Annotated in this window: 782 protein-coding genes, 26 tRNA genes, 3 rRNA genes, 2 other RNA genes, 6 pseudogenes and 4 riboswitches (2 of these 823 running past the window's edge); of the genes and pseudogenes, 501 read left to right on the top strand and 318 right to left on the bottom strand. The window is 38.1% G+C overall.

What is annotated here, in order from left to right:
- On the bottom strand, window positions 1-406 hold the 5' portion of the coding sequence (locus tag GTH25_RS14340; protein WP_088494659.1) for a LysE family translocator. 209 nt of this gene lie to the left of the window's left edge; 406 of the gene's 615 nt are visible here — the first part of the coding sequence; the start codon lies at window positions 404-406; the stop codon falls past the left edge of the window.
- Window positions 407-580: 174 nt separating this feature from the next.
- Here GTH25_RS14340 and folA point away from each other — a divergent pair, with 174 nt between their 5' ends.
- Window positions 581-1,066, top strand: a complete 486-nt coding sequence (folA, locus tag GTH25_RS14335) for a type 3 dihydrofolate reductase (protein ID WP_088494660.1) — start codon at window positions 581-583, stop codon at window positions 1,064-1,066.
- Window positions 1,067-1,506: 440 nt separating this feature from the next.
- Here folA and apaH read toward each other — a convergent pair whose 3' ends face one another.
- The 6 genes from apaH to lptD form a co-directional block, all read right to left on the bottom strand.
- Entirely contained in the window at window positions 1,507-2,328 is an 822-nt protein-coding gene (apaH, locus tag GTH25_RS14330) for a bis(5'-nucleosyl)-tetraphosphatase (symmetrical) ApaH (RefSeq protein ID WP_099660204.1), read from the bottom strand.
- 2 nt (window positions 2,329-2,330) lie between these two features.
- The gene (apaG, locus tag GTH25_RS14325) at window positions 2,331-2,708 is read right to left on the bottom strand and encodes a Co2+/Mg2+ efflux protein ApaG (protein ID WP_099660203.1); all 378 of its coding nucleotides are present in this window, start codon (window positions 2,706-2,708) and stop codon (window positions 2,331-2,333) included.
- 25 nt (window positions 2,709-2,733) lie between these two features.
- Window positions 2,734-3,552, bottom strand: a complete 819-nt coding sequence (rsmA, locus tag GTH25_RS14320; RefSeq protein ID WP_156734007.1) for a 16S rRNA (adenine(1518)-N(6)/adenine(1519)-N(6))-dimethyltransferase RsmA — start codon at window positions 3,550-3,552, stop codon at window positions 2,734-2,736.
- On the bottom strand, window positions 3,545-4,543 hold the full coding sequence (gene pdxA, locus GTH25_RS14315; protein ID WP_075671778.1) for a 4-hydroxythreonine-4-phosphate dehydrogenase PdxA: 999 nt from the start codon (window positions 4,541-4,543) through the stop codon (window positions 3,545-3,547). The genes rsmA and pdxA overlap by 8 nt, the downstream gene beginning before the upstream one ends.
- Window positions 4,533-5,843: a peptidylprolyl isomerase SurA gene (gene surA / locus GTH25_RS14310; protein WP_229578497.1), complete on the bottom strand. Its 1,311-nt coding sequence runs from the start codon at window positions 5,841-5,843 to the stop codon at window positions 4,533-4,535. The genes pdxA and surA overlap by 11 nt, the downstream gene beginning before the upstream one ends.
- Before the next feature lie 77 nt (window positions 5,844-5,920).
- Entirely contained in the window at window positions 5,921-8,287 is a 2,367-nt protein-coding gene (gene lptD, locus GTH25_RS14305) for an LPS assembly protein LptD (RefSeq protein WP_075671774.1), read from the bottom strand.
- Between the two features lie 430 nt (window positions 8,288-8,717).
- Here lptD and djlA point away from each other — a divergent pair, with 430 nt between their 5' ends.
- Complete coding sequence (gene djlA, locus GTH25_RS14300) at window positions 8,718-9,518, top strand: co-chaperone DjlA (RefSeq protein WP_075671772.1); 801 nt, start codon at window positions 8,718-8,720, stop codon at window positions 9,516-9,518.
- A 243-nt stretch (window positions 9,519-9,761) separates the two neighbouring features.
- Here the strand turns inward: djlA and rluA are convergent, their stop codons facing one another.
- The 6 genes from rluA to thiB form a co-directional block, all read right to left on the bottom strand.
- Window positions 9,762-10,415, bottom strand: coding sequence for a bifunctional tRNA pseudouridine(32) synthase/23S rRNA pseudouridine(746) synthase RluA (gene rluA, locus GTH25_RS14295; protein ID WP_072064290.1), 654 nt, complete (start codon window positions 10,413-10,415; stop codon window positions 9,762-9,764).
- Between the two features lie 55 nt (window positions 10,416-10,470).
- Window positions 10,471-13,374 carry an RNA polymerase-associated protein RapA gene (rapA, locus tag GTH25_RS14290; protein ID WP_075671770.1) on the bottom strand — a complete coding sequence of 968 codons (2,904 nt, stop codon included), beginning with the start codon at window positions 13,372-13,374 and terminating at the stop codon, window positions 10,471-10,473.
- Between the two features lie 185 nt (window positions 13,375-13,559).
- A complete protein-coding gene (locus GTH25_RS14285; protein ID WP_075671768.1) occupies window positions 13,560-15,914 on the bottom strand; it encodes a DNA polymerase II in 2,355 nt (784 codons plus the stop codon).
- A gap of 88 nt (window positions 15,915-16,002) precedes the next feature.
- On the bottom strand, window positions 16,003-16,704 hold the full coding sequence (gene thiQ, locus GTH25_RS14280; RefSeq protein ID WP_075671766.1) for a thiamine ABC transporter ATP-binding protein ThiQ: 702 nt from the start codon (window positions 16,702-16,704) through the stop codon (window positions 16,003-16,005).
- On the bottom strand, window positions 16,697-18,277 hold the full coding sequence (thiP, locus tag GTH25_RS14275; protein WP_164530685.1) for a thiamine/thiamine pyrophosphate ABC transporter permease ThiP: 1,581 nt from the start codon (window positions 18,275-18,277) through the stop codon (window positions 16,697-16,699). Before thiP ends, thiQ begins: the two co-directional genes overlap by 8 nt.
- Window positions 18,277-19,239, bottom strand: a complete 963-nt coding sequence (gene thiB / locus GTH25_RS14270) for a thiamine ABC transporter substrate binding subunit (RefSeq protein WP_075671792.1) — start codon at window positions 19,237-19,239, stop codon at window positions 18,277-18,279. The genes thiP and thiB overlap by 1 nt, the downstream gene beginning before the upstream one ends.
- A gap of 115 nt (window positions 19,240-19,354) precedes the next feature.
- Window positions 19,355-19,452: riboswitch (TPP riboswitch) on the bottom strand.
- Between the two features lie 112 nt (window positions 19,453-19,564).
- Between thiB and rppH the strand changes: the two genes are divergently transcribed.
- The 12 genes from rppH (at window position 19,565) to recD (ending at window position 38,212) form a co-directional block, all read left to right on the top strand.
- On the top strand, window positions 19,565-20,095 hold the full coding sequence (gene rppH, locus GTH25_RS14265) for an RNA pyrophosphohydrolase (RefSeq protein ID WP_036934096.1): 531 nt from the start codon (window positions 19,565-19,567) through the stop codon (window positions 20,093-20,095).
- Window positions 20,096-20,103: 8 nt separating this feature from the next.
- Complete coding sequence (ptsP, locus tag GTH25_RS14260; protein ID WP_075671762.1) at window positions 20,104-22,350, top strand: phosphoenolpyruvate--protein phosphotransferase; 2,247 nt, start codon at window positions 20,104-20,106, stop codon at window positions 22,348-22,350.
- A 79-nt stretch (window positions 22,351-22,429) separates the two neighbouring features.
- Window positions 22,430-23,320, top strand: coding sequence for a prolipoprotein diacylglyceryl transferase (gene lgt, locus GTH25_RS14255; protein ID WP_075671760.1), 891 nt, complete (start codon window positions 22,430-22,432; stop codon window positions 23,318-23,320).
- A gap of 45 nt (window positions 23,321-23,365) precedes the next feature.
- A complete protein-coding gene (locus tag GTH25_RS14250) occupies window positions 23,366-24,217 on the top strand; it encodes a thymidylate synthase (protein ID WP_075671758.1) in 852 nt (283 codons plus the stop codon).
- 236 nt (window positions 24,218-24,453) lie between these two features.
- Window positions 24,454-24,963 carry a potassium:proton antiporter gene (locus GTH25_RS14245; RefSeq protein WP_223672689.1) on the top strand — a complete coding sequence of 170 codons (510 nt, stop codon included), beginning with the start codon at window positions 24,454-24,456 and terminating at the stop codon, window positions 24,961-24,963.
- On the top strand, window positions 24,957-25,601 hold the full coding sequence (locus GTH25_RS14240) for a prepilin peptidase-dependent protein (RefSeq protein ID WP_075671756.1): 645 nt from the start codon (window positions 24,957-24,959) through the stop codon (window positions 25,599-25,601). Before GTH25_RS14245 ends, GTH25_RS14240 begins: the two co-directional genes overlap by 7 nt.
- The gene (locus GTH25_RS14235) at window positions 25,598-26,059 is read left to right on the top strand and encodes a DUF2509 family protein (RefSeq protein WP_075671754.1); all 462 of its coding nucleotides are present in this window, start codon (window positions 25,598-25,600) and stop codon (window positions 26,057-26,059) included. Before GTH25_RS14240 ends, GTH25_RS14235 begins: the two co-directional genes overlap by 4 nt.
- Window positions 26,060-26,106: 47 nt before the next feature.
- Window positions 26,107-26,388 carry a hypothetical protein gene (locus GTH25_RS14230; RefSeq protein WP_223672691.1) on the top strand — a complete coding sequence of 94 codons (282 nt, stop codon included), beginning with the start codon at window positions 26,107-26,109 and terminating at the stop codon, window positions 26,386-26,388.
- Between the two features lie 15 nt (window positions 26,389-26,403).
- Entirely contained in the window at window positions 26,404-29,787 is a 3,384-nt protein-coding gene (gene recC / locus GTH25_RS14225; RefSeq protein ID WP_075671752.1) for an exodeoxyribonuclease V subunit gamma, read from the top strand.
- Window positions 29,788-29,802: 15 nt separating this feature from the next.
- A complete protein-coding gene (ptrA, locus tag GTH25_RS14220; RefSeq protein WP_075671750.1) occupies window positions 29,803-32,691 on the top strand; it encodes a pitrilysin in 2,889 nt (962 codons plus the stop codon).
- Window positions 32,688-36,299 (top strand): exodeoxyribonuclease V subunit beta, encoded by a 3,612-nt coding sequence (recB, locus tag GTH25_RS14215; protein ID WP_075671748.1) that lies wholly within the window; start codon window positions 32,688-32,690, stop codon window positions 36,297-36,299. Before ptrA ends, recB begins: the two co-directional genes overlap by 4 nt.
- 2 nt (window positions 36,300-36,301) lie before the next feature.
- Complete coding sequence (recD, locus tag GTH25_RS14210) at window positions 36,302-38,212, top strand: exodeoxyribonuclease V subunit alpha (RefSeq protein WP_164530684.1); 1,911 nt, start codon at window positions 36,302-36,304, stop codon at window positions 38,210-38,212.
- A 72-nt stretch (window positions 38,213-38,284) separates the two neighbouring features.
- On the opposite strand, the gene argA is transcribed toward recD, so the two are convergent.
- Window positions 38,285-39,619: an amino-acid N-acetyltransferase gene (gene argA, locus GTH25_RS14205; RefSeq protein ID WP_075671744.1), complete on the bottom strand. Its 1,335-nt coding sequence runs from the start codon at window positions 39,617-39,619 to the stop codon at window positions 38,285-38,287.
- Window positions 39,620-39,859: 240 nt separating this feature from the next.
- On the opposite strand from argA, the gene amiC reads away from it, so the two are divergent.
- Window positions 39,860-41,122, top strand: coding sequence for an N-acetylmuramoyl-L-alanine amidase AmiC (amiC, locus tag GTH25_RS14200; protein WP_109420104.1), 1,263 nt, complete (start codon window positions 39,860-39,862; stop codon window positions 41,120-41,122).
- Window positions 41,123-41,336: 214 nt separating this feature from the next.
- Here amiC and GTH25_RS14195 read toward each other — a convergent pair.
- From GTH25_RS14195 to GTH25_RS14185, 3 genes are all read right to left on the bottom strand, one after another.
- A tRNA-Met gene (locus tag GTH25_RS14195) sits at window positions 41,337-41,413 on the bottom strand.
- A 22-nt stretch (window positions 41,414-41,435) separates the two neighbouring features.
- Window positions 41,436-41,512, bottom strand: a tRNA-Met gene (locus tag GTH25_RS14190).
- Between the two features lie 30 nt (window positions 41,513-41,542).
- Window positions 41,543-41,619, bottom strand: a tRNA-Met gene (locus GTH25_RS14185).
- Between the two features lie 294 nt (window positions 41,620-41,913).
- On the opposite strand from GTH25_RS14185, the gene mltA reads away from it, so the two are divergent.
- Both mltA and tcdA read left to right on the top strand, forming a co-directional pair.
- Entirely contained in the window at window positions 41,914-43,008 is a 1,095-nt protein-coding gene (mltA, locus tag GTH25_RS14180; protein ID WP_075671740.1) for a murein transglycosylase A, read from the top strand.
- A 110-nt stretch (window positions 43,009-43,118) separates the two neighbouring features.
- Complete coding sequence (gene tcdA, locus GTH25_RS14175) at window positions 43,119-43,955, top strand: tRNA cyclic N6-threonylcarbamoyladenosine(37) synthase TcdA (protein WP_099660241.1); 837 nt, start codon at window positions 43,119-43,121, stop codon at window positions 43,953-43,955.
- Between the two features lie 113 nt (window positions 43,956-44,068).
- Here the strand turns inward: tcdA and csdE are convergent, their stop codons facing one another.
- Both csdE and csdA read right to left on the bottom strand, forming a co-directional pair.
- Window positions 44,069-44,521 (bottom strand): cysteine desulfurase sulfur acceptor subunit CsdE, encoded by a 453-nt coding sequence (gene csdE / locus GTH25_RS14170; RefSeq protein ID WP_164530683.1) that lies wholly within the window; start codon window positions 44,519-44,521, stop codon window positions 44,069-44,071.
- Between the two features lie 5 nt (window positions 44,522-44,526).
- The gene (csdA, locus tag GTH25_RS14165; RefSeq protein ID WP_099660194.1) at window positions 44,527-45,738 is read right to left on the bottom strand and encodes a cysteine desulfurase CsdA; all 1,212 of its coding nucleotides are present in this window, start codon (window positions 45,736-45,738) and stop codon (window positions 44,527-44,529) included.
- A gap of 661 nt (window positions 45,739-46,399) precedes the next feature.
- Here csdA and GTH25_RS14160 point away from each other — a divergent pair.
- The 3 genes from GTH25_RS14160 to rlmM are packed head-to-tail and all read left to right on the top strand — an operon-like array spanning window position 46,400 to window position 48,849.
- Window positions 46,400-47,320, top strand: a complete 921-nt coding sequence (locus GTH25_RS14160) for a transcriptional regulator GcvA (protein ID WP_075671734.1) — start codon at window positions 46,400-46,402, stop codon at window positions 47,318-47,320.
- Between the two features lie 43 nt (window positions 47,321-47,363).
- Entirely contained in the window at window positions 47,364-47,759 is a 396-nt protein-coding gene (locus tag GTH25_RS14155) for a DUF423 domain-containing protein (protein ID WP_075671732.1), read from the top strand.
- Window positions 47,752-48,849 (top strand): 23S rRNA (cytidine(2498)-2'-O)-methyltransferase RlmM, encoded by a 1,098-nt coding sequence (gene rlmM, locus GTH25_RS14150; protein ID WP_075671730.1) that lies wholly within the window; start codon window positions 47,752-47,754, stop codon window positions 48,847-48,849. Before GTH25_RS14155 ends, rlmM begins: the two co-directional genes overlap by 8 nt.
- Window positions 48,850-48,983: 134 nt before the next feature.
- On the opposite strand, the gene xni is transcribed toward rlmM, so the two are convergent.
- From xni to queF, 3 genes are all read right to left on the bottom strand, one after another.
- Window positions 48,984-49,733: a flap endonuclease Xni gene (gene xni, locus GTH25_RS14145; RefSeq protein WP_075671728.1), complete on the bottom strand. Its 750-nt coding sequence runs from the start codon at window positions 49,731-49,733 to the stop codon at window positions 48,984-48,986.
- A 6-nt stretch (window positions 49,734-49,739) separates the two neighbouring features.
- Entirely contained in the window at window positions 49,740-51,107 is a 1,368-nt protein-coding gene (ppnN, locus tag GTH25_RS14140; protein ID WP_036913815.1) for a nucleotide 5'-monophosphate nucleosidase PpnN, read from the bottom strand.
- Window positions 51,108-51,198: 91 nt separating this feature from the next.
- On the bottom strand, window positions 51,199-52,044 hold the full coding sequence (gene queF, locus GTH25_RS14135; protein ID WP_099660192.1) for an NADPH-dependent 7-cyano-7-deazaguanine reductase QueF: 846 nt from the start codon (window positions 52,042-52,044) through the stop codon (window positions 51,199-51,201).
- A gap of 156 nt (window positions 52,045-52,200) precedes the next feature.
- Between queF and syd the strand changes: the two genes are divergently transcribed.
- From syd to GTH25_RS14105, 7 genes are all read left to right on the top strand, one after another.
- Window positions 52,201-52,752, top strand: coding sequence for a SecY-interacting protein (gene syd, locus GTH25_RS14130; protein ID WP_109420102.1), 552 nt, complete (start codon window positions 52,201-52,203; stop codon window positions 52,750-52,752).
- A 466-nt stretch (window positions 52,753-53,218) separates the two neighbouring features.
- Window positions 53,219-53,542 (top strand): YqcC family protein, encoded by a 324-nt coding sequence (locus tag GTH25_RS14125; protein WP_075671722.1) that lies wholly within the window; start codon window positions 53,219-53,221, stop codon window positions 53,540-53,542.
- A gap of 8 nt (window positions 53,543-53,550) precedes the next feature.
- Complete coding sequence (gene truC, locus GTH25_RS14120) at window positions 53,551-54,315, top strand: tRNA pseudouridine(65) synthase TruC (protein ID WP_075671720.1); 765 nt, start codon at window positions 53,551-53,553, stop codon at window positions 54,313-54,315.
- A gap of 302 nt (window positions 54,316-54,617) precedes the next feature.
- Complete coding sequence (gene ptsG / locus GTH25_RS14115; RefSeq protein WP_075671718.1) at window positions 54,618-56,063, top strand: PTS glucose transporter subunit IIBC; 1,446 nt, start codon at window positions 54,618-54,620, stop codon at window positions 56,061-56,063.
- Between the two features lie 129 nt (window positions 56,064-56,192).
- Complete coding sequence (locus GTH25_RS14110) at window positions 56,193-57,473, top strand: hypothetical protein (RefSeq protein WP_164530682.1); 1,281 nt, start codon at window positions 56,193-56,195, stop codon at window positions 57,471-57,473.
- A gap of 33 nt (window positions 57,474-57,506) precedes the next feature.
- On the top strand, window positions 57,507-57,698 hold the full coding sequence (locus GTH25_RS19230; protein WP_238795284.1) for a hypothetical protein: 192 nt from the start codon (window positions 57,507-57,509) through the stop codon (window positions 57,696-57,698).
- Window positions 57,699-57,880: 182 nt separating this feature from the next.
- Entirely contained in the window at window positions 57,881-58,324 is a 444-nt protein-coding gene (locus GTH25_RS14105; RefSeq protein ID WP_156733991.1) for a flavodoxin, read from the top strand.
- Window positions 58,325-58,470: 146 nt separating this feature from the next.
- Here the strand turns inward: GTH25_RS14105 and GTH25_RS14100 are convergent, their stop codons facing one another.
- The 4 genes from GTH25_RS14100 to map all read right to left on the bottom strand — a co-directional run bounded on the left by GTH25_RS14100 (window position 58,471) and on the right by map (window position 63,383).
- Entirely contained in the window at window positions 58,471-58,857 is a 387-nt protein-coding gene (locus GTH25_RS14100) for a DUF3461 family protein (RefSeq protein WP_006535910.1), read from the bottom strand.
- Window positions 58,858-58,927: 70 nt separating this feature from the next.
- Window positions 58,928-59,752, bottom strand: a complete 825-nt coding sequence (gene dapD / locus GTH25_RS14095) for a 2,3,4,5-tetrahydropyridine-2,6-dicarboxylate N-succinyltransferase (RefSeq protein ID WP_164530681.1) — start codon at window positions 59,750-59,752, stop codon at window positions 58,928-58,930.
- A 34-nt stretch (window positions 59,753-59,786) separates the two neighbouring features.
- Window positions 59,787-62,432: a bifunctional uridylyltransferase/uridylyl-removing protein GlnD gene (gene glnD, locus GTH25_RS14090; protein WP_075671710.1), complete on the bottom strand. Its 2,646-nt coding sequence runs from the start codon at window positions 62,430-62,432 to the stop codon at window positions 59,787-59,789.
- A gap of 153 nt (window positions 62,433-62,585) precedes the next feature.
- A complete protein-coding gene (gene map, locus GTH25_RS14085; protein WP_075671708.1) occupies window positions 62,586-63,383 on the bottom strand; it encodes a type I methionyl aminopeptidase in 798 nt (265 codons plus the stop codon).
- Window positions 63,384-63,980: 597 nt separating this feature from the next.
- Here map and rpsB point away from each other — a divergent pair.
- The 20 genes from rpsB (at window position 63,981) to tilS (ending at window position 86,901) form a co-directional block, all read left to right on the top strand.
- Window positions 63,981-64,706 carry a 30S ribosomal protein S2 gene (gene rpsB, locus GTH25_RS14080; RefSeq protein WP_023582712.1) on the top strand — a complete coding sequence of 242 codons (726 nt, stop codon included), beginning with the start codon at window positions 63,981-63,983 and terminating at the stop codon, window positions 64,704-64,706.
- A gap of 135 nt (window positions 64,707-64,841) precedes the next feature.
- Window positions 64,842-65,693, top strand: a complete 852-nt coding sequence (gene tsf, locus GTH25_RS14075) for a translation elongation factor Ts (protein WP_075671706.1) — start codon at window positions 64,842-64,844, stop codon at window positions 65,691-65,693.
- A 136-nt stretch (window positions 65,694-65,829) separates the two neighbouring features.
- Window positions 65,830-66,558, top strand: coding sequence for a UMP kinase (gene pyrH / locus GTH25_RS14070; protein ID WP_023582710.1), 729 nt, complete (start codon window positions 65,830-65,832; stop codon window positions 66,556-66,558).
- 113 nt (window positions 66,559-66,671) lie between these two features.
- On the top strand, window positions 66,672-67,229 hold the full coding sequence (frr, locus tag GTH25_RS14065) for a ribosome recycling factor (protein ID WP_075671704.1): 558 nt from the start codon (window positions 66,672-66,674) through the stop codon (window positions 67,227-67,229).
- Between the two features lie 191 nt (window positions 67,230-67,420).
- Window positions 67,421-68,614, top strand: coding sequence for a 1-deoxy-D-xylulose-5-phosphate reductoisomerase (ispC, locus tag GTH25_RS14060; protein WP_098942010.1), 1,194 nt, complete (start codon window positions 67,421-67,423; stop codon window positions 68,612-68,614).
- Window positions 68,615-68,897: 283 nt separating this feature from the next.
- Window positions 68,898-69,599, top strand: a complete 702-nt coding sequence (gene uppS / locus GTH25_RS14055) for a polyprenyl diphosphate synthase (RefSeq protein ID WP_228766789.1) — start codon at window positions 68,898-68,900, stop codon at window positions 69,597-69,599.
- Window position 69,600: 1 nt separating this feature from the next.
- Window positions 69,601-70,464, top strand: coding sequence for a phosphatidate cytidylyltransferase (cdsA, locus tag GTH25_RS14050; RefSeq protein WP_075671698.1), 864 nt, complete (start codon window positions 69,601-69,603; stop codon window positions 70,462-70,464).
- A 9-nt stretch (window positions 70,465-70,473) separates the two neighbouring features.
- Window positions 70,474-71,826 carry a sigma E protease regulator RseP gene (gene rseP / locus GTH25_RS14045; protein WP_164530680.1) on the top strand — a complete coding sequence of 451 codons (1,353 nt, stop codon included), beginning with the start codon at window positions 70,474-70,476 and terminating at the stop codon, window positions 71,824-71,826.
- Window positions 71,827-71,865: 39 nt separating this feature from the next.
- Window positions 71,866-74,259: an outer membrane protein assembly factor BamA gene (gene bamA, locus GTH25_RS14040; protein ID WP_075671694.1), complete on the top strand. Its 2,394-nt coding sequence runs from the start codon at window positions 71,866-71,868 to the stop codon at window positions 74,257-74,259.
- Window positions 74,260-74,351: 92 nt separating this feature from the next.
- The gene (locus GTH25_RS14035) at window positions 74,352-74,849 is read left to right on the top strand and encodes an OmpH family outer membrane protein (RefSeq protein WP_036934019.1); all 498 of its coding nucleotides are present in this window, start codon (window positions 74,352-74,354) and stop codon (window positions 74,847-74,849) included.
- Window positions 74,850-74,852: 3 nt separating this feature from the next.
- On the top strand, window positions 74,853-75,881 hold the full coding sequence (gene lpxD / locus GTH25_RS14030; protein WP_075671692.1) for a UDP-3-O-(3-hydroxymyristoyl)glucosamine N-acyltransferase: 1,029 nt from the start codon (window positions 74,853-74,855) through the stop codon (window positions 75,879-75,881).
- A 123-nt stretch (window positions 75,882-76,004) separates the two neighbouring features.
- Window positions 76,005-76,457, top strand: coding sequence for a 3-hydroxyacyl-ACP dehydratase FabZ (gene fabZ / locus GTH25_RS14025; RefSeq protein ID WP_006535887.1), 453 nt, complete (start codon window positions 76,005-76,007; stop codon window positions 76,455-76,457).
- 3 nt (window positions 76,458-76,460) lie between these two features.
- Window positions 76,461-77,264 (top strand): acyl-ACP--UDP-N-acetylglucosamine O-acyltransferase, encoded by an 804-nt coding sequence (lpxA, locus tag GTH25_RS14020; protein WP_075671690.1) that lies wholly within the window; start codon window positions 76,461-76,463, stop codon window positions 77,262-77,264.
- A 7-nt stretch (window positions 77,265-77,271) separates the two neighbouring features.
- Window positions 77,272-78,444 carry a lipid-A-disaccharide synthase gene (lpxB, locus tag GTH25_RS14015; protein WP_075671688.1) on the top strand — a complete coding sequence of 391 codons (1,173 nt, stop codon included), beginning with the start codon at window positions 77,272-77,274 and terminating at the stop codon, window positions 78,442-78,444.
- Complete coding sequence (rnhB, locus tag GTH25_RS14010) at window positions 78,444-79,034, top strand: ribonuclease HII (RefSeq protein ID WP_075671686.1); 591 nt, start codon at window positions 78,444-78,446, stop codon at window positions 79,032-79,034. The genes lpxB and rnhB overlap by 1 nt, the downstream gene beginning before the upstream one ends.
- Window positions 79,035-79,055: 21 nt before the next feature.
- Window positions 79,056-82,538 carry a DNA polymerase III subunit alpha gene (gene dnaE / locus GTH25_RS14005; RefSeq protein WP_075671684.1) on the top strand — a complete coding sequence of 1,161 codons (3,483 nt, stop codon included), beginning with the start codon at window positions 79,056-79,058 and terminating at the stop codon, window positions 82,536-82,538.
- A 12-nt stretch (window positions 82,539-82,550) separates the two neighbouring features.
- Window positions 82,551-83,510 (top strand): acetyl-CoA carboxylase carboxyl transferase subunit alpha, encoded by a 960-nt coding sequence (accA, locus tag GTH25_RS14000; RefSeq protein ID WP_075671682.1) that lies wholly within the window; start codon window positions 82,551-82,553, stop codon window positions 83,508-83,510.
- Between the two features lie 239 nt (window positions 83,511-83,749).
- Window positions 83,750-84,493, top strand: coding sequence for an SDR family NAD(P)-dependent oxidoreductase (locus GTH25_RS13995; RefSeq protein WP_075671680.1), 744 nt, complete (start codon window positions 83,750-83,752; stop codon window positions 84,491-84,493).
- A gap of 146 nt (window positions 84,494-84,639) precedes the next feature.
- Window positions 84,640-85,533, top strand: coding sequence for a DMT family transporter (locus GTH25_RS13990; protein ID WP_075671678.1), 894 nt, complete (start codon window positions 84,640-84,642; stop codon window positions 85,531-85,533).
- 36 nt (window positions 85,534-85,569) lie between these two features.
- Window positions 85,570-86,901, top strand: coding sequence for a tRNA lysidine(34) synthetase TilS (gene tilS, locus GTH25_RS13985; protein WP_159241775.1), 1,332 nt, complete (start codon window positions 85,570-85,572; stop codon window positions 86,899-86,901).
- 33 nt (window positions 86,902-86,934) lie between these two features.
- Here tilS and rof read toward each other — a convergent pair whose 3' ends face one another.
- On the bottom strand, window positions 86,935-87,195 hold the full coding sequence (gene rof / locus GTH25_RS13980; RefSeq protein ID WP_075671674.1) for a Rho-binding antiterminator: 261 nt from the start codon (window positions 87,193-87,195) through the stop codon (window positions 86,935-86,937).
- Between the two features lie 262 nt (window positions 87,196-87,457).
- On the opposite strand from rof, the gene nlpE reads away from it, so the two are divergent.
- Window positions 87,458-88,138, top strand: coding sequence for an envelope stress response activation lipoprotein NlpE (gene nlpE, locus GTH25_RS13975; protein WP_164530679.1), 681 nt, complete (start codon window positions 87,458-87,460; stop codon window positions 88,136-88,138).
- Between the two features lie 92 nt (window positions 88,139-88,230).
- On the opposite strand, the gene proS is transcribed toward nlpE, so the two are convergent.
- From proS to metN, 6 genes are all read right to left on the bottom strand, one after another.
- Complete coding sequence (proS, locus tag GTH25_RS13970; RefSeq protein WP_075671670.1) at window positions 88,231-89,946, bottom strand: proline--tRNA ligase; 1,716 nt, start codon at window positions 89,944-89,946, stop codon at window positions 88,231-88,233.
- Window positions 89,947-90,153: 207 nt separating this feature from the next.
- Window positions 90,154-90,861, bottom strand: coding sequence for a tRNA (N6-threonylcarbamoyladenosine(37)-N6)-methyltransferase TrmO (tsaA, locus tag GTH25_RS13965; protein ID WP_075671668.1), 708 nt, complete (start codon window positions 90,859-90,861; stop codon window positions 90,154-90,156).
- A complete protein-coding gene (rcsF, locus tag GTH25_RS13960) occupies window positions 90,858-91,268 on the bottom strand; it encodes an Rcs stress response system protein RcsF (protein ID WP_083629073.1) in 411 nt (136 codons plus the stop codon). Before rcsF ends, tsaA begins: the two co-directional genes overlap by 4 nt.
- Before the next feature lie 130 nt (window positions 91,269-91,398).
- Window positions 91,399-92,214 (bottom strand): MetQ/NlpA family lipoprotein, encoded by an 816-nt coding sequence (locus GTH25_RS13955; RefSeq protein WP_075671666.1) that lies wholly within the window; start codon window positions 92,212-92,214, stop codon window positions 91,399-91,401.
- 66 nt (window positions 92,215-92,280) lie between these two features.
- Window positions 92,281-92,934, bottom strand: coding sequence for a methionine ABC transporter permease MetI (locus tag GTH25_RS13950; RefSeq protein WP_023582692.1), 654 nt, complete (start codon window positions 92,932-92,934; stop codon window positions 92,281-92,283).
- Window positions 92,927-93,958 (bottom strand): methionine ABC transporter ATP-binding protein MetN, encoded by a 1,032-nt coding sequence (gene metN, locus GTH25_RS13945; protein WP_075671664.1) that lies wholly within the window; start codon window positions 93,956-93,958, stop codon window positions 92,927-92,929. Before metN ends, GTH25_RS13950 begins: the two co-directional genes overlap by 8 nt.
- Window positions 93,959-94,150: 192 nt before the next feature.
- Here metN and gmhB point away from each other — a divergent pair, with 192 nt between their 5' ends.
- From gmhB to GTH25_RS13895, 10 genes are all read left to right on the top strand, one after another.
- Window positions 94,151-94,717, top strand: coding sequence for a D-glycero-beta-D-manno-heptose 1,7-bisphosphate 7-phosphatase (gene gmhB, locus GTH25_RS13940; RefSeq protein ID WP_075671662.1), 567 nt, complete (start codon window positions 94,151-94,153; stop codon window positions 94,715-94,717).
- Window positions 94,718-95,114: 397 nt separating this feature from the next.
- Window positions 95,115-96,657, top strand: a 16S ribosomal RNA gene (locus GTH25_RS13935).
- A gap of 84 nt (window positions 96,658-96,741) precedes the next feature.
- Window positions 96,742-96,817, top strand: a tRNA-Glu gene (locus tag GTH25_RS13930).
- Between the two features lie 344 nt (window positions 96,818-97,161).
- A 23S ribosomal RNA gene (locus tag GTH25_RS13925) occupies window positions 97,162-100,238 on the top strand.
- 116 nt (window positions 100,239-100,354) lie between these two features.
- Window positions 100,355-100,470, top strand: a 5S ribosomal RNA gene (gene rrf / locus GTH25_RS13920).
- Together the 16S, 23S and 5S rRNA genes with 2 tRNA genes alongside form the textbook arrangement of a ribosomal RNA operon.
- 51 nt (window positions 100,471-100,521) lie before the next feature.
- Window positions 100,522-100,598, top strand: a tRNA-Asp gene (locus GTH25_RS13915).
- Window positions 100,599-100,813: 215 nt separating this feature from the next.
- Window positions 100,814-101,599: an endonuclease/exonuclease/phosphatase family protein gene (locus tag GTH25_RS13910; protein WP_075673807.1), complete on the top strand. Its 786-nt coding sequence runs from the start codon at window positions 100,814-100,816 to the stop codon at window positions 101,597-101,599.
- Between the two features lie 184 nt (window positions 101,600-101,783).
- A complete protein-coding gene (locus GTH25_RS13905) occupies window positions 101,784-102,977 on the top strand; it encodes an NAD(P)/FAD-dependent oxidoreductase (protein ID WP_109401386.1) in 1,194 nt (397 codons plus the stop codon).
- Between the two features lie 11 nt (window positions 102,978-102,988).
- Window positions 102,989-103,387, top strand: a complete 399-nt coding sequence (locus tag GTH25_RS13900; RefSeq protein ID WP_075673805.1) for a hypothetical protein — start codon at window positions 102,989-102,991, stop codon at window positions 103,385-103,387.
- A 19-nt stretch (window positions 103,388-103,406) separates the two neighbouring features.
- Window positions 103,407-104,588, top strand: a complete 1,182-nt coding sequence (locus GTH25_RS13895; protein ID WP_099660054.1) for a methionine gamma-lyase — start codon at window positions 103,407-103,409, stop codon at window positions 104,586-104,588.
- Window positions 104,589-104,674: 86 nt separating this feature from the next.
- Here GTH25_RS13895 and GTH25_RS13890 read toward each other — a convergent pair whose 3' ends face one another.
- Window positions 104,675-106,042 (bottom strand): amino acid permease, encoded by a 1,368-nt coding sequence (locus GTH25_RS13890; protein ID WP_099660055.1) that lies wholly within the window; start codon window positions 106,040-106,042, stop codon window positions 104,675-104,677.
- 166 nt (window positions 106,043-106,208) lie between these two features.
- Between GTH25_RS13890 and queE the strand changes: the two genes are divergently transcribed.
- On the top strand, window positions 106,209-106,880 hold the full coding sequence (gene queE / locus GTH25_RS13885; protein WP_075673802.1) for a 7-carboxy-7-deazaguanine synthase QueE: 672 nt from the start codon (window positions 106,209-106,211) through the stop codon (window positions 106,878-106,880).
- Between the two features lie 78 nt (window positions 106,881-106,958).
- Here the strand turns inward: queE and queD are convergent, their stop codons facing one another.
- Entirely contained in the window at window positions 106,959-107,324 is a 366-nt protein-coding gene (queD, locus tag GTH25_RS13880) for a 6-carboxytetrahydropterin synthase QueD (RefSeq protein ID WP_164530180.1), read from the bottom strand.
- A gap of 297 nt (window positions 107,325-107,621) precedes the next feature.
- Here queD and cysJ point away from each other — a divergent pair, with 297 nt between their 5' ends.
- The 17 genes from cysJ (at window position 107,622) to GTH25_RS13795 (ending at window position 126,351) form a co-directional block, all read left to right on the top strand.
- Entirely contained in the window at window positions 107,622-109,433 is a 1,812-nt protein-coding gene (gene cysJ, locus GTH25_RS13875; RefSeq protein WP_075673800.1) for an NADPH-dependent assimilatory sulfite reductase flavoprotein subunit, read from the top strand.
- Window positions 109,434-111,164 carry an assimilatory sulfite reductase (NADPH) hemoprotein subunit gene (cysI, locus tag GTH25_RS13870; protein WP_075673799.1) on the top strand — a complete coding sequence of 577 codons (1,731 nt, stop codon included), beginning with the start codon at window positions 109,434-109,436 and terminating at the stop codon, window positions 111,162-111,164.
- A complete protein-coding gene (locus tag GTH25_RS13865) occupies window positions 111,161-111,892 on the top strand; it encodes a phosphoadenylyl-sulfate reductase (protein ID WP_075673798.1) in 732 nt (243 codons plus the stop codon). The genes cysI and GTH25_RS13865 overlap by 4 nt, the downstream gene beginning before the upstream one ends.
- A 205-nt stretch (window positions 111,893-112,097) precedes the next feature.
- Window positions 112,098-113,522 carry a siroheme synthase CysG gene (cysG, locus tag GTH25_RS13860; RefSeq protein WP_156733983.1) on the top strand — a complete coding sequence of 475 codons (1,425 nt, stop codon included), beginning with the start codon at window positions 112,098-112,100 and terminating at the stop codon, window positions 113,520-113,522.
- A gap of 11 nt (window positions 113,523-113,533) precedes the next feature.
- The gene (gene cysD / locus GTH25_RS13855; protein ID WP_099660057.1) at window positions 113,534-114,442 is read left to right on the top strand and encodes a sulfate adenylyltransferase subunit CysD; all 909 of its coding nucleotides are present in this window, start codon (window positions 113,534-113,536) and stop codon (window positions 114,440-114,442) included.
- Between the two features lie 11 nt (window positions 114,443-114,453).
- Window positions 114,454-115,905: a sulfate adenylyltransferase subunit CysN gene (cysN, locus tag GTH25_RS13850; RefSeq protein ID WP_156733981.1), complete on the top strand. Its 1,452-nt coding sequence runs from the start codon at window positions 114,454-114,456 to the stop codon at window positions 115,903-115,905.
- Entirely contained in the window at window positions 115,905-116,519 is a 615-nt protein-coding gene (gene cysC, locus GTH25_RS13845; RefSeq protein ID WP_083629118.1) for an adenylyl-sulfate kinase, read from the top strand. Before cysN ends, cysC begins: the two co-directional genes overlap by 1 nt.
- A 331-nt stretch (window positions 116,520-116,850) precedes the next feature.
- Window positions 116,851-117,141 carry a cell division protein FtsB gene (ftsB, locus tag GTH25_RS13840; protein WP_036913758.1) on the top strand — a complete coding sequence of 97 codons (291 nt, stop codon included), beginning with the start codon at window positions 116,851-116,853 and terminating at the stop codon, window positions 117,139-117,141.
- A 39-nt stretch (window positions 117,142-117,180) separates the two neighbouring features.
- Window positions 117,181-117,927 (top strand): 2-C-methyl-D-erythritol 4-phosphate cytidylyltransferase, encoded by a 747-nt coding sequence (gene ispD / locus GTH25_RS13835; protein WP_075673793.1) that lies wholly within the window; start codon window positions 117,181-117,183, stop codon window positions 117,925-117,927.
- A gap of 3 nt (window positions 117,928-117,930) precedes the next feature.
- Window positions 117,931-118,416 (top strand): 2-C-methyl-D-erythritol 2,4-cyclodiphosphate synthase, encoded by a 486-nt coding sequence (gene ispF, locus GTH25_RS13830; protein ID WP_075673792.1) that lies wholly within the window; start codon window positions 117,931-117,933, stop codon window positions 118,414-118,416.
- Window positions 118,413-119,465, top strand: coding sequence for a tRNA pseudouridine(13) synthase TruD (gene truD / locus GTH25_RS13825; protein ID WP_075673791.1), 1,053 nt, complete (start codon window positions 118,413-118,415; stop codon window positions 119,463-119,465). The genes ispF and truD overlap by 4 nt, the downstream gene beginning before the upstream one ends.
- Window positions 119,443-120,207, top strand: coding sequence for a 5'/3'-nucleotidase SurE (gene surE / locus GTH25_RS13820; protein WP_164530678.1), 765 nt, complete (start codon window positions 119,443-119,445; stop codon window positions 120,205-120,207). The genes truD and surE overlap by 23 nt, the downstream gene beginning before the upstream one ends.
- Window positions 120,201-120,827, top strand: coding sequence for a protein-L-isoaspartate(D-aspartate) O-methyltransferase (locus GTH25_RS13815; protein ID WP_075673789.1), 627 nt, complete (start codon window positions 120,201-120,203; stop codon window positions 120,825-120,827). The genes surE and GTH25_RS13815 overlap by 7 nt, the downstream gene beginning before the upstream one ends.
- Window positions 120,828-120,980: 153 nt before the next feature.
- The gene (gene nlpD / locus GTH25_RS13810; RefSeq protein WP_164530677.1) at window positions 120,981-122,099 is read left to right on the top strand and encodes a murein hydrolase activator NlpD; all 1,119 of its coding nucleotides are present in this window, start codon (window positions 120,981-120,983) and stop codon (window positions 122,097-122,099) included.
- Between the two features lie 687 nt (window positions 122,100-122,786).
- Entirely contained in the window at window positions 122,787-123,770 is a 984-nt protein-coding gene (gene rpoS, locus GTH25_RS13805; protein WP_075673787.1) for an RNA polymerase sigma factor RpoS, read from the top strand.
- 170 nt (window positions 123,771-123,940) lie between these two features.
- The gene (locus GTH25_RS13800; RefSeq protein WP_156733978.1) at window positions 123,941-125,200 is read left to right on the top strand and encodes a hypothetical protein; all 1,260 of its coding nucleotides are present in this window, start codon (window positions 123,941-123,943) and stop codon (window positions 125,198-125,200) included.
- Window positions 125,197-126,351, top strand: coding sequence for a hypothetical protein (locus tag GTH25_RS13795; protein ID WP_099660062.1), 1,155 nt, complete (start codon window positions 125,197-125,199; stop codon window positions 126,349-126,351). The genes GTH25_RS13800 and GTH25_RS13795 overlap by 4 nt, the downstream gene beginning before the upstream one ends.
- A gap of 115 nt (window positions 126,352-126,466) precedes the next feature.
- Here the strand turns inward: GTH25_RS13795 and mutS are convergent, their stop codons facing one another.
- A complete protein-coding gene (mutS, locus tag GTH25_RS13790; RefSeq protein WP_099660063.1) occupies window positions 126,467-129,031 on the bottom strand; it encodes a DNA mismatch repair protein MutS in 2,565 nt (854 codons plus the stop codon).
- A 230-nt stretch (window positions 129,032-129,261) separates the two neighbouring features.
- On the opposite strand from mutS, the pseudogene GTH25_RS13785 reads away from it, so the two are divergent.
- The 3 genes and pseudogenes from GTH25_RS13785 (at window position 129,262) to GTH25_RS13775 (ending at window position 132,146) form a co-directional block, all read left to right on the top strand.
- Window positions 129,262-130,542: pseudogene (locus tag GTH25_RS13785) on the top strand (tyrosine-type recombinase/integrase).
- Window positions 130,543-130,956: 414 nt separating this feature from the next.
- Complete coding sequence (locus GTH25_RS13780; protein ID WP_164530676.1) at window positions 130,957-131,616, top strand: trypsin-like serine protease; 660 nt, start codon at window positions 130,957-130,959, stop codon at window positions 131,614-131,616.
- A gap of 365 nt (window positions 131,617-131,981) precedes the next feature.
- Window positions 131,982-132,146, top strand: a complete 165-nt coding sequence (locus GTH25_RS13775; protein WP_006536548.1) for a hypothetical protein — start codon at window positions 131,982-131,984, stop codon at window positions 132,144-132,146.
- Here the strand turns inward: GTH25_RS13775 and GTH25_RS13770 are convergent.
- A complete protein-coding gene (locus GTH25_RS13770) occupies window positions 132,143-132,760 on the bottom strand; it encodes a Fic/DOC family protein (RefSeq protein WP_156733973.1) in 618 nt (205 codons plus the stop codon). The genes GTH25_RS13775 and GTH25_RS13770 overlap by 4 nt on opposite strands.
- A gap of 863 nt (window positions 132,761-133,623) precedes the next feature.
- Between GTH25_RS13770 and GTH25_RS13765 the strand changes: the two genes are divergently transcribed.
- From GTH25_RS13765 to GTH25_RS13755, 3 genes are all read left to right on the top strand, one after another.
- Window positions 133,624-134,760, top strand: coding sequence for a YiiG family protein (locus GTH25_RS13765; protein ID WP_164530675.1), 1,137 nt, complete (start codon window positions 133,624-133,626; stop codon window positions 134,758-134,760).
- Between the two features lie 299 nt (window positions 134,761-135,059).
- The gene (locus tag GTH25_RS13760; protein WP_075674359.1) at window positions 135,060-135,362 is read left to right on the top strand and encodes a hypothetical protein; all 303 of its coding nucleotides are present in this window, start codon (window positions 135,060-135,062) and stop codon (window positions 135,360-135,362) included.
- 171 nt (window positions 135,363-135,533) lie between these two features.
- A complete protein-coding gene (locus GTH25_RS13755; RefSeq protein WP_075674358.1) occupies window positions 135,534-135,881 on the top strand; it encodes a hypothetical protein in 348 nt (115 codons plus the stop codon).
- A 72-nt stretch (window positions 135,882-135,953) separates the two neighbouring features.
- On the opposite strand, the gene GTH25_RS13750 is transcribed toward GTH25_RS13755, so the two are convergent.
- The 4 genes from GTH25_RS13750 to GTH25_RS13735 form a co-directional block, all read right to left on the bottom strand.
- Complete coding sequence (locus tag GTH25_RS13750; RefSeq protein WP_164530674.1) at window positions 135,954-136,883, bottom strand: Dyp-type peroxidase; 930 nt, start codon at window positions 136,881-136,883, stop codon at window positions 135,954-135,956.
- Between the two features lie 192 nt (window positions 136,884-137,075).
- Window positions 137,076-137,654 carry a YebB family permuted papain-like enzyme gene (locus GTH25_RS13745; RefSeq protein ID WP_202983537.1) on the bottom strand — a complete coding sequence of 193 codons (579 nt, stop codon included), beginning with the start codon at window positions 137,652-137,654 and terminating at the stop codon, window positions 137,076-137,078.
- 226 nt (window positions 137,655-137,880) lie between these two features.
- The gene (locus GTH25_RS13740; protein ID WP_164530673.1) at window positions 137,881-138,705 is read right to left on the bottom strand and encodes a VanW family protein; all 825 of its coding nucleotides are present in this window, start codon (window positions 138,703-138,705) and stop codon (window positions 137,881-137,883) included.
- A 120-nt stretch (window positions 138,706-138,825) separates the two neighbouring features.
- Entirely contained in the window at window positions 138,826-139,740 is a 915-nt protein-coding gene (locus GTH25_RS13735; protein ID WP_164530672.1) for a LysR family transcriptional regulator, read from the bottom strand.
- A 109-nt stretch (window positions 139,741-139,849) separates the two neighbouring features.
- Between GTH25_RS13735 and GTH25_RS13730 the strand changes: the two genes are divergently transcribed.
- The 10 genes from GTH25_RS13730 to GTH25_RS13685 all read left to right on the top strand — a co-directional run bounded on the left by GTH25_RS13730 (window position 139,850) and on the right by GTH25_RS13685 (window position 149,113).
- Window positions 139,850-141,343 carry an SLC13 family permease gene (locus GTH25_RS13730; RefSeq protein WP_098942054.1) on the top strand — a complete coding sequence of 498 codons (1,494 nt, stop codon included), beginning with the start codon at window positions 139,850-139,852 and terminating at the stop codon, window positions 141,341-141,343.
- Window positions 141,344-141,365: 22 nt separating this feature from the next.
- The gene (locus GTH25_RS13725; RefSeq protein WP_075674356.1) at window positions 141,366-141,971 is read left to right on the top strand and encodes a histidine phosphatase family protein; all 606 of its coding nucleotides are present in this window, start codon (window positions 141,366-141,368) and stop codon (window positions 141,969-141,971) included.
- A gap of 600 nt (window positions 141,972-142,571) precedes the next feature.
- Entirely contained in the window at window positions 142,572-143,096 is a 525-nt protein-coding gene (locus GTH25_RS13720; protein ID WP_075673279.1) for a fimbrial protein, read from the top strand.
- Between the two features lie 68 nt (window positions 143,097-143,164).
- A complete protein-coding gene (locus GTH25_RS13715; protein WP_164530671.1) occupies window positions 143,165-143,833 on the top strand; it encodes a fimbrial biogenesis chaperone in 669 nt (222 codons plus the stop codon).
- 24 nt (window positions 143,834-143,857) lie between these two features.
- Window positions 143,858-146,365 carry a fimbria/pilus outer membrane usher protein gene (locus tag GTH25_RS13710; protein WP_164530670.1) on the top strand — a complete coding sequence of 836 codons (2,508 nt, stop codon included), beginning with the start codon at window positions 143,858-143,860 and terminating at the stop codon, window positions 146,363-146,365.
- Window positions 146,366-146,451: 86 nt separating this feature from the next.
- The gene (locus tag GTH25_RS13705; RefSeq protein WP_075673282.1) at window positions 146,452-146,973 is read left to right on the top strand and encodes a fimbrial protein; all 522 of its coding nucleotides are present in this window, start codon (window positions 146,452-146,454) and stop codon (window positions 146,971-146,973) included.
- 12 nt (window positions 146,974-146,985) lie between these two features.
- The gene (locus tag GTH25_RS13700; protein WP_164530669.1) at window positions 146,986-147,483 is read left to right on the top strand and encodes a fimbrial protein; all 498 of its coding nucleotides are present in this window, start codon (window positions 146,986-146,988) and stop codon (window positions 147,481-147,483) included.
- A 21-nt stretch (window positions 147,484-147,504) separates the two neighbouring features.
- Window positions 147,505-147,798, top strand: coding sequence for a helix-turn-helix domain-containing protein (locus GTH25_RS13695; RefSeq protein WP_164530668.1), 294 nt, complete (start codon window positions 147,505-147,507; stop codon window positions 147,796-147,798).
- Entirely contained in the window at window positions 147,779-148,762 is a 984-nt protein-coding gene (locus GTH25_RS13690; protein WP_164530667.1) for a fimbrial protein, read from the top strand. Before GTH25_RS13695 ends, GTH25_RS13690 begins: the two co-directional genes overlap by 20 nt.
- 48 nt (window positions 148,763-148,810) lie before the next feature.
- The gene (locus GTH25_RS13685) at window positions 148,811-149,113 is read left to right on the top strand and encodes a helix-turn-helix domain-containing protein (RefSeq protein ID WP_075673286.1); all 303 of its coding nucleotides are present in this window, start codon (window positions 148,811-148,813) and stop codon (window positions 149,111-149,113) included.
- Between the two features lie 70 nt (window positions 149,114-149,183).
- Here GTH25_RS13685 and GTH25_RS13680 read toward each other — a convergent pair whose 3' ends face one another.
- On the bottom strand, window positions 149,184-150,656 hold the full coding sequence (locus GTH25_RS13680; protein WP_109395419.1) for an anion permease: 1,473 nt from the start codon (window positions 150,654-150,656) through the stop codon (window positions 149,184-149,186).
- A gap of 521 nt (window positions 150,657-151,177) precedes the next feature.
- Here GTH25_RS13680 and GTH25_RS13675 point away from each other — a divergent pair.
- The gene (locus GTH25_RS13675) at window positions 151,178-152,083 is read left to right on the top strand and encodes a LysR substrate-binding domain-containing protein (protein ID WP_075673288.1); all 906 of its coding nucleotides are present in this window, start codon (window positions 151,178-151,180) and stop codon (window positions 152,081-152,083) included.
- Window positions 152,084-152,158: 75 nt separating this feature from the next.
- Here the strand turns inward: GTH25_RS13675 and GTH25_RS13670 are convergent, their stop codons facing one another.
- Window positions 152,159-153,031, bottom strand: a complete 873-nt coding sequence (locus GTH25_RS13670) for a pirin family protein (RefSeq protein ID WP_075673289.1) — start codon at window positions 153,029-153,031, stop codon at window positions 152,159-152,161.
- 267 nt (window positions 153,032-153,298) lie between these two features.
- Between GTH25_RS13670 and GTH25_RS13665 the strand changes: the two genes are divergently transcribed.
- The 7 genes from GTH25_RS13665 (at window position 153,299) to GTH25_RS13635 (ending at window position 161,233) form a co-directional block, all read left to right on the top strand.
- Window positions 153,299-153,976: a hydrolase gene (locus GTH25_RS13665; protein WP_164530666.1), complete on the top strand. Its 678-nt coding sequence runs from the start codon at window positions 153,299-153,301 to the stop codon at window positions 153,974-153,976.
- Window positions 153,977-154,081: 105 nt separating this feature from the next.
- Window positions 154,082-154,648 (top strand): YceI family protein, encoded by a 567-nt coding sequence (locus GTH25_RS13660; RefSeq protein WP_159242305.1) that lies wholly within the window; start codon window positions 154,082-154,084, stop codon window positions 154,646-154,648.
- Between the two features lie 546 nt (window positions 154,649-155,194).
- A complete protein-coding gene (locus GTH25_RS13655) occupies window positions 155,195-156,862 on the top strand; it encodes an acyl-CoA synthetase FdrA (RefSeq protein WP_099660080.1) in 1,668 nt (555 codons plus the stop codon).
- A 12-nt stretch (window positions 156,863-156,874) separates the two neighbouring features.
- A complete protein-coding gene (locus GTH25_RS13650) occupies window positions 156,875-158,140 on the top strand; it encodes a YlbE family protein (protein WP_075673293.1) in 1,266 nt (421 codons plus the stop codon).
- Window positions 158,141-158,182: 42 nt separating this feature from the next.
- The gene (locus tag GTH25_RS13645; RefSeq protein ID WP_156733962.1) at window positions 158,183-159,010 is read left to right on the top strand and encodes an oxamate carbamoyltransferase subunit AllH family protein; all 828 of its coding nucleotides are present in this window, start codon (window positions 158,183-158,185) and stop codon (window positions 159,008-159,010) included.
- A 47-nt stretch (window positions 159,011-159,057) separates the two neighbouring features.
- Window positions 159,058-159,963 carry a carbamate kinase gene (locus GTH25_RS13640; RefSeq protein ID WP_075673295.1) on the top strand — a complete coding sequence of 302 codons (906 nt, stop codon included), beginning with the start codon at window positions 159,058-159,060 and terminating at the stop codon, window positions 159,961-159,963.
- Window positions 159,964-159,988: 25 nt separating this feature from the next.
- Window positions 159,989-161,233 carry an MFS transporter gene (locus GTH25_RS13635; protein ID WP_075673296.1) on the top strand — a complete coding sequence of 415 codons (1,245 nt, stop codon included), beginning with the start codon at window positions 159,989-159,991 and terminating at the stop codon, window positions 161,231-161,233.
- A gap of 58 nt (window positions 161,234-161,291) precedes the next feature.
- Here the strand turns inward: GTH25_RS13635 and allS are convergent, their stop codons facing one another.
- The 6 genes from allS to GTH25_RS13605 all read right to left on the bottom strand — a co-directional run bounded on the left by allS (window position 161,292) and on the right by GTH25_RS13605 (window position 167,618).
- Window positions 161,292-162,206 carry an HTH-type transcriptional activator AllS gene (gene allS, locus GTH25_RS13630; RefSeq protein WP_036934748.1) on the bottom strand — a complete coding sequence of 305 codons (915 nt, stop codon included), beginning with the start codon at window positions 162,204-162,206 and terminating at the stop codon, window positions 161,292-161,294.
- A gap of 379 nt (window positions 162,207-162,585) precedes the next feature.
- Window positions 162,586-163,407 (bottom strand): CPBP family intramembrane glutamic endopeptidase, encoded by an 822-nt coding sequence (locus tag GTH25_RS13625; RefSeq protein ID WP_075673297.1) that lies wholly within the window; start codon window positions 163,405-163,407, stop codon window positions 162,586-162,588.
- 319 nt (window positions 163,408-163,726) lie between these two features.
- Window positions 163,727-164,662, bottom strand: coding sequence for a phosphatidate cytidylyltransferase (locus tag GTH25_RS13620; protein ID WP_023582641.1), 936 nt, complete (start codon window positions 164,660-164,662; stop codon window positions 163,727-163,729).
- Complete coding sequence (locus GTH25_RS13615) at window positions 164,649-165,371, bottom strand: lysophospholipid acyltransferase family protein (RefSeq protein ID WP_109419437.1); 723 nt, start codon at window positions 165,369-165,371, stop codon at window positions 164,649-164,651. Before GTH25_RS13615 ends, GTH25_RS13620 begins: the two co-directional genes overlap by 14 nt.
- Before the next feature lie 3 nt (window positions 165,372-165,374).
- Window positions 165,375-166,037 (bottom strand): CDP-alcohol phosphatidyltransferase family protein, encoded by a 663-nt coding sequence (locus tag GTH25_RS13610; RefSeq protein ID WP_156733960.1) that lies wholly within the window; start codon window positions 166,035-166,037, stop codon window positions 165,375-165,377.
- Between the two features lie 945 nt (window positions 166,038-166,982).
- Window positions 166,983-167,618 (bottom strand): response regulator transcription factor, encoded by a 636-nt coding sequence (locus GTH25_RS13605; RefSeq protein ID WP_075673301.1) that lies wholly within the window; start codon window positions 167,616-167,618, stop codon window positions 166,983-166,985.
- Between the two features lie 468 nt (window positions 167,619-168,086).
- On the opposite strand from GTH25_RS13605, the gene GTH25_RS13600 reads away from it, so the two are divergent.
- Window positions 168,087-169,082, top strand: coding sequence for a LacI family DNA-binding transcriptional regulator (locus tag GTH25_RS13600; RefSeq protein WP_075673302.1), 996 nt, complete (start codon window positions 168,087-168,089; stop codon window positions 169,080-169,082).
- A 29-nt stretch (window positions 169,083-169,111) separates the two neighbouring features.
- Here the strand turns inward: GTH25_RS13600 and GTH25_RS13595 are convergent, their stop codons facing one another.
- A complete protein-coding gene (locus GTH25_RS13595; RefSeq protein WP_099660083.1) occupies window positions 169,112-170,578 on the bottom strand; it encodes a glycoside hydrolase family 32 protein in 1,467 nt (488 codons plus the stop codon).
- Window positions 170,579-170,851: 273 nt separating this feature from the next.
- Here GTH25_RS13595 and GTH25_RS13590 point away from each other — a divergent pair, with 273 nt between their 5' ends.
- The 8 genes from GTH25_RS13590 to GTH25_RS13555 all read left to right on the top strand — a co-directional run bounded on the left by GTH25_RS13590 (window position 170,852) and on the right by GTH25_RS13555 (window position 181,039).
- Entirely contained in the window at window positions 170,852-171,799 is a 948-nt protein-coding gene (locus GTH25_RS13590; protein ID WP_075673304.1) for a PfkB family carbohydrate kinase, read from the top strand.
- Between the two features lie 232 nt (window positions 171,800-172,031).
- On the top strand, window positions 172,032-172,943 hold the full coding sequence (rarD, locus tag GTH25_RS13585; protein WP_075673305.1) for an EamA family transporter RarD: 912 nt from the start codon (window positions 172,032-172,034) through the stop codon (window positions 172,941-172,943).
- Between the two features lie 124 nt (window positions 172,944-173,067).
- Window positions 173,068-174,255: a formate-dependent phosphoribosylglycinamide formyltransferase gene (gene purT, locus GTH25_RS13580; protein ID WP_164530665.1), complete on the top strand. Its 1,188-nt coding sequence runs from the start codon at window positions 173,068-173,070 to the stop codon at window positions 174,253-174,255.
- A 234-nt stretch (window positions 174,256-174,489) separates the two neighbouring features.
- Window positions 174,490-176,373: a molecular chaperone HtpG gene (htpG, locus tag GTH25_RS13575; RefSeq protein WP_075673307.1), complete on the top strand. Its 1,884-nt coding sequence runs from the start codon at window positions 174,490-174,492 to the stop codon at window positions 176,371-176,373.
- Between the two features lie 181 nt (window positions 176,374-176,554).
- Window positions 176,555-177,199, top strand: coding sequence for an adenylate kinase (gene adk / locus GTH25_RS13570; protein ID WP_075673308.1), 645 nt, complete (start codon window positions 176,555-176,557; stop codon window positions 177,197-177,199).
- Between the two features lie 163 nt (window positions 177,200-177,362).
- Entirely contained in the window at window positions 177,363-178,343 is a 981-nt protein-coding gene (gene hemH / locus GTH25_RS13565; RefSeq protein WP_164530664.1) for a ferrochelatase, read from the top strand.
- A 163-nt stretch (window positions 178,344-178,506) separates the two neighbouring features.
- The gene (gene wzz(fepE) / locus GTH25_RS13560) at window positions 178,507-179,625 is read left to right on the top strand and encodes an LPS O-antigen length regulator Wzz(fepE) (RefSeq protein WP_075673310.1); all 1,119 of its coding nucleotides are present in this window, start codon (window positions 178,507-178,509) and stop codon (window positions 179,623-179,625) included.
- A gap of 103 nt (window positions 179,626-179,728) precedes the next feature.
- Window positions 179,729-181,039, top strand: a complete 1,311-nt coding sequence (locus tag GTH25_RS13555) for an inosine/guanosine kinase (RefSeq protein WP_075673311.1) — start codon at window positions 179,729-179,731, stop codon at window positions 181,037-181,039.
- 117 nt (window positions 181,040-181,156) lie between these two features.
- Here the strand turns inward: GTH25_RS13555 and ybaL are convergent, their stop codons facing one another.
- Window positions 181,157-182,917 (bottom strand): YbaL family putative K(+) efflux transporter, encoded by a 1,761-nt coding sequence (gene ybaL / locus GTH25_RS13550; protein WP_075673312.1) that lies wholly within the window; start codon window positions 182,915-182,917, stop codon window positions 181,157-181,159.
- A 238-nt stretch (window positions 182,918-183,155) separates the two neighbouring features.
- Window positions 183,156-184,394: an MFS transporter gene (locus GTH25_RS13545; RefSeq protein WP_164530663.1), complete on the bottom strand. Its 1,239-nt coding sequence runs from the start codon at window positions 184,392-184,394 to the stop codon at window positions 183,156-183,158.
- A 261-nt stretch (window positions 184,395-184,655) separates the two neighbouring features.
- Here GTH25_RS13545 and ushA point away from each other — a divergent pair, with 261 nt between their 5' ends.
- Entirely contained in the window at window positions 184,656-186,320 is a 1,665-nt protein-coding gene (gene ushA / locus GTH25_RS13540; RefSeq protein WP_075673314.1) for a bifunctional UDP-sugar hydrolase/5'-nucleotidase UshA, read from the top strand.
- A gap of 119 nt (window positions 186,321-186,439) precedes the next feature.
- On the opposite strand, the gene ybaK is transcribed toward ushA, so the two are convergent.
- The 4 genes from ybaK to copA form a co-directional block, all read right to left on the bottom strand.
- Window positions 186,440-186,919, bottom strand: coding sequence for a Cys-tRNA(Pro)/Cys-tRNA(Cys) deacylase YbaK (ybaK, locus tag GTH25_RS13535; RefSeq protein WP_164530662.1), 480 nt, complete (start codon window positions 186,917-186,919; stop codon window positions 186,440-186,442).
- Between the two features lie 34 nt (window positions 186,920-186,953).
- On the bottom strand, window positions 186,954-187,763 hold the full coding sequence (locus GTH25_RS13530; protein WP_164530661.1) for a TraB/GumN family protein: 810 nt from the start codon (window positions 187,761-187,763) through the stop codon (window positions 186,954-186,956).
- 109 nt (window positions 187,764-187,872) lie between these two features.
- Entirely contained in the window at window positions 187,873-189,342 is a 1,470-nt protein-coding gene (locus GTH25_RS13525; protein ID WP_164530660.1) for a YadA C-terminal domain-containing protein, read from the bottom strand.
- Between the two features lie 374 nt (window positions 189,343-189,716).
- Window positions 189,717-192,659 carry a copper-exporting P-type ATPase CopA gene (gene copA, locus GTH25_RS13520; RefSeq protein WP_075673929.1) on the bottom strand — a complete coding sequence of 981 codons (2,943 nt, stop codon included), beginning with the start codon at window positions 192,657-192,659 and terminating at the stop codon, window positions 189,717-189,719.
- Between the two features lie 132 nt (window positions 192,660-192,791).
- Here copA and cueR (GTH25_RS13515) point away from each other — a divergent pair, with 132 nt between their 5' ends.
- On the top strand, window positions 192,792-193,205 hold the full coding sequence (gene cueR / locus GTH25_RS13515; RefSeq protein WP_075673930.1) for a Cu(I)-responsive transcriptional regulator: 414 nt from the start codon (window positions 192,792-192,794) through the stop codon (window positions 193,203-193,205).
- Here the strand turns inward: cueR (GTH25_RS13515) and GTH25_RS13510 are convergent.
- The 5 genes from GTH25_RS13510 to tesA form a co-directional block, all read right to left on the bottom strand.
- Complete coding sequence (locus GTH25_RS13510; RefSeq protein WP_075673931.1) at window positions 193,159-193,647, bottom strand: NfeD family protein; 489 nt, start codon at window positions 193,645-193,647, stop codon at window positions 193,159-193,161. The genes cueR (GTH25_RS13515) and GTH25_RS13510 overlap by 47 nt on opposite strands.
- Window positions 193,648-193,649: 2 nt before the next feature.
- Window positions 193,650-194,573: an SPFH domain-containing protein gene (locus GTH25_RS13505; protein WP_075673932.1), complete on the bottom strand. Its 924-nt coding sequence runs from the start codon at window positions 194,571-194,573 to the stop codon at window positions 193,650-193,652.
- Between the two features lie 37 nt (window positions 194,574-194,610).
- Window positions 194,611-195,468 (bottom strand): co-chaperone YbbN, encoded by an 858-nt coding sequence (locus GTH25_RS13500; protein ID WP_075673933.1) that lies wholly within the window; start codon window positions 195,466-195,468, stop codon window positions 194,611-194,613.
- 84 nt (window positions 195,469-195,552) lie between these two features.
- Window positions 195,553-196,338, bottom strand: coding sequence for an SDR family oxidoreductase (locus tag GTH25_RS13495; protein ID WP_164530659.1), 786 nt, complete (start codon window positions 196,336-196,338; stop codon window positions 195,553-195,555).
- Window positions 196,339-196,388: 50 nt separating this feature from the next.
- Window positions 196,389-197,018 (bottom strand): multifunctional acyl-CoA thioesterase I/protease I/lysophospholipase L1, encoded by a 630-nt coding sequence (tesA, locus tag GTH25_RS13490; RefSeq protein ID WP_075673935.1) that lies wholly within the window; start codon window positions 197,016-197,018, stop codon window positions 196,389-196,391.
- Here tesA and ybbA point away from each other — a divergent pair.
- Both ybbA and ybbP read left to right on the top strand, forming a co-directional pair.
- Entirely contained in the window at window positions 196,989-197,675 is a 687-nt protein-coding gene (ybbA, locus tag GTH25_RS13485; protein ID WP_075673936.1) for a putative ABC transporter ATP-binding protein YbbA, read from the top strand. The genes tesA and ybbA overlap by 30 nt on opposite strands.
- Window positions 197,672-200,113, top strand: a complete 2,442-nt coding sequence (gene ybbP / locus GTH25_RS13480; RefSeq protein ID WP_156733951.1) for a putative ABC transporter permease subunit YbbP — start codon at window positions 197,672-197,674, stop codon at window positions 200,111-200,113. Before ybbA ends, ybbP begins: the two co-directional genes overlap by 4 nt.
- An 88-nt stretch (window positions 200,114-200,201) precedes the next feature.
- Here ybbP and GTH25_RS13475 read toward each other — a convergent pair whose 3' ends face one another.
- From GTH25_RS13475 to ppiB, 7 genes are all read right to left on the bottom strand, one after another.
- A complete protein-coding gene (locus GTH25_RS13475; protein WP_099660128.1) occupies window positions 200,202-202,364 on the bottom strand; it encodes an ornithine decarboxylase in 2,163 nt (720 codons plus the stop codon).
- Window positions 202,365-202,540: 176 nt separating this feature from the next.
- Complete coding sequence (locus GTH25_RS13470) at window positions 202,541-203,566, bottom strand: mechanosensitive ion channel family protein (protein WP_075673939.1); 1,026 nt, start codon at window positions 203,564-203,566, stop codon at window positions 202,541-202,543.
- Between the two features lie 67 nt (window positions 203,567-203,633).
- Complete coding sequence (locus GTH25_RS13465) at window positions 203,634-204,893, bottom strand: MFS transporter (protein WP_156733950.1); 1,260 nt, start codon at window positions 204,891-204,893, stop codon at window positions 203,634-203,636.
- A gap of 123 nt (window positions 204,894-205,016) precedes the next feature.
- Complete coding sequence (purK, locus tag GTH25_RS13460) at window positions 205,017-206,084, bottom strand: 5-(carboxyamino)imidazole ribonucleotide synthase (protein ID WP_156733948.1); 1,068 nt, start codon at window positions 206,082-206,084, stop codon at window positions 205,017-205,019.
- Complete coding sequence (gene purE / locus GTH25_RS13455) at window positions 206,081-206,602, bottom strand: 5-(carboxyamino)imidazole ribonucleotide mutase (protein WP_075673942.1); 522 nt, start codon at window positions 206,600-206,602, stop codon at window positions 206,081-206,083. Before purE ends, purK begins: the two co-directional genes overlap by 4 nt.
- Before the next feature lie 134 nt (window positions 206,603-206,736).
- On the bottom strand, window positions 206,737-207,459 hold the full coding sequence (locus GTH25_RS13450) for a UDP-2,3-diacylglucosamine diphosphatase (protein ID WP_075673943.1): 723 nt from the start codon (window positions 207,457-207,459) through the stop codon (window positions 206,737-206,739).
- A gap of 12 nt (window positions 207,460-207,471) precedes the next feature.
- Window positions 207,472-207,966 (bottom strand): peptidylprolyl isomerase B, encoded by a 495-nt coding sequence (ppiB, locus tag GTH25_RS13445; RefSeq protein ID WP_036934689.1) that lies wholly within the window; start codon window positions 207,964-207,966, stop codon window positions 207,472-207,474.
- 375 nt (window positions 207,967-208,341) lie between these two features.
- On the opposite strand from ppiB, the gene cysS reads away from it, so the two are divergent.
- Entirely contained in the window at window positions 208,342-209,733 is a 1,392-nt protein-coding gene (gene cysS / locus GTH25_RS13440; protein WP_075673944.1) for a cysteine--tRNA ligase, read from the top strand.
- Between the two features lie 89 nt (window positions 209,734-209,822).
- On the opposite strand, the gene GTH25_RS13435 is transcribed toward cysS, so the two are convergent.
- The 4 genes from GTH25_RS13435 to folD form a co-directional block, all read right to left on the bottom strand.
- Window positions 209,823-210,266 (bottom strand): hypothetical protein, encoded by a 444-nt coding sequence (locus tag GTH25_RS13435; protein ID WP_075673945.1) that lies wholly within the window; start codon window positions 210,264-210,266, stop codon window positions 209,823-209,825.
- Window positions 210,267-210,500: 234 nt separating this feature from the next.
- Window positions 210,501-211,442, bottom strand: a complete 942-nt coding sequence (gene fruK, locus GTH25_RS13430) for a 1-phosphofructokinase (protein WP_075673946.1) — start codon at window positions 211,440-211,442, stop codon at window positions 210,501-210,503.
- A gap of 652 nt (window positions 211,443-212,094) precedes the next feature.
- Window positions 212,095-212,307 carry a ribosome-associated protein YbcJ gene (gene ybcJ / locus GTH25_RS13425; protein ID WP_075673947.1) on the bottom strand — a complete coding sequence of 71 codons (213 nt, stop codon included), beginning with the start codon at window positions 212,305-212,307 and terminating at the stop codon, window positions 212,095-212,097.
- 3 nt (window positions 212,308-212,310) lie between these two features.
- Complete coding sequence (gene folD, locus GTH25_RS13420) at window positions 212,311-213,183, bottom strand: bifunctional methylenetetrahydrofolate dehydrogenase/methenyltetrahydrofolate cyclohydrolase FolD (protein ID WP_075673948.1); 873 nt, start codon at window positions 213,181-213,183, stop codon at window positions 212,311-212,313.
- 190 nt (window positions 213,184-213,373) lie between these two features.
- Here folD and GTH25_RS13415 point away from each other — a divergent pair.
- From GTH25_RS13415 to GTH25_RS19225, 4 genes are all read left to right on the top strand, one after another.
- A tRNA-Arg gene (locus GTH25_RS13415) sits at window positions 213,374-213,450 on the top strand.
- 174 nt (window positions 213,451-213,624) lie between these two features.
- Window positions 213,625-214,830, top strand: coding sequence for a tyrosine-type recombinase/integrase (locus GTH25_RS13410; RefSeq protein WP_164530658.1), 1,206 nt, complete (start codon window positions 213,625-213,627; stop codon window positions 214,828-214,830).
- A 229-nt stretch (window positions 214,831-215,059) separates the two neighbouring features.
- Complete coding sequence (locus GTH25_RS13405; RefSeq protein WP_164530657.1) at window positions 215,060-216,310, top strand: tyrosine-type recombinase/integrase; 1,251 nt, start codon at window positions 215,060-215,062, stop codon at window positions 216,308-216,310.
- Window positions 216,311-216,391: 81 nt separating this feature from the next.
- Window positions 216,392-219,064, top strand: coding sequence for an ATP-binding domain-containing protein (locus tag GTH25_RS19225; RefSeq protein WP_164530656.1), 2,673 nt, complete (start codon window positions 216,392-216,394; stop codon window positions 219,062-219,064).
- Between the two features lie 317 nt (window positions 219,065-219,381).
- On the opposite strand, the gene GTH25_RS13395 is transcribed toward GTH25_RS19225, so the two are convergent.
- From GTH25_RS13395 to GTH25_RS13335, 13 genes and pseudogenes are all read right to left on the bottom strand, one after another.
- Complete coding sequence (locus tag GTH25_RS13395) at window positions 219,382-220,851, bottom strand: serine/threonine-protein kinase (protein ID WP_164530655.1); 1,470 nt, start codon at window positions 220,849-220,851, stop codon at window positions 219,382-219,384.
- Complete coding sequence (locus tag GTH25_RS13390) at window positions 220,848-221,405, bottom strand: hypothetical protein (RefSeq protein ID WP_238795283.1); 558 nt, start codon at window positions 221,403-221,405, stop codon at window positions 220,848-220,850. The genes GTH25_RS13395 and GTH25_RS13390 overlap by 4 nt, the downstream gene beginning before the upstream one ends.
- A complete protein-coding gene (locus tag GTH25_RS13385; protein ID WP_164530654.1) occupies window positions 221,398-223,083 on the bottom strand; it encodes a helicase HerA domain-containing protein in 1,686 nt (561 codons plus the stop codon). Before GTH25_RS13385 ends, GTH25_RS13390 begins: the two co-directional genes overlap by 8 nt.
- Window positions 223,073-224,230 carry a hypothetical protein gene (locus tag GTH25_RS13380; protein WP_024223197.1) on the bottom strand — a complete coding sequence of 386 codons (1,158 nt, stop codon included), beginning with the start codon at window positions 224,228-224,230 and terminating at the stop codon, window positions 223,073-223,075. Before GTH25_RS13380 ends, GTH25_RS13385 begins: the two co-directional genes overlap by 11 nt.
- A gap of 2 nt (window positions 224,231-224,232) precedes the next feature.
- On the bottom strand, window positions 224,233-225,081 hold the full coding sequence (locus tag GTH25_RS13375; protein ID WP_164530653.1) for a hypothetical protein: 849 nt from the start codon (window positions 225,079-225,081) through the stop codon (window positions 224,233-224,235).
- Between the two features lie 10 nt (window positions 225,082-225,091).
- Window positions 225,092-229,378 (bottom strand): hypothetical protein, encoded by a 4,287-nt coding sequence (locus tag GTH25_RS13370; RefSeq protein WP_164530652.1) that lies wholly within the window; start codon window positions 229,376-229,378, stop codon window positions 225,092-225,094.
- On the bottom strand, window positions 229,375-230,661 hold the full coding sequence (locus GTH25_RS13365; protein ID WP_164530651.1) for a hypothetical protein: 1,287 nt from the start codon (window positions 230,659-230,661) through the stop codon (window positions 229,375-229,377). Before GTH25_RS13365 ends, GTH25_RS13370 begins: the two co-directional genes overlap by 4 nt.
- Window positions 230,662-230,678: 17 nt before the next feature.
- Window positions 230,679-232,247 carry a restriction endonuclease subunit S gene (locus GTH25_RS13360; protein ID WP_164530650.1) on the bottom strand — a complete coding sequence of 523 codons (1,569 nt, stop codon included), beginning with the start codon at window positions 232,245-232,247 and terminating at the stop codon, window positions 230,679-230,681.
- Between the two features lie 3 nt (window positions 232,248-232,250).
- On the bottom strand, window positions 232,251-234,407 hold the full coding sequence (locus tag GTH25_RS13355; RefSeq protein ID WP_164530649.1) for an HsdM family class I SAM-dependent methyltransferase: 2,157 nt from the start codon (window positions 234,405-234,407) through the stop codon (window positions 232,251-232,253).
- Between the two features lie 62 nt (window positions 234,408-234,469).
- A complete protein-coding gene (locus tag GTH25_RS13350; protein ID WP_164530648.1) occupies window positions 234,470-234,823 on the bottom strand; it encodes a hypothetical protein in 354 nt (117 codons plus the stop codon).
- 244 nt (window positions 234,824-235,067) lie between these two features.
- A pseudogene (locus GTH25_RS13345) lies at window positions 235,068-235,978 on the bottom strand (restriction endonuclease).
- A gap of 267 nt (window positions 235,979-236,245) precedes the next feature.
- A complete protein-coding gene (locus GTH25_RS13340; protein ID WP_164530647.1) occupies window positions 236,246-236,455 on the bottom strand; it encodes a helix-turn-helix transcriptional regulator in 210 nt (69 codons plus the stop codon).
- Between the two features lie 97 nt (window positions 236,456-236,552).
- A complete protein-coding gene (locus tag GTH25_RS13335; RefSeq protein ID WP_164530646.1) occupies window positions 236,553-237,140 on the bottom strand; it encodes an inovirus Gp2 family protein in 588 nt (195 codons plus the stop codon).
- A gap of 431 nt (window positions 237,141-237,571) precedes the next feature.
- On the opposite strand from GTH25_RS13335, the gene GTH25_RS13330 reads away from it, so the two are divergent.
- The 8 genes from GTH25_RS13330 to GTH25_RS13300 all read left to right on the top strand — a co-directional run bounded on the left by GTH25_RS13330 (window position 237,572) and on the right by GTH25_RS13300 (window position 242,919).
- Window positions 237,572-238,513 (top strand): hypothetical protein, encoded by a 942-nt coding sequence (locus tag GTH25_RS13330; RefSeq protein ID WP_164530645.1) that lies wholly within the window; start codon window positions 237,572-237,574, stop codon window positions 238,511-238,513.
- Between the two features lie 61 nt (window positions 238,514-238,574).
- Window positions 238,575-239,438 (top strand): GTPase family protein, encoded by an 864-nt coding sequence (locus GTH25_RS13325; protein WP_164530644.1) that lies wholly within the window; start codon window positions 238,575-238,577, stop codon window positions 239,436-239,438.
- A gap of 91 nt (window positions 239,439-239,529) precedes the next feature.
- Window positions 239,530-239,955, top strand: a complete 426-nt coding sequence (locus GTH25_RS13320) for an antirestriction protein (RefSeq protein WP_164530643.1) — start codon at window positions 239,530-239,532, stop codon at window positions 239,953-239,955.
- Window positions 239,956-239,968: 13 nt separating this feature from the next.
- The gene (locus GTH25_RS13315) at window positions 239,969-240,805 is read left to right on the top strand and encodes a DUF932 domain-containing protein (protein WP_164530642.1); all 837 of its coding nucleotides are present in this window, start codon (window positions 239,969-239,971) and stop codon (window positions 240,803-240,805) included.
- 213 nt (window positions 240,806-241,018) lie between these two features.
- The gene (locus tag GTH25_RS13310) at window positions 241,019-241,720 is read left to right on the top strand and encodes a transcriptional regulator (RefSeq protein ID WP_164530641.1); all 702 of its coding nucleotides are present in this window, start codon (window positions 241,019-241,021) and stop codon (window positions 241,718-241,720) included.
- 2 nt (window positions 241,721-241,722) lie between these two features.
- Window positions 241,723-241,848 (top strand): transposase, encoded by a 126-nt coding sequence (locus GTH25_RS19220; RefSeq protein WP_219986650.1) that lies wholly within the window; start codon window positions 241,723-241,725, stop codon window positions 241,846-241,848.
- 86 nt (window positions 241,849-241,934) lie between these two features.
- Window positions 241,935-242,420 carry a hypothetical protein gene (locus GTH25_RS13305; protein ID WP_164530640.1) on the top strand — a complete coding sequence of 162 codons (486 nt, stop codon included), beginning with the start codon at window positions 241,935-241,937 and terminating at the stop codon, window positions 242,418-242,420.
- A 49-nt stretch (window positions 242,421-242,469) separates the two neighbouring features.
- Window positions 242,470-242,919 carry an IrmA family protein gene (locus tag GTH25_RS13300; RefSeq protein ID WP_238795282.1) on the top strand — a complete coding sequence of 150 codons (450 nt, stop codon included), beginning with the start codon at window positions 242,470-242,472 and terminating at the stop codon, window positions 242,917-242,919.
- A 250-nt stretch (window positions 242,920-243,169) separates the two neighbouring features.
- Here the strand turns inward: GTH25_RS13300 and GTH25_RS13295 are convergent, their stop codons facing one another.
- From GTH25_RS13295 to GTH25_RS19215, 3 genes and pseudogenes are all read right to left on the bottom strand, one after another.
- The gene (locus tag GTH25_RS13295) at window positions 243,170-244,201 is read right to left on the bottom strand and encodes a hypothetical protein (protein WP_164530639.1); all 1,032 of its coding nucleotides are present in this window, start codon (window positions 244,199-244,201) and stop codon (window positions 243,170-243,172) included.
- Window positions 244,202-245,080: 879 nt separating this feature from the next.
- Window positions 245,081-245,866 (bottom strand): Shedu immune nuclease family protein, encoded by a 786-nt coding sequence (locus GTH25_RS13290; RefSeq protein ID WP_164530638.1) that lies wholly within the window; start codon window positions 245,864-245,866, stop codon window positions 245,081-245,083.
- A gap of 840 nt (window positions 245,867-246,706) precedes the next feature.
- Window positions 246,707-246,838 (bottom strand): annotated as a pseudogene (locus GTH25_RS19215) (integrase); the annotation flags it as partial.
- Window positions 246,839-247,171: 333 nt separating this feature from the next.
- On the opposite strand from GTH25_RS19215, the gene GTH25_RS13285 reads away from it, so the two are divergent.
- Complete coding sequence (locus tag GTH25_RS13285; protein ID WP_075674158.1) at window positions 247,172-247,711, top strand: hypothetical protein; 540 nt, start codon at window positions 247,172-247,174, stop codon at window positions 247,709-247,711.
- Window positions 247,712-247,856: 145 nt separating this feature from the next.
- Here GTH25_RS13285 and GTH25_RS13280 read toward each other — a convergent pair whose 3' ends face one another.
- Together GTH25_RS13280 and GTH25_RS13275 are read right to left on the bottom strand one after the other, a co-directional pair.
- On the bottom strand, window positions 247,857-248,165 hold the full coding sequence (locus GTH25_RS13280) for a helix-turn-helix domain-containing protein (RefSeq protein ID WP_075674159.1): 309 nt from the start codon (window positions 248,163-248,165) through the stop codon (window positions 247,857-247,859).
- Between the two features lie 381 nt (window positions 248,166-248,546).
- Window positions 248,547-249,041, bottom strand: coding sequence for a 2-thiouracil desulfurase family protein (locus GTH25_RS13275; RefSeq protein WP_164530637.1), 495 nt, complete (start codon window positions 249,039-249,041; stop codon window positions 248,547-248,549).
- Between the two features lie 199 nt (window positions 249,042-249,240).
- Here GTH25_RS13275 and GTH25_RS13270 point away from each other — a divergent pair, with 199 nt between their 5' ends.
- The 4 genes from GTH25_RS13270 (at window position 249,241) to GTH25_RS13255 (ending at window position 253,176) form a co-directional block, all read left to right on the top strand.
- A complete protein-coding gene (locus tag GTH25_RS13270; RefSeq protein ID WP_164530636.1) occupies window positions 249,241-249,660 on the top strand; it encodes a hypothetical protein in 420 nt (139 codons plus the stop codon).
- 491 nt (window positions 249,661-250,151) lie between these two features.
- Window positions 250,152-251,567, top strand: a complete 1,416-nt coding sequence (locus GTH25_RS13265) for an NAD(P)/FAD-dependent oxidoreductase (RefSeq protein WP_075674162.1) — start codon at window positions 250,152-250,154, stop codon at window positions 251,565-251,567.
- Between the two features lie 268 nt (window positions 251,568-251,835).
- Window positions 251,836-252,363 carry a hypothetical protein gene (locus GTH25_RS13260; RefSeq protein WP_075674163.1) on the top strand — a complete coding sequence of 176 codons (528 nt, stop codon included), beginning with the start codon at window positions 251,836-251,838 and terminating at the stop codon, window positions 252,361-252,363.
- A gap of 519 nt (window positions 252,364-252,882) precedes the next feature.
- Window positions 252,883-253,176, top strand: a complete 294-nt coding sequence (locus GTH25_RS13255) for a helix-turn-helix domain-containing protein (protein ID WP_075674116.1) — start codon at window positions 252,883-252,885, stop codon at window positions 253,174-253,176.
- 143 nt (window positions 253,177-253,319) lie between these two features.
- Here GTH25_RS13255 and GTH25_RS13250 read toward each other — a convergent pair whose 3' ends face one another.
- The 16 genes and pseudogenes from GTH25_RS13250 to GTH25_RS13175 all read right to left on the bottom strand — a co-directional run bounded on the left by GTH25_RS13250 (window position 253,320) and on the right by GTH25_RS13175 (window position 270,580).
- Window positions 253,320-254,057: an ankyrin repeat domain-containing protein gene (locus GTH25_RS13250; protein WP_180272991.1), complete on the bottom strand. Its 738-nt coding sequence runs from the start codon at window positions 254,055-254,057 to the stop codon at window positions 253,320-253,322.
- A 409-nt stretch (window positions 254,058-254,466) separates the two neighbouring features.
- On the bottom strand, window positions 254,467-255,087 hold the full coding sequence (locus GTH25_RS13245) for a hypothetical protein (protein ID WP_164530635.1): 621 nt from the start codon (window positions 255,085-255,087) through the stop codon (window positions 254,467-254,469).
- A gap of 10 nt (window positions 255,088-255,097) precedes the next feature.
- Entirely contained in the window at window positions 255,098-256,480 is a 1,383-nt protein-coding gene (locus GTH25_RS13240) for a VasL domain-containing protein (protein WP_075674114.1), read from the bottom strand.
- Between the two features lie 79 nt (window positions 256,481-256,559).
- On the bottom strand, window positions 256,560-256,994 hold the full coding sequence (tssE, locus tag GTH25_RS13235; protein ID WP_075674113.1) for a type VI secretion system baseplate subunit TssE: 435 nt from the start codon (window positions 256,992-256,994) through the stop codon (window positions 256,560-256,562).
- Between the two features lie 2 nt (window positions 256,995-256,996).
- Window positions 256,997-257,554: a type VI secretion system lipoprotein TssJ gene (tssJ, locus tag GTH25_RS13230; protein ID WP_371317008.1), complete on the bottom strand. Its 558-nt coding sequence runs from the start codon at window positions 257,552-257,554 to the stop codon at window positions 256,997-256,999.
- Window positions 257,535-258,632 carry a type VI secretion system baseplate subunit TssG gene (gene tssG / locus GTH25_RS13225; RefSeq protein WP_164530634.1) on the bottom strand — a complete coding sequence of 366 codons (1,098 nt, stop codon included), beginning with the start codon at window positions 258,630-258,632 and terminating at the stop codon, window positions 257,535-257,537. The genes tssJ and tssG overlap by 20 nt, the downstream gene beginning before the upstream one ends.
- Window positions 258,596-260,359, bottom strand: coding sequence for a type VI secretion system baseplate subunit TssF (tssF, locus tag GTH25_RS13220; protein ID WP_164530633.1), 1,764 nt, complete (start codon window positions 260,357-260,359; stop codon window positions 258,596-258,598). Before tssF ends, tssG begins: the two co-directional genes overlap by 37 nt.
- A 32-nt stretch (window positions 260,360-260,391) precedes the next feature.
- A complete protein-coding gene (tssA, locus tag GTH25_RS13215; RefSeq protein WP_164530632.1) occupies window positions 260,392-262,014 on the bottom strand; it encodes a type VI secretion system protein TssA in 1,623 nt (540 codons plus the stop codon).
- A gap of 45 nt (window positions 262,015-262,059) precedes the next feature.
- Window positions 262,060-262,542: pseudogene (locus GTH25_RS13210) on the bottom strand (type VI secretion IcmF C-terminal domain-containing protein); the annotation flags it as partial.
- Between the two features lie 477 nt (window positions 262,543-263,019).
- Complete coding sequence (locus GTH25_RS13205; RefSeq protein WP_075673679.1) at window positions 263,020-263,601, bottom strand: DJ-1/PfpI family protein; 582 nt, start codon at window positions 263,599-263,601, stop codon at window positions 263,020-263,022.
- 5 nt (window positions 263,602-263,606) lie between these two features.
- On the bottom strand, window positions 263,607-264,248 hold the full coding sequence (locus GTH25_RS13200; protein ID WP_156733863.1) for a bifunctional 4-hydroxy-2-oxoglutarate aldolase/2-dehydro-3-deoxy-phosphogluconate aldolase: 642 nt from the start codon (window positions 264,246-264,248) through the stop codon (window positions 263,607-263,609).
- A complete protein-coding gene (locus GTH25_RS13195; protein ID WP_075673681.1) occupies window positions 264,229-265,200 on the bottom strand; it encodes a sugar kinase in 972 nt (323 codons plus the stop codon). The genes GTH25_RS13200 and GTH25_RS13195 overlap by 20 nt, the downstream gene beginning before the upstream one ends.
- Window positions 265,197-266,051, bottom strand: a complete 855-nt coding sequence (locus GTH25_RS13190) for a tagatose bisphosphate family class II aldolase (protein WP_075673682.1) — start codon at window positions 266,049-266,051, stop codon at window positions 265,197-265,199. The genes GTH25_RS13195 and GTH25_RS13190 overlap by 4 nt, the downstream gene beginning before the upstream one ends.
- Window positions 266,052-266,165: 114 nt before the next feature.
- Complete coding sequence (locus tag GTH25_RS13185; protein ID WP_075673683.1) at window positions 266,166-267,641, bottom strand: DUF2264 domain-containing protein; 1,476 nt, start codon at window positions 267,639-267,641, stop codon at window positions 266,166-266,168.
- A 54-nt stretch (window positions 267,642-267,695) separates the two neighbouring features.
- A complete protein-coding gene (locus tag GTH25_RS13180) occupies window positions 267,696-269,306 on the bottom strand; it encodes a sulfatase family protein (protein WP_075673684.1) in 1,611 nt (536 codons plus the stop codon).
- A gap of 38 nt (window positions 269,307-269,344) precedes the next feature.
- The gene (locus tag GTH25_RS13175) at window positions 269,345-270,580 is read right to left on the bottom strand and encodes an anaerobic sulfatase maturase (RefSeq protein WP_075673685.1); all 1,236 of its coding nucleotides are present in this window, start codon (window positions 270,578-270,580) and stop codon (window positions 269,345-269,347) included.
- A gap of 534 nt (window positions 270,581-271,114) precedes the next feature.
- Here GTH25_RS13175 and agaR point away from each other — a divergent pair.
- The 11 genes from agaR to GTH25_RS13120 all read left to right on the top strand — a co-directional run bounded on the left by agaR (window position 271,115) and on the right by GTH25_RS13120 (window position 281,130).
- The gene (gene agaR, locus GTH25_RS13170; protein WP_075673686.1) at window positions 271,115-271,894 is read left to right on the top strand and encodes a transcriptional repressor AgaR; all 780 of its coding nucleotides are present in this window, start codon (window positions 271,115-271,117) and stop codon (window positions 271,892-271,894) included.
- A gap of 53 nt (window positions 271,895-271,947) precedes the next feature.
- Complete coding sequence (gene kbaZ, locus GTH25_RS13165) at window positions 271,948-273,228, top strand: tagatose-bisphosphate aldolase subunit KbaZ (RefSeq protein WP_075673687.1); 1,281 nt, start codon at window positions 271,948-271,950, stop codon at window positions 273,226-273,228.
- An 11-nt stretch (window positions 273,229-273,239) separates the two neighbouring features.
- Window positions 273,240-274,430, top strand: a complete 1,191-nt coding sequence (locus GTH25_RS13160; protein ID WP_075673688.1) for an SIS domain-containing protein — start codon at window positions 273,240-273,242, stop codon at window positions 274,428-274,430.
- Between the two features lie 24 nt (window positions 274,431-274,454).
- The gene (gene agaV, locus GTH25_RS13155; protein WP_023581440.1) at window positions 274,455-274,949 is read left to right on the top strand and encodes a PTS N-acetylgalactosamine transporter subunit IIB; all 495 of its coding nucleotides are present in this window, start codon (window positions 274,455-274,457) and stop codon (window positions 274,947-274,949) included.
- Window positions 274,950-274,996: 47 nt separating this feature from the next.
- Window positions 274,997-275,764, top strand: a complete 768-nt coding sequence (gene agaW / locus GTH25_RS13150; protein WP_075673689.1) for a PTS N-acetylgalactosamine transporter subunit IIC — start codon at window positions 274,997-274,999, stop codon at window positions 275,762-275,764.
- Window positions 275,754-276,644, top strand: coding sequence for a PTS system mannose/fructose/sorbose family transporter subunit IID (locus GTH25_RS13145; RefSeq protein WP_072063421.1), 891 nt, complete (start codon window positions 275,754-275,756; stop codon window positions 276,642-276,644). The genes agaW and GTH25_RS13145 overlap by 11 nt, the downstream gene beginning before the upstream one ends.
- A 99-nt stretch (window positions 276,645-276,743) precedes the next feature.
- Window positions 276,744-277,178 carry a PTS galactosamine/N-acetylgalactosamine transporter subunit IIA gene (gene agaF, locus GTH25_RS13140; RefSeq protein WP_164530631.1) on the top strand — a complete coding sequence of 145 codons (435 nt, stop codon included), beginning with the start codon at window positions 276,744-276,746 and terminating at the stop codon, window positions 277,176-277,178.
- Window positions 277,175-278,344 (top strand): N-acetylglucosamine-6-phosphate deacetylase, encoded by a 1,170-nt coding sequence (nagA, locus tag GTH25_RS13135; RefSeq protein WP_075673691.1) that lies wholly within the window; start codon window positions 277,175-277,177, stop codon window positions 278,342-278,344. Before agaF ends, nagA begins: the two co-directional genes overlap by 4 nt.
- Window positions 278,345-278,386: 42 nt before the next feature.
- Window positions 278,387-279,217 carry a 5-dehydro-4-deoxy-D-glucuronate isomerase gene (gene kduI / locus GTH25_RS13130; protein ID WP_075673692.1) on the top strand — a complete coding sequence of 277 codons (831 nt, stop codon included), beginning with the start codon at window positions 278,387-278,389 and terminating at the stop codon, window positions 279,215-279,217.
- A 78-nt stretch (window positions 279,218-279,295) separates the two neighbouring features.
- Window positions 279,296-280,051, top strand: a complete 756-nt coding sequence (kduD, locus tag GTH25_RS13125; protein WP_075673693.1) for a 2-dehydro-3-deoxy-D-gluconate 5-dehydrogenase KduD — start codon at window positions 279,296-279,298, stop codon at window positions 280,049-280,051.
- A 17-nt stretch (window positions 280,052-280,068) separates the two neighbouring features.
- Window positions 280,069-281,130: a glycoside hydrolase family 88/105 protein gene (locus GTH25_RS13120; RefSeq protein ID WP_164530630.1), complete on the top strand. Its 1,062-nt coding sequence runs from the start codon at window positions 280,069-280,071 to the stop codon at window positions 281,128-281,130.
- 1,197 nt (window positions 281,131-282,327) lie between these two features.
- Here the strand turns inward: GTH25_RS13120 and GTH25_RS13115 are convergent.
- From GTH25_RS13115 to GTH25_RS13080, 8 genes are all read right to left on the bottom strand, one after another.
- On the bottom strand, window positions 282,328-285,369 hold the full coding sequence (locus GTH25_RS13115; protein WP_164530629.1) for a chondroitinase family polysaccharide lyase: 3,042 nt from the start codon (window positions 285,367-285,369) through the stop codon (window positions 282,328-282,330).
- Window positions 285,370-285,423: 54 nt separating this feature from the next.
- The gene (locus tag GTH25_RS13110; protein WP_156734464.1) at window positions 285,424-288,489 is read right to left on the bottom strand and encodes a chondroitinase family polysaccharide lyase; all 3,066 of its coding nucleotides are present in this window, start codon (window positions 288,487-288,489) and stop codon (window positions 285,424-285,426) included.
- Between the two features lie 10 nt (window positions 288,490-288,499).
- Window positions 288,500-290,665: an autotransporter family protein gene (locus GTH25_RS13105; RefSeq protein WP_099659288.1), complete on the bottom strand. Its 2,166-nt coding sequence runs from the start codon at window positions 290,663-290,665 to the stop codon at window positions 288,500-288,502.
- 36 nt (window positions 290,666-290,701) lie between these two features.
- The gene (locus GTH25_RS13100; protein WP_075673698.1) at window positions 290,702-291,586 is read right to left on the bottom strand and encodes an OmpG porin family protein; all 885 of its coding nucleotides are present in this window, start codon (window positions 291,584-291,586) and stop codon (window positions 290,702-290,704) included.
- Between the two features lie 146 nt (window positions 291,587-291,732).
- Window positions 291,733-293,292, bottom strand: a complete 1,560-nt coding sequence (locus GTH25_RS13095) for a sulfatase-like hydrolase/transferase (RefSeq protein ID WP_075673699.1) — start codon at window positions 293,290-293,292, stop codon at window positions 291,733-291,735.
- Window positions 293,293-293,618: 326 nt separating this feature from the next.
- Window positions 293,619-294,110 carry an N-acetyltransferase gene (locus GTH25_RS13090; protein WP_075673700.1) on the bottom strand — a complete coding sequence of 164 codons (492 nt, stop codon included), beginning with the start codon at window positions 294,108-294,110 and terminating at the stop codon, window positions 293,619-293,621.
- A 234-nt stretch (window positions 294,111-294,344) separates the two neighbouring features.
- Window positions 294,345-295,091, bottom strand: coding sequence for a YadA-like family protein (locus GTH25_RS13085; protein WP_164530628.1), 747 nt, complete (start codon window positions 295,089-295,091; stop codon window positions 294,345-294,347).
- A gap of 236 nt (window positions 295,092-295,327) precedes the next feature.
- Entirely contained in the window at window positions 295,328-296,155 is an 828-nt protein-coding gene (locus tag GTH25_RS13080) for a MurR/RpiR family transcriptional regulator (protein WP_075670703.1), read from the bottom strand.
- A gap of 1,016 nt (window positions 296,156-297,171) precedes the next feature.
- On the opposite strand from GTH25_RS13080, the gene GTH25_RS13075 reads away from it, so the two are divergent.
- The 5 genes from GTH25_RS13075 to tehB all read left to right on the top strand — a co-directional run bounded on the left by GTH25_RS13075 (window position 297,172) and on the right by tehB (window position 301,783).
- Window positions 297,172-297,726 carry a cytochrome b gene (locus GTH25_RS13075; protein WP_075670707.1) on the top strand — a complete coding sequence of 185 codons (555 nt, stop codon included), beginning with the start codon at window positions 297,172-297,174 and terminating at the stop codon, window positions 297,724-297,726.
- Between the two features lie 33 nt (window positions 297,727-297,759).
- Window positions 297,760-298,338 carry a YceI family protein gene (locus GTH25_RS13070; protein WP_164530627.1) on the top strand — a complete coding sequence of 193 codons (579 nt, stop codon included), beginning with the start codon at window positions 297,760-297,762 and terminating at the stop codon, window positions 298,336-298,338.
- 231 nt (window positions 298,339-298,569) lie between these two features.
- On the top strand, window positions 298,570-299,655 hold the full coding sequence (locus tag GTH25_RS13065; RefSeq protein WP_156733850.1) for a linear amide C-N hydrolase: 1,086 nt from the start codon (window positions 298,570-298,572) through the stop codon (window positions 299,653-299,655).
- A 22-nt stretch (window positions 299,656-299,677) separates the two neighbouring features.
- Entirely contained in the window at window positions 299,678-300,850 is a 1,173-nt protein-coding gene (locus GTH25_RS13060) for an NAD-binding protein (RefSeq protein WP_075670713.1), read from the top strand.
- 78 nt (window positions 300,851-300,928) lie between these two features.
- Window positions 300,929-301,783: an SAM-dependent methyltransferase TehB gene (gene tehB / locus GTH25_RS13055; protein ID WP_099659292.1), complete on the top strand. Its 855-nt coding sequence runs from the start codon at window positions 300,929-300,931 to the stop codon at window positions 301,781-301,783.
- Window positions 301,784-301,852: 69 nt separating this feature from the next.
- Here tehB and clcA read toward each other — a convergent pair whose 3' ends face one another.
- Window positions 301,853-303,274 carry a H(+)/Cl(-) exchange transporter ClcA gene (gene clcA, locus GTH25_RS13050; RefSeq protein WP_075670717.1) on the bottom strand — a complete coding sequence of 474 codons (1,422 nt, stop codon included), beginning with the start codon at window positions 303,272-303,274 and terminating at the stop codon, window positions 301,853-301,855.
- A 195-nt stretch (window positions 303,275-303,469) separates the two neighbouring features.
- On the opposite strand from clcA, the gene GTH25_RS13045 reads away from it, so the two are divergent.
- The gene (locus GTH25_RS13045; RefSeq protein ID WP_075670719.1) at window positions 303,470-304,870 is read left to right on the top strand and encodes an alanine/glycine:cation symporter family protein; all 1,401 of its coding nucleotides are present in this window, start codon (window positions 303,470-303,472) and stop codon (window positions 304,868-304,870) included.
- 176 nt (window positions 304,871-305,046) lie between these two features.
- On the opposite strand, the gene GTH25_RS13040 is transcribed toward GTH25_RS13045, so the two are convergent.
- Window positions 305,047-306,528, bottom strand: coding sequence for an aldehyde dehydrogenase family protein (locus tag GTH25_RS13040; protein WP_156733848.1), 1,482 nt, complete (start codon window positions 306,526-306,528; stop codon window positions 305,047-305,049).
- Between the two features lie 493 nt (window positions 306,529-307,021).
- On the opposite strand from GTH25_RS13040, the gene hcp reads away from it, so the two are divergent.
- The 4 genes from hcp to mgtE (GTH25_RS13020) all read left to right on the top strand — a co-directional run bounded on the left by hcp (window position 307,022) and on the right by mgtE (GTH25_RS13020) (window position 311,880).
- Complete coding sequence (hcp, locus tag GTH25_RS13035; RefSeq protein WP_075670723.1) at window positions 307,022-308,674, top strand: hydroxylamine reductase; 1,653 nt, start codon at window positions 307,022-307,024, stop codon at window positions 308,672-308,674.
- 58 nt (window positions 308,675-308,732) lie between these two features.
- Window positions 308,733-309,737, top strand: coding sequence for an NADH oxidoreductase (hcr, locus tag GTH25_RS13030; protein ID WP_075670725.1), 1,005 nt, complete (start codon window positions 308,733-308,735; stop codon window positions 309,735-309,737).
- 270 nt (window positions 309,738-310,007) lie between these two features.
- Window positions 310,008-310,343: a DUF6694 family lipoprotein gene (locus tag GTH25_RS13025; RefSeq protein ID WP_075670727.1), complete on the top strand. Its 336-nt coding sequence runs from the start codon at window positions 310,008-310,010 to the stop codon at window positions 310,341-310,343.
- Between the two features lie 215 nt (window positions 310,344-310,558).
- Window positions 310,559-310,730: riboswitch (M-box (ykoK) riboswitch) on the top strand.
- 76 nt (window positions 310,731-310,806) lie between these two features.
- Window positions 310,807-311,880 carry a magnesium transporter gene (mgtE, locus tag GTH25_RS13020; RefSeq protein WP_075670729.1) on the top strand — a complete coding sequence of 358 codons (1,074 nt, stop codon included), beginning with the start codon at window positions 310,807-310,809 and terminating at the stop codon, window positions 311,878-311,880.
- 70 nt (window positions 311,881-311,950) lie between these two features.
- Here the strand turns inward: mgtE (GTH25_RS13020) and GTH25_RS13015 are convergent, their stop codons facing one another.
- Entirely contained in the window at window positions 311,951-312,466 is a 516-nt protein-coding gene (locus GTH25_RS13015) for a SprT family zinc-dependent metalloprotease (RefSeq protein WP_143484134.1), read from the bottom strand.
- 105 nt (window positions 312,467-312,571) lie between these two features.
- Between GTH25_RS13015 and GTH25_RS13010 the strand changes: the two genes are divergently transcribed.
- The 3 genes from GTH25_RS13010 to GTH25_RS13000 are packed head-to-tail and all read left to right on the top strand — an operon-like array spanning window position 312,572 to window position 313,751.
- Complete coding sequence (locus tag GTH25_RS13010; RefSeq protein WP_036912417.1) at window positions 312,572-312,895, top strand: ArsR/SmtB family transcription factor; 324 nt, start codon at window positions 312,572-312,574, stop codon at window positions 312,893-312,895.
- Window positions 312,896-312,898: 3 nt separating this feature from the next.
- Entirely contained in the window at window positions 312,899-313,333 is a 435-nt protein-coding gene (locus GTH25_RS13005; protein WP_075670733.1) for a YeeE/YedE family protein, read from the top strand.
- Between the two features lie 4 nt (window positions 313,334-313,337).
- The gene (locus GTH25_RS13000; protein ID WP_075670735.1) at window positions 313,338-313,751 is read left to right on the top strand and encodes a YeeE/YedE family protein; all 414 of its coding nucleotides are present in this window, start codon (window positions 313,338-313,340) and stop codon (window positions 313,749-313,751) included.
- 83 nt (window positions 313,752-313,834) lie between these two features.
- Here GTH25_RS13000 and bcsC read toward each other — a convergent pair whose 3' ends face one another.
- The 5 genes from bcsC to bcsR are packed head-to-tail and all read right to left on the bottom strand — an operon-like array spanning window position 313,835 to window position 323,050.
- Window positions 313,835-317,143 carry a cellulose synthase complex outer membrane protein BcsC gene (gene bcsC / locus GTH25_RS12995; protein ID WP_164530626.1) on the bottom strand — a complete coding sequence of 1,103 codons (3,309 nt, stop codon included), beginning with the start codon at window positions 317,141-317,143 and terminating at the stop codon, window positions 313,835-313,837.
- Between the two features lie 3 nt (window positions 317,144-317,146).
- Entirely contained in the window at window positions 317,147-319,468 is a 2,322-nt protein-coding gene (bcsB, locus tag GTH25_RS12990; protein ID WP_164530625.1) for a cellulose biosynthesis cyclic di-GMP-binding regulatory protein BcsB, read from the bottom strand.
- Between the two features lie 59 nt (window positions 319,469-319,527).
- Window positions 319,528-322,071, bottom strand: coding sequence for a UDP-forming cellulose synthase catalytic subunit (gene bcsA / locus GTH25_RS12985; RefSeq protein WP_075670938.1), 2,544 nt, complete (start codon window positions 322,069-322,071; stop codon window positions 319,528-319,530).
- 41 nt (window positions 322,072-322,112) lie between these two features.
- Window positions 322,113-322,850, bottom strand: a complete 738-nt coding sequence (locus GTH25_RS12980) for a cellulose synthase operon protein YhjQ/BcsQ (RefSeq protein ID WP_099659299.1) — start codon at window positions 322,848-322,850, stop codon at window positions 322,113-322,115.
- 8 nt (window positions 322,851-322,858) lie between these two features.
- A complete protein-coding gene (gene bcsR, locus GTH25_RS12975) occupies window positions 322,859-323,050 on the bottom strand; it encodes a cellulose biosynthesis protein BcsR (RefSeq protein ID WP_075670743.1) in 192 nt (63 codons plus the stop codon).
- 856 nt (window positions 323,051-323,906) lie between these two features.
- Here bcsR and bcsG point away from each other — a divergent pair.
- Window positions 323,907-325,640, top strand: a complete 1,734-nt coding sequence (gene bcsG, locus GTH25_RS12970; RefSeq protein WP_099659300.1) for a cellulose biosynthesis protein BcsG — start codon at window positions 323,907-323,909, stop codon at window positions 325,638-325,640.
- A gap of 176 nt (window positions 325,641-325,816) precedes the next feature.
- Here the strand turns inward: bcsG and metK are convergent, their stop codons facing one another.
- On the bottom strand, window positions 325,817-326,971 hold the full coding sequence (gene metK / locus GTH25_RS12965; protein ID WP_075670747.1) for a methionine adenosyltransferase: 1,155 nt from the start codon (window positions 326,969-326,971) through the stop codon (window positions 325,817-325,819).
- 689 nt (window positions 326,972-327,660) lie between these two features.
- Between metK and speA the strand changes: the two genes are divergently transcribed.
- Both speA and speB read left to right on the top strand, forming a co-directional pair.
- Complete coding sequence (speA, locus tag GTH25_RS12960; RefSeq protein WP_075670749.1) at window positions 327,661-329,568, top strand: biosynthetic arginine decarboxylase; 1,908 nt, start codon at window positions 327,661-327,663, stop codon at window positions 329,566-329,568.
- 103 nt (window positions 329,569-329,671) lie between these two features.
- Window positions 329,672-330,592, top strand: a complete 921-nt coding sequence (gene speB / locus GTH25_RS12955; RefSeq protein WP_036912424.1) for an agmatinase — start codon at window positions 329,672-329,674, stop codon at window positions 330,590-330,592.
- Between the two features lie 102 nt (window positions 330,593-330,694).
- Here the strand turns inward: speB and mutH are convergent, their stop codons facing one another.
- From mutH to leuA, 6 genes are all read right to left on the bottom strand, one after another.
- A complete protein-coding gene (mutH, locus tag GTH25_RS12950) occupies window positions 330,695-331,372 on the bottom strand; it encodes a DNA mismatch repair endonuclease MutH (RefSeq protein ID WP_164530624.1) in 678 nt (225 codons plus the stop codon).
- Window positions 331,373-331,995: 623 nt separating this feature from the next.
- Window positions 331,996-333,669 (bottom strand): HTH-type transcriptional regulator SgrR, encoded by a 1,674-nt coding sequence (gene sgrR / locus GTH25_RS12945; RefSeq protein WP_075670753.1) that lies wholly within the window; start codon window positions 333,667-333,669, stop codon window positions 331,996-331,998.
- Window positions 333,670-333,958: 289 nt separating this feature from the next.
- Window positions 333,959-334,564 carry a 3-isopropylmalate dehydratase small subunit gene (leuD, locus tag GTH25_RS12940; protein WP_099659304.1) on the bottom strand — a complete coding sequence of 202 codons (606 nt, stop codon included), beginning with the start codon at window positions 334,562-334,564 and terminating at the stop codon, window positions 333,959-333,961.
- Between the two features lie 8 nt (window positions 334,565-334,572).
- Window positions 334,573-335,982, bottom strand: coding sequence for a 3-isopropylmalate dehydratase large subunit (gene leuC / locus GTH25_RS12935; protein WP_075670757.1), 1,410 nt, complete (start codon window positions 335,980-335,982; stop codon window positions 334,573-334,575).
- Between the two features lies 1 nt (window position 335,983).
- The gene (leuB, locus tag GTH25_RS12930) at window positions 335,984-337,075 is read right to left on the bottom strand and encodes a 3-isopropylmalate dehydrogenase (protein WP_164530623.1); all 1,092 of its coding nucleotides are present in this window, start codon (window positions 337,073-337,075) and stop codon (window positions 335,984-335,986) included.
- A gap of 2 nt (window positions 337,076-337,077) precedes the next feature.
- On the bottom strand, window positions 337,078-338,637 hold the full coding sequence (leuA, locus tag GTH25_RS12925) for a 2-isopropylmalate synthase (protein WP_023581485.1): 1,560 nt from the start codon (window positions 338,635-338,637) through the stop codon (window positions 337,078-337,080).
- An 869-nt stretch (window positions 338,638-339,506) separates the two neighbouring features.
- Between leuA and leuO the strand changes: the two genes are divergently transcribed.
- From leuO to lpxC, 19 genes are all read left to right on the top strand, one after another.
- On the top strand, window positions 339,507-340,451 hold the full coding sequence (gene leuO, locus GTH25_RS12920; RefSeq protein ID WP_075670763.1) for a transcriptional regulator LeuO: 945 nt from the start codon (window positions 339,507-339,509) through the stop codon (window positions 340,449-340,451).
- Window positions 340,452-340,970: 519 nt separating this feature from the next.
- The gene (locus tag GTH25_RS12915; protein WP_075670765.1) at window positions 340,971-342,776 is read left to right on the top strand and encodes an AMP-dependent synthetase/ligase; all 1,806 of its coding nucleotides are present in this window, start codon (window positions 340,971-340,973) and stop codon (window positions 342,774-342,776) included.
- A gap of 222 nt (window positions 342,777-342,998) precedes the next feature.
- Window positions 342,999-344,006 (top strand): catabolite repressor/activator, encoded by a 1,008-nt coding sequence (gene cra / locus GTH25_RS12910; RefSeq protein ID WP_075670767.1) that lies wholly within the window; start codon window positions 342,999-343,001, stop codon window positions 344,004-344,006.
- A 685-nt stretch (window positions 344,007-344,691) separates the two neighbouring features.
- The gene (gene mraZ / locus GTH25_RS12905) at window positions 344,692-345,150 is read left to right on the top strand and encodes a division/cell wall cluster transcriptional repressor MraZ (protein ID WP_075670769.1); all 459 of its coding nucleotides are present in this window, start codon (window positions 344,692-344,694) and stop codon (window positions 345,148-345,150) included.
- 3 nt (window positions 345,151-345,153) lie between these two features.
- Entirely contained in the window at window positions 345,154-346,101 is a 948-nt protein-coding gene (gene rsmH, locus GTH25_RS12900) for a 16S rRNA (cytosine(1402)-N(4))-methyltransferase RsmH (RefSeq protein WP_075670771.1), read from the top strand.
- The gene (gene ftsL / locus GTH25_RS12895) at window positions 346,102-346,419 is read left to right on the top strand and encodes a cell division protein FtsL (RefSeq protein ID WP_075670773.1); all 318 of its coding nucleotides are present in this window, start codon (window positions 346,102-346,104) and stop codon (window positions 346,417-346,419) included.
- An 11-nt stretch (window positions 346,420-346,430) separates the two neighbouring features.
- Window positions 346,431-348,227: a peptidoglycan glycosyltransferase FtsI gene (ftsI, locus tag GTH25_RS12890; protein WP_164530622.1), complete on the top strand. Its 1,797-nt coding sequence runs from the start codon at window positions 346,431-346,433 to the stop codon at window positions 348,225-348,227.
- Complete coding sequence (murE, locus tag GTH25_RS12885; RefSeq protein WP_164530621.1) at window positions 348,214-349,701, top strand: UDP-N-acetylmuramoyl-L-alanyl-D-glutamate--2,6-diaminopimelate ligase; 1,488 nt, start codon at window positions 348,214-348,216, stop codon at window positions 349,699-349,701. The genes ftsI and murE overlap by 14 nt, the downstream gene beginning before the upstream one ends.
- Window positions 349,698-351,080, top strand: a complete 1,383-nt coding sequence (murF, locus tag GTH25_RS12880; protein ID WP_159363486.1) for a UDP-N-acetylmuramoyl-tripeptide--D-alanyl-D-alanine ligase — start codon at window positions 349,698-349,700, stop codon at window positions 351,078-351,080. Before murE ends, murF begins: the two co-directional genes overlap by 4 nt.
- The gene (gene mraY / locus GTH25_RS12875) at window positions 351,074-352,156 is read left to right on the top strand and encodes a phospho-N-acetylmuramoyl-pentapeptide-transferase (protein ID WP_023581493.1); all 1,083 of its coding nucleotides are present in this window, start codon (window positions 351,074-351,076) and stop codon (window positions 352,154-352,156) included. Before murF ends, mraY begins: the two co-directional genes overlap by 7 nt.
- Before the next feature lies 1 nt (window position 352,157).
- Window positions 352,158-353,468 carry a UDP-N-acetylmuramoyl-L-alanine--D-glutamate ligase gene (murD, locus tag GTH25_RS12870; protein WP_075670781.1) on the top strand — a complete coding sequence of 437 codons (1,311 nt, stop codon included), beginning with the start codon at window positions 352,158-352,160 and terminating at the stop codon, window positions 353,466-353,468.
- A complete protein-coding gene (gene ftsW, locus GTH25_RS12865) occupies window positions 353,468-354,661 on the top strand; it encodes a cell division protein FtsW (protein ID WP_075670783.1) in 1,194 nt (397 codons plus the stop codon). The genes murD and ftsW overlap by 1 nt, the downstream gene beginning before the upstream one ends.
- A complete protein-coding gene (gene murG / locus GTH25_RS12860) occupies window positions 354,658-355,740 on the top strand; it encodes an undecaprenyldiphospho-muramoylpentapeptide beta-N-acetylglucosaminyltransferase (RefSeq protein ID WP_075670785.1) in 1,083 nt (360 codons plus the stop codon). Before ftsW ends, murG begins: the two co-directional genes overlap by 4 nt.
- 41 nt (window positions 355,741-355,781) lie before the next feature.
- Window positions 355,782-357,245, top strand: coding sequence for a UDP-N-acetylmuramate--L-alanine ligase (gene murC / locus GTH25_RS12855; RefSeq protein WP_075670787.1), 1,464 nt, complete (start codon window positions 355,782-355,784; stop codon window positions 357,243-357,245).
- A gap of 5 nt (window positions 357,246-357,250) precedes the next feature.
- Window positions 357,251-357,607: a hypothetical protein gene (locus GTH25_RS12850; protein ID WP_075670789.1), complete on the top strand. Its 357-nt coding sequence runs from the start codon at window positions 357,251-357,253 to the stop codon at window positions 357,605-357,607.
- Between the two features lies 1 nt (window position 357,608).
- Window positions 357,609-358,394, top strand: coding sequence for a cell division protein FtsQ (gene ftsQ / locus GTH25_RS12845; RefSeq protein ID WP_075670791.1), 786 nt, complete (start codon window positions 357,609-357,611; stop codon window positions 358,392-358,394).
- Between the two features lie 45 nt (window positions 358,395-358,439).
- Window positions 358,440-359,696 (top strand): cell division protein FtsA, encoded by a 1,257-nt coding sequence (gene ftsA / locus GTH25_RS12840; RefSeq protein WP_006533748.1) that lies wholly within the window; start codon window positions 358,440-358,442, stop codon window positions 359,694-359,696.
- A gap of 70 nt (window positions 359,697-359,766) precedes the next feature.
- A complete protein-coding gene (gene ftsZ / locus GTH25_RS12835) occupies window positions 359,767-360,933 on the top strand; it encodes a cell division protein FtsZ (protein ID WP_023581499.1) in 1,167 nt (388 codons plus the stop codon).
- 98 nt (window positions 360,934-361,031) lie between these two features.
- A complete protein-coding gene (lpxC, locus tag GTH25_RS12830) occupies window positions 361,032-361,949 on the top strand; it encodes a UDP-3-O-acyl-N-acetylglucosamine deacetylase (RefSeq protein ID WP_036913397.1) in 918 nt (305 codons plus the stop codon).
- A 34-nt stretch (window positions 361,950-361,983) separates the two neighbouring features.
- Here the strand turns inward: lpxC and GTH25_RS12825 are convergent, their stop codons facing one another.
- The gene (locus GTH25_RS12825; protein WP_075670793.1) at window positions 361,984-362,499 is read right to left on the bottom strand and encodes a DUF721 domain-containing protein; all 516 of its coding nucleotides are present in this window, start codon (window positions 362,497-362,499) and stop codon (window positions 361,984-361,986) included.
- Between the two features lie 45 nt (window positions 362,500-362,544).
- On the opposite strand from GTH25_RS12825, the gene secM reads away from it, so the two are divergent.
- On the top strand, window positions 362,545-363,072 hold the full coding sequence (gene secM, locus GTH25_RS12820; RefSeq protein ID WP_156733825.1) for a secA translation cis-regulator SecM: 528 nt from the start codon (window positions 362,545-362,547) through the stop codon (window positions 363,070-363,072).
- 98 nt (window positions 363,073-363,170) lie between these two features.
- On the top strand, window positions 363,171-365,879 hold the full coding sequence (gene secA / locus GTH25_RS12815) for a preprotein translocase subunit SecA (protein WP_099659313.1): 2,709 nt from the start codon (window positions 363,171-363,173) through the stop codon (window positions 365,877-365,879).
- 94 nt (window positions 365,880-365,973) lie between these two features.
- Here secA and cueR (GTH25_RS12810) read toward each other — a convergent pair whose 3' ends face one another.
- From cueR (GTH25_RS12810) to GTH25_RS12795, 4 genes are all read right to left on the bottom strand, one after another.
- Window positions 365,974-366,423 (bottom strand): Cu(I)-responsive transcriptional regulator, encoded by a 450-nt coding sequence (gene cueR / locus GTH25_RS12810; protein ID WP_156733823.1) that lies wholly within the window; start codon window positions 366,421-366,423, stop codon window positions 365,974-365,976.
- A gap of 108 nt (window positions 366,424-366,531) precedes the next feature.
- Window positions 366,532-369,021, bottom strand: a complete 2,490-nt coding sequence (locus GTH25_RS12805; RefSeq protein WP_164530620.1) for a heavy metal translocating P-type ATPase — start codon at window positions 369,019-369,021, stop codon at window positions 366,532-366,534.
- Between the two features lie 291 nt (window positions 369,022-369,312).
- Window positions 369,313-374,046: a calcium-independent hemolysin HpmA gene (gene hpmA, locus GTH25_RS12800; protein ID WP_164530619.1), complete on the bottom strand. Its 4,734-nt coding sequence runs from the start codon at window positions 374,044-374,046 to the stop codon at window positions 369,313-369,315.
- 33 nt (window positions 374,047-374,079) lie between these two features.
- Window positions 374,080-375,765, bottom strand: coding sequence for a ShlB/FhaC/HecB family hemolysin secretion/activation protein (locus GTH25_RS12795; RefSeq protein ID WP_164530618.1), 1,686 nt, complete (start codon window positions 375,763-375,765; stop codon window positions 374,080-374,082).
- A gap of 829 nt (window positions 375,766-376,594) precedes the next feature.
- Between GTH25_RS12795 and tnaC the strand changes: the two genes are divergently transcribed.
- From tnaC to mutT, 4 genes are all read left to right on the top strand, one after another.
- Window positions 376,595-376,699: a tryptophanase leader peptide gene (gene tnaC, locus GTH25_RS19380; RefSeq protein WP_075670806.1), complete on the top strand. Its 105-nt coding sequence runs from the start codon at window positions 376,595-376,597 to the stop codon at window positions 376,697-376,699.
- Window positions 376,700-376,811: 112 nt separating this feature from the next.
- Window positions 376,812-378,215 (top strand): tryptophanase, encoded by a 1,404-nt coding sequence (locus tag GTH25_RS12785; RefSeq protein ID WP_164530617.1) that lies wholly within the window; start codon window positions 376,812-376,814, stop codon window positions 378,213-378,215.
- Window positions 378,216-378,287: 72 nt separating this feature from the next.
- Complete coding sequence (locus tag GTH25_RS12780) at window positions 378,288-379,538, top strand: aromatic amino acid transporter (RefSeq protein ID WP_099659318.1); 1,251 nt, start codon at window positions 378,288-378,290, stop codon at window positions 379,536-379,538.
- A gap of 106 nt (window positions 379,539-379,644) precedes the next feature.
- Window positions 379,645-380,037, top strand: a complete 393-nt coding sequence (mutT, locus tag GTH25_RS12775) for an 8-oxo-dGTP diphosphatase MutT (protein ID WP_075670812.1) — start codon at window positions 379,645-379,647, stop codon at window positions 380,035-380,037.
- A gap of 86 nt (window positions 380,038-380,123) precedes the next feature.
- On the opposite strand, the gene yacG is transcribed toward mutT, so the two are convergent.
- From yacG to ppdD, 6 genes are all read right to left on the bottom strand, one after another.
- Window positions 380,124-380,336, bottom strand: coding sequence for a DNA gyrase inhibitor YacG (gene yacG, locus GTH25_RS12770; protein WP_075670814.1), 213 nt, complete (start codon window positions 380,334-380,336; stop codon window positions 380,124-380,126).
- A 54-nt stretch (window positions 380,337-380,390) separates the two neighbouring features.
- Window positions 380,391-381,143, bottom strand: a complete 753-nt coding sequence (gene zapD, locus GTH25_RS12765) for a cell division protein ZapD (protein ID WP_075670816.1) — start codon at window positions 381,141-381,143, stop codon at window positions 380,391-380,393.
- A complete protein-coding gene (coaE, locus tag GTH25_RS12760) occupies window positions 381,136-381,759 on the bottom strand; it encodes a dephospho-CoA kinase (RefSeq protein WP_075670818.1) in 624 nt (207 codons plus the stop codon). The genes zapD and coaE overlap by 8 nt, the downstream gene beginning before the upstream one ends.
- Before the next feature lie 234 nt (window positions 381,760-381,993).
- A complete protein-coding gene (locus GTH25_RS12755) occupies window positions 381,994-383,193 on the bottom strand; it encodes a type II secretion system F family protein (protein ID WP_156733816.1) in 1,200 nt (399 codons plus the stop codon).
- Entirely contained in the window at window positions 383,190-384,290 is a 1,101-nt protein-coding gene (locus tag GTH25_RS12750; protein ID WP_164530616.1) for an ATPase, T2SS/T4P/T4SS family, read from the bottom strand. The genes GTH25_RS12755 and GTH25_RS12750 overlap by 4 nt, the downstream gene beginning before the upstream one ends.
- A 101-nt stretch (window positions 384,291-384,391) precedes the next feature.
- The gene (ppdD, locus tag GTH25_RS12745; protein WP_075670824.1) at window positions 384,392-384,835 is read right to left on the bottom strand and encodes a prepilin peptidase-dependent pilin; all 444 of its coding nucleotides are present in this window, start codon (window positions 384,833-384,835) and stop codon (window positions 384,392-384,394) included.
- Window positions 384,836-385,045: 210 nt separating this feature from the next.
- On the opposite strand from ppdD, the gene ampD reads away from it, so the two are divergent.
- The 11 genes from ampD to GTH25_RS12690 all read left to right on the top strand — a co-directional run bounded on the left by ampD (window position 385,046) and on the right by GTH25_RS12690 (window position 400,179).
- Entirely contained in the window at window positions 385,046-385,588 is a 543-nt protein-coding gene (gene ampD, locus GTH25_RS12740) for a 1,6-anhydro-N-acetylmuramyl-L-alanine amidase AmpD (protein ID WP_075670826.1), read from the top strand.
- A gap of 325 nt (window positions 385,589-385,913) precedes the next feature.
- Window positions 385,914-386,684: a pyruvate dehydrogenase complex transcriptional repressor PdhR gene (pdhR, locus tag GTH25_RS12735; protein ID WP_164530615.1), complete on the top strand. Its 771-nt coding sequence runs from the start codon at window positions 385,914-385,916 to the stop codon at window positions 386,682-386,684.
- Window positions 386,685-386,847: 163 nt separating this feature from the next.
- On the top strand, window positions 386,848-389,514 hold the full coding sequence (gene aceE / locus GTH25_RS12730) for a pyruvate dehydrogenase (acetyl-transferring), homodimeric type (protein ID WP_075670828.1): 2,667 nt from the start codon (window positions 386,848-386,850) through the stop codon (window positions 389,512-389,514).
- Between the two features lie 12 nt (window positions 389,515-389,526).
- Window positions 389,527-391,392, top strand: coding sequence for a pyruvate dehydrogenase complex dihydrolipoyllysine-residue acetyltransferase (gene aceF, locus GTH25_RS12725; RefSeq protein WP_164530614.1), 1,866 nt, complete (start codon window positions 389,527-389,529; stop codon window positions 391,390-391,392).
- A gap of 200 nt (window positions 391,393-391,592) precedes the next feature.
- Window positions 391,593-393,020 carry a dihydrolipoyl dehydrogenase gene (gene lpdA, locus GTH25_RS12720; RefSeq protein ID WP_075670832.1) on the top strand — a complete coding sequence of 476 codons (1,428 nt, stop codon included), beginning with the start codon at window positions 391,593-391,595 and terminating at the stop codon, window positions 393,018-393,020.
- A gap of 235 nt (window positions 393,021-393,255) precedes the next feature.
- Window positions 393,256-393,726 (top strand): anti-virulence regulator CigR family protein, encoded by a 471-nt coding sequence (locus tag GTH25_RS12715; RefSeq protein ID WP_164530613.1) that lies wholly within the window; start codon window positions 393,256-393,258, stop codon window positions 393,724-393,726.
- Window positions 393,727-394,201: 475 nt separating this feature from the next.
- Window positions 394,202-396,799 (top strand): bifunctional aconitate hydratase 2/2-methylisocitrate dehydratase, encoded by a 2,598-nt coding sequence (gene acnB / locus GTH25_RS12710; RefSeq protein ID WP_075670836.1) that lies wholly within the window; start codon window positions 394,202-394,204, stop codon window positions 396,797-396,799.
- 136 nt (window positions 396,800-396,935) lie between these two features.
- Window positions 396,936-397,307, top strand: coding sequence for a YacL family protein (locus GTH25_RS12705; RefSeq protein ID WP_023581519.1), 372 nt, complete (start codon window positions 396,936-396,938; stop codon window positions 397,305-397,307).
- A gap of 92 nt (window positions 397,308-397,399) precedes the next feature.
- Window positions 397,400-398,260 carry a small-conductance mechanosensitive channel MscS gene (mscS, locus tag GTH25_RS12700; protein ID WP_075670838.1) on the top strand — a complete coding sequence of 287 codons (861 nt, stop codon included), beginning with the start codon at window positions 397,400-397,402 and terminating at the stop codon, window positions 398,258-398,260.
- Window positions 398,261-398,736: 476 nt separating this feature from the next.
- Window positions 398,737-399,360 carry an arginine exporter ArgO gene (gene argO, locus GTH25_RS12695; RefSeq protein ID WP_109419753.1) on the top strand — a complete coding sequence of 208 codons (624 nt, stop codon included), beginning with the start codon at window positions 398,737-398,739 and terminating at the stop codon, window positions 399,358-399,360.
- A gap of 84 nt (window positions 399,361-399,444) precedes the next feature.
- Entirely contained in the window at window positions 399,445-400,179 is a 735-nt protein-coding gene (locus tag GTH25_RS12690) for an oxidative stress defense protein (RefSeq protein WP_164530612.1), read from the top strand.
- 72 nt (window positions 400,180-400,251) lie between these two features.
- Here GTH25_RS12690 and GTH25_RS12685 read toward each other — a convergent pair whose 3' ends face one another.
- Entirely contained in the window at window positions 400,252-401,151 is a 900-nt protein-coding gene (locus GTH25_RS12685; protein WP_069367724.1) for a LysR family transcriptional regulator ArgP, read from the bottom strand.
- Window positions 401,152-401,312: 161 nt separating this feature from the next.
- On the opposite strand from GTH25_RS12685, the gene rpiA reads away from it, so the two are divergent.
- Together rpiA and serA are read left to right on the top strand one after the other, a co-directional pair.
- Complete coding sequence (gene rpiA, locus GTH25_RS12680) at window positions 401,313-401,969, top strand: ribose-5-phosphate isomerase RpiA (protein WP_072069239.1); 657 nt, start codon at window positions 401,313-401,315, stop codon at window positions 401,967-401,969.
- A gap of 271 nt (window positions 401,970-402,240) precedes the next feature.
- Window positions 402,241-403,491, top strand: coding sequence for a phosphoglycerate dehydrogenase (gene serA, locus GTH25_RS12675; protein ID WP_075670842.1), 1,251 nt, complete (start codon window positions 402,241-402,243; stop codon window positions 403,489-403,491).
- A gap of 72 nt (window positions 403,492-403,563) precedes the next feature.
- Here the strand turns inward: serA and GTH25_RS12670 are convergent, their stop codons facing one another.
- From GTH25_RS12670 to zapA, 6 genes are all read right to left on the bottom strand, one after another.
- Complete coding sequence (locus GTH25_RS12670) at window positions 403,564-405,681, bottom strand: type I secretion system permease/ATPase (protein WP_238795281.1); 2,118 nt, start codon at window positions 405,679-405,681, stop codon at window positions 403,564-403,566.
- 13 nt (window positions 405,682-405,694) lie between these two features.
- Entirely contained in the window at window positions 405,695-407,056 is a 1,362-nt protein-coding gene (locus GTH25_RS12665; protein WP_075670844.1) for an HlyD family type I secretion periplasmic adaptor subunit, read from the bottom strand.
- 2 nt (window positions 407,057-407,058) lie between these two features.
- Window positions 407,059-409,110 (bottom strand): peptidase domain-containing ABC transporter, encoded by a 2,052-nt coding sequence (locus GTH25_RS12660; RefSeq protein WP_075670846.1) that lies wholly within the window; start codon window positions 409,108-409,110, stop codon window positions 407,059-407,061.
- A 110-nt stretch (window positions 409,111-409,220) separates the two neighbouring features.
- A complete protein-coding gene (locus GTH25_RS12655; protein WP_075670848.1) occupies window positions 409,221-409,814 on the bottom strand; it encodes a 5-formyltetrahydrofolate cyclo-ligase in 594 nt (197 codons plus the stop codon).
- A 171-nt stretch (window positions 409,815-409,985) separates the two neighbouring features.
- Window positions 409,986-410,169: non-coding RNA, 6S RNA (gene ssrS, locus GTH25_RS12650), on the bottom strand.
- A gap of 109 nt (window positions 410,170-410,278) precedes the next feature.
- Complete coding sequence (gene zapA / locus GTH25_RS12645; protein ID WP_023581530.1) at window positions 410,279-410,608, bottom strand: cell division protein ZapA; 330 nt, start codon at window positions 410,606-410,608, stop codon at window positions 410,279-410,281.
- A gap of 176 nt (window positions 410,609-410,784) precedes the next feature.
- On the opposite strand from zapA, the gene GTH25_RS12640 reads away from it, so the two are divergent.
- The 7 genes from GTH25_RS12640 to gcvP all read left to right on the top strand — a co-directional run bounded on the left by GTH25_RS12640 (window position 410,785) and on the right by gcvP (window position 420,147).
- Complete coding sequence (locus tag GTH25_RS12640) at window positions 410,785-411,363, top strand: YecA/YgfB family protein (RefSeq protein ID WP_075670850.1); 579 nt, start codon at window positions 410,785-410,787, stop codon at window positions 411,361-411,363.
- 51 nt (window positions 411,364-411,414) lie between these two features.
- Window positions 411,415-412,725 carry a Xaa-Pro aminopeptidase gene (gene pepP, locus GTH25_RS12635; protein WP_075670852.1) on the top strand — a complete coding sequence of 437 codons (1,311 nt, stop codon included), beginning with the start codon at window positions 411,415-411,417 and terminating at the stop codon, window positions 412,723-412,725.
- 13 nt (window positions 412,726-412,738) lie between these two features.
- Window positions 412,739-413,911 carry a 2-octaprenyl-6-methoxyphenyl hydroxylase gene (gene ubiH / locus GTH25_RS12630; protein WP_075670854.1) on the top strand — a complete coding sequence of 391 codons (1,173 nt, stop codon included), beginning with the start codon at window positions 412,739-412,741 and terminating at the stop codon, window positions 413,909-413,911.
- 55 nt (window positions 413,912-413,966) lie between these two features.
- Window positions 413,967-415,202, top strand: a complete 1,236-nt coding sequence (gene ubiI / locus GTH25_RS12625) for an FAD-dependent 2-octaprenylphenol hydroxylase (protein WP_156733803.1) — start codon at window positions 413,967-413,969, stop codon at window positions 415,200-415,202.
- Window positions 415,203-415,615: 413 nt separating this feature from the next.
- Window positions 415,616-416,710, top strand: a complete 1,095-nt coding sequence (gcvT, locus tag GTH25_RS12620; RefSeq protein ID WP_075670858.1) for a glycine cleavage system aminomethyltransferase GcvT — start codon at window positions 415,616-415,618, stop codon at window positions 416,708-416,710.
- A 34-nt stretch (window positions 416,711-416,744) separates the two neighbouring features.
- Complete coding sequence (gcvH, locus tag GTH25_RS12615) at window positions 416,745-417,137, top strand: glycine cleavage system protein GcvH (protein ID WP_006533681.1); 393 nt, start codon at window positions 416,745-416,747, stop codon at window positions 417,135-417,137.
- A 133-nt stretch (window positions 417,138-417,270) separates the two neighbouring features.
- Window positions 417,271-420,147, top strand: coding sequence for an aminomethyl-transferring glycine dehydrogenase (gene gcvP, locus GTH25_RS12610; protein WP_164530611.1), 2,877 nt, complete (start codon window positions 417,271-417,273; stop codon window positions 420,145-420,147).
- 89 nt (window positions 420,148-420,236) lie between these two features.
- On the opposite strand, the gene GTH25_RS12605 is transcribed toward gcvP, so the two are convergent.
- A complete protein-coding gene (locus GTH25_RS12605) occupies window positions 420,237-420,839 on the bottom strand; it encodes an HD domain-containing protein (protein ID WP_164530610.1) in 603 nt (200 codons plus the stop codon).
- A 30-nt stretch (window positions 420,840-420,869) separates the two neighbouring features.
- Window positions 420,870-421,856: a tRNA-modifying protein YgfZ gene (gene ygfZ / locus GTH25_RS12600; RefSeq protein WP_099659328.1), complete on the bottom strand. Its 987-nt coding sequence runs from the start codon at window positions 421,854-421,856 to the stop codon at window positions 420,870-420,872.
- 264 nt (window positions 421,857-422,120) lie between these two features.
- Here ygfZ and sdhE point away from each other — a divergent pair, with 264 nt between their 5' ends.
- Together sdhE and GTH25_RS12590 are read left to right on the top strand one after the other, a co-directional pair.
- Window positions 422,121-422,396, top strand: a complete 276-nt coding sequence (gene sdhE, locus GTH25_RS12595) for an FAD assembly factor SdhE (RefSeq protein WP_075670946.1) — start codon at window positions 422,121-422,123, stop codon at window positions 422,394-422,396.
- A gap of 479 nt (window positions 422,397-422,875) precedes the next feature.
- A complete protein-coding gene (locus GTH25_RS12590) occupies window positions 422,876-423,283 on the top strand; it encodes a protein YgfX (RefSeq protein WP_159242097.1) in 408 nt (135 codons plus the stop codon).
- A gap of 16 nt (window positions 423,284-423,299) precedes the next feature.
- On the opposite strand, the gene fldB is transcribed toward GTH25_RS12590, so the two are convergent.
- Window positions 423,300-423,818 carry a flavodoxin FldB gene (gene fldB / locus GTH25_RS12585; protein WP_075670948.1) on the bottom strand — a complete coding sequence of 173 codons (519 nt, stop codon included), beginning with the start codon at window positions 423,816-423,818 and terminating at the stop codon, window positions 423,300-423,302.
- A 108-nt stretch (window positions 423,819-423,926) separates the two neighbouring features.
- Between fldB and xerD the strand changes: the two genes are divergently transcribed.
- From xerD to GTH25_RS12550, 7 genes are all read left to right on the top strand, one after another.
- Window positions 423,927-424,865, top strand: coding sequence for a site-specific tyrosine recombinase XerD (xerD, locus tag GTH25_RS12580; RefSeq protein ID WP_075670868.1), 939 nt, complete (start codon window positions 423,927-423,929; stop codon window positions 424,863-424,865).
- A 33-nt stretch (window positions 424,866-424,898) separates the two neighbouring features.
- Window positions 424,899-425,606 carry a bifunctional protein-disulfide isomerase/oxidoreductase DsbC gene (gene dsbC, locus GTH25_RS12575; RefSeq protein ID WP_075670870.1) on the top strand — a complete coding sequence of 236 codons (708 nt, stop codon included), beginning with the start codon at window positions 424,899-424,901 and terminating at the stop codon, window positions 425,604-425,606.
- 9 nt (window positions 425,607-425,615) lie between these two features.
- Entirely contained in the window at window positions 425,616-427,349 is a 1,734-nt protein-coding gene (gene recJ / locus GTH25_RS12570) for a single-stranded-DNA-specific exonuclease RecJ (protein WP_164530609.1), read from the top strand.
- A 171-nt stretch (window positions 427,350-427,520) separates the two neighbouring features.
- Window positions 427,521-428,619, top strand: a protein-coding gene (gene prfB / locus GTH25_RS12565; protein WP_099659329.1) for a peptide chain release factor 2 whose coding sequence is annotated in 2 segments (ribosomal slippage) — window positions 427,521-427,595 and window positions 427,597-428,619 — 1,098 coding nt in all. Because the reading frame shifts where the segments join, the coding sequence is not laid out codon by codon here.
- Between the two features lie 8 nt (window positions 428,620-428,627).
- Window positions 428,628-430,142, top strand: coding sequence for a lysine--tRNA ligase (lysS, locus tag GTH25_RS12560; RefSeq protein ID WP_099659330.1), 1,515 nt, complete (start codon window positions 428,628-428,630; stop codon window positions 430,140-430,142).
- 191 nt (window positions 430,143-430,333) lie between these two features.
- A tRNA-Gly gene (locus GTH25_RS12555) sits at window positions 430,334-430,407 on the top strand.
- Window positions 430,408-431,036: 629 nt separating this feature from the next.
- Window positions 431,037-432,587 (top strand): methyl-accepting chemotaxis protein, encoded by a 1,551-nt coding sequence (locus GTH25_RS12550; protein ID WP_099659334.1) that lies wholly within the window; start codon window positions 431,037-431,039, stop codon window positions 432,585-432,587.
- A 397-nt stretch (window positions 432,588-432,984) separates the two neighbouring features.
- Here the strand turns inward: GTH25_RS12550 and GTH25_RS12545 are convergent, their stop codons facing one another.
- The 3 genes from GTH25_RS12545 to GTH25_RS12535 all read right to left on the bottom strand — a co-directional run bounded on the left by GTH25_RS12545 (window position 432,985) and on the right by GTH25_RS12535 (window position 434,710).
- Window positions 432,985-433,188 (bottom strand): hypothetical protein, encoded by a 204-nt coding sequence (locus GTH25_RS12545; RefSeq protein WP_075670878.1) that lies wholly within the window; start codon window positions 433,186-433,188, stop codon window positions 432,985-432,987.
- Between the two features lie 308 nt (window positions 433,189-433,496).
- Complete coding sequence (locus tag GTH25_RS12540) at window positions 433,497-433,706, bottom strand: sigma-S stabilization anti-adapter protein IraP (RefSeq protein ID WP_075670880.1); 210 nt, start codon at window positions 433,704-433,706, stop codon at window positions 433,497-433,499.
- Between the two features lie 455 nt (window positions 433,707-434,161).
- On the bottom strand, window positions 434,162-434,710 hold the full coding sequence (locus GTH25_RS12535; protein ID WP_075670882.1) for an NADPH-dependent FMN reductase: 549 nt from the start codon (window positions 434,708-434,710) through the stop codon (window positions 434,162-434,164).
- 437 nt (window positions 434,711-435,147) lie between these two features.
- Here GTH25_RS12535 and GTH25_RS12530 point away from each other — a divergent pair, with 437 nt between their 5' ends.
- Both GTH25_RS12530 and GTH25_RS12525 read left to right on the top strand, forming a co-directional pair.
- Window positions 435,148-435,639: a YuaE family lipoprotein gene (locus GTH25_RS12530; RefSeq protein ID WP_223672376.1), complete on the top strand. Its 492-nt coding sequence runs from the start codon at window positions 435,148-435,150 to the stop codon at window positions 435,637-435,639.
- A 5-nt stretch (window positions 435,640-435,644) separates the two neighbouring features.
- Window positions 435,645-438,344 carry a sugar transporter gene (locus tag GTH25_RS12525; RefSeq protein ID WP_164530608.1) on the top strand — a complete coding sequence of 900 codons (2,700 nt, stop codon included), beginning with the start codon at window positions 435,645-435,647 and terminating at the stop codon, window positions 438,342-438,344.
- 59 nt (window positions 438,345-438,403) lie between these two features.
- Here GTH25_RS12525 and GTH25_RS12520 read toward each other — a convergent pair whose 3' ends face one another.
- Complete coding sequence (locus tag GTH25_RS12520; RefSeq protein WP_223673490.1) at window positions 438,404-439,279, bottom strand: T3SS regulon anti-activator ExsD domain-containing protein; 876 nt, start codon at window positions 439,277-439,279, stop codon at window positions 438,404-438,406.
- An 84-nt stretch (window positions 439,280-439,363) separates the two neighbouring features.
- A complete protein-coding gene (locus GTH25_RS12515) occupies window positions 439,364-440,200 on the bottom strand; it encodes a helix-turn-helix transcriptional regulator (RefSeq protein WP_075670890.1) in 837 nt (278 codons plus the stop codon).
- A 1,191-nt stretch (window positions 440,201-441,391) separates the two neighbouring features.
- On the opposite strand from GTH25_RS12515, the gene GTH25_RS12510 reads away from it, so the two are divergent.
- A complete protein-coding gene (locus tag GTH25_RS12510) occupies window positions 441,392-441,907 on the top strand; it encodes a bactofilin family protein (protein ID WP_159363476.1) in 516 nt (171 codons plus the stop codon).
- Window positions 441,908-441,988: 81 nt separating this feature from the next.
- Window positions 441,989-442,546: a GNAT family N-acetyltransferase gene (locus GTH25_RS12505; protein WP_075670894.1), complete on the top strand. Its 558-nt coding sequence runs from the start codon at window positions 441,989-441,991 to the stop codon at window positions 442,544-442,546.
- Here GTH25_RS12505 and GTH25_RS12500 read toward each other — a convergent pair.
- Complete coding sequence (locus GTH25_RS12500; RefSeq protein ID WP_075670896.1) at window positions 442,524-442,874, bottom strand: nitrous oxide-stimulated promoter family protein; 351 nt, start codon at window positions 442,872-442,874, stop codon at window positions 442,524-442,526. The genes GTH25_RS12505 and GTH25_RS12500 overlap by 23 nt on opposite strands.
- 179 nt (window positions 442,875-443,053) lie before the next feature.
- Here GTH25_RS12500 and GTH25_RS12495 point away from each other — a divergent pair, with 179 nt between their 5' ends.
- On the top strand, window positions 443,054-443,299 hold the full coding sequence (locus GTH25_RS12495; protein ID WP_036934877.1) for a DinI-like family protein: 246 nt from the start codon (window positions 443,054-443,056) through the stop codon (window positions 443,297-443,299).
- Between the two features lie 132 nt (window positions 443,300-443,431).
- Here the strand turns inward: GTH25_RS12495 and GTH25_RS12490 are convergent, their stop codons facing one another.
- Both GTH25_RS12490 and GTH25_RS12485 read right to left on the bottom strand, forming a co-directional pair.
- Window positions 443,432-443,671, bottom strand: coding sequence for a YecH family metal-binding protein (locus GTH25_RS12490; protein ID WP_023581559.1), 240 nt, complete (start codon window positions 443,669-443,671; stop codon window positions 443,432-443,434).
- Window positions 443,672-443,782: 111 nt separating this feature from the next.
- The gene (locus GTH25_RS12485) at window positions 443,783-443,998 is read right to left on the bottom strand and encodes a DUF465 domain-containing protein (protein ID WP_006533649.1); all 216 of its coding nucleotides are present in this window, start codon (window positions 443,996-443,998) and stop codon (window positions 443,783-443,785) included.
- A 264-nt stretch (window positions 443,999-444,262) separates the two neighbouring features.
- Here GTH25_RS12485 and eco point away from each other — a divergent pair, with 264 nt between their 5' ends.
- Window positions 444,263-444,742: a serine protease inhibitor ecotin gene (gene eco, locus GTH25_RS12480; protein ID WP_164530607.1), complete on the top strand. Its 480-nt coding sequence runs from the start codon at window positions 444,263-444,265 to the stop codon at window positions 444,740-444,742.
- Window positions 444,743-444,830: 88 nt separating this feature from the next.
- Here eco and GTH25_RS12475 read toward each other — a convergent pair whose 3' ends face one another.
- Complete coding sequence (locus GTH25_RS12475; protein WP_036934874.1) at window positions 444,831-445,268, bottom strand: universal stress protein; 438 nt, start codon at window positions 445,266-445,268, stop codon at window positions 444,831-444,833.
- Window positions 445,269-445,804: 536 nt separating this feature from the next.
- Between GTH25_RS12475 and GTH25_RS12470 the strand changes: the two genes are divergently transcribed.
- Window positions 445,805-446,719 (top strand): cation diffusion facilitator family transporter, encoded by a 915-nt coding sequence (locus tag GTH25_RS12470; RefSeq protein ID WP_075670950.1) that lies wholly within the window; start codon window positions 445,805-445,807, stop codon window positions 446,717-446,719.
- A gap of 82 nt (window positions 446,720-446,801) precedes the next feature.
- On the opposite strand, the gene ghrB is transcribed toward GTH25_RS12470, so the two are convergent.
- Window positions 446,802-447,761, bottom strand: coding sequence for a glyoxylate/hydroxypyruvate reductase GhrB (gene ghrB, locus GTH25_RS12465; RefSeq protein WP_099659338.1), 960 nt, complete (start codon window positions 447,759-447,761; stop codon window positions 446,802-446,804).
- Between the two features lie 581 nt (window positions 447,762-448,342).
- On the opposite strand from ghrB, the gene galE reads away from it, so the two are divergent.
- From galE to GTH25_RS12415, 10 genes are all read left to right on the top strand, one after another.
- Window positions 448,343-449,359: a UDP-glucose 4-epimerase GalE gene (gene galE / locus GTH25_RS12460; RefSeq protein ID WP_075670902.1), complete on the top strand. Its 1,017-nt coding sequence runs from the start codon at window positions 448,343-448,345 to the stop codon at window positions 449,357-449,359.
- A gap of 45 nt (window positions 449,360-449,404) precedes the next feature.
- Complete coding sequence (locus tag GTH25_RS12455) at window positions 449,405-450,460, top strand: UDP-glucose--hexose-1-phosphate uridylyltransferase (RefSeq protein ID WP_159363473.1); 1,056 nt, start codon at window positions 449,405-449,407, stop codon at window positions 450,458-450,460.
- Between the two features lie 132 nt (window positions 450,461-450,592).
- The gene (galK, locus tag GTH25_RS12450; RefSeq protein ID WP_156733787.1) at window positions 450,593-451,753 is read left to right on the top strand and encodes a galactokinase; all 1,161 of its coding nucleotides are present in this window, start codon (window positions 450,593-450,595) and stop codon (window positions 451,751-451,753) included.
- The gene (gene galM / locus GTH25_RS12445; protein WP_164530606.1) at window positions 451,753-452,823 is read left to right on the top strand and encodes a galactose-1-epimerase; all 1,071 of its coding nucleotides are present in this window, start codon (window positions 451,753-451,755) and stop codon (window positions 452,821-452,823) included. The genes galK and galM overlap by 1 nt, the downstream gene beginning before the upstream one ends.
- 181 nt (window positions 452,824-453,004) lie before the next feature.
- A complete protein-coding gene (locus GTH25_RS12440; protein ID WP_075670910.1) occupies window positions 453,005-454,015 on the top strand; it encodes a substrate-binding domain-containing protein in 1,011 nt (336 codons plus the stop codon).
- A 330-nt stretch (window positions 454,016-454,345) separates the two neighbouring features.
- Complete coding sequence (locus tag GTH25_RS12435) at window positions 454,346-455,980, top strand: sodium/sugar symporter (protein ID WP_075670912.1); 1,635 nt, start codon at window positions 454,346-454,348, stop codon at window positions 455,978-455,980.
- 257 nt (window positions 455,981-456,237) lie between these two features.
- Entirely contained in the window at window positions 456,238-458,277 is a 2,040-nt protein-coding gene (locus GTH25_RS12430) for an IreA family TonB-dependent siderophore receptor (protein WP_075670914.1), read from the top strand.
- A gap of 114 nt (window positions 458,278-458,391) precedes the next feature.
- Complete coding sequence (locus GTH25_RS12425) at window positions 458,392-459,249, top strand: alpha/beta hydrolase (RefSeq protein ID WP_075670916.1); 858 nt, start codon at window positions 458,392-458,394, stop codon at window positions 459,247-459,249.
- 399 nt (window positions 459,250-459,648) lie between these two features.
- Window positions 459,649-460,815: an MFS transporter gene (locus GTH25_RS12420; protein ID WP_075670918.1), complete on the top strand. Its 1,167-nt coding sequence runs from the start codon at window positions 459,649-459,651 to the stop codon at window positions 460,813-460,815.
- 214 nt (window positions 460,816-461,029) lie between these two features.
- The gene (locus tag GTH25_RS12415) at window positions 461,030-461,608 is read left to right on the top strand and encodes a DUF1287 domain-containing protein (RefSeq protein WP_075670922.1); all 579 of its coding nucleotides are present in this window, start codon (window positions 461,030-461,032) and stop codon (window positions 461,606-461,608) included.
- A 474-nt stretch (window positions 461,609-462,082) separates the two neighbouring features.
- On the opposite strand, the gene GTH25_RS12410 is transcribed toward GTH25_RS12415, so the two are convergent.
- The gene (locus GTH25_RS12410) at window positions 462,083-462,466 is read right to left on the bottom strand and encodes a YkgJ family cysteine cluster protein (RefSeq protein WP_099659342.1); all 384 of its coding nucleotides are present in this window, start codon (window positions 462,464-462,466) and stop codon (window positions 462,083-462,085) included.
- A 408-nt stretch (window positions 462,467-462,874) separates the two neighbouring features.
- The gene (locus tag GTH25_RS12405; protein ID WP_075670926.1) at window positions 462,875-463,219 is read right to left on the bottom strand and encodes a DMT family protein; all 345 of its coding nucleotides are present in this window, start codon (window positions 463,217-463,219) and stop codon (window positions 462,875-462,877) included.
- A gap of 455 nt (window positions 463,220-463,674) precedes the next feature.
- Between GTH25_RS12405 and umoC the strand changes: the two genes are divergently transcribed.
- The gene (gene umoC, locus GTH25_RS12400; RefSeq protein ID WP_075670928.1) at window positions 463,675-464,079 is read left to right on the top strand and encodes a lysozyme inhibitor LprI family protein; all 405 of its coding nucleotides are present in this window, start codon (window positions 463,675-463,677) and stop codon (window positions 464,077-464,079) included.
- A 123-nt stretch (window positions 464,080-464,202) separates the two neighbouring features.
- On the opposite strand, the gene GTH25_RS12395 is transcribed toward umoC, so the two are convergent.
- The 5 genes from GTH25_RS12395 to GTH25_RS12375 all read right to left on the bottom strand — a co-directional run bounded on the left by GTH25_RS12395 (window position 464,203) and on the right by GTH25_RS12375 (window position 472,186).
- Window positions 464,203-464,907: a LutC/YkgG family protein gene (locus GTH25_RS12395; protein ID WP_075670930.1), complete on the bottom strand. Its 705-nt coding sequence runs from the start codon at window positions 464,905-464,907 to the stop codon at window positions 464,203-464,205.
- Between the two features lies 1 nt (window position 464,908).
- Window positions 464,909-466,330 (bottom strand): LutB/LldF family L-lactate oxidation iron-sulfur protein, encoded by a 1,422-nt coding sequence (locus GTH25_RS12390; protein WP_075670932.1) that lies wholly within the window; start codon window positions 466,328-466,330, stop codon window positions 464,909-464,911.
- Between the two features lie 12 nt (window positions 466,331-466,342).
- Window positions 466,343-467,062, bottom strand: a complete 720-nt coding sequence (locus GTH25_RS12385) for a (Fe-S)-binding protein (RefSeq protein ID WP_099659343.1) — start codon at window positions 467,060-467,062, stop codon at window positions 466,343-466,345.
- A 119-nt stretch (window positions 467,063-467,181) separates the two neighbouring features.
- A complete protein-coding gene (locus GTH25_RS12380; protein ID WP_164530605.1) occupies window positions 467,182-468,708 on the bottom strand; it encodes an L-lactate permease in 1,527 nt (508 codons plus the stop codon).
- 1,927 nt (window positions 468,709-470,635) lie between these two features.
- A complete protein-coding gene (locus GTH25_RS12375; protein ID WP_156733783.1) occupies window positions 470,636-472,186 on the bottom strand; it encodes a methyl-accepting chemotaxis protein in 1,551 nt (516 codons plus the stop codon).
- 507 nt (window positions 472,187-472,693) lie between these two features.
- Here GTH25_RS12375 and GTH25_RS12370 point away from each other — a divergent pair.
- On the top strand, window positions 472,694-473,272 hold the full coding sequence (locus GTH25_RS12370) for a phosphoglycerate mutase family protein (protein ID WP_156733781.1): 579 nt from the start codon (window positions 472,694-472,696) through the stop codon (window positions 473,270-473,272).
- A gap of 90 nt (window positions 473,273-473,362) precedes the next feature.
- Window positions 473,363-474,250: a PhzF family phenazine biosynthesis protein gene (locus GTH25_RS12365; RefSeq protein ID WP_099659346.1), complete on the top strand. Its 888-nt coding sequence runs from the start codon at window positions 473,363-473,365 to the stop codon at window positions 474,248-474,250.
- Window positions 474,251-475,121: 871 nt separating this feature from the next.
- Here the strand turns inward: GTH25_RS12365 and GTH25_RS12360 are convergent.
- The 3 genes from GTH25_RS12360 to smpB all read right to left on the bottom strand — a co-directional run bounded on the left by GTH25_RS12360 (window position 475,122) and on the right by smpB (window position 476,561).
- Complete coding sequence (locus GTH25_RS12360; RefSeq protein ID WP_164530604.1) at window positions 475,122-475,475, bottom strand: hypothetical protein; 354 nt, start codon at window positions 475,473-475,475, stop codon at window positions 475,122-475,124.
- A 177-nt stretch (window positions 475,476-475,652) separates the two neighbouring features.
- Window positions 475,653-476,019, bottom strand: a transfer-messenger RNA (tmRNA) gene (gene ssrA, locus GTH25_RS12355).
- A 59-nt stretch (window positions 476,020-476,078) separates the two neighbouring features.
- Complete coding sequence (gene smpB, locus GTH25_RS12350; RefSeq protein ID WP_075673655.1) at window positions 476,079-476,561, bottom strand: SsrA-binding protein SmpB; 483 nt, start codon at window positions 476,559-476,561, stop codon at window positions 476,079-476,081.
- 156 nt (window positions 476,562-476,717) lie between these two features.
- On the opposite strand from smpB, the gene GTH25_RS12345 reads away from it, so the two are divergent.
- Window positions 476,718-477,152 carry an SRPBCC family protein gene (locus tag GTH25_RS12345; RefSeq protein ID WP_006533588.1) on the top strand — a complete coding sequence of 145 codons (435 nt, stop codon included), beginning with the start codon at window positions 476,718-476,720 and terminating at the stop codon, window positions 477,150-477,152.
- A complete protein-coding gene (locus GTH25_RS12340) occupies window positions 477,145-477,438 on the top strand; it encodes an RnfH family protein (protein ID WP_075673656.1) in 294 nt (97 codons plus the stop codon). The genes GTH25_RS12345 and GTH25_RS12340 overlap by 8 nt, the downstream gene beginning before the upstream one ends.
- Window positions 477,439-477,644: 206 nt before the next feature.
- Here GTH25_RS12340 and bamE read toward each other — a convergent pair whose 3' ends face one another.
- From bamE to nadK, 3 genes are all read right to left on the bottom strand, one after another.
- Window positions 477,645-478,007 (bottom strand): outer membrane protein assembly factor BamE, encoded by a 363-nt coding sequence (gene bamE, locus GTH25_RS12335; RefSeq protein WP_075673657.1) that lies wholly within the window; start codon window positions 478,005-478,007, stop codon window positions 477,645-477,647.
- 113 nt (window positions 478,008-478,120) lie between these two features.
- Entirely contained in the window at window positions 478,121-479,782 is a 1,662-nt protein-coding gene (recN, locus tag GTH25_RS12330; RefSeq protein ID WP_083629113.1) for a DNA repair protein RecN, read from the bottom strand.
- Window positions 479,783-479,869: 87 nt separating this feature from the next.
- Window positions 479,870-480,769, bottom strand: coding sequence for an NAD(+) kinase (gene nadK / locus GTH25_RS12325; protein ID WP_083629114.1), 900 nt, complete (start codon window positions 480,767-480,769; stop codon window positions 479,870-479,872).
- A 100-nt stretch (window positions 480,770-480,869) separates the two neighbouring features.
- Here nadK and grpE point away from each other — a divergent pair, with 100 nt between their 5' ends.
- Window positions 480,870-481,481: a nucleotide exchange factor GrpE gene (gene grpE, locus GTH25_RS12320; protein ID WP_075673658.1), complete on the top strand. Its 612-nt coding sequence runs from the start codon at window positions 480,870-480,872 to the stop codon at window positions 481,479-481,481.
- A gap of 117 nt (window positions 481,482-481,598) precedes the next feature.
- On the opposite strand, the gene ung is transcribed toward grpE, so the two are convergent.
- A complete protein-coding gene (ung, locus tag GTH25_RS12315; RefSeq protein WP_164530603.1) occupies window positions 481,599-482,279 on the bottom strand; it encodes a uracil-DNA glycosylase in 681 nt (226 codons plus the stop codon).
- A 334-nt stretch (window positions 482,280-482,613) separates the two neighbouring features.
- Between ung and grcA the strand changes: the two genes are divergently transcribed.
- Window positions 482,614-482,997, top strand: a complete 384-nt coding sequence (grcA, locus tag GTH25_RS12310) for an autonomous glycyl radical cofactor GrcA (RefSeq protein WP_023581591.1) — start codon at window positions 482,614-482,616, stop codon at window positions 482,995-482,997.
- A gap of 171 nt (window positions 482,998-483,168) precedes the next feature.
- On the opposite strand, the gene srmB is transcribed toward grcA, so the two are convergent.
- A complete protein-coding gene (srmB, locus tag GTH25_RS12305) occupies window positions 483,169-484,533 on the bottom strand; it encodes an ATP-dependent RNA helicase SrmB (protein ID WP_075673661.1) in 1,365 nt (454 codons plus the stop codon).
- Between the two features lie 262 nt (window positions 484,534-484,795).
- On the opposite strand from srmB, the gene trmN reads away from it, so the two are divergent.
- The 12 genes from trmN (at window position 484,796) to acpS (ending at window position 495,379) form a co-directional block, all read left to right on the top strand.
- On the top strand, window positions 484,796-485,551 hold the full coding sequence (trmN, locus tag GTH25_RS12300) for a tRNA(1)(Val) (adenine(37)-N(6))-methyltransferase TrmN (RefSeq protein WP_164530602.1): 756 nt from the start codon (window positions 484,796-484,798) through the stop codon (window positions 485,549-485,551).
- 295 nt (window positions 485,552-485,846) lie between these two features.
- A complete protein-coding gene (gene rpoE, locus GTH25_RS12295; RefSeq protein ID WP_006533574.1) occupies window positions 485,847-486,425 on the top strand; it encodes an RNA polymerase sigma factor RpoE in 579 nt (192 codons plus the stop codon).
- Window positions 486,426-486,463: 38 nt separating this feature from the next.
- Window positions 486,464-487,090: an anti-sigma-E factor RseA gene (gene rseA, locus GTH25_RS12290; protein ID WP_229578322.1), complete on the top strand. Its 627-nt coding sequence runs from the start codon at window positions 486,464-486,466 to the stop codon at window positions 487,088-487,090.
- Between the two features lie 47 nt (window positions 487,091-487,137).
- On the top strand, window positions 487,138-488,106 hold the full coding sequence (gene rseB, locus GTH25_RS12285; protein ID WP_075673664.1) for a sigma-E factor regulatory protein RseB: 969 nt from the start codon (window positions 487,138-487,140) through the stop codon (window positions 488,104-488,106).
- A 12-nt stretch (window positions 488,107-488,118) separates the two neighbouring features.
- Window positions 488,119-488,583 (top strand): SoxR-reducing system protein RseC, encoded by a 465-nt coding sequence (gene rseC, locus GTH25_RS12280; RefSeq protein WP_099659371.1) that lies wholly within the window; start codon window positions 488,119-488,121, stop codon window positions 488,581-488,583.
- Window positions 488,584-488,884: 301 nt separating this feature from the next.
- Complete coding sequence (gene lepA, locus GTH25_RS12275) at window positions 488,885-490,681, top strand: translation elongation factor 4 (RefSeq protein WP_075673666.1); 1,797 nt, start codon at window positions 488,885-488,887, stop codon at window positions 490,679-490,681.
- Window positions 490,682-490,695: 14 nt separating this feature from the next.
- Complete coding sequence (lepB, locus tag GTH25_RS12270; RefSeq protein WP_075673667.1) at window positions 490,696-491,667, top strand: signal peptidase I; 972 nt, start codon at window positions 490,696-490,698, stop codon at window positions 491,665-491,667.
- Window positions 491,668-491,862: 195 nt separating this feature from the next.
- Window positions 491,863-492,543, top strand: a complete 681-nt coding sequence (gene rnc, locus GTH25_RS12265; protein ID WP_075673668.1) for a ribonuclease III — start codon at window positions 491,863-491,865, stop codon at window positions 492,541-492,543.
- Window positions 492,540-493,448, top strand: coding sequence for a GTPase Era (gene era, locus GTH25_RS12260; protein WP_023581601.1), 909 nt, complete (start codon window positions 492,540-492,542; stop codon window positions 493,446-493,448). The genes rnc and era overlap by 4 nt, the downstream gene beginning before the upstream one ends.
- 9 nt (window positions 493,449-493,457) lie before the next feature.
- Window positions 493,458-494,198, top strand: coding sequence for a DNA repair protein RecO (recO, locus tag GTH25_RS12255; protein ID WP_075673669.1), 741 nt, complete (start codon window positions 493,458-493,460; stop codon window positions 494,196-494,198).
- Between the two features lie 69 nt (window positions 494,199-494,267).
- On the top strand, window positions 494,268-494,999 hold the full coding sequence (gene pdxJ, locus GTH25_RS12250; protein WP_075673670.1) for a pyridoxine 5'-phosphate synthase: 732 nt from the start codon (window positions 494,268-494,270) through the stop codon (window positions 494,997-494,999).
- Complete coding sequence (acpS, locus tag GTH25_RS12245; RefSeq protein ID WP_099659373.1) at window positions 494,999-495,379, top strand: holo-ACP synthase; 381 nt, start codon at window positions 494,999-495,001, stop codon at window positions 495,377-495,379. The genes pdxJ and acpS overlap by 1 nt, the downstream gene beginning before the upstream one ends.
- Window positions 495,380-495,420: 41 nt before the next feature.
- Here acpS and GTH25_RS12240 read toward each other — a convergent pair whose 3' ends face one another.
- Window positions 495,421-495,681: a YfhL family 4Fe-4S dicluster ferredoxin gene (locus GTH25_RS12240; RefSeq protein WP_075673672.1), complete on the bottom strand. Its 261-nt coding sequence runs from the start codon at window positions 495,679-495,681 to the stop codon at window positions 495,421-495,423.
- Between the two features lie 477 nt (window positions 495,682-496,158).
- On the opposite strand from GTH25_RS12240, the gene GTH25_RS12235 reads away from it, so the two are divergent.
- Both GTH25_RS12235 and tadA read left to right on the top strand, forming a co-directional pair.
- The gene (locus tag GTH25_RS12235; protein WP_075673673.1) at window positions 496,159-496,794 is read left to right on the top strand and encodes a LysE family translocator; all 636 of its coding nucleotides are present in this window, start codon (window positions 496,159-496,161) and stop codon (window positions 496,792-496,794) included.
- Window positions 496,795-496,901: 107 nt separating this feature from the next.
- The gene (gene tadA, locus GTH25_RS12230; protein ID WP_075673674.1) at window positions 496,902-497,432 is read left to right on the top strand and encodes a tRNA adenosine(34) deaminase TadA; all 531 of its coding nucleotides are present in this window, start codon (window positions 496,902-496,904) and stop codon (window positions 497,430-497,432) included.
- Window positions 497,433-497,435: 3 nt separating this feature from the next.
- Here the strand turns inward: tadA and GTH25_RS12225 are convergent, their stop codons facing one another.
- From GTH25_RS12225 to mltF, 6 genes are all read right to left on the bottom strand, one after another.
- A complete protein-coding gene (locus GTH25_RS12225) occupies window positions 497,436-497,984 on the bottom strand; it encodes a fimbrial protein (RefSeq protein ID WP_075673675.1) in 549 nt (182 codons plus the stop codon).
- Window positions 497,984-499,054 (bottom strand): fimbrial protein, encoded by a 1,071-nt coding sequence (locus GTH25_RS12220; RefSeq protein ID WP_075673676.1) that lies wholly within the window; start codon window positions 499,052-499,054, stop codon window positions 497,984-497,986. Before GTH25_RS12220 ends, GTH25_RS12225 begins: the two co-directional genes overlap by 1 nt.
- 25 nt (window positions 499,055-499,079) lie before the next feature.
- Window positions 499,080-499,844: a fimbrial biogenesis chaperone gene (locus GTH25_RS12215; RefSeq protein ID WP_075673677.1), complete on the bottom strand. Its 765-nt coding sequence runs from the start codon at window positions 499,842-499,844 to the stop codon at window positions 499,080-499,082.
- A gap of 30 nt (window positions 499,845-499,874) precedes the next feature.
- A complete protein-coding gene (locus GTH25_RS12210; RefSeq protein WP_164530601.1) occupies window positions 499,875-502,361 on the bottom strand; it encodes a fimbria/pilus outer membrane usher protein in 2,487 nt (828 codons plus the stop codon).
- A gap of 178 nt (window positions 502,362-502,539) precedes the next feature.
- On the bottom strand, window positions 502,540-503,088 hold the full coding sequence (locus GTH25_RS12205; protein WP_075670446.1) for a fimbrial protein: 549 nt from the start codon (window positions 503,086-503,088) through the stop codon (window positions 502,540-502,542).
- A gap of 811 nt (window positions 503,089-503,899) precedes the next feature.
- The gene (gene mltF, locus GTH25_RS12200) at window positions 503,900-505,372 is read right to left on the bottom strand and encodes a membrane-bound lytic murein transglycosylase MltF (protein ID WP_075670448.1); all 1,473 of its coding nucleotides are present in this window, start codon (window positions 505,370-505,372) and stop codon (window positions 503,900-503,902) included.
- A 264-nt stretch (window positions 505,373-505,636) separates the two neighbouring features.
- Here mltF and purL point away from each other — a divergent pair, with 264 nt between their 5' ends.
- The 7 genes from purL (at window position 505,637) to GTH25_RS12165 (ending at window position 517,019) form a co-directional block, all read left to right on the top strand.
- Window positions 505,637-509,527 carry a phosphoribosylformylglycinamidine synthase gene (purL, locus tag GTH25_RS12195; protein WP_164530600.1) on the top strand — a complete coding sequence of 1,297 codons (3,891 nt, stop codon included), beginning with the start codon at window positions 505,637-505,639 and terminating at the stop codon, window positions 509,525-509,527.
- Between the two features lie 669 nt (window positions 509,528-510,196).
- Window positions 510,197-511,645, top strand: coding sequence for a sensor histidine kinase (locus tag GTH25_RS12190; RefSeq protein WP_075670452.1), 1,449 nt, complete (start codon window positions 510,197-510,199; stop codon window positions 511,643-511,645).
- Window positions 511,645-512,700 carry a two-component system QseEF-associated lipoprotein QseG gene (gene qseG / locus GTH25_RS12185; RefSeq protein ID WP_075670454.1) on the top strand — a complete coding sequence of 352 codons (1,056 nt, stop codon included), beginning with the start codon at window positions 511,645-511,647 and terminating at the stop codon, window positions 512,698-512,700. The genes GTH25_RS12190 and qseG overlap by 1 nt, the downstream gene beginning before the upstream one ends.
- Window positions 512,701-512,711: 11 nt before the next feature.
- On the top strand, window positions 512,712-514,049 hold the full coding sequence (gene glrR / locus GTH25_RS12180; protein WP_075670456.1) for a two-component system response regulator GlrR: 1,338 nt from the start codon (window positions 512,712-512,714) through the stop codon (window positions 514,047-514,049).
- Window positions 514,050-514,122: 73 nt separating this feature from the next.
- A complete protein-coding gene (locus GTH25_RS12175) occupies window positions 514,123-515,739 on the top strand; it encodes an NAD+ synthase (protein ID WP_075670458.1) in 1,617 nt (538 codons plus the stop codon).
- Between the two features lie 15 nt (window positions 515,740-515,754).
- On the top strand, window positions 515,755-516,093 hold the full coding sequence (gene glnB / locus GTH25_RS12170) for a nitrogen regulatory protein P-II (protein WP_075670460.1): 339 nt from the start codon (window positions 515,755-515,757) through the stop codon (window positions 516,091-516,093).
- A gap of 278 nt (window positions 516,094-516,371) precedes the next feature.
- Window positions 516,372-517,019, top strand: coding sequence for a hypothetical protein (locus GTH25_RS12165; protein ID WP_075670462.1), 648 nt, complete (start codon window positions 516,372-516,374; stop codon window positions 517,017-517,019).
- Between the two features lie 89 nt (window positions 517,020-517,108).
- On the opposite strand, the gene hmpA is transcribed toward GTH25_RS12165, so the two are convergent.
- Window positions 517,109-518,308 (bottom strand): NO-inducible flavohemoprotein, encoded by a 1,200-nt coding sequence (gene hmpA, locus GTH25_RS12160; RefSeq protein WP_099659375.1) that lies wholly within the window; start codon window positions 518,306-518,308, stop codon window positions 517,109-517,111.
- A 366-nt stretch (window positions 518,309-518,674) separates the two neighbouring features.
- Between hmpA and glyA the strand changes: the two genes are divergently transcribed.
- The 4 genes from glyA (at window position 518,675) to GTH25_RS12140 (ending at window position 523,321) form a co-directional block, all read left to right on the top strand.
- Window positions 518,675-519,928, top strand: coding sequence for a serine hydroxymethyltransferase (gene glyA / locus GTH25_RS12155; protein WP_075670466.1), 1,254 nt, complete (start codon window positions 518,675-518,677; stop codon window positions 519,926-519,928).
- A gap of 92 nt (window positions 519,929-520,020) precedes the next feature.
- Window positions 520,021-521,175 (top strand): 3-phenylpropionate MFS transporter, encoded by a 1,155-nt coding sequence (locus tag GTH25_RS12150; RefSeq protein ID WP_164530599.1) that lies wholly within the window; start codon window positions 520,021-520,023, stop codon window positions 521,173-521,175.
- 168 nt (window positions 521,176-521,343) lie between these two features.
- The gene (locus tag GTH25_RS12145; RefSeq protein ID WP_099659377.1) at window positions 521,344-522,612 is read left to right on the top strand and encodes a M24 family metallopeptidase; all 1,269 of its coding nucleotides are present in this window, start codon (window positions 521,344-521,346) and stop codon (window positions 522,610-522,612) included.
- A 37-nt stretch (window positions 522,613-522,649) separates the two neighbouring features.
- Entirely contained in the window at window positions 522,650-523,321 is a 672-nt protein-coding gene (locus GTH25_RS12140; protein WP_075670472.1) for a CerR family C-terminal domain-containing protein, read from the top strand.
- A gap of 64 nt (window positions 523,322-523,385) precedes the next feature.
- Here GTH25_RS12140 and suhB read toward each other — a convergent pair whose 3' ends face one another.
- Window positions 523,386-524,189: an inositol-1-monophosphatase gene (gene suhB / locus GTH25_RS12135; RefSeq protein WP_023581619.1), complete on the bottom strand. Its 804-nt coding sequence runs from the start codon at window positions 524,187-524,189 to the stop codon at window positions 523,386-523,388.
- A gap of 124 nt (window positions 524,190-524,313) precedes the next feature.
- Here suhB and trmJ point away from each other — a divergent pair, with 124 nt between their 5' ends.
- The 23 genes from trmJ to GTH25_RS12020 all read left to right on the top strand — a co-directional run bounded on the left by trmJ (window position 524,314) and on the right by GTH25_RS12020 (window position 550,741).
- A complete protein-coding gene (gene trmJ, locus GTH25_RS12130) occupies window positions 524,314-525,042 on the top strand; it encodes a tRNA (cytosine(32)/uridine(32)-2'-O)-methyltransferase TrmJ (RefSeq protein WP_075670474.1) in 729 nt (242 codons plus the stop codon).
- Window positions 525,043-525,173: 131 nt separating this feature from the next.
- Window positions 525,174-525,668 carry a Fe-S cluster assembly transcriptional regulator IscR gene (gene iscR, locus GTH25_RS12125; protein ID WP_006533450.1) on the top strand — a complete coding sequence of 165 codons (495 nt, stop codon included), beginning with the start codon at window positions 525,174-525,176 and terminating at the stop codon, window positions 525,666-525,668.
- 68 nt (window positions 525,669-525,736) lie between these two features.
- A complete protein-coding gene (locus GTH25_RS12120) occupies window positions 525,737-526,951 on the top strand; it encodes an IscS subfamily cysteine desulfurase (protein WP_072063243.1) in 1,215 nt (404 codons plus the stop codon).
- 24 nt (window positions 526,952-526,975) lie between these two features.
- On the top strand, window positions 526,976-527,362 hold the full coding sequence (gene iscU, locus GTH25_RS12115; RefSeq protein ID WP_023581622.1) for a Fe-S cluster assembly scaffold IscU: 387 nt from the start codon (window positions 526,976-526,978) through the stop codon (window positions 527,360-527,362).
- A gap of 89 nt (window positions 527,363-527,451) precedes the next feature.
- Window positions 527,452-527,775: an iron-sulfur cluster assembly protein IscA gene (iscA, locus tag GTH25_RS12110; RefSeq protein WP_006533446.1), complete on the top strand. Its 324-nt coding sequence runs from the start codon at window positions 527,452-527,454 to the stop codon at window positions 527,773-527,775.
- 49 nt (window positions 527,776-527,824) lie between these two features.
- A complete protein-coding gene (hscB, locus tag GTH25_RS12105) occupies window positions 527,825-528,346 on the top strand; it encodes a co-chaperone HscB (protein ID WP_075670476.1) in 522 nt (173 codons plus the stop codon).
- Between the two features lie 11 nt (window positions 528,347-528,357).
- Entirely contained in the window at window positions 528,358-530,208 is a 1,851-nt protein-coding gene (gene hscA / locus GTH25_RS12100) for a Fe-S protein assembly chaperone HscA (RefSeq protein WP_075670478.1), read from the top strand.
- A gap of 2 nt (window positions 530,209-530,210) precedes the next feature.
- Window positions 530,211-530,546 (top strand): ISC system 2Fe-2S type ferredoxin, encoded by a 336-nt coding sequence (gene fdx / locus GTH25_RS12095; protein WP_006533442.1) that lies wholly within the window; start codon window positions 530,211-530,213, stop codon window positions 530,544-530,546.
- Between the two features lie 15 nt (window positions 530,547-530,561).
- A complete protein-coding gene (iscX, locus tag GTH25_RS12090) occupies window positions 530,562-530,756 on the top strand; it encodes a Fe-S cluster assembly protein IscX (protein ID WP_006533441.1) in 195 nt (64 codons plus the stop codon).
- A gap of 280 nt (window positions 530,757-531,036) precedes the next feature.
- On the top strand, window positions 531,037-532,332 hold the full coding sequence (gene pepB / locus GTH25_RS12085; RefSeq protein ID WP_075670480.1) for an aminopeptidase PepB: 1,296 nt from the start codon (window positions 531,037-531,039) through the stop codon (window positions 532,330-532,332).
- Window positions 532,333-532,359: 27 nt separating this feature from the next.
- Window positions 532,360-532,785 (top strand): enhanced serine sensitivity protein SseB C-terminal domain-containing protein, encoded by a 426-nt coding sequence (locus tag GTH25_RS12080; protein WP_075670482.1) that lies wholly within the window; start codon window positions 532,360-532,362, stop codon window positions 532,783-532,785.
- Between the two features lie 294 nt (window positions 532,786-533,079).
- Window positions 533,080-538,167 carry an alpha-2-macroglobulin family protein gene (locus tag GTH25_RS12075; protein WP_446430613.1) on the top strand — a complete coding sequence of 1,696 codons (5,088 nt, stop codon included), beginning with the start codon at window positions 533,080-533,082 and terminating at the stop codon, window positions 538,165-538,167.
- Between the two features lie 48 nt (window positions 538,168-538,215).
- A complete protein-coding gene (gene pbpC, locus GTH25_RS12070; protein ID WP_164530597.1) occupies window positions 538,216-540,537 on the top strand; it encodes a peptidoglycan glycosyltransferase PbpC in 2,322 nt (773 codons plus the stop codon).
- Between the two features lie 338 nt (window positions 540,538-540,875).
- Window positions 540,876-541,301 carry a nucleoside-diphosphate kinase gene (ndk, locus tag GTH25_RS12065; protein WP_023581630.1) on the top strand — a complete coding sequence of 142 codons (426 nt, stop codon included), beginning with the start codon at window positions 540,876-540,878 and terminating at the stop codon, window positions 541,299-541,301.
- 157 nt (window positions 541,302-541,458) lie between these two features.
- Entirely contained in the window at window positions 541,459-542,640 is a 1,182-nt protein-coding gene (locus GTH25_RS12060; RefSeq protein WP_023581631.1) for a dual-specificity RNA methyltransferase RlmN, read from the top strand.
- An 88-nt stretch (window positions 542,641-542,728) separates the two neighbouring features.
- Window positions 542,729-543,163 (top strand): hypothetical protein, encoded by a 435-nt coding sequence (locus GTH25_RS12055; RefSeq protein ID WP_075670488.1) that lies wholly within the window; start codon window positions 542,729-542,731, stop codon window positions 543,161-543,163.
- A gap of 74 nt (window positions 543,164-543,237) precedes the next feature.
- On the top strand, window positions 543,238-544,209 hold the full coding sequence (gene rodZ / locus GTH25_RS12050; RefSeq protein ID WP_075670490.1) for a cytoskeleton protein RodZ: 972 nt from the start codon (window positions 543,238-543,240) through the stop codon (window positions 544,207-544,209).
- A 46-nt stretch (window positions 544,210-544,255) separates the two neighbouring features.
- A complete protein-coding gene (gene ispG, locus GTH25_RS12045; RefSeq protein WP_164530596.1) occupies window positions 544,256-545,377 on the top strand; it encodes a flavodoxin-dependent (E)-4-hydroxy-3-methylbut-2-enyl-diphosphate synthase in 1,122 nt (373 codons plus the stop codon).
- 122 nt (window positions 545,378-545,499) lie between these two features.
- Window positions 545,500-546,783 carry a histidine--tRNA ligase gene (hisS, locus tag GTH25_RS12040; RefSeq protein ID WP_164530595.1) on the top strand — a complete coding sequence of 428 codons (1,284 nt, stop codon included), beginning with the start codon at window positions 545,500-545,502 and terminating at the stop codon, window positions 546,781-546,783.
- A 10-nt stretch (window positions 546,784-546,793) separates the two neighbouring features.
- The gene (locus GTH25_RS12035) at window positions 546,794-547,414 is read left to right on the top strand and encodes a YfgM family protein (protein WP_164530594.1); all 621 of its coding nucleotides are present in this window, start codon (window positions 546,794-546,796) and stop codon (window positions 547,412-547,414) included.
- 14 nt (window positions 547,415-547,428) lie between these two features.
- On the top strand, window positions 547,429-548,601 hold the full coding sequence (gene bamB / locus GTH25_RS12030; protein WP_075670498.1) for an outer membrane protein assembly factor BamB: 1,173 nt from the start codon (window positions 547,429-547,431) through the stop codon (window positions 548,599-548,601).
- 119 nt (window positions 548,602-548,720) lie between these two features.
- Complete coding sequence (gene der / locus GTH25_RS12025; RefSeq protein ID WP_075670500.1) at window positions 548,721-550,211, top strand: ribosome biogenesis GTPase Der; 1,491 nt, start codon at window positions 548,721-548,723, stop codon at window positions 550,209-550,211.
- 182 nt (window positions 550,212-550,393) lie between these two features.
- Window positions 550,394-550,741, top strand: a complete 348-nt coding sequence (locus GTH25_RS12020; protein ID WP_223672346.1) for a hypothetical protein — start codon at window positions 550,394-550,396, stop codon at window positions 550,739-550,741.
- An 89-nt stretch (window positions 550,742-550,830) separates the two neighbouring features.
- Here the strand turns inward: GTH25_RS12020 and hemF are convergent, their stop codons facing one another.
- Window positions 550,831-551,739, bottom strand: a complete 909-nt coding sequence (gene hemF / locus GTH25_RS12015) for an oxygen-dependent coproporphyrinogen oxidase (protein ID WP_075670502.1) — start codon at window positions 551,737-551,739, stop codon at window positions 550,831-550,833.
- 133 nt (window positions 551,740-551,872) lie between these two features.
- Between hemF and GTH25_RS12010 the strand changes: the two genes are divergently transcribed.
- From GTH25_RS12010 to cysM, 8 genes are all read left to right on the top strand, one after another.
- Window positions 551,873-552,310, top strand: a complete 438-nt coding sequence (locus GTH25_RS12010) for a GNAT family acetyltransferase (protein ID WP_075670504.1) — start codon at window positions 551,873-551,875, stop codon at window positions 552,308-552,310.
- 335 nt (window positions 552,311-552,645) lie between these two features.
- Window positions 552,646-553,263, top strand: coding sequence for an RpoE-regulated lipoprotein (locus GTH25_RS12005; RefSeq protein WP_223673503.1), 618 nt, complete (start codon window positions 552,646-552,648; stop codon window positions 553,261-553,263).
- Between the two features lie 120 nt (window positions 553,264-553,383).
- Complete coding sequence (locus GTH25_RS12000; protein WP_075670506.1) at window positions 553,384-554,280, top strand: Dyp-type peroxidase; 897 nt, start codon at window positions 553,384-553,386, stop codon at window positions 554,278-554,280.
- 237 nt (window positions 554,281-554,517) lie between these two features.
- Window positions 554,518-555,537 carry a thiosulfate ABC transporter substrate-binding protein CysP gene (cysP, locus tag GTH25_RS11995; protein WP_099659380.1) on the top strand — a complete coding sequence of 340 codons (1,020 nt, stop codon included), beginning with the start codon at window positions 554,518-554,520 and terminating at the stop codon, window positions 555,535-555,537.
- Entirely contained in the window at window positions 555,537-556,370 is an 834-nt protein-coding gene (gene cysT, locus GTH25_RS11990) for a sulfate/thiosulfate ABC transporter permease CysT (protein WP_075670510.1), read from the top strand. Before cysP ends, cysT begins: the two co-directional genes overlap by 1 nt.
- A complete protein-coding gene (gene cysW / locus GTH25_RS11985) occupies window positions 556,370-557,212 on the top strand; it encodes a sulfate/thiosulfate ABC transporter permease CysW (RefSeq protein WP_164530593.1) in 843 nt (280 codons plus the stop codon). Before cysT ends, cysW begins: the two co-directional genes overlap by 1 nt.
- Window positions 557,213-557,242: 30 nt before the next feature.
- A complete protein-coding gene (gene cysA, locus GTH25_RS11980; protein ID WP_075670512.1) occupies window positions 557,243-558,331 on the top strand; it encodes a sulfate/thiosulfate ABC transporter ATP-binding protein CysA in 1,089 nt (362 codons plus the stop codon).
- A 178-nt stretch (window positions 558,332-558,509) separates the two neighbouring features.
- The gene (cysM, locus tag GTH25_RS11975; protein ID WP_075670514.1) at window positions 558,510-559,394 is read left to right on the top strand and encodes a cysteine synthase CysM; all 885 of its coding nucleotides are present in this window, start codon (window positions 558,510-558,512) and stop codon (window positions 559,392-559,394) included.
- A 161-nt stretch (window positions 559,395-559,555) separates the two neighbouring features.
- On the opposite strand, the gene crr is transcribed toward cysM, so the two are convergent.
- From crr to cysK, 4 genes are all read right to left on the bottom strand, one after another.
- On the bottom strand, window positions 559,556-560,065 hold the full coding sequence (gene crr, locus GTH25_RS11970; protein WP_036935451.1) for a PTS glucose transporter subunit IIA: 510 nt from the start codon (window positions 560,063-560,065) through the stop codon (window positions 559,556-559,558).
- A gap of 49 nt (window positions 560,066-560,114) precedes the next feature.
- A complete protein-coding gene (gene ptsI / locus GTH25_RS11965) occupies window positions 560,115-561,842 on the bottom strand; it encodes a phosphoenolpyruvate-protein phosphotransferase PtsI (RefSeq protein WP_075670516.1) in 1,728 nt (575 codons plus the stop codon).
- Window positions 561,843-561,982: 140 nt separating this feature from the next.
- The gene (ptsH, locus tag GTH25_RS11960) at window positions 561,983-562,240 is read right to left on the bottom strand and encodes a phosphocarrier protein Hpr (RefSeq protein WP_006533407.1); all 258 of its coding nucleotides are present in this window, start codon (window positions 562,238-562,240) and stop codon (window positions 561,983-561,985) included.
- Window positions 562,241-562,571: 331 nt separating this feature from the next.
- Window positions 562,572-563,525 carry a cysteine synthase A gene (cysK, locus tag GTH25_RS11955; RefSeq protein ID WP_075670518.1) on the bottom strand — a complete coding sequence of 318 codons (954 nt, stop codon included), beginning with the start codon at window positions 563,523-563,525 and terminating at the stop codon, window positions 562,572-562,574.
- Window positions 563,526-563,760: 235 nt separating this feature from the next.
- On the opposite strand from cysK, the gene GTH25_RS11950 reads away from it, so the two are divergent.
- Window positions 563,761-564,291, top strand: coding sequence for a hypothetical protein (locus GTH25_RS11950; RefSeq protein WP_075670520.1), 531 nt, complete (start codon window positions 563,761-563,763; stop codon window positions 564,289-564,291).
- A 113-nt stretch (window positions 564,292-564,404) separates the two neighbouring features.
- Here the strand turns inward: GTH25_RS11950 and cysZ are convergent, their stop codons facing one another.
- Window positions 564,405-565,175 carry a sulfate transporter CysZ gene (gene cysZ / locus GTH25_RS11945; RefSeq protein ID WP_075670522.1) on the bottom strand — a complete coding sequence of 257 codons (771 nt, stop codon included), beginning with the start codon at window positions 565,173-565,175 and terminating at the stop codon, window positions 564,405-564,407.
- Window positions 565,176-565,398: 223 nt separating this feature from the next.
- Between cysZ and zipA the strand changes: the two genes are divergently transcribed.
- From zipA to GTH25_RS11925, 4 genes are all read left to right on the top strand, one after another.
- Complete coding sequence (zipA, locus tag GTH25_RS11940; protein WP_156733746.1) at window positions 565,399-566,427, top strand: cell division protein ZipA; 1,029 nt, start codon at window positions 565,399-565,401, stop codon at window positions 566,425-566,427.
- A gap of 55 nt (window positions 566,428-566,482) precedes the next feature.
- Window positions 566,483-568,510 carry an NAD-dependent DNA ligase LigA gene (gene ligA / locus GTH25_RS11935; RefSeq protein ID WP_164530592.1) on the top strand — a complete coding sequence of 676 codons (2,028 nt, stop codon included), beginning with the start codon at window positions 566,483-566,485 and terminating at the stop codon, window positions 568,508-568,510.
- A gap of 228 nt (window positions 568,511-568,738) precedes the next feature.
- The gene (locus tag GTH25_RS11930) at window positions 568,739-569,923 is read left to right on the top strand and encodes a NupC/NupG family nucleoside CNT transporter (protein WP_075670528.1); all 1,185 of its coding nucleotides are present in this window, start codon (window positions 568,739-568,741) and stop codon (window positions 569,921-569,923) included.
- Between the two features lie 166 nt (window positions 569,924-570,089).
- Complete coding sequence (locus tag GTH25_RS11925) at window positions 570,090-570,305, top strand: DUF3820 family protein (RefSeq protein WP_023581656.1); 216 nt, start codon at window positions 570,090-570,092, stop codon at window positions 570,303-570,305.
- 2 nt (window positions 570,306-570,307) lie between these two features.
- Here the strand turns inward: GTH25_RS11925 and GTH25_RS11920 are convergent, their stop codons facing one another.
- The gene (locus GTH25_RS11920; RefSeq protein WP_075670530.1) at window positions 570,308-570,748 is read right to left on the bottom strand and encodes a MarR family winged helix-turn-helix transcriptional regulator; all 441 of its coding nucleotides are present in this window, start codon (window positions 570,746-570,748) and stop codon (window positions 570,308-570,310) included.
- Between the two features lie 183 nt (window positions 570,749-570,931).
- On the opposite strand from GTH25_RS11920, the gene GTH25_RS11915 reads away from it, so the two are divergent.
- A complete protein-coding gene (locus GTH25_RS11915) occupies window positions 570,932-571,684 on the top strand; it encodes an SDR family NAD(P)-dependent oxidoreductase (RefSeq protein WP_075670694.1) in 753 nt (250 codons plus the stop codon).
- Window positions 571,685-571,751: 67 nt separating this feature from the next.
- On the opposite strand, the gene GTH25_RS11910 is transcribed toward GTH25_RS11915, so the two are convergent.
- The 3 genes from GTH25_RS11910 to gltX form a co-directional block, all read right to left on the bottom strand.
- A tRNA-Ala gene (locus GTH25_RS11910) sits at window positions 571,752-571,827 on the bottom strand.
- 27 nt (window positions 571,828-571,854) lie between these two features.
- Window positions 571,855-571,930: transfer RNA gene (locus tag GTH25_RS11905), tRNA-Ala, on the bottom strand.
- 157 nt (window positions 571,931-572,087) lie between these two features.
- Window positions 572,088-573,506 carry a glutamate--tRNA ligase gene (gltX, locus tag GTH25_RS11900; RefSeq protein ID WP_164530591.1) on the bottom strand — a complete coding sequence of 473 codons (1,419 nt, stop codon included), beginning with the start codon at window positions 573,504-573,506 and terminating at the stop codon, window positions 572,088-572,090.
- A 321-nt stretch (window positions 573,507-573,827) separates the two neighbouring features.
- Between gltX and GTH25_RS11895 the strand changes: the two genes are divergently transcribed.
- From GTH25_RS11895 to GTH25_RS11860, 8 genes are all read left to right on the top strand, one after another.
- Window positions 573,828-573,903, top strand: a tRNA-Val gene (locus GTH25_RS11895).
- A 41-nt stretch (window positions 573,904-573,944) separates the two neighbouring features.
- A tRNA-Val gene (locus GTH25_RS11890) sits at window positions 573,945-574,020 on the top strand.
- A gap of 43 nt (window positions 574,021-574,063) precedes the next feature.
- Window positions 574,064-574,139: transfer RNA gene (locus GTH25_RS11885), tRNA-Val, on the top strand.
- Between the two features lie 41 nt (window positions 574,140-574,180).
- Window positions 574,181-574,256: transfer RNA gene (locus tag GTH25_RS11880), tRNA-Lys, on the top strand.
- A 38-nt stretch (window positions 574,257-574,294) separates the two neighbouring features.
- A tRNA-Lys gene (locus tag GTH25_RS11875) sits at window positions 574,295-574,370 on the top strand.
- Window positions 574,371-574,410: 40 nt separating this feature from the next.
- Window positions 574,411-574,486, top strand: a tRNA-Lys gene (locus GTH25_RS11870).
- 14 nt (window positions 574,487-574,500) lie between these two features.
- Window positions 574,501-574,576 (top strand) — tRNA-Val (locus tag GTH25_RS11865).
- 2,189 nt (window positions 574,577-576,765) lie between these two features.
- Window positions 576,766-577,068, top strand: a complete 303-nt coding sequence (locus GTH25_RS11860) for a helix-turn-helix domain-containing protein (protein ID WP_075670534.1) — start codon at window positions 576,766-576,768, stop codon at window positions 577,066-577,068.
- A 596-nt stretch (window positions 577,069-577,664) separates the two neighbouring features.
- Here GTH25_RS11860 and GTH25_RS11855 read toward each other — a convergent pair.
- From GTH25_RS11855 to GTH25_RS11830, 6 genes are all read right to left on the bottom strand, one after another.
- Entirely contained in the window at window positions 577,665-578,711 is a 1,047-nt protein-coding gene (locus tag GTH25_RS11855; RefSeq protein ID WP_164530590.1) for an ABC transporter substrate-binding protein, read from the bottom strand.
- 12 nt (window positions 578,712-578,723) lie between these two features.
- Window positions 578,724-580,865: a TonB-dependent receptor gene (locus tag GTH25_RS11850; protein WP_235410192.1), complete on the bottom strand. Its 2,142-nt coding sequence runs from the start codon at window positions 580,863-580,865 to the stop codon at window positions 578,724-578,726.
- 270 nt (window positions 580,866-581,135) lie between these two features.
- Window positions 581,136-581,915: a thiosulfate reductase cytochrome B subunit gene (gene phsC, locus GTH25_RS11845; RefSeq protein WP_075670540.1), complete on the bottom strand. Its 780-nt coding sequence runs from the start codon at window positions 581,913-581,915 to the stop codon at window positions 581,136-581,138.
- On the bottom strand, window positions 581,912-582,490 hold the full coding sequence (locus tag GTH25_RS11840) for a 4Fe-4S dicluster domain-containing protein (protein ID WP_164530589.1): 579 nt from the start codon (window positions 582,488-582,490) through the stop codon (window positions 581,912-581,914). Before GTH25_RS11840 ends, phsC begins: the two co-directional genes overlap by 4 nt.
- A gap of 14 nt (window positions 582,491-582,504) precedes the next feature.
- Window positions 582,505-584,784, bottom strand: a complete 2,280-nt coding sequence (gene phsA, locus GTH25_RS11835) for a thiosulfate reductase PhsA (RefSeq protein ID WP_159241928.1) — start codon at window positions 584,782-584,784, stop codon at window positions 582,505-582,507.
- Window positions 584,785-585,657: 873 nt separating this feature from the next.
- Window positions 585,658-586,461, bottom strand: a complete 804-nt coding sequence (locus GTH25_RS11830) for a sulfite exporter TauE/SafE family protein (protein ID WP_109849716.1) — start codon at window positions 586,459-586,461, stop codon at window positions 585,658-585,660.
- 104 nt (window positions 586,462-586,565) lie between these two features.
- Between GTH25_RS11830 and GTH25_RS11825 the strand changes: the two genes are divergently transcribed.
- From GTH25_RS11825 to GTH25_RS11805, 5 genes are all read left to right on the top strand, one after another.
- Window positions 586,566-587,342, top strand: coding sequence for an AraC family transcriptional regulator (locus GTH25_RS11825; RefSeq protein WP_075670546.1), 777 nt, complete (start codon window positions 586,566-586,568; stop codon window positions 587,340-587,342).
- A 195-nt stretch (window positions 587,343-587,537) separates the two neighbouring features.
- Window positions 587,538-587,609, top strand: a tRNA-Arg gene (locus GTH25_RS11820).
- A 398-nt stretch (window positions 587,610-588,007) separates the two neighbouring features.
- Complete coding sequence (locus GTH25_RS19375; RefSeq protein WP_109419083.1) at window positions 588,008-588,211, top strand: hypothetical protein; 204 nt, start codon at window positions 588,008-588,010, stop codon at window positions 588,209-588,211.
- Window positions 588,212-588,229: 18 nt separating this feature from the next.
- Complete coding sequence (locus GTH25_RS11810; RefSeq protein ID WP_083629058.1) at window positions 588,230-590,104, top strand: colicin-like bacteriocin tRNase domain-containing protein; 1,875 nt, start codon at window positions 588,230-588,232, stop codon at window positions 590,102-590,104.
- The gene (locus GTH25_RS11805) at window positions 590,104-590,367 is read left to right on the top strand and encodes an immunity protein (protein WP_075670550.1); all 264 of its coding nucleotides are present in this window, start codon (window positions 590,104-590,106) and stop codon (window positions 590,365-590,367) included. Before GTH25_RS11810 ends, GTH25_RS11805 begins: the two co-directional genes overlap by 1 nt.
- Window positions 590,368-590,369: 2 nt before the next feature.
- Here GTH25_RS11805 and GTH25_RS11800 read toward each other — a convergent pair.
- Window positions 590,370-590,553, bottom strand: a pseudogene (locus tag GTH25_RS11800) (DNA polymerase III subunit theta).
- Window positions 590,554-590,875: 322 nt separating this feature from the next.
- Between GTH25_RS11800 and GTH25_RS11795 the strand changes: the two are divergent.
- The 5 genes from GTH25_RS11795 (at window position 590,876) to mlaA (ending at window position 593,865) form a co-directional block, all read left to right on the top strand.
- The gene (locus GTH25_RS11795; protein ID WP_156733737.1) at window positions 590,876-591,451 is read left to right on the top strand and encodes a fused DSP-PTPase phosphatase/NAD kinase-like protein; all 576 of its coding nucleotides are present in this window, start codon (window positions 590,876-590,878) and stop codon (window positions 591,449-591,451) included.
- A 91-nt stretch (window positions 591,452-591,542) separates the two neighbouring features.
- Window positions 591,543-591,725 (top strand): GDCCVxC domain-containing (seleno)protein, encoded by a 183-nt coding sequence (locus GTH25_RS11790; RefSeq protein WP_075670554.1) that lies wholly within the window; start codon window positions 591,543-591,545, stop codon window positions 591,723-591,725.
- A 296-nt stretch (window positions 591,726-592,021) separates the two neighbouring features.
- A complete protein-coding gene (locus GTH25_RS11785) occupies window positions 592,022-592,207 on the top strand; it encodes a hypothetical protein (protein WP_164530222.1) in 186 nt (61 codons plus the stop codon).
- Entirely contained in the window at window positions 592,204-592,917 is a 714-nt protein-coding gene (locus GTH25_RS11780; RefSeq protein ID WP_238795280.1) for a P-loop nucleotide/nucleoside kinase family protein, read from the top strand. Before GTH25_RS11785 ends, GTH25_RS11780 begins: the two co-directional genes overlap by 4 nt.
- A gap of 207 nt (window positions 592,918-593,124) precedes the next feature.
- Window positions 593,125-593,865, top strand: coding sequence for a phospholipid-binding lipoprotein MlaA (gene mlaA / locus GTH25_RS11775; protein WP_075670556.1), 741 nt, complete (start codon window positions 593,125-593,127; stop codon window positions 593,863-593,865).
- Between the two features lie 83 nt (window positions 593,866-593,948).
- Here mlaA and fadL read toward each other — a convergent pair whose 3' ends face one another.
- Window positions 593,949-595,310 (bottom strand): long-chain fatty acid transporter FadL, encoded by a 1,362-nt coding sequence (gene fadL / locus GTH25_RS11770; RefSeq protein WP_075670558.1) that lies wholly within the window; start codon window positions 595,308-595,310, stop codon window positions 593,949-593,951.
- A gap of 345 nt (window positions 595,311-595,655) precedes the next feature.
- On the opposite strand from fadL, the gene GTH25_RS11765 reads away from it, so the two are divergent.
- The 4 genes from GTH25_RS11765 (at window position 595,656) to sixA (ending at window position 600,509) form a co-directional block, all read left to right on the top strand.
- A complete protein-coding gene (locus GTH25_RS11765; protein ID WP_075670560.1) occupies window positions 595,656-595,952 on the top strand; it encodes a YfcZ/YiiS family protein in 297 nt (98 codons plus the stop codon).
- Window positions 595,953-596,186: 234 nt separating this feature from the next.
- A complete protein-coding gene (gene fadI, locus GTH25_RS11760; protein ID WP_164530588.1) occupies window positions 596,187-597,491 on the top strand; it encodes an acetyl-CoA C-acyltransferase FadI in 1,305 nt (434 codons plus the stop codon).
- Entirely contained in the window at window positions 597,491-599,647 is a 2,157-nt protein-coding gene (fadJ, locus tag GTH25_RS11755) for a fatty acid oxidation complex subunit alpha FadJ (protein ID WP_075670564.1), read from the top strand. Before fadI ends, fadJ begins: the two co-directional genes overlap by 1 nt.
- Before the next feature lie 388 nt (window positions 599,648-600,035).
- On the top strand, window positions 600,036-600,509 hold the full coding sequence (gene sixA, locus GTH25_RS11750; RefSeq protein WP_075670568.1) for a phosphohistidine phosphatase SixA: 474 nt from the start codon (window positions 600,036-600,038) through the stop codon (window positions 600,507-600,509).
- A gap of 89 nt (window positions 600,510-600,598) precedes the next feature.
- Here sixA and smrB read toward each other — a convergent pair whose 3' ends face one another.
- Window positions 600,599-601,141, bottom strand: a complete 543-nt coding sequence (smrB, locus tag GTH25_RS11745; protein ID WP_075670570.1) for an endonuclease SmrB — start codon at window positions 601,139-601,141, stop codon at window positions 600,599-600,601.
- A gap of 590 nt (window positions 601,142-601,731) precedes the next feature.
- Here smrB and prmB point away from each other — a divergent pair.
- The 7 genes from prmB (at window position 601,732) to GTH25_RS11710 (ending at window position 607,681) form a co-directional block, all read left to right on the top strand.
- On the top strand, window positions 601,732-602,664 hold the full coding sequence (gene prmB / locus GTH25_RS11740) for a 50S ribosomal protein L3 N(5)-glutamine methyltransferase (protein ID WP_159241934.1): 933 nt from the start codon (window positions 601,732-601,734) through the stop codon (window positions 602,662-602,664).
- An 84-nt stretch (window positions 602,665-602,748) separates the two neighbouring features.
- A complete protein-coding gene (gene aroC / locus GTH25_RS11735; RefSeq protein WP_075670574.1) occupies window positions 602,749-603,834 on the top strand; it encodes a chorismate synthase in 1,086 nt (361 codons plus the stop codon).
- Between the two features lie 167 nt (window positions 603,835-604,001).
- Entirely contained in the window at window positions 604,002-604,802 is an 801-nt protein-coding gene (locus GTH25_RS11730) for a sulfite exporter TauE/SafE family protein (protein ID WP_099659393.1), read from the top strand.
- 17 nt (window positions 604,803-604,819) lie between these two features.
- Window positions 604,820-605,374 carry an elongation factor P hydroxylase gene (locus GTH25_RS11725; protein WP_088495095.1) on the top strand — a complete coding sequence of 185 codons (555 nt, stop codon included), beginning with the start codon at window positions 604,820-604,822 and terminating at the stop codon, window positions 605,372-605,374.
- A 152-nt stretch (window positions 605,375-605,526) separates the two neighbouring features.
- Entirely contained in the window at window positions 605,527-605,799 is a 273-nt protein-coding gene (locus GTH25_RS11720) for a YfcL family protein (RefSeq protein ID WP_164530587.1), read from the top strand.
- Window positions 605,800-606,126: 327 nt separating this feature from the next.
- Window positions 606,127-607,023, top strand: a complete 897-nt coding sequence (locus tag GTH25_RS11715; RefSeq protein ID WP_164530586.1) for a cupin domain-containing protein — start codon at window positions 606,127-606,129, stop codon at window positions 607,021-607,023.
- 109 nt (window positions 607,024-607,132) lie between these two features.
- Window positions 607,133-607,681 carry a GNAT family N-acetyltransferase gene (locus GTH25_RS11710; RefSeq protein ID WP_159241935.1) on the top strand — a complete coding sequence of 183 codons (549 nt, stop codon included), beginning with the start codon at window positions 607,133-607,135 and terminating at the stop codon, window positions 607,679-607,681.
- Between the two features lie 88 nt (window positions 607,682-607,769).
- Here GTH25_RS11710 and mnmC read toward each other — a convergent pair whose 3' ends face one another.
- Complete coding sequence (mnmC, locus tag GTH25_RS11705; RefSeq protein ID WP_099659395.1) at window positions 607,770-609,818, bottom strand: bifunctional tRNA (5-methylaminomethyl-2-thiouridine)(34)-methyltransferase MnmC2/FAD-dependent 5-carboxymethylaminomethyl-2-thiouridine(34) oxidoreductase MnmC1; 2,049 nt, start codon at window positions 609,816-609,818, stop codon at window positions 607,770-607,772.
- 205 nt (window positions 609,819-610,023) lie between these two features.
- On the opposite strand from mnmC, the gene fabB reads away from it, so the two are divergent.
- Complete coding sequence (fabB, locus tag GTH25_RS11700; protein WP_075670586.1) at window positions 610,024-611,235, top strand: beta-ketoacyl-ACP synthase I; 1,212 nt, start codon at window positions 610,024-610,026, stop codon at window positions 611,233-611,235.
- Window positions 611,236-611,797: 562 nt separating this feature from the next.
- Here fabB and GTH25_RS11695 read toward each other — a convergent pair.
- Window positions 611,798-612,718: a DMT family transporter gene (locus GTH25_RS11695; RefSeq protein WP_075670588.1), complete on the bottom strand. Its 921-nt coding sequence runs from the start codon at window positions 612,716-612,718 to the stop codon at window positions 611,798-611,800.
- A 121-nt stretch (window positions 612,719-612,839) separates the two neighbouring features.
- Here GTH25_RS11695 and GTH25_RS11690 point away from each other — a divergent pair, with 121 nt between their 5' ends.
- The 11 genes from GTH25_RS11690 to GTH25_RS11640 all read left to right on the top strand — a co-directional run bounded on the left by GTH25_RS11690 (window position 612,840) and on the right by GTH25_RS11640 (window position 623,563).
- Window positions 612,840-613,622 carry an AraC family transcriptional regulator gene (locus GTH25_RS11690; RefSeq protein WP_164530585.1) on the top strand — a complete coding sequence of 261 codons (783 nt, stop codon included), beginning with the start codon at window positions 612,840-612,842 and terminating at the stop codon, window positions 613,620-613,622.
- A gap of 149 nt (window positions 613,623-613,771) precedes the next feature.
- Window positions 613,772-614,899 (top strand): 4-phosphoerythronate dehydrogenase PdxB, encoded by a 1,128-nt coding sequence (pdxB, locus tag GTH25_RS11685; protein WP_075670592.1) that lies wholly within the window; start codon window positions 613,772-613,774, stop codon window positions 614,897-614,899.
- Between the two features lie 45 nt (window positions 614,900-614,944).
- Entirely contained in the window at window positions 614,945-615,955 is a 1,011-nt protein-coding gene (locus tag GTH25_RS11680; protein WP_075670594.1) for an aspartate-semialdehyde dehydrogenase, read from the top strand.
- Window positions 615,955-616,839 carry a tRNA pseudouridine(38-40) synthase TruA gene (gene truA / locus GTH25_RS11675; protein ID WP_075670596.1) on the top strand — a complete coding sequence of 295 codons (885 nt, stop codon included), beginning with the start codon at window positions 615,955-615,957 and terminating at the stop codon, window positions 616,837-616,839. Before GTH25_RS11680 ends, truA begins: the two co-directional genes overlap by 1 nt.
- A 24-nt stretch (window positions 616,840-616,863) precedes the next feature.
- Window positions 616,864-617,565, top strand: coding sequence for a DedA family protein (locus tag GTH25_RS11670; protein ID WP_075670598.1), 702 nt, complete (start codon window positions 616,864-616,866; stop codon window positions 617,563-617,565).
- Between the two features lie 169 nt (window positions 617,566-617,734).
- A complete protein-coding gene (gene accD, locus GTH25_RS11665; RefSeq protein ID WP_099659399.1) occupies window positions 617,735-618,703 on the top strand; it encodes an acetyl-CoA carboxylase, carboxyltransferase subunit beta in 969 nt (322 codons plus the stop codon).
- Window positions 618,696-619,994, top strand: coding sequence for a bifunctional tetrahydrofolate synthase/dihydrofolate synthase (gene folC / locus GTH25_RS11660; RefSeq protein ID WP_156733724.1), 1,299 nt, complete (start codon window positions 618,696-618,698; stop codon window positions 619,992-619,994). The genes accD and folC overlap by 8 nt, the downstream gene beginning before the upstream one ends.
- Window positions 619,984-620,637, top strand: coding sequence for a cell division protein DedD (dedD, locus tag GTH25_RS11655; RefSeq protein WP_075670604.1), 654 nt, complete (start codon window positions 619,984-619,986; stop codon window positions 620,635-620,637). The genes folC and dedD overlap by 11 nt, the downstream gene beginning before the upstream one ends.
- A gap of 185 nt (window positions 620,638-620,822) precedes the next feature.
- On the top strand, window positions 620,823-621,314 hold the full coding sequence (gene cvpA, locus GTH25_RS11650; protein ID WP_023581692.1) for a colicin V production protein: 492 nt from the start codon (window positions 620,823-620,825) through the stop codon (window positions 621,312-621,314).
- Window positions 621,315-621,344: 30 nt separating this feature from the next.
- Window positions 621,345-622,862 (top strand): amidophosphoribosyltransferase, encoded by a 1,518-nt coding sequence (gene purF, locus GTH25_RS11645; protein ID WP_075670606.1) that lies wholly within the window; start codon window positions 621,345-621,347, stop codon window positions 622,860-622,862.
- Window positions 622,863-622,981: 119 nt separating this feature from the next.
- A complete protein-coding gene (locus tag GTH25_RS11640) occupies window positions 622,982-623,563 on the top strand; it encodes a UbiX family flavin prenyltransferase (RefSeq protein WP_006533335.1) in 582 nt (193 codons plus the stop codon).
- Between the two features lie 147 nt (window positions 623,564-623,710).
- Here the strand turns inward: GTH25_RS11640 and GTH25_RS11635 are convergent, their stop codons facing one another.
- Window positions 623,711-624,616, bottom strand: a complete 906-nt coding sequence (locus GTH25_RS11635) for a TIGR01777 family oxidoreductase (protein WP_164530584.1) — start codon at window positions 624,614-624,616, stop codon at window positions 623,711-623,713.
- A 63-nt stretch (window positions 624,617-624,679) separates the two neighbouring features.
- Window positions 624,680-625,297, bottom strand: a complete 618-nt coding sequence (locus GTH25_RS11630; protein ID WP_075670610.1) for a glutathione binding-like protein — start codon at window positions 625,295-625,297, stop codon at window positions 624,680-624,682.
- Window positions 625,298-625,494: 197 nt separating this feature from the next.
- Here GTH25_RS11630 and yfcD point away from each other — a divergent pair, with 197 nt between their 5' ends.
- Window positions 625,495-626,037: an NUDIX hydrolase YfcD gene (yfcD, locus tag GTH25_RS11625; RefSeq protein ID WP_072063189.1), complete on the top strand. Its 543-nt coding sequence runs from the start codon at window positions 625,495-625,497 to the stop codon at window positions 626,035-626,037.
- Here the strand turns inward: yfcD and GTH25_RS11620 are convergent.
- Window positions 626,034-627,080, bottom strand: a complete 1,047-nt coding sequence (locus tag GTH25_RS11620) for a LacI family DNA-binding transcriptional regulator (protein WP_088495111.1) — start codon at window positions 627,078-627,080, stop codon at window positions 626,034-626,036. The genes yfcD and GTH25_RS11620 overlap by 4 nt on opposite strands.
- 227 nt (window positions 627,081-627,307) lie before the next feature.
- Between GTH25_RS11620 and GTH25_RS11615 the strand changes: the two genes are divergently transcribed.
- The 4 genes from GTH25_RS11615 to alr all read left to right on the top strand — a co-directional run bounded on the left by GTH25_RS11615 (window position 627,308) and on the right by alr (window position 630,912).
- Window positions 627,308-627,751 carry a PTS sugar transporter subunit IIA gene (locus GTH25_RS11615; RefSeq protein WP_075670614.1) on the top strand — a complete coding sequence of 148 codons (444 nt, stop codon included), beginning with the start codon at window positions 627,308-627,310 and terminating at the stop codon, window positions 627,749-627,751.
- Window positions 627,752-627,780: 29 nt separating this feature from the next.
- Window positions 627,781-628,068, top strand: coding sequence for a PTS sugar transporter subunit IIB (locus GTH25_RS11610; RefSeq protein WP_075670616.1), 288 nt, complete (start codon window positions 627,781-627,783; stop codon window positions 628,066-628,068).
- A 10-nt stretch (window positions 628,069-628,078) separates the two neighbouring features.
- Window positions 628,079-629,335, top strand: coding sequence for a PTS ascorbate transporter subunit IIC (locus GTH25_RS11605; RefSeq protein ID WP_164530583.1), 1,257 nt, complete (start codon window positions 628,079-628,081; stop codon window positions 629,333-629,335).
- A gap of 353 nt (window positions 629,336-629,688) precedes the next feature.
- Window positions 629,689-630,912, top strand: coding sequence for an alanine racemase (gene alr / locus GTH25_RS11600; protein ID WP_164530582.1), 1,224 nt, complete (start codon window positions 629,689-629,691; stop codon window positions 630,910-630,912).
- A gap of 71 nt (window positions 630,913-630,983) precedes the next feature.
- On the opposite strand, the gene GTH25_RS11595 is transcribed toward alr, so the two are convergent.
- The 3 genes from GTH25_RS11595 to ackA form a co-directional block, all read right to left on the bottom strand.
- Window positions 630,984-631,127: a Hok/Gef family protein gene (locus GTH25_RS11595; RefSeq protein ID WP_072063187.1), complete on the bottom strand. Its 144-nt coding sequence runs from the start codon at window positions 631,125-631,127 to the stop codon at window positions 630,984-630,986.
- Window positions 631,128-631,536: 409 nt separating this feature from the next.
- Window positions 631,537-633,681: a phosphate acetyltransferase gene (pta, locus tag GTH25_RS11590; RefSeq protein WP_156733721.1), complete on the bottom strand. Its 2,145-nt coding sequence runs from the start codon at window positions 633,679-633,681 to the stop codon at window positions 631,537-631,539.
- Between the two features lie 77 nt (window positions 633,682-633,758).
- Window positions 633,759-634,961, bottom strand: coding sequence for an acetate kinase (gene ackA / locus GTH25_RS11585; protein WP_006533321.1), 1,203 nt, complete (start codon window positions 634,959-634,961; stop codon window positions 633,759-633,761).
- Window positions 634,962-635,353: 392 nt separating this feature from the next.
- On the opposite strand from ackA, the gene yfbV reads away from it, so the two are divergent.
- The 5 genes from yfbV to GTH25_RS11560 all read left to right on the top strand — a co-directional run bounded on the left by yfbV (window position 635,354) and on the right by GTH25_RS11560 (window position 639,701).
- A complete protein-coding gene (gene yfbV / locus GTH25_RS11580; RefSeq protein ID WP_069367978.1) occupies window positions 635,354-635,809 on the top strand; it encodes a terminus macrodomain insulation protein YfbV in 456 nt (151 codons plus the stop codon).
- 138 nt (window positions 635,810-635,947) lie between these two features.
- Window positions 635,948-636,442 carry a YfbU family protein gene (locus GTH25_RS11575; protein ID WP_075670700.1) on the top strand — a complete coding sequence of 165 codons (495 nt, stop codon included), beginning with the start codon at window positions 635,948-635,950 and terminating at the stop codon, window positions 636,440-636,442.
- A 40-nt stretch (window positions 636,443-636,482) separates the two neighbouring features.
- Window positions 636,483-637,145, top strand: coding sequence for a sugar phosphatase (locus GTH25_RS11570; RefSeq protein ID WP_075670624.1), 663 nt, complete (start codon window positions 636,483-636,485; stop codon window positions 637,143-637,145).
- Between the two features lie 109 nt (window positions 637,146-637,254).
- The gene (locus GTH25_RS11565; protein WP_075670626.1) at window positions 637,255-639,084 is read left to right on the top strand and encodes an SLC13 family permease; all 1,830 of its coding nucleotides are present in this window, start codon (window positions 637,255-637,257) and stop codon (window positions 639,082-639,084) included.
- 185 nt (window positions 639,085-639,269) lie between these two features.
- Window positions 639,270-639,701, top strand: a complete 432-nt coding sequence (locus GTH25_RS11560; RefSeq protein ID WP_164530581.1) for a hypothetical protein — start codon at window positions 639,270-639,272, stop codon at window positions 639,699-639,701.
- A gap of 42 nt (window positions 639,702-639,743) precedes the next feature.
- Here GTH25_RS11560 and yfbR read toward each other — a convergent pair whose 3' ends face one another.
- Together yfbR and GTH25_RS11550 are read right to left on the bottom strand one after the other, a co-directional pair.
- A complete protein-coding gene (gene yfbR / locus GTH25_RS11555) occupies window positions 639,744-640,325 on the bottom strand; it encodes a 5'-deoxynucleotidase (RefSeq protein WP_075670630.1) in 582 nt (193 codons plus the stop codon).
- 136 nt (window positions 640,326-640,461) lie between these two features.
- A complete protein-coding gene (locus GTH25_RS11550; RefSeq protein ID WP_075670632.1) occupies window positions 640,462-641,676 on the bottom strand; it encodes a pyridoxal phosphate-dependent aminotransferase in 1,215 nt (404 codons plus the stop codon).
- A gap of 861 nt (window positions 641,677-642,537) precedes the next feature.
- Here GTH25_RS11550 and hexA point away from each other — a divergent pair.
- From hexA to nuoN, 14 genes are all read left to right on the top strand, one after another.
- The gene (gene hexA, locus GTH25_RS11545; protein ID WP_075670634.1) at window positions 642,538-643,455 is read left to right on the top strand and encodes a transcriptional regulator HexA; all 918 of its coding nucleotides are present in this window, start codon (window positions 642,538-642,540) and stop codon (window positions 643,453-643,455) included.
- A gap of 799 nt (window positions 643,456-644,254) precedes the next feature.
- A complete protein-coding gene (locus GTH25_RS11540; protein ID WP_036912633.1) occupies window positions 644,255-644,707 on the top strand; it encodes an NADH-quinone oxidoreductase subunit A in 453 nt (150 codons plus the stop codon).
- 17 nt (window positions 644,708-644,724) lie between these two features.
- Window positions 644,725-645,399 (top strand): NuoB/complex I 20 kDa subunit family protein, encoded by a 675-nt coding sequence (locus GTH25_RS11535; protein ID WP_004243697.1) that lies wholly within the window; start codon window positions 644,725-644,727, stop codon window positions 645,397-645,399.
- Between the two features lie 76 nt (window positions 645,400-645,475).
- A complete protein-coding gene (nuoC, locus tag GTH25_RS11530) occupies window positions 645,476-647,272 on the top strand; it encodes an NADH-quinone oxidoreductase subunit C/D (protein ID WP_075670636.1) in 1,797 nt (598 codons plus the stop codon).
- A 2-nt stretch (window positions 647,273-647,274) separates the two neighbouring features.
- Complete coding sequence (nuoE, locus tag GTH25_RS11525) at window positions 647,275-647,820, top strand: NADH-quinone oxidoreductase subunit NuoE (protein ID WP_006533305.1); 546 nt, start codon at window positions 647,275-647,277, stop codon at window positions 647,818-647,820.
- On the top strand, window positions 647,817-649,181 hold the full coding sequence (gene nuoF / locus GTH25_RS11520; protein WP_164530580.1) for an NADH-quinone oxidoreductase subunit NuoF: 1,365 nt from the start codon (window positions 647,817-647,819) through the stop codon (window positions 649,179-649,181). The genes nuoE and nuoF overlap by 4 nt, the downstream gene beginning before the upstream one ends.
- 53 nt (window positions 649,182-649,234) lie before the next feature.
- Complete coding sequence (nuoG, locus tag GTH25_RS11515) at window positions 649,235-651,967, top strand: NADH-quinone oxidoreductase subunit NuoG (protein WP_075670640.1); 2,733 nt, start codon at window positions 649,235-649,237, stop codon at window positions 651,965-651,967.
- Complete coding sequence (gene nuoH, locus GTH25_RS11510) at window positions 651,967-652,944, top strand: NADH-quinone oxidoreductase subunit NuoH (RefSeq protein WP_075670642.1); 978 nt, start codon at window positions 651,967-651,969, stop codon at window positions 652,942-652,944. The genes nuoG and nuoH overlap by 1 nt, the downstream gene beginning before the upstream one ends.
- 14 nt (window positions 652,945-652,958) lie before the next feature.
- Complete coding sequence (nuoI, locus tag GTH25_RS11505; protein WP_006533299.1) at window positions 652,959-653,501, top strand: NADH-quinone oxidoreductase subunit NuoI; 543 nt, start codon at window positions 652,959-652,961, stop codon at window positions 653,499-653,501.
- 12 nt (window positions 653,502-653,513) lie between these two features.
- A complete protein-coding gene (gene nuoJ, locus GTH25_RS11500) occupies window positions 653,514-654,047 on the top strand; it encodes an NADH-quinone oxidoreductase subunit J (protein ID WP_075670644.1) in 534 nt (177 codons plus the stop codon).
- The gene (gene nuoK / locus GTH25_RS11495) at window positions 654,044-654,346 is read left to right on the top strand and encodes an NADH-quinone oxidoreductase subunit NuoK (RefSeq protein WP_023581731.1); all 303 of its coding nucleotides are present in this window, start codon (window positions 654,044-654,046) and stop codon (window positions 654,344-654,346) included. The genes nuoJ and nuoK overlap by 4 nt, the downstream gene beginning before the upstream one ends.
- Entirely contained in the window at window positions 654,343-656,178 is a 1,836-nt protein-coding gene (gene nuoL, locus GTH25_RS11490; protein ID WP_164530579.1) for an NADH-quinone oxidoreductase subunit L, read from the top strand. Before nuoK ends, nuoL begins: the two co-directional genes overlap by 4 nt.
- A gap of 19 nt (window positions 656,179-656,197) precedes the next feature.
- On the top strand, window positions 656,198-657,727 hold the full coding sequence (gene nuoM, locus GTH25_RS11485) for an NADH-quinone oxidoreductase subunit M (protein ID WP_164530578.1): 1,530 nt from the start codon (window positions 656,198-656,200) through the stop codon (window positions 657,725-657,727).
- 6 nt (window positions 657,728-657,733) lie between these two features.
- Complete coding sequence (nuoN, locus tag GTH25_RS11480) at window positions 657,734-659,203, top strand: NADH-quinone oxidoreductase subunit NuoN (RefSeq protein WP_075670650.1); 1,470 nt, start codon at window positions 657,734-657,736, stop codon at window positions 659,201-659,203.
- 61 nt (window positions 659,204-659,264) lie between these two features.
- On the opposite strand, the gene GTH25_RS11475 is transcribed toward nuoN, so the two are convergent.
- Together GTH25_RS11475 and GTH25_RS11470 are read right to left on the bottom strand one after the other, a co-directional pair.
- Window positions 659,265-660,311, bottom strand: coding sequence for an alpha-xenorhabdolysin family binary toxin subunit B (locus GTH25_RS11475; protein ID WP_075670652.1), 1,047 nt, complete (start codon window positions 660,309-660,311; stop codon window positions 659,265-659,267).
- Window positions 660,312-660,326: 15 nt separating this feature from the next.
- Window positions 660,327-661,541, bottom strand: a complete 1,215-nt coding sequence (locus GTH25_RS11470; RefSeq protein ID WP_164530577.1) for an alpha-xenorhabdolysin family binary toxin subunit A — start codon at window positions 661,539-661,541, stop codon at window positions 660,327-660,329.
- Window positions 661,542-661,753: 212 nt separating this feature from the next.
- Here GTH25_RS11470 and menF point away from each other — a divergent pair, with 212 nt between their 5' ends.
- The 6 genes from menF to menE all read left to right on the top strand — a co-directional run bounded on the left by menF (window position 661,754) and on the right by menE (window position 669,132).
- Entirely contained in the window at window positions 661,754-663,085 is a 1,332-nt protein-coding gene (gene menF / locus GTH25_RS11465; protein ID WP_109419056.1) for an isochorismate synthase MenF, read from the top strand.
- 351 nt (window positions 663,086-663,436) lie between these two features.
- The gene (gene menD, locus GTH25_RS11460) at window positions 663,437-665,131 is read left to right on the top strand and encodes a 2-succinyl-5-enolpyruvyl-6-hydroxy-3-cyclohexene-1-carboxylic-acid synthase (protein WP_075670658.1); all 1,695 of its coding nucleotides are present in this window, start codon (window positions 663,437-663,439) and stop codon (window positions 665,129-665,131) included.
- Window positions 665,106-665,873 carry a 2-succinyl-6-hydroxy-2,4-cyclohexadiene-1-carboxylate synthase gene (gene menH, locus GTH25_RS11455; RefSeq protein ID WP_075670660.1) on the top strand — a complete coding sequence of 256 codons (768 nt, stop codon included), beginning with the start codon at window positions 665,106-665,108 and terminating at the stop codon, window positions 665,871-665,873. Before menD ends, menH begins: the two co-directional genes overlap by 26 nt.
- A 12-nt stretch (window positions 665,874-665,885) precedes the next feature.
- Complete coding sequence (gene menB / locus GTH25_RS11450) at window positions 665,886-666,743, top strand: 1,4-dihydroxy-2-naphthoyl-CoA synthase (RefSeq protein WP_075670662.1); 858 nt, start codon at window positions 665,886-665,888, stop codon at window positions 666,741-666,743.
- Window positions 666,743-667,714 carry an o-succinylbenzoate synthase gene (menC, locus tag GTH25_RS11445; RefSeq protein WP_075670664.1) on the top strand — a complete coding sequence of 324 codons (972 nt, stop codon included), beginning with the start codon at window positions 666,743-666,745 and terminating at the stop codon, window positions 667,712-667,714. Before menB ends, menC begins: the two co-directional genes overlap by 1 nt.
- Entirely contained in the window at window positions 667,702-669,132 is a 1,431-nt protein-coding gene (menE, locus tag GTH25_RS11440) for an o-succinylbenzoate--CoA ligase (RefSeq protein ID WP_164530576.1), read from the top strand. Before menC ends, menE begins: the two co-directional genes overlap by 13 nt.
- A 70-nt stretch (window positions 669,133-669,202) precedes the next feature.
- Here menE and GTH25_RS11435 read toward each other — a convergent pair whose 3' ends face one another.
- Window positions 669,203-670,657, bottom strand: a complete 1,455-nt coding sequence (locus GTH25_RS11435) for a catalase (RefSeq protein WP_099659414.1) — start codon at window positions 670,655-670,657, stop codon at window positions 669,203-669,205.
- A gap of 284 nt (window positions 670,658-670,941) precedes the next feature.
- Here GTH25_RS11435 and GTH25_RS11430 point away from each other — a divergent pair, with 284 nt between their 5' ends.
- Complete coding sequence (locus tag GTH25_RS11430) at window positions 670,942-671,484, top strand: YfaZ family outer membrane protein (RefSeq protein WP_164530575.1); 543 nt, start codon at window positions 670,942-670,944, stop codon at window positions 671,482-671,484.
- A gap of 92 nt (window positions 671,485-671,576) precedes the next feature.
- Here GTH25_RS11430 and tyrP read toward each other — a convergent pair whose 3' ends face one another.
- The 6 genes from tyrP to ubiG form a co-directional block, all read right to left on the bottom strand.
- A complete protein-coding gene (gene tyrP, locus GTH25_RS11425) occupies window positions 671,577-672,788 on the bottom strand; it encodes a tyrosine transporter TyrP (RefSeq protein WP_075670672.1) in 1,212 nt (403 codons plus the stop codon).
- Between the two features lie 181 nt (window positions 672,789-672,969).
- On the bottom strand, window positions 672,970-673,203 hold the full coding sequence (locus GTH25_RS11420; protein ID WP_036935606.1) for a YgdI/YgdR family lipoprotein: 234 nt from the start codon (window positions 673,201-673,203) through the stop codon (window positions 672,970-672,972).
- Between the two features lie 90 nt (window positions 673,204-673,293).
- Window positions 673,294-673,572 (bottom strand): class I ribonucleotide reductase maintenance protein YfaE, encoded by a 279-nt coding sequence (yfaE, locus tag GTH25_RS11415; protein ID WP_075670674.1) that lies wholly within the window; start codon window positions 673,570-673,572, stop codon window positions 673,294-673,296.
- A gap of 25 nt (window positions 673,573-673,597) precedes the next feature.
- Window positions 673,598-674,728, bottom strand: coding sequence for a class Ia ribonucleoside-diphosphate reductase subunit beta (gene nrdB, locus GTH25_RS11410; RefSeq protein ID WP_075670676.1), 1,131 nt, complete (start codon window positions 674,726-674,728; stop codon window positions 673,598-673,600).
- Window positions 674,729-674,739: 11 nt separating this feature from the next.
- Entirely contained in the window at window positions 674,740-677,031 is a 2,292-nt protein-coding gene (gene nrdA / locus GTH25_RS11405; RefSeq protein WP_075670678.1) for a class 1a ribonucleoside-diphosphate reductase subunit alpha, read from the bottom strand.
- Window positions 677,032-677,379: 348 nt separating this feature from the next.
- Window positions 677,380-678,117, bottom strand: a complete 738-nt coding sequence (ubiG, locus tag GTH25_RS11400; protein WP_075670682.1) for a bifunctional 2-polyprenyl-6-hydroxyphenol methylase/3-demethylubiquinol 3-O-methyltransferase UbiG — start codon at window positions 678,115-678,117, stop codon at window positions 677,380-677,382.
- A 172-nt stretch (window positions 678,118-678,289) separates the two neighbouring features.
- On the opposite strand from ubiG, the gene gyrA reads away from it, so the two are divergent.
- Together gyrA and rcsC are read left to right on the top strand one after the other, a co-directional pair.
- Complete coding sequence (gene gyrA / locus GTH25_RS11395; RefSeq protein WP_075670684.1) at window positions 678,290-680,917, top strand: DNA topoisomerase (ATP-hydrolyzing) subunit A; 2,628 nt, start codon at window positions 678,290-678,292, stop codon at window positions 680,915-680,917.
- A 192-nt stretch (window positions 680,918-681,109) separates the two neighbouring features.
- Window positions 681,110-683,944 (top strand): two-component system sensor histidine kinase RcsC, encoded by a 2,835-nt coding sequence (rcsC, locus tag GTH25_RS11390; RefSeq protein WP_075670686.1) that lies wholly within the window; start codon window positions 681,110-681,112, stop codon window positions 683,942-683,944.
- Window positions 683,945-684,340: 396 nt separating this feature from the next.
- Here the strand turns inward: rcsC and rcsB are convergent, their stop codons facing one another.
- Both rcsB and rcsD read right to left on the bottom strand, forming a co-directional pair.
- Complete coding sequence (gene rcsB, locus GTH25_RS11385; protein WP_006533269.1) at window positions 684,341-684,997, bottom strand: response regulator transcription factor RcsB; 657 nt, start codon at window positions 684,995-684,997, stop codon at window positions 684,341-684,343.
- Between the two features lie 2 nt (window positions 684,998-684,999).
- Window positions 685,000-687,708 (bottom strand): phosphotransferase RcsD, encoded by a 2,709-nt coding sequence (rcsD, locus tag GTH25_RS11380; RefSeq protein ID WP_075670688.1) that lies wholly within the window; start codon window positions 687,706-687,708, stop codon window positions 685,000-685,002.
- Between the two features lie 202 nt (window positions 687,709-687,910).
- Here rcsD and GTH25_RS11375 point away from each other — a divergent pair.
- The 4 genes from GTH25_RS11375 (at window position 687,911) to GTH25_RS11360 (ending at window position 688,540) form a co-directional block, all read left to right on the top strand.
- Window positions 687,911-687,998: transfer RNA gene (locus GTH25_RS11375), tRNA-Ser, on the top strand.
- A 6-nt stretch (window positions 687,999-688,004) separates the two neighbouring features.
- Window positions 688,005-688,080 (top strand) — tRNA-Thr (locus GTH25_RS11370).
- A gap of 290 nt (window positions 688,081-688,370) precedes the next feature.
- Window positions 688,371-688,458 (top strand) — tRNA-Ser (locus GTH25_RS11365).
- Between the two features lie 6 nt (window positions 688,459-688,464).
- A tRNA-Thr gene (locus GTH25_RS11360) sits at window positions 688,465-688,540 on the top strand.
- Between the two features lie 72 nt (window positions 688,541-688,612).
- On the opposite strand, the gene GTH25_RS11355 is transcribed toward GTH25_RS11360, so the two are convergent.
- Both GTH25_RS11355 and GTH25_RS11350 read right to left on the bottom strand, forming a co-directional pair.
- Window positions 688,613-689,053 (bottom strand): hypothetical protein, encoded by a 441-nt coding sequence (locus GTH25_RS11355; RefSeq protein ID WP_075674219.1) that lies wholly within the window; start codon window positions 689,051-689,053, stop codon window positions 688,613-688,615.
- Window positions 689,054-689,240: 187 nt separating this feature from the next.
- Window positions 689,241-689,978 (bottom strand): LexA family transcriptional regulator, encoded by a 738-nt coding sequence (locus GTH25_RS11350; RefSeq protein ID WP_075674218.1) that lies wholly within the window; start codon window positions 689,976-689,978, stop codon window positions 689,241-689,243.
- Between the two features lie 238 nt (window positions 689,979-690,216).
- Between GTH25_RS11350 and GTH25_RS11345 the strand changes: the two genes are divergently transcribed.
- The 17 genes and pseudogenes from GTH25_RS11345 to GTH25_RS19370 form a co-directional block, all read left to right on the top strand.
- Complete coding sequence (locus tag GTH25_RS11345) at window positions 690,217-691,032, top strand: antitermination protein Q (protein WP_099660645.1); 816 nt, start codon at window positions 690,217-690,219, stop codon at window positions 691,030-691,032.
- Window positions 691,033-691,395: 363 nt separating this feature from the next.
- Window positions 691,396-691,704 (top strand): phage holin, lambda family, encoded by a 309-nt coding sequence (locus GTH25_RS11340; protein ID WP_075674216.1) that lies wholly within the window; start codon window positions 691,396-691,398, stop codon window positions 691,702-691,704.
- A complete protein-coding gene (locus GTH25_RS11335; RefSeq protein WP_075674215.1) occupies window positions 691,697-692,101 on the top strand; it encodes a structural protein in 405 nt (134 codons plus the stop codon). The genes GTH25_RS11340 and GTH25_RS11335 overlap by 8 nt, the downstream gene beginning before the upstream one ends.
- The gene (locus tag GTH25_RS11330; RefSeq protein WP_099660644.1) at window positions 692,098-692,547 is read left to right on the top strand and encodes a lysis system i-spanin subunit Rz; all 450 of its coding nucleotides are present in this window, start codon (window positions 692,098-692,100) and stop codon (window positions 692,545-692,547) included. Before GTH25_RS11335 ends, GTH25_RS11330 begins: the two co-directional genes overlap by 4 nt.
- Before the next feature lie 95 nt (window positions 692,548-692,642).
- Window positions 692,643-693,155 (top strand): phage gateway protein, encoded by a 513-nt coding sequence (locus GTH25_RS11325; RefSeq protein WP_164530574.1) that lies wholly within the window; start codon window positions 692,643-692,645, stop codon window positions 693,153-693,155.
- An 8-nt stretch (window positions 693,156-693,163) separates the two neighbouring features.
- Entirely contained in the window at window positions 693,164-694,651 is a 1,488-nt protein-coding gene (locus GTH25_RS11320) for a DUF3383 domain-containing protein (protein ID WP_164530573.1), read from the top strand.
- Window positions 694,652-694,661: 10 nt separating this feature from the next.
- On the top strand, window positions 694,662-695,114 hold the full coding sequence (locus GTH25_RS11315) for a phage tail fiber protein (RefSeq protein WP_075674211.1): 453 nt from the start codon (window positions 694,662-694,664) through the stop codon (window positions 695,112-695,114).
- A gap of 62 nt (window positions 695,115-695,176) precedes the next feature.
- Entirely contained in the window at window positions 695,177-695,635 is a 459-nt protein-coding gene (locus GTH25_RS11310) for a hypothetical protein (RefSeq protein WP_075674210.1), read from the top strand.
- Between the two features lie 82 nt (window positions 695,636-695,717).
- On the top strand, window positions 695,718-698,021 hold the full coding sequence (locus tag GTH25_RS11305; protein ID WP_075674209.1) for a phage tail family protein: 2,304 nt from the start codon (window positions 695,718-695,720) through the stop codon (window positions 698,019-698,021).
- Between the two features lie 2 nt (window positions 698,022-698,023).
- Window positions 698,024-698,506 carry a phage baseplate protein gene (locus GTH25_RS11300; protein ID WP_164530572.1) on the top strand — a complete coding sequence of 161 codons (483 nt, stop codon included), beginning with the start codon at window positions 698,024-698,026 and terminating at the stop codon, window positions 698,504-698,506.
- Between the two features lie 18 nt (window positions 698,507-698,524).
- The gene (locus GTH25_RS11295; RefSeq protein ID WP_164530571.1) at window positions 698,525-698,845 is read left to right on the top strand and encodes a phage baseplate plug family protein; all 321 of its coding nucleotides are present in this window, start codon (window positions 698,525-698,527) and stop codon (window positions 698,843-698,845) included.
- Window positions 698,814-699,626 (top strand): baseplate hub protein, encoded by an 813-nt coding sequence (locus tag GTH25_RS11290; RefSeq protein WP_164530570.1) that lies wholly within the window; start codon window positions 698,814-698,816, stop codon window positions 699,624-699,626. The genes GTH25_RS11295 and GTH25_RS11290 overlap by 32 nt, the downstream gene beginning before the upstream one ends.
- A gap of 2 nt (window positions 699,627-699,628) precedes the next feature.
- A complete protein-coding gene (locus GTH25_RS11285) occupies window positions 699,629-700,321 on the top strand; it encodes a Gp138 family membrane-puncturing spike protein (protein ID WP_075674205.1) in 693 nt (230 codons plus the stop codon).
- Window positions 700,318-700,662, top strand: coding sequence for a contractile injection system sheath initiator (locus tag GTH25_RS11280; protein ID WP_075674204.1), 345 nt, complete (start codon window positions 700,318-700,320; stop codon window positions 700,660-700,662). The genes GTH25_RS11285 and GTH25_RS11280 overlap by 4 nt, the downstream gene beginning before the upstream one ends.
- Entirely contained in the window at window positions 700,655-701,842 is a 1,188-nt protein-coding gene (locus tag GTH25_RS11275; RefSeq protein WP_164530569.1) for a baseplate J/gp47 family protein, read from the top strand. Before GTH25_RS11280 ends, GTH25_RS11275 begins: the two co-directional genes overlap by 8 nt.
- Window positions 701,839-702,495 carry a DUF2612 domain-containing protein gene (locus tag GTH25_RS11270; protein ID WP_164530568.1) on the top strand — a complete coding sequence of 219 codons (657 nt, stop codon included), beginning with the start codon at window positions 701,839-701,841 and terminating at the stop codon, window positions 702,493-702,495. The genes GTH25_RS11275 and GTH25_RS11270 overlap by 4 nt, the downstream gene beginning before the upstream one ends.
- 5 nt (window positions 702,496-702,500) lie before the next feature.
- A pseudogene (locus tag GTH25_RS19370) lies at window positions 702,501-702,881 on the top strand (hypothetical protein); the annotation flags it as partial.
- Between the two features lie 1,191 nt (window positions 702,882-704,072).
- Here the strand turns inward: GTH25_RS19370 and GTH25_RS11260 are convergent.
- Both GTH25_RS11260 and GTH25_RS11255 read right to left on the bottom strand, forming a co-directional pair.
- Window positions 704,073-704,975: a helix-turn-helix domain-containing protein gene (locus GTH25_RS11260; protein ID WP_075674190.1), complete on the bottom strand. Its 903-nt coding sequence runs from the start codon at window positions 704,973-704,975 to the stop codon at window positions 704,073-704,075.
- Window positions 704,976-705,351: 376 nt separating this feature from the next.
- Window positions 705,352-705,531, bottom strand: a complete 180-nt coding sequence (locus tag GTH25_RS11255; protein WP_036912664.1) for a GhoT/OrtT family toxin — start codon at window positions 705,529-705,531, stop codon at window positions 705,352-705,354.
- Window positions 705,532-706,229: 698 nt separating this feature from the next.
- Between GTH25_RS11255 and GTH25_RS11250 the strand changes: the two genes are divergently transcribed.
- Window positions 706,230-706,772 (top strand): DUF924 family protein, encoded by a 543-nt coding sequence (locus GTH25_RS11250; protein WP_075674189.1) that lies wholly within the window; start codon window positions 706,230-706,232, stop codon window positions 706,770-706,772.
- 74 nt (window positions 706,773-706,846) lie between these two features.
- On the opposite strand, the gene GTH25_RS11245 is transcribed toward GTH25_RS11250, so the two are convergent.
- The 4 genes from GTH25_RS11245 to GTH25_RS11230 all read right to left on the bottom strand — a co-directional run bounded on the left by GTH25_RS11245 (window position 706,847) and on the right by GTH25_RS11230 (window position 712,303).
- Window positions 706,847-707,623, bottom strand: a complete 777-nt coding sequence (locus tag GTH25_RS11245) for a dimethyl sulfoxide reductase anchor subunit family protein (protein ID WP_164530566.1) — start codon at window positions 707,621-707,623, stop codon at window positions 706,847-706,849.
- Between the two features lie 3 nt (window positions 707,624-707,626).
- Window positions 707,627-708,244: a DMSO/selenate family reductase complex B subunit gene (locus GTH25_RS11240; RefSeq protein ID WP_023581764.1), complete on the bottom strand. Its 618-nt coding sequence runs from the start codon at window positions 708,242-708,244 to the stop codon at window positions 707,627-707,629.
- Between the two features lie 11 nt (window positions 708,245-708,255).
- The gene (locus tag GTH25_RS11235) at window positions 708,256-710,688 is read right to left on the bottom strand and encodes a DMSO/selenate family reductase complex A subunit (RefSeq protein WP_075674187.1); all 2,433 of its coding nucleotides are present in this window, start codon (window positions 710,686-710,688) and stop codon (window positions 708,256-708,258) included.
- Window positions 710,689-711,046: 358 nt separating this feature from the next.
- Window positions 711,047-712,303 (bottom strand): mechanosensitive ion channel family protein, encoded by a 1,257-nt coding sequence (locus GTH25_RS11230; RefSeq protein ID WP_164530565.1) that lies wholly within the window; start codon window positions 712,301-712,303, stop codon window positions 711,047-711,049.
- A gap of 600 nt (window positions 712,304-712,903) precedes the next feature.
- Between GTH25_RS11230 and GTH25_RS11225 the strand changes: the two genes are divergently transcribed.
- Entirely contained in the window at window positions 712,904-714,526 is a 1,623-nt protein-coding gene (locus GTH25_RS11225; RefSeq protein ID WP_075674185.1) for a hypothetical protein, read from the top strand.
- 91 nt (window positions 714,527-714,617) lie between these two features.
- Here GTH25_RS11225 and GTH25_RS11220 read toward each other — a convergent pair whose 3' ends face one another.
- Window positions 714,618-715,196, bottom strand: a complete 579-nt coding sequence (locus GTH25_RS11220; RefSeq protein ID WP_075674184.1) for an HdeD family acid-resistance protein — start codon at window positions 715,194-715,196, stop codon at window positions 714,618-714,620.
- Between the two features lie 193 nt (window positions 715,197-715,389).
- Between GTH25_RS11220 and GTH25_RS11215 the strand changes: the two genes are divergently transcribed.
- On the top strand, window positions 715,390-716,244 hold the full coding sequence (locus GTH25_RS11215; RefSeq protein ID WP_075674183.1) for a D-amino-acid transaminase: 855 nt from the start codon (window positions 715,390-715,392) through the stop codon (window positions 716,242-716,244).
- Between the two features lie 94 nt (window positions 716,245-716,338).
- Here GTH25_RS11215 and GTH25_RS11210 read toward each other — a convergent pair whose 3' ends face one another.
- Complete coding sequence (locus tag GTH25_RS11210; protein ID WP_075674182.1) at window positions 716,339-716,899, bottom strand: helix-turn-helix domain-containing protein; 561 nt, start codon at window positions 716,897-716,899, stop codon at window positions 716,339-716,341.
- 85 nt (window positions 716,900-716,984) lie between these two features.
- Here GTH25_RS11210 and GTH25_RS11205 point away from each other — a divergent pair, with 85 nt between their 5' ends.
- Both GTH25_RS11205 and GTH25_RS11200 read left to right on the top strand, forming a co-directional pair.
- Window positions 716,985-717,647 (top strand): AzlC family ABC transporter permease, encoded by a 663-nt coding sequence (locus GTH25_RS11205; RefSeq protein WP_075674181.1) that lies wholly within the window; start codon window positions 716,985-716,987, stop codon window positions 717,645-717,647.
- Entirely contained in the window at window positions 717,644-717,973 is a 330-nt protein-coding gene (locus tag GTH25_RS11200; RefSeq protein WP_083629136.1) for an AzlD domain-containing protein, read from the top strand. The genes GTH25_RS11205 and GTH25_RS11200 overlap by 4 nt, the downstream gene beginning before the upstream one ends.
- 82 nt (window positions 717,974-718,055) lie before the next feature.
- Here the strand turns inward: GTH25_RS11200 and GTH25_RS11195 are convergent, their stop codons facing one another.
- The 3 genes from GTH25_RS11195 to GTH25_RS11185 form a co-directional block, all read right to left on the bottom strand.
- Window positions 718,056-719,459 carry an ATP-binding protein gene (locus GTH25_RS11195; RefSeq protein WP_159241957.1) on the bottom strand — a complete coding sequence of 468 codons (1,404 nt, stop codon included), beginning with the start codon at window positions 719,457-719,459 and terminating at the stop codon, window positions 718,056-718,058.
- On the bottom strand, window positions 719,460-720,125 hold the full coding sequence (locus tag GTH25_RS11190; RefSeq protein WP_075674178.1) for a response regulator: 666 nt from the start codon (window positions 720,123-720,125) through the stop codon (window positions 719,460-719,462).
- 682 nt (window positions 720,126-720,807) lie between these two features.
- Window positions 720,808-721,449: a hypothetical protein gene (locus GTH25_RS11185; RefSeq protein WP_159241958.1), complete on the bottom strand. Its 642-nt coding sequence runs from the start codon at window positions 721,447-721,449 to the stop codon at window positions 720,808-720,810.
- 252 nt (window positions 721,450-721,701) lie between these two features.
- On the opposite strand from GTH25_RS11185, the gene GTH25_RS11180 reads away from it, so the two are divergent.
- The 6 genes from GTH25_RS11180 to GTH25_RS11155 all read left to right on the top strand — a co-directional run bounded on the left by GTH25_RS11180 (window position 721,702) and on the right by GTH25_RS11155 (window position 727,309).
- Window positions 721,702-722,040 carry a DUF5713 family protein gene (locus tag GTH25_RS11180; RefSeq protein ID WP_109420335.1) on the top strand — a complete coding sequence of 113 codons (339 nt, stop codon included), beginning with the start codon at window positions 721,702-721,704 and terminating at the stop codon, window positions 722,038-722,040.
- Window positions 722,041-722,282: 242 nt separating this feature from the next.
- A complete protein-coding gene (locus GTH25_RS11175) occupies window positions 722,283-722,561 on the top strand; it encodes a DUF2798 domain-containing protein (RefSeq protein ID WP_075674363.1) in 279 nt (92 codons plus the stop codon).
- Window positions 722,562-722,733: 172 nt separating this feature from the next.
- A complete protein-coding gene (locus tag GTH25_RS11170; protein ID WP_075674362.1) occupies window positions 722,734-723,825 on the top strand; it encodes an NADH:flavin oxidoreductase/NADH oxidase in 1,092 nt (363 codons plus the stop codon).
- 256 nt (window positions 723,826-724,081) lie between these two features.
- On the top strand, window positions 724,082-724,711 hold the full coding sequence (locus GTH25_RS11165; RefSeq protein ID WP_099660631.1) for a CatB-related O-acetyltransferase: 630 nt from the start codon (window positions 724,082-724,084) through the stop codon (window positions 724,709-724,711).
- Between the two features lie 405 nt (window positions 724,712-725,116).
- Window positions 725,117-726,859 (top strand): YadA-like family protein, encoded by a 1,743-nt coding sequence (locus GTH25_RS11160; RefSeq protein WP_159241959.1) that lies wholly within the window; start codon window positions 725,117-725,119, stop codon window positions 726,857-726,859.
- A gap of 132 nt (window positions 726,860-726,991) precedes the next feature.
- Complete coding sequence (locus GTH25_RS11155; protein ID WP_164530564.1) at window positions 726,992-727,309, top strand: hypothetical protein; 318 nt, start codon at window positions 726,992-726,994, stop codon at window positions 727,307-727,309.
- 228 nt (window positions 727,310-727,537) lie between these two features.
- On the opposite strand, the gene GTH25_RS11150 is transcribed toward GTH25_RS11155, so the two are convergent.
- The 7 genes from GTH25_RS11150 to ttrS form a co-directional block, all read right to left on the bottom strand.
- Window positions 727,538-727,948 carry an acyl-CoA thioesterase gene (locus GTH25_RS11150; protein WP_023581781.1) on the bottom strand — a complete coding sequence of 137 codons (411 nt, stop codon included), beginning with the start codon at window positions 727,946-727,948 and terminating at the stop codon, window positions 727,538-727,540.
- A gap of 106 nt (window positions 727,949-728,054) precedes the next feature.
- Window positions 728,055-728,834 (bottom strand): PhzF family phenazine biosynthesis protein, encoded by a 780-nt coding sequence (locus GTH25_RS11145; RefSeq protein WP_164530563.1) that lies wholly within the window; start codon window positions 728,832-728,834, stop codon window positions 728,055-728,057.
- Between the two features lie 162 nt (window positions 728,835-728,996).
- The gene (locus GTH25_RS11140) at window positions 728,997-730,532 is read right to left on the bottom strand and encodes a peptide MFS transporter (RefSeq protein ID WP_075673839.1); all 1,536 of its coding nucleotides are present in this window, start codon (window positions 730,530-730,532) and stop codon (window positions 728,997-728,999) included.
- Window positions 730,533-730,952: 420 nt separating this feature from the next.
- The gene (gene mdtG, locus GTH25_RS11135; RefSeq protein ID WP_099660629.1) at window positions 730,953-732,161 is read right to left on the bottom strand and encodes a multidrug efflux MFS transporter MdtG; all 1,209 of its coding nucleotides are present in this window, start codon (window positions 732,159-732,161) and stop codon (window positions 730,953-730,955) included.
- Window positions 732,162-732,433: 272 nt separating this feature from the next.
- A complete protein-coding gene (locus GTH25_RS11130) occupies window positions 732,434-733,375 on the bottom strand; it encodes a Kdo(2)-lipid IV(A) acyltransferase (RefSeq protein ID WP_099660628.1) in 942 nt (313 codons plus the stop codon).
- Window positions 733,376-733,449: 74 nt separating this feature from the next.
- Window positions 733,450-734,052: a tetrathionate respiration response regulator TtrR gene (ttrR, locus tag GTH25_RS11125; RefSeq protein ID WP_075673842.1), complete on the bottom strand. Its 603-nt coding sequence runs from the start codon at window positions 734,050-734,052 to the stop codon at window positions 733,450-733,452.
- 10 nt (window positions 734,053-734,062) lie between these two features.
- Window positions 734,063-735,826 (bottom strand): tetrathionate respiration histidine kinase TtrS, encoded by a 1,764-nt coding sequence (ttrS, locus tag GTH25_RS11120; protein ID WP_159364133.1) that lies wholly within the window; start codon window positions 735,824-735,826, stop codon window positions 734,063-734,065.
- Window positions 735,827-736,003: 177 nt separating this feature from the next.
- On the opposite strand from ttrS, the gene ttrB reads away from it, so the two are divergent.
- Genes ttrB through ttrA form a run of 3 tightly spaced genes read left to right on the top strand, consistent with a single transcriptional unit; the run spans window position 736,004 to window position 740,845 of the window.
- The gene (gene ttrB, locus GTH25_RS11115) at window positions 736,004-736,747 is read left to right on the top strand and encodes a tetrathionate reductase subunit TtrB (protein WP_164530562.1); all 744 of its coding nucleotides are present in this window, start codon (window positions 736,004-736,006) and stop codon (window positions 736,745-736,747) included.
- Window positions 736,744-737,772 (top strand): tetrathionate reductase subunit TtrC, encoded by a 1,029-nt coding sequence (gene ttrC / locus GTH25_RS11110; protein WP_075673844.1) that lies wholly within the window; start codon window positions 736,744-736,746, stop codon window positions 737,770-737,772. The genes ttrB and ttrC overlap by 4 nt, the downstream gene beginning before the upstream one ends.
- Window positions 737,765-740,845 carry a tetrathionate reductase subunit TtrA gene (gene ttrA, locus GTH25_RS11105; protein ID WP_075673845.1) on the top strand — a complete coding sequence of 1,027 codons (3,081 nt, stop codon included), beginning with the start codon at window positions 737,765-737,767 and terminating at the stop codon, window positions 740,843-740,845. Before ttrC ends, ttrA begins: the two co-directional genes overlap by 8 nt.
- A 264-nt stretch (window positions 740,846-741,109) precedes the next feature.
- Here ttrA and GTH25_RS11100 read toward each other — a convergent pair whose 3' ends face one another.
- From GTH25_RS11100 to GTH25_RS11075, 6 genes are all read right to left on the bottom strand, one after another.
- Window positions 741,110-741,712: a response regulator transcription factor gene (locus tag GTH25_RS11100; RefSeq protein ID WP_075673846.1), complete on the bottom strand. Its 603-nt coding sequence runs from the start codon at window positions 741,710-741,712 to the stop codon at window positions 741,110-741,112.
- Window positions 741,713-742,006: 294 nt separating this feature from the next.
- Entirely contained in the window at window positions 742,007-742,261 is a 255-nt protein-coding gene (gene bssS, locus GTH25_RS11095; RefSeq protein WP_075673847.1) for a biofilm formation regulator BssS, read from the bottom strand.
- A 211-nt stretch (window positions 742,262-742,472) separates the two neighbouring features.
- Window positions 742,473-743,525 carry a dihydroorotase gene (gene pyrC / locus GTH25_RS11090; RefSeq protein ID WP_075673848.1) on the bottom strand — a complete coding sequence of 351 codons (1,053 nt, stop codon included), beginning with the start codon at window positions 743,523-743,525 and terminating at the stop codon, window positions 742,473-742,475.
- Window positions 743,526-743,723: 198 nt separating this feature from the next.
- A tRNA-Asn gene (locus GTH25_RS11085) sits at window positions 743,724-743,799 on the bottom strand.
- Between the two features lie 321 nt (window positions 743,800-744,120).
- Window positions 744,121-744,196: transfer RNA gene (locus tag GTH25_RS11080), tRNA-Asn, on the bottom strand.
- 353 nt (window positions 744,197-744,549) lie between these two features.
- A tRNA-Asn gene (locus GTH25_RS11075) sits at window positions 744,550-744,625 on the bottom strand.
- 297 nt (window positions 744,626-744,922) lie between these two features.
- On the opposite strand from GTH25_RS11075, the gene GTH25_RS11070 reads away from it, so the two are divergent.
- Window positions 744,923-745,864: an AraC family transcriptional regulator gene (locus GTH25_RS11070; RefSeq protein WP_099660627.1), complete on the top strand. Its 942-nt coding sequence runs from the start codon at window positions 744,923-744,925 to the stop codon at window positions 745,862-745,864.
- 90 nt (window positions 745,865-745,954) lie between these two features.
- The gene (locus GTH25_RS11065; RefSeq protein ID WP_075673850.1) at window positions 745,955-746,548 is read left to right on the top strand and encodes an NAD(P)H-dependent oxidoreductase; all 594 of its coding nucleotides are present in this window, start codon (window positions 745,955-745,957) and stop codon (window positions 746,546-746,548) included.
- Between the two features lie 142 nt (window positions 746,549-746,690).
- Here GTH25_RS11065 and GTH25_RS11060 read toward each other — a convergent pair.
- Together GTH25_RS11060 and GTH25_RS11055 are read right to left on the bottom strand one after the other, a co-directional pair.
- A tRNA-Asn gene (locus tag GTH25_RS11060) sits at window positions 746,691-746,766 on the bottom strand.
- Window positions 746,767-746,921: 155 nt separating this feature from the next.
- Window positions 746,922-747,428, bottom strand: coding sequence for a YlaC family protein (locus GTH25_RS11055; protein WP_075673851.1), 507 nt, complete (start codon window positions 747,426-747,428; stop codon window positions 746,922-746,924).
- 455 nt (window positions 747,429-747,883) lie between these two features.
- On the opposite strand from GTH25_RS11055, the gene cspE reads away from it, so the two are divergent.
- The 17 genes from cspE (at window position 747,884) to flhA (ending at window position 769,485) form a co-directional block, all read left to right on the top strand.
- Complete coding sequence (gene cspE / locus GTH25_RS11050; protein WP_004243573.1) at window positions 747,884-748,096, top strand: transcription antiterminator/RNA stability regulator CspE; 213 nt, start codon at window positions 747,884-747,886, stop codon at window positions 748,094-748,096.
- A gap of 110 nt (window positions 748,097-748,206) precedes the next feature.
- The gene (dsrB, locus tag GTH25_RS11045; RefSeq protein WP_075673852.1) at window positions 748,207-748,401 is read left to right on the top strand and encodes a protein DsrB; all 195 of its coding nucleotides are present in this window, start codon (window positions 748,207-748,209) and stop codon (window positions 748,399-748,401) included.
- A gap of 404 nt (window positions 748,402-748,805) precedes the next feature.
- Window positions 748,806-749,504 (top strand): MgtC family protein, encoded by a 699-nt coding sequence (locus GTH25_RS11040; RefSeq protein WP_088495205.1) that lies wholly within the window; start codon window positions 748,806-748,808, stop codon window positions 749,502-749,504.
- A 3,721-nt stretch (window positions 749,505-753,225) separates the two neighbouring features.
- Entirely contained in the window at window positions 753,226-753,576 is a 351-nt protein-coding gene (gene flhD / locus GTH25_RS11035) for a flagellar transcriptional regulator FlhD (protein ID WP_072063484.1), read from the top strand.
- A 2-nt stretch (window positions 753,577-753,578) separates the two neighbouring features.
- Window positions 753,579-754,160 (top strand): flagellar transcriptional regulator FlhC, encoded by a 582-nt coding sequence (flhC, locus tag GTH25_RS11030; RefSeq protein ID WP_006533207.1) that lies wholly within the window; start codon window positions 753,579-753,581, stop codon window positions 754,158-754,160.
- Window positions 754,161-754,294: 134 nt separating this feature from the next.
- Window positions 754,295-755,188 carry a flagellar motor stator protein MotA gene (gene motA, locus GTH25_RS11025; RefSeq protein WP_036935706.1) on the top strand — a complete coding sequence of 298 codons (894 nt, stop codon included), beginning with the start codon at window positions 754,295-754,297 and terminating at the stop codon, window positions 755,186-755,188.
- A 2-nt stretch (window positions 755,189-755,190) separates the two neighbouring features.
- Entirely contained in the window at window positions 755,191-756,237 is a 1,047-nt protein-coding gene (motB, locus tag GTH25_RS11020; RefSeq protein ID WP_075673046.1) for a flagellar motor protein MotB, read from the top strand.
- A gap of 35 nt (window positions 756,238-756,272) precedes the next feature.
- Window positions 756,273-758,456, top strand: coding sequence for a chemotaxis protein CheA (gene cheA / locus GTH25_RS11015; RefSeq protein WP_075673045.1), 2,184 nt, complete (start codon window positions 756,273-756,275; stop codon window positions 758,454-758,456).
- Between the two features lie 21 nt (window positions 758,457-758,477).
- Window positions 758,478-758,978: a chemotaxis protein CheW gene (gene cheW, locus GTH25_RS11010; protein ID WP_023581802.1), complete on the top strand. Its 501-nt coding sequence runs from the start codon at window positions 758,478-758,480 to the stop codon at window positions 758,976-758,978.
- Window positions 758,979-759,361: 383 nt separating this feature from the next.
- Window positions 759,362-761,068 (top strand): methyl-accepting chemotaxis protein, encoded by a 1,707-nt coding sequence (locus GTH25_RS11005; RefSeq protein WP_075673044.1) that lies wholly within the window; start codon window positions 759,362-759,364, stop codon window positions 761,066-761,068.
- Window positions 761,069-761,127: 59 nt separating this feature from the next.
- On the top strand, window positions 761,128-762,774 hold the full coding sequence (locus tag GTH25_RS11000) for a methyl-accepting chemotaxis protein (protein WP_075673043.1): 1,647 nt from the start codon (window positions 761,128-761,130) through the stop codon (window positions 762,772-762,774).
- Between the two features lie 78 nt (window positions 762,775-762,852).
- Window positions 762,853-763,671 (top strand): protein-glutamate O-methyltransferase CheR, encoded by an 819-nt coding sequence (gene cheR / locus GTH25_RS10995; protein WP_229578405.1) that lies wholly within the window; start codon window positions 762,853-762,855, stop codon window positions 763,669-763,671.
- On the top strand, window positions 763,664-764,716 hold the full coding sequence (locus GTH25_RS10990; RefSeq protein ID WP_075673041.1) for a protein-glutamate methylesterase/protein-glutamine glutaminase: 1,053 nt from the start codon (window positions 763,664-763,666) through the stop codon (window positions 764,714-764,716). Before cheR ends, GTH25_RS10990 begins: the two co-directional genes overlap by 8 nt.
- Window positions 764,717-764,774: 58 nt before the next feature.
- Entirely contained in the window at window positions 764,775-765,164 is a 390-nt protein-coding gene (cheY, locus tag GTH25_RS10985; RefSeq protein ID WP_023581807.1) for a chemotaxis response regulator CheY, read from the top strand.
- A 9-nt stretch (window positions 765,165-765,173) separates the two neighbouring features.
- Entirely contained in the window at window positions 765,174-765,830 is a 657-nt protein-coding gene (gene cheZ / locus GTH25_RS10980) for a protein phosphatase CheZ (RefSeq protein ID WP_075673040.1), read from the top strand.
- 423 nt (window positions 765,831-766,253) lie between these two features.
- Window positions 766,254-767,402, top strand: a complete 1,149-nt coding sequence (gene flhB, locus GTH25_RS10975) for a flagellar biosynthesis protein FlhB (RefSeq protein WP_075673039.1) — start codon at window positions 766,254-766,256, stop codon at window positions 767,400-767,402.
- Complete coding sequence (gene flhA, locus GTH25_RS10970) at window positions 767,395-769,485, top strand: flagellar biosynthesis protein FlhA (RefSeq protein WP_075673038.1); 2,091 nt, start codon at window positions 767,395-767,397, stop codon at window positions 769,483-769,485. The genes flhB and flhA overlap by 8 nt, the downstream gene beginning before the upstream one ends.
- A 332-nt stretch (window positions 769,486-769,817) precedes the next feature.
- Here flhA and GTH25_RS10965 read toward each other — a convergent pair whose 3' ends face one another.
- The 3 genes from GTH25_RS10965 to flgA all read right to left on the bottom strand — a co-directional run bounded on the left by GTH25_RS10965 (window position 769,818) and on the right by flgA (window position 771,693).
- On the bottom strand, window positions 769,818-770,258 hold the full coding sequence (locus GTH25_RS10965) for a flagella synthesis protein FlgN (RefSeq protein WP_083629099.1): 441 nt from the start codon (window positions 770,256-770,258) through the stop codon (window positions 769,818-769,820).
- 13 nt (window positions 770,259-770,271) lie between these two features.
- Window positions 770,272-770,571, bottom strand: coding sequence for a flagellar biosynthesis anti-sigma factor FlgM (gene flgM, locus GTH25_RS10960; RefSeq protein ID WP_075673036.1), 300 nt, complete (start codon window positions 770,569-770,571; stop codon window positions 770,272-770,274).
- A gap of 465 nt (window positions 770,572-771,036) precedes the next feature.
- On the bottom strand, window positions 771,037-771,693 hold the full coding sequence (flgA, locus tag GTH25_RS10955; protein ID WP_164530561.1) for a flagellar basal body P-ring formation chaperone FlgA: 657 nt from the start codon (window positions 771,691-771,693) through the stop codon (window positions 771,037-771,039).
- 209 nt (window positions 771,694-771,902) lie between these two features.
- Here flgA and flgB point away from each other — a divergent pair, with 209 nt between their 5' ends.
- The 11 genes from flgB to flgL all read left to right on the top strand — a co-directional run bounded on the left by flgB (window position 771,903) and on the right by flgL (window position 782,049).
- Window positions 771,903-772,313: a flagellar basal body rod protein FlgB gene (gene flgB, locus GTH25_RS10950; protein ID WP_075673034.1), complete on the top strand. Its 411-nt coding sequence runs from the start codon at window positions 771,903-771,905 to the stop codon at window positions 772,311-772,313.
- Between the two features lie 10 nt (window positions 772,314-772,323).
- Entirely contained in the window at window positions 772,324-772,728 is a 405-nt protein-coding gene (gene flgC, locus GTH25_RS10945; protein ID WP_023581815.1) for a flagellar basal body rod protein FlgC, read from the top strand.
- A gap of 12 nt (window positions 772,729-772,740) precedes the next feature.
- Window positions 772,741-773,571 carry a flagellar hook assembly protein FlgD gene (locus GTH25_RS10940; RefSeq protein ID WP_099660623.1) on the top strand — a complete coding sequence of 277 codons (831 nt, stop codon included), beginning with the start codon at window positions 772,741-772,743 and terminating at the stop codon, window positions 773,569-773,571.
- A 27-nt stretch (window positions 773,572-773,598) separates the two neighbouring features.
- Complete coding sequence (flgE, locus tag GTH25_RS10935; protein ID WP_099660622.1) at window positions 773,599-774,825, top strand: flagellar hook protein FlgE; 1,227 nt, start codon at window positions 773,599-773,601, stop codon at window positions 774,823-774,825.
- A 21-nt stretch (window positions 774,826-774,846) separates the two neighbouring features.
- Entirely contained in the window at window positions 774,847-775,602 is a 756-nt protein-coding gene (locus GTH25_RS10930; protein WP_075673031.1) for a flagellar basal body rod protein FlgF, read from the top strand.
- A 19-nt stretch (window positions 775,603-775,621) separates the two neighbouring features.
- Complete coding sequence (gene flgG, locus GTH25_RS10925; RefSeq protein WP_036935743.1) at window positions 775,622-776,404, top strand: flagellar basal-body rod protein FlgG; 783 nt, start codon at window positions 775,622-775,624, stop codon at window positions 776,402-776,404.
- 63 nt (window positions 776,405-776,467) lie between these two features.
- Complete coding sequence (locus tag GTH25_RS10920; RefSeq protein ID WP_075673030.1) at window positions 776,468-777,211, top strand: flagellar basal body L-ring protein FlgH; 744 nt, start codon at window positions 776,468-776,470, stop codon at window positions 777,209-777,211.
- 14 nt (window positions 777,212-777,225) lie between these two features.
- The gene (locus GTH25_RS10915) at window positions 777,226-778,332 is read left to right on the top strand and encodes a flagellar basal body P-ring protein FlgI (protein ID WP_075673029.1); all 1,107 of its coding nucleotides are present in this window, start codon (window positions 777,226-777,228) and stop codon (window positions 778,330-778,332) included.
- Window positions 778,332-779,318 carry a flagellar assembly peptidoglycan hydrolase FlgJ gene (gene flgJ / locus GTH25_RS10910; protein WP_099660621.1) on the top strand — a complete coding sequence of 329 codons (987 nt, stop codon included), beginning with the start codon at window positions 778,332-778,334 and terminating at the stop codon, window positions 779,316-779,318. Before GTH25_RS10915 ends, flgJ begins: the two co-directional genes overlap by 1 nt.
- A gap of 118 nt (window positions 779,319-779,436) precedes the next feature.
- Window positions 779,437-781,080, top strand: a complete 1,644-nt coding sequence (gene flgK / locus GTH25_RS10905; protein ID WP_164530560.1) for a flagellar hook-associated protein FlgK — start codon at window positions 779,437-779,439, stop codon at window positions 781,078-781,080.
- A 24-nt stretch (window positions 781,081-781,104) separates the two neighbouring features.
- On the top strand, window positions 781,105-782,049 hold the full coding sequence (gene flgL / locus GTH25_RS10900; protein ID WP_087802138.1) for a flagellar hook-associated protein FlgL: 945 nt from the start codon (window positions 781,105-781,107) through the stop codon (window positions 782,047-782,049).
- An 85-nt stretch (window positions 782,050-782,134) separates the two neighbouring features.
- On the opposite strand, the gene GTH25_RS10895 is transcribed toward flgL, so the two are convergent.
- The 15 genes from GTH25_RS10895 to fliF form a co-directional block, all read right to left on the bottom strand.
- Complete coding sequence (locus tag GTH25_RS10895) at window positions 782,135-782,626, bottom strand: GNAT family N-acetyltransferase (RefSeq protein ID WP_075673025.1); 492 nt, start codon at window positions 782,624-782,626, stop codon at window positions 782,135-782,137.
- Window positions 782,614-782,880, bottom strand: coding sequence for a type II toxin-antitoxin system TacA family antitoxin (locus GTH25_RS10890; RefSeq protein ID WP_075673024.1), 267 nt, complete (start codon window positions 782,878-782,880; stop codon window positions 782,614-782,616). The genes GTH25_RS10895 and GTH25_RS10890 overlap by 13 nt, the downstream gene beginning before the upstream one ends.
- 123 nt (window positions 782,881-783,003) lie before the next feature.
- Entirely contained in the window at window positions 783,004-783,786 is a 783-nt protein-coding gene (gene fliR / locus GTH25_RS10885) for a flagellar biosynthetic protein FliR (protein ID WP_075673023.1), read from the bottom strand.
- A 5-nt stretch (window positions 783,787-783,791) separates the two neighbouring features.
- The gene (fliQ, locus tag GTH25_RS10880) at window positions 783,792-784,061 is read right to left on the bottom strand and encodes a flagellar biosynthesis protein FliQ (RefSeq protein ID WP_069367481.1); all 270 of its coding nucleotides are present in this window, start codon (window positions 784,059-784,061) and stop codon (window positions 783,792-783,794) included.
- 15 nt (window positions 784,062-784,076) lie between these two features.
- Entirely contained in the window at window positions 784,077-784,847 is a 771-nt protein-coding gene (gene fliP / locus GTH25_RS10875; protein ID WP_023581828.1) for a flagellar type III secretion system pore protein FliP, read from the bottom strand.
- Window positions 784,847-785,293 carry a flagellar biosynthetic protein FliO gene (gene fliO / locus GTH25_RS10870; protein ID WP_075673022.1) on the bottom strand — a complete coding sequence of 149 codons (447 nt, stop codon included), beginning with the start codon at window positions 785,291-785,293 and terminating at the stop codon, window positions 784,847-784,849. Before fliO ends, fliP begins: the two co-directional genes overlap by 1 nt.
- 3 nt (window positions 785,294-785,296) lie before the next feature.
- Window positions 785,297-785,707 (bottom strand): flagellar motor switch protein FliN, encoded by a 411-nt coding sequence (gene fliN, locus GTH25_RS10865; RefSeq protein ID WP_006533153.1) that lies wholly within the window; start codon window positions 785,705-785,707, stop codon window positions 785,297-785,299.
- Window positions 785,700-786,731 (bottom strand): flagellar motor switch protein FliM, encoded by a 1,032-nt coding sequence (fliM, locus tag GTH25_RS10860; RefSeq protein WP_023581831.1) that lies wholly within the window; start codon window positions 786,729-786,731, stop codon window positions 785,700-785,702. The genes fliN and fliM overlap by 8 nt, the downstream gene beginning before the upstream one ends.
- 5 nt (window positions 786,732-786,736) lie before the next feature.
- The gene (gene fliL / locus GTH25_RS10855; protein ID WP_006533151.1) at window positions 786,737-787,219 is read right to left on the bottom strand and encodes a flagellar basal body-associated protein FliL; all 483 of its coding nucleotides are present in this window, start codon (window positions 787,217-787,219) and stop codon (window positions 786,737-786,739) included.
- A gap of 177 nt (window positions 787,220-787,396) precedes the next feature.
- Window positions 787,397-788,800, bottom strand: a complete 1,404-nt coding sequence (locus tag GTH25_RS10850) for a flagellar hook-length control protein FliK (RefSeq protein WP_159364128.1) — start codon at window positions 788,798-788,800, stop codon at window positions 787,397-787,399.
- Entirely contained in the window at window positions 788,800-789,246 is a 447-nt protein-coding gene (fliJ, locus tag GTH25_RS10845) for a flagellar export protein FliJ (protein WP_006533149.1), read from the bottom strand. Before fliJ ends, GTH25_RS10850 begins: the two co-directional genes overlap by 1 nt.
- A gap of 36 nt (window positions 789,247-789,282) precedes the next feature.
- Window positions 789,283-790,650: a flagellar protein export ATPase FliI gene (gene fliI, locus GTH25_RS10840; protein ID WP_075673020.1), complete on the bottom strand. Its 1,368-nt coding sequence runs from the start codon at window positions 790,648-790,650 to the stop codon at window positions 789,283-789,285.
- Complete coding sequence (gene fliH, locus GTH25_RS10835) at window positions 790,650-791,369, bottom strand: flagellar assembly protein FliH (protein ID WP_159241972.1); 720 nt, start codon at window positions 791,367-791,369, stop codon at window positions 790,650-790,652. Before fliH ends, fliI begins: the two co-directional genes overlap by 1 nt.
- Window positions 791,362-792,360: a flagellar motor switch protein FliG gene (gene fliG / locus GTH25_RS10830; RefSeq protein WP_023581835.1), complete on the bottom strand. Its 999-nt coding sequence runs from the start codon at window positions 792,358-792,360 to the stop codon at window positions 791,362-791,364. The genes fliH and fliG overlap by 8 nt, the downstream gene beginning before the upstream one ends.
- Window positions 792,357-794,090, bottom strand: coding sequence for a flagellar basal-body MS-ring/collar protein FliF (gene fliF, locus GTH25_RS10825; RefSeq protein ID WP_075673019.1), 1,734 nt, complete (start codon window positions 794,088-794,090; stop codon window positions 792,357-792,359). The genes fliG and fliF overlap by 4 nt, the downstream gene beginning before the upstream one ends.
- Before the next feature lie 276 nt (window positions 794,091-794,366).
- Here fliF and fliE point away from each other — a divergent pair, with 276 nt between their 5' ends.
- The 9 genes from fliE to GTH25_RS10785 all read left to right on the top strand — a co-directional run bounded on the left by fliE (window position 794,367) and on the right by GTH25_RS10785 (window position 799,176).
- Window positions 794,367-794,678, top strand: a complete 312-nt coding sequence (gene fliE, locus GTH25_RS10820; RefSeq protein WP_072068509.1) for a flagellar hook-basal body complex protein FliE — start codon at window positions 794,367-794,369, stop codon at window positions 794,676-794,678.
- A 432-nt stretch (window positions 794,679-795,110) separates the two neighbouring features.
- Entirely contained in the window at window positions 795,111-795,281 is a 171-nt protein-coding gene (locus tag GTH25_RS10815; protein WP_083629098.1) for a DUF2933 domain-containing protein, read from the top strand.
- Window positions 795,282-795,542: 261 nt separating this feature from the next.
- Window positions 795,543-795,881, top strand: coding sequence for a GlpM family protein (locus GTH25_RS10810; protein ID WP_171455316.1), 339 nt, complete (start codon window positions 795,543-795,545; stop codon window positions 795,879-795,881).
- 54 nt (window positions 795,882-795,935) lie between these two features.
- Window positions 795,936-796,166: a DUF6500 family protein gene (locus tag GTH25_RS10805; protein ID WP_075673047.1), complete on the top strand. Its 231-nt coding sequence runs from the start codon at window positions 795,936-795,938 to the stop codon at window positions 796,164-796,166.
- A 104-nt stretch (window positions 796,167-796,270) separates the two neighbouring features.
- Window positions 796,271-796,486 (top strand): hypothetical protein, encoded by a 216-nt coding sequence (locus GTH25_RS10800; RefSeq protein WP_023581839.1) that lies wholly within the window; start codon window positions 796,271-796,273, stop codon window positions 796,484-796,486.
- Window positions 796,487-796,845: 359 nt separating this feature from the next.
- Window positions 796,846-797,232, top strand: a complete 387-nt coding sequence (locus GTH25_RS19210) for a hypothetical protein (protein ID WP_238795279.1) — start codon at window positions 796,846-796,848, stop codon at window positions 797,230-797,232.
- A 100-nt stretch (window positions 797,233-797,332) separates the two neighbouring features.
- A complete protein-coding gene (locus tag GTH25_RS19205) occupies window positions 797,333-797,980 on the top strand; it encodes a hypothetical protein (protein ID WP_238795278.1) in 648 nt (215 codons plus the stop codon).
- A 185-nt stretch (window positions 797,981-798,165) separates the two neighbouring features.
- Entirely contained in the window at window positions 798,166-798,447 is a 282-nt protein-coding gene (locus GTH25_RS10790; RefSeq protein ID WP_075673016.1) for a hypothetical protein, read from the top strand.
- 264 nt (window positions 798,448-798,711) lie between these two features.
- Window positions 798,712-799,176 (top strand): GNAT family N-acetyltransferase, encoded by a 465-nt coding sequence (locus GTH25_RS10785; protein WP_159364126.1) that lies wholly within the window; start codon window positions 798,712-798,714, stop codon window positions 799,174-799,176.
- Window positions 799,177-799,312: 136 nt separating this feature from the next.
- Here GTH25_RS10785 and fliT read toward each other — a convergent pair whose 3' ends face one another.
- From fliT to fliD, 3 genes are read right to left on the bottom strand one after another with little or no spacing between them, the layout of a single operon-like run.
- Complete coding sequence (gene fliT / locus GTH25_RS10780; RefSeq protein WP_159241975.1) at window positions 799,313-799,666, bottom strand: flagellar protein FliT; 354 nt, start codon at window positions 799,664-799,666, stop codon at window positions 799,313-799,315.
- Window positions 799,667-799,684: 18 nt separating this feature from the next.
- Window positions 799,685-800,083 carry a flagellar export chaperone FliS gene (gene fliS / locus GTH25_RS10775; RefSeq protein WP_023581844.1) on the bottom strand — a complete coding sequence of 133 codons (399 nt, stop codon included), beginning with the start codon at window positions 800,081-800,083 and terminating at the stop codon, window positions 799,685-799,687.
- Between the two features lie 20 nt (window positions 800,084-800,103).
- Window positions 800,104-801,522 (bottom strand): flagellar filament capping protein FliD, encoded by a 1,419-nt coding sequence (gene fliD, locus GTH25_RS10770; RefSeq protein ID WP_075673013.1) that lies wholly within the window; start codon window positions 801,520-801,522, stop codon window positions 800,104-800,106.
- Between the two features lie 387 nt (window positions 801,523-801,909).
- On the opposite strand from fliD, the gene GTH25_RS10765 reads away from it, so the two are divergent.
- The 4 genes from GTH25_RS10765 (at window position 801,910) to fliZ (ending at window position 806,209) form a co-directional block, all read left to right on the top strand.
- The gene (locus GTH25_RS10765) at window positions 801,910-803,022 is read left to right on the top strand and encodes a FliC/FljB family flagellin (RefSeq protein WP_164530559.1); all 1,113 of its coding nucleotides are present in this window, start codon (window positions 801,910-801,912) and stop codon (window positions 803,020-803,022) included.
- Window positions 803,023-803,335: 313 nt separating this feature from the next.
- Window positions 803,336-804,454 (top strand): FliC/FljB family flagellin, encoded by a 1,119-nt coding sequence (locus GTH25_RS10760; RefSeq protein WP_164530558.1) that lies wholly within the window; start codon window positions 803,336-803,338, stop codon window positions 804,452-804,454.
- A gap of 443 nt (window positions 804,455-804,897) precedes the next feature.
- The gene (locus GTH25_RS10755; protein ID WP_036912728.1) at window positions 804,898-805,620 is read left to right on the top strand and encodes an RNA polymerase sigma factor FliA; all 723 of its coding nucleotides are present in this window, start codon (window positions 804,898-804,900) and stop codon (window positions 805,618-805,620) included.
- Window positions 805,621-805,678: 58 nt separating this feature from the next.
- Window positions 805,679-806,209: a flagella biosynthesis regulatory protein FliZ gene (gene fliZ, locus GTH25_RS10750; protein ID WP_075673009.1), complete on the top strand. Its 531-nt coding sequence runs from the start codon at window positions 805,679-805,681 to the stop codon at window positions 806,207-806,209.
- A gap of 443 nt (window positions 806,210-806,652) precedes the next feature.
- Here fliZ and putA read toward each other — a convergent pair whose 3' ends face one another.
- Complete coding sequence (putA, locus tag GTH25_RS10745) at window positions 806,653-810,621, bottom strand: trifunctional transcriptional regulator/proline dehydrogenase/L-glutamate gamma-semialdehyde dehydrogenase (RefSeq protein ID WP_164530557.1); 3,969 nt, start codon at window positions 810,619-810,621, stop codon at window positions 806,653-806,655.
- Between the two features lie 470 nt (window positions 810,622-811,091).
- Here putA and putP point away from each other — a divergent pair, with 470 nt between their 5' ends.
- Window positions 811,092-812,576 carry a sodium/proline symporter PutP gene (gene putP / locus GTH25_RS10740; protein WP_075674146.1) on the top strand — a complete coding sequence of 495 codons (1,485 nt, stop codon included), beginning with the start codon at window positions 811,092-811,094 and terminating at the stop codon, window positions 812,574-812,576.
- A 97-nt stretch (window positions 812,577-812,673) separates the two neighbouring features.
- Here the strand turns inward: putP and GTH25_RS10735 are convergent, their stop codons facing one another.
- Window positions 812,674-813,504 (bottom strand): hypothetical protein, encoded by an 831-nt coding sequence (locus GTH25_RS10735; protein WP_075674145.1) that lies wholly within the window; start codon window positions 813,502-813,504, stop codon window positions 812,674-812,676.
- Between the two features lie 228 nt (window positions 813,505-813,732).
- The gene (locus GTH25_RS10730; RefSeq protein WP_164530556.1) at window positions 813,733-814,569 is read right to left on the bottom strand and encodes a hypothetical protein; all 837 of its coding nucleotides are present in this window, start codon (window positions 814,567-814,569) and stop codon (window positions 813,733-813,735) included.
- Between the two features lie 289 nt (window positions 814,570-814,858).
- Here GTH25_RS10730 and GTH25_RS10725 point away from each other — a divergent pair, with 289 nt between their 5' ends.
- The 6 genes from GTH25_RS10725 to GTH25_RS10700 all read left to right on the top strand — a co-directional run bounded on the left by GTH25_RS10725 (window position 814,859) and on the right by GTH25_RS10700 (window position 821,879).
- Window positions 814,859-815,305 (top strand): DUF6386 family protein, encoded by a 447-nt coding sequence (locus tag GTH25_RS10725; protein ID WP_164530555.1) that lies wholly within the window; start codon window positions 814,859-814,861, stop codon window positions 815,303-815,305.
- A 642-nt stretch (window positions 815,306-815,947) separates the two neighbouring features.
- Window positions 815,948-816,478, top strand: a complete 531-nt coding sequence (locus GTH25_RS10720; RefSeq protein ID WP_075674142.1) for a fimbrial protein — start codon at window positions 815,948-815,950, stop codon at window positions 816,476-816,478.
- A gap of 62 nt (window positions 816,479-816,540) precedes the next feature.
- Window positions 816,541-817,266: a fimbrial biogenesis chaperone gene (locus GTH25_RS10715; protein WP_083629133.1), complete on the top strand. Its 726-nt coding sequence runs from the start codon at window positions 816,541-816,543 to the stop codon at window positions 817,264-817,266.
- A 16-nt stretch (window positions 817,267-817,282) separates the two neighbouring features.
- Window positions 817,283-819,811: a fimbria/pilus outer membrane usher protein gene (locus GTH25_RS10710; RefSeq protein WP_083629132.1), complete on the top strand. Its 2,529-nt coding sequence runs from the start codon at window positions 817,283-817,285 to the stop codon at window positions 819,809-819,811.
- Entirely contained in the window at window positions 819,808-821,187 is a 1,380-nt protein-coding gene (locus tag GTH25_RS10705) for a fimbrial protein (protein WP_238795277.1), read from the top strand. Before GTH25_RS10710 ends, GTH25_RS10705 begins: the two co-directional genes overlap by 4 nt.
- 2 nt (window positions 821,188-821,189) lie before the next feature.
- On the top strand, window positions 821,190-821,879 hold the full coding sequence (locus GTH25_RS10700) for a fimbrial biogenesis chaperone (RefSeq protein WP_075674140.1): 690 nt from the start codon (window positions 821,190-821,192) through the stop codon (window positions 821,877-821,879).
- Between the two features lie 237 nt (window positions 821,880-822,116).
- On the opposite strand, the gene GTH25_RS10695 is transcribed toward GTH25_RS10700, so the two are convergent.
- Window positions 822,117-822,192: transfer RNA gene (locus GTH25_RS10695), tRNA-Lys, on the bottom strand.
- A gap of 260 nt (window positions 822,193-822,452) precedes the next feature.
- Here GTH25_RS10695 and cycA point away from each other — a divergent pair.
- The 3 genes from cycA to GTH25_RS10680 all read left to right on the top strand — a co-directional run bounded on the left by cycA (window position 822,453) and on the right by GTH25_RS10680 (window position 825,623).
- On the top strand, window positions 822,453-823,865 hold the full coding sequence (gene cycA, locus GTH25_RS10690) for a D-serine/D-alanine/glycine transporter (protein WP_075674139.1): 1,413 nt from the start codon (window positions 822,453-822,455) through the stop codon (window positions 823,863-823,865).
- A 293-nt stretch (window positions 823,866-824,158) separates the two neighbouring features.
- A complete protein-coding gene (locus GTH25_RS10685; RefSeq protein ID WP_164530554.1) occupies window positions 824,159-824,596 on the top strand; it encodes a universal stress protein in 438 nt (145 codons plus the stop codon).
- 208 nt (window positions 824,597-824,804) lie between these two features.
- On the top strand, window positions 824,805-825,623 hold the full coding sequence (locus GTH25_RS10680; RefSeq protein WP_109418892.1) for an MBL fold metallo-hydrolase: 819 nt from the start codon (window positions 824,805-824,807) through the stop codon (window positions 825,621-825,623).
- Between the two features lie 73 nt (window positions 825,624-825,696).
- Here the strand turns inward: GTH25_RS10680 and GTH25_RS10675 are convergent, their stop codons facing one another.
- Both GTH25_RS10675 and GTH25_RS10670 read right to left on the bottom strand, forming a co-directional pair.
- Window positions 825,697-826,281, bottom strand: a complete 585-nt coding sequence (locus tag GTH25_RS10675; RefSeq protein WP_075674136.1) for a GrpB family protein — start codon at window positions 826,279-826,281, stop codon at window positions 825,697-825,699.
- A gap of 255 nt (window positions 826,282-826,536) precedes the next feature.
- A complete protein-coding gene (locus GTH25_RS10670; RefSeq protein ID WP_075674135.1) occupies window positions 826,537-826,983 on the bottom strand; it encodes a universal stress protein in 447 nt (148 codons plus the stop codon).
- A 235-nt stretch (window positions 826,984-827,218) separates the two neighbouring features.
- Here GTH25_RS10670 and psiE point away from each other — a divergent pair, with 235 nt between their 5' ends.
- Window positions 827,219-827,632: a phosphate-starvation-inducible protein PsiE gene (gene psiE / locus GTH25_RS10665; RefSeq protein WP_023581865.1), complete on the top strand. Its 414-nt coding sequence runs from the start codon at window positions 827,219-827,221 to the stop codon at window positions 827,630-827,632.
- A gap of 147 nt (window positions 827,633-827,779) precedes the next feature.
- On the top strand, window positions 827,780-828,595 hold the full coding sequence (rlmA, locus tag GTH25_RS10660) for a 23S rRNA (guanine(745)-N(1))-methyltransferase (RefSeq protein WP_099660602.1): 816 nt from the start codon (window positions 827,780-827,782) through the stop codon (window positions 828,593-828,595).
- Window positions 828,596-828,677: 82 nt separating this feature from the next.
- Here the strand turns inward: rlmA and mntP are convergent, their stop codons facing one another.
- From mntP to pabB, 4 genes are all read right to left on the bottom strand, one after another.
- The gene (gene mntP, locus GTH25_RS10655) at window positions 828,678-829,265 is read right to left on the bottom strand and encodes a manganese efflux pump MntP (protein WP_006533102.1); all 588 of its coding nucleotides are present in this window, start codon (window positions 829,263-829,265) and stop codon (window positions 828,678-828,680) included.
- An 84-nt stretch (window positions 829,266-829,349) separates the two neighbouring features.
- Window positions 829,350-829,463, bottom strand: a riboswitch (yybP-ykoY riboswitch).
- A gap of 494 nt (window positions 829,464-829,957) precedes the next feature.
- Window positions 829,958-831,319, bottom strand: coding sequence for an L-serine ammonia-lyase (locus tag GTH25_RS10650; RefSeq protein WP_075674068.1), 1,362 nt, complete (start codon window positions 831,317-831,319; stop codon window positions 829,958-829,960).
- Window positions 831,320-831,503: 184 nt separating this feature from the next.
- Entirely contained in the window at window positions 831,504-832,067 is a 564-nt protein-coding gene (locus GTH25_RS10645) for a CoA pyrophosphatase (protein WP_075674067.1), read from the bottom strand.
- Window positions 832,054-833,439, bottom strand: coding sequence for an aminodeoxychorismate synthase component 1 (pabB, locus tag GTH25_RS10640; RefSeq protein WP_075674066.1), 1,386 nt, complete (start codon window positions 833,437-833,439; stop codon window positions 832,054-832,056). The genes GTH25_RS10645 and pabB overlap by 14 nt, the downstream gene beginning before the upstream one ends.
- A 112-nt stretch (window positions 833,440-833,551) precedes the next feature.
- On the opposite strand from pabB, the gene GTH25_RS10635 reads away from it, so the two are divergent.
- Together GTH25_RS10635 and yebF are read left to right on the top strand one after the other, a co-directional pair.
- Window positions 833,552-833,734: a YoaH family protein gene (locus tag GTH25_RS10635; protein WP_069367593.1), complete on the top strand. Its 183-nt coding sequence runs from the start codon at window positions 833,552-833,554 to the stop codon at window positions 833,732-833,734.
- 96 nt (window positions 833,735-833,830) lie between these two features.
- Window positions 833,831-834,220, top strand: coding sequence for a protein YebF (yebF, locus tag GTH25_RS10630; protein WP_075674065.1), 390 nt, complete (start codon window positions 833,831-833,833; stop codon window positions 834,218-834,220).
- Window positions 834,221-834,322: 102 nt separating this feature from the next.
- Here the strand turns inward: yebF and GTH25_RS10625 are convergent, their stop codons facing one another.
- The gene (locus tag GTH25_RS10625) at window positions 834,323-834,556 is read right to left on the bottom strand and encodes a DNA polymerase III subunit theta (protein ID WP_075674064.1); all 234 of its coding nucleotides are present in this window, start codon (window positions 834,554-834,556) and stop codon (window positions 834,323-834,325) included.
- A 1,339-nt stretch (window positions 834,557-835,895) separates the two neighbouring features.
- Between GTH25_RS10625 and GTH25_RS10620 the strand changes: the two genes are divergently transcribed.
- Window positions 835,896-837,368, top strand: coding sequence for an alanine/glycine:cation symporter family protein (locus GTH25_RS10620; protein WP_075674063.1), 1,473 nt, complete (start codon window positions 835,896-835,898; stop codon window positions 837,366-837,368).
- A gap of 99 nt (window positions 837,369-837,467) precedes the next feature.
- Entirely contained in the window at window positions 837,468-838,307 is an 840-nt protein-coding gene (locus GTH25_RS10615) for an N-acetylmuramoyl-L-alanine amidase (RefSeq protein WP_075674062.1), read from the top strand.
- A gap of 110 nt (window positions 838,308-838,417) precedes the next feature.
- Here GTH25_RS10615 and brnQ read toward each other — a convergent pair whose 3' ends face one another.
- The 3 genes from brnQ to GTH25_RS10600 all read right to left on the bottom strand — a co-directional run bounded on the left by brnQ (window position 838,418) and on the right by GTH25_RS10600 (window position 841,387).
- Window positions 838,418-839,764, bottom strand: coding sequence for a branched-chain amino acid transport system II carrier protein (gene brnQ, locus GTH25_RS10610; protein ID WP_159241983.1), 1,347 nt, complete (start codon window positions 839,762-839,764; stop codon window positions 838,418-838,420).
- A 302-nt stretch (window positions 839,765-840,066) separates the two neighbouring features.
- Entirely contained in the window at window positions 840,067-840,873 is an 807-nt protein-coding gene (gene yidA / locus GTH25_RS10605; RefSeq protein WP_075674060.1) for a sugar-phosphatase, read from the bottom strand.
- A 127-nt stretch (window positions 840,874-841,000) separates the two neighbouring features.
- Window positions 841,001-841,387: a helix-turn-helix domain-containing protein gene (locus GTH25_RS10600; protein WP_006533085.1), complete on the bottom strand. Its 387-nt coding sequence runs from the start codon at window positions 841,385-841,387 to the stop codon at window positions 841,001-841,003.
- Window positions 841,388-841,747: 360 nt separating this feature from the next.
- On the opposite strand from GTH25_RS10600, the gene mgrB reads away from it, so the two are divergent.
- Complete coding sequence (gene mgrB / locus GTH25_RS19200; protein ID WP_223672311.1) at window positions 841,748-841,903, top strand: PhoP/PhoQ regulatory lipoprotein MgrB; 156 nt, start codon at window positions 841,748-841,750, stop codon at window positions 841,901-841,903.
- Between the two features lie 149 nt (window positions 841,904-842,052).
- Window positions 842,053-843,435 carry an amino acid permease gene (locus GTH25_RS10590; protein WP_159241984.1) on the top strand — a complete coding sequence of 461 codons (1,383 nt, stop codon included), beginning with the start codon at window positions 842,053-842,055 and terminating at the stop codon, window positions 843,433-843,435.
- Between the two features lie 113 nt (window positions 843,436-843,548).
- Here the strand turns inward: GTH25_RS10590 and pagP are convergent, their stop codons facing one another.
- Window positions 843,549-844,184: a lipid IV(A) palmitoyltransferase PagP gene (pagP, locus tag GTH25_RS10585; protein ID WP_099660599.1), complete on the bottom strand. Its 636-nt coding sequence runs from the start codon at window positions 844,182-844,184 to the stop codon at window positions 843,549-843,551.
- Between the two features lie 692 nt (window positions 844,185-844,876).
- A riboswitch (TPP riboswitch) is annotated at window positions 844,877-844,965 on the top strand.
- 51 nt (window positions 844,966-845,016) lie between these two features.
- Between pagP and thiD the strand changes: the two genes are divergently transcribed.
- The gene (gene thiD / locus GTH25_RS10580) at window positions 845,017-845,814 is read left to right on the top strand and encodes a bifunctional hydroxymethylpyrimidine kinase/phosphomethylpyrimidine kinase (protein WP_075674057.1); all 798 of its coding nucleotides are present in this window, start codon (window positions 845,017-845,019) and stop codon (window positions 845,812-845,814) included.
- Window positions 845,815-845,877: 63 nt separating this feature from the next.
- Here thiD and fbaB read toward each other — a convergent pair whose 3' ends face one another.
- The 8 genes from fbaB to GTH25_RS10540 form a co-directional block, all read right to left on the bottom strand.
- The gene (gene fbaB / locus GTH25_RS10575; RefSeq protein WP_006533078.1) at window positions 845,878-846,927 is read right to left on the bottom strand and encodes a class I fructose-bisphosphate aldolase; all 1,050 of its coding nucleotides are present in this window, start codon (window positions 846,925-846,927) and stop codon (window positions 845,878-845,880) included.
- Between the two features lie 49 nt (window positions 846,928-846,976).
- Window positions 846,977-847,870, bottom strand: a complete 894-nt coding sequence (gene yegS / locus GTH25_RS10570) for a lipid kinase YegS (RefSeq protein WP_164530553.1) — start codon at window positions 847,868-847,870, stop codon at window positions 846,977-846,979.
- A 296-nt stretch (window positions 847,871-848,166) separates the two neighbouring features.
- Window positions 848,167-849,546, bottom strand: a complete 1,380-nt coding sequence (gene trhP, locus GTH25_RS10565) for a prephenate-dependent tRNA uridine(34) hydroxylase TrhP (protein ID WP_075674055.1) — start codon at window positions 849,544-849,546, stop codon at window positions 848,167-848,169.
- 121 nt (window positions 849,547-849,667) lie between these two features.
- Window positions 849,668-850,375, bottom strand: a complete 708-nt coding sequence (baeR, locus tag GTH25_RS10560; protein ID WP_075674054.1) for an envelope stress response regulator BaeR — start codon at window positions 850,373-850,375, stop codon at window positions 849,668-849,670.
- 23 nt (window positions 850,376-850,398) lie between these two features.
- A complete protein-coding gene (baeS, locus tag GTH25_RS10555) occupies window positions 850,399-851,775 on the bottom strand; it encodes an envelope stress sensor histidine kinase BaeS (protein WP_099660597.1) in 1,377 nt (458 codons plus the stop codon).
- Window positions 851,772-854,855 carry a multidrug efflux RND transporter permease subunit MdtC gene (mdtC, locus tag GTH25_RS10550; protein WP_075671924.1) on the bottom strand — a complete coding sequence of 1,028 codons (3,084 nt, stop codon included), beginning with the start codon at window positions 854,853-854,855 and terminating at the stop codon, window positions 851,772-851,774. Before mdtC ends, baeS begins: the two co-directional genes overlap by 4 nt.
- Complete coding sequence (locus GTH25_RS10545) at window positions 854,852-857,983, bottom strand: MdtB/MuxB family multidrug efflux RND transporter permease subunit (protein WP_164530552.1); 3,132 nt, start codon at window positions 857,981-857,983, stop codon at window positions 854,852-854,854. Before GTH25_RS10545 ends, mdtC begins: the two co-directional genes overlap by 4 nt.
- The gene (locus GTH25_RS10540; RefSeq protein ID WP_164530551.1) at window positions 857,983-859,218 is read right to left on the bottom strand and encodes an MdtA/MuxA family multidrug efflux RND transporter periplasmic adaptor subunit; all 1,236 of its coding nucleotides are present in this window, start codon (window positions 859,216-859,218) and stop codon (window positions 857,983-857,985) included. The genes GTH25_RS10545 and GTH25_RS10540 overlap by 1 nt, the downstream gene beginning before the upstream one ends.
- A 561-nt stretch (window positions 859,219-859,779) precedes the next feature.
- On the opposite strand from GTH25_RS10540, the gene dtpA reads away from it, so the two are divergent.
- Window positions 859,780-861,246 (top strand): dipeptide/tripeptide permease DtpA, encoded by a 1,467-nt coding sequence (dtpA, locus tag GTH25_RS10535; RefSeq protein WP_075671918.1) that lies wholly within the window; start codon window positions 859,780-859,782, stop codon window positions 861,244-861,246.
- A 151-nt stretch (window positions 861,247-861,397) separates the two neighbouring features.
- Here the strand turns inward: dtpA and GTH25_RS10530 are convergent, their stop codons facing one another.
- Window positions 861,398-862,771, bottom strand: coding sequence for an MFS transporter (locus tag GTH25_RS10530; protein WP_075671916.1), 1,374 nt, complete (start codon window positions 862,769-862,771; stop codon window positions 861,398-861,400).
- 771 nt (window positions 862,772-863,542) lie between these two features.
- Here GTH25_RS10530 and GTH25_RS10525 point away from each other — a divergent pair.
- Window positions 863,543-863,764: a hypothetical protein gene (locus tag GTH25_RS10525; protein ID WP_075671914.1), complete on the top strand. Its 222-nt coding sequence runs from the start codon at window positions 863,543-863,545 to the stop codon at window positions 863,762-863,764.
- A 68-nt stretch (window positions 863,765-863,832) separates the two neighbouring features.
- Here GTH25_RS10525 and mgtE (GTH25_RS10520) read toward each other — a convergent pair whose 3' ends face one another.
- From mgtE (GTH25_RS10520) to purM, 6 genes are all read right to left on the bottom strand, one after another.
- Entirely contained in the window at window positions 863,833-865,296 is a 1,464-nt protein-coding gene (gene mgtE, locus GTH25_RS10520) for a magnesium transporter (protein WP_075671912.1), read from the bottom strand.
- Between the two features lie 232 nt (window positions 865,297-865,528).
- On the bottom strand, window positions 865,529-867,061 hold the full coding sequence (gene ppx, locus GTH25_RS10515; protein WP_075671910.1) for an exopolyphosphatase: 1,533 nt from the start codon (window positions 867,059-867,061) through the stop codon (window positions 865,529-865,531).
- Window positions 867,062-867,065: 4 nt separating this feature from the next.
- Window positions 867,066-869,147, bottom strand: a complete 2,082-nt coding sequence (gene ppk1 / locus GTH25_RS10510; RefSeq protein WP_075671908.1) for a polyphosphate kinase 1 — start codon at window positions 869,145-869,147, stop codon at window positions 867,066-867,068.
- A gap of 46 nt (window positions 869,148-869,193) precedes the next feature.
- Window positions 869,194-869,784: a spermidine N1-acetyltransferase gene (gene speG / locus GTH25_RS10505; protein WP_075671906.1), complete on the bottom strand. Its 591-nt coding sequence runs from the start codon at window positions 869,782-869,784 to the stop codon at window positions 869,194-869,196.
- A gap of 106 nt (window positions 869,785-869,890) precedes the next feature.
- Window positions 869,891-870,520, bottom strand: a complete 630-nt coding sequence (gene purN / locus GTH25_RS10500; RefSeq protein WP_075671904.1) for a phosphoribosylglycinamide formyltransferase — start codon at window positions 870,518-870,520, stop codon at window positions 869,891-869,893.
- Between the two features lie 13 nt (window positions 870,521-870,533).
- Window positions 870,534-871,574 carry a phosphoribosylformylglycinamidine cyclo-ligase gene (gene purM / locus GTH25_RS10495; RefSeq protein ID WP_075671902.1) on the bottom strand — a complete coding sequence of 347 codons (1,041 nt, stop codon included), beginning with the start codon at window positions 871,572-871,574 and terminating at the stop codon, window positions 870,534-870,536.
- A 231-nt stretch (window positions 871,575-871,805) separates the two neighbouring features.
- On the opposite strand from purM, the gene upp reads away from it, so the two are divergent.
- The 4 genes from upp to hda all read left to right on the top strand — a co-directional run bounded on the left by upp (window position 871,806) and on the right by hda (window position 876,348).
- Window positions 871,806-872,432, top strand: coding sequence for a uracil phosphoribosyltransferase (gene upp / locus GTH25_RS10490; protein WP_075671900.1), 627 nt, complete (start codon window positions 871,806-871,808; stop codon window positions 872,430-872,432).
- Window positions 872,433-872,623: 191 nt separating this feature from the next.
- Window positions 872,624-873,925, top strand: coding sequence for a uracil permease (gene uraA, locus GTH25_RS10485; protein ID WP_075671898.1), 1,302 nt, complete (start codon window positions 872,624-872,626; stop codon window positions 873,923-873,925).
- A gap of 287 nt (window positions 873,926-874,212) precedes the next feature.
- On the top strand, window positions 874,213-875,418 hold the full coding sequence (locus tag GTH25_RS10480) for a mechanosensitive ion channel family protein (RefSeq protein WP_099660591.1): 1,206 nt from the start codon (window positions 874,213-874,215) through the stop codon (window positions 875,416-875,418).
- Between the two features lie 222 nt (window positions 875,419-875,640).
- Complete coding sequence (hda, locus tag GTH25_RS10475; protein ID WP_006533048.1) at window positions 875,641-876,348, top strand: DnaA inactivator Hda; 708 nt, start codon at window positions 875,641-875,643, stop codon at window positions 876,346-876,348.
- A gap of 206 nt (window positions 876,349-876,554) precedes the next feature.
- On the opposite strand, the gene GTH25_RS10470 is transcribed toward hda, so the two are convergent.
- The 3 genes from GTH25_RS10470 to bepA form a co-directional block, all read right to left on the bottom strand.
- Window positions 876,555-877,817 (bottom strand): MFS transporter, encoded by a 1,263-nt coding sequence (locus GTH25_RS10470; protein WP_164530550.1) that lies wholly within the window; start codon window positions 877,815-877,817, stop codon window positions 876,555-876,557.
- 692 nt (window positions 877,818-878,509) lie between these two features.
- Window positions 878,510-878,866 (bottom strand): arsenate reductase (glutaredoxin), encoded by a 357-nt coding sequence (arsC, locus tag GTH25_RS10465; RefSeq protein ID WP_156733591.1) that lies wholly within the window; start codon window positions 878,864-878,866, stop codon window positions 878,510-878,512.
- An 8-nt stretch (window positions 878,867-878,874) separates the two neighbouring features.
- Complete coding sequence (bepA, locus tag GTH25_RS10460) at window positions 878,875-880,347, bottom strand: beta-barrel assembly-enhancing protease (protein WP_075671890.1); 1,473 nt, start codon at window positions 880,345-880,347, stop codon at window positions 878,875-878,877.
- A gap of 154 nt (window positions 880,348-880,501) precedes the next feature.
- Here bepA and GTH25_RS10455 point away from each other — a divergent pair, with 154 nt between their 5' ends.
- A complete protein-coding gene (locus GTH25_RS10455) occupies window positions 880,502-881,578 on the top strand; it encodes an AI-2E family transporter (protein ID WP_075671888.1) in 1,077 nt (358 codons plus the stop codon).
- A gap of 85 nt (window positions 881,579-881,663) precedes the next feature.
- Here GTH25_RS10455 and bcp read toward each other — a convergent pair whose 3' ends face one another.
- Window positions 881,664-882,134 (bottom strand): thioredoxin-dependent thiol peroxidase, encoded by a 471-nt coding sequence (bcp, locus tag GTH25_RS10450; RefSeq protein WP_075671886.1) that lies wholly within the window; start codon window positions 882,132-882,134, stop codon window positions 881,664-881,666.
- Window positions 882,135-882,151: 17 nt separating this feature from the next.
- Window positions 882,152-882,709 (bottom strand): glycine cleavage system transcriptional repressor, encoded by a 558-nt coding sequence (locus tag GTH25_RS10445; RefSeq protein ID WP_036912784.1) that lies wholly within the window; start codon window positions 882,707-882,709, stop codon window positions 882,152-882,154.
- A gap of 215 nt (window positions 882,710-882,924) precedes the next feature.
- On the opposite strand from GTH25_RS10445, the gene dapA reads away from it, so the two are divergent.
- The 4 genes from dapA (at window position 882,925) to purC (ending at window position 887,001) form a co-directional block, all read left to right on the top strand.
- Window positions 882,925-883,824 carry a 4-hydroxy-tetrahydrodipicolinate synthase gene (gene dapA, locus GTH25_RS10440; RefSeq protein ID WP_023581903.1) on the top strand — a complete coding sequence of 300 codons (900 nt, stop codon included), beginning with the start codon at window positions 882,925-882,927 and terminating at the stop codon, window positions 883,822-883,824.
- Between the two features lie 16 nt (window positions 883,825-883,840).
- Window positions 883,841-884,887, top strand: coding sequence for an outer membrane protein assembly factor BamC (gene bamC / locus GTH25_RS10435; protein WP_075671884.1), 1,047 nt, complete (start codon window positions 883,841-883,843; stop codon window positions 884,885-884,887).
- A 287-nt stretch (window positions 884,888-885,174) separates the two neighbouring features.
- Window positions 885,175-885,765, top strand: coding sequence for a phosphatase PAP2 family protein (locus GTH25_RS10430; protein ID WP_088495302.1), 591 nt, complete (start codon window positions 885,175-885,177; stop codon window positions 885,763-885,765).
- Between the two features lie 522 nt (window positions 885,766-886,287).
- Window positions 886,288-887,001, top strand: a complete 714-nt coding sequence (purC, locus tag GTH25_RS10425) for a phosphoribosylaminoimidazolesuccinocarboxamide synthase (protein WP_075671880.1) — start codon at window positions 886,288-886,290, stop codon at window positions 886,999-887,001.
- 156 nt (window positions 887,002-887,157) lie between these two features.
- On the opposite strand, the gene GTH25_RS10420 is transcribed toward purC, so the two are convergent.
- Together GTH25_RS10420 and GTH25_RS10415 are read right to left on the bottom strand one after the other, a co-directional pair.
- A complete protein-coding gene (locus tag GTH25_RS10420; protein ID WP_075671878.1) occupies window positions 887,158-887,769 on the bottom strand; it encodes a glutathione S-transferase family protein in 612 nt (203 codons plus the stop codon).
- Between the two features lie 92 nt (window positions 887,770-887,861).
- Window positions 887,862-888,560: a helix-turn-helix transcriptional regulator gene (locus GTH25_RS10415; RefSeq protein WP_075671876.1), complete on the bottom strand. Its 699-nt coding sequence runs from the start codon at window positions 888,558-888,560 to the stop codon at window positions 887,862-887,864.
- Window positions 888,561-888,784: 224 nt separating this feature from the next.
- On the opposite strand from GTH25_RS10415, the gene ypfJ reads away from it, so the two are divergent.
- The 3 genes from ypfJ (at window position 888,785) to GTH25_RS10400 (ending at window position 892,234) form a co-directional block, all read left to right on the top strand.
- On the top strand, window positions 888,785-889,669 hold the full coding sequence (ypfJ, locus tag GTH25_RS10410) for a KPN_02809 family neutral zinc metallopeptidase (RefSeq protein WP_075671874.1): 885 nt from the start codon (window positions 888,785-888,787) through the stop codon (window positions 889,667-889,669).
- Between the two features lie 61 nt (window positions 889,670-889,730).
- The gene (locus GTH25_RS10405; protein ID WP_006533030.1) at window positions 889,731-890,183 is read left to right on the top strand and encodes a DUF441 domain-containing protein; all 453 of its coding nucleotides are present in this window, start codon (window positions 889,731-889,733) and stop codon (window positions 890,181-890,183) included.
- A 2-nt stretch (window positions 890,184-890,185) separates the two neighbouring features.
- Complete coding sequence (locus tag GTH25_RS10400; RefSeq protein ID WP_164530549.1) at window positions 890,186-892,234, top strand: tRNA(Met) cytidine acetyltransferase TmcA; 2,049 nt, start codon at window positions 890,186-890,188, stop codon at window positions 892,232-892,234.
- On the opposite strand, the gene GTH25_RS10395 is transcribed toward GTH25_RS10400, so the two are convergent.
- Entirely contained in the window at window positions 892,197-892,406 is a 210-nt protein-coding gene (locus GTH25_RS10395) for a YpfN family protein (RefSeq protein WP_075671870.1), read from the bottom strand. The two genes, GTH25_RS10400 and GTH25_RS10395, sit on opposite strands and share 38 nt — an antisense overlap.
- Before the next feature lie 98 nt (window positions 892,407-892,504).
- Here GTH25_RS10395 and GTH25_RS10390 point away from each other — a divergent pair, with 98 nt between their 5' ends.
- Window positions 892,505-892,888 (top strand): DUF454 family protein, encoded by a 384-nt coding sequence (locus GTH25_RS10390; RefSeq protein WP_098942505.1) that lies wholly within the window; start codon window positions 892,505-892,507, stop codon window positions 892,886-892,888.
- A 2-nt stretch (window positions 892,889-892,890) separates the two neighbouring features.
- Here GTH25_RS10390 and GTH25_RS10385 read toward each other — a convergent pair whose 3' ends face one another.
- Genes GTH25_RS10385 through GTH25_RS10375 form a run of 3 tightly spaced genes read right to left on the bottom strand, consistent with a single transcriptional unit; the run spans window position 892,891 to window position 895,063 of the window.
- Window positions 892,891-893,559, bottom strand: coding sequence for a M15 family metallopeptidase (locus GTH25_RS10385; protein WP_075671866.1), 669 nt, complete (start codon window positions 893,557-893,559; stop codon window positions 892,891-892,893).
- Complete coding sequence (gene dapE / locus GTH25_RS10380) at window positions 893,556-894,686, bottom strand: succinyl-diaminopimelate desuccinylase (RefSeq protein WP_109418869.1); 1,131 nt, start codon at window positions 894,684-894,686, stop codon at window positions 893,556-893,558. The genes GTH25_RS10385 and dapE overlap by 4 nt, the downstream gene beginning before the upstream one ends.
- Before the next feature lie 5 nt (window positions 894,687-894,691).
- Window positions 894,692-895,063, bottom strand: coding sequence for an ArsC family reductase (locus GTH25_RS10375; protein WP_075671864.1), 372 nt, complete (start codon window positions 895,061-895,063; stop codon window positions 894,692-894,694).
- Between the two features lie 206 nt (window positions 895,064-895,269).
- Here GTH25_RS10375 and GTH25_RS10370 point away from each other — a divergent pair, with 206 nt between their 5' ends.
- Complete coding sequence (locus tag GTH25_RS10370) at window positions 895,270-895,830, top strand: hypothetical protein (RefSeq protein ID WP_075671863.1); 561 nt, start codon at window positions 895,270-895,272, stop codon at window positions 895,828-895,830.
- A gap of 79 nt (window positions 895,831-895,909) precedes the next feature.
- Here the strand turns inward: GTH25_RS10370 and GTH25_RS10365 are convergent, their stop codons facing one another.
- The gene (locus GTH25_RS10365) at window positions 895,910-896,533 is read right to left on the bottom strand and encodes a response regulator (RefSeq protein WP_075671862.1); all 624 of its coding nucleotides are present in this window, start codon (window positions 896,531-896,533) and stop codon (window positions 895,910-895,912) included.
- Window positions 896,534-897,089: 556 nt separating this feature from the next.
- Between GTH25_RS10365 and maeB the strand changes: the two genes are divergently transcribed.
- The 5 genes from maeB to GTH25_RS10340 all read left to right on the top strand — a co-directional run bounded on the left by maeB (window position 897,090) and on the right by GTH25_RS10340 (window position 905,856).
- Window positions 897,090-899,372 (top strand): NADP-dependent oxaloacetate-decarboxylating malate dehydrogenase, encoded by a 2,283-nt coding sequence (maeB, locus tag GTH25_RS10360; RefSeq protein ID WP_075671861.1) that lies wholly within the window; start codon window positions 897,090-897,092, stop codon window positions 899,370-899,372.
- A gap of 182 nt (window positions 899,373-899,554) precedes the next feature.
- The gene (locus GTH25_RS10355; protein WP_075671859.1) at window positions 899,555-900,424 is read left to right on the top strand and encodes a ChaN family lipoprotein; all 870 of its coding nucleotides are present in this window, start codon (window positions 899,555-899,557) and stop codon (window positions 900,422-900,424) included.
- An 84-nt stretch (window positions 900,425-900,508) separates the two neighbouring features.
- A complete protein-coding gene (locus GTH25_RS10350; RefSeq protein WP_238795196.1) occupies window positions 900,509-901,252 on the top strand; it encodes an energy transducer TonB family protein in 744 nt (247 codons plus the stop codon).
- Window positions 901,253-901,280: 28 nt separating this feature from the next.
- On the top strand, window positions 901,281-903,449 hold the full coding sequence (locus GTH25_RS10345; RefSeq protein ID WP_164530548.1) for a S9 family peptidase: 2,169 nt from the start codon (window positions 901,281-901,283) through the stop codon (window positions 903,447-903,449).
- Window positions 903,450-903,612: 163 nt separating this feature from the next.
- Complete coding sequence (locus GTH25_RS10340) at window positions 903,613-905,856, top strand: TonB-dependent receptor (RefSeq protein WP_156733582.1); 2,244 nt, start codon at window positions 903,613-903,615, stop codon at window positions 905,854-905,856.
- Between the two features lie 107 nt (window positions 905,857-905,963).
- Here the strand turns inward: GTH25_RS10340 and xseA are convergent, their stop codons facing one another.
- On the bottom strand, window positions 905,964-907,346 hold the full coding sequence (gene xseA, locus GTH25_RS10335; RefSeq protein ID WP_098942515.1) for an exodeoxyribonuclease VII large subunit: 1,383 nt from the start codon (window positions 907,344-907,346) through the stop codon (window positions 905,964-905,966).
- A 169-nt stretch (window positions 907,347-907,515) separates the two neighbouring features.
- Between xseA and guaB the strand changes: the two genes are divergently transcribed.
- The 3 genes from guaB (at window position 907,516) to GTH25_RS10320 (ending at window position 912,156) form a co-directional block, all read left to right on the top strand.
- Window positions 907,516-908,982 (top strand): IMP dehydrogenase, encoded by a 1,467-nt coding sequence (gene guaB, locus GTH25_RS10330; RefSeq protein ID WP_075671849.1) that lies wholly within the window; start codon window positions 907,516-907,518, stop codon window positions 908,980-908,982.
- Between the two features lie 101 nt (window positions 908,983-909,083).
- The gene (gene guaA / locus GTH25_RS10325; protein WP_098942517.1) at window positions 909,084-910,661 is read left to right on the top strand and encodes a glutamine-hydrolyzing GMP synthase; all 1,578 of its coding nucleotides are present in this window, start codon (window positions 909,084-909,086) and stop codon (window positions 910,659-910,661) included.
- A gap of 307 nt (window positions 910,662-910,968) precedes the next feature.
- Complete coding sequence (locus GTH25_RS10320; RefSeq protein ID WP_164530547.1) at window positions 910,969-912,156, top strand: tyrosine-type recombinase/integrase; 1,188 nt, start codon at window positions 910,969-910,971, stop codon at window positions 912,154-912,156.
- 223 nt (window positions 912,157-912,379) lie between these two features.
- Here GTH25_RS10320 and GTH25_RS10315 read toward each other — a convergent pair whose 3' ends face one another.
- Window positions 912,380-913,825, bottom strand: a complete 1,446-nt coding sequence (locus GTH25_RS10315; RefSeq protein ID WP_164530546.1) for a hypothetical protein — start codon at window positions 913,823-913,825, stop codon at window positions 912,380-912,382.
- A 542-nt stretch (window positions 913,826-914,367) separates the two neighbouring features.
- Window positions 914,368-915,510: a hypothetical protein gene (locus GTH25_RS10310; protein WP_164530545.1), complete on the bottom strand. Its 1,143-nt coding sequence runs from the start codon at window positions 915,508-915,510 to the stop codon at window positions 914,368-914,370.
- A gap of 163 nt (window positions 915,511-915,673) precedes the next feature.
- On the opposite strand from GTH25_RS10310, the gene GTH25_RS10305 reads away from it, so the two are divergent.
- The 8 genes from GTH25_RS10305 to GTH25_RS10270 form a co-directional block, all read left to right on the top strand.
- On the top strand, window positions 915,674-915,934 hold the full coding sequence (locus GTH25_RS10305) for a helix-turn-helix transcriptional regulator (RefSeq protein ID WP_427911257.1): 261 nt from the start codon (window positions 915,674-915,676) through the stop codon (window positions 915,932-915,934).
- A gap of 12 nt (window positions 915,935-915,946) precedes the next feature.
- On the top strand, window positions 915,947-916,954 hold the full coding sequence (locus GTH25_RS10300; protein ID WP_004729342.1) for a replication protein RepA: 1,008 nt from the start codon (window positions 915,947-915,949) through the stop codon (window positions 916,952-916,954).
- Window positions 916,955-917,921: 967 nt separating this feature from the next.
- Window positions 917,922-918,296: a conjugal transfer transcriptional regulator TraJ gene (gene traJ, locus GTH25_RS10295; protein WP_164530544.1), complete on the top strand. Its 375-nt coding sequence runs from the start codon at window positions 917,922-917,924 to the stop codon at window positions 918,294-918,296.
- Window positions 918,293-920,053, top strand: coding sequence for a TraI/MobA(P) family conjugative relaxase (gene traI, locus GTH25_RS10290; RefSeq protein ID WP_164530543.1), 1,761 nt, complete (start codon window positions 918,293-918,295; stop codon window positions 920,051-920,053). Before traJ ends, traI begins: the two co-directional genes overlap by 4 nt.
- A 237-nt stretch (window positions 920,054-920,290) precedes the next feature.
- On the top strand, window positions 920,291-921,064 hold the full coding sequence (gene trbJ / locus GTH25_RS10285; RefSeq protein ID WP_164530542.1) for a P-type conjugative transfer protein TrbJ: 774 nt from the start codon (window positions 920,291-920,293) through the stop codon (window positions 921,062-921,064).
- Between the two features lie 2 nt (window positions 921,065-921,066).
- Entirely contained in the window at window positions 921,067-921,264 is a 198-nt protein-coding gene (locus GTH25_RS10280) for a hypothetical protein (protein ID WP_030000427.1), read from the top strand.
- 2 nt (window positions 921,265-921,266) lie between these two features.
- Window positions 921,267-922,565 carry a P-type conjugative transfer protein TrbL gene (gene trbL, locus GTH25_RS10275; RefSeq protein ID WP_164530541.1) on the top strand — a complete coding sequence of 433 codons (1,299 nt, stop codon included), beginning with the start codon at window positions 921,267-921,269 and terminating at the stop codon, window positions 922,563-922,565.
- Window positions 922,566-922,598: 33 nt separating this feature from the next.
- Window positions 922,599-922,746, top strand: partial view of a conjugal transfer protein TrbL gene (locus GTH25_RS10270; protein WP_164530540.1) — the 5' portion only. The gene runs 50 nt beyond the window's last position; only the first 148 of its 198 coding nucleotides appear in the window; the start codon lies at window positions 922,599-922,601; the stop codon falls past the right edge of the window.

Raw genomic sequence — 922,746 nt, 5'->3', positions numbered from 1 at the left:
TGAAAACGGCAAGAAAGAACAAGGTGGCTTTAGGATTGAGTAAATTACAGAGGAAACCTTGCATAAAGGCTTTCTTAAAGCTGATTTGCGAATGTTTATCTGAGTTTTCATCAATCGAATGATTAGATTTTGAGAGCAAACTCTGAAAACCAATCCAGAGTAAATACGCGGCTCCGGCATATTTTAAAATGGAAAAAAGCCAAGGCGTTGTTGTGATAAGAACGGCAATACCTGCAACACAATATGACATATGCACAAGTAATGCTGCCACAATTCCCATCGCAGTCATCATTGCCGCAGATCGTTGATAACGTGCCGCATTTTTTACAACGAGAAAAAAGTCAGGGCCTGGTGAGATCATACCGAGTAAAGCAATTGTAAAAACAACTAAAGAAGTTTCAAGCATAATAGCGCCTTGTATATAACAATATTATAATGATTGAATCTTATATGATTAAGTTAACACTTCGAGTATAAAGCAATTATTTATTATCAAGGAAGCATAATTTGTATCGACTCAGGTTTTAGCTTTACGTATAGTGTGAACAGTTTTTTCCCATCTTTACCCGTAGGTGTGTAAATGAATATTAGTTTAATCGCAGCATTAGCGATGGATCGCATTATTGGTATGGAAAAGGCAATGCCTTGGACATTACCGGGTGACCTCGCATGGTTTAAAAAGAATACGCTAAATAAACCCGTTATTATGGGCCGGGTGACTTATGAGTCTATTGGACGTCCTTTACCGAATCGTCTGAATATTGTTTTAAGTAGCCAACCGGGAACAGATAGCGATGTTGTTTGGGTTAAATCTGTAGAGGAAGCTTTACAAGCTGCTGAAAATCATGAAGAAATCATGGTGATAGGTGGCGGTAAAGTGTATGAGCAATTTCTTCCTATGGCAAATACACTTTACCTAACTCACATTGACGCTGAAGTTATCGGTGATACAACATTCCCAGATTATGAGCCTGATGAGTGGGATTCAACCTTTATGGAATACCATGAAGCAGATGAAAATAACTCACATAACTACTGCTTCGAAATATTAAAAAGAAGAAAATAACAAGAATTAAATAAAAAGGGAGATTAAATATCTCCCTTTTTATTATTCCTATTTTATTAATATAAAAATAATAAGAATTAAGATTTATTATTCTAATTAAATATTTCTTTTTATAAAAAGAGCATTATTTTAAACCAACCATTATTTATATTTTAATAAACTCATTTTATAAGAATAATATATGAGATATTAATCAATATAGAGATTTTTTATTCTCAATATCGTGTTTTTTTATACTTATTTCACCGTGAAAAAAAATAACACATTGATAATTAATGATTAAATTCATGATTGTTTTTAGGTGTTCGTTTTTGTGTATAAAACGTTCTCTTTAGAAGAAAAAAGAGTAATTTAGGTAATATATGAGGATAAAATCAACATAGCGCAAAAGGCAATGTAGCCATTTTTGCGCTTGAAGTAGGAAGGGGATAATAAGTGAGTTATTTGGGAGCAGAAAGACTAGATTGAGTGAAGTACTGTTTGTCTTCCCAACGTAAGCAAGTGAGATTTCCTCCCCAACAACATCCCGTATCTAACGCATAAACATTATCAGGAGTGCCTTTCCCTTCAAGAGAAGCCCAATGCCCAAAAATAATGCTATAGCCTTCAGGTAATTGGCTAGGTAAATCGAACCAAGGTTTTAATGGTGTGGGAGCATCTTGTGGTTTATCTTTGCAAATCATATCAAGTTGGCCATTAGGAAAGCAGTAACGCATACGTGTGAGTGCATTAGTACTAAAGCGTAATCGCGCTAGACCTGAAAGCTCTGGTGACCAGTTGTTCGGTAGATCGCCATACATTGAGTTAATAAATAAAGGGTAGCTATCACTACTTAGAATAGCTTCGACTTCACGAGCACACATTTTGGCTGTTTCTAAATCCCATTGGGGGGTGATCCCAGCATGAGCCATAATAATTTTCTTGTCTTCATCAACTTGCAGTACAGGTTGGCGTCTTAACCAATTAATTAATTCATCTGCATCTGGCGCATTGAGCAAGTTATTCAGCTTATCTCTTGGTTTATTGCGACTAATTTTTGCAAATACACCTAAAAGATGAAGATCATGATTACCCAAGACGAGTTTAAGTGAAGTACCTAAGTTTTTTACAAAGCGTAGTACTTCGAGAGAGTCTGGGCCTCGTGCAACAAGATCACCCGTTAACCATAATGTGTCTTGTGTAGGATCGAAACTGACTTTATCAAGAAGGTGGCGCAGTTCATGGTAACAGCCATGAATATCACCAATTAAATAAGTTGCCATAGTTAGTTTATCAATGTTGGAAGTGCAAGGCGGAAAACGGGGATATCTATTTGAAATAATCGACCATCAGTGTCAATCATTTCATAATGGCCTTCCATTGTTCCCATCGGTGTTTCAAGAACGGCACCACTGGTATAGCGGTACTGTGTGCCAGGCTCAATAAGTGGCTGTTCGCCGACAACACCTTCACCTCGAACTTCAGTGGTATTACCTTGTGCATTTGTGATCAACCAATAGCGGCGCAGGAGGCGAATTGCACATTTATTCAAATTATGAATTGATATGGTATAAGCAAAAACATATCGCTCATCTTCAGGGGAAGATTGGCTTTCAATGTAAACGCTTTGGACTTGTATCGCCACTTTTGATGAGGTGAACATAGTGCCTCCTGTCTCTGGCTTTATCTTATGCTTGTGAGTCTTGCTTTTGCGATAACCAGTTTGCCACTTTGCAGTATTGCTCAACAGAAATATTTTCTGCTCTTGCAGTTGGATCGATATCAAGTGCTATCATATCTTCTGCTGTGAGTAATCCGCCTAAGCTGTTACGTAGTGTTTTACGGCGTTGATTGAATGCTTGAGCGGTAATACGGCTAAGCATTGTAATATCCGTTACTGGGTATGGTTTTTCTTTGTAAGGGATCAAGCGAACAACCGCAGAATCAACTTTAGGAGCTGGTTTAAATGAAGTAGGTGGAACTTCAAGTACAGGGATGATTTGGCAATAATATTGCGCCATCACACTTAAGCGACCATAAGTTTTGCTACCGTGACCAGCAACAAGGCGGTTAACCACTTCTTTTTGCAACATAAATGTCATATCAGAAATTGCGTCAGCAAAACTGAATAAGTGGAACATTAGTGGTGTAGAAATGTTATAAGGCAAGTTACCAAAAACACGCAGAGGCTGCTGACGCTCTTTTGCTAATTGTGCAAAATCGATCGTCATTGCATCTTGCTGAATAATGGTCAGCTTGTCTTTTAATGTAGGATGAACTTCTAAACGAGCGGCTAAATCACGGTCAATTTCTACAACCGTCATTTTATCCATTCTTGCGCCTACTGGCTCTGTAATTGCACCTAAACCAGGACCAATTTCAACAATGGCTTCACCGGGTTGAGGATAAATGGATTCAACAATACTTTCAATAATATAGCTGTCTGTTAAAAAGTTCTGCCCGAAGCGTTTGCGGGCAAAGTGCCCCTGATGGACTCTATTATTCATTACAATTTTGTATCATATTAATGGCTAAATTTAATGCGGTGCAAAAACTGCCAGCATCTGCGCTTTTCGTACCTGCAAGCTCAAGGGCGGTGCCATGATCAACAGAAGTACGGATAAAAGGAAGGCCAAGAGTTATATTCACGGCGCGACCGAAACCTTCATATTTTAGCACAGGTAATCCCTGATCGTGATACATCGCAAGCACCGCATCAGCATGTGTTAAATATTTAGGTTGGAATAAGGTATCAGCAGGATAAGGTCCATGAAGATGAACTCCTTGCTGACGTAATTGTGTTAATGCAGGCTCAATAATATCAATTTCTTCACGTCCCATATGACCACTTTCCCCTGCATGAGGATTAAGGCCACAAACGTAAATTTGAGGTTCTGCTATACCAAATTTGGTTTTTAAATCGTGGTTTAAAATGGTGATAATTTCATGTAGAAGCTCACCTGTAATTGCATCCGCCACATCTCGTAGTGGTAAATGTGTGGTTGCCAATGCGACTCTTAATGTATCTGTCGCCAGCATCATAACAACACGTTCACAATGGCTACGATCAGCAAAAAACTCGGTGTGCCCTGTAAAATGCACACCTGCATCATTGATAATACCTTTATGAACCGGCCCAGTCACAAGTGCTGAAAATTCACCATTTAGGCAGCCATCACAAGCACGAGCTAATGTTTCTACAACGTATAACCCATTGCGCGTATCTAATGTACTTGGAATGACATCAGTATGAAGTGAAATAGGGAGTACACAAATTTGACTTGGTGTGTGTGCTTGAGGTGGCGTGGCAGGATCGTATTCAACTAATGAAAGAGGCAGGTTTAACAATTCTGCTCTTGTTTTAAGTAATTGAGGATCAGCACAAACAACCCAAGGTAAATCCCAACTCATTTGTGCTAATGAGATAATAAGGTCAGGACCAACCCCGGCTGGTTCGCCGGGGGTGATAACAAGTGGTTTTATTTGCTTAGTTTGCATTATTCTCGTTCATTATTTTCACATAAGCCCCAACTCGTAGCTCTTGCATCCAGTTTTGTACTTCTTCGTTAAATTTACGATTGAAGAGTAAACGGTATGCTTGTTCTTTATTCGCGGCATCTGTTTTATCAACACTACGAGTGTCTTCTAATTCAATTAAATGCCAGCCAAAGTTTGAGCGAACAGGTTGGCTTAATTCGTTTTTATTTAAGCGCATTAACGCATCACGGAATGCCGGATCGTAAACATCAGGCATTGACCATCCTAACTCACCGCCACGTAATGCTGAACCTGGATCTTCAGAGTATTCTTTTGCTGCATCAGCAAAGGTTATTTTACCACTGCGAATATCGGCAGAGATCTGCTGTAACTTGGCATAGGCTTGCTCATCATTCATGATTGGTGAGCTTTTTAGCAGAATATGACGGCTTTTAACTTCTGTAACAGAAAGGGTATTAGTTCCACCACGAACATCGTTTACTTTGATAATGTGTAAGCCAACGCCAGAGTGAAGAGGCCCTACGATTTGGCCTTTTTGCGCATTTGCTAACTCTTTAGCAAACAGAGTGGGTAATTCATCAATAGATGCCCAACCCATGTTACCGCCATTTAAAGCTTGTGGATCAGCAGAATAAGTTGCAGCCAATTTACCGAAATCTGCACCATTTTTAAGTTGGTTCATAATACGAGTAATGACTTGTTTTGCTTTTTCCATTTCTGCTGGCGCAGGATTTTCTGATAATGGAATTAAGATATGGCTCAGATTTAGATCAATACTTTGGCTTGCTTGGCCTTCAATTTGCTTAGCAAGAGAATCAACTTCTTGAGGTAAAATAGTAATACGGCGACGCACTTCATTGTTACGAACTTCTGCCAACATCATCTCTTTACGAATATCTTGGCGATAATCATTGTAAGAAATACCATCAGCTGCAAGGCGTTTTTTCAGTTGTTCAAGTGAAATTTTATTTTCAGCAGCAATGCCCTGAATTGTAGATTCTACTGCGGCATCAGGAATATCAATTTGCATTTGCTGTGCCATTTGCAAAATGATGTTATCCATGACCAAACGCTCTAGAATTTGTTGGCGAAGAACTTGCTCATCTGGCATCTCTTGACCCGCATTTTTTGCGTTCATTTTGACCGTCTGTAGCATTCTATTGACGTCACTTTCTAGAACGACACCGTTATTGACGATAGCCGATACACGGTTTAATTCTTGTGCAGCAAATGTTGTTGAGCTGGTAGCTGCACCGACCGTGATCATTAAGCCGATAAACAGCGTTTTCCAATTTTTCATAAGTTTCCCATTATGTATTTTCCGCATCTAATTGCGGGGTGACATATTTATTCAGCCAATTCCGTAGTCTGATTAAATCAGAATGCTCTTTGATAAGGTAAGATACCGCGTTCAAGCATTTTCTGGCTACCCAAACTATGATTGTTACTTAGGCCTCTGAGTTCCACATTGACAGACCATTTATTATCAATATCGCTGTGGTCAACTTTCCAGCCAACAATTTTTCGTTCATAACCCACATTCACAGCCCAGCAACAGGTGTTGTATTGCAGACCAACCATTTGGCTAACAGGCTCTGATTCTTTGGTATCAAAGTAATAAGCACCTACAAGTCCCCAACGCTCTGCTAATGGCCAACTTCCTACGACACCAACTTGTGAAATACCTTTTTGGTATTCAGGAAGTTTATTAATACTGCCATCGTAAGGGCGAACACGTGTTGCTTGGATATAGTCACGATCAACATAACGATAGCTTAACTGTAGAAGATGATCGCTATCTGCGCGATATTCCATAACAGCATCGCCCATTGAGACGCTACCTAAACGACGGTCATATTGTAAACCACCACGCATACCTACGGTATCAGTGATCCTCCAATAAGCGTCACCTGCCCATACCATTGAACCTGTTTCATCTTTGCTATTGATGATTTCGTTTGATGAACCTGTTTTCGGACGTTCAAAGAAGTAGATTTGACCCACAGAAACGTTAAAACGTTCAACTAATTCGCTATCATAAAAACGCGAAGTGATACCAGTTGTTAATTGGTTTGCAGATGCAATGCGGTCTAAACCACCATACATTCTATCGCGGAAAAGTCCGCCATAGTTTGATTGTAATAAAGCGGAGTCAAAATTATTGATATTAGACTGATCTTTATAAGGGACATAAAGATATTGCACTCGAGGCTCAAGGGTTTGCGTAATATCGTTTGTTTGGTATTGACGCTCAAAAACCACTTTCATATCAGATTTAAACTGCGGTAATACACGATTAACGCTGTCATCTAATTTTTGATTATTGGGTTTGGTTTTATAACCGTCAGGAATGTCTTGATCATAATGAGTTGCCATGATTTTCAGCTCATTATTGAAGCTTGCCCATCCCGTAGATGCTGGGAGTGAAATCGTTGGCTCAATATGGAAACGATTTGCTTCTGGTGTATTCTCCCCCACACTGGTAAAGCGAGCAAATTGAGCGTAAGTACGGAAATCAAATGGACCTACATCATTCTTGTAATAATTGAGATCAAGCTGTGGCTCTGCACGATAAGCTCTTGCATCTTTATTATCAGAGAAGACTTGGAACTGTTTAGTGGTTAATGTGGCATTCCAGTTCTGTTGTGCATAACCCGTACTAAATTTTTGAGTTGCATAACCATCTGTGGTGTTACCATACTGAGAGGTAAAATCAGTGAAGTATTTGTTATCACTTACTTTTGTGTAGTCGATATTAAATCGCCACACATTATTCATTACACCACTATGGCCCCAGTAGAATAACCAGCGAGTTGCTGTATCACGAGGAAGATAGCCCGCTTTATTTTCATCTTTATCTTTATTGTATTGGCTATCGTGATTAATCCAATCTACAGCGATGGTACCGCGTCCTGGTGTGGTTAAATAACGGAATTCATTATCTAATTTTAAACCACGACGACTGATATAGTTGGTGGTGATGGTCGCATCATAATTAGGAGCGATATTCCAATAGTAAGGGAGTTGGAAATCAAATCCTGAACTACGAGAGTAGCTTCCGTTAGGAATCAAGAAACCAGAACGGCGTTTATCACCAATCGGTAATTGAAGATAAGGGCTATAAAAAATAGGCACATTAGCTACACGAAAACGTGCATTCCAGATTTCAGCGACTTGTTCTTCGCGATCTAAAATAACCTCTGAGCCGACAACGCTCCAGCTATCATCTCCTGGTAGACAAGACGTGAACATACCCTTGTCCATAATGGTATAGCGGTTTTCGCCACGCATTTGCATTTTATTAGCGTAGCCACGGCCTTGACGGCCAACCATTTGGTAATCACCTTGCTCGATGTCCGTATCTTTATTATTAAGGTTAGACCAAGCACGAGGGCCTTTTAAGATGATTTGAGGATCATCATAAGATACATTTCCCGTTGCTGTGACCATTCTTAATGGTGTTTCTCCCTCAGTCTGTGTCAGTTCAACACTGTCGGCACTTAAGGTTTGGTTTCCCTGTTTAATATCAACATCACCTTTATATTTGACCATGCGAGGATACTCACCTTGCATATCATTTGCAGTGATAGTGACAGGCAAGCTGTTAGGATCGCCTTGTACTAATGGTTTGTTATAAACAGGAACTCCCAGTAAACATTGGGAGGCAAGATCAGCATAAGCAGGCTGAGCGTATATTGTGGCCCAAACTAGGGTGGCCAGCAGTGTGGGATAACTTTTTTTCATAAGTATTTATGTGCTTCCGTCATCAGTGGCTTCGTGCTGATAAACAGCGAGAAACTAACGCAGGGAGTTATGCGACACCAGCCCAACGTTCTGAACATTGTTCTAACGGTAACCGAAAAATAGGCGTAAGCCTCATTTTTTCGATGTTTCTGTGTTGAAATAGGGTTATAGCCTTATTAGAAACAAAAAAACACCGCGCTGATGCGGTATTTCGTGCTGTATAACAACGCTAAAGTTATTCGTTTGGTCACTCATTTTACTTTAACACAATTTAAACGAAAACAGCATTACCTCTGTCCAAAGAGAAACAGTAAATCTCTTCATTTTAAGAAAAAGTCTATTTAGAGGTTGCTTGGTGTTAGGTGTGCAAGCAAATGAATAGTATGATAATGCAAAATTGCAGTCAGAGCATTGAAGATTTGAGGAGTCTATGCGCTATTGGGGAAAATTATTAGGCCTTACCATTGGTAGTTTTGCTGGAATAGGCTTTTGGGGCATTGTTATTGGTGTTTTTCTTGGGCACCTCTATGACATGCAACGAAGTAAATTAGGAAATGGTGGGCGTTATACGCGTGATAGACAAGCTTTTTTCTTTGCTGCAACCTTTCAAGTTTTAGGTCACCTGACAAAATCAAAAGGGCGAGTGACTCAAACCGATATCTCACTTGCCAGCGAATTAATGGATCGCATGAATCTGCATGGTGTTGGTCGTCAAGCTGCGCAGCAAGCTTTTAGAGAAGGTAAATCACCTGATTTTCCCTTAAGAGCCACATTGCAACGTGTTCGGCAAATTTGTGTAGGGCGTCGCGATTTACTTCAGATGTTTCTGGAAATTCAATTGCAAGCTGCTTTTGCGGATGGTCAACTGCATCCAAATGAAAGAAAAATGTTGTTTATCATTATTGATGAGTTGGGTTTTTCGCGTGCGCATTTTGAACATATATTAGCAATGATGCAGGCTGGTCAGAATTTTCATTATCAAAGTGGGCAGGGTTATCAGCCTCAACCCCAAGGCCCAACGCTATCTGATGCGTGTAAGGTCCTTGGTGTAGATGAGAATGATGATGTTAAAACTATAAAGAGAGCTTATCGAAAATTAATGGGAGAACACCATCCAGATAAACTTGTCGCGAAAGGTTTACCGCCAGAAATGATGGAAATTGCAAAGCAAAAAGCACAGTCTATACAAGTTGCTTACGATTTGATTAAAAAAGAAAAAGGATTTCGTTAATATCTTGTAAAAGAAGATGAGAAAAGAGAGAATTATTCCGTGATAGAGATAACTTAGGTTGAGTTGAGTTTATTATTTATCACGGTAAAATATAAGTGAAATTTGATTATTTCATTCTCTCTTCTCTTAAAAAAGGAACTATATCCATGTCAAACGTCCGTGTTCTTGTTGGGGTTATGGGATTAGCGCTTTGCCTGCTCCTTGCTTCATTGAGTTCAGTGACTGTTTTAGTGTCATAAGACACTAAAAATCGGCAAGGCATTCAAAGTGTATCGGGGATCGGAAAGCAGGATGCGTAATAAATAATTCCTGAGCATGTAACTGCAGGCGAGGTGCCATCGCTCTTGCCTGCGGATGTGCATAAAAGCGATCCCCTAAAATAGGATGCCCCAACGCTAACATATGTACCCGCAATTGATGTGAACGCCCTGTAATTGGCGATAATTTCACTCTTGTCGCATTCTCTTCATATTCCAACACTTCATAAAAAGTTTGCGCCGCTTTCCCTGTTTCATGACAGACTTTCTGTTTTGGTCGATTAGGCCAATCACAAATCAAAGGTAAATCAACTAACCCTTCTTCTTTTTCGATATGTCCCCAAACGCGAGCAATATAGGTTTTTTTTGGCTCACGTTCACGAAATTGGCGCTTTAGTTCGCGCTCTGCTTCTTTATTAAGTGCAACAACGATAACGCCACTAGTTGCCATATCAAGGCGATGCACACACTCAGCATTCGGAAACTCTGCTTTAATGCGCGACATAATACTGTCGTTATGCTCTGGCGCTTTGCCCGGTACTGATAGTAGTCCGCTGGGTTTATTGACGGCAATAATATGCTCATCTTGATATAAAACATGTAACCAAGGATCAGTCGGCGGGTTATACACTTCCATCATGGTGGATATCTCATCAAAACAACGGGGAGTAAAATACTCCCCGCTTTAACGGTGATTATTGGTGGGTAACGACAATTAAGCGAATTGAGTCTAAACGCCACGTTGCTTCATCTAAATGATTAAGAATATGAGCACGTTCATTTTCAATTGCTTCGACTTCATCATCACGAATATTTGGGTTTACTGCACGTAAAGCTTCTAAGCGTGATAATTCATGAGTTAGCACGCGATCTGCTTCTTCTTTCGCTTTTTGGATAAGTCCTTTCGCTTCGACTTCCATTAAAGGTTCAGACGTTTTCAGTACATGGTGGACTTCACTTTGTACTGCATTGACTAATTTGCTAGAAGTATGACGATTAACAGCATTTAATTGACGGTTAAAGCTTTCAAACTCAACTTGAGATGCAAGATTATTACCTTTTAGATCAAGTAATAAGCGCACCGGTGTTGCAGGTAAGAAACGACTTAAATGAAGATGCTTAGGCGCTTGCGCTTCTACGACATAAATCAATTCAACTAACAATGTTCCCACTGGCAATGCTTTATTTTTTAATAAAGAAACGGCACAACTTCCTGTATCGCCAGATAAAATCAAATCTAAGCCATTACGGATAATAGGGTGTTCCCAACTGATAAATTGGGTATCTTCACGAGATAGCGCTTGCTCTCTATCAAATGTGATAGTGCAACCATCTTGTGGTAATCCAGGGAAATCGGGCACTAACATATGATCAGATGGCGTTAAAATAATCAAGCTATCACTACGATCTTCTTGATTAATACCAACGATATCAAATAAGTTCAGTGCAAAGTTCACTAATTCAGGATCGTTATCTTGTGCTGCAATTTCACCCGCTAACTCAACACCGACTTCACCACCGTTAGAGTGCATTTCTAATAGGCGGTCACGGCCTTGCTCAAGTTTGAGCTTCATTTCATCATGCTGTTTACGACAAGCGACAATAAAGTCATCAAAATCAGCTAACTCATTAGGCTGTGCAAGGTAATTAACGAGAGCATCATATTTGCTGTCGTAAATAGTACGGCCAGTCGGACAAGTATGCTCAAAGGCATCTAAGCCTTCATGATACCAGCGTAATAATACAGATTGAGCCGTACCTTCAAGATAAGGAATGCTAATATCAATATCGCGGTTTTGACCAATACGATCGAGACGACCAATACGTTGTTCGAGTAAATCAGGGTTAAATGGCAGATCAAACATAACCAGTTGATTAGCAAACTGGAAGTTACGTCCTTCAGAGCCGATTTCTGAACATAGCAGAACTTGTGCGCCTTCTTCTTCAGAAGCAAAATAAGCTGCAGCGCGATCGCGTTCAAGTAATGACATACCTTCGTGGAAGACTGCTGCACGAATACCTTCACGCTCACGTAAAACTTGCTCTAATTGCAGCGCTGTTGCAGCTTGAGCACAAATTACTAGTACTTTTTCATTACGATTTGCAGTTAAGAAACCTAGTAACCATTCAACACGCGGGTCGAAGTTCCACCATGTTGCGTTTTCACCTTCAAATTCTTGGTAAATACGTTCAGGATAGAGCATCTCTTTTGCACGAACTTCGAGACTCTTTTTAGCTGCCATAATCTCAGCTACTTTAATTGCAGTTTGATATTGCGTCGGCAGTGGCATTTTGATCGCATGAAGTAAGCGATTAGGGAAACCTTTAACACCAGAACGTGTGTTACGGAATAACAAACGACCCGTTCCATGTCTGTCCATTAACATATGGATAAGTTCTTGGCGAGATTTAGTACGTTCTTCACCTTGCGTATTTGCCGCTTTCAGTAATGGCTCAACATCTTGCTCGCTGATCATTTCGCTGATGATATTTTGTTGTTCGGTATTTAAATCATCTTCTGATAGCAAAATAGTGACAGCATCGGCAACAGGGCGATATTTTTGTTGCTCATTAATAAATTCGTTGTAGTCATGGAAACGACTTGGGTCAAGCAGACGTAAACGTGCGAAGTGGCTTTCTTGACCTAACTGCTCTGGGGTTGCAGTTAATAGCAATACAGAGGGAATAGATTCCGCTAACTCTTCAATTACTTGATATTCACGGCTTGGCGCATCTTCACTCCAAACAAGGTGATGAGCTTCATCGACAACTAACATATCCCATGTTGCTTCGACTAAGTGTTCAAAACGTTGCTTGTTTTTACGCACAAAATCTAAAGAACAGATGATCATCTGTTCTGTTTCAAATGGATTATCGCTATCTAATAAAGATTCGCTATAACGGCTATCATCAAACAGTGAGAAACGTAGATTGAAACGGCGTAACATTTCAACTAACCACTGATGTTGTAAGCTTTCAGGCACAATAATCAACACACGCTCAGCACGACCATCCATTAATTGCTGGTGGATAATCATACCGGCTTCAATTGTTTTACCTAAACCAACTTCATCAGCTAATAATACGCGAGGGTTATGACGTTTACCCACTTCATTGGCGATATAAAGCTGATGAGGGATAAGGCTTGCGCGGATCCCACGTAAACCACTTTGTGCTTGCTTAAACTGCTCGCTCATAAACTTACGTGCGCGGTAGCGTAATGCAAAGCGATCCATACGGTCGATTTGACCTGCAAAGAGGCGATCTTGCGGTTTATTAAAAGTGAGTTTGTTATCTAAGAACACTTCACGTAATTGTGCTGGCTCTTCAGTGTCTAAACGTACACCATGGTAGATAAGTAGGCCGTTATCTTCTACAACGTTATCGATAGCGAGCTTCCAGCCTTCATGACTGGTGACAGTATCTCCTGCATTGAACATCACCCGCGTTATTGGTGCATCATGACGGGAATAAAGGCGGTTTTCGCCACAGGCAGGAAAAAGTAAGGTGACCATGCGGGCATCAACTGCCACAACAGTACCCAGTCCAAGCTCGCTTTCAGTATCGCTAATCCAACGTTGACCAAGAGTAAAAGGCATATATATAAACTCAGCTCTCAAATATATAATTTAGGAATTATTAATGAATGCAGTATTGCGGTGTTGTCATTAAAATCTGCGGGATAAAAAGGGCTTATTCTTTAAACAAAGAAAAGCTAATTATCACCAAAGGGGCGTTATGTTAATAGATGCAAAGCAAACCGTCACCTGCAAAATAACACAACTTAAAATGAGAGTGTCATTTGCCCATTTAACAAGGTTGAAAAATCATCTTGTATAAAAGGGAGGATTGCATCTGCAATAGGCATTAACTGCTTATTTATATAGTGCTCATAATCAGGTGCAGCGGTAATATGCTCTAATGGCTCAGGCCCCAAGAGGGTAATTATATAACTAATCCAACCGCCTTGCTGATATTGTTGAGGTCTATTTTTGGATAAATTATATTCATCCGCTTTACGTGCTGCTTTGACATGAGGGGGGACGTGGTGCTGATATTCTGATAATTTTCGACGTAACCGTTTACGATACACCAATCTATCATCATATTTCCCTGAAAGCGTATCTGCGACATAATCACGAATAAACTGCTGATAAGGTTGCTGGTGAAAAATACGAGTATAAAGCTCTTGTTGAAATTTCTGAGCGAGTGGCGTCCAATCTGTTCTGACGGTTTCTAATCCTTTAAACACCATTTTATCATTGCTGAGCCCGGCGTAGCGTTTCTTGCTACCTGTCTCCATACCTCGGATCGTGGGCATTAAAAAGCGACGATAATGGGTTTCGTATTCTAGTTCTAATTTGCAATCGAGTTGGTAGTTTTCAAAAAGATGTGTTTTCCACCACTGATTGACATCTTGTACTAGCTGATACCCAATCTGTTGTGCTTGTTGCTCTGTGTGAGGTGATTTTAGCCAAACAAAGGTTGAATCAGTATCGCCATAAATAACTTGATAACCTTTGGCTTCAATTAATTCTCGCGTTTTTTTCATGATTTCATGGCCTCGTAGCGTGATGGAAGACGCTAAGCGAGGATCAAAAAAGCGACAACCGACAGAGCCTAAAACACCATAAAAAGCGTTCATAATAATTTTGAGTGCTTGAGAGAGTGGAGCATTTTTATGTAATTTCGCGTTGTCTCTTTCATGCCAAATTTGCGACACAATAGCGGGTAAGCAGTGTAGTTCTCGCGAAAATCGTGCTTGACGAAATCCAGAAATAGAAAACTTTTCATCAGGTTGGTGCATTCCTTCAATCATCCCTACGGGATCGATTAAAAAAGTACGAATAATAGAGGGATAAAGGCTTTTGTAATCAAGCACAACAACAGAATCATATAAGCCGGGAGCTGAGTCCATGACAAAACCACCGGGGCTATGTTCTTCGGGTTTTTCGCCTTGGTTAGGTGCAACATATCCAATGCGGTGCATCGAAGGGAGATAGAGATGTGTAAACGCAGCCACAGATCCTCCGCTTCTATCAACGGAAAGCCCCGTAACACAAGCTCTCTCCAATAAGAATGCCATAAGAGATGTCGCATCAAAGATACGGTTTACTAAGACACAGTCTTGCCAATTATAATAAGCCAGTGCGGGTTTATCTTCTTTAAAGCGTCGATTAATTTCATCCATTCTGGCGTAAGGTGTATCGATGGCTTTACCTTCACCTAATAGTGTTTGAGCAACAGATTCGAGGCTAAAAGAGGGAAAATTCCATGTCGCCATTTTTAATGCATCGATACCATCGATAATTAAACGACCTTGAGCCGAAGCAAAAAAATGACCTTTTTTAAATCCATGCTCTCGCCATTCTAATGGACTGTTTTGGCGACCTAATAATAAACTGGCGCCGTAACGTTGGGCATGTGTGTACAAAATACGCAGATCGAATTGGATCAGATTCCAACCGATAATTGCATCAGGATCGTAATGTTGCATCCACTCATTTAACTTTTCAATTAAACGCAATCGGCTACTGACATAACATAAGCGATAACCTTCTGGTTGCTGACTTTCGCTCTCTATGGGTAACTCATCAGTAAGCATAAACACTACATTATCATCACAGCCTGCAAGCCCAATAGAGTAAAGCTCACCAAATTCACTAGTTTCGATATCTAAAGAGACAGCTCGAAGTGCTGGGCGATAATCTGGTGCTGGTTTTAATGTAGTAATATTATTTTGTTGATAACGAAACCAAACTGGCGCGGTGATAAATCGCTCCATCATATAACGTTCATGAGGGCGGATATCCGCTTCATAAAGGCGAATATGGTGCTCTTTAAGTTGTTGCTCAAGTTGGACAAGTTGGCGGTATTGTTTGCAATAAATACCAAAGACGGGTTGCCTTTCGAAATCTTTTAAATCGAGAGGGCTAATTTCAATATCAGGATTTTTATTAATGAGAGAACGCAAAACAGTTTCATGTTGGCGGGCAACAAAGCCAATTGCGCGTTGCATAGGAACCGTAATTTTACGTGGGCCATTATCCGTAGCCAGCCAATAAGAGACGACAATACCTTTCGGTGTGTCGCTCCAGTGACGAGTAAGAATAAAGCCTTGTTCCGTATGACCAATCATGAGCACCTAATAAACACTAATAATTCATTAAAGATGTGTTTATTATAGTCAATGTAGTGGTTATTTATACAGTTAATTTTAGCTAAGATTAATTAAACGGAATACCTAAAATAAGTGATTGATCCACTTCACCATTTATTAGTGATTGTGTATTTCCATCATACACAATCATACCGTTATCTATCACAATCGCTCTTGAGGCGATTTTTGCTGCATCTTCTAAGCTATGAGAAACCATCAATAAGGTTAACGCTTTTTCACGACAAAGTTGCTCGAGTAATGCCAACATCTCAATACGTAAAGCAGGATCGAGTGCAGAAAAAGGCTCATCAAGCAACAAAATAGGTTGTTCGCGAACAAGGCAACGTGCAATAGCAACACGTTGACGCTGGCCACCTGATAATTGAGAAGGTAAACGTTCAAGATATTCACTAAGCGCTACTTGTTCTGCTCGACTCTCTAATAACGCTTTTTGATCTTCAGTCAGCTTTAATCCCGGATTTAATCCCAAGCCAATATTTTGCCTTACAGTCAAATGAGGGAATAAATTATTATCTTGAAATAACATAGAAATAGGGCGTTTTGCCGGTACTGTTTTTGTATGATCTTGCCCATTAAGAAACAGGCTTCCCTTTTCTGATGGTAAAAAACCAGCAATTAAACTGAGTAATGTGCTTTTACCTGCACCACTTGGGCCTAATACAGCAATGCGTTCTCCTGCATTAACCGTTAGATTAAACAAGAGATGTTGGTGTTCATAGGTGTAAGCAAGGTGCTCTAATTTAATCATGAGATTTTCCAGCTAATCGTTCTATTAGGCTAAAAAGAGAGAAGCAAAGTAGCAATAAGATCATGGCTGTTACTGCACCATCTTGTGTGTGGTAAGCGCCAATTTGCTGATAAAGATAGAAAGGCAATGTTCTAAATGTTTCATTACCAAATAGGGCAACAATACCAAAGTCACCAATAGAAATAACACAAGCAAAGGCAAGTGCTTGTGAGATTGGTTTCTTTAATGCACGTAGTTCTATCCAACGAAGTCGGTTTATTCCTTGCAAATTCAGCGACTGACATAAAAGGCCATAACGCGAAGCGATATCATTCATCGGGTTTTCCAACACTTTTAAAGCATAAGGAATGGCAATCAATGCGTTGGTCAAAATCACTAAAATATAAGGTGATTCAGGTAATCCGATCGTATTGTTTAATAACAGAAAAAAGCCTGTTGCCAATACAATGCCCGGCATCGCCAGAATAATCAAACCACTCATTTCCATGGCTTGTCCGGCTTTTTTAAAATGGCGTAAGCGCAGTTCTCGGCTACTCCATAGCAACATCATCGTTAATACAACACAGACAATACCCGCACCAATAGCAATAATCAGTGAAGTTGTAAAAGCTTGCCAAAGTATAGGCTGTTGTATAACACGTATAAATTGGCTATTAAGGCCATCGGTGATCACGGCCAAAATGGGCGGCACTAAAAAGAGGATCGCAAGAGTGATAATCAAACCATCAGTTATTTTGCTAAAGAGTGGATCATAGGGATCACGCCAAGGTAGCTTTTGATTGTTTCCCACAAAAAGAGAGCCTTTTAGCTTTTGGCTGATAAGCACTAAGCCTAAACAACAAAAAAGCTGGATCAGGGCTAAAAGCGCAGCACGATGTAAATCGTAGTCATAACTTAATGCTTGATAAATAGCGAGTTCAACCGTTGTTGCTGCGGGGCCTCCGCCTAAAGCCAACACAGTAGCAAAGCTTGCAAAGCAGAGCATAAAGATCAGTGATGCTGTGGGGAGCATTTGTCGCCATAAATAAGGGAATTCCAGAAAGCGAAAACATTGCCAGCCATTCATGCCTAACTGTGAGGCTAATTGGCGTTGCTCTGATGAGATGCTTTCAAGTGCTTGTAATAGCATTCTGGTTGTTAATGGCATATTGAAAAAGATGTGAGCTAATAAAATGCCTTGCAAACCATAAGGCGTAAATTGGTAGTCGATCCCTAGCCATTCACAAATTTGAGCAATCCATCCTGCTCTGCCATAAACCGTTAAAATGCCAAAAAGGGCGACTAAAACCGGTAATACAAGGCTCATGGCACATAGGCGTAAAAACAGTGTTCGCCCTTTAAATTGGCGTCGATAGAGTGCTTTGGCGAGCCAAATAGCAGGTAATATTGAAAATAGGGCGGATAAAAAGGCTTGCCAGAAAGTAAAACGAATGACATGCCATAAATATTCATCAGCAAAAATCGAGGACAGTTCACCACTTGGTGCATTAAACCACAATGCGCCAAATGACAATAACGCCACGATAAGCAGTAAACCCGAGGCACATAGCCCCGGGATAAGCCATCTTCCCATTAGCGACTAACCGCTGATTGCCAATTACGTGTCCATGTCTGGCGCTCTTTTGCGACAACTTCTGCATCAAATTGCAATGATTTCCCAGGTTTAGGCATTAAAGAATAGACCTCAGGCAATGGCATATCTATAACAGGATACATCCAATTGGTAGTCGGTATAGTTTCTTGGAATGCAGGTGTTAACATAAACTGCATAAATTGCTGTGCTAGCTCAGGTTGTTTGCTCGATTTAAGTTTTGCAGCAACTTCGACTTGCAAGTAGTGTCCTTCATCAAAAATCGCTGCTGCATAGTTATCTTTTTTGTCTGCTAGGATGTGATAACCCGGAGATGATGTGTAACTCAGCACAAAATCACCTTCACCTTTTAAGAATAAGCCATAAGACTCACTCCAACCTTTAGTGACGGTCAGCGTTTTTTCTGACAATTTTTTCCATTCAGTCGCGGTGTTTTCAGGATAAAGTGACTGCATCCATAGCATTAAACCTAAACCTGGAGTACTGGTGCGAGGATCTTGATAGAGGATCTTCCATTTTTCTTTGCTGTTTAGCAGTTCGGCCATGCTTTTAGGCGGATTTTGGATACGGTTTTTATCATAAATAAAAGCAAAGTAGCCGTAGTCATAAGGTACAAAAGTGTCGTCAGTCCATTTTTCAGGTAAGGTGAGTTTAGATGTATCGATATTACTTGGTGCGAAAAGCCCAGTTTCTTTTGCTGCATGGATCAAATTGTTATCTAATCCTAAAATAATATCCGCCTTACTTTTATCACCTTCCATACGTAAGCGATTAAGTAAAGACACACCATCAGACAGAGCAACCAGTTTTAGTTCACAATCACATTGCTGTTCAAACGCTTTTTTTATTGCAGGCCCTGGACCCCAATCTGCGGTAAATGAATCATAAGTGTAAACAGTGAGTGTGGGTTTTTGTGCTAAAGCTTGAGTCGAAAAAGTGCTCATAATACCCAGTGCGCTGAGCAAGAAAGTAAAGCGAAGTGATTTAGTTAACACGTTTAGTTCCTCAGTAAAAGTCAGGTAGGATCTGAGGAGTGAGGATGGCAAACCAATAAATATTGCAACATCCTGACTCAAATCCCTACGCCAGTATTAGCTGGATCAGGTTCCACGAGTTTTTCTCAGCCTAGAAATAGAAAGGCACCCCGTTGAGATTTTCCCATTGTAGATAAATACGCGCGTTGTGCAAAGTCTGTTGATAGAGGTTTACCGTTTGTGGGTAGTATGAAACAATGAGTTATCTTTCAAATTTGGTTATTGAGGTAGTCTAGTGATCGATGATGATGGCTACCGCCCGAATGTAGGGATTGTAATTTGTAATCGGCAAGGGCAAGTGCTTTGGGCTCGTCGCTATGGGCAACATTCATGGCAGTTTCCTCAAGGAGGAATTAACCCTGGAGAATCGCCAGAGCAGGCAATGTACCGAGAGTTGTTCGAAGAAGTTGGGTTAAGTCGCAAGGATGTCAAAATTCTTGCCTCCACACGTAACTGGTTACGTTACAAGTTACCTAAGCGTTTGGTGCGTTGGGACACGAAACCTGTTTGTATTGGACAAAAACAGCGTTGGTTCCTTTTGCAGTTAACAAGTAATGATAAAGACATTAATGTTCAACAAAGCAAAACGCCAGAATTTGATGGCTGGCGTTGGGTGAGTTATTGGTATCCTGTTCGACAAGTCGTCTCTTTTAAACGCGATGTTTATCGACGTGTCATGAAAGAGTTCGCACCAGTAGTCATGCCATTGCAAGAACAAGTGTCTTTACCGCGTCCATCGTATGGATATCGGCGTAAAAGGTATTAGATAACACTATGCTGACACGTTTGCGAGAAATTGTAGAAAAAGTGGCTATGGCAGCAGGGCTTCCAGAAGCGCTTGAACTCTTAGTCAAGGAAACGTGTCAGGCAATGCACACGGATGTGTGTTCTATTTATCTTGCCGATAAACAACGTAGTTGTTTTTATCTTATGGCGACCAAAGGGTTAAAAAAACCTAGAGGGCGAGCTGTTAGCCTTTCATTTGATGAAGGCGTTGTTGGTGAAGTGGGGCGTCTTTCAGAGCTTATCAACCTCGCTGATATTCGTGAACATCCTAGCTTTAAATACCTTCCTCAAGTTAAAGAAGATGATCTTCGCGCTTTTCTTGGCGTTCCTATCGTTTATCGTCGCCAACTCCTTGGTGTATTAGTCGTTCAGCAAAAAGAGCGTCGCTTATTTAATGAGAGCGAAGAATCTTTTATGGTGACGCTGGCGACACAGCTTGGTGCCACATTATCACAAGTACAAACTAAAGGGCTTTTTGGACAATATCGTCAAAGTCGTATTAAAGCACTTTCAGTTTCTACTGGCGTGGTCATGGCTTATGGCTGGCAAGAAGTCTCTCAACCTGTCCTTGAAAATGTTTTTAAAGCCAGTGCTCTTGATATAAAAGCAGAATTAAATCGACTTATGGTGGCTTTAGAAGATGCTACCGCAGAATGTCGCCGCTTTAGTAAGCGCTTTATGGCGAATGCACAAAAAGAGAGTGCCGCCATTTTTGATCTCTACTCGCATTTACTTAACGATCCTCAGCTCAAACATAAAATGACCGCAATCATTACACAAGGATATGTTGCGGAATGGGCTGTCAAAGTGGTGGTTGAGAAAGTTGCAGCCCAGTTCTCTAGCCTGAAAGATGGTTATATGCGAGAGCGAGCTTCTGATCTTAAAGCATTAGGGCGCCGGTTATTATTCCATTTAGATGATGATCTAAGCTCAACCAATATTTGGCCAGAACGTTTTATTTTGGTGGCTGATGAATTAAGTGCAAGCTTATTAGCAGAGCTGCCAGAGCAACAGCTAGCTGGTGTAATTGTTCGAGATGGCGCAACTCACTCGCATTCTGCCATTCTTGTTAGAGCAATGGGTATACCTGCAATTATGGGTGCGGATATTCAGCCTGAGCTTTTACATAATCGAATGCTTATTCTTGATGGTTATCGTGGTGAGATTTTTATCGAGCCCGAGCCTTTTATTACTCAGGAATATAAACAAATTATTGATGAAGAGAGCGTATTAAGCCAAATTGCAGAAGAGCAACTTGAACAGCAAGCGGTTTTAAAAAATGGTGAGGCAGTTAGCGTCCAACTGAATGCGGGATTAAATATAAAGTATGAACAACGCATTAGTGTGGGAATTGATGGCGTTGGTTTATATCGAACAGAAATCCCTTTTATGCTACAAAGTGGTTTTCCTTCAGAAGATGAACAGAAAAATCGCTACCGTGAAATCCTCTCTTTTTTTCCTGATAAACCCGTTGTCTTGCGTGCTTTAGATATTGGGGCTGATAAGCAACTTCCTTATATGCCAATTAATGAGGAAAATCCCTGCTTAGGTTGGAGAGGAATAAGAATATTGCTCGATCAACCTGAAATTTTCCTTATTCAGCTACGTGCAATGCTAAAAGCAAACCTCGAATTTAAAAATTTGAAAATATTGTTGCCGATGGTGACAAGTATTGATGAAATTGACGAAGCAAGAACATTGCTACTACGAGCATGTGATGAAGTGAGTCGAGAACTAAAATGTGAATGTGTTCCACCTCCGTTAGGTATTATGCTTGAAGTACCTTCATTGGTGTTTATGTTGTCACAATTAGCTAATAGGGTTGATTTTATCTCTGTTGGAACAAACGATTTGACTCAATACTTACTTGCAGTCGATCGTAATAATACCCATGTAGCATTACTCTATGATAATTTGCATCCTGCGTTATTGCGTTCACTGAATTTGATTGCAACACAATGCCAATATTATCAGTTGCCAGTGAGTGTTTGTGGTGAAATGGCGGGTACGCCTATCGGGGCATTGCTGTTAATAGGGCTCGGTTTTAGGCAGTTAAGCATGAGTGGTCGTAGTTTACCTAGGGTAAAATACTTATTGCGCCATCTTGATCCTGTGATGTTACAGCCTTTTATGCAACAGGTGTTGCAAGCTGAAACGGCAAGAGAAATCAAAAAATTGTCTTCTGAATTTATGGAACGGCAAGGATTAGGTGGATTAATTCGCGGAGGTATCTAGTAAGCCTTCGTATAAGCCTTTTCTATGTTGGTAATAAATGACCAGCACAGAAATTATTGATTAAGTGAAGTAGGGAATAATGAGTATAAGCTACCTTAAATTTCCAGAGATTGATCCCGTTATGTTCTCTATCGGGCCAGTGTCATTACATTGGTACGGTATGATGTATTTAGTTGGGTTTGTTTTTGCCTTATGGCTTGCAAACCGTCGAGCGGCAAAACCGAATAGTGGTTGGACTAAAAGTGAAGTTGAAACATTGCTTTATGTCGGTTTTGTGGGTGTGTTTATCGGTGGTCGTTTAGGTTATGTTTTATTCTATAACCTACCTGTCTTTTTAAATGATCCTCTTTACCTCTTTAAAGTGTGGGATGGCGGTATGTCGTTCCATGGTGGTTTAATTGGGGTAATTTGTGCCATGATTTGGTTTGCTAAACGCACTAAACGTAAATTCTTCCAAGTGGCAGACTTTGTTGCACCATTAATTCCATTTGGCTTAGGGTTAGGCCGCATTGGTAACTTCATTAATGGTGAATTATGGGGACGCGTTACATTTGATACGCCTTGGGCTTTCTTATTCCCAACCTCACGTTCAGCAGATCTCCAACTTGTTGCCCAAGATCCAACAACACTACTCCCGATTATTCAAGAATATGGAGTTTTACCTCGCCACCCATCACAGCTTTATGAAATGTTATTAGAAGGTGTGGTGTTATTTATTATTCTGAATATCTTTGTACGCAAAAGCCGCCCAGTTGGTAGTGTGTCAGGCTTATTCCTTATTGGTTATGGTGCATTCCGTATTATTGTTGAATTCTTCCGCCAACCAGATGCACAACTAGGATTATTTGGTGGTGTGAGTATGGGACAAATACTTTCAATTCCAATGATTTTATTGGGTATTATTTTTATGGTATGGGCTTATCGTCAAGATAAAAAGACACCACAAAATCCAACACCTGCTCACAAATAGTGTGAGATAAATTTTTTACTATTAGCTAATTACAAGAGAGACAACATGAAGCAGTATCTGGCATTGTGTCAACGCATTATCGATGAAGGGCAATGGATTGATAATAAACGGACAGGAACCCGTTGTTTAACGGTGATTAATGCCGATCTGGAATATGATGTTGCAAATAACCAATTTCCACTGATAACGACACGTAAAAGCTTCTATAAAGCCGCAATTGCAGAGTTGTTAGGGTATTTACGCGGTTATGACAGCGCAGCGCAATTTCGTGAAATTGGTTGCAATACATGGAATGCAAACGCTAATGAAAATGGGGCATGGTTAAATAACCCTCATCGTAAAGGTGAAGACGATATGGGGCGTGTTTATGGTGTTCAAGGACGCCAATGGCAACGTCCAGATGGTTCCCATTTTGACCAATTGCGTAAAGTGGTAGACGACCTCTCTAAGGGTATAGATGATCGTGGCGAAATCGTAACGTTCTATAATCCAGGTGAAACTGAGCTAGGTTGTTTACGTCCTTGTATGCATACACACACGTTTTCATTAGTGGGTGATATGCTTTATTTAACCTCTTATCAACGTAGTTGTGATGTGCCGTTAGGTTTAAATTTCAACCAAATACAGTGCTTTGTATTATTAGCGCTGGTGGCTCAAATTACAGGTCATAAGCCGGGTAAAGCATTTCATAAGATAATCAATGCACATATCTATGAAAATCAATTACCACTGATGCGAGATGTGCAACTAAAAAGAGAACCATTGCCGTTACCAACATTACATATCAATCCAAAAATCAAAACGTTGGAAGATATCGAAACATGGGTAACAACAGATGATTTTATCGTTGAAGGTTATCAATGCCATGAAGCGATAAAATATCCATTTACGGTTTAATTTTTCTTTTGTATTTAAAGCCTCTGTTTAGTGATAAACAGGGGCTTTTTTATTTCTATCATTAACTTTAAATTCAATAAATTAATGCTAGCCATCAATTATCATTGATGACTATTTTTTTGTGCTTGTTCTGAAAATATTGTTACTGCGTCATTGTTCGAAAAAAAGGCTCTCTTTTATTTACCTTACAAAGGTTTAGCTGCATCCTCATCGCACAGGCTCTAAAGGAGAACAAAATGAACAGTGACATGGAAATAAGCCTAAATAGAAAACTTGAACAAGAGAGTGAATTTGGGATAAGCCTGCTTGAAATGCTTATTGTCATGGTGATCGCTTCGATTTTAAGTTATTTATCAATTACGACCTATCAGCAATTTACCCACCAACGTCAATTGATACATAGTGTGCGAGAAACCATAGCCTTTCTTTCTTATCAGCGACAACAAGCGCTATTGTTTAATATAAAGATTAAAATATCACTTCATTTATCGCCCAGTAACCAAGTTGTTGCTATTCCTTTTCCTTTGCGACATTTGCCTGAAAAACAAACGATTTTTCAATTAGCGTCAGGTATTCAACTTAAACAATCAACAGTCTCAAATTTTACGTTTGGGGGTATTCGTCAAACTTTAAAACCAATGAGTTTTGTACTTCAAGGTTCAGAAGGTGAAGTGAAAGTTGTTATTTCATCTTTAGGTAGAATAAGAGCATGTAGCCAGACAATTAAGGTATTTTCGCCATGTTAAAGCGATCAATATTTTTATTTTCATCTGGCATGATGCTGATGGAATGTCTTTTTGCCATTGCAATTAGTGGGGTTCTATTTCTTTGTATTAGTCGAGCTTACCCCCAAATAATGAACACTCTGATCCATTGTTACCAACAATACCAGTTAGATATTTTTTTAAGAGAACGGTTATTGGTACTAGAAACACAACTAAGGCGCACTGGGTATTGCTACGGTGATTGTACCCATGCATTGCAGTCAAGGAAGTTTCACACTTCACCATTAAAAATAAGTCAGTATTCTTATCAAGAAAAAAACTCCTGCATTATTTTCGCTTATGACGTAAACGGTAATGGTCGATGGGATGCACCTTCTTCAAAAGAGAGTGACTATTTTGGTTATCGGCTTAAAAATGGGCAATTGGAGCAATTAAGAGGAGTACAAGATTGCACTTCATCAGGGTGGCAACGATTTTTTGAAAGTCATGAGATTGAAGTGACGGAGTTTATTTTACGCCCTTATTCAAGGAAACATCTTATTAAAGATAAACGACTTTTTTATCTTTCAGTCTCTTTAAAATTTCATTTAAAACAATCTCCTGCTGTGAAGTCACATTATAAGAATGAGATTCGGTTAAGGAATGTGGCTGCGTTATGAGTCTTTATTTAATCCACAATAAAAGTGAGCAAGGATTTGCAAGTTTACTTGTCGTAATGGGGTTTATTGTTATGAGCTTATCGGCACTTGGAAGTTTTGCTTATTATTACAGGCAGTCTCAACAAATAGTGATGCAAGAATTACAAGCACGACAAGCTTTTTTATTTGCTGAATCCGCCTTGGCGTGGGGAATAAAGCTGAATTGGGAAATTTCGTCGTCACAGTTAAATAAATGGCAATGCCGCCATTTTCATGCAAATCCTAAAATAAAAAGCTGTTTATTTTTGCTCTCTTTGGAAAAGGGCTTATTGCAAGGACAAGCAGAAAGCTTAAAGGGTTATAAAATATATCATTATCAATGGGTTGATTTTTCGAAGGACAAAAATAAATCTATTATTGCACATCCAAAAGGATGGCTAGATTATTGCCCATTAGTGCATAAGGAGTGTGTGTTATAGATAACATCCAAAATAAATCAGAAAGAGGCTCTATTTTACTTAATACAATGTTTATACTACTGTTTTTTAATATTAGTTTTGTCGCTATTATAGGGTATAGTCAATCATTAAAAGCTGACTTTCAGCGGTTAATTCAAATTCAGCAGGCAGGGCAGGAGCTTTTTGTTTTATTTGAACAAATGTCTGAAATATCACCTGACTATTTTGCTTCTAATCGAAAAATAATGACACGCTCTCTTTTACAGTCTGAAGGTTGTCAGCAAATAGAAGGTTATGTTGCCAATCATGCATTACCCACACTAAAGCTGTATTACTGGTCATGCTATTAATAAAATGAGGATCTGATGTTTCATATATATCACTCAAATCAATTGTCATTACTAAAGTCACTTATGGTGCACTTTATGCAGACCAGACCACTATCCTCTCCTTTTGAACAAGAAGTGATCCTTGTACAAAGCCCCGGAATGTCTCAGTGGTTACAAATCCAGCTTGCCGAAAGCTTGGGTATTGCTGCTAATATCCGTTACCCATTACCAGCAACCTTTATTTGGGAAATGTTTACTCGGGTATTATCAGGTATACCTAAAGAAAGTGCTTTTTCTAAAGATGCCATGACATGGAAATTAATGGCCTTACTTCCTGAATTTTTATCTTATGAAGAATTTAAACCCTTACTGCATTACCTTGATGATGATGAAGATAAACGTAAACTTCATCAGTTAGCTGGGCGTGTGGCTGACTTATTTGACCAATATTTGGTTTATCGTTCGGATTGGCTAATGTCATGGGAAAATGATGAATTAATAGAAGGATTGAGCGAAAACCAACGTTGGCAAAAAATATTGTGGGTAGCATTACAGCAATACACAAAAGATCTTAATCAGCCTCAATGGCATCGTTCTAATCTTTATCAACAATTTATCTCTACATTAAATAATGCAGATGAAGGAGAGCTTCAGCACTGTTTTCCGCCTCGTATTTTTATTTGTGGAATTTCAGCATTGCCTCAAGTTTATTTACAGGCATTACAAGCGATAGGACGTCATACCGAGATCTATTTACTTTTTACCAACCCTTGTCGCTACTATTGGGGAGATATCCAAGATCCTAAATTTCTTGCTCGCCTTAATAGTAGAAAACCACGTCATTATCAGCAATTACATGAATTGCCTTGGTTTAAAGATGAAAAAAATGCCTCTTCGTTATTTAATGATGAAGGCGAGCAAAATATCGGTAATCCTCTATTAGCATCATGGGGAAAATTAGGTAAAGATAATCTTTATTTTCTTTCTGAACTTGAATATACCGATGTATTGGATGCGTTTGTTGAGATCCCAAGGGATAATTTACTTCATCACTTGCAAGCGGATATCCTTGATTTAGAAGATTTTTCGCAATTGGGTACAACACTTGCAACTTATGAATGTAGTGACGATAAACGTGTGATTTCGCCAGATGATTATTCACTGACTTTTCATGCTAGCCATAGTCCACAGCGCGAAGTGGAAGTGTTACAAGATCAATTACTGCATTTGTTAGAGCAAGATCCTGAATTACGACCGCGTGATATTATTGTAATGGTCGCGGATATTGATAGTTATACACCTTATATTCAAGCTGTATTTGGTAATGCGCCTTCAGAACGTTATCTTCCTTTTGCTATTTCAGATAGAAAAGCACGTCAAGCACACCCTGTATTACAAGCCTTTATTACGCTATTAGAACTTCCTCAAAGTCGTTTTACAGCAGAGCAAGTGTTAGCCTTACTTGAAGTACCTGCGTTAGCTGGGCATTTTTCTATTTTTGAAAGTGAATTAAAACTGCTACGCCGATGGGTGGATGAGTCAGGTATACGCTGGGGATTAGATGATGAGAATGTGGCTTCATTTTTATTACCCATTACGGGTAAAAATACGTGGGAGTTTGGCTTACTGCGCATGTTGCTTGGCTACGCGATGGAAAGTGAAAATGGTCCTTGGAAAGGCGTTCTTCCTTATGATGAATCCAGTGGGTTAGTCGCCGAACTTGCAGGGCATCTCGCCGATTTTCTTTATACATTAAGTGATTGGCGTACACGTTTGAATGAAACTCGTTCATTAGAAGCATGGCTAGAAGTTGGGCAACAATTAGTTGATGCCTTTTTTGAGTCTGATGAAGAAACGGAATTAGTGTTAGCGCTTATTATCCAACAATGGCAAAAAGTGATTGAAAACGGATTGAAAGCGCAATATCAAAATGAAATTCCGCTAGTGCTTATTCGTGATGAATTAACAGTACGGTTTGATGATGAAAAAATCAGTCAACGCTTTTTAGCAGGTAGTATTAACTTCTGTACATTAATGCCTATGCGCTCCATTCCCTTTAAAGCGGTGTGTTTATTAGGCATGAACGATGGTATTTATCCTCGTAATATTCAGCCGTTAGGGTTTGATTTAATGGCGGAAAAACGCCGTCGCGGTGATAGAAAACGTCGTGATGATGACCGTTATTTATTCCTTGAAGCGCTTAGCTCAGCTGAAAAATACCTTTATATCAGTTATATCGGAAAATCGATTCGTGACGATCGAGAATGTAATCCATCAGTCTTAATCAAAGAATTACAAGATTATATTGGGCAAAATTTCCGTTTACCAGAGGATGGTGAACTCAATGTTGATGACAGTGCGATTCGTGTGAACCAGCATTTATTAACACAACATAGCCGCGTTCCTTTTGCTCAAGAAAATTTCAGTATAGGCGCTTCCTTTCGTTCTTATGCCTCTGAATGGCTACCTGCTGCGAGTGGACAAGGGGAGGTTCATCAAAGTTTTATCGAACCACTTAATGATGATGACACAATAGATAAAGTCTCTGTTGATGCACTGGCACGTTTTTATCGTCATCCTATTCGTGCTTTTTTCCAACAAAGATTAAAAACAAATTTCGTTATTGAAGAAACAGAATTACCTGAAGAAGAGCCATTTGTGATCAATGCGCTTCAACGTTATCTATTGAATCAATGGTTATTAAAAGCATTGATTGATCAAACCTCAACAGAAGCACTGTTTGAGCGTATTAAAGCAGCAGGACAACTTCCTGCGAGCGCATTTGGTCAAATCTATTGGGAGCAACAAATAGAAGAATTACTTCCTTTAGCTGAAAAGATAAGAAGTGAACGATTAGCCACACATTCTGTCACATTAGAGCAAAGCTTTAGTGCAATACCATTGATTGGTCGTTTAAATGAGGTACAAGCTGATGGTTTATTACGTTGGCGGCCTGCCAGCTTAACAGCTAATGACTTATTGCAACTTTGGATTGAGCACCTAGTTTATTGCTTGAAAGAGGGTACTGGCGAAAGTCGGTTTTACGGTAGAAAAGATACTCAATGGTGTTTATTACCGGTTGAACCAGAGTTTGCCTATGCAACATTAGACAAGTTAATCAGTGACTATAAACAAGGGTTAAACAGCCCATTAGCGTTATTTGCGAAAAGTGGCTGGGCTTGGTTACAAGCTTGCTATGATAAAAAATCACAAGAGTTTTTACTTGATGATGAAGAGACACTTGAAAAAGCAGAATTAGTGCTGATGCAACATTTAACGGATAGCTATAATCGAGATGGTGAAATGAGTGACATGTATGTTCAGCGTGCTTTTTCTCAATTAGACGAACTTTTTTTACAAACGGTCAAACAGACGGCATTAACAATATTTAAACCAATAATTCCATTTCTGAAAAAATAAGGGAGTTCATATCAGATGAGAAAATACTTCTCGCAACTATGGATCATGTTGCTATTGATGCTAGTGAGTATCAACAGCTTTGCTGCTGATCCTCTCTGGCAAGTATTGCCTGATAGCATTGAAAAAAGTGAGAGCGATCCACGGCAATATCAAGCGATTAAACTACCTAATGAAATGACTGTATTACTGGTTTCTGATGAAAAAGCAGTTAAATCATTAACGGCTGTTGCATTACCTGTCGGAGCATTAGAAGATCCAGATAGTCAGCAAGGTCTTGCGCACTATTTAGAGCATATGGTGCTAATGGGATCGGTGAAATATCCTCAATCAGGCGGTATGTCTGAATTCTTACAAAAGAATGGAGGTTCTCATAATGCGAGCACAACAACTTACCGTACTGCATTCTATTTAGAAGTAGAAAATAGTGCCATTAATGAGGCGGTTGATCGCCTTGCTGATGCTTTAGCTGAACCTTTACTTGATCCTAAAAATGCAGATCGTGAACGTAATGCAGTTAATGCTGAATTAACAATGGCGCGGGCACGCGATGGCATGCGTTTTTGGCAAGTCAGAGCAGAAACTTTAAACCCAGCGCATCCAAGTTCTCGTTTTATGGGGGGGAATCTAGAGACATTAAGTGATAAACCAAATAGTAAGCTTCAAGATGAATTGATTAAATTCTATCAAACACACTATTCTGGCAATTTAATGAATGGTGTTATTTATAGTAATAAATCGCTTGATGAATTATCTAAATTAGCCGCAGAGACTTTTGCTCGGATCCCGAATAAAAAGGCTGACGTACCTGTCACGACAGTACCTGCAATGACGGATAAAGAAAAAGGGTTAATGATCCATCTTGTACCTGCTTTACCGCAAAAAACCTTACAGATTGAATTTGGTATTGATAATAATGTCGCCGATTTTCGTAGTAAATCTGATGAATATATTGGCTATTTAATCGGTAATCGTAGCGCGGGAACATTGGCAACGTGGTTACAAGATCAAGGTTTAGCTGAAAGTATAAGTGCCTTTTCAGAGCCTTATATCGATCGTAACCAAGGCTCATTTACGATTTATGTCGCATTGACAGATAAAGGATTAGCGCAAAAAGACAAAGTGATTTCCGCTATCTTTTCGTATATTCGTTTAATTCAAACAGAAGGTATCAGTCGACGTTACTTTGATGAAATTGCAAATGTATTAAATCTCTCATTCCGTTATGGCTCTATTGTAAGAGATATGAATTACATAGAAGGTATTTCGGATATGATGCTGCGCTATCCAATCAAAAATATCTTAGATGCAGACTATATTGCTGATAATTATAAACCTTCAGCGATCCTTTCTCGTCTTGACTCTCTTACACCAGAGAAGGCTCGTATTTGGGTGATAAGTCCTAATGAACCTTCTAACAAACAAGCCTATTTTGTTAATGCACCTTATCAGGTGGATAAAATCACGGATAAGCAATTAAAAACATGGCAAACATTATCGGATGACATTTCATTATCACTGCCAGCACTTAACCCTTACATCCCTGATAACCTTTCACTGATTGATGCAGACAGCAAAATCATCAAACCACAATTGTTGTGGCAAGATAAAAGCGCTCGTTTATTTTATATGCCATCACACTATTTTTCTGATGAGCCTAAAGCCAGTGTGACATTGAGTTTAGTGAATAAGAAATCAGACATTACCGTTAAGCAGCAAGTGATACAAACCTTAACTGACTATCTTGCTGGTCTAGCATTAAGTGAATTATCTTATCAAGCTTCTGTTGCCGGAATGAATATCTCATCCTCATCAGGACAAGGTATTGATTTTTCAATAAATGGATATACACAACATTTACCCGAATTAGTTAATGCAACACTAAAAAGCTATATGAGCTTTGAATCAACTCAAGAAGAGCTAGATCAGGCTAAATCTTGGTATCGTGAACAACTTGAAGTGACTCATAACTTAAAAGCATTTGAAGCAGCTATGCTGCCGGCTCGCCGATTAAATACGATCCCGTACTATGAAGAAGCTGATAAAATCAAAGCATTAGAGTCAATTACACTACAAGATATTATTGATAATCGCCATGAAGTCATTAAAAATGCAGCACTTCAAGCACTGATTATTGGTAACTTAACGCCAGAGCAAAGCCGTGATATTGCTAAATCTGCACACGAATTATTAGGTAATCAGGGCACAGAATATTGGATTGGTGAAACATTAGTATTCAATAAATTAAATGCGGTTGAATTCCAAAATAAATCGAAGAGCACCGATAACGCGTTAGGTGAGCTTTATATTCCAACAGGTTATAGTCGCCTTGAAGGTCAGGCCATTTCTTCAGTACTAGCCTCAGTTATCAAACCTTGGTTCTATGATCAATTAAGAACAGAAGAGCAACTAGGTTACGCTGTATTTGCTTACCAAGGCACTATGGGCGAGCAATCAGGTATCGGCTTTTTACTACAAAGTAATGCAAAACCACCTGTCTACTTGAATGAGCGCTATAACGCATTTTATCAGCAAGCTTACGAACGTTTGAAAAAAATGAACGAAGCTGATTTTAATCAGTATAAACAAGCTATTATTACCGAAGTTAAACAGCCACCTCAAACATTCTATGAAGAAGTTTCTCTTTATCGAAATGACTTCCATCGTAATAACTTAAAATATGATGGCCGTGAAAAATTCTTAGCTGAACTTAATAAGGTTACATTAAAACAAGCTATTGAGTTTTATGAGAAAGCAATTATAAAACCTAATGGATTTATTTTTGTTTCTCAAGTTATTGGTAAAGATGGCACAGATGCTGATTATGCAGAAAATAAGCAATGGAAACGTTACACCACAGTAAGTGAATTACAAAAAACTTTACCTGTTGAGGAAATTAAAGAGTGAGTGAAGTGATACAGGCACAGCCATTAAACCCGTATACGCTTCCTCTGTACCAAAGACGCCTCATTGAGGCGTCTGCAGGAACAGGAAAAACTTATACAATAGGGTTGTTGTATTTACGGTTGCTTCTTGGATTAGGCGGAGAGTCAGCATTCTACCGTCCTCTCAGTGTTGAAGAGATTTTAGTTGTGACATTTACGGATGCGGCGACAGATGAATTACGAGCACGTATTCGTAAAAATATCCATGAACTAAGACTTGCCTGTATCCGTCATGATGTTGAAAGTAGTGAAAATACGTACCTAGAGTTACTCAAACAAATCCCTAATAAAGAGCTTGCTGCACAGTGGTTGCTAGAAGCCGAACGCCAAATGGATGAAGCGGCTATTTACACTATTCATGGCTTTTGTCAGCGTATGTTGGCGAACAATGCATTTGAATCAGGAGTCTTGTTTGAACAAGTCTTGATCCAAGATGAATATGAGCTCAAAAAACGGGTATGTGCTGACTTCTGGCGTCGTCATTGTTATCCACTTTCTTATGATGTTGCTAATGCAGTAAGCCAGATTTGGTCTGGCCCGGAACAACTGCTTTATGAAATACAGCCTTATTTACAAGGTGAAATGCCAGAAATCGAAGGTGTGGCATTAGATAGCGAAAATGAATCAGTAAAAGAGCGTCATCAAGCGGTTATCGAAGCAATTAATAACGTTAAAACTCGTTGGAATGAACATCATCATGAAGTTGAAGCATGGATAACCGCTTCAGGTGTTGATAAACGTAGTTACAGTAGTCGTTTCTTACCTAAATGGATTGAAGAAATCACTTTGTGGGCGTCAACACTAGAAACGAAAAGCTATCAATTACCTGATTGTTTAGTTCGTTTTTCTCAAGAAACATTGAATGAGAAGGCCACTAAAGGCCCAGCACCAGAGCATATTCTTTTTGTTGAAATTGAACGATTAACAAAGCAGAGCCTAACTTTGCGTGATGTTATTTTGGTCAACGCGATCCCTGAAATACGCCAAGGTATTGAAAATGAGAAAATGCGTCGTGGCGAAATGGGGTTCGATGATTTATTAACACGTTTAGATAGAGCATTGAAACGTGAAGGTGGTGAAGCTTTAGCGCAAGCCATTCGTGAACGCTATCCAGTTGCAATGATTGATGAATTCCAAGATACAGATCCACAACAATATCGTATTTTTGATGCTATTTATGGTGAGCATGAAAACAGCGGTTTGTTGTTTATCGGTGATCCCAAACAGGCAATTTATGCTTTTCGTGGTGCGGATATTTTTACTTATATTCAAGCTAGAAAGCAGACATCTCATCACTACACATTAAACACTAACTGGCGCTCTGCACCGGGTATGGTGAATGCTGTTAACAAGCTTTTTATACGTTCCAATGCCCCATTTTTATTTGAGCATATTCCCTTTATAGAAGTAAATTCAGCTGAAAAAAATCAAGATATGGCGTTTATTTACCATGATAAACCGATCCCTCCTTTTAATTTTTGGCTTGCTGAAGGTGAAAGTGTTTCTACGGGAAATTACGAGCAAATCATGGCGGCACAATGTGCTGCACAAATTCGTGATTGGTTATCAGCAGGGGATCAGCAACAAGCTTGGCTGATTGAACAAGGTACAAAAAAATCGGTTACATCTGCTGATATTATGGTGTTAGTGCGTAGTCGTCGAGAAGCAGTACTTATTCGTGACGCACTGAATTTGCTTTCAATACAATCGGTGTTTTTATCCAATCGTGAAAGTGTATTTGAAACCAATGAAGCTAAAGATCTACTTTGGTTATTACAAGCAGTTGTAACACCAGAGAAAGAACGTGTATTAAGGGCATCTTTAGCCAGCCGATTGTTTGGTTTTAGCGCAAAGCAAATTGATGATCTGAATTGCAGTGAGGCGCGCTGGAATAGCTACGTAGAGAAATTTGCTGATTATTATGTACTATGGCAAAAGCGTGGCGTTTTACCCATGTTGCGTAAGATCATGATGGATAATCAAATTGCAGAAAATTTACTTGTAAGTATTGATGGTGAGCGTCGGCTTACAGATATCATGCATATTGGTGAATTATTACAAGAAACATCATTACAACTTGATAGTGAACACGCCCTTATTCGTTGGTTAGCACAACAAATTTCTCATCCCGATGCGCAGTCTGAAAGCCAACAAATGCGTTTGGAAAGTGACCGAAATCTTGTGCGAATTTGTACTATCCATAAATCTAAAGGCCTTGAATATCCTATCGTTTGCTTACCTTTTGCATGTAATTATCAAGAGCAGAAAGGGGCGCTTTATCATGATAGAGAGAAATTTTACGCAAAATTAGATATTTTTAGCCGACCTGAAAGTTTGCGCTTAGCGGATGAAGAGCGCTTAGCTGAAGATTTACGCTTACTTTATGTAGCATTAACACGATCAAAATTCTGCTGTTATGTTGGTGTTGCTCCTCTTGTTAAGGGGACAAAACGTAAGTCAGGGCTTACCGATCTGCATAAAAATGCTTTAGGGTATTTATTACAGCAAGGCGAAGAAGGTAATAGTGAATTATTGCATCAATCAATCCATGCTTTATTAGATGATAATATCAGTGTAACAACGCTTGATAATATGTCTGCACATCGTTATCAGCCCCAATTAATGGCTGAAACAAAACTTGAGGCCGCAATATTTAAACGCCAGATCCATGATAACTGGCGTATAACGAGTTATTCAGGATTAACCTATCAACATTCAAATCGTAGTTATCATTTTGACTTAGGTGATATTGAGGCCTTGGTACAATCTATCGCACCGGGGCTTGATACGGATGCTAAAGGTGAGAAGCAACAAGGAGAGGTTGATGAAAATTCGATTCATCATTTCCCTCGTGGTGCAGTAGCAGGAACGTTCTTACACAGTTTGCTGGAAGTATTAGATTTTTCACAGCCTATTGATGAACTGTGGATGCAAGGACAATTGACTGCCCAAGGTTTTGATGAAAAGTGGGCTCCTCTTTTAGTTTCATGGATGGAAACTCTGTTTCATACACCTCTTAATACCCAAGGATTGTGTCTCGCTGATATCCCAAAATCACAACAACTTGATGAATTACAATTCTATTTACCTATTGAGAAAGAGGTATCATCAGCCCAATTGACTCAATTAATTAGCCAGTTTGATCCTCTATCAAAACGTTGCCCAGCTTTGCAATTTCAACAAGTAGAAGGAATGCTTAAAGGCTTTATTGACTTAGTCTTTTCTTGGGAGGGTAAATATTATGTTGTGGATTATAAATCGAACTGGCTAGGTGAATCGAGTGAGGATTACACACAAGAAGCGATGATGAATGCAATGATGGATCATCGCTACGACTTGCAATATCAACTCTATACCTTAGCGTTACATCGTTTTTTACAACAGCGCATCCCTGATTATGATTACCAAAGCCACTTTGGTGGGATTTATTACCTCTTCTTACGTGGTATAGACAAAGCACATCCCGGAAATGGAGTTTATGCCTATTTACCCGATGAAGCTTTTGTTTTGGCACTAGATTCACTATTTGCAGGTAAAAGTAGCAAACTCGATGTAGTCAGTGAGAAATAAAAATGATCAAACTATTAGAACAAGCGATTACACAAAACTTATTACGGCCTTTAGATCTTCGATTTGCACAAATGCTGGTGGAAGATGAAAACCCTATTTTACTGTTTGTATTTGCTTATTTGAGTGCTCAAACTGGAGCGGGTCATGTTTGTTTACCATTGAGTATTATTCAAAAAGATCAACTGTTTGATGGTAGGCAAAAGGAGTTTGCACAAGAAGTTTGGCAAAAAATGGGTAAGCCTTCTGCTAAAAAAATAGTAGAAGAATTGACTCATTGTCATTGTGTTCATCAAAGTAGCGATGATTCTCCTTCCCCCATTATTTTAGATAATGAACTTCTTTATTTACAAAGAATGTGGAGCTATGAAGAGAAAGTTGCTCAGTTTTTTAGGCAAGAGCATGCCATTGTTGATATTGATGAGAATGAATTAATTAAAGTACTCACCCAACTTTTTCCAACAACGAAAAAAAGCCAAGAAACAAATTGGCAAAAAGTGGCCGCGAGTGTTGCTATCACAAGCCCTATCTCTATTATTTCTGGAGGTCCAGGAACGGGGAAAACCACAACAGTAGCTAAAATTTTAGCAGCTTTTGTGATGCTCACATCGAATGAAAAGCCGATTATTCAATTAGCGGCTCCTACAGGTAAAGCCGCCGCGAGATTAACTGAATCTTTAGGTAACGCGCTGGCACAACTTAATTTAAGCGAAGAAGAAAATAAATGGATGCCAAAGCAGGCACAAACTATTCATCGTTTATTAGGCGCTCAACCTGAAAGCCAGCAAGTGCGTTATCATAAAGATAATCCATTGCAGCTTGATATTTTAGTGGTTGATGAAGCATCAATGGTTGATTTACCTATGATGGCGCGATTGATTGATGCACTTCCACCAAAATGTCACGTTATTTTCTTAGGTGATAAAGACCAACTTGCTTCTGTTGAAGCGGGCGCTGTATTAGGTGATATTTGCCGTTTTTCTGAAGATGGTTTTAGTCAAAAGAGATTTGATCAGATTAACCACTTAACCCAAGGTGAGTTGGCTAAATCTACCGATATCATTCCTGTCTCTCAAACACCAGTTTCTGTCGTTAGTGATTCTCTGTGTCTGCTACGAAAAAGCTACCGCTTTGGTGAGGATTCAGGGATAGGACAACTTGCTTTTGCGGTTAATAAAGGACAGACCAAAACAGCCATTGCGTTGTTGAAAAAAGCAGAGGTTAGCCCACAACAGCTTGAAATGGCATTAGAGCCTCAAGATGTGAGCTTTATTGCTTTAGAATCCAAAGAAAGCTATTTACTAATGATACAAGATGCCGTTAACGCTTATCGAGAGTATCTCACTTTAGTTTCTAAAAAAGCGTCACCTGATATTATTCTTAATGCATTTAACCAATACCGTTTATTGTGCGCGCGAAGGGATGGCCCTTTTGGTGTGAGTGGTTTAAATGACAGAATTGAAATGCTATTGCACCGCCAGCGATTGATCCGCCGTCCTACAAATAGTTATCAAAGTGATTATATTGGACGCCCGATTATGATCCAACGAAATGACAGTACGCTAGGTCTGTTTAATGGTGATATTGGCATTATGCTCAATAATGATGAAGGTGAAATGAAAGCTTTTTTCCAACTACCTGATGGAAAATTGAAAGCAATCCAACCTAGTCGGTTACCACAACATGAAACTGCGTATGTAATGACAGTGCATAAATCACAAGGTTCTGAATTTACTCATACAGCGCTAGTATTGCCCGATAAATTTTCACCTGTTGTTAGTCGTGAATTGTTATATACCGCATTAACACGGGCTAAACAGAAGCTTTCTCTTTATGCCTCGGAGTCGATGGTGAGAATGGCAATACAAACGCGTATTCAGCGTCGAAGTGGATTAATTGATAAATTACGTTATTAGCCATTAGTTAATAATGAAAAATAATAAAAGACAGGCATTGAGAGGGATACCTGTCTTTTTTATATTTGGTAATTACTCTTTATGTAAATCTAAAATCAAAATTTTAGAACGGCGTTGGTAATTATAAAGTGCTTGTTTTTCAATCGGTAGCTTATCTATTTCAGCTGGTTCAAATCCTTTTTCTTGAAACCAGTGTATGCTGCGAGTTGTTAAAACAAACAGCTTTTCTAACCCTAATTGCTTAGCATGAGCTGAAATACGTTGTAGTAAAACTTCACCACGACAAGAGCTGCGATAATCGGGGTGTACTGCGACACAAGCCATTTCACCAATTTTTTCTGATGGATAAGGATAGAGTGCTGCGCATGCAATAGTCATATTATCGCGTTCAATAATGGTGAATTGGTCAATTTCAACTTCCAATTGCTCTCTTGAACGTCTGACTAAAATACCTTGTTGTTCTAATGGGCGAATAAGTTCGAGTATGCCACCAATATCATTAATATTCGCTCTACGAACTTTCTCTGCACTCTCCATGACGATTTGAGTACCAATACCATCACGAGAGAATAATTCTTGAATAAGAGCACCATCAGATTGATAACTTAGTAAGTGGCTGCGCTCTACACCACGACGGCAGGCTTTAACTGCTCCCCGTAAGAATCTTACTGTACCTGAGTGGTAATCACCTTCCGTTTGTAGCTCTCGAATTTTATCTTCGGCTTGGTTAGGTAATAGTTCAGAAACAATGTGTCCTTCTTCATCGACAACACCTTGGAATGAACAAAAACCAATTATTTTTTGTGCTTTAAGCTTTATCGCAAGCTGTGTTGCTACTTCTTCTGAAGTGAGATTAAAGCTTTCACCTGTCACAGATACCGCAACTGGGCCAATTAATACAATGGCATTACTGTCTAATTGGCGATGGATAGCTTCTTCATCGATACGACGGATTTTTCCGCTATGACAATAATCAATACCATCATCAACCCCTAATGGTTGTGCGATAACAAAGTTACCACTAACAACATTAATATGTGCACCTTGTAATGGCGTGTTGCTTAAACTCATTGATAGGCGAGCCGTAATATCGAGTTGCAATGTGCCCGCAGCTTGTTTAACAATTTCCAGGGTTTTGCTATCTGTGATGCGCGTATATTTATGATAAATCGGAGATACCTTTTGCACTTCAAGAGCCGTATCTATTTGTGGACGAGCACCATAAACAACTACTAAACGAATACCTAGGCTGTGTAACAACCCAATATCATTAATGATAGATGGGAAGTTTTCGTGAGCAATGGCTTCGCCACCCAACATAATGACAAACGTCTTGCCTCTATGTGCATTAATATACGGAACCGAGTGGCGGAATCCATCGACCAATTCGGTGCTACGCTCTTTCATAAAACCCTCTCAAGTGAATTTTTATTCGCATTTAATGTATTTTTATTCTTTTTGGGGAGGAATGGCAAGTAAAATCCTATCTTATTGTTTTCCCTGAAGGCAGAATATTCGTGTAAAAGTGAGTAATTGTGCTGTTTTTAAGTGACAGTGAAGAGTGGATTGGGTAAAGTTTTTTGTTCTTAACTTTTTTTATCTCTTTTTAGAGTTTATTGACGTTAATCGTTTTTTTGGAATATTTTCATGAGTCATTCTGAGCACAATCAAACTCGTCGTCGTCTTGTTAAAGGAATTGGCGCGTTATTATTGTTAAGTGTTAGTCCTGTTGGCCTTGCTGCCACAGCATCTATTGTTGCTGTGAGGGTTTGGCCTGCCTCGACTTATACTCGCGTGACTATAGAATCCAGTACGCCGTTGAAATATCGTCAGTTTGCACTATCAAACCCAGAACGTATTGTAGTGGATTTAGAAGGTATCCAACTTAATAGCGTGCTGAAAGGTATCGCTAATCAGGTTCAGACTAGCGATCCGTATTTAAAGCTTATTCGCGTTGGTCAAAATACACCTAAAACAGTACGACTGGTATTTGAAATAAAAACACCTGTACAACCACAAATGTTTACACTTAAACCTGTGGCTGAATTTAAAAACCGTTTGGTGTTAGATTTCTACCCAAGCCACGGCGCTGACACGGAAGAAGATCCTCTTTTAGCGCTATTGCGTGAATATAATGACGGTGATTTACAACAAGCTGTACCGGCACAAACCGACACACGCAAACCAGGCAGAGCAGGGCGAGATAGACCTATTATTATCATGATCGATCCGGGACATGGTGGTGAGGATCCGGGCGCAATTGGTAAATATAAAACACGTGAAAAAGATGTGGTTTTACAAATTGCTCGTCGCTTAAGAACGCTCATTGATAAAGACGCCAAAATGAAGGCGTATATGACACGTAATGAAGATGTGTTTATTCCATTGACAGTACGTGTTGCTAAAGCGAGAAAAATGCAGGCAGATTTATTTGTCTCTATTCATGCTGATGCATTTACAAACCGCTCTGCAAGAGGTTCTTCTGTTTTTGCATTATCAAAAACGGGCGCAACCAGTAACACGGCACGCTATCTCGCTCAAACACAAAATGAGGCTGACTTAATTGGTGGGGTGAGTAAAAGTGGCGATCGCTATGTAGACCATGCAATGCTCGATCTCGTACAAACTGCGACTATTAATGATAGCCTAAAATTTGGTAGTGAAGTGCTGAAGCTATTGGGTGGGATTAATAAACTGCATAAAAATAAAGTCGATCAGGCAGGTTTTGCGGTATTAAAAGCTCCTGAGATCCCTTCTATCTTAGTAGAAACGGCTTTTATCAGTAATATTGAAGAAGAGAAAAAGCTAAAAACTGCTAAATTCCAGCAACAGATCGCAGAGTCTATTTTCAAAGGGATCAAAGCTTATTTTGCTAATGGCGGTGAATTAACGCTAGCTGATCGTAGCTAATTTCTTCCTATACCTTTTTCTTATATTCCAATAGAAAGCCAAGATCATTCGCTTTCTATTGGAGTCTCTTATTGCATTTTCAGCACAATAAATCTATCTAATACAATGCGTTATTGAGATAACAGAAATTTAATGTAATAAATCTATGATTGATACGATTAGGTTTGTGAATTAAGAGAGAAAGTAAAAATAAGAGGAAATCTTGAAGAGAAATTGGTTGCGGGAGCTGGATTTGAACCAACGACCTTCGGGTTATGAGCCCGACGAGCTACCATGCTGCTCCATCCCGCGACTGAATTGTTGTTTATAGAATTGGTTGCGGGAGCTGGATTTGAACCAACGACCTTCGGGTTATGAGCCCGACGAGCTACCATGCTGCTCCATCCCGCGACTGATACTATAACTTACTGCTTTGTGAATTGGTTGCGGGGGCCAGATTTGAACTGACGACCTTCGGGTTATGAGCCCGACGAGCTACCAAGCTGCTCCACCCCGCGTCTCCACAGAGGGGCACTATACTCAGGATCTGCCGAGTTGCAAGTTTTTTATGAAATTTTTACAGTTTTCTTTTAAAAACGGTCAGAAATAACACATCAAGGTGTAAATTTAGGCAGTTATACACGTCCTACTTCAAGGTATTTAGAATATATACTTGATGTTTAAAAGTCATATTGATTGGGTGATAATAGAAAACCTTTAGCAATCGGTATATTCATATCTTTATTGATTTTGCTTTGGTATCTTTCTAAGTCAAAATCAATACTCAAATTTAGTCATTAAGTGGGTCAAAAATGGTTACTTGGCGAAAATCGTTAATTTTAGGTATGTTAGCGCTTGCCTTGACTGGATGTCATCGTCCAACAGAGCAAGGGCAACAGTATAAAGATGGAAAGCTTAAGCAAGATCTTATTGAGGTAAGTTCGCCAAATACACAAGGTACACCTATTAATGGCCCTGATTACTTACAACAAGTAAGTCAGATAAACCAAACATCATCTCGTTTGTATAATAGCAATAAAGAGACTTATCAGGCGGTCGAAAATTGGATACGCTCTGGTGCAGATACACGCCAATTACGTCGATTCAATATTTCTGCATTTCAAATGGAAGGGGTTGATAAGTACGGAAATGTTCAATTTACGGGATATTACACTCCTGTTCTTGAAGCTCGTTTAACGCCACAAGGTGAGTTTCAATATCCTCTTTATAAAATGCCAGCAAACAGTCGTTCAAAATTGCCTTCCCGTGCTGCTATTTATAATGGTGCATTAAGCCAATCTTTAATTGCAGCTTACAGTAACTCGATTATGGATAATTTTATGATGGAAGTTCAGGGAAGCGGCTATGTTGATTTTGGTGATGGTAAACCTTTAACTTTCTTTGGTTATGCAGGGAAAAACGGGCATCCTTACCGTAGTATTGGAAAAGTGCTTATTGATAATGGTGAAGTAGAAAGAAAAGATATGTCTATGCTCGCTATTAGAGATTGGGCTGATAAGCACAATGATGCTGAAGTAAGGAAATTATTAGAAGAAAACCCGTCATTTGTTTTTTTCAAACCAGAGCCTTTTACACCCGTTAGAGGTGCTAGTGCTATCCCACTTGTTGCACTTGCCTCTGTGGCTTCAGATAGAAGTATTATTCCAGCAGGAACGGTGTTACTGGCTGAAATTCCTGTACTTGATAATGCAGGTAATTTTACAGGTGAATATCAAATGCGTTTAATGGTGGCATTAGATGTAGGTGGTGCAATTAAAGGGCACCATTTCGATATTTATCATGGAATTGGTAAAGATGCCGGTCATATGGCAGGTTTTTATAATCATTATGGACGTGTTTGGGTATTAAAAAAATCACAGCTTAACTCATTAAACCCTTCGTTATAAAAACGATTTACTCTTTATCTGTTCGTTATTAACGGTAAAATTATGCAAACGACATGGCTATTGATATTAATAGCCATGATTATTTCTGTTATTTAGGTTGTTATCGCATTATGCAAAATTCATTATCAGATTCATATTTACAACGCTTTTCTGGAATAGGGCGACTCTATGGGCAAAAAGCGTTGTCTTGTTTTGCTCAGGCTCATATCTGTGTCGTGGGTATAGGTGGTGTCGGCAGTTGGGCTGCTGAAGCACTAGCTCGCAGTGGTATTGGTGCTATCACCTTAATTGATATGGATGATGTGTGTGTGACTAACACTAATCGGCAAATACATGCGCTGAAAGAGAGTGTAGGTCAACCAAAATGTGAAGTGATGAAACAGCGTATTTTAGAAATTAACCCAGAATGCAAAGTGACTAGTGTTGATGATTTTGTCACGGTGGATAATGTCGCTGAAATGATGAATAACAACTTTGACTATGTCATCGATGCAATTGATAGTGTAAGACCAAAAGCTGCGTTATTAGCTTATTGTCGTCGTTATAAAATTCCAGTGATCACAACAGGTGGTGCTGGAGGGCAAATCGATCCAACACAAATTCAAGTGGTTGATTTAGCTAAAACAATTCAAGATCCTTTAGCTGCTAAACTAAGAGAGCGTTTGAAATCTGATTTTAATGTCGTAAAAAATAGTAAAGGAAAATTAGGAATAGATTGTGTTTTTTCAACAGAACAACTGGTTTACCCACAAGGTGATGGTACGGTTTGCGCGGCAAAAAGTACGGCAGATGGTGTAAAACGCATGGATTGCTCTGCGGGATTTGGTGCAGTAACGATGGTAACGGCGTCGTTTGGTTTTATTGCGGTATCTCATGCGTTGAAGAAGATGCTAGCGAAAGCTCAACGTACTCATGATACTTCAAGCCACAGCGTTCATTCGCACTAGTCACATACTTATGTATGCTCCTAGCGATTCATTCACTTGTCACCTAGCTGTGACTTGAATTATTTAGAGTATATATTTTTAGTATATATTGAGATTTTGAGTCTCAGCTAAGGTTATGATTGAGAGGTGAGTGATTTTAGCCGTGCGATAATCGCATTCACTCCGTCAGTGCGAGATTGGCTAATGTGATTAGCCAATCCTAATTGACCAAAAATCGCTAACATATCGATATCTGCTATTTCTTGCGCCGTTTTATTTTCAACAGTAGCTAAAATAATAGTCAGTAAGCCTTTTACAATGCGACCATCACTATCACCATAAACATGGTATTTGCCGTTATTATTTAATTCGACACCAAGCCACACTCTATTTTCACAACCTTTGATCTCTTTTTCTGTTATTTTTAATTCATCAGGTAATGCAGGTAATTTACGCGAGAGTTGAATTAATTGACGGTATTTATCTTCCCATGCTTTTGATTTTTGAAAATCTTCAAGCAAGATTGCCAAGGTAATTTCATGACCAAATGGGTGCTGAGTTGCAAGCAGAGGTGTGTTGTTATTCATTTCAATTATTCATCTTTTAAGAGTGATAGAGCAAATTTAACGGCATTAATAAAAGCATCGATATCAGCGTGTTGATTATAAGGCATAAAAGAAATGCGTAAACAACCTGAAATATTTAATGAATCAATAAGAGGTTGAGCGCAGTGTTGCCCTGTGCGTAATGCAATATCTTTCTCTGCGATTAGTGTGGCTAAATCACTATGATGAACACCTTCGAAATTGAAAGAAACAACCGATGAGTTAGCTGCTCGGTAACTGATAAACCCATTTAGCTCACTGAGGCGCTTCTCTGCTTCATCTGCAAGCTCAAGGGTATATTGGTTAGCATGATGCATATCTTGTTTTTCTAACCATGCTAATGTCGCTGAAAATGCAATAACACCTGCGATATTAGGAGTCCCAGCTTCAAAACGCTGAGGGATAGGAGCTGGAGTAAAGCCATCAAATGTTGCGTTAGTTAGCATTTTTCCACCACCATGCCAAGGTGCCATCGTTTCTAAAAGTTCACGTTTACCATAACAAATACCTAATCCATTAGGGCCATAAAGTTTATGAGCAGAAAAAACATAGAAGTCGATATTGAGTGCCGTGACATCTGTCGGGTGATGAACAATACCTTGTGCACCATCGACAACCAGTAAGCAATTATCATATTGATGAACACAATGAGACACTTTATCTAATGCGATTTGAGCGCCTGTTACATTCGACATTTGGCTAACAGCGACAATTCGTGTCCGTTTATTGATTAAAGCATTTAAGCTATCAATTGAAGGTAAAAAATTATCCTCTATTGCCCAGCGGATCACCCGTGCGCCTGTCTGTTCTGCCAGTATCAACCAAGGTATAAGGTTTGCATGATGCTCTTGCTCACTAACAATTATTTCATCGCCTGCTTGCAAGCGTGGACGAAAATAGCCTTGAGCAATAAAGTTGAGTGATTCTGTGGTGCTTTTTGTCCAAATAATCGTATCACTATCAGTACTATTGATTAACTCAGCAACTTGTTGACGCGTCGCCTCATATTGTTGTGTTGTTTTTTTAGCATGTTGATATTGGCTACGGTGAACTGTCGCAAAATTATAGCGATAAAATGCATCTGAGGCTTCTATCATAGCAAGAGGCTTTAATGCAGTCGCTGCACTATCAAGATAAATAGTCTTTTCTTTAAGAGCAGGAAATTGTTGTCGAAATAAATCAGGTGAAAATACGTTCATAGTTAGGCTGTATTGGTAGACGAATAAATTTTCGCGATTTGTCGTTAAAATAGGGTGTATAGATTATACGGTTAATTATATTTATTTATAACGGAAACCTAGGAGCATCCGTTTGTTCTGGCTCATTGTGTCTATAATAACACGATTAAGATGGTGAAAGTTCACTCAATAAAAATCACTGAGATCAGATTAATATTCTATTTTTTCTTGTTTAAATATATTTAGGATAATTTATGGTGAGTTTTTTTAGAATAATGTTGATAATTTTATTATAAAAAATGGATGAAAACATTAAAACAGTATGTGTGAGTAATTAAAAAGTAGAGAAAAATAGGGAATAAAAAAAGCACCGCCTTGGCGGTGCACTATAAAATCACTATGGACAGACAGGGTAAATGTACAGGAAGTGAAAAAAAACAGTAGCATCAGCTACTAAGTCTGGAATTTCCAGACAACTTGCAAACACAACATCACAACCACAAAGCCAAAAGTTTTGCAGTATTACTACTACACAACTTTTCGTTCCGGCTTAGGAAGTGCGCTTACTATAGGTATTTACTGGCTAATCATCAAGGGACAATTTATAATGCTTCGCATAAAAAAAACTAATGATGAAAGTTAGGGTCTACTAATAGCCAAAATAGGGGTTTAAGAACCGAATATGTCTAAACGTTTACCGCCATTAAATGCGCTTAGGGTTTTTGATTCAGCGGCACGTCATTTAAGTTTTACTAAAGCCGCTGAAGAATTATTTGTGACACAAGCAGCAGTGAGCCACCAAATTAAAACATTAGAAGAATTTCTTGGGCTAAAATTATTTAGAAGGCGCAATCGCTCTCTCTTATTAACAGAAGAGGGGCAAAGTTATTACCTCGACATTAAAGAAATCTTTTCATCAATTAATGAGGCAACTCGTAAATTATTAGCTCGAAGCGCGAAAGGCGCTCTTACCGTTAGCCTTTCTCCAAGTTTTGCTATTCAATGGTTAGTACCGCGGTTATCCGGATTTAACCAAGCTTATCCGGGGATTGATGTGCGAATTCAGGCTGTTGATAGAGAAGAAGATAAGCTGGCTGATGATGTTGATGTGGCTATTTTTTATGGTCGAGGAAATTGGACTGGGTTACGTACAGACCGTCTTTATGCAGAATATTTAATCCCTGTTTGTGCGCCATCTTTACTTACAGGTGAAAAACCACTAAAAACCCCATCCGATCTGATTTATCATACACTGCTACATGATACATCTCGTCGAGATTGGCAAGCTTATGTACGTCAATTAGAGATACAAAATCAGATAAATGTGCAACAAGGACCTATTTTTAGCCATAGTTCAATGGTGATACAGGCTGCTGTACATGGACAAGGTGTTGCATTAGTTAATAATGTAATGGCTCGTAGTGAAATAGAATCAGGCCGATTAGTAAGACCTTTTTCAGATGTCCTTGTTAGTAAAAATGCATTTTATTTAGTTTGCCAAGATAGTCAGGCTGAATTGGGTAAAATTGCGGCTTTTCGTCAATGGATTTTATCTCAAGCAGCGAATGAGCAAGAAAAGCTGGGTTTATTGACATCATCTTAATATTGCAATTAGCAAATATCTCCTAGATAGGAAGGAATAAACAGTGAATAGTCGTACATTGCTTATGTTTTCCGCGATTAGTGGCTTCTTTTATGTTGCTTTTGGTGCATTTGCAACCCATAAGCTAGCACCTCATTTATCGCCACAACATTGGGATTACATTCAGTTAGCGATGCGCTACCAAATCGTCCATACCTTATTACTTGTCGGGATCGCGGCAATGTTAATGCGTAAAACCATTTTATGGTTTTATTGGGCAGGTATTTTCTTTGGTGTTGGTATTCTACTTTTTAGTGGTAGCCTTTATTGTATGGCGCTAACACAAGTTAGATTATTATCTTATTTTACGCCAATTGGTGGATTTAGTTTTCTTATTGGTTGGGCTTTAATTTTTATTGGCGCTTTGCGTCTAAGGGCACCGGCGTCTCGCCATGAATAAAGTTGCATTATATTGTCGCCAAGGTTTTGAAAAAGAGTGCGCGGCTGAGATTACGGATAAAGCAGGTCAAATTGGCGTTTACGGCTTCCCTCGTGTTAAAGAGGGAAGTGGTTATGTGATTTTTGAATGCTACCAAGAAGGTGACGCGGACAAGATCGCGCGTGAAGTGAATTTCCGTGAATTAATTTTTGCTCGTCAGATGTTTGTGACTGGTGAATTACTTAAAGATTTACCGCCAGAAGATAGAATTACACCGATCGTTGGAATGCTAAAAGGTGTTGTTGAAAAAGCGGGTGAATTGCGAGTTGAAGTTGCAGACACTAACGAAAGTAAGGAATTATTAAAATTCTGCCGTAAATTTACGGTGCCATTACGTAATCATTTACGTAATGAGAAAATTTTGCTGAAAGTTGAGAATTTTAGCCGTCCTATTATCCATGTGTTTTTTATTGCACCGGGATGTTGTTATGTTGGCTATTCTTATAGTTTCAATAATTCTGCATTTTACATGGGTATTCCTCGATTAAAATTCCCATCTGATGCACCAAGTCGTTCGACACTAAAACTTGAAGAAGCATTTCATATTTTCATTCCTTATGAGGAGTGGGATGAGCGTTTAGCAAGCGGAATGAAAGCGGTCGATTTAGGTGCATGCCCCGGCGGTTGGACATATCAACTAGTGAAACGCAGCATGATGGTACATGCTGTTGATAATGGTCCAATGGCACAATCTTTAATGGATACAGGGCAAGTTCGTCATCACCAAGTTGATGGCTTTAAATTTGAACCTACATCTAAAAATATCACATGGCTTGTTTGTGATATGGTTGAAAAACCAGCTAAAGTTGCTGCATTAATGACGACTTGGATTGCTAATGAATGGTGTCGTGAAGCTATCTTTAACCTAAAACTGCCAATGAAAAAACGTTATGAGGAAGTTTCTCATATCCTTGAAAAAATAAAGTCAGAGTTAGCGGAAAAAGGGATCAACGCTAAGATCCAAGCTAAGCACCTTTATCATGATAGAGAAGAGATCACGGTTCATATTCAAAATATTTGGGCTGCTTATCGACCAGATCGTGAATTCTAAAACGACCCAAGTACATTGATTTATTGATGACAATAAAAGGCGAAGCTTCTATCTATAAGCTTCGCCTTTTTTAATGGGCTTGTTATTTAAAAATATCAGTGAGTTGAGTCTTAATTTGATGATTGGGAACTTAGCTATTTTAAACGTAACTGTTGTAGATTACCGTTTAATTGAATATCAGTACGTAATGTGGTGATTTTTCGGCTGATAAAAGCAGACTCTTTATGGGTGATAAGTTTGTTTTGCCATTTAGTAGGGACATCATCAATATGCTGATAAAGCGATTCTAGATCTGGGTGAATATGTAAAAGCTCAGTGGCACTTTTGGGGCCAATACCGGGAACACCAGCCACTTTACTGCTGCTTACACCCGTTAATCCCCAATAGTCGGTAAGTTGAGATGGTTCAACACCAAATTCAGCTCTAATAAACTCTAAATCTAACCAGCGTCGCTGAAAATAATCGCGTATACGGATAGAGGGCGAAAGTAGTTGGCAATAACCTTTGTCCGTTGAAATAATCGTAACTCGAAAACCCGCTTCTGCAACTTTGGTTGCCAATGTTGCAGCAACGTCATCTGCTTCATCTCCACCTGAGTGCCAGCTCTGTATTCCTAAATTAAGCAACATGGCTTTAATTTCAGGTAATTGTTGTCGCAAGTCATCAGGCATTGGCGTGCGACCAGCTTTATAATCAGGTAAGAGCTGATGTCGCCAACTACCGTCTCTGTCATCCTCATCGAAGACTGCTACGGCATGGGTAGGTTGTGTGTGACCAAGCAGTTGGTTGACGCTCTGTTCACACACTGTCTGGCAGGAAGAACCTGATGCCGCATGAATGCGGCGGATCAGGTTTAAAGCATCAATAATCAGCAAATGTATCATAATAAATTAGCTGATAATCTCGTAACATGGTTGGTAAGCTGTACCGCCCGGAAGTTTCATACGATGTTGCTCAACAAAGCCCGCCAATAAAATATCCATGCGACGCATAATTTCACGATCACCATGAATTTTATAAGGGCCGTAAGCTTCAATCGCCTTCATACCCACTTCTTTTACATTACCTGCAACAATACCCGAGAATGCACGACGTAAGTCAGCCGCTAATTTTTCAGGTGATTGATCGGTACTTAAGTTAAGTGATGCCATATTTTCATGAGTTGGTTCAAAAGGAAGCTGTAAATCAGCATTGATCTTCATTGACCAGTTAAAGCTATAAGCATCACCAGTACTACGACGATTATCTTTTACCAAAGGCATATATTTTTTCATGATACGAGCAACTTCAGGTGCATCATCAATAATAATTTGGTAATGGCGTCGAGCTTCGTCACCCAATGTATTTGCGATAAAATCATCTAATACATTAAAGTAGTCCGCACTCTCTTTAGGGCCAGTTAAAATCAGTGGTAATACTTGATCTTGGTTTTCTGGTGACATAAGAATACCAAGCAGATACAGCAATTCTTCTGCTGTCCCTACACCACCAGGGAAAATAATAATCCCGTGTCCAATTCGAACAAACGATTCCAGACGTTTTTCTATATCTGGCATAATAATCAGTTCGTTAACTAATGGATTTGGTGGCTCAGCTGCAATGATTGAAGGCTCAGTCATACCAATAAAACGGCTATTTTTATAACGTTGTTGAGCATGACCAACGGCCGCCCCTTTCATTGGTGCTTCCATCGCACCGGGTCCACAACCTGTGCAGATATTGAGTTCACGTAACCCTAATTCGTTACCAACTTTTCTGCCGTAAAGGTACTCAGTTTCATTAATTGAGTGCCCACCCCAGCAAACGATCATGTTAGGATCTTCATCAATATGAAGGGCTCGTGCATTGCGCAAAATCGAGAAAATAGTATTAGTGATATGAGTGCTATTTTCTAAGTTCAGGTGAAGATCACGCTTTGCTGTTGTGATCTGTCCATGAACAAACAATATGTCACGAAGCACTGCAAATAAGTTAGCTTGTAGTGAGCGAATAATTTTTCCATCAACAAAGGCGTCTTCAGGAGGATTGACTAACTCTAGTTTTACGCCACGTTCACGGCGCAGTACGTTAATATCAAAATCTTGGTATTTAGATAACAGTTCTTTACTACTATCAGTAAGGCTACCAGAGTTGAGAACAGCGAGAGAACAATTGCGAAACAGCTGGTAAAGATCACTGCTTGCGGTTCTCTTTAGCATATCAACTTCTAGCTGTGAAAGCAGATCCATGGAACCTAATGGGCTGACATGAGTTATCACGTAGGACTCCTTTTTCTCCTGAAATAACAAACTGAAGTGCAACTGATCTTGGTATAACACAGATCATATTAACATACAGGCATTATTCCCGTTATTGTCTGGCTAATCGACTAATTTCTGGAACAAACTCACAATTACTACGCCAAGGATTGATGTCTAATCCACCGCGTCGCGTATATCTTGCATAAACAGTTAATGTTTCTGGTGCACATAATTGCATGATATCGTGGAAAATTCGCTCAACACACTGTTCATGAAATTCATTGTGTTGTCTAAATGAAACTAAATAGCGCAGTAGTTTTTCACGATCAATCTTTTTACCCTTATATTGAATAGCGACTGATCCCCAATCTGGCTGATTGGTAATCAGACAATTTGATTTTAACAGATGGCTGACAAGGGTTTCTTCAACTAATGTATCGGTTGTCGATTCGTTTAACCATTGCACATCAAACTGATAATTATTAATTTCAATATCTTGTTCATCAATACACTCTCCAGCAAAATCAACAATAGGTTGTGATGTAAAATGCGAAAGTGGATAAATGGTCAGATTAACTTTGCCTTTAGCACAAGTCGTTAAATCTTTAAGTAAGGTTTTTTCGACGACATCCCAACTTTCAAAGCGAGTTTGATTAAAACTGTTGAGATATAATTTAAAACTTTTAGATTCAATAAGATTTTCAGTGGTTGCATCTAATTCAACATGACCAATAGCGACTTGTGGTAGGCCTTTGCTATTAAGCCATGAGAGCTCATACATAGTCCAAATATCACCACCATGAAAGGGTAAATTTTCAGGAGTTAAAGAGAGTGAATCTCGATTTAGGCTACGTGGTACACCTTGCAATAATCCGGCATCATATTGATCATGATATTGAGTCTCTTTGCCCAGAGATAATGCTTCAAGAGATTTATCACCTTGATATAAAGACATAACTTACATCCTAACTTTAACTGAAAATAAAAGAAGGTTAATTATACTATTGAAACATCAATAGTATATGAATGCTTTATTTTTGATGCTCTGAATTAATGGGATAATCAGGTAACATAAAGGAAATTCTTATTTAAATAGATAAAACAGATAATCATGACTGAAAACATCTCCTTTGAATTAAAAGCCTTTACGCAAAAATATGTTGATTTATGGCAAGAAAAATCAGGTTTACCTCCTGCAAGTGAAGATCTTTATGGTGTTCCTTCTATTTGTATATCAAGAACAGGAGATGAAGTTGTTTACTGGTTACCACAGCCTTTTGTAGGAACAGATAAACTAGAAAAAGTTGAAAAAGCGATGGGGATTATTATTCGCCCTGAATTGCACGATTACTTTACCACTCAGTATGCTGGTGATATGCAAGTTCGTTTTAGAGAGGTAGATTTCAGCTTGATCCAAGTGTGGAGTGAAGAAGATTTTATTCGCTTACAAGAAAATATTATTGGTCATTTAGTGACACAAAAACGTTTAAAACTTACACCTACATTGTTTATTGGCACTACAGATTCAGAGAATGAAATAATTTCCGTGTGTAATGTTTCCGGTGAAGTCATTCTTGAAACTTTCGGCCAAAAGAAAAGAAAAGTTTTAGCTGAAAATTTATCTCTTTTTCTATCAGAATTAGTCGCTGTATATAATGACTGATGTACTCCATAAACCTTTTTTCTTGTGAGATATATCTTACAAAAAAGTGTGTGTTTTTTTATCAAAAAGATGTCACTGATAAAAATAAAATTGATTTATTTAAACAGAGCAATAAGTTATTAACTTATTGTTTTTATTTATAGTTATAACTCTTTAATTGTTTCTGTTTTGTGGGTTGTTTAACTAATCAATTATTGGCATTCTACGTCCACCAACTAAGGGACTGCTTGGTGACCGATAAAATGTAGAGTAATCAAGGACACAGGAAATAGGATATTTCCATTAATGTGGATACGGACTTAATCACAGGGATAGATAAAAACGGTCTTGCTTGGATGCACGTGTTGTACAGACAACTATTTTTCTTGTCTAAAAGGAGTTTCGGCTCCTTTTATTTTTTTATTTGTTTTCTGCTATTCCATCCCAATGTTATCCTTATTCGTAAGTTTTATATAAGGGATAAATGATGACACCAGAACAACGCATTTTAGCGAAATTGCTCTTGATTGAAGAAGAGATGAAGAACATTGAGCTATGGCAATTAGAATCTCCTACTGAACAAGCATTTGAAAGTGTTGAGCCTTTCTGTATTGATACAATGAGTGCTCATGAATGGCTGCAGTGGGTATTAATTCCGCGATTGTCATCGATGATTAAAAGCGAAATGCCATTACCTAATACATTTGCAATCGCACCTTATTACGAAGAAGCATTTAAAGAAGATAAAAGCCGAGATGTTACTGATTTACTCAATCATTTGCGTGAACTTGACGCAATGTTTAAATCATAAGGCCGATAATGCTAGATATTATTTATCAAGATGAACATCTTGTTGCGGTGAATAAACCTGCGGGTTGGCTTGTTCACCGCAGTTGGTTAGATAGACATGAAACCGTGTTTGTCATGCAGACATTAAGAGATCAAATCGGGCAACATGTTTTCCCTGTGCATCGTCTAGATAGGCCTACTTCAGGTGTTCTATTAATGGCACTTTCTTCTGATGTTGCTAGAGTACTTTCTCAATCTTTTGAACAACATAAAACAGAAAAAATTTATCATGCTGTTGTTCGAGGATACGTTGAAGAGGCATCTGTTATAGATAGCCCTTTAGTGGAAGAACTCGATAAAATTGCAGATAAATTTGCAACTAAACCACCACAAATTCAAGATTGTGTAACTCACTGCCAACCATTAGGAACGGTTGAAAAAGAGGTTGCAATTGGACGCTACCCAACATCTCGATTTAGTCTATTAGAACTACGTCCTGAAACGGGTCGCAAGCATCAATTACGTCGCCATATGTCTCATATTCGACACCCAATTATTGGTGATACCGCTCATGGTGATTTGCGTCAAAATCGTGGTGTTGTAAATCATTTTCAATCTCATCGCTTGATGTTACATGCAAGCCATCTAAACTTAATTCATCCAATTACATTGCAACCACTTAACTTAACAGCTAAATGGGATCTGCCTTGGCAACATCTTATTAATCAATTTGGTTGGCGTGGATTAAGACCTGAATTAGAGCAGTATGGTGAAGATTTAGCTCATCATTTTTAGTTCCTTTCTTATTTTAATTATTGATTTCATTTTGTGACTATCAAGGCTTTTTTACTTAAGTCTTGATAGTTTGCGCAAATTTGTAGTTTATTTTAACTATTTGTAAAATATATAATTCTATTAATTGATCTGATCACATGTTTTGAAACGTGACAGCTATCATGTATTCATCAAGCGATTTATTTTATGATGTAAAATAAATAAGCCTTATCATTAGATAAGTTTATGAAATAAAACCCACACTACTTTAAACAAATAAAAACTTACAACATATAAAAACCCACATTCCGGGAGTCTGCTCGATGTTTAAAAACCTATTTGTTGTTTTACAAAAAATCGGAAAGTCCTTGATGTTACCGGTATCCGTACTGCCTATTGCCGGTATTTTATTAGGGGTTGGTTCTGCTGATCTTTCATGGATCCCATCTTCTGTTTCCCAAGTTATGGCAGAGGCTGGTGGTTCGGTTTTCTCTAATATGCCACTTATTTTTGCTATTGGTGTTGCGTTAGGTTTTACCAATAATGACGGGGTATCAGCGCTGGCCTCTGTAGTTGCTTACGGTATCATGTCTAAAACCATGATTGTAGTTGCTCCTTGGGTTTTAGGTTTAACTCCAGCAGAAATTGAGGCTCAACATCTTACTGATACAGGGGTATTAGGGGGGATCATTGCGGGTATTATTGCCGCTTCGATGTTTAACCGTTTTTATCGAATTAAATTGCCTGAGTATTTGGGCTTTTTTGCAGGAAAACGTTTTGTTCCTATTATTTCTGGCTTAATCGCTATTTTTGTTGGGATTATTTTAGCCTTTATTTGGCCTCCTATTGGTACAGCAATTCAACGTTTTTCTGAGTGGGCTGCATATCAAAATCCTGCTGTTGCTTTTGGTATTTATGGTGTTGTAGAGCGAGCGTTAGTGCCATTTGGTTTACACCATATTTGGAACGTGCCGTTCCAAATGCAAGTGGGTGAATATGTAAATAGTGCAGGACAAGTCTTCCACGGCGATATTCCTCGCTATATGGCTGGTGACCCAACTGCAGGTATGTTATCAGGTGGTTTTCTATTTAAGATGTTTGGTTTACCTGCTGCAGCTATTGCGATTTGGCATTCAGCACGCCCTGAGAATCGTGTAAAAGTGGGTGGTATTATGATTTCTGCGGCATTAACTGCCTTTTTAACAGGGATCACTGAACCTATCGAATTCTCATTTATGTTCGTTGCTCCTATTCTTTATGTTATTCACGCTATTTTAGCTGGCTTAGCATTTGTTATTTGTATTTTGTTAGGTATGCGTGATGGTACAAGTTTCTCTCATGGCTTAATTGACTTTATCGTATTAAGTGGCAACAGCAGTAAACTGTATCTGTTCCCAATTATTGGCATACTTTATGCGATAACATATTACTCTATTTTCCGTTTCTTAATCGTGAAACTAAACCTGAAAACACCAGGTAGAGAAGTGGAAGATAAAAACGCGAAACAAGCAGATAAAAGTGCTATGGGGCAATCTTTAGTCGTTGCATTTGGTGGTAAAGACAATATCAGTAGTTTGGATGCTTGTATTACTCGTTTACGTATTGGTGTTAAAGAAATTGAAAAAGTCGATCGTGATGAGTTGAAAAGATTAGGTGCTGCTGGTGTAGTGGTCGTTGGATCGGGTATTCAAGCCATTTTTGGCCCTAAGTCAGATAATCTAAAAACTGAAATGGATGAATATATAAGGTCTTTGGATAGTGCTGAATAAATAACTTATTGATTGTAATATTAAATCATAAAGCACTCCCATATTAAAATAGGGAGTGCTTTTTTATTGCAATAATATTGATGCTGGCTATGACATTCTGTTAAGTATTAAACAGAGTGGAGAGATATCATGCCTACCTTCATAAATAGTCACAGAGGTTTTTTATTATCCATAACAGATATAAATGATAAAACAAATAAAGAGAGTATTGAGTTCGATAAAAATAGTGTTTCACTTTTTTTTAACAAAGGAAATGATAATATTTTTATTGCTAATAAAGATAAAAAGTTCTTATTAAGTAATATAAAAAAAGAATTAGACAATTCAATTGATAAATATACTAATCATGGTGAAAATAAAGAACATCTAAAAAAACTAAATGATAGGATTATTTCTGGGAGGGTTGAGGCTTTTTTTGATAATAAAGATAAAATAATTAGTGTGAAAAAAATTAATGATGTTTGTGATATAAAAAAGATATTTAATGGATTACTTTCTTATAAAAAAAAGGAAAGTTTTTTTACTAAAATGAAAAAAGGTATTTATAATACGAGTTCTTTTAATGATGTGGTTTTTAATGATAAAAATCCAATTATAAATAGTTTTATAAATAATAATGGTGAGTTTTACAAATTAGATGATATTAATGATAATTTAGACAATAAGAGTAATAAAGGGAATAAGTTTTTTAATTTATTTTCATTTGAAAATAATAATGTTGGTTTTTATGGATTTAATATATCTATTATGAAAATAGAAGAGGAAATAAAAGGCAATCAGGAGGATAATAGTGAGGTTGATATTCCACTTTCGACCCCACTTTCGAATTTTAATATATTTGAAAACAAAATTAAAAAAACTGAAAAAATTCAATGTGAAATTGAAAATATTCAAGGTGAAATTAAATTAATTGAAAGTGAGTTATCTTCTAAAATAATAATTAATAAGAAAAAAACAATTGATACAACCTTAGCAGAAAATAAACTTGTTGATCTATTAGAATATAATGATCTATCTAAAATAAATCTTGATATATTAAGTGAAAAGGAAACGGAATTTAATAATGAGATAATTATTATTAGTAGATTAAATTCGACTAAAGAAATAAATGGGATTGATAAATTAAAAGAATTAAAATCTAGTTTGGAAAAAATAAAGTGTATAAAAAATGAATATTTTATTTTTTTTGAATCGGTTAATGGTAGACAAATTTCACTGTTAAAAAGTTTAGATAATAAATTGAAAAAATACCCTGCTGGGATTAATAATGAAATACCAAAAGAAAATATTTTATTGGATATTAATAAAATAGCTTTAGTACTTTGTGCTAATAATAATGTTCGAGAGAGTTATAATGGTTTTTTTTCTAAAGCATATAAATTTCTTTTTCCTAAATCATATCAAAAATGACTAGATATCAATAATAAAGCGCATGATAATATAATGCTAATGCACGAGAATTTAAATGTCATATTGAATAGCGATGATTTTAAAAATAGAAAACTACCCGAGTGGGCTAATAAACTAATAACAAAAACTTTAAAAGAATCAAAACCTAAAGATGATATTCTTTGGTTTTTTTCAAAAGAAAGAAAAGAATGGAATAAAATTTTTAATATGCTGATTGTTAAATAAGGGCATAAAGGAGTTATTGATAACTAAGATGTTATTAATAATAAATATTTTATTAATTCTAATGGGTTTGATGATGAGATTAAGTAATTAAAGATACTGAAGCTTGAGATAAAGATTAAATTTCTATATGTTAGGAAAACTAAGTTTATTGAATTTTAAACCGCATAAAATAGGTAATCATTATGGCTAAAATCGGTATTTTTGTAGGTACAGTTTACGGAAATTCATTAGCGGTTGCTGAAGAGGCTCAACGTATTTTACTTGAGCATAATCATCAAGCTAATGTTTATGAAGAAGGTACTCTTACGGATTGGGAAAAATATTCGATAGTACTTGTAATAACCTCAAGTACTGGGCAAGGTGATCTACCTGATACTATTGCTCCTCTATTTCATAAACTGCGTGATAATCTGGGGCATCAGCCACACTTAAGTTACGGCTTAATTGCTTTAGGTGACAGTAGTTATGACCATTTTTGTGGTGCGGGGATGAAATTTGATGAATTGTTACAAGAGCACCAAGCAAAACGTATCGGTGAAATATTGAAAATAGATGGTATGGATGTTGCAGAGCCTGAAGTATTTGCGATAGATTGGCTTGAAAATTGGGTTAACCTATTAGATTAAATAGAAAATAATCCAATAATTAGTTGGTTAACAGAATAATGAATAATATTTTTGATTTTAAAAACACCGCTTGTTTCTGCTTTATACAGTAAGTAAGCGGTGTGTTTTATAGCACTAACATGCATATTAGCTAAAATTACATGTTATTAACGGCGAGTCAGCTTTTCTAAGTCAGCTTCAATTTCAGCAATTTTATTTGCTACAACATGCTCAAGGTGGCGTAAGTCATCTAGGATTTTATGCTTTAAATCGACTTCTACTTGGTCTTGTTGGCAAATTTGATCTAATTCTTCAATAACATAACGTAAGTTAGTATTGATTTCATTTACTTCTTTAAAACCTTGTCCTGATTGACCATCAGAAATCGTTTTACGTTGGCGTGGGTATTTAAATTTTACGCTTTTTGCAAAGAATTCACCTTTATCTTTGCGAAAATAGATTTTTAAAATATCGTTGTTAGCTTCTTGGCGCAGGGTATAGCGGTCAATATCTTCAGGATGCGGGATCCCTAAATTTTTTAAATTATCGTACATATATTGGCACCTGATAGAAAGATGAGTGAAAGAATAGCGAACAGAATGAATTCTATCCGCTGTTCTTATATTAGTCGATAGTTCTTAACAATTCATTAATACCTACTTTTCCACGTGTTTTAGCATCAACTTTTTTCACGATAACGGCACAGTAAAGGCTATAGCTTCCATCTTTCGAAGGTAAATTACCTGATACAACAACAGAGCCGGCAGGAACTCGGCCATAATGCACTTCGCCTGTTTCTCTGTCATAAATTTTGGTACTTTGACCAATATAAACACCCATTGAAATAACAGCGCCTTCTTCGACAATCACACCCTCAACAATTTCAGAGCGAGCACCAATAAAGCAGTTATCTTCAATAATGGTTGGATTTGCTTGTAGCGGTTCTAAAACGCCACCAATACCAACACCGCCAGAGAGATGGACATTTTTACCGATTTGAGCACATGAACCTACCGTTGCCCATGTATCAACCATACTACCTTCATCGACGTAAGCACCAATGTTGACATAAGATGGCATTAATACAGTATTGTGGGCGATGTAAGCCCCTTGTCTAACCGCTGCAGGGGGAACAACACGAAAACCTTCTTTTTCAAAACGAGCTTGGTCATAATCAGCGAACTTCATAGGCACTTTGTCAAAATAGCGACTTTCACTGCCATCTATCACTTGATTGTGATTAATACGAAAAGAGAGTAGAACCGCTTTTTTTAACCATTGATGAGTCACCCACTGACCGTCAATTTTTTCTGCGACACGCAGTTTTCCGCTGTCTAGCAGTGCAATAACGTTATTAATGGCATCTCGAATATGAGGCTCAACATTGTTTGGAGTGATATCTGCACGATGTTCGAAGGCGTTATCAATAATAGATTGTAATGCTTGCATCAATAGTATTTCCTATATGTATTGTCGTGGGTTCCTATATTTTATCCTTTGAAACTAGGGCTTTTGTCAACCTTTCTACGACTTCATCCTTCATTTTTTGGTTTAATGCCTTATTTTCGCTATCGGTTAATACAAAGAAATCCTCAACACGTTCACCTATTGTGGTTATTCGAGCACCATGCAATGAAAGTGAAAGATCAGCAAAAACTTTACCAATAATTGCTAATAATCCTGGGCGATCTCGTGCAAATAGTTCCATATAGGTGCGTTTATTATGATTAGAGGCTATAAAATTAATTTTTGTTGGAACGTCAAAATGGCGCAATTTGGCAGGTAATGAGCGAGTTTTGGCATTGGCGTTATAAGGGGCGGATACTACTTGGATCAATGCGTTACGAATAGCATTATATCTATCAATCGCCAGCGGTTTACCATTAGGCTCTAACACAATAAAAGTATCCATAGCCATATTATCGCGGTTAGTAAAAATTTGAGCGTTATGGATACTTAAATTGCGTCTATCTAATTCTCCTGCAACAGATGCAAAAAGGGAAGGTCTATCTGCACACCAAATAAAGATTTCAGTACCACCATGTTCAGTTTGTTGACTGATTAGCACCATTGGTTCGGCGCTATTATGCTCAATTAATGCAAGTGCATGCCATGCAATTTGTTCTGGGGTATGCCGTAAAAAATAGTCGGCATGGCAACGCCCCCAAATTGTTTGCAATTTCTCTTCATCGACTTGTTCCATTCGTAAAATAGTTAGTGCTTGCAAACGATGATGTCGAATACGTTCACGTAGGTCGGGAATAGAATGCATACCTTGGCGTAACTGGTTTTCTGTTGATAGAAAAAGTTCACGTAATAAGCTCTGTTTCCAGCTATTCCATAGGCTACTGTTGGTCGCACAGATATCAGCAACAGTTAAGCACAAAAGATAACGTAATCGGCTTTCATTTTTTACTTCTGATGCAAACTGAAAAATAATGTCAGGATCTTGAATATCGCGTCGTTGCGCGGTGACAGACATAAGTAAGTGATGACTAACAAGCCACTCAACTAAGGTTGATTCTCTCTGATTTAAACCATGCTGCTGAGCAAAGTGAGCAACGTCTTGAGCGCCTAATATAGAATGGTCACCATGGCGACCTTTGGCAATATCATGAAAAAGTGCAGCTAAACGTAGTAATTCAAGTTGAGGAAGTTTGGGATAAATATCAACACAAAGCGGATGTTTTTCATGGTTTTCATAAGAAGCAAAGCTTTCAAGTTTTTGTAAAACACGAATAGTATGTTCATCAACGGTGTAGGCATGAAATAAATCAAACTGCATTTGGCCTACAATATTATTCCATTGCGGGAAATAAGCCGCAAGTACACTGTGTTTATGCATTGGGACAAATGCACCAGAAACCGCACGAGGGTGGCGTAATATCTGCATAAAAACTTGACGTGCGAGTGGGTACTCACATAAAGGCTGTACTAAATGTCGGCGAGCATAACGTAAATGGCGGAGTGTTGTTGAATAAATTCCAGTAATTTCTTTATGCTCAGCCATACGCAAAAAGAGACGCATAATAGCGATAGGATCATCAAGGAAGCAACTGTCATCAACAACATCAATTAATGAACCTCGTAGCTGAAATTCACTGTCTAATGGACGCGGTTTTACATTAGGTTGCAGAGCAAGTATAGCTTCGTCAAATAGCTGAAGTAACATATCATTTAACTCACTAACACGACGAGTTACGCGATAATAATCCTTCATCATTTTTTCAACCGGCTGATTGCCTTCACCTTTATAATTTAAAAGTTGGGCAACGTTGAGTTGTCTATCAAACAAAAGTCGATTGTCATAGCGAGAAAGTACAAGATGGAGAGCAAAACGAATTTTCCATAGTGTGTATTGACACTCTAATAACTCTTGCCCTTCTGCTGGTGTCAAAAAGCCAAAATTAACCATTTCAGAAACTGATGTTGCACCAAAATGGCGATGTGCTACCCAAATTAAAGTGTGGATATCACGCAGTCCACCGGGGCTACTTTTGATATCAGGTTCTAAATTGTAACTAGTACTATGATATCGTTGATGTCTTTGCTTTTGTTCTTCAACTTTTGCAGCGAAAAAATCTGGTGATGGCCAAAAACCTTGGCTAAAAATATGATTAATTAATTGCTGGTAAAGCGGGTTATTCCCACAAATAAGGCGAGCTTCTAGTAAGTTTGTTGCAACCGTTAAATCTGAAAGGCCTTCTAAAAGACATTCTTCCATTGTTCTAACACTGGCACCAATTTCAAGACGTACATCCCACAGTAGTGCAATGAGTTTGCTGACTTTTTCTTCAGCCTCTGGTGATAAAGGTGTTTCACTTAAAAAGAGAAGGTCAATATCAGAAAGCGGATGTAATTCTTGTCTACCGTAACCACCAACAGCAATAATACTAAGATCAGAATAATCAGATAGCTGTGTATAGTGCCATAATTGCGTTAAGAGTTGATCAATGAAATGGCTACGAGCCTGAAGTAATAAAGCCACATCAACATCATGATGAAAAGCATCTGTTAACCAAGCTTGAAATTGTTCAATTGATTGCTTAAGTTCAGCACAATTTTGTGTATTTTCTGTCAGCAAAAAAGGGGAAGGGGGCGGTGTTTGAAATGCGTTTTTATTAGTCATTATGCGTCTTCTTTCTCAATGTTTGCTTATGACATTAAGACTAATGTTAAAACGATAAGCTGACTAGTTATTCTGCCATTTCGCAGCAAATAAAATAAAAAAAGCGACACATCTCGAAAAAATATGTCGCTTTTACATTTTAGCTAAAGAAGCTTATTCGTTGACTAATACTGCAGAAATAAATGGCTCTTCTTCTTTGCGTAATGTCATGATTTCGCAGCCATTATCGGTAACAACTAATGTATGCTCGTACTGTGCTGACCAACCTCTGTCTTTAGTTTTAACAGTCCAGCCATCTTTCATTGTACGAATACGGTAATCACCTGTGTTTACCATTGGCTCGATGGTAAATGCCATGCCTTTTTGTAACACAACACCGCTATCATCTGCATCATAGTGTAGAACTTGAGGTTCTTCATGGAATCCTTCACCAATGCCATGGCCGCAATATTCGCGAACAACAGAATAATCATGACCTTCAACAAATTTTTGAATTGCTTTGCCAAGTTCACGTAAGCGAATGCCCGGTTTAACCATTTTAATAGCAAGGTAGAGGCTTTCTTGAGTGATACGACATAAGCGTTCACCTTGGATTGTTGGTTTACCTACAATAAACATTTTTGAGGTATCGCCATGAAAACCATCTTTAATGACAGTGACGTCAATATTAACGATATCACCATCTTTAAGGATTTTTTCTTCACTAGGAATACCGTGGCAAATAACATCGTTAACCGAAATACAGACTGATTTAGGGAAACCATGATAGTTAAGACAAGCAGGAATAGCCTGTTGTGCGTTAACAATATGCTCGTGACAAATACGGTCTAATTCAGCGGTGTTTACGCCTGGTTTTACGAACGGTGCGATAATTTCAAGAACTTCTGCCGCAAGACGACCTGCGACGCGCATTTTTTGAATATCTTCTTCTGTCTTGATTACAATAGCCATTTGAGTTCTTCGTCTAGATTAAAAGCCACAATACGAATTAGATAACACGCTTTGTTGTATTCATATTTTGTATTGCAGGTTGAATGAATGATGATGAGAAATAATTCTGATTACCATTTATGATATCAGCAGAATGTAGGTGTGCCAATAAAGAGGATGTATGCAATCTGTCTGATATCGAGAATAATGACGAACATTACGCCTTCTTAATCTGATTGTCTTTACATATTGCGCTTTTCTATTTGGTGTTTTCCTAGCAAATTGATATTAGAGCAATATTTATTATCACTGCACTAATCTCGTTTTTTTCTTTGCCTAAATGATGTGTTTTTATGTCAGATAAGGTCGTAGCAATCGTAAGTAATAGTGGTTTCTTAAGGTTATTTATGGTATAAAGCGCGCCGGAGTTCTGTTATTGCATCACGCCGTGAGTAATGGCAGTAAATCTGAAACATTCAATTGTGTTAATTACACACACAAATCGACACATAACGCCGGGGTGCTCTTATGTAAAGGCTAAACCTTTACAGCTGATGAGTCGGTCGTATGGGATTTGTGGACGAAATAACCCCAAATTTAAATTTATAGAGGTCTAAAATGGCAACTGTTTCAATGCGCGATATGCTGCAAGCCGGTGTTCACTTCGGTCACCAAACTCGTTACTGGAATCCAAAAATGAAACCATTCATCTTTGGTGCGCGTAACAAAGTTCATATCATTAACTTGGAAAAAACTGTTCCAATGTTCAATGAAGCTCTGGTTGAACTGAACAAAATTGCTTCTCGTAAAGGCAAAATCCTGTTTGTTGGTACTAAGCGCTCTGCCGTTGAAGCTGTTAAAGAAGCAGCAGAAAGCTGTGACCAGTTTTATGTAAACCACCGCTGGTTAGGCGGTATGCTGACTAACTGGAAAACTGTTCGTCAGTCAATCAAACGCCTGAAAGATTTAGAATCACAATCTCAGGACGGTACATTTGACAAACTGACCAAGAAAGAAGCGTTAATGCGTTCTCGTGAACTTGGTAAGTTAGAAAACAGCCTGGGTGGTATCAAAGACATGGGCGGTTTACCTGACGCTCTGTTTGTTATCGATGCTGAACACGAACACATTGCTATCAAAGAAGCAAACAACCTGGGTATCCCAGTATTTGCTATCGTTGATACTAACTCTGATCCAGATGGTATCGACTTCATTATCCCTGGTAATGACGATGCAATCCGTGCGGTTAAATTATATCTGACCGCTGCAGCTACAGCTGTTCGTGAAGGTCGTTCTCAAGATCTGGCTGTTCAGGCTGAAGAAGGCTTAGTCGAAGCTGAATAATAAGGCATGCTCGTAAGAGCCCTTATTTAACCAGGTATTGCTATATATTGGTTAGGGGGCCTCAATCGGCCCCCTTTACACATCTGCTATGAGAACATCTATGGCTAGCCCATAGAAAAGTCGAGGAAGAAACAAATGTCTGGAATTACCGCTGCATTGGTAAAAGAACTGCGTGAACGTACTGGCGCAGGCATGATGGAATGTAAAAAAGCGCTGGTTGAAGCTAATGGTGATATCGAATTAGCAATCGACAACATGCGTAAATCAGGTCAAGCTAAAGCTGCTAAAAAAGCAGGCCGTGTTGCTGCTGAAGGTATCATCCTTGCAGAAGTTGCTGCTGATGGTAAATTCGGTGCGCTGGTTGAGCTGAACTGTGAAACAGACTTCGTTGCTAAAGATGCAGGTTTCATCGCTTTCGGTAAAGAAGTTATGGCTGCTGTATTAGCAGACAAAACTGATGATATCGATGCTCTGAAAGCTAAATTCGAAGAAGCTCGTACTGCATTAGTTGCTAAAATCGGTGAAAACATCAACATTCGTCGTGTTGCTGTATTAGAAGCTGAAGAATTAGGTACTTACCTACACGGTGCTCGCATCGGTGTTTTAGTTTCAGCTAAAGGCGCTAACGAAGAACTGATCAAACACATTGCTATGCACGTTGCTGCAAGCAAACCAGAATATGTTCGTCCTGAAGATGTTCCTGCTGATGTTGTTGAACATGAGCACCAAATTCAGATGGATATCGCAATGCAATCAGGTAAACCACGCGAAATCGCAGAAAAAATGGTTATCGGTCGCATGAACAAATTCACCGGTGAGATTTCTCTGACTGGCCAGCATTTCGTAATGGATCCAAGCAAAACTGTTGGCGAATTGCTGAAAGAAAACAATGCTGATGTTATCAACTTCGTTCGTTTCGAAGTTGGTGAAGGTATTGAGAAAGTTGAAGCTGATTTCGCAGCTGAAGTTGCTGCAATGAGCAAATAATAACGCTTAGCGTTAACAGAACCGCCTAATGGCGGTTCTGTTTTGTTGTAATCTCCACTGGCTGTTTGCTTTTTTTTGTTAAAAAGAGAAGCTATCTAAAACCTCCAATTAACTAATCTGCTTAGGACAGAACACCATGGCTACCAATGCAAAACCTGTATATCAGCGAATTTTATTAAAGCTGAGTGGCGAAGCCCTGCAAGGCGCAGAAGGTTTCGGTATCGATGCGAGCGTACTTGATCGCATGGCTCAGGAAATCAAAGAACTCGTTGAATTAGGTATACAAGTCGGTGTCGTAATTGGCGGTGGTAACTTGTTCCGTGGCGCGGGTCTTGCTGCGGCAGGTATGAACCGTGTTGTGGGTGACCACATGGGAATGCTCGCGACAGTAATGAATGGTTTAGCAATGCGTGATTCATTGCACCGTGCTTATGTAAACGCGCGCCTTATGTCTGCGTTTCCATTGAATGGTGTCTGCGATAACTACAGTTGGGCAGAGGCAATTAGCTTATTACGCCACGGTCGAGTCGTTATTTTCTCGGCTGGTACAGGTAACCCATTCTTTACTACCGATTCTGCTGCGTGTTTACGCGGTATTGAAATTGAAGCTGACGTTGTACTAAAAGCAACGAAAGTGGACGGCGTTTATTCTGCCGATCCAACCAAAGATCCTGATGCAGTACTTTATGAAACACTGACTTATCAGGATGTATTAGAACGTGAATTGAAAGTCATGGATCTTGCTGCATTCACATTAGCCCGAGATCATAATTTACCTATCCGCGTATTCAATATGAATAAACCGGGTGCATTACGTCGGGTTGTAATGGGTGAAAGTGAAGGAACTTTGATTTCTCACGCTTAATACACAGAGACAACGGTATAATTTGGCGTTAACATCTAGAGTACGCCAATTCATTTATGTCGGTATGTTTTTCATATCGACTGGAAGATAACCAGTTCCCAAGGGTTTATAACGTGATTAATGAAATCAAAAAAGATGCTCAAGAACGCATGGATAAAAGCGTTGAAGCACTAAAAAGCCAGATTAATAAAGTTCGTACTGGTCGTGCGTCTCCTGCCCTTTTAGATGGCATTGTAGTTGAATACTACGGAGCGCCAACTCCATTAAACCAAGTTGCTAACGTTGTCGCAGAAGATGGCCGTACACTGGCAATCACTGTATTCGACCGTACTTTAGCTCCTGCCGTTGAAAAAGCAATTATGGCATCAGATTTAGGTTTAAATCCTTCATCTGCTGGTACCATTATCCGTGTTCCACTGCCTCCATTAACTGAAGAACGCCGTAAAGATCTAATCAAAGTTGTTCGTGGTGATGCAGAACAAGGTCGCGTTTCTATTCGTAATATCCGTCGTGATGCTAACGATAAAGTAAAAGCATTACTGAAAGATAAAGAAATCAGCGAAGATGATGAGCGCCGCTCACAAGATGACATTCAGAAATTAACTGATATGTTCATTAAAAAAATTGATGATGCATTAGCGCTGAAAGAAGCAGAGTTAATGGAATTCTAATTTTTATATCTTTTTTCGATAATGCCGCTTTTAGCGGCATTATTTTTAACTATTTATTTGAAAATTCGTGCTTAATGCCTTCTTTTGTCACATTATTTATTAAAGTTTTCATCTTTAATCCTCATTTACCTCGTCATACTGATATAATTCTCTTTAATTAAAACGTTGTAGACATACTGATTGATTAATAAATGAAACAAATAACTATATTAGGCTCAACAGGATCTATCGGAACTAGCACTCTTTCCGTAATTGAAAATAATCCTGATGAGTATCAGGTTCTTGCTTTAGCAGCAGGAAAAAATGCCGACAAAATGGCGCAACAGTGCCTTGCTTTCCAGCCTAAATACGCTGTGATGTCTGATGAAAAAAGTGCAAATCAGCTTAAACAGCTACTCGCTAATACATCTTGTAAAACAGAAATTCTATCTGGGTCTCATGCGATCAATGAAATTGCAGCTCTTGATGAAGCTGATCAAGTTATGTCTGCTATAACAGGTGTTGCAGGATTAAAACCGACACTTGCGGCCATTGAAAAAGGCAAAAGAATTCTATTAGCGAATAAAGAATCACTGATAACTAGTGGGCGTCTTTTCTTTGATGCTGTTGCTAAATATGGCGCAACAATTTTACCCATTGATAGCGAACATAATGCAATTTATCAAAGCTTACCTAAAGCAATTCAAGAAAACTTAGGTCATGCGTCTTTAGCTGATGAAGGTGTGACCAGTATTCTGCTAACAGGTTCTGGCGGGCCATTTCGCTATACACCATTAGAAGAGCTGGAAGCAATGACTCCAGATCAAGCGTGTGCGCATCCAAATTGGTCTATGGGACGTAAGATTTCAGTTGATTCTGCAACAATGATGAATAAAGGGCTTGAGTATATTGAAGCTCGTTATTTCTTCAATGCTTCTGAAGAAGAAATGGAAGTAATCATTCATCCACAATCTGTTATTCATTCAATGGTTCGTTATCGTGATGGCAGTATTATTGCTCAAATTGGTGAACCTGATATGAGAACACCGATTGCGTACTCAATGGCTTATCCTCATCGTACTCAATCCGGTGCAAAAGCATTAGATTTCTTTGAGATTCAATCTCTAGAGTTTATTCGCCCTGACTATCAACGTTACCCTTGTTTGGCACTTGCTATTGAAGCGTCAAAACGTGGGCAAGCGGCAACAACAGTGTTAAATGCGGCTAATGAAGTTGTTGTTGATGCATTTTTACACGAAAAAGTGAAGTTTACTGATATTGCTAAAATTAATCGGAAAGTTGTTGAACATTTTGACCTATCAGAGCCTCAAAGTATTAATGATGTTCTAGAAATTGATAAATTAGCGAGATTAGAAACTCATCAGATAATCACTCAATTTGTATAATGGTGATTATATTTAATATAGGGTGTTTGTTCGTCTTTCTGGCTAATGGTATAGTTGCCGAATCACTAAAGACAATAATGAAAATTAACAGTTCATTACTAAAGCTATTGCTTTAGCAACTTTGAGGCTTTGCCAAAGGCCGTGGGTGACACGGTTTTTTTTTGTGCATAGGTTATCCGAAGAGGACTGTCTGTATCAGTATCAGATTAGCAAAGGGTTAAATTGAGTGAACTTATCCAGTGACGATTCATCCGCATCAAAACCAAAGCATGTTGCTATCATTATGGATGGCAATGGGCGTTGGGCTAAAAAACAAGGGAAACTCCGAGTAACGGGGCATCGCGCGGGAATTAAAGCAGTTCGGGATGCGGTTAGCTTTTCCGTAAAACACAAAATTGAATCATTAACGTTATATGCATTTAGTAGCGAAAACTGGAATAGGCCAGAGCAGGAAGTGAGTTCCCTCATGGAATTATTTGTTTTTGCTTTAGATAACGAAGTGAAGAGCTTACATAAACATAATGTTAAATTGACTGTCATTGGTGATATCAGCCGTTTTAGTCGTCGCTTACAAGATCGAATTAAAAGTTCTGTGGCACTTACTGCGAATAATACTGGGCTTAATTTAAATATTGCAGCTAATTATGGCGGTCGATGGGATATTACTCAAAGCGTAAAACAATTAGCGACATCCCTCGCAAAAGGGGAAATTAATCTCGAAGATATCAATGAAAATGCAATATCTTCACACCTTTGCTTGCATAATCAGCCTGGCGTTGATCTTGTTATTCGTACAGGTGGTGAGCATCGTATAAGTAATTTTCTTATTTGGCAGATTGCTTATGCTGAGCTTTATTTTACACAGGTTTTATGGCCTGATTTTGATGAACAAGTTTTTCAGAATGCATTAGATGCTTTTGCTAAACGGGAAAGACGTTTCGGTGGTACTACATCAGAAACAGATACTATAAATCTGGGAGGATAACTTGCTTAAGTATCGTGTCATCACTGCATTAATTTTAATCCCTATTGTTATTGCTGCACTATTTCTACTTCCTCCTGCAGGTTTCGGATTAGTCATTATCGCAATATCAGGCTTAGCGGGTTGGGAATGGGCACAATTTATTGGCTGGCATTCTCAAGGTAAACGTATTGCGACAGGGATCGGCTTTGCTGCATTGTTACTCGTTATGCAGTTTTCTTTGCCTAATTTTGACCACCTACTCGATACTCCAATGATAAAAAATGGTTTGTGGGCGGGTTTAATTTGGTGGGTAGCAGCAATTTTATTAGTTGTAAGTTATCCGAATTCAGCCAATATGTGGAAAAATTCAGTTTTTATTAAGTTATTGTTCGGTATATTGACGATTGTTCCCTTTTATTGTGGCATGATGGCGTTGCGTATGTTGGGTTATAACACCGACACTTATACAGGCGCATGGTGGTTATTGTATGTCATGTTATTAGTTTGGGCTGCTGACTCTGGTGCTTACGCTTTCGGACGCCTAATGGGTAAACATAAAATGGCGCCTAAAGTATCACCGGGTAAAACCCTTGAAGGGTTAGTTGGTGGGTTGATTACGGCAGGTGTTGCATCATGGTTATTTACTTATTTTGCACCTGTGACTGAAGTGCCTAGCAACTTGTTATTAATATCTGGCGTTGTTGTCATTGTATCGGTATTTGGTGATCTAGCAGAAAGCATGTTTAAACGTGTTTCAGGCATTAAAGACAGTAGCCAATTGATACCGGGGCATGGTGGTGTGCTTGATAGAATTGATAGTTTGACTGCGGCTATCCCAGTCTTTGCAGGATTGGTCTTTCTGATTTCTTCTGGCTTTAAACTATAAAGGTAAGTAATGGGTATCCTGTGGAATCTTGCCGCGTTTATTATCGTTTTAGGTATTTTAATTACGGTACATGAGTTCGGGCATTTTTGGGTAGCTAGGCGCTGTGGTATCTATGTTGAGCGTTTTTCTATTGGTTTTGGAAAAGCAATTTGGCGCAAAACAGATAAACATGGCACTAAATTTGTTATCGCATGGATACCTTTGGGTGGCTATGTAAAAATGTTAGATGAGAGGGTCGCTGAGGTTGCACCTGAGCGCCGTCATCTAGCATTTAATAATAAAACAGTTGGTCAACGTGCTGCTGTTGTTGCTGCCGGGCCTATTGCCAACTTTTTGTTAGCTATAGTCGCCTATTGGATAGTTTTTATGATAGGTGTTCCTGCATTAAAACCTATAATTGCAGACATTCGTCCGAATTCTATCGCAGAACAAGCAAAATTAACGCCTGGAATGGAACTAAAATCCGTTGCAGGTATCGAAACGCCTGATCAGAATGCAGTTCGTTTAGCATTAGTCAGTAAAATTGGTGCTAAAGAGGTTTCATTCGTTGTTTTAGATCCAAATTCTCTCTCTGAGAGTGAGAATATACTGAATTTACAACAGTGGGGTTTTGATCCTGAAAAACAAGATCCTATCTTGTCCCTAGGGATAATGCCTGTTGGCGCCCGATTAGACTCAAAAATTATTGAGGTTACCGAAGGCTCTGCTGCTGAAAAAGCGGGTTTACAGGCAGGGGATCGTATCGTTAAAGTTGATGGTCAGCCAATTGATACATGGCATCCATTTACTTATTTTGTTCGACAAAGCCCAAATAAGGCCTTGGAGCTTCTTGTTGAACGTAACGGCTCGTCGTTGATATTGAATGTTACTCCGACAGCTGTTGCACTGAAAGATGGCACTGAAGTAGGGCAAGTTGGTGCGCAATTACAAATATTACCTCCTGATGAGCAATATTTGATAATGCAGCAATACAACCCATTTTCGGCGCTCTATGAAGCATCTGATAAAACATGGCAGTTGATGGGTTTAACTGTCAAAATGATTGGCAAGTTAGTCGTAGGTGACGTCAAATTAACTAACCTTAGTGGGCCTGTTTCTATCGCGAAAGGCGCTGGAATGTCCGCTGATTCTGGTTTTATTTATTATTTGATGTTTATGGCGCTTATCAGTGTCAATTTGGGGATCATTAACTTGTTTCCCCTGCCTGTCTTAGATGGCGGGCACCTGCTTTTCCTGGTTATCGAGAAGATAAAGGGAGGGCCGGTATCTGAGCGTGTACAAGATTTCTGTTATCGTATTGGTATTATGGCACTGATGCTTTTAATGGGACTTGCACTTTTCAATGATTTCTCTCGCTTATAATTGGTAAGCAGAGACCGGTTAGGAAAACACAAAACAACGATGGCGATGAAAAAGTTGCTTATAGCGTCGCTGCTGCTGGGCAGCGCCACTGCATACGGTTCAGACGGATTCGTAGTTCAGGACATTCAATTTGAAGGTCTTCAACGCGTCGCCGTTGGTGCAGCATTACTGAACATGCCTGTCCGGGTTGGAGACTCGGTCGGTAATGATGATATCAGTCGAACTATCCGTTCATTATTTGCGACAGGAAACTTTGATGATGTTCGTGTCCTGCGTGACGGAAATACTCTGATTGTTCAAGTAAAAGAGCGTCCAACTATTGCCAGCATTACTTTCTCTGGTAACAAAGCAATCAAGGAAGAGATGCTAAAACAGAACCTTGATGCTTCTAACATTCGTATCGGTGAAACACTTGACCGTACAATGCTAGCGAATATCGAGAAAGGGCTTGAAGATTTCTATTATAGTGTTGGTAAATATAATGCAACTGTAAAAGTAGTTGTTACACCTCTTCCTCGTAACCGTGTCGACTTAAAACTCGTGTTTGCAGAGGGTGTTTCAGCAACTATTCAGCAAATCAACATTGTTGGTAATAAAGCGTTTTCTACTGCTGAGCTCGTTAACCGCTTCCAGTTACGTGACGATGTTCCTTGGTGGAACTTAGCGGCTGATGAAAAATATCAGAAGCAAAAACTGGCTGGTGACTTAGAAACATTAAGAAGCTTCTATCTTGATCGTGGTTATGCGCGTTTTGATATTGAATCGACGAATGTCAGTTTAACGCCAGACAAAAAAGGAATTTACATTACCATTAACCTGAAAGAAGGTGACAAATACACAGTAGAAAATACTGAAATCAATGGTAATACGGCTGGCTACACTAAACAAATTGAAGAGCTTATCGAAATTGCACCGGGCTCTCTTTATAATGGTGCACAAGTAACAAAAACAGAAAATGACATTAAAAATCTGTTAGGTCGTTATGGATATGCTTATCCTCGCGTTATGACAAACCCTGAAATTAATGATGAAAATAAAACCGTAAAACTGCATGTAAACGTAGATGCAGGAAACCGTTTCTATGTTCGTCAAGTACGTTTTGCGGGAAATGACATCACTAAAGACTCTGTTTTACGTCGTGAAATGCGTCAAATGGAAGGTGCGTGGTTAGGTAGCGATTTAGTTGAACAAGGTAAAGAGCGTTTAAATCGTTTAGGTTATTTCGAAACGGTTGAAACAGAAACTCAGCGTATTCCAGGTTCTCCTGATCAAGTTGATATTGTTTATCGTGTAAAAGAGCGTAACACAGGTTCTCTTAACTTTGGTGTCGGTTTCGGTACTGAAAGTGGTGTGAGCTTCCAAGTGGGTGTTACTCAAGATAACTGGTTAGGTACAGGTAACGCAGTCGCTATTAATGCGAGTAAAAATGATTACTCAACTTACGCAGAATTATCTGTTACTGACCCATACTTTACCGTTAATGGTGTGAGTTTAGGTGGTCGTATTTTCTATAATGACTTCCGCGCTAATGATGCTGATTTATCAGGTTATACCAATAAATCTTACGGTGTAGATGGTACGTTAGGCTTCCCAATTAATGAATATAACTCAGCACGTCTTGGCTTAGGCTATACTCACAATGGTCTGTCACGTATGGAACCTCAGGTTGCAATGTGGCGTTACCTAGAAAGTATGGGTGAAAACCCAGGCTTTGATAAACGTGAATCATTTAATGCTGATGATTATACTGTCAGCCTTGGTTGGACATTCAATAACTTAAACAAAGGTTTCTTCCCAACATCTGGTGTGAGAAGTAACTTAAGTGGACGTGTGACTGTACCTGGCTCTGATAACAAGTACTATAAAGTGACTTGGGACGGTATGGCGTACTATCCAATTGATGAAAAAGAGTCTTGGGTAACCCTGTTTAAAGGTCGTTTAGGCTACGGTGATGGTTTAGGTGGTAAAGAATTACCATTCTATGAAAACTTCTATGCAGGTGGTTCCGGTACCGTTCGTGGTTTCCGTTCAAATAATATCGGGCCTAAAGCCATTTATCTTGGTGAAAATGGTAAGCCAAAACCAGGTGAACCATCGAGTGACGCAATTGGTGGTAATGCTATGGCTGTGGCAAGTTTCGAGCTGATTACACCAACCCCATTTGTGGATGATAAATATTCCTCTTCAGTCAGAACGTCGGTGTTTGTTGATGCGGGTACAGTATGGGATACCAATTGGAGTAGTACAAACTCTGCTTGGACTGCAGGTATGCCAGATTATAGTCGTGCAAGTGATATACGTGTTTCAACGGGTGTTGCGTTACAATGGTTATCCCCTTTAGGTCCGTTAGTATTCTCTTATGCTAAGCCAATAAAAGATTACGAAGGCGATAAATCAGAGCAATTCCAGTTTAATATTGGTAGAACGTGGTAGCGATGTAAGTAAAGTTGATGCCTGATTCATAATGCTGAAAAAGGCATCCGATTTCTGACAAAAAATTATTTTTGGTTTTAAGGAGTTTAATCGTGAAAAAATTGTTATGTGCCGCTGCCCTTGGAATGGCATTGACCATGTCAGCAGGTGTTCAAGCCGCAGATAAAGTAGGTGTTGTGAACATCGGTCAAGTTCTCCAACAAATTCCTAACCGTGATGCGGTAGAGAAACAATTGGAAAATGAATTCAAATCACGTGATACTGAATTGCAGAACTTAGGTAAAGCACTACAGACCGCTGTTGAGAAATATCAAAAAGATGCACCAACTATGAATGCAACACAACGTGCGAATACAGAGAAAGATCTGGTTGCTAAACGTGAAGCATATGCACAAAAAGCACAAGCTTTTGAGCAAGACTTTAGCCGTCGTCAAGCTGAAGAACGTAACAAAATCATGAAACGTGTATTAGACGCTGTTGATGCAGTAGCGAAGAAAGAAGGCTATGATGTGATCCTTGATGCTAACACTGTACCTTATTTCGCAGATGGTAAAGATATTACTGCTCAGGTTCAAAAACAGGTTAAATAATAGATGTTTTCAATTCGATTAGCTGATCTTGCTCAGCAGTTGAATGCACAGTTACACGGCGATGGTGATATCACTATCGCCGGTCTTGCTTCAATGAGCCTAGCAAATAGCGAACAAATTACATTTCTTTCCGATAGCCGCTATCGTGAAAAATTAAGCGAATGTCAGGCTGCTGCCGTTGTATTAACAGAGGCTGATCTTCCATTTTGTCCCGTTGCTGCACTGGTGGTGAAAAACCCGTATCTTGCCTATGCTCAAATGGCGCAGATTATGGATACAACACCATCGCCAGCACAGGATATTCACTCAAGTGCTGTCATTTCTCCTGATGCTAAGTTAGGAAAAAATGTATCAGTGGGTGCAAATGCCGTTATCGAGTCAGATGTTATCCTTGGTGATAATGTTGTGATTGGTGCTGGTTGTTTTGTGGGTAAAAAAGCACATATTGGCGATAATAGCCGTTTATGGGCAAATGTATCTGTTTATCATGAGGTTATCATTGGTAAAGATTGTCTGGTTCAATCAGGTACTGTGATTGGTTCAGATGGTTTTGGTTATGCTAATGAACGTGGTAATTGGATTAAAATTCCACAGTTAGGTTCAGTGGTAATTGGTGATCGCGTTGAAATCGGTGCATGTACTACAATTGACCGAGGCGCATTAGATAACACAGTTATCGGTAATGGTGTTATCATTGATAACCAGTGCCAAATCGCACATAACGTCATTATTGGTGATAATACCGCTGTTGCTGGTGGTGTCATCATGGCGGGCAGCCTGAAAATAGGTCGCTATTGTATGATTGGTGGAGCAAGTGTTATCAATGGTCATATGGAAATCTGTGATAAAGTCACGGTAACAGGTATGGGAATGGTAATGCGTCCTATCACTGAGCCGGGTGTTTATTCTTCAGGAATTCCTCTGCAATCGAATAAAGCATGGCGTAAAACTGCAGCACTTGTGTTGCGAATTGATGAAATGCAAAAAAGGCTCAAGTCGCTTGAACGTCAAGTAGAAAGTAGCGACAAGTAACAATATACGTCATTGACGAATGTTACCCATTTTGCGACCTGCGGGTTAACTCACTTTTTGAGTCACAGCAGGTCGTGTCATTATTAATTAGACTCAGTTTTATTAGACAGGAAGAGTATTGCAATGAGTGAGAATCATACTCTGCAAATCGAAGAAATTTTAGATTTACTTCCACACCGTTACCCATTCTTATTGGTTGATCGTGTCCTTGATTTTGAAGAAAAGAAATTTCTAAGAGCAGTAAAAAATGTATCTTTTAATGAGCCTTTCTTTCAAGGTCACTTTCCAGGAAAACCAATTTTCCCTGGCGTACTGATCCTCGAAGCCATGGCGCAGGCAACGGGTATTTTAGCATTCAAAAGCGTAGGAAAGCTGGAACCTGGTGAACTCTACTATTTTGCTGCTATTGACGGTGCTCGCTTTAAACGTCCTGTCTTACCTGGGGATCAAATGATCCTAGAAGTAGAATTCATTAAAGAACGTCGTGGTGTTGCTCGCTTTAAAGGCGTCGCTAAAGTTGATGGGGAAATTGCTTGCGAAGCTGAAATGATGTGTGCTCGCCGCCGTGAGGTCTAGCCTATGATAGATAAATCCGCAGTAATTCACCCTTCCTCAATTATTGAAGAGGGTGCGGTAATTGGTGCTAATGTTCACATTGGCCCTTTTTGTGTTATTGGTGCAAATGTTGAGATTGGTGAAGGTACTGACATCAAATCTCATGTTGTTATCAATGGGCACACACGCATTGGCCGAGATAATCAGATTTATCAATTCGCTTCTATCGGAGAAGTGAATCAAGATCTGAAATATCGTGGTGAACCAACGCAAGTCATTATTGGTGATCGAAACCTTATTCGTGAAAGTGTGACTATCCACCGTGGAACAACCCAAGGTGGCAACATCACGAAAATTGGTAATGATAACTTACTGATGATTAATACCCACGTCGCACATGATTGTATCATTGGTGATCGTTGTATTATTGCAAATAACGGCACACTGGGCGGTCATGTCACTTTAGGTGATTTTGTGATTATCGGTGGTATGAGTGCAGTTCATCAGTTTTGTCAAATTGGCTCGCATGTGATGGTCGGTGGATGTTCAGGTGTGGCGCAAGATGTTCCTCCTTTTGTTATTGCACAAGGAAACCACGCAACCCCTTATGGGCTGAATATTGAAGGGTTAAAGCGCAGAGGCTTTGCTAAAGAAGATCTTCATGCAATCCGTAATGCTTATAAAGTGCTCTATCGTAATGGTAAAACACTGGAAGAAGCGCGTGAAGAAATTGGACAATTGGTTGCTGATAATAATAATCCGCATGTCAAATTGTTCAGTGATTTTCTGGAAAACTCAGCAAAATCTAACCGCGGTATCATTCGCTAATTAGGATATGACCTTGTCAGGCCAATTATCTACTACTCAGCGTCCGTTAGTTATCGGCTTAGTTGCTGGTGAAACGTCCGGTGATATCTTGGGCGCGGGATTAATCCGCGCTCTAAAACAAATGCATCCCAATGTTCGCTTTGTCGGTGTTGCTGGGCCTCTTATGCAAGCTGAAGGTTGTGAAGCTTGGTATGAGATGGAAGAGCTTGCCGTCATGGGGATCGTTGAAGTTCTTGAACGATTACCTCGCTTATTAAAGATCAGAAAAGACCTCACTCAACGATTCTCAGAATTAAAGCCTGATGTTTTCGTGGGGATCGACGCACCTGATTTTAATATCACCCTTGAAGGTCGTTTAAAGCAAAAAGGGATCAAGACTATTCATTATGTCAGTCCATCTGTATGGGCTTGGCGTCAAAAACGTGTTTTCAAAATTGGTAAAGCGACAAATCTCGTCTTAGCTTTTTTGCCTTTTGAAAAAGCGTTTTATGATAAGTATCAGGTTCCTTGTCGTTTTATTGGTCACACAATGGCTGATGCCATTGCCTTAAATCCAGACAAAAAGGCTGCTCGTGAACACCTAGGGATATCTGAAGAAATCCCTTGTTTAGCACTTCTTCCCGGTAGCCGTCATGCTGAAGTTGAGATGCTAAGTGCTGATTTTATAAAAACAGCACAGTTACTAAAACAGCAAATTCCCTCTCTTCATATTGTTGTGCCATTAGTTAATGCTAAGCGACGAGCCCAATTTGAACAGATACATCAAAATGTGGCGCCAGAACTTGAGATACAACTTCTTGATGGACAAGCAAGGGAAGCAATGACTGCGAGTGATGCAACTTTGTTAGCATCAGGTACAGCCGCATTAGAATGTATGCTAACAAAATGCCCAATGGTTGTTGGTTATCGTATGAAACCATTTACTTTCTGGTTAGCAAAACGATTAGTTAAAACGCCTTATGTTTCGTTACCTAACTTGTTAGCTGGTCGAGAAGTTATCAAAGAATTATTGCAAGAAGAGTGCGAACCTTCGGCATTAGCACAACAGCTTTTACCCCTTTTAACCGATGAAGAAAAAGTACGTCAATTAAAAGAGATATTTTTACAGCTACATAGCGCCATTCGTTGCAATGCGGATGAGCAAGCAGCAAATGCAGTATTAGAATTGGTAGAGAAATAATGGAATTTGTATATCCAAAAGCAAATCTTATTGCTGGAGTTGATGAAGTTGGTCGAGGCCCATTAGTGGGTGCAGTGGTTACCGCTGCCGTTATTCTTGATCCAGCAAATCCAATTAAAGGGTTAACAGACTCCAAAAAGCTAACAGAAAAAAAGCGTAATGCTCTTTATGACGAAATAAAAGAAAAAGCATTATGCTGGGCGATAGGCCGTGCAGAGCCTGAAGAAATTGATGAATTAAATATTCTTTGGGCAACCATGAAAGCAATGGAACGAGCTGTTGCAGGATTATCAATAACACCTGATATGGTCTTAATTGATGGTAACCGTTGCCCTAAATTACCGATGGCCTCTCAAGCGGTTATAAAAGGTGATAGTTTAGTTCAAGAAATTAGTGCAGCTTCTATACTTGCTAAAGTGACTCGTGATAGAGAAATGGAAGAGTTAGATAAGCTTTATCCTGATTATGGTTTTGCTAAACATAAAGGGTATCCAACTGTTTTCCATATGGAAAAACTAGCCTTATTAGGGGCAACACCCTATCATCGAAAAAGTTTTGCGCCTGTAAAACGTGCTTTAAATTTAAAGTAATCCACAGAGTAATTAAACACTATGGCAGATCCTCGTTTTATCCATCTTAGGGTACACAGCGATTATTCAATGATCGATGGATTGGCAAAAACAGGGCCTCTTGTGAAGAAAGTGGCTTCGCTAGGAATGCCTGCTTTTGCGATTACTGATTTCACTAACTTGTGTGGGCTAGTGAAATTCTATGGTGCTGCACATGGTGCAGGCATTAAGCCTATCATTGGTGCTGATGTTTACCTTGAAACAGAATTATTAGGTGATGAATATGCTCATCTCACTATTCTTGCACGCAATAATATAGGGTATCAAAACCTAACTTTATTGATTTCTGAAGCTTACAAACACGGTTACGGCGCTGTTGGACCGACGATTAAACAAGAGTGGTTAACAACCTATAAAGAAGGGCTCTTGTTACTTTCAGGCGGTAGAATGGGGGATGTGGGTAAGTTCCTACTTCGTGGTAATCGAGCTTTAGTCGATCAATGCCTTGAGTATTATCAAACTCATTTTCCTGATAGTTATTATCTAGAACTGATCCGTACAGGTCGTACTGATGAGGAAACTTATCTTCATGAAGCCGTTGCACTGGCTTCTGAAAAAGGTTTGCCTGTTGTTGCAACCAATGATGTCTGTTTTCTTGATAGTGATGACTTTGATGCACACGAAATTCGTGTCGCTATTCATGATGGATTTACGTTATCTGATCCTAAGCGCCCTAAGAATTATAGTCCTCAGCAATATATGCGCACAGAAGAAGAAATGTGTGAATTATTTGCTGATATACCTGAAGCATTAGAAAACAGTGTTGAAATCGCTAAACGCTGTAATGTCACGATCCGCTTAGGGGAATACTTCCTTCCACAATTCCCAACAGGGGATATGAGTACAGAAGATTTCCTCGTCAAAAAATCACAAGAAGGTTTGGAAGAGCGTTTAGCTTTTTTATTTCCAGATCCCGAAGAGCGACAAAAAAGACGTCCTGAATATGATGAACGCCTTGATATCGAGCTGAAAGTGATTAACCAGATGGGATTCCCAGGTTACTTCCTTATCGTGATGGAGTTTATTCAGTGGTCTAAAGATAATGGTGTTCCTGTTGGTCCTGGACGAGGTTCAGGTGCCGGTTCACTAGTGGCGTACTCACTGAAAATCACGGATCTCGATCCTCTTGAGTTTGACTTGCTTTTCGAACGATTCCTTAACCCTGAACGTGTTTCAATGCCTGACTTTGACGTCGATTTCTGTATGGAAAAACGCGATAGAGTTATCGATCACGTTGCTGAAATGTACGGTCGAGATGCAGTATCTCAGATCATTACATTTGGTACGATGGCGGCGAAAGCTGTTATTCGTGATGTTGGTCGCGTTTTAGGGCACCCTTACGGTTTTGTTGATAGAATTTCAAAACTTGTTCCTCCTGATCCGGGTATGACGCTGGAGAAAGCATTTGCTGCCGAGCCTCAATTACCTGAAATTTATGAAGCCGATGAAGAGGTTAAATCTCTTATTGATATGGCTCGTAAATTAGAAGGGGTAACACGTAATGCAGGTAAACATGCTGGTGGTGTTGTTATTTCACCAACAAAAATTACTGATTTTGCACCACTTTATTGTGATGCAGAGGGAAATAACCCCGTTACACAATTTGATAAGAACGACGTTGAATATGCCGGTCTTGTTAAATTTGACTTCTTAGGTTTAAGAACACTAACCATTATTAACTGGGCATTAGAGATGATTAATGCCCGACGTGCTAAAAAGTCACTCGAACCTGTTGATATTTCAGCGATCCCATTAACGGATCAGCGCAGCTTTGATATGTTGCAGCGTTCAGAAACAACTGCGGTATTCCAGCTGGAATCTCGTGGTATGAAAGATCTTATCAAACGTCTACGTCCTGACTGCTTTGAAGATATGATTGCACTTGTTGCTCTATTTCGTCCAGGGCCATTGCAGTCAGGCATGGTAGATAACTTTATCGACCGTAAACATGGTGTTGAAGAGATTTCATACCCTGATGTTAAGTGGCAACATGAAAGCTTACAGCCCGTTCTAGAACCAACCTATGGTGTTATCCTATACCAAGAACAAGTTATGCAAATTGCACAGGTTCTTGCGGGATATACGCTAGGTGGCGCGGATATGTTACGACGCGCAATGGGTAAGAAAAAACCTGAAGAGATGGCAAAGCAACGCTCTGTTTTTGAAGAAGGTGCTATCAAAAACGGCGTCGATGGTGAGCTTGCTATGAAGATCTTTGACTTGGTGGAGAAATTCGCCGGTTATGGATTTAATAAATCACACTCAGCAGCATATGCATTAGTTTCTTATCAAACATTATGGCTAAAAGCCCACTATCCAGCTGAATTTATGGCTGCTGTAATGACGGCAGATATGGATAATACTGAAAAAGTGGTGGGATTGGTTGATGAATGTTGGAGAATGGGCTTAAAGGTTCTTCCTCCTGATATTAATAGTGGCCTTTATCATTTCCACGTAAATGATGAAGGCGAAATCGTTTATGGTATTGGTGCCATTAAAGGTGTGGGTGAAGGCCCAATTGAAGCAATTGTAGAAGCGCGCCAGCAAGGTGGTCACTTTAAAGATATTTTTGATCTCTGTGCTAGAACAGAAACGAAAAAATTGAATCGCCGAGTGATGGAAAAACTGATAATGTCAGGCGCATTCGATAAGCTGGGGCCCCATCGTGCTGCTTTGATGTCTTCATTAGAAGATGCATTAAAAGCCGCAGACCAACACGCCAAAGCTGAAGCAATAGGGCAATCGGACATGTTCGGTGTGTTAGCTGAAGCTCCTGAACAAGTTGAACGTTCTTATGCCAATATACCTAAATGGCCAGACCAAGTCGTTTTAGAAGGTGAGCGTGAGACTTTAGGTTTATATTTAACGGGTCATCCGATCACACGTTATTTAAAAGAAATTGAACGATATGCAGCAGGAACGCGTCTAAAGGATTTAGTACCAACACCACGCGGTCAAATGGTGAAGGTAGCAGGCTTAGTGCTCGCTTCTAAAGTGTTTACAACGAAACGTGGAAATCGGATCGGTGTCTGTACCTTAGATGATCGTTCAGGTCGCTTAGAAATTATGTTATTTTCTGATGCATTGGATAAATACCAACATTTATTAGAACAAGACAAGATTTTAATTGCCACTGGGCAGGTCAGCTTTGATGATTTCAATGGTGGGCTTAAAATGACGGTCCGCGAACTTATGGATATCAACGAAGCCCGTGAAAAATACGCACGAGGACTTGCTATCTCATTATCGGACAGGCAAATTAATGAGCAATTATTAAATCGTCTTCGCGGCGTTTTAGAACCTCATCGTTCAGGCACGATACCGGTTCACCTTTATTTTGAAAAGCATGATGCCTGCGCACGTTTACGATTTGGTGCGACTTGGCGTGTAACGCCAACAGATATGCTTTTAACGGATCTGCGAACTCTGCTGGGTAATGAGCAGGTAGAATTAGAATTTGACTAAAATAGGAATGTTATGAGTCTTAATTTTCTGGATTTTGAACAGCCAATTGCCGAGTTAGAAGCGAAAATTGATTCGCTAACCGCAGTTAGCCAACATGATGAAAAAATTGATATTAATATCGATGAAGAAGTTTCACGCTTAAGAGAAAAAAGCCTAGAGCTAACGCGTAAGATTTTTTCTGATCTTGGTGCATGGCAAGTTGCACAACTTGCACGTCATCCATTAAGACCTTACACACTGGATTATATTCATCGTATCTTTACTGACTTCCAAGAATTAGCAGGCGATCGTGCTTATGCTGATGATAAAGCTATTGTTGGTGGTATCGCGCGTTTAGACGGTCGCCCTGTTATGGTTATTGGGCACCAGAAAGGACGTGAAACAAAAGAGAAAATCCGCCGTAACTTTGGTATGCCAGCGCCGGAAGGTTATCGTAAAGCACTTCGTTTAATGGAAATGGCGCAACGTTTTAATCTTCCTATTATCACCTTTATTGATACTCCGGGTGCTTATCCGGGAGTGGGTGCAGAAGAGCGTGGCCAATCAGAAGCAATCGCACGTAACTTACGTGAAATGTCACGCTTTGGTGTGCCAATCATCTGTACTGTTATTGGTGAAGGTGGTTCTGGTGGTGCGTTAGCCATTGGTGTTGGCGACAAAGTGAATATGCTGCAATACAGCACTTATTCTGTTATTTCACCAGAAGGTTGTGCATCTATCCTTTGGAAAAGTGCAGATAAAGCTCCTCTAGCTGCAGAAGCAATGGGTATTACTGCAAACCGTTTAAAAGAGCTTAAGCTAATTGATACGGTTATTCCTGAGCCTTTAGGTGGCGCACATCGTCATCATGATGAAATTGCAGCGTCTTTAAAAGCACAAATTAAATCTGATTTAGAAGAGTTAGATACATTTGACTCAGAAGAGCTAACAAACCGTCGTTACCAACGTTTAATGGAATACGGTTACTGCTGATAGCATGGTGCTATTCAAAAATAAAAGAGAGCCTCATGTTGACGACATGAGGTTTTTTTTATCCATATAACTATCTCTTTCCAAGACAATAAATCCAAGTGATATTAACTATAATATATTATATATCAATATGTTAAGTTGATCTCAAAAACAATATTAATTCACTTTTTTACTAAAAGAATAATTAGTCATATCTATTATTTTATAGAGTCATTTACTTCTTTTATGAGGAAAAAGCGATGATATCGTTTAATGGTCAAGTTGGAATTATTACAGGCGGTAATAGTGGTATTGGTTTGGCTTCTGCGGAAAAGTTTTTATCCTTAGGGGCATCAGTTGTTATCACTGGCAGTAATTTAGAACGAGGCAAAAAAGCAGAAAAATATCTAAAAAAGAAAGGATTTTTAGGTGAATTTATACAAATGGATGTGAAAAGTGAAAAAGAAAACGAACAACTTATTGATTATGTCGTAAACAAATATGGGCGATTGGATTTTATCTTTGCTAATGCCGGAGTTTTAACCGATAACATCGCAGATAAATTAGAGTATGAAAAATGGAAAGGGGTATTAGATGTTAATCTTAATGGACTCTTTCTGATTAATCGTGCAGCAATTCAATATTGGCTGAAAAACCAACTATCAGGTGCGATTGTTAATTGCAGTTCGATTTGTTCCTTTGTTGGTCAACATGAATTTCCTGCCTATTGCGCATCAAAAGGCGGTGTTAAATTACTGACACAAACACTTGCTATTGATTATGCAAGCAAAGGTATTCGTGTTAATGCAGTTTGTCCGGGATATATTGATACACCTTTATTAGATGGTCGTGAACTTGATAAGCAAAAGTTAGCGAGACTGCATCCTATTGGTCGCCTCGGTACACCAGAAGAGGTAGCTAATGTTGTGGTATTTTTAGCTAGTGATGCAGCCTCCTTTGTTACTGGCGCCTCTTATTTAGTAGATGGCGGTTTTACTGCTTAATGGTGTTTTTTAATATAAAGCAGAATAATCATTATTCTGCTGATTTTTATTTATCTCTTACTTCTATTCTTTACTGTCTTTTTTGTTTAAACGCTTTATTATCAAAAATACGATTTTAACAATAAATTAACTATTTTGGTTTTTATATGGCATTCTCAATTACCACAAGATCCTTTATCTATGCATTATTATGTGTATTGATTTGGAGTTTTATTCCCGTTATTTCTCGTATAGGGCAAGCTTCTTTAGATAGTTTTCAATTTTTATTTTGGTCCAATATTTTCTCAATGATTGCAGTTATTCTCACTGCACTTTTTATGAAGAAAACGCCAACACAATTATTTAATTTATCTAAATCGATCTATTGGAAAGTGTTTATTCTTGGGGGGTTAGATTGTCTATTCTATTTATTGCTCTATTACGGTTACATATTAGAGAATGGCATTGCGGTATTAGTAATACAGTATAGTTGGCCATTATTAATTATTGGATTATCGGTTATTTTACTGAAAGATAGGCTGACTTTAGGACAAATCATTGGGGTTATTTTAGGTTTTATTGCCGTTATTATCACCTTCACTAAAGGAAACATCACAGCAATTGCTGTCGATAATCCTCAAGCCTTATTACTCGTCTTTGCTGGAGCCTTTTGTTTTGCATTAATGTCTGTGCTTTCCAAACAATTCTCACTTGATGCTTATATGAGCACGGTATGGTTATTTATTTTTTCAACATTGGTTTCATTGATTCTAATGTTGATGCTTAGTGAGTTTAAATTACCAGATAGTTCATCTTGGCTTCCTGTTGTTTTAAATGGTGTATTAATCAACGGTGTCTCTTATATTTTATGGTTTAAAGCCATGAACAGTGGTGAGTCGACCAAAATAGCTTCCGTTGTTTTTCTTTCGCCTGTGCTTTCAATGATTTGGTTAGTCGTTATATTTCACGATCCTTTTGTTATTGCTTATGCAGTAGGACTAGGTTTGGTATTAATTGCAGGGATACTTTGTATTCGTGCAAAATCAGGTAGAAAAGCTTAACATAATCATCTGAATTAACTGATAAATGACGATACGATGAAACAGGAATACGGCTTACTCCTTAGAGAAATCAAACAACAAATTGATCCTTACACTAAAATATTGGTGGGTTTTAGTGGTGGAGTAGATTCCACAGTTTTATTACAAGGGCTTGTACGTTTACGTGATGAATTCCAATTACCTTTAGAATTAACGGCTATCTATATTCATCATGGATTAAACATCAAAGCGGATAACTGGCTTGCTCATTGTGAACAATGTTGTCAGCAATGGCATGTCGATTTTATCAGTGAAAAAGTAAATGTAGATCCTAAAGAAGGTGGTCTTGAAAATGGTGCAAGAGAGGCGCGTTACCAAGCTTTTCGTCGATATTTGCAGCCACAACAAGTGTTAGTGACAGCTCAACATCAAGATGATCAAGCAGAGACCTTTTTACTGGCTTTAAAGCGAGGTAGCGGTCCTGCTGGGCTTTCTTCAATGCCAGTAAAAATGGTATTTGAAAATAGCTATTTACTTCGACCATTACTCAATATTACACGTGAGCAAATTGAATCTTATGCTACTGAACAAGGGTTAGATTGGATAGAAGACGATAGTAATCAAGATGACCGTTATGATCGCAATTTTTTACGGTTGCGTGTTATGCCTTTATTGACTCAACGATGGCCTCACTTTTCACAAGCGGTTACTCGAAGTGCGGCATTGTGTGGAGAACAAGAAGCACTACTAGATGAACTATTAGATTCTGAGCTTAATGCTTTAATGGACAGTGAGCACAGTTTAGATATCAATCAACTGACTCATTGTAGTGTTATCAAGCGAAATGCTTTATTGAGGCGCTGGTTTGCTAAACACAATAAGACCATGCCATCAAGACAACAAATCTTACGATTATGGCAAGAGGTTGCTTTAGCAAAAGAAGATGCCGAGCCTAGATTACAATTTTATCAAGATGAAGTTAGACGCTATAAACAGCGCCTTTATCTCGTTCCAATTATCCAAGACCCGATTCATCATGTTATTGAGTGGTCGCTCACTGAGCCTTTGTGTTTACCTAATGGATTAGGAGCATTATCACTCATAGCTGAAACAGGAAAAAACACCGTTAGAGCGCCTTTTAGTGATGAAAAAGTCACAGTGCGTTTTGGTTTAACACAAACATCTTTGCGTATTGTAGGGCGAGAGCACGCTCGACATAGTAAAAAGATTTGGCAAGAGCTTGAAGTTGCGCCTTGGCGTAGAACTAGAATTCCTTTGATTTATTATAATGATACGTTAATTGCAGCTATTAATACTTTTGTTACTTCTGAGGGAAAAGCAACATCAGAACACGCTATTACTATTGAGTGGCAAGAGGCTCATGAATGAACAACCGCCAGTTGGCGGTTGTTCTTTATTCGGTTATTCCGATTTTATAACAATAGTCCCAAGTTCGGGATTTGAAAAGCTGGCAATGATATCCAGCCTTAAGTCTTTAGAACCTTCAGATGTTTTGACTTTTAAGTATTCAACCTTCTTGCTTAAGAAAAGGTCATCCGCAATGCCTTCAATAAGCTCACCATCATGTAGTTCAATATGGAGCGCTAAACCACGCTGGCATGCTAACTCCAGATACTCATAATCATCACAGTTAATTGGTTGATATTCTGTATTTGTTGACATATTCCCTCACCACTCGTTCGTGGCGGTGTTGCCGCCAGTGAATAATTCAGAATAAAATCATTATGCTGTTATTCGATGTGAGCACAATAGTTATTATAATAATTTTCTGAAATAGTTCTTTATTCGAAGTGATTTGAGAAATAATTAACAATTATGGGTGCATTTATCTTAAAGCTTGTTTTATTACCCCCTTTTATTTTAAAAAATGTTAGAATCATATTGAGAATGATTTATTAAAAAGTACCCAGAATGTAGGGAGTCGATGATGGGGAAAAAACTTTTATTTGCAGCTGTTGCTGCTGGGTTATTTGTACTGTCAGGTTGCCAAAATAATATTGGCTTATCACTTGATGGAAAAATTGTAGACCAAACTTATAACAGTATTCTGCCGTGTGCCGATTGCTCTGGTATCGACACAACAATTCTTGTTAATCAAGATGGCTCTTATGTTATGGAGCAAAGCTATCAAGGTTCACCTGATGATAAACGTAGTTTCTTTGAATCAGGAACATGGGTATTAGGTAAAGATAAGCTGACGTTGACTAATAGCTATGGTGAGAAAAGCTATTACTTACCTCGTGAAGATAAATTAGTCATGCTTGATATTGATGGCAACGTGATTAATTCAGAGCTGAATTATACCTTGGCTAAGGTTCAGCCTAAACAGCTTGCCGGTGAGTTTACTTATTTCGCCGATGCGGGAACATTTAAAGACTGCCAATCAGGGCGTGTTTACGCAGCCAGTGGCATTGAATTGGAAAAAGGCTATTTCTCAATGGGGGTTGATGGTGGAACACCGGTTTACCTCGAAGTTAATGGTTATTACAGTATTCGTCCCTCAATGGAAGATGGTAAATATGACAGAGCGTTAGTGGTTACTGATGAAAAACCTCGTTTTAATCGCCATGGCTCTTGCGGAAACCATCGTGGTGGCAGAAGCTAAGTTTTAGTCTCTATTTCTTCCTAATAAAAAACCCGCTGATGCGGGTTTTTTGTTTTATCAATCAAGCCCCTTAAAGATTAGGGGACTAATAATTAAGCGAGTTGCTCTTTAATAAAGGCAACAACATCGTCAACATTGACTAGTGATTTATCATCACTACGACGCGCTTTATATTCGATTTGATTGTTGTCTAGATTACGATCACCAATCACGATAGTGTGTGGAATACCGATAAGTTCCATATCAGCAAACATTACACCCGGACGCTCTTTACGGTCATCAAACAGAACATCAATACCTTGAGCACGCAATTCGTCATAAAGTCTGTCAGCAACTTCTTTAACACGATAAGAACGATGCATATTCATTGGCAAAATAGCTACTTGGAATGGTGCAATCGCATCTGGCCAAATAATACCGCGAGCATCATGATTTTGTTCAATAGCAGCAGCAACAATACGAGTTACACCGATACCATAACAACCCATAGTAACAATTTGGTTATGACCTTCTTCGTTTTGTACCGTTGCTTTTAATGCTTCTGAGTATTTTGTGCCAAGTTGGAAAATATGACCAACTTCAATACCACGTTTGATCAGTAATGTTCCTTTACCGTCTGGGCTTGGATCGCCTTCAACAACATTACGGATATCAGCAATTTCAGCAACAGGCAGGTCACGCTCCCAGTTGATACCAAAATAGTGTTTACCATCAACGTTTGCACCAGCACCAAAATCACTCATTACAGAGACAGAACGATCCATAATAACAGGTAGTGGCAGATTAACTGGGCCTAATGAACCTGGACCTGCATTTACAGCTTGGCGAATTTCAGCTTCAGTAGCGAAAGTTAGAGGAGCCGCAACGATAGTGCATTTTTCTGCTTTAACTTCATTAAGCTCGTGGTCGCCACGAACTAATAATGCAACTAATGGGTGACCACTTTCTTTCGTACCATGAACAATCAGTGTCTTAACTGTTTTTTCAATTGGTAGATTGAACTGTTCAACTAATTCAGCAATTGTTTTAGCGTTTGGTGTATCTACTAAACGTAATTCTTCAGTTGCAGCTGCACGTGGCGTTGCAGGCATTACTGCTTCGGCTAATTCGATATTGGCAGCATAGTCAGAGCCGGTAGAGAAGACGATATCATCTTCACCGCTGTCAGCTAAAACTTGGAATTCATGAGAGGCGTTACCACCAATAGAGCCTGTATCTGCAAGTACTGGACGGAAATCTAAACCAATACGTGAGAAAATTTTGCTGTAGGCTTCATACATTCTGTCATAAGTCTCTTGTAAAGACTCTTGAGAGATATGGAAAGAGTAAGCATCTTTCATGATAAATTCGCGAGAGCGCATAACACCAAAACGAGGGCGTACTTCGTCGCGGAATTTAGTTTGAATTTGATATAAATTCAGTGGAAGTTGTTTGTAAGAGGTAATTTCATTACGAACAATATCAGTAACAACTTCTTCGTGGGTTGGGCCTAAAACAAATGGGCGCTCGCCTCTGTCTGAAAAACGCAGTAATTCAGGGCCATACTGTTCCCAACGACCACTTTCTAGCCATAAGTCAGCGGGTTGAACAACGGGCATTGAAATCTCAAGAGATCCTGCGTTGTCCATCTCTTCACGAACAATTTTTTCAATTTTTCTTAGAACACGAACCCCTGTCGGCATCCAATCATAAAGACCAGAAGCGAGTTTGCGGATCATGCCTGCGCGAAGCATAAGTTGATGGCTGACAATTTCTGCATCAGCAGGTGTCTCTTTTAAAGTAGAGAGCAAATAGTGGCTAGTACGCATTATTAGGTTCCATTAGAACAAAAATACTTAGGCTGACTGTCACGCCAGTCTACATCAATATAATTAGAGAAAGACTTTAGTCTACCAGTGACTTAGGTCTGCCAAAAGGGGCAAAGCATTTTTTTCAATCTGATTTGTCTAAAGACATGAGAATGACTCTCAGATTAGACTATTCATAATAGCAATATCAATGAAGATAGTAGCAAGTTACCGCGGTTCTATACTAAGAACAAGTGTCTGTTGTCCATCGACTTGCCAGCGAACATTAAATTCGAGTAAGTGTACCGCATAAATTCTATCACTTTGTTCGCCCTTTTTATAAGCAGGACGAGGATCTTGCTGTAATACTTGGGTAATAAAACGTGAAAGGTGAGGGTACTCATTGGCATAGTGTTGCAGTTGTTCTGATGCAACTTGTGAAAAGAAAACGGGCATTTCGTTACTAGGTGCTTCTTGTGCAAACCCTGCAATCGCATTTGGGCGCGATTCTGCAAACGGTAAATAAGGTTTGATATCAAGAATAGGAGTGCCATCCACTAAATCAAGGCTACCCAATTCTAAAATAACAGACTGGTTGTCCGTGTTTACTTTTTTCAATTCAACTAATGACATGCCAATTGGGTTGGGGCGAAAGGTTGAGCGAGTTGCAAATACACCAATTTTGGCGTTTCCACCTAATCTAGGGGGACGAACGAGAGGATGCCAACCTTGTTGTGCTGTTTGATGAAAAACAAAGATCAACCAAAGATGACTAAATTGCTCTAAGCCTCGAACTACATCAGGGTGATTATAAGGTGTATGTAGAATAAGTTGACCGCCGCCATCCTGGATCAATCCAGGTTGGCGTGGAACGGCAAATTTTTCTTTATAAGGGCTTGAGATATGCCCTATAGGATTCATTTGGTAGGTGTTCATTTGGTAATGAGTAATGCTGTGCCTTCACAAATAGCGGATTGATAGCAACCTAAGCCTGTGACAATTTGGCATTCATGCAATAAAACGGCATTCGCATTTTTGTAAGCCGCTTTTGCTGCCATACTTTTTTTAGCAATAGGTAAACTTGCTGGTGGATCTTGCAATGTTTGACGACAAGATTCACCAGCGACGATACCGAGATCTTTAAAAGGAGCACCTAAAAGGTCTTCTGTTTTTTCAACAATACGCACCGAAGGTAAAGTCTGTGATCTTGGTTTTGGTGGCTGTCCGGGTTTATTTAAACGCATATCCGTAAATTTAGACTGATCAACATCAGATGATTTTTGCATTGAACAGCCTGTCATAAACAGCGCCATGATGCCAATAAGTAGCAAGCGCATGTGCATGGGTAATATCCTCTTTATTATTGTCTATACAAAAATTAAACGGCACTAATTTAATGCAAATTAGCCAAGTAAAAAAGAGAAAGGCGAACAAATGTCCGCCTTTTTTATAATTAAGCTAAATTTTAACGTATTACCAGCCTTTTACAGCACCGCCGTTAAAGATTTTATTTGCAGCACTATCTACTTCATCAGTTTGGTAGGCTTGGATAAACTTCTTCACATTTTCACTGTCTTTATTATCTTCGCGAGCAACAATGATATTTACATATGGAGAGTCTTTATCTTCAACAAAAATACCGTCTTTTGCTGGTGTTAAGTTTACTTGGCTAGCATAAGTTGTATTGATTACAGCTAAATAGATTTTTTGATCATCTAATGAACGTGGTAATTGAGGCGCTTCTAATTCTACTAATTTTAGATTTTTAGGATTTTCAATAATATCTAAAGAAGTTGGTAATAAACCCACACCATCTTTTAATTTAATTAATCCTACTTTTTCTAATAACAGCAGTGAACGGCCTAAATTAGTTGGATCGTTAGGGATAGCGACTTGAGCACCATCAGGTAAATCGGCTAAATCAGTAATTTTTTTAGAATAACCTGCAATAGGATAAATAAATGTATTTCCTACAGCTGTAATTTTGAAATTACGATCTTTAATTTGCTGATCTAAATAAGGTTTGTGCTGGAATGCATTAAGATCGATATCACCGCGACTCAATGATTCATTCGGCATTACGAAGTCATTGAAAGTAACGAGTTCTACATCAAGACCGTATTTATCTTTAGCAACTTGTTTTGCTACTTCGGCAACTTGTTGCTCAGAACCAGAAATAACACCAACACGAATATGGTTTGGATCTTTTTCTTTTTCACCACAACCAGCTAATGCTAATGCGCCAACTAAAGCACTTACGACTGCGAGCGATTTAAATTTTAATGACATACATTTACCCTTATTTGATCCGTTAACTAAAAGGTTTCGATTTAATAATTGAAACCTTTAATTTAATTATTTATGTGTTGTCAGCTTCACTAAGCGATCGCCGAAAAACTGAATGATAAAAACAAGAATAACGAGTAGAACAATCACAATATTCATTACAGTTGCATTATAGCCAACGTAACCATATTGATAGCCTATTTGACCTAAACCACCTGCACCAACGGCACCACCCATTGCTGAGTAACCTACTAATGTAATCAGTGTAATAGTTGCAGCGTTAATCAAGCCTGGTAAAGATTCTGGTAATAAAATTTTCTTAATAATTTGCATTGGTGTTGCACCCATAGAACGAGATGCTTCAATTAATCCTTGTGGGATTTCCAATAGCGTATTTTCGACCATACGAGCAATAAAAGGTGCTGCTGCAACAGTTAATGGCACGATAGCTGCTTGTAAGCCAATAGATGTTCCTACAACCAAACGAGTAAAAGGGATCATCCATACAAGTAAGATAATAAAAGGGATAGCCCTAAAAATATTCACAAGTGCTGAGATAACACGATAGGCAGGTGGGTTTGCCATAATTTGTTCAGGACGTGTGACATAAAGTAAAACACCAAGTGGTAGCCCGATAACAAAACCAAAGAAGCCTGAAACGAAGGTCATGACTAAGGTTTCCCAGATCCCACTAATTAATAAATAAACCATTCCTTCAGACATAACCGAGAACCTCTACTTTCACATGATGCTCTTCTAAAAATGCAATCGACTTTTCAGTATTACCATTCTTACCGTGTAATTCAGCTAACATCACGCCAAACTTCACTCCACCGGCATAGTCCATTTGTGAACTTAAGATATTAATATCTGCGTCAAAACGACGTGCAACGATGGACATTAATGGTGCATCAACTGATTGACCATTAAATTCAAGTTTCAATAATGGGAATAAACCTTCTTCCCACTCTGGTTTCATTCGTTCTTTGTAATCTTCAGGAATATCTAATTGTAGTGTTGATTGGATAAACGCCTGAGAAACTGGTGTTTTTGGATGAGAGAAAACTTCACTCACGGCATCACTTTCAACTAATTCACCACCACTTATTACTGCAACTTGATCACAAATGCGTTTTACAACATCCATTTCATGAGTAATTAATAAAATGGTGAGGCCTAAACGACGGTTAATGTCTTTTAATAATGCTAAAATAGAGCGTGTTGTAGCTGGATCAAGCGCGCTAGTTGCTTCATCACACAATAAAACATTTGGTGAATTTGCTAGTGCGCGTGCAATTGCAACACGTTGCTTTTGTCCGCCAGATAAATTTGCTGGGTAATACTCTTTTTTATCTGACAAACCGACTAATTCAAGTAATTCATTAACACGCTTATTAATTTCAGCACGAGGCGTATTATCAAGTTCTAAGGGTAGCGCTACATTATCAAACACTGTACGAGAAGACAGTAAGTTGAAATGTTGGAAAATCATGCCAATACCACGACGTGCTTTTGTTAACTCTTTATCAGATAACTTTGTTAGATCACGACCATCAACAAGCACTTCACCTGAAGTTGGTTTTTCTAACATATTCACACAACGTATAAGTGTACTTTTACCCGCTCCTGACGATCCGATAACACCAAAAATCTGCCCTTGAGGCACATGCAGGTTAATGTTTGATAGCGCTTGTATAGAACGCTCTCCCTGCTTAAACACTTTGTTTATATTCGTCAGTTTAATCATGTTTTTCTTTATATAAGTAGATATGGGACATAAAGACTATTCTGCCCGAGTTAAAATAGATGTTAAGGCGTCTAGATGGCTAAGTCAATAAAAAAGAGTTGAAGAGTAATAAAGAAAGAAAGCCGTGGATATCATTCTCTATATAAGAAAAAACATGCGATACTAATAAAAATTTCTAAATGGAGTAATGTTGTGAGCAAGGGGATTTCTGCGATTTTCTTAGATCGCGATGGAACTATAAATATAGACCATGGTTATGTGTCTGAAAGTGATAACTTTGAGTTTATCGATGGCGTCATTGAGGCAATGGCTGAATTAAAAGCTATGGGATATGCCTTGGTACTAGTGACTAATCAATCGGGTATTGGTCGTGGCTACTATAGTGAAGATCAATTTTTACACCTAACAGAGTGGATGGATTGGTCTTTGGCTGATAGAGGTGTTGATTTAGATGGTATCTATTATTGTCCTCATCATCCTGATGCCACTATAGAAGAATATAAGAAAGCGTGTGATTGTCGCAAACCAGCCTCAGGTATGTTTATGGATGCAAAAGCACAATTAAACATCGATATGGCTTCTTCTTATATGGTAGGTGATAAAAAAGAAGATATGTTGGCAGCAAAAGCTGCGGGAGTGGGTCATAAAATTCTTGTTCGCACAGGAAAAGAGATAACTGAAGAGGCACAACAGTGCGCAGATTTTGTTCTCGATAGCCTTGCAGACTTGCCAAAATGGCTAAAAAGCTACAAAAAATAGGCACTTCGTTTAATTTACCAACAAACGAATATTTTTTTTAAAAAAACTATTGCCAGCCTCAGAAAACTCCCTATAATGCGTCCTCGTTGTCACGGCACAGGGCGCTAAGCGAACTGACTGAGAGAACGAAGAAAAAAAAGTGGAAAGCCTTGAAAATAAACGCTTGACACTGAATGAGGAAGATGTAGAATGCACCTCCTCGCAATAACGCAGAAGACCGGAAACGGCAGCGAATGTTGCACTGCTCTTTAACAAATTATCAGACAATCTGTGTGGGCACTCGCAGAGACGATATCTTCTAAAATATTAGATGTATCAAGTCTTGAAGAGTGAACAACAAAAGTAAATTCATTTATGAATAGCTAAGTTTTCGATTTCTTTGAGCATCAAACACTTTTAATTGAAGAGTTTGATCATGGCTCAGATTGAACGCTGGCGGCAGGCCTAACACATGCAAGTCGAGCGGTAACAGGAGAAAGCTTGCTTTCTTGCTGACGAGCGGCGGACGGGTGAGTAATGTATGGGGATCTGCCCGATAGAGGGGGATAACTACTGGAAACGGTGGCTAATACCGCATGACGTCTACGGACCAAAGCAGGGGCTCTTCGGACCTTGCGCTATCGGATGAACCCATATGGGATTAGCTAGTAGGTGGGGTAAAGGCTCACCTAGGCGACGATCTCTAGCTGGTCTGAGAGGATGATCAGCCACACTGGGACTGAGACACGGCCCAGACTCCTACGGGAGGCAGCAGTGGGGAATATTGCACAATGGGCGCAAGCCTGATGCAGCCATGCCGCGTGTATGAAGAAGGCCTTAGGGTTGTAAAGTACTTTCAGCGGGGAGGAAGGTGTTAAGATTAATACTCTTAGCAATTGACGTTACCCGCAGAAGAAGCACCGGCTAACTCCGTGCCAGCAGCCGCGGTAATACGGAGGGTGCAAGCGTTAATCGGAATTACTGGGCGTAAAGCGCACGCAGGCGGTCAATTAAGTCAGATGTGAAAGCCCCGAGCTTAACTTGGGAATTGCATCTGAAACTGGTTGGCTAGAGTCTTGTAGAGGGGGGTAGAATTCCACGTGTAGCGGTGAAATGCGTAGAGATGTGGAGGAATACCGGTGGCGAAGGCGGCCCCCTGGACAAAGACTGACGCTCAGGTGCGAAAGCGTGGGGAGCAAACAGGATTAGATACCCTGGTAGTCCACGCTGTAAACGATGTCGATTTAGAGGTTGTGGTCTTGAACCGTGGCTTCTGGAGCTAACGCGTTAAATCGACCGCCTGGGGAGTACGGCCGCAAGGTTAAAACTCAAATGAATTGACGGGGGCCCGCACAAGCGGTGGAGCATGTGGTTTAATTCGATGCAACGCGAAGAACCTTACCTACTCTTGACATCCAGCGAATCCTTTAGAGATAGAGGAGTGCCTTCGGGAACGCTGAGACAGGTGCTGCATGGCTGTCGTCAGCTCGTGTTGTGAAATGTTGGGTTAAGTCCCGCAACGAGCGCAACCCTTATCCTTTGTTGCCAGCGCGTGATGGCGGGAACTCAAAGGAGACTGCCGGTGATAAACCGGAGGAAGGTGGGGATGACGTCAAGTCATCATGGCCCTTACGAGTAGGGCTACACACGTGCTACAATGGCAGATACAAAGAGAAGCGACCTCGCGAGAGCAAGCGGAACTCATAAAGTCTGTCGTAGTCCGGATTGGAGTCTGCAACTCGACTCCATGAAGTCGGAATCGCTAGTAATCGTAGATCAGAATGCTACGGTGAATACGTTCCCGGGCCTTGTACACACCGCCCGTCACACCATGGGAGTGGGTTGCAAAAGAAGTAGGTAGCTTAACCTTCGGGAGGGCGCTTACCACTTTGTGATTCATGACTGGGGTGAAGTCGTAACAAGGTAACCGTAGGGGAACCTGCGGTTGGATCACCTCCTTACCTAAGAGATACGTGTTATGTGCAGTGCTCACACAGATTGTCTGATGAAGAACGAGCAAAAGCGCGTCTGCGAAGCTGACTGAAGTCCCCTTCGTCTAGAGGCCTAGGACACCGCCCTTTCACGGCGGTAACAGGGGTTCGAATCCCCTAGGGGACGCCAATTGCGCGGTATGAGTGAAAGGCGTACCACACTATAGTCTGATGCAAGTCAGAGAATAGTTAAGATAATTCGATGAGTTATTTTACCTATTATGCTCTTTAACAATCTGGAACAAGCTGAAAAATTGAAAACAAATCAATATATCACCGAGGTATATTGATGAGTCTCTCAAAATCTCAAATCTGAAAATACTCTTCAGAAAGGATATGCGAGCAAAATGATTTCAAGGCGGACAGCGCACAGCAAGCGGAGCATACTTAAAGTATGTGAGCATTGCGAGCACTGCCCAACGTCGAAATCATGAAGCGTAGCAATCCGTTTTAGAAGACATCTTCGGGTTGTGAGGTTAAGCGAATAAGCGTACACGGTGGATGCCTAGGCAATCAGAGGCGATGAAGGACGTGCTAATCTGCGATAAGCGTCGGTAAGGTGATATGAACCGTTATACCCGACGATTTCCGAATGGGGAAACCCAATATCCAATGGATATTATCATTAACTGAATACATAGGTTAATGAAGCGAACCGGGAGAACTGAAACATCTCAGTACCCCGAGGAAAAGAAATCAACCGAGATTCCCCTAGTAGCGGCGAGCGAACGGGGAACAGCCCAGAGTCTTAATCAATAGCAGCATCAGGAGAACGGTCTGGAAAGTCCGGCAGTAAAGGGTGATAGCCCCGTATCCGAAGATGCTGTTATTGTGAACTCGACGAGTAGGGCGGGACACGTGTTATCCTGTCTGAATATGGGGGGACCATCCTCCAAGGCTAAATACTCCTGATTGACCGATAGTGAACCAGTACCGTGAGGGAAAGGCGAAAAGAACCCCGGCGAGGGGAGTGAAAAAGAACCTGAAACCGTGTACGTACAAGCAGTAGGAGCCCCATCACTCAAGTGCCTCGCACTGAGTGATTGGACAAACCACTCGAAAACAGCGCAGCGTTTACCTACAAAGTGGATTGATTTTTTCAAGCCGTCGCGCAGTGTACATAGAAGTACACGAGCAACGGAAGTTAAAAAATCGAGCCAGTTTGACAGTAAAAGCAAGCGGGACATTTGAGGATGGGGTGACTGCGTACCTTTTGTATAATGGGTCAGCGACTTATATTCTGTAGCAAGGTTAACCGTATAGGGGAGCCGTAGGGAAACCGAGTCTTAACTGGGCGAATGAGTTGCAGGGTATAGACCCGAAACCCGGTGATCTATCCATGGGCAGGTTGAAGGTTGGGTAACACTAACTGGAGGACCGAACCGACTAATGTTGAAAAATTAGCGGATGACTTGTGGATGGGGGTGAAAGGCCAATCAAACCGGGAGATAGCTGGTTCTCCCCGAAAGCTATTTAGGTAGCGCCTCGTGAATTCATCTTCGGGGGTAGAGCACTGTTTCGACTAGGGGGTCATCCCGACTTACCAACTCGATGCAAACTGCGAATACCGAAGAATGTTATCACGGGAGACACACGGCGGGTGCTAACGTCCGTCGTGAAGAGGGAAACAACCCAGACCGCCAGCTAAGGTCCCAAAGTCATGGTTAAGTGGGAAACGAAGTGGGAAGGCTCAGACAGCCAGGATGTTGGCTTAGAAGCAGCCATCATTTAAAGAAAGCGTAATAGCTCACTGGTCGAGTCGGCCCGCGCGGAAGATGTAACGGGGCTAAACCATGCACCGAAGCTGCGGCAGCAACACTAAGTGTTGTTGGGTAGGGGAGCGTTCTGTAAGCCTGCGAAGGTGTACTGTGAGGTATGCTGGAGGTATCAGAAGTGCGAATGCTGACATAAGTAACGATAATGCGGGTGAAAAACCCGCACGCCGGAAGACCAAGGGTTCCTGTCCAACGTTAATCGGGGCAGGGTGAGTCGACCCCTAAGGCGAGGCTGAAAAGCGTAGTCGATGGGAAACGGGTTAATATTCCCGTACTGGTGGTAACTGCGATGGGGGAACGGAGAAGGCTAGGTTGTCCGGGCGACGGTCGTCCCGGTTCAAGCATGTAGGCAGAGTGATTAGGCAAATCCGGTCACTTAATGCTGAGGTGTGATGACGAACCACTAAGGTGGTGAAGCAATTGATGCCCTGCTTCCAGGAAAAGCCTCTAAGCTTCAGGTTACCAACAATCGTACCCCAAACCGACACAGGTGGTCAGGTAGAGAATACTCAGGCGCTTGAGAGAACTCGGGTGAAGGAACTAGGCAAAATGGTGCCGTAACTTCGGGAGAAGGCACGCTGGCGGTAAGTGAAGTCCCTTGCGGACGGAGCCGAAGCCAGTCGAAGATACCAGCTGGCTGCAACTGTTTATTAAAAACACAGCACTGTGCAAACACGAAAGTGGACGTATACGGTGTGACGCCTGCCCGGTGCTGGAAGGTTAATTGATGGGGTTATCCTTAGGGAGAAGCTCTTGATCGAAGCCCCAGTAAACGGCGGCCGTAACTATAACGGTCCTAAGGTAGCGAAATTCCTTGTCGGGTAAGTTCCGACCTGCACGAATGGCGTAATGATGGCCAGGCTGTCTCCACCCGAGACTCAGTGAAATTGAACTCGCTGTGAAGATGCAGTGTACCCGCGGCAAGACGGAAAGACCCCGTGAACCTTTACTATAGCTTGACACTGAACATTGAGCCTTGATGTGTAGGATAGGTGGGAGACTATGAAGTGTGGACGCCAGTCTGCATGGAGTCAACCTTGAAATACCACCCTTTAACGTTTGATGTTCTAACCTAGGTCCATAATCTGGATCGGGGACCGTGTCTGGTGGGTAGTTTGACTGGGGCGGTCTCCTCCTAAAGAGTAACGGAGGAGCACGAAGGTTGGCTAAGCATGGTCGGACATCATGCGGTTAGTGCAAAGGCATAAGCCAGCTTGACTGTGAGAGTGACGGCTCGAGCAGGTACGAAAGTAGGTCTTAGTGATCCGGTGGTTCTGAATGGAAGGGCCATCGCTCAACGGATAAAAGGTACTCCGGGGATAACAGGCTGATACCGCCCAAGAGTTCATATCGACGGCGGTGTTTGGCACCTCGATGTCGGCTCATCACATCCTGGGGCTGAAGTAGGTCCCAAGGGTATGGCTGTTCGCCATTTAAAGTGGTACGCGAGCTGGGTTTAGAACGTCGTGAGACAGTTCGGTCCCTATCTGCCGTGGGCGTTGGAAGATTGAGAGGGGTTGCTCCTAGTACGAGAGGACCGGAGTGAACGCACCACTGGTGTTCGGGTTGTCATGCCAATGGCATTGCCCGGTAGCTAAGTGCGGAAGAGATAACCGCTGAAAGCATCTAAGCGGGAAACTTGCCTCGAGATGAGTCTTCCCTGTCACCTAGAGTGACCTAAAGGAACGTTTAAGACTAAGACGTTGATAGGCTGGGTGTGTAAGCGTAGCGATACGTTGAGCTAACCAGTACTAATGAACCGTGAGGCTTAACCTGACAACACCGAAGGTGTTTTGTCTGAGAGACGACAGTAGATGAAGTAGGCTTGTTTAAGATTGAACATTGCTGGTTACGAAGAGAAATCGAAGTAACGGGTGATTAAACAGAATTTGCTTGGCGGCCATAGCGCAGCGGACCCACCTGAATCCATGCCGAACTCAGAAGTGAAACGTTGTAGCGCCGATGGTAGTGTGGGGCCTCCCCATGTGAGAGTAGGGAACTGCCAGGCATCAATTAAAGCGTTAGTGTTTAAATAACATTAATCGTGCAAAGAATACGCGGAGCGGTAGTTCAGTTGGTTAGAATACCTGCCTGTCACGCAGGGGGTCGCGGGTTCGAGTCCCGTCCGTTCCGCCAATATTAAGAAACCTAAGTCTAACGACTTAGGTTTTTTTTGCTTAAAAATTAGAATAAACCAAAAATTAATCAGAAATTTTTAAGTAAATATAACTATTATGTATAAAAATAATTACTTTGTTGATTATTGTGTCCTTTAAAAGGGTGAGAGCGAAGCTTGCCTTTGGTATACTTCAGTTATAGCAAGAAATCTTGCTGTTTGTCTGAGGCTACTAATGGCGAAAAAACCGACTTATTCAGTGCGTTTTGTGGCAGGTCAACCTGTTGAAAGGATTGAGCCTAGCCTGCCTCTAAGTGAAAGAGAGGATACTCTGCCTATTGGAATGCCTCTTTATACAGAAGGCTCTCTAAAAATTGCGGTTTGGAATATTTATAAACAGCAGCGACCCAATTGGCGTAATATGTTAGAAACGCTTTCAACAGATACACATTTGCTTTTGTTACAAGAAGCGCAAACCACACCAGAGCTTGTCCGCTTTGCTGGCACTCATCATTTAATTGCAGATCAAGTTCCTGCCTTGGCTTTTCAACAACACCCTGCAGGTGTGATGACATTATCAAGTTCTCATCCTATCTATTGTTGTCCTCTCAGGGAGAAAGAGCCCTTTTTAAGACTACCGAAATCAGCATTAATTACGGTATATCCGCTAATTACGGGTGATCATTTAATGGTCATTAATGTTCATGCGATTAATTTTAGTTTTGGTGTTGATGTTTATCAGCGTCAGTTAAGTAATTTATTTGTTCACATCATGCATCATAAAGGGCCTGTTATTTTAGCAGGTGATTTTAATGCGTGGAGTCGCCCAAGAGTCAATGTATTAAAACGTTTTGCGAGAACATTAAAACTTAAAGAAGTTATTTTTGATAACGATTGGCGTACAAAAGCCTTTGGTAAACCCTTGGATTATATTTTTTATCGCGGATTATCATTGAATAAAGCTGAAGTATTAATCACAGATGCATCTGATCATCATCCTTTAATTGCGACATTTTATTAGTGAGTGATTATAATATTAGTTAATATTAAAGTTTTAATATTTGAATTTAATGTGATTATATTATCTATTGATTAGATATGTTATTTCATGAGTGCTTTATCTATCTATTTAATATATTTGTTATGTTAATAACTTTTACTATAATTTTCCTGTCTATCTAATGTCACTGAGTATAGGAAATAAAATGCCAACAAAAAATATAGTTATTATTGGCGGCGGTACAGGCGGAACTATTCTTGCTAATATCCTAGCTAAAAAATTAAATGACGAAATATTTTCAAATAAAATCAAAATAACGCTTATTTCAGATAATCCTAACCATTATTACAAACCTGCATTTATGTATATTGCATTTAATCTTTTTTTAAAAGAAGAACTAATGCGATCAGAAAGAAGTTTATTAAGACCTGAAATTGAATTTGTTATCGATAAAGCAGAACGTTTTGACTTTAATAATAAAGTTATTTATTGCGAGTCTAATAAAAAATATAACTATGATTTTTTAGTATTAGCAACAGGTTGTGTTCCTAGTCCTCATAGAATTGAAGGCTTAAAAGAAGCAGGAAATCATTTCTACCAATATGAAGCAGCTAGAACACTCGCTGATAAATTAGCTAAAATTGAAAAAGGTAGAGTGTTTATTACTGTTAGTTTCCCTGAAACACCTAATGTGCCTCATCAATGTGGTATTGCTCCTATGGAGACTACATTGATGCTGGATGAACTTCTTCGCCAACGTCGGGTGAGGAATAATATTGAGATTGTTTATACCTATCCTACAGTTGCTCAACTACTAAGAAACTGTCTGTTTATGCAACAAGAAGTTTGTGAAGTTCTTCCAGCAGTATTCTCTGAGCGAGATATTAAAGCTAAACGAGGCTTTACGTTAAGCCATGTTGATCCTGATAAGAAAATCGCTTATTCAAAAGAGGGTGAGGCAGAGCCGTTTGATATCCTTATGAGCACACCGCCAATTACTGCGGTTGAGGCGATCCGTAACACAGGCTTAAGTGAACATAATAATGGTGAAGGCTGGTTACCTACTGATCCTGAAACATTGCAAGTTTATGGGTTAAATCAAGTGTATGTTCTTGGTGATACGGTTGATTTACCGATTAGTAAAGCCGGTGGTAGTTGCCATAACCAAGCTGGTGTGATTGCAAATAATATCTGTGGTGAGCTTCGCTATGGTTATCCTGCTGCAATTTATGATGGTCGAGTGCAAGCTGTCGCACAAATGGGATTATCTGCAGGTATGCCATTACAGTATGACTATAAACATGACGTAATTCCTACACCACCAACAAAGTTGGGGGGGTTATTGCGTAATAGTTATAACCGAGGCTTATATTGGGCAACCGTTAGAGGATTATTATAGGGGATACAATAATGAGTGAAAATAATTTAAGCCCAGCAGATATTCAACTTTTATCTGATGAAGATAAATTACATCTTCAACATTTATTAGAAAAAGCAAGACCATTATTGGCATTAAAACGGTTTGATAATATCGTCGATTTATTATCTTTAATATCAGATTCAATAGATATTATGGATAATGCAACAGTTGAAAAACTTTCGGTTGCATTTGAAGAAACATTAATTCCAGTTTGGGAATTAAGTGCTGCTTATAATATGGCAAAGAAAGAATCTATTTATCAAGATAAAAAATATACATTAGGTTCAACTTTTGCATTATTAAGAAACCCTGATACCCTTAAAGGAATTTCAATTATTCTAAGAACAGTTCAGATTATCGGGGAAAATAACAAACGAATAGAAAATTAATTAATATTTGGGAGATATAATGACGCAAAGTAATAAACATTTTAATACTCAAGCAATACATTATGGTTATTCTCCATTAGATTCTCAGGGTGCATTAGTGCCTCCTGTTTTTCAAACATCTACTTTTGTTTTTCCAACTGCACAATATGGTGCTGATTGTTTTTCAGGAAAACAAAAAGGGCATTTTTATTCTCGGATCTCAAACCCTACATTAGAGTTATTAGAAAAGCGTTTAGCTCAATTAGAAAATGGTGAAGGTGCTGTTGTATTTTCATCTGGTATAGGAGCAATTACTTCTAGTTGTTGGTCATTGCTTAAACCTGGTGATGAACTTATTGCTGATATGACAGTTTATGGCTGTACTTTTACGTTTTTCAATCATGGGCTCGCTAAATTCGGCGTTAAAATAAAGCATGTTGATTTAACTAACCTCGAAAAATTAAAAGAGGCGATCACGGAGAAAACAAAACTTATTTTCTTTGAGACTCCGGCTAATCCTAATATGCGAGTGAGTGATATCGCAAAAATATCAGAAATTGCGCATCAGCATAATATATTAGTCATGGTAGATAGCACTTATTGCTCGCCTTATTTACAGCAACCTTTAGGGCTTGGCGCTGATATTGTAGTGCATTCTATGACTAAATATTTATCAGGTCATGGTGATGTAACAGCAGGTGCAATTATTACTACACATGCCCTAGCAGATAAAATACGAGTTGAAGGTTTAAAGGATATGACTGGTGCTTGTCTGTCCCCTCATGATGCTTCATTAATTTTACGAGGCATAAAAACGTTAGGCATAAGAATGGAACAGATCTGCCAAAATGCACAGCGTATTGCACAATATCTTGAAGATAATCCTAAAGTCGAAACTATTTATTATCCTGGGCTAGTTTCATTTCCTCAATACGAACTTGCTAAGCGTCAAATGCGTTTAGCTGGAGGTATGATCGCCATTGAGTTAAAGGGAGGAATAAAAGCAGGCCGAGAGTTTTTGAATCGCTTAAATCTCTTTAGTCGAGCGGTAAGTTTAGGAGACTGTGAGTCTTTAGCTCAACATCCCGCCACAATGACCCATGCTACTTATAGTGCAGAAGAACGACAAAGGCATGGTATTAGTGATGGTTTAATTCGATTATCAATTGGTCTTGAAGATGTGAATGATTTAATTGCTGATTTAAAACAAGCACTGGCTTAGTGAAGATCGCATAATAAAGAAAAAGGCTGTGAATTAATCCACAGCCTTTATTGTTTAACTCAGAATTGTTGACTCAGAAATATGATTTATTTCTGGTTCATTCTTGGTTTGATACCTACATAGTAACCAATAGTTAAAATAGCTACCCATACCATACCGACAATCAATGCCATTCTGGTTGACTCAAAATAGCCTAAGATTGCGATAACAAACGCCATAAAGACGATAGTCAGTGCTGGAGCAACAGGCCATAGTGGTACTGGGAATTTCAGTGTTTTCACTTCATCTGCGCTCATCTTACGACGCATCGCGACTTGAGAAAGTAAAATCATTAACCATACCCAAACTGTTGCAAATGTCGCAATAGAGGCGATTAAAACGAAGATTTGCTCTGGGATTAGGTAGTTAAGTACTACGCCCAGTAACAAGACAACAGACATCACTAGCACAGTCATCCAAGGCACACCATTACGAGTGAGCTTCATAAAGGATTTTGGTGCTTGTCCTTCTTGAGCCATTCCGTACATCATTCGACCAGCACCAAAGATATCACTGTTAATCGCAGAGATTGCGGCCGTGATAACCACAAGGTTTAAGATATTTGCTGCTGAATTGATCCCTAGATTTGAGAAAATCTGTACAAATGGGCTACCGTTATGGCCGATTTGTTGCCAAGGGAAAATACACATTAGAATGAAAATTGTCAGTACATAGAATAATAAGATACGAAACGGTACGGCATTAATAGCTTTAGGAATGGTTTTTTCAGGATCTTTAGCTTCACTGGCAGTAATACCAATCACTTCAATTCCACCAAACGCAAACATGACAATGGCAAGTGAGGCGATAACCCCTTCAATACCATTTGGCATAAAGCCACCAAACTCCCATAAGTTAGAAATACCAATAGGGTGTTCAGTTTGTTGCCCAAAGCCATACATCATAATGACAACACCACCAATTATCATGGCGATAATTGCAGTTACTTTAACAATAGAAAGCCAAAATTCCATTTCACCAAATATCTTCACATGGCAAAGGTTTAATGCGCCAATAAAACAAACTATCCCTAATACCCATATCCATTGATCAACATCTGGGAACCAGAGTTTCATATAGAAACCAAATGCCGTGACGTCAGCTAAACAGACAATCAGCATTTCAAAAACGTAGTTCCAGCCCGTTAAGAAGCCAGCTAAAGGCCCCATATAATGGCTTGCATATTGTGAAAAAGAGCCCGCAACAGGATGATGAACTGCCATTTCCCCTAATGCACGCATAACCATAAATACTGCTGCACCACCAATAAGGTAAGCAAGCAATACAGCTGGACCCGCTTTCTCAATGGCAGCCGCAGAGCCATAAAATAAACCTGTACCGATTGCAGAGCCTAGCGCCATGAAACGAATGTGCCGCCCTGATAATCCTCGTGAAAGTTGATTCTCTTTTTGCATCTAAAGTATTCCCATCTCTGTCCAATGGAGGATCTCTATCCTCTTTTTCAGTGTCTTCTCGCACGTTAGCTATTCAAAACAAACCATGTACCTTATCATAAAGCCTCTTACGGTGAGATAGTTATCTGTAATAATCATCAGCATTCATTGGATATCAGAGTTTCTTATGCAATACCCCATTAATGAAGTGTTTCAAACCTTACAGGGTGAAGGTGTTTTTACTGGCGTTCCTGCACTTTTTGTTCGATTACAGGGTTGTCCTGTAGGTTGTAGTTGGTGTGATACCAAACATACTTGGGAAAAAGAAGACCAAAAAAAAGTTCCTCTTGGTGATATTCCTATTAAAACGCAAGAAAGCGATGCTTGGGGAGAAGCCAGCGTTACTCAGATTTTATCACTTTTCCAACAACAAAGTTATAGTGCAAAACACGTGGTTATTACAGGAGGCGAGCCTTGCTTATATGATTTACGCCCTTTAACAGAAGGGCTTGAGCAAGCAGGTTTTTCCTGTCAGATAGAAACCAGTGGTACTCACGATATTTTATGTAGTGAGAAGACATGGGTGACACTTTCCCCAAAAGTGGGCATGAAAGGGGGCTTTAAGGTATTAACTAGCGCAATCAATCGTGCTAATGAGATAAAACATCCTGTTGGACGTGAAAAAGATATTGAAGCGTTGGATGCCTTACTGACATTACGCACAGAGCACCCTGTACCTGTTGTTGCTTTACAACCTATTAGTTGTAAAGAGAGTGCGACGGCACTATGTATTAAAACCTGCATAGAGCGTAATTGGCGTTTCTCAATGCAAACACATAAATATTTAAATATTGCGTGATCGCGTTTTTAATATAAGAAATCAGCCAATAAAGGCTGATTTTCTTTTAGGTGATAACGGTTTAATGTTAAACCCGATTTACTCACCGCGGTAAATACATCCTGCTGTACACGTCTCTTTCACCATCACCGCAGATAATAATGGCAATGACGGTTTTACTTGTTGCCAAATCCATTTTGCCAGCACTTCGCTGGTCGGATTTTCTAGGCCTTCAATTTCATTAAGATAGTAGTGATCTAGACGCTCAAGAGTAGGTTTAAATGCGGCTTTCACATCAGCAAAATCAATAAGCCAACCTGAATGTGCATCAACTTCACCTGTTAGCTCTAATCTAACAAGAAATGAGTGCCCATGAAGACGTCCACATTTGTGGCCTTTAGGAACATGTGGCAAATGATGGGCTGCTTCAAATTGAAAATCTTTAAAGATGGTGGTTGTCATCAAAACTCTCTTGACTTAATTAGTAAAAAAAAGACACAAATAGTACGAAGTCTACCAGTGTAGCCGATTTAGCGTATCACGCCTAATCTCCCTTAATCTTAATGACTTGTTATGTTCCTTTTTGCTTATTAATTATATTGGTAAAGGAAACCGATAAATAAATTTAGCATTTAAGGTTATTAGATAGAGCCAACAGGTCTTTAATTCATCTTCTAGTCGTGGGATACCCTCTCAATATTAGAAATATTATCAAAGAACAATAAAGCACAAATAAGTGCTTCGCTTTTTAAGGCTAGATAAATGAGCAATCAACCTCCATTATTATCAATGCTTCCATTAACACAGGAACAATTGAATAAATTACAGGATGCAACAAAAGATCTCTCAACAGCGCAGATTGCATGGTTATCTGGCTATTTGTGGGGGCAGCTTGATCCTTCTGTTGTATCGGCATCGACAGTGGTTACCTCAGTACACGTACCTGAGCAGGAAACCATTACATTGATCTCTGCTTCTCAAACGGGTAATGCGCGTCATCTTGCCGAACAGTTACGAGATAATCTGATTGCTCACAAATTAAATGTAGAACTATATTCCGCAGGTGAATACAAGTTTAAGCAGATCCATAAAACAACAACCTTGATCATCATTGCATCTACGCAAGGTGAAGGTGACCCTCCTGAAGAAGCAATCGCTTTTTATAAATATCTGAATTCTAAAAAAGCGACTGAAATGAAAGAAACGTCTTATGCTGTATTTAGCTTAGGTGATACATCGTATGAGCATTTTTGTAAGGCAGGAAAAGACTTTGATGAGCGAATTGCACAACTAGGTGCAACACGCTTATTACCAAGAGTTGATGCTGATGTTGAATATCAAGCCATTGCGGCTGAATGGATAGAACAGCTTACAGAGATCTTAAAGGCAAAAGTTCCGACACAAACTACGCAAGTCTTACAACAAACACAGTCAGGTACGACAGATACGATTGAGTCATCTATTTATCATCGAGATGCCCCTTTTACTGCCACATTACTGACTAATCAAAAAATTACAGGCAGAAATTCAGATAGAGATATTCGCCATATTGAAATCAGCCTTGAAGGTTCTAATTTGCAATATCAACCAGGCGATGCACTGGGCGTTTGGTTTAATAACTCACCTGAAAAAGTTGATGAACTTATTACTTTGTTGTGGCTAAAGGGGGATGAACCTGTCACGTTAAAATCTCAAACATTCACCTTAAAAGAAGCGTTACTGCACCATTGTGAGCTAACCCAAAATAGTGCACCTATCGTAAAAGCCTACGCCCAATTGACGCGTCATGAAGATCTATTGTCATTAGTGGCTGATAAAACCAAACTTCAGCAATATGCAGACAAACATCCTATTAATGAGATGGTACGCCAATATTGTGCTCAACCTACAGCACAAGATTTTGTTGATATTTTACGTCCACTGACTCCTCGTCTTTACTCTATTGCATCGTCACAACAAGAAGTCGAAGACGAAGTACACCTTACTTTAGGGGTTGTGCGTTACGACGTTAACTCTCGCGCTTATACCGGTGGGGCTTCTGGCTTTTTAGCGGATAGCTTGAAAGAAGGCGATAGTATCAATGTTTTTATCGAAAAAAATGCGCATTTTCGCCTACCTGAAGATAACACCGCCCCCATCATTATGATTGGCCCAGGCACAGGTATTGCACCTTTTCGAGGTTTTATGCAACAGCGCGAAAATGACGTAGCAACAGGTAAAAACTGGTTATTTTTTGGTAATCCTCATTTTGTAGAAGATTTTCTCTATCAAGTAGAATGGCAACGTTATGTCAAAAGCGGTCTGCTAACTCATATCGATTTAGCATGGTCACGAGATCAAGCGCATAAAATTTATGTACAAGATAAATTACGTGAACGTGGTAGTGAGATTTGGCAATGGTTACAACAAGGCGCTTATCTTTATGTCTGTGGCGATGCGTCACGAATGGCAAAAGATGTTGAACAGACGTTGTTAGATATTGTGATGGAGTATGGCAATAAAAATATTGAAGAAGCAGATGAATACTTAAGTGAGCTACGCCTAGAACGGCGTTATCAGAGGGATGTCTATTAAATGAAATCACACACTCAAGCGCCCTTAGTGGTTGAAGGAAAACTGGCTGATAGTGAACGCATGAAAAAAGAGAGTCACTTTTTACGCGGCACTATTACAGAAGACTTACAAAATGGTTTAACGGGGGGTTTTGAAGGCGATAACTTTCTATTGATCCGCTTTCATGGCATGTATCAACAAGATGACAGAGATATTCGTGCTGAACGTGCGGAACAAATGTTAGAGCCTCGTCATGCAATGATGTTACGTTGCCGTTTGCCCGGAGGCATTATTTCGCCTAAACAGTGGCTTAGCATTGATAAATTTGCGACTGAAAATACGCTTTATGGCAGTATTCGTATTACCAATCGTCAAACATTTCAATTTCATGGCATTTTAAAAGGCAATGTAAAACCGGCACATCAAATGCTGGTAGCAACAGGTCTGGATGCTTTAGCGACCGCGAACGATGTTAACCGTAACGTGTTATGTACTTCAAACCCAGTGCAATCTTCATTACACCAAGAAGCGTATGAGTGGGCGAAAAAAATATCAGAACATCTGTTACCTCGCACCCATGCTTATGCGGAAATTTGGTTAGACAAAGAGAAAGTTGCCACAACTGATGAAGAGCCTATTTTAGGAGAAACCTATTTACCGCGGAAATTTAAAACCTCGGTGGTGATCCCGCCTCATAATGATGTTGATCTCCATGCTAATGATATGAATTTTATCGCGATTGCTGAGAATGGGCATTTAGTTGGTTTTAACGTGCTTGTAGGTGGCGGTCTTGCAATGACACATGGCGATAAAAATACCTTTCCTCGTTTAGCCAGCGAGTTTGGTTATATCCCTATTGAGAATACATTGGCAATTGCAGAAGCTATTGTGACGACTCAACGTGATTGGGGAAATCGAACTGAACGTAAAAATGCAAAAACAAAATACACACTGGAACGTGTTGGCGTAGAGACATTTAAACAAGAGGTTGAACGTCGTTCTGGAGTAACTTTTGAGGCTATTCGACCTTATAAATTTACCCATCGAGGCGATCAAATCGGCTGGTTAAAAGGTGTTGATGATAAATGGCACCTTACTTTATTTATTGAAAGTGGTCGATTGATTGATACACCTGATGTTCCATTAAAAACGGGAGTGGCAGAAATTGCCAAAATTCATCAGGGTGATTTCCGACTGACTGCTAATCAAAACCTAATTGTGGCAGGTGTACCAGAGAGTGAAAAAGCCAATATTGAAGCGATCGCTCGTCGATATGGTTTGATGAATAGCCAAATTACACCACTGCGTGAACATGCAATGGCGTGTGTTTCTTTCCCAACTTGCCCATTGGCAATGGCGGAAGCTGAGCGCTTTTTACCTTCATTCACCGATACCCTTGATAACTTGATGACAAAACATGGTGTGAGTGATGAGCATATTGTTGTGCGTGTAACGGGATGCCCGAATGGCTGTGGTCGTGCTATGTTGGCAGAAGTTGGGCTGGTGGGTAAAGCTCCTGATCGCTACAACTTGCATTTAGGGGGAAATCGCATTGGGACACGTATTCCTAGAATGTATCGTGAAAATATTACCTCGCAAGAAATCATTGCAATACTGGATCCACTGATTGGTGAATGGGCAATTTCTCGTCATAACAATGAAGGTTTCGGTGATTTTCTTATCCGTACTGATGTTGTTAAACCTGTATTGAATTCAGCGATTGATTTTTATGAAGTGCAGGAGGCAGTATGAGCCTATTTCAGCTTGCTTCGCTAAAACAGTTACCTGTTAAAGAGCAAACACATGCTTTGAGCGAGATTAATCAACAGTTAGAGCAATTAAGTGCCATTGAACGGGTTACTTGGGCTTTAGAACATTTGCCTAAAGCCTATGTATTAAGCTCTAGTTTTGGTATTCAAGCTGCGGTATGTCTGCATTTAATCACTCGGCAATATCCTGAAATTCCGGTGATTTTGACTGATACAGGTTACCTATTTCCTGAAACCTATCAATTTATTGATACGTTGACTCTGCAGTTACAACTTAACTTGAAGGTATATCGAGCTGAAATATCTTCATCTTGGCAAGAAGCGCGCTATGGCAAACTTTGGTTAGAAGGCATTGATGGTATTGAACGTTATAACCAGATAAATAAAGTAGAGCCGATGGAAAGAGCGTTAAAAACATTACAGGCTCAAACATGGTTTGCAGGTCTTCGCCGACAACAAGCTAAAAGTCGTGAACATTTACCCGTGCTGTCAATCGCAAAAGGGATATTTAAGTTTTTACCTATCGTTGATTGGGATAATAAGCAGATCTATCAATATCTTAAAGATAACGACTTACCTTATCATCCTTTATGGGAACAAGGCTATCTCTCTGTGGGAGATACTCACACAACCCGAAAATGGGAAGACGGTATGAGTGAAGAAGAAACACGATTTTTCGGCTTAAAACGTGAGTGTGGATTACACGAATAACGCCATTATCTGCCAATAAATAATTTGGGGAATAGAGCTTATCTATTGCCCTTTTTGTCATTTATAAAATTATAACTATTTGAAAACACTTTGTTTTTCCTTATTCCTTTCTGTTCCATCACATAGCTTTTTGTCATTTCATAACCTCTAAAGCACCTTTTATAGTCGTTAGTTATAAAGTGAACAACGAAGGTGAAATACGCGTATGGATTACCTACCCTTATTTGTGGAATTAAAAGAACGCCCAGTGTTATTGGTTGGTGGTGGTCATGTTGCTGCGCGTAAAGCTTTGCTGTTGTTAAGAGCTGGCGCTCGCTTAAGAGTGATTGCACCTCAGTTGTGTGATGAATTACACCTTGCTTACCAGCAAGATAAAATTGAATGGGTATCAGCAAAGTATCAATCTGAACATCTATTAGGAATGATGCTTGTGATTGTAGCCACTGATGACAGTGTGCTTAATCAGCAAGTTTATCTTGATGCACAAGCACGGCATATTTTTGTCAATGTAGTGGATTCACAACCTCAATGCTCATTTATTTTTCCTGCCATTATCGATAGAAATCCTATTTTGATTGCCATTTCATCGGCGGGAAAAGCGCCTGTTTTAGTGCGAATGATCCGTGAAAAGTTAGAAGCCTTATTGCCAAGTTCATTAGGCGCAATGGCGACAATAGCCGGAAAATGGCGCAACAAAGTGAAACAGCACTTAGAGACTTTTCAAGCTCGTTGCCGTTTTTGGGAGCAAGCTTTCAGCGGTAAATTTGCTTCTTTAGTGGCAAGCGATCAATTAGCACAAGCAGAGGCCCTGCTTGAACAACAATTGAAACAAAAAGAGTGCCAACAAGGCGAACTTGCATTGGTTGGAGCTGGCCCCGGTGATGCAGGGCTATTAACACTGCGTGGTTTGCAGGTTATTCAACAAGCTGAAGTTGTGCTCTACGACAGTTTAGTGAGCCCAGAGGTTTTAGAACTTGTTCGCCGTGATGCTGACACTATTTGTGTAGGTAAAAGAGCGGGACATCATAGTGTTTCTCAAGAAGAAACCAATGCACTTATCGTGAAATATGCGCAACTTGGTAAACGCGTTGTTCGATTAAAAGGTGGTGACCCCTTTATTTTTGGACGTGGTGGTGAAGAAATTGAAGTTGCTATCGCGCATGGGATCTCTTTTCAAGTTATACCGGGGATCACTGCAGCGAGCGGAGCGAGTGCCTATGCGGGGATCCCATTAACCCACCGACAATATGCTCAAAGTGTCACCTTTATGACAGGGCATTGTAAAGCCGATGGGATCGAGCCGGATTGGGCATCGTTAGCGCAAGCTAATCACACACTCGCTATTTATATGGGAACAGCAAAAGCAGAGCTTATTAGCCAGCGTTTAATCAAACTAGGACGTTCTCCATTAACGCCTATCGCGGTGATTAGTTGTGGCACTCGTCGTGATCAGCAAGTCTTCACGGGGGATCTAACACAATTAGCGCAGTTAGCTGAAAAAGCACCGACTCCCGCTTTATTAATTGTGGGAGAAGTTGTTGCACTACATCACCAACTTGCGTGGTTTGGTGATAGGTACGCTTATCAATCCTTACCGTCACTCCATTCACCTTTGGTTCATTTTGCCTAAATGAGGTTGTTATGAATGAAACACAGCTAACCCATCTTCAGCAATTAGAAGCAGAAAGTATTTATATTCTGCGTGAGGTTGTCGCTGAATTTGAAAATCCCGTCATGCTTTATTCAATAGGTAAAGATTCCTCGGTGATGTTGCATTTAGCTCGCAAGGCGTTTTATCCCGCGAAATTACCTTTTCCTTTGTTGCATGTTGATACTGGCTGGAAGTTTCGAGAAATGTATGAATTTCGAGATAAAACGGCTAAAGAATATGACTTTGATCTTAAAGTTTATCGAAATCCACAAGGGGTAGAGCTTGGGATCAATCCGTTTATTCATGGTAGTGCAAAACACACAGATATCATGAAAACCGAAGGGTTAAAGCAAGCTTTAGACAAATATGGGTTTGATGCGGCATTTGGTGGTGCGCGCCGTGACGAAGAAAAATCACGTGCTAAAGAACGTATCTATTCGTTTAGAGATAGAAAGCACCGCTGGGATCCGAAAAATCAACGCCCTGAATTATGGAAAAACTATAACGGACAGATTAATAAAGGTGAAAGTATTCGTGTATTTCCGTTATCTAATTGGACAGAGCTCGATATTTGGCAATATATCTATTTAGAAAATATCGACATTGTTCCGCTCTATTTTGCAAAAAATAGACCAGTTATTGAACGTGATGGCACTCTAATTATGGTAGATGACGACAGGATCGATCTAAAACCTGGTGAAGTGATCTCACAGCAAAAAGTAAGATTTAGAACGTTGGGATGCTGGCCATTAACGGGGGCGATCCCTTCTCAAGCAGAAACACTCCCCGCCATTATTGAAGAAATGCTGATTTCCACCAGCAGTGAACGACAAGGGCGTTTAATTGATAGTGATCAGTCCGCTTCAATGGAACTGAAAAAACGCCAAGGTTATTTTTAATCGGAGGAAATATGGGACTTTTAGCCGTAAAAACGAATCAGCTTGTCGCAGGTGAAATCGCACAACAGGGAGGTGTAGAGCGCTATCTCAAAACTCAACAGAATAAAGGATTACTCCGATTTCTAACCTGTGGCAATGTCGATGATGGAAAAAGCACATTAATAGGGCGTTTACTTCATGACACAAGGCAGATCTATGAAGATCAGCTTTCCACATTACAAAATGAAAGTAAAAAGATCGGTACTCAAGGTGAAAAACTCGATCTTGCTTTGCTGGTGGATGGATTGGCGGCAGAAAGAGAACAAGGGATCACTATTGATGTAGCGTACCGCTATTTTTCAACTTCAAAGCGTAAATTTATTATTGCTGATACACCAGGGCATGCTCAATATACCCGCAATATGGCGACAGGTGCATCAACAAGTTCACTTTCTATTCTGTTGATCGATGCTCGAAAAGGCGTACAAGAACAAACACGGCGACACAGTTTTATCAGTACACTCCTTGGGATCCGTCACTTAATCGTTGCAATCAATAAAATGGATCTAGTGGATTATCAGCAAGCAATTTTTAACTCGATCCAACAAGATTATCTTCATTTTGCTGATCAGCTCCCAACGGATCTAACCATTGAGTTTGTTCCTATTTCTGCCCTTGATGGTGATAATGTGGTTTCTCCCTCATTGAATATGCCTTGGTATCAAGGAAAAACGTTGCTTTCATTATTGGAAGATGCGCCGGTTAAATTAGGTTCAGACGCGCAACCTCTGCGTTTCCCTGTGCAATATGTGAATCGTCCAGATTTAGATTTTAGAGGATACAGCGGTACGGTATCTTCGGGCGTGCTTTATCAAGGGCAACAAATCAAAGTACTACCTTCAGGAAAACAGACAACGATTAAACGTATTGTCACTTTTGACGGTGATTTAACACAAGCCAAAGTAGGGCAAGCCATTACACTGGTTTTGGCGGATGAAATTGATATTAGTCGTGGGGATATTATCGTTGATGATAACGATACAACCACCAATATTAGTACTCATGCATTAATCGACGTGGTGTGGATGTCAGAGCAACCTTTAGTACAAGGGCATACTCTAGACATTAAGATTGCAGGCAAAAAAAGCCGCGCCAAAATAGAGAATATTCATTATCAAGTGGATGTGAATAAGCTTACTCAACAAGTAACAGATAACTTAAGTTTAAATGCAATAGGTAGTGTTGAAGTCTCATTTGAAGAGCCATTAGTGTTGGATAACTATCAAATCAATAGCGATATGGGCGGGCTTATTTTTATTGATCGACTAAGCAATGTCACTGTTGGTGCTGGACTTATTCGAGAAACAAGAGATAACGCGATACAAACTACGACACAATATGATGCTTTTGAAGTCGAGTTAAACCAGCTTATCCGTCGCCATTTTCCCCATTGGGGAGCAAGAGATCTTCTTGGAGGAAAATAGTGGTGATAAGCAACGATATTGTTTGGCATCCTCATAAAATTGGATTAAATGAACGCGAATCACAACAAACACACAAAGGATGTGTGCTTTGGTTTACAGGTTTATCTGGTTCTGGTAAATCCACGCTTGCTGATGCGCTAGAGCAAGCGCTTTATCATTACTCACAAAAGTATTCACTCATCCATACCTATCTATTAGATGGAGATAACTTACGTTATGGATTATGTCGTGATCTTGGATTTAGTGCAGAAGATAGGCACGAAAATATCCGCCGTGTGGGTGAAGTGGCTAAATTGATGGTAGATGCGGGACTGATCGTCTTAACGGCTTTTATCTCGCCTTACCAAAAAGACAGACAACAAGTTAGAGAGCGTTTTGAGCAAGGAAGATTTATTGAGATCTTCGTTGATACGCCACTTTCTATTTGTGAAGCTCGTGATCCGAAAGGACTTTATCAAAAAGCAAGACGAGGTGAGATAAAGGAATTTTCAGGTATCGATTCGCCTTATGAACGGCCCATTGATCCCGAATTACATTTAGACGGCACACTTCCTATAAATACCCTTATCCAACAAATCATCACATACTTACGGCAAAAAAAAATTTACTGTTAATTTTATGATGGTATTAAATTATCTCTACACACCCCACACACAAAAAGGGTGGATGTGTAGAGATAATGTATGTATTTAAAGTAAAATATGCATATTACGCCATACTATTTCAAATGCGACTTACGCATTAATTAAGAGCCCATTTATTTATAAATAACCCCCATAGCACTTCATCTGAATAAGAAAAAATTAAACCTTAATCTGAATTTTATAGAAGTTATCCACGTTTCTAGTGAGGATAATGGGAATAATAATGTAATATATTCCAGCACTTTTGTGGCGTCTGTGGTTGAGTTGTGGGATGATTAGCCCATTAATCTTGGGGGTGGTAATGGGGAAATTAACAGTCTTACTTCTGATTTTACTTGGCTGGCTACAATATTCATTGTGGTTAGGTAAAAATGGTATCCATGATTACAACAAAGTAACTCAAGAAGTTGAATCTGCATTGGCGCAAAATACGCAGTTAAAAGAGCGTAATGATCGTCTATTTGCAGAGATTGATGACCTCAATGGCGGGCAAGAAGCGTTAGAAGAGCGTGCTCGTAGTGAATTAGGAATGATAAAGCCTAATGAGACATTTTTCCGTATTGTGAGCGATAAATCTCAACCACGTCGTTAATTTATTGAATTAATAGTGTGTCCTGATACAAATATCATAATGAATATAACAAACTCTACTCTTCCTATTGTTGCCGTTATTCCGGCAGCCGGCATCGGAAGTCGAATGCAATCAGTCTGCCCAAAACAATATTTGAAGATTGGTGGATTGACTATTCTTGAACATACCATTAATGCCTTATTGAAACACCCACGTATAACGCAAATTATCGTGGCAATCAGCCCTAATGACAGCTACTTTCACACTTTATCTTTAGCACAAGATAAAAGAATAATTACGGTTGATGGTGGTGGTGAACGCGCTGACTCCGTATTGTCAGGTTTAGAATATGTCACTCAACATTTTCCTGAAAACACATGGGCATTAGTTCACGATGCAGCAAGACCTTGCCTACATTTTGGCGATCTTGACCATCTAATTAAACTCATTGATGAAAACGTGATGGAACCCCACTTTTGTGGTGGCATTCTTGCGACACCGGTTCGCGATACAATGAAACGTAGTTATCACCAAGATAACCATATTGAACAAACAGTAGAAAGAACAACGCTATGGCATGCTTTAACGCCACAATTCTTTCCTGCATTGTTATTAAAACAAAATATAGAAAATGCACTCTCTCAAAAAGCAACGATCACTGATGAAGCCTCAGCGATGGAGTTTGCTGGATATGAACCTTTATTAGTTAAAGGTCGTGCAGATAATATCAAAGTTACTCAGCCAGAAGATTTAGCGCTTGCAGAGTTTTTCCTCTCACGCCAAATCACCAGTATAAGGAACACATAATAAATGAGAATTGGACACGGTTACGACGTACATAAATTTGGCGGTGAAGGCCCTATTATTATTGGCGGTGTCAGAGTTCCTTATGAACAAGGGCTATTAGCTCACTCTGATGGTGATGTTGTTTTACATGCAGTTACCGATGCTATTTTAGGTGCAATGGCAATGGGTGATATTGGCACATTGTTTCCTGATACCGACCCTGCATACAAAGGTGCAGATAGTCGCGTACTCCTTCGTGAAGCCTTCTCACGCGTAAGAGCAAAAGGTTACCGAATTGGTAATTTAGATGTCACAATCATTGCTCAGGCACCAAAAATGCTACCTCATACACCACAAATGCGCGTCAATATCGCAGAAGATCTTCATTGTCACGTTGATGACATCAATGTGAAAGCGACCACAACAGAAAAGCTTGGATTTGTCGGTAGAAAAGAAGGCATTGCCTGTGAAGCCGTTGTTTTACTAATGAAAGAGTTATTACCTGAATGAGTGATTTACCCGAACTCCATTGGTTACATGGAAAACCACAAGCAACAGGTTTATTAAAGTCAATTCCTGAAGATTTTATTGTCTGTGAAGATCTTGGCTTCACCCTGGATGGTGAAGGCGAGCATGTCATGGTGAAAATCAGAAAAACAGGTTGTAATACAGCTTTTGTTGCTGAAAAATTAGCAAAATTTGTTGGGATCCATCCTCGTGATGCCAGTTACGCCGGTCTAAAAGACAGAAATGCAGTGACTGAACAATGGTTTTGTCTGCGTATGCCGGGTAAAGAGATGCCTGATTTCAGCCAGCTCGCTTTAGAAGGTTGTGAAATTCTAGAAACGACTCGCCAGCAACGTAAATTACGTATAGGAACACTAAAAGGTAATCACTTTACATTAGTGCTACGAGATATTTCTGATCGCAATTTTGTTGATGCTCGTTTGGCGCAAATAAAAGCAAAAGGTATCCCTAACTATTTTGGTGCTCAACGATTTGGTCGTAATGGTGATAATTTACGACAAGCCATGCGTTGGGCAACAGACGAAATCCGCGTAAAAGAACGAGGAAAGCGTAGCTTTTATCTCTCCGCGGCCCGTAGTGCGATGTTTAATCATATTGTCAGCAAAAGATTAGAATGTGATTTATATTCAAAAGTGGTACTCGGTGATGCAATGCAACTTCATGGGCGAGGTAGCTGGTTTGTTGTTGATGAAGCTGAACTGGCTCAAACACAAACTCGTTATGAAGAGCATGATGTTCATATTACTGCACCTTTACCAGGTAAAGGTGATTTAGGTACACAATCACAAGCATTAGATTTTGAAACGAAAAATCTGGCAGAATATGAAGCCTTCTGGTCGTTGGCTCGACAAGAACGCGTTGATAATACAAGACGTGCTATCAATGTATTACCAGAAAATATGTCATGGAATTGGGTAGACGACACCACTGTTTCTCTGTCATTCTTTTTACCTGCAGGAAGCTTTGCAACTAGCGTTGTACGTGAATTAATTTTATTAGGGAATGATGATGCTGAAAATATTGGTGAGTAATGACGATGGTGTGATGGCGAAGGGGATACAGACCCTCGCTAAAGCATTGCGCCAGCGTTATGATGTACAAATTGTTGCACCCGATCGCAATCGTAGTGCTGCATCTAACTCTTTAACAATCGACAGACCTCTACGCAAACAAGAGCTTGAGAACGGGGATATTGCGATTGTTGAGGGTACACCAACAGATTGTGTTTATCTTGGTGTAAATCATTTAGTGCGTCCTCGTCCTGATATTGTGGTTTCTGGTATTAATCATGGCCCTAATTTGGGTGATGATGTTATTTATTCAGGTACGGTTGCTGCAGCAACAGAAGGGCGTTTTTTAGGTTTACCAGCCATTGCTGTTTCACTTGATGGTGAAACGCACTTTGAGACAGCTGCTCAAGTAACTTGTGAAGTCTTGGCAATGTTACAACAAGTACCTTTAAGAGCCGGAAATATTCTCAATATTAACGTACCTGATATTCCTATTGATGAAGTAAAAGGTTTCCGTATTACACGCTGTGGTAGTCGTCATGCATCACAACATGTTTATACGCATACCGTTCCTAGAGGAAATAGTCTTTATTGGATTGGGCCTCCAGGTGAAAAAAATGATGTAGGTCCTGATACAGATTTTGCTGCTGTTGATGAAGGTTATGTTTCGATAACTCCATTGCATGTTGATTTAACAGCGTATAAAGCACTTGATTTACTACAAAATTGGTTAAATAAAGCAGAGGTCAAAAAAACATGTTAAGTCGGTCAATGAAAGACTTACTGACAATGTTAAAACAGCATGGCATCAAGGATGAGAGCCTGTTGGAAGCAATGAGTAAAGTACCTAGAGAGCTTTTTATTGATGAAGCGCTTTCTCATAAGGCTTACGAAAATACAGCTTTGCCTATTGGCAATGGGCAAACTATTTCACAGCCTTATATTGTTGCCAAAATGACAACACTACTAGAATTACAAAGTACCGATTCTGTATTAGAAATTGGTACAGGCTCGGGATATCAAACTGCAGTATTAGCAAATTTAGTCCATCATGTTAGTTCTGTTGAGCGTATAAAGATATTGCAATGGCAAGCTAAACGACGTTTTAAACATCTTGATTTACATAACATCTCGACACGCCACGGTGATGGATGGGAGGGGTGGTCATCAAAAGCGCCGTTTAATGCCATAATAGTGACAGCATGTGCAACAGAAGTACCACAACAGTTATTGATGCAGTTAGCCGATGGTGGCAGGATGATAATACCTGTCGGTGAACAACAACAAATACTGAAGTTTATCCGACGTTTAGGTAATGATTTTCACTACCAATCTATAGAAACAGTTAGATTTGTACCTTTAATTGCAGGCGAGTTAGCATAACTTCCAGATAAATCTGACCGTTTTTTATTACTGCTTTTTAATAGCTTGTCGTAATCTGCACTAATAAATGAAACATTTTCAAAAAATTGCAGTCTTTTTGTTTAACTCGACAAATTGCTAGATGCTAATGCCTTTTTAAAGGGAGAAGGAAGTATGAATTCAGAAAGCCCAATTAAGCATGTCCGCTGGGCAATCATGTGTTCGGTAATTGGATTTGCATTAACAGGCTGTGCAGATACACCTTATCGTCCTGCACCCATTACCTCTGTAAATGATAGCTCTTCAAATAATACGGTATCAACCGCACCTGTAGTGACTAACAGTAATGCGACGCCTATTGAAAGAACTACCCCCTTACAATCGTCACCTCCTCCTTCAATTAAGGTGAACTCCGCTTCGTCTAATGGAGGCATGGTTCAGTCTCAAAACCAATCTCGTCCTCAAACATCTGTTGCAGCGCAAAATGTAAGTACTGATGGCTCTGGACGGATTGTGTACAACCGCAATTATGACAGTATTCCTAAAGGAAATTACAGCGGTAATACCTATACAGTAAAACGTGGTGATACCATGTTCTATATCGCGTGGATAACAGATAGCGATGTAAAAGAGCTGGCATCAATGAATAATATTCCAGAGCCTTATAGTTTGAATGTGGGGCAGGTGCTGAATATTGGTAACCGTCAAGTTAATACGGGAACCAATACAAATGTGAACACATCTGTTATCAATCAACCAAGTAGTGCAGGTGTTCAAACGGCTCAAACGAAACCGACAAATAACACATCAATGGGGCCATTGATCACTAAGCCGGCAACAACACCGCCGAAAACAACGACTCCGCCACCACCAACCAACACGAATACCACAACGACAGCGAAATCAGCACCAACAACGGTTTCTGGTAAGTGGATTTGGCCTGCGCAAGGTAATATCATCGAAAGCTATTCGAGTGCGCCAGGTGGTAATAAAGGTATCGATATCGGTGGTACAAAAGGTTCACCAATTGTTGCAACCGCAGCGGGTAAAGTGGTTTATGCCGGTAGCGCATTACGTGGTTATGGTAACCTCGTTATCATTAAGCATAATGACGAATACCTCAGCGCATACGCACATAACGACACCATTTTAGTGCGCGAACAACAAAATGTGAATGCAGGCCAGCAAATTGCCACAATGGGTAGCTCTGGAACTAGTTCTGTCCGACTACACTTTGAGATCCGTTATAAAGAAAAATCACTTAACCCAATGAGCTATTTGCCTAAGAAATAGGTAAGTGATTTTTTACACGTATAGTGAATAATCCTAAAGTTAAGCCCTTTCCTTTACAAAAAGAAGAGGGCTTTTTCTTATCTGTAATTAATTAAAATATTGAAACAAAATAAATTTTACCTAAGTATAAGTGCTTATTTAAAGGTTATTAAAAATGAGAGGTCAATATAAAATTATAGATAACGTTAAATTAGACGGTTGATTCTCAACCAATGAATGCGTATGCTAAAAATTGTTATATAAAAAATGAATAAAGATTCGTTGTTATGAAAAGATGAACTATAAAACAACCTATTGTTTAGGTAGGTATTTTCTTTATTAGATTATCTTTTTAATAATAGTACGTAATATAAATTATTGGATATTATTTTAGTATTATGGATTTTTATTTGTTTTTTTAGATGTAAATAGTCACAAATAGTACATCAAATAGAGTAATTTTACGCATAGATAGATATACGTAAAATATAATAAAAAAACTGTTAATAACCTGCACTCAATAGTTAAGTTATATATTGAATAAAGAAAGAATAAAATTAACAGTAAAATAGATTATGTTATCTTTTATTTTGTAATTCGTTACAAGGGAAAATCAGTAAACCCGTTGTGTCGTGACACAGCGATAAACTGGTAAATAGACTTTAATTAGGAGTCGTTTACCTAAATTATCAAGGGTAGGAGCAGCTGATGAGCCAAAGTACGCTAAGAGTAGACGAGTTATATACAGATGAAATTGAAGAGAACATGGAAGAGTTCGATGAAGTTGCTGCAAAAGAGGCAGAAAATGAGTCTGATGCTCAAGATGAAATTGAACTTATTGAAGGAGTCAACCAGCGTGCGCTCGATGCAACTCAGCTTTATTTAGGAGAAATTGGTTATTCTCCGTTGCTGACCGCTGAAGAGGAAGTTTTTTTTGCCCGTAGAGCGTTGCGAGGCGATATTCCTTCAAGACAACGAATGATAGAAAGTAACCTACGTTTAGTTGTTAAGATCTCTCGTCGTTATACAAACCGAGGTCTTGCCCTGCTTGATTTGATTGAAGAAGGGAACTTAGGACTTATTCGTGCTGTTGAAAAATTTGATCCTGAAAAAGGTTTCCGTTTTTCAACTTATGCGACATGGTGGATACGTCAAACTATTGAACGTGCCATTATGAACCAGACTCGTACTATCCGCCTTCCTATTCATATCGTTAAAGAGCTGAATGTTTATTTAAGAACAGCAAGAGAATTAGCACATAAACTCGATCATGAGCCTAGTGTTGAAGAAATTGCACAAACACTTGATAAACCAGTTGAAGATGTGAGTAAGATGCTACGTTTAAACGAACGTATTACTTCTGTTGATACCCCAATTGGTGGTGATTCAGATAAAGCATTACTCGATATTATCTCTGACGAAAATGAAGAAGGGCCGGAAGTAACAATTCAAAATAATAACCTCAAGGAAAATATCATAAAGTGGTTATTTGAATTGAATCCTAAGCAACGTGAAGTATTAGCACGTCGTTTTGGGTTATTAGGCTATGAAGCAGAAACTTTAGAAGATGTTGGTAGAGAAATTGGTCTAACAAGAGAAAGAGTTCGTCAAATTCAAGTTGAAGGACTGCGTCGCTTAAAAGACATTCTACAAAGTCAGGGATTATGTATTGAAGCACTTTTCAAAGCATAGTTAGCCATCCTTGTTCTATTTATAGCTTTAATTGACAAATTGTTATTACCAAAGCCGATTAGTGGATTTACTAATCGGCTTTTCTTTATCTTGTATTATGCGACTTAAAACGATAAAACAAGAATGCAGTCTTGCACCTTATTAGCCTGATGAAAGTAATAAAGGAAGATATGAAAGATTATTTTTTAAACGTTAAATTAGAACGTTGCGATTTTAACCAAAGTAAAATCTCCCCGAATGGAATGGTGAGATTAATAGCATCAGGTAAAAACTTCTATCTTAATGAAGAGGATTTTTCTAATTCTCAAGATTTTCTTAAACGATTAAAACAAGGTGATGAACTTAAAATCTGTGCTGAATTATTGAAAAATGGCAGTTTTTGGGTGCAATGGATTTATCATGATACAAAAGGAAGGCTTGAGCCTGAAAGAAAATTCACGCTAACAGCAAAACAACAAAAATGGTTATTGCTTGCATTTATTCTGACGCTTGTTGGCGGTTATTGGAGCTATTTTTCGATCCTCTATCTTGAAGTGAATTTCTTTATCGTTGTTTCTATGGTTATTGCATGTGGTGCAGTGATGGCGGGGATCAGTTATATCGGAGAAAAAGCTTATCGCTATTTTCAGCGCACCAGACCCAAACATAGAAAGAGAATAAAGGCGTTAGATAAAGTTATCGCCAAGCAAGTGTTGATAGCGCCAGATGGCGAGCGCCTCATTATTACTGGAATAAAATCAGCACCATTACCTTCATTGACTGTGATTAAAAAATCGTTTCCTCAAATAAAGCAAAGTAAAGTACAACGAGTTCGAGGAATAATACAAATTCATAGTAGTAATAGAATTAAAATGCATCACCGCAACGGCGAGACGGTGATAATGCAAGTATCCTGCCTGATTGATAATCATCCTTTCGTATTAAGTTATAGAGAGCGCTTATTTTATTCTGATCATAATCTGTTTCTTGCTGATGGTGATGATGTTGAACTGTTCTTTTGGCAAGCTGAAGATAAGAACTCAGGGCCTGTTATTTTGGGGGTTTATAATCATACAGATAATGGTGCTTATACAATATCAGGACAAATGTATATTGGTCACCAGCGTACATATCGTTTATCACTGTTAATAGTCGCATTAATTAGTGTTTTTATTTTCTCAATGGTTGCAAGTTTCTCTATTTCTGATGTTTATGATAATGGCAATTATTGGGATAAATGGGATTGGTATTCTATTGGTGATAGTTTTTTAGGAATGGGAATTATCTATGGCTTAATTATGAGTGGCATTGCTTTTTTAACTGCCTTGTTTTCAAATCTTTATATTTTGTTATCAGAAAAAGGCAATAGCAGTTATCAAACCCATTTTTTACTTCAGCAGCAATGTATTGAAAGCAAACAACCCCTGTATATTACGGAGTTGCGCCAATGAATCCTTTTTTCCGTAAGCCTTTTATCATTATCACAAGTTTATTTATTTTAAGCTTACTGCTTTTTTATGGCGTACTTTTTCATGGATTCGCCTCTAAGTGGCAATGGAAAAATGAAAACTCTTCCGAATTATCTTCATATCCATATTCTCACTATGATTGGCGTAATACTTTTTATGCTTCTAGCGGAATGTTAATTAAAACTGAATCTGATAGTGGCCGATATGATGTAGATATTTATGGCAGACTTCATCGCCAAGATAATCAGAGAAAATATACACTGTACTTTTCTGATAAAGAAGGCATGCGCTTTGTATCGCAAGGTCAAGGTAGCTTTTATAACGCTTATTGTGTTGCCGATAAATGTGTTTTATTTACAGAGCAGGGACGACAAACTATAGATTTAACAGAGTTTACAGTAGCAGATTTAATTCCTTGGCAAGAGACTAACAATGGTTATTATCGTTTTCCTTTAGCGCTAATTGGTGGAAAATTACTCTTTTCACAAACAACATCGCAACTAGTACTAGTTGATAATAAGACAATATTAACAAGTTTAGATGAAGGCGAAAGCTGGGAATATTCAGTTAATACAGAAGATTTGGTGAAGCAATATTACGCTGAAGATTTTGGTGAGTTTACTCAATTTCATTACGCTCTATCAGGTGATTCCCTCATTATTTTTTATAACCACCATTACACAACAAATACGTTAGAAATCACGTTAAATTTAGTGAATAAAGAAGTGACAAAAACACGCTGGCTTCCTTTGCGTGTTAAAGAAGTTGCCCAAAATGCTAAAGGTGATATCTATTTTATTGCTCAACATGCTTATCGTGATCTCTATTCTGTTGTTCAACGTCAAGCTGATGGAAATTTAGTGATTTTCTATGAAAGTGGTTATAAATATATAAATCAGTTAATGGCAAGTAATGATAATTTGATTTTAAATAAAGGCCGTAATGATGATGAAATTACGTTAGTCTTTTCATTGAAAACAAAAGATTATACATTTTATGAGAAAACTACTGACGATATGATGTTTAATCCTGCTTTATCATCATTTGTTCGCTTATTTGACAACTATGGTGATAAAGACACTTTATTGTTATTGGGTGAGCGGCTGAAATATAGCCATGCTTCAATTAATTAATGTTGTATTTATCTTTGATTATCTTCATTTGAAAAATTAGAAAGTAAGCCATAAAAAAGGCTCTGAAAAATCAAACAGAGCCTTTTTGCTATCAATATTTAGTATTTGTTATGACTTATTTTGCCATCTCTTTTAAACGATAGAGTTGTTCTAATGCTTGTCGAGGTGTTAATGCATCAGGATCGATTTTATCTAACGCTAATTCAATGACAGAAGGCTCAGCTTCTGTTAATAACATCAGTTGTGACGTTTCAACATGACCAGAGCCAGTATGACCTGATAGCATTTCAAGCTCTTTTAGCTTCTGCTTAGCGCGACGGATCACCTCTTTGGGCACGCCTGCTAATGATGCTACGGCTAAACCATAACTTTTACTTGCAGCGCCTTCTTGGACGCTGTGCATAAAGGCAATAGTATCGCCATGTTCAACGGCATCTAAATGAATGTTTGCAGTGCCTTCAAGTTTTTCAGGCAGTGTAGTTAATTCAAAATAGTGAGTTGCAAAGAGAGTCATCGCTTTAATGCGGTTTGCTAAATTTTCAGCACAAGCCCAAGCCAGAGATAACCCGTCATAAGTGGATGTACCCCGACCAATTTCATCCATTAAAACTAAGCTATTTTCAGTCGCATTGTGCAAAATATTAGCGGTTTCTGTCATTTCAACCATAAAAGTGGAACGTCCAGAAGCAAGATCATCAGAAGCACCGACACGCGTAAAGATGCGATCGACTGGGCCAATTAAGGCTTTTTCAGCAGGTACAAAGCTACCAATATAAGCAAGTAAAGTAATTAATGCGGCTTGGCGCATATAAGTACTTTTACCCCCCATATTAGGGCCTGTAATGATCAATAAGCGACGTTGAGGTGCTAATTGTAATGGATTTGAAATAAACGGTTCACTAAGGACTTGTTCAACAACTGGGTGACGTCCTCCAGTGATTTGAATGCCTGTTTTTTCACTCAATTCTGGGCGAGTATAATTTAATGACTCAGCGCGCTCTGCAAGGTTAGAAAGAACATCTGTTTCAGCTAAAGCCTCAGCACTAATCTGTAATGCTGTCAGGTGAGGTAATAGCTTTTCAAAAATCTCTTCATAAAGCATTTTTTCGATAGCTAATGCTTTACCTTTAGAAGTTAATACCTTGTCTTCATACTCTTTTAATTCAGGAATAATATAACGTTCAGCATTTTTCAATGTTTGACGACGAACATAGTGCATAGGCACTAAATTGCTTTGCCCGCGACTGACTTGGATGTAATAGCCATGTACACCATTAAAGCCAACTTTTAGAGTATCAATACCCCATTTTTCACGTTCACGGATTTCAAGTTTATCAAGGTAATCACTTGCGCCATCGGCTAATGCACGCCATTCATCTAATTCGGCATTATACCCAGAGGCAATAACACCACCGTCACGTACTAATACTGGCGGTGTTTCAACAATAGCATGTTCGAGTAATTCACATAATTCATCGAACTGACTAATACGCTTTTGTAATTCTTTGATGTAAGGCATATCAGCTTGTTCAAGTACTTGATGAATATCGTGATATTGCTGGAAAGCATGGCGCATACGAGAAAGATCGCGAGGACGTGCGGAGCGTAGAGCTAAACGCGCTAAGACTCGCTCTAGATCACCTATTTGTCGTAAAAAAGGTTGCAGTTCAAAATAGAGGGGCTGTAATGCACTAATTGCATCTTGACGTTTAACGAGTTGTTCACGTTGGCGTAATGGGGTGTGTATCCAACGTTTTAGCATGCGGCTTCCCATAGGGGTAACACAGAGATCAAGTACGGATGCGAGTGTGTTATCGGTACCACCTGCAAGATTCTGTGTTAATTCAAGATTACGACGAGTCGCCGCATCTAAAATAATTGAATCTTGAGGGCGTTCCATAGTGATGTTACGAATATGGGGCAATGCTGTGCGTTGTGTATCTTTCACATATTGTAATAAGCATCCAGCAGCACAGAGTGCCAAATGTGCATTTTCAACACCGAAGCCTGTTAAATCACGAGTACCAAATTGCAGGTTCAGTTGTTGTTTTGCTGTTTCTGGTTCAAATTCCCAAATAGGACGACGGCGCAAGCCTTGCTGGCGCTCAATTAGTGCCATCGACTCAAAAGTTTCTGGATAGAGTAATTCAGCGGGATGAGTCCGTTGTAATTCGGCAATCATGCTTTCACTATCTGGCATTTCAGTAACACGAAAGCGCCCTGATGTGATATCTAATGTTGCATAACCAAATGCGCCATTTTTATCTTGCCAAATAGCCGCTAAAAGGTTGTCTTGGCGCTCTTCAAGTAAGGCTTCATCAGTAACAGTACCCGGCGTTACAATACGAATAACTTTGCGCTCAACAGGGCCTTTACTTGTTGCAGGATCACCAATTTGTTCACAAATAGCGACAGATTCCCCTAGTTGAACTAATTTAGCGAGATAGTTTTCAACAGCATGATGCGGAACACCTGCCATAGGAATAGGTTGGCCTGCGGACTGACCCCGTTTTGTTAATGAAATATCTAATAAGCGAGAGGCTTTTTTAGCATCATCAAAAAACAGTTCATAAAAGTCACCCATACGATAGAACAGTAAGATTTCAGGATGCTCTGCTTTAATCTTAAGATACTGCTGCATCATTGGTGTGTGGGATTCGAAATTTTGGCTGTCAGTCATGGGGTTATCTATATTAACTTATTGAATTAACTTGATTCTGTGTTTTTTTATTGTCTCATAAGATCTCATTATATCTTATAAAATATCACAGAATCCCATATATAAGTGTAGGTTAAAGTGTAGGTTGTTGATGGTGATATGGTATAATGGGCATAACAAAACTGACAACCTACACTTTTCACTAAAAATCTTTAATTATCTTATAGTCAGCGCTAAACAAGGTAACACTGATGAGCCAAAAGCAGCCAGCAAAACCCTTATCAACGAAAGCCATTGAGGCAATGAAACCTGCCAGTAAAGATAGGTCTGATACAGGTGAAAATACAGGTTTACGTGTATTTTGTGGCGCAACAGGCATTAAGACATTTTTCTACCGTTATAGTAGCCCAGTTACACATAAACTTGTACAGCTAAAGATCGGTAATTTCCCTCAAACTTCATTAAGTGAAGCGAGAGTTAAGTTATAAGAGTTGAAACAGTTACGTCAATTAGGCCGATGCCCCGCGACTGAGATGAAAGAAGAAAAGCAATACAAAAAACAGGAACAACTCCAGCCGCAAAAAACACAGTTAACAGTAAAAGAACTTGTTGAGCTTCATTTAGTTGATCGTATCGAAGATCGTATAGGCAAAGACGGTAGAATTATTTCTGGCTCAAGAAAGAAGAAAGGGCAAATAGAAGTTCGTCGTATGCTTGAAGCCGATGTTGTTCGTGTTTTAGGTGAGCTTATGGCTCATGAAGTAACCTGAAAAAATGTGATAGAGCTTGTGCGTGAAATTGATGGACGAGGCGCTAAGGTTCAAGCCGGTAATGTATTGCGTGAACTGTCGGCAGCCTATGAGTTTGCAATCGGTCTAGAGTATTTCGAAGATAATTTCGCTAATCCAGCTTTATTGGCAAAATCGAGCTTGTAGCAAGCTAAGTTTAAACTAACGAGTAATAAAGGCACTCGTTACCTTGATGATAATGAACTTCAGAAATTTTTAGCGTGGTTACCAAGTTCTGCTTATACCAATGTCGTGAAAAATGTTTTCCGTTTAACACTTTGGACAGGTTGCCGAACAGGAGAAGTGTGCGCAATGGCTTGGGATGATGTGGACCTAGAAAAAGGTACTATTCATTTGAAAGAAACTAAAACAGGCATTGAACGCTACGTGCAATTACCTGAGCAAGCAGTCACCTACTTGAAATCAATGCGCATGAACTCCGATAAATACCTTTTTCCATCTCAAGTAACCAAGTTACCCATTCAGCAAAAGTATCTAACAGAATGTGCATGGCGTTTACGTAAAGAAGGCAAGATGTTGGATATCCCCGATTGGTCACCTCATGATTTACGCCGTACCATGCGTACTGGTTTGGCTAAACTAGGTTGCCCTAATGAAGTGGCTGAGGCGATACTTGGTCATATACGTGGCGGCATTGAAGGAACGTATAATTTATACAAGTATGATAGTGAATGTAAGGTGTGGTTGCAGAAATGGGCGGATCATATAGGCAACTTAGTTTAACACATCAATCCGTGATTTTTTAGATATCTCATTGAATTTAATTTGATTTTTTGTAAAATTGCATGTTGTAATCATAGGTATGCTCATTTAATCTATTTAATAAAGTGGGATGTTGCCGTATAGCCAGAATAACCTCTATTTAAGGGTTTCGAGCCAACGGATTTATATCTGTTGCCCAGACATTAATATAATAATCAGAAAGAGAGGTTAGAAAAATTAGCTCAGATTTGACCTGATATATCTATTGTACAGAGCCAAACTTAATCCGACAGGCAGCTCTGTGCCAGAAGCGGAAGTAGCTTATATCGACAACATGAGTCAATATTAAACTGTTGAATAGTGGTGAGGGGGATACTTTCTGCTTAAATTGCTTAGAAGCTTGCACCTTGCTAAGTATGTAAATAAGGAAATGAAATGTTTGATAACTATGTATGTAAAATTTATGTAAGTGACAACCTTAATTTTAATAATTCACTCGAAGCCACAGCATTTGGTTTTGATGATGGTGCATCGAATAGGATACTTACCGCAGGTCACGTTGTTACTAATGCTCTAGGCGGGAAATACCCAGCTAGCAATACTAAAAAATTATACGTCAAATTTGAAAACCATAATGGGTTAGTAAACTCAACGCCTATCTTAGTTGATTTTATTCTCAACAATTGCAATGATGCAAATAACTATATCAATAATATCCCTTTTGTTGATAGTGCAGAATTAGTATTAAATCAATCTACTATCCAGCCTATATCCAGTTTTTTTAAAAAAAGATCCGTTATAAAAGGAAATACAATCTTCGGTTTGGGTTTCCCTTTGGGTCAATCTCAACTTGTTCAAATTCAAGGTACAGTTGGGCAATATTTCAATATGATTTGTGCTAAACATTCAGGTGGGGGGTGTAATACATCTCGTCTAATGGTAAACCATAATAGCAGTCCAGGATGTTCTGGTGGTCCCTACATTATAATTGATGATGAAACCCCTTTTGTAATTGGCAGCTTAATTGGAATCGTCAAAAACAGTATTCCATCAGTCAATCCACTTAATGCTATTCAATCAGCAAATGATTTTTAAGGAAGTAAATAGCTACTGGCCCAGTATAGCTTAAACAAGGCTTATTTTAATAAGGTCCCAATTCAATTACGAAGTCTTTGGGATAAATTGATAGTCAGTCTCAATAAACATAGAGAATGTACCTTGTTGTTAGTATTAACGAAATCAATTATAGAGGAAAGTACGTTCTTATCGACTTGGTATACTTTTCATAGAAGGTCGATTAGTATTTGGGCTGATGATATTGAAACGTCCGCTCCTCGCTCAAAGAAGACGGAAATGAAACAACATTGTGCTGCAAAATTTTTAACTAGAAAGGTGTTCTATGTTGTCATATAAATTAACGGTGATAAAATGCACTATCGTCAGTTTGAAGTGAGACTACCATGAAAAAAAATGAATTAATTCAAGCAACAAGACCAACTCGTACTCAACTTATTCGTTCGGTAGCAACCTCCACGGCGATTGAAACAGGGCAGGAGTCTCGTCGTCTTGAAGAAGAGATGAAGGCTAAGCGTGAGAAGTTTGGACACTTGAAACTGGCGATTTAGCTTTCTTTTAAGGCTTCGTTAACCCAATATTTCATGGGTTCATAGTTAAGGTTTAACCCTGCGTGGATTGCTGCAATATACTGCTCGGGGTGTTGAGTCCAACTTTCATAGTCTAACGGCTGGAAACCAGCTTGTACTGCCATCACATCTGCGAGTAAACGCGATAAGCGCCCATTTCCTTCCCTAAATGGATGTATCAGAATTAATTCCACATGTACTGTTGCTATAGCTTCTATGACTTGTTCTCGGCTCATATTGGTGCAAGGTGTGTACTTCGCTAGAAACTCTTTCTCGAATTGAGCAAGTAACTTTGCAACACGTCCCGCAGGGGCAAACATAAAGCCACCCTTGCTAATATTCACCGTACGTAACTGACCAGCCCATTCGTAAACATTCCCTAACCATTGGCGGTGCCAACGCTGAATAAGTGATACGGTAATTTGCTCAGTGGGAAATTGTTCTTCAAAAATGACTTGATACAGTTTTTCTAACAGGACAAGCTCAGCATCATTGATATCATCAACGTTTGAAAGCCCTAGCTTATTAGCTAGCACTTCTTCATCAGAGCCATCAGCAAATTTTCCTTCGCTGTTAGATACATCATATCTATTCATTTTATACTCGTCATACTTCAAGTTGGCAGCGTTGTTGACTACGTCAATTCGCACTAGTCACATACTTATGTATGCTCCTAGCGACTCATTTACTTGTCGCCTAGCTGCACCTCGAATTATTTAGAGTATAAGCGCTGGCTAGGTTAAATAAAATAATAACTACCTATAAATCAAAGAATTAATTAAGTGTAGGTTAAATTGTAGGTTTTGTTGGAAAATTAATAAATATCGTTATATTTCAACGCTAACACACCCATGCATCATTGGTGTGTGGGATTCTAAGTGTTGAATGTCAGTCATGTTGTTGTCTATCTTAACGTATTGAATTTTAAGTTATTTGTGAAAATCTATTGTTACACCACATATCGTTCTATTTCACAAGCATTGTGTGATCATATCACAAGGTTTCAGTTCATTGTTTTAATGATCCAAATATCTTTTTAGACTAAAAGCCAAATAATTTTAAGTCTATGATATCGTTGATTCACCATTAATGACAATCTACACTTACCTGGAAACTCTTTGTTTTTAATTTATTACGTATTGATTTAAATGATATTTTATTACATTGATAAATAAAGTGATAGTACCTGCTTTATTGATTTTATATTAAAGCTTATTGCTCAGGCATTAAAGGAAGGAATTGAAAATAGCTAATATAGGATATCTATAAATTCTTTAAAAAATACTTATAAATATATAATATTATATTTAAGTAAATATACGTTATTAATCAAAGCTCGATACTCTCATCAAGAGTATTATTAAGATGCTTAAAATTAATGTAATAAAAAATAGTCATTAATTATTAAACTCATTATAGTTTATAGCGGGTTAATTACTTAATAATATAATGAGGGATTATGAAAAAGAGCATATTGGCATCGATAATAAGTCTTTTATTAATATCAGCAGTAGGTTGTGATAATTCAAATGAAAATTCGAATACAGGAACACCTTTGCAAGATAAAAATAAGACAGAGCAAACAACACAATCTAAGCCTGATTCAAAAAATACGCAATCTGATGAAGTTCAATTTAGTCAGAAAATTGAAAAAGGTAACTTATGGTTAGCAACGTTTAACGAAGATTTTGGCACCATCATTCAGAAAAAAACCGGCAGACTTTCGGGCACAATTAACGTTAATCTTTTAGATAATACGAAAAAAGTTTTAACAAGTTTAAGTTCTGATAATGGCAAAACTCTTGATCTAACACCTTTCAAAATACTCGAAAATGAAGCAGAGACCGATCAAATAAAAAGAATGAAAGCGAACAGTGCGCTAATGCCTGTTAGAAGTGCTTTCTCTATGTATTTGAGTGGATCAGGTGCTGAACGCGCTCAAGAATCTTTTGAATTTATGAAAACATTTTCGCCTACACTCCCAGAGCTAGATGCTGTGGGGAATGCTTATGGTGAAAGCTATGTTGATCTATATAAGAAACTGCTGAAATTAGGCGATTATCTTGTTGTAAAAGAGACTTATCGCTTAGATGATTTTGCACAAGCAAGTACTTTGTATGAAGATGTGAAAAATGCTTATGCCAAACTAATCGATGAGAAAGAAAAAGCCGCTGAGGCATATGAAAACTATTACCAAGCAATGCATATTGAAGAGCTTGAATTAGTGAAAAAAGAAGGCTTAGTTGTTCGTTATCAAATTATGCAATCATTGGATACAGTAACTAATACTCTTGATTCAATGAACCCAGATAAAATTGATGTGACTGCACTCTCTGCTGCGATTACAAAAATTGAGGAACAATCAATTGAGTTAGGAAAAGTATTTGGTGATGAAGCATTGCTAAATAAAGAAAATATGAAAGGTACTGATTATTCAGTTAAAAAATATTTAGAATTATACCAACAACTTGTTATTGAGTTAAAAGTGTTAGAAAAAAAACTCAATGAGAATAAAGATATATCAGGTAGCATAAATACGATTTCAAATGAATATAAATATTTAATAGAGAATTATAATTCTCTAATAGCGAAGTAATATTTACGCCATAAAAATGTAAATCGCACTTTAATAGTGCGATTTCTTTCGCAAAATTCACCTTTTTTACTGTGTTTTATTAAACATTAAATGATTGTTAGAAAAAGATGATCCAAACTAATGCTCAGAAGAGTCTTGAAATAGAGTGGAATGCTAGGAAAAAAATATTAAGAATGTAATCTGTTTTTATATAATAAAATTTTAAATTAATGATAAGTATTCATTCTTATTTTACATTCTTACTTTATTATAGTTGCGCTATTTATTTTGCTCTTTGGCTTAATTTTACTGATAAGAAAATGCGTTTTTATCGGTGCAATATAGGACTATCTATAACCACTTATACTTTAAGACGTGCTTCATCACCAAATACGTCAATTGTATTTAATGCAACAACGGATAATGACAGCAATATTATTTATTGGTTTATAGATGATGCTTATCTAGGGAATAGTACAAATCAGCGTTCAATAGAGTGGTATCCCAAAGAGAGTGGTCGCTATCGTATTCGTGCAGTAGACGATAAAGGAAGAGCGGATACGCGAAATATTCGTGTTGATATTATTGGTGTGATTAACAAACAAGAAATTGAAGCACATTAATATTGAAGTTAAAGTCGGTAGGTTTTACTTAATGTTTTTCTTAACGCCAAAATATTAATCTCTATCGTTATCTTACTCTAACTGTTATTACCCTATATTGTTGCGAGATAATTATTAGGTAAAATATTGAAAAATTTATTTTATCTCGTGAGTAAGGAAGAAATAACCAGTATGAAAACTAGTATTCTAAAATTAGCTTTATTAGGTGCATTAGCGTTACCGTTAGTGGGATGTGGTGATGCAACACCTAATTGTGATAGCACTGAAGCAAAAAACTTAGTGGTTGATATAACAAAAGATGAATTACGTGATCAAAAAATGGCGGCTGTGATCGATCAAATTAAGATCAAAGTAGAAAGCGTACGTACTCGTGAACATGATGAGAAGAGAGATACTTACTCATGTGCTGCGGAACTTTCTTTTGAAGGTAAAGGTGGCAAAAACTCTATTCCAATTACTTATACCATTGAAAGTACAGATGACGGCAAAGAGTTTTACGTTAATGTATTTGGTTTGTAGTTGATCCAGAAAAAACCAGAATAGAAAGTAGATATATAAGTAGCAAGCCTATATATCTACTTGTAATAGAAATTATGCTAGATCATCCAGAAATTCTGGTGATGGAACAAAGAATAATGTACCCGTTATAGGGGTACTGAATTTAAGCAATTTATCCGTATGGCCCTCAGGTGTACCTGTAAACATATTTTCTAACATACGGTTAGTTGTTGAAAAATAACGTGCATAACCAATAAAGTAAGTACCATATTCATTTTGGGATGGATTGGAAAAAGGCATATTGGCTCTGACAATTTTTAAATCTTCGCCGTTCTCATCTTGAATATTGGTGACAACATTGTGTGAACCAGGCTCTTTTTCTTCATCGGTTAATTCCACATCATTAAATTTATGTCTACCAATGACTTTTTCTTGTTCGATAAGAGGCTGTTTTTCCCATGCTTCCATATCGTGAATATATTTTTGTACAAAAGCGTAACTGCCACCTGCAAACTCAGGATCTTCATCACCAATAACGGCATAAGAAGCTCGTTCATCTTCATATTCTGGGTTTTCAGTTCCATTGACAAAACCAATAATAGAGCGCCCATCAAAATATCTAAACCCATGTACTTCATCAACAGGCGTAACAATATTCTTTAGCTTTTGGCTGATGATAGATGCTAATTCGTAACAGGCTGAAACTTTGAGAGCTCGAATATGGAAAAAAAGATCGCCTGGAGTTGAAACCGCGGTATAAGTATCACCTTTAATTTCTTTAAAGGTATTTAGCTCTTTGGGTTTAGGCTGATTGGGAAATAATGTAGCCCATGCATTTGCCCCGAATCCCATTACACAACTTGTTTCCAATTCAGGAAAACGTGTTCTCATACTACGTATCAGGCCAGAAAAATTATTACAAAAATCGATCAGTGTATCGCGGTTTTCAGGTGAATGGGTGAGGTTAAAAACTAAAAAATAAGCATTCTCACAGGGTGATTTCGTAACATCTTGGTATTTCATGGTGATCCCTAAATGACGAATATATAGATGAATAGTAATTAAGTTATATTTACAAAACATTGTTTTTTTAGTTTTACACCAAAAAACTCCCTATTACAAAGAGAGGGTTTGAGTTTTATTCAGATTTTTATCAATAAACATTATCAGAAATGCTATTGTTTTCTCTATTTTTTATAATGCTAATACACTGTATTAATTAATATTCTCATGACTTTGATAAACTAAAGATAGGTGCGGATGTTCCCATAAACTAGCTGGAGTGACAGTAGTTCTTTCCCACGGTATTTGCCCAATAAACCATAATTTCCAAAATTGTAATTTGGCATTAGGATTTTTGCTTAATAACTCTTGGAATGTTTCTATTTCACCTACACGAATAGAGAGTGCTGATTTATAAATATCAAAAACAAATTTAGAGCAAAACTGGCGGGAAGAGTCGTATTTAAAACCTGTGTGGTAAAGCTTATTTAATCTTTCAGGTACTTGTGCAACAAGTGCATTTTTTTGTTCGTCAGAGAGTTGTGTTGATAGCCGGCGTATTGCATAACGTTTGCCCGCAGAGCGGTTAATAAAGCGGGTTAATGTGGTTGTGGTTGAGAGCGGAACTCGGCTTTCGGCAACTAAATAATCCTCACCATTATGACCAATAATAATGCCAACATGATTACTCCAGCATAAAGAAGCTGAGGAAATTTGACGAAATAAAGAGGTACCAATACACGTAAATACGATATCACCAACTTCTAATTTTTGTGGATAACCAATTTTTATCATCATTATATGACCTATTAAATAGAAATATAATCACCATTCTTTGACCATAATAAGTAGATAAGGTTTCTATTTGATAACTCAATGATCTTAAGATAAAAAGAACGCTCGGATTTAAGATGTTCTTAATTTTAAGAGGAAAATCATTATTTATTCAGAATAAGAAGATAAAATTAGAATATTAAATTAATATTTTAATTGAGTAATAAATATATATTTAAGTAAATTAACTTAGTCTCTCATTTGAAATATCATATTTTACGACCACGCTATTTTCATAAAGTAACTCTGATGTAATTAATTGAGGAAAAGCACCTACATTGTTCTTAGTGTAAATATCTCGCCAAATTTCATTACAGCGATATACATGCTCTCCCTTTTTGAAAAAAGAAGAAGACTTCTCATAAATATGATAACGATATTCCCTTGCTTCACTACAAAGGAGCTCACCTTCTAACTGATGTTCAGCAACATGTAATCTAATTTGGTAATCATAAGGTGTTGGATTATATAAGACTAAATCTACATAGTTATAAAAAATTGCGGCTCCAGAGCCAAAAGGAAGTACTCGTCCTTCATCAGGAAAAGGATCAAAACTATGATTTGCCTTTTCAATCACTTTTAATTCAGAGTGTAATGCTAACCAATGTATTAAATTACTCGCCTGACAAATTCCACCGCCTACACCTTTTCGTGCTTCGCCATAGGAGAGTTGCATACCATCAATAAAACCTCTTTTATAGCTAGGTTTACCGACTAAATAACAAAAAGAGAAATACTCACCCGGTTTGATCACTACGCCATCTAACGCTTTTTCGACTAATTTAAGATTCGTTATTTTATTGTATTGTAATTGAATATCACTTTCGCCACGGCGACTAATCAATTTAGATGTATGTTTTAAATAACGGTAAGAAAGTCGTTGTTCTGGTTGAACGTCTCTGCTGTATTTTCGACCTGAAAAATACCAACTAAGAGAACGGAAGAAACGACGTTGCGCCACTCTCAAAGTATAAAGAATAGGGTGATAAGACGAGAGTGTTCTACGCATAAAATCCTTTTAAACAATAACAAATAGAAAGGAATAAACGGGAGTATGATAACGATTTAATGAGGATATTGATACGCTGATATCCTTAAAATAAGAGGACTAAGAATTTAGCTGCTAAATTTATTTATTGATATCTTTCGTTAAAATTTGAGCTTGAGATTGTAAGATAGATAAAAAATTCTTAGTGGCTGGGGAGATATATTTTTCTTTATGATAAAAGTAACGAATGCCTCGGCTAAATTGAATATCATCAAATGCAATTTCACATAAAAGACCAGATTCTAATTCTTGCATGATAGATAAACGGGATAAAATTGAGATCCCTAAACCGTGAATAACCCCCTGTTTTATTCCTTCTAAACTATTTATTTCCATTACATTTTTGAGTTCTTTATTATTTTCTTGGATCCTATCTAATAAAAAGTCACGGGTAGCAGAGTGCTCGGGTTTGATCAGAAAAACTTCTGATACAATATCAGAAAATCTGCAATGTTTCTTTTTTGCCAACCAATGTTCAGGTGAACAAATAAGCACTAAGGGATCGATAAGAAAAGTATCAAGATGATATTCCGTCGGATCTAAATAGATATGATCTGACATGATCAAAAATTCTAATTCTTGGGTATCAAGCTTACGGATAAGTTGGGTTGAACTTGAAATATCCATGCTTAATTTCACATCAGGATATTGCTCTCTAAACTGCGCCATAATTTGAGGCAATAGGTAAACGCCAACAAAATGGCTAGCGCCAAACTTAATTTCACCTTTAGAGGGATCATCAAATTGTCGCATATGCTCAGAAGAGGATTTTACTAAATTAATAATCTGAGTTGCGTACTGCTGATAAACCTTACCTTGGGGAGTTAAATAAAGCCGATTATTGATCCTTTCAAACAATGTTGTTTGCAACTCTTCTTCTAGCTTTCTGATTTTAATACTCACACTGGGTTGAGTGCAAAATAGGCGTTCTGCAGTTTCAGTGACATTAAAACCGTTGGCAAGTAGTAAAAAAGCATCAAGTTGGCTTAAATTCATATCAACACCATAAATTATTTTTATAGTTATAATATATTAATACAATTATCTTTATACCTCAATATTTCTATACTGGACTTCCTACCCTACACATTAAGAGGAATCGGTTATGGAAAAGACTGCGAAGCGAGATGACATCGCTAAACCAGCGCCATCATCACCAAAACAAAACGGTAAGAAAATAACCTTAAAAACAATAGGAATACCTTTAGCTTTATTGGTATTGCTTGTTTTATTTTTTATGCCAACACCAGATGGATTAAGTATTGAAGGGCAAAAAGCCATTGCTATTTTTTGTGCTGCGTTAATTTTATGGGTGTGTGGTTCTTTACCCATTTATTTAACTTCAATGCTCGTTATTGTTTTGCTTCCAATAACGGGAACTGTCGCAAAAGAGAAAGTGGTTTTCGGTACATTAGGTTATGACGTTATTTGGCTGATGGTTTCAGCATTTGTTTTAACGTCCGCCATGATCAAATCGAATATTGCCAGACGCTTTGCTTTATGGATGATCACCAAATTTGGGCAAACCCCCAAAAAAGCGTTATTTGTTCTTATTTTAATTAACTTTAGTTTAGTTTTCTTTGTTCCTTCAACGACTGCACGCGCAACATTAATGGTGCCTATTTGTATGATCTTATTAGAGATACATAAGGCAATTCCCGGAAAAAGCAATTACGGGAAATTAATGATGTTGCAAGGTGTACAAGCTGATGCCTTGGCAACATCCGGCGTAATGACGGGTACTGCCGCTAATATTATTGCAGTTGGATTTATCAATTCACAAGCTGGCGGTTCTATTGGTTATATGGATTGGCTAATTGCCTCTTTCCCATTAGCTATTGTTGGCATGACTATCTCCTTTTTTATTGGATTAAAATTATTCTCTTTTAAAGGGGAAGTGGATTTTGAAGGCTCGCTAGAGAAATTGAAAAAAGAACGTTCTCAACTTGGTGCATTAACTAAGAATGAGAAAAAAGCCATGTATATCTTTTTAATGGCAGTGTTCTTATGGGCAACCGAAAGCTATCACCAAGATATGTTTGGCTTCAAGATTAGTGTTTATATGACTGCTGTTATTGCTGCCATTCTTTGCCTGATGCCTCGTATTGGCTTATTAACGTGGAATGAAGCCAATATCAAATGGGATCTAATGATATTTGCAGCAGGTGCTTATGCGGCTGGTAACACCTTAGAATCTACAGAAGGAGCACAATGGTTAATTGGTAAAATGGTTTATGGGCTCGGGCTAGAAAATATGAGCACTACAATGGTTTATATTGTAGTTGTCTTTATCTGCATGTATAGCCATTTAATTTTTACCAGTAAAACAGTAAAAACAACCATCTTAATTCCGGCCATTATTGCACTTGCTAAAACATTGGGCATGGATCCGGTTACATTGGCATTAGCTGCGTCATTTACACTGACTTATACCATTACCTTACCACCACATTCGAAAGTAAATACTATCTATTTCTCAAGTGGCTACTTTAGTGTATTAGAGCAAATGAAATATGGATTAATTACTTGTTTTGTTGGGGCATCGGTAATTTCTATTGCGATATTTACTTGGTTCCAAATTCTTGGATATGGTCTTTAAACCATTAAATTAAGGAATAATAATGAGACTAATTTTATTAAGACACGGTGAAACCTTATGGAATATGGAATCGCGCTTACAAGGACATGCTAATTCATGTTTATCACCAAAAGGTATTAATCAAGCAATGGCGATAAAAGAGAGTATTAAATTATTATCACCTGCTAGGATTATTACGTCAGATTTAGGCAGAACAGTACAAACCGCAGAAATTGTTGGTCATCCTGAAGCAGTTAAAGAGCCATTATTGCGTGAGTTAAATATGGGAGAGTGGACGGGACAACGAAAACCAGAACTTATAAGACACCATGCAGATAAATACAAAAATTGGCGAGCAGGAACATATACGCCACCTAAAGGCGAAAATTGGTTTGATTTTTGTGATCGCATTGGTGCGGCATTACAAGGATGGGTGCATAAAGAAGACAGCGATTTATTAGCGGTTGTGCATAGTGGAGTTATTCGTGCCGCCTGCAAAGTATTTTTAAATTTATCTCCTGAGTTTTTATTACCAGCAACACCAGGCACAATAACGATATTTAATTTTGATCTTAATTCTGACAAAGCACCAAAATTAGAAGCCTATAATATTGGCTCTTATATGCCAGATAAGAATGTCGCTGATTAAGATTAATAAGTAGTGGTTTTCAAATTAATCGTAGTAATTTAATTTATATAACTATTTAAAAAGCACTCCGATATTAAATCAGAGCAAGGGAAACCTTGCTCTTTTTTTTGTCTATGAAAATAAAAGAATACATTTTGTAAATAATGTTTTTTATTCTTTTTTATACAATTTGTAACTAATAGATTAAGTCGAATTTCATTCAAAAGTAACATGTGGTGGGTTTAATTTAATCAAATAGAGTAAAAAGTAGCTTTTATTATTAAGAGAAAATAATACTTTTTTTTACTCACACCATATGCGTTATAAAATGAAATAAAAATTTATTTATTAATAAAAAATAGTATTTAACTTTTATTTTGATTTAACAATGTTGTATCAATATATGAAAATTTAAAATAATTAAAAATAAACTTTATTAGTTAACTAATAAAGAGTTCACTTGGTTTTAAATCCTGATTAAAATCAAAAATAATGAATATTATACCGCTATAACCAAAACTTGTTTATTGTAAAAAACAATTAGATAATACTCACATACTGAGTTAATTAAGTATTTTTTAATTAATTTTGTTTTATTAATAAAAATTAATCGGAGAAAAAATGAGAAAAAATTTACTTGCAACATTAATTGCTGCGGCGACTATCTTTGTCACTAATAATGCATTAGCAGCAGATGGTACTATTGATTTTACAGGTGAAATTATAGACAACGCATGTGAATTAGCAGCGGGTTCTGATGCTTTAAAAGTTAATTTAGGTACTGTCTCTAAAAAAGCATTACCAAGTACAGGAAGTACTGCTGCAGCGACAAAATTCACAATTAAATTAATTAATTGCCCTAAAACAGTGACCACTGCATCTGTTAAATTTGACGCAGATTCATATGTAGGTGATGACAGTGTTATTGCCCTGAAAAAAGAGTCGGGTGTAGCAACTGGAGTGGGTATTCAAATTACGGATGATGCAAATGTTGTAGTACCTTTATTTACAGCATCTAAAGCCTATCCATTAAAAGAAAATATTGAAAATAATTTAGATTTTAGAGCTCGTTATATTGCTAAAACAGATTCTGTTACTGCGGGTTTAGCAAATGGTAATGCAACGTTTACTATTAACTATAACTAAATAAGATTAAATATAAATTAAGGTTTAAAAGGACTTGAACCTTATTATAAAAACATAGTGGTGATAATATGAAGTCTATTATTGTCTTTTTAATTTCTATTCTTTTTTTTATTAATCAATCTTCTGCTGGTGTTATTATTGGCGGAACTAGAGTTATTTATACAGAAGGGAATAAGAACGTTAGTATTAATGTTGAAAATCCAGATAAAATTCCCTATTTAATCCAGTCTTGGATAGATGATGTTAATGAAAATAAACAGTCAAAATTTACCATTACTCCACCTTTATTTAGACTAAACCCAGATAAGGCGAATACGCTGAGGATATTTTTAACTGAAGGGGATTTACCTAGTGATAAAGAGTCTCTATTTTGGCTAAATATAAAAACAATACCTGCAACAGAAAAAACAGAAAATTCATTGCAGATTGCTTTTAAGACTCAAATGAAATTAATTTACCGACCTGAAAATTTAAAAAAGGTAAATTTTGAGGAAGAGCAGAAAAAATTAATATGGTCAAAAGTTGGAAAAAAAATTAGTGTGAATAATCCAACACCCTATTATTTTAATTTTCAGATAATTAATTTTAATGGGAAATCAGTCAATGATGTCTCTTATGTTGAACCTTTTTCAACAAAATCATTTGATATAAATGATGGTAATGAACATGGCACGATAAATTGGGAAGTTATTAATGACTATGGTGCTAGCGTGAATTTATCAGAAGTGAAAATATAATAAATTATAAATTTAGGTTTTAATATGAAAATTAGAAAAATATGTATTAGCCTAATTTTATATTTGGGCTATACGGCTTTATCATATGCGGAAAATGACAAATCAGATAATATCTACTTTGATCCTGATTTTTTAGAATTACCCAATAAAAGCTCAATTGATTTATCTCAGTTTGAAAATAATGAGCAGTTACCAGGTAAATATTATGTTGATATTTATGTTAATACTAATTTAATTGGTACTAAAAATATTAAATTTGAGAAGATAGATAATGGCAAGTTAATCCCCTGCTTATCAATATCTGATCTCACTAAATTTGGTGTTAAAACAAGCGAATACAAGGAATTAGAAACAAAAGGAAATAACTGTATTAATTTGTCAGCGATCCCTAATGCAAAAAGTGAATTTCAATTTAATTCTCAACGCTTATATTTAAGTATTCCTCAAATAGCGATGAATAATGATCCTAGAGGATTTGTTGATTTAAATAATATAGATAATGGTATTACTGCACTGTTATTAAATTACAGTTATAGCGGTTCGAAAAATTATGATCGTAAGAGTGATGGCTCAAATACAACATCAAACTATATTAATTTAAGACCTGGAGTAAATATAGGTCCTTGGCGTTTGAGAAATTATACAACTTGGTCTAATAGTGATGATAAATCTAGTAAGTGGGATACTGTTTATACGTATTTATCGCGTAGTATTAATCAACTGAAAAGCCAATTAATTTTAGGGGATGGTGTATCACTTTCTTCTGTTTTTGATAGCGTACCTTTTAGAGGTATACAACTTGGTACTGATGATGATATGTATCCTGAAAGTGTACGCGGATATGCGCCTGTAGTACGTGGTATTGCGCGCAGTAATGCCCAAATTACTATTAAGCAAAATGGATATATTATTTATCAGACAGAAGTCGCCGCAGGGCCTTTTGAGATTAATGATTTATATCCCACTGGGAGTAGTGGGGATTTATACGTCACAATAAAAGAATCTAATGGGAGTGAACAACATCAAATCGTACCATTTGCTTCTTTACCTGTTTTACAGCGTGAAGGCTATTTATCTTATAGTGTGACGGGAGGCGAATATCGCTCTTATGATAAGAATGTGGATAAAACTAAGTTTGGGCAATTTACATTAATTTATGGCCTACCTTATGGAGTGACAACTTATGGTGGTAGCCAGTTAAGCCAAGATTATCAATCTTATTCATTGGGAGCAGGAAAAAACTTAGGTGTTTTTGGTGCAATTTCTGTTGATATCACACATGCAAACTCAACCTTTAATGATGGTACTAAGCAGCAAGGTCAATCCTATCGTTTTAGATATAATAAAAATCTGAATAATATAGGAACGAATATAGCATTAGCAGGTTATCGTTATTCTACAAACGGCTTTTATAGTTTATCAGAAGTATTCGATAGTTTTCGACGTACAAACTATAGCCCAGAAGTTGAACGTCGCCGTAATCGTGCTGAAATTACGATTAACCAAAATCTAGGTGAAGGGAATGGTTCTTTAGCAATTGGTTATATAAAAGAAGATTATTGGAATAGTAATAAAAAGACACAGTCTGCTACGTTAGGTTATAACAATAGTTGGCAAGGGATCAGCTATGGAATGAATTATACTTATAATAAGAATACAAATCGTTACTCTTATATTTCAGGAGAGAAAACACAAAGTGAAAACGAACACTTATTTGCATTTTCGGTGAGTGTGCCCTTTAGTGTTTTTGATGATACTTTTTATTATAACTTTAATACCAATAGTAGTAATCATAATACCAGCACAGGCAGTGTGGGAATTTCTGCATCTCAACTCAATAATAGATTAAATTGGAGTGCACAACAGGGATTTACCAATCAAGATCAAGGATCTTCTGGAAATATCAATGCATCCTATAAAGGTCAACTAGGTGATATTACTGGGGGGTATAGCTATAGCAAAGACAACCATAATCTTTACTATGGGGTCAATGGTAGCGTAGTTGCTCACTCTGGAGGAATAGTCCTTGGACAACAACTGGGTGAAACTTCTGCAATTGTTGATATTCCAAATGCTAAAGATATTGCGATACTAAATCAAGCGGGGGTCAAAACCAATAGTCGTGGTTATGCATTAGTGCCTTATGTTACGCCGTATCGAAAGAATACTTTAGAAGTTGATACATTAATGTTACCTGAAAATACAGAAATGGAATTGACGAGCCAAACGATTTCGCCTAGTCGAGGGGCTTTAGTTAAAGCTGATTTTTCTGCTAACGTAGGTCATCGCGTATTAATGACGGTTAATCTTGCAAATAAAAAACCAGTTCCATTTGGTGCTCAAGTTATTTTTAAAGATAACAGCCAATTGAATAGTATTGTTGGTAATGATGGAGAGGTTTATTTATCGGGGTTAGAACAACGCGGAAACTTAACTATTAAATACAACAATGAAACATGTCATGTAAATTATGATTTATCAGGTGTTCTTGATTATTTAGGACTCTATAAAGTCGCTGTGACTTGTCAGTAGTAAATTTAAATAGCATTAAAGCTAATATATTAAACCCAGTTATTTCTTTTATAGCTGTCGATATTTGCTACGCGTAGGAAAGTGAAATGACTATATTAATAAGATTTTTTATTTTAATAACCAGTGTAATAATAAGTTTTCCTTTACTCGCTGGGAATACGGTTACTGTTAATTTTTCTGGAAATATTAGAGCTGCAACTTGTAATATTTCTGGAGGAAGTAATATTAATATTGATTTAAAGGAAATGCCTGCAAATTTATTTAAGACAACAAATTCGAGTTCGGTGTGGAATAATTTTACGATTAAATTAATTGATTGTTCACCCACAATAAATCAAGTAAAGCTAACATTTACTGGTACACCAGATAATGCTGATGTCAATAATTTATATAAAAATGAAGGAACTGCAAAGAATATTGCCGTGCAATTGCAGAATGAAAATAGTAATGGATTAATACCATTAGGTAATCAAAAATCACTGTATATCGCGGTTAATGGCCAGTCATCAGTGAATATTCCTTTAAGAACACGGGCATTTAGTAAACTTGGAAATGCCACTCCAGGTACGGTATCTGCAAAAATTACAGCAACCATAATCTATAGGTAGAGGCAGAATATTATGTATAAAATCATACCATTATCCCTATTGTTTTTATGTTCTCCTTTTGCAGTAGCAAGTGTTGTTAATATTAATGTTTATGGCTCTGTGATTGCATCACCTTGTGAATTAGAAACAAAAAATTACTTGATTGATCTTAATAAAATAAATATTAGAAATATTAAAAACAATCAAAATTCAGATTGGGTTAATTTTTCTATAAAGTTAAAAAATTGCCCAATAACAACGAATAAAGTCACAATGACCTTAAAAGGGATTGTTGATCCTAATTATCCAGAGTATTTTATTAATAGTGGCACAGCAAAAAATACGGCATTAAATATCGCAGCACAATTAAATAAAAGTATTATAAAAAATAATGAAAAATTAATAGTGAACGTTAATCAGCAGACACACAATGCTGAATTTCCTTTATCGGCAAGAATTATAGGTTATGGAAGTAATATCACAGTGGGTTCATTTAAAAGTCATCTTGAATTCACGCTTCTTTATAATTAATGAGTAATAAAGGAAATAAAAATGAGTCATATTTACCCGGAATCAAAAATGATTGGAAAAAAAATAGCTTATTATAGAGCTATGAATGGGTACACTTTAAGTGAACTGGCGGAAATAATTGGTATCAGTCAACAACAGCAATCAAGATATGAACGAGGTATTAATAGAGTTAGTTTAGATAGACTTTATCAATATGCTCGTGCTTTTGATATTTGTTTAAGCCAATTTTTTATTTTAGATGAAGAAGAGCAAAAAGAGATGAAAACTAAAATAATAGATAAGTTAGGAGATAAAAATGCGCCATATAAGCACTAAATCTATTTTTTTATTAAGTGGGGCTTTATTTTATTCCACGTATACTTTTTCTGCTTGTATTCAAAATCCAAATCTCAGAAATATTAGGGCTGATATACCGAATAGAGTCTATTCAATTCAATATGATGATATGGGAACTCGTGTATTAGAAGAAATTCAGATCAATTATAAAAATGGACCTATAAATACCTACTCAGGTACTGATGGGCAATGTGGTAATGCATCAATTTCTGCGAAATATACTAATGGATGGGTGCCTAATGCGAATAAAATTGTACAGACAAATATTCCTGGAATTGGAGTGAAAGTTTATTTTAATAATATAGGTGCTATTAATTTTGACTGGGTTAGTAAGTCTACTGAAGTTGGTAAAACATATCATATGCCCAATCCTTATTGGAGAGTGCAGATAATAAAAACAGGCCAAGTAACACAGTCAGGAAGCTTAAAATTGGGAGAGGTTGCTAAAGCTGTGCAGAATAATACTGCACCTCGCAATACTACTTGGAATTTAACATCGTTATTTCTACCGTTAAATGCAATAAGAATAAACTCTTTAAAATGTTCAACCAAATCATCTAGTTACAATGTTAATATGGGCACTTGGTATGATACCCAATTTAAAAATATTGGTGATGTAAGTAAAAATGTTGATATTCCCATTACGCTAAGTTGTGCTGCAGGTACCAATATTAAAGCCACTGTGACGAGTAGTGCTGGATATATTGATGTAAATACAGGCAAATTAAAGTTATCAGGTACAAATTCAGCAACAGGAATTGGAATTCAGTTATTAGATAAAAATAATAATCCTATTAAATTAAATACTAAAAATAGTTTACAAAATCAGGTTGCATCAGGCGATTATATTTTTGGTTGGAAAGCACGTTATATAAAAACAGGAAGTACTATAACACCAGGAAGTGCTAACTCAATTGCTACGGTAAATATTTTGTACGAATAATTAATGAGTGTATTTTTGATATTATCAATTTTATTTTTCGGAGATGTTATGAATAAAGAAATATCAAGATTAGTTGGCGCTAAAATTAGAGAGTTAAGAATAACACACAGTATGAGTGGCAGTGAGTTTGGTGCTTTATTGGGAATAAGCCAGCAACATCAATCTCGTTTTGAAAATGGTGAGTCAAACATCCATGCAGAAAGTATTTATATTTTATCCTATCTTTTTGATGTCGATTTAAATTACTTTTTTGATGATGTTCAACATGTTGTTGATAAAGATAAAATAGAGAATAAAAAAAGTCATTATCAATCAGAGTCAATTATCGCAAGTAACGATATTTGGCGTTAATTTTATAAGATGCCTAATAATAAACTAGGCATCTTATATTTGTTTTATTTAAGGCGATATTTTTAAAACCTTACCAATATCCCAGTACCTTCCACCATACACTACCCAAGGTTATCCAAACGATAAGGTTAACTACGCTCATCACAAATCCGGTTTTCCACCATTCGCCCAATGTGGCGTAGCCAGAACCGAAAATAATGGGTGCAGTACCAGTACCGTAATGGGTTAATGACATCATTAATGAAGATGAGAATGCCAAGATAAGTCCTAATAACATTGGTGGGGCGCCAAGGGCTAAACCTGCGGCATAGAAAGCAGCAAACATAGCGGTAATATGGGCGGTAGTACTGGCAAAGAAATAGTGAGAATAAACATAAATTAATACCAGTAATATCATGCCACTGACCCAACTTATTCCCATGCTATCAATACTTGCCCCAACACTGAGTGACAACCATTTAATTAGTCCTAATTTTCCTAAGAAGGATGCCATCATTACTAATGCAGAGAACCAAACTACGGTATCCCATGCACCTTTGTTTTTTAAAATATCATCCCAATTCAAAACACCTGTACATAATAAAATAGATAAGCCAATAAATGCCGCTGTTGTCGCATTAACGCTAAATCCATCACCAAATAACAGTGCAGGGACGCCTGCCCACATAATTAATAATAATGCGAAGACGGCAAGGGTTATTTTTTCAGGCAATGAAATAGGCCCTAATTGTGCTAAACGCTCTTTAGCAAAATGTGGTGCATTCGGGGTGCTGGTTATTTCAGGTTTATAAAGTAGATAAATAACAATAGGCATTAAAATTAATGAAACGATAGCGGGTACAAAAGCCGCAATTGCCCACATAGACCAACTAAGCTCATGTGTAGGATCGGTTTCACTGATAATTAAACTCACAATGAGTGGGTTAGGAGCTGTTGCCGTAATAAACATGGCAGAAGTAATTGGGTTTATATTGTAGTTCACTAAAGAGAGATAACGGCCTATTTTACCACTTGTACCATCTTCTGCTTTAGAGTTAAAACTATCTGATATTGAACGCATAATTGGGTGAATAATCCCACCACCACGCGCGGTATTACTTGGTGTTACAGGGGCTAATATTGTTTCAGCAATAGCCAATGAATAGGCTATCCCAATGGTTTTTTTGCCAAATAGGGAAATAAAATAATAACCAATTCTAGCGCCGAGCCCGGTTTTATTCAGACTCATTGACACCATAATGGAAATACCAATTAACCAGATAAGATCATTGGAAAATCCACTTAATGCATCACCGATAGCGGCTTTGGTTGAATTAGGGTTAGTGACCCCTGTAACAGCGACTAATGCGATAGCAATAATAGAAACAGCGCCGATAGGAAGAGCTTTACCAATAATGGCAGCGATAGTCCCGACAAAGAGTGCTAATAAATGCCAAGCATTGGGATCAACTCCCTGTGGTACGGGAATAAGAAACCAGATAATAAGGGTAATAGAAACGGCGATTAATGTAGGTATGGGGCGTAATGGAGTTAATTTATTCATCAGGTTATTCCATTAGGTTGCAGGTTAAATAAATAATCGGAAGTAAAAAAATAAAGCGAATAAGTGTTTTTATTGAGAACGATCTTATTAACATATTATTAAAGATTCATTGATTGGTGTCATAAAAATAAAATTATTTATTAACTTAATTTTAAAAAAATACATTTTATATAACTTAATGATATTGAAATATAGAGTGGTTTTTATCTTTATGTTTTTATTGGTTTTTTGTATTTTAACTGATTTATTAATAATAAAAGTCAATTTCAATAATAGGTGGAAATAAAATATATTTATGATATGTGAATTCATCTTATATCACATTTATAATATTAATTTAATAAAGTTAGAATAAATTGTGTTATTGTTTTTGATCGTCTTTATCTTATTAACCTATGTGATTATAATATTATTAACAATAGTTGAATAATGGAAAAATATTTACAATTATTTTTTGCTATAATATTGGCGCCTGAAACAATTCAGCTAAATATTGAAAATAACCTAATAGGTGATACACAATGAAGTACGATTTAAATGATCTCTACTATTTTGTGAAAGTCGTTGAGTTTGGCGGTTTTTCTCAAGCAGCAGAAACATTAGGTATACCTAAATCTAAACTAAGTCGTCGTATCGCTGATTTAGAACAGAAGCTCAATGTCTCTTTGATTTATCGTTCTACACGTCAATTTCATGTCACTAAAATCGGGCAGACATTTTATCAGCAGTGTAAAAATGTAGTCTCAGAAGCTGAAATTGCAGAAGAAGTTATTTGTTCAGCGCAAGGGCACCCACATGGCACAATTAAACTCTCGTGTCCTGTCGCATTATTGCAAATTTATATTCAAGATATTTTGGTCGATTTTATGGAGAAATACCCGGATATTAATATCCAGATATTAGCTATTAATCGTCCTGTTGATGTAATTAGTGAAGGTCTTGATTTAGCCTTGCGAGTAAGAGCATTACCATTAGATGACTCAGGTCTAACAATGAAAATCCTAGGTTATTCTCGACGTGTTCTAGTCGCCAGCCCTTTGTTATTTAAAGGACAAGAGATCCCTGATTCACCAGAACAACTTGCAGACTATCCTATTTTGGCAAATAGCGAACATTCACAACAATACACACTAACCTTGACTCATGAAAATGGTACGGTTTCCACACAACATGTGACTCCGAAACTAGCGACAACCGATGTTATTACACTTTATAAAGCAACATTAAAAGGATTAGGAATAACTCGATTACCACTGAGTGTGGTTGAAAATGAACTACAAGACGGCTCGTTAATTGAAGTGTTGCCAAATTGGCGTTTTCCTAAAGATGTTATTCATGCAGTTTACCCGTCAAGAAAAGGCTTATTACCTGCGATTCAAGTATTGCTGGAATACCTTGCTGATAATATGTCGCCATTGAAAGAGTAAGTGCAATATAAAAACGGCTCCGAATATTAAAGGGAGCCGTTTGGTTTCTATTGTTTGTTGTATGAAATAAAAGTGTTACTCGTTAGGAATACGACCGAATTTACCTTGGTTAAAATCATCAATAGCTTGTTTGATTTGAGCTTCGCTATTCATGACAAAAGGGCCATAACCAACAACAGGCTCATTAATAGGCTCTCCACTGAGATACAAGATTATTGCATCTTCAATAGCTTCAAGATTAACAGAACCACCTTCATTATCTAAAATCACCAAATCACCTGTTTGTAGTTGAGTTTGATTATCAAGATAAACACTACCGTGCAATATCACTAACCCTACATAACGATCTTTCTTGGTCGGCAACGTCACTGATTTTGTGCTTTTTAATTGAAGATCCCACACATCTACAGGTGAAAAAGTTTTTGCAGCGCCATGTGTGTCGTGATAATCACCGGCAATAATGCGCATTTTTCCGGCATTATCTGCTAAAGGAAGTACAGGGATCGCGCTTTCTTTTAGCAATTGATAGCCAGCAGGTGCCGATTTAGCCTCAGATGGAAGATTAACCCACAATTGCACCATATCTAACACACCACCTTCTTTGGTAAATTCATCAGAATGATATTCTTGATGTAAAATACCTGACGCAGCGGTCATCCATTGCACGTCACCCGGGCCGATTACACCCCCTTCTCCTGTGGAATCATGGTGTGCAACTTCACCTTTATAAACGATAGTGACTGTTTCAAATCCACGATGTGGGTGTTCCCCGACACCACGATTATGTCCTTGAGATGCAGGAAAATCGGTAGGCCCGGCTCTATCTAAAAGTAAAAATGGGTTTAAATATTTACCATGATTACCATAACTAAAGAGTGAGCGAACATGAAAACCATCGCCAACCCAATGTTGACGAGGTGCTTTATAAATACCTATGATTTTTTTCATAAAATGTTCCTATAAGATTTCTATAGGGCCTATTTTAGAGCGACTAATATATTTAAGTAGTGCCAAAAATAGATTTCATCATCCTAAAAATAGAACAATAATAAAATGTTTCAGTGTTCTATTTTTAGAATAGTGTTTATCAGAATTGCTACTACCGAGATTTTAATTAATTGATTATTGTTTATTACAACGAAAGAGAAACGATATAAAAATATTTTTCTTAAATCATGTTAATGATCAACTTTATTAATTAAAAGGAATAAATAAATGAGCACTCCAGCAAATTTTAATGGTCAGCGCCCTGTAATTAATCCAGAAGATGCGGTTATGTTATTAATTGATCATCAAAGTGGTTTATTCCAAACCGTGGATGATATGCCAATGACTGAATTACGAGCTCGTGCTTCAGTATTAGCAAAAATAGCAACATTAGCTAACATGCCTGTTATTACAACGGCTTCTGTACCACAAGGTCCTAATGGCCCATTAATTCCTGAAATTCATCAAAATGCTCCTCACGCAAAATATGTTGCACGTAAAGGTGAAATTAATGCTTGGGATAATCCTGAGTTTGTTGAAGCCGTTAAAGCCACAGGTAAAAAGCAATTAATTATTGCGGGTACTATTACGAGTGTTTGTATGGCATTCCCTGCAATTAGTGCCATTGCTGAGGGTTATCAAGTCTTTGCAGTGATTGATGCATCAGGTACTTACAGTAAAATGGCGGAAGAAATTACCTTAGCTCGTATTGTTCAAGCTGGCGTAGTACCGATGGATACCGCAGCAGTTGCTTCTGAAATTCAAAAAACATGGAACCGTGCTGACGCAGCAGAATGGGCGCAAGCGTATACCCAGATTTTCCCTGCTTATCAGCTATTAATTGAAAGTTATAGCAAAGCTCAAGATGTATTAAAAAATAACGAAGCTTTAGATTCTCAGCGTTAATTAATTTTTAACTCTCTTTGCAATTTGTATTTTCTGTGTTTAAAAATGCCTATAAAACTTTTTCTTTATGGGCATTCTGTTACAAAAATATATTAGGAAACAATAATGAAATTTATTTTATCTACCATATTATCATCATTATTACTTGTGCCAGCAGTACAAGCAAATGAATATAAACTTGAACCAACACACACTAAGGCCATGTTTTATATTGATCACTTTGGTACTTCTACTAATAGTGGTGGTTTTTATGAAATTGAAGGGGATTTAACTTATTCTCCAAAGAAGAATATAGGGAAAATAAACGTTACTATTCCGGTTAAAACATTAAATACGGGATTAACAGCATTTGATAATCATATAAAAAGTGCCGATATATTAGATGCAGATAAATATCCAACAATTCAATTTTCTTCAACACAATGGCATTTCTCTAATAATAAGCCCACATCTATTGAAGGGTTATTAACCATGAAAGGAAAAACATTGCCAATTAAATTAACAGCAACTAAATTTAATTGTTATGAAAGCCCTGTATTTAATGCACCTGTTTGTGGTGGTGATTTTGAAACAACCATTAAACGTTCAGATTGGGGTGTGGACTTTTTAGTTAAAGAAGGGATGACTGATAATATGACATTAAAAATCCAAGTAGAAGCAATTAAGCAGTAACTTAAGTCATATATTAAATATTCTTTCTATTTTAAAAGCCTTATTAAATACAAGGCTTTTTTGCTATTTTATAAAATAAAATACAATTAAAAATAAAGGCTGATTTGAAAATCCAACAAATAAAAATAGATTTTTTTATTTGTTGATAATAATTATTTATTGTTGTATGTTATGAAATTGTAACCTGTAAATCATTTGTCTTTGTTTTATTTGATATTTATAGGTTGGTAATTGTTTATCATTCGTTAAATCTTCCTATAAAGTTTTTGGTTTTATTCAAAAATCAATAAACTTTTCTCATCATAATTTATTTAATAAATATCGTTCGATTAAATAAAAATTTTTTACAATAAATAAGTGTGACTTCTATCACTCTACATTTTGATATTTCTTCAGTATGTTTATACGCAGAGATTAGAAATTAATAAATCAGACATTTATTTATATTGCTTAATAACTTAAGCAAATAGGCTTCTTATTATCAAAAAAACGAAATGCAAATAGATATGTGCTGTTACATATATTAAATGCGTTAAGGATATCATAATGATCCATGCTTTTATTAAAAAAGGGAGCTTTCAGGATTCAGTAAGCCTGATGATTATTTCCCGAAAATTAAGTGAAGCCCCAGAGGTGGAAGAAATTTCCGTCATGATGGGTACACCAGCGAATAAATCTCTTCTCGATGTCACCGGTTTCTGGCATGACATGTTTAACGAAGCAACACCGAATGACATTTGTGTTTCGATTAAAGCGGAATCAGATGATCCTGCCATTGTCGACATGATTTCTACTGCGTTAGAAGAAGCATTAGCAGAAATTGCAAGTGGTCAAAAAGGCGGTAACAAATTAACGACAGTCCGTAGCTGGCGTACCGCTAAACAAAAAAGCACTAATGCCAATATGTTGCTTATCTCTATTGCCGGTGAATATGCTGCTGAGCTAGCGGATACGGGGTTAGATGATGGCTGTAACGTTATGCTGTTCTCTGACAACGTATCTATCGCAGATGAAAAAGCACTAAAAGAAAAAGCAGCCGCCAAAGGTCTGATTGTTATGGGGCCAGACTGCGGTACGGCAAATATTGCTGGTGCGCCTCTTGCTTTCGCTAACATTGCACCGAAAGGCTCGATTGGTATTGTTGGGGCATCAGGTACAGGTATTCAAGAAATTACCTCTCAAATCGTTTTACAACGCCAAGGTATTTCTCACTCAATTGGTTTAGGTGGTCGTGATTTAACAGAGCAAATTGGTGGTATCAGTGCGATCACTGCTATCAATATGCTAGCTGCTGATCCTAATACTCGTGTTATTGCCTTTGTTTCTAAGCCACCAGCACCAGCTGTTCGTCAAAAAATCATTGCAGAAATGAAGCGTCATAATAAACCGATTGTGGCTCAATTCTTAGGAACAACACCTGAGAAATTCCAAGACGACAATATCTACTTCACTCGTACTTTAGATGAAACTGCACGTATTGCGGCTGAATTAGCGCGTGTTGAAGATATCGCAGCAGAGTTACCAAAAGTTGCAGGTAAGAAAATCATTGGTCTTTATGCTGGCGGTACGTTAGCGGCTGAGTGCGCCATGTTGTTATCTGAAAAACTCAATGTTGAAGTCGATAACGAACATAAACAAGGCACGATGCTAGATGCAGACGGCCACAAAATTATCGATATGGGTGATGATTTCTATACACAGGGTAAACCACACCCAATGATTGACCCATCTACACGTAACAAATTTATCAGTGAGCTAAGCAATAAAACAGAAACGGGCGTGTTACTGGTTGATTTTGTTATTGGTTATGGTGCAACTCAAGATCCAGCCGGCGCGTTAATTCAAGAAATCAAAAAACTGAATGAGAAACGTGGCGAAGCTAATCCACTGATCACTATCGCAACAATCACTGGTACTGAAGACGATCCACAAAACCGTAGCGAACAGCAAAAACAGCTGAAAGAAGCGGGCATTATTGTGATGGACACGTTGCCAGAAGCCGTTTTATTAGCAAAAGAATTAATCCAGCCACATCCAGCAGAAGTACATGCTGAAGTATCACCACTGCTTAACGGGATCTCTGTGATCAACGCAGGATTACGTAGCTTTGCAGACGATCTGCAATCAAGTGGCACCCCTGTTGTTCATTATCAGTGGGCACCTGTCGCAGGTGGTAATAAGAAACTGGCTGAAATATTAAAGAAATTGAAATAAGGAATTGCAGATATGTACTCAACTATCGAACAAGCGAATGAAGCAGTTATCGAACGTATCCGTGAAGCCCGTCCTCACTGGTGTGATGTTAGCTTAGCAAAAGAAGTTGTTCCTACTTTAGAGACAGGTAAAAAATTACTTCACGCAGGTCCTCCAGTAACTTGGGGAGAAATGAGCGGTCCTGTTCGCGGTGCATGTATCGGTGCTTCTTTATTTGAAGGCTGGGCAGAAACTGAAGAGCAAGCATTAGCCATGTTAGAAGCAGGCGAAATTGAGTTTATTCCTTGCCATAACGTAAATGCAGTAGGCCCAATGGGCGGTATTACTTCTGCTCATATGCCAATGCTGGTTATCAAAAACCACATTCATGGTAACTATGCTTACTGCAACATGAACGAAGGTATCGGTAAAGTGATGCGCTTTGGTGCTTACGGCCCAGATGTGCAAGAGCGTTTACATTGGATGAAAAATAGCTTAGCACCAGTATTAAAAGCTGCGATTGCAACGTTTGAAAACGGTATCGATCTAACTGCAATTATGGGGCAAGCAATTACGATGGGTGATGAATTCCACCAACGTAACATCGCTGCATCTGCTCTGCTACTGCGCCAACTGGCACCAGTATTAGGCACTTTAGATTTCGAAGAAGCTGAAATCACAAAAGTGACTAAATTCCTGAGCATTACAGACCAATTCTTCCTGAACTTAGCAATGGCTTACTGTAAAGCGGCGATGGATGCAGGTGCTCAAATCAAGCAAGGTACTATCGTCACTGTGATGACGCGTAATGGTAGCAACTTTGGTATCAAAATCAGCGGAATGGGTGATCAATGGTTTACCGCTCCAGTCAATACGCCGCAAGGTCTATTCTTCTCTGGCTTTAGCCAAGCAGATGCAAACCCAGATATTGGTGACAGTGCAATCACTGAAACTTTCGGTATTGGTGGCGCAGCAATGGTTGCAGCTCCTGGTGTAACACGTTTTGTTGGCGCATCTGGCGGTATGGATGCAGCGCGTGAAGTGACTGAAGAAATGGCTGAGATCTATCTTGCTCGTAACATGATGTTGCAAATTCCAACTTGGGATTTCCAAGGTGCATGTTTAGGCTTAGATGCACGTCGCGTTGTTGAAACAGGGATCACTCCACTGATTAACACTGGTATTGCACATAAAGAGCCGGGTGTTGGTCAGATTGGTGCGGGTACTGTGCGCGCACCTTTAGGTTGCTTTGAAAAAGCGATTGTTGCACTCGCTGAAGAGCTAGGTATCGACGCTTAATCTCGTTTTCTAACGACAAAGTACAGCAATAAAGGGGGCATTATGCAAATTCAAGCACTTCAAACCAGCCAGCATATCACTGACTTTGAAGGTGAGATTAAATGTGTGGGCATTTATGATCATGCTTTGAATTTCATTTGCCCTCAGCAACGCTTAATGACTTTTCATCGTGAAGGAAGAGGATTAAGCCCGATGGGGTGGTTACTGAAGCAAGATGATTTTGATTATTTTGCAAAACAGTGCAATCCCTCGATTGTGATGAACCTTAAAAATCATCAAGCAACACTCGCAAATAAGCTCACATTGAATGCAGGTCAAAGTGAGAATTTGCGTTTACAAGAAAAAGCGGATTTAGATTTACGTTGGTTAGAAAGTTTTTTTTCTCTGTTATCACCCGCGATTGCAACGGGGTTATATGGATCATTGAAAAATTACCGTCAAATCGCGCAACTTAGTGAAATTAAGTTATTAACTAAGCTGTTTCATAACCAGCTATTAGGCAATGCTGTTAACTGGGCTATTTTTACAGGGAAAGGCCCCGGATTAACGCCAAGTTCAGATGATATGCTGGTGGGAATGTTATTTGCGCATTATCTAGCAGAGCCTGAAAAGAAACTTAATCATTTTTTTAATAACACACCACCTTTATCTGAGTTGACCACTATTGTCAGTAAGCATTATTTGGAATATGCCACACAGGGAATATTTTCTACCTATCTCATTCAACTAGGTAAAAAAATAAAGAATAAAGAGATTATTTTTAAGGATATGTTGGAAATACTCTCTATTGGTCATCATTCCGGAGCAGATACATTACTGGGATTATGGATTGGTTACCAAACTAAAAAACAACAACAGCATATTGATTAAATTTCTTTAATAAAAGAATTTATATAAACATTCGGATACGGATAATTATGAAAACAATTGTTATTGCTTTAGGCGGAAATGCATTATTGCAACGCGGAGAAGTTTTGTCTGCTGAAAATCAATATAAAAATATTGAATTAATGTCAGAGACAATTAATAAATTAGCCAAAGAGTATCGTGTTGTATTAGTACACGGTAATGGGCCTCAAGTTGGATTGCTTGCACTGCAAAACCTTGCATATCAAGATGTTCCTGCATACCCGTTAGATATCTTGGTGGCAGAAAGCCAAGGTATGATTGGTTATATGATGATGCAGAAAATTAATCAAAATCATCCTGAACAAGCTATTACAACGGTAATGACTCGAGTTTCAGTTGATATTAATGATGAAGCATTTAACGATCCAAGTAAGTTTATTGGCCCTATTTATGATGAAGCTGATAAAGAAGAATTAATTGCGAAGTATCAATGGACATTTAAACAAGATGGTAAACATTATCGCCGTGTTGTTCCATCACCAACACCGAAAAAGATTATTGATATCGAGGCAGTAAGACTTTTATTAGATAAAGGCCATATTGTTATTTGTGGTGGCGGTGGTGGTATTCCAGTTAACAATACAAATAATGAATTTATTGGTAGTGAAGCGGTTATTGATAAAGATTTAACGGCAGCTTTAATTTCTCGTGAATTAAATGCAGAGCACTTTGTTATTTTAACAGAGGCAGATGCTATTTATAAAAATTGGGGTACACCAGAACAAGCTGCAATTCGTGAAGCAACACCAGAAGAACTTGCACCAATGGCTGTCGCTGATGGCGCAATGGGACCAAAAATTATGGCAGTGAGTGATTTTGTTAATGCAACAGGGCAACAAGCTCATATTGGTGCATTACAAAATATTCAACAAGTTATTGAAGGTCAGTCTGGCACTTTAATTTATAAGTCTTAATAAAAATTCTTTCAGGAGCGTCATTATGAACGATGCACAAGTGAATGAGAAAGGCAAAGTCCCTTATTGGGTCAAACTGACCATTATCTTCTTCTTTGGCTGGATTGCGCTGTATGGTAGCCGTGCCATTGTTGGTCCTTTAATGGTAAATATTGGTGCTGAATTTGATCTTACTAAAGCTCAACTCGGTTCTATCATGAGTATTTTCTTTATCGGATATACTGCACTTAATATTCCATCAGGAATGATAGGTGACTATTTAGGGAAGAAAAAAGTATTAGTAACAGGGGTTGTTCTCTTTGGTGGATTTACCATTATTGCGGGGATGATGCCAACTTACGTGACCTTTATGTTTGCATGGGTCATGGTGGGGATATTCCAAGGCTTCTATTATGGCCCTCAGTATGGCTTATCTTCAGAAGCAATACCGAAGCATCGTATTACATTAGGTAGTGCGATTATCAATAGTGGTATGGCATTTGGTCTGTCTATTGGTTACTACATTTCAAGTATTTCTGTCGGTGAGATGGGAATGAGCTGGCGTGCTCCGTTCTATATCATTGGTGTACCAATTATTATCATTGGTTTGGTGATGTTATGGATCATCAAAGATAAGCCAAAAGCACAACCGGCGGCAGAAAATGGCGCTCCAAAACAGAAAGTTAAACTGACATTTAAAGATTTATTTGGTAATCGCAATATCAACCTTGCATATGTCACTATCTTCTGTTCAATCTATGGCTTCTTTGTATTAGTCACTTGGTTACCGTACTACTTAGAAACTGAACGTGGAATTACAGGAACTCAAATTTCAACTATCGCATCATTAATGCCTTGGTTTGCTATTCCTGGTTCGCTTATTTTTAGCTGGGTTTCAGATAAAATTGGTCGTCGTAAACCTGTATTATTAATCATGTTACCGCTGTCATTAATCGCTATTCTTGCCGTACCAATGTCAGAATCAATGCCGGTGTTAATTGGTGCTCTGATCCTTTACGGTATTGTAGGTAAAATCAGTACAAACCCAGTTCTTGTTGCTGTAGTTGCTGATAACTCACCGCGACATGCACTAGGTACATCGTTTGGTGTTTACAACTGTATCGGTATGTTAGGTTCTGTTTTTGCTCCAACATTAACGGGTTTCTTATCAGACAAAACAGGTAGCATGGACTCAGGTTTCTACTTTGCAGCTATTCTGATTTGTATCGGTATTGTGGCGAGCCTCTTTATTAAAGAAAGCAACAACAATAATGAAGAAGCAAAAGCGTAGTACATTATTCAGGTAGTCATTGAATAAACAGTTAAAGGGCAAACTTCGGTTTGCCTTTTTAATTTAAAGGATCGTAAAACGATTGTACGCTAGGATGATTTTGCTTAAACAACTCCACTAAATAACTCACTACAGCACCTTTTTTATCTTCACACCATGCTAGTGAAAGAGGGGAGTTATGACGACGGTTTTTCACTTCTTTCGCAATTAACTGTCCGCTATCAATAAGTGGTTTGCATAAACTTAATGGCAAAAATCCTATTCCTACGCCTTTTAAATGGCAGGCTAATTTGGTGTGTAAATCAGGCACACGGATCTCATGCTGACCCGATAAACGCCATGCTGTACGTTTAGAAAGATGGCGAGAGGTATCTTCGACGTTTACAGCAGAATACATACGCATTTGATCATCGCTTAATACACCACTGATATTGGCTAAAGGATGATTAGGCGCGACAACAAATTGCCATTGAATTTCTCCCATCGCACAAATGTTGATATTATTCTTAAGGGATTCATTACCGGTAACGCCAATAGCAAAATGATAATCTTCGTTAATAAGCGCATCCCAAACTCCCATATAGACTTGACGAGTAATATGAAACTGGGTAGAAGGAAAGCGCTGATGAAGACAAGCCAACATACTGGCAACCGCGGTACGATCATAGAGCAGATTATTGATCACAATGTTGACCTGATGTTCGACACCCGCGTTCATCTGCTGAAGTTCTACAGGCATTGACTCTAACCATACAATCCATTGACGACATTTTTCTAATAGATATTCGCCCGCCGGTGTCAGTGTGACGGTTCTTGTGGTGCGATTAAAAAGTTGGGTACCGATATTTTCTTCTAATGTTTTAATACGGTAACTAATTGCTGCCGATGTTTTATGAAGCACATCGGCTGCTTTGGTAAAGCTTTGGCAATCGGCGACCTGTATAAAAGTACGGATCATTTCTTGGTCTAACATATTTTTTGTCCTGGTAATAAGAGAGGCAAAATATCAGCAGATAATGCTGAACTAAAAAAAGCAAACAGAGCAAAGCTTACCTATTTTTTCTGAGGTCTATACCGCAAAGTAAGACAACTTCTTATCGTGTTAATGGATGTTATTATTTTTGGCTTATTGTTGTTCGCCGTATGAAGTTTTGATTATTTATAGATAAGCAATAAAGCATACTAACAAAAATTTCATTAGATGATGGGCGCAAATAAGAATATCTGTATTCTATTTGTGTGATTACTTTCACGTTTCACTCATCCTTTTACTGACGAAGTTAAGATATCAGTAAAAGGCAGTGAAGATCAGAATAAAAATTAGGCCAGTATTAAATGGTGATAAATAGAGATCACGCGATTTTAAATGGGTAAGTAAAGAAGAGAAGGTGAGTCAGATTAAGTGCAAAGTGAAATAGCGTTGAAACCCAAAGTCGACCACTCCACATCCACGCTAATCCATAAATAATACCCGCCAGTGAAGCAAATATGATCAACAGTAATCCACCTGCAGAATGTGCTAAACCAAAGATAATGGCTGCTATTAATAGCGCAACATAAGGGGGTAGGTAACGTGATAATGTTTGTTGAATCACACCTCTAAATAACGCTTCTTCAGCAAGTGATACAAAAAAGAGATTCGCGAGAATAAATGCAGGTAGCCACGATGGTAAATGCAATTCAATTGCCAATCCCCCTAGCTTTACAGCGATCAATAATAATGCAGGAATGGCAATAATTAGCATTGCCCAATGTAATTTATTTGCTTTTTTTAATGGATCGCAGACAAAAAGTGTGGGAATAAAAATCAGAAAAATAAAAGGTAATAATGCTTTATCTGCATTGAAATAAAAAGAAAAAGGGGCGCTTTTCATGCCTATAATGGCGTGTGAAAGGTAGCGTAAATTGTTAAAACCAGGAATAAGGTGAAAAGTTAATCCACTGGCAATAATGACAAGTGCGAGAATAATAATAGCTCTAAGTAAAGGCTGTTTTTGATAGCGAGAATAGGCGAATGCAAGTAAGAGAATACTAAAAATAACTGGCAAGGTTTGCCATGTAATAACACCCGTTATAAATGCGCTAAGTGCTGTAAATATCAATGTAATAAACGCAAGCGTACGATTGAAACCCAGAAATAACAAAGAAAAAGCAAGAAGTAGCCAAGTGATCATAATTGTAAAGGATCTAAAATAAAAAGGAGCGCTAGGGTAAAAGATAGTGGCCTTCTAGGCTATCATTATAAATAAAAATGTAGAGAAATCAGACCTCTTTATTCGTCATGTCTTTATTTAATTATCTGATTTATATATAAAACAGTTATTTTTGATTTTTAATCTAAAATTAAAACAAATGTTTAATTTATATAATGATAGTCAATTCATGATATTAAATTAGCATGAGCGAAATCAGGCGTATAAAAATGCCGATGGTTTTAATATCGGCATTTGAGTCTACATCGAGCTAGTTTACATTTGATTAAACAAAGTAAAACTAAACGTAAAAATAGCGAATAACATGGAAGAAAATTGGCGCTGCAAAACAGAGAGAATCCATTCTATCCATCATGCCACCATGACCTTCTATCATCGTACCAAAATCTTTTACACCACTGTCTCTTTTGATTGCAGACATGCATAAACCACCAGCAAAACCTGCCAATGTAATTACTAAAGAGAGTAAAAATGCCGCCCACCATGAGAAAGGTGTTGCCCACCACAACATCATGCCAATCAGACTGGCGGAGATAATTCCACCAAAAAAACCTTCCACTGTTTTATTTGGGCTTAATTTAGGTACGATAGGATGTTTGCCAAATAATTTACCAAACACATATTGAAGTACGTCAGAAACTTGCACCACTATCATTAAAAAGAGCAGTAAATTGATATTACGACCTTCAAAACCTTCTATTGGTAACATTAAAAGTGCTGGTGCATAGCTTAGGCAATAAATTGCTATCATCACGCTCCACTGTACTTTTGCCATACGTTCTAAGAAGTGGCGAGTATCACCTGAAAGTGCCATACGTGTTGGTATTAATAAGAAGGCGTAAACTGGGATAAATACTGCCATTAAGTTATACCATTGCACGCCAACAAGAATGTATTGAATAGGCAATATAACGAAGAAGCACCAGAAGAGCGCTTCATGATCGCCACGATGTGTGGGTGTTAAGGTGATCAGTTCACGTAATGCAAGCCATGAGATAATGGTAAATAGGACGACAGATCCAATAGCCCCAATTCCTATGGCAACACCCGCGATAATACACATTACCCACCACGCGTTGATCCTTGAATTAAGATTCGTGATAGTGGAGGTAGGGCCTTTTATGGCGGCTAAAATAGCACCAATAATGCTGGCAATAATTAAGAAAGAGAAGAGCCCGATAAAGATCCAGAGGACTTCATTATTAATACGTTCCATTGTGTAGCTCCTCTAACGCACTTTTTGCTCTTACCAAAAATTCTTGTTTGCTTTCATTTTCATGGGTGGAACTAATCGGAGCACCAAAAATCGCACTGCAAATAACGGGAACAACTAAGCGAGAACCTTTAGGAAGGACTCTATTTAAGTTTTCCAGATAAATAGGGACTAATTGCACATTCGGATTTTTACGAGAAAGATGCCAAAGACCTGCTTTAAAATCTTGAATAGATTCGCCATTACCTCGAGTACCCTCAGGAAAAATAATTAAAGAATCACCTTGGTCTAAAATTTCTTGCATCAGAGCAAGTGCGTTGACTTTATTTGGTGTCGATGATGCCGAGTTATTAGTGTGTTGTTCTACGATCTCTTCGCAAGAATTTTCTTCTTGTGGAAAATTCATTTTGGCAGCATGACGAGGGATAAGAATAGCTCTAAAGATACGACGAGATAAATAACGGCGTAAGCGGTTTTTATTCCAATAATCTTCAGCGGCAACCGGATGAACATAAGGGCGAATATTGGGGGAAAGACAAGACCAAATAACTAAGCCATCAAGATGACTAGAATGGTTAGCGTAATAAATACAAGGCGTATCTTTCGCAATAGGAGAGGTTTGTTTAGCGCGAATACCTGTTAAGAATCGACAAATAGAGACTAAGACGGATGATACCACTTTTGCATCTAAAGCAAGTTTTCCATTTTTCATTAATCAGACACCTTGTGCTAAATCCCGTAAAATTCGACGGGTTCTGAAAATTGTGGTCAGTATTGAGCCTAAAATAATAATCCATAATGAAATAAAAAAGAGCCATATTCCCCAAAGACTAGGAAGAAATGTAGCAATAACGGCAACAGAGGTTAATAATGCCATTCGGTGTTGTTTTGCCATTGGGCCTGTAAATTGTTGATCTAATCCACAAGCACCGCCTAAGACACGAACATAAGCGGTCATTACCGCAAAAAAAGCGCCCACCCAACTTAATGTAATGGCGATAGAAAAGTCAGAAGAGAGTCCATAACCGACACCCAAAATAATTAGAGTATCGGCAATTCTGTCAGGTAATTCATTATAGACAGCACCTACAGGGCTTTTCATGCCACCTTCGACGGCAACCATACCATCTAATAAATTACAAATTAGGCGACCTTGGATCATGATAGCTCCAAGGATCAATAAAATTGAGCGTAATAATCCAGATGTGTAAAAGAGAGCACAAAAGAGTGATAAGCCTGCAAGTAATGCAAATACGACGCTAAACACAGAAATAGCATTAGGGGTTGCCCCTTTTTGTTGTAAATAGCGACTGCACTTTGTGGCCCAGTTTGTTTGTCTTGCTTTTATAGGACGACGGTTTTTATCTTGAGAGTTCATTTTTCTTTGTAAAAGGCTAGTTAGAAGGGGATAGCATAAGGGCATTTGTACAAAGTGAGAATAAGAATAAACGTATAAATTTATCTTATATTTTTTTTATAACGATTGATGCCTTTTTGTTATGCTCATATTAAGACTATAAATCAAATATTAATAATTATTTATTTTTCTAGGTGTTAATACCTATTTATGGCTAGTGTATTATACTTACATGTTTATATCATTTAATGATGATCTTTATTTGAGTGGTATTGAGTAGAGATGATAAATGATGTATTACATTAATTAAACTATGAAGAGAGTAAATTTCTTAAGTAAAAGGGAGTGTAAAGGGAAATACTTATTGTTATTTCTTATTTTACTGTTTAAATAATCGCAATTAAAACACTTCGATTAGAATATTCTTATAAGGAATTTTTTGTTTAAATCAAAAATCAAAACGCATAAACAGTCTTTAAATGGGCATAAAAAAAAGAGACAAGAATTTCTTTTGTATTATTTTTTAATCATTAATAATTTTCTTCGTGAAATAAGAATAAAGGAAATGGGGAATTAAAAATGAGAATATTCATATTTATAATAAGTAAAAAATGATTTATATCAAATGAAGAGCTTCATCTATTCTTATATTGCTATTATTAATAAAAAACAATCATAATAGTTATTAATAATAGCGATTATGAAAATAATATATACAAGTGTCTTAAATTGAAATTAGACGAACACTAATGAAAGGGAGGCATCAAAATAAGTTGCCGCCCTTCCTATAGTAGAATGGTGTTTAACGTATTAATTATTCCCATATTAGGTGTAATTCATCCAAAATAGAATATTTTTAGAAGTATAGTTTTCTCTCACTAATAAAATATAATGAAAATTAAACAGGTCATATTGTTATATCGCTAGATAATACAACCCATTGATAAATAGAAATCACGTTGTGAATTAATTTGCTCTTAAATCATATTTCTTAAAGAAATCATATTCTTGAACTAATTGTGGTAGTGATCTTATTTTCAATTTTGTATACATATTTGAACGATGTACTTCTACAGTACGAGGCGATAGAGAAAGTTTTTCTGCCGCTTCTTTGCTCGTATTTCCCTCAAGGATCATCTCCATAACCTCTTTTTCTCTATTAGATAACTTACCAAATTTATCTTTTAGAGATATATATGTTCGGAATTGCTCAACTTCACTTTCATAATGTAGGAAAGATTCCGAGACAATATTAAGAAGTTCATTCACATTTAGAGGGCGAGTTAAATATTCAAAAGCCCCTGATTTAAATGCACTACGACAACTCTCAATGGAACTATCCCCTGAAATAATAATAACAGGGATGATGTTTCTCAATTTATTGAGTTCTTTAATCAGTGCAATTGATGGCGCCGCACTGTTTTTTGTATTAATTATGATGCACTCTTTATGAGCCCCTTTTGTTGATGAAAAATAGTATTTCAAGAAAGCCTGTTCATTTGAATAGGTTTTCACGTTAGCCGCTAAAGAAGAAAGAACGGCTTTAAGCTGAACTTTTGTACTGTCATCTTCAAAAGTGATTAAGTGGATTATTGATTCCATATGTTGCTCCTGGTTTTACTCTGCTCTTTCACTAAAAGTGAATGAGTAACGAAATTTGACTAATTTATAAGTTTTTTTGTGTAGGGTGACATTCACGTAACGGAGCCATATTCAGAATATATCAAATTAAAAATGATTAATACTTCTGTATTATATTATAGATAAAATATCAGAACTTTGTTTTGTTTCAATATTTGTATTTTATAGATAAGAATAATTTATTTCTATATTGAAGGAAGGAGATAACTATTATTAATTGTAACTAAGTTTTTTCTCGTAAGTGATTTTAACTATATTAAACCCATTTAATAAGTAAAAAAATAATATATTTAGGCCTCTATCTATGAGGCAATTAATAGTTGCATTTAGTTACAATACAATTCCCTTTGTGGCTTTTTGACTTTACTTCTTGTAAAATAGCACTTTATTTCTATCGTTCCTTTTTAATAAACCAATCGAGCCAATGCTATGGCGTCACTGAAAGATGTAGCTCGACTTGCATCCGTTTCTTTGATGACAGTCTCAAGAGCGATTAATAACCCTGAGTTATTAAAACCAGAAACACTGAAACAAGTCCAAAATGCGATTGATCAACTTAACTATGTTCCAGATTATTCTGCACGAAAAATTCGTGGTCAAGGAACAAAAGTATCATCAATTGGTGTTCTGGCAATTGATACCGCAACGACACCATTTTCTGTGGAAATGATTTTATCCATAGAACAAACTGCAAGAGAATTTGGCTGGAGTTCATTTGTTGTCAATTTGACTGCACAAGATTGTTATGAAAATGCCATTTGGCAACTTTTGGCTCAACGTCCAGATGGTATTATTTATACCACGATGGGGTTGCGTGAAATCACCGTGCATGAAAAGTTGCTTGATAAGAATTTAGTGTTAGCAAACTGTTTGGATAAAACGCACACTTTTCCAACTTATATTCCCGATGATTATCATGGGCAGTATTTTGCGATGAAAAAAGTCATCGAAAAGGGGTATCGTCGCCCTTTGTGCTTCTATATACCTGAAGAGTCTGTAGCAGGCCCTATTCGTCGTAAAGCTGTTGAGGATGCTTGGCAAGAGGCGGGGTTACCATTGTCGGATCTACAACAATATACGATGATGTTTGGAGATGAACATTACCGTGATGTGATTGAAATATTGAAAAAGCATTGTATTCAGCAAAAAGCAGATTTTGATATTCTCATTTGTGGTAATGACCGTATTGCATTTCTAGCGTATCAAGTTTTACTTTCTATGGGGTTACGCATTCCAGAGCAAGTGGCTGTTTTGGGATACGACAATATGATTGGTACAGGAGAGTTGTTTTATCCACCATTAACAACGGTACAATTGCCTCATTATGAATTAGGTAAAGAAGCAACGTTGCATATCATTCAAGAACGGAACCATAGAGATACGGTATACGTACCTTGCCAATTAGTTGAACGTGAGTCTATTTAAAGACTCACGTCTTACTTATCTTATCAATATCAGTAAATACTATTTAACTGCCAATATTCACCATTAATTAATGTTGCATCACCATTAATGGCGAAAAGACGTAAAGTTTGAATATCTTGTTGATCATAATATCGGCTGCTAAAGGTGAATTCGCCTTTGTTTACAAAGATTTCAATTGATGAGCGATCAATAAAAATACGTAAATTCAATTCACAACCTTCAGGTAATGGAATACTTCGAGCGCCACTTATATTGTGCTGAGGATAATGACGATTAAGAACTAAACGGTGTGATTGATTATCAACAAAGAGCTCAAGCCCTTCGCCTAGCCATAGGCCAAATTTTTCAGCGAGGCTGTCTAAAGATAACGTTAAGTTGAGTTCGATAGCTGAAGTATTATTGATTAGTTCTATGGATTGATTACTGAGTGTTAATGGTTGGATAGTCTGTTTTTCTTGGCGTAATGATTCGACTTCTTTAACGGGGATCATGCGTAAGCGATTTTTGGATTTATCAAAAGTGATTTCACGAGGGAGTGTAAAACAGCCAGACCAAAATTCGGATTTTGAAGGCATGGGCGAATTCCACATATCCATCCATCCCATAGAAACGCGACGACCATCCGGTGTTGTAAATGATTGTGGCGCATAATAGTCATGGCCATTATCAAGTTCAATAAAGTGTCCTTGTAGTTTAAAGGGCTGATTTGGTGCCCATTTACCGATTAATGCACCTGATTGAAAGAGATTGCGATATTGATATCCTTCGGCTCGTTTTCCTTGTGGTGAGAAGACGATTGCAAATTCGTTTTCTTGGCTAATAGGGAAGAAATCAGGGCACTCCCACATATAGACATTTTTATCATCCGTTTTCCCTAAAACAGTGTAATCGTTGTTCCACTGCTGGCCTTCCACAAATAAGGTGTCGCTAGAGAAGAGCAGAACTTGTCCTTGATCTTTTTCATCACGAGCACCAACAACCATCCACCATTTGCCTTCTTGATACCAAACTTTAGGATCACGAAAATGCATATAACCTTTAGGGGGTTCTAAGACGATCCCTTTTTTCTCAAAATGAATGCCATCTTCACTGATAGCAACACATTGCGCTTCATAGATTTGGCTATCATCACCTTCGTCTGCTAACCAGTTGTGTCCTGTATAGAAAAGATAGAGCTTGCCTTCATGACTAATTGCTGATCCTGAGAAACAACCACTTTTGTCGTAGTCATCCCCTGGTGCTAACGCAATAGGTTGATGTTGCCAGTGGATCATATCTGTACTTGTGGCATGTCCCCAATGCATTGGCCCCCAATCTTGAGAATAAGGGTGATGCTGATAAAAGGCATGATATAAACCATCATGATAAATAAGACCATTAGGATCATTTAACCAACCCGCAGGTGCGGCCAAATGAAACTGGGGATAAAATTTATTGCCTCGTTTTTCAATCAAAGTACTTAAGGCTTTTGTTGATTGTTCTAAGCGGTGTTTCATATCATTATCCTTATTATATATCAGAGTTATTAGTGTGTTTTTAAGAGCATAGAAAGGGTAAAGAACAGATGTAATCACACTATTACTCTTATTGTTAACGATAACATGTTGAGTAAAAAAAATACGATGTATGAGATTGACTTTATCATATTATCTCATTATGTTAACGTTATCAGTGTGGATTTACGAGCAATATCTTGATTTATTCGTTATGAATAGCCATAAAAACAGAATATAGTTAAGAAAAATAATTGCTTATCTTCAGGAGAGATTATGAAAGTCTGGTCTTTAGGTGACGCTGTTGTTGACTTGATCCCATTGCAAAACATGCAATATGAAGCATGTGCTGGTGGTGCGCCAGTCAATGTTGCTGCAGGCGTTGCCAAGCTTGGTCAACAAAGTGGTTTTATTGGACGTGTAGGTGAAGATGCGTTCGGCCATTTTATGCAAAAAACACTGTTTGATCTGGGTGTCGATACTCGTGCAATGGAATTTGATGAGTTTCACCGTACCAGTACTGTACTTGTCTCTTTACAAGAAAATGGTGAGCGTGATTTTACTTTCTTAGTTGCAGAGTCTGCTGATCAATTTTTAACAGAAAAATCTTTACCTGCATTCGAAAAAGATATTTTGCATTTTTGCTCCTTAGCATTGGTGAATCCTATTTGTCGCTCGACCTTAGATTGTGCAATCAAAAGCATTAAAGAAAGTGATTCACTATTGAGTTTTGATATTAATTTACGACCTCAAATGTGGCGTGATCATGAAGAAATGCGTGAAATTATCGATAATTATGCGCATAAAGCAGACATATTAAAATTATCAGAAGATGAGCTCACGTGGATGACACAAGAAGTGACATTGAATAATGCACTTAAAAAATTAGAAAGTTATCCCGCTCGTTTAAAAGTGATCACTCAAGGCTCTAAAGGCTGTTTGGTTTTAACACCAAATACTCAAGTTGCATTTAGTGCCTTTACTGTTGAATGCATTGATACAACAGGTGCCGGTGATGCCTTTATGTCCGGTTTGTTAGCCGCGCTTGCTGAATATGGTTTTGCTGAAGATGAGCAATATCTATCAAAAATAGTAACACAAGCAGCTGCTTGTGGTGCTTTAGCCACCACTCAAAAAGGGGCGATAGCTGCGGCACCAAGTCGTAAAAAATTACATGATTTTGTTCAGCAACAGCCACCTTTACATGTTAGGGAGATTTTCTAACAATTTACCCATTTTTTTCTGGTTGTGGTTTTTACCACGGTTTTCCCTTAATGGTATTTTCCTATTCTCCATTTATAACTACTTTTCTCGGAGTGGTTATTTATGGAGATTTTTTTATCCCGTCTATTTGGTTGTATTGATGTTTGATCAATCAGCGATGCTGATCATATTGTTCTGTCTGTTTTAAGCGTATGATATTAAATCTTATTGACTTTTATTGATGGAACATTAAATGTGGGCTCAATCGGGCGCGGTATTAGCCATTTTTTCTTATATTCTTTGGGGAATAACCCCTCTGTTTTATCGGCTGTTACCCGGAGCACAACCATTAGAGATGTTGGCTCAGCGTTTGATCTGGTCTATCCCTCTTTTATTACTCGTACGACTCTTTATTAAAAATAGAACACGATGGCGCGCGGTTTTACAAGATAAGCGCTCTGTTTTTATGTGTCTATTTAGCTCAATGGCTATGGCTGTTTCTTGGTGTACGTTTACTTATGCGTTAACACATCAACAAGTATTAGAAGCTAGCTTGGGGTATTTTATTAATCCGCTTTTCTCTATTTTATTAGGTGTGATATTTCTTAAAGAAAAGCTTAATTCAGCAGAAAAATGGGCTGTTACCTTAATTTGTGCGGGTGTAGGCTATCAATTGTGGATGTACGGTGAATTACCTGTATTGGCTATCATGATGGGGGGCGCATTTGCTGTATATGGCTTAATCCGTAAGTTTATTCGTTTTGATGTGATCACCTCTTTATTTATGGAAACACTTTGGTTAATGCCATTAGCAATAGGCGCTACTATTTGGTTGTTTATAACAGATAAAAGCGCACTACCTTCTGCAGATAATCTGACTCGTTTTTATTATATTCTAACCGCACCAGTCACTATACTTCCGTTATTGTTCTTTACCGCTGCAGTCAAACGAACCACATTAACTGTAATTGGATTAGCTCAATATATTGAGCCTACTATTCAATTTTTACTGGCTGTTTTCTTATTCCATGAAGCTTTTGATGAAGTAAAAGGCGTGAGTTTCTCTCTAATTTGGTTAGGGCTTTTATGTTGTATCTTAGCACTTATCCGAAAACGCCTGAATTATCTAAAAATCCAAAAAGGAAAACGTAGCCAAACGGTGTAATTGTATTATTTCCCTGTTTGATTATTTTTTTGTCTGGCTATTTTTCTATCAAGTTAAATCCGCTATGCTATACGAAAAGCAATCGTTTGCGTAATTGTGTTTTTATTAATGGTGAGGATAAAAAATGACAGTGCTGGGTACGGCTCTTACAGCAAATGCAACAAAAGTGATGTTATTGGGTGCTGGTGAATTAGGCAAAGAAGTCGCGATTGAATGCCAACGCTTAGGCATTGAAGTGATTGCTGTTGATCGCTATCTGAATGCTCCTGCTATGCATGTTGCTCATCGCCATCATGTTGTAAATATGCTTGATAGTGATGCATTAAAGCAAGTTATTGAACAAGAGCGACCTGATTTTATCGTTCCAGAAATTGAAGCTATTGCAACAACGTTACTGGTTGAATTAGAACAGGCGGGGCAAAAAGTTGTTCCTTGCGCTCGTGCGGTAAAGCTGACGATGGATAGAGAAGGCATTCGTCGATTAGCCTCAGAAACATTACATTTACCTACATCAAACTATCAATTTGTTGATGATGAAGTGAGTTTTAAAAAAGCCGCTTTAGAAATAGGCTTCCCTTGTATTGTAAAACCCGTCATGAGTTCATCCGGAAAAGGGCAAAGTGTTATTCGTAATGAAAACGATTTGGATCAGGCTTGGACTTACTCGCAAGAGGGTGGGAGAGCAGGAAAAGGACGCGTTATTGTTGAAAAAATGATCCCGTTTGATTTTGAGATCACTTTACTGACTATTCATGCTGTTGACGGTATCCATTTTTGTGCCCCTATTGGTCATCGACAAGAAAAAGGGGATTATCGAAGTTCGTGGCAACCTCAAAAGATGAGTGATATCGCACTTGCTAAAGCAGAACATATTGCGAGTAAAGTGGTTGAGAACTTAGGGGGCTATGGCTTATTTGGTGTCGAGTTATTTGTTCAAGGTGATGAGGTATTCTTTAATGAAGTTTCCCCTCGTCCTCATGATACAGGGCTCGTGACATTAATCTCTCAAGACTTATCAGAGTTCGCGCTTCATGTTCGTGCTTTTTTAGGTTATCCCATTGGTGGTATTCGCCAATTAGGCCCTTGTGCATCAGCTGTTATTTTACCGGAGCTTTATAGTACAAATATCGTTTATTCTGGTATTGAAAAAGCGTTGAAGGCGGATCGCCAAATTCGCCTTTTTGCTAAACCTGAAATTGCCGGCACTCGCCGTTTAGGTGTTGTACTCGCTCATGCAGATACAATAAAACATGCATTAGATGAAGCAAACGCAGGTGCTAACGCTATCATTGTAAATGATGCCCAAAAATAGCGATTACCGTTAAGGTTCCTTCTTTAATAAAGCTTTCAGAATGATAAGCCCAAACAATACTATTATGTAATAAAACACACAAGGATGTTGTTTGGGCTCAAAATTTAATCATATAAGGTGCTTAATCACTTTTATTCGCTTAATTTTTTACTCGACCCTTGAAACTAGCTTAACTATCCCCACTTTTTACTCATATTGATTTTTTTCGCCAAATTAGGATTAATTGAGGTAAAAATGAGTATGAAAGGTCAGGAAACAAGAGGATTTCAGTCAGAAGTTAAACAACTTCTTCAATTAATGATCCATTCTCTTTACTCCAATAAAGAAATTTTCCTTCGCGAATTGATTTCGAACGCATCAGATGCGGCTGATAAATTGCGTTTCCGTGCATTATCAGATGCAGCGCTTTATGAGAATAATGGTGAGTTGCATGTGCGCATTTCCACTGATAAAGAAGCTCGTACTCTGACTATCAGTGATAATGGTATTGGTATGACTCGCGATGAAGTCATTGATAACCTCGGTACTATTGCAAAATCAGGTACCAAATCATTCTTAGAATCTATCGGGCAAGATCAAGCTAAAGATAGCCAACTAATTGGTCAGTTTGGTGTCGGATTCTATTCTGCGTTTATCGTTGCAGATAAAGTGACAGTACGCACTCGTGCAGCTGGCGAAAGTGCAGATAAAGGTGTTTTTTGGGAGTCTGAAGGCGAAGGTGATTACACCGTTGCTGATATTGAAAAAGCAGATCGCGGTACTGAGATTACGCTTCATTTACGTGAAGGTGAAGATGAGTATTTAGATGATTGGCGTCTACGTAGCATTATTAGTAAATATTCCGACCATATTTCTTTGCCTGTTGAAATTGAAACAAAAAATGAAGAGGACGGCACTGTAACATGGGAAAAAATTAATAAAGCGCAAGCCCTTTGGACTCGTAACAAAGCTGAAGTGAGTGATGAAGAGTATAAAGAGTTTTATAAACATATCTCTCATGACTTTGCCGATCCATTAAGCTGGGTACATAACCGTGTAGAAGGTAAGCAAGAGTATACAAGCTTATTATATGTGCCTTCAAAAGCGCCTTGGGATTTATGGAATCGTGAACAACGTCATGGTTTAAAACTGTATGTACAGCGTGTCTTTATTATGGATGAAGCTGAGCAGTTTATGCCTAATTACCTGCGTTTTATCCGTGGGTTAGTGGATTCTAATGATTTACCGCTAAACGTTTCTCGTGAAATTTTACAAGACAGCTCAGTGACACGTAACTTACGTAGTGCATTAACTAAACGCGCATTACAGATGTTACAAAAACTGGCGGAAAACAAGCCGGAAGAGTATCAAGCATTCTGGAAAGAGTTTGGCTTAGTATTAAAAGAAGGCCCAGCAGAAGACTCATCTAATATTGAAACAATTGCTAAATTACTACGTTTTGCATCAACGCATAACGATAGTGATGCTCAAACAGTTTCTCTGGAAGATTATGTTGGTCGTATGGTCGATGGTCAGGAAAAAATCTACTACATCACCGCAGATAGCTATGCCGCAGCAAAAAACAGTCCTCATTTAGAGCTGTTCCGCAAAAAAGGTATCGAGGTACTGCTGTTATCTGATCGTATAGATGAGTGGATGATGAATTACCTGACTGAGTTTGATGGCAAATCATTCCAGTCTGTCAGTAAAGCGGATGAATCTCTTGATAAACTTGCTGATGAAGAGAAACAGGCTGAGCAAGAAGAAACAGATAAACAATTAGCACCGTTCGTCGAACGTATTAAAACCTTGCTAGGAGATAAAGTTAAAGATGTGAAATTAACGCATCGTTTAACAGATACTCCAGCAATCGTGACAACCAGTGCTGATGAAATGACAACACAAATGGCTAAATTGTTTGCTGCTGCAGGACAAGAAGTGCCAGAAGTGAAATATAACTTTGAGCTGAATCCAAATCACCCATTAGTAAAGCAAACAGCCGAGCTAACGGATGAAGCATTATTTGCAGATTGGGTAAATTTATTACTCGATCAGGCATTATTTGCTGAAAGAGGCTCTTTAGAGGATCCAAACCAGTTTATTCGCTTAGTGAATCAACTTTTAGTTCAAAAAGCGTAACTGTTTTCGTTTTCAAACATTTAAACCACGTTTATCTGAAAAGATAGCGTGGTTTTTTCTTTTTCGATAAAAATAAAATGCAATCGCTACCGTGATTTCTTGAGCGATGACCTCACAAAATGGTATGGTAATGCGTTTTCGAGTTTAAATATAAAAAATTAAATGCAAGGGGATTTACGCGATGCGTATCATTCTGCTAGGCGCTCCAGGCGCTGGTAAAGGCACTCAGGCTCAATTCATTAAAGAAAACTATGGTATCCCACAGATTTCAACTGGTGATATGTTACGTGCAGCAGTAAGTGCAGGTACAGAACTAGGACTGAAAGCAAAAGCACTGATGGACAATGGTCAGTTAGTTACTGATGAATTAGTTATTGCGTTAGTTAAAGAGCGCATCAAACAAGACGATTGCCGTAATGGTTTCTTGTTGGATGGGTTCCCAAGAACAATTCCACAAGCTGATGCAATGAAAGAAGCGGGTATCAACGTGGATTTCGTACTGGAATTCGCTGTACCTGATGAAATCATTGTTGAACGTATTATTGGCCGTCGTGTTCACGCACCATCAGGTCGTGTTTATCATGTGAAATTTAATCCACCTAAAGTGGAAAATCGTGATGACGTGACAGGTGAAGAGTTAACAACACGTAAAGATGACCAAGAAGAAACTGTTCGTAAACGTTTAGTTGAGTACCATACTCAAACTGCACCATTAGTTTCTTATTACCAAAATGAAGCTAAAGCAGGCAATGCGAAATACTTCAAAGTTGATGGTACACAAAAAGTAAGCGAAATTAACGCTGAATTAAAAAGTATCCTTGGCTAATTTCGTCATTGTGATGACTAATCCCGGTTGAGCCGGGATTTTTTTTATCTAAACAAAATAGGGGAAAAGAACAATCCAATAAATTGACAAGCACAATCTATTATTTTCCTTTATTCTTCTACTCTTTGGTTATCCTAATAAAATAACTCTAAGGAGTCATAGTATGAATGATGCTAAGTATGGTGTTCTTTTGGTTAATCTTGGCACACCTGATGCGCCGACAACAGGTGCTGTTCGACGTTATTTAGCTCAATTTCTTAGCGATCCTCGTGTTGTTGATGTTTCTCCTTTGATTTGGAAACCAATATTACAGGGGGCGATATTGCCGTTTCGCTCACCTAAAGTGGCTAAGTTATACCAACAGATTTGGATGGATGAGGGGTCACCTCTGTTAGTTTATAGCAGAGCGCAACAACGTGCTGTCGCTGAGCGATTACCTAATATCCCCATAGAGTTAGGGATGTGTTATGGCAATCCATCGTTAAATGAAGGGGTTGAAAAGTTATTACAACAAGGTGTTGAAAAGATTATTTTGTTACCGCTGTATCCTCAATACTCTTGTTCCACTTCTGCTGCGGTATTTGATGGTGTTAGTCGCATTTTTAAAGGTATGCGTACAATACCCTCTCTTCATTTTATTCGCAGTTATCCTACTCATCCGCTTTATATCAAAGCGCTTGTCACCTCTATTGAGAAAAGTTTTCAGCAATATGGCAAACCCGATCGTTTAATTCTCTCTTTTCATGGTATTCCTGAGCGCTTTATCAAAACAGGCGATATTTATTATGATGAGTGTTGCCTCACAACAGAAAAACTAAAACAGCAATTAGAAGAACAGTTAGGTTATCCTAAAGAGCAAGTCATGCTGACATTCCAGTCACGCTTTGGTCGTGAACCTTGGTTATCGCCTTATACGGATAAAACGATGGAAAAGCTGGGAAGTGAGGGGGTTGAACATGTGCAGGTTGTATGTCCGGGATTTTCATCTGATTGCTTGGAAACATTAGAAGAAATTAATGAACAGAACCAAGAGTTCTTTATTCATGGTGGTGGCAAACAGTACGAATATATTCCAGCATTAAATGATGAACCAGAGCATATTGACTTGCTAGAAGCGATGATCCGTGAGGTATGCGAAAAATAATTACTGAATTCTATAAATAAAATTATCGGATTTGATGATATATTAATTTGAACATATTTCAGTTATATATAAACTTATCTTTTCTCATTTTTTAAGTCTTTTAGTGGAAATCACTAAAAGTGCTGATAAACGGACACTGCATTACATAAATTTAGGCAGGAAAATGAATAGTAAGCTTTCAAAACCACAATCTTCAGAAATTGATAAAGGACATTTTGACGATTTCTATCTAAAACAGAATGATGAAATCGATCTTTTTGAATTATTTTCTGTTATTTATAAATCAAAATTTGTCATTATTGGTATCACTTTATTATTTGCTATCGTTGGCTTTACTGTTGCAAGCTTTTTGCCACAGAAATGGACAAGCCAAGCTGCAATTACTAAGCCAATGTTAGAGGAAATGAAACAGTTAAGAGCAACTCTAACTGAGCTTAGCTTAGTGGATGTTGATACAGGTGTGAATGGTTCATCTGTTTATCAAAAATTTATCAATAACTATAACTCTCGTGTTTTACGTGAAGAGTATTTGGTCAGTACGGATTATTACAAAAGTTTGCTGGCTAAAATGGAAGATCCAACGCCACTGGATAAACGTAAATTAATTGAAGAAATCGTAACGAAAGATATTAATTTAAAAGCTTCAGATGATAAAAAGAGTGAAGACGAGTTTAGTGGTGAAATTAATTTAAGCTTTACAGCGCCAACCCCTGAAGAAGCTTACGATTTACTTTCTGGTTATATTCGCTTTATCTCTACCAAAGTACGTGTAGAAGTAAAAGACGAAATTGATGATCAAATTGAGCGTAAATTAAGTTTCGCGCAAAAAGCCTATGACATGGATTTAGAGCGTATCGCTAATGCGCGTAACGTTAATGTGCAACGCTTAAAGTATGCATTAGAAATCGCAAATGCAGCTGGGGTTAAAAAACCAATTTCCAGTGAAGGCGCACAGATTAAAGATGACCCTGATTATTCTATTGCTATGGGTTCTGATGCATTAAGCAGTAAATTAGCCATTACTGAAGCTATCACTGATCCTACAACGGTGAGTGCTGATCTGAAAAACCGTTTATACAATATGAAGCAATTAGAGAAAGTCAAATTAGATGATCTTCAATTTGTACCGTTCAAATATATGTTGAAACCTTACGAACCGACTAAAAAAGATGCACCTAAACGCGCTCTGATTTTAGTTGGCGCCGCTTTTGTTGGTTTCATTCTTTCTGTAATGGGTGTTTTACTGAGCTACATGGCAAGAAGCCGTCGTAAAACTGCATAAAAATATCTTTAAATAAGTAGGTGTACGGACGTACACCTACTGTCTCTCCTATAATATTGTGTTAACATTGCGCATCTTTTTTAGCTGTGTAGCATCTTTCACAATGAAATTCCCTGGCAAACGAAAATCCAAACACTATTTTCCCGTTAGTTTACGAGATCCTCTATTACAACCCATCATCAATATGACGGAGAGCGAATCCTCTCGCGCTTATATCGTGGGTATTGACCAAACATTGGTTGATATTGAAGCGAAAGTTGATGAAGCGTTTATTAACCGTTATAACTTGAGTCAGGGACACTCTCTTGTTATTGAAGATGATGTCGCAGAGGCACTTTATCGTGAATTAACAGACAATAATCTGATAACACACGAATTTGCTGGTGGCACCATTGGCAATACGCTACATAATTACTCTGTATTGGCTGACGATCGATCTGTGTTATTAGGTACTATGTGTAATAACATTCAGATTGGTAGCTATGCTTATCGTTATTTATGTAACACATCTAGCCGTACTGATCTTAATTACCTCCAAGGTGTTGATGGTGCCATTGGGCGCTGTTTTACGTTGATCACGGAAAATGGCGAACGCACATTTGCTATTAGTCCAGGTCAAATGAATCAGCTTAAACCTGAAAGTATTCCGGAAGAGGTGATCGCAGAAGCTTCTGCATTGGTATTAACAGCTTATTTAGTTCGCTGTAAACCCGGTGAACCGATGCCGTTAGCAACCATGAAAGCAATTGAATACGCGAAAAAATATGATGTTCCAGTTGTTCTCACCCTTGGCACAAAATATGTTATTGCAGATGATCCACAATGGTGGCGTGATTTCTTAAAAGAGCACGTTTCTGTTGTCGCAATGAATGAAGATGAAGCCTTTGAATTAACGGGGCATTCTGATCCTCTTTTGGCTTCTGATGTCGCTTTAGAATGGGTTGATTTAGTGCTTTGTACCGCTGGGCCTGCAGGGCTTTATATGGGCGGTTATACAGAACATAGCTTTAAGCGCCAAACCACACATCCTTTATTACCGGGAGCGATTGCTGAATTTAATCGATATGAATTTAGTCGTGCTATGCGCCGTAAAGATTGTGATGAGCCAGAAAAAGTCTATTCTCATATTGAGCCTTATATGGGGGGCCCAGAAAAAATCATGAATACAAATGGTGCGGGTGACGCAGCATTGTCAGCATTACTACATGATATTACAGCGAATAGCTATCATCGTATTAATGTGCCAAATTCAAGTAAGCATCCTCGGACTTATTTAACTTATTCATCATTAGCGCAAGTGTGTAAATATGCTAACCGAGTAAGTTATCAAGTGCTAAGCCAGCATTCTCCACGCTTGACCCGCGGTTTACCTGAAAAAGAAGACAGCTTAGAAGAAGCTTATTGGGAACGTTGAGTTTATATTGTTTCTAAGTCTTGTTTTATCCGAGTGAAATAAAAAAACCTATCAACATTTATTGATAGGTTTTTTATTGACTTAAATTATATGGGGTTAAGTGGTTATTGTGTTTGGTTATTGCGCTGCACTAGGTGCAATGATTTGTTGACCATTTTCAGGTGTATCATCAATAGCACAACCAAACTCGACTTCTTTAATTAGCATATCTGCCATTGCAGATGCAGTTTGATCTTCATCGATAATGACGTGATTTGCTCCTTTTTCAAGGATAAAAGAAGCTTCTTCATCATAGTTAGCGCGCACGATAATATCGTCAAAATGAGCACGAACAATGATATTTAAATCAGGGTTCATACTTCTTGCTGTTTCCGCGATATCGGCTGCTTCATAACCATTAGGTATCGTCAGTAATAAAGATTTAGCACAATCAATTCGGGCTAAAGCAAGAGACTCTTTAGTTGATGCATTACCCAGTACTGTGTTTAAGCTTTTCTCTTTTAATTCAGCGAATTTATTACGGCTATTTTCGATAATAACTAATGGAATAGATTGAGCTAATAATTTCTCCGAAAGCATGCTTCCTGCACGTCCATAACCGACGATAATGGCGTGGCCACAAATATCAACAGGTACCGGCATCTCTTCTTCCAGCTCTTCTTGTTGTAGTTGCTCCACTTCTTCTTTGGTCTCTGTTTTTGCCAGATAACGGTCTAATAAAGAGAACAATACAGGGTTTAGCATAATAGAGACTAAAGCACCGGCTAAAACAAGGTTGCGCGCATCGGGTTCTAAAACGTTCAGTGCCACACCAAGACCAGCAAGAATAAAGGCAAACTCACCAATTTGAGCAAGGCTGGCTGAAATGGTTAAGGCAGTGCGTCTGGAATGTCCAAACATTCGCACAAGGACCAATGCCGCGGCTGATTTACCAATAATAATGATAGCCAGTGTCGCTAAGATACCTAGTGGATGCTCAATTAATACCATTGGATCAAATAGCATACCGACAGAAACAAAGAACAGTACAGCAAAAGCATCACGCAGCGGTAAAGTATCTTGAGCCGCTCTGTGGCTTAACTCAGATTCATTAAGCACCATACCTGCAAAGAATGCGCCTAATGCGAAGGAAGCATCAAATAAGGTTACAGCGCCATAAGCGATACCTAAAGCAAGAGCGAGTACACTCAGTGTAAATAGCTCACGAGAGCCCGTTGCCGCGGTTTTAGCTAAAATCCAAGGAATAAGTTTACGACCAACAACCATCATGATTAAGATAAAGGCAACAACTTTACCGATTGTAATACCTAAATTGATCATCAGTTCAGAAATACTGGTTTGATCGCTACTTTCCAGCATATTGGCAACAGCGGGAAGTAGTACAAGGGCTAACACCATGGCTAAGTCTTCAACAATCAACCAACCAATAGCAATTTGACCTCGTTGGCTATCAATTAAGCCTCTTTCTTCAAGTGCTCGTAAAAGCACAACGGTACTTGCTGTTGATAGACACAAGCCGAATACTATGCCACTAAATAAACCCCAGCCAAAAAATGCCGATAATCCCAGTCCTAATAATGTTGCGACTGCAATTTGAGCAATAGCACCTGGAATAGCGATGGCTTTTACCGCCATCAGATCTTTTAACGAAAAGTGTAAACCCACGCCAAACATTAGCAGAATAACGCCAATTTCAGCGAGTTCAGGAGCAAGAGAGGTATCGGCAACAAAGCCGGGAGTAAATGGACCAGCGAGTACACCCGCAGCAAGATATCCTACTAAAGGTGAGATTTTTAGCCGTTGAGCAATCATGCCTAAAATGTAAGCAAGTGCTAACCCACCAACAATGGTGGTAATGAGGGGTGTTGAATGCGGCATCAATTCTCCTTCTTTTTATAAAACTACATGTATCGGGGGGCGAGTAATATAGCAGGCTGATAGTTTAACGTATTCATGCAATAAATTCGCTAAAAATTATTGATTATTTATAAAAATAGCAAGTTGATTGAGTTTTTTGATGTAAATGCACTTTTTTATGTTATTTTAATCAGTCTTACCTTTTAAAGTAAGAAATACCCTGTTATCGGTTCATTTAGATAACAGGGAGAATTACAAGTTATTCGGTTTTATCTACCCCAATGTTAGGGAGAATAATGGTGAAAATGCCTAACAGTGGTAAATAAGCACAAATATGATAAACATATTCAATACTCTTCTGATCTGCAATATATCCTAAGACAGCGGCACCAATACCTCCCATCCCAAAAGCAAGTCCGAAGAAAAGCCCTGAAACCATGCCTGTTTTACCCGGAATTAACTCTTGAGCATAAACTAAGATAGCAGAAAATGCTGAAGCCAAAATCACACCAATGAATACAGTTAGTACGCCAGTCCAATAAAGGCTGGCATAAGGGAGTATCAGCGTAAAAGGTGCAACACCAAGAATAGATCCCCAAATTACGTATTTTCTGCCAATTTTATCGCCTACGGGGCCACCAATCATAGTGCCAGCAGCAACAGCAAAGAGGAAAACAAACAGGTGAATTTGTGCATTTTGCACTGAAACGCCAAATTTATGTATTAAATAGAAAGTATAGTAGCTACTAATGCTTGCAAGATAAAAATACTTAGAAAAAATCAGAATAAGCAAAATAGCTAAAGAACCAAAGAGGGTTTTACGTGGCAATATTGCTTTGTTGTTTAGTGCCTTAGGTTGTTTTTTATGTGCTTCTTGTTGAATTTTATACCAACGACTAACTTGTAAGAGCACCACAATGGCCAATAACGCAGCAAGAGAGAACCAACCGACATTTCCTTTGCCATAAGGCGCAATCAATAAAGCTGCCAAAAGAGGACCTAAAGAGCTGCCTAAATTACCGCCTACTTGAAAGAGTGATTGTGCAAGTCCGTGTCTTCCACCTGATGCCATTCTTGCAACGCGAGATGATTCAGGATGAAAAACGGATGAGCCAGTACCTACTAACCCCGCAGCTAGTAATAACATTGGGAATGTATCTGCAAAGGCGAGGATAATAAGCCCTGTCAGCGTAAAACCCATACCAATAGGCAATGAGTAAGGCTTAGGATATTTATCAGTATAGAGTCCAATAAAAGGTTGTAATAAAGACGCTGTAATTTGATAGGTTAAGGTGATCATCCCAATTTGCACAAAGCTTAAGGAAAACTCAGATTGCAACATTGGGTAAATAGCTAATATCAATGATTGGATCATATCATTGAGAAGATGTGAAAAACTAATAGCAGTTAAAATACTAAAAACGGTATTACGCTTATTGGCTTTTCGTTGTAAAACATCGGTTTCTTCTATGGGAAGCGTTGGATCGGCATTGCTCATTTTAGTTCCCTGTCACATTATTTTGTTAATGAATTGTTTCTATTTTTATTGGTCTAGTTTACATCTATTTAGAGTTGAGTGCTTTTGTGAGAAATAGAGTTTGATTCATGTCTCAAAAAAACTATTGGATCAATGAAATAATAAAAAAATTATATAACCTACGTCATAAAATACAGCAAAAGTATTTAACTTCTGTCTTCTTTTTCTACAGTAGAACCATGGCAGAACCTTCTCAATAAATAATATACATGGGGATATACCATGAGCTTATCTTTTAAATTATCAGCATGCGCATTAACAGTTTCTTTAGCGATGGCGCCTGCGATGTCTCAGGCATGGGAAAAGGATAAAACCTACGAAATTACTATTTTGCATACCAATGATCACCATGGACATTTCTGGCATAACGATCGTGGCGAATATGGTTTAGCGGCACAAAAAACGGTTGTTGATGATATTCGTAATGAAGTGGCTAAAAAAGGCGGTAGCGTACTGCTGTTATCTGGTGGTGATATCAATACCGGTGTCCCAGAATCTGATTTACAAGATGCAGAACCTGATTTTAAAGGTATGAATCTTGTGGGTTATGATGCAATGGCACTGGGTAACCATGAATTCGACAATCCATTAGATGTTTTACGCCAACAAGAGAAATGGGCAACATTCCCATTCTTATCTGCAAATATTTATCAAAAAAGTACGGGTGAGCGTTTATTCAAGCCTTACACCATTTTTGATAAGCAAGGTGTCAAAATTGCAGTATTAGGTTTAACAACGGATGATACCGTACGTATTGGTAACCCAGCGAACTTTCCTGATACCGAATTCCGCAAACCTTCTGATGAAGCTAAAAAAGTGGTAGAAGAGCTGCGTACAACGGAAAAGCCAGACATTATTATTGCAGCAACTCATATGGGTCACTACGATGATGGTAATCATGGCTCTAATGCACCGGGTGATGTGGAAATGGCTCGTGCATTACCAAAAGGTTACCTTGATATGATTGTGGGTGGTCACTCACAAGATCCAGTTTGTATGTCTCAAGAGAACAAAAACTACAAACAAGCTGATTATGTGCCAGGAACACCTTGTGCACCAGATAACCAAAATGGTACATGGATTGTTCAGGCTCATGAATGGGGTAAATATGTTGGTCGTGCAGACTTCGAATTCCGTAATGGTGAATTCACGTTAAAACATTACCAATTAATCCCAATCAACTTAAATCAAAAAGTGAAGAAAGACGACGGTACAACTGAGCTTGTTTACTATACAAAAGAAATTCCTCACAACCCTGAAATGATGAAACTGCTGACGCCTTACCAAGAAAAAGGTGGCGAGCAATTGAATGTTAAAGTGGGTGAGGTTGTTGGTAAATTAGAGGGTGATCGTAGTAAAGTTCGCTTTGTTCAAACTAATATGGCACGTCTATTATTATCAGCTCAAGCTGAACGTGCAAATGCAGACTTTGCCATTATGAGTGGTGGTGGTGTCCGTGATTCTATTGAATCTGGTGATATTACTTATAAAGATGTACTGAAAGTACAACCATTTGCGAACGAACTGGTTTATGTTGATTTTAAAGGTGAAGAAGTCGAGCCTTATCTGTCAGCTGTTGCATGTATGAAAGTAGACTCTGGTGCTTATGCACAATTCTACAATGTTAGCTTAACTGTAGACGCAGACTGCAAAGTTAGCGATGTTAAAATTGCTGGTAAACCATTAGATAAAACTAAGTCTTACCGCATGGCGACATTAAACTTTAACGGTATTGGTGGTGATGGTTATCCTAAGATTGATGTTCACCCTGCATATGTAAATACTGGTTTTGTTGATGCTGAAGTATTAAAAGGTTATATCGAAGCACATTCTCCATTGAAAGCTGCTGATTTCGAACCTAAAGGTGAGATCGTTTATAAAAAATAAGCTCAGTAAATCTTGCTGATATAGAAAAAGGCGGCATTAATGTCGCCTTTTATTTTAGGTTTAAATTACGTTAATTTCTTATTTTGAGGATGTGCCTTAAAATAAAAAATCATTAATCATTATGATTCTTTACGAATAAGTGCAAATTGAGCACCTAATACAGAACCTAAATCTTTTGCTGATAATTCAATATCTAAACCACGTTTGCCACCAGAAACAAAGATAGTGTTAAATTCAAGGGCTTGTTCATCAATTACTGTCGGTAGGCGTTTTTTCTGACCTAATGGGCTTATTCCGCCCACTAAATAACCCGTTACTTTTTGTGCAATCTGTGGATCTGCCATATCTGCTTTTTTTGCCTTAAAGCACTTAGCAACGAGTTTTAAGTCTAACTGACCAGAAACCGGTGTTACTGCAACAGCAAGATTCTTAGCATCACTATTTAAAGAAACTAACAGTGTTTTGAATACTTGGCGATTATCTAAACCTAATTTTTCAACAGCTTCATCACCAAAATTATGGACATTAGCATCATGCTCATAAGGATGAAGGGTAAATTTGATTTTTTGTTTTTCCAGTAAATTTACAGCGGGAGTCATAGCTATTCCTACTTATAAGGTTAGAACAATATTTTTATTCTTGGTGCGTTAATAAATCGATCAAATTCTCTTCACCAAATAAATGAAGGGCACCTACAGTCACTACATAACGACCAGCCGGTAATTTTGATAATATGCTTACCCATTTTTGGTTACGGCTTTCCATTAAAATATCAAATACAGCTTTACTAAAGGTATTTGGTAAAGGCGGTTGTTTTTCTCTACTATTATAATTTAACCACCAATTGATCATGATTTGCAATGTACGTGCGTTTTCGTGCCAATTTTTTAATGTGTCTTCGAGTAATTGCTGACCATCCTCAGGAAAACTCAATAATAATGCGACCTGACTCTCAATGCCTTCGAGTTCAATAATCTTTTTTTTGTGTTCATTAGCATGTTGGATAACTTGATAATCAACGCCGTATTGTGGTTGTAATCCAAGTTGCATCGCTTGGGTAGATTGTAAAATCAAAGCAATTTGCCAAAGAGGTTTATTCTCAAGTTGATAAAGCGAGAGGGAGAGATCTTCACAATGGCGTGTCACTTGAGAAAATAGAGGAGTATTTAAGCGTGTTTCTAGTGACTCTCTAAAAAGGGATGCTTGGTCAAAAGGTTGAACGTCAGTTGAAATATCAGCTTCAACAATAATAGCATCTGCATTTTTTATTTCGTTGATAAGCACGTTGGAGAGCGGTGACATTGTAGGAACACCCATATGGATACTACCCACAAGGTGTAAAGAGATATTATTAGGCAACGTAATATCAACAGCGGGATAAGGGTAATGGACCGTATTTTTTATTCCTACCCAATGTTTGATTTTCTGAAAAATACCCGTCATTGATATGCTCCTTTGAGTATAGAATCGCAAAGTTTTAGCATAACGGATTTGAACTGGAATGAAACAACGAAAACTAAGCTTTACTTAGCTTTCGCTGTTTTTACGTTATTTACCAGCTTATGCCAACACCACCTGCTGAGACCCAATTTGATTCATTCCATGCGGTAGAGGCTCTCACTTTAATATTTTCGTTAATACGGTATTGCATACCCCAAGCAAGCGCTGTTGCATTACGATAATTACCAATGCCAATAGCAGTACTAAATGTGGCAGAATCAGTAAAAGGTAAATTACTCATTGCGGCTACAGAAGCAATACCTTGATTGGCACGTTTCTCAACTTTATAAAAGCGGTTTTGAGTATCTGATTTAAAATGTTCAAAATTAGTTTTTAGATCTTTAAATTCATTTCTTGCTACTGATTGCTCAATATAAAGAGTAGAAAAATGATTTTTTAATGAAAGATTACTCCCATTAATATTTAGATTATCAATATATTTTTCTTTAATATTATCAATACCTTCTTTGTTGGTTTCGATATTTTCTTTATTAGCTTTGATATCGCTCGAGTTGGTGTTTATTTTGTTTCTATTGCTGGTAATATTATCTTTGTTAATGTCAATGTCAGTTTTGTTGGTAATAATGTCATTTTTATTAGTGGCAATATTGTTTTTATTGATGCTGATATTGCTTTTGTTATTGTCGATTTGGGTTTTATTGTTTTCAATATTACTTTGAATAGTATTATTTTTAGTCTCTATTCTATTTTTGTTATCATTGATTTCATTTGCATGTTGATCTAGTTTAGCTATTGTATGATGTATTTTTTCATTTAATTCATTATCAGTTTTTTGTCTTTCTCGATTGTCTTCGGTTCTTTTTTTCTCAACATTTGCAAACTTTTCTACAACACTCTCTTCTAGTTTGAAAATTATTTCTTTTGAATGAGGTGGAACTTTCATTCCTCTTTCTATATTTGCATTTAGCTCACTAAGTTTCGAGCTTGGTTGGTAATGTCTTTGGATTTCAATAGGTTTCTTAATGATGTCATCTATTTTGTTTTTATTAAAAGAAATCGTTTCTTTTAATCCGGAATATATATTTTCTTTTTGTTCTGAAAAGTTAGAAAGATAATTCAATATCGCTGTTTTAAAATCAGGCGACATACTATCTAACTTTAGTGAGTTATTACCTCTTTGGTTATCTGTGATGAGAACTTTCTCTATATTTATATTTGTATTTTCTTGAGATACGTTTTTTTTTATTTCTTCATTCATCATCTTTATTATTTCATCTGTGATTTTGATGACTTCAATATGTTTTTTTGAAGATGATTCGACATCATGATAGATATATATATCACTTACAAATTCATCAAAAATAGGTCTAGTAATGTCATTTTTCATGGGATGTGAGTTTAGATATGTAGAATTAGAATCGGTGTTGTTAGGGTGATTATTTGCAGGATGGCTGTTTTCAAGTAAAATAATGTTTTTATCGGTTGTTGTTTCTGAAACAGAAAAAGCATTTATAGAATAAATTAAAGATAAGCAAAATAGAGTGGTGTTTTTTAATTTCATGATTAATTCCTTTTGATATATATTCCTTTGTTACTTTTTAATTTTAAATTCAGAAAAACACACTGGCAATAATAATATCTTTTAAAATATTTTTATGGCTATTTTATATAAATATTTAATTTTATATATGAATAATAAAGTTAATGAAAAAATTATAATATATTGCTATTCTAGCGCTAAGAGGGCGGAGTGATGACTCTCTTGTATAATGAGAAATTCCTCTTTGACTGGCCGATAGTAATATCGGCTTTTTTTTTAACCTTTTGATAAAGTTAAAAATCATTAAATAAGAAGTCAAAAATAAGATAATAAAAAACCTCTTTAACTAATAAGTAAAAGAGGTTTCAGGGAAATGCTTAATATATTATTAAGTATTATTGCTTGGGTTTGAATCGTAACAAGCGATTCGCATTACTCACAACGGTAATTGAAGACAATGCCATTGCTGCACCTGCAACAACTGGATTTAACAGCGTGCCGGTGAAGGGATAGAGAACGCCCGCTGCAATAGGAATACCTAAGCTATTATAGACAAAGGCACCAAAAAGGTTTTGTTTCATATTACGTAGTGTACCTTTTGAAATTTCAACAGCATCAGCAACACCATGTAGACTGTGACGCATCAACGTGATTGCTGCTGTTTCAATGGCAATATCACTACCACCTCCCATTGCAATACCGACATCCGCTTTGGCTAATGCTGGGGCATCGTTAATACCATCTCCAACCATTGCAACACGACGTCCTTCAGCTTGAAGCTCAGTAATCGCTTGAGCTTTACCTTCTGGCATCACTCCCGCAATAACCTGATCAATACCCGCTTCTTTTGCAATTGCATTGGCAGTAATTGGATTATCTCCCGTTAACATCACGAGTCGATAACCTTGATTATGTAAACGCTGTAATGCACTTACGGTATCATCTCTAAGAGGATCACGAATAGAAAGTAATGCCGCAATTTTGCCATCTAGTGCTAATAAAACCGGTGTAACACCTTTAGCTGCTTGTGTATCAATCAGAGAATTAACTTCATTAATATTAACACCTGATTCGAGCATCAATTTAGGGTTACCTAAAAGTACTGTTTTACCCTTGATTTCACCACTTAATCCCATACCAGCTAATGTACGGAAATTGTTTACTTCTGGTAAATCAATACCTTCAGCGCGCGTTAAAATGGCTTTAGCTAATGGGTGATTAGAACCATTTTCCAGTGATGCCGCCAATGCAAGTGCTTGAGTGTCATCTACTTGATTGAAAGTATGAATTTCAGTGACCTGAGGCATACCTTCTGTCAGTGTTCCTGTTTTATCAAAGACTAAAGTATCTAGATTACTGGCTTGTTGTAGTGCATCTGCATCACGAACTAACACACCATATTCAGCAGCACGACCGACACCCGAAATAATGGACATAGGCGTCGCTAGACCTAAAGCACAAGGGCAAGCGATGATAAGAACAGTTGTGATAATCACAAGTGCATAGGTAATTTGTGGAGAAGGGCCAAAGAAATACCAAATAGCTCCTGCAACAAGCGCAATAGCGACAACGACAGGTACAAATACACCCGAGATTTTATCCGCTAATTGACCTATTTCAGGTTTACTACTTTGCGCTTGACGAACTAATTTAATAATACGAGCCAGTGTTGTTTTACTTCCCACTGCTGCAGCTTTAAAAAGAACAGAGCCATCTTGGACGGTTGTTCCGGCATGAATAGTGTCACCCACTGTTTTTTGCTGTGGAATTGGCTCGCCTGTTAGCATAGCCTCATCCATCCACACTTCACCTTGGATAATTTCACCATCAACGGGTACTTTATCACCTGTTGCTAAACGTAAAGTCATTCCTTGTTTAACATCAGCCAATGGCATTTCGACTTCACCGTTTTCAGTTATCACTCTTGCTGTTGGTGGAGTTAAATCTAATAGTCGTTCTAGCGCTTTAGATGAACGCTGGCGCGCTCTTTGCTCAAGCATATGTCCCAGATTGATTAACCCGATAATCATCGCACTAGCTTCATAATAGAGATGTCGAGCTTGAGCAGGGAACACTTCTGGCCATAGGTTTACGGTAATGGAATAGAGCCAGGCTGTTCCTGTTCCTAATGCAACGAGAGTATCCATTGTTGCACTGCGGTTTTTTAAACTCTGCCATGCGCTACGATAGAAATGACCACCAGCAACAACCATAACAAACAGTGTCGCAATACCAATACCTAACCAGATGCTGTGATTGGCCTCTGTTAGCATCATATTATCGCCGATCATTCCCCAAATCATGACAGGAATACCAACAGCTAAGGCCAACGCAGCTTGCCAGCGAAAACGCTTCATATTAGCAACAGCAACTTCTTGCTGACGTTCTCTGCGTTTTACATCGTCTTGAATAATTTCAGCGCCATAACCTGCTTTTTCAATGGCAGTCACAAGTGCATCATGGTCGATGTCACCCGTTACTAATGCACTACGTTCAGCTAGATTCACTCGCACATTTTCAACGCCATCAACGGATTGTAATGCTTTATGAACCTTGTTTACGCAACTCGCACAAGTCATACCATCAATTAAAAGCTGAACACTGTCGTCATCGTTAGTATCGATTTCAACGTTATTATCAATATCAGCATTCTCAACTGGAATATCACAAACAGCCGCTGACGATGCTTCCAGTTGTGCATGCGTTTGCGTCAGCGGCTCAGTTTTTGGGAAATCAGTACCAGCTAGTTGAGCTTCAAAACCCGCTTCCGTAATAGCGGTAATTAAGGTTTCAGCGGTTGCAGAACCAGTCACTTTAGCATGTGTTAATTCAACTTCAGCTGTTTCAACACCCGCAGTATTTTCTAGTGCTTTTTTAACTGAACCGACACAGTGACCACAATTTAAGCCCGATAGAGTTAAGTGAATTATGTTATCAGCAGGCGCTAAACTTGCTTGAAAACCTTCAGCCGTAATCGCTGAAATTAAAGTATCCGCATCTGCGTCACCAAAGATTTCAGCTGACTCTTTTGTTACATTAACGGCTGCAACACCTTCAACAGCTAATAATGCTTTTTCAGTTTTACCAACACACTTCATGCAGTTAAGTCCGCTTAGGCTTAATTTTACATCAGGTTGTGTTGCAACACTTGCTTCATATCCTGCATCTTCAATTGTTTTGATTAAGCTTTCAGCAGTTGCATCGCTGTCAATTTTAGCGTATTGAATAGTCACAATTGCCTGCTCTATGTCATTGCGAGCATCAAGTGCTTTTTTTACACTGTTGACACAGTGAGAGCATGAAAGTCCTTTCAATGAGAGTATTATAGTTTTTGCCATGTTAATTATCTCCGTCATAAAAGCGTTACCTCTATTATTGCGCAATATTCGGTAACTTGCTTTCTTTAAAGGTTTTTTCTTATCAGAGATAAAGGCTAAACCTTTCCGCAAGGGGAAGGTCAAGGGGGAATTTTGAATATTAGTGAAATCGCAAGTAAAACAGGATTAACGGCTAAAGCTATTCGGTTTTATGAAGAAAAAGATTTGATAACCCCACCGGGAAGAGGTGAAAACGGTTATCGTTATTATCAGGCTCAACATATTGAAGAATTAACATTATTGCGCCAAGCAAGAGAAGTTGGCTTTAGTTTAGAAGAGTGCCGAGCTTTATTAATGTTGCTAAGAAATCCTTCTCGTCATAGTTCAGACGTGAAAGAAGCCACCTTAAAAAAAGTGGCTGAAATTGAGAAAACAATTAATGAGCTTAATGCCATTCGCCAGCGATTACTTTTGTTGGCCAGCGAATGTCCCGGTGATGATGGAGCAGATTGCCCGATCATCAATCATTTGTCGGGGGGATGTCATCACCAGAAACAGCCGGTTTAAGTGCAATCACTCGTAAGGTAATACCATCAATCTCGGTTACTGTTACCTTATCGCCTGCAAGTAATGGCGTGTCTGAATAAACACGCCAACTACCATCAGCTAATTTAACGCGACTAAAACCGTTTTCCGTATCTGATAATAAAACAGCATGAACACCAATTAGTTGATGACTTTTCTGATTTAAGTTCTCGGCTTCTTTTGATTGTTTTCTGCGTTTAAGCCAAAGGTGCCAAAAAATAGCACTAATAACTGTTAATATCGCAAATAAAACACCTTGAATAGGCCAGCTAATAGGCAATATCCATGTGATCAACGATACACATAGAGCAGCCATTCCTGACCATAAAAGGTATCCTGCTGTTCCTAACATTTCTGTAATTAACAGCAAACCACCAAGACAAAGCCAGAAAAGTGCAGGTTGAGCACTAATCCATTCAATCATAATTAATTGCTCTTGTTGCCTGAGTCACTTTTTTTGGTATTGAGTAATTCAGAAATACCGCCAATAGCACCCATAAGATTACTTGCTTCTAGTGGCATCATAATAACTTTACTGTTATTAGCTGAACCAATTTGAGACAGCGCATCAGTATATTTTTGAGCAACAAAGTAGTTAATTGCTTGCATATCACCTTTTGCGATGGCCTCAGATACCATTTGTGTTGCCTTAGCTTCAGCTTCTGCTGCACGTTCACGGGCTTCTGCTTGTAAGAATGCAGATTGACGCTCACCTTCAGCCTTCAGAATTTGCCCTTGTTTCTCACCTTCAGCTTTCAAGATAGCAGCTTGACGAATACCTTCAGCTTCAAGAATGTCGGCACGTTTAGTTCGCTCAGCTTTCATCTGCGCATTCATTGCAGAAATCAATTCTTTTGGTGGGCGGACATCACGAATTTCGATACGGGTAATTTTGATACCCCAAGGGTTTGTTGCATCATCGACAATCAGTAACAGGCGACTATTGATTTGGTCACGTTGAGAAAGAATTTCATCAAGCTCCATTGAACCTAACACTGTACGAATATTAGTGAGTGTTAAATTAATAATGGCAAGCTCAAGATTATTGACTTCATAAGCAGCTTTTACAGGGTCGATCACTTGAATAAAGCAGACGGCATCGATGCTGACGTTGGCGTTATCACGAGAAATGACTTCTTGAGAAGGAATATCAAGCACTTGCTCCATCATGTTGATACGGCGCCCAATACGATCGACAAAAGGTATAAGGATTTGAAGACCAGGGGCCAGAGTACGAGTGTAACGACCAAAACGTTCGACAGTCCACTGATAACCCTGTGGAACGGTTTTAACACCACATAAAACTAAAATAATAGCGAATAAGATGATAATACCAATGCCTATTTCCATATACCTGTCCTAAATCTGCTCTAATAAGAAAATAAAATTAATAAAGTAAAGAATACACCATGCGACGATATTTAGACGCCAAATTATCATTAGTACCTAATGCTGATAAAATATCCATCAGGGTTTTCTTAACTTGCCCGTCACCTGCATTTAGATCTTTTTTGATAAAGCTAAATAGCAATTCTAACGCTTCTTCATTACGAGCAACTTCATGTAATTTTAGTGCAAGCTGAATAGCAAGATCGGTATTTTCAGGCTGTTGATTAAAATCGTTTTGTAACTGTTGAATTTCAGGCGTATCAGCAGCCTGTTTTTGTAATTCAATTTGCGCTAACAAACTGTGGTAGTAACTATCTTGATCTTGTAATGGGATAGTCGTTAACAAGGTTTGAGCTTCTTCATTTTTATTTAAAGAAATTAAAGCACCTGCTAGCGCAAGCGTAATTTCACTATTTTTAGGTGCGAGTTGATGCGCTTCTTTTAGCAGAGGTAAAGCATCTTCTGCTTTTCCTTCAGAAAGTAATTGTGCGGCTTGTGCCGCTTTCAACTCTTCTGGTTTAGGTAATACATTGGCTAAAACTTGGCGAATTGCTTCTTCAGGTTGAGGGCCTTGGAAACCATCAACTGGGCGACCTTCTTGCAATATATAAACTGTTGGAATAGCACGTAGACCAAACTGTGAGGCAATCATTTGTTCAACATCACAATCCAATTTTGCCAAAATAAATTGATCAGCAAATTCGGCTGCCAGTTTATCTAATGTTGCGCCAAGCTCTGCACAATGAGGGCTACGTTCTGAATAGAAGTACATCATGACCGGTTTCGTCATGGATTGTTCTATAATTTGTTGAATATTTGATTCATTTACATCAACAATATGTGCAGTTGCTAACATTAGCTTGTCCCTTTTTGAGAGTTTTAAATATAGATGTGATTTATAAAGCTATTTTATTAATAAGTAAGGGTGGATACTGAAAAATCAAGCCTTGCCACTCTGGCGACTGAGAATTGTATCCATTAAAATATCAGGTAGAAAGCGCTTTAGTATTCTGACAGCGTAAGTTAATAAGGTTACGGGATAACGTATCTTAGGTTTTGGGCTTTCTAAAGCATGAATGAGCTTTTTCACGACATCTTCAGGCGTTAATGTGAAACGACTCGCAATCCCCGGATTTTTTACAGGTTTATCTTTTTCAGCTTGAGCGACATTCTCAGTGAAACAAGTTCGTATTGGGCCTGGCTCTATTAAACTCACCTTAACTCCAGTATGCGCTACTTCCATTCTTAGCGCATCAGACCATGCTTCTACAGCATATTTACTGGCTGCATAAGCACCTCGACCTGGCGTTGAGATAATCCCCATTACAGAACTCGTTTGAATAATGCGTCCTTCTCCATGAGGTAACATTGCAGGTAGAAGTAATGTAGTAAGCTGATGTAAACCAAAAAAGTTAGTCGAAAACTGTTTTTCCATTTGTTGGCGAGTAATGGCATCTAATGGGCCATAAACACCAAATCCGCCATTATTAAATAATCCATATAAACGACCGTTTGTTAGGCGAATAACTTCTAGTGCTGCATTTTCAACACTTTTTGGATCATCAAGGTCAAGATGAATAGGTTCTAATCCCAGTGTTTCCATGCGTTCAAGGTCTTCACCTTTACGGCAAGCAGCAAGAACTCGATAGCCTCTTTTCTGTAGTGCTTTTGCTGCACAGAGTCCTATTCCACTGGAACTTCCTGTAATCAATACCGTTTTTTGCATAATTTTACAATTAATCTCGTTTAATCTACGTCAACTACTGTCAGAATAGTCTAACGTGTTAGGTAAGGGGATAATGTTTCATCCATCCACTGCGTAATAAAAGGCTGAGCATCTTCATTGGGGTGTATGCTGTCATTTTGCATCCACTCAGGCTTATCAGCGATTTTCTCCATATAAAAAGGAAGCAGAGGAAGCGCATTATCTTCAGCGAGTTTTGGATAGATAGCTGAAAATGATTGTGTATAACGTTTACCGTAATTAGGTGAAATCATTATTTGCATAAAAAGTGGCGTTGCACCGGCATCTTTCACTTGTGTAATGATGTTTTGTAATGCCTCTTTTGTTTGTGCAACAGGGTATCCCTGTAAACCATCATTTGCACCTAATTCAATTAAAACCCAGCGTGGTTGATGCTGTTTTAATAAATCAGGAAGCCTATTTTGTCCCTGAAAGGCTGTTTCACCACTAATGCTTGCATTAACAACATTAATATCAGGGTAGGTTGTTTTCCATTTATCAGCAAGGCGTTGTGGCCATGCGCTTTCAATTGGAAGACGGTATCCTGCACTCAAGCTGTCACCAAAGATCAAAAAGGTATCAGCAGCAATTGCCTTAAAGCTAAACATCATCATAACGATAAGGAAAAATGTATGTCGACGGAAAAGGTTCTTGAAGTTCATCAGTTAACCAAACAAGTAGGACAAGGTGATAGTCAGATCTCTATATTGCAGGGTGTTGAGTTAGTTGTCGAGCCTGCACAAACAATTGCGTTAATTGGTGAGTCAGGATCAGGTAAATCGACATTGCTAGGGATCATCGCTGGATTAGATGATGGCACCTCTGGCAGTGTGCATTTGATGGGTGAAGATCTCACAAAAATGAATGAAGAAGCGCGTGCCAAATTGCGTGCTCAACATGTTGGTTTTGTTTTTCAATCATTTATGTTGATCCCAACATTGAATGCACTCGAAAATGTGCAGTTGCCTGCATTATTAAAAGGTGAGTCAGAAAAGCACAGCCATGCGCGTGCAGTTGATTTACTTAAGCTATTAGGATTAGGTGAACGTTTATACCATATGCCAGCACAACTTTCTGGCGGTGAGCAACAGCGCGTTGCATTAGCAAGAGCATTTTGTACTCAACCTGCCATTCTTTTTGCGGATGAACCAACAGGGAACCTTGATCGTAAAACTGGTGATAAAATTGCTGACTTGTTGTTCTCTCTTAACCGAGATTATGCAACAACCTTGATTTTAGTGACTCATGACAATGAGCTAGCTGCTCGTTGTCAAAGACGATTACGATTAGTTGATGGACAACTTAAGGAGGAGTCATGATTTGGCGTTGGTTTTGGCGTGAATGGCGTTCTCCTGCATTATTAATTGTTTGGCTTTCTTTAGCGCTGGCAGTTGCTTGTGTGCTCGCTTTAGGGCGGATAGGTGATCGCATCGATAAAAGCATTTATGCTCAAAGCCGCGATTTGATCGCTGGTGATTTAGTCTTACGTGCATCTTATCCTGTTGATGAAAACTGGCTTGCTGAGGCGAAGAAGGAAGGGTTAACCCTCAGCCGTCAAATGCAATTTACTACCATGTCTTATGCGCCTGAAGGTGATACACCTCAGCTTGCGTTGGTGAAAGCCGCAGATAATTTATATCCATTGTATGGTGAGTTAGAAACAGAGCCAGCAGGCTTAAAGCCTGAAAAAGGGACGGCCCTTGTTGGTGCTAGATTACTTGAATTACTTGATATAAAAGTCGGCGATAATATTGATGTAGGCGATGCTTCATTTACTATCAGTGGTGTATTAATTCAAGAGCCAGACAGTGGGTTTAATCCTTTTCAAATCGCCCCCCGTATTTTAATTAATCTTGATGATGTGGAAGCAACTGGAGCTGTGCAACCCGGAAGCCGCCTGACTTATCGCTATATGTTTGCGGGCGATGAAGCGGTGATTGATAGTTATCAGCAACGCTTTGACCCACTATTAAAGCCAGATCAGCGTTGGAATAGTTTAAAACAAGATAGCGGGGCACTTTCACAATCAATGGAGCGTGCAAAAAACTTTCTTTTGCTATCAGCTCTATTGACATTATTGCTTGCTATATCAGCGGTTGCTGTTTCAATGGCTCATTATTGCCGGACTCGTCATACCTTAATCGCGGTATTAAAAACACTAGGTGCAGATAAACGGGCATTGAGAAAGTGGATCGTTGGGCAGTGGGGGGTGATCTTAATTGGTGCTATTGTTGTAGGCTCATTAGTCGGGCTTGTTTTTGAGGCAATATTGCTACAAATTTTAGCACCAGTGTTACCTAAAAGTTTACCTGAAGCGAGTTTCTTACCATGGGTATGGTCAGTGGGTTCCTTGTTGTTAATAGCTTTATTAACAGGATTAAGACCTTATTATCAACTAATGGCGACACAACCTTCTCGTGTATTAAGAAGTGATACCACGGCACCTATCTGGCCTCTTCGTTACTATTTACCGATTGTAGGCTTAATTATTGTTGGTGCTTTGACGCTTTTTGCGGGAACGGGCGTTTTACTCTGGTCAATTCTATTTGGTGTTGTTGTTATTGCTTTTTTATTGGGGGGGATTGGTTGGCTTGGATTGTGGGTGTTAAAGCAGTTTAAATTTCGCCAACTCAGTGCGCGCTTAGCAGTAACTCGCTTGTTGCGACAGCCTTTTCAGACCATGACTCAATTGGCTGCTTTTGCACTTTCATTTATGTTGTTAACACTATTGGTGCTGATCCAAGGTGATTTATTAGATAAATGGCAAAAACAGTTACCCGAAGATAGCCCTAATTACTTTCTGATCAATATGTCTGCACCTCAAGTTCAAGAAGTTAATACCTTGTTGGCAAAGTATAACGTTGAACCAACGGATGCATTTCCTGTGGTATTAGCGCGCTTAACGCAGATTAATGAGAATAATGCTAAAGAGTGGGCTGATAAACGTGATGCTGGTAATAACACTGTTCGTCGAGAGCTTAACTTAACGTGGCATAGCGAGTTGCCAAAAGATAACGTGATTGTTGAGGGAACATGGCCTCCAGTGGGAAATGGTGTTTCTCTTGATCAAGGTGTTGCTGAACAACTCGAAATTAAATTGGGTGATGAATTAACATTTGTTGGTGATACTCGTGAATTTAAGTCGATTGTTACTAGCATTCGCCATGTTGATTGGGAAAATATGCGTCCTAACTTCTTCTTTATCTTCTCTGAAGAAGGGTTAAGTAATCAGCCAGAAAAATGGATGAGTAGTTTTTATTACAATGGTGAAGGGACGTTAATTACGGCACTTAATCGGCAATTTCCAACTGTAAGCGTATTAGATACAGGCGCATTAATTCAGCAAGTTCAACAAATCTTACAGCAAGTCAGTCGAGCATTGGAGATTATGGTTGGATTGGTAATGATCTGTGGTGCGTTATTGTTAGTTGCCCAAATTCAGGTAGGAATGACACAGCGACGTATTGAGCTAGTGGTATATCGAACATTAGGCGCAGGTAAGTCATTATTAAGACGGACTCTTTGGGCTGAATTTGCATTATTAGGTTTAATGGCGGGATTAGCTGCAGCGATTGGTGCGGAGGTTGCATTAAGTTTATTACAAATATCGGTGTTTAATTTCCCTTGGCAACCGCAATGGGGAATGTGGATCATCGTACCTATTGTTGCTGCACTATTACTTTCATTATGTGGCAGTATCTTAGGGATCAGACTGTTGCAAGATAAAGGGCAGTATCGACGAATTCAAGGTGAATAGTTGAAATAAGTTGGACTTATCAATAGAGTTAAATAAAAATGCTGATGTTATTAAACATCAGCATTTTTTATGGGAAAAGATAAGACAATTATTCTTTTATAACATAAGCATAAATGCGCTTGCTGCCATCATCTTCATCATAAATATAAACCCCTTGAAGTTCAGTTGAAAAACCTGGTAGTTGGTTAATAGTGACTTCAAGTGCCTGAAAATAACGTAAAACAGCACCATCCCAAATTTCACCGGGCACAGCACATAAGACACCTGGTGGATAAGGTAAAGCACCTTCCGCGGCAATTCTGCCCGCTAATTTATTTAAAGGTAAAAACTCAACATTACCACGAACAAACTCAATATTAGCTTGTTGCGGACTTAGTGCTCGCTTAGGGAAATGACTTTTTCTAAACATCTGTTTTTGCAGCAACTTGATATTATATGTGACACAAATATCATGCATTTCCTGACAGAGTTGACGCAATGTATAACCTTGATAACGAGATTGATAGCGACGATAAACAGAAGGCAATATTTGTTCTAATGGCACATCTTCAACTAAGTGCTTTTCAAATTGAACAATCAAAGAGATTAAACGATCAAATTTCGCTTGATGCTCTGCAGGAGTCAGCAAAAATAAGATTGAATTAAGGTCACTTTTTTCAGGAATTACACCATGCTCACGTAGATAATTTGCCAAAATAGAGGCTGGCACACCAAAGGATTCATATTCCCCTGTATGAGGATCGATCCCCGGCGTTGTTAGCATTAATTTGCAAGGATCAACAAAGTATTGATTGGTAGCGTAACCTTCAAAGGAGTGCCAATTATCATTTGGAATAAAATTGAAAAAACGTTGATCGTGAGCGATTTCATTTGTGTCGTGATCTTGCCAAGCAAGTCCATCAACTACTTCAGGAATAAATGGCTTAATAAACTGACACTGTTTTAGTAATGATTTACGAGCTTCGATGCCTTGTTTTACACAACTCATCCACATTGCTTCACCACTTTTACCCGAATGCATTTTTGCATTGACATCAAGAGCCGCAAAAAGGGGGTAAAATGGGCTGGTGGACGCATGCATCATAAAAGCATTATTCATACGTTTATGATTAACATAACGTGATTGCCCTTTAAGGTGTGCATCTTTTTTATGTATCTGCGAGGTTTGTGAAAAGCCCGCTAATTGCTTATGAACGGATTGAGTAACCAAAATACCGGGATCGTCTTTATTAAGCGTTAGTAATAAAGGGGAACACTGTTTCATCATCGGAATGAATTGTTCATAACCAACCCATGCAGAATCAAATAAAATGTAATCACAAAGATGACCAATTTTATCGACAACTTGTCTTGCGTTGTAAATCGTACCGTCATAAGTGCCTAGTTGAATAACGGCTAAGCGGAAAGGGCGTTTATCGAATTGGCGTTCTGGCGTAATCTCTGCGATTTGTTGGCGTAAATAGCTTTCCTCAAAACAATGAGCATCTATACCCCCGATAAAGCCAAAAGGATTACGAGCCGTTTCTAAATAAATAGGTGTTGCTCCCGCTTGAATTAACGCGCCATGATGATTGGATTTATGGTTATTCCTATCAAATAGCACTAAATCATTTGGTGCCAATAAGGCATTTAAAGCAACTTTATTAGAAGAGGATGTCCCATTTAAAACAAAATAGGTTTTATCGGCATTAAACACTTGTGCTGCAAAAGTCTGGGCATCATAAGGCGCACCTTCATGAATAAGTAAATCACCCATTTCTACATCAGCATTACAGAGATCAGAGCGAAATAGATTCTCACCAAAATATTGATAAAACTGTTCGCCTGCGGGATGACGACGGAAAAACTCTCCGCCTTGATGGCCGGGACAATCAAAAGCAACGTTCTTTTCGGCAACATAATTCACTAAGCGTGAAAAAAATGGTGTTGTCAGACTCTTTTCATATTGCTGTGCAGCTTCATTAATCAACGCACTATTTTTTTGATGCGCGCTTTTATCTGTAATCACAATCCCTGAAACTTGATTAAGTAATTCAGCACTGACTGTATCATTAAGATTAACTGCAATAAATACGGGGAGTTGAAAGCCTGTTTGATGAATGCGATATAGTTCGCCAGACTCAATATCTGACAACGACAATACTACTGCTGACACTTGCGTTAAATTTGCATCAACAATATCAACAATTGGGCGTTCACAATAAAAATAGTGTGAAAGAGTAGGGTGACACGCCAACTTCATTTTTTTCATTATACTCGCATTTTTATCAATAGAAGAATTGGCGAACAATATACTTGGTTGTGAATGTGATTGAAATAAATTAAAAGATAAATTGATTTTTTTATGCATTTAAAATGCATAAATCAGTACATAGATAAGTGGGGGAATGGATAAGTTTATGAGAGAATAAACTTATCCATTTTGCATTATTGGGTAATTGGAGACGGTTTTTCGATATAGACCGTTTGAGATGGAAAGGCAAAATCAGCGCCATGTTTATGCACAATCTCAATTATCTTTAAATAGACTTCTTGCTGAGCTTCAAGCCACTGTGCCCATACCGTTGTTTTAGTAAAACAATACACCATGATATTGAGTGAAGAATCTGCAAACTGATTAAAATAGACTAACAACGTTTGTTGTGTATCGATTTTGTCATTTTGCATCAGCATGGTGCGAATATCTTCAACGATCACGCCAATTTTATCTGAATCTTCATAACGTAAACCGAGTTCAGTTTCAATACGTCGATTAGTCATTCTTCCGGGGTTTTCCACACTAATAGAGGAAAAAATTGAGTTAGGAATATAAAGTGGTCGATGATCAAACGTGATGATTTTGGTAATACGCCAGCCAATTTCAACTACTGTGCCTTCAATATTACGATCAGGAGATCGAACCCAATCACCAATATTAAAAGGACGATCGAAATAGAGCATGACACCCGAGAAAAGATTACTTAATACATCTTTACTTGCCATGCCAATGGCGATACCACCTAATCCGCCAAATGTCATTAAGCCGGATAAGCTCATACCAAAATGCTCACCGAACAATAAAATGATAATGACAAATAGAGTGATTTTAAATATACGAGAAATAATACGAGCAGAAGTAGGGTCACTACCTTTTTTAATCTGAGATTGTTCTAATCTATTAATAAGCAGAAAAAACTTACGCATTAAAACTAAGGCTATGCCGACGTAAGTAAAGAAGTTAATCATCCTAAAGGAGATAAAGTGAAGATTAAAATCGACTACAGCCATTTCACAATATTGGCTTAAGATAAGCACTAAACTACAAAGCAAGATAGCTTGACTGATATGAATAATAATATTTCTACGGCGTTTTTTCTTTTTATCATGAAAAAGAGATACGACGACAAAACCAACAAAACAGGCTAAAGCAATGCCAACACCTATTGAGTATTTTATTATTAATGCATCATTCATCAGCTTAATATCTCCTTAGAAAATGCGTTCTTATAATACGAAACTCACTATCTTGCTTATTTAATGGTTACTTTTCTTGCTCACTTGCATGCTGAAATTTAGGATAGACTGGTGGTTTCATAAACAGTGTTATCGCTAAAATCAGTAAAACAGGGATGGTTAAAATCAAGAACGCAGGTGTAAAACTACCTGAAATATCTTTGATTGCTCCAGCAAAGAAAGGTGCTAAACAAGCCAGTGTTGAAATTAAATTCATCACTGAAAACAGCTCAAGGTAAGGAGAGCGACCAAAATAGTTAGCAAGCAAAATACTTGATGCTAAAAACGTCATGCCATAACCGATACCGACACAAACCGTAAATAAGAGCAGGTAAACCCAAGAATTCGCCATACTTAGCGCGAGCAACCCAATGATAATAATACTTAAACTTGCGATAAGTAATTTTTTAGGTTCTAACCATTCACCAATAGCCCCACCTGCTAGGCGCGAGAAAGCATTAATAAATGCCATACTACTCAATAGTGTTGCGGCAATAGTTTCACCAAAACCATTTTCAATAATATGTGCAACAGCAAAACTATTGACCGTGATCCCACACCATAAAAAGGCCGTATAAGTCGCAGCAATAACATAAAATTGCCATGTTCTTAAAGCATGACGAGCCGTCCAAATCTCTTTAGTTTGATAGATACGTTTTGTGGTTTGAAGTTGGCTAATTTTTTTTGCGTGCTCTTGTTCTTTTGTGCCTTCGCGTAAAAATAAAATAGTGAGAAGAGTAACGAGAGTAAGTGTGATCGCTGAGATAAGCCAGTGCATTCGCCATGTATGCCATAAATGGGTTGCTAAAAAATAGATCCAAGGCCCAGCAACACCACCTAATCCACCAATGGTAAAATAAACACCAAAGGCAAAGGACTGTTTTTCAAATAAGCGGGAAATAACATAAGTACCAGGTACAGTAGCCAGTAGCGTAAAACCAATACCTAGCAGTGCAGTACCGAGAAAATAACGTGCAATGGTGTATGTTTCATAAAGAAAATAGAAACCGCTAACAAAAATGATTAATCCGATAAGTAGTGTAAGGCGAACACTTAATTTACGGATCAGCAATGTGGGTAAAAAACTCGCAAGACCGCAGGTTAATCCTAATAACGTAAAGCCAAGGCCTGCTTGAGTCCAGTTCCACTCTAGCTCGTTTATCATACTGGGAAGAACAACGCCTAAAGAAGTAAATGTGGTTGCGGTAGCTAAAAAATACACAAAGCCTAATAATATCAGCATACTCCACTGATAAACGGGCCCAAAAATCTCTTGCGTGGCTTGCATCCTGACTCCATCAAATGGGTGCAGTAACCTGAATAATCAGGAGAAAATAGCGAATAACAGACCTCTTTATCTAAGGTCTGTTCGTTTAAAGGCTATTATTCTCTAACTTTATGAGTCGGACTGCTAGCTTAATTTTTCTAAAGCCCATTTGATAGGGTACTGATAGGCATCATCAAGCATCAAGCTTAATGATTTGAGTGTCTCTTTCAGTGGTTGATTATCGCGATGTACAAGATTGAGATGACCCACTTTGCGGACAGGGCGAACTTCTTTTTCATACCAATGTAAATGAACTAATGGTAATGAAAGCCATTGAGGGTTGACATCAGTACCAATCAAATTAACCATTACTGCCGATTGGCAAACTTCAGGTTTTGGCATAGGTAAATCTAAAATTGCACGTAGATGTAACTCAAACTGGCTAATTGAGGCACCATTTTGTGTCCAATGACCACTGTTATGAACTCGAGGGGCTAATTCGTTAATAAGTAATTTATCACCAACGATAAAGCACTCCATCGCCATTACACCCACATAATTGAGCTTATTAAGGATGGCGGTCAGCATTTTTTCCGCTGATTGTTGTAGTTTTGATGCAGGCGTTGGTAATGCAACACTCATGCGTAAAATGCCATCTTGATGCAGGTTGTGAGTCAAAGGGTAGAAAACACAATTTCCGTTACTATCTCTCGCACCTACTAATGACACTTCACCTGAAAAAGGAATACCTTGCTCAACAATACACTCACCATAAATTTCAGCGGGTAATTGTTGTTCTTCACCGGGATGAATGCGCCATTGACCACGACCGTCATACCCACCAACACGGCGCTTCACAATAATAAAATCACCCAATTGAGCGAAGATATCAGACCATTGTGTTGGTGATGTTAATGGTTGCCAAGGTGCTGTTGCTAAACCTAGCTCATCAAGAAGTTGTTTTTGAGGCAATCTATCGGCAAGCAATGGGAAAATGTCACGGTTTACAAAGTTAGTATGACGTTCTAATTCTTTGGTGAGTGCGGTTTCAGGCCAGCGTTCAATTTCAGCTGTGATTATGCTTTTTTGATAGGGAACGGCTTCAGGCTCTGCATCTAATCCTACTGGATAAACTGCAATTCCTAAAGGCTCACCGGCTTGTCTTAGCATTCGCCCTAGTTGGCCATTTCCAAGAACACAAACTGGCTTCATAGTGCCTCCCTTGGATCAGGGTTATTTAAGACATCATCAGTTTGTGCTGTACGCCATGCTGTTAGTGCTTCAAAAATAGTAGGGGAGTGTAATGCTAAAATTTGAGCGGCTAATAAAGCCGCATTGGCGGCACCTGCTTTACCAATCGCTAAGGTTCCCACAGGAATACCTTTCGGCATTTGCACAATAGAGTAAAGGCTATCAACACCGCTTAATGCAGCACTTTGAACAGGAACACCTAATACAGGGACGAGTGTTTTTGCTGCGAGCATACCTGGTAAGTGGGCAGCACCGCCTGCTCCTGCAATAATGACATCAAAACCATTACTTTTGGCTTGTTCTGCAAAGCTAAATAACTTATCAGGGGTACGGTGTGCAGAGACAATCTCAACATGATAAGGAAGTTGTAGTGCGTCTAGTACATCAGTGGCATGAGACATTGTTGCCCAGTCACTTTTAGAACCCATTACAATAGCGATACGAGCGGAAGAGGTATTTAGACCAACTTGAGAAGACATTACTTAACTGCTCCTGTAAGCATAAACGGATATAGCCTAATAAACTGAGCATGATAGTATCACGCTAACACGCACAGGAAAACGTTTGCGTAAAGAAAAAAAAGCCTTTTTATGAAGAAAATAAGCAAAACAACTTAAAAGGGAAAATGAATAAGTTCTATTTTTTCAGCTGTCACTTTAAACATAGAACCTTCAGTATGCCAAGCACCTAATACACCACGATAATGTATTTTATCATCAATATTAACAGTATGAATTGCCGGGCGATGAGTATGACCATGGATCATCCATTCTGTATTGAAATGCTTAAAAGTATCAATCACAGCCTGCGGGTTAACATCCATGATGGCATCAGACTTATATTGATTTTCATGCTGGCTACGTGAACGCATTTTGTCAGCAATACGCAGTCGAATAAATAGAGGCAACAACAAGAATAAACGCTGAATAAATTTATTATGTACTTTTTTGCGGTAACGTTGATACGCTTCATCATCTGTACAAAGTGTATCACCATGCAAAATTAGGATGCGATGCTTCTCAATTTCGAGCACTTTTTCTTGTGGAAGTAAGGTGATACCACTCTCTTTTGCAAAACGAGAGCCAATTAAAAAATCACGGTTTCCATGAATAAAATAACAAGGTACTCCTGCATTTTTTAGCGTCATCAGAGCTTGAGCAATTTGTTGATGTAAAGGATTAGGATCATCATCACCTATCCAAAAATCAAAAAAATCACCTAAGATATAAAGTGCTTTTGCATGAATAGCTTGTTCTTTTAAAAAGCGAAGAAAACCGGCAGTGATTGCCGGTTCATGTTCACTTAAATGCAGGTCTGCAATAAAAAGCGTACACATAAAAAGTGAGGCTTATTCGCTAACCGTTACACTTTTAATGATGATATCTTCGCGAGGAACGTCTTGGTGGAAACCGCTACGGCCTGTAGAAACAGCTTTAATTTTATCAACAACGTCCATGCCTTCGACAACTTCAGCAAAGACACAATATCCCCAACCATTTGCATTTTCAGCACGGAAGTTTAAGAAATCGTTGTCTGCAACGTTGATAAAGAACTGAGCCGTAGCAGAATGTGGATCGTTCGTACGAGCCATTGCTAATGTACCGCGGTTGTTTGCTAGGCCATTGTTTGCTTCGTTTCTTACAGGTGCTTTGGTCGCTTTTTGGTTCATACCTGGTTCAAAGCCACCACCTTGGATCATAAAACCATTGATGACACGGTGGAAAATAGTGTTATCGTAGAATCCTTCTTTACAGTAGTCTAAAAAATTTTCTACGGTTGCAGGCGCTTTGTCTGCAAATGTATTAATCACGATATCGCCGTAATTGGTATGAAAAGTAACCATATTCAGATCCTAATATAATTTTAGCTTTACCCAGATTTGGGCATAAACAACAGTCCCGTTTTTATATCACAGTTGCCTAATTTAGTCAGTATGCATCTTTTTCTCGCTCTACTTTTTCTTGCCAAATAAATCAGTAATAGAAAGAAAAAACACTTTTCGCCAAAATTTAGCCAAATAATAGAAGTTTGATTGTTCACTATCAACGATTGAACAGTGAAAATAAGCGTTAAGCAGAGTAAGATAAAAGCCCTAATCTTGCGTTTGCTTTGACTGCAAGATCCAATATCCTTATTAATATCATGCTATAGTAGTTGTTATTTTCTTTTATATAAAAACGTAATAAACACGTACAGTTGAAAACGGGAACGTCCACTGATGCTAAAGATTTTTAATACTCTCACTCGCCAAAAAGAAGAATTTAAACCTATCCATGCAGGAAAAATAGGTATGTACGTGTGTGGCATCACTATTTATGACTTATGCCATATTGGTCATGGACGTACATTTGTGGCGTTTGACGCCATAACCCGTTATCTGCGTTACTTGGGATACGATGTTAACTATGTGCGCAACGTAACGGATGTAGATGATAAAATCATCAAACGTGCGATTGAAAATAATGAAACATGTGAGCAATTAACGACTCGTATGTTAGCTGAAATGCATAAAGATTTTGATGCATTAAATATTGCTCGCCCTGATTCAGAACCACGTGCAACACACCATATTGCTGAAATTATTGAATTAACAGAAGCATTAATTAAACGTGGGCATGCTTACGTTGCCGACAATGGCGATGTGATGTTTGCGATTGATACTGATCCTGATTATGGCTTACTTTCTCGCCAAGATTTAGAGCAACTACAAGCCGGTGCTCGTGTTGAAGTGGCTAACGTAAAACGCAATCCAATGGATTTCGTCTTATGGAAAATGTCTAAACCTGGTGAACCAAGCTGGGCGTCTCCATGGGGAGAAGGTCGCCCCGGTTGGCATATCGAATGTTCTGCGATGAATGGTAAAGAATTAGGACATCATTTTGATATTCATGGTGGCGGTTCAGACTTAATGTTCCCTCATCATGAAAATGAGATTGCACAGTCAACTTGTGCCCATGATGGCCCTTACGTTAATTACTGGATGCACTCGGGTATGGTGATGGTAGACAAAGAAAAAATGTCTAAATCACTTAATAACTTTTTTACTATTCGTGATGTATTGGCTTATTACGATGCTGAGACTGTGCGTTATTTCTTATTATCAGGCCATTATCGTAGTCAACTTAACTACACTGAAGAAAACTTAAAACAGGCTCGTACGGCATTAGAACGCCTCTATACTTCATTACGCGGCACTGATGCAGATGCACAACCTGTGGGTGGCGAAACGTTTGAAGCACAATTTATTGACGCAATGAACGATGATTTCAATACACCAGAAGCTTATTCAGTCTTGTTTGATTTAGCGCGTGAAGTGAATCGTCTAAAATCAGTTGATATGAATGCGGCAAATGGCTTAGCCGCAGTATTACGTAAACTGGCTAAAGTATTAGGGTTATTAGAGCAAGAACCTGAAAGTTTCTTACAAAGTAGTGCTAAAGCAGATGATGCTGGTGAAGTTGAAAAAATTGAATCGTTAATTCAACAGCGTAATGATGCTCGTAAAAATAAAGATTGGGCTGCAGCTGATGTCGCTCGTGACGCATTAACAGCGATGGGGATTGTTTTAGAAGATGGCCCTCAAGGAACAGTTTGGCGTCGTAATAATTAATACAATGATTGAGTAGTTACACTTAATACATGTTTAATATAAAAATATCGGATATTAAATATCCGATATTTTTTTGTCTGATGATTAATTTATTGACTAATAATACTCGTTTTTCTTTCGTTATCTTTTTGTTTATCTTCAAAATAAGAAATCACATTTTCAGAGAAAAAAAGCCGATGCGTTAAGATAACGATAATAGAAAAAACAACAAAGCTAATCTCTGACATATTTGTTAATGACATCGAAATACTAAGCATAAAAAAGAGCGAAATAGATAAACATACCCATGAAATTTTCAAAAAAGAGTAAGCATTTCTACTATTTCTAGCTAGTTTTATCCATGCTGTAACTTGCATTATCATTGTTATAACTAGACACAGCATGATGAAAAAACCCACTAGTATTGTTTGGCCACCACCCATTGCCATTGCTAATAAATAAATTGGCGCCCCAGCAACTAATATAAATAAACTGATACCTAAAAATAATACTGAAATAACTTGGATCCATAAAAGTACTATGGGCCTTTCCATAATTTCTCCTAAAAACAGAAATAAGTTTTTATTGGTTTTAGAATATCTTTGTTAAAATTTATTAAAGTGAAGTTTATCGGATAAATGGAAAAAATAAAGTTTGATTTAATAATAAATAAATATTAATCAATTAAAGAGATTCTATTTTAGAGTTTTTATAACATAGCGTTAATATATTGAATAAAAAAGTGGTAACTCTACTTATTATTATTCAATTTACCACTATGCTATTAGTTATAATTTTAGGGGAGTTAATTCTACTTCTGCCATCATTTTTGCTAATTGTTCACGATCGTGAATACCAACATTGGTTTGACTTACCGCAAGTGCAGAAACAGCAGTAGCAAGACGTAAGGTGTGCTCACTGGTTTGTCGCATCATTAAACCATAAATTAAACCACCCACCATTGAATCACCAGCACCTACTGTACTTACAACATCACATTTAGGTGGTTTTGCCATCCATGCGCCAGATGCGTTTACCCACATAGCACCTTGTTCACCTAATGAAATAACGACATGAGCAATACCTTGCTGACGCAATGTTTGTGCTGCTTGTACAATATCAGAAAGTTCAGGTAAAGGTCTGCCTGCCCAAATCTCTAATTCATGATGATTAGGTTTAACTAACCAAGGAGAGGCTTTTAATCCTGCGACAAAAGCATCTCTGCTACTGTCGAAGATCAAGCACATACATTCGCTACGTAAGCGTGTCATCCACGCAGTGAAATCATTGAGATCAACACTCGGGGGAACACTACCGCTGACACAAATCATATCAAATTGACCCGCCCAACTTAGTGTGTCGTTAACAAAGCGAGTCCAGTCTTGTTTTGTGATTTCAAAACCTGAAAAATTGAAGTCAGTTACTTTGCCATTAGGTTCTGTGAGTTTGACATTAATACGAGTACGGCCTTCAACCATTTGAAAACGGTTAGCGATACCGGAGTCACTGAACTCTTTTTGGAATCCATCTTGGTTTTCTTTGCCTAAAAAACCGCCAACAGTAACATCAACGCCAAGGCTTTTTAAAACCTTAGCCACATTGATGCCTTTACCAGCAGCATGGAAGCCAGCCGTTTTAACACGATTAACTTCACCAAGTTCAATGGGATTACTTAAACCAACAAGATCATATGCAGGGTTAAGTGTGATGGTTGCTACTCTGCGTTTCATGCTAGTTCCTTACCTTAAATAAAAGAACAGGCATCGATTTTTGCTGTAATTTAGCAAAGATAAAGATACCTTGAGTGGGTAAGTCGAGCATAAAATCTCCTGTTAGATAAAGGGCAAGAAAGACTTAAATATCACAAAATAACAGCTAAAATAGCATCGCTGGGCTGAATCGTTTCAAATTATAACCTGTAATTTAGTACAAACAATGTTCTTTTGCCTAATAAAAGTAGAAATAAATTAGATCTAAATCACATTTAAGGGCATTTAAACATGAATAAACGGATAAAAATATCAATAAAAAGAGTTGTTGCTGAAGTTTTACAGTATTGGTTAAAAAGTGTTATCTACATATAAAATAATAACTTATAGCACTTCTTTTTATCTATTTTTTTATAAAATGTACAATTTGCTGAACTGTGAAAGGAGATTATAACCATAGATCGGCTTAAAAATGATGATCTAGATTTAAATATATTAAATTAAATTGTATGATTTTATTTTAATTCAATGAGTTATATTGATTTTCTTTTTTAGAATATGACTAAATAAGAAAAAAGAGGGAGAAAATGCGAATTAAAGGTAAAAAAGGATTAAAAAGAAAAAAAGCGAAGCTGAGATAGCGACGCTTTTTCAATATTAATTAATTTGCTGATTATTTGCTGACGCTAACGGAAAACTCACTAAAGGTGACCACTTTCCCTGCAACAATTTTACAGCGTTTACGGGTTTCAACTTCGCCGTCAACACTCACTAAACCTTCTGCAATGACACTTTTAGCAGAAGCTCCGCTTTCAGTCCAACCTTGAAGTTTTAATAAATCACAAAGCTCGACATAGTCGTGCCCATCTAATTGAAATGTTTCCATCGATTAATTATTTCCTGTTTCAGGGTCGTGGTACTCTTCGCATGCTTGCAAAGTATTTTGAATAAGTGTGGCTACGGTCATTGGACCTACACCACCAGGGACAGGAGAAATCCAGCCCGCACGTTGAGATGCTGCCTCAAAATCAACATCCCCGACAACTTTACCACTTTCAAGACGGTTTATACCGACATCAATCACGATTGCACCTGGTTTAATCCACTCACCAGGAATAAAGTTAGGTTTACCTACCGCCACAACAACTAAATCCGCGTGCTCAACATGAAAGCGCAGATCTTTAGTAAAACGGTGAGTAACCGTTGTTGTACAACCTGCAAGTAATAGTTCTAAGCTCATCGGGCGACCAACAATATTTGATGCACCAATAATAACGGCATTTAAGCCATTCATAGGAATATTACAACGCTCTAGAAGTGTGACAATACCACGAGGTGTGCAAGGGCGTAATTTAGGTGCTCGCTGGCATAGGCGGCCGATATTGTAAGGGTGAAAGCCATCCACATCTTTATCAGGATGAATGCGTTCTAAAACCTTAACATTATCAATTCCGGCAGGTAAGGGGAGCTGAACGAGGATACCATCAATGGTGTTGTCTGCATTAAGCTGGTCGATAAGATTTAATAAATCAGCTTCACTGGTAGTATCTGGTAAATCATAAGAGCGAGAAATAAAGCCAACTTCTTCACAAGCACGGCGTTTACTTCCAACATAAATCTGTGATGCCGGGTTATCCCCCACTAAAATAACAGCTAAGCCAGGCGCTCGTTTTCCTGCATTAATACGTTGTTTTACTTTTTCTGCAACTTCGCTTCTGATGGTCTGCGCAATCGATTTCCCATCTATAATTCTTGCTGACATCTATACATCCAAATTATTCAATTACGGTATTGGTCTATTTTGTCAGATCAAGAGCAATCTGTCAGTCGAATACTTGCCATATTTTGACCATATAGTTTGATATCGGTGAAAAAGCGTTGACTCTCAGAATGTTGAACGTATAATTCACACCCGTTATCAGCAGTGATTGCTGACGTCTAAGTTCCTCTAGGCGCCCTTAGCTCAGTTGGATAGAGCAACGGCCTTCTAAGCCGTAGGTCACAGGTTCGAATCCTGTAGGGCGTACCATTTCGAAGTATCCTCAAGTCTACCGAATTCAATCAAATACTAGTATAATACTTGCTATTACTGCATTTAATCATAATTGAACTCTCTAGAAGTCAACTGAATACCTTGGAAATCAAGTTTAAGTTGGGGGCTTTTATGGGGGCTCATTAGATCCAATGAAAATAGGGGCCCCATATGCCACTAAATGCAAGACAAGTCGAAACTGCTAAATCTCGTGAAAAAGAATATAAACTTACAGATGGGGGCGGTCTTTATCTACTAGTTAAACCAAATGGTTCCAAGTATTGGCGATTAAAATATCGAGTGGATGGTAAAGAGAAAAAATTATCCATTGGTGTATATCCAGAAATTTCACTTGCGGACGCTCGGTTGAAGAGAGAAGAGGCAAGGAAAGTTATAGCTGTAGGCGGTGATCCAAGTAAAGAAAAGCAAGTAGAAAAACAAGCTAGGAAAATAACAGTGGAGAATACCTTTAAATCAATAGCATTAGAATGGCATGAATATAAAAAACCAAGTTGGTCTAAAGGTTATGCTGAAGATTTAATGGAAGGATTTGAAAAAGATATTTTCCCTGATTTAGGTAAATACCCAATTGTTGAGATAAAGCCATTAGATATGCTAAACACACTTCGAAAGTTAGAAAAACGAGGTGTGTTAGATAAATTAAGAAAAATCAGGCAAGCTTGTAATCAAGTATTTAGATATGCAATTGTAACAGGAAGAGCTGAAAATAATCCTGCATCAGAGTTAGCGTCAGCTTTATCAACTCCAAAAGCGGTTCATTTTCCTCATTTGAATGTTGATGAATTACCTGAATTTTTAGTTTCATTGGCTAATTATTCAGGAAGCCCTATAACAAGGTTAGCCACTCGAATTTTAATGTTAACAGGTGTTAGGACCATTGAGTTGAGAGCAGCTGAATGGAGTGAGTTTGATTTTAATAAAAAACTATGGGAAATACCGATAAAACGAATGAAAATGAAACGTCCGCATTTAGTTCCTTTGTCTAGTCAAGTTATTGATGCATTGGAAGAGCTAAACAGTATTTCAGGGCGTTTTAATTTAGTATTTCCAGGGCGGAGTGATATAACTAAGCCTATGAATGAAGCTAGTATCAATCAGGTATTAAAAAGAATTGGTTATCATGGTAGGGCTACGGGACATGGTTTTCGTCACACAATGAGTACCATCCTGCATGAGCAAGGTTATAATACTGCATGGATTGAAACTCAGTTGGCTCATGTTGATAAAAATACTATCCGTGGAACTTATAACCATGCGCAATATTTAGATGGCCGTAGAAAAATGTTGCAATGGTATGCTGATTACATTGACGGATTAGAGCATAAAAATCAATCTGTTATAGTGAGTTTTAGATAATTTAATCGTTAGATCCGATTTGGATCCGGCCTTCGGCACCATAAGAACATCAAGAGACGTCAACCGACGTCTTTTTTTGTATCTGAAATCCCAGTTTTACAAGGCTCTTCCCCGCTTTTCAGTCTTCCCAAGTATACTAAGGTCAACCCACATCAAGTACCTGCTGTTGGTATATGTGTTGGTATCTCTCGATTCGATAATAGTTTGTACCAACAGAAGGAGATAAATTATGGCTCTTACTGATGCTAAAGTCAGGGCTGCCAAGCCTTTGGATAAATCGTATAAATTAACAGACGGTGATGGTATGCACTTGATGGTACATACCAACGGCTCAAAGTATTGGCGTTTACAATATCGCTTTGGCGGTAAGCAAAAAATGTTAGCTCTGGGTGTTTACCCTGAAATCTCACTCGCAGAAGCTAGAGAGAAAAGAGATGCCGCCAGAAAGTTAATTGCTAATGGATTTGATCCAAGCGAAAAACGCAAAGAAGTGAAAGAAGAGCAACAAAAAGAATTTAATACATTCGAGAAGGTTGCACGTGATTGGCATGCAACCAATAAGAAGTGGTCGGAAGGGCATAGCCATCGAGTCCTCAAAAGCCTTGAGGACAATATCTTTGCCGCTATTGGTAAACGTAATATCGCTGAACTAAAAACTCGTGATCTACTCGAACCCATTAAAGCCGTAGAGATATCTGGACGTCTTGAAGTGGCGGCACGCTTACAGCAACGAGTGACTGCCATAATGCGCTATGCCGTGCAAAGCGGTTTAATCGAATATAACCCAGCGCAAGATATGGCTGGCGCAGTCGCCACAGGCAAACGAGTCCATAGAGCTGCATTAGAACTTAAACGCCTACCCGAGTTCTTACAACGCATCGATGATTATAAGGGAAGACCTTTAACTAAACTTGCAGTCAAACTTACCTTGTTAGTCTTCATACGTTCCAGTGAATTGCGCTTTGCTCGTTGGGATGAAATTGATTTTGAAAATGCCATGTGGACGATCCCTGCTGAACGCGAAGCGATAGAAGGGGTGAAACACTCACATCGTGGGTCAAAAATGCGCACGATCCATTTAGTGCCTTTAAGTCGACAAGCCATTGAGATCTTAAAACAGATCTATCAATTCAGCGGCAATCACGAACTGATCTTTATCGGCGATCATAATCCTAGAAAACCCATGAGTGAAAATACGGTAAACAACGCATTACGTGTGATGGGCTATGATACTAAGACAGAAGTATGTGGGCATGGCTTTAGAACGATGGCATGTAGCTCGTTGATTGAATCAGGGCTATGGTCGAAGGATGCTGTAGAAAGGCAAATGAGCCACCAAGAACGTAACTCTGTGAGAGCTGCTTATATTCATAAGGCAGAGCATATTGAGGAAAGGCGATTGATGGTGCAATGGTGGGCTGATTATCTAGATGCGAATAGAGAGAAGGGGATTAGTCCTTTTGATTTCGGGAAGAAATAATCAATACTCTCATTTTGATCATCTTTTTGTTTCCCAAAATGAATACTATAAAACGAACTCAATTCATAAGGCGGAGGGGTAATGAACTCAATAGAATTTGAAGAGTTAGCTGAAGAGTCGTTAGTAACATTTGCAGAAATTTCGGATGGGGCTGCACGAAAACTCGTATCCGGAGTTACTATTTCGGCTGATAGTTTTGCTAGCGGTAATACTCTTACTGGGTCAAAAGCCTATCAGAATCTTGATAAAATTACGAAAGAAAACCGTGATGCTTTGACAGCCTTAAAACTAGAGCCCTCGATAGCGCGATTGGTATTAGAAGATGAAGATGGTAAATCTCTTGTAGTTTATATTGCGCGAAAGAGCAATTTACTTTTAGCGTCGGGTAAGCAAGTTGCTAGCTATGGGTCAGCAATTGGGAAACTCGCAGAATTACCGGTTGGTGAAGAGCGTAATGTTACTCTTAATGAGAAAACTCAGGTTTTATCATTAATTGAAAAGACAAGTTTTATACCCCAAGTCGTGGATGGTGAATGGGAATCGACTAACAGTCAGTATCGTCATATAGAACGAGGGACTTTCTCTATTGAATCTCTACGTTCATTATTACGGGGACAAGGTATAGATGTAGATGATGAACTAGAACGGATGCTTGAGCTTTCCGCTACAACAGGTGGTATCCAGTCAGGGATTAGTCATCAAATACGAACAGCAATGGGGTTGAGAGACCAACCCGTTCTCGATCAATTTCAGGGTGATATATTTCGTTTGCCAATAGATAGTCAGTTGATTATTTTAGGCCCTCCAGGAACTGGTAAGACTACAACTCTTATTAAAAGATTGGGACAAAAGATCGATTTAGATAATCTTGATGAGAATGAACTTCGTATAATAAATGCTGCAAGCAAGGAGGGGCCACATGAAGTTAATTGGCTTATGTTCACGCCTTCGGACTTGCTTAAACATTATCTCAAAGAAGCTTTTAATCGAGAGCTGGTCCCAGCCTCTGATGAGCGCATAAAGACATGGAATTCTTATCGCAGCGATATGGCTCGCAATACTCTTGAAATTCTTCGTTCTGCGAATGGTGGCAGATATGTGCTCAGGCTTGAAATGAATAATTTAGCAGAAGAGATGATTCTCGACCCAAGGAGTCTATATGAGGCTTTTAGTTCATTCCATGAAAACCGCTTAAGAGTACAGTTAAAAGAAGGGATCGATGTAGCATTGAGATGCTCTGCCGCAGCTAATGTACCCTTTGTTCAACAATTACAACAAATGCTCTTCTCCTTAAATGATAGGTCGCTTATCGAGGCTTATAGAGTCCTTAGTAGCCAGGATGAAAAAATTAAGTCTGTATTAAGCGATTCGGTTGAAATTACCAATAAGTTGCTCAAAGGAGAACGCAATCGCCTCTTTAATCGTGATAAGGAAGTGTTCCACCGTTTGTCTATTTTCTTAGATAGCCAACAACAAGATGAAGACCAAGATGACGATTCAGTATTTGATGATGACGAAGATGAAGGAAATAATACTCCTACGGTCAGCGGCATTCACAAGGCTGTAAAAACTTATTTGAATACATTACGCACACTTTCTCGAAATCGATACCTCAAGCGTAGTTTACCAAAAGATTCTCGTGCTGCTCGTATCCTTAACTGGTTGGGAGACACTTTACCAAGTGAGAATGTACTGCTTGAGATTGGACAACATATTAGTTTTCAAAATGGACTACGTAGATTTGTTAATCCATTTAAACGTTACGTTACTGATGTTCCTATGACTTATAATATTTTTCGTAAAGAATTGATAAATAAAAAATATATTTATCGCATGGCACCAGTAACACCTGTCAGTTTATGTGGTACAGAGTTAGATGCTATTATTTTATTGATGCTCCGAAATAGCAGGGAACTATTATCTCAATCTTTTGTTCAGCGTGATTTGAATGCTCCACGGTTTGAGTTTTTAAGAAATATTGCAAGTCTGTTTAGAAGCCAAATTATGGTCGACGAAGCTACGGATTTTTCAGTGTTGCAGTTGGCTTGTATGGAAAGCCTTACTTCTCTGCGAAGTCGTTCATTCTTTGCATGCGGTGATTTTAATCAACGAGTTACTGAGGATGGAATACGCAATCTAAGCCAAATTTCCTGGGTTAGTTCAAATATTCAGGCAAGAAATATCTCTCTAATCTATCGACAAAGTCGATTGCTCAACACTTTTGCGGGAAGACTGTTGAAGTTGTGTGGTGGTGATCTTAGTACTCAGGGACAATTACCTGAGGAGAGTAATCATGAGGGTGTAATGCCAGCGCTACTTGAGCATGCAAATGAAGATGAGGCAGCTGATTGGATTTCTCAACGGATTACCGAAGTCGAGCGGTCTGTTAAACAGATGCCTACTGTTGCAGTACTGGTAAATACTGAAGCCGATGTTAAGTCTATGGCGGAACGTCTAACTAAATATCTCGAACCCATTAATTTAAGGGCCGTGGCCTGCGAAGAGGGAAAAGCTCTTGGTCAAGGTGCAGATGTTCGTGTTTTCGATATACAACATATCAAAGGTCTAGAATTTGAAGCTGTATTTTTTGTCGGTGTAGATCAGCTTGCAGAGCAAAAAAATGATTTATTTGATCGTTATCTTTATGTTGGAGCAACTCGTGCAGCCTCTTATCTTGGAATGGTTTGCTATGGTAAACTTCCAGATAAAATTCAAGGCTTATCTTCTTTGTTTACAGCAGAATGGAAATTATAAGTATACTGTTTAATTAATGACACATGTATAACTTTATGATTCTATAGTACTCTTCTCCGCGCTTTAAGCGCGGAGAAGAGATTTTATTTAGTGTTTTATTGTTGTCAATTAAAAATAGGTTTACCATCTTCGCGATAAAATCACTTTCTCCTAATTTAATGCTTACAAAACAATCTGAAATCAATGTGTAGACTGCTGCAAACGATTCATGTCTGTATGAACCATTCGGTATATTATTTATATTTAACTCCTGCCCTGGTCTGATTCGTCTACAGACCACTTAGGTGACAGTGTAAGCATAGTGGTAATTTTATCCATCAAATTACACCAAGCTTTGCATACAGTTCTTTTTTCTCTTTCAGGCGGTTATCCAATGGTGCTACTCGCAATACAGCTTTCAAATAAGCCGCAGCACCAGAGTAATCGCGCATTTGCTCGCAAACTAAAATGAGTTGGCTTAACACATGGAACTTCATTGGAGTTGCTTGGTTTACTTTTTCCAATAGTGCTCTTGCTTCAGGATATTTAGCTTCAAGGCCAAGGATAGAAGATTCTAAATACATGGTCGCAGCGTTTTCTGCTTCAGCTTGCTTTCGTTGCAACAACCAGCATTTTGCTTGACTGATATTGCGCAATTGTAGGTTTGCCTTAACAATCAGCTCGAACAAATCCGCTGGTTGAGTCAACTTTCCCTCAAGCAAGATCGCTTTATTGTCTTCTACAACTTTTTCAAAGTCGAACAAGCGATTGGCTCGGTACAAGGCAATAAGTTGCTGATGTAGAGCTTGTAAATCTTTACTGCGGCTATACTCCTGCGATGCTAACTGAGCGGCTTTTTGGTAAGACTGATCGGACATTGCTTGAAGTACCGCACTTGACCAGTCTTGATCAGACTTAGTATGAAAAACTGGAACAATGGCACCAACTTTTAGTTGCTTAATTGTGGCTGCATCAAATGCATGAATTAAGTCGGAAATAGTTGAAAAGCGATCCTCAGCTCGTTTTTGTAAGCAGGTAAGAACCACTTGCTCCAGGTCGGTATGAATAGAGCTATTAATCTCTGTCGGAAGCTTGAAAGGTGAGTGGCGCTGAACTTGTGCTGGCGTGTCATGGGGTAGCTTTCCTGTCAGCAGCTGGTATAGCAATACACCTAAACTATAGATGTCGCCCAACAGTAGCTCTTCTAGACTGCCTCTACGGCTATCGACATTGGAGAACTCTGGGGCCGAATACAACACAGTCCCACCATTTTCTCGGGTACGAACGTAGATCTCTTCTGGCAAAGCGGAGCTGCCAAAGTCCGTCAACTTCACCAGATCACGTTCACCAACCAAAATGTTATGCGGCTTAATATCTCCATGGGATATTGGCACTGGGAGCTCGGCCAGATAATGCACAGCACAGAGCACTTGACGATATATTTTGAACAATCGCTCATAGGTCTGGCCAAAATTACGCTGCCTGTCATCGAGCTTTTGCGCTAAGGTTTGGCTAGGAAAATACTCCATTTCAATATAGAACCATTCATTATCTATACGGCCCATATCAAAAATTTGCACAATATTCTCGTGCGGCTCGACGTCTAAAAGTTCTTTACCTTCGGCAAGCTGACGGTCTTCCCGAGTAATATCCTTAGGGATTTTTACTGCGACGATTTTTCCATCTTGCAGACGCTCCGATCGCCATACCCAACCATGACTACCATCACCAAGACATTCAAGTAACAGGTATTTGTTGCCAAGGCGTTTATTCGTCCCTGGCAAAAAATGTGCTGATTTTATATTCACATCAATACCTCATAGTGAATTCTGTCCAAAGCAATCATGCTCAGATTTTTGATAAATAAAAAGCGACTAAACACCACCTCAACATCAGGAGCGGCGCTTATTTGGGCACCAGTGGACGAAGTAAAACCCATGCGGCAAATGTCTTTCAGTTTTTGGGTATCAGGTGCACCTACCAAGCCTTGGCTCCAGGCACTGAGGGCCAGGGTTTTGGGGGAATGATTCCAGCGCTGTGCTGCTTCCAGTAAGTTTTTTAATTTTTCCTCTAGCTTTTGCTGTCCTTTCGCAGAACCATCAAAGCGTTCAAATTCGATTAAACACAGAGGCGATGCTGAAGCTTTATGAAACCAGCCCGAGTCTGAGCGAATATCAGCGCCAAATGTGCCTGGTGCTGGGCATTCCACCACCGCCATAAATGATTGCTCATGCCCAAATGTATTCCAAACACTGCAGCCTAAGCTGTGGACCAATACATCCTGGTCCAGTAGCTTACCGCTTGCTAAAAGTGGAAAATTTTCATTTACCCAAGCAACTTCAGGCATAGGCAGCTTAGCCATTGAAAGAGCCCCAAACGCGCAAGACTTCCGGTGATTCACCACCGTGAATCAATGCCTTACTACCGACTTTAACAAGCAGTGGTGCAGGGATTGAACGACCACATACCAAAGCCTCTCCAGTTGATAAACTCGGAAGCTCCTCTAGGTCAGCTTTACTCACCATGTCTGATGCTTTAGCTATAAAACGTTGATCATCTGGGTTCTTTAAGCGCATTGTAATCAGGGTGTTGCACTGAGAAGTCACATCCGAGTCTAATTTCGAAGGACGCTGGCTCACAATGCCAAATCCAACACCAAATTTACGACCTTCACCGGCAATCTTTTTAATAATGCGGTGACTGACTGCATTGCCACCGGCCGGGGCAAAATTATGGCCTTCTTCGTAAATGATAAAGCATGGGCGCAGCGGGTCCGTCTTGCTAGATGCTGCTTTTAATATTTCACTAGATAACAGTGCACAAACGACCTGCTTGGCGGTATCACTCAAACCTTGTAAGTCCACAACGACTAAACGCCCCTGTTGATTGCTCGGGCGACCCACCATTTTGTAAATATCAGTTGGCTCAGCCATCGTTGCACTGTAAAAACTTTTGGCTTCATTAAGCACGCGTGAAAGCTTCATCGAGGCGACAGCGGCACTACGGCCCGATAACGCCTTCGCCTCAGCTTCAGAAAGGTCGTCCCACTCTTTTAACTCTTCAATGCCATCACCTAATAAGAAGCGCAGGCGGTTAATATCTCGTGGCTCTGTCTTATCAGCAGAGCGCCAATAACGAATTGCAACATCGAGTACTCGTTGCTGCGGTTCCGTTAAGCCAGGTAATATTTCAGCAATATCGTCCATTTCAAAATGGTCGAACTGAAGCGCTAATGGTGTGTTCTTGCTGGCGTATTTATGTTTAAAAGACTCGTGTTGCGGTGAGTAAACCTGAATACCTGCACCGACGACTTGCAGCTTTTCAAAGTTCTGTTTAATCAGTGGCAGTGCTTCTTGATCACGCTTATCGTCAGTAGCATCTAAGAAGCTTGAGAATTGCAGATTACCGCCAGCGAGGGCTTTACCGTATTCACCATGAGGGTCAAATACTACTACCGTACCGTTATTAACCGCGACTAAACGCTCAATAATGCGGCCAACTGTATAAGACTTACCTGAACCCGTCATTGCCAGAACAGCCAAATGCTCAGTGACCAACTTGTTCACGTCAATAAAAACAGGAACTGTATTCTCGCCTTTGTCGTAGCCTACTAAGTTACCCAAGTGCAAACTGGAGTGTTCATTAAATTCGTAAAAATCACTCAAAAACTGAAAATCGACGGTTTCAACAGCGGTACCTGGGTTAAGTGGGCGACGTGGAATTTTGATTTGACGAGTAACAGGATCGCGGTAACCAACCAGCTCGACCTGAGCAAACATATTCTCACCAGTTACATTCGCACCGGGCAAAAGCTCAAGCTCGGTTACACCATCGCCAAAGCCGGCGTTATAGAGCATATTAGTACGGCTTATCTTGGTCACTCGCCCCAGTACGGCGACTTGCCCCTCATCTTTGCGTTCTTGGTGCATAATGCGTACAAACTCGCCACGGCGTACTGAAAACGAGTCTTGCACAACCATAGTTAACTGACTGGCATCACCAGTGTTACCGACTAATTTACCTAAAACTTTATAAGCCATTATTCAATCCCTCATCGAGGCCTGCCAACCACCCGGCCTCAATATCATTATTCTTTAGTGCCTGGTGTAAACCCTGGCGATAAAACGTAGCAAATTTAGGTAAAATACCAAGCTGTTGATAGCCAAGTAATTGTGGCAACGGCATTGCATTACCTTTGTTTTGCATATCCAGCACCATCAGGCGAGAGGCAACTAAATCGAGATCAGCACTTTTCCATTCTGGTTCGTCACCCGCTAATTGCACCATTTTTATCTGTCCACCTCGGGCACTACGGAAGTGAAAACCAATTAGACCTTGCTTAGCTTCAATATTGGGTTCAATGCGCTTTTCTTGTTCAGACAAACGAAATGCGATGGTGCGCGAATAGTTGCCTAAAATACCATTGATAAATCGCAAATCCCCCACGCCAACCAAACTTTCATCCAGTCCTTCCAGATTTTGCATCAACTCTTTAGAAAACCCATCAGATGCTAAAATTTGTTTGCGTCCTTGTTCGGTACGTAAATCTTGTTTGGCGATACTTACAATAGCACTAAAGCGCTCAGCCAAAATGCTCGCAAGTACTACGCCATTTTGATTCCAGGGAAAAATTCTGGAGCGATGGTTTTGCCAAAAAGTTTCTATCACTTGTCTGGTTTTTTCGTACTCTTGTTTATGACGGACATTTCGCTCCAGCGGAGCCATATCCCGTGCTAAAAACAACGGCGTATCCAGCAAAATTAAATCGCCAGGCTCATAACTTAAAAGTTTTTTCTCAACTAACTGATAAGCCTGACGAATTTCAATTAAATCAAGCCGTTTACGCTGAGCTTCAAAATCAATATCATCCAGTTCTGATACCGAGTCACTACCCACCGTGCTGACTTTATTGTCATCTATTAGCAAATCTGTGCGCACTGCTGCACTGGCATAAATAAAACCACCCAATACTTTGTCTAAGCACGATTTAGTCGCAATACCGGCTACGCGTAAATTAACGATTGTGGGCTTGGGGACCGCTTTCACTAAGCCAGCATCACGGAACAGCGGCGCCACTTGCTCAATATCGCGGACCTGTTTAAGCAAGCGTCCTGCACTTCCCGGTAAGCGAAGCTGGCTATCGATGGCGAGCGATTGCGCTAAATTCATCGTTTTGTTCTCATTCATGCTTATAGCGTTCCTGTGTGTAGCTGCTCGCTAAGTAATGGGGCATAAGCCCAATATTGCGAGGCTTGTAGGCATGTTTTACCGGTAGCTGTTATGCCCGCGTCGTCGATAAAATCGTGCTGCCGCAACATCTCACCCCGCTTGACAATATCAAGGCTATTAACATCAAACATCAGCTTAACCGCATTATGCTCAGACAACGCTTGTAAGCTCATGCCACTTCCAGCGTAGAGTAGTAGCAATACAACCAGATCGTGCTTATCTGGTGTGTAGTCAGTTGATGGCGCTTTAGGTTTGATTATTCGTTCAGCAATGCCTGCATGGTCCACAAACCAATTCAACCAGCTCACCAGGATCTTACTATGATCGAGTAAAGTCAGCGACCACAAAGGTAACGTGGTAAAGGCTAATAGCCCACTGTTGCTGTGTTTTCGTATGTAGCGGGTATGCACTACATCACCGGCCTGGTGCTGGTAGCGATCTGCGCTGCCAGTAAAGCCAGCAATAGCCTGGTCTGTTTCACTGGCTAGCAAAGCGGTTAGCCCCGGTTCCTGCACCCTCAAGCTCGCTGGTACTAACTGCCAATTCAGTTGGGAGGGCAATTGCGCTAATAAGGTAAATTGTTCAGCTTTCAGGTTTATTACCAAAGCGGCACAGCCTGCCTGCATAGCCCAGTGATACAGGTGCTGAATAGTATTAGCGTCAGTCAACTCTTCTGCTTGCACTATTAACAAACCGCTGGCAGGCGGCGAGCTAATCCAATCCTTCGTTAAAGGAGTAGCCCCCGCAACAGTTTGCAAAAAACGGCCTTTACGATTACTGGCCAGTGCCGCAGATAAATAAAGACTCATCGCGTCACCTCTATAAACCAGTGGCAAAGGTAAGGCGCATTTTTACAATGCCTTTGTCTACAAGTCCTTCCTGTTGCTCAGGTGTTAACACGGGTTCCTGATTTTGGCTCAAAGCCTGATAAATCGGTTGCCAATCCGCCAGTGTTAAGCCTGTATCTTTTAATATTTGCTCACCTTGACTCTGCCATTTGGCTTGGGTGCTTTCACACACCTGTTGAAGTTCTCTGACACTCAAATTGCTCACATCCTCCAGAGTCAACGCTGCTGGTTCCGCTTGCTTTTGAGAAGCCAATAGCGGTTTTAATAACGGCAGCCAGCTGTTTACTTGCTCAATGTAGTTACGTCTTACTTGGTTTAGACGCTCTTCAATTTTAAGTAGCTGTCCTTGAATCGGTGTAAGTTGACCGCGTGCCGGTTTTAAAAGCTCTTCTGGTAAATCCCGTAACGATGAAAACTGCCCATTGCGCAAACTGTTTTGCATACTTTGACGCTTGTTCTCGGCATCGTTGGGGAGATCGGCAGTAGCATCTTCAATGAGCTGTAATTTCATTACCAGTTTTGGTAGCTCTGCGATGTCATCGGTGAACTGATACTCAGCCGTGGCGCTACTAAGCCATTCTTGCAGTTGTTGTGCACGTAGTTTTTGCTCTGTGAGGTTATTAACCAGCTTACTAAATCGTTCTTTGCAGTTGCGGTAGCTGGACAAAATATGCCCCTGAATCTCCGCTATCGGCAACTCTTGATCATTGTGCAGATTTAAACCCACCTCTTGCGCTAAGGCTGAAAGCTTGTCATGCGCTCTACCTAAATCAAGTTTACGCAGGTAATGCAGTAAGGTATCGCTGTCTGCTTGCTGCTCTTTTCGGCCAGTGGCACTGCTGGTATCGTCTTTTAACGCTCCATCTAAAATATGACCTATGGTGCGCAGCGTGTTGGTGTACAGACGTTTCGGGAAATTCGTCAGCGGGGCACACTCTGTTTCAACATCTATGATTAAATCAGCGAGTCGGTTGTTGATACGCTCAGCGCTGCGCTCAACAAACTCGGCAAATAAACAGGCCTGTTCAATCCGTTGATAAAGCGAGGTCGTTTTGTCTTCTAAGCTGAGAATATGGGCATCTTTTAGCATAGGCCTGGAACTATTAAGCGGTTTAACCTTTGCTACCAGCTCCAGCACTTCAGCACGTTTGTGGATAAGCCCTGCCAATACTTTCGTGTCGTTGGCCTCGACCATATCAGTCAGTTGTTCTTCTTGCTGTTTAAGCACGTTAAATAGCGATTGTGCTTTTTCCAGCTGCTCTTTAGCTTCCACGGTGACGAAACCCAGCTTATTTTTACCCAGTGGCGCGAACATTTCATTAATGCGTGCATAACCATACACGCGGCTCATGACTTCCACATTGGCCGCGTAGCTGCCCATATCGTTACCGCTGAACCAGTTTTGTGCTTCTCTAATGGCATTTTCTAAGCGGGAGCGCGGGTAGTGCTCCCAAATTGCCTGTTTTTCAGTTGGATTGGTTAACGTGAGTAAGTTCAGCTCTCCACACCACCACATCCAGTCATTAAACACGCCTTTGGCGGTAACATTCGTTTCAGCCACATAGGCGAAATAAAACTGTTGCTTAAAGCCTTCGAATTGCCACTTGTGCTTTTTATTAGGGTGAGCAATACGGGCTAAAAATAATGGGATCTGCGCCTGGCTTCGCTGCACATTATTAAGTTCAGTAAATAGCCCAGCATGTTCATCGGCCGTGTAGCCTTTGGCAATATAGCTGCCCGGCACCTTAAGTTTATCCAACAAGCTGCTCAGCTCATTCACTGGCACGCCGTGTTGCTGCTGTAAATCGAGAATGCCGTTTAACTCAGGGTGAGCAATGGCCAACTGATACCAGCCTTTAAACAACAGGTCGCGGTCATTCGGTGATAACTTACCATCTACCTTTAACGGCCATGCAATTAAACCGCGCTTCTGCAAGCGCTGGCGCCACTTGTGAATGGCATCCGTGGCAAAGGTAGTCAGGGCATGCAGCTTGTTTTTGAATTTCGCGGTAAAGCTGTCGGCAGTTAAATTCACGCCGTGCAACTGGCATGCTGCCAAACTTAATCCAATACGCTCTAACTGGTCTGCTTCGCTTGGGTTGACATAATGCAGCAGTATCGCATCACGCAACTCATTTCTTTCGTCCAGTCGGCTGTATTGCTCCATGAGATGTGCAGATGCGGTTAACGCTAATACTGGCGTGCGACCATTTTGGTGGCTGTGGTTTGCCGCAAAGGTGTGAAGATTGTTCAGCTCAATTAGGTTACTGACCCAGGCAAACAAGGCTTTACCTTCTGGGTGAAGCTTAAATCCATCAAGGGTAAGTAAACCACCCTGGCGGCCACGGGGCTCGGTTAAAATAGCCAGAGGTGCATCGTCGCTGCCCGCCTTATTACTCAGCAAGTTTTCATCATAGCGCCAGTTGTTATCCAGCAAACGTACAAAGCCCGTTACACGGGTTAATGCCTTGATGAGCGGCTTCTGGCTGCTTTGTTTGCTAAGTTCACTCATCGCCTGTTCATGAGCATCGCCCATGGCGGGATCTTTAAAAATCAGCGAGTTTTGCTGGGCGCTGCGATAGCGCAAATCCAGACGCAGTAACATCGCCACACTGGGGCCAATATGCGTTGCTTCGCTGGCGTCCAGTTCGGTAGTTTCACCCACTAACTTGTGCCATAAGGCATCGGCAGCAAATTCAATCGCTGGGTGGTCATACAGTAAGCTGAGTAAGTATTTAAGCTCACCTTTTGACAGAGGCAGTAATACCGCGTCTTTATCGCCGCTTGCGGCTTGTTCTTTAATTGAAAAAGTACGCAGGTTATCCAGCAAAGTATCTAAGTTCAGCGCTTGATCTACTGCAGGGTAGTACCATTCATCTTTATCGCGGCGGAATTTGGCTTGCTCCAGGGCTTGTCGGCACTGTAGGCGGTCAATGCTCAGTTTGCGGTAATGAGCGGCTATGGGGTCCAGATCTTCGTTTTTCAGCGCCAGCAGTTCAGTGGCATAGCCCATTTCAGCTAAGCGCACGGGTAATTGGCCGTAGAGCAAACTACGACATTCGGTCAATAGTGCCTGGTCGCGAGTTTGAATGCCTTCTATCGCACCTTTATCCAGCACATGCCTGGCCACGCGGCCAGAGCCTGCCAGCACAGCTTCAAATAAATCGCCCACATCCTTGATACTGCGGCCTGCTTGTTGGTATTGGCTCAGCACTGCATCCACATTAGCCATGACCACGTTAAACCAACCGAAGTTGGCACCACTCATGGCGTATGCAGCTTCCACTAAACCAGCAGGGTAATTAAAACCCAGCTTGCCGTCTTTTAAGAGGCTTGCCACATAGTCTGATACATCGGCAAAGGCATTATGCTCAAGTTCTACTAACTCAAAGCGGCGTGCGACCGATTGAATTTCGCGCAATTGCTGGCCAAGCAGTGGTGAACACAGCGCCACATAGCGCAACCATGGAAGTTTACGGCGAGGGTCTTCCTCTTTAATTGCTTTACCAATCAGGCGAATGGCCTGGCCATCGAGACGTTTATCTTGTTCATCCTCCAGGCCAAAGGTGGCGGCTTCTGCAACGGTTTCCAGCTCATCCAGCACCACCAGCATATATTGCACGCCAAAGCTCTTTAATACTTTATAGGCGGCTTGCACCAAACTGACTACCAGCGATTGGTCAGTATAGAGGTCTTCTTCGCTGTGATTGGCGTTCAACTGTAAGGCATCTGCTAACAGTTCAGATTTAAAGCCAAATGGCATTAAGCGTTCATAGGCTTGTTTGGCAATTTCACTTTGAATCGATCCATCAAAGGTTTGGGTGGCCAGTGGCAACAGCGCCTGATATAAACCAAAAGCAAACCAGTTATCCGAGTTTTGATAATCTGATGCCACTTGCGAATAGCGAATATAGAGCGCCAGGTATTTATCTTGCGTATCGCGATTAAACAGCTGCTTATTGTGTAGTTGGCCTTGTTCGTCGCGGACAAACCAGCCCCTGGAGCAATCGTTAATTTGCGCGACCAATTCATGGCCTAAACGTGATTTACCCCGGCCCCATTCGGCTTCAACGGCAAACACATGAGCAAAGCGATCATCGTCGTGATCTACCGTATGCAAAAAGGTTTGAAAGCGTTTGAAAAATCGGCTTTGGCCCACTAACGGGTCGCGAGGTGGATAATCTGATACGCCCGTCGCCGCCCAGCGATGTTGTTTTGCCAGGCTATCAACCATCTGTTCGTTTAATTCAAAACTCATAACGACGATCCTTGAAGGTTTATTCTATTGGAGGCGCGTTTTTTATTGGCATAGCAGTTTTGCGCCAGTTGCTTAATGGTCCGTTGTAACGTTTGGCTTTTGTAGCCAAATAGCGGTGCTAACGGCAGGCTATAACAGGCATCGCTGAAGCTTGTGTGAATTCGATATTGGCCGGACTCGCCACGACCCGCCTCGGTAAATTGCCAGATTTTTTGTGTCAGCAATTCGGTGATGAATGAGCTTAGGGCGCGGTTTAGACGGTTGATGCTTTCTGTGTTCGCATTGAGTGCCGGGTAGAGGGTGATATTGAGCTCATTGAGCAGAAGCACAAGAAACTCAGCCAAACTGCCTAGGCTCACCTCATCACCTTCAATACCTTGTACTGCCACATTTATTTGACCGGGTGCAAAGGCATTTTGCCCGGCAGGTAAGGTGAGCAACAAGCCGCCACGTTGCTCGGCAGCCCAGGCATCTTGCACAAAGATAATGAGACTGAGTAAAAATAACCAGGGCTGTTGGGCGAATAGCTGGGTAAGCGGCACGTTGTCATGACTTGAGCGGGACACCAATAACCAATCGGCATTGGGTTTAAGGTCATGTTCATCAAGCAAGGTATTAGGGAGTGCTAACAACCGCCCACTACACCAGTTATTTGTCAGTTGTTTTGCGGTGACATCCACCGCTTGTATAGGTGTCGGTGGTTCATTTTGTTCGCTCACGGTAAACAAGGTATGGCTGGTGCGCAAAATACGACATAGAGCGGGAATGGCAGCATTGTCGTTTAGGCTATGACCGAGTAAATCGCGTTCGGTTTGTGCCAGAGGGCCGGCAATGATTTGCGGTATGGTAGCAGTGCCTTCCAGTTGGGCTAAAACCCATTCACTGGCATTGCCCAGTTGCTGAATGAGTTTAACCAATACCATTGTGTCACTCATCGCGCCTGCTTCCTGGCAGCGAGCGGCAGCTAAATTTATCCAATGTTGGCGAACATCTGGGTTTAAGCCTAACAACGCTAATTGCCATTCACCTGACTGGCTTAAATCGTTAAAGGCATCCAGCAATGGTGCAGTGAGGCTAAAGGCGCTAACGATATCGGTTTCAGCATCGTTCTTTTTCAGCTGTATTATTGGTTGTAGCAGTGACCTGAGGGCAGGCACAGCCGGCAGTAACAACGCTGCTTTGTTGGCGGTTAAACCGCCTTGCTGCCAAAGCTGCAGGCAGAGGTTAAGTGCCGCTTCGCTATTTACGGTGTCGTTATTTTGCTTGGTTGTAATGCTGTCCATGCCCCTGGTCTCCATTTTTACTCTTCAACCTCCGCTTGTGCCGCCTCTTTCAGCAAACTGTATAACTCATCCACATCGCTAAATAGCGATGTGGCACCTTCAATGGAATAACCCTCAGTACTTAGTTTGCTTAAAATCGCCTGATCTAAGCTGTTGTCGCCATCTTCCAGGGCTTGTTGGGCCTGGATTAGTTGTTGCTCGGTCAGTTGGCCTTCGATCAGGGCTTCGACCAGGGTTTTAGCTGTGTTTGCTAGTAATTTAGACAGATTTACAGCACTTATCTGCTCGAACAGTAGTTGCTGTATCTCGTTCTGAAAATCCTGTGATGCTTTCCAAATAGCAATTGAACTCAACTCTTCAATGTTTATATTCAACTGCACAGCACCATTTTCTAGCCTTCGAAATTGTTGTTGACCTACCCATGAATTCAAGTACCAACTCACATAGGCTGGTAAATATAACTTATTTGAGAGTGTGCATTTTATAATGAAAGAACCATACCAATATTTCGCATACTCTGAAGTCACGTGAGCTGCTACTCCGACAGTACCACTTCGGGTTATTAATATATCATCCTCTTCGATGCAGTAATTATTGACCTCATCTTCTAGCGATCTATTTAGATAAACTATGTCGTCTTTGTTAATTCTGTTAGGTGACAAAGCATTGCCTCGAATGAAAGGTAATCCATCAGTGTTTACGTAATTTGCAGCAATAGACGCTCCATATTTAAATTTCGAGCAAATACTACCAAGGCTTTCAAAGTCGTCGGTGAATTGAGCATAAAGATCGAGGTGTTTGTTAGCATAGTAACGAGCATCTAATCTATTTTCTGTTAGGTACGATAGGGTAGCCTTTGAGTGTTTGGCCTCTCTGACAACATGCTTTGAGATAGGTATTTGATTTTCGAGCAATGCTAATCTTACTTCTAGCCGCTTCGCCCAAGCGCGCAACTGCTCGGCTTGACGAACTTTATCCCCGATGTATTTTTCTGCACTAGAATCTATTCTAATGACTCTAATCTGTCGTAGCTTTTCATTGTTTATCCATTTTTGAATAACACCAGTCGCTTCTCTTAAAAATCTCATTCTTCCATGATTAGAATTTAAGAATGTTGCTAGAAAATCTGCGTCATAAGAGTTATCTAAGCGAAATCGTGTAACATTTTCACTGATTGCAGCACCATGCATATCCGCTGATACTGCGCTTGCCGCACCAACTTTACCTTTTCGACATACAATCAAATCGCCAGTTTCACATAGTGACTTTGCAACCATATCTTTACATTTAAGATCGACGTAAATACCATCCGAAAAATCTATATAACCGTCCATCAAGTTTTGAGTTCGTACATAAGGTATTCCATTTGTATTGTTAAACTGAATACCTCTCAGAAATTCAAAACTACCATTTGAGGTTAGGTCAGAAATAGCATTACGAATCTTTGTAACGCAATTCTCGAGAGTTACTTGATTGAAATGGTTAAGCTTAGTTTCATTTTCCAATAATTCTTTTGCATAGTATTCACCATCAAGTCGGTCTGCGATTTGATCTGGTCTTATACGGTTAAACAGGGAGGTAGTCATATATTATTCCCCCCTCTTATAAGCCGACACAATCTTATCCAGATCGTTAGCGACACCAGCGTTATAATCTTCGATGTTGTTTTTCACCACGTAGCCCAGAGTTTCCGCCACTGCCATAAATACATCGGTTTGTGGCTCGGGTAAAAATTGCTCTGGTTGGTTGGGGTTAGCATGGCGTTTTTGCAAATACAAAATCGAGGTTTTGGCGCCCGTGCCGGAGAGCTTAAAGCAATCGCTCGGCAATGAAATTACTGCTTTTACAATGGCTTTACCGCCAACAAACTCGCCGTTTTTTTCGTCTTTTTTCCCCATGATGTACTCACGGACATAGCGGTCACCGGAGTTACATAAAATACCGTCGGGCAGCACTATTAACAGACGGCCACCGGGTTTAAGCAGTTGCAGGCAGCGGTCGATAAACAATACTGCGGGATCAATGGTGGCACCTACCGGCTGCCAGTTGCCCTTGCTATCGGGTTTGCTGCCCAGCGCGAGCCCTGCGGTTGTAGGCTGTAGGCTGTAAAACGGCTTTTTATCAGTACCGCCCATTTTGCGTAAATCGGTACGATAACCCGCCCATTTAGGCTCGCCGTTGTCATCCAGCTCTAAATCACCGATATCTTGCCACTTCATTTTTACATGGTCGTACCAGGCGTTGTAGCTATCCATAACTTTTACGGCAGGGCGGAAGCCACCAAGGATTTGTTCCATTTCTTCTTCATATTTTAGTTTTGACTCTTGGCTATTTTTATCTTTAGCAAATTTTGGTGTACCAAAAGGTGGGTTCGTACAAATCAAATCGAAGCTGTTAGGCCTTAGAGCTGGAGTACTTAATGAGTTATATGCGTGAATAATTTTTGCCTTAGGTGCATTTTGTAGTGCCATATTCACACGTGCTAGCATGATCATATCAGTAGAGTTATCAGCACCAGTGAATGCATTATCTCTGAGGTCTTGCTTTAACTTTTCTTTTTGATTATCACTCAGACCGCCCAATTTAGAGTCAACAAGTCTATCTATTTGACTCAGGGCTACTGAACCAAATCCAAATGAGCCACACGTTGGATCACAAAACTTAAAATCTCCATTTGTTAGTTTCGCCATGACTTTATCGTCATCTGCAATATCATAAATTGCCATTTCCAGCATGGCTTGTTTTACTGGGTTAGGAGTTAGATAGACTCCAAGGCCCCCTTTAGATTCGAACTTAGCGCGTAGAAATACGTCAAACACTCGTCCTAATAAATCACCTGATACATCGGCAAGTGACCCAGAGTTTTTGACAATCTTTCCATCATTCGAAATTACTGGGCCAAGGTTTTGAATAGCTTCAAGTAAATCAACATAGTTTTCTGGAACAGACAGCTTAAGGTATTCATCCTCATCAAAAATACCATTTGGGGTTCCATCATCAGCTGTGACTATGTAGTCAGGATGTGACTTAAGTGCTTTAAACGCCGCTTTTATCTGTGAAACGGCTTTTTCTCCATTTCGTCTAACGTATTCATAGTTAAATACTTCATTAAAGACGCAAGTATTTCCCTCATGGTCAACGAAAGTTAGCTCTTTTGAGTGGTGGACTCGAAAGCTTTCTAAAAACAGAAGCTTAGCCACCTCATAAATGATAGTGTTTTTGTTCGTGACTTTATCACGACGTACCCTGTAAACACTCTCATGAAAGGCATCAAAACGCTGCATTAAGCGGGTATAGACACGCATTGACCAACGGAAGGTTGGGTCGCGCTCCATGCGATCAAAGCTACGCAATTCTTCCAGATTTGGCAGGGTATCTGCACCGTGGGTACCGTCAGATCCATCGGCACCGAACAAGGCCAAAATACGTTGGTTCATGCCATCGTCCACAACGGCAAATACTGGCCAGTCACTTTCGATATCGCTTAACAGCTGGTAGGCTAAATCATCAAACTTTGCAGTGTCAGCGGCGTATTCCCAATGGCCTTCTGCCAGCGCAATCAACATGACCGGTGGCGTTAAGTTGCCTTCAACCTGGCCTTGAATGAGACCAGCCTTGGCGAATTCATGCTCGGGTAATTCGATCAGCGGCTGAGTAAACTCGATATGCTGACTCACTAATTTTTCAAATAGTACAGAGAGCTGCTGCTGCGGATCTTGTCTTTTTGTTTTTGCTTCTTTTGCCATGTGGCCTTCTTACTTTACTTTAGTAATGCAGATGATTGATAGTGCTAGTCTATCAGCAATGATTAATTTACCAATACCAGTAGGGGACCTTTAACCTCTAATTGCATGTGATTTTGTACTAATCTGCGTATTTGTTGCTCACTGGTCGTAATACCGGCTGGAAGTTTTTTTAGTACTTGCGTTAAAGGCATTCGTCCACCAGCATTTTGTAGTAGCGACATCAAATGCTCTGTAATATCATAAGTTATCTGATCAGTTGTATTGAGTTCTTTGGATAGAGATAATGACGCCAGCCAAAGCGTTACTTGAGTATGACTGAAACCTAGTGATTGCCACAATGTAATATTATCATTGAATATAGTTGTAACATTTTTAGGTGTTAATTTGAGTTGTGAGATTAGTTGACTAATTTCCATGAGCACATTCCAAGTAAGGTCATCTATATCAAATCGTAAAGCTATTCTAAGTATTTTTTCAGAAAGGGCTCTACATCATCATCTGGTTCACGTTCATTCTTATTTTTTTAGTCCATACAGATCAGTATTTTGTTTTACTAATATTTGACGCATTTTATGTTAGTAGTCTAACATGTCAATCTATTAGGTAAATTTATGAGTTTTAGCTATTAAGCTTAGGATAGAAATAATTGAATCAATATCACTACTCAAAATAATCCATATCCAGCTTTGGTAGTTTAATAACTTGTGAACTAACGCCTATCTCATTATCCATCATTAGGTTAACTAAGCGGTTACCATCAATAAGAACTAATCCCTCAACGGATTTAGCAAAATCAATCGCATGAGCGGTATAGCCAGAGGTCGTAATAAAAATTCCACGTTTGGCTTTTTGTCCTGCAAGAGCGCCATAAAATGCTTGTAAGTCAGGGCGACCTACGGTGCCTTGCCAGCGTTTTGCTTGTACATAAATTCGTTCTAACCCAAGTTTGTCTAACGAAATGATCCCATCAATCCCACCGTCACCTGTACCGCCAACTCGTTGTAAATCATCACGATGACTGCCATAACCTAATTTATGTAGCACATCTAATACAATGAATTCGAAGCGGGTAGGAGATATTTGAAGTAAATTTGCTAGTAAATCAATGGCGATAGATTCACGAATTTCTTTCAGTGCATCGTTTAGGCGGTCATCTGGACTACTAACTTGTTGATGATTATAAGGATTTATTTGAGTGTCTTCATCTAATGGAACTATATCAGGATTCGTTTTAAGTTTTATGTTCATAAAGTCAAAAGCTAAATGAGCAACTTGTTCTTGGGGCAGTGGAAATGGGTTGTTTTTAATCCACTCGAAACCACTCTCAGTTAGGCACCACTTCAAGATAGGCTTTGTGAAAGCCCTGCTCGTTTTAACCTATCATGAGCCCAACCAGCACGGTTTTTATAGACTAATTGGCCACTTGAAATCAGTTCGGAGCGCTGGTTGTCATCTAACCCTAGAATGTCTGCAGCGCCTTCATGAACATCTTTGGCAGCAATACCTTCAGGGTGATGTTTTAAAAACCTTAGTACAGGCTCAATAAATTTATCGTAGGTTGGAACTGTCATGGAAACCCTCTATAAGAGATGTTTAACATAAATTTCTATACTATGGCATCTAACATCACGGATGTGAATATCAGCAGATGGTCTTAGCTAACGGATAACTTGGCAAAGCTGTTCAGCCAGTTTTTATAATGAGGTAACAAATTCTCACCACAAGAATGGAGTGTTTCATTGTGTTACTAATCACTGTATTTGAACTTTTGCAGGGGAGGGGGGGTATGGGCGTAAGCATTGTATTTGGTTGACTAGAATAGCCTAGTTTGAATATCTCTAGCCTCTAGATTCAGCAATACGTGCTTGCAACCAATTTTCAACTTCACTTTTTAACCAACGAGAACTACGGCCTAATTTAATTGGTTTTGGAAATTCACCATCTTGAATTAGTTTATAAAACCATTTATCGGTTAATCCAGTTAATTTCGTAATAAATTTCATATCAACGAATTGATCATCTAATAAGGGAATAGCTTGTGTGTTCATTATTGAATTCCTGTCTTTTAAATTAAAAGGCAGAAGAGATATCGAGAGTTGAAAAAGGATATCTTTCTTCCAAAAGATATTCCCTTCATGTTTTTTATTAGCGACTACATCCAAAAGAACGCTCACCATCTCCATAATGTTTGGAGTGATTTTTTGTTAAATATAAACAACGGATCTTTAATTGTAAGATTTGCCTTTTTATATCAGGTGAATTTTTATCTAACCAATAAGTAGGTTTTGTTGGGAAATGAACTAATTCTTTATAAGTTAGATAATCAACATTAATTGCACTACACCATGCTTGCTGTATTAATTTTCCAAGATTTATATCATCAGCATCATAGTTACCTAACCCTTTATAAATATCTTTATTTACCATGATTAAAATATGGTAGTGTTTTTTGTTATTTTTCATTCCGAATTCTCTAACCCAGACATAATGAAGTTCACTGAAACAATGTCTTTCCCATAATTTAGACTTACGGATTAGGTCTGCCTGTATCTTTGCTTTTAGCGATTCAAAGAATCGAGTTATCACTTTGGGAACATTTAAATGGCAAACCATATGGCTAGGAAATCTTAGGTCAATTCTTATCGCAGAAATTCGATTGTGCGATTGAAGTGATTTAGATATCACAGAACTAATTTTAGAATAGTAGCTTTCATTATTTGATTTTATAGACATGAATTATTCCTTATTGTTTATTTCATATCTAAATCTATTCCTGTAATAAAATGATTTATTTTTATAGAAAGTCATGAAAACACGATTAATGAATGATGGACTGAATTTTGAATGTGTTTTTGAGTGACAAGGTAACATTACCGAGATGCAGTGATGATCATCTGTACTTATATATATTACAACACCAACATGAGATTTGTGATGATAAGGTTTATCAATGCTTGATATTATCTAGGTTCTTCATAAATCTAAAAGCTAGCGTTTACTCTGATATTATCATCATGAATAATTGCGCTGTATCACTGATTTTTATTGGATTTAATTTATCATTATGAATATGTATTTTACTACGTAAAATACTATGTGATTGTTGTAGTATAATGCTACATAAAGGTGATGATAAAATACTATGCTGAATGAGGAGAAGTTAAATGAAGATAAATATACCAGATGATTATTTGAAATATAGATATTTTTATATTTCTTACTTTGTAAATTATAAGAATTATTTTATTTCTGGATTGTTAAATAATAGTGAGCGTTATTGTATTGAGTTGGCCAAAATAATTGGTGAAAGTGAATATAATAAAGGCAAGGTTCATTATGATATAGATAGTAACATAAGAAGAGATATGCCTGGAATTGTAAATTCAAAAAAATTCTTTCCTATTAATGGATATAATTTTATTATAGATAATAATATTAGATTTGTAAGAAATAGAAGAGCTTTAAATGTGTTGATGATTTATCTTATTAATGCATATGTTAATTTTTCAAAGAGTCAAAATATAAGTGTTAATCTTTTAATTGATAAGTCTATAATCCCTATAAATGTTAAATGCGATAAAGATAATAATATCTCATTAGATAGTGTTATTTTATTTTTGGATTTTCTATGTGTAATATTATATCATTCTAATGTGGACTTAAATGACAGTAATTCTTTTTTAAACCAAATAATAAATTATTTTGATGGAAATAAGGATCCTTTTGGAAAGTATAATAGTGAGGTTTTTATAGATTGGATTTACGCTAGAATGGAAAAAAATAATATGCTCAATGAATATGATATTAATAAGTTATTACGAAATGGAAAGGAGAAAATAGTAAAATCCAGTTTTGATTTTTGGGCATTATCTAAGTCTAAAGCAGAAATTAAATTATATCTTATAGAAATGAGAAAATCATGGAGTCAGAAAAAATTTCGTGATGGAGTCAAAGATAAGAAAGTCCTTAATACATATATTTCAAAAAAAGCTAGTGATAAATTAAAGAAAATCTCAAAAGAAGAAAATAAAAATATGAGTGACATTCTTGATTTTTTAATATTAAATTCGGATGAGATTATAAAAAAACATGATTTTTGGGGTTAAAAACGAAAAAAAATTGAGATATATATCATCATAGTGAACTTAGTTAATTAAGGTTACTATGATGAAACAATTAGAATCACATTTATCTTTTCTTCCTGAAAAAACAAAGGAAATGTTTTTTTCAGCCTTTAATAATCTTATTTGTTATTCCCCCACCATTGGTCTGATGGGTAAAACTGGAGCCGGAAAATCCAGTCTCATCAATGCTCTATTCCAATCCATCCTATCGCCCGTCAGTAATGTCTCTGGCTGCACACGGCAAGCCCAACGCTTCAGTATGACGATGAACAACCATACACTCACTTTTATTGATTTACCCGGTGTGGGGGAAAGCCTTGAGCGAGATAGAGAGTACCACCAACTCTATCGTAACTTATTGCCAGAATTGGATTTAATCATTTGGGTTCTTAAAGCGGATGATAGAGCATGGTCTTCCGATGAGCAGTGTTATCATTTTCTTACTGAGCAATGTGGTTATCATCGAAACTGTTTTCTGTTTGTATTGAACCAAGCCGATAAAATAGAGCCGTGTCGCCAGTGGGATGAACACAACCACCAGCCATCCCCCGAGCAAACGGCTAACTTAGAATTAAAGCAGCAAGCCGTGATAGCAGCATTTAAGCCGCATCATCCGGTGATGACGGTTTCTGCTGTCGAAAACTATCAACTCACTGAGTTAGCGGAGCAATTAATACAGGCGTTACCGGCGCAAGCCAGTAGCGGGGTTGCTAGGCAACTGAACAGCACTTACCGGACGCAATCCGTGGAAAACTCTGCACGTAACGATTTTGGGCAATGTGTCAGTGATATCGTCGATACGCTGATAGACATCCTTCCCCTGCCTGTCTTGATAAAAAGCACGATTGGTACAGTCAAAAACAGTATCGTATCCGTCGCTAAATCCTTGTGGAGTTTTTTCTTTTAACTTCTTAAATTAACACAACATTGATGACATCTAGCGCCACTCCTTAACGGGATTGGCGCTTTTTTATTTCTTTTTATTGGAGTATCAACTTATGAATAACACAACTGAATCCTCTATCACAATGGAATTAGTCCCCGATGAACAACGCCTTGATTTTTGGTTCAACCATTTTGGTGCAGTGAAAGGCTGGGCCACTTTTGAAGTGGTGATCTTCACCACAATGGGTCAATTCTGCGATGAGTATCATGGCGGTTACTGGGAATATGGCACGCTCAACAATGGCGGTGCCTTTATCTACCCCGATATAAACGCAGACACTTTAACCCTATTCAACATGCACAACGGCAATGAAGCCACAGTGAGCCAAGAAGCCGCAGGCATTGCAGTATGCCTTATCCTGTACAGCATCTGGTCATTCCAAACAGAAAGCGAAGTGATGTGTGACCGCTTTTATCAGTTGCGTGACTACGCGCTACAACATTCTGAATCCGCTGCCATTTTTCACTTAATTGATTAATCAGGAGTCTATCATGAGTTTATTAGCTTCGCGTTTTGGCCCTGTTAACAATATTCGTCGTGACCGTCCACTCACCATTGAAGAATTATTTCGCACGGTGCCCAGTATGTTTTCTGAAGAAAAACACAATTCGCGCAGTGAACAGTACACTTACATTCCGACCATTACTTTACTCGATAGCCTGCAAAAAGAAGGCTTCTATCCATTCTTTGCCTGCCAGACCCGGGTACGTGATGTTAGCCGTCGAGAGCACACTAAGCATATGTTACGGCTGCGTCGCCATGACCAGATCATGGGCGTACAAGTTCCTGAAATTATTTTGCTCAATAGCCACGATGGTTCAAGCAGTTATCAAATGTTGCCGGGATTATTCAGAGCTGTGTGTGCGAACGGTTTGGTGTGTGGTGATGTATTAGGGGAAGTACGTGTGCCCCATAAAGGGGATGTGGTGGGTAAAGTAATTGAAGGGGCGTATGAGGTACTCGATACCTTTGAGCAAGTGGCTGAAAAACGCGAAAGTATGCAGTCATTATTGTTATCTCCAGCCGCCCAGCAAGCCTTTGCTGAAGCGGCTTTGACTTACCGTTTTGGTGAAGAGTTCCAGCCTGTCACTCGAGAACAAATTCTACAACCTCGACGATTTGAGGATAAAAAAGAAGACTTATGGACGGTGTATCAACGTTTGCAAGAAAACCTGATTAAAGGGGGATTATCAGGCCGAACTATCAAAGGTAAGCGAGCTCGTACTCGCGCAGTGAACGGTATCGATGGTGATATCAAACTTAACAAAGCATTATGGGTAATGGCGGATACCTTATTTAATCAACTCACACCCCGCCAACCCAATTAATTTTCCCTTCCTGACAGGTTGTGTCTTCGCACTTCATTTTTGTCATTGTATAAATAAACATCATAATCTTATTTATCAATTCATTAGCATTAACACTTTATCATTAAATACCCAAATGAGATATTTTCTCAACAGACATAACCTGTCAACCCCCTAAGTTAAACTCCCTTATCCCTGTAATTTCCTAACGTCTGTTATTGAGAGCAAGATGTTATGTTTCAGACCAACCGAAAATATGACCGCATGGCGGTACGATTATCTGCCTTGATTGCTCGCTTGATGGCGGGAGAAAACCTCGTTTTATCCTCACTAACGAAGGAGTTCAATGTATCTGAACGTACTTTGCAACGCGATTTTCGTGAACGCCTTGTTTATCTTGGTGTAGAAGGTCAGCGAGTTGTATATCGTCTTCCGCTCAATACACTGAATGCTTATCGTGATAAAGACATTCTGACTTTTGTTAAACAGACAGGAATGACTCGACTCTTTCCAGGATTAGATAGTCGATTACTGAATCTATTATTATCTGAACGAAAGCAAGCGCCTTGTATTATTTGGCATCATACGCATCGCACTTCAGCTGAACATTCAGATAATTTTTATCAGCTTATTTACGCTATTAGTAGTTATCAGCAAGTGATTGTATTAACCGATAATCATCGATTCAATCCACTCTACCCTTATCAATTTATTTATCGCGAAGGATTATGGTATCTCGTCGCTGAATATAATAAGCAAGTACAAGTGCTTTTATTAGATGATATTCATCAAGTCCAAAATTTAACAATGACCTTTATTCCAAGAGACGATATTTCTCAACTTTCTCGTCAAAACAGTTTTATTGCCGCATTGCCTCATTTTCAAGTTATTAACCAATTAATAAAACCTTTAACCCCGATTAAGGAGGAAATATAGCGATGGTTATTTACGGTTATTTGTTTATCTCGCAAGACTGCCCTTATTGCCATTCATCACATGACATCATTCCATGGGGAAAAGGGTGGATGTGCCGAGAGTGTGGCTATGAATGGGATCTTGATTAGAAAGCAAAATAGATAACGTTGGATCACATTATTACTTTAATAAACACAAAACAGTTCACTTTATAATCAAATGAATGGAGCATTACATGAAAAAAATGATAGCAACAGCCATATTAGCATCGCTTTATTTTATCACTACCCCGGTACTCTCTGCGAGTAAGCCTCCCGCCAATACCATATGGGAATTTAAAGGTGATAAAGGAAAAACACTTTGGCAAGTGTGTGGGGGTGACAATAGCTCTTGTAAGATAGTGGGTTCTACACAACATTATGTTGCTGTTCTTAATCACCGTTCATCTTCAGGGTGCGCATTCGGTGATTTTTATATTGTGGCAAGAACAGACAGGAAATGGGATCAACGAGATACAGGAACATGCAGTCCGAATGCCTATGTAACAAGAGGATCGATGCATAATGGACAATACATGACTGTGGATATTGGAGTGGGTAATACAATCGTGAAACGCTTTCCTATCGAATATTGGTCAATGCAAAAAAGATTTTCTGGCTCAAATCGTCCTAAATGGAAAGAAATCGAAAGGGGGCACGGTGGAGTAGAAGTTAATCAATAATCACCTATGATAAGGTTCATCAGCTTTATAACAAAATAAGGAATGAATAGTGAAGAAAATAACGGGTTGTCTTATTTTGGGATTGTTATCAGTGAGTATGTCTGCGTTAGCCGCAGAAGATAGGTATGCCAGTATTACTCACACTAAAGAAAGTTTTGCTACTCAAGGTTATTGTAGCTATGAATTCTCATTAGATAATGGCGGCAGTCATATGTCACTCGATAATGCAGGATTTGGCCCTTTAGAAATTACATTGCAGATGAAAGATAAAAAAGGAAGTGTTATCGGTAATGAAGTGCTTGAAGTTGAGCCTTTTGGTGATATTGGAGCTAACCGTTCAATGACAGCATCTTTAGCAATACTGTGTAACGATATCGGAGAGTTTAAAGTGATTAAGGTGGTTGAAGATAAAAACGGTCGCAAAGTTCAATTGCCACTCAGTATTTTTGAGCCAATAAATCCAGAGCTCGCAAAAATGTCTGTTAGTGGATCCAAATAATACACTGTTTATTATTGTGCTGGTGGTTTGCTAGCACAATAATAATTGTGCAAAGTTAATCGTTATATGTGAGGTTAACTTTATTTTTTATAAATGATTAATTTAATACCGAATTAGTAATTATCTTAATTGTATGTTTTATTAAATTATCCGTGTCCGCTTAGTGCCAAAAGCGGAACTTCAACGCTTGGCTCTGGGGCTGTATGGATCGCAGCGCAATGCAGTCCCTAGCAGCGACTTGTTATATTCTTTATTCTTCAGTAATAACAATATTCGATAACAGCTTATCCCTGGACTCAAAGATTTCATCAATTTTGCTTATTTCGGTATCTTTACAAAATTGCGAGAGATGATTATTTGCAAAATTGTTGAGACTATTATTCTCATTGCATTTCTGATGAGCGGCTAATTGATTATAAGCCCAAAGCATTTGATTATTAATTTGTTGTTGGTTGCTAAAGAAACGAGCCACAAGATTACGATTCACCTCATTAGTCAATTCGTTAAACTCATCCAAGGTATTTGAAACCTTTGTTTTAAGAGACTTAAATCCATTATCATCTAACCTATTGGATAGTATAGTTTCAGAAACCAATGCAATCGTATAAAGTGAGATGCAGTACCTACAACTCAAATAATTGCTTGCTAAATCGTCTATCGGTATAAGCAGCTGCCAAGGAGTGATGTTTGAACGGATATTTTCCATGTATCTATATACTAACTCTCTTAGCTCAATTCTTGACCGTTGAACATTTGTCAAGGTCGCCTGAGCTTGCTCCTTATTAAATCCAGCGCCGTAGATATCCGAGTAAACTTCTTTTAAGAAAAAAGAGATTGATTTTATCTTGCTGAAGTCTTTAAGTATAAACTGTTGATAAACATTGTTTACTTCAAGATTAATTTTCTCTACATAGCTTGCATATATTTTAGCAACTGCATTGTTGAATGCAGTTCCTATATGCATAAAAAGGTCATTAGCTAATTCAATCGAATCAATAGCATCAAACCCTTGATGCCCAGCAATTCCCTTAACTCCTTTGACCATAGAAGAGAACGAACCATCCCCGTATTTCACCAGTCTGTTCACATCCATGTTTGTGGTAAAAAATGCTCTCTCTGGTGAGCCAAAAAACCTAACTAATTCAGAGTGCAGCTCCGGAGATGCAATTGATAGTTGTTGAGAATGATTGTAATTTCTTTTTTGCAATGGTTGGAATGATATTTCTGACCCAAGAACCCTCTCAAGAGTAATTAGTTTGTCTACTTTATTCTCATCAGCCATGATGATACATCCTCAAAAATATAACGTTTTAGTATTTATGTGACACGTTATTTTTGTCACATAATCGCTTGTTGAACTGAGAGGCCACCTGCACGTAGCCTGGTGTAGTTTATGCTATGGGAACTTTTTTTAAGCATGATTGGCAACGGGTTGGTTTACTAAATCCTTTGCCTTATTTGCGCTTCCCAGCATCGTTCAGTCGTAATTTTTCTGTTTCCATTACAGCCAATTCAGGGTCTGTAAGCAACCTTTTTTATAACGCGAAGCATACCTCATCCCAATCCTTTCAATTAGGTTAACTCATTGCGCGTTGGCGCTGCTAACTCAGTCGTGTATCAGCCTGTGGATGTTGATGTAACGACTCAGTTTTTGCAAGTGTTCACAGTAGCTTTTAGCGGTGCATTCTGAATACCCTAAATTGTCGACTTCGGGTCTTACTTGTTCTATCAGTGGATCCATGTTTACCACCGGATAAGTGGAATACCCAAAGATAAGTGTGGTGGAAATGGTGAGGTTGGTGATCTCCGCGTAGCGGCTTAGTTCAACAATTGAATATCGAACGATTGGTTCGATTTCCTGCCAGAGTTCGCCTCGATTTACCTATAACACTATTTGTATCATCATTCATAAATAAAAGTGATGACAATGTGTTACGTTGAAATTTTGATTTTAATATAGGATAAAAACGACCCAATCGCTCGTTTTCCTGACTATACGAGAAACTTGCAAAGTCATCGCCGAAAAATGAGCAGTTAGAGCGTCCGTTCATCGCTCAAATGAGACACCGTCCATTTAACAAGAGGTTGATTATGCGTACTACACCGTGAAACATTTAACCAAAATCAAAAAAACTACGGCTATTTAACTCACGATCATAAGTCATTTTGCAAATTTCACGTTAAATGTTAGTAAGTCACCCCTACTCCATTTTTCCATTTCATAACCGGAGTTTTTCAAAAATGTAATCTGGTCACTCGACAACGAGAGACTATCTGGACCTACATATGCGAAGATTTGTGTAGGTTCAAAACTCATATATTTGAAAGCAAATTGATGGCCTGTAAGGCGGAGCACGAGTTTTGGCGTGTTATAATAGTCAATAAGTTGGTCGTAGGTTATGATATCTATCCCTGTTTCATCGATTAATCCACGAAAATGCTGTTTTCTACCTCGTGTAAAATTCTTGTTTTCGGAACGACCAATTATCATTTGATAATCAAACTCAATTGGATTTCGTAACATAGCAAGTGGTCTTAACAATGGCTCTATATGACGAATTACCTCAGATTTATTTTCTTCAATAAAGTGTTTCCAACTTCTTACCTGACTAAGTGCTGCGTTGAATTCAGCGGATATAATTGCTTTTTTAGTATCGCTTGTAAATATGTTTTTATCTGGAGATTCAAGCTCTACGAGGGTTATACGCCACACGTCAGAACTTTTAGTTATATAGATGTAATCAGTGGTAATTTCCGTGCCGAGGGGAAATTTGGTGATTATTGATTGAAAATGTAACCGGTGATTCAAGAGATTTGGAGTGGGAATCAACATTGTATGTTGTTCCAAAAAATCCTGAACCACCTGTTCCTTTTGACGTCCCTGTGGGGCTGGGTCATCAAGCAAAGCCTTAAAGTTAGCAATCAAAGTTTCATCAATAGTTGTCATTATGAAGTAATCCTGAGAATTATAACGATTTATTATAGCGAATTTATGGGGACGTCATCCAACAAAATAAAAAATCAATGTCTGCTTTTTGCTGTGAGTTCAACGAGTCGATGCCACGTTATCCTTAATGAAGGGGACGTTACCTTGAAAAGAAGAATATGCATTTATTATACGCCAGAACAAAAGTCGAATATCTGGGACAGATATAATAAAAATGATGCATAGAGTATGAATCGCTATTTTAGACTAAAGTCCGCTCCTCGCTCAAAGTGGACCGTTAGCCTGTTTTAGAAATTATTCTCTTCGCAAGAAAAATTATATTAGCTACAGTTTCTTTTTATTTTTCTGGGTTATCTACCGATAAAGACCAGGTTAATCTTTTTTAGTATTCGAGAAGGAGAGAATATATTGATGTTACACAGACACTAATATCTGATACCTTATACAGAACCACCAGCATCACGATTACTTGTATTAGGTAACCATCAGAAAAAGTAAGAATTTCATCTGTTGGTACATGCGTTGGTATAAATAAATTCATACTTTTATATTTTAATTTAAATCATGAGGTTAAGTATTATGTGCGAGTCCGGCCTTCGAAATTTTCAATAAGCTTTGTTTTTAACTAAATGATTTTAATTGATTATTTTTTCAAGGAGTGGAGTTTCTGTTTGATCGTATTTTAATTAACTTACTATCTTAGAATTTTAAGAAAAACTTTTGGGGGCTCAATTGGGGGCTCTTTAGTTTTTCGAATTTAATAAAAATGAGTAATATCAATATTATTACTGAATATATTCGAATCCTGTAGGGGTACCATTTAAACTCAATGAGTTACCATCATTTAAAATTATCTACTTTTCTTAAGTGGGACGTATTTGGGACGCAAGTTCCGAAAATGGTGTCTATTTGCTTTGCATGTTCAGTTAAATGATTGGGTGCTAAGTGAGCATACCTTCTAGCCTGCCTCATTAATCCGTTCAGCAATAATGCGTTTGTTTTTTCTAGTCGATATTTCATTATCTGTAATAAAATTACCATTTCTATATTTTCCATCTCCTTATTCTTTGTGGTATTATTAATGGAATGTTGATTTAATTAATCTCTATTTTACTGATATGAGATGTAATTAATAGATATACTAATAACGGAATGTAATATTTAAATAGTAAAAATATTTTAGAGAAAAATAGTTGGAATAGAGGATTAAATAATAATAGGTTAAACTAAACAGTTAAAGAATAGCTAATAAAAACCATATTAAGATATACTAATTCAATAAAAAAAGTATAAATGGAATAAAATATGCCTTTACCTAACAGATTGAAACCAATAAAAAGAAGTAAAGCTAAACTTAATGAGTTGATCGATTTACTACGGAAGATAACTAATAAAATTGATAATGGTGCAACTGAAGACGATCCTGATATTAAAACCATGATGAAAAATTGGAACACACAAGTAGTAACACCTTGTGAATTTTCAGATTTTCGTGATTATAATTCTTGGACAAGCGCAAAAGAGTTTACAAAAATGGCGTTTAATCAGGTCAAATATTTAGATGACCTGACTTATGAAGAGTTAATTAATATTATTGATTTTATATGTTTAGCTGAAGGCAGTGAATCTGAACATTCCTATGCAATGAAGTTACTCAAAGCAAACTTCAAATCCTTTTCTTCAGATCTTATTTATTGGCCAGATGAGTATTTTAATATTGAAGAGGTCGATGATTTATCATCAGAAGAAATAGCGGCTTATTTGATGAAAGGATCTAATCGAAAATTATCTAATGCTCCAGAATTTCGATTAAAATATTCAATTCCGAAAGATATTAACAATTGATTATTTATTTTAACAACAAATCAAGCGATTGATTTTATAAATAGATGAAATTTTTTAAAATAAAAAAAGATAAAAAATTACGATTTTTTTAACTAAAGTAGTTTAAATATTAAGTTAGATAGCGTTAAACAATATTATTGCATTCTTATCTAAGATTACGGCGTTTCTTATTTCTTGAAACAACAATCTCATTTGATGACAAAGTTGTTTCAGCCCAAGCATTTAGCATTGGTGACATTATTTCGGGTGTAATCAACAAACTTTGTGGCGATATTCCTAATATTAAAGCAATAGCAATAAGCTGATCGACGGTTATCTTAAGATGCCCATTTTCCAAACGCGAATAGTGTTGCTGACTGATACCAAGCCTTCTTGCCATCTCGATACCTGTTATTTTTAGTTGCTTTCTTTTCTGTTTAATTCTCTGACCTACAACAATATTAATTGAACTCATATTAATCCCTCTTTTTAAAAGAGATTACCGTAAAAACACTTAAAGATCGATATGAACGATCAAAAATAGATTATTAATAGCTGTTACCTATTAATTTTTATTTATTAAAAGATTTAAACCGTTTTACCTAAATCAAATAATTAGATAAATTACATTAGTATTTAGTAGTATTTTTGTTTGTTAATGACGAAATAAGAGTGTTAATTAAGAATAATATGAGTTAATTGGAGGTTAGCGAGAATGGAAGACTCCATTTTGCAGAGCCTGTTTGAAACGATGGATGACGATCCGTATTCGATAAGAATAACTTAATGTTTTTCAAATGGTTATTTGATTAAAGCTATTAGCTATTCAGATTTTTATCATAAAATAGTGTTTTCTTTATCCCTGTTTTCCATCCATCCAACCAATTAATTCATCCAACTGATTTTCAGAAAATACCTTTATACCATGTTGACGTAATAAGGTTGTTGCAACACCTTCACCTTGCTTTGTCACACCAGAAAAATTGCCATCGTAGATATATTGGCTACCACAGGTTGGGCTTTTATCGGTTAATAGGGCAACGATACAGTTAGAATCTAAAGCTGTGAGCAAAGCAAGCCATGCTGCAAGTTGGTAATGTGCAGTAACATCATTACCCGTGTTTTCAATCACTTTTGCGTTATTTTGCATAACTTGATAACCATCAGATCCTAATATTTCAGCTGAGGCTCTGGGCGTTGGTAACCCAGCTGCAAGTTCAGGGCAGTGGATCACTAATCGTTGCTCTTGTTGCCATTGTTTAAGTACTGTATTTAATCGTGCTTTTTCTGTGCCGTTATAACGAACCTTAAATCCCATCAGGCAAGCACTAACGAGTATTTTATTTTTCATATAAATTTAGTGATCTTACATCCATTCAATGAGATATGCGTTTTGATAGAATTTATATTCTTGATCGTTATCGTTCAATGTATTTAGAGAATACAATTCTGTTTAAGCACAAAAAGCCACAGTATTTCAGTATTTATAGAGCTACTGTGATAAGGTTTTAAATAGAATATTAAGAATACCAAGACAGTAGGAAGAAAATATGAAAAAAGGATATTGGATTACATTATTTCTACTGATTTTATTTTCCATTCTTATTTTTTGGATATTAAAAGATATTAAAAATACAAAAGAAAGAGGTTACACCTACACTGAATATAACATCTTTTCTTATTATCTTAATACTTCCTCTGTGATTAAATCAGTACCTAGAATATCAAATGATTATTTTTTTACTAGTGATGGAATTATTGATAGAGGATTTAGAGATGGCAGTGTGACATTTTGTTTTATTAATGATTGGAATAAGGCATATCAACAATTAAGAGAGTATACCGATAAATTAGATTTTCCAGTTTATTATGGAAATTCAAAAGTAAGAGATAGTGAACAATATCTTGAGGTTTATAAATATGATAATTGTTTGCATATAACTTATTCTGAAAATTATTTTTTATATTAGTGGGTTGTTTAGTGTTTTAGTTAATATTAGCCATTCTTTTGCTCCTTATTTTCTTCTGAGTCACTCTCGAATAACCAGTCCCTTGTTATGTACTCAACTTATTGTTTTAGTAACATCAGTGATTTTGTGGATTATTTGTTAATCAATTTATTTTACCCAGCTTGTTTATTTGTAATTTAAATGTGTAATCAATTGATGTTTAACAAAAGGTTTGTAGGTCTTTAATAGTGAAAAATTTTATATTTTGATGAAAAAACCAAGAAAACAACTAGTTTGATATGCTTTTATTTTACTTAATACACTTAAATAATCGATAAAAAACAAAATGATAATTAATCCCCTTCTTTGTATAAGTAAATTAAATAGTACGGACTTTCAAGAAAAAAATAGATGAAAAGATTTACAAATACTTTACTAATAGTTTACAAATGAAATAAGATATCGTTATTGTTTTAATGCTAATAATTCATTGAGTAAAAGGAACGTGTAAAATGGCGATATCTAGAAGAAAATTTATCATTGGTGGAACAGTAGTGGCTGTCGCTGCTGGTGCGGGTATTTTGACACCAATGTTAACTCGCGAAGGGCGTTTTGTTCCGGGTACGCCAAGACATGGCTTTGTTGAAGGTACTGAAGGCGCTTTACCAAAACAAGCTGATGTTGTTGTTATTGGCGCTGGTATTCTTGGTATTATGACAGCGATTAATCTTGTAGAACGTGGTTTATCTGTTGTGATCGTTGAGAAAGGTAACATCGCTGGTGAGCAATCTTCAAGATTCTATGGTCAAGCGATTAGCTATAAAATGCCTGATGAAACGTTCTTATTACACCATTTGGGCAAACATCGCTGGCGTGAAATGAATGCAAAAGTAGGTGTTGATACTACTTATCGTACACAAGGTCGCGTTGAAGTTCCTCTTGATGAAGAAGATTTAGTTAACGTAAGAAAATGGATTGATGAAAGAAGTAAGAATGTTGGTTCAGATATTCCATTTAAAACCAGAATTATTGAAGGGGCTGAATTAAATCAACGTCTTCGTGGCGCGACAACAGATTGGAAAATTGCAGGCTTTGAAGAAGATTCAGGTAGCTTCGATCCAGAAGTTGCAACCTTCGTTATGGCTGAATACGCCAAAAAAATGGGCGTTAGAATTTACACTCAATGTGCGGCTCGTGGCTTAGAAACACAAGCAGGTGTGATCTCTGATGTTGTAACAGAGAAAGGGGCAATTAAAACTTCTCAAGTTGTTGTTGCTGGTGGTGTTTGGTCACGCCTATTTATGCAAAATCTCAATGTTGATGTTCCAACCCTGCCTGCATATCAGTCTCAACAGTTAATCAGTGGTTCACCAACAGCACCGGGTGGTAACGTCGCTTTACCGGGCGGTATTTTCTTCCGTGAACAAGCTGATGGTACTTATGCAACTTCTCCTCGTGTTATTGTGGCACCAGTAGTGAAAGAATCTTTCACTTACGGTTATAAATATCTGCCATTATTAGCTCTACCTGATTTCCCTGTGCATATTTCTTTAAATGAACAATTAATCAATTCATTTATGCAATCGACACATTGGAACTTAGATGAAGTTTCTCCGTTTGAACAATTTAGAAATATGACTGCATTGCCTGATTTACCTGAGTTAAATGCTTCATTAGAAAAATTAAAAGCAGAATTCCCTGCCTTTAAAGAATCGAAATTAATTGATCAATGGAGTGGTGCAATGGCTATCGCACCAGATGAGAATCCAATTATTTCAGAAGTTAAAGAGTACCCAGGTTTAGTGATTAATACTGCAACAGGCTGGGGTATGACAGAAAGCCCAGTATCAGCAGAGTTAACGGCTGATTTATTACTTGGTAAAAAACCTGTTTTAGATCCAAAACCATTTAGCCTTTACAGATTCTAATCGATCTAGTTTAGAAAAAAACCTTCAAATTTGATGGGGCTCCATAAAATTGGGGGTATTTATTAAGTAGCTTATAATGCCTGATTTCGATATTTAATCGGAATCAGGCTTTTTATTTTTTTATAAAACGATTATTTAAATAAAAAACATGTTTTTGTACTTAGGATATATCTAATTCACGATTATGATTTATTTATATTACATTAATCATAGAAAGAAATATAAATTTATATTTATAACTAAGTCATAATTTGATAAGTGGGAAATAATGAGGAAAACACATTTAGTAGGCATAATATTACTTTTTTCATCAACTGCATTTGCGGCAGAAACCCAAGAAACAAGTACAATAAAAGAGGGAGTAAAAGCTTTCACATCTAGTTTAACTATTGTAAGTAAAGATGCACTATCTGGATTAAAGGATGGAATTGACGAAGGACGTCAATCTGGTAGCAGTGTAGACGGTGCAGTCATTATTTATGATAAAGATAATCTGAAAAAATACACAACAGTTAGAGTGCTTTCTGTTGAGTCTACGGGTGGAAATAATTATTTAGTCACTCTTGCTGTTAAAAATAACTCTGACTCTCTTATCCGTTTAACAAACTTAAATGAAAAGAAAAATATTTATGCTATAGATGCTGATGATTTTGTAGCATATTTAGGTGGTATTCAGGAAGATGTAAATATTCCAAGTAAAACAGCGATAAAATTGCGATTAATTTTTAAAGATGCAGAAGGTGAACCCGTAAAATTGCGTTTTTATGATGAAGAAATTGAATTAAAGAAAAAATAAAATATCTGCGGTTTTATTTTAAACCGCAGATAGATACCAGTTTTAAATTCTATTTTTATAAAATTTAAAGAATAAAAACATTATAAATGTTAAATTTATTGTATCTAATAAATAACCAATATATATTTTCATAATATTTATTATTAATTAATAATAAGTATACCCACATAAAAAAATCATTGATTATATCTATGGTTTTCAGAGTAAATCTCTCTTCTTCTATAAAATCACAACTAAAAATCATCTAACTTATTGATATCTATTAATTACATATTCGATATTTAATACTATTGTGTTACTCCAAATCTGATGTATATTAAAATAACATATAGAAATGTAAATTATTTTAAATTTAAAATATCGGAATAACCTTATTAACAGAATTAGCAAAAGTAAGTAATGTTACGGTTATCCAACAGCTAATGATTAAGTATTTTCAGTTTATGCTTTGATGGTTTATAAACTATAATTCGGTGTTTTATCGATGTAATCATCTAATGAAAGAAGGAGAGTAAAGGGATGATTAACACCAAAGTTGGGAATAGAATAAAAATGATAAGAAGACAATTGAAAATAACAGAAAATGAGATGTCTGAAAGATTGGGAATAAGTATGCTACATTATTCTCAATTAGAAGATGGGCATTTAAAAATAACAGTAGATCAATTGATTGCTATTTCTTATATACTTGGTGTCAAACCTCAAAGTCTTATCTTAGAAGCTAAGAAAACAGATTTTATGGTTTTTGAGGATAAGCAGTCGATAACACAGCCAAGTGAGATAGTTATATTTAGAAAGAAAAAAGTAGTTTAAATATATTGTTGGAATATTGTTTATATTGAGTTCTGATAAATATATTTAATCGTTTTTTAGTTGCTTTAATTAAGATTCTATTTCTCAAAACTCAATGATTAATAGCACAAAAGCCATCTTATTATAGGATGGCTTTTGTGTATTTAATGGCAAGATGTTGTACCTGTTATATGATTTATAGCGCCGTTTCTGATCAACAGTCTCTGCATATCTTTAAGATTATTTTGGCAAGCATAACTTAACGCACTGTGGTTATAAGAAAATAAAGATTTATCTTGTGTAGTAGTAACAAGATTAATATCTGCACCTTTAGAAATAAGGTATCTTACGGTATCAAGACGATTATTTCTGGCTGCAATCATAATAAATGTTTCACCATCGCCTTCTACTCTTTGGTTATTGAGCTCGATATCGCTTCTCATTAGGTCATGAATTTTTTTTACCACATTGACATTATTTCCTAAAACTGCTGATTTAAAAACATTATAAACATCGTCTTTATCCGTAGCCCAAAGGCTTGCACCTTGAGAGATGAGGTATTCTACCATCTCTTCATCACCAATAAACGCAGCCCATCCTAGCGCTGTTTGTTCTAGGCTTCCCGTGTCTTTTGCTTCAATGTTTTGCCCATTGGCAAGCATCTTTTTGACTTCATTTAAATCACCATGTTTTACAGCATCAAACCATAGTGCATTTCTACCTGTACTTGGTGAAGTATAGAATACCCTATGTGGTAAACGTGATTTATTAGCCAACTCAATCATATCAGAATAATTTGATTTAAAAGATTGATACTCGGGTGGGTTATTTTCATTAATAATCAATGCTTGTGCGCCAAAAGAAACCAATAGCAATGAAATAACAAACATTTTTATATTCATTTAAACACCTTACAATCTAAATAATTAACAAAACTTATTACAATTAGTTTATTAAAAATTAATATTTATTAGTGTTGATAATTGAAACAGAATGTAATTAAGGTGTGTTTTAGTAATACGTATTTATAATAAAGATAAATCTTATTAATTGGTTTCTTGCTTTAGTGATTAAAGATACGTATTTTTACTTGTATTTTATTGATTATAATGATAATTATTCCTTTTTAGTCATTATGTGACAGTTTAATCATGTTATATACTGATGACTTAATATTGTGATTTTATTATTACCTACCTTTTTAATTCTTAATTTAAAAGTTATTTTGTAATAAATCGTTACTTTTATTATATTTTTACCATCTATTTAATGATGATCTTTAATTTATTAATATAAGATTGAGTTCTTTAATTATAACTCAGATTGAGTACAGATAATCTCTTTATCTTGATATTTACTATTCCCTACCTTAAATTTCATTTTTAATATTGGGATTTCAAGATCATTTTTAATTTTGCTATGGAATGTACATGAAGGGAAGTAATTTTCTTTATTAAAAAATATCTCTATATAAAAATAGCCTTTTCCACGGGAGGAAATTCTAAAATTTGCAGAGTATAACTGGTAATCTGAATAGCGTTTATCTATTTTCCCATAATCTATTAATGGTAGTCTGTTTTTTTTATTACTAATAGTTACGGGGACCTTGGATATTATTTTGTACATGGTATTATCACGATAATCAAGATTTAATGATGTGGTATATTCTTTATCATCAGGTAATATAAACTCAATCACACCAATATTTTCTTTGGAGAGTAGAAGATTTTCTTGTGTTAATGTAATTTCTGTTTTCATTATTATAGTTTTTCTATTTTGGTAATAATCATTTACTTCTTTACTCCTTTCTTGATTTATTCTAATTAAATCTATAGGACCAACAAAGATAACCCCTCCATAAGGTGACCCCATAATACAACCACTTAATAAACTAACAGTGGTAATAAGGATTAAGCTTCTTATAAAGTACATATTATTTTCCTTATTTAGAGCGCAATAACGAATATCGATTTAATAGTTGTTTAAAGTGATTATCTATTTGTTGATATTCATAATCTGAAACTGTATTTTGTGTTGGTTGCTTTTCAAGTAAGCGTAGCTCTTCTTCTAAGGGTTTGGCTTGATTGAAATGTTGACGAGCTTTAAAAATGATCGATTTTAATTCAGAGCCTGTTATGTAGTTTTTAGGATTACCATCAAAACTATCTAGCCTTTGGCTTAATCCGTCGAGTTCAGCCATGCCTTTAGACCATTGATTGAGTTGTTCATCCGTGGTGGCATTTATTTTTAGATTATTTTTCCAAAGCTGCGTAAATGATAAAAGCTCTGGATTATCTTCATACTGCGCATTCAAATAACTGATTACTTCAAGTCCATAACTCTGTGCCCATGTGGGAGAAAGTAATGCGAGTTCATCTAAACGTTGTTGTATCACATCAATCTGTTCAGAATTGAGCGTTCTTATTATGTTTCTACCATTTGCGGTTTGTTGTTCAATAAGAGAGCCTGCATGGGCGTTAATGGTTGGAATATAAGGAAATGCATCTGTTAGATTGTTATTTTTTAATTCAGATAACCAAAAATAAAATAGGATAACAAAAAATAAACTACTGGTTAGTGTGCCAATTAAAATCCCTCGCCATAACTCTTGTCGATATGTCTTTTTTATGGGAGGCTGTAATGAGATGGATGAAGATATATAGGTTTTGGGTGGTGTAATACTTTCATTAATATTTTGGGGTGTAGAAGATGTAGATAAAGTCGTATCGATAATTTCAGATGGCTTTTCTTCTTTATTGACTGTGGAGGATAATTCAGGAACGTTAAAATTACTATCTAATGTGTCTGCATTCTCTAATTGCCGCGCTTGAGCAAAAACTAAGTTCTCTAAATAATCAAATTGAACAAGATGTTTAATTTCTAATGTTTGAAGGTGATGATTGATATTCTTTAATAATTCTTCAATTTGATAAAGAATAGATAAGTCGGAATAAATAAAAGTTGTACCACGAATACCAGAGACTAACTGCTGGCTTAAGGATGAAAGAATATTGATACGAGTATGTGTTTGTATTGGCCATAATGTTTGCCAATGTTGAGTTAATATATTATGAATAAGGTAAAGCCCTTCATTTAGGCCATCAAGTCCAGCTTGGTGTTGACGGCATACGACAAACCAAGAGGCGGTTTGAAGATCAACCCCATTTTGATTAAATAAAGAGATACATAATTCATGGATATATTGCCAATTAATATCAGGGCGTGCTGGATGAAAACGTTTATCAAGCTCTTCTTTAATAGCAAGAAATTGATTAAATACACGAGGATCACCCCCAATAGGAAGTGAATCTAAATAAGAGTTCATAGAAGCCTCAAGTTAATTTAAGGTCTAAATTTTATAGAATCAAGTTAAACAAAGAAAAACAGACTAAGAATAAATAAGATTATATTTGTGATAATTTAAATTGTTTTTTCAAATGATGGAGAAATATTCGTCCATCAGGAGAAAACTCAGTACCATAACGTATAAGTCCTTTTTCGTGTAATTCAATATCTAAAGAATAACATAATTTTCCAAATTCATTTTCAGGTAATATACCTAGTGTTACTGATTTTATTCTAGGCTCATACTTGAGTAATGTTTTTGATAATATTCCCATTACTTTATGTGAGCTTCCTGGTAATCCTTGAATAAGTTTACTCATATCAGGTAAGCCATAATCAGGCAAATGTTTTAAGGTTCCTGCACGTGAGTTTAATATTCGACGAATATTATCCATAACAGACAAAATAACTTGGTCTTCTTCGGAGATAGTGTCAACAGGCAATCCTCCAGAAAAATAACCCGTTAGCATTTCATAGAGAGAGGGTTGTGGCATCGTTATTTTTTATCCAAAGTTTGTAATGTAAGTGTATTCTCAGCAAGTTCAATTTTACGTGCTTTATCAGGATCGAGTTTGTTTTTAGGAATAACAATCCGCCAATTATTTTTAGCCTCATCAGGAGTATGAAACATTACCGCAATTGCAACAAATTCTGCTTCTTTTTCCATTGGCATATCTAAAGAAATAGATTCACCTGGGCGAATGCGTAAATCTTTTTGTGCTAATAAAGAGGATTTTAAAACATCGTTATTTTGATTAAATAGTGAGAGGTAATCACTATCATTAAAAGTATCTGCTGACTTTAGTTGGAATACTCTAACAATAACGGAAAGTGAAGAGCCGTTATCGTCAGTATTAAGTGCTTCTCGTGCGGTAAAATCTAAATGCAGTACTTTTATCTGCTTATAGAAAATAGATTTAGTTAAAGAGACAGTACCATCACTGATGGTTTGAGTTAAACCACAACCTGCGATTGCAAATATTGCTATAAATAACAGTGCTAATTGGAGGGTGCGAGAAAGAAATATTTGCGATTTAAAATTGATAATTGCCATATTCATCACTTTTATAATGTTGAGTGCGAAGTGTTAGATGTTGATAAGAACCAAGGGTGATGGTGATAAAAGAGGGAGTTGGCGGCCTTTCAATAATGTTATAAGGTCGCATAACTGCAGTTCTACCCAGTTGCACTCCTTGGCTTTTAGAGGTGCTTAGTGTTGCATCAGGTAATAAATCTCTTGGTAGTGTTAAGCGTAACCGTGCATTAACGCGAGAACCTAAATAAACACGAAGCAATGCCATAAAATCTTGATAAATACTGCCATCAGGTAGCCAACCTTTTGCTTCATCTTTATTTCCAGTATGTAACTTTATTAATACTTGGCTATTTACGTCTATGGCATAACTGCCTAAAACGGGTTTGTTTTCTAATGTAATAGGGGATGAACATGACATTGCGGTGGGAGTCTCTAGTGCTATTCTTCGTGGATCATGAGGAATAATATTGACCTTTGTCGATGGTGCTAATAATTTTACTAATGCACTAATTCCTTCCGCCGTGCGTGTAGGTAGGCGTAATATTCCTAATAATGCTAGAAAGCGAGATAGGGGGGATTGCACCTGATTAGCACAGCCCGGAATACCTAAACCAATTAAACCATAAAGATATTGTGATGTTTTATCTGATCCATCTTTCCCAAACGTGGCTGGATAAGAGTATTTGCGCCAGATCCGATAAAACTGAGTCGTAAGGCGATGGTTAAAAATATCTAAAAAATCAGTTAGTGAATCTGTACCATCTCGATATTGTGCAATATCGTCAAGGTAAGATGTTGGAAGTGGTGATGTGATACCATAAAGTCCCAAAAAGGTAGTATGTAAACTTGGTATTGTGCTTTTTCGGTATTTATCTAGAGGATCAGTCCCTTTGATCTCTGTCGCAGGAAAACCCATACCACGATGTGGACGAAAGCGAATGGGATCGGTTTTCGGATCATGAGAACTTCCTAATTCAGGTGATCCGGGGCTGGTTTTTTCAAGTAATTGACAAAAGCGATAGAAATTAACATAAGGTAATTTTTCGCCTAAAGCCTTAATTAACGGGGTAGCTGTGGATTGTGGATCTCTTTCCATTGAATGCGTTTTCCTGTTGGTAAGATAATCAGTGTTAATTGATTAAAGAGATGTACATCGGCATAAAGTGCAAAAAAGCGATTAAGCATTTCACCAAATAAATGCATATCTCCTTCACCATTAAAACCATTACTGTCTAATGTCACTTCAATATCAATGCCTCGTTGTAAAAAGCCTTTCTCAAAACGCTCAATTAAATGATGTTCAACATGAATAATGGCATCAAGTTTTCGATGATTCATATCATCATCTCGCCAATCGTAGAGTGCGAGTGTGCCTCGAAGTACTTCCGCATTGTCCATCATGTTAAGAAAGCTTGAACCAAGGTGGCTGAGCACTCGCCAATGAAAGCGATCTTCTGAAGGTGGATAAAGCGGTAAAGTGGGTTTACATAAATTACGTACAGTTAATGGTATTTGTGAGGTTTGTTCTGTTCTATCAAGCAACGTGCTTTGTAGTGCTTTACGAGGTAATTGCCCATTAGTGCCAGTGAGTTGTAATGAAAGTGTTTCTGTTTCAGTAGTCAAATTAAGATCTTGTTTTTCACCCCCCAAAACAAGCCAAGTATCATGAAGTCCCGCAACACTACGTTTAACGCGGGTATGATAATAACGTTCTGGCGCATTATGGCGTAGCATGCCACCACGATGACGAAAGCTAGTAAATGGCACATAAATAGATTCATTTGTTCGTTGAGAGCCATGTACGCTATCCACACTATAAATTTCGGTATGCCCATCTTGAATACGACGTGGACGTAATAAATATTCACTTTCCAATCCATTTACTGTGAGGGGATCTGCTTCTATATTGAAAAGATTAATAACAGGAACACAATGTAAACGGATATTTTCATCACTTAGTGCGAGCGAACTATCCCATAAAGTATTTAGAACGATATCTAACTCAAATTTTGATGTTTCTTCAGGAAAATGGATATCACCTAATCCATTAAGTGACACAAACATAAACTTTTCACGGAAAGAAAAATATTCCAGTAGCAATTGATAGCCACTAAATGTGGCATCACCTTTAGGCCAAAGGGCATCCGTATCCTTAAATCCCCCCGGTGAAAAATAGAGAGGTACCGCTATTCTGTCTTTTGATTGAGGAAGTTTTAAATAAATTTTTGAAACTTGTTTAGTTAATGCTAAATGCAGTGCATTGGTTGTTGGAATATCACCAGATAAGTAAAATGAAAGTTTATGAAGATTAACTTCAGACCAGTTAATTATTTCACTGCATGTAAATTTTAGCTGAATAACTGAACGTCCATCAGGCTCAGTTGTTAAATTAACGGTATCTATTTTTATTGGATTTAGCGTTAAATCTTGCGTTGTTCGATAGTGACAAATTGTTTTTTTCGGACCAATAGGACGAGAAAGTACCTCAAATTGAGCCGATATTTTATCGGTCATTTTCATTTTCTGAATATCTGGCGTTAATTCAATGATTGATAATGAAGGAATTGTTTGTAAATAATGAGGCCACAATAAACTAACAAGTCCTTCTGTTAATTCAGGTAAATCATCATCAATTTTTTGCCTCAATTGCCCCATTGAAAAAGCAAAGCCTTCAAATAAGCGTTCAACAAAAGGATCGGGCGTACCTGCTTTATCTAAATCGAGCATTGCAGCTCTATCGAGGTGTGCTTGTGCAAATTCTTTGGCAGCTTCTCTAAGATAGCGCATTTCTGCATCAAAATAGCGAAGGGTTAAATCATCCATTAATTTGATACCTTGATTTGTCGAGTAAAAGATTAGGAATATAAAATCGCAGAGCGAACGGGATCGATAGCGGTTAGTTCACTGAGTAGCCGCGCCATTTGTTGTTCTATGTGGGGCTTATCTGAGGTGTTACGTTGGATTTTTGCTCGGCAAAGATGAAGTTGTCGTGCTTTCACTTCAAAAATATAGTCAGGCTCCCATTGTGTTAATGACATCGAAAGCGCTTTTTTATCAAGCTCTCGTAATAAATTTAATGCTAAATCATGACGAGCAAATTGTTCTGCTACTCGGGCCATAACGAGGTTTAATAACCATTTCTGCCTTGAAGTGCTGATATCAGGACGATGTTGTAGCCATTTTAATGCAATCTCTATACCTTCATTATCCGCTTGTGTGATGGCTTCAGTTTCTAATGCCAATATTGGTTCATCTTCAGATTGATGAGAGTAACTATTTGATAAACCTTGCATAGCATCAAAGTTTTCTTCCATAACATGTTGTTTTATCCAACTTAATGTTACTTCATCGGCAAAGGGAGTGCCGTCTTCCCATGACAGTTTTTCTAAATCAGGAAGACGAGTAAGAAACTGTTTTAAATCGTTTTTTATAACATCAGACCATGCATTCCAAGGAGCAGGTGATTTACTGAGTGCTTGATAGAGATACCACTGCACATCTAACCAAAAATGGTTAACACCTTCTGCAAAAAGCTTATCAGCTTGTTCTGCAAGCTCTCCCCAACTTTGTTGTAAATAAAGGCGTTTAAGTTGTGATCTTGCATCTGTTCTTGGGGGAGAAAGGCGAGTACAACCTTGTTGATCTTGTGGGGGTAGTTGATGAAGCGTATCCCATCTCACTACTTTCATTAATCTATGTCCTGCTAACCAGCCATTAGGTTGATTGCGTAAGTAGTTAGCAAGCATTTTAGATTGATCTAATAATTCACGGCCTGATTGTATTGTCTCTATTGGCGTACTTTGTGATAAAGAAGGTGGCGTTGAAGATGAGTTATAAGTGGATTCATTTCTGCTGATATTTTGAGGAACTAATGAGCTTGTGCCACCAGATTGAGCAAGGCGTTTTTCGAGAGCTTGATATAATCCTGCAAGCTGTGGTCTTTCAGCTTCATTCCATGTTTCAAGCTCCGTTTCAATGGTGGCTAATAAGGCGATAATACGAGAAAACTCCTGACGATCGACTTCAGGATAAAGTGATAAGCTATCTAAAACGCGTTGTCCTGATAACCACTCTAAAGCAGACTTCCTACTCGTGGCTCGGCTAGGTAATAGCGTGTCGTGATAGCGAATAAGCAATCCACTTAAAAGCCCTAAAGAATCGGCAAGTCCGTGTTCACCTTCTTTGTGCAAGCGTGCCCAAATATAATAAGTCACAACTCGTACATCTTTGCAGGAATTGAGCAATAAGTTTTCAGCCAATAAGCAAATCAGTTCAGTATCTGCATCAGAGAGCTTATTGACTTCTTCTTTCATTCGCTCAAAGTCATCTTCATAACTGGGATCATCACCCACAGGTTGATTAGGAGTAATTGGTAATAACCAACGATCCCATAAATCGATTTGTTGTTGAGCAAATTGTTGCACTTTGTTTGTATCATCAGCAAAATATGATGAAATTAAGGTATCCAATAAGGACATAGTGAGCGTATTTCCTTTTGAGATAATAGGGAATGTGATTTTTATTTAATCTAAAAAGATCTTTTCCGGTAAAACAAAATTACGTAGTTGTAAGAGTGCGATTGGGCCCTCGCCCATTTCTGTTCTTAAAGTGTAATTGAGTGACTGGCCATTTAAGGTTTTCCAACTGACAGAATAACTACTGGTGCTACCGGCATAAGGGGCAATTTTGGCATCTTCTAATAAACGAATAATGCCCCAGACGCCACGATAATCACCATAAATACGTGTACCTGTGTTAGTGGTGATCCAACTGAGTGATGCACCAGAGGCAACGGTATCAGCCGGCCAAATAAAGCGTTGCCATTGAGGTTGTTGGTTATCATAGATAAGAGACTGTTTATCTATCATTAGATGGGTTTGCATGATGTCTGGTGATGTACCTGGGCGTAACTTAAAGTAAAGACGCGCTTCACCATTCGCAAAAACGACATCACCTAAGTAGATTAGTTTATCTAAGGCTTTTAAGAACTCAAGGTTAAAGGAAATAGAAATGAAGAGAGTGAATTAAAATAAGCGTAATATTTTACACTTATTATTTTATAGTGATTAATACTTATTTTGTTAAGTATAAATAATCAGAATAAAAAGTTTTTACTTGTACTATATATTAAAATATATTGATCTCGAATTGTTACTGTTTTATCTGTTTTTTATAATTAATAACTATTTTTTATAAGCATAAATTAAAATTATTCATTTAATTTTTTATTTCTGATTTATAAAATTAAAAATAATTTATAAATCTCCTTATGACAGTATTTTCTTCCATTAAATGAAACAAAATAAGTGTTAATAGTCTTTTTTGATGGATTAATATACAGATTTTTTTATGTATACATAGAGAGAAATAAGCAGAGGATAATTAATGACTAGATTAGTGTTTTTAGTGTGATAGACAATGACTTTTATAGGTATAAAAAGGGGAGTTAATCCCCCTTATATCGTTAATAATAATTAATTTAGCTATTTTAGGTAGTCTAACGGCCAGTGTTTAAAGTAAATATGATTAGCTTGCCAGTCTACTTTTTCTGTATTGTCGCTTAATAAATGGCGAGCTACTGTAAAAGCAAATTCAAAACTTACGCCTAATCCTTTTGCACTGATAAATTTACCATCTACAACAACATCTTGATCAAGATAATGACCATCGTCATATTTATCTGCTAATTTATCACCTGTGCTGTAATTACGACCTTCAAGAAGATGATGTGCTGCTAATACTTTTGCTCCAGAAGAGCATAACGCACAAATATATTTATCTTCGGCAATATGACGTTTAATAAATTGAATAACGTGCTCGTTAGCGCATAAACGATCGGTGCCTTTAGGGCCTCCCGGCATCATTATTGCGTCATAACTGTGTGTCAGTTTTTCAGTTAATAGAAAATCAGCACTGATTTTAGTTTCAAAATAAGTATTTAATACCAAGGTATCCATGCAAGAAAGCACATCAACATGAATATCAAGACGGCGCATGATATCAATAAAAACAACAGCTTCACCTTCTTCAAATCCATCAGCTAATAAAACGGCAACCTGTTTCATTTTATTTATCCCTTATGTGTTTTTAGTAATGAGTGGATATTCTGAATATGATTAACAATGGTTTCTTTATCTTGTTTATCAATCGTATCAGCTGTGGCAATCCAGCTTCCTCCGCAAGCAACAACTTGTGGAATAGCAAGGTAATCACTCACGTTATTTAAACTAATTCCACCTGTTGGCATAAATTGCATTTGTGCATAAGGTGCCGCAAGTGCTTTTAGCATTTTTACACCGCCAGAGGCTTCTGCTGGAAAGAATTTAACTAAGGTTAGGCCTCTTTCAAGGGCAACTTCTATTTGGCTTGGACTGTTAATTCCCGGCACAATGTCGATGCCATTATTAAGACAATAATCAACTGTACTTGGGTTATAACCTGGCGAAATGACAAAGCTTGCTCCGGCTTCTTTTGCCATATCTGCTTGTTGTGCTGTTAATACTGTTCCTGCGCATAAAATAAGCTCAGGAAAATGCTCATGTATTAGCTTAATCGCTTTAACTGCTGCAGGTGTACGAAAGGTGATTTCAGCAACAGGTAATTGATTTTGGGTTAGAATTTCACCCAGCCAGATTGCATCTTCAGCGCGATTAATTTGGATCACGGGGATCACTTTCAGTGAGGAAAGTGTATCAACAATTGACTGTGTCATGGTTATCCTTGATTAATGTATAGAATGAATCGGTGACTTTGTGAGGAATGATGGCTCCGTGATGTTGAATAACGAGCCCGGCTAATGTATTTCCCCATAAACAGCAAGTTGGTAAGCTGTGATTTTGTAGCCAAGCAGCAATAAAACCAGCATTAAACGAATCGCCTGCTGCTGTTGTATCAACAATAGAATCAATCGGTTTCGGAGAGACATAACCAGTATCTTTTCTATTAGACCAGAAAGCGCCATGAGCACCGAGTTTGACAATCACGTTTTGATTGCCCCATTGATGAAGGCGTTGTGCAATATCTTGTTCTGTCAAAATGGGTTGTTGCCAAAGCATTTGCTCATCATCACCCGTAACTAAAGCGATATCGCTAAGTCTGTACAATTTTTCAAACCACTCTTGTGCATGAGGTATTGAATCCCATAAGCGAGGTCGATAATTTGAATCCACAATTAAAGTGATCCCACGCTGTTTAAGGTGGATTAATTGTGTGAGTAGAGACTCTTTTCCCTCCGGCGTTAAAATAGCAAGAGAAATTCCACTGAGATAAATCACACTATTATCAGGAAGAGCATTGAGATGTGCTACAAAGCGGCTATCAGTGGCAATATAACGTGCCGCTGCATCATTACGCCAATAGTGGAAGCTACGCTCACCATAAATATCGATTTCAATGGCATATAGGCCGGGAAGTTTTTCGGGAATAGTAATAACAGACTGGCAGTTAATTCCTTCTTCTTCCCATGCTTTTTGCATTAAGGCACTGTAAGTATCAGTGCCTAAACCTGTCATATAGCGAGGATATAATGTAGGGATAAGTCGCGCTAAGTACAGCGCTGTATTTAGCGTATCACCACCAAAGCGCTGTTGTTGTGGTAAAAAAGGTTGACCACTCAGCTCTATCATACATTCGCCAATAATGGCGACAGCTCTATTTTTTTTCACAGTTTCCCATCACTTTTACAGACACGAATTTTATCTGCAACCACTGCTTTCATTGCAGCTTTACCTGGTACAAGGTAATGACGAGGATCACTTGCATCAGGGTTATCCAAGAAGTACTGCTTGATTGCGTTAGAGAAAGCTATTTTCAGTTCAGTTGCGACGTTAACTTTGCAAATACCCAAGTCAATACAACGGCGCACATCTTCATCAGGAATACCGGATGCACCATGAAGAACTAAAGGGATGTCTGTTTTTTGACGAATAATTTCTAAGCGATCAAAGTCGAGATGAGGTTCATGTTTGTACATCCCATGTGCAGTACCGATTGCAACAGCTAATGAGTCAATTCCTGTTGCTTTGATAAATTGTACCGCTGAATCAGGATCGGTGAATAAGGCATCTTTTGTATCAACGATAAGATCATCTTCCTGTCCTCCAAGACGACCTAATTCAGCTTCTACAGTGCAATCCCAATGGTGGCAGAAATTGACCACTTCTTTGACGATGCGAATGTTTTCTTCAAAATGAAAATGAGAGGCATCGATCATTGCGGATCGCACACCTGAGATGACTTTATGGCAGATATCAGGAATATCTTCATGGTGATCTAAATGTAGGGCAACAGGGATACGATATTGTTCTGCAGCTTGCTGACAAATAGAGATTAAATAATCACTACCTGCATAAGCAAACGTGCTTGGTGTACCAGCTAAGATAACAGGTGATGCCATCTCAGCAGCCGTTTCCATCACAACTTGAATTGTTTCCAAGTTATGAATATTAAAAGCAGGCACAGCATAATTTTCACGCTGTGCTTTATTGAGCATATTACGAGTAGAAACCAGATACATGTTTGCCTCTCATCTTTCGTTTAATTACGAATCATAATAAACGAAAGAAATAGAAAGGTAAAAGATCTAAATCACATTTTTATTGCCTTCGCACTGAAAGCAAATGAAAGGTAACTAGAAAAAATGGGCCATTTTAGAACTATAACTGGTGATCCCTTTGCGTAATAAGTTGTTTTTCGGTCGTCTTGACTGTCCTATCACGGTTTCAGCAACTTTTTGTACTAAGGTCTGTTTTTCTAAACGGCGAGTTAACGGTGTTTGTTTCTCCGTATAATCCTCACAAAAAATGACACTTACTTCTTGTGTTGCTTTCACTCCAGTTACTAAAGCTTGGATAGATGGAATTTCAAAACGAAAGTTATCTTTTTCGATAGGCAAAGGAAGTGAAGGCGTTTGCCATAAATTGATACGATCAGCACAATAAAGCGCGATAATCACGGCGCGTAATGACCAAAAACTACTAGCAGGACCACTGTAGTTATCAACTAAACGGGGATCGTGAGTAAATAAGCCTTGAGTCGGAGCGCCATTTTTTAATGCACCTTGAGAAATAAAATAACGTAGACTACTTTCAAAAGCGCGTTTTGCCTCACCTACTTTCACTGACGGACAGTGTAAATCGACACCTGCTAACAATGGAGCAGAAACCGCAAGACGGTAGCAAGCACTTCGACCAAAAAAAGGAATACCTTTTGGTGTCATAAAATAAAGGTAGTGCTGATTAAAGGTATTAAGTGATTGAGTAATGAATGCCGTATCAAATTGAGGATCAATTTTCATTAACCAATACAGCGAATAGTAAAAACCCCACGCATTGTAGTAATCATAATTACCTTTTGCACCATCACGAAACCATCCATCACCAACATAAAATTCTTTTAATCTTTCATAGCGCCAATGGGCAATTGTGTCTTTTCCTGTAAGTGCTTTAATGACAAATTGGACAGTAAGAGGAAAGAAATGCCAGTTATTATCGACAATTTCACAGTGATTAACTTGTTCGAACCAAGTCATAATTTGTTGTTGTGAGGCGGGTGTTAATGTATCCCAAACCCATTCACGGCTTATCCAAAGAGTAAGCGCTAAATCAGATGCTTCACAAATTCGTTGATCGTAATCTTCAAGTTTTCCCCAATATCCTTTATGAAATGGATCAGTGCCATGAATAAAGCTTTGTTTGATCATTAAAGGTAAGTTGAAAGATTGCTGATTTAATCCCATCAACGTACTTTTTTTGCTACTAACAGTCCATGCAGCAAGTAGAGGAAGTACTCTGCTAACACCTTCAAGAGCATCAGTTCTTGCCGTTTGTTGCCCCGGACTTCCTGGATAATAAGCATGAGAGTAACCCCAGACTTGGTAATGATGAAAAGCCTGTGTGACATACTGTGTCAGCATTTCACATAAAGAGAAAAGTGACCGATTTTCATCATTAAAAAAGTCAGTGATCGTTTTATCATAGCGACGATAAGCCGATTTTCTGACTAATCGTCGAATGATATTTTCCTTAAATAAGCGTTGGTAAATTTCTACGTTTGGGTGCTCATAAGGGAGTTTTGGACGTGCTGAAGATGCAATTTTAATAGCCATTTTCGTATCTCAGAAAAAAGACGCATCCTTGCGAAACAAAACGGAGGTTGAATATTAAGGTTTTGCAGAATCCACTAATATTTGATAGTGATCTTGTCCCCAAAGAACAGGCTTTGGCTTATCTTTGATCCACTGGTAATACGCATTTTTTAGCTCTGTCACTTTTTGTGGATTTTGTTTGGCAAGATCAATTGATTCGGATGGATCGTTTTTATCGTTAAAAAGTTGAGGCTGATTTTTCCCATCATCATAAAAATAGAGTGCCCATTCACCGTCACGTACAGCCCAAGCACCTTTAGAGAGTTTTTCTAAATTAGGATTTGTAGGCGGTGTTTTACGTTGATAGGTTATCCATTGGTGATATCCATGCCAAAACTCTTGGTTTTCTTCGCTGTAATGTTTAGTGCCAGGGCCTGCCCAATAAAGATAGCTGTGAGGGGATTTTGTTGTTTCTCCTTTCAGTAAAGGCATGATGTTTTTCCCTTCAACATTTAGATTGCCAGGAATAGTAATACCTGCTGTTTGTAGCGCAGTCGGTAAAATATCAAGTGCGGAGATCATCTCATCACTTTTCATTCCGGCTGGAATAGTACCGGGCTGATAGGCAATAAAAGGCACTCTAACACCACCATTAAACATTTGCCCTTTAAAGCCTCTATCCATTGCATTCATTGGCATTGGTGATTCATTAACTGCACCATTATCTGATAAGAAAAAGATCAGCGTGTTTTCTAACTCACCGTTTTCTTTTAACTTTGCAATAATTTGACCAATTCCTTCATCAGCTGCATTTAAGGCTGCGAAGTATTTGTCTGCTTCAACATTACCAGTATCAAATTTCTCCATATATTTAGCGGGTGAAGCTTGTTCTAGCGGAATATGAGGAACACTGTAGGAGAGATTAATAAAGAAAGGTTTATCTTTATGTTCATCAATAAATTTTAATGTTTCATCTGTTAAAAGATGCGTGGTATAGCCCGGAGCTGGGACATTGACACCATTACGCCAAAATGCAGGCGAATTCCATAAAGCTACACCCGATGCGTAATAGCTAAAGTCATAATCAAAACCACGCTCATGAGGAGCATAACCTGCTTCTGGCGTTGAAATCATGTTGTCGTGATAATCACGAGTTTGCTTACTTTCATTAATTTTCGGTTTGCGAATAACTTTTGCATTATGCCATTTACCAATACTGGCGGTGGCATAGCCATTTTCTTGGAAAAGTGAAGGTAATAGTTTGATATCTTGGGGAATACCTAAAATGGCATCGTCATTACTGTAAGTACCAAAGCTTGCTGGAGAGCGCCCAGTAAAGATACCCGCTCGGGAAGGGCCACAAACAGGATGGGCAACAAAGGCATTGGTCATTTTAGCGCCATTTGTGGCCATTTCACTGACGTTAGGCATAGCAATGCGCGCCGCTTCTACCATTTTATTTATATCGCCTTCATAACGTGGCGGTGTGGATCTTTGCGCTAATGCATCAACATTTAAGGTATCCAGGACAAAATCAAGTTGTCCTGTACCTAAATCATCCATCACTATCAGTAAAATATTCGGCTTTTCAGGTGTACCACCTGCATTGGCTGATATTGGGATGCTTAAACATGATGTAGCAATCAGCCCAGCGAGTAAGCTTTTTTTAACAGAAGGTAAGATCACGGATTGTCTCCAGAATAAACAAGATAAAATAAAAAGAGTTACTTTAAGTAGTTTTTTTTCATCGCAGGAAGTGCATCACTAGCAAGGCCTCCGCGCGAAATAGCTTGTTGCATTAATTGCATGCCTATCGCGGTATGGTGAAATATTTTTTTATAAGAGCGACATAGGTAGTTATGGCGATGTTTTTCGCCTTCAATAGCAATAATGCGATGTTTAGGGCAACCGCCATAACATAAGCTTTGCACTTCACACTGTTTGCAAAGGCTAGTTTGTTTATCATATTTATTTTGACCAAAGCGCTGTTGCTGTTTTGATGTGGCTAAATGAGCAAGACTATTTTGATGAATATTGCCCAAATTATTGGCGGGATAGACATAGTGATCGCAAGAGTAAACATCACCATTGGCTTCAATGATTAATGCCTGACCACAGGTTTTAGATTGAATACAGGTTGATGCAGGATATCCCATCCATGTGCCTAATAAACTATCAAATAAGCGGATATATATTTTCCCAATATCGCCTTGCCGTACCCATTCATCAAATACTTCAGCCATAAATTGCCCATAGCCTTCAGCCGGAACAGAAAATGGTGCTAATTGTGCATTAGGGCCCGGCGCATAATGTCCTCCGTGAGTATGAGGAAAGCGTCTATCGACTTCGACAATGGGAATAAATTGAAAGAAAGTGGAACCTAATTCTTTTAAGGCTTGATAAGTTTCTTTTCCTTTATTCCAGTTTTGGTCATTAACGACAGTGAGTGTGTTAAATTCGACGCCATACTCATTGAGTAACTTAATTGCACGTTTTACTCGTTCAAAAGTAGGGCTTCCATTGACTGAAATACGATATTTATCGTGAACAGCTTCAATACCATCAATTGAAACGCCTAATAGAAAGTGATTATCAGCAAAGAATTGTGCCCATTGGCGATTAATAGCAATTGCATTGGTTTGTACACTATTTGTAATTGTCTTGCCGTTAGCAAATTGCTTTTGGTATTTGACTACCTTTTCAAAGAAAGCCAATCCTGCAAGCGTTGGCTCTCCACCTTGCCAAGAGAAATCAACCTGATCGCCACCGTGTGACTGTATATAGTCTTTAATATAACGACGAAGTACACCATCTGGCATCACTGTATGGCCTGTCTCTTTTTCTTCATCTTGAAAAATATTTTCTTTTTCAAGATAAAAGCAGTATTCACACTTAATATTACAGTGGTAGCTTGTAGGTTTTGCCATCATATGAAAATAAGCAGGTTGATTTAATGCCATTAGTCGTTTCCTGAGTTTCTTCTTTATCCTGTTACATTACGTAAAATTTATCAAAACAAAAGAGATTAAAATCACAAATACGAAATAACGAAAGTAAATGAAAGGTTTTTTCGAAAGATAAATATAGTTATTTTCGATAAAATACTTTTGATTCGATACTATTTCATATTCTATTGACTATTTGAGCTATTTAGTTGGATTTGTTTTTCGAAAATAAATGAATGTATTGAAGCTTTAATCTTTATTTTGTGAGATAAGGCGAAGTTAAATCCATATTATTGTGTTTTATCTAGCCGTATATGGTGTGATCATAAGTATAGTGTTGCGTTATATCATTTTATTTATTGGAAACTGATGGCCTGAAGGCTATTATTGAAATGACACGAAAATAATCGTAAGTATTCGATGATGATTCGAAACTTTGTGAAAGAGATCAAAAGTTTTGTTTTTTTGCATTGTCGGTAAAAATTGGCGTAGTAAACTACATTCGAAACCAATCGAAAGAGAGTCTTTTGGTTTCGTAAGGAGACGAAAGTGAAAGCGGCAGTTGAGAGGCGTATGGAAATCCTCGATATGGTAAACCAACAAGGTAAAGCCAGAGTCGAAGATCTCGCTGAATTATTTAAAGTCTCAAGTGTCACTATCCGCAGCGATCTAAGTTTTCTTGAGAAAAATGGTTATATCGTTCGTTCTCATGGTGCAGCAATTCCTAATACAGGATTTATTGCCGAATTGAGTATCCACGAAAAACGTGGACAAAACGCGGGCATAAAAACATTAATCGGGAAAGCTGCCGCAACGCTGATAAAGGATGGAGACACCGTCATTCTTGACTCGGGGACAACTACTCGCGAAATCGCGACACATTTAAAGTCGCGCGAAAATGTAGTGGTCATGACTAACGGTCTGGATGTCGCAATGGAGTTAGCAAATACCTCAGGCGTGGAAGTATTAATGACCGGTGGTGTATTGCGAAAAAGTGCGTTGTCTTTTTCAGGCTCACAAGCTGAAAATAGCCTTAGAAATTACCGGTTTGATAAGGTTTTTCTAGGTGTTGACGGATTCGATTTACGTGTTGGTATTACCACACACAATGAACAGGAAGCTAGTCTTAACCGTTTAATGTGTGATATCTCAGAAACGATTATTGCGGTTGCAGATTCTACGAAATTCAGTAAACGCAGCTGTCATATGATCAGAGAATTTGGTGATATTGATATTTTAGTGACCGATTCGGGTATCCCTGAAGAATATATTCAGGAACTGAAAGAGCACAAAATCGAAGTGATTATCGTCGACGATAAGGCATCGTAATTTGCTAACTCCATTAGCAACACCGCCGGTGTTGATTATGGAGTTAGTATTTAATGCATCCTTTAGAAAAGATTGTTCAGCAACACAAATCAGGCAAACAGAATGGCATTTATTCTGTTTGTTCTGCTCACCCTTTAGTAATAGAAGCAGCTCTATTACAGGCGCTGGATAATGATTCCTTTCTGCTAATTGAGGCCACCTCTAATCAGGTTGATCAGTTTGGTGGTTATACGGGAATGACTCCCGCTGACTTCTACCAATATGTCATTGAACAAGCTGAAAATGTGGGTTTTCCTATCGAGAAGCTTATTCTTGGTGGCGACCATTTAGGGCCTAATCGTTGGCAACATCTTAACGCTGAAGAAGCGATGGCAAATGCAGATGTGTTGATTGCACATTATGTTGCCGCAGGTTTTAAAAAAATCCACCTTGATTGCAGTATGTCTTGTGCTGATGATCCAATTCCTTTAACCGATGAAATTGTGGCATCTCGTGCAGCTCGTCTTGCTGTGATTGCAGAAAAGACAGCAAAAGAGACCTTTGGCTCTAGTGATATTGTTTATGTTGTTGGTACAGAAGTGCCCGTTCCGGGCGGCGCGGCTGAAGAACTTGATACTGTTGAAGTGACTTCACCTGATGCTGCACGCAAAACGTTAGAGTGCCATCGCCAAGCTTTTCAAAATGTGGGCGTTGGTGACTGTTGGGAACGCGTTATTGGTCTGGTTGTGCAACCCGGTGTTGAATTTGATCATACAGGTATCATTGATTATCAACCAGAAGAAGCACAAGCATTAAGCCAAGTGGTAAATGATTATTCTCATCTTGTTTTCGAAGCACACTCTACGGATTATCAAACTAAAGAAGCTTATAAACAGCTAGTTCATGATCACTTTGCGATTTTAAAAGTAGGGCCTGCATTAACTTTTGCAATGCGCGAAGGTTTATACGCACTTTGCTCTATTGAAGAAACATTATTCCCTCAAGAACAGTGCTCTAAATTACGTGAAAAAATGGAGCAATTGATGTGCCGTGAACCGGGCTTTTGGCAAAAATACTATCATGGTGATGAGCGCCAACAAGCCTTTGCCCGAGTGTATAGTTTTAGTGATCGCATTCGTTATTACTGGCCTGATGCTGAGATTAATGCCGCCATCGATACATTAATGGATAACTTATCCGTTAAACCTATTCCATTACCGTTACTAAGCCAATATCTGCCTTATCAATTTACCCAATTTAGAGAAGGCATGATTGACGGATCACCTGAGTCTTTTGTTATTGCGAAAATTCGTGATGTGTTATCGGTTTATGCCGATGCGTGCTATGTCCATTAATTGAGGGAACCATGGAATATTTAAGTTATCAGACCGCTCAATTAGAGCAACTGAATGCATTTTGGACTGCGAAAGAAATTGAGCAACAACCAGAATGTTGGAAGAAAACATGGCAATCAGTAAAAGAAAAACGTGCTGATATTGAAGCCTTTCTAAATGAAGCGCTGGCTGTACCTCATGCGCGCATTATTTTAACTGGAGCGGGTACGTCTGCATTTGCTGGGAAAGCATTGGCTCCTATTTTAAGTGGCCATACAAAACGTCGCGTCGATGCGATTGCAACAACTGATTTAGTGGCTGATCCACAAGAATATTTAGCAGAAGATATTCCTACATTATTGATTTCTTTTGCTCGTTCCGGAAATAGCCCTGAAAGTGTGGCTGCATTAGATGTTGCGACGGAATGCCTATCACAATGTTATCACTTGGTGCTGACATGTAATGCAAATGGCAAGCTTTATGAGTATTGCCAAAATAACAGTAGTGCATTGGCACTGTTGATGCCTGAAGAATCCAATGACCGTTCTTTAGCAATGACCTCTAGCTTTTCATCCATGATGATGGCTGCGGTAACTATCTTTTTAGGTGATAACGTTTTTAGTGATTCGATTGCTCCTTTTTTTAGCCACTATAAAGCGCAGTTTAATAAAGCAAATCAAATTATTAGGGATAAATACGCGGGTAAGTTTAAACGGGTTATTTATCTTGGAAGCGGTGGATTGCAAGGTTTAGCGCAAGAAGCTGCGTTGAAAATGTTAGAGCTAACAGCAGGTAAAGTGGTTGCGAGCTTTGATACTCCATTAGGTTTTCGACATGGGCCTAAGTCTATCGTAAATAAAGAAACTTTAGTGGTGATGTTTTTCTCTAATGATCCTTATACACGTCAATATGAGACTGACTTATTACGAGAGGTTATTCACGATAATGCATCAGGCAAGGTGATCGCGATCACCGCACGAAATGATAACGCTTTTTCGCCTGAGAGTTTTGTTTATATTCCTGCGTTAGAGAACTGTTCTGATGTGGCGCTATTGTTCCCTTACTTGATGTTGGCGCAATCATTCGCATTTCACAGTTCCATTGCACTAGGGAATACGCCTGATAACCCGTCTCCGACAGGAGAAATCAACCGCGTTGTACAAGGCGTCACAATTTATCCGTTCTCACACAAAAAAGACGACACACAGTCTGTTTTAAATTAATAAAATATAATAAGAGAGCTAATCATGAACACACCGAATATTGTCTGGACCCGCATTGATGAACGTTTACTCCATGGTCAAATCCGCATTACATGGGGTAAACATACAGAAGCAAACCTGATTTTAGTGGCTAATGATGACGCAGCCGAAGGCCCTAATGCTGCATTTATGCAAGCAGGAATGAAAGCATCAGCAGGTGGTGAATATGCTGTTCGCTTCTTCTCTATTCAAAAGACTATTGATGTTATTAGTAAAGCATCTCCTCGTCAGAAAATTTTTGTTTTGTGTAATAACCCGAAAGATGTTGCCCGTTTAGTGGAAGGTGGCGTGCCCATTACTCACTGTAATGTTGGCAATATGCATTTTCATGAAGGAAAACGCCAAATTGCGAAAACTGTATCAGTCAATGATGCTGACATTGAAGCGTTTAAAAGCCTCGTCGCAAATGGGGTCACTTGCACAATCCAAAACACTCCCGATCAGACACCTGTTGATGTGTTAGCGCTCGCATCAGCCTGATAACTTCCTGAAGAAAAAACCTGCATTAGCAGGTTTGAGGATTATTTATGATTTTTGAAGCTTCTTTAGTGGCTTTATGGGCCTTCTTTTGCGGTATAGATAAGTATGACGTTGCATTAAATATTCACAGACCACTCATTACAGGGCCTGTTGTTGGCCTGATTATGGGTGATATGCAAGTTGGATTAATTGCAGGTGCGACGTTAGAACTCGCGTGGTTAGGGCTTGTTCCTAACGCAGGCGCTCAGCCACCTGATGTGACGTTAGGTACGATTGCTGCTGTTGCTTTTGCTGTGATGACAAAACAATCACCTGAAGTTGCTATGGGGATTGGTATGCCAATCGCAGTGTTAATGCAAATGTTAGTGATTGGCTTCTTTGCAGTGACGGCTTTCACTATGGGGAAAGCCGATAGGTATGCTGAAAGAGCTGATGCTGCGGGGATTTCACGGTTACTTATTATTACCATTACGGTGCGTTCATTGCTCTATGCTTTAGTTGCTTTCGTGACGGTCTATTTTGGTGAGCATGCAGCTCAATGGATTGATGAAAATACCCCGAAAGTGTTGCTCGAAGGTTTAGGTATTGGCGCGAAGATGGTTCCGGCAATTGGTTTTGCTATGTTGTTGAAAATTATGTGGTCAAAAGAAGTTGCAGGTGTGTTCTTCATTGGTTTTGTGATGACAACCTATCTAAAGCTCCCAATTATGGCAGTCGCTATTTTGGGCGCATCAGCCGCTGCGCTCTACTTCTTCTTTAGTGGTAACAACAAAAATACAAGTCAGCAGAATGAGGATTTCGAAGATGGTATCTGATAATAGCACCGCATTAAAAACGCAGGATAAAACAGAAACGGGTTCTTTGATTGATGGCATTGATGAGTATCAAGATACCACTGTCAGAAAAGTTATCACTAAAGGTGACCTTTGGAAGTGTGCATTCCGTGGTTTATTTATGGAAGGTAACTTTAACTTCGAACGTATGCAAGGTGGTGGATTTGCCTTCTCGATTATCCCTGCATTAAAGAAAATTCATGGGAATAATAAGCGTGACTATGCAACATCACTGAAAAACCATCTGCAATTTTTTAATGCCAGTCCTAAGCTGTTTACCTTTTTATTGGGTACAGCCGTTGCAATGGAAGAAAACAAAGAAAAACCATCGACTGTTAACGTCATGAAAGTTGCGGGAATGGGGCCAACCGGGGGAATAGGTGATGCTATCGACCATATGACCTTGATGCCACTGACATTAGCATTGGGTGCATCTATTGCAATGGAAGGTTCGATTGCAGGACCTTTTGTTTTCTTCTTTTTATATCAAATTGTGCACTTTTTAGTGTATTTCGGGCTGATGTTTATGGGTTATCGCGCGGGAACCGCTGCGATGGTCAATATGAGTGATGCCACTGAAAAGCTGGCTAAAGCAGCCAATATTATGGGGATTTTTGTTATCGGTGCGCTGAGTGCAACTTTTATCAAGGTGCAAACCACCGCCTCGCTGGAGCTGGGAGGAAAGGTGGTTGAATTACAAACTGCGCTCTTTGACAAAATTATGCCGAACTTATTACCTCTGTGCTTGGTTTTCCTTATGTACAAAATGGTTAAAAGCACCGGTTTTTGGGGTAAGCCTCCGGTATTGATTTTCTCAACTCTTGCATTTGGCGTTGTCGGTCACGTATTAGGGTTCTTATAACAGAAAACCTTTATAGCCGTCGTTATTGTCAATCGAAATACATTATTAACTTGCTATAAACGGGCAGGAGAGTCTTCTGCTGCCCGCAAGGAGTCACTCATGATAGGTCTTATTGTTTCAGGACATCTTAATTTTGCCTCTGGTATGGCATCAGCCGTAAAAGCGATTGCCGGCGAGCAAGAAGATATCGCATTTATCGATTTTGTTGAGTCAATTTCTCCTGATGAACTTGAAGAAAAAATGCGTGAAGCGATCAACTCAATGTCATGTCAGGAATATCTATTCCTAACAGATTTACCTGGTGGAACACCTTGTAATCGTGCAATGGCCATTATGATGAAAAATCCTGCCGTTGAAGTATTAGCGGGTGTGAATCTACCAATGATTGTTAATGCGGCTTTCGAACGAGAAGGGTGTTCAACATCAGAGTTAGTGCAAATATTACGCGAAATAGGTCAAGACAGTATTCAAGATATTCGTGAGCAATTGGCACAAATAGATAGCAATGATGTTGAAGAAGAAGACGGTTTATGAGTCAGCAATATGCCATTTTAGCCGATCGAACTTTTACACCAGAAGGTATTCGTTATCTTTGCTATGTCCGTGTTAAAGACGATGTCATTGAATCAATCACCACGCAAGCACCAACAGATTGCCCCATTATTCGCCTAAAAGGGAAATCGTTATTACCCGGTTTTGTGGATATTCATATTCATGGCCGTGAAGGTGCTGATGTAATGGATGCGACTCAACAAGGATTACAAACCATTGCTGATGCTTTAGTGAAAACAGGTGTAGTTGCATGGGTTGGTACAACCGTTACTGCGCCTATGGATGATATTCGCCAAGCATTATCACAAGTACGTGAGTTTTTGTCGAAGCCACAAACTTCTGGCGCACAGTTACTTGGGAGTTTTTTAGAAGGGCCTTATTTTACTGAGCGCCATAGAGGCTCTCATCCTGTGAAATATCTAAAAGCACCAACGATATCAGAGCTAGAAACATTGCTTGAAAGTGCGGGAGACACATTATTGCGTGTCGCTGTTGCGCCGGAAGCACAAGGTTCGATGGAGGCGATTGATTGGTTGGTCAATCGAGGCATTAAACCTAGTGTGGCGCATACAGCGGCAACTTATGAACAAACATCAGATGCTTTTTTACATGGCGCTGATTGTGGTGTGCATTTGTATAACGGAATGACGGGACTTCATCATCGCGAACCGGGATGTTGTGGTGCCGTGTTGTATCACAATGTATTGGCGGAATTGATTGCAGATGGCATTCATGTTCATCCCGTTATGATGCAATTAGCGTATCGCATGAAAGGTTATCAACAACTCGCTTTAATTACTGATTGCATGCGAGCTGGTGGGTTACCTGATGGAGATTATAGGCTGGGTGCACAAACTGTAAGTGTTACTCAGGGGCAGGCCAAAACAGCCGATGGCTCTTTGGCTGGGAGCACATGTAGCTTAGACAGTGCATTAAGAAATATGGTGCAACTCGCACATGTTCCTGAATGGGAAGCAGTACAAATGGCGAGTGCGATCCCCGCTGAGTATCTCGGTATCGGCGACAAATTGGGTTATATCAAAGCGGGGCGACAAGCCAGCTTTGCTGTGGTGGATGAATGTTTTCATCTCACCGATACATTCATCAGAGGAAATCATATTTACTCTGTATCCGGGGAAAATGTGTAGCTTTTCAGTTATGCACCCATCAGTAAAAATGAGGTATTTATAATGGAAATTCGTCAACCAATTCATAGTGAACATGCTAAAAGGCTTGATACAGAAGGACTTCGCAAGGAGTTCCTGATAGAGAACTTATTCTGTGAAGGGGAAATGAATCTCACTTATAGCCATATAGATCGTATTATTGTTGGCGGTATTGTTCCTACAACACAGCCTTTAGCATTAATGGCGGGTAAAGCCTTAGGCGTTGATTTCTTTTTAGAAAGACGTGAGCTAGGTGCCATTAATATTGGTGGCGCTGGTAAAGTGGTTGTTGATGGTGAAGTGTTTGATATTGGTTCTCGCGAAGCCATTTATATCGGAATGGGCGCTAAAAGCGTTGAATTTATGAGTGATAGCGTGGAAACACCTGCTCGTTTTTATATGAATTGTGCACCAGCACACCACACATATCCAACCCGCAAAATTACTCAACAACAAGCCTCACCTGAAAAATTAGGTAATACAGAAAATTGCAACGTTCGTACTATTTATAAATTTTTACACCCTTCAGTACTACCAACGTGTCAATTATCCATGGGGATGACAGTTCTTGAACCGGGTAGCTTATGGAATACCATGCCTTGCCATACTCATGAACGCCGTATGGAAGTATATCTCTATTTTGATATGAAAGATGACAATGTGGTTTTCCATTATATGGGAGAGCCAACGGAAACTCGCCATTTGGTTGTTCGTAACGAGCAAGCGGTGATAAGCCCTAGTTGGTCAATTCACTCCGGTGTGGGCTCAGCATCTTATACCTTTATTTGGGGAATGGTTGGCGAAAATCAGGTCTTCCATGATATGGACCATGTAGCAATGAAAGATCTGAAATAACCATAAATAGTTATATTTTCTTCTTATCCTACATATAAAAAGGTGTGGCTATAAGGCCACACCTAAGAGGTTATTGTTATGAATTTATTCGATTTAAATGGCAAGGTTGCTATTGTTACAGGTTGTAATACTGGGTTAGGTCAAGGTATGGCTATTGGTTTAGCAAAAGCCGGTGCTGATATTGTGGGCGTTGGAATTCAAGATGCGCCTGAAACTCGCCAACAAGTAGAGGCATTGGGGCGCCGTTTTCATTACATTACGCAAAATTTAATGAAACAAGATGGATTACAAGCGCTGGTGGATGAAGCAACTTCTGTTATGGGGCGCATTGATATTTTAGTAAATAATGCTGGTATTATTCGCCGAGAAGATCTTTTGGAGTTTGGTGAAAAAGATTGGGATGATGTGATTGATATTAATCAGAAAACACTATTCTTTTTATCTCAAAAAGTGGCTCGCCAATTTGTGAAACAAGGAGAGGGGGGCAAAATAATTAATATTGCTTCTATGCTCTCTTATCAAGGGGGTATTCGTGTACCTTCTTACACCGCAAGTAAATCTGCAGTAATGGGACTAACTCGCGCATTGGCGACTGAACTTTCTCAATACAATATCAATGTAAATGCAATTGCTCCGGGCTATATGGCAACAGATAACACTGCTGCTCTGCGTGCTGATGATGCTCGTAATGCTGCTATTTTAGAGCGTATTCCTGCTGGACGTTGGGGAACTCCAGAAGATGTTGCAGGTCCTGCAATTTTCTTAGCCTCTAAAGCCAGTGACTATGTTAATGGATTCACCATTGCCGTTGATGGTGGTTGGTTAGCTCGTTAATTTCATGGAGAAATAGGATGGAACACGCTAATACAGAGGCTTTGCAAAGAGAGCTTGTATTACAAAACATGAAGCGAGTGTATCGTTATCAATCGGCTAATCAAGTTCGCAGTGTTCGTCGCCGTAGTGGTAAAACCCGTTTTATTAAAGACACAGATTGGGAACGCGGTGTTTTATGGAGTTGTGTAAGTGCAGCATGGCAAGCTACACAAGATGAAGAATATCTTAATGGCATATTGAATTACACATTACATACAGGGTTTAGAACAGGTCCTAATGCGCGTTTTGCTGATGACCATGTTTGTGCACAAGCTTATTTGGCTATCAGTCCGCTTTTTGAGCAATCTGAAGTGATTGAACCAACAATCAAAGCATTTGATATCATGCTCAATGAACCTAAGCCTGGCCGTGAAGATTGGTGGTGGTGTGATGCACTTTTTATGGCGCCTCCAGGATTTGCTGCATTAGCCGAAATCACCAATGAGCGACGTTATTTAGATTATATGCACACAGCTTATTGGGATGCGATTGACCATTTACGTGATCCTGAAACAGGGCTTATCTTCCGTGATCATCGCTATATTCCTGATAGTCAAGGCAATGAATTACGTGAAGCTAATGGTGAAAAAGTATTTTGGAGTCGTGGTATTGGTTGGGTTTTAGCTTCGATACCGCGTATCTTAAAATATATGCCTGATGATTATCATGGTCGTGAACGTTATATTGCATTATTTAAAGAATTAGCGACCTCCATCCTAGATTATCAACATGAAGATGGTTTTTGGCGGACTAGTTTACTCGATCCTGATAATTTTCCTGCACCAGAAAGTTCAGCAACAGCGCTATTTTGTTATGGGCTAGCATGGGGAATTAATCAGGGAGTATTAGAGAAAGATGTGTATTGCCCCGCATTAAATAGAGCATGGTCAGCATTACAAACCTGTATTCATGACAATGGCATGATAGGTTGGGTTCAACTTCCGGCATTTAACCCTCGTGAAGTGAAGTTCGAACATAATATGGATTATGGTGCTGGTGCTTATTTATTAGCAGGAAGTGAAGTTTTAAATCTTTTGTAAAATTGCTAGAGCTTTGATATTGACGCTTTGTTGTTTTTCTTGCGCTTTACATGCCTTCCGCGCAATATTTTCCTATCTAGGATGCCGACTAAAAATAAGGTCGGCTTTTTTATTTTTAATATAATAAGAGGTAACAGTAATCTGTTACCTCTTATTTTAAATTTGGGTGCTTAGATAAATACACAATTATTGAAAAAGGAAACTGTGGGGGAGTGCTCCCCCACAAGATTAATATAAAGTAAACGCTATATTAACCTGAATAGTTAAATATCCAGTAGTTGGTATGAATAAATAAGATATTTACTCTCTAATAATACGTGATTCGATATTATCATCGTCACGATCATCAGCCCGATTAAAGAATATTTTTTCATTTCCTCTTGCACTCCGATAAAGATAGAGGCAAAATCAAATTGTTGGTGTTTGAGTCCGCCTCGGTGAATATACAATATATTTTCCGGGGCTTTTCTCTTTCTGGTGTTTGCAAAATGCTTGAACCAGATTGATCCAAGCACCCGTGCAGAGAATAACAAAATAATCATCGGGCACAACACATTTATTTTTAATAATAAAGCTAGCGATTTGTTTTTGCTTTTTTAAATAATTAATTTGTTAATTGAGATAAATAATAAAATAAGAGGTAACAATAATCTGTTACCTCTTATTATAAATTTGGGTGCTTAGATAAATACACAACTATTGAAAAAGGAAACTGTGGGGGAGTGCTCCCCCACAAGATTAATATAAAGTAAACGTTATATTAACCTGAATAGTTAAATATTCAGTAGTTGGTATGAATAAATAAGGTATTTACTCTCTAATAATACGCGATTCGATATTATCATCGTCACGATCATCAGTCCGATTAAAGAATATTTTTTCATTTCCTCTTGCACTCCGATAAAGATAGAGGCAAAATCAAATTGTTGGGTATGATTTGGCCTCGATTAATGTTAAATAACGTAATCGGGGCTTTTCTCTTTCTGGTGTCTGCAAAATGCTTGAACCAGATTGATCCAAGCACCCGTGCAGAGAATAACAAAATAATCATCGGGCACAACACATTTATTTTTAATAATAAAGCTAGCGATTTGTTTTTGCTTTTTTAAATAATTAATTTATTCGTTAATTTATATTTAATAAAAAAGAGTCTCGATATTCTTATGTCGAGACTCTTTAGTTTAAAAGTTACGAAATTTACTTAACTAAATTAATAACAGTAGGTGTTGCCTGTATGGTTGTTGTCGTAATAAGAGTGTTGTTATTGTAGTGCTTAATAATAACACCGGGTTGAGGTGTTGTTAATTTCCATATTCCTTTTACGGTAATAGTACTATTTGTTGATTGCGATTCTGCTGTAAGCCAATGGCGAGAATAAACACTAACTTCTATTTGATCACCTTTATCATCAAATTGATCTTTTTCTCGACCTTGATATAAATTTAAATCTGGATTAACAATACTTAATGTTAATTGCTGATTTTGTATTTTAGCCATGACCATAACCGGCGCATCACTGGATAATAATGTTGCATCCGCTGACTTTAACTGAGTGGCTTCAAAAAAAGCATATCCCTCTTCTTGGGTTATTTTATCTTTTACCGCATGAAGCTGATCATTATGTTGTAATACTATGTATTCGGGAGCTTTATTATTTTGTGCTTCGATAGCTATTGCATATTCATAATTTGCATTACTTGGTGCTTTACCATGATAAATAACAGCTGTTGCAAATAATTGTTCTGTCGGTTTTGAATTTCTATCATCAAGTGAATGTTGTTTTTGATAACTAAACTCTACGGTTTGTCCTTTAGTCAACTTATATAAATTACCGGCAGGATCAATTAAAGTATCTGCATTATTTAAAGTTAACTGAGTACCTAATTGATTAATCTCTTTGCCATTAATTATCACTGATTGTAATTTAGGAACAGCGAACTGGAATAGTGTTGTTTCTGTTGAATGTTGCTTATCATCATTTTCAATACCTGAGCCTAAAGCGATCACTCTATTATCAAATAAGAAATAGGATTTATTTGCCTTCAAGCTCTGTTGTTGATATTTACTGTGGCCATGTAATTTCATAGCAAACATACTGTTGTTATTTAATGTATTGGCACCAGAATAACTCTCAGTTGAAAGCAACATTTCTTCAATACCCGCACTAGGCAATTGATTAAGTTTTGCCTCAAGTTCGTTATATGGAAGATGGATTGTGGTTGTTCCTGGGTATCGATTCCAATCCCACCCAGCATGGCTAAACCCTGATTGAGTTAAATTAGCTGGAATAATTTCTAATTGTCCATATTGTAAATAGCGTCCATAACGATTGTTATTCTCATAACTTTCATTACCAACAAGATAGCGACTAAAACCACGAGCAATTGCAAGCCAGCTTTGTTGTGGTGACTGGGCTGATGCTCTGCGTTGTATTGCCATTGACGCATAATTCATTGCCCATGCACCAACAGGTTCATTTTCAGCCTTAATACCTTCAAAATGTGCTTTGTTATCTAATTTTGCATAAGCGGCAGATAATGTGGGATCTAACTTCTGTTTACCATCAGGAGTTCCTGCTAAGGCCATCCATTTAAATGGAGCTATTCCAATTTTATGTAATCCTGTGGGATGACGGCCACTTAATACCACAGGAATTTGTGTCTCTTTAGTGTAGATCCGCATTTTTAACAGAACATCTTTTAAACGCTCATGAGCTGAAGTTGATAAGCGAAAAGGAGAGTCACTTAATGCATAAACACTCGGTGCTAAACCCCCAAATGCGTCTTTAGCGTAGGCTGGATAATGTTGTGAATGATGAAAAATAGAACCATCAGATTTAAAACCACCGGCAACGCCTTTTGAACTTAGTATGGTTTTATTGAGCCAGTTTTGCAGTTGTGCTAAAGCTTGTTGGCGTTGTTGATAATCTGGCAACATCAGTAAGCTTTTTATCATCCACTGTAATTGAGTATTGAGAATATCAACGTTCGCATCAACGATTTCATCATCTTTTTCGAAAATCCGTCCACTGGCGTTGTACCACATCATCGCTTGCTGAGTAGGGGCTAAGAGGTTGTTTTTTGCGAGAATATGACGACCAATAAACCATGCATCAAAAAGCTCTCTGGTTTGATAGCCAACATGAGTAATAATCTGATAACCACTACCTCGCGTAAAACCTTGTTCAAGAACGTAACGAGTTCCTAATAAATAGAGATCTTCTAATTTTTTTCGATCGGTTGCTGATAAGGAATTACTACGCAAGTAAATAGCAGTTTGAAGAAGTGTTTTACCCACATCTCTTAGCATATTTGCATCAAGCAATGCTTGTTTTGTCTCATCACTAAATACACCTTCGACTTTCATAAAGTTTTGCCGGTTAGGATGATCTAGTGCTTTCCCTGTTATTGAACCATCAGCGTGTTGTGTTAATTCTAATTTTTCCCAGAGTGCTAAATTTTTATTTAGCATGTCAGAGGTGATTTTTTTCTCGCTACTAATTCCCTGATAATACTCAAAACGCTGGTAAATCGATGCCATCTCAGCTTGATCGTCATGAAATTCGGTATCGAAATTTAGAGTTGGATAATGCGCTTTAAACATCTGATCGTACATCAGTAAAGCACTCCAGTTTTTACTGACCATGGTATTTACTGCATTGTTTACGTACGGTGTTTGATAGTCAGGAACTGCCCAACGATTATCTAAAGGTACACTCATAATAATTTGATCAAAAAATAGAGTTCCAGCCTGATTTGGGGCTGCTATCACTAATTGATCAAATTGACCTGTTGCTGTGCCTTGCATATCACGAAAAGGAATTGCAATACCTCTCCATCCCGTAAAATCAAGTTGAGTATCGAAACTTAATGCAATTTTATTATTTTGTTTAAATGCAAATGTTAATGGGGAAGATTGAGGTTTCTCATTATAAATCCACATCATAAAAGTGAGTGGTGTCGCTGTATTTTTATCATCTTGGTAATTAACAATATTATTTAGTGTTAATGTTGTTTGTGGTTGATATTGCCATTTGAGTGATTGTTCACCATCTTTAGCATGCTGTTTGCTCAGTGATAATTGATTATTACCTGAAGTGGTGAGGGTATTAGGTATTTCACTCTCAAAGAGATAAATATCACCGAAAGTTTCATGGGAAAGAGAAGGTAATGCCTGTGCGGGTAATGATAAACATAAACTTAATGCTATTGCATGTGCTAAAGGATTTTTTATTAGCATAATCAGATTTCCTGCAAATAAAAAAGGAACGCAAGTGCGTTCCTTTTAGTGATATCAAGAGAGAGGTGAAAGTTTGATTTCTTGTGGAATACCAAAGTAACTGGTAAACGTTAGTTCAGTGTTATCACCTGAAACGTTATATTTTACGTCACTATTTTTATCAGTAGGTTGCCATTTCCCGTTGATGATGACATTGATAGTAACGGCAGTTGCTGCTTTCTGACGTGTCATGTTTAAATCCGGTGTAACAGCACTAACAGTGAGTGTATTTCCTTGATGATGAGTCATCACAATCGCAGGTTTATCAACCTTTTTGATCCATTTATCTTCGATTGAAGCAGATTGATAAAAGGCGTATCCCGTCACGTTGCTGAGTTTATCGTAAATAATATGAACATCTTTATCTTTACGAAGAACCTGATATAACCCATTATTTTCACGGAATTTTTTAGCCATCTCTCCCATTTTTTCAGGAGTCGCATCTAAAAAGACCATATACTCATAACTGGAATCTTTAGGTTGAACACTGTGATCAATCCAGGCTGAACTGAAGTTTCCTTCTGTTGGCTGGCGATTTTTATTTTCAGCCGAAGTCTGGTGTTGACGACTGATATTCACTTTTTCAGCTTGAGTAATTAAATAACCATTACCGTTGCTATCAATTAACCAATCACCTTGTTTTAGTGTTGCTTGATAAGGAAACGCTTCAACTTTTTGCCCATTAATCCAAATGGTATTTAATGATGGCGTTATGGCATGTTGAAATAAGGTTGTTTCAACATCTTTATTCTTATTACTGCTATTTATATTGCTGCCAATAAAAATTAAGTGGTTATCAGCGGCTAATACACTCTTTTTCGCAGTAAAATTAGGATCAAAACGCTCAAGATTAGCAGGATAAATCAGATCGAATGCCATCATGCCATATTGACCTTCAAGAGCTGATGTCCCACTAAATCCACGCTCGCCACGTTGCATTAATGTATGAGGTTTAGGGCTGTCTAATTCTTTAAGAGGAAGATGAATTGTGGTTGCCCCTGGCATTCTATTCCAATCCCAACCTTCTTGCTGATAGCCTTGTGAAAGCTGCGAACCATTATTCACTATTTGAGCGACACCATGACTTTGATAACGACCATAACGGTTATCTTTGTTATAAATTTCAGATGACCAAACATTGGTATTATAAGCTTTCAGTGTCACCATTTTATCTTGCCAGCGATGAATACCAAAAGCCCCACCATTAAAGGCATAGAAACCTTGAGGTAAAGCAGCTGGTGCAATAGTTTCTCCAAAAATAGCTTTCGATTCGCTTTGTGTTTTATCACTTATTGCAAGATAAATAGACGCGAGTGTTTTATCTGGAGACGGTTTTGCAGACATGGCAAGCCAGTAGTAGCCTTGTGCGACGGATTTTAACGAAGGTGAGTTAAAAGGGTGTCGCCCAGCAAGAGGTAACCCAACTTCAGGGTTACTGTAAATCCACGCTGAAACCATTGCTTTTTTCAGGTTATTCCAACCGCTTTCACCCACTGAAAATGGTGTGCCGCGTAGTAAATAAATAAGCTGAGAGGCATTTTTAAAGGCAGGGAAAGAGTAACCTGGATAGTTACCTTCATGGCGCCACGCTGTGCCATCAGGACGTAAACCATCTTTACCGCCTGGTGGTACTTGAGTTAACGCCCCTGTGATGTAATGACTGAAAGTATTAACTAAGTTGATGCGTTTTTGATCATCAGGCTCTAGCAGTAATAAGGCTAAGTGCTGACGAGATAAGGTGTTGAAATAGTCTAAGTCTGAACTATCTGCTCCTACCTTCATATCAAAACTACTTTTAAACTCTCGTGAATACCACAGTAATGAGTCATAAACTTGAGTTTGTAGTTTTGCTTCTTTTAAGGCATCAGACATTAATAGTGTAGAAATGTACCACCAACGAGAACTGTATCCCCAGTGATGGGTTGTGACTAATGCACTCCCTTTAACAAAGCCTTGGTCTAATAAATGCTTTGTCATTAATAAGTACATCTGTTTTAACTGGGCTTTTTGTGTCGGATCTTTTTCAAGGACATAAGCACGGCTGATATTAAACATTAATGTTGTGTAGTTACCAAGAATGACATAATTATCAAAAAGTCGCTTATCTTGAGCATTAAGGTTTTCTGGCTGATAAATAATGGTTTGTTTATCCGTGATCAGATGTCGCCCTTGTATTCCACCATCCGCTAAAGTACGAATATTGAGTGCATCAAAGTCACTTTTTAATTTACTAATATTTTCTTCTAGTGCGAGATTTGTCTCTTTTTCACCACCGACAAATTCATTAATCAAGCGTTGACGAATAAGATCAATCGCCGCTAAGTTTTCAGGTGTCACGGGTAACTGAGGTTGCACGTTATGAAATTGGATCTCAGGCTCTGATAAGCGTGTTTTAACTTGATAATCAGACCATTGATAGCGAGCATCATCGATAGAAAACATAATGCGATCGATATAGATTTCACCCTGACCTACATTAGATGGGGCTTTAAATCGAATACTGTCGACATTAGCACCTAAAGAGCGACCAATGCTGTCTTGAGTACCATCAGAAGAGGTATTCATTGCATTTAAGGTCATCTCTCGATTTTCAAGATCGTTATTTAAAGAGAGCCCAACAGCACGCCAGCCAGTGAAATTTAGTTTTACTTTAAAACCCGCTTGTGCTTCGCTCGTTGAATTCAGTTTCTCTCCAAAATCGATAGTAAGATAGCCATCAATGGGTTTTTCATTATAAAGCCAAAATGATAAAACAGGTGTTGATGCACGTCCCCATGCTTTAGACGCTTCTTTATCTGTTGGGACAATAAGTTTTTTATGCAAAGTAAAACTGCTGCCACCTTTCCATTTCCACAAAAGGGATTGGCTTCCCATAACACTACGCTTATCAGATAACGTCAGTGTTGAGTTTTTATCTGATGAAAAGTCCGCTAATGGGTTACTTTGCGCAAAGTGATAGATTTCTGACTGCATCAGATTTTTAGGATCAAATGCAGGATTGCTGGTAGCTGCAAGTGCATTATAAGGGGCTGATAATAGCCCCAGTGTCATAGCAAGTGCAGTAAAGCGAAATATCGGCATTATTTTCTCCTTAGAAACGTTGGCTAACGGTGAAGCCAATGCGTCCTTCATTGAATTTGTCATAACGCTGATATCCCATTGTTGTGCCTAAATTTAACGATTGGGAAATATCGAGATTTGCCCCTAATTCAGCACTAATAATGTCGCCACCAACACGATTTCCTTTAATATCGAAGGTGTTTCCTCCAGTATTAAAATAAGTGAGGCTATGACGTTGATTAATATTATTGTCACCTGCAATATCTTTGAAATAACGCAGATTAAGGGATGGAGTTAATTTGCCATAAGCGGTTTGATAGTTATTCCATAAAGCAACTGAACCACCTAATTGATTAACAGCATAGCGTTGGCCATAAGTTCGCATAGATAATGTAGAGCCCGTTTCTTCCCATGAATCAATATTTAGCCATTGATATTGGTAAGTCAGCATTGGTTTAATATGGATGAAATCAAAATCAAAATAGGTTCCAGCGTTAATTTGATAACCTAATTGCACACCAGAATAATCACCTTTTGCTTTGGTATTTCCTTCCCATCCTGTATTACCACCGATATCTCGTTCGCTATCGACAGTGTAATAACCAATATTTAAATTACCGTTTAGGAATAATGTGTCACTATACCAACCGGTGTAAGGCATAAATTCAAAATGGTTAATTTCTTTACTTGCGTTACGTTGTTTGGCATCAGCTTTTGCGTAGTTATAAGCAAAAGAAACACCGATCAGAGCATCTTGATTAATTTCGTAATCAGTACCGATTTGAATGCCTGTGCGGTAAGTGTTGTAACCGTTAACTCCACCTTGATTGCTTTGCGTACCATAACCGTACAGCACATTAGCCCAGCTATTCCAGCCAGCTTCTCTTTCTTCAATAGGCAATTGGTTATCATAGCGTAAATATCGATGAGCAATATTATTGCGCATATCTTCAACCATGATTAATCCCGCTTGAATATCACTACCATCGGCTATAGGGGCTAAATCATTCGATAATGCAGCAATATTATTATCGTCATTTCCAGCTGCGACTAATAGACTCAGTGCTTCATCTGAAACTTGGCTACGCGTATTATTAAATTCATTTAGTACAGTTGGAATAACAAAGTTGGCTGCTGCTAATCCATTTTCACTGGCACCGCCACGCTCGGCAGCACTAATAAAGTTATTACCACCTTCGTAGCTAATACCATAACGCGCAACTAATTGGTTACCACTAACACCACCGCTAATATTAGGTGGTGTAGTCTCTAACCATGAATCTGTTTTTTCTAATAAAGGAGAAATATCGGGTGCAATAGCATTTGCATCTGTAACCGTAATCCCAGCTTCATCTTTAATAGCTGAATTGGAAGAAATTAAAACAATATCTTTATTTATGATGTTATCGACACTGGTGCCTTTAAAATCTAGCTTGGCTTGGCTACCTTTCTTAAAAGTGACATCACCGTCAACATGAAGAATAGTTTCATCGGTATTGGTATTGTCATCAAGGCGGAAAATAAGCTGGCTATTTTCCTTATTCATGAAATTACCTTCCCAGTGGATCGTTCTATCTTTTCCTTGGATAGTTAAATTACCGTGGTTTTCAATTAATGGAACACCTGTAATTTTATATCCATCAAATAGGGCATTTTGAGAACCACCTTGATAAGCGAAATTTATTTTAGTATCCGCATGGCCATTTCCTAAAATATCACCGTGGATCTCACCATTTACATCACTTCTAAAACCTGTTTTCAGTGTTCTAAAATCAATGGCTGCGGTTTTTCCACGAATAATAGCACCGTCTCTAACATAAACACCTGTACCTCGTTTAGGGAAATCGCCTTCAACCAATATGGCTGTGCCATTTTCACTGGTCACATTAGCACCATTTAAATTGATATTACTGCTAAAAGAAGCCCCTTGATTTATTTTGATGGCACTGGCTCCATCACCAGTAACAGTAATATTTTTTGTAATTGCTTGGGCTTTGTATTCTGTTGATGAGCCATTAAATACAACTCCATCACCTTGAGAAACAGTAACATCTTTATTTATTTGAGCCGTATTCCCGTCATTAATATTAACTGTTTCGCAGATATTTAAAGTAGGATCACATTCTGCCGCCCATGCTGAACCATAAATAGCTGATAAAATAGCAGCGCTCAAAAATAACAATTTTTTATTTTTCACAATATAACTCCATGAACAATTATATGGTTTTAATTATTAGAATGTTGCTCGGAATGAAACTTTGAAATAATCTTGAGTTGATTTACTACCATCGTTTTTATTTTCAACTCGTTCATTATAATATTCCGTCATGACTCGCCATTGAGGTGATATTTGATAAGCCATTTGTAAGGTATAACGTGTCATATCTTTTTCGATATAAACGCCTTTGTTTGTCCTATCTTCTATTTTTCCGAAAATAGATTTACGCATTGATGGAGAAACAATTAATCCTACTGGAGTTGTCCAGTTTACATACATACGTAATTGTTGATTATGGTTTGTTTCTTTTGTGTCATATTCTTCATGTCGTATTGCTTGTTTACCACCATCAAAATAAGCCACAGTTGTATTAATATTAGGAGTGATAAAATAACGTAGACCAGGTTCAATTTCCCAGCCTAAATAATCCGTATTTGTGATACCATTACTGCGTTTGTCTTCTTTCTTTTGTAAGCCAAATAAAACACTACCGGTTAAAACCCAATCTTTATTAATTGGAAATTGGTAATTGGTTTTTGATTCATAAAAATCAATAGTTAAGCGACTACCATTATCATAGTTAGTCAGATCTTGACGTACTTTTAAACCAGGTTGGATCCAACCATTATTTAATTTAAAACGATAACTACCCTGTAAATCATAACGCTGATAACGATTTTTATTGTCATGCTCACGTTGACGAAAACCAACATCGAAATACCAGTTAGACTTATCTGGATTAATATTAAAATCTACACGATAACCAGCATAGTTATTGGGTGTATCGTAATCTGCCGTTTCCCAAGAAAACATGGCATTGACATTAGCTGCCTGAGAATGAAAAGAAGTTAAACCTAAGCCAAGAAGAGGTAAAAAAAGAGCAATACGAAGTTTGTTCATGGTATATATCCAATTCTTTATTCGCTTTTATTTTTGTCAAATTTTAGGTGTAGGACATTTTTCCCTTTATTTTATTAAAAGGATTTTTTATATCAGCGAATTGGGTTTATATATAGCGCCATAAAGCTATGGCGCAGATATTTTTATTATTTTTCTTTACATGTCGATATTGTTTTATTTAATTTATTGGTTGTTGCCGTAATAAATTCAGTGGCGCGCCAAGAATCTCCTGTTTTTTCCAACCAAGGGGTTAATTCTTCTTTAATTAATTTCTCAATTAAAGGCATATTATCTTTGGCAATATTTTTCATTTGATATGGATCATTCACATTGTCATATAAAGTATATTTCAATGGTTGCCCATCTTGTCTATCTATAACCAAAGTATGAGTTTTAGTTCTTACACCTCGTTTACCAAATGAAGGTTCACCATAAGGAATAAAGAGATAAAGCTGAGAGTTTGCTGTGTCGCCTTTGCCTGTCACTACTCTATCTGCAAGATCAGTACCTTCTACTGAATCAGGGATCCATTCTGATAAACCAAGTAGCCCTAAGATAGTCGGATAAATATCAGGTGCTGACATGAGTGCATCGTCAGAACCTGGTTTAATTTTACCTGGTAAACGAAACATCATAGGAACACGCATGGATTCTTCATAAGGATTATTTTTTGTTGCTTGTCCATTTGCCCCTAAGCAACTGCCATGATCAGAGAAGAACACAACGAGAGTATTATCTGCAAGGCCTTGTTTTTCTAATTCATCTACGATGCGACCAAATTGCTCATCAACACCGTTGACCATTGCCATATATTCTTTGAAATATTGAGGGCCATAGCCTTCTTGATATTCAGTATCCCACTGTACATTAGGGCGTGTATTTAGCTCTTTTGACGTTTTACCTTGATAAGCATCGAGGTATTTTTTCGGTACTTGATCATAAGGTGAATGAGGTGGATTCATTGAAACCACTAATGCAAATGGTTTCGAATTGTCTCTAAATTGATTGTTTTCATTTTTGAGGAACTTGATTGCCATATCAGCTTCATGTTCAGGTCCCCACTGATCAATGTAAATTGGCTTATCACGAGGGGTATCGTTTGCCCAATACATTGGTTTTAAATGTAAATCGTAAGTGCCATAAGAATACCAAAAATCAAAACCATGGCGTCTATCTGGTGCCGCCCATTCATTCCAATAGCGACCTTCCATTGGATTGTTGTAACTTTCAATAAATGGTTCGTAAGGCGCATCAAGATGCCATTTACCAATATAACCAGTACTGTAATCGAGAGATTTTAAAACATCAGACCAACATTTGGCATAAGGCGATAAATCAATACCCACTTTGCCACCATAGTCATGTGCATTTCCTGTAATACCATTACGAACAGGGTATTGACCTGTCATAAACATGCCACGAAATGGTGAACAAAGAGGGTAGTTTGAAGCCATCTGCGTCATTACTTTGGCTTGCTTCGCAAATTTATTCAAATTAGGTGTAATTGAAGGGTCTTCCCCCATAAACTGTAATGCATGAGCACGCATTTCATCTGGGAAAACAATTAATAGGTTAGGGGCATTCTCTGGACGCGACCGCGTGTTAGAAGCCGAATTCCCTGAATTAGCAATAACAGGGGTAGAAACAGTCATTGCTGCACCGCTGGCTGCGAGTCCTTTGATAAAAGTTCTGCGGGAAACAGTCATTGCTTCCTCCTATTTTACGTTTACTTTCGAATTGGTGTCTTTTATCTTATTTATACTTTTGTATAAGATCAAAAAGTAAGTTAACGAAAGATCAATAATTGAAAGGGAGATCACAGAATGATGTCAAATTGTAAGCAATTTGGCAGCCAAAATAGGAGTTGGAATATTGTTAAGAATAGATTAACTTTTTATTGTTTTATGTATTATACTGATTTGTATGGTTATTATTTGTTTTGTGATGGCGATAGCAAAAATACTTAAAAGCCTCTATTTTTAGCTAGAAAACTGAATAACAGAAAGTGTAAGTATTTTTCTTTCGTTTGTTTTCATTGTCCTTTAATGACCCACCAAGATGTGCCTTTAAACTCAAAATTTTTAACGATCTCCATACCTAGTTTTTGATGGGCTTTTAGTGACCGAATATTTTCACTATTCACAAATGCAATAGGATGCCCGCCATGTAAAGAACAGATCTGCTGGTAGAGATCTTTTAATAGGGATTTTCCACGGTGCAATTTATCTATACAAACAGGGCCGTAAAACCAATTATTTTGTGTTATTTCTGGAAAGTGTTGATTAATAGCTTGAGCAATTGGAGGGATCGAAAAAGAGGTAACAGGAAAGCTAAAAACAACAGCTACAATATTTGCTTGGTAAAGTGCAATGATGGCGTTAGTGCTACTTTGATACATCGCCTCAACTTTATTTAGAGGGTATTCGCCATATAATCCACCTTGCTGAGATTCAGAATTTGCCTGTAATAATAGTGCGACTGCATTAATATCTTTAGCGGTCATTTTTTGAAATATATAATTCATTTTTTATTCCTTTTTTCTCTAGCTTATAATTCTAGTATATAAAAAATAGTCTATATTACAAAAAATATATTAGAGATACTAAAGTTAAACTTATCGATCTCTCTTTAAATGACGCATTTTTATTAAATTTCTAATTATGTTTTTTATAAATAAGCAGTAATATTACTTAGATATTACCGCTTTAATTATAAAGTTATTTTTTAATAATAATCTGATTATAGAAAAGAAAATCGATTACCAACCATACGCTAATCCACCGCCAATAATAATTTCCTTTTCACTATTAATGGAAGAGTTTAATCGAAATGCAATGTCGTTATTCGGTTTATATTGTACACCTCCAGCAAATGCTGTGCCTGTTCGATAATTACTAATACCGATTCCGCCGCTTAAGGTGTGATGAGAAAGATAAGGAATGCTAGTCATTGCAACAGATGAAGCAATGCCAGCAAATACTTTCTTCTCTAACGCGATAATTTCTTTATCTAAATTTGCAATTGAATCTGTGATTTCAGCTTGTCTTTTTCTATAATAATTATCAAAATTATTAACATGGGTTTTGAGATCACTGATATCTGTACTGACAGTTCTTTTTAGTTGATTGATGGCGTTAGTTGTTGTTCTATTTTTATCTACCAATTTTTTAGTTTGAATAAGATTTACTGCATCTGTATTATTTTTACCATCACTAATATTGACTAATCGAGAAGTATGATTATTCTCAATATTACCAAATGACACTGTATTTTCTTCTGTTGCTAATGAATTAGTTCCTATAGCAACTGAATGTGTATTTTTAGCTTGGCTATTTGTTCCTATTGCAATTGAACCGTTACCAGATGCTTTACTTTTTTCACCTAATGAAATACTGGGAATACTTACGATTATTGGTTTTTCTTTATTTTCTTTTATTAAATGAGTGTTTGAATAAGAAAAGGTTGGAAATAAGAAAACAATTAAAAATAATTTTTTAAATAGCATTTAATTTAATCCTTTAATGATCTTTGGTGGTATGAATTAATGCTAAATGATTGCTTTTCTCATCACAAATGAAACATTCTGTATTTACTCTTAAAAAAAGTTTTAAATAAGATACTAAGCTATTTAATATTTGGTTAATAGTTGAGGATATATTCAATTAAATATTATTTATAAAAATTATTTATTTTATGAAAAACTGCACCTTAATTAAGATGCAGTTTGAGATAAAAAAATCATTAACGTTTTTTTCTAAAAGCAAAAGCGACGGAAATTGCTTGTAGTAAACACATTGTTGATGTTTGAGAACGAAAGGTTTTTATTTGAGCTTCTTTAACTGTTAAACAAACATCGCTTAGACTCGCTAATGGGCTAATTGGACTATCAGTAACAATAATCTGTTTTGCTTCTTTGTAAGTCGCCATTTCACACATTTTTTGCATTTCATCTGAATACGGGTGGAAGTGAATGCCAAAGAGCACATCACGATGTGTAATATTTCTCAATTGCTCTTTGTACATACCACCTAAACTGTTAACAAAAACAGTCTCACAAGGGATATGCGAGAGAGCATGAAAAAAATAACTTGCAGCACTGAATGAGTGATGAAAGCCACAAATATAAATTGTTTCAGCGTGTTCCAGTAATTGTAATGTTTTATTTAACATTTCTCTGTGAGTCTGATTTGCCAATTGTTGCAATGAATGGCTATTTGCTTGCGCAAATTCTTGCAAAATATAGGCAGGCTCATTCAGATTAGGAGGCTCCTCTTTATATTTTTGTTTATAAGTTAAATTTTCATTTTCGTTTACCATTTCATTCATCAGATGGTTTTGAAATAATTGTTTCATTTCATTAAAGCCATTGAAATGAAATGCGTTGGCAAAACGAATTAATGTCGATGGAGGAACATTTGCTTTATCTGCAAGGATCGCAATTGTATCAAATGCCACACTGTTTTTATTATCAAGTAGATAATGTGCAACCTGCTGTAGCCTTTTACTTAATCCATTATAGCGGGAGCGAACTTGTTCCTGTAGTTCATTCAGATTTGTTGCAGTAGACATAGTGCCCTCAATAAAAATACTATTGTAATTGTAGTGTTTTTTGCTTGGGATTTGAATGTTTTTAGCTAATAGTAATTAAAATGAAATATAGAGTTAATTCCAAGTAAATGAATAACCTAAAGGTAATTATTTGATGTTTAAAACTCTATTTTATTTATTCTTTATTACTTTTATTATCACTTTGTGAAATTAATTTTCTTTATTTGCAATTAAATGAAATTATTATTTCGTTCAGCTAAGGTGATATTAATAATGATATTGGGTTTATTTGAATGGATTAACCGTATTTGACATTATTAATTTTATATTACTGGGAGTTTAACTTAGGTTGTTATTTTTGCTTGCCAATGTTATCTCTATTTAAAATGTGAAGTGTTTTAATATCTTTGTGCGCGATGATTGATATTTATAATACGACACTTGTTTTATTTGTTAATGATAGTAATTTATCACTATCTTAATTTAAATTTATTTTTATTGGTTGAAATTTTTATATGCAAAACGATTACTCGTGGATTAATTTATTAATGCACTATTGTCATGATCACTACTCAGAAATGATGCCTGTTATATTTTTTGTTTGTATTGTTGGTATTATTTTTGGTGTTGTACGTGAAATGCGCTGGTTATCCGTTTTTTTTACGGTTCCTCTCATTATTATCGTATTTTGTTTAATAAGTTCTAATTTAGAATAAGTAAAAAAATGCAATTGTTTTTATGGTTGGACAATTGTTATATTTTTCTTATTTCGCTTTTTATTTTTACTTCTTTATTTATTCTTTTTCTTATGTATATAAACACCTGCCAATACACCCATCTTATTTTGAAAAAAGCCTGATCCAACAATGTCATTGATTAGATAATCAACATAGTGACTAATAAGAGCTTATTACTTATTGATTATTATTGATAATGATAAGCAAATTATTTGTTGAATTATAGGCTAACAATTTATTCTCAATACACTAAACTAGATAACATTATTTTAATGAATTAGAAACTATTGGGTTTTTATTATGCAATGGCGAAATAATGTGTCTAGCTATGGGCACTTATCACTCCTTTTACACTGGGGGTCAGCGCTGGCTATCTATGGCATGTTTGCTTTAGGACTGTGGATGGTAACGTTAGGATATTATGATAGTTGGTATCATTCTGCACCTGAAATACATAAGAGCATTGGTATTCTTTTATTTATTATTCTGATAGTGCGTGTGATTTGGCGTTGGATCTCACCACCACCTAAAGCTTTATCAAGCTACAGTCAATTGACACGTATTAGTGCCCATATTGCACATATGCTTCTATATTTAATCTTATTTTCTATTCTGATTAGTGGTTATTTAATTTCAACCGCAGATGGACAAGCTATATCTGTATTTGATTGGTTTTCTGTACCTGCCATTTTTACAGGGGAAGCCGAACAAGCGGATTTAGCGGGTGATATTCATCTTTATTTAGCTTGGGCAGTGGTTTTGTTATCGCTGTTACATGCGGCAGGTGCTTTAAAACATCATTTTATTGATAAAGATGTTACGTTAAAACGCATGTTAGGAATGCGAACTAAATAATTAAACTTATAAAACGAAATTATGGAGATAACAATGTTTAAGAAAGCTTTATTAGGTTTAACCGCAGGTGCGTTGTTATTTAATGCAAGTACTGCTTTAGCAGCAGATTATACTATTGATAAACAAGGCCAACACGCATTTGTACAGTTTCGTATCCAACATTTAGGCTATAGCTGGTTATACGGCACTTTTAAAGATTTCGATGGTACATTTAGTTACGATAAAGAAGATCCATCAAAAGACAAAGTTGATGTTGTGATTAAAACAGGAAGCTTAGATACTAATCACGCAGAACGTGATAAGCACTTACGCAGCGCTGATTTCTTTAATGCAAGCAAATACCCTGAAGCTCGATTTGTTTCAACTCAAGTTACTCGTGATGGCGAAAACTATGTAGTTACAGGTGATTTAACATTAAATGGTGTGACTAAACCTGTTTCATTAAATGCAAAATTAATTGGCGAAGGTACTGATCCTTGGAAAGGTTATCGCGCTGGCTTTGAAGCAACAGGTAAAATAAATCTGAAAGAGTTTAATTTTAAATCAGATTTAGGACCAAAATCACAAGAAGCAGAATTAATTATCTCTGTTGAAGGTGTAAAAAAAGCGTAATTAAATGCTTTTTTAGAGCAATAAAGGCTCTTATTACCTAGATGATTTATAAACCGATACTTTAACGTATCGGTTTTTTTATGCACAATTATGATGAATGATCTTATACTTAAGTAATAATTCTTATTTTTGAATAGGATTAATATTTATGTTGAGGCTTTATTTATTTTAAGCCGGTGCAAAGAAAGGTCATAACAAAGAAGCCATCCATTTGTTTAACAGGAAAGAGTCATAATGAAAAAATTACGCCATACTTTTTTGGGTACTCTACTTATCTCTGGTTTTCTCACGGTAGGTATTACAGATGTTGATGCATGTACCCGGCTTGTTTATTTAGGCGACAATAATCAAATTATTACAGCTCGCTCGATGGACTGGAAATATGATATAGGAACAAATTTATGGGTGTTCCCACAAGGGATGCAGCGTTCAGGAGAAGCTGGCGATAACTCGATAAAATGGACATCTAAATATGGAAGTGTGATTGCATCCGGTTATGATATTTCTACGACAGATGGTATGAATGAAAAAGGTTTAGTGGCTAATTTATTATGGTTGGCGGAATCAGATTATCCAGCATATACCAAAGAAAAACCGGCGATTTCAATTTCTGCATGGGCGCAGTATGTGTTAGATAATTTTGCTTCAGTTGAAGAAGCCGTTAATGCATTAGACAGTGAGCCTTTTATTGTATTAACAGATAAAGTTCCTGGACAAGATAGAATGGCAACGTTACATCTCTCGCTTTCAGATGCAACGGGAGACAGCGCCATTATTGAATATATTAATGGTAAGCAAGTGATTCATCATAGCAAAGAGTATCAAGTGATGACGAACTCTCCTATTTTTTCAGAACAATTAGCGTTGAACAGTTATTGGCAACAAATTGGTGGAACCGTGATGTTACCGGGGACTAACCGAGCATCAGATCGTTTTGCTAGAGCTTCTTTTTATGTGAATGCCATTCCTAAAGCTCAATCGAGTAAAAAATCGCTTGCCAGTGTATTTGGTGTGATCAGAAATGTATCTGTGCCTTATGGACTAAGTACGGCTGAATCACCAGAAATTTCATCCACACGCTGGAGAACTGTCGCTGATCATAAAAACCAATTATATTTTTTTGAATCAGCATTATCGCCAAATACCTTTTGGGTTAATTTAAAGGAAATTGATTTTTCAAAAGAGAGTGGGAAAGTGATGACATTACCATTAGGTGAAGAGCAGTCGATAATCTATTCTGCAAATGCGACAAGTCATTTTAAACCCGCAGAACCTTTTAAATTTCAAGGATTAGATAATATTCCTTTAAATAATTAGCTGAGTATTTACGATATCTAATATGAAATTATCCGCAATACTGAATGTAATAGAGACATCTAAAGTGACAAGAAAAATGATGTCTTTATTACTTATCTTAAATGGTATTTTTATCATTTACTCTATTTTGCTGTCTCGTGGTATTTATCTGGATTGGGAAATCCATGGGTTTTCAGCATGGCTTAAATCTTTAGGTGTATTAAAACTTCTTGATATACCCAAGGTCATGTTAGCTTGTGCTTTAATCTTGCTTTCAATATTTATGTATCTGGGGGCTAGAATTGCGTGGTGCGTCTCGTTGATTTTATTAGCCACCATTATTTTTCTTGATGTTGCTGTTTATCAGCAAATGGGTTTTCAATCCTATTTTTCTTTTATTTTAGCTATTGGGTTGCTGATGAGTTGGCGTGCATTTCCGCATCATAGTTTAACTAGTGCTGGCTTTGTGGCTTTTATCTGTATCCTTTCTTTGCTGTTATTCTCAATGCTGGGAAGTCTTTATATTGGTGATGAGTTTAAGCCACATATAACAACGCTGATGGATGCATTCTATTTTTCTATTGTCTGTATGACGACACTAGGATTTGGCGATATTGTGCCAGTTAGCACGAATGCACGTATTTTTACTCTTACTGTTGTTATCTTGGGAATAACCGTTTTTACCACGTCCATTGTGTATGTCATGGGATTTCTTGCGCGTGGCACTCGCGATATTGTTAAGAAAAGGATCGCTAAAATGCATAATCATTTTATTATTATTGGTTCATCGGTATTAGCTTCTCAATTAGAAAAAGGGTTAAGAGAGCAAGGGAAACAAGTTATTGCGATTTGTACCGATAAAAACAAAGCCACTTATGACGTGCAAGCCAATATTATTGAAGGCGATCCTACTAATCTTAAAACATTACTATCTGCCAATATTGCAAAAGCAAGTTGGGTGGCGACTTTATCTGAAAGTGATGCAGAAAATACCTTTATTTTACTGACTATCCAAGAATGTTCTAATGTTAATGCCAAATTGATCACTATTATTAATCAAGATGAGAATAGAGATAAAATCAGTCGTTTACGCCCAGATATGCTGTTTTCTTTAGCATCATTGGGTAAAGAAATTATGATGAAAGTTTTGTGTGGCGAGTCTATTTCCTCATCAGATGTGACTGATTTGCTTTTAAATAAATATTTAAAATCATAATTTTGATAAAACCTTCTTTACGAAAGATAATGATTGCCATAAGATGTATTTAAAATGCATCTTAAGTGAGGTTGAATTATGGAACTTGTAAGTTATAAAACAATGCCTGAGTGGACTCGTACATCCATTCCTTTAGCGTTATTAGAACGTCACAATACAAAGGAAGGCACTTATGCCCAAATGCGGGTATTGCAAGGTAACATGACATTTGTTGTTTTTAATGATGATGGTTCACAGATTTCAGTGGAGTGTGATACTGACAATCAGCCACCTTTAATTCAACCTCAACAGTGGCATAAAATAGATAAAACGAGCGATGATGTTCGTTGCCAACTCTCTTTTTTATGTGCTCCAGAAGATAAGCTATTTAAAGAGAATGACTTATCATTACCACATTCTGAAGTACGTTATATGGCAACATTTACCCAGCCTTGTAAGGTGTTAGATTTAGGTGCTGGTCGTGGTCGAAATAGTTTCTATTTGGCATCTCAAGGTTATGATGTAACAGCGTTAGATATTAATGCCTCGCATATTGATGCTATTGAAACTGTTAAAACCAAAACAGGGTTAGCGGTAAAAAGCGGCTTATATGATATTAATGAAGCTTCACTGACAGATAAATACGATATTATTCTTTCAACTGTTGTTTTGATGTTCTGTCAACGAGAACGTATTGAAAGTATTATTAAAAATATGCAGGAATGTACCAACTCTAATGGTATTAATGTGATTGTTTGCCCTGTTGAAACGTCAAATAGTGATCCTGCTGAAATTCCATTTAAAACCTTTTTACGTCCAAATGAATTAGCTGATTATTATAAAGAATGGGAGATTATTAAATATAATGAAAACCCAGGGCATTTACATAAAACAGATGCAAATGGCAATCGTATCGCCTTAAACTTTGCTACTTTAATCGCGCGTAAAAAATAGTTAAGTACAATCATCTCTTTTTAAATACCCCAAATAATTGGGGTATTTTTTTATCTGTTCAAGCGAGTTTTATTGTTGTGGTAATTTATCGTTTTTAATGTCATTGGCTTTGTTTTTTTGTTCTTTTTCCTCAGATTTTTGCAATATTCGTTCTAGTAAAACGGTATAAATAGGGCGACCACCTAATAGTTGTGCCAACATTGTTGCACCTAAACAGGTAATGATCATAGGTAGGATAAGTTGATAATTATCAGTCATTTCTAATACGAGGACGATCCCTGTTAGAGGTGCTCTTACGGTTGCTGCAAATAAAGCTCCCATTCCTGCAATGGCAAATGTACCAATTTGAATTTGATAATCAGGGAAAAGTAAGGTTGCAGTTAATCCGAAGGCGCTACCAAATAACGTACCTAATGCCAGCGTTGGGGCGAATATACCGCCAGGAGCACCTGAAGCAAAACTGATAATGGATGTTATGGTTCGTAAAACAAAGAAAAGTAATAGAGCGATAAGAGAATATTGCCCTGTGCTTAATGCTGGAATAATACTAAATCCACCACCGGTTATTTCAGGAATAATTAATGCTAATAAGCCACAAAGCCCACCGATGATCCCACCTGTTAAAACAAAACGTGATGTTTTATCTTGATAAAAATGTTGAAACTGAGTTTGAACATAAAAAAGTAATTTACTGAAAATAACGCCAATAATGCCAAATAACATACCCAAAACTAAATACAACCAGAGTGTGTTTAATGGTGCAGATGAAAACTTACCGATATGAATAACACCACCTTCACCATTAAATAGGCGAAAAACAATGCAAGACATAATAACGCCAATAAAGACTGCTTTAATTGAAATAAGGCTGTATTTAAATTGAGGACGCATCTCTTCAATAATAAATAAAATACCCGCAAGAGGTGCATTAAAAGCAGCGGTTAATCCTGCGGCGGCTCCGGTAGCTAATAGAGTATGGCGCGACTCTTTATCTTTTACTCGAGAAATATCATTTACGAGCTGGCCGATATTGGCACCCAATTGTACTGTTGGGCCTTCTCGTCCTAATACCATGCCAGAACCTAATGTCCCAATACTGGCAATAAATTTTACAGGCAATACTCGCCACCAACGAACTGGGCGAATATCTATCATGGCTCCTTCAATTTCAGGTATTCCTGAACCTCCTGATTCGGGTGAAAATTTCTTGACTAAATAGTATCCCAGCATTGCCAGAATAGAGGAAAAAAGTAATGTACAGATCGCTAGAATATAAGGATTAGTAAAGGTTTTAATAAATTCTTCTTGTCGAAAATGAATCACCCAACTCACGCTTTTTTCAAATAAAACACCGACTAATCCAGCAAGAGAACCAACTATCGCAGACAATAGCAGGACTTTCAGTGGTGCAAGGTTGGTTTCTTGTGCTTTTCTGAATAAATTAAAACGTCGTTCATTTTGGCTCTTTTGGATTGATTTATGGTTAAGCATAACTTTGATTTATGTATTGTAACAATGAACATAATGATAGCGTAATTTTATATTGAAGTGATATTTCTCACATAACGTAATCAATTTTAGAGTTAGTCGTTTTTTTTTCTAGCATATTTCCACTTTTTCATCTTTAGTGTAATTGATAACAAAAAATACATATTTAGATAACATTTGGACGAGAAAGGGTAAATTATGGATTTCATCACGAATATTTTAAGCGCTATAAATGGCGTGGTATGGGGAGTTCCGATGCTTGTCGGCATTCTCGGTATCGGCCTTTTTATGCAGTTTCGACTTGGCTTTTTACCTATTAGGAAGTTAGGAACAGGCTTTAAGCTTTTATTTGAAAAAAATGACAAAAGAGGTGAAGGGCAAATATCGCCATTTAATGCCTTAATGACTGCGCTTTCTGCCACTATTGGAACTGGTAATATTGCCGGTGTTGCAACAGCGGTTGTCTTAGGTGGCCCCGGTGCATTGTTCTGGATGTGGATGACCGCATTAGTGGGAATGGCAACCAAATATTCAGAAGCCGTGCTTGCTGTACGTTTCCGTGAAGTTGATAAATACGGAAATTATGTCGGTGGGCCAATGTATTACATCAAAAATGGCTTAGGTAAAAATTGGGTTTGGCTAGGCACTATTTTTGCTGTTTTTGGTAGTTTTGCGGGGTTTGGTATTGGTAATACAGTACAAGCAAACTCTGTTGCGGATGTATTGGAAAGTAATTTTGGTATTTCAACCACAATTACCGCTATTGTACTAGTGGTTTTAGTTGGTGCTGTATTAATAGGGGGCATTAAGCGTATTGCTGATGTTGCTGGTAAATTAGTTCCTATTATGACCGTTGGCTATTTTGGTGCAGGTATTGTTGTCCTCGCACTGAATGCGACTGCGATCCCAGATGCCATTGTTCTTATTGTTAAATCGGCATTTACACCTGTTGCAGCTCAAGGGGGATTTGCGGGCGCGGCTGTTTGGGCGGCGATCCGCTTTGGTGTTGCGCGTGGTGTTTTCTCCAATGAAGCAGGATTGGGTAGTGCACCTATTGCCCATGCGACAGCAAAAACACAAAATCCTGTTCGCCAAGGTTTGATTGCGATGTTGGGGACTTTTATTGATACCATCATCGTCTGTTCTGTTACAGGATTAACTATTATTATTACAGGACAATGGCTAACAGGGCAAAGTGGAGCAACATTAACCGCTGCATCATTCTCTGTTGCTATTCCGGGTGGTAACTATATTGTGGCAATTGCATTAGCCATTTTTGCCTTTACCACGATTTTAGGCTGGAGTTTTTACGGTGAAAAATGTGTGCAATATCTTTTTGGGCCTAAAGCGATTATGCCATTTAGGGTTGCATGGCTAATTGCGTTACCAATTGGTGCGACACAATCGTTAGAGTTTGTGTGGTTGTTAGCCGATACACTCAATGCAATGATGGCTATTCCTAACTTAATTGCATTAGCTTTATTAAGTCCTGTTGTTTATCGCTTAACTAGAGATCATATAAAAGATGTTAACGCTGATAATATTGAATTAGATAAAGAAACTCACTCAATAAGTAAAAAAGAAGCTGAAGTAGAGTAATTCGTTCTTACTTATTAGCTAACAACACAACATAAAACCGCATGCTTTATAGCGATAAGTATGCGGTTTTTTTATGGTAATAACGTAATTACAGATAATAAAAAGCCTTCTGGGGAGAAGGCGAAGAGATGAGTATAGATATTATATTTATAAGAATTTAGAAAAGAGAGAAAATCTTATTCTTTCATACTGATGAAGATGTTTTTCACTTGGCTATAAGCATCTAACATCATTTTATGTGTTTCACGTCCTAAACCTGATTTCTTATAGCCCCCAAAAGGTGCGTGAGCAGGGAGTTCGTGATAAGTGTTAACCCACATACGACCGGTTCTTACTGCTTTTGCAACACGTAAGGCACGGTTAATATCTTGAGTCCAAACACCACCACCAAGGCCATATTCAGAGTCATTCGCCATTTCGATTACTTCATCTTCATTATCGAATGGAATAACACATAACACAGGTCCAAAAATTTCTTCTCGAGCAACACGCATTTGGTTTGTTGCGTTGATGATGATAGTTGGACGAACAAAGAAGCCGTCATCATAACCTTCACCAGTAATACGCTCACCGCCAGTTAAAACAGCTGCACCCTCTTTTTTCGCGAGTTCAACGTAGCCTAAGATGGTATCCATTTGATCTTGGCTAACTTGTGTACCCATTTGTGTATTCGGATCAAGTGGATCGCCGACACGAATACTCTCAAATTCAGTTTTTAATGCTTTCAAAAATTCATCATGAATATCTTTATGTAAGAACAAACGTGAACCTGATTCACAGGCTTGTCCTTGGTTCATCAATATTGCCAATGCTGAATATTTGACTGCTTTTTTCATGTTCGCATCAGGGAACACGATATTGGCTGATTTACCGCCTAATTCCAATGTTGCTGGAACCATTTTTTTCGCTGCTGCTTCTGCTACGGTATAACCCACATTGGTAGAGCCAGTAAACGCAAGTTTATCAATATCTTCGTGCTCTAAAATAGCTTGTCCTACAACAGATCCGCGTCCGGTAACAATATTAATTACACCCGCTGGTAATATTTCATTTAAAATACGACCTAGCTCTAATAATGAAAGGGAAGTCAGTGTTGCTGGATTAATAACCACTGTGTCACCCGCTGCAATCGCTGGTGCCAATTTCCATGCCGCCATTAATAATGGGAAGTTCCATGGAATAATTTGCCCCACAACACCAATAGGTTCACGAATAACAAGGCTAATGGTATTTTCGTCTAGGACGGCACTTTCATCGGTATGAGAGCGTATCACGCCTGCAAAATATCGAAAATGGTCAATAGAGGCAGGTAAATCTATGTTTTTCGACTCATTGAGTGGCTTACCATTATCTAATGACTCAATCCAAGCAAAACGTTCTTGTTCTTGCTCTAAGCGATCTGCGATTTTTAATAAGAGGGCTTGACGCTCAGCAGGTGACGTTTTACTCCATGTTTTGAATGCTTTACGTGCAGCTCTGACTGCGCGTTCAACATCTTCAGCACTACCCGACTGGTATTCACTTAATAATTCACCCGTAGCTGGGCTATAGGTTTTCGTTGTTTTTTGCGATGTACTAGATACCCATTCTCCTCCAATTAGCATTTTGTAGCTTTCTAGAGGACGAAATTCTGATGGAACATTATTTAATTTAATCATTTTTAATCTCCAATGTAGGGGGGAGCATCATTCAAATGTGTAGCTTCATTTCGTAATACTCGTGCTAATAACATATCTCAATTGAAAAAATTTGATTAGCTATTGATGCAATAGGTGATATTAACTATAAAAAATAATAATGAGTATTACTGATCTAACAAAAATGAATAAATTTAATCGTTTCATCTCTCAGTCTTTATACGATTAGACAAAAAACAACCATCAATAATTGTTAAATATTCCTTCTTATTTAGTCATCATCGGCACAATGCAATAACCCTTTTTTTTTGGAAAAATTATTTTTAGGCTTAATCAAAATCAAAGGATAAAAAAAGAGATATTAAAAGATTTGCTAAAAATTGCGTTAGATCAAACAACATTTAAATTGTTCAATATTGCACTTTCTCTCTTATAAAAATGGCGTATTCTTATGTTGCATCTGGAATGCAACTTATAAAAATAAAGCGTTATCTTTTATTAGAAGGAATACGATATGTATTGTGTGCAATGTGAACAAACAATGAAAACGCCTGTAGGTAATGGTTGTGCCTATGCGCAAGGTATGTGTGGTAAAACAGCAGAAACTTCAGATCTTCAAGATTTACTCGTTGCAGTATTAGAAGGACTTTCAGCGTGGGCTTTGGTTGCGCGTAGTGTCGATATTATTGATCATGATGTAGATAGCTTTGCTCCTCGTGCTTTTTTCTCTACGTTAACTAACGTCAACTTTGATTCTGATCGTATTGTCGGTTATGCGAAAGAAGCTATCTATTTCCGTGAAAGTTTGAAATCTCGTACTTTAGCGAAAAACGCAGCAATTCAAGTCACTAATCCAAGAGCTGAAATTCAATTAGCGGGTAGTGATTTAGACAGCTTACAAAAACAAGCTCAGCTTTTTGCTTTAAATGCAGATAAAGCGCAAATCGGTGATGATCTTCATGGATTACGTATGCTGTGCCTGTATGGCTTAAAAGGGGCTGCTGCTTATATGGAGCACGCGCACGTTTTAGGTCAGTATGACAATGAAATTTATGCAGAATATCACCACTATATGGCGTGGTTAGGTACTGATCCTGCTGATATGAATGAGTTGTTAGAAAATGCGATGGGCATTGGTCAAATGAACTTCCGCATTATGGCTATTCTTGATAAAGGCGAAACTCAAGCTTATGGCAACCCTACACCTGTTACTGTTAACGTGCGCCCTGTTGCAGGTAAAGCTATTTTAATTTCAGGTCATGACCTGAAAGATCTGCAAATGCTTCTTGAGCAAACTGAAGGTAAAGGGATCAACATTTATACTCATGGTGAAATGTTACCTGCTCATGGTTACCCAGAACTTAAAAAATACAAACACTTAGTGGGTAACTACGGAAGTGGTTGGCAGAATCAGCAAATTGAGTTTGCAAAATTTCCTGGCCCTGTATTAATGACTTCAAACTGTATTATTGATCCAAATGTAGGTAATTACGGTGACCGTATTTGGACACGTAGTATTGTTGGTTGGCCGGGTGTGAAACATATTACTGGTGATGACTTCTCTGAAATGATTGAACAAGCACAATCATTAGAAGGTTTCCCATACAACGAAATTGAGCATTTAATTACTGTCGGTTTCGGTCGTGAAACACTATTAAATGCCGCTGATACTGTGATTGATTTAGTCTCACAGAAAAAATTACGTCATGTTTTCTTAGTGGGGGGTTGTGATGGTAGCCGTGGTGAGCGTAGTTACTACACCGATCTTGCAAGAGAAATTCCACAAGATTGTTTAATTATGACCTTGGCGTGTGGTAAATACCGTTTCAATAAACTGGATTTCGGTACTTTAGAAGGCTTACCACGCTTACTTGATGTGGGTCAGTGTAACGATGCTTACTCAGCGATTATGCTAGCTGTTAACCTTGCTGAGAAATTAGGTTGTGGTGTAAATGACTTACCACTGTCTTTAATTCTCTCTTGGTTCGAGCAAAAAGCGATTGTTATCTTATTGACTCTGCTTTCATTAGGCGTGAAAAACATTTATACCGGTCCAACAGCTCCAGCGTTCTTAACTGACAATCTGCTGGCGGTATTAAATGAGAAATTTGGTATGCGCTCTATTACTACACCAGAACAAGATCTTAAAGATATTCTTTCTGCTTAATGTTTTAAATTCATTATCATTACCGAAGCCTAAGGGCTTCGGTGAAGGATCAATATCCATGACGATGCCTACTTCTCTTTGTCCTAATCGTATGCAAGTTCACTCTATTAATCAGGAAACACCTGAAGTGTGGACGCTAAATTTAATTAATCATGACTTTTATTCTTATAAACCGGGCCAATTTGCACTGGTGAGTATCAATAATAGTGATGAAACATTGCGCGCTTATACCATTTCATCTTCTCCGGGATTAAGCCCATTTATCACCTTAACCGTTCGTCGTTTAGAAAATGGTATAGGCTCAGGTTGGTTAACATCACAAGTAAAACCAGGTGATTATCTTTGGTTATCTGATGCTCAGGGTGAGTTTACTTGTGCGGGTAAAGAAGGTGCGCGCTATTTAATGTTGGCAGCAGGATGCGGTGTGACGCCGGTTATGTCGATGACGCGTTGGTTGCTAAATAATCAACCTAAAGCGGATATCACGGTTATTTTTAATATTCGCGAGCAAAGCCAATTTATTTTTGAGAAAGAGTGGATCGAATTAGCAAATGCATATCCATACAATCTCAATTTTATCATGATGCCAAAATTGCCTGATAATAAAGGATTATTTAGTGGGCGCATTTCTCAAGAGAAATTAGCTGCATTAGTCCCTGATATTGCGAGTCGTACTGTCATGTGCTGTGGCCCAAATAGCTATATGGAAGACACCGGACGTTTTGCAAGAAATCTTGGTGTACCTGCTGAGAATATCTTTATGGAACGTTTTGGTGATGAGCCTGTTTGTGTTGATGAAAACGAACAATTAACCATGACTATTCGCCATCCATTATCACAAATTAAAGTTCCTGTTGGTGTAACTTTATTATCAGCAATGGAAGAAAATAAAGTTCCTGTCTTTGCTGCTTGTCGTGCAGGAGTTTGCGGTAGTTGTAAAACGCGCATTGTGAGTGGTGATTACGATGTCAGTAGTACCAGTACATTAACGGCTGAAGAGATAGCTCAAGGTTATGTCTTAGCATGTAGCTGTCGTTTAAAAGGAGATGTTGAGCTTGCTTAACCTCTTTTTATTAAATTTTTCCTTCTATTTCCTTGTTTTTTTACCCTGTTAATTTATTAGCAGGGTTTTTTATGCCTATTCCTCCCATTAAAAAAACGAATAATCTGGAAAATACTTCCTTTTATTTTAAATTAAAGACGGTTTTTATTTATTCAGAATAATAAAAATATTGGAAATGATGACTCATATAAAAATATATTTTAGTTAGTGGGGAGTTTCCTTATAAACATTCTGCTATATTTAAACTATTGACTGGGTAAGGGGGGATATATGAAAAAATTGTTAGTTATTTGTTTGTTTAGTGTCATGTTATCTGGCTGTGAAAAACCTCAACAAACCCTTGATGGCTCTAATGTAGAATCGCTACGTATCTCAATTGTTGAAATGCGCAATTCACTCCCCCTTGATGAACAAACGCGTTTTGATGAGGCAATAGAATTAGCTATTCTTAATGATATTAATTTTAATGACTTAGTTATCGCAGGGCGTCATAAAAATGCGGATGTTATCACTCGTAAAATGTGCCAATCATTAGATGGTAAAACGGTAAAAGAGATATTTTTGCAAGCAGAAGAAATAAAAGTGCAAAAATTAGCATTTAAATAATCAATTAATAAACAAATTCCTTCTTACTATACGATTTTAACTTTCGTAGGAAAGCTTCATTTCTTTTTTATATATTAATTTCTAATGGAATTATATTATTTAATTGTATGATGAATATCGTGAGCTATTTTTCAATAGAACTTAAACAAAATCGTTATCGTACTTTTCATTATATTGTGAGTGGTTATAATGCGCGCCGCATTCGCAAGAAAAGTGCAGTATCTCGTTAGGCGAGGCTCCTATACAAACACAGGTTACTGATCTGACGACGTCGAGAGACGCCCAAGATTAGGACAGGATATATCGACCGAAGGTATATCCCCATGTAACTTCCAGTATTCATCGGATACGTTGTATAGTGCTAAAACCGAGACGTGTAGATAGCTTTTGCATTCTCGCTTCTGGTTTCGCCCCTATGGAGAACTGATTTGCTAAACACAAACAGTAATAGGGAACCACAAAAATGAAATTCAATACTCAAAACAAAATGGATGCTGTATTAGTTGCAGATGCATCCTTAAACACACCTAAAAACAACTCAACTCAAGACCAATACAATCGTTTAAAAGATGATGCAACTGTTAGCGCATATATGAGCCAGTCCTATATTGCTGTTTCTGTCGCTGATTCTGTTGAAAATGTGAAAGCTCAATTGGTTAATGATTTAAAAGATGAATTAATTCCAACCTATTTATATGTAGTGGATAAAGATAACTATCTAAATGGGATTTTGCCCGTTAAATCATTATTAACAGCTGCGAATGATCTGTTTGTCTCTGATGTGATGCGTCAAACTTTTTTTTCTGTTTCACCAGAACAGAATCGTCATGATGTTTATCAACTGATTAGCCATAGCGGTTTAGACAGCGTACCAGTGATGCATTTTGGAAAGTTAGTCGGTGTTTTACGTCCTCAAGATATTGCCGAATTAATTGAAGATGAAAATACACTGGATGCACAAATGCAGGGTGCAACCTCACCTTTAGAGCAGCCTTATTTAGAAACCAGTCCGGTGACATTATGGCGTAAACGTGTTGTATGGTTATTGATGCTATTTGTAGCAGAAGCGTATACCAGTACGGTATTACATGCCTTTGAAGACAGATTAGAAGCCGCAATTTCATTAGCTTTCTTTATTCCATTGCTAATTGGTACAGGCGGAAATAGTGGTACACAGATCACCTCAACATTAGTACGTGCCATGGCATTAGGGGAAGTGAGCTTACGTAATGTTTGGTCTGTATTAAGAAAAGAGATAACCACATCCATAATGGTCGCACTAACTATGGGTATTGCTGGTTTTGTGCGTGCTTGGTTCTTAGGTGTAGGTATGGAAGTGATGATTGTTGTTGGCTTAACACTCATTTCAATCACTGTTTGGAGTGCGATTGTTTCGTCTATAATTCCAATGGTATTAAAGCGTTTAGGTATCGATCCTGCGGTTGTTTCAGCACCGTTTATCGCAACCTTAATTGATGGTACAGGTCTTATTATTTACTTTGAAATCGCATCTCATGTGATGAGCGAGTTTGCTTAATACAATCCCACATATTTATTCTCAAGATAAAGCCGATGTGACTTAATCAATACATCGGCTTTATTTTTATCTACACGAGTTCGTGTTCTATAAATTGCAAAATTGACTGACAATGACGGCAACGATATTGAGTTTCACCACGTAATACCTTGTTATGACGTCGAATTGTAAGTTGATGTTTTTCTTCACATTGGCAAGCATAAGGAAAGGTCTTAGCTTTAACGGCGCTGACATCAAAATGATGAGTACGTTTAGCTGAAACTTGTAATACAGTTTCCATCATCCATTTCCACTCTTTCCCATGAGGTGCTACACGACCAAAATGGCGATTAACTAATAAATGCGCTAATTCATGGGGAATAACTTCTTGAATAAAATTCTGTTTATTTTCAATCAATAATGTAGGATTAATACGGATTTCCCAGTTTGCGTAATAGGCACTGCCTGCAATAGTTCCTCTCTGATTATAATGTAGAGTAGGTTCTGGGTAATTTGTATTAAGATAAAGATTAGCCTGCTGCAATTTTTCACGCAGTGTTCGCATAACGCTTTGCACTAAGGCAATGGGGACTCTTACCGTTTTCATGTTACAGAGCATATAGCGCCTTATACAAACACGCAATAAAAAGAAAACTTGCACAATATATAAATTAACATATTATTAAAAAGTATATTGATTATGGAGTTTACCATGACACAACGAGTTCAACCTGATTTATTAGATGCAATGAAATTGGCGGCTAATGAAGCGTCTAGCATGCTTAAGACGCTAGGAAATGGCGATCGCCTCTTATTATTGTGTCAGCTAAGTCAGGGCGAAAAAAGTGTGAGTGAGTTAGAAGAGAGTTTAGGTATTCGTCAACCGACACTTTCTCAACAACTAACCGTTTTGCGCAATGAAGGGTTAGTGAATACTCGTCGTGATGGAAAACGTATCTTTTATTCTATTGCTGATGAAAAAGTTCTTGTGCTACTCAATACGCTTTATCAGCTTTATTGTCCGATAGCAGGTTAATTTATGAATATAGATTGGGTTCACTTTACGCCTTTAAGTGCGGCAATTGGTGGGCTTATGATAGGTGCAGCAGCAGCCATTTTACTGTTATTTAATGGTCGCATTGCCGGAATAAGCGGTATTTTAGGTGGTGTGTTATCAATAAAACAGCAAGGAAATGGTTGGCGTTGGGCATTTTTACTTGGCATGCTAATCGCACCTACACTGTTTTATTTTTTTGATAAACCTTTATCACCTGTGATTGAAACGTCACCTTGGATGCTAATTATTGCCGGGGTGCTGGTGGGAGCAGGCACTCGTTTAGGTAATGGTTGCACTAGCGGTCATGGTATTTGTGGGTTAGCACGATTATCACGTCGCTCGATGGTGGCAGTTTTAGTCTTTATGGTGACGGCATTTATTACCGTTTATATTCAGCGCCACGTAATAGGAGGCTAAGAAAATGACTAAGTTTGTTGCTTTTCTTTGTGGTCTTCTATTTAGTGCAGGATTGATTGTTGGTGGAATGAGCAATCCGCAAAAAATTCTAGGCTTCCTGGATATTACAGGAAACTGGGATCCCTCTTTATTGATCATTATGGGGGCAGGATTGCTTGTCAGTGTTATTGGCTACCAATTAACACGCCGTAGACAGCAAAGTGTTTTAGCGTGTCCTCTAAATATTCCGACCAATAAAGTGATTGATAAACCACTCGTGTTGGGCAGTGTATTATTCGGCCTTGGTTGGGGATTGGCTGGAATTTGCCCGGGGCCTGGTTTGGTATTAGCAGGCGCAGGGTTTTATCAAGGTATTTTATTTGTTCTTGCCATGATTGTGGGTTGGTTGTTCGTTGGGCTTTTTCGTAAAACGCAATAATGACAACTTGCTATCATAACTTTAGCGAAAATGTTAAACGGGAAGCCAGTGCTTCCCGTTTGTGTATTTAATACATTTGAACGTTATTTAAAGTCGGCATAAGGAATAAGAGGATTTGGCGGTAAATCTAAATCACCATTCCAACCATCAAATGAATAACGTAAGTACATTAATGCATGACTTGGGGTATAGTTTTTTGCTTGTTGAATATCAATAGCCGCACCAATAAACCAATGCGGTGTAATTCGATGCTCAACTAATGCTCTTGCGGTATAACCAAAACCATTACTGGAGTCTCCTTCATCAACAGCATCACGCTCTTGATAATAAAGTCTCATCATCTCTTCTCGATCTTCAGGGCTAAGTCCATTGATATAGCGATTGAATTTATCGGGAGAAATGAGATTTTGTAAAGGATAGCGCTTTCTGTCATCTGTTTGGGAGTAAGACCAAGAAAGAGAGCCTGATAATTCCCAAGACCAATTTTCAGTGCGTTCACGATAATTAATCGGGATCCCTAAAGAGACATATTTTTGAGGGCTATAATAACCACCTTGACCTAAAGTGTATCCGCTTAAGTCTTTATCATAATGCCAAAGCATTGTGTTTAATCCGATGGAAACGCGGCGATTGTTCTCATTGATAAGTTTGTAATAATAGCCACCCATTCCTCGAACACTGCTATTATCTTCAACGTTTTTACCCGTCAGTTTATCAACAGAAACCTCTCCCCAATAACCGTCTTTTCCGCCTAAGTCATAGCTTGCGCTTAAACGAATGCCGGTTCTTCTCACGCCACCCCATGTTTGGTTAGTCCAAATATCTCGTTGACCAGCAAAAGCCAGTTGAGAGCTATTAACTGGACGGCGGTGAACATCAAGTGTCCAGCCAACATTAAAAAGATCATGACTATAGGCGATTTTACCGACCCAATCAGTTACCTCGAAACCCAGTGGTGTTGTACCAAGATCCCATTGCCATTGATCATTTTCCCAGCCAATTGCTGGGCTAACACCAAAGGATTTTTGTTCTAACGGGAAACAGCCAGTACGATAACAAGTCCCAAATTTAGAATCATAAGGTGATGTACCCAGTTTGCCACTGCTGAGATCAACTAAGTCTGCACGCCAAAAGAAACGACCATCATAAACAGGGTGATCGAGTTGTAACATCGTAGTGTGAGCGCGTAGTTTTGAATAGCCTTCGCTACCACTAGAGCCCCAATAATCATGTTCAAGAGTAAAACGCCACTCTTGCTGACGATAAAGAGAGTCAGCATCAGCTCGTAGGCTTCGAGATAACCAGTTATCTTTTTCGTCATTGCGCATTAATGTGGTGTACTCAATATTATCTTTTGGCAACCTATCTGTTATTCCATCCTTGATCATCGCTTGTTGATAATAATCGTGAGCTTGATAAGGATGTTGGCTATCACGCTGAAAACGAGCAATATCACGTAATACTAAAGGATCTGCACTGTCCGGCTCAGTTTCAATTTTTTGTGTCAAGTAAGCAAAATAGTGTTGTGCTTTTTCTGTATTACCCACCTCTTTTTCTGCATTGGCGACACGTCTAATAGAGTTGCTATTAAATTGGTTGGGTGAAAGTGTTTCTATTTTTGCAAGATAGTACTTTGCCTGTGCTTCTTGTCCTTGTTCCAAGGCTATATCTGTTGCACCTAATAATGCCGTTTCATTATTAGGATCTAGGTTTAGTGCGGTATGGTAATAACTTAAGGCTTGTTCAAGATTATTTCGCTCCTGAGCCCAGTCCGCTAATAGCAAATAAGTCTGAATTTTCTGCTCTGGCGGAATATGAGCAAAAAGATAATCAACAGCTTGTTGTTCTTGTCCTTTTGCGCGTAGAGACTCTGCATGCGCTAATATTTCACCAAAACGTAATCGACTATCTAACGCTTTCATACTCTCATTACGTTGAGACAAAGGAATTGTTTTCAGCGTATCGAGTGCTTGAGTTTCTCTTCCTGTTTTATTGAGATATAACGCGTAGGCGTAAAGGCGAGATGGATCATTAGGGAGGCGGTGATTAAGTTGATTAAAATACTTTTCAGCTTCAGAGGCTTGTTGAGTTATTAATAAATCATCAGTAAGGCGATAAATATTCCAAACATCATTAGGATAATCTGTAGCAATTGTCTTACGTTTTTCAATCGCACTAAGGTATTGCTCTTTGTGTTCATCATCAGCGGCTAAATCTTGTCTTATGCCAGAGATAATATAGCCATAATCTTCTGCCAGATTTTTATATTGCCTTGGTGTTAACCCATTAATAAATTGTTGAGCTTTATCATGTGACTGTTGGCGATAAAGCTTTGCGAGACTATGTAAAGTCGCGGGGTGATTGGGCTGATATTTTAAGGCTTGTAAATAATAGCTTTCGGCGAGGGTTAACTGTTGCTGTGCAACTGCAATATTACCTAAACCAATATAAGGTTCGCTTTTATAAGGGCTTAATTTATTGAGTTGGTTAAAATAACGTTCAGCTAATTTATAATCTTGTTTTAAGAGCGCATCCTCACCTTTTGAAAGCAGATACCAATATTGATTAGACTGCAACATGGCTTGCCATTGATCACTATTATCATGATTGGGTGATAATTTGAGCGCTTGTGAAAGATAGAAAATAGCTGCACCACGTTGATTTGCACGAGAATAACGTACACCTAAAGCACCTACAATCTCGGCATTATCAGGTTGTTGTTGTGCTTTCTGTTTTAATGTTGCAATAGGTAGTGAGGCAACATCTGTTTTAGATTTAACAGAGGATGCCGTATTGGGGAGATTTGTTGTGGATTGTTGTTGGTAAAGACTTGCTATCTTCGTATTTTGTGGATATTGACGATAGATATGATTAAGTCGTTCTATCTTATCACTGTGAGAAGATTGCATAAGCACTTGAATATATTCCAGTGCTAAAGTCTCATCCGGTGGCATTCCTCGATAAATTTCATCGTATAAATTTAGTGCATCATCATAGCGTCCAGCTGTACGGTAAAGTTGAGCTCGTTGTAATTTTTGCCGATTAACATCCGTTGTCAGTGATAAGGTTTTTATTGCACGTTGATATTGCTCTGATTGAGGAAACTGAGTACCTAATTGAGTAAATAACTGTTGTGCTTTTGCATTATTTTTTTGTTTAACGGCAAACTGAATTTGCATTAATAAGATATTAGGATCATTGGGTTTAATTAACGCTAAACGATGCAACGATTGAGCCACTAAAGCTTCATTTCCTGTGGATGTTCCTAACCTCACTTGCTCTTGTAAAAAGGCTTCCGTTGTCTCTTCGCTGGCTTGCGTGACAGGCAAAATGCCTGTCAGCAAAAAGAGAGCAATAACAGAGTGGCGATGTGTGTGACCAAATTGCCACATAGCTTAATCCTTAGCCGCTAAACGACGTTGGCTTCTTATTTTCATTGCTCGCCAAATAAGAAGAGAGACAAGAATAATGCCGATAATTGCCGCTAAACCAAGCCATATAGGGTGAGATGCAAACACATACCAAACTTCTTCCCACCAAGGTAAATAACCGACGAAATAAGTGTCACCTACACGCAAGCTATTTACACCAGATTCTCTGACTAATACCACGGAACCATGCATAGCATCACGTTTACCGCTATCACTGAGTGCCTCATTTAACAGTTTGTAACCTTGTGTACTATCAGCTAATAATGCGACAACGCTACGTTGTGAAAAGAATGGAGATTGGAAACCAATAATTGCACCCATTGAGCCTTTAGATATCAGGGAGATCCGGCTATCAGGACGTTTATCAGTGGGTTGATAACTTGTGTGGCTAAAGATACTGATCTCACGAGAAGGCAGAGTGATTTCACTACGAGCTTTATCAATCAGTACATTCATCTGTTTATCATTATTTAATGCCGGTGGAATTGTGCCGATAAGTAGCAGATCCGCATCCCTTTTTTGCACTTCCTCTAATGAATCGGTTAATGAAACGTTTAGTGCAGGATAACCTGTTTGAGCACCGATATTCCCGGTTGAAATTAATAGGGTAGACAACTGAGTTGGCGACGGTTGCTGATTAACAAAAATCAGAGTTTCGGACAGGTCTGCATAACGGCTAAATGGGAAGCCAGCATGACTGTAAACCCGCAAGTCAGGCAGTGCAATGTAATGTCGATAGTCACCAGTAAAATTAAAACTAGATAAATCATCAATCGCGACTGCATTTGGAACAGGTTGATAAGTAATACATTGATCTACTGAACCACCCGGAATAGGGTTGGTGTAATCAAAGGCAAAAGTAATTTGGTTACGTTCACCCAGTTTTACTGCAGGAATATTCAATAAATTCTTATGCTCAATCCAGCCTTGAATAAGCGGTAAATAAGCGATAACAAGATTATCTTTTTTATCTTTTTCTAGAGGATAAGCTTTTATGAAATGATCGTTTACAGAGATAGACATACGAGAGTCATCTTGAAATGCAGGTGCGGTATAGCGATAACGCAATTGCATTTGTAATCCCGTATTATTAAACATAAAGAGATCAGGCGGTAACGTCATATTCAACGTAATAGGATTCGGTTTTAATCCGCGAGATTGCAACTGGCCTTCGTAGTCTTGTAACGTATTAAAATAGATAGGTTTATTCAACTGTACCCATTTGGGCGCATCATAAGGTTCACGAGGGATCAATTTTTCTACTTTATTAATTGTAACGAGATTTCCTCTGAAAATAACTTGTCCACGGGCTATTCCGCTTACGGCAGTGATCAAATCATTATCATCACGCCCCATAATAAGAAGTAATTTAATATAAGGATTGGTTGGGTGTGTCAGCATTTCGATAGTTGGTGCTTTTACATTGGGATGCTGTTTTAAAAATGCGGGTTTTTGTTTATTCGTTGCAAAAACAATACTGTGTTGGTTTGGTAAAGCGTCATAATAAACAGGGTAATTTTGCTTACGCCAATCAACTTGAGTACCAAACCAAGAAGAGAGTATAGCAGCCGCCTTTTGTTGAACTAAATTAGGCGACTGACTGAATACCATCGGCAGTGTTAATTCACCAAAATCACGGCTGTCAAAAAATGGCTCTGGAAAGTGTGCTAATTCATTACCTAAACGGAGTGATTGAAAGGTCAAATTTAATTGACTGCTTTTACTCACATCGAGCCAGAGTGTGGTATTTGCTTGGTTTTCACAAATTTCACGATAATGGCCAATAAAAGAGAGTTTTATATGGTTAAAATCTTGAATAAATAAAGGATCAATCGGTATCGTAATTTGGTTTTTCTTACCTAAATCTTCCTGCTTTAAGGTAATAACTCCCATCAATTCATCATTCAAATAGACATTGAGATGAGATTCCACAGGAAGGAGTGATGGAGACGGTGTAAATTCTAAATCGAGAGTCGCTTTTGAAACATATTCATCACTACGTACACCAAATTCTAAATAGCCGTCAGGGCTAACGCCTGTTAAATGAATAGCGCCATAACTAGGTGCTGTCTCCGCAAATTTTAATATCTTCTGACGAGCAGAAGGTGTGACATCAGCAGAAGGCAGTTGTGTATTTCCAAGCCCTACTTGAGAAATAACTTCAGGAGTCGCTTCTGTTATTGTAACGGGGGGCGCTGAAATATTAGTTTGCGCTTCTTGCGTTTCATCTCCATGAACTGAAGAAGTGAGCATAAATAAGGCAAATATGAGAAAACGTTTTTTCATTATTGTTACCCATGATCTTATTGTTTATGAATAAATTCCCAGAAAACTGAGTTTTTCTTTCAAGACTGATGAAATATTTGTGAAACATTAACGCGTTGAGGGAGTAACGATGAAAGCCATAGCAAAAACAAACCGAGTAAGCGAAATGTGGCGTAAATAAAGTAAGGAGCACGCTTTAACAAGGTGTTATAACCTTGCATGCTGATAAAAATAATATTTTTGAGACTGCTTAAAGGCCTGTCGGCTGGAAGTTCGTTTTGCCAATCAGCCCAAGTATCGGCTCGCTCAAAAGTACAAGCGGTAAATTGGATAGCTTTTTGTGTCGTCATTTCAAGAAGTTGTAACCCAATAATTTGCCCATCAACACGTGAAATATTGGCTTTAAAGGCATATTCACGCTGATTTTCACTGAGTAACAGAGTAAGACTTTCATTTGGAGAGAGTGAAAGAGTGACATGATCAGGTAATAGAATGGCACAGCTATTATCAGAAAAATCATAGAGATAACAGCGATAGAGAGAGCCATTATTTAACAACAACATGGCAGGAACTTTAACGCGAACGCGAGGAAAACGGCGTTGTTGCTTTGTTTCAACAGAAACTGCAATTGCAACACCCAGTAAGATAAGGTTATAGCAAACCCACAATAAACACATAACAACAGCCCAAGCTTCATCAGGATCGCCTGTTGCAATGCGCCAAAAGGCAAACAAAATACCTAGTAAATTCAGGTTGAGAAAGAGTAAATAAGGGCGATTAATTCGCCAATCGACAAAGCCTTCTTCCATCACGCCACCTTTGCCTGTAACGTTGAAAGTTCCTTTATGAGGAGAGAAAAGGGTACTTAACACAGGGCGAGTGGTGTACCACGCCAAAATCGTTTCATAAACTTCACCCCAAAATGAGTGGCGATAAGCACCTTGTAACTTCGCACTTGCGAGTGAAATATGGATCAAATACGGCACAACATAGAGGGCGATGGCAACCGCAGGTGCATAAATGATATAGGCATGGAAAAAAAGAAACGTCAGTGGTGCAAGTAAGAAAACCATCCGTGGAATGCCAGAAAAAAAGTGCAACATCGCATTTAAGTAACAAAGACGTTGTGGCAGGCTCAAACCTTTACCAAAGAGTGGGTTATCAAGGCGGAATATTTGCACCATTCCTCTTGCCCACCGAATACGTTGGCCTATATGCGCGGATAATGATTCAGTCGCTAAACCTGCGGCTTGTGGGATACGAATATAAGCTGATCTCCAGCCATGACGGTGTAAGCGTAATGAGGTATGTGCATCTTCTGTAACCGTTTCAACGGCAATACCACCAATTTCATCCAATGCAGTACGACGTAAAACGGCACATGAACCACAGAAAAACGCTGCATTCCAAGTGTCATTACCATCTTGAACTAATCCGTAAAAGAGTGTGCCTTCATTCGGCGTTTCACGGAAATTACCTAAGTTACGTTCAAAAGGATCGGGTGAGAAAAAATGGTGAGGTGTTTGTACCAATGCCATTTTTTCATCTTTTAAAAACCATCCCATCGTAAATTGTAGAAATGAGCGTGTTGGAATATGGTCACAGTCAAAGATAGCGACAAATTCGCCTGTAGCGAGTGTTAAAGCATGATTGATATTACCTGCTTTAGCAAAATCGTGTTTTTCTCGTGCGATATAACGAATACCCAATTCTTGAGCAAATGCTTTAAATTCAGGACGATCACCATCATCAAGCAGATAAATAGTGAGCTTATCTTTAGGCCAATCTAAATTTAAACTGGCATAGATTGTTGGTTTAACAACTTGTAAATCTTCGTTATAGGTAGGAATGAAAATATCAACACTTTGCCATTGTGTAATGTCTTCAGGCATAGAAACGGGTTTTCGATGCAATGGCCAAATACATTGCATAAAACTGAGGAATAACACACACCAGGCATAAGTTTCAGCCAATAAAAGCAGTAAACCGCAAAATAAGCTGAAATTATCAATCCAATAAAGGGTTGATTGATAACGCCACCAAATATATCGGCATGCAATTGTCAATGCCAACATAACCATTGCGATTGAAGAGAAACGCCCCGGAATATCGCGGATAGCTAAGGCAACTAACCAAAGAACAATTACAAAAACAAACTGGAACGTAAGATCAAACGGCTGAGTGATACTGAGTAAAATAAAGAAAATGGCAAAAATAGCGATGACGGAATAGAGAGCATACTGCCAAAATGGTGTGGTTTTTTTCTTATGTTCAATGATGTCAATTGCGATAGGGGTGACATGAACAAAGAGTTTTTTGTATATTTTTCGAATATAGGAAATTAGTTGAGTGGGTTTTTTAATCAGCAAATGCGCGACATAATGACAGGCTAGCCAAATACTTTGCAACAAATAGCGTAGAGGATCGAAAACTTTGGGGCAACGCGGATCAATATGGGGATATAGCTCTCGTTGTTTTCTGGCAATTCTCCGCCAAAAAGGGGATTCCATCCGTAAAAAAAACCACATAATGCCCATAAATAGCTCGCTAATAATAGCCGCGCTACGAGATGCACCGTTATGGCGATAAAACTTGTAATAACGAATAAGAATGTGTTGTGTCATATTCTTTTCGACTTTTTTCGTAGCATCGTAAGATGATGGCATTATGGCTGTCCTTTTTTCCTCTCAAATAACGAAAAACACCATTGAGCGAGTTGCGATATTTCTTCTACTAACATGCAATTAGCTCGGTAATCATATAAAGGTAAACGTGAGGCACAGGCCTCTAGTGAGGCTTCATCTCGATGAAGAACGACAGGGCATAATGGAAATGGCGTCGTTTGCCAAAATTGATAAAAATCTTGATGAATTTGGCTGGTGGCACGAAATTGGTTAATCAGAACGTATTCATTTTCAATAAATTCGTGCTGGTTAAGGCGAATATGGCAGTTGCTTTCTGCCATTGCTACAGTGAAAAAAATATCCGCTTTTTCTATCCAAGGTGTGAAAAGAGCGTCTTCTGCATGCTGTAAATCCATTAAAATAATGGTATCAGGGTGTAGCTGAATAAATGTCGTTAAAAAATGGCTGAGATGTTGTTTTGCTGAAAATGACAATTGTAAGAGCAAATTATCCTTCATATTAACCAAACCAAAAGGTAACACTTGGTAATGTGGTCGATAGTAAAAAATATTCTCCTCTATTGGTGTTTCTGCTAATAATGCCTGACTTAATGTGGTGTTTTTTTGTTGTGCAGGAAAATAAAAAGACAAAATATTTTCAGTGCAATTATCAATAATAAGCACTTCTTTATTTTGTTGATTAAATTGTCGAGCAAGCGCAATTGCTGTGGACGTTGTACCCGTTCCACCTCTGAGTCCTTTTAATACAATAAGTGGCATAGTTAGCCTCATTTAGTCATGTAATGAAATGCATTAAGTAATGGCCAGCGATAAATAAGCACACTATTTCCTTCTTCTTTATTAATATCCTGATAGTGATAGTTATTTAATGAAAATAAATTTTTTAGTTTATCAATGTCTTTATTTAGATTATTTTTTTCTATTTTTATATTTGAGTTAATAAAACTTTCATTTTTCATTTTAATAATCTCTAAAAAAAGGAAAATAATTTTATATCAAAATTAAAATCTCGATAAAATATTAGTTAATTAATTGTGAATTCTATTTATTTAAGTCTTCTATTTTAGAGTATGCTTTAAATTTCATTATTTCAATTACGTAAAAACACATAAAATAGATATTTTTTATCTTTTTTTTATGAATGATGGTTATCGATTTTCTTTTTTTATTTATATTTCTTTGTTTTTTTAATTACGTTAATTAAATAACAACTGGAAGGGTTTAGCTACAAAATAAAGTAATAAAAAGAAATGTAAATTGGCTGTTTATAACAATATATTAAATTATTCAAATCCGATGATCGTTATTGTATATTGACCTATGTCATTTTTAATATAAAAATCATTATTTTTTAGTCTTTTAGTGATTACTTGTGTTTTTATATTGAGCTTATTGTTTATTTATTGCTATTTATGTTTATTGATTGTTACGTGTTGTTGGTGGTGTGTACTTTGTTTTGTGTTTGTTTCGAAATATAAAAATAAGATAACTCTGTGTTTCATTATTTAATGTAAATAAATCATCATTTTTAAAAATAGACGCTATTATATAAATAGAACGTTGATTGTTTTATTTTTAAATACAGCTTAAATAAGTTGGTTTTTGTCATTATCTTTATTTTATATGAGAGGTCAGTATTTCCTGATGAGATTTTTTGTTTTTTTTATTTAAGGGTTTTTACTTGGTTTTAAATGAATATTCTCTTATATGTTTATTTAGTAGTTAATTAAATATCAGAAGTAATAAAAAGACAGATATGAGTAATCATATAACTGTCGAGTTGGATTTATTTATACTAAAGAGTAGGAAATCAAAATGAACAAATCTAATACAACCCAGTTCGATTTTTTACATTACTGGCATGGGTTGGGGGCATGGAATTTCTATTTTTTACTAAAGTTTGTTTTACTTTGGTATGGTTATTTAAATTTTGATGCTTTTAGCAATTTACTTTTTCTTGCCTTTTTATTATTCCCATTACCAAAAAATATTTGGCATAAAATGCGTAATTGGGCCGCTATCCCAATAGGGATAATATTATTTTACCACGATACTTGGTTACCCAGCTTTTCAACGGTTCTTGCACAAGGTGGACAGCTTAAACAGTTTTCCTTTGATTATCTTGTTGAGTTAACTGTTAACTTTATTAATATTAAAATGATAGGTGTCGCCTTTATTTTGTTAGTGGGCTACCTTTTTATTGAACAGTGGATGAGGGTATCCGTTTTTATTATTGCGGGGGTATTGTGGCTAAATCTTGGTGGGTTTACTCATTTTTCTCAAGGTGTAGTGCCTGCTGTTTCCGCTAATTCTTTTATGCAAGAAAGTAACATTAGTACAGAAAAAAACACGGTAGTAGCCAAAGCGCCTGAAGTATTACCAGCATCAGTTGAACCGCAAGTTTCTCCTGAAGTTGTACCGACTAAAGAAGCTATTAATACTGTTTATCCACCACAAAAACTGAAGGTCAATAATAAGGTATTGGATGATTGGTTAACACAGTTTTATGCTTATGAGAAAAAACGTACAACACCATTTCCTGCGCAGTTAGCAGCCAATGCTCAGCCTTTTGATATCTTAATTATTAATATTTGTTCACTTTCTACTGCTGATGCGGCAGCTGTTGGGCTACAAGAACACCCTATTTGGGGTAACTTTGATGTGTTATTTAGTCAATTTAATACCGTATCTTCTTATAGCGGTCCTGCATCATTAAGATTATTACGCGCGAGTTGTGGCCAGACTCACCACTCTGATTTATACGATCCCGCAGATGCACAATGTTTGCTGATGAATAATCTGGCTTCGTTGGGATTTGCCAAGAAATTGGTTCTCGATCATAACGGGAAATTTGGTAATTACCTTAAAGAAGTTCAGCAACTCGGTGATCTTAATATCGCTTTACAAGATCAAGAAAATCTTTCTCATCAAATTACCGCATTTGATGGCACCAAAATTTACAACGATAAGGAAACATTACAACGTTGGTTGAAAGCGCGTGAACAGTCTAATGAGAGTCGCTCTGTAACCTTTGTGAACTTGGTGTCATTACATGATGGTAACCGTTATGTAGGCGAAAATAGCACTGCTGATTACGGCAAACGCGCTTCTACATTACTTGATAACTTAGATGGTTTTATGAATGAGCTTGATAAGAAAGGAAGAAAAGTGATGGTGGTGATCGTGCCTGAGCATGGTGCAGCGTTACAAGGTGATAAGACACAAATGTCAGGGTTAAGAGATATTCCAAGCCAAAGTATTACTACCGTTCCTGTTGGTATCCGTTTCACCGGAATAAAAGATAGAGCACAATTTTATCCTCCTGTGATTGTCGATGAACCTAGCAGCTATTTGGCTATTTCTGAACTTATTTCTCGTAATGTGAATGGTGATGTTTTTAACCAATCTGTTATTGATTGGAATAAATTAGCCAGTGAGCTTCCTCAAACTGCCAATGTCGCGGAAAACCAAGCTACGGTTGTGGTTGATTATCAAGGGCAGTCTTATATCAAGTTAAATGGAGGTGAGTGGATTAATTATCCTAACTAATTTTTTATAGGAAACAGTTTCATCATAAATTTATGTTCTCGTTTTCTCCTATTGAGACCCCCGTATGATTGCGGGGTTTTTTTATGAGGTTTATAAATAGAAGCCCATAAAAAAACCACATCTATTCCTGATGTGGTCTTATCAAAATCAATTACGTGATGTTATTGGCAAGAGACTTATTTTAAGCCTGCTGCTTCACGTAAGATTTCAGCTTTATCTGTTGCTTCCCAAGGGAATTCAGGGCGACCAAAGTGACCGTAAGCAGCCGTTTTTTGGTAGATTGGGTGCAGTAAATCTAACATTTGAATTAATCCGTAAGGACGTAAGTCAAAGAATTCACGCACTAACAAGATAAGCTGTGCTGTTGGGACTTTTTCAGTACCAAATGTTTCTACCATAATTGATGTTGGCTCTGCCACACCGATTGCGTAAGAAACTTGAATTTCACAACGATCGGCTAAACCTGCTGCCACGATATTTTTAGCAACGTAACGAGCAGCATAAGCTGCTGAACGGTCAACTTTCGATGGATCTTTACCAGAGAAAGCACCGCCACCATGACGAGCCATACCGCCATAAGTATCAACAATGATTTTACGACCGGTTAAACCACAGTCACCCATTGGTCCACCGATAACAAAACGGCCTGTTGGGTTGATGAAATATTTAGTTTGTTCATTTAACCATTCTGCTGGCAGTATAGGTTTAATGATCTCTTCCATCACTGCTTCATGCAGATCTTTTTGTGAAATTTCTTCAGAATGCTGAGTTGATAATACAACAGCATCAATACCAACAACTTTATTGTTGTCGTATTGAAAGGTAATTTGGCTTTTCGCATCAGGACGTAACCAAGGTAAAGTGCCACTTTTACGCACTTGTGCTTGGCGTTGAACTAAACGATGAGCATAAGTAATTGGAGCTGGCATTAATACGTCAGTTTCGTTGGTCGCATAACCAAACATTAAACCTTGGTCGCCAGCGCCTTGTTCTAATGGATTTGCACGGTCAACGCCTTGGTTGATATCAGGTGATTGTTTACCAATCGCACTGATAACTGCGCAGGAATTAGCATCAAAGCCCATGTCGGAACTGGTATAGCCGATTTCACGAACAGTGTTACGTGTAATTTCTTCGATATCGACCCAAGCTTTGGTGGTAATTTCTCCGCCTACCATAACCATGCCTGTCTTAACGTAAGTTTCGCAGGCAACGCGTGCTTTTGGATCTTGTTCTAAAATTGCATCCAGAACAGCATCAGAAATCTGATCTGCAATTTTATCTGGATGACCTTCTGAGACTGATTCAGAAGTAAAAAGGTGTGTAGTCATTATATCTCGTTACCTTAATACAAACGGTTTAAGGATGGATGTTTTAACATCTAGACGTCTATTTTATGACTCTTCTCTCTTTAATTCCAGCTTTTTTTAATCAAATATAGGGATAAAGCAGAATCAAACAGTTAATCTTATTCTTTATTGCCCACTATTTTTGTATCAAGAAAATAGAGATGAGAGAAAAAAAAGTTTTTTGTACTTTTTGCTTTGCATTTTTAACTAACTAAAGGTATAACCTCGCGGTTACTGTGAAATCTGAACACAGTGTAAACCGCAGGATTTCTGATCCTGTTTCTCTGTTAGGGAAATGGCTTATAGGTTTAAGCCATGTGTGGAGTGAATGGGTAATGATCCATTGTCTACAGGTTAGTCTTTTCAAAAACCAAAACAGTACTCGTCAATACTATACACGTAGTATATCTAGAGTGATTTCCTCTTTGAGCTCTTTCTCTTTAGAGCGAAGTTGTCTGTTACTTGCCAATAGGTGATTGTGTTAACTCGTTATAGGTTAACTCGAGAACTTTCTACTATTATGTCCTGCGTATAGCTGGATAATCATATAAAAATATATAGTGAGCCATTACTTCCAACTGTTATTTATCAGTCGTTTCAGATTTTTGTCGGATAATTGACTACTATGGTGACAGGCAAGGTATAAACTCATACTCCCTAAGGAGAATGTCATGAATGATAACATCGCTCGTAAGATGCAGCAGACCTATAATATTGCATATTGGGGTGGCGGTTACTATTTAGCGAATAATCGGGGAAATATTAGCGTTTGTCCTAATCCTGATGTTCCTGATGCAACTTTTGATTTAACCGAATTGGTTAAACGAGTTCAAGAAGAGCAATCGAACCTGCGTTTACCAGCGCTTTTTTGCTTCCCTCAAATACTACAACATCGTTTACGTTCGATTAATGCCGCGTTTCATCGTGCGCGTGAATCTTATGGTTATAAAGGTGACTATTTTTTAGTTTATCCAATTAAAGTTAACCAACAACGTCGTGTTATTGAGTCATTAGTAAATGCAGGAGAGCCTTTAGGCCTAGAGGCTGGCTCTAAAGCAGAATTAATGGCAGTACTTGCTCATGCTAATATGACAAGTTCTGTGATTGTTTGTAATGGTTATAAAGACCGTGAGTATATTCGTCTAGCACTCACTGGTGAAAAACTTGGGCATAAAGTTTTCTTAGTCATTGAGAAAATGTCTGAGATTAAAATGGTTCTTGAAGAAGCTGAACGTTTAGAAGTTATTCCACGCTTAGGCGTTCGCGCTCGTCTTGCTTCTCAGGGATCAGGCAAATGGCAGGCAAGTGGTGGTGAAAAATCAAAATTTGGTTTAGCCGCGACACAAGTTCTGCAATTAATTGATATGTTACGCCAAGCTGACCGCTTAGATAGCCTGCAATTACTGCATTTCCATTTGGGATCACAAATGGCGAATATCCGTGATATCGCAACTGGTGTTCGTGAATCTGCACGCTTCTATGTTGAACTGCATAAACTGGGCGTGAATATTCAGTATTTCGATGTGGGTGGTGGTTTAGGTGTGGACTATGAAGGTACACGCTCACAATCTGATTGCTCTGTTAACTATGGCCTTAATGAATATGCGAATAACGTTATTTGGGCGATAGGTGACGCGTGTGATGAAAATGATTTACCACATCCAACCGTTATTACTGAATCAGGTCGTGCATTAACCGCACACCATACTGTATTAATTTCTAATGTGATTGGTGTTGAACGTAATGAATTTACGGCAATTACACCACCTGAAGATGATGCTGCAAGACCGATTGCAAGTCTTTGGGAAACATGGGAAGAGATGCAAACAAAGGGGCATAGCCGTTCATTACGTGAATGGTTACACGATAGCCAATTAGACTTACATGATGTGCATACTCAATATGTTCACGGTATGTTAAGCCTGACAGAGCGTGCATGGGCAGAAGAGCTGTATTTGAATATCTGTCGTCGTATTCAGTACGATTTAGATCCAAGCAATCGTGCCCATCGTCCTATTATTGATGAGTTACAAGAACGTATGTCAGATAAGTTCTATGTTAACTTCTCATTGTTCCAATCTTTACCTGATGCATGGGGTATTGACCAGTTATTCCCAGTATTACCGATTGAAGGGTTAGATAAACCACTCGATCGTCGCGCTGTGTTACTCGATATCACTTGTGACTCAGATGGTATTATTGACCATTATGTTGATGGTGATGGTGTTGAAACAACAATGCCAATGCCAGCTTATGATCCTGAATATCCACCAATGATCGGCTTCTTTATGGTAGGGGCTTATCAGGAAATTTTAGGCAATATGCATAACTTATTTGGTGATACGGCAGCTGTTGACGTTTACCTTGATGAGAAAGGCAATTTAACTTACGTGCAAAGTGAAGAGGGCGACACAGTTGCTGATATGCTTCAGTACGTTAAGTTAAATCCTACCGTGCTGTTAGATCGTTTCCGCACCCAAGTAAAAAATGCACAGTTAGATGAAGCGTTACAAGAGCAATTCCTGACTGAATTTGAAAGTGGTTTATACGGTTATACGTATCTGGAAGAAGAAGAGTAATTCTTCACTTTCCAATGCAGGAGTGATGTTATTAAACATCACTCTTTATCTATCATATTGATTTGTATGTTGCTTATTTTAAATAAGTAACAGAGGTAATAGCATGAAAAATAGTACGTTAGGTAATGAGACTGATAATTCATTGATCTCTAATGCATTTGGTTTTTTACGTTTTCCACTGAATTTTCAGCCTTATAGCAGTGATGCAGATTGGGTTATTACGGGTGTGCCTTTTGATATGGCAACATCGGGTCGTGCAGGAACTCGTCATGGACCAGGTGCTATTCGTCAAATTTCAACGAATTTAGCGTGGGAAGGTAATCGCTGGCCGTGGGATTTTGATATGCGTGAACGTTTAAGCGTTGTCGATTGTGGTGACTTAGTGTTTAACTTCGGTGATGCACAAGATATGAGCGATAAATTACAAGCTCATACAGAGAAGTTATTAGCCGCAGGTAAAAAGTGCTTAACGTTTGGTGGTGACCATTTTGTCACATTACCTTTATTACGTGCCCATGCAAAACACTTCGGTAAGATGGCATTAGTTCATTTTGATGCGCATACTGATACTTATGGTAATGGCAGTAAATTTGACCACGGTACAATGTTCTTTCATGCACCAAATGAAGGATTAATCGATCCTAACCACTCTGTTCAAATAGGTATTCGTACTGATCATGACAGTGATAATGGTTTCACTGTATTGGATGCCGCACAAGTTAACGATCGTGGTGTAACTGATCTTGTTGATCAGATCAAAGGTATTGTTGGTGATCTGCCTGTTTATCTGACTTTTGATATCGACTGTCTTGATCCTGCGTTTGCACCAGGAACAGGAACACCTGTTGTAGGCGGTTTAACAACAGATAAAGCACTGAAGATCTTACGTGCATTACAACCGTTAAATATTGTCGGCATGGATTTAGTTGAAGTTTCTCCAGCTTATGATCAATCGGATATTACAGCACTTGCAGGAGCAACTATTGCTCTTGATATGTTATATCTGCAAGCAGCAAAAAAATAATTTCTGTTAACCCCAGATAATAAAGATAAAGCGATATCTATTAGGTATCGCTTTTTTTACATCTTATCTATGTACAAATTAAGTATTTTTGAGAGCTAAGAATTAAAGCTGAAAATAACGAGCAAGCAGAGGAGCGGTAAAATTCTTTTTTAAATAGAAGCCTCTGGGTAAGGTCATAATACGTTGTCCATCTTCACCAATAGCTTCTGTTAATGCTTTACTGTTTGCGGCTTTGGGACGGATTTGTAAGACTTGTCCGTGACGTGCGGTAATGCTTTCTACTTTACCTAACACAATCATATCCATTAGCTCCTCCCAATCATGACGTAATAGTTCTTCTTCAGTACTATTTGGGCTCCAAAGTAACGGAGAGGCGACGCGACGTTGTGCTAATGGTATTTCCCTTTCTCCTTCAACAGGTACCCATAACACTTTTGAGAGCTTACGTTTTACATGGCTATTTTTCCATGTAATACCACTGTTTCCGGTCAACGCTGCGACACAGACAAAAGTGGTTTCTAAAGGCATACCCAATCTATCAATTGGAATTGTTTTTAGCTCAATGCCCAATTCACTGAAATCTTGTTCAGGTTTGCTGCCTGCACTTGCGCCTAAATAATATTCCAACAACATACCTACCCAACCTTTATCTCTTTTAAGATCGTTTGGGATAGGGAGTTGTGCAAAAGTGGCAAGTTCACCAAAAGTATAACCCGCAAGCGCTTTTGCTCGTTCGAATAAAACCTGCTCATTTTCGGGGGCGACTGGTGGTGTAAACATAGTTATTATCTTCTTGTATAAATAATAGACAGAAAAAACGGATTATTGATAACGCATTTAGCTTTATTTTATTTAAATCATAATAGCATGATATATCATCATTTTTTTGAGTTAATTCGCTAATTGAAATTTATAATTCCAAGTTGTGCACGGTTATCCTGAAATCATAAACAGGCTTTTACACTAGGTTATCCACAGCTTTATGGGATAACTCACAGAAAGTGAGATCACTGTTCTGATTTACAGCCTTGACTTTTACAGATATTTGCCAAAATTATCCTATTTTGTCTAACTAATCGGCATAACCTGTGGATAAAACACCCTGCGATTATTTTTTGTACGATTTAAGCGAGGGGGTCTTTTAATTGTTTTATCCAATCGCTGAAATAGGCATTAAAATTTGGCTACTAATTTGAATTATAAGTGATATTTTAAAAATTGTATCAACAGCCTTCCTAACAATACAAAAACTATACCCTGATTATCTCACTCTTTTTCACATAGATATCCACAGAAAAAGTGAATAAATCCCCTAAGTGTTTATGTGGGTGTTTATAACTTTCAAGATTTCTGTGAATTAACACAAATAATGGTTAATTTGAACACTGAAAAGAGATGATAACCTATTTTAGTGTATCGATATCAGGCGTAAACCATGCTGATTTAAAATCAAACCAGCCAAAGGTATTCATTTTGACACCTCGTATGGTTCTCTGCCCTTGTAGCTCTAGTAAATGGTGAAATAGAGGATAAAGCCAAATATCTTGTGTTAATTGGCGACACCACTCTTCCAGTGGCAAGGATTTTTGGTGCCATAGTGTGAGCTCTTGTGAAAACGATGCTCCCAGACATTGGTGAAAGAGGGGTAATTCATAAAGTGCGGCAAAAATTGAGAACTCTAAAGGCTTATAAAAATTCACTGTCGCTAACCAAATATCACTGTCAGCTTCACCGTAATACCATTGCTCATAATCAAGCACTTGAATGGTAAGTTCGATATCATACTGAGATAAAATACTTTTTATTAAATCTGCAATAGTGCTGTATTCATGATGCTCTTTATAAAGAGTGACGGTCAGTTTTGTTAATGAAGCCGGTTTGGGATGTTGGCGGATTAATTTACTGTGATGCCAATGAAGTAATAATCCATAAGCAGGAGACCAATGGCGTTGATAGAAAGGATCACAATGTGTCAGCATATTAACAGGGGTTAATACACTGCTTAACCATTCCCTTATTTCAGTCTGTTGACACTGCTTTGAGCGACTATCATAGAGAAGGAAATAACATCCTTCCTCTTTACGGCTTTCTAGCGAATCTTTATTAGTATCATCATCTGTTAAATGAATAGTTGAACAGACCATTTTGTTATTCAGTTCTGGAACTACCCAAATATCAATTTCATCTAATAATGCCCGTAAGCCAAAATAGCGATTAAAGGCTTTGATTTGCAGCTTATGTTTATCATTAGCGATAACTTGATAGGCACCTGTACCAACAGGACGTTGTGCAAAAGAAGGGAGTGATGCCCATTCTTGCGGTAAAATAACGGCTTGTGGACTTCCTAATAACGTTGCAAATTGCTTATCAGCTTCGCTTAAGAAAATATCTAGCACATAAGGTTGAGGCGAGGAAATTTGTTCTATATGCGCATAAAGAGGATTGCAGTGTTTCATTCTCATTAAAGAAGCACTGATATCTTCAAGGGTGAGCTCACGACCATGATGGAAATAGATAGAAGGACGTAAATAAAATCGCCAATGTTGCTCTGTGATCATTTGCCAATGATGAGCTAACTCGGCTTCGACTTCCCCATTTTCCTCTTTTAGATGCACTAATGAATTAAATATCTGACTCATTAAATGCAATTCAGAACGTCTTAATGGTGTTCCCGGTAATAAATTCCTAAAAGGACGATAGTAAATAATACGCAGTAATTGTTGACCAGGATGAAAGCTTTTTTCAATCTGTGAAAGCACCATTTGGCGAACTGAATCTTTATCACCCATTAATGCGACAAGCTTTTCAATATCATTCTCTGCTATCAGTCTTTCAGCGCGATTTTGTTGGATCTCAAGTGCATTAGAATGAAAAATAAGTGTGGATTTTTTACCTCGACCGACTTCTGCTTGCCAATTTATCCAACCTATTTCTTGCATCTTATTTAATAAAGAGCGGACATGACGACGCGTGCAATGCAGAGTTTGTGCTAATTCTTGTAACGTTGTTTCGGTTGCTTTCCCCTGAAAGGCTTGCCATAAGCGAATAAATTGTAACTCTAAGCGGGGTGATGTCATAAAAGAGGAAATCCCTTGATAAAGTGATCAATTTTAATTTCCTTATATTAGACCGATAATGATTGTGTTTAAAGTTAGCTCTCATGTTAGTTATCACAAATTACGAATACTGACAGACTCCCCCATTTGAGCATTCGGTGATTACCGGCCAGTGATAATTTATCACTGGCTTTTTTATTGGCTATTTATAGGAAGGGGTTTTGGGGCAAAAAAAAGCCGTAAACGAATTTACGGCAAGAATGACAAAGTAAACATCACAGAAAGTAGAAGAAGGTGAAAATTGCTCTAATTAGCGCATAAAGGCAGGTTGTTTTGCCTCGTAAGCACTAATATCATCTTGGTGTTGCAGTGTTAATCCAATGCTGTCTAACCCTTCAATCATGCAGTGGCGGCGAAATGAATCGATTTCAAAAGAGAAATGTAATTCACCCGCTCTGACCTCTTGTGCCACTAAATCTACGGTAATGGGTGTGCCTGCATGTTCTTTTACCCAATCAAATAATTGTGAGACTTCATCATCACTTAATTTGATTGGTAATAATTGATTGTTAAATGAATTCCCGTAAAAAATATCAGCAAAACTAGGGGCGATAACAGCGTGAAAACCATAATCAGTTAATGCCCAAGGCGCGTGTTCACGAGATGATCCACAACCAAAGTTTTCTCGTGCCAATAAAATAGAAGCACCTTGGTAAATTGGCTGATTCAAAATAAACGCAGGATTAGGCTTAGTGCCTTCATCATCCAAAAAACGCCAATCATGAAATAGGTGCTTACCAAAGCCAGTACGTGTTACTTTCTGCAAAAATTGCTTAGGAATAATGGCGTCGGTATCTACATTTGCTGCATCTAAAGGAACCGCAATACCCGTGTGTTGAGTAAATTTATTCATTATGTTCTCCCTTAAGATGCCACAGAAAATGTACGAATATCTGCAAAATGACCATTAATCGCTGCCGCTGCCGCCATTGCAGGACTGACTAAGTGTGTTCGGCCTCCACGACCTTGGCGACCTTCAAAATTACGATTGCTGGTGGATGCGCAACGTTCGCCCGGATTTAATCGGTCGTTATTCATCGCTAAACACATTGAACAGCCCGGTAAACGCCATTCAAAACCTGCTTCAATAAAGATTTTATCTAAGCCTTCTGCTTCAGCTTGCGCTTTAACAGGGCCTGAACCCGGAACTACAATCGCTTGAACATGAGGCGCAACTTTATGGCCTTTTGCGATTTCAGCAGCTGCTCGTAAATCTTCAATACGTGAGTTTGTACAAGAGCCAATAAAGACTTTATCGATAGTGACATCTGTTAAGTTGACGCCTTCATTTAATCCCATATAGGCCAAGGCTTTTTCAGCAGAAGCGCGTTCAACGGGATCATTAAAGCTATTTAATAATGGGACTATTTGGTCAATAGCAATAACTTGCCCTGGATTGGTACCCCATGTGACTTGTGGCGCAATATCAGCCGCATTAATAGTGACTGTGGCATCGAAAGTTGCATCATTGTCAGATTTTAAGGTTCTCCAATAAGCGACGGCTTCATCCCAAGATTGATCTTTAGGTGCAAATTGACGCCCTTTTAAGTAGTCAAAAGTGGTGTCATCTGGCGCTACTAAGCCTGCTTTAGCCCCCATTTCAATCGCCATATTGCATAAAGTCATTCGACCTTCCATGCTTAATGCTTCAATGGCTTCACCTGCAAACTCAACGATATAGCCCGTACCACCGGCACTACCTAATTTGCCGATAATGGCTAATACGATATCTTTCGCCGTGATCCCAATAGCGGTTTTACCCTGAACTTCAATTTTTAATGTTTTAGCGCGAGACTGTTTTAAAGTTTGAGTTGCTAAAACGTGTTCAACTTCTGAAGTTCCAATACCAAAAGCTAATGAACCAAAGGCACCATGAGTTGCAGTATGTGAGTCACCACAAACAATGGTCATTCCCGGTAAGGTTAAGCCTTGCTCTGGCCCCATTACGTGAACAATCCCTTGATAAGGATGGTTTAAGTCATACAGCGTAACGCCAAATTCTTGGCAGTTTTTCATCAACTCTTGCATTTGAATTCTCGCCATATCACCACAAGCATTAATATCTTTAGTTTGAGTTGATACGTTGTGATCCATTGTTGCAAAGGTTTTATTCGGTTGACGGACAGGGCGACCTTTTGTTCTTAACCCATCAAAGGCTTGAGGTGATGTCACTTCATGCACTAAATGTCTATCGATATACAAAATGGGTGTTTCATCACTCACTTCTCTGACAACATGTGCATCATAAATTTTTTGATATAATGTTTTACCCATGTTATGCCCCTTCACGAATATACTGAGCGATACGATCACCCATTTCGGCGGTTGTGATTGCGCTGCCATTGCCGGCTAAATCTGCGGTGCGATAGCCTTCTGCTAATACTTGAGTGATTGCATCTTCAATAGCTTGAGCTGCATTATCTTCATTAAAGCTATAGCGTAATAACAGTGCGGCAGACATAATTTGTGCAATTGGGTTTGCAATGTTTTTACCTGCTATATCAGGCGCAGAGCCTCCTGCGGGTTCATATAAACCAAAGCGCTCTTCGTTAACACTGGCAGATGGTAACATCCCCATAGAGCCTGTGATCATTGCGCATTCATCCGATAAAATATCGCCAAAAATATTGGAGCACAGCAACACATCGAATTGAGAAGGATCTTTAATTAACTGCATTGTTGCGTTATCAATATACATATGCTGAATTTCAACATCTGGATATTCTTTTGCGATCCCAGTGACAACTTCACGCCATAAAATAGAGCTTTGTAATACGTTAGCTTTATCAATAGAGGTTACTTTATGACGGCGTTTACGTGCCGATTCAAATGCAAAGCGTGCAATACGTTCAATCTCATAACGATGATAAACTTCAGTATCAAAAGCACGCTCTTGTGCGCCTTCACCTTCACGACCTTTAGGCTGACCGAAGTAGATACCGCCTGTTAATTCACGTACACATAAAATATCAAAACCACGTTGGGCGATATCAGAACGTAATGGGCAGTAGGCTTCTAAGCCTTCATATAAGCGTGCTGGGCGTAAATTGCAGAACAATTTAAAATGCTTGCGTAATGGCAATAAAGCCCCACGTTCTGGCTGTTCATTTGCAGGTAAATGTTCCCATTTAGGGCCACCTACTGAACCAAATAAAATTGCATCAGCTTGTTCACAACCAGCTAAGGTATCTGCTGGTAACGGAGTGCCATGATTATCAATGGCAATGCCACCGATATCATATTCTTTTGTTGTGATATTAAGTGAGAAACGCTCACTGATCGCCTTCATCACTTTTTGTGCTTGAGCCATGACTTCAGGGCCAATACCATCTCCGGGTAATACTGCAATATGATAATTTTTTGACATAATTAAACCGCTTCTTGTGTTGTATGTTGTTTGCGTTTTTCTATTTCGACTTGCTCTGAGCGCCAAATGCTATTGATAACGTGGATCATGGCATTCGCGGATGAACCTACGATGTCAGTTTCTAAACCCATTCCATGAAATTTACGTCCTTGATATTCAACGACGATGTCAACTTGTCCTAAAGCGTCCCTACCTTCACCTTTAGCGGTTAATTGGTAAGTGACTAATTTTAATGGATAACCTGTTGCACGAGAGATAGCTTGATAAACTGCATCAACGGGACCATTACCGGTAGCTGCTTCAGTAATTTCTTTGTCACCATGGGTAATACTGACACTTGCTGTAGCAACGGTTGATGAACCCGATTGAGTATTAAAATAGTTCATTACAAACTCATCAGGCTCTTGTTGCTGTTGTCCCATAAATGCTAAAGCTTCTAAATCGTAATCAAAGACTTGGCCTTTTTTATCGGCTAAACGTAAGAAGGCAGAATATAAAGTATCCAAGTTATAATCTGTTTCGCGATAACCCATCTCTTCCATTCGGTGTTTAACTGCAGCACGGCCTGAGCGAGAAGTTAAATTCAATTGCACTTCTTTTAATCCGATAGATTCTGGTGTCATGATTTCGTAGGTTTCGCGATTTTTCAAAACGCCATCTTGGTGAATACCCGATGAATGCGCGAATGCATTGGAGCCAACAACAGATTTATTAGCATGAATTGGCGTATTACATAATTGGCTGACTAATTGACTGGTACGATAAATTTCTTTGTGATTAATCCGTGTTTGAACATTCATCATTTGTTCACGGACTTTTATCGCCATAATGACTTCTTCTAATGCACAGTTGCCCGCGCGCTCGCCTAAGCCATTAATTGTCCCTTCTACTTGTCTTGCACCTGCTTGTACTGCGGTAATTGAGTTAGCAACTGCCATGCCTAAATCATCATGACAATGAACAGAAATAATAGCTTTATCAATATTGGGAACACGCTCAAACAAGTTGGTGATAATGCCACCAAATTGATAAGGAGTTGTATAACCTACGGTATCTGGAATATTAATGGTGGTTGCGCCAGCATTAATTGCACTTTCAACAATTCGACATAAATTATCGATATGAGTACGACCTGCATCTTCGCAAGAGAATTCCACGTCATCGGTGTAGCGACGTGCGCGCTTTATCGAATTCACGCCCATCTCAATAATATCTTCGAATGATTTTTTTAATTTGTGTTCAGCATGCAATGCCGAGGTTGCCAAGAATACGTGGATACGAAAAGCTTCAGCGACTTTTAAAGACTCTGCTGCAACATCAATATCGTTATCAACACAGCGTGCTAATGCACAAATACGGCTATTTTTGATTTCGCGTGCAATGGTTTGGACGGATTCAAAATCACCAGGAGAAGAAACAGGAAAGCCCGCTTCAATGATATCCACACCTAAACGCTCTAAAGCGTAAGCAATTTGTAACTTCTCTTTTACGCTTAAGCTCGCCTGCAATGCTTGTTCGCCATCTCTCAATGTGGTATCAAAAATAATCACGTCGTTGCTCATAATCTGTTCCTTTCTCTTTTTATTGGCTGTTTGCGCTCTCCCAGGTATAAAAAAACCCGCGACTAGCGCGGGTTTTCTCTCTAAGGGCAGGTGTGTTTCACTTTTTACCCATAAGCCGACCGCGCATAAAAGTTGCGAGTAGTAGTAGGCTTGATAGTAAAATTGCGTTTAACATGAAACATCCTTAGATAAGTTCTCAATAATCTGTATTTATTGATACCTAATACCAATAAAGATGTCAAGCGTTGGAATTTATTAATTCATTTATGAGTGTTATTTATAAAATATATATAGTGATTCTGACTAATATCTAAATTTTTACTAATGATTATAACTATTAAGTATTCATTGATTGGGTTAATGTGCCATACGTTGTTTGAAAAAGAGTGAAATGAAAAATTAAACGATTGTTTGCTTTTTTTTTAACCAGCTAGTTGAGAGAGAGAAAAGAGCCAGTTAGAGAGGGGAAGATTGAGGAATGTGAGCAACGTTTTGAATGTAAGAATAAAAATCATTGTATTATTAATGATGATGGCTATCAGATACCTATTTTAGGAATGAAAGTACATTATTTTATTATGATTTTTATCATACTTTGTTTTATTATTTGCAAGGCAGAAGGTAAAACAGGTTGTAATATATATTGATATAATCATTTTCTATACATGTAATTTTAATGTCAAATTTCATCACTTATATGAAATACGTTTTTTTATTGATATGAAACTTATGTGTTTAGTTATATTCATGGATGATGAATAATAAATTTTAATAAATAGTTTAAGTAATAGTTGAAGCCTATCTATTATTAATAATATCTCAGTTAATAATATTTATTTTGCTATTATGATAACATAGTGGAGTAAGAAATGACGGATTACACATCAGCAACAGTTACCAGCAGAGAATCAACAGATATGCATTTACGTAATGTTGATCTTAATTTATTAACGGTATTTGATGCTGTTATGCAAATGCAAAATGTCACCCGTGCTGCGCAAGTATTGGGCATGTCACAACCCGCAGTAAGTAATGCAGTATCTCGCCTTAAAATTATGTTTAATGACGAATTATTTGTTCGTTATGGACGAGGAATTCAGCCTACGTTAAGAGCTAAACAACTTTTTGGTCCTGTGAGACAAGCCTTACAGTTGGTTCATAATGAGCTTCCAGGGGCTGGATTTGAACCAGAACAAAGTGAGCGTATATTTAATTTATCTATTTGTAGCCCTCTAGATATAAAATTAGCACCAAAAATAGTTGAACAAATTAAAAATGAAACACCTAATATTAACGTTAATATCAAATCTTATTTAAATAGCAATATAGAACACCAATTAAAATATCAAGAAGTTGAATTTTTTATTAGCTATAAGGAATTTGAAAAGTCTGAATTTCATTCACAACCACTATTTAATGATGAAGTTGTTTTGGTCGTTTCTAATAAACATCCTCGTATTAAAGAGAGTGTAACTAAAGAGATGTTATTAAATGAGCAACATTCCATTGTTTCTTTAGATGATATTGGTTCATTTAGTACATCTTATTATAAAAATACTCAATTAGAAGATTTAATCACTTATCAAGGAACCGATTTAAATAGTGTATTAAATATTGTTTCTAGAACTTATTTGGTTGCCATTGCACCAAAATGGTTAGTTGAGAGTTATTCTGAACAATTAGATATTAAAGCCGTGTCGTTACCTTGGGATAAAACAGAGCGTCCATGTTACTTGATTTGGCATGAGTCAACAGCGCGTGATAAAGGCCACTTGTGGATGAAAAATTTATTAAGTGAAGTTTGTCAAAACTAGAGTGTTTTCGCTCATAATTAGTATTTATTACTAATTATGCAGAAATAGTGGCAGATAACGTTAGTTAATCAGCTAATGGCCAAGATGGTGTTTATGCAGTAGATAAACTAAATTGGATTGCTGTCACTATTTTTGCCCTTTCTTTGTAATAATGACTCTTATTCGTATTATTACTATGTTAAACCTATCTTTTTACAATAATATCCCTCTCTTTCTATTGTCATTGATTAAGTTATGACAATTACCCATTGTTATTTATCAGCTTTTCTTTTTAGCTTTCCATAAAAAATAAGATCATAAAATTTAATTACCTCACTGTGATGAGATAGCCTTTTCTGACAAAACTTTTCATAACTCACAATTTTACAAATTTATGTAAAATTGCATTCCTTTATTTTGGTGGATCACTTAGACTTTTATCCGACTCAGCGAACAAGTGTAAGCTGAAATTGTAAGAGAGAGATTTTCTCCGTTTCAGTTTCATAACACGGCCGCTTTTCCATAAATAGCAGGAAAATTATGATAACTAATAATAATCTTCATGATTATCATATAATTAGAAGATTGCAGATGCAGTTTTTGCACAGCGGGAATAAAATTGCTTATCGTCAGTGGGATGCTAAGCGCAATATCGAAATGTCATGGGAGTTGGTTGAAAAGAAAACACATGCGCTCTCAAATGCATTGTTAGAAATGGGTGTAAATGTCCAAGAAAACATTGGGATCTTTTCTCAAAATACCATTGATTGGTCTTTGGCTGATATTGCTTCTTTACAACTACGTGCAGTAACCGTTCCTCTTTATGCAACAAGTAGTGTTGAACAAGCCGCTTATATTTTAAATGATGCGAATATCCGCATTCTTTTTGTTGGCGACCAAAAGCAATACGATATTGTTTCTGAATTATTAGCGTTATGTCCTCAGCTTGAACATATTATTGTGTTTAACTCCGATGTTGTGTTAAACGAAAACACACCTTCATGCTATCTGGAAGATTTAATTAACCAGACACAATTTCAGCATGACGAAGTGTTAAAACAACGTATTAATGAATGCAGTCTAGATGACCTGTTTACTTTGATTTATACGTCAGGAACAACAGGTGAACCTAAAGGCGTTATGCTTGATTATACGAGTTTGGCATCACAGCTTTATCTTCATGATGAGCGTCTCTCATTATCTGATAAAGATGTTTCGCTCTGTTTTTTACCTCTTTCTCACGTTTTTGAACGCGCGTGGAGCTTCTATGTGATGCACACTGGCGCGGTTAATGTGTATTTAACAGACACTCACGCTGTGAGAGAGGCTATGAGTGCGGTTAAACCTACGGTGATGTGTGCTGTTCCTCGCTTTTATGAAAAAGTGTATAGCGCTATTCAAGAGAAAGTGTCTCAAGCATCTGTGTTTCGTCAATTTATCTTTAAATGGGCGATAAAGCAGGGCGAAAAACAGCGTGAAGCACAACTGAATCAGCGTCAGCAAGGGTTTATTTCTCGCTTATGTTATCGCTTTGCAGATAAAAAAGTATTAAATCCATTGCGTCAAATTCTAGGTGGGCGTGTTCGCTTTTTACCAGCGGCAGGGGCTCGTTTAGATGATGCAGTGATCCGTTTCTTCTTGGCTGCCGGTATTAATATTAAATACGGCTATGGTATGACAGAAACCTGTGCCACTGTTTCATGCTGGGAAGAGAATAAATATAAGTTAGGCTCTATTGGTACACCATTGCCGGGCGTTGAAGTGCGTATTGGTGCAGAAAATGAAATTCAAGTACGTGGCAGCATTGTCATGAAAGGGTATTTCAATAAGCCTGAAGATACGGCGGCAGCCTTTACAGAAGATGGTTGGTTACGTACAGGAGACGCTGGCGCACTTGATAGTGATGGCATGTTATTTATCACGGAACGTTTGAAAGATTTAATGAAAACGTCAAATGGTAAATATATTGCACCACAAATGATCGAAGGAACATTAGGGCAAGACCGTTTTATTGAGCATATTGCGGTGATTGCTGATACGCGTAAATTTGTTTCTGCACTTATTGTACCTTGTTTTGATGCATTAGAAGAACATGCGCGCGCATTAAATTTAAAATATAAAGATCGTATAGAATTATTACGCCATACCAAAATTAAAGAGTTATTTGATGAACGTTTACGTGAAATGCAAAAAAACTTTGCAAGTTTTCATCAAGTTAAGCGCTTTACTCTTCTTGCTGAAGGCTTTTCAATGGAATCGGGTGAGTTAACACCAACATTGAAACTTCGCCGTAAAATTATTTCTGAACGTTATCGAAACGAAATCGAATTAATGTATCAAGATTAATTTTTTTGATGAAAAAGCACCTAAATGGTGCTTTTTTCTTTTGAAATTACTTATTGATAGATAACGATGATTGAAATAATTGATAAAAGACATAAACGGAAACGTTGACGCATACGGTTTTATCAGTAAATTGTGTTAAAATGCAAAATCAGATCAGCATGATGACTGAAATTCATAGCAATATGTAATAAATAATACATTTAATAATTAAAAGAGGCTAATGTGAAACTGGATGAAATCGCCCGCTTGGCTGGTGTTTCACGAACAACAGCAAGTTATGTCATTAATGGTAAAGCGAAACAGTACCGTGTAAGTGACAAGACTGTTGAAAAAGTGATGGCGGTGGTCAGAGAGCATAATTACCACCCGAACGCTGTTGCCGCGGGATTACGTGCTGGTCGTACGCGTTCTATTGGTTTGGTTATTCCTGATTTGGAAAATACCAGTTATACCAGGATCGCAAATTACCTTGAACGACAAGCGCGTCAACGTGGTTATCAATTACTGATTGCCTGTTCAGAAGACCAACCAGACAACGAAATTCGTTGTGTTGAGCACTTATTGCAACGCCAAGTTGATGCCATTATTGTTTCAACAGCATTGCCACCAGAGCATCCTTTCTATCAACGTTGGGCAAATCGCTCATTACCGATTATTGCATTAGACCGAGCATTAGAAAGTGAGCATTTTATCAGTGTTGTTGGTGATGACTTAGAAGATGCCAAAATGTTGGCAACAGAACTAAAAGCATTTCCTTCGCAATCCGTACTCTATTTAGGCGCACTACCTGAACTCTCAGTGAGTTTTTTACGTGAACAAGGCTTCCGTAATGTATGGAAAGATGATCCTAGAGAAGTTACCTACCTATATGCAAATAGCTATGAACGAGAAGCTGCTGCGGCTGCTTTTTCTGAATGGTTAAATAATAATCCAATGCCTGATGCATTATTCACGACTTCTTTTGCTTTATTACAAGGGGTTATGGATGTGACATTACAACGTAGTGGCCGTTTACCTACACAATTGGTTATTGCGACTTTCGGTGATCATGAGTTATTGGATTTTCTTGAGTGTCCTGTTTTATCTGTCGCTCAACGACATCGTGATATTGCAGAGCGTGTGTTAGAACTTGTTCTTGCAAGTCTTGAAGAAGAACAAAAACCGCAAGCGGGTATTACACGTATTCGTCGTGATTTATGCCGTCGAGGCAGTTTGGGACGTGCACGTTAATTGATGTGACTCTGTTGGTAATTATCTGCATTTATACTCATCCCTGTTTTATTAAATTAAAACGGGGATGCTTTATTTTGATTTAAGAATGTCGAATAGCTTAGAGAATATTAAATTTGAGATTAATCTTAAGCCTTTTTTTACTATTTCTCTCATTTTACTAAGTTAATAGATTAAATTTTGATATACCCATAAGTGATATTGCTTAAATTTAATAAGTAATTAATTTTATTTTGGGAAACTTAAGAAAAAAATAAATAACTATCTTCATGATATTGAATTATTTTTTATCGTCTTACTATTTTTATTTATATAAAAGCAACCCCAAATTATTATGTTGGCTAAAGGTAAATGAGCTGCAATAAATTAGTTTTTTATAATAAAAAACATGATTTACTGATTATGATTTCTTTATCTATTTTTCCTCCTTGTAATCGTTATAAATAATTACCTTTCGTGATTAAAAATAGAATTGGAAAAATAATCTCTATTAATCATAGTGTTAATTGTCTCCCTCCCCTTTTTGTCGATAATTTAAACATTTCGGTGTGCCTATCAAATTACTGTAAATATAAATAAAGCTTCCTATATCTGGCTTGACAACGTTTTCATACCATCCGTAAACTCTATTTGTGGGGATTTGTGGGATAATGTGGTGTAAATTACAAAGCTGAGGGTAATGAGGATGTTTCGTGGAGCAACACTCGTTAATCTTGACAGCAAAGGGCGAATAACAGTTCCTTCCCGTTATCGAACAACGCTGAGTGAGATTTCAGAAGGTCAAATGGTTTGTACCATTGATCTCAATCAGCCATGTTTATTGCTTTACACCCTTCCTGAATGGGAAAAGATTGAGTTAAAATTAGCGGCTTTGTCCTCCATGAATCCTGCGGAACGTCGAGTTCAACGTTTGTTATTAGGCCACGCCAGCGAATGCCAAATGGATAGCGCAGGACGTCTTTTGTTAGCTAGCACGCTAAGACAGCATGCGGGGCTAACAAAAGAGGTCATGTTAGTCGGTCAATTCAATAAATTTGAATTGTGGGATGAACAGGTCTGGTACAAACAGATCGAAAAAGACATTGTAGCCGAGCAAACCTCACAGGAACCGTTATCGACACGACTATTGGATTTATCACTTTAAATAATGACAACAAATAATTTTAGTCATACCAGTGTATTACTGGATGAAGCAGTGAATGGCCTGAATATTAAACCTTCAGGTATCTATATCGACGGAACATTTGGTCGTGGAGGTCACTCTCGTCTAATTTTGTCGCAATTGGGTGAACAAGGTCGCTTAATCGCGATAGACAGAGATCCGCAAGCTATAGCAGTTGCTAATGAGATTGATGATGCTCGGTTTTCTATTGTTCATGGGCCTTTTTCAAATATTGAACAGTATGTTAATGAGCTCGATTTAGCTGGAAAAATTGACGGCGTATTACTGGATTTAGGTGTTTCTTCTCCTCAACTTGATGATCCTGAACGTGGTTTCTCATTTATGCGTGATGGGCCTCTTGATATGCGTATGGACCCAACATCAGGGCAATCAGCTGCACAATGGCTGATGACAGCAGAAGAAGACGATATTACATGGGTATTGAAAACATTTGGTGAAGAACGCTTTGCTAAACGTATTGCTCGCGCCATTGTTGCTCGCAACAAAACAGAAGAGCCTTTGACTCGCACCAAGCAATTGGCAGATTTAATTAGCGATGCAAGCCCAGTAAAAGAGCGACATAAGCACCCTGCAACACGCAGTTTTCAGGCAATTCGCATCTATATCAATAGCGAGTTAGATGAAATTGAAAAAGCACTAAAAGGTGCTGTTTCTGTTTTAGCGCCAGAAGGGCGTTTGTCGGTAATTAGTTTCCATTCTTTGGAAGACCGATTAGTGAAGCGTTTTATTCGAGATGAGAGTAAAGGGCCTGTTGTTCCTGCTGGTATTCCTCTCACTGAAGCGCAGATAAAAGAGTTAGGAAGTGCTCGCTTATCGAGTATTCACAAGATGAAACCGACTGGCGTGGAAGTTGAAGAAAATCCACGCGCACGAAGCTCTGTATTGCGTGTAGCACAACGTATTGGAGAATAAATGTCTACTGAACGACACTCACTACCGGGAGTTATAGGGCAGGATTTACTGCGTCATGGCAAACTACCTGTATTTTTACTGATTGCTGTGATTATTTCTGCGGTGTATGTCGTGACGACAGCACATAAGACACGTTTATTGACAGCAGAGAAGGAGCGTTTAGTGCTGGAAAAAAACGTATTGGAGATCGAATGGCGCAATCTTATTCTTGAAGAAAACGCTCTGGCAGACCATAGCCGAGTAGAGCGTTTTTCAAGTGATAGTTTGGGCATGATCCATGTCGACCCAACAAAAGAGAACATCGTGGTTACTAAATAATTAAGGCAAGTATGAAATTTTTACGTTCGGCAAAAGCGAAAGCAAAGACAAAGTCAAATGCCAAACTACGCAAGCCTGAAGAAAAAACAGGATTTGTGAGTTGGCGTTTTGCGTTGCTTTGCGGTGGTATTGGTATCGCTTTAGCTGCGTTATTAATCCGTGTTGCCTATTTACAGATTATTAATCCCGACCCCCTTATTCGTGAAGGGGATATGCGTTCTCTACGTGTGCAAAAAGTACCAACGGCCAGAGGCATGATCAGCGATAGAATGGGGCGACCTCTTGCTGTCAGTGTGCCTGTTTATGCTATTTGGGCTGATCCTAAAGTTGTATTAGATGCAAATCCTGATATGACGGACTCTCGTTGGTTAGCACTTGCTGATGCACTTAAAATGCCAGTGAATCAAATTGAGCAAAAAATTGTCACAACGCCTTCTGCTCGCTTTATCTATTTGGCTCGCCAAGTGAATCCTGAAATTAGTGATTACATCAGCAAACTAAAAATCACTGGGATTAATATGCGTCAAGAATCAAAACGCTATTATCCGTCAGGTGAAGTCACAGCTCACATCATCGGCGTAACAAATATTGATGGTGATGGCATTGAAGGTGTTGAAAAAAGCTTTAATCAGTGGCTAACAGGTGCTCCCGGTGAGCGTGTTGTTCGGAAAGATGGTTTTAATCGTGTTATTGAGAACATCGCTCAAACAGATAGCCAAGCTGCTCATAACCTGATGTTAAGTATTGATGAGCGTTTACAATCTGTGGTTTATCGCGAATTAACCAATGCGGTTATTAAAAATAAAGCTGAGTCAGGAACGGCGGTTTTAGTTGATGTAAATACCGGTGAAGTGTTGGCGATGGCAAACAGCCCATCTTACAACCCAAATAATTTAACGGGTACGCCAAAAGACGCGATGCGCAATCGTGCTATCACCGATATTTTTGAACCAGGTTCTACCGTAAAACCAATGGTTGTGATGAGTGCTCTTCACAATCATATTATTAAAGAAAATAGTGTTATTAATACTGTTCCTTATCGTATTAACGGACATCAAATCAAAGATGTAGGGCGATATAGTGAACTATCGATAACAGGAATATTACAGAAATCGAGTAACGTTGGTGTTTCACGACTGGCGTTAGCGATGCCTGCATCTGAACTTGTGGATGTATATTCACGATTTGGATTCGGGAAGCCAACTAACTTGGGGCTAGTTGGCGAAAGTAGTGGCATATTTCCAATAAAAAAACAACGGTGGTCCGATCTTGAAAGGGCCACCTTCTCATTCGGATATGGGCTAATGGTAACACCGTTACAGTTAGCGCGTGTCTACGCAACGATTGGTAGTTTTGGTATTTATCGCCCTCTCTCCATTACGAAAGTTGACCCCCCTGTACCGGGAACACGAGTCTTCCCAGAACCAGTGATGAGAACTGTCGTGCACATGATGGAAAGCGTTGCATTACCTGGTGGCGGTGGTGTGAGTGCGGCAATTAAAGGTTATCGTGTTGCGATTAAAACAGGGACAGCGAAAAAAGTAGGGCCTGACGGAAAATATATCAATCAATATATCTCTTATGCGGCGGGTGTTGCACCGGCAAGTCGTCCTCGCTTTGCGTTGGTTGTGATAATCAATGAACCTAAAGCAGGTAAGTACTATGGGGGCGCAGTATCCGCACCGGTGTTTGGCACAATCATGGGCGCAGTTTTACGTACGATGAACGTAGAACCTGATGCATTGACGCCAGACGATAAAAATGAATTTGTAATTAAAAAAGAAGAGGATACAAGTGGCCGATCCTAACTTAAGTGACCTATTAGGGGCACTCGGGATACAAGCACCGTCATTGATGCTCAAAGACATGACACTCGACAGCCGAAAAGCGGCGAGCGGTGATCTTTTTATCGCCATTAAAGGTCATGAAACTGATGGTAGACGCTATATTCCTCAAGCAATTGCTCAGGGTGTTTCTGCGGTATTAGCGGAAGCCCAAGATGTTGCAACGCATGGTGAAATCCGTGAAAATCACGGTATTCCAGTTATTTATATTGATAATCTTAATGCTGAGTTATCAAAATTAGCTGGGCACTTTTATCATCAACCCGCGGAAAAATTGAAACTAGTTGGTGTTACTGGGACTAACGGAAAAACGACAACAACACAATTGTTAGCACAGTGGGCACAAGGTTTGGGTGAAACAAGTGCTGTGATGGGAACAGTAGGTAACGGGCTTTTAGGTCATGTTGTTCCTGCGATGAACACCACCGGATCTGCGGTTGATATTCAATTAGAGTTACAGCAATTATTAAATCAAGGCGCGACATTAACGGCTATGGAAGTTTCTTCTCATGGTTTAGTTCAAGGCCGTGTCAGTGCATTGCCTTTTGTGGCGAGTGTATTTACGAATTTAAGCCGAGATCATCTTGATTATCATGGTGATATGGCAAATTACGAAGAAGCAAAATGGTTACTGTTTTCCACACATCAAAGTGGTGAGAAAATTATCAATGCGGATGATGCTGTTGGTCAAAAATGGTTGTCTCGTTTATCAGATGCCGTTGCAGTGACAATGGAAAATAAATTGCCACCAAATTGGCAAGGCCGTTTTGTTAAAACAACCCATATTCATTATCACGACGCAGGCGCAACCATTCATTTTAGTTCTAGTTGGGGGGATGGTGAAATTGAAAGCCCACTTATGGGGGCTTTTAATGTCAGTAACCTCTTGTGTGCTTTGGCGACATTATTGGCATTAGGATACCCATTAAATGCTGTGATTAATGCTTCATCTGCACTTACTCCTGTTTGTGGTCGCATGGAAGTGTTTAGCGCGGATAATCGTCCTACAGTTATTGTCGATTATGCTCATACTCCAGATGCTTTAGAGAAGGCACTTCAAGCTGCTCGTTTACACTGCACAGGTAAACTGTGGTGTGTATTTGGTTGTGGCGGAGATAGAGATAAAGGTAAGCGCCCACTAATGGGGGCGGTCGCAGAAGAGCTGGCTGATAAAGTTGTCATCACTGATGACAACCCGCGTAGCGAAGAGCCTCAAGCAATTATCCAAGATATTCTTTCAGGTTTAATGGACCCGGGTCGTGCGATTGCTATTGAAGGTCGAGCTGAAGCAGTCACTAACGTGATTATGCAAGCAGATGCCAATGATATGATTTTAGTCGCTGGTAAAGGGCATGAAGATTATCAGTTGGTTGGCTCACGTCGCCTTGATTATTCAGATAGATTAACCGTTGCTCGATTATTGGGGGTGATGGCATGATCCCTCTATCTTTAGAAAATATTGCACAAGTTACCAAAGGCACATTGAGCCATATCGCTCAAGACTCAGCGGATCAACTTATCATCAAATCGATTTCAACGGATAGCCGTAAAATTGATGAAGATTGCCTGTTTATTGCATTAGCGGGTGAGCGTTTTGATGCTCATGATTTTATTGCTGATGTGAAAGAAAAGGGCGCTGTAGCAGTCCTAGTTAATCGTGAGATTGATGTTGATTGCCCACAAATCATTGTGAAAGATACTCATCTCGCAATGGGGAAAATAGCAGCACATATTCGCTCGCTAAGTCATGCTAAGATTGTTGCGCTGACAGGCTCTTCCGGAAAAACTTCCGTTAAAGAGATGACCGCTTCTATTTTGCGTCACTGTGGCGAAACCTTATATACGCATGGCAATTTAAATAACGATATTGGCGTACCTTTAACGCTTTTTCGTTTAACGCCTGAACACCGTTTTGCAGTTATCGAATTAGGTGCAAACCATATCGGTGAAATCGCCTACACAGTAAATATGGTAAAACCGGATGCTGCATTGGTAAACAACCTCTTTTCTGCACATATTGAAGGTTTCGGCTCACTGGAAGGTATTGCTCAAGCTAAAGGCGAAATCTTTTCTCACTTAAAAGAGCAAGGTACAGCCATTATTAATCTTGATAGTAATGACTTACCTCTGTGGCAACATCATTTAAATGCGCGCCAAACACAATGGTCGTTCTCTTTATCCGCACAAAGCAACGCAGATTTTTATCCGACGGATATCGTTGTTAAGCAATTCATCACCAATTTCACCTTACACACACCAGAAGGTTGTGTTGATGTCACTCTTCCATTGCCGGGGCGCCATAATATTGCGAATGCGTTAGCTGCAAGTGCACTTGCGTTATCTGCTGGGGCAACCCTTGAAGATATTCGCCTTGGTTTATCAACATTAAAAGCGGTACCGGGAAGATTGTATCCTGTAGAGTTAACTTCAGGAAAAATGGTGTTAGATGACACTTACAATGCGAACGATGGCTCGATGATTGCGGGCTTACAAGTGCTCTCTCAATTACCGGGATATAAAATTTTTGTCGCTGGGGATATGGCTGAATTAGGTAAAGATTCAGAAAAATGCCACCGCGATGTTGGTCGTTTTGCTCACAGTGCTGGTATTGATAGTGTCTTTACTGTTGGGCATCACAGTCATTTTATTAGTGATGAAAATCAAGGTGGTCAGCATTTTGCATTTAAAGCCGACTTACTTGCTCAATTAATTCCATTATTACAGCAACATGATGTTGTTTCAGTTTTAGTAAAAGGTTCACGAAGCTCCGCGATGGAAGATATTGTGAACGCATTAAAGGAGTGCTTTGAATGTTAGTTTGGCTAGCCGAATATTTGGTTAAATACCATACATTTTTTAATGTATTTTCTTATCTGACATTCAGGGCGATTGTTGGTTTATTGACGGCATTAATTATTGCTTTGTGGATGGGGCCTCATCTCATCGCATGGTTACAAAAAATGCAAATTGGACAAGTGGTTCGTAGTGAAGGACCTGAGTCGCACTTTAGTAAACGTGGTACACCAACAATGGGCGGGATTATGATCCTGTTCTCTATCTCCATCTCTACACTGTTATGGGCAAGATTAGATAACCCTTACGTTTGGTGTGTATTGCTGGTTTTAATTGGCTACGGCGTAATTGGGTTTGTTGATGATTATCGCAAAGTTGTTCGTAAAGATACCAAAGGCTTAATCGCACGTTGGAAATATTTCTGGCAATCCGTATTAGCACTTGTTGTGGCATTTAGTATGTATGCCATTGGCAAAGATACGCCAGCAACACAGTTAGTCGTTCCATTCTTTAAAGATGTCATGCCTCAATTAGGCATGCTTTATATTTTACTTGCTTATTTCGTCATTGTGGGAACAAGTAACGCCGTTAACTTAACGGATGGTTTAGATGGTTTAGCCATTATGCCAACTGTTTTTGTTGCCGCTGGTTTTGCATTAGTCGCATGGGCGACAGGTAACGTTAATTTTGCAAGCTACTTAAAAATTCCTTACTTGATGCATGCGGGTGAATTAGTGATTGTCTGTACCGCTATCGTTGGTGCGGGCCTAGGGTTCCTTTGGTTTAATACTTACCCAGCTCAAGTATTTATGGGTGATGTAGGTTCCCTTGCATTAGGTGGTGCATTAGGAACGATTGCGGTGTTATTACGCCAAGAATTTTTATTAGTCATTATGGGTGGTGTGTTTGTAGTTGAAACACTCTCCGTTATTTTACAAGTCGGCTCATTTAAGTTGCGTGGTCAACGTATTTTCCGTATGGCTCCAATTCATCACCATTATGAATTAAAAGGCTGGCCTGAACCTCGTGTTATTGTCCGTTTCTGGATCATCTCACTGATGTTAGTGCTTATTGGTCTGGCGACATTAAAGGTACGTTAATATGGCAAATTATCAGGGAAAAAAAGTGGTTGTTGTTGGGCTTGGAATAACAGGCCTTTCCTGCGTTGACTTTTTTATCCGCCAAGGTGTTACACCTAAGGTTATTGATACACGCCAAAAACCAGGAGGCTTAGATAAGCTTCCTGCTGACGTCGAATATCATACAGGTAGTTTTCATCAAGCATGGCTTAATGATGCTGATTTAATTATCTCTAGTCCGGGTATTGCACTTTCAACACCTGAGCTTGTTGAAGCAGCAAATCATGGTGTTGAAATTGTCGGTGATATCGAACTATTTTGCCGTGAAGCCAAAGCACCTATTGTTGCGATTACTGGCTCTAACGGTAAAAGCACTGTGACAACGCTAGTGGGTGAAATGGCAAGTGCGGATGGTATTCGCGTTGGGGTTGGTGGCAACATTGGTGTTCCAGCTCTGACTTTATTAACCGAGCCTTATGATTTATATGTATTAGAGCTATCAAGCTTCCAATTGGAAACGACTTATAGCTTACAAGCCGCGGCTGCAACGGTATTAAATATTAGCGAAGATCATATGAATCGCTATCCGTTGGGATTAGAGCAATACCGTGAAGCAAAACTGCGTATCTACGATAACGCTAAAACCTGCGTTTATAACGAAGATGATACATTAACGTTACCTTTAGCAGGTAAGGATAATCGTTGTGTTAGTTTTGGTGTTGGACAAGGTGATTATCAGCTTGATAACACAAATCGTATTTTAAAAGTGAAAGGTGAGAAAGTCCTTTCAATGGCTGAAATGTATCTGTCAGGACAACATAACTATACGAATGCATTAGCGGCATTAGCACTTGCTGACGCAGTGGGTATTTCTCGTAAAGCAGCAACTGAGGTACTGAAAACGTATCACGGTCTTGCTCATCGTTTTCAATTAGTTTATTCACATCAAAATGTACGTTGGATAAATGACTCGAAAGCGACCAATGTGGGAAGCACAGAAGCGGCATTACGAGGGCTTGAAGTTGAAGGTACATTACACCTTTTATTAGGTGGTGATGGGAAATCGGCTGACTTCTCTTCTTTATTGCCTTATATCAGCGGTGACAATATTCGTCTGTACTGTTTTGGACAAGATGGACAAGCATTGGCAAATCTACGACCCGATGTCTCTTTATTAACAGTGACAATGGAAGAAGCCATACGAGCCTTAGCACCGACTGTAAAGTCAGGAGATATGGTGTTGCTCTCTCCAGCATGTGCAAGCTTAGATCAGTTTAAATGTTTTGAGCAGCGTGGTGATGAATTTGCACGTTTAGCAAGGGAGCTTGGCTGATGAGCATATTCGCAATGCGAAGATTAAAACAGTGGCTAGTGGGCAGTTATCAAACTGAGAATACGGCATTTGTGCCGTATGATCGCACTTTGCTCTGGTTTACTTTCGGATTAGCGGTTGTCGGCTTTGTTATGGTGACATCGGCTTCAATGCCGGTAGGTCAACGTCTTGCAGAAGATCCTTTCTTATTTGCGAAACGTGATGGTATCTATATCGTTGTCGCATTTTGTATTGCGTTAGTCACCATGCGCATCCCAATGGCAATTTGGCAACGTTATAGCAGCTTAATGTTGTTTGGCTCGATACTCCTTTTATTGGTGGTATTAGGTGTCGGAAGTTCGGTTAATGGTGCTTCACGCTGGATTGCTGTGGGGCCATTAAATTTCCAGCCTGCTGAATTATCAAAACTTGCACTCTTTTGTTATCTATCGAGTTATTTAGTTCGAAAAGTTGAAGAAGTAAGAAACAACTTTTGGGGTTTCTGTAAGCCGATGGGTGTGATGTTAATACTGGCTATTTTATTGTTATTACAGCCAGACTTAGGAACGGTTGTAGTTTTATTCGTAACAACATTAGCGTTGTTATTTTTAGCGGGTGCTAAAATTTGGCAATTCTTAGCTATTATCGGCTCAGGAATTGCGGCTGTTGTTATGTTGATTATCGTTGAACCTTACCGTGTTCGACGTATTACTTCTTTCTTAGAGCCTTGGGAAGATCCATTTGGTAGTGGTTATCAACTTACACAATCTCTAATGGCTTTTGGCCGTGGAGATTTACTGGGACAAGGTTTAGGAAACTCAGTACAAAAATTAGAATATTTACCTGAAGCGCATACCGACTTTATTTTCTCTATTCTTGCTGAAGAACTTGGTTATATCGGTGTGGTTTTGGTGCTTTTAATGGTATTCTTCATCGCTTTTCGTGCGATGCAAATTGGGCGACGTGCGCTGATCCTCGATCAACGTTTCTCAGGTTTTTTAGCTTGCTCTATCGGGATATGGTTTACATTCCAATCATTGGTCAATGTAGGCGCAGCAGCAGGCATGTTGCCAACAAAGGGATTAACCCTTCCTCTTATTAGTTACGGTGGTTCGAGCTTGATTATTATGTCTACTGCCATCGTGATGTTATTACGAATTGATTATGAAACACGTCTAGCACAAGCTCAGGCGTTTGTAAGGAGCCCGAAATGAGCGAGCGTAGACGCCGTTTAATGGTTATGGCTGGTGGTACTGGGGGGCATGTATTCCCAGGACTGGCTGTTGCTCATTATCTACAATCCCAAGGTTGGGAAATTCGATGGTTAGGAACGGCGGACAGAATGGAAGCCGATTTAGTACCTAAACACGGTATCGAAATTGAATTTATTCGTATCTCAGGCTTACGTGGCAAAGGGATTAAAGCGTTAATCGCAGCTCCTATTCGTATTATTAAAGCGATTTTCCAAGCTCGTGCCATTATGAAGCGTTATCAGCCAGATGCTGTACTTGGTATGGGGGGCTATGTTTCAGGTCCAGGCGGTGTTGCTGCTTGGATGTGTGGGATACCTGTTATTTTGCATGAGCAAAATGGTATCGCTGGATTAACCAATCGTTGGTTATCTAAAATTGCGAAGCGTGTATTGCAGGCTTTTCCGGGGGCATTTCCTAAAGCACCTGTTGTTGGAAATCCTGTTCGTGAAGATGTATTGGCACTTGAAGCACCTTCAGTACGATTAAAAGAGAGAACAGGGCCTGTTCGTGTACTGATTATTGGTGGTAGCCAAGGCGCTAGAATTTTAAATCACACCTTACCTGTAGTTGCAGGTTTGCTAGGTGAACATGTTACAATCTGGCATCAAGCAGGAAAAGGTGGCGAAAGTGATACAAAAACACGCTATCAGAACGAATTAGCAAAAAATTCAGTTAAATCTGAATATAAAGTTACTGAATTTATTGATGATATAGCGCAAGCTTACCAATGGGCTGATGTTGTGGTGTGTCGTTCAGGTGCATTAACGGTCAGCGAAATTGCCGCAGCGGGATTACCCGCTATTTTTGTTCCTTTCCAGCACAAAGATAGACAGCAATATTGGAATGCACTACCGCTAGAAAAAGCGGGTGCCGCGCGAATTATCGAGCAAAATGATTTAACTCCAGAAGTCATTGCACAAACCCTGAAAAATTGGGATAGAGATACTTTGTTAGCGATGGCAGAGAAAGCAAAAAGTGTTGCGATTACGGATGCCACAGAGCGCGTAGCAAATGTGATAATCGAAGTGGCAAAAAAATAAATGTAATTTGTAACCATTAACTTAGAGTGAAGAAGTAAATAGTGAATACACAACAACTGGCAAAACTAAGATCGTTTGTGCCCGAAATGAGAAAAGTTAAGCATATTCACTTTATCGGCATCGGTGGTGCGGGTATGGGTGGAATTGCTGAAGTGCTGGCTAACGAAGGTTATGAAATCAGTGGTTCTGATTTAGCACCAAATGTAGTCACACAACAGCTCGTTGCCTTAGGCGCAACAATCTATTTTAATCATCGCCCTGAAAATATTCGTGGCGCAAGTGTTGTTGTGGTATCGACAGCTATCAGTGCTGAAAACCCTGAGATTATTGCAGCAAGAGAAGCGCGTATTCCTGTTATTCGTCGTGCTGAAATGCTAGCTGAATTGATGCGTTATCGTCATGGTGTTGCGATTGCCGGAACACATGGTAAAACCACGACAACAGCGATGATTTCAAATATTTATGCGCAAGCGGGTTTGGATCCTACGTTTGTTAATGGTGGGCTTGTTAAATCAGCTGGTACGCATGCTCGTTTAGGTTGCAGTCGTTATTTAATTGCTGAAGCTGATGAAAGTGATGCATCGTTTTTACATTTACAACCAATGGTTGCTGTCGTTACGAATATAGAAGCAGACCATATGGACACATATCACGGTAATTTTGACAACCTAAAAGAGACATTTATTACCTTTTTGCACAATTTACCATTCTATGGTCGCGCTGTGATGTGTCTGGATGACGATGTGATCCGTTCGATTATTCCTAAAGTGGGTCGTTACATTACAACTTATGGCTTTAGTGAAGATGCGGATGTTCGTATTACGCATTATGAACAAAAAGGTGCTCAGGGCTTTTTCACAATTTCTCGTGAAGGTATGCCAGATTTACAAGTTGTTTTAAACGCACCTGGTCGCCATAACGCATTGAATGCGACGGCAGCAGTTGCTGTAGCCACAGAAGAAGGCATTGCTGACGAACATATTTTAGCTGCATTACTTAACTTCCAAGGTACTGGACGTCGTTTCGACTTTTTAGGTAACTATGGTCTTGAGCATGTTAATGGCCAAGAAGGTGAAGTCATGCTAGTGGATGATTATGGTCATCATCCAACAGAAGTTGATGCAACGATTAAAGCAGCGAGAGCAGGATGGCCAGACAAACGTCTAGTGATGATTTTCCAACCTCATCGCTATACACGTACTCGTGATTTATATGAAGACTTTGCCACTGTTCTCAATCAAGTTGATATTTTATTATTAACAGATGTTTATTCTGCTGGGGAAGCGCCTATTGCTGGTGCCGACAGTCGCTCACTTTGTCGAACAATTCGCCAACGTGGGAAGCTAGATCCTATCTGGGTTTCTGATGTGGATAAAATTTCATCAATATTAGCGGGTGTATTAACAGATAATGATCTTGTTTTAGTTCAAGGTGCTGGAAATATTGGTAAAATAGCGCGTCGCTTAGCAGATACGAAATTACAGCCATCATTCAGCGAGGATTAAGACGGATGTTTGAGCAAGTGAACATCATTTATGGTGAAATAGTTAATAAACTAACTGTAATGATGAGGTGTTATGAAGAAAATAACACTGAATTGGCGAAAAAAATGATCGAGAATTCGCTTGCTCAAATCTGTGTTGAGAAAAAATTTCAGTTAAAAAGTAAGAAAAACGCAGAAAAATTCGCTATTTCTTCTTTTAAAGTAAATAATTCTCAACAGATTGAACAATTTAGTGATTTAATTATCAAATCTAATAGTGTTCATAAAGTATATATATGTAGGAAAAGTATTAATCGCTGGAATATCGGACAAAAGGATGGGCGATTCTCTTGTTTAAACGTTGCTCAGGAGTTAGTGGGTTAATATGTCACAAGCAGCGCTAAATATAAAAGAGCATAAAGAGAAGCAACATTCTGACAGACCGAGTAATGGTACTTATTTATCAGGATTAATCTTTTTCTTATGTGTGATTGCCACCATCGTTTGGGGTGGAATACAAGTGGTTAACTGGATGAAAGACGCAAATCGTCTGCCAATCTCAAAACTTGTATTAACAGGCGAGCGACATTACACAACGAATGATGATGTGCGTCAGGCCATTTTGTCTTTAGGAAAGCCGGGCACATTTATGACACAGGATGTGAATATTATTCAGCAACAAATTGAACGCATGCCATGGATTAGGCAAGTCACTGTTCGTAAACAGTGGCCTGATGAACTTAAAATTCATCTGGTAGAGTATGTTCCCTTTACCCGTTGGAATGATACTTACTTTCTTGATAAAGAAGGGCGTGTTTTCAGTCTGCCAACGCAGTTGGAAACCAAAGGAAGTTATCCTTTGCTATATGGCCCACAAGGAAGCGAAAAAATGGTGTTGTCAGGTTATGTCGCAATGAGAGATCAGCTTCTTGCAAGTAACCTGAATTTAAAAGCAGCGTCAATGTCTGCCCGTCAAGGATGGCAATTAGTTTTAGACAATGATGTCCGATTGGAGTTAGGTCGTAAGGATAACGAAAAACGGATCGCTCGCTTTATTGAGTTGTATCCGATACTGCAACAACAAACGGATAAACGAGTTGATTACGTGGATCTGCGTTATGACAGTGGTGGTGCAGTCGGATGGGCTCCTTTATTACTTGAGAATGAATAAACAAGACGTGGCAGATGACACGATGAAGGCGAAGGCAGAACAATAATGATCAAAGCGACGGACAGAAAATTAGTAGTTGGTCTTGAGATTGGTACGGCCAAAGTAGCTACCCTTGTCGGTGAGATCTTGCCTGATGGTGTAGTGAATATTATCGGGGTGGGAAGTTGTCCATCTCGGGGCATGGATAAAGGTGGCGTCAACGATCTCGAATCCGTCGTAAAATGCGTGCAACGGGCGGTAGATCAGGCTGAATTAATGGCTGACTGTCAAATATCTTCAGTATATTTGGCGTTATCAGGCAAGCATATCAGTTGCCAAAATGAGATTGGTATGGTGCCAATTTCAGAAGAAGAAGTAACTCAAGATGATGTTGATAGCGTGGTACATACCGCGAAATCCGTCAAAGTAAAAGATGAACACCGTGTTCTACACGTTATACCGCAAGAGTATGCCATTGATTATCAAGAAGGGATCAAAAACCCAGTTGGATTATCGGGCGTGCGTATGCAGGCTAAAGTTCATTTAATTACCTGCCATAACGATATGGCAAAGAATATTGTAAAAGCAGTTGAACGCTGTGGGTTAAAAGTGGATCAACTGATTTTTGCGGGACTCGCTTCAAGTTTCGCTGTATTAACAGAAGATGAACGTGAATTAGGTGTGTGTGTTGTTGATATTGGTGGCGGTACAATGGATATCGCTATTTATACCGGTGGAGCATTAAGACATACTCGCGTTATTCCTTATGCAGGCAATGTTGTAACCAGCGATATCGCTTACGCTTTTGGCACACCGCCAAATGATGCAGAAGCTATCAAAGTTCGCCATGGTTGTGCATTAGGTTCTTTAGTTGGTAAAGATGAAAATGTTGAGGTTCCAAGTGTCGGAGGCAGACCACCAAGAAGTCTGCAACGACAAACTCTTGCTGAGGTGATTGAGCCTCGTTATACCGAATTGCTCAATCTTGTTAATGAAGAGATTTTAAAAGTTCAAGAACAGTTACGTCAGCAAGGGATTAAGCATCATTTAGCCGCAGGTATCGTGCTAACAGGTGGTGCTGCACAGATTGATGGACTTGTTGAATGTGCTCAACGTGTTTTCCACACGCAAGTACGGATCGGTAAACCGTTAAATATTACCGGGCTAACAGATTATGCGCAGGATCCCTACTACTCAACAGCGGTTGGGCTCTTGCATTACGGTAAAGAATCTCACTTTGGTGAGGAAACTGAAACCGAGAAACGCTCTGCTGTCAGTGGTTTATTTAAGAAACTCACTGGTTGGCTAAAAAGAGAGTTTTAATAATCAGACAAATTTAAAAAGAGGTCGTTTGAGCAAGCGGCCCTGAGAAGGCACAAAACGGAGAGAAATTATGTTTGAACCTATGGAATTAACCAACGATGCGGTGATCAAAGTCATCGGCGTTGGTGGCGGCGGCGGTAATGCGGTTGAGCACATGGTTCGTGAACGTATTGAAGGCGTAGATTTCTTTGCAGTCAATACGGATGCTCAAGCGCTACGTAAAACAGCGGTCGGACAGACTATCCAAATTGGTAATGCCATTACGAAAGGCTTAGGTGCAGGTGCAAATCCTGAAGTGGGCCGTAATGCTGCTGAGGAAGATCGCGAAGGGTTACGTGCAGCACTTGAAGGTGCCGATATGGTCTTTATCGCAGCTGGTATGGGCGGTGGTACTGGTACTGGTGCTGCGCCTGTTGTTGCAGAAGTGGCTAAAGAATTAGGCATTTTGACCGTTGCTGTAGTAACTAAGCCTTTTAATTTTGAAGGCAAAAAACGTATGGCATTTGCGGAACAAGGTATTACTGAGTTGTCAAAACATGTTGACTCATTAATCACTATTCCAAATGACAAATTATTAAAAGTACTTGGTCGTGGTATTTCATTATTAGATGCGTTTGGTGCGGCTAATGATGTATTAAAAGGTGCAGTTCAAGGTATCGCTGAGCTAATTACCCGTCCAGGTTTAATGAACGTTGACTTTGCTGACGTAAGAACTGTGATGTCTGAAATGGGTTATGCCATGATGGGATCTGGTGCTGCGAAAGGCGAAGATCGTGCTGAAGAAGCAGCAGAAATGGCGATTTCAAGTCCATTATTGGAAGACATCGACTTATCTGGCGCTCGTGGTGTGTTAGTCAACATCACAGCTGGTTTTGACTTACGTCTTGATGAATTTGAAACAGTGGGTAATACCATTCGTGCATTTGCATCAGATAATGCGACTGTGGTTATCGGTACATCCCTTGACCCAGAAATGAATGATGAATTGCGTGTGACTGTGGTTGCAACAGGTATTGGTATGGACAAACGTCCAGAGATTACGTTGGTAACTAATAAACAGAATCAGCAAAGCGCAATGGAGAATCGTTACCAGCAAATGCAAAATAGCATGTCTTCTTTCTCTGCCGTAGAAGAAAGCAAGCCAGCAGCAAAAGCCGTTAACGAACAATCTACTCAGGCAAACAAAGAACCGGATTATTTAGATATCCCTGCGTTCCTGAGAAAACAGGCTGATTAATCGCCAAAAAGATTGGCATCTCCGCTTTTTGTGCTAAACTGTCCTGCCAATTATAAGTATAATGATTGGTAGGACGGATAACATTGCGAGATAAAATGATGATCAAACAACGGACATTGAAACGAATTGTACAAGCAACTGGTGTGGGACTTCACACGGGTAAAAAAGTTACGCTTACAATGCGTCCGGCGCCAGCAAATACTGGGGTCATCTACCGTCGTACTGACTTAAATCCACCGGTGGATTTTCCAGCAGACGCAAAATCAGTTCGTGACACTATGTTATGTACTTGCTTAGTTAACGAAGACGATGTGCGTATATCAACCGTTGAGCATTTAAACGCAGCACTGGCTGGTTTAGGCATTGATAATATCGTAATTGAAGTGAATGCACCTGAAATTCCAATTATGGATGGAAGTGCGGCACCTTTTGTTTTCTTGTTACTTGATGCAGGCATTGAAGAACTTCGTACTGCGAAGAAATTCATTCGCATTAAAGAAACAGTACGTGTAGAAGATGGCGATAAATGGGCAGAAATGCGTCCATACAACGGGTTTAAATTAGATTTTACTATCGATTTTAATCACCCTGCCATCGATGCAAGTACACAGCGTTATAAATTAGATTTCTCCGCTGAGTCTTTTATGAGCCAAATCAGTCGTGCTCGTACTTTTGGATTTATGCGTGATATCGAATACCTACAATCTAAAGGATTGTGTTTAGGCGGAAGCTTCGATTGTGCAATCGTAGTTGATGACTATCGTGTTCTCAACGACGATGGCCTACGTTTTGAAGATGAATTCGTTCGTCACAAAATGTTGGATGCAATCGGTGATTTATTTATGTGTGGCTATAACATTATCGGTGAATTCACCGCGTTTAAATCAGGTCACGCACTGAACAATAAATTGCTCCAAGCTGTATTAGCAAAAGAATCTGCGTGGGAATTCGTCACATTTGAAGACGAAGCGCAAATGCCAGTGGCATTCAAAGCTCCCTCAATGGTCTTTGCTTAATTCCTGCGAAGGAAAGCGCGTTAATTATCTCTAATTAACGTTCATCTTTGGCTGTACTTGTACTCTCTCCGGCAAGTGCAGCCAACCGTTCTAATCTTTCTCTTAATTTCTTCGGGCTTTTCTCTGCCAAATACTTCAATGATTGTGCGCTTTCTAAACTTAAGTGACGTCTCTTTATAGGCTCTTGCTCTTTTAATGATGATATTAAAGATCTTTTTTCCTGTTTTATTCCTAAAGACGGATTTATTTTGATGTCTATTGAGGATAAGGATGGTAAAATTTCTTGTCTCAATGCAGAAAGTAATGATGGGGTTTCATAACGTAAACGAGTTAACCAACTTGCGTTTGCAACTTCAATAATTAAAATAGCACTGCGATAATTTGCGACACGGCACTTATCTCGTAAAGGAACAGGTAAAAGAGCCATGACGGCGCGATTTAATTTTAGTAAAATCGTTGCACGCTGTTGTATAAGTTGTAATGTACTCTTATTGGAGCCTTCAAGTTCAATGAAGATTTTTTCCAATGATTGTGGGTAACTATCCCGCATAGATTTTGACTCCACAAAATAAAGATTAATGAGCAACGAAGGTTAATGAGCATTATAAGTTTTTGGCGACAGTTTGGCAGGCGATATTTTTGGTCGCATTTGCTTTTAGGGATGGTAGCAGCAGGTATTGGAATACCTTCGCTGTTGTCTGCTCATGCCGAAAATCCACAGCAAACTGATACCCCTTTATCTCAAAACCGTCAAAGTCAGGCACTTATTGCGTTTGATAACTTATTCTTACGTCAAAGTGTACAGAATCCTGCTTCATCCTTCACCTTTAATTACTGGCAACAACACGCAGTAAAAAATGTGATTAAGCAGCTCTCTTTTGCATTCACCATTAATTCGCCTGAATTGATGGTTAAAGCCAAAGATGAGCCGTTACCTGTTTCCAATGTTGCAGAGGTTATGCTTGATACTCTGTATGCCTTATTAACAGAAACTCCATCATCAGCAGTAAGCAACCTTCCTCTTTCTGGCTATGTTTTAGTACAGAATACAAATTCCTATCATACCGGATTATGGCTTGCACAAATCCGCGGTATTCGCGCAGGGCCTTATCTAACAGCTTAATGAGTCACTTAATCTAATAAGATTATGATTATCTCTGTTTATTGATAGATACAGAGGCTGTTTTCGGCGTTTCACGCCATAAATGAGAATAAAGATTTATGTTAGGTAAAATTGTAACCAAAATTTTTGGTAGTCGTAATGATCGTACAATCCGTCGTATGCGTAAAGTTGTTGGTGAAATTAATAAATTAGAACCTGAATTTGAAAAGCTGACTGATGATGAATTAAAAGCGAAAACAAATGAATTTCGTGAGCGTTTAAAAAGCGGTGAAAAAGAAGAAGATATTTTACCTGAAGCATTTGCAACCGTACGTGAAGCAAGTAAGCGTGTCTTTGGTATGCGTCACTTCGATGTGCAGTTAATCGGTGGTATGGTGCTAAATGAGCGTTGTATTGCAGAAATGCGTACAGGTGAAGGTAAAACATTAACGGCAACATTACCAGCATATTTAAATGCGTTATCAGGTAAAGGGGTTCACGTTGTTACCGTCAATGACTATCTTGCACAACGTGACGCCGAAAATAACCGTCCTCTGTTTGAATTCTTGGGGTTAAGCGTTGGTATCAACTTGCCAAATATGGCGCCACCAGTAAAACGCGAAGCCTATAATGCTGATATTACTTACGGTACGAACAACGAATTTGGTTTTGACTACCTGCGTGACAACATGGCATTTAGCCCACAAGAACGTGTTCAACGTAAATTACACTATGCATTAGTGGATGAGGTTGACTCTATCTTAATCGATGAAGCACGTACTCCATTGATTATCTCAGGCCCAGCAGAAGATAGTTCTGAGCTTTATATTCAAATGAATAAAGTGATCCCTCACTTGATTTCTCAAGAAAAAGAAGACTCAGATACTTTCCAAGGTGAAGGCGATTACTCTGTTGATGAAAAAACACGTCAAGTGAACATCACAGAACGCGGTTTGGTTAAAATCGAAGGGTTATTAGCAGATGCTGGCATGATGAAAGAAGGAGAGTCTTTATACTCACCGGCTAACATTATGTTAATGCACCATGTGACAGCAGCATTACGTGCTCACGCACTATTTACCAAAGACGTTGACTACATTGTTAAAGATGGCGAAGTTATCATTGTTGACGAACACACGGGTCGTACAATGCAAGGTCGTCGTTGGTCTGATGGTTTACACCAAGCGGTTGAAGCAAAAGAAGGTGTGAAGATCCAAAATGAGAACCAAACCTTAGCGTCAATCACATTCCAAAACTATTTCCGTTTATACGAAAAATTAGCAGGGATGACCGGTACTGCGGATACAGAAGCATTTGAATTTAACTCTATTTATCGCTTAGAAACCATTGTTATCCCAACTAACCGCCCAATGGTACGTAAAGATCTGCCTGACTTAGTTTATATGAATGAGCAAGGTAAATTTGCAGCCATTATTGAAGATATTCGCGAGCGTACTCAAAATGGTCAGCCTGTTCTTGTGGGTACCATTTCAATTGAAAAATCAGAAGAAATTTCTAAAGCGCTGACTAAAGCGAATGTTCACCATAACGTGCTGAATGCGAAATTCCACGCAATGGAAGCGGACATCATTGCTAACGCAGGTTTACCTTCAGCGGTAACTATTGCAACTAACATGGCAGGTCGTGGTACTGATATCGTGTTAGGGGGTAGTTGGCAAACTGAAGTGGCTAAACTTGAAGAGCCAACCGAAGCGCAAATCGAAGAAATCAAAGCTAAATGGAAAGAGCGCCATGATGCAGTATTAGCATCAGGTGGTTTACATATCATTGGTACTGAGCGTCACGAATCTCGTCGTATTGATAACCAGTTACGTGGTCGTGCGGGTCGTCAAGGTGATGAAGGTTCTTCTCGTTTCTATTTATCTATGGAAGACTCCTTAATGCGTATTTTTGCTTCAGACAAAGTGTCTGGCATGATGCGTAAATTAGGTATGAATGAAACCGAAGCGATTGAGCACCCTTGGGTAACCAAAGCGATTGCAAACGCACAGCGTAAAGTAGAAAACCGCAACTTTGATATTCGTAAGCAACTGCTTGAATATGATGACGTAGCAAATGACCAACGTCGTGCAATCTATACTCAGCGTAACGAATTATTGGATGTGGCAGACGTAAGCGAAACGATTGATAGTATTCGCCAAGACGTCTTCACTTCAATGATTGATAACTATATTCCACCTCAATCATTGGAAGAAATGTGGGATATCGAAGGTTTAACAGCATGTCTACAAAAAGACTTTGATTTAAATTTACCAATCAAAGAGTGGTTAGATAAAGAACCTGAATTACACGAAGAAACATTACGTGAGCGTATTTTAGAAAAATCTATCGAAGTTTATAAAGCGAAAGAAGAGATCGTTAGCGCTGAAATGATGCGTAACTTTGAAAAAGGCGTGATGTTACAAACGCTGGATTCACTGTGGAAAGAGCACTTGGCTGCAATGGATTATTTACGTCAAGGTATCCACTTACGTGGTTATGCACAAAAAGATCCAAAACAAGAGTACAAACGTGAATCGTTCGCTATGTTTGCTAATATGTTGGAATCACTGAAATACGAGGTGATCAGCACATTAAGCAAAGTACAGGTTCGTTTACCTGAAGAAGTTGAAGAGTTAGAACGCCGTCGCCGTGAAGAAGCTGAACGTTTAGCTAAACAACAACAATTAAGCCATGAAGTGACAAAAGAGTCTCAAATGTCAGCAGTAGATGGTCAAGTTGCCGCTGGTAAAAAAGTGGGACGTAACGAACCATGCCCTTGTGGATCGGGTAAGAAATTTAAGCATTGTCATGGTCAATTAGGTTAATTTATCCGTTGGTAATAATGGTTATTTAACCTTTCGTTGAACAAGAAAATCCCGCTTAGCAATAAGCGGGATTTTTTTATGGTTGATAGAAAAACTAAATTGAAGAGCGAAGGTGAGAAAGGTGACTGTTGGTCGTTTTACTTTGAGAGCCTGACTGGGGCTCAACTAATCCCGCAATAATCGGGCAATCAGGATTGTTGTCACCTTGGCAATTTTTCGCTAAATGTTCTAGCGTTTTTGTCATTTGTTGTAGCTCAGCAATTTTATGATTGAGCTCTTCGATATGGGAGAGTGCAATAGATTTCACATCAGCACTGGCGCGTTCTCTGTTATTCCATAAAACCAACAATGTTGATATTTGTTCTGTCGAAAAACCAAGCGCTCGAGAATGGCGAATAAAACGAAAGCAAGCTACGTCTGCATCCGTGTAATCGCGATAACCTGAATCAGTACGAATAGCCTTGGGAATTAAGCCAATCTGCTCATAATAACGGATCATTTTGCTTGAAATACCGGACTTCTTTGCTGCTTGACCAATATTCATTATGTCCTCCTTATCGGATAATAAAGCACTCTCTATAAGTATAAAGTAGTCGCTTTATAATATTGAGCCAGACCCTTGTGGAGTCTGGCTATAAAGAAAATCAATCTATTAATGAGCTTTCATTGGTGCTTGAAAACGTTTTAGTCGTAAGGCGTTACCCAATACAAATACACTTGAAAGCGCCATTGCGGCAGCAGCAATGATGGGTGAAAGTAACATGCCATTAATTGGATAAAGCATGCCAGCCGCGACAGGAATTAATAAAGCGTTATAGGCAAAAGCCCAAAATAAGTTTTGCTTGATATTGCGAATAGTTGCTTGACTTAAAGCTATTGCATCAACGACACCGCGCAGATCACCCGACATTAACACCACATCAGCAGCTTCAATAGCGACATCGGTTCCTGTACCAATCGCTAACCCAACATCAGCCTGTGCAAGTGCTGGAGCATCATTGATACCATCACCAACAAAAGCGACTTTGGCACCTTTATGGCTAAATTGTTTTAAGGCTTCGACTTTTCCATCAGGAAGTACTTCAGCCGCAATTTCATCAATACCTAACTGTTTAGCGATCGCTTTTGCTGTGGCTTCGTTATCACCAGTGATCATGGCAACTCTCAAACCTAAATCATGTAAAGCTTTGATTGCTTCAGGGGTTGTTTCTTTAATCGGATCTGCAACTGCAATAATGGCAGCAAGACGCCCATCAATGGCTGCATAAAGAGGGCTTTTGCCTTGCTCACCGAGTTTCTGTGCTGAAGAGATAAAGTGACTGACATCTAATTCAAGTTGTTTCATAAAGCGATCAGCACCAACAGATACCATTCTTCCATCTACTGTTGCACTAACGCCAAAACCTGGAACTGCTTCAAAATTCTCAACCGCAGCGAGTGTTAACTCTGCCTCTTTAGCTGCATTGACAATAGCTTCTGCAATAGGGTGTTCCGAATACGTTTCAATAGCTGCAACAAGGCGTAAGACTTCGTTATATTCAAAGCCTTCTGCTGGAATTAAATCCGTTAATTCAGGACGACCTTTTGTTAATGTCCCTGTTTTATCAAGTGCTACAACATTGACATCACGTAAGGCTTGTAAGGCTTCACCTTTACGGAAAAGAATGCCCAATTCTGCCGCGCGACCTGTACCCACCATAATGGATGTTGGTGTTGCTAATCCCATAGCACATGGGCAGGCAATAATTAACACGGCAACGGCATTAATGAGCGCAAAGGTTAATGCTGGCTCAGGGCCAAAAGCTAACCAAATAAAGAAAGTGATAGTTGCGCCTAACATAACCGCGGGTACAAACCACATGGTGACTTTATCAACAAGTGCTTGAATAGGAAGTTTAGATCCTTGAGCTTCCTCCACTAAGCGAATGATTTGTGCTAATACGGTATTGGAGCCAACCTTGGTGACTTTAAAACTAAAAGCACCTGTTTTATTGATGGTTCCGCCCACAACATCAGAGCCAATCTCTTTCGATACAGGTACAGGCTCTCCGGTTATCATGCTTTCATCAACGTAAGAGTGACCATCAATAATCTCTCCATCAACAGGTATTTTTTCACCAGGGCGAACAAAAACGATGTCTTCCATCACTACTTGATCCAGTGGGATTTCTAATGTCTCACCATGACGAGAAACTCGCGCTGTTTTGGCTTGTAAACCAATTAACCGTTTAATTGCTTGAGATGTATTTCCTTTCGCTTTGGCTTCAAGCGTTCTTCCTAACAAGATCAGGGTGACAATCACAACAGCAGCTTCAAAATAGATATTGGCTGTGCCGGCAGGTAAGACTTGAGGAATAAAGGTTGATACCACTGAATAGCCGTAAGCGGCTGCTGTACCAACAGACACTAATGAGTTCATATCAGGAGCACCGCGTAATAACGCTGGTATTCCTTTTTGGAAAAAGCGTAAACCAGGGCCAAACATCACAACAGTGGCGAGGATAAATTGAATATACCAGTTTAGTTGTTGCCCCAGTGTTTGAGTAACCCAACCATGTACGCCGGGAATAAAGTGTGAGCCCATTTCAATAACAAAAACGGGTAATGTGAAAATAGTGGCGATAAGTAATGCGCGACGTAATGAACGTTCCTCTTTTTCACGGCGCTCTTCACCTACATCACGTGTATTTGCTGGATCATCAGATAAACGACGGGGTTTATAGCCTGCGTGTACAACGGCGACCTCTAAATCCGTGATCGATACTACGCCTGATAAATGGCGTACCCGAGCGCGTTCAGTTGCAAGGTTTACCGTGGCTTCTAATACACCGGGTACTTGAGCTAGTGCTTTTTCTACACGACCAACGCAAGATGCGCAGGTCATTTCTTCAATTGCCAGCTCGGTTATCTCTTCGGGTACTTTATAACCTGAACTTTCAATGGCGCTCACGGCAACTATTGGGTCGGGTGTATTTGTAAATGTAATATCTGCACGTTCAGTGGCTAGATTGACAACGGCATCTTGTATTTGTGGTACGGCTTTTAAGGCTCGTTCGACACGACCAACACATGATGCACATGTCATACCTTCAACAGGTAAACTCAACCGATTGGCAGAGGACAACGTAGTATTAGTGTTCATCAAAAATCCCCTTTTAAATATGGTATGAGATAAAGCTTAGGCTTTACCATTAGGGGAAGGTCAAGAAATCGATAGTGATTTAATTTCTACGATAAAATGTATTTTTCTATTTTTAATTCAATGCATTATCTTCTATTTCTCATTTTCTGCATTTAATTTAAATCTTAAAGAAGTGTAAATTTATTGGATGATCAGCGAAATCTAAGCAGATAAATAAAAAACCCGCTTATTGTGATAACAAGCGGGTTTGGCTTACAAAAGAATAGGCATTACTCTTTTATGAGGTATCTATTATTTTTCAGAAATAGACGATTTTGTGTTTACAGTTTCATTAACTTTAACAGGTGATTTTAATGATAAGTCGCCACCTGTAAGTTGTTTCACTAAATCAACTGCAGATGATTTCAGATCAAGATCTGCACCGGCTTCATATTGATGGCCTTCAATATTGTTTAATTGAACGTTGCTACCACCTAAATCAACCTGACCTTGCTCACTTTTAATTTCAGCGCCTGCCAGCTTAGTTGTACCACTTACATTTAATGAAATATCATTTTTACTAGTTAAGGTTGTGGTTTGGGTCACTGCATCATTATCAATATGAGAAACTTTGATATCCGCATTGGCTGTATGACCTTCAGCACCAGTTACGATATTTTTGATACCGTTACCCACTGTGCCTACACCTTTATCAATTTTGGCTTTTGTTTCGCCACTGATACCCGTTTTATCTGCGATAGTTGAAGAGAGTGAATTATATTTATCAGAGATAACATCTGTTGCAGATTTAATACCTGAATCAATGGTCTCTTTGATAGTGTTTTCTAATAGTGATCCACCTGCTTTAGCTGTTTTATCAACTTGGCTAGATTTAGGATCATTGTTATGGTTATAACCGACATTTACATCAACATTAACGTGACGATCGCTGTCTTTTTGGCTAGTCACTGTAAAATCACCGCCCACATTACCCGTTACATTATCTGCAGAAACATTTGCACCAGAAAGAGCGAGGTTTTTGTCACTATTTAAAGTTAATGTGCCTGTTTCTACAGAGGCATTTTGGTGTGTAGACTTTTGTTGATCTTCAACGTTTACTAAAACTTTACCACCAATATCATGGATAGAGGTTGCTGGGTTTTCATCAGTCACTTCTTTTGGCGTCGTATTGGTTTGCTTGCCATTTAAAGAGATATCAGTACCCCAGTTATTTTTGTAATCCGTTGATTGTGCTGATGTCAGCGTGGTATCACCAGATTGAGAAGTTAATTGCGTATCTTTGCTATTAACTTTAGTACCTTGAAGATTAACAGAGCTACCATTAACGGTTAAATTACCTTGGTTAGCAATAGTTCCACCTTCACGAGAAACACTCTTCTCATCTTGCTTACCAATAGCAAATTCAGCACCGCCTAAGCCATTGACAGAAGATGATTTATCACCTGCATTTTGACCAAAGCCCGCTTGTAATCCACCCGATAAGTTCTTACCTGTTTCAGTACGTTGAGATTCTGTTGCTTGGAAATCAACTTTGTTAGTTGCAGTCAGAGCAACATCATTTTCGCTGGTTAAATGAGTGCCTTGTAAAGTCAGATTATGGCCTGAGTTTAACTCAATACCTTGAGAGGCATTCACTGAACCCGCTTTTGCTGTTGTCTGATCTTTTTGATGATTTGCACCACCTGCGTTAAAGCCACCACCGTAATCTTTACTGTCTGGTGTTGTACCGACTTTCAGGTTTGCACTGCCATTCACGTTATGTTGGCTTTCAGTGTGGGTATCTGCTGCTTGTGCAAGTGTTAAATCACCGCCAGCATTAATGACAGTTTTTCCATCTTGAGCATCAAATTTAGCGCCTTCATAATATGCGTCTTCACGTACATTAATATTGATATTACTGGCTGAATTAAACTGGCTACCTTCAGCTTTGGTTGTGGTTAGGTTTGTGTCAGTGGTTTTACCTTCACCTTTAATTGCTACGGTAATATCAGTGCCTGTTTTGGTGCTGACACCTACTTGACCGCCACCTGTTGTTTCATGGAAGGACTCTTGGTGTTTGTTTTGGGCCGTTTCACTGGTATGAGTGTTAGCGGTTAGCGCAATGTCACCTTGGGTAGATTGATAATGAGTACCTTGGTCATGTAGCGTTTTATTGCTATCAGTATTAATTTTACCCGCGGTAATTGATGTAGAAACCGCTTGACTATCACTTTGTGATTTCTGGCTACCGCCACCTTTAACACCGACTTCAACACCCACATTTGGCGCTTCTAAATTACTTAAGTTAGCAAGATTACTAATGGCATCTTTAAAGGTAACCTTCTTATCCATATCGGTATTGTTACCCGGTTTTGTGGTATCAATTCCATCTTCTACTGCTTTTTTAATCGGTTTAGTCACACCGCTATAATCAAGATTAACACCTACATCGACACCGATATTTAAGGTATCTGTTTTAGATGTTGCACTATCATTTGCAGCAAGGTGATTGATATTTTCACCTGATTCTTTATACGCACCATCAACTTTGTGTGATGCACCTTGATGCGTTACATCATTGTTTGCAGTAATGGTTAAATCACCTGCAACTTGAGTTTCGCTACCTTTATTTTTGGTGATATCAGTTGTTGTATGCTGTTTATCATATTGGAAATCAGCTTTACTACCGATCTTATCAACACCACCAGTATAGCTAAAGCCACCTGAAATGGTTCTATCTGTACTGTCAGTCTCTTTTTTATTTTCTGTTGAAACAAAAGCAATATTGTCACCAGAAACAATGGCATTACCTGCAGTTGTTTTTAAATCAGAGCCAGCAAAAGCGACATCTTTATCCGCTTGAACTTTAACACTGCCACCACTGATAGTAGATCCTACTTGTTCAGTTTCAGTGCTATTATTTTTGTTGGATGTATGAGTGATATGAAAACCTGCGCTATATTGCTTGTCTTCAACTTCTTTGGCATGACCAGTGATCTCTAATGATGTTTTTTCATCATTGATTTTCGTGATTTGCTGTGCAGATTTAACGTTGATATCACCTAAAGATCTAATGCCTAATTCATCAGCACTTTTAATTAAGCTACCAATTACATTGACATCTTTCCCACTAACTACTGTTAATTCTGCATCAGAAACTAATTCACTACCCGTTGAATGCTGTTGGTTAGTTTCATTCTTGTGGGAGTTTTTAGTAATGTTAAATGCAGTACCTGTACGTTCATCTGTTTTAGTGATGGTTTCACTAATCGCATTATCAATAACAACGTCACCTTGAGTCGTTTTAACAAAGGCACCTTGATTGCCTTTCACTTGACTACCTGTGATTTTGACACTGTTATCTGCTGCAAGTAGCAGTTGCCCGTCAGCCGTTAATTGTGTTGAATGACTGACTTCTTGTTTATTGTTATTGTTCTTATTATTACCACCGCCGATACCACCCCAAACGACATGATTATCAGTTACTGTTTTATCATTGTTGGTATTTTGAACATTAAGATTGATGTTTTCTTTAGCGTTAACAACAACATTCTCATTAGAATGTAATTTCGCACCTTGAGCAGTAACAGAGCCTTCAGCATTTAAACCTAGCGTTTTACCCGCAGTCAATTCACTGCCTTTTAAGGTTTCTGTTTGATGGCTATTGCTCCAGCTACCTGTCTCTAAACGAGAAGTATGGTTACGCTTATAGCCGTTTTCACTGCGATTTTCTTTCTCAACTAATCCGTTGATATTAATATCTTGATTAGCATTAATTGCCAGTGTGTTACCCGCATTAATTTTTGCACCTTCAAGTGTTACATCACCTTTAGTTGCTGTTAATGTCGCACTGTTTTTGGCATCAATATGGCTACCAACTTGCTGTACTAGCTCTTTTTCTTTAGTCACATCATATTGCCAAGAATAGAACCAGCGATTATCAGTATCAGTATCTTTTTGCTGTAACTGTTTACCATCAACCGTTAAATGAGCACCTTGTAATAAAATATCATCACCCATTAAATCAGAGGCTTTAATTTGGTTTTTATTATCAGCAACTAATGTGATGTTTTTACCTTTTAACTCTGTTTTTGTCAGAGTCTGGCTTGAACCACTGTTATTAACAGCAATACCACCACGGTAATTTTGATAGTTTTCACTACCATCTTTATCGTAGCTGTCATAGCGAACTTGGCTATCCGTTTGAATATTGTCCGCTCTGACACTTAATTCGTTATCAGCAACAAATTTACCTGTTAATTTAACCCCACTTCCTTCTGCGGTATTAATAATACGAATACGACCAGATTGCATACTACCAAAGAAATAACTATCTAAGGCAGAAGCGGGTTTTTGTGATGAAAGAATATCAAAGCGTTGGGAGAATGTATTTTGACCTGTTAATGCAGAAATTTCTGCAGCAGTTATTTTGCCTCTGCTATCAATACGAGGTGCAATTAAATCTAAAAGGCCGGGAGCGTGTAATCCGTTTTTACCAATAGAAAGTAAATTCGTATTGTTAAGTGTGCTATAACCTTTTAACTCACCATTTTCAAATAGTGGGTTACCGACAACCAAAGAAGAACGGCTGGTATTGATAAAACCGCATCCATCACAGGTAATACCATTTGGGTTAGAAAGTACATATTCTGCAGCGATACCAAAAACTTCTTGCTGGCCTAATAAGAACGAAGGATTTCGACTAACAACTTCATTTAAAATCAAAGAAGCAGCTTGTCCATTTAAATTGCTGTTAGCATTTAATTGTCCAGCAAGTTGTGATTGTCCCGCCTCTAAGGAGTTGTTAAAAACAGCGCCTGGTTTACCTACATTAAAATCTTGATATTGGTTATGAGAGATACCTTCATTATTTGGTGTAACGATATTAATGACTTGAGTGCCACCATTGACTGATGAAACATTCGGTCCTTGATTGCCCGCATCAGGAACAATACCTCCAGCATATGCATTTAGTGATACGAAAATAATCGCTAAAGATGCAGCAAGCCTACCCGAAGGAGAGAGCTTGAAGTTTTTTGATTTCATAGAGTTTTCTCCGTTTATTGCTATGAGTGTGAATCAAAATAAATATGAAAATCTAACTAACACTTGAGTAGGGTCTTTGGTTTTATTGGAATTCGTTTGGTTGTAAAGCAAATGCCCCTTGGCGACTTCAATATCGAATTGTGCTTTTTGATATTGGAGATTTAAGCCCGAACTTAGCCCATAGCCACTACGCCATCCTTCATAGTTACCATGTTGTTGAACTCGGCCAGCATCGAGGCCAATTCGAGGGGTGATTGAAAATGTGTTTATCCGATAAGGATAAGAAAGCGTATTACGTAAATAGCCGCCGTTATCGCCAGAAAGTGTACTTTGGTCAAAACCACGGATTGCGTTTTTATCCGTTAAACTAAGCCATTCCACACCCGGTAAGGTGTCGGGGCTATATTGACCAAAGAAGGCGCTATTGAATAAAAATGTAGAGTTCGATAAGGCAAAACGATGTTGCCAATTGGCAAAAAGCTTAACTTTTGTAAAGCGATAGTCATTACCATTGCCATTAGCAACACGAGGTGATTCATCTGCACCAAACCAACTAATGGCTTTTTCTGCACTTAAATTAACGCTGATGACACCATTTGGAACAATGTGTAAATGGTTGATACCTAACTCTACCGTTGTAAGTGCAGGGCTACTGATATCAAGGCGAATTTGGCTGAAATAGTTACGTATTCGCTTATGTGTTATCTGCATGTTTAAGGTATCAATCTGTTTTTGACTACGATAAAAAGCGTAATCTCCCCTTAAACCAACTTGTGTTGTATCACCGGATAAACGTACAGTACGTGTTTGTAATGCTTGATGAAATTCATACTCCGAATAGCTACCAAAAGTGCTGAATGTCAATGCACCATAAGGTAAAGAATAGAGTAGGGTGTAAGCACGATTAAAGCGTGTATTAGGATTATCAGTGGTAACGCTGGCATTTAAGCTGACAAAGTCAGATAGCCCTAATGGGCTGTCTAAGCTTGCATTGGTTCGAACTAACCAGCGTCCTGAGTTTTTTTGCCCATAGTTATCATTTGAAATATTAAGGTGCCATGGCGCTTGTCGCTGATTGGTAAGTTGAATAATAGAGCCACCTAATTGCGTACCAGGCAGTATATCGAGTTTAACTTTATTCGACTGTAAACGGTTTGCTTGATCAAGCCCTTGGTCCAGTTTTGAAAGCTTAAGAGGCTCTCCTTCAACCTGAGGGAAAAGTAGTGCTGTGTTAACGCCTCGATCACCGCCTTCAATTTTTTCAATAAAGCCTTCAATAACATACAGCCCAAGCTGTTGCTCTTGATTTGGGCGTAAAAATTGAACTCTAGCCGTGATATAACCATGTTGCAGATAGCGTTGGGTTAACTCTTTGACTAAACGGTTAACGTCAGCACTTTTTATACATTGCTCTGGTAATGGTGTTAAGGAATCAAGATCTTTTTCATTAAGTAAAGTAATTCCTTGAACATACACACCATTAATAGGCAAACAATGTTCTGATTCAGTAATAAGTGTGGGGGTAGGTGAAACCTCTAATGCATTTTCTTGAAGTTGTTGATAGCGATTTTGTTCAATAAGTTGATTTATTTCACGTTGGCTATCTTGTAATGCGCGCCGTGATTCTCCCATCGAGCCTAAATAGCCGGCGTCATTTGCTGTTAATCCACAGGTTGAAAATCCACTTAATAGTGTTAATAAAATAACTTTTTTTCTCATTTTACCTCAATATAAAGGTATTAATTCAAATATAAATAATGTTGCTTAAATATAGAAAGATAATAATTAATGTTTTTATATTATCGTTAATTTTAGAATAATAAATACCGGGTACTCTCAATATGAAAAGAAATTAAAAATCGATGAAATAAAGATAAATTTCTACCCGTTTCGATATTAAATAGCGACATAACTAAAATGATTGATATCTCAAATAGCATTATTTAAACAAATGATTCATTTAAATGGATTATATTGTGTTGATTTTCATGGTTATAATCTTACGCGTTATTTTTTTCTTGCTTAAACTACCATCGATTCAGCTATGTTAATTAAAACTTTTTCATTTTTTATAAAGAGAAGATAAATAATGAGAAGGAATTCGAAGATATGAAAAAGAAGCAGGTTAGTTAACTTTTCATTTGTTATTTATAAGTTTATTAATGTTGTATTCTGGAATAAATATTTCATGAATTATTATTTCATTTTAATGAATAAAACGACTAGTAGAAAAGTAAAGAGATTAGGGTTTTATTGTTAAATTATTATTCATGATAAAAAGTAGGGTTATTTAAATACAGCTTTCATTTTATGAAAATACAATATAAATACATGTATTACTACTTGATTTTATCAATAAAAATTTAAGTTATAAAAAAATATTTAATTAAAGATTAAAGTAAGTGATAGTGATCACGTTAATATATTATTTATTATAAATAGTGTGATTTTCGTCCAAAATATACTATTGTTATATTACTAATTGTGTTTAACTGTTATATAAATTAGCATGTAAATTGTACTATTTCCTGACTATAAGGGTTAAAGTATGTTCTCATCATTTAATGTTTTGATAGTATTAAGAGGTTTCTTCAGATTGAAGAAATGGTTTAATATTGATTCTGAACTCGCCTTCTACTTTCCTGAAAAATAATCCTTTTTTATATCCATCCAAAATAATTTAATACTCTTTTTCCGTTTAATTTAAATGGGAAGATTATTTTATTTATTCTAATTTTATTATTTAATATATTAAAGGTATTATCATGGCTAAAAGAATCGTAGAACCATTCCGCATTAAAATGGTAGAAAATATCCGTGTTCCTTCAAGAGAAGAACGTGAAGCCGCATTAAAAGAAGCTGGATATAACCCATTCCTATTACCAAGTCATGCTGTTTATATTGATTTATTAACAGACTCTGGTACTAACGCAATGAGTGATCACCAGTGGGCAGCAATGATAACTGGTGATGAAGCTTATGCAGGTTCAAGAAACTATTATGATTTAAAAGATAAAGCCAAAGAGTTATTTAACTACGATTATATTATCCCTGCTCACCAAGGACGTGGTGCTGAAAATATTCTTTTCCCAGTATTATTAAAATATAAACAAAAAGATGGAAAAGCGAAAAACCCTGTATTTATTTCTAACTTCCATTTCGATACCACAGCAGCACACGTTGAATTAAATGGTTGTAAAGCAATTAATATTGTTACTGAGAAAGCGTTTGATTCCGAAACCTATGATGATTGGAAGGGCAATTTTGATATTGCTAAATTAAAAGAAAATATTGCAAAACATGGTGCTGATAACGTTGTTGCCATTGTTTCAACAGTGACCTGTAATAGTGCTGGTGGTCAGCCTGTCTCAATGGACAATTTAAGAGAAGTTTACGAAATCGCAAAACAGCACGGTATTTTTGTTGTGATGGATTCAGCGCGTTATTGTGAAAATGCGTATTTCATTAAACAGCGTGATCCTAAATATAAAAATGCGACTATCAAAGAAGTTATTCTAGATATGTATAAATACGCTGATGCATTAACAATGTCAGCGAAAAAAGATCCACTGTTAAATATTGGTGGTTTAGTCTCAATTCGTGATAATGAAGAAGTATTCACATTAGCAAGACAACGCTGTGTACCAATGGAAGGCTTTGTTACCTATGGTGGTTTAGCTGGCCGTGATATGGCTGCAATGGTACAAGGTTTAGAAGAAGGTACTGAGGAAGAATATCTGCACTATCGTATTGGTCAGGTTCAATATCTAGGTGACCGTTTACGTGAAGCGGGCATTCCGATTCAATATCCTACTGGTGGACATGCTGTTTTCGTTGACTGTAAAAAACTGGTACCGCATATCCCGGGCGATCAATTCCCAGCTCAAGCTGTCATTAACGCACTTTACTTAGAGTCTGGTGTTCGTGCTGTTGAAATCGGTTCGTTCTTATTAGGTCGTGATCCTGCAACAGGTGAGCAAAAACATGCAGATATGGAATTTATGCGTTTAACCATTGCACGTCGTGTCTACACTAACGACCATATGGATTATATTGCTGACGCACTTATCGGCTTAAAAGAGAAGTTTAAAACGCTTAAAGGTCTTGAGTTCGAATATGAACCACCTGTATTAAGACACTTTACTGCTAGATTAAAACCTATCAAATAAATAATACTCCACAATAATAATGGCTCTCGTGCAATGCGAGAGCCCTATCCTTATTTCAGTAAGGACTAAAAAATGGAAAATAAGTCGGTAAATAAAGAACCCTCAATTATTGTAGGGGGATTTGTGTTGGGCGGCGCGATGATCGGTGCGGGAATGTTTAGCCTGCCAACAATAATGTCTGGTGCTTGGTTTATTAACTCACTCTTTATATTATTTATTGTCTGTTTCTTTATGTTTCATTCTGGAATTTATATTCTTGAATGTATATCTAAATATGGTGCAGGAACAAACTACTTTCATATATCGAAAGAGTTATTACCTAAATGGGCGTGTTATCTTGCGAATGCGTCTTTGATATTTGTATTATATATCTTAATTTATGCTTATATATCTGCTGCAGGTTCGGTCATTTATGAAGCTTCATCTTTATATGGTCTTAATTTAAACCTTAGAGTGATATTCTTTGTATTTACTATTTTACTAGGGGCTACAATCTGGTGGGGAGGCGCTTGCGCAAGTCGCTTAACCTCAATATTTTTATTTATTAAGATTGTTCTATTTGTGTTGGCGTTCTCGGGATTATTCTTTAAAGCGAGAGGTGATTTATTATTTACTGCAACCTTTGAAGGTAAAAGTCAATTATATCTTTATCCTTTTATTTTTATCATTATTCCTTATGCTATCACCTCTTTTGGTTATCATGGTAATGTTTGTAGCCTTTATAAGCTCTATCATGAAAATGAAAGAAAGGTTGTAAAAAGTTGTGTTATTGGTTGTGTTTTAGCACTGGTAATTTATTTACTTTGGATGATTGGCACGATGGGGAATTTACCTCGTGAGCAATTTATTACAATTATCCAAAAGGGTGGTAACTTAGATGCCTTTATTGATTCTTTATATACTGTATTAAACAGTAAATATATTGAAGGATTTTTATTGTGGTTTTCTATTAGTGCCGTATTCTGTTCATTTTTAGGGGTAGCGATTGGTCTGTTCGACTATATTTTAGCATCACTAAAATTTGAAGATAACAAAACAGGGCGCTTAAAATCTGGCGTTTTATGTTTTACACCACCGTTACTATTATGTTTACTTTTCCCTAATGGGTTTTTAATTGCGATTGCTTATGCAGGAACTGCCGCGTGTGTATGGGCAATTATTTGTCCTGCGGTTATGGCACTGAAAGCACGCGAGAAATTTCCAAACTCAGGTTTCAAAGTGTGGGGTGGCAAAGGATTAATTTATGCTGTTATCGCTTTTGGTGCAGTAGGGATTATTTGCCAAACATTAGCACAGTTCGGTTTCTTACCTATTTATCGTTAATTAATTGAGATAGTCAGGGAAAGAAAACCAGAGTAGCACCGTTGGATATACGTTATAATATCGTTAAGTTGTTATAATAACGTGACTATTCAATAGGTTGTCTATGATGGATAAAAAGAAGCTACATATTGCTGCGGGTATTATTTGTGATCAACACAATAATGTCTTTATCACCCAACGCCCTCTAAAATCGCACATGGGAGGGTTTTGGGAATTTCCGGGGGGGAAATTAGAAGATAAAGAGACTCCAGAGCAGGCGCTAGTACGTGAGTTACAAGAAGAAATTGGTATTGATGTAACGCAATGCTCACTTTTTGAAACAGTAGAGCATGATTTTCCAGATAGACACATTACCTTATCCTTTTTCTTAGTCACGCAATGGGATAATGAGCCCTATGGTAAAGAGGGTCAAGAATTCAAGTGGACATCGATTGGATCGTTAAATGCCGATGATTTTCCGCCTGCTAACCGTACTATTGTGGCGTTATTGCAAAAGTAAGCAAAAGTAGAATAGTGCTAAATAAGCACCTATAAATAAAATAGCCACTCAGTCGAGTGGCTATTTTTTATGTTCAGATTGGCATATTAAAAGTATTTAGGCTCTTGTTGTGGCGCTTCACTCCAATCATCGCTGTCATTAATATCGCTTTGGCTTGGAATGCGTTTTGATTCATCAGCCCATTCGCCTAAATCAATAAGTTGGCAACGCTTACTACAAAAAGGGCGATAAGGGCTACTTTCATTCCAAACAACTTCTGTTTGACAGGTTGGACATTTTACAATTAATTCTTCGCTCATTATCTCTCCTAGATCTCATTGGTGCTATTTATGCTCATATCAATAAACATAATGTTAGCAACAAGCGATCTCAAAAGGTAGCTCTAGAGGTACGGTTCCATTTTCACTATCAAGTGGTAAAAAGCGGATCGCATAGCGATTTTTATGCCCTGAAACTTGAGGATAGATTTGGTGATCAATGGCTATCTTAAGACGTAGCAATTCACCATCTTCAGCGCTGTCTTGGTAAAAACCACGGTGACTAAGAGCGGACTTAAATGTATCTGATTGGCGAATAAGCATGAGCAAACTATTTAATGCATTTTGTAATGGTAATAAACCTGCCAGCCAGCTTTGTAATCTTTCATCACGAGTTGCTTGAGGTAAACTTAACCATAAATGTAATGCTGGTACATCAAAATTACAGCATCCACCAGGAATACTTAGACGCTGTTTGACTAAACTAATGACTTTATCTTGTTTTAAATGCTGACCTATTCGAGGGGCTTTACTTAATACGGCTGCATTTTCAGCTAATTCATCAATAATCTGAGTGACAATCGCTTTATCAACATTAGGAAATGAAAGCCATTGCTGTAATTTTTTTTGTCTTTTTTCTAATTCTTTAAGTAATTCAGCACGGATTTCACCACGATCAAGGACTTCAATAAATTCTGATATCGCACGGAAAAACGAGAGTGCTGTGGGTAATGAATCAATTGCACGAAAACTGTTAATTTGAATCAATGAATTTTCAATTCTAAGCCATGAACGCATTTTTTCATTGAGGGGATGTTCGAAGATGATTGTTGTGATGTCATCACTCATGGCAATTGTCCTGTAACGCTTGTTGAGCTAATTCTAAGTAATGCTGATGGAGTTGCTTAACTTTTCCAATCATATTTTGGCTATTATCGTGATTTTCAATAATATCATCAGCGACGGCTAATCGTTCCTGTCTTTGAGCTTGAGCTTTTAAAATATTAAGAACTTGCTCTCGACTAACGCCATCTCGTTTTATAGTTCTTTCTATTTGCTCTTCTTGTGTAACATCGACAACAAGAACACGAGAGGCGAGATGCATTAATTTATTTTCGACTAATAATGGAACAACCCAAATAAAGTAGGGCGCTTTAATTTGTTGTATTTGTCTTTGAGTCTCTTGCTGTATCAATGGGTGAAGAAGATTGTTAACCCAAGTTTTTTCTTCATTATTTTCAAAAATAATCTGTCGCAGCTGTGCTCGGTTTAATGAACCATCAGGTAGCAAAATGCAGTCACCAAAATGCTGATGTAATGCATTTAACCCTAAAGATCGAGGCTCTACCACTAATCGAGCAATAACATCAGCATCGACAAGCGGTACACCTAATGAGGCAAAAGCATTGGCAACGGTTGTTTTACCACTGCCTATTCCGCCTGTAAGAGCAACTGTATAAGCCATTTTTGTTTATCTGTTTTTAATGAATTAAAATTTACGATTAGTCTAGGTATTCTAAAGGCTAATTTTGTTTTTATCACAAGATAATAACCGCAATATTTGGGTTTTATTCGGTTATTATGATAGATGATTTTCTGCTACCCTGACATCCTACCTCATAATGCGTAATAGAATTACCATTAATCAATAAGTTAGTGCTACACATAGTAACAGCATGTTACTCATAAAATTTGTGATTCACTGTATAGTATCACCTAACTGTAATATAGGAAGATACATAGCAATGATTAATGTGCCAATAATCAATGCAACAACTGTCATCAATATTGGCTCTAGCCAAGCACTAATGGTGTTTAATTGCTCATCGAGTTGATGATAAAACCAATCACTTAATTGCTGACAAAAATAGAGCAATTGTCCCGAGTTTTCTGCACAACTGATAAATTGATAACAAATAGGCGTAAAAAGAGGTTCATTTTTCATAAATAAGCTCAACGATTTACCTTGCATAATGTGACCGCTCATTTGAGAAAGTACTTGCTTATAAATAGGGTGTGTAAGTTGTTCTATTCCTATTTTTAAACCTTGTAATAAAGGTAATCCAGCTTGTTGTGTAATACTTATTATCTGAAAAATAAGGTGTAATTGCTGATACTTTAAAAGCTTACCTAAATAAGGAATATGAAGAAAAAAGGTTTGTTCAAAAAAATATAATAGTGAAAAAGAGTGTCGAATTAAGCGATAAGCAACTATTAATCCTATAAAGATAAACACTATCATACTAATATAATCAGTAAGCCATTGCGAAAAAGTAATTAAAGTGAGTGTTAAAATTGGAAGTTCTGTATTAAAGGCACTGTATAAAGACTGATATTCAGGTAAGACATAGAGCAACATAATACTGGTAATCAAAGTTAATACAGTGAGTAAAAAGGTTGGGTATTTAAAGGCTTTTTTGATTTTTTTAACAATCTCTCGATGTTTCTTTAATTGTATTATTTGAAGCGTAATAACTTCATCTAACTTTCCACTTTCTTCACCAATAAAAATAAAGCGACTCAATGTAATTGGGAAATAAAGCGGATAACGAGTTAATTGTTTAGAAAAAGAACCTCCTTGCATTAAGTTGAAAATGATATCTTCTAATACGCATTGCCAATGTGAGTAACGACATTCATCTTTTAATAGTGTTAATGCAGGAAGAAGTGCTAAACCTGAATGAAGTAATAGAGCTAATTGTTCGAATAATTGAATTCGATATTGCTTATCAGCATCTTGAAATAAAACAATTTTGAATAAACGTATTTTTATGGGGAGTTTTTGTTGTTGTGTTAGTTTAATAAATGCCTCGTTATTAGAGGATGCCAGTATTTTTCCTGTACACCATTCTCCTTGATAAGTTAATGCATCATAGCGATAAATTAGCTGTAATCTCATTCAATATCTCCTAGTGTTTGATAAACCTCCTCAAGTGTCGTTATTCCTTGTTTAATTAATGAAATGCCGGAATAGAGTAAGTGATAAGGGGATGAGAGAGTTTGTTTTAAGGGCTCAAAGCAGTCATAAATAGCCGTTCTTCCGTTATAGCCTGAATAGCATTGCTGGCAACCAACAGCTTGCCAGTTTGGTATTTCGATCATTTCTTTGTTTATATTTATATGCTGTTTATTGGGTAGACATATTTTGCAGAGTGGACATAAACAACGAACTAATCGTTGTGAAATAATTAAGCTAACACAGGAGTGAATAAGATCTTTTTCAATTCCTAAGTTATATAGACGCATTAATGTGGATGAAGCCGAATTAGTATGTAAGGTTGATAATACAAGATGCCCTGTTTGTGCTGCTTTTATTGCCATTTCAGCAGTCGATTGATCACGTATTTCACCTACCATAATAATGTCAGGATCTTGGCGTAGTAATGCCCGTAATATTGTTGTGAATGAGATCCCTGATTTTTCGGAAATTTGGATCTGATTAATACCCTTTAGAGGTAATTCAACCGGATCTTCAACACTATTTATATTTAGGTTTTCTTTATTTAAATAACGTAAACAACTATATAGTGTGAGCGTTTTTCCGCTTCCCGTAGGCCCTGTAACTAAAATCATTCCTTGCGGTAAATTTAAATATTTTTTTAATAGCGTTAAATGTGAGGGTTGAAAGCCCAGGTGATTTAATTCCGGTTGTTGTAAATTATTGATAAGCCGTAAAACTACTTTTTCGCCATATAATGTGGGAAGTGTCGCAATTCGTATTGAATAGTTTTTTTCATGATAAGACCAATTAAACTGCCCATCTTGAGGCAATCGCTTCTCTGCAATATTTAAGTTAGCGAGTACCTTTAAGCGAGTCACTATTTCTTCAGAGAATTCATTTGGAGGTGGCGAAAATAGATATAAATGATTATCTATTCTGGCTCGAATTCTTACACTGATTTGCTGTGGCTCTATATGTAAATCAGAGACACGCTTTAAAATACTTGTACGTAATAGATTCTCAATAAATTCTGTTGCAGAGTGTGTGATATCCATTCTTCACCTCTTTAATACTTTCTGACTTATTTGTGTTGTCTTCAATGTTTAAAGTGCGCAATAGGAACACTCGATACGAGTGCTCCCTTTATATAAGAGCATTAATATGATTTTAAAATCTCACTACACTGTTTTTGCAACGTAAGATTTGTTGTAGAACATTGTGTTTTCCATATCGGAACGAGGTCGTTAACTCCTTTCTCTGACGACATTGTGATTGTCAGACCATCAAGCTGAGTTTTTCCTGTTGCACTAATCACACCGTGCAACACATTTATATCGGATAAATATCGACTACGAAATTGTTGCGGCATAAAAGAGGAATCAGAATTACAGTGTTGAGGTTCATTTTCATAACGGCATAATTCTACCGCAGAACGATAGGGAGACAGTGTTTGTAAGACATCGGTTAATGCGGCTTTTTGGATATAACCTTGATAGGCAGGAATAGCCACTGAGCTTAAAATTGAGATGATAGCAATCACAATCATAAGTTCCATAAGGGTAAAACCATTTTCATTAGAGTGATAATTAAGTGCATTCATCTAGCGTCCTCCTTGAGTAATAGACACTAGAAGTATGAAAAAAAAAGACTTTATTAGCGAATAGATAAGATAAAGTTTGAGTAAAATATCGAAAAGAAAAGGGAGATATACATATTTAACTTTTATTATTGAGGGAAAGTTCGCATTTATTGATGAGTATGAGTTAATAGAGTTATTGATAATAGTAAAACAAAATAAAAGAGGGTTGATGTGGAAATTAAACAAGGTTGGCTAATCGATGCTAGACAGGTTCCTTCACCTAATCATGATAAGAGACCTGAAGGAGAGCTCCCTTCTTTATTAATTGTTCATAATATCAGTTTACCTCCTGGTGAATTTGGTGGGCCTTATATTGACCAACTTTTTACCAATACATTATCAGAGCAAGATCATCCTTTTTTTAGTGAGATTGTTAGCTTAAGAGTGTCGGCTCATTGCCTGATTCGGCGTGATGGAGAAATTGTGCAATATGTGCCTTTTACTGAGAGAGCGTGGCATGCTGGCGTTTCTTTATATAAAGGCAGAGAAAAATGTAATGATTTTTCAATCGGTATTGAGCTTGAAGGTACTGATGAGTGCGATTTTACCCAGCAGCAATATCAACAATTAGTGAAGGTAACTCAATCGCTTATTACTCTTTATCCAGCCATTAAAGAGAACATTACTGGACATAGTGATGTTGCTCCAAATAGAAAGACCGATCCGGGGCCTCACTTTGATTGGGCTTATTACCGCAGTTTGTTAACAAAATAACTGCTTGAGTTGGGTTTTAATGCACTTAATTAGAATTTAAATTCAAAATTGTACTGCTGTCACGCTTCAGTTTGACTGTTTATGTGTTTAAAAAACGTTAAAAAATTTATTTTTAACGTTTCTAGATAATGCGATCTAGTTATCACTTTTGATGAATTTTTAAAATAATTTGTTAAAATTTGCAGGTTTTTATGATTTCGCTCAACAACTGTATGGACAGTTAGTGAATACTTTGTTACTTTATTATCCGTTATATTAAATTGGTATTACCAATTGACAACTCAATCACTAAGGTAATAGTTATCCAATAATGGCTTCCAGCAATATGGCTTATACAAAAATCCGCCAACCTAAGCTTTCTGATGTTATTGAGCAACAGCTTGAGCATCTGATTTTAGAAGGTACTCTGCGCCCGGGAGAAAAACTCTTACCTGAGCGTGAGCTGGCGAAGCAATTTGATGTATCTCGCCCTTCATTGCGTGAAGCTATCCAAAAATTAGAAGCTAAAGGCTTTTTACTCCGTCGCCAAGGCGGTGGCACTTTTGTTCAGCACAATCTCTGGCAAAGTTTTAGTGATCCTTTAGCTCAACTGCTTAGCGGACATCCCGAATCTCAATTTGATCTTTTAGAAACTCGTCATGCACTTGAAGGTATTGCCGCATATTACGCCGCATTACGTGGTACTGATGAAGATCTTGATCGTATCAAAGCTAGCCATGATTGCATTTTGAAAGCTCATGAAAAGGGTGATTTAGCCGCTGAGTCTGAAGCTGTATTGCAATATCAATTAATTGTAACGGAAGCTGCTCATAATGTCGTTTTATTGCATCTATTACGATGCATGGTGCCAATGCTTGAGCAAAATATCCGCCAGAATTTTGAGTTTCTTTATACTCGTAAAGAGATATTAACTGCAGTAAGTGAGCATCGTAGTCAGATTTATCAGGCTATTATTAATAGAGAGCCAGAAGCTGCGCGTGAAGCATCACATCGCCATTTGGCCTTTATTGAAGATGTTTTGTTGGATATGAGTCGTGAACATACTCGCCGTGAGCGCTCTCTGCGCCGGCTACAACAACATCCTGATTTATTTTAGTAGCACAGATCCTGACCGCTAAGTCTGTACTACCTATCGCCCTGTGATTTTCAGGGGAAGCGGTAATAACAGCAGGGCCTATCTTCCCGTCATATCAGATTGGTATAACGGGAAGATAGGCTCCCATAACCATTAAAAACAGATAACAGATAAGGAATACACCATGTCAGATATGCTGAAAAATGACGTGGATCCGATCGAAACTCGCGACTGGTTACAAGCGATCGACTCGGTCATCCGTGAAGAAGGTGTTGAGCGTGCACAGTTCCTGATTGATCAGGTATTAAAACAAGCCCGTAATGGTGGTCTTAATATCGCTTTAGGCGGTTCTGTACACAGCGATTATATCAATACCATTCCTGCTGAAGATGAACCCGCTTACCCTGGCAATCTGGAATTAGAGCGTCGTATTCGTTCTGCTATTCGCTGGAACGCAGTAATGATGGTTCTGCGTGCATCCAAAAAAGATTTGGAACTCGGCGGACACATGGCGTCATTCCAATCTTCTGCAACTTTATATGAAGTGTGCTTTAACCACTTCTTCCGCGCGCAAAATGAAACTGATGGCGGTGACTTGGTTTACTTCCAAGGCCATATCTCCCCAGGTATCTACGCTCGTGCATTCTTAGAAGGTCGTTTAACTGAAGAGCAATTGAACAACTTCCGTCAAGAGATTGGTGGTAAAGGTTTATCTTCTTATCCGCACCCTAAATTAATGCCTGAATTCTGGCAGTTCCCAACAGTTTCTATGGGCCTGGGACCACTATCTGCAATTTACCAAGCTAAATTCCTGAAATATTTGAATCACCGTGGCTTAAAAGATACGACTAAACAAACTGTTTATGCGTTCTTAGGCGATGGCGAGATGGACGAGCCAGAATCTAAAGGTGCTATCACCATCGCAGTTCGCGAAAAATTAGACAACCTGTGCTTCGTGATTAACTGTAACTTGCAGCGTCTTGATGGCCCAGTTACAGGTAACGGCAAAATTGTTAACGAATTAGAAGGTATCTTCGCGGGTGCTGGCTGGAACGTTATCAAAGTAATGTGGGGCGATCGTTGGGATGAGCTTCTGCGTAAAGACACTTCAGGTAAACTCATTCAATTAATGAATGAAACTCTGGATGGTGACTACCAGACATTTAAATCTCGTGATGGCGCTTATGTTCGTGAGCACTTCTTCAATCGTTATCCAGAAACAGCTGCATTAGTTAAAGATATGACTGATGATGAAATCTGGGCATTAAACCGTGGTGGTCACGATCCGAAGAAAGTCTTTGCAGCATTCCAAAAAGCAAAAGACACTCAAAATCAACCAACTGTTATTTTAGCTCAAACCATCAAAGGTTATGGTATGGGTGAAACGGCAGAAGGTAAAAACATTGCTCACCAAGTTAAGAAAATGAACATGGATGGCGTTCACCATTTCCGTGATCGTTTCAATATTCCTGTTGCTGATGAGCAAATCAAAGACCTGCCTTATATTACTTTTGATAAAGACTCAGAAGAATACAAATATCTGCACGCACGTCGTCAGGATTTAGGTGGTTACCTACCAGCTCGTCGTCCACGTTTTGAAGAAAAACTGGATATCCCAGCACTGGAAGATTTCAGCCAATTACTGGAAGAACAATCTAAAGAGATTTCAACAACTATCGCATTCGTTCGTGCTCTGAACGTAATGTTGAAAAATAAATCTATCAAAGATCGTTTAGTTCCAATTATTGCGGACGAAGCACGTACTTTCGGTATGGAAGGTCTGTTCCGTCAAATCGGTATTTATAGCCCGAATGGCCAACAATATACGCCTCAAGACCGTGAGCAAGTTGCTTACTATAAAGAAGACGTTAAAGGTCAAATTCTGCAAGAAGGTATCAACGAACTGGGTGCTGGCGCATCTTGGTTAGCAGCTGCAACATCTTACAGCACTAACAATCTGCCAATGATCCCATTCTATATCTACTACTCAATGTTTGGTTTCCAACGTATTGGCGACTTATGCTGGGCTGCAGGCGACCAACAAGCTCGTGGTTTCTTAGTAGGTGGTACTTCAGGTCGTACAACACTTAACGGTGAAGGTTTACAGCACGAAGATGGTCATAGTCATATTCAATCGCTGACTATTCCTAACTGTATCTCTTATGATCCAGCATTCGCTTATGAAGTAGCTGTTATCATGCAAGACGGTTTAGAACGTATGTATGGTGATAAACAAGAAAACGTTTATTACTACATCACTACACTGAACGAAAACTACCATATGCCAGCAATGCCAGCCGGTGTTGAAGAAGGTATCCGTAAAGGTATCTACAAACTGGAATCACTGGAAGGCGCGAAAGGTAAAGTTCAATTACTGGGCTCTGGTTCTATTCTACGTCACGTTCGTGAAGCAGCACAAATCCTGTCTGCTGAATACGGCATTGGTTCTGATGTTTATAGCGTAACTTCATTCACTGAATTGGCTCGTGATGGTCAAGATTGTGAACGTTGGAACATGTTACATCCATCTGAAGCACCGCGTGTACCTTACATCGCTCAAATTATGAATGATGCACCAGCTGTTGCCTCTACTGACTACATGAAACTGTTCGCTGAACAAGTTCGTACTTATGTACCAGCAGATGATTACCGCGTATTAGGTACAGATGGTTTCGGTCGTTCTGATAGCCGTGAAAACCTGCGTCACCACTTCGAAGTTGATACTTCTTATGTGATTGTTGCTGCATTAGGTGAATTAGCTAAACGTGGTGAGATTGATGTGAAGGTTGTTGAAGAAGCAATCAAAAAATACAACATCAACCCTGAAAAAGTAAACCCACGTCTGGCGTAAGAGGTAAAGTGAATGTCTATTGAAATTAAAGTCCCAGATATCGGTGCTGATGAAGTTGAAGTCACCGAAGTGATGGTGAAAGTGGGCGACCGCATTGAGGAAGAACAATCCTTAATCACTGTAGAAGGCGACAAAGCTTCTATGGAAGTTCCATCACCACAAGCGGGTGTTGTTAAAGAGATTAAAATTGCCGTGGGCGACAAAGTCCAAACAGGTTCTCTTATCATGATTTTTGAAGCAGAAGGTGCCGCGCAAGCAGCACCAGCTCAAGACGCAACACCTGCACCAGTAGCTGCGCCTGCAACAGCTGCACTGAAAGAAGTTCACGTTCCAGATATCGGTGGTGACGAAGTTGAAGTCACTGAAGTGATGGTAAAAGTGGGCGATAGCGTTGCTGAAGAACAATCACTGATCACTGTTGAAGGTGATAAAGCTTCAATGGAAGTTCCAGCACCATTTGCTGGCGTAGTGAAAGAAATTAAAATTGCAACAGGTGATAAAGTGAGCACAGGCTCTCTGATCATGGTATTTGAAGTTGCGGGTAGCGCACCTGTTGCTCAAGCGACACCAGCACCAGTTGCATCTGCACCAGCAACATCTGCTGTGAAAGAAGTGAATGTTCCTGATATCGGTGATGACGAAGTTGAAGTTACTGAAGTGATGGTGAAAGTAGGTGATTCCATCTCTGAAGAACAATCACTGATCACTGTTGAAGGTGACAAAGCTTCAATGGAAGTTCCAGCACCATTTGCTGGTGTAGTTAAAGAGATCAAAATTGCAGTGGGCGATAAAGTAAAAACTGGCTCACTGATCATGATTTTCGAAGTTGCAGGTGCAGCACCAGTTGCTCAAGCGCCAGTGGCAGTAGCTCCAGCGCCAGCAAGTTCTGCTCCGGCAGCACCTGCTAAAGCACAAGCGACTACGCCAGCAGCGAAAGAAGAGTTTGTTGAAAATGACGCTTACGTTCATGCTACACCAGTGATTCGTCGCTTAGCGCGCGAATTCGGAGTGAATTTAGCGAAAGTGAAAGGTACTGGTCGTAAAGGTCGTATCTTACGTGAAGACGTTCAGTCTTACGTGAAAGAGCTAATTAAACGTGCTGAATCTGCGCCAGCGAATGCAGGTGGTGGATTACCAGGCATGTTGCCTTGGCCAAAAGTTGACTTCAGCAAGTTTGGTGAAATTGAAGAAGTTGAATTAAGCCGTATCCAGAAAATCTCTGGCGCTAACTTAAGCCGTAACTGGGTGATGATCCCTCACGTAAATCTGTTTGATGAAGCAGATATCACTGAGGTTGAAGAATTCCGTAAACAGCAAAATAAAGAAGCAGAGAAGAAAAAACTGGATGTTAAGATCACTCCGTTAGTCTTCGTAATGAAAGCAGCTGCGAAAGCACTGGCAGATATGCCACGCTTTAACAGCTCTATCTCTGAAGATGGACAAAAACTGATCCTAAAAAAATACATCAATATCGGTATTGCTGTAGATACACCGAACGGTCTTGTTGTTCCTGTTTTCAAAGATGTTAACAAAAAAGGCATTATCGAACTGTCTTATGAGTTAGCTGAAGTTTCTAAGAAAGCACGTGCAGGTAAATTGACTGCAGCAGATATGCAAGGCGGATGCTTCACTATTTCTAGCCTTGGTGGTATCGGTACTACCGGTTTTGCACCAATCGTTAACGCACCAGAAGTTGCGATTATGGGACTTTCCCGTTCTTCTATGAAACCAGTATGGAACGGCAAAGAATTCGTACCACGCTTGATTTTACCAATGTCATTATCTTTCGATCACCGTGTGATCGATGGTGCTGACGGTGCTCGATTCATCACTCTGATTAATCAGTACATGAGTGATTTACGTCGTTTGGTAATGTAATTTTAAAACCGGTGCTTAGCGCCGGTTTCTCTGATTACAGTGATGGATTTTACAGTCATACATCTTAGGTTGTGAGATCCATCATGTTAGAGCGCTTTTCAGTTTATTAACATTTCTGTAAACTGCATGCGGTATGTAAGTCTCGGTGTTAAATATGGATTATCGTCTGACTCGCCGGACAAATAAATAATGAGGTCACGATGAGTACTGAAATTAAAGCACAGGTAGTGGTTCTCGGTGCAGGCCCTGCGGGTTATTCCGCGGCGTTCCGTTGCGCTGACTTAGGTTTAGAAACAGTTTTAGTAGAACGTCACTCTACTTTAGGTGGTGTTTGTCTGAACGTGGGTTGTATCCCTTCTAAAGCGTTACTCCACGTTGCTAAAGTTATCGAAGAAGCGAAAGCATTATCTGAACACGGTGTTGTATTTGACGCACCAAAAACAGATATCGACAAAATTCGCATCTGGAAAGATAAAGTTATTTCTCAGTTAACGGGTGGCTTAGCTGGCATGGCTAAAGGCCGTAAAGTTACTGTCGTTAATGGCGAAGCTCGATTCACTGGTTCTCATACATTGTCTGTTGAAGGTGCTGAAGGTACAACTACCATCACTTTTGATAATGCAATCGTTGCTGCCGGCTCACGTCCAATCGAATTACCATTCATTCCACATGAAGACCCACGTGTATGGGACTCAACAGATGCACTGCAACTGAAAACTGTACCAGAACGTTTACTGGTTATGGGTGGCGGTATTATCGGTCTGGAAATGGGTACGGTTTATCACTCTCTGGGTTCTCAGATTGACGTAGTTGAAATGTTTGATCAGGTTATTCCTGCTGCTGATAAAGACGTGGTTAAAGTATTTACCAAACGTATCAGTAAGAAATTTAACCTAATGCTAGAAACCAAAGTAACTGCGGTTGAAGCAAAAGAAGATGGCATCTACGTAACAATGGAAGGCAAAAAAGCCCCAGCAGAACCACAACGTTACGATGCAGTATTAGTTGCTATCGGTCGTGTACCTAACGGTAAACTATTAGACGCAGGTAAAGCAGGTATCGAAGTTGATGATCGTGGCTTTATCCATGTTGATAAACAAATGCGTACTAATGTACCTCACATCTTTGCTATCGGTGACATCGTTGGTCAACCAATGCTGGCTCACAAAGGTGTTCACGAAGGTCACGTTGCAGCAGAAGTTATTTCTGGTAAGAAACATTACTTCGATCCTAAAGTTATTCCATCAATCGCTTATACTGAACCAGAAGTTGCATGGGTTGGTATGACTGAAAAAGAAGCGAAAGAGAAAGGCGTTAGCTATGAAGTGGCTTCTTTCCCTTGGGCAGCATCAGGCCGTGCAATCGCATCAGATTGTGCAGATGGTATGACTAAACTGATTTTCGACAAAGAAACTAACCGTGTTATTGGTGGTGCAATTGTTGGTTCTAACGGTGGTGAACTGCTAGGTGAAATCGGTCTAGCAATTGAAATGGGTTGTGATGCTGAAGATATCGCATTAACTATCCACGCTCACCCAACGTTATACGAATCAATCGGTATGGCTGCGGAAGTATTTGAAGGTAGTATTACTGACCTGCCAAATCCAAAAGCGAAAAAGAAAAAATAAGCAACTTGTTTACTGAAAACAGCTTTACTGAAAATAGTTTTGCTGAAAACAGTTTACTAAAGTAGTTTAAATGATAAGAGCTAAGTTCTTTATAGAACTTAGCTCTTTTTTATTTATTCAAAAGGTGTTTTTTAGCTATATATGCTTAGTCGTAATATTATCAGAATATGAGAAATTGTACTTAAGTGTTTATTACTCTATTTTTTTATTATGATCTGATTTTGGGATGGTATATATGATGAGCAAACACACTTCTTTTCGTTTTTTTCTATTGTTGTTTATGGTGAGCTTTTCTTTAGGCTCTTTAGCTAATCCTCCCCATGGGAATGGGAATGGGAATGGGAAAGCACGACATTATCAGAATAATAACCATATAAACTCTAATAAAAACGATGGGCTATCATCTGAAATAATGATTAATAGTAATGGGCTAGTGTCTGTTTCTTTAACTTATAAAGATGCAAGGATCTTAGCCATAAAAAATAATATTGTTGGTTATCAATCTCTGCCACCGGGTATAGCTAAAAATTTAGTCAGAGGGAAACCACTCCCTCCTGGGATCATGAAAAAAAACATCCCAAATAATATGTTAAATCAATTACCATATTATCAAGGGTATGAATGGAAAATAGTAGGAAATGATTTGGTTTTAGTGGCAATTGGAACATCTATAATTGCAGCTGTGATCAATCATGTATTTGATTAATTAGATATTTTATCTTTCATTGTTTGAGCTAAATAGAGCTAATATATTATTTTAAATAAAATAACAATTTTTAAGTAGGTAGCTTCTACCTGTAGAAAAGGCTCATTTTATAACAAATCAATATTATTCAAATTCTTATCAGCGCTTAGTAAGCTTTCTCTTAAATAGTATATTTCTATTCATATCTATAGATTCTTTATAGTATTTTATCTAAAAAACTGGGTAAAAATGTTTCTTATATATTTTGTTTAAGTGTTTTAATCTGAATAAGTGGATATTTGAATTTGATTAATGTTACTTTTATGTGAACGAATTAACATCGTGTTGAAGATTTGCTATGCTGATACCCTTAGCTGGGCATAATCTCACAACCACTTATGTTTTATGCGAGCAAAAGATCCTCTGACCTGGAACCCTATAGACAGGGTGCAGACAGCCGGGTTATACAAAATGACAAAGAAGCGAGGAGACAGTCGTGCTAGTAGAATACCGTAAGCACGTAGCAGAGCGTGCAGCTGAAGGTGTCGTTCCAAAACCTCTCGATGCCACACAAACAGCCGCACTTGTTGAGCTATTAAAAAATCCCCCTAAAGGTGAAGAAGAATTTCTTCTTGATTTAATTGTTAACCGCGTTCCACCCGGAGTTGATGAAGCTGCCTATGTTAAGGCGGGTTTTTTAACTGCCCTCGCGAAAGGCGAAACCACATCACCTCTTATCACTCCAGAAAAAGCAGTTGAATTATTAGGTACCATGCAAGGTGGCTATAATATTCATGCTTTAATTGGATCTCTGGACAACGATAAATTAGCGCCAATAGCAGCTAAAGCTCTTTCTCATACATTACTGATGTTTGATAACTTCTATGATGTTGAAGAAAAAGCTAAAGCAGGTAACGTTTACGCTAAGCAAATTATGCAATCTTGGGCTGATGCTCAGTGGTTTACCGAGCGCCCAGAATTAGCAGAAAAAATTACGGTTACCGTATTTAAAGTCACGGGTGAAACTAATACTGATGACTTATCTCCAGCACCTGATGCTTGGTCTCGTCCTGATATTCCATTACATGCTTTAGCAATGCTGAAAAATGCACGCGAAGGTATTGAACCAGATCAACCAGGTAGTGTTGGCCCTATCAAACAAATCGAAGCGTTAAATAAAAAAGGCTTCCCTTTGGCTTATGTTGGTGACGTTGTAGGTACTGGCTCATCACGTAAATCAGCAACTAACTCTGTGCTTTGGTTTATGGGAGACGATATTCCTTTCGTTCCTAATAAACGCGGTGGTGGTGTTGTTCTTGGTGGCAAAATCGCGCCTATCTTCTTTAATACTATGGAAGATGCAGGTGCACTCCCTATCGAAGTTGATGTTTCTAAATTAAATATGGGTGATGTTATTGATATTTACCCATACAAAGGTGAAATTCGTAACCATGAAACGAATGAGTTACTGGAAACCTTTGAACTGAAAACCGAAGTATTAATTGATGAAGTTCGTGCTGGTGGCCGTATTCCATTGATTATTGGTCGTGGATTAACGTCTAAAGCGCGTGAATCACTAGGTTTACCTGTTAGCACACTGTTCCGCCATGCTAAACCTGTTGCAGAAAGCAACCGTGGTTTCTCGCTAGCTCAGAAAATGGTAGGCCGTGCTTGTGGCCGTACAGGTGTTCGCCCTGGCGAATATTGCGAGCCAAAAATGACTTCAGTAGGTTCACAAGATACAACAGGCCCAATGACTCGTGATGAGCTAAAAGACTTGGCGTGTCTTGGTTTCTCTGCTGATTTAGTGATGCAATCATTTTGTCATACTGCAGCTTATCCAAAACCGGTAGACGTTACAACGCATCACACTTTGCCTGACTTTATTATGAACCGTGGTGGTGTTTCACTGCGTCCGGGCGATGGCATTATCCACTCATGGTTAAACCGTATGTTACTACCTGATACTGTCGGTACAGGCGGTGACTCGCATACTCGTTTCCCTATTGGTATCTCATTCCCAGCTGGTTCAGGCCTAGTAGCTTTTGCTGCGGCAACTGGGGTAATGCCATTAGATATGCCAGAATCTGTTCTGGTACGTTTTAAAGGCGAAATGCAACCGGGTGTGACACTGCGTGATTTAGTTCATGCTATTCCTTATTACGCAATTCAAGATGGTTTACTGACAGTTGAGAAAAAAGGTAAGAAGAATATTTTCTCTGGTCGTATTCTTGAGATTGAAGGCTTACCAGAACTGAAAGTAGAACAAGCATTTGAGCTTGCTGATGCATCAGCAGAACGTTCAGCGGCGGGTTGTACTATTAAACTGGATAAAGCGCCAATTATTGAGTACCTGCAATCTAATATCATTTTGCTGAAATGGATGATAGCTGAAGGTTATGGCGATCGTCGTACTATTGAACGTCGTATCACTTCAATGGAAAAGTGGTTGAAAGATCCGCAATTACTTGAAGCTGATACAGATGCAGAATATGCAGCAGTGATCGAAATTGATTTAAATGAGATCAAAGAGCCAATTCTATGTGCGCCTAACGATCCAGATGATGCTCGCTTATTATCTGAAGTTGCAAATAGCAAAATTGATGAAGTATTTATTGGCTCTTGTATGACCAATATTGGTCACTTCCGTGCTGCAGGTAAACTGCTTGATCAACACAAAGGTCAATTACCAACACGTTTATGGGTTGCTCCACCAACAAAAATGGATGCAGCGCAATTAACGGAAGAGGGCTATTATAGCGTCTTTGGTAAGAGTGGAGCACGTATCGAAGTGCCGGGTTGTTCACTATGTATGGGTAACCAAGCGCGTGTTGCTGATGGTGCAACTGTCGTTTCAACATCGACACGTAACTTCCCTAACCGCTTGGGCACAGGTGCTAATGTGTATCTTGCTTCTGCGGAACTTGCGGCAGTGGCTTCATTATTAGGTCGTTTACCAGAGCCTCAAGAGTATCTGGATTTCATGAATAAAGTGGATGAAACCGCAGAAGATACTTATCGTTATCTAAACTTTGACCAACTAGAGCAATATACCGATAAAGCAGACCAAGTTATTTTTCAAACAATGGTTTAATGGTTAATATATTGCTTTAAAGTATTTTATATGAACAAACGGGGGGCAAATGCCTCCCGTTTTTTGTTATTTTTGTCATAATAAGAATAAGATATTTTTTATTAAAAAAGCGAGTGCTTTATAAGGGGCGTACACCATGGATTATGAATTTCAGCGAGATCTCACTGGCGGTATACTAGCCCGTTTTTCGATGGATCATGAAGCAATAGGCTATTGGCTAAATGATGAAATTCAGGGCGACATTAGTCTTATCGATCAAATTCTTGAAGAAATGGAAGGTATTAAAGGTAGTGAAAGACAGTGGGAACTTATCGGTAAAGAATACAGTCTTTCTATTGATGACGAAGAAGTGATGGTTAGAGCTAATACCTTGCATTTTGAAACAGATGAAATGGAAGAAGGAATGAGCTATTACGATAACGAAAGCATCTCTTTTTGTGGTTTAGATGATTTTGCTACTATGTTACAAAAATATCGGTTATTTATTCTGGAAAATAGAAGGAATTAACAATTCCTATATATTTTTTGAATAAATCTGCCACAATATACTATTGAATTACTATTCTTTTCATTACGTTTTTAAGTTTAAAAGGTGGTCTAATGAATGAATTACCCGCTAGTTTAGATGAAGCAACAGGTTGGTTTGTGGCAAATCAGGATCTTTTTATTCAATATGCAGTGAATATTGTCGCCGCATTCTTGATCCTATTTATAGGTCTTTTTGTGGCAAAAATGATTGGTAAAGGTGTCGCAAGAGTTTTAACGCTACGTCATATCGATGCCACTGTTGTCACTTTTCTGTCAGTTCTGGTTCGTTATACCGTTGTTGCTTTTACCTTAATTGCGGTATTAGGACGATTAGGCGTTCAAACAGCTTCTGTTATTGCTGTATTAGGTGCCGCTGGTTTAGCTGTTGGTTTAGCATTACAAGGTTCGCTGTCTAACTTTGCAGCTGGTGTACTGATTGTTATTTTCCGTCCGATCCGTACTGATGAGTATGTGATGATCGGTTCTGTTGAAGGTACAGTGAAAGATGTGCAGATTTTTTCAACCACATTACGTTCAGCCGATGACAGAATTATTGTTATTCCAAACAGCAAAATTATCAGTAGTGAAGTTATCAACTTAAGTCGTGAGCCAAATCGTCGTACACAAATTATTGTTGGTGTGGCTTATGATGCTGATATTGATAAAGTGAAACAAGTGCTGGGTGACGTTGTTGCTAAAGACAAACGTATTCAACATGATCAAGGAGTGACTATCCGTTTACATGAAATGGCTCCATCTTCATTAAACTTTGTGGTACGTGTTTGGACAACCAATGGTGATGCATGGCCTGTTTATTGGGATCTAATGGAAGATTTTAAACGTGCATTAGACGCGAATAATATCGGTATTCCATTCCCACAAATGGATGTTTATATGCATCAAACACAAAGTGCGACAGCGAAAGCAGAATAGTCTCACAAGAATAAATGACATAGAGCCACGTTAATAACGTGGCTTTTTTTGTATGATAAGACAGGAGAAATAATAAGATAACACAGATGGTAAAAGGGATTGGATACTAAAGATGGAGATAATCTTAAAGAGCTTATTTTTCATTTTTCATTACGTTGATAGTTATATTGTGTTTGTTTTGTCGCTCCTATTATTGTGGTATTCCCATAAAACAGAGAAAAAACGAGTACGTATTATCTTATTTATTACTGCACTAATTGTGGTAACACCTCATGTCACAATTTGGTCTAATTTTATTTTTATGCTATTAGTGAGTATGGCTATTTCATCCTATTAATCCTACTAGCACTTTATTTTTTCCTATTTTATCGCCATTAGTTTTTCTTATTATCAATAAGAATGATTCATTTCCTCTAATATCAAAATCCCTCTATTATTCATCTGATATTAAACGAATAATTATTAAGGTATTTTGCATGTTTACAACTTTTTTTCAGGGGTTCTTATTAAGCGCAGCAATGATCCTACCGATTGGCGCCCAAAATGCCTTTGTTTTGCAGCAGGGGAGTAAAAGGCAGTTTCACTTAATGAGTGCATTTTTATGCGCTTTAAGTGATGTTGTTTTAATTACGGCGGGTGTTTTTGGTGGAAGTGCTCTTCTCAGTCAATCAGAAATACTTTTATTATTGATCACTTGGGGAGGTGTGGCGTTCTTACTATGGTATGGCTGGAATGCATTTAAAACTGCGTTTTCAAAAGATATTGAATTATCACAAAGTGAAAATCAAGTAAAAAGCCGTTGGCGCGTGATTGTGACATTAGTTGCTGTGACTTGGCTTAATCCTCATGTTTATTTAGATACTTTTGTTGTGATAGGCAGTATTGGCGGGCAATTAACATCAGAACTACGCCCTTGGTTTACATTTGGTGCGGTATTTGCTTCTATAAGCTGGTTTTTTGCGTTATCACTACTTGCTGCCTGGTTTTCTCCAATATTAAGCAAAGCGCACTCTCAACGTATTATTAATCTGTTTGTAGGATGTGTAATGTGGTTTATTGCTGTTCAATTAGCAGCACAAGGATGGAAAACTCTCTTTTAATCTTAAAGAACTTTACATCAGATATGCTAAGGTTCTTCTTAGCCATAAAAGATGGTCTTAAAATTTATTATGTCGGGGGTTTTTGTGAAATTAAAAGCAATTGTATTAGCATCCGTGTTTACGCTGGGATTACCTTCACTTGCATTAGCTGCTTCTGAGCCAGAAGGACCACATATTACAACATCGGGTAATGCGACAATTAAAGCCGCTCCTGATATGGCGACATTAAATATTCAGGTTAACGAAAGAGCAAAAAATGCCGCTCAGGCTAAGAAACAAGTAGATGAGCGTGTCGCAAAATATTTTGCCTTCTTAAAAGAAAATGGTGTTGTGAAGGAAGATATAGATGCTGCTAATATCCGTACTCAACCAAATTATGAGTATGATAAAAAAGCAGAGCGTTCTGTAATTAATGGTTATACTGCAACACGTACTGTGAATGTTAAAATTAAGAAATTAGAACAGCTGAATACGTTACTAGATGGCGCATTAGCGGCTGGTTTAAATGAAATTAATAACGTTGAATTTGGTGTAAATAATCCTGAGCAATACAAAACAAAAGCACGTGAAGTTGCGATTAAAAATGCCATTGATCAAGCAACGTCAGTAGCAAAAGGTTTTGGTGCGGATTTAGGTGCAGTTTATAGTGTCAGCTATCGTGCACCAGAGGCGACACCTTATCCAATTGCACAAGTGCGTATGGATGCGATGGCATTAAAAGCACAAGCACCTGCTGCTGTGCAAGAAACCTATGAACAGCAAAGTATCGAGTTTAAAGATTATGTTGATGTAGTTTTTGAATTAAAGCGCACTAAATAATCATTCCGTGATCAAAATAAAATAGGCTTCAATATGAAGCCTATTTTTGAGTTAATAAGATGAAAGAGCATATTACTCTTCATCCTGCTTTAAAACTTTACGACCAAAATCAATGAGTGCATCTGTCACTTTTCTCATGGTTCTACTTTCTGGTGCAAATCGGTGCCAATAAAGCATACGTCGTTGGCAAAGCCCCGGCGTCAAATCAACCAATTCTCCACTTTTTAGTTCATTAGCAATTTGCAGATGAGGGATCATACAACAGGTTGAACCTTGTTTAGCTAATTGTACAAAGGCTTCAGAGGAGTTCACGATATGGCACGGTACACTGCCCGGAGATAAACCGAAGTTTTGTTGTAAAAATGCCTGATGCATATCATCAAGATGGTCGAATGCCACTGCCGGTGCTTTTAATAATGAAGATTTTGTTACGCCGTTTGCAAAGTAGCGTTGAGCAAAATCAGGAGAAGCAACAAATAGATAATCGAGAGCACCTAATTGATCGACAAGGCAACTTGGTAGTGCTTGTGGTTGAATACTGATTGCACCAACGACTTCACCTCGTCTTAATCGTTCTTGAGTGCGAGTTTCATCTTCAACTTGAATATTGAGACGAATAGGCAGTTGCGTTAATACAGGGTGTAACGCGGGCAATAGCCATGTAGCTAAACTGTCCGCATTCACCGCCAAAGAGAGTAAAAGAGGTGTGGAACCACTGTTTTCATCACCCAACCATTGTTCTTCAAGTAATTCTACTTGATGCAATAGTGCTAATAATTTTTGCCCTTGTTCTGTAGGTTGAGGTGGAACAGTTCTGACTAATAGCGGTTGTCCAAATAAATTTTCTAACTGTTTGATACGCTGAGAAACGGCAGATTGTGTAATACATAACTTTTGCGCAGCTCGTTCAAAGCCACGTTCTCGAATGACGGCATCAAGGGCTTGTAATGCTCGATAATCAGGGCGTTTCATTAACAGACTCTCTTCGATTTTATATTCTATTGCTTACTATGCCATATTTTTCGTTGTAATGAGTTAAAATGTTGCTTCTCAGTTTTTGATGTGTCTCGTGCTAGTTTTGAATGCAATATGCTATTCTTAGTCCATTAACGTGATAAATAAGGTTTTTTTAAATGACTCAGGATGAATTGAAAAAAGCAGTGGGTTGGGCAGCGCTTGAATATGTAAAACCAGGCACGATTGTTGGTGTCGGTACTGGCTCTACGGCTTCTCACTTTATTGATGCATTAGCAACAATGAAAGGTCAAATCGAAGGCACAGTTTCAAGTTCAGAAGCATCCACAGCAAAATTAAAGAGTTACGGTATTCCTGTTTTCGACTGTAACGAAGTTGATTCTTTAGATATTTATGTTGATGGTGCTGATGAAATAAACCATCAAATGCAAATGATCAAAGGTGGTGGTGCCGCATTAACGCGTGAAAAAATCATTGCGGGTGTAGCGAAAACATTTATCTGTATTGTTGATGAATCTAAACAAGTCGATGTGCTAGGTAAATTTCCGCTACCAGTAGAAGTTATTCCAATGGCGCGCTCTTATGTTGCACGTGAACTCGTTAAACTGGGTGGTTTACCAGAATATCGTGAAAATGTGGTAACTGATAACGGTAACGTTATTTTAGACGTTCATAATTTAACAATTCTTAATCCTATTGAGCTGGAAAACAAAATTAACAGTATTCCGGGTGTTGTAACTGTAGGATTATTTGCTAACCGTGGCGCGAATGTTGTTTTAATGGGCACCTCTGAAGGTGTGAAAACCATTAAATAATTCTTTTTAAGATAGGTAGCTCTGGCTACCTATTTTTAAATTATTTTAGAAACTGCAAATTCAGTGATATATATCACACGATAGTTATATTTCTCTTTAAAATCCTGCCTTTTTTAAAGTCAAAATCATTTTACTCGGTAGAAAATCACTTTATTTACCGCTTATTCTGTCATCACTGCAATCGGTTGTATTGCGACAAAATCTATTTTTGTTATGTTGATGAGACAGGATTTTGTTTTTCATTAAATGTAATAACGATAGGGCAGGGTAAATGGTCAAAGTATCTTTGGAAAAAGAAAAGATAAAGTTTCTACTCCTCGAAGGTGTGCACCAAAGTGCAGTAGAAAATTTAAGAGCTGCGGGTTATACCAATATTGAATATCACAAAGGCGCATTATCGGACGAAGAATTAAAAGAAGCTATCCGTGATGCACGTTTTGTTGGTCTTCGTTCCCGCACTCACTTAACAGAAGAAATTTTTGCAGCCGCTGAAAAGTTAGTTGCTGTGGGATGCTTCTGTATCGGCACTAATCAGGTTGATTTAGATGCCGCTGCTCGTCGCGGTATTCCTGTATTTAACGCTCCTTTCTCAAACACTCGTTCCGTGGCAGAGATGGTACTTGGTGAATTACTGTTATTACTGCGTCGTATTCCTGAAGCAAATGCGAAAGCGCATCGTGGGATTTGGGATAAACAAGCGAAAGGTTGCTTTGAAGCGCGTGGTAAAAAGCTGGGTATTATTGGTTATGGTCACATTGGTACACAGTTAGGTATTTTGGCAGAAAGTGTGGGTTTAGATGTCTATTTTTACGATATTGAAAACAAACTACCATTAGGTAATGCAACACAAATTCGTCATCTTTCTGAACTGTTGAATATGTGTGACATTGTCAGCTTACATGTGCCAGAAACACCATCAACCAAGAATATGATTGGGCATGAAGAAATTAAGCGCATGAAACCAGGCTCAATTCTTATCAATGCTTCTCGTGGTACTGTGGTTGATATTCCTGCGTTATCACAAGCATTAGAATCTAAGCATTTATCCGGTGCCGCTGTTGACGTATTCCCATCAGAGCCGGGTGCGAATAACGATCCTAACGATCCGTTTGTTTCTGAACTTATCAAGTTTGACAATGTGATATTAACACCACATATCGGTGGTTCAACCCAAGAAGCGCAAGAAAACATCGGTTATGAAGTTGCGGGCAAGTTAGCGAAATATTCAGATAACGGTTCTACATTATCTGCTGTTAACTTCCCTGAAGTATCACTGCCAAGCCATGGTGATGATGTAAACCGTTTACTGCATATTCATGAAAACCGCCCAGGTATGATGAACAGCATCAACAACGTGTTTACTGAAGAAAACATCAACGTAGCCGCACAGTATTTACGTACATCAGGTAACGTAGGTTATGTTGTGATTGATATTACAACACAAACGAAAGCCCAAGCTGAATTAGTGTTACAAAAAATCAAAGCATTACCGGGAACAATCCGTGCTCGTATGCTTTACTAATTATTGATACATTATCGGTAATATATTGAAGGCTCGAAATATCGAGCCTTTTTTGTATTTATCAATTTTTAATTATTGAATTTGTTGCTTCCATAATTGGTAATAGAGTGCTCGATTTTCTATTAAATAAGCATGTGTTCCTTCTTCTAATACCCTACCTTTATCTATTACATAGATATAATCTGAATGCACTAATGTATTTAGACGATGTGCAATACTAATGACGGTTCTGTTTTTACAAATCTGAGGCAAATTCGCTAAAATTTGTGCTTCTGATTTGTAATCTAATGCTGATGTTGCTTCATCTAAAATAAGAATACGCGGATCAGTTAATAAAGCTCTAGCAAGCGCAATACGTTGACGTTGTCCTCCTGATAAATTTCGACCTCTTTCTCCAACTTGAGTGTTAAAACCTAAAGGAAGTTGCTCAATAAAATCTAAAGCCCCTGCAAGTAGGGAAGCTTCTATTATCTCTCTTTCACTCGCGTTGGGTTTTGATAAACGAATATTTTCAAGGATTGAGCCACTAAATAAAAAACTCTCTTGTAAAACAAGGCTAATACTTTGGCGTAAAGAGAGTGGATCGGCGATAGCGAGATCCATTCCATCAATATAAATTTGCCCTTGTTGAGGCGTATAAAGACGTTGGAGCAAACGTGTAAGAGTGCTCTTTCCTGAACCAGAACGCCCCGTAATACCGATAAATTTACCGGCAGGAATAGATAAAGAGAGTGCTTCAATGACATCTGGTGTGTTATTAGCGTAACGGAAATAAACATTTGAAAAAACAATACTTCCTGTGATTTTAGGAACGGTCGCAGTTCCATAAGGATGATATTCAGTAGGAGTGTTCAAAATATCGCCAACACGACGCAAAGAAATGGTTGCTTGCTGAAAATCTTGCCAGCATTGGGCTAAGCGTAAAATGGGTTGTGTAATATGCGCAGTAAAAAGATTAAAAGCAATAAGCTCACCCACACTTATTTGTGCATTGATAATTAAATTAACACCTTGCCATAAAATAATAGCCGTCGCGATTTTATGAATGATAGAGATAAGTTGTTGTGCAAATAACGCTTTTTTAGCACCAGAAAAGCGTTTGTTAATATGATCTGTAAGTTTGTATTGCCAGTTTTCTATAAATTTATTTTCTGTTGCTGTTATTTTTATGGTTTCGATACCGTTTATTGCTTCTGTTAGTAGACTGGTATTATCCGCATTGGCCTGATATTCCTGCTCAACCCAATAGCGAATAAAAGGGCCACAAATAAGCCAAAGTAGAAAGTAGAGTGTTAATGCACCTAAGGTTATCCAGGTTAAAAGTGACGAATACGTGAACATGACAGAGATAAATACGATGATAAAAAACAGATCTAGTATTCGCATAAAAGCAGAGCTAGTAATAAATTGCCGAATATGTGAAAGCTCTTGAATACGGGTAATAATCTGCCCTGATTGGCGTTGATTAAAAAAATGGCTAGGTAAGCAGATAAGATGCTGGAATACCTTTCCTGAAAATTCAGCGCCTAACTGACAAGAAATAAAAATGTATAACTTATCGCGCAAATAAAGATAGAGGGGTTCTGTGACAGCAATCAGTATCAATAAATAACTAAAAAGGTGTAGGTTAGATAAATTTCTTCCTGTTAGTACTTTATCAATCATAATTTCGAAAATTAAAGGACTGACTAACGCAAACAGTTGACAGAAACAAGCTAAAATAAAGATAAAAAGTAATATATTTTTTTGTCTTAACAGGGAAGGAATAAACCAGCGGAAATCAAATTTAGCTGATAATGGAGAGGGCTCTTTAGTAATAAGTAATAGTGTATTAAGTTTCTTTTTTTTATCAATAATAAACTCACTTTTAATATTATTTCTAGGTTCTAAAACAATAATTTTTTCCTTTTTTATATCTTTTAAAATATACCAATGCTTATCTATTTCAATAAGGGTGTTAATTATGTTTTTTTTCTCTTTATCATAATCAAAGGTATCAAATTGACATTTTAAATTTAATAATTGAGCGGTTTCAAAAATATTCCATTTGTTAAGGTGATTATCACAACCAAGAAAATGAATGATCTGTTCTTTTTTTATATTTCCTCTGCCTTTTTTAGAAAAATAAAGTAATCCATCAATAATAGAGTGGTGATATTGGCTTTTTTCCATGTTAGTTATATTTTCCATAATATGAAGTATCTTATTTTTCAGTAAGTGCATTATGACGATAAGCTTCTATTGGACTTAAAATATAATCAATGACACGACGTTGTTCAGTGATTATTTCGGCAGTTAAAGACATACCAGGGATAAGACGATATTCTCTTTGGTTATTTTTAATTGTTTGTCTGTTTAATTTAATAGTTATTGGATAAATTGAGCCTAATTGGTCGTGCTGAACCGCATCTTTAGCAATATTAATAATTTCGCCCTCCATGGTGCCATAGAGTGTATAAGGAAAAGCATCTATTTTTATCATTGCTTTTTGCCCTAAATGAATAAAACCAATATCTTTATTGAGCAAATTAACTTCAGCAATGTTATCTTGGTTATCAGGTACTATGACCATCATACCTTGTGATGGTTGTAATACACTGCCTAGTGTATGTGTTGAAATTTGTTGAACTGTACCTGTTATTGGAGAACGTACTTTTTTTAGTTGCTGTTTTTTTTGAAGATGGTTAAGGTTTTGATGGTAAATGATCAATTCGCTTTCATACTGCTTATATTTATCATACCATTCTAGATGTTTTTGTTTCTCTAATTGATTTAGATTTTGCTTTTTCTGTTCTTCTTGGCTTTTTAGTAGATTATATTCTGAATCTTTCGTTTTTATCAGTCTTTTTATTTCTAGCAACTCTTTTTGATTTTCTAGATACTCTATCTTACTAATAAAATTTTTTATATACAGTGTTTGTTTTAATGTGAATCGTTGTTCAATATTTTCTTTTAATTTTTTTAATGATAATAAATCATTGTAAGTCATCAATTGGTTTTTATTATTTACTTCAATCTCTGTCTCGACTACTTTTATATTACTATCAAATTCTTCCTTTTCTTTTTTATAGCTAGTTAAAATATTTCTTTTTGCTTTTTTATCTAACGTATTAAAATGGTAAAGATTTTGAGGAGATATATCTTGGCTTAATGCTTGATAGCGTATTTTAAGCTGTAAGATATTGTCTATCTTCTTTTTTATTCCTATTATTTCTTCATCAATACCTAATATATCAAGTGTTAGTAATATATCGCCTTGATTAACTTTTTGTCCTTCCTTTACATGAAGTGTTGCTAATCGGCTATGTTCAGATATTTGAACAAGTTGAGAATGCCCAATAGCAATAAGTTTACCTGTTGCAGGGGATTGTATATTTAATTTACCGAAATAAGCCCATAGAAGAAAGGCTATAACATTTAATGAAATAAGTATCGCAATATAACGACTATAAGGAGTGATGGGCTTTTCGATAAGAGCAATGTGGTTAGGGTAAAAATCGTAATTTTTTGCTTTATTTTTACGCTGAAAAAGAGTGAGCAAAATAGAGGATATATTTAGTTTCATTCTCAACATCCTTGTTGAAGTTGCCAAAGTTTTTTGTAGTAGCCACTGTTTGCAATTAATTCTTCATGGTTTCCATCTTCAATAATTTTCCCTTTATTTAACACAATAATACGAGAACAATTTCGAATAGTTGAAAGGCGATGAGCAATGATAATAACGGTTTTACCTTTAGCAATAAGAGGGAGGTTGTTTTGAATTATGGCTTGGGAGTTATCATCTAAAGCGCTGGTGGCTTCATCGAAAATTAAGATTTTGGGTGAGGGTAATAAGGCTCTGGCAATTGCAATACGTTGGCGTTGACCTCCTGATAATGATGCTCCTCCTTCTGTAATAAGTGTGTCATATCCTAAAGGAAGTTTTAAAATAAACTCATGAGCACCCACCATTTTTGCAACGTGAATAACTTCCTCTAAAGAAGCATGTTGATGAGTTAATCGAATATTATCAAATACACTTAAATGAAATAAAAAATTCTCTTGTAACACAAAACCGATTTGCTGACGTAGGTTAGTTAAATGAAATTGTGTAAGTGGAATACCGTCAATTTTTATACAGCCTGATTGTGGAATATAAAGACCTGAAATCATTCGCACTAAGGTGCTTTTACCCGATCCTGAAGTACCAACAATACCAATAACTTCATGTTTTTTAATATGTAATGAAATATTATTTAAAATAGTAGGAGTATTGCTTTGATAATAAAAACTCACTTTATTAAAGGTAATTTCACCTTTGATATTGGATTGTCGTGTTGCAGTATCCTGCTCTTTAGGAAGATTAAGAATATCTTGTAAGTTATAGATAGCTGTTTTTGTTCTGATATATTTGCCCCAAACATCGATTGCCGTCGCAAAGGGTTGTAAACAGAATCTAAGGAGCATCATAAACGCAACAAGTTGACCTATTGTCATCGAGAGAGAAATGACTTCATAGGCACCTAGCCATAATAGTAATGCTATTGTTGTTTTATTAAGAAATAACACAATAAAGCGTGAGAAATTATCAATATTTTGAAGTACTAAACTTTTTGAGGTGACCTGATGAATTTGTGTATACCACTGTTGTATAAATCGAGGTTCAAGCGAAAGGCTTTTAATTGTTTCAATCCCCCCTAAACTTTCGGTAAGAAATCCAGTATTAATTGCCGCTTTTTGATAAAGCTGTCGAACAGCAAGCTCTATTTTAGGTGCGAGAAATTTAGCTAAAATAAGATAAAAAGGGATCGTGGTAATGAAAAACAAAGTTAGCTTTAACGAAAACATTACCATTGCAAAGATAAATATAAAGATAAAAGAAAAATCGACAATTAACATTAATAACGTATTAGTAATAAATTCCCTAATAATGTCTAATTCTTTTACTCGAGTGACAATGGCACCAGTTTGCCGTGATTTAAAATAACTAATCGGTAATTTAAATAAGTGTTCAGTAAGTTTTAAGCTTAAGGTGATATCAATTTTATTTGCTGTGTGGTGATAGATGTGCTCTCTAATTCCTTTTAGTACCCCTTCATAAATAGCAATAAAAGCCAAAGTAACAACTAATACATCAAGTGTTAATTGTGCGTGATGAATAATGACTTTATCCATAATAATCTGTGTAACTAAAGGAGTTGCCAATAGTAATAATTGCAAAATTAATGAATAAAATAAGATACTATAAAAAATAGTTTTATATTTTTTAAATGCAGGGAGAAACCAAGTAATGTTGAATTCATTATTTGCTTTAAAATCAAGATAATAGGCGGATTTTATTTTAAGTGAATTATCTTTACTGATAGTTTCTGTTTTATCTTTTTGAGTGTTGTAAATAAGAATATTGTTGTTATTATTTTTTAGTAAAATAAATAAGTTGTCATTATTATCTATAATAATTAATTTGTGATTAATTTGTTTATTTAATAAAGTGTGTGCTTTTATTTTCTTTAATTTAAAACTGTGCTCTTTTTCTAATGAATTTACTGTGTGATTGTGTTCTATTTTTATTTCTTTGTTTTTAATTAGGAGGATAATAATTTTAATGCATTTAATTAAATGAATATCTTTTTCATTCATTAGGATAAATACCTTTTGAGTAGGGAAATGTAAAAGGTATTTAAGAATGTTTTTTTTATAAAAAATATAAAAAAACACAGATAATTATTAATGATAAAAAATAGAATAGTTTAAAAATGCCACCTTTTTTCAGGAGTAATAATTTCAGGTAATGGAACATCCCAATTAGCGGTAGGGAGATAATCAACTTGTTGGCAAGTATGAGCAAGACCCATTGGGTAAAATGATTTTTGTTGCCAGTTTTCTAACGTTCTATCGTAAAAACCGCCTCCCATACCTAATCGTTGGCCTTGTGCATCAAAAGCCACTAAGGGGGTAAAAATAATATCAATATCAGATATGGGAATAACCATGTTCACATTTAAAGGAGGTTCAGAAATATTGAAACGATTTTTTACTAACGTTGTAGAAGGTGTGTAACGTAAGAAAAGAAGATGGTGGCGATGAAATGGGTGTAATACAGGTAAACAAACTTGTTTATTTAATGCCCATAGCTGGGAGATCAAAGATGATGTATCAATTTCACCGTCAAAAGAAAGAAATAGTGCAATAGTTTGTGCTTGTTTGACTTTAGGATGAGCAAGAACTTGTTCACATAATTTATCAGCTGCTTGTTGTTGCTCTTCTAATGTGAGTAAACGACGTTTTTGGCGAATAGCTTTGCGGATCTCATCTCTTTGTTGAAAAAGTGAAGTGTGTGTCATTCATCAATCCATCAATAAGCGGTTGGTATTAAGTGGAAACCATCATTTAAATCAATTTATCACACTTTAGAGGTAAGAAAGCGAAGAAGTTGAAGATATGAGAATGAAAGCATAAAAAAAGTTCTAAACATTAAGTAGTTATAAAATACTTAGTGTTTAGAACTTTAGTAGGAGGTCTCCAAGATGCCGCCGCAAGCTGTAACCCTTGAACCCATGGTCCAAGGTGAACATAGTGTTGCTACCATTAGGCTGCCTGAACGAATCGGGTATGCTCACAAGCAACAGATCACCACGTTCTATGTGTTTCGAATATCGGCTCAGGGGACTGGCCCGCTGGCAAACATCTCAGAGAAATTTGGTGGGTGCGCTAAGCACCTTATCTATGAACTATTGTATTATTTTAATTGTAGAAAGCAACCTATTATCTGTGAATTTCGTGGTGTACGCATGCTTTCTGAACAAATCTACTTCGCAGTTGAAAAAGTGCGATCATGGTGCTTGCCTTGATCGTGTAAAGCTTGTTCAATGGATTGTTGTAGCATTTTTATTTTCTCTTCCATGTTGTAGGCATAGTCTCTGGTTTTTAACTTTTCTTCTGCCAACTCATGACTCATATTTAATGCCACGATAAAAATTAAGTGCTCTGTATTGGAAACACCACTGCGTTCTTTGAGATCTTGTAATCGTTGTTCCAGTTCAGCAGCAGAAGCCAGTAAAGCATCTCTTTGTTCTGGTGGGCAATTGACACGTAATGAGCGCCCAAAAATTTGAAGATCAACGGGTTGTGCGGACATGATTCCTTCCTGACATAAAATCTGTGCTACGTGTTTAGTAGTGTATACGGTTATAACGCTGTATTAAACGCTATTACTGCAAAAATTCCAATGATTAACATGGCTTAACTGGTACAGCGACTTCTATTGATGGTAGCATATCTTGAACTATTCCCCTAAATGCGACGTTTATTCTTATGTCAAAACAGAACACATTACCGAATTATCAAACTATTGATGCATTATTACAGCAACATACAGTACCTTTAACCGCGGCTGAAATGCATGGTTTGATCACGGGATTTATTTGTGGTGCAGTGCGTGATAGCAGTTGGAAAACCTTATTACACGATCTGACCAATGAAGGCTTAGCTTTTCCTAAAACGCTATCAGAGCCACTTGAAGAGCTTTATCACATCACCTTAGAACAACTCGATGACAGTGTGTTCAATTTCTCGATGTTAGTACCTGACGAATCTGAATCTGTTTTTCCAAGAGCCGATGCTCTTGCAGGTTGGGTTAATCATTTTCTTTTAGGTCTGGGAGTTGCTCAACCTAAGTTGTCTGATCATAAAGAATTGACCGAAGTGATTACTGATTTACGTAATATTGGTGCGCTAGGTTACGAAGAAGACGAAAACCAAGAAGAACTTGAAGATGCGCTTGAAGAAGTCAGTGAATATGTAAAAGTATCCGTTCAACTTTGTTATATCACTTTTGTCGCACCAAAAGACAAAGGAAATGACAAACAAAATGAGCAACGTGTATTACATTAATTTCATCATTAATTAGATAACCATAAAGATAAATGAAAGACAGGAGTGGGTATGAATAAGCAAGAATTTTTATCCCGTCGTCAGGCATTATTAGCACAAATGAAGCCTGCGAGTGCAGCTATCTTTTTTGCCGCACCACCAGCGCAACGTAATGCCGATAGTGAGTATCCTTATCGCCAACATAGTGATTTCCTTTATCTAACTGGTTTCAGCGAGCCTGAAGCTATTCTTGTGCTGATTAAAAGTGATGAAACACATAACCATAGTGTGCTTTTTAATCGCGTTAGAGATTTAACCGCTGAAATTTGGTTTGGTCGTCGCCTTGGACAAGAAGCTGCACCTGAAAAGCTGGGTGTTGATAAGGCGCTACCTTATGAAGATGTGGGTGAACAACTTTACCAATTATTAAATGGGTTAGATGTTGTTTATCATGCTCAAGGTGAATATGCGTTTGCTGATGAGATAGTCTTTAGTGCATTAGAAACTTTAAGAAAAGGATCTCGCCGTAACTTAAAAGCGCCACAAACTATTATTGATTGGCGTCCAATGGTTCATGAACAACGTCTGTTTAAATCTGATTTTGAACTTGAATTACTGCGTAAAGCCGGAAAAATTACTGCATTGGCACATACGCGTGCGATGCAAAAATGTCAGCCCGGTATGTACGAATATCAACTTCAAGGTGAGATTGAACATGAGTTTGTTTCTCATGGTGCGCGTTTCCCTTCTTATAACAGTATTGTCGGCAGTGGTGAAAATGGTTGTATTCTTCATTACACCGAAAATGAAACTAAAATGCGCGATGGAGATTTAGTTCTCATTGATGCAGGCTGTGAATATGAAGGCTATGCGGGCGATATCACCCGTACTTTTCCTGTTAATGGCAAATTTAGCCGTCAACAACGCGAAATTTATGACATCGTCTTAAAATCCATCAATGTTTCTTTGGAATTGTACAAACCTGGTACAAGTATCAAAGAAGTCACTGAGCATGTCGTGTATATCATGGTCGAAGGGCTGGTTAAACTGGGCATTATGCACGGTGAAATCGATCATCTTATTGAGACAAAAGCCTATCAGCGTTTCTTTATGCATAGCTTAAGCCACTGGTTAGGTCTTGATGTTCATGATGTTGGACATTATGGCACTGAGCGTGACCGTATTTTAGAACCGGGTATGGTACTGACCATTGAACCGGGACTTTACATTGCACCAGATGCAGATGTGCCACAAGAGTATCGTGGTATCGGTATTCGTATTGAGGATGACATTGTTATCACGGAAACAGGCAATGAGAATTTAACGGCATCTGTCGTTAAAGATCCTGATGAAATTGAAGCTCTGATGGCTGGAAAAATTTAAGGCTAAAATCAGCATGAATGTGATTATTGTGGGTGGTGGGATGGCTGGTGCGACATTAGCACTTGCACTTTCTGCATTAAATAAAGGTAAGATTTCAATTTCGCTAATTGAAGCAAGAGAGCCAGATAATGGACATCCAGGATTTGATGCAAGAGCGATTGCATTAGCACATGGAACAGCGAGACGGTTAGAGCAAATCGGGCTTTGGTCAACATTAAAACCTTTTGTTACTCCCATTAATCATGTTCATGTCTCTGATAGAGGGCATTGTGGTTTTGTTAATATTCATGCACAAGACTATGATATCTCAGCACTGGGTTATGTTATTGAATTGCATGATGCTGGACGCCAGCTTTTTGCCAAGTTGAAAAAACAATCTAATATCACGCTTCATTGCCCTGCTAAAGTTGAACAAGTTCAGCGTAATATCGATTCTGTTGAGGTAACACTTGATGATGGTACGCAATTATCGGGTAACTTACTGATTGCTGCTGATGGTACGAATTCACCTATCGGTCACCAGTGCAATATTCAATGGCAACGAGAGCCTTATAACCAAGTGGCTGTGATCGCTAATGTTAAAACGCAAATCGATCCTCAAGGTAAAGCTTTTGAGCGCTTTACAGAATTTGGTCCATTAGCCATGTTACCGATGAGTGAAGGGCGTAGCTCATTAGTGTGGTGTCATCCTATTGAAAAACTAGATGAAGTTTCACAGTGGGATGATGAAACAACTATCGCACATTTACAGCGTGATTTTGGCTGGCGTTTAGGAAAGATAGAGCATATTGGTAAGCGAAATTGTTACCCTTTAGCACTACAAAAAGCCAATCAAATTATTGGACATCGTTTAGCGTTAGTTGGAAATGCCTCGCAAACACTTCATCCTATTGCAGGACAAGGTTTTAACCTCGGTTTACGTGATGTTATGGCGCTCACTAATACGATCACTCAAGCGATTAATGCCAATACCGATATTGGCAGTTATCGAGTGCTCTCTCAATATCAACAATTGCGCCAGCAAGATAGAGAAAAAACAATCTCTATTACTGATGGGTTGGTGAAAGTGTTTGCAAATCGTTGTGTGCCACTGATTGTTTCTCGCAATTTAGGGTTAATGACGATGGAATTGCTTCCGATGATGAGAGATAAATTGGCGCATCAAACATTAGGCTGGACAGACTAGACAAACAGAAAGAATAGCGCGCTCTAAAATAATCGCTTTTTAGGATACTTTTATTATGAAATCATTTGATGTTGTTATTGCTGGTGGTGGAATGGTTGGGCTTGCATTAGCCAGCGGATTACACGGGTGTGGATTACGTATAGCGATAATAGAAAATCACCCAGTAACGAAGCTTTTTCACCCACAGGATGATTTTTCATTACGGGTATCTGCTATTAATACAGCCAGTGAAATGTTGCTGAAAAAATTAGGTGTCTGGGAAAACTTACAGGCATTACGAACCGCGCCTTATCAAGGTATGGACGTTTGGGATCAAGATAGTTTTGGTCGTATTGAATTTTCAGCACAAAAAGAAGGGTTCAGCCACTTAGGCTCTATTATTGAAAATAACCTTATTCGTGAAGTGCTTTGGCAAAAATGCGAAAGCCACAGTGATATTACCTTCTATTCATCAACGCAGATTGAGCGTGTAGTGTGGGGGGAGAATGATGCATTTATAACCCTGAATGATGGTGAGATGTTGACGGCAAGATTAGTTGTCGGAGCTGATGGCGCTAATTCATGGTTACGTAAACACGCAGATATTCCACTGACTTTTTGGGATTATGAACATCATGCCTTAGTTGCTACTATTCGTACTGAACAGCCTCATGATAATGTTGCGCGTCAAGTATTTCATGGTGAAGGTATTTTGGCATTTCTACCTCTTTCTGATCCTCATACTTGTTCTATTGTTTGGTCTTTGCCAAGTAACCTTGCTGAACGTTATAAAAATGCAGAAAAAACCTTATTTGAGCGTACATTAGGCGTGACCTTTGATATGCGTTTAGGTCAATGTGAATTGATGAGTGATCGCATGACCATACCATTAACAGGCCGTTATGCTCGCCAATTTGCCGCTCCTCGTTTAGCACTATTAGGTGATGCGGCACATACAATCCATCCTTTAGCTGGACAAGGCGTTAACCTCGGCTTTATGGATGTTGCAGAGTTAATTGGTGAGATCCGTCGCTTAAAAGCAGAAGGTAAAGATTTTGGTGAATATCTCTATTTGAGACGATTCGAGCGTCGTCGCAAACATGCAGCAGCCGTAATGCTGGCAAGTATGCAAGGATTCCGTGAACTTTTTGCTGGCAACAACCCAGTTAAAAAACTGGTTCGGGATATCGGCCTTTCGTTAGCAGATAGTTTACCGGGGGTAAAACCTAAGTTACTTGAGCAAGCAATGGGGCTTTCTGATTTACCTGAATGGTTAAGTGATAAAAATTTCACTTCAGTTGAAAAAATCTAATTCCTCGCTTATTTCACATTACTTTTATTTATATCTGACTGAAGAAATAGAACTAAAAAAATCTATTTTTTCAGTCTATTCTTTGCACTAATTCCTTTTTTTCAGTAATTCCTCGCTAAAAATGAGCGCTGATACGCATAATTGCAATCATTAGTTCTGCATACCCATATGTCTACATTATGATTAAGAGACACTATACCCTATTTTAACTTATGGTTTATTTTTTCTCACAATGCTAAGTTCAAGGGGATGGTATCGTTTGCGTTGTACGTTAATTGCTCGTATTTGTTAAATCTATGTTTAAAAATAAACTTAAGCTTAAGATTAACACTATGATTTCAAATCAAGTTTAATTTTATATTTAACAAATGCGTTCTCTGAATAATCTAAAGTAAAAGTAGAAAGAGGGAAGAATGGCAAAACAGACTCCGTTGTATGATGAGCATGTAGCCTGCGGTGCTCGTATGGTCGATTTTCATGGTTGGATGATGCCTTTGCACTATGGCTCCCAAATAGATGAACATCATATTGTACGTCGTGATGCAGGTATGTTCGATGTTTCTCATATGACCATTGTTGACTTACATGGCTCGCAAGTTAAAGATTTTCTACGTTATTTATTAGCGAATGATATCGCTAAACTCACCGAAAAAGGTAAGGCGCTTTATACTGGTATGCTAAATGCATCAGGTGGTGTAATTGATGATCTTATCGTCTATTACTTTGATGATTCTTTCTATCGTCTCGTTGTGAACTCCGCGACCCGTGAAAAAGATCTGGCATGGATTGAACAACATGCTTCAGATTATGTTGTGGATATCACTGTTCGTGATGATTTGGCATTAATCGCTGTTCAAGGTCCTCATGCACAAGAGAAAGTACAAAGCTTATTAACTGAAGCGCAACGCCAAGTTGTGTCTGCTATGAAGCCTTTCTATGGTGTAGAGCTTGGAGACCTGTTCGTTGCAACAACAGGCTATACCGGTGAAGCAGGCTATGAAATCGCAATGCCAAAAGAGCAAGCAGTCGATTTTTGGAAAAAATTATTAGCTGTGGGTGTTAAACCTGCAGGATTAGGTGCGAGAGACACATTACGTTTAGAAGCCGGAATGAACCTCTATAGCCAAGAGATGGATGAAACTATTAATCCACTTGAAGCGAATATGGGATGGACGATTGCATGGGCACCGGAAGATCGTCAATTTATTGGTCGAGAAGCATTAGAAAAATTACGCGCAACAGGCACAGATAAACTTGTGGGTCTTGTAATGCGAGAGAAAGGTGTGTTGCGTGCAGGTACTGCCGTACACTTTACTGATGATTTAGGTGAATTAAGAGAAGGTATTATTACAAGTGGTACTTTTTCGCCTACATTAGGCTTTAGTATTGCATTAGCAAGAGTTCCCGCAGGTATAAAAGATAGCGCAATTGTATTAATGCGTAATCGTGAGATGCCAGTAGAAGTAGTAAAACCTGGTTTTGTTCGTTCAGGTAAAGCATTGGTATAACACGCACAATTATTTTAAATGGAGAGTAAGGTCAATGAGTCAAATACCTAGTGAATTAAAATACGCGCAGTCTCATGAGTGGATCCGTTCAGAAGGCAATGGTGAATACACTATCGGTATTACTGAACATGCACAGGAATTATTAGGTGACATGGTGTTTGTTGATCTACCTGAAGTGGGTAGAGAAGTAGCAGCGGGTGATGATTGTGCAGTAGCGGAATCAGTAAAAGCTGCATCAGATATCTATTCACCATTATCGGGTGAAATTATCGCAGTAAATGAAGAATTAGATGGTTCTCCAGAGCTGGTAAACAGCGCACCTTACGGAGAAGGTTGGCTATTTCGCATTAAAGCAAATAATGAAAGCGAATTAGATGACTTACTTGATGCTGCGGGTTATCAAGAACTGGTAGATAGCGAAGAGTAAAACGAAGCGCCCCGTCAAATCAATGCCGGGGCGTTTTTATTTGTTAGCTTGTTGTCGTAATGCTATTTCAACGCGCTTTAAGCCGTGTGCTATTTACCTATCCATTCATAGTGAATTCAGGAAATTACTTGCAATGACACAGACTTTAAATCAGTTAGAGTATCGCGATGAATTTATTCGTCGCCATATTGGTTCATCACCAGAACAGATTAAAGAGATGCTCAGTGCTGTTGGCGTCTCCTCATTAAATGAATTAACTCAAAAAATTGTTCCAGATAATATTCAATTAGAGACACCACCGAATGTGGGTGCAGGAGCAACAGAGCAAGAAGCCTTGGCTGAACTAAAAGCGATCGCTAGCCAAAATAAACGTTTTACTTCTTACATTGGAATGGGTTACGCACCTTCTGTATTACCCCCTGTGATTTTGCGTAATTTATTAGAAAATCCGGGTTGGTATACCGCTTATACACCGTATCAGCCAGAAGTTTCTCAAGGTCGTCTAGAATCACTACTGAATTTCCAACAGGTTACAATTGATTACACAGGAATGGATCTCGCCTCTGCATCGTTGCTAGATGAAGCAACAGCAGCTGCAGAAGCAATGGCAATGGCAAAACGTGTAAGCAAATTAAAAAATGCGGATCGTTTCTTTGTTGCTGATGATGTTCACCCTCAAACTTTAGATGTTGTCAGAACTCGTGCTGATACCTTTGGTTTTGAAGTGATTGTTGATAAGGCTGAAAAAGTATTAGAGCTTGAAGGCGTCTTTGGCGTGCTATTACAACAAGTCGGCACAACGGGCGAAGTTCATGATCACAGTAAGTTATTAGCAGCACTAAAAGAACGCAAAATTATTACCAGTGTTGCCGCTGATTTAATGGCGCTGGTGGTACTCACCGCACCGGGTCATCAAGGTGCTGATATCGTATTAGGCTCAGCGCAACGTTTTGGTGTTCCAATGGGCTATGGTGGACCACATGCGGCATTCTTTGCTTGTCGTGATGAATATAAACGTGCGATGCCGGGACGTATTATTGGTGTTTCTCGTGATGCTGCGGGTAATCGTGCATTACGTATGGCGATGCAAACGCGTGAGCAACATATTCGCCGTGAAAAAGCGAACTCCAATATTTGTACATCCCAAGTCTTACTTGCCAATATTGCGGCGATGTATGCTGTTTATCATGGGCCTGAAGGATTAAAAACCATCGCTCAACGTATTCATCGTTTAACGGATATTTTAGCCGCAGGTTTACAACAAAACGGTATGGTATTACGTCATAAAACTTGGTTTGATACCTTAACGATTGATACCGCAGATAAAGCGGCTGTATTACAACGTGCTAAAGATGCTGAAATTAACTTACGTACTGATATTGTGGGAGCCGTGGGTGTAACGCTAAGCGAAATTACAACACGTGAAGATGTATTAAAGCTTGTTGAAATTATCAGTGGTAAAGTATTTGCGGGTGATATTGATGCACTTGATAAACAAGTGGCTTCTGCATCAGCGTCAATTCCTGCTTCTATGCAACGTAAAGACACTGTGCTGACGCATGAAAACTTTCATCATTACCACAGTGAAACAGAAATGATGCGTTATATGCATCGTTTAGAAAATAAAGACTTAGCATTGAATCAAGCGATGATCCCATTAGGTTCATGTACGATGAAACTTAATGCTGCCGCTGAAATGATCCCAATCACATGGCCTGAATTTACCGAGCTACATCCATTCTGCCCTGCTTATCAAGCGAAGGGCTATCAAGTGATGATTGGACAACTCTCCAGTTGGCTTGCTGCATTAACGGGTTATGATGCGATGTGTATGCAACCAAACTCGGGTGCTCAAGGTGAATATGCCGGTTTATTAGCTATTCGTCGTTATCACCAAAGTCGTGGAGAAGGTGAGAGACATATCTGTTTGATCCCAAGTTCAGCACACGGTACTAACCCAGCATCTGCCCATATGGCAGGAATGACAGTGGTTGTTGTCGGCTGTGATGATAACGGTAATATCGATATTGCGGACTTAAAAGCCAAAGCAGAAAAACATCAAGCTGAACTCTCTTGTGTAATGGTGACATACCCATCAACACATGGTGTTTATGAAGAAGGTATTCGTGAAGTTTGTGAAATCATTCATCAATATGGCGGACAAGTTTATCTTGATGGCGCCAATATGAATGCGCAAGTGGGGATCACTACACCGGGCTTTATTGGCTCTGATGTTTCTCACTTAAACTTACATAAAACCTTCTGTATTCCTCATGGCGGTGGTGGTCCAGGTATGGGGCCTATTGGTGTGAAATCACACTTAGCACCGTTTGTACCGGGACATTCTGTTGTTGAAATGGAGAATGTTACTACACAAGGTGCGGTTTCTGCAGCTCAATTTGGTAGCGCTTCAATACTACCAATTAGTTGGATGTATATTCGTATGATGGGCGCACAAGGGCTTAAACAAGCCAGCCAAGTGGCTATCTTAAATGCGAACTATATCGCACAACGTCTGAAAAATGACTATGACATTCTTTATGCTGGCGCTGATGGTTATGTAGCACATGAATGTATTATCGATATTCGTCCATTAAAAGCGAACTACGGTATCAGTGAAATGGATGTGGCTAAACGTCTAATTGACTATGGATTCCACGCTCCAACCATGTCATTTCCTGTTGCGGGTACATTAATGATTGAGCCAACAGAATCCGAAAGTAAAGTTGAAATTGATCGCTTTATTGAGGCTCTGCTTTCTATTCGTGCTGAAATTGTACTGGTAGATAAAGGCGTATGGCCAATCGACGATAACCCATTAGTTAATGCACCTCATACACAATATGAATTAGTGCAAGAGTGGTCACATAGTTATAGCCGTGAATGTGCGGTGTTCCCAAGTGAAGCAACGAAACAAAACAAATATTGGCCTGCGGTTAAACGTCTTGATGATGTGTATGGCGACCGCCATTTACATTGTTCATGCGCACCAATTAGTGATTATGAATAAGCTTTAATCTAGCAATATTCCTAAATAAAATACCGATGATTAAGTTAGCCATCGGTATTTTTTATTTAATAAATTTAACAATGAATATATTACTTCAGCCAGCCTTTCTTCTGCGCCTCTAATAATTGAGGGTAGAGATATTGCCAAAATTCCGGCCACTGTTTTTCAATAAACAGATTACGCGCTAATACTTGCTCTAAGCGGATATTATTTTCAACCCAACTTTGACCTTCATTATGCAAATTCATCAGCATCGGCATCGCGCGATCAAGAATATTGGCAAACTGAGATTCAGGTGTTTCAGCTGCATCATATTCCAACCATAAATTGAGGAAATATTCGCTTTGTGGAGAAGGTAATAAAGAGAAAATACGTTTTGCAGCTTTTTGTTCGTGCTCTTTAATTGCTTCACGAGCGGCAACGTCATAAACCATCACATCGCCAGCATCTATTTCAACGATATCGTGAACAAGAGCTAATTGAATAGCACGCCCCATATCAATATCGCCCGCATAGGGCTGAAAACTCATTGCTGCAACGGCAAAGTGCCAGCTATGTTCTGCGGTATTTTCAGAACGACTATTGTCTAATACATTATTTTTACGATAAACACGTTTTAGTTTATCTAACTCCATAATAAAGTTAATCGTATCAGAGAAGGGGCCAAATGCCCCTTTAGGTAATTGTGTCATAAAAATCCGTATTGGTATGATTAATAAAAATTACTCTTCTTCTAAAGAATAAGGCAGTGGTTTAATGACTAGACGGCTGATGTTATCGCCTTGAACTCTAAATACACTATCGAGCTCCATATCGTTATTCATAACAACTTCAGCCAAAATAGTATTATCAGCCATACGTACAGCACTTAATACTGTTCCTGTTTTACGCCATTTATCTTCGCCTAATTGCCATTCAATGCTACCGCCAATCTCAGGTAATTCAGTACCACCACCTGATAATAGGTACATTGCACGTTTATTGGCACCTCTGAATTTTGCGCGAGATACCATTTCTTGTCCGGTATAACAGCCTTTTTTAAAGCAGATGCTCAGCGGTAATGCTTGCAGATTTGTTGCTTGAGGTAAGAATTGCTCAATATTGGGAGTATCAATAATAGGATATCCAGCCTCGATATCTAAGGCTAACCATTGCTCGCTATTACTGGTTTCTGCTTTTAATGTTACCGCAAGATTTTTTGCGGTTTCTTCATCTGTTACGATTAAAAAACGTTCAGTAGGTAAAGGTAGCTGAAGAATATAAGTATTATGGTGATTAACAACTTCATTTGCTTTACGAGGGATATTTGGAAAGTAATTGGCCAATGCAAGAGCAGCACCTTGTCCGGCTAATCCTAATAAAACGCTATTTGTATTTTCAGTTAAAGTTACTTTTGAAAATACGGCATATTTTTTTAATTCAGCAAGTTGTTTTTGCGCGACATTTTTACGCAGAATATAAGCAAAACCTTCTTGCTGGTGGAATAAGCGAAGCGTACTCCACATTTTACCTTTTGCTTCACAGTGTGCAGACAATGTATGTGTCGTTGTTGGGAGGGCTGCAATATCCGTAGTTAATTGACCTTGTAGATATTTTTCACTGTCAGCACCTGTTGCTGTTATCAGTGACCATTCATCTAAAGAAACCAGTGTTAATGGCAAATTGATTGCTGCATGAGGGCGTTTAGCCTGAGTAGAATTTTGAGTCATGATGTCACCAGCTATTAAATTAATCAGATACATCAGTTATGGTAAAAGAGTGACAAGACAATGCAAGTCATTATTATTTTTAACGCACAGAAAATGAACCTGATAAATAACAAATGAAAGCGTGTTCAATAGGTTGTCTATGAGACTAAACCTGCAAACTGTGATCATTTTGATGTTAAAAATTTTGCGATAAGACTATCATCAGGGCTAGGAAGAAATAGTGGTATTTCTTGATTTGAACAATGTAAAGAGCAGAGTATGACTATCGATATAGAGAATAAAGCACGAATTAACTGGGCATGTCGTCGCGGAATGCGTGAACTGGATATTTCTATCATGCCTTTTTTCGAGAATGAGTACGATACGCTATCTGATAACGATAAAGCGCTTTTTGTTCGTTTACTAGAGTGTGCAGATCCTGATTTATTTAACTGGTTAATGAATCATGGACGGCCTGATGATGATGCGCTCTATTATATGGTGAAATTAATCCAAGAGCGTAATAAAGCGAGAATGGCGGAGATCGTTGATAAATATTAATAAAATAGATTATCAAATCAGCGATAGATTAAATAGCAATTAAGATTGATTAAAAATGACGCTTTTATTTTCTCATCAAATAAAGGCGTTTTTATTTTTATATAAAAAATTAATAATACTAATAACACTCTAAAATTTACTGAAATAACAAATGTAGTTACGTTAAGTTTGCGTGCTATCTCTAAAAATTATGGCTTAAATCGCCTTTTTTCAATATTTTTCGTTTTATACTGAATAAATCAGGTATGCTAAATTTATTAAAACAACGATTAAAAAAGAATATTAATTACGTATTTATTATTAAGTTATATTTTTTGAACACATATTAAATAGAAAGGGTAGCCATAAATATTTGAGCTAAAATGTAAGATAAATTATTTGCAAGGTTAAGAAAGAAGTTACATTATAAATAGGTTGGTCTTTATTATCTTTAACTTATTTATATCCGTATAGAATTACAGCAGGAGTTAATATAACTCGTGATTTTATGGAAATCGCACCTCACAGTATCATGGTTCACTCAACTCTTCTCAACGGTTACTTATGTTGCCTTTGTGATAGGCTTACTGTTATATCCGTGGCCTCCTGATTTTATTTATGTTTGGGTGCCACTGTTACTTTTCCTGATCGGCAGTTGGTATTTCACACAAAAGAATATTAGTCGTATCAAAGGGGATTTTGTTTTACTGAATGGTAATCGAATTCAATGGAAACAGCATGAATGGCAAATAACAAAACATCCTTGGATTAGTCGTTTTGGTACTCGAATAACGTTGACTTCTATTCTAAATAAAAAGCAAATCACGTTATGGGTCGCTTTTGATAGTATGACTGAAAATGAGTGGCGTAACTTCTCTCAGTTATTAATGCAATATCCAGATATTTAATACCTGGATATTAAATTTATAAGTTTTCTTCTATTTCACGTAGAATTTGCATACACCATTGTGATAAACGTTCATCAGTTTCTTCAAACTGGTTAACGTCATCTAATGCAAGACCAACAAAATGTTTACCATCATCCGATAAAGGTTTTGGGCTGACAAATTCATACCCATCAACAGGCCAGAATCCAATAAATTTAACACCACTTGGTAATAAATGATGGTAGAGCATACCCAGCGCATCCAGAAACCATTCGCTGTAATCAACTTGATCACCCATCCCATACATTGCAATAAGCTTATTTTTTAAATTTAATGTCGGCAATGTATCCCAAATATTGAGCCAATCTTCTTGGATCTCACCAAAATCCCAAGTTGGAATACCTAAAATAAGGATGTCATATTGTTCCATAAGCGAGATATCACACTCTTGAACATTATGAAGATCAACAAACTCTTCACCGAGAATATCACGAATTTTTTCTGCTGCCATTTCGGTGTAACAGGTGCTAGAACCGTAAAATAGACCAATTTTCATAAAGGTTTTTAGGATATTTTTGCCAATAAAGGTCACTATTGTACCAGAAAAAATTTTTTATAAGGCATAATGTAAAGGCTATGAGCTAAAGAGAGGGAGAGCAAGACCGTGTCACAAACCAAATTATCGACAAAAAAGACAACTCATATCAATGAAGATACTGATATTATCATTGAACAATTTCTCGACAACATTTGGTTAGAGCAAGGCTTATCTGCTAATACACTTAGCTCTTATCGTTTAGATTTACAAGCACTAGGACAATGGCTTGCACACCACCAATTAGATTGGTTATCAGCCACTACTTTGGATTTGCAATCTTTTCTCGCGACACGTTTAGATGAAGGCTATAAAGCCAGCAGCGCCGCTCGATTGCTTAGTACAATGCGCCGATTATTCCAATACTTATATCGTGAGAAATTACGTTTAGACGATCCTAGCGCATTACTTTCAACTCCTAAGCTTCCCAAGCGCTTACCAAAAGATTTAAGTGAGCGACAAGTTGATGATTTACTCAATGCACCTTGTATTGATGAGCCACTTGAATTGCGCGATAAAGCAATGCTTGAAGTTCTTTATGCGTGTGGGCTTCGTGTTTCTGAACTTGTGGGATTATCCCTTTCTGATATCAGCTTACGACAAGGTGTGCTACGTGTTATTGGTAAAGGTGATAAAGAACGTTTAGTTCCTTTAGGTGAAGAAGCTATTTACTGGCTAGAGCAATATTTGCAATATGGAAGACCCACTTTAATGCAAGGGAAAACGGACGATATTGTTTTTCCTAGCTTAAGAGGGCAAAAAATGACACGACAAACGTTCTGGCATCGGATAAAACATTATGCCGTGATAGCAGGGATCGATACTGAAAAACTATCACCCCATGTGTTGCGTCATGCATTTGCGACACATCTCTTAAATCATGGGGCAGACTTGCGTGTTGTACAGATGTTATTGGGGCACAGTGACCTCTCTACAACACAGATTTATACCCATGTTGCAACAGAGCGCTTGAAGGCGCTTCATCAGCAACATCACCCAAGGGGATAGCCGCTAAATAGCTGGTGTTAAATAGGAATTCAAATGAAAAAGAAATTATTCTGGTTGCCAATCTTATTAAGTATGGTGTCAATGCCAGTGCTTGCTGACAATGCTTCTATTGAAGCGCAATTAGCTAAAATGCAGATTAAAGCAGAGAGTATTCAACCAACCCCGATTGTTGGATTAAATGCAGTGTTATCAGATAAAGGCATTTTTTATATTACAGATGATGGTAAATATCTGACTGCAGGGCCTATTTATAATATTAGTAGTGGTGAGCCAGTTAGTATTGCTAATCAAGTTATTATGAAAAAAATAGATTCACTTAAGAATGAAATGATTGTTTATAAAGCGCGTAATGAGCGTCATATGATCACCATTTTTACTGATATCAGTTGCCCTTATTGCCAAAAACTTCACCAAGAAGTACCTGAACTGAATAAACAAGGTGTAACAGTGCGTTATTTGGCATTTCCTCGTAACGGTGTTGGCAATAATATTGTGAGTAAAGAAATGAATGCCGTGTGGTGTAGTGGTTTTCCTAATAAATCATTAGACAGTGCATTTAAAGGTGACAAAATTATCCCCATTGATGAATGTGCAAAAATCAATATCAATGAACACTTTAAATTAGGCACCATGATGGGTATTCAAGGCACTCCCGCTATTGTATTACCTAATGCCAGTATTTATGGTGGATATATTTCTGCTCAAAACCTTGTTGAATTATTAGATAAAAAAGAGAAGTAATTACGTTTTATGGTCACTATTGAACCGACACTGCGTCGTCGAATTGCACAGGCAACTCAATTACCGAATAACTTAGATCCCTTATTACGACAAATTTATGCTAATCGTGGAATAACATCTGAAGTTCAACTAGAACGATCGTTAAAAGGCTTACTTCATTATCAAACATTAACAGGAATAGAAACGGCAATTTCATTACTGATTGAGGCGTTACAGAAACAATCTCGTATTGTTATTGTTGGCGATTTTGATGCTGATGGCGCAACAAGTACCGCACTTGCGATTAAAGCATTACGACAAATGGGATTTAAGCAAGTTAGCTATCATATTCCTAATCGTTTTGATGATGGCTATGGTTTAAGCACTCAAGTTGTTCATGACGTTGCTAAAAAGGGGGTTGATCTCATTATCACTGTTGATAATGGAATTTCCTCTTTTGAAGGTGTGGATACAGCTCATGAATATGGTATTCGTGTCCTCGTTACTGATCACCATCTACCCGGACAAACCTTACCCGCTGCGGATGCGATTATTAATCCTAACCTGACAGATTGTTCTTTTTTATCTAAATCATTAGCTGGTGTTGGCGTTACTTTTTATTTAATGACGGCATTAAGAGCTGAGTTAGAAAAGCAAGGTTGGTTTGAGCAACAAAACTTAGCTCGCCCCAATATGGCGGATTTTCTTGATTTAGTTGCATTAGGCACAGTGGCAGACGTTGTTCCTCTTGATGAAAATAACCGTATTTTTGTTTATGAAGGATTACGCCGAATTAGGGCTGGACGTTGTTGTGTAGGAATAAAAGCGCTAACGGAAGTCTCTCGAAAAGAACTCGCTCAACTAGTCAGTAGCGATTTGGGTTTCTCTTTAGGGCCTCGCTTAAACGCAGCCGGACGTCTTGATGATATGTCTGTGGGAGTTGCTTTACTTTTAACCGACAATATTGGTTCTGCGCGTGAAATTGCTAATGAACTTGATGGATTAAATCAAACTCGGCGTGAAATTGAAGCGGGTATGCAAGAAGAAGCTTCAATCATTTTCCGTCAATTTATGGGAACACAACATGATTTACCAAATGGTTTAGCGATCTATCACCCTGAGTGGCACCAAGGCGTTGTGGGTATTTTAGCTTCTCGTATTAAAGAAAAATTGCATCGCCCTGTTATTGCTTTTGCACCTAGCGGTGATGGTCTGTTGAAAGGCTCTGGTCGTTCAATAAGTGGTGTACATCTTCGAGATGCATTAGAACGATTAAATACGTTAAATCCGGGATTGATGGTGAAATTCGGTGGGCATGCAATGGCGGCTGGGCTTTCACTTGAAGAAGATAAATTCCCACTGTTTCAGCGTCATTTTTCGTCTTTGATGGCAGAGTTGGTTTCCGATGAACAGTTACAAGGCGTAATTTTATCGGATGGCGAACTAACCGATAATCAACTTTCATTGCCTATCGCCGAAATGCTCAGAGAAGCAGGGCCTTGGGGACAGGCTTTTCCTGAACCTCTATTTGACGGTAAATTTACGTTGTTACAACAACGTATTGTAGGTAGTAAGCATTTAAAAATGATGCTTCAGCCAGTGAATAGTCATTTAATGATTGATGCGATTGCATTCAATGTTGATATCAATATGTGGCCGGATAACAGCATTAAAACGGTAGAGTTAGCCTATCGACTAGATGTCAATGAGTTTAGAGGACAACGTAATGCACAACTGCTTGTTGAGCACATTTGGCCTTGTTAACACGAATAAGTAAGTAATTTATCGTGATATAAAGGGTAACGTTGTTATGGTAATAACTATCTGGTAGACAATTGTATATAAATGCTATAAACCCGCTGATATATCCGTTACAATATGCGGTTCAAAATTTATTCCAATTGTTTTTTGAAAACAACATAAAGACGAAAAAGTATGTTTGAAATCAACCCCGTAAAACACCAAATAGAAGAAGTCTCTGAAAGAACAAATGTTCTCAGGGGGTATCTTTGACTATGATGCCAAGAAAGAGCGTTTAGAAGAAGTTAACGCTGAATTAGAACAACCTGATGTATGGAATGAGCCAGAAAGGGCACAAGCATTGGGCAAAGAGCGTTCATCTCTTGAGGCTATCGTAGAAACAATCGATCAGTTAGATCAAGGATTAGAAGATGTTTCTGGTTTACTTGATTTAGCGGTTGAAGCTGATGATGAAGAAACATTTAACGAAGCTATTGCTGAATTAGATGGTTTAAATAAAAAGCTTGAGCAATTAGAATTCCGTCGCATGTTCTCTGGTGAATATGACAGTGCGGATTGCTACCTTGATTTACAAGCAGGCTCTGGTGGTACAGAAGCGCAAGATTGGGCAAGTATGCTGATGCGTATGTACTTACGTTGGGCTGAATCAAGAGGCTTTAAAACAGAAATTATTGAAGAATCTGACGGTGATGTTGCAGGATTAAAATCAGCGACTATCAAAATTATTGGTGAGTACGCTTATGGTTGGTTACGTACAGAAACAGGTGTTCATCGCTTAGTTCGTAAAAGTCCATTTGACTCAGGTGGCCGTCGCCATACTTCATTTAGCTCTGCCTTTATTTACCCTGAAGTTGATGACAATATTGATATTGAAATCAACCCAGCTGATTTACGTATTGACGTTTATCGTGCTTCAGGTGCGGGTGGACAGCACGTTAACAAAACAGAATCTGCTGTGCGTATTACCCACGTTCCAACAGGTCTTGTCACTCAATGCCAAAACGATCGCTCTCAGCATAAGAACAAAGATCAGGCAATGAAGCAGATGAAAGCGAAATTATACGAGCTGGAAATGCAGAAGAAAAATGCAGACAAGCAAGTAATGGAAGATAACAAGTCCGATATTGGCTGGGGTAGTCAAATTCGTTCTTATGTTCTTGATGATTCACGTATTAAAGATTTACGTACTGGTGTGGAAACACGTAATACGCAAGCAGTATTAGACGGTGATCTTGATAAATTTATTGAAGCTAGCTTAAAAGCGGGCCTGTGAGGAAAAACATGTCGCAACAGCAACAAGGTGCGGAGCAGGCACCTGATTTAAATAACGAACTGCAAACACGCCGCGAAAAATTATCCGCTTTACGCGATAATGGTAACGCATTCCCAAATGATTTCCGCAGAGACGCTCTGTCTGACGAATTACATCAAAAGTATGATGCAATGAGTGCAGAAGAGTTAGAAGCAGCGAATGTGGAAGTTTCTATTGCAGGTCGTATGATGACTCGCCGTATTATGGGCAAGGCATCTTTCGCTACATTGCAAGACATGGGTGGCCGTATTCAGCTTTATGTTTCTCGTGATGATTTACCAGAAGGTATTTATAACGAGCAATTTAAAAAATGGGATCTGGGCGATATCTTAGGTGCTCGCGGTCGTGTTTTCAAAACGAAAACAGGTGAATTAAGTGTTCACTGTACAGAAGTGCGTTTATTAACTAAAGCACTGCGTCCGTTACCAGATAAATTCCACGGTTTAGCTGACCAAGAAATGCGTTATCGTCAGCGTTATCTAGATCTGATTTCTAACGAAGAATCGCGCAAAACTTTCCAAATTCGTTCACAAGTTATGGCGGGTATCCGTCAATTTATGGTGAATAAAGGCTTTATGGAAGTTGAAACGCCGATGATGCAAACTATCCCTGGTGGAGCAAGTGCGCGTCCGTTTATTACTCACCATAATGCGTTAGATATCGATATGTATCTGCGTATTGCGCCTGAGTTATATTTAAAACGTTTAGTTGTCGGTGGTTTTGATCGCGTATTCGAAATCAACCGTAACTTCCGTAACGAAGGTGTATCACCACGTCACAACCCTGAGTTCACCATGATGGAACTCTATATGGCGTATGCAGATTATCGTGACCTGATTGAATTAACTGAGGAGTTATTCCGTACATTAACTGAAAATGTACTGGGTTCTTCGTTAGTGAAATATGGTGATCAAGAGTTTGATTTTGGTAAACCATTTGCCAAATTAACCATGAAAGAAGCTATCTGCAAATATCGTCCAGAAACTGCAATGGCTGATCTTGATGATATGGATAAAGCGGTTGCTATTGCTCAGTCTATCGGTATTAAGATTGAGAAAAGCTGGGGCTTAGGTCGTGTTCAATGTGAAATTTTTGAAGAAGTTGCTGAAAGCCACTTAATTCAACCAACGTTCATCATTGAATACCCAGCTGAAGTTTCTCCACTGGCTCGTCGTAACGATGATAATCCATTTATCACTGATCGCTTTGAATTCTTTATTGGTGGTCGTGAAATTGGTAATGGCTTCTCAGAACTTAATGATGCTCAAGACCAAGCAGAGCGTTTTGAAGATCAAGTTCGCCAAAAAGAAGCGGGTGATGCAGAAGCGATGTTCTTTGACCATGACTACATTACGGCATTAGAACACGGTTTACCTCCAACAGCTGGTTTAGGTATTGGTATTGACCGTATGGTGATGTTATTTACTGACAGCCATACCATTCGTGATGTTATTTTATTCCCGGCAATGCGCCCTAATAAATAATTGTTATTTTAAATAAATCCTTAATTTAACAATAGCATTAACGAAGAACAATATAGTTATAAGGCCACCGAAAGGTGGCTTTTTTGTTTTTAAAAACAGTGAGTTGTCTTTTTTGCGATGATTAAGTAATCATTTGAATAAGAAGGGGATTGTCGTTCAATTAGGGAAGCGTATAATCAAGAAAATAAATTGCGGGCGTAGTTCAATGGTAGAACGAGAGCTTCCCAAGCTCTATACGAGGGTTCGATTCCCTTCGCCCGCTCCAACTTATCTTTCCTCAATATCATCTCAATACTCTCTGTTCAAATTCTATTTTCATTTGTTTTATCAAACCAATAAACCAAATGTTCAGATACTTATAGAAAACCAAGTTTATTTGAGAGCTCTATATCAGATCAAACATATTCTTATAACCCCCAATATCCGATTAAACCTGAAAAAGCACGATCTTTCGAAGTCGGTTATTTATATGCCAATTCCAGGATGTACTGTCAGATTTGGCATAGAAACCACTTTCTAAATATTAAATACGAACACCTCAAGTCACGTATAGCTTGAGGTGATTTTTTATTACATGATTAAATTAAGAATATTCTAAAGTTTATTTCTTTCCCAAATTATCTTTTTATTTCTTTAGCACTTCTTATTTGTTGTTTAAGTCACTAAATTTATAGTTAATTGATTTTATGGTTTTTTTTGTTTTTTATATCAAATTATAAAAAATGATATATAAGTAACATTTTTACTTCCCTTAACTAACTCTTTTTATGTATAGAAAATAAAAAAACAATTTATAAAAAAAATTAGTAAAAAATTAAAATAAATTGAAAAAGTGTCGATAAGAGTACATTACGCCCTATTGGGCTTACTTTATCTTGTTAGTTGAGAAATTCGATGCAGAAACTTCGTAACATTACTATTCGTCTGATGATGATAATCATACTGGGGACTTTATGTGTGTTATTTGGCAGTGTCAGTCTTTATAGCGCATGGTCACTATCACAAATATCTGAAGGCAATCAGGCTGATAATCAAATAATAAAGCAAATGGCCGCACTCAGTCAGGGAAATGACCAATACTTTCGTTTTACTTCGCGGCTTAATCGTTTGGTAGAACAAAAAGCAAAGGGTAAAGAAGTTGACTTTACACAAGCACAAATCGCAATGGAGAACATGGAAAAACAGATTGAATATATGAAATCTGTTTCTCCGGGGCCGATGGATGCAAAAGTGTCAAAAGAGCTAATGGATGTATGGCAAACGCTTTTTGAGCAAGGAGTAAAAAAGCAAATGGAGTTAGCGCTCAATGGCACTATTGAGCAATATGAACACCATGCAAAAAATGTAACACCTACGTTGAGCCGTGAATTGGGTAATGTGAGTGAAAACTTTAATAATGTCGCAAATATAAAAATTGATAGAACCATTGCAGAAGTAGATGAGCTTATTGAAGTAACACAAATCGTTATTATCATTAGCGCTATTTTAGGGGGAATTATTCTGATCCTCACTGATCGTTATTTAGTGTCAATGTTACAAAAACCACTTGAAAGTATTCGCCAACATTTTGTGAAAATTACAGAAGGTGATTTGAGTCAGCCACTCGAGCCTTTTGGTAATAATTGTGCTGGGCGATTAATACCATTATTGAATGGAATGCAAAATAGTTTACATGAAGCAGTGAGCACTATCCGTCAGGGAAGTGACAGTATTTATCGAGGTGCATCTGAAATTGCCAAAGGGAATAACGATTTGGCTTCTCGTACAGAAGAGCAAGCGACGGCACTAGAGCAAACAGCCGCAAGCATGGAAGAAATCACAGCTGCCGTTAATCAGAATATGGAACATGCTTATCAGGCGAGAGAATTGGCTGAAGTTGCATCAGTGACTGTTGAAAAAGGCAATGAACTAGCTGAATCTGTTGTAACAACAATGGATGAGATTTCTGATAGTTCAAATAAAATTGCAGATATCATCAACGTTATTAATAATATTGCATTTCAAACAAATATACTTGCTTTAAATGCATCAGTAGAAGCGGCAAGGGCAGGAACTCATGGTCGAGGATTTATGGTCGTCGCCAATGAAGTGCGTAATTTAGCAGGAGATAGTGCCAAAGCCGCTAAAGAGATTGAAGTGCTTATTGCTGACTCCTCTATGCGAGTAAGAAAAGGTGCAAGCTTAGTCAGTGATATGGAAAAAACGATGGAAGATATTTTGACGGGAGTTAAACAGGTAACGTCAATAATGAAAGAAATCACTATTGCATCTGAAGAGCAAAGTAAAGGTATTGGTCAAGTGAGTGTGGCTATTACTCAAATGGATGGCGTAACACAACAGAATGCCTCTTTAGTTGAACAAGTTTCAGCAGCAGCCATTTCATTAGAAAGACAAACCGAAGAATTACAGCAATCGGTACAAAAATTCAATCTAGCTCATCGTTGATATAGAAAAAATTTATAAAGTATGTGTCTAATGTGGTAAGTTTTTACTCGTTAGGCGCAAAAATATTATAAATATAAAGGCTACATTCTTATTATTCTTGCTTTTATTTAACAGTATCAATGAGCTTAACTTGCTCATTGATTGAGTATTTAAGTCGTCATGTTTTATTATTTTTATCATGTGAAACAGAAAATTATTATCAAAATTAAACGATCTATAAATAACAATATTATTTTATTATACTCAATCAATTAAAAAGTACTTTCCATTTTAATTTTCATAATCAATCAGTGATTATGTTAAAGCTTGAAGTGATTTGATTTTTTAAAGATGCAGATATAAATCCTCTTTAATATAAATAATAAAGAGAGGATGATGAAGAATAGTGTCTCAATGTTTAGAGCATTTTTTTTATATATTGTTCTGTCTTGTTTATAACATCTTGGTATTGAGGATGATCGATATAAGCATCATTGACGGTCTTATTTATATCTTGGATCACTATTTCTTTTTGTTTATCGGTCAACGTCAATAATAAGGCTTTCAAAACTACTTTTACTGCTGCAATTTCATACTCTATATTGACAACTTTTTTTTCCATAAGATCCTCAAAGGAACGACAATTTATTGCTGTGTGATAAATTATTTTTCATATTAATTAATTGTTTACTTAAATCCAAGAAAAAATTAAATTGATAAAAGAACATACGATTTTATCGTATTTTTCATTAAAACAGTAAATGTGAGGATATTTTAGATGTGGAAAATAGACATTCAGAAAATTTAACTTAGTATTGTATTAATGAAAGAAAAATAACGGTATAACTATATAAAATAATCAATAGGATGCTATTAGCACCCTATAAAATTAGGGGGTAAACTTTATAGCAATAGCAAATATTGTTTTCATTAGGCTTGAGTAAGTTTCTTCACGTATTGCTCAGTTAAGTTAATAACTTCATTGAGTTGAGGGTATTTGTTTGATGTATCCTCAAGCACTATAGATATATTGCCCAACATATCCCTTCGTTGTCTATCATTTAACGTAGAAAGTAAAGATTTGATAACAATTTTTAGAGCCGCAATTTCGCATTCAATTTCTTTTAAATTTTTATCCATGATTTACCTGCCAGTATTTAATGGATGAGTAATATAGGTAATTTTTTTGTTTATCACAATTATAGAAGCATATTATTTAGAGATGTATCGCACATTATGACTAATGTTTTAGCCTAATATAAATTATTAAAAATAATTATCAAATTGTAAATTTTATATGTGGTAGTAAGTTGAAGCCTTATTGATATTCTCTGACCTTGGGGCTAATAAGATAAATGATTAAAATTGATCTCGGATCTGGTTCTATTTAAATTCCTTTATTTTTGATTATATAATAAAAAATTCTTAATGGTGATAATAAAAAACATGTCTTTTAATGATAATCTATTTTTGTTTCATGATGTTTAATAGCGAAGTGAACAAGAATATTATAACCAAATAAATTATATTAACTTTTATGATAAAAAAGAAAAAGAGCTTATGTTTTTACATGAAGCTCTTTTTAGCTTATTTGATTATTGATTATTTTGCTTCACAAAAGCCACGTAGGCATCAATCCAGTTTTGCATAAAAGTTGCCGTTTTCTCTGAAAACTGTCCGTTTTCAACCATGCCATCATACCATTTTAGATAACATTCTGGTTGATTTAGGGTCGGCATATTCAAGAAGGCTAACGAATTACGTAAATGTTGTTGAGCTATTGCTGTACTAATATTACCCGTTGAAACCCCAATAATACCTGCTGGAATTTTATCCCAAGCATTCGTTCCATAAGGGCGAGAAGCTTGGTCAATAGCATTTTTAAGTGCCCCAGGTATTGAACGGTTATATTCAGGGGTGATAAAGATGATGCCTTGGCATGCTTTTATTTGTTGTTTGAAATCGACAACAGAAGAGGGGGTATGACTGTCATCGTCTTGGTTATAGAGAGGGAGAGCACTAATATCGATAAACTGACAGGTAAATTCTTGAGGAAATAACTTAATTAAGGCATGTGCAGTTTGTTTATTAAACGAATCTTTTCTTAAACTACCGACAACGATACCAATTTTAAAATGACTCATCTTAGTTCTCCTATTTTGAAGGATAAAATGAATACCAAAGCCTATATTAGATATTCATTTTTTGATTTTATCTTGGTATTAAAAAACAGCAACAAAATATAAGAGTGTTTTTTACACGTAAATTACGTAAATAAATGATAAAATTGGTATTATTATTTTTATTATTATCTGGTATTATTTCATCAATATAAAAAACGATCAGTTTATATGACAACATTTTACTAAATAAATCCGATATTCAAGATTTGATGCGTTTAGTGTGATGAAAGTAGTATTTTAAGAAAAAATAAATGAAATGATAGGAACACTCATTGCAACTAAGAGTGTTAGCCTATTTATTTAGTATGCAGTAGGTAATAGAAAATTATAATAAAATGGCTTAAAATGCGACAACTCATATACTCTTATTTAAGTCTGATCGGAATTAAGGAAAAATGATGTCCTTATTACAAAATAAAAAGAATGTCCTCGCTGTATTTATGGCAACCAGCGTTCTCGCCCTATCTGGGTGTGCGTGGACTGATCACTCTCGTCCAATTGAAACGCCAGCGCCAGTACAAACCACACAGCCTGTAGCAACTACTCAACCAGCGGCTGTTGCACAACCGCTTTCTATGGCACCAGCTGCAGAGCCTGCTGATAGTGGCGTAGATACAAGAAAATTGGGACTGGCACCGCAAAGTGCTTGTATCAAACAACTTGATTCTTTAAAAACTTTTTCTCCATCTGATTATCAATCCATGATGAGCTCATTTAAAGAAATTAGCGAAATCAATGCGATGTACCGTAGTGTTCAAGGTACAGCAAGTAAAGATAGTTTAGATTTATTAAAAATGAGTATTGAATCAAAAACAGAAGTTTTATGTGCAAAAGTTCGCTATTTGTCGATTATGTCAGTTAATTCGACATTAAAAAAATTAGGTGAATAATTACTATGAAATTAAAGCAGAGTGTTTGTCTCGCTTTTATGCTGTTTCCAACACTGTCGTTTGCCAATAATGAGTTTAATTCTGTTATTGAAGATTTTGACCGTTATTTTGAAACACAAAAGCCAATTAAAATTGAGCCTAAAACATCTGCTACAATTTCATCGTCAACGAGAACCGGTCAGGCTAATCGTGGAGTAAACCGCACCACAGCGACTCAACAAACAAAACCAGAGCAACGAGTTAAACCTTCTACGCCAGCTAAAACAGATAATCAGGTAGTTGAACCTGTTAAGACTCCTGATATCACGCTGGCAGAAAATTGCCCTGTGTTACCTGCTGATTATTCAAAATTAAAGAGTGACTACACTCGTTATTTAACTCCATTGCTTTCTTTTATTCCGATTAAACCGCAATTTACACCAGAGGATCTTAATCGTTATAGCTACAGAAATAATGCAACGGTTTATAACCCATTAGCTCTGTATTCAAAAGAGAGTTATGCAAGGCCTCAACGTAATGACAATTTCTTGTTAGATGTTATTCCAGGAACATTTTATTCTGTTACGGCCATTCCTTTCCACTTTGCATATCAGTTCAATCGCTCTGTACTTGATCATAAACAACCTCTTTTTAATAAAGAGCTATTAAATCGTTTAGCAGATACAAGAAGTAAATACCAAACTCTGTATCAAAAATACACAGAGCAGGCAGCTATAACAAAAGAGCATTTAGAAAAACTTCACAATGCAAATAGCCAAATTAAACAACTCGAATTAACGCTGGCTGAAACAGAAGAAAAATTAGCTACGGCGAATACCTTACTTACTGATGACACGTTAAAACAGGCTGTTGCTAAGCTACAGAGTGATTTAGAAACAATAAAAAAAGAACGTGACTTGTTAGTTAAGCAACTAGCCGAAAAAGAGAATGTATTACAGGCAACAACAGTAAAAAATACAGAGTTAGCAAAACAGCAACAAGATTTTGAGCAACAAGCGGGAATACTTAAAACCTTAGAGGCGAAATATACTCAGCTTGAGCAAGAAAAAGAGCAATTACAGTCTCAGTATCAACAGGCTCAGGCTCTATTAAAAGATGATAGTGCTAAAAAAGAGATTGATAAATTACAAAGTTCACTTGAGAGTATAAAAGTAGAGCAAGAGAAGTTAATTAGTCAATTAAATGAAAAACAGACACTACTTGCGAAAATTGAACAAGAAAAAGAAGTTATACAGGCTCAGTATATCGAATCTCAGCAGTTACTAAGTGGTAACAGTAAGCAAAAAGAGCAAGAGTTAGCTAAATTAGAAGCAATCAAAAATAAAGAGATAGCAACATTAGAAAATTCGTTATCAACAATAACGACTGAGCAAGAAAAATTAACTAAACAACTTTTAGATGTACAAAATCAATTAGCAACGATAAAGAAAGAGAAAGAAGATGTGCAGACTCAGTTTGCACAGGCTCAACTATTGCTAAAAGATGACTCTGCGAAAAAAGAGATAGATAAATTACAAAGCACATTATTGAAGATCACATCAGAACGTGAAGATTTATCTAAAGAGCTTGCATTGAAAGTCGCAGAAGCAGAAAAGCAGCAAGATGCAAATAGCAAACTTGTTGAGGAGCAACGCAAAGAAATAGCACAACTAAAAACACAAGTTGAAAAAAGTAATCAGGAACAAACTCAACTTAATAAATCGCTTTTAGCTGTTCAACAGCAAAAAGAGCAAGTAGACGAAAAACTAAAAGCGATCCCAGAATTAAAAGCACAGCTAGATAACAAGGTCACGGAACTCGCTGACTTGAAGAAGAGTTTATCTGCGGGTGAAAAAGCCGTTGAAAATTTAATTACTGATAAAAATAATCTGATAGCTAAATTGGAGAAAGCACAAAGTGAGCTATCGAATAAATATCAAACATTAGATGCACAATTTAAAGAGAATAATATTGCATTAGCTCAAGTCACCACGAGCAAAACAGAGAGTGAGAAAACTTTAGCATTGTTAGAAAAACAACTCACTGAAAAGCAAAATACAACGGATAAATTGAGTGCTCAATTAGCTGAAGCAAAAGTACAATTAGAAAAACAAAATACAGAGAATGCACAACAAATTAGTACGTTAAAGCAACAACAAACAGAATCTATTGCTAAATTAAATGAGCAAATTAAAGCCAAAGATGCTGAATTAGCGAAAGTTAACACAGACACTAACAATATTTTAAAAGAAAATAAAACGCTAAAAGAGCAGCTTGAGAAAATGGCAGGTGAAGGGCAAATGATTGCAGGGCAACTTGCTTATGCCTATTCAATTATAGGAAAAGATAACGCCCAGCGTAATAAATCTATTTTATCTGAGATCCAAAAACAGAATTACGTACAATATGACGATAATACCTACTTTAAAATATTAAAACAGGGTAAGCCTGTGGCTTCAATTGCAGGTAAAACCGTTGTATTTACAATGCATGAAGAGTTAACTGACGGTACTGTAACTCTTAATTATGATAAAGCTAAGCCACTTATTTTACCTTACCGCCAATTGCCATTACCACTGAATACCTTTATTGCAAAAGCAGGTATCAATGGTAAAGCCAAAATTTATATAAAACCAGGTGGCGGTTATGGGAAGAATGGTGTACCAGGACAAGTGCCACCAGAATCCATGTCCATCGTGACAATTGAGATCTTAGATATTAAATAAAATAATTAATAGGTAACATCAGCTCTTCTCTGAATAAAAAATGAAGAGCTGATATTTTATTATTGCCATAAAAATTCATCGTTTTTTAAACAAAGTTCTCTTTCTAGTAGCCAATTTTTTAATTTCTGGCAGTTTTCAGGATGTTCTGGAATGCTATTTAAAATCTCCCATAATGGTTTTATTAGTTCAGAACTAGGCGTTGTTTTTTGAATGTAATCAAGAGTGTTATTTATTTCAACATTAAAGATAGGTTCACTTTTCCAATTATCGAGGAGTAATTGGATATCTTTCTGTAATAAGTTATTGATAACAATTAGTCTGACTTTATCCGCATTAAGCTTAATATTGATATCATCTAAAGATAAAAAAGGATCACTTTTATTTGATAGTTGCTTTTCTTCAAATGACTTAATATTTTCACACTGTTTAATTTGAAGTTCGAGCTCTCTTTTAGTTTCATAAAGTGTAAAAAGCTGGGGAGTAATGTGTTGAGCCCACCAAATAAAAAGCGGTTTTATTACGGCTTGAATTAAGCGCATATGTTCATTGATATTGACTGTTGCTCTTAATGATTTATCCCAATCTGCTGGTGTTATTGTTGAATGTGGCTGTTCTGCATGAAATGTATGTGCAAAACCAATAACATCACGTACTTCTTCTTTAGATATAACAACAAAACAGTATTTCTTTCGTAAAAACCAAGTGGACTGTAATAAACTGTCTAAGCTTTCACGGCACAAAACACGGGATAGTATTTTTATTTGTTGCTCATTAACATCATATGCAGTAACGATATTTTCATTAGAATGAAAAGAAAACTGTAGATCAAACAAGTTATCTACAGTTTCTTCATTGTTGGGTGCCATTATTTTTTTCAGTAAGGCTAAATAGTCATAATAATGGACTTTGGTGCTATATGTATTTTCTTTTATCACGATATACAACTCACTCATAAGAACAAATTTTAAGTATTCTAACTATGAATGACTTTTAGATATTATGATATTCAGTCGGATTTTTTATAATTTTGATCTGAGATTTCTCGCTTTACTTGGTGTCATATTAAAACGACGATGATAGCTTTGTGTAAAGTAAGACTGACTTGAAAAGCCAGACTCCATTGAAATATCAACAATACTCATTTCAGTGGTCAGCAGCAGTTGGTGTGCATAGATAATGCGTCTTTCACAAATCCATGTTCTTGGTGAAGTACCATAAACATGATTAAAAAGCTCTTTAAACGTAGTTAATCCCATACCAAATTCACGAGCAAATTGTTTAAGCTTCCAGTTTTTTAAATGATTTTTTTCCATAAAAATCTTTAAGCGATCAACTTGACGATGGCTAAGTTGGCGCAATAACGCCATTAAGTCAGAACCTTGCTCAGTTGAAAGTAATAGAATTAAAAGCTCTTCAATACGTAATTGTATGAAGGCTTCAGGGCAAGATTGAACAGTGAGATATTCAAAGCCATTACTACAAAATTGAATAAGAGGTGAATTTTGAAAACAAATAAAGGCACTTGAAAACTCTTCGTCTCTTTCTATTTGGCACAAGATCTCATTGTACTTAGACATGAAATCTCTTAAAAAATCATCAGAGAGTGGGATACAAATAATATCGGTAGGCTCTGCACCTTGTGTTTTTATTGTATAGTTACCTTGTTGTAGAAAAAGAACTTGGTTATCACTCACTGTTACTGTATCAGTGCAATTTTGCAATATGAGTGCATTTTTTCTGATAAGAAAAAGCGCTTTTTGTTCATTTTCTAGTATTTGGTATTGTGGATAAAAATAAGATTTTTTCTGAATAGCACAATCATATTGATTGTTTTTTTCATATTGTATTGTATTCATGTTTCGCCCAAAATTATTATATAATTATCACTGTATTTTTATAAAAATAAATAGAAGAATATTTATAAAAATACTTCTTTATTATTGAGTGCTATTAAAAATAAAAAAGAGATTATTTTCTTCAATTTGATGTGGTTTTTTTTTAGATATTAGGCATTGCATTTTGTTTTGCTGATTTAAGATAAGTCATTTTGTTAATTTAAAGACATTCCTTATAAATTGCAAAAAGAAATTAAATACGAATAAATTCTTTTTCAAGGTGATAGCTAATAGTACATGTTAGAATGTAATCAATAATTTACATTTTATGTTTTTTATAAAAAAGAGATTGTATAACAATGAGTTATTGTTAACTATCTCTCTTTACAGTGTAAAAAAATAATAAGTACATTTTTAATGTTAATTTTATTATAAAAAGTTATTGTGTAATAAATATGAAAATTTATTGTTATAAAAAAATTAAAAAAAGAGTGTGAAATATAAATAAAAAGAAGATTAAAATTGAATGAAAAAATTGATTTCCGTGGTGATATTAACGTTTGTTACCATAACGGTATTTTTCTTTTATATGAAGTAGGCACTAAATTATAAAATAAAAAATAAAATGTAAAAAAAAAATCACTATTTACTTTTTGTTTTAATTTTATTTTTATTGGTATTGTGATGATGTTATCGTATTTTTTTATCAAGATTTAGATTAAATGATATTTTGAATGATAAATTTATTTGAATGATTTTTTATGAAAATATGGAATAGAATGTAAAGTGTTAATTTTTAATGAAAAATATTTATCTAAATAGACTGGTAATCATCACGATTTATTCACATCGAACGTAAATTATTAAAATAGTGATTTTATCATTTAATTTAATTAAATCTTATTTTGGTCAAGGAACAAATCAAAAAACTAAAAGGTAATAATAGCCTTATTGCTGGCATTATGCTTGTCATCTATTTATTAGAATGGTGAATGCATAAGTGTATTTATTGTCAGGGAGGTAAGGATATAGCTAATTATGGAGAATAAGCGAACACTGCGAAATATTATATTCAGCGGGATATGGATCATTTGGACTCTTGCCTTAATTGCCTTTTGGCGTTATCAGATGGCAGGCGAGTTTTTGATTATTCTAATCCTAATTTTTAGCATTATTATTTATTCTATGACGTTGAGGTTAAAAAAAGCCGCTATGTTTAGTCGTAAAACTGAAACACCAAAAGCAGCAGAGCCTGTTGCACCAGTAATAACAGAAGAGAAAAAACCGATGCCAGAGCAAAAACTATACACGATTATTGCAAAAGGAACGGTATTCCAAGGCGATATTAATGTTGAAGGCGATATCCAAATTTGGGGTAAAGTAGCCGGCAATATTAATGTCAAAGATGGCGTTATTCGTGTTATGCATGCCGGACAAGTTGAAGGTGAATTAACAGCACCTGATATTATTATTGATGGTTTTGTAAAAGGCATCTGTGCTGCAAATAATTTAGATATCTTAGAACACGGTGAATTACGTGGTACTAGTCGTTGTGGCAGTATGTCTATTAAGCGTGGTGGTATTTTTACTGGCCAATCAGAGCAAGTTGAACATCAAGCCAAATCAGTTGCTCAACAACGTGTTGTTTCAATAAAAGAGAGCTCTAATGCAAATAAAGATAAAGTTGCTACTCCAGTAGAAAACCAACTAAAAGAAAATAAAAAATAAAGTACCATTTTTCTTTTCATTGTTCGTTGCTTATCCTATTTTATCGCTATTGTCTTAATTTTATATAAATAGAGAATAACGATGAATTTAGATACTCCCAGACTACACCTAAGAGAATGGCGTGAGAGTGATAAAGCGCCATTTTTTTCTGAAATCAACTCTTCACCTGAAGTGATGCGCTACTTTCCTTGCACTTTATCTCAACTAGAAAGTGATAATATGGTTGAGACTATCCGCGAAAAATTTATTCAGCAAAATGGATGGGGAATGTGGGCTGTTGAATTAAAAGAAACTCAAGAATTTATTGGTTTTGTGGGGTTAAATATTCCAGCAGCGCCTTTGCCATTTAATCCCTGCGTAGAAATTGGTTGGCGGATTGCGCAAAAATTTTGGCGAAAAGGCTATACCTATGAAGCGGCTTTAGCTGTATTTAAATATGCGTTTGAAACGTTGGGATTAGAAGAGGTTGTTGCTTTTACTGCGGTTTCAAACCTTCCATCTCAAGGTGTAATGCAAAAACTAGGTATGTATCAATCTGATAGTTTTTTTCATCCAGCATTAGATAAAGCACATCCTCTTGCTGAGCATGTTCTATATCGCTTGAAGAAGTCTGATTTTATTTTTCAGTCGAACGAATAGACCGTTTTTTTTCAGGAAGAGGAGGAACGGGTTTTTTATCATCAATAAGATGACGTATTGCTAAAATTGGATGATAAATCAACATTCTTGGACCAGCCCATCGCATGATCTGTTTCATCGTTTCTCGTTTGGCTGGTTGATAGCAATGAATAGGGCATTGTTTACAGGCCGGTTTATCTTCACCATAGCGACATTTATCTAATCGGTTATAGGAATAATTGATTAATTGTTGATAATAATCTGAGTCAGCTTCAGGATGCGAATGAGCATAAAGGTGCACCATTTTTTGAATGGTTTTTTTCTCACGATTTATTCTTTTTCCTGACATATCTTCCTCTCTTAGTAATATGTTGCATTTATTATACATCTTATCATTAAGCCGATAGAGACGCTAAAATATTATTTAATGCGTAATCATAAAAAATTTTGTCAAAAAGACTTTTCTTTTTTCTTAGAATATAATACTGTATTTATATACAGTCTATTTGCCTTTAAATGGTGAAACCAATGCGTGTGGAAATTTTATTTAATAAACAATCTAAGATAACCGACTCATTATTTCCGCTCTTAGAACACGAACTGAGAAAAAAGATCATTCCAGAATATCCAGATATGCAGTTTCGTATTGCCTTTAGTAGCATGAACTCGATTCAAGTCACTGGCATAAAAGATGAAACTAAGCATGAACACATAATGGAACTTATTCAAAGCGTTTGGGAAGATGATGGTTGGTTGCAAACAGACGATGAATAAAGTGCAGTAAAAATTTAGTAAATAAAGTAATTACGATTGTCAGAATGAATTGGCTTTTTACTTGTTTATATAAAAAGCCAATGACATAGAAAAGGAAATCACTGGCAATCGGGCTTTAAAACTGTATATCTATCAATGATGACAAATCTTATTTTCACTCGTTGTAAATCCACCCTCTGCTGGAATAAATTTACCTTTCCTTTCTAAGAAATCAACTAATTCAGTCGCTGTCATATTTTCAGCTGAGCACGTATGAAAACGTGAGTCATTGCCGAATTGTTTATGGATAGCATCAATTAGCGATGTTTTAGTAAATGCAGTCTCTGAAGAAAGGATCATTTGTAAAACTTCATGACCATGTATTGATGACATATTGAGTACCCTAAAAAATAAAAGATATATTAATTATGCATCTTTATGAGAGGGTATCTTTGTTTTTAATCATAAAAAGCGATGACATTATATCATCGCTTAAAAAGAGCCTTATTTTTCACTTCGCTGAAGTATTTTTTGCATTTCATCTTTAAGATGAAGCTTTTCTTTTTTTAGTTTGGCAACTTCATCGTTATAGCCAGCTCCGTTTGGACCTTCTAGTTTAGCAATTTCTTGATCGAGTCGATGATGTTTATCGTAGAGAGCTTCAAAGCGGGGATCACTATTTCTTAATTGAGAAACAAGGGATTGTTGATCTGAGAACATATAACCTCCTATGAAAAGAAATTGGGTCTCTATTTCAGTATAATCATAGATTGGTTATCTGCATGGTAGAGCATCACAAATTTACATTTCATGAAAAAACGTGATTTTTCTTTTTAAAACATTCAGAATTATCCACTCATAGTATTATTTACTAAGATGTTAGCATTCAAACACTAAAAATATTAGTATTCGGATAACGAGTAATAAAAACATCTGAATAATTTTGTTAACGGCGAAGTGTTCGCTGTAAATATGGAGAGAGTGATGAACAAAGTAATATTATCTTTAGTAGCAGCAATGTCTTTATCTGCGTGTGCACAAGCTACTGACAGTTTAGATAAAGTTGCACCTTATCCTAAGGTTCAAGAAAATCAAGTTCGTCATGTTATCGAGTTAGAGAAAAAAGATAATGAAAGCAATTACCAAGTTGAATTAATTATTGGTAAAGAACTGAAAGTAGATTGCAATCATCAGTGGTTTGGTGCGGATTTAGATGAAAAGAATTTAGAAGGTTGGGGTTATAGCTATTATGTTGTTGGCGATTTAAATGGCCCAATGTCAACAATGATGGGATGTGCTGACAATACGAAAAAAGATGCCTTTGTACAGGCAAATATGGGATCAGATGCCTTTATCCGTTATAACAGCAAATTACCTATCGTAGTTTATGCACCTAAAGATGTTGATGTAAAATATCGTATTTGGTCTGCAGCTGAGACGACTCAAGATTCAGTTAAAAAATAATAGATAACCTTATTTAGAATAGGTCATCATTCGCTAAAAAGCCCTTTGTTATTGAGACAAAGGGCTTTGTTGTTATTTTAGTTGGATATTAGCGAATAACTAAAACTGACATTTTGGCATGTCGTACAATTGATGACGCTGTTGAGCCTAATAAATAAGAGGAAACATTAGGTCTATGTGAAGCAATCGCAATTAAATCAGCATCAATGTGACGGGCATATTCTAAAATCTCATCTTTTGCGTTACCAACGCCAACATTACATACAATTTGCTCATCAGGAATTTTTGCATCTTTAATCATTTCTTGTAGCGCAACAAAAGCAAGACGAGTACGTTCTGAAGAATCTTTGAATTTTTCAGGAATCGCAGCAAACTCGATACCAAAGAAAAGTTCAGCATTAGGAATAACGGTGAGGAAGTGGATCTCAGGTTTACCCACCTTTGCTATTTGTTCAATGTGAGCGATTAGTTCCTGAGAAAGTTCATCTTCTAAAATATCAATGGGAACTAGGATTTTCTTATACATTACAAACCTCACTTAGCGTTAGTTTAAAATATTTACCATTATCGCTTAATAGTAAAAAATAGCTGTGATCTGTGTTTTAAATAAGAGTGAGAATGATTATTTACTGCTTTACATTATTAAGCATTAAAAATTAAAAACAGACTGAAATAATATTAACAATATAATGAAAAATAAGTTATATACCTTAACTTGTTGACAGAAAAGCACATTAATAATGTCGCATTAAAAATAAACTTTTATTTTTTTCATTAAAAATAGAAAATGCATAAAAGAATGATTATCAATTATATTATTGTTTTGTATCTATAAGATTTTATTGATAAAAATAAGAGACAGAAAGATTTAAATATGGCATATTAATAGGCAATGGCATCTCAATATGATGTCTGGACAGCAATCTTAGTCCCTAAACTGGATTGTTATTCAGAGTCGTCCTTTATCCTCACCAATGAGTTATGGAACCTGAAATAACCTATGGAACTCTATTTATCTATGGCAATAGAGTAGGCTATTTAAAACCAAATAAGATTATTATTATGACACATAATCACATTGATGATATTGAGTTGGATCGGGCTGATAATAAACAGTCTGAAAAATTTAAGGCAGCTAAAAAAAGCACGTTAGTGAGTGTTTTTGTCAATATCGTTTTATCCATTTGGCAAATTACAGTGGGCTTTTTCTCACACTCTCAAGGTTTAATTGCTGATGGTATTCACTCGCTTTCTGATCTTATTGCTGACTTTGTTGTTTTAATTGCCAATAAAGGTAGTCAGAAACAACCTGATGCGGATCACCCTTATGGGCACTTTCGTTATGAAAATGCGGCATCACTTATTCTTGGGACTATTTTATTAATTGTTGGTGTCGGAATGGTATTTTCTGCCATTCATAAAATTTTAGATCCATCTACTATTCCTGAAGTTCATAGTGTTGCTTTATATGTGGCTTTACTTGCATTAGCGGCTAAAGAAGGATTATTCCGCTATATGCTTGCGGTTGCAAAAAAAGTGGACTCAACTATGTTAGTTGCAAATGCTTGGCATGCGCGTTCTGATGCTGCTTCTTCATTAGTTGTTGCAATTGGTATTATCGGAAGTTTGGCTGGATTTAAATTTTTTGACCCATTAGCAGCATTAATTGTCGGACTATTTGTCGGCCGTATGGGATGGCGTTTTACTTATCAAGCTCTGCAAGATTTAATGGACAGAGGGGCAGATGAAGAAACGCTAGAAGAGATTAAACAGATGCTGGTTTCAACACCGGGCGTGCAAGGCGTTCATGATTTAAAGACTCGTCGTTCAGGTGATTATTTACTTGTAGACGTTCACCTTGAAATCAAAGGTGAACTCACTGTCAGTGAAAGTCATGAGATTGTTGTAAATGCACGTAATAAGGTTTTGCAAAATAAACAGATCCTGAGTGTGATGGCGCACGTTGATCCCGCTTAAACTTATTTGAGTATCTAATAAAAAAGGTAATGATAGATTTTCATTACCTTTTTTTGTATCTCAAAAAGCGCTATTTACCACTTTAGAAATTGACGCAGTTTTCTTTTATATTATTACTCAGTGCCGCAATTAGATTATCTACTGCACATTCAGCCATCGCATAGCGAGTCTCTTTTGTTGCAGAGCCAATATGCGGAACAGCGACGACATTCTTCATTGTTAATAAAGGTGAAGATGAAGATAGAGGCTCTTTTTCAAAAACATCCAGCCCAGCACCAGCGATCTCTTTTTGTTCTAATGCACTGATGAGTGCTAATTCGTCCACCACTGCGCCACGTCCTGCATTAATTAAATAAGCATCAGGTTTCATCATCGAAAATTGTTTTTGACCCATTAAATGATGCGTTTCTGGTGTTAATGGTAACGTGATACAGACGAAATCAGATTGCTGTAATAAGTCTTCTAAAGAACAATGCTTTGCAGAAAATTTATCGTTCACATCTGTATATTCTGTACGTGAGTGATAAAGAATATTCATATTAAAACCAAAATGTGCACGTTGTGCCAAAGCTTTTCCTATTCGGCCCATACCAATAATACCCATGGTTTTATGATGAACATCAGTACCGTACCAATCAGAAGTGATACCTTTAACCCATAAACCTTGTTTAACATTATCAGCAAGTTCAGGAACTCGTCTTGCTACGGCAAGTACTAATCCCATCATGGTATCTGCAACGGTATCTGTTAACACGGTTGGAGTATGCATTAGTTTGATATTACGTTTGGTGAGTGCATTAACATCAACATTATCATAGCCAACAGAAACTGTTGAAACGGCTTTTAAATGAGGGGCTTGGTTAATAAAGTTTTCATCAATATTGCCACCAGCACCGAGTAGACCAGAAGCATTGGCAAGTGCGGAACGAAAATTATCAGATCCTAAAGAGAGCGTTTTAAATTGTTTGATATCAGCAAAATCAGATAGTTTTTTGTACAGTTTTTCAGGAAGATCTTGGTAGAGCAAGACAATCGGCTTCATTATGTTCTCCATTCGATACTCGTCATTCTTCGATACTCGTCATACTTCAAGCCACAGCGTTGTTGGCTACGTTCATTCGCACTAGTCACATACTAATGTATGCTCCTAGCGACTCATTCACTTGCCGCCTAGCTGTGACTTGAATTATTTAGACTATCTATGCAATAAAACACTTATTAAGTTATTCAATAAAACACTTATTAAACTGTAAGCATTTTATTGAGAGTGTTCTTACCCCGCTTAAACATATTAGCAGGGAAGTTAATAAGGTATGATAAAGCGTATTGAATGTCAGTTTTATCATGTAATTAACTAATTGATTGGGCTGTAATCGTTTACTTTAAATGGGTATTATTTTTAGTGATGAAGAGGTGGGATGTATTACGTATTTTATTAACATACTGTAATGTAATTCTAAACTAAGATTTTTATAAAGTTTAAGTGTGTGCGAAAAGCGTGTAAACGTTTACACTAAATGTCGGTTTGATCACGAAATGATTCGATTGATCTTGCTAAACTCTGTGTCAGTGAACAGAAACCGTCTTGCGCTTTTCCGTTGAATTGAATCAAAAGAGGTGAATGTGGAAATATTAGTGACAGGTGGTATGGGATATATCGGTAGTCATACTTGCGTACAAATGATTGAAGCAGGCATGACACCAATTATTTTAGATAACCTTAGCAATGCGAATGAAGAAGTCCTTAACCGTGTTGAAGCCCTAACAGGTAAACGCCCTCTGTTTTATAACGGTGATATTCGTGATGACCAGTTATTGGCATCAATCTTTGCTAAGCATTCTATTCAGTCTGTTATTCATTTTGCGGGATTGAAAGCGGTTGGTGAATCTGTTCAGAAGCCAATTGAATATTATGACAACAATGTTAATGGCACATTGGTGCTAGTGCGTTGTATGCGTGATGCGGGCGTAAAAAGCATTATCTTTAGCTCATCTGCGACAGTTTATGGTGATCCTCAAGTTGTTCCTATTACTGAAGATTCGCCAGTAGGGGGCACAACTAACCCTTATGGCACCAGTAAATATATGGTTGAGCGCATTTTATCTGACTTATTTGTTGCGGATGAAAGTTGGTCTATTAGTTTGCTACGTTACTTTAACCCAGTAGGGGCGCATCCATCAGGTACGATGGGGGAAGATCCTAAAGGTATTCCTAATAATTTAACCCCTTATATTTCTCAAGTGGCAATTGGTCGTCGTGAACAAGTGGCTGTCTTTGGTGATGATTACCCAACAAAAGACGGTACAGGTGTTCGTGATTATATCCATGTTATGGATCTGGCTGATGGTCATATAGCAGCATTAAATGCGTTAGGTAAAAAAGCGGGCTTACATATTTATAATCTGGGAACAGGTAACGGTACTAGTGTGATTGAAATGATTGAAGCATTTCGTAAAGCTAGTGGTAAACCTATCCCTTATCAATTACAAGCTCGTCGTCCTGGCGATATTGCAGAATGTTGGTCAAGCCCTGCAAAAGCAGAGAAAGATTTACACTGGAAAGCTATTCGTTCAATTGATGATATGGCTGCGGATGCTTGGCGTTGGCAGTTACAAAACCCAAATGGTTATCTGAAATAAGATTTTAAGTATTCAGATAATCTTGAATAAATAAGAGAGAAGGTTATGTCAAAACTGATTTTTGATCCTGTTGAACATCCTCATCGTCGTTATAATCCGCTAACTGGCCAGTGGATTTTAGTTTCACCACATAGAGCGAAACGACCTTGGAATGGCAAAGATGAAAAGCCTCAGATTGCGACATTTCCCTCTTATGATCCTCACTGCTATTTGTGTCCGAATAACACCCGAGTCTCTGGTGATAAAAATCCAGATTACACCGGAACGTATGTCTTTAATAATGACCACTCTGCGTTGTTACAAGATGAATATTATGTTGAGCCCTCATCAAATCCTTTATTTCAAACTCAAGCAGTAAGAGGAATTAGTCGAGTCGTCTGTTTCTCTCCTGATCATGGAAAAACTATTCCTGAATTACCCGTCAGTAGTTTACGTAAAATTGTTGATACTTGGGATAACCAAATAGAAGAACTCAGCAAAGAATACCTTTGGGTTCAAGTGTTTGAGAATAAAGGAGAAACGATGGGGTGCTCTCAACCTCATCCTCATGGACAGATTTGGGCGAGTGATTTCTTACCTAATGAATTAGCGCGAAAAGATACGCAATTAAAAGCTTATTTTGAAAAATACGGGCGCAATCTATTAATCGATTATGTTGATGCTGAATGTAAAGATACAAGTCGCACTGTCGTTGAAACAGAGCATTGGCTGGCGATAGTACCTTATTGGGCTTCTTGGCCTTATGAAACGATGTTATTACCTAAAGTACATATTCGTAGAATGAGTGAATTAAATAGTGTTCAGCGAGATGATCTTGCTATTGCCATGAAAAAATTAACAAGTCGTTATGATAATTTATTCCGCTGTTCTTTCCCTTATTCCATGGGATGGCATTTTGCGCCTTCTTTTAAAGATGATAGAAATATCGATCATTGGCAATTACATGCGCTTTATTATCCACCATTATTACGCTCAGCCACTGTACGAAAATTTATGGTGGGATATGAAATGCTGGCGGAATCGCAAAGAGATCTAACGCCAGAACAAGCTGCGAATAATTTACGTCAATTAAGTGACATTCATTATAAAGAGCAACGTTAATGACCTGCGATATAGCAAGGTATTTTAATTAATCTGCTTTTTGCGCACGAAATAAATTAAATCAAACATCTCATTATTTACATAATGTTGTGGTGGGATTTTTATTACTTAATTTTAAGCTAAGGATTTATTATGCAGGCACTTATTAATAATGTGACTCGTTCATTTTCATCTATTTTTGGTTACGCACCTACACATTTTATTCAAGCGCCTGGTAGGGTAAATCTTATTGGTGAGCACACTGATTATAATGATGGGTTTGTTTTACCTTGTGCCATTAATTATCAAATGGTCGTTGCCGCAGCAAAACGAGAAGATAACATTATTCGTGTCATTGCGGTTGATTACCAAAATGAAGTTGATGAATTTAACCTTGATAACAGTATTGAGTTTTTACCTAATAAAATGTGGGCTAACTATGTTCGTGGTGTTATTCATTTTCTACAAAAAGATAACTACTCTTTTCATGGTATGGATATCGCGATATCTGGAAATGTTCCTCAAGGTGCAGGATTAAGTTCTTCTGCTGCGTTAGAAGTTGCCATTGGCCAAACGCTTAAAACACTTTATCAGTTACCTATTAGCCAAAAAGAGATTGCATTAAATGGCCAAAAAGCAGAAAACCAATTTGTTGGTTGTAACTGTGGCATTATGGATCAGCTTATTTCGGCTTGTGGTGAAGAAAATCATGCACTATTAATCGATTGTCGTTCATTAGAAACGTCAGCCGTAACGATGCCTGAAAATATGGTTGTGATGATTATCAATACCAATAAAAAGCGTGGCTTAGTTGATAGTGAGTACAATACCCGTCGCCAACAGTGTGAAGAGGCCGCTCATATTTTAAATGTGACTGCATTAAGAGATGCCTCATTAGAGGATCTAGTAGCTAAAAAAGCATTAATGAGTGATGTGGTTTATCGTCGGGCACGCCATGTTATTACTGAAAACAGCCGTACATTAGACGCCGCAGAAGCCTTACTCCGTGGTGATTTAACCACATTGAGTCAGCTAATGATGCAATCACATCACTCAATGCGTGATGATTTTGAAATCACAGTCAAAGAGGTTGATTCATTGGTTGAAATCGTGAAATCGGTGATTGGTGATCGTGGTGGAGTAAGAATGACGGGTGGTGGATTTGGTGGTTGTGTCGTAGCATTAGTGACACCAGATTTAGTTGATAAAGTCGTTGACTCTGTTAAGGCGCAATACGAAGCTAAAACAGGATTAAAAGAAACTATTTATGTCTGCTCTGCAAGCCAAGGAGCGGGCTATTCGGAGGCAAAATAATGGCGACTAATGAGCTTCGTTTTCTTGAACCTGACCAAATGACAGCACAACCTGCATTAGATGGAAAACCTGCACAAGTCGTGGTGCTTAAAAATCGTTTTGGTATGTCTATTTCTTTAATGGATATTGGTGCAACGTGGTTAACTTGTATTGTACCGGTTAATGGATATCGTCGAGATGTGTTATTAGGCTCTGCGGATATGAATGCCCATAAACAACAAACAGCATATTTAGGCGCAACGGTTGGACGATTTGCTAATCGCATTGCAGGGGCTAAATTTGTAGTAGAAGGTCAAGAATATAAAATTAGTGCGAATGAAGGCCAAAATACCTTACATGGTGGTAAGCAAAACTTTAGCCATCTACGCTGGGGGATCACTGCGCAATCTTCTCAATCTGTTACTTTCTCACTAATTTCTAATGATGGCGATCAAGGTTTTCCCGGTACTGTGAAAGTAAGTGTAACCTATACACTGACAAATAATAATGAAGTATGCATTGATTATCAGGCGATGAGTGATAAAACTACACCATTAAGCTTAACTAACCATGCTTATTTCAATCTTGCGGGCGAACATACTGAGCGCACAGCACTTGAACATGATTTAAGAATTTGTGCGACTCATTATTTGAAAAATGGTGAAGGCAATATTCCTACGGGTGAGTTTGCAAGCGTAATAGGAACAGGGTTTGATTTTCGAAAATTAAAACGTATTGGCCTTGATTTTATGGTAGATGAGTGCCAAAAAGCCGCAAATGGCTATGATCATGCGTTTATTTTAGATAAAAAAGTGATTGAAGATAAAACCCCTGTTGCAACCGTTATTGCACCTGAGGGTGAGCTCAAAATGGATGTCTTTACAACCATGCCTTCTGTCCAATTCTATACGGGCAACTTTTTGGTAGGAACAAAAGGAAAGAGTCGCCATTACGGCAATTACTCAGGATTGGCATTAGAAACACAATATTTCCCAGATGGCCCTAATCATCCAGAATGGCATGAAAACCAAGGTGTTTTGCCTGCAAATACAGCGTGGAATAGCCAAACAATCTATAAGTTTTACTCGTAACAATAAAAGGAAAGTGTAAACGCTTTCCTTTTCACTATTTATTTGATCTTTTTACTTTTTAAATTTCACTTCTTCGCTGATAATCAGGCCACTTAAATTCTATTACTCCCTTTTTCTTTGTTTGTAGATTAACGGCTCGTTATTTATTGACTATGAATAAGGTGATCCATAAGGAGTGGATATGGCGACTATCAAAGATGTAGCAAAGGAAGCCGGTGTTTCTGTTGCGACTGTGTCTAGAGTCATTAATAACTCGCCGAAAGCAAGCCAAGCATCTATAGAAACCGTTAATGCAGCGATGCAAAAATTAGGCTATCGACCTAATGCGGCTGCAAGGGCTTTGGTTAGTCAGAGTACGCAAACATTGGGTGTTTTAGTGCATGATGTTTCCGATCCCTTTTTTGGCACACTAGTGAAAGCGGTTGATAATGTTGCAAGACAATCAGGAAAACACATCTTGGTCTGTAATGGTTATCATGATGCTCAAGATGAACGCCAATCTATCGAGTTGTTGATTAATAGTCGTTGTGATGGTCTGGTGATCCACTCAAAAGCACTCTCTGATGAAGAATTGTTAGCTTATGCTAATGAAGTTAAAAGCATGGTGTTGATTAACCGCTTTATTCCTGAAATTGCTGAGCGTTGTGTCGCTTTAGATAATTATAAAGGGGCATGGATGGCAACAGAGCATCTGATCCGTCAAGGTCATACCAAAATTGCTTATATTTCATCAACTCATCATATTGAAGATACAACTCAGCGTCTTGCAGGTTATAAAGCTGCATTAGAAGCCAATAACATCAAGTTACCTGAAAGTTATATTGAGTATGGTGAGCCGGAAGGTGAAGGGGGCGAAAAGGCAATGATGCATCTGCTAACCAAATCAATCGATTTTACGGCTGTAGTGACTTACAACGATTTTATGGCTGCAGGGGCTTTATCTGTTCTTGATGAAAATGAAATCCCTGTCCCTGAAAAAATTTCCGTTATTGGCTTTGATGACGTATTAATTGCACGCTATATCCACCCTCGTTTAACCACAGTGCGTTATCCTGTACAAATGATGGCGGAACAAGCTGCAACACTGGCTATCAGGCTTTCTAAAGGTGAAATGCTCGAACAAAAACAACGTATTTTTTCACCAACATTAGTTCAACGTAATTCTGTTTTTAATCTTAGCCACCTCTCTTAATCTTAATTACCTCATTTATTATTCAATCAAGTCGATCCTCTTAATAGGCCCTATAAAATTAAGAGGTTATTTTTACTTGATTTGTGTAATCGTTATCACTTTTTGGTTTTTTTAATAATTATTTAGATATCTGAAATTTATTAAATAAAGTTACCATCGTATTTTAGGCGTAAACTTGGCTTTACTCGTCATGGTAATCGTTTGTTTTCCTACTTTATGATCCATTTACGTAACATAAGCGATAAAATTGTGAACAGAGTAACGGAAAAAGATTGTGAAAACGTTTACATTAAAATCCTATTCTCTCTATGGGTCTGAAAGGAAAATATTATGCATACAGAAGGTGTTGGGTTAAGCACAATAGACTATGCAATTTTTGCCCTCTATGTCGTGATTATTATTAGTCTAGGATTATGGGTTTCTCGTTCCAAGGATGGTGAGAAAAAAGGAACAAAGGATTATTTTCTTGCAGGTAAAACCCTTCCTTGGTGGGCAATTGGTTCTTCGCTTATTGCAGCTAATATTTCAGCAGAACAATTCATTGGTATGTCTGGTTCTGGTTTCTCCATTGGTCTTGCTATCGCATCTTATGAATGGATGGCAGCACTGACATTAATTATTGTTGCAAAATACTTTTTACCAGTTTTTATCGAAAAAGGTATTTATACCATTCCTGAATTTGTTGAGAATCGTTTTAAAAGTCGTAACTTAAAAACCATTCTTGCGGTGTTTTGGTTAGCGTTATTTATCTTTGTTAACTTAACATCGGTACTTTATTTAGGTTCATTGGCATTAGAAACCATCCTTGGTGTACCAATGATGTATGCCATTATTGGTTTAGCATTATTTGCAGTTATCTATTCACTTTATGGCGGACTCTCTGCTGTTGCGTGGACAGACGTGGTGCAAGTGTTCTTCCTTATCCTTGGTGGCCTATTTACCACAGTATTAGCCGTCAGCTATATCGGCGGAGATGGTGGGATCATGGAAGGTTTGAGCAAAATGACACAAGCCGCGCCAGATCACTTTAAAATGATCTTAGAGAAAGATAACCCGCAATTTATGAACTTACCGGGTATCGCGGTGCTGATTGGTGGTTTATGGGTTGCTAATCTTTATTATTGGGGCTTTAACCAATACATTATCCAACGTGCTTTAGCCGCTAAATCTATCAATGAAGCACAAAAAGGGCTCGTGTTTGCAGCGTTTTTAAAACTGATTGTGCCTGTTCTGGTCGTTGTGCCTGGTATTGCTGCATTTGTTATTACCACTAACCCTGAATTAATGGCGGGGTTAGGGACAATGGCACAAGAGCATATCCCAACGTTATCACAAGCAGATAAAGCCTATCCTTGGTTAACTCAGTTCTTGCCAGTAGGTGCAAAAGGTGTTGTTTTTGCTGCACTTGCCGCTGCAATAGTTTCATCTTTGGCATCTATGCTTAACTCTATCGCGACTATTTTCACGATGGATATCTATAAAGAATATATTGGACCAAAAGCTTCTGAAACACGGTTAGTGAATGTGGGTCGTATTAGTGCAGTAGTTGCTTTAATTATTGCTTGCTTTATTGCGCCATTATTGGGTGGTATCGATCAGGCATTCCAATATATTCAGGAATATACAGGTTTAGTAAGCCCAGGAATTTTAGCGGTATTCCTCCTAGGTTTATTCTGGAAAAAAACGAATGCAAAAGGTGCAATTATTGGTGTGGTCTTATCTATACCGTTCGCATTGTTCCTAAAATTAATGCCATTGGGTATGCCATTCCTTGATCAAATGATGTACACCTTTATGTTTACAACAGTCGTAATTGCATTAGTTAGTTTAACTTCAACGAAAACAGATGATAGTGAAGGCGCTATTGCATTAACTGATAAAACGTTTAAAACACAGAGCGGTTTTAACATCGCTTCCTATGCCATTATGATCATCTTGTGTGTGCTTTACGCGGTATTCTGGTAATAACAAGATTGTGATTGGTTAATTTTCTAAATCTAAAAATACTCTACACAACGATAAAAAGCAGATGGTTATACCATCTGCTTTTTTTGTGTTCGAGATTTGCTATTTCTGTACTTAATCTGAATAGCGTCAATTTTCATTGATGCAGATTAAAAAAAAACATCAAATACGAAAAGAAAAGCATTCTCATGATTATTTGATTAAGATAATATTAATCATTCTCATTACTATAACTGTTATTGATTCAGGGAACTGCTATGAACTTTAAAATGGGTGTTTTAACAGCCTGTATTTTATCTGCCTCTTACCCGCTGTATGCACAAGAAAACAAAGAAGAAAAACTTGTTGTATCAGCATCAGGGTTTGCTCAACAAATTACAGATGCACCAGCAAGTATCACCGTGATCAGCAAAGAACAACTCGCAAAGAAACCCGTTCATGATTTAGCGGATGCAGTAAAAGGTGTTGAAGGTGTTAGCATTAATGGTAATGCCAATAAACAAGAAATCACGATGCGTGGTTTACCAGGCGAGTACACACTTATTCTTGTTGATGGCCGTCGTCAAAATAGCCGTGAGTCACGTCCGAACGGGAGTGGCGGTTATGAGGGCGGTTTTATTCCACCAGCAGATGCGATTGAACGTATAGAAGTTATTCGTGGACCAATGTCGTCTCTGTATGGTTCAGATGCAATGGGTGGTGTTATCAATATCATCACGAAACCAGTAACAAAAGAGTGGCATGGCTCTGTTGCACTTGGCGGTACACTGCAACACAACCGTGATGCAGGTGACTCTATTAATGGTGATTTTTATCTTTCAGGGCCGTTAATTGAAGATAAATTAGGCTTACAGCTTTACGGCAGTAGCTACTTACGTGCAGAAGATAAAATCACTTATGGTCAAGGCCGTAATGACAATAAAAATATTACGGCGAAATTGGCATTCACCCCGACGGATAATCAGACCATTTTATTAGAAGCGGGTCGCAATACGTTACAGCGTACAACGACACCGGGTAAATCCATGAGCGAGTTTACCAATCGTGGTGGGCGTCTTGATAAAAATAAAATGCTGGAAACTAATAACGATCGTAATCATTGGGCATTAACTTATAAAAATCAATTTGATATTCTGCATTCTGAATTAAGTGTCTACCAAGAACAGACTAAGCGTATTCAAAAAACAGAAGCGGTTGATAAGGAAACTGGGAATAGCTATAAATATTACGAAGCACGTCGCCCTGAAATTACCAATACTGTTTTTGATGCAAAATTTACTGCTTTTTTACCTTCAAATGTGATGACCTTTGGGGGGCAATATCAATATTCACGTTTAAAAGATGAATCTTCTCTTGGTGGAAAAGAAGTTAAGCAATCTACTATTACTGCAGATCAAAAAGCGCTATTCCTTGAAGATGAATATAGCGTAACAGACAACCTCGCGTTAACTGGCGGTGTGCGTCTTGATGATCACGAATATTACGGTAATCACTGGAGCCCAAGAGCCTATGCCGTTTATCATTTAACGGATGAATTCACGTTAAAAGGTGGTGTGGCGAAAGCTTTTAAAGCACCAAGTTTGCGTGAAATCAGCCCTGAATATGGCACTTCAACAGAAAAAGGTCGTGCGATTATGTATGGTAATCGTGATTTAAAACCTGAAACTTCTGTTAGCCAAGAAATTGGTATTGGTTATGATAATGGGGATGGTGTTACTGCAAGTGTGACTTTCTTTAATACCAATTTTAAAAATAAGTTAACGAACTACGATACTGGTGAAATAGATCCTATTACAGGTTTAAAACTGTACCAACACGATAATGTGGGTAAAGCAAATATTAAAGGGATTGAAACGGCGGTTGGTTTCCCAATTACGGAAAGCTGGCATGTTAATGCTAACTACACTTATATTGATTCAGAACGTAAAAGTGATGATGAAAAGTTAGCTTCTGGTGAGTCATTAAAAGGCTACCCGCTTGATATGACCCCAAAGCACAGCGCCAATGCGCGTGTGGATTGGCAGTTTGATGAAGCAACCAGTTTTTATGCCAATACCGCTTATACGGGCAAGCAAATTTGGGCTGCACAACGTAACGGTTACACTGGTGCACGTTATCGTAGTGGTTACACAACCTTTGATTTAGGAATGACCTACAACTTTAATAAAAATACTATGTTTAACTTTGCGGTATTAAATATTACAGATGAAACAGGCCCTGCTGTAAATGATAAAGGTGGTAACTGGGTTGTCGATGAAGGCCGTCGTTATTGGGCGAATATTAAATATAGCTTCTAATCGAGCCTAAATTAACATAAACCCCGTATTAAATATGGGGTTTATTTTTTTATGCCTCTCTATTATTTTCATCTAATGATTCATTTTTTAAATTACCGACAGAGTATCTGATTTATGCGAATACTAATGTTATGTGGAATGATTATGTTATCTGCGGTTGCTCAGGCTAGGCCTAACCAAGAAGTTCCTGAAATTGAGTCTCAGGCTCACTCTTATTATCAAATTACAAATAAAGAAGTGGCATATGAAGGAAAACAATATCGCCTCTTTCTTGCTATCCCTAAAAATACGACTAAAACAGCGTTAATTTATAGTGTCGATGGAAATGCGCAGTTTCCGTTGATGATAAACGAAGCCATAAAGCAGAAAAATAAACCACTGCCTGCTATTATCAGTGTGGGATATGTGGGCGATAAAGCTTACTTTATTACAGAGAGAACGCATGATTATACACCAAGTGTAAAAGGTGAAGCATTTAGCCGAGGCGGAAACGCAGAGAATTTTTATCAATTTTTCTTAACGCAAGTAAGGCCTTATGCGTTAGAGGAACTCGCCAAAGAACAAGTCTCTATTACTCAGCAATCTCTGTTTGGTCACTCTTTTGGTGGTGTATTTACCCTCTATGTTTTATTCAATCATCCTGAAACATTTCAACGTTATATCGCAGCAAGCCCGTCATTATGGTGGGGAAAAGGCGAATGGGTGAAAAAAGTGCAATGGCAGGCTATTCCTAATGATATTTCTATTACAATAACCTTGGGTGAAAAAGAAGAAAGCCCAGATTTAAGTCGATTAAGTGAAGAACAACAAAAAAATTATCAAGAGCGTAGTAGTTGGTTAACACAACGTCAGTTATGCCAATATCTATCAGACGCGGGAAAACAGTGTGAGTTTTATCTGTTTGAGGGGAAAGGGCATGGGGGTTCAATTCCTGATGCGATTAATATTGCTTTAGAAAAAAGCATAGAATAAACAAAAACATCCCTTTATTTTTAGCTATCCTATCGAGTAATGATAGGATAGTAATGAATATTTATTATTGTAGTTTTTATTTAATACGTATTTATTCGTAATTTTCTTAATAAAAAATACTTATCTTTTAATAAAAATAAATATCAGATTAGAGCTATTTCTTTTTGGTAGAAAAAGACGATAATCATGATTGATATAAATAAAATTGTTTTCTGACATTAGATTTTATAATTTTATTTATCATCATTTAAGCGCTATATTCGCGTCTCCTGAATTTAGGGACGCCATCCACTGTTTTCACCTTTGTTTCTTTTATCTTTCCTAGATAAAAGAACAGCCTCTATCAGGCATCGAGAAAACAGCGCATCATCAACCGTTTTGATTGTGGAGACGAGGGTAGTGAAACAGAACACTACTTTGGTACGCAAAGGCGACAGTACATTAGTACCTGTGGCTGGGTTAACGGTATTTGCTATCGCGTCAGGCTATTTAATGAGTTTAATTCCACTGTCTATGAGCAGTTTTGGAATGGACACACTTTATGCCAGTTGGTTAGCAAGTATTTATTTTATTGGATTATTAATAGGTTCAGTCATGATAGAACCTATTATTGCAAGAATAGGGCATCGTCTTTCTTTTGTTGCATTTTTATTATTGCTGGCAGTGACTGTCGGTGTATTGCCTTTAATGCCTTATTTATCAGCATGGATGGTTTTCCGTTTTATTGGTGGTATGGCGGTTGCAGGTATATTTGTTGTTGTCGAATCATGGCTATTAATTGGCGATAATCCTAAAGAGCGAGCTAAACGCTTAGGTTTTTATATGACCTCGCTTTATGGGGGCACAACATTAGGGCAATTGGCGATTGGTGCAATTGGTACACAGGGCGCTATCCCATTTATGGCGATATTAGTTTTGCTATTAATCGCCGTATTACCACCTTTGTTTTTTAAACAAGGGCAACCACAAGGGCATGATCATAAAAGTTTGTCACTTAAGCAGATGAGCCGATTAAATAAAGCAGCTTTAGTAGGCTGTATGGTGTCTGGCGTTGTGATGGGCAGTATTTATGGCATGATGCCATTGGCTTTAAATCAAGGGCAATTTACAACAGACCAAATAGGTGTGTTGATGGCGGCGATTATTTTAGGCGGCATGGTGGTTCAGCCTATTATTAGCAAATTGTCTGTGATGATAAGCAAAACACTGTTATTAGCGATGATGTGTTTAGTGGGTGTGTTTGCTATGGGACTGACATATCTTTCTAGCGATTATATGGTGCTTATTATTGCACTGGCGCTATTAGGAATGTCTTCTTTTGCTCTTTATCCTATCGCTATTACATTAGCGTGTGATCATGTGAATGCTAGCTATATTGTCGCTATTACACAAGTAATGCTATTAAGTTATAGCATTGGTTCTGCAATCGGGCCTTTAGGGGCGGGTATGTTTATGGCGCAAGCCAATAACGGCATTATGAATTTCTTCTTTGTAGTGTTATTAGTGACGGCAATTTACATGCTCTTTGCAAGTTTACGTCGTAAAAGTCATATTGTGTTGAACTAAACCGTTTTTCTTACTTGTTCTCTTTCTTACTTTCTTTCTCTTATTTATCAGCCGAGCTTACCGTAAAGGTGGCTCGGTTTTTTATATCTACTCTAAAAAGAATTAAGACTTCCCTTATATTTTTATACTGTGTTTTATCAGTATAAACAGATAATGTCATTTCTTTCGTAAATAATGGATTTAACTTTTTCATGGAGAATACTCAGTGAATATAATGAAAATTAGCATTTTACTCTTACTCACTATGCCTTTTTCAAGTGCCCAAGCGATAACCTCAGAACAAAATAAAAAGCTGGTGGAGTACGCTGCTGATTTACCAAGAGCCGTATTTTACGACTCTGATTATCGTAAAATAGATTACCCAATGGGAGATGTACCAGCCTATAAAGGGGTATGTAGTGATGTGATCATTCGTAGCTATCGTGGCATTGATATCGATTTACAAAAATTATTGCATGAAGATATTAAAGCAAATTTTTCAGCTTACCCAAGTAAACGAATGTGGGGGTTAAATAAACCTGATACGAATATAGATCACCGTAGAGTTCCTAATTTAGAAGTCTTTTTCACACGAAAAGGAAAAGTAAAACCGATTACAAAAAATGCAGAAGATTATGTACCAGGCGATATTGTAAGCTGGCGTTTAGATAATGGACGGCCTCATATTGGGATTGTAGTAAATAAGAAAAGCGGGGATAACCAACGCTATCTAGTTATGCATAATATCGGGTTTGGTCAAGTTGCTGAAGACGTTTTATTTTCATGGAAAATAACGGGTCATTTTACCTACTAAATAGGTGAAAAAGAAAAATTGAAGCGTTCAGTCTTTTGTGGAAAATAAAATAGAAGTAATAGCAGTAAAATAAATCTGAATTTAAATAATAAGTAAAATAATGCCCATACCGATTTTATCTAAGTATGGGCATTATTTCTGGGGGAGAATATTTTCATCAGAAATATTCATAATTATTCCTCTAAGCCACCGAGTAACATACTAACGACAGCAGTAGAACAGATAAAAGAAAGGAAAAGGATAAAAAAAGAGCTACCGATCATAATGCCCTCCAAATTTATTGCTATTTTTAAATAAAAAACCTCACTAAACAAATGTTATTAACACATTACCTTATATACTAGGTCATTTAAAAATAAAGTCAAACTAACGTATTATTTAATAATGATTTTTTGTTTTTAAATTTTATTTTTATAAAAATAAATGTATTGGATGGTATTAAATGATCAGGAGGGGCTTAACCCCTCTGATGTCTTACGCGGTGTGAGGCAAGATGGTGTGAGTTAATGGAGGCAAACCATAAGCCGCTCTTGCACGATCACAAGCTTCATTAGGAATGCCATTTACCCAAGATTGTTGAAACTCACGGCAAGGAGAAGGGCGTTGTTCGTAGATAGAACAGCTTACACACTCTCCAACTTCACCAATCAGTTTTTCACAACGCGGTTTTTTAGAGTTGGTTCCTTTCATGCAAGAGAGAAAAGGCGTTAACGGTTCTGTTAATTCATCAGGAACCACCCCTCCACCACTTACCATTTCTGCCCAATAGAACGAAACTCTAAAATAGGCGCAACAAGCACCACAATGCATACAGGGATTATCCTGCATATAAATAAAATCGTTAGAATGTTTGCTCATACCAGATACCATTTTATCTGACGTTAAAGGGATAAAACGCACGTTTTAAGGGTGCGGTAGCTTAAGAGAAGCAAAAAAAAAGACAGAGAAACGATGCTTCTCTTAGAGCAATCATTATGCGCCGAATGAAAAATATTTTTCAAGAGAAATATTTCTGTATATAGAATATATTTATTACAAAACAGACTATTATTTTGGAAAATCTATCTAGGTAGACTATATGACTTAATGGTAAGCGATGGTGCTATTTAGTCCTCTGTAAAAACCACAGTATAAATAGTATTAAAAATAATCATGATATCAGGTTTTAGATAAAGAAAAGCCTTATCAATTTTGATAAGGCGATAATAAAAGAAGCATAAAGAAACGTTGAAAAAACGAGTTAACGATATCTACTAATAGGCTTTTCTAAAAGGGGCCTTTAAAAATAAATAAGGCACCAGCACCAATTAAAAGAAAACCAATAAAATGATTTAAGGTGAAGTTTTCTCCCAAGTAAGTGACCGAAAAAATAGCGAAAATAGTTAATGTGATCACTTCTTGTATGGTTTTTAATTCTGCCGCGCTGTAGTAATTATGACCAATACGATTTGCGGGTACAGCAAAACAATATTCAACAAATGCAATCAACCAGCTTAAAATAATGACAACAATAAGAGGTTTATTGCCATATTTTAGATGGCCATACCAAGCGAACGTCATGAAAACGTTGGAAATAATTAGAAGAATAATAGGCGTAAATTTGTAGAACATATTGGAGATACCACGAGTCGTTTTTAGGCAAAATTATTGCCAATAAGAAAGGTATGAGATTACTGCAAAAAAAGTAGATTTTCTATTGTGATGATAAGAAAAAAATAGCCAAAAATTAAAAGGTTGGTCTTTCTTTCCCTATAAGAAAGTTTGTAATTTTATCAACAAAAAACAAAGTTGAAGTAATAAATATCTATTTTTAAAATTATTGGCTGAATTTTAATCTATTGATGTTGTGTTAAATAACATTTTTTCAATAAAAAATAAGAAAAACAGATTCAAACCCAAAAGGCATTAATAATGTTTTCTTATTATTACTTGATTGAAATTTAAATTTATCGAGTAAGATACGATATATCCTAAAATGATGCTGTTCGCACTAATAGATGTGATATTAGTTATTTAATACATTATGTTGAGTATATTTTTATTATAAATTCCTATAAGGAGTTCGCGTGAAGATAAGTTTATTTCTGATCTCTTGTAGCTTACTTACAGTTAGTTTTTTCTCTTCGGCACAAGGCAAATACGATCCTTTAGCAAAATGTTATGAAGTGACAGCAAACGAGCCGAGAACAGCGGTGCAGGCTTGTTTACTGGATGAATTAAAACTGACAGAGCAGCAAATGAATGTCATTTATGACAAAAGTAAGAGTGATCTTGAAGATACTGATTCTGTTGCTGCAAAAAGTGCCATTGATGCATTAGCCAGTTCTCAGCAGCATTTTATTCAATTTCGAAGTGCTGAATGTCAACGACAATCCGCATTATTAATGGGGGGATCAGGGGCTGGAGATGTTTTGTTAGCATGCGAAATAAAATTAAATCAATGGAGAGCAAAAATTTTATTGAATAATTAATTGGCGAATAATAGAGAAAAACCCAAAAGCGATTAACTTATCTTTTGGGTTTGATTTAGGAGTCAATGATTGACTCTGACTGTTAGTTATTTTGTTATCGTTTTAATGTTATTTTATTTTGAATTAGCAATCTTCAATAATAAGATAAGCCGCATGAACAGGGCCATGAACCCCCCATACTTTAATCAATTCAATGTCTGCAGTAGAACTTGCACCACCAATTAAATTGATACAAGACGGCATTCTCACGCCTTCTTGCGCCATCTTATGTAGACGCTCAGCAATTTGTGCCACGCGGGGTAAAATATCGCTTTTACGTAGGATAACAATTGAGGTTTCAGGTAATAAACTAACGGCACGCCCTTTTTCTGGGGACGAAAATAAAACAATCCCACCAGACTCCGTTAAACCCGCTTCAGCATAAACAATCCCGATTTGCGAGCGTTCAGCATAAACAATGTTTTCGCGTCCGAGAGCTGGATCCCAAATGTAGGTTTCGTATTTTTCGCTAACCGCTTTTGTGACTCCTAGTGCATCTAAACGCTCATCCCCACTTATTACCACCGAGCCTTTACAATCATAACTTTCACAGAGTTCAATTAGGCTATTAATAACTTCATCAGGTTTAGTAACAACACATTTCACCATTTGAGTCTGTGCAAAGTCAGTAAACTCTTTGCATAGTTCATCTTGAGTCAAATTAGTTAAGCGAGTTTTCGCTAAATCATTAATCGGTGTAGGTTGTGGCTGTGGCTTATGCGCAATAGGGCGCCCTAATTTTTCAGCAATAGTTTGCAGAAATTCATTACGGTTTTGTTCGTTTAACATATTATTTTTTTCCTTCTGCTTTATGGCGTTTAAACCAACTACGGAAGCTATAACCATCTGGTTTAGGAAGATCACGCGATTCCATCCAATCATTTAGAACACTTATTTTGATTGGTGTAGAACCATTTTTGATCATTAATCCCGCCATTTTCGCACCGACATTCATACCCACTTTCCAAAGAGCTGGGTGTGAATTGAGGTAGTTAAACATACCAGTGACTCGACGCTCTGCTTTCGGTGTTAAACCGGTTTCAGCCATCACTCGACGATGTTTTAAAATCAACTGAGCTAAAGGAATTTTGACTGGGCAAACCACATTACAAGCATTACATAATGAGCATGCATAAGGGAGATCGTGGAAATCTTTATAACCCCCTAATAGTGGTGAAATTACCGCACCAATTGGGCCCGGATAAATTGAGCCATAAGCATGACCACCAATATTTCGATAAGCAGGACATGTATTTAGGCAAGCACCACAGCGGATGCAACGTAAAATATCTTTAAATTGTGAGCCTAAAATTTCAGAACGACCATTATCCACAATCACTAAATGGAACTCTTCAGGGCCATCAACATTGCCTGCTTCACGAGGCCCTGTTACCCAAGTGTTATAACTAGTTAAACGTGAGCCAACGGCGCTACGACATAACATGGTTATCAGTGGATCGACTTCTTCAAAAGTAGGAGCCACACGTTCCATACCCATAACTGCTATGTGGGTTTTAGGTAATGTCGTGGTCATCCTTGCATTACCTTCATTGGTGACTAAACAGACAGTACCTGTTTCAGCCACAGCAAAGTTACAGCCTGTGACACCAATATCAGCAGAAAGGAAATCTTGTCTAATACGTTGTCTAATGAAAAGCGTCATATCTTCCGGTGTTTCACTACCTTCGTAATTGAGTTTTTCATTTAATACTTTACGAATTTGATAACGGTCTTTGTGGATCGCAGGAACCACGATATGCGACGGTGGATCGTTATCCAATTGAAGAATATATTCACCTAGGTCAGTTTCGATGATCTCAATGCCTTCATTTTGTAAGGCTTTATTCATCCCAATTTCTTCGGTGACCATGGATTTAGATTTTACAATCTTCTTCGCATTTTTCTTCTTGGCAACTTCACAAATATAACGAGAGGCATCTTCTGCTGTTTTGGCAAAATAAACATGGCCTCCGTTTTCTGTCACTTTTTCAGACAATTGATAGAGATAAGCATCTAAATTTTCAAGAACATGGTTACGGATTTGTTCAGCGCGATCACGCCATTCCTCCCAATTACCTAGCTCCTTCACCATGATTTGACGGTTAGCCCCAATACGTTCTTGCGCCATAACAACCGCATTACGCATGATTGTGTCTTTCATTTCATGTTCTAGACGAGGTCTGAAATCTATATCACTGGTTTTGATAGACATAAGCAGGCTCCCTTATTGGCTCATTAAAACTTGTGCAATATGCAACACTTTTACAGGACGCTTTTCACGACTTAAACGACCTTGAATGTTGATTAAGCAGCTTGTATCAGCACCAATGACATAATCAGGGCTCACATCCATAATATGTTTTACTTTTTCAGTCACCATTTCACCCGAAATTTCAGACATCTTCACGGAGAAGGTACCCCCAAAGCCACAGCAGGTTTCTGAATTTGCAAAAGGCAACATTTCAAGGCCTTCAACATGTTTTAACAGCGTTAAAGGCTCACTTACAACACCTAGCTTTCTGGTTAAACTGCATGATGGGTGATAAACCGCTTTACCCGGAAGGCGAGCGCCAACATCAACAACGCCAAGGGTGTTAACAATAAAACTGGTTAAATCAATAAGGCGATCGGCAACACCTTGTGCCCGTAATGCCCATTGAGGTTCATCAGCAAGATAAGTTGGATAACCTTTAATGGCATAAGTACAAGAGCCAGCGGGTGAAATAATGGGATAGTCGTTCACTTCCAATGTTTCAATTAACGATTTCATGGCAGGTTTCGCGTTATTTACATAACCGCTATTAAGCGCTGGCTGACCACAGCAACCTTGGCGTTCTTGAAATAAGACTTCACAGCCTAATTTTTCAAGTAACAAGACTGTGTCTCGGGCTGAATCGGCTTTCAGAACATCACCAAGACAGGTCGCATAAAAATTAACTTTCATTAATCGAACTCCAAAACATCGCTCAGATGTTGTCATTTTTACTAAAGATAAAATTCTTTTATTGCTTTGTTATAAGAGGAGAAGGGAGTGGAGTAAACACGCTCCCTTTTCCTTATTAATTAGTTCATTAGGTGATAAATAATGCCAATTTTTGCGCCAAGAATAATTATATAAGCAATACAATATTTTAAGGTTTCACGCATAATGGCACTGCTTTGACCATCCATTTTTGTCGCTGAAACAGCAATGGCGATACTTTGCGGTGAAATCATTTTACCGCCCGTTGCACCAGAGGTATTGGCCGCGGTCAGAATGAATGGATCAATATTAAGTTTAGCTGCCGCGCTGGTTTGTAACTTACCAAACAGCACGTTAGAGTTGGTGTCACTACCTGTTACAAAGGTTCCTAATGCACCGATCACTGGAGCAATAAAGATAAAGCCCGCACCCGTGAAATCGACTAAGGTTTCAGCAATACTGCCAATCATGCCACTGAAATCCATAACAGTTGCCATCGCTACGATTGCTGTGATGGCAATAATGGAATTCTTCAGTTGGATAGTGGTTTTAACCAGAACAGAGATCAGTGTTGAAATACTTGCACCTTGAATGGTACCACCCACAAAGCTTGCGAGAATAATCAATACACCCGGAGTACTTAACCAAGCAATAGTCTGATATTCCGTTTGTGTTTCACTTAATACAAACGGGATCTTTGTGGAAATCGCGCCCGCCATGCTTTGGATCGCAGGAAATAAAGGTGAGCACGCTAAGATAAAGATAAAGGTAAACAGATAAATAGAACTTGCTACTAACAACTCTTTCCCAGTGTGCTTTTTGACATTTTTTTGTTTGTCACCACTGTTTTTCATGCGTTTAGCAAGGAAAATAACCACAATTAAGCTGACTAAGCTACCTGCAAACGCTGGTAATTCAGCACCTAAATTAGCAGCAACGATATATTGAGGGATTAGTGTACTAATACCACACATTAAGGTAATAAATCCGACACCTTTAATCGCTTTAATTCCACCACCCGCAATGGCAACAATAACGAAAGGTAACAAGATATTGAATAATCCCAACTGAATAATAATGGTTTTACTCAGTACTAATACATCAAGGCCTGTATTTTGCGCCAAAATAGAAACTGGAATACCAACTGCACCAAACGCGGTAGGGACAGTATTGGCAACTAAAGAGGCAACGGCTGCTTTAAAAGGATCAAATCCGAGTGCAATTAAAATACCGATAGGAATGGCAACCGCAGTACCATAACCCGCAACCGCTTCAAGAAAGCCACCAAAACACCATGAGATAAGCAGAACCTGTACTCGCTTATCATCACTAATGCCAGCCAATACATCTTTAAGTACATCCATGCCACCTGTTTTTAACATTAAGTTATAACTATAAATAGCAGCAAGAATAACAATGATTATCGGCCACAAACCTTTAACTGCACCATAAAGGACAGAGACAGAAGCAAATTGAATGGTGTTGTTCCAATGGAAAATAGCAAGTGCAACAGTTATCACTAAAGATACAAGCACAGCATGGTGAACGGCTGATTTCATTTTTAAGATCATAAAAATCAAAACCGCTAAAGGCACAATGCCTAATAAGAATGATAAGTAGTCTGACATGATTATTTTTATCCTTAAGTTTGCAATTTTTATCGTTTATAACTGCGTTAGCAAACCTATAAGTTGCTCATTATATAATTGTGTAGGGTACTAGGTTTTATTAAAGCTCTACTTTGCTGAAACGATAAATCATAAATAAAAAAAGATAGTTACTAACCTAAACAATGAAAGATATCATCACTTAGGAAATTGTCAGGTTAGATTAGTTGGCTATTGTAGGGAATATTTATTGAGATGTAATAGAATAAAATCAATTGTGTGACAAATATAAAAAAAATCCTTTTTTCTCATTATTTGCTTGTTAATTGTCGTATTTTTTGATGTTCATCAATGTAATTAGATTGCTAATGTTGTTATCAAATTGGTTTTAGATGAAAAAAAGAGCGATATTGATAGTTTTAGCTATGTAATAAAAAGATGAACTTAAGTCTAAAATGCCATTTTTGATGATAAAAATGGCTATCGTCACCTAAAATATACATAAATTAAACTAATGTATTATTTTGTTGGCTATTTAATTAACAAATAGACTAAAATTTTTTTATTTTAATATTTAATTATTCTAAATTTAATCTTTTAAATTATTTTAACTTTTTATTATTTTACTTTTATAGCACTTTTCCTTATTTTTTATGTTTTATTCTATTTTATCTTTAATGTCTTGTTATTCTATTTTATTTTTCGTTTTTTATATTTGAATTTAATTTGTTTTTTCTTGTTTTTATTTTTTTTCTTGCATGTTTTTTTGAAATAAAAAATATAATTTTCTTTGTTTGTTCTAATGCGTAAATATTTTCACCCATTATAAAATTATAATTAATTATTATTGCTTCCTTTTATTATCCTTTAATTTAATAATTTTAATTATACAAAACTAATATTTTTATATTAAATGTTTAAATAAATAACAATATGATTTTATCATCAATGATTGACTTCTTTTTACCTCTAGGGTCATGCAATTGCTAGGTTTGTTGCTAATATTAATTGTAATACAAATCAGGTAGATAATGAAAATGTGATGAGTGAGATAAATAGTGAATGAGAATAGTTCTTTCTAATTTTATGTAGCTAAAGGTGTAGGTAAAGTGATCTTGATCGTGTCGATAAAAATAAAAAATTTATTTTTTTTCTTTTTTATACTTCAGAAAGTGTGAAATAAATTATTTCTAATAATAGACAAATATTTATTTGAGGATATTTTTCACCTTTTTTAAGGTGTTCAAGTTGATTGTTATAGAACAAAGATACGTTATGAAATATTTTTGAAGTTATAGTCTCATTTTTCGATGAGATATTAATTTCACTTTGATAATTGTCATACAAAAATGGAAAGGAAAAAAAGTGGCTAAAAAGTGAATGGGGAGATAATTGTTTTTGTTTTAACTACGTAATAATCTCTAGTGAAATGTTTTCTTTAGCGAGTGAATGTATTGCTGTCTCTTTTTAGCGTTATAAGCTTGCCTCACAATAAGTAGCATTATTCCAAGATTATTATGGGAACATTAATAGTGAAAAGATTATTTTCATCATTAAATAGTCCTGTTTTGATAACGGAAATCAGCGATTATGTTAGCGATGTTTTAGGATTTAACATTTGACGCTGTCCATTACCTCTGAAATAAGTTGGAAAATACAAACAGTTTGTCTGATATTGGTAAAATTGTTTACATTTTATTACCGACGTTGTTACAGATAAAAAAAAGAACCAAAGTGTGAGCTAGGTTCCTTTTTTAGTGTGTACGAATAGGGGGTAAAGACTAAGCTTAGCCGGACTAGGGCTATTTTTACATACTAGTTATGTTTAATAAGTATGCATTTTCGAGGTGATCTATTATTTTTTTGGCTACTTAAGAACGTTGTTGATGTAAAGGTCACTTAAATATAGTGTTGAGTGACCTTTATCGTCATTTAATGAATGCCTGGATCAGGCTCGATGGATTTGGAAGTAATTTACTAATTTATTTAGATTCAATGCTTGTTCATTAAGTGAATTCGCAGCAGCCACAGATTCTTCTACTAATCCTGCATTTTGTTGCGTTGTTGAATCAAGCTGACTTATAGCATTATTGATTTGTGATATACCATCGCTTTGCTCATTACTTGCTTGCCCAATTTCTCGTAATAATGTGCTGATATCTTCAACATCGGTGATCATTTTTTGGATTTGTGAGCCAGCTTGCTCAACTAATTCCATGCCTTCTTGTGTTTGAGTCGATGAATTATCGATAAGAGTGCGTATATCATTAGCGGAGTCTGCACTTTTTTGTGCCAGTAATCTGACTTCACCAGCAACAACAGCGAAACCTTTACCGTGTTCACCTGCTCTAGCGGCTTCAACTGCAGCATTTAGTGCAAGAATATTCGTTTGGAATGCAATGGCATCAATTAAGTTAATAATATCTGTCATTTGAGATGACGAGCTATTAATTGCTCTCATTTTTTCTGTCAGCTGGAGCATCATTTCGCCATTATGGTGCACAGCGATTTCAGTTTTTTCAGCGACATTAATCGCATCATGTGTATGATCTGCGGTGTTTTTAACAGTTGAGGTCATTTGCTCCATTGAGCTTGCTGTTTCTTCTACTGATGTTGCTTGTTCTTCTGTTCTTGCCGCTAAGTTTTGGCTACCAGCAGTAATTTGCTCTGCTGCTGACGAAATATTTTCAGCACCGTTTTGTACATTTTGCACAACATCTAATAGGTGCATTTTCATTTCTGCAAGGGTTCGTAATAATATCCCTGCTTCATCATGATAATCAGTCTTCACTTCTTGTGTTAAATCACCATTTGCAATGGCTTTTGCAAAGTTGATTGCCTTCTCTAATGGGAGAGTGATCCCTTTAGTAATAAACCATCCTAAAATACCGCCTATAATAATACTGGCGAGGGTTAATAATACTAAAAATATCCTTTTTTCAATAAAATCATGTTCAACAGCGTCGCCAGCCTCATTCATCTTTTTATTTTGCAATTCAATAAACTCTAATATTTTATCGCGATACTTTAACTGAATAGCGGAAGTTTTCGTGATCAGTTCATTGACTGCGGCGTGTCTGTTATTTTCATTAAATGCCTTCACAACAAAGTTTTGAGAGGTTATATATTGCTGACGAATATCATAAACCTCAGCTAAGATTTTTTTGGACTCAGCATCGTGTGTGGTTTCATCTAATTCTTTCAGCAATTGTGCAACTTTAGCGGTGATCTCTGCTTTTTTGCTCTCTTGCTCAGCCGCTAAACTTCCTTGCTCATCAAGCATAGTGAGTTGCTGGAATATAATAAATTCATTGAAATTATTAATCAGTAAATTGGCTTTGACTGTGGCTGGATAGATATCATCAACGACATCATGAATATCTTGATTCGCACTGTTTAAACCCATTAATGCGAAACCGGAACCCAACATAATTAACATCACAAACGTTGTAAATGCGATAGTTAGTTTTGTACGAATTTTAAAATTTTTAAAGAACATGCTTAACCCTGGATAAATAATAATTAATAAGTATTAGTAACTTATTGAAGAACAAACAGTATCGGTAAGCAGTGACAGAACTTTAGTCATTAAACTAAATAAAGGGAGATAAAAAGGCTTGCATTGATTTTTAACACACTATTTTTATTGTTAAAAAGAGATCTCCTCCCTTTTTTTATCTAAATGTGCTTAGTATTTAAGTTTCATTCAACTTTATAAAATTAAGCTTAAAGTAATGAAAAATTAAAGAGATCCTTTATTTTCCGTTAACAATTGTTTGAGCGGTTTTAATATTTGTTAATTAATTTTGAGATGTTTAGAAGGTAGAATAAAGGTAAAGAGATTATAAGAATGGCTAAATGCACGTTATCTAAGACTTGCTCACCTCTGAAATACTTTTGGTTGTGATAAACTGGATGACTTAAAACAGGTGAGTTTATGGTTAATGTGAGATGTGTTTTAACACTCTATATTTCTTAGACTCAATCGACTTAAAGGTAACGCTGTATGCGCAGTGTATTTATATTTTTGAGCATATTTATTTTAGGATTTAGTCATATGGCGTATTCCGATCAAACCCTTGTCTTTATAAGACATGGCGAAAAGCCTGATAATGATAGTGGGCAGTTGACCTGTAAAGGATTAAATAGAGCATTAGCACTACCCGATGTGCTTATAAATCAATTTGGCAAACCTGATGCATTATTTGCAGCAGCACCTAAACAAAGTAAATTAGGTAATTCATTACGTTCACTTCAAACGATTTCTCCTATCGCCATTAAAACTTCATTGCCTATCCATCTTCAATATCATGCTAAAGAGATAAAAGAATTACGCGAAGATCTGCTCAGTCAGCAATATGAGAATTCAGTTATTTTTATTGCATGGGAGCACGATAATTTAGTCAAAGTGGCACGAGATATCATGAAACAAGAGGGTGGTGATCCTAAATTAATACCTAAATGGAAAAGTAGTGATTTTGATAGTATCTATATCTTAAAAATTATCCGAGAGGGCGATAAGAAAAACGTCATATTTGAACAAAAACAGCAAGGTTTAGATAGCGTGTCGGAAGATTGTCCATAATTAATGGATATTTTATTTAATACTTAAAAACAAGATAGATTTTATTTTTACACACAGGCTTGATGCTATGTGAAGCAATGCGAGTAATATATGCAAAATGAAGTTATACGCTCAGTAGAGCACGAGATCAAAGTACACCTTATAAACTCATTTACTCGAAATAATAAAGGTGGTAATCCTGCTGGCGTAGTACTTAATCCCCCTCTATTAAGTGATGAACAGAAAATTGCTATCGCTAAAGAAGTCGGCTTTTCTGAAACGGCCTTTGTTTATCAAGGCGAAGAGACTGATTTTAAGGTTGATTTTTTCACTCCTGAAGGAGAAGTTGATTTCTGTGGTCATGCTACATTAGCCGTCTTTTTCACTTTATCTTCACTCAACTTATTGGCTTCTGGCCATTACACACAAAAAACGAAAGCAGGTATTTTAAGCGTAGCGATTGATACTGAAAATGTTGTTATGGAGCAATCACTACCCGTTTCACGACAAGCTCCAAGTGTCGACGATGTGGCTACTGCGCTGGGAATAAATCGCGAAGTTATCTTAGAAACCGGCTTACCCATTGAAATATTTTCAACGGGATTACCCGATATTTTGATCCCCGTACAATTTGGGCAATTAGATATGCTAAAGCCTAATTTTGATGCAATAGCAAATCTAAGTCGTGAATTTAATACTATCGGTTTTCATGTTTTCGAGCTTAGCCAAGATAAAGAAATTACTGCTCATTGTCGCAATTTTGCGCCTTTATATGGTATTAATGAAGAGTCTGCAACTGGGAGCTCTAGTGGCGCTTTAGGTTGTTATCTTGTTAAGCATGTTTTCCCTCATAAAACACATTTTCTATTAGAGCAAGGGCGTGCAATGCAATGCTCCTCTCTTATTCACGTTATTATTGATTCAACGGAAAATACGATTAGTCGAGTGAGAGTGGGCGGAAAAGCGACAATGATAGGTTCGAAGATTATTACTCTTTAAATTACTTGCGGTATTTTATATCAAGTTATTCCTAATAGGCCCCAGTGTAAAAACTAGGGCCTTTGTATTTTAAGTATTTATATAAAAACGACGTATTTATTGCTTCTTAAAATTTTATTATTGTTCGCTATGTGATTTGATTTTTCATTAAATAGATTTTATGGCAGAAAATGCGTAGGTGGTTTTTGTGAAAGTACCCGGAACGTTGAACTTTGGTTTTGACTTAAGTATATTCAATAATTAACCCTTTTATTTTGTTCTTTAAAAACGATAACAAAAACAGATGGTTACATTTTGCTGTTTTAAGCAAGGTAAAAATAGCTAAATGTTGCTAACACCTTGCTGTATCTTGTTTTTCTATGACAATACTATTGTTCACTGCCACATAGGCAGCTTAGAAATATAGAGGAGAGATTGTTTTTCAGGGTTAAGGGCTCACTGCATCCCGGATGTTTTATTTCCGTTCGTGTACAGATGCTAGAGCAATCCATTTATAACGTGAGAATGCGTGAGATGGAAAAGTTTCTTTTGGTACTAAAAAACTATAGAGAAAATAAAATTATTAAATATGGGGATAAGGCAAGGATATTTATTTGGTATATGGAAAATATACAGAAAATATATAGAAAAGAAACGCCACTATAGAAATAGCACTGCCTTTTTTAATTCAAGATTTTCGTAGTTATAGTTTAGGGAGTGATCTTTCAGATGATGAGATAAAAAGTACAATAAGGAAAGTTAAAGAGTATCTTATTCAAGCTGAAAATAGGTATAAAAAAACTAAAGGGTATGATAAGAGTTAATCAGAACACCAATAAGACACCAGAAATTGATAACTGATTGAATATATAATTCGATAACTGGCACTGCTTTATTTTTTCAATAAATTAGCCATTTCTGACATTCGTTTAGATCTGAAATTTAATTCTTTTATTATATCCCAGGCTGTAATTGAAGGGTTGGACTCTATCATTTTTACTATATTATTTATTTCGCTAACTCGTGCTGATAGCTCGACAATAGATGTACGTCTATTATTTTCTTGTGGGTCTCCCCACATCTCGTCGGCATCATAGGAGTTAAATTGAATATATGTATTGGGTGGGGCGTGGTAAACATTTTCAACGCCACAAGGGAGCCAGTCATCACCAGTAACAATGTCAGCATCAAAAGGTACAGTTTTATCTATTTCTTGTAGCTTCTTAATTAATTCTGACGTTTTCATTTTTCACCCTTGTCGATCTTAATAAAAAGGCCCACCGAAGTGAGCCTTTTAAACTTTAAATGATCCGCGTGTCATTTGCGTGTCATTCATAGTCCTTTTGTTGTCAGTGTGTAGTCCTATCGATTTCGCTAACTTCTTGTTTTTGAAACCGTTGTCCTATCACTGACCCACCAAATTTGGTGGAGCTGGCGGGAGTTGAACCCGCGTCCGAAATTTCTACATCCGCGGCACTACATGCTTAGTCTAGTCTTTAATTTCACTTACCCACTGCGGACAGACACGCCATGAATAAGCTAGCTTGATTAAATTTAACGCTTCAACCCCAAGCTAGGCATCCACGCGATCTCTTTTGGGTTTGACCTCTCTTGATCCCCGTCTTAAGAGCGGAAGCTAGGGAGAGAGGGCGCTAAGCAGGTTATTAAGCTGCTAGTGCTAGTTTGTTTTCGTCGTTTGCGACTATTTTTTTGCGGCTTTTTACGAGGCCAACCGCCCCTCGGCATGCACCTTGGGTTTCGCAAATCCCGTCGAATCCAGAATCAGCCCCAAGTTGTTGAAAGCGAGTATATCAGAAAAATACTTGTAATTGCTAGTACTTAACGCAATTTAGCGATTGGCATTTTTCATAATACGTGCTTTGTCTAATTTCCACTCACGATCTTTAATGGTATCGCGTTTATCGTGATCTTTCTTACCCTTTGCAACGCCAATTTTGATTTTGCACCAAGCGTTTTTCCAATAAAGGGAAAGAGCAACAACGGTATAACCATCACGGTTGATTTGACCATAAAGATTATCAAGTTCACGTTGTTTTAATAATAATTTACGGGTGCGTGTCGGATCACAAACCACATGAGTTGATGCAACATTTAAAGGGGTAATAGTTGCACCAAAAAGATAAGCTTCGCCATCACGCATGACAACGTAGCTATCACTGATGTTGGCTTTTCCTGCACGCAGTGATTTAACTTCCCAGCCTTGAAGCGCCAAGCCCGCTTCTATCTCATCTTCGATGAAATATTCATGGCGAGCACGTTTGTTTAACGCAATGGTCGCGGAACCAGGTTTGTGTGATTTTTTCTTTGTCATAATGTCCACATTATACTGTATGAGCAATAGAAAGAAATCATTTAACCGACTGTTTTCTTTTCAATTGCATAAAACTTAAGCTATATTCCATTAGATTTTTAATTAGTCACTGTTCAATGATATGATCACACACAGTGTTGTCGTACAGGAATAACTATGCCTCAGATTAGTCGATCTGCTCTTGTCCCTTTTAGCACAGAGCAAATGTTTAAACTGGTTAATGATGTTCTTACTTATCCTGATTTTCTACCAGGATGCGTTGGAAGTAAACTGATCAAAAGCACACCAGAAGAAATGATTGCATCAATAAATGTCTCTAAAGCGGGAATTAGTAAAACATTTACTACCCATAACTTTTTAAAGACTAATGAGCGTGTTGATATGCGTCTTGTTGATGGCCCCTTTCGTAAATTAACAGGGGGATGGGTGTTTACCGCACTTGATGATAATGCGTGTAAAATAGAATTTCAGCTAGACTTTGAGTTCACTAATAAATTAATTGAGTTAGCTTTTGGCCGTATTTTTAAAGATTTAACGAACAATATGGTTCAAGCATTTACTCACAGAGCGAAAGAGATCTATCGTGACTAAAATATGGGTAGAGGTAACCTATGCGTTGCCCGATAAGCAGTATCTTATCCCTGTTGAACTAACGTTAGGGGACACGGTTGAACAAGCTATTATTGCTTCAAATATCTTAACAATTTGTAGTGATATTGATTTGACTAAAAATAAAGTAGGTATTTATAGTCGGCCAACAAAATTAAGCGATAATGTGCGAGATGGCGATAGAATTGAAATTTATCGACCTTTAATTGCTGATCCTAAAGAAATGCGTCGTAAACGCGCTGAAAAAGCACGACAAAAAGCGGATTGATATTATACTTTTCTGCCTAATAGGTGGGAGTTTTATATACTGCATTGATAGGCCATTTGATTACAGACAGATACAAGAAAGACAACACTGTTATAAAGCATTTTCTCCTTATAAAAACACACCCCAACGTCAAATTTAACGTATGGGGTGCAATTCGTTTTTGCCAATCTTATACAAAACTAAGTTTTTTTAGCACTGCAATCGCATTACGATTTTGTTTCAGGTGCTGAGAAGCTAGGCATATTGCCTTGTTTATCAATCTTAGTCAGTATGCCATTGCTATCAAAAGTCAGAGTGAGAGTCTCTTGACGTACTTTTTGATGACCAGGCTCTTCACGGAAAACATAATACCAAGTCTGGCTTCCGAAAGGATCTTTAAGCATTGGCGTACCAAGGGCAAATTGGACTTGCTGCTGTGTCATTCCTTGCTGAACTTTTGCGACTTCGGCTGGCGTTAAATAATTTCCCTGATTGATATCTGGGTGATAAACCAGTCTCTCGAACATAGAGCAACCTGAAGTCATTACGACTAAAGATAAGGCGGCAACTTTTAACAGTTTAAAACGCATGGTTATTACATTCCTTTTAGGGTCATAGTGACGATGATAATCGACAACGCAGCAATTGAAAACCTTTCACGCTCTGCCTATGACCCTAAATATCAATAAAAGTTTGTTAATCGTTATGCAGCCAACAAATCTTTCGCATTTGCTAAGGTATTTTTAGTGACTTCACTACCTGCTAATAAGCGAGCGAGCTCTTGTAGACGTTCTTTTTTCGATAACAGTTTCATGGTTGTTTCTGTTTCTTCACCATTTGTCTCTTTATTGACGAAATAGTGTTGGTGGCCACAACCTGCAACTTGAGGTAAGTGAGTGACACACATGACTTGAGTTGACTCGCCTAACTCACGTAGTAATTTACCCACAATAGCAGCTGTTGGACCACTGATACCCACATCAACTTCATCAAAAATAAGTGCTGGGGTATCCATTTTTTTTGCTGTGATCACTTGGATTGCGAGTGCAATACGTGATAACTCACCCCCTGAAGCGACTTTAGAAAGTGCTTGATGAGGTTGCCCTGGATTTGTGGTGACATTAAATTCAACTTTTGTGGCACCATCGATTTGTAGTGAGTTGTCATCAAAATGGGTATCAACAGTAAAATAACCATGTGGCATTGATAATTGATGCATACTATTAGTGATAAGTTGGCTTAATTCATTCGCATATTGTTGGCGAACTTGGTGCAGTTGTTTTGCGACATCTAATGCCATTAAATGATCAGCTTTGACTTGTTCTATTAAAGCCTCACAATCATCATTTTGACGAAGTAGGGCATTTTTCTCTTCAATTAATTGCTGATGAAGATCATAGAGTTCTTCGGGTGCGACGCGGTGTTTACGTGACAAATTAATGTACTTAGACATGCGTTTTTCTACTTCAAATAAGCGATTAGGGTCCATCTCTAAACGATCGCTATAGTGACGAAGTTCATCGCTCACTTCACTAATTTGGATAGTGGCTTCTTCTAACATCTCTAATAATGAGTTGAACTGGCTTTCCATTGAGGTTAGCTCAGTAATTTCATGTTTAGCCACATTGAGCATACTTAAAATATTTTGCTCTTCGTTGTCACTTAAAATTTGTAAGCTATTTTGACTTAGTGTTAAAAACTGACCGCAGTTAGAAAGACGTTTATATTCTTGATCTAATTCTGGGTACTCACCTTGTACTGGTTGAAATTCATTGAGCTCTTTTAAGTGGTAATCAACCAGTTGCTGTCTTGCTTCTCGTTCTAAAGAGAGCTGTTGAAAAGTAGCTAAAGTTTGGCAACTTTGATGCCATGTTTGATAAGCTGATTTCATGCTTTTTAATAAAGCAGGTTCATGGGCATAGATATCAAGAAGTTGTTTTTGATAGCGAGGCTCTAGAAGTTGTTGGTGAGCATGTTGCCCATGAATTTGAATAAGTAATGAACCAAGCTCTCTTAATTGTGAAAGAGGTACAGAAGTGCCGTTGATAAAACCACGAGAACGCCCATCAGTAGAGATAGTTCTTCTTAATAGGCATTCGTTATGATCATCAAGATGATGTTCTTCAAGCCAACGTTGTGCTGATGGTGTATCAGAGAGTGAGAATCGTGCACATAAATCGGCTCTAGTTGCACCTGGGCGCACCATATTGGCATCACCACGGTTACCTAAGCATAAACCTAGAGCATCAATTGCAATAGACTTACCTGCGCCAGTTTCGCCTGTAATGGTGGTCATGCCACCAGAAAAATCGATTTCAAGTTCACGGACTATGGCAAAATGACTAATGGTTAATTGAGTCAGCATAGTGCCTCTCCTGTGTATAAAAACATATCTGTAATTACATACAGTATAAACTGGTTTTTTATACAGTAAAGTAGAGAGGCACAAAAATTAGAACATTTTTTTCGACCAACCCAATTTTGAGCTGAGTGTATTAAAATAGTTGTAATCAGTTGGGTGAACTAAATTGAGCTTTTGACGACTTCTCTTAATAATAACTTCATCACCTTCTTTAATCGGTAACACTAATTGGCTATCGCAACTGACTTCATAATCGATATTTGTTTGTGAGAATTTTAAGCGAATTTGGCTATCACTGCTGATAACTAAAGGACGTGCTGATAATGTATGTGGAAACATAGGCACAAGCGCAATAGCATCAAGGTTTGGCGTTAAAATAGGACCACCTGCAGATAGTGAATAGGCGGTTGATCCCGTTGGTGTTGCGATAATTAAGCCATCAGAACGTTGAGAGAAAGCAAAGCGATCATCAATGTAAACTTCAAACTCAATCATATGAGCGACTTTACCGGGATGAAGCACGACTTCATTGATTGCGGTACCAATACGTGTTCTTTGACCTTCAGCACAGACTCGAGCTTCAAGTAAGAACCGTTTTTCTTCACGATAGTGTCCTGCCAATACATTGGTTAATTGCTGTAAGGCATTATCAGGATCAAGATCTGTAAGAAAACCTAAATTCCCCCGGTTAACACCAATTACTTTGATATTATAACGAGATAAAACGCGTGCAGCGCCAAGCATATTACCATCACCACCAACAACAATGACAAGATCGGCAACTTTGCCAACTTGTGTTAAATCACCTGTTTGTGCATTTTCTAGTTTTAGTTCTTGAGCAACTTGTGTATCAATAATAACGTCATAGCCTTGAGCCAATAGCCAATGATAGAGCATTTCATGAGTTGAAATTGCTTCAGGGTGGCGTGGATGACCAACAATGCCAATGCATTTAAAGTGTTTTTCTTCCGTTACGGTATTATCTGGCATTTTTTTACCCTCGTTTTACGCCAATTCCTTGAAACCCGTTTATTGATCCCCATAATAAACTAAATATGAAGATGAATACCAAAACTACGCGGAGATGTTCATGAGTAGTAAAGAACAAAATGTACATGAAGAGCAAGTCTCAAAAGAAAAAGAAGGAATGGGATCTGTAATGGATGAATCTCAAGAGCAAGTAATGACCGAAGAAACAACAGCGGACTTTAATGCTCAAGCTGAGTTAGTGGAAGCATTAGCGCGTATCGATTCTCTTGAAAAACAACTGGAGCAATCACAAAAAACAGAGCGTGAAGCGATGGCTCGTGCTCTCGCTGAAGTTGAAAATGTGCGTCGCCGTACTCAGCAAGATATTGAGAAAGCGCATAAATTTGCACTTGAGAAGTTTTCTAATGAGTTATTGCCTGTGCTCGATAATTTAGAGCGTGCTTTATCTGCGGCAGATCATGAAAATGAAACGATGAAACCGATGATTGAAGGGTTAGAGTTAACTTTGAAATCCTTCTTAGATGCTGTTCGTAAGTTTGGCATTGAAGTGGTTGAAGAAAAAAATGTGGTATTTAACCCTGAAGTTCACCAAGCCATGACTTTAATTGATAGTCCTGAACATGAATCCAATCATGTGGTTGATGTTATGCAAAAAGGTTATACCTTGAATGGTCGTTTATTACGTCCAGCTATGGTTATCGTTTCTAAATAATACCGATAAAGCATCTGTTATCACATGTGTTATTACATGTAGATAAAGTAAACCGCACAATACGAAGATTATTTAATATTCTTGTTATTGTGCGGTTTTATGTTTTATGGGGCGATATTATTCAATAGGATCAAGATGCCAATTAATAGGTGTACGACCTTGCTGCTGTAAAATATCATTGGCTTGTTTGAAATGACCACAACCTAAAAAGCCTCTGTGGGCAGAGAGTGGTGATGGATGAGGTGCTTTTAAAATAACGTGTTTATTGGTATCAATAAAACGCCCTTTTTTCTGAGCATGGGCACCCCAAAGTAAGAAAATAACCCCATCCCTACGCTGATTGATTTGTTCAATTACTGCATCAGTAAAGATTTCCCAACCATAGTTAGCATGAGAATGTGCTTGGCCTTTCTCTACTGTTAATACTGTATTAAGCAATAAAACACCTTGTTTTGCCCAGCTTTCTAAATAGCCGTGGTTGGGGCGTTTAAAATCAGGGTATTCTTTTTCAAGCTCTTTATACATATTGACTAACGAAGGTGGCACTGGCACGCCCGGTCGTACTGAAAAAGAGAGTCCATGTGCTTGATTAGGGCCATGATAAGGATCTTGCCCTAAAATAACTACATTTACATTATCAAAAGGTGTAAAACGAAAAGCATTAAAAATATCTTCTTGAGGTGGATAAACGATTTTACCTGCGGCTCTTTGTTGTGCGACTTGAGACATAATTTGATGAAAGTAAGGCTTTTCTTTTTCAGCGCCTATCACATCATGCCAAGTTAATGGTGTAGTCATAACCTAAAATCCTTGTTGATATCTTATAGTGCCTAAGCTTACCGATTTCATAATGGGAATGAAAATATTACGACCTAAAAATAAGAATTAATTGTTCTCTCAACTTTTATTTGAAAATTTACAAAAAAAATTGCAAATAAGCTATAAGTGATTATTGATTTAAAACAACACTTTGCACCTTTCTGGCTAAAGTGCTTATGAATTTTATTGATATTTATCAAAGAATGGCGCCATTTATACTGGTATATAAGTAGACAGAAACATTGGTTAGACCAAATACCCAAGTTCTGATATGAGATTGGAATTTGATTTTGTGCCCACATTGGAGGTCGAAATGATTACTGGTATCCAAATTACTAAAGCTGATAACGACGATTTATTACATTCTTTCTGGTTATTGGATGATGAAAACGGCGAAGCTCGTTGCATCTGTGCTAAAAAAGGCTTTGAAGAAGGCCAAGTGATTAACCGTAAAGAGTTAGGCAATATCGAATACCGAGAAGTACCTGTAGAATCAAAACCGGTTGTTCGTGTAGAAGGTGGCCAACACCTTAACGTTAACGTATTAAGCCGTGAAACACTGGAAGATGCTGTTAACAATCCTGAGAAATATCCTCAATTAACTATTCGTGTTTCTGGCTATGCAGTACGTTTTAACTCTCTGACTCCAGAACAACAACGTGATGTTATTACTCGTACTTTCACAGAAAGCCTGTAATTTTCACTAAAGTAATAAGTTAATAATAAGCTCGATATGAAAATATCGGGCTTTTTTTATTTTTCTATATAAGATTTTTTCTATATAAAATAAGAAAGAAAAGAGAACAATAAAAAACCGTAACTACCTTATATAGATACGGTTTTTTTATAAGTTCAGAAAGAGTACAGATTATTCGTTATCAGTGTTCGTTTTTTTTGCTGGTGCAGTAGGAGCCACATTCTTTTCTGTATGTTCAGCAACTGCTTTGCGACGTTTACCGATATTTTTACGATCACGAGTCCGCACTTTTTCTTTAACCGCTTTTTTCTCTTCTTCTTTTTTCGCCTTGCGTTTAGCGAGCACTTTTTTAGAAGGTTTGAATGTTGCTTTCAGGCTTGGCGCTTTGGTTTCTGGACGTAGTTCGGCAACAACACGATATTTAATAGGCTCTTGAACGTAACGACCAATTTTCCCTAATAATGGATGATCGTGAGCTTCAACTAATGAAATCGCGATACCTTTACGACCTGCGCGTCCTGTACGACCAATACGGTGCAAGTAAACATCCGCAGTACGAGGTAAGTCAAAGTTGAAAACGTGTGTGATGTCATCTAGATCAAGGCCACGTGAAGCAACGTCTGTGGCAACAAGCACATTCATTTTGCCTGATTCTAAACGTTTGATCGCATCGTTACGCTGTGTCTGCGCCATTTCACCTTCAAGGTAGCTACATTTAATACCTTGTTTTTCTAGCGCAGTGACAAGTTCTCTTACACGCTCTCTTTTGCGAACAAAGACAATCGATTTTTTAACATCTTCTTGCTTCAATAGTGCAGCAAGCAACGCTGTTTTATGTTCGAGATTATCAGCATGATAATAGAACTGCTGAATTTTTTTACGTTCCCGGCGAGATGGATCAGCATTAAGTTCAACAGGCTCATTGAGAATGCGCTGTGCAAAATCAATAACCGCATTACCTTCTAGTGTTGCAGAGAACAGTAATGTCTGTTTACGCCAGCGAGTTTCGCCTGCAATCGTTTCGATGTCGTTAGCAAAACCCATATCTAGCATGCGGTCTGCTTCATCTAAAATCAGCATTTCTACCGCACGGCAGTCAAAGTTTTCTTCTTTGATGTACTGTAATAAACGACCTGTTGTTGCAACAACAATATCTTGGTTCTCGCTGAAGACTTCAGCGTGATTCATATAAGCAACACCGCCTGTGATAGTGGCGATATCTAAATGTGTATGCGCACATAATTCTTTTGCCTGCTCAGCAACTTGCATAGCAAGTTCGCGAGTTGGTGTTAGGATAAGAATACGTGGTGGGCCTGATTTTTTACGTGGATAATCAAGCAAGTGTTGAATTGCCGGAAGCAAAAAGGCCGCAGTTTTCCCTGTGCCTGTTGGCGCAGAGCCTAAAATATCGCGTCCATCCATTGCGGCAGGAATTGCATCTGCTTGAATAGCAGTAGGACGTTGATATCCTTTTTCTTCTAATGCGGTCAATAAACTGTCATCAAGTTCAAGACTGGAAAATGTCGTGGCTGTCATTGTATACCTCTGTTTAGGGCGCGGATTTTGACATTATCCCCCGCTAAAAGCCAGAGGATTTACCGCTATCACATTATATATTACCGATAGACGAAGGTATTCGTTGTTTTTAGGCTTAATCTAAATAAGCGAGCATCGTATACAAATAGTTTAATGTTAAGATAGGGTAGGTAGACGCGTTATCATACTATATATCTCTTTTTCAATGACATGAATGATAATTAATAAAAGAGATAGTAATACGAATTAATAGAGCCAATAGATGAATCAAAAGAAAGTGAAGAAAGTGGGATTACGTAAAGGTGGTTTTACATTTAAACAATTTTTTGTTGCTCATGATAAGTGTGAAATGAAAGTGGGGACAGATGGTGTTTTATTAGGTGCTTGGGCACCTATCGATAATGTAAAAAGTGCGCTTGATATTGGTACAGGGAGTGGATTAATTGCATTAATGTTAGCTCAGCGAGCGAATCAAATTGAACGCCTAGATGGTATTGAACTCGATGAAAAGGCTGCATCACAAGCTACGGAAAATGTTCAAGAGTCACAATGGCGCTCACTTATTCATATTCATCATGATGATATTTATCATTATGCTGAAAAAGCGCAAAATAAGTATGATTTGATTGTAAGTAATCCTCCTTATTTTGAACCAGCAATTGCTTGCCGTAATGATGCTCGTGAGCAAGCACGTTATACCAAAACCTTAACGCATGAGGGATTGCTGGATAGTGCACAATCACTTATCACCGAAGATGGATTGTTCTGTGTTGTATTACCTTACTCTATTGGTGAGCAATTTATTGAAATCGCAGAAAAAAAAGAGTGGAATATTGCAAGACGCGTTAATATTAAAGATAGTGCAGATAAACCTTATCATCGAATTTTGTTAGCATTTCAAAGACAAAATCAAAGCAGTGTTGAATGTAGTATAGATGAACTTATTATTCGTAATAATGGAGGGCATTACACTGATAAGTTTCGCTCTTGGGTGACTGACTTTTATTTATATTATTAAATCTATATTTAATAATACATTGTTTAAGATAATATATATTGTTGTAAGTAATCGTATATATTTAAATAATATCATTGTGTTATCGTTTTTTTATTGGCAAATTGCATTTTGGTTGGGTGATCACCATGATGATTTTTTTGTGATTCATCTCTTAAAATAATGATTGAATTGAACTTCATGCTATTTTTGCACTCCAAGTCTTGTAGCTCATAAAACGAGAAGGAATAACGAGAGTAAATATGACGGAGTCATTTAAAAATAGTGCGAAGCTTGACTTCGGGAGAGTCCATCTCTAATGAGCGAGCAGTTAACGGACCAAATGTTGGTTGAAAAGGTACAAAATGGTGACCAGAAAGCCTTTAATTTGCTGGTTATCCGTTATCAACACAAGGTAGCAAGCCTGATTTCCCGTTATGTACCACAGGGCGATGTGCCAGATGTTTCGCAAGAGGCCTTTATTAAAGCTTATCGCGCCATTGGTTCTTTCCGTGGAGATAGTGCGTTTTATACATGGCTTTATCGCATTGCTGTGAATACAGCAAAAAATTATCTGGTCGCACAGGGGCGACGTCCGCCTTCGAATGATTTAGATGCGAGTGATGTTGAAAATTTCGAATCACCTAATGCACTAAAAGAAATTTCGAACCCTGAGAATTTAATGTTGTCTGAAGAGTTACGGAGAGTGGTTTTTCACACCATAGAGTCATTACCTGAAGATTTAAGGGTTGCTATTACACTTCGGGAACTTGACGGGCTAAGCTATGAAGAGATAGCGGTCATTATGGACTGCCCTGTCGGAACAGTACGTTCACGTATTTTTAGGGCGCGAGAAGCTATTGATAATAAGGTTCAACCATTAATACAAGAGTTTTAATTGTGGGTGAACCATCATTGACTGAAGGGTACTTTTACATGCAAAAAGAAAAACTTTCTGCATTTATGGATGGCGAAATTCTTGATAAAGAATTAATGGGTACAATTGCTCGTGATGACTCTATGAAAGAGACATGGCAACACTACCATTTAATTCGTGACACAATGCGTGGTGATGTAGGTGAAGTAGTCCACTTCGATATCGCAAGTCGCGTTGCGCTCGCTTTAGAGAATGAACCTGTTCGCATAAGTCCTGAACAACAACAAGAGCAGCAACCTGCGCCATCACAATGGCGTCAGCACTCTTTCTTACAAACGTTACGTCCTTGGGCAAGTCAGTTAACTCAAATCGGTGTCGCGGCTTGTGTTTCATTAGCTGTTATTGTTGGTGTTCAGCAATATAATGGAAAAAGTGGTTCTGAAGATTTTCAAGTAGATACACCTGTATTTAATACTCAACCTATTATGGGTTCAGGTTCGCCTGTAAGTTTAAATCTTCAAAACGATACTTTAGGTAAAGACCAGCAAACACGTTTACAAGAGCGTAATCAGCGCCTTGGATTAATGTTGCAACAGTATGAGTTAGATCGTCGTATCTATAATGCACCACAAAATGAAGCGCCAATCAGCGCTCAAGGTGAAACTCAACCTGTTGTAGCACAGTAATAATAGATGTGAATGTATAAATAACGTGTGGGAATGAAACAGTCGTAATGAAAAAATCATGGTTATCCACCTTATTGCTGGTGGGGAGCCTGTCAATGCCGATACAAGCCTTGGCGCAACCTCAAACAGGTAGTGTCGAGGCTTTGTTGCAAAAGATGGGTCAGATAAGTCAAAGCTCTACCTATGAATTATCTTTTATCAATATCAATTCTCAAGGTATTGTTCCTATTCGCTACCGTCACACTCTGATTGATGGCAAACCACTTGCACAATTAATGCAAATGGATAGTACTCGCCGTGAAATTGTTCAACGTGGTGATGAAATCAGTTATTTTGAACCCGGTTTAGATGCCTTCAGCTTAAGAAATGATCATATCGTTGATTATATCCCTTCTATCATTTACCAAAATTTCAATGAGTTATCGGGGTATTATAATTTTATTGATGCAGGTAGAACGCATATTGGTGATATTCCGAGCCGAGTTGTTCGTGTGCTATCGAAAAACAATGACCGCTACGATTATGTCTTGTTTATTGATGAGGAAAGATATCTGCCTTTAAGAGTCGATCTGTTAGATAAGAATAATGACATCATTGAGCAATTTCGAGTGATCACCGTTAATGAAGGAAGTGAAGTTAAAGATGCACTTAATTCATTACGTACTGTCAATATGCCTCCTTTATTACTTGTGCCAAAATCTAAGCCATTGGTTTATAACTGGTCAGTTAGTCAATTACCTGAAGGTTTTAAAGAGGTAAAACGCAGTAACCATCAGATTTCTGAAACAGAGTTTAGTCAGTCGATTTTATTTAGCGATGGCTTATTTGACTTCTCTATTTATGTTAATAAAAGTGGTCAACAGGTTAATTCGCCCGAACGCGATAAAATGTTAAGGTATGGTCGTAATACAATTTATACCTATGACAAAGAAGGTAATGAAATTACCTTTATTGGTCAGTTACCGTTTCCTACGGCACAAGCAATAGTTAATAGTGTTGTATTTACGAAAAAGTAAAGGGTATAAGTTATGGTTAAAGAGTGGGCAACAGTTATACATTGGCATGAAGGTCGAGCGTTATTACGCTACGGCTCTTCTTCTGGCTGTGGTAGTTGCCAAGCTCGTGCTGCCTGCGGCTCTTATTTATTAAATAAAATAGGGCCAGAGACAGTTCATCAACTTGAACTTCCTGTTGCACAAACTTTAGTCGAGGGGCAAAAAGTGGAAGTGGGTATTCCTGAAAATAATCTACTTCTTTCTGCAATGCTTGTGTATTTAACGCCACTTATTGGTCTATTTATTGTCGCAGGCATTGCGAGCCTTTGGTTTTCTAGTGAGTTTGCTATTTTTTGCAGTGGGCTTGTAGGTGGTATCCTTGGTTTCTTATTTGCAAAAAAAGTGGCGACTTGGTGGAGTAAAGACGAAGGTTTTGAGCCTGTTATATTGCAAATAGGGCTTCCACCTCATGAACTTAAAGTTCAATTTCAAGAATAATGAGCAGATTAAAGAGATGGGGCATTTGCCCCATTATTTTTATCATGCCGCTTTTGTAATAATACTCATCTTAAATTAACGCATTTCTTTATCTAGAAAATACTCGCAAAAAATTACAAATAAATGCAAGTCTTAGCATAAATGTTTGTGTTTGATGAACGTTTCTTTGAGTATAATGTCTCTAATGTGTAGAATGCGTCATCAATCATAACTCCTGCAATATAGAGTTTTCGCTTTGTGTCCATGAATGACTCCAAAGCCAGATTTATAGAGCAAAGCAATAGAGAAAAATAATTTCAGAATGAAAAACATACGTAACTTTTCCATTATCGCACATATTGACCACGGTAAATCGACGTTATCTGATCGAATTATTCAAATTTGTGGTGGCTTAACAGATCGTGAAATGGCTGCGCAGGTTCTTGATTCTATGGATCTTGAGCGTGAACGTGGTATTACAATCAAAGCGCAAAGCGTAACCTTAAATTACACCGCTGATGACGGTGAAGTTTATCAGCTTAACTTTATCGATACCCCAGGACACGTTGACTTCTCTTATGAAGTATCTCGTTCACTCGCAGCGTGTGAAGGCGCCTTATTGGTCGTAGATGCCGGGCAAGGGGTTGAAGCGCAAACATTAGCTAACTGCTATACAGCGATGGATATGGATCTCACCGTCGTTCCTGTTTTAAATAAAATAGATTTACCAGCAGCAGAGCCTGAGCGTGTTGCTGAAGAGATTGAAGACATTGTGGGGATCGATGCCACAGATGCAGTGCGTTGCTCTGCAAAAACAGGTATTGGTGTTAAAGAAGTTATCGAGCGTCTTGTTAAAGAAATCCCAGCGCCTGAAGGCGATCCTGAGGCACCATTACAAGCACTGATTATTGACTCTTGGTTTGATAATTACTTGGGTGTTGTTTCACTTATTCGTGTTAAAAACGGTAAAGTAAGTAAAGGCGATAAAATCAAGGTAATGAGTACGGGACAAGTTTATAATATTGACCGTATTGGTATTTTTACACCCAAACAAATTGATACAACATCATTAAATTGTGGCGAAGTTGGTTGGGTTGTTTGTGGTATTAAAGATATTTTAGGTGCACCTGTTGGGGATACCTTAACAGCATCCCAAAAACCAGCAGATAAACCATTACCTGGCTTTAAAAAAGTTAAGCCACAGGTTTATGCCGGTTTATTCCCAATTAGTTCTGACGACTATGAATCATTCCGTGATGCATTAGGTAAATTGAGCTTAAACGATGCTTCATTATTCTATGAACCAGAGAGTTCATCTGCATTAGGTTTTGGTTTCCGTTGCGGTTTCTTGGGTCTTCTGCACATGGAGATCATTCAAGAACGTTTAGAACGTGAATATGACCTTGACCTGATTACAACGGCCCCAACCGTAGTTTATGAAGTTGAAATGACTAACGGTGATATTGTATTAGTGGATAGCCCGTCTAAATTACCACCACTGAATAATATTGAAGAAATCAGAGAGCCTATTGCTGAGTGTCATATGCTATTACCGCAAGAATACTTAGGTAATGTAATTACTTTATGTATCGAAAAACGCGGTGTTCAAACCAATATGGTCTATCATGGTAATCAGGTTTCGTTAACTTATGAAATTCCGATGGCTGAAGTGGTATTAGATTTCTTTGACCGATTAAAATCAACATCACGCGGTTATGCTTCTTTAGACTATAACTTTATCCGCTTCCAAGGCTCTAACATGGTTCGTGTAGATGTCTTGATTAATGGTGAGCGTGTTGATGCTTTAGCATTGATTACACATAACGATAATGCACCTTATCGTGGTCGTGAATTGGTGGAAAAAATGAAAGAATTTATTCCACGTCAACAGTTTGATATCGCCATCCAAGCAGCAATTGGTAACCACATTATTGCTCGTTCAACTGTTAAACAGTTACGTAAAAACGTATTAGCCAAATGTTATGGCGGTGACGTTAGCCGTAAGAAGAAACTGTTACAGAAACAGAAAGATGGTAAAAAACGTATGAAGCAAATTGGTAACGTAGAGCTACCACAAGAAGCGTTTTTAGCCATCCTTCATGTTGGTAAAGATAAATAATTTAAGGAGAAAACATGGCTAACACGTTTGCCTTGATCCTAACGCTGGCAACGCTAATAACGGGAATTTTTTGGGGAATTGAGCGCTTTAAGCTCAAGCCTGCCCGAAAAGCAAAACTAAAGCGTCTTCAAGAGATGACGCAAGGGACCGAGGATCAGCAAGAGTTAGCAAAATCAATTAATAAGCCAAGCTGGGCGGAGACATTAGGCTCTTTATTTCCAGTCTTGATTATTGTTTTGGTTCTGCGTTCATTTGTGTATGAGCCGTTTCAAATACCTTCTCGCTCCATGATGCCAACCTTGTTGGTTGGCGATTTTATCTTGGTTGAAAAATTTGCTTATGGATTAAAAGATCCAATTACACAGACAACGTTAATTAATACAGGGAAGCCAAAACGAGGTGATATTGCAGTATTTAAATATCCTCGTGATCCTTCTACTGATTTTATTAAACGTGTTATTGGATTACCGGGCGATAAAATTGTTTATGATATGATGTCGAAAAAACTTCATATCTATCCAAATTGTGATAAAGCTATTTGCAATGAAGAAATATCAGTAAATTACGGTACTGCTTATCCAAGTGAATGGACGTTGTTATTACAAAATGTACCGGGTGGTCAGCGTATTAATGGTATGAAATCTATTCCAATTGAGGAGCCTATTTCAACAGCAACTCAATTACGTGAAGAAGAAAGGGTAGAAACTATTGATAAAGTCTCTCACCGTATTATGACAATACCTGGTGATATGACGATGCCTGAGTTTATTCAACCTGGATTACCTGTCGGTACGTGGATTGTTCCTGAAGGCCATTACTTTATGATGGGTGATAATCGAGACGGTAGCTCTGATAGTCGATTCTGGGGCTTTGTTCCAGAGAAGAACTTAGTCGGTAAAGCGACAACAATCTGGATGAGCTTTGAAAAAGTAGAGAATGAATGGCCAACAGGCGTTCGTTTTAGCCGTATCGGTGGCATTAAGTAATAATTAACAAAATAGCGACAGCATTCCTTCTTATCTAAGTGTAGAATATGTCGCTTCTTTAAATATGATTGGCCCCTGTTATTGACAGGGGCCAGTGCAAACGCAACAGTTCTGTTATCCAACTCGATAATTTCTCGTTGTCTTAAACAGATTTGTTGCGTGTGCTTCAAATTAAGTTATGGAAATTGATCGCACATGAATACTTTATTAATAAACCAGTTACAAAAGAAACTGGGCTATACTTTTACGCAAAATGAATTATTACTACAGGCTTTAACGCATCGTAGTGCCAGCAGTAAACATAATGAACGTTTAGAATTTTTAGGTGATTCAATTCTAAGCTATGTGATTGCTAACGCACTTTATCATCGCTTTCCTCGTGTTGATGAAGGTGATATGAGTCGAATGAGAGCAACACTTGTTCGTGGAAATACACTCGCTGAGTTAGCGCGTGAATTTGAACTAGGCGAATGTCTACGTTTAGGCCCAGGGGAATTAAAAAGCGGCGGTTTTCGTCGCGAATCAATTTTAGCAGATACGGTGGAAGCTTTAATTGGTGCTATTTTCCTCGATAGTGATATTCAAAATATCGAAAAAATTATTTTAAATTGGTATGAGAATCGTTTGGCTGAAATCAGCCCGGGCGATAAGCAAAAAGATCCTAAAACTCGTTTGCAAGAGTATCTGCAAGGCCGTCATTTACCATTACCTTCTTATATTGTGGTACAGGTTCGTGGTGAAGCCCATGATCAAGAGTTTACGATCCATTGTCAGATAAGCGGTATCGAACAACCTGTCAAAGGGATGGGTACAAGCCGTCGTAAAGCTGAACAGGCCGCTGCTGAACAGGCATTAATACAACTGGAGCTTGAATGAGCGAAGAACAAACCTATTGCGGATTTATTGCGATAGTCGGTCGCCCAAATGTGGGAAAATCAACACTACTGAACCAATTACTGGGGCAGAAAGTTTCTATTACATCACGTAAACCGCAAACTACGCGTCACCGTATCATGGGTATTGATACAGATGGCGCTTACCAAGCTATTTATGTGGATACACCGGGCTTGCATATTGAAGAAAAGCGAGCCATCAACAGATTGATGAACCGTGCAGCAAGCAGTTCAATTGGTGATGTTGAATTGGTTATTTTCGTTGTCGAAGGCACCAACTGGACGCCTGACGATGAAATGGTATTAAATAAATTAAAATCATTACGTTGCCCTGTTTTATTAGCAATTAATAAAGTGGATAACGTGACTGATAAAACCAAGTTACTTCCACACATTGGCTTTTTAAGTCAACAAATGGATTTTCTTGATGTTGTACCAATCAGTGCTGAAAAAGACATGAATATCGATACGATTGCGAAAATCGTACGTAAGTGTTTACCAGAAGCGACTCATCATTTCCCAGAAGATTATATTACTGATCGCTCTCAGCGTTTTATGGCGTCAGAAATTATTCGTGAGAAACTGATGCGCTTTTTAGGTGAAGAATTGCCTTATTCTGTCACGGTTGAAATCGAACAATTCGTTACCAATGAGCGTGGTGGTTATGATATCCACGGATTAATTCTGGTTGAGCGTGAAGGCCAGAAGAAGATGGTTATTGGTAATAAAGGTGCGAAAATCAAGAAAATTGGTACTGAAGCCCGTATGGATATGGAAGACTTATTTGAAAACAAAGTTCACTTAGAACTTTGGGTGAAAGTCAAAGCGGGTTGGGCTGATGATGAACGTGCTTTACGTAGCCTTGGCTATGTGGACGATTTAAAGTAGGTAACTGAAGTGGATGGCTGGCAACGTGCATTTGTTATCCATGCTCGACCTTACAGTGAAACGAGTCTGTTACTCGATTTTTTCACTGAAAATGAAGGACGAGTACGCATATTGTCAAAAGGTGCGCGAGGCCGTCGTTCACCCTTAAAAGGGGCGCTTCAACCTTTTACTCCTTTGCTCATTCGTTGGAGTGGGCGAGGAGAAGTTAAAACACTTCGTGATGCTGAACCTATCTCTTTAGCATTACCGCTGACAGGCTCTGTCCTATACAGTGGTTTGTATCTCAATGAGTTATTATCTCGCGTTTTAGAAAATGGTACGTCTTATAGTGTACTTTTTTTTGAATACCTTTCCTGTTTGCAAATTCTTGCTGCTAGCGATACTACACCTGAAGCTGCACTGAGACGCTTTGAACTCGCGTTATTAACACAACTTGGCTATGGCTTAGATTTTCTGCATTGTGCGGGAAGTGGAGAGCCAGTTTCAGATTCGATGACTTATCGTTATCGAGAAGAGAAAGGCTTTATTGCGAGTTTAGTGGTTGATCATAATAGTTTTACTGGATTTGAATTAAAATCCTTAGCTAGTCGTGAATTTCCTACTGTTGAAACATTAAAAGCGGCTAAAAGGTTTACTCGAATGGCATTGAAGCCCTATTTAGGCGGAAAGCCATTAAAAAGTAGAGAACTTTTTAGACAATTTGCCATTAAAAAAGCCCCAAAGAAAAGAGCATTGATGGCAGAACAGTAATATTGTCTTTTTCTTCTCTATGGAATGTGTAAACTAAGGTAATGCAACGTTATTTTTCAGGAGAAGAGCATGTCTGATATTCTACTTGGCGTTAATATTGACCATATCGCCACCCTTCGTAATGCCCGTGGCACAACTTATCCCGATCCTGTTCAAGCGGCTTTTATTGCAGAACAAGCTGGTGCTGATGGTATTACTATCCATTTACGTGAAGATAGACGTCATATCACTGATCGCGATTTAATGCTGATAAGCCAAACGGTTCAGACAAGATTAAATCTGGAAATGGCAGTCACTGAAGAGATGATCGAGATAGCTTGTCAAACTCAGCCTGATTTTTGCTGTTTAGTACCTGAAAAACGCCAAGAAGTGACAACAGAAGGTGGCTTAGACGTTGTTGGCAATGAAGCTAAAGTTGCTGATGCAATTAAACGCTTATCTTTAGCGGGTATCAAAGTTTCTCTATTTATTGATCCTGACCATGAGCAAATTAACGCAGCCGACCGTGTTGGTGCTCCTTTTATTGAGATCCACACTGGCGCTTATGCTGACGCTGAAGATGAAATGGCTCAAGAAAAAGAGTTTGTTCGTATTCGTGATGCAGTCACTTATGCTGCATCTAAAGGTTTAAAAGTGAATGCAGGACATGGTCTGCACTATCACAACGTGCAACGTATTGCTGCATTACCTGAACTGTATGAACTGAATATTGGTCACGCCATTATTGGTAGAGCAGTATTTAGTGGATTAGCACCAGCGGTTGAAGAAATGAAACGCTTAATGCGAGAAGCGCGTCGCTAATGGCTATTGTTGGTTTAGGTATGGATATTGTCGAGATATCACGTATCGAAGAAATTATAGGGCGTTCTGGTGAACGCCTTGCTCGTCGCATTCTTACTGATACTGAATGGGAAATTTATCGATCACATAAACAGCCAGTACGTTTTTTAGCTAAGCGGTTTGCAGTAAAAGAGGCAGCGGCAAAAGCATTAGGAACAGGTATTCGTTTAGGATTGGCTTTCAACCATTTTGAAGTGCGTAATGATGAATTAGGCAAACCTACATTGCATTTTTTAGCGGTTGCAAAAGAGATGGCAGAGAAAGCGGGGATAAACTCTATTCACGTAACACTTGCTGATGAACAGCGTTATGCTTGTGCGACAGTTATTTTAGAAAAATAGCTCTCTTAGATTTATCACCCACAAAATCCATCGATTAAGGTTTAGATCTTATCTGCGTGGTGGATCAACACAAATTTTTCCCATAATTCATCTTGAGATTCAGTATGAGCAGGATCAGTGATGATCGTGTTAGTAATCGGACAAACCGATTGGCAAGTTGGTTTATCGTAATGTCCTACACATTCAGTGCAAAGATCAGGATTAATTTCATAAATTTCATCCCCCATTGAAATCGCATCATTTGGGCATTCAGGTTCACACATATCGCAGTTGATGCATTTCTTCGTAATTAGTAAAGCCATATCAGTCACTTAATATATAAATTATTAAATTTCAGTAACTTATATCTTGCACTTATATGTTACCATCTATCAGTTTTGTGTCGCTATATCCGATAAAGTAGTGTTTTATCATTCAAATAGGAATATTACCCCAATCTTTTGTTTAATAGGCACTAAGTAAGGGGGAGTAAGGTTACCATTTATAGTGAATTTCCTAAAGTAGCATCGCTAAAATGCTTTATTAGCATACATAAATAAAAGATTAAATACTTATTAATGAAGAGAAATGAAAGCCAGTTGCACTAATAACATTACATAATGTTTTTTAATGTTGGGTTTTCTGTTGGCGATAATGTTCGATAAGTGTTTATCGAGATATCCTTGCTTTTTGGCAATAAATAAAAAACAAATAACAAAAAATAGTATTTTTTGTGTTATCCAGCACACCTAACACTCTGTTATTGATGTTAAATAATACAATAAAATAAGGGGTGTACTATGCCAACGCTGTTTAATATGTGGACGTTTGCACTTTTATCCTTGGGATTAGTGTTAACACCGGGTCCTAATATGATTTACCTGATTTCTCGTTCAATTTCTCAAGGGAAAAAAGCCGGATTTATTTCATTAGTTGGCGTGGCTGTCGGTTATATTTTTTATATGTTATTAGCGGCATTTGGTATTACCGCTATTTTTATGGCAGTACCTTATGCTTACGATACATTAAAAATTTGTGGTGCTATTTACCTTTTTTATATCGCTTGGCAATCTATTAAACCCGGCGGGCGTTCTATTTTTCATCCGAAAAAATTACTTTCAGGTAATACGACAAAACTCTTTGTAATGGGCTTTATCACTAATCTACTCAATCCTAAAATTGCGTTGATGTACTTATCACTGTTACCTCAATTTATTAGCCTTCAAAATGGCAGTGTTTTAAATCAATCATTAGTGTTAGGTAGTATTCAAATTATTATTAGCATTGTAGTAAATGCATTGATTGTTATTGCAGCGGGTTCTATTGCAGGGTTCTTTATGCAAAGGCCTCGTTGGGCATTGGTTCAACGGTGGTTTATGGCGACAATTTTAGGCACTTTAGCTGTCAAATTAGCCACAGAAGCGCGCGTAAACTAAAATTTCATCTTGCTATCTTTGTCATAAACAATTCAAGACAATCTCTTTAGTTATCAATAGAAAACAGGGTACAATATCTCGCTATATGATAATGAAGAGATATCCTTGTGAATAAAATTAAAGATGATATTTATTGGATGCATAAAGCGATTGAGCAAGCGCATAAAGCACAAGAAATCGGTGAAATACCGGTGGGTGCAGTATTAGTCGTTGATAATAAAATCATTGCTAAAGGATGGAATCATTCAATTATCGATAACGATCCCACTGCACACGCAGAGATTATGGCGTTACGCAAAGGGGGAAAGCATTTACAAAATTATCGTCTACTCGATGCGACTCTTTATATTACCCTTGAACCTTGTGTGATGTGTGCCGGAGCGATTGTGCATAGCCGGGTAAAACGGGTGGTTTATGGTGCCTCAGATTTAAAAACAGGTGCGGCTGGTTCATTTATTGATATCTTGCAGCATCCCGGAATGAACCATAAAGTTGAGATAACTTCAGGTGTATTAGGTGAAGAATGTTCGCAGCTTTTAAGTCAGTTTTTTAAAATGAGAAGGGCTGAAAAGAAACAGCTTAAAAAGCAAAAAGCCAGTCCAGCCATAATCAATACTGAACCAGCAATAAAAGAATAATATTTACTGATAATTAAGGGTATATGTTGCTTGGGCTTGGAAAGGGCCAGTTAGTAAAGTTTGATTTTTTAGTGCAGAGGACGATGCCTCAACATACGTCATAAAATTAAATTGAATACGTTTATTATTAAGAAGTCGAGTTGAGCTCGGCTTTTTTAATTGAATAACATTGCGTTGAACATCTGTAAATACAATCCCGATACTTTTAGGATCTTCAGATCCTGTGCCGACAACAGCAATGTGATTGGGCATTGTAGGATGTTCTTTCCCATCTAGCGTAATCGTGACGCTTTTATAAATGTCCTGACTGCAATTTTCTAAACTAATACTAAAAGCAACGGGTTCACTTTTTTGAAAGGTATAGAGATCTTTGGCAGATATCTGCTTAAAATCGATTACTTTATTTTCATCTCCAGCAACAATGGTACAACCATGTGCGACAACAACACCTTTAAACTCCATATCACCGCCAATAAGCTCTGTCACAGCATAGGCAGAAGGTGAAAGTAATAATAAAAGAGAAATAGCCGATTTTATTATTGAGCTTTTCATTACATAAACTCCGCAACTAATGTGGCATGTGCTGAAAACTCACCTTCTGTAATTTTGCTCCCTGCCTTTGCAATAGGAGCAGCAGTAACTTCCCAATTACCTTTAAAATTACTCAGCTTCCCAACAGAGAAATATTGATTAGGTGGCACAATCGTTCCTGATTTGTCTCTTAAAACAATACCTAGATTTGTTCTATCTACAGGTCCTGTTGTACCAAGGTAATTAGGATTAAAGCTAGCAACACCTGAGCTTCCTGTTTGAATTTTAAACATAATTCGACTGTTAGGATTAGTAAAACTACCACCTTCACATTTTATTGGAATATTGCGCGTGATCTTGTAATTTTGGCCATTTAAATAGTCAGAAGTATTACCAACATTGCCAAAATCAAAGGTAATTGGAGAGCCATTATTAAATGTGCATTTATCTTCAGTGGTCAGTATTCCTGAACTAATCACTAATTTTGAAATTGGTTCCGGGCCATACTCTTGATATAAGCCATTACCCACACGGGCATACATTTGAGCTACAGCTTGCCCTGTTAATGAAACACCATTAATAATCGGTTTTTTTAGACGAAATACTAATACACCGCTGCTTCCTGACGACATGTTGGGTTTTGGTGATTCAGGAATACGGCAACCTTGTTGCCCATTTCGATTGTTAGGTTTTTCAATAAAAGGAACTGTAGGTAGTGTTTCTGGGCCCCAAATAGAAAACTTGATCTGAACATCGACGTATTCATTAAGTTCATAGTAATTATTACCTAAATAGCGTAGGTCAGAATTCGCCATATAATAAGTGCGAGAATTAGGAACTAAGGGATCTTTAGGACAATAAACTGTTGCTAAATATCTATCAGGTAAAGAAAAATTTACTCTGGCAGTTTCACCAGGTCTGTTATTCGGAAATGTTGCGTTATTTAACTCTACTCTAAAGATATTAGGGCCACCAACGGTGCGAACCTCACCATGAATGTATGCGGAAGCAACAATTGGAGTACATAACATTGCGCCAGTAAAAAGTAATTTTAGCGTATTGAAATAAAAATTTGCTGTCGTTAATTTCATTTTATTCCTACCGGCGTCAAGTTAATTAGTATTTTGGTTGTTGTTCTTTCGGTGCCACTGTACAGCTATTTTTTTGGCAAACAAACTTCAATTCTGGATGTCCACCGTAGTCATTTACATACATCATGTAAAATTGATTGACGCCATTGGTTTTAACTGGAATTTCCAGTGATGATTTAGGTGCAACCATTAAACCAGGGAATGTGGTTAACTTATCGCTATCTTCACCATTCAGTTTATTGGAAAGCCCTATAATGGTGATGTAATAAGGTGTTGGGTTTTCAGCAATAAATTGATTACCTTGTTTTTTAAACACCAACTGGTCTTGCCAAATCATTCCTGGCTTTTCAGGAATAATGGCAGTTGGTCGGTAAAATAATTTAATGCGAGACTGCATTGCCATTTGTAACACGTTAGCTTGTTTGGGTGCTGGTGGAATTTCACGCACATTTAAATAGAACAGTGATTCTCTGTCTTGTGGTAAAAGTCCAATTTCTGCTGTTTTGGTTATTCTAACAACCCCTTTTTGGTCACCATCAAGACGTTGCAAAGGTGGCAACGCCACTAAAGGAGAGGCAATTTTTTGGCCGTGTTCATTTTCAACCCATGATTGAGCTAAAAAAGGAATGTCAGGGCTAGTATTTTTTAGGTTTACGCTAGCTGAATTCTCACTACCTGTTAATACAATACGAGTTCTATCTAATGACACGCCCGCTTGAGTTGTACTCACTATGCTGAGTGCAATTAATGAGCCACAAAAAAGCGTTTTGAGTGTGTTGAATGAGTTCATACAATTATCTCTAGTAATTCATTTTGTTCATTAAAATCCCTGACATAATAACAATTCACGTTTTAGTGGATCGTTAATTGCCGCTGGAATTGTAATCGTACACTGGGTTTTACCACCCCAGATCACGTTTAATGATTCATTAAGGTTAACACCGGCGATATAAACTAAACCATCTTCCATCACCATTCCCATATTTTCACCGTTTTTATTGGTGACTTCGGCACCAAATGGTGGGTATTTTTGATCGACAGTTTGTAAGATGGCCATTAGGCGCTCACCTTGGCGAACAGGGAATTTATAATAGCCAATCGCACCTTCTGTTAATGTTGCAGAAGTAATGGCTTTGTGTGTTTCAATATCTGAATCCATTTTATCAACATCAATACGAGCATCAACATTGTTATAACTAGTTAAGTCAGTTAATACACCGATACCAAATAGGTTTGTAGTGGTGCTTTGATTATTAAATGGCACGCCTGCAACCCCGTCTGTATCAACCATCATGCGGGCAGTACTTGATGTCATGCTACTACTATGTAATGCCGCACCATGGCGCGTTGCTGTAAATCCGCCTTTAACTGTTGCACCTACTGCAACATAATTATCTTGTTGATAACTTGCATTAGCATTAATTTCTGCATATTGCGAACGATGTTGATAATAACCATCAGTATTGGCTTTATTGTCGGAACTTAAACCAGCACGAACACGCCATAGATTATTATAATTGCTATTATCAGAATAAGAGGCCATTTGGTTCACTTTTCCATTACTGTCTTGCAGGCTATAACCAATGCTTTTGCCACTTCCTAATGGAACTGAAATATTAAAAGAAATACTATCATCTGTATTTCCTTTATGCTGAGTACGGAATGCAGATAAATTAGTATTAATCTGCTCTATACCCATAATAGAAAAATTACGACTTACCGTAACACCATATTGTTCTTGTGTATTTTTATCCCAATAGTTTTGGTGTCGATAAGAGAGGTAAAGTGTTGTCGATTTTTCAATATCATCAGCCCAAAAAGTTTTGTTGCCTGTAATGGTATACATCTCTTTTTCATAACCATTGTTATTAATATCGTTATAACGTTCATCTATATATTGAGAGAAAGACCGGAATGTTTTCTCTGAAAATCGGTAACCCGCAAAAGTAATCGTACTATGGTATTCATCGAATGTTTTAGCGTAGTTCAGTTTGAATGACATCCCGTTGATATTCTCATCATCATAAGTTTTGCTATAAGACTGAGTAATATCACCTGAAAGAGTACCTAAACGGCCCATATCGTGACCTAAGCCTAATGACCATGCATTGTAATCTTTAGCCGTCAACAAAACTCCGCCATACAATGACCATGTGTTGTTCATACCCCATGAAAAATCACCTTGATAAAAAATAGGGCCTTGCATTTTATGGTTGTTGAGCGATGACTGACCCATTGATGTGTTATAACGCACAGAGCCAGGACGAGTCATATAAGGTAGATTGGCGGTCTGTACTTGGAATTCGTTTACCTTACCGTTTTGTTCTTCAACTCTAACATTTAATTGACCTTGTACTGTGTCTTGTAAATGTTTAATAACAAAAGGGCCAGCAGGTACTGTGGTTTCATAAATTAAGCGACCATTTTGCGTTACAGTTACTTTCGCATTGGTGTTTGCAATGCCGTGGATTTCAGGTGCATAACCTTGCAAAGAGGGTGGCAACATTCTTTCATCACTTTTTATATTGGCACCTGTAAAACGAAAACTATCAAAGACTTGAGAGTTTAAATAAGTTTCACCCAGCGTTAGTTTTGCTGCTTGGTTAGGTAATGGTTTATAGGCGTAAAGCTGATTCCAATCAAAGCTATTATTTGATGAATATTCAGATGAATAGTTTCCTTGATATTCAGCACGTAGTCGCCATTCACCAAAATTAATTCCAGCTTGTCCATAACCTGTCAATGAGTTGTTATTATTGCCTTTATTCGGTCGAGTTGATGTACCTGTTAAGGTATAGTCAACTAATAGCCCGGAGACACCAGAATCCCACAATTCAGGGGGGGTCCAATCCGTATCTTCATATTTCATTAATGAGCGAGGCATAACAATATCAAGAATACCGCCATCATTTTTGATAGAGATACCCGGTAATTGACTAATATCGAAACAATCAGGTGAGATTTCTTCGATAAATTTTTGATTTTCTTCGTTAACTGTTAATTTTTTTAGAAGAGTAGGGTCAATACAAGCGATGGAGTAATTAGGTTTTACTTCAACATAATTAATGTTTTGGCGAGGGAAGTCACGACCATTTATACGGATATCTAAGTAGTACATACCCGGAAGAATGTAATTAGAAGTTGCAAAACGAGATAAATCGACATTATCTCTGTCTTCGGCATCTAACATGTGAATGTTAAATTCCACAGAATCATCTTGCTCGGCTTGAGCGAAAAACGCTAAGCACAATAGCAAAATGGCACAAATGTTTTTCCATATTGTGCTGTGAAAAAAAGAAATTAACATGAATAAACGCCTAATTATTAATTAAATAAAAACTAATTAAATAATGAATATTTATTTAATTACTTTTTATTTTATTTTTATTAAATTGAAGTGTTTTATCAAATTTAACGCAGAGGAAGTCCTCTGCGTTAATGCAGTAATTAATCTATTATTTAATTAATTTAAATAAATAAAACGATTACTGATAATCAACTTGGAAGTTGATAACGGCTTGGAATTCACCTGGAGTTACAGTAGCGTCTGCTGATTCAGCTTGAACGTAAGCAACGAATGGGATCTTAGAAACACCATTAACTAATTGTACTGGTGTTGTTGCTGTGTTCCATTTTACTGACTTGCTACCTGCATCCATTAAGCCAATACCTGCGCCAGAAGCTGAGCCAGATACGAAAGATGCTAAGTCTTTATTTGTTGCATTAACAACACTTGGTGTATAGCTAACAGTCGCTGTTTTTGCTACGGTAGTATCACAGTCTTGTAATTCGATATCTTTTTTAACGTTACCTGCTTTCTGCATATTTGCTAATGCAGAAGTTGGGATTTCACTGAAATCAACAATAACAGGACTTGAAGAAGCTGCTAATCCACAAGCTGAATTAACAATTTCACCTTTTAATTGAATTTCGCCTTTAGTTGCGCCAACTTTTGGTGCAGGAGTTTCAGCAGTTGCAACAGAATTAATACCAAATACTAAAGCAGCCGCTAAAGCAATTTTACTCAGTTTCATTATAGATAATCCCTTGAAGATCGTGCGTATTATTATTTATAGAAAAATAATATTAATGTCGGAATATAAAAATTGATTTGCATTATATTTCGAGTTGTTTCGAATAATGACTGGTTTATATGATATCAATAAAGGCTCTCTATTTGATATAACGTTTTGTTGATTTCCGCAATTTTCATATTTAATCTTGCTTATTCCATATTAATAGAGTTTTATGTAGGTTTATTCTTTTTATTACTCAGTTTATGGGTGAAAAATTTTATCAGGCAGATAAATTTAATAGACAATATAATTAACATTACTTTAACTTTACAAAAAGTAATGTTATTAACATTAGGTTAAGAAAATTAATAAAATCAATTATAGATTATAATAATATATATAACTCAATAGGTTAGATGTTAATAAAGGCATGTTTAGGTTAATTTTTATTGCAAAAAAAGTTTCTCCAAAAATAATAATCATAAAATGAATAATAACTAATGAGATAATTCCTACGTATTTAAGTTAATTTTTTCTTATATTTCACTTATTCTGATAGTCTTAAAATGACTACTTGGGTCATTTTAAATACGATTTACTCATTGGCTGAGTGTTTTAGCTAATGAGTGTTACATTTTTTAACACATGTGTTTTTCCTATTTTGGATAAAAAACAGGATGAAAAAATGTAACAATTTTTAATATTAAGAAAATATTAATTTGGGGGTTGCTTTAATGGTTGGTGTGATTTTTTGAATAGTAGAAAGGAAATAAATAAGCCTCTATAAAAGAGGCTATGTTGTTTAATAGGCTGTTTTTAATTACAAAAATTATTGATAAGCCATATCTTGAGTTAATGACAATGATGATCTTTCTTGTTCTTCATCGTTATCACTCTCTTTATCTTTAGATAATATTTTGTTTTTGCTCTCTTTGGCTTGAAGGTAGCCGACAAGGCTGAGCTGATATCGTCGAATGTTTTCAACGTAGCGATAAGCCTCATGGCCTCTGGCATAGCCGTAAGGGAGGTCAGCATAATATTTCTTTTGGCTAAGTAGTGGTAATCTTGATTTTACATCTAACCAACTGTCAGGATCGGCATTTTGTTGCTCAGTAAGCCTTCTGGCATCAAGCATATGACCAAATCCCATATTATATGCTGCTAATGCAAACCAAATTCTTTCATCTTCAGGGATAGAATCGGGTAAGCGCGAAAGAAGATGTTTAAGGTATTGCGCTCCTCCTCGAACACTCTCTTCAGGATCAAGCCTGTCAGTAACGCCCATACTTGATGCAGTAGGGCGAGTCAACATCATCAATCCTCTAACACCAGTTGGTGATGTAGCATGAGGATCCCAATGTGATTCTTGCCATGCCATCGCTGCCAATAAGCGCCAATCGAAGGTATCTGCATACTTTTCAAAAAGGGGCTGATAATTTGGCAAAATAGAATCTATCGCTGTAATAAAAGAGATAGTATCGAAGTAATCAAACGAGCCTACATGGCCAAAATACTTTTCTTCAAGTCTTGCTAATACATCTTCTTGAGATAATTGATTAAAGTAATCAAGCATCGCTGCATATAAGCTATTATCTTCGCCATCTGGCAGATACCATGTTAGTGGACGGCTTTCAGTGACTTCAAATCCTACGGCAACATTAGGATGAATGCGCTGTTGTACAGCAACACTGATTGAGTCTGCTAATACATAGGTTATTTTGCCTTCCGATAATGCTTCTAGCAGTTGTGAGGTTGTCTGATTATCTGATTCTTCCCATTCAAGCTCGGGATATTGCGTCTCTTTTAATGTTCGCAATAAACTTGCATGAGCAGAGCCAGCAGTGACTACAAGGCGCCCATCTAACGCATCAAAGCTACGTGGTCTTAATGTTCCTTTACGGTAAATAAGCTGTTGAGAAACTGAAAAGTAAGCAGGGCCACTGCGTGTCGTTTCTAATCTTTCTTTATTGTAAAGTAATCCGGCAGCGATAAAGTCAGCTTTATTATTCTCCAGATCATCAAACATTTGGTTGATATTTGTCCGCATATTAACGACAAGTTTCACGCCTAGGTAATCTGCAAAGCGTTTCACTAATTCATAATCGAAACCTACGGGGTCCTTTTTATCGTTCATCGTTATCAATGGTGAAGGTATCGTACTAATTCTTAACTCACCACGAGATAAAATCTTATTTATCTGCGCTTTTTGCCTATCTGGCCATGTAATATTCAACGCGATAATAGCCGCTGAAAAGAGCGCTATGATAACGATAACGAAATAGTTTATCCTTATATTATTCAATAGGTTGGTTCTCGTTAACGTTGTTTGTTTTTGTGTGTAAAATCGTCATTTTAACATGGATAAATTTCCAGTAATCGAGCATTTTGCTTAACATATTGGCAAGACGCAACTTGATTACACCAATTAATCATTAAAACACTCTAAGTCAAATGCCGTTATTTTGTTCACGCAAACGGTTTCGTCTGAGCGGTTATTCTATTATACTAGGCTCGTTTCCCCTGAATGATTGATCAGGTTAGCTGCTAAAAGAGAGAACTCAATACTATGGAAATCCTGCGTGGCTCCCCCGCTTTATCCGCATTTCGTATTAATAAATTACTCACTCTATGTCAGGAACATGATCTTCCTGTACAAGGTATATACGCGGAATTTGTCCATTTCGCGAAAGTGGAAGGGCAGTTATCTGAAGATGATCAAATTAAATTACGTCAATTACTGCATTATGGGCCTTCATTAACAGAACATGAGCCTGTTGGGGAAATGCGAGTTGTTACGCCTCGCCCAGGAACAATTTCACCTTGGTCTTCTAAAGCGACAGATATTGCACATAACTGTGGTTTAGCCAAGGTGGTTAGAATTGAACGTGGTATCGCCTACTTTATTGAGTGCGGTACGATGACAGACACTCAATGGCAACAACTTTATGGTTTTATTCATGATCGAATGATGGAAACCATCTTCTTAAATTATCAAGATGTAAATGCACTTTTTGCCGAGCAAACTCCTGCACCACTAAAAACTATTGATGTGCTTGCAAAAGGCAAAGATGCATTAGTAAAAGCGAATATCGAAATGGGGTTAGCACTTGCAGACGATGAAGTTGATTACTTAGTTGATGCGTTTAGCCGCTTACACCGTAATCCAACAGATGTTGAGCTTTACATGTTTGCACAAGCTAACTCTGAACACTGTCGCCACAAAATATTTAATGCTGATTGGATTATTGATGGTAAGGCTCAAGATAAATCATTATTTAAAATGATTAAAAATACATTTGAGCAAACACCTGATTATGTCATGTCAGCTTATAAAGATAATGCAGCAGTAATGGAAGGCTCAGTGGCTGGACGTTTTTATCCTGATACAGAAAAAGGGCATTATCACTATCATCAAGAACCTGTACATATCTTGATGAAAGTAGAAACACACAACCATCCAACGGCTATTTCACCTTGGCCAGGTGCAGCAACAGGTTCTGGTGGTGAAATTCGAGATGAAGGTGCAACTGGGCGTGGTGCAAAACCTAAAGCTGGTCTAGTTGGATTTTCAGTTTCTAACCTGCGTATTCCCGGATTTGAGCAGCCTTGGGAAGAGGATTTTGGTAAGCCAGAGCGCATTGTTAATGCATTAGATATCATGACTGAAGGCCCATTAGGTGGTGCGGCATTTAATAATGAGTTCGGTCGCCCTGCATTACTAGGCTATTTCAGAACCTATGAAGAACAAGTTAATAGCCACAATGGTGTTGAAATTCGCGGTTACCATAAACCTATTATGCTAGCTGGTGGTATTGGTAATATTCGTGAAGATCACGTACAAAAAGGTGAAATCACAGTTGGTGCTAAGTTGATTGTACTTGGCGGGCCTTCAATGAACATCGGTCTTGGTGGTGGTGCTGCCTCTTCTATGACATCAGGTCAATCAGATGCGGATTTAGATTTTGCCTCTGTTCAGCGTGATAACCCAGAAATGGAACGCCGTTGCCAAGAAGTTATCGACCGTTGTTGGCAATTAGGTGACGATAACCCGATCTTATTTATTCATGACGTTGGTGCTGGTGGTCTTTCTAATGCAATGCCTGAATTAGTCAATGATGGTGGTCGTGGTGGTCGTTTTGAATTACGTGATGTTCTTAATGATGAACCGGGTATGAGCCCACTTGAGATCTGGTGCAATGAATCTCAAGAACGTTATGTGTTAGCGGTATCGCCAGAAAAAATGCCTCTATTTGATGCATTATGTCAGCGTGAAAGAGCGCCTTATGCCGTTATAGGTGAAGCAACGCAAGAGCGTGAATTAGTCTTAAACGATACACACTTTGATAATAAACCGATTGATATGCCATTAGACATATTATTAGGTAAAGCACCTAAAATGTTGCGTGATGTAAAATCACTGAAAACAGAAGGTGAATATCTCTCTCGTAAAGATATCGATTTAAAAGATGCTGTTTATCGTGTTCTTCATTTACCTGCCGTTGCTGAAAAAACCTTCTTAATTACTATTGGTGACCGCACTGTAACGGGTATGGTAGCGCGTGATCAGATGGTTGGGCCTTGGCAAATTCCTGTTGCTAACTGTGCTGTTACCACAGCAACATTAGATAGCTATTATGGCGAAGCAATGTCTATTGGTGAACGAGCACCGATCGCACTGTTAGATTTTGCAGCATCTGCACGTATGGCTGTTGGTGAAGCACTAACGAATATGGCAGGTTGTGATGTAGAAGCGCTTAATCGCATTAAGCTTTCCGCTAACTGGATGTCAGCAGCAGGTCATCCGGGTGAAGATGCGGGTTTATATGATGCAGTAAAAGCCATTGGTGAAGAGTTATGCCCAGAGTTAGGTATTACTATTCCTGTTGGTAAAGATTCGATGTCAATGAAGACACGCTGGCAAGATAAAGATGGAAAAACCAAAGAGGTTACTTCTCCGTTGTCTTTAGTTATTACGGCATTCTCTCGTGTTGAAGATGTGCGTAAAACAGTGACACCTGAATTATCAACACAAGCAGGAAACCGCTTGTATTTGATTGATTTGGGTAATGGTCATAACGCATTAGGTGCAACGGCACTAGCGCAAGTTTATCGTCAATTAGGCCAAAAAGCAGCAGACCTTCGTGATGTTGAGCAGTTGAAACAGTTTTTCAATGTGATGCAACAATTAGTTAATGATGGCAAATTGTTGGCCTATCACGATCGCTCTGATGGTGGATTATTTGTCACACTCGCTGAAATGGCATTTACAGGTCATTGTGGCTTACATGTTGATATTAGCGCTTATGACGAAGATATTTTAGCGGGACTCTTTAACGAAGAGCTAGGTGGTGTGATCCAAATTAGTGCTGAACATCAAGAGGCTGTAGAAGCATTATTTGCTGAATATGGTTTATCGGATTGTTTACATTATTTAGGTCAAGCAACAGAAAATGACGCCATTATTATCCAAAGCCGTGAAACCGAAGTTTACAATGAAAAGCGTAGCAAATTACGTCTTTGGTGGGCAGAAACAACATGGCAAATGCAACGCTTACGTGATAATCCAGAGTGTGCGGACGAAGAGCATCAGGCAAAACAAGATCTCAACGATCCAGGTTTAAATGTGAATTTAACCTTTGATCCAAATGAAGATATTGCAGCCCCTTATATTGCAACAGGGAGTCGTCCTCGTATTGCAGTATTAAGGGAGCAAGGTGTTAACTCTCATGTTGAAATGGCGGCTGCTTTTGACAGAGCTGGTTTTGATGCTATCGACGTTCATATGAGTGATTTGCATTCCGCTCGACGTTCATTGAGTGATTTTGATGTGTTGGTGGCTTGTGGTGGATTCTCTTACGGTGACGTATTAGGTGCCGGCGAAGGTTGGGCTAAGTCTATTTTATTTAATTCTCGTTTACGGGATGAGTTTGCTCAATTCTTTGAGCGCCAAGATACCTTATCTCTTGGTGTCTGTAATGGTTGCCAAATGATGTCAACATTATCAGAGCTTATTCCGGGCGCAGACTTATGGCCTCGTTTTGTTCGCAACCGCTCAGAGCGTTTTGAAGCGCGCTTTAGTCTAGTGAAAGTGACAGAGAGTCCATCATTGTTGTTACAAGGTATGGTGGGTTCACAAATGCCTATTGCTGTTTCTCATGGTGAAGGTTTTGCTGAATTCCGTAATGCTGAGCAATTAGCACAACTAGAAGCTCAAAATTTAGTGGGATTACGTTTTGTGGATCACTACGGTAATCCAACAGAACAATATCCATTAAATCCTAATGGCTCTGTAAAAGGGATCACTGCTGTCACTACAAAAGATGGTCGTTCAACCATTATGATGCCTCACCCAGAACGAGTGTTTAGAACTGTTAGTAATTCTTGGCATCCAGATAACTGGGGAGAAGACAGTCCTTGGATGCGTTTATTCCGCAATGCAAGAAAACAATTTGATTAATCAAATGTAAAACTATCTTAGTGATAAACACATAAAGCCTCTACATTGCTAGAGGCTTTATTTCATTGATATGTAAAAAAGACGACACATGTTGTTTTTGGTGTCTCTTTTTGGCGACATTTAATTGTTTGAAATATAAGTAATTATTAAATTTAGGGTAACTCTGTCTGGATATGGAGACAGCTTGGTTATTTTATAACTAGATAAAAAAGAGCTATAAATAAAATAGTAGAGGTTTATTTTTATTTTTTATTATTTTTCAACTTGTTATATTTATTTTTTAAAAGTTGGCACGCCTTGTGCATTATATAAATCAGTTGCTCATTCAACTTTTTATGTCGGTCCACAATATGGGTGGGAACATACCACATAAGCCAGGAATGACGCCAGAGTAAGGTGCCTACCGTCCAACATCATGATACTCGTCTTCGGACCTTATCAAACACAGGGCGACACGTGGAGTGAGGCACCACCTTCATTCTCTTTTAGAGAAAAAAGAGATGAAATATTGACGAGCGGAATATCTCAATAAGATATTCCGCTCTCCCACTTCTAGAGCCTGTCAAATTTCCTCGTTTGTGTTTGTTCTCTATGCCTGATTTTCCCAATGTCGGACTTTTTTCTTGTTATCAAGTCATGTAGCATCGCATTACTCTAATAGGTGTTGAGATGATTTCATTGAAAAAGTGGCGTATTTTCCCTCGTTCTTTAAGACAGCTTGTGATAATGGCATTTTGGATGGTGCTATTACCTTTACTTGTACTTGCTTATCAGGCCTATCAAAGTCTTGATCAACTAAGTAATCAGGCAGCTATTACTAATAAAAATGCACTTGCAGATACTGAACGTAGTGAAGTGATGCGAAATCTAGCGATTGAAATGGAAGGAAACTATCGTCGATATTGTGTTTTACGGGATAAAACCGATGATGATATGTATCAGCAACGCTACCAGCAATACACCAAACTCTTCTCGACATTACAACAAACCATTATTCCTCTTTCTGCCTCTAAAGAAGCGAATGTGCTTAATACCTCTCTTGAAAAACTAAAATCCATTCAATGCGAAAGTAGCGAACCCACAAAAGAGATGCAACAAGCCCTAGAGCAGTTCTCTTATGCCAATAACCGTATTGTTGTATTAACTAAAGAGATTATTTTTAGCCGTGGCGAACAACTCCAGATGGCAATTGCTGAGAAAGGGCGCTATTTCGGTTGGCAAAGTCTTATCGTTTTTGTTTTCAGCCTGATCCTCATTGCGCTATTTACTCGAATGATTATTGGCCCTGTTAAAGGGATTGAAAAGATGATCAATCGATTAGGTGAAGGTCGAACACTTAGTAATAATTTAGATACTTTCCAAGGGCCACGAGAACTACGTTCATTAGCACAACGTATTATTTGGTTAAGTGAGCGTTTAGCATGGCTTGAATCGCAACGTCATGAATTTTTGCGTCATATTTCTCATGAGTTGAAAACACCGTTAGCCAGTATGCGAGAAGGTACGGAATTATTAGCGGATGAAGTTGCGGGTCCTTTAACTCTAGATCAAAAAGAAGTCGTCTCAATTCTCGATAATAGCAGTAAGCAGTTACAGTTATTAATTGAACAACTACTTGATTATAATCGTAAACTTTCTGAAGTTCCTCAGCAAATTGAAGAAATTAACTTGACTCAATTAGTGAATGATGTGGTATTAGCCCACAGTTTACCTGCGAGAGCTAAAGATATTAAAACGATAATTTCACTTAATCTAACCACTTGTCGAGCAGAAGCAACATTATTATCACGAGTTATCGACAATCTCTACTCGAATGCGGTGCACTATGGTGCTGAATCAGGTAATATCTGGATCTCTAGTTATCAAGTTGAACAGAAAATAGTTATTGATATAGCCAATAAAGGAACACCTATTCCTGAATCTGAACAAAAAATGATTTTTGAACCCTTCTTCCAAGGATCTTTGCTACGCAAAGGGGCAGTAAAAGGAAGTGGTTTAGGTTTAAGTATTGCTCATGACTGTATCAAGAGAATGGAAGGTGAATTAAGTGTTGTTCCTTCTGACTATGCCGATGTCTGTTTTCGTATTGAATTACCGCTACTTTCTGAGATTAAATAATGCATATCAGGTCACAAAAACAAGCATCTCCTCATCATGAGTATAAAAAAATAAATAAGAAGATGCTTGGTATTGAATTGTTATCTATGGCCCCTGCATCAATTAGAAAAATCGCATTAAATTGGAAGCAGTGTTTCTTGTTTATTATGTTTCCACTGGTTCTTTCTGGATGTACACCAAAGTCACTAACTGAGGCACAAGAGCCAGAGCCAGAAATCCCTGTTGTTAAACAAAAAACGATTGATTATCGTTGGGCTGAATGTAAAACATTAAGCTCATTTTATGATGAAGGTATCAATAACGCACTTTATTGGTTACGAGCCATTGAATGTACAAACCGCATAATGACAACGGAAGCACAACGCCAAGCAAACAGTATTGTTGTTACTGGGTGGGATGATGCATTTTATAAAAGTATTTTATTAGAGCGTGCTGGAGTGACGATTGCCGATCGCCGAACACAATTAGTATTATTAGAAAGCTATAAATTACAATTTCCGAGTTCTATGCGAGTTCTATTATCGACATGGATTGAGAACCAAACGCTCATTCTTTCTTTAGCAGAAGAAAAGAATCGTTATCGTCGTTTAACTACAGAAACAGATAATAAAATTGATGCGCTAAAAAAAGAGAATAACGCATTACAGCATGAACTAAGTGTCACACTGAAAAAGCTTGAAAGCCTTACCCAAATTGAACGGCAGTTATCGAATAGAAAACAGAGTGGCTCTGTTGATTCGCTATCGCAAAATGAAGATTTAGCGGAAAGCGCGACAGCTGCATCTGCGGAAACAGAAAAAGTGAATACAGAAAAACCTGTTACCGAAAAAACTATTACTGAAAAACCAATTGTTGAAAAACCGGCTGAAAAACCCGTTTCGACGCAATCGATAACAGAGAAGCCCAAGGGTGAGGAAAAACAACCTTCTGTAACAGCGGTTAAACCAGAGCCTTCAAAATCAGAATCTACAAAACCTGAGGCGGTAAAACCAGAGCCAGTCAAAACTAACACTGACATACAAAGCTCAAAACCGACTGAAGCAGGATCTAAATAAGGAGAATGTGCATGGCTGGCCATAAATCAGCAAATCTTTTACTTGTCGATGACGATCCTGGGTTATTAAAGTTACTTGGTATGCGATTAACAAGTGAAGGTTTTCATATCTTCACCGCTGAAAGTGGGCAAGAAGCACTAAAACTTCTCTTAAAAGAAAAAATAGATCTTGTTATCAGTGATCTCCGAATGGATGAAATGGACGGTATGGCGCTGTTTGCTGAGATACAACGCCAACAGCCCGGCATGCCGGTGATCATTCTTACGGCTCATGGTTCTATTCCTGATGCCGTGGCTGCTACGCAACAAGGTGTATTTAGCTTCTTAACTAAACCCGTTGATAGAGACGCACTTTATAAAGCGATTGATGAAGCTCTGGAACTTGTAACTATTGTTTCAGATGAAGAGTGGTCAAAAGGTATCGTGACGCGTAGCCCGCAAATGCTACGTTTATTAGAGCAAGCAAAGCTAGTTGCTCAATCAGATGTCAGCGTGCTTATTAATGGCCAAAGTGGTACGGGTAAAGAAGTCCTTGCTCAAGCCATTCATCGAGCAAGCCCTAGGGCGAAAAAACCTTTTATTGCTATTAACTGTGGCGCCTTACCTGAGCAACTTTTAGAATCTGAACTATTTGGTCATGCGAAAGGTGCTTTTACAGGAGCTGTGAGTAGTCGTGAAGGATTATTTCAGGCAGCCGAAGGTGGCACACTATTTTTAGATGAAATTGGCGACATGCCAATGGCATTGCAAGTCAAATTATTGCGTGTTTTACAAGAGCGAAAAGTTCGTCCATTAGGCAGTAATCGCGATATTGATATTGATGTACGTATCCTTTCTGCAACGCATCGTGATTTACCTAAGGCGATGGAACGTAATGAATTTCGTGAAGATCTGTTCTATCGTTTAAATGTGGTTAATTTACGTATTCCAACATTAAGTGAGAGAGCTGAAGATATTCCTATTCTTGCTAATCACTTATTGAGAGAGTCTGCTAAACGCCATAAACCTTTTGTTCGAAGCTTTTCAACGGATGCGATGAAATGCTTAATGACAGCAAGCTGGCCGGGTAATGTGCGTCAATTGGTTAACGTTATTGAGCAATGTGTTGCGTTAACAACAGCCCCCGTGATTAGTGAAGCGCTTGTAACACAGGCCTTACAAGGTGAAAATACGGCGCTGCCCACATTTGCAGAAGCAAGAGGACATTTTGAAATGACCTATTTGAGAAAGCTTTTGCAAATGACAAAAGGCAATGTGACCCAAGCTGCACGTATGGCTGGGCGCAATCGAACTGAGTTTTATAAATTGTTATCTCGTCATGAGCTAGATGCTAATGATTTTAAAGAATAATCTTTTCAGATAACGAATATATTTTTAAACTAACTTTCTTTTTATGCGGAAGATAGCGGAGAGACTAATTTTTATGAGTCGTAAACTAAAACTCGCCATGGCTCAACTTAATTGGGTTGTTGGTGATATTGAAGGTAACTGCGAGCGCATGTTATCTACCGTTAAAGCACAAGAAGAGGCCGATCTGGTCATGTTTTCTGAATTGGCTTTATGCGGTTACTCTCCTGAAGATCTGCTATTTCGTCCTGATTTCCAACAGCGTTGTGAAACACAACTTACGCGTTTAGAACAAGCAAGCAAAAAAATAGCGATTGTTGTTGGACATCCTTGGTGGCAAAACGGCAAAATTTATAACGCACTTTCATTTTTCTATAAAGGTGAATTACAAGCGCGTTATTTCAAACAGCAATTACCTAATTATGGTGTGTTTGATGAGAAGCGTTATTTCCAACAAGGAAATGAACGTTGTGTGGTACCGTTTAAAGGTTATCACCTAGGTTTGTTAATTTGTGAAGATATTTGGATCAATGAACCTATTGATGCATTAAAACAAGCGGGTGCCGATCTCGTTCTATCTATTAATGCTTCACCTTATAATCGTGAAAAACCGCATGTTCGTACACAGCTAATTAAAGAACATTGCCAAAGAACACACCTTCCAGTGATTTATCTTAACCAAATTGGTGGTCAGGATGAGTTGGTATTTGATGGCTGCTCAAAAGTATTTGATGAACGGGGTGCTATTACACATCGTTTAGCTGCATTTGATGAACAGACTACTATTGTTGAATTCGACGAATTAAACATTATTCCAATGGCAGATCCTGCTCCGGAACTTTCACCTTTAGCGCAAGTTTATCAAGCATTAGTGCTTGCAACGCGTGATTACGTCACTAAGAACGGTTTTAAAGGGGCAATTCTAGGGTTATCTGGTGGTATTGACTCTGGGTTAACCGTTGCTATCGCAGCTGATGCCTTAGGCAAAGAGAGTGTTCAAGCTGTTATGATGCCATTTCGTTATACATCAGAAATGAGTATTCATGATGCTAAAGAACAAGCCGATTTATTAGGTGTTGAGTTTGATACGGTTTCTATTGAACCCATGTTTGATGCTTTTATGGCGCAGCTTGCACCTATGTTTAAAGATACTGCCGCAGATACTACAGAAGAAAATCTACAAGCACGTTGTCGCGCTGTTATTTTAATGGCAATGTCGAATAAACGCCGCCGTTTAGTGTTAACTACAAGCAATAAAAGTGAATCAGCCGTGGGTTATTCCACATTGTATGGTGATATGGCTGGTGGTTTTGATGTACTAAAAGATGTGCCTAAAACATTGGTTTTTGAGCTTTCTAAATATCGTAATACGCTTTCGCCTGCTATTCCTCAGCGTGTTATTGATAGACCGCCATCAGCAGAACTTGCACCGGGACAAACAGATCAAGATAATTTGCCTCCTTATGATATTTTGGATGCGATCCTTGAGGGTTATGTTGAGCAAGATAAATCTGTATCTGATTTAGTTGCGGCTGGATTTGATGAAGCGACAGTCCGTAAAGTGATAAAATTAGTCGATATTAATGAATACAAGCGACGTCAAGCCCCTGTTGGGCCACGTATTACAAGTCGTAATTTTGGTAAAGATCGCAGATACCCAATTACAAGCGGTTTTGGTCGCCACAACTGGTAATAGCAGGATAATACGATGAAAAAAATTGAAGCGATAATTAAGCCGTTTAAATTAGATGATGTAAGAGAAGCACTCGGCGAAGTGGGTATCACGGGAATGACCGTAACAGAAGTGAAAGGCTTTGGTCGCCAAAAAGGGCATACTGAGCTTTACCGCGGTGCTGAATACATGGTCGACTTTTTACCTAAAGTGAAGATTGAAATTATTGTCTCTGATGAAATTGTTGAAACTTGTGTAGATACAATTATGACAACGGCACAAACAGGTAAAATTGGTGATGGTAAGATTTTTGTATTCGATGTGAGTCGTGTTATTCGTATTCGCACTGGCGAACAAGACGAAGAGGCTATTTAGTTAAGTTATTAGTAATTAATTAAACTTAAGCTAAATATTTATATTATTCATTTTTATTAAAGCCCGATATTTTTAATCAAAATATCGGGCTTTTTCTTTTTCTTGCGCATAATTCATTTTTTAATGTTTTGCCTATAATGCTATTTATATCTTATAGAAGTCTATTGAAGATGCTGAGCAATTTATTTTACTGCTTTTTATAAATTTTAAGGCACAAAATGTTATTCAATAACTTTTAAGTAAAGTTATCATCATCGACATTAAAAAATTATTAAGGTATGGGCAAAATAATGTTTAATTATTTATTAAAGCGTCTCGCTTTATTTTTATGTGCAGCAGTGTTAATCGCCATCACTACGGGATTTATTTTTCTTGATATTTTGGTTCTTGATAATGGTATTTCTGAAACGTCAGTAACTGAATTAGGCCAAGAAATCATCGTCGCCATTATTTGCTTATTCTTTTTTATTAAAGCATGTCAAAACAGTGAACAACGGGGAGCGTTCACACTTATTATGGGCTTTTTCTTGTGTATTTTAATTCGTGAGTTAGATGGCGTTTTTGATCAGATAGCACACGGCTCTTGGGTTTGGTTTGCTCTAACGGTGACATTTATTTGTATTGCTATCGCAATTAGAGAAGGCAAGAGAACGTTGAAAGGCTTAATCCACTTTATTACTCACCCTAGCCATGGGATGTTAGTTGCTGGCCTGTTATGTATTTTACTGTTCTCTCGTCTATTTGGAATGGGAATACTTTGGCATAAATTATTGGGTGAAGATTATAACCGCGCCGTTAAAAATATGGTGGAAGAGGGTAGTGAACTATTTGGTTATACGCTCTGTTTAATTAGTGTTATTTGGTACGGTTTTTCTGCTAAAGATCATGTTATTCCTGCTGCGATTGAAAATAAATATCGACCATAAAAAGGCAGTAAAATAACCAAGAAAAGCGCTGATAAATATAACCAGCGCTTTTTTATTCAATTTAAAATTGAACGTTAATGAAGGTATTTTTATTGTAAGTCTTGTGTAATAACAGCATGAGGACCAAAACATTCATAATGAAGTTTTTCACTATTAATACCTAGTTCAATAAGTTGTTTAGCAACAGATTGCATAAAAGGTAATGGACCACAAAAATAGAAATGCATATCAGGAATAGTTAGCCAATCTTCAACTTGTTTTAATGTCATTAAGCCTTCGAATTGATAATCTTTATTTTGTACATCTTCAGTGCGTGGCGTGCGATACCATATCGCTTGTTGATAGTGTGAAAGTTGATTGCCAACTTGATTAACTTCATCTTTAAACGCATGGACACCACCATGCTCAGCCGCATGTAACCAATTAATATTAGCTTGATGAGCTGAAAGTGTGTGCAACATAGACAGCATTGGAGTTAAACCTACACCTGCTGAAATTAAGGTTACCGGTGTTGTTGGTGATATATCTAAATAGAAATCGCCCCCTGGTGCGGCAGCTTGTAAAGTGTCACCTTCTTGAATATGGTCATGAAGAAAATTCGATAAAATACCTTTCTCTTCGCGTTTTACTGCAATGCGATAGGTTTTATTATTTGATGATTGAGTTAATGAATATTGACGTATTTCTTGATTTTCAAGGCGCTCATTACGGATATAAAGGCTTAAATATTGCCCAGCTTGATAAGAAGTAACAGCAAGTCCATCTTCAGGCTCTAATTCAAAACTGGTAATGACATCACTTTGTTTTACTTTATGTTTAACTTTAAAGTTCCGTAATCCTCTCCAACCCCCGTTTGTTTGTTCTTTTTGCTGATAAATTTGTTCTTCACGATTGATAAAGACATCTGCCAATACTTGATAAGCGGCACCCCAAGCATCTAATACTTCTTGCCCAGGATTAAACATCTCATCAATTGTTGCTAATAAATTTTCGCCGACGATGGGATAGTGCTCAGGAAGAATATTTAAACTGGCATGTTTTTGTGCAATTTTCTCAACGGCAGGCAATATGGTGGCTAAATTTTCAATGTTCGCCGCATAAGCGCATATCGCATTAAATAAGGCTTCGCGTTGCGCACCACTGCTTTGATGGCTCATGGTGAAAATATCTTTCAATTCTGGATGGCGAGAGAACATTCGGTCATAAAAGTGGGCGGTTAATGCAGGGCCTGTTTTAGCAATGAGAGGGATGGTCGATTTAATTGTCGCGATAGTTTGTGCATCTAACATAATTGCTCCTGAAAAATTTTCAGTTTATTGTGAATTTTTATAAATTGTATTTAATATGCAACTTATCTCTTTTTGATTATTTTGTAAATCTCTGTTTTTATTTTTTAACAAAAAATCTCAATTCTTAGAGAATGATGCGGGGTGTTTGCAAAATAAGGCGAGATGTGCCTCAAAAAGGGGAATAAGTACAGGATAAAATGAGGTTGTTAAAAAGTAATAATGTGCTGTTATAGTTGGATGGCAAACGATTGCGTATTTTTTCATTAGGGGCTATCTCAATGAAGAAAAAGAGTTTACACTGTATGCCATTCTTTCTCCCGCATGGGAGTTTGTCTTTAGTGAAGTTAGCTGAGTCAGGAGATGTGAATGTTAAAACGTGAAATGAATATTGCTGATTACGATCCAGAATTATGGAATGCAATGGAAGGTGAAGTGACTCGTCAAGAAGAGCACATCGAACTTATTGCTTCTGAAAACTATACCAGTCCTCGTGTTATGCAGGCGCAGGGATCTCAGCTGACAAATAAATATGCTGAAGGCTATCCGGGTAAACGTTACTACGGCGGTTGTGAGTATGTGGATGTTGTAGAGCAACTGGCTATCGATCGTGCAAAAGCATTATTTGGTGCAGATTATGCTAACGTACAGCCTCACTCAGGCTCTCAAGCGAATGCCGCTGTCTATATGGCATTGTTAAAACCAGGTGATACCGTTTTAGGTATGAACCTAGCACAAGGCGGTCACTTAACTCATGGTTCACCAGTTAACTTCTCTGGTAAACTGTATAACATCGTACCTTATGGTATTGATGAATCAGGTAAAATTGATTACGAAGACATCGCTGTTCAAGCTAAAAAACATCAACCAAAAATGATCATTGGCGGATTCTCTGCTTATTCTGGTATGGTCGATTGGGCTAAAATGCGCGAAATCGCAGACAGCATTGGAGCATTCTTATTTGTTGATATGGCACACGTTGCGGGTATGGTTGCAGCAGGTGTTTATCCTAACCCTGTTCCTCATGCACATGTTGTTACAACAACGACCCATAAAACCTTAGCAGGTCCACGCGGTGGTCTTATCCTTGCTAAAGGTGGCGATGAAGAGTTTTATAAAAAACTGAACTCTGCTGTATTCCCAGGCTCTCAAGGCGGCCCTTTAATGCATGTTATTGCAGGTAAAGCGGTTGCATTAAAAGAAGCTATGGAGCCAGAATTTAAAGTTTATCAGCAACAAGTTGCTAAAAACTCGAAAGCAATGGTAGAAGTTTTCTTAGATCGCGGTTATAAAGTAGTGTCTGGCGGAACTGAAAACCACCTGTTTTTATTAGATTTAGTTGATAAAGATATTACAGGTAAAGATGCAGATGCTGCACTGGGTCGTGCAAATATCACTGTTAACAAAAACAGCGTACCAAATGATCCTCGTAGCCCATTTGTAACTTCTGGTGTTCGTATCGGTTCTCCAGCGATTACACGTCGTGGTTTTAAAGAAGCGGAAGCTCGTGAATTAGCCGGTTGGATGTGTGATGTCCTTGATAATATCAATGATGAAGCGAACATTGAGAAAGTGAAACAAAAAGTCTTGGATATCTGCGCTAAATTTCCAGTTTACGCATAAGTTTGTAACGATATAATAAAACCCGTTGTACAAGCCCGCTTCGAGAACTTGTTCTTGGCGGGTTTTTTTGCATCTTAAAAATGGGGGATTGGATGGTTATTCCATCAACATTGTGGCTTGCCTTAGATTATTTTACCTATTTCTTTTCATACGGCATCTTTTTACCCTTTTGGTCCATATGGCTAAAAGGAGAGGGGGTCGATCCTGCAATGATAGGTCTGTTATTAGGTGTAGGTTTAACCGCACGTTTTGTTGGTAGCCTAATTTTAACGCCTGCGGTAAAGGATCCGTCAAAACTTATCACTGCATTAAGATTGTTTGCTTTTCTCTCATTACTTTTTACTGTTTCATTTATGATGGGTAGCCATTGGGCATGGTTATTCTTTGTGATGACAGGATTTAACGTTTTCTTTTCACCGATGGTGCCCTTAGGCGATTCTCTAGCTGGAACGTGGCAAAAACAGTTTCCTTTTGACTATGGAAAAATCCGTGTTTGGGGCTCAATTGCTTTTATTATTAGCTCATCATTGCTAGGTGTTTTAATTGATGTTTTTGGGCATCCCATTATTCTTTATGGGTTGATTGCCAGTACTCTTGCACTATTCCTGACATCTATGCTCCGCCCTAAAGTTATGCCTCAGGGCAAAGTAAAAAAAGCAGAACACAGCAATGTGTCCTTTATGAAACTCATTTCAGATGGACCAGTTTGGCGTTTTCTGTTGTGTGTCTCTTTACTGCAAGGTGCGCACGCTGCTTATTATGGTTTTAGTGCACTTTATTGGGAAAAAGCAGGGTATGACACTGCAACAATCGGCTATCTTTGGTCATTAGGTGTGGTTTCAGAGGTGGTTGTTTTTATGTTGAGCCATCGTTTATTCCGTCGCTGGAGCGCAAGAAATCTACTCTTACTTTCCGCTTTTGCTGGGCTTCTACGTTGGGGATTAATGGGTAGTTTTACCGCATTACCCGCGCTTATTGTTGTTCAAATCTTGCATAGTGGTACGTTTACGGTGTGCCATTTAGCAGCAATGCGCTTTATTAGCGCACGTCAAGAGCACGAAATTATTCGTCTGCAAGCGGTGTATTCGGCTTTGGCGATGGGCGGAAGTATTGCGATCATGACCATTGTCTCTGGTTGGTTGTATGAAAAACTTCCTAATCAAGAGTCGTTGATCTTCTGGTTAATGGCAGCATTAACGATCCCTGCTATGTTTATCAGACCAAGAATACAACCTCAAAATACCTAATTCCTCTATTTTATAAAAATTAAGATCTGTAATGTCCCTTGATATTGCAGATCTTTTTCTTTTTGCCTTTAAAAAGCGCATTTTTTGATCAAGCGAATAATTGACCATTCTAAATATTAGATTTAGATTTAGTTCATTCAAATGAATGAATATAAAAAAGGTATTATTATGAACAATAAATCGGTGATCCCAGCCAGTTTTTCTTTACAAGAAAGAGACAGACGTTGGCAGTTAGCTAGAGATATTATGAAAGATAATCAGTTAGATACATTGATTGTCTATGGCGATAGAGAATCCGCCGCACCAGCGCCATTTTGTATTGACCACTACTTTACAAATGACCGGTTAGGGTCTGTTGTTATTTTTCATGAAGATAAAAAACCATTGATAGTCACTTTTGCACCAATGATGATCGCTGATCATATGCAGGCCAAACTACGTGGTGATTTGCAGTGGATTGATGAAGACAATCTTGTTGTAGGAAAGACAGGGTGTAATATTGCTCAATTACTGAAAGAAATGGGTGTGCAACAAAATGCACATATTGGTGTTATTGGGTTAGAGCCTTATCCTCCATTCTATTTTGATGGTGCAATGCCATTTAATACTCTAAACGGTATTAAGGATGCATTCCCTTATGCGAAATTTAGCTGTGTTTATCGTGATTTCTTTAAACGTGCATCCGTTAAAAGTGAAGAAGAACTGACACATGTAAGATATGCTGCAGCTATTGGTGAAGCAATGAGTGAAGCAATGCGCATCACAACCAGACCAGGGGCGACAGAAGCCGATCTTGCGGCCGCTATTACTGCAACTTGCCTATCCAGAGGTGGGTTTACGGCTGAAATTCTAATGGGATCAGGTTCTGAATATATCGGTTGGGGTCCTCCAGCTTGGCAATATCGCTCACAAGCTCCACGTGAAATTCAAATAGGCGACATTGTGCTATCAGAAATTTTCGCTTTATATGGAATGTATGAAACACAACACCAAGCTGCCGTTGCTGTGGGTAAAATTCATGAGAATTTAGAAAAAGCGGCTTTGGTTGCTCGTGAATGTTATGAAATAGGTGTTGAGCATTTAAAGGCTGGCATTACTTTTGGTGAAGTGGTTGATTTAATGGAAAAACCATTATTACAATCAGGGGGATGGCATGTGCATCCACTTATCCATAGCATCAATCCTTATGGACCTATTGGTTTTGGTACTGCTCCGGGTATCGAATCATTACCATTGGCGAGTCGTTATAAACAAATTGAACGATTACCAAATCCAGGTCGAGAGCTTGTATTACAAGAAGGTATGACGTTTGCGTTTGAGCCTAACTGTGGCTTTGGTCATCACTTATGTAACTTAGGTGGTACGGTTGTAGTTGGTAAAAGTAAAGGGATTGAGTTAAATTCAAACTCAACACAATTAATGCGGGCTGATTTATAAGCCTAATAATAAATAGTTAATAAATATTTAATAAATAATGAAAAACACCAGTAAAACCGCAATGAGTACAGAACAGACTCAAGAAAAGTTAGTACAAGAAGGTATTAAGCTTTTTGCACTATACGGAATTAGTGGGTTGAGAACGAGACAACTTGCGCAGGATGCTGGTGTTAATCAATCAGCAATTCCTTATCATTTTGGTGGAAAACTAGGCGTTTATACCGCCGTTATTCAATATATTGCGACAGAATTAGCGTCAGAAATTCATTTTGACCAATTTGATAATAAGCTTCAGTTTTTATTAAAAGAGAATAAGTTAGATCGTGAATTACTTGCTTCTCTGATCCCTTTATTAGTCACGGGATTAACACGCGCTTTATTAGCACCTGAACGTCATTATTACAGTCAGCTGATTTTACGTGAGCAATTGGAACCGACTGAAAATTATGAGTTGATTTATCATAACTTAATTGAGCCTTTTCATTTACGGCTATCTCATCTCATCGAATTAATCGATAAAAAGAGTGATACATTGACTACTACTATTCGTGCTCATGCCGTTATTGGGCAAATACTTGGGTTTGTGATCGCGAGAAAAGCATTTTTATTACGTATTGATAAACAAGAAATGACATCGCAATTATTAGATAAAATAGCCAAAGAAATTAGCCAATTATCAGTAAATGCACTATTAACGATAAATCCGTAGGCAATAAAAAAGACCATAATATTATGGTCTTTTTCTCTTATATTTTTTATTCGTATCAACGAAATTAACGTTTTAATGCGTCTGTTAATTCACTACGAATTTCAGCTAATAGTGCTCTGACAACGCGTGGGTTACCTGCAACAATATTACCTGTTTGTAGGTAGCCATGATTACCAGTAAAGTCAGAAACGATAGCACCTGCTTCACGAGCGATTAATTCGCCACCTAAGAAATCCCAAGGTTTTAAGCCAATCTCAAAGAAACCATCAACACGGCCTGCTGCAACATAAGCTAAATCTAATGCAGCTGAACCTGTGCGACGGAAATCAGCACAAGGTACAAACAGTTTGCCTAACATATTCATGTAAGCGGCCGAATGTTGTTTACTTTTGAATGGGAAACCAGTCGCAAGAACAGCACCGTCTAAATCGCGAGCATTAGAGCCACGTAGACGATAACCGTTTAATTGAGCGCCTTGACCACGAACGGCTGAGAATAATTCGTTACGCATAGGATCGTAAACAACAGCAACTTCAGTACGGCCTTTAATGCGTACAGCAATAGAAACAGAGAAGTGTGGAAGACGTTTAATGAAGTTAGTAGTGCCATCAAGTGGATCAATAACCCATTGTATGTCGTGATCTTCACCGAGTAACTCGCCACTTTCTTCCGTAATAATGGTGTGTTTTGGATAAGATTTACGGATGATTTCAATGATTGCTTGTTCTGCGTCACGGTCAACGTTAGTGACAAAATCATTGGTACCTTTCTGATTAGTTTCTACAGATTCAGGATTTTCGTAATTTTTGGCGATTAAATTACCAGCCTTACGTGCGGCACGTATGGCAATATTCAGCATCGGATGCATGGTTATCTTCCACAAGATGTTAAAGAACGGGGATAAAAAACGTGCGAGAGTATAACAGGCATTCGTGTTTCTGGCTACAATTGTGATAAAATAGATGGATCACAAAGCAATTAACAAGAAATCAATGTTAGAAAATATTCGCATCATCCTTGTAGAAACCTCGCATACAGGCAATATGGGCTCTACAGCTCGAGCTATGAAAACTATGGGATTAACCAATCTTTATTTTGTTAATCCAAAAGAAAAACCAGATTCACATTCTATTGCCCTATCAGCAGGTGCAAGTGATGTTATTGGCAATGCACATATTGTTAATAGTATCGATGAAGCGATTGAAGGCTGTGGTTTAGTCATAGGAACAAGTGCCCGTAGTCGTACACTTTCTTGGCCAATGCTTGCACCACGTGAATGTGGTGAACGTTGTGTTATGGAAGCTAAAAATAAACCTGTTGCTGTTATTTTTGGCCGTGAACGTACAGGTTTAACTAATGAAGAATTACAAAAATGTGATTTTCATCTGTATGTTCCGACTAATCCAGAATATGGTTCTTTAAATTTAGCGATGGCTGTTCAGCTTGTTAGTTATGAAATTCGTATGGCAGCACTTGCCCAAGAAGAAAAACAAGAGGAAAATAACCCATCAGAGATTGATTATCCACCAGCAGACGATATAGAACGTTTTTACGTTCACTTAGAGCAGGTGCTTAATGAATCTGGCTTTATTCGTCCTAAACATCCGGGACAAGTGATGAGCCGTTTACGCCGTCTATTTACGCGAGCACGTCCAGAAACACAAGAGCTTCATATCTTACGTGGTATCCTAACGTCAGTTGAGAAATGGGCTAAGAAATAGAGGGCAAAGTTGATTAACTTAAGTCAACTTTTGGCTGAGTATAATACTTGACTAAAACACTCGGATAAATAGTTGACTAAATTACTCGGGAATGACACAATTTGATTATTGTTCACCACGGAGTATTTGTTATGAGACTGACATCAAAAGGGCGTTACGCAGTTACTGCAATGCTTGATGTTGCATTGCATTCACAGCAAGGCCCAGTCCCCCTCGCTGATATTTCAGAGCGTCAAGGGATTTCCCTTTCTTATCTTGAGCAGCTTTTCTCACGTTTGCGCAAAAATGAATTAGTCGCAAGTGTTCGTGGTCCTGGAGGCGGTTATTTATTAGGCCGTGATGCAGGGCAAATTTTTGTTGCTCAAGTTATTTCTGCGGTTGATGAATCTGTCGATGCTACCCGTTGTCAGGGTAACAAAGAAGGTTGTCAAGGTGGCGACCGTTGCCTGACTCATACTTTGTGGCGTGATTTAAGTGATCGTATAACCAGTTTCCTAAGCAGTATCAGCCTTGAAGAGTTAGTAAATAACGAAGAGGTTATGGATGTCGCCGATCGTCAAGACAATGAAAAACGCCATGCTATTAATGGTCGTTTACAAGAAACCATTGTTAATATGCGAGTTTAACGGCGATCTCTAGGTAGGCAAAAACAAAATTATTAAAGAAGATCCGTCGTCTTTGGAGTTAGTGAGCAATGAAATTACCCATTTATCTAGATTATTCAGCAACCACTCCTGTTGATCCACGAGTTGCTGAAAAAATGATGCAATGCCTGACTATTGATGGCATTTTTGGTAACCCAGCCTCTCGTTCACACCGTTTTGGTTGGCAAGCAGAAGAAGCTATTGATATTGCACGTAATCAGATCGCTGATTTAATCGGTGCAGATCCTCGTGAGATCGTATTCACATCAGGCGCAACTGAAGCTGATAACCTCGCACTAAAAGGTGTTGCTAACTTTTACCAGAAAAAAGGTAAGCACATCATCACTTCAAAAACCGAACATAAAGCCATTTTAGACACTTGTCGTCAACTTGAGCGTGAAGGTTTTGAAGTCACTTATTTGGCACCAAAAAGTGATGGTCTGATTGACCTGAAAGAGCTTGAAGAAGCGATGCGTGAAGATACTATTTTAGTTTCTATCATGCATGTAAATAACGAAATTGGTGTTGTACAAGATATTGCTGCTATCGGTGAATTATGCCGTAGCAAAGGTATTATTTACCATGTAGACGCAACACAAAGCGTTGGTAAATTACCGATTGATCTTTCTAAGTTAAAAGTTGATTTACTTTCTCTTTCTGCGCATAAAGTTTACGGCCCTATGGGTATCGGTGCACTTTATGTTCGTCGTAAACCACGTATTCGTTTAGAAGCACAAATGCATGGTGGCGGACATGAGCGTGGTATGCGTTCAGGTACATTAGCCGTTCACCAAATTGTGGGTATGGGCGAAGCTTACCGTATTTTGAAAGAAGAAATGGCTGATGAAACTAAACGCTTAAACGAATTACGTTTACGTTTATGGAATGGCATTAAAGATATCGAAGAAGTTTATATCAACGGTTCTTTAGAACACACTGCGCCAAATATTCTTAATGTGAGCTTCAACTATGTTGAAGGTGAATCATTGATGATGGCACTGAAAGATCTTGCTGTTTCTTCAGGTTCAGCCTGTACCTCAGCAAGTTTAGAACCTTCTTATGTACTGCGTGCGTTAGGTTTAACTGATGAACTTGCACACAGTTCTATTCGCTTCTCTTTGGGTCGTTTCACCACAGAGGAAGAAATAGATTATGCAATTGAACAAATCCACAGTGCAATTGGTCGCTTACGTGATCTTTCTCCACTTTGGGATATGCATAAACAAGGTGTTGATATCAACAGTATCGAATGGTCTCACCATTAATCAGACGTTTTCAGGAGTTAAATCATGGCTTATAGCGATAAAGTAATTGATCATTATGAAAACCCTCGTAATGTGGGATCATTTGATAATAATGACCCTACTGTCGGGAGTGGTATGGTTGGCGCACCTGCTTGTGGTGACGTTATGAAACTGCAAATCAAAGTTGACGATAATGGCGTAATTGAAGATGCGCGTTTTAAAACTTATGGTTGTGGTTCAGCAATTGCATCAAGTTCACTGGTAACAGAATGGATGAAAGGCAAAACATTAGATGAAGCCGAATCTATTAAGAACACAGCAATTGCAGAAGAATTAGAATTACCACCAGTGAAAATTCACTGTTCAATTCTTGCAGAAGATGCAATAAAAGCAGCGATTGCAGACTATAAAAGCAAACGCCAAGGCAAGTAATTGTCTTTTATAATAAAAAAATAAAATATTGGCGGATGCTGAAACTTTTTTTCAGTATCCGCTTTCGTTCTTTATGAGTGAGGTGTGCCATGTCAATTTCCCTTACAGAATCCGCCGCTAATCGTGTTCGCTCTTTCCTATCTAATCGTGGAAAAGGTGAAGGTTTACGTTTAGGCGTAAGAACATCCGGTTGTTCTGGAATGGCTTATGTTCTTGAGTTTGCTGATGTCATCAATGACGAAGATACTGTTTTTGAAGACAAAGGTGTGAAAGTTATCGTTGATGGTAAAAGCATGGTCTATTTAGATGGAACAGAGCTTGATTTCGTCAAAGAAGGATTAAACGAAGGCTTTAAATTTAACAACCCAAATGTATCGAATGAGTGTGGTTGTGGTGAAAGCTTCACTGTGTAATTTGTGTTAAAAACGCAGTATTAACGTTAATTAATCCAAGAGTAGATGTATGGACTATTTCACACTATTAGGCATGCCTAATCGTTTTGATATTGATAAACAGCAACTTGCTACACGTTATCAAGATATGCAGCGTCAATATCACCCAGATCGTTTTGCAGGTCAGTCTGAAAAAGAACAGGCTCAAGCAATCTCGCTTGCTTCAACCATCAATCAGGCTTATCAGACCTTAAAAAATCCACTCTCAAGAGCTGAATACATGCTCTCATTACAGGGTATCGATATTGCTAATGAGCAACAAACGATGCACGATACTGCTTTTTTAATGGAGCAACTCACATTACGTGAAGAGCTGGATAACATCGAACACAGTGCTGAAGCCGAAAGTTTGTTAACCGACTTTTCTGCGCGTTTAGAAAAAATGTACACAGTACGCCATGATGAAATGGTCAAAACGCTAGAGGATCAAACTTGGGATGTTGCTGCAGATAATGTGAGAAAATTGCGTTTTCTCACGAAATTAAAAGAGCAAGTAGAACAACTTGAAGAACGCTTGTTTGATGGTTTTTAAGGGAAATAGTTATGTCATTATTACAAATTAGTGAACCAGGTCAAACGCCTGCACCGCATCAGCGCCGGCTCGCAGCGGGTATTGATTTAGGTACGACACACTCATTAGTTGCCACTGTACGTAGTGGGCAAGCCGAAGCGCTTTCTGACAGCGAAGGTCGCTATTTATTGCCATCTGTCGTGCAGTATCAAGTTGATAATATCAACGTTGGTTGGAATGCTAAAAAAAACGCAGAAAAAGATCCTGCTAACACGATAAGCTCAATTAAAAGAATGGTGGGTCGCTCACTGAGTGATGTGACAAGCCGTTACCCGAATCTTCCTTATCATTTTCATGAAAATGACAATGGGCTACCGCTGATCAAAACAGCGGCAGGTATTGTTGATCCTATTCAAGTCTCTTCTGATATCTTAAAAACATTAGCTGAACGTGCAACGCAATCATTAGGTGGAGAACTTGATGGTGTAGTTGTCACTGTACCTGCTTATTTCGATGATGCTCAACGTCAAGGCACAAAAGAAGCAGCCCGCCGCGCTGGTTTGCATGTTTTACGTTTATTAAACGAACCCACAGCAGCCGCTATTGCCTATGGCCTAGATTCAGGAAAAGAAGGCACCATCGTTGTTTATGACTTAGGTGGTGGTACTTTTGATATCTCCGTTCTTCGTTTAACTAAAGGTGTTTTTGAAGTCTTAGCGACTGGCGGTGATACTGCGTTAGGTGGCGATGACTTTGATATGATGCTGGTAGATTGGATAAGAGAACGTGCCGGTTTTGGACATCAGAAAGACGCTGTATTACAACGTCAATTATTGGATGTTGCATCAGAAACTAAAATTGCACTGAGTGATAACGATGTTGCAGATATTAATATTAATGGATGGAAAGGTGAGATCACTCGTGCTGAGTTTGAATCATTAATTCAATCATTAGTGAAGCGTACACTATTATCTGTTCGTCGCGCATTAAAAGACGCAGATGTCGAAATAGATGAAGTTTTAGAAGTGGTTATGGTTGGTGGTTCAACACGAGTACCATTGGTTCGTCAAATGGTTGGTGATTATTTCAAACGTGAACCTTTAACCTCTATCGATCCAGATAAAGTGGTTGCCATTGGTGCTTCAATCCAAGCTGATATTTTGGTGGGTAATAAACCGGATAGCGAAATGCTATTGCTGGATGTTATTCCTCTTTCTCTTGGCCTTGAAACAATGGGCGGATTAGTTGAGAAAGTGATCCCTCGCAATACCACTATTCCTGTTGCTAGAGCACAGGAGTTTACGACATTCAAAGATGGTCAAACTGCAATGAGTGTTCACGTCGTTCAAGGTGAGCGTGAAATGGTGAGCGATTGCCGTTCTCTTGCTCGTTTTACACTGCGTGGAATTCCGCCAATGGCTGCGGGTGGCGCACATATTCGTGTCACATTCCAAGTTGATGCTGATGGCTTACTCAGTGTTAGTGCGATGGAAAAATCAACGGGTGTTGAAGCCTCAGTACAGGTCAAGCCTTCTTATGGTCTTAGTGATACTGAAATCGCTAAGATGATCCAATCTTCGATGGAAAATGCCCAAGAAGATTTACATGCTCGTCGTTTAGCTGAGCAAAAAGTCGAAGCAGCTCGTGTGTTAGAAAGTTTAACCGCAGCATTAGAAGAAGATGCTCATCTGTTAAATGAAGATGAGAAAACGGCTATCGACAAAGTTGTAGATACCTTAATAGAGAGCGTTGAAGGAACAGATCCTGTTGCTATTGAAAACGCGATTAAACTACTGGATAAGCAAACTCAGGATTTTGCAGCGCGTCGTATGGATTCATCTATTCGACAAGCGTTGGCAGGTCATTCTGTGGATGAGATATAACTATGCCTAAAATTGTATTTTTACCCCATAGCACACTGTGCCCTGAAGGTGCTGTTGTTGACGCAACAGAAGGTGAGTCTATTCTAGATGTCGCATTACGCAACGGTATCGAGATTGAACATGCTTGTGAAATGTCTTGTGCATGTACAACTTGTCACTGTGTAGTGCGCGAAGGTTTTGATTCACTCGAAGAGAGCTCTGAACTTGAAGATGACATGTTAGATAAAGCATGGGGTTTAGAGCCAGAAAGCCGCTTAAGCTGCCAAGCAAAAGTGACTGACGAAGATTTAGTTGTTGAGATCCCTAAATATTCGATTAACCACGCAAGAGAGCATTAATTTTAGGAGTAGAACATGAAATGGAGTGACACGCGTGAAATAGGGGAAGCATTATTTGATCTTTATCCTGACACTGATCCTAAAACGGTACGCTTTACTGATATGCATCAGTGGATTTGTGATTTAGAAGATTTTGATGATGATCCACAGAAATCCAATGAAAAAATTCTTGAGGCTATTTTACTTGTTTGGCTTGATGAATTTGAATAATTGACGACATCGTAAATTTAAAAGACTGGCTTATTGCCGGTCTTTTTGCATTATGACCTTTTACATTTTACCTTATCACTGATTTAAAAATAATCATAAAGTTGGTAGTAGAGATATTTTGTTATGCGATCTTCTTCGAGGAATATCATGTAAATACGAAAGATCACTGGATGATAATGGTGACCTCTTGTTTTTTGCAGTAAATTGATCACGCTAAACGCTAAATATCTGGTAGTCTGAATAGGTTAACTGCCACCAGTAATAATAAGTGAGACAATAAATGAATAAACAAATTATGCCTATCATGCTGTCAAATGAACCTGCTGCTGCATGTTGGGGTGAAAAAGCACTAATTAGCACTAGCGAAACCGGCATGACAATCCACTTAACGGAAGAAAACCGTTTAGGCGCTATTCAGCGTGGTGGACGTAAAGTTGATGGTCAAGGCATTCGTAATGTTGCACTTGTTGGCGACGGCTGGGATTTAGAACGTAGTTGGGCTTTCTGGTTAGGTTTCAGAGCACCTAAAGGCGCTCGTTCAATCGAATGGCCACAATTAAATGATGCAGATAAACACGAACTAGAATCACGTATTCGCATTGTTGATTGGGTTAGAGATACCATCAATACACCTGCTGAAGAATTAGGACCAGAACAACTAGCACAACGTACAGTGGATCTTTTCTGTGGTCTTGATAAAGAAGACATTAGCTATAAGATCACCAAAGGTGCTGATCTACGCGATCAAAACTATGCAGGGATCTATACAGTAGGTCGTGGTTCTTCCCGTGATCCTGTCTATTTAGCATTAGATTTCAATCCAACTAAAGATAGCGATGCCCCTGTATTTGCTTGTTTAGTCGGCAAAGGTATTACTTTTGACTCAGGTGGTTATAGCATCAAACCTTCATCATCCATGAACTCAATGAAAGCGGATATGGGGGGGGCAGCAACGTTAGCAGGCGCTTTAGCATTAGCGATTACTCGTGGTTTAAATAAACGTGTGAAGCTACTGCTGTGTATCGCAGATAACATGGTTAGCGGTAATGCCTTTAAATTAGGTGATATTATCCGTTACCGTAATGGTAAATCAGTTGAAATCATGAATACCGATGCTGAAGGTCGTTTAGTTTTAGCGGATGGTTTAATTGATGCAAGCAATATTGCACCAGAATTGATTATCGATGCAGCAACATTAACAGGTGCCGCTAAAGTTGCAGTAGGTAATGATTACCACTCTGTATTGAGCTTTGATGATAAATTAGCTGCAGAGTTACTGACTAGTGCTGAACAAGAAAATGAATTGTTTTGGCGTCTACCATTAGCGGATTTCCATCGTAGCCAATTACCTTCTAGCTTTGCTGATTTAAACAATATCGCTGCACCTTCTCATACAGCGGGGGCAAGTACAGCTGCTGCATTCTTATCGCACTTTGTAACTGACTACAAAAAAGGTTGGGTACATATCGATTGTTCTGCAACGTACAGAAAATCTTCTGTAGAGCAATGGGCAGCAGGCGCTACGGGTTACGGTGTACGTTCTATCGCGAATCTGTTATTAGCAAAAGCAAAATAATAAACGTTATTTGATTTGGAGTTTGTAATGGGTGTATCTGAACAATTTGAGACACAAGAAATTGTTTCTGTTGAAGGTTCTTCTTTAAAGTTAAGTGTTCTAGAGCCACAGCCTGAAAAATTAATAACCGCACTTAGCGAGTTTTTTGGTGAGCATAAACCGATCCGCCGTGCCTTTATTGTTAATGCTCAGGAGCAAGATAATGAAGAGTCGTTTTATCTTATTGGTTTAGAGATAACAGGTGAAGAAGAGGTGATCGCGCAGATACTCCCACAAGCGGCTGAATCAGCTTTTGAATATTTAGAAGAAGGGCAATCTCTAGATTTTTGCTTTGTGGATAAAGATGAAAAAGGTGTAAGTCATTTTATGATCCACCATGTATCACCTTTTTATCAACGTAAACTTGGGGGGTTCTTAAGAAAAGGGATCCCGATAGTTAATCTAGATAGTTAATTCAGCCCTCTAAATTTAGGCGATATCTCATCAGATATCGCTTTTTTTTACCTTATAATAGAAAGTTGACTAAATTAGCAAATCGTTTGCATTTCTATATAAGGCTTTGTTTTAGATAAGCTTTGTTTTTAAAGTAAAAATAAGATGGTTTCGTGTTGTAAATTATTTTGTTTTACGCGATAAAAAATAGCTTATCTCGTTATTTTTTATCTTATTAGAATGAAGAAATACATATATTATCTCTGCCTGCATAAAACATCGCATTATTCAGGGGTTGAATTAAAGGAAATGGATATGAACCAAAACCAGTTTAGACAATATACAGAAAAGAGAGGTTATCGTTGGAGCTCTCTTGCTGTTGTATTGGCATCAGCATTAGCTCTTACAGGCTGTGATGATAAAGCGGATGAAAATGTATCATCTACTGATAAGACGCAAAATACACAAGTGACAGAGCCAAAAGATACCGCTCAGAGCACATCAGGCACCGCAACTCAAACAAGCGAAAAACCTGCAGTTACAACAAAAACGAATAACGAAACTGCATTAAAAAGCAAAGAAGTCCGTGATGAGTTGGCAATGCGTTTTGCAGGTAAAGAAGTCACTGTATTAGATGCATCAGAGTTACAACGTGATGGTGCGAGTACTATGGTTGTGACTTTCTCTGTACCGCTTGATCCTGACCAAAAGTTTGATGATGTTATTCATCTTGTTGATACCAAAAAAGGGAAGTTAGAAGGTGCGTGGGAATTATCTGATAACTTAATGGAACTGCGTTTTCGCCATTTACCTCCATCAACGGAATTAAACTTAACGATTGATGAAAAAATCAAAGGTATTAATGAACGTACATTAACGACACCTTTTAGCCAGAAATTAACGACAGAAGAAATTTTCCCATCTGTTGGTTTCACTAGTAAAGGATCGTTACTGCCACTTGAAGCAGCTGAAGGTCTACCGATTATTGCGCTAAATGTGGGGCAAGTTGATGTAAACTTTTTCCGGGTTAAAGATGATCAACTAGCTCAATTCTTAACGCAATGGGAAAGCCGTTCCAATATTAACTATTGGGAATCAGATGAGTTTCTATCCCAAGCTGATTTGGTTTATACCGGTCGTTTTGAATTAAACACAGAAACAAATACCCGTGAAAATGTATTGTTACCGCTAAAATCGATAGATGCCTTGAAAAAAGAAGGTGCCTACATTGCGGTTATGCAACAAGCGGGTAAATACTCATATACAGTGCCAGCAACGGTATTCACATTTAGTGATATCGGGCTGTCAATGCACAGTTATCTTGATACGTTAGATATCTTCACCCAATCACTTAAAAATGGTTCAGCGCTAGATAAAGTAGAAATTCGTCTGCTAGATGAAAAAGGTGGTTTGATTTCTAAAGCGCAAACCGATAGCCAAGGACATGCCACACTTGAGAAGAGTGATAAAGCACGTTTATTAATGGCTATTCGTGATGGGCAAACCAGTATGATTGATTTGCGTAAACCTGCGCTTGATCTTTCTGAGTTTGATATTGGTGGACCACAAGGTTATAGCAAACAATTTTTTGCTTTTGGTCCCCGTGATCTCTATCGCCCCGGTGAAACATTAATCGTTAATGCATTGCTACGTGACGGTGATGGTAATCCTATTAAAGAGCAACCTGTTAAAGTCGATCTGCTTAAAACCGACGGACAAGTTTCTCGTAGTTTTGTTTGGCAACCAGAGAATGGGCTTTACCAATTAAAATTAGTTATTCCTGCGGATGAAAATACTGGTACACGTACCTTACGTTTTGATGTAGGCGATGGTACTCCTCGTTTCTACGAGTTTCAGGTCGAAGATTTTATGCCAGAACGTATGGCATTAGAAATCACGGGTAAGAAGGGAATTATACTAAGCGGTCATGACGCTTATTTTGACATTAAAGGTCGTTATCTTTATGGCGCACCAGCTGCCGATAATCGCTTACAAGGGCAAGTTTTCTTAAAAGCCTCTCGTGAAGCTGTTAGTAAATTACCGGGCTATGAATTTGGTGCTGTAAAAGATGAAAACTTCAGTCGCTTACTGGATGAGTTTGAACTTAATTTAGACTCTGATGGTGAAGGTGGCGTGAATGTTGATAGCGAACGCTATGAAGAGCTGAAATCACCTATCAATATTATTTTACAAGCAAGCTTACTTGAAGCTGGCGGACGCCCTGTTACTCGTCGCTATCAACAAGCTGTTTGGCCTGCCACTCATCTTGCTGGTATTCGCCCTGTCTTCCCTAAAAAAGAAGTCTATGACTATCGTACGGACAAATATAAATCAGGTTACAGTGTTGATGAAAATTCAATGGCTGAATTTGAAATTGTCTATACAGACCAAGATGGTAAGAAACTACCAGCTAATGATCTTAAAGTGAAATTTATCTATGAACGTCATGATTATTACTGGCGTTGGTCTAGTTCGAATGGTTGGGAATCTGGCTATAACGAAAAAGATCTGCAAATGGATGAGCAAACAATCAAGATTGCAAAAGATGGCACTGCAAAAGTGGCATTCCCTGTTGAATGGGGCTCTTATCGTATCGAAGTTGTCGATCCTAAAACAGAACTAGTCAGTAGCCTACGTTTCTGGGCGGGTTATTCTTGGATGGATAACACTGGTGGAACAGGTGCGGTAAGACCAGACCAAGTTAAGCTTAAACTGGATAAAGAAGGTTATTTACCGGGTGAAAAAGTTAAGTTAAACATTGTTGCACCTCATCCGGGTAAAGGTTATGTATTACTAGAATCAAGTAATGGGCCTTTATGGTGGCAGGAAATTGATGTGCCAGAAAAAGGGCTTGATGTTGAAGTGCCTATTAATAAAGAGTGGGCAAGACACGATCTCTATCTGACTTCTGTTGTCGTAAGACCGGGAGATACGTCAAAACAAGCGACAGTAAAACGTGCTGTGGGTATTTTGCATTTACCATTGCAGGATAAAAACCGTCGTATTGATATCTCACTTGACGCACCTGAAAAAATTCGCCCTAACCAAGATTTAAAAATTCGAATTAAAGCGAATCCAGTTGCAGGTCAACCATTACCTGAAAATATTAATGTATTAGTTTCTGCGGTTGATACCGGTGTATTAAACATCACAGAGTATAAAACACCGGATCCTTACGATGCTTTCTTTGGTCGTAAACGTTACAGCATCGACCAATATGATGTTTACGGGCAGTTAATTGAAGGGCAAGGGCGTTTAGCTAATTTGCGCTTTGGTGGTGATGGTGGTGAAGCCGCAGCATTATCTCGTGGTGGTAAAAAACCATTAACTGATGTGCAAATCATTGCTCAACAAACGGCTCCGGTAAAATTAAATGCACAAGGTGAAGGTGAAGTTTCTTTACCTATTCCTGAGTTTAATGGTGAAGTTCGTTTAATGGCACAAGCTTGGACTGCAGATAAATTTGGTAGCCAAGAAGGTAAAGTTGTTATTGCAGCACCGTTAGTCACGCAGCTTTCATTACCTCGCTTTATGGCTGGTGGTGATAATGCACTTTTATCTTTAGATTTAACTAATCTAACAGATGATGCGCAATCTATTACCTTAAATTATACCGCTTCAGGTTTGGTGGGATTAGGTGGCGCTGAAAGCAAAACTGTCTCGCTAACGAAAGGTGAACGTACTCAAATTCAAATTCCAGTAAAAGCGAAACATGGCTTTGGGCAAGGTGAATTCTCACTGTCTATTTATGGTATTAAAGTACCAGGTGAAGAGATTAAACCTTACCACAATACATGGAATATTGGTGTTCGCCCAGCATTCCCAGCAGAAACTATTCACTATGCAAGCACATTGCAAGATGGTGATACTTGGCGTTTACCATCAGAAATTTTAAGTCGCTTTAATAACTCAACGCTTGAAGGTGAATTATTACTGACAAGTCGTCCACCGTTGCAGGTAGCGCGTTATATTAGAGAGCTGTTTGCTTATCCTTATGGTTGCTTAGAACAAACAGTCAGTGGGCTTTATCCTTCACTGTATTCAACAGAAAAAGAGCTGAAACAGTTGGGAATTAAAACGCAAACTGATGCTGATAGAAAAGCAGCTATCGAGAAAGGTATTGCTCATCTACTGACGATGCAAAAATCAGAAGGTGGATTCTCTTTATGGGATCAAGGTGGACGTGAAGAATATTGGTTAACTGCGTATGCAACCGACTTCTTATTCCGAGCATCACAACAAGGTTACTCAGTTCCTGCTGATTCATTAAAACGTGCAAACGATCGTTTATTACGTTATTTACAAGATAAAAACTTAGTTAACTATGAATATGCAGTTAACCAAGATGCAGCGCGATTCTCAGCAAGGGCTTATGCTGCGTTAGTATTAGCAAATCAGCAAAAAGCACCTTTGGGTGAATTACGTCGTCTCTATCTTGAGCGTAATCAAGCAGGAAGTGGCTTAGCTTTAGTTCAGTTAGGTATCGCATTAAAATTAATGGGTGATAGTAGCCGTGCTGAAAGCTTGATTGCTGAAGGTGTGACAACAACACGTAAATATAATTATGGATTGGGTGATTACGGTAGCACCATTCGTGACCAAGCATTAATTATCGCATTGTTAAGTGAAAATAACCTTGAAACACAATCTCGTGATGCAAGTGTAATTGCACTATCTGATAACTTAACAAGCCGTGAATGGTTCTCAACCCAAGAAAGTAACTCGTTATACCTTGCTGGACGTTTCTTTATTAATATGGCGGAACAGCCTTGGGAAGTTGCTGTTAATCGTCAAGTTCCTACAATCAGTAGCGATCGAGCAATCAATGAGACATTAACATCAGCACAATTACAAGAAGGCTTAGAGCTAAATAACCGTGGTGGTGCTGCGATTTATTCTCGCATGAATATCGTGGGTTATCCGAAAGTCGCTCCTGCTCCTTATAGTAATGTATTAAATGTTCATCGTAGTTATTATGATTTGAAGGGAAACCGCGTTCATCCTAATCGCTTACAAAGTGGTGAAATGCTGGTGGTTAAACTGGAAGTTTCTGCTGATAGAGACGTACCTGATGCATTAGTTGTTGATTTATTACCAGCAGGCTTGGAAATCGAAAACCAAAACTTAGCATCAAGTAGTGCAAGCTTAAGTGATAGTGCGGCAGACTTGCAGGAATTTATCGACGATATGGGACAAGCCAATATCAAACATCTCGAATATCGTGATGATAGATTTGTTGCCGCTATCTCTGTTGATAAATATCGCCCAACAACATTGCTCTATTTAGCAAGAGCCGTAACACCGGGTAGCTATCAAGTACCACCACCACAAGTTGAATCTATGTATGTGCCGTACTGGCGTGCAATAGGATCAACAGAAACCAAGATTGACGTTGTTCCTTAAGTCTTGTAGCCCTTTCTTCGGAAAGGGCTTTTTCCTTTGAGTGATTGAATGAAACTAGGATATAAACAGTTTATTGCTGTTATCATTATTTTTTTGCTAGCAATGCCTATTTTAGTCTGGATCGCAGATAAAATTTGGCCCCTCCCTGATCCTGAACCTCAAATTGCGACTATTGTTACAGCGCAAGATGGTACACCTCTTTGGCGTTTTGCAGATAAAGAAGGGGTATGGCGTTATCATGTTAAACTCACTGATGTCTCTCCTGAATATTTAGAAGCCTTAATTACTTATGAAGATCGCTGGTTTTATCAACATCCCGGTGTTAATCCGATGTCGATATTACGCGCAGCATGGCAAGACTTAAGTTCAGGAAGAATTGTGTCAGGCGGAAGTACGCTATCAATGCAAGTGGCTCGTCTTATTGATCCTCACTCTCGTACTTTAGGGGGGAAAATCAAACAGCTTTGGCGCACCTTGCAATTAGAGTGGTATTACTCAAAAGATGAAATTTTGGAGATTTACCTCAATAGAGCACCCTTTGGCGGCACGTTAGAAGGTATTGGTGCGGCAAGCTGGGCTTATTTAGGTAAGTCACCCGCTGATTTATCTGCGGGAGAAGCGACTTTGATGGCGGTATTACCACAAGCGCCAAGCCGTTTACGGCCAGATAGATACCCTGAACGTGCTCAAGCTGCTAGGGATAAAGTATTAGATAGACTGGCAGAATATCAAATATGGCCACAAGAAAAAGTTGATGAAATTAAGGAAGAACAGGTTTTATTAGCACCAAGGCAAACACCACAATTAGCACCATTACTGGCTCGTCGTATGTATAACGAAAAGCGAGAACCTGTTATTACAACAACGATTGATATCAATATTCAACGACAGCTCGAAGATATTGCGAACCAATGGAAGTATCAATTAGCGGATAAAACATCTTTAGCTATCTTAGTTGTTGATCATACAGATATGAGTGTGAAAGGGTATGTCGGCTCTGCTGATTTTAATGATAATTCGCGCTTTGGTCATGTCGATATGATTAGTGCATGGCGCTCACCAGGTTCAACATTAAAGCCATTTATTTATGCACTTGCATTAGATGAAGGACTTATTCACGCAGAATCGCTTTTACAAGATGTTCCTCGTCGATTTGATAATTATCGTCCTGGTAATTTTGACTCTGATTTTAATGGTGCAGTTAGTGCCAGTGAAGCATTAAGTCGTTCTTTGAATCTGCCAGCGGTACAACTTATTGAAGTGTATGGTGCAAAGAAATTTGCAGCAAAATTACGTCATAACCATCTTGAAATGCGCTTTCCTTATGGTTCAGAGCCAAATTTAGCACTGATCTTAGGAGGAACTGCGACGCGAATGGATGAGCTTGTTTCTGCCTTTAGTGCATTAGCAAGGCAAGGAAAAACAGCACCGTTACGTTTTAAACCGGAACAAATAATAGAAGATCGAGTATTGATGTCACCGGGCTCTGCTTGGATTATTAGACGTATCTTAGCCGGAGAAGCCAGACCTCGTCCAGATAGTGCAATTTCGCCTGTTGTCCCTTTGGCTTGGAAGACAGGTACAAGTTATGGATATCGTGATGCATGGTCTATTGGTGTGAATGCACGTTATACCATTGGCGTTTGGGTAGGTAGGCCTGATGGAACACCGGTTGCAGGGCAGTTTGGTTTTGCGACAGCAGTCCCTATTATGAATCAAGTCAATAACTTATTAACAGGCTACTTCTATCAAAATAAACAAAGACCACCAACAGATTTACGCCCTAACAGTGTAACGGCAGCCACTATCTGTTGGCCGACAGGTAAGGCATTACCTAAAGAAGATAGCAACTGTAGAGTCAGTCGTCGAAGTTGGATCTTAGATAACACCATTCCACCAACTTTGTTAAATGAAAGCCAAGAAGGTATCTTGGGGATCAACGAAAAAATTTGGTTAGATAATGAAGGCAAACGTACAGGCCCTAATTGCCCTAATGCAGAGTTAAAAGATATCGCCTTGTGGCCGATAGCATTAGAAGCATGGTTGCCAGAAAAAGAGCGCAGAGCAAAACGACTGCCGCCGATTTCTGAAACTTGTCCACCAATTAAAGAAGATATTATTCCTCTGTTTATCTCGGGTATTCGTGTAGGCGATTTATTAAGACCATTACCCGGCGAAACTAATCTTGAAATAACTGTTTCTACGCAAGGTGGAAGTGGTATGCAATGGTGGTTTTTAAATGGTGAGCAAATAGGTAAGACAGGAAACGGAGAAACATTCTCTTATTTATTAGAGAAACGAGGTAAATACCAACTTTCAGTGCTTGATCTAAGTGGTCAAACGGATATGGTTAATTTTATATTTCGTTAAACTAAAACGATAAAATAAACAAGAACTGAGTGATCTTTCACTAAATTAGTTTTTTCGATAAAGAGACTATTTATCGTATTTCATTTCGGTTCTTTTTTATTCTTATTTTCAAGTTTGAACATGGAAACCGTCAAAAATGTGATTAGATCGATAATTTATAACTTTTTTGCCACAGTTTTTTAAAAAAAAAGGAAATTCAATCTGTGCAATTCATTTTTATCCTCCTATAATCGAGCACTATTTTTTGCAGGGAATGCGGTTTTTGATTCGTTTTTCCATGATCTGCGATAAAAGAGATAACAAAAGTTATCATTAATAAAATAATTTAGAGGTAAGACATGGCTATTCAGCGCACATTTTCTATTATCAAACCAAACGCAGTGAAAAAAAATGTTATCGGTGCTATCTATCACCGTTTTGAAAGTGCAGGCTTTAGCATCATTGGTGCTAAAATGTTGCATTTAACGCGCGAACAAGCTGAAGGCTTTTATGAAGAACACAAAGGCCGTCCTTTCTTTGACGGTTTAGTTGAATTTATGACTTCGGGCCCAATCATGGTTCAAGTGTTAGAAGGTGAAAACGCGATCCAACGTCACCGTGATCTAATGGGTGCAACCAATCCAGACAACGCATTAGCGGGCACATTACGTGCTGATTACGCTGATAGCTTTACTGAAAATGCGGTACATGGTTCAGATTCAGAAGCTTCTGCTGCTCGCGAAATTGCATACTTCTTCACTGAAAACGAAGTTTGCGCGCGCTAATTTATTAGCATCTCTACGCGAAAAACAGTACAATGCGACGCCCTGTTTGATAATTAACAGGGCGTTTTTTTATTATTGTTTAATTATACAAATATATAAGTATCCCATTAGCATCAATGCTAATGCAGGCCGCATAGTGTAACAACGAGGCAATGTCATGACCCAATCTACCACCCCAGCGCCAAGCGCTTCTGTCGCTGTTTCTAAAGAAAATACTGTGAATCAAAAAACTAAAATTAATCTGTTAGATTTAAATCGTAAACAGATGCGTGAGCTTTTTGTCTCTATGGGCGAAAAACCTTTCCGTGCTGACCAAATTATGAAGTGGATGTACCACTACTGTTATGACGATTTTGATCAAATGACAGATATCAACAAGGTGTTACGCAATAAATTAAAAGAAATTGCTGAAATTAAAGCACCTGAAGTTTCTGAAGAACAACGTTCAACAGATGGCACGATTAAATGGGCAATTAAAGTTGGCGATCAACAAGTAGAAACTGTGTATATCCCAGAAGATGATCGCGCAACATTATGTGTTTCTTCACAAGTTGGTTGTGCTTTAGAGTGCAAGTTCTGTTCAACTGCACAGCAAGGCTTTAACCGTAACTTGAAAGTGTCTGAAATTATTGGGCAAGTTTGGCGTGCAGCTAAAATTATTGGCTCATTAAAAGAGACAGGCCGTCGTCCTATTACTAACGTTGTTATGATGGGAATGGGTGAGCCATTACTGAATTTAAATAATGTTATTCCAGCACTTGAGATCATGATGGATGATTTCGGTTTTGGTCTATCTAAACGTCGTGTCACTGTTTCTACATCGGGTGTTGTACCGGCATTAGATAAACTAGGTGATGCAGTTGATGTGGCTTTAGCAATTTCATTACATGCACCAACTGATGAAATTCGTGATGAGATCGTTCCAATAAACAAGAAATATAATATTGAAATGTTTCTTGAAGGTGTTCGCCGTTATATTGCTAAATCAAACGCGAACCAAGGGCGAGTGACTATTGAGTACGTCATGCTTGATCATATTAATGACAGCACAGATCAAGCTCATCAATTAGCTGAACTTTTAAAAGACACGCCATGTAAAATTAACTTAATTCCATGGAACCCGTTCCCGGGTGCGCCATACGGACGTAGTTCTAATAGCCGAATTGACCGTTTCTCTAAAGTATTAATGGAATATGGCTTTACGACAATTGTACGTAAAACGCGTGGCGATGATATTGATGCGGCTTGTGGGCAATTAGCGGGTGATGTTATTGACCGTACAAAACGCACACTGAAAAAACGCCAACAAGGTGAACTAATTTCAGTAAAAGCAGTCTGATACAGTTGGATATCTCTTTCTTTGTGAAGTGTATTACACAATTTCAATGTAAAGAGAACAAGGATGAATTTATTTAAGGAATATAACGATGATAAGGATATCATCAGTAATTATAACTATTGGTTTGATGTTATTGACACTCGGTTGTCAATCATCAGCCAATCAAGGGCGTGTTGCAGTGTCTACACGTTTACAATTAGGTGATGCTTACTTAGCTGAAAGACAATATCAAATAGCGCAATATCATTTCCAAAAAGTGTTATCGGTGATGCCAAATCACTCCGATGCAAATTTAGGAATGGCGTTAACATCGCAGTTATTGGGAAATTCTATTCAAGCGTTAGATTATTACAAAATAGCGATGAACTCGAAGCCAGTAAATGTTAATGTATTAAGGCTTTATGGTAATTTCCTTTGTGAACAAAAACTATTAAACAATAATAGTGTGTTAATTGAGGATATACCGCCAGATTATTTGGTCTGTCAGCAAAGTGATAATAAAATATCAAAAAATTCGCGGTGATACGTTAAGGTACTTTGTGCTTTTGCGAGTTCATCAATGTTAAACATCCAATAGCCACAGTGCCTAGATTGCTAATGAATACTGAAAACAAAACCGAAGAAGTGAAATTAACAGCAGGTCAACTTTTACGCCAGGCACGAGAAAAGGTGGGGCTAACACAACAAACTGTTGCTGATCGACTTTGTTTGAAGTTATCGACAGTTCGCGATATTGAAACAGACTCCGTTTCTTCTGATATTGCACCAACATTTTTACGCGGATACATGCGTTCTTACGCTAAGTTAGTTGGCGTTCCTGAACAAGATATCCTTGGTTTTATCGACCAGCAAGCTCCTGTCAAACAAATTAGAATGACAACCACACAAAATTACTCATTAGGCAAACGTCATAAAAAACGTGAAGGTTGGTTGATGAAACTCACATGGGTGATTCTGATTGTTATGGTTGCTTTTGTGGGGGTTTGGTGGTGGCAAGGTCATCAGGCTGATCAACAAGAATTAGTCTCTATGGCTTCTCAAGACATAGGGCAAAATAGTACCCAAGAAAACACCAACACGATAGATTCTCCTTTAGCAACCACCTTAGATAATACGTCAACATCTGAAGGTGATAATTTACAAGTACCTGCGTCGCCATTAGTTGATAATCAGGCGAATAATGTTGCTATATCACCAACGACTGAAACGACGTCACCAGCATCAACAGAAGTGAGAACGGTTCCATTACCCGTCTCACCTCTAACAACATCAACAACTTCTCGTGCAAATTCAGCACAAGAAGCTACCTCATCAGAAGCAACTGCTATTGCGAATCAATTGGTTCTTATGTTTGATGGTGAATGTTGGTTAGAAATTCGTAATGCTCAAAATAAAGTCTTATTTAATGGTATTAAGAAAGCGGGTGATCGTTTGGAATTTGATGGTGAGCAACCTTATAAACTAAAAATAGGCGCCCCTTCTGTTACTCGCTTACAGTTTAATGGTGAATCAGTTGATTTAAGCCGTTTTACTGGAAAAATAGCAAAAATAACAGTACCGAGCGCTTAATCTGACACACATTTGAGCAAGCATGGAAGCATGGGAGAATTAATCAATGCATAAAGAATCACCTATTATTCGTCGCAAATCGACACGAATTTATGTGGGTAATGTACCTATTGGCGATGGGGCTCCTATCGCGGTACAGTCGATGACGAATACACGAACGACAGACGTAGAAGCGACTGTTCGCCAGATAAAATCACTGGAACGTGTTGGGGTTGATATTGTTCGTGTTTCTGTACCAACAATGGATGCTGCGGAAGCATTCAAGTTAATTAAGCAGCAAGTTAATGTACCTTTAGTTGCTGATATTCACTTTGATTACCGTATCGCATTAAAAGTCGCTGAATATGGTGTTGATTGTTTACGCATCAATCCAGGCAATATTGGTAGTGAAGAACGTATTCGCCAAGTTGTTGATTGTGCTCGTCACAACAATATTCCTATTCGTATTGGTGTAAACGGTGGTTCGCTTGAAAAAGATATTCAAGAGAAATACGGCGAGCCGACACCAGAAGCGTTAGTTGAATCAGCCATGCGTCATGTGGATATTCTTGATAGACTGAATTTCGAACAGTTTAAAATCAGTGTAAAAGCTTCTGATGTTTTTCTTGCCGTTGATTCATACCGCTTGTTAGCGAAAAAAATAGATCAACCACTGCACCTTGGGATCACCGAAGCTGGTGGTGCAAGAGCAGGATCGGTTAAATCTGCAATTGGTCTTGGGATCTTATTATCAGAAGGTATCGGCGATACATTAAGGATCTCATTAGCAGCAGATCCGGTTGAAGAAGTTAAAGTGGGTTTTGATATTCTCAAATCCTTACGTATTCGCTCTCGCGGAATTAACTTTATTGCTTGTCCAACGTGTTCACGTCAAGAATTTGATGTCATTGGAACAGTCAATGAATTAGAGCAACGTCTGGAAGATATCATCACACCTATGGATGTTTCTATTATTGGCTGTGTGGTTAATGGACCAGGTGAAGCTGAAGTCTCAACGTTAGGTGTAACGGGCGCTAAAACACGTAGTGGTTTTTATGAAGATGGCGTGAGACAAAAAGAGCGCCTTGATAACGTAAATATGATTGATTTATTAGAAGCGAAAATTCGCGCTAAGGCTTTAATGCTTGATGACAGTATGCGTATAAATATAAATCAATTGGACAAATAACACTCAAAAAACTGGCTCATTAATCAATGAGCCAGTTTTACTATTGATTTCACATTGAATACTGATTGATTTCGCTTCTATAATCAGCCTAACAATCAATTAATAACTATTAGAGAAGAAAAGTGGCACAAAAAATCCAAGCCATTCGTGGTATGAACGACTACCTACCTGCTGACACTCGTGTATGGCAGAAAATTGAAAATACGCTAAAACAAATTTTAGCGGGTTACGGTTTTAGTGAAATCAGAACACCTATCGTAGAGCATACCCCTCTATTTCAGCGAGCAATTGGTGAAGTGACCGATGTTGTTGAAAAAGAAATGTATACTTTTACCGATCGTGGTGAAGATGCCCAAAGCTTGACATTACGCCCAGAAAATACAGCGGGTTGTGTTCGTGCAGGTATTGAGCATGGTTTACTTTATAACCAAGAACAACGTTTATGGTATTTGGGACCAATGTTCCGCTATGAGCGTCCTCAAAAAGGTCGTTATCGTCAATTCCATCAGTTAGGTGCTGAAGTGTTTGGTCTACAAGGCCCAGATATTGATGCGGAATTAATTATGTTAACTGCACGCTGGTGGAAAGCATTAGGTATCGCAGAGCACGTAACATTAGAACTTAACTCTATTGGTTCATTAGAAGCGCGTGCTAATTACCGTGAAGCATTAGTGGCTTTCTTAAAGCAGCATGTTGATAAGTTAGATGAAGACTGCAAACGTCGTATGTATTCTAACCCATTACGCGTTTTAGACTCAAAAAATCCAGAAATTCAGACTTTATTGAATGATGCGCCTGAACTTTTCGATTATCTTGATGACGAATCAAGAGCGCACTTTGATGGTCTTTGTGCACTACTTGACGCTGTTGGTATTACATACCGTGTTAATCAGCGTTTAGTTCGAGGTTTAGATTATTATAACCGTACTGTTTTTGAGTGGGTTACTAGTGCATTAGGTTCGCAAGGAACAGTGTGTGCAGGTGGCCGTTATGATGGTCTTGTGAAGCAACTTGGTGGACATCCAACACCAGCTGTAGGTTTTGCAATGGGTATGGAGCGCATGATCTTATTGGTTCAAGCGGTTAACCCTGAATTTGTAGCAGATACCAATGTGGCTGATGTTTATCTTGCTTCATTTGGCGATAAGAGCCAAAGCGCAGCGTTAATGCTGGCTGAAGAAATTCGTGATCAATTACCAACATTACGTTTAATGACGAATCACGGTAATGGTAACTTTAAAAAGCAGTTAGGACGAGCTGATAAACAAGGCGCTAAAATTGCTCTGATTTTAGGCGAAGACGAAATTAATGCCGGTACTGTTGCAGTGAAAGATTTGCGTTCAGGGGAACAAACAATCGTTGCTCGTAATGAGCTCGCTCAGCAATTGACTCTGTTATTAGGTTAAGGAGAGACTTGTGGAAGTTTATAGCACCGAAAACGAACAAGTTGATGCAATTAAACAGTTCTTTAAAAACTACGGCTTAACTATCGTTTTAGCCGCTGTTATTGGTTTTGGTGGTGTGTTTGGTTGGAAATACTGGCAATCGCATCAAACTAATCGTCTGCAAGAAAGTGCGGGTGCTTTTGCAACTGTCAGTGAGGCACTTGCTAAGCCTACACCTGAAAATATTGCATTAGCTGAAAAATTTGTTACTGATACGAATGATATCTATGGCGCTTTAGCTTCATTAGAGCTTGCCCAAATCGCTATCGATGCTAATGATTTACTCAACGGTGAACGTCATCTAACTAACGCTGTGGCAAAAGTAAAAAATGACGCATTTGCGGATATGCTTAATCTTCGTTTAGCTCGCGTACAATTAGCATTAGATAAAACAGATGTTGCTTTAGTTTCGTTAGAGCAAGTGAAAGGCAAAGCATGGAATGGAATGAAAAATTATATCCGTGGTGATGTCTTAGCGAAAAAAGGCGATAACGCAGGTGCAGCAACCGCTTATCGTAGCGCATTAACTGATGAAAATGCGGGTGCTATTCGCTCACTGGTTGAACTTAAACTTAATAATTTATCCAATTAAAGGGATCTTCAGACATGCAACTGCGTAAAACTCTCCTGGTTGGTCTACTAGCATCTGCTTTGTTGGCAGGATGTTCTAGTGAACAGGATAATGTGACAATGTCTCCATTGCCTGAGGTGCAGAGCCAATTTACACCTAAAGCCGTTTGGGACAAATCAGTTGGAAATGGTATTGGTAAATACTATTCTCACTTGTCACCAACATGGGATGGGGCAGTTGTTTATGTCGCTGATCGCCATGGTTTAGTTAAAGCATTAGAGGTAGAAACTGGTAAAGAGCTTTGGTCACAAGATCTCTCTATTAAAACAGGTTTTCTTTCATCCAATGAGTCTGCATTACTTTCTGGTGGATTAACCGTTTCAGGTACTCGCGTTTTTGTGGGAACTGAAAAAGCCAAAGTATATGCACTGAACATTGAGGATGGCTCCATTGATTGGGAAACCGATGTTGCTGGTGAAGCCATTTCAAAACCTGTTGTTAGTGATGGTTTAGTACTTATTCATACCAGTAATGGCATGTTGCAAGGACTCGACTTATTAACGGGTGAAATTTCGTGGACTATTAATTTAGATACTCCATCATTATCTCTGCGTGGCGAGTCTGCTCCTGCTGTCGCTTATGGTGCGGCTATCATTGGTGCAGATAATGGTCGCGTCAGTGCCGTTGTTCTTTCTCAAGGACAATTAATTTGGCAACAAAATATTTCACAAATTAAAGGCTCTACTGAAATTAGCCGATTAAATGATGTGGATATCACACCAATCATTGATGAAAATACCGTTTATGCAATGGCGTATAACGGTAATTTAGTTAGCCTTGATATGCGTTCGGGACAAATCCTTTGGAAACGTGATTTAGGCTCAGTGAATGATATGGTGCTGTTAGGTGATAATCTTTACCTTGTTGACCAAAATGACCGAGTTTTATCTGTTCGTAAATCTGATGGTGTGACATTATGGACACAAGAAGATTTATTGCATCGTAATTTAACTGCACCAGCTATTTTTGACGGCTATTTAGTGGTTGGCGATGCAGAAGGTTATCTCCATTGGATTGATACCAACACAGGTAAATTCATTGCACAAAACCAAGTGAACAGTTCAGGTTTGTTAAGTCGCCCTCAAGCGGTACAAGATAAACTGATGATCCAGGCCCGTGACGGTAAGCTTTATCTTTATAGTCGGTAATTAACTGCTGACAAATCTATTTATTTTACGGCTCCTTTAAAGGAGCCGTTTCGTCTTTTTAGTAATTACATGTAAAATACAATCAGGTTCGTGATTGTATTTTTATGAGGCATCAAAAAATGATACCCGTTATTGCCTTAGTAGGGCGCCCTAACGTGGGTAAATCCACGTTATTTAATCGACTAACACGCACAAGAGACGCATTAGTTGCTGATTTTCCAGGCCTCACCCGCGACCGTAAATATGGTCGAGCAGAGTTAGAAGGCGAAGAATTTATTATTATTGATACCGGTGGTATTGATGGTGCTGAAGAGGGTGTTGAAACCCATATGGCATCACAATCGCTACAGGCTATTCAAGAAGCCGACATCGTACTGTTTTTAGTTGATGCACGTGCGGGTTTGATGCCAGCAGACCAAGGTATTGCAAAACACCTTCGTGGTGTTGAGAAAAAAACGTATTTAGTTGCGAATAAAACTGACGGTATCGATATTGATACTGCATTAGCTGATTTTTATTCTTTAGGTTTAGGTGAGATCTTCCCTATCGCGGCATCCCATGGTCGTGGTGTTGCTCAATTGATTGAACAAGCACTATTACCAATTACAGGTAAAGTGGTGGAAGAAGAGCTAGAGCTGACAGAAGAAGAAGAGAATGCAGCTTATTGGGCCGCCTTAGAAGCAGAACAAGAAGCACAAGCATTAGAAGAGGAAGAAGATGACTTCGATCCTTCTACATTACCAGTAAAATTAGCGATTGTTGGTCGTCCTAATGTTGGGAAATCAACACTGACAAACCGTATGCTTGGTGAAGATCGTGTGGTTGTTTACGATATGCCGGGTACTACGCGTGACAGTATCTATATCCCAATGGAACGTGATGAGAAAGAATATATCATCATTGATACTGCGGGGGTTCGTAAACGCGGTAAAGTAAAAGAAACAGTAGAAAAGTTCTCTGTTATCAAAACGCTACAAGCTATTGAAGATTCTAACGTTGCATTACTGGTTATTGATGCTCGTGAAGGTATTTCAGATCAGGATCTTTCATTATTAGGTTATATCCTGAATGCTGGTCGTTCATTAGTTATTGCTGTCAATAAATGGGATGGTATGACACAAGACGATCGCGAACAAGTTAAAGCAATGCTTGATCTTAAACTGGGCTTTGTTGATTTTGCGCGAGTTCACTTTATTTCTGCATTACATGGTAGTGGCGTGGGTAATCTTTTTGAATCTATTCAAGAGGCTTATGTCTGTGCAACGCGTCGTGTAGGGACTTCTATGCTGACTCGTATCATGAAGATGGCAGAAGATGATCATCAGCCACCGATTGTCCGTGGACGTCGCGTAAAAATGAAATATGCACACGCTGGTGGTTATAATCCACCAGTTGTGGTTATCCATGGTAATCAGGTAACTGATTTACCAGATAGCTATAAGCGTTATTTGATGAACTATTTTCGCCGTACTCTGCAAGTTATGGGGACGCCGATCCGTATTCAATTTAAAGAGGGTGAAAACCCTTATGCGGATAAGAAAAATAAATTAACCGTTTCTCAAATGCGTAAACGTAAGCGTTTAATGTCACACTTGAAGAAATCGAAATAAGATAATTAAATTTCTTATTTAAATGAAAAGCCACATTTTTATGTGGCTTTTTATACCTATAATTCAATAGGTTGTTTCAATATCATAGTTATCAGTGGTTTTTTGCATTTCATAGAAACTTAATTTTTCAAGTAATCGTTTAAAATATAATTAATTCCTATTCGTATTAATGAGCTATTACTTTGAAAAAAACAATTATCATTGCATCAATTTTTATGCTTTCTGCTTGTGCAACACCTGAAAAATGGGAAGCAAATACCAGCACACCATCTCCTTTAGATATCGCTAAAAATATGTGTATGCAAGAAGCCAATACGCGATATCCTGCGAGATATGTAGCTTCAAGTCAGCCTTCTTTTGCTCCAATGAAAATAAATGGTAAAGATATTCCAAATTCAGGGGCAGGGACATCTTTTCCTTCAGATGCGAATGAATGGCAGCGTAGGGATTATTTTAATACCTGTATGAGAGGAGAAGGCTGGGAAAATAAAAATAAAGTTACAGGGTTATTGGCTTTTTTGTTTAATTAATTTTAGGAAATGTTTGTCATTAAACTTGTAGTTTTACTTCAGTAAAGCCACATTTATAATGTGGCTTTATCGTTAATGATTTATTTTCTCTACACCCACTCTTTTTGGATCAAAAAGTCACTGTATAACTTTGCTTCTGGAGTATTTGGTTCAGGGGAATAATCATATTCAAAACGGACTAATGGTGGCATAGACATTAAGATTGACTCTGTTCTACCGCCACTTTGCAAACCAAATAATGTACCTCTATCCCACACTAAATTAAATTCAACATAACGACCACGGCGGTAGAGTTGAAATTGGCGTTCACGTTCACTCCAAGGCATTGATTTGCGCTTTTCAACAATAGGTAGATAGGCATCAAGATAACCAAGTCCTACATGTTGGACAAACTCGAAACAGTGGTCAAAATCAGGGGTATTTAAATCATCAAAGAAAAGACCACCTACACCACGAGGTTCATTGCGGTGTTTAATATAAAAGTAATCATCACACCATTTTTTATAACGAGGATAATAATCTTCACTAAAAGGCGCACAAACTGATTTAGCAACCTTATGCCAATGAATAACGTCCTCTTCAAATCCATAATAAGGGGTTAAGTCAAAACCGCCACCAAACCACCATACAGGCTCCTCACCGTCTTTTTCAGCAATAAAAAAACGGACATTGGCATGAGAAGTCGGAATATAAGGATTAAGAGGATGAATAACTAATGAAACACCCATTGCTTGAAAACGGCGTCCCGCCAATTCAGGACGATGTGCCGTGGCAGATTTTGGTAATGTGTCACCATAAACATGTGAAAAATTAACACCAGCCTGCTCAAAAAGAGCACCATTGGTTAAAACGCGTGTACGACCGCCACCTCCTTCTTTTCTTTCCCAGTTATCTTGCTGAAAAGTGGCTTTTTGGTCTATGTTTTCAAGAGAGCGACAAATAGTATCTTGTAGTGATAAGAAAAACTCTTTAACGCGATGAATATCAGGTAAATTCATAATAACCTACAATTTTTATCATATTTATTAAAAATAGAACTTCATATTGTCTATGTTCTCATTTTCAAGTTGATTCATAAACCAAACAAGCGATAATAAATTCAGATTTATATGACCAATAATGGGCAAAACCATGGAAATACGTGTATTTCGCCAAGATGATTTTGAGGCAATTATTACACTTTGGGAGCGTTGCGATTTAATATCTCCTGATAACGATCCTGAAATTGATATTGAAAGAAAATTAAACCACTCACCTGATTTATTTTTGATAGCAGAAGTGGCTGGTGAGATTGTGGGTAGTGTGATGGGAGGCTACGATGGTCATCGTGGCTCTTTATACTATTTAGGCGTTCACCCAGATTTTCGAGGAAGAGGCATTGCGAATGCATTGATCTCTCGATTAGAGAAAAAGCTGATAGCGAAAGGGTGTCCTCAAATTACATTAGTTGTACCAGAAGAAAATGATGCAACAATTTGTATGTTTGAGAAGTTGTTGTATGAAGATCAAAACCAAGAAAGCACAACTTATACTAAGCGATTAATTGTTGATCAGGATTTTGATCTTTAATTGTATTTAAAACCCCTGATTCTCTAGGGGTTATTTCTCTTTCCTTTCTATTTATCTCTTTTTTCCTTGTTTCTATTTTTACGTTTGCATCGCTTATTTTGTGCGTAAAATCTGATATTACCTTTTCTGTGGAACAAAATGTTCTATTAATGGTCGTAACTAGGCTTTCTTTTCATGTGGTTATCTAAGATCAAATCAGTGGATATTTTGTTATGCTGACTTATCGCAACTGTTTTAGCCTGATGATTGAGGTGATACAAAGAGTAAGATAAGGTGTGCTTAATACCTTAGTATCTATTTTTAATGTGTGACGAAGAAGTTTAACGGAGAAACAAATGATGCCTAAGTTTTGGTTACCCTTGTGTTTAAGCGCAAGTGTTTTGCTATTAAGTGGCTGTTCATCCATGGGAGGAATGTCTTTTTCTGCATTAAATCCGATGAATTGGTTTTCAAATAATACGCTAACTGTTTCTGCCAATGGATTAGGAAATATTACCAACTCGACAAAAATAACAGAAAGTGAAATAAAAAATGAGCTAGGTAGTAGCTTCAATTATCGTGAAGGTATGGAGATGCAAGGTAGTGATATTATTGTTGTCGTCCAAGCTCTCGAAGATAAGAACGTTCAAGTGGCTTTCTATGGCAAAGAGAAAGCCACTGTTGAAAAAATAGAAGTCTTTGATGCCAAAGCAACGACGGATTGGGGTATAACGATGGGTACACCATTTAAAGATATCTATAAAAAAGCATTTGGTGCATGTAGCAAAGGTCCTAAAGATGAAAAACAGAGAACTATTTTATGCCAATCCACAGAAGCTAAATCGGTGAGCTATGTCTTTAGTGGTCAATGGGACGGCCCTGACGGATTAATGCCACCTGATGAAGTTTTATCTAACTGGACATTAACGCAAATTATTTGGCAGAATAAATCGCCTTCACGCTATTCCTTATAAAATAAGGAAGATTTTATAATCAGACTGTCCGATTTTTGTTAAAAGGCAAATCTTCAGGAAAAAATATTCGATATAATTAACATCATTCTAGGTGTTTTGATTATTGATTAGGAAAGCAATATGTCTCATGCACAAAGTGGCATTTTAGTCGCACATAGTAAATTTGGTCTTTTTATCGAAGCAATGGTCGTAGGTGAATTAGAAGCTCTGCGTGAAGGATGCCAGAAATTCATGCAATCATTATCTGATTTACAAAAGCAATTTCCTGATGCATCACTAGGTGCAGTTGTTGCATTTGGCTCTGATCTTTGGAAAAAACTTTCCGATGAAAACAGCGCACCAGAGCTGAAACCTTTTCGCCCTTTAGGCAAAGGTTTAGCGCCTGCAACACAACGTGATCTTCTTATTCATATTCAATCTATGCGTCATGATGTCAATTTCTCATTAGCACAAGCGGCAATTGCAGCTTTTGGTGATGCAATCAAAGTTGAAGAAGAAATTCATGGTTTCCGTTGGATAGAAGAACGTGATTTAAGTGGTTTTATTGATGGTACAGAAAATCCACAAGATGATGAGCGTTATGGTGTTGCACTGATTAATGATGGTGTTGATGCTGGTGGTAGTTATGTTTTAGTTCAACGTTATGAGCACAACCTGAAAAAATGGGCTCGTTTTAGTGAATCAGACCAAGAAAAAATGATCGGTCGTACTAAAAAAGACAGTGTTGAACTTGATGAATCTGAACGTAATGTCACATCTCACGTTTCTCGTGTTGTGATTGAAGAAGATGGTGAAGAGTTAGCCATTTTACGTCACAGCCTACCTTACGGTACTGCAAGCGGTAAACATGGTTTATATTTCTTAGCTTACTGTGGTCGTTTATATAATATCGAACAACAACTATTGAGTATGTTTGGTGAATTAGACGGCAAACATGATGATCTCTTACGCATGAGTAAACCTGTAACAGGAAGTTATTACTTCGCACCTTCCTATGAGGTATTAAAGGCACTGTAATCATTATCTCGTGCTAAATACGTTTTTATTAATGAAATGCCCGCTTTAAATGCGGGCATTTTTGTCTGAATTTTTTTCACGTTAATGACAATCGATGTAAATTTAATTAATTAGCCTGAGTTTTATTCAGTTTTAATAGCTTGTAGTTATATCAAATAACAAAAGTTAACTACACTGTTATAAATAAAGTCGATAGAGTAACCATTAGAATAAAACTTACAATGATGGGTACTTTTGATGAAGAAAAACACAATCAGAACCTTTGCATTACAAGCAACCGCAGCATTGTCTTTGGTTGTTAGTAGTTATGCTGGGGCTGCTCAATTACTTAATAGCTCTTACGATATCGCAAGAGAGTTATTCACACAGTTAAATAGCGATTTTAAAACGCAATGGGATGCTCAACATCCTGATGATAAAGTCACCATAAAACAATCACATGCAGGTTCATCTAAGCAGGCACTTGCAATATTACAAGGTTTACCCGCAGATGTAGTGACCTATAATCAAGTTACAGATGTGCAAATTCTGCATGATAAAGGCAAATTAATTCCTACTGATTGGCAACAACGTCTTCCTAATAATAGCTCGCCTTATTATTCCACTATGGCGTATTTAGTACGCAAAGGAAATCCAAAGAACGTTACTTCATGGGAAGATTTAACGCGTGAAGATGTCAAAGTGGTTTTCCCTAATCCTAAAACCTCTGGTAATGGTCGCTACACTTATTTAGCCGCGTGGGGGGCTTTCGAAAAAGCTTATGGTAATGATGAGAAGACGCAGGAAGCGATGAAGAAATTCCTCAAGAATGTTGAGGTATTTGATACAGGAGGACGTGGCGCCACAACCTCGTTTATCGAACGTGGACTTGGAGATGTTTTGATCAGTTTTGAATCGGAAGTTAATAATATTCGTCAACAATATGGCGAAGATGAATATCAAGTTATTGTACCACCTGTTGATATTTTAGCTGAATTTCCTGTCGCTTGGATTGATAAAAATATTCAACGGAATGACACTGAAGCACTGGCAAAAGCCTATCTAAATTATTTATATAGCCCTAGTGCACAAGAGATCATCACGCAATTTAATTATCGCGTAAATGATAAAGCGGTTATGGCGCAAAAATCAGCACAGTTTCCAGCAACGTCATTATTTACGATTGAAGAGGTATTTGGTGACTGGAATAACGTGATGAAAACACATTTCACGACAGATGGCATGCTTGATAAGTTGTTAGCGCAAGGACGTCAATAATGTTTACTACAGCCAGCAAACGGGTATTACCGGGATTTGGATTAAGTTTAGGTGGAACACTGTTTTACACTTGCTTGATCTTACTGTTACCAATGAGTGCGCTGGTTGTACAACTTTCAGATATGAGTTGGTCCCAGTATTGGGCGGTGATAACACACCCCCAAATTGTAGCTGCCTATAAAGTCACATTACTCGCAGCAGGCGTTGCCAGTATTTTTAATGCAATTTTCGGTATGTTGCTTGCGTGGATCATTACTCGTTACCGTTTTCCGGGTAGACAACTGCTTGATGGTTTAATGGATTTACCTTTTGCTTTGCCTACGGCTGTTGCTGGCCTCACGCTTGCGACGCTTTTTTCAACACAAGGCTGGTACGGTTTTGTATTGGATAAATTTGATATCAAAGTTATTAACACATGGATTGGTATCGCTGTTGCGATGGCTTTTACCAGTTTGCCTTTTGTTGTAAGAACTGTTCAGCCAGTTCTTGAAGAATTAGGCCCTGAGTATGAAGAAGCTGCTGAAACGCTAGGGGCAAGTCGTTGGCAGACTTTTCGTAAGGTTGTATTACCTGAGTTATCACCAGCACTAATAGCGGGAACAGCGCTCTCTTTTACGCGTAGTCTTGGTGAGTTTGGCGCTGTTATTTTTATTGCTGGCAATATTGCATGGCAAACAGAAGTTGTTTCCTTGATGATTTTTATTCGATTACAAGAATTTGATTATCCAGCGGCAAGCGCTGTTGCTTCTGTGATTTTACTTGTTTCATTAGTCTTACTGTTTTCAATTAATGGATTGCAAAGCCGATTTGGACAACGGCTGAGGGGGCATTGATGTCAGATATTATGCAACAACGCTCTGTTTATCGTCGTCAAATTGATTGGGTGAAGTGGGGATTAATCCTTACCGGTGTTGTGTTATCCATTTTATTTTTAGTTGTGCCTATTGCGTGGATCTTTATGACCGCGTTTTCAAAAGGTATTGAAATATTTACTGAGAACTTATTGGACAGCGATATGTTACACGCTGTCTGGTTAACCGTACTCATCGCGTTAATTACCGTACCAGTCAATATGTTGTTTGGTGTCAGCATGGCATGGCTCGTCACGCGTTTTCGTTTCCCGGGGCGCCAGCTATTAATGACATTGATTGATATTCCATTTGCAGTGTCTCCAGTGGTTGCTGGATTACTTTATCTGCTTTTTTACGGTAGCAATGGATGGGCAGGGCAGTGGTTATCTCAATTTGATATCCAACTGATGTTCTCATGGCCGGGAATGGTATTAGTTACGGTGTATGTCACTTGTCCTTTTGTAGTGAGAGAACTGGTACCCGTGATGATGAGCCAAGGAAGTCAAGAAGATGAAGCCGCCGTGTTATTGGGAGCGAGTGGTTGGAAGATGTTTTGGCGAGTGACGTTACCAAATATTCGCTGGGCATTGTTATATGGTGTGGTATTAACCAACGCTAGGGCTATCGGTGAATTTGGTGCAGTTTCTGTGGTGTCTGGTGCTATTCGTGGCGAAACCTATTCCCTGCCGTTACAAGTTGAATTACTGCATCAAGATTACAATACTGTTGGGGCATTTACTGCTGCTGCATTACTCGCAATGATGGCAATTTTCACCTTAATGTTTAAAAGTGCATTGCAATGGCATTTAGCTCGTCAGCAATGACATCATATTTACACAAAGTAGAGGCAAAATATGAGTATTGAAATTAATAGTGTCACAAAATATTTTGATCGCACTGAAGTGTTGCATGATGTCAACCTTGATGTGGCTTCAGGTGAAATGGTGGCGCTGTTAGGGCCTTCAGGATCAGGTAAAACAACGCTTTTGCGTATTATTGCAGGCCTTGAACATCAAACCCAAGGAAGTATTTGTTTTGAGGGGCAAGATGTTAGTCGCTTACATGCTCGAGATCGCAAAGTTGGTTTTGTTTTTCAGCACTATGCGCTGTTTCGCCATATGACTGTATTTGAGAATATCGCTTTTGGTCTAACGGTATTGCCTCGACGAGAGCGTCCTAACAAAGAAGCTATCCATAAAAAAGTGCAACAGTTGTTAGAGATGATCCAATTGCCTCATTTAGCGCAACGTTATCCAGCACAATTATCTGGCGGGCAAAAACAGCGTGTCGCTTTAGCAAGAGCTTTGGCTGTTGAACCTCAAATCTTATTGCTCGATGAGCCTTTTGGCGCTTTAGATGCCAAAGTAAGAACGGAATTACGCCGTTGGTTACGAGAACTCCATGAAGAGCTTAAATTTACCAGTGTCTTTGTTACTCATGATCAACAAGAAGCGATGGAAGTGGCTGATCGTATTGTGATTATGGGGAATGGCAAAATAGAGCAAGTAGGTACACCACAAGAAGTATGGCAATCACCAAAAAGTCGCTTTGTTTTAGAATTTTTAGGTGATGTGAATCATCTACAAGGCGAAATTAATGGTGCTCAATTGCAGATTGGCGGATATCACTTGCCGTTATCAGTGACACCACTTTATCAAGGTTCGGTTGATGTGTTTTTACGTCCTTGGGAAATAGCATTAAGTGTACATGCCAACAGTGTTTGCCGATTGCCTGTTAAGGTTATTGAGGTATCACCAAAAGGGCATTATTGGCAGTTGATTTTACAGCCATTAGGATGGAGTGAAGTACCGATTACTGCGGTTTGGAATGATATTTCTTCGGCGCCAACAAAAGGAAATACCTATTATATGGGAGGTGCTCAAGCCCGTTTATATACGGGGGATACTCCCTTGAATACGGTGTCGTTAGCCTATACCGCTTAATTTTATTATTAATCTATCATTTCATTTCGCAATTTTTCACCCATGCTTATTTTTGGCATGGGTGTTTTAGTTTCTATGAAAATAAAGAGACTTGTCGAATCACGTTAATATTATTGCGTTAATAAGTTAAATGTGATTTCTTCATTAATACAGACAAACAAATGAGCAGGAACTTATTGTGGCAGGGTTAGAACAATTTATTGGTAATACACCATTAGTGAAACTACAACGACTTACACAAGAGGTAGACGCTGAAATCTGGGTTAAGCTTGAAGGCAATAATCCCGCAGGTTCAGTAAAAGACAGAGCTGCATTATCGATGATTGAACAAGCGGAATTACGCGGTGAGATAAAACCGGGTGATACGCTGATTGAAGCAACCAGTGGTAATACAGGTATTGCCTTGGCGATGATTGCAGCGGTAAAAGGTTACCGTTTAAAGCTGTTAATGCCTGAAAATATGAGTAAAGAGCGTCAAGCATCAATGCAAGCTTATGGCGCAGAGTTGATTTTAGTGAGTCGTGAAGTCGGTATGGAAGGTGCACGAGATCTCGCACAACAGATGGAACAACGAGGTGAGGGTAAGGTATTAGACCAATTTAATAACCCAGATAATCCAAGAGCGCATTTTATGTCCACTGGCCCTGAAATTTGGCAACAAACACAAGGTCGTATTACGCATTTTGTTTCGAGTATGGGAACAACGGGGACGATCACTGGTGTGGGTAGTTACTTAAAAACACAATCTGACAACGTGCAAATTATAGGTCTTCAACCTGAGGAAAAAAGTCAGATCCCAGGTATTCGCCGTTGGTCACCGGCTTATTTGCCTGGCATCTTTAAAAAAGAGCTGGTGGATAGTGTGATAGATATGTCACAAACAGAAGCAGAATCCACAATGCGCCTTTTAGCCAGACTAGAGGGTATCTTCTGTGGAGTAAGCTCTGGAGGAGCTGTTGCTGGCGCTCTGCGCGTTGCAAGAGAGAATCCTGGCGCAGTGATTGTTGCGATTGTTTGTGATAGAGGGGATCGTTATTTGTCGACAGGCGTTTACTCGTCATAATTCATGTTGTAGCGTTGTTGACTGCGCTCATTCGCACTAGTCACATACTTTGTCGCCTAGCTACATCTTGAATTATTTAGAGAATTTTTAGTCTTGGTTTTTTGAATATAAAAAAACCGCCACATATGGGTGGCGGTTTAAGTAGAGAACTTCACAGAAGATTATTTTTTAATCTGAATAATAACGGTTTCACCAACAGTAACTGGGCCTGTCATTTTGGTTAAACCTTGGATTTCATCCATATTAGAGATAACAACTGGCGTTAGAACTGATTTTGCTTTTTCTTCTAAAACAGCCAAGTCAAATTCTAAAATAGTATCACCGACTTTTACTTGCTGACCTTCTTCAGCGATACGTTTAAACCCTTCACCTTTCAGTTCAACAGTGTCGATACCGAAGTGGACAAATAACTCGATACCGTTGTCAGACTCAATAGAGAAAGCATGGTTAGTCTCGAAAATTTTACCGATAGTACCATCGACTGGCGCAACAATTTTATTACCAGCAGGTTTGATAGCAATACCGTCACCTACGATTTTTTCAGCGAAAACAACATCAGGAACATCTTCGATATTGACGATTTCACCAGAAAGTGGTGCAACAATATCAATCGTGCCACTGCCTTTCTTTTCCTCTGAAACCAGTGATTTTAATTTATCAAACAGACCCATGAATCTTCTCCTAATTATTGTAGTTGGGACCGGGCTCTGGCTAATGTGATTAGCACAGTGTCTTTTCTTTAGTAAAAGTTTCTACTAAGTCCATCAATTCTTTTGCAGTTGGCTGAGCAAGTGCTTGTTCTGCCAGTGCTTTAGCATCATCGTAATTCGCATTACGGATCACTTTCTTGATGCGAGGAATTGAAATAGCACTCATACTAAACTCATCTAATCCCATGCCGAGAAGGAGCAATGTTGCTCGTTCATCTCCAGCAAGTTCACCACACATTCCAGTCCATTTACCTTCTGCATGTGATGCATCAATCACCTGTTTTATCAGGTTGAGTACTGCAGGTGACATTGGATTATATAGATGAGATATCAGCTCATTTCCACGGTCTACAGCCAGAGTATATTGTGTTAGATCGTTAGTCCCAATACTAAAAAAGTCAACTTCTTTTGCCATATGACGAGCCATTACTGCTGCGGCTGGGGTTTCTACCATCACACCGACTTCAATAGATTCATCAAAAGCTTTATTTTCTTCACGAAGCTGGCTTTTCAGTATTTCAAGTTCTGCTTTCAATGCTCGGATCTCTTCAACAGAGATAATCATTGGAAACATAATGCGTAGTTTACCAAAAGCAGATGCTCTTAAGATAGCACGTAATTGCGAATGAAGGATCTCTTTACGGTCAAGACAAATACGAATTGCACGCCAACCTAAGAATGGATTCTCTTCTTTTGGTAGGTTCATGTAAGGTAAGTCTTTATCACCGCCAATATCCATAGTACGAATAATGACCGCAGGACTTCCAACAGCTTCTGCTACCGCTTTATAGGCTTGGAATTGCTCATCTTCTGTTGGTAAAGAGTCTCTATCCATAAATAAGAATTCGGTACGATACAGACCAACACCTTCAGCACCGTTACGTTCAGCACCAGCAACATCTCGAACTGTACCAATATTAGCGCAAACTTCGACTTGATGCCCATCAAGTGTAATAGCAGGTAAATCTTTGAGTTTTGCTAATTCTTCTTTTTCGTGCAGGTACTCTTCTTTGATAGCTTTTAATGTTTCTAGTTCCTCATCTGATGGATTAATAATGATTTTGTTATTAATCGCATCAAGAACAAGATAATCGTCTTTTTTGATAGTTTCTGTCGCATTAGATGTTCCCACAATCGCTGGAATTTCTAATGAACGAGCCATGATAGAGGTGTGAGAGGTTCTACCGCCCAAGTCAGTGATAAAACCTAATACGTTGTCTAAGCTTAATTGTGCAGTTTCAGAAGGGGTAAGGTCAGTTGCAACTAAAATCACTTTTTCTGAGATAGCGCTTAAATCGATAATTGGCATATCTAAGATATTGCGCATTAAGCGTTTACCAATATCGCGAACGTCGGCAGCACGTTCTTTTAGGTATTCATCGTCTAATGCTTCTAATGCAGTTGCTTGATCTTCAATAACAGATTGAACTGCAGCTTCAGCGGTTTTTTTGTCGCTTTTGATGAGAGTAACAATTTCTTGTTCTAACTCTTCATCTTCTAGCAGCATGATATGACCTTCAAAGATTTCGGCTTTATCCGCACCAAGGTTCTTTTCTGCACGCTCTTTAATGATTTCTAGTTGTTGTGCAGATTTGTTACGGCCGTCTTTAAAGCGTTCGATTTGATTCTCAATCTCATCACTTTGGATCTTACGTTGGCTAATGATGATAGGTTCTTCTTTGAGGAGAAGGGTTTGACCAAAAGCGATACCGGGTGATGCTAAAATTCCTGAAATCATAATTTATCCTACGACTTGCTGGTGATAATCTTAAAAGAATAGGATTGCAAAATACTGTTGTTTTAAAATCATCATTGAGATTATTAACTCCCCTGAATAGTTTCAGGGGAATAAGTACTGTGTTAACGCTTAATCGCGAATTACTCTAATTCCGCCATTAATTTTACTAACGCTTCAACAGCTTGTTTTTCATCTTCGCCTTCAGCAGAGATAGTCACTACAGTACCTTGGGTTAAGCCTAAAGTTTGTAATTTGAAAAGGCTCTTAGCGCTGGCAGATTTACCGCTAGAGATAAGCGTGATATCAGAAGAGAATGTTTTGGCTTCTTTTACAAATTGTGCCGCAGGACGAGTATGTAAGCCGTTTGGTGCTGTAATAGTAACTTCTTGCTGGTACATAGGATTTTTTCCTTTTATAACTCAATTGTTCACATTAAGTCAGGACTTAGTAAGTGTAGATGAATTTGTCCTGCTTTGCGTAGCAATATCAGATAATATTAAGTCGTAAAGCGTCATCTGATAAAAATAGTGTTCAGAAAGATAAAAGAGTTTATTTTTGTCATCTCGGTTATTTTCTGATTAATTTCGACCTTCGAAATAATTAATTGATTAAATACTAAACTCGAAGAAATAAATCACCTGTCTGGATGACAAACTTTGATCTCTACCACAAAAAAAGCACCATTTAGGTGCTTTTTTAATAAATATTTTACAATTGAGATGACGCGATTTAGCTGTCAGAAATGTCAGCAAAAAGTGGGGTGCTTAAATAACGCTCACCTGATGAAGGTAAAATAACCACGATTTCTTTGTTTGCAAATTCTGGTTCTTTTGCGAGTTTTACTGCTGCAGCAATCGCTGCACCAGAAGAAATACCAGCGAGAATACCTTCTTTAGTCATTAGTTCACGAGCGGTATCAAAGGCTTCTTCGTTAGTGATTTGAATAACACGATCCAGTAACGATAAATCTAGGTTTTCAGGAATAAAACCAGCACCAATACCTTGGATTTTATGTGGGCCTGGTTTAATTTCTTCACCTGCTAAGGCTTGTGTAATAACAGGGGAGCCTGTAGGTTCAACCGCAACCATTGTCACCGCTTTACCTTGAGTCTTTTTCAAATAGCGACCAATACCCGTAATTGTACCACCCGTGCCGACGCCAGCAATAACAGCAGCTACTTCACCATCTGTATCATTCCAGATCTCTGGGCCTGTGGTTTTTTCATGGATTTCAGGATTAGCTGGGTTGCTAAATTGTTGTAGTAAAAGGTAACGCTTAGGATCGCTCTCGCGAATTTCATTGGCTTTATCAATGGCACCTTTCATGCCTTTAGCACCTTCAGTCAGCACTAAATTAGCACCCAATGCCTTGAGTAATTTACGACGTTCTACACTCATGGTATCAGGCATGGTCAGTGTTAATTTGTAGCCACGAGCAGCTGCAACGTAAGCAAGAGCAATCCCAGTATTACCACTGGTAGGCTCTACAAGCTCAACGCCTTCTTTGAGAATACCTTTCTTTTCTGCATCCCAAATCATGTTGGCACCGATACGGCATTTTACACTGAAGCTTGGGTTACGAGATTCCACTTTAGCCAGAATGTTACCATTTCCGAAATGCTTTAAGCGAATTAAGGGAGTGTGTCCAATAGTTTGCGAGTTGTCTTCGAAAATCTTGCTCATTTTTATCCTCGGTACATGATTTTTATAAGGTCAGATGAAATTACCATACGCCATCAAGCTAAAGATGGAAATAAGCTTTATGAATATACTTATAACTTTTTCATCTTTTTATTCCAAAAGGTTCTAATCAAGAGTCAGTGAGACGATTCACAAATTAATAAACCAAGAGATGTACAGTATATTGATGGCTGATAATCTATTTTTAACTACATTTATTGCAAATACAGGGGTCATAATGGAAACCATTGAAGAGTTGATTAGCGCACTTGAGCTCGCTGTGCCTGAATTAGATGCGCAAGTTTTACGTGAAAATTTACCCGAGTCTGATGCTCAAGAAGATGTCCTTAATTGGTTATATGAATCACTCTCAGCTCAAGGATTAATGGACTATGTGGAGTGGACAGAATATTTTGGTGATATTCCTGATCTAAAATCGTTAGAGCATATTTCTTTTCCTGAATCACCAAGTGCATTGATTTTATCTCAAGTTGAAAATATTGATTGGGATGAGGTGAGTGTAGACCCTTATATGTTGCCTTATGAATTACCTTATCTTGAATATATTAACCACTTTTTGACAGAGAAAGGGTTACGATTAGTGGATCTCACACCATTTGAAAATGCTTATATTTTCTGTATTCGAGATGATGAAGAGATTATGGAAAAATTAGATGGTGCATTAAATATTTTTGAAATGGGTATTAATGAGCGTGAGCCGATGGATAAGGAAGAAACGAAAGATTATATTCGCTCATTAATTGAGTAATGCACTCAATAACTCAATAAACCAAACTACGATTTAGACAAAAATGATAAAATAAAACCCCGTCTTAATAAAACGGGGTTTTTCTCATTTATCGATAAGTCGTTAAATTAAATCTACCACTGTCCATTTTGTACATGCTGTTTACGATAACGATCGCACCACATTGCGGTTGCTCCACAAATTGCAACCGGCATGATGACTAAATTTAGAATAGGGATCATAGTAAAAATATTAATAACCATACCAAATTGAAGATTATTCCATTTGTCTTGTTTCAGCGAAGATTTCATCGCTGCAAATGAAATTTTATGGTTATCAAATGGGAAGTCATTATATTGGATTGCCATCATCCAAGCACCAAAAGCAAACCATAAAATAGGGGCAACAGTTTGTCCTATAGCAGGAATAAAATAGAGCAATAACAAGACAATAGCACGAGGCAAATAATAAGCTATTTTAGTTAGCTCACGTTTTAAAATACGAGGAACATCCTTCAATATACCTGCAACACCTGTATCTGGTGGTGCTATGCCGGTTATTTGACCTTCTAACTTTTCAGCCAATAATCCATTAAACGGAGAAGCAATAATATTGGCTAAAGTACTAAAGAAATAAGTAAACACCAATAAAATAAAAATAACGGATAATGGCCAGATTAAATAACTCAACCACTGTAGCCAATCCGGGACTTTTTCCATCATCCAATTGACCATGCCACCTATTTGACCATATAACCACCAAAAGGCGCTTCCGAGAATAATAATATTGGCAAGTAGGGGTAAGATAACAAAACGTTTTAGCCCTTTGCGTGTAATTAAACGCCAACCAAGAGCAAAATAATGAAATCCATTTAAATTTTTATTCGTTTCTGTCAAATTTGTCATACTTCCTATTCTCTCCAATGAGGGCAAGCTAGTATCATATAGGGAGATAATCAGCCTTACTAGTCATGAATTGTCTAAAAAATGCGCATAAGAGATTGATGTGTGTATCTTTGTGACAAGAAAATTAAGTATTGGCTTGCACTTATGAGCATTGGCAAATACTCTTAGTAAAAAGTAATATTTGCCAACGTGGCTATTAAACCTCAAGACAACAGAGATAGAAATGATGCAGCAAAATTTGCGTCTGATATTAATCGTTGTTGGTGCGATTTTAATCATAGCTTTGTTATTACACGGCTTATGGATTGGTCGAAAAGAGCGTTCTAAGCTTTTCCGTAATCGCCCAGTAAAACGTCAGAAACAGAATTATCAGTCAGATGAGAACGATGACGAACCACAATATGCTGAGGCTAGTCATCAGACATCAACTTTATCCTCTACTGAAAAGCGGGAGAGTGAGCCACCGATAAAATCGGAGCCTCTACATGAACCTGAAATTTCAGTGGCAGATAGAGATCCATTAATGTCTGAAACCCAAACTAAAGGGAGCTCTCACGATACTTCATTACAGCAAGAGCCTAGTCTTGGTGTTTTTGATGTCATTGAAAAAGAGTCTGTACCAATTGTTAGGGATGAGCCAAAACAAGAACCAGTGGTTAATGTTGCGAGTGAAATAAAATCACACGTTAATACAGTGAGCCCATCTGCGAGTTTTGAGCCGTCAATTTCAGAGACAACGGCTCATGTGACTCCTGTTGAAACTGAGGCTTCACATCATGCTCTGGCTGAAGAACCGATAGCTGAATCTGCTCCACAAGCAACAGAAGCAGAGAAAGAGCTGGTTATTGTTTTAAACGTAAGTGCACATCATGGTCAAATGCTAGATGGTGAAGTATTGATGCAAAGTATCATTCAAGCAGGATTCCAGTTTGGCGAAATGAATATTTTCCATCGTCATCTTAATCCAACAGCGAATGGTCCTGTTTTGTTTAGTTTAGCGAATATGGTGAAACCGGGAACATTTAATATTGATACGATGGCTGAATTAACGACACCAGGTGTATCGATGTTTATGATGGTGCCATCTTATGGTGATGCTAACCAAAACTTTAAGTTGATGTTGCTTACGGCGCAACGTATCGCATCTGATGTAGGTGGTGTTGTGCTGGATGATGAACGTAAACTCTTAACGCCACAAAAAATTGAGCTTTATAAATCTAGGATCCGCAGGACGCTGGATTTAAATCAATAGCTTTTGTCTGTAAAAAGCCCCCGCTTGCGGGGGTTTTTCTTCTTTGGTGATAATCATGAATAAAAACACTCAACAAAAAATTGATAAACTTCGCGTTACTCTACGTCACCATGAATATCTCTATCATGTCATGGACGCACCTGAAATACCTGATGCTGAATACGATCGCTTAATGAATGAGCTAAAAGCATTAGAAGCTGAACACCCTGAATTAATTACTTCTGATTCGCCAACACAGCGGGTCGGCGCCTTACCTCTGACAGCATTTGAGCAAGTGAGACATGAAATTCCGATGCTCTCTTTAGATAATGCTTTTGATGAAACAAGCTATCTAGCTTTTGATAAGCGTTTACGTGATCGTTTAAAAAATAGTGAAGAGATCACTTTCTGTTGTGAATTAAAATTAGATGGATTAGCGGTGAGTTTGCTTTATGAAAATGGAGTATTAGTACAAGCTGCAACGCGAGGTGACGGTACAACAGGGGAAAATATCACTGAGAATGTGAGAACAATTAAGGCCATTCCACTACGTTTATATGGCGAAGATATCCCTGCTCGCATTGAAATTCGTGGCGAAGTCTTTATGAATGAAAAAGGCTTTGAATATTTAAACGAGGAAGCGCGACGTACTGGTGGAAAAGTTTTTGCTAACCCTCGTAATGCCGCAGCTGGCTCATTAAGACAGCTCGATCCTCGTATTACAGCAAAACGTCCATTAACCTTTTTCTGTTATGGCGTTGGTGTACTAGAAGGTGGTGAATTACCAACAAGCCACTATGAGCGCCTACAACAATTTAAAAAATGGGGATTACCCGTTAGCGATGCTGTAAAACTTTGCTCAGGTAGCAAAGCAGTCCTCGATTTTTATCACCATGTAGAAGAAATTCGCCCTAATTTAGGTTTTGATATTGATGGTGTTGTTATCAAAGTTGATGATATTGCACTGCAAGAAGAACTGGGTTTTGTATCAAGAGCACCACGTTGGGCTATTGCTTATAAATTCCAAGCTCAAGAGCAAATGACGATTATCAAAGATGTTGAATTCCAAGTAGGGCGTACTGGTGCAATTACACCTGTCGCACGTTTAGAGCCTGTTCAAGTAGCGGGTGTGGTTGTGAGTAACGCAACGTTACACAATGCTGATGAAATTGAACGCTTAGGGATACGCATTGGCGATACCGTGGTTATTCGCCGAGCTGGTGATGTTATTCCTCAGGTTGTCAGTGTGATTGAAGAAAAACGTCCTGATGATGCTCAAGAAATTATCTTTCCGACACATTGTCCTATTTGTGATTCTGATGTTGAGCGCATTGAAGGTGAAGCTGTTGCACGTTGTACTGGTGGTTTAATTTGTGGCGCGCAACGTAAAGAAGCACTTAAACATTTTGTTTCACGTCGAGCCATGGATGTGGATGGAATGGGTGATAAAATTATCGACCAACTGGTTGAGAAGGAATATGTCAAAACACCTGCTGATCTCTTCCGTTTAGATGAAAAAATCCTGTCTGGTTTAGAGCGAATGGGTGAAAAATCAGCTAAAAAATTGATCACGGCTTTAGATAAGGCTAAATCAACGACATTTGCACGTTTTATTTATGCACTGGGTATTCGAGAAGTTGGTGAAGCAACAGCAAGTGGATTAACAACACATTTCTCAACACTTGATGCATTACGAAATGCAGATGTTGAAGCACTAAAATCCGTTCCTGATGTGGGCGATGTTGTGGCTAAACATGTCGTTAATTTCTTCCAAGAAGAACACAATAGAACGGTTATTGAACAATTGATCAATGATGCCGGTATTACATGGCAAGCGCCTGTTATTGTGGCTCATGAAGCAGGTGATAATCCATTTGCGGGCAAAACTGTTGTGTTAACTGGATCACTTTCACAATTAACGCGTGATGAAGCAAAAGACAGATTAGCTGCATTAGGCGCAAAAGTGAGCGGAAGTGTTTCTAAAAAAACAGATATGGTAATTGCAGGTGAAGCTGCTGGCTCTAAGTTAGTGAAAGCTAACGAATTGGGGATAGCCATTATCGATGAAGATGAAATGATACGACTACTTGATCAATCGAAATAATCATTCTACTATTTAATAAATGCTACTGGGAAAACCTTCTCAGTGGCATTTTTACTTAAGCTAAATTTACATTTAATGTTTCTTAAGTAACTTTCAAAGTGTGATCAACCTATCTTATTTAATAAATAGTGTGTATGCGGTTTCATGAGATTGTGACAATAGTCACATCCTAATGTTACGCGTTACATAAAATGCTCTACAAGATTTATTTTTATTTTTGGAGCATGCATGTCCTCTATCATTCACTTCGTTTTAGCACTCGCCGTTATTGGCGCATTAGCATTCGTTGCGAGTAACAATCGCAAAGGGATCCGTTTGCGTTATATCGTGCAGTTATTAGTTATTGAAATCGCATTAGCATGGTTCTTCCTCAACTCTGATGTTGGTGAAGGCTTTGTTCGTGGCTTCGCTGGATTATTTGATCACTTATTAGGTTATGCCGCACAAGGTACTGAATTCGTATTCGGTGGCATGATGAAAGGTGGTTTAGCATTCTTCTTCCTGAATGTCTTATGTCCAATTATCTTTATTTCTGCATTAATTGGTATTCTTCAACATATCAAAGTATTACCTTTCGTGATCCGCATTATCGGTACTGTGCTTTCTAAAGTGAACGGTATGGGGAAACTGGAATCATTCAACGCAGTGAGCTCACTAGTTCTTGGTCAATCAGAGAACTTTATTGCTTATAAAGATGTATTAAGCAAAATGTCTCAGCGTCGTATGTACACCATGGCTGCAACAGCAATGTCGACAGTATCAATGTCGATTGTTGGTGCATACATGACAATGTTAGATCCAAAATACGTTGTTGCTGCTCTAGTACTGAATATGTTCAGTACCTTTATCGTCCTTTCTGTGATTAACCCATACTCTGTTGAAAATGAAGAAGAGATCCAAATGGGTAATCTACATGAAGGTCAAAGCTTCTTTGAAATGTTAGGTGAATACATCTTAGCAGGTTTCAAAGTTGCATTAATCGTTGCTGCAATGCTGATTGGTTTCATTGCATTAATCGCTGCTGTGAATGCGATTTTCAGCATGATTTTCGGTATTAGCTTCCAAGATTGCTTAGGTTACGTTTTCTATCCATTAGCATGGGTAATTGGTGTACCAGAGCAAGATGCATTACGTGTTGGTAGTGTGATGGCAACTAAATTAGTATCTAATGAATTTGTTGCAATGGGTAGTTTACAAGATATCGCTGCTGAAATTTCACCGCGCTCTGTAGGTATCTTATCTGTATTCTTAGTTTCATTTGCTAACTTCTCTTCAATCGGGATTGTTGCAGGTGCGATTAAAGGTCTAAACGAAGTACAAGGTAACGTTGTTTCTCGTTTCGGTCTGAAATTACTATTCGGTTCTACATTAGTTAGCTTCTTATCAGCAGCTATCGCAGGTCTGTTTGTTTAATCTTTGAAGATAAAACAGATAGCATGTGAATAAAATAACAATGTAAATAGAGTCACTTGTTAATCAAGTAACAGAAAATCAAGCAGTACCTTCGGGTACTGCTTTTTTTATCTTTAATTTATCCTATAATCGGTTTTATCCCTTCAATGACGACGTGGTAGAGAACATGTTAGAGAAACAGCACCTTATCGATATAGCAAACACACAAATGCCATTTGGCAAGTACAAAGGACGTATGCTGGTTGATTTACCTGAAGAGTATCTATTGTGGTTTGCAAAGAAAGGTGAGTTTCCTGAGGGTAAGCTGGGTCAACTCATGGAGATGACCTTAGCAATTAAAATTGAAGGTTTAGAAGGACTATTAAAACCATTAAAGCGGTGATGTTAATTATTATCCATAGCTGATTTACCAGGTGTTAATGCATTAATGATTTTCTGACTTAATTCAATAAATAATGTTTGCTCTCCGAGCGTTAAGCATTCACTTATTTTCTCAGCATTTTGTTTTCGGCCTAACGCCGCTCTTGCCAGAAAAGCGTGACCCTCATCAGTTAAATGAGTAATAAGCTCACGCTTGTCTTTTTCAGAACGATACTGCGCAATAAATCCTAAGGATTTTAATCCCCGCATAAATTTCGATAAATTCTGTCTTGAAATTGCCAATGAATCACTTAATTGAGAAGGGGTTAAGTCACCTCGTAAGCGCAATAATTCTAAAATATCATATTGACCCCAAGTGACTTGTTCTGGTGTATAACGAGTTCGTTGCGCGACTAATGTGCATTGTAATAATGACAATGCGTTTTCTAATTTACACTTCTCCATAAATACGCTATCTCATAAATTATGTTAACTAAAGTTAATATTATCAGGTGATTCATTACGAATAAACTTTATATTGATTAACTAAAGTTAATCAAATAAGATGGCGTATAGTTAACTTAGGTTAACTACCTTGTGGTTGCCCGATAAAACTTGATGCAGTTGATAAGAGGTGAAGTTGAAATGATGGACTATTTTAAAGATAAAGTGATTTTAGTCACAGGAGCAAGTACAGGTGTGGGTGAAGGCATTGCACAATTGCTATTCCAACGTGGTGCAACGGTTTTCATTACTGGTCGGCATTTAGAGGAAATAACAAAAACAGCACGCTCTATTGATATAACAGGCAAAAAGGTCATCGCTTTACAGGCGGATATGACCTCATTTTCTCAAGTTGAAAAAATGATTGAAACTATTATCGCTCAAGTTGGAGCATTACATGGCTTAGTTAATAATGCAGGGATCACAGGACCTCATAATACATCTATTGTCGATTATGAGATTGAAGATTGGAAGGCGGTTATTGATACGGACATTAATGGCGTATTTTATGGTATGAAATATGGCATACCTGCAATATTGAAAAGTGGGGGAGGGAGTATTGTGAATCTTTCTTCATCTAATGGCATTGTGGGGATTGCAGGTATTTCAGCATATACAGCAGCTAAACACGCCGTATTAGGGATCACGCGTTCAGCTGCACTTGAGTTTGCAGACAAAGGAATAAGGATCAATGCAATTGGGCCTGGTTATGTCGATACACCAAAAATGCAAATGCTACCCAATGAAGTACGTGAATGGATGGCAAATACACATCCAATGAAACGAATGGCAACCAGAGAGGAAGTCGCTAAAACGGTCGCATTTTTACTTTCAGATGAAAGCAGTTTCTCAACGGGAGCATTTTATGCCATTGATGGGGGTTACACTGCACAATAAAAATAAATAAAGAGGGGGAGTAGAAAACAAAAAATCCCGAAGATTTCTCTTCAGGATCTTAAAATTCTGGTGGAGCTAAACGGGATCGAACCGTTGACCTCTTGCATGCCATGCAAGCGCTCTCCCAACTGAGCTATAACCCCACATATTGGATTGTTCTAGAAGTATATTGGTGGAGCTAAGCGGGATCGAACCGCTGACCTCTTGCATGCCATGCAAGCGCTCTCCCAACTGAGCTATAGCCCCAACATACTGGAACGGGCTTGATAATAGGCAACAAGCACAATACTGTCAATCAGTTAATCTCACATTATTTATTGATTGCTGAAAAAGAGTACAAAAAAAAGATACATTCCCTATTTTAGGAATGTATCTTTCTTAATAAGCAAGATTAACGAGTAAATTAAGCTTGGTTTTCTCTTTCAGTAATAAAGTCTAATGCTTTATTAATGCGCGCAACGCTACGAATTTTACCAATAGCGTGAACGGTAACATCTAAGCCAGGAGATTGACCTGCGCCTGTTACAGCAACACGTAATGGCATACCTACTTTACCCATACCCACTTCTAATTCATCAGCGGTATCTTGAATTGCTTGGTGAACATTTTCAGCTGTCCACTCTGTAATTGCTGATAATTTATCGCGAACGACTTCTAATGGTTGACGAGCAACTGGACGTAAATGTTTTTTCGCTGCTGTTTCTTCAAAGGTGTCAAAATCAACATAGAAGTAATGGCAACTTTCAGCCATCTCTTTTAATGTTTTGCAACGTTCGCCTAATAATTTGATCAGCTCAACTAATGATGGGCCATTACTGGTATCAATATTTTGTTGTTTAATATGCCAATCCAAATGAACAGCAACTTTCTCTGCTGGCAGTGTATTGATGTAGTGATGGTTTAACCAAAGCAGTTTATCCGTATTAAATGCGCTTGCGGATTTACTAATCGCTTCTAAAGTGAAATGCTCAATCATTTCATCAATAGTAAAGATCTCTTGGTCACCGTGAGACCAGCCTAAACGAACTAAGTAGTTTAATAATGCTTCTGGTAAATAGCCTTCATCACGATATTGCATTACGCTGACCGCGTTATAACGTTTAGAAAGTTTTTTACCATCATCACCTAAAATCATTGATACGTGAGCATATTCAGGCACAGGTGCGCCTAATGCTTTGAGAATATTGATTTGGCGAGGTGTGTTGTTGATGTGATCTTCACCACGAATAACGTGAGTGATTTCCATATCCCAGTCATCAATAACAACACAAAAGTTATAAGTTGGAGAACCATCAGTACGACGAATAATCAGATCGTCAAGCTCTTGGTTACTAAATTCAATTGGACCACGAATTTTGTCATCAAAAATGACAGAACCTTCTTGTGGGTTTAAGAAACGCACAACATGAGGTTCATCAGCGCTGTGATTATGGTTACCACCACGACAACAACCATCGTAACGAGGTTTTTCACCTTTCGCCATTTGATCTTCGCGCAGTTGCTCTAAACGCTCTTTAGTGCAATAGCAACGGTATGCAGTACCCGCAGATAGCATTTGATCAATCACTTGGTTATAGCGATCGAAGCGTTTAGTCTGATAATAAGGACCTTCATCCCAATTCAGATTTAACCAATTCATACCGTCCATGATTGCATCGATGGCTGGCTGTGTAGAACGTTCTAAGTCGGTATCTTCTATACGCAGTACAAATTCGCCCTTATTGTGACGGCTATATAACCAGGAATAAAGTGCGGTACGCGCACCACCAACATGTAGATAGCCAGTAGGACTTGGTGCAAAACGGGTTTTTATTTTACTCATTGGGATTGCCTTTGTACGTCTTACTTATATATAGATAAGTAATCGTGATTATCAAAAAAACGAAATGGTTGCCTTATTTTATCACTGGATGCTAATTCCTCAATGCCATTAAGCTTTTAACAGAGATAAAATTTTTAAATTGATGATTTTTTGTTTGACGAAGACTACCTATAGGATTACTTTGGTTAATTGCTGTGTCACTTATGGTGCTAAAAAAAGCATCTTGACTAAAAATAAAACGAACGATCGTTTTCACGATAAAAAACTGATAAAAATCGTTGACTCATAGCGCAGTATCCCTATAATGCACCCCATCACGACGGGCGGTTAGCTCAGTTGGTAGAGCATCTCCCTTACAAGGAGGAGGTCGTTGGTTCGAGCCCAATACCGCCCACCATTATTTTTTCGTTGTGATAAGTTGTATGATTTAGTGTAATTGGGCGGTTAGCTCAGTTGGTAGAGCATCTCCCTTACAAGGAGGAGGTCGTTGGTTCGAGCCCAATACCGCCCACCAATTACATTAAAGCGTGGTAGTGAGAATTTAGTCATCATGAAGTGGGCGGTTAGCTCAGTTGGTAGAGCATCTCCCTTACAAGGAGGAGGTCGTTGGTTCGAGCCCAATACCGCCCACCACTTCATCCGGTTATTTCGCGCAATATCACACAGTTAGGTATGGGTCGTTAGCTCAGTCGGTAGAGCAGTTGACTTTTAATCAATTGGTCGGGCGTTCGAATCGCCCACGACCCACCATTCCTAAAAATACAACATAAAGTAGTGAACATTGTGACGGGTCGTTAGCTCAGTCGGTAGAGCAGTTGACTTTTAATCAATTGGTCGGGCGTTCGAATCGCCCACGACCCACCATTCACAAAGCTACTTACAGATTTACGCAAAATTATTAAATGGGTCGTTAGCTCAGTCGGTAGAGCAGTTGACTTTTAATCAATTGGTCGGGCGTTCGAATCGCCCACGACCCACCATTTAATAATAAAGCGGGCGGTTAGCTCAGTTGGTAGAGCATCTCCCTTACAAGGAGGAGGTCGTTGGTTCGAGCCCAATACCGCCCACCACTTCTTTATATCCTCATTATCGCTTCTTATTTACTTCCCTAGAGTTTTTCTAAAAGAATTAATAATAGTTATTTGGTTTCTCATACCTGCTATCTGCGTTATTGCTGTTAGTTGCATCCTTTGAGCCTTAATCTTTTTCTCTGTGTGCACTGTTCTATTATGTTGCTCGTTGCTTCACTTATGGCTACATATCCCTATAGACATACTTTACTAGCCCTTTGTATTGGCATCATCTCTTTATCCTTACTTAGCTACTTATTTTATTCCCTTGGAGCTCTTAGTTTCTAAGACTGTTTTAACTTGTTATTGCATTGTACTTGTCGTGAAGAGTGCTCATAAGTCATTTTTTTTATTACACTTTTTTACATTCTGTCATGTTTTCATCATTTAAATGGAGCCACTTAAAAAAGAAAAGGTTCTTCTATTGTTAAGTGAATCATTTTTGATGAGGAATTGCGCTCAGTAGAAAATATGTATTTATTTTTGAGCGGGGTTCAAATGTCAATCTGAAAATATTAAAGAAATTACTCTAATTGAAAAAGAAAAACCTACTCCTTTTGGGGGGAGGTATAGGTATTTCCAATTTTTTAATAAAATTAAATAACCTTAGATGCACTGTGATAAATTATTTGCTCATTTCTTATGAGCAATATCTCTCATAAAATGAGCAAGTTAAAACATTTTGAGTCAGCATTGATAAATATGTGGTACTCATTTTTTAAGAAAAAAACAGAAGATTAAAAGATAAAAATTGGGCTTTATAGTTAATCTTTCTTACTTTTTATAAATCATTGGATTGTGCTAGTAATAATAAAGGTTAAATATAATGATGTTTTATCTTCTTTTTTGAAGGTGGGATATAGTAAGAGATCTTGCATAACTATTTGATTTAAAACGAACTAAGTTTAAGATTTGATATTTATCAACCTTTACACCATAATGAGCTGGATAGTAAATGATATAAAGCAAAAAGCACTTGTTTCATCAGTAATTGATTTGTCCTGAAGTGGTTAATTTCATTTTTTACGAAAAATGGAGAAATTTGTGCATTTGGCAGGAATATAAATTATATAAAAATATTAATGTTTATTTTCTCGTAAGAATAACTCTTATATGGAATACGTGTAATTACTTAGGATGTAAAAAGGTTAATTTTTATTTTTTTTAACAAAATTAGATCATGCCAAAGTTGATATTTAACAGTTCATTCCCTTGTGAATTTAACTTAAGATGTAATTATTACTCTATTTTTACAATGTGCCAAATGCGCGTATTTGAGTGAAAAAGAAAGAATAGTATTACATGGTCATAAAAAGAATGGTTTTTATAATAATACGCTTAGCTTTCAAATAACCTACTGATAAAACAAAAATATTTATATTAAGACTTACTTTTTTTCTATTTCATAAAGAAGATTTTTAATCTAATTGAAAATTAAAATAAGTTATTCATTAATAAAAATTCAAAAAAAATGAGTAATTAAATCTATTATTTATTTATTCTAGAGTAATAAAGAATTGTGGATCTTGAAATATATTTAGTTGAAAGAGTAAGGGTTTATGCTTATACAAATTAATTAACAAATGTTTAAAATGTGATTTATATCTATTTTTTTATGTAAGTTATGTAACGCATTGATATGGAAGCGTAATATCGGCTTGTTTGTAAAAAAAACAGATTTCATTGATATTGCTTAAGCTATTTAATAAAAATAAGAAAATCGTTACCTTTATGAGGTTAATTTATTATTTTAAATAAATTAGACTGATATAAGTTGATTTATTTTTGCACAACTCAAATAATAACACTTTAAATTAAGCTTTTACTAGATGATAATTCTAATTAGTGAGTAAAGTTTAAGAAAAAAAAAGTGTGATTTTATAAGTAAAATATTTTAACTGTATGAAAATAAAGGAGATATAGCATTATCCTAGGTATTATCAACTAGTATGAGTAAATCATTGTACTTGCACTGTCTTTTTTTGACTGGTTGAAAGTGTTTAAATGCGTAGTATATTATTTACATATGATAAGTCATGTTATGAATTGTAATATTTCTTATCTACTAAAAATAATATTTTATTAAAACAAAAAGGTGCTCTCGATAATATATAATTTTACATATTATTGCGCAGGAACACACCATTATAAATTAGATATCAATCAAAGTGAAAAGCGAGAACAATATTATGAGTAGCAAGTATCCAGTCGCTTATGCAGTTGGACAAAAAATTAAGTCATTAAGAAAATCTCAAGGTTATACTGTATTTCAGTTAGCAAAAGAGATTGATATTAGTGAACAACAGTTATTTCGTTATGAGCGTGGTGTAAACCGTATTGATATTGATTGCTTAGTTAGAGTACTTGAAGTACTAGGCGTTAATATAGGTAGCTTCTTTGAAGAAGTTACAGGCGGAATGGCTCAAGAATCTGAGCATAATGAACAACATATTCCAGCTCATTTCGATAGCAAGGCTCTTTCTATCTTCTAATAATATTCTTAAATTAAAAAGTAATTAATTTTAGAATAACTAAATTGAATAAGATAATTCTTATATATAGGTGTTTCTGTTTAGCTGATTAATAATAAGAATTTTCTTAATAGATGATATAAAGCCTTTATATGAAATCAATGCCCTTATTAGGGCATTTTACGTTTATAGGGAATGAGAATTTTTATTTTTTATAAGAAAAGAATAATTATATTGTAAATGAACCGAGACTTTCATGCTCGGAGAAATATATTCTTTTATTTATTTGTATGATAAAAAAACAGCTAATTAGTGCTTGTTTAGAATAAGCTATTCATAAAATCACCCCTTATATTACCTACCACGATTTTACCTCTTGATAACATTTTTGAAGCTATTAAACCTATGACCTTATGCGTTTTATACCAATAAATTTAAAAAGAGTGGCGTTTAATATGATAAATGCCCTAAATCCGTTTAGTGAAAAAAATGACATAGGATCAATATTTACGTATTTATCATTAAATGACTATATAGAGAACGAGTGGTAATATCAAAATAGAAGTAGTATGAGTTATTATTGCCTCTTCATCGTAAATATGAAGAGGCGGTAACAATTAGCCTTTGAGAGGTTTAAGAATGTGTTTGAGCTGCTGATCGGTGAGGGTGATATTAAAAAAAGTTTTATAGAATTGTTGAGTCTCTTTAGAGATATTAATATGCTTTGTTTGTTCTGGATATAAAACAGTCGCTAACCATAAAAATTGTAAGGCTTCCTCTGTGGTTTCACGGCACCACCAAAATAGGCCTTTAGGATTTGTGTAAACTCGGCCTTCACGTACGGCAGAGATGGATTGCCATTCAGGTGCATTCTTAATGATTTCAGTATCTCTTGCATACATAGTGACAATGACATCAGGATTGACATGAATAACTTGTTCTAAGGAAACATCACCAGCTCGGCTTGACACATTATCAAACCAATGTTCTGCAACGTTAATACCGCCTGCAAGTGTTATCCAATCATGATTTAACGAAGGTGCGCCAGATGTTCTTAATGGCGAACCAAAAGCATGATAGACCTTCATTGGTTTATTAGTGCTTATCTCGCTTACCGCACTTTTTACAAGAGCTTCATTACGCTGAAAGTAAGCTAAATAATCGTTTGCTAATTGGTGACTACTTGAACCTAAAATCTCACCTGTGATCAACGTTCTTTCTAACAATGCATCCATTGAACCTGATTTTAATAATGCAACACTGATCCCTGCATTTTTTAGCGCTGTCATTTGTGCATCAGATAGCTTTCCTGTTGCAAAAAAGATTTGAGGTTGGCTAACAATTAATGTTTCGATATTCAGTGTGTCATTATTCCCTTTACTAGAAATTGAAGCTGTTTTTATAGCGGGAACAATCTCGGTAAAAAAGGGAATAGTTTTGACTAAATCGGTTGTGGAAACAATTTTATCTCCAGCACCAAGCATAGCAAGTATCGCATTTTGAGCATTCCAACTCGTGGCGACTCTTTCGGGTGAGTCAGGAATAGTAATGGTTTGATTTTGATAATATTGAACAACTCGTTGTGCCTGTACATTAAAGGAGATACTGAGAGCCGAAGCTCCCAGTAACGCAATGCACAGGATTTTGAAAAAAACTTTATACATTTCGTTTTCCTCTTAGAGTTCAATGCTTACAGAAGCGGAAACTTGGCGAGGTGTGCCTAAGAAAGCATTTGCTCCCCCAATTGCGCCATTTTGGTTACCAGAGAAAATAGATGCCCAGTAATGCTCATTAGTCACGTTATCTAAATTGAGTCGGAAAGTGGTTTTCTTATCCCAATATTGTGTTTGATAACGCGCACCCAGATCGAGAGTGGTATAGGCTTTTGCCCACATCGTATTGGTGGTATTTGCTGCACGCTTACCTGTGTAGTGAACATTGGCGCTATAGATAACATTAGGCAAAGTAGGGTAATGGTATTCAGCTAATAAATTTGCTTGATATTTTGGTACGCCAACAACGTCTTTATCTTGTGTTTGAGCATTTCCTGTGTTGGTTAAAGTTGGATCTAACCAAGTCATGCTACTAAAAACGAAAAGCTCATCAGTGACTTTTCCGTTAGCGATAAGCTCTAGTCCACGGTTACGTTGTTTACCTTGTTCTTTAAAGATATTGTCGTTACCCACATAGGCAAAAGGACGCTCTAATTGGAAAATAGCTGCATTTAAATTAAGATCGCCAATTTGCGATTTAACCCCCATTTCCCATTGTTCGCTACGATAAGGTTTTAGTACTTCATTTTTGTTGTTGGCAGTGTTTGGTGCTGAATCCCCTTCTTCTAATGAATCTGCATAAGAAACATAAGTCATCACTTCAGGAATAGGTTTAAACATTAATGCGACAGTAGGGCTTAATCCATTTTCGGTGTGATTTCCACCACCAGCACGATAAGACGTTTCTTTGATCCAGTTTTGGCTTAGTGATCCCATTACTGACCATTGAGGATTAAAGGTAACGGTATCACCTAAAGTAAAAGATTGAACTTGTGAGCGACTATTTTTAGTGCGAGCTGCGCCTGTGTAGAAGCCTTCATGAGAAGGATCATCATAACGATGTGGATTATTAATATCTTGAGTTGGTAATGTGAATTTTTGATCATTACCATTTGCGCCATAAATATCCCAACGATAACCGCTAGTGGCGAGAATTAAATCATGAGATAGTGCGCCAGTCATCACATGACCATTAACATTGACAGAATGGCTTAAAATAGTAAAACGACCATAAGTTGTCGGTACTGATAACGTTGGTGTAAATTGCTTACCATCATGACTTAATTGGTTAGAAACAGAACGGAATCCGCGATCAGCCGTTTGATAGCCAATTGCTGCACTGATTTGCCAATCTTCGTTAAAATCATGTTTTAGTCGGCTACTTACTGTTCTGGTATGAAGATCAACGCCAGCAAAAGCTTGACCATAGCCGGCTTTAGTTGGATCTGGCGCATCAGGTAATGCGGTAACTTTGGGTCCATAAGAAAATGCACCAGGGTAACCTATTTTTTTAAACCAATAATCACTAAAATTCACTTCTAACACAGTATCAGACGAGATATTCCAATCAAATGCGGTACTGATTAGCTGGCGACGTGTTTTGCTACCTGCGACGTAACCTTTACCTTCATCATGCATTAGATTAATGCGATAACCAAAAGTGTTGTTATCATCAATAAAACCCCCTAAATCAAGATGGCCTTTAAATTGGTTATCACTGACATAAGTTGCATTAAGTGACGTTAAGCGTTTTAAGGTTGGACGTTTTTGTGTGAAATTAAATTGCCCACTAGGGCTTGCTGGCCCATAAAGTGAACCAGTTAGACCATTAATAATATCTACACGATCAAGCATTTCGATAGGAAAGGCTGTGGTAGAAATAATATTCACGCCATCTAAACGAGAGTTAGCAACAACATTGCCCTGCATTCCACGGTTTTGAGGACGGCCAACATCCATACCGCCACGTGCTTGCATTTGAGAAGAGGCATTATATTTTAAGATATCAGCAACATTGGTAACTTGTTGATTTTCAATCATAGATTGAGTAAAAGTATTTGTTGTATAAGGAGTATCTAACCATTTTTTCTCACCTAATGGCCCCATATCAACTTCACGAGTAACAAATCCCGCACCGGCTTCACTATTATTCACTGGCTGTACAGTAACGACGATTTTTTCAGCATTTTCAGCAGCTACACTTGCTGATACAGCTAATGTTTGTGCTATAGCACAAGCTATTGTCGAAATAATAAATTTCTTCACGATAGACTCCCTAAATGTATTTTTTAGTTATATAAACCCATCGCTATTAAAAGTTTTATATAACGATACCCGTTGCGAATGTAATGTACATCATTGTATAAGATTGTATATAGCGAGGTGGGCGCCGACTATACACCGAATAACATGTAAATAAAATGATGTATTTGCTAATAATAAAATTATGAAATTGTTTCTGAATTTAGATCAAAAAAATGCCCGCTTAAGCGGGCATTTGAGGAAATGAATCGTAACAGAAGGGATCTTGAGAAATTAATGCTCTGTTTTTTCTGTTACTGAACTATGATCATCATGTTTTTGGTGACGGTGATGACCATCGATCATACTGCGGAATGTTTGAGTAAAAGTGTCACCCAGAGTACATAAGTAGAAGTGCGCACAAATAAACATTAATGCCACGATCCCTAATACTAAGTGTGCTTTTAGCATCCAATAGCCTTCACCAAGTACTTCAGGATATAAACATAATAATCCAGTAACCAATAACAGCGGCACTAAACCAAACATCACTCCTAAGTAAGCGAGTTGTTGAAGAGGGTTAAACTTGTCAGTTTCAGTTGCTGCAAAAGGATGAGGTTCGCCTTTCATTATGCCATAAAGATAAAAGCGAGCTTGTTTGATGCAACGACCAATTAGCCCACTAAATCTTACTTTGTAATGTACACCATTACTGGTTGTTAGATTGATAAGGATAAAACCAATCCAAAATGCAATCAGTACAAAGCCACAGATCTTATGTAATAGCACCATTGAAGTGACATTACCGATAGAGAAGTGCCCTAAAAATCCACTCAATAGTAATAGGATAAACAGTAAAGCATTACCCCAGTGCCAAAAACGAATTGCTTTAGAGTATAAATAAACCCGTTCTTCTTCATAATGACCAGAATGTTTTGGTGCAAGGGCATAGCGTAGTAAGCCATGAATAACTAATACTGCTATCATAGCAACGATTAATAAACCGGCTGCCATTAACCATACAGGCCAATAATCTGGCGTATAATGGAGTTCTGCTCCCCAGATACTAGTCATGCTTTATCTCCCTGATGGATTTCTTTACGACGGAATAAACTTGTTTTTCCGACATTATCTAATTGGTATTGATAAACGGATTTTTGTTTGATCCAAGCCTGAATTTCAGGTGAGTCAATGCGACCAAAAGCAAGCGCATCTGTTGGGCATACCGATACACATGCAGGTAATTCACCTTTAGCTAATCGAGTATCAGAACAGAAGTTACATTTATCTGCGATATGCGTCATTGGGTTGATATAACGAACATGGTAAGGGCAAGCACCAACACAGTAATCGCAGCCGATACACAGCTCTTTTTTCACCTGAACGATACCATTCTCATCAATAAAAGAGGCACCAGTAGGGCAAACAGAAACACAAGGTGCATCTTCACAATGCTGGCAAGAAACACGGAAAAATTGGTAATGTGGATTACCCGCTTCGTCGTCATGAGGGCCTTGAATTTGGACTTGAAGCCGGCTAAATCCTTCAGGAATGTCATTGATGACTTTACACGCAACAGTACAAGCTTGGCAGCCAATACAACGCTTCTCATCATGTAACATGACAAATTGTTTATCATTATTGTTCATTGTTATTTTTTTCCTTAAGCCCGACTAATTCTGACACCTGATGTATGTACATCAGTACCTGATACAGGACTAATTTCATGAGGTAATAAGTTGCCACAGTGAACACCTGTTGTAGTCGCTGCTGTTCTCGCACCTGCTTTTGCACCTGATCCCATATAAACAAATACAGTGTCAGGGCGAATGCCTTCTGTTATCAAAGCATGTGCTTTTTCTTTGCCTATATTGTTTTCCAGAATGATTTCATCACCATGTTTAATTCCATGGTTTTTAGCTGTTTCAGGGTGAAGCCAAACAGGATTTTCCCACATTAATTCAGCTAATAACGGTACATATTGTGTTGCACCATTAGTATGAACGGCGACTTTACCTTGGATAAAATAAAGCTCGTCTTTTTCTTTTAATGGGAAGTTGTGGAAGCGTGGAATGCCGTAGTTTTCTAAACGGCTTTCTAATTCTTCAGAGTAGATTTCAATTAAGCCACTTGGTGATTTAAAGGAAAGGGCTTTTTCCATTGTATTGTTGCTATCAACATGTTTAATTGCATCTGGATATTGCTCAACAAAGGCTTTTACATAAGAAGGTTCGCGTAATAACAGTGGAATACCATAAGAGATATAGCCTTTTTTATGCATCTCTTTATAAAGTTCTTCACTACCATTAACTTGATAAAGCTGTCTTACTCCCATATTTTCCCAAGGGAAACAGGCTTCTAATCCTAATGCTTTACCTAATTCCATCCAAATTAACCAACTTGGTTTAGTATCACCAATCGGTTCGACAACTTGCTGGCGTAATGCATAAGCTGGGTTTAAACCTGAAACATCAGCAACTTCTTCATCACGTTCTAAATAGGTACATTCAGGTAAAAGATAATCGGCATAAGCGGCACTTTCACTTAAATACACATCACAGCTAACAATTAAGTCTAATTTCTGTGCGGCTTTCTCTAGATCAGGACGACAACTCACTGTTTGGAATGGGTTATGACGAGACATAATCCATGCTCGTGTTTGATACGGCACGCCTTCTAATGTTGAATCGATAATTGATTGAACAATACCACCACCTTTATTGATGTACTTAAATTGAGGAGCTGTTGCATCAATACGTTTTGCGGTAATTTCAGGCATACCTTTAACGCTTGGTTTCGCTAATTCAGGTGCAACATCAATACCTGCTAATTTGTTGTATTTTGTCGCTGCTTTTTTCTGATACATACCGCCTTCACGTTCAATGTTGCCAAGTAACGCATTGAAGGTGAAGATCATTCTACGCATATTAATTTCTTCTTTATTAAAGGTTGCGCGGTGACCTGGCATAATCAGTGCGTGAGGTGCTTTTGCTGCAATCTCACGAGCAATACGAACAATATCTTTAGCTGGAACATCAGAATGTGCTTGAGCCCATTCAGGGGTTGTGTCTTGTAGAACCTCTTTTAATTGTGGGAAACCTATCGTAAATTTCTCAATAAACGCTTTATCGTAGAGATCTTCTTTAATTAAGATATGGCACATTGCCATCAGAACAGGTAAATCTCCACCAGGGCGGATTGCGAACCACTCATCTGCTTTACTTGAAACAACAGACAAACGAGGGTCAAAACTGACGAGTTTTGCGCCACGTTCTTGTGCTGTCATCAGTTCATGAGTTTCGGCGACTTCAATACCTTCATAAAGGTTATGACCAAAAGAGAGAATATATTTAGAATTCGCTAAATCCATCTTAAGATCACCGCCCATCATAACGGATGCTGCGATAGCTTTTCCTGCTGGACAAGTAGATGCGTGTGTAAAGGTGTTTGGAGAGCCAAAAGCGGCCGCCAAATGGAAAAGATGAGAAGAGAGTGAACCTGATTTAGATGAAAAAGAGATACTTTCTGCACCATAATTTTGTTTTATGGCATTCATCTTTTCTGCAATTTCTTTATAAGCTTGTTCCCAGCTTATCACTTCCCACTCACCAGCGCCTCGTGGGCCTTTGTGTTTCATGGGTTTGACAATTCTGTTTGGATCATTAACTAGGCTAACACCACTTCCGCCTCTTGCACAAACTCGGCTACTTTGGTGTTCAGCATTTCTATTTCCTTGGATAAAGACGGTCTTGTTGTTAACAACCTGGGCTTCTATCGGACAACGATAAGAACACATTTCACACAGGCTAGGTGTTAATGTTGACTGACCCTTAAGAGAATCTACAGGATTAAATGCAAGTGCACCTGGTGGTAAACTACTCACGGTACAACCCACACATCCTATCCCCATCCCCTTAATGAAAGAACGACGACTAATACTCATATAACCTCCAGTTTCTTCTTATAGCTAAATATTATATACGGACGGTTAAATAAATATTTGAAGGCGTCTCCATTTTATTAATCCATAAGTGATGAGTTAGTTGTAAATAATAAATAATAGAGAATAAGAAGTTAATAAATATCACTAAATAAATTAACTAAAATAGACAAAATCAAATGATAATTATTTTCTTCTATTGAATGCTATTATAAAAATTTGGGGAAGGAATAGGGGATTTTAAGTGATATGACATTAATGGATAGTTCTTTTAAATTCACAGGCTTATATCATTAATTTGTTTTATTAAAGTGTATTTAAAATATATGATTAATAATAATTAAAGTTTGACAAAAAAGCCTATCGATATATAATTATTTATATATCGAAATGACATTATATTGTAATTAATTTGTTATTTGAAAATCATAATAAATAATACTTTTGATGTTATTTAAATCCAGTTTCTTCTTAAATTATCTTCTTATGAAAAATAGCTAACTTATTATTATGATGATAAATGCAAATAAAATAGAAAAATAAATAGGTGTTTTTTTATACAATAAATATTCATCGAGACGTGATCAGATTGATACTAAAAATGAGACAATTTATAAATTATTGTTCATTATGTTTAAATATTAATTAATGATATTAATCGTTATGGAACTGTGTCGTGATTGTCAAAAAGAGGTATTTTTTGTTTTATGTGTCTCAATAGCATTAATGCTAGGTGAAGATGCGTAGGAAAAAGATGAAGTGAAATGTTAAAAAATGGCGACTCTTTTGAATATTCAAAGTCACCATCTTATGTGTAGTCGTTATTGTTTTTTCCGTTATTTGTTGTCTTGGTATTGTCTATATAGAAGAAAGGATTTAAAACAGCATGACAATTAAAACAAGACTCAATAACAGAGGATAAACTCTTGCGTGCCATTTATCAGGAATGCGAGATAAAAAACGTTCAGAGATCTTCAAGCCAACCCAAGTACTACAAATCAGAATAAGTGCAGCTTTTAACCAAATATAACCAATAAAACCTGATTCACTATTTAAAGGTGAGGTAAAAGAAAGGGCGACATAAGTAAATGTTGCCGTGAGAGCTAAAGGTAAGGTTAATGCATTTGCCATTGCTGCTGATTGTGCCATGGGTGTTCCTCTACGGCGCAATAAAGGTACTGTCATGACACTTCCACCAACGCCTAAAAAAGCAGCAATAATACCAATCACTGTACCATTAATACTTTCTTTTGCTTTAGTTACTGTTTTTGAGTTGTGAGTCGGAGCCATAAAACCGGGGCGAAAATAACAATCTAAAATAGTGACAAAGAGATAACCAATAAAGATCCATTTGATCCACGTACCTTCAACTGTTAATGCGAGAAGAGCACCTAAGATCCCACCAAAAGCGATACCCATAAACAGAATGGACATGATATTCCAATCAAGCCTTTTGGCTTTATGGTGTTTAATGGTGGTGACTGTCGCAGAAAACAACATAATTAATGCAGAGGTAGCAACTGCGATTTGCATAGCATGTTCAGCAGGTAAGCTGTCTATTCCCCAAAGTGTCAGAATAAGTGTATAGAGTAAGGGAACAGTAACAAAACCTCCGCCAAAGCCAAATAACCATGTTGTGATGCCTGAAATTAAACCAAAAGAAATCAGCCAGAGTGTCATTTCAAATCTCCTGTTGAGTCAGGAGATTAACAATATAGAATAAAGTGATGGCTTACCCACGCGATAATGACAAGTTTATACGAATTTAGGACAATTTAAATATTATGCGTAATATCGATATCAACAGTGTGGATGATCTTCCTCGTGATATTTTGGCATTAGGCTCTGATTATCCTTATGACACATTACTTGAAGCTCATCATCATCGGCGTGCGCAATTTTTATATGCCCCTAGTGGGGTAATGAAAGTTAAAACAGAAGATGGTCAATGGATTGTATTGCCTTACAGTGGCGTGTGGATCCCTGCAGAAAAAGTACATCAAGTGCTAATGTTGGGTAGTAGTACTTATAGTCTCTATATTGAGCCTAATAAAATTCCTCGTCATTCAGAATATTGTGAGGTTTTACAAGTTTCCCCTCTGCTTCATCAGTTATTACTTTCTGCCAATGAACTTCCTTTACTTTATGATTTAGGTGGGCGAGATAGCGCATTATTGACTTTGCTTTGTCATGAATTATCCCAAGCTAAGCCATTACCTTATTTTACGCCATTACCGCAACATGCTTTATTAGATGAATTGTGTACTGAATTTATGTCACGACCTAATATTCGCACAACACCAGAAATGTGGGCTGAAAAATTAAATAAGAGTCTACGTACATTTACTCGTCTTTTTCATAAGGAGACAGGACTTTCTTTTCGAGATTGGCGTCAAAAAGCGTGTTTAATGTATGCGTTAACCGCTTTAAAGAAAGGAGATTCAGTCACTGAGGTTGCTTTAGAGCTGGGTTATGAAAATCCGAGCGCTTTTAGTGCAATGTTTAATAAAGAGATGGGATATTCACCGAAATTGTTTTTAAAACGATTGAAAGAGTTTTAATAAAACAGACATATATAAGAGTAAACATAATTAGTGATAATGATATTTATCAGATACTTTTTAAGTCAAATTGCATTGTTCAAAAAAGAAACAAAAAAATTCCTTCCAATATCAGTGCGTTAAAACTTGATTAATAGAGAGTGAGGGGGGTAAAATGTAGCCCGTCCATAAGTCATGCTTTATCTTCCTACGTATGTTCCCTTAGTTAAATGGATATAACAAGCCCCTCCTAAGGGCTAGTTACAGGTTCGATTCCTGTAGGGAACGCTCTGAATCCATTCGTATTAGTTCGCCTTCGTTCGTAAAATCCCACAAAATTCAATATACACAATAATTTCCTTTCCGTTGTGGTTCTTATTAGTTCGTTGGAAAACCTCTATCTTTATTGGATAAATTTTTTCTCCAGCGAGATTTTACCCAAAATGTTAACTGTAAAGCAGACATCATCATTTAAAGCAAAAGATAAACCGTATAAGGGCTCTGGTGGTATCTATTTGTGTCGGTAACACATCAAACATTCAATTTCATGGACAATAAATAATTACTGCGATGGTAGAAAGTATTGTTTATGTAGCAATGAAGTCGATTGTAGAAAATCTTGGTATGAGTTGGTTGATTAAATCAAAAAAATCAATAAAAACAATGATAAATACAACTTTGTTCATATGAATATGGTCGTTATAGATAAAGAATTACGTAATATTTTATGTATGGCATTAAAGAAATTAAATGGTTGGCTGCTCAGGATTAACTCATCTAAGGTGAAAGAAGGTATCCGTAACTATTCCGACTATAGCCGAAATCAGACGATTGTTTTGCAATTATTATTAAATATACTGTGTTTGTATACAGTGATTGTGTGCAGTTGAATATAAAAAGGAATTTATATGAGTGATAATGAAGATAGAGATATTCGGATTGAAATAACCGATGGCGTCAGTAGTCATGATTACTATGATTATGATGAAGATGATAATTCAAATTACACAGATAATGACGATGAAGATCGAGACAGAAACGAAAGAGAAAGAGATATTCAAGATGCCTCTGATATTGATTTAAACCAATATCCTGAAAAGCTAGTAATGGCATCAGCTGGTCTCCCTGCTTTAGGTTTCCTTACCTATCAAGGTGTTCTTAGTTTTACATCAACTCCATTTGTTTCCGCTAATATTAAGAGTGTCTTTTCTAAGTCATTGACAGCGTTGAGAGCTAGTGCATTAGAAGCAATTTCTATTGCTCCAAAACTGGCTAGAGTTACAGGTGTCGGAATTGCAATCGAAGGATTGTGGCCAAGTAGTAATATTATGTCTACTCAAGCTGAAATGGCTCTGCTGGGAAAATACGGTGTTTTAGACAGAGATATTTTTGATAGAAATAAATCTCGTAAAGTTACAACCATGCCTGCTGATATTGTTACTAATCAAATTAGCAACATTGGTAAAAAAACATCATTAAGTATACATACTCAGGTTATGTCTGCTTTAGATAAGAATACTGGAAAGCAACGAACCATTGTATCAACGGGTCAGGCTATTAGTATTCCAATCGTAAAAGCAACAGCAACAAGCACACCTAATGTTTATACCGCTCCTATTATTGCAGGCGCAAAGTCAGTGCGTATTAGCGTTTCTGAAAACAAAGTAGATAAAAATAAACAGGTAGTCATCAACTCTAAGCCTAATGCTAGATATTATATTCCTTCATCTAAATTAAAGACTCATCATGCGATTGTTGATTTTGGCGGAAAGCATGAAGCTCTTTATGTCTCTATTATTGACGTTATTGATATAAATAATGAAAAGCAAATAGTGGAAAAAGAATGGGCTGAATGGTCGACTCTATATCCTTTAGAAGCCGCATTATTAGAACTTGAAGAAGCAAAAAAAAGATTAGCTGATATTGATAAACAATATCAGGCTCAAGTTGCTGTTATTAATAAACTCAAAGCTACGCCAGAAGGTTTGGCGTTAGCCGATCCTGTTAAAAATCCTCTTATTTATAAACAGGATAGCAAGCAATTAAAAATAACAAAACAAGAAGTTAAATTTAATGACAAAGAGTTATTAAAAGCAATTTTGAGTCGGCCTAATGACTATCCTAACATAGTTGTTCAAAAATTAGCTAAAGAGTCTATTAAGGGGCCTCAGTTATTTGCTGTTGCAGCTCTTTTAAGTGCTTTATGTGATTCAATTTTAAAAACCCACGCTCAAATCGAAGATGCAAAGAAAAAACTGGCTCCCATTCTCGAATCACGCAAAAAAGCAGAGGGAAAGAAAAAAGCTGCTGAGGATAAGGTCGAGGATATAGAGAAAAAATTGGGTGCTTATGGTGAGGTAAATACCAAAGGAAAATCTAGTGGCCGTGAATTTAATAAAGATAAAGCTGGTGGACCAATTAAAGATTTAGATTGGAAAGATGTAAAAATCGATCGTGATGGCGTTGATAAAGTAAAATTACACACAGGGCGTTTTGGTGAGTCAGCTGATAACAAGGAAATGATTGATCGACTGGAAAAAATATTGCGTGGTGAAATAAAAGCTACTGATATTGACAAGCGGTTTTATACACATGAAATTAGAGAATTGGAACGGTATCGTAATTTAGGTATTAAAGATCGCGAGGTTCCGAATAATATTGATGAGGTTTGGAATAATACTCATACAGCGACACTAGAAGATTATAATATCAATGAACGGACGCAGCCTTTATATACACCAGAGGCTATCGAAGCATATGATAAATCTCAGGAGATAAGATAATGATTGATGTTGAAAGTATTTATAAAAACGAAAGCGTAGAAGATGTGCTTCTATATTTTGCCCCAAAAACGACGTACCCAAGCATTGATCGTTGTTATGTGAGATATAAATTTGAAGTTGTTGAAAAAGCTATACTTATAAAAACAATGGGTAAGCTTTTACAGGAAGGTAAATTAGCTAAAGATAAGAAGGGGCTAACAATTAAAGGCCCTAATTGGAAAGAGCCTAAATTTGTTACTCAAAAAAAATACGGAATTAAATAGATTTAAATCCATTTCGGTGGATTTTTTATTTTCTCATTAAAGTACGTTCTCAAATGTGCCAGTTGTTGTTGTTCAACTTCGGACGCAACGACTGGCATGTTTAGACATTCTATATGCGACACCACTTGTGGCTAAATCGACATTAATCTTGTCTTTTTCTTCTTGAGTTAGATTAGCTAAGTTCATATCGGATCCAGTTAGTTTTTGGAGAGTATAGCGAGGAGGGGGATTAAAAATGAAGGGAGGGTATAAAAGTATCACCTTTCTCACAGGTTCGATCTACAAATTAACTTCACTTTTCTTGATTGGGTAAAATATTTTAAATTCTATAATTTCCACATATAAATCAATATCAACTCCATTGTTTGTGGAGTCTGTAGGGAACGCTATCTATTACCTATTTTGTAAATTTAGAAATTATTCCTAGAGCAGTGTTTATCAATCCACGCTATTATCGCTATTATTTTGCTTCCTCATTCAATAACCAGTAATAAATTTAGGTTTTTATATGGATATAAAATCAATTAATGATATTCGATATTTAAAGTTTTTATTTATTACTTATTTTTTTCTGCTGGTGGGGTGTAATTCTAGGCCTACTGATGTCCTCGTACCTCCTGAAAATTTTTATCAAGCTTCAGAAAAAGTTTATCGTTCAGGGCAACCAACACGCGGTGAAATGAAATGGTTAGAAGCCCAAGGTATCAAGACGATTATTAACTTACGTGAATATCATAGTGATAGTGATGATGTAAAAGGCACGCAACTAGAAACTTTTCACGTAAAAATGAACGCAGGTAGAATTAATGATAAGGACGTCATTGAGGTATTACGTAAAATAAATAGCACGCCTGATCCTGTGTTAGTGCATTGTTGGCATGGCAGTGATCGCACAGGGACTGTTATAGCAATGTATCGGCTAATATTTGAGAATTGGACAAAAGAGCAGGCAATTGCTGAATTAAGAAAAAAAGAATACGGCTATCACGAACTCTTTTTTCCTAATATTATTCAATACTTAGAAGAAGTTGATATTTCCTCAATAAAACAACAAGTCTTTAATCAGCAGGTTGCGAATAAATAAACAACTTATTGATTTAATACGCTATTTAAGAAATGAAAATAGTGTATGCTAAATAATAAAGACGATGTTTATAAATTTATGTGGAAATAAAATGTCAGACAATCAGATTAACTTGATGTCAGAAATCACTTGCCCGTATTGTCATACTCTATTAAACCCCCTTGAAGGCGATTGTTGTGTATTTTGTTCTTATGGAACAGTATCTTGCCCACCGATTCAAGAAGAAAAATCATCTGGGAAAACATCATGTTGCTATCAACATGAGAGCAAATAATTATTTATCTATAACAGTTAAATAAAATAATTTTATATTCAAAGGTAAATTAAACATCAATTAATTTATTGGTTTGATTTTAAAAATATATTCTTGTTTAAAAAATAAATTACTGCTAGATTTTATTTAGTCTATTTATAAGGTTTATTTTTATGTCATATTTCACAACCTCTCCAGCAATTATTATTACCATCACTTAGTGGTGGGGATTGGTTGTATTAAGAACCCGCCAGATAAGCGGGTTTTTTTATTTTTAAACTCCTTATCTGGTACAAAGATAAAGATAAGGACAATAAATGTTTACTTCAGAAGAAGTTGATCAACATACCCAATCTCTAACGCAGCTAATTGTAAATGCAGACCAAGCTATTACTGACGAAAATTTTGAGTATCTAATGAGTTTTTATACTGAAAATGGCACGTTAGTGGTTAAAGATGATTTGCATGTTTCTGGTAAGCCTTCACTAAAAAAGCATTTATGACAATTGCTGGATTTTTTAATCACTCATTACAAGTTTCTCAAGGAAGAGTGAAAGCTATTTTTGGTGAAGATTGTGCACTTGTTTTAGCACAAACACTTTTAAGTGCAAATATGCCAAATGAAGGAAAGTTTAATACAGTAAGAGAAGCCACTTATGTTTTTAAACTTATTAATGACCAATGGCTTTGTGTTATAGATAACTCTTATGGAACTGATTTATTAAAATCATCTTCTGATGCTCGTTTGCATTTTTTCTGTGGAAAAATTGCTTCTGGTAAATCAACGTTAGCAAAATCATTTGCTAAATCGCCCAGAACGGTATTAATCAATGAAGATGAATGGTTATCGCGACTTTATCCAAATCAAATAAAGACAGTAACTGACTATATTGAAAAAAGTGAGTTAGTGAAGGGGGTATTAAGCGAACATATTGCAGTTCTTCTTAATGCTGGAAATACCGTTATTATGGATTTTCCAGCGAATACACCAAAGCAGCGAAAATGGCTAAAATCATTAGCTGATAATACGGGAATGCCTTATTTATTTCATGTTTTGAAAGTAGAAAGTGCTGAGTGTAAAAAACGATTATCTTTACGTAATCAATCAGATGAGAATCCGTTTAAAACCACAGAAGTAGAGTTTGATTTTATTACACAGCATTTTTCGTACCCTGATCCAGAAGAGCGATTAGTGATAAAAGAATATAATTAAATAACATCATAGATTTTTATATTAGCCCATAATATTGGGCTAATATTTTAAATCAGCTCGATAAGATAATCACAAAAACCGAATTATCTTATAAGATCAAAGCCTAATAAAAGTACCACTTATCATGCATTGACAGTATTATGTGTAGAGTTTATGAATATGCGAACTATGATGCTGTCCATCATAAGATAATTAGCGGAGAACATTATGAAGTATCGCCTGTGCGGTGTTGCTCTTTCAGTCGCCTTACTTTCAGGATGTGCAAGTACCCCTAATAATGGGGAGGGGCGCTCTGACCCATTGGAAGGGTTCAACCGCCAGATGTTTGATTTTAACTACTATGTTTTAGACCCCTATATCTTACGCCCTGTTGCGGTTGTTTGGCGTGATTATGTGCCACCACCAGCAAGAAATGGCTTATCTAACTTTTTAGGTAACTTAGAAGAGCCGGCAAGTATGGTAAACAGCGTATTGCGTGGTGACTTTGAGAAGGGGGCAAAACATTTTGGTCGTTTCTGGATTAATACCGTTTTTGGCATGGGTGGCTTAATAGATGTCGCTGGTATGTCTAAAGAAACGATGGAAAAAGAAGTCCCAATGCGATTTGGTAGCACGTTAGGTCATTATGGTATGGATTATGGCCCTTATGTGGTTGTACCGGGCTATGGTAGCTTTACTGTCCGTGAAGAGGGCGGTGACTGGGCTGACTTAACGTATCCTATGCTGAGTTATTTAACATTTTGGATGTCAGCAGGTAAGTGGGCATTAGAGGGCATTGAAACACGGGCACAATTGCTCGACTCCGATGCGATTTTACAAAATTCTTCTGATCCATACTTAATGATGCGCGAAGCTTATTTCCAGCGTAACGACTTCCAAGCAGATGGCACTGTAAAAGAAAATCCTAATGCGAAAGCCATTGAGGATGACTTAGATTCTATCGATTAGTTTATTATCTTTGTTAGCTTGATGAATAAATAAAAAATGGTCTTAAAAAAGACCATTTTTTGTATAAAAAGCACAGTGAGAAATTAGAAACGGTAGTTAAAATTCATACCGTATAACCATGCTTTACCTGATGATTCAAACTCATATGCAGGTAATGGTAAATCTTCAGATAATTTCTCTTTGATTGTGACTTTTTTACCGTGCATATATGCTAAGCCAACATCAACAGACATATCTTTGTTAAATGCGTAGGTTGCCCCTGCACTTAACCAGAAACGGTCTTGGTCTGGAATAGAGATTGAGCGTTTATCAGCAGGAACAGGGCTGTCATCAAAAGCAATACCAGTACGGAATGTCCAGTTATCATCGTGATAATAGGTTGTACCTAAAGCGACACGCCATGCATCACGGAAGCCTTCTTCTTTCTTGAAGAGTTGCTGACCATCACTCTTACGAGTGGCTCTTAGCTCTTCGAAAGCACTCCAGCTTGTATAAGCGAAGTTATAGTGAACCGCCCATTTTGGTGCAACGCGGTGATAAGCGGCAAATTCCCAAATTTCAGGTAGGTTAAGGTCAAGTTTACCTTTAATGGTTTCACCGTTAGTGCCTACAATTCCCATTCCTTCGAGTTGTGGAATTGAACGTAGGTCACTTTGGTACTCACCGTCTTTAAATTTGACTTTCACTTTAGAACGGTAAGTGAAACTAATACGGTTACCTTCATCAAATTCATATAATAAACCGGCGTTCCAACCAAAGCCCCATGCATCACCCTTCAATTGAGCAAAGCGGTCACTTGGCGATAGGCTTGATAAATATTTACCTAATCCTTGATATTGAGGGTTTGAGCTATTTGATAATTTGGAACCTAAAACTTTACCTGCTTCACCCACATGACGAGTAATTTCAGCATCAGCATAAAGGGCATTTAACCCTAAACCAACACTAAATTGATTATTTACTCGATAACCTGCACTTAAGTTTAAGTTCATGGTTTTTAAATCGGTTTTACCACCGATGAGTCCTGCAGGATAATCGCTTGGAAAATCTGTTGCTAAACCAAAGTTTGTGGTACCTGATGCACCAATCGCCCATTTATCATTAATAGGGGCAACAAAGTGGATATTAGGGACTAATGCACTTGGTGCGATATCTTTTGCAGTGGTATCAGTGCCAGTGAGAGGTGATTTACCTTTAACATCAACGCCTGGATTAATAAGGATAGCACCGACAGAGAATTCAGGGCGATCGAACATGGTAAGTGCAGCTGGGTTACGGCTACCTACGCTTGCGTCATCGGCGATAACGCCTTCCCCTGAAAATGCACGCCCTAGTGCTGAAGTAGAATATTCATTTAACTGAAAACCGGCAGCGCCTGCTTGAGAGGAAATTGCTCCTACAATGGCAGCTAGTGCTGTGCGAGTAAACAGGTTTTTACGGTTCATGACCTAAACCCTCATAATTTTTTTAAGTTAGTAACTTCTGATTAGAAGCGCTGGATTTTAGGTGCGGTTGTCGTTATGACAAATCAGACCAGTTGATTAAGTATAAAGTTGATTACTCCAAATGTTGCAAGTATGTTTTGAAAATATTTCCATTTAGATTCAATAATTGAGATTTGGTTAACATATTTTTCACAAAATATGCCAATAAAGATGTTTTTGATTGTTAAATAAACAGAATAATCAATTATTTTTGTAAAATTGTAATAAAATTTGAGCTAAAGCAGTTTATTTTATTTTTTTGCGATTATGATAGATAATTAACATTTCTTTCGTTGGGAGACTAAAATGGCAGACGCAATTAATCGTTGTAGTGCAGAAGAAACCGCTGCTTGCTGTTGTGTAGATGTGGGTACTATTATTGACAATAAGAATTGCACAGCGTCATATCAGCATGTCTTCGCTGATAAAGCACAAGCGCAAGCAATGTTAGATCAACTTAGTGCAAAAGCACAATCTATCGCTTCAGAGCCTTGCAAAATCGATCAACAATTTGCTGACGTTGATGGTGGTGTTCAACTTACCGCTGATTTTACATTCTCTTGTGAAGCAGAAAACCTAATTTTCCAGTTAGGATTACGTTAATCCTCTGAAATTAATAGATTTAAGGCTGTTGAAATTCGACAGCCTTTTTTATATCTCTCGTTCACCCCATTCTCTTTTCTATCATTATTGTTAAGTTTCAGACATTTAATCGAAATATTGAGCGCTAACTCCCACTTCTCGTAAAATGACGTTTCTGAAAGGTGAAATTTTTGTTAACACTATTATCAGGTCAGACCTCTTTGGTGTTAGGAAATCATTTTGTCAGGAGCCGTTATGAAGTCATCAACGAACAGTGCTATGAAAGATCGCATCGCCATTATCAGCGGGCTACGCTTACCTTTTGCTAAACAAGCGACTGCGTATCGAGGAGTACCTGCAGTTGAATTAGGGCGTTCAGTGGTTCAAGAATTAGTGACTCGCAATGAAATTCTTCCCGAAATTATTGATCAACTTGTTTTCGGTCAAGTGGTTCAAATGCCAGAGGCACCTAACATTGCCAGAGAAATTGTTCTTGGCGCAGGGTTAAGTGTAAAAACTGATGCTTATAGTGTAACAAGAGCATGTGCAACAAGCTTTCAGGCGATTGCTAATGTTGCTGAAAGCATGATGGCTGGACATGTTTCTGTCGGTATTGCTGGTGGTGCAGACTCTTCTTCAGTTTTGCCTATCGGCGTTAGTAAAAAGCTTGCGGATGTTTTATTAAGCCTTAATAAGGCCAAATCATTAGGTCAGAAATTAAGTTATTTAAGCCAATTACGATTTCGTGATCTCCTTCCTGTGGCACCCGCAGTTGCTGAATATTCAACGGGGTTGCGTATGGGAGATACAGCGGAGCAAATGGCAAAGACTTATCATATTTCCAGAGTTGCTCAAGATGAATTAGCGCATCGTTCTCATCAATTAGCAACGAAAGCATGGGAAATGGGTAAATTAGATGATGAAGTCATGACTGCGTTTTTCCCACCTTACAAAGAAGGTTTTCATCAAGATAACAATATTCGTAAAAATTCAGTTCTTGATTCTTATGCCAAACTCAAACCAGCCTTTGATCGTCGCCATGGTAGTGTCACTGCCGCAAACAGTACGCCATTAACCGATGGCGCAGCCGCTGTATTAATGATGAAAGAATCTGTTGCCAAAAGTCTCGGTTATCAGCCTTTAGGTTATTTGCGTAGTTATGCTTTTACAGCGACAGATGTTTGGAAAGATATGCTATTGGGACCATCATATGCCACACCACTTGCGCTTTCTCGCGCTGGTCTTGCATTGAGTGATTTAACGTTAATTGATATGCATGAAGCTTTTGCTGCACAAACATTAAGCAATTTGACACTATTTGCCAGTGAGCGTTTTGCTAAAGAGCAACTAGGATTATCCAAGGCGATTGGAGAAGTGGATATGGATAAATTTAATGTGCTAGGCGGTTCTATTGCTTATGGGCACCCATTTGCAGCGACTGGCGCAAGAATGGTCACACAGACACTACATGAGCTTAAACGTCGAGGTGGAGGATTTGGGTTAACCACTGCTTGTGCGGCTGGTGGATTAGGTGCAGCGATGATTTTGGAGGTGGAATAATGGAACAACAAACAACACTAGAAAAATCATCTGTTTTTCAATTCTCAGTTCGTAATGACAAAGTAGGCATTATCACTATTGATGTTATTGGTGAAAAAGTAAACACACTAAAAGCAGAGTTTGTACAGCAGTTTCAAGATGTTTTAAAGCAGGCTCAGCAACACTCCGGTGTAAAAGGATTGATTATCACTTCGGGTAAAACAGACAGTTTTATTGCGGGTGCGGATATCTCCATGATTGCGGGTTGTAAAACCAAAGAAGAAGCGAGTGCATTAGCAAAAGCAGGGCAGGATCTTTTTACGCAACTTGAAAATTACCCATTGCCTGTTGTAGCGGCTATCAATGGTGCATGCCTTGGTGGAGGGCTTGAATTAGCCTTAGCCTGTCATGGACGAATTTGTTCTGATAATAATAAAACACGTTTAGGGCTTCCTGAAGTGCAACTTGGATTACTACCAGGCTCTGGCGGAACTCAACGTTTACCTCGTCTTATTGGTGTGACATCTGCGTTAGATATGATTTTAACGGGTAGACAAATTAATGCGAAACGAGCCTTAAAATTAGGTCTTGTAAACGATGTTGTCTCACAAGATATTCTATTAGAAGTTGCAGCTAAATGGATTTTATCAGGTAAAAAAGATCAGAAAAAACATTCGATAATGGATCGCTTTTGGGCAAATACGACTTTAGGTAGAAATATACTGTTTGGGCAAGCAAAAAAACGCACATTAGCTAAGACGAAAGGCCACTATCCAGCTGCAGAGCGTATTCTTCATGTTATTGAACGAGGCCTTGAGAAAGATATTCAAACAGGTTTTAAAGAAGAGGCTAATGCGTTTGGTGAACTAGCGATGACACCCGTTTCATCGGCATTAAGACATCTCTTTTTTGCCTCTACGGCACTTAAAAATGAAACTGGATCATCCGAAAAACCAGATAATTTACACCATATCGGTATTTTAGGTGGTGGATTAATGGGCGGTGGTATTGCTTTTGTGACTGTAACAAAAGGTAATTTACCAGCAAGAATTAAAGATATTAGCGATAAAGGAATTGCTCAGGCGCTTAATTATAGTTGGAAAGCGCTTTCAGCCAAAGTAAGCAAAAAAAGGTTATCTCCACGCGAACGTCAACGTCAAATGGGGCTACTCTCGGGTTCATTGGATTATAGCGGTTTTCATCAATCAAATATTATTGTTGAAGCGGTTTTTGAAGATCTGGCTTTAAAACAGAAAATGGTCGCAGATATCGAAGAAGTAGGAAAAGGTAAAATCATTTTTGCTTCAAATACCTCTTCACTTCCTATTCATAAAATTGCAGAAACAGCAAAATACCCAGAAAAAGTGATCGGGCTTCACTATTTTAGTCCAGTAGAAAAAATGCCTTTGGTTGAAGTTATTCCGCATGAAAATACCGATGAAAAAACTATTGCTACAACTGTAGCTTTTGCGAAAAAGCAGGGCAAGGTTGCAATAGTTGTTGGTGATAAACCAGGATTCTATGTTAACCGTATTCTTGCTCCTTATATCAGTGAAGCATTGACATGCTTAGTACAAGGAGAACCTATTGAGAATATTGATAAAGCACTTGTTCAGTTTGGTTTTCCCGTAGGGCCTATTCAGTTATTGGATGAAGTGGGTATCGATATTGGCACAAAAATAACACCAATATTAGTGAATGCATTTGGTGACAGATTTGCCTCTCCTCCTGCTGTGGATGCCATTATTGCTGATGATAGAAAAGGTCGTAAAAATGGACGAGGTTTTTATCTTTATGCAAAACATGCATTACCTTTTTCTTTAAGTAAAAATAAAAAACAGCCTGATCCGGCTATATATCGGTTATTACGAATTAAACCTAAAAGCCAATTATCTTCCTCTGAAATTACGGAGCGTTGTTTATTATTAATGTTAAATGAGGCCGTTCGTTGTTTAGATGAAAATATTATAAAGCAACCACGAGATGGTGATATTGGTGCTGTATTTGGTATCGGTTTTCCTCCTTTTTTTGGTGGTCCATTCCGTTATATGGACAGTATGGGAACAACAAAAGTGGCAGAAAAGCTCAATCAACTTGCCGATAAATACGGAGAAAAATATCGCCCTTGTGAGCGTTTAGTCGAAATGGCTAAACGAAATGAACGTTTTTACGATTAAGGTCATCACTTTACCATTGCTTTTTCCTTTTGTGACACTTGTTTTGATTGAGGCGCTTAGGCGCCTTTTTTCTTGTACTTTTTGCGTCAGATTAATAATTGATGAATTTTTAATGGAAAAAGAGGTCGAAAGTGTTAATGATAGCCAGATATGGCAAAATAGTTATTTGAAAATAAATTTAAAAACGAAATTTTTTAAAATAAAATTCTGAAAATGATGTTGATTTGTAAACCAACGGCATGATCTTAAAAAGATTAATAATGCTATTGCAATTAGGGTATTGAAGATTTTTATATGGGGATATATTGATTTAAACTGAATTAAATTAAGTATCTTAAAACTGTAAATACCAGTAATTACAAAAATAAAATAGGTTTGATAATTTACTATGCAAATTTTTATTATGCGCCACGGAGAAGCGGCTCTTGATGCTGCCAGTGATGCACTAAGACCACTGACTGAGCGTGGAAAAAGTGAATCAATAAAAATGGCTGAATGGATGATAAAGCAAGGACATATAATTGATTATGTTTTAGTCAGCCCTTATTTACGTGCTCAACAGACATTGGATGCAGTAAAAGCAGATTTAGCGCTCCCTAATAAAATAGAAACAGATGATGGACTTATCCCAGGAGGTAATCCTTCACATGTTGCACATTACTTACGTGCCTTGGGTGATACAGGATATAAAAATATTCTTGTTATTTCTCACTTACCTTTAGTGGGTTATGTTGTCGCTGAACTCTGCCCTGCGGTATGTGCTCCTATGTTTTCAACATCAACCATTGCCTGTGTTGATTTTGATTTATCAAAAGGTGCAGGGGAGTTGCTATGGCAAGTATCACCCTCAACATTGAAATAAAAATTTAAATCAACTAACTAAGTAAATAATTAACACCTTATTTCACCCGATAGGTGATTTAAGGGTTAATGCAATAGAATTTTTGAGGTTTAGCGGCGAGCAATATCGTCGTTTTCTACGAGTACTAATAATGCGGCATCACCTCCCCATTCTTTAGGGGCTTGATGAAAAGCAATTACATCAGGGTGTTGTGCTAACCAAAGAGGTGTTTGTTGTTTTAAAATATGTTTGCCATGCCCATGCATAATACAGGCACAATAAACATGCTCTCGTCTACATGCCGCAATCAATGCGCCAATCTCTTGTTTTGCAATTAACTGTGTTAATCCGTGCAAATCTAGAAAAAACTCAGGTACATAATCACCACGACGTAGCTTTTTTAATTCATAAGCATTAGCGCCTTCCCTTAAATAGCGCATTGGGCCTTCTGTGGCTAAGTTAGGCTGAAATTCATCTGAAAAATAATAAGAGGCATCAACTTGCTCTTGTTGCAGACGTTCAGGCGCGTAATGTGTCACTTTTTTACGTTTTGGCGAATGAAGTATTTTATCTTGAGGTAATTTCTTAGTACCTTTTATCATCTCCTGAAACAACTCAATTTCAGAAGGAGGTAATGAAAATTTTTTATTCATTTTTTACGATTCTTCATAGTGTTACTGTCTTTATAAGGCAATAGTACATGAAATAGTGTCAGAGATAAAAAAGTATAGGCCATAAATTTAGCGTAAAAAAAAGCAGGGAATTTACCCTGCCGAAATAGTCACATAGTTAGCAAATATAGGCTAGTTAATAAGTTGCTCTACTTATAATATCTGTGGAACATAAAATATTACTATATCTTCAGGTTTCGATAAAAAACGATAAAAAGATATTTAAATAGTCTTTTAAATTAGTTATTTGCTTTCAAGTGACTGCATATTGAATGAAAAACATCTATAGGCGCATTTTGGTACACAGTTAATTCTTTCATACTCTAAGTATGGTCTAGTTTCATTTTCTTGCTAATGAAAGTTAAATTAAAAGTATAAAACGCTAATCTTTATTTATGAATAGATCATAAATTTTGCTTTTGATTACCTGATTGAAGTTTAAAACCATAATAAGTGTATGGGTATGATCAAGATAATAATAATGTAGTGATGTTTTTTTATGGTTTCCCGCTGATTTATCGCAATCTTCATGGCAAACTACAGACTTTCTATTTCTTCAGAGGACAACAGTTTTGGATATAACACTAAAAGAGGAAGCGGTTGCTGATCTAAGCACGATCCTAGATATGTTACGTTGGGCTATGAGTCAGTTTAATTCATCTGATATTTACTATGGTCATGGCACAGATAACGCGTGGGATGAAGCATTACAGCTGGTATTACCAACCATTGCACTTCCTTTAGATATTCCAGATGCACTGTTATCAACCAAGTTAACAACTTCTGAAAAAATGGAAATTATTACGCTTATCGAAAGCCGTATTGAGCAAAAAATCCCAGTTCCTTATTTAACGCATAGCGCTTGGTTCTGTGGTCACGAATTTTATGTTGATGAGCGTGTTCTTATCCCACGCTCTCCTATTGGTGAATTAATTAATAATCATTTTGATGGTTTAATTCAGCAAGAACCAACTCGTATTCTTGATTTATGTACTGGAAGTGGCTGTATTGCTATTGCTTGTGCTCATGAATTTGAAGATGCTGAAGTTGATGCGGTTGATATTTCTGAAGATGCACTGGAAGTAGCTGAATTTAATATTGAAAACCACGGTTTAGTGCATCGTGTTTATCCAATGCAGTCAGATTTATTTAATGCCATTGTTCCAACACCTTACGATATTATTGTGACAAATCCTCCGTATGTTGATGTTGAAGATATGGGCGATTTACCTGATGAATACCAAGTTGAACCTGAGTTAGCATTAGCTTCAGGTATCGATGGTCTTGATATTACAAGACAAATTTTGCTAAAAGCGCCTGAATATCTGAGTGAAAAAGGTATTTTAGTGTGTGAAGTGGGTAATAGTATGGTTCATTTAATTGAGCAATTCCCTGAGATTCCATTTACATGGCTTGAGTTTGAAAATGGTGGACTCGGTGTCTTTATGCTGACTCGTGAACAGCTCATCGAATATTCAGCGTGTTTTTCTACTGATAAACATTGATGTAACAGCAATGAGACGGTAGATTGTTATTTATTACAAATAACATATTGATAACATCACACAGTAAAAGATAGGAATAAAGGGATGGCAGGAAACAGTATCGGACAATTATTCAGAGTCACTACTTTCGGTGAGTCTCATGGTATTGCATTAGGTTGCATTGTTGATGGTGTGCCTCCTGGATTACCTTTAACAGAAGCTGACTTACAAATTGATTTAGATAGACGTAGACCCGGAACATCGCGTTATACCACTCAACGCCGTGAACCTGATCAAGTACGCATTTTGTCAGGTGTATTTAATGGTGTTACAACAGGAACAAGCATTGGTTTATTGATTGAAAACACTGATCAACGCTCCCAAGATTACAGTGAAATCAAAGATGTTTTTCGCCCAGGTCATGCTGATTATACCTACGAGCAAAAATATGGTTTGCGTGATTATCGTGGTGGTGGGCGCTCTTCTGCACGAGAAACTGCAATGCGTGTTGCTGCTGGTGCAATCGCTAAAAAATACCTAAAAGAGAAAATGGGTATTGAAGTAAAAGGCTATCTTTCTCAGCTAGGCCCAATTACTTGTGATCTTGTTGATTGGTCTATCGTTGAAACCAACCCGTTTTTCTGCCCAGATCCTTCTCGTTTAGAAGCACTTGATGAATACATGCGTGCGCTTAAAAAAGAAGGCAATTCGATTGGTGCAAAAGTGACTGTGGTTGCAGAAGGTGTACCAGCCGGATTTGGTGAGCCTGTTTTTGACAGACTAGATGCAGATTTAGCACACGCGTTAATGAGTATTAATGCAGTTAAAGGAATTGAAATTGGTGATGGTTTTGGTGTTGTAACCTTAAAAGGCACTGAAAATAGAGATGAAATCACTAAAAATGGTTTTACTAGCAATCATGCAGGTGGCATTTTAGGTGGGATTAGCAGTGGTCAGCCTATTGTTGCTCATATCGCTTTAAAACCAACATCTAGCATTACTATTGCAGGAAAAACAATTAATCGTGATGGTGAAGAAGTCGATATGATAACCAGAGGTCGTCATGATCCTTGTGTGGGAATTCGCGCTATCCCTATTGCAGAAGCAATGATGGCAATTGTATTGCTCGATCATGCATTGCGCCAACGTGGTCAATGTGGTGATGTTGTACCTCCGCTAATGCAATGGTAATCATTCTACATCAATAACGTGGTCGATAAACTGTTGTAAGTTTGATGTTCGCTTTAAAGGTGTGAGCGCCTAATTTTATTATGCTCAGATCGTGTTGCTGTGGTTTTTTAAAATAATGAGATAAACACAGCAACGCGTCCTTCATTCCTAATAATTCGGATAGATAAATGGATTGGCTCTTTTCAGATGGCATCTACCTTCTTCTCTTCTGTGTTGCTTTAATCGCAGGTTTTATTGATTCAATAGCTGGTGGCGGTGGATTAATCACCATTCCAGCTTTGTTATCTGCGGGGATCCCGCCAGTTCAGGCTCTCGCAACAAATAAATTACAATCAGTAGGTGGCTCGTTCTCGGCTACGCTCTATTTTATACGTCGAAAGGTTATTGATTTAAAAGCGCAGCGATTTGCAATTTTAATGACTTTTATTGGTGCAGTTTCTGGTGCAATGTTAGTGCAGTTTATTAACCCCGAAATTCTTAAACAAGCGCTTCCTATTCTTACCATTGCCATTGGCCTCTATTTCCTTTTTACTCCATCAATAGGTGCTCAAGACAGTAAACAACGCATTGGTTACTATACTTTTGGGGCAATATTAGGCGGCGGTGTCGGTTTTTATGATGGTATTTTTGGACCAGGTACAGGTTCTTTTTTCGCTTTAGGTTATGTCATGTTACTTGGATATAATCTTTCAAAAGCGACTGCTCATGCTAAATTGCTCAACTTCACCTCTAATTTTGGCTCTTTACTGTTTTTTATTATTGGTGGACAGGTTATTTGGACTATTGGTTTAATTATGCTTTGTGGGCAATTTATTGGTGCTCGCTTAGGTGCAGGTTTAGTATTAACAAAAGGGCAAAAATTAATAAGACCTATGCTGGTCATTATCTCCTTTTTGATGAGTATCAAACTCATTCATGACAATCATGGCGATACTATTGCACTTTGGTTTTCTGCACTTTTTAATTAGGAATAGATGGTTTTTAAATGTCAGCACATCATTATCAACAGTTAATTGATATCTTTAATCAATGTTTTAGCGAAAGTTTTCAAACTCGTTTAGTTAAAGGGGATGATGAGCCGATTTATTTGCCTGCAAATGAAGAGACGCCTTATCACCAAATCATTTTTGCTCATGGCTTTTATGCCAGTGCTTTACATGAAATATCACATTGGTGTATTGCTGGAGAGGCTCGCCGCCAACAAGTTGATTATGGTTACTGGTATTGTCCAGATGGACGAGATGAAACCACTCAAGGACAGTTTGAAGTTGTAGAAATCAAACCTCAAGCATTAGATTGGTTATTTTGCCAAGCTGCTGGTTATCCTTTCAATGTCAGTTGTGACAATTTAGAAGGTAACTTTGAGCCTGATCGTTATGAGTTCAGAAATAAAGTTAGAGAACAAGTACTCGCTTATTTACGAGATAAAAACACGCCACCTCGTGCACAGCTATTTATTAATGCGTTACATTTGTTTTACAATACCCCAGAGCTAACCGAAGAGATGTTTCCTTATCAGGAAAATCCTTTAGTTAATTAAGGATTGCGAGAATAACTATCGCTTATCCACTGTGAAGGTTTTACCCTATAGGGTGGAGTCTGAAGTAGTAAGGTTGCTAGAACACATGTATTTATGCTCTGTTAATACAGGGTAGATATAAAAATAGCAACATTATATATTGAGGATAAATAATGCTTTCTGAGTATGAAGTGTACTTATTAGATAAAATTGACAGCCGTGTTGAACATGCCACTGATGATGAATTATTTGCAGGTGGATATTTACAAGGCCATATTACACTGGCTATTGCTGAACTTGAGCAAGAAAATAACACACAGTTAGAAGCGTTAAGAGCGCGTGTAGAAGAGAGCATTCAAAAGGCGATAAAAGCAGGTGAGCTTTCACCACCTGACCAAGCGTTAGTTTTATCTACTTGGCATGATTTAGTTAACTCAATTAATTAATCCTGCATGTCTTTTAAGAGAACAACCGGCATAAATCGGTTGTTTTTTCTTTCTTAATATCTTATTAAAATCACAGTCGTTGAGTCATATTTAAGATATTTACTGTTGAATTAGGTTGGTTTTTATACAAAAATTGATCTTTACTATTTATCAATTGTTTTTATTTGATTTTTCAAAGTCGATGTATCTCTCATTGATTAAGCATAATAGTGCTATCTTTTGTAACTCCTTGCCATTTCTGTAAAATTACTTTTAAATGTTTTTTAGGAATGTTTCTCGGGATGCAAATGATTTGCATAGAATATTTATGATAAGGATAACGATACGATGAAAAATTTCTTTAAAATAGGCCTACTGACTAGCGCAATTTTATTTTTATCGGCTTGTGATCAATTTGATTTATATAATAAAAAAAATAAGTTTTACTACAGTAATCCAAGCGAAAAAGTCATTAGTTTTAGTGTCGATGATAAAGAATATCAGGTTGAACCGGGTAAAAATGGTTATATAACGCTGTCACCTGGTGAGCATAGTTTAAAAGATAGTGCCGGTAATGATGCTCGATTTATGGTTTATGACCAGAATAATGGTGGCATACTAAATCCTGATAATTTTATGTATTACACTCTTTCAGAAGTTTATGCAGTAAAGGGAAAAACAGATCAATTTAAACCTGTCGATTACCCCGTTATTATTAATGGTTATGAATTTGAACTTCCAGTGCGTAGCACTAATGCCACATTAATCGATGGTAATATCTTTCAGTGTACTTATGCCTTAGGCGAACCATTTCCTAATGAAATCCGCACTCGCAATAAAAATAATAATGGTGGCATAAAAAATAAATGCTTTGATAAACCAGAATTTATTAAATATATTTCAGCGGAATACAACAAAGACTTAGAGCCTTTTACTCAAGAAGATGAATATAACGATTCTGTTAATCTGGATTTAGACTATATGTTACCGACAGCAGAATTTACTGATCCTGATATTCAAGCTGAAGCAGAAGAGCTTGTTTCATTATTAAATCAAGTTCAAGAAAGTGAAGATCCGAAGATCCATAACAGACTAAAAGATAAACTTCATAAGGCGACACTTGCTGTTGTTAGCGCTTATAGTAACCGTGTGGTGAAGGATTCAGTGGAAGACAATATATACTATAATCGTTTTATTATAGAGACTCAGAAGTTTCAATCTTACGGTATATTACCTAAAGATTAACGACTTAAAAAATAAGAAGCTGTTTAAGTATTAACATAAGCCATCCAACAGGATGGCTTTTTAATAAATTAAGCATAAAAGTATAAAAACACCTAAGCTGGAAACAGAGATGACAACAACACAAAACAAAATAAAAAATAACGATATTACGATCCGTCAAACACAAATCGATGATGCCACTACATTGCCTGCTATTGAGCAATCAGCAGGACAGCTCTTTAGTACTTTAGAAGACTTACGTTGGATAAGTGAAAGTGGCGTACAAAGTGTTGAAAAACATTTAGCGTTTATTGATCAGCAAGGGCATTGGGTAGCAGTTACTAGTGATAACGAACCAGTTGGTTTTATCATGACGACTGATTTACCAGAAAGCTTATTTATCCATGAGCTCTCAGTGAGCCAAGATTGGCAAAATAGGGGAATTGGTAAGTTACTTATTCAAAAAGTAAAAGATGAAGCAAAAGTACATAAGTTTGACTCTGTTACGTTGACAACATTTCGCCATGTTCCTTGGAATGCACCGTATTATCAACGTTTAGGTTTTTCTATTTTGTCAGAAAGCGAGATCCCTCATTCTTTGCAAGAAATCTTAGACGATGAAGTGGAAAGAGGGGGTTTTGTAAAAGAAACGCGCTGTGCAATGAAGTTTGAGGTTTAGCTTCTCTTTGGAAATGGTGATCTCGGGTATAATAGTAAGATAATAAAAAAGTAAAAAAATAAGCAACCGAGGTTGGTTGCTTATACATTTATTCCACTTCAATCGGCTTTCCACGCAGTAATGGTCTTACCCAAAAACGATTAGGGTGTAAGGCATTCAACACATTATCTTCAACTGGAAACGGTTCGCCAAATATTTGGCTTGCAAGAATTTCAGCCGATAAAGGTGCCGAACACAATCCACGAGAGCCTAATGCACTGATAATATAAAGTTGATGATAAGCAGGGGCTAAAGCTGGCGTTTGTTTTCTACGTTTAAATCTATCTAAATGTGTGTATGCCACTCGTAGTTTTTCAAAATCAGGTACTTCACCTAATAACGGTAAGTGATCGCGTATAGTACAACGAATACCTACTCGAGCTTCATTTCGACTAAAATCAACGTCTTTAACCCAAGAGGCTTTTGCTAAACATTGTGTAAGATGAGCTTGGTTATTTTCTTGCTCTTGCGTTGAGACTGCTAAATCTAATCTATCGCGACGAAAGCTTGCTCCCACACAATGCAAATTATCTTGGTGATCAACAGGAGTGAAATAGCCATCATAACAAAGCACAGTTTTTAGTTTTGATAATGTCTTTGTTGTTGAAATATGGCTAACTTGCCCTCTAACTGCGCTAATAGGTAATTTTTCACTTTGAGTAAAGTCTGTTATTCGATGCCCATTTGCCAAAATAACGCAATCATGTTGTGATTGAAATTGTGTTGTACTTTTTCCATCGTGATGAACAACCTTTAAGTGCCAAGATGCTTCTTGTGCACTTATTTGAGTAACTTGATGATTAAATCGCAATGTTAATCCTAATTGTTCAGCATATTTTAATGTATTGATTGTGAGTTCAGTCGGTGAAAGCCAGCCCGCTTGTGGGTAAAACAAAGCATCATAATTAACGTCTAATCCACTGATATTATTGACTTCGTCTTCATCGAGGTAACACGCTATTTGAGTAAATGGTATGGAGTTATCGATAATTCGCTGTACTTTTTTACGAATTTTTTCGTTATAAATAATTTGAGCAACGCCAGACCATTGATGTGAAAAAGGAATACCTGCTTTACTTAGGTTGTCATAAGTGCGATGAGCAAATAAAAATGCGTTTGTAAAAAATTGTTCTAGTTCATCGGATTTGCCATTAAGTAAAGGATATAACACACCTTGTCGATTACCTGAGGCATTAGTTGCGGGTTGGTTATCTTCACAATACAAGGTGACACTGGCACCTCTTTTTAGGCAGGAAAGCGCGGTAAATGTACTGGCAATGCCACCGCCTATAATTGCAATGTTCTGTGCTTTGGTTGCACTTGGTCTGGCATAGTAAGGGAGAAATTCAGGAGATGGGGGATGTGGAAAAACACCTGTCAGCATCTCTCTTTTTTGGCCAAATCCTTTGATTTTATTTATCTCAAAACCAACACTTTGCAAACCTCGCTTGACAATCCCTGCGGCAGTAAACGTTGCAAATGTACCGTTTTCCCGCATTGAATCAGCCATCGATTGAAAGAGAGTTTCGCTCCACATTTGTGGGTTTTTAGAAGGCGCAAAACCATCTAAGAACCAAGCATCCACTTTATTATGTAGTGCTTGGCGAGTTTGGGGTAACAAGATATTGATATCACCAAACCATAAATCCAGTGTAATTGCTCCATCAGCAAGAATAATGCGATGGCAACCTGCAATGGCTAATGGCCATTGAGAACAAAGTGCTTGTGAATATTTTTCCAGTTCAGGCCAATGGCAATGTGCAGATTGTAAGTCACTTTTTGTAAGAGGGAATTTCTCGAAACTAACATAATGAAGACGTTTTAAACGAGAGTCAGGGGATGTTTGCCTAAATTGATCGAAAGCTTGCCACAGTGTTAAAAAATTAAGCCCAGTACCAAATCCTGTTTCTGCGATAACACATTCAGAGCGTACATGTGTACCAAAACGTGATGGAAAATAATTTCCATGCAAGAACACATGTCGAGTTTCTTCTAGACCGTCTTGGTTTGAAAAGTAAATATCGCCAAATTGTTCAGAGATAGGTGTACCAAGTTCATTCCAACTTAAAGACGCAGTATTTATCGGGCTATTATTCACGGAACTGCCTGTATTTCTCGAAAAAATTAACTAATATCTTAGCGCCGTTAGGTTGCTTGTGCCAGCCTTAAAGGGGAAAGTGTTTTATTAGCTTATCTGTATTTTTGTAAAAAAGATCCTGATCGGACTTGTTCGGCGTACAACTGTACGCTAAAGTGCTACTCAGAAATCCCGCAGCTACAACTATTATTGTAAAGAGGTATGAATGAAGCGCGCAGTGATCACGGGTCTGGGTATTGTTTCGAGCATTGGTAATAACCAGAAAGAAGTGCTGGATTCTTTAAAAGAAGGTCGTTCCGGGATAACTTTCTCAGAAGAATTTAAAGAGATGGGGCTTCGTAGCCACATTTGGGGCAACGTTAAGCTTGATACTGAAGGTCTTATTGACCGTAAAATCCGCCGTTTTATGAGCGACGCATCGGTTTATGCCTATTTATCTATGCAAGAGGCGATAGCTGATTCAGGTCTGACTGAAGACCAAGTTTCTAATATTCGTTCTGGCTTAGTCGTTGGTTCTGGTGGTGGTTCTCCACGTAACCAAGTCCAAGGTTCTGATGGCATGAGAGCAAAAGGTCTACGTGGCGTAGGCCCTTATATGGTAACTCGTGCAATGGCATCAGGTGTTTCAGCTTGTTTAGCAACACCTTTCAAAATTAAAGGCGTTAACTATTCAATTAGTTCAGCTTGTTCAACATCGGCTCACTGTATTGGTCACGCTGTTGAGCTTATCCAATTAGGCAAACAAGATGTTGTATTTGCTGGTGGTGGTGAAGAGTTAAGTTGGGAAATGACCTGCGAATTTGACGCAATGGGCGCACTCTCAACTAAATATAACGAAACTCCAACCAAAGCTTCTCGTACTTACGATAAAAACCGTGATGGTTTTGTTATCGCAGGTGGTGGCGGTATTGTGGTTGTTGAAGAGCTAGAACACGCATTAGCGCGTGGTGCACATATCTATGGTGAAGTCGTAGGTTATGGCGCAACGTCTGATGGTGCAGACATGGTTGCTCCTTCAGGCGAAGGTGCGGTGCGTTGTATGCAAATGGCGATGCAAGGTGTTGATAAAGTTGATTATATCAATACACACGGTACTTCAACGCCAGTTGGTGATCTAAAAGAGCTTGAAGCTATCACAGAAGTGTTTGGCTCGCATACACCAGCTATCTCAGCAACAAAAGCAATGACTGGTCATTCATTAGGTGCGGCTGGCGTGCATGAAGCAATTTATAGCTTACTGATGTTAGAGCATGGATTTATTGCACCAAGCATCAATATTGAAGAATTAGACGATAAAGCAATGGGTATGAACATCATTACTCAACCAACAGAACAGAAACTGGAGACTGTAATGTCAAATAGCTTTGGTTTTGGTGGTACAAATGCTTCACTAGTCATGAGTAAATATAAAAAATAGTTAGATATACTTATATTTTCTTATTAAAAAAAGCAGGCTTCATTAAAATGGAGTCTGCTTTTTTATTTTAAATTTATTATGCATAATAATTTATTCTTCTAATAAAGATATCTTTCGAATAAAAATCATTAAAAAAAGATTATATAAATAACGGTTAAAAATACCGTTCCTAATAGTTACTCATTTTATTATTCTAATAAAATAGACTGCTTTTGTTAATTTATTGTTTATATTGAGAAAATTAAATTAGGTTTATTTTATTTCAATCGTTTAATTTAATTTTACCCAAAACCATTAAATGTTTTGTTTTATATAGGGTTAGGATAATGGAAAGGTTGAATAAGACAAAAAGAGCGTAAAAAATTGATCTGGATTATTTTATTACAAATAAATAGGAGCTATTTAATATAAAAGTTGGTAATGTTTGCCACGGATACTTGTATTACTTTATATTTTATACTTTGATTTCTTGTGTCAGTTTTATTTATTAAACCTAACATTATGAATGTGACCGGCTAAGAATTTAGCCGGCATTTTTTATTGTTGTCTTTTTGACATTGACTCACATCTCCTGGCGACAATCTGCTTTTTTCTGAGCAGACTGACGTCGGAAATTCAGTGGCGTTCTGAGTTGTTGCACTAAGAGCACGCCAAGTAACACAATACCACCCCCCACTAAGTGATAACTATGCATTTCTTCACCAAGAAGCGCGATAGCGATCATTGCAGTAAATAATGGCATTAGGTTCATAAAAATAGAGGTCGTATTTGCACCTAATTTCATCACACCTAAAATCCACAAATAAGGTGCAAGAATAGAAGCACCGATACCTGCGAAGACAACTAATCCAATATTATCTTTTGTTAACGCAACACTCTCGGCAAGAAAGAAGTTTGGCAATAATAACAGAACACCAAATCCAATTTGCACATAAAGTGATTGCCAGTTAGGTAGTGTAATTGACCAGCGTTTTGTTAATACGCCATAGAGGGCGTATGACGCCGAAGCAATAAACATCATCAGTTCACCATAACCCAAACCTTGGGAAAGCAACTGAGAAGGTTCGCCACGGCTAATTAGCCAAACTAAGCCACTAATTGAAAGTACTGTGCCTAAAACAATACCTACTGTTGGTACAACACGTAAAACAAAAATACTAATGATAACGGTTAATAATGGGATGAGAGAGTTCAAAATCCCCATAAATGTTGCACTAACATAATGCGCCGCATAATAAGCTAAACTTTGGTACATCACCATCCCCAATGCACCAAGAATAAATAATTTCCACCAATATTGTTTGACGGTTTTACGATGATGCCAAACTGGCATGATCAAAAAAGGAGTCATAATTAAAAAGGCGAGGAACCAACGATAAAAAGAGATTGCAGCAGGATCGATAACAGACGCGGCTGCTTTATTAACGACTGCATTAATGGACCAGATTAGCACCGCTAAAAGCGGAAAAATTGCGTTTTTCATTATTCTCACATCTATTTTTAAACCAGGTTGCTATTGTAAGCCTGTCTGATTAGATATATATAATGAAAACCAGACAAGTGATAGGCCAATAAAGACAACATGACAAGAGAACAACATAAAGATGACAATTGAACAACAAAAAATGCAATGGTTATTGTCTGATCCAGATACGGTTAGATTTCGCGATGAGCAACTATTAGCTGAAACAGAGTTTGTTTATCACCAACATGATTTTGGTCAGCTACTTTATGTAATTTCTGGTGTTATGGATTTAGAAGCTGGGGGACAGCGATTTTTGGCGCCACCAGAGTTTAGTGTATGGATCCCCAAAAATGTAGGGCATACCAGTTACAATAAAAAAACGCTCTCTTTTAAGGTGCTAGATATCGCGCCAAATTGGTGTGAAGGATTGTTAGATAAACCTTGTTTGATTCAATTGAGTGCTATTTTTTCAACCATATTTTCTGACTTTTTCCATCGTGGTGTGTGTAAACCACAAACAGAAGAAGATTTTCGCTTAGCCCAAGTACTGATTGATCAACTTAAAGCTTCACCAATACATCATACTTATTTACCTTCCTCTAAAGATAAATTACTTGCCCCTATACTTTCTGTGTTAGAGCAAAATCCGGCAGATAACACCTCGTTAGAAGAATGGGCTAAAAAACGTTATACCTCAGAAAGAACACTTTCTCGTCGTTGTCAACAGGAATTAGGTATGTCTTTTAGCGAATGGCGTAAACGCCTACGCTTTTTACATGCAATTTCTTTATTAGAGCAAGGAAAAAGTGTGAATGAAATTGCATTTGATGTGGGATATAGCTCCTCGTCTTCATTTATTGCGATGTTTCAACAGTTTGCCGGCACAACACCAGAACGTTTTCGTCGATTACCCAATTGTTAAGCCTTCTTTTCATATATTTACTTAAAATCTAGGCGGATTTTACTGTCAATAATAGGCTTTGCTGTGAATAAGTGGCAAAATAGACCGCTTAATTTTGTTTTTCGATTGATTGCTTACATACATAAACACCAAATCAGTGAGATAACACCGTGAAAATTCTGGTTGATGAAAATATGCCTTATGCGGAACAACTTTTCCGCCAATTAGGTGAGGTAAAAGCTGTTTCTGGTCGCCCATTACCTACTGATGAGCTTAATGATTCTGATGCCTTAATGGTGAGATCAATTACCAAAGTCAATGAATCCTTATTATCAGGCAAGCCAGTGAAATTTGTTGGAACTGCGACTGCGGGTTTCGACCATGTCGATATTGCATGGTTAGAGCAACAACAAATTGGTTTTTCATCTGCCCCAGGTTGTAATGCTATAGCGGTTGTTGAATACGTATTTTCTGCACTGATGATGCTAGCAGAGCAAGATAGCTTTCAATTAACCGATAAAGTTGTCGGTATTGTTGGTGTGGGAAATGTGGGGGGGCGATTAGCAACACGCCTTCGTGCATTAGGTGTAAATGTTTTACTTTGCGATCCACCAAGAGCGGATAATGGTGATGATGAAGAATTTCACCCATTAGAAACATTGTTAGAAAAAGCAGATATTCTAACCTTCCATACACCTCTCAATAAATCAGGCCCATACAAAACTTATCATTTAATAAATGAGAGCAATCTCGAAAAATTACCTGAAGGACGCATTTTAATTAATGCGAGTCGTGGCGAAGTTGTTGATAATCAAGCATTATTGTCTGTACTTAAGAACGGCAAATCCTTACGTGTTATATTGGATGTTTGGGAGCCAGAGCCAGATCTTTCCATTGATTTATTAAATAAAGTTGATATCGCAACACCGCATATTGCAGGTTATACCTTAGAAGGTAAGGCACGCGGCACAACTCAAGTTTTTGAAGCTTATTGTGATTTTATTGGTCAACCTCAACATGTTGAATTATCAACATTGTTACCTGCGCCTACTATTTCTACCATTTCTGTGCAAGGTGAGTTAACACAAACACTTTTAAAACAACTTATTCATCTTGTTTATGATGTGCGTCGTGATGATGCTCCATTACGAAAAGTGGCAGGAATAAAAGGGGAGTTTGATAAGTTACGCAAATTTTACCCTGTACGCCGTGAGTGGTCTTCACTACACGTTATTTGTGACAATCAAACCACTGTCGACACATTAAATGCAATAGGCTTTAGCGCTACACACAAATAAAGCAAAATATTATTTTAAAAATTTTATGGTATTGGAGGATATCTTATGGGAGAAGGTTGGAATATTGCAGTTGTTGGTGCAACAGGTGCTGTTGGTGAAGCGATTTTAGAACTGCTACAAGAGCGTGAATTTCCCATTGGTGAATTAACAGCAATCGCAAGTGAAGATAGCATTGGGAAATCAGTGCGTGTAAACAGCAAAAGTGTTGCAGTTCAAGGTATTCACAATATCGAATGGGCTGATATTCAATTAGCTTTCTTTGCTGCTCCAGCAGAGATCAGCGCGCAATATGCACAACAAGCGGCTGATGCTGGCTGTATTGTCATTGATTGTAGTGGCATCTTTGCAATGGATTGGGATGTACCATTAGTTGTTCCGGGCGTGAACAGCGCAATGCTTGCGGAATACCGTACTCGTAATATTGTTTCGATTGCAGATAGTATGGTGAGCCAATTATTACGTGCCATTAATCCATTAACAGAATCTGCGGGTTTAACGCGCCTTAGTGTGACAAACTTAATGTCAGTTTCTCGTTTTGGAAAACAAGCCGTAGATGAACTGGCAGGTCAAAGTGCTCGCCTACTTAATGGTATTCCTCCTGAATTAGGTCGTTTTAATAAACAGTTAGCATTTAACATTTTACCTTTAATGGTTGATGACGAAGGCTCTATACAAGAAGAGCGTCGCATGGTTGACCAAATTCGTAAAATTCTACAAGACGAAGGCTTGCCAATCTCTGTTACTACACTGCAAGCGCCTGTTTTCTATGGTAATGCACAGTCGGTACAATTAGAAACTTCACGCCCAATGGGTAGTGATGAAGCGCGTGAAACATTACAAGAAAATGAAGATCTTAATATCAGTGATGAAAATGATTTTCCAACTCAAGTCACCGATGCATCAGGTAATGTGAGCTTAAATTTAGGTTGTTTCCGTAATGATTATGGTATGCCAGAAGCTTTACAATTCTGGTCAGTCGCAGATAACGTGCGCTTTGGTGGGGCATTAATGGCTGTCGAAGTAGCAGAGCAATTAATGCAGGAGCAGTTTTACTAATGAATGCGCAAGTGAGTGCTGAAGTAACAGAACAACCTTTGACTGAGTCAGCGGTTACTTCTGAAAGCACAACAATCAAAATTGCTCTAGGCGTTGAATATGATGGTAGTCGTTATTATGGCTGGCAACGCCAAAATGAAGTGCGTAGTGTACAAGAACGGTTAGAAAAAGCACTTTCACAAGTGGCTAATGAACCTGTATCTGTATTTTGTGCGGGAAGAACTGACGCTGGAGTACATGCAACGGGGCAAGTTGTCCATTTTGAAACAACTGCACACCGTAAAGATCCCGCTTGGACAATGGGCGTTAACACTCATTTACCTGCGGATATCGCAATACGTTGGGTAAAAACAGTTTCTGATGATTTTCACGCTCGCTTTAGTGCAACGGCAAGACGTTATCGCTATGTGATTTTTAATCATCGTTATCGTCCTGCTATCTTGTCATCTGGAGTGACACATTTTCATTATCCTTTAGACGCTGAACGTATGCACCAAGCAGCGCAATGTTTACTGGGGGAAAATGATTTTACCTCTTTTAGGGCTGTCCAATGCCAATCGCGAACGCCGTGGCGTAACGTTATGCATGTTAATGTTTCTCGATATGGTGACTATGTTGTTGTGGATATTAAAGCGAATGCTTTTGTTCATCATATGGTGAGAAATATTGTTGGCAGCCTTTTAGAAATAGGGTGTGGCAATCAGGGTATTACTTGGATGGCTGAATTATTAGCCTTAAAAGACAGAACTAAAGCTGCGGCAACAGCTAAAGCGAATGGATTGTATCTGGTTTCTGTGGATTATCCTGATCATTTTGAATTACCAAAACCTGCAATGGGCCCATTATTTTTAGCGGATAGTCCTATTGAGATATCTCAATCATAAAGACACCCAGTTTTCTGAGGATTTATGGAAATATTAACACAATTTGTTGATTTAATTAAATTTCTAATTGATTTCATTTTACATATTGATGCGCATTTAGCCGAGCTTGTTGCACAATATGGCACGTGGGTCTATGCCATTTTGTTTCTGATTGTTTTCTGTGAAACGGGGTTGGTGATAACACCATTTTTACCTGGTGATTCATTGCTATTTGTTGCTGGTGCTTTAGCTTCTTTAGATACCAATGATGTAAATGTCCATATTATTGTTTTACTGTTGCTTTGCGCCGCTATTTTAGGTGATGCCGTTAACTATTCTATTGGGCGACTTTTTGGTGAAAAACTATTTAGTAAGCCGGATTCAAAGATTTTCCGTCGTGAATATTTAGATAAAACTCATGCTTTTTATGAAAAGCATGGTGGTAAAGCGATAATTTTGGCAAGATTCGTGCCGATTATCCGAACTTTTGCGCCATTCGTTGCAGGAATGGGTAAAATGTCATATCGTCATTTTGCCTTTTACAATGTTACTGGGGCAATTGCATGGGTACTGTTATTTACTTATGCAGGATACTTTTTTGGTGACTTAGATATAGTTCAAAAGAACTTAAAATTGCTAATTGTTGCCATTATTGTTATTTCTATTTTACCGGGCGTTATTGAGATCTTACGCCACCGCAGAGCGAGTGCAAAAGCAAAGAAAGAAAGTGATAACAAAGAGGTTTGAGCAGTTATCATAAGTTTTTGCCGTAGAATAGCCATAATAAAGAGATGCGCTGAAATTCAGTAAGCGGTATCATCATAAACTTTGCTAACCACACAGCCAGTGCATTGTGGTTGATACGCTAACAATAATTTTACTGGCGAAGGTCAGATTCAGACGAAAAGGTCCATTAATGAGCTGGATTGAAAAAATTCTAAACAAAAGCACTATCACAAGTTCACGTAAAGCCAATATCCCTGAAGGAGTTTGGACTAAATGTGACAGCTGTGGGCAGGTACTCTATCGCGCAGAATTAGAGCGTAATTTAGAGGTTTGCCCTAAATGTGATCACCATATGCGCATTTCAGCGCGCCGTCGCCTTGAGACTTTCCTTGATACAGGAAGCACAACAGAATTAGGCAGCGAATTAGAGCCTAAAGATATTCTGAAATTCCGCGACTCTAAAAAATACAAAGACAGAATCAGCGCTGCTCAAAAACAGACACAAGAAAAAGATGCATTAATCGTGATGAAAGGAACGCTGAAAAAGATGCCTGTTGTTGCTGCATCCTTTGAATTTGCGTTTATGGGCGGTTCAATGGCTTCTGTTGTAGGTGCACGTTTTGTTCGTGCTGTTGAACAAGCATTAGAAGATAACTGCCCATTAGTTTGCTTTTCAGCAAGTGGCGGCGCGCGTATGCAAGAAGCACTGATGTCATTAATGCAAATGGCAAAAACCAGTGCAGCATTAGCAAAAATGCAAGAGCGTGGTTTACCTTATATTTCAGTAATGACTGACCCTACAATGGGTGGTGTTTCTGCAAGTTTAGCGATGCTAGGTGATATCAACGTTGCTGAACCTAAAGCACTGATTGGTTTTGCAGGCCCTCGCGTTATTGAACAAACAGTACGTGAAAAATTACCTACTGGTTTCCAACGCAGTGAGTTCCTGTTAGAAAAAGGGGCGATCGATATGATTATTCGTCGTCCTGAAATGCGTGATGAGCTGGCTGAATTACTGGCTAAGCTGACTCAGTATGATTTAGTTGAAGATGAAAATGAAGATGAAATCATCGGTGAAGAAATGATTGCTGATGAAATTGAATCTACAGACAACGAGCCAGAAATTAACATCGAAACGAATAAAAAAGAAGATGTCTAATATCATAACTGCTCCTAAAGCCACATCGCCTTTGTCGGTGTGGCTTTCTTATCTTGAACATTTGCACTCTAGCGCCATTGATATGGGGTTAGAACGAGTAGGCAAGGTAGGAAAAATATTAAACGTGTTACGTCCCGCACCTAAGGTAATTACTGTCTCAGGTACCAATGGGAAAGGCACAACCTGCCATATGCTAGAGTCAATCTTGATGGCATCAGGATTGAAAATCGGCGTTTATAGCTCCCCTCATCTTGTCCGTTATACAGAACGTGTTCGTATTCAAGGCAAAGAACTTTCCGAAGATGCTTTTTGTGAAGTTTTTGCAGAAATTGAACAAGCTAGGGGTGATATATCTCTGACCTTTTTTGAATATGGCACTCTGGCTGCGCTGAAGTTATTTCAACAAGCACAACTTGATGTTGTTATTCTTGAAGTAGGATTAGGCGGTCGATTAGATGCGACGAATATCGTTGATGCGGATATTGCTGCTATCACAAGTATTGCACTCGATCATACTGATTGGTTAGGTGCAGATAGAGAGCATATTGGCCACGAGAAAGCCGGTATTTTTCGTGCTAATCACTACGCCGTTGTGGGTGAGCCGGATATGCCTCACTCCATTGCTGAAGTTGCCAATGAAAAACAGGCTAAACTTTTCCGTCGAGGAACTGATTGGTCTTTTGTTATTGACGGTGATCACTGGCATTGGCGTTGTGCTGATTGTGAATTTGATGCGTTGCCAATCCCTAATATTCCATTAGCCAATGCGGCGACAGCGATGGCAGTTATTCGTTGCTTGCTCAAGTCTGATGATAAAGTCAGCCAAGCAATAACACAGCAAAGCATTGTTGAAGGTATGTCTCACGCACAATTGCCAGGTCGTTTTCAGGTAATTTCTCAACATCCTTTGGTTATCTTTGATGTGGCTCATAATCCTCATGCGGCGGGCTATTTAGCGGAAAAATTATCACAATTACCACAAAAATCTGATACTCAGGTGCGTATTGTTGTTGGTATGCTGGGTGATAAAGATATTGCAGGAACATTAGCGTGCTTAACACCATTGGCTGATAGCTGGTATGTTGCTCCACTTAATGAGTTTCGAGGTGCTTCTGCGGATGTATTAGCTCAACATCTTGAGAAACCAATGGTATTCGATAGTGTTGAAAATGCATGGCAACAAGCAATGTCTGATGCTACTCCTAACGATATTGTTGTGGTTTGTGGTTCATTTCATACTGTCGCACATGTGATGGAACTTTTGGAAAAGGAGAGTGTGAGTGGCAAGTAAATTTCAAAATCGCTTAGTCGGTGCCGTTGTATTGGTGGCAGTAGGGGTTATTTTTTTGCCTGCACTGCTCGACGGCGATAAGAAATATAACGAAGACCAGTTCGCCTCTATTCCTTTAGTACCTAAACCTGGTGATGAGCAAGAAATAGAATCTATCGCCCCGATAGAGCAAACCTCAGTGCCATCTACTCCATCAGAAGGTGCGTCTGAAGGTATGCTTTCTGAAGCGGTGACAGGCGTTGAACAACCTACTGTTACAACACCCGAAGCACCTGCTGTTGTACCTGTTACACCATCAGCACAACCACCACAACAACCAACGTCTACACAAGAGCCTCCTGCTGTGGTTACGCCTCCAGTACAACCACCAGCACCACCAGTGCAAGAAACTAAGCCACCGAAAGGTGAGGCTTGGGTTGTTCAATTAGGTGCGTTGAAAAATGCGGCGAAGGTAGAAGAAATTATTGCGAAAATGCATTTCTCAGGTTATCCGGTATACACCATACCTGCACGTCCAGTTGCAGGGCAAGTGACTCGAATTTATATCGGCCCTAGTGCATCGAAGTCAGAATTACAGGCGATTTTGCCTCATTTAAAAGAGCTTACGGGCTTACAAGGTGAGGTAAGGGCATATAAGCCTTAATTTTTTCTAAACGAGTCATCAGATGAGTGATGTAACAAAGCGTTAACTTATTGCGGCGATTATGATTTTTCATATCGCCGTAAATTATTTTGAAATTAGCGAAAATTAGCATTACGCAAACGTTTTCGTTTTCTGTTAGAATGCTTCCGTATTAATGCGGAGCATCATTATTGGATAAAGAATTTATGGTCTGGATAGATTACGCCATCATTGCCATTATTGGTTTTTCCGCATTAGTCAGCCTGATCCGTGGCTTTGTTCGTGAAGCATTGTCACTCATCACCTGGGGTTGTGGTTTCTTTGTTGCTAGTCAGTTTTATCCTTATCTTGCCGTCTATTTTACCCGGTTTGAAGATGAGCTGGTTCGTAACGGGATTGCGATAGTTACGTTATTTATTGCGACACTGATTGTCGGTGCTGTTGTGAATTATGTGATTAGCTCTCTTGTTCAACGCACAGGGTTATCAGGTACAGATCGTGTATTGGGGGTCTGTTTCGGGGCTTTAAGAGGCGTGCTGATAGTCTCAGCATTACTTTTTGTTTTAGGTGCATTTACGCCTATGGCAGATAGCGCTGATTGGCAACGTTCTGAGCTTATTCCTCAATTCAACCATATTATTAGGTGGTTCTTTGACTACCTGCAAAATGCGTCAAGTTTCGTGTCGGAGAGAATATAACCTCTCCGTCTGGCTGATGAGGATCTATTCATGTGCGGTATTGTCGGTATCGCTGGAGCTAATCCAGTAAACCAATCAATTTATGATGCGTTAACGGTGTTACAACACCGAGGTCAAGATGCAGCAGGCATTGCAACGATAGACGGTAACAACGGTTTCCGTCTTCGCAAAGCTAACGGACTGGTTAAAGATGTGTTCGAAACCCGTCATATGTTGCGTTTAAAAGGTACTATCGGGATAGGGCATGTCCGTTATCCTACAGCGGGTAGTTCTAGTGCATCAGAAGCGCAGCCTTTTTATGTGAATTCACCTTTTGGTATTACGTTGGCACACAATGGTAATTTAACCAATGCGCATTTATTACGTCGCCAATTATTTGAAACAGCGCGTCGCCATATCAATACCACCTCTGATTCTGAAATTCTGCTTAATGTATTGGCATATGAATTAGACCGTTTTGACCATTTCCCTCTTGAACCTGATAATATTTTTGCAGCCGTTGCGGCAATGCATAAAAAACTACGCGGTGCTTATGCTTGTGTTGCTTTGATCATCGGTCATGGTTTACTGGCTTTTCGTGATCCCTTTGGTATTCGTCCTTTAGTATTAGGTAAACGTACCTTAGAAGATGGTCGCCATGAATATATGGTCGCATCTGAAAGTGTTGCACTTGATACTTTAGGTTTTGAATTTTTACGTGATGTGGCACCGGGTGAAGCAGTTTATATCACAGAACAAGGACAACTTTTTACGCGCCAATGTGCTGAAAATCCGCAATTAATGCCTTGTTTATTTGAGTATGTTTACTTTGCTCGCCCCGATTCCTTTATCGATAAAATTTCGGTTTATAATGCGCGTTTACGCATGGGGCAGAAATTAGGCGCTAAAATTGCGAAAGAGTGGGATGATTTACACATTGATGTTGTGATCCCAATTCCTGAAACATCTTGTGATATTGCCTTAGAAATTGCACATATTCTCAATAAACCTTATCGCCAAGGTTTTGTAAAAAATCGCTATGTTGGTCGTACTTTTATTATGCCGGGTCAGCAAGAGCGTCGTAAATCGGTTAGACGTAAACTGAATGCAAATCGTGCAGAGTTTCGTGATAAAAATGTTCTGTTGATTGATGACTCGATTGTACGTGGCACAACGTCAGAGCAAATCGTCGAGCTTGCAAGAGAAGCAGGTGCGAAGAAAGTCTATTTTGCATCAGCCGCACCAGAAGTTCGCTTCCCTAATGTGTATGGCATTGATATGCCAAATGCTAATGAGCTTATTGCTCATGGGCGTGAAGTGGATGAAATTCGTAAATTAATTGGTGCTGATGGGCTTATTTTCCAAGATCTCACTGATTTAATTGCCGCAGTACAAGAAGAGAATCCTGATATTAATCAGTTTGAATGTTCTGTGTTTGACGGTGTTTATATTACAAAAGATATTGACCAAGATTACTTGGATTATTTAGAAAATCTACGTCGTGATGATGAACATAAAATTCGTGATCAGAATGAAATAGAAAATTTGGAAATCTATAACGAAGGCTAATTTTTCGGTAAGATATCCCTCTTATAAAGCGTCGATGCCAGCGTGTTCTGCATCGACGCTTGTTTTTTGAGGGTTAATCATCATAATGATTAACAAAGGTATATATTCTGAGGATCATAATGAAAAAGCTGATAGTTGGGCTAACCGGCGCCAGTGGTGCAATTTACGGTATACGTTTATTAGAGATACTGAAATCAGTGCCATCCGTTGAAACACATTTAGTCATTAGCCAAGCAGCACGTCGTACTATTTCATTAGAAACCGATTATTCGCTAAAAGATATCCATGCTTTAGCGGATGTGATTTATGACGATCGCGATATTGGCGCCTCTATCTCTTCAGGATCGTTTCGTGTCAATGGAATGGTTATATTACCTTGCTCAATAAAAAGCCTGTCAGGTATTGTTCATAGCTATACAGATACCTTAGTGACTCGTGCTGCGGATGTGGTATTAAAAGAAGGGCGTAAGTTAGTGTTATGTGTGCGTGAAACGCCTCTGCATTTAGGTCATTTGCGATTAATGACACAAGCTTCTGAGTTAGGCGCAGTGATTATGCCTCCTGTTCCAGCCTTCTATTTTCAGCCTAAAACCATCGATGACATTGTCAATCAAACCGTTAATCGTGTACTCGATCAGTTTGAGATTGATTTACCTGATGATTTGTTTCAACGATGGGAAGGCGATAAGCCTGCTCGCTAAGTATACTCGTCATACTTCAAGTTGTAGCGTTGTTGACGGCGTTCATTCGCACTAGTCACATACTATTGTATGCTCCTAGAGACTCATTTACTTGTCGCCTAGCTACACCTTGAACTATTTAGAGTATCTATTTTGAATAAAAAGAGATTATTTTCCAGTGGTAATAATATCTTTTAATGCCTCTTCTAAATGAGGGTAGCGAAATTCAAAGCCAGCATTAAGTAGTTTTTCAGGAATGGCTTGTTGCCCACCTAACACTAATGTGGCGCTTTCTCCCATCACTAAACGTAATATGCTTTCAGGCACTGTTATTAAGGCTGGGCGATTGAAGGCTTTTCCTAATAGACGAGTAAACTCTTTATTTTGTACAGGCTCAGGCGCTGTTAAGTTAAAAGCGCCTTTAGTATCTTGGTTCTTAAGCAAGAAAATAATCGCATTGACCATATCATCAATATGGATCCACGGCATATATTGTTTCCCACTTCCCAATTTGCCGCCTAACCCTAGCTTAAAGGGTTTGCTCATTTTAGGCAGCGCGCCACCGAGTGTTGAAAGTACAATCCCTGTACGTAACAAGCAAACTCGTGTTAATGGTGTTTGAGCCTCAAGTGCAATACGTTCCCATTTTGCACAAAGCTCATGTGTAAACTCTGGATTTGCTGGTGTTTCTTCAGTGACTCGAGTATCACCTTGATCACCATAAAATCCCACCGCTGAGCCAGAAATAAAAACAGCAGGGGGGGGATCACTGGCTTTAATTAAATCAACCAATTTCTGGGTTAAATGACAACGGCTATTAACGAGTTTCTGTTTTTGAGAAGGTGTCCAACGGTTATCAGCAATAGGCTCTCCAGCAAGATTAATAACGGCATCAAACTCATTAAGATTTTGTTTATCGTTGAGTTGAGTCCAACAGGTGATCTCATTACAAAAATGCGAATAGACTTTTTGAGGTGAACGAGAAAGCACCGTAATATCATTATTAGATAGTGCAAGTTCGCACACTAATGCTTTGCCAATTAATCCTGTACCACCTGTAATAAGTATTTTCATCACCATCCTCCTGATCATCTTGCCTAATAAAGAATAAATATCATCCTGATATATGAATTGCGTTTATTCACCAAAGAGTTTTTTCGCAGCTGGGCGTTGGGTAATGTTGTTTTGCCATTTTTCTACCGCAGGGTAATTTGCCAAATCAATGTTATGATGTTCGTGCCGACGAACCCATGTATATGTGGCGATATCCGCGATGCTGTACTCTTGTCCACCAAGGTAAGGTGATTGCGCTAACCTTTTCTCTAATACGCTATATAAACGCTGTGTTTCTTCAGTATAACGTTTAATCGCATAAGGGACTTTTTCTGTGGCATAACGAGTGAAGTGATGATTTTGCCCCAACATTGGGCCAAATCCACCCACTTGCCAAAACAGCCATTGTAGTTGTGTTGTTTTTTCTCGTAAATTTTGGCTAATCAATTTGCCACTTTTTTCAGCTAGATAGATAAGAATAGCACCTGATTCAAAAATAGAGATAGGTTCACCCCCATCAACCGGTGAGTTATCTACAATAGCGGGAATTTTATTATTGGGTGAAATTGCTAAAAATTCAGGCTTAAATTGATCGCCTTTACTAATATCAATGCGATGTAACTGATAAGGTATGCCTGTTTCTTCAAGAAAAAGCGTTATTTTTTGGCCATTTGGGGTATCTGCATAATATAAGTCAATCATAAAAGCTCCAAAATAAAGTAGGCACTAAATACATAAGATAATCACAGTCTGCCTTCTAACATCATAAAAAGCAAAAAAGCGCAAGATGGATAAAACAAGTCACGTATGATTATTGTAGTGGTGAAAAATAGTGATTTTGGTATATTCAGGATAAAAATTACGATCGTTTAGTATCGGTTAAAAAAGGTTTGTTGAGGATGGAACAAGAAAAGACGGCATTGGTTGAATGGGTTGATATTGTTGATGATAAAAATGAAGTCGTTGCACAAGCAACACGTCAACAAATGCGAGCTGAAAACCTAAGACATAGAGCAACTTATATCGTGGTTCATGATGGAATGGGAAAAATCTTGGCACAGCGAAGAACTGAAACAAAAGATTTTTATCCTGGTTGGTTGGATGCTACTGCGGGTGGTGTAGTTCAACAAGGTGAGAATTTACTTGAAAGTGCACGTCGTGAAGCAGAAGAAGAATTAGGTATTGCTGGAGTCCCTTTTGCTGAGCATGGACAATTTTATTATGATGATGAAAGTTGTCGTGTATGGGGAAGTCTGTTTAGTTGTGTTTCTCATGGGCCTTTCGCACTGCAAGCAGAAGAAATTGAGGAAGTGTGTTGGTTAACTCCCTCTGAAATTACTGAACGTTGTGATGAATTCACACCGGATTCATTAAAAGCGCTTTCTCTTTGGTTAACGCGTAACAACAGTACACGCCTAGAAAGTAGAGAAACAGTAGATTAAGGGGTACTTTGCCCTAGTTCAAATCGATAAGCATAGTTGATAACGGTATCTTCGAATATAGCGTTATCATCTTCGTCTCTCAAACGTTGTAAAAGTGCTATCAGATGTTTTCCCGCCTCTTTTCCCATTTTGTGATAATCAAAACGAATTGATGTGAGAGAAGGAGATATCTGATCGCTATTTTCAGAGCCTTCTAAACAAGCAATAGCTAGATCTTGTGGGATCTTAATTAATCGACGTTGACACTCAAAAATCATACCTAGCGCAATACTTTCATGACTACAAATAACCGCATCTAGTTCTGGTTGACGCAATAAAATTTCTGTTAATGCTTGTCGCCCGTATGCCATAGAAGCGGGATCGGGCGTGGTGACACTTTGTTCAGCATTTAAATAATTTTTGAGTAATGCTCGTGACCAACCTGTTATTTGCTGGTGGTGCAGGCGTTGCCCTTGTAACGCACCAATATAGCCAATACAACGTTTTCCTTGGGTGACTAAATGGTTTGTTAAATCATATGCGGCTTGCTCATAAGAACAATCGATACTAATTGCTGCCTGCTCATCCGATTGGCTGGCGACACTGACAACAGGCACATTGGCATTACTGATATGTAAAAAATGAGTTGGGCTAAGCTGTGAACCAAAGGCAACCAATGCAGCAGGATTACTTTGCAATAGCATATTGATCACATCGCTAGCTTTATGAGGCTGATGTTCATAACAACCGACTAAAATTTGATACTGATGACGATTGAGTATTTGTTGCAAAGACTGCATAAAATCCGCACTGGCTCTATCTGTAAAAGAGGGCAACAGTACAGCAATAATATGGCTTTGTGCTGAAGCTAAAGCACCTGCTGAAGCATTAGGAATATAGCCAAGCTCTTCTACTGCTTGATTAACTTTTTCTCGTAACTTATCAGAAACTAATTCAGGGGTTCGCAATGCACGAGAAACGGTCATTGAACCGACTCCTGCATGTTTAGCGACATCTTGTAATGTGACGCGACCTGTATTTCGGCGCTTACGTGTTTTGATCATTTGTGATTATGCTTGCTTAGCCTATTTTATTAACCGCAGATCCTACCTGAAATCTTTCTATTATGCTGAAACAATACAGTGTCAATTGTTGGCATTTTCTGCAATTAACATTTCATTAAAATGATAGCGCTATCACAATTACGAATGATCTATCTAGATAGCGCTACCATTAATGATTACTATCCTTAATAACGAAGCTCAAAAAGAGTCTTATTGAGGTTACAAATATGCTTAAAACGTTATTAACACCGGATGTGGTGCAAGTGGTTCCAAACGTTAGCGATTGGCGAGAAGCCGTTAAAGTCGCGTGTCAGCCATTAATTGATAAAGGTTGTATTGAACCTCGTTATATCGATGCAATTTATAAATCACACGAAAAAATCGGGCCATATTATGTATTAGGTCCAGGTATTGCGATGCCTCATGCACGTCCTGAGGATGGTGTTAATCAACTTTCTCTTGCATTAACTATTGTTGAGCAAGGTGTTGAGTTTGGTGCTGATGAAAACGATCCTGTGAAATTACTGATTGTTTTGGCTGCAACAGATAACGATAGCCATATTAATGCCATTATGAAATTAGCCGAACTTTTTGATAACGACACTGATATTCAAAAGCTATTTAATGCGAAAAGCAAAGCGGATGTATTAGCCGTTATCAACAACTATTAATGACGATTTAAATTACCAAGGGGAATATCATGAAAATTACTGTTGTGTGTGGAAATGGTTTAGGTAGTAGCTTAATGATGGAAATGAGCATCAAAAGCATCCTAAAAGATCTTGCTGTGAATGCAGAAGTGGATCACGTTGATCTGGGTTCAGCAAAAGGGACACCAAGTGATATCTATGTGGGTACGCGCGATATTGCAGAGCAACTTAATTCACAAGCGGTAAATGGAAAGGTTGTTTCACTGGACAACATGATTGATAAAGTGGCGATGAAAGAGAAGCTTTCTGCCGCATTACGTGAATTAGGCGCGTTATAAGGAGCCTATCATGGACTTTTTCCGCTTTCTAATGAGTGATGTGCTTTCAGAGCCGGCTATTTTAGTGGGTTTGATTGCATTGATTGGCTTAATTGCCCAGAAAAAACCAGTTACAGAATGTATTAAAGGCACCGTGAAAACCATTATGGGTTTTGTGATTTTAGGTGCTGGTGCAGGTCTTGTAATTAACTCACTGGGTGATTTCTCAACGATTTTCCAACATGCATTCGGTATTCAAGGTGTTGTGCCTAATAACGAGGCGATTGTCTCTATTGCACAAAAAAGCTTTGGTAAAGAGATGGCATTAATTATGTTTTTTGCCATGTTGATTAATATCTTAATTGCACGTTTAACGCCGTGGAAATTTATTTTCTTAACTGGTCACCATACATTATTTATGTCAATGATGGTGGCAGTTATTTTGGCAACTGCGGGCTTAGAAGGCACAGCATTAGTTGCGGTTGGTTCATTAGTTGTTGGGATTTCAATGGTATTTTTCCCTGCCATTGCACATCCTTATATGAAAAAAATCACTGGCTCTGACGATGTTGCATTAGGGCACTTCTCAACTATTTCTTATGTTGTTGCGGGCTTTATCGGTAGTAAATTTGGTAATAAAGAGCATTCAACAGAAGAGATGAATGTACCTAAAAGCTTACTATTTTTACGTGATACTCCAGTTGCTATTGCCTTCACTATGGGCATTATCTTTATCATTACATGTTTATTTGCGGGCGATGCTTTTGTTCGAGAAGTCAGTGGTGGTAAAAACTGGTTTATGTTCTCGTTAATGCAATCTATAACCTTTGCAGCAGGTGTTTATATTATTCTGCAAGGTGTGCGTATGGTTATTGCTGAGATCGTTCCTGCATTTAAAGGTATTTCAGATAAGTTAGTCCCTAATGCAAAACCAGCGTTAGATTGCCCAGTTGTATTCCCTTATGCACCCAATGCCGTGTTAGTTGGTTTTTTAAGTAGCTTTGCTGCGGGTGTTATTGGCATGTTTGTTCTGTATGCCTTAGATTGGACAGTAATAATTCCGGGTGTAGTTCCTCACTTCTTTGTGGGTGCAACAGCTGGGGTATTTGGTAATGCAACCGGTGGACGTCGTGGTGCGATTTTAGGCGCATTCGTTCAAGGCTTATTAATCACGTTCTTACCTGTGTTCCTATTACCAGTACTTGGTGATATCGGTATTGCTAACACTACATTTAGTGATGCAGACTTCGGTGTTATCGGTATTCTGTTAGGTATTATTGTCCGCTGATAGTAGCTGTTTATTGAATTTTAATAGATGCCCGACTTTTTAATCAGTCGGGCATTTTTTTGGTAGAAATAATGCACTTAAATTTCTTTTATATATTCAATATATTATGATTAGAGTGCTCCCCGTATGCACGGGGATAGACTGGCGTTTCCTACAGAGATCACACCTATAATTTTCTTTCCCTTTTCTATTCATTTTCGTCATTGACTGATACATATATCATTTTGAATTAATATGTTTATTTTATGAATAATAATGCTATCATCCTGAGTGAATATTCACGATGTGTATATTTTCGTACCTAATTAATTATAAAAATAGGTTTAACATCACAATCACTAAGGAAAAAGAAGATGTCTTTTGGTATTCGATATCTTGCGTTGTTACCACTTTTTGTTATCACTGCTTGCCAACAACCGCTTAATCACAATCCACCAGCGATTCAAACTGCTCAGGTTCAACCTGCAATTGTGAATAACTCATGGATTGAAATTTCACGTAGTGCACTTGATTTTAATGTGAAAAAAGTACAATCACTTTTAGGTGATAAATCCTCACTTTGTGCTGTTTTAAAAGGCGATGCATATGGACATGATTTATCATTAGTTGCACCTGTTATGATTGAAAATAATGTGCAATGTATTGGTGTAACGAATAACCAAGAGCTAAAAGAAGTTCGTGATCTAGGATTTCAAGGTCGTTTAATGCGTGTACGTAATGCCACTGAGCAAGAAATGGCTCAGGCGACAAGCTATAACGTGGAAGAATTGATTGGTAACTTAGATATGGCTAAGAAATTAGATGCCATTGCTAAACAACAAAATAAAGTAATCCCTATTCATCTTGCCTTAAACTCAGGTGGAATGTCTCGTAATGGATTAGAAGTTAATAACAATGCGGGGCTCGAAGAGGCGAAGCAAATTACTCAATTAGCTAACCTTAAAGTGGTTGGCATTATGTCTCATTATCCTGAAGAAGATGCAGATAAAGTAAGAGAAGATCTCGCTCGTTTTAAACAGCAATCACAAAAGGTATTGGATGTTACTGGGCTAAATCGTAAAGACGTTACTCTGCATATGGCAAATACTTTTGCCACAATTACCGTACCTGAATCATGGCTGGATATGGTGCGTGTAGGTGGGATTTTTTATGGAGATACCATTGCAAGTACCGATTACAAACGTGTTATGACTTTTAAATCCAATATTGCCTCAATCAATTATTATCCTAAAGGCAATACTGTTGGTTATGATCGCACTTACACACTAAAACGTGACTCAGTGTTAGCTAATATTCCTGTCGGTTATGCAGATGGTTATCGTCGAGTCTTTAGTAATGCAGGGCATGCTTTAATTGGTGGCCAACGTGTGCCTGTTTTAGGTAAAACATCAATGAATACAGTGATTGTTGATATTACCGATCTTAAAAATATCAAATCAGGAGATGAAGTCGTGTTCTTTGGTAAGCAAGGTAATGCAGAGATCACTGCTGAAGAGGTTGAAGATATTAGTGGTGCATTATTTACAGAGATGTCGATTTTGTGGGGTGCGACCAACCAGCGTGTGCTAGTGGATTAAAGTAGGGTGCTTGTGATCACCAATCTCAACAACTTTTGAGAGAAATTGTGGGGGAATTTACCCCCACAAAACTATTTATCGCAAGATAAAATAGCTTGAACTACGGTGTCGCCACTACTGATATTAAAAGAACATAATCTTTCATGTTTCAGTAAAGCAAAACACAAAACTGTAATACATACAGTAATCAGCCCTAATAGGGCAAGCTTAGTCACTTCTCTTGACACTCCTTTATAAAGGAGACAGAATCAAGTTGTCTGGTTTGAGACAGCCTCGGATTTTAGTAAATTAAAATTCGGGGCTTTCGTCTTTTTGGCTCCTGCAAATGCTTGAACCAAAATGATCCAAGCACTCACCAGCATACTAACAGAAATTCACCTCATTCCTATCTTTTTCTGAATAATAAAGATATCGATAATCAAGTAAAATCAATACGTTAATTGTTTTTGTATCGGGTGTTTATATGTGTGATTTTATTTGACACTCTTTTATAAAGGAGACAGAATCAAGTTGTTTGGTTTTGAGACTGCCTCGGATTTTAGTCAAATAAGAAATCTGTAGAATAAAAAACGCCAGATGATTGATTTCATCTGGCGTTTTTTTATTTGAAGCGAACTTCAATAATTATGCGTTTTCTTGTTGGCTTGCTTGAATCGCTGTTAACGCAACGGTGTAGACGATATCGTCTACTAATGCACCACGAGAAAGGTCATTCACTGGTTTACGCATACCTTGTAACATTGGCCCAATTGAAACCAAGTCAGCTGAACGTTGTACCGCTTTATAAGTGGTATTACCAGTGTTCAGATCAGGGAAGATAAACACAGTCGCTTTACCTGCAACTGGTGAGTTTGGTGCTTTAGATTTAGCAACATCAGCCATAACAGCCGCATCGTATTGTAAAGGACCATCAATCATCAGATCAGGGCGTTTTTCTTGTGCTAAACGTGTTGCTTCACGAACTTTCTCTACATCGCTACCTGCTCCAGAGTTACCAGTAGAATAAGAGATCATCGCAACACGTGGGTCGATACCGAATGCAATTGCAGAGTCTGCAGATTGGATTGCGATTTCAGCCAGCTGTTCTGCTGTTGGATCTGGGTTAATTGCACAGTCGCCATAAACATAAACTTGTTCTGGTAACAGCATAAAGAACACAGAAGACACTAATGAGCTACCTGGTGCAGTTTTGATTAACTGTAGTGGTGGGCGAATAGTGTTAGCAGTTGTATGAACAGCACCAGAAACTAGGCCGTCTACTTCACCTTTTTCCAGCATTAATGTGCCAAGAACAACGTTATCTTCTAACTGTTCACGAGCAACAACTTCTGTCATACCTTTATTTTTGCGCAGTTCAACTAAGCGAGGTACATAGATTTCACGTACTTCTTTAGGATTGACTAACTCAATGCCTGTGCCTAATTCAACACCTTGTGCGGTTGCTACACGACGAATTTCTTCAGGATCGCCTAACAGTACGCAAGTTGCGATACCACGATCAGCACAAATAGCAGCCGCTTTAACTGTACGTGGTTCATCACCTTCTGGTAAAACGATACGTTTTTTCGCTTTACGTGCTAATTCTGTTAATTGATAACGGAATGCTGGTGGTGATAAACGGTTAGGGCGTTCAGAGTTAGCGGTCAGTGAATCAATCCATTGTGTATTGATATGTTGAGCAACGTAGTTCTGAATTTTCTCAATGCGTTCATGGTCATCAGCAGGAACTTCTAAGCTAAAGCTTTGCAGATTTAAAGAAGTCTGCCAAGTGTTCGCATTAACCATAAAGATTGGTAAGCCAGTTTCGAATGCACGTTCACAAAGTTGTTTGATTGGTGCATCGATTTGGTAGCCACCTGTTAGTAGAATTGCACCAATTTCAACGCCATTCATTGCTGCAAGGCACGCTGAAACTAATACATCTGGGCGATCCGCTGAAGTTACTAAAAGTGAACCTGGACGGAAATGCTCTAACATGTGTGGAATACTACGGGCACAGAAAGTCACAGATTTAATACGACGGGTTTCAATATCGCCTTTATTGACGATAGTCGCATTTAAGTGTTTTGCCATATCTGTTGCACGAGTGGCGATTAAATCGAAGTTCCAAGGAATGCAACCCAGTAAAGGCAGTGGGCTATTTTTTTCAATGGTTTTTAAATCGACATTAGAGATAATTGCTTTACTTGAATCATCAAAGATTTCAGATAAGTCAGGGCGAGTACGGCCTTGATCATCAACAGGTGCATTTAGTTTGTTAACAATAACGCCTGTAATGTTTTGGTTTTTTACACCGCCAAATTCAGCACGCGCAAATTCGATACGCTCTTTTAGCTGTTCAACAGTGTTGTTACCTAATGCAGTAACGAAAACAATTTCAGCACCTAATGTTTTTGCAATTTCATAGTTTAATGATTGTGCAAAAGGATGCTTACGCATAGGTACCAGACCTTCGATGAGAATAACTTCTGCATCAGCGGTGTTTTCATGGTATCTAGCAACAATTTCTTCCATCAGAACATCTTTTTGGTTTGAGCTGAGTAGAGACTCAACATAATCCATGTTTAAAGGTTCTGATGATTGAATAGTGGAGTGAGAGCGGATAATCGCAGTTGTCTGATCTAAAGCGCCTTTTACACGAGGTTGTGCAATTGGCTTGAACACGCTAAGGCGAACGCCTTTTTGTTCCATAGAACGGATAACACCCAAGCTGACGCTGGTTAAACCCACGCGTGTATCAGTTGGGACTAGCATAATTGTACGGGACACGGAAACCTCTTTAAATATCGGTTGCTCGTTATGTAAAACAGTACTGCCAGCATGACACTGGCAGTACATCAAAGAACTTAAGCGGTCAGGCGACTTGCGTCCTGAGCGATAACTAACTCTTCGTTAGTTGGGATAACAACAGCAAGACGGCTGTTATCGGTAGTGATAGTGCCTGATTTACCGAAACGTGCATCTAAGTTACGTTGATGATCCACTTCAAAACCTAACAGAGCCAGTTTTTTCAGAGATAATTCACGTACCATTGCTGCGTTTTCACCGATGCCACCAGTAAAGATAATAGCATCTAAACGACCTTCCATCAGTGCACAGTAAGAACCGATGTATTTGGCTAAACGATGGCAGTAAACGTCCATTGCACGTTTAGCATCTGCTTTAGTGTCGTAGTTATCTTCAACATAACGGCAGTCACTAGTGACTTCTGTTAAACCTAACAGACCAGATTCTTTAGTCAGCAGTTTGTTGATGTCTTCAACGCTCATACCTAAAGTGTCGTGTAAATGGAACACGATAGCAGGATCGATATCACCACTACGAGTTCCCATTACTAAACCTTCTAATGGAGTCAGACCCATAGAAGTATCAACACATTTACCGTTAACAACAGCAGAAACAGAACCACCATTACCTAAGTGGCAAGTGATTACGTTCAGTTCATCAACAGGTTTGTTTAACATTTTAGCGGCTTCACGAGAAACGTAGAAATGGCTAGTTCCGTGAGCACCGTAACGACGGATGCTGTGATCTTTATATAAGCTGTATGGTAGTGCATACAGATAAGCTTCTTCTGGCATTGTTTGGTGGAATGCAGTGTCAAATACTGCAACCATTTTCTCAATTAAATGAGGGAATGCTTTACGCGCTTCTTCAATACCAATAAGGTGAGCTGGGTTATGTAGTGGAGCAAATGGAATAGCAGCTTCAATACCTTTGATAACTTCGTCAGTGATCACGACAGATTTAGTGAATTTTTCACCACCGTGAACAATACGGTGACCAATAGAAGCAATTTGTGCAGACAATTCTGGTTTTTCAGCCAGGATAGTGTTTACGATAAAGTTTAATGCTTCACTATGAGCAGCACCTGCGCCTAACGCAGCTTCATGTTTTTGGCCATCCATTTTCCACTTCAGGCGGGCTTCAGGAAGGTTGAAGCATTCAGCCAAACCTGACAGGAATTCTTCACCATTTTCTGGGTTGATAATTGCAAATTTAAGAGAAGAACTACCGCAGTTCAGTACCAGCACCAGCTTACTTGACATGGAATTACCTATTTATCTTGTTGTCGTAGTGTCTTTTATATTATAAAGACGGTGGTTAATAAAACGTCAATCATAAAAGCCTATCGCATTACTATGATGACATTAATGACGCGCATCATGCTTAAAGTAAAAAACTTGATGCTAATTATAGTTGCCAATCATTAATTGGACGATTTTTATTCACCCATTAGCTTTTCGCGTTAAAATCGGCGAAAAGGGTTGAAAATCACGCCGGCAAACAAAATATAGCGCTTTATTGCCACAAACCTTTAGAATGGGCACAGGATACAGAGTAAAGGCAACAAAGACAAAATATACTTAATTCTACTAAAAGATTTTTATTCTTTATAGGTATTTTTTAAAAGTTACAGAAGAAATTGATTGAGGTCATTATGAGCGAACCGACAGTGACTCCTCCAGGCTTTTTTAAGAAGCTTCGTTTGGGGAACGAGTATTTAAAAACCTGGCCGGTTGAAAAGCAGTTAGCACCTGTTTTCCCTGAAAATCGTATTGTCAAAGCCACACGCTTTGGTATTCGCTATATGCCACCTATCGCCATTTTTACAATGACATGGCAAATCGCATTAGGCGGTAATTTGGGACCTGCAATTACGACCGCGCTTTTTGCTTGTAGCTTGCCAATGCAAGGATTATGGTGGTTGGGTAAACGTGCAGCTACGCCACTTCCTGCTACGTTATTACGTTGGTTTTATGAAATTCGTGAGAAATTTGAAGAAGCAGGCATCGCTTTAGCCCCTGTTGAGCAAACACCGACTTACCTTTCTTTAGCCCATTTATTAAAGCGTGCTTTTAAGCAACTTGATCGCTCTTTTCTTGATGATGTGTAGAACATTTGTTCTACCTTCTTCGTTTGTCTGATTGTTATCTGAATTACCCCATTGAGATCAAAAAATGCGTTGTTAGCGCTACTCAATACTTTTGATTAATGTCATGCTCTCCTCAATAATTTCTTTGGAGAATTAATGATGGAAATGACACACGCACAACGCTTGATCCTCTCTAATCAATATAAAATGATGACTATGATGGATCCTGATAACGCTGAACGTTATCGTCGCTATCAGACAATTATTGAACGTGGGTATGGATTACAATTACGTGAACTTGACCGTGACTTCGATGAAATGTCAGAAGAGACCTGCCGTACCATTATTAACGTCATGGAAATGTACCATGCATTGCAAGTTTCCCGTGATAACTTAAAAGAACAAGAGATGCCTGATGCTCGTCGTGTCGCATTTATAGGCTTTGATGCGGCGACAGAATCCCGCTATCTTAGCTATGTGCGCTTTATGGTGAATACAGAAGGGCGTTACACGCATTTCGATAGTGGCAGTCATGGTTTTAACTCTCAAACTCCAATGTGGGAGAAATACCAAAGAATGCTTAACGTTTGGTTAGCGTGTCCTCGCCAATATCACCTTAGCTCCGTTGAAATTCAACAAATACTTAATGCGTAATTATTAGCGCATCACTGTAAGGTAAAGGTAGGCATAAAATATGGCAATCACATGTAAAGGTTTTCTGTTTGATCTTGATGGAACATTAGTTGATTCATTACCGGTTGTTGAGCATTGTTGGGCGCTATTTGGTGAGCGCGTAGGTGTATCAACACAAGAGATTAATGACTACATCCACGGAAAACCTGCCATTGAGTCGATTCGCCATTTTATGCCTAATGCAACCGAACAAGAGATAACTGAAACTTTCCGTTGGTTAGAAAAATTAGAATCAACACAAACTGAAGGGTTAGCACCGCTTCCGGGTGCTATTGAACTGATTAATCGCCTTAATGACTTAAATATTCCTTGGGCGATTGTTACATCAGGCACTGTTCCTATTGCCTCAACACGCCAATCTGTCACGGGTATTCCTGAACCTAAACACTGGGTTACAGCGGAATGTATTAGTAGAGGTAAGCCTAATCCTGAACCTTATCTTTTGGGTGCCAAGAAATTGGGTTTATTACCACAAGATTGTGTGGTTTTTGAAGACGCAGCAGCGGGTATTTACTCTGGTTTAGATGCAGGATGCCAAGTCGTTGCTGTTCATGCACCTCTATCCCTTCCTCGCCGTAATGAGATTCATTTAATTATTGATTCTTTAAATGATATTCAAATCGAGAAGCAAGCTGAAAAAGTGATAATAACGCACAAAAGATAGTTTTTTCTTTGATCATACTAGAAGACTTATGGATGTAAAAATGGTCTACTTATCAATGTAGTGAATTGATGTCTTAACCTGTTTTCACTTATTGCTGATCGAGGCCATTTTGAATAGCGAATTATTATGGGTTTTAAGCCTGCTATTGATAGCTATTGTCCTTTTTACGACCAACAAAATCCGCATGGATGTGGTCGCTTTACTTGTCATCATCGCATTCGTTCTTAGCGGTACACTTACATTAAATGAAGCCACAGTAGGATTTAGTGATCCTAACGTATTACTTATTGCGGCCCTTTTTGTTATTGGCGAAGGGTTAGTGAGAACAGGTGTGGCTTATCAAATGGGTGACTGGCTTGTACGTGTCGCGGGTAGCAGTGAAGTTAAAATGCTTGTGCTATTAATGATATGCGTTGCAAGTCTAGGTGCTTTCATGAGCTCAACAGGAGTGGTAGCTATCTTTATTCCTGTTGTGCTGAGCGTTGCTGCTCGCATGAAAACATCACCAGGTCGTTTAATGATGCCGCTAGGTTTTGCGGGTCTTATCAGTGGATTAATGACCTTAGTGGCGACACCGCCTAATATGGTTGTTAACAGTGAATTAGTCAGAGAAGGATTGCCAAGTTTTCAATTTTTCTCCATTACACCTATTGGTATTGCCGTCTTATTCGCAGGCATTTTATATATGCTGGTGGTACGTCGGTGGCTAGGAAACAATGATAATGGTAAGCAAAAAGAGGCTTATCGTCGAACTTTCCGTGATCTTATTCGTGATTATCAATTAGCAGGACGTGCTCGTCGTTTAGCCATTCGTAAAGGTTCTCCGCTAATAGGCCATTCACTTGATGAATTACACTTACGTTCTCGTTATGGTGCAAACGTTGTCGGGATCGAACGCTGGAGGCGGTTTCGGCGTGTTATGGTTAGCGCAACCGGTGGTACTGAATTAAGAGAACGTGATGTTTTATTAGTTGATATGTCAGCCAGTGATGTCGATTTGCGTGAGTTTTGTCGTGAACAGATGTTAGAGCCAATGGTGCTACGAGGTGAATACTTTTCTGAACAATCTCGTGATGTAGGGCTTGCTGAAGTATCAATGAATCCTGATTCTGAATTATTAGGTAAATCATTAAGAGAAATTAAATTTCGTACTCGTTATGGCTTAAATGTCGTTGCGATCCGTCGCGAAGGAAGCGCCTTACCGGGTAAAATAGTCGATGAGCCATTACGCCTTGGCGATGTGTTATTGGTGATTGGTGATTGGAAACTTATTCGCGTTTTATCAACTAAACCGCGTAATTTTATCGTATTAAATCTGGCTGCTGAAATTGAAACGGTTGCTCCTGCTTCATCTCAAGCACCTCACGCATTATTTTCGTTAGCATTAATGGTGGCATTAATGGTAACGAATGAAGTCCCTAATTTTATTGCGGCACTTATTGCTTGTTTATTGATGGGTAAATTCCGCTGTATTGATATGGAAAGTGCTTATCGTTCTATTCATTGGCCAAGTATTATTTTAATTGTCGGTATGATGCCTTTTGCTGCCGCATTGCAAAAAACAGGCGGTATCGAGCTTATTGTAAATGGCTTAATGGATGTTGCAGGTAGTGCCGGTCCTCAAGTGATGTTGGTATGTTTATTTATACTTTGCGCATCAATCGGGTTGTTTATCTCGAATACGGCAACCGCAGTATTAATGGCACCAATTGCTATTGCTGCTGCAAACCAAATGAATGTTTCACCATTACCATTTGCAATGGTGATTGGTGTCGCGGCTTCCGCAGCATTTATGACACCTGTTTCATCTCCGGTTAATACGCTTATCCTTGAACCTGGTGGTTATAAGTTTGCAGACTTTATTAAGATTGGGGTGCCATTTACCATTATTGTGATGTTTATTAGCGTATTCTTGATCCCGCTATTATTCCCATTCTAATTATCAATATTTTTGTTTTGCTGAAACGTTGTTTATTAATTAATAAACAGCGTTTTTTATTTATTGGTCGGTGGTTTTTTATTTGATGCATAATTTGTATCTATATGTGTGTGTTTTTTGACATAGATTATTAAGAGAAGAGCATAATATCTTATATAAAAATAAATGTATTCGGAGTTAATAAAATGAATGAGTTAAACAATGTTCAACCTACAAGTGTTAATGTGCAATATGTTAATGAAATAAAAAGTGAAACTAAACAATACAGTTTTTTATCCAAGGTTATATCATCAGTTAGAAATTCTATAAAAGAGTTTTTAGGTTTAAATAAAATTAAAGAAAGTTTAGTAAGTAAAAATACTAATGATAATGGTGGTATAAGAATGTATGGAGAAGACTGTGATAAAAATACATATTTTATAAAAAATGATAATAAGTTTAATATGAATGAAGTCAAATTATTTGGAGATAGTCGTGAATCTATATCCAATGATAGCGATAATATATATCATTATTCGAATAATAGCACATTGGATTTTTTAAAGGAGGCTATTATATTGAAAAGTGTTGATAAAAAAATCGATAAGGTTAATAACTCATTTTTATCTTTTAGATAGAAATAGAAATAGCCCATTATATTTATAATGGGCTATTTCTATTTACTCACTAATTTCATCAAGCGATAAACTAAAGCCGGGTACAAATACCTTCATAAAATAGTCCATCTCTGGGCTATGTCTTTCGGCTAACGTTTTTTCTAAGCGATTTTTGGCTAAATTAAATTCACTATTACCTGCGGCAAGTTCTTCAAGGCATTTTAAATAAGCACATAAACTATCAGCTTGTTTGACAATAAAGGTTTCTTCCTCACTATGTAATTGCTCATCAATAAGAGGGCGAAAATCGTCTTGTAATTCTTCTGGTAACATTTCAATTAATTTTTGCTGGGCATATTTTTCTATTTTTTTATATTCATGAGCAATTTGTGGATTATGGTACTTAATCGGTGTCGGCATATCACCGGTGATCACTTCACTGGCATCATGATACATCGCTTGTAATGCAATACGTTCAGCATTGACATTACCACCAAATTTACGATTTTTAATCACCGCTAGGGCATGGGCGACAAAAGCGACTTGTAAACTGTGTTCAGAAACATTTTCTTGGCGGATATTACGCATTAAAGGCCAACGAGTAATGAGTTTTAAGCGAGAAAGGTGGGCAAAAAAGTAACTCATAATATCTCCCAATTGCGTGATTGAAGACATTATTGTGAGTGGATAACAGGTAGATGTAAACGTTAATAGAAAAGAAAATAAAAAAACGCAATATAACTGGTTGTTATACTGCGTTTTATTTTATATGCAGGTAATCTTATTGATGATAACCGACAATAAAGCGACCGAATTTTTGAATTGCCATATCTAAATCGTCTTCACGTGGAAGAGTAACGATACGGAAATGGTCTGGGTATGGCCAGTTAAAGGCTGTACCTTGTACCAGTAATACTTTCTCTTGGAGTAATAAATCGAGGATCATTTTTTGATCGTCTTTAATACTGTAACGGTTAAGATCTATTTTAGGGAACATATACAATGCTCCCATAGGTTTAACACAAGAAACGCCCGGAATTTGATTAATTAGTTCCCAAGCACGGTTGCGTTGCTCATATAAACGACCACCCGGCAGAATAAATTCACTAATACTTTGATAGCCACCTAATGCTGTTTGGATGGCATGTTGCATAGGAACGTTAGCGCATAAACGCATAGACGCTAACATATTCAAGCCTTCAATATAGCTTTTAGCGTGTTTTTTAGGGCCGTTTAACACCATCCAACCTTGACGGAAGCCTGCAACGCGGTAGGTTTTTGATAAACCATTAAATGTTACGGTTAATAAATCGGGTGCCATGGCAGCAATAGAATGGTGCTCGGCATCGTCATACAGAATTTTATCGTAGATTTCGTCAGCAAAAATAATTAGGTTATGTTGACGTGCTATTTCAACAATTTCCATCAGAATGTCTTTGCTATATACCGCACCTGTCGGATTATTTGGGTTGATAATAACAATACCGCGGGTATTTTTTGTGATTTTACTGCGGATATCATCTAAATCAGGGAACCAGCCTTGTTGCTCATCACACATATAGTGAACAGCATTTCCTCCTGAAAGAGAAACGGCGGCTGTCCACAATGGATAATCAGGCGCAGGTACAAGCATTTCATCGCCATTATTTAATAAAGCTTGCATCGCTTGTACGATTAACTCAGAAACACCATTACCAATATAAATGTCTTCAACAGTGATATCACGCATATCACGGGCTTGATAATGCTGCATGATAGCTTTACGCGCAGAAAACAGTCCTTTGGAGTCACTATAACCTTGAGAGCTTGGTAGATTGCGGATCACATCTACTAAGATTTCATCAGGTGCTTCAAAGCCAAAAGGTGCCGGGTTACCAATATTGAGTTTTAAAACTTTATTACCTTCTTCTTCCAGACGTTTTGCTTCTTGCAAAACCGGACCTCTAATGTCGTAACAGACATGTTCGAGTTTGTTTGATTTTTTAATCTGATTCATAGCGCGTTTACCTAATAGGGTCTGACTCGTATCTTTTATTGTGATTATGGCGACTTAGCGACATTTATCGCCGATTGCTATTCATATAGAAAGATACAAATGAAAAGGCTGTCCCAGCAAATAACTGTTCTATCACTCTACTCTTACGTTACAAACTTTTGAAGATGCTAGGTAATTTTTGGTGTAAAAGGTCAGTTTATTCTTAGAATGTTATTTTGATGACTGATTGTATTGCTTATGATGGGTTTATGTTCCACATTTTGAATTAAAACTAGATTATTACTCTATTGAAAAGGGGCTTTTTAGTGTGGTGATCAGAAATAAGTTGATGTGATGGATAGGTAGATGAAATGTTGCATAATCAATTATTGAATAATTTTATCGGATTTGTATTATCTGACTTAATATATTAAATTTTCAAATAATATGGTTAAATCTACTTTATTCTATAGCAATCAATTAGTTTAAGTATAAATTAAATTTAAATCTTAAATTTAATTTATAGGGGAAGATACTTAAACCTGAATGCATAGTTAAGATAATTTAAATTATTTTCAAAATGTTAAAATTTATGAATGAGAAAGCAATATAGTATGATCTACGTCTAACTTGTGATGACGGTATACAGTTCTTTCTTGTGAATGCTTGAAATGATAATAAAATTTAATTTGTTACAAAAAGATGCAATTCCTTTCTATCTAGGAGGTGTAAACGATAAGAAACAAATGTAAAGTATTCGGTATGTCTTTGCTCTCCTTTTCAGAGTAGAGTACTGTCTGAATCGGAAGTCTTTTTTAGACTTTTGATATAAAACACCAGGTATATGTAATTTAAAAATCAAAAATAAGTGAAGAATAAACAATGATTAATGCAAATCGTCCGATAATGAATCTCGACCTCGATCTGCTTAGAACGTTTGTAGCTGTAGCAGATTTGAACACTTTTGCAGCAGCCGCTGCTGCTGTATGTCGAACCCAATCTGCTGTGAGTCAGCAGATGCAACGTTTAGAGCAATTGGTGGGTAGAGAGCTTTTCGCCCGTCATGGTCGTAATAAACTTTTAACAGAGCATGGTCTACAACTGTTAGGTTATGCGCGTCAAATTCTGCGTGCAAATGATGATGCAACAGCATCATTAACATATAGCGATGCAGAAGGGGAGCTACGTATTGGTGCTTCTGATGACTCTGTTGATACTTTATTACCGTTTTTACTAAATCGTATCGCGTCAGTGTATCCTCGTTTAGCTGTTGATGTACGTATTAAGCGTTCTCAATATATTGAGACAATGCTAGATAATCATGAAATTGATTTAGCATTAACAACAGCACGTATTGGTCATCATCCACGTACAGCGTTACGTACTGCACCAGTGTTATGGCATTGTGCGCCAGACTTCCAATTACAAATGAATGAGCCGATACCTTTAGTTGTAATGGATGAAACGAACCCATTCCGTCAATTAGCGATAAACACACTAGATGATGCTGGAATTCAATGGCGTATTGCTTATGAAGCGGCTTCTTTATCTGCTGTTCGTGCTGCGGTTAATGCAGAGGTGGGTATTACTGCTCGTCCACTTGAAATGCAGAATGCCGATTTACGTATTTTAGGTGAAAGCGAAGGATTACCTCGTTTACCTGAGACACAATATTGGTTATATCGTAATTCTGATGAACAAAATGAAGCGGTGTTAACAGTATTCAATGCGATTGAAAACAAGAAAACACCTTATACCGTCACTGCACCTGAAGATATTAGCTCTACTGAACTTGAATAATCACATTAATAATTGTGTGAATTTTTTAGCGTTAAAACACAAAAAATTAAAGATTAAAAAAGAGTCAAATAAAGCTGGATAGTGATGAATAGTGATAAACGGGAATAGATGCAATAAAGTGCATTTATTTCCGTTTTTTTATTTCTTTTTTTGAAATAGTAACACTATGTTAATAATTATGTTGTTTTATGTATTTATCTTTGTAACATTTCATTGCATAACTACCTTAACTGCTTGTTAAAAAAATGTTTACCTTCCCCCTTGGTTAATCACTTGTAGGATTTGTTAACAAATAAAAAGATTGTCTAGGTTTTAAGAGAATAAAAAAGTAAATCTAAGCGGATATTTGACCTCCTCCACAATATTAGAAAGTTAATTTGTTAAAATTTGGATAAATTTTAAACTGATTAGGTATTTTTTCGACTATTTTGTGAGTTTGATCAAAAAAATAAGGCACATTTGCCTGTGTTGAATCAGGTTTTTCCTGAGATACTGGTGTAGTAAAATCGAATTATCAGTTAGACTAAGCGTGTTAGCATAAAGCTTGTCGGTTTACTGACACGTTTTAGCATTGAGCTGTAATTGAGTGTTAAAATTGAGTGTTAAAGTTGTTAAATCGCGATAGAAAACTGAGTGATTTGTCGCAAAGTTTTCTAAAAAAGAATAAAGGTATAAATAGACTGTTATTATTTCTTTAATTAGCAAGTCTGTTTAATTCGCCTTTTTTTCGTAATTAGAAATGTGGTGTAAACCGCCGGATAAGAATTGGTTAATTGACACCACCTTTGATGAGTAAGCAATGAGTATGTCTACAACCACCGAAGTTATCGCCCATCATTGGGCATTTGCTGTCTTCCTCATAGGCGCATTGGGGTTATGTTCGCTCATGTTGTTGGGTGCCCGCTATTTAGGCGGGCGCGCACAGGCAAGGGCAAAGCATGTTCCTTATGAATCTGGTCTTGATTCTGTTGGCAGCGCTCGTCTGCGCATGTCAGCTAAATTCTATTTAGTTGCCATGTTTTTCGTTATTTTCGATGTTGAAGCACTGTTTCTTTATGCCTGGGCTGTTTCCGTTCGTGAAGTTGGCTGGTTAGGCTTTATTGAAGCATCAGTCTTCATCGCTATTTTATTAGCTGGATTATTCTACTTGGTTCGTATAGGCGCATTAGATTGGACGCCTGTTCGCTCTCGTCGTGAAACTGCGAGTAAAAGCCATGTTCGATTAACCAGCGGCAAACATCCGCAGCAGTAATAAGCGAGGCATTAGAAATGGATTATACGCTCACCCGCATAGATCCGAACGGTGAGAATGACCGTTATCCCCTGCAATCACAGGAAATTGTCAGTGACCCGTTAGATGCTCACGTTCATCGCAGCGTGTATATGGGAAAACTGGAACATGCGTTGCATGACGTTGTGAACTGGGGACGGAAAAACTCTTTATGGCCATATAACTTTGGTCTTTCCTGTTGTTACGTTGAAATGGTGACGTCATTTACGGCTGTGCATGACGTGGCTCGTTTTGGTTCAGAAGTATTACGTGCATCCCCTCGTCAAGCTGACTTTATGGTGGTTGCGGGTACTTGCTTTACTAAGATGGCACCCGTTATTCAACGTTTATATGATCAGATGTTAGAGCCTAAATGGGTTATCTCTATGGGGGCATGTGCAAACTCTGGTGGTATGTACGACATCTACTCAGTAGTGCAAGGTGTTGATAAGTTCATTCCAGTTGATGTGTATATTCCTGGATGTCCACCACGCCCTGAAGCTTACATGCAAGCACTGATGTTATTACAAGAGTCCATTGGTAAAGAACGTCGCCCATTATCATGGGTTGTCGGCGACCAAGGTGTTTACCGTGCCAATATGCAATCAGAACGAGAAAGAAAACACGGTGAACGTATCGCAGTGAAAAATCTGCGTACTCCTGACGAAATTTAAAGGCTTTTGCCTAAGACGTAACCAGAGCAATGTGTTGCGATCATAGTAACCCTGATCAAAGTTGTGGTGAATAGAAATGACCGATCAGATAGCGCAAAAAGGCGCTCGGCCAGCGTGGGAAACGACCGATCATATTGATGATCAGGTGGTTAATGAACTGCGTCAGAAATTTGGGCCAGATGCGTTTACGTTCCAGCCTACTCGTACTGGTATGCCAGTTGTTTGGGTAAAGCGGGAACAACTTATTGAGGTAATGCTATACCTCAAATCTTTACCAAAACCTTATGTCATGCTGTTTGATATGCATGGTTTTGATGAGCGTCTTCGTACGCATCGTCAAGGCTTGCCAGCAGCAGACTTTTCCGTTTTCTATCATCTGATATCAATCGATCGTAATAAAGATATTATGTTGAAAGTCGCATTAAGTGAAAATGATCTTAATGTTCCGACTATCACATCTATCTTTCCTAACTCGAATTGGTATGAGCGTGAAGTCTGGGATATGTTTGGGATTGTCTTTAATGGGCATCCAAATTTACGTCGTATTATGATGCTTCCTGATTGGGAAGGTCATCCACTGCGTAAAGATTATCCAGCTCGTGCGACAGAGTTCGATCCTTATGTGCTGACAAAGCAGAAACAGGATCTGGAAATGGAATCGCTGACATTTAAACCTGAAGAGTGGGGGATGAAACGCGGAACTGAGAATGAGGACTTTATGTTCTTAAACCTCGGTCCTAACCATCCATCCTCTCATGGTGCATTCCGTATTATTCTTCAGCTTGATGGCGAAGAGATCGTCGACTGTGTGCCTGACGTAGGCTATCACCACCGTGGTGCTGAAAAAATGGGTGAGCGCCAATCTTGGCATAGCTATATTCCATACACAGACCGAATCGAATATCTCGGCGGATGCGTTAACGAAATGCCTTATGTACTTGCAGTGGAAAAACTTGCCGGTATTGAAGTGCCTGAACGCGTTAAAGTCATTCGTGTCATGCTGTCAGAGCTATTCCGTATTAATAGCCACTTACTGTATATCAGTACCTTTATCCAAGACGTTGGTGCAATGACACCGGTGTTCTTTGCCTTTACTGACCGTCAGAAAGTTTACAACATCGTTGAAGCGATTACTGGATTCCGTATGCATCCAGCATGGTTCCGTATCGGTGGTGTTGCTCATGACTTACCACGTGGTTGGGAACGCTTATTACGTGAATTCTTAGATTGGATGCCAAAACGTCTAGATTCTTACGTAAAAGCAGCACTGCAAAACAGTATCTTGAAGGGTCGTACTATTGGTGTTGCCTCATATAATGCTAAAGAAGCATTAGATTGGGGTGTGACAGGTGCTGGTCTTCGTGCAACAGGTGTTGAATTTGATGTCCGTAAATGGCGTCCATATTCAGGTTATGAAAACTTTGAATTTGAAATCCCTGTTGCAAGTAATGGTGACTGTTATGACCGCGTAATGCTGAAAGTAGAAGAACTACGCCAAAGCTTACGCATTCTGGAACAGTGCTATAAAAATATGCCAGAAGGGCCATTTAAAGCAGACCATCCACTGACAACGCCTCCACCAAAAGAGCGTACATTACAGCATATCGAAACCATGATTAACCACTTCTTACAGGTTTCATGGGGCCCTGTTATGCCTGCTAATGAATCATTCCAGATGGTTGAAGCCACTAAAGGGATCAACAGCTATTACTTAACCAGTGATGGTAGCACAATGAGCTATCGTACACGTATTCGTACGCCAAGCTTTGCTCACTTGCAACAAATCCCAGCGGTTATCCGCGGTAGTCTGGTTTCTGACTTGATTGTGTATCTGGGAAGTATTGATTTTGTAATGTCGGATGTGGATCGTTAATCATGCAAAATGAATTAAACCAAAAAGATGATGCAGTGCAGATCGAAATCGTTGATGTTACGCATTCAAAGAAAGCAACGTTTGTTTTAACTGAAGAAGAACGTGCTGAAATTGAACAAGAAAAACATCACTATGAAGATCCGCGTGCTGCCTCTATTGAAGCACTGAAAATTGTGCAAAAGAACCGCGGTTGGGTTGAAGACGGCGCAATTTATGCAATTGCGGATGTTCTTGGGATCCCTGCAAGCGATGTTGAAGGCGTTGCTACGTTCTATAGCCAAATTTTCCGTCAACCCGTTGGCCGTCACATTATTCGTTTTTGTGACAGCGTGGTTTGTCATATTACAGGTTATCAAGGCATTCAGGCAGCGATTGAAAAGCATCTTAATATCATTCCTGGTCAAACTACACCAGATGGTCGCTTTACGTTACTGCCAACCTGCTGTTTAGGTAATTGTGATAAAGGTCCTACCATGATGGTAGATGACGATACTCACAGCTTTGTTAAACCTGAAGAGATTGAAACGTTACTGGAGCAGTATCCATGACAGCAATTTCAGGAGCAAAACCGATTATTCGTAGCGCAGAAACGCACCCGCTAACGTGGCGCTTACGTGATGATCGTCAGCCTGTATGGCTGGATGAATACCGTGCTACAAACGGTTATAAAGCGGCAGAAAAAGCATTAAAAGGTATGTCACCGACGGAAGTGACCACTGAAGTTAAAGATGCTGGTCTAAAAGGTCGTGGTGGTGCTGGATTCTCAACAGGCTTGAAATGGAGCCTGATGCCAAAAGATGAAAGCATGAATATCCGTTACATCCTTTGTAACGCAGATGAAATGGAGCCGGGTACTTATAAAGACCGCCTCTTAATGGAAGAACTTCCACATCTGTTAATTGAAGGGATGATTATCGGCGCTCACGCACTAAAAGCTTACCGTGGTTATATTTTCCTTCGTGGTGAATATATCGAAGCGGCTAAGAATTTACGCCATGCCATCGAGGAAGCAAAAGCAGCAGGCTTTCTTGGTAAAAACATCTTTGGTTCCGGGATTGATTTTGAGCTATTTGTTCACACTGGTGCAGGTCGTTACATCTGTGGTGAAGAAACAGCATTAATCAACTCATTAGAAGGTCGTCGTGCTAACCCGCGCTCTAAACCGCCATTCCCTGCAACATCAGGGGTATGGGGTAAACCAACTTGTGTCAATAACGTTGAAACATTGTGTAACGTGCCTGCGATTATTGAACACGGCAAAGATTGGTATATCGGTTTAAGTGAAGGCAAAAGCCCAGATGCAGGTACTAAATTAATGGGATTCTCGGGTCGCGTGAAATTTCCGGGCTTATGGGAATTACCATTTGGTACAACAGCGCGTGAGATCCTTGAAGATTACGCAGGCGGTATGCGTGATGGTCTTAAGCTGAAAGCATGGCAACCGGGGGGCGCAGGTACTGACTTCTTAACGGAAGATCACCTCGATCTCCCAATGGATTTTGGCACGATTGCAAAAGCAGGTAGCCGTTTAGGTACAGCACTTGCGATGGCGGTAGATAATGAAATCAATATGGTTTCATTAACCCGTAATTTAGAAGAGTTCTTTGCTCGTGAATCTTGTGGCTGGTGTACACCTTGTCGTGATGGCTTGCCATGGAGTGTCGAAATCTTACGTGCGATAGAAAACGGTAAAGGTCGCCCTGGTGATATCGAAACACTTGAGCATTTATGTCGTTCTTTAAGTCCGGGACACACATTCTGTGCTCACGCACCGGGTGCAGTAGAACCTTTACAAAGCGCCATTAAATATTTCCGTGAAGAATTTGAGGCTGGCATTATTCAAGAAGATTATACCAATGCCAATTTGATCAGAGGTATTCAGCCTAACTTGCTGAAAAGCCGCTGGTAATTTTTCACGACACATTCTAGGTTTAACGCCTGCTGTGCAGGCCTTTGGGAAGCATGCTGACTATGGCTACGATTCATGTAGACGGCAAAGAATATGAAGTTAACGGGGCTGATAACCTGTTAGAAGCCTGTCTTAATTTAGGCTTAGATATTCCTTATTTTTGCTGGCACCCAGCGCTGGGAAGCGTTGGCGCTTGCCGCCAGTGTGCGGTGAAGCAGTATCAAAATGCTGAGGATACCCGCGGTCGTTTAGTGATGTCTTGTATGACACCGGCGACTGATGGCACGTTTATCTCTATTGACGACGAAGAAGCGAAGAAATTTCGTGAAAGCGTTGTTGAATGGTATATGACAAACCATCCTCATGACTGTCCAGTTTGTGAAGAAGGCGGTAACTGTCACCTTCAAGATATGACGGTAATGACAGGTCATACTATGCGTCGTTATCGCTTTACGAAGCGTACACATAGAAACCAAGATCTGGGACCGTTTATTTCTCATGAAATGAACCGTTGTATTGCTTGTTACCGCTGTGTTCGTTACTACAAAGACTATGCCGATGGTACTGATCTGGGCGTCTTTGGTGCACATAACAACGTATTCTTTGGACGCGTTGAAGATGGCACATTAGAGAGCGAATTCTCGGGTAACTTGGTTGAAATTTGTCCGACAGGTGTGTTCACTGATAAAACTCACTCATCACGTTATAACCGTAAGTGGGATATGCAGTTTGCACCAAGCATTTGCCAAGGTTGTAGCATGGGTTGTAACACCAGCCCAGGTGAACGCTATGGTGAATTGCGTCGTATTGAAAACCGTTATAACGGGACTGTAAACCGCTATTTCCTTTGTGACCGTGGTCGCTTTGGCTATGGCTATGTGAATTTAGCAAGCAGACCTCGTCAGCCTAAAAAACGTTTAGGTAGTAACTGGTTAGAAATTAACGCTGTTCAAGCAACTCAAGCCGCTGCGGATATGCTGAAGAAAAGTCAGCGTATCGTGGGTATTGGTTCTCCGCGTGCAAGCATTGAAAGTAACTTTGCATTACGTGAAGTTGTTGGTGCTGAAAACTTCTATAGCGGTATCTCTGCATCAGAGCAAAAACGACTGACTTTAATGTTAGATATTTTACAAAAAGGTGGCGTTCATACCCCATCTCTGCGTGAAATTGAAGATTACGATGCTGTTTTAGTGTTAGGTGAAGATTTAACACAAACCGGTGCTCGTATGGCATTGTCTGTACGTCAAGCAGTGAAAGGTAAAGCACGTGAAATGGCAGCAGCTCAAAAAGTAGCTGACTGGCAAATTGCTGCGATTATGAATATCGGGCAACGTGCGAAATATCCTCTGTTTGTCACTCATGTTGATGAAACTCGCCTTGATGATGTTGCTGCATGGAGTTACCGCGCACCGGTTGTTGATCAAGCGCGTTTAGGTTTTGCGATTGCCAATAACATTAACGGTGAAGCACCCGCAGTTGATGGCATTGATGAAGCGCTGAATAAACATATTGAGATGATTGTTCAAGCACTTTCTCAAGCGAAGAAACCATTAATTATCAGTGGTAGTCATGCAGGTAGCGAAGACGTTATCAAAGCAGCTGCTAACATTGCGTTTGCATTAAAAGCAAAAGGTAATGAAGTGGGGCTTTCTTTCGTTGCTGATGATGCAAACAGCATGGGGCTTGCCATGATGAATGCACAACCACTTGATGATGCATTAAAAATGATGCGTAGTGGTCAAGTTAACACCGTTGTGGTAATGGAAAACGATTTATATCGCCATTACGATGCAGACGTGATTGATGATGCGATTGCGAAAGTTGATAACGTTATTGTTATCGACCACCAGCAAACAGACATTATGGCGAAAGCACATATTGTTCTCCCAGCTTCTTCATTCGCTGAAAGCGATGGAACAATGGTGAGTCAAGAGGGCAGAGCACAACGCTACTTCCAAGTTTTCGAACCTTCTTTCTATAACAAAGAAGTGGTGATGCATGAAAGCTGGCGTTGGTTGAGTGCGGTTGATTCACAATGGCATGAAAGAACGTTGGATTGGACACAGTTGGACAGTGTTATCGAGCATTGTGCAACCAGCCTTCCTCAGTTTGCAGGCATTGTTGATGCTGCTCCGAATGCCTCATTCCGTATTCGTGGACAGAAATTGGCTCGTGAACCGCATCGTTATAGCGGTCGTACTTCTATGTTGGCAAATGTGTCTGTTCATGAACAGCGTCAACCAAAAGATATCGACACTCCATTTGCGTTTTCAATGGAAGGTAATAACAGCCCAACAGCACCTCGTCAGCAAATTCCATTTGCATGGGCTCCGGGTTGGAACTCACCTCAAGCATGGAATAAATTCCAAGCAGAAGTGGGTGGCAGCTTACGCTTTGGCGATCCGGGTGTGCGCTTAATCGAATGTGGTGATAATACACTTGGCTATTTCACTGATATTCCTGCGCCATTTAATGCACAGAAAAATCAATGGACTGTCGCACCTTGCTACCGTTTATTTGGTAGTGAAGAGTTATCACAACGCGCTGAAGTTATCCAATCTCGTATGGAAACGGCTTATTTAACATTGAGTGAATCTGATGCACAGGCATTAGCATTAACTCAAGGTCAGCAAGCGATGTTTACTTACGAAGGCCGTGAATTCACCTTACCTGTGAAAATCAGTGCTCACCTAACTCAAGGTCAAATTGGCTTGCCGTTAGGTATGGCAGGTATTTCTCCATCGCTGGTGGGTGTATCGGTTCGTCAACTGCGGGGTATTGCATAATGAGCTGGTTATCTCCTGAAGTTACAGAGATTTTACTCACTGTTTTAAAAGCCGTCGTGATCTTGCTTGTTGTGGTCACTTGTGGTGCTTTTATGAGTATGGGGGAACGCCGTTTACTGGGCTTATTCCAAAACCGTTATGGGCCTAACCGTGTAGGTTATGCAGGTTCAGCACAGTTAATTGCGGATATGATCAAAATGTTCTTTAAAGAGGACTGGATCCCGAAATTTGCTGATCGCTTTATCTTCACCATTGCGCCAGTGATTGCGTTTTCATCTTTACTGCTGTCATTTGCAATTGTACCTGTTAGCTCAACATGGGTTGTTGCTGACTTAAACATTGGTATTTTGTTCTTCTTGATGGTTGCAGGTATTGCGGTGTATGCCGTGTTATTTGCAGGTTGGTCAAGTAATAACAAATATTCACTGTTAGGTGCAATGCGTGCATCAGCACAAACTGTAAGTTATGAGGTGTTCTTAGGGCTCTCAATCTTAGGTGTTGTTGCACAAGCGGGCTCTTTTAACCTGACTGACATCGTAAACTCACAAGCAAATATGTGGAATATCATCCCACAATTCTTTGGTTTTATTACGTTTGCAATAGCCGGAGTTGCTGTTTGTCACCGTCATCCATTTGACCAACCAGAAGCAGAGCAAGAGCTAGCTGATGGTTATCACATTGAATATTCCGGTATGAAATTCGGTTTATTCTTTGTTGGTGAATATATTGGGATCGTTGCGGTATCGGGTCTTATCGTGACGTTATTCTTTGGTGGTTGGCAAGGTCCTTTCTTACCGTCATTCGTTTGGTTTGCACTGAAAACAGGATTCTTCATGATGATGTTTATTCTTATTCGTGCATCGTTACCGCGTCCGCGTTACGACCAAGTGATGTCTTTCGGTTGGAAAATCTGCTTACCGTTAACGCTTATTAATCTGCTGGTAACTGCTGCAGTGATACTTTACAACGCTCAATAAGGGGTGATTGAACCATGACTTTAAAAGAGTTATTGACTGGTTTCGGCACCCAGGTACGAAGCATTTGGATGATTGGCTTACATGCCTTCGCCAAACGTGAAACACAGATGTACCCGGAAGAACCTGTCAATGTTGCACCACGTTATCGTGGACGTATTGTGTTGACGCGTGATCCCGATGGTGAAGAGCGCTGTGTTGCTTGTAACTTGTGTGCAGCAGTTTGTCCAGTTGGCTGTATTTCATTACAGAAAGCAGAACATGAAGATGGTCGTTGGTATCCGGAGTTTTTCCGTATCAACTTTTCTCGTTGTATCTTCTGCGGTTTATGTGAAGAAGCTTGTCCAACAACGGCACTGCAATTAACGCCTGATTTCGAAATGGGTGAGTTTAAGCGTCAGGATCTGGTTTATGAAAAAGACGATCTGTTAATTTCTGGGCCCGGCAAATATCCTGAATATAACTTTTACCGTAAAACAGGTATGGCGATTAACGGCAAAGACAAAGGTGATGCGGATGATGAAGCTAAACCTATCGATGTCAAAAGCCTGTTACCGTAAGGAGCGATATTCATGGAATTTGCATTTTACATCGCGGGGCTGATTGCCATCCTTGCAACATTGAGAGTTATCACTCATACCAATCCAGTACACGCACTGCTGTACTTAGTGATTTCATTGATTGCGCTCTCTGTGGTTTTCTTCTCGTTAGGTGCCTATTTTGCTGGTGCATTAGAAATCATCGTTTACGCTGGCGCCATTATGGTGTTGTTCGTTTTCGTGGTGATGATGCTCAATTTAGGTAAATCCGTCGTTGATCAAGAGAAAAAATGGCTACAACCGAAGTTTTGGATTGGTCCTGCACTTTTATCTCTGATGCTATTAGTCGTGCTTATTTATGCAATTAGTAGTGTCACTCACGGCGAAATTGCTGGAGAAGTGATTGGCGCGAAAGAGGTCGGTATTAGCTTATTTGGACCTTATATTCTGGCTGTTGAGTTAGCATCTGTTCTTCTGTTGTCTGGACTAATAGTTGCTTATCACATTGGTCGTGATCAGAGCCATGACGATCTCGTCGAAAACGAAAACGCAGGGGAGCAAAAATGATACCTCTTCAACATGGTTTGATCTTGGCTGCGGTACTGTTTGTGTTAGGTTTTACCTGCTTAGTACTTCGCCGCAACCTGTTGTTTATGTTGATCGGACTAGAAATTATGATTAATGCGGCTGCGCTGGCATTTGTTGTTGGTGGTAGCTTTTGGGGCCAAACGGATGGTCAGATAATGTATATTCTGGCAATCAGCTTGGCAGCGGCAGAGGCAAGTATTGGTCTGGCATTGTTATTACAGCTTCATAGACATCGCCAAAATATCAATATTGATACAGTCAGTGAGATGCGCGGATGAATATACTCTATTTAACCATTCTGCTACCACTGCTGGGATTCTTATTGCTCGCTTTCTCACGTGGTCGTTGGTCTGAAAACGTATCAGCATGGATTGGTACAGGTTCTGTGGGTTTATCTGCTCTTGTCGCACTTTGGGCAGGTATGGATTTCTTTGCTAACGGGCAAGAAATCTATGTTCTGACTTTATGGAACTGGATGTCAGCAGGAAATTTTAATATTCCATTTACGCTGGTTCTTGATGGTCTTTCATTAACAATGCTGGGTGTTATCACTGGTGTTGGCTTCCTTATTCATATGTATGCATCTTGGTATATGCGTGGCGAAGAAGGGTATTCTCGTTTCTTTGCTTATACCAACTTATTTATCGTAAGTATGGTCGTCTTAGTACTGGCTGATAATATGATGCTGATGTATATGGGTTGGGAAGGGGTTGGTTTATGTAGTTATCTGTTAATTGGTTTCTATTATAGCAATCCGGCTAATGGCGCAGCTGCGATGAAAGCGTTTATCGTAACGCGTATCGGTGATGTGTTCTTAGCTATCGGTATGTTTATCCTGTTTGACCAATTAGGTACATTGAGCTTCCGTGAAATGGCAGCACTTGCTCCTGAGCAATTAGCCACGGGGTCAAGCGTCATTAACTGGGCAATGTTGATGGTATTAGGCGGTGCAGTAGGTAAATCAGCACAGCTTCCATTACAAACTTGGTTAGCCGATGCAATGGCAGGTCCAACACCGGTATCTGCATTAATTCACGCCGCAACCATGGTCACGGCGGGTGTGTACTTAGTCGCACGTAGCAATGCACTATTCTTAATGGCACCAGAAGTACTGGAATTGGTCGGAATTATCGGTGCAGTCACATTAGTGTTAGCGGGCTTTGCAGCTTTAGTACAAACAGATATCAAACGTATTCTTGCTTATTCAACCATGAGCCAAATTGGTTATATGTTCTTGGCTTTAGGCGCTCAAGCATGGGATGCGGCAATTTTCCACTTAATGACTCACGCTTTCTTTAAAGCATTACTGTTCTTATCAGCAGGCTCGGTGATTATCGCCTGCCACCACGAACAGAATATCTTTAAGATGGGCGGGTTACGTAAGAAGATCCCATTTGTTTATGCCTGTTTCCTTATTGGTGGTGGCGCATTAGCGGCATTACCACTGTTAACAGCTGGGTTCTTCAGTAAAGATGAAATCTTATGGGGTGCGTATTCAAACGGGCATTTTAACTTAATGCTTGCAGGTTTAGTTGGTGCGTTATTTACATCACTTTATACCTTCCGTTTGATTTTCATCGTATTCCATGGTGAAACCAAAACCGAAGCACACCAAGTTAAAGGGTTTACTCATACTTTCCCATTAGCGGTATTAGCACTGTTATCCACATTTATCGGTGCGTTAATAACTCAACCGCTAGGTGCTGTTTTCCCTGAAGGAAATGCATCGCACGATGGTAAATATGTATTAGAAGTTCTTTCTGGTGTGGTAGCGATAGTAGGCGTTGCCATTGCGGCATGGTTATACCTGAAACAGCGTCAATGTGTTTCTAAGGTTGCCAATACTCGTACGGGTCGTTTCTTCTCAACATGGTGGTTCCATGCTTGGGGATTCGATGCGCTGTATGAAGTGCTGTTTGTCAAACCTTATAAAGGGGCGGCGTGGCTTATCCAAAATGATCCTGTTAACCAATTCTTTAATCTATTCGGTAGTCTGCTTAAAGGCACCAATAAAGGATTAAGTTTCAGTGAAAATGGATTAGCGCGTTGGTATGCGGCTTCTCTCGGTTTAGGTGCAGTGCTGGTCATCGCTCTGCTGCTTCTGGTTTAATTAAGGGACACATTGCGCCATGTTATTACCCTGGCTAATACTTATTCCCTTCATCGGTGGCCTGCTAAGTTGGCAGGCTGAACGAATCGGCTCGCAAGTCCCTCGCTGGGTTGCGTTGCTGACGATGGGATTAACACTCGTTATTTCTGTGCAACTTTGGTTGCAGGGCGATTATCAACTACTTAGTGCTGATGGAGCGCCACGCTGGACAGAGTATTACTTTGTGCCGTGGATCCCTGCTTTAGGGATTAATATCCAATTTGCACTTGATGGTATGTCATTACTGATGACGGTATTAACCGCGATTTTAGGTATCTTAGCGGTACTTTCATCGTGGAGTGAAAATCAGCCATCACAAGGTGCTTTCCATTTTAATCTGCTGTGGATCTTAGCAGGTGTGATGGGGGTATTTTTAGCAACTGACCTGTTCTTATTCTTCTTCTTTTGGGAAATGATGTTGATCCCAATGTATTTCCTGATTTCTTTATGGGGACACAAAGGAAGTAGCGATAAAAAACATGTTAGTGCGGCAACAAAATTCTTTATCTATACACAGGCAAGTGGCCTGTTAATGTTGCTGGCCATTATCGGTCTTGCGGTGGCTTTCTACCGCGAAACAGGTATTTGGACGTTTAACTACGATACCTTATTACAAGCACATACTGTTTTAAGCTCTGAACTACAATTTATCCTGATGTTAGGTTTCTTTGCTGCATTTGCAGTGAAAATGCCAATTGTTCCTGTACATGGTTGGTTAGCGGATGCTCACGCAGAAGCACCAACAGCAGGCTCTGTTGACTTATCAGGTATTTTGCTAAAAACAGCGGCTTACGGTCTATTACGTTTTAACTTACCGCTCTTCCCAGAAGCGTCAGCGTTATTAGCTCCTGTGGCGATGTGGTTAGGTTTAATTACCGTATTCTATGCAGCATTACTGGCATTTCGTCAGACAGATATTAAACGTCTTGCGGCTTACAGTAGTATTTCTCACATGGGCTTTATCGTGATTGCGATTTATGCCGGCTCTGTATTGGCTTACCAAGGTGCGATTATTCAAATGATCACTAATGGTTTGTCAGCAGCAGGTCTGTTTATCATGTGTGGCATGCTGTATGAGCGTTTAGGTACGCGTGATATGAACCAAATGGGTGGATTGTGGAAAAGCATCCGCTTCTTACCGGCGTTTTCATTGTTCTTTGCGGTTGCCTCTTTAGGTATGCCGGGAACAGGTAACTTCGTCGGTGAGTTTATGATCCTGTTTGGTACTTATGGCAACTTTAAGCTGATCACGATTATTTCGGTCTTTGGTTTAGTCTTTGCATCTGTTTACGCACTGTGGATGATGCAACAGGCTTACTACGGTTCACCGAAAACAGCTGAGAGAACCTATAAAGGGTTGGATCTGAGAGAATTCTTTATCCTGATCACATTGGTTGTTTTACTGGCTATTTTGGGCTTCTTCCCACAACCAGTATTAGACACATCAATATCAGCGATGGAAAATCTCCAGACTTGGTATTCCGCTTCTATTTCAACAGTAAGGCCGTAATTCGCCATGACAATAACTCCTGAACAATTGATCGCAATGCTACCGCTATTAATCGTCGGATTGACGGTGGTGGTTGTGATGCTGTCCATTGCGTGGCGACGCGATCATTTCATCATTGCCACTTTGACAGCAACGGGTTTCATTATTGCGTTAGGATCACTCTATTACGTTAATGCATTAGGCGTAGTGGACGTTACCACGCTTTATCATGTTGATGGATACTCTAGCTTCTTTACTGCACTAGTGATCCTTTCTGGTATTGGCACTATCGCTTTTGCTTATCCATGGTTAGAAGGCTATCAAGATAACAAAGAAGAGTTTTACTTGCTGATTGCGATTGCGGTCATTGGGGGGATTTTACTCTCATCTGCTCACCACTTCGCATCGATGTTTATTGGTATTGAATTACTGACATTACCGCTGTTTGGTCTTATTGGTTATGCATTCCAACAACGCCCTTCTTTGGAAGCAGGCATTAAATATATGTTGCTTTCAGCAGCAGCATCTTCTTTCTTACTGTTTGGTATGGCACTTCTCTATGCAGAAGCAGGAAACCTCTCCTTTACCGCGATGGGACAGAGTTTAAGTGATAGCAATATCCATAAACCATTAGTGCTCGCAGGTTTAGGTATGATGTTAGTGGGAATTGGCTTTAAATTATCTTTATTCCCATTCCAACTGTGGACGCCCGATGTTTACCAAGGCGCACCAGCACCAACAGGTGCGTTCTTAGCAACGGCAAGTAAGATTGGTATTTTTGCTGTTGTTATGCGTTTATTCCTTGAAGCACCCGCTGCGGATAGTGAAACCTTACGAATGATCTTAGGTTTTATGGCAATTGCCTCTATCTTATTTGGTAACATCATGGCGTTAACGCAAAAGAGCGTAAAGCGCTTACTGGGTTACTCTTCAGTATCGCACCTTGGTTATCTGCTAGTGGCATTAATTGTATTGCAATACAGCCCTGTATTAGCACAAGAAACAGCTGAAATTTATTTAGCGGGTTACTTGTTTGCAAGCTTAGGGGCGTTTGGTGCTATTGCAGTAGCTTCAAGTCCTTATCGTGAAAGCGAAATGGATTCACTGGAAGATTACCGCGGATTATTCTGGCGTCGTCCTGTGGTTGCTGTGGTGATGTCGCTGATGATGTTATCACTAGCAGGTGTACCAATTACATTAGGCTTCATTGGTAAACTGTATGTCATCATTGCAGGTATCAGCTCAAGCTTATGGTGGTTAACAGGTATGGTTGTGTTAGGTAGTGCGATTGGCTTATTCTACTACCTACGTGCTGCGGCTATTGTCTTCTTGCGCAAACCAGACAATGACAATACGCCAGCTATTTCAACAACATCACAAAATATGGCAACATTTGTTGCATTAATCTGTGCAATTGTTGTTATTGCATTAGGTGTATGGCCACAACCACTTATTGAATTAACTAATTTTGCGATTATTGCTCCAGTAGTAAATTAATCGATATTATTAGATACTAAGATAGTAAAACGGCTCTTTATTAAAGAGCCGTTTTTTTTAGTTATTCCTGAGGATTTTTTATCTTTTCGACTTCTTCATAATATAAAGAGAAACCATCTAAGAATGAAAAAATAGGAATGATAATATCTTTATTTAATAACTGATTATTTTTTAGTGTGAGTATTAGCAAAATAACTTCTCTCCAGTATTCAGATAAAAACTCTAATTGCTTAATTAAGATATGAAGAAAGTAATCAATATCTACGAGTTTATAATGGTGCTTTAAGTTTAAAAGTGTATTTTGCTGCTCTTTTTTTAACTGATGAATTTTTTTCATCTGCATCAGATAAAGTGTAGTAAGTTGATGTCGAGTTTCAACTATTTTATTATAAGAAAAACCATAATCTAATGTAGAGAACAAATTATTTAGTATTTTCACCAAGGAAGATAAAATGTTTTTTTCTTGTGTTTCAATATTAAGTTTATTAATTTCTGAGGGTTGGGGTATTGAGTTTTTAAAAAGATCAAAAAAGTTTTTTCTATGCAAAATATCTTCACTTTCACGTATAATATCAAGTTCTTCTTTGGTCTCCTCAGATTGATGCTCTAAAGTAATAATTTCATCCGTAATTTTTTTTATATTATTTTCCTTATCATAAATAAGAGGTGTTATCTTATTGGTGATAAATTTATTTTTTAACTCTTTAATTTCAAATGAAAGATATTGGTTGTGTTGGTTAATCGCATTTACTGTTTCATCTATCTCACTAAAAAGTATATTAAATATTTCATTTCTTTCTTCTTCTAATTTACTTTTTAATTTATCGTTAATTGTTCCTGTCTGTATTTCAGTATCAATTTCATTAATCGTTTTTAAGAGATTGTTAAATGAAAATTGTCTTAGCCTATTTTTTATATTGAGAGAGAAATAAATAATGTTTTCCATATTTTTATTATTTTTTTCTAGAAGTTTTGTTATTTCTTCTTCTAGTGCGTGACTCATATAGCATTTACTACTGCTTAAATAAAGAATATTTCTGTATGCATGAAATAATTTACTGTGTTCAAAGGGGGCGTTTAATTTAATGGGATTCTTATGGTTGTTCATAACAATATCCTTTTGTTAGCTATTTGATGAATAAAATGTAGAAAGTGCATTATCAAAAGAGATCAAAATCTCTTTTGAGTAGCCAATAACCATGTACCAAGGTGTGATGATTTTCTCAAGATAAATACTAAACTTTATCAACTCTAACGCATTGTTAATTTTATTAAAATTAGTAATTGAAGCTTCAATTTCTGTTAATATAGCTTGCCATACATATTCAATATGCTCTAGAGCCATATTTGTATCTTCAATAAACTGTTCAATTTCTGATAATTCAATATAAAGTGTATTTAAATGCAAAGATAAACCAGCGTAAACATCAATCTCAATATTGATCTTTTTTACTTGTTCAATAAGCTCATTTTTCTTTTTACGTATTACTTCAGCTTTTGCACCAAATATTCCGCCCGTAATAATAACGCCAATAATACCTATGGCAAGCCCTGTAAAAGCAAGGCCAACATAGTGTTTATATTCGTCTTTTAATCGTGATATTTCCTCTATTAATAAATCTCGTTCTTCTATAAGAGAATTATTATTATCAGTATAAAACTCATTGATATATCGTTTTTTATTCAAAATATCATGATAGATAGAAGAGTGGGCAATATTTTTACTATCTTTTCCACCTATTATTTTACTTCTAAATGTCGATAAGCTGTCTTTTATTTTAATAGTCTTTTTACATTCATTTTCAATATCTTCTTTCATACTTTCTAAAATATGAATTAGTTGTGTTGCAACTTCTTTATCTTGTGATTTATATTGAATATTTTCTAATTCTTTTTCAGAAAAGTCATTAATAACAGAGGATATTTTTGCTAATAAAGGCATTTGTTTAATAAATGCAATAATATTTTCACCTGTAGACGTAATTTCTCTGCCAATTATTTCTAAATCAATTGCTTGTTGTTTAATAGCATACTCTATTTTATTCCAATCAAAAGCGTGCTCTCGTATTTGGATAAAAAGAGAGAGAATATTATCAGGTGAAAGTTGTGGTACATTAATTTCATTGTAATGAATGAATTTGATGACATCATCTATTTTGTAAGGAAGAGAAAGTGCTTTATTAATATAAGATTTTATTTTTATTAGATCATGAGAAGTCACTATACCAGGTAATCGTCCGTCCTCAATATCTATACCTAATATTAATCCCAATGCAACCTTTGGAATATCGGATGTCTCAATAATTTTATCGATGTGTTTAAAGGTGGTTGTATCCATATAACCTCACTTATGTATAATAATTTTCTATCTTTACCACTTTATCTAATGAAGATTTGTGGGTTATTTCAGAAGGGCGAGTTAATGCATCTACTTTGTAACATAAAAAATACAAAACTTTGATAAATGACAAAGGTTATAATTAATCAGCCCTTTGATAATTTGTATAGAGACGTATAATCACCTTTTTAATTTTGTTGCGGGTATTGGTAGTGGAAAAGATTAATCCTGTGTTTTCGACACTGTACGAAAAAGTTAAAAATATAAATCTGACAGCACAAGGCAATCTTTTACATTTAAAAGTCACCTTGCCAGCAGATGTATCATTTTCGTTACTTTCATGGCTTGCTGCGCAGTCGTGTTATCCCCAATTTTATTGGCAACATCGTGATGAAAATGAAGAAGTCGCTGCTTGTGGGCAATTGTGTTGTTTCAATAATATTCAAGATGCACGCCAATTTTTATCTGCACATCAATCTGAGCATAATATTGATGATGTCCGAATTTGGGGCTTAAATGCGTGGGATACCATTATTCCCGGCCGCATTGATAAAATAAAAGGCGATGATGCCTACCTTTTTTTGCCTCGCATTGAGATTAGACGCCACCAGCAACAGCTTTCTGTTCATCTAAATATGTTGGATGAAGATGATAAGCAAAATACATTAGATTTTCTGCAAACATTAAATCAAGCTGTAGAAATTGAACCGCTTTCTGTTTCTGTTACTCATGTTAATCACTCTTTAACGCAAGAGCAGTGGACTCACTATCTCAATATTGCCTTGGATGAAATTAGCCAAGGTTTATTTGAAAAAGTTGTCCCTGCAAGAGCGACATGTTTAACGCTAGATAACCCGCTGAAAGCGATCCAATTTATGAAAGCGAGCCGTGATGTTAATCATCATTGCTATCACTATATGCTGGCATTTTCACCTTCAGATGCATTTATGGGATCAACCCCAGAAAGATTATATAAGCGTGATGAATTGATGCTTTATACTGAAGCGTTAGCGGGTACAGTCGCGAGTTCTGATAACGAGCAACAAGCCACTGAATTTGCAGATTGGTTGATGAATGATAAGAAGAATCAACATGAAAATCTGGTTGTGGTTGATGATATTTGCCAACGATTACAAGGTGGTGTCGACGGTATTGATGTTTCACCTGCAGATGTTATCCGGTTGCGTAAAGTGCAGCATCTTCGTCGCTATATACATGGTAAATTAATTGATTCTGATGATATCGATTGCTTAAAGCGATTACAGCCAACCGCAGCCGTATGTGGCTTACCAAGAAGTGTCGCGCGTGCATTTATTCGTAAGCATGAACCTTTTGAACGCCGTTGGTATGCGGGCTCTGCGGGATATTTATCTCTCCCCCATGCAGAATTTGCGGTTAGTTTACGTTGTGGTGAGTTGCACGATGATGCATTGACTTTATACGCTGGTGCAGGAGTCGTTGCAGGATCTGATCCTCAGCAAGAGTGGACTGAAATCGAAAATAAAGCGGCAGGTTTACGAACGTTGCTGGAAAAAGAGAGTTAATTTCTTACAGATAATCTCAGTTTGAATAAATAATATCAGCGTAATAATCAAAATTTGATGAGTAGTTTTTTAAAGTCAGTTATTTAGTGCTACTCTTCAAATAACCACTGCTAATTGTTAACTAATTGATGCTATCCTTTAGAACACTAACGCTATTTATTCCTATTCTTAACGATAAAAAAGAGCTCATTGAAAATAGAGTGGATGATTAGCCTAAATAATGCACTCTTTGAGTGTTTTCTTTAACGATTTATTTAACGAAAACTTCTGTTCATTGAACTAGGCTAAGGAAAAGTATTTAGGAACAGATATTATAATAGGAATTGCAGGTTTTCGTTGTTGGGATGATCAATGTCTAATAGTTCGTTTAATCGCCAATGGGCTAAAGTTATACTCGAAACTTTGACTCGTCATGGCTTACGCCATATCTGTATTGCCCCCGGATCTCGTTCGACCCCTTTAACACTTGCGGCGGCAGCCAATCAAAAATTAGTTTGCCATACGCATTTTGATGAGCGTGGCCTTGGTCATTTAGCTTTGGGACTCGCAAAAGCAACTAAAGAGCCTGTCGCTGTGATCGTGACATCGGGAACAGCTGTTGCCAATTTATATCCTGCGTTGATTGAAGCTGGATTAACGGGTGAGCGTGTTGTCTTTTTAACCGCGGATAGACCCCCTGAATTAATTGATTGTGGTGCAAACCAAGCTATTCGCCAGCAAGGTATTTTTGCAACGCATCCTTCACAAACACTCTCATTACCAAGACCAACAGCAGATATTTCTGCAAGCTGGTTAGTTTCAACCCTTGATAATGCCATGAATACATTGGTTCATGGTGCATTACACGTCAATTGCCCTTTTGCAGAACCTTTATATGGTGATGATGTTGAAACATCGACTCCATGGACTGAAGCTTTAGGGGATTGGTGGCAAAGTGATAAACCGTGGCTACAAGAAACACTTTTTACCTCTGTCACTATGCATCCTCAGTGGAATACATTGCGTCAGAAAAAAGGTGTGGTTATTGCAGGACGTATTCGCCCAGAAGAGGGGGTTGAAGTCGCAAAATGGGCTTCACAATTAGGTTGGCCTTTATTGGGTGATGTATTATCACAAACTGGGCAACCGTTACCTTGTGCCGATTTATGGTTGAATAATCCACAGATAAAATCAGAATTAAATAAAGCTGAAATCGTTATTCAATTTGGTTCAAGTTTAACAGGCAAACGCTTATTACAATGGCAAGTAGGATGTTCGCCAAAAACGTATTGGATTATTGATCCTATTCCGGGACGCTTAGATCCTGGTCATCATCAAGGTGAGAAATTTACATTACCACCGATGCAGTGGTTAACGGCACATCCTGCGGTTGATAATTCACCGTGGACAGATGCATTAACTAATATAGCCAAACAAACCTATCAAAAAGTCAGTGAAATAACTGATTATTTTGGTGAAGCACAGGTTGCGCACCAATTAGATAAATTACTTCCTAATGATGGGCAGTTATTTGTTGGCAATAGTCTGATAGTGCGATTAATCGATGCATTTGCTCAGCTACCTCAAGGTTATCCTGTGATGAGCAATCGAGGTGCGAGTGGTATTGATGGCTTAATTTCAACATCTGCGGGTGTTCATCGAGCAACAGAAAAGCCAACATTAACAATATTGGGTGATTTATCTGCACTGTATGATTTAAATAGTCTAGCGTTGCATCAACAAGTTTATGCGCCTAATGTTATTATCGTAGTGAATAATAACGGTGGGCAAATATTTTCAATGCTACCCACGCCAGAGGCAGAACGAGAGCGCTTTTACTGTATGCCTCACTCATTAAATTTCAAACATGCAGCCGCAATGTTTGGCTTGCAATATGTATCACCAACAAGTTGGGATGCATTGTTAACGACTGTTCAGGCGTGCTGGACAGGGGCGCCAACAACGACATTAATTGAATTAATTGTTGATGATACTGATGGTGCAAAAACATTAAATCAGCTGGTAAAACAGGTAACATCTCATGACTTTAGCATGTCAGCGATATAATACCCATAATGAAGGGCCTTGGTTAGTTTGGTTACATGGGCTATTAGGTGAAGGTTGTGAATGGGAGCCTGTGATCCAGGCTTGCCATGAATATCCATCACTTGTGATTGATTTGCCTCGTCATGGTGGTTCTGCATCTATCAGCGCGAAAGATTTTGTTGAAGTTAGTGCATTGCTAACAGACACACTTAAAGAGCAAGGTATTGACCATTATTGGTTAATTGGCTACTCGTTAGGTGGCAGAATTTCTATGTATCATGCGTGTTTTGGTGATACTACAGGATTAATGGGATTGATTGTAGAAGGCGGAAATCCAGGGTTATATGAGGCAACGGAAAGACAAAGTCGCCTTGCACATGATAAACGCTGGGCTGAACGTTTTCGTAATGAACCTCTCAGCGACGTATTAACACAGTGGTATCAGCAACCGGTATTTGCCGATTTAAGCGATGATAAACGCCAGTTACTCGTTGAAAAACGTTGCCGTAATGCGGGTTCTTGTATTGCTGAAAGTTTAGAAACACTTTCTTTAGGCAATCAGCCTTGGCTTGTTACTGAATTACAGCAACTCACTTTGCCATTTATTTGGCTTTGTGGCGAAAAAGATAATAAATTTCAATCTATTGCGCAGCAATATTCGCTGCCATTAACGACTATCCCGCATGCTGGTCATAATGCCCATCAGGCACAGCCTGTTGCTTATGCTGCGGTGATAAATCATGTTTTATCCCTCTTTGGTTAAAGGAACCTAATTATGCTTTACCCGAGCGAAGAAAAATTATATGCACCGATTGAATGGCAGGATTGCTCTGAAGGTTTTGAAGATATCCTCTATCATAAATCAGTCGATGGCATTGCAAAAATTACGATTAACCGCCCGCAAGTGCGTAATGCTTTCCGTCCTTTGACTGTGAAAGAGATGATCCAAGCATTAGCTGATGCACGTTATGATGACACAATTGGTACTATCATTTTAACGGGTGCTGGTGAAAAAGCATTCTGTGCAGGTGGCGACCAAAAAATTCGTGGCGACTACGGCGGATATCGCGATGATAGCGGCACTCATCACCTGAACGTGCTAGATTTCCAACGCCAAATCCGTACTTGTCCGAAACCTGTTGTCGCAATGGTTGCAGGCTATTCTATCGGTGGTGGTCATGTGCTACATATGATGTGTGACTTAACTATCGCGGCTGAAAACGCTATTTTTGGTCAAACTGGCCCTAAAGTGGGTTCTTTTGATGGTGGCTGGGGTGCTTCTTATATGGCTCGCATTGTTGGTCAAAAGAAAGCACGCGAAATTTGGTTCTTATGCCGTCAATATGATGCAAAAGAAGCATTAGAAATGGGCTTGGTTAACACCGTTGTTCCTTACGCAGATCTTGAAAAAGAAACTGTACGCTGGTGTCGTGAAATGCTGGAAAATAGCCCAATGGCATTACGTTGCCTGAAAGCAGCATTAAATGCAGATTGTGATGGTCAAGCTGGTCTTCAAGAATTAGCGGGTAATGCAACTATGCTGTTCTATATGACTGATGAAGGTCAAGAAGGTCGCAACGCCTTTAACGAAAAACGTCAACCTGATTTCACTCGATTTAAACGTAACCCATAATGCGAAACGCCAAACTCTATTCATTCAGCCTACCTGTAGATGCAGGCGTTGTTCTGCGCTATCAAAGGCTAAAAACGCGTGATGGTTTTCTTGTCTGTTTAGAGCAAAATGGCAAACAAGGATGGGGTGAAATTTCACCTCTTCCTGAGTTTAGCCGTGAAACTTTAGAACAAGCACAAGAAGCTACACAATCTTGGTTAACAGCTTGGTGTGCGGGTGAAAACCCTGTTCATAGTGAACTGCCAAGTGTGGCTTTTGGTATTAGCTGTGCATTAGCAGAGCTTGAAGGCACATTGCCACAAGACGCGAATTATCGAGCTGCGCCTTTATGTAATGGCGATCCTGATGATTTGATTTTAAGCCTTAATGATATGGAAGGTGAAAAAGTCGCTAAAATCAAGGTTGGCTTATATGAAGCAGTGCGTGATGGGATCGTTGTTAACCTGTTATTAGAAGCTATCCCAGACTTAAAACTAAGACTTGATGCCAATCGAAGCTGGACACCAGCAAAAGCAGAAGGCTTTGCAAAGTATGTTAATCCGCAATGGCGTGACCGTATTGCGTTTTTAGAAGAGCCTTGCAAAACACCTGAAGAGTCACTGGCTTTTGCTCAAGCAACTGGTATTAACATCGCTTGGGATGAAACGGTGCGTGATGATGGTTTTGAAGTAAAACTACAACCTGGTGTGACAACGATTGTTATTAAACCTACGTTAGTGGGAAGTCTTGAACGTTGTCAAATGCTTGTTAAACAAGCACATGCGTTGGGGTTAGATGCTATTATCAGTTCAAGCATTGAAAGTAGTTTCGGACTCACTCAATTAGCAAGAATTGCACAATGGTTAACACCTAATAGCATTCCGGGACTCGATACTGTTGATTTGATTAAACAACAACTTATTCGTCCTTGGCCAAATGTGGACATTCCGCTTATCTCTCTTGAACAGCTAGAGACAGTATGGCAACAGTAGTTCCATTTAAACAATGGCCGTGGCATCACTGGGCACAATTAACCCCAAATGAAACGGCCATCATTTCAGGCAGTCTACCTATTACATGGCAGCAACTAAGTTGCCATATAAATCAGTTAGCTAATAATTTTGCTAAACAAGGTGTTGATACACAAAGCACTGTGCTGTTGCGTGGAAAAAATCACATCAATCTTGTTTTCGCATTGCTCGCTGTTTTTCAATGTGGTGCAAAGGTTTTACCTTTAAATCCACAGCTTCCAAAATCTTTACTTGATGAATTATTGCCTCACTTAGGTATTGATTTTTATGCTGATTTGAGTGAAATATCGCTAGATTTAAATGCAACATTGCTTGATCTTAGTGGTATTGAACTAGATAACACGTCACGTCAATATAAAGCTCAAACAGTAAATGATGTTTTATGGGAGCCATCTCGTATGGCAACACTTATTTTGACATCTGGCTCGTCAGGTTTACCTAAAGCTGCGGTACACACTTTTGATGCACATCTTTGCAGTGCAATGGGTGTTTTATCATTAATTCCTTTGGAAAAAGGGGATAGTTGGTTACTTTCTTTGCCTCTATTTCATGTTTCAGGACAAGGTATACTTTGGCGCTGGTTATTACGCGGAGCAACGCTGGTGGTGCGTGAAATGCATCCTTTTGTAGATGCTTTGCAAGGTTGTACCCATGCCTCTTTAGTTCCCACACAGCTATGGCGCTTCTTACAAAATAGAGTGCAACAAGATAATCAACAACCTATTACCCTAAAATCTGTTTTATTAGGGGGAGCAATGATCCCGATTGAGCTAACACAAGAAGCTGAACATTGGGGTATTCAATGCTGGTGCGGTTACGGCATGACAGAAATGGCATCGACTGTTTGTGCCAAGCGTGCAGATGATAAAGCGGGAGTAGGGCTTCCACTAAAAGGTAAAAGTGTTAGGTTAGTGAATGATGAGCTCCAGATAATGTCTGACAGCGTCGCATTAGGTTATTGGTTTGATGGTCAATTAAAACCACTATCGCTTACGGCTGATGGTTGGTATTCAACGCGAGATAAAGGTTGTTTTAGTGCAGAAGAATGGTGTGTTTTAGGCCGTTTGGACAATCTTTTTTTCAGTGCTGGCGAAGGGATCCAACCAGAAGATATTGAAAAAATTCTTAATACACACCCAAGTGTTAGCCAATCTTTTGTTGTCCCTATCGATGATGCTGAATTTGGACAACGTCCAGTTGCAGTTGTTGATGCTGATATTGAAATCATCAATCAATTACCACAGTGGTATCACTCCCGATTAGCCGGATTTCAAAGACCAGTTGCTTGTTTACAGCTTCCTGAAAGCCTTAAAAATGGGGGGATAAAAATTTCCCGTAAACAAGTACAACAATGGGTGAAAGGGCAATTGTTGAAGTGATATTAAAGAAAGGCGCCCGAAGGCGCCTTATTATTTTGCCGAGTTGCTCACAGGGCTTCTTATTATACGGTTATTTAGCGTCTTTTTTTGCTAATGCTTTCATTGCTTTTTCAACACCAGCACCATATTCAGGATGAACTTTCTTAAATAGGGCAATCTGACGTTTTTGTGTATCTTTACTTGCCTGTATTAATTCACCTGCAATACGAGCAAACATACGTTGATGCTCTTCATCACTCAGTAATTCATACAGTGCGCGAGGTTGGCTGAAATAATCTTCATCTTCACGATGGTTCCAGTGATCTGCAGCACCTTCAATTGATAATGGTGGCTCTTTAAAATTAGGCTGTTCTTGGAACATACCACCATTATTTGGTTCATAAGTAATACCGCTACCACTATTACCATCAACACGCATTGCACCATCACGATGATAATTATGGAATGGGCATTGTGGCGCATTCACAGGGATTTGATGATGATTAACACCTAAACGATAACGGTGAGCATCACCATAAGAGAATAGGCGACCTTGTAACATCTTATCTGGGGAGAAACCAATACCCGGAACAATGTTGGCAGGGCTAAATGCTGCTTGCTCTACATCAGAAAAATAGTTTTCAGGGTTACGGTTTAACTCGAAATAGCCCACATCAATTAATGGATAATCAGCATGAGGCCAAACTTTAGTTAAATCGAAAGGATTATAAGGGACTTTTGATGCTTCTTTTTCTGGCATCACTTGAATTTGTAAATTCCAACGAGGGAAATCACCGCGTTCAATCGCATCAAATAAATCACGCTGTGAGCTTTCTCTATCTTTACCAACCAGCATCTCAGCTTCATCATCCATCAAGTTTTTAATACCTTGTTGGCAACGGAAGTGAAATTTAACCCAGAAACGCTCATTATCTTTATTAATAAAGCTATAAGTATGGCTACCAAAACCGTGAATAAAACGATAGCTTTGTGGTAAACCACGATCGCTCATATCAATAGTTAATTGGTGTAACGCTTCTGGTAAATGAGAGAAGAAATCCCATTTGTATGCCATATTGCGTAGGTTGGTTTTAGGATCACGTTTTACAACGTGGTTTAAGTCTGGGAATTTCAGGGCATCGCGAAGGTAGAAAACAGGGGTGTTATTACCCACCATATCCCAATTACCTTCTTCAGTATAAAATTTTAACGCAAAGCCACGAATATCGCGTTCGGCGTCTGCGGCACCTCTTTCACCTGCAACGGTTGAAAAGCGAGCAAACATTTCTGTTTTTTTACCCACTTTAGAGAAAATTTTAGCGCGAGTATATTTCGTAATATCATGAGTGACTTTAAATGTACCAAAAGCACCCGAGCCTTTTGCGTGCATACGTCTTTCTGGAATAACTTCACGATCAAAGTGAGCTAGTTTTTCTAAAAACCAGACATCTTGAAGTAACATCGGACCACGAGGGCCTGCAGTCATTGAGTTATTATTGTCTACAACAGGTGCGCCTGACGCCGTTGTTAGCTTTTTCTTTTCCATCACATATCTCCAGTTTATGAAATAGTAAACGTTCTAAAAAAATAGCATGTGTGAATAAAACGAAGCGAACAGCCTTATATTTATTATGGTTAATATTGACTGTAATTCCACTTTAGCAATATTGAACTCATTAATAAAACCAATTAGACCAATAATATTGATAGACGTAACTTATTTACATAGATTGAAAATTCTACAGATTATCTTTCAATTTTGAGTCAAGTTGTTTAATAAATTTGTTGTATAATTATATGTTAGGACAATTATTTGCTGGAGTAATAACAATGAAAAAATATTTATTGGTCGGTGCGATAAGTGCGCTGTTTGTGGCTGGAAATGCCAATGCAGTATCAATGAATATTCAAGCAGGAAAACATTATACTGATGTTCGTGCTGGTTTAGGTGATCCTAATGCGGGTCTTTCTTTTAATGGTAACTGGGCTCGTAGTGATCATGATGGTCAAGTAGGAAGCTTAGGTGCAAAATTTGCGTTACCTTTAGGGCCTTTTTCAGCAAGTGTTGGTGGTAAAGCACTCTATTTAGCACCCAAAAATGGTGATGACGGTGCTGCTTTAGCAGGTGGTGTAGGCCTTAACTGGAATGTCTTGCCTTCTTTAAATCTTTATGGTGAGGCTTATGCATCTCCTGAAGGATTAACCTCTGGTAGCAAATCTTATTATGAAGCTGATGTGGGTGCACAGTTAACGGTATTTAAACCACTGCATGTTAATGCAGGTTATCGAGTGATTGAAATCGAAAACTCACATAATAGAAGTAATAATAAATTAGCTGATGGTTTCTATGTAGGTGCGGGTTTAAGTTTCTAATCTAGGCGCTATATCTGAATCAAAAAAAGCAGGTGTTTAAAATCAGCACCTGCTTTTTTGTTGTCTATAAGAAAGCTATATAAGAAAGGGAGTTAGCCAACTTGAGGTAATAAACCAAAAGTGATGGCGACTTGAATACCAATAACCACTAGGCCACAAGTAAATACAATACCTAATGCACCTTTCCCACCTTTAACTTTGTATTTATCAGTACCATTTTGTTCTTGTCTGACTTTCCATACTAATAAAGCCGGCAGAAGTAACGCTAAAATTGATAGTGCGATAGCAGCATAAGCTAATGCTTGCACAAAGTTAGGGAAATAAAGCGCACAAACCAAAGGTGGAACAAAGGTTAATAGGCTTGATTGCATGCGCCCCGTAGCGCGATTGCTGCGCTTAAAGAGGTCTGCAAGATAATCAAATAGTCCTAATGCAACACCAAGGAATGAAGTAGCCAACGCCAACGCAGCAAATAGGTTCACTGCAATATTCACGCGAGGTGTAGCAACAACATCACGAATAGCTGTCAGTAAGCCATTTAATCCAGATTGCTGCGCCATAATTCCCATAAAAGTATTTGTTGGGATGGCGCCTAATGTGGCAATTTGCCATAAGATATAAGCAACAAGCGGGATAGCACTCCCAACAACAAAGATAATACGTAACTTTTTAATGTCGCCGTTCATGTAACTTACGATGCTCGGTACGCTACCGTGGAAACCGAATGAAGTAAAAATAACAGGAATAGCAGCAAGAATAAGCCCTTGAGCGACTGGCATTGACGTTAAATTGACGCTTTCAACATGGGGTAACATCACAACCAGCATAAAGATTAAGAAGAAAACTTTTGCTGTAAATAGTAGCCGATTAATCATATCAACTGATGTGGTACCAATTCCTACTACAGCCCCGCCAATCACTGTAAAGATAATAATACCTTGAGTGACAGAAAGCTCATGACCAATCCAAGATGAAAGAGTAGCCGAAAGTAATTCACCTGCACCACTAATATAAGCGGTCGTTAACGCATACATTAATAGCAACAGTGCAAGACCAGTGATAACTTGACCACCTACACCGAGATAGCGTTTTGCGATAGAGCCGAGACCTGTATGAGGATCGTTGTATTGATAAACTTCCACCAGCAGTAATGCGGTATAGCTCATCAATAACCATAAGCCAACAAGCAATAGCATCATTGTGCTAAAGCCAATACCCACGGCAGCCAGTGGCATTGCCAGCATACCTGCCCCAATTGTTGTTCCTGCAACAATAAAAACACTGCCTATAGTGCGATTCTTCACAAGATCCTCTGTTCACTAGACTATTTTATTTATTTAAAAAGCAGAGTATAAGAATGGTAAATTTCTGTCAAATTTTAATTACGTGTGGTGTAACGAATAATTTACAAAAAGGATTTTGTGAATAAAAAAACGCCAATCATAAATATGAATTGGCGCTTTAAGAGAAGGGTTTATAAGAGCGTTAGTCGTCAAGCTCTACCATTCGTCTTATTTGATCACGATTAATCTGTTTAATCTGTCCGGTTTCTGAATCTTTGTAGGTAATTAATCCAGTTGCTTCATCTTCTTGGGGTTTATCTGTCGTTAAAATTGTTTCCCCATTTACTGTTTCTATTTTTTGTGGGCTTGAACAGCCTGCAACAAGCAGAATTGATGTAGAAATAGCAATGACTGAGAAAATAGACTTTAATTTCATAATGCTTTTCCTTTTTTTATCGTGTTAACTTAACCTTAGTCAAAGTTGAACAAGAGTGTTAGAAAAAAGCTCAAATTAAGATAATTCAAATTATTCAGAGTAAATTTCTATTTCGATATCACTGATGGGATGACAGCTACAAGGTAAGATTTCATCAGGTTGGATAAATGCTAAAGGTTCATTGCGATAACAAACTTTGCCTTTCACTAGGCGCAGGCGACAAGAGCCGCAATAGCCTTCGCGACATTGGTATTCAACTTGGACCTTTCCATGCTCTAATGCATCAAGCAAAGAGGGATGGGTGTCAGTATGAAATTCTAAAGGTTTTGAAAGACCCTGCTGATGCAGGGTCACTTTATGAGATGCCATAACGTATCGGTGTTATTTCTCAGTATTACAGTTCAAAGTTACTTAAATCATCAGTATCAACTTGTGAATCGATTTGACCCACTAGGTAAGAACTGACTTCAACTTCTTGAGGTGCCACTTGAACGTTGTCAGACACTAACCATGCGTTGATCCATGGAATAGGGTTAGAGCGCGCTTTAAATGGTAATTTAAGACCCACTGCTTGCATGCGAATATTAGTAATATATTCAACATATTGGCAAAGGATATCTTTATTTAAACCAATCATCGAGCCTTCAGAGAATAGGTATTCAGCCCACTCTTTTTCTTGCTCTGCGGCTTCAACGAACAGGTCATAACACTCTTGCTCACATTCCGCTGCAATTTCTGCCATTTCAGGATCATCTTGACCTGAACGCAGTAAATTCAGCATGTGCTGTGTACCTGTTAAGTGTAGCGCTTCGTCACGAGCAATTAGTCGAATGATCTTCGCGTTACCTTCCATCAGTTCACGTTCAGCAAAGGCAAATGAACAGGCAAAGCTAACATAGAAGCGGATTGCTTCTAGTGCGTTTACACTCATTAAACACAGATAAAGCTGTTTCTTTAACTTACGTAACGTGACGTGAACCGTTTTACCTTTAACTTGATGGTCACCTTCACCATACATGTGATAAAGATTTGTCAGCTTGATTAACTCGTCATAGTAAGAAGAAATATCACGTGCACGTTTTAAAATTTCTTCATTTTCAACGATATCATCAAACACAACGGACGGATCGTTAACAATATTACGAATAATATGTGTATAAGAGCGCGAGTGAATGGTTTCGGAGAATGACCATGTTTCAACCCATGTCTCTAACTCTGGGATCGAGATCAAAGGTAAGAATGCCACGTTAGGGCTTCTGCCTTGAATCGAATCCAATAGCGTTTGATATTTTAAGTTGCTAATAAAAATATGTTTTTCATGATCAGGTAATGCATTGTAGTCAATACGATCACGAGAAACGTCCACTTCTTCTGGACGCCAGAAGAAGGAGAGCTGTTTTTCAATTAGCTTTTCAAAAATAGGATATTTTTGCTGATCATAACGCGCTACGTTAACAGGTTGCCCAAAAAACATGGGCTCCTGAAGTTGATCATTTTTAACTTGTGAAAAAGTAGTATAAGACATAGCTTCCTCAATTAAATTTTACACGCGCCGCCTTCACAATCTGTATCTTCAGTCTCAACGACTTCTTCCAGATCACCCTGTACATCATCTGCACCGTCACGGGTATTGTGATAATAAAGTGTTTTCACACCGTATTTGTAAGCGAGCAGCAAATCTTTCAGCAGTTGGTTCATTGGAACCTTACCGCTAGGGAAACGAGTAGGATCGTAGTTAGTGTTCGCTGAAATGGCTTGGTCAACGAATTTCTGCATGATGCCCACTAACTGCAAGTAACCTTCAATACTTGGCATTTGCCATAGTAATTCATAAGCGCCTTTCAAACGCTCATACTCAGGAACCACTTGACGTAAAATACCGTCTTTAGAGGCTTTAATACTGATATAACCACGCGGTGGTTCGATACCATTTGTTGCATTCGAAATCTGTGAAGATGTTTCTGATGGCATCAGTGCAGACAGTGTTGAGTTACGTAAACCGTGCTCTTTAATGTCTTTGCGTAAACTTTCCCAATCGTAATGTAGAGGTTCTTTTGTCAGTACATCTAATGATTTTTTGTAGGTATCAATAGGTAAAATACCGTCAGCGTAAGTGGTTTCATTAAACCATGGGCATGCGCCTTGTTCTTTCGCTAATTCATTAGATGCTTTTAATAAATAGTATTGAATTGCTTCAAACGCACGGTGGGTTAAGTTATTTGCACTACCATCAGAGTAGCGGACACCGTGTTTTGCTAAATAATAAGCAAAGTTAATAACACCAATACCTAAGGTACGACGACCCATTGCACCTTGTTTTGCCGCTAAGATTGGATAATCTTGGTAATCTAACAGCGCGTCTAAAGAACGAACGGCTAAACGAGCAAGTTCTTCTAACTCATCAAGATTTTCAATTGCGCCTAAGTTAAATGCAGATAATGTACACAGTGCGATTTCACCATTAGGATCTTTAATATCATTTAATGGTTTAGTTGGCAGTGCAATTTCTAAGCATAAATTTGATTGGCGAATTGGTGCAACAGCCGGATCAAATGGGCTATGTGTATTACAGTGGTCAACGTTCTGAATATAAATACGGCCAGTTGATGCACGCTCTTGCATCATTAATGAGAATAACTCAACCGCTTTAACTTGTTTTTGGCGGATGCTCTTATCTTTCTCATATTGCACATATAAACGTTCAAATTCATCTTGATCAGCAAAGAATGCATCGTATAGACCTGGGACGTCAGAAGGGCTAAATAAAGTAATATCTTGACCTTTGATTAAACGTTCATACATTAATTTATTTAATTGAACGCCGTAATCTAAATGACGAACACGGTTATCATCAACACCACGGTTATTTTTCAGTACCAGCAGGCTTTCAACTTCTAAATGCCATAATGGGTAGAACAAGGTTGCGGCACCACCACGAACACCACCTTGCGAACAAGATTTTACCGCAGTCTGGAAGTGTTTATAGAAAGGAATACAACCTGTGTGGAATGCTTCCCCATTACGGATAGCACTACCTAATGCACGAATACGACCGGCATTAATACCAATACCTGCACGTTGAGAAACATATTTCACAATGGCACTTGATGTCGCATTGATAGAATCAAGGCTGTCGTCACACTCAATTAATACACAAGAGCTAAATTGACGAGTTGGTGTTCTTACACCCGCCATGATTGGCGTTGGTAATGAGATTTTAAAGGTTGAAATCGCATTATAGAAACGTTCGATATAGTCCATACGTGTTGCTTGTGGATAACGAGAGAACAAGCAAGCCGCAACTAAAACATATAAAAACTGTGCGCTCTCGTAAATTTCACCTGTAATACGGTTTTGAACGAAGTATTTACCTTCTAATTGTTTAACCGCAGCGTAGGAGAAGTTCATATCACGTTGATGAACAATAAAGTTATTCATCTGTTCAAACTCTTCTTGTGTGTAATCTTCAAGAAGATGGCGATCATATTTGCCTAAATCGACTAATTTTTTAACGTGATCATACAGTGTTGGTGGCTCAAATTGGCCATACGCTTTTTTACGTAAATTAAATACGGCAAGACGGGCAGCGAGGTACTGATAATCAGGCGTTTCACCAGAGATTAAGTCTGCAGCAGCTTTTACCAGCGTTTCATGGATATCAGCAGTTTTGATACCATCATAAAACTGAATCTGAGAACGTAATTCAACTTGAGATACAGAGACATTTTCTAGACCTTCTGCGGCCCAGGTGATAACACGGTGAATTTTGTCTAAGTCAATGCGTTCTTTATGACCATCACGTTTTGTAACGAGCAGGCTGTGATTCATGAGCGATGCACCTTTCTTGCATTAGTGTTACCTGAAATTTTATACCGCAAAAAAACGCTCCCGATGACAATCTGTGTCAAGGAGTCTTGTGGTGTGAAATTTAAGGAAACACAATATATAGGGGTTGGTTCAAATGGTGATAACAAGATAAAGGTAATTGAGCGATTGATCAAGTGTACAAATCTGATTGTTTCTGTGGATAAATAGGGGATAAATTTTTTAACAACTGCCTGTACCCTGCATAAATACAGGCAGTAAGAAACACAAATTCAAGTGACAACGATGTAAAGTCAATTTTAAAAAATGTGATCGTTTGATGTTTTATTAAACCAAATCAAACTTTCAGTTTCACAAATTCGAGTTATGTGTCGATTGTGTGTGCACCATATAGTTCACATCGACATTTGGCGCTAATCGGAATTTGTCAGTGATTGGGTTATAATGTAAACCAATCATATTTTTGCTACGCAAATCGGTTTCATCAACCCAACTAAGTAATTCTGATGGGCGAATAAACTTATTAGCATCATGTGTGCCCTTAGGTACCATATTCAGAATATACTCCGCACCTACCACCAGCATCAGCCACGCTTTTTTATTACGATTGATGGTTGAGAAGAAAACATGTCCACCAGGTTTTACCAGTTTTGCACAGGCTCTTACAACAGATGAAGGGTCAGGAACGTGCTCTAACATCTCCATACAGGTAACGACGTCGTAAGTTTGTGGGTTTTCATTCGCGTGGTTTTCAACCGTATCTTGAATGTATGTGACCGGAATACCCGATTCTAGCGAGTGCAAACGTGCAACTTGTAATGGCTCTGTACCCATATCAAGACCAGTTACTTCAGCTCCAACACACGCCATACTTTCAGACAAAATACCGCCACCGCAACCAACATCTAGGACTTTTTTTCCGAATAGGCCGTCCGCGCGTTCTTGAATATAGTTGAGTCTTAGCGGGTTGATGCGGTGTAATGGCTTAAATTCACCTTCAAGATCCCACCAGCGTGATGCGACGCTTTCAAACTTGTCGATTTCATGCTGATCCACGTTAGCATGTAAAGAGGTTGTTTTATCATTCATCAGAAAGTATTACTCCTATTTTCGTATTGCCATGATTCTACCAACGTTAGACGGTGAAATCGAAGAGAATAGCGAAAGGATCATTAATTTAGTTGTTTCCTTTTTCCAAAAATTGGCGATTTGTGGTATAGTTCTAAACCTTTGAATCCGTAGTATGAGGGACAGTGGCTCCATGAGCGACATTGCCAGAGAAATCACACCAGTTAATATCGAAGAAGAGCTGAAAAGCTCATATTTGGATTATGCGATGTCTGTTATTGTAGGACGCGCATTACCCGATGTTCGAGACGGACTGAAGCCAGTACACCGCCGAGTGCTTTTCGCGATGAATGTACTAGGAAACGATTGGAATAAACCTTATAAAAAATCAGCCCGTGTTGTTGGGGATGTTATCGGTAAATATCACCCGCACGGTGACAGTGCTGTTTATGAAACGATTGTTCGTTTAGCACAGCCTTTTTCTATGCGTTACATGTTGGTTGACGGGCAGGGTAACTTCGGGTCAGTTGATGGTGACTCGGCGGCTGCGATGCGTTATACCGAAGTTCGTATGGCGAAAATCGCCCATGAACTGCTGGCGGATTTGGAAAAAGAAACGGTTGATTTTGTTCCTAACTATGATGGAACAGAACATATTCCGGCAGTAATGCCAACCCGTATTCCAAACTTGTTAGTCAATGGTTCTTCAGGGATTGCGGTGGGGATGGCAACAAACATTCCTCCACATAACCTAGGCGAAGTTATCGACGGCTGTCTTGCTTATGTTGATAACGAAGACATCACGATTGAAGAGTTGATGGAACATATTACGGGGCCTGATTTCCCGACTGCCGCTATTATTAATGGTCGCAGAGGAATTCTAGATGCTTACCGTACTGGTCGCGGAAAAATTTATATCCGTGCTCAGGCTGACATCGAAACTGATGAGAAAACAGGTCGCGAAACTATTATCGTGACAGAAATTCCTTATCAGGTGAATAAAGCTCGTTTAATTGAAAAAATTGCAGAGCTTGTTAAAGATAAGCGTATTGAAGGTATTAGCGGATTACGTGACGAGTCTGATAAAGACGGTATGCGTATTGTCGTTGAAATCAAACGTGATGCTGTGGGTGAAGTGGTATTAAATCACTTATTCTCACAAACGCAAATGCAGGTTTCTTTCGGTATTAATATGGTTGCACTTCACCAAGGACAGCCAAAATTATTGAATCTAAAAGAAATTATCTCTGCCTTTATTCGTCACCGTCGTGAAGTTGTTACTCGTCGTACTATTTACGAATTACGCAAAGCGCGTGACCGTGCTCATATCTTAGAAGCACTGGCTGTTGCATTGGCGAACATTGACCCAGTTATTGAAATGATCCGTCAAGCACCAAATCCAGCAGAAGCAAAAGCGGCATTAATTGCACAACCTTGGGATTTAGGTAGCGTTTCTACCATGTTAGAGCGTGCTGGCGATAGCAATGTTGCTCGTCCTGAATGGTTAGAGCCACAATATGGTGTGCACGACGGTAAATACTATCTAACAGAGCAACAAGCTCAAGCTATTTTGGATCTGCGTTTGCAGAAACTGACCGGTCTTGAACATGAAAAACTGTTAGATGAATATCGTGAGTTATTACTCCAAATTGCTGAGCTATTGCATATCTTAAGAAGCCCAGAACGTCTGATGGAAGTCATTCGTGAAGAGCTAAATGCGATTAAAGATCAGTATAACGATCCTCGCCGCACTGAGATCACTGAAAATACGGCTGATATTAATATTGAAGACTTGATCAATGAAGAAAATGTTGTTGTGACACTTTCTCACCAAGGCTACGTTAAATATCAACCACTTACCGATTACGAAGCACAGCGTCGTGGTGGTAAAGGTAAATCAGCAGCAAGAATTAAAGAAGAAGACTTTATTGATCGTCTATTGGTGGCTAACACCCATGACACGATTTTATGCTTCTCAAGCCGTGGTCGTCTCTACTGGATGAAAGTTTACCAGTTACCAGAAGCAAGTCGCGGTGCTCGTGGTCGTCCAATTATCAACTTATTACCTCTTGAGCAAAATGAACGTATTACCGCTATTTTGCCTGTAAGAGAGTATGAAGAAGGTAAGTTTGTCTTTATGGCAACGGCAAGTGGAACCGTGAAGAAAACGCCTCTACAAGATTTCAGCCGTCCTCGTAGTGCAGGTATCATTGCCGTTAACTTAAATGAAGGCGATGAGTTAATCGGTGTTGATTTAACCGATAGCACAAACGAAGTTATGTTGTTCTCTGCGGAAGGTAAAGTGGTTCGTTTTGCGGAAGATTGTGTTCGCCCAATGGGGCGTACTGCGACAGGTGTCCGTGGTATGAAACTGAGTGATGACGATAAAGTTGTTTCACTCATCATCCCTCGTGGTGAAGGTGATATCTTAACTGTAACTGAAAATGGTTATGGTAAACGTACCGCCCAAAGCGAATACCCAACGAAGAATCGTGCAACACAAGGCGTTATCTCTATTAAAGTGAGTGAGCGTAACGGTAAAGTTGTTGGTGCAATTCAAGTTGAAGAAACTGACCAGATTATGATGATCACCAATGCGGGTACATTAGTTCGTACACGAGTTTCTGAAGTCAGCATTGTTGGACGTAATACACAAGGTGTTACCTTAATTCGTACAACAGAAGATGAGTTGGTCGTTGGTTTGCAACGTGTTGAAGATGAAGATGATGCATTAGATGACGATGAAGTTAATGAAGTTATTAGCGAAGAGTCATCAGAAGCACCTGATTCAAATTTGGCAGATGATGCGGACGAAGAATAATATTTATCATTATTGTGATGTATAAATAAAAGAAAGCAGGCATAATTGCCTGCTTTTTTTATGTGGTAGGATCAGTTCATCATCAGAAAAAATTATCCTGATGATAAAGATCATATCATTCAGACATTCAGTAACTTCTGCTAGAATAGAATAAGTTTCTTGTGCGGTAGGAATATTGATTAGGGTGGTTGTTTGAGATATCTCTCGTCCTTTAAAACATCGTTAAAGATTTCCCGCTACCTTTTTCGCATATTAGGTATCATGTTGTGGGCGATGGGTGCATTGCTAACCATGTTTTACCTCATCAATATCTTCAATGATACAAAGTCTGATATTCGGCAAGAGTATAGTAATAACTACACTAATCTCCTTGGTTTCTTTAGACAAACTTCCGGCACTATCCGTGATCTACAATACCTCGCAGAACGTCACCAAGAACAAATTAACTTAAATCCAAACATGAAAAACTCATTATTTTATGAAGGGCCATTCTCACTTCATAAACTTAATGACACCGCAGATTGTGAATTATTTAAAGGACAAACAAACAACTATTTCCGCTCTTTTAACAGTATTTTATATTATTGGAAAGATAACACTCCGGCATTACAAGGGATAAATCAAGTCTTTATGGTTGGCTCTCATAGCATGTGTATGATTAACTTCCCATTGCGCGCATCCCCTGTTGATACTGAAATGTTGAAAAAAATGGTTTACGAAAATACACGTAACTATGTTAATCAACGTGCACAAGGTAAAGAAACTAACCAATATTGGATAGTGCCAGATGCAAAAGGGGATAGTGGCATTTTATATGTTATGTCGCCAGTTTATGCCTCAGGTAAATTCATTGGTCTGATTGGTATTGAAAGGGCTATTCGTCTTGAATATTTTTCTCCTGCCAAAGATAGAGTGATTTCAATTCATCTTCTTAATAGCAGAAATACTACGGTTTTAAGCTATCCAGCAGAAAACAACTATCATACCGTTAAACAGGCTCCTGATGTTAGCGCCCCTTATTTTGGCTTTGATGAAGACTTTAGTGATTTAGTTGCTAAGCGTAAATTATTACCATCATCTTTTAGTGTGGTGTATTCATTACCACTCAAGCAAATTTTAAATGAATTTAAATTCACGATTTTTAATGCGCTGATTTTAAATATTATCTCAGCTATTATGATTTTTATTTTCGTCTGGATCTTTGAGAGAAAAATATTCTCTCCAGCCGAAAATAATGCCTCTCGTCTAGAAGAACACGAACAGTTTAACCATAAGATTGTGGCATCAGCGCCGGTCGGGATCAGTATTCTTAGAATACGTGATGGTATGATCATCTTAAGTAACGAGCTAGCACATAACTATTTTCGTTTGCTTAGTCATAGCGATAAACAAAATATCCTTTCTATTATTGCTGAGAAAAGTAGCAATATGGTCGATGTAGTGACCAATAATCGTAATCATTTGCAAATAAGCTTTGTTAACTCACGTTATCAAAATGAGGATGTGGCTATCTGTGTTTTAGTGGATATTAGTGCACGGGTTAAAATGGAGCGCTCACTACAAAATATGGCGACAGCTGCGGAGCAAGCTAACCAAGCTAAATCGATGTTTTTGGCAACAGTCAGTCACGAATTACGGACACCACTTTATGGAATTATTGGTAATCTAGAATTATTGCAGTCGCTTACACAAAATGATGATACTTCTCGATTACTAAAGACGATGGATAACTCCTCATCGCTATTGCTAAAAATTATCAGCGATATCCTCGATTTCTCGAAAATTGAATCTAAACAGTTAAAAATTGATATTAAGCCATTTAATTGTCGCCAAGTGCTCTCTTTTGTTATTTCTAACTATTTACCTTTGATTGCGAAAAAAGACTTGGCTATTTATTGTTTTATTGAACCTGATGTACCAAAAATTGTAAATAGCGATCCTGTTCGTGTACAACAAGTTATTTCTAATTTATTGAATAACAGTATTAAATTTACTACAACTGGATGTATTACCTTACATCTTTATAAAGATGATTATTATCTCTATTTTGATATTCACGATACAGGGAGAGGCATTAGCGATAAAGCATTGCATGAACTGTTCGAGCCATTCTTCCAAGTATCTCAAAATACAGAAAGTGCATCTGAGGGAACTGGATTAGGTTTGGCCATTTGTGAAAAACTGATCAACTTAATGGATGGGGATATCAGTGTTGTTTCCCAAGAAAATATTGGTAGCCGTTTTACGGTTCGTATACCTCTTTATGGTGCTCTAGAAGGAATTGAATCGTCTTCTAAACAGAATATTTATAAAGAAAGTAATGTTCGTTGTTTTATAGACATTAAAAATCTTTATTTGGAAGGCTTTATTGGTCGATACCTTCGTTACTTCGGTTTGAGCTGTGAATTACTAACTGAAGAAGTGGTGATATCTTCAAACGATTTTATTATTACGGACTACGACCTACCAAGAAAAGATAACTGCCAATTTATTAGGATCAATGAGCATTACTTTGAGCCATCGAAGAAAATAGCTGAAAACGTATGGGTATGCAGTACTTATAAACTAAATGAACTAACAAAAATAATACTGCAACTACCACAAAATAAAGTTGAAGCAAATTGTGTGGAGATGGTGGAGCAAGCTACAGATTGTAGCTTACAAACTTTAACTATCCTTATTGTCGATGATCATCCAATAAACCGCTTATTGTTGACCGATCAACTGAAAAAAATTGGTTTTAATACAGCAACAGCAGAAGATGGTTGTGATGCATTAACGTATTTAGCTAAGAATCATGTTGATATCGTTCTGACGGATGTCAATATGCCGAATATGAATGGCTATCAGTTGGCAACACATATACGAGAAATGGGCAGTGATATGCCTGTAATAGGGGTAACGGCGAATGCGATTGCCGAAGAGAAGCAACGCTGTATTGATGCCGGAATGAATGATTGTGTATCCAAACCTGTTTCACTTTCTATTTTAAGAGAAGTGTTGGTGAAGCATATTCCTAAAAAATAATTCTAGAGTGTGAATGATAAAATGAATAAATAAAGACTAATTTATTAGTCTTTATTTATTTTCAAGCCCAAACAAGGCGAAAAATGATGCATTTAAAAAGCCTTTTGATAGATAAGATAAAACAAAGCAGAGCCATAACAAGATAAATTGCTTAAAAAGTAGGGTAATAAAGCCTCTACAATGCTCTGTGAGCACTGAAATTAATAAGGGTATGAAGAATAGAAGGATAAATCATACAGCTTAGAAGCGCTTGTGAACAAGGAGAATATTACAAGGGAAAGAAAGAGGTAATCTCAAAAGGAGAGAGGGAGAAAGTAAAGGCTAAAAAGCAGAGAAGCTCCCCAAGGGGTTGAGCTTCCTGATTTTATCGGTGCGACTAAGGTAACTACAGTGAAATTAATCTGGGCCGTTAATTTCCTTATCAATAGTCACTGATGATAAGTAATTAAGTAATGCGATATCGTTATCGACACCCAATTTCATCATGGCTGATTTTTTCTGACTACTAATCGTTTTAATACTACGATTCAGTTTTTTCGCGATTTCAGTTACAAGGAAACCTTCAGCAAATAATCTCAGTACTTCACTCTCTTTTGGTGATAAGCGTTTATCGCCATAACCATTCGCATTGACTTTTTCAAGTAGCTTCGCAACACTTTCAGGCATAAATTTCTTGCCTTTTTGCAGTGCAGCCAATGCTTTTGGCAGATCTGTCGGAGCACCTTGCTTAAGTACAATACCTTCAATTTCAAGATCAAGGACTGCGCTCAAAATAGCTGGGTTGTTATTCATTGTTAGTACGATAATCGACAAATTAGGATAATGTCTTTTAATGTACTTAATGAGTGTAATACCATCACCATACTTATCGCCAGGCATAGACAAGTCAGTAATTAAAGCATCTACATTTAACTTAGGTAAGTTATTGATAAGTGAAGTTGAATCTTCAAATTCACCAACAACATTGACCCATTCAATTTGTTCTAAAGATTTACGAATACCGAATAAAACGATTGGGTGATCATCGGCAATAATAATATTAAGGTTATTCATGTTTAATTGTTACCTTGCTGCAGCAACTGTTGAATCCATTTATCCAGTTGAGTGATACGTTCTTTGATCTCTAATTCATTATGATTTTTTATGTCATGCTCTAAATATTCACAGCTTTCTCTGAGATATTCTAAATCTAACATGGCAAAAACCCCTTTTAGACGATGAGCTGTCTGGGCTAGAGAATGAAAGTCTTTATTTGTTGCTTCTAAGTGTAGTTTTTCAACATCAATAGGAACAGTACTGATAAATAGTTCCTTATAATCACTACCATTCAACTTCTTCCTATAATTATTAAGAATTACTTCGTATTTATCAAGGTTATTATTTTCATCCCAAATACTCTCTTTAGTTGTATCTAGGGGAAATGACTCATTTTCTTCAATTAAATAAGTAATAGCCTCTATTAAAGGATCACCGAAGTTATAGTTACACTTAATTAAATCTTTTGATATTTTTTCAAATCCAACAATAGAGCTCATTAATAATATTGTTGGAGATTCAGGATTATCATTCGGCGTATCCCTAAGTATGATATCGTATTCAGGATAAAGATTCTCTCTATTTTTATCAAAGTATGTAGCGCCATATTTATCAAGCTGTTGGCAGATGATTTTTTCTATTTCAGGGTTTTTTATGGCAAGTTTTGCGTTTATTCCCTCTAATAATACGTTAAAAGTTCGTTCTTCCGTATCTATATGCTGGTATGGGAGTACAATTCGGAAATGAGAACCAATACTTTCTTGACTCTTAATAGTTAATTCTCCCTGTATTTTATTACACAGCAAATGACATAAATAAAAAATGATGCCTGAGTTAGAATAATATTTGTCTCCCATTGCTTGACCTAAGAATGGGTATTTTATATTAGCAATGTCTTGAGGTGTAAGCCCGCTTCCACTGTCAATAATATCAATAAGTATTTCTTCTTTATCTTTATTTTGAACTAAATTCAGATTAACCGTTATCTTTCCATAATTAGTCGTACTAATGGCATAATTAATCAATGATAAAATAATCTTACTTAAAGCAGGGCCATCGTTAATTAAAAGTAAGCCTGGTCTTATGTTATTGTGGAAATAAAGTGTTAGGCCTTTTCTTATCATAAAAGGTGATGCTGTTATCAGAATAGATTCAACTAATGTTGAGAGTTCAAATTCATCCTTATGAACTTTCCATTCTTGATTTTCTAACTTATTAATTAATGTAATATTTTCTATCCACTCAGAAATGTAATTTGTTTTCTCTAATAATAAGCTAAGCAATTGTTGATGAGTATCTTCGGGCAATAACTCTTTGAATTGATAAACCATCTCATTTATATCTTTAATAGGGCGCATCAATTCTAATGACATATTAGATAAAATCTTGCGTCGTGCGATGGTGTTTTTCTCATATTCTTGCTGTGCAAGTTGTAATTTTTTATTGATTAATGCTTCGTTATCTTTATTCAGAAATATGAATAATGATGTATTGTCAATATTGTTGTTATTACTGGTTCTTATTTCATAAATTTCGTTGTTGATAGCCGTTTGGATTAAGCCATTATGCTCAACTGCCATTTGGCGGATCTTAGATAAATCGATATGAGGCAGTAATTTTTCCGCATGACTATTACTAATAATCTTATGGTTAGAGGAAAAATTATAGACTAATAATCCTATCGGGAGATTTGAAATGATATCGTTTGTCATCTCTTCTTTGATCCGTAGGTTACGAGTCATAGAGATATAAGGGAAAACGTACTTATTTCGAATATAGATATGGCCAAATATGGAAATAGAAATAAATACCAGAAGGCTGATTAATAACCAAATATTTTTGTAGGTGATCTCTTTTATAATCGATTTCAACGGGTATTCATAAGAGAGTGAATAGGGGATCCCTGCAATAGGTTGAGAAAAAATCAGTGAAGAGCCGTCTGTTGATACTTCAATGCTATTTTTGTCGTAAACAGATTGTTGACCTGTTGGAAGTAGTCTTAAGTAGTGTGGAGACAATTCTGAAGGCAAGAAATTATTGATAGGCAAATCAAACGCCACTACGCTGGTTAACTGACCTGGAACATTAAACATAATGCGATAAGTGTAGTAATAGATGTTTTCTGTAGACATTTTCCTAATAGGAGAAAGACTCTCTTTTTCATCTAATGCCGTTGATTGCATCAATAACTCAGACCGTTTGTTTTCAGCCGTTAATGTTAAATAGCTTTCTTTGTAACGGATCTCTGGCTTAAGCACAGAATGAGTCGTAATTAAGATAAGATCATTCCCTTTACCATTTAGATAATAAAGCGAACTGTAGTCATTACGCACTCCCCAAAGAATTTCGAGTGAGTTTGCAAATCGTTGTGCTAACTGAAAGGTTTGCTCATTGGGTTTGCCGAATATAATGGAATCTACGGTTTGATCTCTGCCTTCAAGCCAAAATACATCAGAACGTAATCTTATTGGATTAAGTCGTAATACAGGGAACGTCGAGGTATCGGTTATTTTATTTGATAGCTGAAAAAGCTGATTAGAGTGGTAACGGTAATCTTCAACTTGTCGAGCAAATTTGTGAGTCGTATTGTTGATAGCATTTTTTTTACTATCTAGCCAAGTGTCAAAATAACTGTAAGCGTATAGAAAAAGTGATATGACCATAAAAAGAAGAAACAGGGCATATAGACGAGTTAGTGTATTTGGCTTGAGTTGGTTCAATGTACGCATTCAGTTTGCGAGCCTTTAAGAGACAATGTAATTAAAAATAGAAAATTGAATAAACAATCACCATTATTCAGTCATTATATTAACAGGTTATCAATTTAAAAGGGATATTCGGATGAACTTTGAGCAAACAAACAAAAAAATCCAATTTTTTTACAATCGGAGCTAGACAGCGGGGTCAGAGATAGGCATAATTCCGCGCTATGGAAGGATGGCCGAGTGGCTGAAGGCAGCGGTCTTGAAAACCGCCGATGGGAAACCATCCTAGAGTTCGAATCTCTATCCTTCCGCCAGAATTAGCCGGCTTAGCTCAGTTGGTAGAGCAACTGACTTGTAATCAGTAGGTCACCAGTTCGACTCCGGTAGCCGGCACCATATAAGAACCCGTTATCTCGTAAGAGATAGCGGGTTTTTTCTTATCTATCATTCTATTTTTCACTTTCCCTCTTATTTATTTTTATTTAATTCCTTTTGGATTACTCCATTTATCTCTCGATATCACTGTGATTTTTTATCTATAGTTATCAAAAATTAACCATTATATTAGTGGGTTAGCATTTTTTAAGCAAAAAGCGTTTGAAGATTGAGCAAACAGATAAAAAAGTCATTTTTTTTACAATCAGGACTAGACAGCGGGGCCAGAGATAGGCATAATTCCGCGCTATGGAAGGATGGCCGAGTGGCTGAAGGCAGCGGTCTTGAAAACCGCCGATGGGAAACCATCCTAGAGTTCGAATCTCTATCCTTCCGCCAGAATTAGCCGGCTTAGCTCAGTTGGTAGAGCAACTGACTTGTAATCAGTAGGTCACCAGTTCGACTCCGGTAGCCGGCACCATATAAGAACCCGTTATCTCGCAAGAGATAGCGGGTTTTTTCTTTGATAAATTTAAATTTTGATTAACTCATGTCATTTGCTAATTGACATCACTTCCCAGTACTTAGTTGTTTCATTTTGGATATAAACAAAGAATTTGCTGTTGATGATAAATATAGCAATGCTTCGGTTAAAGCCTTTAACGAAGCTAAACGTATTTGTAGAGGTTAATTTTCCACTATCTTGTATTAAGAAAAGCTCAAAATATTTGTTTTCTGTTGAAATGCAACATAAATACTGTTTACCTGTGACTGCATCATAAGCAATGCTCATATAATCATAATAATATGCAAAAGTACCACTATCAGCTAAAGGGTCACGGATCAGTTTGCCTGATGGGTGAACTGTTCTTGTCATATATTCTTTATCCTTACTCATGGAAAGTAAGTAAGTATTACCATCAGCATTAAATGAAATATTGGTAGGATAAAATTTATTCTCAGTATCTGAGTCAGTTACTATAAGTTTAGTCATTTTAGTTCTCCTATTGAATGAAGTTTTATTTTTTACTTTTTTTATGGTTTTTAAAATAATAAAATTCAATAGGAACTTTATAAGAAAAATATTGTTTAACAAGTTGATTTTATTGAATAATAATATTATGGTTCAATGTTATAAAAATATTAGACCATAATATTATAAAGCCACTTTTTATAATAAACTACCAACCCATCACGGACCAATTAAATACTCGGCCCAAAATTTTTACTTCTTCTAATGTAGAACGCTCATCTGGGTAATCAATAGTGTTATAGCTACGGATGATTATGGTGTTATTGGGAAGTCGATGTAAAATTTTGACTCTCAAAAGATCACCTTGTTGAATAGCATAAATACCGCCATCAACAATTTTTGTATGTCCTGTACTGATAGTGACAATTGAACCATCAGGGATAACAGGGGACATACTGTCACCATGAACTTTAAAAGCAACGGCATCACTAGGTTGAACGCCATAGCGATTAAATGTAGAACGAGAAAATCTCAATAACTCCACCTTTTGATTATCTGTGGTACAACTTCCGAAACCGGCAGCTAATTCAATAGTAGTATAGAAGGGGATCTCAACTTCATCTCGTTCTATCGGTGTATTATTATCCCAATCATCAACAGGTGTCATTTCATTGACTGAAACACCATCGTTTCTTTTTGCTCCTCGCCCATATTCTAACCATTCTGCTCGAACATCGAGCCATTGACTTAATGCTAAAATATTCGTTGGATCGGGAATTGATTCACTATTTAGCCATTTCCACACTGCTGGAGCACTGACTTTTATACCTTGTTCAGCAAGTGCATCTGTAATTCTTTTACCTAACCCACGACCAGCAATCCCTGAATCTAAACAAGCTTCTTGAAGCCTTTTTGTGAACTCCGTTTTATTATCGATTTTAACCATTAGTTAATTTCCTTTGCTGCTTGACGTCACCTTGGTTAAAATATAGCATTAACTATTAGTTAATAAAAGTGCAAAAAGCACAAGAAATTAACTAAATAAACCAAAACAAGAGTGGTAAGTAAAAATCACGTTGAGATAACGCCGTAAAATGCGGGTGATTTAGATGCATAAATGCCATGCCTTGTCGTGGTACATGGATGACCAATGAGTAGTGATAGGAAATCAACAGGAGCATTAAATGAGACTAGCAGACTTACCTAAATATTTTTCACCAAAAAGCATTGTATTAAGTGATGTGAGAACTGTTAAAGCGGTAGATTCACTCTCAGTAACCGATGTAATGACATCAATTAGCCTAGCAACGCGAAAAGGACGCATGGGAATAGAATTGTTTTTAGCTAAACATAGTATTAGTAACCCAAGCGAAGCGATAGAAAGCCTTTACCAATATGCATTAACCCAAGCTTATCAATATAAAGCGATTGATAAATTAACTGAAAACGATAAAGCTAAAGTTTTGCAGATCATTGCTAATTATGCTTTTCAAGATTACGCAAGAAGTGCTGCAAGTAAGAAAGCGTGTCCTGATTGTAGTAACGGATTTATTGAGGTTGAAGTTTTTACCACTAAAAGCTACACCTCAAAATCGGTTAAAGAGCTTGAGCAAAATCTCAAAGATGATCTTAAAGTTAAACCAATAAATAAGACTTCTTACCGTGAAGTGAGAGAGATAACTCGAGTTATTTGCCCTACATGTAAGGGAAAAGCCGAAATTCGTTTGGCATGTCGTTGTCATGGACGTGGTCAAGTTTTAGATAAAAAAGAGAGTCAAAAACAGAGTATGCCTGTTTTCAAACCTTGTAATCAATGTTTAGGACGTGGATATCCTCGTCTAAAATTCAGCGAAGTATTAGAACAAGTACAAACGGTAGTGAGTGTTTCTAAAACTGTTGCCTACAGTAATTATAAGCCGTTATTTGAACTTTTAGTTGAAGAATGCTTTAAAGAAGAGTCCTTGTCAGAAAAAATTCTTCAAGAAGTAACTGTTAAGTAATAATTTTCTATATTTATTTCTAGTTGTAGAAATTAGTTATTGACCTTCAGGAAAAAAAAGCATACTATATCCCCACAGTGAGAGATTTGTATCTAAAGACCTCACAACAGAATATAAAGAGCCTCACTTCGGTGGGGTTTTTTTGTTTCTCGATTTTCTTAACTAATATAAATTAATGATATCTGTTAAATTTTATCTTCAATTAAAGACCACAATGTGGTCTTTTTTTATATTCTCCATTTATCTAATTAGATAAATAAAACATAAAGATACTCATATTAAAACAGTGCTTAAATTTAAGTGCTGTAGATGAGTATATGATTTATTACAGTTCCTCCTATTGGAGGTAAGCCATGAGAAACAATGAAAGAAAATCCAGATCTATGGGAACAGGTATTTATTGTTCTTTCTTCAATGAAAGAGCAAGGAATATCAGCCTCTCTAGCTGGAGGAATGGCTATTCTTCGAGGTTTATATAACGGCGGAGGATGGAAAAAAACCTCTATAGATGGGCTGATGTGTGCAATGTTTGCTTGGTTCGTAAAAGACATCTTAATTTTATTTAATATTAATCATGAGTTTGCTTACTTAGCCAGTGTATTTATTGGCTATGTTGGAGTGGATTCCGTGAGTAAACTCCTTAAAGGGAGAGCAGGAGTTAAAAATGGCTAAAATAGCACGAGGTGAGCGTAATCATAATCCGGGTAATATCCGGCATGGTTCGAAATGGCAGGGATTATCCGTTGAGCAAACAGATAAAGATTTTTGTCAATTTATTTCACCTGAATATGGTATACGAGCTATCTACAAATTATTACAAACTTACCAAAAAAAATATGGTTTAAATACCATTAGAACGATTATTAATCGTTATGCTCCACCTAACGAAAATAATACAGCAGGCTATATTAGCCGAGCATCAAAAGAAATTGGTATTGATGCTAACAACCCAATTAATACACAATTAAAAAATATCACCATTCCTTTAGCAGTTGCTATTGTCAATATTGAACTTGGCTATCAACCTTATTCAGAGAAAGTTTTTGAAGATGCCTGGTTGATGCTATGAATTATTTATCAAAAATAATGCTAATAGCGATTTTATGCTTAGGAATAGTATTACTCTGGTTAATTGATAAAAACAAATCTTTGCAACAGGAATACGACAATATTAATCAATCTCTTATTCAGCAGATTGCAGAAAATAAAGATTATCAATTAAGAATAAATCGGCTTAATCAACTTGATAATCGACATTTACAGGAACTTGTTCATGCAAGAAAAGAAATTGATCAGCTGCGTGATATTAGTAAGCGTGCTCCTGAGCGGGTGTATATCAAAGCAGAGTGTCCTAAAGCCTCAGCCACTCCCACCACCAGCTTGGTTAATGCAAACTCCGCCAGACCTACTGACACCGCTATCCGAAATTATTGGATACTCAGAGAACGAATTGCTCAGTCAGAACAGATCATTTTAGGTTTACAAGATTATATTAGCCAAGAATGTATTAATTAAAAATCCATTTAAGTAATTTATAATAAATAAAATATTTATAAACAAAATGGATTAAATATTTTTAAAGAAAAGGAGAGTTATATTAAGGAGGTGAAATGAAAGATAATGATATTAATATTGCCATTCGTGAACAACTATTAAAACAATTCAAATCAGCAGATATTAATGTTGATGTTATTGCTGGTTTTCAGCCAGAAAAAATACAAGATAATAATATTATTATGTTTTTCCCTATAAAGGAGGTTGGCCAAGGTTGGCAAAAAAGAAATTATAATATTCAGGGTAATAATGCAAATCATAAAGAGCAACAACTGTTTGAATTAACACTTCAGGTACAAGGTTTTATTAAACAACATTCAAATTTAACAGCAGGTGATTTAGTTAGAATGACTCGAATGATTATTAATTCGCTGTCTTTTGTTGAATCAATGAGAAAAGTGGGAATAGGGATACAACGAGCGAGCGAAATTAGACGATCGCCAATAATAAATGCTGGAAATAGCTATGAGCATAATCCTTCATTTGATTTTAATATCACATTTTCCAGCACTTTATCTTTAGACACTGCTGCTACAAATTTACTTATTTCTAATCTATATCGTATTTAAGGATAAATATGTCTATTAAACAAACTCGCTATATTGATATTGCGAGCGCGATTGTTGGTGCATCGGCTGCACCTATGCGCAAACTTACAGCTCGTATTTTCTCAACAAATCCTAAAATTCCAGCGGGGAAAGTGCTTGAATTTGCCAGTGGGCAAGTGGATGAGTTGCTTGGCGCAGGATCACTAGAAGCTAAATTCGCTCGTCAATATTTTAGTTATGTTAGTCCTGCGCCTATTAGCAAACCTAAAGAGCTACAAATTGCTTCTTTTGAACCTGTAGGTCGGGCACCGACATTATTTGGTACACCAGCAGCAACACTTGATAAATTAAAGCAAATTGAAGAAGGGACACTGAGTTTAACTATTGGTGATATATCCAAAAATATTACGGGTATTTCACTGACTGAGATTGAGTCTTACGCAGATGTTGCTTCTCTTATTCAAGCAAAACTAAACGCTGAAAGTGAGCCTCAATTTGCAAGTTGCTACGTTACTTTTAATGCGCTTGATGGTGCTTTCTTGATGAGTGGTGGTGTACAAGAAAAAGCGACGATCACTATGGAACATTCGCCTTTAGCTGATGCTATGGGATTAAGTGACGGAGAGGCATCTGAAGGTAATGTTGCACAAACAGCTCTTCAAGCATTTATCGCTGCCGAAGCGATTTCTGATTCATTTGGTAGTGCGACATTCTTAACCGAGCTTTCGGTAGAGCAAAGTGTTGAGCTCGCAGAGTACATTGCAGGTGAAAATGTAAAATATCAGCTCTATTTGTCAGTTCCAGATAAACAAGCTGAAATTTACAGTAAAGCATTAATTGGTACGGCATCAACAGGCTTAAATTTAAAAACAGATGACGGCTTTTTTGTTCAAGCTCTACCTATGGCAATTATGGCGGCAACAGATTTTGATCGCACAAACGCGACTACTAACTATATGTATCGCCAATTTGGTATCACTTTCCCATCTCAAGTTAAGACAGATATTGCAGCTGATCGATTAGATAAATTACGCGTGAACTACTACGGTGAAACGGCTGTTACTGGTACTGATATTAGTTTCTATCAACGTGGTTTTTTATGTGGAAATGCCTCTAATCCATTAGATATGAGTGTTCATACTAATGAGCAATGGCTAAAAGCCTATATTGCACAGCAGTGGTTGAGTCTATTACTTTCAACTCGCGGGATCCCCGCTAATAAAGATGGAGAAGCAAGAGCCATGATGGTTATTGCCGGCGCTGTCACGAAAGCATTAAACAATGGCACTATTCTTACCAGTAAAATGCTGACTGAAGTACAAAAAATCGCAATTACAGATGCAGCAGGTGATGATTTAGCGTGGCACGATGTACAAAACAAAGGTTATTGGTACAACGCTGAAATCGTTGAAGAAACAGGTCCTTCAAATTTACCAGAATACACTATGAAATATGTATTAATTTATGGTAAAGGCGATTGGGTTCGTAAAGTTGAAGGCTCACATAATTTAGTTTAAGGAACAAACAATGAACGATATTTCAGCAACAGGTTTGAGTTTAATTATTCAGGCAAGTAACACATTTCCTGCAGGTATTCCTATTACCACATTTTCGGATGAGGGTGATCCATTAGATTTACCGGCTGTCGATATTACAGCAACCGCAGTAGATATTAATGGTAATTTAGTGAGTTGGTCGGCACCTACACCTCAAACTGTGACAATCAACGTATTAGCAGGTAGCGAAGAAGATGAAAACTTGGCTATTTTGCTTGATGCAAATACAGCAAGACGAGGACGTCGTCATGCAAGCGATATTATTACACTAGTGGCTTCTTATGGTGATGGTTCTATTACCACTGCTCGTAATGGCAGAATTACTAATGGTAGCCGTGGTAATTCAATATCAAACAATGCTCGCCTTAAATCTAAGCAATACACCTTTATTTTCCAAGACTTTGATCGTGTCAGAGCACGTTAATTTTTAGCGTTATTCATTTAATGTAATGGCGACTTCGGTCGCCTTTTTTATGGAATTTAATTATGTTAATTAAACCAAAAGAGATCACTGTTATTGATAGTGATCGTGAAGAACACACTTTTATTATTAGCCGATTACCTGCAACGATTGGACGAGAAATTCTTGCTAAATACCCTTTATCAAATGCACCCAAAATTGGTGATTATGAAGTTAGCAAAGAAGCCATGTTAAAAATGATGGCTTATGTTGCAATCGAAAAAGAAGGGCAAGAAATTTATCTAAAAACCAGCACATTAATTGATAATCATGTACCCGATGGAGAAGCTTTGATCCGTCTTGAGCTCGAAATGTTGAAGTACAATACCAGTTTTTTCGGCAAAGACGGGAGCCAAAATTTCCTACAATACCTTCTAGGCAAGTTCAGCGGTTCTCTCCCGTCGATTATAAAAACGCTGATGGCTTCTTTGCAGTCATCATCTCCGCGGGTTTCGCCTCCTTCACAGAACTCAAAACAACCATAGATCTAGAAGAAGCCTTTGATCTGTGGGAGATCGCGATTACTAATCGTTATAACGAGGCGCTTGCCGCGTCAAAGGAGAGATAATGTCTCTATTACAGGTATTTTCTCAGGTACTGATGTTGGAGGCTGAAGTATCTGATAGTGCATTAGCAAATATCAGAAAATCGGCAGATGAAATCCTTGTTGAGATGAAAAATATTGAGCAGGGTGTTTCAGACGGTATCACTAGTTTCTATAATTTTGTTCAAGAAATTCATCTCAATCTTGGTGAATTACCCGAAGATCATGACATAAGTATTTCATTTAATAGTGATGAAATTACAAGTGCTTCTGTAATCGTTGAAAATTCAATTCAAAGCATTGTTAAAAGCGCGCTAATGGGAACGCAAGAGTTTGATAAATTCTTGCAAGAAATCTTAGTGGGTATGTTGGGCTTATCACTTGATGAACCAATAAATATTGATCTTAATATTAGTGAAACTCAAGATAAAATTAATTCAGTAACACAAAGTATTGATTTTCTAAAAAGTTCTATGTCGGTATTAGATTATCAAAGAGGATTGGTTAATAACAATGGTGTGGCTGAAGCCCATATTTTAGCAAGTCTCAATGCTGAATATGATGCAATGGAGGATCAACTATCCTCATTGAATAATGAATTGGGATCTTTAACTGAAGCCGAGAAGAAAAATAAAGAAAGTAAAATTGCTATTGATGCGCTCATTAAGCAATTAGGCGCCGATTACGATACTTTTATTGGCACAATGCAAACACAAGGCATTAAGGCTGCGGTCGAAGAAGCTAAAGCTCAACGTCGATTAGGTGAGAGTGTTGATGAAACAGGTAAGAGCTATCAAAAAACCGTAGAGAAAATGAAGGATTATGTTCTTAACGCTATGGGGGTTAAGGATATTACGGGAGCTTTACAAAAGGTTTTCACTGCTTCATTAGATCGTGCCAAAGAAATAGAGTCATTAGATAAACTAAGTAAGAAGATAGGTATCGCGGCTATCGATATCGATGCTTTTTCCGGTGCTATGGCTGAAATGGGAGGAACAAAAGAAGCCGCTCAAGCCGATTTAACTGCAATGGCAAATGCATTTACTGATACAGAAGATCCTATCGAACAACTATTAAAAACAGCAGACAAAGTCAAAGGAATGAGCTTTGAAGGAGCCCAAAAAGAGCTGGAAAAATTGGGTGTTGTGGATGAAAAAACCATTGAATTAATGATGAAAGGCCGGGAAGAATTAGAGCGCACAATGGGGGTGCAAAAACAATTCTCTGGCATTAATGATGAAAGTATCGAAAGTTCTATTCAACTTAATGCAGTAATGAATAAGTTTGATCAATTAGCAGCACAATTAAAAAACAACTTTTTGGAGATAATCATTCCTGTTCTTGCAAAAGGAATAACGTGGTTTGATAAATTAGTTAGTTTCTGTATTGAGAATAAAGATTTTGTTATCGGTTTTTTTTCCGCGATTGGTAGCGCTGTTGCTATTTATTATCTGCCCGCGATGATATCTGCGGCAGTTGCTACACTTGCTACAGCACTTCCTATATTAGCTATTGCAGCGGTTATTGGTCTCTTAGCGACGGCATTTAAACTCGTCTATGACGATATTATGAATTTTATTAGTGGTAATGATTCAATGATAGGCAGCATTTTGGATCAATACCCAGCGCTTAAAGACGCAATAATGGTTGTATGGGAAGCTTGGCAAACTTTTGTTCAATCTTTAAAGATTGCTTCAAAGGTTCTTGCGGAACAATTTATTGCTGCTTGGAATTATATATCTGACGCATTTAACCAATTTGTTATAGCGCTTAATGCGGGCATTAATAATATTATCGAGTGGGGGCAATCGATAATTAGTGTCTTTATTTTTGTCTCTGATGCAGTGGTTAGTGTATTTAGTTGGATGTGGGAATATATAGAGAAAATATTAGGTTGGGTTAATGAGGGGATTGATTCCATAAAGGGGATTTGGCAATCAGCAAAAAGCTTTTTGGGAATGGAAGATGACGAGAAAGAGGTCACTGTTGTTCAAAAAGTAGAGCGAAAATTATCTGATGAAGGTAGTCTCAATTATACCCTGCCACAGTCAAATCCAACGATGCGATATTATAATCCAATACAAGATGTAAATGCGTTAAATAATGGATTAACACTATCTTCAACAAATAGTTTAAACCCAATGACTAGCCAAATGATCAGTAACCAATCAAGCATTAAAAATGAAAATAATGTTCAAATTGGTGAAATCAGAGTTGAAACACAAGCCACTGATGGCGTTGCTGTTGCTAAAGTTCTTGATGAGACATTGAAAAATAAAGCCTCTAAAGAAATATCAGAGCATTATTCTAGCGGAGGGAAGGCTTAACTATGATAACGGAAGTTAGAATTTTTGATTTAGAGTCATTCACAACGCTATTTGATAGCGTTAATCCGATGAAAGTTTCAATTACTGATAGTCATCAAGTCATTAAATTTGCGGTTGAAAATGGCGAAAATCGTAGCGACCACGTCATTATTAATCCTATTAATATAGGTGTCGAGTTACTATTAACGGGTGATATTGCGGATCGTTATTCTATTATAAAGCAGCTTTATGACGAACATACATTAGTGGGAATTCAAACTAGAGTCAGAACCTATCAACCAATGTTGTTAGAAAGTTTGACTCACGATGAAGATCCCCAAAAAGTGAATGCCATCGAATTAAAACTTAAATTTACAGAATGGAAAACAATAGTGCCCGAATATAATAAAAAATCCTCTAAATCGACCAAAAAACCAAAACAAACCTCAACAGTTAATCGTGGTAATGTCAAAAGTAAAAAATCAACACAAGCAGGAAAAAAATAAAAATAGGAGATAGATAAAATGCAAGTTATTCCATTACAAGCTATTCCTAATCAGCGATTTTCTATCGAAATAGCCGGTGTTGATTGGACATTTACGCTAAAAGTCGCTAATCAAACAATGTTTTTTGATATTGAGCGAGATAGTGAAGTGCTTATTACAGGTATTCGCTTAGTTGCTAATACACCTATTATCCCTTATCGATATTTAAACCAGGGGATTAATTTAATGTTTCTAACAGAAAATGATGCTTTACCGTGGTATGAGGAATTTACAAAAACACAATCATTAGTGTATTGGAGTAATGAAGATGGAGCTTCGGCGAATAAGGGTGGGGATTGAGGTCGGTGAAAGGCTTCAATGGTATGAAGGATTGCGTATATCAGCAGGAGGAAAGAAATATGCAAATCCATTACAAAACGAATGTAAAATCGCTATTACAGGGCTTAATACCGAAACAAGAGATTATTTGCTGACGGAAACAAGTCCTTATAATAAAAATAAGCAAGTTCGACGACTTTATTTAGAAGTTGGTCGAATTAACTCTGGGCTATTCTCACTTTTTATTGGCGATATTGTCAGTGCAGAAATAGACTCTCCTCCGGATGTCACCGTAACGTTATCTGCAAAAACTAGCCACCATTGTTCTGGAAAAATTATTTCTTCTAGTGGTGGCGCAATTCAAAAATTGAGTGAAATCGCGTTAACCATTGCTAATGATTGTGGCGTGAAATTGGATTTTCAGGCAACCGATAAGAATATTGCTAATTGGTATTATTGTGGCTCTGCATTACATCAAATAGAGCGTTTACAAGAGTCGGGAAATGTTAAAGCTTTTATTGATGATGATACGTTATTTGTAAAAGATGATGATAAAGCATTAAAAAGCCGATTTCGTATTTTGAATATGAATTCAGGCATGATTGGCATTCCCAAAGCCACTGAGAGTGGCTTAACGGTGAGTTATCTTATCGATAGCACATCTGAACTAGGCGGAATGCTTCGCCTCGATAGCAAATTAAATACCTCACTAAATGGTGACTACATTATTGAGCAACTTGAATTTAAAGTTGCTTCACATGATGCAGATTTCACTTATACCGCAACGTGTAAACGAGCTTAATTATGAGTAAACCCAATAATGATATTGCCAGTGTTGGTTCACTGGCAGGGGCTTTTTCGTCTGCATTTCGCCATTTAATGATGAATACAGATGATATGTTACCCGCAACCGTCATTAATTATGATGAGCAAACTAATCGAGCCATGATCAAACCTTTGGTCATGATGTTGACTACGGATGATGAAAAAATCTCTCGGGCACCGGTTGCTAATATTCCCGTGTTTCGATTTGGTGGTGGAGGTTTTTTTATTAGAGCGCCAATTAAACCGGGTGACTTTGGCTGGCTAAAGGCGAGTGATCGCGATATTAGCCTTATTTTTCAACGTGGTGGTTTGGAAGATCAACCCAATACAACACGATTACATTCGTTTAGTGATGCTATGTTTTTTCCTGATACGATCAAAGGATGGGCGATTGATGGGGAGAATATTGATGCCTTGGTTATTCAGTCAATGGATGGTTCAGTCTGTTTCTCTCTTCATAACGATAAAGTTGTATTAGAAGCCCCAAAATATGAAATCAATGCACCTGAAACGATATTTACTGGCAATGTGACGGTTAATGGTAATTACGCCGTAAATGGTAATAGTGATTCACAAGGTGGAGTGATGCGCCATAACGGAAAGGATATCGGCTCAACACATACTCATAGTGGAGTGCAATCAGGGAAAGATAATACAGGGAGTCCAATATGAGGACATTTTCAATAAATCAGCAGAATGATTTTGCGATAGGTGCTGATGGTAACCTTCAAATTTGCGACAACGATGAAGCTGTAAAAAACGTTTGTCAGCATTTTATTAAAGCTGTACGCGGTGAAATGCTACATAAAAAAGATAAAGGAATTCCTTATTGGTCAGCAACGTTTAGTCGACAAGTAGATATACCTTTATTTGAAATGGCATTTCGACAACGTATTGCAGAAATAGAGGAAGTTGTTGCTATCACTTATTTCCATGCTTTTCTAGAAGAGGGGACATTGAAATATCAGGCAGATATACGCACGATATATGGAGGATTTACATTGAATGGCTGACTATCGTTATATTAATAATAAAGGGGTGATTGTTCCAGACACATCGACGTTACGAAATAATGTCGAAGATGAATTTCGCGCTGTATTTGGTCAATCTATTAATTTATCGCCAGAAACCCCACAAGGGGTATTGGCAACTATGGAAATTGAAAATAGAGATGCCATTGTTCGTAATAATGCTGAGCTCGCAAATCAAATAAATCCCGATATTGCTGGTGGTGTTTTTCTCGATGCAATTTGGGCGTTAATGGGCGGAGAGCGTATTAATGCCACACATTCCTATTTAAGTGACGTCGAGTTTACTGGTATCCCCGGTACTATTATTCCTAAAGGCTCTCAGGCTCTCACAATAACAGGTGCTACCTTTGAAACGTTATCACCATTAATTATCGCTAATAACGGGAAAATTAAAGGCGATATGCGAGCCAAAGAATATGGCCCTATTGCTTGTGGCGTTGGGCAATTAAATAAAGTAGCAAGTTCTGTATTAGGATGGGAAAAAGTGAATAACTTAACCCATGCTGTTGTTGGTCGCCATGCTGAGTCAGATATAAAGGCAAGGCGTCGGCGTAAACAAACATTAGCTAAAAATACCGTCAGTGTTGCAGAAGCGATTACCTCTTCGTTATATGAATTAGAGGGAGTTAATTCCCTTTCTTTTCGTGAAAATTTTAATGATAAAGCGTTGGTTGTCGATGGTATCTCATTATTACCTCACAGCATTTATGTGTGTGTAGAAGGTGGAGATAGCCATGAAATTGCTAAATCATTATTAAGAACAAAAACAATAGGCGCTGCATTTAATGGTGATATTGAAATAAATGTAATAGAGCCAGCAAGTGAGCAAGAATATCCTATTAAGTTTTCACGCCCGAAAGAAGTGCCTGTGTTTTGCCGTGTTTCTGTAAAAAAATCCAATATTGATGCGCAAACCATTATTCCTAATGCGTTAGAGAAATGGGTTCAGGGCGAAATAGATGGAGATAATGGGTTGGTGGTTGGGCGAGAAATTTCTCCTTTTGAAATTTCAGCAGCGGTTAATGCGGTTGAGCCTCATTTATTTGTCACTAAAGTTGAGCTTTCAACAGATGGAAAAAATTGGAATGTTGCATTAATTCCTATCAAACTTAATCAAATTGCCCGATTACCAAAAGGGGCAGTACAAGTGGTGATCGTATGAATATTCAAGAATTTGATTTTCATTCTGATCTACTAAAAGCAGTCCTCTGGCAATATGAAAACGCAGATAAATTAAAAGCATTAGCACATTTAAAAGCTATTTACTTTAATCAATCTACGGTTACTTTTTGGCAAAACTGGTATCGAGATATCTTTAATATTGATACAGCTAACGATTTTGGTTTATCAGTATGGTCACGTATTTTAGATGTACCTTTAGGTATCGATATTCCTCCTAGTGATAAAAACAAAATAGGTTTTGGTTTTGGTAAAAAGAAAACCAATTTTAAAGCAAATTTTCGACGAAATGCTGATTACACTTTATCGCTGACTTTAGATCAAAAAAGAATGCTGGTGAGAATGCGTTATTTCAATCTCACTCAAAGTCCTACCGTAACCAATATTAATGAATTTCTTAAACGTTTTTTCTGGCGTGAGGATAGCAAGGTTTTTGTGCTCGATCCTTTTGATATGACGTATATGTATTACGTTTTTAATTTTAATCCAGATGAACGTTTACGCCTTTTATTAGAAAACTTCGATTTAATGCCTCGCCCTTCAGGTGTAGGTGTCAAATATCGCATCATAACCAAAAAAGCTTTTGGTTATGGTCAATATCGTAAAAACTTTCTGAAGAGTAATTTCGGAGAATAATCCCTATGACTAAAATATTTAAAACCCCCTTTGCAACACAAGGGGATAAAACAGTTGTACCTGTTGAAATACAATCTGATGGTTCTGTGTCTTATACACAAGGTTATGGTTATGATTATGAACGTGACCAAGTGACTGATCCGGCTGCAAAAGATATTGAACGTGAAAAAATGAATAGTTTATTTCACGATATCACCGAGTCTATTGGTGAAATGCAATTGCAGGGTTTTGCTAAGTGGTCGGAAGCGGGGAAACCTTACCCTATTCGTAGTGTGGTTTATCATAAAAATAAAGTTTGGCAGTCTAAAATTGAAAATAATAATGTTGAGCCAGTCGCAGGTAATGCATGGATTGAATTAAAAGCTGATATTAATGCAAATGATGTAGGTGCTTATTCTAAAGGTGATGCAGATAAACGTTTTCAACCTGTAGGTAAATATCAAGCTGAAGGCTATGGTTATTCAAAAGCAGAATCTGATACCAAATATCAACCTAAAGGGAATTATGCCCCAGCTGGAAATTATGCTAACAAAGGGGAAAGCTATACCAAAGTAGAATCGGATGGTAAATATCAGCCAAAAGGAAGTTATCAGCCTGCGGGAAATTATGCGACTAAAGGCGAAAGCTATACTAAAGCAGAATCTGATAGTAAATATCAGGGAAAAGGGAATTACCAAGCAGCGGGTTATAGTTACTCAAAATCTGAAGCGGATAATAAATATCAAGCTAAAGGTAACTATGTGACTACGGCACGAAAAGTCAATAATAAGCCATTAAGTGGTGATGTGACGGTAACATCGCAAGATATTTTTAATGGTCAAGCGATCTCAATTGGCGCGAATCAAAATTTAAATAACTATAAAACAGCGGGTATCTATTTTCAGCCTGCAAATGCGAATGCAACAACAAACTTAAATTACCCAGAAGCGATGGCGGGGACATTAATTGTTTTAAAAAATGCAGGCATTACCCAGCTTTATTATGTTTATAACACTAGCCGTATTTATTCTCGTAGCCAGTATGATAAAGGTAATTTTACACCTTGGGCTAAAGAGTTTAATAGTCAAAATAAACCGACAGCAGCTGATGTGGGGGCTTATTCAAAAGGTGAGTCTGATGGAAAATATCAACCGAAAGGGAATTATTTAGCATCGGGTTATAGTTATTCCAAAGGTGAGTCTGATAGTCGGTATGAGAAAAAAGGAATAAGCAAAGGATGGCGTAAAGTTGGTGGCGCGATAGATCGTCATCAAGCCATAGATGTTACAGAGGATATACGTGGAAAAACTATATACTTAAATAGAAATGATGAAGATAAATCTTGGACTTTTGGCACCTTACCCCCAATAGATGATGTTTACATCAATATTACTCACGGTGGGAGTGGTTTCTTAAGAATAAAAACAACAAGTAATGGTCGAAAACTAGTTAGTGCTAATGGAGATTATGCAAATTACATTCAAGTTTTTGTAGCTGATTGATATTAGATCAATAATAAATAAAAATTATATTTTATAAATATGTAATTAAAAGCTATCTAAAATTAGATAGCTTTTATAAAAAATAAATTATATTTTCTATGTGTTTTGAACACCAATTTCGATAGGAATATAGTAATTCACATCTTTCACTAAAGGAATTGGTTTATAAGCTAGGCTAGAAACTGGATATTCCTCTTTAAAAATATATTCCTCAATATCGGGCGACCCCTTCTTTCTGGGTATATTTAACTTTCTAAGTAAAATACCATAAATATTATAGATAATATCTTTATACTCTAATGTGAGTAATTTTTCAGGGATCGTGAATTTAAGATATTTAGCATTCTCGATATGCGCTTTATGCAAAAATTGTGCATTATACACTTCAGGTTTATTTTCCATCATAGTTGCATATTTTATCGTTAATTCATTATTTTTCTTAGATAAAATATTATGTAAAGCATAAATTCGCTCATGTTTGTAGAGCGCATTTTGAAAAAATACCTTCCAATACTCTTCTCGTGATTTTTCTGTATTAAAATTCCAATCAATTGCATTGGCTTTATAGGTGTGATCTATTCCCGTTAAAGAGAGAGAATCAATAGTGACGATTTCGATATCTAAATTAAAACCACTAAATTTTCTTAACGGTAATGTAAAGCCATGAGCCTGCCAATTCTCTTTTCTACGATAATTATAGGGCGTCATATTAAACAGCTTTTTAAACGCTCTTGAGAAAGTTTGTTGCGAGTCAAAACGATATTTTAACGCAATATCAAGTAGTGGCGTTCTTTGTAAGCGTAATTCAACAGCGGCACAAGAAAGTCGCCTAGCTCGAATATAAGACGCTAATGTTAATCCTGTTTGCTCTTTAAACATGCGTTGAAGATGCCATTTGGAATATCCTGATTTTTGTGAAACATTCTCAAGTTTTAGATCTTTCTCTAAATTTTCTTCAATCCAATAGATAATATCTGTAATGACATTTTCACTAAACATATTCTAGCTCTAATTAAAAATTATTATTGGTGATGGTAAATAATATGCGTATTCGACCAATTTACATAAGATAATGTAATGAAATTAAGCTTGATTGTAAATTTATAAAAATATTTACTCGAATATTATGTTTAAAAATGGCACTCTATTTTCGATAAAGTGACTATTAAATATAACGTATTGACATTGCTTGTTAATATTGTAATTTCTTGAATGAAATAACGAGCAATTAGATATTCTTTTTTAGATAAAATCTAAGCTAAAAGTGTTATTTTTAAAAAGTAGCTAATATATTTATTTAAGAGTAGAAAAGAAAATAGTTATTATTCTAATTTAATAGAATATAACTACTGTTATTAAGTTTAAATTAAAAAAATTAACTAAAAATAGAGAAGATAAGTGCCATAGGAAAGCTAAGAGGCCAAGTTAAGGCAATTAATAATGCGCTTAAAAGGCGCATGGCAAGACTAGGATCTTTGGTTAAAAAGAAAGTAATAATAAACGATATTACAGCTCCAATAAGGTAGCTTATTCCAATAATAGAGATAGCAGACATAACAGATCATTCAGTAAATAGACTGCAACAATTGTACTCCAAAATTGTTAAAGAAACAGAGGAATAGGGCAAACTTTTCAATAAATGTCATTACTAATGTGCAAATTTTAAACATTCATCTCACTTTTGATCTCTGGTTTCTTTTGGGTGTAATCACACAAGATAATAACAAGGTTAAAGCAGAAAAATTAAAAGTTGAAATGTAGTGCATTGATTTAATTGTTTATTTATAACAATCTTTATTGTCATAACATGATGTTTTTAAAAAATAAAATAAGACGGTATCGATCTTTTTTAGTGGTTTCACTATAAAAATTAAAATTTTTAAATGCTGATTTTTAAGGCAGGATAGAGATACAGAGATAAATTTGATGCTTGTAAAATGTTCAGGCTAGTTAAATTGCATCATAATATCGACAGAATGTAACAAATGGAATGAATACCATTTTATACATATTTGTAAATAAATTGGCTTATGGATGGCGCGACTTAATGGATTTAAGCGTTAGCTAGGAAGCATTTTAAATCCCCTTTAAAGATTAAAGAGGGGATTTATTTTTATGTCCTTTTCGGATAGGGATCAATAGCTGTTGCTATATTAAAATGGTAACTTACCAAAGTAGTAACTCGCCAATGACGTTTATTTTGATGAAAATAAACGCTATTTTGATTAATAAACAACTAGCGTGGTAGTTTTTATGATCCCTTATCAATCAACTTTGACGTTTTGGTTTGAAGAATGCACACCAGAGCAATGGTTTAAAAAAGATACTCAGTTTGATAAAGAAATTAGCCGTAGATTTGGTGAATTATGTTTAAGTGCAAGTCGTGGTGAACTAGCATCGTGGAGAGAAACGATAGAAGGGCGCTTAGCTGAGATTATTATTCTTGATCAGTTCTCGCGTAATATTTGGCGTGATACGCCAAAAGCCTTTGCCCAAGATAATATGGCATTAATCTTAGCGCAAGAAGCTATCCGGTTACCTGAATACCTGACATTAGCACCAGTTAAACGTAAGTTTATGATAATGCCATTTATGCATTCAGAATCACCTAAAATTCATCAAGATGCGGTTATATTGTTTTCTCAGATTGATGATGAAAATACTTATCAATATGAACTAAGACACAAAGAAATTATTGATAAATATGGTCGTTATCCTCATCGTAATGCCATCTTAGGTCGAACATCTACGCCAGAAGAATTAGATTTTTTACAGCAACCTGGCTCTTCATTCTAAAAAAAATGCATACCTTTTCGGGTATGCATTTTTGTCTCTTTTCTATGGACGATTAATCAGCCATAAAATTAAGATTACATAGTAATATGCCATAAGTTATAAAAGGCGATACGGCCTGATAACTCAGCAATAATGACCGCAGCCGCGCAAGTTGCTAGCGTCATTTTTGATGCTTGCGCTTTTACTGCAGTAAATCCTACGATAACCACACCTAATGCTAATACAGCTAACTGGAATCCCCAAAATAGAGATTGATCAGCGCTAAGTTCAGGGCCTGTAAAGCCAAGGAAGCTAACATAACCAGAACGAGTCGCAAAAGTAATAATGGCACCGATAATAAAGGATAATGCGCCTAAACGTCTTGCACCTGTAGCCATTGCTAATACACCACCGCCAACTAACAGCGTCATCCAAAATTGCAATGTGGTGTAGTCTGTATTCCAGTTAGCAATTGTAGGAATATGATAGACTTGTGGAATTGACCAAACAAATGCTAGACCGAAAACAACAGTAAGTAGGTTACAAATTTCACGTAAACCCTTCCATTTTTTCATAATAGTGAGTGCAACAGTTGCAAAAGCAAAACCTGTAAACACACCACTTAAGAAGGCTTCGTTACTCATTGGAGAACGACCAATGCCTAATAACATATTGAAAAAACGCAGTGGCTGACCAACGTGTAATCCACCAATACCTAAACCAACTAACATTAAAATCAAGGCTAAAATATTAGCATTACGCAGTTGGTTTTCATCAATTTGACCTAATTTTTTACTGATATAAGCAATAAGAAACAGGCCTGCTGCTGACGAACCTAAAACAGTAAAAAAGACTAGAGGAAGTTCATGCATGGTTTATACCTCCGCCGCATTTTGAACTGAGCCGGTTTTATCACCAGAAGGTTTAGCTTCTTTGTGTGCTTTGATCACGATATTTGGATTGGTCAAACTAGGATCAGGCATTGGCGCGATACCACATTCAGTACCGTGTTTTGCTCTGATCACTTCAATATCATCAAAATCAAGCGCACGTTGAGGACAAGACTCAACACAAACCGGTTTCATGCCTTGTGCTACACGCTCGTAGCAACCATCACACTTAGACATGAGTTTTTTCTTCTCATCGAATTGTGGCGCACCATAAGGGCAACGCAATTCGCAATAACGGCAACCAACACAAATATCTTGGTTAACAACCACTAAACCATCTTCTTCACGTTTATGCATAGCGCCAGTTGGGCAACCTGCAACGCAAGTAGGGTTTGAACAATGGTTACAAGAAATGGATAAATAATAACTATAGATATTTTGTGTCCAGATCCCGTCTTGTTTTGCCCAGCTACCACCACCGTATTCGTAAACACGACGGAATTTAGGGCCTAAATCTAAATCTTTTTCATCCTTGCAACTGACTTGACATGTTTTACAGCCAGTGCATTTAGTGGAGTCAAAATAAAAACCATATTGCTTCATGAGTTAACTCCTTATGCACGTTTCACTTCAACAAGGTTTGTATGTTGTGGATTTCCTTTAGCAAACGGCGATGGGTGCCAGCTTGTTAATGTATTAATACATCCACCTGTATCTACACCTGTTGTATCAAGTGAACGCCATGCACCTTGCGGTACTGCAATCACACCAGGTAATACACGATCTGTAACTTTGACGAGAATATTCAAACGACCACGGGCATTATAAATTTCAGCGATATCGCCAGATTTTAATCCGCGTTCAGCCGCATCAATTGGGTTTAGCCAGAATTGATGAGGAATAGCTTCACGTAACATAGCAACGTTATAGTAACTTGAGTGAACGTGGCCTTTATCGTGGAAACCAGTCATTTGCAGAGGGAATTTCTCTTTAAGCTTAACGTTTTCAACGCCTTCTTCATTCTTACAATATTCTGGAATTGCAGGGATACGATCGCCTTCTGGTAACACCCAGCCATCAGTATCTTGCATTAGTTTTTCAGAATAAATTTCAATCTTACCTGACGCTGTTTTTAGTGGATTAGCGATAGGATCTTGACGGAATGCTTCGAGTGCAACGTATTGATTACGGTTAGGTAATTTACGATCGATAATTCCTACATCATTAGTTTCTGCAAATGTAGGCAGCGCTGGGTTTTTCTCACGCATTTGGTTATAGCAATATTCAATCCACTCTTCGTAAGTACGTCCTTCAGTGAATTGTTCTTTGGTACCCATCTTTTCTGCAATGTCAGTTAAGACATCATAGCAAGGGCGGTTTTCCCAAAGTGGTTTAATCGCATTTTGTAAACGGACAACATAGTGGTAAGCGCCACTGGCGTAAGAGTTATTGATAAGATCGTTTGTCTCAACTGTTGTCACATCTGGCAGTAAAATATCAGCGTATTTTGCAGATGGTGTCATGTGGTTATCCCACACTAAAATAAACTCACATTTTGATTCATCTTGCAGTAAATCATGTGTTTTATTCAAGTCAGCGTGTTGGTTACCAATCACGTTACTGGAATAACACCACATAAATTTAATGCCAGTATCAAGTTTATCTTTATTTCTAACACCAGCATTTTTACTGGTTAACTCTTCACCACGTGCAATTGCTTCAGACCACATAAAAGTTGGGATCAGCGTTTTTACTGGGTTAGGAAGTGCAAAGCTTGCAACAGGGTAAGCGACGTTACCGCCCCAACAACCAGTATTTGTACCAGGGCGACCGATATGACCTGACATTAATGGTAGCATCATAATCGCACGACATGCTTGCTCACCATTTGAAGTACGCTGGATGCCCCAACCTTGAGAAATCCATGCTGCTCTTGCACCGCCAATTTCACGCGCTAATTGGATGATACGTGCAACAGAAATACCAGTTAATTTACTTGCCCACTCAGGTGTTTTTGCAATGCCATCAGGGCCATTACCTAAAATGTAATCTTTATAAGAGCCATTTTCAGGTGCTGATGCAGGTAATGTTTGTTTATCCCAACCGACACAATATTCACGTAAGAAATCTTCATCGGTGATACCTTCTTGGATCATCACATAGCCTAATGCAGCCACTAATGCAGCATCAGTACCTGGATAAATTGGGATCCATTCGGCACCTAATGTTGTCACACTGTCGGTACGACGAGGGTCGATGATGATAACTTTACTTTTGCTCTTATCTAACGCATTTAACGTTTCATAGAACTGACCACCACCAGACATACGTGTTTCAGCCAAGTTATGACCAAACATCACCACTAAGTCTGAATTCTCAATTTCTGTTAACAGTGATTCCAGCATATCGCCATAAACATAAGGCACAATACCAGTTAATTGAGAGTATGAATAAGTACCATAGTCACTTAAAAAACCACCGACAGTACTTAATAAACGTTTACATGCAGTTCTACCGTGTAAGTTTGCACCAGTAGAGCCTGTACCATATTGGTAATAAATGGACTCATTACCATATTTTTCAATGGTATATTTTAATTTTTCCGCGATGATTGAAGTCGCTTCATCCCAAGAAATACGTTCAAATTTACCTTCACCACGCTTACCAACACGTTTCATTGGGTATTTTAAACGATCTGGGTTATATGTTTTCCAACGTACAGAACGACCACGAAGACACGGACGAATTTGGTGAAGACCAAATGTTGAATCATCATACATAGTTTCATTAGAAATACGGCGAATCACACCATCTTTCACATGAACTTTTAATGGACAACGGCTACCACAGTTCACTAGACATGCACTGTACTTGATAGTTTCAGAAGTCTCATCAGGACGAATACCCTGGGGAGTTTGAGCATTAGCAGCGAATGGTAATGAAACCGTTCCTGCAACAGCAGCAGCTCCAGAAATAACTGCTGCAGACTGAATGAATCCACGCCGACTCATTTCAGTCATAGAAGTATTATTTTTAATTTTTGACATTGACATTACCCTAACATTTTTCACAACAAGTAAAGTTGTATATATATGTTAAGTTATAACCCTTCTACCTATAATGATTTATATCAATATAAAAAATGTTAATAACGTTATATAAAAAAATAATTATTAAACAAATGGTTACAATTTCTGATTAATACCACTTTAGTGGTAAATAAAATATCAAATAAATAGGAATTAACAATCGAACGATATATAAAATATAACATATCGATTTTTGCTAATATATAGAAAAACAAGATTGTTAACATGATAACAAAATAAAAGATATAAAAATATTTGTTAATAAGAAAAGTAAAAAAGAAGAATAATTCTCCTTTTTTACTTAATACAAAATGATTTATTGCGGATTATTTTCAGCAGGAAATCTGAGTGCTCTTACATCATTTCCAGTTGGAGATTGGTGAACTCTTAAGCTAAATTGAGGCAAAATAGCAAAGATATGATCAAATATATCTGATTGAATAGCCTCGTATTGAACCCAAACGGTGGTGTTAGTGAAAGCATAAATTTCAATGGGAAGCCCATCTGAGGTGGGTGCTAATTGTCTTACCATAATCGTCATTTGCTTATGTACGTTAGGATGGTTTTTTAAATAAGCTTCAACATACGCACGGAAGGTTCCAATATTGGTCATGCCACGCTGGTTTAATGGCGTTTGACATTCATTGCCCAAAGTTGCATTGAATTGATTAATTTCGCTTTCCTTATTTTTGATATAAGGTGCTAATAAGTGAGCTTTTTCTAGATCATCAAGTTGTTTTTTATCTAAAAAATGGATGCTATTAATATCAAGAGCAAGACTTCGTTTAATACGACGTCCACCTGATTTTGTCATTGCTTGCCAATTTTTAAAGGAATCTGAAATCAGAGAATAAGTTGGAATAGTGGTGACAGTATTATCCCAATTACGCACCTTAACGGTCGTTAAACTAATATCAATAACGGCGCCATCAGCACCGTATTTAGGCATCTCTAGCCAATCACCAAGGCTTATCATATTGTTTGCAGACAGTTGAATACCGGCAACTAATCCCATAATAGGATCTTTAAACACCAACATTAATACAGCCGTCATGGCACCTAAACCACTAAGTAAAATAAGTGGTGATTTGCCAATAAGTAGGGAAATAATCATTATCCCAATTAGCACAGAGGCGGCGAGTTTTAAGCTTTGAAAAATACCTTTTAATGGTAATCGGCCAAATGAGGATGAATTTCTCATGATCTGCATACAGAGATCCATAATAGAGAAAAGCATCAACAAGCCGAAAATTAAACACCATGCTTGAGCGCTGGTGGTGAGAATTTCTTGTGTTTTACCTGATCCCATCCACACCAGCGCTTGGATATTAACAACAACACCTTGGATTAAAAAAGCAAAACGACTAAATAGTTTATTTATTTCTAGAGAAAGTTGCCATTTCTGATCGTACTGAGTTATTGCTTTGGAAATTTTAGGTAAGACTAACTTGTGCAAAATAAAATGGAGAATGATTGCGACAAGAAAAATAATGGCTAAAACGAGTAGGAGAGAAGCGATTTGGGCATACTCCTCATTGAATTGACGTATCCATGTAAGCAGTTGCTGCTGCATAAAATATCCTCATAGTTAATGTGAGCTATATATTAAGAGTACAGAAAAGAGAGCTTAGTTCAAGAAGGTGAATTTTTTGTTACGAAAAATACGAGGGTACACGAGGTAATGAATAAACGTAAAGAGAGGAGTAAAAGCCAGAAATAGTCTTTTGTGCGATGAGGGTGCTACTTCTGGCTTTATACTTTATTTTATTTTTAAATCAAATAATTACAGTAAACGAGTTGATGATAATTGTACAACAACTTTGTGCAGGTGAGTAATAAAAGAAGTCATTGATTTCATATTAAGTATCCTATTAATAAAATGTGATTCACGTCACAAATATTTTCTGATATTGATTTTAATCACATTTCCATAACAGTCAATAGCTTTATACAAAAATATTTTAAAATTTAAATTATTTTTTATGTTAAAGGCATTTTTTAGCGATCAATTTGAGATAATTTTATTAGGATCGATTTTTATCTTATTGTTTATTAGGTATTTATTTCTTCCATCTGACAACAATACTTAGTTGACTTTTTTCTATTGTGATTTTCACTCAAAATTTTTGCTTTAAGCTAAAAATGGAATCGGAAAAAGAAAGGAAATCACTCAATGAATATCGAAACAAAAGAAGAACGCCTGCAAAAAATTATACAAGGTGAGAAGGACATTCTGGCCTTTCAGCCCCCTATTTATAATGCACAATCACAAGTTGTCGTTGATGCCGATGTGAAAGTTGAATTTAATCAGATCAAATCATCACCCGATGAAGCTGATAACGAAGTTAAAATGAATAGAGTCATCAAATATGAGGTTGTTGTAACGGGGATTAATCTGCGTTTAGCCGAATGGCGTACAAGCCCTAAAGGGATTTTAATTTTACCTAATAATAAAGATGTCTACATTACGATAGTGGATAATAATAAAACAGAGATCTCTTTAACGGGAAATCGTAATGGTGTGGCGTCATTGCAATTGATATTAAAAGATGAAGATGATGAAAGTATTGTGTATTACGCAACGCCGATTCAAATTCGAGTTACGCCTCCAAAGCCTAATCCTAACACTGATTGCGCTGTGACTAATTGTGAAAAGTTTGATGATTTACTGACAATACGTTCGGAATCGATGCAATGGCCAAGCAAATGGGCAAGTGTACCTAAAAATTTTGTTGTACATTTACAGGATAAAGAAGGTGAAGATGTTTCAAATAAAGAGGTAAAGCTCGTTTACGATACGGATAATAGTAGCTTAGAGGTTGAACCAGAAATTTATAATTCCGATGGTGAAAAAATTAATATAGGAAAAACTAATAAGTACGGTATCGCAAATTTTAAAGTGAAAATTAAGAAGAGTGAACCTAAGCAAATTGCTGTTTTTCATGCTGAATCTGAAAATAGCGAAGAGCCGGATAAACCTCTTAAATCAAGAGATTACTATGTTGAAATGACAACCGAAAAATTACCATCGCCAAAAGTTCCGGCAACGTTAAATGGTATTTTAAGCTATCACAGCGAAAATTATTGTGTGAATGCAAACCTAATTTTAGGACGCGATATTAGCGAAAGCACACAGGTTGGTTTTTATTTTAATGACCAATTAAAAATGTTGCCTTGTACTGACAAGTCAGCTGTTTCGGTAAGGCTGGAAAATCAAGCGTTAACTAATGGTATTCATTATATCTCTTTCTTTACGGTTGATATCTTTGATAATATTTGTTTCTCCCGACGTGAACGTATTATTGTCGATAATTCTTTAACGGGGGAGTGTGGTAAACAAATTAAAAATATTGCACCTAAACCTTGTATTAGTGTCACTATTCCACAAATTTGTGATCGCTATTTTAATTCTGTGAATATTAGGCTCGTACCTTCTTTATGTTTACAGATTAAAAACCGCGTTGCCAAAATGAATATTCAAAAAATGGTTATCATTTTTAATGGTTACTCTAAGGTCAATAGTAGTGAAAGAACGTTGGTGTATCGTTCTACACTTGAAATTTATGCTGATGATCCTCGTTTAGGCAATTTCTTACAGGATACCACGCCGAATAATGAGCCTATTAATGTGGTTGAAGTACTAGAACCTGCGTTAGAAAGTATTTTGGCAGATGCGTTGCCAAATATTGAAGTAGGGCAATTAGGTATTCAAGTCATGGTCTTTGAAAATACAGGTAATTGCTACCTTTGCGGGGAGAATATGTATACGGTATCTCTGCGCTTACCTTGTGCTTGATGCCTCTGTTTCGTTTTCCATAAATTAAGAGCCACTTATGTGGCTCTTAGTCTATATAAAATGGATGAGATTATTATTACTGAATAATCAATTAATGGGTCATTCTTTTTATTGCACTGGTTATCGATAATATTGTGATAGAACTTAAAATGAGTTGTATACCAATCAATGCCATAACTAATGCCACTGAGGTTTCAGGGCCGAAAGCAAGCAAGAAATAGGCAATTACTAAATCTAAAAATCCCACCAAGATATTAAACCAGCCATAAAAATTATCTTTGATCTGTTTAAAACCTATATTTAGGCGCAGTATTCCTGCAAAAATAAATAAAAAACCGATAAAAAAGGCGAGGCTAAGCATACCTTTTAGTGGGTCGGTGACAAAAATATAGCCAAGCAGGAGATAAATAAAACCCGCCAATAATGTGATCAACATTGACCAACCAGAAGAGACTTGAGCATTAAAACCACCAATAATGCTGGATATTGCGCAGGCAAAAAATACAACACCGAGTAATATACTGATAACAATGCCAGAAGAAAGTGGGTTAATAATACAGATAAAACCTGCAATGAAACCCAATGTGGCAATAACAGTCATTAAAGTACATTGTTTTTTAACCAGTTTCTCTGTTAGCTGGGATAAATTATTTTTATTAATATCTAACATAGCCACCTCTTATCCTTATATTTGGTACATAAGTTAAATTATAGCAATTTCTGCTTATATAACATGGCTTAGTTACATAAAACTATAATTAAAAAGAGGTAGTGATGTGGAAGATCGTCTTTAAAATAGAAAATTGAAAGAGTAAGGTAGTGGATTAAGATAAATTGTTAATAAAATTTATAACGGAGGTAAAATGTCTGATATCGTGTATTTAGACAGTCACTTTGTACCTAAAGAGCAGGCTAAAATATCTGTTTTTGACCGTGGTTTTTTATTTGCAGATGCCGTTTATGAAGTCACTGCCGTTATTGATGGTCAGCTTATTGACTTTAATGGGCATTTTCAACGCTTACAGCGTTCATGCAAAGAATTAGCGCTATCGCTTTCTATTACCAAAGAGCAGCTAATTGATGTTCATCATCAACTTATCGAAAAAAATAACCTTCATGAAGGGCTTATTTATTTACAAATAACACGAGGTACTGATTCCTCTCGTTTTTTTGATTTTCCGGCTTCATCTGTTCCTTCTACAATAGTTGCTTTTGTTCAGCACTCCACAGTCATTAACCATCCCAATGCAAAAAAAGGTATTTCGGTAGTGAGTGTTGAAGATATTCGCTGGCAACGTTGTGATATTAAAACAGTGGCATTATTAGCGGCATGTTTAGCAAAACACCATGCACATCAACAAGGTGCTGATGATGCTATTTTAATTAAAGATGGTTATATAACAGAAGGGAGTTCAAGTAACTTCTTTATTGTTAATCACGATAATGAAATTATTACACGGCCATTGAGTCAGAATATTTTACCCGGTATTACCCGCCAAGCGATTATTCAGTTAGCACAAGAAGAAGGGCTTAAAATAACAGAACGCCTATTTACGCTTGATGAAGCTAAAAAAGCAAAAGAAGCTTTTATTAGTTCAGCAACCACATTTATTTGGCCAGTTGTTTCAATCGATAATGAAGATATAAATCAGGGAAAAGTTGGGCATTTATCTCAACGTCTACGAGAGATCTATATTGATAAAGCACTTAAGAAGTAATTGAATAAGCAGATATTCTTTATCAAATTTATCGCACTGCTTTTTGGATATCGATGGCAGTATAGCAGTGCGGTAAATTCATAATTTTACTATGTTAATTATGATGTTCAATAATCATGACTGCGGTTGTGTCAGGTTCTAAAGCTCGTAATACATGAGTAACATCACCAGGGTAGCAAATATAATCACCAGGTTGTAATTCTTGCTGATCATCTAAAGTGCCCACCATTGCACTGCCACTGATAATAATAATATGTTCAGTGACATTCTTACTGTGGGGATCTGAAACTCTATCTTTTCCCGGCTGTGCAATTACCGTGTATATATCGCGTTTTGCACCTATTGGACAGGATGAAAGTAAAAAAGCATGGTAATAGGCTTTTTCTGCGCTAATTTTAAAGCCATCGCCTTTACGTATTACCTTCACTTCAGGCTGTGGCGCTGAAATAAGTTGAGAGAAAGGGATGTTTAATGCAACACAAATTGCCCAAAGTGTTTCAATACTTGGATTTCCTTGTCCTGCTTCTAATTGAGATAATGTTGATTTTGCAACACCGGCTCGTCTTGCTATTTCAGCAAGTGAAAGGCCCGCTTTTTTTCTTTCTCTAGCCAGTGCTTGAGAAATAATTTCAATAGGCGCACAAGGCGATGACATCATAGATTCCTTCAAAAATCATCTTGCAAAAAAATAAGTCGTTCAACATAATGAACGAATGGTTCGATAAAAAATACTACATTCTATGAAAATTAACAGTCGTCTTGATAATAACGTACTTAGAGATATTGTGCTTGTTTCATTAGCAGATGGTATCGTCGGTATCTCTTATGGTGCATTAGCACATACCCAAGGCTTTGATTTTTGGGTACCGTTGGTGTTATCCATTTTTGTTTTAGCGGGGGCTTCCGAATTTCTTTTTATTGGCGTTGTGGCGATGGGAGGAAGTGCAATATATGCCGCTCTTGCTGGATTAATGGTCAATGCACGACATATTCCTTTTAGTATGGCCGTAAAAGATTTACCGGGGAAAGGGCTTAAATCATTATTAGGTTTTCATATATTAAATGATGAAAGTGTTGTATTTGGTTTATCTCAACGTACTGCTGAACAAAATAAATTAGCATTTTGGGCCTGTGGGTTGGGTATTTTACTTGTTTGGCCTTTAGGAACCATGCTTGGTGTTTACTTAGGATCATTTATTGTAGATATAAAGATGTTAGGGCTAGATGCGATGTTTCCAGCCATCATCCTCGCATTAAGTTTACCGGCATTAAAAAATAAACTAACACGCCATGCAGCAATAATAGGAAGCATTATTGCACTTGCAACCACATTATTCCTCCCTGTTGGGATCCCCGTTTTATTATCGCTATTAGGCGTATTGTTTGTGATAAGGAAAATATAATGTCCACGGCATCTATTATTACAGGAATTATTATTCTTGCTGTTGGTACATACGCTATGCGTCTTTCCGGCATATTACTCAACAATAAAGCGGGTGTGTCAGAGAGAGTTAAAGAGCTCCTCTCATTGTCGGCGATTGTTATTCTGTTTTCAGTGGCGATGACATCGACATTTTTTGATGGTGACCAACTTGCTGATATCTCAAAAGTTATTGGTGTGGGTGTGGCAGGCGTTCTTACTTGGCAGAAAAAGCCTTTTATTATGATTGTACTGAGTGCCGCAATAGTGACAGCAGGTTTACGTTGGTTAATTAATCTTTGGGGATAATCCCCCTTTAGGTCATCACTGTAATCAAATAAAAAGGAGGTACAATATCCTCCTTTATTATGGAATATCGGTTATCTATCTATTAATCGCTGTCTGATGATTTAGCCTCTAAAGGCAGAACAATAATAAAACCAATACCTTTATTATTTAGCCCTTCAGTCACAAGTAACGATGCTTGAATTTTATTAGCGAGATTTTGTGCAATAGATAGACCTAATCCACTCCCTGTTTCGTTGGAGCCAGGAACGCGGTAAAAACGTGAAAATAGAACATTGATATGTTCTTTTGCGACACCAGGGCCATCATCACGCACGATAACATGGATCCCTTCCGCATATCGATTCTCAATAGTTACCTCAACTTGGCTACCTTTGGGGCAATATTTGATGGCATTATCAAGCAGATTATTAAATATGGAGAGCAAAGCCTGTTTATCAGTTTTAATCGTTAAAGCGTGGCCTTCATTGAGTGATAGCTCAATATTTTTAGTAATTGCATAAGGAACACGTTGTGCTATTGCATTTCCAATGACGTTATAGATATCAAGAGATTCTATTTTTAATGGAAAATCGTCAGATTCTAATCGCGCCAAATCAATTAATTGATGAGAAAGAGCCGCCGCTCTATCAAGAGATTGTTTCATATCATCAATAATTTCTTCACGCTCTTTTTGATCATCGACTAAAGAGAGCAGGTGTAATTGAGCAATAACAGCGGCTATTGGTGTTCTCAATTCATGGGCAGCATCTGCCATAAATTGTTTTTCACGAATATTGGCCGCGTCAATTCTAGCCATTAATTGGTTTAATTCTTTAAAGATAGGGCGTATTTCTTTAAATTGCTGGCCTACATTTATCGGCGTTAAATTACGAGGTTTACGATTAGAGATAAGCTCTGCAGCTTGTCTTAGAGGCCGTAAACTAAAATAAGCGGTAATTAAGATTGCAAAAATAACAGTCGCAAGAATAAATAGGAAAGGAACAAAGGTGCCTTCAACAGGGTTACCAATAACATGGCCTCTATCTTCAACCGACTCACCAATAAAGACTTTTATTTTGCGTTTATCACCCCAACTAAAAGAGAGGATCCACTTTTCACCCGCCACAGATACTCTTTCTGATGCTAATGAAAGAACTCTTGTAGGGATTGGTAGCTCAGGGCGGTTAGTATAAATCAGGGTATTATTTGCATCTAAGGCAATAATCCACGGCAGATATTGTAATTCATCATCCTCACCATTGAGCATGGCGTCGATATACATACCTTGTAAGTTATGAGCGACTTCTTTAAGGACTTCAGGCTGATCAGCAACAATTTCTAAGGTATTAGCAAAACCCTCAGCAATAATTTCTTGTTGTTGATTATAAACTTTTTCGAACTCAGCAAGATAATCAAATTGTATCCAAGCTAACCAAACGCCCCAAAGCATAACTATGGAGATAATCTGAAGGACAATGGTGTAAATAAAGAAGGAGCGGATCTTCATTTAATTAGCTTCTTTTTTTAATAAATAACCTACGCCACGAACCGTGATAATGCGCTCTTTGCCTATTTTTCTTCGTAAATTATGCATATGCACTTCAAGGGAATTACTTTCGATTTTATCGTCTAAACCAAATAAGCGCTGTTCTAACTCTGATTTACGTACCACATTGTCAGAATTACGCATTAATTCATATAATAGCTGGTATTCTTTACCTGATAACAAAAGCAGTTCGTTATTTAAAGTGACTTGATGGTTTGCTGGATTAAGTTGTAAATCACCAATGGACCATATTTGTGAAGAAAAACCAGCCATTCTACGACTAACCGCTTTTACGCGAGAAATAAGTTCAGGCATAGCAAAAGGCTTTGGTAAAAAGTCATCTGCACCTGAATCTAATGTTTGTACTAAATTATCAATTTGAGTGCGAGCAGTTAAAATGATAATTGGAATTTTCTCACCACTTTTTCTAAGTGCAATCAGTTCGTCTTGCCCATCACCATCAGGTAGACCTAAATCTAATAACATTAAATCAAAAGGGCGCTGGCTTAATTGAACACGAGCATCTGCAAGTAATCTGACCCAACATGGTTGAAAACCTGCAATTTCAAGCCCGCGACAAAGCGCTTTACCAAGTTGTAAGTCGTCTTCAACTAATAAAATATTCATAATAATACCTACCTAAAATCGTCTTAAGAAAGTATAAGAGCCAAATAAAAATTGAGCAATATAATAAAATGTAAAGCAAGGTTTGATTAATGAACTCTTAATGTAAGATAAATTTTTATTTAATATGTTTTACTAAAAATAAATGACTAGAGTTTTTAGGAGTAGATTGAGATAAATATACTATTTATTTCATTTTTATCGTGTTAAGGCATTTAATGTTAATTTTAAAGATTTTTTTTAGATAGAATTAGCGTAATTAACCTAATGTGAATAATAAATATCTCACATTATTATGCTAAGATAACTTAAATACTTTATTTGAGATTTTTTAGATTTAAAAATGAAGTCTATTAAAAATTAATGTTTAATAAATAAGTTTTTATGTTTAAAATAATATAAATATAGAATATTGATTTTATTGAATAATATAGCTATTAAATTGATGCCTTATTCTTTTATTGAAAATAAATAACTATTTTAATATACCCCTGTTGTGCAACATTTTTATCAGATTTAAATTATTTACTCTATTCATCTATACTCTTGCAGTAAAACTTAACTACTGGAAAGGAATTAAATTTTCAATAAAAGGAATTTATATGAAATTAGATGGTGTTATTTAGTATAAATTAAATCATTCTGTGTCAGAAATGCTCCCAACCCTCTGGGAGCATTTCACATATCACTTGCAAAGTGAGTTATCCCACAACATTAAGTTAAATGGTAAATTTAACGGTTTCACCAATTCATTTGTGGTAGTTTGAAGCTCTGCTTTTGCTTGAGCTAGTCGTTGTTTATCTATATCAGGAATAAAGCCATCTTTTGCTGGTAAATCATCTAATGTGTACTCTTCCACTAAAACGCCATTAGCCCAACGTTGAAATAGCCAATAACTTTCTGGCATCAAAGTATATTTTGTACCGTCAATAATTGTTGTTTTATCTTCCTGATAACGAACAGGAATAAGCTGGTTTGCAACATTATCCCAAATCCAACCTTTGTATGTTCCATCTTCTAATCGATTTATCGACCAATGCATATCATCAGGATGATAAAAATACAGCTCAGTTAATACAACGTAAGATGTATTTTTTGTTGATAAAGAAGCTTGAATAAGGCCATTAGTAAAATAAGAAATATAAAGCGTTTTATTATCAATATTCAGTTCAATACTGCAAGTATTCCAATGTGTTATTGTTAAACCTTCTTTAGCTGGTTTTTCTGGAATGGAAATCACCGCATCTGTTACATCATCTTCTGCTGGTGGGTAGTAATGACCTGTAATATATTCACCATTATTGCCATAGAAGTGCCAGGTCGCCAATGGTGAGCTTTTAAAAAATTTATTAATAGTCAAAAAAGAGAGCAGTGCAATAGTCAAAAAAAGAAATATAAATCGTATTTTTTTAGCCATTTTAATTAATTGCCTATTTTCCGTTTGCTGGACAGAATTCTATAAATTCGGATAAATAAAAGCGAGACATTTAATTAAGAAACGTAATATACTTTTCCGTAATTGAGATAATAAGTATACTTTAATGACCTTAAGATAAATACTTAGATAAGGATGTTTGTAATGATTAAAAATAAAGTACTAGCAGAGCATTATTTTTTAAAAGAAATGGACAATGATAATTATTATCCAACACATCTTGTGAAGAAAGGACAAGAGTTATTAAAAGCACTTTGTTTAAAAATAGAAGCAACTTCACCTAAAAATTTGGCAGAGCTTTATATTCTTACGCAAGAAACAACAGACCAATTTAATGAGTTAGCTGAAGAGTTTTATGAGGAAAATAGCGAGATCGAAACAGTAGCAAGAGAGTGTATTGCTGAAGATTTTGGCGTCATTGCTGATGAATATGGCTTTGAAGATGCTGATATAGAAGAATTAATTGCAACACGAGATTGGTAGAAATAAGATGAGAAAACTATTTTGTGTTTTCTCATCTAGATGAGCTTTAATTTTATCAATGACCATCTAAATGATAATGAGAATAATTTAGTTGACAAAGAAATATTTATTAATAAACTAGCACCCAGTTTAGTCAACAAAGACTCGTAAGCGTTTACGTTAATCAACGCATATAACATTTTTAGCCTGTTGTATTGGCAGTTATGTGCTGTTGTACAATCGTATTATTGGAGTCTTTATCTATGTCTTTTCAGGACAAAAATTACTTTTTAGGTATTCCTAAACTTCCTACTCGAGCAATGATTTTTCTTGTTCCCTTTTTCCTTTCTTTTATTATGTCAGGTATTGTTTCGTTTATTAGTACCGTCAAATCGTTAGGAATGGGAATGTATGTAATCTCCCCATGGTTAACTTCTTGGGGGATCTCTTGGATGATTGCTTTTCCAACGGTTTTATTTGTCTTACCAATCGCAAGACGCTTTTCACTATTATTGGTGAAACCTGCCAAATCTAATGATTAATCAACAAAGAGATCCGCATCAATTGCGGATTTCTTTGTTTTTCACAATGTGAAGTAAAACATCGCCTAAATGAATAAGATCCGATAGCCTTAAACCTGTATATTTAAATGGTATATCTAAAAGCGAAGACATTTTCTTTGCATAAATTCTTATTGATAGCAGGAGGCTTTAAATGAGTTTGTTGTTCTCCCCTAAAAAATTAGGCCCCCATCAGTTAGATAACCGTATTATTGTTGCACCTATGTGCCAATATTCAGCACAAGAAGGTTACCCAACCGCATGGCACACTATGCATTACGGGCAACTAGCACTATCTGGTGCTTCGTTAGTGATTGTTGAAGCAACAGCGGTTGAGCCTAGAGGTCGTATTAGCTATAAAGATTTAGGTATTTGGTCTGACCAACATGGTAATGAACTAAAAAAGCTAGTTGATAATATTAAACTGTATTCATCTGCAAAAGTCGGTATACAGATTGCACATGCCGGACGTAAAGCATCGACTGATTTACCTTGGAATGGCGGAGCATCATTAGCGCCAGATTCTCCTAATGGATGGCAAAAAGTTGCACCTTCAGAAATCCCTTTTGGAAAGAATCATCAACCTCATGCGTTGGCTGTCGATGAAATTGACGAAATAAAACAAGCTTTTGTTGATGCTGCTAAAAGGGCTGAATCAGCAGGATTTGACGTTATTGAGATCCACGGTGCTCACGGATATTTATTGCACGAATTCCTATCTCCACTATCTAATCACAGAACGGATCAATACGGTGGTGATTTTAATAATCGTAGTCGGTTATTAGTGGATGTCTTTGTTGCAGTGAAAAATGCAGTTTCTGATAATGTTTGTGTTGGCGTCAGGATTTCCGCAACAGATTGGGTTGAAGCTGGTTGGGACTTAGAAAGTACGATTGCTTTAACTCAGCATCTTGAAGAGTTAGGTTGTCATTATATTCATGTTTCTTCTGGTGGATTATCAGAAAAGCAAGAAATTAAGCTAGGCCCTAATTACCAAGTACCATTTGCTCAAGCAATTTATAATGAAACACAACTGCCTGTTATTACAGTTGGCCTTATTACTGAGCCAGAACAAGCAGAAGCTATTTTACTTACAGAGCAAGCTGATTTTATCGCTTTAGGCAGAGGTATTCTTTATGATCCTCGTTGGCCTTGGCATGCAGCAGAAAAACTCAAACAAACCATAAAAGTAGCACCTCAATATTTACGTTGTGCGCCTCATGGTAGCAAAGACTTTTTTAAATAATATTATCAAGCTACGGGAAATAACCAATCGTTATTAAGGTTATCCGTAGCTTTTTCTTTGATAATCTTTATTATGGTGCAGATAAACTGCAAGTATAAGCGCATTGCGTTGGAAAAGTTGGCCGTAAAGCAAGATGAAAAAAAATCCCTTATTACTTCAACCAAGGATTGCTTAAGACGATGTGTTTTGAATGCGAACACATCATCAGAGAATTAAGCATTCTTTGATGACTCATTAATTTATAGCGAGTCATATTATGAAAAATAAACATTGGTCGCGTGTAGAATATCTGCACGAAACAGTTAAAAATAAAAACATTATCATCAAAGGACAACACAGTTATTACAGTGATTGTTGGGATGATGGTTTTGAAACTTCAGTTGTACGTTATCTATATGGTGACGAGATTAGCCTGCAATGGGAACCATTGTGGGAAATTGATAAATTATATATTGGCGATTATGTCTGTATTGGTGCGCAAGCGGTGATATTAATGGGTGGCAATCATACTCACCGAATGGATTGGTTTTCTCTTTATCCTTTTATGGATAAGATTGAGGAAGCCTATATTGGCAAAGGTGATACCTATATTCATGATGGCGCATGGATAGGAATGCGTGCAATGATAATGCCAGGTGTGACAATTGGTGAAGGTGCTATTGTTGCGGCTAATAGCGTTGTTTCCAAAAATGTTGAACCTTATAGCATTGTAGGAGGAACACCCGCACAACATCTTAAATATCGATTTGAGCCTAAAGTTATTGAGCAACTATTATCTTTAAAGATTTACCAATGGTCAGAAAAGAAATTTGAAGCGCTCAGACCTCTTTTATGCCAATCATCAATTGATAAATTATTAATTGCAGAAGCACAGTTTATTGAATAATACTAACCCCCCTAAGCGGTAATAAGCCTAGGGGTTTTACTTAGTGTTTCTTTTAATATATTTTAAAAATAGTATTTATATTTATAGAGTAGCATTTCCTTTTATTTGATCATTATCTCAAAAGTAAAAATATTTTATTTTTATAGATGGTTAATGATTTTATTTTTTAAAATTTATTTTTGATTTTTATTTTTTATCTATTTTCTTTAGTTGTTGATTATCATTTAAATATAAATCAAATCACAATGTTTATTTATAATAAAGTTAATTATATGACATTGTTATTATTTTTAATTAATAGAGTTTCAATTTATCATTAGTTTATTTTATAAGATATCTAATGTGTAAAAAATAAAATACATATTATTCTATATGTGACTTTATTAATTATGGAGTGATGTGGGTATGATTAAAAATAAATATTTTCAGGTAAAGCTGTTAGTGATTTCATTATTATCATCACCTTTATCTTATGCAAATAATACAACCTTATTGGGTGGAAATAGTAAAGCAGACGGTAATGAATCTACGGCTGTTGGATATAATACGTGGGCGCATTCTGATCAATCAACGGCAATCGGTGCTAATGCAGGTGCTGAAGGTGAAAATGCAACTGCAATAGGACATAGAAGTACGGCAATTGGTGATAATGCGATGTCATTGGGAAGTGGTGCAATGGCAATTGGTGAGGGTTCTCTTTCTATAGGTTCTCAGGCTTATAGTGAAAATAAAGACTCAATTAGTATAGGGAAAGGAGTAATAAATAATGCTGAGAATGGTGTTATTTTAGGTAGTAGTAGTCGCCTTTCTGATAACGCAGAGAATTCAGTGATTATTGGTAGTAAGTCTTCAGGATCAGCAAGTAATGCGATTATATTAGGTGATAATAGCAGTAATAATCGTAATAATACATTATCAATCGGTAGTGATAAAAACCAGAGGCAAATTATTAATGTTGCAGCAGGTACGGAAAATACAGATGCCGTCAATGTTTCTCAATTAAAAAAAGAAAAAGATAATATTCTTATTGAGGCTGATAAGCGCATTAATGATAATAATACCACTATTTATAATAAAATTGAGCAAGAGAAAAATACGATTGTTGAAGCAACAACAAAACAAATAAATGAAAATAATAAGATAATACAAGGAGATATCATAAAGGCAAATGAAGCAGTCTTAAAAGAGAGCGAGCTTAAAGCAAAAACATTCGCAGAAAATGCAGAAAAAAACTCAAATCAATATACTGATAGTAAAATCAATGAGTATCAGACTAATACTGTTAATTATATCAATGAAGTTAAAAGTGAAATGTATCTTTATAATGAAGAAAAATTATCTGATCTAAAAGTAGATACTGAAAATTATACAAATAAAAAAGCAGATGAAATAAAAAAAGGTGCGGAAAGTTATACTGATAATAAAATAAATAATATGAAGAAAGTAATAGAGAAGAGCACAAATAATAGGATCAATGAGTCTGAAAAAAATATTAAAGAATACACTGACTTTAAAGTCAACGAACACGATAAGAAAATAGTTGAACACGTTAACAATATTAAGGATGAAGTTACCTTTTCAACAGAGCGAAAGGTTAACGCATCAGAAAAAAATGCCAATAGTTATACCGATATTGAGATTAGTAAAATAGCATCGGGTATAGAAGGACTTATTGGAAAAAATAATGAGAAATTAACCAAAGAACATCAAAGCTATGTTACTCAAAAAGGAAATGAGTATATAAATGTGACCAATACGATAATTAATGAAAGAGATGAATCGCTGAAGGAATATATTGAAAAATCAAAACATGACTCTATCTCTATTGCAAATGAATATACCAATAATAAATTTAAGAATATCTTTATTGATAATGATATTGCACTTAAGAATATGGATAATAAAATCGATAAAGCAGATAAAAGAGCAAGTGCCGGGATTGCTTCTGTCGCGGCGATGGCTAATATTCCTTACGTAACCAATCACACGTTTAGTTTAGGTGTTGGAGTGGGTAATTATCGCGATGCTAATGCATTTGCAACGGGTGCTCAGTATCAAATAACAGAAAGCGCCATTATTCGTGTTTCAGCTTCATGGAATACAGAAGATCGCGGTGTTGTAGGCGGGGGCGTTTCTTATGGCTGGTAAAGCATTTTTGTATTGTGCTGAGTAAGATAAAAAGTAGAGATAAGGTTGTTACTTTTTTATCATTCTGCTGGCTTTTATGCCTTTGATTTGAATAATAAAGGTAACAGCCTTTGTTTTCTATGTGAGTAAAATATGATTTATCTTCATTCAGGTGGTGGTGCTTTTGAAAAACAAGCAAGAGTTAATCAAGTTGCAACGGAAAAAGCACAAGAAATTGCTAACAATAAGATAAAACAAGTGGTGCAATTTAGATCACTGGCAGAATTTCCTGTTGATCTTGAAAAGATTGGGGCGATATTACTGATTGAACCTACCATTGAATTAGCGCTTGAAGTAGGGCGACAGTATTCACAATCAACGGATATTGTTATTGCTGAAAGTGCAACAGCAGGAAGGAAATTGACCGTTTGTCAGATTGAATTTGAAGTAACAAAAATCTGTGTTCTCTGATTTTTGGATTTATTCAGTTATCCACATTAACTGTGGATAACTCTTGTTTTACATGTTAGTAATCTTATTATTTGTTGATTTTATTGGATATTTTATATTGCTTGAAAAGCATCCATTAAATTAATGATCTTAATACTTTATTATTATTCAAAATAATAAAGAACATAATAAAATAATGTCATTTTTAATTAATAGAGATAAAAAGTATGACAAATCTCTCTATAGATACTATTTATCGAATAATGGCGTTGGTTTTCCGTCATGATCAACCGCAACAAAATTAAATTGACCATGGATCACTTCTTCACGGCCTTCTGCGTACATATCTTCAAGAAAAATAGAAACATTTACCGTTAAACTTGTGCGTCCAACACGAATAACTTCACCGACTAATTCAATAATCGTACCCGATGGAATAGGGTGATTAAAATTTATTTTTTCAGTAGAAACCGTCACTAGACGTTTACGGCTAAAGCGGGTAGCGGTGATAAATGAAACTTCGTCCATCCAAGCTAGTGCTGTGCCACCAAAGAGTGTTGAGTGGTGATTGGTGGTGGTAGGGAATATGACTTTAGAAACACGAGTGACTGAATTTTTAATTTTATCTTGTAGTTCAGGGGATAAGTCAGAGATGGACATAACAATAAAGCCTTTTTCTTTTATACTGTAGGGAGATATTCCCCACAGTATAAAATAGAGTAAATTGAAAGCAAAGTAGATGAATGATTGATTATGCCGTCTGTAACTAAAAGGTTATTTCGCCAGTTAAAAAGAGTGCAGCATCACCTGTCAGTAAAACGCGATTATCTCTTAACACACAGTTAATATTTCCACCTCGTTTTGAAACTTGTCTTGCTTGTAACTGTGTTTTATTGAGTTTATTAGCCCAAATTGGCGCTAATATGCAATGTGATGTACCCGTAACAGGATCTTCATTCACGCCTTTTACGGGTGCGAAGAAGCGAGAAATAAAATCAAAAGGAGCATGACCTTTAGCTGTGATAATAACGCCAGGCAAAGGTAACTGTGTGATTTGAATGAAGTCAGGTTGGTAGTTAGTGACTGTTTCTGGATCAGATAAAAAGCAAACATAACGATCATGCGCTTGCCAAACTTCATCGATTTGTAATGCTAATTTTTCTTCAAGGGCTGATTTTATATCGTTATTTAATGTTGCAGGTATAGCTGGGAAATTCAGTGTAAAAAGAGAGTTTTGGCAAGAAACTATGAGTTCACCTGAAAGAGACTGGAATTTAAAGAGATCATGAGGGGAATGTTTTATGGTTTTTAGTACAAAAGCAGTGGCTAATGTTGCGTGTCCACAAAGAGGAACTTCAATTTTAGGTGTAAACCAACGAATATGGTCACCAACTAAAAACGCGGTTTCAGGTAAATTAATCTCACTAGCAAGTGTAATTAAGGTGTCATCAGGCAACCATTCTTCTAACAAAACGACAGCTGCGGGGTTTCCTGCAAAAGGCATAGAGGAAAAAGCATTAACATAATAAATAGGAAGAACAGTCATTCCATTACCTTAGTGATAAACTATCAATAAATAGAAGGTAATGAGATTAAGTGTTTTAAATATTGGGTGCAATACTTAAAAACAGCATCTAAGTTGTAAGATATAAAAGCAAAAAGCCATGCCTAAGTAATTAGACATGGCTTTAATAATTAACGCATTAGATTAAGCTTGTGCTTTCTCTTTACTATCTGCGCTTTGTAAAAGCTTACGAACCGGAATAATCAGTGCAGCAAGAACAACGGCACAAATAACCAGAGCGATAGAAACATGAGAGAAGAAATCAGGCATGACATCGAGTTTATCTGGACGAATATTTCCACCCATTAAACCAGCTGCTAAATTTCCTAATGCGCTTGCACAGAACCATAATCCCATAACCTGCCCACGCATTTTAGCTGGCGCTAAAATAGTCATTGTGGCAAGTCCAATTGGGCTTAAGCATAATTCGCCTAATGTCAGCAATAAGATACTGCCAATTAACCAAAGTGGTGAAACACCTTGTCCTGTTGCAATAACGCTTTCAGATGCAAACATCATGACGGTAAAGCCACCTGCTGCAAATAAGATACCAATTACAAACTTACTCATACTGCTTAAATTCATATTCTTACGTGCCATCATTGGCCATAACCAGCTAAATACTGGTGCAAGAATAATAATAAACAGAGCGTTAACAGACTGGAACCAAACCGCAGGGATCTCAAATCCCATAAAGTTTAAGTCAGTATAGTCGTTAGCAAATAAGTTAAATGATGTCGGTTTTTGTTCGAATGCAGACCAGAAAAGGGCTGCTGATACCAATAAGAGGAAACAAACAAATAAGCGAGAGCGATCACTACTACTTAATCCAGCAAATAGGAATAAATAGATAAAATAGGCGATAACACTACCGGAAATCACATAGACCATAAAGTTAGCCACAACAACTGGGTTAAAAGGAATAACGCCAGAAATAATAAGGCCAACAATTGCCATAAGAACAACAGATAACGCTAAAATCCATTGACCGACATTACGACGAACAACGGTTGGGCGATCCCAACTTGAATCTAAACCGACTTCGCTATCAAAGCGACGCATAGTAGGTACTGCGTAAAAGCGGAAAATCAGTAACGCAACAAGCATACCAATCCCACCAATACCAAAGCCCCAATGCCAGCCATAATCACGCACTAAGAAACCTGTGATGAGTGGTGCAATAAATGAGCCCATATTGATACCCATATAAAATAAGGAGAATCCACCATCACGGCGAGTATCATCCCTTTTATATAAGGTTCCTACCATCACAGTTACGCAGGTTTTAAATAGCCCCGTACCCAATACAATCAGTAATAAACCGATAAAGAACAGGTCTTGTGACCAAAATGCGGAAAGTGCGATGGATAGGTGCCCTAAAGCGATAAAGATAGAGCCATACCATACAGCTAGGCGTTGACCTAACCAGTTATCAGCGAGCCAACCTCCTGGCAGTGATGTTAAATAAACACCGCCTGCGAAAATACCCACAATAGCAGATGCCTGCTCTCTGGGGATTTCCATGCCACCCTCATAAACGGTTGCCGCCATAAATAGGATTAATAATGGGCGAATACCATAGAAAGAAAAGCGTTCCCACATTTCGGTGAAGAAAAGGGAGCTTAATGGATATGGGTGGCCAAAGAAAGTTCGGCTAGATTTTGAGTGAGTAGATTGCATCTTAAATTCCCAAAAAAAACCTCTACAGGTCGTTTGCAAGTAAAAAGAACAAAATAGCAGTAAGTGGAGAAACAGAATTATTTCATTCTGTTATCAGTATCCACCACATTTAATTAATATATTTTTAACATACTTTTGTCAGAATTCAGCGACTAAAAGTATATTTAATACTTTATAAACCATTTTTTGGTGCAAAAGTCGATAAAAATCTCATTTTGCAATAGTTAACCTTGCAATTTTTTGAAAAAAGAGGACAAGAAAATTTTAGAGGTCTTAACAAATAGGGGGTGAGAATATTCTTAATAAACAATAAATTACAAAAAATAGAATAAAAGAAGTAACAATTGAGCCTTTAAATGTAAAAGTATAATTTTTTGAAGAAAAAAAACTATTAACTGATCTTATTTGTGGATTTTTTGACTACTTTTCTTGTGGCCTTCTAAAGCTTAACCAAGAGTAAATTAAATTAAAAAAGACAACGGCTGCGGTGAAATAAAAAACAGCTCTAAATCCATAGCTTGCAGCAACAAAAGCCCCCATTAACGGCCCTGTAACATTTCCAACATCTCTTAGTGCTTGGTTATAGCTGAAAATTCGACCAGCAATAGCAGGGGTGATGTTGTAGAGGATAAGTGTTTGTACCGCAGGTAACATAGCAGCGTTGACTGCGCCAAGTAAAAAACGTAGCGCACCTAGCTCCCAATAATTACTGACCAGCGCCATTGGAATTAACATAAAAATAGAGAGCCCTAGGGTAAAGATAAGCACTTTATCCGGACCAATTCGGTCACCTAATTTACCAAAACGAGGGGCACTAATAAGTGCTGCAATACCGGGTACAGAGGCTATAACACCACTGATAAAGGCAAGATTGTTGACTGAACCCGTTAATTCACGGATATAAAGCGTCAAAATAGGTGTAACTGACCCCGTTGCTACTTGAATTATCATTGTGGTGAAAAACAGACACACAACGAGCCTTTTGTTTTTAAGGGATGAAAATACTTGTTTTGTGGTTAGTGCGTCTTTTTTAGAAACAGGCGTGAAGTTCTCACTGACGAAAAAGAGGGTGACTAAAAAGCAAATAAATAAAACGGCTGAAGTAATAAAGAAGACGGGGCGTAAACCATAGAGATCAGCAAGCATACCACCAATTAAAGGGCCTATTAATGCACCACTTACAGCACCTGTTGAAAGTGTACCTAATGCCCAGCCGCTTTTTTTAACGGGTACTTGAGTGGCAATTAACGCATTTGCATTCGGAACAAAGCCACCTAATATACCGAGCAAGGCTCTCAGTATTAATAATTGCCATATATTTTGTGCAAATCCAATTAATACCATCACAATCGCCATACCAAGGGCTGAACGCAATAGCATTAATTTTCGACCTTTTCTATCTGATAATTTTCCCCAAAAAGGCGCAGCGATAGCAGAAAAAAGGAAGGTAATACTAAATGCAACGCCTGTCCAAAGATTAAGCTCTTCGTGATCGGTTATACCCAGTTCCTCTACATAGAGAGGGAGAAAAGGCATGATCAGACTAAAACCGGCGCCAGTTAGAAAACAGCCAAACCAGACAATATAGAGATTACGTTTCCAAGAATTATTTCGGGGCTTGAGATCCATGTTACTCCTTTAGCCGAGAACGAGAGAGTAAACCAAGAAAATAGGCTGAAAATAACCGTAGCGATGTTGAGCGTGGCAACAACGAGTCGGTTTTCTTATTTTATGATGAATAAGAATATAGCCATGATACAGAATAAGTGCGATAGGTCTTGCTCTTATAATGTGTTTTGCAGGAGTTTACAGCTTGTGCTGTTATTGATTTTATTATCGTTATTGCAGTATATCGTGATATTACAAAGTGGCTGCTTTGGAATAAAACAGCCACTTTGCGATTAGTGTACTTTCTTTATTTCGTTATATAAAGAAGCGTCACCTTCTGGGCGAGTTTTAAAGCGACGATGCAACCACATATATTGGTCTGGCGCGCGTAAAATCTCTTGTTCAACCACTTTATTCATTGCTTTAGCGGCATTTTCCTCATTATCAACAGGAAAATCAGCAACAGGTGGTGAGATAATTAACTCATAACCTTTACCTTCAGGTAAGCGTTTGGGCGTAAATGGAATTAATGCGGGTTTGCTGGTTCTTGCCAGAATATAAGTCCCCGTTGTTGTTGCCGCTTTATCAACAGCGAACAAAGGTACAAAAACGCTTTTACGTGGACCATAATCATGGTCTGGTGCATACCAAACAATTTCACCTGCTTTTAAACTGCGGATCATGCCTTTGACATCTTTTCTGTCGATCATAAATTTATTAGAACGTAATCGACCCCATGTTTGTAGCCAGTCCATAACGGGATTATCGTTAGGGCGATAAACACCAACTCCAGGGGTATAGATACCAAAAATTCGAGCACCCAGTTCAAGTGTTAGAAAATGGATGCCAATGAGCAAAATGCCTTGTCCTTTTTCTTGAATCATTGAGACATTTTCAAGTCCACTGACTTTAAACCAACGTTTGACTCGCCATTCAGGCCAAAACCACGCCATGCCAGTTTCGAATAATCCCATACCAACAGATTCAAAATTTTTATTAACTAAGGCTTCTCGCTGACTTTTGGGCATCTGTGGAAAACAGAGCTCAAGATTACGTTCCGCTATTTGGACGCGTTTTTTTAAAAAAACTTTTGAAAAACGGCCTAGGCGTGTCCCTAGCCAATAAATGACAGGATAAGGAAGGAGAACCAGAATATAGAGTAATCCAATCCCGAACCAAGTTAGCCAATATTTAGGCTGTAAAAATGATTTTTTAAATGGAGGTGACTTTATCATAAGCCTATCTATTTACTATTTTTCCAATGAATATCTTATATTGTGACATTTTTTAGCTCAGATAAGAAATTTTGTCATAAATTAGGTGAAATTATTTCGATGCCTTGTAATGCAGTCACCAATTCAGCAATATTTTTAGCTGCCATTTTATCCATCACTTTTGCTCGATGAACTTCGACGGTTCTTATTGAGACACAAGCAACTTCTGCTATTTCTCTGTTCATTAATCCTTGAATAACATAATAAGCAATGTCTTTTTCTCTAGGGGTTAATGATGCATAACGGCGGCGAATATCGTGTGCGGTAAAACGCGTATTAGTTTCAAGAAATGCGGCATCTAATGCAGATAACAATGCATTACTATCAACGGGTTTTTGTAGAAAGTCGATAGCCCCTTTTTTGATCTCTTCAACTGCCATAGGAATATCGCCATGACCAGTCAAAAAAATCACAGAAAGTGTACTGTGCTTATCAATTAAATGCTGGTGGACTTGCCTGCCATCGGGTTTTGGCATTCTCATATCTAACAAGACAACACCTTGTTGATAGAGATTAACATTGTTGATAAAGAACTCGCTATCATTCCAAACATGGGCTGAATAACCTAAGCTTTCTAATAAAAACTGACAAGCATCAGTGACAGCAAGATCATCATCAACAAGATGAATTGTTGGCATTTTTTCTCCGTTATTTATTTTTGTTAGGGAAAATCAGTGTAATTTTTATTCCAACTTTATTTTGTTCATTCTTTTGGTTTTCAATATGAATATCAGCACCTTGAGAAAGTAATAAACGTTGGCAAATCACCAAACCTAATCCAAGTCCTTCCATTTTTGTTGTTTGGAATGGGGAAAAGGGGTGTTCAAGTTGGCTATGGCTCATTCCACCCGCATCATCTTCAATGACAATAAGTAACCTATCAGGGGCCTTATGGGTGCTAATCTTTAGTACTTTAGCGCCAGCTTGGAGACTATTGGTGATTAAATTGGATAAAATTTGCTCTAATAAAGTTTCGGGTAAACACAGGGTATCATGTTCATCAATATGAGTGATCAATGAAACCTGTGGGTATTTATCTTCTACGCGTAAGAGCTTCCAGATATGTTGAATACACTGCGCAATATTTTGATGAGAAAGCAACATCGTATCACTGTTAGGTGTTTGTTTTCCAACCCATAAACGTAGATTTCTAATGATATCAGCACCGCGCTGTGCCTGCTTATCTATTTGTTGCAATGCTGGGAGCAATGGGTGCGATTCATTCTCTTTTTTAAGGCGAATAACACTCCCTTGTGCATAGCTTTTAATCGCAGAAAGTGGCTGATTAAGCTCATGAGCAAACCCGGATGCCATTTCTCCCAATATATTTAAGCGCTGAGCGTGTTCTAACTCTTCCTTTTGCTGTCTTAATCGATTGTGAGCTTGTTCCAGTTGACGACTACGACGCCTAACTAAATAGCTGACCCACACTTGGTTTAGGATGAGAAAAAGAATGGCAGCTAATGAAAGACCAATAATAAATTGGTGCTGAATAGCCCAACTTTTCGCATCTTGCCAAAGCTGCCTTTGTCGAGGATGTTGGTTGACTTCTCTTAATAGATTTTCAACTTGAGTATGTGAAGCCGGCGCTCCCCATTTCATCGGTTTACTGTCATCGGTAAGTAAAACGCGAGTGACCTTATCAACAAGCTCATCAGGAACGGTATCTAGCGCTGCAAATGACCAATTAGGGTAGAGCGGTGTACTGGTTAAACAAGGGGTATTGGTTTGATAGGAAATCACGGGGCGGTAATCACTTTTACGAATAAGCCCTTCATGATCCATATTTTCCAGTAAGCAAACAGGAATAATTGCTGCGTTAATATCTTCATCACGTAAGAGATAAAGTAAAGCGTCGGCTGGAAAGCCCGTGAAACGCAATGTGAAATCTTTATCAGGATCAATACCTTCTTCTCGTAGTGCTTTGTAACCTAGAAGATAGCCACCAAAGGCATCTGGTGCGATGGCGCCAACGCGTTTTCCGATTAATTCATGGGCGGAAGTAATTGGACTATCGTTACGGACGAGAATTAGGCTGCCAATGACATTTCGTGTTGTGTTATCAGGCTCATAGCCGGAACGTAAAGAAAGCAACCAACGTAATGGAAATGCATTATCTAATTGAACAAATTGCGCAGGATTTGTCAGTAAGAAATCAACATTTTTCTTTGCAACTGCTAATTTCATCTCTTCCAGATTTAACGGCACTAATACAAAGTTTTCTGACGGAAATTGTTCATTTAAGGTGTCAACAAGTGGATGCCAGTGTCTTTGCGTTGATGCATCACCACGTAATGCTAAAACACCGATTGTCCACTCTTTTGCAGAGGCTTGTAGAGGAAGTATAAAAAAGAGCAGTAATAACCCGATACTTACTGCGTTTCTTATCCCAATTGTCTGTTTTATCGTCATAAATATCTAATGTTAAATATTGTCTTGGATCAAGTTCGCACTTGGTATGTGGTAAACCACAATAGGTGTCGTCTTCAGTAATTTTTACAATGCATTTATAACAAAACACATACTTTTTAATTTCTATTTCCTTCACTCATAGTGAGATTGTGTTATTGAGTGATGCTGGAGACAAATATGGATCTTGGAAAACGAAAATTTCTACAACAATTAGGGGTCCTTACTGCTGGTGCTTCACTGGTTCCTTTAGCTGAAGCCGGCATTAAATTATCACCTGAGCGTCGTGAGGGCTCGGAAGATAAACGCTACGGAATGCTGATTGATTTACGCCGTTGTGTAGGATGCCAGTCCTGTACAGTAAGCTGTAATATTGAGAATCAGACTCCCCAAGGACAATTTAGGACGACAGTAAACCAATATCAGGTTGCTATCAAGGGGCAAGAGGGGATAACCAACGTCTTACTGCCTAGATTGTGTAACCACTGTGATGAACCACCTTGTGTGCCAGTTTGCCCTGTTCAAGCAACTTTCCAACGTAAAGATGGTATTGTCGTTGTTGATAATGAACGTTGTGTTGGCTGTGCTTATTGTGTTCAAGCATGTCCTTACGATGCTCGTTTTATTAATCACTCAACACAAACAGCAGATAAATGTACTTTCTGCGCACATCGCCTCGAAGTTGGATTACTGCCAGCGTGCGTTGAATCTTGTGTCGGCGGTGCTCGTATTATCGGCGATATGAAAGATCCTAATAGTACTATCAGCAAAATGCTGCTTACTCATGAAAAAGAGCTAAAAGTATTAAAGCCAGAAAGCGGCACCTTGCCACAAGTTTTCTATCTCGGCCTCGATGATGCATTTGTACAACCGTTAGCAGGTCAAGGACAACCCGCATTATGGCAGCAGGAGGTTCACTCATGATCCCGCAAGTTTCTCAAATTCAAGAAGTCATCGCGATCCCTCAAGAATATTTTTGGTTACCTTGGGCTGTGCAATATTTCTTTTTCATTGGTATTGCTTGTAGTGCAACGCTTTATGCGTGTTGGCAGTGCTGGAAAGGCAGTGCAGGTAATCAACGTTTAGAAGCGGTTGCTGTATTTATTGCAGTAACAGCTGGTATTACGGCACCTCTCGCGTTAACAGCAGATTTACACCAAACAGCTCGTGTGTGGCATTTCTATGCTTATCCAACACCGTGGTCATGGATGGCATGGGGTTCACTGTTATTACCGTTATTCTCAGCGTTTAGTATGCTCTACTTTGCAGCGATGGTTGTTCGCTTAGTGTGGAAGCGTGAATACAAATTAACGCGTTGGGTTGCATTAGCTTGCTCATTAACTGCGATTGGTTTGTTGTTATATACAGGTCGTGAAGCATCTATCTTAAAAGCAAGACCGGTGTTGTATACCTATTGGTTACCAATATTGCTGTTCTTTAGTGCAATGCAAGTGTTACCAACATTACTGGCATTAGGCACTCGTCGTGAACCAGTACATCAGCGTGAATTAGCGATGTGGTTTGTAAGTTCACTGATGTTACTAGCTGTATGTACGGGCTTTTGGGTTGCTGGCGATACGATTTCAGGCCAAGCAATTAGAGAACAATTAGCAATGGGAAGTCTTGGTTGGTGGAGTGCCATGGGGGTTATCACGCTATGGGTTATCTCTGTCGCGATGGGTCTTTTGATGGCAAAACAAGCTCGTTCGGTTGCATTTATTACCATCATGGCATTTGTATCAATGGGACTTGCGTGGGTATTACGCTGGTTGATGTTGATGGGTGCTCAATACATTCCAAAATATAACATAATTACAAACCCTTATGAGTTTACGCTAGGTAATGATGGACTGATGGCAATTGTCGGTACATTTGGATTGTGGATAGCGTTAACCATTTTATTTAGAGAAAGTATTCGTTGGGTTGTCAGGAGAGTGCAGCATGGCTAAGTTTACAAGACGTCAATGGCTTAAAGGTGGGTTAGTTATCGGTGGTATTGCCGCATTTGCTGCCAGCTACCGTGATGTTGCTAAACGTGCCATAGATGGTTTAGTTGATGGCACATCAGGCAAAGTGACACTTGATAGGATCAACGGAAATTCTTTATTACCTGAAGGTAAAGTTGTAAAAGACGCAAAATGGCAAGCAAATACAGATCAATCTGTTTGCATGACACAATGTTTTGGTTGCTGGACACAATGTGGCGTCCGTGCTCGTGTTGATAGAGCAAACAATAAAGTTTTACGTATTGCAGGTAACCCTTATCACCCACTTTCTCATGATCACCACTTTGGCTATAACATGCCAATTAAAGAAGCATTTGAAAAAATGGGGGGTGAAAGTGGTTTAGAAAACCGTTCTACAGCTTGTGCTCGTGGTGCAACCATGATGGAAAGCTTAGACAGCCCAACTCGTATTCTTGAACCGATGAAACGTGTGGGGAAACGCGGTGAAGGTAAATGGAAACGCATCAGTTTTGAGCAGTTGATCCAAGAAATTGTAGAAGGTGGCGATCTCTTTGGTGAAGGTCATGTTGATGGTTTACGTGCCATCCGTGATTTAGATACTTTAATTGATCCAAAGCAACCGGCTTTAGGCCCTAAAGCTAACCAATTATTAATGACAAATGCGGGTGATGATGGACGTGATACGTTTATTCGTCGCTTTGCTCAAAACTCATTTGGTAGTAAAAACTTTGGTGCCCATGGCTCTTATTGTGGATTAGCGTACCGAGCTGGCTCTGGTGCGTTAATGAATGATTTAGATAAAAACGCCCACGTTAAACCTGACTGGGATTATGTTGAATTCGCGCTGTTTTTAGGAACATCGCCGGCACAATCAGGTAACCCATTTAAGCGTCAAGGTCGCCAATTAGCTAATGCTCGTATTCGTGATTCGTTCAATTATGTGGTTGTTGCACCTGCATTACCGTTAACAACGACATTGGCTAACGATCATGGACATTGGGTTCCTGTTCAACCGGGAACAGATGCTGCTTTAGTGATGGGGATGATCCGCTGGATCATTGAAAACAATCGCTACAATGCGGAATATCTGTCAGTACCAAGTGAAGCTTCAATGAAAAATGTAGGTGAGAAGAGCTGGACAAATGCGACTCACCTTGTGATCAGTGATGAAAAACATCCTCTATCAGGGCAAATGCTGACAACAGCACATTTTAATGATGTTGCAGAAGGTGAAGAGCAAACTTTAGTTTTATCACTTGAGGGAGAATTAGTTCCATCTACTCAAGTTGATAAAGCACAATTGTTTGCTACGCATACTGTGACATTAAAAACGGGTGCTACTGTTACAGTTAAATCAAGTTTCCAATTACTTGATGAAGCTGCTAAACGTATGACACTGGCGGAATATAGTGAGCGTTGTAAGGTACCAGAAACAACAATTGTTGCATTAGGACGTGAATTTACGGCATATGGTCGAAAAGCTGCGGTTATCTCTCATGGTGGCATGATGGGAGGTAATGGTTTCTATACAGCGTGGAGTGTGATCATGCTTAATGCGCTAATAGGTAACTTAAACCTTAAAGGTGGGGTATCTGTTGGTGGTGGTAAGTTTAATGGTGCAACTGATGGCCCATGTTACAAAATGGATAGCTTTAAAGGTAAAGTTAAACCAAAAGGCATGGTGTTATCACGCAGTAAAGCAGCCTATGAAAAATCTGATGAGTACCGTGAGCGTGTAGAGAAAGGAGAATCTCCATATCCTGCAAAAGCACCTTGGTATCCGTTTGCTGCTGGACAATTAACTGAGCAACTAGGCTCTGCATTAGCTGGTTATCCTTATCCATTGAAAGCATGGATAACGAATATGACCAACCCTATTTATGGGATTGCAGGTATTCGCCAAGTGATGGAAGAGCGCCTGAAGGATCCTAAGCATCTGCCTTTAATTATTGGTATTGATGCCTTTATGAATGAAACTACAGCGCTGGCCGATTATATTGTTCCTGATACGCATAACTTCGAAAGCTGGGGTTTTAGTGCGCCTTGGTCTGGTGTTCAAACTAAAGCAAGTACAGCGCGTTGGCCGATTATCGAACCTCGTGTTGCAAAAACAGCCGATGGTCAACCAATTTCAATGGAAACATTCTGTATTGCGGTAGCAAAAGCTTTAGATTTACCCGGCTTTGGTGAGAAAGCAATTGAAGATATGGATGGTAACTTTTATCCAATCAATAGTGCAGAAGACTACTATTTACGTGTTGCAGCCAATATGGCATTTATGGGTGAGAAACCTGTTGCACCAGCAACCAATGAAGATATTTTATTGAGTGGTGTAGACCGTATTTTACCGGCGATAACGTCAACGTTAAAAAATGAAGAAGTCCTTCAAGTTGCGTACATCTATACACGAGGTGGTCGTTTTGCACCTTATGAGAAAGCATGGAATGGTGATGAAACTGGACCACAGTGGAAAAAACCATTGCAGATTTGGAATGAAGACGTTGCGAAAAACCATCACGCAATAACCGGTGAACGTTATAGTGGCTGCCCGACTTATTATCCACCGCGTTTATCAGATGGTAGTGATATTCATCAGCACTATCCTGAAGAGCAATGGCCATTAAAATTAATGTCCTTTAAATCTCATGTGGTAAGTAGTTCAACAGGCATGATCCAACGTTTAAGAATGGTGAAACCGAGCAACTTAGTCGCAATTAATCCTCAAGATGGTAAAAAATGGGGTGTTAATCATGGTGATAAAGTTCGCATTGTTACACCGGGTGGGCAAGTTGAAGCTGAGATTAGTTTACTCGATGGCGTGATGCCGGGTGTTTTAGCGATTGAGCATGGATATGGGCATCAAGAGTTAGGCTCTCGTCAGCATTACTTAGACGAACAACCATTACCTATGGATAAAGGTATTGGCAATGGTATCAATCTTAATGATTTAGGCTTTGCTGATCCAACACGTCAAATTACTAATACGTGGTTAGATTGGGTATCTGGTGCATCTGTTCGCCAAGGCTTACCTGCTAAAATTGAGCGTATAGCTTAATTATCAATTTGGTATTTTAAATAAGCACTTCACTCTTTATTAAATCAAGAGTGAAGTGCTCGCACAAAAAATTAGTTTTACTTTATCTGCGATAAGATAGAACTAGATCAGTTTAATTATTTTAATATCACATGTACCCTACATACATAATATTATAATAAATTTAAGGTGGCCAACACGCATATTAGCCACCTCAATTACAGTGAGTAATAATGGGAATTGGACTCCTTTTTTCTTCTGTTTTTTGATTTAAATATAATAAGATTATTTCTCGTATATATATTTTAAAATGTTATATATGAAAAATAATTCAATTCGATTTTTCACATTAATTTTTTCGGTAATATGTCTTTTGTGTGAATATACGGTGCTACTACTAATGGACAGTTTTTTAGCAATTTGATGATTAGGTATTTCATTCATCCAATAATTAATAATTTTTTGTTCTTGTAAACTGAAAATAGAACATAATGAATGTTTATAAGTTGGAAAGAAAACTTGGCAACGAGAAGTGAATAAAGATGTCTTTTCAAGCACCCAAGGAAGTATCTTCTTAGGGAGAATAAAACAGTTATTTGTCAATGCGATAGGTCTTTCTTTGTCTGGGTAGTTTGCATCAATATAAAGATAAAGGCGACAACTTCTTGTTGAAATGAAAAAAAACTGCAAATGTGGGCAATGTGCTATTTCTCGACAATACCTTGTAAGATCAATAAATATAATATCTGGCATTGAGTGATTAATATAATTATTTGCTTCTTGTATAGATGAGATGTCAATTATTTCATGTCTTACATTTTTCTTCGAAAAATAATGTTTTATACCATTACGAGTAAAAAAACATTCATCAATAATTAATACTTTCACAAATAACTTCCTTGTTTGTAGCCGTTTTAATTTATTAAAATAAAGATAACCTCATTTTATGTCAATTCGGCTTATATGTTCTTTTTTTGAAGATATATCGAATAAAAAGATTATGATTGTATTTCCATTAAATGTAATTTAATTCATTATATAACTAATTGTTTTTATATCGTAAGAGTTGGTTCATATATGGATATAACCAATATATGATGATGGGTTATAGAGAGGCTAAAATGAGAACAGGAGTACCAAGTACTCCTGCTTTGCGTTCGCTATCTTTTCTAGATCTTTTTATTAGTGCTTGGTGTTGTCTGAAACAGAATCTTCAGATGATTCAATTTTATCAATACCTGCTTGAAGAATGTGAATCAACTGTCTAGCTATGTCTGTTGTGAGCCAAAGTGTCTTATCTACAACTGCGTTTTCTGGGTGATGTTCGTTTTCAGGAAGATAATGTAAACGCAACATCATGGCATCGTAGATGTCAACGGTACTAATGTCCCAGCCTACAACAGGATGTGTCTGAATAACTTCATTTTTTCTACTCATAATACCTCCTAATCATACAACCGGTTTTGACTAAGAGAGAAGCTCCCACACAAAGTGGTTACTTTTCAGTATACGAGATTTATCGTGATTAAAAAGATAAATTTTTGTTATAACAAAAAAATGTGTGCTGGCTCTGATAAAAGAGTAATGCACCATTAACAGTCGAACAAATGTTATATGGTGCATTTTAGATAAATATCAAGGGGAAGAATTAATCGACAGTGATATCCCAATGAATATTTTCATTTGCTAAGAAAGGAATAAGCGCTTCATTACCACAAAGGATTTGCGCTGGTGCCTCAACCGTTTTTTCAGTTAATGTGATTGTTCCTTCATTAACAGGTAAACCATAAAAACGAGGGCCATTTAAAGAGCAAAAAGCTTCAAAGTTTTGTAATGCATTGAGTTCTTTAAATACGGTTGCGTAAGCTGCCAGTGCGGTTGGTGCATTAAATACTCCTGCACAACCACAAGATGATTCTTTACGGTGTTGTAAGTGAGGTGCAGAATCTGTACCTAAGAAAAAGCGAGAGTTTCCTGATGCAACAGCTTCTCTTAGTGCTTCTTGGTGAACGTTGCGTTTAAGAATAGGTAAGCAATATAGATGAGGTTTAACTCCACCAACCAACATATGATTACGGTTAAACATCAAATGTTGCGGAGTGATGGTGGCTCCAAGAAATTCGTTTCCTTCTAACACATACTGAGCTGCTTCTTTAGTTGTAATGTGTTCAAAAACAATTTTTAGCTCAGGAAATTGCTTGCGTACAGGAGACATAACTCCATCAATAAAACGTGCTTCTCTATCAAAAATATCAATATTTGAAGCGGTTACTTCGCCGTGGATCAGCAATGGCATACCGATTTTTTCCATCACACTTAAGATAGGGTAAATCTTTGTGATATCTGATACGCCATGACTGGAGTTGGTTGTTGCATTTGCAGGATAAAGTTTACAAGCAGTAAAAACACCTTGTAAGAAACCTTGTTCGACTTCTGAAGGCAGTGTGCTATCTGTTAAATAGCAAGTCATTAACGGTTCGAAGTTATCTCCCGTAGGAATAGCCGCTGTGATGCGATCACGATAAGTGCGAGCAGCTTCAATCGTTGTAACTGGTGGAACAAGGTTTGGCATGACAATAGCTCTGCCAAAATAGCGACTGGTATAAGGAACAACAGTTTTTAGCATGTCATCATCACGAAAGTGAACATGCCAATCATCAGGACGGCGAATAGTGAGGGTGATAGGTTGTGCAGTGGTCATATACCGGCTCCGTGTGTCTTAGGAAAATCGAAAGATCAAGGATTGGATTGGACTAGATAGTCAAGCCGGAAATGAATGCTAATACGAAAACGATTAAATAGCTACTATTTAATCGCATTTTTTTATTATGTTTTTGGAATTATGTAAGGTGAAACAGAGAATAAAATCAAAAGGTTACGAGGGTGACACAAATAGAAATGGCTCCTCCAACTGGACTCGAACCAGTGACATACGGATTAACAGTCCGCCGTTCTACCGACTGAACTATGGAGGAACATCATTAAGTGGCGTGTATCATATAGTGAGTGATTTGATATGTCAAAGGGCAATCGACGATATTTGTTTAAGTGCGTAGATAAACAACATATTGTGTGTTTCTAAAACTGATAATCTAATAATGGGGAGGTAAGCATTTTTTAATGGTTATTTTCTCTACATTGAAGACTGAAAATAAAGATAAAAAATAAAGAGATAACGTATTTGAGACGACTATGAGATCTGAAAAATAAAAGGGAAGAAAATAGGAATGGTATTGATAATAGAGAAGGTAGAAAGCAAAAAGCCCGCACTATAATAGCGCGGGCTTTTCTAAATTTGGCTCCTCCAACTGGACTTGAACCAGTGACATACGGATTAACAGTCCGCCGTTCTACCGACTGAACTATGGAGGAAGCGAGTTCTCGTGAGAACGAGACGGATAATAGCGAGGGTGATGAAGTTTGTAAAGTAAAAAAAGTGAAATAATAGTTTAAGTGGTTAAAAAATAACTAATTTATAGTTTTTAAATCAAATAAAGTGGTTTTGAGTTTAAAAAATAGTCAGTGGAGAGGTGTTGATTTAAATGATCCTATAAGAACGCACGCTTTTATTGATGACTTTGAGTTAACGCGGAATTGAAATAGCAGATGCATAAGACGGAGATGTAAAGAATACAAAGGAAATAAATAAAAAATGAAGGAATAAAAATAGCTGATGAGTAGAAAGCAAAAAGCCCGCACTGTGATAGTGCGGGCTTTTCTAAATTTGGCTCCTCCAACTGGACTCGAACCAGTGACATACGGATTAACAGTCCGCCGTTCTACCGACTGAACTATGGAGGAAGCGTGTTCTCGTGAGAACGAGGCGAATAATAGCTATCCTCAGTCACCTTGTAAAGTAAAAAAATGAAAAAAATAACTGTTTGCTCAAGAGAGCATCAGATTGTTTCTTTTTTGATAAAAATGTATAAAAAATAAATGGTTATCAGTAGAAATAATACTCGAAATTATATTTCTACTAGATGAAATATGTCTTACCTTGGTAAGAAAAAATAAGGTACTTTTTTAAAAGAAAGTTTTTCAAACTATTTAGTAATACAATCTGACGAATTCACAGGCTAAATTGAAGAATCAGAGACTATGGATACTACAAATTTATCAACACCGATAGTATTAGAGTTTGAGCATTTTAAAAGAACACTTCTTCTACATACAAAAGATAAAGACGGGGGGTGGGATACGGTTGTCTCTGGTCTAGCGTTATGTCGGTATAGTTCTATTACAGAATCAGAAGGCTGGATGTATGAACCAAGTTTGGCTATTGCTGCGCAAGGTGCAAAGCAGATAACAATAGGGGTAGAGACAAATTGCTATCGTCCTATGAATATGCTTTTAACATCATCAGAAATACCCACTTTTGCTAAAGTTTGTGAGGCTTCAAAAGAAACGCCTTTTTTAGCAATATTGCTAAAATTAGATCTCGCTCTATTACCTGAACTGTTAGCTGAAAATAAGTTTGAATTACTACAAGAAAATAACGAGATCCGAGCTCAACAAATTGTTCAAGTAACCGCACCAATCCTACAAGCAGTAACAAGGCTTATAAAACTAATAGATACACCCGAAGATGCACCGTTTATTGCTCCTTTGATCCAAAAAGAGATCCTTTATTACTTATTACGATCAAACGATGGCGCGCGTCAGCAACTACTAGCTTCGCAACATCCTCAGTGCCGGCAAATTAGTCATGCTCTTGATTGGATTAAACAACATTATCGCGAAACAATCCGAATTGAAGATCTAACAACGTTAGTGGGTATGAGCACCTCCTCATTTCATTTCCACTTTAAAAATCGAACTGGCATGACACCATTGCAATATCAAAAATGGTTACGACTAAATGAAGCGAGAAGGATCATGCTAATTGAAATGAGTGATGTTTCTAAAGCAGCATTTACTGTGGGTTATGAAAGTCCATCACAGTTTAGTCGTGAATATCAGCGATTATTTGGATTGTCGCCACTAAAAGATATTCAACGATTAAAAGCCTCTAGTTCAGAAAGGGTATCTTTGGATTATTAGGCAAGAATAATGGAGAAATGAGTTAAAGTAGTAATAGATAATTGCGTTACAGTCAGTTTATTAACTATGTGTATATAAAGGAGTTTAAACGTGACGAATGTTTTTATTATTAATGCGGCAAAAGAGTTTGATGGGTCTGAAGGGAAGCTCAATGACCATTTGACGCAAGTTGCCACAGAATTATTGTCTTCACATCATATAAATGTGCAATCAACACGTATTGATAATGGTTATGATAATGACGAAGAAGTCGATAAATATTTATGGGCTGATGTTATTATTTATCAAATGCCTGCCTGGTGGATGGAAGGGCCTTGGATCTTAAAAAAATACATTGATGATGTATTTAGTGCTGGATACGGAAAAATGTTTATTGATGATGGCCGTACGCGAAAAGATCCTTCGAAAAAATATGGCTCGGGGGGGTTATTGCAAGGCAAGAAATATCTTCTTTCTGTAACTTGGAATGCACCTTTTGAATCTTTTGAAGAGCAAGAACAGTTCTTTGAAGGAAAAGGAATTGATGCTGTCTATTTCCCATTCCATAAAGCGAATCAATTTTTAGGTATGGAAGGATTAAAAACCTTCGGAATGTTTGATGTGGTGAAACAGCCACAAATTGAACAAGATATTAAAGCGTATAAAAAACACTTAGAACAAGAAATAGTTGGGATCGCTGATTAGATATTTCTCTTGCTAGATATAAATTAGCTATCTATTAGTCAATCAAAATAACGATACAGATTGGATTTAGGTAGCTGATTTAGATGGTGAAAGCTAAGAAAGCAAAAAGCCCACACTATGATGGTGCGGGCTTTTCTAAATTTGGCTCCTCCAACTGGACTCGAACCAGTGACATACGGATTAACAGTCCGCCGTTCTACCGACTGAACTATGGAGGAAGCGAGTTCTCTTGAGAACGAGGCGCATAATAACGATGATATATCAGAGTGTCAACGTTAAAAGTGGGTTAAATATCTATTTGGTTGCTTTATCAACAAAGTGGCTAAATAATAGAAATTATTCCCCGTGTTTTATATGTAACACGGAGAATAAATTAGGCTTGAGGAGATAATTGTGATGCTGCAATTGATTGTTGAACGGGATCAAATGCCATCAAGTACACATCGTAAAAATGAATTTCTTGTTTTTTACTAATAATCTCACGAATGTCTTCTTTTATTTGTTGAGATATCGCTGGGTGCTGGTGGATCTCATTTATGGCTTCATCAGAGAGTTTTTCAAAAGTATACCATTCACCGTTATAACAAACTCTCAAATCGAGAACACCAATATCTTCAAATTTATAGATAGGCTTAATATCAAATAACAAGATACCAGCCATAACTAAAAACATCACAGTAAAAAGCACGAGTGAGATAACACCAAAGTAAGGTGAATAAATTAATAACGCAGCGAGTAATACATAAGAGAGAACCATGCTGATACATAACCAGATATGGTTCTTTAAAAATTGACTATTAAAATGTGGTTTTCCGTCTCTTTTCTCTGCTTTATTGATCCGGTCTAAATCACGCTCTAAGATTTCTTTTAATACATTCATTGTAAACACCTTAAGAGATGAATGTTGCAAACTTGTTTCTTGTTACTAGATTATCACGGGGACAAGATAAGCGGGTAGAACAGTTTTTTTTAAATCTGGCATTAACTGTTATTGTTAGGCCATTAAGAATATTCTTAGTTGTTGTTAATAATAGAGATAAAATATCAAATAAATTTTATGCACAGTGATAAAAATAGAGGAAGAATTGTATTTTTAATGTGCAATTCGCATTTTTTTAATCTTTAGACGCATAAAACTATTGCTATTAAACTTGTCTCATGCGTTAATGAGTAAGGCCTCAATACAGACCTGATTTATGATTGACATTCTAAGTTAATGAGTTTTAAACAGCATCGCTTTTTGACCGTTTTCTTCATGTGTGCCCATAAGTTATAGGTAGTTCAGGCCAGTAGATGCCGAGAAGGCAACGTTTTATTGATATATAGGAAAGTCACATGTCTGACAAAATGAAAGGTCAAGTTAAGTGGTTCAACGAGTCTAAAGGCTTTGGTTTTATTACTCCAGCAGACGGAAGCAAAGACGTATTCGTTCACTTTTCTGCCATTCAAGGTAACGGTTTCAAAACTCTGGCTGAAGGTCAGAACGTAGAATTCACAATTGAAAACGGTGCAAAAGGTCCAGCAGCTGCTAACGTAACAGCTCTGTAATTTAAAGCCTTTTAAAAATTTTCTTCAAGCCTGTCACCTTATGGTGGCAGGCTTTTTCTTTATGGGTAAAATAAAGAAAAAGAGAATGATAATATTTATCAGGAGAGAAAATGCAGGTTAATGATAGCGTTGTTGTGAAAACTGATGGCATTGACGATCGTGAAGGAACAATTCTACTTATTGAAGAATTTAACGAAGGCATAATGTATTTAGTATCACTTCCCGAGTATCCAAAAGGAATTTGGTTTTTTAATGAAAAAGAGGGTGGAGAAGGAACATTCGTTAGACCAATACAGCAAAAGTGACTTACGTTTAGGTACTGTTCATTTACATTTTCAAATCAGCTACTTATACTTTTGCCTAAATTTTAGTTAGGAGAAAACACCTTGGATACACAAAGTTGTAGGTTAATGAGAAATCCATTAACTGTGAATAATTTTAGTCAAAATAATAGGTAGGCTGTTTTCTTCACTGAAACTGCTTACCATTTTGGTGGGCAGTGCATTGTAATATCTCTTTCCTATATATTCCTATTCTGCACTTACCCAAATGATTTCCCTTATACAACTAAAATACGAAGGGTAACTTCATGTGCTACATTTTTTTCTCTTTATTTCCTCCACCTAAGGTGATGGATTAATTTCAATACTCTGAACTATCAGAGCAAAATTTTCATATCGATTTTAATCATCATGTAGAGGAAATAAACATGACGATGACGCCTTATATTTTAAATCTCATAATTGCAATGTGTCTTGGTGCTTTGATTGGCGCTGAACGCCAATGGCGGCAAAGAATGGCAGGGTTAAGAACAAATGCTTTAGTTGCAACAGGGGCGGCTGTTTTTATTTTAAGTTCAATAGAAACTTCGCCAGATAGCCCTGGTCGTATTGCAGCTCAAGTTGTTTCAGGTATTGGATTTCTTGGTGCTGGTGTGATCATGCGTGAAGGAATGAATATACGTGGTCTTAATACAGCCGCAACGCTTTGGTGTTCAGCAGGAATTGGCGTGTTATGTGGCTTAGGCTTATATCAATTAGCAACCATAGCTACACTTCTTATTCTTTGTGCGAATATTTTATTACGAGAAGCTGCTCAGCGGATAAACGCTCAGCCACAACATCAAGCGATAGACATTGAACAACGTTACTCAATACGAATTATTTGTCATGAAGAAGATGAGGTTTTAGTTAGAACACTCATTTTACAAGCAATAAATGGACTACATGTTAGATTACAATCTTTAAGTAGTGCTGATACATTGATGCCTAGCCAGTTGGAAGTTTGTGCTGAATTACTTGCAACACCTGTTGAGCAAAAAGAGATAGAGGCGATTGTTTGTAGAGTAAGTTTAGAGAAGAGTGTCAGTGCAATTAATTGGAAGATAGCGGCAGAGCATCCTGCTTAATGAGTTTTTTGAGAATAATGCCTTTCTAACCAAAGCTCCTTGTATTGATTATAGGAGCTTTTTGTCATCGAGATAACTAGATATCAACTTACAAAGTTATTTCAAAAAAGAATATAAGTATTGATAAAAGTTATAAAGAATATAACTTTGTAGTTTGTAAGTAATAGTTCTGTCATATTTCAAGCTGTTGTGTCGGGGATTACGCTTATTCGTATCAGTTACATACTTTTGTATGCTCTTAGTAAAGCATTCACTTTTGCCTATCCAAACCTCAAACTATTCATATCATCAACATAATACTTAATTTAAGAACTAACTCCTTTGATGAGAATAATGAGATCTTAGTCATATATTACGTATTATTACTAATATATAGAAATAAAGTATTTTGTTTGAGTAATTATTATTTTTGTAACTATTACTTTATGGAATAAAAAAAGGAAAAATCTATTCAAAAAAAGCTAATTAAAATACGCAATAGGGTGGAATATATTCATTTTCGTTTTAATAAAAACAAACATTTTACCTAAATTGATTAATACACAATTATTTGCATTGTGGTTAACCCGTATATAATGAGCTATGAATGAAAAATATTGAACAGAGCTCGAGTATATTTGGCGTGATTTCTCATCTTTATTAATCTCGCGCTTTAAGTCAATTTGATTTATCTCTGTTTATTTTGTTTTTAATAAACAGTAAAAACTAAAATCAAGTAAGCGATTGCTACTTATGGTTTACTTATTAAATGAGGTACTTAGGGGTATTGTAGGACAAAAAGTCGTTATTAAGGGGCTTAGCGCAGTATAGAATCTTGGGTTAAAATCAATGTTTTCCATTGATTATATTGGATTTTTTTTTAATACCTAATTTATACTCTCAAATTATTTCAATGTATTTGGTGAAAATTTTATCAATATTTTCTATCGCATTTAATTTAAGTTTGATTTTTTGAGTAATGTTTTTAATTTAATCAAATTAGCCCCTCAAAAAATGGAGAAGAATTCAGGAAAATGGTGAGTTTAGACCGCTACAGTAAAGCTGATGAATTGCTGTGGTATGTAGTTTGTAATCACTAATCAATGATGAATGAAAATCTTTTGAAAGATTGTAGGATTTTTTGTAAAGGTCATGTAGAGAAAATGATACCAATAAGTAATCTTATAATAAGCGTAGAAAAATCACACCGCCTCTTTCATTCGATAAAATAATAATTTCAGAATTATATTGTTTATAACTTTGTCAAGGATGTAAATCTTACTTATTACAGAAAGAGAATTATCTTAGTATGAAATAGATGTGTCATTGGTATTTACAGTGGAAATATATATAAAAGATAATTGTGCCACTGACCTTTTTCGATTTACCAAAAAAGATAAAATCAAGTATAAGAGGAACGCTAATTAAAAAAATTGCCAGTATAAAAGAGTGAGCAATCATTTCATGTTTGCTTACTAAAAAACGCTGTAACTCATTTCAATAGAACTGAAAGCAATACACAAAGTATTTGCATTCACGGCATGAATAAACTCAATTATTACTTTTGAAAAATACGGTTACAATATTTTTCAAAAGCTTTCTTTTCCAAAAATTTAGAACACTTTTGGGGTATAGAATACTAAGCATTGTTATTGGTTTTTAAGATTAATCTAATAAATGAGATGTGGGCCTTGATTATTTAGATACATCAATATTTTTATTAGGTTTTGATAGAGAGGAAAAGTCTTTTGAAACTCGAAATTACTCATAAAAAGGGTAATAAAATGAGTCAAATTAGTGGTTAGAATAGAAGAATATTTAGAGATATATTTTATCGTTTTAAGTAACGATATATCGATATTTAAATCTTTATGCTCTCCTAATCCCGTCAACATCAACTTTTGTTAAGTAATGATGTTGTTACGATGTCAGCACTTTTTGTTCTGTAATGTCTTGAGACTTATGCTAACTAGGTTGAAAAAAAGAAGCTAACCGAGTGATAAGAAGAAAAGTGAAACAATACTCATCATTTGTAAGAGCAAAACAAATTGCTGTTAAGAGTTGTTTTGGGGGTAAAAAGTAACATTTGATATTTTTTAGTTCTAGGTAATGCCAATAGAATAATCAATAAGATGTTATTTTGATCATATTTGCTTTTCTGTCTTTACATTGAAAAAGCTGATGTGTACAAGTGTTAACTCGGAGTTGTCGTATTTGTCATTACAGTCATTTATTGTGCAGAGGTAATGCTGATAACAGGAAAAACAGAATTTATATTTTGTCTTATTATTTTATGAATTAATTACTTTATATTGAAGATCTTGGGATCTTTTTTTATGGAATTGAAATTTATATTTCAAAAAATGTCTTTTTTTTATAACAAAAGAGGAGTGGTTATATAAAATATAATTAATAGAACTGTTTTTTTCTTTATGTTTTTTTACTGATCGTTATATTTTTAATTAATTTTAGGCTGTTTAATTAATATATATATCTATACAGTAAAAAAATAAGGTGCTTTTAATTTTATTTTTAAATTTAATAAAGTATGGCTTTATTTTATAAAAAGATGATTGTTTTTTTGAAATTAACTTAAGCTAAATATTGTATTATTCTTATATTGCATTTTAAATTGATAATTAAATTTCAGGTGTTTTTTATTTAATTAAATAAAAAACATTCTTTTGATTTTATATTAATCTCGTTGAGATTTTAAATTCTCACTGTTCATAATATATACTGTAATTCATAAATAAAACTTATTTGTATGTGGATATTATTTCTCTGTGACTAATTTACAGCCAATAAAACTCTTATTAAGAGTTCTGTAATTTAAGTGTTAAATAGCACTTAATAAGTATTAGTTAAATTGCATTATTACAATTGAAACTTTAATGGCGTGGAAATAAATATTCAATGATTTAAGGGTGAAGATGCATAACTAAGAATTTAATTTTATGTGACTTATCGTCCTGCCTAATAAACCAACCTTAGTATCATGTTGATTTCAAAGAGTAATTTCAATTATGAAATAATGAAAAAATTTAGGATAACTATAAATAATTAGAATAGGTTATTTTTCAAACAAATTGTAAATAAAAAGTGATCATTTCTGAAGGTTTACGTAAATGATGAAAAAAATAATATCTATAGAAATATTTATTAAAATTGGGAAGCTTGTTTAGATAAAGATGAGGAGGAGATATATCAATATATGTTACTGTGATCAAAAAAATCTTCAATTGTGGATTTGTCAAATTTTTATGCTGTATTTTTAGGTTTATAAGTTTAATAGATCGTATAAAATAAAAAATTATCATTAATATTTTAATTTGGGTAGATTAGCTTATTAATTTACACCTAGTTTTATTACTTTTATCACTTGAATAGTTAATGAACTAATTCCATAATAATGATTATCTTTTTGTGATGTGACTCACATAGTATTTAAATTAGACTACTTTATCCGTTGAATAACTTAATCGTTAAGGAGTAAAGTTGTCGCGTTAGGATTATTCTTAACGAGCTATATTGGCGAGCATTTAAAGTTTACTTTTAATTTAAATGTTTTTTTCGCTACTTTTGAAAATGATCGTAACTAAGTAATACAAGGTAGTGTTACTACGTGTCATGTTCATAAAATGGGGCCTGGAGATTTAATATTACATTTATATTAATTTCCTCGGGATCTTTCATTAGAGAGATCCTCTTTGTTCAATATAATCGGACGGGATGTAAAGAGATGAGTACGGTTGAATTGCTTAAGCATATTTATGACATAAATTTATCGTATTTGCTTTTGGCGCAAAGGTTAATTAACCAAGAAAAGGCTTCCGCAATGTTTCGGCTTGGGATTAGTGACGCTATGGCGGATGCACTGGCAGAGCTTACATTGCCTCAATTGGTTAAGTTGGCTGAAACAAACCAACTAATCTGTAATTTCCGGTTTGAAGACAGCGAAACAATAGAACAACTCACTAAAGAATCTAGAGTGGATGATTTGCAACAAATCCATACTGGCATTCTTCTTTCTTCTAACTTGTTTCGTCAGTTATCGGAACAAGATACTACTGCGACAAAGAAACGGGCATAACAATGAGTGAGAAAAGTATCGTCCGAGAAGCGAAGGATATTCGCTTAGCAATGGAATTAATCACCTTGGGTGCCCGCTTACAGATGCTTGAAAGTGAAACTCAATTAAGTCGGGGGCGTTTAATTAAATTATACAAAGAATTAAGAGGGAGCCCCCCTCCAAAAGGAATGCTGCCATTTTCAACGGATTGGTTTATGACATGGGAACAAAATATCCATTCCTCAATGTTCTATAACGCCTATCGCTTTTTATTAAAAAATGGCGGTTGTGTTGGTGTTGAGGCTGTTGTTAAAGCTTATCGTTTATACTTAGAACAATGTCCACCTGTTAAAGATCAAGAACCTATTTTAGCACTAACAAGAGCATGGACATTAGTACGCTTTGTTGAAAGTGGCATGTTGCAACTTTCCGTTTGTACCAAATGTAATGGTTCATTTATTACACACGCACACCAGCCAGCTAGCAATTATGTTTGTAGTCTTTGCCAGCCACCTTCTCGCGCAATAAAAAAACGTAAACTTTCCGCCAATCCTGCCGATATTAACTTACAACTGTTGGATGGTCTTGAACAGTTTGCAATGTGATTCGAGATTGAAAGTTAAATATCAGGTTATAGAGCTTAGTTATCTATAACCTGAGCCGTTTCCTCTCCCCCTCCTATCTCTTGCTGCTATGTTCGCCATTCTCTCTATAACGAAATTAGCTAAAGGGATATCGCGTGTTAGTACTCTTAGGATATATCGTGGTTATGAGCGCCGTCATCGGGGGATATCTTCTCGTCGGTGGTAGTTTAGGTGCCTTGTACCAGCCAGCCGAATTTATAATCATCTTTGGTGCCGGTATCGGTGCTTTTATTGTGGGTAATAATGGTAGAGCAATTGTATCGACAATGAAGATCTTACCGAAATTACTTCGTAGTACAAATTACAATAAAGCGATGTACATGGATTTAATGGCACTCATGTTTCGTTTATTGTCAAAAGCCCGTCAAAACGGGATGTTGGCATTAGAGAGAGATATCGAAAACCCACAACAAAGTGACATTTTTTCCCAATATCCTCGCATTATGAAAGATGTTTATATGCTCAGTTTTATTACTGACTATATGCGTCTGATGGTGACAGGAAATATGAATCCTTATGAAATTGAATCTCTGATGGATGAAGAGATTGCAACTTTTGAGGAGGAAAGCGAAGTGCCTGCAACAGGCTTATCGGCGATGGGTGATTCATTACCAGCGTTCGGTATCGTTGCTGCGGTTATGGGTGTTGTTAATGCGTTAGGTGCCGCGGATAGACCTGCTGGCGAAATGGGCGTATTAATTGGACACGCAATGGTTGGTACTTTCTTAGGTATTTTATTAGCTTATGGTTTTATTTCGCCATTAGCTTCTAGACTCAGACAGCGCTCTAGTCAGCAAATGAAAATGATGGAGTGCATCAAAACAACATTGTTATCTAGCATGAATGGATATGCGCCACAGATAGCTGTTGAATTTGGACGTAAAACCCTCTTTCTGGCAGACAGACCTTCTTTTATTGAGTTGGAAGAACATGTACGTCAGGTACGGACACCAATGCAGGCAAATCCTGATGCAATGAAAGAAGAGTAATTATGAAGAGTAATTCACAAATCATTCGAGTTAAAAAGCGAGGAAGAAAGCAACATAACGCTCATGGCGGTGCATGGAAGATAGCTTATGCTGACTTTATGACTGCAATGATGGCTTTCTTTCTGGTGATGTGGTTACTTTCAATCTCTAGCCCGCAAGAATTAACTCGTGTAGCAGAATACTTTCGTACGCCATTAAAAGTTGCTATTGAAAAAGGGCGATTTAGTGGGGATGCAACCAATCCTATTCCTGGAGGCGGGCGTGATCCTGTTTATAACGAAGGTGATATTTTGCCAAAAGGCCAGGAAGATAAACAGCTCAATGAAAAACAACAATTCCGCCGATTAAAAGAGAATTTAGAACAAGTCATTTTAAATGATCCTAGATTAAAAGATCTGAAGCCTCATTTATTAATCGACATGATGGATGAAGGTTTACGCATCCAAATTATCGATAAAGCCAATCGACCTATGTTTAGAGTCGGTAGTGCTACCGTTGAACCTTATATGAAGGATATTTTGACGGCAATTGCACCTATTTTAAATGACACGCCATACAAAATTAGTTTATCGGGTCATACCGATGATATTCCTTATGCAAGTGGCGCTTTTAAATACAGTAACTGGGAACTATCAACGGATCGCGCGAATGCCTCTCGTCGAGAGTTAATTGGTGCTGGCTTAGGTGAATGGAAAGTGTTGCGTGTTGTGGGTATGGCATCAACAGTTCATTTAGTTAAAGAGGATGGTTTTGCACCTGCTAACCGACGGATCAGTATTCTGGTCTTAACGAAGCAAGCAGAACAAAAAATTGTACAAGAAAATGAGCGGGTTGCACCGACAGTAACTGAGGCTTCAGAAATTGAACCTCTACTTTCAGGGCAAGAAACCCCACAAGAAAAAGCAGAAAATACACAGACGGGTTCGTCTGTGTCTTCTGCATCTGAGCTTCCCGAATCAAAAAAGGAAAATGTTGAAACAGGAGTTTCTGGGGAAAGTTTGCCATCACAATCGACAAATATTACTACAAAGCAGGGAACAGCCCCCTAATTTGTTAGTAATCGCGTAAAGGTGAATGAGTAACGATGGATATTACTGAGTTTTATCAAACATTTTTTGATGAAGCAGATGAGTTGTTAGCTGATATGGAACAGCATTTGCTGTTACTTGATCCTGCAAATCCAGATCAAGAACAGATGAATGCGATTTTCCGTAGTGCGCACTCCATAAAAGGAGGAGCTGCAACATTTGGCTTCGTTAAACTTCAACAGACCACTCATGTGCTTGAAAACTTGCTCGATAGTGCAAGACGTCATGAGATGGCGCTCACCGACGACATTATTAACCTGTTTCTGGAAGCGAAAGATATTATGCAACAGCAATTGGATGCACATAAAAACTCACAAGAACCTGATGAGGAAACATTTAACTATATTTGTGAGAAGTTGCGTCAGCTGGCTCTCGATGTAAAAGAAGAACAATCCGCTCCTCAAGTTGAGGTTGGTGCTGGATCTGAAGCTTCAGACTCACAAGCGACAATGACTGAAACTTCTGTTTTGTCATCTGACTCTGAAAGTGTGCAAACTGAAGCCACAGAAACCATGGTCGAAGTAACATCGACAATGGCGGCTGATGGACATTATTACCATCATATTATTTTGTCTGATCTTAAAGAGACAGATATTGATTTAATGCTTGATGAATTAAAACACCTTGGTGAAGTTAGCCAAGTTGAAAAACAGCATCATGGTCTTGAAGCAATATTAAAAACCACTGCAACAGAAGAAGATATCAGCGCTGTACTTTGTTTTGTGATTGAACCTGAACAAATCTCGTTTAAAAAAGTGGCTGTTGCAGAAAAAGCACCAGAAGAAAACACAGTTACAGAAGAAAGTACAACATCTGTTGATGATGTTCATGTTGAAAGCCAAGTAGAACAAGCTATATCTGCACAAAAAACAGTTGCTGAAAAAGTGACTCCATCAGCAGAACCTGCTAAAGCACCAGTGGCATCGGCTGCATCAGCGAAAAGACCTGTTGCGGCAGCTGCACCAAAAACAGAATCAAGCAGTATTCGTGTTGCAGTTGAAAAAGTTGACCAATTAATCAACTTAGTTGGTGAACTGGTTATCACACAGTCAATGTTGGCACAGCACAGTGGTAGCCTTGAGCCTGCAATATATAGTGATTTACTAAGTTGTATTGCTCAGTTACAGCGTAATTCTCGTGATTTGCAAGAATCTGTTATGTCAATTCGTATGATGCCGATGGAATATGTTTTCAGTCGCTTCCCTCGAGTTGTGCGTGATGTTGCAGGTAAAATGAATAAAAAAGTTGAGCTAAATATGATTGGTAGCTCAACAGAACTGGATAAAAGCTTAATTGAAAAAATTATCGATCCTTTAACTCACTTAGTTCGTAACAGTCTTGATCATGGTATTGAAATGCCAGCCGATCGTGTTGCAGCAGGTAAACCGGAAGCGGGGCAATTAACCCTGTCTGCGGAACATCAAGGCGGTAATATTTGTATTGAAGTGACTGATGATGGTGCCGGATTAAACCGTGAACGTATTTTGAAAAAAGCGATTTCCTCTGGGCTTGCAGTTTCTGAAAATATGAGCAACGAAGAAGTTGCTATGCTGATTTTTGCACCGGGTTTCTCTACTGCAGAAGTCGTCACGGATGTTTCTGGTCGTGGTGTGGGTATGGATGTTGTAAAAAGAAATATCCAAGAGATGGGCGGTCAAATTCAAATTAGTTTTGAAGTAGGTAAAGGAACGCGCATTCGTATTTTACTTCCACTGACATTAGCAATTTTAGATGGTATGTCTGTTAAAGTTCATGACGAAGTCTTTATTTTACCATTAGGAACGGTAGTCAGTTCTTTACAACCGGAAGAAGAAGATATTTATCCATTGGCTGGTGATGAGAAATTATTGCAGGTCAGAGGAGAATATTTACCACTGATTGAACTGCATCGTACTTTTAATATTGAAGGTGCTCAAACCGATATTACTCAAGCAATTGCGGTAATTGTTCAAAGTGCCGGACGTCGTTATGCTTTATTGGTAGATCAATTAGTTGGTCAGCATCAAGTTGTTGTTAAAAATATAGAAAGCAATTACCGAAAAGTGCCTGGAATATCTGCTGCAACAATTATGGGCGATGGTAGTGTGGCTTTAATTCTTGATGTACCAGAATTGCAACGTTTAAGTCATACACAAATGACGAATAAGAAAAAGAATACAACTGCAAGCGCAGTCATTTAATAGTGAGGATAAAATAAGATTATGGCTTCGGAACATTTCGAGAAATTATCCGGTGAAACTGTTGGACAAGGATTTCTAATTTTTACGCTGGGCGATGAAGAATATGGAATTGATATTTTAAAAGTCCAAGAAATTCGTGGATATGATCAAGTTACACGTATTGCTAATTCACCTAGCTTTATTAAAGGTGTAACTAATTTACGGGGCGTTATTGTTCCGATAGTTGATCTGCGTATTAAATTTTCACAAGAAAGTGTAACTTATAATGACAATACTGTTGTTATTGTGGTTAACTTATTAAATCGAATTGTGGGAATTGTTGTTGATGGCGTTTCTGATGTTCTTACGCTAAAGCCAGAGCAAATCTGCCCTGCGCCAGAGTTTGCAGTCACAATGTCTACTGAGTATTTAACAGGTTTAGGTACTTTAGATGAAAGAATGCTTATTCTTGTTGATATTGAAAAATTACTCAACAGTGAAGAAATGGAATTAGTCGATAGCGCAACAATTCAAGCTAAATAAGTTTTTATTTTTTAAAAAATAATCTAAATACTGTTCCGGTAATTTTGCCGGAATAGTTATTTCTATCTTTTTTATTTTATTAGCGAGTGCTAAAGCATTAAATTAACTTTAAGTAAAATTAAAAGATAAAAAAGAACTAATAATTTTAGTTAAGTTCTATTTTATTATTTATTAACTTATAAGTAGCTATCACCTAGCTGTAATATTTTTCTACTGACGGAAATAACTTTAAAGTTTTTTATACTTATAATTTTAATTAAAAACAGTATTACCACCGCTTTCTAATGGGGCAAAAGCATGACTAAGACGAAATGAAACCTATAAAGTTTCTCTTAAGTCTGCCGATAACTTGCTCATTACCGTTTATTATAAAAAGGGAAACTATGTTTAGCCGAATGAAAATAGTGACTGGATTATTATCCATTCTTCTGTTGTTTGGTGTTTTGCAATTTGTCTCAGGGGGTGTTTTTTACTCAAATATCGTTGAGACAAGAAACGACCTTAATAAAACACTGACAATACAAGATCAACGTGAGCGCCTAGATGAAAGCTGGGCTAACTTACTGCAAGCTCGTAATAACATTAACCGCGCCGCGATTAGTTTTTTATTACAAGATAAAAATCTTAATGTAGATGATTCTCTATCTGTTGACTATCTAACGGGTCTTGCTCGTAAAAATATGTCCCGTGCAGATGAGAAATTTAAAGAATTTGAAAAGAATATTACTGCTTATCAAGTTCACTCAGAAGATGATGTTCGTAGCCTAAAAGGGCGTTTTATCGAATATTACTCTGCATTAAACCAACTGGAAATTTTACTTCAAGATAAAAACTTAAAAGATTTTTTTGAGCAACCAACTACGGGTTATCAAGACGCTTTTTATAAAGAATATCTTGCATATGTCATGCGTAATGAGAAATTTAACGAAGAGTTAAATGTGGCACTAGAAGCCTCTCACCAACGCACTGTCATTACTATGGTTGTATTAGCCATCATCGTGATCTCGGCATTAATTCTATGCTGGTTTGCATTACGTAATGCCTTAATTAGACCATTAAATTCACTTCTAGTAAGTATCAAAACCTTCTCTGAAGGTGATTTACGTCCAAATATCGAAGTGAATGGCCGCAATGAAATGAGCTTGTTAGCAAATGGATTAAAACATATGCAACAAGAACTTATTCAAACCGTTCGTGGTGTCTATCAAAGTACGGAAAACATTTATAACAGCACAAGTGAAATTGCTGCTGGAAATAATGATTTATCTGCTCGTACAGAAGAGCAAGTGGCTTCGTTAGAAGAAACTGCTGCAAGTATGGAACAGTTAACGGCAACCGTAAAACAGAACGCAGACAATGCTCGCCAAGCAAGTAACCTTGCTAATGACGCCTCAGATATTGCCCGCCAAGGCGGAAAAGTTGTTGCTAATGTGGTGCAAACGATGCACGACATAGCCGGAAGTTCTCAGAAAATCACCGATATCACAGCCGTTATCGATGGCATTGCATTCCAGACCAATATTTTGGCACTGAATGCGGCTGTTGAAGCAGCAAGAGCCGGTGAGCATGGTCGCGGATTTGCGGTAGTTGCCGGTGAAGTTCGTAACCTTGCACAGAGAAGTGCAGAAGCTGCTAAAGAAATAAAAACACTGATTGAAGATTCTGTAAGTCGTACTGAAACGGGTTCTGTACTCGTTGAAAGTGCGGGTGAGACGATGACACGTATCGTGGATTCAGTAACGCGTGTTACTGACATCATGGGTGAAATCGCTTCTGCATCAGATGAGCAAAGCCGAGGTATTTCACAAGTTGGCCTTGCAGTTTCTGAAATGGATCGCGTCACTCAGCAAAACGCCTCTTTAGTAGAACAATCTGCAGCCGCTGCTGCTGGTCTTGAAGATCAAGCAGTTGCATTAACCCGCTTAGTTTCAATCTTCAAATTACCGGGTCAGGAAGAAAAAACGCTAGAAAGAAAGGAATCGGATGCAACCCCTGTAGTTAAAGCCGCTGCTCCACTTATAAAACCAGGAACCTCAGAAAAGAAAAAGAGCAGCAGTGTTGAAGATCCCGCTAACTGGGAAACTTTCTAACAACAACAAGTGGCTGACAAGCGGTGGCTTTTAACCACCGCTTTAAACGAGGTGAAGGCATGTTTAGGTTTCGCAAATTAAAGATATCCACCAGTCTCTATTTATTGCTGATGATGTTTTGCGTTATGCAGGTGATTTCTAGTGGTATTTCGCTAGGGATCGTTCATTTGAATAACGAACAGATCACCAGAGTAGATATAGATACATCTAAGCGAGATGAATTAGGATTAAGTTGGGCATCTTTGATACAAACACGTAATGCAATTAATCGTGTAGCTATTGCAGTGAAAACTGAACAGTCAACGGATTATATTCAATCTATTGAATCAATTGCACTTTCACGTTTGGAAACGGCGAATACACATTTTCAAAATTTCCTTGCTGATATAAATAAAGAGGCAATCCCAACAGAAGAAAAAGAAATCGTTGAAGCAGTAAAAAACGATTACCACGTTTTATATGGTGCATTAACTGAATTACATAGCATGTTAAAAAACGATAACTTCCAAGGTTTTTTAGATCAACCAACAGAACGTTATCAAACTGCGATGGAAAATTCATTTAACACCTATATGAATTATGTTCAGGCAGAAATTACTGAATCTATAGAGCAAGGACATCGATCTTATACTATTGCTATCTTGATGTTTATCGGTGCAATAGCGATGGTTATTGTTGTATCAATCGCGGCTCATCGCTGGCTAAGTTTTAATATCATTAAACCTTTCGCAAGTTTAAGCCGTTATTTTAATGATGTTGCTACCGGTAAATTAAATCGTGAAATTCTTGTCTTTACCGATGATGAAATAGGGGATGTGTTTAGACGACTACGAGATATGCGTGGTGAGCTCGCGCGTTCTATTCGTATCGTTCGTGATAACAGCCATGCTATGTATTCTGGTATTCAAGAAATTTCTAAAGGAAACACGGATTTATCCTCAAGAACTGAACAACAAGCTGCTTCGTTAGAAGAAACTGCGGCAAGCATGGAAGAGTTAACAGCAACGGTAAAACAAAATGCTGATAACGCCTTGCAAGCGAGCAAGCTAGCAGAGTCTGCTTCTGAAACGGCCTTACGTGGTGGCCAAATCACGCACAGTGTTGTTGAAACCATGGATGCGATTACACAAAGTTCTCAAAAGATAGGGGCTATTATCAGTGTGATTGATGGTATTGCGTTCCAAACCAATATATTAGCACTTAACGCAGCGGTTGAAGCTGCGCGCGCAGGTGAACAAGGGCGTGGATTCTCTGTTGTTGCTGGAGAAGTTCGTAACCTTGCTCAACGTAGTGCTGATGCTGCAAAAGAGATCAAATTATTGATTGATGAATCTGTTTTACGAGTCTCTCAAGGTTCTCAACTCGTTAATAATGCAGGGCAGACAATGGAGGAACTCGTCACATCAGTAAATAAAGTCACTGAGTTAATGGCAGAAATCGCCTCAGCTTCTGATGAACAAAGTCGAGGTATTCACCAAGTCGCTGATGCAGTCAGTCAGATGGATCAGGTGACACAGCAAAACGCTGCTTTGGTGGAGCAATCAGCATCTGCTGCCGCAGCATTGGAAGATCAGGCTAATAACCTTGTTGATGCTGTATCGGCATTCGAGTTGCCTGACACGGATGAGAGTAATTCCTCTTCATCCCTAGAAGGTAATGGGTTGAAAAAAGCAGATAAAAAATCATTTTTTAAAAAGACCCATTAAAAAACAATGAAACGTAATGTTACTGAAGTCTTATCAGATATCGCTGCTCAACCGTTGGATATTTTTACCCAACGGTTCATGTTGTCCGATGATCAGTTCCAATCTATATGCCAATTGATTTATCAAAAGGCAGGTATTGTGCTGACTAACAACAAAAGGGAGATGGTTTATAACCGTCTCACTAGGAGGTTACGTGAATTACGGATGAATAACTTTGGTGACTATCTTGCGTTTCTTAAAAGTGATATACGCAACCCTGAATGGCAAGAGTTTGTAAATGCTTTAACAACCAATCTCACCGCATTTTTCAGGGAAGCGCATCATTTTCCTATTTTGGCAAAACATGCCAGAAAAAGGGCAGGAGGAGTCTACCGAGTATGGTGTGCAGCAGCATCTACTGGAGAAGAACCTTATTCAATTGCGATGACTTTACGCGATGTTTTTGGGAATAACCCTTATAAAACCAAAATTATTGCCAGCGATATCGATACTAATGTGTTGGATAAAGCACGAAAAGGTGTTTACCGACAGGAAGAGCTTAAAACTTTAAATGATGAATATTTGAAAAAATATTTTCTCAAAGGTGTCGGCGATTTTGAAGGATACGTGAAAATTAGACAGCAAATTAGCGAGATGGTCTCTTTTCAGTATTTGAATTTACTCGATAAGCAATGGGATCTAGAAGGTAGTTTTGATGCAATTTTTTGTCGTAATGTCATGATTTATTTTGACAAAGCGACACAACAAAACTTACTTAACCGCTTTACCTCATTACTTAAGCCAGACGGAATGCTGTTTGTTGGACATTCTGAGAATGTAAGCCAGCTTAGCAAGGATTTCTACTTGCATGGGCATACCGTTTACGGGCTGACACCAGCAAGGAGAGGTTATGAATAAAATAACGGTACTCTGTGTTGATGATTCGGCGTTAATGCGTCAAATCATGCGAGAAATCATCAACAGTCATAGCGATATGGAAGTTGTTGATTGTGCACCAGATCCTATAGTGGCTCGTGACTTAATAAAAAAGTACAACCCACAGGTATTAACGTTAGACGTTGAAATGCCACGTATGGATGGTATTGATTTCTTGGAAAAACTGATGCGATTAAGACCAATGCCTGTCGTTATGGTTTCATCATTAACAGCAAAAGGTTCAGAAGTGACGTTAAAAGCGTTAGAACTGGGTGCAGTTGATTTTGTGACAAAACCACAGCTTGGTTTGCGTGAAGGTATGATGGCTTATAGTGAACTGATTGCTGAGAAAATTCGTGCAGCAGCTCTTGCTCGAATTAGTCGACGTGAAGTTCAGGCTCCGCCTTCTAAATCATTGTCATTTACACCGATGATTTCGAGTGAAAAGTTGATTGCTGTAGGTGCATCAACTGGTGGCACAGAGGCTATTCGTAATTTTCTAGAACCATTACCTATTACCAGCCCTGCGATATTAATTACGCAACATATGCCCGCAGGGTTTACACACTCATTTGCAGAACGATTAAATCGTTTATGCCAAATTAGTGTAAAAGAAGCAGAAGACGGCGAACGTGTATTGCCTGGGCATGCTTATATTGCGCCAGGTGATTATCACATGGAGCTTCGTCGTAATGGTGCTAACTATCAGATCCACATTAATAAAGAGCCTGCAGTAAACCGTCATCGTCCTTCTGTCGATGTGCTATTTAAGTCAGTCGCAAAATATGCGGGACGTAATGCTATCGGTGTGATTTTAACCGGAATGGGAAGTGACGGTGCTGCAGGTTTATTAGAAATGCGTCGTGCTGGTAGTTATACCTTTGCACAAGATGAAGCGAGTTGTGTCGTCTTTGGTATGCCTCGCGCTGCAGTTGAATTAGGCGCAGTAGACGAAGTGAAAAGCATAAGCGCAATGAGTAAAGCAGTACTGATGAAAATCAGTAGCACACAATCATTGCGTATCTGATTAAGTTCAGTTTAAAAGCAACACAGTAATTTGCCGATATATTTTGAAGGAGTTTTCAATGGCAAGTAAGGATCTGAAATTTTTAGTGGTTGATGATTTTTCAACAATGCGCCGCATAGTTCGTAATTTGCTAAAGGAATTAGGATTTACGAATGTAGAAGAAGCAGAAGATGGTGCTGACGCGTTAGCTAAATTACGCAATTCGGCAATTGATTTTGTGATCACAGACTGGAACATGCCAAACATGGATGGTCTAGAGCTTCTTAAAAATATTCGTAGTGATGCGGGACTTGCAGCAACACCAGTGTTAATGGTGACCGCTGAAGCTAAAAAAGAAAATATCATTGCAGCAGCGCAGGCTGGTGCAAGTGGATATGTTGTTAAACCTTTTACAGCAGCAATTCTTGAAGAAAAACTAAATAAAATTTTTGAAAAACTGGGCATCTAAGGAGTCGCAATGAGTGGGAATCCAATTATGCCGAAAGATAATATTGAAATGACATCTGATATTATCAGCCGGATCGGACAATTGACGCGGATGTTACGCGACAGTTTGCGAGAATTAGGATTGGATAAAGCAATAGCCGAAGCAGCAGAAGCCATCCCTGACGCTAGGGAACGACTGGACTATGTTGCTCAAATGACCGCTCAGGCAGCTGAGCGTACATTGAACTGTGTCGAAGCTGCGCAACCTAAACAGGATGCGTTAAGTTCCGATGCGACTAAGCTTACTGAACGTTGGGACCAATGGTTTGAACAGCCAGAAGAGCTGAAAGATGTACGCTCTCTTGTAACCGATACCCGCAATTATTTGCGGGATATCCCTGAGAGTACGGCTTTTACTAACAGTCAGTTATTGGAAATTATGATGGCACAGGATTTCCAAGATCTGACCGGCCAGGTAATTAAACGCATGATGAGTGTTGTTCAAGAAATTGAAAAACAACTCGTGATGGTATTAATGGAAAACCTGCCACCAGAGCAACTTGAAAAGTCTAATGTGAAGAAAGAGACTGACTCTTTATTAAATGGTCCACAGGTTAATAAAAACAACGCTGGTGTGATCAAAAATCAAGATCAAGTTGATGATTTACTGGAAAGTTTAGGTTTCTAACCTTCTAATGAGTTTTAGGGCGATAAGGACGTTGAGATATGCAGGACGCATTCGCTCTATGCTCAGCTCTTTTAGGATGGTGTATTTTATGGATAAAAAATCACGTAATAATGCTTTAATAGCACACGCTATTGAAGAAAATGTAAGCCGCTTTTTTTAAGCGGCTTTTGAAGTTATCGAAATAAACATCAAAAGTAAAATTGCTCAATTTTGCTGTGAGTTTTGCTGATTTCCTTATAATCAGCGTCAATATTGCCTATATTTCCATTTTTATCATTGGGTTGTTTTTTTAAGTGCATACTGTCATAGCCCAAAAAGCCCCGTAAATTTGCGATTGTTCAGCCCATCAATTTCCTCTGAATTTGTCATGCTTAGAGTCATTTCATTCATGCTTTTAATCTCAATATCTAAATCGGACAGACTGTGGCTGAAGATAGCGATCTCGAAAAAACAGAAGACCCCACACCCCATAAACGGGAAAAAGCCAAAAAGGATGGGCAAATTGTCCGTTCTAAAGAGCTATCGTCCGTATTAATGGTCTTGGGTGGTGTGAGTTTGCTGTGGATGAGTGGTGGGTTTATCACTCGTGGGCTATATGCCATGTTAACAGAAGGGTTTACGTTTAATCATCACCTTATTGGTAATGAGAATTTGCTGATCCCTCGATTTGGTAGCTTGATTAAACAAGCTGTGTTTGCGCTATCACCGGTGTTTTTGGGTTTAGTACTTGTGGCAATTGGTGGCTCTGCCTTATTAGGCGGAATTAACTTTAGTAGTAAATCCATTAAGTTTGATCCGAAAAAATGGAACCCTATTTCTGGGTTAAAGCGCATTTTTTCAATGAATGCGTTAGCCGAGTTATTTAAAGCGATACTGAAATCAACCTTTGTGGGGATCGCTGCAACTGTTTTTTTATGGCACAACTGGAACGATATTCTTCATCTGATCACGCTTCCACCACTGAGTGCACTAGCGAATGCGATGCAACTACTGATTTTCGCCGTCTATATCACTGTTTTTATGCTGATCCCGATGGTGGCATTTGACATTATTTTCCAAATTCGTAGCCATTTGAAAAAGCTACGCATGACGCGCCAAGAAATTAAAGATGAATTTAAACAGCAAGAGGGTGATCCGCAACTTAAAGCACGTATCCGTCAGCAACAACATGCGATGTCTCGCCGTCGAATGATGGCGGATGTACCGAAAGCTGACGTTATTGTTACGAACCCAACACACTATGCTGTTGCACTGCAATATAACGACAAAATGACTGCACCTAAAGTTTTAGCAAAAGGTGCAGGGGCTATTGCGTTAAAAATTAAAGAGATTGGTGCAGAAAATCGAATTCCGCTTCTAGAAGCACCACCGCTTGCTAGGGCGTTATATCGTCACAGTGAAATAGGCCATGCAATACCTTCAACCCTCTATGCTGCGGTTGCAGAGGTACTTGCATGGGTTTATCAACTGAAACGATGGAAAACCGAAGGTGGTTTAAAACCTAAACAACCTATGAACTTGCCAGTGCCTCCCGCACTGGACTTTGCTGGAGAAGATAATCGTCATGGCTAATTTGGCCTCATTACTCCGCTTGCCGGGAAATTGGAAAAGTTCTCAGTGGCAGATACTGGCTGGGCCAGTGCTTATCTTGTTGATACTGTCAATGATGGTATTGCCATTGCCACCTTTTCTATTGGATTTATTATTTACCTTTAATATCGCACTCTCCATCATGGTGCTGTTGGTTGCAATGTTCACTCGACGTACTTTGGACTTTGCTGCTTTTCCCACTATTTTGCTATTTACCACGTTGTTACGTTTATCATTAAACGTTGCTTCAACACGTATTATCTTAATGGAAGGACATACAGGACCAGAAGCGGCAGGGCGCGTTGTTGAGGCCTTTGGCCATTTCCTTGTTGGCGGTAACTTTGCTATCGGTATTGTGGTCTTTATCATCCTTATTTTGATTAACTTTATGGTTATCACCAAGGGTGCGGGACGTATTGCTGAAGTCGGTGCGCGTTTTGTGTTAGATGGAATGCCAGGTAAACAGATGGCAATCGATGCTGACCTGAATGCTGGTATTATCAGCGAAGATGAAGCTAAAAAACGCCGTAAAGAAGTTTCATTAGAATCCGACTTTTACGGTTCAATGGATGGTGCGAGTAAGTTCGTTCGTGGTGATGCCATCGCTGGCTTAATGATCCTTGTGATTAACGTGGTAGGTGGCCTTATCGTCGGTGTCGCTCAACACGGAATGGCATTAAACGATGCCGCAACAACTTATACCCTTTTAACCATTGGTGATGGTCTGGTTGCGCAAATTCCTGCATTGATTATCTCAACAGCAGCGGGTGTTATCGTTACTCGTGTTGCAACAGATGAAGACGTTGGGCAACAAATGGTTACCCAACTGTTTGACAATCCTCGTGTTCTACTGTTAACCGCAGGCGTACTTGGTCTGTTAGGTTTAGTGCCGGGAATGCCTAACTTTGTTTTTCTTTTCTTCACCGCAGCATTAGGTGGATTAGGTTGGTATATCTTACGCCGTAACGCCAATCCTGAAGTGCAACAACAAAAAGAGATGGAAGAAGTTGAAAAACAAAACCGTGTTGTTGAAGCTTCATGGGAAGATGTACAACTTGAAGATCCATTAGCTATGGAAGTAGGGTATCGCTTAATTCCAATGGTAGATAACCGCCAAAATGGTGAGTTATTAGGCCGAATTAGTGGTATTCGTAAAAAGTTTGCTCAGGAAACGGGATATCTTCCTCCTGTTGTTCATATTCGAGACAATATGGAGTTAAGACCTTCTTCTTATCGCATTCTAATGAAAGGGGTTGAAATTGGTCACGGTGAAGCGCATCCAGGTCGTTGGTTAGCAATCAACCCGGGTAATGCCGTTGGCTCTTTAGAGGGTGATATTACTCAAGAGCCTGCATTTGGTTTACCGGCAGTTTGGATTGATGACAGCTTAAGAGAGCAAGCACAGGTTCAAGGCTATACCGTTGTCGCTGCTAGTACTGTTATTGCAACGCACTTTAACCATGCATTAGCGAAATACTCATCAGAATTATTTGGTCGTCAAGAAGCACAAATGTTGTTTGATCGGGTGAGTAAAGAGCTCCCTAAAATGACAGAAAATATGATCCCAGATATGCTTTCGCTTACAGTGTTGCACAAAGTATTGCAAAATCTGCTGTCTGAACAAGTGCCTATTCGTGATATGAGAACCATATTAGAAGCTTTAGCAGAGCACGCACCAGAGCAGAAAGATCCAGCTGAATTAACAGCCGTTGTTCGTGTTGCACTTCGCCGTGCGATCACACAACACTGGTTTGGTGATCAAGATGAAATCCAAGTCATTGGCTTAGATGCCAGCTTAGAGCGTATTCTTGTTCAAGCAATGCAAAGTGGCGGTGGTTTAGAGCCGGGGCTGGCTGAGAATATCGAACAACAAGCAGCAGATGCAGTGCGTCACCAAGAGATGTCTGGTGGTGCTCCAGTATTGCTAGTGAATCATGCGTTGCGTTCATTATTGTCACGTTTCTTACGTCGTAGCCTGCCACAATTAGCCGTGTTGTCGAATATGGAAGTTAGTGAAGGTCGTCGCATTCGTATGACATCGATGATTGGTGGACAACCTCATTAATCATTCTCACTGATCAACTGTTATTAAAGCCAAGGCCACTTTATTAAGTGGCCTTTTTTATATTTATAAAATAGAAAGATGTGATGGGGTAGAGAGTCGGAGTCGTGTTAGCTTTTTACTCACAACAAAGAGAGAAGTCAGCTCATCAAGAAATAGATAGCTTAGTGATATCTATTTTAGATAAGAGAAGTGTCACAAGGATGAGATAAATAACAGCACAGTGTGATCGGTTGGTGGCGTTAAAGTAAGTGGCATTTTCGTTTTACCCGTAACGCAAAACGCCATCAATATTGATGGCGTATCGTGTGAATTCTGATAATTATTGAGAAAACCTAAACCTGAATTTTACGCCCAGCCAGTGTTGAACGCTGTGCTTGCCCATCAGAACCATAAAGGGTTGGGCTGTGGTTCTTCTGCAAAAAACGGATAGCATCACTATTACGAGCGATATGTTGATCGAGCAGTAATCCGTTATGTTGATTCAGATATTTTAACTCCGCCGTAACGTCTATTATCTGTGTCCATAAATCAGATAAGAACGGCAACCCTTCATAAGGTTTTTCTACACCGGCTTGTAGGCTTAGCGTATGACGCTGTTGGTCTGTATGACCTAAAGCCGACAAGACAAAATTCTTCTGTTCAGTTACTTCGTGCAGGGCATTGATATCAATATTACCTGCGCATAATAACTGTTGTTCAGCACGTAAAATACCCGCAATGGTATTAAGCTGTGATAATTGAAGATCTAAAGTCTGGCGGAGTTCTTCCATCATAATCATTAAAATATTATTGAGTTATGCTTTCAGCAGCTTCACGGAAAAGAGCGTCCGCAATTTTACCGCTGTCCATGGTTAATGTTCCGTTGGCAATTGCTTCTTTTAAGCGAGCAACTTTCTCAACGTCAATGTCTTTATTTCCAGGTTGAACAAGTTTTTTCTGCGCTTCACTCAGTTTTACAGAAGTGTCGCCTGTTGCAGTTTTTTGTTCAGTTGTTCCCGATTTACGTGAGCCCTGAGTGACTTCACCCGGGTTACGTTGTGCAATTGCATTAATCGGAAGCAGTGGATTCGCGCGTTCAATACTCATAGGGAAATCCTTTGTTAGGCATCAATTAATAGTCAGATGAAGCCATTGTAAAACAACCTATGTGTTTTCGCCTATCATCTTGTTTCTTTATATCGGCTATGAAATCAAAAACTTTAATCTTAGTCGTCATACTCGTCATACTTTAAGTTGTAGCGTTGTTGGCAACACTCACTCGCACTAGTCACACTACTCGTCATACTTCAAGCCGTAGCGGTGTTGACCGCATTCACTCGCACTAGTCACATACTTATGTATGCTCCTAGCGATTCGTTTATTTGTCGCCTAGCTACAATTTGAATTATTTAGAGTATCTATATGCGATGTTTTAAATTATTGTCTAACTACAGCTTTAATTATTTAGAGTGAAAAATGTAGCGCAAGAGAGTTTACCTCGGCTTGCCATAACTGAAACGGGTAACAAGCAATTCAATTTAGGCTTATTCTGCTTATCAGCTTTTTAATCTATTAAAGAGGGATGCGTACAGAGCCGTTTTCCAGTGCTTCGCCAGTGACGATTTGGCCTGATTTAACTCTTACTCGAATAGTTTCATTGGCGACAGAATTGTTTATGGCTTTGCCTTCATAACGGATCTGAAAGTGAGGGCCTTGCGCAAATACAGTGACTGTTTGTCCCGCCAAAATAGCCCAAGGGCGACGAACCATTGTCGAAGTTAAAGGTTTTCCTGCGGATATTTGTCGCATTGCGATCGCATTTTTAATTAATGCAGGATCGCGTAATACATCATAAGGTAATTTTTCTAATTCACCCGTTGTCATGCTAACGACAGAAGTTTCAATCATGTCATCACGGCTGATGTCTTTTTTTGCGATTAAATATTTACCATTAACGCTAACATCAACTTGAATAAAACGACGTTGTTTATCACATTGAATTGGGATTGAAAGACGCCCCCAATTACGAGCACCAGCATGACGTTGGATCTCTTGTGTGTGGCAGACTGGCCATTTATCTTCTGGTGTTAAAACTGTCACAGTCACTTTATCGCCTTGTTGATGAAGTGCGACAAAGAAATCTTGTAGTTCTTCAGGGAGTGATTTCGCGACACTTACATTCACCATAAAGAAAAAAGAAAATAGACCGATAAGAGTTCTAACTAACATAATTTGTATCACCTTACAGAGTTGATGCTAATTGTGCGTTTGCCATTATTTAGCAATAACAGTGTACATCGACTTTGCACGCCTTAAACGCATAAATAGCAATCCAATTTACGCCTATTCCTCCAATCATCTTTTTTTTGAGCGTTTATTCTGTCAACTGAAATTGTTTTATCAGCTGAGGTAAGTGGCTTAGCCACCAAGGATAGAAGATGCTCGATAAATTAGAAAATACGTTTCATTTTCAACAAGAAGCGCTCTCAATACGTAATAAACGCCAAGAAATTCTCGCTGCGAATATCGCTAACGCAGATACCCCAGGCTTTCAGGCTCGTGATATTGATTTTGCTTCTGAATTGAAGAAAACCATTGAAAATGGGCGTACAGGTACTCATGGCATGCAATTGGCTATGACATCTGAACGCCATATCCCGATCAAACCCGGTTATCGCTTAGAAGCGGACTTACTCTATCGCGTGCCTCATCAAACTGCGATGGATGGTAATACCGTGGATATGGACATGGAACGTAGTAATTTTGCTGACAATAGCCTTAAGTATCAGGCTGATGTGACATTTATTAACTCGCAAGTTAAAAGCATGATGGCTGTATTGCAACAGTAGGGTAAAGAGCATGTCTTTATTTAGTATTTTCGATATTTCAAGTTCAGCACTTTCAGCGCAATCACAGCGTTTAAATGTGAGTGCCAGCAATATGGCAAACGCTGACAGTGTTGCGGGTCCAGATGGCGACCCATATCGTGCAAAGCAGGTTGTTTTTCAGGTAAACGCACCTGCTGGTCAAGAAATTGGTGGTGTTCGTGTTACTGAAGTGGTGGATGATCCTGCGCCATTTCGTATGGAATATCAGCCGGGACATCCCTTTGCCGATGAAAAAGGGTATGTACGTATGCCAAATGTTGATGTTGTGGGTGAAATGATTAACACCATCTCTGCATCAAGAAGCTACCAAGCTAACGTCGAAGTGATGAACACGGCAAAATCGCTGATGCAAAAAACACTGATGATAGGTCAATAGGGAGAATAAATTGTGGGTATTTCCTCCTCAATGAATGAACCTTATGATAATACCATTATCGGGGATGCTCCTTCTTCATACCATACGAAAAAAAGTGGTAGTGATGATATTAAAGGGAATTTCCTGACACTTCTCATCACCCAGATGAAAAATCAAGATCCAACAAACCCAATGCAAAATAATGAGTTAACTTCCCAGTTAGCTCAGATTTCAACCGTTGAAGGCATTGAAACACTGAATAAAACAGTGAATAACATTGTTGGCCAGATTGACCAAAGTCAGGCGTTAAAAGCCTCTTCGCTGGTGGGACGAGGTGTTATGGTCGCAGGGAATAAAATTGTTGTCTTTCAGCCAACCGACGGTAAAGGTGAGACTGAAAATCCCGGTGATGGGGATGACACCATTCCAACACCTGACACTCAAAATGAAAAAACTCGTCAGCAAATGGGAACGTATAAAGCAGATGGTACGGATCCAAATACGCCTGACAGTGAACACCTTTTTTCAACACCTTTTGGTTTTGAATTACTCAGTCCAACCGATTCTCTTACGATAAACATCACCAATGCGAGTGGTGTGACCGTTCGTACAATCAATATGGACAAAAAGATGCTACCGGATGTTTATAACTTCTCTTGGGATTGTACTGATGAAAATGACAATCCTGTTCCACCGGGAAGCTATAAATTTACCGTTAACGCCACGCTTAATGATGCTCAGGTCCCTGTTAAGACACTGAATTATGCGCTGGTGAATAGTGTGTCCATGGTGGATGGTGGTGCCCGCCTTGATGTTGGCTTAGGTAATACCGTTTCATTGGATGAAATTCGTCAGGTTCTTTAACTAACACATATTCAACTTGGAGGGCGCATGTCCTTTTCACAAGCAGTAAGTGGTTTAAACGCAGCAGCCGCTAACTTAGATACTATCGGTAACAATATTTCTAACTCTGCAACCTACGGTTTTAAAGGTGCAAACGTTTCTTTTGCAGACGTTTTCGCCGGTTCAGGTGCAGGTCTGGGTGTTAAAGTGGCAGGCATTAGCCAAAACTTTAAAGACGGTAGTATCACAACCACTAACCGTCCAACAGACGTGGCAATTTCTGGCGGTGGTTTTTTCCGCATTGAAGACCAAAATGGCGGTGTTTTCTATTCACGTAACGGTGAATTTGGTAAAAATAAAGACGGTTTCCTGACCAATATGCAAGGTATGCGTGTAACAGGTTATCCAGTACAAGTTGTTGATGGTAAAAATGTTGTTCAAAAAGGGGCGACACCAACACCTATCGTTATTCCTACCGATATGATGAATGCCAGTGCAACAGACAAAATCAATATGGCGGTTAACCTTAATTCAGGTGAAGAGAAACCTGCTAAAACGCCATTTGATTCTAAAGATGGTGATACTTATAACTTCAGTACTAACGTTACCACTTACGATAGCTTAGGTAATGAACATAACCTGAACTTATTCTTTGTAAAAACTAATGACAATGAATGGAAAGTTTATGGGCAAGATACGTCAACTAAAATAGCAGGTGGTGCGCCAACGCCTCATCAAGATTTAGGCACTTTAAAATATACCAATGCAGGGGTGCTAGAGAGTTATACAAAGACCGATATGAATATTGCTTCTTTGAATGGCTCTGCTGTGGGTACTATCGAATTAGATTTCACTGGTAGCACTCAGCAAAAAGTCTCTGAATCCAGCGTATCTAAATTAGCGCAAAACGGTTACCAAGCAGGTGAATTCACCAACTTCCGTATTGAGCAAGATGGCTCAATCATGGCGACTTATTCAAACCAACAAAGCCAAGTTGTTGGTCAAATCGCATTAGCTAACTTTGCAAACGCAGGTGGTTTAAGCTCACAAGGCGACAATATGTGGTCTGAAACTAACGGTTCAGGTTCACCAATCGTCGGTGTTGCAGGCTCTGGTGTATTCGGCAAGTTAACCAATAACGCATTAGAAGCGTCTAACGTGGATATGAGCCAAGAGTTAGTCAACATGATCGTTGCTCAACGTAACTATCAATCAAACGCACAAACCATCAAGACTCAGGATCAGATCCTGCAGACTCTGGTTAGCTTGCGCTAATAACGCCGGAAATAATCTGTTATGGATCATGTGATTTATACCGCGATGGGCGGCGCCAGACATTCGATGGAAAATCAAGCTGTCGTGGCAAACAACTTAGCAAACGCATCAACGCCGGGATTCAAAGCGCAGCTTAGTGCAATGCGAGCCGTACCTGTCAATGGCGATACCTTACCGACTCGTACATTAACGGTAGCATCAACGCCAGGTAGCGATCAGAGTCAAGGAACGATGAACTATACCGGCCGATCAATGGACGTTGCTTTAAGTGATAACGGCTATTTAGCGGTTCAACTTGAAGATGGTACTGAAGCCTATACCCGAAACGGGAATATTCAACGTAACGCTGACGGCATGTTGATGGTACAAGGGCGTTTGTTAATGGGTGATAACGGTGCGATTGAAGTACCTGCTCAAGCAAATGTTAGTATTGCCAATAACGGTATTGTGACTGCGCATGTGCCTACTGATCCACCAAAAATGCTGGGTCAAATTGGTCGTCTGAAAATGGTAAAACCAGAGCAAAACGACTTAGTTCGTGGTGATGATGGGTTATTCCATTTATCACCGAAAGGAGTTGCGCGTGCTGGTGAGGAATTACCTGCAGATGATAGCGTGAAGGTGTTAGCTGGTGTGTTAGAGGGCAGTAATGTCAATCCAGCAGAAGCCATGGTCGATATGATAGCAAACGCAAGACGTTTCGAAATGCAAATGAAGGTTATCCATAGCGCTGATGATAATGCGCAACGAGCTAACCAATTGCTATCACTGAGTTAAATAGTGTAAGGGGAAAACCATGATCCGTTCTTTATGGATTGCTAAAACTGGGTTGGATGCACAACAGACAAACATGGATGTGATTTCCAACAACCTCGCAAACGTCAGCACCAATGGCTTTAAACGTCAGCGTGCGGTTTTCGAAGATTTACTGTATCAAACCATTCGCCAGCCTGGTGCGATGACGTCTGAACAGACAAATGCACCTTCAGGTTTACAAATTGGTACGGGTGTTCGTCCAGTTGCGACTGAGCGTTTACATAGTCAAGGTAATTTGGCTCAAACTAATGGTACTCGTGATGTGGCGATTAAAGGACAGGGTTTCTTCCATGTCCAGTTACCTGATGGTACAGACGCTTATACCCGTGATGGCTCTTTTCAAATGGATCAAAATGGGCAATTAGTCACCACTAGTGGTTTCCAAGTTGTGCCTGCAATTATTCTTCCTGAAACTGCGAAAAAGGTCATGATTGGTCGTGATGGTACAGTCAGTGTTGAGATTGAAGGCTCCCCTGCGCCACAACAAGTGGGTCAATTGACACTAACTACCTTTATTAATGACAGCGGATTAGAAAGTGTCGGTGAAAACTTGTACTTAGAAACTGCAAGTTCTGGCGCACCTACTGAAAATGCCCCGGGTATCAACGGCGCAGGCTTGTTGTATCAGGGATATGTTGAAACCTCTAACGTTAATGTAGCTGAAGAGCTGGTCAATATGATCCAAACTCAACGTGCTTATGAAATTAACAGTAAAGCGATTTCAACATCTGATCAGATGTTACAGAAACTAACGCAACTCTAATTTCGTTTGTTCATTAGCCTGACAGGGTTTCCTGTCAGGCGTATTACTAAAAGAGTATCGAAGATGGATACAAAGGTCATTACTGACAATTCTGGGGCAAGAAAGCTTAGTGTCAGATGGCGTCGTCATCAACGTTTAGGTACCGCCCTGTTGGTACTGACACTGTCGGGATGCGCATATATACCCAAAAAACCGTTAGTGGAAGGCAACACAACGGCGGTTCCAACGGCACCGACTGCACCGGCACCCAATGGCTCTATTTTTCAGGCAACTCAGCCTGTTTATTTTGGCTATCAACCTTTATTTGAAGATAGACGTCCTCGCAATATAGGCGATACGCTGACTATTACATTGCAAGAGAATGTCAGTGCAAGCAAAAACTCATCTGCAAATGCCAGCCGTAATGGTAAAGCAGGATTCCTTGCTGCGATTACGCCGGGATTCTTAGAAGGAATATTTGGTAATAAACGCACAGATATGAGTATGGAAGGGAACAGTGACTTTGGCGGTAAAGGTGGCGCAAATGCGAACAATACCTTTAAAGGCACCATTACAGTTACCGTCGATCAGCTCCTTGCCAATGGAAACCTGCATGTTATTGGCGAAAAGCAAATTGCTATCAATCAAGGTACTGAATTTATCCGTTTCTCAGGTGTTGTGAACCCAAGAACTATCAGTGGTACTAATACCGTAAATTCAACCCAAGTTGCTGATGCGCGTATTGAATATATCGGAGACGGTTATATCAATGAAGCACAGTCTATGGGATGGCTACAACGCTTCTTCTTAAATGTATCACCTTTTTAATGAGTAGGGTCCAGATGAAAAAAATAGCGATGAGCCTTTTCTTTATCGTGATGACATGTGTCGGTTTTTCCGCTCATGCCGAACGGATCAGAGATCTCACCTCTGTTGAAGGGGTAAGAGAAAATGCGCTGATTGGTTATGGTTTGGTTGTGGGATTAGATGGAACGGGTGACCAAACAATGCAAACCCCGTTTACCACGCAAAGTCTGAATAACATGCTCTCACAATTGGGGATCACAGTACCACCCGGCACCAATATGCAATTGAAAAACGTTGCTGCGGTAATGGTAACTGCAAAATTACCGCCTTTTGGTCGTACAGGGCAATCCATCGACGTTGTTGTTTCATCCTTAGGTAATGCAAAAAGCTTACGTGGTGGTACGTTGCTGATGACACCGCTAAAAGGTGTTGATAATCAGGTTTATGCTTTAGCACAAGGCAATATTATTGTTGGGGGAGCAGGTGCATCTGCGGGTGGTAATAGTGTTAAGGTTAACCAGTTAGCGGGTGGGCGCATTAGCAGCGGTGCTATCATTGAACGTGAACTGCCTTCGCAATTTGGTCAAACTGGTCTGCTGAACTTACAACTGAATGAAGAAAACTTCACTTTGGCACAACACATTTCTGACACTGTTAATAAATTACGAGGTGTGGGTACCGCTATTCCTTTAGATGCACGTACAGTTCAATTACGTGTTCCTATTGGTAAAAGTGAACAAGTACGTTTCTTGGCTGAAGTACAGAATCTTGAAATTAAACGTGTTGTTGCAGATGCGAAAGTGATCATCAATGCAAGAACGGGTTCTGTTGTTATGAATCGTGATGTGACATTAGGAAGCTGTGCGATTGCCCAAGGCAACCTTTCCGTTACGGTCGATAGCCAAGTGAATGTAAGCCAACCTAATACTCCGTTCGCGGGCGGTAGCACCGTCGTAACGCGTAATACCAGCGTGAATATGAGTGAACAAGGTGGCTCATTACAGAAAGTGAATGCAAGCGCAAGCTTAAACGAAGTGATCCGCACATTAAATGCACTTGGTGCAACACCAACAGATTTAATGTCAATTTTGCAAGCAATGGAAAGCGCGGGTTGCTTACGTGCGAGATTGGAGATTATCTGATGAAAGATTTATCTCTGCTTTCTTCAATGCCAGCGATGTCAGCGCCAGCATATGATAGTAATGCATTGAATAAACTTAAATATCAGGTTGGACAAAATGCTGATCAGCAAGGGCTGCGCCAAGTGGCGCAGCAACTTGAAGGTGTTTTCGTTCAAATGATGTTAAAAAGCATGCGTGACGCCATTCCTCAAGAAAGCATGTTCAACTCAGAAAGTACCAAGATGTACACCTCTCTTTATGATCAACAAATCGCTCAAGACTTATCACAAAAAGGCTTGGGCTTTGCTGACATGATAGAAAAACAACTTTCTGCCAAAGTCACGATGGAACCTAGCGAAATGGCGGGTAAAACACCGATGCCATTAGATGGTAGTGATATTTTTCAATCCATGCCAACACAAGCCTTGGGGCAAATTTATCGTGCTATGCAGCCTTATCAAAATGCAGTTGAAAGCACGATTGGTAAGCTTAAAGGCTTATCTGAAAGCAGTGCTTCTTTTGCATCAAAACTGTTAGGGCCTGCGAAACAAGCCACAGAAGGTACAGGTGTACACCATCTTTTAGTTGTTGCTCAAGCTGCGCTTGAATCCGGTTGGGGTAAGCGTGAAATTCTAACCGGTGACGGCAAACCAAGTTATAACCTGTTCGGTATCAAAGCAGGAAGTAGCTGGAAAGGGCCTGTTACGAATATCATGACAACTGAAGTGATTGATGGTAACTCGATTAAAATGCGTGATAATTTCCGTGTTTATGGCTCCTATGTTGAAGCTATTCAAGATTATCTCAGACTTATCACTGAAAGCCCTCGTTACGCCAAAGTACCTCAAGCTCAAACCCCTGAACAAGCAGCTTACCGTATTCAAGAAGCGGGTTATGCCACCGATCCGGGTTATGCGAAAAAACTGGTTTCAATTATTGGTCAATTAAAAGGAAGTGGTGAGCAAGTTGCTAAAACTTATACTCACGATTTAAGCGACCTATTTTAATCATTTTCCCCTCAAGTTTAGAGGGGAAGAACCGATAATAAAGACCAGAGCATTCATATCAATTGCCCAGTTATGCTCCGTACATACGGGAGATGACTAAACGTAAAAGGATAGACAAATGTCCAATAGTTTAATTAATACAGCGATGAGCGGACTTAATGCGGCACAAGCTGCGATGAGCACTACCAGTAATAACATCGCTAATCAGAAAGTTAGTTGGTATAACCGTCAAATGACAGTATTTAATGAAAACGGGGGTACGATGACCGGTAATGGCTATATCGGTAATGGCGTAAACGTCAGTCGTATTCATCGTGAGTACAATGAATTCCTGGCTGGTCAATTGAATCGTGCCGTGACTAAGCAAAGCGCCCTAAATAGCTATACTAAAAACATCTCACAAATTAATGATTTGTTAGCAGATAAAGGGAATGATGTTTCGAGTGCAATTGACGAATTCTTTACTAGCTTACCAAACGTAACCAATAATGCAGAAGATAATCCTGCGCGTACAACGGTTATTGGTAAAGCGGAAGCCATGGTTAATATGTTTGCTAAAGCAGACCAATCATTGCGTGATCTGGAAAAAGATATCAATAGTCAGGTGACGAATACCTCTAAAAATATCAATGAATATACAAAGCAGATTGCCAAATTAAATAATGAAATTAGTCGTTCTAAAGGCTTTAATGGCGCTGATCCGAATGACTTATTAGACCAACGTGATCGTTTAGTTCAAGAATTGAATACATTAGTGGATGTTCAAGTTACACAACAAGACGGTGGTTTTGTTAACGTGACATTTGCTAATGGTTTACCGTTAGTTTCTGGTACACGCGCTTATGAAGTGTCCGCTATTCCATCAAACAAAAACAGTGAACGCCTTGTTATCGGTTATAGCAACGGTATTGATGAAGTTCGTGAAGTGGATGCAAAACGCATTAAAGGCGGTGAACTTGGTGGTGCATACCGTAGCCGTAACGAAGTATTAGATCCAAGCCGTAATCAATTGAATCAATTAGCATTAGTGTTGGGTGATCAATTTAATAAACAACACAAAGAAGGCTATGATTTAAATGGCGACAAAGGTGAGGATTTCTTTAAGTTAGGTGGTGCTCATGTGATGACGAACGGTAAAAACAAAGGTGATGCTACCTTTGATGTGAAATATACCGATTCTAAAGAAGTGAAAGCTGCTGACTATACCGTTACATATGAGAGTGGCAAATGGAATGTCACAGTAGAACCTGGTGAACGTAAATTTCAAGCCACACCTGATGCGACAACGGGCGAATTAAAATTCGAAGGTATGAGTATCAAAGTTAATGGCACACCACAAGAAGGTGATTCTATTGTGGTCCAATCTGTGGGTAATGTGATTGCAGGTATGGAAGTGGCTGTGACGGATCCAAGTAAGATTGCGGCTGCTGGCTCTAAAGATACAGGTCCAAGCGATAACGAAAATATGAAAAAATTGTTTGAGTTACCTGATGAAAAAATTATTGATGGTAAAACAACAATTGCTGGTGGGTATGGCTCATTGATCAGTATGGTGGGTAATAAAGTCAATACAGCACAAGTTGATTTTGATGCACAGACCTCAATCACCAAAAGTATTCAGTCTCAGCAACAATCTGTTTCTGGTGTGAACTTGGATGAAGAATACGGTGAAATGTATCGTATCCAAGAATATTACATGGCAAATGCTAAAGTTATTCAAACAGCAAATACCATGTTTGATGCGATTATGCAGGTTTTATAAGCCTCATGAATTAAGGAATAAATTGTGCGCTTAAGTTCAAATCAAATATTTTCCCAGCGAATGGATAATATCACCAGTTCGCAAAGCAAATGGATGACTGAAGGAAATAAAATCTCCAGTGGTCGTCGTGTTGAAAAACCATCAGATGATCCAATGGCGGCTTCTCAAGCCGTTATGGTTAAGCAATCTGAATCACGTAACCAGCAATATGCAACAGCGCGTGGGTTTGCAAAAAACAGTATGTCTTTGCAAATGAGTTTAGCCAGTCAAATGGTTAATATTACAACTAAAATTCAAGAAACGCTGGTTGCTGCGGGTAATGATGCAACATTAAGCGATGAAGACCGCTCATCTCTTGCTGATCAATTACAAGGTTTAAAAGATCAGCTAGTGGGGATTGGTAATACAAAAGATGGTGTGGGTCGCTATATTTTTGCCGGTTTCCAATCAGATAAACCGCCTTTTGTGGCTGATGCAACAGGCAAAATCACCTACCAAGGTGGTGATAAACAAATTACCCAAAAAGTAGATAGCAATATTGAAATGGTCACTAACTTCACTGGGATTGAAACATTACAATCTTCAGGAAGTAAAGGAACAGCACCGGATATTTTTGAAGCATTAGATGGTGCTATTACTGCATTACGTGAACCTTTAACAGGTAAACCACAAGCAGATCGCGATGCTGCATTAGAAAAAATTGATGCTGCAAACCGTGTTAACCGTGCAACGTTAAATAATATTTCAAGTGTAGAAGCTAAATTAGGTTTACAACTTCAAGAGCTTGATAACTTAGATGATTTAGGTGCGGATACTTCTTTAAGAAATGCAAAGCGTTTAAGTGAACTGCGTGACTTAGATTGGACACAAGCGATTTCAGATTATTACCAAGAAGAGTCTGTATTACAGGCTTCTTATAAGGTCTTTAACGACATGAAAGATATGTCGATGTTCAAAATGTATCGCTAATTATTTAGTATCGTTTTAAGATATTTTGATATCACCCCTGGTATTTATTTATCAGGGGATTTTTTTATTTATTAAAAGCAATAAACTATATTTTCTTTTTTAGTGCTAAGAATAAGATTTTGTCTTGAGTCGAAGAAGCTTTGAAACCATGATGAAGGTAGAAATGTTTTGCGTTTTCAGTTAAAGCATGAACCATAATCGCTCTAACACCAATGTTTTCAGCTACATGATGACAACGCAAAACTGCATCTCTTAACAAATCGGCACCAAGACCTTTTCCATGAAAAGTTTTATCAACAGCAAGTCTAGCTAAAATGATCACGGGTATTGGGTCTGGCATATTGCGACGAATATGACTCATTGCTTCAGTATGGTTAACACTACCTGTTGCTAAAGAATAGTACCCAACAACACGTTTTTTATTTTTTTCACAGACCACAAATGTACGGGATGCACCTAAAAATTGGTTTTTTAAACCTCTTTGTTTTATCCAGTTATCTAATACATTTTCACTACTATAAAAATCAGCCACTTCATGTGAGTTTGATAACGGCTCAGGTGCTGTTACTTTTCCCATAATGGTTTTCTCATTAATAACTTTTCAAGAGCAGGGTCAATATCAACCGGCGCATCAATAATTTCTATAAATTCCGCATATTGAGCATCATTTAAATTAAAGGTTCTACGGTCTAAAATGACGTCTTCAGCAGCTTGGCATGCTGTCTCAAGAATAAAGTCAGTACGAGATTTATGGAGAATTTCAGCAGCAGTATCAATAAGTGCGCGTTGTGATTCTTTAGCGCGAATATTGAGTTGTACATCAGCTTTCATATCACGCCTCCTTGTATAGCAATTGATATACATTGATTGTAGAATAAACAAACAATATTAGCTACAAAAAAACCGATAAATTTTAATTCGAGGACTGCGATTAAAAATCAGTCGATTTAAATCTCAAGAAACCAGCTGTTGTAATATTAAAGTGATGCGATTAAACGTATCGCTAAAGACACGCTCTGTAAATACAGGTAATGCAGGCATAATCATAGATAATGCTAACATACCGATAGTCAGCGTAAGAGGGAAACCAACCACAAAGACAGAAAGCTGTGGTGTCATACGGTTTAGAATACCTAATGAAAGGTTAAGTACTAAAAGTAGGGTGATTAATGGCATGGCTAGCATCATACCGTTAATAAAGATTGTGCCACCACTTTGAACTAAAGTAAGAATACCTAAAGAGTTAAAAGTCTGATTTCCAATAGGAACAACATAGAACGTATCAACTAATATAGACAATAGCCATAAATGACCATCAAAGACCATAAATAACAGCATTGTTAGCATATTAAAAATACGTGCCAGAATAGGCATATTAGGGCCACCTGATGGATCAACGAAGGTGGCGAATGAAAGCCCCATTTGTAAACCAATCACTTCACCAGCATGACGAACAGACGCGAACGCCAACTGCATCGATAACCCTAGAATTGTGCCAATCAAAATTTGTTGCAACAACACCCAAAAAGCAATAAGCGAGAATAAAGGCACATGACTTTGCGGTAAGCCCGGTGCGACTAATGCGGTAATCAAAAAGGCGAGTGCAATGCGAAATTTTTTAGGTGTTTGCCTTTCACTAAATAGCGGTGCAGTGCTAAAAAGGGCGAGTATACGCACAAATGGCCAGAAAAAATCACTAATGTAGCCGTTAAGCATTTCACTGGTCAGGGTTATCATTGCTATTAACCAATCATCCCAGGAATGCCAGTAAATAAGTTATGCATATAATCTACAAGTAAACTTAACATCCAAGGGCCAGCAACTAAAATCGCGGCTAATACAGCAAGAATTTTCGGGATAAACGATAATGTCATTTCGTTTATCTGTGTTGCAGCTTGGAGCATACTGATCACAAGACCCGTCACCAGAGCGGACAATAAAAGAGGGCCTGCTAGTGATAAAGCGATTTTCATCGCTTCAGTACCTAGTGCTAAGACAGATTCTGGTGTCATGGGGTTACCTCTGCGCTAATTGAAAAAGCTTTGTGCAAGCGAGCCTAATATTAATTGCCAACCATCGACTAAAACAAAAAGCATAAGTTTAAATGGTAATGAAACTGTGGCAGGTGGCACCATCATCATACCTAGCGCCATCAACACACTGGCAACAACTAAGTCGATAATAAGAAAAGGAATAAAAATCATAAAACCGATTTGAAAGGCGGTTTTTAGCTCACTCGTAATATAAGCGGGAACCAAAATACGCATCGGTACACTTTCGCGAGTTTCAAATGCAGGTGCATCAGCAAGGCGAGCAAACAGCGCTAAGTCAGTTTCACGAGTTTGTTGCATCATAAACTGGCGCAAAGGTTTAGAGCCATTCTCTAAGGCTTGCTCAAAGGTAATTTGATCTTCAGTAAATGGCATATAGGCATCTTGATAAATTTTATCAAAAACCGGTGCCATAATGAAAAAGGTCATAAATAACGCCAAACCAAGAACGACTTGGTTTGGTGGTGCAGAAGGTGTACCTAAAGCATTACGTAATAATCCAAGGACAATAATAATGCGGGTAAAACTGGTCATCATCAGCAAAACAGCAGGAATAAACCCTAAAGCTGTAATGAAGATTAATGTTTGAACTGGTAATGACCAACTTTGGCCACCACCTGGTAAAGGCTGTGTAATAACACCCGGAAATTGGGCAAACGCACTGCTAGGTAACAAGATTAAAACCAGCACACTAGCGAAGAGACGCCAACGCTTTAATGCGTTAAAAAAAGTGACACACTGATGCATTATGAGTTGCCTTTATCTCGCTTTAGCGTTTTTTGTAATATTTGAGTAAACAATGGCGATGTTGGTGATGAGGTCGCTTCCTGCGAGGCTTTTTCAGGGATGGGTAATTTATGCAACAGATTTACCTGTGATGCGGTTACCCCTAATACAAGCCATTCCTGTTCAATCTCAACCACCACCACTCGTTCTTTCGCACCTAACGAACAACTTGCTTTGACACTCAGTTGTGCTGTTGTTCCTTTAAATGAACCACGGGTAAAGCCAAAACGGCGAAATAACCACATAGCAACAATAATAAGAACAATGATGCCCGCAAGTGCCGTGCTAACTTGAGCAAGACTTTGACCTACAGGCAACGGTTGTGTAGGTGTTTGAACAGTTTGTGTTGTAGCGGGTGCGGTAGTATTTACCGCACCTTGGCTGGAAAAGGAAGGAAGCTGTTCCATAGATTAACGGCTCAGACGACGCATACGTTCTGATGGTGTAATGATATCGGTAATACGAATACCGTATTTATCAGAAACAACCACAACTTCACCTTGAGCGATTAAATAACCATTGATAAGAATATCAAGAGGCTCACCTGCTAAACCATCCAGTGAAACGACAGAACCTTGTGACAGGCTCAGTAATTTTTTAATGGTCATTTTGGTGCGGCCTAACTCTACTGTTAATTTGACTGGAATATCCATAATCAAATTGATGTCAGAGAGATGATTCAGCGTATCGTCTTCAGGTAAAAGATGTTCAAATAGATCGGAACTATTATCCTGGCTTTTCCCAGTTTGCTGTTCCATTGCATCAGCCCACATATCCTCAGCCGATTGTGAATTATCAGTTGGGCGATTTGCATCACTCATTGGTTTGTTCCTCATCCAGAGCGTTTAAAACAGGGTTAATTAGGTGTTCAACACGAAGGGCATATTGCCCATTTACTGTACCGTATTGGCTTGTTAATACGGGCACACCATCAACATGTGCAATCAATCTTTCTGGTTTATCAATCGGGATAACATCCCCTTCTTTAAGTGTTAACACTTTTGATAAACGCAGTGGGATGTCAGTAAAGTTTGCGACCAGTTCAAGCTCTGAATGCTGAACTTGGTTGACTAAACTATCTAACCAAACCCCATCTTCTTGACGGACATTTTCAATTGGTGGATTGATCAGTCGTTCACGTAATGGCTCAATCATGGCAAACGGAATACAAATACTAAATTCCCCAACCATTGAGCCAATTTCTACCTGAAAAGGTGTCGTAACGACAATGTCATTCGGTGATGAGGTGATATTGGTAAATTTCACCTGCATTTCAGAACGAACATATTCCACCTGAATTTTGAATATGGAATCCCAAGCATCACGGTAGGCATCAAGTGCCAGTTTCAACATTTTGTTGATGATCCGCTGCTCTGTGTTGGTAAATTCACGTCCTTCCACAGGGATTGGAAAACGGCCATCACCACCAAACAGGTTATCTACCGCGATATAAACCAGATTTGGTTCAAAGGTAAATAATGCTGTTCCTCGTAACGGTTTTAAATGCACCAAGTTAAGGTTCGTTGGCACAGGTAAGTTACGAGCAAAGTCGTGATAAGGGTGAATTTTAACGCCACCAACAGTAATGTCAGGACTCCGACGGAGCATGTTAAACAGCCCCATACGGAATTGACGTGCAAAGCGTTCGTTAATAATTTCTAACGACTGTAAACGTTCTCGAACCACACGACGTTGCGTGTTGGGGTCATAAGGCTGAATATCCGGTTCATTCGGATCCTTCGCTATCGCAGGTTCCCTGTTCGCGCTTTTTTTGGCGTCGTCACCTGATGTGTCATCATTCAGCAGAGCATCAATCTCTGCCTGTGAAAGGATATTATCGCTCATAATGATTATCGCAGAATAAACGTGGTAAACAGTACATCGGAGAGGATCTGTTCAGATTCTCCCGGTACGAGAGTCGGTCTCAGCGTTTCTTTTACATCCGTCATTAGCTGGAGTTTTCCATTGTCTGTCGCGAGCTTATTAGCCTGTTGACGAGAAAGCAGTAATAACAAGCGGCTACGAACCTCTGGTAAATAATCATGTAGACGCTTACGAGTGTCTTCATTATGCAATCTTAATGTGATCCCTATGTAGAGCACTCTGTCTAAGTGTTCTTCGTCATCAATTAGATTTACCGTAAAGGGTTCTAATGACATAAAAACGGGTGCTGGTATAACTTTTTGCTGACTTGTGCCCGCTGAACCTGATTTAGCATGCTTCAATGCCCACCAACTATATCCACCGAATGCCGCTGCAATAATGGCGATCACCAATAAAACGATGATCAGAATTAAGCTATAGCTTTTACGTTCATTGCTGTAATTAGACATGGACAGTTAAATTCCTGTTTTGTAGTGGATACGTGTTCACTGTTGTGGACTTCCATATCCATCTAAATCAACCTTAATTATCCCGCTATTTCTGTTTTTTAATTGCAGAAACAGATAGGGAAAAAACCATTAACTCTTACGTTTATTGACATAGTGTGTCCTCCCAATACATTTGTATTAGGCGAAAATATCAACACCACCACGAGCAGATGCTAATTCTTGAGGCGTAAGGGTTATCTTTTGTAGTGCCGTTTCAGAGGCTAATTGCAGAGAATTACCCTCGCTTCCTTGATGATTATCGGCACCATCTCCACTAAATTGAGAGGAATCTGACATATTTTGTTGTTGCCAACTGTCATTAGTGTCGCTAGACACCTGACTCTGCGTGAGCTGGATCCCATTTTCAGAGAGGGCTTGACGCAATTGATGCATGGCATTTTCTAATACAGAACGAACTTGTCCGCTTTGTGAAGCAAGGTGCAACTGTGCTTGCCCATCTTCTATTTTCATGCGGATATGCAATGAACCTAGCTCTTCAGGGTGTAAACGTAGCTCTGCCTTTTGTAAGCCATTACGGCTAAACATCACAATTTGTTGATTAAGCTGCTGTTGCCACTCTTGTGTTCCTACTTGTGCATTTAATACCTGTGTTGCCATCGGTGAAAATTGCATTTGTGGTTGTGTTGATGAGTGAGCATGACCTGTAATACTCTGTGAAGCCAAAGAAGAAGAGGTAGAAAGGGTGCTGTGAAGATCGGTTTCTACAACACGATTACCTGCCACCATTTGCTGAGCAACATTGTCCGCTAATTTTGCATTTGCAACTTGTTTATCGCCGTTTAGTAATGCATTCACTTTTTCTGCTGTTGGCGTTAAAAGTGTTGCGATGCTATCTCCTTTTTTCGCAGAAGTTTTTTCTGTTTGATTAGCACCGACACGTGTACTTTCTGTTGTTAATGTCGCTGTCTCTGGACGTAGCTGGGTTAACAAGGACTTTTCATCTGATTTTGATAGATTAAGCTTGTCGGTAAGGTTGAAGTCCGACATATCGTTATCTTTTGAAATAGTACGTGCTAATGAAGCTAAACCTTCATCCTGTTTAACTGATTGATGCTGTTGTAATGCTTGAGTCAGTTGTTCAGAGGGAAGGGTAAGACGCTTTAATCCAGATAGTCCTGCTAACTGAACAGGAAGTTCAGCAGCTAGCTCTTCTGCTGACATTAATAAAGAAGGGGTCTTATTTTCAACAATAGCTGCAAATTGTTCATTATCCGGCAAAGTGAGAGTCAATTGAGATTTCTCAAGAGATGACTCTTCTATCACATTGGGTTCTGTAGTGACAGACGCAAGATGACTACCGTCTTCTTTTGTTTTGTCTTCATCAGAGTGTGAATGTGCTTTGTTTTCTTTCGTTGAAGGGTTTGTGATATTAGCTGTCTTTTTATCACTCTGTGCGTTTTGAGGTTGAGAGCCCAAAAGCTGAGCAAATGTCGGGGCATTATCACCGGGCTGACTATTTGAAGCGGATGTCGTTCCCGGAGAGGCTGCAGCGACATCCATGGTCAGAAGCGTTATCTCCATCAAGTTGTTCTCCGTAAAGTACTACGCTGTGCGTACTCGTCCATTTGTTTCTGTTCAATACGATCAAGATGTCGCTTACGGCTATCTTCAGCGCGTTGCTCCAAAGTCTCAAATGCATTGAGTCGTTGCTGTTTTTCTCTCCATTGTTCAGTTGCAAGATCAAGTTGCGCCTGCCAATGTTGAAGTTGTTGTTTATGTTGTTCGATAGTCAATTCGAGCGTTTTGAGAAATTGTTGGTAGTTTTGCCACGATGCTGACGACATCCCCCCTAAATTTAACGTTTCATTTAGACGTACACGGTATTCATCCTGATACCCAATCAACATATTGAGTTGCTGTTCCATTTGTTGATGACTCTGCCGGACCTGAGCCAGTTGAATAGCGGCTTGTTCAGCCGCTGTCTGTGCCAGTTCTCTCAGTGTCACTAAAGGTGACTGCTCCCGCATTGGAACCCTCTTTACTTTCTCTGATTATGTTCAGAATTAGTTTACTGTGATCAGTTGATTAAGTTGCTCACATGCACTTTGATAACTGCATTGCTCTTGGATATCTTGTTGTAAGAACTTCGCTAGGGACGGATAAAGAGCAATGGCTTTATCAAGCATAGGATCACTGCCCGCAGCATAAGCACCTACGTTAATTAAATCGCGGTTACGTTGATAACTCGATAAAAGCTGTTTAAACACTTGCACACGACGATAATGTGTTTTATCAATCAGTGACGTCATTGCACGGCTAATAGACGCTTCGATATCGATAGCAGGGTAGTGCCCAGATTCTGCAAGAGAACGCGAAAGCACAATATGACCATCTAAAATCGCACGCGCGGAGTCTGCAATTGGATCTTGCTGATCATCGCCTTCTGTTAAAACAGTATAGAAAGCCGTGATAGAGCCACCACCATCAACGCCATTTCCCGCACGTTCAACCAGTGCTGGTAATTTTGCAAAGACAGAAGGTGGATAGCCTTTGGTTGCAGGCGGTTCGCCTACTGCAAGGGCAATTTCACGTTGTGCCATACTGTAACGTGTAAGTGAATCCATAATCAGTAAGACGTGTTTTCCACGATCACGAAAATCTTCGGCAATACGTGTTGCATAAGAAGCACCTTGCATACGAAGAAGTGGTGATACGTCAGCAGGTGCTGCCACAACCACAGAGCGCGCTAAGCCTTCAGTACCAAGAATATTTTCGATAAAGTCTTTAACTTCACGTCCACGTTCACCAATTAATCCAACAACAATCACATCAGCCTGAGTAAAACGCGCCATCATACCTAATAGCACACTCTTACCTACACCAGAGCCTGCAAAAAGCCCCATACGCTGACCACGACCCACAGTTAACAGTGAGTTGATTGCACGCACGCCCACATCCAATACATCGGTAATTGGAGTACGTTGTAACGGGTTGATAGGCGGTGTAATTAGTGGTGCGCGATAATCGGTATCTGGTGGTGGTAAACCATCTAAAGGATAACCCGAGCCATCTAAAACACGTCCTAATAGCGCATCTCCAAGAGGCAACTGGCGACCTTCATTTTCACCACCCGGAGTGGCCTGTGCATAAACACGGGCACCCGGTGTTAATCCCTCGACTTCCTGTAAAGGCATTAACAACATTTGGCTACCGTTGAACCCAACGACTTCACTTTCAACTTCTTCAACAGTTTTACCAATGGTACGTTCTATTAAACACGTAGAGCCAAGGGGCATAACAAGCCCCTTAGCTTCCATGACTAAACCTGTTGCTCTGGTTAAACGACCATATTGACGTACACGCGGAATTTTATTTAAACGCGCTTCTGCATCACTGAGTTTTTCTAACCAACGCCCCAATCTTGCTGTCATTACAACGCCTCCGGAGCAGCAAGACGACAAAGCTCATGCCAACGAGTTGCAATCGTGGCATCGAGATCGCCATCATTTGTCACAACACGACATCCACCAACATGAATACTGTTATCGGCAACCACTTTCCAACCATGAGCAGAAAGTGAATCACCCAGATCTTTTTCAATCTGTGGAATATGTTTTGGGTTAACTCTTAACTGTGGGTTGTTTGAGAACATTTGTTCCTGTTGCAACATTAAGGTGATTTGCGCCAGTAATGCAGAACCATCACAAACAGCAGGCTGACCTAAAACTTCTTTTGCCGCTGTGAGGGCGATTTGCATTAAACGTGAAGCAATAACACTGTCTAACCCATTTAAAGAGTGCCTAAACTCAGCCAACAATCCTTGCCATTCATTAATTAATGGTGATTGTTGAGCAATGCCTTGGCGAATACCTTCTTCAATACCTGATTGTAATCCAGCCTGATAGCCTTCCTGATAACCCTGGTTTTTCCCTGCCTCAAAGCCTTCAGCGTGGCCCAATTTCTGGGCCTTGTCTTTCATGTCATCAAGCATATTAATTTGCTCAAGGACTTTCTGTTGCTGAACGACTTCTTTTTCCTGTTTTTCGACTTCCTTTTCGTCTTCTGTCGTTTCCTCGACCGTTAATGCCCAATCAGTGAGTTCTTTTGGAACCCAAGGCTTCCAGTTAGTATCAGTATGTTTATCAGACATAGGTATCGTCTCCTCCATGAAGAACAACCTCTCCAGTCTCTGCTAATTTGCGTACCACAAGCAGAATAGCTTTCTGCTCTGCTTCCACTTGAGACATACGGACAGGGCCACGAGAACTCAAGTCATCACGCATGATCTCAGCAGCACGTTGCGACATATTGTTGAGGAAGTGATCGCGTAGCTCTTGATCGCATCCTTTCAATGCCACAACCAAGGAGTCGGATTCCACTTCCTGTAGAATGCGCTGGATAGAGCGGTTGTCGATATCGATAAGGTTTTCGAACAGGAACATTTCGTCGATAATTTTTTGTGCCAATTCGCCGTCGTAATCGCGAACCGCAGTAATGACATTCTCTTCCTGCTGGCTCTTCATTAAGTTGATGATTTCAGCAGCAGTACGAACACCACCCATTTTACTGCGTTTGAGGTTTTGGCCATCAAGCAGATTATTCAGTACTTCAGTTAACTCTGCTAATGCTGACGGCTGAACACCACCAAATGTTGCGATACGTAACATCACGTCATTACGTAATTTCTCATCAAACAGGGCAAGAATATCTGCCGCTTGACCCCGTTTAAGGTGAACCAAGATAGTTGCGATAATCTGCGGATGTTCGTCGCGGATAATATCGGCAGCCATTTGTGGTTCCATAAAGTTAAGTGTCTCGATACCCGTTGTTGTTTCACGAGTTTCTGAGATCTCATCTAATAGATTATTCGCACGTTCTTCACCCAAGGCTTTAACCAGAACAGAGCGTAAATAATCGTTCGCATTGACGTTCAATGCTGCGTATTGAACTGCGTCTTCTTCAAAGCTTGCCATAACATCAATCAATTGCTGATTTGAGATATGACGCATTGATGACATTGCAATACTCAGCTGTTGAACTTCGCGTGTACTTAGATGTTTAAATACTTCCGCCGCACGGTCTTCACCGAGTGTTAGTAACATAACGGCGCTTTTTTCGGTTCCAGTTAAGTTATTACTCATTGCTCTTTACTCATCCATTGACGAATTACCATTGCGACGACACGAGGATCTTTCTCTGCCATTTCACGGATACGTTGGCTCTGCAATTCGGCACTCACACGTTTACGTGCTTGTTTACGTCTTGCTTCGTCATCTAATTCTGCTTCATCAACATCATCTTTAACTTGTAGCTTGGTTTTCAGTACAGCTTTCTGTGCAGCAATTTCAGCTTCACGGCGTTTTTCAAGCTGTGGTTTCACCAGTTTGCGCCATAAGATCCATGCGATGATGACAAGTAATAACCAGCGACCTAAGTCTAATGCTTTCGCCAGAATCTCTGGATTTTCCCATACAGGAACGGTGATCACTTTCTCTTCAGTATCGTTGAACTGTGAGTTCACGACACTTAACGAGTCACCACGTTCTTGGGAATAGCCCATCGCTTCACGAACAAGCCCTTCAATTTGCTGAATTTGTTCATCAGTTAGTGGAACAAGTTTAGTTTCAACAATAGGCTCTTCACCTTCAGCCGCTTCTTTCTTATCTTCAACTGTTTTGTAGTTCACAATAACAGCGACAGAAAGACGCTCAACGTTACCTACTGGACGTTTGATATGGCGAATTCGGCGATCAACTTCATAGTTGGTCGTTTCATCTAAACGGCTATTGCTGTTTGGATTACGCGTTAATGTGCGATTTGTACCCGTACCCGTTGCATTGGCGTCATCTGTTTTCTCACCTTCTTGCGCTTTTGGTGCTTCAATAGGCGCTTGAGGTGGGGCAACAGGTTGATTAGATAATGCACCAGGAACACCGCCAGCTAACATGCCTCCATTTTGCTCACTTTGGCTCAACTGTTTTGAACGTACAGCGGCTTGGTTTGGTGGCTGATTTGGTTTGTACTCTTCTGCTGTTTCTTCGGTATGAGAGAAATCAACTTGAGCCGTCACCTGTGCATGAACGTTTCCACGACCTACAATTGGGCTTAATAACGTTTCAATGCGTTGCTGGTAACGATTTTCTAGCTCTTGAACATATTTCAATTGGGTAGAGTTAAGGTCACGACCCATTGCATCAGGCTGTGTCAATAATTTACCGCTTTGATCAACGATGGTCACACTGCTGTCAGGCATGCCCGCAACACTGCTCGCAACGATATGCACGATGGCATTAATTTGACCTTCATCCAGCGCTCTACCCTGTAAAAGACCCACCGTAACGGATGCAGAAGGGGATTTCTGTTCACGAACAAAAAGAGATGGCTTTGGTAGTGCTAAATGAACACGAGCATTTTGTACAGGACCTAATGTCTCGATAGTGCGAGCAAGCTCACCTTCAAGTGCACGTTGATAGTTAATTTGTTCACTAAATTGGCTGATCCCGAACTTTTCTTTATCTAACAGTTCAAAACCGGCAGCACCGCCTTTTGGAAGTCCCGCTTGCGCGAGTTTCAGGCGTAATTCATGAACCTGATTGTCAGGCACCATAATCGCCGCGCCATTTTGTGACAAGCGATAAGGTACATTCATCTGTGTTAACTGTGTGACAATTTCGCCACCGTCTTTATCGCTAAGATTACTATAAAGCACTTTATAATCAGGGCTTTGTAACCATAAAAATGCAGCAACAAAAATGGCAATAGCCGCCGAACCCGCAATGATGAGCGGAATTTTCGGATCGGCTTTTATCCGGTTAATAATGGCGTTAAAACCCTTATTCTGGTTCACAACGTCGGTTTTTTCGGCATTCATAGACAATCCTTGCCTTGTAGTTCGGGATGAATACTAAAAGCGTGGCGTAACAAAACAGACTCCCCTTACGCAAATAAATAAACCTACTCTCAGGTGTCTCATTATTGGCCTTTTGCGTTTCATTTAATGGCGTAATTAGCCCTTAACTTTTGCGTTAATTACTCGCTTTGGAATGAAGCCCCTGTGTTAGGGTATAACTCGGTAAGCGTGTTGGTTCACTTCCTTACTATGACATTGATTCAGTAATTGAATTAGATGATTAACGCAGAGGTTTATATGTCAATTCCAGCTATTGAAAGTGTTCTGGATAAAATGCAAATCCAGACTTTGCAAGCATCCAATATTGCGAAACCCCAGCCAGTACAAGCAGGGTTTGCAACTCAGCTTGTTCAAGCCGTGGGTAAAATTAATGAAACTCGAATGAATGCAACCAACAAAGTTCAAGCGTTTACTTTAGGTACACCCGGTGTTGAGTTAAACGATGTAATGGTGGATATGCAAAAATCCAGTATCTCATTACAAATGGGCGTACAAGTACGTAATAAGCTGGTAGCCGCTTATCAAGAAATCATGAGTATGCAGGTTTAGTAGCTTATCATTTGATAAAGGTGACTTTTCTTTTATATAGCTATAAAGAAGCACCTAATCAAAACAGAATGGGGCATTTTGCTCAATATCATTGAATGGATGATATAAGTTTTTGTATGTAATTAAACATTCGAATACTTATACTATTGCTTGTTATTTATGGTGATGAGTGCCCCGATTTGTGTTGACGTTTCGTAGTCAGAGATATTCATTTTTCCATGAAACATGAATTTTTATATCTAGCTCTAAATTTTATGGTAATCCTATTATTAGTCGTGGTGAAAATTATCTCAATATTTTTGAGAACACGATGTATATGCCAAATAAATAAAAATTATTGACAAAAATACGGATTAAATAACAAATCAATACTAGACCTTCCTCTTAGAGTAAGCCCTATCATCTTCTAAATCGTGATTTTGGGAGATAATTATGTGGGAACTTCTAAGAGATAATTGGTTTATTTTGATGTTATTACTTTGCCCGTTAATGCACCTCTTTATGCATAAACATCATCATGGCGAAAATAGTTCACACGATTGTTGTAAGAATAAAGAAGAAACCGAGGCACCAGAAAAAAAGAAAACACATTTAGATGCTTAAGAATGCGACTTTATATTGCTTTTGAGCTAAATAATGAGATTTAGCTGTGCCTTGATGAAACTTTAGCTGACAATTACTGTGAGAGTTTTTATAAAGTTCGGCCATGTTTATCTTTATTTTATGGTTAGGTACATAGCATAGCGGGTTTTATCATCATCAAAAATATCATACTATCTTAAACCACAAAAAATAAAATCAGCTCACATACAAATATGAATAGGTATGATAGTAGTAAGGTTTTTGTAAATTGATGAAAAAATAATGGGATTACTGGTTAAAGCACTGATAGGTGCGTTTGTTGTGGTATTAATCGCTGTTTTATCAAAATCTCGCCATTACTATATTGCGGGATTAGTTCCTCTATTTCCCACTTTTGCACTTATTGCACACTATATTGTGGGTTCCGAACGCTCGATTGAAGCGTTACGTACCACCATTATTTTTAGTCTATGGGCTGTTATTCCTTATATGATTTATCTAATTTCACTCTATGTGATGATCAACTATGTGAAATTATTTACGGCGCTAGCTACGGCAGTGATTTGCTGGGTTATTGCTGCTTGGTTACTTATTCAGTTATGGAACAAATTTCATGGATAGAGCCTTTGCTTTTTCCTATTTATTGTCATGTCGAAAAATAAAAATAGAGAGAATATGAGAAAATCACTGCAACAAAAAATAATTCAAATATGTAATGACAAAATTTCAGCTAAAGGAGAGGGCGTGGGGTTATCTTTTTATGCTTTCTTTGCAAATAAAAATGACAACCCTGAATTATTAATGGAAGCCGCAACATGGTGGATTATGACACATAAATTGGATCACTTTGAAAAAGCAGTAAAAATAAAGAAAATGATCCAATCAGAAATGGATTGTGGTGCTTAAAACTTCCTCTATTGCTTTAATCTTTTTATAAAACGATTTTATTAAACTAAAAATTATTGATTATTATCACATTAAAGCAGGTCATAAACCGTTATGGTAATTACATGATTAATAACGTAAACGGTGATGATATGGAATATTGGTTTATTGCGTATAAAGTGCGTTCCAGAAATGGTGATACCTACGCCGGACATAAAATTGTAGAAACAGAAAGTGGGATCACACCCCATATTGCGTTAGAAAAAGCATGTCAGGAAGTTGCTGAAGGAGCACAAGCTGATATTCCTGCGGTGAGAGTAGTTGCTTTTAATCGTTTATAAAACATTCTACCTAATAGAAAATCCTGCATTTCATTTATTAATGTGGGATTTTTTTTATTTTAAATTTAAAGTTTGGTTATTTAATACACTATATTTATAAGCTAATTTACTAATAGAAATATTAAAAAAATAAAGAATTTATTTATGTTATTTAATTACATTGATCTGATAGAGTTTTTTCATTTCTTTTACTTAAATAAAATTCAATTATGTGATCTCAGCTCTACTAATTCACTTTTAATAATTGAATAAAAAAAGGCTTATGGTTAATGTGCTGGTGGGCTAAGGAATAGCTCAATACAAGGAAATAAAAATCATCATTGTGATTTTTAGGTTATTAATAAAAGGAAATTTAAACTATGACAGTATTAACCGTTTATTTATGTGGTACCGGATCTAACTCATTTGATAATAATAATCCTACCTTCTGGCAAGGCGAATTAGTCTCCACTTTAGCGCAAAATAATCAAGGACGAGAGTTTGCACAGTGGTTTATTGTTGATGGTCCAGGTAGTGGCAATCTGCAAGAAGATGATTTATGGGTTGAAAGCCCTAATTACTCTGATATTAAAGGTTCGCTATTTGGTAGTGGTTGGGAAGAAAATGTTAACCACGCACTTTGTTTAATGAAAGGTAACTTTGATTGGCAACGTGAGAAATTGACAGAAGAGCAGTATAATCAACTGAAAAAAGCGGGTATTCCTATTGAAGATGTCAAAGTAACAGGCTCTTTTTTTATGGCGTAAATATGACTATGGCGATCGTCATGTCACTCAACAACAACTTCAGCAGCAAATTATTCGTATCTTCCGTAAAGATGGCATTATTCCAACACAAGTTAACCTCGTGGGTTGGAGCCGTGGTGGTATTACTTGCCATATGCTAGCGAATGCAATGTTGGCAGACTCTCAATTAAAAGATATTCCTGTGAATATTTTTGCTATCGATCCTGTTCCGGGTCCACTGAATTTCCAACCAGAAAAAGTGACACTTGGTAAAAACGTCAAAGAGTATGTCGGATTTTATGCGAAAGATGAGCGCTCTAAAGGGTTTACTTGCGTGATCCCAACTGTCGCTGCCGATACTAAAATGCATATTTTCCCTATTTCCGGACGTCATGCCACATTAGTTGGCAATGCTTCTATTGATGGTAGTGAAGGTGAAAATGCATTATATGCACCGGGTTTAGTGGTTCGCCATTTTGCAGAAGTTTGTTTAACTCGTTGGGGCTGTGATTTAGCCAATAAATTAGCTTTAACGGATACACAAATTACGGGTTACCACACCGATATTGCTAATGATGCAGATAAATATACCGCAATGCGTCGTAAAACCTATTCTATCTATGAAAGCACTGGTAAAGACGAACGCAAAGTTTCATTAGGTAAAGAGGGTAAAGCATTCTCTGAGATCGTTGGGGTACAATATAATCCATCAGTCGGTTTAACCGCGGATTATTTATCAAATCAGCAACTCTATGATGTGATTAAATAAATTATTATTTATTATATTATTATGAGCTAATAGGTCGCCCACGATGAAGTGGGCGATTTCTATTTCAACCACTATCACATTATTTATCATAGTTTCTTACTAGGAAAATGATTGTTGATTTAATATACTTCCTTTCGAGAGCTAACAGAATTTTATTAGACATAGACAGACTGTAGGAGGTTTCTATGCCTGAGTTTACTGTTAGAGTTGAGTTATCTGATCCTGAAAATGCAGATTATGTGTTATTAACACAAAAGATGGTAAAAGAAGGATTTAAAAAAGAGATTGATGGTTTGAAAGGTAAATATGTTCTGCCTCTTGCAGAGTTTAATTACCATACTGAAACTAAAGATCACAAAGAAGTTATCGAGTTGGCTTTTTCGATTGCAGAAAAAATAACCTTAAATCCAGCCATTTTAGTGACTGAAGTAAAAAATAGAGCATGGAAAGGGTTAGAACGACTTTAAGATTATCTTTATAGATGTCTATAAGAGATGTCATCAAGGCTCGTGGGGAGTCTGAATGTATTTAGGTTAACGGCTTTATTGCCTATTTTTCTGCATTAAGTCTCTATTCTTCGGCGTTTTTTACTATAAAAACGTACTATCAACATCACTATTTCACTCTTTATATTAAACCAAGCGATGAAACAAAGTTCGTGTCGATGATATTGCATTATCATTGATTGTTTTTTATTACTATTTATTACTTTAAACCGCGGGATAAAGCACATGAATTGGATTTTAAAATCATTTTCACAACTCACCACAGATGAGCTTTATGCTATTTTGGCATTAAGAAATCAGGTTTTTATTTGTGAACAGCAATGTGCTTATCAAGATCTGGATGGGGTAGATCAAAATACATTACACTTGTTTGCCAAAGAGGAAGATGACCAGCAACTTATTGCTTATGCACGTCTGTTGCCTCAAGGTATCGCATTTAAAGAAGCTTCAATAGGGCGGGTGATTGTTGCTCAAAATCAGCGAGGGAGTGGTATTGCACATCAGTTAATAAAAGAGGCGATTGCAACTACGTGCCGTCAATTTAACACCCATACAATAAAAATAATGGCACAGGCTTATTTAGTCTCATTTTATCAATCACATGGTTTTGTTATTGATTCAGAAACTTATCTTGAAGATAACATTCCACATATTGATATGGTTTTAGTGCAATCTGTACAATCTGTGTAATCAAAAAAACAAAAATATAAAAGGACAAACGTTGTTTTTTACGTTACCGATAACAAGTTAAGCTGAATAATAAGAGTGATTTTTTCTAAGTAAAGACGCCATTAGCTAATAAAACCGCTTTTGGCGCAGAGGAGAGTTATTTAAGATTGAGATCAGGATAATAACTATGTTCTGTAAACTGACCATAGCTATTTTGTACCCTCTGCTCTTGTTCAGTCTGTCTAATTAATACACCAAGCTCATCTAAACGAGCCCGTAATAAATTTCGCGTCTCATTTTCGTTTTCTAAGATTTTCTTTAGCATATCTGTGAGGCGTTGTTGTAGTCTCAGCTCACCGTCAGCCGGTTTTATCATCTTAGTGATCCTTTCAACGCTTTTTAAATAATCCATTTCCATTTCTATCAGCTTGTCCCATTGCTGATCTTTGGCAAGCGTTAACATTTGCTCACTTGATTTTAAAACATGCTCGTAAGCCGCCATAATATCCATATTGTTGTCCACTCTAATTTAATAAGAATTAATCTGTGTGCCGATTTGTTGCCAAGCATCAGAAATTTCAGTTAAGAGCTTGATGACTTCATGAATTTTTTCTGGGTTATTTTTTAAGTTAGCATCGAGTAGCTGATTAACCATATAGTCATAAAGGAGCTCCAGATTCTCTGCAAGCTCGCCCCCTTTTTCTTTATCCAGACCTTGTTTTAATCCGTTACCAATAATATTAATGGCTTTAGAAATATTTTCGCCTTTACCGGCGATATTTCCTTGTTCCATTAATATTAATGCACGGCGAAGGGCGCTAAGCGCCCCATTAAATAGGATCTGGATCAGCTGGTAAGGCGTGGCATTTAAAATCTCGCTTTCAACGTCGATTTGAGCGTACATTTTACTGGCTGATTGTTGATACATAGTGTCCTACTTTTAAAAAATTACATTAATAAACGGCCGATTGAAGCACTGGAGTTAGTCATGGAGTTAACCATTTTATCTAACTGCTGGAACTGGTTTTTATAACGTTCCATCGTGGCTGCAATATTACGTTCCGTGTTTTTAATTTGGCTATCTAATGTTTTCTTGCGCTTTTTCACGCCATCAGTGGCAATATCTAAAGTACCATCATTAGATTGCAGGGTTTTCTTTAGGTAATTATAGGTTTGAGTACCAAAACCGGTCTCTTTACCATCACCCATAAAAAACTCTTTTACGTTAGCGGGTTTATCTTTTAACGCATCATCGAGTTTTTTATTATCAATATCTAAAGAGCCATCAACCTTAAATTTAATACCCATTTTATTCAGGGTATCCATATCTGAGGTGCCTTGTGAGCTTGTTACAAAGCTTTTTAGCTCAGACATAATCATACGGCTGGTGGTATCACCGAGTAATACACCATTGTCTTTAGATGCCGCTTCACCTTTCTCTACTTGAGTATATTTAGTCAGAGATTTATAGGTACTGTTTAACTCGTTATAAGCGTCTGTCCAAGCTTGGATAGCCTTTTTCATTGGCTCAATATCACGAGCAACGTTTACAATTTCAGGTTTATCGGCTTTGTCTTTATTATCAAACGTCGTTTTCTTAAGGTTTAAGATGATCCCTTCAGGGGCATCTTTAATCTCATTAGTTTGACGTTCAATTTCAATACCATTAATCGTTAATTTGGCATTATTTGCTTTAACGATCTCTTGCATTGCTCCACTTTTACTGCTTGAAGAATAGCTAATGAAATCATTGAGTTCATCATCACCTTCTACTTTAACGGTCATTTCTGACTCTGTACCTTCTTTACGAGAAGTCAGTACTAAGTGGTTAACGCCATCTTTTGCTTTAACGATAGTGGCAGAAACATTACCTTCTTTTTTATTGATTGCATCACGCAATTCAATCATCGAGGTTTGATCGTCAGTTAATTCAATACGTAATGGTTTTTCTTCACCAGGTTGGGTAATCACTAAGGTACGTTTATTACCTTCACCTAACGTTTTTCCAAGAGGTACTTTTACATCGCTTACAGCTTTTGATTTCAATGTTTGCGCATGAGCAAGCTCTTTAATGGATACGGTATAGTTACCAATACTGGCTTTACCATCCGTTGTCACTTTAAATGCATCAAACTCATCGTCTACTTTGGTTGCAATAATTTCGTCAAATTTCTTTAAGTTTTCTGACGCTTTCTGCAACTTATCAAGTTGGCTACGAATTTTACCGTAAGCGGTAATTTGCGCTTCGTAGCTTTTCATCTGTTTATCAAGGGGTTCAAGGCGTTTATTTTCCGCCGCCTCTAATTGTGCCAATGTTTGGCTAAGAGGCATCCCTGAGCCCACGCCTAGTGAAGCAATACCAGCCATACCGGTCTCCTTTCTGTGTTCGTAAAATAATCCTCAAAAAGCGTTATCGGTAGAATCGGCGAAAAGTTTACGTCTATTTGGTATTTTTGATGACTTAAACAGGCTGCCATATAGAAGCCTTTTATTGCTATTGATAACCAAAGTCGAATTTTGATGAGTGAAAAGTGGCTTGAGATAAAAAGTGATAAAAATTTAATAAAAAAATAATAAATTAATTTCTTTATTTATCATTGACTTGATATTAATTCTATAAAAAATCACAGAAATATTTGTAGGAAAAGTTAAAGGTTGTATGTGGGGTGCCGATAAACTTGTTGCCGGTGATTGACACCGTAAATGAATAGGCAAACTTTTATTTTATCGACTTGATTTTAAAGGAATCTAGCTATGGCACAAGTCATTAATACCAACTATCTATCTCTGGTAACTCAAAACAACCTGAACAAATCTCAGGGAGCTTTAGGAAGTGCAATCGAGCGTCTGTCTTCTGGTCTGCGTATTAACAGCGCTAAAGACGATGCTGCGGGTCAAGCGATTGCTAACCGTTTCACTTCTAACGTAAACGGTTTAACTCAAGCTTCACGTAATGCGAACGATGGTATCTCTATCGCTCAAACTACTGAAGGCGCTCTGAACGAAATCAACAACAACTTACAACGTATCCGTGAGTTAACAGTTCAAGCTAAAAACGGTACTAACTCTAACTCAGACATCACTTCAATCCAAAACGAAGTTACTGAGCGTTTAGCAGAAATCAACCGTATCTCTGAACAAACTCAGTTCAATGGCGTTAAAGTACTGAGCGGTGAGAAGTCAGAAATGACTATCCAAGTTGGTACTAACGATAAAGAAGTTATCAAATTTAACTTAGATAAAGTTGATAATGATACTTTAGGTGTTTCAAGTGACAAACTGTTCACTGAAACGACAGTTTCTAAAGGTGAGAAAAAAGCAAGTGCTGATGATGCTGATCTTGCTGACCTAGGTGTTGCTGGTGGTACTGCACTGAAAGGTGGCTTAACCGTTAAGAAATACGAAGAAGACGGCGTAGTTGTTGCTGGTAAATTCGTTGCATCTGAAGGCGGTAAAAATTACTTAGTTTCTGCTTCTGACTTTGAAGCGGATGGTGCTACTGCAACTCAAATCAACTTAAAAGCAGGTTCAGCGGTTGCTGGTAACGAATTTACTGCAACTGCAGCTAAAGACGTTAAAACTTTAGACGTTAAAGAAGATGCTCTGGCTACTTTAGACAAAGCTATCAACACAATTGATGAAAGCCGTTCTAAATTAGGTGCGATTCAAAACCGTTTTGAATCTACTATCAATAACCTGAATAACACTGTTAACAACTTATCTGCTTCACGTAGCCGTATCTTAGATGCTGACTATGCAACAGAAGTTTCTAACATGAGCCGTGGCCAAATCCTGCAACAAGCTGGTACTTCAGTACTTGCTCAAGCAAACCAAGTACCACAAACTGTTCTGTCTCTGTTACGTTAATTCGTACACTGACACAAAAGATACCTTTCTATATCCAAAAGGTCCTCGCAAGAGGGCCTTTTTTTGTTTTTGTGTTTTATCTTTAAACTCACTTTTTTTAGTTTTTATTTTTCGCTCAATTAATTTTCTTTTCTTTAAAATCAATAAGTTCTTAAAAATTAACAGACTGGCTTTTATTGCTATTTTCGCGACGCCGAAAAGCGTAAACCCCTCGAAATTGATGACGATAGTGTATAGGTAACGTTATTACAGTGACGTAATAACCCACCTATTCATTGAAAAATATTTTAAAATCAAGTCGAAGGAATATTGTATGCCACAAGTAATTATGACTAACCCAACCTCATTGATTGCTCAAAATAATTTAAATCGCTCACAAAGCTCCTTAAATACAGCAATTCAACGCCTTTCTTCAGGGTTACGTATTAATAGCGCCAAGGATGACGCTGCTGGTCAAGCCATAGCGAACCGTTTTACTTCTAATGTTAAAGGGTTAACACAAGCCTCTCGTAATGCGAATGATGGTATTTCTATTACCCAAACCACAGAAGGGGCATTAAATGAAATTAATAATAACCTGCAACGTATTCGTGAATTAACCGTACAAGCTAAAAATGGTTCTAATTCAGAATCCGATATCAAATCCATCCAAGAAGAAGTAAAGCAACGTACCGCTGAAATAAATCGTATATCAAAACAAACACAATTTAATGGCGTAAAGGTTTTAAGTGAAGATAGTACATTAAATTTACAAGTTGGCGCGCATGATAAAGAACAAATCAGTGTTAATCTGAAAAAAATTGATGCGACTACACTGGGTATTGATAAATTGGATTTATCAGCACAAAGCAAAATTGGTTCTAAAGCAACTAACGTGGAAGTGACCATTGGTACAGGTGCTACTGCAACAAAAGAAATGCAAGAGTTTGATACTAAAGCGCTTGATGACGAAATTACGCAAGGCACAATTAAAAACTATGATATTTATTATGCAAAAGGTGCTGATGGTAAAGACGATAAATCAAAACTTATCGTACAAACTGTAGATGCAAAAGGCGTTGAAGGTTACTTCGATGCAAAGGTAACCGCAGGTGGTACAGGCGCTAAAGCAACAGTTGATGCCGCTAAAACAGCAGTAGCGGGTTTAGATATGCTCGTTGAAAAACCACTGAAAGCATTGGATGATGCACTGGCTCAAGTTGATAGTTTACGCAGTGCAATGGGGGCAGTGCAAAACCGTTTAGATTCAACCATTACTAATTTAGGTAATACGGTTAATAATCTGACTGCCTCACGTAGTCGTATTTTAGATGCAGACTATGCAACAGAAGTCTCAAATATGAGTAAAAACCAAATCTTACAACAAGCAGGTACTTCAGTATTGGCACAAGCGAATCAAATGCCTCAAAATGTGTTATCACTATTACGTTAATTTTATCTTGAAATAATCCTCAATTTACACCCACTTCAATTTTTTTGCGGTGGGTGTTTTTTCATCAAAACAGTCGTTTTTTTAATTAATCATTTATGAGTATTTCAACTCGTGAATTAGACGCTAAAATCTCAAAAAATAAAATACTATGATTTATATGTTATTTTTTTATGAACAGAATGCATATTCAATACGTCTATTTCTTTTAATGAGATAAATTATCAATTTAATTAACGGTTTTTCCAAGGATTAGCAGTGGGTGTTTTAAGGTAAAGTAGTTCTCGTAATGCAATGACAAATTAATTTATCAATGAAAACCCGATTATTGCTGAAAATTTGGCATAGGTGAAAAAGAGGCGCTTTTGCTTCACTGTTCAGCCGATTGCTAAATTTATTTCGCCAGATAATGGTTTCCGGTCTTTTATCCAAAGGTGTCTTTTGTTGTGAGTGATTTGTATACCGCCGAAGGCGTGATGGACAAAAATAGCCTCTGGGAGCGATATGTCCCGTTGGTTCGCCATGAAGCATTACGATTACAGGTCAAGTTACCTGCGAGTGTTGAATTGGATGATCTTTTGCAAGCAGGTGGAATTGGGTTGCTAAATGCCGTTGAGCGTTATGACTCAATGCAAGGTGCTGCCTTTACCACTTATGCTGTTCAACGTATCCGTGGCTCGATGTTAGATGAGCTACGCAGTCGAGATTGGGCGCCACGTAGTGTGCGTCGCAATGCAAGAGAAGTAACACATTCTATTCATCAATTAGAGCAGGATCTAGGACGACCACCATTAGAACAGGAAGTTGCTGATCATTTGCAGATTGAGTTAGCAGAATACCGGCAGATCCTATTGGATACGAATAACAGCCAATTGTTCTCTTATGACGAATGGCATGAAATTTATGGTGAAAGCTGTGAACCGTCTCAAGACGAAGATCATGATGACAATCCATTACAGATGTTATTAGAAAGTGATATTCGCCAAAGAGTCATAGACGCGATAGAATTGCTTCCCGAAAGGGAAAAAATGGTTCTTACTCTGTATTATCAGGAAGAACTTAATTTGAAAGAAATAGGCGCAGTGCTTAATGTCGGGGAATCCCGCGTGAGCCAGCTACACAGCCAAGCTATAAAAAGGCTACGAGCACGCTTAAACCCAGAGAAATAGAAGTTTTGCTTATTTTTGTTTTTGTTTATTAAGACTACAACACAGGGCTTTATCTCTTATGTCTGTTTCAACACAAAAGAAACGGCCGCTAAGCCGTTACATTAAAGACTATAAACACAGCCAGACTCATTGTCTACATTGCCACAAGGCGCTTGATCGGATCTCTCTCGTATTCAATCGCCAAGTTATCAATAAAGAAGCCATTTCTGAAATGACTGATTTAATTGATGATGAAACGTGGGAAACGTTACAAGAGAAGTTCTCTGCGCTATGCCGTTTTTGTAGTGAGATTTACTGTAATAGTGAAACTGACTACTTTGACATTATGTCTTTTAAGCAGTATTTGTTTGAACAAACGGAGATGAGCCACAGTACTGTTCGTGAGTATGTGGTTCGTTTACGTCGGCTCGATGAATTACTGACTTCCACTAATTTTCCTCGTCAAGAGTTTACGACAGAGAAAATTCAGTCAGACTTGAGTAAAAAGCTCACTCCCTCTGCATTTAGTAACTACAATATTGCACTACGTAAGTACGAGCAATATCTTGATTGGTGCCAAGAGCCCCCATCAATGAGTAGCAGTCACTAATTGCGCTCAAGAGAGACCTTAAAAGGAGTAGCCTAGCCTGCTCCTTTTTCTTTTCTATTCTATTAATTCTAAATCCTTCCTATTTTTTCTTGTTTAATTTCTTTTTTATTTCTAAAACTATCTATCAACGATAAAAAGCAATGTTGTACTAAGTAAATTACATCAATAGATAAAAAAAGCGCCCACAGTGGGGCGCAAGTTTCAGGTATTCATAAAGATATAATTAAATTAACTTCTAGGTTGACTTGAGCTTAAGTATATTTACTAAACTAATTCATCGCGAATAGTAAATATAAAAAGAGTGAGAACAGTCACAGCATTAAAAGAAATAACATTTTTGACTATCTCTTTAGAAATAATAGGGTAATAAAAGAAAAAACCACCTTTAAGAAAACAGACTTTAAAGGTGGCCTCAAAGACAAGGAGAGAAAGAGAAGGGGTAATTAACTAATCGTCATTAAGCTTGCATTACCTCCAGCTGCCGCTGTATTAATGCTTAATGCTCTTTCATGCAATAAACGCTCTAACAATATACCAGTTTCACCGCGAGAGAATCCTTGAACAGAAATTATAGCTCCATTGCGTTGAGCAATTTTCTGGCAAGTTTCACGTAATTGGTCACCATCACCGTGGTAAATTACGGCATTTATTTTTAGTGACTCATCATTCCAGTTTTCAGTCAATGTAATGGCTTTTCTGACAATATCAGGTAATTCACGATATGTTTTTTGTGAGAATGGGCTATTAACGACAATGGCGTGACAACCAGAGGCGAGAACAGCAGCAATTTGAGTCAATGCATCTTGCTCGTTATCGGAAATACACAGTACATTACCACAAGGAACTAATTGATAAGTATTGCGTTCACCAGTAGGACCCGGTAATACACGCAGTGTTCCCGCTTGGGATGCAAGAGCATATTTCTCTAAAGCTTCATAGTGTGGTTTATCCGTTTTGTTTGATAGCCATTCCATGTACTTATGATAAGTCTGTAATAACGTATTACGCATAGAAGTATCAAGAGGAAGTATTTCATCTTGACGTGTAAGTGTTTGTGTTGCGGCATTTTCAGGGCGTTTAGATAATAAGCGATATAAATAAATAGGACCGCCTGCTTTTGGGCCTGTACCCGATAATCCTTCTCCCCCAAAAGGCTGAACACCGACAACGGCACCGACCATATTGCGGTTAACGTATAAATTTCCGACTTTGGCATTTGAGGCAACATAAGCAATAGTTTCATCAATGCGTGTATGAACGCCCATTGTTAATCCGTATCCTGTTGCATTAATCTCTTCTAGCAAAGCGGGTAAATCTTGGCTTGCATAACGCACAACATGTAATACAGGGCCAAAGATTTCTTTCTTCAATGAACTTACTTTATCTAACTCAATTAAAGTCGGTTGAACAAAGGTACTGTTACTTTCAGCGTGTTTTGACAAACTATTGTGTGATGCTTGATAAATCTCGAAGCCAGTTGTACGCATAGATTGAATATGCTTCTCTATGCCCGATTTTGCTTCTTTATCGATAACAGGGCCAATGTCTGTAGATAGTAAACTTGGATCACCCATTGTTGCTTGTGCCATCGCACCTTTAAGCATCTCGATAGTGCTCTCAGCCACTTCTTCTTGAATACATAACAGACGTAAAGCGGAGCAACGCTGACCGGCACTATCGTAAGCGGATGTCATTACATCGGTTACTACTTGCTCTGTTAATGCAGATGAATCAACAATCATGGCATTTAAGCCACCAGTTTCTGCTATTAAAGGTACTGGGTGGCCTTCGCTATCTAATCGACCTGCTAGGGTCTTTTGTAAAATATGAGCAACATCCGTTGAACCTGTAAACATCACACCACGAACACGCTCATCAGCGACTAAACGGGCGCCAATAGTTTCACCTTGCCCTGGTAATAGTTGTAGTGCAAAAGAAGGAACACCTGCTTGATGGAAAAGCGCAACGGCTTTCGATGCAATTAAAGGTGTCTGCTCTGCGGGTTTTGCTAGAACGGTATTACCTGTGGCTAAAGCTGCCGCAATTTGTCCGCTGAAGATCGCTAATGGGAAGTTCCAAGGGCTGATACAAACCACTGGTCCTAAAGGTCGATGTGTATTGTTATCAAAGTCTTGGGTGACTTGAGCCGCATAATAGTAGAGAAAATCAATAGCTTCGCGGACTTCAGCAATCGCATTGCTGTAAGTTTTACCAGCTTCACGCACTAATATTCCCATAAGAGGGCCCATTTGTTGCTCCATTAATTCCGCAGTACGGATCAAAAATGAAGCTCTTTGCGCTGGTGGTGTTGCAAACCAGATCTCACCTTTTTCTTGGGCAATGGTTAAGGCAAAATCTGCCTCAGCTTCTGTTGCTTCTCTTACTGTACCGACAATATCAGCATGATTGGCTGGATTTAACACAGATTGAGGTTCTTGTGTTTTCTCTGAAAAATTAAATGTATCACCTAATAAAGGTTCGCAATGTATATTTTCAGTTGCTGATGTTAATAAGGCACTAGAAAGCGATGCCAAGCGATGTTCGTTTGACATATCAATGCCCGGTGAATTTTTACGTTCATCACCATACAGTTTATGAGGAAGCGGAATTTTAGGATGAGAAAGCCCAACTTGGCCTTCGGCTTTAGCCATTCTATTCACTTCTTTGACCGGATCTGCCACTAATTCATCAAGAGAAATAGTGGTATCAGCAATTCGGTTTACAAATGATGTATTAGCTCCATTTTCAAGTAAGCGACGTACTAAATAGGCAAGTAATGTTTCATGAGTCCCTACGGGTGCATAAATACGACAAGGGCGTCCTAGTTTCCCGTCTGCAATTTTACCCACAACTTGAGCATAAAGGGGTTCACCCATACCGTGTAAACACTGGAACTCGTATTGTCCGGGGTAATAGTTTTGACCTGCTAAATGATAAATTGCTGACAGTGTGTGCGCATTATGTGTAGCAAATTGCGGATAAATAAAATTAGGTGATGCGAGTAGCTTTTTCGCACAGGCAAGGTAAGAGACATCAGTATACACCTTGCGAGTATAGACAGGATAATCTTCAAGACCATCGATTTGAGCACGTTTCACTTCGCTATCCCAATAGGCACCTTTCACTAAACGGATCATTAAGCGACGACGGCTACGACGAGCCAAATCAATCACATAATCAATAACTAATGGACAACGCTTTTGGTAAGCCTGAATGACAAAGCCAATACCATTCCAACCTGCTAATTCAGGTTCAAAACAGAGTCTTTCAAGTAGGTCGAGTGAAATCTCAAGTCTATCTGCTTCTTCTGCATCAATATTAATACCAATATCGTATTGCTTTGCTTGTAATGTTAATGAGAGTAGGCGAGGGTAAAGCTCTGATATAACACGCTCATATTGAGCACGACTGTAACGAGGATGTAATGCTGAAAGCTTGATAGATATTCCAGGGCCTTCATAAATACCTCTGCCATTAGAGGCTTTACCAATTGCGTGGATGGCTTGTTGATAAGAGACTAGGTAATCTTGAGCATCTTTCTCTGTTAATGCTGCTTCTCCTAGCATGTCATAAGAGTAACTAAAGCCTTTTTCTTCAAGTTTGCGTGCATTTGCGAGTGCTTGAGAAATCGTCTCACCAGTAACAAATTGCTCACCCATTAAACGCATCGCCATATCAACGCCTTTACGAACTAATGGCTCGCCACTTTTGGTGAGAATGCGATTTAAAGAGTTAGATAGCTTTTCTTCATTATGGGTAGAAACTAATTTACCTGTGAATAATAATCCCCATGTAGCTGCATTCACAAACATAGATTGGCTCTGTCCTAAATGTGAACGCCAATTTCCATGACTGATTTTATCGCGGATAAGTGCATCACGAGTGGCTTTATCAGGAATACGCAATAAAGCTTCTGCTAAACACATTAAGGCGACACCTTCTTGTGAAGAAAGTGAGAATTCCTGTAATAGACCTTGAACCAGCCCTGAGCGTCCAACACCATTTTTCTGTTTACGTAATTTTTCGGCAATGGAATAGGCTAATTTATGCGTTGCTTGGGCTTCATTTTCAGGTAAGGTCGCTTGTTGCAATAACATAGGCACAGCCTGTGTTTCTGGTGTGCGATATGCAGAAGTAATTGCTGAGCGTAAAACAGATTGCGGATGAATATGTTCAGCAAACTCCAAGAAAGGCTGATAATGAGCGGTTGATATTTCAGTGCTTTCATCAATATCTTGCTCTGCAAATGTTGAGTTACCAAGATTAACCTGATCATTTTCGATTTGTTCTAGATAATCGAAAATAGCTTGTTTAATTAACCAATGCGATGTTCTATCTAATTTCTGTGCAGCTTCTTTTAATCTATTGCGGGTTTCTTCATCAAGTCTAACACCCATTGTTGTGCTACTCATGCAGTGCTCCTCATATTCTATTTCTAATTCACAAATACAGTTACCCGTTATTTTTATTAATATCATTCATGTTGCAACCTTGTGCAACATTGTTAACATTTTATTTATAAATAATGTGAAAGTAGTCAGGTTTTGTAGGTGATTAAAAATCGTGTAATTTGTTTTTTTATAAATATTTATATATAAATCAATAAATTATATTTATTTTATTGATGTTTACATTTATAATATGTATTCGAATTAAGACAAATAGTGTGAAGTCATAAACAAAATTTAAATATTTAAACGTTAATTTCTTGTTAAATGCAGTTAACCTATTCTAGGATTGATGTGAATGCTTTATCTGTTGCTGTAAGAAATTATTTTAATTAAAAACTGAAAAGATCATTAATGCGCAACGAAGTGCAACGTTCCTGTACAAGTCAAAAGCATACCGATGATCGGAAACAGATTTATGGAGAACTGCAATTATGGCTCTAACTTCGCCAATGCTAATTACATTTACGATCTATATCTTGGGTATGCTTTTTATTGGCTACCTCGCTTATCGTTCAACAAAAAACTTTGATGATTATATTCTAGGTGGCCGGCGACTGGGCAGTGTAGTAACTGCGTTGTCAGCGGGTGCTTCAGATATGAGTGGCTGGCTATTAATGGGATTACCTGGCGTGGTATTTTTCGCAGGTATTTCAGAAAGTTGGATAGCTATTGGGCTCTGTTTAGGCGCATGGCTAAACTGGCGTTTAGTTGCTGGGCGTTTACGTTTGCAAACCGAAAAAAACAATAATGCATTAACGTTGCCTGATTATCTAACATCGCGTTTTGATGATAAAAGCAAAATGCTACGTATCATTTCAGCGTTAGTTATTCTTACCTTCTTTACTATTTATTGTGCTTCTGGCGTGGTTGCTGGTGGAATGCTGTTTGAATCTACATTCCATATTCCTTATCACGAAGCGATGATTTATGGTGCCCTTGCAACTATTGCATACACCTTTTTAGGTGGCTTTCTTGCGGTAAGTTGGACAGATACCGTTCAAGCGACTTTAATGATTTTTGCTCTGATCCTGACACCTATTATCGTTATATTCTCAGTGGGTGGTATTGATACTTCTATTGCTATTATTAAAGCAAAAGATCCATCTTATTTGGATATGTTCAAGGGCCTTGATTTTATCGCCATTATTTCGTTATTAGCATGGGGATTAGGCTATTTTGGACAACCTCATATCCTTGCACGTTTTATGGCGGCTGACTCTAACCAAACTATTCGCAAAGCACGTCGTATTGGTATGACGTGGATGATCCTCTGTTTAGGGGGAACGGTTGCAGTTGGATTCTTTGGTATTGCTTACTTTGAAATGAATCCAGCACAAGCAGGGGCTGTTACCGCTAAAAATGAACGTATTTTTATGGAATTAGCTTCACTACTCTTTAATCCATGGATCGCGGGTATTTTATTGTCTGCAATTCTTGCCGCGGTAATGAGTACATTAAGCTGTCAATTATTAGTCTGTGCAAGTGCGTTAACTGAAGATTTATATAAACCCTTTATTCGTAAAAATGCGAGCCAAAAAGAGCTAGTGTGGGTAGGACGTGGCATGGTGTTATTAATTGCAATTATCGCAATCTTCTTAGCACGTGATCCAAACAATAAAGTGCTTGATTTAGTCAGTAACGCTTGGGCCGGTTTTGGTGCCGCCTTTGGTCCTGTGATCCTCATTTCTGTTTTGTGGAAGCGCATGACCCGTAATGGTGCATTTGCTGGAATGTTGATTGGCGCTTTAACCGTGTTGGTGTGGATGCAATATAAATGGTTTGGGTTATACGAAATCATTCCTGGTTTTATCTTTGCCTCTATCGCTATCGTTGTGGTTAGTTTAATGGGTAAAGAACCAAGTAAAGAGAACCAGCAACGCTTTAATGAAGCTGAAACTCAATATCGTAATACATAATAAAAGATAGGTATCAGCTAAATAAAAGGTCACTTTTTTTAAAAGTGACCTTTTTTGTGTAATTCAGAATAAAGATTTTTTATTAAAAAAAAGTAACTTATTCATAATATTCGAATTTATTATATATAGTTGCTGTACTGGTATCGATTATTATGTCATCTTTTCTAACTTCACTTACCATATCCCAAGTTAAGCAGTTATTATATTTATCCCATTCTCGGCATGTATTGTTATATTCTCTTATATCATCATATAAGCTGGTGAATATTTGCATTTGGCGCAAAATTTTACCATCTTTGCCATAATGGAATTCTAATGTAACTTCATCATTATCAATTGCTTTGAAAAGACGCCCTTGTTCATCATAAAGATAATGAATTGAATTTCCTTGATTTTCTGCAGTAGACTCAATAATAGTTTCTGCTGAAATTTTATCATTTTTATAACTCAGCTTAGCAAAATCAGTTCCTATCAGTGAGCCATCATAATCATAGAAATAAGATTTTTTGTCTATCAATTGATTTTGATTATTTTTACCATAAAATTCAACTAAATAGAGCGAGTATGTTCTATGACGATTTTTTATCTGGTATTTATATTTTAGATTATAAGGCGTTGACATTCTTAAAAGATTTGTCTCAATATGCTCATGGACATATTCTTGTGTAGAAAAGTTATATTTGGTAAGAACTCCACATTTATCAAATTGAGATTCTCCTTGAAAAGCTTTGAATCGGCCTTTTTCAGGTAAGTCGCTAGTAGTTGTGATTGATTTTATAGGCCCATAATTAAAATCGATCGTAATGAACATCACGTTATTTATATTCACTTGTTTTTGTGATTTATCACAAGAAACTTGAGCCGCAAATGCTGGAAGTGAAATAAAAAGTGTGTAAAAAGAGAAAATAAAAAATAATGGATATTTCATATAATGAGTCATCTTAAATTTTATTAAAAGAGAACATGCTATAGCACATATTCATCATTAATTGATTTAAGTAGTTTTACACAAATAGTTTTTTAATGAAAGCATAGTAGATGAGTATTTAATCACAGATAAGAAGATATGTAATAAACATAAAAAACCAGTCTATTTTAGATAGTCTGATTTTTATATTGTTAACTTAAATTTGATACGAAAAATATAATATAAATATTATTCGTAATAAATAAACTCGTTATGAAGCATGGCCTTACTAAAATTCACCAATTCATCATTAAATTTAATCGTACTCTCAAGCTCCTCTTTTGAACAATTAGCAAATTTGTCCCATTCAAGGCAAGTCGTGATAAAGGCTTTATCTTCTCCATTAATACCCTTGATATAGTTCGATTGTTTGATAGTTTTTCCTTCTGGATCATACTGATACTCTACATTTACTTTTCCGTTTTCTATTACGGATTGTAGTTTTCCTTGAGGATTATAGATGTATTCTGTTGTGATAGTCTCAGTTGTAGGATCGGATGATTTGCTAGTTTCTTTGATAATACGACCATCTTTATAGTCGAATTGGCTGGTGATAGTATCTAGTAAAGTGCCATCATTTGCGTAATATTGAATGACTTTTTTGTTGAACCGATTCTGTTCATCTTTATGATAGGTTTCTTGCATGTAGATAGAATGTGAGCCATAGGTATTTTTTACTTGAAATTGATATCGAATAACAGAAGGGTTATTTGGTAATGTCCTTATTAAATTAGTTTCTACATTGCCTTCAAAGTACTCCTGCATTGATGTGCTATCTTTCAATAATTTTCCACATTCATCAAAGTGAATTTCACCTTTTAGTGCTTTAAAACGTCCATCATGGGGAATGGTGCTTGTCATCGTGACTGATTTAACAGGGCCGTTATAAGAAGTGAGTAATATAATATTGTTATTAGCGATATTGGTTTGTTTTTCAGTATCGGTGCATTGAGTTGAAGCCGCGATTGCTGAAAATGAGGAAACCGCATAAAGGAAAAGGCTAATAAGGAGTCGTTGTGATTTCATAAGACCGTCCATGTTATGTATTCGTCATACTTCAAGTCGCAGCGTTGTTGTCTGAGTTCATTCGCACTAGGCGATACTTGTGTATACGCCTAGAGACTCATTCACTTGTCGCCTAGCGGGATCTTGAATTATTTAGAGTATATGTATTCAAGCTACATTTTGATTTATAAAATATAGGTCTAGTATAGGGAATTGGTTTGCTAAATTGTATAGATAAAATCCTATATGATTAACCGGTATATAAAGAAAAAATATTTGGTACGTTCAGAACTGTTTTGGGAGCATTAAGATGTCAAACGTGTTTTCTTTTATGACTGATACAGCAACTCTGGCCATTTTTGATTTACAAGCGATCCGACATAGAAAATCAGATACAGCAGATTGGTGGAGCATACCAGATGATGAGTTAGAGGAAATGAACAAGGGTAAGATTGCATTTATTGGGTTAGGTAATGATGGCTTTTACACAATAAATCTATGCGACAACATCGAAGAGCCTGATGTAAAAATAAATATAAGCTGTCCATCGGGTAAAGTCTTTATTGGTGCGGGAGAGGACACTACTGGCGGTGATTTAGAGCCAGATGATCCACTGTATCGTTCTGGTGATATTATCTCGTTACCAATAGGAAATTATAAGATTTCATTAAAAAAGGCAGCAAATATTGTTTTTATTTCTATCACTCCAAGCAAAGCGAAAGCAAATAATTTTGAGAATATTTTACGTTTAGATTAAAGAAATATATAAAAAATATAATAACGAGTGAAAAGATGACGTTATTCAAAAATATCATCATTATACTTTATTAATAAGTTAATAAAAATAAATTAAACAATTTATGGTTATATTAAATGTGATATAACGAATATGCTGATTATAAATTAGATTAATCAATTAACTAAATATTAATTGATTAATCTAATTTAAATATCTCTGAAAGAAAATAGTGATATAAGTAATTACTCGATAATCAAATAAAGAATAGAAACGATTTTATTTTTAAATTTAAAAATAATTAATGAATGATTGGTCTTATTTTATTAAAAATGACAAATATCAATTTAAGGTAAATTAATGTTATTTTTAATATTAATCCTAATAAAATTAACGTTTTTTTGTTAAAAAATGCGCAATAGTCGTATTTTGACTATAAGAATATACTTAAAATCGAAAGATATATACGTATTAGCCTCTATATACGATGAAGATAGTTGCATTTTATGAGTAAATAAGTTGATAATCATGCATACTTAAATATTAGTACGTAATAAACATGAAATAAGGTTATTAAACCATTATTATTTCGTGTCTGCCTTTTCTTTTATTCAAAACCCAAAAATAAACTTATTTAGATATATTACCGGAGAGAGTTTTATTATGAATAAAATGCTTCTTGCTGCGATGATCGCAGGTATTTTTTCATCAACAGTTTATGCGGCTTCTGATAATACCATTCGTTTTCAAGGCGAAGTTTCTGATGAAACTTGTACTGTAACTGTTAATGGTAATTCAGCACTTCCAGTTGTTTTATTACCAACAGTACCCGTAACTGCATTAGATACAGCGGGTAAAACAGCAGGTCAAACACCATTTACAATCGCAGTGAGTGGTTGTACAGGTTCTAAACCAACAGATACAAATATTAAAACTATTTTTATTGCTAATAATCTGACAACAGAAGGCCGTATTGGTAATACTGCGGCAAATAACAATGTTAGCTTAGAAATTATTGATCCTGCAAAAACAGGCACCAAAATTGATTTAACAGGTGTAGGTAACGAAGGTTTAGTATTAAAAGCAAACGAAAAATCAGCATCTTATGATTATGCTGTGCGTTATTATGCAGATGATGTTGCAACAGCTGGTAAAGTAGAAGGTAGCGTGCAGTACTCTATCTCTTATCAATAATGCTTATATGTCTCCTTTATATAAAGGAGACATTTTCTATTTATATAAGAGGAAGATAAATAATGAAAAAAATAATAATGTTAATTGCCGTATTTTTTTTAAGTTATAGCACAGCATCGTATTCTAGTGTCACTATGCTAAAAACACGTATTGTTTATTCATCGGATTCACGCTTTGAAGTTTTAAAATTTATGAATAACGATGAAATTCCTTACATTATGCAAATATGGGCGGATAAAGATAATCCTAATTCGACTCCAGATGATGCAGATGCTCCTTTTATTATTCAGCCTCCTGTCTTTCGTATCGACCCTAAAACAGGGAGAGATGCACGATTAATTTATACGGGTGAAGGGTTACCACAAGATAAAGAATCTATTTTCTATTTAAATGTGGCACAAATTCCTCCTAAAGATTTGAATAAAGATATAAAAGAAGGAAATAGCTTTACGGTTATTGTGCATCATCGATTAAAAATATTCTATCGTCCAACAGCGATTGTCTCTCAGCTAAATAATATCGAGAAACAAATATCATTCTTAAAAGAAAGTAATGGCAATATAAAAGTTAAAAACGACTCACCTTTCTTTGTGTCATTTGCACAACTTGAAGCTACGAATGCGTCAGGACAAAAATCTGCATTTAAATCAACTATGGTATCTCCATTATCAACAGAAATATTAACCGCTGAAAATGGAGAAAAACTTTCATTTTCACCCGATAAAATAACCTATAAATACCTTAATGATCTAGGTGGGCAAAACAGCGCAACAGATTTAATTCATTAATAAAAATGGCATTGAAATGAAATTCATAGAAAAAAGCATAGCGCAATTAAATAAGAGAATAAAAGTCGTATTTATAATCGGCTCATTTTCTCTATTTATTCAATCAATGCCTTCTGCATTCGCTGATGATTATGAATTTGATCCTTCTCTATTATTAGGTAGCAAGAATAATATCAACATTAATCAGCTTCACGATAGTAATTATGTGGATCCTGGTGATTACGATGTTGATATCTATATTAATAATCGTTTTCTTGAAAGAAAAACAGTGAGTTTTCAATTAAATGATAAAGGTAAAGTGATACCGTGTTTTGATCAACAACAGATTGATGAAATGGGTATTTTGCTTGATAACGAGAGCAACCAAGATAATGGTCAATGTTTAGTATTAAACCAGATCAATAAAAATATTGTAGATTCGTTTGATGCTTCTAACTTTAGAATAATGATTGCAGTGCCTCAAATCTTATTAAAACGAAGACCACAAGGCTATGTTAATGAAGACGATTTAGATGCAGGCAACACTATGTTGTTCACCAATTATTCTGGTAACTACTATAAGAATAAATCGAACGGACAAACTTCAGACTATGGTTTTGGTAGTATCAACATGGGTGTAAATCTGGGAACTTGGCAATTTCGCCAACAGGCGTCTTACTCTTATAACTCATCGAAATCGGGAAGTAATAGTGAATTTAATTGGATAAGAACTTATCTACAAAAACCTTTATTGACATTAAAGTCGATGTTAGTTGTTGGCGATATCTATACAACAGGTGCACAATTTTCAAGTCTGGCCTTTAAAGGCATTCAATTAATGTCTGATGAAAGAATGTTGCCAGATTCTCAAAAAGGCTATGCGCCTGTTATTCGTGGAATTGCGACGACTACTGCTCGTGTGGTGATAAAGCAAAATGGTATTGAAATTTATCAAACGACAGTATCACCAGGGCAATTTGAAATAGATGACCTTTATCCAACCAGTTATGAAGGGGATTTATTAGTTGAGATTAACGAGAGTAATGGCAAAGTTTCTTCTTTCACTGTGCCATTCACTGCATTACCTGAGTCAGTAAGGGCAGGCCGCTTTAAATATAACTTTACCGCGGGTGAAGTGAATAATTTCGGTTCAGAAAATAGTTATTTTTCAGATGTCGCCTTGCAATATGGCATGAATAACACTGTAACGTTAAATACTGGGGTGCGTGTAGGACATCAGTATCAGGCAGTATTTGTCGGTTCTGTTATTGCCACAAAATTAGGAGCAATAGGTTTTAATTCGGCATTTTCAAATGCTGATGTGGGTGGCAAAAATTATCAAGGTGGGCGTTTAGGTATTAGTTATAGCCGTACTTTTAGCCCAACAAATACCGTTATTACACTTGCAGGCTATAAATATTCAACAGAGAATTTCCGCGAATATAATGATGTCTTGGGGTTAAGAAAAAGTGCAAGTAATGACATGGAATGGAATTCCAGCAGTTATAACCAAGAAAGCCAGTTTACACTTAGTGTTAATCAGTCTCTTGATAAGTGGGGACAACTTTATATTTCAGGCTCTATCAGTAACTATTATGGTAATAAAGGGCATGATGCTCAGTATCAAATTGGTTATTCAAATACCTATAAAGATATAGCTTATAGTCTTGCCTATAGCCGCCAAAAAACGGGTCAAATGACAGCGAATAATACCTTCACACCAATAACAACGGATCCGATATCAGAAGATATGGTGATGTTATCTGTTTCTATGCCATTAGGACGTTCTGATTATTCACCAATGCTATCGTTATCTTCTAGCCATTCTAGTGATGATTCGAGTTATCAAACGAATTTATCAGGGCTTTTAGGAGAAGATAAAACACTTTCTTATAGTGTAAATGCAGATTACGACACACAAAATAGAGCGGTAGGCAGTGGTTTGCATTTAATCAAACAGCTTCCTTTTACCACGTTATCAGGCAGTATCTCTAATGGTAAACATTACACTCAAGGTAGTGTTGGTATTCAAGGTGCGTTAGTTGCACACAGTGGAGGGGTAACGTTAGGGCCTCGTATTAGTGATTCTTTTGCTTTAGTCGAAGCAAAAGGTGCAAGTGGCGCGAGTGTGAGTAATGGTATGGGAGCACGCATAGATCCCTTTGGTTATGCCATAGTGCCATCTCTTGTCCCTTACCAATATAATAATGTTAGTTTGGATGGGAAAAATATTAGGAATAATAATATTGAGTTATTAGAAAATACTAAGCAAATAGCGCCATATTCAGGTTCTAGTACTAAAATCGTCTTTAAAACCCAAGTCGGATATCCTGTATTGATTTCGGTTAAGCCTGCAAATTCATTGGCATTAGGTGAAAATGTCTATGATAAAGATAGACATATTGTTGGCATGGTGGGACAAAGTAATCAGATTTATGTCAGAGTTGAAAATAAAAAAGGGACACTAACTGTCGGTAAAGATGAAGATAGTTGCCAAATCGATTACTCAATACCAGAAGAAAAAGAAGCCGATAAACTCATTTTATTATCAGGTCAATGTTTATGAAATTAAATCGCTGTTTACTTTCTTGTCAGTCCTCTATTTTATTGGCGTTGATGCTATTTCCTTCTTTAGCTTTAGCAACATGTTATAAAATAACAACCACGACGACGAATCCCAATAGTTCGTATTATACCGAACCCGGCAAAGGTTCAGCGAAAAGTTGGGCTGGTGCAAGAGATGATTCTGGCTCAATGGGAAGTACGCCAAAAGTAATTAATGTCAATAACGACCATTTTCAAGTTCCGGGTACATTAGTGGCAAGTGGTTTTGTTTCTTTTTTTGAGGCTGGTTATGAAGTATATGATCCTGAACAAATATTATTTCGTTGCACCGCCGATGAAGAGGGTAAATTAAGAGAGTTTTACTCAACTAATGGCGACTATAGCTATGGTGGCAAAAATTTAGTTAATCCTGCATTAGGCTTAAATGATACTTATATTAGTCTGGCAAGAGGATTAGGTATTCGCATTAAAAACACCATTACAGGCGAATATTACAGTCGCTATTGGAAATCTCGTGCTTTAGATAATTTAGAAAGAGATAGTCTAGGATGGATCTTAGTAAAAGCAAAAAACTTTTCTAATATGGAAGTCGAGTTATTTAAGATTAACTATGAAAGAACAAGTGATATGCCACCTGCACAATCAAGTAGTGGCTTAATTACTTTTATTAACCAACCGGCAGGTTATATTGCTTTTCAAAGTTCTAATTTCTCTTATTTATTAAAAGATGGTTCAGATCACGCGACAAACTATCATGGCTTTTATGCTTATTGGCCTGCGGCTGTAAATATGTCTCGCCGTATTTATATTCGTAATGCATCCACTTGTTTTGTGCGAAATGTTACGCCTTATGTTTCATTCCCATTGGTCACTATTAATGAGTTAGCTAGTGGTAAAAAAGTGACTTTACCTATTACGATTGATTTTTATTGCCAATTAACATCACCAGCGAGTGATGGCATGAGCAATATTTCTAGTGGAACGGGAGCAGGACAAACTGCAATGGGATTTTTACCCAGACCAGCGAATGTCAATAAGGCAATTGAATTAGGATTAACAGTACCTAATGGTGCCGCAATTACCCATTTAGTGACAGACGGTTATGGTACTGACTCAAATATGGCAAAAGGGGTTGGTGTAAGAATATATCGCCCATCAGGTGGAGCATTAAATTTATTATCAACATTAGCTAATGAAGGACAAGGTGAGGGCTACGGTTGGTATCCTGTTTATGATGATGCTAATTCAGTCTCATTTAATAATGGTATTGCCGATTTAACTAAAACATTATATGCCTCATTAGAAGCGTTACCGAGAGAGAAAATAACTGCAGGTAAATTTAATGCGACATTACAAGTGATTATACAGGTGCAATAAATATGAAAAGGATCAGTATTTTTATTCTGTTACTGTGTTTTTCGTTTATCGCCAAAGCGAATTTAGCATTAGATGGTTCAAGAGTGGTGCTTTATCACTCAGACAGAGAAGCATCATTAAATATAAAAAATGATGGCGAGTTTCCAGTGGTGGTTCAAACATGGGTTGATGATGGTAACCCAGAAAATACCCCAGAAACCATAACCGATGTTTCCGCTTTATCACTACCACCAGTTTTACAATTAAAACCTAGTGAATCACAACAGGTACGAGTGATTAATAAATTTACCAATACAGATAAAGAGAAAGAAACACTTTATTGGCTGAATTTATATGAAATCATGCCTAAGCCAGCGAATAAAAAATATGATGAAGGTTTAATTAATGTCGTCGTTAGATTACAAGTAAAAGTATTTTATCGCCCTGATGATTTAGTTATGGCGATTTCCGATGTCAGTAGCGCTCTTATTTTTACGAAATCAGATAAACAGTTAACAATTGAAAACCCGACACCTTTTTATGTCACCATTAAATCAGCATCAAGTGAAAATGATCCTAATATTCTTATTCCTATGATAGCGCCATTTTCCAAACAGCAAACCAACCTAGTAGATAGTAGAATAAATACCATTAACTATGTTTTGATTGATGATTTTGGCGGGGAATTTAAAGATAAAAAAGAGATAAAATAGGCTTTCTGGCGGTTTATATTGAATTATCCAGCTAAACTAGATTAATTGTTTGTTTTGATTGATTCTATTTATTTTAAATTTGGATGAAAAATAAGCGGATGCTATTTTCTTTAATTACCGTATTATTTTGAGTGTTTAACTTAAGATAAATGTGACACTTTCGCGACAGTTTTATTCCAAAAGCAAAAAACCACTTCTTGCGAAGTGGTTCAATTGCCTGATTTCTCAGCGTAAATTTGGTGGGTCGTGGGAGGCTCGAACTCCCGACCAATTGATTAAGAGTCAACTGCTCTACCGACTGAGCTAACAACCCGATGCGCTGATTATTCTCCTCTCAAATGCGTTGGTCAAGCGCTTATTTTGATTTTTTTTCAAATGTATAAAATATCGCCGAGTAAATTAAAGAAAGGATCTTATCTGGTTATCAAAGCATCATTCATTTTACTAAAAGTGATCTTTTCATTACTTATACTGAGATTTGTGTCACAATAATTTCGCAAACATATTGCCGCGTCAAAAAATAAAATAGCGGTGAAAACAACATCGAAAATATGAAAACACTTCAGGTATTGTATGGAAGATCAAACAGAAATTTCTCCTCCCGTTAGAGTGAAAAATGCCACTCTACAGCGCGGGCTAACAAATCGTCATATTCAATTAATTGCTATTGGTGGTGCTATCGGTACTGGTCTATTTATGGGATCAGGGAAAACCATTTCGTTAGCTGGGCCATCAATTATTTTTGTCTATATGATAATTGGCTTTGTCTTGTTCTTTGTAATGAGAGCCATGGGCGAGCTGTTATTATCGAATTTAGAATATAAGTCATTTAGTGATTTTGCTGGTGATTTATTAGGGCCGTGGGCTGGCTTCTTTGTCGGTTGGACATATTGGTTTTGCTGGGTCATTACGGGTATTGCCGATATTGTGGCTATAACTTCTTATATTAGTTATTGGGCACCTAATTTTCCTGAATGGGGCACATCCTTTATTTGTGTACTGACATTACTTATTTTAAATTTAGCGACAGTCAAGCTCTTCGGAGAAATGGAATTCTGGTTCTCCATGATAAAAATAACCGCAATTGTCTCTTTAATTATTGTAGGTATTGTTCTTATCAGTATTGGATTTGAATCTCCAGCAGGGCACACTGCCGCACTAGAAAATATTTGGAATGATGGAGGAATGTTCCCCAAAGGACTAAGTGGTTTTTTTGCTGGATTCCAAATTGCTATTTTTGCTTTTGTTGGGATTGAATTAGTCGGTACCGCTGCTGCAGAAACGCGTAATCCAGAAAAATCCTTACCAAAAGCTATTAACGCTATTCCTATCCGTATTATTACTTTTTACGTATTAGCATTAGCCATTATTATGTCGGTAACTCCATGGCGTTCTATTTTGGCAGATAAAAGCCCATTCGTTGAGCTATTTGTTATGATAGGAATACCAGCAGCAGCGAGTTTAGTAAACTTTGTTGTATTAACAGCCGCTGCTTCTTCTGCGAATAGTGGGATATTTTCCACAAGCCGAATGTTATTCGGTTTATCTAAAGAAGGTGAAGCGCCAAAACAGTTTAGTCAATTATCTAAGCGTGCAGTACCTGCGAATGGGCTGTTATTTACTAGCTTATGCCTGTCATGTGGAATTATATTAATTTACTTTATTCCTGATGTTATGCACGTATTTACCTTGGTAACAACAGTCTCGGCGTTATTATTTATGTTTATTTGGAGTATGATTTTATGCTCTTATTTGGCATATCGTAAAAAACGTCCACAATTGCATGAGAAGTCTATTTATAAAATGCCTTTGGGAATTATTATGTCGTGGCTATGTCTTGCATTTTTTGCATTTATGACAGTGCTATTAGCCTTTGAACATGATACTCGCCAAGCATTAAGTGTGACTCCACTGTGGTTTATTGCATTAGCAGTTGGTTATCAATACGTTAAGAAGAACAAACAGAAAAATGCTGTTCAAAAATAACATAACGACGACCACATCGATTACATAGTAAAACGAGAGAGCCTTATTATTTAATAAGGCTTTTTATTAAAAATAAAATGTCATTACTAATAAAATAATTAATAGTTTCTAAAATAAAAAATCATCAAGAATAAAGCTTATATTTATTTTCATTTTTTTACTTATTTTCATCATTAATTTGAGTGAAAAACAGACGTTATTTTTCCTAAATAAAATATTTTTAAAATATGTTAACTACATCCGGCATTTTTCTAAAAATACACTATCCTACAATTAAAATAAAAGGAGGCGGTATGTATAAGAATATTTTGGTTCCCATTGATATTGATGAAGATAACCTGATGAACAAAGCAATTCCGTTAGTGGAAAATATTGCAAAAAATGAAGATCCTTATGTTCACTTTTTGTATGTACTTCCTAAACTTCCGCAATCTTCTTATTATCGACTTGTTATGAATGGTGATCAATTAGATCAAGGATGCTTAAAAACGTCTGCGGAAAAAGAGCTTAAAAAAATAATCGAACGTTTTGATTTACCTGACGATAGAATACAAACTCACATTTGTATTGGTACACCAAGAGATGCAATATTACAGGTTGCTGATGAAGTGAATGCGGATTTAATTGTGATTGGCTCGCATAATCCGGAAGACGATTCATATCATATAGGTTCAACTGCTGCAGATATTACACGTTATGCAAAACGTTCTGTTATGGTAGTAAGAAAATAGGGCGATAAGATAAGCCTAATGTTTTTATAGCGATAAATAAGAATATTTGCAGATTTAGTGATATCGCTGTTATGTTCTGTTCGTGCGTAACAGCGATTATGTGGCTTCAAAGGTAAAGCAATTGTACAGATAGACAGCTTTTATATTTGGAACAAATTCTTTTTTTAATTACTATAAGTTATCTCCTGATAATAATTAAAAAATCCCTATGTTAACGATCACCGCATTGCTAGAAAACAAATCAATTAATCCTGAACTTAACCACTACCCTGGTTTATCATTATTGTTAGAAGATGATGAGTGCCAAGCTAAAATTCTCTTTGATACTGGAAAAGACCTTACTTTTATTTCAAATGCCAAAAAAATGGGTATTGATTTAACCACGTTGAAAACAATTGTTGTGTCTCATGGGCATTATGATCATTTTGGTGGACTCACGCATTTGCCAGTAGATTTTTTTATTCATAAACCACGAATTATCGCTCATCCCCATCTATTTTCTGTTCGTTATTCAGCACTTTTTTTAGGCAATAAAAATATTAAATTTAAACGGTTAGCACCTTTATTTGATCGCAAAAAACTTGAAACACAGTTCTCTTTTGAATTAACACAAGCACCGTTAGCTATTGAAGAAAACTTTATCTATTCGGGGCAAGTGACCCAACGACAAGTAAATAAACGCTACGGTGTTATTATTCATGAATCAGGCGAAGAAGATGACTATGTTCTTGATGATAGCTTTCTTGTTTGGCAAGGAAAGAAAGGCTTAGTGATTATCACAGGTTGTAGTCACTCAGGTATCGAATCCATCATTGGACACGCGAAAAGAATAACAGGAAACAACCAAATTCAAGCGATTGTAGGAGGATTACATTTACGTTGTGCGACACCATCAGCATTACAACGTGCGAAAAAAGCCATAGATACAAATATTGATGTCTATGGATGTCATTGTACTGGCGTATTAGGGCGAAAATATCTTAATGCAAAAGATTTTAATGCAGGGCAGTCTTTATCTTTTGAATAAAAACCAACAATAAAATTTATATCCTCACGTTAGGAATAGTGTGAGGATATGAAATAAAAAGGAGAATAGTTGCTTAAAGTGAATCAAAAATTCGCTGATAAATAACTTTTACAACGTGATCTTTTTTCTGGTTATATTGATGTACATTTTCAACATCTTCTTTTGCACTGAGTTTTGCATCGATATATAACTCTCTATCTTCTTTATGGGTAATTAACCAATCTCTAAATAAAATATGTCTAAGATGTTCAGGACAATTAGGTGCAAATATATGTAGGTTCACTTTGGGTGTTTCTAGTTTCAACATACGATGTTGATACCAAGAAGGTTCTCTTACTGTAAGTTCATAGCCTAACTGATTTAACCAAGGAATATAGCGGGGCTCATCAGCAGGATCTGCAACAATTAAGTCAATATCAATGATCGGTTTTGCATCTAATCCAGGTACTGCTGTTGAGCCAATATGCTCAATGGCTAAACATTTATCTTTTAATTTTTGGGTAATATTTTCTTTTTGTTGATTAAATAATGTTACCCATAATTCATTATAGGGCTCAATCTTTATCATACTTGGTGTTGGTTTTCCATTTACCCACGGATTTTCATCAGGGGAACCTTCTTCAAATGTACAGATTTTCTGTTTTAGATCTTGATTCATAAGTATCTCATTTAAGGTTTGGAAGACAGAGAATGAAAATAAATTTATTGGAAGTAAATTTAGGATCAAGCTGAAACAGCGATAAAATAGACCTAAAATTTTAGTTTTTTGGTCTGTATTCTAACAAGTTAGCTCTTTTAAATGAAAAAATTAAGGCGCATTTAGTGCTATTTATAATGAAAATAATTGCAGAGTTCTTTTGGCAATAAATAATCTAGTATTATTTATTGCCAAAAGAAAAGAAGGTGCGTGGTCTTACTTGCGGATGACCATTACTGAACGTGACGTATTATTCACTATATAATCTGCCGTAGAACCCAGCAATATATTGCGTTTATTGCGTGAGCTGGAACCTATAATAAGGGTATCTGCATCAATTTTTTCTGCTAATTCTAGAATATTGTAATTAGGCGTACCAATAACGGCATGACATTGGTATTGTTCTTTGGGTAAATTAAATTGTTGTTTTACACATTGTTCTAATTTTTCAGTTAATAGAACTAAAGCTTGTTGCTTTTTCTCAACGACAGATCTGCTATCACAATTAAGTCCATAAGCTTCTAAAGAACGTAAATTAGGCATAACTGTAATGAAATGGAAATAATTTTCTGGTTTCCTAGCTAGGAAGTGAATATCTTCGATCATGCGCTGAATTCTGCTATCTTCTAATAAATCAATTGCAACGAGGTATTTGTTAGCCATAGTGTGCCTTTTCAATAAATTAGCTCTTAAATTAAGTATAAGTAAACTGGCTTACAAGTTGAAATTTAAAAGTAAATATTGCGATTATTGCATCATTATTCTTGGATTTTTGGCTCTAAAAGATAAAAAATAGTGTGATGAATGCATAAATCCATTAAAATTTAGCCAAATTGCCTAATAGGCCTTTTATCATTTGTTACACATCATGGAATGATCCCACTAGGTTATAGTTTATATGAGAAAATCAAGCGAAGACTTACTGAAATGTATTGCCACTATATTACAGTGGGTGCTTAATATTGGATTACTTATTTTAGCGATTGTATTGGTTAGTTTTCTTATCAAAGAAACTTACGTAATTGCTTCATTATTATTTAATTTAGGTGCAGAAGAGTCGTCTTATCAATTGCTAGAAGGTATTTTGATCTACTTTCTTTATTTTGAGTTTATTGCGCTTATTGTTAAGTATTTTTTATCTGGTGGGCATTTCCCTCTTAGATATTTTATTTATATTGGAATAACGGCAATCGTACGTTTAATTATTGTTGAGCATAAAGACTCTGTTGATACGCTAATTCAATCAGGTGCAATTTTGCTGTTAGTTATTGCGTTATTTATCGCTAACACTGAAAAACTTAAGCGAACTTGATCTGCTTATAAGTTGTGGCTGTTAAGCGACTTAGCATAGAGAGCATGATTTAAGATTAAAAATAAAGAGTAAGGTTTTCCGCAAGACTGGGAGAGGTATGTTATTATCTCTCCCAATTTTATTCTGGGTTACACAAAAAATATTACTATGTCCTATCAATGTCCATTATGTTATCAGGCACTTTCTCTTCAAGCTCACAGTTGGGTCTGTGATAATAATCATCAGTTCGATTGCGCTAAAGAAGGGTATGTAAATCTCTTACCGGTACAATTTAAGCGCTCAAAAGAGCCTGGTGATAGCGCTGAAATGATCAACGCACGCCGTGAGTTTTTAAATGCAGGTTTTTACCAGCCAATGCGAGATAAAGTGGCTGAGTTAATACAAGCATTATTGCCTGAAGATAACCGTGTTGTATTGGATATTGGTTGTGGTGAAGGTTATTACACCAATCAGTTTTATCAAAGTCTAAAATCACATAACCCGCAAGTGTATGGTTTAGATGTTTCTAAAGTTGCGATTAAATATGCGGCTAAACGTTATTCATCAATTCACTTTTGTGTAGCTTCAAGTCAACGCTTACCTTTTTGTGATGCTTCTTTAAATGCGGTTGTGCGTATTTACGCCCCTTGTAATAGTGATGAGTTAGCAAGAGTTATTGCGCACAATGGTTATATCATTACTGTTACACCAGCCCCTCGTCATCTTTATCAGTTAAAAGCACTAATTTATTCAGAAGTACATCTTCATCCATTAAAAGAGGAATATTTTGATGGATTTAATAAAGTATCTGAACATCAAGTCGCTTATATGATGAATTTAAACGGTAAGCAGGCTTTTGATTTATTACAAATGACACCATTTGCATGGCGTGCAAGTGAAGAAGTAAAACAGTCATTAGCGGAAAGTAAAAGTTTTGAGTGTGAAACCGATTTTTTAATTCGTGTTTACCAGCGTCATACTTAATCACGCGAAATTAAAAAAGTTAATAAAAAAGCTTAGGTCGTAATGTTTCAAACCTAAGCTTTTTAATATGCTTTATTAGCGATTATTTGGCGTACATAAATAATTCTAAGTGTTCGAAGACAATATTAAAGCCGATTGCAATTAATACGATCCCACCGATAATTTCTGCTTTTTTTCCAAGTACTGGACCAATATAACGGCCAATTAGCATACCTAGAGTTGCCATAATCATAGTCATCATACCAATCGTCATTGCGGTATGAACAATATTAACTTGAAGGAACGCTAAACCGACACCAATGGCCATTGCATCAAGGCTTGTTGCAATACCCGTTGCGATTAAAGACAGTGAGCCGTGGCGTTGTGGGGCATCTTCTTCACAAGGACAATCATCACCACGTTTTAAGCTTTGGTAAATCATTCGGCTACCAAGAACAAACAGTAATCCAAAGGCAACCCAGTGATCCCATTGAATAATATATTGGCTAGTATATAAACCTAGTGCCCAACCAATAACGGGTGTGCTGGCTTCAATAATACCGAATATAAATCCAGTGCGGAGTGCTTCACGAAAACGAGGTTTGTGTAATGTGGCACCTTTACAGACGGCGACAGCAAATGCGTCCATAGAAAGGGCAAGGGCGAGAATGATAGTAGCGTAGAAACTCATAATAAAGCCTCGGTTGGGGTATTTCCATATACACACAATTGACCCCCAACCAAAGAAGTACAATCATGTGTCTATGGTCTTGCCAACCGTATTACGGCATCTGCACCACGCTAGATGAAAATAAGCGAGTATGTTGATACAGATTTCTTAAAATAATGTTTTTTATTTTAAGACAGGCTACTCCCCAATGACTTGGTGCAGAAGATAACATATTATTTTCGAAAGGCAACATATTATTTATTATATTTCAAAGATGATATTGATAATAATTATCATTATTAATTTGGCGATTTTAAATATATTATAAATAACATCCAGATGTTAAAAAAATGATAAATTTCAATATGATGAATAATTAACCATATAATAAACAATGGATTTTAATTATTTTTATAATAAGAAATTAGTTTTTTTATAGAAATAAATACACCTGAAAATTATAAGCTTTATTCTCTACAAAATTAAATGAATATTAAATGAGCCTATATTTAATGTGTATATTTAATACTTATTTTTAATATGAAAAAATAAGAAAGTTTAAATTATAGAAAGATATACTACATTAATTTTAAATGTTTACTTTATGATTATTATCTTTAGTTATCTAAGGGTTAAGCGATGACTAAAAATAAAGTAGCTAAAATAAAAAAGCCATTCATTTTGAATGGCTTTTTTCGTCTAAATAATGTTAATTAGTCACACTGTACTTTGATTGCAAGACCACCGCGTGATGTTTCACGGTATTTAGCATTCATGTCTTTACCTGTCTCATACATGGTTTCAATGACTTTATCGAGAGAAACACGAGGTTCACTGGTACGACGGATTGCCATACGTGCAGCATTAACGGCTTTAACTGAAGCAATAGCATTGCGTTCAATACAAGGAACTTGAACTTGACCTGCAACTGGGTCACAAGTTAAACCAAGATTGTGTTCCATACCGATTTCAGCAGCAATACAGACTTGTTCAGGGCTTCCACCTAATAATTCAGCAAGACCCGCAGCCGCCATTGAACAAGCTACGCCAACTTCACCTTGGCAACCTACTTCAGCACCTGAAATAGAAGCATTCATTTTGTAAAGAATACCAATTGCACCAGATGCTAAGAAATAACGTAAGTAGGTTTCTTGTGTAACAGGTTCGATGCAACGATCGTAGTAAGCCAATACAGCAGGAACAATACCACATGCACCATTCGTTGGTGCTGTGACAACGCGGCCACCTGCTGCGTTTTCTTCATTAACTGCCAGTGCAAACATATTGATCAGATCAACGACTTTCATTGGATCGTTTGATAGGCTGTTGCTTGATGTTAATAAGCGATTTAATGCAGCTGCGCGGCGAGGTACACGTAATGGCCCCGGTAATACGCCTTCTGTATTTAAACCGTGTTCAATACACTCTTGCATTGTTTTATAAACATCAGCGAAATAAGCATTAATTTCTGCTTGAGTATGCAGATCTAGCTCATTTTTCATCATTAAGCTAGAAATGGATAAACCCGTTTCTTTACAGTGTTTTAATAACTCTTCTGCACTTGCATAAGGGTATGAAACTGGCTTGCTGTTTAATGTTGATTTACCGAAATTTTCTTCATCAACGATAAAACCACCACCAATAGAGTAGTAGGTTTTTCTATAGATTTCTTTGTCGCCAGCAAAAGCATGGATTGTCATACCGTTTTCATGTAATGACAGGTTGTCATTGCTGAAATGCATACTTTCTGCTGGGAATTCGACCACTTTTAGGCCGTTTGCTAATGCTAGCTTACCAGTTTCTTCAACTTCACGAATAAAACCGGGAATGCTGTCAATATCGACAGTAGCTGGTGCATTACCTGCTAACCCCATAATAATTGCGATATCAGTATGGTGACCTTTGCCTGTCAAAGACAAGGAGCCGTAAACATCAACAGCTACGCGAGTGACAGACGCAATCAATTCCTGGCTGACTAAATCATCGACAAATTCTTTACCCGCTTTCATTGGCCCTACGGTGTGAGAGCTAGATGGTCCGATGCCCACTTTAAACATGTCGAAAACGCTAATCACGTCAGACTCCTTAATAATAAGAGAGAGGGTTAAAAAGAATAAAATATAGTTATTTATAGTAAAGGGATCGTTTTTACGATTATATCGTCCCGTTAATGATGTAGTTTACAACATTTTTTTAAAATAGCTAAGTAGAGTTGTGAAGGCGGTGATAAAAAGCACAGGTTGAATATAAAATAGTGCATTAAGTGATATGCAGAGCGAGTCTATGTAAAATAGCAGCGGTTAATCCCCAAACAAGATGTCCATTATAAGGATAAAAGTAGATACGATGATTTTCACCAGCACGATGAAAATCTAATGGCTGATAATGTTGGGCATTAAGTACATGGCTTAGTGGCATTTCAAAGATAGAGGCGACTTCAGCAGGATTATGGCGTAATGGTAAACCCGCAGGAATAACACCCACAATTGGGGTGACTAAATATCCGCTAGAACTTTGTAAAGGGGCTAACTGACCAATAACGGATACAACATTGGGTGGAATAGCCACTTCTTCATGTGCTTCCCTTAATGCAGTTGCAATAAGGCTGCTATCTTCAGGGTCACGTTTACCGCCGGGTAACGCGACTTGCCCTGCATGAGAACGTAACGTTGATGCACGCTCAGTTAATAATAATGTTGGATTAGGTTTATTGATAATCGGCAGCAAGACAGCCGCCGATCTTTGGGCATGAAGAGGCTGATTTACCTTGTCATCAGGTAATGTGAGTTGAAAACGATTGATAAAAGTATCAATGGGTGTCATCGATAGTAGACTCATTTAATACAGTTAATATTTGCCCAAGTTTATCGAATGTTTCTTGGTACTCTTTTTCAGCAACGCTATCAGCAACAATACCACCACCTGCCCAGCAGTAAATTTTATTTTTTTCAGTCAATAAAGTGCGAATGCTGATATTAGTGTCCATTGTGCCACAAAAACTGATATAACCAATTGCACCACAGTATCCATGGCGACGATGAGGTTCAAGTTCTTCAATGATCTCCATCGCTCTGATTTTCGGTGCTCCAGTGATAGAACCACCGGGGAAAGCTGCTCTTAATAAATCAGTTGCTGCTAAATGAGAAGGTAACTGCGCTGTAATCGTACTGACCAAATGATGTACTGCAGGGAAGCGTTCAACAACAAATAACTCAGGCACTTTTACTGAGCCTGTGACTGCAACTTTACCAATATCATTACGCATCAAATCTACAATCATTAAGTTTTCAGCGCGATCTTTACGAGAGTTTGCCAATAACTGTGCTTGTTCATCATCTTCTTCTGGCAATGCTTTACGAGGTAGCGTTCCCTTTATTGGGCGTGTCTCTATTTTATTATCAGCTAAATGAATAAAGCGTTCAGGTGAAACACTAATCACAAAATTATTGGGTAAACACATAAAAGAAGAGAATGGCGCTTTATTAGCTTGATTCAATGTTAAGAATGCATTCCATTCACTACCAGTATAGTGTGCACAAAAACGTTGGGCTAAATTAACTTGATAGCAGTCACCCGAAAGTAAGTATTGATGAATTTTAGCAATTTTCTCGTTATATTCATCATTGCTAATGTTTGATTGCCAATCAGTTGTTAAAGCAAATGTGGTATCAAGTGATGTGGAAGCTTGGCTTTCTAACCACTGTAAGCGTTCATCAATATCGTGATAGCTAATTAAAGTGGCTTTTTTTAAATGGTGATCAACAATAAGTGCCCAATCATAAATACCAATCGCCATATCTGCGAAATTAAGTTCATTTTTCGCTATTTCAGGTAAAGTTTCAAAACGACGGCCTAAATCATAACTCCAAATACCTAAAGCGCCTCCCAAAAAAGGTAACGATTCATTATGCTCTGGGTGGAAATTGAATTGTTCTAACGTAGATTGAATAAGTGTAAAGGGATCTTTTTGAGATCGTTTCACCGCACCATTTTTTTCTTTAATGGTTGTTGTTTGTTTGCGCGTTTCCAAAGTTACAGCAGGATCGGAGACAACAATATCAAAACGGTTATGAGGATGTTCGGCAAAGCCAGAATGAAGTAAACTAGACCAAGGCAATGACGCAATAGGAGAAAATACCCGTAATGCTAGATCAGGGGTATAAGTTAATTCACGTTGTTGTAATTGCATATCCATCTTATGACCATATAAACAAAGTGTGTTGTATTATTCGCACATTAAATTGTAATCAAAAAGATTACATTCATGTAAATACAAAATAGACGTTAATAAAGATAAGAGTAACATTATGTTTCTAGGAATGCCTACATTAACACATGAAGAGCAACAAAAAGCAGTAGAAAAAATTCAATCTCTTATGGCTGAGGGAATGAGTAGCGGAGAGGCAATTCAGTTAGTCGCCCAAGAATTAAGAGAGAAACATACAACCCGTGAATCTGTTTCCATCGTATTTGATGATGAGAATGAATAAAACAATTTTTTAACAAATGTCACAATTGTGTTATTGACCATGTGCTATGCTTAATGAAAACACATCCTGTTTTAAAGGATATTTTCGGGAGGTTATATGAAATTAAGCAAGTTTATTGGTCAAACAGGGATACTTGGAGCAGGTCTTTTACTTGCTGTTTCTTTTGGAGCATCTGCAGAAAGTATCGAAAAGGTTAATAAAGATATTGTACGTTCTGCTCCCTTTGCGAGTTGCGTTAATTTAGATAATAATCAACTTGTTACAAGAGTAAAAAATGATTATCTACAAAATCGTTTACCTCGCTGGCAAGATGATAAAAATGCATTAGGATCAAAACCTGTTGCAAGTATTAATGCCAATGAAGTTATCAAGATGGATAATAACTATCAGATGGTATTGAATGTAAGAGGGGCGAGAACAGATCTTCGTTACAATGTTCAAGTCAATTGTGATGACAATACTATTACTTATGTTTCTCCTAAATAATAGATAGACGATAGTAAGTTTAGTTAATCTATTGAAAGAAAAAGAGATAAACCTTGGTTTATCTCTTTTTTTACCATTATCAAAATCACGGAGAGTGCTTGACTATTTTTTTACCTGTGGTTCATAAGGTAAACGAGAATAGTGTTGGCTTCTTGCGCGATAAAATACCAGCCTTTCTTGAAAGAAAGCATGAAAAGCTTGAGGCTGTTCTCTTAAAACAGCATCGGCTACAACGGGCATGTTATAGCGTTCTTTAAAAGCGACACCTGAAGCAGCTAAGCTTATATTTAGCTTATCTTTTTCTTCTTGTGTCAATTCTGAAAGGTTATAACCCATTATTTATCCCTCTGTAACGATGTAAGTAAGGTAAAAGAGCATGCTTATTAATGCAAGCAAATAAAGATATTAGTCATTAATGTGTAGTAAAAATGATGTACTTTATTTGGGTCGATTTTTAATCAAGGTTATTAAATATAACAATAAAATCTTATTCCTCTTTAATTGTTATACCACTTTGTAGGTAATTCAAATAAGGTTAATGATAAAACAAACATTTTTAATCCTTATTAAATGGGTTCTAAAATAGAGAAAAAAGCAGTTTATCCATGAAAAGAGTAAATAATATGAATATTTAATTTGACTTAGATCAATGAAAAGAATGAGAGATTTTGCATTGAAAATAGGTAAATAATGTTAATTTATCAATTGGATGTTTCATATGTTTTCATTTTATATTGTTTGACAAAGAGTTACGGTAAGGTTATGAAATATTGGGATAAAAAAATGCCCTGTTGGGGAAACAGGGCGAAAATTAATACAACACCAGGGAAAAACATAGTATAAATAAAATTAACTAAATGGTTAATAGGTAAACTTACGTGATTCTACATTTTTTTATTAATATGAAATAAAGTATTATTAAATTTTAATTAATGTTCAAAGAAGAAGAGTGTTATTAATGAATAGCAAGTGAATAAAAAAGAGAAGAGAAACTAATCAACAGTATTCTTAAAAAATCTAAGATAACAAACCTTGTTAGAATTAATACGTTAGAGTCGTGTGATAAAATAAAGATGTAAAGTTTGTTTTTCATTTAATCCTAATATCTTATTAATATTAAAGCATTTTATTAATACGACAATATAAAATATTTATTGTTAATTGTTGTAAAAATCTTTATTTCTTAAATGTTAATTATCAAAATGTTAAATTAGATATTAAAAAACACTTTAATTAATGACTTTAGTAGTTCATTTAAATCTTATTTTAGATAAATGGAAAAGGTTATTAATTGATGTTTTTTTAATCTGTTTATTTTTTTCTAAAATGACTGATTAACTTAATGACTAAAGAGTTTACTTTACTTTTTCGAGTTAATAGAATAAATAATTATTTATCCTAATGATATGTATGGATTTTTTATTTTGCAATATTGTTTATTTTAGTTAACGAGATAATTAAAATAAAATAATAACATGTAAAAAAATAAACAAAAAATATACATGTCACACAATGTTGTGTTACATTTAGTTCGCTTTTCACACAGTAATCTTTGATATTACTTTAAGACAGATTTGATTCAGTAATTGACTCAATTACACGATATCTGTTTGCTTTTTTATTTCAATAGCGATGTAAGGATAGGTTATATACGTTATTATATAAGGGGATTAATTTGACAGGGCTAATAAACTTTGCGAATAACATTTTATGGGGATATGTTCTTATCTACTTACTTCTTGGAGTAGGTATTTACTTTACTATCCGTACTGGATTTATACAAATCCGACATTTTAGTCATATGTTCTCTATTTTAAAAAATAGCCACAAGTCAGATAAATCAGGGATCTCTTCTTTTCAGGCATTATGCACCAGTTTAGCTGCGCGTGTAGGTACTGGAAACTTGACGGGAGTCGCGATTGCTTTAACAGCAGGTGGCCCTGGCGCTATTTTTTGGATGTGGGTAGTTGCTTTAATAGGTATGGCGACATCATTAATAGAAAGTACGCTCGCGCAACTTTATAAAACAAAAGATGACGATGGTAATTACCGTGGTGGTCCTGCTTATTATATGACTAAAGGACTGAAAATGCGCTGGATGGGTGTTCTCTTTGCCATTTTCTTGATTATCGCCTTCGGTTTAGTTTTCAATGCTGTTCAAGCCAATTCTATTGCTCAAGCCACAGCTTCTGCCTTTAATTTTGATCCACTTTATGTGGGGATCTTTTTAGTACTAACCAGCGGATTTATTATCTTTGGTGGCCTGCGTTGGATTGCTCGAGTTGCTGAATTAGTTGTTCCTATTATGGCAATGGCTTATTTATTATTAGCTTTTTGGGTTGTTGCAGATCATATTGAGCGCTTACCTGAAGTTTTCATTTTAATTTTTAAAAGTGCCTTTGGATTACAGGAAGCCGCAGCGGGTGCAATTGCTTACGGTATTAGCCAAGCGATGACACAAGGCATTCAGCGCGGTTTATTTTCTAATGAAGCAGGTATGGGATCGGCACCTAACGCTGCAGCTTCAGCAACACCTTATCCACCACATCCAGCATCTCAAGGCTATATTCAAATGCTAGGTGTTTTTATGGATACCTTGGTTATTTGTAGTGCTACTGCGGTGATTATTTTATCATCAGGTGTACTCGATAGTTATCCGGAAGGCATTAACGGTATTCAATTAACACAATTGGCATTGTCATCGAGTGTGGGAGGTTGGGGGAGTACTTTTATTGCGATTGCCATTTTCTTCTTCGCTTTTACCTCTATTATTGCTAATTATGCTTATGCTGAGAGTAATATGATTTTCCTTGGTCGTAATCATACAACTGGGCTATTTCTTTTACGTTCAGCGGCTTTAGCTATGGTGATGTTTGGCGCTTTAGCGGATATGCCTCTTGTTTGGAAAATGGCCGATCTCTCAATGGGATTAATGGCAATGACTAATTTAATTGCAATCATCTTGCTTTCTGGTGTCGCCTTAAAATTAGTTAAAGATTATAACCAACAACGACAAGCTGGTTTACTGCCTACATTTGATATTCGCCAATATCCAGAGTTACAAGATGATATTGAAAAAGGGATTTGGGATGAAAATATTATTCCTGATGAGCCTTTAGTTCGATGTGAAAAAGTGGGCAATAACTAAAGTAATAATAAAAAAGTGTCAAAACACATAACCCATATTCTTTAATATGGGTTTTTTTATTACAATTTAACTTTGGGAACATTAAATCAAGGATCAGAAATGAGGTCTAGTCGGTATTACATAGGATTACTTATTGTAATAAGTCTCTTAACCAGTTGTGCCAAGCAATCAGAATTTATTGATAGAGGTGAATATATAGTTAAAGTTATTCCTAATAAGCAGGAAGCTAATGACTGTGTAAAATATCTGGTGATGCACTATACCGCGCTAGATGATGAACGCTCACTTAAAGTTCTTACTGGGGGGCGAGTCAGTAGTCATTATTTGATCCCTACACATCCTTCATCTATTGACGGAAAACCAGTGATAACTTCATTAGTGGATGAAAGACAAGTCGCATGGCATGCGGGCATTAGCCAGTGGGGAGATGCGACTAGCCTGAATAATTGCTCCATTGGAATTGAGATTGTCAATCTGGGTTACCGTGATAATGGTAAGTTTAGGTATTGGTATTCTTATACCGCAGATCAAATCGTGACTATGTCAGTAGTGATGAAAGATATTATTGAACGTTATGATATCGAGCCTCAAAATGTGTTAGGTCACAGCGATATTGCACCTCAAAGAAAAGCTGATCCGGGACCTTTATTCCCTTGGGAAAGATTAGCAAACCAAGGAATAGGTGCTTGGCCTGATAAGGAATTAGTGCAAACTTATTTAGCAGGTAGAGATCCTTCAGAGCCTGTTGATGTGGCAAATTTTCAAAAGTTATTACAGCAATATGGTTATCAAACACCAACAAATGGTGTGTTAGATAATAATGCACAAAAAGTCGTGAAGGCCTTCCAAATGCATTTTAGAGCAACGAAAGCGAATGGGATCCCTGATGCCCAATCAGAAGCGATTTTAAGGGCATTGATTGAAAAATACCGGACTTAAATTTTTCTGTGATAAATTAGACAAGAAAAAAGCGTCTCCAATATAAAATTTGGCAGACGCTTTTTTTATCAACTTACAATCAGTATTACAAATTAGGTGTTATCTGCTGATTATTTCGCTGTATTTTCTACTGGAAGATTTTCTTCTTTAAGGTTTAAGCTGACAATCAGCGAAATGACGAATGCAATCGCACCTGGTAATACCCAGCCTAAACCATAATCAGAAAGTGGAATGTAGCTAAATAATTGTAGTAAATCAGCATTTAACCACTTCAATTGTTTCAATGTGTCGAAAAGGCTCATTAAAACGATGATTGCAATGGTAAAGCGATAGGTAAAGCGAGGTGCTTTTAATTTATTACGAATAAATTGTAGCAATACCAAGGTGACTGATGTTGGATAAATCATTAATAACGCAGGAATAGTCACTCGTAATAATGTATCAAGACCAAATGTTGATACGATTGTGGTCATTAATGTAAATACCACAACCCAGAAACGATAACCTAAACGATGATGGAATGTCGCAAAGTAGTCTGCAGCGGCACTTGTTACACCCACAAGTGTTGTCATACTGGCTAACAAAACAATACCGCCCATCAACCAAGTCCCCACAGAGCCAAATAGTGCATCAACATAACGTGAGAAAATTTGACCTCCGTTAGTAGCATTGAGTGCAGGGTCAGCAAAGACTGAAACAGAGTGGCTTGTCGCACCTAAGTAGAAAAGACACAGATAAAGTGCAGCTAACAGTAAAACTGAAATCATGCCGGCTTTTACGGTAATAAATCCGATTTGGCGTGGTTCAGTAATGCCTTTGGTATATAAAGCACGAGCAACGATACCACCGAACGCCATAGCAGAAAGGACATCCATGGTTTGGTAGCCATCAATAAAGCCAGAGAAGAAACCATTAACAGCATAAAGACCTGTTGGCTCACCAATTGGGGAAATTGGTTTAGCCACAACAGCAATGCCGACAACCACCAGTAGGACTAACAGTGCCGGAGTCATAAACTTACCAATGGCGCTGATCATGGTGCCTTGTTTTAGCATGAAGAACATACTAGTGATATTGAAAATAAGTGCAAAAGTAAGGTGTGTTGCCGTATTTTTCTCAATAAGCCCTAAAGGTAAGAAACCCATCTCATAAGCGGTATTGGTGACACGAGGCATTGCAAAAGTAGAGCCTACGATAAGATATAGTGCTACCCAGAAAATAACGGCAACCCATGAAGGCAAATCAACAGAAAGACGCTCACCACGTCCACGAATTGCAACAATAACTAAGGTTAGGAAAGGGAGTAAGACACCAGTAACAAGGAAACCTAAAGATGTACTAAACCAGAGGTTTCCCGATTGAAAACCCGCCATAGGGGGAAAAATAATATTGCCGGCACCAAGGAAGAGTGCAAAAACCATCATTCCAAGAACGAGCATATCTTTTGTAGAAAGCATAACTTAAACTACCTGTCTGTGAAGAAAATATATAAATGATTTATATTTGTTATTCTACATCTAGCCTAATTAACAGCTTAATATGTTGTAAAAATGCAGTTTGAATAACGAAAAGTGAATTGATAGTAACAAATTCTGAAGGATATGTAAGAAGAAAGGCAGATTTAACGCTTATTTAACAGCAATTATAGAATAATAAAAGGCTATGTTTTTGGTCGAAAAGCAGTGTGATCCTCTGCTAGGGATCACAATTGCTATATAATTTTGTAGACATTCACGATAAAACACAAAAAAGATCGTGTTTAAATAAATTTATTGATAGCGACTGCAACACCGTGCTCTTCATTAGAAAGTGTGACGAATTTAGCGACTTTCTTCACTTCTTCAGGGGCATTTCCCATCGCAACACCTAAACCCGCATATTTCAGCATTGCTAAATCATTACCTTGATCACCAATACACATGATTTTTTCTGGTGTAATTTTTAAATGTTCAGCCACTTTTTGAACAGCACTCCCTTTATTGACATTGGTGTTCAACACTTCAATAAAATAAGGAGCACTACGTAATATGCTGTATTGTTCATAAATATTAGCAGGAAGATATTGAATGGCATTATCTAAAACGGCAGGCGCATCAACAATCATAAACTTACTAAAATGCATATCAGATTGCATTTCATTTAGTGGACGATAGTAAAGCGGTGTCCAAGATAAAAAGGCTTCTTGGCAGGTGAAATGGCTAATATGGCGATTAGTTGTATAAATTTTATTATCACTAATGACGTGAAAATGAACACCTATTTCGCGAGCGAGATTTTCAAAATAGAGGTAGTCTTCAAAATTGAGTAAATCCTGAATAATCACTTCACCATTATCAGCTTGATGGATTTGGCTACCATTATTGCTAATACAGTAACAATCAGAGGCATCAAGACCGAGTGTTTTTAAATAGGGAGAGATACCATTAAAAGAGCGTCCTGAAGCTAATACAATCTTAACTCCAGCCTCTTTTGCTCGCTGGACTGCTTGTTTTACTTCTGGCGTAATTTCGTGTTGTTTGTTGAGCAAGGTTCCATCTAAATCAATAGCGATAAGCTTAATACTCATTAGCATCCCCATATTAAATAAAAGCAATCATGATAAAGGAAGGGCGAAGCGGTCTATCATCACATAACTTGAGTATTATTTATGTGACATTAAAGGCTATCTGCATAATGCCACATAAATGGAAGGGTTAATCACAACAAGGTGATTGTAAATGTAAAGGCTGCTTGGTTTCTAAAACGATCTCTTGATTTTGCCGAAAATCGAAAGGCGTGATGCCATATTCTTTACGGAACATATAAGTAAAGTGAGATTGTGAACCAAAGCCGAAATCAAGGGCGATATCGAAGATAGAGCGCTCACTGGTGCGTAATAAATGAATAGCGCCAGCTAATCTACGCTGACGGATATACTTTCCTAAAGAGGTGCCCGTGACTTCTTTAAATATTTTCTGCATGTGCCAAAGAGAATATCCAGAATAAGCCGCCAACTCTTCAAGATGGATAACACGGCCTAAATGCTCCTCAATCCATTTACTTAGCGCGCAAACTAATGCGAGATGATTATCTTGTGGCATTACAGTTCCATTCTATCAATGAAGTTAAGGTAAAAATCAAAATTAACTCCCTAATCTTATACAAAAAATGGCAGACAGAGAAATCCATATTAATGGATAGCTATCTCTAATCGTTGGCAAAATGTGTACTTAGAATAATATAAGACCATTTTACATACAGTTTAGAGCGAAATAATGCAAATTATCTGAAGTCTGTCGAGGAAGCGTTTACCTTTCATAATGAAAGTTATGCTAAATTTACTCATAGAGATAATTGATTGCGGATTTTATAACAACAACTTCCTGTATTGTTATCGTATTTAAGCGAATGCTTATAATGTGATAAGTCATACTAACAAAATGTATTTAAAGGATTTTAAATTGAACGCAAAGAAAATAATTATTAGCTTAATTATTGCATTAGCCATTACCTTTGGCCTCTATCTTGTGGCTTTAGATAATTTTTGCGATCGTGGAGAGGATTTCCAACAAGGTCTTTGTCGCTTTACCACATTATTCCCTTCTAGACATCACTAAAAGATAGCTTTTCTTATTATTTTTCGCCTAGCATAAAATGTATTTGTTATTCAAGTCAGAATAGTGTTTTAATGGTGGCTTGAAATAAACAAAATCGTAAATATTAGTTTACACTTTAAGTTGCTAAAATAATAAAGAGAAGAGGATGTATGGCGAGAGAGTCGCAACAGACAGAACTTAAGCGCGGTCTGAAAAATCGACATATCCAGCTGATTGCGCTGGGTGGTGCTGTCGGCGCTGGTCTGTTTCTTGGTATAGCGCAAACAATTAATATGACAGGTCCATCAGTTATCTTAGGATATGCAATTGGTGGTTTTATTGCGTTTATGATCATGCGCCAATTAGGCGAAATGGTTGCCGAAGAGCCAGTTGCGGGTTCGTTTAGTCACTTTGCTAATAAATATTGGAGCCCATTTGCAGGCTTCTTATCTGGTTGGAACTACTGGGTGATGTTTATTCTTGTCGGCATGGCAGAATTAACCGCAGCAGGCAAGTATATTAACTATTGGTTACCTGATATTCCTGTTTGGGTTTCCGTTGCTATCTTCTTTGTGGCAATCAACTTAATTAATCTGATTAATGTGAAAATGTATGGTGAAACAGAGTTCTGGTTTGCCATTATTAAAGTATTAGCGATTGTCGGGATGATTTTGTTTGGAAGCTACTTATTGGCAAGTGGTAATGGTGGTCCTCAAGCTTCTGTCAGCAATTTATGGGAGCTAGGCTTTTTCCCTCATGGTCTTACGGGCTTTATGTCTGCATTAGCCATTGTTATGTTCTCTTTTGGTGGACTTGAGCTGGTGGGGATCACCGCCGCTGAAGCTGAAAATCCAAAAGTCAGTATCCCGAAAGCGACTAACCAAGTTGTTTATCGTATTTTAATTTTCTATATCGGTTCGTTATTAGTGTTACTTTCACTTTATCCTTGGACTCAAGTTGTTAAAGGTGAAAGCCCATTCGTTCTGATTTTCCATAACTTGGATAACTTCTTAATCGCGAATATTTTAAATGCTGTGGTATTAACAGCTGCTCTGTCTGTATATAACAGTGGTGTTTATTCTAATAGTCGCATGCTTTATGGTTTGGCTAAACAAGGTAATGCGCCACATGTACTTTCTCGCATTAATAAACGCGGTGTGCCGGTTGTGTCGTTATTGTTATCTGCAATTGCCACTTCATTGGGTATTTTAGTTAATTACTTATTACCTGATCAGGCGTTAGAGCTATTAATGGCGTTGGTTGTTACTACGTTAGTGCTTAACTGGATTATGATCTGTTTGGCGAATTTAAAATTCAGAGCTGCGAAAACGAAAGAGGGTGTAGAGCCTTTCTTTAAAGCACTTTGGTATCCTTATGGTAACTATATCTGCCTTGCTTTCTTATGCATGATTTTAGTGATTATTTTATTTATGCCACAAGTGAATATTTCGGTGATTTTAATGCCATTCTGGATTGCATTCTTATGGGTTGGATTTAAGATTTCCCGTATGAAGAAAACACCTAATAGTACTCAAGCAAGCCAAGATATTTAAGTTATTACAGATTGATTTGAGCATTTGTTGAAATAAAAAAACGCATCTAAATGATGCGTTTTTTTATGTTCTATTTTTATTGAGTGTACTTATTCTGATAGCCACAATAAGGATCACTGCCAACGTAACCAAGCAAATAATACGTTACCGTTGTTATAAGTGCCGGGTACATAGGTTGCTTGTAGTGAAAGATGCCCGTAGCCGACAGAAACTAAAGGTAAAGGAAGTGGCATAGGAATATAGTTATATTCATGGCGAGCTGTAATGCTTAGCGTAAATCCAGCCCCCATACGAAACCCGTCTTTATCACCGGGATACCACATTTTTTCAAAACCATAGCCCATAATAGGCTGCACTCGATTATTTGAGTCCATAAATGCCATCGCATAAAGAGAGTGCCAATCACCATCATTATCGTAACGATATTTTCCCATACCAAAGCCCCAGGGGGTTTCGTTATAACGATCAGTTTTTTCTTTATCGTAAGTAAAACGGTTATGCCAAGTCCATACCGGTAAATAGTAATTATATTGGTCGTTATCCCAAGTTTGATTGATATTACGTTTAAATTTTCCCCAGTAGCTCTCGTTATTATTAGGTTGAGATGCGTTACTGGTGACTTGTTGGTTTTCTGTCGTAATAATCTGATGGGTATTTGTATTATTTTCAGAAGCGAAAGCCGAAGTGGTTAACGCAAGTGACAACAGCGTTGTGGCTAATACGCTAGGGTGAAAATAGGATGATGACATAATATAACTCCGAGTACGGCATAAACAGTGATTCTGGTGATGACAAATTAACATTACTAATAGTGTTATTTAACTGACAAATATTTAAGATAAGAGGTATCTGAAACTTTACTTCTTAAATAAAATCTTAAGGGATTAGAATCGGTTAAAAAGAAAATGAATAGATTTATTGTACTTATGAACGTAATTTTATCTGATATTAAATGCTGTTATTTTTTATGATAATGTATTGTTTTTAATAAAAAATTAAGTTTTTATTAGATTTTAAATAAATAACTAATAAATAAGGCCTGTAAGGTATAATTTAGGCTTAGTCATTTTCAACAGAAAAAATCCACAAAATATCTATTTTTATGACTTAATTGAAATATTGATATCAATTTGAGAAAAATTTAATATCAATAACATTAACTTATTAAAAGAGATAAATTTCCAGCAGGATAATAGGGTAACGAATAAAAATAGTTAAATAAAAAAAAAGAAAAACTCTTTGTTGGTTTATAAATCGTTTAAGTGGTGTAAGTTTTGTTTAGCTAAATGCCGATTTTTTGTGCAGAATATCCTAAAGTAAAAACGTGCGAATCATGTTTATTCATATGTTCTCAAAAAATAGATTACTTATTATTGAGATTAGCTATTAAACTAGCATCTTTATCTTGAGCGTGCGATACTCCTTATCGCCTGAATTTACAGGCTTTGGCTCGGGGCGCCTTATGGCTGAGATGAACCCGTATAACCTGATCTGGATAATGCCAGCGTAGGGAAGTCAAGGTAACTCTGCTGATTAACAGAGCCCGACTTTTCTGTAACTGGTGAAAGGAGGAGTTAATCAGTGAGATTCAATGCATTGTCTATCGCAGGCACCGATCCTAGTGGTGGTGCAGGTATTCAGGCTGATCTGAAAACATTTTCCGCACTGGGTGTTTATGGCACAACAGTAATGACAGCACTTGTTGCTCAAAATACCTGTGGTGTTCGTCGTGTCTATGATTTATCCCCCGATTTTGTTGCCGCTCAATTAGATGCTGTCTTGTCTGATGTTCGAATTGATAGTGCCAAAATTGGTATGCTCTCTAATGCCACGATTATTGATGTGGTTTGCGACAAACTTCAGCAATATGCCATTCCTTTTGTTGTGCTTGATACTGTAATGATTGCAAAAAGTGGTGATCCGCTATTGCAGCCAGATGCGGTTAATAAAATGCTCAATCAGCTGTTACCTTTGGTTGATTTGATCACGCCCAATTTACCTGAAGCAGCAGCGCTGCTAGGTTGTGAAGTCGCTCAAGATGAAGTAACGATGAAGCAACAAGGTTATGCGTTACTAAAACAAGGATGCAAAGCGGTGTTGATGAAAGGGGGGCATTTAACTGAAAATGAAAGTCCTGATTGGTTATTTACCCAAGATGGCGAGTGGCGATTTACTTCAAAACGCGTTAATACGAAAAATACTCATGGTACAGGATGTACTCTTTCAGCCGCTTTAGCTGCTATTCGTCCTCAAGTCTCTGATTGGCAAACTTGTGTTGAACAAGCAAAAACCTATTTACAGCAAGCGTTAGAACATGCCGACAGTTTAGAGGTTGGACTAGGTTTTGGTCCGGTACACCATTTTCATCGCTGGTGGTAAGGCTACCTACAACAACATTAAAAAAGCCACTCAGTTGAGTGGCTTTCACATTAAATCTATCAATTAAGCAATAGTGACAGATTTATTTAGATAAACATCTTGTACTGCATTAATTAGGGCAACGCCATCTTTCATTGACTTCTTGAATGCTTTACGTCCTAAGATCAAGCCCATACCACCAGCACGTTTGTTAATAACGGCGGTACGGACAGCATCTTCAAGGTCATTGTTACCTGAAGCACCACCAGAGTTAATTAATCCCGCACGGCCCATATAGCAGTTTGCTAATTGGTAACGAACTAAATCAATTGGGTTTTCAGTGGTGAGTTTTGTATAAACACGCTCATCAGTATGACCAAAACCAATCGCTTTAAAGCCACCGTTATTTTCAGCCATTTTTTGTTTAACGATATCAGCACCAATTGTAGCTGCTAAATGGTTTGCCTGACCGGTTAAATCCGCACTTGCATGGTAATCAACGCCATCTTTTTTAAAGGCTGGGTTACGTAAATAAGCCCATAATACAGTGACCATACCTAATTCATGAGCACGTTCAAAGGCCATTGAGATCTCTTCAATTTGGCGACGGCTTTCTTGTGAACCAAAGTAAATGGTCGCACCCACTGCAACAGCACCCATTTCAAAGGCTTGTTCTACACTGGCATATAGTGTTTGGTCATATTGCGCTGGGTAGCTTAGGGTTTCGTTGTGGTTTAGTTTCACAAGAAAAGGGATTTTGTGTGCATAGCGACGAGAAACAGAAGCAAGAACACCATAAGTAGAGGCAACACAGTTACAGCCTGCTTCAATCGCTAACTCAACAATATTTTTCGGATCAAAATAGAGTGGGTTTGCTGCAAAAGAGGCCGCGGCAGAGTGTTCCACACCTTGGTCAACAGGTAGAATAGACAGATAACCCGTTCCCGCTAAACGCCCGTGGTTAAATAGGGTTTGCATTGAACGTAACACGCTATTAGGGCGATTGTTATCAATCATAACACGATCAACAAAGTCAGAACCTGGCAGGTAGAGATTTTCGCTCGGGATGGTTTGGCAACGATGTTCTAATAATGATTTAGCATCAGCACCTAACAAACTTACTATATCAGTCATTACATACTCCAGTTCATGATGAGATGAGAGTGATTGTCATTTATCTACATTAAGATAACAAGTCACATTGAGGCGGTAACCGGCAGTGGATCGCTTCAGGTAACACAATAAATTCAAATTTATCCCCTAAAAGGGGTTCTCCATCTAAATTAAATATCATTTCATGAGAAGCGCTAATGTTTACCCAGTGACTTTCTCGCTCGATTATCTTGTCATTCTTTTTGCTATCAAACATGCTACTTAAAATTGAAGGGAGAAGTTCATGAGCTTCAACAATGGTGAGATTAAGTTTATTGTCATTAATTAAGGCATCAGAACACAATTTTTGTCCTCCACCTGCTTGACGGCCATTGCCGATAGCCAAAATAAGAGACTCTCCTTCCCAGTGGAAATTTTCAGCTTCAATTGTGCAGTGATCTGCTTTTAAAGAATCGATACTTAAAAGGCCATTAATAAAATAGGCGGCTCCGCCCAATGCAGACTTTAACGCTTCAGGCGTTTCTGTTGTGATTTTGGTTCCAAAGCCCCCTGATGCCATATTGATAAAATAGTGGGTCTTATTCACGGCGATTATATCAATAGGTATTGCACGTCCTTTAACGGCTAAGTTAAGTGCATTTTCCATATCACGGGGAATTTGTGCGCTGGTGGCAAAATCATTTGCTGTGCCTAAGGGAATAATGCCAAGTGTCGGTAAAGGTGAGGGTGAGAGGTGAATTAATTCAGAAACAACGCTATTAATCGTACCATCGCCTCCTGCGGCAATCACAGTTTCGGCTTGCATATCGATAGCTTCTTGTACAAAACGTCGTATATCACTGGATTCCCAGGTTACTCTGACTTGGAGATTAAAACCTTCGTTACGTAATTGGTAAACCGCTTTTCTCAATGCACTGTTGTCAGCGCTTTTTCCATTAATGATCAACAAACTAATTTTACTCATTGATGGGTCCCTTTAATTGAATCACTCTTTTAAAGGTAATGGATATCGAGAAAATTACTATTTTTTTTACAAATGATAACGAAAAAGAGAACGTGTTTACGTAAAGGAGTGTTGATAATGGTGATGAAAAAAGAAAAGGCAAATCCAAGGGAGATTGGATTTGCCAAGGAGGTGGTTCCTAGTCTTACTGTATTCATTCTAGTTCTTTATTTTTCGGAACTGATGATACGGTAAACAAATCATTATTGATGTGATCTGTATTTGAAATTGACCACTTTAAATCAGATTATGACGCTTTACTTCACTTCTACCGCATCAATTTTATGCGGTTGACGTGTTGTTGTTCCTTGTAGGTTGCGGATCAGCAGTGCAAAATCTAAATCAACATCTTCAGGAACAGATAAATAAACCATGTGACCATTACCCGGTGCAACATCGGTTGGTTGTTGTTTTTTGTTAAACAGCTCTTCTAACGTGAATTGAATATTTCCAGTTGGTGTCATTAATTCTAGGCTATCACCTAAAACAAATTTATTTTTAACATCAACTTCGGCTAAACCGTTTACACGTTTACCTGTAAATTCACCGACAAATTGTTGAGTGTCAGAGACAGAGTAACCATATTCGTAAGTTTGGTATGCATCATGGGTATGACGACGTAAGAAACCTTCGGTATAACCGCGGTGTGCTAAGCCTTCTAATGTCGTTAGCAACGTTGGATCGAAAGGTTTACCTGCAACTGCATCATCAATCGCACGACGATACATTTGAGCTGTACGGGCACAGTAATAGAAGGATTTAGTACGACCTTCAATTTTCAGTGAATGCACACCCATTTGAGTTAATTGCTCAACGTGTTCAATCGCACGTAAATCTTTAGAGTTCATGATATAAGTACCGTGTTCATCTTCGAACGCAGTCATATATTCACCAGGACGTTTTGCTTCTTCGATCAAGTAAACTTTATCTGTTGGCGCGCCAACACCTAAAGTCGGCTCAACGTTTTTAACTGGGATTGGCGTGTATTTTTCAACGATATTACCTACATCGTCTTCTTTGCCTTCTTCGACTTTATATTCCCAACGGCAAGCGTTAGTGCAAGTACCTTGGTTTGGGTCGCGCTTATTGATATAGCCAGATAACAGGCAACGACCTGAGTAAGCCATACATAATGCGCCATGAACGAAAACTTCTAATTCCATATCAGGAACTTGCTTACGAATTTCGGCAATTTCATCAATAGAGAGTTCACGAGACAGGATCACACGAGTTAATCCCATTTGGCGCCAGAATTTTACGGTTGCCCAGTTAACGGCATTGGCTTGTACTGAAAGGTGGATATCCATTTCAGGGAAGGCTTCACGCACCATCATGATCAAACCCGGATCAGACATAATCAGCGCATCAGGGCCCATATCAATGACAGGTTTTAAGTCACGGATAAAGGTTTTTAATTTAGCATTATGAGGTGCGATATTAACCACAACATAGAAGCGTTTACCTAATTCGTGGGCTTCTTGAATACCTTTAGCAAGGTTTTCGTGGTTAAACTCATTATTACGCACACGTAAGCTATAACGTGGCTGACCTGCATAAACGGCGTCTGCGCCATAAGCAAATGCATAGCGCATATTTTTTAATGAGCCAGCAGGAGAGAGCAATTCGGGTGTAAACATGGTTAAATTTCCTGGTTCTGATTTCAAGTCAGTTCCCCCACACATTGGGTAGGGGTATATCATAAAGGGGTGGATTCTAGCGCTTAAGTGTAGCGAGGTTCAATGTATTCCTGAAAAAATATCATCGAAAACGGTAAGCTTGGGTTTCCCAACGATAACCTTGACCATAAATTGAGCGAATAAATTCAATTTGATCGTTAAGTTGCTCAAGTTTACGTCGTAAATTTTTAATATGACTATCAATGGTTCTATCCGTCACAATACGGTAGTCATCATAAAGGTGATCCATTAACTGATCACGGGTTAATATTTTGCCGGGTTGAGTGGCTAAGGCTTTTAGCAAACGAAATTCAGCCGTCGTTAAATCGAGAATTTTATTGTTGTATTGGATTTGATAAGCCTGTTCATCAATAACGACTAATTTATCGCTTTGAACAATATCTTGTGGTCGATAAAAACGACGCAATAAAGTTTTGACTCGGGCTACCACCTCTCTTGGGCTATAGGGTTTACAAATATAATCATCAGCCCCAATTTCAAGCCCAAGTAATCTATCAACTTCTTCTGTTTTAGCCGTCACCATAATGATGGGAATATCTGAAAACTGACGTAACTCTTTACAGACTGTAATGCCATCTTTAGCTGGCAACATGAGATCTAACAAGATTAAATCGTAATGCTGCTGTTTTACACAATGGCTCACTTCAGCACCATCCGCTAACCAATGAGTTTGATAACCAGATGCTTGAAGGTAATCAATAAGCAATTGGGCAAGCTTAGGTTCGTCCTCAACAATCAGGATTGAATAGGGTGATTCAGATACTGTCATTTATTGGCTCAATGGTTATAGGCTTAAAGATCATCAGAATATGCAGGTAATTCTATAAGAATTTTCATACCACCTAAAGAAGAAGGCATGGCACTTATTTTACCATTATGAGCTTCAACGATATTTTCGCAAATCGCAAGACCTAAACCTGAACCGCCACTTGCACGATTTCGTGAGTTTTCTGCACGATAAAAACGTTGGAAAACAACTTCGTATTGCGCACTATCAAGCCCCGGAGCACTATCTTCTAATGAAATAAGAACATGGTTTTGCCCTTTTTGGGTGCTGATATGTAATTGGCCACCCGAATAAGTATAGCGCATGCTATTCTCTAGCAGATTATGGAAAAGCTGGATCAACCTATCAGGATCGGCTTGTACAATGAGTGGCGATAAATCATCTAACTCGGTGAGTAGAGTAATATTTTTAGTTTGATATGTGTGACGATAAGAAGCCACAGCCAGCAAAATAACCTCATTAATATCAATAAAATCTTTACGATAAGTTAAAGAGCCTCTGTCTGATAATGAAAGCTGGTGGAGGTCATTAACCAGTTTTGTCAGGTTTGTGACTTCAAATAAAAGAGAGTTCAGCGTCTCTGTTGTGGGTTTTCTGACACCATCTTGTAGCGCTTCAAGTTCACCTTTTAAAATAGCAAGAGGAGTTCGCAATTCATGTGAGATATCAGCCATATAATCACGACGAATTTGCTCATTCTTTTCTAGTGTGCTGGCAAGTTGATTAAAGTCGGTAGCGAGTTGACTGATTTCATCTTTACTTGTGGGCGTTACTCGCACAGAAAAGTCACCAGCTGCTAATTTATGTGTCGCCTCAACGAGGCGTTTAACAGGGCGTATCATATTACGAGAAAGAATAAGCGTGATAAATAAAGCAAAAAGAACCGTTAAACCTGCAATTATCCAACTGGTAAGCAGTTGCTGTTTATCAAAACTAATATCAGCTTCATTACTGATTTTATCTGCCGCACTGACAATCACCCACCCAACAATTTCATCGTGAAAAGTAATGGGTTTTTTAAATGTCTCTGCGGGAAATTGATTGTCATGTCCAAATAGGCGCTTCATATCTTTATCAACAATCCAAAATTGTGTTCGCCAACCTCTGGGAGGCGGGCCTTCGCTACTTTGGCTTATTTGGTCAATACTTCGTAATATTTGATAAAGAGAACGATCATCTCTATTGAGGAATCGCCAATCTCCCGTTAAAGCATATTGTTCCGTTAAGGCTTCAGCTAAAAGAGTTGCACGCTGTTCACTGTTTTTCTTGATATAACCAATGAATCCTTGTTGGAAGCTACCACGAATACCGATATGCATGGCGAGAACAACCACCATACAAGTAGCGAAAACCACTAAGAACAGCTTGCTTCTCAATTTCATGCATTTGCCTCTTTTTTGCTGATACGTCGTTGTTGCCAACGTTCACGCAATCCATCAAAAAATAGATAAATAACAGGGGTTGTATAAAGGGTTAGTAATTGGCTCATTAATAAACCCCCTACAATTGTTATCCCTAACGGTTGTCTTAGTTCTGCTCCATCGCCACTACCTAACATCAATGGCAATGCGCCAAATAATGCAGCAAGCGTTGTCATAATAATAGGGCGAAAACGCAGTAGACTAGCCTGAATAATGGCCTCTTTAGCCGATAATTTGCCTTCACGCTGCGCAGTAATTGCAAAATCCACCATAATAATGGCGTTTTTCTTCACAATACCAATCAGCAACATAATGCCAATAAGAGCAATTAGGCTAAAAGGCGTATTAAAAAGCTGTAATGCTAATAAGGCACCCACACCCGCAGAAGGTAGGGTAGATAAAATAGTTAGTGGATGAATATAGCTTTCATACAGCACACCTAATACTAAATAGACCGTTACAATCGCCGCTAGGATAAGAATAAGCTGTGATTTAATGGTTTCTTGGAAAATCTGTGCCGTACCTGCAAAGGTGCCTCTGACGGTATTGGGCACACCTAACTCTGTCATTGTGCGTTCAATAGCATTAATGGCATCCGCTAGTGTATAGCCTTCAGGAATATTAAAGGCAATAGTGGAAGAAGCAGATAATCCTTGGTGATTAACACTTAATGGCGCATTTGCCGGATACCAACTTGCAAATGCGGATAATGGAATGCGCTCACCTTGATTATTGACCACATACATTTTATCTAACGCAGAGACATCTTGTGTATATTGTTCAGAGACTTCCATTACGACTTTATACTGATTTAATGGCGCATAAATAGTAGAGATCTGACGTTGACCAAAAGCATTGTTTAGCAGATTATTGGCATCACTGACATTAATACCTAATTGCGACATAGTATCGCGATCGTAAGTCAGTGCCATTTCGGCGCCTTTATCTTCTTTATCAGAGTTAACATCGACAAGCTGAGGCAGTTCACCTAATGCTTTACGGACAATCGGTTCCCATTTACGCAACTCACTTAAGTCATCTGCTAATAATGTAAATTGATAACTGGCATTCGCTTGGCGTCCACCAGCTCTAACATCTTGCACTGGCATTAAAAAGAGGTTGGCGCCCGGTTCATTAGCTAATTTTGTCCGTAGGCGGTTAATCACTTGATTTGCGCTATCGGTACGCTCTGACAGCGGATTGAGGGAAATAAACATAAATCCGCTGTTAATACGTCCGCCACCCGTAAAACCCGTCACGCTATCAACGTCTTTATCGGCATTAATTTCCTGCATAAAACGAGTCATTTTTTCTTTCATAGATTGGAAAGAAATACTTTGGTCTGCACGCACAAATCCCATTAAACGCCCCGTATCTTGATCGGGAAAAAATGTTTTTGGTGCACTGATGTATAAATAAGCATTTAAGCCCAGAGTAGCGAGAAAAATAGCCATAACCCAACGTCGATGACGCAAGGCTGCTTGCAATGTGACACTGTAACCTTGCTGAGCACGAAAAAGTAACTTACCAAAACCGCGTAAATGCGATTGTGCTTTGGGTTTCATTCCTTTGAGTAAATGTGCACACATCATGGGTGTTAGCGTTAAAGAAACAAATAGCGAGATAGCAATAGCCGTTGTTAAAGTGATGGCAAATTCTTTAAATAATCGCCCAACAAGACCATCCATTAACAGTAATGGAATAAAAACGGCAACAAGAGAAATACTCATTGAAAGGACAGTAAAACCGACTTCACCAACCCCTTTTAAGGCGGCTTCTTTAGGTTTTAACCCATTCTCAATATGGCGAGAAATATTTTCAAGCACCACAATGGCATCATCAACCACAAAGCCTGTCGCCACGGTTAATGCCATCAATGAAAGGTTGTTTAAACTAAAGCCACAAAGATACATGGCTGAAAAAGTGCCAATTAATGAAACAGGTACAGCAACAGCAGGGATCAGCGTAGCGCGACCGGAGCGTAAAAATAAGAACACAACTAAAATAACCAGTGCTACAGCAATGGCTAACGCACGTTCAACTTCTGCTAATGATGCGCGAATAGTCGGTGTTCTATCTTGTGCGACTTTTAAGTCAACGCTTGCGGGAATAAGCTCACGTAATTCTGGAAGCTCATCACGAATACGATTTACAGTTTCAATGATATTGGCACCCGCCTCACGACGAATAACCAGCAAGATTGCAGGCTCTCCACCACTCATTCCGGCTGCTCGTGAGTTTTGTACAGAATCGGTAACTTCGGCTACATCACTTAAACGTACAACCGCATCTTGATTATAATGCACGATCACTGGGCGATATTCAGCCGCTTTACTGAGCTCATCGTTAGTTTGGATCTGCCAACGCCCTTCGTCATTATTTACAAAGCCTTGAGGTCGTCGCACATTGGCTTGATTAATTGCTTTTCTAACATCATCGAGACTAATATTTTGGTTAAATAACGCATCAGGATTGAGGGCGACGCGTATTGCGGGTAATGAACCGCCACCAACCGAAACTTCACTGACACCTTCAATTTGTGAGATTTTTTGTGCTAACCGTGTTGAAGCGAGATCGTAAAGCTCCCCTGTATTTTGTGTGTCAGAGGTGAGCGTTAAGATCATAATCGGAGCATCAGAAGGATTCGATTTATAATAACGCGGACGGCTTGGCATACCTGAAGGCAACAAGCTTTGTGAGGCATTTAATGCGGCCTGTACATCACGAGCTGCGGTATTGATATCTTTGTTTAAATCGAACACCAGCGTAATGCTGGTACTGCCAAGCGAACTGCTTGATGTCATTTCATCAATACCCGCAATTCGTCCTAGAGAGCGCTCAAGCGGTGTTGCCACAGATGACGCCATCGTTTCTGGTGACGCCCCAGGTAAGGAGGCGTAAATATTAATAACCGGATAATCCACTTGAGGCAATGGAGCAACAGGGAGCAACATAAACCCTAATGCACCACATAGCGAAATCGCCAAACTGAGCAACGTGGTTGCTACGGGTCGTTGAATAAAGAGGGCGAAGAACTTCATGATACAGCCCCGTTATTATTCTCGACGTGTTTATTACGGTTGATGTAGAGCGATAATTTATCAAATAACAGATAAATCACGGGTGTCGTAAACAGAGTTAAGATCTGGCTCATTATTAAACCACCGACCATACAAACCCCTAATGGTTGGCGTAATTCTGCCCCTACACCCGTACTTAACATTAAAGGTAGAGCACCTAAAAGGGCGGCCATTGTGGTCATTAAAATTGGGCGGAAACGCAATAAACACGCTTGATAAATCGCTTCGTAAGGCGTTAAACCTTGCTCTCGTTCGGCTGCAAGGGCAAAGTCTATCATCATGATCGCATTTTTCTTTACGATCCCGATAAGCAAGATGATCCCAATAATCGCAATAATATCCAGCTCATTACCTGCTGCTATTAAAGCTAATAATGCGCCGACACCCGCTGTTGGCAATGTAGATAAAATGGTAATAGGGTGAATAAAGCTCTCATATAGCACACCTAATACAATATACATTGCGACGATTGCCGCGATAATCAGCCACAAAGTACTTGAAAGCGCACTTTCAAACGCCAATGTCGCACCTTGAAATTGAGTGGTGATATCTCTCGGCATAGAAATTTGCTCTTCAGCCAATTTCACTGCTTTCACCGCTTCTTCAAGAGAAGATTGTTCAGCGACATTAAATGAGAAGGTCGCTGAAGGAAATTGCTCTTGATGATTAATAGAAAGTGGCGCTAAGCGTTGTTCGACGGATGCAATAGATAATAAAGGTACCATCGCACCATCTTTACCCGTTAAATGCACGGCTGAAAGTGCCTGTAATCCATCACCATTACGAATATCTTGTTCTAATACCACGCGATACTGATTGGCTTGAGTGTAGATAGTTGAAATTAAACGCTGACCAAAAGCATTATAAAGCGCGTTATCAATTTCACTCATTGAAATGCCTAAACGGCTTGCTGAGTCTCTATCCACTTTAATATATGCCATCATGCCGTTATCTTGCCAATCACTGCTGATATCCGTTAATTCAGGGCTATCTTTTAGTGTTTGAGAAAGTTTTGGCACCCAATAAGCTAATTCATCTAATGATGTTGCTTGTAGCGTAAATTGATACTGAGTACGGGAAACTTGCGTATCAATCGTTAAATCTTGAGTGGGTTGCAGATAGAGAGTCATTCCTGAAATCGAAGCAATACGTTCTTGTAAACGAGGAATAATCACATCAATACGGGAATCCCGTTGATCAAGAGGTTTTAATGTAATTTGCAAACGACCCGTGTTTAAAGTTGCGTTGCTTCCATCAATTCCTACAAAACTAGCAATATTATCGATAGCAGGATCATCAATTAATTTATCAACGACCTGTTGTTGTTTTTCTACCATTGCTTGATAAGAAATGGATTGTGAAGTTTCAATGGTTCCTTGCAATAGCCCGTTATCTTGTAATGGGAAGAATCCTTTAGGAATAAACATATAGAGCAATACAGTCAGCACTAATGTGCTCAGTGCTACGCCGAGGGTTATCCATTGATGGTTTAAAACACGTTTTAACCAAACGGCATATACTGCGATCATTTTTTCAAAGAAACGTTCGCACGCCATTTCAAAACGGTTGTGCTTGATTTCATTTTCAGGTTTTAGCAATCGAGCACACATCATTGGTGTTAATGTGAGTGAAACCACTGCAGAAATTAGAATGGCGACAGCAAGGGTGATTGCAAATTCTCTAAATAAGCGACCAACAATATCTCCCATAAATAACAGTGGGATCAGTACGGCAATCAGAGAGAAGGTAAGCGAAATAATGGTAAAACCAATCTCGCCAGCGCCTTTTAGGGCTGCAGTTAGCGGTTTATCGCCACGTTCGAGATAACGGGAGATATTTTCAATGACAACAATGGCGTCATCGACAACAAAGCCCGTGGCAATGGTTAATGCCATTAAGGTGAGGTTGTTGACAGAGAATCCACAAAAATACATCACGGCAAACGTACCCACTAATGAAAGTGGTACGGCAATACTTGGGATTAAGGTTGCGACACCATTACGTAAAAAGAGATAAATCACCATCACCACAAGAGCGATAGCTAAGCCAAGTTCAAACTGCACATCTTTAACTGAAGCGCGGATGGTTGTGGTTCTGTCTGTTAAGATCTCAACACTAACGGACTTTGGTAAATTAGAGACTAAATCAGGTAATAAATTACGAATATTATCAGTAGTATCAATAACGTTAACGCCGGGTTGACGTTGAACATTAATAATAATCGCCTGCTCATTATTCGCCCATGCACCTAGCTGATTGTTTTCAGGTGCTTGTTCAATAGTTGCAATATCAGATAGGCGAATTGGTGCGCCATTTTTATAAGTAACGATTAACTGGCGGTAATCTTCTAATGATTTCATCTGATCATTAGCGGATAACGTCACAGAGCGAGTAGGGCCATCAAGACTACCTTTCGCTGAGTTAACGTTCGCATTATTGATTGCTACACGAATTTTTTCGCTATCTAAACCGTAAGATGCTGCGGCTTGTGCATTGAGTTTGACTCTAACAGCAGGGCGCTGACCACCAGCTAACGCCACTAAACCTACGCCATTAACTTGTGAAATTTTTTGCGAGATACGGGTTTCAACCATATCTTGCAACTGTGTCATCGGTAAAGTTGAGCTAGTTACCGCTAAGGTTAAAATAGGCGGATCTGCTGGATTTACTTTGCTGTAAATTGGCGGATAGGGTAAATCTGAGGGGAGCAGATTAGTTGCCGCATTTATCGCAGCTTGTACTTCTTGCTCTGCAACATCTAATGGTAATGTTAATTGGAACATCAGTGTGATCACCGATGCACCACCTGAGCTTTGTGATGACATCTGTTTTAATCCAGACATCTGTCCAAATTGACGCTCTAATGGAGCTGTAACTGCCGATGTCATTACATCAGGGCTTGCTCCGGGATAAAGAGTAACGACCTGAATAGTTGGATAATCAACTTCAGGTAATGCAGAGACAGGTAGCATACGATAGCCGATAATCCCGGCTAAGAGAATAGCGACCATAAAAAGGGTTGTTGCAACAGGGCGCAGAATAAATAAGCGAGATGGTCCCCCACCTGTACCATGTGTTTTTTCGGTCATTACGCTTTCTCCGTAACAACACGGTTATTTTCTTTAGCTTTTGGCACTGTTGGCGTCACGATATCGACCTTCGCACCCTGTGTTAATCTATCAACTCCATCAGTGACAACGCGTTGTTCTGCTGATAAACCGGAGGCTATCACGACTTTTTCCGCATTTTGTAAGGCAACTTCAACACGTAATTTACTCACTTTATTTTCGCTATCCACAACCCAAACAAAGTGACCTTCATTACCCATTTGTAGTGCTGCATTAGGAATAACAACCGCTTTTTCTAATGTAGTGACATAAAGACGGACATTGACAAATTGGTTAGGAAACAGAGTTGTCTCTTGCTGAGGGAAGCGCGCTTTTAACTTTATAGTGCCAGTAGTTGCATCAATTTGGTTATCAACACTAAATAATTTTCCTTTAGCTAACTCAAATTGATTATTTCTATCTAATGCGGTGACAGGTAAATCTGCATTATTTTTACGTGCTTGAATAACCTTCGCGAGATCTTGTTCTGGCAATGTAAAAAGTACATCAACAGGATCCATTTGATTGATAACGACGATAGGTGTAGATGAGCCACCAGAAATATAATTACCAACATCAACTTGTTTTAAACCCACTTGACCTGAAATAGGTGCTGTGATTTTGCTGTAAGTGAGTTGCAGTTGTGCATTACTGATAGAGGCCTCATCAATACGAATACTCGCTTCAGACTGTTTTACTAAAGCTTGCTGATTATCTAGCTCTTGTTGTGAGACTAGATTGGTTTTTGCTAATTTCTGATAACGCGCTAAATCAAGACGCGCATTAGCTAATGTAGCCTGATCTTTTGCAAGTTGTCCTTTAGCTTGAGCTAATTGAACTTCAAATGGGCGAGAGTCAATTTCAGCTAATAAATCACCTTTCTGAACATGTTGTCCTTCCGTGAAATGTAATGCCATTAATTGGCCTTCAACACGGCTAGTAACAGTTACGCTATTTGTGGCCTTTACCGTACCTAAAGCCGATAAAAATTGCGGCACATCTTCTTGTGTTGATGTTGCAACTTGAACGGGTGGTAACGGTGGGCGACGAGATCCAGACGTACCTCGATTTTGTGAGCTTGTTGCTTGAGCCGCTTTATTTTCAGGTGACGCTGTTTTTGCTGCATTAAATTGCCAATAGGCGTAACCCCCTGCGATTACGACGACTAAAGCGATAATGAGAGAAATTCTTTTTTTAACATTTTTGTTTTTATTCATTACTTTTGTGATCCCACTGGCAACTAGCTAATCAGAAATACTGAAATGAAAATTTGGAATGGTGACATTCTACCTGTTTCTCCACAGTTAAAAATGGAGGAAATATGGAAATTAAGTCAAGGAATGTGTTTTGTTGGTGTTATTTTAATCAATTAAAACAAATTGCTACTGGTATTATTTTATCGTTGTTATTCAATAGCAGGTAATTTGGCAAAATATGGTAAGCAGTAGCGTAGCTTAATTGTTTATATAGGGATAATTAAGTAGAAAATAATTTATTGATTATCAGTAGGTTATTTTGTTTGCTGTTTTTTTAATCGCATAACTATTTTGTACAAATGCCTGTAACTATGATAAAACGCAATAGTTAGTTATAATTCTTAGATAATTATGCTTTCCAGTGATAGAATGCCAACCTTGTTTTTCTCTGCGTTGAACTCTTTTCAAAGAATAACAATCCAGTATGAAATTCATCGAGCTTTAACTCTGTCTCGAATAAAGAAATTTTTGTAAAAAATTAGCCTAAATATAAAGGCGTAATAGAATAATTAGAGGTTTTTAGTGTCAACTGCAAACACACCTGACGATGGACAAAAACCGAGCCTGAATGCGTTTAAACAGCCTCGTGCGTTTTATCTCATCTTCTCAATCGAATTATGGGAACGTTTCGGCTATTACGGTCTGCAAGGGATCATGGCCGTTTACTTGGTTAAAATGCTGGGCATGGGTGAGGCAGAAGCTATCACTGTTTTTGCTGCATTTACCGCATTAGTTTATGGCTTTGTTGCTATTGGTGGATGGCTTGGGGATAAAATCCTTGGTACTAAAAGGGTAATTATTCTTGGGGCAATCGTACTGGCAATTGGTTATGCGATGGTGGCATTCTCTGATCACAATAAAGATGTGATTTATTGGGGACTTGCAACGATTGCAGTAGGTAATGGTTTATTTAAAGCTAACCCATCTTCATTATTAGCAACATGCTATGAGAAAGACGATCCGCAATTAGACGGTGCATTTACTATGTACTATATGTCTATCAACGTGGGTTCATTTTTATCTATGTTAGCAACACCGTGGTTAGCGGCTAATTACGGTTGGGATGTTGCGTTTGCATTAAGCGTTGTAGGTATGCTGATCACCTTAGCAAACTTTATGGTTTGCCGTGGTTGGATCAAAGATAAAGGTTCTAGACCTGACTTTGAACCGCTTAATTATTCAAAATTATTATTAACACTGGTGGGTATTGTTGCACTTACTGCATTATCGACTTGGCTGTTACACAATAATGAAGTAGCAAGTTGGTCTTTAGCCATCATCTCATTAGGTATCATCCTGATTTTTGCGCGTGAAACTTTTATGATGAAAGGTGCTGCACGTCGCAAGATGATTGTTGCATTCTTATTGATGGTTGAAGCCGTGGTTTTCTTTGTTCTTTACGATCAAATGCCAACGTCTTTAAACTTCTTCGCAATCCATAACGTAGAACACTCTCTATTAGGTTTCAGTGTTGAACCAGAACAATTCCAATCACTTAATCCATTCTGGATCATGTTAGCAAGCCCACTGTTAGCGGCTGTGTATAACTTTATGGGTGATAAATTGCCAATGCCATATAAGTTTACCGTAGGGATGTTCTTAAGTGCGACTGCATTCTTAGTGTTACCGCTAGGTGCAAGCATGGCAAATGAAGCGGGTATTGTGTCTTCATGGTGGTTAGTCGCAAGTTATGGTTTCCAAAGTATTGGTGAGCTAATGATTTCAGGACTTGGTCTTGCGATGGTTGCTCAACTTGTACCACAGCGTTTAATGGGCTTTATCATGGGCGCATGGTTCTTAACTTCGGCAGCCGCAGCAATTATTGCCGGTAAAGTTGCGAGTTTAATGGCAGTACCTGAAGATGTGCAAAGCGCTCATGCTTCATTAGAAATTTACAGCAGTGTTTTCTTACAAATCGGTATTGTAACAGGTGTTATCGCAGTTCTAATGCTACTCACAGCACCTATGCTGAGTAAAATGACACAGTAATTTTTGTCATTAAAAAAACAAAATTTTAAGAAGAACAAAGGATGCCATAAGGTATCCTTTTTTGTATTCCTTGCCATAAAATTCAATTCAAAAAAATACCGCCTTTATTAAGGGCGGTATTTTATAAAGGGATACTTATATTGATAAAGGTTTAACTAATTACTTTATCAATCTGCAATGCAACATCTTTCTCTCTTGTTGTGGGTTTTGCTGCAGCCCAGCCTTTATACGCTAAAGGTAAGAAAGCGACTGCAATAGCTAATAATGATACGGCAGCGACATAATAGGCACCCGCCATTGCAGTTTTTTCTAACCATATTCCTGTCAACATCGGTGTTAATCCACCGAATAAGGCATAAGCCATATTGTAAGCAAAAGACAAACCAGAAAAACGAATTGATGGTGGAAATGCTCTTGTGCTAACAATAGGTGTAGTTGCAATCGCGCCTACAAAAAAGCCCATCAAACCATAATTAAATGCTAGCTGAAAACCTGACATTGCTGGATCTAAACTGCCATAGAAATGGAACGCGGTAACAATCAAACCACCCCATGATAATGTCATTGATGCGCGTGTTCCTAATTTGTCACCAATCCAACCCCAGAATATGCAACCTAAGGTTAAAGTTAATGTTGCAACACAGTTTGCTTCTAATGACGTTGTTCTATCAATTTTATAGATCCCTTCAACAATCACGCCGGGTGTCATTAAAATGGTGACAACGATAGCTGTTGATAAAGACCATGTTAACGCAGCTGTAATTAAGCATGCTTGTTTGTGATTTTTAATGACAGAAACCACAGGCATTTCTTGTGCTAACGCTTTTTTTGCCGCCATCTCTTTAAAGATAGGGGTTTCTTGTAAAAAACGACGTAAGTAAACAGAAATTAAGCCAAATATGCCCCCTAAAATAAAGGGAATACGCCATGCAAAATCATTAACTTCTTGGCCGGTATAGCTACGTTGAACGATAATCGCCACGATGGAACCTAATAAAATGCCACCTGTAATACCAGAGGTTAACGTTCCTACGCCTAAGCCATAACGTTGTTTTGGTGTGTGCTCTGCGATAAATACCCAAGCACCTGGCATTTCACCACCAATAGCCGCACCTTGCATAATACGCATTAATAACAACAATAATGGTGCAGCAACACCAATACTGGCATAAGTTGGTAATAAACCAATAACTAATGTTGGTACTGCCATTAAGAAGATACTTAGGGTAAACATACGTTTACGGCCAATAATATCTCCGTAGTGTGCCATAATAATGCCACCCAAAGGACGAGCAAGATAACCGGCTGCAAAAATACCTAATGTCTGCATTTGTGCAATAAAGGCGTTATCACCAGGAAAGAACAAGTGGCTCAATGTTTTCGTAAAGAACACGAAGATCACGAAATCATAGAACTCCAAAGTTCCCCCTAGTGAGGATAAACCCAACGTTTTATAGTCGCTGCGGTTCAATGGCCTTGCCGTAGGTTGACTCAACGGCTGAGTGGAGTGTGATTGTGATGTCATAATAACAACCTATAATAATCATCGTGATAAAAATAATAAGTAATAAGTTCACAATTAAATTCTTTTTAAATTAGCGAATAAAATAGGGTGATAATAAATAACAGCAAAAGGTTATTTAAAGGCTATTTATGCGAGAAAGAATAATGTTGTGATGATGGTTTAAGTTATAACAGGAAGCTCTTAATAATGTAAATAGATGAAATTAAAACAACATGATACACTATTTAATTAAGGTTCTTTGTTGTCTTTGTTTTTAATTCTGCTATTTGGGGGATTCAAATATCAACATTTCAATGTTTATCAATATAAAGTAAAATTATTATGTGGCTTACAAATAAGTAAGAATTCTGTATTTTTAAATAAAAAATGTTTAATGCTGAATATATTTATTCTAATTTTAACAGCCATAAAAATAATAAATTAAGAGATACGTTAATTTATTATTTTCCAGAAATAAAGTTATTATTAGATAATTAAGAAAGCTAACAGTATTAATAATGAAAGATATGATCTGATAGAAAATGAATTATTAGAATATTCTACTGTATGTTAAATTGAAAATTATTGGCATTGAGTTTTATTATTCTGTTATTTGTTGAAATTTAAATTCAATAAAATTTACAATACTAACTTTATTTTTGTATTTTTATGCATGATGTGGTTTTTCTTTGTTTTGTTGTTAGATTAAAAAATAAAAACAAAAAGAGGCATCAAAAAAACTATTCTTGGTTATAATTACATCAAGAAGTCAATTGATATGTCGGAGGATTTATGGTCTCTATCTCAATGAGTGCTGTTCTCTTAGCTGCAATTGTTCTGTTTGTATCACTTTCTATCGTCGCATTAGGTGGTGGTTTAGTATTAAAAACCATGCTTAATAACACCAATCAAAATGACAGCTATTTACTAAGTACCTCTGTTAAAAAGACTTTTATTACTTCATCGATTATCGCATTATTGCTTGTCTATTATTACCTCTCAACAACAGCTTAATTATTTATCGATATAAAAAACGCCACTGTATTTTATTAGCAGTGGCGTTAGTGTTATTGAGGCTTTTCTTAGACTAAGAAGATAGTTGCTAAACCTAAGAAGATAAAGAAACCACCTGTATCTGTAATTGCGGTTATCATAACGCTTGAACCAATGGCTGGATCTTTACCTAATTTAATCATGATCATCGGGATCAATACACCCATCATGGCAGCCATTAAGAGGTTTAATACCATCGCCATTGTCATTACCGCGCCCATAGCAAGGTCACCATAGAGGAGGAAGGTGACAATTCCCATTATTCCTCCCCAAACAACGCCGTTAATAAGGGCAACGCCAAGCTCTCTTAAAATTAAGAAGGAAAAGCTTCCGGTTTGAATTTGGTGTAGCGCTAATGCGCGAACAATCATTGTGATAGTCTGATTACCTGTATTTCCCCCAATACCCGCAACAATCGGCATCAATGTGGCAAGAGCAACTAATTGGGAAATGGTATCTTCAAAGACACCGATAACACGAGAGGCAACGAAAGCCGTACATAAGTTGATAGCGAGCCAAGTCCAACGCGTTTTAACAGCTTGTCCGACGGGTGCAAAGACGTCTTCTTCTGGGCTCAAACCACCCATACGACGAATATTGGTATCACTCTCTTCATGCATGTTATCAACGATATCTTCAACGGTTAATCGCCCCATTAGAAGACCATTAGTATCGACAACAGCTGCTGAAATTAAGTCATAACGTTCGAACGCGCCTGCTGCATCTTCACCTTTCTCTTCAGGCATAAAGCTAACAGTGTCTGTTTTCATTACATCTGAGACAAGCTTATCAGGAGATTGAGTTAAAACGGTGGTTAATGGAAGCTCGCCCAACAGATGGTTTTTATTATCAATAACGAAAATTTTATCCGTTGCTTCAGGAATAGAGCCTCGTTGGCGTAGATAGCGTTGTACCGTTTTTAACGTGACATTGCCTCGCACAGTGACGAACTCAAAATCCATCATCTGACCGACACTGTCTTTTGGATATTGAAGAACTTCTCTTATTCTATTACGCAGGCTTGGTTCTAAATAGGTAAGAAGGCGACGCATTGTATCGCGAGGTAAGTGCTCTGCGATATATGCTTGCTCATCCACATGTAATGTGGCGACCGATCGTAATAATTCACGATCAGTCATATCTTTAATTAAGCTGTCCCAAACGGCGACAGAAGCTTCGACTAAAACAGCACCACGTTCATTATTATCAACCAAGTGCCACAGGGCTAGACGTTCGTCATAGGGAAGGGCTTCAAGAATATCTGCAATATCTGCCGCGTGTAGATCTTGTAGTAATTCTCTAACAGTGGTGATTTTTTCATGAAGTTCATGGTGGCTCAGCCTATCATTTTCACTTGCTTCACCTAAAACGGTTTCAACAAAATGCTCATCTTCGAGAAAGATGCTCAAAATTTGCTGACGCAGGTGTGCCACTTTTTGTGAATACGGATTGATGGCAGCCGCAGTATCATTGTTGATAGCTGTTTGAGACATGTTATTCCTTTTTAATTCTTACGAGGGAGATAACCATTGACACTAATTATTCCATTTTAGGATGATTATCGGTCTTCTTCGTATAAAAAATATGAATCTTGAACAATATAGCGTTGGTGATGTTCATATTATGGTCACAAATCAAACCTATGTTGTTATGTGATGATTGTTATATGATAGATGCAACAAAAGACGCATTGACTAGCGTCTTTTTCTGCATAATATCATATTGTTAAGCATATTCCTCTTTTATATCTAGTTTCCAACCCGGAACTGATTGCCAATGCTCTTGTTCTTTTTCTAAATCCAATTCCATCAATGTGTTATCAGAAAGATATTTTTTAGGAAAATAAAGCGTCCAATGATTTTCATCTGTAACTAAACGCAAAGATGCGGGTTTTGTCGTCGATTGTCGCTGATTATTAAGTAAAGTTGCTAATCTTAGTATTTGTACGAGTGGAAAATACTGTTTCTTTTTATAAAGATTAAATTTTGGCAACTCATCTAGCTTGATCCCTTTTCGGTGATATCGAACTAGGGTTGTTAATAACAGCTGTTGCTCTTGATTAAACCCGGGTAAATCAGTATTTGAAAGAATATAGGCAGAATGGCGATGTAAACCACTTAAATTAATGCTTAATCCTACTTCATGTAACATGACAGCCCAGATTAAAATGGCTTCTAAATCAGGACGAACCAATTTAGGATTTTGCTGTGCCCACTGAGCGTAGAGAGATTGCATTGTTTCAAGAACACGTTTTGCTTGCTCTCTATCGATATTATAGTGCTCTGCAAGGCTTTTTGCTGTGCGTTGGCGAATATCTTGATGGCGAAATCTGCCTTCCATTTCATAAAGCACACCTTCACGTAATGCACCATCAGATAGCTGTAGGGCTTTTAATCCTAAAGAATCAAAGATGCCGCATAAAATCGCTAAACCCGGTACAAAAACATGTTTACGTTCATCGGATAATCCCGGAAGGGCGATATCTTTAAATTTTTTAAATCGTAAGACTTGTTTAGTGAGCATAAGTAGGCGTTCTGGTGTGATAACACCGTCTTTTTCACCAAACTCAACTAAGATCTCATGAGCCGCTTTAATTGTTCCTGAAGCCCCTAAAGCCACATCCCAGCCAGTCATTTTGTATTGCCATGCAATTTTTTCCATTTTACGCGCTGCTTTTTCTCGAGCTTTACGAAAAGCGGATTCGCTGATTTTCTGTTCTGGGAAAAATTGACGGCTAAAACTGACACAACCCATGCGTTGGCTCTCGATTAAGATTGGTTCAAAATTTTCACCAATAACCAATTCTGTTGAGCCACCACCGATATCAATAACGAGCTTTCGGCCTTTTTCAGATTGAGTGTGTTCAACACCCATGAAAATAAGTCGGGCTTCTTCGTGTCCTGAAATAATTTCGATAGGATAAGGAATAACTTCTTTGGCACGTTGAAGAAAGACTTTTGCATTAGTGGCGACACGCAAAGTATGCGTTCCCACGACGGTGACATTTTCCGCAGGAAAGCCCTGTAACCTTTCAGCAAAAAGAGAAAGGGCTGAAAGCCCACGTAACATAGCTTCTTCGCTTAATTCGTTATCATCATCAAGACCATCAGCAAGATAAACTCGCTGTTTTAAACGGCTTAATACTTGTAATGCGCCATTAACCACCCGCGCAATAATCATATGAAAACTATTAGAACCGAGGTCAATAGCCGCAATTTCTAAAGGACGTGGTGAAGAGTCATCTTGTGATAAAGGCATAGAATTACGCTCGTGGATCTGGTTGTTCTAACAATTTAATGTACTCATAGACAGCAAGCTGGGAACGGATCTTACGTTTATTTCCACGAGGAACATAGCTATTTGTTAAATCTTTATCGATATAGCGTGCTTTTACGGTGTCATTAAATTGAATATCCAGAATATCAAGAACGCGCTGTTTAAGTTGAGGATCAAGCAAAGCCACTGCAACTTCAATACGATAATCAAGATTTCGCGTCATCCAATCCGCAGAAGAGAGAAAGATTTTTTCATCTCCTTTATTCGTAAATACATAAACACGATCGTGTTCTAAAAAGCGGTCAACAATGCTGGTTACCTGAATATTCTCACTAAATCCCGGTTGATTAGGGACTAAAGAACACATTCCGCGTACTAATAATCGTACTTTTACGCCAGCTTCTGACGCGTCATAAAGGCGATTAACGAGCTCTTCATCAACTAAGTTATTCACTTTTAATGTGATCCCCGCGGGATGTCCGGCTTGGGCACTGTGAATTTCGTTCGTGATTAATTGATTTAACAGAATACGCGAGTTTTGTGGTGAAACCATTAAGTGTTCAAAAGTCACTGGGCGATAAGGGTTTTCAATAAAACTAAAGACGCGACGCACTTCATTAGTAATTTCGGTATTCGCCGTTAATAGTGAATAGTCAGTATAAAGACGCGCTGTTTTTTCGTTAAAGTTCCCGGTACCGATATGAGCATAGCGAATAATTTCACCATTTTCTAAACGTGAAATGATAAATAATTTCGCGTGAATTTTCAGGCCTGGGGCTGAGAAAATAACGTGTACACCCGCTTCTGTCAGACGTTTGGCCCAGTGGATATTTGCAGCTTCATCAAAACGTGCTTGTAACTCAACGACAACTGTGACTCGTTTACCGTTATGCGCAGCGTGGATCATCGAATCAATGATCCGAGAATCTTTAGCAACACGGTAAATGTTGATTTTTATTGAGATAACACTTGGGTCAAAAGAGGCTTGGCGCAACAATTCCAGCACATGCTCAAAGGTATGATAAGGATAATAGAGCAAGACATCTCGCTCACGTATCGCATCAAAGCCATTACGGAAATTGTCAAACCAAACATGGCGTAAGCGCGGGATCACTTTATTTAAAAGAAATTTACTCCCTTCATTTGGGAAGTTAATAAAATCTTTGAAATTATGATAACGACCGCCCGCTATTACGGAGTCATTATTTGATAAACCTAATTTACTACGCAGTAGAGCCACCATTTCATCAGGCATATCCCGTTGATAAACAAAACGGACAGGCTCAGCGGTAAGGCGCTGTTTTAATGTCGATGACATCATTTCAAGTAAGCTTGATTCCATTTCTGTCGCAAGATCGTACTCGGCATCTCGCGTCATTTTCATGGAATAAGCACTTAATGAGTCATAATCAAAAAAGCCTTTAAATACCTCATCAAGACAGTAGCGTAAAATATTATCCAATAAAATCATGGATTTTTTCTTACTACGTCCTTGGTCTGTTGGCAGAATAACAAAACGAGGTACTTTATCTGATGGAATTTCTAGCAGGGCATAATGAATAATTTGCCCTTGCACTATTTCAACCGCTAAATAGGTATAGTCATCTTTAAGAAACTCAACTAAGTCTGTTTCAGGATTAATCAAAATAGGCGTGATGTGCTTTCTTAAATTTTGACGGAAGTATTGGCGTAACCAGATTTGTTGATTCGGTGAGATTTGACGTTCGTTAATTAAAAAGATTTGATTTCGCGCCATTTCAAGTAACAAATCATTATATAAGGCGTCAAACTCTTGGTCAGCTTTAGCCACTTTTGACTGAATTTTCTTTATAAGATGGCGAGCATGACTTGATGCAGAGCGTGAACCACGCTCTTCATTAATTAAAATACGGCGTTTTACATCGGCAAAACGAACCTTGTAGAACTCATCAAGATTATTTGAATAGATCCCCAGAAACCTGACTCTTTCAATTAACGGGTTTCGTTTATCAGCCGCTTCTTGTAATACACGTTCGTTAAACGCAAGCCAACTGATCTCTTTATCAATATAGAGTCGTTCCTGGGACATCTGAACTCCAACAAGGGTTAAAGTTAAAACTTAATGTCTGAATAAATCAGACGTGTTGCTTAATGGTTGCACCCGGCTTAACAAAATTTTCGGGTTTCGCCTCTTTGGCTTTTTGTTCAAAATAAGGCGCTTGGAAAGTACACATTCTAATCGCAGAGCGGTAGGCACCGTTAACAAAAAACTCATCTATTAAATCACCTTCTTTTTTAAAGCCAAGCTTTTCATAAATATGAATCGCTTTAGCATTCTCTTTATCGACGATCAAATAGAGTTTGTATAAATTAAGTACAGAAAAAGCATAATCCATTGCTAGTTTTGCTGCTCGTGCAGCATAGCCGTGGCCTTGATGTGCAGGTGCGATGATGATTTGGAATTCAGCACGACGGTGAACATAATCAATTTCAACTAACTCGACAAGCCCAATTTTAGTGCCGTCACTTTCGGCAATAAAACGGCGTTCATTTTGGTCGTGAATATGTTTTTCATAAAGGTCGCTTAACTCGATAAAAGCCTCATAAGGCTCTTCAAACCAATAGCGCATAACGCTGGCGTTATTATCAAGTTGATGGACAAAAGAGAGATCTTCTCGTTCGAGAGGACGTAATTTTATAGGTGGAACTTTCTTACCACCGGACATAAGCACCTCGGTTAATGCATTGAATAAAAAGAGAAAAGGGTGACACAAAAAAAGTCACGCGAGCTACAGTGTAGCACAATGTGACTTTTTATCTTAAACGAAATAGTTAACCAAGGTTGTCGAAAAGCGCAATATCATCGAGAAAGGCTTGATTATTCTTCATTTTTAATCGCTCGTCAGCTAGCCAACTGATCGCTAATGGATAGATACGATACTCTTCAGTTTGTATTCTTGCTTGTAATGATTGTTCAGTATCATCGGGCAAAACAGGAATACGTGCCTGAATAATCATGGGACCACCATCAAGCTCTTCTGTAACAAAATGGACAGTAACGCCATGAAAAGAGTCTTTATTCGCTAAAACTTGGCGATGAGTGTGTAATCCGGGATATTTAGGAAGTAAAGAAGGATGGATATTTAATAGTTTATGCTGATAGTGAGTGACAAAATCAGGTGATAAAATACGCATGAAACCTGCTAGAACTACAATATCGGGCTGATAAGTATCGATTTTTTCAATTAACGCTTTATCGTAATCCGCTCTGTCATTATATAGAGTAGGATCAACAAAATAAGCTGGAATATTAGCCAGTTTTGCTCGTTCAAGACCGTATGCATCAGCTTTATTACTTAAGACAGCAACCACATTACCTGTGATTTTATTTGCCCTACAGGCGTCGATAACCGCCTGTAGGTTGCTGCCGTTTCCTGAGATAAGGACGACAATATTTTTCATTCACATGCTTTCATTAGTTAATAATAACTTGTGCTTCACCAGCAGCTTGTGGTGCAATTTCACCAATTAACCATGCGTTTTCACCACACTCAGCTAGATGTGCTAAGGTTTTTTCAACGTCATTTGGGTTAACAGCAATTAACAATCCAACGCCGCAGTTAAAGGTGCGGTACATTTCATGTGTACTGACTTGTCCGGCATCTTGTAGCCATTTGAAAACCAGTGGCCATTCCCAACTTTTACTTTCTATACGCGCTTGCGTGTTTTCAGGTAATACGCGAGGAATATTTTCCCAGAATCCGCCACCAGTAATATGTGCGACAGCGTGGATGTCCACACTTTCAATTAATGAAAGTAGTGACTTCACATAAATACGAGTAGGGGCTAATAGGTGATCCGCTAATGATTTATCGCCTAATGGTGTGCTCTCAGCTTGCGTATTGCTGACTTCAAGAATTTTTCTGACTAATGAATAGCCATTAGAATGAGGACCACTTGATGCTAAAGCGATTAGTGCATCGCCAGCTTTAACTTTGCTACCATCGATAATTTCTGATTTTTCAACCACACCGACACAAAAGCCTGCGATATCATAATCGTTACCGTGGTACATTCCTGGCATTTCAGCAGTTTCCCCACCGACTAGCGCACAACCAGATTGTTTACAACCTTCTGCAATACCTGTTACTACGCGTGCTGCGGTATCGACATCTAATTTTCCCGTGGCATAGTAGTCAAGGAAGAAAAGAGGTTCTGCACCTTGAACAATCAAATCGTTGACACACATTGCGACTAAATCAATACCGATGTCATCATGGCGATTTAAATCCATCGCAAGGCGAAGTTTGGTTCCTACGCCATCAGTGCCTGAAACTAAAATAGGTTCGCGGTATTTAGAGGGAATTGCACAAAGTGCGCCAAAACCACCTAAACCCCCCATAACTTCAGGACGGCGTGTTTCTTTTACTACACCTTTGATACGATCGACTAAAGCATTACCTGCATCAATATCGACACCGGCATCTTTATAGCTGAGAGAGGATTTGTTAGTCACGTAGAGCCCTCACGGCAAGTTGCTGTTAAGAAAAAATGTGTGCGGACGCTATTCTAACAGGCAAAGCAAACGTTTGCGAGGATCTTCTTTATAGGTCACAATTATTCATGTTGGTGTGGTTAAAAGCTGTGCGTTTGATCAATATCAATAGAAAAACGATGGAATGTTGGCAAAAAAGCGGTATAATCTCGCGATTTTTTTGTCAGGCTGCGTCGTACATTAGGAGAAATTATGAAGATCGTTGAGGTAAAACACCCACTCATTCAACATAAATTGGGGCTGATGCGAGATCATGATATAAGCACTAAACGCTTTCGTGAACTGGCTTCAGAAGTTTCCAGTCTACTGACGTATGAAGCTACCGCCGATTTAGAAACAGAGACGGTAACAATAGAAGGTTGGTGTGGTGCGGTAGAGATAGAACAGATTAAAGGAAAAAAAATCACAGTAGTTCCTATCCTCCGTGCAGGTATCGGGATGATGGATGGAGTATTAGAAAATATTCCTAGTGCCCGAATCAGTGTAGTTGGCGTTTACCGCGATGAAGAAACATTAAAACCTGTCCCTTACTTCCAGAAATTAGCATCCAATATTGAAGAGCGTATGGCTCTTGTTGTTGACCCTATGTTAGCAACAGGCGGCTCTATGATTGCCACAATTGATTTATTAAAAAATGCGGGCTGTACTTCAATTAAAGTATTAGTACTGGTTGCTGCTCCAGAAGGTATTAAGGCATTAGAAGAAGCTCATCCAGATGTGGAGTTATATACTGCATCTATTGATAGTCATCTTAATGAGCACGGGTACATCGTTCCAGGTCTTGGCGATGCTGGTGATAAGATATTTGGTACAAAATAATAATTAAGCCGACTTTGATAGTCGGCTTTTTTTTGGACCACTTATTTGTTCTATACTCTAAATATTTTAAGGTGCCGCTAGATGACTCGTTCGAGTGAGCGCAGTTAGCAACGCGGTGGCTTAAAGTAAGGCGAGTATAAAGTTAAAAATACAAACCAATTTCACATTCATATTAAAGAGAGGTCGTAAGCATGACTCGTCGTGCAATCGGGGTAGAAGAGCGCCCACCATTATTACAAACAATTCCGTTGAGTCTTCAACATCTGTTTGCAATGTTTGGCGCCACCGTACTTGTGCCAATTTTATTTAAAGTTAATCCGGCAACAATATTGTTATTTAACGGGATCGGAACCCTGCTTTATCTCTTTATTTGTAAAGGACGCATTCCTGCTTATTTAGGTTCAAGTTTCGCGTTTATCTCACCGGTACTTTTACTGTTACCTTTAGGGTATGAATTAGCTCTCGGGGGATTCATCGTCTGTGGCGTGTTATTTTGTATCGTTGCAGGTATTGTAAAAATAGCAGGGCGAGGTTGGATTAATGTGATGTTTCCGCCTGCGGCAATGGGCGCAATCGTTGCCGTCATCGGGCTTGAATTAGCAGGAACCGCTGCAGGAATGGCAGGGTTATTACCAAGTGCAGATGCACCCGTTGATAGTCAAACTCTGCTTATTTCTATGGTGACTTTAGGTGTTACTATCTTAGGCTCTGTGATGTTTAGAGGTTTCCTTGCTATTATTCCTATTCTTATTGGGGTATTAGCAGGCTATGCACTCTCTTTCTTCTTGGGGGCTGTTGATATTACGCCAATTAAAGAAGCTAACTGGTTTGCACTGCCGACATTCTATTCTCCACGTTTTGAATGGAGTGCTATCTTTATTATCCTACCTGCTGCATTAGTCGTTATTGCAGAGCACGTTGGACACCTTGTTGTTACAGCCAATATTGTGCAACGCGATTTAATGAAAAACCCAGGCTTACATCGTTCTATGTTCGCAAACGGTTTCTCTACCATTATTTCTGGTTTCTTTGGCTCAACACCAAATACTACTTACGGTGAAAATATTGGTGTTATGGCTATCACTAAAGTTTACAGCTCATGGGTTATTGGTGGTGCGGCAATTCTCGCTATCTTATTATCTTGTGTCGGTAAACTTGCTGCTGCTATTGCTGCTGTACCTGTTCCAGTGATGGGTGGGGTTTCATTACTACTTTACGGTGTTATTGGTGCATCAGGTATTCGTGTCTTGTTAGATTCAAAAGTGGATTACAACAAACCACAAAACTTGATATTAACTGCAATTATTCTGATTGTCGGTGTGAGCGGGGCTTCCATTCAAATTGGTGCTGCTGAATTAAAAGGCATGGCATTAGCGACCATCGTAGGTATTGTATTAAGCTTAATCTTTAAATTAGTCAGTATTGTTCGCCCTGAAACAGAATTAGTGGATAACAGCATTGAATCGGTGAGTGGTACAGCAAACAAAAAGTAATCGATTAAGAATACCTAAAGCAATATGCTGAAATTAATAAAAAAGGTGGATGATCTCCGCCTTTTTTTATTGTGTTTTATTTTTATGTCATATTAAAAACTAAGATTTTTGATATTTTAAGTGTTTAAAACTTAGAAAAGCATAATTCGTTCAATCATGATGTTTATTTAAATAAAATAAATGAGACAATGGGTGTCGGTTCTTATGCAAAATAGGCATTTTATCTGCTAATCGAGTGATATTCATTTTAAAGTGGGATTTGTCTTAGAAAAGGTATAACGCAATTTATGGAAAAACTGATTGAAATTTATGATTTCATTACATCACAGCAGATTTTTACCACAATATTTTTAGTTACTGTGTTGTTGGTGGTGTGGTTTCTCGCCAAAATGATTTTCCGCCGAATAGCAAAGCGTTTACTTTTTTTATTTACTGAACTTTCAGATGAAGAAACCATAGAAGATATCGCTAAAAAGAGTGCATCTATTGTTGCTGTTACACTGGTTCTCTATATTAATCAGTTACTACCGTCTTTTTCAGCTGAAATGAATATTATTTTTGAGACGGTTGCCCGCGCCTTTATTATCATCAATATTGCCTCATTGCTTAATAACGCGCTTGATATCTTCAATATTAGGCATGCCAAAAAAGCGTGGCATCGAAATAACTCCATTAAAGGCTACATTGAGATTGCCAAAATTGTGGTTTGGATTATCTCTTTTATCCTGATCATTGCCTTATTTACTGAACAATCACCTCTTATCATAATCTCAAGCTTTGGTGCTATTGCTGCGGTATTAATGTTTGTTTTTCAGCATACACTTATCTCTTTTGTTGCCAATATTCTTATCTCTAACGGAAAAGTATTAAAGCTTTATGATTGGATTGAATTACCCAGTAGTAATATCAGCGGTGAGGTTATTGATATTGCATTACATACGATCACTGTGCGTAATTGGGATAATACAATTTCACGTATTCCAACCAAAGATTTTTTGACTGAAAAATACACCAACTGGCAACCGATGTTTTCATCAGGAGGGCGTCGGATCAAGCGTAGTTTTTATATTGACCAATCTTCGATTTCATTTGCAACGCAAGAATTAGTATTAGAGTTAAAAAATACAGCACCGCTTCGTAAGAGCATAGAAACGATGCTAGAAGGAAAGGAAGAAGAGATTGGTGACATTAATGAGTGGTTAGAAACAAAAGGGGTGACAAACCTACAATTGTTTCGTAAGTACATGCTAAATTGGATAAAGATGCGTGGTGATGTTCGACCTGATATGTATTTAGTGATCAGAACAATGCCACCTACACCGATGGGATTACCTGTAGAGTTATATTGTTTTACTCGTGCAACTACGTGGGTTGAATATGAAGAGACTCAATCTGAAATTTTTGAGTATATAAATGCATCAGCCAAATATTTTAAGCTCGATATTTATCAGCAACCTTCAGGTAATGATGTTGCGAAATTAAAATTTAGATAATAAAGACGATTAAATAAACAAGAAATATTTTCTGATATTGCACTAAACAATTTGTGATACAGAGAGGCGACAAATAAATAAGTCACTAAGAGCCTATAAAATAGGCTTATCACGATAATTTTGCTGTTATCTTAATCAGTGCAATGTTCTTTTTTAATATTGATTCTGACCTTGTGAGAATTTGTGTTAGAATCAACACGTTTATTAAACTATTCAGGTGAGGTGCTTCTGAATACGCCGTCACAGCTATCATTACCACTATCTCTGCCCGATGATGAGACATTCGATAGCTTTTATGCAGGGGAAAACGCGTCGTTAGTCGCGGCAATTCGAACCGCCATTCATCAATCTCATGGCAGTTATATCTATTTCTGGTCTCGTGACGGAGGTGGAAAGAGCCATCTATTACATGCCGCTTGTGCTGAGCTTTCACTAAAAGGCGATGCTGTTGGTTACGTTCCTCTTGATAAACGCGCTTATTTTGTTCCCGATGTTCTTGAAGGCATGGAACATTTATCCTTAGTTTGTATTGATAATGTGCAATGTATTGCAGGTGATGAAGAGTGGGAACTCGCCTTATTTAATCTTTATAACCGCGTTTTAGAGCATGGGCGAACCTGCTTATTAATTACAGGGGATAGGCCACCTCGCCAAATAGAGCTACAACTTCCTGATTTAGCATCTCGCCTTGATTGGGGGCAAATCTACCGTCTGCAACCTTTAAGTGATGAAGAGAAAATTCAAGCGTTACAATTAAGAGCAAAGCTTCGTGGGTTTGAATTACCTGAAGATGTCGGGCGTTTTGTATTAAAACGTTTGGACAGAAAAATGCGTACCTTATTTGAAATGCTTGATGAGCTTGATCACGCCTCTATTGTTGCTCAACGTAAACTGACCATCCCATTTGTGAAAGATATTCTCAAACTTTAAATCGCCTCACTCATCTTATTCGGTGAGGCTAATAATCTAAATCCTATCTCTATTTCCCAAATCTAATATCTATTGAAGGTAACAATTCTTTTTTTTAAACCGTGGTATTTCTATTTTTTCTGATAAAAAAGGGATAAAAAAACCGCTTGTCTTTATACGAGGCAAGCGGTGAGAGACACAAATAATAAAGGAGGAGGGTTAAATAATTAGTTTGCTTCTGCTACTTTGGCTTTCTTCTGAGGAATCAGTAAGAAAATCAGATAAAGTGCAGTGATTGCAACGGTGTAGCCTGTGAAGATTAACCAGAATGATTTCCAATCAACCGCGCCATTAGTAGTATATAAGTCAATCACCCAGCCACTTAACATTGCACCTAAATAAGTACCGAAACCGTTCACTAAGGTCATAAACATACCTTGTGCTGTTGAACGATATTGTAATGGGATCTCTTTTTCTAAGAACAGTGAACCAGAGATATTAAAGAAGTCGAATGCACAACCATACACAATCATTGATAACAATAAGACGATTTGACCTAATGATGTGTAGTCACCATAAGCAAAGAAACCGAAACGTAAGATCCAAGCAATCATACTAAATAAAACGATAGTTTCGATTCTTACACGTTTTAATAGCAGTGGTAGGAACAGAATAAATACGACTTCTGAAATCTGTGAGATAGATAAGAATACAGAAGGATAACGTGCAAAGAATGAATCATCTGCGTTTGGAGACTGTGCAATATCTTGCAGGAATGGCACGCCAAATGTATTAGTAATTTGCAGTACAGATCCTAACAATGTTGCAAAGAATAAGAAAACAACGACATTTTTCTTTTTAAATACTTGCAAGATGTTGGTGATACTAAATGCCACTTCTTCGGCTTTTTCTTCGGCTTTTGTTTCGTTTTTATCAGCTGCTTTAGTTGCAGGTAAGAACATTGCAAATACAGCTAAAACAATAGAGGCGATCGCTGCAACAAAGAGTTGGTGGTAGCTATTACCTAAACCTAAGAAGCTAATCACCCACATAGCTGCAATAAAGCCAACAGTGCCGTAAACACGAATTTTAGGGAAGTAGTTATTAGGCTCTAAATGTTTTTGTTCTAACAGTTCGAAAATGATGCTGTTTGCCATTGAGATACTTGGCATAAAGAACAATAAATGTAATAGAGTTGCAAAGAATAGTGTGGTTACTGTTGTCATTTGCGACATTAGCACTAATGCTAATGCGGAAAGAATATGCAGGGTAATGAACACTAATTTTCGGTTATTTATTTTATCTGCAATAAATCCCATGATGACGGGGGCGATAAGTGAGGCAAGTCCAAGAGCACTAAAAATAAGCCCAACATCACTACCTTTAAAATGCAGCTCTCCAAAGAGATACGAGGCAAATGTTACAAGCCAAGATCCCCATATAAAGAACTGGAGGAATGAGACAAGTTTTAATCTAAGTACGATATTCATCTGTTTTCCTATTAGCCTAGCAATCACCCGACACCAATAATGGTGATTGGTTAGTTTTAATTGCCCATAATGTTGGCTATAACGTTGTTTATTTCATATACATCTACAACTTCATTTCACACTGATTAATTGTCATCAAGTTAAAAACAACAATAAAAGAAGAGATAGAGTAAATAACAAATTGAAAGCTTATTGCTGTGTTGCAGTATTGTTTTAAATGTATATTTCTTGTTAATTTATTTCTTGGATGATAATGAAAAAATATTTTGGCAAGAATTTATAGTTTATCAATTCTGCTATCATATTTTCTGATGCTCATGATATGTAGGAATGCATTTGTGTAAAGAGACTTGAGTCACAATATAAATGAAACACATGATTATTTTTTTCCCATAATCGTGAGTTTATACGACTTAATGTGATCTAAATAGAAGTTTTCAAAAATGGCGATTTCTTACTCATAAAAAATATGAAATTGAGATGAAAATTTTTGAAAGCATAAAGTGATTGGTTTTTTTCTATTGTGGAAATAAGAAACACTTTGCTAATTGTAATGTTTACAATTTAACAACATTTGGTGATTGGCTTCTGATTTGAGAAAAGAGAGTAAACGATTGCGAGATTAATAATGAAGTAGATAGAAAAAAACCCATATATGTAAGAACATAAATATGGGCTTTAAATTTTGAATATTAATTAAACAGTTCTTTCACTTGTTCTGGTGGGCGGCCTAAACGGGCCTTATTACCGACAATCACAATAGGGCGTTCAATAAGTTTAGGGTTTTCATGCATTGCTTGAATTAATGCATCTTGCGATGTTTCATCAGCCAGTTTTAGCGTTTTATAAATTTCTTCCTTTGTACGCATTAACTCTCTTGCGTCATCAAAATCTAATGCTTTGAGCAGTGTTTTAAGTTCCGTTATAGAAGGAGCTGTATCTAGATAGTGAATAACATTAGGTGTTATTTGCATTTCTTCTAGTAAATGTAAGGTTTCACGGCTTTTTGAACAGCGTGGATTGTGATAAATCGTCACTTTCTTGGTCATGTTGTCCCTTATTTAAATTGACTATCTCTTTGCTGAATTTTTCTTAATTGGTCTATACGTGCATCAAAGCGAGCTTGATCGTTACTACCTAATTTAACTTGTCGGCTTGCATCACCTAAATAACGAATTGCCGTTTCAAAGTCACCTCTTAGGGCCAAATCTTCTGCATAAGCAGCTAATTCATGAGCTCTATCACCTTGTTTAGCTGAATTTTCTGCCATTAATTGCCAACCGATAGGATCGTTTGGATTGTCAAAGGTATAACGATAAAGCAGGCGGTTAGCTTCGTTATATTGCTTATTATGCATATATGAATTAGCTAAGTTGGCAATAAGAACATTGTTATTGGGTTTTTGTTTCAATGCCTGTTGTAATCTTGCAACCGCATCACCTGCACGGTTTTGTTCTAAATCGATATCCGTCATGGCATCAATAAGCCAAATATTATTCGGCTCTTTTTCTAACATCGGAGTGAGCAGCTTTCTTGCGTCATCAAATTTACGATCACGAGAATAGATCAGTATTAACGCATAATTAGCCGCTGATTTTTCAAGAGCAGTACCTTGTTTAAATTGATCAAGTGTCGTTTGTAATGCATTCTCTGATGTTGGATTTTTCGTCAACATGGTTAATACACGCATTTTTGCAAACAGAAAATCAGCTGACTGTGGGATCTGTCGAGCAGGGAATTGACTTGCTCGGCTTCTTGCATCGGATAAACGGCTATCGGGCAAGGGATGCGTTAATAACATTTCAGGCGGTTTAGAGCTATATCGTACTTGGTCTGCAAGAATTTGCATAAAATCAGGCATCCCTTTGGGATCAAACCCAGCACGGTAGAGTGTTTGTATTCCGATACGATCTGCTTCTTGCTCGTTCATTTGCGTGAATGTGATCATATTTTGCTGCATACCTGCCATGCTTCCCGTAAAGGTCGCAAGGCCTGCATTCGGATTCGCCATAAATATCAGAATAGAACCTAATACCCCCGCAAGAGCAAGAGGCGTTGTTTTAGCCTGATCTTCAAGCATTCGTGCTAAATGTCGTTGAGTAACGTGTGTGATTTCGTGAGCCATAACAGAGGCTAATTCACTTTCTGTTCGGCTATATCGAAAGAGCGCGGAATGCAAAACAATGTTTCCCCCAAAATAAGCAAAGGCGTTAATATTGGGGTTGTTAACTAAATAAAAGTGAAAAGGGGTTTTGACCGAACTAGCGTTCGAAACGAGTTTTTGTCCTAAATTATTAATATAGTTAGAAAGTAATGGGTCAAAAACTAATGGTGCACTATTTCGCAGTTGGCGAGTATAGTAATCACCCATAGCGATTTCTTGATTGATGCTTAATGTTGAACCTGCGGTGGTTCCCATATCAGGTAAAGAGTCTTCAATATCAATCGCAGCCTGAGCAGGTACTACTGATGTTGATAGCAACGCAGAAACAAGAAGCGCGACTAATGGTTTTTTAAGTCTGAGTTTCATACAACTGTATCCTGATAGCTATCTTAACGAAAAATTAATAATTAATGATGTATGATAGCAAAACCTAACGTAAAATCTGTCAAAAGATTATTGCTTATGTAAATGAATGCATACAGCTCTATTATTCTGATTATTATAAAGGATCTTTATTTTCATGCTGGACTTGCTTGTTCAATGGTACAAACGCCGATTTGCTGATCCACAAGTTATCGCCCTTGTGGTCATTTTGATTGCCGGCTTTTCAATTCTGTATTTTTTCAGTGGCATACTAGCTCCTTTATTAGTGGCAATTGTGCTTGCTTATCTTTTAGAGTGGCCAACTCATTTACTTGAGAAATTAGGATGCGCCCGTATATGGGCAGTATCGATAATTCTGACACTCTTTATTGGTATTAGTGCCATTGTAATTTTGATTTTAGCGCCAACGGTGTGGCAACAGGGGATGACACTAATTTCAGATATCCCAAATATGATCAATAAGTTCAATGCATTTGCACAGGAATTACCGGATCGTTTCCCTGCATTAATGGATGCAGGTATTGTTGATATGATGGCAGAAAACTTACGCAGTAAGTTCTCAACGGTGGCTGAATCTGTATTAAAAGTGTCTTTAGCTTCGTTAATCGGAATTATTACACTGTCGATTTATCTTATTCTTGTGCCTTTAATGACGTTCTTCTTACTTAAAGATAAACAACAGATGCTTAATGCGGTTCGCCGTGTTTTACCAAAAAACAGAATATTGGCAGCTCAAGTTTGGATTGAAGTTAACCAGCAAATTACCAATTATATTCGGGGTAAAGTAACCGAAATGATAATTGTGGGTGTTTTCACTTATTTTGTATTTGCTTTCTTCGACTTGCGCTACTCTGTATTACTTGCTGTTATCGTCGGTGTTTCTGTTTTAGTCCCTTATGTTGGTGCTGTTTTAGCAACGATCCCCGTTATTGTGATTGCATTATCTCAGTGGGGATTAGGTTCTGATTTCTGGGCGTTATTTATCGCTTATCTTGTTGTTCAAGGATTGGATAGTAATTTATTAGTGCCAATTTTGTACTCTGAAGCTGTAAATATGCACCCTTTAGTCATTATATTGTCAGTGATTATATTCGGTGGAATGTGGGGATTTTGGGGTGTTTTCTTTGCTATACCATTAGCAACGCTGATAAAAGCAGTATTGCATGCATTACCTGATGAAATTGCGAATGAGCAATATACAAAGAAAAGCTAAGTACCGCCTTGAATGTATTAATAAAAAATAAATAAAAAAACAGACAGTGAAAACTGTCTGTTATCTTATCAATTCAAAGCATTTATTATGGATGCTGAGTGAGATATTCGAGAACGACTTGATGGTGATTACTGGTTTTAAAGTTATCAAATACGTGTTCGATAACACCATTTTTGTCAATTAAGAATGTTGTACGATGAATGCCATCGTAAGTTTTCCCCATAAATTGCTTTTCTCCCCAGATACCAAACTCTTCTGCAATTTTATGATCTTCATCTGAAAGCAACGTGAAATTTAACATCTCTTTTTCAGCGAAACGGGAAAGCTTTTCTGATTTATCAGTGCTGATGCCGAGAACTTCAACCTTAGCTTTTTTTAGTGCATCCATTTCATCACGTAAGCCACAAGCTTGAGTTGTACAACCAGGTGTCATTGCTTTAGGGTAAAAATAAACAAGCACACGTTGGCCAGCGAAATCAGATAAATTAATTGTTTCTCCATCTTGGTCGGGCAGACTGAATTGAGGCGCCTTTTCACCGGCTTTTAATGGGTTCATTAGGTCATTCTCCATTTTTACTGTTTCATCATCAGACTATTTACGATACTTATTGTGCCTTGAGCGTTCAGCTCTGTACATAATTGATTAAATTTCTCATTAATAACAAGACCATGATCATCTAATGGATTATGCGCCGTAATTTGTATTTCTAAACGCGCAGGTGAACCATCTTCTGACGGGTGTGTTTTAGATATTAATTCAGCAAGATTAAAATTATGTTGGCTAAATAGATTAGTAAAGCGTTCTACAATACCGGGCGCATCTTCAATATCAACTTTTGCTGCGATTGTTGAAGGATAGGTAATCGGTGCACCATTGGTGGTCCTTTTCATTACGGTCAATAGATCCAGTTCCGCACTTTTAATGGGCAACAACGCTTCTAATTGTGCGATAGCGTTCCAGCCACCTGAAAGTAGCATGATAAACGTAAACTCTTGACCAAACATCGCAAGTCGGCTGTCCTCGATATTACATCCGCATTGGCTGACTAATTGTGTAATGGTATCAACAATACCAGGACGGTCAGCCCCTAATGCAGTAATGACGAGAAAATGTTTATCAGGTATGGGCAAAATAAGGTTCCTTTTGACTTTCAGTTTATTCTTAACAGGTAAACACAAATTTCGATTTCTGCCAAGATCTCAGGCTCACTATCTTCAATTATTATATCTCTTTAATTCATATCAAAGAATATTAGCAAATTTCATTAGAAACCTAGAGTTAAGTAGTTTTCAATAGAGCAATGAATGAGTACCATTGAGTATACGTCTATCTCGGAGCAATGATTATGGTGAATAACGAATTTAATTTTACAGGCAGTATGGTGGCATTGGTTACACCAATGGACGCAAAAGGCAATGTTGACCGGGTTAGTTTACGTAAATTAGTTGACTATCATGTTAATGCAGGCAGTGCTGCAATAGTTTCTGTTGGTACAACAGGAGAATCTGCAACATTAAGTCATGACGAGCATGTTGATGTCGTTCTAATGACATTAGATATGGCTGATGGGCGTATTCCTGTGATTGCTGGTACTGGTGCTAATGCAACATCTGAAGCTGTTTGGTTTACACAACAGTTTGAAAATAAAGGTATTGCAGGTTGTTTAAGTGTCACGCCTTATTATAATAAACCTTCACAAGAAGGATTATATCAGCACTTTAAAGCGATTTCTGAAAGCACTGCGTTACCACAAATCCTGTATAATGTACCGGGTCGTACTGGATGCGATTTATTGCCTGTAACAGTTGCACGTTTAGCCAAGTTGGATAATATTGTGGCAATTAAAGAGGCGACAGGGAACTTAAGTCGTGTTAGTCAAATCCAAGAGTTGGTTAATGATGATAGTTTTATCTTATTGAGTGGCGATGACGCATCATCATTAGACTTTATGCAACTTGGCGGTCATGGTGTTATTTCGGTTACTGCTAACGTTGCTGCGTCAGAGATGGTAGAATTATGTCGATTAGCAAATGCGGGTGAGTTTGCAAAAGCACGTGAACTTAATCGACGTCTGATGGACTTACATCATCAGTTATTTGTTGAACCTAATCCAATCCCAGCTAAATGGGCGTGTCAACGTATTGGATTGATTGAAGACGCCACATTGCGCTTACCTATGACTCCGTTGACATCATCAGGTCAGCAAATTGTTGAGAAAGCGCTGTTAACAGCGGGAATACTGTAAAACTTAGGGAATTTTAATGGCAACACTATTGCATAAATCAAAGATTATGAAAGTCGCGGGTCTGTCGCTGGTGGTTTTACTGGCAGCCTGTTCAAGTGATCAGCGCTATAAACGTCAGGTCAGTGGTGATGAGTCTTATTTAGAGACGGCAGGGCTAAAGAATTTAGCGATTCCGGCGGGTATGGTGTTGCCTTTGCAAAATGGGGAATATGACATTCCAACCCCTAAAAAAACTGAACCTGTTGGTTTAGCGCTTGATATTCGTCCACCAACTCAAGCACTGAATCTGTTAAGTGGTTCACGTAGTGAAAATAATGCAGATAACAGCCGTTTGTTATTACCAAATACACCTGAAAACACAACACTGTATGAGCAAGTTAGCTCTATCTTAAAAGAGAAAGGTGTTGCAATTGTCAAAAGTGATGCTGGGCAAAAAGAGATCCACACTGATTGGATCACATGGTTACGTGCAGATGAAAACGTACCTTTCCAAACTCGTCAGCGTTTAGTGATTGCTCAGTCAGGTAATGTTATTTCGTTAACAGTGACGAACGAAGGTTTACGCCAAGGCGAAACTGAGATAACAGATCCGACTGAAGTGAAGCGTTACAATATTTTGATGCTTAACGAATTGGTTGACGGCTTAAATCGTATGCGTAATTTAAGCGAAAATACGGCAAGCAGTAGCTTACAAGGTATTATCGATGTCCAAAGTGGCAGTGATAATGCGGGTCTTCCAGTGATTATCGTTCGTGCACCATTTGATGTGGTTTGGGATAGATTGCCTATCGCATTAGAAAGTGTTGGTATGAAGATGGGCGATCGCACACGTTCTAAAGGTTCAATTGAAGTAACCTATAAAGGAATGAGCAGTGCGAACTGGAGTGCGTTAGGTGTTGATAGACCAACTGTTGAAGAAGCGGATTATAAATTACAAGTCGGCGATTTAAATAACCGCAGTAGTTTACAATTTATCAGTGATAAAGGTAAACCATTAACACAATCACAAAATGATCAAATGGTTGCTGCACTGAAAGCTGCTTTCAGTAAACCAGTTAAATAAGTATTATTCTTTAAAAATATGAGAAGCCGCACAATAAACATTGTGCGGCTTTTTTATGATCTTAACTTAATTGTATTAATCTAAATTGAAATTTATTTATAAAAATGCAATTGAGGCTATCAAATTAAACATCATTAATTGAATGCTCTTTTAATGATAGGATTTAATTTAAATTTATTAATAATATTAATCTTAATGCAATACGCTTAAATTTATGCAATATTGCGTCAATTCTTATTCTTAAATAAAAATAACAAAGCATTCTCTGACTATATGAAGGAGTATTTATGAGTGCAGGTGATATGATTATTCACTTGATATTAAGTGGGATACTTATTGTAGGTGTTTATCAGTTTTATTTTTTTACTCAACGATATACATTGAGAGAAGTGAAAGTTATTAATTCACCAATTGATGAAAAAATTCCTTTCTGGCCATGGTGGTCATGGATCTATAGCTTTTTATATTATCCTGCAATTTTATATCTCAACTGGATCATTCAAGACTCAAGACAATTCATTATGATTGTTTTTAGTTATATTGTTTTGTTAGTCATGCAAATGTTTTTCTTTGTTGTGTTCCCTGTTGCAACCCCTGCACATTGGCGCACCTTAAACCCAGGAAAAACAGCGTCAGAGAAATTTCTTAAGTTTGTTCAGTATTTTGATGATTCCTCAAACTGCTTCCCGAGTATGCACGTTTCGGTTGCAACACTCACCGCATGTCTTGCTTATGCAACCTTAGGGCCTTGGGTTTTCTTATTCCCATTATTTATTGCATTATCTTGCATGTTCACGAAACAACATTACTTAATTGATTTACCTGCTGGTGCTTTATTAGGTTGGTTTGCTTATGAGATCTACTGTTACATTATTTAATTAAAGTATGATGTTATTAATAGATAACATGGGTCTTTTAAAATATAAAAAATAGATTAGAGATAATAATTAAAACTTGCTGATGCTAACACTGATAACCAGATTAAATTTCAATAAAAAGAAATTAATCTGGTTTTTTATTATTGATTACTCAAAATAAATGTAATGTGAAACAGAACTAATACTTACTAAGAATATCATCTGAAAATAGAAATAATGGAGTGATATAATCTATAATTATTCTTATTCTGACTTTTTATTTTTTATATATTCTAATTTTATCAAGCGATTTTTATTAGTGATTATAACTTTCGTTATTAGTGTAATTATTCAATAGAATTAATTGAAGTATGATTTCTTATAACAGAGATTATTTTTAATAAAAAATGTTGTGAACTCTGGGTTAAGGGCGAGATTTTTTAGTGATAGCACTCACGTTTTAAAAGCTTTTTTGTCTGATCTAGAGTAGAGTATGGGAAGCAAATTTCTTGTTAAACCTATCACATCTTTGGAGTGTGTCAGATGCAGAAAAAAGCTGAGTTGTATCGTGGAAAAGCCAAAACGGTCTATGCCACTGAATCTTCTGATTTTCTTATCCTTGAATTCAGAAATGATACATCAGCGTTAGATGGCCAACGTATTGAACAGTTTGATCGTAAAGGCATGGTAAATAACAAATTTAACCATTTCATTATGAATAAACTGGAAGAAGCGGGTATCCCAACGCAGATGGAACGTTTGCTTTCTGATAATGAAGTGCTAGTAAAAAAACTCGATATGGTACCTGTTGAATGCGTTATTCGTAATCGTGCTGCGGGATCATTAGTCAAACGTTTAGGTATCGAAGAAGGTACGCTTTTAAACCCACCAATCTTTGATTTATTCTTAAAAGATGATGCTCGTCATGATCCTATGGTCAATGAATCTTACTGTGAAACTTTTGGCTGGGTGTCTAAAGAAAACCTCGCAGAAATGAAACGTTTGAGCTATAAAGCAAACGATGTCCTTAGCGAAATCTTTGATAAAGCAGGACTTATTTTAGTCGATTTTAAACTTGAGTTTGGTCTATTTCACGGCAAAGTTGTATTAGGTGATGAGTTCTCTCCTGATGGTAGCCGTCTATGGGATAAAAAGACCTTAGATAAAATGGATAAAGACCGTTTCCGTCAAAGCTTAGGCGGATTAATAGAAGCATACGAAGAAGTTGCACGTCGAATTGGTGTTTCTTTAGACTAAATACGCAAACGATTACGTCAGGTTAAATAAGATGTAATTAGAAAAGGTCAGCTTAAAAGCTGACCTTTTGTCTTAAATGGGGCGTATTAAATAGAATGTATTAAACAAGTAACTATAGCGATAGCTTAATTGAATGATGTTCAATAATAAGAAAATTTATCGTAAATCTAAGCTTTCTAATAATTGTTTAATTTCTTTATTAAGCGCAAGGCTATCAATATATTGGTTAATCAGTGGTGTAGGTTGGATCAATGCATACTTGCACAAAAATATAAGGAAATAACCCACATACACATCAACGGCCATCATATTTTTACCACAAAGATAAGGTTTAGCGCTGGCTAAGCCCGTTTCTAAGCAATGAAAAGTGCGTTCAAAAGAACCAAAACCAGATGATTTTTGTTGCTCTTCATTAAGGTCAATATCAAGCTCTTTTACAGTGAATGCCGCTTCAATAGGGCCTGCGGTAAAAAAGAACCAACGATAATAAGCAGCGCGCTCAGGTGAATTAAGGGCGGGAGCAAATCCTTTCTCAATAAACTTATCTGCTAAATAAGCACAAATTGCTGCTGTCTCTGTAACGACGACTTCACCATCAACTAATGCCGGAACTTTTGCCATCGGATTAATAGCAAGATATTCAGGGGTACGCATAGGTTCGCCATATTCTAATTCAACACGCTGATAAGGCACATCTAATATTTTTAAGAAAAGCTCAGCTGTGTTACCACGAGACATTGCATTAGTATAAAGAATAAGTTCACTCATAATGTTTCCTTACTGTGTTGATTAATATGATGTTGTTTAAACTGAAATAGCTAAGTTAAAAACAGCAAGGAAGATATTATCCAAACAATGTGTCAATTCTTGTCAGGAGCCTCTTTCAATATCTCTTTTTTCCAACGTGAGAATAAATAGCTTTTTGGGTAAGGTAAATTATCACCTAAGACTTCATAAGAGATAATTCTATCAAGCCTAAAATGGCGATAGCTTTGGCGTAATTCACACCATGCTGCAATAACCTGAGAATCTTGAAAATAACCAACAGCAATAGGCCAAATAATCCGAGTACTTAATTTTTTTTGGACATCCTGATAATCTATTTTTGCTTTCTTTTCTTCGCGTAAACTAAAACGCATATCTTTAGCAATGGTATGATCAACTTCAATAATTCGGTTAGTAGGAACAAATAATGTGTTTTGTTCAAGCAAGGTTTGATGCTGTGCCGTTACCACGGCATTGATTTTATTAATTGCCCGTAATGCCGAGTAACTTAATTCTTTATCTGTATGACTTTCTACCCAACGTAGGCCTAAAATAAGCGCTTCAAGTTCATTAATATCAAAGGTTAATGGTGGCAGGAGTAAGCCTGATTTTAGTTGATAACCTATACCAGCTTCACCCGTGATTTCAGCACCTTGATTACGCAAAGATTCAATATCACGATAAATAGATCTGACACTAATCTGCAATTTATCTGCTAGCGCTTCTGCCGTTATCGGATAGCGATTTTCTTTTAAAATCTGCAATAAAGTGAGTAAACGTTGAGTTCGAGTCATTAAATTATCTATTTATTAGTGAAGAAAAAACACAAAGGTAAGAAATAAGAATTCTATTATGAAATGACTAGGATGTGTTGAGTTATTTTCTCTAATAGTCTCTATTATCTTGTTCTCAAAAAATAGGGAATAGAGATTGCAATTTTTTGTTATTATCTCAAATCAAGTAACGAATTTGTTCATAATAAAGCTAAAGTCGTCTATTTAAACTGTGGGGATAAGTTATGCGTTGGAATGATCGCCGAAGAAGTGACAATGTTGAAGATAGAAGAGGGCAATCTTCCTCCGCATCAGGCGGTGGTAATCTCCCATTAGGATTAATTGCACTTTTATTACGCACTAAATACGGGTTTGTGGTTATCATTATTTTAGTGATAGCTAGTTTTATGGGGTTTGATCTTAACTCATTAACAGGTGAAACCAACCAAGCACCACAACGCAACGAACAACAAAGTGCTCTTTATAATGAAGCAGCAGATTTTAGTAGCGTTGTTTTAGCCAGTACAGAAGATTTTTGGCAAACTATTTTTGCACAAGCGGGTAAACAATATAGCTATCCTAAACTTGTTTTATATACCAATAGCACCACAACGCAATGCGGTACAGGTACAAAAATAATGGGACCTTTTTATTGCCCTGCGGATAGAAAAATTTATCTCGATCTCTCTTTTTATAATGAAATGAAACATAGCCTAGGTGGTGGCGGTGAATTTGCTCAAGGTTATGTGATTTCGCATGAAGTAGGGCACCATGTTCAGCATTTATTAGGTATTACTAATCAAATGCGTGAAAAACAGCAAATGGCCCGCTCAAAAGCAGAAGCGAATCGTTTATCCGTAAAATTAGAACTGCAAGCAGACTGTTTTGCTGGAATGTGGGGACACTTTATTGCAGGTGAAGGCCGTATTGATGAAAGTGATTTATTAACAGCAATTAAAACGGCGCAAGCGATCGGTGATGACAAATTACAGAAGCAGCAACAAGGCTATGCTGTGCCTGATAGCTTTACTCACGGTACCGCAGAACAGCGTAAGACTTGGTTTATGCGTGGTTATAATAGTGGCAATATCAAATCTTGCGATACATTTGCTTCTTCGTCTTTGAACTAATACCATTCGTCAACAAATAAAAGATAATTAACTCTATAAAGAGAAAGGCTTAGGAACAAACATGAGTAACGTTGATCCCTCACTATTAATTTTGCTGGTTCTCGCCGGACTTGGTATTATTAGTCATAATATGACTGTAACGTTAGCAATGCTTGCTTTGCTAGTGATTAAAATCACACCTCTAAATCAATATTTTCCTGTTGTTGAAAAATATGGCATGACCATCGGGATCTTAATTCTGACCATTGGGGTAATGACACCCATTGCAACAGGGCGTATTTCAGGGCAAGAAGTGCTTAACTCATTTTTAAACTGGAAATCATTATTAGCGATTGCAATAGGTATCGCGGTTTCTTGGTTAGGTGCACGAGGTGTTTCTTTAATGAATAACCAGCCTTCAACAGTTGCTGGCTTATTAGTGGGAACCGTCATTGGTGTAGCACTTTTCCGAGGTGTGCCTGTTGGGCCGTTAATTGCAGCCGGTATTCTTTCATTGTTAATCGGTAAATCCTAGCTGTGCCAGTTTTCTATTTGCATCAATATCAGCAAAAGTTAGCCCAATTAGGGCAACGTCAGTTACTGCTATTAGCGGGTGATCCTGCATGGCAAATGACGCAAATCCAGCAAATTACTCAATTATGCCAAGGAGATTGGGTCACTATTTCTTCCAATCAACCCCATGCTATTTTGCCTGAACAAGCTATTCGTCTGTTAGGGCGTGAGTTTCTACATGCTGTTTTTGATGCCAATGAGGGATTTAATACTGATGCTTTAGCCATGTTAACAGGCACATTAAAAGCAGGTAGTTTATTGATTTTATGTCTACCTGATATTGAAAGTTGGGATAGTTATATCGATAACGATAGTCAGCGTTGGAATGATGCTCAAGGCCTACTTTCAACACCAAATTTTATGGCATGGCTAAAAAATATTACTTTAGATGATGAACAAGTGATTGTCTGGCAACAATCAATGCCATTTCAATTTCCCACATTGATTGAAAAAACTAAGCTTTGGGCGCTTCCACAAGGTAAACCAACCGCAGAGCAGCAAGCGATTTTAGATAGTTTACTCTCATCGACATCCGGTGTTTGGAGTATTATTGCACCAAGAGGCAGAGGAAAGTCAGCGCTGGCGGGAATGTTTATCGAGCAATATCAAGGAAATGTACTGGTATGCGCGCCAGCTAAAAATAGTACAGATGTTTTATCTTCACACACCAATAAAGTCATTTCATTTTATTCTCCAGATAATTTATTAGCGCTATGCATAAATAACGAAATTCAAAGTGATTGGCTGATTATTGATGAGGCAGCTTCTCTACCTATTGCACAACTAGAAGAGCTGTGTGGTTATTTTTCTCATGTATTAATGACAACCACAGTGCAAGGTTATGAGGGAACAGGGCGCGGTTTTATGCTGAAGTTAGGAGATAACATTCCTAATTTACGTACACTTCAATTACAAACGCCCATTCGTTGGGCTAAAGATTGCCCATTAGAAAATTGGCTTAATCAATTGCTATTACTTGATGAGCCTGAGTATGATTTTGAACGCCAACAACAAGGTGAGGTCGATATCCACCAGATCCAAGAAAATTGGCACAATAACATTTCACAACTACATGATTTTTATCAATTGCTTACTAGTGCGCATTATCGAACAACACCTCTTGACCTACGACGTTTACTTGATGGTCAAAAGCAGCGTTATTGGTCAGCATCCATTAATAAAAAAATCGTGGGTGCTGTGTGGTGTATTGAAGAAGGAGGATTGCCTTTCGACCTCGCTCACGATGTTTGGCTAGGGACTCGTAGGCCTAGAGGTAATCTGGTTGCTCAATCATTAGTCACTTATGGTCTAACACCTGATGCAATGTGTTTGAATTCATTGCGTATTAGTCGCATTGCTGTTTTGCCTCAATATCGACGTCAAAAAATTGCCACAACTTTAATTGCTAATATTGTAAAAGAGAGCCAAAAACAGACTATTGATTATCTTTCTGTAAGCTTTGGTTACACTGAAGTGTTGGCGCGATTTTGGATGCAATGTGGCTTTCAAATAGTGCGATTAGGAGTACATAAAGAGGCGAGCAGTGGATGTTATGCCGCAATGGCAATTTATCCATTAACAGAAAAAGGCAAACAGTTATTGCACTCTTCTTTACGTGCTTTTGCTTTGCAATATTCGCAGATAGAACAGCAAACAAAACTCTGTTTAGCGGATAATTTAATACCAAGTCATATTGCTACACCACAAGACGATTGGTTAATGATGGCGGGTTTTGCATTTGCTCATCGACCAGCCCTTACTGTTTATGAGAGTGTTGCTAACTTTTTGGTGGGTTATGAGCAACACTATCCGTTATTAGTGGCTTTTTTTATAGACAATAAATCAGTTGAGCAGTGTGTGGCTGAGTTTTCTTTATTAGGAAAAAAAGTCTTAACTAAGCAATTAAGAGAGCAATGCGCGCACTTAATGGCTGAAAAAGATGCTCAGTTAACATCGCGTTATCAACAGTGGTTGGCTACTTATTCTCATCCTTCTTGTTTTGATTTTGTTTAGGCCAATCATCTTCATCATCCCATTTATCATTAAAATCACGATGTGGTGGTAACTTTCGCTTATTTTTAAGAAATTGCTTGGGATCGATTTTGTTCATATCTTTAATAGCGTTAATAATAATCCCTACTAAAAGAATTAAAATTACCCACCAATAGTCAGCAAGCCAGTGCATAAATAAGCCTTATATTTTAAAATTGTTGTTGAGAATGAGGATCTTTTTTATTTACTCTATAAAATAACGCGATAAAGCATGAGTTGGAAAAGCACAGCATGAAACGGATATTATTGATTATAGCAGGTTGGTTATGTGTAGGATTAGCCACATTAGGGGTTATTTTACCTGTATTACCCACTACACCTTTCTTATTACTAGCCACATGGTGTTTTTCTCGCTCGTCAAAGCGTTTCCATTATTGGTTACTTTATCGCTCTTGGTTTGGCCCTTATTTACGATATTGGCAAACTTATCGCGCTATGCCTAAAGGGGCAAAACCTAAAGCCATCTTAGTGATCTTAATTACCTTTGCGATTTCTCTGTGGTTAGTGTCTATGCTTTGGGTCAGAATATTATTGCTAATAATCTTAGTGTGTTTGTTGATATTTATGTGGAGGCTTCCCGTTAACGATCAACAAGAAGCTCCATGTGAAAAATAACGTTATTCAGGCAAAACAATGTAACGTGCAAATATTTCATCAAGATTAGCTAATAGCCACTGTTTACCATAAATATTTTCTTCTTCTAACACCGATTTTAGAATATCAGGTGTGTAAGCAAGCGAAGCTTCATGAGAAAGTGGCCAGTAACTGATATGCCAAGGCTCGTAAGCAATATCGCTTTCTTTATGAGTAAAAGGGCGATAAAAATCATACGCTGACATATTCTCCGTTAACCATCCATTAAGCTCTGCAAAATAGCCACCTTCTTCGTATTCCCAAGGTTCTAATTGTAATGATTGACCTTCAGGTAAGCGAAAAGGGTCGTAAATATCAATCTCAGTACCCCAATGATGGCGACTTGCACCGGGCAACGCCGACCATTTTAAAATAGCGAGACAGCGTTCACCTTCTGATAATGCATGAATATCCATTGGTTGGCTCTGTGCATCTAAAACAGGACGACTGCCTTCAAACTTTCCATTCCATATCGCTAATTGACGATTAAAATCACGAAAAGAGCTAGCTGGCATTAATTTAAAGCCTGCTTTTGTGGCTTGTTGCTGTAACGCTAAAAAAGCCTTAGTGGCATTAAATTGTAAGCGATGCTGACCGGATAAAGTGACTAAATGGTCGGTAGAACGGCCCGTTAGCATTAAAGGCGTTATCATAAAATAAGTTGCTCCATAACCCGCTGATAAATTCGGCTAAGTTGTTGTAAATCGGCTGCATTAACACACTCATTAACTTTATGGATTGTTGCATTAACGGGGCCTAATTCGACAACTTGTGCTCCCATTTGGGCAATAAATCTACCATCAGAAGTGCCCCCACTGGTGGAAAGTTCTGGCTCTAAATTGGTGTAATGCTTAACTGAGTAGCGTACTGCTTCAAGTAACTTACCTTGTCCAGTAATAAAAGGCTGACCAGATAACGACCATTCTAATTGGTAGCGAAGTTGGTGTTTTTGTAATAACGCTTCTGTGCGTTGACGAATTTCTTCATCCGTAATTGCGGTACTAAAGCGGAAATTAAATTGAATAAACAGCTCACCGGGGATCACATTATTACTGCCTGTACCTGCATGAATATTGGCAATTTGCATTGTGGTGGCAGGGAAAAATTCGTTGCCTTCATCCCAAACGGTATTAACAAGTTCTTGGATAAAAGGAGAGGCAAGATGAATAGGATTTTCTGCAAGGTGAGGATACGCGACATGACCTTGCACACCTTGAATAATTAAATTTGCTGTTATTGAGCCTCGGCGACCATTTTTTACCATATCACCTAAATGATGTTGGCTTGAAGGTTCACCCACAAGGCAATAATCAAGGCGTTCGCCACGTGATATTAATGATTGTACGACCTTAACTGTACCATCTGCGGCTTTAGCTTCTTCATCTGATGTAATTAAAAAAGCGAGTCGTCCACGGTGATCAGGATAAGATCGAACAAAGCGCTCAGCGGCTACAATCATGGCGGCAAGCGAACCTTTCATATCTGCCGCTCCGCGCCCATATAACATACCATCACGAATAGATGGTTCAAAAGGTGGGTTATCCCATAAATTAGGATCACCTGTTGGTACAACATCAGTATGACCAGCAAAAGCCAGCGTTTCACCTTCACCACCACGACAAGCCCAGAGATTTTCAGTTTCACCAAAAGGCATTCTTTCAATAGTAAAACCAAGAGGGGCAAGCCTATCAATAATCAATTGCTGACAACCTTGATCATCAGGGCTGATTGATGGACGCGAAATCAGTTGTTGTGCAAGCTCAATAACAGGACAGGACATAAAAATTAGGCTCCTGTAAAGGTCGAATAATCATTGGTATCAAAACCAACGATAAAGCGGTTGTCAGATGACACAAGAATAGGACGTTTAATAATGGCTGGTTTATCTAACATAAGTGAAATTGCAGAGGTAACATCAGTGATTGCGTTCTTTTCTTCATCGGATAATTGACGCCAAGTTGTTCCTCTTTTATTCACAAGTGTCTGCCAATCTAAATTTTCTGTAAAGGTGCGTAATAATGCTTCCGTCAAACCCTCTTTGCGGTAATCATGAAACGCGTAAGGAATATGATTATCATCTAACCATTTACGCGCTTTTTTGATGGTATCGCAATTTTTTATGCCGTACATGGTATATGTCAGGTTTGTCGTGGACATGATATTTTCCTTATATGACAATACGTAATATTAGTATTGATGTGAATGAGTGTTATACAATTCCAAAATAACAGCTTTTGTTGTAGTGAAAAATCCTATTTACATTATAAAATATATCGGATATTAAACTGTCACGTTAGTGTAACGAATTGTGTAGCGTAGAGTAATACAAATACGAATAAAGATTTCCGTTGGTAAAAGAAAATATGAAAAGTATTTCACTGAGTCTTATATTGCTTTTACTCTCTTCTTTTAGTTGGGCAGACGAAGAAAAAGACAGTCCAAAAGTTGATGAGTATAAAATAGCCTTAGAGGCCTTTTTTAACAGTGATTATTTATTGTGTTTGGGCGAAGGGAAATGGCCTGTGTACAGCAATGAAGATGATGCACCTTGGGTATTAGAAAGAATGCATGCATTAGTCGAAGCAGGATTGATTGAACAAACCGCAAATGGAGAAGAGTGGGTGTTTAATCTTAGTGAAAAAGGGCGCAAAGCTTGGCAACCTTATCAAGACTTCTGTTATGGTCATCTTTTCATTAGTCAGATAAAAGAAATTCAGCCAATAGGCTCAGGTAAAAGTAAAATTTATTTCTATTATGGAGTGAAAGGCGTTCCTTCATGGGCAACCAATGAAGAAATACAATCTGCTTTTAGCGAACTTGATATTGTGATTAATGGGATAAATCGAGAGCTGTATCAGTTAAATATTGAGAAATTACCTGATAACCATTTTAAAGTATTGAGTTATCCAGTACCTATTGAGTAACAAATGACTTGATGTAGCCTTAAATGGAATATTAAAACGATATATCTTATTACCCCGACCTAGCGTCGGGGTAAAACGTTTAGTGCTGATGCTTAATAAGAATAAGACTGGCAGCTAAACGAGAAGTGACTTGCAGTTTCTTTAAAATATTACGAATGTGAACTTTCACTGTTTCTTCAGAAATAAATAAATTCTCAGCAATTTGCTTATTTTTCATTCCAGCAGACACTTCATGAAGAACATCTAATTCTCTTTTAGTCAACGCTGAAAGTGGATCAGAATAGTTTTGTCTAAGCTGAATATATTGCCACACTCGCTCGCTATAAACTGGATGCCCAACAGCTGCTTTGCGTAGACTAAGTAATAGCATGTCTAATTCACACTCTTTTAAAAGATAACCGTTTGCGCCTGCATCCAACGCAGCATAAACATCATTACGTGAATCAGAAACGGATAAAACAAGAACATAAGATGTTAAACCAGAGCGACGAAGTGTCCGAATAATATCAATACCTGAACGCCCTTGTAGATTTAAATCCATCATAATTAAGTCTGGATTCAATTGTTTTGCAGCGGTTACAGCCTCTTGAGCATTGCCACTTTCGCTTACTACGACAAAATCCTTGTCTTTTTCTAACAATAGCCGTAATCCATATCTCATGATAGGGTGATCATCCACTATCATAATTGAGTAGCTAGGCATAACCCCTCTCCCTAAAAAAAAATAATAATGTGTGTAATCTTTCCAATAGCAGAAAATAAAAAAGTAAATTCCAAATGAGGAATAAAAATTAGAATCAGACATCTTATTAAAAGAATAAGAAAATAAAATTGACGGTTGGCAATATTACACCAATTATTGTTACTGGTAAAAAAGAAAATAACCAAAAAGACTAACAAAAAATCCAATTCTATAAAATCTTTATAGTTACAATGAGTTGTGCGGGGGTGAGACTATTTTAAAAATAATCAACAAGTGAAAATAGTTATTGTTTTTTTAAACTATATAAAAAATTTAATTATTTTAAATGTTAATTTAATATCTGGTAAATAATAAACAAATATTGTCTTTTTTCTGTTCGAGTTTATTACACAGATGAAATTAAATAGCGTCAATAATATACCTATAATTAGGTATTAATTGTTTATAATGGATCTCGTTTACTAATTTGAAAAAAGTGTCGGAGCCGTCATGATTTAACGCTCCATTACCATTATACTAACGAAGCCCTTACCCTATTGATACAAAGGATATGAAGATGGAAGACAAATTAAAACAAAGCGCTCTGGATTTTCATGAATTTCCCGTACCAGGCAAAATCACAGTAACACCGACAAAACCACTCACAACTCAACGTGATTTAGCATTAGCTTATTCACCAGGTGTCGCCGCTCCTTGTTTAGAAATTGCAGCCGATCCTCTTGCCGCTTATCGCTATACAGCTAAAGGCAACCTTGTCGCGGTGATTTCAAATGGTACTGCAGTACTTGGACTTGGAAATATCGGTGCCTTAGCAGGTAAGCCTGTGATGGAAGGTAAAGGCGTTTTATTTAAGAAGTTTTCTGGCGTTGATGTTTTTGACATCGAAGTTAATGAGACAGATCCTGATAAACTTGTTGATATTATTGCGTCATTAGAGCCAACATTTGGTGGTATTAACCTCGAAGACATTAAAGCACCAGAGTGTTTCTATATTGAGAAAAAACTGCGTGAGAAAATGAACATTCCTGTATTCCATGATGATCAGCATGGTACAGCGATTATTTCTACAGCAGCCATTCTCAATGGCTTACGTATTATTAAAAAAGAGATCAGCAAAGTAAAATTAGTGGTATCAGGTGCCGGCGCCGCATCTATTGCTTGTATGAACTTATTGGTTGCTTTAGGGCTAACACGCGAAAACATCACTGTATGTGACTCTAAAGGGGTTATCTACCGCGGTCGTGAAGCCAATATGGCAGAAACTAAAGCGGCTTATGCGATTGAAGATAATGGTACTCGTACATTAGATGATGTAATTAATAATGCTGACATCTTCTTAGGTTGTTCAGGGCCGGGCGTATTAACGCAAGAAATGGTCAAAAAAATGGCACGCGATCCACTTATTCTCGCGCTTGCAAATCCAGAACCTGAAATTTTACCACCGCTAGCAAAAGCAGTACGTTCAGATGCAATTATCTGTACAGGGCGTTCAGACTACCCAAATCAGGTTAATAACGTATTGTGTTTCCCATTCATTTTCCGTGGCGCATTAGACGTTGGTGCGACTGCAATTAATGAGGAAATGAAACTCGCCTGTGTTCATGCTATTGCAGAATTAGCGTTAGCAGAACAAAACGAAGAAGTTGCTTCTGCTTATGGTGATCAGGAACTCTCTTTTGGCCCTGAATACATTATTCCAAAACCATTTGATCCACGTTTGATTGTGAAAATTGCGCCAGCAGTTGCAAAAGCAGCGATGGATTCTGGTGTTGCGACACGTCCAATTGAAGACTTCTCTGCTTATATTGAACACCTTAATGAGTTTGTTTATAAAACAAACTTATTTATGAAGCCTATTTTCTCTCAAGCGAAGAAAGAGAAAAAACGTATTGTATTAGCAGAAGGGGAAGAAAACCGCGTACTGCATGCAACGCAAGAACTAGTAACGTTAGGATTAGCCACACCAATCTTAATTGGTCGCCCTAGTGTGATTGAAATGCGTATTCAGAAATTGGGTTTACATATTAAAGCCGGTAAAGACTTTGAAGTGGTGAATAATGAAAACGATCCACGTTTCAAAGAGTACTGGCAAGAATATCACCAAATCATGAAACGTCGCGGTGTATCACAAGAGCAAGCTCGCCGTGCAATGATTGGTAATCCAACACTGATTGGTGCCATTATGGTTCGCCGAGGTGAAGCAGACGGCCTGATTTGCGGTACAGTAGGTAGCTATTCTGAACATTTTGAAATCTACAAAAATGTGTTCGGTTTACGTGAAGGAATGGAAACAGCTGGCGCAATGAACGCACTGTTATTGCCAAGTGGTAACACCTTTATTACAGATACTTACGTTAATGAAGATCCAACCGCAGAACAGCTAGCCGATATAACGATTATGGCTGCTGATACTATCCGTCGCTTTGGTATTGAGCCAAAAGCAGCGCTGGTTTCTCGTTCAAGCTTTGGTTCATTCGATAGCCCATCTTCAATTAAACTCAGAAAAGCATTAGAGATAATCAAACAACGCGCACCTGAATTAGAAATTGATGGTGAAATGCACGCAGATGCGGCATTAGTAGAATCTATTCGTCGTGACGTGATGCCAGATAGTCCATTAAAAGGCTCTGCAAACCTGTTAGTTATGCCAACAATGGAAGCCGCACGTATTAGCTATAACTTATTACGTGTAACGAGCTCTGATGGTGTAACAGTAGGGCCTGTATTAATGGGTGTTGCTAAACCAGCACACATCTTGACACCAATTGCGTCAGTACGTCGTATCGTGAATATGGTGGCATTAGCTGTTGTTGAAGCTCAGGCAAAATCTCAAAACTAATTGTTACTAATTAGATAGTCACATCCATAAAGCGCCTTTTATCAGGCGCTTTTTTTGTATCTTTAAAATAGGTATAAAAGCACCAAATGCAAATTAATATAAGAATGATATTGATAATTATTAGCAATAATATTAACCTATTTGCCCAACTGAAGTAAGTATATATAACTAATAGGATGATTATGTTTTTCTCAATATCAAAAAGGATCTTACTACTAGTTTCATTAATTAGTCTTTCAGCATGTCATTCGATAGAAAAACAACCTGCATCACCCGTAGATCTGACAATTATTCAGTCGGCAAATATCATTGATACTCAGACTGGGCAATCCATCACAGCAGATACACTATTAACACGATTAGCAAGTCAATCACGTGTGATTATTGGCGAAAAACATGACAATGCTTATCATCATGATATTGAATATTGGTTGATGACAGAGTTACCTAAAAAGCGACCCCAAGGCGCTGTTTTACTCGAGATGCTAACGCCAAGCCAGCAATCCTTAGTTGATAACACAAAGAAACGTTATTCAGGATCTGAATACTTACGTGATGAGCGATTAATGGCTGCATTAAAGTGGAATTCAGGTTGGCCTTGGAAATGGTATGGCAATATTGTTAAAGCAGGACTAAGCGCCGATTATCCTTTATTAGCCGCCAATATTGATCGCAGTGAAATATCTAGTGCGTATAAAAATCCTCCTATTATTGATGGTGTGCATTCAACTGATAAATCCGTTCGCCAACTTATTCAAAAAACAATCGAGCTTTCTCATGGTGGCGAGCTTGATAAAACACAAGCAGAAAAAATGACAGTTATCCAGCAATTGCGTGATCGTGCAATGGCGAAAAGTTTATTAGATGCTCCTACGCCTGCACTTTTAATTGCTGGCTCTTTTCATGCCACAAAAATAATGGGTGTACCTTTACACGTTGCTGATTTAGCGCCGAATGAAAACGTGACAGTCGTGATAATGGCAGAAGAGGGAAGTGATGTTACTTCAGTTCATGCAGATTATCTTTGGATAACACCTGTCGCATTACCTTAATTTATTGATAACACGATTATGCTTATTTCCTCTTGTATGGATCAAATGCCAAAATTTCAGCTTTGCAGTTCTAAGGCGTTAATTTTGGCTATCGGTGTACACGCTGTTTTTGTCATGGCTTATTTTTTTCTCAATAAAGAAAATACGGTATTAATACAAGAGCCTGAATTAGCTGTAATGATGAGCTTAAGTGAAAATGTACAAGCGCTCAGTGATGAAAAACAGGTTGTAGGAGTCGATCAACAACTGGCAGTGGCAAGCCAAAAAAAGATAGAGCAGGATATTGCTGAAAAGCAGCCTGATCTTATTGTGAATGAAAATGCTGATATTTTGATCGAAAAACCCCAAAAAAGGGTTAATGTAGAGCAAACTGCTAAAGTAACTCCTGTTACCTCTCTTGTAAAACCTGCACCGATTATGAGTGAAAATGTGTCTAGCCAATCAGCACCTTCAAGTAGTCGCTCCGCGGCGAAACAGCAATCTAATGATGTCAGTGCAAATTATGACAGCGATTCAGATAGCTCAGAAAGCGCATTAGCATTATGGCAAGCTAAAACAAAAGGACACCTTAATCGCTATAAAGCCTATCCTGAAGAAGCAAAAAGCAAAGGCAGAAGTGGTGTTTCTAAAGTACGCTTTTTTGTTGATGAACAAGGTTATGTCATATCCAGTGAATTAATTCTCAGCAGTGGTGTGCGCTCTTTAGATAGAGAAGCACAAAGAGTACTCAAACGTGCAGAGCCCTTACCGATACCGCCAATCGAGTTATTGTCGAAAGGTAAAATAATGGTTGAAATGCCAATTGAGTTTTCTACACTAACGTTCTAACGACAGGTTAAAAAGGAAATAAAACGTTATGCTAGTCGCAACAAAAAAACGGATGACGTTGCAATTAACGAGTGCGATCATGGCTTTGTTAATTTCAACAACACCTGCATTGGCTCAAAATCAAAAGGACTCCCTAGTGACGCCACCAAAAGCGAATAAAGTGCCTCATGTGATGACAGAACATGGCGATGCACGTACTGATAATTATTATTGGCTAAGAGATGATTCACGCAAAGATCCAAAAGTGCTTGATTATCTGAATGCTGAAAACGCTTATACCGAATCTGTAATGAAAGAAGGTAAGGCATTAGAAGAAACACTCTTCAATGAGATGGTTAGCCGTATGGCTCAAAATGATGAGTCTGTGCCTTATATTTATAATGGCTATACTTATCGTACTATTTACCAAGAAGGTAAAGATTTTCCTATTTATCAGCGTAAGCCAGTTAATAGTGAAGGTGAATGGGAAGTTCTCGTTGATGGAAACGAACGTGCTAAAGGGCATGAATTCTATCAATTAGGTGATTTGACCATTAGCCCAGATAACAAACGCATTGCCATTGCAGAAGATAAAGAAGGGCGCAGAAACTATAATGTTGCCTATAAAGATTTATCAGATAACACATGGAAAGAGAATGTGTTAACCAATATCTCAGCAAACTTAGTGTGGGCAAATGATAGCAAAACACTATTTTATGTTGATAAAGATCCGCAAACACTACTGCCTTATCAAATCTATCGCCATCAATATGGCACAGATCGTAAACAAGACGTCAAAATCTTTGAAGAAAACGATGATCGTTTTTATACCTGGATGGGTAAAAGTAAATCTAAAGATTACATTCTGGTCTCTATCGAAAGTTCAACCACTTCAGAGTCTCGCTTAATTGATGCAAATGCACCAGAAAAACCAATGGTTATCTTCTCTGCACGTCAAGAAGGGCGCGAATATGATATCGACCATTTTAATGGTGAATTTTATATTCGTTCGAATCATGAGAGTGAATTATTTGGTCTTTATAAAACGGCCTCAATTGATAAGCCTTGGGAAACCGTCATTGCGCCACAAAAAGATGACGATTTAGAAGGTTTTGATCTCTTTAATCGCTGGTTGGTGGTTGAAGAAAGAAAGCAAGGTTTAGTGTCATTACGCCAAATTGATTGGAAAACAGGTCAATCAACCAATGTCACATTTGACGATCCTGTTTATATGGCATGGTTAGGGTTTAACCCTCAAGCAGATAGTGAAGAGCTTCGGTTCGGTTATACATCCATGACAACACCATCTTCAACTTATCAATGGAATATGCAAACACATCAAAAGCAACTGCTTAAACAGCAAGAAGTGAAAGGCTTTGAACGTGATTTGTATGAAAGTGAGCGCATTTGGGTAAAAGCACAAGATGGTGTTGAAGTTCCCGTATCATTGGTTTACCGCAAAGACTTATTTAAGAAAGGTGAAAATCCTATCTTAATTTATGGTTATGGCTCTTACGGTAGTAGTATTGATCCTTCATTTAGCTCACCTCGTTTAAGTTTGTTAGACCGAGGTTTTGTCTATGCGATTGTGCATGTGCGTGGTGGTGGTGAATTAGGTAAGCGCTGGTATAACCAAGGTAAAATGGAACATAAGGTTAATACTTTTACTGACTTTATTGATGCCACTAAATACCTAATTGCTGAAGGTTACGGAGCACCTAAACACGTTTATGCTATGGGGGGCAGTGCGGGTGGTTTATTAATGGGCGCTGTTGTGAATATGGCACCAGAATTATACCGTGGTGTTGTATCTCAAGTTCCATTTGTTGATGTTGTGACAACCATGCTAGATGCATCAATCCCTTTAACAACAGGGGAATATGAAGAGTGGGGAAATCCTGCTGATAGAGACGTTTATTTCCGCTTAAAATCATATAGCCCATACGATAATGTCGTTGCTAAGGCTTATCCTCATTTATTAGTCACAACAGGATTACATGATTCACAAGTGCAATATTGGGAGCCTGCAAAGTGGGTTGCTAAATTGCGTGAATTAAAAACAGATAATAATCTATTATTACTTGATACTAATATGAGTGCAGGACACGGCGGTAAATCAGGACGTTTTAACCGCTTACGCGATACTGCGAAAGAATATGCCTTTATTCTGATGTTAGAACAACCTGAAGTCTATTTTAAAGTTCAAAATATAAAATAGAATAATCTGTAATAATAAATAAGTTTAATAAAATTAGCCTGTCTCTCTTTAAGAGAGACAGCGCTATTATTTAAAGCGAATATAATAATAATATTTTTTGGTTTAATTACTTTATATAAAGCAACGTGAGCCTATTTCAATAAAAATAAAGAATAGGTTTATTATGAAGTTTACAAGGAAAATACTTAGTACTCTTATTTTATTTTCAGGTGTTAATCATCTCGTCATCGCATCTGAAGTGGATAAAGCGGTTCAATTTAGTAGCTTAAAAGTTTCATCAGCACAAAAAGAAACACCAGAACAGAAAACATTGGGAAAACCAGGTGCTTATAGTTCTATTGGTGAAATTAATAATCTCGAGTCTGTTGAACAAGCATTGCGATCAACCCCTGGGACTTACACTCAAATGGATGTAAGTCAACCAGGTGTGAGTGTCAATATTCGCGGACTTAGTGGGTTTGGGCGCGTTAATATGATGGTAGATGGTGTTACGCAAACAACATATAGCACATCTCCTAGCCAAATTAGCCATGGTGGTCAGCCATATAATCAATTTAATAGCATGCTTGATCCAAACTTTATTGTTCAAGTTGATATTTCTCGAGGTCAACAAGATGGTGAAAATAGTATCAATGCCTTAGCAGGTAGCGCTAATTTTAAAACTATTGGTATCGAAGATATTTTATTTAAAGGAAATTCATGGGGAGTAAGAAGTAAAGCAGCTGGTGGTACTAATGGGTTAGGTTATAACGGTATGGTCGCTTTTGCAGGACAACGTTCATTATTTAATGATAATGGTACAGCTGGTGCAATGATTGCGTTAAGTGGACACAAAATAGAATCTTCTTATAAAAATGGTGCTGGTTTTAATAGTGAAGAATTTGCGACTAATAAACATTTTAATCAAAAGCCCCATTCAGAATTAGCAAAAATTAATATTAAACCAAACGATTCCCATGAATTAGAATTAAGTGGTCGATTTTATAATAATAATTTTAATCGACGTAAAATTGATGCTAAAGATTATTATGCAAAATATCGCTATACACCATTAAATGATCTTTTTGACAGTGAAATTCGTTTGAGTCACAGCCAAGCGTCTCAAAAATTTGAAGGCGATTCTTTAATGAGCTTGCGTAATGCAAATGCCAAAAATACCTCTGATTCTCTCGTAGTTAAAAATACCAGCCGTTTTAATTATGGTGAAATTGATATGGCATTAACACTCGGCTCTAAATTAATGTCAACAGAATACAAGCGTAGTGTTATTGCGCCTTCTACGGACCCGTGGCAAGCAAATAATATGGTTGAAAATAATACATTTGCACCACAAGGAAAAAATGATTTAACTAGCTTTTTTTCACAAATGAAATTTGAATACGATATTTATACTCTTGATCTAAATTTAAATTATGTGGATTACAATATAAAAGGATATAAGCCAGCGTGTGCGGCTCGTGATGCATGTTTCCCTGAAGGTGAAATGAATGTAAATCGTCATGATAGAAATTGGGATCCTGGGGTGTTACTTTCCGCTGAAATTATTTCTGAATTTCAACCCTTTGTTAGTTATGCTCACACCATGAGAGCACCCACTTCACAAGAGATATTTTTTGCCAATGAAGGTGGTGCTTCAATGAATCCATATTTAAAGAGTGAAAAGGCTGATACATTCCAGCTTGGGTTTAATAGTTACCGCCCTGATTTAATTATCGAAGGTGATAGCTTTCGATTTAAAGGATTATGGTATTACACAAAGATCAAAAATTATATTTCTAGTGAATCTTTTATCGTGTGCAAAGGAGGGATCCGTTGTAGAGCTGATGATACATTAACATTGGATGATTACGCCAATATGGAAAATGACGGTAATATTAATCTTCATACTAACAGTATCGATCCTGTGGTTTTACGTGGCTATGAGTTACAAGCTAATTATGATGCAGAAGTATTCTACGCTAATCTGTCATATAGTGATCAACGCACATCACAACCCACATCAATTGCTAGCTTAGATTTTGGACAATCACCAGCTTCTGAGCTTCCTAAATATTATGCCACTATAGATACGGGTATTCGCCTCTTTGATGACAGGTCATTAGAACTGGGTACGGTTATTCAAATAACAGGTAAATCACGAAAATCTTCACCAGAAGGTGTTGATTACGATTTAGGTATAGTGCCAATGGTTGAACAAGAAAAAATCCCAACGATAATTGACGTTTATGGTAATTATCAAATTAATAAAAATATCTCACTGAAATTCGCAGTACATAATTTAATGAATAAAAACTATTCTAATGCGCTTGATAGAAGTAATTCATCACCAATTATGCAAGATCCGAGTGCTAATACACAAACAGCTCGCGGTAGAAGTTATCTTTTTGCAGGAGAAGTACGTTTTTAATGTAACGTAATGATTATCATAAAATATAAATAATAAAAAACGGCATCAGTATAATTCGGATGCCGTTTTCCTTTTTTATTTATGTTGAACTAAACCATTTGATATGGTTAATTCTCATTTTTAGAGGCAGTCTTACGTTTAGCTTTTATCTTTTGTGTTTTAACCACTTCACTGGTGATCCAACCATCTTCAACACGCGTTTTTAGCGGATCGCCCACTTTCACCTGTTTGGTATTTTTCAGCACTTCTCCAGACTCTGTTTCGCTAATACTGTAACCACGAGAAAGTGTTGCGAGAGGACTCACACTTTCTAAGCGAGAACAGCTAATAGCGAATTGTTCACGTTGACGAGACAACTGTTGTGAAATACTTTCTCGCATACGGTAAATTAACTGTTGTTGTTGGCGAAGTAATGCTTGAATTTGGGAACTAGGCTCTTGGTAATTAAGGCGTTTTTGTAGTTGTGTTTGTTGATGTTGTTTGGCTTGCAATAGTCGCTGAAAACTAGAAACTAAACGCTGTTGTGTTGAAGCCAATACATTTTGCTGACGAGCAAGACGTAAATGAGGATGCTGTTGTTGTAAACGATGATGAAGTTGTGTTATTGCGCGTAATTTTTTTGCTAAATAGTAATCCATCGCCATTTCAAGGCGTTGTTGTTGTGATTGTAATTGGCGCAATAGCTCGAGCTTGTTACGGCTGATTAGTTCTGCTGCTGCAGAAGGAGTTGGTGCTCTAAGGTCGGCAATAAAATCAGCTATGGTTACATCAGTTTCATGGCCAACGGCGCTTACAATCGGAATTTCGCTGGCAAAAATAGCACGAGCAACACGTTCATCATTAAATGCCCAGAGATCTTCTAACGAGCCACCGCCACGACCAACAATTAAAACATCACACTCTTTGCGGCGGTTAGCAAGCTCGATGGCATGAACAATCTGCATAGGCGCTTCAGCACCTTGAACCGCAGTTGGATAGATAAGAACAGGCAAAGAGGGATCACGACGGCGAAGAATATTTAAAATGTCGTGCAGTGCTGCTCCTGTTGATGAAGTGATAACACCAATTTGTTTAGCGGGTGATGGCAGGGGTTTTTTATGAATAGCATCAAATAAACCTTCAGCACTGAGTTTTTGTTTTAACAGCTCAAATTGTTGTTGTAAAAGTCCGTCACCCGCAGGTTGCATACTTTCAACAATCAATTGGTAATCACCTCGTGGTTCATACAATGTAATTGTTGCACGCACTAAAACTTGCTGACCATGTTGAGGACGAAAATTCACTTTGCTATTTTGACCACGAAACATCGCCGCTCTAATTTGGGCATTAGTATCTTTTAACGTAAAATACCAGTGACCAGAAGAGGGTTGAGTAAAGTTGGAAATTTCAGCGCTGATCCAAATGCGACCCATTTCCATTTCTAATAACTGGCGAACGGTCTTATTTAGACGGCTAACAGTAAAAATATTATTGTTTATCGGTAGTGTCATGTGAGCCAGATCAAATTTTAAAACAAAGACTTAATTGATTGATACTACCTAAGTTAGTGGCAGGATCAATAAAAATTTTGAAAAAAAGCTAGAAGCAACCGATTACGGTGTGTATAATTCCGCGGCAATATTTTCTATTTCCTAAAAGCCGCCTTGGTGAGATATTGCTATGTTACGAATTAAAAAAGAAGCACTTACATTTGATGATGTTTTGTTAGTTCCTGCACACTCCACTGTTCTTCCTAATACTGCCGACTTATCCACTCAACTGACTGAAACAATCCGCCTAAATGTTCCTATGCTTTCTGCTGCAATGGATACTGTGACTGAAGCGCCTTTAGCTATCGCATTAGCTCAAGAAGGTGGAATTGGTTTTATTCACAAAAACATGTCTATCGAACGTCAAGCTGAAGAAGTTCGTCGTGTGAAAAAACATGAAAGTGGTGTTGTCACTGATCCTATTACCGTAACACCAGAAACTTCTTTACGTGAAGTTCAAGCAATGACTGAACGCAATGGCTTTGCGGGTTACCCAGTTGTGACCAATGACAACGAATTAGTGGGTATTATTACTGGCCGTGATGTTCGTTTTGTTACTGATTTAGACCAACCTGTTACAGCGGTAATGACACCAAAAGAGCGCTTAGTGACTGTGCAAGAAGGTGAAGCACGAGATGTTGTCATGCAAAGAATGCATGAAAAACGTGTAGAGAAAGCTTTAGTGGTTGATGACAACTTCCACCTGAAAGGAATGATCACTGTAAAAGACTTCAAGAAAGCAGAACGTAAACCAAATGCTTGTAAAGACGAACACGGTCGTTTACGTGTTGGTGCTGCTGTTGGTGCAGGTGCCGGTAATGAAGAGCGTGTTGCTGCATTAGTTGCTGCAGGCGTTGATATTTTACTTATTGACTCATCTCACGGTCACTCTGAAGGTGTCTTACAGCGTATTCGTGATACTCGTGCATTATATCCAAATCTACCTATTATTGGTGGCAACGTTGCAACCGCAGAAGGTGCATTAGCACTAGCAGATGCTGGTGTGAGCGCGGTTAAAGTAGGTATTGGCCCAGGCTCTATTTGCACAACACGTATCGTAACCGGTGTGGGTGTACCACAAATTACGGCTATTGCAGATGCTGTTGAAGCACTGAAAGATCGCAACATTCCAGTTATTGCAGACGGCGGTATTCGTTTCTCTGGCGATATCGCAAAAGCATTAGCAGCAGGTGCAGCTTGCGTTATGGTTGGTTCAATGTTTGCAGGTACTGAAGAATCTCCGGGCGAGATCGAACTGTTCCAAGGACGTTCTTATAAATCTTATCGCGGCATGGGTTCATTAGGTGCGATGTCTAAAGGTTCATCAGATCGTTACTTCCAAACTGATAATGCAGCAGACAAATTAGTACCAGAAGGCATCGAAGGTCGTGTTGCTTATAAAGGTTTATTGAAAACTATTGTTCATCAACAAATGGGTGGTTTACGCTCATGCATGGGCTTAACTGGTTGCGCAACAATTAAAGATTTAAATACCAAAGCTGAATTTGTTCGTATCAGTGGGGCAGGTATTCAAGAAAGCCATGTCCATGATGTGACCATCACGAAAGAATCGCCTAACTATCGCTTAGGTATGTAATTTATTCCGAGAAAGGCTTGTTTTAGTTATTACTTTGTTTTGATTATAAATTAGCAAGCCTTTCAACTTTATGACTTTATCTGTTTTGGAATTCACCACAAATGACAGCAAATATCCATAATCATCGCATTCTTATCCTTGATTTCGGTTCACAGTATACGCAGCTTATTGCTCGTCGTATTCGTGAAATCGGCGTTTATTGTGAACTCTGGGCATGGGATGTTACAGAAGAACAAATTCGTGAATTTAATCCTAATGGTATTATTCTGTCTGGTGGCCCTGAAAGTACTACTGAAGACAACAGCCCTCGCGCACCAGAATACGTATTCAATGCAGGCGTTCCTGTATTAGGAATTTGTTATGGTATGCAAACGATGTCGATGCAATTAGGTGGCGACGTCGAAGTTTCTGGTGAGCGTGAATTTGGTTACTCACAAGTTGAAATTCGTGAAACTTGTGCACTGTTCCGTGATATTCAAGATTCTGTTAGCGAAGATGGTAAACCATTATTAGATGTATGGATGAGCCACGGTGACAAAGTTACTGCTATTCCTTCAGATTTTGTAACAGTAGCGAGCACTGAAACTTGTCCATTTGCTATCATGGCGAATGAAGAAAAACGTTTTTATGGTGTTCAATTCCACCCTGAAGTTACACATACCCATCAAGGTTTAGCGATTTTAAAACGTTTTGTTTTAGATATCTGTGGTTGTGATGCGCTGTGGACTTCCGCCGCCATTATTGAAGACACTGTTGCTCGTTTAAAAGAGCAAATTGGTGATGATCACGTTATTTTAGCGTTATCAGGCGGTGTTGATTCATCAGTAACTGCATTATTGTTAAACCGTGCGATTGGTAAACGTTTAACATGTGTATTTGTTGATAACGGCTTATTGCGTCTGAATGAAGCAGAACAAGTCATGGAAATGTTTAAAGGCAAATTTGACCTAAATATTATCCATGTTGAAGCCGAAGATCGTTTCCTAACTGCATTGAAAGGTGAAAACGATCCTGAGAAAAAACGCAAAATTATTGGTCATACATTCATTGAAATCTTTGATGAAGAAGCTGTTAAACAGCCACAAGTTAAATGGTTAGCACAAGGCACTATCTATCCTGATGTGATTGAGTCTGCTGCATCTGCAACAGGTAAAGCTCATGTAATTAAATCGCACCATAACGTGGGTGGCTTACCAGAAGATATGAAGCTGGGCTTAGTTGAGCCATTAAAAGAGCTGTTTAAAGATGAAGTGCGTAAGATTGGTTTAGAGTTAGGCTTACCATACGACATGCTTTATCGTCACCCATTCCCGGGCCCAGGTTTAGGGGTTCGCGTATTAGGTGAGATCAAGAAAGAGTACTGTGATTTATTACGTCGTGCTGATGCTATCTTTATCGAAGAACTGCATAAAGCTGATTTATATAACAAAGTAAGCCAAGCATTTACCGTGTTCTTACCTGTGCGTTCAGTGGGTGTTATGGGCGACGGTCGTAAATATGACTGGGTTGTTTCATTACGTGCAGTTGAAACTGTGGACTTTATGACAGCGCATTGGGCACATTTACCATATGACTTCTTAGGTCGTGTTTCTAACCGCATTATTAATGAAGTTAGTGGTATTTCCCGCGTTGTTTATGATATCAGCGGTAAACCACCTGCAACGATTGAGTGGGAATAATGCTCCTTTAAGAAAGGTCTGGCATTAACAAGCACTAAATCATACTTAAGTCCGCGTAATTGCGGACTTTTTTTGTTTTTGGCTTAGTCATTTTTGGCAATGTCTGGCAACGCCAAGCACGGTTTGACCGTGGTATTTTGATGGGTATGATTCATCGGTAATGCCATGGATTACGCCCGATACCATGCTGAGTGTTTTTGATGGGGCATGGTATTGAATTTTTATATCTATCTGTTTTGTAATGATTAATCTCTAGTTTTTTAGAGGTTTTTCAGCATGGTATCAAACAAGAATAATAGGTCGAAACATGCTGACTGATACCAAGCTACGCAATCTCAAACCCAAAGATAAACTATACAAAGTCAATGACCGTGATGGCCTCTATGTTGCTGTGACCACTGCGGGTTCTATCTCATTTCGCTACAACTACTCGATCAATGGCAGACAAGAAACCATTACCTTTGGCCGCTACGGAGTAGGAGGCATCACGTTAGCAGAAGCGCGTGAGCGTCTCAATGAAGCGAAGAGAATGGTTACTGATGGAAAGTCACCGGCCAAAGAGAAAGCCCGTGCGAAGGCGAGAACGAAAGATGCTGAAACCTTTGGGGCCTGGGCTCAGAAATGGCTGCGTGGTTATCAGATGGCCGACTCTACCCGGGATATGCGTCGCTCAGTCTACGCCCGAGAGTTAGAGGGCAAATTTGGCAATCAGAAGCTGACCGAAATCACCCATGAAGATCTGCGAGCACTGACTGACGCGATAGTAGAGCGTGGAGCGCCCGCAACGGCTGTACATACGCGTGACATTGTACTCCAGGTGTATCGATGGGCGATTGAGAGAGGGCAGAAAGTTGAGAACCCGGCAGACCTGGTGAGGCCCGCAAGTATCGCGCGGTTTGAGCCAAGAGACCGAACGTTAACACCGGCTGAGATTGGTTTGATGTACCGCTATATGGAAAAGGTAGGAACCACCCCTTCGATTCGTGCTGCGGTAAAGTTGCTATTGCTGACTATGGTACGCAAAAGCGAATTAACCAATGCAACCTGGAATGAAATTAACTTTAGCGAAGCGTTGTGGACGATTCCTAAAGAGAGGATGAAACGGCGTAACCCTCACCTGGTATTTTTGTCGCGCCAGGCGATGGACATTCTGATTGCCTTGAAGACATTTGCCGGTGGGTCTGATTACATTCTTCCTTCCCGTTATGACTCTGATGCTCCCATGAGTAGTGCGACGATGAACCGAGTCATGGATTTGACATACAAGGCCGCGCAAAAGGATGGGCAGTCACTAAGTAAGTTTGGGCCGCATGACCTTCGTAGAACAGCGAGTACACTGCTGCATGAAGCAGGATACAACACTGATTGGATAGAAAAATGCCTGGCGCACGAACAGAAAGGAGTGAGGGCTGTTTACAACAAAGCCGAATACCGAGAACAGCGCGCGGCCATGTTGCAGGACTGGTCTGACATGATTGATGAGTGGACCACTTAATATCTTGCTATCAATTATACGAGTAACACAATTATACGAGTAAGTCTTAACTTGATCTGTCAGATTTGATGAGAAATTAATCATATCTGACAGCCATCTAAGTATCATTTTTGACTCGTCTCATTTTAAGCTTGTTAAGGTAACTGACATTCAACGTAACTGATTTTTGGACAAATCCGATTTAGTAACTTTTCTGTAGCTTGTTAGTTTCAGATTAAATTTTCTATGGCTTAACGCCAAACTCCGACGCATTAGTGGTCGACTGCGGTACTTTGTTATGTTCGTCCGTCTCCGTTGAGTTTTGTTTCAGAACAAAGTCCTCACGCTTAAGAAAACTCGAATTAAATCTTTCGTCTAAGTTACCCCAGTCTATCGTTAGTACCGCCAGTAAAATCTGAACTATAATCAAAACCCCAACAAGCAATGAATATGCCCTATTGAAACGAAGATTTTGAACCTGCATTTCACTATTTAGCCCGTACACCCTGCGATCTATAGATGCTTTTAATTTATCAGCGAGCTTAAGCCTATACTTTGCAATTCTTTTTGCGCTATCTGAGTAAGGCTCTCTACAGCCATGAGGAATCTCTTTCTGAATCGCCAGAATATTTTCCCTTAATGATTCTAGCCTGTTGGTAGATTCAAAAAGTATGTCATAGTTTGTTTCAACCTTGTTAGAGTTCTTCAACAATGCTGAATTAGCGTACTCCGAAATCTCTACGTGTTGTCTCGCTACATCAATAAACATTGAGATAAATATGTGTGAGTCGTATAGAGTCAACCCATTCCGAGCAAAATTATCAAACTGGTCAAACTCTTCTATGTTTTTGCTCTTTATAAACACAGCATCTAGATGGTTCTTCTCTACCATGTTACTTGTTATGAAGTGCTCTGAACTATCACTACTTATTTTTTCATCTAAAAATTTAAAACTTCGCGGACAAACGTGAACATGGCTATCATCCTCGCATTCATCAACTTCAACAAAATAAGGCTCATTAGTATCTCGATAGATATCTGCAATTAGCGTTAACTTTGATTCATCCTTAGTTATTCGCCATAGTCTAAGTACTTTTTTAGCCATACTGACCACATCGCTGCAAACCTTATTTATATTCTCATTTATAAGATCTTCAACTAGGTTTCGTTTGTTATGATGTTGAATAAGTCTAAATTGCTGTGAAAATGGATTTGCGGAAGCAAAGGCGTAGTATCTACTTATCTCGCTAACGTCAACGCTGGATACCATTCCTGTGGCTGACTCCTTCAGAAAGAAATATAGGGACAAGTAATTAATTCCATATGAGTACTTGGACAGAGACACGTAACAAGAATCACAAAAATCTGTTTCTACCTCCATTCTCAATAGCGAAGTCAGCCTGTTTTCTCTGTGAAAATGAATCCAACCCAAATTTCTGAACCCGCCCCCATGGTCATATTTGTTTTCAAAGACGGAATCATCTCTCTCAGGGTTGTAATCACCAGGAGATGCATTGGACTTTAGCCATCGGCGAATCGAGTCCAAATCATCATGCTCAACCTTTACAACTACGCTTATAGCTTTCCACTTGAAGCTTCCATCAAAAAGACTGGCTGATTTAATTCGATCCTCTTTTTCATATAGATGCCGGATCGATTCTTGCTCTTTTCGAGAGTAGCTCTTTGCCATAAAGCGAAGCCACTTAGGAAATACCCAAGGAATGTATCGGGCTAGGAGTAAGACAATTTCAGTATATTTGGCTTTTATAGGTTTCATTATTTTATTTCAGGCACAAAAATGATTATAACGCAAAGGCGCTGACACCGTGGCTTGTTTTGTGGGAAGCAAATTACGTAAGAGGTTCGCATGATGATTAGCTATTTGACTTCCTTGCGTCTGAACTAGCCGTATTCCGTCAACATTGGGAATATTTGTTCATCACTTGAAGCTGACTGGCGGTGGCGGTGGCTGCGTGCAAGCTCGCTTCACTTGATTATTTATTAACTTTGCCGCATTACTAAAATTTGGTCAATCGGCGTGTGTCACACTAAGCCTAAAATCATGATACTAACTCACAATGGGGCAGAAACAAGTTAGGCGAACGTCTGCTTTGCTCAGTTGAACTAATAATTGCGCCAAGTTATCGTAATGATCCCCTCCTTGAACGTTCATACCTGCCTGTCAGATGAAACCCCGTTACTTTTGAGTCAAATTTTAGCGGCTAAATTAACTCATAGAAAAAATTCATCTCGAACAGATGAAAGCGCCTTAGATACGGTTTGGTGAATTATGTGCTGACCAGTGTATTCTGAAAGTTCTTGAGCAATCTCTTTTTGGCTAAGCTTTCTTTGTTTCAAAACTAGCATTCTTTTCTTGTTATCAGTGATCCTCGAATCGACCATTCTTCGAGCTATGTTTCGAATTTTGTCAATATCACCGGAAGAAATCATAGTTCCTTCATTAGTCAGAGAATCCGAAATCTCATGTAAGTGATGGAGCATAGTTGTATCGACTTTTATTTGATTGCCAAATGTTTTGCGTACATAGTTCATATAAGCTTCAGCTTGTTCTGACGTGACCATTTTCCCCTGAAGGTAGAGATAGAAATATTCGTCTATGAGTTCATCACCTGACATAGCATTACGCTTATCTGGTTTGGCTACTTGTCGGCGTAATCTTAATACTTCGGTTTCAAACTGATTTTGAGAGCGTTTTGCTCGTTTATAAGCCGAAGTATTATTTTTCTTTTGTTTATGGAGTGAGCAAAAATTATGGCTTAGAGCCATTAATTTTATATCGTCTAGATCTTTATATTGAATGATATTCTTATCTAATGATTCTATAAATGACGTTAATTCTGTTTTTTCGCCGCAGAACTCACATAAAGTCTGCTTTCTAGTAGTATTAATTTTTACATCAGTTGAGTACTCTTGGAATTTCGGCCGTCTTAGATAACACATCCAAACTAGATTTATTATTGCTTCTAAAGTGGCGATAAATCGTCTATCTGTTTCAGTGCCAGAACTATTGTATTCGATGAAAAATGCTAGATGTCTTTTTATTTCCTTATGGGCTTCTTGAAAACCTAACTCTTTAATCAATAAGCTTAAAGATATCTTTTTGTCTTGTTTTGGAAAGAAATATTGATACTTCTCAGGAAGATTATTAATAAATCTTGAAATGCTATTGTCTAATGATTTGTGAATTAAGTTAATAATATTCCTACGCGTAGAGTACTGAGAATATGGCCCCCATTCATCCCGGAATCTTTTGATAGCCTGAGATACAAACTCATCACAGCCTTTATCTATGATTAAAAAATTGTATAAGCCTAAGCGCTTTGCTGCATCTTTTTCTGACTCAATACTATCCATATCATTACCCAGTCTCAACATGCGATTTTTATAAAGTTTCACTATAAGAATTTATCTGTTAATTGGCAATAAAAGGAAATGTCTTGTAATGGCATGCTAAGGCTAGCATTCATATTCCACCTTTCTGTCCTGAATCTAAGATTAAACTTTTATCGTGTTTGGCATGATTAAACCTCTTACAGCAAGTAGAGGTATTACCATGCATGAACTAGCACATAAGACACTGATTAATAGAAAAACATTACTGCGTATGGTTCCGCTATCTGATCGAACCATCTATAACCTGGAACAGCGTGGGGAGTTCCCTCGCCGTATTGTTCTGACCAGCCGAAGTGTTGCTTGGGACCTGGCTGAGGTTGAGAACTGGATAGAAGAAAAACGTAGGTCTGCGTTAAAAGCCGCAAGACCTGGTTTTATTTGGTAAGTCTGAGTCCACATGACGATTAAAGATGTAACGGATGTTCAGGCTAAGGGAACCACTCGGCGAAAAAGTGCCTCGGTTACCAGCGGTAAGCTAGAGATCAGCACGAAATATATCGACAACATCATAGCAATCCAGGAGCGCAGTGCTCAGGAAGCGAATGAACTCGGTTTTATCGCGCGGCTTCTGATTCAAGCAACTATACCGCATAGTAAGCCCAAATCGAATGAGTGGAGCCGCAAGAATGGTCATTTCACAATGCACATGATGACCCCCTCATCTGTAGGTTTGCCTTACGGTTGCTATGCACGTTTGTTGTTGGTTTGGGTCAGTACACAAGCAGTAAGAAATAAGTCAAGACTGGACAGTGGTTTTATCACTGAACAGGAAGCACGCAAGCTTGATCTGGGACATTCTCAAAGACGTTTTATGGAAGAGCTAGGGCTAGGTTCAACTGGAGGCGAAAATGGAACCATTGGTCCTTTTCGAGAACAAATGCGGCGATTATTTAAAACGACGATCAGTGTTAGCTATACAGAGCTAAATGATGAAAGTGGATATATTTGTGAAGATGAAACTGGAGCCAGAGTTGCTGATATTTCCCATATTTGGTGGAGTACGAAGCAACCTGATCAAGATTCACTATGGGAATCTTGGGTGGAACTGTCGCCTAAATTTTTTCAATTGATTACTGATAAACCGGTCCCTCTGGATATGAGAGTGTTGCGGTTGATTAAGCGTTCTCCGATGGCTTTAGACATATATTGTTGGGCGACTTATCGGGTGAGTTACTTAAAGCGAGCCACAATTATTCCGTGGTCAGGTTTGATGGAGCAAATGGGGTCTAATTATGCCAATGTAAAAAGCTTTAAGCAGCGGTTTAAGGATGGACTGAAAAAGGTACAGCAGGCATGGCCAGAGCTAGATGCTACTCCAACCGAAAAAGGGTTGCTTTTGAAGCCTAGTGCTCCTCAAGTACCTCGTCAGACAAAGCTACAGGTTTCACGGGATATTGAAGTGTGATGAAACAGTATGTACGCACCATTCTTGATGTTAGTAAGCCTGGGTGTTTAGAAAGTTATCCACGCATGTTCTGTTTCCCTTTAAAGGGGGGATTTTGCGCATGTTCTGTTTCTGGCTGCGCATGTTTTGTTTCTGAGTACGCATGTTCTGTTTCTAGAAAGGCTAAAAAGCTTTTTAATAACATGTGGTTGCAGAACCTCCTATAGTCTTTCCTGTAGGTATACCTATATAAAAAAATAAACCTGTAGTTGAACAAACAAATATTGTGGATAACTTTGATCAATAGGTTGCTCAAAAGTGTCAATGAAATCATTTTTTTGGAAGTTGTATTTTTTAACTATATGAAGATAAAGTAATTTTTATTACTTTCACCTTGGCGTCTAAGCATTTATTGACATTTGAGGGGCAGTCAAACACGAAGGCTTTGAATTTACCATAGGGCGGACAGTGTTAAGAAAGCGATGTTTGTCTGTGTCGTGATCAAAACTGTCAATGAAATCATTTTTTTGGAAGTTATGTATTTTTATGGTGGTTACCTTGGTGTTTAAACATTCATTGACACTTGAGGGGCAGTTAAATACGAAGGCTTTGAATTTAGCCTAGAGCGGAAAGTGTTAGGAAAGCGGTGTTTTTCTGTGTCGTGATATTGAGTAAAGCCAATACACATAAATCGCTGTAAGGCCGCTATTTTAGCGCTATTCAGTCGCTATAAGTACGCTGTCATACCGCTATAAGTATCTGACTTATCGGGTAAACATAGTTTACACAGGAATAAACAGTTAAATGCAGAGAAATGCACAAGGGCATGCATAACTTTCCGTGATAAAACCAAAGTTGAAATGCGGGCAGGATGTGTGAAGTAGGCACACCATGCAAGCATGGCGAAGCCTCTTCACTTTTGACTTATTCGCACCTTCGGAGCTCAACGTTAATCCTGCCCTGCGGGGCCAGAGAGAGGAGGCAAAGCATGGGGAACAGCACGAACAAGATCACTCGAAAGAATAGCCCACCGATTAAGGTTTACTGTCTGCCAGAGGAGCGTGAGTTGATCGAGTCGCTGTCTGTGCAAGCAGGTCTTAGTACTTCTACTTATCTACGTGAAGTCGGCCAAGGTTATCGCATTCAAGGTATTACCGATGTAGAACAGGTACGCGAACTGGTAAGAGTGAATGGTGACTTAGGGCGTTTGGGTGGTTTGCTTAAGTTATGGCTTAGTAATGATGCCAAGGTAGCGAATGTGGGAGTCAATACAATCTTAGCGGTGCTTAATCGTATTAAAGCGACGCAAGATCAAATGAGCTCGCTTATGGAATCCATTCTTCGGCCGAGGGCCGATCAATGATAGTCAAGCATGTACCGATGCGTTCTCAGGGGAAATCTGACTTTGCGGGCTTGGTGAATTACATCACCGATCACCAGAGCAAAGAGCATCGACTTGGTAACGTTCGTTTAAATAACTGTGAAGCGAAAACCGTGCGCGATGCGATCAGCGAAGTGTTAGCAACTCAATTCGCGAACACCCGAGCGAAGAGTGATAAAACCTACCACCTCATAGTGAGCTTCCCTAATGGTGAACAGTTAGAAGCGCATACTTTGGCCGCGATAGAAGAGCGCATTTGCCAAGGCTTGGGTTATGGAGAACATCAGCGTGTCAGTGCTGTGCACAACGATACGGACAACCAACATATCCATATCGCGATCAATAAAATCCATCCCACGCGCAACACAATCCATGAGCCGTACTACCCGCATAAGAAGCTAGCGGAAATGTGCGAGGCCATCGAGCAGGATTTTGGTTTGCAGCCGGATAATCATATACCGCGCAAGCGCGGGGCCGAATCACGTGCGATGGATATGGAGCGGCATTCGGGTATTGAAAGCTTAGTGGGTTGGGTGAAGCGCGAATGCATGGACGAGATTAAATCAGCCAATAGCTGGCAGGTGCTGCACCAGGTCATGCAGGACAATGGTTTGCAGTTAAGAACCAGAGGAAATGGTCTAGTGATCGTTGCCGATGGTGAAGCGATTATCAAAGCGAGCACCTTGGGACGTGAGTTTTCTAAACCCAAACTCGAAGCGCGCCTTGGTCCCTTTGAAGCGACTGCATCGGATTCTATTAAGCCGAGCCGCCAATATACACACCGACCTGTTCGCTTAAAGGTGAATACCACCGAGCTATATGCCCGTTATCAAGCAGAGCAGAAACATGCCGCAGAGCGTAAAACGCAAGCCCTTGAACAGGCTCGTCGTGATAAAGATCGACAGGTTGATAACGCCAAGAGGAAAGGGCGTGGCCGTCGCGCAGCGATTAAGTTAACCGGTAGCAATAAGCTTACTAAGAAGCTTTTGTACAAACAGGCCAGCAATGCATTGAAAAGCGAGCTTGAGCGCATTCACAAGCGTTACCAAGAGCAACGGCAAACGATATATCAAAGCAATAAACGCCAAACCTGGGCGGATTGGTTAAAGAGCCAGGCATTGCAGGGAGATAGCGAAGCCCTCAAAGCGCTACGTAGCCGAGAGGCTGCACAAAAGCTTAAAGGCAACACACTAAACGGGGATGCAGTTCAGGCCGAGCCCAAAGCAATGGTCGATACGATTACGAAAAAAGGCACCATTATTTATCGAGCAGGTAACAGCGCCGTGCGTGATGATGGTGAGCGTCTACAAGTGTCGACGGCTTCCAACCAAACCAGTGTCTTAGCTGCGCTAAAGGTAGCAATGGAGCGTTACGGTAATCGTATTACCGTGAATGGTTCGCCTGAGTTCAAGGCGCGAGTAATCAAGGCGGCAGTAGATGGCAATCTGTCTATCAAATTTGCCGATCAAGGACTAGAACGCCGTCGTCAGGCATTAATAGCGCAGAATAAAAGGGCCAAGCGGTCTGATAAGCCTGGCGTGTTACCGATTGGCAAAGTGCCACCTTCACGCCGTGGCTGGTTGCAAAACCTATCTCAGTTAGAGGTCTTAGCGATACAGTCAGGCCCTTTACCTGAAAAAGCGGCGGTCATGCCAGCACTAGAGCAGCGTAAAGCTAAGCTCCAAGCTGAGCAGGCAGCTAAAAAGGCAAAACGACAACATAAGAGCCGATCACGTTGATGTGATGGCAAAAGAATCGACGGAAGCCCTAACCGCTTCGGTTGGTAATAACACCGATGTTTAACCCTATTTGGCCGCGCGTTTTACGGTGTCGCGCAGGTCGGGCGCCGGGATAGTAAGTGGCGAGCTATCTCTGAAAAGGCCCACATTCACCGCTGGTAACGGCAGGAGTAGAGATCAAGTTTCTACAGGTTGGTGAATGCAACTTTTAGTCATAACAACTAAGAGTAATTAACCATGCTAAAACGAAAAATTTTAGCGGCTAAAATTCCCGTGCTTGCCATCTCCTTGGCGTTAAACCTTTCTAATCCTGTATATGCGGGGATTCCGGTTGCTGATGGTACGAATCTAGTTCAGAACATCATGTCGGCAATGGAAGCTGTTACACAGACTGCTAAGCAAATTCAGCAGTATCAAACCCAGTTGCAGCAGTATGAAAACATGCTGCAAAACTCGATGGCCCCGGCTTCTTATGTTTGGGACCAAGCGCAACGCACCATCAACGATTTGAATCAGGCTACCAACACACTCGCCTATTACCAAACCCAGCTTGGTAGTCTCGATGCGTACCTGGGCAAGTTCCAGGATGTGGCCTATTACCGCAGTTCGCCCTGCTTCTCGTCAGTGGGGTGCAGTGATGCTGAACGAGCCGCAATGACCGAGAACCGACGCCTTGCGTCAGAATCGCAGAAAAAGGCCAACGACGCACTGTTTAGGAGTCTGGAACAGCAGCAAGATAACTTGGAAGCCGATGCCCGCCAGCTCAATCGCCTGCAATCTGGTGCTCAGAGTGCGGACGGCCAACTGGCTGCGATTGGTTATGCTAACCAGCTCGCTAGCAACCAGGCCAACCAGCTACTGCAAATCCGCAGCTTGCTGATCGCTCAGCAGAATGCCGTTGGCACACGAATGCAGGCGGATGCTGACCGAGAAGCGCAATATCAAGCGTCCCGTGAAAGGTTGTTCGATATGGGTGAACCAACCGACCGTTCAGAAAACAGGGGGTTTTAATTATGAAAAATATCACACGAGTTTTTATCGTTAGTGCGTTGGTCTCCTTCGTTCTGGTGGGATGCGGTGAAGATGACGGGCCCAAGCCTGCAACGATCGACTGTGACAACCCAAACCTAACGAAAGAGCAGAGGGAAGAAGGACATTGCTTTTGGGATATGGGCGAACCCACTGACCGCTCCAAGAACAAGGGGTTCTAATCATGAGCAAGGTATTCATTCGACTTGTGATGACTCTGATCGTTTTACTGACTTCGCAAACAGCATCAGCGGCCATTGAGCCTAATGGTGTTTTGGATGAAGTGGCCGTGCGTTTCATGACAGCAAGTGCTACTTGGGGCACGGTAATTACAAACTATGCCGCCTGGCTGTTCTGGACGCTGGGCACTATATCCCTTGTTTGGACTGGCGGGACCTTAATTCTTAAACAAGCGGATATAAGGGAGTTCTTTGCCGAGTTCGTGCGCTTCATTTTGACGTTTGGTTTCTTTCTCTGGTTGCTCAGAAACGGCCCAGATTTTGCCACGTCAATCATCGACTCATTGAGAACGATCGGTGCTCAAGCCGGTGGCCTTTCGAGAGACCTAACTCCGTCAGAGCCTATTAGTATTGCGTTTGACATTATTGTGAAAGCTGGTGAGTCCTATAGCATCACAAGCCCGATAGATAACTTGTCTATCTTCTTAATCACGCTGGCAATTTTGGCGTGTATGGCGGTAGTGGCGGCAAATGTGTTGTTGGCTTTGGTGACGGCTTGGATATTGGTCTATGCCGGTGTTTTCGTGCTGGGGTTTGGTGGTTCGCGTTGGACTTCAGATATAGCAATCAACTACTTCAAAAGCGTATTGGGCGTTGCTTTGAAGTTGATGACAATGACGTTGCTCATTGGTATTGCCATGTCGATCATGGACGGTTTCTATGCCGATTTATCCAATGATGCCCCTATGCGTGAACTGCTGGTGATCTTTGTCGTTTCACTGGTTCTCGTGATGCTCATTCACTCGGTTCCCAATGTGGTTGCCAGCCTGGTTCCTGGAGGCGGCGCGGCGGCAGGTGCAGGCAGTATCAGTGCCGGGGCGATGGCCGGAGCGGCTGTTGCCACTGGTGGTATGGCTGCCGGTGCCGCAATGGCTACCGCCGGCGGTGCGTCTGCTATTCAGGCTGCATTTGCAAAAGCGGGTGAGAACGTAGCGAATAATACTGACGTTATGTCGAGCCTGGGCAGTGCATTTAGTGTTAGTGGCGGTGGTGATTCTGACGAGGCTGGCTCCTTCTCCCAAGCTTCCGGCCAATCTTCTAGCGGTGGCGAATCCTCTGGCGGCGGCTTTAAAGGCAGCGCTGTAAAAGCTGGTCGTATTGCAGCGGATACCGGTGCAAATTTGGTGAAGGGAATGGGGGATATGGCCGGAGATAGAATTAGTGGCACTAGCGGAGGCCGTTTAGCCAGCTCGATCCGAAACAGCATGAAAGGTGACGGGGAAGACGACAAGGAGGGCGACTGACGACGCTTCCCCTGCATTTGACAATGTGGCTGGATGAATCAAACCGGCGGCTTTGATGGCCTATCCAGTGAGGACCAGGAAGAAGCCCGCCAAGCACACGCAGAATGGCAAGAGCGCGACCCGGAAAAGCACACCTTCGACGTTGAGGATTACGTTTCGTATGCCCAGGAACGTCAACAGG

This window comes from Proteus terrae subsp. cibarius (genome assembly GCF_011045835.1).
Lineage (GTDB): Bacteria > Pseudomonadota > Gammaproteobacteria > Enterobacterales > Enterobacteriaceae > Proteus > Proteus cibarius.
Note: the sequence above shows the minus strand (reverse complement) of the source record. Positions and strands in the feature narration are given on the sequence as shown.

Bases quoted from the DNA above. Each gene is read 5' to 3' on its own strand.
- GTH25_RS10915 (WP_075673029.1), top strand. From the start codon at position 777,226: ATGAAAAAAATAGCGATGAGCCTTTTCTTTATCGTGATGACATGTGTC.
- ushA (WP_075673314.1), top strand. From the start codon at position 184,656: ATGAGCTTATCTTTTAAATTATCAGCATGCGCATTAACAGTTTCTTTA.
- GTH25_RS14105 (WP_156733991.1), top strand. From the start codon at position 57,881: ATGGCTAAAATCGGTATTTTTGTAGGTACAGTTTACGGAAATTCATTA.
- GTH25_RS13730 (WP_098942054.1), top strand. From the start codon at position 139,850: ATGGAAAAGACTGCGAAGCGAGATGACATCGCTAAACCAGCGCCATCA.
- grpE (WP_075673658.1), top strand. From the start codon at position 480,870: ATGAGTAGTAAAGAACAAAATGTACATGAAGAGCAAGTCTCAAAAGAA.
- dsbC (WP_075670870.1), top strand. From the start codon at position 424,899: ATGAAAAAGAAATTATTCTGGTTGCCAATCTTATTAAGTATGGTGTCA.
- GTH25_RS10415 (WP_075671876.1), bottom strand. From the start codon at position 888,560: ATGACTCGAACTCAACGTTTACTCACTTTATTGCAGATTTTAAAAGAA.
- recC (WP_075671752.1), top strand. From the start codon at position 26,404: ATGTTTCATATATATCACTCAAATCAATTGTCATTACTAAAGTCACTT.
- leuC (WP_075670757.1), bottom strand. From the start codon at position 335,982: ATGGGTAAAACATTATATCAAAAAATTTATGATGCACATGTTGTCAGA.
- phsA (WP_159241928.1), bottom strand. From the start codon at position 584,784: ATGAGTATTAGTCGTCGTTCTTTCATTAAGGGGATGGGGATAGGATGT.
- GTH25_RS13780 (WP_164530676.1), top strand. From the start codon at position 130,957: ATGTTTGATAACTATGTATGTAAAATTTATGTAAGTGACAACCTTAAT.
- GTH25_RS10700 (WP_075674140.1), top strand. From the start codon at position 821,190: ATGAAAAGGATCAGTATTTTTATTCTGTTACTGTGTTTTTCGTTTATC.
- GTH25_RS10715 (WP_083629133.1), top strand. From the start codon at position 816,541: ATGAAAAAAATAATAATGTTAATTGCCGTATTTTTTTTAAGTTATAGC.
- lepB (WP_075673667.1), top strand. From the start codon at position 490,696: ATGGCTAACACGTTTGCCTTGATCCTAACGCTGGCAACGCTAATAACG.
- iscA (WP_006533446.1), top strand. From the start codon at position 527,452: ATGTCAATTTCCCTTACAGAATCCGCCGCTAATCGTGTTCGCTCTTTC.
- yidA (WP_075674060.1), bottom strand. From the start codon at position 840,873: ATGAGTATTAAGCTTATCGCTATTGATTTAGATGGAACCTTGCTCAAC.
- GTH25_RS13290 (WP_164530638.1), bottom strand. From the start codon at position 245,866: ATGACAACTATTGATGAAACTTTGATTGCTAACTTTAAGGCTTTGCTT.
- GTH25_RS13775 (WP_006536548.1), top strand. From the start codon at position 131,982: ATGAAAAAAAATGAATTAATTCAAGCAACAAGACCAACTCGTACTCAA.
- GTH25_RS13240 (WP_075674114.1), bottom strand. From the start codon at position 256,480: ATGAACTCTTATTTAGATTCACTTCCTATTGGGGGTGATCCTCGTGTA.
- GTH25_RS12515 (WP_075670890.1), bottom strand. From the start codon at position 440,200: ATGAATACAATACAATATGAAAAAAACAATCAATATGATTGTGCTATT.
- mraY (WP_023581493.1), top strand. From the start codon at position 351,074: ATGTTAGTTTGGCTAGCCGAATATTTGGTTAAATACCATACATTTTTT.
- argO (WP_109419753.1), top strand. From the start codon at position 398,737: ATGTTTACAACTTTTTTTCAGGGGTTCTTATTAAGCGCAGCAATGATC.
- ppdD (WP_075670824.1), bottom strand. From the start codon at position 384,835: ATGAATGCACTTAATTATCACTCTAATGAAAATGGTTTTACCCTTATG.
- GTH25_RS13705 (WP_075673282.1), top strand. From the start codon at position 146,452: ATGACTATATTAATAAGATTTTTTATTTTAATAACCAGTGTAATAATA.
- GTH25_RS13770 (WP_156733973.1), bottom strand. From the start codon at position 132,760: ATGAATAGATATGATGTATCTAACAGCGAAGGAAAATTTGCTGATGGC.
- GTH25_RS13635 (WP_075673296.1), top strand. From the start codon at position 159,989: ATGAACGATGCACAAGTGAATGAGAAAGGCAAAGTCCCTTATTGGGTC.
- GTH25_RS13145 (WP_072063421.1), top strand. From the start codon at position 275,754: ATGGTATCTGATAATAGCACCGCATTAAAAACGCAGGATAAAACAGAA.
- allS (WP_036934748.1), bottom strand. From the start codon at position 162,206: ATGTTAGACCAAGAAATGATCCGTACTTTTATACAGGTCGCCGATTGC.
- tehB (WP_099659292.1), top strand. From the start codon at position 300,929: ATGGAACTTGTAAGTTATAAAACAATGCCTGAGTGGACTCGTACATCC.
- purT (WP_164530665.1), top strand. From the start codon at position 173,068: ATGACAGTGCTGGGTACGGCTCTTACAGCAAATGCAACAAAAGTGATG.
- GTH25_RS13795 (WP_099660062.1), top strand. From the start codon at position 125,197: ATGAATCCTTTTTTCCGTAAGCCTTTTATCATTATCACAAGTTTATTT.
- GTH25_RS13000 (WP_075670735.1), top strand. From the start codon at position 313,338: ATGACTAAGTTTGTTGCTTTTCTTTGTGGTCTTCTATTTAGTGCAGGA.
- zapA (WP_023581530.1), bottom strand. From the start codon at position 410,608: ATGTCCGCACAACCCGTTGATCTTCAAATTTTTGGGCGCTCATTACGT.
- GTH25_RS11160 (WP_159241959.1), top strand. From the start codon at position 725,117: ATGATTAAAAATAAATATTTTCAGGTAAAGCTGTTAGTGATTTCATTA.
- GTH25_RS10405 (WP_006533030.1), top strand. From the start codon at position 889,731: ATGAGTAACGTTGATCCCTCACTATTAATTTTGCTGGTTCTCGCCGGA.
- GTH25_RS12670 (WP_238795281.1), bottom strand. From the start codon at position 405,681: ATGGAAAATATAACTAACATGGAAAAAAGCCAATATCACCACTCTATT.
- ptrA (WP_075671750.1), top strand. From the start codon at position 29,803: ATGAGAAAATACTTCTCGCAACTATGGATCATGTTGCTATTGATGCTA.
- secA (WP_099659313.1), top strand. From the start codon at position 363,171: ATGTTAGGTAAAATTGTAACCAAAATTTTTGGTAGTCGTAATGATCGT.
- GTH25_RS14160 (WP_075671734.1), top strand. From the start codon at position 46,400: ATGTCTAAACGTTTACCGCCATTAAATGCGCTTAGGGTTTTTGATTCA.
- GTH25_RS11290 (WP_164530570.1), top strand. From the start codon at position 698,814: ATGGAGCTTCGGCGAATAAGGGTGGGGATTGAGGTCGGTGAAAGGCTT.
- GTH25_RS10730 (WP_164530556.1), bottom strand. From the start codon at position 814,569: ATGAAATCACAACGACTCCTTATTAGCCTTTTCCTTTATGCGGTTTCC.
- GTH25_RS11000 (WP_075673043.1), top strand. From the start codon at position 761,128: ATGTTTAGGTTTCGCAAATTAAAGATATCCACCAGTCTCTATTTATTG.
- GTH25_RS13685 (WP_075673286.1), top strand. From the start codon at position 148,811: ATGAATAAAGAAATATCAAGATTAGTTGGCGCTAAAATTAGAGAGTTA.
- GTH25_RS11325 (WP_164530574.1), top strand. From the start codon at position 692,643: ATGAAAGATAATGATATTAATATTGCCATTCGTGAACAACTATTAAAA.
- GTH25_RS10965 (WP_083629099.1), bottom strand. From the start codon at position 770,258: ATGATGGAAGAACTCCGCCAGACTTTAGATCTTCAATTATCACAGCTT.
- GTH25_RS10365 (WP_075671862.1), bottom strand. From the start codon at position 896,533: ATGCCTAGCTACTCAATTATGATAGTGGATGATCACCCTATCATGAGA.
- GTH25_RS11435 (WP_099659414.1), bottom strand. From the start codon at position 670,657: ATGGAAAAGAAAAAGCTAACAACGGCGTCAGGCGCACCTGTTGTAGAC.
- GTH25_RS10675 (WP_075674136.1), bottom strand. From the start codon at position 826,281: ATGAATCAAGATCTAAAACAGAAAATCTGTACATTTGAAGAAGGTTCC.
- dsrB (WP_075673852.1), top strand. From the start codon at position 748,207: ATGCAGGTTAATGATAGCGTTGTTGTGAAAACTGATGGCATTGACGAT.
- GTH25_RS12535 (WP_075670882.1), bottom strand. From the start codon at position 434,710: ATGAGTCATTTTAAAATTGGTATCGTTGTCGGTAGTTTAAGAAAAGAT.
- ndk (WP_023581630.1), top strand. From the start codon at position 540,876: ATGGCTATTCAGCGCACATTTTCTATTATCAAACCAAACGCAGTGAAA.
- fabB (WP_075670586.1), top strand. From the start codon at position 610,024: ATGAAGCGCGCAGTGATCACGGGTCTGGGTATTGTTTCGAGCATTGGT.
- GTH25_RS14250 (WP_075671758.1), top strand. From the start codon at position 23,366: ATGAAGCAGTATCTGGCATTGTGTCAACGCATTATCGATGAAGGGCAA.
- fliE (WP_072068509.1), top strand. From the start codon at position 794,367: ATGTCAATTCCAGCTATTGAAAGTGTTCTGGATAAAATGCAAATCCAG.
- GTH25_RS10790 (WP_075673016.1), top strand. From the start codon at position 798,166: ATGCCTGAGTTTACTGTTAGAGTTGAGTTATCTGATCCTGAAAATGCA.
- GTH25_RS14245 (WP_223672689.1), top strand. From the start codon at position 24,454: ATGAACAGTGACATGGAAATAAGCCTAAATAGAAAACTTGAACAAGAG.
- nuoM (WP_164530578.1), top strand. From the start codon at position 656,198: ATGTTATTACCCTGGCTAATACTTATTCCCTTCATCGGTGGCCTGCTA.
- GTH25_RS19220 (WP_219986650.1), top strand. From the start codon at position 241,723: ATGGTTATTTACGGTTATTTGTTTATCTCGCAAGACTGCCCTTATTGC.
- GTH25_RS13280 (WP_075674159.1), bottom strand. From the start codon at position 248,165: ATGAGTTCAATTAATATTGTTGTAGGTCAGAGAATTAAACAGAAAAGA.
- flgA (WP_164530561.1), bottom strand. From the start codon at position 771,693: ATGTTAGTTAGAACTCTTATCGGTCTATTTTCTTTTTTCTTTATGGTG.
- csdA (WP_099660194.1), bottom strand. From the start codon at position 45,738: ATGAACGTATTTTCACCTGATTTATTTCGACAACAATTTCCTGCTCTT.
- GTH25_RS13675 (WP_075673288.1), top strand. From the start codon at position 151,178: ATGAAGTACGATTTAAATGATCTCTACTATTTTGTGAAAGTCGTTGAG.
- GTH25_RS10385 (WP_075671866.1), bottom strand. From the start codon at position 893,559: ATGATAACGCCTTTAATGCTAACGGGCCGTTCTACCGACCATTTAGTC.
- speG (WP_075671906.1), bottom strand. From the start codon at position 869,784: ATGTCCGGTGGTAAGAAAGTTCCACCTATAAAATTACGTCCTCTCGAA.
- ptsP (WP_075671762.1), top strand. From the start codon at position 20,104: ATGCTGACACGTTTGCGAGAAATTGTAGAAAAAGTGGCTATGGCAGCA.
- ispF (WP_075673792.1), top strand. From the start codon at position 117,931: ATGAGAATTGGACACGGTTACGACGTACATAAATTTGGCGGTGAAGGC.
- GTH25_RS12175 (WP_075670458.1), top strand. From the start codon at position 514,123: ATGAGTCGTAAACTAAAACTCGCCATGGCTCAACTTAATTGGGTTGTT.
- rnhB (WP_075671686.1), top strand. From the start codon at position 78,444: ATGGAATTTGTATATCCAAAAGCAAATCTTATTGCTGGAGTTGATGAA.
- GTH25_RS13115 (WP_164530629.1), bottom strand. From the start codon at position 285,369: ATGCTAATAAAAAATCCTTTAGCACATGCAATAGCATTAAGTTTATGT.
- leuB (WP_164530623.1), bottom strand. From the start codon at position 337,075: ATGTCAAAAAATTATCATATTGCAGTATTACCCGGAGATGGTATTGGC.
- GTH25_RS11245 (WP_164530566.1), bottom strand. From the start codon at position 707,623: ATGCATGAACTTCCTCTAGTCTTTTTTACTGTTTTAGGTTCGTCAGCA.
- nrdA (WP_075670678.1), bottom strand. From the start codon at position 677,031: ATGAATCACAGCCTGCTCGTTACAAAACGTGATGGTCATAAAGAACGC.
- aroC (WP_075670574.1), top strand. From the start codon at position 602,749: ATGGCAGGAAACAGTATCGGACAATTATTCAGAGTCACTACTTTCGGT.
- fliF (WP_075673019.1), bottom strand. From the start codon at position 794,090: ATGAATGCCGAAAAAACCGACGTTGTGAACCAGAATAAGGGTTTTAAC.
- pdxJ (WP_075673670.1), top strand. From the start codon at position 494,268: ATGTCTGATATTCTACTTGGCGTTAATATTGACCATATCGCCACCCTT.
- GTH25_RS11285 (WP_075674205.1), top strand. From the start codon at position 699,629: ATGAGTAAACCCAATAATGATATTGCCAGTGTTGGTTCACTGGCAGGG.
- metN (WP_075671664.1), bottom strand. From the start codon at position 93,958: ATGATTAAACTGACGAATATAAACAAAGTGTTTAAGCAGGGAGAGCGT.
- rlmM (WP_075671730.1), top strand. From the start codon at position 47,752: ATGAATAAAGTTGCATTATATTGTCGCCAAGGTTTTGAAAAAGAGTGC.
- GTH25_RS13410 (WP_164530658.1), top strand. From the start codon at position 213,625: ATGCCACTAAATGCAAGACAAGTCGAAACTGCTAAATCTCGTGAAAAA.
- GTH25_RS10600 (WP_006533085.1), bottom strand. From the start codon at position 841,387: ATGCCACAAGATAATCATCTCGCATTAGTTTGCGCGCTAAGTAAATGG.
- glnB (WP_075670460.1), top strand. From the start codon at position 515,755: ATGAAAAAAATTGAAGCGATAATTAAGCCGTTTAAATTAGATGATGTA.
- GTH25_RS11295 (WP_164530571.1), top strand. From the start codon at position 698,525: ATGCAAGTTATTCCATTACAAGCTATTCCTAATCAGCGATTTTCTATC.
- GTH25_RS11210 (WP_075674182.1), bottom strand. From the start codon at position 716,899: ATGTCATCGCCTTGTGCGCCTATTGAAATTATTTCTCAAGCACTGGCT.
- uppS (WP_228766789.1), top strand. From the start codon at position 68,898: ATGGATGGCAATGGGCGTTGGGCTAAAAAACAAGGGAAACTCCGAGTA.
- fliQ (WP_069367481.1), bottom strand. From the start codon at position 784,061: ATGACACCAGAATCTGTCTTAGCACTAGGTACTGAAGCGATGAAAATC.
- GTH25_RS12150 (WP_164530599.1), top strand. From the start codon at position 520,021: ATGGTTATTCCATCAACATTGTGGCTTGCCTTAGATTATTTTACCTAT.
- GTH25_RS11805 (WP_075670550.1), top strand. From the start codon at position 590,104: ATGATTGATGTTGAAAGTATTTATAAAAACGAAAGCGTAGAAGATGTG.
- amiC (WP_109420104.1), top strand. From the start codon at position 39,860: ATGAGTCATTCTGAGCACAATCAAACTCGTCGTCGTCTTGTTAAAGGA.
- GTH25_RS10990 (WP_075673041.1), top strand. From the start codon at position 763,664: ATGAATAAAATAACGGTACTCTGTGTTGATGATTCGGCGTTAATGCGT.
- GTH25_RS13060 (WP_075670713.1), top strand. From the start codon at position 299,678: ATGAAATTATCCGCAATACTGAATGTAATAGAGACATCTAAAGTGACA.
- rcsD (WP_075670688.1), bottom strand. From the start codon at position 687,708: ATGCGTACATTGAACCAACTCAAGCCAAATACACTAACTCGTCTATAT.
- GTH25_RS12225 (WP_075673675.1), bottom strand. From the start codon at position 497,984: ATGAAAAGCTCAATAATAAAATCGGCTATTTCTCTTTTATTATTACTT.
- bamC (WP_075671884.1), top strand. From the start codon at position 883,841: ATGGCAACACTATTGCATAAATCAAAGATTATGAAAGTCGCGGGTCTG.
- GTH25_RS12485 (WP_006533649.1), bottom strand. From the start codon at position 443,998: ATGTTCTCAGATCAACAATCCCTTGTTTCTCAATTAAGAAATAGTGAT.
- ligA (WP_164530592.1), top strand. From the start codon at position 566,483: ATGAATAAAAACACTCAACAAAAAATTGATAAACTTCGCGTTACTCTA.
- GTH25_RS13405 (WP_164530657.1), top strand. From the start codon at position 215,060: ATGGCTCTTACTGATGCTAAAGTCAGGGCTGCCAAGCCTTTGGATAAA.
- GTH25_RS11180 (WP_109420335.1), top strand. From the start codon at position 721,702: ATGATTAAAAATAAAGTACTAGCAGAGCATTATTTTTTAAAAGAAATG.
- GTH25_RS10345 (WP_164530548.1), top strand. From the start codon at position 901,281: ATGCTAGTCGCAACAAAAAAACGGATGACGTTGCAATTAACGAGTGCG.
- mraZ (WP_075670769.1), top strand. From the start codon at position 344,692: ATGTTTCGTGGAGCAACACTCGTTAATCTTGACAGCAAAGGGCGAATA.
- GTH25_RS13720 (WP_075673279.1), top strand. From the start codon at position 142,572: ATGAGAAAAAATTTACTTGCAACATTAATTGCTGCGGCGACTATCTTT.
- GTH25_RS12345 (WP_006533588.1), top strand. From the start codon at position 476,718: ATGCCTCAGATTAGTCGATCTGCTCTTGTCCCTTTTAGCACAGAGCAA.
- GTH25_RS10540 (WP_164530551.1), bottom strand. From the start codon at position 859,218: ATGAATAAAAACAAAAATGTTAAAAAAAGAATTTCTCTCATTATCGCT.
- GTH25_RS10590 (WP_159241984.1), top strand. From the start codon at position 842,053: ATGGCGAGAGAGTCGCAACAGACAGAACTTAAGCGCGGTCTGAAAAAT.
- cvpA (WP_023581692.1), top strand. From the start codon at position 620,823: ATGGTCTGGATAGATTACGCCATCATTGCCATTATTGGTTTTTCCGCA.
- bepA (WP_075671890.1), bottom strand. From the start codon at position 880,347: ATGAAACTCAGACTTAAAAAACCATTAGTCGCGCTTCTTGTTTCTGCG.
- GTH25_RS12080 (WP_075670482.1), top strand. From the start codon at position 532,360: ATGGGTGTATCTGAACAATTTGAGACACAAGAAATTGTTTCTGTTGAA.
- GTH25_RS12425 (WP_075670916.1), top strand. From the start codon at position 458,392: ATGCGAATACTAATGTTATGTGGAATGATTATGTTATCTGCGGTTGCT.
- agaW (WP_075673689.1), top strand. From the start codon at position 274,997: ATGATTTTTGAAGCTTCTTTAGTGGCTTTATGGGCCTTCTTTTGCGGT.
- queF (WP_099660192.1), bottom strand. From the start codon at position 52,044: ATGTCTTTATATCAAGGTGATAAATCTCTTGAAGCATTATCTCTGGGC.
- GTH25_RS11615 (WP_075670614.1), top strand. From the start codon at position 627,308: ATGCTTAAAACGTTATTAACACCGGATGTGGTGCAAGTGGTTCCAAAC.
- flgE (WP_099660622.1), top strand. From the start codon at position 773,599: ATGTCCTTTTCACAAGCAGTAAGTGGTTTAAACGCAGCAGCCGCTAAC.
- purK (WP_156733948.1), bottom strand. From the start codon at position 206,084: ATGAAGCCAGTTTGTGTTCTTGGAAATGGCCAACTAGGGCGAATGCTA.
- fadJ (WP_075670564.1), top strand. From the start codon at position 597,491: ATGGAACAACAAACAACACTAGAAAAATCATCTGTTTTTCAATTCTCA.
- GTH25_RS13725 (WP_075674356.1), top strand. From the start codon at position 141,366: ATGAGACTAATTTTATTAAGACACGGTGAAACCTTATGGAATATGGAA.
- bcsB (WP_164530625.1), bottom strand. From the start codon at position 319,468: ATGAAAAAACGTTTTCTCATATTTGCCTTATTTATGCTCACTTCTTCA.
- flhA (WP_075673038.1), top strand. From the start codon at position 767,395: ATGGCTAATTTGGCCTCATTACTCCGCTTGCCGGGAAATTGGAAAAGT.
- GTH25_RS12215 (WP_075673677.1), bottom strand. From the start codon at position 499,844: ATGAACTCATTCAACACACTCAAAACGCTTTTTTGTGGCTCATTAATT.
- GTH25_RS11720 (WP_164530587.1), top strand. From the start codon at position 605,527: ATGCTTTCTGAGTATGAAGTGTACTTATTAGATAAAATTGACAGCCGT.
- GTH25_RS11235 (WP_075674187.1), bottom strand. From the start codon at position 710,688: ATGTCAAAAATTAAAAATAATACTTCTATGACTGAAATGAGTCGGCGT.
- GTH25_RS11220 (WP_075674184.1), bottom strand. From the start codon at position 715,196: ATGTTAGATATTAATAAAAATAATTTATCCCAGCTAACAGAGAAACTG.
- hscB (WP_075670476.1), top strand. From the start codon at position 527,825: ATGGACTATTTCACACTATTAGGCATGCCTAATCGTTTTGATATTGAT.
- rodZ (WP_075670490.1), top strand. From the start codon at position 543,238: ATGAATACTGAAAACAAAACCGAAGAAGTGAAATTAACAGCAGGTCAA.
- GTH25_RS13015 (WP_143484134.1), bottom strand. From the start codon at position 312,466: ATGAAAACGGTAAGAGTCCCCATTGCCTTAGTGCAAAGCGTTATGCGA.
- GTH25_RS12385 (WP_099659343.1), bottom strand. From the start codon at position 467,062: ATGAAAGTTAATTTTTATGCGACCTGTCTTGGTGATGTTCTGAAAGCC.
- fldB (WP_075670948.1), bottom strand. From the start codon at position 423,818: ATGAAAATTGGTCTATTTTACGGTTCTAGCACCTGTTACACCGAAATG.
- der (WP_075670500.1), top strand. From the start codon at position 548,721: ATGATACCCGTTATTGCCTTAGTAGGGCGCCCTAACGTGGGTAAATCC.
- ftsA (WP_006533748.1), top strand. From the start codon at position 358,440: ATGATCAAAGCGACGGACAGAAAATTAGTAGTTGGTCTTGAGATTGGT.
- GTH25_RS13335 (WP_164530646.1), bottom strand. From the start codon at position 237,140: ATGTCTATAAAATCAAATAATGAAAGCTACTATTCTAAAATTAGTTCT.
- purL (WP_164530600.1), top strand. From the start codon at position 505,637: ATGGAAATCCTGCGTGGCTCCCCCGCTTTATCCGCATTTCGTATTAAT.
- nuoC (WP_075670636.1), top strand. From the start codon at position 645,476: ATGACCGATCAGATAGCGCAAAAAGGCGCTCGGCCAGCGTGGGAAACG.
- menH (WP_075670660.1), top strand. From the start codon at position 665,106: ATGACTTTAGCATGTCAGCGATATAATACCCATAATGAAGGGCCTTGG.
- GTH25_RS14230 (WP_223672691.1), top strand. From the start codon at position 26,107: ATGTTTATACTACTGTTTTTTAATATTAGTTTTGTCGCTATTATAGGG.
- GTH25_RS13245 (WP_164530635.1), bottom strand. From the start codon at position 255,087: ATGTACTTTATAAGAAGCTTAATCCTTATTACCACTGTTAGTTTATTA.
- cysK (WP_075670518.1), bottom strand. From the start codon at position 563,525: ATGAGCAAGATTTTCGAAGACAACTCGCAAACTATTGGACACACTCCC.
- GTH25_RS13650 (WP_075673293.1), top strand. From the start codon at position 156,875: ATGTACTCAACTATCGAACAAGCGAATGAAGCAGTTATCGAACGTATC.
- dnaE (WP_075671684.1), top strand. From the start codon at position 79,056: ATGGCAGATCCTCGTTTTATCCATCTTAGGGTACACAGCGATTATTCA.
- GTH25_RS13260 (WP_075674163.1), top strand. From the start codon at position 251,836: ATGAGGAAAACACATTTAGTAGGCATAATATTACTTTTTTCATCAACT.
- traJ (WP_164530544.1), top strand. From the start codon at position 917,922: ATGGGGAACAGCACGAACAAGATCACTCGAAAGAATAGCCCACCGATT.
- GTH25_RS11795 (WP_156733737.1), top strand. From the start codon at position 590,876: ATGGATATAAAATCAATTAATGATATTCGATATTTAAAGTTTTTATTT.
- nuoI (WP_006533299.1), top strand. From the start codon at position 652,959: ATGACTTTAAAAGAGTTATTGACTGGTTTCGGCACCCAGGTACGAAGC.
- ftsZ (WP_023581499.1), top strand. From the start codon at position 359,767: ATGTTTGAACCTATGGAATTAACCAACGATGCGGTGATCAAAGTCATC.
- GTH25_RS10390 (WP_098942505.1), top strand. From the start codon at position 892,505: ATGAAACGGATATTATTGATTATAGCAGGTTGGTTATGTGTAGGATTA.
- GTH25_RS11560 (WP_164530581.1), top strand. From the start codon at position 639,270: ATGAATGAGTTAAACAATGTTCAACCTACAAGTGTTAATGTGCAATAT.
- GTH25_RS13610 (WP_156733960.1), bottom strand. From the start codon at position 166,037: ATGAACTCTCAAGATAAAAACCGTCGTCCTATAAAAGCAAGACAAACA.
- GTH25_RS13095 (WP_075673699.1), bottom strand. From the start codon at position 293,292: ATGACTGTTTCCCGCAGAACTTTTATCAAAGGACTCGCAGCCAGCGGT.
- GTH25_RS11230 (WP_164530565.1), bottom strand. From the start codon at position 712,303: ATGCAGCAGCAACTGCTTACATGGATACGTCAATTCAATGAGGAGTAT.
- aceE (WP_075670828.1), top strand. From the start codon at position 386,848: ATGTCAGATATGCTGAAAAATGACGTGGATCCGATCGAAACTCGCGAC.
- GTH25_RS13040 (WP_156733848.1), bottom strand. From the start codon at position 306,528: ATGATTAAATTAAATAATGTTCCATCAGAATTTCGTCCTCTAGAAAGC.
- htpG (WP_075673307.1), top strand. From the start codon at position 174,490: ATGAGTATGAAAGGTCAGGAAACAAGAGGATTTCAGTCAGAAGTTAAA.
- trbL (WP_164530541.1), top strand. From the start codon at position 921,267: ATGAGCAAGGTATTCATTCGACTTGTGATGACTCTGATCGTTTTACTG.
- proS (WP_075671670.1), bottom strand. From the start codon at position 89,946: ATGCGTACTAGCCACTATTTGCTCTCTACTTTAAAAGAGACACCTGCT.
- GTH25_RS19375 (WP_109419083.1), top strand. From the start codon at position 588,008: ATGAATATGGTCGTTATAGATAAAGAATTACGTAATATTTTATGTATG.
- GTH25_RS11790 (WP_075670554.1), top strand. From the start codon at position 591,543: ATGTCAGACAATCAGATTAACTTGATGTCAGAAATCACTTGCCCGTAT.
- GTH25_RS11915 (WP_075670694.1), top strand. From the start codon at position 570,932: ATGGACTATTTTAAAGATAAAGTGATTTTAGTCACAGGAGCAAGTACA.
- lepA (WP_075673666.1), top strand. From the start codon at position 488,885: ATGAAAAACATACGTAACTTTTCCATTATCGCACATATTGACCACGGT.
- GTH25_RS12755 (WP_156733816.1), bottom strand. From the start codon at position 383,193: ATGAGATTACAGCTAATTTATCGCTATGATGCATTAACTTATCAAGGA.
- nuoG (WP_075670640.1), top strand. From the start codon at position 649,235: ATGCTGACTATGGCTACGATTCATGTAGACGGCAAAGAATATGAAGTT.
- GTH25_RS11840 (WP_164530589.1), bottom strand. From the start codon at position 582,490: ATGAACAATAATGATAAACAATTTGTCATGTTACATGATGAGAAGCGT.
- ftsQ (WP_075670791.1), top strand. From the start codon at position 357,609: ATGTCACAAGCAGCGCTAAATATAAAAGAGCATAAAGAGAAGCAACAT.
- GTH25_RS13070 (WP_164530627.1), top strand. From the start codon at position 297,760: ATGTTTAAGAAAGCTTTATTAGGTTTAACCGCAGGTGCGTTGTTATTT.
- bcsR (WP_075670743.1), bottom strand. From the start codon at position 323,050: ATGAAAAATGAAAGTTTTATTAACTCAAATATAAAAATAGAAAAAAAT.
- rpiA (WP_072069239.1), top strand. From the start codon at position 401,313: ATGACTCAGGATGAATTGAAAAAAGCAGTGGGTTGGGCAGCGCTTGAA.
- GTH25_RS13625 (WP_075673297.1), bottom strand. From the start codon at position 163,407: ATGATCACTTGGCTACTTCTTGCTTTTTCTTTGTTATTTCTGGGTTTC.
- mutS (WP_099660063.1), bottom strand. From the start codon at position 129,031: ATGACTGACAGCCAAAATTTCGAATCCCACACACCAATGATGCAGCAG.
- GTH25_RS13530 (WP_164530661.1), bottom strand. From the start codon at position 187,763: ATGACGGGTATTTTTCAGAAAATCAAACATTGGGTAGGAATAAAAAAT.
- suhB (WP_023581619.1), bottom strand. From the start codon at position 524,189: ATGCATCCGATGCTGAATATTGCCATACGTGCCGCACGTAAGGCTGGT.
- GTH25_RS10355 (WP_075671859.1), top strand. From the start codon at position 899,555: ATGTTTTTCTCAATATCAAAAAGGATCTTACTACTAGTTTCATTAATT.
- purE (WP_075673942.1), bottom strand. From the start codon at position 206,602: ATGTCTTCTCAAGTTGGTCTAAATACCTCTTCCGCTCGTATCGCTATT.
- GTH25_RS13355 (WP_164530649.1), bottom strand. From the start codon at position 234,407: ATGGCAAAAGAAGCAAAAACAAAAAGACAAGATCCGCAGCAGCAGCTC.
- cheA (WP_075673045.1), top strand. From the start codon at position 756,273: ATGGATATTACTGAGTTTTATCAAACATTTTTTGATGAAGCAGATGAG.
- GTH25_RS12780 (WP_099659318.1), top strand. From the start codon at position 378,288: ATGGAAAATAAGTCGGTAAATAAAGAACCCTCAATTATTGTAGGGGGA.
- smpB (WP_075673655.1), bottom strand. From the start codon at position 476,561: ATGACAAAGAAAAAATCACACAAACCTGGTTCCGCGACCATTGCGTTA.
- apaH (WP_099660204.1), bottom strand. From the start codon at position 2,328: ATGGCAACTTATTTAATTGGTGATATTCATGGCTGTTACCATGAACTG.
- GTH25_RS10800 (WP_023581839.1), top strand. From the start codon at position 796,271: ATGATTAATAACGTAAACGGTGATGATATGGAATATTGGTTTATTGCG.
- maeB (WP_075671861.1), top strand. From the start codon at position 897,090: ATGGAAGACAAATTAAAACAAAGCGCTCTGGATTTTCATGAATTTCCC.
- GTH25_RS13465 (WP_156733950.1), bottom strand. From the start codon at position 204,893: ATGCAAGCCACGCAAGAGATTTTTGGGCCCGTTTATCAGTGGAGTATG.
- GTH25_RS10395 (WP_075671870.1), bottom strand. From the start codon at position 892,406: ATGCACTGGCTTGCTGACTATTGGTGGGTAATTTTAATTCTTTTAGTA.
- GTH25_RS13815 (WP_075673789.1), top strand. From the start codon at position 120,201: ATGTTAAGTCGGTCAATGAAAGACTTACTGACAATGTTAAAACAGCAT.
- yebF (WP_075674065.1), top strand. From the start codon at position 833,831: ATGAAATTAAGCAAGTTTATTGGTCAAACAGGGATACTTGGAGCAGGT.
- GTH25_RS13090 (WP_075673700.1), bottom strand. From the start codon at position 294,110: ATGAATTATATATTTCAAAAAATGACCGCTAAAGATATTAATGCAGTC.
- GTH25_RS12210 (WP_164530601.1), bottom strand. From the start codon at position 502,361: ATGTTAATTTCTTTTTTTCACAGCACAATATGGAAAAACATTTGTGCC.
- fliH (WP_159241972.1), bottom strand. From the start codon at position 791,369: ATGTCTGATAAACATACTGATACTAACTGGAAGCCTTGGGTTCCAAAA.
- rpoS (WP_075673787.1), top strand. From the start codon at position 122,787: ATGAGCCAAAGTACGCTAAGAGTAGACGAGTTATATACAGATGAAATT.
- GTH25_RS11275 (WP_164530569.1), top strand. From the start codon at position 700,655: ATGGCTGACTATCGTTATATTAATAATAAAGGGGTGATTGTTCCAGAC.
- GTH25_RS12360 (WP_164530604.1), bottom strand. From the start codon at position 475,475: ATGAAAACGTCAGAATTAATTAAGAAGCTACAAGAAATAGATAAAACT.
- GTH25_RS10375 (WP_075671864.1), bottom strand. From the start codon at position 895,063: ATGTCCACGACAAACCTGACATATACCATGTACGGCATAAAAAATTGC.
- mltA (WP_075671740.1), top strand. From the start codon at position 41,914: ATGGTTACTTGGCGAAAATCGTTAATTTTAGGTATGTTAGCGCTTGCC.
- gyrA (WP_075670684.1), top strand. From the start codon at position 678,290: ATGAGCGACATTGCCAGAGAAATCACACCAGTTAATATCGAAGAAGAG.
- GTH25_RS11855 (WP_164530590.1), bottom strand. From the start codon at position 578,711: ATGTATAAAGTTTTTTTCAAAATCCTGTGCATTGCGTTACTGGGAGCT.
- GTH25_RS13760 (WP_075674359.1), top strand. From the start codon at position 135,060: ATGCGTTTTTATCGGTGCAATATAGGACTATCTATAACCACTTATACT.
- GTH25_RS13080 (WP_075670703.1), bottom strand. From the start codon at position 296,155: ATGTCTACTGCAACAAATCTGAATGAACTACAGGAACAAGTTCGCTCC.
- GTH25_RS13270 (WP_164530636.1), top strand. From the start codon at position 249,241: ATGAAAAAAGGATATTGGATTACATTATTTCTACTGATTTTATTTTCC.
- fliD (WP_075673013.1), bottom strand. From the start codon at position 801,522: ATGGCTGGTATTGCTTCACTAGGCGTGGGCTCAGGGATGCCTCTTAGC.
- GTH25_RS11570 (WP_075670624.1), top strand. From the start codon at position 636,483: ATGGCAATCACATGTAAAGGTTTTCTGTTTGATCTTGATGGAACATTA.
- flgG (WP_036935743.1), top strand. From the start codon at position 775,622: ATGATCCGTTCTTTATGGATTGCTAAAACTGGGTTGGATGCACAACAG.
- GTH25_RS10615 (WP_075674062.1), top strand. From the start codon at position 837,468: ATGAGGTCTAGTCGGTATTACATAGGATTACTTATTGTAATAAGTCTC.
- GTH25_RS13890 (WP_099660055.1), bottom strand. From the start codon at position 106,042: ATGCAAAAAGAGAATCAACTTTCACGAGGATTATCAGGGCGGCACATT.
- pdhR (WP_164530615.1), top strand. From the start codon at position 385,914: ATGGCTTATACAAAAATCCGCCAACCTAAGCTTTCTGATGTTATTGAG.
- GTH25_RS11540 (WP_036912633.1), top strand. From the start codon at position 644,255: ATGAGTATGTCTACAACCACCGAAGTTATCGCCCATCATTGGGCATTT.
- galK (WP_156733787.1), top strand. From the start codon at position 450,593: ATGCAGGCACTTATTAATAATGTGACTCGTTCATTTTCATCTATTTTT.
- GTH25_RS12505 (WP_075670894.1), top strand. From the start codon at position 441,989: ATGAATTTAGATACTCCCAGACTACACCTAAGAGAATGGCGTGAGAGT.
- ypfJ (WP_075671874.1), top strand. From the start codon at position 888,785: ATGCGTTGGAATGATCGCCGAAGAAGTGACAATGTTGAAGATAGAAGA.
- hemH (WP_164530664.1), top strand. From the start codon at position 177,363: ATGAATGATGCTAAGTATGGTGTTCTTTTGGTTAATCTTGGCACACCT.
- ygfZ (WP_099659328.1), bottom strand. From the start codon at position 421,856: ATGACTCAAAATTCTACTCAGGCTAAACGCCCTCATGCAGCAATCAAT.
- ybbA (WP_075673936.1), top strand. From the start codon at position 196,989: ATGTCGACGGAAAAGGTTCTTGAAGTTCATCAGTTAACCAAACAAGTA.
- era (WP_023581601.1), top strand. From the start codon at position 492,540: ATGAGCGAAGAACAAACCTATTGCGGATTTATTGCGATAGTCGGTCGC.
- GTH25_RS13310 (WP_164530641.1), top strand. From the start codon at position 241,019: ATGTTTCAGACCAACCGAAAATATGACCGCATGGCGGTACGATTATCT.
- glyA (WP_075670466.1), top strand. From the start codon at position 518,675: ATGTTAAAACGTGAAATGAATATTGCTGATTACGATCCAGAATTATGG.
- GTH25_RS11070 (WP_099660627.1), top strand. From the start codon at position 744,923: ATGGATACTACAAATTTATCAACACCGATAGTATTAGAGTTTGAGCAT.
- GTH25_RS13910 (WP_075673807.1), top strand. From the start codon at position 100,814: ATGGCGAAAAAACCGACTTATTCAGTGCGTTTTGTGGCAGGTCAACCT.
- GTH25_RS11165 (WP_099660631.1), top strand. From the start codon at position 724,082: ATGAAAAATAAACATTGGTCGCGTGTAGAATATCTGCACGAAACAGTT.
- GTH25_RS12145 (WP_099659377.1), top strand. From the start codon at position 521,344: ATGAACAATAAATCGGTGATCCCAGCCAGTTTTTCTTTACAAGAAAGA.
- fadL (WP_075670558.1), bottom strand. From the start codon at position 595,310: ATGAACCGTAAAAACCTGTTTACTCGCACAGCACTAGCTGCCATTGTA.
- ybaL (WP_075673312.1), bottom strand. From the start codon at position 182,917: ATGCCGCATTCAACACCCCTCATTACCACCATTGTTGGTGGGTTAGCA.
- GTH25_RS11470 (WP_164530577.1), bottom strand. From the start codon at position 661,541: ATGGATACAACCACCTTTAAACACATCGATAAAATTATTGAGACATCC.
- GTH25_RS11725 (WP_088495095.1), top strand. From the start codon at position 604,820: ATGTCAGCACATCATTATCAACAGTTAATTGATATCTTTAATCAATGT.
- leuA (WP_023581485.1), bottom strand. From the start codon at position 338,637: ATGAGCAACGACGTGATTATTTTTGATACCACATTGAGAGATGGCGAA.
- GTH25_RS12785 (WP_164530617.1), top strand. From the start codon at position 376,812: ATGGCTAAAAGAATCGTAGAACCATTCCGCATTAAAATGGTAGAAAAT.
- GTH25_RS12470 (WP_075670950.1), top strand. From the start codon at position 445,805: ATGACACATAATCACATTGATGATATTGAGTTGGATCGGGCTGATAAT.
- folA (WP_088494660.1), top strand. From the start codon at position 581: ATGAATATTAGTTTAATCGCAGCATTAGCGATGGATCGCATTATTGGT.
- nuoJ (WP_075670644.1), top strand. From the start codon at position 653,514: ATGGAATTTGCATTTTACATCGCGGGGCTGATTGCCATCCTTGCAACA.
- GTH25_RS12190 (WP_075670452.1), top strand. From the start codon at position 510,197: ATGATTTCATTGAAAAAGTGGCGTATTTTCCCTCGTTCTTTAAGACAG.
- GTH25_RS13305 (WP_164530640.1), top strand. From the start codon at position 241,935: ATGAAAAAAATGATAGCAACAGCCATATTAGCATCGCTTTATTTTATC.
- GTH25_RS13955 (WP_075671666.1), bottom strand. From the start codon at position 92,214: ATGTCATTAAAATTTAAATCGCTCGCAGTCGTAAGTGCTTTAGTTGGC.
- ptsH (WP_006533407.1), bottom strand. From the start codon at position 562,240: ATGTACCAGCAAGAAGTTACTATTACAGCACCAAACGGCTTACATACT.
- tilS (WP_159241775.1), top strand. From the start codon at position 85,570: ATGAAACAGGAATACGGCTTACTCCTTAGAGAAATCAAACAACAAATT.
- GTH25_RS13595 (WP_099660083.1), bottom strand. From the start codon at position 170,578: ATGAAACACCGCTTAGAACAATCAACAAAAGCCTTAAGTACTTTGATT.
- thiQ (WP_075671766.1), bottom strand. From the start codon at position 16,704: ATGATTAAATTAGAGCACCTTGCTTACACCTATGAACACCAACATCTC.
- GTH25_RS10480 (WP_099660591.1), top strand. From the start codon at position 874,213: ATGGAAAAACTGATTGAAATTTATGATTTCATTACATCACAGCAGATT.
- GTH25_RS12415 (WP_075670922.1), top strand. From the start codon at position 461,030: ATGAAAATTAGCATTTTACTCTTACTCACTATGCCTTTTTCAAGTGCC.
- GTH25_RS13525 (WP_164530660.1), bottom strand. From the start codon at position 189,342: ATGAAATTAAAAAACACCACTCTATTTTGCTTATCTTTAATTTATTCT.
- smrB (WP_075670570.1), bottom strand. From the start codon at position 601,141: ATGAATAAAAAATTTTCATTACCTCCTTCTGAAATTGAGTTGTTTCAG.
- GTH25_RS13175 (WP_075673685.1), bottom strand. From the start codon at position 270,580: ATGGCATTAAATCAACCTGCTTATTTTCATATGATGGCAAAACCTACA.
- GTH25_RS12060 (WP_023581631.1), top strand. From the start codon at position 541,459: ATGACCCAATCTACCACCCCAGCGCCAAGCGCTTCTGTCGCTGTTTCT.
- GTH25_RS10430 (WP_088495302.1), top strand. From the start codon at position 885,175: ATGAGTGCAGGTGATATGATTATTCACTTGATATTAAGTGGGATACTT.
- cysD (WP_099660057.1), top strand. From the start codon at position 113,534: ATGAATGAAACACAGCTAACCCATCTTCAGCAATTAGAAGCAGAAAGT.
- GTH25_RS10760 (WP_164530558.1), top strand. From the start codon at position 803,336: ATGCCACAAGTAATTATGACTAACCCAACCTCATTGATTGCTCAAAAT.
- GTH25_RS11255 (WP_036912664.1), bottom strand. From the start codon at position 705,531: ATGTCTGCTATCTCTATTATTGGAATAAGCTACCTTATTGGAGCTGTA.
- flgM (WP_075673036.1), bottom strand. From the start codon at position 770,571: ATGAGTATTGAACGCGCGAATCCACTGCTTCCGATTAATGCAATTGCA.
- kbaZ (WP_075673687.1), top strand. From the start codon at position 271,948: ATGCATCCTTTAGAAAAGATTGTTCAGCAACACAAATCAGGCAAACAG.
- galM (WP_164530606.1), top strand. From the start codon at position 451,753: ATGGCGACTAATGAGCTTCGTTTTCTTGAACCTGACCAAATGACAGCA.
- GTH25_RS12510 (WP_159363476.1), top strand. From the start codon at position 441,392: ATGTTTAGTCGTAAAACTGAAACACCAAAAGCAGCAGAGCCTGTTGCA.
- hemF (WP_075670502.1), bottom strand. From the start codon at position 551,739: ATGAATTTACCTGATATTCATCGCGTTAAAGAGTTTTTCTTATCACTA.
- cysI (WP_075673799.1), top strand. From the start codon at position 109,434: ATGAAATCACACACTCAAGCGCCCTTAGTGGTTGAAGGAAAACTGGCT.
- yfaE (WP_075670674.1), bottom strand. From the start codon at position 673,572: ATGGCATCTCATAAAGTGACCCTGCATCAGCAGGGTCTTTCAAAACCT.
- yfbR (WP_075670630.1), bottom strand. From the start codon at position 640,325: ATGAGTTACTTTTTTGCCCACCTTTCTCGCTTAAAACTCATTACTCGT.
- GTH25_RS13905 (WP_109401386.1), top strand. From the start codon at position 101,784: ATGCCAACAAAAAATATAGTTATTATTGGCGGCGGTACAGGCGGAACT.
- rnc (WP_075673668.1), top strand. From the start codon at position 491,863: ATGAATACTTTATTAATAAACCAGTTACAAAAGAAACTGGGCTATACT.
- GTH25_RS11150 (WP_023581781.1), bottom strand. From the start codon at position 727,948: ATGTCCATCTCTGACTTATCCCCTGAACTACAAGATAAAATTAAAAAT.
- fabZ (WP_006535887.1), top strand. From the start codon at position 76,005: ATGAGTGAGAATCATACTCTGCAAATCGAAGAAATTTTAGATTTACTT.
- GTH25_RS12395 (WP_075670930.1), bottom strand. From the start codon at position 464,907: ATGTTAAACGAACAAAACCGTAATGAATTTCTGCAAACTATTGCTGAA.
- zapD (WP_075670816.1), bottom strand. From the start codon at position 381,143: ATGAGTGATGACATCACAACAATCATCTTCGAACATCCCCTCAATGAA.
- lpxA (WP_075671690.1), top strand. From the start codon at position 76,461: ATGATAGATAAATCCGCAGTAATTCACCCTTCCTCAATTATTGAAGAG.
- tcdA (WP_099660241.1), top strand. From the start codon at position 43,119: ATGCAAAATTCATTATCAGATTCATATTTACAACGCTTTTCTGGAATA.
- GTH25_RS13005 (WP_075670733.1), top strand. From the start codon at position 312,899: ATGAATATAGATTGGGTTCACTTTACGCCTTTAAGTGCGGCAATTGGT.
- GTH25_RS13900 (WP_075673805.1), top strand. From the start codon at position 102,989: ATGAGTGAAAATAATTTAAGCCCAGCAGATATTCAACTTTTATCTGAT.
- flgB (WP_075673034.1), top strand. From the start codon at position 771,903: ATGCTCGATAAATTAGAAAATACGTTTCATTTTCAACAAGAAGCGCTC.
- trhP (WP_075674055.1), bottom strand. From the start codon at position 849,546: ATGTTTACACCCGAATTGCTCTCTCCTGCTGGCTCATTAAAAAATATG.
- folD (WP_075673948.1), bottom strand. From the start codon at position 213,183: ATGTCAGCAAGAATTATAGATGGGAAATCGATTGCGCAGACCATCAGA.
- hscA (WP_075670478.1), top strand. From the start codon at position 528,358: ATGTCATTATTACAAATTAGTGAACCAGGTCAAACGCCTGCACCGCAT.
- GTH25_RS13380 (WP_024223197.1), bottom strand. From the start codon at position 224,230: ATGAATGAGAACAAAACGATGAATTTAGCGCAATCGCTCGCCATCGAT.
- GTH25_RS14100 (WP_006535910.1), bottom strand. From the start codon at position 58,857: ATGTACGATAATTTAAAAAATTTAGGGATCCCGCATCCTGAAGATATT.
- GTH25_RS11475 (WP_075670652.1), bottom strand. From the start codon at position 660,311: ATGAACAACCATAAGAATCCCATTAAATTAAACGCCCCCTTTGAACAC.
- GTH25_RS13680 (WP_109395419.1), bottom strand. From the start codon at position 150,656: ATGAATAAATTAACTCCATTACGCCCCATACCTACATTAATCGCCGTT.
- purF (WP_075670606.1), top strand. From the start codon at position 621,345: ATGTGCGGTATTGTCGGTATCGCTGGAGCTAATCCAGTAAACCAATCA.
- ttrA (WP_075673845.1), top strand. From the start codon at position 737,765: ATGGCTAAGTTTACAAGACGTCAATGGCTTAAAGGTGGGTTAGTTATC.
- GTH25_RS12795 (WP_164530618.1), bottom strand. From the start codon at position 375,765: ATGAGAAAAAAAGTTATTTTATTAACACTATTAAGTGGATTTTCAACC.
- cysJ (WP_075673800.1), top strand. From the start codon at position 107,622: ATGAGCAATCAACCTCCATTATTATCAATGCTTCCATTAACACAGGAA.
- GTH25_RS11710 (WP_159241935.1), top strand. From the start codon at position 607,133: ATGACAACAACACAAAACAAAATAAAAAATAACGATATTACGATCCGT.
- GTH25_RS11205 (WP_075674181.1), top strand. From the start codon at position 716,985: ATGAAAATTAACAGTCGTCTTGATAATAACGTACTTAGAGATATTGTG.
- GTH25_RS12220 (WP_075673676.1), bottom strand. From the start codon at position 499,054: ATGAAATTAACGACAGCAAATTTTTATTTCAATACGCTAAAATTACTT.
- GTH25_RS13285 (WP_075674158.1), top strand. From the start codon at position 247,172: ATGCCTTTACCTAACAGATTGAAACCAATAAAAAGAAGTAAAGCTAAA.
- fliM (WP_023581831.1), bottom strand. From the start codon at position 786,731: ATGAGCGATAATATCCTTTCACAGGCAGAGATTGATGCTCTGCTGAAT.
- crr (WP_036935451.1), bottom strand. From the start codon at position 560,065: ATGGGTCTGTTTGATAAATTAAAATCACTGGTTTCAGAGGAAAAGAAA.
- cheW (WP_023581802.1), top strand. From the start codon at position 758,478: ATGGCTTCGGAACATTTCGAGAAATTATCCGGTGAAACTGTTGGACAA.
- pepB (WP_075670480.1), top strand. From the start codon at position 531,037: ATGAATAAACAAATTATGCCTATCATGCTGTCAAATGAACCTGCTGCT.
- lptD (WP_075671774.1), bottom strand. From the start codon at position 8,287: ATGAAAAAAAGTTATCCCACACTGCTGGCCACCCTAGTTTGGGCCACA.
- GTH25_RS11785 (WP_164530222.1), top strand. From the start codon at position 592,022: ATGTTTACTTCAGAAGAAGTTGATCAACATACCCAATCTCTAACGCAG.
- surA (WP_229578497.1), bottom strand. From the start codon at position 5,843: ATGAAAAATTGGAAAACGCTGTTTATCGGCTTAATGATCACGGTCGGT.
- GTH25_RS12405 (WP_075670926.1), bottom strand. From the start codon at position 463,219: ATGTTCTACAAATTTACGCCTATTATTCTTCTAATTATTTCCAACGTT.
- sgrR (WP_075670753.1), bottom strand. From the start codon at position 333,669: ATGACATCACCCCGCTTAGAGTTACAATTTATTCGCTTATGGCAAGCC.
- GTH25_RS13700 (WP_164530669.1), top strand. From the start codon at position 146,986: ATGTATAAAATCATACCATTATCCCTATTGTTTTTATGTTCTCCTTTT.
- GTH25_RS13605 (WP_075673301.1), bottom strand. From the start codon at position 167,618: ATGGAATCAATAATCCACTTAATCACTTTTGAAGATGACAGTACAAAA.
- cysA (WP_075670512.1), top strand. From the start codon at position 557,243: ATGAGTATTGAAATTAATAGTGTCACAAAATATTTTGATCGCACTGAA.
- GTH25_RS13275 (WP_164530637.1), bottom strand. From the start codon at position 249,041: ATGAAAAATAAAATACTCGTTAGTGCTTGCCTGATGGGATTTAAGGTT.
- GTH25_RS12005 (WP_223673503.1), top strand. From the start codon at position 552,646: ATGATGCCTAAGTTTTGGTTACCCTTGTGTTTAAGCGCAAGTGTTTTG.
- cheZ (WP_075673040.1), top strand. From the start codon at position 765,174: ATGAGTGGGAATCCAATTATGCCGAAAGATAATATTGAAATGACATCT.
- GTH25_RS12410 (WP_099659342.1), bottom strand. From the start codon at position 462,466: ATGAGCAAACATTCTAACGATTTTATTTATATGCAGGATAATCCCTGT.
- GTH25_RS10455 (WP_075671888.1), top strand. From the start codon at position 880,502: ATGCTGGACTTGCTTGTTCAATGGTACAAACGCCGATTTGCTGATCCA.
- GTH25_RS10930 (WP_075673031.1), top strand. From the start codon at position 774,847: ATGGATCATGTGATTTATACCGCGATGGGCGGCGCCAGACATTCGATG.
- agaV (WP_023581440.1), top strand. From the start codon at position 274,455: ATGAACACACCGAATATTGTCTGGACCCGCATTGATGAACGTTTACTC.
- putA (WP_164530557.1), bottom strand. From the start codon at position 810,621: ATGAGTAGCACAACAATGGGTGTTAGACTTGATGAAGAAACCCGCAAT.
- pagP (WP_099660599.1), bottom strand. From the start codon at position 844,184: ATGTCATCATCCTATTTTCACCCTAGCGTATTAGCCACAACGCTGTTG.
- GTH25_RS12750 (WP_164530616.1), bottom strand. From the start codon at position 384,290: ATGGATATCACACACTCTGCAACAGAATTTATTGAGAATCTATTACGT.
- GTH25_RS12240 (WP_075673672.1), bottom strand. From the start codon at position 495,681: ATGGCTTTACTAATTACGAAGAAATGCATCAACTGCGATATGTGTGAA.
- GTH25_RS10805 (WP_075673047.1), top strand. From the start codon at position 795,936: ATGAGAAAATCACTGCAACAAAAAATAATTCAAATATGTAATGACAAA.
- GTH25_RS10470 (WP_164530550.1), bottom strand. From the start codon at position 877,817: ATGAATATCGTACTTAGATTAAAACTTGTCTCATTCCTCCAGTTCTTT.
- GTH25_RS11575 (WP_075670700.1), top strand. From the start codon at position 635,948: ATGGAAATGACACACGCACAACGCTTGATCCTCTCTAATCAATATAAA.
- GTH25_RS12550 (WP_099659334.1), top strand. From the start codon at position 431,037: ATGCAGAAACTTCGTAACATTACTATTCGTCTGATGATGATAATCATA.
- GTH25_RS13715 (WP_164530671.1), top strand. From the start codon at position 143,165: ATGAAGTCTATTATTGTCTTTTTAATTTCTATTCTTTTTTTTATTAAT.
- GTH25_RS11930 (WP_075670528.1), top strand. From the start codon at position 568,739: ATGTCCTCTATCATTCACTTCGTTTTAGCACTCGCCGTTATTGGCGCA.
- GTH25_RS14285 (WP_075671768.1), bottom strand. From the start codon at position 15,914: ATGATTGGTCATACGGAACAAGGCTTTATTCTTACTCGTCACTGGAGC.
- cysG (WP_156733983.1), top strand. From the start codon at position 112,098: ATGGATTACCTACCCTTATTTGTGGAATTAAAAGAACGCCCAGTGTTA.
- trmJ (WP_075670474.1), top strand. From the start codon at position 524,314: ATGTTAGAAAATATTCGCATCATCCTTGTAGAAACCTCGCATACAGGC.
- GTH25_RS13265 (WP_075674162.1), top strand. From the start codon at position 250,152: ATGGCGATATCTAGAAGAAAATTTATCATTGGTGGAACAGTAGTGGCT.
- GTH25_RS11640 (WP_006533335.1), top strand. From the start codon at position 622,982: ATGAAAAAGCTGATAGTTGGGCTAACCGGCGCCAGTGGTGCAATTTAC.
- fliR (WP_075673023.1), bottom strand. From the start codon at position 783,786: ATGATAACCCTGACCAGTGAAATGCTTAACGGCTACATTAGTGATTTT.
- pbpC (WP_164530597.1), top strand. From the start codon at position 538,216: ATGAAACTAGGATATAAACAGTTTATTGCTGTTATCATTATTTTTTTG.
- kduD (WP_075673693.1), top strand. From the start codon at position 279,296: ATGAATTTATTCGATTTAAATGGCAAGGTTGCTATTGTTACAGGTTGT.
- GTH25_RS13085 (WP_164530628.1), bottom strand. From the start codon at position 295,091: ATGCTATTTAAAAAATTATTTTTAATTGTTTTCTTATTTCCAACCTTT.
- GTH25_RS12665 (WP_075670844.1), bottom strand. From the start codon at position 407,056: ATGAAACTAAATATATCCTCTATTTTGCTCACTCTTTTTCAGCGTAAA.
- iscR (WP_006533450.1), top strand. From the start codon at position 525,174: ATGAGACTGACATCAAAAGGGCGTTACGCAGTTACTGCAATGCTTGAT.
- cheY (WP_023581807.1), top strand. From the start codon at position 764,775: ATGGCAAGTAAGGATCTGAAATTTTTAGTGGTTGATGATTTTTCAACA.
- ung (WP_164530603.1), bottom strand. From the start codon at position 482,279: ATGACTACACCATTAACTTGGCATGATGTGATAGGCGCTGAAAAAGAA.
- putP (WP_075674146.1), top strand. From the start codon at position 811,092: ATGGCTCTAACTTCGCCAATGCTAATTACATTTACGATCTATATCTTG.
- zipA (WP_156733746.1), top strand. From the start codon at position 565,399: ATGATGCAGCAAAATTTGCGTCTGATATTAATCGTTGTTGGTGCGATT.
- GTH25_RS14235 (WP_075671754.1), top strand. From the start codon at position 25,598: ATGAGTCTTTATTTAATCCACAATAAAAGTGAGCAAGGATTTGCAAGT.
- hcp (WP_075670723.1), top strand. From the start codon at position 307,022: ATGTATTGTGTGCAATGTGAACAAACAATGAAAACGCCTGTAGGTAAT.
- rpsB (WP_023582712.1), top strand. From the start codon at position 63,981: ATGGCAACTGTTTCAATGCGCGATATGCTGCAAGCCGGTGTTCACTTC.
- GTH25_RS13120 (WP_164530630.1), top strand. From the start codon at position 280,069: ATGGAACACGCTAATACAGAGGCTTTGCAAAGAGAGCTTGTATTACAA.
- GTH25_RS11780 (WP_238795280.1), top strand. From the start codon at position 592,204: ATGACAATTGCTGGATTTTTTAATCACTCATTACAAGTTTCTCAAGGA.
- GTH25_RS10670 (WP_075674135.1), bottom strand. From the start codon at position 826,983: ATGGCTAACAAATACCTCGTTGCAATTGATTTATTAGAAGATAGCAGA.
- GTH25_RS11170 (WP_075674362.1), top strand. From the start codon at position 722,734: ATGAGTTTGTTGTTCTCCCCTAAAAAATTAGGCCCCCATCAGTTAGAT.
- bamE (WP_075673657.1), bottom strand. From the start codon at position 478,007: ATGCGTTTTAAACTGTTAAAAGTTGCCGCCTTATCTTTAGTCGTAATG.
- GTH25_RS13350 (WP_164530648.1), bottom strand. From the start codon at position 234,823: ATGGAAATTAGTCAACTAATCTCACAACTCAAATTAACACCTAAAAAT.
- GTH25_RS13010 (WP_036912417.1), top strand. From the start codon at position 312,572: ATGACACAACGAGTTCAACCTGATTTATTAGATGCAATGAAATTGGCG.
- rof (WP_075671674.1), bottom strand. From the start codon at position 87,195: ATGTCAACAAATACAGAATATCAACCAATTAACTGTGATGATTATGAG.
- GTH25_RS13365 (WP_164530651.1), bottom strand. From the start codon at position 230,661: ATGGACAGCATTACAACCAAGCAAAATAACGACACCGTAAATAGCGAA.
- sixA (WP_075670568.1), top strand. From the start codon at position 600,036: ATGCAAATTTTTATTATGCGCCACGGAGAAGCGGCTCTTGATGCTGCC.
- GTH25_RS11610 (WP_075670616.1), top strand. From the start codon at position 627,781: ATGAAAATTACTGTTGTGTGTGGAAATGGTTTAGGTAGTAGCTTAATG.
- eco (WP_164530607.1), top strand. From the start codon at position 444,263: ATGAACAAAGTAATATTATCTTTAGTAGCAGCAATGTCTTTATCTGCG.
- fbaB (WP_006533078.1), bottom strand. From the start codon at position 846,927: ATGACTGATATAGTAAGTTTGTTAGGTGCTGATGCTAAATCATTATTA.
- GTH25_RS10420 (WP_075671878.1), bottom strand. From the start codon at position 887,769: ATGAGTGAACTTATTCTTTATACTAATGCAATGTCTCGTGGTAACACA.
- GTH25_RS11810 (WP_083629058.1), top strand. From the start codon at position 588,230: ATGAGTGATAATGAAGATAGAGATATTCGGATTGAAATAACCGATGGC.
- GTH25_RS13330 (WP_164530645.1), top strand. From the start codon at position 237,572: ATGAAGATAAATATACCAGATGATTATTTGAAATATAGATATTTTTAT.
- cysS (WP_075673944.1), top strand. From the start codon at position 208,342: ATGCTAAAGATTTTTAATACTCTCACTCGCCAAAAAGAAGAATTTAAA.
- GTH25_RS12370 (WP_156733781.1), top strand. From the start codon at position 472,694: ATGCGCAGTGTATTTATATTTTTGAGCATATTTATTTTAGGATTTAGT.
- folC (WP_156733724.1), top strand. From the start codon at position 618,696: ATGTCTAATATCATAACTGCTCCTAAAGCCACATCGCCTTTGTCGGTG.
- nuoN (WP_075670650.1), top strand. From the start codon at position 657,734: ATGACAATAACTCCTGAACAATTGATCGCAATGCTACCGCTATTAATC.
- tsaA (WP_075671668.1), bottom strand. From the start codon at position 90,861: ATGAACACCTACCAAATGAATCCTATAGGGCATATCTCAAGCCCTTAT.
- GTH25_RS11680 (WP_075670594.1), top strand. From the start codon at position 614,945: ATGGGAGAAGGTTGGAATATTGCAGTTGTTGGTGCAACAGGTGCTGTT.
- djlA (WP_075671772.1), top strand. From the start codon at position 8,718: ATGCGCTATTGGGGAAAATTATTAGGCCTTACCATTGGTAGTTTTGCT.
- cspE (WP_004243573.1), top strand. From the start codon at position 747,884: ATGTCTGACAAAATGAAAGGTCAAGTTAAGTGGTTCAACGAGTCTAAA.
- mntP (WP_006533102.1), bottom strand. From the start codon at position 829,265: ATGAGTTTCTACGCTACTATCATTCTCGCCCTTGCCCTTTCTATGGAC.
- GTH25_RS13545 (WP_164530663.1), bottom strand. From the start codon at position 184,394: ATGAGCAATGCCGATCCAACGCTTCCCATAGAAGAAACCGATGTTTTA.
- rcsF (WP_083629073.1), bottom strand. From the start codon at position 91,268: ATGCACATGCGCTTGCTACTTATTGGCATCATGGCGCTGTTTATGACA.
- GTH25_RS11175 (WP_075674363.1), top strand. From the start codon at position 722,283: ATGTCTTTTCAGGACAAAAATTACTTTTTAGGTATTCCTAAACTTCCT.
- ybcJ (WP_075673947.1), bottom strand. From the start codon at position 212,307: ATGGAAACATTTCAATTAGATGGGCACGACTATGTCGAGCTTTGTGAT.
- GTH25_RS13160 (WP_075673688.1), top strand. From the start codon at position 273,240: ATGGAATATTTAAGTTATCAGACCGCTCAATTAGAGCAACTGAATGCA.
- cycA (WP_075674139.1), top strand. From the start codon at position 822,453: ATGGAAGATCAAACAGAAATTTCTCCTCCCGTTAGAGTGAAAAATGCC.
- GTH25_RS13800 (WP_156733978.1), top strand. From the start codon at position 123,941: ATGAAAGATTATTTTTTAAACGTTAAATTAGAACGTTGCGATTTTAAC.
- GTH25_RS10300 (WP_004729342.1), top strand. From the start codon at position 915,947: ATGACGATTAAAGATGTAACGGATGTTCAGGCTAAGGGAACCACTCGG.
- GTH25_RS12010 (WP_075670504.1), top strand. From the start codon at position 551,873: ATGGAAATACGTGTATTTCGCCAAGATGATTTTGAGGCAATTATTACA.
- trmN (WP_164530602.1), top strand. From the start codon at position 484,796: ATGAATCAAAAGAAAGTGAAGAAAGTGGGATTACGTAAAGGTGGTTTT.
- GTH25_RS12435 (WP_075670912.1), top strand. From the start codon at position 454,346: ATGCATACAGAAGGTGTTGGGTTAAGCACAATAGACTATGCAATTTTT.
- mlaA (WP_075670556.1), top strand. From the start codon at position 593,125: ATGAAGTATCGCCTGTGCGGTGTTGCTCTTTCAGTCGCCTTACTTTCA.
- ftsW (WP_075670783.1), top strand. From the start codon at position 353,468: ATGAGCATATTCGCAATGCGAAGATTAAAACAGTGGCTAGTGGGCAGT.
- rarD (WP_075673305.1), top strand. From the start codon at position 172,032: ATGTGGGCTCAATCGGGCGCGGTATTAGCCATTTTTTCTTATATTCTT.
- menB (WP_075670662.1), top strand. From the start codon at position 665,886: ATGCTTTACCCGAGCGAAGAAAAATTATATGCACCGATTGAATGGCAG.
- GTH25_RS10720 (WP_075674142.1), top strand. From the start codon at position 815,948: ATGAATAAAATGCTTCTTGCTGCGATGATCGCAGGTATTTTTTCATCA.
- nuoE (WP_006533305.1), top strand. From the start codon at position 647,275: ATGCAAAATGAATTAAACCAAAAAGATGATGCAGTGCAGATCGAAATC.
- motB (WP_075673046.1), top strand. From the start codon at position 755,191: ATGAAGAGTAATTCACAAATCATTCGAGTTAAAAAGCGAGGAAGAAAG.
- GTH25_RS10685 (WP_164530554.1), top strand. From the start codon at position 824,159: ATGTATAAGAATATTTTGGTTCCCATTGATATTGATGAAGATAACCTG.
- mscS (WP_075670838.1), top strand. From the start codon at position 397,400: ATGAATGAATTACCCGCTAGTTTAGATGAAGCAACAGGTTGGTTTGTG.
- GTH25_RS13110 (WP_156734464.1), bottom strand. From the start codon at position 288,489: ATGCCGATATTTCGCTTTACTGCACTTGCTATGACACTGGGGCTATTA.
- yfbV (WP_069367978.1), top strand. From the start codon at position 635,354: ATGAGCGAACCGACAGTGACTCCTCCAGGCTTTTTTAAGAAGCTTCGT.
- xseA (WP_098942515.1), bottom strand. From the start codon at position 907,346: ATGACACTACCGATAAACAATAATATTTTTACTGTTAGCCGTCTAAAT.
- acpS (WP_099659373.1), top strand. From the start codon at position 494,999: ATGGCTATTGTTGGTTTAGGTATGGATATTGTCGAGATATCACGTATC.
- GTH25_RS13590 (WP_075673304.1), top strand. From the start codon at position 170,852: ATGAAAGTCTGGTCTTTAGGTGACGCTGTTGTTGACTTGATCCCATTG.
- ftsL (WP_075670773.1), top strand. From the start codon at position 346,102: ATGTCTACTGAACGACACTCACTACCGGGAGTTATAGGGCAGGATTTA.
- serA (WP_075670842.1), top strand. From the start codon at position 402,241: ATGGTCAAAGTATCTTTGGAAAAAGAAAAGATAAAGTTTCTACTCCTC.
- nuoF (WP_164530580.1), top strand. From the start codon at position 647,817: ATGACAGCAATTTCAGGAGCAAAACCGATTATTCGTAGCGCAGAAACG.
- glnD (WP_075671710.1), bottom strand. From the start codon at position 62,432: ATGACTAATAAAAACGCATTTCAAACACCGCCCCCTTCCCCTTTTTTG.
- GTH25_RS12375 (WP_156733783.1), bottom strand. From the start codon at position 472,186: ATGTTCTTTAAAAATTTTAAAATTCGTACAAAACTAACTATCGCATTT.
- tssA (WP_164530632.1), bottom strand. From the start codon at position 262,014: ATGTCCTTATTGGATACCTTAATTTCATCATATTTTGCTGATGATACA.
- murG (WP_075670785.1), top strand. From the start codon at position 354,658: ATGAGCGAGCGTAGACGCCGTTTAATGGTTATGGCTGGTGGTACTGGG.
- GTH25_RS13660 (WP_159242305.1), top strand. From the start codon at position 154,082: ATGAAATTTATTTTATCTACCATATTATCATCATTATTACTTGTGCCA.
- ybaK (WP_164530662.1), bottom strand. From the start codon at position 186,919: ATGACTCCCGCTGTAAATTTACTGGAAAAACAAAAAATCAAATTTACC.
- tssG (WP_164530634.1), bottom strand. From the start codon at position 258,632: ATGGAAAGAGATCCACAATCCACAGCTACCCCGTTAATTAAGGCTTTA.
- GTH25_RS10765 (WP_164530559.1), top strand. From the start codon at position 801,910: ATGGCACAAGTCATTAATACCAACTATCTATCTCTGGTAACTCAAAAC.
- GTH25_RS13450 (WP_075673943.1), bottom strand. From the start codon at position 207,459: ATGTGTACGCTTTTTATTGCAGACCTGCATTTAAGTGAACATGAACCG.
- kduI (WP_075673692.1), top strand. From the start codon at position 278,387: ATGGAAATTCGTCAACCAATTCATAGTGAACATGCTAAAAGGCTTGAT.
- gcvH (WP_006533681.1), top strand. From the start codon at position 416,745: ATGAGTCAAATACCTAGTGAATTAAAATACGCGCAGTCTCATGAGTGG.
- GTH25_RS11925 (WP_023581656.1), top strand. From the start codon at position 570,090: ATGTTAGAGAAACAGCACCTTATCGATATAGCAAACACACAAATGCCA.
- GTH25_RS13190 (WP_075673682.1), bottom strand. From the start codon at position 266,051: ATGTATCTGGTTTCTACTCGTAATATGCTCAATAAAGCACAGCGTGAA.
- arsC (WP_156733591.1), bottom strand. From the start codon at position 878,866: ATGACCAAGAAAGTGACGATTTATCACAATCCACGCTGTTCAAAAAGC.
- cysP (WP_099659380.1), top strand. From the start codon at position 554,518: ATGAAGAAAAACACAATCAGAACCTTTGCATTACAAGCAACCGCAGCA.
- agaF (WP_164530631.1), top strand. From the start codon at position 276,744: ATGATAGGTCTTATTGTTTCAGGACATCTTAATTTTGCCTCTGGTATG.
- map (WP_075671708.1), bottom strand. From the start codon at position 63,383: ATGGCTATTGTAATCAAGACAGAAGAAGATATTCAAAAAATGCGCGTC.
- GTH25_RS10305 (WP_427911257.1), top strand. From the start codon at position 915,674: ATGATTAAACCTCTTACAGCAAGTAGAGGTATTACCATGCATGAACTA.
- aceF (WP_164530614.1), top strand. From the start codon at position 389,527: ATGTCTATTGAAATTAAAGTCCCAGATATCGGTGCTGATGAAGTTGAA.
- rsmA (WP_156734007.1), bottom strand. From the start codon at position 3,552: ATGAATAATAGAGTCCATCAGGGGCACTTTGCCCGCAAACGCTTCGGG.
- nrdB (WP_075670676.1), bottom strand. From the start codon at position 674,728: ATGTCTTATACTACTTTTTCACAAGTTAAAAATGATCAACTTCAGGAG.
- GTH25_RS12825 (WP_075670793.1), bottom strand. From the start codon at position 362,499: ATGCGGGATAGTTACCCACAATCATTGGAAAAAATCTTCATTGAACTT.
- GTH25_RS11155 (WP_164530564.1), top strand. From the start codon at position 726,992: ATGATTTATCTTCATTCAGGTGGTGGTGCTTTTGAAAAACAAGCAAGA.
- ubiG (WP_075670682.1), bottom strand. From the start codon at position 678,117: ATGAATGATAAAACAACCTCTTTACATGCTAACGTGGATCAGCATGAA.
- GTH25_RS10370 (WP_075671863.1), top strand. From the start codon at position 895,270: ATGAAAAGTATTTCACTGAGTCTTATATTGCTTTTACTCTCTTCTTTT.
- lgt (WP_075671760.1), top strand. From the start codon at position 22,430: ATGAGTATAAGCTACCTTAAATTTCCAGAGATTGATCCCGTTATGTTC.
- rseB (WP_075673664.1), top strand. From the start codon at position 487,138: ATGAAAAAATCATGGTTATCCACCTTATTGCTGGTGGGGAGCCTGTCA.
- fliT (WP_159241975.1), bottom strand. From the start codon at position 799,666: ATGGATATTATGGCGGCTTACGAGCATGTTTTAAAATCAAGTGAGCAA.
- GTH25_RS11535 (WP_004243697.1), top strand. From the start codon at position 644,725: ATGGATTATACGCTCACCCGCATAGATCCGAACGGTGAGAATGACCGT.
- mdtC (WP_075671924.1), bottom strand. From the start codon at position 854,855: ATGAAGTTCTTCGCCCTCTTTATTCAACGACCCGTAGCAACCACGTTG.
- speA (WP_075670749.1), top strand. From the start codon at position 327,661: ATGAATGATAACATCGCTCGTAAGATGCAGCAGACCTATAATATTGCA.
- lpxB (WP_075671688.1), top strand. From the start codon at position 77,272: ATGACCTTGTCAGGCCAATTATCTACTACTCAGCGTCCGTTAGTTATC.
- lpxC (WP_036913397.1), top strand. From the start codon at position 361,032: ATGATCAAACAACGGACATTGAAACGAATTGTACAAGCAACTGGTGTG.
- GTH25_RS12715 (WP_164530613.1), top strand. From the start codon at position 393,256: ATGATGAGCAAACACACTTCTTTTCGTTTTTTTCTATTGTTGTTTATG.
- GTH25_RS13510 (WP_075673931.1), bottom strand. From the start codon at position 193,647: ATGATTGAATGGATTAGTGCTCAACCTGCACTTTTCTGGCTTTGTCTT.
- mutH (WP_164530624.1), bottom strand. From the start codon at position 331,372: ATGTTTACACCACCAGTCGCCCCCGAAAATGAGCAGGTTTTATTCGAA.
- GTH25_RS13475 (WP_099660128.1), bottom strand. From the start codon at position 202,364: ATGAAAAAAATGAAGTTGGCGTGTCACCCTACTCTTTCACACTATTTT.
- GTH25_RS10785 (WP_159364126.1), top strand. From the start codon at position 798,712: ATGAATTGGATTTTAAAATCATTTTCACAACTCACCACAGATGAGCTT.
- GTH25_RS13765 (WP_164530675.1), top strand. From the start codon at position 133,624: ATGAAAAAGAGCATATTGGCATCGATAATAAGTCTTTTATTAATATCA.
- dapA (WP_023581903.1), top strand. From the start codon at position 882,925: ATGGTGAATAACGAATTTAATTTTACAGGCAGTATGGTGGCATTGGTT.
- recJ (WP_164530609.1), top strand. From the start codon at position 425,616: ATGGTCACTATTGAACCGACACTGCGTCGTCGAATTGCACAGGCAACT.
- ppk1 (WP_075671908.1), bottom strand. From the start codon at position 869,147: ATGTCCCAGGAACGACTCTATATTGATAAAGAGATCAGTTGGCTTGCG.
- fliO (WP_075673022.1), bottom strand. From the start codon at position 785,293: ATGGAACAGCTTCCTTCCTTTTCCAGCCAAGGTGCGGTAAATACTACC.
- rseC (WP_099659371.1), top strand. From the start codon at position 488,119: ATGGTTAAAGAGTGGGCAACAGTTATACATTGGCATGAAGGTCGAGCG.
- GTH25_RS11345 (WP_099660645.1), top strand. From the start codon at position 690,217: ATGAGACTAGCAGACTTACCTAAATATTTTTCACCAAAAAGCATTGTA.
- GTH25_RS11605 (WP_164530583.1), top strand. From the start codon at position 628,079: ATGGACTTTTTCCGCTTTCTAATGAGTGATGTGCTTTCAGAGCCGGCT.
- GTH25_RS13695 (WP_164530668.1), top strand. From the start codon at position 147,505: ATGAGTCATATTTACCCGGAATCAAAAATGATTGGAAAAAAAATAGCT.
- GTH25_RS11280 (WP_075674204.1), top strand. From the start codon at position 700,318: ATGAGGACATTTTCAATAAATCAGCAGAATGATTTTGCGATAGGTGCT.
- menE (WP_164530576.1), top strand. From the start codon at position 667,702: ATGGCAACAGTAGTTCCATTTAAACAATGGCCGTGGCATCACTGGGCA.
- GTH25_RS13750 (WP_164530674.1), bottom strand. From the start codon at position 136,883: ATGAAATACCAAGATGTTACGAAATCACCCTGTGAGAATGCTTATTTT.
- GTH25_RS12490 (WP_023581559.1), bottom strand. From the start codon at position 443,671: ATGTCATCAATACATGGTCATGAAGTTTTACAAATGATCCTTTCTTCA.
- GTH25_RS11630 (WP_075670610.1), bottom strand. From the start codon at position 625,297: ATGATTGACTTATATTATGCAGATACCCCAAATGGCCAAAAAATAACG.
- ptsG (WP_075671718.1), top strand. From the start codon at position 54,618: ATGTTTAAAAACCTATTTGTTGTTTTACAAAAAATCGGAAAGTCCTTG.
- GTH25_RS10850 (WP_159364128.1), bottom strand. From the start codon at position 788,800: ATGGAGATAACGCTTCTGACCATGGATGTCGCTGCAGCCTCTCCGGGA.
- fliZ (WP_075673009.1), top strand. From the start codon at position 805,679: ATGTCTGTTTCAACACAAAAGAAACGGCCGCTAAGCCGTTACATTAAA.
- GTH25_RS13390 (WP_238795283.1), bottom strand. From the start codon at position 221,405: ATGGCTAAGCTGCCTATGCCTGAAGTTGCTTGGGTAAATGAAAATTTT.
- cysW (WP_164530593.1), top strand. From the start codon at position 556,370: ATGTCAGATATTATGCAACAACGCTCTGTTTATCGTCGTCAAATTGAT.
- gcvT (WP_075670858.1), top strand. From the start codon at position 415,616: ATGGCAAAACAGACTCCGTTGTATGATGAGCATGTAGCCTGCGGTGCT.
- tssE (WP_075674113.1), bottom strand. From the start codon at position 256,994: ATGCCACAACCCTCTCTCTATGAAATGCTAACGGGTTATTTTTCTGGA.
- GTH25_RS13755 (WP_075674358.1), top strand. From the start codon at position 135,534: ATGAAAACTAGTATTCTAAAATTAGCTTTATTAGGTGCATTAGCGTTA.
- hpmA (WP_164530619.1), bottom strand. From the start codon at position 374,046: ATGAAATCAAAAAACTTCAAGCTCTCTCCTTCGGGTAGGCTTGCTGCA.
- GTH25_RS13200 (WP_156733863.1), bottom strand. From the start codon at position 264,248: ATGACACAGTCAATTGTTGATACACTTTCCTCACTGAAAGTGATCCCC.
- pyrH (WP_023582710.1), top strand. From the start codon at position 65,830: ATGGCTACCAATGCAAAACCTGTATATCAGCGAATTTTATTAAAGCTG.
- GTH25_RS11620 (WP_088495111.1), bottom strand. From the start codon at position 627,080: ATGATCAAAACACGTAAGCGCCGAAATACAGGTCGCGTCACATTACAA.
- ttrS (WP_159364133.1), bottom strand. From the start codon at position 735,826: ATGACGATAAAACAGACAATTGGGATAAGAAACGCAGTAAGTATCGGG.
- GTH25_RS11250 (WP_075674189.1), top strand. From the start codon at position 706,230: ATGATCCCTTATCAATCAACTTTGACGTTTTGGTTTGAAGAATGCACA.
- ackA (WP_006533321.1), bottom strand. From the start codon at position 634,961: ATGTCAAGTAAGCTGGTGCTGGTACTGAACTGCGGTAGTTCTTCTCTT.
- ubiI (WP_156733803.1), top strand. From the start codon at position 413,967: ATGAAATCATTTGATGTTGTTATTGCTGGTGGTGGAATGGTTGGGCTT.
- ttrR (WP_075673842.1), bottom strand. From the start codon at position 734,052: ATGCCAACAATTCATCTTGTTGATGATGATCTTGCTGTCACTGATGCT.
- lysS (WP_099659330.1), top strand. From the start codon at position 428,628: ATGTCGCAACAGCAACAAGGTGCGGAGCAGGCACCTGATTTAAATAAC.
- GTH25_RS11715 (WP_164530586.1), top strand. From the start codon at position 606,127: ATGAAAAATTTCTTTAAAATAGGCCTACTGACTAGCGCAATTTTATTT.
- GTH25_RS12525 (WP_164530608.1), top strand. From the start codon at position 435,645: ATGAAATTAAAGCAGAGTGTTTGTCTCGCTTTTATGCTGTTTCCAACA.
- tssJ (WP_371317008.1), bottom strand. From the start codon at position 257,554: ATGGCAATTATCAATTTTAAATCGCAAATATTTCTTTCTCGCACCCTC.
- GTH25_RS11355 (WP_075674219.1), bottom strand. From the start codon at position 689,053: ATGACTAAACTTATAGTAACTGACTCAGATACTGAGAATAAATTTTAT.
- gcvP (WP_164530611.1), top strand. From the start codon at position 417,271: ATGACACAGACTTTAAATCAGTTAGAGTATCGCGATGAATTTATTCGT.
- tnaC (WP_075670806.1), top strand. From the start codon at position 376,595: ATGTTCTCATCATTTAATGTTTTGATAGTATTAAGAGGTTTCTTCAGA.
- GTH25_RS12705 (WP_023581519.1), top strand. From the start codon at position 396,936: ATGGATTATGAATTTCAGCGAGATCTCACTGGCGGTATACTAGCCCGT.
- GTH25_RS12530 (WP_223672376.1), top strand. From the start codon at position 435,148: ATGTCCTTATTACAAAATAAAAAGAATGTCCTCGCTGTATTTATGGCA.
- GTH25_RS11825 (WP_075670546.1), top strand. From the start codon at position 586,566: ATGCGTAATATCGATATCAACAGTGTGGATGATCTTCCTCGTGATATT.
- fliJ (WP_006533149.1), bottom strand. From the start codon at position 789,246: ATGCGGGAGCAGTCACCTTTAGTGACACTGAGAGAACTGGCACAGACA.
- ftsI (WP_164530622.1), top strand. From the start codon at position 346,431: ATGAAATTTTTACGTTCGGCAAAAGCGAAAGCAAAGACAAAGTCAAAT.
- GTH25_RS11310 (WP_075674210.1), top strand. From the start codon at position 695,177: ATGTTAATTAAACCAAAAGAGATCACTGTTATTGATAGTGATCGTGAA.
- rlmA (WP_099660602.1), top strand. From the start codon at position 827,780: ATGTCCTATCAATGTCCATTATGTTATCAGGCACTTTCTCTTCAAGCT.
- cysT (WP_075670510.1), top strand. From the start codon at position 555,537: ATGTTTACTACAGCCAGCAAACGGGTATTACCGGGATTTGGATTAAGT.
- GTH25_RS11730 (WP_099659393.1), top strand. From the start codon at position 604,002: ATGGATTGGCTCTTTTCAGATGGCATCTACCTTCTTCTCTTCTGTGTT.
- GTH25_RS11195 (WP_159241957.1), bottom strand. From the start codon at position 719,459: ATGAAGATCCGCTCCTTCTTTATTTACACCATTGTCCTTCAGATTATC.
- GTH25_RS11550 (WP_075670632.1), bottom strand. From the start codon at position 641,676: ATGAATCAGATTAAAAAATCAAACAAACTCGAACATGTCTGTTACGAC.
- nadK (WP_083629114.1), bottom strand. From the start codon at position 480,769: ATGCCAGATAATACCGTAACGGAAGAAAAACACTTTAAATGCATTGGC.
- GTH25_RS11005 (WP_075673044.1), top strand. From the start codon at position 759,362: ATGTTTAGCCGAATGAAAATAGTGACTGGATTATTATCCATTCTTCTG.
- fliL (WP_006533151.1), bottom strand. From the start codon at position 787,219: ATGTCTAATTACAGCAATGAACGTAAAAGCTATAGCTTAATTCTGATC.
- tssF (WP_164530633.1), bottom strand. From the start codon at position 260,359: ATGGATGATTTAACCCTTCGCTATTTTGATGCAGAAATGCGCTATCTT.
- fliN (WP_006533153.1), bottom strand. From the start codon at position 785,707: ATGAGTGATGCAAATCGCCCAACTGATAATTCACAATCGGCTGAGGAT.
- grcA (WP_023581591.1), top strand. From the start codon at position 482,614: ATGATTACTGGTATCCAAATTACTAAAGCTGATAACGACGATTTATTA.
- GTH25_RS12380 (WP_164530605.1), bottom strand. From the start codon at position 468,708: ATGTCAGACTACTTATCATTCTTATTAGGCATTGTGCCTTTAGCGGTT.
- GTH25_RS10645 (WP_075674067.1), bottom strand. From the start codon at position 832,067: ATGACACCCATTGATACTTTTATCAATCGTTTTCAACTCACATTACCT.
- GTH25_RS12540 (WP_075670880.1), bottom strand. From the start codon at position 433,706: ATGGATAAAAATTTAAAAGAAATTGAATGCGAAATTGCGGCTCTAAAA.
- GTH25_RS13340 (WP_164530647.1), bottom strand. From the start codon at position 236,455: ATGAACACACAAGCTATTCCCTTATTAGATGATCAATTCGTTGATATG.
- guaB (WP_075671849.1), top strand. From the start codon at position 907,516: ATGTTACGAATTAAAAAAGAAGCACTTACATTTGATGATGTTTTGTTA.
- GTH25_RS11695 (WP_075670588.1), bottom strand. From the start codon at position 612,718: ATGAAAAACGCAATTTTTCCGCTTTTAGCGGTGCTAATCTGGTCCATT.
- copA (WP_075673929.1), bottom strand. From the start codon at position 192,659: ATGGCAAAAACTATAATACTCTCATTGAAAGGACTTTCATGCTCTCAC.
- alr (WP_164530582.1), top strand. From the start codon at position 629,689: ATGTCTTTTGGTATTCGATATCTTGCGTTGTTACCACTTTTTGTTATC.
- GTH25_RS10735 (WP_075674145.1), bottom strand. From the start codon at position 813,504: ATGAAATATCCATTATTTTTTATTTTCTCTTTTTACACACTTTTTATT.
- GTH25_RS11635 (WP_164530584.1), bottom strand. From the start codon at position 624,616: ATGAAAATACTTATTACAGGTGGTACAGGATTAATTGGCAAAGCATTA.
- flhD (WP_072063484.1), top strand. From the start codon at position 753,226: ATGAGTACGGTTGAATTGCTTAAGCATATTTATGACATAAATTTATCG.
- syd (WP_109420102.1), top strand. From the start codon at position 52,201: ATGACTGAAAACATCTCCTTTGAATTAAAAGCCTTTACGCAAAAATAT.
- rseP (WP_164530680.1), top strand. From the start codon at position 70,474: ATGGGTATCCTGTGGAATCTTGCCGCGTTTATTATCGTTTTAGGTATT.
- GTH25_RS14240 (WP_075671756.1), top strand. From the start codon at position 24,957: ATGTTAAAGCGATCAATATTTTTATTTTCATCTGGCATGATGCTGATG.
- psiE (WP_023581865.1), top strand. From the start codon at position 827,219: ATGAGAAAATCAAGCGAAGACTTACTGAAATGTATTGCCACTATATTA.
- GTH25_RS12235 (WP_075673673.1), top strand. From the start codon at position 496,159: ATGCCAACGCTGTTTAATATGTGGACGTTTGCACTTTTATCCTTGGGA.
- uraA (WP_075671898.1), top strand. From the start codon at position 872,624: ATGACTCGTCGTGCAATCGGGGTAGAAGAGCGCCCACCATTATTACAA.
- GTH25_RS12640 (WP_075670850.1), top strand. From the start codon at position 410,785: ATGTCAAAACAGAACACATTACCGAATTATCAAACTATTGATGCATTA.
- GTH25_RS13665 (WP_164530666.1), top strand. From the start codon at position 153,299: ATGAGCACTCCAGCAAATTTTAATGGTCAGCGCCCTGTAATTAATCCA.
- murF (WP_159363486.1), top strand. From the start codon at position 349,698: ATGATCCCTCTATCTTTAGAAAATATTGCACAAGTTACCAAAGGCACA.
- GTH25_RS12120 (WP_072063243.1), top strand. From the start codon at position 525,737: ATGAAATTACCCATTTATCTAGATTATTCAGCAACCACTCCTGTTGAT.
- baeR (WP_075674054.1), bottom strand. From the start codon at position 850,375: ATGACAGTATCTGAATCACCCTATTCAATCCTGATTGTTGAGGACGAA.
- fdx (WP_006533442.1), top strand. From the start codon at position 530,211: ATGCCTAAAATTGTATTTTTACCCCATAGCACACTGTGCCCTGAAGGT.
- ubiH (WP_075670854.1), top strand. From the start codon at position 412,739: ATGAATGTGATTATTGTGGGTGGTGGGATGGCTGGTGCGACATTAGCA.
- GTH25_RS10810 (WP_171455316.1), top strand. From the start codon at position 795,543: ATGGGATTACTGGTTAAAGCACTGATAGGTGCGTTTGTTGTGGTATTA.
- GTH25_RS11350 (WP_075674218.1), bottom strand. From the start codon at position 689,978: ATGGTTAAAATCGATAATAAAACGGAGTTCACAAAAAGGCTTCAAGAA.
- fliG (WP_023581835.1), bottom strand. From the start codon at position 792,360: ATGAGTAATAACTTAACTGGAACCGAAAAAAGCGCCGTTATGTTACTA.
- queE (WP_075673802.1), top strand. From the start codon at position 106,209: ATGCAATACCCCATTAATGAAGTGTTTCAAACCTTACAGGGTGAAGGT.
- csdE (WP_164530683.1), bottom strand. From the start codon at position 44,521: ATGAATAACAACACACCTCTGCTTGCAACTCAGCACCCATTTGGTCAT.
- iscU (WP_023581622.1), top strand. From the start codon at position 526,976: ATGGCTTATAGCGATAAAGTAATTGATCATTATGAAAACCCTCGTAAT.
- nuoH (WP_075670642.1), top strand. From the start codon at position 651,967: ATGAGCTGGTTATCTCCTGAAGTTACAGAGATTTTACTCACTGTTTTA.
- GTH25_RS11330 (WP_099660644.1), top strand. From the start codon at position 692,098: ATGAATTATTTATCAAAAATAATGCTAATAGCGATTTTATGCTTAGGA.
- GTH25_RS11340 (WP_075674216.1), top strand. From the start codon at position 691,396: ATGAAAGAAAATCCAGATCTATGGGAACAGGTATTTATTGTTCTTTCT.
- srmB (WP_075673661.1), bottom strand. From the start codon at position 484,533: ATGACAGCCACGACATTTTCCAGTCTTGAACTTGATGACAGTTTATTG.
- upp (WP_075671900.1), top strand. From the start codon at position 871,806: ATGAAGATCGTTGAGGTAAAACACCCACTCATTCAACATAAATTGGGG.
- lpdA (WP_075670832.1), top strand. From the start codon at position 391,593: ATGAGTACTGAAATTAAAGCACAGGTAGTGGTTCTCGGTGCAGGCCCT.
- GTH25_RS12205 (WP_075670446.1), bottom strand. From the start codon at position 503,088: ATGAAACTGAGTAAAATTGCTTTAGCGGCTGCTTTAGTATTTGGTATT.
- GTH25_RS13370 (WP_164530652.1), bottom strand. From the start codon at position 229,378: ATGAGTTTTGAATTAAACGAACAGATGGTTGATAGCCTGGCAAAACAA.
- GTH25_RS13025 (WP_075670727.1), top strand. From the start codon at position 310,008: ATGAAAAAATTGTTAGTTATTTGTTTGTTTAGTGTCATGTTATCTGGC.
- pepP (WP_075670852.1), top strand. From the start codon at position 411,415: ATGAATAAGCAAGAATTTTTATCCCGTCGTCAGGCATTATTAGCACAA.
- ttrB (WP_164530562.1), top strand. From the start codon at position 736,004: ATGGATCTTGGAAAACGAAAATTTCTACAACAATTAGGGGTCCTTACT.
- tsf (WP_075671706.1), top strand. From the start codon at position 64,842: ATGTCTGGAATTACCGCTGCATTGGTAAAAGAACTGCGTGAACGTACT.
- bcsG (WP_099659300.1), top strand. From the start codon at position 323,907: ATGAACAAATCTAATACAACCCAGTTCGATTTTTTACATTACTGGCAT.
- GTH25_RS12455 (WP_159363473.1), top strand. From the start codon at position 449,405: ATGTCAAAACTGATTTTTGATCCTGTTGAACATCCTCATCGTCGTTAT.
- GTH25_RS10545 (WP_164530552.1), bottom strand. From the start codon at position 857,983: ATGACCGAAAAAACACATGGTACAGGTGGGGGACCATCTCGCTTATTT.
- GTH25_RS11765 (WP_075670560.1), top strand. From the start codon at position 595,656: ATGGCAGACGCAATTAATCGTTGTAGTGCAGAAGAAACCGCTGCTTGC.
- GTH25_RS11950 (WP_075670520.1), top strand. From the start codon at position 563,761: ATGGAAACCATTGAAGAGTTGATTAGCGCACTTGAGCTCGCTGTGCCT.
- GTH25_RS12440 (WP_075670910.1), top strand. From the start codon at position 453,005: ATGGCGACTATCAAAGATGTAGCAAAGGAAGCCGGTGTTTCTGTTGCG.
- nlpD (WP_164530677.1), top strand. From the start codon at position 120,981: ATGAATTCAGAAAGCCCAATTAAGCATGTCCGCTGGGCAATCATGTGT.
- dapD (WP_164530681.1), bottom strand. From the start codon at position 59,752: ATGCAAGCATTACAATCTATTATTGATAACGCCTTCGAACATCGTGCA.
- GTH25_RS13645 (WP_156733962.1), top strand. From the start codon at position 158,183: ATGCAAATTCAAGCACTTCAAACCAGCCAGCATATCACTGACTTTGAA.
- gltX (WP_164530591.1), bottom strand. From the start codon at position 573,506: ATGAGTAAAATAAAAACCCGTTTTGCACCAAGTCCTACTGGCTATCTA.
- GTH25_RS11430 (WP_164530575.1), top strand. From the start codon at position 670,942: ATGAAAAAATATTTATTGGTCGGTGCGATAAGTGCGCTGTTTGTGGCT.
- rapA (WP_075671770.1), bottom strand. From the start codon at position 13,374: ATGCCTTTTACTCTTGGTCAACGTTGGATTAGCGATACTGAAAGCGAG.
- GTH25_RS11215 (WP_075674183.1), top strand. From the start codon at position 715,390: ATGTCTGATATCGTGTATTTAGACAGTCACTTTGTACCTAAAGAGCAG.
- GTH25_RS13495 (WP_164530659.1), bottom strand. From the start codon at position 196,338: ATGCAAAAAACGGTATTGATTACAGGAAGTTCCAGTGGAATAGGACTC.
- ispC (WP_098942010.1), top strand. From the start codon at position 67,421: ATGAAACAAATAACTATATTAGGCTCAACAGGATCTATCGGAACTAGC.
- bcp (WP_075671886.1), bottom strand. From the start codon at position 882,134: ATGAACCCATTAAAAGCCGGTGAAAAGGCGCCTCAATTCAGTCTGCCC.
- apaG (WP_099660203.1), bottom strand. From the start codon at position 2,708: ATGTTCACCTCATCAAAAGTGGCGATACAAGTCCAAAGCGTTTACATT.
- GTH25_RS10530 (WP_075671916.1), bottom strand. From the start codon at position 862,771: ATGACATCACAATCACACTCCACTCAGCCGTTGAGTCAACCTACGGCA.
- GTH25_RS11240 (WP_023581764.1), bottom strand. From the start codon at position 708,244: ATGAAGCAATATGGTTTTTATTTTGACTCCACTAAATGCACTGGCTGT.
- GTH25_RS10315 (WP_164530546.1), bottom strand. From the start codon at position 913,825: ATGGCAAAGAGCTACTCTCGAAAAGAGCAAGAATCGATCCGGCATCTA.
- qseG (WP_075670454.1), top strand. From the start codon at position 511,645: ATGCATATCAGGTCACAAAAACAAGCATCTCCTCATCATGAGTATAAA.
- GTH25_RS13640 (WP_075673295.1), top strand. From the start codon at position 159,058: ATGAAAACAATTGTTATTGCTTTAGGCGGAAATGCATTATTGCAACGC.
- GTH25_RS12495 (WP_036934877.1), top strand. From the start codon at position 443,054: ATGCGTGTGGAAATTTTATTTAATAAACAATCTAAGATAACCGACTCA.
- fliI (WP_075673020.1), bottom strand. From the start codon at position 790,650: ATGACAGCAAGATTGGGGCGTTGGTTAGAAAAACTCAGTGATGCAGAA.
- GTH25_RS11860 (WP_075670534.1), top strand. From the start codon at position 576,766: ATGAGTAGCAAGTATCCAGTCGCTTATGCAGTTGGACAAAAAATTAAG.
- mgtE (WP_075670729.1), top strand. From the start codon at position 310,807: ATGAAATTCAATACTCAAAACAAAATGGATGCTGTATTAGTTGCAGAT.
- GTH25_RS10815 (WP_083629098.1), top strand. From the start codon at position 795,111: ATGTGGGAACTTCTAAGAGATAATTGGTTTATTTTGATGTTATTACTT.
- GTH25_RS11040 (WP_088495205.1), top strand. From the start codon at position 748,806: ATGACGATGACGCCTTATATTTTAAATCTCATAATTGCAATGTGTCTT.
- GTH25_RS13615 (WP_109419437.1), bottom strand. From the start codon at position 165,371: ATGAAAAATGGAAAACTTGCTTTAGATGCAAAAGTGGTATCATCCGTC.
- GTH25_RS12605 (WP_164530610.1), bottom strand. From the start codon at position 420,839: ATGACACAATTACCTAAAGGGGCATTTGGCCCCTTCTCTGATACGATT.
- GTH25_RS11225 (WP_075674185.1), top strand. From the start codon at position 712,904: ATGAATATCGAAACAAAAGAAGAACGCCTGCAAAAAATTATACAAGGT.
- traI (WP_164530543.1), top strand. From the start codon at position 918,293: ATGATAGTCAAGCATGTACCGATGCGTTCTCAGGGGAAATCTGACTTT.
- GTH25_RS13320 (WP_164530643.1), top strand. From the start codon at position 239,530: ATGAATAACACAACTGAATCCTCTATCACAATGGAATTAGTCCCCGAT.
- rcsB (WP_006533269.1), bottom strand. From the start codon at position 684,997: ATGAATAACCTTAATATTATTATTGCCGATGATCACCCAATCGTTTTA.
- pabB (WP_075674066.1), bottom strand. From the start codon at position 833,439: ATGGATATGCAATTACAACAACGTGAATTAACTTATACCCCTGATCTA.
- bcsC (WP_164530626.1), bottom strand. From the start codon at position 317,143: ATGTGGCAATTTGGTCACACACATCGCCACTCTGTTATTGCTCTCTTT.
- GTH25_RS13250 (WP_180272991.1), bottom strand. From the start codon at position 254,057: ATGAATATAAAAATGTTTGTTATTTCATTGCTATTGGTTTCTTTTGGC.
- GTH25_RS11140 (WP_075673839.1), bottom strand. From the start codon at position 730,532: ATGCAATCTACTCACTCAAAATCTAGCCGAACTTTCTTTGGCCACCCA.
- GTH25_RS12055 (WP_075670488.1), top strand. From the start codon at position 542,729: ATGATAAGGATATCATCAGTAATTATAACTATTGGTTTGATGTTATTG.
- mdtG (WP_099660629.1), bottom strand. From the start codon at position 732,161: ATGGATCTCAAGCCCCGAAATAATTCTTGGAAACGTAATCTCTATATT.
- argA (WP_075671744.1), bottom strand. From the start codon at position 39,619: ATGAAAGAGCGTAGCACCGAATTGGTCGATGGATTCCGCCACTCGGTT.
- ybbP (WP_156733951.1), top strand. From the start codon at position 197,672: ATGATTTGGCGTTGGTTTTGGCGTGAATGGCGTTCTCCTGCATTATTA.
- GTH25_RS13045 (WP_075670719.1), top strand. From the start codon at position 303,470: ATGGATTTCATCACGAATATTTTAAGCGCTATAAATGGCGTGGTATGG.
- GTH25_RS11690 (WP_164530585.1), top strand. From the start codon at position 612,840: ATGACAATTGAACAACAAAAAATGCAATGGTTATTGTCTGATCCAGAT.
- GTH25_RS12980 (WP_099659299.1), bottom strand. From the start codon at position 322,850: ATGCCACTTATTGTATTAAAAGGACTCAGAGGTGGAACGGGTACAACG.
- GTH25_RS12365 (WP_099659346.1), top strand. From the start codon at position 473,363: ATGCAAAATGAAGTTATACGCTCAGTAGAGCACGAGATCAAAGTACAC.
- nuoL (WP_164530579.1), top strand. From the start codon at position 654,343: ATGAATATACTCTATTTAACCATTCTGCTACCACTGCTGGGATTCTTA.
- GTH25_RS10625 (WP_075674064.1), bottom strand. From the start codon at position 834,556: ATGGGTTATAACCTTTCAGAATTGACACAAGAAGAAAAAGATAAGCTA.
- GTH25_RS13375 (WP_164530653.1), bottom strand. From the start codon at position 225,081: ATGAGTCTTTATTTATCTGCGGCACTGGCCAGTAATCGTAAAGGCCGT.
- flgC (WP_023581815.1), top strand. From the start codon at position 772,324: ATGTCTTTATTTAGTATTTTCGATATTTCAAGTTCAGCACTTTCAGCG.
- GTH25_RS12850 (WP_075670789.1), top strand. From the start codon at position 357,251: ATGTTTGAGCAAGTGAACATCATTTATGGTGAAATAGTTAATAAACTA.
- ptsI (WP_075670516.1), bottom strand. From the start codon at position 561,842: ATGATTTCAGGAATTTTAGCATCACCCGGTATCGCTTTTGGTCAAACC.
- nlpE (WP_164530679.1), top strand. From the start codon at position 87,458: ATGATGGGGAAAAAACTTTTATTTGCAGCTGTTGCTGCTGGGTTATTT.
- purC (WP_075671880.1), top strand. From the start codon at position 886,288: ATGCAGAAAAAAGCTGAGTTGTATCGTGGAAAAGCCAAAACGGTCTAT.
- GTH25_RS11830 (WP_109849716.1), bottom strand. From the start codon at position 586,461: ATGACACTCTGGCTGATTTCTTTTGGTTTAATTTCAGGCATCACAACA.
- GTH25_RS13075 (WP_075670707.1), top strand. From the start codon at position 297,172: ATGCAATGGCGAAATAATGTGTCTAGCTATGGGCACTTATCACTCCTT.
- GTH25_RS13315 (WP_164530642.1), top strand. From the start codon at position 239,969: ATGAGTTTATTAGCTTCGCGTTTTGGCCCTGTTAACAATATTCGTCGT.
- GTH25_RS13325 (WP_164530644.1), top strand. From the start codon at position 238,575: ATGAAACAATTAGAATCACATTTATCTTTTCTTCCTGAAAAAACAAAG.
- accD (WP_099659399.1), top strand. From the start codon at position 617,735: ATGAGCTGGATTGAAAAAATTCTAAACAAAAGCACTATCACAAGTTCA.
- fliP (WP_023581828.1), bottom strand. From the start codon at position 784,847: ATGCATCAGTGTGTCACTTTTTTTAACGCATTAAAGCGTTGGCGTCTC.
- GTH25_RS12475 (WP_036934874.1), bottom strand. From the start codon at position 445,268: ATGTATAAGAAAATCCTAGTTCCCATTGATATTTTAGAAGATGAACTT.
- GTH25_RS11335 (WP_075674215.1), top strand. From the start codon at position 691,697: ATGGCTAAAATAGCACGAGGTGAGCGTAATCATAATCCGGGTAATATC.
- GTH25_RS14110 (WP_164530682.1), top strand. From the start codon at position 56,193: ATGCCTACCTTCATAAATAGTCACAGAGGTTTTTTATTATCCATAACA.
- leuO (WP_075670763.1), top strand. From the start codon at position 339,507: ATGACGGATTACACATCAGCAACAGTTACCAGCAGAGAATCAACAGAT.
- bssS (WP_075673847.1), bottom strand. From the start codon at position 742,261: ATGAGTAGAAAAAATGAAGTTATTCAGACACATCCTGTTGTAGGCTGG.
- GTH25_RS12165 (WP_075670462.1), top strand. From the start codon at position 516,372: ATGGGCAAAATAATGTTTAATTATTTATTAAAGCGTCTCGCTTTATTT.
- GTH25_RS11320 (WP_164530573.1), top strand. From the start codon at position 693,164: ATGTCTATTAAACAAACTCGCTATATTGATATTGCGAGCGCGATTGTT.
- GTH25_RS10635 (WP_069367593.1), top strand. From the start codon at position 833,552: ATGTTTCTAGGAATGCCTACATTAACACATGAAGAGCAACAAAAAGCA.
- GTH25_RS10680 (WP_109418892.1), top strand. From the start codon at position 824,805: ATGTTAACGATCACCGCATTGCTAGAAAACAAATCAATTAATCCTGAA.
- lpxD (WP_075671692.1), top strand. From the start codon at position 74,853: ATGTTTTCAATTCGATTAGCTGATCTTGCTCAGCAGTTGAATGCACAG.
- guaA (WP_098942517.1), top strand. From the start codon at position 909,084: ATGACAGCAAATATCCATAATCATCGCATTCTTATCCTTGATTTCGGT.
- GTH25_RS12430 (WP_075670914.1), top strand. From the start codon at position 456,238: ATGAACTTTAAAATGGGTGTTTTAACAGCCTGTATTTTATCTGCCTCT.
- GTH25_RS13740 (WP_164530673.1), bottom strand. From the start codon at position 138,705: ATGCGTAGAACACTCTCGTCTTATCACCCTATTCTTTATACTTTGAGA.
- GTH25_RS12500 (WP_075670896.1), bottom strand. From the start codon at position 442,874: ATGTCAGGAAAAAGAATAAATCGTGAGAAAAAAACCATTCAAAAAATG.
- ppiB (WP_036934689.1), bottom strand. From the start codon at position 207,966: ATGGTTACTTTTCATACCAATTACGGCGATATCGTGATTAATACATTT.
- GTH25_RS13500 (WP_075673933.1), bottom strand. From the start codon at position 195,468: ATGTTAGCAACTGCACATATTGTTGATGTAAATGAATCAAATATTCAA.
- tesA (WP_075673935.1), bottom strand. From the start codon at position 197,018: ATGAACTTCAAGAACCTTTTCCGTCGACATACATTTTTCCTTATCGTT.
- GTH25_RS13600 (WP_075673302.1), top strand. From the start codon at position 168,087: ATGGCGTCACTGAAAGATGTAGCTCGACTTGCATCCGTTTCTTTGATG.
- GTH25_RS12000 (WP_075670506.1), top strand. From the start codon at position 553,384: ATGTCTCATGCACAAAGTGGCATTTTAGTCGCACATAGTAAATTTGGT.
- truA (WP_075670596.1), top strand. From the start codon at position 615,955: ATGAATGCGCAAGTGAGTGCTGAAGTAACAGAACAACCTTTGACTGAG.
- surE (WP_164530678.1), top strand. From the start codon at position 119,443: ATGCTGAAAATATTGGTGAGTAATGACGATGGTGTGATGGCGAAGGGG.
- GTH25_RS13435 (WP_075673945.1), bottom strand. From the start codon at position 210,266: ATGGAAAGGCCCATAGTACTTTTATGGATCCAAGTTATTTCAGTATTA.
- GTH25_RS13555 (WP_075673311.1), top strand. From the start codon at position 179,729: ATGAAATTCCCTGGCAAACGAAAATCCAAACACTATTTTCCCGTTAGT.
- GTH25_RS11260 (WP_075674190.1), bottom strand. From the start codon at position 704,975: ATGTTTAGTGAAAATGTCATTACAGATATTATCTATTGGATTGAAGAA.
- GTH25_RS12140 (WP_075670472.1), top strand. From the start codon at position 522,650: ATGAAAAACACCAGTAAAACCGCAATGAGTACAGAACAGACTCAAGAA.
- GTH25_RS13865 (WP_075673798.1), top strand. From the start codon at position 111,161: ATGAGCCTATTTCAGCTTGCTTCGCTAAAACAGTTACCTGTTAAAGAG.
- GTH25_RS13100 (WP_075673698.1), bottom strand. From the start codon at position 291,586: ATGAACAAACTTCGTATTGCTCTTTTTTTACCTCTTCTTGGCTTAGGT.
- hexA (WP_075670634.1), top strand. From the start codon at position 642,538: ATGATTAATGCAAATCGTCCGATAATGAATCTCGACCTCGATCTGCTT.
- GTH25_RS13255 (WP_075674116.1), top strand. From the start codon at position 252,883: ATGATTAACACCAAAGTTGGGAATAGAATAAAAATGATAAGAAGACAA.
- murD (WP_075670781.1), top strand. From the start codon at position 352,158: ATGGCAAATTATCAGGGAAAAAAAGTGGTTGTTGTTGGGCTTGGAATA.
- GTH25_RS19230 (WP_238795284.1), top strand. From the start codon at position 57,507: ATGCTAATGCACGAGAATTTAAATGTCATATTGAATAGCGATGATTTT.
- GTH25_RS13185 (WP_075673683.1), bottom strand. From the start codon at position 267,641: ATGGCTATTAAAATTGCATCTTCAGCACGTCCAAAACTCCCTTATGAG.
- recD (WP_164530684.1), top strand. From the start codon at position 36,302: ATGATCAAACTATTAGAACAAGCGATTACACAAAACTTATTACGGCCT.
- GTH25_RS10340 (WP_156733582.1), top strand. From the start codon at position 903,613: ATGAAGTTTACAAGGAAAATACTTAGTACTCTTATTTTATTTTCAGGT.
- GTH25_RS19225 (WP_164530656.1), top strand. From the start codon at position 216,392: ATGAACTCAATAGAATTTGAAGAGTTAGCTGAAGAGTCGTTAGTAACA.
- GTH25_RS11300 (WP_164530572.1), top strand. From the start codon at position 698,024: ATGATAACGGAAGTTAGAATTTTTGATTTAGAGTCATTCACAACGCTA.
- GTH25_RS12655 (WP_075670848.1), bottom strand. From the start codon at position 409,814: ATGACACACACTTCACTTTTTCAACAAAGAGATGAGATCCGCAAAGCT.
- pyrC (WP_075673848.1), bottom strand. From the start codon at position 743,525: ATGACCACTGCACAACCTATCACCCTCACTATTCGCCGTCCTGATGAT.
- GTH25_RS10890 (WP_075673024.1), bottom strand. From the start codon at position 782,880: ATGAAAGCTGATGTACAACTCAATATTCGCGCTAAAGAATCACAACGC.
- GTH25_RS11670 (WP_075670598.1), top strand. From the start codon at position 616,864: ATGGAAATATTAACACAATTTGTTGATTTAATTAAATTTCTAATTGAT.
- GTH25_RS12685 (WP_069367724.1), bottom strand. From the start codon at position 401,151: ATGAAACGCCCTGATTATCGAGCATTACAAGCCCTTGATGCCGTCATT.
- GTH25_RS13620 (WP_023582641.1), bottom strand. From the start codon at position 164,662: ATGGAACGTATTAATAATGAAGTCCTCTGGATCTTTATCGGGCTCTTC.
- rpoE (WP_006533574.1), top strand. From the start codon at position 485,847: ATGAGCGAGCAGTTAACGGACCAAATGTTGGTTGAAAAGGTACAAAAT.
- rsmH (WP_075670771.1), top strand. From the start codon at position 345,154: ATGACAACAAATAATTTTAGTCATACCAGTGTATTACTGGATGAAGCA.
- GTH25_RS13655 (WP_099660080.1), top strand. From the start codon at position 155,195: ATGATCCATGCTTTTATTAAAAAAGGGAGCTTTCAGGATTCAGTAAGC.
- GTH25_RS12390 (WP_075670932.1), bottom strand. From the start codon at position 466,330: ATGTCTATCAAAACCAGTGATATAGATTTCAGACCTCGTCTAGAACAT.
- GTH25_RS10705 (WP_238795277.1), top strand. From the start codon at position 819,808: ATGAAATTAAATCGCTGTTTACTTTCTTGTCAGTCCTCTATTTTATTG.
- ispG (WP_164530596.1), top strand. From the start codon at position 544,256: ATGCATAAAGAATCACCTATTATTCGTCGCAAATCGACACGAATTTAT.
- nagA (WP_075673691.1), top strand. From the start codon at position 277,175: ATGAGTCAGCAATATGCCATTTTAGCCGATCGAACTTTTACACCAGAA.
- mgtE (WP_075671912.1), bottom strand. From the start codon at position 865,296: ATGTCTCAAACAGCTATCAACAATGATACTGCGGCTGCCATCAATCCG.
- GTH25_RS10525 (WP_075671914.1), top strand. From the start codon at position 863,543: ATGGTCTCTATCTCAATGAGTGCTGTTCTCTTAGCTGCAATTGTTCTG.
- menC (WP_075670664.1), top strand. From the start codon at position 666,743: ATGCGAAACGCCAAACTCTATTCATTCAGCCTACCTGTAGATGCAGGC.
- GTH25_RS12545 (WP_075670878.1), bottom strand. From the start codon at position 433,188: ATGGAAAAAAAAGTTGTCAATATAGAGTATGAAATTGCAGCAGTAAAA.
- menD (WP_075670658.1), top strand. From the start codon at position 663,437: ATGTCTAATAGTTCGTTTAATCGCCAATGGGCTAAAGTTATACTCGAA.
- ispD (WP_075673793.1), top strand. From the start codon at position 117,181: ATGAATATAACAAACTCTACTCTTCCTATTGTTGCCGTTATTCCGGCA.
- GTH25_RS11130 (WP_099660628.1), bottom strand. From the start codon at position 733,375: ATGATAAAGTCACCTCCATTTAAAAAATCATTTTTACAGCCTAAATAT.
- cheR (WP_229578405.1), top strand. From the start codon at position 762,853: ATGTTGTCCGATGATCAGTTCCAATCTATATGCCAATTGATTTATCAA.
- truC (WP_075671720.1), top strand. From the start codon at position 53,551: ATGCTAGATATTATTTATCAAGATGAACATCTTGTTGCGGTGAATAAA.
- trbJ (WP_164530542.1), top strand. From the start codon at position 920,291: ATGCTAAAACGAAAAATTTTAGCGGCTAAAATTCCCGTGCTTGCCATC.
- brnQ (WP_159241983.1), bottom strand. From the start codon at position 839,764: ATGCTTTCTACAAAAGATATGCTCGTTCTTGGAATGATGGTTTTTGCA.
- adk (WP_075673308.1), top strand. From the start codon at position 176,555: ATGCGTATCATTCTGCTAGGCGCTCCAGGCGCTGGTAAAGGCACTCAG.
- speB (WP_036912424.1), top strand. From the start codon at position 329,672: ATGAAAAATAGTACGTTAGGTAATGAGACTGATAATTCATTGATCTCT.
- GTH25_RS13385 (WP_164530654.1), bottom strand. From the start codon at position 223,083: ATGGCTTATAAAGTTTTAGGTAAATTAGTCGGTAACACTGGTGATGCC.
- ghrB (WP_099659338.1), bottom strand. From the start codon at position 447,761: ATGAAGCCGATTGTCTTGCTCTACCAAGATCTTCCTGAAAAACTGTAC.
- GTH25_RS13735 (WP_164530672.1), bottom strand. From the start codon at position 139,740: ATGAATTTAAGCCAACTTGATGCTTTTTTACTACTTGCCAACGGTTTT.
- recN (WP_083629113.1), bottom strand. From the start codon at position 479,782: ATGCTGACTCAATTAACCATTAGTCATTTTGCCATAGTCCGTGAACTT.
- dapE (WP_109418869.1), bottom strand. From the start codon at position 894,686: ATGTCCTGTCCTGTTATTGAGCTTGCACAACAACTGATTTCGCGTCCA.
- GTH25_RS13690 (WP_164530667.1), top strand. From the start codon at position 147,779: ATGCGCCATATAAGCACTAAATCTATTTTTTTATTAAGTGGGGCTTTA.
- secM (WP_156733825.1), top strand. From the start codon at position 362,545: ATGAGCATTATAAGTTTTTGGCGACAGTTTGGCAGGCGATATTTTTGG.
- thiB (WP_075671792.1), bottom strand. From the start codon at position 19,239: ATGAGCACTTTTTCGACTCAAGCTTTAGCACAAAAACCCACACTCACT.
- GTH25_RS13505 (WP_075673932.1), bottom strand. From the start codon at position 194,573: ATGGAAATAGGCATTGGTATTATCATCTTATTCGCTATTATTTTAGTT.
- GTH25_RS13670 (WP_075673289.1), bottom strand. From the start codon at position 153,031: ATGAAAAAAATCATAGGTATTTATAAAGCACCTCGTCAACATTGGGTT.
- GTH25_RS10310 (WP_164530545.1), bottom strand. From the start codon at position 915,510: ATGGATAGTATTGAGTCAGAAAAAGATGCAGCAAAGCGCTTAGGCTTA.
- GTH25_RS13995 (WP_075671680.1), top strand. From the start codon at position 83,750: ATGATATCGTTTAATGGTCAAGTTGGAATTATTACAGGCGGTAATAGT.
- phsC (WP_075670540.1), bottom strand. From the start codon at position 581,915: ATGACTAGTATCTGGGGAGCAGAACTCCATTATACGCCAGATTATTGG.
- GTH25_RS11420 (WP_036935606.1), bottom strand. From the start codon at position 673,203: ATGAAATTAAAGTCTATTTTCTCAGTCATTGCTATTTCTACATCAATT.
- cysN (WP_156733981.1), top strand. From the start codon at position 114,454: ATGGGACTTTTAGCCGTAAAAACGAATCAGCTTGTCGCAGGTGAAATC.
- thiP (WP_164530685.1), bottom strand. From the start codon at position 18,277: ATGGGAAGATGGCTTATCCCGGGGCTATGTGCCTCGGGTTTACTGCTT.
- fruK (WP_075673946.1), bottom strand. From the start codon at position 211,442: ATGAAACGCAGAGTAGCAACCATCACACTTAACCCTGCATATGATCTT.
- hmpA (WP_099659375.1), bottom strand. From the start codon at position 518,308: ATGTTAGATGCACAAACTATCGCGACAATTAAATCGACCATCCCTCTC.
- cysZ (WP_075670522.1), bottom strand. From the start codon at position 565,175: ATGACAAATTTGACAGAAACGAATAAAAATTTAAATGGATTTCATTAT.
- GTH25_RS11315 (WP_075674211.1), top strand. From the start codon at position 694,662: ATGAACGATATTTCAGCAACAGGTTTGAGTTTAATTATTCAGGCAAGT.
- cueR (WP_156733823.1), bottom strand. From the start codon at position 366,423: ATGAATATTGGTCAAGCAGCAAAGAAGTCCGGTATTTCAAGCAAAATG.
- GTH25_RS10895 (WP_075673025.1), bottom strand. From the start codon at position 782,626: ATGGGAAAAGTAACAGCACCTGAGCCGTTATCAAACTCACATGAAGTG.
- GTH25_RS10710 (WP_083629132.1), top strand. From the start codon at position 817,283: ATGAAATTCATAGAAAAAAGCATAGCGCAATTAAATAAGAGAATAAAA.
- coaE (WP_075670818.1), bottom strand. From the start codon at position 381,759: ATGGCTTATACAGTTGCTCTTACAGGCGGAATAGGCAGTGGTAAAACA.
- flgJ (WP_099660621.1), top strand. From the start codon at position 778,332: ATGAAAGATTTATCTCTGCTTTCTTCAATGCCAGCGATGTCAGCGCCA.
- GTH25_RS13710 (WP_164530670.1), top strand. From the start codon at position 143,858: ATGAAAATTAGAAAAATATGTATTAGCCTAATTTTATATTTGGGCTAT.
- GTH25_RS10280 (WP_030000427.1), top strand. From the start codon at position 921,067: ATGAAAAATATCACACGAGTTTTTATCGTTAGTGCGTTGGTCTCCTTC.
- GTH25_RS10320 (WP_164530547.1), top strand. From the start codon at position 910,969: ATGCTGACTGATACCAAGCTACGCAATCTCAAACCCAAAGATAAACTA.
- glrR (WP_075670456.1), top strand. From the start codon at position 512,712: ATGGCTGGCCATAAATCAGCAAATCTTTTACTTGTCGATGACGATCCT.
- nuoK (WP_023581731.1), top strand. From the start codon at position 654,044: ATGATACCTCTTCAACATGGTTTGATCTTGGCTGCGGTACTGTTTGTG.
- hcr (WP_075670725.1), top strand. From the start codon at position 308,733: ATGACGATGCCTACTTCTCTTTGTCCTAATCGTATGCAAGTTCACTCT.
- iscX (WP_006533441.1), top strand. From the start codon at position 530,562: ATGAAATGGAGTGACACGCGTGAAATAGGGGAAGCATTATTTGATCTT.
- xni (WP_075671728.1), bottom strand. From the start codon at position 49,733: ATGATACATTTGCTGATTATTGATGCTTTAAACCTGATCCGCCGCATT.
- bamA (WP_075671694.1), top strand. From the start codon at position 71,866: ATGGCGATGAAAAAGTTGCTTATAGCGTCGCTGCTGCTGGGCAGCGCC.
- GTH25_RS13950 (WP_023582692.1), bottom strand. From the start codon at position 92,934: ATGTCTGAAGGAATGGTTTATTTATTAATTAGTGGGATCTGGGAAACC.
- GTH25_RS13360 (WP_164530650.1), bottom strand. From the start codon at position 232,247: ATGACTACCTCCCTGTTTAACCGTATAAGACCAGATCAAATCGCAGAC.
- fadI (WP_164530588.1), top strand. From the start codon at position 596,187: ATGAAGTCATCAACGAACAGTGCTATGAAAGATCGCATCGCCATTATC.
- metK (WP_075670747.1), bottom strand. From the start codon at position 326,971: ATGACTACACACCTTTTTACTTCTGAATCAGTCTCAGAAGGTCATCCA.
- yfcD (WP_072063189.1), top strand. From the start codon at position 625,495: ATGGAACAAGAAAAGACGGCATTGGTTGAATGGGTTGATATTGTTGAT.
- GTH25_RS13990 (WP_075671678.1), top strand. From the start codon at position 84,640: ATGGCATTCTCAATTACCACAAGATCCTTTATCTATGCATTATTATGT.
- GTH25_RS11190 (WP_075674178.1), bottom strand. From the start codon at position 720,125: ATGAATATTTTATTAGTTGAAGACGACTTACAACTTGGTAAAGCGCTT.
- GTH25_RS13295 (WP_164530639.1), bottom strand. From the start codon at position 244,201: ATGGCTGATGAGAATAAAGTAGACAAACTAATTACTCTTGAGAGGGTT.
- bamB (WP_075670498.1), top strand. From the start codon at position 547,429: ATGCAACTGCGTAAAACTCTCCTGGTTGGTCTACTAGCATCTGCTTTG.
- ftsB (WP_036913758.1), top strand. From the start codon at position 116,851: ATGGGGAAATTAACAGTCTTACTTCTGATTTTACTTGGCTGGCTACAA.
- ttrC (WP_075673844.1), top strand. From the start codon at position 736,744: ATGATCCCGCAAGTTTCTCAAATTCAAGAAGTCATCGCGATCCCTCAA.
- GTH25_RS11270 (WP_164530568.1), top strand. From the start codon at position 701,839: ATGAATATTCAAGAATTTGATTTTCATTCTGATCTACTAAAAGCAGTC.
- GTH25_RS14125 (WP_075671722.1), top strand. From the start codon at position 53,219: ATGACACCAGAACAACGCATTTTAGCGAAATTGCTCTTGATTGAAGAA.
- GTH25_RS13895 (WP_099660054.1), top strand. From the start codon at position 103,407: ATGACGCAAAGTAATAAACATTTTAATACTCAAGCAATACATTATGGT.
- GTH25_RS11305 (WP_075674209.1), top strand. From the start codon at position 695,718: ATGTCTCTATTACAGGTATTTTCTCAGGTACTGATGTTGGAGGCTGAA.
- clcA (WP_075670717.1), bottom strand. From the start codon at position 303,274: ATGCTTAACCATAAATCAATCCAAAAGAGCCAAAATGAACGACGTTTT.
- GTH25_RS12075 (WP_446430613.1), top strand. From the start codon at position 533,080: ATGAACCAAAACCAGTTTAGACAATATACAGAAAAGAGAGGTTATCGT.
- fliS (WP_023581844.1), bottom strand. From the start codon at position 800,083: ATGTATCAACAATCAGCCAGTAAAATGTACGCTCAAATCGACGTTGAA.
- mutT (WP_075670812.1), top strand. From the start codon at position 379,645: ATGGATAAAAAGAAGCTACATATTGCTGCGGGTATTATTTGTGATCAA.
- pdxA (WP_075671778.1), bottom strand. From the start codon at position 4,543: ATGCAAACTAAGCAAATAAAACCACTTGTTATCACCCCCGGCGAACCA.
- accA (WP_075671682.1), top strand. From the start codon at position 82,551: ATGAGTCTTAATTTTCTGGATTTTGAACAGCCAATTGCCGAGTTAGAA.
- truD (WP_075673791.1), top strand. From the start codon at position 118,413: ATGAGTGATTTACCCGAACTCCATTGGTTACATGGAAAACCACAAGCA.
- GTH25_RS12915 (WP_075670765.1), top strand. From the start codon at position 340,971: ATGATAACTAATAATAATCTTCATGATTATCATATAATTAGAAGATTG.
- GTH25_RS12805 (WP_164530620.1), bottom strand. From the start codon at position 369,021: ATGAACACTAATACTACGTTGTCCTCTGCCAATCGGTTGAGTTTACCT.
- purN (WP_075671904.1), bottom strand. From the start codon at position 870,520: ATGAAAAATATTGTCGTCCTTATCTCAGGAAACGGCAGCAACCTACAG.
- GTH25_RS13470 (WP_075673939.1), bottom strand. From the start codon at position 203,566: ATGAATGATGCATTAATAATAAAATACTCAATAGGTGTTGGCATTGCT.
- ppx (WP_075671910.1), bottom strand. From the start codon at position 867,061: ATGCCTTTATCACAAGATGACTCTTCACCACGTCCTTTAGAAATTGCG.
- GTH25_RS11920 (WP_075670530.1), bottom strand. From the start codon at position 570,748: ATGGAGAAGTGTAAATTAGAAAACGCATTGTCATTATTACAATGCACA.
- GTH25_RS12660 (WP_075670846.1), bottom strand. From the start codon at position 409,110: ATGAATGAAAAAGATATTCATTTAATTAAATGCATTAAAATTATTATC.
- GTH25_RS10920 (WP_075673030.1), top strand. From the start codon at position 776,468: ATGGATACAAAGGTCATTACTGACAATTCTGGGGCAAGAAAGCTTAGT.
- GTH25_RS19210 (WP_238795279.1), top strand. From the start codon at position 796,846: ATGACAGTATTAACCGTTTATTTATGTGGTACCGGATCTAACTCATTT.
- flhC (WP_006533207.1), top strand. From the start codon at position 753,579: ATGAGTGAGAAAAGTATCGTCCGAGAAGCGAAGGATATTCGCTTAGCA.
- yacG (WP_075670814.1), bottom strand. From the start codon at position 380,336: ATGAGCGAAGAATTAATTGTAAAATGTCCAACCTGTCAAACAGAAGTT.
- GTH25_RS11145 (WP_164530563.1), bottom strand. From the start codon at position 728,834: ATGACTGTTCTTCCTATTTATTATGTTAATGCTTTTTCCTCTATGCCT.
- rseA (WP_229578322.1), top strand. From the start codon at position 486,464: ATGCAAAAAGAAAAACTTTCTGCATTTATGGATGGCGAAATTCTTGAT.
- baeS (WP_099660597.1), bottom strand. From the start codon at position 851,775: ATGAAATTGAGAAGCAAGCTGTTCTTAGTGGTTTTCGCTACTTGTATG.
- flgK (WP_164530560.1), top strand. From the start codon at position 779,437: ATGTCCAATAGTTTAATTAATACAGCGATGAGCGGACTTAATGCGGCA.
- yegS (WP_164530553.1), bottom strand. From the start codon at position 847,870: ATGAGTAAAATTAGTTTGTTGATCATTAATGGAAAAAGCGCTGACAAC.
- GTH25_RS13205 (WP_075673679.1), bottom strand. From the start codon at position 263,601: ATGAAACAGGTTGCCGTTTTATTAGCTGATGGATTTGAAGAAGGTGAA.
- rluA (WP_072064290.1), bottom strand. From the start codon at position 10,415: ATGATGGAAGTGTATAACCCGCCGACTGATCCTTGGTTACATGTTTTA.
- bcsA (WP_075670938.1), bottom strand. From the start codon at position 322,071: ATGACACAACACATTCTTATTCGTTATTACAAGTTTTATCGCCATAAC.
- GTH25_RS11055 (WP_075673851.1), bottom strand. From the start codon at position 747,428: ATGAATGTATTAAAAGAAATCTTAGAGCGTGATTTAGACCGGATCAAT.
- GTH25_RS10725 (WP_164530555.1), top strand. From the start codon at position 814,859: ATGTCAAACGTGTTTTCTTTTATGACTGATACAGCAACTCTGGCCATT.